Origin of the sequence: Bacillus cereus group sp. MG16, assembly GCF_040459875.1 — a bacterium.
Taxonomy (GTDB): domain Bacteria; phylum Bacillota; class Bacilli; order Bacillales; family Bacillaceae_G; genus Bacillus_A; species Bacillus_A paranthracis.
Map to the genome: position 1 here is coordinate 3,837,581 of NZ_JARVHE010000001.1, position 724,920 is coordinate 4,562,500.

Sequence of the window (724,920 nt, forward strand, 5' to 3'; positions counted from 1 at the left end):
AATACCACTCCTTTAATATTGGTATGGCACCACTTTCAAATGTAGGTTTATCGACACAATCTTTCTGGTCTGAACGGGTTGCTGCTGCCATCTTTAATAATGTTCGTTACACATATAGTTTCAGCGGGTTACGACATTTTAAAGAAAAATATAAACCAACATGGAGCGGTAAATATTTAGCATTTAGAAAGAATCATTCTTTACCAATTACAATGCTCTCTGTAACAAAATTAATAGGAAAAAGAAAAAACAGCTAAATAGTTAGCTGTTTTTTCTTTTTTGAACTTGTACAATAAATTCTTTTTCATATTTCTTTCCATTTATATAGAAATCTCCCCATATTTTATACGTTCCTTCGGCAGGAAATGTAATGCGATATTGTAATTGCTCATCTGTATCAACAGGTATTGCATATAAAAAGTTTTCTCTCGTTTCATCCACGATATAGAGCGCCTCAATTTCTCCTCTCTCTGAATGTAATTTCAATTTCTCACCCTTTTTTGCTTGGAATTGAAATGTTAAAGTCACTGGCTCATTCGGATGCAATGCACCAAATAAAAGAGAAACTTCATATTCCCCTATTTTTTTTGTAAGTACATTATCAATTGGAAATTTTACTTTTTTCTTATTTTTCTCGTCTATTTCTTTCCCAAAATCTTTCTTCGCAAATGAGTTCACAGACTTGTTTTTGTCTTCATATAAAAATATTGTATATCCTTCATCTTTCGCTATTTTGGAAGATACCTTATATGATCCACTCCCTGCAAATGTAGGTTTCATTTGTTGTACATGTTTTAACTTTCCGTCTACAATAACTGCCCGAATTTGATCATTCACACCACGAACTTCGTTATTTTTATTATTTAATAATTGAAACGAAATATCTACTTTCTCATTTCCTTTTCCATTTGACACATCCCATTTCACTTCCTGAACATCACCTACAGTCTCTGTAGTTTCCTGATACTTTTTTATGTAAAATCCACCTACTACAACAAATAGCAAAACAACGAGTCCAATGACAAGATTTTTCAAAACATCACCTACCATTTTTATAGTCTCTGTTCATACAAAACTTCTTACATATATATTCTAGATTATAATTTATGAAATCCTTCTGTTTTACACATATTACAAAGGATAAAAAAGATTTTAATTGAAAGGATTCATAGTGTATAATGCAAATGATATTGATTTCTATCAATACATTATAAGGAGGACTTTTCATGAGTGTACATATTGAAGCAAAACAAGGCGAAATTGCTGAATCTATTCTATTACCTGGTGATCCATTACGTGCAAAATATATTGCTGAAACATTTCTAGAGGACGTTACTTGCTATAATAACGTTCGTGGAATGTTAGGATTCACTGGAACTTATAAAGGAAAACGTGTATCTGTTCAAGGTACAGGTATGGGTGTTCCTTCTATTTCTATTTATGTTAACGAGTTAATCCAAAGCTACGGAGTTAAAAATTTAATTCGTGTTGGAACTTGCGGTGCTATTCAAAAAGACGTAAAAGTACGTGACGTTATTATTGCAATGACAGCTTGTACGGATTCTAATATGAACCGTTTAACATTCCCAGGATTTGATTTTGCACCAGCTGCAAACTTCGACCTTCTAAAGAAAGCTTACGATGCTGGAACTGAAAAAGGCCTACACGTTCGTGTTGGTAACGTTTTAACAGCAGATGTATTTTACCGTGAGAGCATGGACATGGTGAAAAAGCTTGGAGATTACGGTGTACTAGCAGTAGAAATGGAAACAACTGCGCTTTACACATTAGCAGCGAAATACGGTGTAAATGCATTATCTGTATTAACAGTAAGCGATCACATCTTCACTGGTGAAGAAACAACATCTGAAGAGCGTCAAACTACATTTAACGAAATGATTGAAATCGCTTTAGATGCAGCAATTCAACAATAATACATTAAAGAACTCGTCATACGTCTGTCGAGTTCTTTTTATGTGACTTTTTATTAAAAACTACTTTCAGAAGAGACAGCTTTTCTCCTCTACTTTTTTGTACCATTTGTTATAATAAAGAAATCATTTACAGTATTTCTCACAAGAGGTGACGCAGTGAAAAACAGAAGTATCGTCTTTAAACTATTTTTATTAACATCTACATTATTTACAATCATATTCCTCCTTTTTTTCCTAGGACAATCTCTATTTTTAGAGAAATTTTATATTAATAAAAAGATAAAAAACGTTCAAACTTCTTTCGAGAAGTTCGTAGATAATTATGAAAAAAGCGAAAAAGATCCTGAGGAAATTAGAAAACTAAAACAAGAATTTCATGATAAAACAAATGCTGATATGCAATTTTTAAATGCTGAGGGCATTATTAAAAGTGACAGCAATTACTACATTGATGTAATTAATCCTAAAAATAATGAAACATATTTTATTCCACTCAATAATCTTTTAACGCCTGAAGAATATAAGAAATTCGAAAACTTAGGATTGAAAAAGGATGGCATGATAAACGTCGTCGGTTTGTTACGAGGGAGAACAATAACACCACTAGAATTGACAACAAATTATAATAGATGGCAAAACGAACGTGTCACTTCAGATTTTCAATCCATTAATGGCAACTCTTCCAAAAATAGACTTACAAATCGCTCTAAAACTGTAACGCAAATTGAATTTACTGGTATTATCTCTAAATTACAGCTTCCATCAAGAGCCGAGGTTCGTCTTGCAAATGATATTGAAACATTACAAGCCGTACAATATTTTGCAGACATTATTAGAAATGGCACTGCTAACTCGCACCAATTAAACACTTATATAATAGATGGCGGAGAGAATATAAAGAATAGTATCTTTGTAAAACCTATTATGGAAGATGGGAACATTACAGAATACGCTTTTGCGATAGCATCTTTACAGCCTGTTAATGAAGCAATGCTCGTTTTAAAGGATTATTATGTCTATGCCTTAATCATCGTATTTCTCGTCATTATTTTATTATCCTTCTACTACTCAAAAATCATTGTGAAACCATTAATTAAAATGAATCGTGTTACAAAAAAAATGGCCAATTTTGATTTTAGCGAGAAATTACCTGTAACAGCAGATGATGAAATTGGCGGACTTTCCGGTAGTATTAATACGTTATCTGTAAACTTAAAAGACCGAATTGATCGATTAAATGTTGCCAATACAAAATTACAACAAGATATTGAACGTGAACGTCAATTAGAAAAAACGCGGAAAGAATTCATCTCTGGTGTATCACACGAATTAAAAACACCGCTCAGTGTAATTAGAAGTTTTGCAGAAGGAATTAAAGATGGCGTTAGTAAAGATACGACGTATTACACAGATGTTATTTTAGAAGAAACAGAAAACATGAACAGACTTATTGTTGAAATGTTAGAGTTAGCAAAATTAGAATCAGGTACGTACAAACTAGATATGACGACATTCTCAATCGGTGAATTAATTCAACAAGTCTATACAAAATTATTATTTAGCATGGAGGAAAAACATTTACAAGTGAATATAGATGTAGACCCTTCTATATTTGTGAAAGCGAATCGTAGTCGAATTGAACAAGTAGTTGTGAACTTACTTAGCAATGCAATTCGCTATACGCCAGATGGAGAAAACATACAAGTCTCCGTTATAGAAATGGAAGATACAGTAAAAGTTGAAATCGAAAACACAGGAAACCCTATTCCAGAAGAAAGTCTTGAAAAAATTTGGGATCGTTTCTACCGTTTAGATGCATCGCGTAGCCGTCATACTGGTGGTACTGGTCTTGGATTATCTATTGTTAAAAATATTTTAGACCTACACCATGCCGAGTACGGTGTATATAATACGACTAATAGTGTTGTATTCTACTTTAATTTACAAAAAGTAAAAGAAGTCAAATAATTTGTCTTAATTTCACTAGGAGTTCACATGAAATTCACACTCTCCCTTTATAGTAAGAAACAAGTTAATCCTTTCCTTTACACATATAAAAGAGGAGAGTGCGTGAAATGAAACAAGCAGGACAACCTATTCAAAACGAAAAACAATTAGAAACTATCAAAAATATACTTTTACAATCTTCGAAACGTGATGGCTTATTATTCGTATTAGCTGTAAATTCTGGCTTAAAAGTAAGTGAAATCTTACAATTAAAAGTTAGTGATGTAATCGATGAAAATGAAAATGTTCGCCATTCCATTTTATTTTACAATGAAAAAGTAAAGAAACATAAATGGTTCGCTGTAAATGAAGACTTACAGCACGCGATCGAAGACTACATGAAAGAACGTAAAACTTGGAAACGTAATGAACCATTGTTAAAGTCTCAAAAAGGAACAAAATCTATTACGAGACAACATGCGTGGTACATTTTAAACAAAGCTGCAAAAGAAGTTGGATTAGAAGGGATTAGCTCACATACACTTCGAAAAACTTGGGGATATTGCGCATACAAATCAGGTGTTGATATCGCATTTTTACAACACTTCTTTGATCATAGTACTCCATCAAAAACTTTAAAGTATATCGGTATTGCTTAATAACTCTTATACATAAAAAAGGTTACCATTTATAAATGGTAACCTTTTTTATGTTTCACATTCTCTTTTCTTGTCTCTCCTATATTGTAGTGGTACTCTAATAGTAAGGGGGAGAAATTATGAACACTTTAACAATTGAATTACCGAAAGAAACGGCTGAAAAACTTGATTTATTGAAACAAGCTTATGAAAAGAAAACAGGTGCTTCTATTTCTGAGAGTACTCTTGTTCAAACACTTATCTCAAAAGAATTTATCCAAGCGATAACTCCTTTTGATTTACAACAATTCATCACTAGCAAAGAACAGCATTAATTGCTGTTCTTTTTTTATACTTTATCCCGCATTAACGGGCAGTAAGACCCCCACCTCAAAATTCAGCGGAAGTAAAGAAGTTAGATGGAGGTCGGGCTGCCCGTAAAAGCCCGATTGGTGAGGAATGATAATCAGTGGGGGATGAACAAAACCTCCCTGATTAAAGTTTCACTTTATCAGGGATTTGCAGGAAATCTACCTCGAAACAATTCTTTACGCTAGCCAAACTCCTATTAGGGATCTCCCTATCGTTACTATCCCATAAAAAATTTTTTATTTATTTTCAGGAAAACCATTGACAATGATAATGATAACCATTATCATTTATTACGAAGCCAACAATTGATGAATCAACCAAACGCTCAGTAACATTGTTACCCCTCTTTTTCATATAGAAAGGCACTGTACATTCCCCCTGTTTGTACAGTGCCTTTCTTGTTTATTATCACTCAAACAAATTTAATTGCTCAGGCTTTGGCTCACCATATGTAATGTTCATCATTTTCATAAGCTGTTTCGCATTATCAGCTGCATCTCCGCCTGAATTATTGTTAAATAATACGTATATGTCCTTTGTCTTCTTTTTTAATTGTTCTAGTCTTTCTACCCATTCTTCTAATTCTTTATTGTTGTAGCGATATAAGCAACGAACCGCTCTCCAATTTTCCCCTTTATCAAGCCAGCCATGAACATTTCGTCCATGAAAACGTATTAACACCATCTCTGCATTCGTTACTTCTAATACGAGTGGTACTGAACCCATCCCTGCCTGTGGCTCATCACAAATTGTATGAATCCATTTTTCTTGCTCTAGAAACTGTAACGTCTTATCTCTCATTTCTGGATAAAACCATGTTTGATTTCGAAATTCTATTGCACACGGCAAACCTTCCATTTTTTCTTTCGTATATCGAAGAAAATCTACATTTTTCTTTTTACAATCAAACCATGGTGGATATTGAAATAAAATCGTTTTTAATTTACCAGCTTCAATTAAAGGAAGAATAGATTGTTTATATACATCAAACATCTCATCGAACGTAGAAAAAGGAACTTCACCTTTCATATGTCCTGTCATTCCTTGATATGCTTTGACGATAAAAGAAAAATCTTTCGGTGTTTCCATTGCCCATTTTGTATAGTTTCGTGCAGGTTGCATCGCATAAAATGAACTATCCACTTCTACTATAGGGAAATACTCACTATATGTTCGTAATTTATTTCTATTTTCATAGGGGTCTATATATAAAGAATCATGATCTCCCCACCCTGTTACTCCAATGAAAAGCAAATATATTCCTCCCTTTTTAACTTCACCTACTATCCATTCTACTCACTTCCTGAACACTTCGACCAATCAATTTCATTAAGTAGTCCCTTCTTTAAGAGTATCCGTATAAAAATATGATATACTAGATGGAAGAATTTTTAAATTGAGGGGTTATTTATTTATGCTTCCAAAAGATGATATTGTGTCTCATGAAAAACGAATAGAAGAATTAGAAAATAAAGTACGTTTTTATGAAGAACTTGTGAATCAATTACCACATCATTTTACATATAAAAATCCACAGATTGGTTTACAAATAAAGAAAACGAGATCAACTCATTCTATTCAAAACATACAAAAAGAGAATAAAGAGGCTGATTTTCAGCTTACTTGCGATTCATTATTTTTATTTAAACAACTTGAAACATACTTTGTTCATATTTTTGATGCTTTTTCACATCATGTAACCTTTGTTGATAATAAAGGAAATATAACTTTATGTAATCAGGCTGCGGCAGATGATTTTGGTGTAGTACGAAATGATATAATCGGAAAGCCAATTCAACAATTACTAAAATTACCTGAAGAAAAAATTAAAGCTCTTGAAACATTAAGAACAGGCACAGAAATATATAATGAAGAAGTTTTAGACAAAAACTATGGTATTTTAAATAACCGAATTATTCGTGATTATAACGGAGAAATTTTTAGAGTTATTAGTGTCTTTCATTATTTAAACACAGAACGTGATGCAGAAAAATTTTCGTTAGCAGGGCGAATCGCAGCTGGTATTGCACATGAAGTCCGTAATCCTCTTACAACCGTACGAGGTTATTTACAATTTTTACAAGAAACTGTTTCTCCATCTAATAAAGAACTATTTAAAAACTTACTTATTCCTGAATTAGATCGCGCAAATAGTATCATTACAAAATTTTTATCTATTTCAAAAACACGTGAATTTACAAGAGAACCCTTTCCAATTAATACATTTTTACGTGAGTATATTCAACAGTTACTAGCTAGCGAAGTCTTTTTACATAACATTTCAATTGATTATAATTTTTCTACCGAATTAGATGATATTTTAGTTCATATTGATCGTCATGAACTTGTGCAAGTTTTTTTAAACTTATTCCAGAACGCTGTCGATGCTCAAGGGGAAAAAAAACTTTCTATCCAAATTACTAGTTACCGCCTAGATAATTTTGTTCGTATTACTTTCACTGATAATGGGACTGGTATTCCATCAGCGATTCAAGAATATATCTTTGATCCATTCTTCTCAACAAAAGATTCCGGTACAGGACTCGGCTTGGCAGTAACGAAAAAAATTATTCAAAATCATAACGGTACATTAAAAATGACTAGTAATGAAGATGGTACTACTTTTACTATTTCAATTCCAATCTTACCTAAAACAGCCCTTGAAAGATTAAATCAAGACAAATAAAATCCAATCCACGAACTGCATGTCAATTGTTAAATCCCTTAACAATCGACATGCAGTTTTTTATGTTGAACTTTTCTTCTTTACATTATATGAAACCTTCTCTATATCTTACTTATTTGTTTGCCAAGCGGGCCAATTTCTTATTTTTTTAGAAATGGTAGTTTGTCCATCACGGATTTAGTATAAATTTCATTTTAATATATAGTAATGACTATTGATTCTATGAAAGAAAGGAATGAAAAGATGAACAATAAAAATAAAGGAAAAGTATTTTATGGTAATGACTGTTGCGAAGTCAGAGCTTGTAGTCATATTAACATCTCTAAGTCCGAACTTACAGAATTTGTTAGACTTCTTCAAGCTCTTGGCCAAGCTATTCAAGCTGTCTTTCAAAACCCTTCTCAAAATAATATCGATAACTTAATCGCTGCCCTAAATAACTTACAAAAATTTCTCAATTGCTTAGATTTATCTCCAGCACAAAAACAAATTGGAAATTCTATCATTGCTAATCTATTAACTATTTTAAGAACAACACCTTTCTCATGCGGAGCGTTGTACGTTGAACTACAAAGCCTGCTTAATTATTTATTGTATATCGCTAAGTTATTCAAAGTAGATTGTTGTACGACCGACAAACTAGTTAAACTTATATCAGAGATCCAAGCTATCCTAGTTCAATACGGATCAGGTTGTCTTGGAGGCGGAGGCGCCACAGGTGCTACTGGTGCTACCGGCGCTACTGGCGCTACTGGGCCTCAAGGACCGGCGGGTGCTACTGGTGCTACTGGGCCTCAAGGACCAGCGGGGGCTCAAGGTGCTACTGGACCTCAAGGACCTCAAGGCGCTCAAGGACCTCAAGGCGTTCAAGGACCAGCGGGGGCTACAGGCGCTACTGGTGCTCAAGGACCTCAAGGTGTTCAAGGGCCAGCAGGCGCAACAGGCGCTACTGGTGCTCAAGGACCTCAAGGCGTTCAAGGGCCAGCGGGGGCTACTGGTGCTCAAGGTGCTACTGGTGCAACCGGACCAGCGGGTACACCAATTCCTGTAACGATCGCGGCAATCGGAAACTCAAATCCACAAACTATATCACCTGGAACAAACCTTCAATTCAATCAAGTGTTTGAATTAACTAATATCTCTTTCAATGATACTTCAGATACTTTAACGATTTTAGAAACAGGCGTATATGATATTAGTTTCTCAGCGTCTACAACTTTCCCAGGGTCTTCACCATTTGGATTCGGTATTTCATTCAATGGTCAACCACCTACTCGTAATTTCTCAACTAACGTTATCGGTAGTGCTGTTTCTTTCTCTACAATTGTTACTTTACAAGCTGGTACAACGATTGCTATACAGCCTACAGCAAACACTATTTCTATTCCTAACACAGGCGATACAACAGCAACACTATCTGTATTCCGAATTTACTAATTTTCGCTTAAGAAGTATATTTATAATAATATGTATCGTTTAACCGTGCATTAAATCTCTCTTTATATAGAAAGGAGCACTTATTTGGGAGGATAAGTGCTCCTTCTTTACGTTTCTTTACCTCAAATTTACTCTATCTTAATCCTTATTTTGTATGATAAATAGTGAAGTCAAAGATATGAAAGAGGGATGAAAATGAGAGTTATGTCACTAATACGCATTTGGTTTGCACTTATGGTATGCATTATTTTATGTGTAGGATTTTTTTTAACTCTAAAATATTCCACTATATCAAAAGCAGAGAGAAAAACTGCTCCATACAAACTTTTGTATACAAAACAAAGCAACATCCCTTATTCCAATTCCACAAATAATGAAAAAAGGGTTATAAAAGGAATGCTTATTACGAAAGCTTCTAGTTCCGAGGCGTTACTCCAAATTGCTGAAACGATTAAAAATCAGTATACAAATAAAAAAATCGATGAAATTACACTTTCTATCCACAATGAGAATAACGGTAATTACGAAGAAGAATTACCTTATGAACCTATAAGCAAAGGTAGAATAAGTGTCACATACGATTCCGAATCCTATGGCAGTACGAACATTATACTTAACGAATAATAGCTAATAAAGATAGATGAAAATCTCTACCATTTAAAGTTTCATTTTGTTTTTCATACAAAAAAGAGGCGAATTTCGTTATTCGCCTCTTTCTTTTACCAAAATGAAGGAATCCATTCTTTCACTTTATCAAGCCACTCTTGTTGCTCTTGTTTTCGTTGTTGTTCCTCTTCTTTCCTTCTCTTCTCTTCTTCTTTTCTTCGTTTTTCCTCTTCTATTGTAGTCAATTGTTTTTTATAATCAGCCTCAGATATGAGCGATAACTGAAATGCTTTTTGAGCTGGATTTGCGTTCGCTTTTTTCATAATATCCCGGAACATTGTCGTCGTAATTTGACTACCACCCGGAACATAATGATCGCTATCGGTTTTATCATATCCTACCCAAATCGCACCTACTAAATCTGGTGTGTATCCAACAAACCATGAATCCTTTGCACCGGTGCTCGGGCCATTTACAATTTGAGTAGTTCCTGTCTTACCTGCCGTATCAACATTATTAACTTTTGCCTTTTCGCCCGTTCCCTTTTCGACAACACCTTTTAATAAATATGTCATTTTTTGAGAAACTTTCTCACTCGTCACTCGTGTCTCTTTCTTATACCACTTTCCAAGCGTTTCACCTTCAGCATTTTGTATCTCCCTAATTGCATGAGCTTCCACTTGGACTCCGTCATTTGCAAATGTACTGTATGCTTGAGCCATTACAAATGGAGATGTCCCCACATGCATACCGCCTAAAGCAATCGGATACGTACGATCTTCTGGCACTAATGGAATACCAAATCGCTCTAAAGATTTCAATCCTTTATCTAATCCAATTTGTTCTAATAGCCACACAGCTGAAACATTATACGACTTTGCTACGGCTTCATACATTGTCACATCACCGTGAAAAGTATGATCGCTATTTTGTGGTTTATATTCTTTAATGTTAAATGGTTCATCTTTTAATATATCGTATACTTCATATCCTTGTTCTAACGCTGGTACATATACAGCCAAAGGTTTTAACGTTGAGCCCGGTTGTCTTTTTAATTGGGTTGCATGGTTAAACTGTAAAAACTGATACGGCCCTCTGCCTCCAACTAAAGCTGGTATACCACCTGTTTTGGGATTCATAAGAACTACACCCGTTTGCATGAGTTGGTCTGAGCCACTATCTTTGAAATAACTATCATTATTCACAACGTCTTCTACGGCCTGTTGTTTTTTCGGGTCAAGCTCTGTATAAATACGATAACCACCTGCTAAAATTTCATTTTGTGTTAATTCGTACTTGTCCATCGCCTCTCTAACAATATAGTCTACATATTGAGAGTATTTTCCCTTGTATTTATCATCAACGCCACGTTTTAACACAAGTCCACTCTCTTTTTCTTTATTATACTGTTCGTCCGAAATATACCCTTGCTCTTTCATTAAACTTAACACGACATTACGTCTTTCAATTGACTTGTTAAAGTTTTTATAAGGTGAATACGCAGATGGTGCTTTAATCAAGCCCGCAATCGTTGCTGCTTCTGAAATTGTTAAATCTTTTACATCTTTATCAAAATAAGATTTAGCTGCCCTTTTTATACCCCAAGCACCTTCACCAAAATAAATTTGGTTCATATACATTTCAATGATTTCATCTTTCGTATACGTACGCTCTATTTTTTTTGTTAAAAAATATTCCTTAATTTTTCGAGAGTATGTGCGGTCTTGTGTCAGAAATACATTTTTCGCAAGTTGTTGTGTAATTGTACTTCCCCCTGCTACAACTTCTCCTGCTGTAATATTTTTAAAAACTGCACTTATAATTCCACTATAGTAAATCCCGTGATGGTTAAAAAATTCCTTATCTTCTACTGCAACAATGGCCTGAACCATAATATCAGGAATATCTTTCTTTTTTACGCCTTCTGTTTTAGAAGAAGCTAATTTAGTCGCAACTTCATTATTTGCATCATAAATTAAGGTCGGCTGCGGAACAGCTTGCTTTAATTCAGATATGTCTTGAATAGAAATTATTATATTTATAGCAATAAATAGAGTAGCGAGCAAACTTCCTAATACAATTAATGAATTACGAAGCTTCTTCCTCTTGTTGAACCACTCCTGCATTTTTTTCAAGTGAGTGTTCTTCAATTTCATTCGTTCACTTCCTTCGTTTGTTTACACTCTTCTTTTCAAAAGGAAGAATATACCTCCTTTTAAATTTATTATAATAACGTAGTCTTTCCTGTAGTGTAAAGCTTTTCTTTCACATTCATACTTTTTGCAAGAAAAGGACATTCTACAAGTAAGATATTCAATATTGATTATTAATATTATTAATACAACAATAAGAGTTATGTTAAGTTTTTGTAAACTTTTCGATAAAATGTTTTAAAAAACGACAGTTTTTTGTTAGAATTGACTAGCCAATATATTTTACATATATTACTTTTGTGGGGGTAACTAATAATGGTCTTTAAATCAAAAAAAGATAAATTTTCTGAAATGTTAATGAATGTTTCCGAAAATTTAAAAGAAGGCGCGCAGTTTTTCGTGGAGTATAAAATTAAAAATGCTAGCGATTTAAAAGAGTTTTCTATGCGCATGAAAGAGTATGAGTCAAAAGGTGACTCATTTATTCACGAAATCATTATGGAGCTAAACAAAGCGTTTATTACTCCTATTGAACGTGAGGACATCCTACAGCTTGCAATGAGTATGGATGATGTATTAGACGGATTAGATCATAGTGCTGGTCTATTCGAAATGTATTCTATTACAGAAGCTGATGAATACATGATTAAATTCGTAGAAGCAATTAATCAATGTGCGATTGAAATTGCAAACTCTGTTGAATTAATGTCTAACAAAAAATTAGTCGACATTCGTACAAATGCGATTAAGATTAAAGATTATGAATCACAATGTGATGATATTCGCCGTCACGCGATTAAGCACTTATTCTCTCGTGAAAAAGATCCAATTAAGATCATTCAATACAAAGAGATTTACGAAGAGCTTGAAGAAGTAGCGGATAGCTGCCAAAGCGTTGCAAACGTATTAGAAACAATTATTATGAAGAACGCGTAAGGAGTTTGATCATGGATACACTCTTGATACTGACCGTTTTAGTAGTCATTTGCGCTTTAGCTTTTGACTTTATTAATGGATTTCACGATACAGCAAACGCTATTGCAACGGCTGTTTCAACGAAAGCTCTAAAGCCTAGACATGCAATTATTATGGCAGCTATTATGAACTTTTTAGGTGCGATGACATTTACAGGTGTAGCAAAAACGATTACGAAAGATATCGTTGATCCGTTCGCTTTACAAAATGGTTCTCTTGTAATTTTAGCCGCTTTACTTGCGGCAATAGCATGGAATTTGATTACTTGGTACTACGGTATTCCAAGTAGTTCTTCGCATGCAATCATTGGCTCCATCGCAGGTGCAGCTATCGCTGCTGCTGGTTTTAGTTCATTAAACTTTAAAGGATTCATAAAAATTATTGAAGCTTTAATCATTTCACCAATTATCGCATTTGTTATTGGTTATATCGTATACAGTATTTTTAAAGTCGTCTTTAAAAACTTTAATTTAACGAAGACGAACAAAAACTTCCGTATATTCCAGATTTTCACTGCTGCATTACAAGCTTATACACATGGTACGAATGATGCGCAAAAAGCAATGGGAATTATTACAATGGCTCTTATGGCGAATAGTTATCATACTTCTAGCGACATCCCGTTCTGGGTACAATTATCTTGTGCCATTGCAATGGGTCTTGGTACTTCTGTCGGCGGATGGAAAATTATTAAAACTGTCGGTGGACAAATTATGAAAATTCGTCCTGTAAATGGGGTAGCTGCTGATTTATCATCATCTCTTGTTATTTTCGGGGCAACATTCATTCACTTACCAGTTAGTACGACGCACGTTATCTCCTCTTCTATTTTAGGGGTTGGTGCTTCTCATCGTGTAAAAGGTGTAAAATGGGGAACTGCAAAACGCATGTTAATTACTTGGGTTATCACACTTCCTATTTCAGCTTCATTAGCTGCTTTATTTTATTCTTTATTACACTTAATCTTTTAATTAAAAGTCGTCTTCCTTATTTTTCTAGGAAGACGACTTTTTTGTGAACAAAGCTTTTTCTCATGAAAAAGCGTGTATAATAATTGGTGGATAAGTTATATAGAGGAGTTGGCAATTTTGGAATACATCATGTTACTTTTCATCGGGCTAATCGCCGGGACAGTCGGGAGTCTAGTCGGACTTGGCGGCGGAATTATTATTGTTCCGTTATTAATCGGATTACATAGCCTGTCACCACAACTTGCAGTAGGAACTTCAATGGTAACAGTCGTTTTTACGGGACTATCTTCCACCCTTACTTATATGAAGCATAAACGAGTAGATTACAAAAGTGGACTTATTTTATTTATCGGGAGTGGCCCTGGTGGTATCATCGGCTCGTGGGCGAATAAATTTTTAAACCAAGATACATTTTCTTTATATTTTGGGATTTTTCTTATTTTTGTCTCCATTCTTCTTATGTTACGAGACAAATTAAAACCCCTTTCTTTATCAAATATGACTGTAATCAAGCGCTCTTTTACAGATAACGAAGGAAACACTGTACACTATCAATTCCCACCCCTTCTCGCTATCTTTATCGCCTTTATAGTTGGTTTTATATCTGGATTATTTGGAATTGGTGGCGGTGCTTTACTTGTTCCAGCAATGATGCTACTTTTTGCATTCCCAGCACATATTGCTGTAGCAACTTCGATGTTTATCGTATTTCTATCAGCAATTGTAAGTTCTGCAACTCACATCTCCCTTGGAAATGTCAGCTGGATTTACGCATTAATTCTTATTCCTGGTGCATGGATTGGTGGAAAAATCGGGGCATATATTAATACAAAATTAAGCGGTAACGCCGTAATTAATTTATTGCGTATCACATTAATTATTCTTGGGACTAGATTAATCATTACTTCTTTTTTATAACGCGTTCTTTTTAGAATGCGTTTTTTCTTATACACATGAATATAAAAATCCTCCTAAGAGAACAAATAAAATTAGACAAACACATAATAACATGTAATTGGAAATATGTACTTTCTTCACGTTGACCACTCCTATGACTGCGACTGTTATCTTTATGATAGCGAAAAAATAATTCAGTTGCAGTTACAAAGTGCTAACAATGCAAAATCATTTATTACAAATTTTATCCTTATATTTCATTTCTTTGTATATTCTATCGGTTTAATAAAAAAAGATGTCATATTGACATCTTTTTTAATGAAGAAGTGACCATCCCATAAAATCTTCATGTACTTGGCACGCCCTCTTATCGTTTCGATCATATAATTCAGCATAACTATCTGTTTCTTCATCATAAGCCATCGTATAAATAATTTGGCCATCTACTTCAACGGATAACACGACTCCACCTTTCATCTCTTCTACATGAATGATGGCATTCGCTGGAATTCTCATATCCGTCATTTTTATCGCATCTAACAATATACTAAACCCCCTACAGCGTATTCATTGCTAGTACTATTACACACTAAATAGTATACTACTGTAATAGCATATATTTCGTCAATGAAATTGCTGTTGTAAAGTATATTATCTTTATACATATACGCTAAAATAAAAGAAATAGAAATGTTTAAATGGGGGGCTAACATTGATTTTACACAAAGGAGATGTACTATTCCGTCAAGGTGAGGACGGTCCTTTATATTTTATAAAAACAGGTTTATTAAAAGTAGTAAGGTTAGAAGAAAATGGAACACCATTTCTATTCAATATTATCGTTCCAGGAGAAACGATACCTCACCATTCTTTAATTTCACCGAAGGAATATCACGGTACAGCAATCGCTTTAATGAAAACAGAAGTTGAACCTATAATGAGTAATGAATGGTATGATCAACTTCAAGCGGATCCTGCATCATATGCAAATATCGCTATGCAATTACAGTCAAAATTAAGAATGATGCAGCAACGTATCGACCAATTGACGACCGTCTCTCCGAAAGAACGCCTTCATCGCTTACAAGAATGGTTCACACTATATTTAGGTGACATTCCTATATATGAAATATTAACGCAAACTGAAATTGGTCAACTGATCGGTATACGCCGCGAAACAGTAAATCGACTATTACGAGAACAAATAAAAAACGAGGTAAAATAACACCTCGTTTTTTTGCTTCTTAAAGCTCAATTTATTGTAAACTTGCTGCTGGACCGAAAAATTCATAATGAATATGTTCTTGTTTCACACCTAAATCAGTTAGTACAGCATTTATATGTTTCATAAATGGTATTGGACCACAGAAATAAAACTCTGCTTCAGTTGTCGGAATAATAGTTTGTAACCATTCTCTTTCAACAAAACCTTCTTTATCAAAGTTCTTCATTTCTAAATCTTTTTCAGTTGGTGCAGAATAACAAGTATATGCTTTAACTTGTTCATATTCATTATCTACTGCCTCAACGTGTTCTTTCATTGCATGTGTATTACTATTTAGTGCTGCATGAACAAAACATACATTACGTTTTGAATCTTGTTCAATTAACGTATTTAGCATACTCATCATTGGTGTAATACCTACTCCACCACTAATTAGGACAACTGGTAATGTTGAATCCATATTTAATACGAAATCTCCCGCTGGTGCACTTACTGGTAACATATCGCCTTCTTTTACATGATCATGTAAGTAGTTGGATACTTTACCGTCCGCTGTATCTACACCTTTTTCTTTCTTTACACTAATACGATAATATTCTTTTCCAGGAGCATCTGATAAGCTATATTGACGATTATGTGTATATGTTTCACCTTCGATATTGATTTGAACCGTTACATATTGTCCTGGGATGAATGAAGAAACTTTCCCTCCATCTTCAGGTTTCAAATAAAATGACGTAATAACATCGCTTTCCTTCACTTTTTTTACAACTACAAAGTTACGGAAATCTTTCCATCCACCTTCTTTATGTGCCGCTTCTTCATACATCTCTGCTTCAATACTAATGAATGCATCCGCAATGACACCATAAGCTTCTCCCCATGCGTTTAAAACTTCATCAGGTGCACCTGCGACCTCTTTAATTGCGCGTAGTAAACATGTACCTACAATCGGATAATGCTCTGCTTTAATACCTAAACTTCTATGCTTATGACCAATTTGTTTTACAACTGGAATAATAGCTTCTAAATTATCAATGTACGTTGCAGCTGCATAAACAGCATTCGCTAACGCTTGTTGTTGTCTTCCCTTTTTCTGATTTGTATGATTGAAGATATTTAATAACTCCGGGTGTTCCGAAAATAAAATTTCATAAAATCTCGTTGTAATTTCAACGCCTTTTTCCTGTAATAATGGTACTGTTGACTTTACGATTTCAATTGTTTTTTCACTTAACATTGTATCCCACTCCTCTATTTCCTTAACTGTTTTTAGTTTAACTGAATTGTATAATACAGATTGTGATTTTAATCACTATTAACACGGTGTTTTTGTGAAAAATATATGAACAGTGCACTTACAAAAGAAAATAAGCTAACTAGAATGCTAGCTAGCTTATTATTTAGACTGTATCGCTTGTTCAATTACCTTTATATCTTTCCCATCTCCAAATTCTGTATACCCCCAGATGTTCGTTTCACCTCTATATTTATTTACAATAATATCTAAGTCATGGTATACGCGATGTGCATACACTACATACTCAATATTTTGAAGCTCCACACCTTTTTTTACAATTTCATAGCTTCTATTTACATCACGTTTTATTTTTTCATTCTTTATGTCTGTATGTATATTTTTTAACGATGATTCTTGTTGTTGAAACCATTGTTTAAATTGGTTCCAGTCCCCTTCTGTATAATTCTCTGCTTTACCATAATTTAAGAAATTATTATAACTTTCATGTGTCATACGAATAAAATCTAGTACTTTTGTCTCTTCTTGCACATCTTCTATTTCAGCTGTTGTACTTACCCCAGCGGGCTTATTCGCATAATGTAATAATACTTTCATAAGACTATAGCTCGCAATGATCATTACGATAATAATCACGAATACATTTAACAATTTCTTCATATACAGAACTCCTTCTCTACTAAAGTTATTACAATGTATGACTATACTTGTAACATTCTCTCGTAGAAATATAATTCCTGTATAAATTCTCCCTATCATTTCGACAATATTCTTTTATACATTTCTCGTTGGCAAATGTTCTTGTAAAACAATATATCCTTCATAAGCTGCGTAACCGAGTATAGCCATTAATCCGATATAACAAGCAAATACCGTCCATTTCGTTTTCGTATCCACTTTATAATAGTTTTTCTGTTGTCTCTTTTCTGCATCCCATTCCTGTATTTTTCTTTCTGACAATTCAAACGCTGCTCTTATATGAATGGTATGTGTTTCTTTTTCATCTTCATATGGGACTTAATCTAGCGGCTCAAACTTTGGTAACAGATACTCTAATACTTCAATTTTTGAAGCTCTCCTTTTTTTAATTCTTTCCCTCTTTCTTTTTGCCTTAATACATTTATTTCATGTTGCATCATTTATAACATATTTTTTTCTATTGTTAGAAATAATGTTTATATAATCCATTTTTAGCCAAAAATATAAATAAAAGGAGGTGAACACAATTGAATTTACAATCTCTCATAATAGGCGCTCTATCGTTTTTAGCTTCAACTCTTATTTTTTATACCGTTAGTTACGTATTATTATTAGATTTGTTGCCCAATCACGTATTTATTGCCCTTATCATCCTTTCCGCTCTTATGATTTCTTTCCTTATTACACGAAAATCAATGAATGAGCCATCTGCAAAAGCAAAGTAATAGAGAGGGGCGTCCCCTCTCTATTATCATTTCCTAGGAAAGTTCATATAAAATTGACAAATTTTTATTCACCCCAATCCGTAAGGACTAAATAAAGATTCACTTTACCTTTGTAAATTCATTTTTTCACCATACTCTTTAACAATTTGAATAATATTTTGAAAAACACCTATTTTTTCTTGTTTACTATTTAATATTTTTAAATCATAATTTTCATAATATGTTTCTAATGACTTTAATTGTGATTCTGAAGCACCTTGTACCGGAACAGTAGCATGCAATTCATACTGTTTATATCCTTCCTTTACCTTTTCTCCTAAGATTTTTTCACTCTCTTTTGCTCCAATTAATTTTTGAACTTTTTCTGGAAAAATGACCTGCAAATAGTATTTTTGTTCCTTCTCTAACTTGTTATATAGTGATTGTGAAATCGTATACCGTACTGTATAATTCACTTTTTGATCGCCCGCTTTAATATGGAACGCGGTAATCTGCAAATCTTTTTTTGTTACTTCCGTTAAAGGACCTGCCTGTGTTTCATCTTCTTTTTGTTCTGATACATTTGGAAATATAGCTAAAAGCTTTTCTGTATCTTTTTTATTCAGCATATACATAGCTTTCTTATGTTGTACCCATCCTCGTCTGTCTTCTCCTCTTAGCCATGCATAATACATTTCTTTCTTCCCATCTCTACTAATTTGTATTTCATATTCAGGTTCACCAAAGCTACCTGTTATTTCTTGTTTCTCAGCTTTATCTATAATGTCTATTACTATCTTAACTTCTGATTCCTTTAACTTTTTCTCTTTATGTTTTTTTTGTATAACAGTTACCTCTATTGTTTCTTTCACTTCATTCACCGTCTCTTCCACTTTTTTTGTTTCTTTTTTTTGCTCAACTTGACTACAAGATGCTAGTAACATAACAAATAACAGCAATACATATTTCTTTTTCAACTTAATCCTCCTTTTACAATAAGAAACTCTTATAATCTTCATACAAAAAACAAAAACGTGACACACTATAAAATACGCTATACTAAGCATTGAAAGGAGGTCTTTTTCATGTCCATTAATTTTCACGATGCAAATAATAAATACACATACGCACAGCGGAACGCCCATATTTCTTGGAGAGAAATGATAAAAAATATTACAGACATACAAAATAAACGAATAATTGATATCGGCTGTGGTGGCGGGATTTATACGAAAGAACTTGCTCTTATGGGAGCAAAAAGTGTTGTTGGACTTGATTTTTCAAAAGAAATATTACAGGCTGCAAAAGAAAATTGTAGCGGATTTTCAAATATTTCATTCATTCACGGTGATGCACATAGCGTCCCATATCCTAATGATACATTCGACATTGTTATTTCGCGCGCAGTTATTCATCATTTACAAGACGTTCCTACATTTCTACGTGAAACTTCTCGTATATTAAAGAAAAACGGTGTACTTATTGTACAAGACCGAACTATTGAAGATTGTACGATCCCTGGAAGTCCCGAACACATCCGTGGATATTTTTTCTCTATCTTTCCAAAACTCATTGAAATCGAATCAAAAAGACGTCCAAAAACCACCACGATACAGCAAGAATTACAAAAACATTTTCTTCACGTTTTCCCGACTCAAACACAATGGGAGATACGAAAAATACATGGTTCTGTAGAGGCATTATTGCAAGATTTATCACCTCGAACAGGCCGATCCATTCTATATGAACTAACAGATTATGAACTTTCTCAACTTCTACAACAAGTAAAGACCGCCTTACAAAACGTCTCTCCTATTATCGAAAGAGATCGTTGGACTATTTGGAGCGCCATGAAGTTGTAAGGAAGGAAGCCTCACAAAATAATGTGAGGCTTCCTTCTTTCATAATCTAATTTTGCAACACTCTTGATATCCTCCACTTCTGGCCTGTGCACTTCCACACTTCGGACATACTAAATATCTAGACTGATTTGTCAACAAACTACCTTTTTGAAAGAGTAAAACTTCTGCTTGTTTAAACGAACGCGAATAATATAACCACATAAAACCAATTATAGCAATAATGCCAAATAATACTCCCATCGCAAGCATTTCAGTCACCTCTTTTGGTTTGTTCTTTCCAGCAAGTGGATTGTTGTATTATTCTCTCTAAATTCAAACAATCCCTTCTTTACTCCTATAAATATCAACTTTCTCTATAATTTTTACAATTCTCCGCAAATTTTTACTTCTGTTTTACAATTCAATTTACATCAACTATTCATTTCAAAACAAATAACATTTCCGCATATATATATTTTATTATAAAATATATTGACTTTCTAAAAAAAAAATGTAACAATACTGTCAGAATACTTGAATAAAAATTCATTGACGAGAACGAGTACGTTATAGAACTGTTCCCCAGAGAGTTGGCGATTTGCTGAAAGCCAACGTTCAGTGCGTAGCCGAAAATCATCTCCGAGAAGTAGAACTGAATGTTATAGTAAGTTCTTACCGGCTGTCCCCCGTTACAAGGAACACGTATCATGTTGTACGTTGCAAAGCCGTATACATATAGAATTATTTCTACATGTATAAATTAGGGTGGTATCGCGGGTAAATATAACTCGTCCCTTTCTTTAGGGACGAGTTTTTTGTGTTCTTACAAATGAATTTTAAAAAAGGAGGAAAAACAATGAACACTGTATCAAAAAAACATATTTTTTTCACGGGTCTTATGCTATTTTCTTTATTTTTTGGGGCAGGTAATTTAATTTTCCCTCCCATGCTTGGACAAAATGCAGGCGAAAACTTTTGGCCGGCAATGATTGGATTTTTACTAACAGGAGTCGGTTTACCACTACTAACAGTTATCGCAATTTCTTTATCAGGAAATGGTATGCAGCAACTTGCAAGTCATGTTCACCCATTATTCGGAATATTCTTTACGGTAGTTGTATACATCGCCATCGGTCCTTCTATGGGTATTCCACGCGTTGCAAATGTCGCTTATGAAATGGGCGCTAGTTCTTTCTTACCAGAAACGATTCGCTCTAGCACCCTCGTACTTTTTGTATATACAATCATCTTCTTTGCTATCGTATATTGGCTGAGTTTGAATCCATCTAAACTTGTAGATCGTATTGGAAATATATTAACACCTATTTTATTACTCTCTATTTTCTTATTGTTTGTTAAAAGTGTCTTTACACCACTTGGACAATCAGGACCTGCAATGCAAGAGTATCAAACTTCTCCGATTTTCAAAGGCTTTATGGAAGGATACTTAACGATGGATACCATTTCAGCACTTGCATTTGGAATTATCGTTGTAAATACCATTCGCTCTAAAGGTGTAAAGGATCGTAAATCCATTGCCATCGCAACAGCCAAAGCTGGACTTATTGCTGCTACTGGCCTCGTACTTGTATATGGTGCGCTTGGCTGGCTCGGTGCAACTAGCGTCTCGCTCGGATATGCAAAGAATGGTGGACAATTACTTACTGTGATCGTACAACAATTATTCGGTCCATATGGTCTACTTTTATTATCTCTTATCGTTACACTCGCTTGCTTAACAACATGTGTTGGACTTGTATCTGCATGTAGTCAATATTTCTCGACATTATTAACTAAATTTTCATACAAAACGTTCGCAAGTATCATTTGTGTATTGGGATTATTAGTTGCCAACTTAGGTTTAACAAAAATCATTTCCATCTCTGTTCCAATTCTACTTGTTGTATATCCAGTTGCGATTGTACTTGTTCTACTATCGTTACTTCATAAATATTTTGGTGGATATCGCTCTGTTTATGTAGGTGCTTTAATTGGAGCTGCAATTGTAAGCGTATTTGATGGATTAAAACAAGGTGGTATTTCAGTTTCATTTATCACATCATATTTTGAATTTATCCCTTTATATAATGAAGGAATAGGTTGGCTAGTACCTGCATTAGCCGGAGCTCTTATTGGCCTTGCAATCGCTAAGCTAAGTGGCGCGAAAAAAGTTCCCTTACTAACCGAATCTCGTGAAGTAAAAGCATCCTAAAAAACTCCCGAAAGGGAGTTTTTTTACTTTTGATAAGCGCTATGATTAAAACTACTTATTTTATACGCTTTCGTATAATAATCAATATTTGTATCCACTGTTTCTACTTTGACAACATCGTAGCACTCTTCTTGCTTTACTAAAAATAAATAGTACTCTTCTGTCGCCTCAACAATTGCAATTTTATCTGTTTCAACATTATATTCTTCACAAAGCGCTTGTAATGCGTTCACATAATCCCCTAGTTTTTTAGACTTACCCATGCCGAATATAGTTTGAACTAGCATATACATTCTCCCCTTTGTATGTACTGTTAACAACTAAATGATAACGCTTACATTTATTAGCGTCAATAAAAAGATTTTGTACAAACTAATAACCAGTGGGGACCACCCCACTGGTTAAAATTTCACTTTATCATTTCGTCAATTGATGTCGAAACGCATAAATAACCGCCTGTGTCCGGTCACTTACATTTAGCTTATTTAATATATTGCTCACATGTGTCTTTACTGTTTTGAGGGCAATAAACAACTCGTCTGCAATCTCTTGATTACTTTTCCCCTCTGCAATTAATAACAAAATTTCAGACTCTCTTTCTGTTAACTCCTCATGCAAAGGTTGTTCTTTCTTCTGACGCATACGAGACATCATTTTACCAGTAACTTTCGGCTCTAATACCGTTTCTCCATCATAAGTAGCTCGTACAGCGTCTGCTATATCACTCGCTCTTGATGTTTTTAATAAATAACTTGTCGCTCCGGCCTCAATAACAGGATACAATTTCTCATCATCTAAAAAGCTCGTTACAACTACAATTTTTGCTTCTGGCCATTCTTGAATAATAGCACGTGTTGCTTCAACACCATCCATCTCATCCATGACAAGGTCCATCAAAATAATATCCGGCCTTAATTGCAAAGCTAACTCTGAACCTTTTCTTCCATTTTCAGCTTCTCCAACTACTTCAATATCTGGCTGCGTTGATAAATATGCTGATACACCCATTCGAACCATTTCATGATCATCCACTAGTAATACTTTAATCATGATTCTCCCCTCTCTCAATCATAATCGGTACTTTTACTTCTATTTGTGTACCTTTATTTGGAAAACTAAGTACCTTTAATGTCCCACCAATTTCATGAACACGCTCTTGTATTGACCTTAATCCGTAAGAACCAGCCTTATTCACTCCTACTTTAAAACCTACACCATCATCAATAATTTTCAATATTGCATATTGATCAATTTTTCGAAGACGCACTTCCGTTTTCTTTGCCTTCGCATGACGTAAAGTGTTAGATAGCGCCTCTTGTACAATGCGGAATAAGTGATCTTCTACACCTTTTTTTAATTGAATCGGTTCAATTAACCATTCAATTTTCATATGTTGCTTTCTAGATAGTTCTGTTAATAATTCTTCTATACCTTCTGTTAGTTTCTTACCTTCTAACTGTACTGGGCGTAAATGAAGAAGCAATGCTCTCATTTCTGACTGTGCATTTACAACCATATTTTCAACGAGCTGTAACTGCTTTTTCGTCGTTTCTGGAAATTCAGCTACTTGTTCATTAATAGCCGACATCATCATCGACATTGCAAAAAGCTGCTGACTTACAGAATCATGCAGCTCCCTCGCCAATCGATGCCTTTCTTGGGAAATCGCTTCTTGTCTCATCTCTTCATTCCAATGAGCTCGTTCATTCGTTACCTTTTGAAAGAGTCCAGCTTGCTCCTCTAATCGACGAGCCAGACCGATTACTTTTCGTTCCACTTCATGAAATTCATCATCTGCGGTAAACGAAACATCACTCGGAAAATTCCCTCGCTCTACTTCAAATAGAAACGTATTTAATCCTTGTATACGCTGCTCTATATAGTAACCGATTGCATATCCTACAATTCCCCCGATAAGTAAACTTGTAGTCATAATAAACAAGCCAATTGGAACAGAAGCGATGGATTCCTTCCATAATAAATCATATACTTGTTGCTCACTTTTCCATACATATACAATTGTACAAATGAGTGCGATACTAACTGAGGACAACATAGAATAACGAATATACATCCACGAAATATTTTTTTGTTTCTTCATTATACTTTCCTCACTTCCGTATCGCCTACGACAAGCGAAGAAATAATTTTAATACGACGAGGAGCCTCTTTATACTGCTCTGTTCTAAATGTAACATTGCGGTTAAACCCTGTCTCCTCATGACCTGGCAAGAGCACACGTCCGACAATAACAGAATGATTTAAAGACAGTTCAATATCATATGGCACATATAAACGAATATTACCAACGACACCCCGAATAACAATTACCGTTTCTCCTTCTGGAATCATAGCAGTTGTTAAATCTATTTCCACATCACAAGCACCATATTGAACATTAATATCCTCAAGTTCATAAATATGATCCATCATTCGTACATTGCCTACAAACATATTTTTTAAATATGGTTCTGTACGATATATTTGCTTCTCTTCGTCTATAATCCCTTCTTCTTTAATTTCAACCTTCATTGCTTTTTGCTGATGCCCTTGTTGAATCAATTGATAACCAATTAAAGCTAAACAAGCAAATACGACAAGAACAAATGCTGCTGATGAAAATAAGAAGAATAAAAATACGATACCACCGACAAATAAAAATACATTTCCCCGTACATAACGATTCTTTTTACGATAATGCCTTCCAAACATAAGCATAATAAATGCAAAAATGAGACCACCTGGTTCAAAATGTCCAAGTATCATATCAAGAAAAAGACCGAATCCAAATATGATGAGGAGCATCCCCATTAATTGTGTCTTTGAAAAATGTTTCTTCATTTCAGCTCCCCCCTTCTTGTCACATATACATAGAAGAAAAGGCATTGCTTTCCAACACCTTTTCTCCTATCACTATATCATAAGCCTGTTTTATAATATACTACTATTATTTTGTTAACTCTTTCGTTAACGATACATCATTCTTTTCTTTCATTTCACGCTCAAGCTTTGCAATTTTCATATCAAATGTATCACGTTCATGCTCCTCGCTCATACGAGTTTCTAAGTCGCGAATATGATCTTCAATTTCTTCAAAGCGTAAGAATGGATTATTTTCATCCATTTTATGCATCGCAGTATTCATACGACGATTTGCATGTGCCATATTTTCACGTGCCATTAATTCCATACGTTTTGCATGCATTTCTTTTAATTTATTTTTCATTTCAGAAAGACGACGCTCTAGCTCATCAATTTGTTCTACAACACCTGCATACATTTCTTCTAATCGGGTTACTTGCCCTTCATAATAAGCTACTTCTTCTAATGCACGCTCATGTAGTTGTAATTCGCCTGCTTCTTGAGCGATGATCGCTTGCTTAGATCTTTTATTCACGAAATAACGTGCTTGCTCCAGCTCACGAGCAAAGTTAGATTTTAATGTTTTATGACGCTGAATTAACTTCTCAATTTTTGTTATTTCACGCTCACTATCACGTAAATATTGGTTTAACATAGCAATTGGATTTTTTCTTTCTTTCTCATCTAACACATTATGAAAATCTGCTAAAATTGCATCGCGTACACGTCCGAATAAAGATTGTTTCATTATAATCTTCCTCTCTTCTACTTTATAAATTTGATTGATTTTATATTAGTTTTTCATTAACTTGTTCCACTCATCTTCAAAGTTGCTATATGGTTTAGAACTTTCTGGAGCAGAATCAACAACTACATCTTTTTCTTTTTTCCACTCACGGTATCCGTAGTATAAAACTACTAATGCTGCAATACCGATTAATGCTGGGGAATGAGAAAGGGCGATGGACAAGCCGATCAAACCAACAATACCCCAAGCTAACTTTCCAAAAAATGATTGTGCTCGCACAAATGATTTATAGCTCCAGTACACAACTCCTGCTCCGATTGCGAATCCTACAATACCAGCAAGACTACCAAGAGCAATTAAAGCTAAAATACCAGCCGCGATAAACGCTAGAAATTGTTTCATCTTGTGCTTGCCTCCCTTCGATTTGATACTCTTATCTTAACTATTTTTTCTTTTTTCCATAACGAGCTTAAGAACCGTTTTTAACTCAGACTTAAGACCGAGTTGCATTCAGCCTTTTGTAAAAACATACGGTAGCATGGGATCATTTACTCTTTTCCCGCACATAAAAAGCCGTACAGAGAACATTCTCTGTACGGCTTTCGTTACTTTTCATACACTTCATTTTCATTATGCTGTTTTATGATACTCTTTCTTTTCCGCTACTTTAGAAAACCTCGGGAAACCAATTAATATAGAAATGATTCCACATACTCCAACTAAAATTGGATAAAACGCATATGGTAACAGTTCAATTGGAGATAGCGCCGCAAATCCTGCTGCTGTTAACATTTGCGCACCATACGGAATTAACCCTTGCACACAGCACGAGAAAAGATCTAATACACTCGCTGATTTACGAGGATCAATTTCATATTGATCTGCAATGTTTTTCGCAAGCGGACCTGTAAAGATAATAGAAATGGTATTATTCGCTGTACACATATTCGTCATACCTACTAAACCAGCTATACCGAACTCTGCTCCTTTTTTTGAACGAATGTTACGCGTTAAAATATTCATTAAATATTGAATGCCACCATTATATTGAATCAATTCGACCATACCGCCAATTAAAATAGCAAGTAATACTAACTCCATCATACCGCCCATTCCAGTCGTTACACTTTTAAAGAAACTCTCTAACGTATAACTTCCATCTAAAAGACCGATAACCCCAGATAGTACAGTTCCACCAGTTAACACGATAAGTACATTCCAACCAAGTAGCGCTGTAATAAGTACTCCTGCATACGGTAAAATCTTTATCCAGTCAAAGCTATGCGTTTTAATCTGCGTATCACTTCCTAAAGTAATGATTACTAATAGTACAATTGTAATAATAGCTGCTGGTAATACAATTAAAAAGTTCGTTTTAAACTTATCTTTCATTTCTGTTCCTTGTGAACGTACAGCTGCGATTGTTGTATCTGAAATAAATGATAAATTATCACCAAACATCGCTCCGCCAACAACAGTAGCCATCGTAAGTGCAATTGAGATATCAGTTTGCCCACTAATACCTACAGCAATTGGTGCTAATGCAGCAATTGTTCCCATTGAAGTTCCCATCGCTAATGAAATAAATGCTCCTATAACGAAAATGCCAGCTACGATAAATCCTTGTGGTAAAATTGATAACGCTAAGTTAACTGTAGAATCAACGCCACCCATCCCTTTTGCTGTTTCAGAAAATGCTCCTGCCAGTACAAAAATTAGAACCATAATCATAATGTCTGGGTTCCCTGCACCTTTAGCAAATCGTTCCACTTTTACACGAAAACTTTCTTTACGATTCATTGCTAAAGCGACTCCTACAGCAATTGAAATTGCTACAAGTATCGGCAATTTATAGAAATCACCTGTAATAATTCCAGAACCAATAAATAGCGCCAAAAATATCCCAAGTGGTAATAATGCCAAACCATTTCCTCTCGTTTCTTTCAAAGTACCATCTCTCCCTAGTTTCAACCTTTTTCTAATGAATAACAAAAGACCTCTTCCAACGAGAAGAGGTCTTATACATCTATAAGAAACGCTCTTCTCATCTTTCAAGCATATGCTTGCTGGATTTGGCACAGCACTCTGAAATCGAGTCCGCTGCCGAGGCATCGTAGGGCCAGTCCCTCCGCCTCTCTTTATAAGAAGGTTTCATATTTATTTTTTAATAATAATTTCTTCCCTAACTTTACTCGCTTACAAAACAAAAGTCAATTATTTTTTGTATAGATTTTTTTGGTAATTATACAAAAATTTGAATACAATAATCATTTTAACTTTTTGATTTCTTCTTCCAATATTGAAATCCAATAAAATTCATTATTTTTTATTGCAGCTATAATCCACTTTGTAGTGTACCAAGCTAACTCATACTCTTCTTTTGTAACATCGCCACTTTTATAAGCATCCTCTAACTCATCTTCATCCAATACATACATTTTACCATTGGGTAATAATACTACATCTAAATATAAATCATCAAAATACGGTAAACCACGCTCGTCTATTTCATAGTCTTTCGCCACATCGATATAATATTGCACTAATTCTTTTTGATCATCTAACATAGCGGTAATCGCAAAGTTTTTCTCGTCTATGAAATATTGAATCCACGTATACTGATTGCCAGCAATACATAGCTCTTTACCGTCATATTCTTTACAACTAGGTTCTCTCACCTTTTTTATTTCCAGTATTCCTAGCATTCCTTCTTCTATTTGCTTAACCGTATAATCCTTCTCTAGTAGTCGCTTCCACGAAGAACCGTCACCATATTTACGTTTCATTACGTCCGCTCCCCTTCTATATAGAAAAGCTCCCACATATTATGTGAGAGCTTTTTCAAATTATAATTAAGCTGCTTGCTTATTGGAAATTTCCTCTAAATAGGCTTGTCCTTTTTCAGCATCATACTGACCTTCCCACTTAGACATAACTACAGCTGCTAAAGAGTTACCTACAACGTTAACTGCTGTACGAGCCATATCTAAAATACGGTCAATACCGGCGATGAAGGCTAAACCTTCAGCTGGAATACCTACTGTACCAAGTGTCGCTAATAATACAACGAATGATACGCCCGGTACACCCGCAATACCTTTTGATGTAACCATCAATACAAGTAATAATGTAATTTGTTGTGTAATGGATAAATCAATACCGTACATTTGCGCTAAGAAAATAGCTGCAATTGCTTGATATAAAGTTGATCCATCTAAGTTAAAGGAATAACCTGTCGGAATAACGAAAGATGTAATTGCCTTCGGACAACCGAACTTCTCCATTTTCTCCATGATTTTCGGTAAAACTGTTTCTGAACTTGCTGTAGAGTATGCTAAGATCAGTTCGTCTTTTAAAATCTTAAAGAATTGGAAAATGTTAATTCCAAATATTTTCGCTGTAAGTCCTAGTATGACTACAACGAAGAAAATCATCGCACCATATACAACTATGACTAATTTCCCTAATGGAATTAATGAAGATAAACCAAACGTCGAAACTGTTACACCAATTAATGCGAATACACCAAACGGTGCAAATTTCATAACTTGGTTAGTCACGTAAAACATCGCATCTGCTACACCTTGGAAAAATTGAAGAACCGGTCTTCCTCTTTCACCAATCGCCGCAACTCCTAAACCAAATAGTACAGAGAAGAAGATAATCGCAAGCATATCGCCCTCAACCAATGATTTCATAATATTCGTTGGAACGATATTCACAAATGTATCTGCAAACGAATGACTTTGTACTTGAGCTGTTGTTTCTGCATATTTAGAAATATCAGTCTTTGTTAATTGATCCATATTCACGCCTTTTCCTGGTTGGAAAATATTCGCTACCAGTAGACCAACAACAATTGCAATTGTTGTAATAATTTCAAAATAAAGAATTGTTTTCCCACCTAATCGGCCTAGTTTTTTAACATCGCCAACACCAGCAACTCCAACAACAATACTTGCTACAACAATCGGCACAACGATCATTTTAATTAATCGGATAAAAATATCACCAATTGGTTTTAGGTACCCTACAACTGTGCTATCGCCATAAAAAATTGCCCCCACCGCGATACCTAGGGCAAGTCCAATTAAAATTTGCCATGCAAGTCCTATTCTTTTCATATTTGTTGTAACCCCCTCTTCGATGTGTCACTCTACCTCTCATTCTATATCTATAAAACTTGAAATTAAGAGTATTACATATTATTCGACAATTCACTACATTTTGTCCCTGTTAAAAATCATAAATCAAAAAATTAAATCTGACAACAAAATAACTTTTCCTGAACACAAATAATTTTCTTGACAAAAATAAAACCCATGTCAGAAAACCTAACATGAGAACGATTCCTCACTAGTATTTTAGTGGGTTTTCAACTTGATTTTCACTATATAAAATCACGATTGTTTCCCTTTATTTTACAGATAAAATCTAAAATACAGCTTTGTTGCACAAACTAAAAAAATAAAATCACCATTACAAATACTGTTGAAAAATGATAAATTCCGACAAAACTTAGCAACTTTATAAAATTTTCTTTACATTATGGTTACAACGATAGACACTCTTCTTCTTATGATATATAACATTCATAGGGAAAGGAGCCAGACAACCATGAAAAAGAAATTTGTAGCGTTCAGCGTTTTAGCAGCAGGAACGATTTTTGCTTCCCCGTTACTTTCACCCGCATACGCTGAAACGAATCAAGATAAATTATCTAATATTCAATCTGAATTAGAAGGAAAACAAAATGACTTACAAAATAAATCAGCCGAGAAAGAACAAATAGAAAAAGAAATTCAAGAATTACAAAAGAAAATCGACGATTTAACTACTTCTATTAATAAAAACGAAGCTGAATTAAACGATACAAAAAAAGAAATTAGTAAGACACAACAAGTAATTACTGAAAAAAAGAAACATATAGAGCAATTACAAACAAATATAGATACGCGTCAGGAAGTTATTAAGCAACGTTTACAATCTATGCAAGAAAAACCTCGCACAAATATCATTACAGAAGTATTAACAAATTCTGCAAACATTGCTGATCTCGTTGATAATATGTACTCTGTCAGTTTAATTTTAAACAACGATACCGATATTGTGAAAAAACAAACAACTGATCAAAATGCTGTGACGAAGGAAAAAGAGGCTGTCGAGAAAAAAGAGCAACAATTAAAAGCAGCCGAACAGAAATTAGTTCAAAAACAACAAGAGTTGCAAACGAATCAACAACAGCAGCAAACCTTTATTAGCGATTTACATACGAAAGTCGCAAAAGTAGATTCAGAGATTGAAGGATTAGAAGAATCTAAAGGCATTTTAGAAAATCAGCGTCAAGCTGTTCAAAAGGCAATTGAAGAAGAAAAACGTGCAGAAGAAGCTCGTAAAGCTGAAGAGGCACGTAAGGCAGAGGAAGCTCGAAAACAAGCTGCCTCATCTGCCCAATCAGCTCAAGCTGCTCCAGTACCTCACGATACAAACGTCGGTGGATTTATTAAACCAGCAGCTGGATCAAAAACTTCTGGTTTTGGCGTGCGCTCTATAGATAACCATAAAGGAATCGATATCGCTGCTTCAGGAACTGTTCCAATTATTGCCGCTGCAGATGGTGTTGTTATTCGCTCAGAATTATCATCTAGTTACGGAAATGTTGTGTACTTATCTCACCGTATTAACGGAAAAACATACACAACAGTATATGCTCATATGAGTAGTCGTTCTGTATCGAATGGACAAACTGTAAAACAAGGAACTCAACTTGGATTTATGGGGAATACTGGCCAATCATACGGACAACATTTACACTTCGAACTTCATCTTGGAGAATGGAATGTTGGCAAGACAAACGCAGTTGACCCATCTCCTTATATCGGATTATAAAAAAACCTCGGTGCATACCGAGGTTTTTCATTTCCACTTCACACATTATAGGCATTCCACATAGACTACAACTAAATGCCTATATTTTACGGGGTGAATTATATGAATACACAATTACAACAAAAAATAGAAGAAGCTAGAGAAACTTACATTGGCCGGCTATTTACATTTGGTGGCTCAGCATTATTTTTAATCGGATCATTCCTCGCAGTCGTCACAGCCTATAAAGCATATAATCGTTTATTAAATACACCTACAACATAATAAAAAGACGGAGATTTCTCCGTCTTTTTATTATGCAAACATTTTAAATACGCCTATCACATTTAAAAATACAATAATTACAGTTACTGGAATAACATAACGAAGTAAGAAGAACCAAATATTAAATAATGTTTTCCCTTTCGTTTCCGTAACTTCTAATTCTTTCATTAACATTTCCTTACTCATTTTATTTGGTACGAATAACGAAATAGCTAGTACCCCTAACGGCAGTAATACGTTACTTACTGAGAAGTCGACTAAGTCAAAGAATGTTTTCCCAAATATTTTCACATCACTCATAATTCCAAACGATAGAGCTGACGGAATTCCAACTGCAAAAATTAGAATACCAATTAATAATGATGCTGACGGACGCTTCTTCTCATTCCCCTTCGCAACAGATGCTACTACAATTTCAAGCATGGAAATCGCAGATGTTAACGTTGCAAAGAAGAATAGCACTAAAAACATAATGAAGAAAAATTGTCCAAATGGTATTTTCGCAAATACTGCTGGAAGGACGATAAATAGTAACCCTGGTCCTTCAGTCGGCTTAACACCTAGTGCGAAAATCGCCGGGAAAATCGCTAATCCTGCAAGTACTGTAACAAAAACAGTTAAACTTACAATAGATGTTGCTGATTTTGCTAAATGTTCTTCTTTCTTCAAATAGGAACTATACGTGACCATTACCGAGGCCCCAACTGTTAGCGAGAAGAATGATTGTCCCATCGCGTATAAAATCGTATCTGCTGTCAGCTTTGAAAAATCTGGTTTTAAGAAGAACTCTACCCCAGCAAAAGCACCATCCAGTGTTAACGCACGAACAATAATTGCAATAAATAAAATAAATAATAATGGCATCATATACTTACTTGCCTTTTCTATCCCTTTCTCTACACCTTTACTTACGACAAAAATCGTACAAAGCATAAAGATAAATTGTGCTCCGATCGCGCTTACTGGATTTGAAATCGTCTCACCGAATAATTGCCCATAATCAGCCACTCCATTCCAGAAACTTCCTGTCACACTATAGTATAAGTAAAGTAAAATCCATCCACCTACAACACTATAAAAAGATAGTACACTAAAACAAGTAACAACTCCCATGCGACCAATCCAAGGATATAACTTGCTATTTGGCACCAATACTTTATACGCAGTAACTGCCTCTTTTTGTGTACTACGTCCAATAACAAATTCAGCTATAAGAAGCGGCATACCTATAAATAAAGTTAATAGTAAAAATACAAGGAAGAATGCGCCTCCCCCGCCATTACCTGCAACATATGGAAATTTCCATATTGCACCAAGACCTACTGCGGCTCCGGCTGCTGCGAGTACAAAGCCTATTTTCGACGTCCATTGCTGTGTTTCTTTCATCATAATTTCTCCTTTTCTGAATATTTAAACTTTTGTTAATTATACACTTTCATTTCATACTCGCACACCTCCTTTAGAAAATAAAAAAGTCCCCTACACGCAAATATGCATGTAGAGGACGATATATGTAATGTTAATACCGTGGTACCACCTCAATTGGATTGATAAATCCCACTTGTTCAAGTACAGGAAAAACTCCGATACTCTATCCTTTTAACGGCGGAACCCGGGTTGCCTACTACAATGTTCAACATACCTCTCGCAAGCCCATTCTGTATATTTTATCGTACCGGGCTCACACCTTACCCCAGCTCTCTGAACGTATCAAATATACATACTCTTCTTGCTCATCGATTTCATCTATTGAAGTTACTTGTGATTATAAATTATATTCTTATAGTTGTAAAGTACAATTTATTTATTATCCTATATGAACTCTTCTCTCTAATTCTTGTAAAAACAATTCTCTTTTTTGTTCATTTTGAACATATATCGACTTTAATACCTTTTGCAACAATATATTTCTCTGCCTTTTCTCTATTTGTAATTCTTTCACTTTTATTCTAACTTCGTATAAAAAATCAAGATACGATTCATACGTCTCATCATATTTATTTGCGATATCATCACGAATTTTTTTTGCAAGTTTTGGGCTCGCTCCGCCAGTAGAAACAGCCACATTCAGTAATCCACGATGAATCGCTGCCGGAAAATGAACATTACCACTTTCCGGATTCGTAATCACATTTACTAATTGATTCTCTGCGGCATCTTCAGCAATTTTTTCATTTAATACAGCATCACTACTCGCTGCAACAACTAAAAAAGCGTCTTTAATATCACTTTTTTCATACTCCCTTTGATACCAACGAATTTTCTTTTCTTCTACAAGTTTCACTAAATTTGCATCCAATTCAGGACTTACCACAACTATATCTGCACCTTGTTTGAGTAAAGGAATAATTTTAAATCCCGCGACTTTCCCTCCACCAATGACAACAACACGTTTCTTCTCAACTCGCACTGTAAGTGGATACATATTGATCTCCCTTCAATAATTTCTTCGTTTTCTGAATTAACATATACTGAAACGCTTCATTCTTCCCTAAATATGGACTTATTTTTATCTCATCTAGCTCATATTGGCGTACTTCTTTTTCAATATGCTTCATAAGCAAACCTGTAAATAACAAGTAAGGCAGTACAACGATATTCTTTTCTTTTCGTTCTACAACTTCCTTTAACTTCTCCTCAAATTTCGGCTCGGCAGCTGCTAAATAACAAACTTCTACTTTTTTAATTTTCTCTTCCGTTTGAAATAAAGAAGCGATCCAGTTTATATCTTTTAGTACTTCAGGATCACTGCTCCCTCTTGCAACGAGAAGTAACGTCACTTCATTCTTATCTTCCTGTTCAATGCCACTTCCGCTATACACCGATTTAACAAGTGTTTCTGATACACCAAACGGATTACCATAGGTCACTTTAACATTCAAAAATTGATTAGTTAACTTTTCCAATTCAAACGGGATATCTTTTTTCACATGACCTGCCGCTAATAAAAAAACTGGAATAACAATAATCTCTGTAGCACCACGCTTCACACATGTACGGAACCCTTCATCAATAGTTGGACTCGCTAACTCTAAAAAACAAATTTCTTGAATACTTGCCTCTACACGGTTCATACATGACGTAATAAATGCAACCGCTTCTTCTTTCGCTGCTTTCAAGCGACTTCCATGACATATATATAAGATGGCTTTCATTTTATAACACTCCACTTACTTGATACGTACTTTCTGTCTGTTTCTCAAACCAATGGATTTTTTCTCTAAAACGGACGACTTCTCCAATTACAATCATGCTTGGATTTTGAATTTGTTCTTTTTTCGCAACATCTACAATTGTTCCTAACGTCCCAACAACTGTGCGCTGCATAGATGTCGTTCCCCGCTCAATAATAGCAGCAGGCGTACTTTTATCTTTTCCATGCTTTATCAGTTGCTCACATATGTAGGGTAAATTGCTAACCCCCATATATACAGCTAAAGTCTCTACACCTTTCGCTAAATTTTCCCACTTCACTTCCTCTTCAGCATCTTCTTTTCTATGCCCTGTCACAATAGCAAAACTTGCACTTGCATCACGATGTGTCACTGGAATACCAGCATAAGCAGGAACAGCTATTCCAGCTGAAATACCAGGAACAATTTCAAATGGTACACCTTGCTTTGCTAACGCTTCAGCTTCTTCTCCTCCTCTACCAAATACAAATGGATCCCCACCTTTTAGCCTCGTTACAACTTTTCCTTTTTTCGCATATTTGATAAGAAACGTGTTAATTGTCTCTTGCTTCATCGTGTGATAATTTGGTAGTTTTCCGCAATAAATTAAATCCGCTTCGGGCTTTGCATAAGAAAGCAATTCTTTATTCACGAGACGGTCGTATAAAATAACATCTGCTTTCTCAATGCATTTCAATCCTTTTACAGTAATTAAATCTGGATCACCAGGGCCCGCTCCAACGATATATACTTTTCCCATCATCTCTCCTCATTTCTACTATTAAAGTGAAACTTCCATCCTTATATAGGAATGGAAGTTTTCATTTCTTCATATTTCAATGTTCCTTACTCATGAATAACAAAGGCTGCGCTTTTTCGAATCTTCTTTTTTTCAAATAAAGCAATCTCCTTTACTTCTGGTAACGGTAAAAAATGTTTTTCAAGTTCAATCTCCGCCATCTTAAATGCCTGTTCTTCACTTTCAGCAACAACAACAATTGGAACAATGCTATTCACCAATACCGCTTCAAATCGATATAAATCCATACTGCCCCTCCTAAGACGCTATTACTTCTTCTAACACGTTATTTAACACTATTTGTAATGTCTCTACGCCAACACGGCCTACAAAATCATAAAACGTTTCAGCTGGTAATTTATTTTCTTTGAAATAACTTATAAATGATACGAGTACATCAGGTAGATCCTCGCCATCTATTTTTCCTTTTAACTTTTGATTATAAGCACCACCATCTAACAGCGTTCCACCTACATATATTTCAAAGGCTTCAACAATTCCTTTTTCCTTCGTTTTCATTTTTACACCTTGTAATCCAATGTCAGCAATTTGACGTTGACCACATGAATTCGGGCATCCTACCATATGAATACGAATCGGAACATCGAGTGCAATTTGTGTATCTAAGTATTCGGCAATTTTTCGTAATCTTTCTTTCGTTTCTACTAATGCAAGATTGCAATATTCAATACCAGTACAAGAAACCGCGTGACCAATAAACGATTTCGGATTTGCTGATATCGCTTCAAACAACGGCTCATTTAGCAAGCCAGTTACATTTTCTGGCGGAACATTCGGAATAATGAAGTTTTGTGAATTACATGTACGAATTTGTCCATTTCCATATTGTTTAGCAATTCTTGCAATCTCAAACATTTCTTCTGCATGTAGGCGTCCTACCGGCACATTAAAACCTACATATTTTAGTCCATCTTGTTTTTGGTCTTGGACACCATAAAAGTATCCCGCATTCCAGCCTTTAAGAGCACTTTCTCCTTTACTTTGTAATGGTCCTGTATATTCTATTAGTTTCTCTTTAAACTTCTCTGCTCCCCAGTCTGCAACAAGAAATTTCAAACGAGCTAAATGACGTTTTTCACGATATCCAAAATCACGGAATATCGTAGCAATTGCAATCGCTACCGCCTTCACTTCTTCTGGCAAAACGAATACATCTAATTCATCAGCTAAATACGGACGGGCTGATAACCCACCGCCTACTTTTATATGAAAACCAACTTTTTTCTCACCATCTATTTCTTTCGTAGCAGGTGTAAATGCAACACAGTTAATCTCTGCGTTTGCTGCGTTATAAATGTTAGAACTAATAGACATTTTAAATTTACGTGGTAAGTTAGAAAACTCTTCATTATGTTGGAAGTAGTCATATACCTCTTTCACAATATGCGTTGTATCAAATAATTCATTTGCATCAATGCCAGCAAGTGGATTTCCTGTAATATTACGCGTTATATCACCACACGCCCCAGCTGAAGATAACCCAACTCTTGCTAATCTTTTAAAAATATCTGGAATTTGATGAATTTGTAACCAATGAAACTGAATCGCCTGTCTTGTCGTAATATCTATTACGTCACGTCCATAATCCTCAGCGATAGAAGCAAGCACTTCTGCCTGTGCATTCGTAATAATGCCAGAAGGAATATTTACACGCATCATAAAATAACCAGCTTCTTTCGGTCTTTGTAAATACAACCCTGCCCATTTGAATGCGTCCCACTCTTCTTTCGGAATAGATTCGAAGCCATTCTCTGCATAGTAAGGAATGTCATTAAAGATTTCCAATCCATCTTTTTTTAATTTATTTTTCTCAGTTTGATTTAATTTTTCATTGTTAGCCCATACTTTTTCATAACTCATTTTTTATCCCCCTATATAAAACTACGCTCTTGTAAGTACTTCACGATTTGTTCTGCACATTCTTCAATAGAATACTTGTGCGTTTGTACAATTAATTCCGCTTTCTCTGGTTCCTCATATGGTGAATCGATACCTGTAAAGTCTTTAATATCACCTTTTCTTGCTTTTTTATAAAGCCCTTTCGGATCACGTTTCTCACACTCTTCAATTGGACATTTTACAAACACTTCTATAAATTCATCTGCAGCTAATAGATCTCTAACTTGTTTTCGGTCTACTCGAAACGGTGAAATAAACGCTGTAAGAACAACAGTCCCTTGATCTACAAATAACTTCGCCACTTCGCCAATCCGCCTTATATTTTCCATACGATCACTTTCAGAAAAGCCTAAGTCTTTATTTAAACCGTGGCGTATATTATCTCCATCAAGTACATAGTTTCCAATATTCTTTTCAAATAGTTTACGAGCAACCGCGTTCGCTACTGTAGATTTACCCGAAGCTGATAAACCAGTAAACCAAATTACAAAACTATGATGCCCATTCTTCACTCTTCTCTCATCTTTTGAAACAGAAGCTGTATGCCAAGTAATATTCGTATCCATCTCATTCTCTCCCTATTCTGTTACTACTTCTTTTTTCAAACCTTTAATTAGTACCTCTACTACCTCTTTACGACTAAATGTACTTGGCGGAATCTCACCGTTTCTTAATAGTTCTCTTACTTTCGTACCCGATAAAATAACATGATCTTCTTTTCCGTGCGGGCATGTTTTTGTCGAAGCCATCGCTTCACATTTCGTACAGTAAAAACTATGTTCAAAAAATAATGGTGTAATCCCTAACTCTTCCACTGTAAAGTTTGTAAAAATTTCTTGTGCTTCATAAGTTCCGTAATAATCTCCTACCCCAGCATGATCGCGCCCTACGATAAAGTGGGTACATCCAAAATTCTTTCTAACTAATGCATGGAATATTGCTTCCCTCGGTCCTGCGTAACGCATTGCCGCAGGAAATACACTTAAAAAGACACGATCTTTCGGATAATAGTTTTGAAGTAATACTTCATAGCTTTCCATCCTTACATCAGCTGGAATATCATCCGACTTCGTTTCCCCAACGAGCGGATTTAAAAAGAGTCCATCTACAATTTCAAGAGCAGATTTTTGAATATATTCATGAGCACGATGTACCGGATTTCTCGTTTGGAATCCAACTACTGTTTTCCAACCACGTTTTTTAAATTCCTCTCTCGTTTCAATTGGATCTAAATGATAAGAAGGAAACGGATTATTTTCAAAACGTTTCGTCAGAACAATAGCTCCTCCGACGTAAACGTTCGGTCTTTCGTATAATTTTTTCACTCCAGGATGAGCCTCATCCGTCGTTTTATACACTAGTAACGCTTCTTTTTCCTTATCAGGCACAAAAATATCTTCTATTTGAATGACACCATATACATTTCCACCGTTAACAAGTTTTACTTCCTCTCCAACTTTTAGCGTCTCTGCTACTTCTTCTGTTACTGGTAATGTAATTGGTATACTCCAAACGCTCCCATTAGCTAAACGAAGCGTTTCTACAACCGAATCATAATCTTTCTTTCCTAGAAAACCAGTAAGCGGGCTATATCCCCCTGTCGCTAATAGTTCTAAATCACTTAACGCAATGTTATCTAGCCCAATTTCTTTTTCAATTTGTGATACGTCATATGTCTCGTCTACACGGTTTACTAATTCGTTTACTGTACTCATGTTCTATATCCCCTCTTAGTTTTATTTCAAGATTCATCTTATTGATAATGAAGACCACATTCAGTTTTTACTTTCCCTGCCCATCTACCATCTCTTGAATCGCCACCCTCTCCTACAGGTAACGTACACTTCTCACACCCAATACTTGGATATCCAATGTCATGTAATGGGTTATACAGCAAACTATGTTTGTATACATATCGCCATACCTCTTTCCACGTCCAATGAATGAGCGGACAAACTTTAATAGATCGAAAGCGATGATCTTGATTTATAAACTTTGTATGCTTACGGGTTTCTGATTGTTCCCTCCTCAGTCCCGATATCCACGCTTTTTCATTCGCTAATGATTCTTCTAAAGGCAAAATTTTTCTAATCTTACAACAGAGATTGGGGTTTCTTTCCCATAGCTTGTCACCATGTAAGTTGGCTTGTTCATCAAGTGTAAGTTCTGGTTGTTTTTCTATAATATTTAATGACGGAAATCGTTCCCGCACTTTTTGAATTAATTCATACGTTTCTTGAAAATGTACGTTAGTATCTAAAAAAACAACTTTAGCAGATGGATTTACTTGGTTAATAAGATGCAGCAGTACCATCCCTTCCACTCCGAAGCTACATGCGTATACAATTTCACTTTTATATTCTTTATAAGCCCAACTTAATACAGATAACGCGCCTTTCGTTTCATCTTCTTCTGAAAATGAAACATCATTTTCTTCCCACGTTTCATACGTCAACATGTTTTTTCCCCCTGTAAAAGCAAAAAGGCGGTTTTAACCTAATAAAATAGGTTAAAACCGCCTCTAGTTTTTCTAGTCAGCGCTTTTTACTTTAAACGTACTTTTTCACTTTTCTCTAATTGAATGACTTTTCCATCTTGCACAACAATTGTAATTGAACCATATTTCATATCAGCAAGCATCGCTTCAATTTTCTCAGATACTTCCTCAAAATGTTCCCGTACGCTCACGCGAACAGCCCCCCTTTTTATTCATAAAAAAAATCTTTCCCATTTCGAAAAGACTGTTCGGTAATATATTTTACCTTATCTTTCAAAATGGATTCCATTTTGCTGGATTTAGCACCTTGCTTTCTATAAGCAGGTTGCCGAGCTTCGCCGGGCCAGTTCCCTCCGCTTCTCTTGATAAGCTTTGTATTTGTATTTTATCACAATTCTGATTTTTTTCAATCCTAGTTTTCCGATATATTTTAATTATTTTATTTTATAAAAAAGGAATTGCCCATCCGAACAACTCCTTTTTCCTCATTTAAACAAGTTCTTTTATACGTATGCGATCGTTCCCAATAATATTTTCATATGTTTCGCGCTCTACAACAATTTGTGATGTACCACCTTTCGCGAAGACGACAGCTGGTCTACGAATCCGATTATAATTATTCGCCATCGAGTACCCGTATGCCCCTGTACAAGAAATTGCTAGTAAATCCGCAGAAGCAACTTTCGGTAGATTAATATCCCAAATTAACATATCTCCACTCTCACAGCATTTCCCTGCAATCGAAACAACTTCCTCGTTCTCATCATTCCCTCGATTCGCTAACATCGCTTCATAACGAGCGTTATATAAAGCAGGTCTTAAGTTATCAGTCATCCCACCATCCACTGATACATATTTCCGAATACCAGGAATGTCTTTCACAGATCCGACTGTATAAAGTGTCGTTCCGGCATCACCCACAATACTACGGCCTGGTTCAACCCATATTTCTGGCAATGGATAATTACATAACGTAAATTGTTCTCTCACCGCACTTGTTACAGCTCGCACATACGTCTCAAGAGTTAATGGTGTATCGGACTCTGTGTAGCGTATTCCGAATCCTCCCCCTACATTTAGCACTTTTACTACATAGTTTGTTCGCTCTCTCACTGCTTCTAAAAATTGACGAAGAACTTCAATCGCTCGCACAAAGCCAGCCGTTTCAAATATTTGTGATCCGATATGTGAATGAATTCCTAACACGTTATAATTTGATTTTTGTAAAGCAAGCTCAATTGCCTGCATCGCTTGACCATTTGACACGCCAAATCCAAATTTTGAATCATCTTGACCTGTTGTAATATATTCATGTGTGTGCGCCTCTACTCCGGGCGTTACACGAATTAATATGTTCACAAATTTCCCATGTTGCACTGCTAAATCATGCAAAATTTCTAATTCTAAGAAGTTATCTACGACAAAACAACCAATATTCGCCTGAAGAGCCATCACAATTTCTTCATCTGTTTTGTTATTGCCATGAAAATGAATGCGCGATGCAGGAAATCCTGCTTGTAGTGCAGTATATAATTCTCCTCCAGAAACAACATCTAATGACATATTCTCTTCACGAGCTACTCGGCACATCTCCATGCACAAGAACGCCTTGCTTGCATATGCTACTTGATAAGAGAACCCACTTTCTTTAAAAGCACGATGAAACGCGCGGCACTTTCCTCGAATTGACTCTTCATCGTATACATAAAGTGGTGTTCCATATTGTTTTGCTAGCTGCGTCGTGTCGCACCCTCCAATTTCTAAGTGTCCTTGCCCATTGATTCGGCTTGTGCCGTGTAAATACATTTGAATTCCTCCCTTATTTCCTCTAAAACTCATAACCCCAATCTTCTATTCATTGCAGCACGCTTTTAGATAGACAAAAAACGCGCGGAACAATGTTCACACGCGTTTCTTATTAGGAAAAATATATATTGAAAAAATAAACGAGTTGTTATCTCCTCAAAATAAGAAACCGCATCAACATCTCCAAATAGCTCTCCATAAAATAAATCTTATGACAGTACTACATTTATTCAATGCAGTCCCAATATATGAATAAGATGGTTATTCTTATATTTCGGCAATAGTCCCTTTCAACCTATGATCACAGATTCCATTCAATCTCCCATAGCTTACTCTTTCCTATCGCGGCCTCTACCTTTGAGAGTAGATGAGGTAAGTCTATTTAATTTTCAAACATCTAATTGTTGCTATTAACAATACCAAAGGACCATTTTATTTGTCAAACAATTTTTTATATTGCTTTTTGACAGTTTAGTTTCGTATCGTTTGGTAAGCGCTTTACTGAAACCTTTGTCACTTCCCATTCACCTTCTTCGTTATTAAATGTAATCGTTACCTTCTCAAATGGTGGCGCAATTTTCCCTGCAACACGTTCATACTTAGTCACTTCAATACTCGCTTGAAATAAATATGTACCGCTATACACTTTTTTTAAACTAATAATTTTCGGGCATTGATAAGGCTTCAAGCTCCCATATTGTTTTTCGATTGCTTTATTTATTTTCGGAAATAACACAGAATAAAGGGCATCTTCCATAAGAGGTGCATCATACTCTGCTACAGACACACTTGGTGAAGCAAAAAGTATAACACTACTGCATACTATAAAATATAATAATTTTCGCATTATAACCTCCGTATTGTTACACGATTCTTTCCGCGCACGATAATAATCATACATAGAAACTCCATTTTATTGTCTCCTACTGTCCTTTTTCTACTCAATTGTTATAAAAAAGTCCACAACTCTCTTTTATTTTCGTATAATGATACTCATAGTATAATAAACATAATAATAAAGGACTGTTCGTATATATAAAATGAGGCGCTAATCAAATAGGCCCACAAGAACCGTCATGCTTTTTAGGAGAGGAGTATATTATGCTACAACGTCTGTTTCCAAAACTGCGATTCGCACTCGTTGCAGTCGTTTTATTATGGATAAAAACATATATTGTGTACAAGCTAGCGTTTGATATTAAAATTGATAATTTCTTTGAAGAATTTATGCTTTTTATGAATCCACTAGCTGCGTTACTTTTATTTTTCGGTTTTGCATTATTTGCATCTAAACACCGAAATCGCATTATAGTTGGAATTAGTTTTATACTGTCATTCATTTTATTTGGAAATGCAATGTTTTATGGGTTTTATAACGATTTCGTTACGTTCCCAGTATTATTTCAAACAAATAATATGGCTGATTTAGGGACGAGTATAAAAGAACTCTTTACGTATAAAACATTACTGTTATTCGCAGATGCGATCATCTTAATGTTTCTTTCGCGTAAATTCCCATCATTTTGCGACAAAACGCCGCTTTCTCGCTCTGAGAAGAGAACTTTCTTTAGCGGTGTAACAGCTCTATTAGCACTACAAATTGTTGTTTCTGTTATTTATAAACCACAAATGTTCTCACGCTCATTCGATCGTCAAACTGTCGTGAAAAATTTAGGTTTATACACATATCATCTATTTGATATTACACTGCAATCAAAATCTTCAGCTGAACGTGTATTTGCAAGTGGGGACGGGTTCTCTGAAATTAAAAACTATACAGACTCAAAAGATAAGCAAGTTGATAAGAACTTATTTGGATCTGCAAAAGGTAAAAATGTAATTTTGATTTCAATGGAATCTACACAAAGTTTTGTTATTAATAAAAAAATAAATGGAAAAGAAATTACTCCATTTTTAAATGAATTTATTAAAGATAGTTTTTATTTCGATAACTTCTATCATCAAACAGGACAAGGTAAAACTTCTGATGCTGAATTTATCGTTGAAAATTCACTTTATCCGTTAGACCGCGGTTCTGTATTCTTTACTCATGCAACAAATGAATATACAGCTACACCAGAACAATTAAAGAAATACGGATATTCTTCTGCTGTCTTCCATTCAAACGATAAAACGTTTTGGAATCGTGATGTAATGTATCCTGCACTTGGATATGATCGTTACTTTAATTTAAGTGATTACGTAGGCACAGAACAAATGTCTGTCGGTTGGGGGTTAAAAGATAAAGAGTTCTTTGAACAATCTATTCCAAAGTTAAAATCTTTACCACAGCCGTTCTATACAAAATTCATTACTTTAACAAACCATTTTCCATTTCTTCTAAATCCAGAAGATCAATATGTTGATGAGTTTAATTCAGAAAGTGGTGTTGTAAACCGTTACTTCCCAACTGTTCGTTACACGGATGAAGCTCTTAAACAATTTATTAAACAATTAAAAGAAGAAGGACTATATGATAATTCCGTTATTATCATTTATGGAGATCATTACGGTATTTCTGAAAACCATAACGCAGCTATGGCTCAGTTCCTTGGGAAAGACGCTATTACACCATTTGATTCTATGCAATTACAACGCGTCCCTCTCATCATTCATGTACCTGGTCAAGAAGGAAAAGTCATTTCTAAAGTGTCTGGTCAAATTGATATTAAACCAACGCTACTTCATTTACTTGGTATTAAAACAAATAAATCAGTTGAATTTGGAACTGACTTATTTATTAAAGAAGAAGATCCACTTATGGTAATGCGTGATGGTAGCTTCGTTTCGGAAGATTATGTGTATACAAAAAACATGTGCTATAAACGAAACACAGGTGAAGAAGCAGACATCTCATTATGTCAACCGAATATTGAAAAAGCAAAAACAGAATTGAAACTTTCCGACAAACTCATTTATGGAGATTTGTTACGTTTCGATCCTAACAATCGGTATAAAACTGGAACTATGATAACGAACTTTGAATAATACAAGAAGAGGCTGTCCCAAAAAGTGCTTTTTAGCCAAAATCGAATAAAAAGTGAAGGGCAGAAATGTTAATTTTATAACGTTTCTGCCTTTTCAATTTCATGTGATCTTACTTCGAAAGAGACTTATGAGACAGCCCCTTCTTTTTTCACTTATTTTTCAAATCATTCTGATATGAAATCTTTCACAAATTGGGAATTTCTTTCGTGTGAAGAAGAAATTTATGGTATGATAAAATAAGTAAACTTTCATACACTAATTAAGAATTTATTACAGAAAGCAAGGGATCAGATTTTGTATAGAGCAGCTATTCCAAACTTATTTACGCTCGGAAATTTATATAGTGGATTCTTGTCAATCGGCTATGCATCTTTAGGATATTATAAATCAGCTGCTATTTTAGTACTTATCGGGATGATGTTAGATAGTCTTGATGGGCGTGTTGCTCGTTTATTACGTGTTGATTCACAAATGGGAAAAGAGCTTGACTCGCTTGCGGATGTCGTAACATTTGGTGCAGCACCTGCTGTTCTCATGTATTACACATCTTTCTCTAATTATGGAATCATCGGACTATACATAGCGGGGCTATTCCCTCTTTTCGGAGCATATCGTTTAGCACGATTTAATGTAACACCATCTTCTACTTCAATGAAATATTTCACTGGGGTACCGATTACAGCAGCGGGAGGGCTTGTTGCTTTCTTAACATTATTTTCACATACCATTCCAAAAATCGTTCTTATTACAGTATTTGTAACGTTCGCATTTTTAATGGTAAGCCGCATTCGTATCCCAAGTTTAAAGGATGTACCAATTCCACGATATAGCATCATTATTACACTATTTTTAGTGGGAATCATTATTACAATGTACCAAACAGGGTTCGGTAATTTTTCTGTTTTCTTATTCATTGCTATTCCACTATATATTTTGTATATGCTATCTCAATTCCTTAGACAAAGACCATCTAAAAGAGCAAATAAAGACAAATAAAAAAACCTTCCGATTCCGGAAGGTTTTTTTTTATTTTGTAACGAATACTTTTTGATTTATAGGTGTTACAGGTTCTTCACCATTTAATACAGCTAAAATATTTCTTACCGCCGTTTCGGCCATCGCATCACGCGTTTCGAATGTTGCATTTCCTACGTGAGGAGCAAGTACCACATTCTTTAATCCTTTTAGCTCTTCAGTAATTTTCGGCTCAAATTCAAACACGTCAAGCGCTGCCCCTTCAATTTCATTCGTTTTTAATGTATGAGCAAGTGCCGCTTCATGCATAATTGGTCCACGTGAAGCATTTATAATATAAGCTGTTTTCTTCATCATTTTGAACTGTTCTTCATCAATCATATGATGCAATTTCGGATTATACGCACAGTTAATTGTAATAAAGTCTGCTGTTTGTAATAACTCTTCCAATGTTACATATGTTGCTTCCAGTTCACTTTCAGCTTCAGGTTTTCGATTTGGTCCTGTATATAAAACATTCATTCCAAACGCTTTCGCACGCTTTGCAACTGCCTTTCCGATTTCTCCAAGGCCGATAATTCCAATTGTCTTACCATGTACTTCGCGGCCTAAGAAAAATAACGGTGCCCATCCGTTAAATCCAGTTGTACGACATAGCGTATCACCTTCAGGAATTCTACGTGCCGCTGCTAAAAGAAGTGCAAATGTTAGTTCTGCGGTAGCTTCCGTTGATACTTTCGGTGTATTCGTTACCGCAATCCCTTTTTTTTCGGCATATGAGTAATCAATATTATCGTAACCAGCACCGTAGTTTGCAACAATCTTCAAATTAGGTGCCGCATCAATCACTTCTTTTGTCACCTTTGTAGAAAGTAGGCTTAACAATGCATCTTTGTCTTTTACACGCTCTGTTAATTCATCTAAAGAAATTAACTCCTCTTTATCGTACATTTCTACATCATGATCCTTTAATAGTTCTAATCCGATTGCTGGAATTTTCCCTGCTACTAATATTTTTGCCACTACTAACACCTCTTCTATAGAAAATAAGATCTCTCTTATCTTTCATTGTAAGAAATCCACATATAAAAACCAAGGAATTTGATTATAGTTTTGAAAATCGACACTTTTCCACAAAAAAAGAGGAGATGCAAGTCTCCCCCTCTTCTTATGCTTTTTCTTGCGATTGTTTTCCAAGCTTCACATCGATCGTTCCTTCTGCAACTGTATCACTAATTTGTTCCTCAATAACGGATTGAGATGTAGCATTCGTTTCAGAAGTATACGCTTGTTGCTGTGCACCTTGTACATTTTGTTTATTTTGCTGTTTCGACATTTCTTACCCTCCTTTTTATTCTTTCTTATTTTGAACAAAAAGATGGGTTTTCATGAAAAAATCGTGATCATTTTGAAATTGTTACTTCTTCTAGTAATCTCATCGTTCGGACTCGTTTCGTAAATGTAGCTAAGTGAGCAATATCATGATTACGTAACGTCTTTATATTCTCTTCCACATATTTTCCTAAATCATTCGGATAATGAGCATCTGAAGAGAGTGTAATCGGAACTTCGTGTTTAGCTAATACTTGTAAATATAGCGGACTCGGACACATTTCGCGCACAGGATAGCGATAGTACAATCCCGCATTTATTTCCGTTGCTGTATTTGTTTCTACTAATGCACGCGCAATTTTCTTATAATAAGAAAGTTGTTCATTCTCATCTAATCGATAATTAAATACTTTTATGTTGTCAAGATGAGCAATAATATCAAATAACTCAGAACGAACTGCGCACTCAACCGTTTTGAAAAACGTATCATATAAAACATATAAGTCATGTTCCTTAAAATATTCTTTCGTATCTGGATTATCAAATCCCCAGCCATTTAAAAAATGAACAGAACCAATTACATAATCAAAATCTCCTAATGCGAGTAAAGATTGTAATTGTTGTTCACCACCAATAAAATAATCTGCTTCAATTCCAAGTTTAAGCGTAACACCTCTTTTACTCCACCGTTCTTTCGCCTCTTCAATTGCCTTTGTAAAATCATGTAGTGAAGCTACCCTTACTTGGTCTAACCATTCCTTTTGTAAACGTCCAAGCCCCGAATCACTAATATCAACATATGCTTCATAGTATTCTTTCGCTTCATAAAAACGATATAAATGATCGACAATACCAACTTCTTTTATCCCTTTTCGCAAAGCTTCTTCTAAATATAAATCAATCCATTTCATTGTAAATGGCCCTTCATTCACACGTCTTTGCAGGCGTTCTTGTGTTTTCACAAGCCATTCCATAGAATGTTTTTCTTCTTTTAGCGGTTCATAATGTTGTAATGATTCATTTATTTTAGCTAGCCATCCTATTGAATATGGCCCTTCTTCTAAATGAATGTGATAATCCACCTTCATACATATTCCCCCTATAATGTATCTATTTCTCTTCTGTCCCCTACTCTCGAAAGCTTCCCATTTCTTTCTGTCACTTCCTCCATAATATCTTCTAATGATATATTTTTTTCGGCTAATAAAACGAAGCAGTGATACATTACATCAACCATTTCTTTCACTAGCTCTTCGTTATCATTATTTTTGGATGCAATAATTACTTCCGTACATTCCTCACCAATTTTCTTTAAAATTTTATCTTCTCCTTTTGAAAACAAGTAATTTGTATATGATTCAGAAAGTGGATTTCTCTTTCGTTCTTTAATTGTTTCGAATAGTAATGTAAAGGCGTTTTTCATATGTATCCCCCTATATAATTTTGTAATGAAAACATGTTTTTTCTCCCGTATGACATGCAGGTCCTACTTGCTTTACGACAACAACGATTGAATCTTGATCACAATCTAAATAAAGAGATTGCACATGTTGGACATTACCTGATGTTTCTCCTTTATTCCATAACGACCTTCTTGAACGAGAATAAAACCATGTTCTTTTCGTTTCTATTGTTTTTTCATATGCCTCTTCATTCATATAAGCTAGCATTAAAACTTCTTTTGTATCTTCTTCAATTACAACTGCTGGTAATAGTCCTTTTGAAAAGTTAGGTTTCATAGCCGCACCTCAACATTTGCATTTCTTAACTTTCTCTTTACGTCCCCTATTGTCGCCTCACCGTAATGAAAGATTGATGCCGCTAATGCTGCATCAACTGTTGTCTTTTGAAACACTTCTATAATGTGATCAGCATGACCGCATCCACCTGACGCGATGACAGGTACGGAAACACTTTTTGAAATTTCTTCTGTTAAACGAAGGTCATATCCGTTTTTCGTTCCGTCTGCATCCATACTCGTTAATAAAATTTCACCTGCGCCTAGCTCTGTAACACGCTTTGCCCACCTGATTGCATCCATTCCTGTATCAACTCTTCCGCCGTTCACATATACATTCCACTTATCCTCCGCTACTTTTCTAGCATCAATTGCTACAACAATACATTGTGAGCCAAAATGCTCTGCCCCTTCTTCGATTAATTTTGGATTTCGCACTGCTGCTGAGTTAATTGAAACTTTATCTGCTCCAGCTCTTAGTAAATTGTACATATCTTTCACACTTGAAATTCCTCCTCCAACTGTAAGAGGAATAAATACTTTTGAAGCCGTTTTTTCTACAACATCTATAATCGTTTTTCGCCCTTCATGCGTTGCCGTAATATCTAAAAATACTATTTCATCTGCTCCCGCATCATTATATAAAGCTGCTATTTCAACAGGATCCCCGACATCTTGTAGTCCTATAAAATTTACACCCTTTACGACTCGCCCTTCTTTCACATCTAGACATGGAATAACGCGTTTTGCTAACATAACTTTGTTACCTCTAGCACTTCTTCTAAATCAATCGTTTTCTCGTAAAGAGCCTTACCAATTATGACACCGTATATGTTCATATCATTTAACTTTTTCACATCTTGAATAGATGCAATTCCTCCAGAAGCAATAAGTCGAGTAGAAACGCTTTTTTGTAGTAACTCCAATTGTTCTATATTCGGTCCTGCAAGTGTCCCGTCTTTCGAAATGTCTGTAAATACAATCGTTTGAACACCTACATTCTCCATTTGTTTTGCTAAATCAATGTAAGAAATTTCAGACACATCAAGCCAGCCTCTCGTTGCTACGAAACCATTTTTCGCATCAATTCCGACGATGATTTTTTCTTTATATAGAAAAACTGCTTCTTCTAAAAATGGCTTATCATAAAGAGCAGCTGTTCCTAAAATCACTTTATCTACCCCTACTGAAAATAATTTCTCTACGGCTACAAGTGATCGAATTCCTCCGCCAACTTGCACTGGAATACGTACTGCCTTGCAAATTCTTTCAATGACGGACAAGTTTAACGACTCACCAGCAACTGCACCATCTAAATCAACAATGTGCAACCGTTTCGCTCCAAAATTTTCAAATATAATCGCTTGCGCAACCGGATCTTCATTCATTACTGTTTCTTTACTAAATTCTCCTTGATACAGTCTAACGCATCGTCCCTTTTTCAAATCGATAGCTGGGAAGATTTCCATGATTCTACCACTCCTTTAAAATTTTTCAACATTTTCATTCCTATGTCACCACTTTTTTCAGGATGAAATTGTGCGCCATATATATTTCCTTTTGCTACAAAACCAGGTACTTTCACTCCATAATCACTTATTCCATACACAATTTCATTTGGACAATCTGCGTAATAAGAGTGGACATAATATACGAAAGAACCGTCCTCTACTCCATTCCAAAGCGCTATTTCTCCTTCTTTCTTTAACTCATTCCATCCCATATGAGGAATTTTATAAGGAACCTTTAACTTTCGAATAACGCCTGGCAATAAACTTAACCCGTTACAGTCTTGTAGTTCCTCACTTTTTTCAAATAAAAGCTGCATTCCTAGGCAAATACCTAGAAGTGGTTTTCTTGAACGCCCGATTTCTTGTAACACACGCACTAAATCTTTTTCTTCCAATACATCCATCGCTTTTGGAAATGCACCTACTCCTGGTAAAATCACTCCATCACTTCTAAAAATCTCTTCTTTATCACTCGTTACGATATACGCTGCTCCAATATACTTTAATGCTTGTTCTACACTACGAATATTTCCCATTCCATAATCTATAATGGCAATCAATTACAACATCCCTTTCGTTGAATTTACACCAGTAATGTTGGCATTTCTTTCGACTGCTTCTCTAAGCGCTCTACCAAACGCTTTAAATAACGCTTCAATTTTGTGATGTGTATTGCTTCCGTATAAAATACGAGCATGTAATGTAATATTGGCAGCATGAGCAACTGCTCTAAAAAATTCTTCCGTTAGTTCTGTATCAAAATCCCCAAGCTTCGGATTCGTTAATTCTCCTTGAAATACAATATATGAGCGTCCACTTATATCAATTGCAACAAAGCCTAAAGACTCATCCATCGGTACATATGCTGAGCCGTACCTGTTAATCCCCTCTTTACTGTGCAATGCTTCTTTCAAACAATTTCCGAGTACAATCCCAACATCCTCAACTGTATGATGTGCATCAACGAATACATCCCCTTCTGCCTCCACTTGCAAACCGAATCTTCCATGCCTTGCAAATAAAGTTAGCATATGATCAAAAAAACCAACTCCCGTTCGTACAAAAACGTTCTTCCCATCATCAAGCTGTAAACTTAATTTTATTTTTGTCTCTGTCGTCTCACGTATTTGACTAGACTCACGCATTATTCTTCCTCCTCAAATCTTATTTGAATTGCTCTCGCATGCGCATGTAACCCTTCTTTATTGGCAAGCTCTACAATATGATGTTGGACATCTCTTAATGCTTCCTCCGTATAAGACAGAAAGCTTGATTTTTTCACAAAATCATCGACTGATAACGGTGAGAAAAACCTTGCCGTTCCACTTGTCGGTAACACGTGATTCGGTCCTGCTAAATAATCCCCGAGCGGTTCTGGTGCATATGGTCCAAGAAAGATAGATCCTGCATGTTTCACATAAGCTAGAGCATTCATCGGTTCTTTTATATGTAACTCTAAATGTTCCGGGGCAATTTCATTCGATAACTTTAGCGCCTCATCTAAAGAAGGAACGATAAAAATGGCTCCATTTCTCTTTATTGATTCACGTGCAATTTCGCTTCTTGGTAATGTTTCTAACTGCCTTTCTATCTCTTTTTCTACTTCTTTTGCTAAATCTATATTTGTTGTAATACAAATTGCTGTCGCTCTCTCGTCATGTTCTGCTTGTGATAATAAATCAGCAGCAATATATTTTGCATTGCCGGTTTCATCTGCAATAACTACAATTTCTGACGGTCCAGCAATCATATCGATATTTACTATTCCATATACTTCTCGTTTCGCTAAAGCGACGTACAAATTTCCTGGTCCAACTATTTTATCCACTTTCGGAATCGATTCCGTCCCGTATGCTAAAGCAGCAATTGCTTGCGCACCACCTATCGTATAAATTTCATCTACTCCTGCAAGGCTTGCAGCAACTAAAATATGCGGATCAATTCCTCCTTCTCTTGGCGGTGTTACCATTACAAGCTTTTTCACACCAGCGAGTTTTGCTGGCAATACATTCATTAATACTGACGAAGGATACGAAGCAGTTCCGCCTGGCACATATACGCCTACATTCTCTAATGGCCGAATGATTTGTCCTCTAATGATGCCTTTACTCGCGCAATCGAACATCGATTGTCTTTTTTGCTTTTCATGGTACGAAATAATGTTTTTCTTCGCCTCTTGTAACGCTTCTAAAAATGAATTCTCTACAAACATACTCGCTCGTTTTATTTCTTCTTCACTTACACGAAACTCTTTCATCTTTACACCATCAAATTTTTTTGTATAAAAAGATAAGGCATCATCCCTACTCTCCCTTACATTTTGAACGATTTCACTTACACTTCTTTGAACAGTTTCTTCTATTATATTGGCATTTTCTCGTAGTAATTTTATTTTCGATAACGCCTTTTGAAAATCTTCAAAAACGATCTCCATTACAAGTCCCCCTATTTTCCTGACAAAATTTCTTGCTCCATCATATTTATAATACTGAATATTTCGTCTTTTTTAGTTTTTAATGCAGCCTTATTTACAATCATTCGAGCAGATATAGAATACATTTCCTCAAATACAATGAGTCCATTTTCTTGTAATGTTTTTCCTGTTTCAACAATATCAACAATCGCATCTACCAACCCAAGAATAGGAGCGATTTCTACAGAACCTTCTATTTTTATAATTTCTACATCCTCTCCTTTATCATGAAAATAGTTAGAAGTAATATGTGGATATTTCGTCGCAATACGTTTCTTCCGGTAGCTCTTCGGATTATAAGTAGGAATAGAAGCAACACAAAACTTACACACACCTACTCCTAAATCTAACATTTCATAAATATCTTTCTCGTTTTCCATTAAAATATCTTTTCCAACGACCCCGATATCCGCTACTCCATGTTCTACATAAGTAGCAACATCTACTGCTTTCACTAAAATAAATGAGATATCTGTATTTTTACTTTGAAAGACAAGCTTTCGTCCTTTATTTTTAAGCTCTGAACAATCGATTCCAATCTGCTCAAAGAGTGGAATCACATGTTTTTCTAATCTCCCTTTCGTTAACGCAATTTGAATGTTACGCATGAAGTTTCTCCTTCTTTCTGGACTACCCATTTCTCGTTCCATACATATTCCACTAACGATTCGTTCTTTGCCTCAACGACCGTTACTATTTGATTTTTTCTTGCAAATTGAAAGGTGTCATTTAAATTAGAAAATAAAGATATCTCTACTTTTTTCCCGTCCTTTTGAAGTAAATTTCGTAACCGTTCCGCTTCTGCTAATCTATTTAACTCATAATGAATCATAATATCTATTCTCTTTCGTTCATATGGTTCTTGCTGCTCCTGCAGCGCCTTCACAATTTGATTAACTTGCACCGCGAGTCCAACAGCCGGCAACATTTCTCCAAAATTTCCAATTAACTCATCATATCTTCCACCACTAACAATTTCTTCTCCAATTTCATATATATACCCTTTGAAAATAACACCTGTATAATAGTCCAAATGTTGAATCATTCCTAAATCAATTGATATATAAGGTCCATAGCCTAGTTTTTCAATTGCTTCATATATTTCTTTCACTCTTGCAATAGCCATTTTCATTTCATTACTTGAGGCAAGTTTTTCTGCTTCCTCAATTACTTCTAAATTCCCAAATAACCTTGGTAATTTCTCCAGTAACCTTACTGTTTCATCACATCGATCTAATTTCTTTTCTCTAATAAAATTTGATAGAGCGGCATAGTTTTTACTTTCAATATATGTTCTAAGAACTTTCTCTTCTTCCTCATGAATGGAGAGCTTTTTAACAATACATTTATATAACTGCACTTGCCCAATCTCTATTGTAAAAGATTGCACTTTCAACTTTTGAAGTGATTGAATAACACTTATAACACATTCAATTTCAGCTCTTACATTATCAATACCGATAATTTCAATACCACTTTGCACGATCTCATTATATTTTCCAGTAAGGGACTCATTCGCTCGAAATACATTTCCGCTATACGTCACTTTAAGTGGCGCATCACACCTCTGCGCCCCCATCACTCTCGCTAAAGGAATTGTCATATCTGGACGCAATACGATAATCCGTCCCTTTTCATCAAAAAATTTATACATCTTTTCTTCATCTATCGGCCTGCTTTGAAAGGCGAATACATCATAAAATTCAATTGTTGGTGTCCTTATTTCTTCATAACCTCTCTCTAAAAAAGTACGCCTTAATTTTTGCTCCACTTCTTCAATTAATGTACATTCTTCGAATAAATAATCTCTCGTTCCATTTGGGTTTGCCCGTTTCCATTTTGTCATCTAAATTCTCACACCTTTCCCTTTCTAATGTATGCTTATTTCATGCACCTAAACCGAAAATAAAAAGAGCCTTGTAGATAAAATATACCTACAAGGCTCTTTAGTAGCGAGTAGGTACAACGGGAATAACCCTTGCACCTACTCGTTTTCACGCTAGGTTCAAGGGTTTTATGTATGATGATGTAGTTGTGTAAGCATTTTAATAGATTGCATTGTTTTCATAATACTTACTCCCTTTCTCCACTAATTTTTACATAGTATATAACACTTAATTCTGAATGTAAATACATTTTAAATATTCCGTTATCTTTTAATATACAGCTACCCTTCTTTCATACTCTTTTATTTCTTGTTCATATTGCATTGTAATACTAATTTCATCTAAACCATTTAATAATTTCTCTTTCCACATTTTCTCGATTGTAAAATGAAACCTGTGCGTACTTGTTGTAATTACTTCATTCTCTAAATCTACTTCTATTTGTTCTCTTGCATCCGTTTTGGCAAGCTTTTCTCGCATTTCTTTATCCATTACAATTGGTAACATACCATTCTTCATACAATTCATATAAAAAATATCTGCAAACCCTCCCGCGATAATTACGCGGAAACCATAATCAGCAAGTGCCCAAGGTGCGTGTTCTCTTGAAGAACCACATCCAAAATTATCACCTGTAATTAATATACTTGCCCCTTTTCTATCTGGTGCATTAAGTGGGAAATTAGGTTTTTCGTTTCGTTCATTATCATATCGCCACTCATCAAATAAATATTTTCCAAACCCCGTCCTTTCAATTCTCTTTAAATATTGCTTCGGAATAATTTGATCTGTATCAATGTTATCATTCATAAGTACTGCGGCAGTACCTTTATGAATACGAAATGGCTCCATCATAACTCTCCTTTCTAGTATCAACAAAATGACCATATAACGCAGCTGCTGCCGCCATTGCTGGGCTAACTAAATGCGTTCGTGCTCCTTTTCCTTGTCTCCCTTCAAAATTACGATTTGAAGTTGAAGCGCAATGCTCTCCTTCAGGTACTTGATCTGGATTCATTCCAAGACACATGGAACATCCAGGTTCTCTCCATTCAAATCCCGCTTCTTCAAATATGTGATGTAGTCCTTTTTGCATCGCCGCGTCCCTTACTCTTTTCGATCCAGGCACAACGAGTGCTCGCACACCTTCTTTTACCTTTCTCCCTTTCACAACAGCTGCAGCAATTTCTAAATCAGAGAGCCTGGAATTTGTACAAGATCCAATGAAAACATGCTGAACTGGAATATCATACGTACTTTGTCCAGGGCTTAATCCCATATAAGAAAATGCTCTTTCGTCATTTACATCATGTTTTTCTGGCAATTTCTCATCAATACGAACTCCCATACTCGGATTTGTTCCCCACGTAACGTATGGCGCTAAATCTGTAACATCTATCGAAATATGTAAATCATAAATTGCATCTGCATCTGTATAAAGTTCAGACCATTTCTTCTCGAAAGTTTCATAGTCTCTCGGTGCATATTTACGTCCTTTTACATAAGCAACTGTTTTTTCATCTGGCGCGATAATACCTGCTTTTGCTCCTCCTTCAATCGCCATATTACAAAGCGTCATTCTCTCTTCCATCTCCATAGCCTGAATCGTCTCTCCGTAAAATTCCATTACGTATCCAGTTCCAACTGCTACACCGTACTTTGAAAGGAGATGCAAAATAATATCTTTTGCGTAAACACCTTTCTGTAATTTTCCTTTTAGTTCAATTCCCATCGCTTTCGGTTTTCTTTGCCACAGCGTTTGCGTTGCCAATACATGTTCCACTTCACTCGTACCAATACCAAACGCTAGCGCACCAAACGCACCGTGCGTCGCTGTATGACTATCACCACAAACAATTGTTTTTCCTGGCTGCGTGAGCCCAAGTTCTGGTCCGATAACATGAACGATCCCTTGCTCTTCATCTCCGATATCCGCTAACGGCACCTGAAATTGTTTACAATTTTCCCGAAGTGTATCTAGTTGCTGCTTCGCAATGCGATCGGTAATATTCCAAACATCTTTCGTTGGAATATTATGATCCATCGTTGCGAATGTTAAATCTGGTCTGCGTACCGTTCGATTTGTAAGCCGCAAGCCTTCAAAGGCTTGCGGTGACGTTACTTCATGAACAAGGTGCAGATCGATATATAATAAATCTAATCCATTTTCATTTGTCGCAACTACGTGTCTTTCCCAAAGTTTATCTAGCAACCTTTTCCCCATTATCTTCCTCTCCCTACTAGTGCTTGCTCTTCCATTTCTTGCATTACTGCCTTCGTAAATGAAGTTGTCGTTTCAGTCCCCCCGATATCTGCTGTACATTTTCCTAATTTAAGGACTGCTGAAATCGCTTCTTCAATTGCACACCCTTCTCTCGTTAATCCGAACGATTGCCCAAGCATCATGGCAACAGAGCGCATCATCGCAATTGGATTTGCCTTATTTTTTCCGGCAATATCCGGTGCTGATCCGTGAATAGGCTCGTATAGCGAAGGGCCCTTTTCCGCGTGACTTGCTGACGGAAGCATTCCTAATGATCCAGCTAATACGGAAGCTTCGTCACTTAAAATATCCCCAAATAAATTTTCTGTTACAATTACATCAAACCGTCCTGGATTCCGAATTAACTCCATAGCAGCTGCATCTACTAAAATATGTTCAAGTTCAACATCTGAATAACGAAGTGCTACTTCTTCTGTTATAGTTCTCCATAGTTTACTAGATTCTAAAACATTTGCCTTATCAATAGATGTTACTTTCTTCTTTCGCTTACTCGCTAATTGAAAGGCATAAGAAACGATACGTTCAATTTCATGGCGATGATACGTAAGTGTATCTGTTGCTACTTCGTCGGTTCTTTCTTTCGGATAAGAAAAATAAATCCCACCTGTTAATTCACGAACGACAACGAAATCAATTTCATCAGCCTTTTTTAATGGCGATAAATGTGCCGTTGCGCTTTCTACCGTTACAGGGCGAACGTTCGCAAATACACCGAGTCCTTTTCTTAAAGCTAATAATCCTTTCTCTGGTCTTTCTTTCGCACTATCCCACCTTGGTCCACCAACTGCTCCTAGTAAAACCGCATCACTTGCTAAACAAGCGGCAAGTGTTCGTTGTGGTAATGGTTGCCCATTTAAATCGATAGCACTCCCGCCAAAGTACTCATCTTGCAAATGAAAATGATGACCATATAACCTTTCTACCATATGCAATACTTCCTTCGCACTTTCCATAACTTCCGGTCCAACCCCATCACCAGCTAAACAAACGATACGTTTTTCCAATTTCAACACCCCTTTTAACTGAATTTTCAGAACTTTAATTTGATAGGTGAGAATAGCCCCTCTCACCTATCAAACACTTATTTCACAAGCTGGATAAAAGATTTCAATTTCCCCGCTGCGTGGACATATGCTCTTGCCGACGCTTCCAATACGTCTTGTGCAACACCAAAACCTGATACTTGATGTGTTCCTTCTTTTAATTCAACATGAACATGAGCCAGTGCATCTTGACCTTGTGTAATGGATTGTATGCGATAATCCGCCAATTCACATTCTAATCCTAAAATTCTTTGGATTGCATTGTAAATCGCTTCAATACTACCAGAGCCAGTAGCTGCATCTTCGAATACATTTCCTTCCTCATCTTTTAGTACAACTGTCGCGCATTGTGTACTATTTGATACGAAATGTACTTGCAATTGCGTAATGTTATATTGCTGAGCCGCAAATGCTGCTTCACCAAGCATAAGTGCTCGTAAATCTTCCTCAGTAATTTCCTTCTTACGATCAGCTAATTTTTTAAACGCTTCAAACACCGCATCTCGTTCTTCCGTTGTAAATTCATAACCAAGCTCTTTCATTTTTTCTGTAAACGCATGACGTCCAGAATGTTTCCCAAGTACAAATAGGTTTTGAGATTCACCTACTAGCGCTGGTTCAATAATTTCATATGTTGTCACTTCTTTTAATACACCATCTTGATGAATTCCGGATTCATGAGCGAATGCATTCGCTCCAACGATTGCTTTATTTTTCGGTACAACCATACCTGTTAATCTGCTTACTAATGTACTTGTCGCTTTAATTTCTTTTAGCGTCATAGAAGGCTCTGCTTGATAGAAATCTTTTCTAATATGAAGAGCAACTGCGACTTCTTCTAATGCCGCATTCCCTGCTCTTTCACCAATTCCATTAATTGTTCCCTCTACTTGCAATGCTCCCCCTTCAACTGCAGCTAGCGAATTTGCTACAGCCATCCCAAGATCATCGTGACAATGACAAGAGAAAATTGCTTTTTCATATGAAGGAACGGATTCTTGTAAGTACTTAAAAAGAGAATAATATTCTTCTGGATTCGTATATCCAACTGTATCTGGAATATTAATTACATTCGCTCCTGCACGAATCGCAACTTCTACTGCCTCAGCTAAAAAATCTCTTGCTGTTCTTGTCGCATCTTCTGCTGAAAATTGTACTGTCGGAAATAACGACTTCCCAAGTGTAACCGAGCGGTAAATACTATCTAATACATCTTCTTTTGACATACAAAGTTTATATTTCATATGAATATCACTCGTAGCTAAAAATACGTGTAAACGAGGAGATACCGCACCTTTCACAGCTTCATATGCTCTTCGAATATCGCTTTCTTTCGCTCTAGCTAAACTCATAACTGTAGCATTTTGAATTGTATTCGCGATACGTTTTACCGATTGAAAATCCCCTTCGGAAGCTGCTGCAAAGCCAGCTTCCATAACATGAATCCCTAGTCTTTCTAATTGCCTTGCAATTTGCAATTTCTCTTGTTCATTTAAATTCACTCCTGGTGATTGTTCGCCATCACGTAGCGTCGTATCCATGAACAAAATCTGCTTCATATTATTTCATCCCTACCTTTACTCGCGGCTGTACGAAAGGCATCATTTCACGTAATTTACGTCCAACTACTTCGATTTCGTGTTCATTCTCTTTCTCATTTGTCGCATGGAAATTCGGTCTTCCTGCTTTATGCTCTGCAATCCAACCTCTTGCAAATGTACCATCTTGAATTTCTGCTAGCACTGTACCCATCGCTTTCTTCGTATCTTCCGTTACAACGCGTGGCCCTGATACGAAGTCGCCCCACTGCGCTGTATCTGAAACTGAATATCTCATATTCTCAAGTCCACCTTCATACATAAGATCAACAATAAGTTTCAGTTCGTGTAAACATTCAAAATATGCAAGTTCCGGCTGATATCCAGCATCAACTAACGTTTCAAATCCAGCTTTCACCAGCGCAGTTACTCCGCCGCAAAGTACAGCTTGCTCTCCAAATAAATCTGTTTCCGTTTCTTCTTTAAATGTCGTTTCTAATACACCAGCTCTCGTCGCTCCAATTCCATCAGCATAAGAAAGTGCCTTTTCAGTCGCAACTCCTGTTGCATCTTGGTATACTGCAAATAATGCAGGAACAGCTCCGCCTTCAACAAATGTACGGCGTACAAGATGTCCTGGACCTTTTGGCGCTACTAGAAATACATCTACATTCGCTGGTGGTTTCACTTGATCAAAGTGAACATTAAATCCGTGTGCAAAAACGAGAGAATTTCCTGCCTGTAAATTTGGCGCAATTTCCGTTTCATATACTTCTGGTTGCAGTTCATCCGGTAGCAAAATCATTACTACATCAGCCTGCTTTGCTGCTTCTGCTACTGTATATACAGAAAATCCATCTTCTTTCGCTTTATCCCAAGACTTCCCTTTTCTCAGCCCTACTACTACATCAAATCCGTTATCACGTAAATTTTGCGCATGTGCATGACCTTGCGAGCCATATCCAATGATTGCTACTTTCTTTTCCTTTAATACATTTACCGTTACATCTTTCTCATAATAAACTTTAGCCATTTTCATTTCCCCCTATATTTAAATGATTATTGAATTAACATAACTTGCTTATCTTGTTTTTTCATACTACGCGTAAAGGCTGTTACCCCTGTTCTTGCAATTTCTTTCAAACCGTATGGACGAAGTAATTCAATTAACGCTTCTACTTTCTCCTGCGTACCTGTTACCTGTACCACTATGGAATCCTTCCCAACATCTATTACAGCGGCTCGAAACGGTTCAATTAAACTATATAATTCCGCCCTCGCTACTGAAGTTGCTACTTTAATAAGTGCAAGTTCTCTTGCGATCATCGCTTCTTCTGTAATATCTGATACTTTCAAAACATCAATTTGCTTATGGAGTTGTTTAATTAACTGCTCAACTTGCTGTTCATTTTCAACGTGTACAACAATCGTCATACGCGATATGTCCGAAGATTCCGTATGACCTACTGAAATACTTTCAATATTAAAATGTCTTCGTGTCATAACACCTGTAATTCGGTTTAACACACCACTTTGATTTCGAACTGTTGCTGTAACAATTCTCTTCACCTTTTTTCCACTCCCTCCATTTGGTGAACACCTTTCCCTGGCGCAACCATCGGCATTACCTTTTCTGATTGAAGTACACGGCAATCAATTACGACTGGTTCTTGTAATTCAATTGCATGCTGTAATTGTTTCTTTGCAAGAAGTGGATCATCTATGCGAACTCCTTTTATGCCATACGCATTCGCAAGAGCGACGAAATCTGGTTGACACGATAGTAAAGAGTGCGAATATCTTTGGTTATAAAATTCATCTTGCCATTGTCTTACCATCCCTAAAGCTTCATTATTTAAAATAAATACTTTAACAGGTAAAGAGTGTTCTTTTAACACACTTAATTCTTGCAGAGTCATTTGAAATCCAGCGTCACCAACAATTGCAATAACTAGTTCTTCAGGCTTTGCAATTTGTGCACCAATTGCTGCAGGAAATCCGAATCCCATCGTTCCTAATCCTCCTGAAGTTATCCATTTATCAGGATTTTTCAGCGGATAATATTGGGCTGCCCACATTTGATGTTGCCCCACATCTGTTGTTACAATCGCTTCTCCTTTCGTAATTTCATATAGCATATCAATTGCATATTGAGGTTTAATACTTTCAGAATTTCGTTTATAGGAGAATGGATACTTTTCTTTTCTATTCTTTAATAAAGAGATCCACTCATGATGATTTTCTTTCCTTCCTTCTGGTTGAAGTAATACTTGGAGCGCTTGCTTAGCACTTGCAACAATAGGAATTTCAGTCGGCACATTTTTTCCGATTTCTGCTGGATCAATATCAATATGCGCGACAGTCGCCTCCTTAGCAAAATAAGCTAAATTTCCAGTAAGACGATCATCGAATCTCGCACCTATATTAATGAGTAAGTCGCATTCATATAACGCCATATTAGCTGTGTAAGAACCATGCATCCCTCCCATGCCTAGAAAAAGTTCATCATCTGGCGGAAAGCCACCAAGACCAAGTAATGTATGCACAACAGGAATTTCATATTTACGAGCAAAACTTGTTAATTCTTTCGAAGCTTTCGCATGCAATACACCTGCTCCAGCTAAAATTAATGGCTTGTTTGCAACCATAATTGCTTGTAATAATTTGTTTATTTGAAGTAGATTCGGTTCATAATTCGGGTTGTATCCTGGTAAATCCATTTGCGCATCACTACATCGTTCGCCTTGCTCTACTACCATATCTTTCGGAAGGTCAATAACGACTGGCCCTGGTCTTCCTGTTCTCGCAATATGAAATGCTTCTTTAATAATTCGAGGTAAATCTGAAGCCTTTCGCACTTGATAATTATGTTTTGTCACCGGCATCGTAAGCCCCATAATATCGGCTTCTTGGAAAGCATCACTTCCAATTAACGTTGTCGCTACTTGCCCTGTGAATACAACAAGTGGTAACGAATCAATCATCGCATCTGCTAGACCAGTAATCACATTTGTAGCACCCGGTCCACTCGTTGCAATGACAACCCCTGGATTGCCAGTAATTCTGGCATATCCTTCAGCAGCATGAATAGCACCTTGTTCATGCCTCGTTAAAATATGCGGAATTTCACAGTCATAGAGTGCATCATAAAGAGGTAAAACAGCACCACCAGGATAACCAAAAATCACTTCTACTCCTTCCTTTTCTAGCGCTTCTAACAATAGCTGTGCACCAGTTGCCAGTTTCTCTTCCGTTTTTGAAGACATTGTTCTTATAAGCCCCCTTTAAAAAACTTTTATCAATAAAAAAAATCCTACGTCCACACTCCAGCTATGTGCTGAAGGGACGAAAGATTTCGCGGTACCACCCTTCTTTGCAAGAATACTCTTGCCTCAGTGACTCATAAAATGAGTCTAGCTAATAACGGAGCTACCGTCTAAGCCTAGACAAATGCTTCAGCTTAGCACTCAAGGGCGATGTTCGTCGACGTGAACCATCGGTTTCCAGCAACCACCGACTCTCTGTGAGGCTTCACAATCAACTACTCCTCCCTATCAACGCTTTCTTATGTTATAAAAAGTTGTTATCCAACTTTATTTTCTTCATAAATTTTCTCTCCATCTTCTATAACTAACTTTCGGAATTCTTCTAGTAAACGATTCGTATGTGGACCCGTTTGCCCTAAACCAATCGTTCTACCATCTACTGTCGTAACAGCAATTACTTCCGCAGCCGTTCCTGTTAAAAATACTTCATCAGCTACATATACATCATGTCTTGTAAATAACTCTTCTCTAACGTCATATCCAAGTTTTTCACCAATTTCTAAAATAGCGTTTCGTGTAATGCCTTCTAACGCTCCAGCAGAACTTGGTGGTGTAATTAATTTATTTCCTTTTACAATAAATACGTTATCCCCTGAGCCTTCAGCTACGTATCCTTGATCATTTAACATAAGCGCTTCTTGTACTCCAGCCAATTTCGCTTCGATGCGAACTAAAATATTGTTTAAGTAATTTAAAGATTTTACTTGAGGCGACAATACATCTGGACGGTTTCGGCGCGTTGCAACTGTTACAACTGGAATCCCTTTTTCATAATATTCTTGCGGGAATAAAGATAGTTGCTCTGCAATTACTACTACATTCGGTTTTTTACAAGAATCAGGATCTAACCCAAGATTTCCTGCTCCTCTCGATACAACTAGGCGAATGTATCCATTAGATAATTTATTTTGTCGAATCGTCTCAACAACAATATTCGTTACTTCATCTAAAGAATATGGAATTTCTAACATGATGGATTTTGCTGATTCATATAACCGGACAAGATGCTCTCTCAAACGGAAAACATTACCGCTATAGACTCTAATTCCTTCAAATACTCCATCTCCATATAAATAACCATGATCATATACTGATACTTTTGCCTCGTCTTTTGGAACAAATTCTCCATTTAAGAAAATCCATTGCTCGTTCACTGGAAAGCGCCTCCTATGTTCTATGAATTTTTTATTGTTTCCTAGTTTACTCTCCTTTCTAAATAAATCAAGTGAATTTTTAGAAAATTTATAATCTTTATTCGTACGTACATCTTTAATTATATTGATTTAACAACATTGTTAACGTTTACAAAAAGTCAAAAAATTTTTTTCGTCAATTTCCATTAAAAAAATATTTGCTTAAAAGAAGGATTTTCGTCAATTGATACGAATCTATTGTATTCAATAAACGGTCGTCCGTTTTTATAAATTCGGGAATATACAACGACTTTTGCTGAAAAAGGGGGGAAATAGTAAAAATAACGCTGTCTAAAAATAACATTCATATTTTCCATTTCGGAATCATAATCCTATTTTTAAAAAACAATTTGTCAAAATGAAGGAGGAAACCAATATGGCGTGTGTACAAATTAAAGGAACGAGACAAGAGGTAGTAGAAATGCTTCAACTATTTGATCTAATGGATACGAAAGGTTTTTGTAAATTCGATAATTATGTAGAGGTAGAACCAAATAATAAAAAACATAACAATTTTATTGCTTCCATCGACATCCATTCAAATACTTCTTCCGCCCAAGATACTTTAAACGATCAATTCGTAAGCCAAATGCTTACTGGTGTATATAACGACTAAACAAATAAAGTGAAATTTTAATCAGTGGGGGTTTTCTTCATCCCCCACCTAACTTCTTTGCTTTCGCTGCATTTTGAGGTGGGGGTCTTACTGCCCATTAAAGTCGGATAAATGTATCCTACCATCTTTCATAAATATATGCGATGTACTTGAGCATACTAGCAACTAGATGGTAGGAGGTGAGAATTATGGCTAAAATCGGTGTTGAAAACTCGCTAACAGATGTTCAGCAAGCTCTTAAGCAACAAGGACATGAAGTCGTTCCCCTTAACTCCGAACAGGATGCACAAGGATGCGACTGTTGCGTTGTAACTGGGCAAGATTCTAATATGATGGGTATTGCAGATGCATCAATTAAGGGTTCAGTAATTACAGCTCATGGTTTAACAACGGATGAAATTTGTCAACAAGTTGAAAGTCGCACTTAAAAAATGAAAGAGGACCCCTTTTGAAAAGGAGTCCTCTTTTTTATATTCACCTAACGGGAAAGTAACATATACTGGATGAAAGCCCTACCTCTCTCTCATCATTACGGTTCCACTGACCGCTCCTTGATTCACTAGTATACCTATAAAGCCTATAATTATAATTTATAGGGTTTGTTCACAAAAGTTGTTGGTAAAACTACCCGATCTTTCGCAAACTTTTCGTATTATATTTATAAGATTTATTTACTTTACACTAGCTGTAACCGAGACACGAATTAAAATTTTAACATCAATACAACAACTTGTCAACATTTTTCACAAATTTAAAACAGACAATAACGGTTTGTCTGTTTTAGAATGGAGCTTTTTCTTTTATTACATATACAACAAAACCGCTTACTAACATACATAAGCCAACTACTAAGTTTTTGATATTAATCATAAATTCCTCTCCCTTATTCCACACATCATATATATTTACAGTTCAATTATTCCGATCATCCTAAAGCGCACTTTTTCTAATATATCATAATTTCTAAAAAATGCAAGTTCACCTTTAGCGACCATTTACAAATTTATCTACAGTGCTTGGTACGGTATTTAAAGCTTTTTCAATTAAATGTGTACTACTATTGAGATGCAATACTTGCACACCGTTAGAACCAACTACTAAAAAAGCAACTGGGCTAATAGAAACCCCAGCCCCGCTTCCGCCTCCAAATGGATGACTTTGCTTATTTTCTTTATGCTGCCCTTGTCCATTATTATGTTTTTCGGAAATAAATTCACCTTTAAAGTCACTTCCTCCAGCTCCAAAACCAAAGGCCACTTGAGATACTGTTAATACTACATTTCCGTCAGCTGTTGAAACCGGGCTGCCAACAATTGTATTTACATCTACCATCTCTTTTAAATTTGTCATTGCTGTTTTCATTAAATTTTCAATTGGATGTTCCATTATGTATTGCACCCTTTCCTCATTATTCTTTTTTATACTTTCCAAAATAGAGGAAGTCATACTAACTTTTACTATTTCAAAAAAACAATCTCCACTTTTTAAATGGATATGACTCCCTGTACATACTCGAATAAAAAGGAAAAAGAGATACATACTACTATTGAACCTTGTTATGAAAGGAGTCATGACTTTGACTGAGAAATTTGATGAGTACAAAAAAAGAGATAGAATAGATAGTGATTATAGTGACTATAAAGAAGAATATGCAGCTGAGGTTGCACCACAGCGCATTGATTATGATTACGACGAGAAGGATCATAAAGATGATGTAAGATCGTCTGCCGCTGGATCAACTGCTGGCTTTATCGCTCTTGCCTTATCTATCTTATCACTCTTTACCTTCCCAACATTATTTGGTCTTGTTTCTGTATTACTAGGTATTTACGCTTATAATCGCGGAGCTACTGTAACTGGTGGTATCGCTGCGATAGTCGGCGGAATTGCAGCACTCATCGCAATTTTATTCCGAGTAGCGCTTATCGGATTATTGTTCTCCCTTTTTTAAAAAGAAAAAGGTATCTCGCTTATGCGGGATACCTTATCCTGTAAATACATCTTCCGATGGATACTTAATTTTTTGTTTTGCTGGTCGCGCTAAAGAAAAGACAAGTGTTAACGGTCCAATTAATCCGCAAAACATAACAAACATAATCATACATTTTCCAAACGCTGATAACTTTGCAGTAATCCCCATCGTTAATCCTACTGTACCAAATGCTGAAATTGTTTCAAATAGTAACTGAATAAAACTGAAGTTTTCTGTTAGCATTAATACAAATACTGCTGCAAAAATGAGAATTTGACTGGCAACAGCAATCGCTAACGCTCTCGTTACTGTCGACATTTTTATTGTGCGCTGAAATAATACAATTTCCTCTTTCTTTCTAAAAAAAGAAAGGACAGATGTAACTAAAATAACAAACGTTGTTAATTTAATCCCTCCACCTGTTGATACACTTCCTGCACCAATAAACATTAAAACCATGGTAAATAATATAGATGATTCTTCCATCCCCCCGTAGTCAACTGTATTAAATCCAGCAGTACGAGGAGTAATACCTTGGAAAAAAGAAGCCCATAACTTTTCATTTAAAGGTAAATTCCCTAACGTCTTCACATTATTATATTCCAATACAAAAATCACAATCATTGCTATCACATTTAGCGCTACTGTTCCAACAATCATAATTTTGGAATGAAGCGATAATTTTCGAAAACTACGGCTATACCATATATCAATTAATACAGTAAAACCGAGACCACCTATTACGATTAAAGAGCAAATCCCAATATTAATAATCGGATCGCCTACATACCTTGTTAAATTATCCGGCCATAGAGCAAATCCAGCATTATTATAAGATGCGATCACGTGAAAAATACTATAGTATACACCTTTTCCAAAGCCAAACTCTGGAATAAAACGAAATGATAAAAAGATGACTCCAATAAACTCAATACAAATTGAAAATATAAAGACACGTTTTACTAATTTTACGAGACCACCTATATTTGTCTGATTAAACGCCTCTCCAATTAATAAGCGATGACGTAATCCGATTTTTTTACCTAATACCCAAACAATTAAAATGGCAATTGTCATAAGACCTAAACCGCCCGTTTGAATTAAAAACATAATTACAATTTCGCCAAACATCGTAAACGTACTTGCAGTATCTACTACTCCCAACCCCGTTACAGTTGCTGCTGACGTTGCCGTAAAGAAAGCATCTACCCAACTAATATGTACTTTCGTTGCGAATGGTAACTTTAATAACAAACCGCCCACCACAATTAAGCAGAAAAAACCTAATGCTAATATTTGTGGTGGATTTAATCGTATAAAACGATTATACAGCCTTTGTCTTTTTGTTACTTCCATATTCACTAGCTCCCTTTTTCCCCTCATAACTAAAGGCTTATAAAAAACCTTAAATAGCAGGATAAACCTTATATTCTTATAATATAGTTGAGCATAATCCTTTTTTTCATAGTTTTCAACTTTTATTTATACTCGAACTTCACTTCATTTATGAAAAGACTCTTTCTATTATAAGTATCCTTACTCTATAACTCTCACAACAATCATTTTATATGTATCATTGCTTAAATCCTCATACCTTTCACTCTATGTCCACATAGGGGTCACATCTATCTTTTATAGTATATGTATCGGAGCTGTTCCTCCCTAATTTATAAGACATTCCCCATTGTCTTGAACAGCTTTCCATCCCTAATTAAATTGACATAAATTGTCCCCTTCCTTTGGCCATCATTTTCGATGGTCTTATTTTTTGTCTTTCTATCTTCTATTTAAAACTCCCTCTCTCTTTCACTCTATGTTCACATGGGGGTCACATCTATCTTTTATAGTATATGTATCGGAGCTGTTCCTCCCTAATTTATAAGACATTCCCCAGTGTCTTTGAACAGCTTTCCATCCCTAATTAAATTGACATAAATTGTCCCCTTCCTTTGGCCATCATTTTCGATGGTCTTATTTTTTGTCTTTCTATCTTCTATTTAAAACTCCCTCTCTCTTTCACTCTATGTTCACATGGGCGTCACATCCACATTTTATAGTATATGTATCGAAGTTGTTCCTCCCTAATTTATAAGACATTCCCCAGTGTCTTGAACAACTTCCATCCCTAATTAAATTGACATAAATTGTCCCCTTCCCTAGACCATCCTATGTGATGGTCTATTTTGTTTTCTAAATAGTTTATTTAGCTTTTTCTGCTTACTTTAGTAAAAGCAATCTATATTTAAATAGATACTTTTTGTGCGAAATATTCAGAAAATATTGTCAAAATAGGTAGTTTTTCGGTACAATTAATGTAGAAAGTAATTTCACAAAGATAAGGAGGGGGTTTTATTGAAACAAACAAAAGCAATCTTAATTGCATTATTTCTCGGTTTAATTGTCGGACTCACTTTAAATTTAGCTGCACCATCCATTTTTGAACCATTAAATCAATATGTGTTCAATCCACTTGGTCAATTGTTTATTCGCCTCATTAAAATGCTAGTTGTCCCTGTTGTATTCATCTCTATCGTACTTGGAGCTGCTGGTCTTGGGGACCCGAAGCAACTTGGAAGAATTGGTTTAAAATCAATTTCATTTTTTCTTGTAACTACAGCCGTTGCCATCTCTATTGCAGTTACATTTGCACTGATTATACAACCAGGATCTGGTGGTAATTTTAAAACCGAAGGGCTTAAATATGAAGGTGCAAAAACCGAAACATCTTTCGTCGATACATTGCTAAATATCGTACCAGATAATCCAGCAAAAGCGATGGCTGATGGAAACATGTTACAAATTATTGCCTTTGCCGTATTAATTGGACTTGGTATAGCTATTTTAGGAAAACGTGTCCAAGGTATTCATTCATTACTTGAACAGGGCAACGAATTAATGATGTATCTCGTTAATCTCGTTATGAAATTAGCTCCAATCGGAACATTTGGGTTGCTTGCTTCATCCGTCGGTAAAATGGGTCTTGCAGGCGTCGCTGCGATGTTCAAGTATATGATTGTCGTTATGCTAGTACTTATTATTCACGGTGTCTTCGTATATGGTGGCTTATTAAAAGTATTAGCAAAAGAAAGCATTGTCCGTTTCTTTAAACATTTCGGACCAGTAATGGCGATTGGATTTAGTACATCTAGCTCTAATGCATCTCTTCCATTTGCAATGAAAACCGCACAAGAGAAGCTTGGTGTTCCAAAAGCAATCAGCTCTTTTGTACAACCACTAGGTGCAACAATTAATATGGATGGTACTGCCATTATGCAAGGTGTAGCAACTGTATTTATCGCTCAAGTATACGGCGTTGAACTTACTATTTCCCAACTAGCTGTAGTCGTATTAACTGCTGTACTAGCTAGTATCGGCACTGCTGGTGTACCAGGTGTTGGGCTTGTAATGCTGACGATGGTTTTAAATCAAGTAAATCTACCGGTAGAAGGTATTGCCTTAATTATCGGTATTGACCGCATTCTAGATATGTCAAGAACAGCTGTAAATATTTCTGGTGATGCAATTTGCGCAATGATTGTCGCAAAATCAGAAGAAAAATATAATACAGATCAATCTGCCGCATCTTAAATCAAAAAAGGAGTGAAATGATTCACTCCTTTTTTGATTTACTTCCCTTTTTCGAACGATATTCTTTTCCTTTATTATCGTTACCAGTTTCAAATTCTGCACTAAACTCTTGTTGAAATTGCCCTGATTTCGGTGAGCCTTGATTTCCGCTCCCTTTACTACCATTTCGATTTGTCATATTTCTGCCCCCTTCCTTTATTAGTAGTATGTTACATATTTTCTTTTTTATAATCTTTTACATACGAAAAAAGACCTTCCTCATATAAGGAAAGTCTTCTTTTTCTAAGTGTAAGCGTTTTCTTGCTTATAATGACTTAAATAAGTTTTTTAGAAATAGATATCATTATATTCATTTCTTCTTCTGAGAGTGTAGAAAATCTTTCTTGCAAATATTGTTTTTTTGCACCTTCCATTTTTGCAACTAAATCTTTTCCTTGTTCAGTAATCTCCAAATATACAACTCGGCGATCTGACGTAGAACGTGAACGAGTTACAAAACCTTTATTAATTAATTTTTCTGTAACAGCTGTAATATGACTATTCGACACATTTAACTCATTCGCCACACGTGATACCATTTCTTTATTCGTACGATTCAATATTCTAAGGACGATGAACTCATTCCACGGTATGTAACCACCAAATATTTTTCCAATATCATTACGCAACGTGCGGAACATAGCAAAAACATTTGTCGATAGTTCTTCCATTAATTGCTCTCGATTTTGAGACAACTTTGACAGCCCCTTTTATTTCATTTGATTAAATAAAAACCTTATTAATAATTTTACATGAAATCTTACTTTTTGTCACCTTATTTTCCCATAATTCGTAGTTTTTTAATAGATATTTCATGATAAAATGAAGTTAATTTTCCAAAAAAGGAGTTGGGATAGTGGGTGAAGAAGACAAATTTTCGAATTTCAATCTAAAAGATAAAACTTTGATCATTGGTTTTGTTATTCTGTTCCTCATTGTAATTTTCGCATTTATATTTTTTATATATGTAGGAATCTTTCATATTACTGGTGTAGAGTATCGGTCGCGCACTTCCTTACTTCTATTTTTTTTATTAATTACTTTCTTAGACGGTATTATATTTTTCATCTTCGGTTTCTTCAAGGCACTGCTATATCCAATGACACAAAACATGCCAAATTGGCTTTCTATTACTCTTTTCGCAATCATTGAAATTACGCTAGATTGGTTCGTCATTCATACCGCTGACGATTGGATAGAGAGCGTACAACTGTCCAACATAGCTGAATTATGTGTCGTACTATTCTTTTTCCTATTAAGTAAATTATTAAGTGACAAGAAAGAGTAAGAATACAAGCTTTTCTATATAAAAATTGGTACAATGAAAGCAAATCATACTAAAGAGGTGTTACTTATGAACTTACAACAATGGGCTGATAAAGGTATGTCCTTTGATACATATGTAAATGAAATGAAAGTAAATCAATACGAGTTACTTCACATTTACAATAATTTTTTAATTCCAAATGAATTACTTCCTGTATTAGAAGAACGTCAAAATGACGGCTGGCGTGTTATCGTATTAACAGCTGATTGGTGTGGCGATGCTCTTTTATGCGTGCCTGTTATGAAACGAATTTCTGAAGTTGCAAATATTGATATGTCATTATTAATTCGCGATGAAAACTTAGAATTAATGGATCAATATTTAACAAACGGAACAGCACGTGCAATTCCAATCTTTATTTTCATTGATAAAGATGGAAACGAACAAGCCGTTTGGGGACCACGTGCTCCAAAAGTACAAGAGTTAGTAACTTCAATGCGCGCTACATTGCCTGAAAAAGAAGATCCAACATTCGAAGAGAAACAAAAAGAAATGTACGCTAATTTCCGTGCCACATTAGCTGATGACACTTCTCTTTGGGAACATGTAATGGAAAGCATGATGGAAAAAGTAGTAAAATAAAAAAACTGCCGAACTCGGCAGTTTTTTTATTACATAATGAAGAAATAGAATACCGCAGCTAAAATGAAACGGTAGTAAGCAAACGGTGTTAGTTTTACACGAGATAATAATTTTAAGAATGAAACAATTGCAAGCATTGCAACAACGAACGCCGTAATAAATCCTGTTGCAAATAGCGGTATATCAGCCGCACTTAATATATCCCAGCTTTTAATTAAATCTAAGCCACTTGCAGCTACCATCATTGGTACTGCTAAAATGAATGTATATTCAGCTGCCGCTGTATGTGACACGCGAGCTAATAAACCACCACTTATTGTAGAACCAGAACGAGAAAATCCTGGCCAAAGCGCTAAACATTGGAACATTCCAATTGTAAATGCTTGCTTATATGTGATTTCATCTAATGTTCTTGCTGTACTTGGTTTCGAAAACTTCTCAGCAACAATCATTAAAATACCACCGGCTACTAAACTAATGACAACTGGTCCTGGACCAAATAAAACCTTTTTAATTGCACTATGGAATAATACACCTAATATGCCGGCAGGAATCATTCCGATAATAATATGTAATAAATTTAACGATGGTCCATCTGTTACTTTTCCTATACCTACTAAAGACCATAGACGCTTCCAAAATATAACTACAACTGCTAAAATCGATCCCAATTGAATAACAACTTCGAAAACTTTCGCTCTCTCGTCGTCGAATCCAAGTAAATGACCTGTTAAAATCATATGTCCTGTTGATGAAACTGGTAAAAACTCTGTTAAACCTTCAACAGCACCCATGATTATTCCAATTAACCAATCAGCCACGAGTAGTGCCTCCTTAATAACAAATATGTAATTTTTCACACCTTATCATAATACCTTATCCCCTTTTAAAGTGCATCCTTTTTTTATTGATTGTGCATATTGTATGCGCGTATTTCTTTTCTATTTTTTGATTAAATTGTATGATAGTTAGAGTTTGTTTTTTAGCGGAAAGGGGATTTTATGAAAGAAACTAATTCATTATCACAAAAATTAAAACAATTTGTATTACTATTTTTCCCGATTTTCGTTACGCAAATGTCATTATTTGCAATGAGTTTTTTCGATACGACAATGTCAGGACATGCAAGCCCTATTGATTTAGCAGGTGTTGCTATCGGAACAAGTATATGGATTCCAGTTAGTACGGGATTAACAGGAATTTTGATGGCTACGACTCCAATTGTTGCACAACTCGTTGGATCTAAGAAAAAAGAGGATGTTCCTCACGTTGTCATACAGGCAGTATATTTAGCCATTTTCGCTAGCCTCGTTGTTATCCTTATCGGTTTCTTTACTGTTACACCTATTTTAAATGGCATGCGATTAGAAGAACCGGTAGAACGTATTGCAGCACAATTTTTAAGTATTATTGCAATTGGAATTATCCCTTTATTTACTTACACAGTTTTACGCGGATTTATTGATGCATTAGGAAAAACTCGTACAACGATGATCATTACATTACTATCATTACCAATTAATGTAGTATTAAATTATGTATTAATTTTCGGTAACTTCGGTTTTCCAAAACTCGGTGGTGTCGGAGCAGCAATTGCTTCTGCAGCAACCTATTGGTGCATTTTAATTATTACCGTTATGATTATTCGTACGAAAGAGCCTTTTGCATCTTTCCATATTTTTAAACAGTTATATCGCCCTTCTCTTTCTAGTTGGAAAGAGTTCTTAAAACTTGGCGTCCCTATCGGATTTGCTATCTTTTTTGAAACGAGTATTTTCGCTGCAGTAACACTTATGATGAGTAATTTTAGTACGACAACAATCGCAGCTCATCAAGCAGCTATGAACTTCGCTTCCTTGCTGTATATGACTCCTTTAAGTTTAGCAATGGCCATGACCATCTCTGTTGGATTTGAAGTTGGAGCGAAACGATATAATAACGCAAAACAATATGGATTTATCGGGATTGGCTTAGCACTTGCATTCGCCCTATTATATTCCATTCTTCTTTACTTCTTTGATGATGAAATTGCTTCGATTTATACGACAGATATACAAGTTCATCATTTAGCAAAAGAATTCCTTATATTTGCGATTTTATTTCAAATTTCAGATGCAATTGCAACCCCTGTACAAGGGGCACTACGTGGTTATAAAGATGTAAATGTCGCCTTAATTATGACATTAATCGCCTATTGGGTAATTGGTCTCCCTCTCGGTTACATATTAGCAACCTATACTGATTGGGCAGCAAAAGGATATTGGATCGGTCTTATTATCGGTCTAGCATTTGGAGCAACCTTCCTCCTTATCCGTCTCTTTCAAGTTCAGAGAAAATATACAACGCAAAACAGCCGCTCATAATATAGCGGTTGTTTTCTTTATGCATATTTTTTCTTGTAACGTATAACATAATGAAAAAGAAAGGTGGATACATATGGACGAAAAAGAAAAAAAGCAATCATTCGACGAAGAATTCGCCCCTGAAATTTCACCTGGATATCGGCAAGATGTACATAAACAACCTAAATATAAAAACACTTCGTTTTTAATGGGGATTACCATTTTTGCCGCTGTATTGCTTGTGCTTATCATTTTCGTTTATTTTTGATGGAAGGTGATTTATTATATGAAGAAACAAGATTCCAATCGTTCAAAAAGAACTGTAAAAACAGAAAAAGGGTATGCAGGTGATTCTGTTCTTACTCAGAAACAAGTCGAGCAAGGAAATTTATATATTGCTCAAAAAGAACTTGGTCAACAAAATGAAAATCTTTAGAATCCCTCAAAGAACTGGGGGATTTTTTATTCCGCTATTTATGGCACTGATTTATGTTTCACTTTATTGTACGTACTGTTTTTGTTCTAACACCTTTAATGCATGATTAACCTTTACAATTTTCATTTCATAATTCAATTTCATTTCGCTTCTCTTACCATTTTCAGTACCCGCCACGTACGCTACAGTTTGATAGAGAAAACTTCCATCCGTCACTTCACGTATCTCCTCGTTTATAAATTTATACTCTAAATCCTGAAAACGATTTGGATAATAATTTTTCATTAATTGTTCATACCCTCTATTTAAAAATAGTTCTTCACCTTTTCGTTTCACATCTTCTTTATTAGTAAACTCAAAAACTGATAGTTGCTCGGTCACAAAATGTTCTCCTACCTTTTTCATTTCATTATGAGTTAAAGTTTCTATACTTTTGTTCTTTAATTCCTTATTTAATCCGTACTGATCAATTAGTTTATAGCTAGCAAAAACTTCTTCTTTATATGACCAAAACAGTCCAAAAACGATACATAGAGAAATGATTACTATTCTTTTCTTCGTAATTCTCCCGCCCTTCTCCATAATGATAGGTATATTTTAACATATAAAAAGAAAATTCTGATATCATAAAGTAGAATAACTTAAATTAGAAACGAGGAACAAGTATGGACTCTTACAAACAATATATAAAAGAAGCTTTTCCTAATCTTTCTATACACTCATATAAACAAAATGAAGAAGGATGGGATAATGTAGCGGTTATTGTAAATGATGAACTACTGTTTCGTTTCCCGCGAAAACAGGAATATGCAATGCGAATTCCGTTAGAAAAAGAACTGTGCACAATTCTCACTCAATCACTACAAGAAATCGAAGTTCCACAATATCACCTAATTTATAAAAATGAATCTGATGAGGTTCCTCTTTGTAGTTACTATACTCTCATTCATGGTGAACCATTAAAAACAGAACTAGTTGCGAACTTAGATGAAAAAGAACGAAAAATAATTATTACACAATTAGCTACTTTCCTTGCGGCTCTACATAGCATTCCTCTAAAAAGTGTTACAGCGTTAGGGTTCCCTACCGAAAAAACACTTACCTACTGGAAAGAGCTACAAACTAAATTAAATGAGTATGTTACTAACAGTCTAACTTCGTTCCAGAAATCAACCTTAAACCGTTTATTCGAGAATTTTTTTGCCTGTATAGCTACATCGGTATTTCCAAATGCAATCATTCACGCTGACTTTACACATCATCATATTTTATTTGATAAACAAAATAAAACCATTTCAGGGATTATCGATTTTGGTGATGCTCAAATTGGAGATCCTGCCTTTGATTTTGTTGGGCTATATGATGATTTCGGACATGAATTTACTACATCAGTGCATGAACAATATAGTACACTTACTTCACACCATGATCCATTACTCATTCACCGTATCACAAATTTTTATCAATACAGTCCTTTACTACATAATATGATTTATAACTTTGAAACAAAGAATGAACTTGAGTTTTTAGCTGGTATAGAACAACTGAAAGCAATACTACAGGGATGAGATTACATTCTCTCCCTATATTCTCTCTCCTCATATAACATTAACTTTTTATCCATTTCAACAATGACTTTATACAGTTGAAATGCCTGTAAAATTTGCAGTTGAATTCCAAAAGGGGCATTCTGTTCTTTTAACCATTGAAATACTTGCGCTTCATCTTTCATTGATTATTCCTCCCTTTATTAAAATCTGCTACAAATATACGGTACATGATGAAAAGCTTTTCATGTCAATAACAAAAAAGAATGCAACATTGCATCCTTTAATGTACGATATTTTTCTTCTGTTTCGCTTCTTTCTTTACTTCTTCCCCTTGGCATTCACTACGAAATGCACAACTTATACACTCAGAACGAAAATGACGCTCTGTATAATGCTCAGGTTGCTGTAACATTTCTTTCATTCTAGATAAATGAGCCATTCCAGTTATAATATCTTCCTGTTTCGGAGTGTAGTCATACTTAATTCCTTCTATTAAATTAATAACTTCAATTTTCCCTGGAAGAATGCCGAAAGCTTTATAACTGAATACTGTCATTAGCTTTTGACAAAGAGCAAGCATTTCCTCATCCGCATCGACAACATACTTTTTAATTACAAACGACTCAGTACTCCACTCACCAACTTCTAATGTCAATGACATGTGGACACCTAATTCTTCCATATATGTTTGAAATTTTTCATATAAAAATAACGGTGGTGTCTGACTATCATCTCTTTCAACAAACTGTAATAAGTGATCCGTTAGCTTCGCTAACACAATGTAATACTCCATCTTCGAAGCAAACATATTAACCCTTACTTTTTTCCAATACTTTTCTATTAATAGTAAAAGTACAATTTTTGTTTGTTGGCCTGCCGGTAATGTGTAATATTCGTTAATAATTCGATTCACAATCATTTGTGCGATTTGTTGCCATTCAAACGAAGAAGGTTTTCTTCTTTTTATATGACGAAAATAAAATTTATGTGGACAACGCATAAAATCATACAAATGATAATCTGTCATCGTTTTAATTGCGATTTTCTCATGCACTTGCTCTTCATCTCCCTTCTGCCATTAAGAAAGGTGTTTTACAAATTCAGCTCCAAACTGTAAACATTTTTCTACATCTTCATCTTCTGGCGTTAATTCTACTTTTAATCCTTCTAACACAACTTCTGCCCCGCGTTCTTTTAGCTTTTCTATTAAAATGTCAACTGCCACGCCATATTTTGGATAAGCCGAATCACATGATCCGAATACTGCCGCTTTTTTCCCAGTTAAATCAATAGAATCCATTGCTTCATAAAAATCTAAGAAATCATCAGGAAGGTCACCATCTCCCCAAGTATATGCACCTAAAATAATTCCATCATACTGTTCTAATATAGAAGCTTCTGGTGAATCCATAATATCAATCACTTCAATTTCATTTTCAGTTTCACGAATCACGCCGGCAATATGATCAGCCATTTCCTCTGTATTTCCACTCATACTTGCAAAAATCATTACTAACTTACTCAACTGAACCTCTCCCCTTACTTTGTATCTCTTTTTCTGTTTGAATGCTCTTCTTCTCATCTACATATTCAGAACGAATTACATTTCGTTGCCATTCCATATGCTGATCAACTTCTTTATTTTTATCTTTTAATCCCCTCCGTAGAAGGTGAAATTTTTTTCTCATTAACATGTCGCATCCATCCTATTGATAATAATTATCAATTTCAACTATTTTTAGATTAATTGATATTGATTATCACTGTCAACAACTTTTTTTTAAAAATGATTAAAATGTACAAGCTTGTCCGTTAGCTATTCATATACTATAAATGAGCATAGTTCTTTCTCAGCCCTCTCTGACGGAAAGAAATAAAAGCAACTGCGATAAAGCGCAGTTGCCTTTTTTTATCCCACTTTAATGGGCAGTAAAACCCCCACTGATTAAAGTTGCACTTTATACTTTTCTATGATTTCAATAATCTCATTGTTGTTTCTAAAAATAATTCCACTCCATAAATGAGAGCTGATTCATCTACATCAAATTTTGGATGATGATGCGGATAGCAAGTATTTATCTTTTTATTACCAGTCCCTAATTTAATAAAACAACCAGGTGCTTTTCTTAAATATGCCGAAAAATCTTCTCCTCCCATAGAAGGTTCAAGCTTCACAACACGCTCATTTCCAAACAAATGTAGTGCACTTTCTTCTACTACTTTCGTAATATATTCATCATTAATAACCGGATCATATCCATATCGATACGAATATGTATACGACCCTCCATGTGCTTCGGTAATTCCTTTCACGATTTTCTCAATTTTCTCTTCTGCTTCTATCCTTAATGCTTGATTAAATGAACGAACAGTTCCCATTAAAGTTGCTGCACTAGGAATAATATTATCAGCCATTCCCCCATGAAACTGCGTAACCGAAATGACTCTTTGCATAAAAGCACTTGTATTTCTTGATACGATATGTTGTAAATTTGTAATAATCTGTGCACCGATAGCAATAGGATCTATCGTTTCTTCTGGCCTCGCCGCGTGCCCTCCTTTCCCTTGAATTTCAACTGTAAATACGTCTGGTGCAGCCATCATCGGCCCATACGCAATGCCTATCTTCCCGCTCTCAAGTCCTGACATAACATGTAAACCTATTACATAATCAACACCATCCATTACGCCTGCTTCAACCATTTCTTGTCCCCCGCCAGGATACACCTCTTCTGCATGCTGAAAGAATAGACGAATCTCACCTGCAAAATTTCCCTTTATATTTGCTAGCACTTCTGCTGTACCCAACAAAATAGCCGCGTGAGCATCATGCCCACATGCATGCATTACACCTTTATTCACAGACGTATAAGATTTACTTGTCTCCTCTTGAATTGGCAACGCATCTATATCAGCTCGAATCGCAATCACTTTCCCTTGTTCCGTTCCTCTTTTAATTGCTAGTACACTATACTTCGTCGGTCTCGTTACTTCAAAAGAAGAAAATGTGCATAATGTATCATATATAAATTGCGAAGTTTCTTTTTCATGAAACGATAATTCTGGATACTTATGGAAATACCTTCTCCATTTCACGATATTTTCTTCCGAAATTAGATTCTTCCACACTCTATCCATGATAATTTCCTCCTTTTTAAAAGGGCTAGAAATGTAAAAGTTTACTTTGTCTCGAATGACTCATAAGCACAAATACTATATTTTACGTATTCTTCTAGTCCACTTTTATGTATTCACACAATCCACTTCCTATTTACATATCAAATCCATTACAAATTGATGCTGAATGTAATATAATTGCTAAGTTAGGGATTTTCTTTTTTAGTATTTAGTGCTAATATCAGAAAAGAGCCTTTTGACTTATTTTTACCTAAAATGTGGAATTTTGTTTTTTTCACAATAATGTAGGACATGATACCTACAAAGAGCTATTATTTCATTAAGAGAGGGAAAGACATGGAAAGATTAAAAGAGATATGGTCTCGACCACTCACACAATGGGTTGCAAAGACGGTTTATTACCTTGCAATTTTATTTGCATTACTTTGGTTGTATGGATTCCATGATACAAACACAAGTACATTTATTTACAATGAATTCTAGGGTGGGAACGTTATGAAGTTATTAGAACAAATTGAAAAGTGGGCTATTGAAACGCCTGATCAAACTGCTTTTGTTTGGCGAGATGCGAAAATTACGTACAAACAATTAAAGGAAGATTCTGATGCGTTAGCACATTGGATTTCTTCTGAGTATCCAGATGATCGTTCACCAATTATGGTGTATGGCCATATGCAACCTGAAATGATTATTAACTTTTTAGGATGTGTAAAAGCTGGACATGCTTATATTCCTGTAGATTTATCTATCCCAGCTGATCGTGTACAACGTATCGCTGAAAATTCTGGTGCGAAACTACTTTTATCAGGAACTGAAGTAACTGTAACTGATTTACCAGTTCGCATTGTAAGTGAGGACAACTTAAAAGATATTTTCTTTACTCATAAAGGGAAAACTCCAAATCCTGAACATGCGGTAAAAGGTGATGAAAACTTCTACATTATTTACACATCAGGAAGCACAGGTAATCCGAAAGGGGTTCAGATTACTTATAACTGCCTTGTAAGTTTTACAAAATGGGCTGTAGAAGATTTCAACTTACAAACGGGGCAAGTATTCTTAAACCAAGCACCTTTCTCATTTGATTTATCTGTCATGGATATTTACCCATCATTAGTAACAGGTGGTACACTTTGGGCAATTGATAAAGATATGATTGCACGTCCAAAAGACTTGTTTGCTTCTTTAGAGCAATCGGATATACAAGTATGGACTTCCACACCATCTTTCGCAGAGATGTGTTTAATGGAAGCATCTTTCTCTGAGAGTATGCTACCAAACATGAAAACATTCTTATTCTGCGGTGAAGTGTTACCAAATGAAGTAGCTAGAAAATTAATTGAGCGTTTCCCAAAAGCAACAATTATGAATACGTACGGTCCAACTGAAGCTACTGTCGCTGTAACAGGTATTCACGTTACAGAAGAAGTGCTTGATCAATACAAATCACTTCCAGTTGGCTACTGTAAATCAGACTGCCGCCTTCTTATTATGAAAGAAGATGGTACGATTGCGCCTGATGGTGAAAAAGGTGAAATCGTAATTGTTGGTCCAAGCGTAAGCGTTGGATATTTAGGAAGCCCTGAATTAACAGAAAAAGCATTTACTATGATTGACGGTGAGCGCGCCTATAAAACAGGCGATGCTGGCTATGTTGAAAATGGTCTTCTATTCTATAATGGTCGTCTTGATTTCCAAATTAAGCTGCATGGTTATCGAATGGAATTAGAAGAAATTGAGCATCACCTTCGTGCGTGTTCTTACGTAGAAGGAGCAGTTATCGTTCCAATTAAAAAAGGTGAGAAATACGATTATTTATTAGCGGTTGTTGTTCCTGGAGAACATTCATTTGAAAAAGAATTCAAATTAACATCTGCAATCAAAAAAGAACTCAATGAGCGATTACCAAACTACATGATTCCACGTAAATTCATGTATCAATCTTCTATTCCAATGACACCAAATGGAAAGGTAGATCGCAAAAAATTATTGAGTGAGGTTACAGCATGACCGCATATGGATCATTTTATTTTTTCGCTATAGTGGGCATTTTATTAATACCTACTATCATAGCTGGACTAAAAGGTAAAATGTTGCGTAAATATAATGCCGTTTTAACATTAGTCATGCTTGCTATTATCTTCTCAGATAAACCGAAGCAAGCGATTATGTTAGCTGCATTTATTATTTGGCAATATGCCCTTATTAAAGGCTATTTACTTTTAAGAAAACAAAACAATAGTACATTCATGTTTTGTATAGCTGTTATTTTATCGATTTTGCCACTTATTTTGGCAAAAATCGCACCATTTGCACCTGACCTAAAGTTTATTGTATTTTTAGGTATGTCTTATGTAACATTTAGGGCAGTACAAATGGTATTTGAAGTTCGTGATGGTTTAATTAAAGAACTATCCTTCTTTAATTTTTGGGAATTCGTTTTATTCTTCCCAGCAATTTCAACAGGACCTATCGATCGTTACCGTAGATTCCAAAAAGATATTCAAAAGCCACCTAGTGCAGAAGAATATCAAAATTTACTATATACTGGATTAAACCGTATTTTCCAAGGTTTCTTGTATAAATTTATTATCGCTTACTTAATAAAGCAATATTTTATGGATCCGGCATTTGCACAGCAAGATACAATCCTATCCAATATGATTTACATGTATAGCTATAGCTTATATTTATTCTTCGACTTTGCTGGTTATAGCTCATTTGTAATTGGTGTGAGTTATATGATGGGTATTAAAACGCCAGAAAACTTTAATAAACCGTTCATTAGTCGTAACATTAAAGACTTCTGGAACCGCTGGCACATGAGTTTATCATTCTGGTTCCGTGATTTTATTTACATGCGTTTCGTCTTTTTTGCAACGAAGAAAAAGTTAATTAAGAACCGTTACACTATTTCGTATATCGGGGCGTTTTTAAACTTCTTCATTATGGGAATTTGGCATATTACTGGTGAGCATGTGTATCAATACATTATTTATGGTCTTTATCATGCCGCACTGTTTATTTTATTCGATATTTTCGAACGAAAAAACAAGAAGCATAAATTTTGGCCAAACAATAAATTTACACACGTCCTTGCGATTGTAATTACGTTCCACGTTGTATGTTTCGGTTTCCTCATTTTCTCTGGACACCTTAACAGATACTTTTAATGCACCCTTCTTATACCATTAAGAAGTTGCACATATAATATATTTCGGATATAAAGGAGATTTTAAAAATGGCAGAATTCAAAGAGCAAGTATTAGATATTTTAGAAGAAGTATGTGAAAACGATATTGTAAAAGAAAACTTAGATGTTCAATTATTTGAAGAAGGTATTCTTGATTCTTTCGCTGTAGTATCTTTATTAGTTGAATTCCAAGAGCGTTTAGATATTGAAGTTTCTATTTCTGATTTTGATCGTGACGAGTGGGCTACTCCAAACATGGTTATTAAGAAGTTGGAAGAAATCCGATGAACAAAGCAAAATTTGGTCCGATGCTTTTAGCATTGGCCCTTTTTGCTGTATTCCTACTTATTCCGACGCGCTTTCTACTCCCGCTTTTAAGTGACGAAAAAGTAGAACAAGCTGCAACTTCTTTAAAAGAAGAAAAGATTCAAAGTATGATTTTACAGCAAAAGATGTTAGCAGACTCGAAATACCTTCCGATGTATGGTTCATCGGAATTCGCACGTATGGATGCTTACCATCCATCAAATTATTTCAAAGTAAAGCCTGAAGGATTCACACCATTCCTACTTGGACGTGGCGGAACACAAGACCTTGTACATGTATTAAACTTTGCATCTACGATGGATCAATTGAAGGATAAGAAAATGGTATTCGTTCTTTCTCCGCAATGGTTTGTGCCACAAGGTATTGATGAAACACACTTTGCACCTAACTTTTCAAAGCAACAAGGTTACCACTTCATTTTCAACGATGATGTAAAACCTGAAATGAAAAAGCAAATTGCAAAGCGTTTATTGAACTTTGAGATCGTTAAGAAAGAAACTTTATTAAAAATTTCGCTTGAAGGTATCGTTTACGATGATACAAAGCATAAAGTAAAAGCACTTGCTGCTAAACCTTTCGCTTATATTTATCGTAACATTTTAGATCGTAAAGATTTATTTACAGCTATGTTTAATATTAAACCGCATAAAGAAAAACTTGACCCTTCATTAAAACAAATGAGCTGGGAAGAGGCTCGTAAACATGCAGATCAAACAGGTGCAGCAGAATCTGGATCTAACAATTACGGTATTGAAGATGGTTACTTCAACAGCAAAATCAAGAAGAAATTAAAGCAACGTGAAGGCTACTTAAAAAATGATGCTTATGATCAATCGCCAGAATATGAAGATTTACAAATTGCACTTGATTTATTAAAACAATCTGGTGCAAAACCACTCTTCATTTCTGTTCCTGTAAAAGGTCCTTGGTACGATTACGCTGGCTTCCCGAAAGAACGCCGAGAATTGTACTATAAGAAAGTTCATGAGCAAATTGAGAAAGCTGGCTATCCAATTGCTGACTTCTCAAATCATGAGTATGATAAATACTTCTTAAAAGATCACATGCACTTAGGTTGGAAAGGCTGGGTTTATATTGATGAAGCCATCCAACAATTTTATAAAGCAAACTAAAGAAAAGACCGCTTGAATTATTCAAGTGGTCTTTTTCTATATACATTTTGCAATTGTTCAATTACGTTATCTGCTTCTTTCATCACTCTCTCCACTACATGCTGAGCTGATTCTATTCGTGCTAATGATGACGCTTGTCCTGCCCAAAGTGACATATATTCTCCATTATTTTGCTTTGCTGCTTGTTGGCGTATTTTAGAGGTTAATACATTTTGCACCGGATACATCGGAAGGTCTTCTTCTTTCCCTTCATGCTTCTCTATAAATTCATTACGAATACCTCGTGCATATTTCCCGGAAAACGCACGAGTCACAGTTGTACTCGTATCTGTACTACGTAAAACCGCTTTTTTATACACGTCATGCGTAATACTCTCTTCACTCGTTAAAAAGGCTGATCCCATTTGAACAGCTTCTGCTCCCAGTGTAAATGCCGCAACAAGCCCTTGCCCGTTCATTACACCACCAGCTGCAACAATCGGGATATGCGGAACTGCTGCTACTAGCTGCGGAATTAATGCAAATGTACCAATCATAGCGTCCTGTTCTTTCCCGATAAACGTTCCTCTATGCCCTCCTGCTTCGCTACCTTGACCGACAATAATGTCTACTCCTAATTCAGCAAGTACTTTCGCCTCTGCCACATGAGTAGCTGTGCCGATGACTTTTATTCCACTTCTTTTCAAATCATTTATCTCTTCTTTTTCTAACGTTTGAAACGCAAAGCTAACGACTGGTACTTTTTCTTCTACTAACACTTGTAATTGTTCTTTATAACTTTTTGGAAGCTTTACCTGCTCTTCTTCCTCTATACCGAATTCTCTATTCACTCCGCTAAGTAATCCCTTTGCCAAGTTTATCTTCTCTTCTTCTATTTGTATCTCTTTCGTTAATAGTAAATTAACACCGAAAGGCTTATCTGTTCGTTCCCGTATTTTATAAATCGCTTCACGAATTTGTTCTGGGCTCATATAGCCTGCTCCAAGCGTTCCTAATCCTCCGCTATTACTTACAGCAGCAACAAGTTCTGGCGTCGTAATCGCACCCGCCATACCGGCTTGAATGATGGGATACTTAATTTGTAATAAATCTATGACTCGACTTGTAAACATTATTTCCCCTCCTATTCTCTTTATATCTTCTTTATTTGACAAACTTTCCCCTTCTTTTACAAGGATTGAACTTCCTATGAAGCGAATATATTGAAAGGGAAGGAGGCTGAAAAAAATGATATATCCAAATGCGTTACAACAAGGTGATACAGTAATGATTATTGCACCGTCCGGCCCACCAACAATTGAAAATGTATTAAAAGGTGTAAAGGTATTACAAGAAATGGGTTTATCTGTAGTAATCGGGAAGAGCGTTTATGAGAAATATGGATATTTAGCTGGAAGGGATCAAGTCCGGCTTGATGATATACATGAAGCATTTTCAAATCATGAGGTAAAGGCCGTTTTCTGTGCACGAGGTGGTTACGGTAGCGCTCGTCTCCTCCCTCACATTCAATATGAAATCATTCGGCAAAATCCAAAAATCTTTTGGGGATATAGCGATATTACAGCTTTACATACTGCCTTTTCACGTTATGCAAAGCTTATTACTTTTCATGGCCCAATGGTTGAAGAATTAGGGAAAGGTATAGATTCTCTTTCTTTATCTTCTTTCAACCAACTATTTCATCCGTATTCAACCATTTTATCTGCGTCAGAATGTATCGTACCTAGCTCTTCCCGTACAATTACAGGTCAATTAGTTGGAGGGAATTTAGCGGTGTTAACGAGTATCATTGGCTCCTCCTACGAGATAAATACAGCCAATAAACTTTTATTGCTTGAAGACATTGGGGAAGAACCATATCGCATTGACCGTATGTTAAACCAGCTACTTTTATCTGGAAAGTTTCATGAATGTAGTGGCGTTATTTTTACAAGTTGTCATGACTGCACTCCTTCTAAACCATCTCAATCATTGCAAACAATACTATATGAATATTTCACTTCATATGCTATACCTGTCCTATTCGGTTTACCGATTGGACATATAAGCCCAAACATCGGAATCCCTCTTGGAGCTACAGCGACAATAAATACAAATAATAAAACACTCTCTATTTCTTCTGGCATAGCCACTCCGTGTTCAAATTAAAAAGGAAAAGCAATTCAGCTTTTCCTTTTATTTATAATAATTAAAAATTCGTCCAGATGCGATATCTGCAATTTCTTCTGGAATAAATGTTTTACTTATATCAGTACCGACATTTAATACTGCTGTGGCATCTTTCTCAATGCTACTAAATAATTCTTTCCCACGTATCGTAATAAGGGGTGTTCCTTCTGGCAACACATCTTTCACAAATTCCATTTGTGTAAAGAACGGAACGATCCATCTACCCTCTCCTTGGAAATGACGCAAACGAAGTATCCCTTCTGTTGCACCTTCCTCTGCTTCTAATGAGCCAGCAACATAAAACTCAGTAGATAAGAGCAATTCATAAAATTCCTTTTGCTTTTGTTTGTCATCCCCTGCTACAACAAGTACTTCTTCTATTCTCTTTACCGGAATTTGCTCCATACGATGCCACCCCTATTTTTAAAATGATTGTACTTAGATTATACGAAATATTCTTATTTTTTTCTACATAATTCGCAATTATTTTCTTAAAATAATTTCAATACTTCTTTTGTCGTCATAATTGTAGCAAACTCTTCATGTAAATTTACAAGTGTCATATTATGAATATCTTCTGCACTATACTCTTTACCATCTAGACCATTACGGTTAAAAGTAGCCGTCGCATCACTCACTAAATATGTTTTAAATCCTAAATTCCCTGCCATTCGTGTCGTAGTCTCCACACAATGATTTGTCGTTAATCCTACAATCACTACTGCATTACATTTGTTCTCTCTTAATTGCTCTTCTAAATTTGTCCCAATGAATGCGCTATTAACAGATTTTTGAATAACCACTTCACCTGGTAGTGGTTGCAACTCTTCTTTAAAGTTGACTGTTTCCGCTCCCTCATAAAACATCGACTGATCATTTTCTTTATTTACATGTTGAATATGAAAAACTGGTCGTTTCCTTTTTCTCCATTCTGCTAACAAAATTCTCATATTTTCTTCAGCAAAAAGATTATTTCTCTCACCCCAGTATGGTAATTGAAACGCCTTTTGTACATCAATTATAATAAGTGCTATTTGATTATTCATCATTTTCTCCTTCTTTCGGCTGTAATTGAAATAGAAAACCAAGTTGTTGTGACGCAGTAATAAAACAAATATACGCGCAAAGCTCTACAATTTCTTTTTCCGTCCAATATTGTTTCAATATATGAAACATAGTATCATCTATCGCCTTTTTGTCATGAATAAATGTATGCGCAAAAGTAACTGCTACACCAATTTCTTCTACCTTTTGCATATCATCAGGCCTTCCCTTTGCCATACAGTACGGGCATTCATTCCCATACGCTAATGTTCTTCTCACTTGCTCCTTTAACTCTGCTGAAAGAGTTCCTTTATTGTATAATGTATTTTCTAATGTACTCCACGAATGTAATATTTCCGGATTATGACCTAATAACCTTTGAAACTTTGTATCTCCTACATTTGATAATGAAATTCTCTCCATTATTTTACCTCCTATTCCTTTCAGTTTTATTGTAAAATAAATAAAGTTCTCTTTACATTTCATATGAATCTTAATTTATATTTTTCCTTTACAAAAATTATCATTTTACTGGAGGTATATTTACAAATGCAACTAGATCGTGTTGATCGAAAAATTTTAAATGAATTATATAATGATAGTCGCCTTTCCATGCGCGAATTGGCAAAACGAGTAAACTTATCTGCTCCGTCTACTGCAGAACGTGTTCGTAAACTCGAAAGTGAAGGCGTGATTCAAAAGTACACAATCGATATCGATTATAAAAAAGCAGGACTTGTTTTAGATTGTATTTTAGAAATCACTTTAAAAAATGGTGATACAACACGTATGCAACAGTTTATTCAGTCCTATCCATCTGCAAGTTTTTGTTACCGAGTAACAGGGAGTTTATGCTACATTGTAAAAATCTCTGTTCCTTCACTTGTTGAACTTGAAGAATTTATTAATGATGTTTCTTCATACGCGACGACTGTTTCTCATATCGTATTATCAGAAATATCTCTTACTCCTGATATCGAACATATCTTTCCAGAAGATTAATTAATTTTTATTCATAAAATATATAAAAACCCCTTACAATAAGAATAAAAATAATATATTATGTATTAAAATACATAAAGTTCGAGAAAGGGGCTTTACATTGAAAATCTGGTTTTATGAAAAAACGGCGCAATTAGATGACTTGCTTGGCATTTGGGACAATGTTCCGACTATCCCTCGAATTGGTGAAAAAGTTGAGATTTTAAAAACAGTCCGCACTGTTACAGATATTAAATATGTAAAGAACGGCAATAACTTTCGTGTGGAAATTATCACAAAGTAAAAAGTAGCTCACAAGGAGCTACTTTTTACTTATCTATCATGCGCTTTCTTTATAACGATTTTATCGTCTTCTACAGATACTGTTACATAATCATTTTCTTCTAACCCGAGCTTATTTACAGCCTCATCTGGTAGCTCTACAGCCATCAATCTATCTGTTACAATCACTTGACTATACACTTCATTTCCTTCTGCTGCACTCACTACTTTTTCCTCATTTATGAAGCGCACTGGTGGCACACCCACTTCTTTTACTGTACGCCATTGTTTCCAAACGTAAGGAATTAACCAAAGTAATCCAACAACTGTAAGACCGATACCGATCCATACATTACTTTGCGCTTGTAATTCAGGAATTGAAATTGCGCTACTCTCTTCTCCACCGATAAATTGCATACTTGTTGCAATTAAATTATTTAGAGCGTGTACAGCGATATTCGTCCATATATTTTGTGTCTTTATGTATAAAAGACACATCACAACACCAAACATGAACGCACCAATAACATCAAAATGTCCTAAGCCAAAAATAATGGAAGATATAATGACAGCTTTTTTAATCCCCCATTTATAAGTCATTCGCTGTAAAAAGAAGCCTCTAAAAATAACCTCTTCCATAATTGGTGCTAATACACATGCTGAAACGAAAGTAAATATCGTCATATATATGTTACTCGTATTAATAACAGTTCCGTCTTCTAACATAGTAACTAAGAAATTCGGTAACGTATGTGCTAATATGTAAAATTGAATATGAGATATACCGACTGAAAAAATCATTCCCATTATCGTTGCTAATACAATTAATCCCCACGGTAAACGTCCTGGCTTATCAAAAAAACTATTAAATACAACATTATTTTTATTTGTTTTTACGTATAACCAAAATAATGGAAATACAAAAAACACAGTTATTTGTGAAATAACCTCCATCGTATTCTCAGAAACATTTGATAGACCTAATGGGATCATCGTAAGGAACACCCCTATGATCATCCATCCAAAAAAGCTACGTAGCCTTATACGTGAAAATGCATAATGCATATAGAACACCTCCAAAGATAGTAAAAGTAAATGGTCGGATAACTACATTATAATATGAATATAGTTGAAACTCTTCCTATTTTTCTCAATTACTTTCAAACAACATATCTCTTAAAATACTATATTACTGCTCTTCAAGTTGCACTACCTGAGCAAGTTATGTAATAAAAATCCCCGTTTTTACAAGCGGGGATTTCTTTTATTATAATACGTCACGTTTTTGGAATAATGCACTTGATGCTACAAGTAATACAACAAAGTATGCAGCTACAAGTAATAATGAAGTTGTAAACGTAAATTCTGTAAATGTAGGTTCTGCTCCACCACTAATTAATTTATTACTGTCGTAAGCTCTTAAATCCAAATGGAAGAATACTACAAACTTCGCTACACCTTTTGCAAACATCATTAGTGCCATATTAATTGCTCCTTGTAAAAAGAAGAAGAACATCGTGATAATTAATGGTAATACAGATTTTCTAAATACGTTTGCTAAGAAAAATGCAAGCGTCGCAAAGAAGAACGGTGAAAGTACTTGGTATAAAGTAGATTTCATTACAATCCCTACCGTTAATTCTGTTTTGCTACCATCCATTACAATTCCGCCAATAATCATTGCAATTAACGTGCTAGCAAATATGATAAATACTATAGTAAGTAACACTGTAATATATTTAGAGAATAAAACTGTCATTCGTTTTCTTGGACGGATTAATAACTGCTTTATTGTACCTTTTTGAAACTCATCAGTAATCATACGAGAAGCAATTGTAATTCCAAATATCGTTGTAAACAAAGTAATTAAACCAATATCTGAACTTGCAAAATCTAAATAGGATCCTTTAAATTCACTTCCATCTCCCCATTTCAACATCGCTAAAACTCCCAAAATCTCCAATACTGCAATAACACCTATTAAAATATACATTCCTTTTTTCGCATGCAGCTTTAAAAATTCATTTTGAATTAATTTAAACATTACGCTTTCACTCCCCCTGTAATCGCTAAGAACTCATCCTCTAACGTTTTATTTTGAACAGTAACTCCGTATACAAGCACATCGTCATTCACAAGTTTCTTTACAAGTTGCGGAATTTCTTCTTTCGTTACAGATACTAGAATGACATTTCCTTGCGCCTTACCTTGAACGATTTCATTTGCTTTCTGTACTTGATCTACTTCAAACGCTACAACTACTGTCTCATCATGTTTTGCTTGTTCATGTAAGTTGTACTCTTGTACAAACTCACCTTGCTTAATAATAACGACGCGATCACACATGAGTTCAATTTCACTTAATAAGTGACTTGATACGATTACAGCAATATTCTCTTCTTTCGCTAAAAGTTGTAAATAATCACGAATTTGACGAATACCAGCTGGATCTAATCCATTTGTCGGTTCATCTAAAATTAAAATTTTCGGCTGATGAAGTAATGCCTGTGCAATTCCTAAACGCTGTTTCATACCAAGTGAATATGTTTTCACCTTTTTATGAATCGCATGCTCTAATTCAACCAGTTTTACAATTTCAGCAATGCGCTCTTTACTAATTTGTGTAATTGCCATGTTCGCAAAATGCTTTAAGTTTTGCATTCCTGTCATATAATCATATAGTTCAGGATTTTCTACAATTGCTCCAATTTGCTCTAGCGCCTTTTCACGCTCCGTGCGAATACTATGACCACAAATTGTAATATCGCCCTCTGTCATTGAAATAAGACCTGTCATCATACGAATTGTCGTCGTTTTACCACTACCATTCGGTCCAAGGAACCCGTACACTTCCCCTTCACGAACTTCAAATGATAAACCGCGAATAATTTCCGTTCCACCAATCTTTTTTCGAACATTCTCTAACTTTACTACTACGTTTCCCAATGTCGATTCCTCCTTTAAACTTCTAGTTTTTTATCGATTATGCGACCTGTTATATAAACAAGTAAAACAAATATACTGATTGAAAAAGTAATACTATATAAATTCATAAGACTTTCCGGATAGAGTATGAGATTTATATCCACTGATTCATCTATATAAACTGATTTTTTAATAAAAGTAGGTGTAGGCGCAAGTCGGCCCAGCATTTCATATATCAGATTGATTACTTTCGTTACTAGTAAAAATAAGAAGAAAATAATTACATACTCCATTTTTTTCTTTTTCATAGAAAATACTTTCACACCAGCTACTGTAAAAAGTAAAACTAACAATATACTTGATAAATTAAATACATATAACACACTACTAAATAATTGTTTTACTATATCTATCTCAATTGTACTTTCCGTAAATAACATTCCATAGAGTTCTGTACCTTTTATTACTTTCATCGAAATACTATAGACAAATATAGCACCTATTACTTCAAAACACATGAAGCTAATTGCCGCATATGACAATATTGCTAAAACAATTTTTTTACCAGATATCGGTGTTAATCGAAATAATGTACTTTCGGTCATTTTCCCAAACGCAGATATCGCCTGCAGAAATACTAATACTGCAAAAATCATATAAACTAAGAATACTAAAGCAATAATAATCATTTGCCTTACTTCTCCTGATTCTTGTTTAATATAATTCCCCATACTTACAAAAGCGACAGCTACAATAAATATGAATGACAATAACGAAATAAAAATTTGTTTTTTATTCGCATTGTACATATATATTAAACTGGCCTTCATCTACTAAACACCTCCTTAAACAAATCCGTAACAGCTTTTCCTCGCTGGAAGCGTAACTCCTCTACATTTTCATGAAGTACACTTTCACCATCTTTTAAAAAGATTACTTCATCAAAAATATTTTCAACTTCATTTATTAAATGAGTCGAGATTAGGATTGTACAATCTTCTCTATAAAATTGTAGAATAAGTTCCAGTACGTGTTCCCTAGAAATGAGATCAATCCCGCCCAACGGTTCATCTAGTACGTATAACTTCGCTTTCCTCGAAAATGTTAAAATGATTTGTAGCTTTTCAACCATCCCTTTTGATAAAGCTGTAATTTTTTCTTCTAACGGTATTTTAAACTCCTCAACCGTATCTACCGCTTTTTGAATGTCAAAGTCTTTATAAAAATCACGGTAGAAAAATATAGAATCTTTTACTGTCATCCAATCATCAAATACTGGTTTATCAGACATAAAAGAAACAATTTCTTTCGTTTCTAATCCTACCTTTTTACTAGCGATTGTAATACTACCTTCAGAAGGATGCTGCAGACCAGCAATCATTTTCAATAACGTCGTTTTCCCGCTCCCGTTATCTCCAACAAGCCCAACAATTTTTCCCTCGGTAATCTCTATGTTTAATTCACGAATCACTGCTTTTAATCCGTATCTCTTCCATAAGTTTTCTATTTTTAATAGCTCTGTCATTCGCTCTCCTCCCTTTTCTCATGTAATGAAGAACGAAGAATTGTAAGAATTTCTTCTTCTGAAAAACCTAAATTGTCCATTCCATCTATAAAAGAGTGAAGTAATTCTTTCGCCATCTCTTTTCGCAGCTCCATAATTTTCTCCCCTTCATTCGTTACATATCGTCCCATTCCTCTACGCGTTACAACCACTCCATCTCGTTCTAGCTCTTGAAATGTACGCTGAATCGTATTTGGATTTACTTGTAATTCACTCGCTAATTCACGTACAGAAGGAATTTTATCACCAGGCAATAAATGTCCTGTTACGATTTCTTTTTTTATGTATTCCATTACCTGAATGTAAATTGGTGTATTTGGAGAAAACTCTATTTTCATTTCTTCCCTCCTTTTGTATCGGTGTACTAGTTAAATAATACACCGATACAAAAGGATTGTAAATACCCATTTACTTACAAAAAAAATCTATCCGTTAGCTGGATAGAATTTTTCAAACAGAAATCGTTATACGAAAATAATAGTGTTATGTAAACAAAACCATAAAGAAAAGCTGTCTTATCAATGAATACGACAGCTTTTCTTTATGATCATATATTAAAAATTAAACACGAAGTCATCATCAGATAACTTTTCAACGTTCGTTGCTTTTACGTAACCATTTCCTTTTACAGAGAAGAAATCATGGTTTTTCGTATCTGTACGTAAACCATTTAAAACGATTGGGTTAATTTCTTCTTCTTCAAACTTCGGCTCAAGTCCTAAGTTCATAAGTCCTTTATTCGCATTGTAACGAACGAAACGATTTACATCCTCTACAAGACCAATAGAAGTGTAAATTTCTTCTGTGTATGCCATTTCAATTTCATATAGTTCCATTAATAACTCTTGCGTTTCTTTTTGCACTTCTTGTTGATCTTCTGCAGAAAGTTCCGCGAAGATTTGTTGTGCTAAAATACCGACGAATACGCCGTGAATTGACTCATCACGAATTATTAAGTTAATAATCTCACCACTTGCCGTTAGTTTACCTTGACCAGCTAAGTAAAGCGGATAGAAGAATCCACTATAGAATAAGTAACTTTCTAAGAACACACTTGCTACCATTGCCATGTATAACTCTTTTTTCGTCACTTCAGGTTTTAATAAACGACGATAGTAACTCGTAATAATACCAGCCTTTTTCTCAAGTAACGGATGAGTATCTACCCAATCAAAAATCTCATCGATTTCTTCTTCAGTAGCTAATGTTGTAAAGATATGACTGTAACTCTTCGCATGTACTTCTTCCATTGCACCCATGAAAGCTAATACACTTTTCGCTTGTAAATTTTCAAGATGAACAAGTACAAGTGGCATCCCTTCGCCGCCTTGTTTCGTATCTAAAAGTGTTAAACCACCTAATACACGCTTATAAGCAATTTGCTCTTCTTTTGATAATTGCACCCAAGTATTTTTGTCAGAAGACACCGCGATTTCTTCTTCTGTCCAAAACTGAGCGATGTTTTGCTTCCAAAACATTAAACTAAAATCATCTTCTTTTTTGTTCCAGTTTACCGCACGCATTCAATCGCCCCTTCTCTAAATAAACATGAAAAATTCATAACTGAGCATGAGCAGGGTTCAGAAAACCCTGCTCATCATATCTCGCTTTTTATATTAAACAGTACAAGCCACACACTCTTCCACGCTTAATTTACGTGTTCTCGTATAATACAGACTCTTTAAGCCTTTTTTATGTGCATAGATGTAGTAACGTGCTAATTCACGTGTTGAAATATCACTATTAACGTAAAGAATTGTACTAATTCCTTGGTCAATATGTTCTTGAATTTCTGCGATTAAATCAATTAATTTAAACTGATTCATATCGTAAGAAGATTTATAGTACCAGAACGTATCTTTTGATAAATACGGCATTGGATAATATGTTGTCGCATTCGCATACGTTCTTGATTCGATTTGACTTACAATTGGCATTACGCTTGAAGTTGCATTTTGAACGTAACTGATTGATTGTGTCGGAGCGATAGCAAGACGATATGAGTTATATAAACCATTCTTCTGCACTTGCTCTTTTAAACTTGTCCAATCTTCTTTTGTTGGAATATGAATTCCTTCAAATAATTGCTGAACTTTTTCAGTTACTGGGCTGTAATCTGTCGTTTCATACTTTTCAAAGTATGTGCCATTCGCATAATCAGATTTATCGAAGTCTTTAAATGTTTCGCCTTTTTCTTTAGCGATTTCCATACTTTTCTCAATAGAGTAGTAATTTAACATCATAAAGAATGTACGAGCGAACTCTTTCGCTTCTGCACTTTCATAAGCGATTTTATTTTTTGCTAAATATCCGTGTAAGTTCATTGCGCCAAGCCCTACTGAATGAAGCTCATCATTTGCTTTTTTCACAGTTGGTGCATTCGGAATGATTGTCATATCAGAAACAGCTGTTAAAGCTTCCATTCCCGCATGAACTGCTTCACGAATTTCTTTATTTTCCATTACATTTACGATATTTAACGATCCTAAGTTACAGTTAATATCACGACGGATAATATCATCTGTACCGTAATCGTTAATTTCAGAAGTTTCTTGAAGCTGGAAGATTTCTGTCTCGAATGTTCAACCGAGTTCGCTATTCCTCAGTCCGTTGCTCATGCAACTGCTGTATGTCACCATACAGGACAGACTATATCATCACCTACAGCATTACCTGATTAGGTGCTCCGCTTTTCGAACGCCAATCGCTTGCGCTCTACTCCCATAAGGGATAGTCGTTAGGCTTTTACTTATCTTAATCTTTCAGAAAGTCTCTTATTACTTTATGTTGTCCCATAACTCTGCTATACAAAATAATAAGATACATTCTGAACTTTTATATTTTCATTCTAAGATAAGATTTAGCACGGTAGGTTACCTCAAATTTGAGGCTTTCCCCGTTTAACGGAGTTTTCGACTAGCATTTCTACTAGAAGGTGCTACATATTTAACACAAGTTCGACATCTTCACAGTTCCAATATCCTTCAGTGGATGTTGATTATTTGCATTTGATTTAAACATTAAGTACGGATAACCCGACTCAAGCTGAATCATAGCAATTTTAATAAGCATATCACGTGCACTAATATCTAGCGGCTTCTTCTTCACTTTCGGATTGCTCATTAATTCATCGTACATTTCATCGATATCAATGTCATCTAAATGCTTTCCGTATTCTTTATACACCGTATAAGGCGCGAAAACATGGAAAGGTTCGTTTTTCTCAGCAAGCTCAAAGAACTTACTTGGAACGATAATTCCGATTGATAGAGACTGAATACGGCTCTTCTCATCGGCATTTATTTTTTTTGTATCAAGGAATTCAATAATATCCCAATGGAAAATGTTTAAGTATACTGCGCCAGCACCTTTTCGTTGGCCAAGTTGATTCGCATATGAAAACGAATCTTCAAGTAATTTCATAACAGGTACTACACCACTTGCAGCGTTGTCGATACCTTTAATTTGCTCACCACGTGCACGTAGCTTAGATAAGTTTAAAGCTACTCCCCCGCCGATTTTTGATAATTGCATTGCAGTATTAATGTTAAAGCCGATTGAATTTAAGCTATCATCCATCTCTAACAAGAAACAAGACACCATTTCTCCTCTTCTGCTTCTTCCCGCATTTAAAAAGGTTGGTGTCGCCGGTTGGTAGTTTTGTTTGACAATCATGCTTGCGAATTGTTTTGCCTTCGCAACATCACCGCGTCCTAAGTATAATGACACAATTGCTACACGATCTTCATAGCTTTCTAAGTATTGTTTTTGATCATTTGTTTTTAACGCATAATCTTTGTAGAACTTAGATGCTGCCATATAAGATTGGAACTCGAAGTTTTCACCATAAGCGATGTTATATACCTCTTCTACTTCCTCCAAGTTATACTCGTCCAGAACGTTGTAATAGTAATCATGTTCTTTCATATACTCCATTCGCTCTGCCACGCTATTAAAATGAACGGTATTCTCTCTAGCTTCTTCCATAAAGACTTCCAATGCCTCTTTATCTTTATGAAGCTGATAAAAACCGTCCTGCATTTGCGTGATTTCATTATTCAGTTCAATGTGTCGCAATCTCCCGCACCCTTTCCTTAAAATATTCTACATCGTTATTTGTTCCTGATAACTCAAATTTTGATACAATAGGCACTTCATATTTAGCAGAAATTTTGTCAGCACTTGCACCGAACATGTCTCCCCAGTTACGATTGCCGCTTGCAGATACGCCTTTTAATTTTTCATTATTGCGCTCTAAAAATTCTAAAACACGTTCTGGTACATTGCCAAAACCTGTTGTATACGTAATTAAAATAAAGTCTTCATCTATTACTAGATCTTCACCAATTTGAACGGCCGGCATATTTAATTTGTGGATGAAACGCTTCACGTTTCCTGTCATAGAATCATATGCAACTAACATTTCCGACCCTCCCTTTTCAATCTATACTCTCTGTATGTTGTTTCTTGATTTCTCTATATATTGTATTACGTTTTAAAATAAGACACAAGATATATGTATAAATTCTTTCTTTTTTTAACTTTTACTTTTCGACAAGACCGTCGATTTTTTTCAATACAATGACTATGAAACAACATTCTAAAACTCATGTCAATAAAGTGCTTTTCAAAAAAGTTGTCAACGAATTTAACCTTATTTTTAAAAAAGTTAACAATATATTTTGTCATAAAACGGCAAATGCTGGAGGAATATATTTCTCCAGCATCACGCAAAAAAGAACAGACATGAAACGATAATCTGTTCTAAAAAACGATTACATTTATCAACTTTACTTTATTAAATATTATACATATACTTTCGATTCGCGTTACATACTAAAAGATAACTATTATAGAAAAAGATTATTATTATGGAAATTCAACTTATTTATGAAAAGATTATTCAGAGTGCTCAATACGCAAAATATCTTTTACAAATATATGATGTGGATTTTCATCTTTATCAATCATTGTACATACAGGAGCTTCTTCATCAAAGTACACAATCATTCCTTCAACGTACTGACATGTATGTTGAACTTGTACAGTTACTTTAATTTCTACAGCCTCTTCATATGCTCTTTTTATTTTCTGAAGCATTTTTGCCGAACACTTTCGTTTCTCTGGATACATGACCATCCCCATAAATCGATTTCCGGCTCTATCTTTCCACATATAATCCCAATGCGGTAATATGCCTTGTTTAAAATCGCCCATAAGTCTCCTCCCTATATTCTTTTAGTTACGAACGTGGCGTTTCTGAATATGTATAAATGACCTGTCCGCCGCGCTGTGCGTTACCAATGAAATGTTTAAAGTCTTCTCGATTTACTAAAACTTCTCTGAACGTATAAAATACATCTTTTGTAACAACATACTCCTTTATTTCACCATTTTTCAGCTGATCCAAAATTGTATTTGCTAATTCTTTATCCATGTATTTCACCTCTATGCAATATTTTATTTTAACTTATATTCTATAGGTCAACAACTGTAAAATTATCCAGATGCTATACCTTCATTTCATTTTCATTATTTTTCAAAAGATATCTCTTAATTATATGTCCACTAAATATCATATACTAACATAGCTACTTCTCTATATCAAACATTTCGACATTCAATTATGCAAAGTTCCATACCACTATGCTACAATATATAAATAGAACTAGGAGGGATACTATGATTCGGAAAGCAAAAAAGACAGATGCGAAACTGGTAGCACCTTTATTGTATAACGCTCTGCACGAAATTGCTGAAAAAATCACAGGTAGCACAGTTGAGACAGAAGTATTACTAGGACTTGAAACATGGTTCTCAAAAGAGAGAAATCGACTGAGCTATGAAAACTGTTTTGTATATGAGCAAGACGGGGATGCAGTTGGAGTTATTGTCGCTTATCACGGTAGTGAAGCAGCAATGCTTGATGCACCAATTGTACATCACTTAAGAGAATTACATAAAGATGAATCGATTACGTTAGAAAAAGAAGCTGAACTTGATGAATATTACATTGATACTTTATCCGTTTCAAGTGTATATGGCGGAAAAGGAATTGGTTCTAAATTAATTGAAGCTGCTGAAATTTATGCAACTGAAAAGAAGCATGAAAAAATCGCATTACTTGTTAATTTAGAAAACAAACGTGCCTATTCATTATACGAAAAACTAGGTTACAAAAAAGATCAAATCGTTATGCTTGTAGGCGAACCTTATGCGCATCTCGTAAAACCATTGAACATCAAAATTTCTATATCTTAAAAAGAAAGCACACGATTTATATAAATCGTGTGCTTTTATGTTAAATTCGTATTTAATACAGTTCCATTCATCGCCTCATGAAACGTATATGTTGTACATCCCCATGGCTCTCTGTGCAAAATAGGAGAACCAGACCATCCCATCGCTCTCAGTTCGGCACCAATCATTACATTCACATAATTATGACCTACAAGAGCAATACTTCCATGTACGAGAGCGTAACGATGTAATAAGTAAGCCGCTTGTCTCGCCCTCTCTCTTACTTCCTTATAAGACTCAACATCTTTATGGTAACCAAGTATCCATAATGTTCGTCCGATAAACATCCATACGTTAGGTTTACACTTCAACCATTTTGGAGCATAAAAGCTCGTCGGAACTGTAGCTTCTCTAAAGAGAGGATTTTGTATAAACGATAAAGAATCCATTAATTCAGCTGCTGACTGTACAGCACACTTTTGATCACTCGTTACAATCAATTTTGCCGCTTCAACCGCTTCCCTTGTTTCCGTTGGTATAGGTGCTTTTTTTGCTATAGTATGTAAGTCATACCCTTTCATCCATTCACGAAAGGATGTAACCGTCATTGGTTCTATAGTACGATCTAAGCGACCATGACGAATAAAAGAAATCTTCATTCTTTCCACTCTCCATTCATCACTTACGAACTCTATTATGTACTATTTTTACATATCATACCACGCAAAAAAAGAAAGTTATACACCTTTACATATCCCCGCCACTCTCATGTGTGCCCCCAGCATGTATACCATCCATCCCATCAAAATATGTAGTCGTTTCATGATGACGAATCTTTTTTAAATGTGTATAAGAAAATACAAATAAAATTAATGCTATAACACTCCCCATAAATTCAAACATCATTTTGCCGCCTCTAATTTCTCCCACTTTAGTAGGTTATTGTATATTTTTATTATACCCCTATATAAAGATGCGCGCATTTAAACCTTTCTTTTTTTCAAAAAACATGGGATTCTTTCATATTTTCTTACAAAAAGTGAATATTTTTCGAATTTTTACTTTGAAAACATTTACAAAACAGGAAACATAGTTCAAAATAAAGGAAAATAAAAAATCCCAAATTATTCTTTTTTGGAAAAACTGTAACAAGGAGAGTTGCTTATGCAGATCGCAGAAACTGGAGATATCATTGAATTTAAAGGTGGAATGCAAGGCCGTGTTCAAAAAGTAAATCAAAACTCTGTTATTGTGGATATAACAATTATGGAGAATTTTAGAGAACTAGATATGGAACCTCTTACAGTTGTTAGTCATAAAAACTATACTGTCATTAATCAAAATGCATAATATAATAGAAAGAAAGGATCTGTATAACATACAGATCCTTTCTTTCTATTATATATTAACGATTATCAATTGTTTCTGGATATAGATCATGGTTCATCATGCGGTAGTCTGCCATTTGTTCATATTTCGTTCCTGGTCGACCGTAGTTGCAGTAAGGATCAATTGAAATCCCTCCACGTGGTGTGAATTTACCCCATACCTCAATGTAACGTGGATCCATTAATTTAATTAAATCATTCATAATAACGTTCATGCAATCTTCGTGGAAATCACCGTGATTGCGGAAACTAAATAAATATAGCTTTAGAGATTTACTCTCTACCATTCTTTGTTCTGGAATGTAGCTAATATAAATTGTTGCAAAATCCGGTTGGCCTGTTTTTGGACATAAACTTGTAAATTCAGGACAATTGAATTTAACAAAATAATCACGGTTTGGATGATTATTATCAAATACCTCTAAAATTTCTGGACTGTATTCAAATAAATATTTTGTATTTTGATTGCCTAATAATGTTACATCTTTTAAATCTTCATCTAATCTTCCTGCCATTTTAAACATCCCTTCTCATTATACTCCGCGTTTATTTCCCCATACTAACGCATGGAGCTGCGGTAATACTTTTGCATTATTCATTTCTTTACGGTTAACTGCTTTTTCAATCAGCCACTCATATTTATCTAATAACTTTTTAATCAACATCGCATCATCCACAGTTTTTGTATCATCATTCCCTACTTGTAAGAAAAATGGTACATCTGGATAACGTTCGTGCATCTTAACTGCATACTCGAAGTCATAATCGTCAAATACTACTACCTTTAAACTAATATCTTTTCCTGCTAGTTTCTGAATCATAGCATCTAACTTCTGAAAATCAGTTTTCATTGTCGAACTTGGTGGTTTTGGAGAAATCGTTATCTCATCAATTTGAAGTAACCAATCTTGCCATTTACTCCCTTGCGTTTCGATTGCCGTTCGCATTCCATTCTCTTTTAATATAGAAAGAAGAAACTCAATATTTTTCAGCAATGCCGGATTTCCACCTGAAATCGTAACATGAGAAAAATTTTCGCCGCCAACTTCTACAAGCTCATTCCAAACGTCTTCTGCTGTCATCTGTCTAATTTGATCTTTAGCAGATCCGTCCCACGTAAAAGCAGAATCACACCAAGCGCAGCTATAATCACAGCCAGCTGTACGGATAAACATCGTCTTTTGTCCTACAACCATTCCTTCACCTTGAATAGTCGGACCAAATATTTCTAAGACCGGAATTTTACTCATCGAGCATCCACTCCCGTCTTACTTCCGCATAACTAGTTGGCGTCTCAAACAGACGAACAAATTCAACACGAGCTCCTTTATATTCGTTCGCACGATTATCTTTTGTTAACGCTTCTGCCATCTTTTCATAAATCCAAACGACCATATTTTCAGCAGTTGTATTCATCGCTGGTAACGTTTCGTTTAAATAACGATGATCTAAATAAATTTCTATTTCATTCTTCCAAATTTCTTTTATATCTCCAAAGTCAATTGCAAGACCGATTTCATTTACATATCCACTAATCCCAAATACAACTTTATATGTGTGACCATGTAAGTTTTTACATTTCCCTTCATAACAGTGTAAATGGTGTGCTGCATCAAATGTAAATTCCTTGCTGACCATTACTCTTTTATTATGATATTTGAGCTGTTTACGCTGAATATCCTTGTCCATTTTTTGCAAATTTTCTACGATGCGAAATCCAAAGAAATTATCCATTAGTTACTCGCTCCTTCGCGTTCTTGTAGGTACGTATCTAATCCTGCTTTACGAAGTTGACATGCTGGACATTCACCGCAACCATCACCAATGATTCCGTTATAACATGTTAATGTTTTTTCTCGAACAAACTCGAATGCTCCAAGTTCATCTGATAATTTCCATGTTTCCGCTTTATCAATCCACATAAGTGGTGTATGAATCACAAACGGATAATCCATGGATAAATTTAAAGTAACGTTTAACGATTTCACAAACACGTCACGGCAATCTGGATAACCACTAAAATCAGTTTCACATACACCCGTTACAATATGACGTGCTCCAACTTGTTTTGCTAATACAGCAGCAAATGATAAGAATAGTAAATTTCGTCCATCTACAAACGTCGATGGTAATTCCCCTTCTTCATGTGTAATCTCCATATCCGTTCTCGTTAACGCATTTGGAGCAAGTTGATTTAATAGACTCATATCTAGTACTGTATGTTTAATTCCTAGCTCTTTTGCAATTTCCGCTGCACAATCAATTTCTAACTTATGACGTTGATTGTAATTAAACGTTACAGCCTCTACTTCTGCAAACTGCTCCATTGCCCAAAATAAACATGTCGTACTATCTTGTCCTCCACTAAAAACAACAACTGCCTTTTCTTTTTTCATTTCACTCATTCTCCTTCTCTACTACGAATAAGAAGAAAGAACGTTCTTGAACTGTCACAATAAAAAAACAAAACAATACCTAAAGATATTGTTGTTTCCATAGTTTTTTATAGAGGGAGTTCGCGAACCTCTCCCGTGCATTGCACGGAATTCCTTCTTTCATTGACAAAGCTTATTGTAACATATTGTATACTACCAGAAAAAATTTCTGATTTTTCCGCTATTTCTCATTTCATTTCTTTCATTTTATAGTATGATTAATTTACTATAAGAAGAGAGGAGGCATCCCACTGAAATCCTTTATTATTTATCTCTTTCTAAATATATTATTCATCCTTGTTACAATGCTCGTATACCATTTATTTTGGAATCAAAAAGGGAAACGCTCTCCTAAATTAAATTCAGCTATATTTATTGTATTATGCTGCCTCGTTACTATACTATGTATCACTTTCGCAGCAAAAACAAATTATGGATTTCAATTTGATATGCGTCATATCGTATTAGTTGTCGGTACATTAACCGGAGGTCCTATTGCTGGTGGATCAATATTAGTTGTATTAAATATATATCGCTTCTTATTAGGAGGAATAGGTGTTTTCCCATCGCTTATCGGTTCTATCCTTCTATTTATTGTTCTACTATTTACATACAAATTTTTCAATCGAACTTCTAATCGTATAAAAATAATACTCGCTATTATATACAGTCTCACATACGGATTGAGTTGGATACCTTTCTTCCTTTCAAAGGTTACAAATAAGACTGATTATATACCACATATTATTGTGTATGAGTTATGTACGATACTTGGTACGATTCTTATTTTATATTTACTACACATATTACAAACTCAAGTTCGTCTCCAAAACGAACTTATGAATGCTGAAAAATTTCATTTAATTGGCGAAATGGCAGCGTCCATCTCTCATGAGATTCGCAATCCGTTAACTTCAACAAAAGGATTTTTACAACTTTTGCAGTCAGGTACATGCACTGAGCAAGAGCGAAAATTATATATTGACATAGCCATCAACGGAATCGAACAAGCAAATCACGTTCTTACAGATTATTTAACCTTTGCAAAACCAAGTATTGAAAAAGAACAAACATTACAGTTAGAAGAAGAACTACTGCATGCATTATCGTTAATTACACCGCTTGCTAATTTAACAAATGTGCGTACACATTATATAAAGCAAAGTACTTCTTTTTTTATCGCGGGAGAAAAACAAAAACTAAATCAATGTTTGTTAAATATTTTAAAAAACTGCATTGAGGCCATGCCAAAAGGCGGTGATCTTTATTTCACATTAGTTCCTGATCATAAGCATATTCAATTATATATAAAAGATACAGGAGTTGGTATGGATCAAGAACAAGTAAAACGTCTTGGATCCCCTTTCTATTCAACAAAAGAAAAAGGTACTGGTCTTGGAATGATGGTCGTATTCAGTGTTGTGCAAGCTATGAACGGAAAAATTGATATTATAAGTGAAAAAGGTACAGGTACAACTTTCTTATTAACTTTTCCACTCATACAAAAAACGTGATGAAATACTCATCACGTTTTTTCTGTTCCTTCAACTAATTCAGCAAAAGCTTTCACTTTTCCATGTGGTTTTTGATTTTCTTTACGTGCTTTCCAAGCGCGCTCTTCTTCTTTCTTTTTCTTGGACATACTTTTCAACTCCTTCTTTTCTTTCTCTCTGTAGTATTCCAAAATAAGAAGAAAAACTATGCACATATGAAAAAGAAGTGGTCTCCCACTTCTTCCTAATTATCGCTGTAAAATTGCGTGTTTCGCTTCTTTTAACTGCGTAAGATGTCTTTGTTCATGCAAATCAAGAAATTGAACCCACTGATATAAATTCAGATCATTAAAAACAGGATGCTTTAACCCATTTTCAAATAGGTCTTTTTCATCTATAACGCTATGAAGCGCATCTAATAGTTCTTGTCGTGAATGTTCTAGTAATTGGATTCCTTGCTGTTTTTTCATTAGCGTTTCTGTTGGTTTCATTTGCTGAGGAGCTTCTCGTTTATGTGTGCGATCCAGCGTAAGTTGGAGGTCTTTAAATGGAGTCGTGTTTCTTTCATTTTTTTGTAAGGCATATACAAGGGCAGACGTGACAGATTGTTCAACTAAATGCAAGTGATGCAAAATTTGAATAATACTCCATTTATCACGACGTGGCTTTACATTCACTTCTGTATCATTTAACATTTCAATTTCTGACAATAGCGTGCTTCGGGTAGACTGTAATGAGTTCACTAAACTTTCTAAACTCACATCCATATTAGATTGAAGCATACTTCTTTCCCCCCTTTTGTTGGTGAAAAGAGGCGCTCCTTATTAGAAACACCTCTTTAGTATTCTGAATTTTCTTTTATTATCTCATCATTTTCTCATTATGTCGATGTTAAACATGTGAAAAAAAGCGCATGTTTTTTACAATTTTGTGTCGTCAATTGCTTGTAGCCATGCTTCAATTTCTGTAATAACACTTTTCACACAGCCTTCAGTAAATGGTGATGTTAAATTGGCAACTTCTACTAATTCCAAGAATGATTTACTTCCACCTTGTTGGCACAGATTCACATAATCTTCCCACGCCTCTTGTCTATTATCTCTTGCACGTTTCCAAAATTGCAGTGCACAAATTTGTGCTAACGTGTAGTCAATATAGTAGAACGGCGAGCTATAAATATGTCCTTGACGTTGCCAGAATCCACCGCGCTCTAAATAATCATTATCTTCATACTCACGATGCGGTAAATACTTTTTCTCTATATTACGCCATGCTGTCTTACGATCTTCTGGTGATGCTTCAGGATTTTCATATACATAATGTTGATACTCATCAACAGATACACCATACGGTAAAAACAGAAGTGCTGAACTTAAGTGAGAGAAGTAATATTTATCTGCATCTTCTTCAAAGAATAACTTCATCCATGGCCATGTGAAGAATTCCATACTCATAGAGTGAATTTCACACGCTTCATATGTTGGCCAATTATATTCTGGAATTTCAAATTTACGACTTTCGTATACTTGGAAAGCATGGCCTGCTTCATGTGTTAATACGTCAATATCACCAGACGTTCCGTTAAAATTCGAGAAGATAAACGGCGCTTTATAATTCTCAATATATGTACAATATCCACCGCCAGCTTTTCCTTTTTTCGCAACTAAATCTAATAAATCATTATCTAACATGAAATTGAAAAATTCATCTGTTTCAGCCGATAACTCTTTATACATCGTTTTTCCATGATTAACAATCCAATCCGCATCTCCTTTTGGAGTTGGGTTACCTGTAGGAAATTCAAAGTTTTCGTCGTAATATGCTAACTTCTCTACACCGATACGTGCTTGTTGACGTTTTCTCAATTCCGTTGTAACGGGAACGATATAATCTAGCACTTGCTGACGATAATTTGCTACCATTTCCGCATTATAATCTGTACGGTACATTCTTGCATATCCAAGTTCAACAAAGTTTTTGAAACCTAAAGATTTGGCGATTTTCGTTCTCACTTTAACAAGCTCGTCATAAATACGATCTAACTCTTCTTCATTCTCAGCTAAAAATCCGTAATACGCCTCACTTGCTGCTTTACGTTCACTTCTCTCTTTCCCTTGCATAAATGGAATAAGCTGTGATAAAGTTCTTTCTTCTCCTGCAAAATCAATTTTTGCAGATGCTAATAATTGTGTATATTGTGAAGACAATTTATTCTCTAATTGTAAATCCTTCACGACTTCATCAGAATATGTTTTTAAATCACACTCCGCAAGAGCAAATAATTGCTTCCCATAATACGCTTCTAATTCTTCACGGAATGGAGAATGAATTAACGCATTATAATATTTTGTACCATATCCTTGTACAACTGGAGAGAATTCATCAAAGAAATCTTGCTCTTCCTTATAAAAAGCATCTGTTGTATCAACAGAATGACGAATGTAACAAAGATTCCCCATTGTACCAAAATCGTTACGAATTTCGTTAATTGAATGAATGACTTGTTTTTGTTCCTCTACAGTTTTTGCGTTATCAAACCTCTCTAAAGCAGCTGTAAACTTCTCTTTTAATTCTTCAATATTTGGCCTTTTATATTCATAGTCTTTAAATGACATGAACGAGCCTCCTCTCCATTAAATGCATCCTTTACTATAATTCAATACTTACTTCCAAATCTCCTCTTATTCTTCAACAAAATACGGCATATACTGCCATCATTACATGTAAATAAAAAAGCTTTGGATTTCTTTATCCAAAGCTCCTTTGGAACATATTATTACTTTTCATACTTTCCAATCTTTTTTAATAGATCCAGTAATTCTTCCTTTTCCTCTTTCGTTAACATTTCAAAAGACTGATGAATAACTTGCTCATGCCCTGGAAAAATAGAAGAAATAAAGTTCTCTCCAGATTCAGTTAATTGTGCATAAATAACACGTCGGTCATTCGGGCATGGAATTCTCTTTACTAGTCCCTTTTTCTCTAACTTATCTACAACATATGTAATGCTGCCACTAGCTATTAAAATACGCTCACCAATTTGCTGAAGTGGTTGACCGCCTTTATGATATAGCAGTTCTAATACAGCAAACTCAGTTGGATTTAAACCGTTACTTTGTATAGACTTATTTGTCGTATCCATAACAGAACGATGTACACGAGATAATGCAATAAATACTTTTAAAGATTGAGAAATATCTTCTCGTTCATTATTTGATGTCATACAACTTTCAACCCTTCACTTAAATTCTCAATAATAAAAAGAACAAAATAGTACTTCATATAAATTCCGAATGAGTATTCACTCATTCATTATCTCTCCCCAAATATATTATGAATGATTCTTGAATAAAAACATGACAATTTTAACATAGTTTATATATAATGATAATAAAAAAGAAGGAGTACCAAATTTGAAATTCAAATTCCACAGCATAGTTTTATATATATTGCTTGTTATCCTACCAACAACAGGGATTGGTGCTACATTTTATTCATATCATTCGTATAAAATGAAACAAGAAAATAAACAAGTTGCCCATACGGTTCTCTTTTTATATAGAGACTATTTAGATCACCACCTTGGCGAAGCAATTTCTGCCCTAGAAATGCTCGCAAAGGTCGTAGGAACCGAGACTGGAAATATTAATGGGATGAAAGAAATTGTACATGATACAGATGGAAACGATGCACGTTTTTCTGGTCTATATTACGCTACACCAGAAGGTATCATTACAATCGCATCGGAAGGTGACCGACCACCTGTTGATGTCTCAGATCGTAAATATATTCAAAACGCATTACAAACTAAGAAAACAACTGTATCATCCGTCATTACAGATCGTGTTCTTGGCCATCAAGCTATTATGATTGCTTCCCCCATTTTTAATAAACAGAAGGAGCTCTCAGGCTTATTGTTAGCAAGTTTACGCTTTGACTACATTTCATCATCTTTAAATGCCATTAAGCCACAATACCATTTTGAAGTAACTGATAAGTATAATGTAGTTTTTCTAACCGATGATAATAACGAAACAAGTGATGCACATTCTAATATGCTTACTACCCCACTCCAAAGATTAGATTGGAAGGTCTCTGTTTCTCCGTTACCTATTCATCAAAAAACTTTAAACCAGTGGGTTGCCGTAGAATGTATAGCTACTTTATTTTTAATGTCAATTTTATTTTTACTCGCTCAATATATGTTGTTAAAACGACAAACAAAACTAGAAAGACAACAAAATGAACTACAAAAAATTGAATTAGTTGGAACTTTTGCAGCTAGTACCGCCCACGAAATCCGTAATCCACTTACCGGAATTAAAGGGCTCGTCGCTCTATTAAAAGAGAAATATAAAGATGAACAAGATCAGTTCTATTTTTCCATCATCGAACAAGAAATAGAACGAATTAATGAAATTGTAAGTGAATTTCTTATTCTTGGAAAGCCAACTGCAATCATTGAACAAACATATGATGTGAGAACCATTCTAAATGAGGTAGCATTAATTATTCAATCTGAGGCGAATCTACATAATATTGTATTCCATTTACATTTGCCAGACCGTCCTGTTCATATCCGGTGCTCAAAAGACCATATGAAACAAGTGGTTTTAAACATTACAAAAAATGCAATTGAAGCTATGACTTCTGGCGATACACTAACTATTTTCGTAACAAACAATGAAACACACGCACAATTGCAAATTATAGATACTGGAAAAGGGATTCCAAAACATATTCAAAAACACCTCTTTCATCCGTTCTTTACTAATAAAGATACTGGAACAGGTCTTGGACTTGTCATATGTAAACGAATTATAGAGATGTACAACGGGCATATTTTTATTAACAGTATAGAAAACGAAGGAACGACAGTTCATATCGAAATTCCGTTACACATAGTATAATTATCCTTATCCCTAAAGGGTAATTATACTTATTTCATAAAACCAGCCACAAGCATTCGCCAAAAATTACTTGATTTCCCTTCATACCCAATTTGAAAAATAGGTACCTTTATAATTGATAACCATTTTGGTGTTTGTTTTTCTTTATAACACTGGTACTGTAAAATAAGCTTGTCCAATTCTTGACTAACTTGAATCGTCTCCGTACTATTTAACCCACTCGTTAAACCTAATTGAATCATCTCTTCACGTTTCATATGAATATCACGTGAAAGCTTTTCTAATGTGTACTTCCTTTTTACAGTAAACATTCATATCCCCCTTATTATACTTCCATGCTCTCTACTTCACTTCTCCATTGAACTTTTAACTGCTTATCATATTTGAATTTGAAGAATCAGAAAATTTAACATTTTCTCCCTGTAATTTACAAATTTTTACCCTCACTTTGAGAATTATTACAAATTATTCTATCTTTGTAAATACATTCGCAATAATAGACAATTTTTTTATCTCCTTTTTTTACAAACACCAATTAAATAGCGGATTCCCTATTTTCCATATACTTTTCTTCGACATTTTTTGTTTAATTTATATAAAAACGCAAACCATAATGGTGATTGATAATATAGAAAGGAACTATTTATATGCACAAATATACGATTGCATTGCTTATTTTGACTATGTTTTTACCATCCTTCTTGTTTCCTGTTGAGGCCAAGGCCCATACAAATAAAGTAGCTATTGTCATTGATGACTTCGGCAATAATATGAAAGGAACTGATAAAATGTTATCACTTCCTATTCCACTAACTGTTGCTGTTATGCCTTTTCTCCCTTCCACAAAGGAAGATGCGATAGCGGCTCATAAGAAAGGACACGAAGTTATTATACATATGCCAATGGAACCGATTAAAGGTAAAAAAGAATGGCTTGGACCAAAAGCAATTACAACTGATTTAAGCGACGAAGAAATAAATAATCGACTCGAACAAGCGATTCAAGAAGTACCACATGCAATTGGGATGAATAATCATATGGGATCAAAGGTGACTGCAGACGAAAGAATTGTAAGACTTATACTCGCAGCTTGTAAAAAACACGGTTTATTTTATTTAGATAGCAAAACAAATCCTAAGAGTGTCGTCCCAAAAATCGGGAAAGAATTAGGAGTACCAATTATTGAAAATCAATTATTTTTTGATGACGTGTACACAGCGGCACATATTTCAAAACAAGCCCAATTACTCATTAAAAAACTTCAAGAAAAACCGATTATGGTAGCTATCGGACATGTTGGGCCTCCAGGTGAAATTACATCACGTGTTATAGAAACCTCTATTCCTAAAATTCGTGAACATGCAGATTTTATTTTTTTATCCGATTTAGCATTATCTCCGCCTCCTGTTTCAAAATAAGATTCATGACTCAAACTAAAAAAGAGAGCAATCTGCATATAGCAAATTGCTCCCTTTCCTTTTCATCTTAAATATAATCTACATGACTCACCCTGAATCCTTTTTTCTCTATTTTTTCGATTAATTGCTTTAATCTTTTTTCATTTAACTCATCTGTTATATTGACAATAACGCGGCGAATATATTGATCGCCGTTATCTAGCGTAAATAGTCCACCGATATGAAATGCTTTCAACAATGTCCCAAGTTCTTTAATCGTTCCCTTACAATCTTGTGTTGCAATCGTTAATATATAACCACCCGTCCGCATACCAAATGAATCCTCAATAACATCAAATATATTGGAATGAGTTAAGATGCCAACAAATTCATTATAATCATTTAATACAGCTAAAAACGGCAAACGACGAATAACATAAAATGCTCTGAAAAAAGAGTCCTTTTCAAAAATAAATGCAGTGGAATCTTCCAGCATATGTTCCGTACTTAATTCCTCTAATCCACCATTACACTTCTTTTCTAAAAGATCCACTTTATAAATAATCCCCATGAATTTCTTTTCATCTTCTGCTAATACAGGGATTGCTCGAAATCCCGTTTCATTCATAATTTGCAGAGCCTTCTTACCTGAATCGTTCATTTTGCAAAATGTTACTTGCTGTTTTGGCAGAAAATGATATTTAACTCGCAAAATATGTTCCTCCTTACATGTCAACATGTAATCTATATATAATAAGGAGACCTATATTTTATGAGTAAAATTATTTTTAAAACGCTTTCATTTACTTATTGACTTATAACGACATCACAAACATTTCATATAACAGAGCTCTTTGCACCTTTTATCATTAACAATTTTACATGGTAGTTCATTAAATATTCTATACCCTCCAACCATTTTTTCGCGTATTCTGGAGTTCTTCCCCACACAATCATGCCATAATTATGAACGAGAACTACTCCTCCACCTTCAATAAAATTCGGCACATTATTCTCTAATAAATCTGCGAATTTTTTCTCATCTTCTACAATGGGAATTGTCATTTCTGTTATACCTTCTTTTCCAAAAACACGTTCCACGCTACGTTTATCGAATGTTACTTCCCCTTTTTCTCCATACAACTCTGATATTAAATGACTATCTACAGTCTGTACTTGTAAAATACATTCTGCACTACTTTTTTTATAAATATCTGCATGCATAAATGATTCCGCAGCTGGTTTTTCTTCATTTTCAAATACTGGTTCACACATACAGTTTACAACAATAAAATCTTCTTCTGAAAATAACCCTTTATCTCTTCCTTCAACGTTTACTAAAAAAGTTAACGGCTCTTTTGACGTACAAAGTGATAAGCTAATTTTTGTACCATAAAACCAATCACGAAGTGCTAGTTCAGATTTCACATCTTTTAATTCATTCCATTTCTTTAGAAAAAATAACATTTCGTCACCCCCGGCGTAATATTCATATAATGTTCGAATCCTTTCTATGTAAAAGGAGTATTTTTTGATTATTCTAAAAATTTAATTGAATTATCACATGAGAACGCCTTTTTGTCAATATAGTTTCACGTCTCTTCTTTAAAAAGGGCTATTCATATGTCTATACTCCTGTATATTGACTATTTCATTTTATACATAAAAAATACGTTATTCTTTTTCAATCAAAGAATAACGTATTTTCTCATCTTTTATTTCGTCATTGCGTTATATAAGAACTGTGCATATTGTTCACGTGTTACAAAATCATCACCTAAAAAGTTTCCTTTTCCATCACCTTTTGATATGTTATTGTCCGCTAACGCTTTCACATATTCTTCTGCCCAATGACCAGTGGGTACATCATTAAAGTTCACTTTATTATTTTCATCTTCTTTTAGCTGAAATACTTTATATAATACTACAGACATTTCGTATCGAGTTAATACTCCATCTGGACGAAACTCCCCAGTACCATCTCCTTGCATAATTCCAGCTTGCGCAACTGTAGCAATATCTTGCTCAAACATATGTCCCTTCGTATCTGTAAATCTCTCTTTCTGCTCTACTTTATTTTCTAATTTCAAATACCTTTGTACTAAAGACGCAACTTGTCCACGAGTAATACGATCCCCAAATCCAAATTGTCCATTTCCATATCCCTTAAAAATATTTTCTTTCGCTAAATAATGAATTGCTTCCTCTGACCAATGTCCTTTTGGTACATCTTTAAATTCTACTACTCCTACTTTTTCATCTTCTTTAGAATTATTGTCTTCTTTAGAAGTGTTATCTTCTTTACTTTCTACCACATTTTGAATCACAGATCCTGTGAAGAAGATTCCTGTATCCGCAAATGGATCTTTTACACCAAATTCATATACTTTCTCACCCGGTGTACTCCACTTAACTGCATCATTACTATACGTACCACCTTCGCTCTTTAAACGAATTTTTGTAGAGATTTTACCATCTTTCTCGTATATAGGTACTTTTACTTCTTTATTTACTTCTGTTTCCTCTAAAAATACTTTTTGATTTTGAACATTGATATAGGCTGTTTTACTTAGTTCTATAACTGGTCGAACATCACGAATTTCATTTGCAACAAAACTTAAGAATACTAACTTTTTCAAATTGCTAGCTGGTGTTAAGTCTGAAATATAATTCGCTTCTAAATCAAGCTTTTGTAAATTTACTAGACTTGATAATGGAGTAATATCCTTTAACTCATTGTTAGGTAAGTGTAATTGTTTTAACTGTGTCATCTTACTTAGAGGAGTAACATCTTTTATTTCATTTTTCCCGATCCACAATTCTTCTAATTGCTTCATTTGCTCAATACCGGATAAATCTTTTACTTTATTACGTGTTAATACTAAGTCTTTTAAAGGTAATGAATATAACGGTTTAATATCTTCAATTTGATTACCTGCTAAAGTTAAATATGTTACATTTTTCAACGCGCTTAATGGCGCAACATTCGTAATTTTATTATTTGCTAAATTCAAGTAATCTAGTTGTTCCATTTTCGCTAATGCTGTTACATCTTCTATTTGGTTACCTGATAAATATAAACTTTTTACATTTTTCATTTCAATTAATGGTGCAACGTTCGTAATTTTATTATTACTTAAATCAAGAGAATCTAAATTATCCATCTTAACAAGTGGTGTTACATCTGAAAATTCATTACCACGTAAAGCTAAATGTTTCAATTGTTTTAAGCTCGTAAAGAATGATGGATCTTTTATCTTCGCATTCGCAACTGTTAAAGATTTTAAATTTGGCATATATTTTAATGCACTATAATCCAGTATCTCATTCGTATTTAAAAACAAGTCCTTTACTTGTAATAACTCTTCTTTCGTGATTGGTGTATTTAAATCTTTTCTATTAAATACCTTTTTATTAACAAGCTCTCTTAATTTATTATCTGTTATCATATTTTGATTATCAACTGGATGATCCGTCTCCATATTGCCTGAATTAGAGTTATCATCTGGTTTCTCTGTTTCTTTGTCACCTACAGTTGGATCTTTAATTTCAAATTGAACTTGATATTTGTGATCATATCCAATAGCCGGAATAAGTATATGCATTTGCATATTGTGCTTCTTCTCAAACTCGCCAATTTCAAATTGAACTACTTTCGTTCCATTCTTCCTCTTATCTTCTGACAAAACTTTTACATCATGAAATACGCCAGGTTGGTTTTTATCCTCTATTCTAAGGTATTGAAAATAATCGCTATCTTGCATTGTTACAGTTACAATTTTTTTCCCATCCGCAATCGTTACTTTAGGATCTTTTATATATTGAGAAACCATAGATGGCTCGTCTTTTTGATCCTTATATATTTTAATCTCAGTATCGTATGTACGTTCACTAGCTGCCGCTACCGATTGGTTTGCTTCAATTTTTATTGCTGCTAACGCTGGAGTAGAGTATGCAGCAAATGGAATTGCTAATGTTGTCGCTACTACTAGCGCCTTCATATAATTTTTTTTCAAAATAATATCCCCTATCATATATAATCTTTATAATTGATAAACATTATCAATTACTTATAAATAAATAATAATGAATATCATTATCGGTGTCAACGAGAATATTACATTAAATTTATATTTTTAAAGGCAAAAAATATAAAAGCCCTTTATTCAAAGAGCTTTTTTACCTATCGTATGAAGAATTTCATTTTTCTCCTTCTCATTGATGACACCAATTTTTTGCAAAATATTTGCATACAATACAAGTTTATTATATATCCGTTCTGACATACTTCCCCTTCTTTCCTTCGACCAACTTTTTTTGTATTGGTAAATTATATGAAAGAGATGGGAAAATGTGTCCACTTTTTTTGCATAAATACAAATCTTTTATCCCGCTATTTGCAGGCAGTAAAACTCCCACCTCACAATCAGGTGGGAGTTCTACGTATTTAACAAATTGTCCATTGAATATTATGCCTTTTAACTTCCTCTTCAAAACTATAGGGCATTTTCTTATCACAAATTACATGTTGAATGCGCGAAAACGCTGCTATTCGGTAATTTCCTTTTACGCCTACCTTTGTATGATCACATAAAATATATGTTTTCTCTGCTAATTTCATCATCGCTTCTGACAGTTTAGCCTTTTCTAATTCAAAACTAGAAACTCCAAAACCAGGTAATAATCCATCAATCGAAACAAATGCTTTATGAAAATGAAATTGCTGGATAACTTGCTGCGAAATAGATCCTGATACGCGTGAATGTTTTGGAGATACTTTTCCACCAATAAATAAAACTTCACCGTGAAACATCTTTTTATTAATAGAAGAAATTAATTGTGTTGCTACTGGAAATGAACTTGTTACAATCGTTAAATTTTTGCGATGTACAAGATATGGTACCATTTGAAGTGGTGTACTTCCGTCATCAATCGCAATCACATCTCCATCTTCTACAAATGTTGCTGCTTTATACCCAATTCGCTTCTTCTCTTCTATATGTAGCATCTCTCGTTCTAACATTGGTGCCTCTATTCCAGCTCCCGGAAGTTGGACGGCTCCACCATACACTTTCTTCAACTTCTTTTCACGATCCAATTCTTCTAAATAACGACGAATCGTCTCTGTTGATACAGCAAACTCTCTCGCTAATTCTGAAACTTTTACCTTCCCTTTAAACTCTACCTTCTCAAGAATGGTTCGCTTTCTTTCTTCACCTACTACAGACATAACCTCACCCCATTGATTTCTACCTCATACACTGCCTTACTTATACAAAGTTATAACTTTCCTTTTCAACGAAAACTTCCTCGTGAATATGAATACCACGCTTTTTTAGTTCATCAAAAATAATTTGTGGTTTGACAAAAGCTTCCTCGGGTGTCACAACACCAACTTTATTTACATTCCCATTTGCGATTAGCTCTGTAGCAATCCCAAATGGAATACCGACGTTTCTCGTATAAGCTCTTAATTTTTCCCATCCTACAACAGATCCATCAGATAACGGGTGTGTATGATATAATACACGTCTTTGTTTCTCATTATTTTTCATACCTATTACTTCTACATGAAGTGCATAACCGTAAATCTCTGTTTCTTGTCCTTCTTTCGATTGCAATAAATACTTCGCAATACAATCCATTATGCCGATTTCTTTTCCATTTATTTCAACTGGATCATTACGCAATATACCGTAATCATACAATGCACGTACGAGCTGCATATTTTGCTTTGGCCAAGTTCCTCTCGTCTCTATTAGTTTAACGCCTTTATTTTCTAATGCTTTTGCTAACGTAATCGTTTCAGAATGCGGTATGATATACTGCGTTGTCTTACCATAAGGCGCCGGTAATTCAATTTCTCTTGGACGCGCAAACGGAGGCACTTGCTTAAACTCACCATCTTCATACACTGTACGCGATGGCAAATGTGGATCATATTCATATGTCGTTGTTTCTGTAATGGATGCAGAAAAAGCAATGGGACGATACGAACCATGACTTACACGAACTGACTCTACAGTATGTAACTGATTTGCTGCATGCATCGCCATCATTTGCGTTACACCTGGCGTCATACCAAACCCAGGTAAACATGTTTTTCCGTTTTGAACAAATACAGAATGCGAATCATTTTCTTCACCAAATCCATTTAAATTCACACCGTGACAACCTGCTTCTGCAATACATCGAGTAGATAATCCATTTAACTTAATTGTTGTACCATCCATTACAATGTCATAGCCCTTCATTTTTGCAACCGTATCCTCATGATTCGTTACATCTACTTTCACAAAATCAACGCGAGGATCGTTGAGCCATTCTACTACTTTAAGCCCCTCTTCTTCGTTAAAATCTGCTACTGTAATCGTCTCAAAAGATGAAAATTGCACTAAATCTAAAATTGCTTCACGACAAATTTTACCTGCTCCACCTAAGCAAAATACTTTCAACCTATAACAACTCCTTTAGCGATACTATCAACTAAGCGATGAATATCTGCCTCATGTACATCACCGATATTTCCAATGCGGAATGTATCTACTTTTGAAATTTTACCTGGATATATAACAAATCCATCACGCTTTAATTCATTGTATAATTGCTCAAAATCAAACCATTCTTCTGGATAAATGAAAGATGTAATAATAGGCGATTGATATTTTTCATCTACTAGTGGCTTAAATCCGATTTCTCTCATTCGATTCACTAATAGTTTTTGATTGTTATCATATCGATTGTAACGTGCTTTTACTCCGCCCTCTTTTTCTAATTCAAGTAGTGCTTGATAAAAAGCGTGTACAACATGTGTAGGTGATGTAAAACGCCATTTTCCATTTTGATTTTCCATCGTTTCCCATTGATCGTATAAATCTAAAGATAATGAACGTGCCTGCCCTTTACATTTCAACAATTCATCGCGCTTTGCAATAACAAATCCGAACCCTGGAACCCCTTGAATACATTTATTCGCACTACTAATTAGAAAGTCAATTTGCAACTCAGCGATGTCTATTTCAATACCACCAAAACTACTCATTGCATCAACTAGTGTTACTTTTCCGTATTGCTTCCCTAATTTACATACATCTACAATTGGATTGATAATACCTGTTGTTGTTTCACAATGCACAACTGCAATATGTGTAATCTCTTTATCTTGTTGTAATATCTTTTCTACTTCTACAATATTAGTAGGCTCCCACTCTTCTGTTTGACTGACCACCACATCTATATGTAACATCTCTGCCATTTGTACAATTCGCTTACCATACGCACCATTTGTACAAACAAGCAGCTTTCCGTTTTTTGGAATGACAGAACCGATTACTGCTTCAACTGAAAACGTACCGCTTCCTTGCATTAATACTGTTGTATATCTCTCTTCTTCCTTCGTTGCTAACGATACAAGTTTAGCTCTTACCTGTTGCACCATCGTGTTATATTCAACATCCCACGTACACCAATCGTATAGCATAACTTCTTTTACTGTTTTTGTTGTCGTTAATGGTCCTGGCGTTAATAATAAGTAGTGATTTTCAGTCATGATCCTATTCCCCTTTTATGAAATAATAAATTCTTGTTTCTCGATCTGTTCAATTACGTTTTCGAGTCCCTGCATCGTTTCAATTGTAAAATGAGCCCCGTTTTCAACGAAACGCTTTCGAACTACTTCCATTTTTTCACGAAGTTCTACCGGATCCATAGTTTCAGCTGCCCACTCGCTTAAGCCGAGCTCACTACTACCGAGAATTACACCCACAGTCCACATACCAGCATTTCTGCCCTCTTTCATATCTGACACTGTGTCCCCGACTTTTATCATATGATTCATCGGATACACACCAAGTTCCATCGCATTTTTATAACACATCCAAGGGTACGGACGGCCTGCTGAAACATCATCTGGCGTCACAAGAACATCAGGTTTATATCCTTGTATTTCTGCTTCTTTTGCAACGATGTCCATCATTTCTCTCGTATAACCAGTTGTTGAGCCAATTTTAAGGCCTCTTTTACGTAATGAAGCAACCACTTCTTTCACCCCATCAATTGGCGTGGCATAGTGTGGCAAAATAGTAAAGAGTATTTCTTCAAACTCTTCATACATCTCGTGAATGTCTGCTTCTGTTGGTAAATGTCCGAAAATACGCTCCCACTCATTCGCAATACGAGGCATTTCTGTTAGTGCCCTTACATGATCGATCTTTAATAATCCCATCGGTTTACGGGCTTCTTCATCTGTAATTTTAACACCACGTTTACGAAAAATTTTTATGAATACTTCCAGTGGTGCAAAACATCCGTAATCAACTGTCGTACCTGCCCAATCAAAAATAACTGCTTCTATTTTCATTCAATCCATCACCCTTCTCACTTATCTTTTTTGCCATTGTGAAGTTCGGTTACGAAGTGCTTTCGTTCCCCATTCATATACAACTCTCACTACAATATTTGTAACAACAATAAGTACACTCATTGCAGCTGCTGGCGCTACATTTCCTGCATCATCCATATTTACGATTGATACGGCAGCTAGTTTAAAATCAGCTGCGTATAAGAATACAACCGCTGACACAGTTACCATCGAATTGACGAAATAGTACATCACCATTTCTAAAATTGCTGGTAAACACATCGGTACTGTTACTCTAAAGAATGTTTTATAAAACGGAATGCCCATCGACTGCGAAACAAGCTCAAACTCTCGGTCTAATTTCTTTAAAGCAGTCGTTGCGGTAACGAATGTTACCGAATAAAAATGAATGATGTTTACTAGTACTAGCACAGCAATTGTTCCGTATAAAGAATGAAACGGATTCGTTACTGAAAGTCCCAGTATTTGAATCGTTGGTTGACTAAAGAAAAAGACGTATCCCAATCCAAGTACTAAACCTGGGATTGCTAAAGGGACAATCGAGAAAAAGTAGCCTGTTTTTCGGAAAAACTTTAGCTGATCTATTTTCTCAATCGCATATGCGAACATAAATGTTAAAATTGCCCCAATAACTGCTGTAACTGCTGAGACAATCACACTATTTTTAAATGCTTCAAGTCCATCTCCTGTTAAACTCGAAAAATTAAAATGCTCAAATGTAAAACTCATATTATATGGCCATACTTTCACACTTGCAGCAATACCAACCGCCACAAATAAAAGAATAATCATAAATGTAATCACACTACAATATATGAATGAGACTACATCTCTTTTCTTATTAGCCGTTATTCTATATGGCACTGCTTTTGAAGATAAGAAATTTGCCTGCTTTCTTTGCGTAATGCGATCAACTGCAAATGCAAATATAGCTGGAATTAATAAAATCATTCCGACAGTTGCACCCATCGGCATATTTTGTTGTCCAATTACTTGTTTGTATACATCAGTAGCAAGTACATTATATTGCCCACCAACAATTTTTGGTGCGCCAAAATCAGTAAAACTAAGTGTAAACACAACAAACATCGCACTAATTAATCCATACTTTACACTAGGTAAAGTAACAGTGAGAAATTGCTTTGTTTTACTCGCTCCCAACATATTAGAAGCTTCGTATAAACGATAATCAGAACCTTGGAAAGCAATTAATAATATAAGAAATGCTTGCGGAAATGTATACATGACTTCAGCCATTACAATTCCTACTGGTCCATATAAAGGGATTTGTATACCTTCAAATAAACCAAACATCCCTTTCGTTACTAATCCTTGATTACCAAATAAATATGTAAGTGCGATACCATGCATCATCGTTGGTGCGAATAATGGTAACAACGCGACATATTGAAATACACGCTTTCCAAATACATTCGTACGAGCGATCGCATAGGCGTAAGCGAAAGCAAGTGTCACTGCAATAATTGTTGTCGCGCCCGAAATCCATATCGTATTTTGTAATGATTGAACTAATGTTGGGGTTGTGAAATATTTACTGAAATTCGCAACACCAATGAAAGCTCCATCTTTATCATAAAAAGCTTGTGTAAACAATTGTAATAGTGGTAATACAAGCATAATCAAAAAAGCAAGAATCATACCAATAATTAATAGTCTTTGTATCCATTCTTCTTTACCGATACGTCTCTTAATCTTTTTTTTCGTACTTTCTACCTTTAAATTTTCTAACATCTCCATCTATACAACAACCTTCTTTCCATATGACAACATATGATTTTCTGAGAAAGAGATTTGAATCGGCTTTCCTTTCCTAATAGCTGTTTTTTCTACTTCTGATGCCAATATATCTACAACGATTTTCTCATTATATAGATGCGTTTTCTCATCTATAACGCGCACTTCTGTCCGGTATACAGATCCGCGAAACTCCATGCTTTCTACAATTGTTTTCATACCATTATTTTGTACGACTGTTACATGTTCCGGACGAATTGCATGTTCTTCGTTATTTTTCGAAAAGAAATTAATAGAACCAATAAAATCTGCCACAAACGGATTGGCTGGTCTTTGGTAAATCTCCTCTGGTGTGCCAATCTGCATAATTTCCGCATGATTCATTACAACAATTTTATCAGCCATCGTTAATGCCTCTTCTTGATCATGCGTGACCATAATAGTTGTCACTCCTACTTTTTCTTGCAAATCACGCATTTCTCTACGTAACTTTTCACGTACTTTTGCATCTAAAGCAGATAACGGCTCATCGAGTAACAAAATATCCGGAGACAGAGCGAGTGCACGTGCAAGTGCTACTCGCTGCTGTTGTCCACCAGACATTTGAGCAGGATATTTATCTTTTACATTCAGTAAATCAACTAGTTCTAACGCCGATAGCGCCTTCTCTTTTACTTCTGCTTTTCCATACTTTTTTGTCTTTAAGCCGTATTCAATGTTTTCAAGTGCTGTTAAATTCGGAAATAACGCATAGGATTGAAACACCATTCCGAAATTCCTCTTTCCAGGAGGTAATGCTGTAATATCTTTTCCAGTCACAGCTATACTACCTGTTGTCGCCTCTTCTAGACCTGCTAAAATTCGAAGCAATGTTGTTTTCCCACAACCACTTGGGCCTAATAAACATACAAACTCATTTTTTTTCACAGTAAAAGAAATATCTTTTAACGCTGTAAATGCATCAAACTGTTTTTGAATGTGTTGAATTGATAAATATTCGCTCATTTTTTCTCTCTCCCACTCACTTACTTTTTCGGTTCTGCTTTTTGGCCAAACTCTTTTTCCCATTTTTCTAAAATTTTGTCTCGATTTTCTGCTGCCCACTTAAAGTCGTTCTTTTTGTATAACTTTTCCGTCACATCTTTAGGGAATCCGTCTGGAAGTTTATAATCATTTTTAATTGTCGCAAATCCATTTTTCTCGAAGTATAACTTCATTACATCATCAGTAATTGCCCAATCTAAAAATGCTTGCGCTAATTTTTCATTTTTTTCATTATCTTTTTTAATAAGTGCGTTCGCTTCTACTTCCCAACCTAATCCTTCTTTTGGCAATACAACTTCAACTGGTGCACCTTTTTGTTTCTCTTTCAAAGCACTATAAACCATCGATACACCAACTGGATATTCACCCGCACCCGCTAATTTCGCTGGTTTTGAACCTGAATGAGTATAAGTTGCCATATTATCATGAAGTTTCTTCATGTAATCCCAGCCTTTATCTTCACCCATAATTTGTAACCATGCAGAAACTGTTAAAAATCCTGTTCCAGAAGATGCTGGATGTGGCATAACAAGCGTTCCTTTATACTCTGATTTCGTTAAGTCTTCGTATGATTCTGGCATCGGTAAATTTTTCTTCTTTAATTCTTCTTTATTTATAGCAATCCCCGTCATAAATGCAGTATTTCCTACCCATTTTTCTGGTTGTTTATCATCTTTAAATTGCGGTAAAACGCGATCCGCTCCTTTTGGAGAGTATCCTTTTAACATATCTTTTTTATCTAAAGCTAATAGACTTGAAGCTGCAGTTCCCCATACAACATCTGCTTGTGTATTTTTCCCTTCAGCTAGCAATTTTGCTGTAATAACTCCAGTTGAATCACGAACAATATTCAGCTTCACATCTGGATATTTCTTTTTAAAAGAATCAAGATAAATTGGTACAAGTTCTTCTTCAATTGCTGTGTAAACAGTTAATGATCCAGATAATTTATCATCTTTTACTTTTGCCCCAGCACTTTCTTCTTTCTTTGCACCACACCCCATTAATAACGAAAATACCATTCCAGTTGCTACAGCTTTAAAGATTGTTTTTTTCACTGTCTCTCTCTCCTTTTACAAATCTTATGTACAACTCAAATATAAACAACTAGTGTAAAAGCAGTATTAAACCAACATTAATCTTTTGTTTGTTGTTTGTTTTTGTGTAATACGTTGCTACTTCTATGTTTTTTCGCATTTTTCTGCTAATAATGTACACTAAATTTACAAATAATTAAAAAAACCTTTATAATCCCACAAAAAAATGAGGCGTTTGTAAAAAACGCCTCACTTTTGTTTACCTTTTTTTGAATTACGATTTGCATACTTCGCGCTATTTTCTCCTTCATACTCTAATGCAAATTCTGCATCTGGTAAGCTTTCTTTCGGAGTTTTATTATTGTTGATTGCCGCATTTTGTTTCACTTTTCTTTTTACCAATACATTCACCTGCTCTCAAAAATTCACTTTCTACTCTAGTTTGAAGCAAGCTAAAATAATTATTACTGGCAAGTGTTAACAAGTACATAAGAACTGCTAGATGGAAATACTACATATGAAGAAATCATAATAAAAAGGAGCTCTTATTTTGAAGAAGAAAGATAAAATCCAGTCACCCATTTTAGATGAAACGCTCCCGCATCAAATGAATTTCCCATCTTTTAAAGGAACAGGAAAGAAGATGCAACAACCTTTCATAAATCAATATGACGTCGTAATCGGAGACAGTAAATATGATTCCGAGAACAGTCCACTTCACAATTGGAGTGATGATGTAGATCCTGCCATTATGGCTGGAGAAGAATGGATCCATCCTACAAATGATATTGGGTGGATTTCAGAAGAAAATCAAGAGTTACTAAAAAAAGAAGGAGATAATAAGAAGGATACTTTTATGCATCCGCAATTTGGCATTAATGACTAAAAAACCATTCTACCTAACATAGGTAGAATGGTTTCATACTATCCAATAATAATTCTCTCTTTCGGATATTTATAGCGAGGTGGCTGTTCTCTTCCGCCACTAGCTAGTATAAATGTTAAAATACCGACACGCCCGATAAACATAAGTACAATGAGTACAAGTTTACCAACAGTTGTTAAATCTGGCGTAATACCTGTCGATAGTCCTGTCGTCCCGAAAGCAGAACAGACTTCAACAATTAAACTCATAAGCGGTACATTTTCCGTAATAGATAAAATAAATAGTGCTGTGGCACATAATAAAATCCCCATTGTCATAACGACAGATGCTTTCAGCACGTCCTCTTCATGTAGCTGACGTTTGAAGACTCTAACCGTTCTCCCGCCTCTTGCAAAAGTGTATAGTGACAATATACTAACAGCAAATGTTGTTGTACGTATCCCACCCCCAACCGAACTTGGAGATGCTCCTATAAACATTAATATACTCATAAATAAAAGCGTCGGTTGTGACAATTCAAGTATATCCATTGTAGCAAGTCCCCCGCTTCGCGTCGTCACAGATTGGAATAGTGTATAGAAAACTGTTTCATGCCATGACTTTCCTGCTAAAAAATGATTTCGTTCTAGTAAAAAAATCATAATCGTTCCAACGACCACGAGCGCAAAAAATGTTGTTGTCGTCAATTTTGTAAATAGCGAAAAACGAAATAGTTGCTGTCTCCTTTTACTAAGGAATTGTTTCACTTCCATTAATACAGGGAAGCCGATTGCTCCTAAAATAATAAGTAACATATGAATCATTTGAACAATGTAATCTTTTTTATACGGAATTAGCGATTGTCCTGTTAAATCAAATCCGCCGTTCGTAGTTGCACTAACAGCTGCAAAAAAACCGTGAAAATAAGCTTCTTGCCAAGTTGGAAAGTAAAGTAAGAATCTTGTACCTAATAATATTGCTCCAATAAGCTCTATTGAAATAATTACAATTAAAATAGAACGCATCAATTCTACAAGACCTGATAAATTCCCTTGATTATGGTCTGCCATAATGAGTCTTCTTCTCTGCAAACCAATCTTTTTTCCTGTTATAATCCAAACGAATGTACCTAACGCCATAATTCCTAAGCCGCCCAATTGTAAAATAAGGGCTAAAATAATAATTCCTGCCGTAGTAAATGTATCTGAAATCGTAACAACAGACAGTCCCGTAACACTTACCGCACTAACAGATGTAAAGAGGGCATCGATAAATGTCCATTTCACATCAGCCTTTGTAACAAACGGTAAACTAAGTAATATTACCGATACAACTACTGCTAATAAATAAAACAAAACAATGAGTTGTACAGGACGCAATTTTTGTAAAAACTTTTTTATATCTCTCATTCCATCACTTCGCTACCTTTTTTCTATCGATTAAATAAAGAAAAATCTTCACTTTCTTTATTTGTAAATAACTGCTCAAATATTTTAGCAAATACCATTCCATACACAGTTCCATTACCTCCATATGGCAATGCATAAAATAAATTATGTATCTTATTATCTTCTTTTAAAATAGGGAGACCATCATGACTGCCGCCCAATAATACTCCGCCTGTATATCTTTATACTGCGGGAACATCTCTTTTATAATGTTAATAAGGACATCACGCTTATGCAATAATTTCGTATCACCGATTGTTTGAATTTTCATCGCTTCATCCAATCCACCTGCAATAATACGATTTTCATACGTCCTAAAATATAAGTAAGGCCTTGCTGTTTCCCAAATTAATGATTGCTCATGCCAGTCTTCAAATGAATCCACCTTATTTGTCACAACTGCATATGATGTTTCCACTGTTGTATTTTTTTCTTTCTTTCCGAAAAGTGCTTCATAACCCGTCGCCATAATAATATTCTTTGCTACAATTTGATTTCCTGTTTTCGTATAACAAATTAAATCATTTTGACGTTTTTTTATATGTATGGCCTCTGTATGTTCATATATAGTAGCACCCATTTGATTTGCTTTATGCAAAAGGCTATGCGCTAATAAATACGGATTTACCTCAGCATCACCGTGTGTATATAATGCCGCTTGTCTTGTAAAAGGATACCGTTCCTTAATATCAGATGCTGTAAAATACTCAACTGGAAACCCATACTTCTGTAACGTTTTGTATTCCTCTTGTAAAAATGAGACATCTTCACTTTTACTTGCATAATATAAACTGTTTCGCGGAATAAACTGGGGATCGATATCGAGAGTCGGTACAACTTTCTCCATTGTTCGTAACGCTTCGTAACAAAGCTTATATGCTCGCACCCCTTTTTCTTCCCCAAATGTATGGATAAGTGAGGTTAACGATTTATCATGAAGAAATTGTAATAACCCTGTATTAGCAGCTGTGCTGCCACATGAAATCATATTTTTTTCAATAAGTGTAACGCGCATTCCCATTTTCGCTAACGAATACGCTATTTGAGCACCCGCTTCGCCACTTCCAACTACAAGCACATCACATATCATATCATTTTCTAACGATGGATAACAAGGCATAGAAGCTCCTGTATCCCAAAACAACTTACCAATCATAAGCTTCATAATTATACTCCTAAAATATAAATTTCTCCTTTCTATGTTTTGTTATTTTACATAAAAAAATCCAACTAACATATGCTAGTTGGATTTTTTTATTTTTACTTAGAGCGCTCGTCAAGCCAGTCTCCAATCGTCGGATACGTTTGTTTTACCGCTGTTCCACCGTAAACAATCGACATATGTCCCGTTGGTAAACATACATATTGTTTATCTGTGCTAGAAATATGATCTAGCAACGCTTCTACTTGGCACGGTAGGGCGATATGATCACGTTTCCCTGAAATATTTAAGACATTCGCCTTAATATTTGCAAGGTCTACCTTTTGTCCGCGAATAACGAGTTCACCCTTAACCAATTTATTGTTTTGATAAAAATCACGAATCCACTGTCTGTATGATTCACCTGGGAATGGAATACCATCGCCAACCCACTTTTGAACTAACCTCCAGCTTTCAACGAAGCGCTCATTCTCTGAACGATCTACTAAAGCAACATATGGACCAACAAAGTTCGTAATTGGTTTTAACATTTTGTTTCCGAAATCAATCATTTCTGGCGGAATATTTCCAAATGTATCAACCGCTTTATCTAGATTGAAGTATTTCTCATCTAATAAAGGACCATATAATCCTGTTTCAGAGAAATCAAAAGGACTTGTCATAAAGATTAGGTTACGAATTGGCATGTGCGGATGAAGTGCCGCATAAATAGAAGTTAGCGTTCCCCCCATGCAATAACCAAGTAAAGAAATCTCGTCCGATTTTGCAGTTCGCATTACTTTTTTCACTGCTTTTGCAATATAATCAAACACAAAATCATCAAATTTCAAATGACTATCTTCTAAACCAAATGTGCCCCAATCAAGCATATACACATCAAAACCACGGTCCACTAAATATTCCACTAAACTATTTCCAGGAGTTAAATCCATAATATATGGTTTATTAATAAGAGCATATATTAATAGAATTGGAACTCTTTGTGTTTTTTCTTGTTTTGGAATGTAGCGATAAAGCTTCGTCTTATTCTTCGTCCAAATAACCTCTTTCGGCGTTAATCCTACTTGTGGCTCTGGTTCACGTAATAAAATTTCACTCGCCCTTTTCACTCGACGATATGCTTTTCGGTATTCTTCTGGGTATAGCTCTAATTGCTTTTCCCATTCTGTTGCGAATGTAGTCATTTTTCTATCTCCTTTTTGGTCAATTTCCTTCTAAAAAAAGAAGTGCATTCCTGCTATGGATATGCACTTTTTTCTTACTTCATTACATATATAATCCGCCGTTAATGTTTAATTGCTGACCTGTGATATAAGCACCGTCATGGCATAGGTATACTACACCTTTTGCAATTTCATCAGCTTGACCAAAACGTTTTTTCGGGATTTTCGCAACGATTTTTTGGCGTACTTCTTCTGGTACTTCTGCTACCATTTCAGTATCAATAAATCCTGGGCAAATAGCGTTTACAGTTACATTTGTTTTTGCAAGCTCTAATGCTAATGATTTTGTAAATCCTAGCATACCTGCTTTTGCTGCTGAATAGTTTGTTTGTCCAAATCCACCGGCTTGACCAATAATAGAAGAAATGCTAATAATTCTACCTTCTTCTGCTTCCGTTATGTATGGAAGTACCGCGCTTGTCGTATTAAACACACTGCTTAAGTTCACGTCAATTACGCGTTCCCAATCTTCACGATTTAACTTTTTGAATGTACGATCTCTTGTAATACCAGCATTATTAACAAGAATATCAACTTTACCAAAATGATTCACTGCTTCTTCTACAAGTCGGTTTGCGTCTTCTACTTTAGAAACATCTGCTTGAACTGCATAAACGTCATGTCCTTCTTTTCCTAGTTCATTTACTAAGTTTTCAGCTGCTTCTTTACTGCTGTTATAGTTAATAACAACTTTTGCGCCCTCTTGTGCTAACGCTACTGTGATCGCTTTTCCAATCCCTTTTGCCCCACCTGTTACGATTGCTACTTTTCCATTTAATTGAACCATTTCTTTTCCCCCTTAAATGAATTTGTGAACGACTATTATGAATCATTTTGGTACTCATACTATGGAGTCCCTATATAATTATGTTTCGCTGTTTATACATAGAAAAGAGATTCTCCCTTTCTCTTTCATATGTTATAAACAAGCGCTATTATCACTTTTTATTTTCTGGCTTATTCGTAGGTTTTACTTCTTCTTTTACAGGTTCTTGTAGTTTTGCTAGTACTGCATTTTGCTTTTCTAGCAATTCTAAAATTTGATCAACTTTCGTTTCTAATGTGCGAATATCTTGTTTTACTTTCGTAACATCGCGCTTTAATGTAGGAGCTTGTCCTACTGACTCTACCTTATCTTCTAGAAACTCCTCAATGTTATCCACTTTATTTTCTAAGTTAATAACAAGCGTAGCCACTCTAGCGATATCCTCTTTCGTAGGCACATTCACCTGCTCTAAATAATTTTTTGTCGTATCATTTAATGCTTTTTGATAAAACAAATTCAAATCTAGAACGCTGCCCATCCAAGCAGAATATTCTTCTGTTTTAATTGTTTCATTGAGCGCTTTTCCCCAAAATGTTTCGGTTTGTTCATAAGCATTTTTCCATGCTTGTAGTGGATCGAATTTTTGATCAATCACTTTACCTACACTCCCTTTTTTGTTTTTGAAACAATTCAACCTATTCATTATTTTCTAATATTCTGAATAAAACTTCAAGTCTATATTTTATTTTTTTCTATTTTCTAACAAATGTATTGACTTTAAAAACAGATAGGTGTAAATTGCACTTATAAGCAAAAAATTCCATCTAACTGATTCATGAGGTGATGCACAATCATGCTACATAATGAACCAGAACAACGCGAAAGTTTGGAGAACAACCAAGCAAAACAACCAAACTCCATGCCAAAAAACTTCTTAGTTCCCTTCTTACTTCTCTGTCTTAAAGACTGGAGTCTTCATGGTTACAAACTTATTCAAATGCTAATGGATATCGGCTTTTCTTCTGTTGACCAAGGTAATGTGTACAGAACACTACGCAAATTAGAAAAAGAAAACCTTATTTCTTCTACTTGGGATACAAGCGACGGAGGGCCAGCAAAAAGAATTTATTCTTTAACTGAATATGGAGAGCAATATTTAACAACATGTGCGACTTCTTTTGAGCATTATCAAAATATGTTGCGGACGTTTTTCACGTTATACACCAATGCATTCTTTCCATTTTCTACTTCTCCAGAAAAGGATGAAAAAGATTCTTCATCTTCACCTGGTGATACAGCAGAGTAATCTGCGTTCACAATATGTAAAAAAACATTTGGGGGTCAAACAATGGAAACTAAACCATACGAATTAGTCGATGCATTTTGGAGAAACTGGTCTCAATCACTTTCCCTTTTCTCTTCAGCTGGGAAACAATTAGAGCAACTTACTTTAGAAACATTAAAACAACAACAAGATGCTTTGCATAAATTAACATCAGGAGTAGATGAACTAGAAAAAGAACTGCAACAATTTACTACTCAATTCAATAATCAGTATACAGATTACGTGAAGCAATTAACTGGAAACTCCTTAAATGATCAAATTAATGAGTGGCAAGACAAATGGAAAGAGCTTTCTGCTCATATGCAACAGCTAACTGTTTCTCCTACAAAAACATCTTTGTCTATCCTTACTCAAACAAGCGGTCAATTTGAAGAAACAACGAAGCAATTTATTGAACAACAACAATTACAACGTGAAGAGGCTCAAAAACAGTTAGAAGGTTTTTTGGAAGATTTCAAGACAAAACAGTTGGAACTCGCAAAAAAGTTCGAGGAAAACTCAAAAAATCTATTTACTTCCATCAAGTAAGAAAAATGTGGGAGCTAACTGCAGCACAAACAAAACTCTTTCTTCCTCCTACTACATCAAGATGGCTAGCATTTTTCGATATGGAAAAGAAGGAGGACAAAATGAATCCATTTCAAGAAGCACAAACCGTCCCGGAGCTTCGTTATGATGAGATTCAAGTCGGTGATCAAGCATCACTTACAAAAACGATTACGGATGAGGACGTTATCAATTTTGCAAAATTGACTGGAGATGTGAATCCTATTCATATTTTAGATTCTTTTGCAAAAACGACAATGTTTAAAGAACGTATTGCTCATGGTATGCTCGTTTCAAGTTTTATTTCTACCATCCTTGGAACGAAACTCCCGGGTAAAAATACGATTTATTTATCTCAAAACGTTTCATTCCGCGCTCCTGTCAAAATCGGCGATACACTTCGCGTTGTGGCAGAGGTCATCAAAAAACGTGACGATAAAAAAATCATTACGTTGCAAACAAATATATATAATCAATCGGATGATATTGTCGTGGAAGGTACAGCGACAATACTAAAAAAAGAGTAGCAAAAATTGCTACTCTTTTTTCTATCCAATAACTTCTAATCACACCGATTACTTCCGCGTATGAGCACGCCGGTTCCACATAAAATAACGGTACCAGTTCAGATACATACTTAGCTGAACTGGATTACTCATAAGGATGTGTATCATCATGGCAAAAACAAACAAATTACTAGTTCCAGGTGCTGAACAAGCACTTGATCAATTTAAATATGAAATTGCACAAGAATTCGGCGTAAGCTTAGGGTCTAATACTGCATCACGTTCTAACGGATCAGTTGGCGGTGAAGTAACAAAACGTCTTGTTTCTTTAGCTCAACAACAATTACGTGGATAACAATATAACATATGGCTTAGAGGCAGATATTCTCTGCCTCTTTCTATTTTTAACATACATAATGGTGCTTTTTCACATACTAGTAAAAGCAAACTGAAAGGAACGATATGTAACATGAAACGGATTAACATTCACATGAGTCCTCCCCGTGTTCTTACTTTGTCTTTTATTATGTTATCAATTATCGGTACATGCTTATTAAAATTGCCAATTGCTACAACGACGTCTATTTCATGGCTCGATGCTTTATTTACAACCGTTTCTGCTTGTACGGTTACAGGGCTTGGTGTTGTGGACACTGGGAAAGTATTTACCTTATTTGGCCAATGTGTCATTTTAACACTTATACAAGTGGGCGGACTTGGCATTATGAGCTTTGCCGTTTTAATTGCGATTATGCTTGGCAGAAAAATTGGCCTTCAAAACCGAATTTTACTGCAACAAGCATTAAATCAAACGAATATAGGCGGTGTCATTCGTCTTGCCAAAGCATTATTTTTATTCTCTTTTACAGTCGAATGTATCGCTGCTTTCATTCTTTCTTTTGAATGGGTACCGAAATATGGGATTGCTAAAGGGATCTATTATAGCTTTTTTCATTCCATCTCTGCTTTTAACAATGCAGGTTTTTCTGTTTGGAGCGATAATTTAATGTCCCACTCTCATAGCATTCTTGTCAATCTCGTCATTTCCTCCCTCATTATTTTAGGTGGGATTGGTTTTACAGTAATCGTAGATATAAAAAGAAAGAAAAATTTTAAAAACCTTACATTACACTCAAAACTTATGCTCTCTTCTACTCTAATCATCAATATTATTGCGACTGTTTTTATTTTTATATTCGAGTTTCACAATTCTCTTTCTATGAGAGGCTTTACCCCATTTGAAGAAGGCATGGCTGCTTATTTCCAAGCTATTTCAACGCGTACTGCCGGGTTTAATACAGTTGATATTTCCGCATTATCAAAGCCTTCCCTTTTATTAATGATGCTTCTAATGTTTATCGGAGCCGGTAGTGCTTCAACTGGCGGTGGGATTAAATTAACAACCTTTTTAATCATGTTTTTTGGGGTATTTAAATTTTTACAAGAACAAGATGATATTGTCGTGTTTAAAAAGTCCATTAAAGACACTCTCATTGTCAAATCATTAACCATCGCTATTATTTCTATTTCATTTATTTTTTTTGCTATTTTAATTTTAAGTATTACTGAGCGAGTTCCTCTATTGATGAGTGCTTTCGAAGTATTTTCAGCATTTGGGACTGTCGGTCTCAGTATGAATTTCACACCACACTTAACGATGATTGGAAAAGCTATTATTATCTTTATGATGTTTTTTGGGAAGATGGGGCCTTTAACATTAGCTTTTTCATTTGCACGTAAAAAGAACCGGAAAATAAAATATCCGAATGAAGACATTTTAACAGGTTGACAACCGTATAAATTATCCATATAATGAGAGTACAATAGCATATCTCCAAAGGGGAGTAGCGTCCAAGAATATTTCTTGGAAACAAAGTCGTCATTACGTAGAACTTAGTTCTTCCGGCTTTGTTGGCATTTTCATTACATATGTCTAGCAAGACCTTTGCCTATTAACGGCAGAGGTCTTTTTTGCATCCATTTCCAAATTCTTCTAAAGTTAATAGGCAGGAGTATGGGGAAACTAAATAGTGGGGAAATTCTTCACTTATTTAGTACTTATAGAAATGAGAGGAGAATGTACATGGATGTATCATTATTATTGGAGTATGGTTGGGTATTACTCATCCTAATTGCACTAGAGGGGATTTTAGCGGCTGACAACGCTCTTGTTCTTGCAATTATGGTAAAACATTTACCAGAAGAAAAAAGAAAGAAAGCACTATTTTATGGATTAGCAGGGGCATTTGTTTTCCGTTTCGGATCGTTATTTATGATTTCGTTCCTAGTCGACGTATGGCAAGTGCAAGCAATCGGTGCCATTTACCTTATGTTTATCGCTGGTAATCACTTATTTAAAACGTATGTTAAAAAGAATACAGATGAAGAAACAGAAGAAAAAGAAGCAAAGAAAAAACAAGAGAACTTTTGGTGGACTGTATTTAAAGTTGAAGTTGCAGATATCGCCTTCGCAGTTGATTCTATTTTAGCTGCTGTTGCATTAGCAATGACTTTACCAAAAACAGGATTAGGTACAATTGGTAGTCTTGATACTGGACAATTCGTTGTTATCTTTGTAGGTGGACTTATCGGATTAATCATTATGCGATTTGCGGCAACTGCTTTCGTACAAATTTTAAAACGTAAACCAGGACTTGAAACTGCGGCATTCTTAATTGTAGGTTGGGTTGGTGTGAAACTAGCAGTTTATACGTTAGCACACCCTGCATTAAATGTAATTCCGCACTCATTCCCAGAATCTACACCATGGAAGCTTACATTCTGGATTGTATTAGTTGGAATCGCAGCTGGTGGTTGGTTCTTCTCAAAAGAAGTAGAAACAAAAGTAGAAAAGAATTTAGACGAAAAAGCGCTGTAATTACAGTGCTTTTTCTTTTTGCCCTTCCCCCTCTCAATGTCCAGAAAAAGTTCTATTATACTATCTTTTGTAAACGCTTTCTTTATATATGTATGTCCTTTTTGTGAAACATTGCACAAACTTATTGAAACTATAAAAGAATCCATGTACTTTATTCATATAAGGAGTATTTATAGATGATGTACTAAAGGAGCGTATTACTCATGCTAGAACAAGGATTAGATTATGTTGTCAAACTGGCTAAGAGCAAAAAACAAATGTTAGATACAAACCCGATGCAATATTTCATTCGTGCCGCACTTGCGGGTATTTATATCGGTTTTATTATTGTACTATGTTTTAAATTAGGTAACTTTTTTCACATTGCAGATTCACCAGCAACTTATTTAGCTGCTTCTATGTTTTTCGGAATTGCCCTCATACTTATTATATATGGTGGTGCTGAATTGTTTACTGGAAACACAATGTACTTCACTGTAGCAACTTTAAGAAAAGAAACAACAATTGCTGATACACTTCGTAACTGGTTTGCTTGTTATGCAGGCAATTTAGCTGGTGCTTTATTCTTTGCCTTACTATTTTACGCAACTGGCATTTTTGAAGCAATTGATCACGGTCATTTCATGAATAAAGTAGTAGAAGGAAAAATGAATACACCTACAATGCAACTATTCTTTAAAGCAATTTTATGTAACTGGCTTGTATGTCTTGCTTGTTTCTTACCTTCTCAAGTTAAAGGTGATACAGCAAAAATTATGATGATGATGATGCTCGTTTTCACATTCTTCTTATCTGGTTACGAGCATAGCATCGCAAACTTATCACTGTTTGCTTTATCTTTAGTTTCACCGCATCCTGAGACAATTTCTTTTGCAGGTGCTATTCATAACTTAATTCCAGTTACAATCGGTAACATTATTGGTGGGTCTGTATTTGTCGGTATGGTATACCATTACTTAACAAAGAAAGTACCTGACGTGAAACAAGAAGAAACTGAATTAGGAGCAGCTCAACAAGAAGAAATCATTCCGTTGCAAGCGCATATGAAACATTAAAAACTCCAAAGTTTTACTTTGGAGTTTTTAGCTCCCCACATATTTAACAACAAGATTAGGATTAATCTCTCCTTCTTCCTTTCCCTTATTCATTCTCTGTTTCATCTTATGCATACCGATGACATCATTCGTATGAAAGTGTATTTCATTTACATATAAACCCTCTTTACAAAAAGCTTCGACAAAATCTAATCCACTTTTCTCTCCCCATCCCATATTGAAATCAAGGGAAAGAACATTCACCTCATAATCTCGTACCATTTGCAAAGCACATTCTACTGTAGTTGCGAGCACGTAACCGTACGGACAACTTCTTTGATCATCCATATATACATTCATTTTCTATCCCCTCTCTATTTTGCATACGTGACCAACATGTAACATATTGCCCCAAGACTAATAAAAGGACCAAACGGTATTTGAGTCCTCATTTTCATACGTTTTAATACGAGACCAGCTCCAAAGAAACAAAGACTAAAGCAAGATGCTAAAAATAAAACGATAAAAATCCCTTTCAGTCCCACTATAAATCCAAGTAACGAAAGTAATTTTATATCCCCTCCCCCAAGCCCTTCTGGATATATCTTTTGCATGCAGTATAACAAAATGAATATAACGCAACTACCAACTATACTATCTATCCAAGTGACTAACGGTATAAAAGCACATTCTAAAATGAGTAAACAAGCAAACCAAGCTAAAATACGATTTGGAATTAACATATATATGTAATCTGTAACTGAAATAATAAGAAGTAACGAAAAAAGTGATAAAACGATAATAAGCTCTCGTTCCACCCCAATCATATATACAGTAAGAAGACATATCATTCCAGTTACAAGTTCAAATACTACGTACAAAATTGAAATTTTCCTCTTACAATTCGTACAACGCCCTCTTTGCATACAAAAAGAAATGATTGGAATCAATTCTTTTGGCTTTAGCACATACTTACAATAATGACAATATGAACGCGGGGTTATGATAGACTCCCCTAGCGGAACTCTCATCGCAATTACCATAAAAAAAGAACCAAACACCATCCCCGCTAACAATGCATATACATAAGTGAACATCCCTTCCTCTCCTTTCCAGAAGAACATAGCAAAAAAAGGAGAGAACTTCTACTTCATATTATCTCTATTCTATTAAAAAAGCAGGCCATTTTCTGGCCTGCTTTCCCCTATTTTATACGATGAAATATACTGCTTTTAATGGTCCATGTACTCCGACAACAAGATTCATTTCTATATCTGCCGAGTTACTAGGTCCTGTAATAAAGTTAATACAAGATGCCACTGTCTCGCCATTTTCTACACGCTTGTTCATATCCTCAACTGCTTGTGTAATACGAGGTACAAGTGTTTCACGTGGAATAATAGCAAGGTATACAGTCGGTAAAAAGTGTAAAGAACGGCCTTGGCCTTTATGACTTTGTACAACGATCGTACCAGATTCGGCTAAAGTATAATCACTAAATGCAATTCCAATATTCGCTCTTTCCGCGATACGCATATTCTCTTCTTTTTTCTCAGGATCCCATACGTTCACTTCAACATTTTGCTTTGGAAGTTCTTCTTTAAATAAAGAAGTCAATCCATAAGAATCAAAACGTTCATCTGCCGATAACATAATAGGTCCCCCGCCGTTTTCAACGATTACTTTTTGAATATCTTCACGTAAACGATCATTTGTCGTTTCCACAACAGTTGTATGAATGTTTGTACATTGATTTTTAAATACTTCTAACAATTCTTCTTGTGAATAATTTTTTAACGTTTCTTTATTCACATTGTTTTTCCATACTGGACGTTTTACACCATCCGTTTTACGCGCGCGTCCAAGTTCTTTTGCAATATTTTCTAGAAAGGACTCACGGTTTTGAATTAATCCTGTCATTATTTGTCCCCGCCTTTCTTATGATCTTTATACCAATCACGGAATCGTTCTTTACTTGGAGCCGGGAATTCACGAATATCTGTCCAGTTTTTAAGTGGCCCAACACCTTTTGATACACGGTTACCAGATGTAAATGGACTCATTGCTGCTGGCGCCATCTTTGATCCCATTTTATATAAAGCTGCTGAAGATGCACCCATACTAAACATTTTCATTGCTAATTTTTCTGCAAGTGGAGCACGCCCTTCTTGCTCAACGATAACTTGACGATGTTTTAATAATAAATCATGCAATGGAATTTTTACTGGACAAGCTTCTGTACACGCTCCGCATAAACTAGAAGCATAAGGAAGCTCTTTGTAATCATCATATCCACCTAAAAGTGGTGTTAATACCGCCCCAATTGGTCCTGAGTATATAGAACCATATGAATGTCCACCAACATGTCGATATACAGGGCATACGTTCACACAAGCAGCACAACGAATACATTGCAACACTTGACGGAATTCAGATCCGAGAATTTGAGAACGACCATTATCAACCACAACTAAGTGGAATTCTTCTGGGCCATCTACTTCCTCTTCTTGAATTGGTCCCGCTACCGTTACATAACTTGTTAACTTTTGACCTACTGCACTACGACATAGTAAACCAACTAAAACATCTAATTCTTCCATTGTCGGAACCATACGTTCCATACCCATAACCGCAATTTGTGTTTTTGGAATCGACATAACAAGGTCGGCATTACCTTCATTTGTTACTAAACAAAGAGAGCCAGTATTTGCAACAGCGAAGTTACAACCTGTCACACCAATTTCAGCATCCATAAATTTTTCACGAAGTTGTTTACGAACAAACTTTGTCATTTCGTATGGATCATCAGAATTTTCATAGCCAAGCTTTTCTTTAAATACGTCACGAATTTGCGTTCTATTTTTATGAAGAGCAGGCGCAATAATATGTGAAGGTGGATCGTTATCTACTTGCAGAATATACTCTCCTAGATCACTTTCTAACACTTCACAACCGATTTCTTCAAGCGCATGGTTCATACTAATTTCTTCTGTTACCATTGACTTTGATTTTACTACCTTTTTTGCCTGCTTCTTTTTTGCAACGTCTTGAATATACTTTGCTGCTTCCTCTTTCGTTTTCGCAAAGTACACATGTCCGCCTCTTTTGGATACATTTTCACTTAACTGCATTAAGTAATAATCAAGATTTTCTAACGTATGTTGACGAATTTCTTCACCGAGTTCACGCCATTCTTCCCAGTTTCCTAATTCATCTGCTGCTTTTAAACGATTCGTATATAAGCGTGTTTGTGCAGAAGATACTGCTCCGCGCATAAACGAATCTTGAATTCCATCGCCAACGCGATCATTAAATTTTTTCTCACTGATTTTCATAGACATAGCTTATGTTCCCCCTTCATGAGCGACTATTCAGTACCTCAGCAATATGCATTACTTTTATTTCTTTTCCTAAACGCTCAATACGTCCGCCAATGTTTAACAAACACCCACAATCTGCACCGATTAAATAATCAGCGCCTGTTTCCATTGCACTATCTACCTTTTCATCTACCATTTGCTCAGAAATTGGAGTCATCTTCACTGAAAACGTTCCCCCAAACCCACAACAATTTTGCACATTTGGTAACTCTCTCACAGTTAACCCTTTTACATTTGATAATAAAATTCCTGGTGCCTCTGTTACTCCAAGCATACGTGTCATATGACATGATTTATGAATAGTAGCAATCCCTGGTAAACTTGCACCAACATCAGTAACCTTTAAAACGTCTACAATAAATTGTGTAAATTCATATGTTTTATCAGCAACTTTTTGTGCACGTTTAGCCCACTTCGGATCATCTTTAAAAACATGCGGATACTCATGAAACATTGTCGCACAAGAACCAGATGGCGTAACGATATATTCTGCATCTTCAAAAGTTTCAATCATATGTTTCATCGCTTCTTTTGCAGCTTCTACATGGCCGCTATTATAAGCAGGCTGACCGCAACAAACTTGTGCTTCTGGAAATTCAATTTCACACCCTAAACGCTCCAACACCTCAACTGTTGCTTTGCCGACATTTGTTTCAAACATATCGACTAAACAAGTAACAAATAAAGTAACTTTCATAATTATTACTCCCCCTTTTTACAACTCCACCAACAAACATATGGTCATCAGATGACTAAGGAGAGAAGAAATAGGCTCAACCATGGCCTATCCTCTCCCTCTTCTAAAGAAAACGCTTACTTAATCTTACTCTATTTTATCAGAAAATTAGATTTTTAAAAGATTAAATTAAGAATTTATATCGTTGCTACCTGTGACAATATGTTCTACATTTGTTAAATGATCTAGCATTGCTTGCTGCGCTAATTCTACATCTTGCTTTAACACTGCATCATATATAACTTGATGCTCTTCTATAAGTCGTTCTGATGTTGTTTGTTCACCATATAAAATAATGCGTCTTGATTCACCAATCGTTTCAGCAATCATCTCTGAAACATGATTCATGAGTTCAAGCAAAATGTTGTTATGCGAAGACTCTGCAATTCCCATATGGAACTGAAAATCTGCTTTTTCACCAGCTTTTTCATCTCCAACGCTCTTTGCCATTTCATCTAACCAATGCTTCATATTTTGTAAATTATCTTCCGTACGTTTTGCCGCAGCTGCTCGAACTGCCCCCACTTCAAGCACCTTTCGTACTTCTAATAAATTCAAAATATCTTCTTTCTTCATCAATAATCTATTGTTTAATGATTTTGTTAATGAAGAAGAATCGAAGTTCTTCACATATGTACCTTCTCCTTGTTTCATCTCAATTAAGCCCATTGCTCTTAGCGCACTTAGCGCTTCACGAACAGCAGATCTACCAACTTGAAACTGCTCAGCTAATTGATGTACAGGAAGTAGTTTGTCACCAGGTTTTAACGTACCATTTTTAATCATTGTTAAAATAGCTTCAGATACTTCTTCGTAAATCTTTTTCGGTTTAATAGATTTGTACTCCAGTTAAATCACCTCAGTATCTTCCAAACAACAATTGAAACGATTTATAAGAACTTTGCATCATAACTATTTTAGAACGAATTGGTAAGAAGTACAAATGTTTTGTTCATAAAATCGTCAAAATTCCGATATTTATTACATATTAATTTATATCTTACGTATAATTATTGTCTTCCATATAAAGAGCATGCCCTAAAAATTAGAACATGCTCTCCTCATCCTGTACTTTCAATTTAATACTAACCGTCGTACCGTTCCCTTTTTCACTTTCAATTCGCCACTGTCCGTCATGTATATGAACAATTTGTCTTACAATAGCAAGGCCTAAACCTGTTCCACCATGTTGACGACTTCTCGCTTTATCAACTCGGTAAAAACGCTCGCCAAGGTTTTCCAAATGCTCTGTATCAATACCGATCCCCGTATCTTTTATGTTCAATTCACAGTAATCATCTATCTGTCTGAGCGTTACCATAATATCCCCGTTTTGATTTGTATACCGTATCGCATTATCTAACACGTTATGAAGCACTTGTTGCATACGATCCTCATCAATCATTACAATGATTTCTGGATTTAAATTTGTTGAAATACGAATTTTCTTTTCTATAAACTTAATCTCATACGTATCTAACACATCTTCAATTAGTTGTGAAAAAACGATAGGTTGTTTCTTTAAAGGGAAATGTTCCCCTTCTAGTTGTGCTAAATCTAATAAATCATGAACGAGACGCTGCATACGATCTGCTTCTTTATGAATGAGCTGTGTTACTTTTTCCTGCTGCGGTCCCTTCGCTACACCATCTAAAATAGCCTCGCTATACCCTTTTATATAACTAAGCGGTGTTCTTAGTTCATGCGAAACGTTAGCTAAAAACTCCTTACGCTTTACGTCTTCTGTCTCTAAAGAATTTGCCATCTTATTAAATGCTTTTCCTAATCGTCCAATTTCATCTTCAGAAGAAATTGTAATTCGTTCTGAGAAATCTCCCGTAGCCAAATGATTGGCAACTCGTTCCATTTGCGAAAGTGGTTTCGTAATAGCAATAATAATTTTTCTACCAATCCATATTGTCAGTAAAGTTATAGCAAGTGCTAACGGTGCTAAAATAAGACCCATATCATATATTAAGTCTTTTATACTTTTTAAAGGAATATAAGAATATACAATACCAACTAATTTTTTATTTTCTAAAACAGGGATGACAACCCCCATAATATTACGGTCAAAATGTTCCTCGTATCCTATCTTTGTCACAGTTTTTCCATCTAATAATGCTTGCCTGTCCCGTTCACTTATAAGAGAATGATGGTGCACATCAAATGGTAAACATGCACTTAAATCACGTGGGTTCGATACGAAAAGAACGTCTGAACTAGATATTTGATCAAATGCTCTTACTTTCTCTTCAAAAATTGATATTCCTTCGCGCTTATCATATTGCGCAGAAAGACGCTTCCCTTCCATTACTAATGAATCTTTTAAATTATCAACGTATAGCTTTTCATACGAGTATAAAGATACAAAATAAAGAAAGGAAACTGTTACAAATACTGCACATACTACTGTCAGCCAAAGCTTCTGTACCATCGTAAACATACGTTACACCTCAAATTTATAGCCTACACCCCAAACAGTTTGAATGTAGTTTCCACTTTCTCCAAGCTTTAAACGCATCGTTTTCACGTGCGTATCTACGGTTCTTGTACTTCCGGCATAATCATATCCCCATACCTTTTCCAGCAATTGTTCTCGGCTAAATACTTGTCCCGTATGTTGGCAAAGAAAATAGAGTAAATCAAACTCTTTTACTGTAAGAGAAATTGGCTCACCATCCACCTCAATTTTCCTACTTTTTTCATTAATAAGGATCGGCCCAAACTGAAATTCCTCTTGTTGCTCTTGCTTTGTATAACGCCTCAATACAGCTTCCATACGAGCAATTAATTCACCAGGACTAAATGGCTTTACAATATAATCATCTGCTCCCATACGTAAGCCGTTCACCCTATTCCACTCTTCACCTTTTGCTGTTAAAAATATTATTGGTACATCTGACGTTTTTCTAATTTCTTTACAAACTGAAAGTCCATCCATCTCTGGCATCATAATATCTAGTACAACGAAATCATAATGATTTGTCTCTAATTTTTTTAAAGCTTCTTTTCCATTTTCAGCTTCCCCCCACTCGTATCCGAAATTATCTAAGTACATTCCAACAAGTTGCCTCATATCACTTTCATCATCTACAACTAGCACCCTATATTTACTCATTGTCCTTCCCTTCTCTCTCTATGAGTTGAAACGGTCCTTTTCCGACTTTAATTGTTTGTTTTATTTTCAAATTCTTCATATCCATGACGCACACTTCATCACTATCATAGCTTGCTACGTATCCTTCTGCTCCGCTCTTCAAAAATGCAAATGGGTTTGATCCTACTTCTACAGAAGCCACCTCTTTATACGTGCTAACATCAAACTTTCTAAGCGTATTGGAACCGTGACTTAATGCATATACATACTTATTATCCTTCGTAATATTCACAGGCATAAACGGAGCGTGTAAAGAACGTACCATTTCTCCGCTCTGCAAAGAATACACTAATACTTTCTCATTTACCTGATTTCCATCACCATGTCCGCCAATCCATATTTCTTTCCCATCTGGACTAATTGTTGCCCCCGTTGACGCTGGTGGAATCATAAAGGATTGTATTACTTCTTTTTTCTTTGTATCAATTGTCGTTAGCTTCGTATCATAAAAGTTTAATACAGATAACTGGTTATGGTACTCTACCATCGTTATTGGTCCTTTTCCTGTCGAAACATTCCCTGTTTCTTTTCCATTAATCGTAAAGAACCTTATCTTTTGGGCATTTTGATCGGCAGCAAATAATTGCTTTTTATCTTCTGATACGACTACATTTACAATGCCTTTTCCTGTTTTATATTTTTTCACTTGCCTTCCTTCTGCTAGTGAATATACATACATGTACTCTAACTGCTTACCATATACAAGTATGTCCTCACCGTTTGGAAGAATTACAATTCCTGCCATTGGTTCGTTAAGTTCCCATGTCGTAATTAACTTTTTAGTATGTTTATCAATAAAACTAAGGCTACCTTCTTTTATATTCGTTGTTATAATAACGCTTTTATCTTTAGCAATCGGTGTATATGAACTTCCTTGACACCCTACTAATAGAAATAAAAAACAGAGAAGAAAAACATACTTTCTCAAAAGATTCCCTCCATCTTCGGATGATTTCGTTATAATTGTAAAATAACAAATAAATGTGTGGAAAGTGTGAAATTTCCCTTTCTTACTTCATTTACATATATAATGTACAACAAATAGAATTTGAGGTGTGCCAATTATGCTTTTTCCTGATTTAGCGAATAAAATTGTACGAGAAGTACGCAGACTAATTAAAGAAAATATTATTATCATTAATATACACGGCGTTATTATCGCAAGTACAGATATAGAAAGAATCGGCCAATTTCATGAAGGTGCACTCCGCTGCGCAAAACAAAAGAAAACTGTCATTATTACAAAAGAGGATGAACGACGTTTGCAAGGCGTAAAGGCAGGTATGAATCTCCCTTTACTATTCCATGACGAAGTAATTGGTGTCATTGGAATTACAGGCGAACCTGAAAATATTTCACAATACGGAGAAATATTACGTAAAATGACCGAACTACTCATCCATGAAAACTACTTTTTAGAACAACTAGAACTTGAACACCGTTCTTATGAGGCATTTGTCTTTGATTGGCTTCAAAATACAGACTGGTCTCCAAGCTTTCTCGATCGTGCCAAAACACTTGGTATTGATTTATATAAGAAAAAACAACTTATTTTGTTCTCTATCGATCGAAATGACACGATGCTTCAGCGTAAGATTTGGCAACATGTACGCAATCTATTAACAAAGGAGCATTTATTTATTCGCTGGGGAAATGATCGATTCATTTTATTTACAGCCACGAACTCCAAAGAGCAAACATATCAATTTTTAAAACGATTAAAACAAGACTGTGAAACTTTGTTTTCTATTCCTTTATATATCGGGATTGGCCAATCCGTTACGCCAAGCAATATGAACTTATCATACGAACAAGCATTACAAGCTCTTTCCGTATCACTTGAAACGAAAAACATTGTATTTAATGAAGATTTACGTTTAGAAATGTGCTTACAAGATATTTCTGCGGAAACGCGGGAACAGTTTCTAAAGCGCACCATCAAAAACTTACTATCATCGCCTGAACTTATGCACACTTTACGTTTATTTATTGATTATAACCAATCCTATAAACAAACAGCGGAGCAATTACATATACACATTAACACATTGCATTATAGACTTAAAAAAATTGAGGAGTATACAGGACTTGATCCGAAACAATTCAAAGACTTAAATATTTTATATTTCTCGCTCCTCTTATTAGATAATCACACAAAAAAGAATGATAAAATAGATTAATCTTTAGATGATTATACATAGAAAGAATCCCCCGACTTTTTTATCATTATAATGAAAGCACTGTGACAACGTTTTTTATTATGACTAATTACGTTAACAGTTTGAGGGGGATTTCCAATGTTAGAAAAACAAATTATTGATTCATTCGTATCCATTGTTGGCGAAGATAATGTAGATACATCCAATATGGGGCGTTTAACGTATAGTTATGATGCCACTCCAAACTTCCAAGCAATGCCTGATGCAGTCATTGCTCCTCGTAATACAAATGAAGTAGCTGAAGTATTAAAAGTATGTAACACTTACAAAATCCCTGTATATGTTCGTGGGTCTGGAACAAATCTTTGCGCAGGGACATGTCCACTTGAAGGCGGTATCGTCCTTATCTTCCGCCATATGAATAACATTTTAGAAATTGATGAAGAAAATTTAACAATTACTGTACAAGCTGGTGTTATTACGCTTGATATTATTAAAGCAGTAGAAGAAAAAGGTTTATTTTATCCACCAGATCCAAGCTCAATGAAAATTTCTACAATTGGCGGTAACATTAATGAAAACTCGGGTGGATTACGTGGATTAAAATATGGCGTAACACGTGATTATGTGATGGGGCTTGAACTTGTCTTACCAAATGGTGATATGATTCGCACTGGTGGTAAATTAGCAAAAGATGTAGCTGGTTACGATTTAACTCGTTTATTTATCGGTTCTGAAGGAACACTTGGCGTCGTAACAGAAGCAATATTAAAACTTGTTCCTATGCCTGAAACGAAGAAAACGATGCTTGCACTCTATGAAGATATTAATGAAGCTGCACGTGCTGTTTCTTCTATTATTGCAAATAAAATCATTCCAGCGACACTTGAGTTTTTAGACCAGCCGACAATTGAAGTAGTAGAAGAGTTTGCTCAAATCGGTTTACCAACTGACGTAAAAGCAATTTTATTAATTGAACAAGACGGTCCGCCTGAAGTTGTTAATCGAGATATTGAAAAAATGGCTAACGTTTGTCGTTCCATGAATGCAGTTGATGTTCGCGTCGCAAAAGATGAAGCGGAAGCAGATGCGCTTCGGACAGCTCGCCGTAGTGCACTGTCAGCACTGGCAAGATTAAAACCTACTACAATATTAGAAGATGCAACGGTACCACGCTCACAGATTGCTCCGATGGTTGAAGCTATTAATGCCATTGCCAAAAAATATAATATTCCTATTTGTACGTTTGGCCATGCTGGCGATGGCAACCTACACCCAACTTGTATGACAGATGCTCGCAACGAAGAAGAAATGCACCGAGCTGAACAAGCTTTTGCTGAAATATTTGCGAAAGCAATTGAACTTGGTGGCACGATTACTGGTGAACATGGTGTTGGTGCGATGAAGGCTCCGTATTTAGAAATGAAGTTAGGTAAAGAAGGTATTGCTGCTATGCAAGGAATTAAACAAGCCTTCGATCCAAATAACATTATGAATCCAGGAAAGATGTTCGCGAAGGACACTCGCAAAAGAGTGGTGGTTGAGCGATGACAACATTAAATAAAGAAAACATTCAAAAGGAATTTAAAGAACGATTAAGTGAAGATGAACTACTAAACTGTATGCGATGCGGTTTCTGCTTACCAACTTGTCCTACTTACATTCAATCTGGATATAAAGAATCACATTCCCCGCGTGGACGTATCGCATTAATGAAAGCGGTCGTTGACGGCTTAATTGAGCCAGATGAAGATGTTGAAAACACATTAAATGTTTGCCTCGGCTGCCGTGCTTGTGAACCTGTTTGTCCATCTGGTGTGAATTATGGACATTTATTAGAAGAAGCTCGTGATATTATAAATCAAAACAAAAAGTTTTCAATGCCAGTGAGAGCTGTTCGTAAAGTCGTTTTTGAAGGACTTTTCCCGCATCAAAATCGAATGAGAACATTAACAGGATTAATCGGATTTTACCAACGTTCCGGTTTACAAACGCTAACACACAAAACAGGAATTATGAAGTTATTCCCTGAAACACTTGCAACAATGGATCTCATTTTACCAAAAGTCCCAAAAATGAAAGCAATGAAAGATCGCCCTGAATTTTTACCTGCTGAAATTACAAAAAAGAAACAAGTTGCATTCTTCACAGGTTGTTTAATGGATACAATGTTTTTAGAAACAAATAACGCAACGATGAAACTACTTCAGTTAGCTGGTTGTGATATCGTTATTCCAAAAACACAAAGTTGCTGCGGGGCATTACATGGACATGCTGGTGAGAAAAATGGAGCAAAAGAATTAGCAAAACGCAATATAAAAGCATTCGAAGATTTAAACATCGACTATATTATTACGAATGCTGGTGGTTGCGGAGCTTACCTCGTAGACTACGATTACTTGTTAAAAGATGATCCACAGTGGGCTGAACGTGCAAAGCAGTTCGTTTCTAAAATTAAAGATATTACTGCTATTCTAGTAGAACTAGATTTCCATAAACGTAATGACTTACGAGTCACGCCGCAAGTTATTACGTATCAAGACTCTTGTCACTTACGCAATGTTATGCGAACATCTTCAGAACCTCGTATGTTACTAGAAGCAATTCAAGGCGCAACATACCGTGAAATGAAAGATGCAGATCGCTGCTGTGGTTCTGCTGGTATTTATAACATTGTTCATTCAGAACTATCTATGGAATTTCTAGATTACAAAATGGACCGTGTGCATGAAACAGAAGCAGCAACCATTGTTACTGCAAATCCAGGTTGTTTATTACAAATGAAATTAGGCATTGAACGAGAAGGTCTTTCTCATAAAATGAGAGGAATTCACATCGTTGATTTATTATTAGAAGCAATTGAAACCAACTCGTAATAACTCGTAACATACGTAATAATAGGAAAACGGCTATCTCCTTCGTCTATGTAAAGAGATAGCCGCTTTTTTGTCCGCTACAACATTAAAAATATGTTACTTTATTATAAAAAAGAACAACAGAAACATTACAGTTTTGTAAAAATCAATCCAGTATATTCCTCAAAAAAACGCTCAAACCATTGATACAATAGGATTCTTCATTTTCAATATAGGTACATTTATCCAAAAACAGCGTCTTATAACCAAGTATAAAAATGCTGAAAATTCCTTTTATACTCTATGTTTCTCTTATTTTTCCCCTTTTCCCCTCTTAGGATAAATTAGGTAAATTTTAAGTCTATGAATTTTTTTCCATCTTTTTTCTCACAAAATCTATGCTACGATGAATTTGTCAGTCAGACAGGCTGTCAAAAACAAATCGTGTGAAAACAAATTAAAACTTTATATAGGGGGACACACATCATGAAAAAGCGTGTTTTATTATCTGTAGCTGCTGCAACGGCTCTTACTTTAGGAGTATCTTCTCTAGATGCACAAGCTGCAACAGTACAACCATCTAACATAAAGGTTCAAAATATTCAGCATTCAAAAGTGATGATGAAGCAAATGAGCCAACAAGAATTACAAGCATTCTTACAATCTATGGGCGTTGAGTCATTAGCACAATGGCAACAAGGAAACTTCCAACCAAATTGCATTATTCCTGGTCAACAACCTACTGAAAATGTTGTAACTGAGCAACCGACAGCTAAGCCAGAAACTCAAAAGCCTGCTGAGCAAAAACCTGAAGCTCAAAAGCCTGCTGAAAACAATAATACGCAAAAACCGGCTGAACAAAAACCAGCTGAGCAAAAGCCTGCTGAAGAAGCAAAATCTTTAAGCGAGTTCGAACAACGTGTTGTTGAATTAACAAACGCTGAGCGTGCAAAACAAGGTTTACCAGCTTTAAAAATCGACACTGAATTAAGCAAAGTAGCACGCATTAAATCTGAAGATATGCAAAAAAATAACTACTTTGATCATAACAGCCCTACATACGGGTCTCCGTTTGACATGATGAAGAAATTTGGTATTTCTTATACATCTGCAGGTGAAAACATCGCCCAAGGCCAACGTACACCTGAAGAAGTAGTACAAGCTTGGATGAACAGTGCTGGACACCGTGCAAACATCTTAAATAATGGCTTCACTCACATCGGTGTTGGCTATGTAGAAAGCGGCAACTACTGGACACAACAATTTATTACGAAGTAAATAGATAAAAAGAGTCTTCTCATTATGAGAAGACTCTTTTTTACGTTTCATAACTTTCTATTATGTATGAGTATAAAGCATAAAACATAAACAAAATAGAACCACCACTGATTACACTAAGTAACACATAAAATCCCCATTTCAAGTTCAAAAACAATGAAAACAATATACTACATGCCATCACTTGAAAAATCCGTCTACTCACTAAACGGATCTTTTTTAATTTGATTGGGTCTTTTTCCGTACTCTGAACTTTTTTAAACGCCTTACTAAGCATAAAGAGAAACATACTAATCCCTATTGTTAGTCCTGTTTGAAAGGATATCATGCTTCCAAAATTAATAAAGAGAATGAGCATATGGATAAACAACATAAATAAAGTAATCGTCTTTAGAAATCCACTTATAATGACATGCTCGTCTTCATTAAACTTATATATATTATGTGAAATAATATACATCAATCCATGTAAGAAAATAATAAGACAAGGAATAAGTGCTATAACAACTTGTTTACTCATAAACTCGTTTGGCCGACCATTTACATCCCAATGTACCGCCAAATGCTCTGGTAAATATGGATAGAGACATAGAGTAACTAAAAGACAAGCGAAAAGTATTCCTAGTATATATTTATATTTGATCAAGTGATTCTCACCTCTCTTTTCTCTTAACGGCTTCGCTTCTTTTAGAGAAATTCCTGCAAAAATCTACTTTTCTCAAATTTAAACTTACACTTTACGCATTTACTCTTTGAAATTCTTTCATTGTGTCATTTAATTTTGTAGGAAATGGTACATCCACTTCAATCTCTTCTTTCGTAATTGGATGTAAAAAGTTTATCTTCATCGCATGTAACGCTTGCCTAGACATATATTTCGTTCCTCCACCATATAAAACATCCCCAACTAACGGATTACCATTATAGCTCATATGAACACGAATTTGATGGGTTCTACCAGTTTCTAATTGTAACGTTACAAGCGTAACATTTTGTTTTCTAAAATACTTCTCTACTTTATAATATGTAATTGCTTGATCTCCCTTTGGAGAAACACGTCGTCTCGTCGCATGATGGCGATCTCTTCCGATAGCCGCGTCAATCGTTCCTTGCTTCTTTTTCACTTTGCCTTCTACAAGAGCTGCATATGTTCTTTTAATTTTTCGTTCCATTAATAAACGATCCATAATTGCACCAGCAATTCTATGTTTGGCAAACACGACACCACCTGTCGTATCTTTATCTAACCGATGAATATGACGAACCTTCGTCTCTAAACCTTGCATTTGAAAATGAAAGGCAACAAGATTTGCAAGAGTTCCCATCCCACCTTTTTCAGCAGGGTGCGTATCCATCTTCTCAGGCTTATTGACAATGAGTACATGATCGTCTTCATATACTACATGTAATTCACCATATTCAGGCTCTACACCGTATTCTTCCTCCATAAACATATGAACTTGTAACTTTTCGTCTTCTTTTAAAAGCTCATTCCATCTTCTCTGTTCTCCGTTAACAGTAACACCTTTCTCCATACGAAGCTGATGTAACAACTTTTTCGGTATTTCCCATTCTATTTTTAATAGCGACTCAATGCTTATACCATTCCATTTCGCTGGCACAGTAATTTCGCACCATTCGCCCTTCTTCTTCGTTTCCATACTGTATCACCTTATTTCTATTGATTCTCTCATTGTAACGGAAAATACACTTTGATGCACCGTCAAAAATAGAGGACAGTCTTATAATAGACTGCCCTTCACGCTCTACGCCTTCTCATTTCCTGCAACACTTCTTCCGCTTTTTGTTCATACGATAAATCTTTAAAGAAATCCGCCAATCTCTTATAATCGTTATACGTATCTAATAAGTCATCCATCTTTTCTGTTTTCATCACTTGTTGTTTTTGCTTCATTTTTACCGGATAACGATAGCCCGATACTTCTTGTATTTTGTAATACTCATCCTCTACTTGAATGACCTTGACAAGTTCCTCTTCTTCCGCATCCATCGTATACCCATCAAAATCTCTAAGCAATTCATAAATGATATGAGTCCATTCATCTTTTGGATAAAACCCTTTTTCTAACCGATAACCGACAATGCGATACAAATGCCCATCATTTTCTGCAAACTGTACTGTATCATTTAGCTTAAACTTAAAATAACGAAACATTGCCTTCACCTACTTATATGTAATGTTCTTATCACATACTATTTGCAAAATGTAGGTCTTGCTATTCATAAAAAAATACTCATCTTATAGATGAGTATTTTTTATAATGATTTTTCTCTTTTCTTTCGAAATGGTAACCACCAATTCCAGTCTCCAAACAATTTCATTAAACTTGGTACAAGCATAAGACGAATAATTGTTGCATCAAGGAATATTGCTAATGCAACACCAAGCCCCATTTGTCTTACTGGTAAAATATCAGTAAAGGCGAATGCGCCCGTTACAACGATCATAATTAATGCAGCTGATGTAATAATTCTACTTGTTGAAACAAGTCCTTCTAACGTCGCCTGATCGTTATCTCCTGTTTCTTCATATAATTCATGGATACGTGAAATAAGAAAGACTTCATAATCCATGCTAAGCCCAAAGACGAGGCCGAAAATGAAGATTGGTAAAACAAATAGAACTGGACTTGCTTCTAAACCAAAATGACCACCTTCAAATAACCAAACAACAATTCCAATTGTTGCGCTTAAACTAAGTATATTCATAATAATCGCCTTAATTGGAATGAGTATAGATCGAAATGCAAATAATAATATAACAAAAGTCGATCCAAATATAACAGACATACCAATTGCAACTTTATCTTTAATTTCATCTTCTAACTCTTGTTGGAACGTCGTCATTCCCCCTAGATAATATGTAACGTTCGTTTCTTTATAATTTTGTTTAAAATCACGAACCCACTGTTTCCCAATTTCTGTACGTGGTTTTGTATGTAAAAAGACTTCGATTGTTGTCTTATTTCCTTTCGTATACGCTTCAAATACCGGAGCTATTTTAGCAGCTTCTGGCGACTGTAACATCCCAGCAACTTGATCTGATTTCATTCCATTTAAACTGTCGTATAAACTTCTTACTTCATATACTTTCTTATCATCTTTTAACTTTTGAATGACTTCTTCTACCTTTTGTAAACTTTCTTTTTCTCTCATATCTTTTTTCGTCTCTACCACTAACGTAGCATCAGCATGTGTTTTTGCAGTTTTATTAAATGCCTCTTCGTACTTCTCATATGCAATTCTTGTATCACTTTGTTTAGGTAAAGCTTCTACGTCAGGGAACTGTAAATTAGCTGTACGTAATGGTAATAAACAAATCACAATAAATGTTGTAACAACAATAATCATCGCAATTGGGTGTTTCATTACAAATTGTGCAAATGTACGCCACGCCTTTGCCGGCGTATGTGCTACTTGATTCTTTTTTAATATTCGTTTACCAATTAATGATAATAACGCTGGAAGGAGTGTGAGCGAGAATACAATACTCATAATCACAACAATCATTCCACTAATTGAGACAGACTGAATATAATCGATTTTAAAGAAAAACAAACCGGATAGGCCAACGAATACACATAATCCTGAAAATACGATTGCCCGCCCTGCTGTCTGATATGTAATTGCTATTGCTTCTTTTACCGTTCGCTTTGCAACTTCCTCTCGAAAACGATTTACAAATAATAGCGCAAAATCAATAGATAACGCAAGTCCGATCATCGGTGCAACATTTAGCACAAAGATAGATAGTTCCTTATCGCTACCTATAAAATATAATATGCCCATCGTACTAATAACACTAAGTGCCCCATTTACAATTGGTAAAATAGATGCCAAAAGGCTACCGAATGAAAATAGTAATACGAGAAATGCAATTGGTAACCCAATCATCTCTGCCACTTTTAAATCATTTTGCGTTCTTTCATTAATTTCTTTATTAATTTTCGGAAACCCTGTAGGTGTTACTTTTAATGCTGTATTACTTTCCTTTTCAATTTTATCAGCAAATTGTAATGTCTTTTCCATTCGTTCTTTATTTGTTTTCCCGGAAAATAAAATTGTCGCATAGCCGATATCATCTTGTAACATTTCTTTATTTTGCACTGGGTGATGGAAAAATTCATATGTCTCTTTCTCTTGTACATTTTTTACAATTCCCTCTACTTGCTTTTGAAATTCCTCATGTGAAACACCTTTATTTTTTTCAAAAACGAGTAACAGCGTATCTTGAGACCTCTTAAAATCTTTATCTAAAATTTCTTTCGTTTTTTGATAGTCTCCTTCTGTTTGGAAACCGTCACCACCTAATACTCCCGGTAACTTTGGAGCGAAAATACCGAGTGCTATCGCAAGCAATAATAATGCTACAATTACTGTATAACGAAACTGATACAAAAAAGCTCCTAACTTCCCCCACTTATCTACTTTATGTACATTTGTTTTCACACATTTTCACCTACTTTACATCATTCAATTGTTACTTATAATGTATCACATCTTCATACAAACAAAAAACGTCTAGAAAAACTATAATAATAGTTTTTCTAGACGTTTTTCTATCTCTCTTTATTAAGAGCAAACCTCTCAGTAAGTAAACGATGGTAATAAATCGCCATAATTAATAAAATACCACCTACGCAGTAGCCTGCTAAAATATCAGTTGGATAATGTACATTTAAAATGACTCTACTTAATCCAATCGATACGATTACTATTCCCATGAAAAGCGTTATCACATATTTTCCGGTCACACTCTTCAAATTTGCTGCAATGATATAAGCAAGAAACCCGAATGTCATAATAGATAACATCGCATGCCCACTAGGGAAGCTATACCCAAGTGCATCCAACGCTTCGTTTAACGAAGGACGCTCTCTTTTCACAATTTCTTTTATTCCTTTATTCACAAGATGTGTTACTAAAATGCCCATAGGATATACAATCATCGCAGCAAAATAACGTTTTCTCCAAAAAACAAGTAAACTTATAATGAGCGTAGTTACGATTCCAATGGCAGACCCTAATTTTGTATAATGTGAGAAAAATGCAAACGACTCTTCTGTTTGTACTTCTTTTACTAATCCTCGGACATATGTATCCATCACTGTAACGCCACCAGCATGTACTCTCCAAGCAACAATGCCAAATACAGCAAATAATAAACCGATACACATTACCTCATATTGATGCAACTTCTTCTTCAAACGATTTCCTCCTACTATGAAAAAATGCGATTTCTACTTTAGAAACCGCATTTTCTCACTTATTTACCTTTTGTTTTTAACTCTGTCCAGTAACGGTCGTAGTCTTTTAGCTTATCGTCTACATCAACAAGCCATTCTGTACGATCTAATTCTTCTTTCGTTAAGAAGATCATGTGGTTTTCACGATATTCTTTACTATGAAGAGGATGAGCTTTTTCATTTGGATTACTGTATCCAATTGACTCGTAGTTTTTCACACTTACTTTTTCATCTAATAAGTAGTTCATAAACTTCTCTGCAAGCTCTTTGTTTTTCGCACCTTTTGGAATTGCTAACGTATCAGCCCAAATTGTGCCGCCTTCTTTTGGTACAACGTACTCTACATCTTTATTATCTTTTGCGATAAATGCTGCATCCCCAGACCAAACTGTTCCGATCCAAGCATCTTCTGTAATGAATTTTTGTTTAATATTATCTGTATCAAATGCTAATAAGTTTGGAAGTAGCTTCTGTAAATCAGTTGCTGCTGTCTTTAACTGTGCATCGTCTTTCGTGCTGTTTGAGAATCCATGCTTCTTAAGACCCATTCCTAACACTTCACGAGAATCATTTAATAAAGTTACATGCCCTTTATATTTCTCATTCCATAAGTCAGCCCAGCTTGTAGGTGCTTCCTTCACATACTTTTTATTGTATGCAATACCTGTTACGCCCCAAGTATATACTAAAGAATATTTATTCTCTGGATCAAACGCAGGTGTTTTAAAATTAGAAATCATGTTTTCGATATTTGGGATATTCTTTTTATCTAACGGCGCTAATAAATCCATTTTCGCCATCGTTTTAACCATATAATCCGACGGCTGAATTAAATCATACTTCGCGCCACCTGCTTGTAATTTCGCAAACATTTCTTCATTACTTGCATACTTATCATAGTTAATTTTCACGTTATATTTCTTTTCAAAATCTCTTAGCACTTGCTCATCAAAATTGTCAGCCCAGCTATAAATGTTTAACTCTTCTTTTTTTTCACCACAACCAGCAAGTACACCAGCAACAAGGCTAAAGCTAATTGCTGCGCCGGCTAATCTTTTCATTAATTTCATCGGTTTTATTACCTCCTCGTACTTTCTATATCGTTCGTATTATAAAGGAAGGTGTCCTCCAGAGTTTTCTTCACCATCTGCACCTTTGTTACGGAAGATTTCAGATAGAACCATTAATCCTACGATAGCCACAATTAAAATTGTAGAAAGTGCATTAATTTCTGGTGATACTCCGCGCTTAACCATACTGTAAATGTATAATGGCAATGTTGTTGATCCTGGTCCTGATACGAAGAAACTAATTACAAAATCATCAATTGATAATGTGAATGTTAATAATGCAGCCGAAATAACTCCAGGTGCAATCGCTGGGAACGTTACAAAACGAAATGTTTGCCACGGCGTTGCTCCTAAATCATTCGCAGCCTCTTCTAAATCACGTCCCATACCAGAAAGACGTGCTGCTAAAATAACGACAACAAATGAAATGCTAAAAGTAATGTGTGCAATAATAATTGTTGTTTTACCAAGCTCCATACCTAATTGACTAAATAAAATAAGTAAAGATAATCCCATTAAAATATCAGGAATTAAAATTGGTAAATACACAAGACCGTTAATGGCCCCTTCATAACGATATTTATAACGATGTAATGCAATTGCGAAAATCACACCAAGAACAGTCGTTACAATCGTCGTTACGATCGCAATCGTCATACTATTTACAAATGCATCAATAACATCTTGTTTTTGAAATAAATCTGTATACCAATGGAATGTGAACCCTTCCCATTCCGCATTAATGCGAGAATCATTGAAGGAATATACCATTAAAACCATCATTGGAAAATACAAGAACAATAAAATTAACCAAGAATAAGAAACTAAAAACTTCTTCATTTTTGCCTATTCCCCTCCGTTCCCATCATATTTATATACTTTCGTTGCACGATAATATAAGTAAATTAACAGAACAGAGAATAGAACAACAATCATAGATAACGCAGATCCAAACGGCCAATCACGCGCTCCTAAGAATTGATTTTGAATTACGTTTCCGATTAATGCTACTTTCGATCCACCCATAACGTCTGATACAACAAACATTCCGATAGAAGAAACAAACACTAAAATAGAACCGGTAGCAATCCCTGACATCGTCATTGGTACTGTAACATTCCAAAATGCCTTTACTGGTGTTGCCCCTAAATCATAAGCTGCTTCTAGCTTACGCTTATCAAGCTGCTCAATCGCTGCATACACCGGTAAAATCATAAATGGTAATAAAGAATATACCATCCCAAGTATTACAGAAGGTGTATTGTATAGTAAATTTAACGGTTCACTAATAATGCCTAGCTTCAATAACAATGTGTTTACAAGACCTTGTGAACGTAAAATAACAATCCATGCGTATGAACGAACAAGGAAGTTAATCCAAAACGGGATCGTTGCCAATAATAAAAGAATCGAACGATATTTACGATCAACAATTGTAATTGTATACGCAAATGGATAACCAATTAGTAAACATATTACTGTCGTAATAACCGCAATTTTCAATGTTTCCCATAACGTCCCCATATATAATGGGTCAAATACACGTGCTATGTTCTCTAATGTAAATTGCATTTCCACTGTCCCATATGCTCCGCGCTGCATGAAGGCAAATGCCAATACAAACAGAAGGGGAATTAGGAAGAAGATTAACAGCCATGCGACTGTAGGTAGTGCGAGTAATTTCCCTTTTTTCAATTTAAGGTCACCTCGTCCTCTTGCTCCCAGCCTACGTATACATTATCTCCAATGCTCCACTGCGCTGCTTCTTCAGCAGTTTGATATGCCATTAGTAATTCTGATGTTTTCTCATCACGTACATAAAGCTTTTCCATATTTCCAACAAACTCAATGTCTTCAATATGTCCAAGGTGGTATTCTTTTAAAATCTGCTCTTCAACCGAACGCACTTTTACATTTTCAGGGCGAATTGCTACATAGCCTTCCCCGTTTTTCACAATATTATTTTCACCGATAAATGTCGCAACGAACAACGTTTTCGGCTTATTATAAATTTCTTTCGGCGTTCCGATTTGTTCAATATGGCCTTTATTCATAACAACGATACGATCACTCATGCTCATCGCTTCTTCTTGGTCGTGCGTTACGTATATGAACGTAATTCCTAAATTACGTTGTAAGTTTTTCAATTCACGTTGCAAGTCTTTTCTTAACTTAAAGTCTAATGCTCCAAGTGGCTCGTCTAGTAATAATACACGCGGGTTATTTACAATCGCTCTCGCAATTGCTACACGCTGCTGCTGTCCACCAGAAAGCTTTGCAGGTTTACGATTACGGAACTCAAGTAACTGCGTTAAACGCATTGCCTCTTCAGCACGCTCTTTCTGCTCTGCTGCCGGTACTTTCTGCATTTTCATACCGAAACAAATATTTTTCTCCACATTCATATGTGGGAATAGCGCATAATGTTGGAACACTAGGTTCATATGACGCTTATATGGTGGCAAATCGTTAATCTTTTCATCATCTAATAAAAGATTCCCTTTAGTTGGAGTTTCAAACCCTGCGATCATACGAAGTAACGTCGTTTTCCCGCAACCACTCGGTCCTAAAATAGTTAAAAATTCCCCTTCTTTAATATCTAAAGAAAGCGGTGGGATAATCACTTGATTTCCAAAATGTTTTTCTACTGCTTCAACTTTAATAATCTTTTTCATTTTCCCGTCCTATCTACCTCAAATTTAAATTTTTATATTCATGAATAAATATTTATGTTCTATAGACTATTTTTTGTTTCGATCCAAACAAAAATGGTTATTTAGCAAGCGTTCACTTCTATTCTTTATGTAGTATGTTTGATTCATTTTCGCCTGATACATAATGTCGAACAGAAAAACCCCTTCCATTGCGAAGGGGCTTTTATCATACGGCTACGCCTACTGATAAACACCATCATCATTTTAACAACTTTCGTATGAATTTTAAAGCACTTTTTGTAGAAGAGTAGCGAATTTTCATATCGAATGCCGTAGATTGGGCTAAAATGCTTTTATAATGTGAAAAAGTCCGAAAACTTTCTTCCCCATGATAACTCCCTAATCCACTACTTCCGACGCCACCAAAAGGTAAATATGGTGTTGCAAGATGATAGACGACATCATTAATACAGCCTCCGCCATACGAAATATTACTCGTTACTTTCTTTTGTACCTCTTTATCTTCAGAAAATACATATAACGCTAACGGCTTCGGATGTTGCTGGATTATGCCAATTACATCTTCTATATTGTCATACTCTATGATTGGTAAAATCGGACCAAAAATTTCATCTTCCATAACGGAACTTTTCCATGTAACATTAGTTAACACTGTTGGTTCTATATGTAAAGTCTCTTTTTTATAGTTCCCACCAATTACAGTTTTCCCATCTTTCAAAAACGTACATAAACGTTCAAAATGACGCTCACTCACAATTCGTACATAATTATCATTGTGCAGTGGCTCTTTCCCATACTGCTCCGCAATTTCATGTCGCAACGCTTCAATTAACTGTTCTTTCACGGAAGCATGCACATACATATAATCAGGTGCTACACACGTTTGCCCTGCATTTAAAAACTTTCCCCACACAATCCTTCTTGCCGTTACATCTATTTTCGCATCTTTATGTACAATACATGGACTTTTCCCGCCAAGTTCTAACGTAAGCGGCGTCAACTGTTTTGCTGCTGCTTCCATGACAACTTTCCCAACGCCCACACTACCTGTGAAGAAAATATAATCAAATGGTTCCTTCAGCAAAGCTGTACTCTCTTCAACGCCGCCTTCTACTACCGCTACAAGCTCTTCTTGGAATAAATCCTCTAACATCCTTGTAATCACTTTGGAAACGTTTGGCGTTAACTCCGACGGTTTTAAAACGATTGTATTTCCAGCTGCTAGAGCTCCTACAAGCGGTGCAATTGCTAATTGAAACGGATAGTTCCACGGTGCAATAATAAGTGTCACACCGTACGGTTCAGGCACTACTTTCCCCTTTGATCCAAAATGAGTAAGTGCTGTTCGAACACGCTTCGGTTTACTCCACGATGAAATATGCTTCAATTGAAAAGAGATTTCTTTTAATACATATCCCACTTCCGTTGTAAATGACTCATGAACTGACTTATTTAAATCTAATTTTAACGCCTGAAATATTTCTTCCTCAAAACGCTGAATGCCTTCATAAAGCTTCTTCAAATTATTCTTTCTCACTTCTACACTTCTCGTATGGCCATTATAAAAATATTCCTTTTGTTTATTTACAATAGAAGAAACACTCATTCATTCACCTTCTCCCACTATTTTTATCCAATTCTTTCATTATTTATATAGACTTCATATATAATAAATTTCTATTCGTAAAGTTACATTATATATAATTTCTTTTTGTATATAAAATTCATTGCTCACAAAAAAACTACCGAAAGAAAATCTCTCGGTAGTTTTACTGTATTAACGATATAAACGAACAGCACCTGCAGAATTATCATCAGCTTGTCCTACTACTTCAAACTTCAGGCCAAGATTCGGTAAAATACGTCCTGCATCTGGAATCTGTTGATTAATATACGTTTTTGAATCATCAAACTTCGGTACACCCGCTAAGCCATCATACGTAAATGTTCCACGCGTTGGAGATACAACTTTCCAAGCTGGTGTTTTGTCGAATGAGAACGCCGCATCAGCAATTTGGAATCGTGTACTACTCTTAACTGTCGGTTTACCATTTAAAGTTCCTACAATTGCTTCTGGGTGAGAATCAACTACGCCAAGGAAACCGTGTCCTGGATGTACGCCAACCCAGTTATCTGTGTAAGCTGAATCCGCATACCATACAACCATACCAGTGTTAAATACTGGACCGCGTGCAAATTTCAATGCGTTATCTGCACCAGCATAGTTTCTCCACTCTACATAATAGTTATGTTTTTTCTTCTCAGTTCCGTTAGATACAACGAAGCCGTCTAATTTTAATTGTGGTGTCCCTTCTGCATCATCAGAGAATACTACTTTACCATCTACTATTAATGAAGCATTATCAAGCGCAAATCCATTTAATGCTAAACCACCATCAGTAATGTAATCAAATGTTAATTTTACTTTCTTACCTTTGAATTGGCTTAAGTCATATGATTTGTCAATCCATTTTCCATTTGTCGAATCTGCATTTCCACTATTAGCTTTCTCACCAAGTCTTTCAATTAACGTTTGTTTACCATCTTCTGTTACAGCATGTACTTCAAGGAAGTCATACTCTGCTTCAATTTCATATAATGATTTGAAATCAAATTTTGCAGTCGTTGCATTCGTTAAATCGAACAGTGGTGTTTCCATCTTCGTATGAAGATCGTCACCTTTTGTGCTGTAGTAATACTGTTTACCAAATGCTGGGGCAATTGTTTTTACATCTTTATCAGGTAAGTTTACACGAATCATACCTGGACGGTTAGATTTCGTAACACTTTGGTCTAAATATGTTGCTAGACCAATACCTTTATTTAATTTCTCGTAATCTACTTCTACGATATTTGCCCAGTTACCACCGATTGTTTTTTGGAAAAACTCTTTATTTTGCGGTGAGAAACTTGTTGGCGTTGTTCCTGCAATTTTACCAGCCCAGCTACCGCCACTCATAATAGACCAAGATTCAATCGGCTCACCTTGACCGCTATATTGTGTATCATACTCATCTGGAAGACCTAAATCATGACCATATTCATGTGCGAATACACCAACTGCGCCATCTTCTGGCTCAATTGTGTAGTCAAATGCTGCCATCTTTCCTCCCCAATACGGAACTTTCGCTTGTGTGCCTTCGATTGGGAATGGTTTCGGTCCAACAGTCCAGCGATGTGACCAAATTGCATCATCACCTAATTTACCACCGCCTGCTTCTTGTCCAACACCTGCATGAATAATCATTAAGTGATCGATTAAACCGTCGGGTTGATTTTGATTTCCATCGCCATTTACATCGTATTGATCGAATTGGTCGAACTCTGATAAATCAATACCGCTATCTACAGCTGCTTTTAATGCATCTTTTACTAAATCACGTGGTCCTTTTGGTCCTTTATTATCATGACCGCCGCTTGCAGCATCCGCACCGTAATCAGCAGCTTTACCAGGAACTGTTAACCATTTTGTAACTGTTCCGTCTACTGTATAACTACCGCCAGATTGCTCTTCATAATACTGTTTAAATGTTTCAATTTTACTTCCATCATCTAATGTGAATGGCTCATTACCGAATAACATTTTTTCATAATGTTCTTTGTTAAAGTCTTCCGAATACATATAACCAGGTTCTTTATCGATATTGTTATGTTTAAAGTCAGCGTACTCTACGAGTAGAACGAGTACTTTATCTTTACGAACATCACCGTTGTACGCTTTTTGCTTTGCTGGAGATGTTGGTACTTTACCATTTAGACCACCCTTAACTGGCCCTGTCGCTGCAGGTGTTCCTGTCGCAGGTTTATCTAACTTTTCTTTCGTATCTGCTTTTGCATCTTTCACTTTCTTTAAAAAGTCCGATGCTTCTTTCGTAAGTGGGTCCCCATTTGATACTTCTTTCCCAGGATTTTCACCCTTTTTGTTCTCTACGTATTTTTCGACAGCTTTCTTTGTTTCTGTCTCTGAAGCCTTCGAATCAATTACCCCACGTTTTTTTAGCGCATCTGCTAAACGTTCTTCCGGAATTAAATGATCATCAACTGGGCTCGTAGCTGTCTTATTAGCAGGCATTTCAGCATATGCAGATTGAGTACCAGCTCCGAACGAAAGACCTAATACAGCTGTCAAAGCAATTGATGATAAAACTTTGAACGGTTTCTTGTTCATCCCTTATTTCCTCCCCTAATAAATAATATGTATTACAAATTGAATTTTATTAAAAATTCAATATTTTTTCAATATTTAGTCATATTATGTAATGTTTTTAATATATTTGTAAAAATTTCATAGTTAGCATACGAGTATATCACAATTCAACAATGTTTTCTGAAAATATTGAAAATATTTGTCAGAAACTTTATAATCGCCATAGAGGGAATTTAATGGGGATTTTATCTTTGTTTTATCTACAAAATATTTGATAATTCACTACATAAAAATACAAAATCTGATTGTATTATCACGTATTCTGTAGCAGCAGTTATGACCGATAATTAGGGAGGAATTACATTTGTACAAAGATAAGACTGACGCATTGGATCAAGAATGGATTGATTTAATACTTGAAGCTCTAGACGCTGGTATCGCCTTGCAAGATATCGAACATTTTTTCCAACGTATGAAGCCGGCCACTCAGGCTCAATAGGTTTGTTCTTTTTAGCGAAGTTTATGTTATAATAATGACATCATAAGACGACGACATATTGATAGAAAGGTGCGCAAATATGATTGGAGAACGTATAAAACGCCTGCGTTTACAAAAAGGTATTTCATTAACTGAACTTGCCGAAAAAGCTGGCGTTGCTAAATCTTACATTAGTTCTATAGAACGAAATTTACAAAAAAACCCTTCCATTCAGTTTCTTGAAAAAATTGCAGCAGTTCTACAAATTCCAGTTGATACTTTACTTCATGATGAAACAACAAAGGAAAATCACTTAGACTCCGAATGGACACAGCTCGTTAAAGATGCAATGAACTCCGGCGTCTCCAAAGAACAATTTCGTGAATTTCTTGAATTTACAAAATGGAAGCAAGATCAAAAATAATAAATAGAAAGAAGTGCTTACAATCAGCACTTCTTTTTTCTTTATAAAAAAAGCGGGGGATACCCGCTTTTTTATTATTTTTCTTCGCCAGCTTCTTGGTTAGCATTGAATGTCCATTCTAAATTCAATGAATCACCTTGGAAGATATTTTGGTCTTTTCCATCATCTACAAATTCAAATTGTACCCATAAATAATCCTCTGTACCAGCTTCTAATCCACCCTTTTCTCCCCACTCAGGAGCAAAGATGTCTTTAGCTAAAAGATCTGGATCAGTTTTTTGTAAGTCTGCTAAAGTTGTTTCATATACAGGTTCACTTTGTTTATCCCAGTTCCAAAGGAATTTCACTTTAATGTGCTTACCAAAGTCTTCACCAGCATTATCGCCTTTTGCATCTTTCACAGTATACTTTGTCGCTAATTTAACGTCTTTAATTGTTAATGAACCGCTATTCTTTAATAAGAACTCTTTCTTAACAGAATCCCCTGGTTTTAAATCTTTAATATCTACAAGCGTTGTAGGGTCTAATGTAAGATCTAACGTCCCAGCCGCAAATGTATTATTCGATACTTCTTTATCGCTAAAGTATGCGAATGTTCCTCCACCAATTAAAGATAACCCCAATGCTGCTGATGCAACTCCCATACCTAATTTCTTTTTCAGACTCACAATCAATTCCCCCTAGCTGTTTTTTTATATTTTTATTGCTATCTCTTATTTAAAATAAGAGATGTAACTAAAACTATATTAGCATTAGCTAATATTTGTTCTTTTTTAAAAACCTTATGTTCATTATAACGAACAAACCTATATAAATACAACACATATTTATTAATATTTTCAGTTATTTTTATTTCTCAATATTATTCTGAAATTTCTAAAAAATATTGAGAAATAAAAAATGCGAATTAATATTTAAACTAATTATTCTCCTTCACTATCATACTGCCAACTAGTTTTCTCCTATCTTCTAGATTTTTACATGTATCGTTAAAATAAAGAGGATACGCCGAATAGGTGAGTCGCAATGCTCTCTCACCTATTCGGCTGTATAACCGCTATTCACTCTATATGTTGCTGTATTTTACTTGCTATTCTTGTTTCTTACTCTCTTCTTGATTTTTTGCTTCCTCTTGTTTCTTCTTCTCTTCTAGTTTTTTCGTTTCCTCTTGTTTCTTCTCTTCTAGCTTTTTCGCTTCCTCTTGTTTCTTCTCTTCTAGTTTTTTTGCTTCTTCTTGTTTCTTCTCTTCTAGTTTTTTTGCTTCTTCTTGTTTCTTCTCTTTTAGTTCTTTTTGCTTCTCAGCCTCACTCACTTGTTTTGCTGTTTCATCTACTAGTAACTTCTCAAAATCTTGAATTTGTTTATCAATCACTTGTAAATTAACTTCTTTATCAATATACTCACAGTTTTCTTTTATTATATGGAAGCCAGCATTCACATACGAGAATACTTGCTTATTCGATTCAGTTGTATGTCCTTTTAACTCTTCTTGTACTTGATTATAAGGTTCTTCTATTGATTTATATACTTTTTGTAACGATTCTCTCTCAGCAGCTATCTTCTCGCGTCCTTGCTTCCATATAACAAGCGCCTGTTCTATCTCCTGAGTGGATCTAACATTTAATTTTGATTTCATCTCTTTATACTCATGCAAAATAACTTCCTTATGCTGCTTAGCTTGTTCTATTAATTGATCAACTGTTTTTGGAAAAATACTTGCTGTAGAAATAGTAGCCGCTACTTTCGTTTCATGAACGAAAGCTGCTTCTGTATAAGTCATCATTTGAGAGCCTAAATAAAAAGTAATAGAACACAAACATGGCAATATAAGCATCTTTTTGAATTTACGCGGTTGCTTCAGCATTTTAATCTCTCCTATCGAACAACTTGTTCTTTATCAAGAACTATACCTTTATTATAATAAAGTGAATTATAAAATGATATAAGAAATTATCTTTCTTTTTACATTTCCCTTTTAACAGAAAAGGAGACTATCATTTTTGATAGTCTCCTTTTCTGCTTATTTTTTCTCCACTCCATCGCCTTGTTGTGCTTCAAATGTCCATTTTAATTGAAGTTTATCACCTTGGAATTCATTTTGAGGCTCATTTTTATTAATAAAGTGGAATTTCACTTTAAATGAATCATTAGTTCCTGCTTTAATACCTTTCTCAGGCCATAACCAACTTACTAAATCATTTTCTGCAGCAGTCACTTTTTTATCCTTTAAATCTTTCAATGTCGTTCTCTTAATTACTTCATCTTTTTTATCAATATTTTTTAAGAAAACTACTTCAATGTCTTCGCCAAAGTCTTTCTTATTATCCTTCTTCACATCTTCTACATCATACTCTGTAGTTAATAATACTTTTTTAATATCTAATGTACCTTTATTCTCTAATTTAAATTCTTTTTCAATCGTATCACCTGGTTTTAAATTATCCACCTTCACAATTGTTGATGGGTTTAGTGCTAAATCAAGTGTCCCAGATGCAAATGTATTGTTTGACACTTCTTTATCGCTAAAGTACGCAAATGTTCCTCCACCAACTAATGCTGCTCCTAATACTGCTGATGCGATACCCATCCCTAATTTTTTCTTTAAAGTCATGTCCATATCCCCTTGATTTATATATTTGTCAACTTCCTAAACGGAAAGTATAACCAAATGAACTAGACGGATTGTTCTACTTTTTTCTCTTTCTTTTCTCCGTCTATGCTACGAATCGCACTAAAAATAGTAATAGCGGAATATCCTAGCAAAAAGACTCCTGGAATAATAAGAAGTAACGCAGCTCCAGCTTTTGAATTCGCATAATTTAATGCATAGCCTGCATAAGGAACTGTAATATCCGCATATTTTCCAATTACATTCTCCGCAAGTACTGGTTCTAAATCAGCACCGTTGTTGTTATCCCCTTTTGTTTCATACATTACTTTTCCATTTGTATCTTTCACACCGATAATACGGTGAGTGATAATTTTTTCATCTTTCTCTTTAAAAGTAATAACATCACCTTTTTGATATTTAGAGCCATCTTTCGTCGGTTCTATCGCAATGATTGACCCTGTTAAAAATGTTGGTTCCATCGATCCTGATAACACTGATTTAAATTGATATCCCATCACCGTTGGATCCCCACCGCTCGCTTTTGAAGAAATAACTACAAAAGCTAAGCAAATCATTAATGCAAATAAAACAAATGAGATAACGTTGCTAATCACCTTCCAAATTAATTTCATCGTTTCTCTCCCTCTCCGTTGTTTTATATTATTTGAAGTATGCAATATTCACTCTTGTTCTTTAACAAGAACACAAATAAATAATATAACGAACGAAACGGAAATGCAATAAGAAAATTTACAATTATTAGTTATTTACAATATAAAAAAAGGACTGTGACAAATTCTCTTCACAGCCCTTTAAACTAGTAATTTATTTTTCTTCTGCTTTCATTCCTTTTGTATTTCGGCGTAGCACTACAAATAAAATGACTCCAAATAATATGGCAGCACCTATCCCAATGCTTATTATTTTCACGTTTGATTCGTTTACTTCAGGCTCGATCGTATCTTTTTTAGGCATTGCAAAAGTAACATCTTCTTTAGAAAGAACATTAACCGTCGCAATTGTTTGATTATTCTTTGTGATATCAACTGCCCCAACTACCTCACCACGATGAATTCCTTTATGATACAAAGAATCTTTATCTAATGAAGCCGCACGGAAAATCGTCCTCACATTTTTTCCTTCATTTTTCTTAAGCATCACTTCTGCACTTTTTTCAAGCTCGCTATCAATATCTTTATTTAAATACGTTGTCTTTTGATGCCAACTATGTTTATCCAGTACAGTTTGCTTCACAAATTGACCAAAAGAATAGTCCGCCATCTGCTTTAAATCTTCATAAATTTCAGGTCTTTGAGAAGCCATTACTACATTTATAATACGATTTCCATCCTTCTCATTTAATAGAACGAGCGTATTGCGCGCTTCATTTGTAAAACCTGTCTTACCGCCAATACTAAATGGATTTTCAAAATAAGTAGATTTATTAAAAATAGACACCGTCTGCCTAGATGTCGTAACTGTCGTCCTTTTCGTATTCATCGCTTGTAAAATCTCAGGGTACTTTTGCACACCTCTCGTAATCATAGCCATATCATATGGCGTAGTATAATGGTTCGGATCATGCAATCCATTTGGTGTTACAAAATGACTATCGGTAGCCCCTAATTGCTTCGCTCTCTCATTCATCATATTAGCGAAATTCTCAACACTTCCGCCAATACGCTCTGCAATTGCATATGACACATCATTCGCACTTAGCACCATTAAAATCATAAGTGCAGTATTTCTATTAATCGTCTCACCAGGTTGAAACTCAATTTGATAATTACTCTTCTCTTGATCTAATGCTAATTGTGAAAACGTAAATTGATCCTCTGGCTTCGTATGCTCCATAAGTAAAATCGCCGTTAACACTTTCGTCATACTAGCCGGAAACGCACGATGATGTGCGTTTTTATCATACAAAATATCTCCAGTTTTCGCATCAATCGTAGTTGCAAACTGACTAAAAACATTTGGCCCTTCCTTAGGTGGTGGTGCCACTTGTTCTGGATTCACTCCAACATTCGTCTCAGCACGTAACGTCATAGGTGTCAAAAAAAATAAACAAATAACGGTAATAAAAGCCAAAATTTTCTTAAATTTTACCATATGACTCTCCCTTTTCCCTATACTCTCACAGTTTAAAAATTGAATCTACCAATCTATATGTAATTTGTATTAAATTGGAAGAATATTCACTGTTTTTTACTATATCATACTTTTACGATGAATGACATAAATATACAATAAAAAATAAGAAAGAATTATTCTTTCTTATCCTTCTCATCAATCAATGAATCTATTAATTTTTGACTAGCTTCCTCAGGTGTAATCTCATCTGTCATCCCCATAAACGACCAACCTTTAGAATCAACCCACTCAACAAACTCTTGTAAAAACTCATCATGTGTAACATCCACATCAAGAATTGATCCATTAATCGAAATCGTTCTATTTCTAGATACACGCATCTTGAACGTTTTCCTAACCATTATAATAAATTCTCCCTCTACTCTTGAATAATTATAAAATAATCTTGTATCTCTGTTATACATGATTTTAAGTAAATTGTAAAAAGGATATATTGGCCAGTTTGCATATTGAAAATGCGAAGCTCTTATCCTACATACCCCTCGTGCGATATACAAATGGTCATATTATTCAACAATTAGACCATTTAGATGAATAAGAACTCATGGTCTTTTGGAAGATATCATATAAAATAGTATAATTTGAATAAGGGAACTAAGGCAGCTCCATTTAGCTGGATTTTTACATTGTAGACTTAGAGACTGATGCAGAAATTACTATTTGGTTCCTATTTCTATACATAGTATCGCGGGAAAGAAGGTAGTACGGTGAAAACAACAGAAAATTTTACTGACAAGGCCGATATATATGCGAAATATCGCCCTAGTTATCCTAATGAATATATTGATTATTTGCTTTCGGCTAACGAACTAAATGAGAATCATATTATCGCTGATATTGGTTCAGGTACAGGGATATTTAGCCGCCAGCTGCTTGAAAGTGATTTACATGTTATTGGAGTGGAGGCAAATGATGACATGAGAAAAATGGCAGAACAATCGTTAAACCAATATTCTCGTTTTCAATCTATAAAAGCAACTGCTGAAAATACCACTTTAAAAGAAAATAGTGTAGATTTAGTGACTGTTGCCCAAGCATTTCATTGGTTTGATAAAGAGGCTTTCAAAATCGAATGCCAACGAATTTTAAAACAGAAAGCAAATGTTGCACTTGTTTGGAATAGTAGAGATGTAACTAGTCCACTTATTAAAGAGAACGCAGAAATTTGCCAGAAAACCTGTCCAACCTTTAAAGGCTTTAGCGGTGGAATAGATGAAACTCCAGAAATGTTTAACAGCTTTTTTAAAGATGGAAAATACGAGTTTAAAGAATATCAAAATGATTTACTTTTTGATTATGAAGGTTTTTTAGGAAGGAATTTATCAGCGTCCTATGCTCCGAAAGAAAATGACGAAGAGTATAAAAGCTTTGTTCTTCTCCTATCAGAGTTATTCGACAAATACAGTAAGAATGGAAAAATTATTCTCCCAAACTTAACACGAAGTTATTTGGGCAATGTGTAAACGCCGGACATATAATTAACCCTCACCAATCGGGCATGATCATTGAATAAACCTTAGCTTTATTGTTATATGTTGAGTACAATGCAGTACACTATATTGAAAATTAAGCAAGCATACTCCCGGTCTGGAATTAGGACGGGGGTATGCTTGTTTCGTGTGATGAAATTTAATAGCTTTATTATCTTTTTATAAAAAACTCACATTTCATCACACGAAATACACTTGACTTTAGTACAATAAAATGGGATTTATTAGAAAATACCTAAAACCGAGGAGGAACCTCATGGCGCACTGTACGTATTGTAAAACGAAATGGAAAGTAAAAGATGTATGGTCGATACTCGTGACATTTGAAAAAGATTGTCCGTATTGTTTCGGAAGGCAATACCTATCAAAGAGAACAATAAACGCTATGCCAGAACTTATAAGCCTACCTTTACACTTCGTATTTCCTTTTCTTGTTGATTTGAGTGATGAAGGTCCTTTAGATTGGTATCAAAAAAAATAATATAACCGCTCTATTTTAACCCACTTTTCATTACATTCTCTACCTATATATTCCTTAATACACTATTAAATTGACTCCAAATTCTTCCTGTTCAAAAGATTACTATAAAAATATTGCAAAATTTCAGTTAATTACATATAATTGTTTTAACATAATGATTAAAGATGCTGTTACATAAGAATTTTTGAAGATCCCGTAGCTCAGCAGGGAGAGCGCCACCTTGACAGGGTGGAGGTCGTGAGTTCGAACCTCTCCGGGGTCATAAAACCTAATAGTATCACGGCTTGAGAGGATATTCTCAAAAGCTAAAACTGTGGAGGCCTCCATCAGACACCAAAAGTTAACAGAGGACTACTTCTAGTCAGCAAACTAGCTGGCTCAGGGGGAGTCCTCTTTTTGTTTCCATAAAGCTGAGAAAGGACTGAAAAGAAAATGCTACTTAAGTTTGTATAGTAATTAAAATTATAGTTTTTACACTTGTTGAAATCAGTAAGATAGCTCTTAAGACTACTGTTTCTTTAACTCAGATCCCTATCCCCCTCAGATATCCTAATTTAACGATACTCTACTTAATTCTATACAAAAATAAAGCAAGGATTTCTCCCTGCTTCTGTTAGCTTCTTTTATTGAAAAGAATAGCCACCAATATTCTTATCTGCCAGTCTATACAATTTATATCTATTTGGCCCTCTTCTTTTTCCGATTTCTAAATATTACCTCTAACACTACTACTGCGATGGATCCTACAGTTAGTTGTAAACCTGTAAACAAAAGTTTAACATTTAGAGGAATATCAGGTGCACTCCACAGCAACGCTGGAGGAATAAGGATACCAATGATTACAATGATTCTCATTATCTTCCCCATTTTGTTTCTCCTATCATTTCTTTAAGATTTACGTTTCTTTTTTTACAATTCTACTAATTTTTCACGTAGAACCAATTCACTCTCAGTCATATACCCTCTATGCATTTCCTCTACAATTTTATCGTGATTAAAACATAATACTTTTTCATCACCTAGATAGCCAACTGGGTAAGGAACACCCACATAATCAAAATCACGTTTATCTGCTGATACAATCATTCTTCCAATTATCATAATGACAGGTTCTACACCTTCTAGTTTCACTACTGTTCCGATTGGTAAAAGTTTCATTTATTTATTCCCCCTCTTATGTTATACATTATTTTTTTTTAAATTTACTATACATCCGTTCGTACATTTTATTAGTACCAAGTGCACAAGCTCCTAAAATAAGAACACCTATAATAAAGCCAACTTTTTTAGGTAATTCATAAGGAGACGTAATAGCAACTACAAGTAATATAGCAATTGCAACATATGTAATATATTTTCCAGCCTTAAATGGTTGCATATTAATATGCCCCTCTCTTAATCCTCAAATTTAATGGTACCACCTAATCCATAACCATCTCCAACATATAATCCCGTTTCTTTTCCTAATTTAAAGTCATAACCAAGTGTCCCCAAACCCAATTCACCTTTTACGACGACATCTTTATCTCCTATAAGAGGAACAAATTCTGGAATATGAAAGAGTTCCATCTCTACTTCATACTTATTTGTAGTAACTTCTGCTGCATTTTTTAGTGTATATTCGTCCACACCATACGCAAAGTTTCCTTCACCAAACTTTTGAGTAATTTTAATATCCTTCATCTCGAAGCCTGTAGGGGTAAGTATAGGAACTTTTGTGCTATATTCGTTCTCTAAAACTGAACCCTCCATCTTTGTACCAATAATATTCCCTTCAAATAAATCATCTTTAGCAGCATCAAAAGAATAAGGAATATTTACATCTACTTTTCCAGATAAGGCTTTCATTGTAAATTCCCCATTTGTCCCTACACTATTCTTTGCTTCCACCACTGCTCCCTCAAGCGTTCCACCAAATCGGTCTCCTTCTTTGTATTCTGCTTTCCCTTGCAAATACTCCACATCATTTTGAGATTTTGCTTTTGCTAACATATAATCCATTTGGTCTGCTTCGCGGAATTTCTTAGCAGAATGTTTGAGTTCTTCTGAAATTTTATCCAATAGATTATTAACTTCAAAAATCTTTGGTTTAGCTTCATTAAACATTTGATAGAAATTTTGACTTGTTGCACCTGTCCACTGAGACGCTATGTATTCTGTTTGATTATAAAGATCTTTGTGCATATTGTCTAAAGTTTGTCTTATATCTTGTACCAACTTAGCAGACTGCTCCAAACGCTCTGGAGTAATTTTTATTAAATCCATAAGCCTTTCCCCTTTTAAATTTATATATAGAATATTTTACCACAATAGAGTTTTCGCAACTATGAATATTTTATATAATCTTAAAAATCCGAAGTCTTTTTCTCCTCAGGGTTACCCTTATGGCACTTTAAAATTATAACTTATACATTCGTGCTAACTCTGTAATATAACCTACTTTTTTTATCTTTTTAATAATAATTTTTGCCTGTCCAAATGTTCTTTGATTTATTTCTTCTCTTATTTTCTTCAATATTTCTCCCGTTTCATTTGGTCCTCTCACATCTATCACGACAGTCCGGTGTGAACCTTCGGGCAAATGTTTCAATCTATCTTCAAACTGTTTTACTACAATATTTATTAATGAACGTCTACCACTAGATGTCATAACATTGTAGTTTTTAACTTCTATTAAAACAGTAAACATTTTGGTTTTACTTCGCTAAATCTCTGATAAAATTGTTATCTACTCGCTCCATTCCATTGTGTAGCGATATTCTTAATTTGATTGCATAGGTCATTATGTAAATATTCTAAGAAGTGCCTGATGTTACTTACTGTCTTTGCAGTCTGTTCTAACCGTTCAGACGTTACTTTTATCTATACCATTCCTTCTTTACATATTGATTTATATGTTTCTTCATTATAAATATCAAAATAAAAAACCAGCAACTTTAAAATTACTGGTTTATCTCTTATTCATATTCGAAAAAACAATCACAATTGTCCCAAGCACATAATGCCCCGAAACCAGCCACACGCTCCAATCAAAAATCATAATTGACACCCAAATCGATATATTAATAACAGCAAATAATACATATAAAATGAAGTCTCTCTTTTGTAGTGCTTCTCTATTCCTCAAAATATAAATGGCGCCGATTGGTGGAAAGATAAAGCAAAGGAAAAAGACAAACATTTTTCTTAACGACCATGGATATGAAGTTACTGTCTGCATAGGAATCTCCTTTTCACTTTATAATACTTTTAACATTGGCCTCACAATTCTATATTCTTCACCATCAGGCTCCTTTATGATTAAAGGTGAGTGGGGACCTTTTTCTTCTTCTATCATTGTGAATACTTCTGTTTTTTCCTGTACTATGTTGGATTCACTATTTTTAATAGGTTTTTCACTTGTTTCAATTTTCTTTGTTACTTCTCCTAGCCTTTGCCCGACTTCTTCTGCTTTGGCAGGTTCATTCGTAACATAATATTCTTGACCCTCCCATACTAATATAGGTGGCACTTGTTCTCGTTTGTTACATATTATATAAGTAGTACTAGCTACAAGTAGTAGACATGTTAATAAAAAGAAGATAGTTTTTTTATTCATATACTATTCTCCCTATCCATCATTTTATTAAATTATATAATATCCATTATATGTGGTAAATGGATTTAATGGGAATTTTCGGATTTTAAACTATAAAGAAAAACCTTACTCAAGTAAGGTTACATTTTTACATTCTATAGTGACCGATTTATTAAAACGATCATTACGATAATCGCTATAAACATAACAACTAAACAGCCGATCATTTTATAAAAGCCTCTTTTCGTTAACGTCCCACCTTGCACGTCTTTACGAATAAATAAGAATACGGCTAAAAATAATACAAGCCCAATGCCAAAAGCATACATCATTTGCATATATTAATCTTCCTTTCTCTCTTCCATCTTAATATCTTTTTGCCAAAACAACAAATGAGATAAAGACGGTACTCATCGTAAGTGCCATAAGTATATTCAATAGTTCAGTAGCAGATAGTGTAAGTATTTTTAAGTTTAAGCCGAAAGAGAAAAGAAGATAATATGCCGTTAGCGCAAAAAAGCTGAAGAACATTCCTTTATAACGAATAAGTTTCATTCGCTCATCTTTTTCTTTAAATTGTGGGTGTAAATAACTTAAGCAAAAACACATAATCATCATACCAAGTAATGGATAAGTTGCTTCTGGCGGTGCGGAATGCGTCATTATACCTGTTAATATCATAAATCCACTCATGAATAGAAAAATAATTCCCATGATAACGAAGTACTTTTGTGAATAGTTCATCTTTATTCCTCCCCTTCTTTTCCTTCATAAATAAATACATGTTCTATCGTTGTCTGAAATGTTTTCGCGATTTCAAATGCTAACGGAAGTGACGGATCGTATTTTCCCTTTTCAATTGAAATGATGGTTTGTCTGGAAACGCCAAGTTTCTCAGCCAATTTTTCTTGAGATAGTCCAAATTTTTTTCGGTATTCGACCATTTTATTTTCCAAGGAAATTTCTCCCTCCTTCCTTATAACGAGTATATACGTAAAGGAAACTTTACGTCAAGTTTCCTTTACATCCGTTTTGTTTATTTTTCGTTCTATTTATATAGAAGAAACTTTTTAATTTCAGCACGTCTATTTTGAAACAAAATACGGAACACTGTAACTAACAGTTACTATATCTCCTCCTCTCTTTTTTTAAAATTTAATATCTCCATATTTGTTTTATCCTTTTAAAATATTTCATTTATCCCTTTATTCGGCGAAATGTGTTATTGGTTTTACGGTGTTTTTCGTCATATTTATAGAAACTAACTGTTTATAAAGCATTTTTTATGTTTAGCAACTTTTTTTGTAGAAATCCTTCACTTTCCTTTCAATATTTAACACTATCTAAATAAAGTTTACGATAAATTCATAATTTTTTATTTTTTTATACTATATTCCGTTATATTGTTGTATAATATCAATGAAAGCGCTTATTATTTCAATATACATAATTCGAACTCATTTTTATTAAAACATTCTAACTATTATACTTATATTTACATGCAACAATTTTAGTTATTCGTATAGGTATACCAAATATATCCACCCTATTTTTCTGTAAAATTACTTTATAACATGAAAGATTAACTTGGGTGATAAGTTATTGTGAATGTTTTTTTACAAAACAGATAAGTAATAGTGTTTGGTATTATGTAAATTATTGTAATAACATAAGAGTAAAGAAAAACATTTACATTGATTATTGGTTCATCAATTATTGAAAAGAGCAAAATGCACCTTTTTGTATGGAAAAAGGATTATATGCATTGGGAGGTTTAAACAAATGACGAGGAAGAATACAACGACAAACCCTTGGGCCAAGTTCCACGGTCCGAACCTTGGTTATGTTATTGAACAGTATGATCTTTACGTAACTGGAGCAGGTTCTGTTGATCCGGAATTACAAGAGCTTTTTGAAATTTTTGGAGCTCCTTCGTTTCAAGATGATGTCGTAACAGGGGACAACACAGCAACACATTTTTCTCCTCAAAACACAGGGAACATTGAAAAAATTCTTAAAGTCGTTCAGCTTGTTGAACAGATTCGTTCTTTCGGGCATACGTTGGCTCACATCAATCCGATGGAAGATGCTGCAAATGGACAATCTCTTCTTGAGAAAGCAATGAACGAACTGAGTGACGCTGATTTGAAAGCGATTCCAGCAAAAACAGTATGGCAAGATGCACCAGAAGGTATTCACACTGCACTTGATGTAATTCATAGATTAAAAGAAGTGTATACACAAACTTTAGCTTATGAATTTTCTCATATACAAGATAGTGAAGAACGCGCATGGTTGCATCAAATGGTGGAATCAAATTCATTGCGTCAACCACTATCAAATCAAAAACGAACTGCTCTTTTAAAACGTTTAACAGCTGTTGAAGGTTTCGAGCAATTTTTGCATAAAACATTCGTTGGGCAAAAGCGTTTCTCTATCGAGGGCGTTGATATGCTTGTACCCGTTCTAGATGAAATTGTGCTAGAAGGTGCTAAAAACGGCGTAGAAGATGTCATGATTGGTATGGCTCACCGCGGTCGCCTAAGCGTACTTGCACACGTATTAGAAAAACCATATAGTCACATGTTTGCTGAGTTCAAACATGCAAAAATAGAAGGCGCAGTAGCAAACTCTGGTTGGACTGGCGACGTAAAATACCATTTAGGTAGAGAACAAGTCGTTAGTAACGAAGAAGTTAGTACTCGCGTTACATTAGCAAATAACCCAAGTCACCTTGAGTTCGTGAATCCTGTTGTAGAAGGTTTCGCACGTGCGGCTCAAGAAAATCGTAAAAAATCTGGTCTTCCAGAACAAGATACTTCAAAATCATTCGTAATTTTAGTTCACGGTGATGCTGCATTCCCTGGTCAAGGTATTGTATCTGAGACACTCAACTTAAGCAGATTGAATGCATATCAAACAGGCGGAACAATTCATGTTATCGCAAACAATGCAGTCGGTTTTACGACTGATAGCTATGATTCTCGTTCTACGAAATATTCAAGTGACCTTGCAAAAGGTTTCGATATTCCGATTGTTCACGTGAACGCTGATGATCCGGAAGCTTGTCTTGCTGCTGCTAATCTTGCGATTCAATATCGCATGTTGTTCAAAAAAGATTTCTTAATCGATTTAATTGGTTACCGCCGCTACGGTCATAACGAAATGGATGATCCAGCAGTTACACAACCACAAGTGTACAAAAAGATTAAAAATCACCCAACTGTAAGAGCAATTTATGCAGATCAATTACAAGCTGCTGGTGTTCTAAATGCAGATGAAATTGAAACAATTACACAGTTTACGCAAGAGCAATTAAAATCTGACTATGCACAAGTACCGCCAGCTGATACGAGCGATGCAACAATTCACGTTAAAGTGCCAGATGTTGTTGCAAAGGGCATTCAGTCAATTGATACTGGTGTTGAGCTTGATTCACTTCGTGCAATTAATGAAGGTCTGCTATCTTGGCCAGAAGGCTTTAACGTATATCCGAAAGTGAAGAAAATTCTTGAGCGCCGTAAAGACGCTCTTGAAGAGAACGGTAAAATTGAATGGGCACTTGCTGAATCATTAGCATTCGCTTCTATTTTACAAGAAGGTACACCAATTCGTTTAACTGGTCAAGATTCACAGCGTGGTACATTCGCGCATCGTCACATCGTATTACACGATACTGATACAAATGAAACATATTCACCATTACATCGCTTACCAAACATCAACGCTTCATTCTCTGTTCATAACAGTCCGTTATCAGAAGCTGCTGTTGTTGGTTACGAGTATGGTTATAACGTATTCGCTCCAGAAACGCTTGTTATGTGGGAAGCGCAATATGGTGACTTCTCAAATACTGCGCAAGCATTATTTGATCAATATGTTTCAGCTGGAAGAGCAAAATGGGGTCAAAAATCTGGTTTAGTTCTTCTATTACCACACGGTTATGAAGGTCAAGGACCAGAGCACTCTAGTGCACGTCCAGAGCGATTCTTACAGTTAGCTGCTGAGAACAACTGGACAGTTGCAAACTTAACGAGCGCGGCACAATATTTCCATATCCTGCGTCGTCAAGCATCTATCTTAGGAACAGAAGCTGTTCGACCATTAGTATTGATGACGCCGAAAAGTTTATTACGTCACCCACTTACGCTTTCAACTGCTAGTCAGTTAAGCGAAGGACGTTTCCAACCTGCTTTAGAACAAGAAAACCTTGGCATGAAACCAAACAAAGTAAAACGTCTTGTTTTAAGTACAGGTAAAATGGCGATTGACTTAGCAGCAGAAATCGAGTCTGGTAAGCATGAGTACAACTTAGATGAAATTCATATCGTTCGTATTGAACAGTTGTACCCATTCCCTGCTGAGAAAGTTCAATCTATTATTAAACGCTTTAAAAACTTAGAAGAAATTATTTGGGTTCAAGAAGAGCCTCGTAATATGGGCGCATGGCATTACATGGCTCCAATTCTGTTCGAACTAGCTGGAGATAAAGTGAAAACAGGTTATATTGGACGCCCAGATCGCTCTAGCCCATCTGGCGGCGATCCATTCGCTCACAAAGCTGAGCAAGAACTAATTGTTTCACACGCTTTAGATGTGAAGTATAACTTCCGTCAAGATAAACTAGAAATTGAAGTTTTCAGCAACTAAAAAGTAACAATGAAGATTTCTAGCTTGTTCCTTGGGCAGATATTCTGCCTAAGGTCAGGCTAACAAATGGAGATTACCGAAGACAAAAGAAGAAAAAACACACCGTTAGGCAAATAAGGGGAGGACATTTAAAATGATCGAAATTAAAGTACCTGAGCTTGCAGAATCTATTACTGAAGGAACTATCTCACAATGGCTTATCAACGTAGGCGACAAAGTTGAGAAAGGTGGCAGCGTTGTTGAGCTTGAAACTGATAAAGTCAATGTAGAAATCATTGCAGAAGATTCAGGTATTGTATCGAAGTTACTAGGCGAACCTGGGGATACAGTTGAAGTTGGCGCAACTATCGCAATTTTAGACGCAAACGGAGCACCAGTTGCAGTAAGTACACCTGCACCGTTGGCTGAGCAACCAAAACAAGAAACAACTGAAGAACCAAAAGCTGCGGCACCAAGTGCTGAACAAACTGCAACTTTACAAGGTTTACCAAATACAAACCGTCCTATCGCATCACCAGCTGCTAGAAAAATGGCTCGTGAATTAGGAATCGACTTAAACGACGTACGCAGCACGGATCCACTTGGACGTGTGAGACCACACGATGTACAAGCTCATGCTGCAGCACCAAAAGAAGCACCAGCTGCTCCAAAAAGTCCAGCTCCTGCTCCAGTTGCAAAAACTGAATTTGAAAAACCAGTTGAGCGCGTGAAAATGTCCCGCCGCCGTCAAACAATTGCAAAACGTCTTGTAGAAGTTCAACAAACATCTGCAATGTTAACAACATTTAACGAAGTTGATATGACTGCAATCATGGAATTACGTAAAGAGCGTAAAGATGCTTTCGAGAAAAAACATGATGTACGTCTTGGTTTCATGTCATTCTTCACAAAAGCAGTTGTTGCAGCATTAAAACAATTCCCATTATTAAATGCTGAAATTCAAGGCGACGAGCTTATCATTAAAAAATTCTATGATATCGGTATTGCAGTAGCAGCTCCAGATGGATTAGTTGTTCCAGTTGTACGCGATGCGAACCAATTAAACTTCGCTGAAATCGAAAGTGAAATTCGTGAATTAGGTAAAAAAGCACGTGATAACAAACTTTCACTAAAAGAACTACAAGGTGGTACATTTACAATTACAAACGGTGGTGTGTTCGGTTCTCTAATGTCAACACCGATCCTAAACAGCCCACAAGTTGGTATTTTAGGAATGCACAAAATCCAAGTACGTCCAGTTGCAATCGATAACGAACGTATGGAAAACCGCCCAATGATGTACATCGCTTTATCTTACGATCACCGTATTGTTGATGGTAAAGAAGCAGTTAGCTTCCTTGTTGCTGTTAAAGATATGCTTGAAGATCCAAAATCATTATTATTAGAAGGTTGATGGATTCATAATCTATTACAGGCTGTAGAATATATCATTCTACAGCTTTTTTTATTGCATTCATACGGGACAAATTGCATGACATAAGGTAATAATGTATGCCTAAAAAGTAAGGAGGATTAAAATGAGTAACCTTCCAGCACATGCAAAACTAAAAGCAAATAAAGATACTTTCTTCCTCCCCGACTCAAACGGGGGTGTCTATTTTCGAAATAACGCCAGTTCATTTCGTATGGACGGTGACGGAATTTATAACTGGATTGAAAAATTAATGCCAATGTTTAACGGTAATTATTCTTTAGCAGAAATAACGGATGGTCTCCCTCTCCCCTATCAAAATCGTGTATTTGAAATTGGAGAGATTTTATATACAAATGGGTTTGTCCGTGATGTAAGTCAAGATGCACCTCATGAATTAAACAGTGCATTACTTGATAGATATGCTTCGCAAATTGAATTTCTAGAAGCAGATTCTCATTCAGGCGCTTTAAAATTCGAAACGTACCGCAATGCAAATGTACTTATAATCGGCTCTGGAGATATGCTTACTTCCTTAGTTTCTTCTTTATTAGAATCCGGATTACCTACCTTTCATTACCTTGTGACAGATTATGAAGAAACGAATTACGACCGTATTCAAGAGCTAGCAGAACTTGCGCATGAAGTAGATGATGCTGTACTTGTTCAAGAAATAGATACAACAATTGATCGTCCCCTGCATGAAGTGTTCGAGCCTTTCGACTGGATTTTATACGTTTCGCAAAATGGAGATATCGAAGGACTAAGAGCAGCTCACACGATTTGCAAGGAAGTAGGAAAGAACTTCATACCAGCCGTTTGTTTATCAACACTTGGTATAGCTGGTCCTGTCGTAATGGCTAATCGTGAAGAATGCTGGGAATCCGCATGGCATCGGCTACATGAAACAACTTTACAAAATGAACATTCATCAGCTTCATTTTCACCAATTACATCTGCAATGCTAGCAAATATAATCGTTTTTGAATTATTTAAACATGTTGCTGATGATTCACATCGAGAAAAGGATCCACAATTCTTTTTATTAAATTATGAAACACTCGAAGGAGCATGGCATCCTTTTATAAAACACCCTCTCGCCACTGATGAAAGTTTTACAATTGATACGATAGAAAACCTTTCTGAAAAACTTGAGCATCGGTCTAGCCAACATACTTCAACTGAATTATTCCGTTTTTTCGATTCATTAACTTCTAAAGAAGCTGGTATATTCCATGTATGGGATGAACAAGATTTATATCAATTACCGTTATCACAATGCAATATTCAAGTAGCTACACCTCTATCAGATGGCCCAGCTTCTCTCCTTCCTCTTATGACTTGCGCTGGTTTGACTCATAACGAAGCGCGCCGAGAAGCTGGTTTAACAGGAATTGAAACCTATGTAGCAGAAATTATGCACCGCCTTATCCCTGAACATAACGATATCGGTATTGGCGCCGGGGAAACGATGACAGAAGGTGTATACCGGGCGCTACAACAACATTTAAATAATAAATTGTATGAGCGGCAGTCACATATGCTAGAAGAAATTACGACGGTCGACTTAACAGACATTCATGATAAACATTGTAGATTTTATTACGATGCCCTCGCTACCATTCATGAAGCACCTAAAATAGCAGTAAGTGAAGAGATTCTCAGTTTTCCAGTCGTTTGGGTCGGTATAAATGATCGATGGTACGGCGCATCTAATATTAATACAACGTTAGCGTTACGAAGCGCTCTACAACTATCCCTTCTTCATATTCAAAATGAAGAGACTCCATACAGAGCTAATATTTTGCCGGAATCCTCTATTATTTTATATGACACGGATTCTTTTAGGTTAGAAATACAAGCAGAAGAAGAAATTCCAAGTACGCAATCTGTACAGCTTGCCTTGCAACATTTAGAAGAACATCATTTTTATCCATTCGTGTTTGATTTGGCAATTGAATCATTTTTGAAAGAAAACTTAGATGGTGTGTACGGGGTATTAATTGCAAAGGAGGACGGTCTATGACTCAAAATATATTACTTATAGGCGATGGCATTCTTGCAGACTATGTACATGATCAATTATACAAACAATATTCCATCATTCGCCAACATACAATTGCAGACGAACTCCCTGAAAATATCGACCTCGCTCTCGTATTACACGACGGCTCTCCTTCTACGATTCATCATGACGCTGAACTAACTTTCCGGTCAAATCATATTCCGTGGCTACGTGGTTTTACTTCATTTGGTGAAGGTATTATCGGCCCTTATATTCACCCTCCTGCTGCGGGATGTACTCATTGTGCCGATGGACGACGCTTTATCGCTGGATTTGATCAAAAAGAAATGTGGGAGTTACAACGAAAATATGCGGTAAAAGAAGAAAACGTAACGAGGCGTGATGTACGTGCCACCCAAAATGGCATTCTGCAAATGTGCCATCTGATTTGCGCAGAAACAGAGAAAATATTAACTCATAATCATCCTTCTTTAGAAAATGAACTCATTTTACTAAACTTACAAACACTGCAATGTACGCGGCATTCTTTTCTTCCAGATCCGCTCTGCCCTGTATGTAGTAATTTACCTGATGACACAGCAGATGCAGCATTGATTTCATTACAACCGAGCTTAAAAACAAATGATGCAACATATCGCTGTCGTTCCATTCATGAACTAAACACATTTTTAACGAAGGACTATTTAGATTACCGAGTCGGTATGTTGAACGGAAAAATGCAGCATTCTTTATTACCATTTGCTGACATTATTATAAACATGCCATTAATGTTTGGAAATGAAGGGGTTGCAGGCCGAACTCTTTCATTTGCAATAAGTGAAGCAACTGCTATTTTAGAAGGTTTAGAACGTTATTGTGGTATGTCACCTCGAGGGAAAAAGACAAATGTGCATTGTAGTTTTCATGATTTAGAGGATCATGCACTAAATCCCCTTACGCTCGGTGTACATACAAATGAACACTATAATCGTGATGGGTTTCCATTTAAACCGTTTGACCCTGACTATGAACAAAACTGGGTATGGGGATATTCCTTGTCACAAAACCGTCCAATTTTAGTTCCTGAATCAATCGCTTATTATAGTCTCGGTCATCGAGATGCTTACGTATATGAAACATCAAATGGCTGTGCCATTGGTGGTAGTTTAGAAGAAGCAATTTTTCACGGTATTTTAGAAGTTATAGAGCGTGACGCCTTTTTGCTCACTTGGTATGCCGAATTACCTCTTCCCCGCCTTGATCTTAGTTCAGCACATGATACAGAATTACAATTAATGATCCAGCGGCTATACACGATTACCGGTTATGAATTACATGCTTTTAATGCAACGATGGAACACGGTATCCCGAGCTTATGGGTAATTGCGAAAAATACGCGTGAAAATGGAATGAACGTTGTTTGTGCTGGAGGCTCTCATTTGGACCCAATCCGCGCTTTAAAGAGTGCCATTCACGAAATAGCAGGTATGTTACTTATAACAGACGATGAACTCGAACAAAAAAGAGAGCACTACGAAAATTGCTTACAAGACCCTTATCTCGTAAATAAAATGGAAGATCATAGTATGCTGTACGGATTGAAAGAAGCAGAAGAACGTCTTCACTTTCTTTTACGCGGGGATGCCCCGGTGCAAACATTCCAAGAAATGAATGCATTACAATCAGTTGATCTAGATTTAACATCCGATCTTAATCAACTTTTAAACCGCCTGCAGCAATCTGGACTTGAAGTAATCGTTGTCGATCAAACAGTACCTCTTATAGAAAAAAACGGATTACATTGTGTAAAAGTCATTATTCCAGGCATGCTACCGATGACGTTCGGTCACCATCTCACTCGACTTACAGGGCTAGATCGAGTGTATACCGTACCGATGACACTTGGATATACAGACGAACCTTTAACGACTGAACAATTAAATCCACATCCGCACCCGTTTCCATAGTAAAGGAGGGGATTTCATGCAACTAGATACTTTTTTTACATCATCTCCATTTCTCTATCGATGAAATTATGCCAAATCATGAAATAGACTGGGAAGATGCACCGCTTCCTTATAAATTATATCGAAACTTACCTATTATCCCTCTCTCTTTAGAAATACCATTATCTTTACCTAACTCTTCTACTACACCTACTTTGAAAGAGATTGGTCATTATCTTTGGTGTTCATTTGGTTTAACCCAGTTATGTCAGCTAAATAGCGAGAAAATTTTATTTCGAAGATCTATCCCTTCCGGCGGCGCTTTGTATCCAAATGAATTGTATATATATTTAAAAATTGACGATTATCCAGACGGCATTTACCATTACGACGCTGCACATCACCGACTTATTTTACTTCGCGAAGGAAATTTCGATTCTTACCTTACAGAAGCACTCGGCAATCGTTGCAACTTACAATCTTGTTTTGGTGCTGCATTCGTATCCACTATGTTTTGGAAAAACTACTTTAAATACAATAACTTTTCGTATCGGCTTCAAGGGTTAGATAGCGGTGTTCTCATCGGCCAATTACTGGAATGTGCCAAACAATTTGGTTACACAAATGGTGTATATTTTCAGTTTCTAGACCGTGCAATCAATCATTTACTCGGACTGTCAGAAGGAGAAGAAAGCGTGTATGCTGTCGTTCCTTTCAGTACAGAACCACAAACGAATTGGTTTCACATTGATTACCGTGAACATAAAACAATTACTTCTCATGAGCTATTACAACAAATTCCGCCTTTAGCACATGAACATTTCGTTCGCTCAAAGCATGTAAATGAGTATCCGATGATAACAAAAATAAATGAAGCTTCTATGATCGAATCGACAGCACAGTTCCAAACACTAGCTCATGAAGAGCACTATCAACATCATACGCACGCTGTACAACTGCCGAAAGTAGAGCGTTTATCTTATGATTTCTTACAACTTTGCCGAAAACGGTATTCCCCTGATGCTGACTTTATTTTAACAAAATGGGATGCAGCCGAGCTCGCTACTTTACTACAAGAAGCGAGTCTCTCCTTCCCTTATTCCAACGACCTTGATGGTCAGTATGTAAATGAAAAAGCGCGCGTCTCATTATATGGATGTTTCTATAACGTAAAAGATATAGAAAACGGCGCTTACACTTATAACAGTAAAACACATTCCATACAACCACTTCGATATGGAGATCTTCGTTATCCTCTTCAATCTAGTATGACGATGGATAACATAAACCTTTTTCAAGTGCCACTTTGCTTGCATGTAATCGGAGAGAAAGATTATTATACAAATGCATTAGGCTATAGAGGATACCGCATTCACCAAATGGAAGCAGGTATACTCGTTCATAAACTCGTTTTTGCAGCGACCGCGATGGGGATGGGCGGGCATCCTTTACTTAGTTTTGATACAAATTCATGTGATCAGCTATACGGGATAGATGCTGGAAATAAAACGTCACTTATTCAAATTCCTGTTGGGGCCAATCGGGCGCGGAATTGGTTAAAAGGGGATTTGCGTATTTAGAAGCACGCCGGCTATCGGCGTGCTTTTTTACTAGATTAATTTAAAGATACTTTTAATTTGTCTTGCAAATAACCAGTTTTTCGTACCGTAGTTATCATTTAAACTATCTAAATTGATAGTTTGTCCGTTAGCAAACTTTAATTCTAACGTTGTATTTTTGTCATTTGTTTTTAAATTACTATTTGTAATGGCATCATACTTTAATTTTTCAATTTCAACATATTTGTCTTTTTCTTGTCCGATCACGACATGGTCTTGGAAGAAGAAAAATACTTCTACTTTCTTACCGAAACAAAATACATTTTTCGTATAAATTAATGTCGCGTTATCAAGTCCAACGCATACTTCTTTCATCTCTTCAACAACGTGTCCAAAGTCTTCTTCCTGTCTTGCGTTTGATTCAGCAATCCATTCTTCGATTGTTTTCATGTTAATTGCCATACTGTGCCCCCTGGTTCGTTCATTGCTTTGTTAAAAAAATAAATACTATATGACAATATAAGCGATACGTACTATGTTTTCAAGGGTGAACGGTATATTCAAAATAAAGTTAAATTTCAAAGTAATATACAAGTAGAATCCATTTCATTATATTTTAAACGTTTGAACGAGGCATTCTTCCTCATCGATTAACTGTATTTTCTCATCAAATTCGATGTTTAGCTCCTTATATACTTTCTTCCAAAAAGAAACTGCTGGTACATTTTTCACAAGTTCGATAACGAAATATTGCCCTCGTTTCTCTTTTAGTACATTCTCAATAACTTGTTTACCGATTCCTTTTCCCTTGAATTGATTCAATATGAAAATATCATGGATACTAAAGTCATGTTCCTTTTTTAAAAATGGACGTTCCAACAGTAATATAAAACCTACAATATCACTATCACTTTTAATAAAATACGGAGTGATTCCGTCATTTCCCCAAAACATATGTAAATCTTCGTATTCAAAAAATCCATTTGCTCCAATCGTTATATTAGGTGTGAACTTAGAGAGGTCATGCAGATATAGCGCGTACAAATTACGTAATATTTCTTTTTCTGATCCTTGAACTGCTTGAAGTACTACAACCATTTTAAAAATCCCCTTCCCTATATGTAACTATTTCCCAATCCTCTTCATTCGACAAAAATGATGTTTCCCCTTTAACGAAAAAAATAGCACTTAAAAAGTGCTATTCTGCTCTCCTTGCCGCTTGCTGAATTGGATCCCAAACGCTGTTATAGGGTGGTGCGTAACTTAAGTCGACATCTTCTAAATCGTGAATGCTCATTTTATTGAAGAGTGCAATTGCGATTACATCAATCCGTTTATCTACACCTTCTTCTCCAATTACTTGTCCACCTAATAATTGTTTCGTGTCAGAACGGTATAGTAATTTCAAGTAAAGTGGTTTCGCATTTGGATAATAGCCCGCCATATTTGTGGAATCTACTTTGACTGTTTTATACGGGATATGTAATCCTTTTGCTTCCTTTTCATTTAAGCCTGTTCTTGCGAGCGTCAAATTCATAAATTTAATAATGCCTGTACCTAACGTACCTTTAAAGGCTCTTCGTTTATCCAGCATATTTAGTCCAGCAAGTCGCCCTTGTTTATTGGCAGTCGTTCCGAGCGGGATATGATCATGAATTTCCTTTATAACGTGGTAATGTGTTGCGCAATCACCAGCTGCATATACGTCTTGCACATTCGTTTGCATATATGCATTTACCTCGATTGCCCCTTTATGATTTGTACGTATATTCGTTCCTTCAAGAAAATCAGTATTCGGCTTCACTCCGACAGATACTAGAACAAGATCCGCTTTATACGTACCTTTATCCGTTTCAACTGCTTCTACTCGTTCATTCCCTTTAAACGCTTTTACATTTTCATTCGTTAAAATTTCAATATGATGTTTATCTGCTTCTTTATGTATATACTCCGCCATATCCGCATCATAAATCGTACCAATATGATCATTTCGCTCAATCATTCTTACTTTTTTACCAAGTTCAACGAATGTTTCTGCCATCTCAAGCCCAATTGCACCGCCGCCAATAATAGTTACATCTTCAACTTTATTCGTTTCTAGCGTTTTTAATATGCGCTCAGCATCTGGGATTGTTTTTAACAGATGAACGCCTTGTAAATCTCGCCCTTCCCATTCTGGCATAACAGGACGTACTCCGGTCGCAATTAATAAACGGTCATACGAAAATTCAAAGACATCTTTCGTCTTCGTATGCTCTGCGTATACCATTTTCTTTTCAGTATCTACTTTCGTTACTTCATGTCGTACTTTCGCATCAATTCCGTATTTATCACGAAACGTCTTTACATTACGCGCGATTAACTTTTCCGTTGAAGCGATAGCACCACTAATGACATATGGTAACCCACACTGCGCGTACGAATAAATTTCACCTTTTTCTAACGTCACAACATTTGCATTTTCATCGTTTCTAACAATTTGCATCGCTGCACTCATACCAGCTGCATCTCCGCCAATAATGACATAGTTCACTTTACCACTCCTTCTTTTTTACATACTCTTTACGTTTTCCATATTTTATCGAAATAACACCTACTTCTATTGTAAAGAAAGAGAATTTCATCTTCAAATTTAGTGCACAAACCTATGCCTAAATAGGTAACTGTCGTGCCTTCTAAACAACATGTTTAATATGCTATAACAGTTACTATTGAAAGTAGGTGAAATATATGTGCGCCGGCCTTCTCGCCCAGCTCCCAGATGAACCGCAAGAACCAAAAGAACCGAAACCCGCCGTCTCACTTGACCAAGAATTTTCCATTAATGCAACAATATATAGCGCTCGTGCTTGGTTATCTAACGATGATACATTTGCGCAAGATATTTGGAAAGCTACCCAATTCGCTTCAGCATCACATGCTGGCAAGTCCATCTTTCCAGTCGGTTCTGTTAAAATTATAAACTTCTCTGATGATACAATTACTGTTATTGCTTCACCAGAATCAGATCATGCGCTCAAAATAGTCGTACCACCCCATTCCGAGGCAGCCCTAACGTCTGGTCCTTTATCACATATACAAGCTAGTACATCAGGAGGATCCAGTAAAGTCACATTTCTCTTTCACATCTTTTTCTCAAGGGATCCTGGTTCAGATAAATAACGATAAAAAGGTACAGTTACGCACTGTACCTTTTTATCGTGTTTATTCTCTTGATTTAATGCGTTCAACATTATAAGATTCAATATCCGTTAGCTTTCCTGTATAATACTTGTTTTCTCTATACCAAGACTGCTTTGAAAAATATGTCCATGCCTTGCGTATATTTCGTTTCTCTCTATTTTCAATTGTTCTTTCGATAAGTATGTTAAGTCCCCACTCGTTAATTTTCGGATATCACTATCAGGAAAGATGAAGCCATTATATACATACTGAGGTTTTGACAAAATTGAACACCGTCTTCAAAATGAGTGCCACACTTTGTACATACATTCATCCACCTTTTCGTTAGAAGCCAGTGAATCCCTGTGTAAAGGTTTGAATTATCGTGCTAATGTAAGACCACAGTACAATGAATGTTGCAATTCCAATTAAAACATTTGCGATAAGAAGTGTATAAATAAGGTCTAATCCGCCGTTATCTAGCTTTACTATAGCGACAATTATACTAATTGACATATACGTTGTAGCCAGCCCTAATAAGATTGGTAAGAAAAAGATTAATAAAAAGCTAAACAGAAAAGAAAGAACTAATATAGCAATAGCTGGCGTCGCTATCGTTCCCCACACACCGAATACTTCAAGAAATGAAAATGAAGATTTCATCATCTTTCCACTTACAAAAATAATAAATCCGACAAATAAAGTTAAAATTAGTAAAAATAAAAAGACCGTTACAGAGTCCCAAAAGAAATTAGGAGTCGTTATATCTGGTGCAAATGTTCTCGTAACAGCAGCTGCTGTGCTCATCATTCTATAAAAAATACATGCTCCTAAAAAACAAATAAGAACAAGACTTACAATTCCATTTCGTACTTCAATCTTGCCGCTTTTCATAATCGCTGTCGGTGCTTTGAAAGCATGTTTAAAAAACTGAAAATATCCACTCGCAAATCGCTTTGCTTGCTCTACCGTTTCATTTGGTCGAGTTTCCTTTGCTAAAGCTACGCGTTCCTGTTGCCCACCTTCACTCGCTACGGCTTCCTCCGTCAACGAATGTCCACAATTCCCGCAAAACTTTGCCTCTGTTGCATTTTCTGTATGACACGCCAGACATTTCATTCTCGCATTCCCCCCTTAAGCAGATACCATATAGGGTGTTACAAATTCAATATATGACTTTGTACATAAAACATGACTACAAGAAAAAGATTCTGAAATCCTCCTTCCGAAAGAAAATATATGTGCTAGCAATCTTGAAAAAAAATGCTATTATGAAACAGAATAAATAATGTTTCTAACAGATTGGATGACTGGCAATGGAATTGGTAAACTCAATTTTTCAAATACTCCTTACAAGCGTAATCCAATTATTTTCTTTAATTGGCGTTATCATTGTAATTGGATTTCTATTAGGCTATTTAGAATCTCTCACGCGCATGTATTGGTCGAGAGCTTTCGGAAGAAAAGGCTTCCTTTTAACAGCTTGGATCGGTGTTCCGATTCACGAACTTGGACATGCCATTATGTGTGTACTATTTCGTCATAAAATTGTAGCAACGCAGTTTTTCCCAACAGATACAAGTCAGGGCGCTTTAGGCTACGTACAACATCAATACAATCATAAAAGTGTATATCAACGAATTGGAAACTTCTTTATCGGCATCGGGCCTATTATTTCTGGTATTACCGCACTAATCCTTTTAATGCGCTATTTCGTACCAAATTCATATTTTTTATTTCATACAACTCTCGAAAAAACAATCACTTCTACTTCTATTAATGTAGAAATAGTTCAAAACATGCTCTTGTCGACGTTCGTATTATTGAAAAGTTTATTTACAATAAATAATGTATTGAATCCTTCCTTTTGGCTATTTTTATTTATCGCCATTTGTATTTCTGCCCATATCGCTTTAAGCAAACCAGATATTAAAGGATCAATAGACGGTGTTATCGTCATGTTTATCGTGTTATTTTTATTCAACATCATAGCGGGATTGTTTCAGTATGATAGCAACCAACTAATTGGAAAAGTGATGAAGTATAATATGTACCTCATTGCGTTTTCTAGCGTAGCACTATTGTTCTCTTGTATTTCTACACTTGTTAGTTTTGGGTTTTGTAAAATAAGAGGAGGGCGTTCTTTTTGAACGCCCTCTTCTTCTCAATTATTCCTCTTATAATCACAATGCTCAACCGGAACACGAGCATGTCCCTCTTCATCGGTACACCATGACTGTGATTGGAAGGCAAGAAAGATACCAATCCATTTTTCTTCCTTTTCAAAATGAATGAGTATTCCTCCGTCTTGCCATATACCATTATCACCTTTCCATTTCTCTACATTTCCTTGATTCATGTGAATATCATGTATTCCGTTTCCTGGTTCGAAATGAAAGTAAGAATCGGGTGTATTTTCTTCTGGTCCCCATCTTTCACCAAACGCGTAAACAATTGCTTTTTCTTCTATTGCTTGTTTTATATAACGTTCTATTTTTTCATTTAAATCATTATCCACTCCTGCTTTTTCAGCAGGTAAAGGAATCATTTGCTTGGAATCAAATAAATTACCTCTTACGTAGTCTAAAGCTACTTTCGGTTCATTGTTTTTTATTTCTGTAAAACCAAATGGTAATGTTGGTAAAATATGAATCGCTTCTGACCGAATATTTTCACTCGCAAAATATAACACTTCTGACGGATAACTTTGCGACTTTACGTTAATTGCAATGCGATAATCTACTTCTGCTTCACCTTGTAAATGAACTTGATAATGAGGAGTTTTCCCTTTTCCGATTTTAGATTGTATAACTGTACCTTTTAACACGCCGTAGTTTTTTAGGGGCATACATTTCATCTCCTATTCATTTAGTAGAAGCTATTCATGTTTAAAACATTATCCACTCATAACAAAAATCCTCCTATGTCAGGAGGATTTTTAATTTCTCAACATATACCAAACAACAACCTCTACCACTATAAGCAACACCGCACCAAAAATCATTAACGTCGCCTTCTTTAATAGTTCATTTTCACGATACGGAATGTTACATAAATACGCACCTAGTGTAATCCGTGACGGGCAAGCGATCGTCGCTACTGATGATGCGGTGTTTTGCAGTGTTGTGACGTATTGCCACGGGAGTGCTACATTTTGCGCCGTTTGCATTTGTAGTTTTATGAACATCGCATTTGAGCCTGCATTACTACCTGTTAAAAAGCCACCGATACCACCGATAAACGGAGCAACGAAAACGAAAAATGTTCCAAATGTTTCACCAGCCGTTTTTGCAAGTAATGAATGCATGCCAGATGCACCCATTAGTTCTGAAATGGCGATAAACATTGTCGTCGTAATAGCGAACGGAATCCATTGTTTTATCGTTTGTGAGAGTGATTGTTTCATAATATGAGTCGGAATACGGAAGAAAATAATCGTAAATAAGCAAGTCATACCGAGCCAAAATCCTGGTGAATACAGCATTTCTAATTTGTAAGAGAATGATTTTAGATCAAGGACGGCATATGATCTGAATACATCATGCAATGCTGGTACGAGGCGAGAAAGTAAAATACAAACGGTTAAGAATATATAAGGGCTAATAATTTTTATAATAGATACTTCTCTTTCCGTCGCCGCAGCATGTTCTGTCATTAGATTTTGATCACTTTTTCCTTTTAATTTAATGATAAGAAAGCCAAATGTAATGGTAACGATGGAACTTAGTATACCTGCTAGTTCAACACTTACGTACGCGTTAGAAAGATAGATTCCGAGAGAAAATAATAGAAAGAAACCGAATCCTTCCTTCCACTTTTCAATAACCGCCTGCCAGCCGCCAACAACGTGTAAAGAAAGAATGACGAAATAAGCGAACATCGGCATACTTAATAGCGCTGTATTTGTACCGAGTGTTGTAAGCGGCATATTGATAAGTTGCGAACCGATAATCGTACCAGTTGCCATTGCCCCCCATGAACTAGCTAGTAAGCCGATAAACGAGAGCAGTACAGCTTGGAACGGTTTATAACCTAATGAAAGAAAAATAGGCGCTGCAACCATGAAGCCAATTCCGAATCCACTTACCGATTCAATTAGTGGGCAAATACCAAAGCACATAAGAAGCATTTGTAATAAACGATCTTGCGTCACTTCTTCTAAAAAACGCGCTACTTGGTCGATGTACCCCATTTTGTTCATGAGGTGAAATAAAAAAATACCGAAAAATAAAACGTACCCGACAATAAAACAAATTAACCATCCTTTAATCGTTGCGTGCACAGTTTCACTTATCCCTAATTGAAACATTGGCGAGAGTAAAACGATTCCAACAGACACAGCATAAGAAATTAACGAGGACCTTAATGACGTTTGTTTAAATAAAAATAAACAAATGAAAATCATCATAATTGGGATAAGTGCCAACAATATGGCCATGTTATCATCTCTTTTCGTTTAAAATACAATTTTTAACTATTATATAACAGATATGATTTTTTTCAATTGTTTTTGCAACAGATACAAAAAAGGGAACCGAACGGCTCCTTTTTTAATCACTCCCATTTTCTATTATCCTGAAAAACTGTCTGCTGTCCGACCATTTTATCTAACAGAACAAACACAATATAAGCACATATGACTTGCAATACAACATTCCCAAATTTCATGAATTCAAATGAATGGATCCATCGGAATAATTCATTTAACAATACAATCGAAACGATACTAAATAATTCTATACTAATCGAAAATATACATATTTCTAAAATAGATTGCTCTTGAATGCGATTTAAGTTGGAAAAGATGAATACATATCCTAAAAATAGAGCCATCAACTCTATTTTCGTCATGCTAATGAGCCAAGCGTATAGTGGTACAGTTAAGAGAAGATATAGTAGTTTACGTCTTAGCATGCTTTCTCACCCTCTAAATTATATGTATTTTCTGTATATTTTAACATTTATTACGGAAAACAAAAAGAAGAGACTTATGCCTCTTCTTTTTGTTTTGTTGCCTGTATGAATTCACATATTTCTTCTCGTTTTTCATTTTCTAACAGTTCAATAATTTTACTTCCAACGACAACCCCGTCACATATTGTAATCATTTCTTCTACATGTTCCTTCGTTGAAATACCGAACCCTGCCACTACCGGTAAATGCGTATGTGATTTTACTTTTTCTAAGTAACTATGAATCTCCTCTTTAAAATTTTGAAGTACGCCTGTTACGCCCGCTACTGTAACGGCGTAGACGAACCCTTCTGATTCACTCGTAATTTTCTCAATTCGCTCAATTGGGCTTGTAACGGTAACGAGTGGGATTAAAGCGATATTTGCAGTTCGGAGAAGCGGTGCAATAATGTCTTGTTCTTCATACGGTAAATCTGGAACGATAATACCATCCACCCCTGCTTCTATACAATTTTCGATGAATTGTTCTTTTCCGAATGCGAGTACTGGATTTAAATATGTCATAAGTACAAACGGAATTTGTACTTCTTTCCTTGCCTCTACTAATGCTTGAAAAATGCCTTTTACTGTTACACCGCTATCTAGTGCTCGTTTCCCTGCTCTTTGAATCGTTGGGCCATCTGCGACTGGATCTGAAAACGGGATACCAATTTCAACGATGCTTGCTCCTGCTTCATCTAGAAAACGAATTCTTTCTTTTAACTTTTCAAGGCCACCATCTCCGCCCATTACGTACGGAATAAATGCTTTCTTACCATTTTCAAATGCTGCTTTAATTCTTTCTACTCCCATTGTTTACACCTCTTCCATATAACGTTTTATACTCTCTACATCTTTATCACCACGGCCGGATAAACAAATGACAAGTCCTTCGTCTTCCTTCATTTGCGGCGCTAATTTCAATGCGTATGCGACAGCATGCGAGCTTTCTAACGCTGGGATAATCCCTTCTTTTTTCGTTAATAATTGAAACGCTTCTAACGCCTCCTCATCAGTAATGGAATGATAAGAAACGCGGCCAATATCTTTGAGCAAGCTATGTTCTGGCCCAACACCAGGGTAATCGAGTCCCGCCGAAATAGAGTGAGCTTCTTGAATTTGTCCTTCTTCATTTTGCAGAAGATACATCATCGATCCGTGGAGAACGCCAACGCTTCCTTTCGTTAAAGTAGCTGCATGCTGTTCTGTATGAATTCCTTTTCCAGCTGCTTCTACGCCGTAAAGAGCAACTTCTTCATCGTGTACGAACGGATAAAACATTCCCATCGCATTACTACCACCGCCAATACAAGCAACAACTGCTTCTGGTAACTTTCCTTCTAACGCCTCATATTGTTTTTTCGTTTCATTTCCAATTATACTTTGGAAATCACGGACAATTTGCGGGAATGGATGTGGTCCGAGAACAGATCCCATAATGTAGTGCGTATCATGCACGTGTGAAACCCAGTAACGAAGTGCCTCGTTTACCGCATCTTTTAATGTACCGCTACCTGCCGCTACACTTTCTACTTTCGCTCCGAGTAATTCCATTCGGAACACATTTAATTTTTGACGTCTTACATCTTCTTCTCCCATAAAAATGACGCATTCTAATCCGAGTAGAGCACATACAGTAGCTGTTGCAACTCCGTGTTGTCCAGCTCCTGTTTCAGCGACAACTTTTTTCTTGCCCATTCGCACTGCAAGTAGTGCCTGACCGATTGTATTGTTAATTTTATGAGCTCCTGTATGGTTCAAATCTTCACGTTTTAAATAAATCTTTGCACCACCGCAATACTCCGTCATATTCTCAGCGAAATAAAGCGGTGTTTCTCTTCCGACATACGTTTTTAAATAATGATTTAATTCCTTTTGAAATGCTTCATCTTGCATCGCTTCTTTATATGCTTCTTCTAGTTCTAATACAGATTGCATTAACGTTTCTGGAACGTATCGTCCTCCGTATATACCGTAGTGACCTTTTTCATCTGGATATGCGTAGTTCATTTAGAACACTCCTTCGCTTTTATAATAAATTGTTTTATTTTCTCTACATCTTTCTTTCCTTCTGTCTCTACTCCGCTGCTCACATCGACCATATATGGCCGAACAGTTCGAATTGCTTCTTCTATATTAAGAGCATTTAATCCACCAGCTAATATCGTTTTCTCTCGCAACTCTTTTGACATATGTGCGAGTAGTTCCCATGAAAATTTCTTTCCATTTCCTCCGTGAAACCTTTCTTTTGGGCTATCAAACAATATATAATCCGTTTTATATGCTTGAGCATTTTTCATATCAATCTCTGAAGTTACTCCGAGCGCTTTTATAGACGGAATATTCAATCTTCTAATCTGATGATTATCTTCGTCCCCATGTAGTTGCACATGTGTTAACCCGCAATTCTCTGTAATTTTCTGAATCACTTCTACTGATTCATTTACGAAAACACCGATTTTTAACACGTTGGCTGGAAGCTCCATAATAATTTCTTTGGCTTGCTCTGGGGTAATTTTTCGTTTACTTTCTGCAAAAACAAATCCGAGTGCATCTGCTCCGTATTCGCAAGCACGTTTTGCTGTTTCCATATCAGTGATGCCGCAAATTTTCACTTTCATATATTCACCTTACAATCTTCAAAAAAGGTACGAATAGAAGATACTGTCATAAGTGCTTCCCCAACTAATACACCTTTTGCTCCTGCTTTTTTAACACGAATAATATCCTCTTTTGAATGAATCCCGCTTTCGCTAATCCAAAGTAATTTCTCCTCATTCAATCGTTTTCCAAGCTTTTCTGTTTGACTTAAATCGACTTCGAATGTTTTTAAATTACGGTTGTTAATACCGATAACGTGCGGATTTAATTGAATTGCAATTTCTAATTCCTGTTCATCATGAACTTCAACAATCGCTTCTAACCCTTTTTCTAGTACGTAGCTATACAACTCTTTTAATTTCTCTTTCGTTAACGCCGCTACGATTAGTAAAATAATATCTGCACCAGCTTCATACGCTCTATCAATTTGAATCTTATCGATTATGAAATCTTTACATAAAAGCGGAATGCTACTTTCTTCTCTTGCCGTTTGTAAATCATAAAATGATCCTTTAAAAAATTGACCGTCTGTTAAAACAGAAACTGCACCAGCGCCGCATTCTTCATATGTCTTCACTTGTTTTCGTACATCAACATGTAAATTAATATCTCCTTTTGATGGTGATGCTCGCTTTACTTCTGCAATGACAGTAAATTGCTCTAGAGCCTTTACAAGTGAGCGCGTTTTTCTTTTTTCTTTTACTGGTGTATATGTTTCATATAATGCCGCAACTTCCTTTTTCTTTTGGTCTACAATTTTGTCTAAAATCGTCCCCACTTTAGTTCACCCTTTCTAATTTTTCGTTGCTTGCTGCAATTAATAAGTTTAATTTGGCTAATGCTTTTCCAGAGTCAATGCTATGTGCCGCGAGTTTAATTCCTTCTTCAATCGTTTCCGTTTTTCCATTTGCGAAAAGAGCTAGACCTGCATTTAATAAAACTGTATCGCGATAAACACTCTTTTCTCCGCTTAATACTCCGAGTGTAATCTTTGCATTTTCTTTCGAACTTCCGCCTCTAATCTCTTCATTTTTCACTATTGAGAAACCGTATTTCTCGGGTTTAATACTCGTTTCTACTATTTCATTTTCTTTTAAAATGACAACATGATTTTCTCCTTGCAATGATGCTTCATCTAAAAAACCACTTCCGTTTACGACAAGTGCTTGTTTTCTTCCTAGCTTCTGTAGTACTTGCGCAACTGGTAGTAACATATCTCGTTTATAAATGCCGACAAATTGTGTTTCTAAATTCACCGGATTTGTTAAAGGACCAATTAAGTTAAAGATTGTCGGCACGTTTAACTCTTTTCTTATTTTCATAATGCGTCTTAGTGCTGGATGCATCGCTGGTGCAAATAAGAATGCAATGCCCACATGCTCTAATAAATAATCAATTTCGTTTGGCGTACTGCTAATATTTACACCGAGTTCTTCTAATAAATCTGCACTTCCTGTTTTACTAGAAACAGCACGATTACCATGTTTTGCAACCTTTACGCCAGCTCCTGCCAGTACAAATGCTGACGTTGTGCTAATATTAAACGTTTGGGCACCGTCACCACCTGTCCCGCAATTGTCCATCGCGCCTTGTATATGATTCGAAAACGGTAATGCCTTTTCGCGAAGAGCTCGAACGAGACCGTATATTTCTTCTGCCGTTTCACCTTTCGCTTTCAGTAATACTAGGAAAGCTGCAATTTCACTTTCCAATGTGTTTTCATTTAATAAAAGAAGCCCCGCTTTATACATTTCCTCTTCTGTTAAATGTTGTCCCTCCACCAATTTACGAAGATAGTTATTCATACTCTTTCCTCCTCTTTCACTTCGCCTAAAAAGGCACGTATTAACTTTCCGCCTTCTTCTGTCGCGATTGATTCCGGATGAAACTGTAATCCGAAGAGCGGATAATAATTGTGACGAACTGCCATTATTTCTCCATCGTCCATCGCTGTCGCTAATATGTCAAAACACTGTGGCAAGCTCGTTTGTGCTGCAACAAGAGAATGGTAGCGCATCGCTGTTAGCGGCTGCGTCACATATGAAAAGATTGACGTTCCGTTATGTTTCACACGCGATGTTTTTCCGTGTTTAATGCGCTCTGCTCTTACAATCTCTCCTCCAAACGCTGATATAATTGCTTGATGACCAAGGCAAATACCTAATATGGGAACGTTCTTATAAAAATGATGAATCACTTCAATACAAATGCCAGCATCCTCTGGTTTTCCTGGTCCTGGTGAAAGCACAATTCCTTTCGGCTTCATTTCTTCTAATTGTTCTATCGTTATTTGATCATTTCTTACGACAACAATCTCTTCTTCGTATTCGCCTAATAGTTGATACAAGTTATATGTGAATGAATCATAATTATCGATCAGTACAATCATTTCATTACCTCCAAAAGCGCTCTCGCTTTATTTAACGTTTCTTCATATTCAGCAACTGGGTCTGAATCGTAGACGATACCCGCTCCTGCCTGAACGTATGCTTTTTCATCCTTTACAACCATTGTTCGAATGGCGAGCGCCATATCAAGACTCCCTGAAAAACTAACGTATCCAACTGCACCGGCGTACACATTTCTTTTTTCATTCTCTAGCTCATTTATAATTTCCATCGCTCTAATTTTCGGAGCACCTGATACCGTCCCCGCTGGTAAGCAATACGCTAATGCATCAAATCCGCTCATCCGTTTTCGCAATGTTCCGTAAACTTCAGATACAATGTGCATAACATGAGAATATTTTTCTACTTTCATATATTTATCTATCGTAACTGAGCCGATTTCACTCACCCTACCAATATCATTTCGCCCAAGATCTACAAGCATCATATGCTCCGCTCGCTCTTTCTCATTTTCTAACAGTTCTTTTTCAATCTCCGTATCTTCCTCCTTCGTTTTCCCTCTCGGTCTCGTACCGGCAATTGGATTCGTCATCACTTTATCCTCCCTTACCGATAACAAACTTTCTGGCGAAGAACCGAGTACAACATAATCTTGAAAATCGATATAAAACATATATGGTGATGGATTGGCAATTCGAAGTTTTCGATATAACGCGAATGGATCTCCAATACATTCGCTTTGCAAACGCTGAGATAATACAACTTGGAATATGTCCCCGGCCCCGATGTGTTCTTTCGCCGTTTCTACCATCACGCAAAATTCTCTTTCCGTTATAGAAGAAGTGAATGATAATGTTGATCTTATTTCAGCTACTTCCGCCTCTTCTCCCTGTAGCACTTCCTCTTTGTATACTTGCAGCCTTTCGTATACTTCTTCATAATCTGCTGCATCATCTTCCCTGCATACATATACAAACGACAACTTTTGGCGTAAATGATCGTAAACGATAAACTCACGATATAGTAAAAGGTGTACTTCTGGAATATTCAATGGATCATATAAATCTGCTCCAATGTTTTCATATTGCCGAATGACGTCATAGCCAATATATCCAACTGCTCCCCCGCAAAATGGAAATGGACTATCTACTTGAGCTGACGCGATCACTTCTTCTAACACTTGTAGTACGTTACTTTGCAACTTTTCTGACCTGCCGTAAATGGTTCGTTCCACTTCTGTACCAGCACTTTTCACTTCACCATATGGATTACAACCTAAGTAAGAATAGCGCCCTTTATCTTGATGAAGCTGTGAGCTTTCTAATAAAAATTTCTTCTTCCCTTTCATACGTCTATATAAAGAAATTGGCGTAATGCTATCTCCTTCTTCTTCAGTGATTACTAAAAATGTCTTTCTCTCTCTTTTTTGTTTTATAAATTCTTCTTTCGTCATCATGTCCTTCACCTCGCCCTGAAAAATAAAAAAGTCCTCTACATATCGAAAATATGTAGAGGACGATAAATTTACCGTGGTACCACCTCATGTTGGATGCAAAAGCATCCCGCTTTATTCAGGTACAAAATATATACCTTATCCTTGTAACGGCGGAACCCGGGTTGCCTACTGAAAATAATTGTTCAGCATACCTCTCGTAAGCCCATTCTGTATATGGCACCGCACCAGGCTCCCACCTATTCCCGGCTCTCTGTAACGTCTCCAATATACGTACTCTTCTTACTTAAACGATTTCATTTATTTAATTTTTTATACACAAAAAAGGAGTACTCATCCTATAGAAAGGACGGGTACTCCCGTGGTGCCACCTTAATTCGTTACGAACGTAACGCACTTTACCGTATCAAAAACAATACGTGTCTCTTGTATCGATGAGATCATGTCGCCAAAGCCTACTTCTTTCGTTTCGGTTTGGAAGCTCCGAAGCCCATTCCACATCAATTCCATACTGATTCGCACCAACCATCAGCTCTCTGACATGTTCATCATGTGTACTCTTCTTCATCAACGCTTGCATTTTTTTAAGTTGCACTCATTATAGACCTAACTTTTTTCACAAGTCAATACTTTTTAAAAAATTTTATTTTTCTCTCCTTTCAATATTATATTGACAAAACAACCTCTTTTTATGTAAATATAATAAATACTCTATTAAAAATAAGGTTTTTTGTATGAATATTATATACTAAAAAAGTAAAATGACATCAAAAAAACGCTTACATTTCTGAAAATTCGTATTTCTGTATGGATTTTTCAGAATAATCATGATAGATTATAAAGTGAAACTTTAATCAGTGGGGATTTTGTTCATCCCCCACTGATTATTAGTTGAACCAATCGGGCATTTACGGGCAGTTGATCTCCCACCTAACTTCCTTGCCCAGCCGATTTTAAGGTGGGAGTTTTACTGCCCGTTAATGCGGGATAAATATGCATAACGCATCAAAAGACATGACAAAAGGAAGGGGAACTACATGAGTACGCAGATGTTAACTTTAACTTCTATCTCTATTTACATGCTCGGGATGTTAGTGATTGGCTATTTCGCCTATAAGCGAACGTCCAACTTAACAGATTATATGCTTGGCGGGCGTACACTAGGCCCCGCAGTAACAGCATTAAGTGCTGGAGCATCCGATATGAGTGGTTGGCTTTTAATGGGGTTACCCGGTGCAATGTTTAGCGTTGGATTAAGTAGTAGTTGGATTGCGATCGGCCTAACACTAGGCGCATACGCAAACTGGCTATATGTCGCTCCTCGCTTACGTACCTACTCTGAAATTGCAAACAACTCTATTACTATCCCAGAATTTTTGGAACACCGTTTCCACGACAAATCCCATATGCTACGCTTAGTATCTGGACTTGTTATTATGATTTTCTTTACTTTTTATGTAGCTTCAGGACTCGTTTCAGGTGCTGTATTATTTGAAAATTCATTTGGTATGAACTACCATGTTGGATTATTCATTGTAGCTGGCGTTGTTGTTGCTTACACATTATTTGGTGGTTTCTTAGCAGTAAGTTGGACAGACTTCGTGCAAGGAATCATTATGGTAATTGCTCTTATTCTTGTTCCTACTGTTACAATTATGAATGTAAATGGACTTGGTCCAGCATTTAGCACAATTAAATCAATTGATCCAACATTATTAGACATTTTTAAAGGCACTTCTGTATTAGGTATTATTTCATTATTCTCATGGGGCCTTGGTTATGTTGGACAACCACATATTATCGTACGATTTATGGCAATTTCTTCTGTAAAAGAAATTAAAAGTGCAAGACGAATTGGTATGAGCTGGATGATTTTCTCTGTTGTTGGAGCTATGTTTACTGGTCTTATCGGTATTGCATACTACTCAGACAAAGGATTAAAGCTATCCAATCCAGAGACGATTTTCCTTGAACTGGGAAAAATTTTATTCCACCCGCTTATTACTGGATTTTTATTAGCCGCTATTTTAGCAGCAATTATGAGTACAATTTCATCTCAGTTACTCGTTACTTCTAGTGCCATAACTGAAGACTTATATCGTACTTTCTTTAAACGTTCTGCTTCTGATAAAGAGCTTGTATTTGTCGGCCGTATGGCTGTACTTGTTATTGCATTAGTTGGATGTGTATTAGCGTTTAAACAAAATGATACGATTTTAGCTCTTGTTGGATACGCTTGGGCTGGATTTGGCTCTTCATTCGGACCTGCTATTTTATTAAGCTTATACTGGAAACGTATGACGAAGTGGGGCGCACTTGCTGGTATGATTTCTGGTGCCGCTACTGTTATTATATGGACGCAATTCAAATTCTTAAAAGAATTCTTATATGAAATGATTCCTGGTTTCACTATTAGTTTACTAGTAATCGTAATTGTTAGTTTACTAACACAGCCTTCAAAAGAAACTACAGAGCAATTTGAGAATTTCGAAAAACAACATAGTGATAATTTATAAAGGAAAAGCTCTGCTGTTATCGTATCAGCAGAGCTTTCTTTTTTCTCAAAGTTCGACAATCTTCTGCTCGAATTTAACAATTTCTTTATGTTTCATTAAATTAAACGTAACACTACTCCTTTATAGTAGTACTATCAGCACTTATACAGAAAGGGGACTCCAACATGTTAGCAGCTTTCCAGCAACAACAAACACGAAAATTTTCACCTATCACCAATACTTCTGCGTCTTGTTTGAACATACAACCTAATCCACCTAAAATTTCAATCGCTCCTTCTGTTATTTCAGTCATCGGTGTTCATATGGAAAAAAATAAGTTGAAAATAAGAACTGGCCAAAGCACTGAGTTGTCCGCCACTGTTTTGCCAGTACAAGCAACCAATAACGAACTTATTTGGACAAATATGAATGCTGATGTTATCACACTGTATCCAAAAGGTGATACAGTAACGATTACTGGAAAAAGTGCAGGTAGAGCAGTCGTAATTGTTACAACTGCTGAAGGTAAGTTCAGGGACCTATGTATCATTCATGTACAACCTTATATGACAAACCCAAAGTAAAAGAGTGGCTATGAAGCCACTCTTTTACTTTATTTCAATGTGTGGATTTTTACTTGTAACGAGATTGATAAATTGCTCTTTATCTTTAGGAGAAATAATTTCTGTTTGATGTGTATCGTAAAAAATTTCAAGTCGATCAAGTGACAATGCATAGGCTGCTATTGAATTTTTCGTATTTGAAATTTGTTTTATATCTCGTATCAATATGCGCTTTTTCACGAAACCGGATCTAATAGTAATTGTTTCTTCTCCAACAATATATTTTGTTGAAAACCAACTCCACATCAATAAGATAGATAATGGGATTGTGAAAAACAAAAGAAAATATTCCCTTCCTGCAAATATTGGAGCAAAACACGCTCCAATGATAACGAAAAAAATCGGATATAACCAGGCATCTTTTTTTGATAGAAACTCCATTTCCCTCCCCCTTCTACGCCCGTATTTCTATAAAACAAAAAGAGAAGTATCACAACTTCTCTTTTCTCTCTTAACATTATAATTCCTGTGTATAAACAGGCTCGTTTACGACATTTTTTGCTGTTCTTTTTTGTTGCTGCAATAAGAAAACAGATACACCAAACAATACGAGTATGCTACCGATCATTTGCATAGCATTTAATCTTTCCCCAAGTAAGAAGAACGCTAGTATTGATGCTCCAACTGGTTCCCCTAAAATACTCATCGAAATTGTTGTTGCATTTACGTAGTTTAATAGCCAGTTATTAATGACGTGTGACACTGTCGGCACGACCGCAAGTAAAAGAAAAATGGTCCAATCCCACTTTGTATAACCTGTAAAAGGCACTTGCAATACTATATTATAAATCCCCATAAAAATACCGGCGAATGCAAAGACTGTAAAGCTGTAAATCCAGTGTGATACTTTCTTTACTGTCGTTTGGCCGATAAATAAATAACCGACAACTGCTATTACACTTAAAAAGGATAATATATCGCCATAAATTGCTTGTTCACTTAGTCCTAAATCTCCCCAACCAATACACACTACACCTAATATCGCAATTCCCATTGTCGCAATGGCTGAGTATGTTGTTCTTTCTTTAAATAAGAAAAAACCTCCAACTAAAGATACGATTGGTTGAAGCGCTAAAATAATCGTCGAACTCGCAACTGTTGTATGCTTTAAAGATTCAAACCATAAAAGAAAATGAAGTGCTAAAAAGAAACCAGATCCAATTAAAAATCCCCAATCTTTTATTTGAATCTTACTAAACTCTTCCCGTTTTTTCCAAACGATAGGCAGCATAAGAAGTACGATAATCCATAATCGATACATACTTAATATGGAAGATGGTGCCGAGGACATCTTTACAAAAACTGCTGCGAATGAAATGGCTATAATGGAAATAGCTAATGGTAGCGCGATTGACCTTTCTTGTTTCAAATTCCGTCTCCCCTCTCACCTGTCAAAAATCCCACTTCATTATATCCGTTTTCTTCCCTAACTTAAATACTAATTTTTTAGATTCTTCGTACCATTATGGTAAAATAGAAACGAAAGCACCTATTAGTGAATATTTCTTTCTTTTTCACTACAAGCGTCGCTCTTACAATTATTACAGTAAATTTTTATTTAGGGGGATCTACATGAATCAAACAATTGGGAGAATTGAAGAGATTTCATTTTATAGTGCATCACTTCAAGAAGATGTTACACTTCTCGTTTACTTACCGGTAAATTACACACCGCTGCACAAACATACAGTGGTCATTGCACAAGATGGCAGAGATTATTTTCAGCTTGGTAAAGCACACCGTGTAATTGAGCACCTTCGTGAAACTGAAGAAATTGACCGTACAATTATTGTCGGTATTCCATATAAAAATGTACACGATCGTAAAGAAAAATATTTCCCAAACGAAGTAAAAAACGCTGCTTATATTCGTTTCCTTGCTCATGAACTTGCGCCATATATCGATGAAAATTATCCAACGTACCAAATGGGAAAAGGTCGCGTGTTAATTGGTGACTCTCTTGGCGGAACAGTTTCCTTTATGACCGCACTTATGTATCCGCATACATTCGGTAAAGTTGTTATGCAATCACCATTTGTGGATGAAACAGTGATGAATTTAGCGAAAGAATTCAAAAATCCGGAGGCGCTAGAACTTTACCACGTCATTGGAACAGAAGAAACAGCTGTAAAGCGCACGGATGGACAAGTATCTGATTTCGTAGGGCCGAACCGTGAGCTTAATACGCTTCTAATAGATAGAAATTTCATCACGCATTACGAGGAGTTTGAAGGTAATCATACGTGGAAATATTGGCAAACTGATTTACCGAAAGCTTTCTCTCATATGCTATCAATGAAATAATAGAGAGCAGTATTCAGAATAATTTGATATAATAGATTAAGAGAGTTATTTTCTCAAAATCTAACTAGACTTACAAAGGGAGGAATTGGAACATGAAATTAGGCATTGTAATTTTTCCATCTAAAATGATTCAAGATAAAGCGAACGGATTGCGTAAACGTTATGATCCGCACTACGCATTAGTTCCGCCACATATTACATTGAAAACACCCTTTGAGACGCAAGATGAACAATTAGAATCGATTGTAAACGAGTTACATACAATCGCAAGTAAAACGAACCCTTTCACCCTTCATGTTGGAAAAGTTGGTTCATTCGCACCTGTTAATAATGTTATTTATTTTAAAGTAGAAAAAACACCTGAACTTACTTTCTTAAATGAGGAAATGCATAGCGGATTCTTTACACAAGAACGCGAATACGCTTTTGTACCTCATTTAACAATTGGACAAGGCTTATCAGATGCAGAGCATGCTGATGTACTAGGTCGATTACGTATGAAAGATTTCTATTACGAACAACCAATTGACCGCTTCCACCTTCTATATCAATTAGAAAACGGAACATGGACTGTACACGAAACATTCCGCCTTGGAAAGGGGAACAACTAATTTGCATGCACAGATCGTACAAACGGACGAACAACTAAGAGATGCATTCTCTGTACGTAAGCAAGTATTTGTGAAGGAACAGCAAGTTTCTGCCGAAGAAGAGTATGATGAGTTTGAAGAAACTTCCATACACGTTGTTATATATGATAATGATGTTCCCGTTGGTGCTGGGCGTTTTCGCACCATTGATGGAATAGGAAAAATGGAACGCATTTGCGTACTAGCTTCCCATCGAAAAAAAGGCATCGGAAAAATTGTTATGAATGCACTTGAAGCATATGCGAAGGAAAACTCGCTACCAAAATTGAAGCTGCATGCTCAAACACATGCTGAAGATTTCTATAAGAAACTTGGATATGTAACGAATTCTGATGTATTTATGGAAGCAAATATTCCTCACATCGTTATGATAAAAGAATTGTAATTTGAAAACAGGAGGTATCCCCTCCTGTTTTTTACATTGCTATTTTCTTTTTCTTCCGCTAAAGTTAAATGTTGATGCTATAGTTTTGAAGGTGAATATATGACACAAGAAAAATTTTCACAAAAATCATTAACGCACGCTGATATTCCACGTGCAACATATCATATTCCAAAAACATCTACCCATTTAATTATGGAAGAAGATGCAGATGCGGCGTATTTCCGCGCTCTCGAACAGCAAAATGTATTTTTAAATGAAAAACAATTAGAAGCCGTACGAACGACAGAAGGCCCTGTTCTTACACTGGCTGGTGCCGGAAGCGGGAAAACATCTGTTTTAACAACTCGCGTCGGTTATTTAGTAAATGTAAAACAAGTTCATCCGCGAAATATTTTATTACTTACATTTACACAAAAAGCGGCTGAAGAAATCCGAAATCGTGTAGCGAATTTACCGGGTATGAATCATGCTGCAAGTAGCTACGTTGTTGCTGGTACATTCCACTCTGTCTTTTTAAAATTGCTTCGTAGTCAAGGATATAATCAGCAAATTTTAGCAAACGAAAAACATAAACAAATTATGATAAAGAAAATTTTAAAAGAATTGCGTTTAAAAGACGATTATGATGCTGAAACGATGCTCGCGATGATTTCACTTGAGAAAAACAAATTAAATCGTCCGAAAGATGTAAAAGCAAAAACACCCGTTGAACAAGAATTTAAAGAAGTATACGAGCGTTTTGAAGAAGTGAAACAACGATATAATTATATTGATTTCGATGACATCTTATTAGAAACATATTATATGTTAGAAAATAACGCTCCTTTGCTTACCCAATTACAACAACGTTTCCACTATATTGAAGTAGATGAGTTCCAAGATACATCGTATGCTCAATATGAAATTGTAAAATTGTTAGCTTCGCCAAGAAATAATTTATTTATCGCAGGTGATGACGATCAAGCTATATACGGCTGGCGAGGAGCAAGTCACCAAATTATTTTATCTTTTCCAAAAGAATTTGATAACACTACGATTATCGCCCTTAATACGAATTATCGATCCAATCCTTTTATTGTCGGACTTGGAAATGAAGTTATCAAACTAAATCAAGAACGGTTTGATAAAGAGCTATATTCTGTTCGTGAAGAAGGTGTACAACCTTTTTATGCAAGACCGGCTACGACTCTTGATGAAGCAAATCAAATTTTGCAGCTCATTCAAGAAAAAGTAGATAGTGGTGAACGAAATTATAAAGATTTTTGTTTGCTGTATCGCACACATTCTGTAAGCCGTTCGTTACTTGATCAGCTTACCATTCATAAAATCCCGTTTATTAAGCACGGTGCGAGTCAGTCATTTTATGAACATTCTTTAATTAAGCCTGTATTGGATCATTTACGACTAGTAATTGAACCATTTCGATTAGAATCACTTTCAAACATATTACCAACGATGTATATCGGGCGTGATGATTGTATTTCATTTATTGAACGTGAACAATGGAAATATGGTGAAGGCCGTTTCCCTTCTCTTCTTCATTTCTTATTATTAAATCCGAACTTAAAACCTTTTCAAGTGAAAAAGGTAAATGAGCGTATCGATTTTATTAAATTTATAAAAGAATTAGAACCGAAAAAAGCATTAAAAGAAATTATTCATGGTAAAGGAAAGTATTTAGAGTACTTACAAAGTAACGATCGTTCTTCCTTTACGATGCATAAAGATATACAAGAAGAAATGTTAGAAGAATTAATGGAGTCAGCAAATCGTTTCACCGACATTCCAGCTTATTTACAATTTATTGATGAAGCCATTCAAGGGCAAAAAGAAATGGAAGCATTAAAAACAATGCCGCAAAAAGATGCTGTTTCGCTTATGTCTATTCATAACGCAAAAGGCCTTGAATTTCCATGTGTCTTTTTACTCGGAGCGAGCGATGGTATTCTGCCTCATACTTCTTCTTTAAAAGATGCAAACGATCGTGTTACAGAGACTTCTGAAGCTTTAGAAGAAGAACGCCGACTACTTTATGTCGCAATTACACGTGCGAAAGAAGAATTGTACATTTCCTCTCCGCAATTTTTTAGAGGAAAAAAATTAGATATATCTCGCTTTTTGTATACTGTGCGAAAAGATTTACCTGAAAAGACATCCACGAAATAAGGATGTCTTTTTTTTATATTGCATTATGTACATCCCTCCTATATAAATTCCCTGTTTTCATCATGATAATTAACGTAATATCAACCATATCTCATTCATATTGTAATAGTGTATGTCAGAACTCACGAGAAGGAGTGAACATAATGAGCTGCAATTGTAACGAAGACCATCATCATCATCACGATTGTGATTTCAACTGTGTATCAAATGTCGTTCGTTTTATACATGAATTACAAGAATGTGCAACGACAACATGCGGATCTGGTTGCGAGGTTCCATTTTTAGGAGCACATAATAGCGCATCCGTAGCAAATACGCGTCCTTTTATTTTATACACAAAAGCTGGAGCACCTTTTGAAGCATTTGCACCTTCTGCAAGCCTTACTAGCTGCCGCTCTCCAATTTTCCGTGTCGAGAGTATAGATGATGATGATTGTGCTGTATTGCGTGTATTAAGTGTCGTATTAGGTGATACCTCTCCTGTACCACCTACTGACGATCCAATCTGTACATTTTTAGCTGTACCAAATGCAAGATTAATATCGACTAACACTTGTATTACTGTTGATTTAAGTTGCTTCTGCGCTATTCAATGCTTACGTGATGTTACGATTTAAAACTAAATAATGAGTTAAGCATGGATTGGGTGGCAGAATTATCTGCCACCCAATCCATGCTTAAAGAGTATTATTATGTAAATTTCTTAAAATTGGGAACTTGTCTAGAACATAGAACCTGTCCTTTTCATTAACTGAAAGTAGAAACAGATAAAGGAGTGAAAAACATGTTCTCTTCTGATTGCGAATTTACGAAAATTGATTGCGAGGCAAAACCAGCTAGTACACTACCTGCCTTCGGTTTTGCTTTCAACGCGTCTGCACCTCAGTTCGCTTCACTATTTACACCACTACTATTACCTAGCGTAAGCCCCAATCCAAATATTCCTGTTCCTGTAATAAATGATACAGTAAGTGTCGGAGATGGCATTCGAATTCTACGAGCTGGTATTTATCAAATCAGTTATACATTAACAATTAGTCTTGATAACTCACCTGTTGCACCAGAAGCTGGTCGTTTCTTCTTATCATTAGGTACACCAGCTAACATTATTCCTGGATCAGGTACAGCGGTTCGTTCTAACGTTATTGGTACTGGTGAAGTAGACGTATCCAGCGGTGTTATTCTTATTAACTTAAACCCTGGTGACTTAATTCAAATTGTACCAGTCCAGTTAATTGGAACTGTAGACATCCGTGCTGCAGCATTAACAGTTGCACAAATTAGCTAGTAAAAAGCGGTATTTCTAATACAGAAATACCGCTTTTTTATATGTATAATAAAAAACACTCACAGTAACATGAGTGTTTCATTCTTCATAGTGTTTTATTGTGTTCTTTTTTTTTCCACAATTACATCCCTTTTTCTTCACAAATCCTTGTTGCTGTAATTGTTCTTGATATGCCTGTTGTTGTGCTTGGTGTTGTTGCTGCATGTGATACCATTGCTGCAGGTCATATGAATTTTGCCTTGGATTATTGCTCACAGCAAACATCTCCTCTACTGTCAATTCTGTCTATTTACTATATGAACAACTCTTTATTTCCGTTCCCTCATTCTTTTAAACTCCGCTTTTTCTCGTATTATGGAAATATATTATTCTCCCATAAAATATCCTGTAATCGTTTCAATGATTGCTGCTGCTCCTGCAATAGCTAATAATGCAAGTAACGGCTCTGCAACGATCGGAATCCAATTATATAAGACTAATAAAAAAGCACTAACCCATACACCTGTACACCAATAACAGCTTAATAATTCGCCAACCCACTTTCTTAATCCTTTACCTTTTACTTTTGTAAAAGTTGATACACTTCCATCCGGCTCTGTAATCTCTAATTCGTCAATAAACGGTCTTCGCAAAAAAGCTGTAATTTTATCATAAACAATTAAACGGGTGAGCCTAAAAGCAGCTAACGCAAAAATAAAAAATAAAAGCCAACTTGTAAACAGCATAATTTCACCTTCCCTTATCTTCTTTCGCCTATTTAAAAAAAAAGGTCTTGAGATTGTGACCAAATCTCCTCGACTCCAATATCTTATTAATGTAAATACAAACAAGAAGATAAGGAGTGACATTAATGAGTTGTAACGAAAATAAACACCATGGCTCTTCTCATTGTGTAGTTGACGTTGTAAAATTCATCAATGAATTACAAGATTGTTCTACAACAACGTGTGGATCTGGTTGTGAAATTCCATTTTTAGGTGCACACAATACTGCATCAGTAGCAAATACACGTCCTTTTATTTTATACACAAAAGCTGGAGTACCTTTTGAAGCATTTGCACCATCATCAAGCCTTACTAGCTGCCGATCTCCAATTTTCCGTGTGGAAAGCGTAGATGATGATAGCTGTGCTGTGCTACGTGTATTAAGTGTAGTATTAGGTGACGGTACTCCGGTACCACCTACTGACGATCCAATTTGTACGTTTTTAGCTGTACCAAATGCAAGACTAGTATCGACATCTACTTGTATTACTGTTGATTTAAGCTGTTTCTGTGCGATTCAATGCTTACGCGACGTTACTATCTAATAAGTGAAGTAAACTAAAAAACTATTGGGGTGGTAGAAAATTTCTACCACCTTTACATATTTAAAAGCCGGCCATACTAATTGATTGGATATCCTCTATAGATAACTTAATATCTCGCATGCTATTTGGCGGCATAATCGCTACAATTCCATTACGATACGATATGATTGATCCAACATATGAGACTGTAGCTGTTTTTATTCTGCACCTTACTTTCGGAATATAATGAGGGCGATTTAATAAAAAATGAATTTTCTCTTCATTATTCATATCCTTAAATGATTTATTATACGGGACAGTTCTCACTGGCTCATGCTGTTCTTGTACTTGTTCCTCTTCTTCTATTTTTTCTTCTACTTGTTCCTCTTGGTGCTCTTGTTCTTCTTGTTGTTCTATTACCTCTTCCACAGCACTACTTACAACAGTTTCCTTTCTATTCCTTTCCTCTTTTCTATCCTCATTTTCAAAGTTTGTTAAGATAATTCTTTTTATTTTCGGTGCAGCAAGTTCCAAACTTACTTGCGCAATATATAACAACGGTTTTCCAACTGTTGAACTTTTATTTTTATTCTTCACACTCGTCCCTCCCACTTCCATACGTAGCTGAATAAATCGTGTACTATTATACTTATATTCATAACGTGGTAAGAACTTTCGTTAAAAATCGTTCTTTCTAAGAACAAATAAAAAGGACAATCTCAACATGTAGAGATTGTCCTTTAAAATTAATATTATATTTATCCTAAGATATGATACCCTGAATCAACGTGAATGTTTTCTCCTGTTACGCCGCGTGCTAAATCACTGAATAAGAATACTGCTGTATCCCCAACTTCTTCTTGCGTTGTTGTACGACGAAGTGGTGCGCGCTCCTCAATTTCTCTTAAGATTGAGTTAAAGTCGCCTACACCTTTTGCAGATAACGTACGAATTGGACCTGCAGAAATAGCGTTAACGCGAATGCCATGTTGACCTAAATCGTTAGCTAAATATTTCACGCTCGCTTCTAATGAAGCTTTTGCTACACCCATAACGTTATAGTTTTTCACAACGCGCTCGCCGCCAAGATATGTTAACGTTAAAATATTTCCGCCTTCTGTCATTACTTTCTTCGCTTCTCTTGCTACAGCTGTTAAGGAGAATGCACTAATATTTTGTGCAAGTAAAAATCCATCGCGAGAAGTATCTACAAATTCACCTTTTAAGTCGTCACGATTTGCAAAAGCAATACAATGTGCTACACCGTGAATTGTACCAACTTCTTGTTTGATTGTTTCAAAGCAAGCTGTAAGTTCTTCATCATTTGTTACATCACAAGGTAATACAAGTGACTCTTGTCCTTCTAATGTATCCGCTAATTCACGAACGTTTCTCTCTAAACGTTCTCCTGCATATGTGAAGATTAATTTTGCACCTGCATTATGCAAAGAGCGAGCAATTCCCCATGCAATACTTCTTTGGTTCGCAACGCCCATAACAACAAATGTTTTCCCTTGTAATAGTTCCATGATATATCCTCCCAGAAATACTTATACTTGTTATTAGTACCTGATACTATAATTATAGTAACATAAAACCTCTTAAAGGCAAACAAAAAAGTCATTAACTTAAAATTGTTAATGACTTTTTGTTTCTATAAAAAAACGCTCTAATCCTTCTTCCCAAGAAGGCATTTGTAAAAAACCATTTAATCGCAGCATGTTATGTTGGAAAATAGAATATTTTGGTCTCGCTGCCGCCGATCCAAATTCTTCAGTTGAAACCGGTAATACATCCACTTTCATATTTGCATACGAAAATATTTTCTTTGCAAATTCAAACCAAGAACATGATCCTCTATTGGATACGTGATACGTACCGTATAAAGAAGTATGGATGAGCTTATTAATCATTACATTTAAATCCGCCACATACGTAGGAGAACCGATTTGATCCGCTACAACAGATACTTCTTCTCTTTCTTTCCCTAATCGCATCATCGTTTTCACAAAATTATTTCCATACTTACCATACAACCATGATGTACGAACGATAAAGTATTTATTATGTAACTCTTTGACGAACTGCTCTCCCGCATATTTAGAAGCTCCGTATATATTTATCGGCGCCGGATTATGAAATTCATCGTACCCTTCCGGTCTATCACCTTGAAATACATAATCCGTACTAATATAAACTAACTTTGCCTCCACTAATTGTGAGGCAACTGCTACATTTCGAGCCCCTATTGCATTTATTCTATAAGCAAGATCTCGTTCTTTCTCAGCTTGATCAACCTTCGTATACGCTGCACAATGAATAATGATATGTGGCCTTATTTTTTGTACCACTTGCTGCACTTTGGATATATTTGTTATATCTAGTAACTTTTTATCAAATGGATATATGTCATATTCTTCAGGATTTAACTCTTCTTGTAGTTGCTTTCCCAATTGACCATTTGCTCCTGTTATGATAATCCGTTCTCTCATTTATATGCCCCTTACTTTTTTAATGGTTTCCACCATTCCTCATTCTTCTCATACCATTGCACCGTTTCTTGTAACCCTTGCTCAAACGTATACTTCGGTTCCCAATCAAATTCATTCTTCATTTTCTCTGCATCAATCGCATAACGGCGGTCGTGTCCTAAACGATCTGTCACATATTCAATATCCTTTTCCGTTTTTCCTAAGAGAGTAATAATTTGTTCCACAACATCTATATTTGTTTTTTCATTATTTCCACCTATATTATATACTTCTCCTATACGTCCCTTATGCAAAACAACGTCAATCGCACGACAATGATCCGTTACATGTAACCAATCTCTTACATTTAATCCATCGCCATATAACGGTAATTTTTTTCCTTCGAGCGCATTCGTAACCATTAACGGAATTAGTTTTTCAGGATATTGATACGGCCCGTAGTTATTGGAACAACGCGTTACTATAACTGGTAATTGATATGTTTTATAATAAGATAAAGCTATCATATCGGCGCTCGCTTTGCTTGAAGAATATGGACTATTTGGAGCTAACGGGGTTTCCTCGGTAAATCGCCCTGTTTTTCCTAAAGAGCCATACACCTCATCCGTTGATACTTGCACGAGTTTAATATGCGGATATTTTTTTACTAATTCTAATAAGGTGACTGTCCCAATTACATTTGTATCATAAAAAGGAAGCGGATTTTCAATACTACGGTCCACATGTGATTCAGCTGCGAAATTGACAATTACTTGCACATCACGTTCCTTAATAACATGCTCCAGCAGCTCTCCATTTTGAATTTCACCTTTTACAAAATAGTAATTCGGATGATCTTGAATAGACTTTACATTATTTAAGTTTCCACTATATGTTAATGCATCGAAATTAATAATTTTATATGTTTCATAGCTTTGTAACATATAATGCACAAAATTACTTCCAATAAATCCGGCCCCACCTGTTACTAATATATTCATACACAACTCTCCTACTCAAAAACTATCTTCACATTCCTGAAGCGATGGTAATATTCGATCTTTATCAGACAAAATAGGGCTTGTTACCGGCCATGGAATTGCTAATTCTTTATCACTCCAAAGTACCCCTGAATCATGATTAGCACTATAATACTCATCTACTTTATACATAACAATAGTATGCGGGACAAGTGTACAAAAACCATGTGCAAATCCTTTTGGCACTAATAATTGCCGATGATTATCCGCGCTTAAAATATATCCTCTCCATTGTTTAAACGTTGGTGAATCTTTTCGCAAATCAACGATAACGTCATAAATTGCTCCTTGCATAACTTGAATAAGTTTCGTTTGTGCTTTCGGATTTTTTTGAAAGTGTAACCCCCGAATCGTTCCCGCTTCTGTCGAATACGAAACATTATCCTGTACAAATGAATACGTAACTCCTAATGTTTCTAGCACCTTCTTATTATAACTTTCAGTAAAAAAGCCACGCTCATCTCCAAATAACCTCGGTTCTAACAATTTTGCGTCGGTAAAGTTTGTTTCTATAACTTCCATATTCTCACCTATTCTCCGTTAAACTGTTTACCAAAGTTTATATCCCGCGCTAACGTATTCGCCCTTTGAAGAGAAACATGAGTTCCTGCATCAGTCCACCAACCGCTCATTTCATTATAAGTAAGTACTTCACGTTTTAAATACCAATTATTGATATCTGTAATTTCAAGCTCTCCCCTTGCGGAAGGTTTTAATTCTTTTATATAAGAAAAGACTTTCGAATCATACAAATAAATTCCTGTGACTGCATAGGAACTTTTCGGCTCTTTCGGCTTTTCTTCAATTTCAATTATTTTGCCGTTTTGAATATTTGCTACGCCAAATCTCTCCGGATCATCTACAGATTGCAGCAGTACTTTCGCACCTTCTTTTTGATTTGCAAACTCTTCAACATACGGACGAATATCATCCGAAAAAATATTATCACCTAATATAACTACCATGCGATCATTCCCAACGAAATCTTCACAAAGCCCTAATGCTTGCGCAATTCCACCAGCCTTATCTTGCACACGATACGTAAAGGACACGCCAAACTCTTGACCGCTTCCTAAAAAACTAACAACATCTCCCATATGCTCTTTACCTGTAATAATCATAATATCTGTAATCTCGCATTGTTTCAGCTTATATACCGCATGATAAATCATTGGATAACGTCCAACAGGAAGCAAATGTTTATTCGTTACTTTCGTTATTGGGTATAACCTCGATCCAGTACCGCCTGCTAAAATAATCCCTTTCACTCTGCATCTCTCCCTTATGATGGAGATAATATATCTTTATACTGTTCTACAAACACTTTTCGATCTTTCTCATATGTATCCGCATCAAATTCATCTCCGTTATAATGAATACACCATAAATTTGATTGATTTGGGATACCAATTAAATAACCAGCCCTTTGAAACTCTAAAGACTGTGATACATCATAAAAGTGGAACCCTTGAAACAAATCTTCTCGCCACGGAATATCATACTGCGTTGCCATGAATAAGCCATCAATTGCCTGCACCGACATAAAAGATTGGCTTCCATAAAACCCCTGATCTAAATTTAATAGTTGATAATTCCGTCTTCTATACTCAATCACTTTCCCTACTAAATTTTTCCCTTCCCACCATATCCCGTTACTCGGTAAAAATTGGGCTCCAGCTACTCCAATTAAGCCGAGCTTTTCATTATCTTTAAACAGAGAAATAAGTGTATAAAACATCTCTCGATTAATAAGATAAGTGTCCTGATGTATATAAACCTTATACTTCGCGGGATATGAAAGCGCTCGGTTATATGCGCTTGCCATACTTTTCGCATCTCGTATCGGAAAAATTTGCACGACATAATCAGGGGGAACAAAAAGGTTTCTTATTTGTCTCTCGCATTGTTCAAATAGCTCTTCATTATTTACACAAACAACAACTAATATTGTACGATCCTTCATTTTGTAGCCCCTCTATTCGTCTTGATTTACATCTGACATATAGTTCTCCACAAATATCTTTCTATACTTGTCATAGTTGGTCATATTTACATCAATATGATAGTGAATGCACCACGCATCACGCTGTACAGGAACCCCAACTGTATAGCCAGCTTTTCTAAATTCAAATGACTGAGATACATCATAATAGTCAAACCCATCAAACAAGTCTTCTCGCCACGGAATATCGTATTGCGTTGCCATCAATAAACCGTCTATACATTCCACAGGCATAAATGTTTTTGACTCATGGTACGGTTGTTCTTGCGTTGCCATATAAAATAAATCGTTCATATAACCAATTACTTTCCCAACAACTCCCTTGCCTTCATTCCATATCCCGTTTGGAGGAACATACTGGGCTCCAATCATTCCAATCATTCCAAGATGTTCATGTTCGTTAAATAATTGAAGTAATCCGTATAAAAATGCCACATTCATAATGAAAACATCTTGGTGTATATATACTTTATATTTCGCTGGATGCGAAATCGCTTGATTATATCCGCTCGTCATACTTTTCGCATTCCGAATTGGCATAAATTGTACAATATATCCTGGAGGCACTGCCAATCTCAATATATGCCGTACACACTGTGCATACATTTTCCGATCATTTATACACGTAACAAATAATATTGTTTTTTCACCAGCACTCATAACTGTGATTTTTCTGCTTCAATAATATACTGAAATACGACCGTCTCAGCCATGAAGCCACTTCCAAGACGATATTTCTTACAAATTCCATATAACTCCTCAATTAACGGTTCATACACTTTATGATCAATATATACACGATCTACTTTACTAATCGAATATCCTGCTTTTAAAAACATTCGGAGCATTTCATTAAATGTAAAGAAACGAATATGCGTTTTATCTAATAAACCATATTCTGTATACGTCCAATTTCCAGCAAGTAACGGTGCTAATACTGAAATGTGAGCAACGTTTGGTATACTTGCTAAAATCACACCATTTTCTTTTATATATGGCTTTACTTTTTCTATTACAGCCCAAGGATCAAATAAATGCTCTAATACGTCACCAAATATAACGCAATCAAATTGCTCCTCCTCGTACGGCATATCCATTGTTTCTATATCGCCTAAAACGACATGATCTAGTTTTTCTTTTGCTTGTTCTGCCGCCTCTGGGAATGCCTCAATTCCAGATACACGTGTGCCATTTTCTTTTATGGCAGCTCCCAATGCACCACTCGAGCAACCGATATCAAGAACTTCTTTCCATTCCTTTTTTATATGCTTTAATAAATTCGGATTCACTGCATTATAATAATGCCCAGACTTTTCTTCGTATAAAGAATTTTTTGGGGAATTCATTTTACACACTCCTTATGCAAATTGAATTTGAAATATAAATCTCATTTAAAGTCTATAAATGTAACCTGTACTAGTTACATTGCCGATACTTTACTATATAGCCAATCTATTAGAGTTAGAATCGCGATGAGCCATTTCTAAAAAAAGCTGCCTATAACGATTTATATTGTTTATCAAAAACACTCCGAAAATATTTGCGGTTATATTCGATTGCAGCATTATTTGGAACATAAGCAGCCGCTAATTCGTTGTAATAATAAGCTTTGTCTTGATCTCCTAACTTGCTATAACAAATACACATTTGTAAATAGGGAAGCCATGTGTAGCTCGCTGGACTATGAAATGGACTCTCCGTCGCCATTGGTACTTCCGTTGCAAGTTTAAACCAAAATATCGCTTCGTTATATTTTTGTTGTTCCATATATATATATCCTATTCTTGTACAATTCTCCCCTCTAGGAACATCATATCGAAACGACTTCACGCAAGATTCAATTGCCTTTTCCCATGATCCAAGCTTTGCATAGCAATCTCCTAACTTACCACATGCATAAATTTTCTCTTCATACCATCCTTCATCTTGATTAAGAAATGTTTCATATAGCATAACTGCATCATCATATTTTTGGTTATCCATAGATTCATTCGCGTAATAAAATAAATCTCTCGGACTCAATTCTTCTCCTGCAGCTACAGCATTTTGAAAAATTTTCAAATTACGATTTGTTACCTTTTTTTCTTTTTTATGTGTAATAGCAACATTACTACTAAAAGTTTCACCAGAAATAGCTAAATACTCATGAACCTTTCCAAACCATTGAAATTGTTTTTCACGCTTTACAAGTCGATTTCTTTTTGTACAATATAAAGGTTTCCCGCTAGAATCCAATGCAAGATGATACGGCATCGAAACAGCATCAATTTTAGGATCTAATTCTCTTTTTAAAAGTTTCAATGCTTCTTGAGCATCTTCTAATAATACGTCATCTGCATCTAGCCACAATATATACTCTTGCGTTGCTTTTGAAAAAGAAAAATTTCTTGCTGCTGCAAAATCATTAATCCATGGAAAGTCATATATGTTAGAGGTATATTGAGCTACAATTTCTTTCGTTCGATCAATGGAACCTGTATCAACTATAATAATTTCATCAACAATTTTTTCGACTGCATCTAAACATCGACCTATTGTATCTTCCTCATCTCGAACAATCATACATAAACTAATTGTAATTCCTTGCTTGTTCAACATAATCACCCTCTTCCAAATCAATCATATGTTATACATACAATAAACTTTCCACTTTTTTAACTTGCACAAGCAGTTTAAGATTTCTTTTCAATAATTCAAATGTCCGTGTCATTTTCTTTCGGTTTTGCATCTACTATATAATGAACGCTTTATGGAGGTGAATTTATGTCAAATAATAATTATTCAGATGGATTGAATCCCGATGAATCTTTATCAGCTAGTGCATTTGACCCTAATCTTGTAGGACCAACATTACCACCAATACCACCGTTTACCCTTCCGACTGGGCCAACTGGACCGACTGGACCAACTGGGCCGACTGGGCCAACTGTACCAACTGGGCCAACTGGGCCAACTGGGCCAACTGGACCGACTGGGCCGACTGGGCCAACTGGTACAACTGGTACAACTGGTACAACTGGTGCTACTGGACCGACTGGGCCAACTGGTACAACTGGTACGACTGGACCAACTGGGCCAACTGGTACAACTGGTACGACTGGATCAACTGGGCCAACTGGTGACACTGGTGCTACTGGACCGACTGGGCCAACTGGTACAACTGGTGCTACTGGACCGACTGGGGCTACCGGACCGACTGGGCCAACTGGACCGACTGGACCATCAGGGCTAGGACTTCCAGCAGGATTATATGCATTTAACTCCGGTGGGATTTCTTTAGATCTAGGAATTAATGATCCACTACCATTTAATACTGTTGGATCTCAGTTTGGTACAGCAATTTCTCAATTAGATGCTGATACTTTCGTAATTAGTGAAACTGGGTTCTATAAAATTACTGTTATCGCTAATACTGCAACAGTCAGTGCATTAGGAGGTCTTACAATCCAAGTGAATGGAGTACCTGTACCAGGTACTGGATCAAGTTTAATCTCACTTGGAGCACCTATCGTTATTCAAGCAATTACGCAAATTACGACAACTCCATCATTAGTTGAAGTAATTGTTACAGGGCTTGGATTATCATTAGCTCTTGGTACGAGTGCATCCATTATTATTGAAAAAATCGCTTAAATTTTTACTTAGCAGTAAAACTGATATCAGTTTTACTGCTTTTTCATTGGTAAATTCAATCATTAAATCCTTCTTTTCTACATAGTCATAATGTTGTATGACATTCTTCAGGAGGCACTTATATGGAAAATAAATCGGCTGTCCAGCTTTATCTCGAGTTATTAAAGAAAACAATTTTATTTGAAATATGGTTGGAATACGAACCATACTTACCTGCTTCGTTACATATTTCTAAAGAACTATCATATGAACCAGTTACGGTTCCTCTTCCTTTATTTCTTAAGCAGTATATAGAAAATCACAATTTAAAAATCGTTAATCCTAACGTTTCAAACAATGAGCGTCAAGGTGGCAAGGATTGGCCAAGAGCTGCACATAGTATGGTTGGGCGAAAACGTATGAATCAATTACAAGAGGCGATGGAAACTGTAGTCAGGGAAAATATAGAAGGTGATTTTATTGAAACTGGTGTATGGCGCGGAGGATCATGCATTTTTATGAATGGGTTTTTACAAGCAAACAACATTAAGGATCGTACTGTATGGGTTGCCGATTCGTTTGAAGGTCTGCCCGCACCTAACTTAGAACAATATCCGAAAGATTACGGTGATTATTTGCACACATTCGATTACTTACGAGTTTCTTTAGAAACAGTGCAAGAAAACTTTAGAAAATATGATTTATTAAATGATCAGGTGAAATTTTTAAAGGGTTGGTTTAAAGATACATTGCCTTCAGCACCGATAGAAAAAATTGCAATTGCACGCCTTGATGGTGATATGTATGAATCAACGATGGATAGTCTTGTAAATTTATACGATAAAGTTTCAATAGGTGGCTTTATTATTATTGATGATTATGGACTGATAACATGCGCAGAGGCTGTAACAGATTTCAGAAGTGAAAGAAACATAAAAACTCCTATGACTCAAATCGATGATTTCGGTATTTTTTGGAGAAAAGAATAGAATAAAAAAATATTTAGTTGAGGGGTACTATTATACTACTAATTCATGAAAACCAATCTTGTAATGAATAAAAGCAAAGCTCCCCTCAATATAAAGTAGAAATTTCCTACTTTACTATAAGAAAGGTGTGAATTTTTTGAACGAAAATGAGAAAAAAATTACATTAATCCCACCTCCAGAACTTGTTCAATATGTAGGTGGTCATTTTGAAGAAGTTGGAAAAGAGTTTATGCAGTATTTTATTGAAATTGGCAATTTAAAATCAAATGAAACAGTATTAGATGTAGGCTGTGGTATCGGCCGGATGGCGGTTCCATTAATGAACTATTTAAGCGATGATGGTACTTATTATGGATTTGACTTATTTAATAAGGGAATTACATGGTGCAAAAACAACATTTCAACACGACGTAACAATTTCCATTTTGAACATGTCGATATATATAACCAATTCTACAATCCCGATGGAAAAGAAGATGCTTCCCAATACAAGTTTCCATATGAAGATGAATCATTCGATTTTATTTTTTTAACGTCTGTATTTACCCATCTTCTTCCGAAAGAATTAGAACATTACGTACGCGAGATTGCACGAGTTCTGAAAAAAGATGGGAGATGTTTTATTACTTTCTTTTTAATTAATCCTGAATCTTCCTATTACTTAAATGCAGGACTAAGTCCGTTAGGTTTTTACCATCAAATTGACAATTGTTATGTTCTAAATAAAGATATCCCGAATTTCGCAGTTGCCTATCTTGAGGAAGATATTCGTACTCTATTAAATAAATATGGGCTAGAAATGCAGACTCCTCCCCATTATGGTTCATGGTGTGGCAGAACTGAACATACAAGTTATCAAGATATTATTCTTACACAGAAAATTTCTGAAAGGTAGTTGTATATGGAAAACATAAAAAATGTACCTCTCGTTTCCATCCTTATTCCTACCTATAATCGGCCACATTATTTTAAAATTGCTCTAGAAAGTGCATTAGCACAAACGTATTCAAATATTGAAATTATTGTAGGAGACGATAGCACAAATAATGAAACAGAAAAATTAATATACAGAGATTATTTACATAAGCATAAACATATAACGTACATTCGAAACCCCTCTACTTTAGGACAATTTCATAACGCCCTTATGCTTTTAGAACAATCAAATGGAGAGTACATAAATTTCTTAATGGATGATGATATATTTTATAATAGTAAAATTGAAAAAATGATGTTTTATTTCCAAAAAGACTTAGATCGAAATCTCGCACTTATTACATCTTATCGTACTTGGATTAATGACGATGGAGAGATAATTGAACAACACCCCTCCATGAAAAGATTATATGATGAAGATACTCTACTAAATGGGACAGATCTTGGAAACCATATGCTTATACTAGGACAAAATATTATCGGTGAACCTACGACTGTACTCTTTCGAAAACGCCTATTAACAGAACCTTTCGGTACTTTAAATGGGAGAAATTATAATTGTAGTGTTGATATGGCCTCTTGGATCAGTTTACTTTCCAAAGGTGATGCGATCTACATCACGGAACCTTTAAGTTCTTTCCGCCTTCATACTGGACAGCAAGTACATCACAAATACCTTGAAGGCTGCGAAGATTTTTCACATCTCGTTTTACATTCAAAAAAATATGGTTTCCTACAAGAGATTGACTATTACAAAACGAGTCTGTTAAAAGCTTGCGAATGGCATAAAAATGCTACAACATTTTATCAACTATATCCAGAGCTCATTCCAACGACTGATACACATATACGCCTTTCTCATTGTTTGAATATAGTTACAAAAGAACTCCGTGCCATATAGTCCATCACACGGTAGGTACTATTCCTTCCGTGTGATGTATGACTTCCCACAAATAGTGGAATAAATGTATGCATAGTCTGCTTGTATATTATTTTTATCATGACATGATCCGTATACTTACTAGGCGATAGAAAGGAATACACACATTGAAAGATCCAAATTCTCAATATCAAATAGACTACGTATTACTATTCATTTTATTTGCCATTGGGATTGTTAGTTGCTTTGCAATTGCAAGTGCACAAGCCTCTTTACCACCATTTTTGCAAAATGTAAATTTTGTATTAAAACAAATCCAGTGGTACTTCATTGGATTCATAGCCATTGGCATGATTATGATTATTGATTTTGACCGTTATCAAAAAATTGCTTGGTATTTATATAGCTTTGCATTGGTACTACTTATTGGGCTAGAATTTCAAGTACCAGGTGCCATTACAATTAAAGGTGCGACCGCTTGGTACAGGCTCCCAGGCATCGGAAATTTCCAGCCTTCCGAAATTATGAAGTTGTTTTTAATTATCGTCACCGGACGAATTATAGCCAATCACAATGAGAAATATTTTTACCGAACAATACACGACGATTTTCTATTACTCGGAAAAATATGCGCAACAAGTTTGCCGCCACTACTACTTATTGCAAAAGAACCTGATTTAGGAAACACAATGGTAATTTCAGCTATGCTCGCAGCAATGATATTAGTTTCCGGTATACGTTGGCGTTTTATTTTCGGGTTAGTTTCTGGTATCTTTGTAGCTGGCTTTACATTAACGTATATTTTTTTCACTCATACAAAATTCTTTAAAGCACACATTTTACAAGAATATCAACTAAATCGCTTCTACGGCTGGTTAGCGCCATACAAATATGATGCGCAAGGCTATCAATTAAGACAAGCTTTCTTAGCTACTGGATCAGGAGAAATGCAAGGAAAAGGTTGGGAAAATGGACAAGTATACTTTCCAGAACCACATACAGATTTTATTTTCACGAATGTCGCTGAGCAATTCGGATTTTTAGGCGCAAGCGTCATTATTGCGCTTTTTTTCCTACTTATTTTCCGCATGATTCATATCGCTATAGAAAGTAATGACCCTTTCGGCAGTTACATCTGCGCTGGTACAATCGGAATGTTTACTTTTCAAGTATTTCAAAATATCGGGATGACAATCGGATTACTACCTATTACAGGCATTACACTACCCCTTATGAGCTACGGAGGAAGCTCCTTACTCACATACATGATAGCGATTGGATTTGTTTTAAACGTCCGCTCAAGAACGAAAATCTTTATGTTCAACTGAAGCACAAAAACGGTATATTTTTATCTCTATCCTTTTTTAGATATACTAATGAAAAATATGATGGAGGTTTAAATATGAAATATGACATTATAGGGGATATTCATGGATGCTTCCAAGAGTTTCAAGATTTAACGAAAAAACTCGGATATAACTGGAATAGTGACTTGCCGATTCACCCTGATCAACGCAAGCTTGCTTTTGTTGGCGATATCACAGATCGCGGTCCTCATTCATTACGTATGATTGAAATTGTATGGGAACTTGTCATAAATAAAAAAGTAGCGTATTACGCTCCGGGAAATCACTGCAATAAACTATACCGATTTTTCCTTGGACGTAATGTGACAATCGCTCATGGACTCGAAACAACTGTTGCCGAATATGAAGCACTACCTTCTCATCAACAAAACATGATAAAAGAAAAATTCATCACACTTTACGAGCAATCCCCTTTATATCATGTACTCGATGAAAAAAGGTTAATTGTGTGTCACGCCGGCATTCGGCAAGATTACATAGGAAGAAAAGATAAAAAAGTACAAACCTTTGTATTATATGGCGATATTACAGGAGAAAAACATGCTGACGGTTCACCTGTCCGTCGCGACTGGGCGAAGGAGTATAAAGGAACAGCTTGGGTTGTATATGGACATACACCCGTAAAAGAACCTCGCTTTGTAAATCATACAGTCAATATTGACACTGGTGCTGTATTTGGTGGCAAACTAACTGGACTACGTTATCCTGAAATGGAGATTGTTTCCGTTCCTTCCTCCCTGCCTTTTGTCCCTGAGAAATTCCGCCCAATTTCATAACTCATATGTAAGAATTACCGTATCTTTTAGGCGTCTCTCATATAAAGTGAAACTTTAATCAGCCCTCACCAATCCCACTTTAATGGGCAGCCCGTCCATTAAAGTGGGATAAAAATTGGGTAAAGTCATTAAAAAAAGATGCAATAAAGTGCATCTTTTTTTAATGACACGGCATATACTGTCGCAGGAGGTGACAGAATGAAGAAAAAATCTTCTAAACAAAAAAGAAAATGCCCGCCTTTTTATCTGCCCATGTACGGAATTAACAACTGGTGCAGCATTCGAGCTGCAGCTGTAGAAGAACTGGAAGAACAAGAGGCTTCCACAAAAAACAAAGATAGACCAAAATATGTCTCATTACAGAATGCTGTAATGAGCCGCATAATTGATAATAGAAAAGCAAAGATGCAGCAAAAAAATAAACCTCTCTCTACTCATATTGAACAGATTGTGCCTTCTGAGCAAGTAGAGAAGAATACAGAAGAAAACAGCCCTGTAGCAATAAATAAAAAAGCGGAAGCAGAAATTCCAGCTGCTATTATAAATCAAGTAAAAAAAATTAAAGAAGCATTAGTACCGTCAGGTGATATACAAACAGAAAAAACGATTATCATTCAGACCCCTACATCTGAAAATAAAAAAGTAAAAAAAGATGGGCGGTATGCATATGCAGAGGGTCTTCACTCTCATGCAGAGGGTACAGCTTCACATGCAGAAGGACTTCTGACACATGCAAAAGGTTCTTTCTCTCATGCAGAAGGATCAAAAACGAAAGCAACTGGACATAGTTCCCATAGTGAAGGAAGTGAAACGACAGCAGGTGGCTCCTATTCTCATGCGGAAGGTAAACATACAATCGCTTTAGGCGAAGCAGCGCATGCAGAAGGAACCGCGACTATCGCTAACGGATTCTCTTCTCATGCGGAAGGTAATCATACATCAACAGCTCATTTTGCAGGTAGCCATATTATGGGGCGCTTCGGCACAGCAGATGAATCTTATTCTTGGTTTATTGCAAACGGCACAAATGAAACCGATCATAATATCGGTGCAAAGTGGCTTGCTCATAATGGAGAAATGTACATTGAGGGCGCTTCTTACAATGCAAGCGGAACTGATTTTGCGCAAATGTTTGAAACAGTAGACAATACTTTTATTGATGTAGGTTATTTCGTTACATTTAGTAGCGAAGAAAAAATTCGAATCGCTACTTCAAACGATTCATTCATCTTAGGAATATCTAGTGCCACCCCCGCTCTTATAGGAAATAGCGGTGCTTTAAGTTGGCAAAAACGCTATAAAACAGATAGCTTCGGAAAACGTCAATATGTACGTACGGAATCGCAAGACATACAACCTCTTTTAAATACAGAATGGGATCCAGCTTGCAAATATATAGCAAGAAAAGACCGTAACGAGTGGCTTCCTGTCGGATTAATTGGACAAATGTTAGTACGTGATGACGGTACTTGCGAAACGCATGGATATTGTCGTCCAAATAACGATGGCATTGCTACAAAATCTGAAAGTGGCTTTTTCGTTATAAAGCGCACGGGCGACAATCAAATTTTAATATTATTCCGCTAAGAAAAAGGGAACAAAATTCTTCGTTACATAAGAATTTTGTTCCCTTTTTAAGTATGTCTTAATACCGCTTGCATATCGCTTGGAATCGGTGTAGTGAAAGACATTTCTTTCTCTAAAATAGGATGATAAAACGTCAAGGATGTACTGTGAAGCGCTTGTCGTTTCATTTCATCTCTTTTTCCACCATATAAATTATCGCCAAGTAGCGGATGTCCTATGTACGCCATATGCACACGAATTTGATGTGTTCTCCCTGTATCGAGCTCAAGTGATACGTGCGTCTTATGATTGACGCTATCGATCACTCTAAAATGAGTAACGGCTCTTTGCCCCTCCTCACAAACGGTTCGCTCAATAATGCTATCCGATTTTCGTCCAATCGGTGCGTCAATCGTTCCTTCTCTTTCTACCATCTCACCGTGAACAATCGCTTCATACGTTCTTTTCACAGCTTTTTGTTGATGCTGTTTCGATAAAAGATGATGTACGAAACGATTTTTTGCAATAAGCATAAGCCCTGAAGTATCACGATCTAACCTCGTTACGATGTGCACCGTACTTGCAAGATGTCGCTTATCATAATGAGATAAGAGCGCATTCGCAACACTTCCTGCCGGATGTTCTCTAGACGGGATCGTTGACATGTTTGCCTCTTTGTTTATGACAAGAACTGCATCATCTTCATATACGATACATAAAGGAATATCTTCAGCAATCATCCCTTCACTTCTTTCCTCTACTGGAAAAAAGACACGTAATTCTTCACCAGCTTGCAACTGATGACGAACGCTCGCATGTTGACCATTTACTTCTATAGATCCGCCATGAAACTTTATATCCGTTAATGCGGCTTTGGAGATCCCTTTTGTTTTTAAAAATTCTCTAACCAAAGTTCCTTCCTCAGCCGAGTCTATATCCCATTTCAATGTAAATCTGTTCAAATATATAAACCCTTTCTATTTATCTGCAACAAACGAGTCACGAACTCGTTTCCAGAACGGAAATGGACGGAAACGAACGAATCGTACTTTCTCATTTGCCACGCGATACTGAATTGATTTCACATCTTGATGAACCATCGTTAAATGGTCCACCGTAATTTGTAAGTTCATTCCTGCAGTCGGCTTCAGCACGCATGTATGATGTTTCGGCAATACGAGCGGCGAACCTACCGTACGAAACACCCGGTTATTAATAGATGCCATTTCCGCAATTTGAATCGCTTCAATAGAAGGGTGAATAATTGCTCCGCCAAGCGCCTTATTATACGCAGTACTTCCCGAAGGAGTAGAAATACAAAGGCCATCCCCGCGGAACGTTTCAAAGTACTCTCCGCGTATTTCCACTTCTGTTACTAATGTACCTTCTGCACTTTTTACAGTCGCTTCATTCATCGCTAAATACTGCGACTCTTTACTCCCATTCACATAGCGAATAATCACTTCTAAAAGCGGATATTCCACCACTTGGAATGGTGTTTTAGCAATTGCAATTACTAATTTCTCTACTTCTGTCGGTAACCAATCTGCATAGAAACCTAAATGCCCTGTATGTACACCAACAAATGCTGTTTCATCCAATCGATTATAATAACGATGAAACGCATATAAAAGCGTTCCATCTCCCCCAACAGAAATTACAATATCGGGTTCCTTTTCATCCATTATAAATCCAAAATCTAGCAAGTATTCTTTCATCGTGCTTGCCAGTGCATCTGATGATTGATCTCCCTTTGACATAATTGTAAATTTCATCGCCCAACACCCTTTAGTTTATGATTCTGAATCTTTCGTTTCTTGCTTTCTTGAAAAAGCTTTCTGCGCTTCTTGAATTTCAAGACGGATAGAAGACATTTCTTCATCTAATAAAAATGCTGCTTCCGCTGCACGTTGCAAGCGTATTTTAATATCTTCAGGAAAACGTCCACTATATTTATAATTTAAAGAATGCTCAATTGTTGCCCAAAAGTTCATTGCTAGCGTACGTATTTGGATTTCTACCAATACTTTTTGTTCACCTTGAATCGTTTGAACTGGGTAACTAATGACAACGTGATAAGAACGATAACCGCTATCTTTCTTCTGCGTGACGTAATCACGTTCTTCCACGATTTCAAAGTCATTTCGTTTTCGAAGATATTCTACAACAGGCTTAATCTCATCAACAAATTGACACATCATTCGAAGGCCCGCGATATCTTGCATATCTTCTCTTAGCCTGTCTAACGGTACATTTCTCTTCTCCGCTTTATCAATAATACTTGCAACCGACTTTACCCTTCCTGTTACAAACTCAATTGGAGAATGCTCTGTTAACATTGCAAATTGAGTACGCATTCCTTTTAGTTTCACTTTCAGCTCTGCCACCGCTTGGTGGTAAGGTGCTAAAAATTCTTCCCAATTTCGATTCATTTCAACCACCACCAAAATCAATCCATTTGCTTATAGAAATACTTTTTCTACAGCAGTTACTAGTTCTTCTCCGTAATTTGCATTACCTTCAATATTTTCAACTAAATATTCTACTTCTTCTTTCAAACCTTCTAATTCCATTTCAATGTCATTCACGCGAACGAACATAACCACGTCGTTATTCATCGCTTCATGCATTGCTTCCCAGCATGTATGCGGAATGCTTACATAAATGAAAGATGATTCGTTTTCTAAGATATATAAAAATGATAAATTATCTGAGTCTACAAGTACGTGATTACGCGCACTTAACTCCTTTACCTCTATTTCACTATTTTCCGCACAAAAAATAAGAGCATTCTCTCTCTTTTCTACGCTCTTAACTTGGATTTTATTTTGCATGCTCTAACTCCTCCATCTCAACTTCCTGTCTTACTTAACAGTATTATTGTATCATAACATGGACGCAAACAAATAAAACATTGAACCAAATTTGTGAAAAAGCGATAATGTGTAAAGAATTATTTTTCAAAAGGAGCGCGCATACAATGACACAAGAAATTGAAATTGAATTTAAAAATATTGTTACAGAAGAAGAATTCAATACATTATGTAAATCATTCTCTATTGAAGGATTTACGAAACAGGTGAATCACTACTTTGAAACACCTAGCCTCTCATTAAAAGAAGCTGGCTCTGCACTTCGTATTCGTCATAAAGGAGAAACTTATACATTAACATTGAAACAACCTGCAGAAGTCGGCTTGTTGGAAACGCATCAAGTCGTAACAGAAGACGAAGCAAAAATGATGATGGAAACAAACGTAATTGTTTCAGGGGCTGTAATGGATCAACTACGTAAACTACAAATTCCTGTTTCCGCTTTAACTTATATGGGTAGTTTAACAACTGAAAGAGCCGAAACACTATTTGAAGGCGGAACGCTTGTCTTTGATCATAGTTTCTATTACAATCACGATGATTATGAAATTGAATTTGAAGTGCAAGATGAAGAAGCAGGCAAAGCTGCATTTATTCATTTATTAACGCAGCATAACATACCAATCCGTCATACAAATAATAAAGTAAAACGCTTTTTCCTTGCCAAACAAAACAAAGCACGCTAAAGTGAAAATTCCACTAGTGAATACGTTCTACTAGTGGATACATCTCACTTAAAAAAAGAAAAGATTCTTTTACATCTGTAGAATAAGCAAAGAACGTTATGAAGGCTGTTTATTTGCCCTCCCTAACATTCCATTGCTACAATAGATATACATTTCATGGAAAAAGGAGTTTAAAAGGATGAGCAAGCAACCGATGACACCATTTGAAGCAATTGGCGGTGAACAATGCATTGCAATATTAGTAGACACATTTTATTCCTATGTCAGTAAACACCCTGACCTATCTCCCATCTTCCCGGATGATTTAACAGAAACAGCTAGGAAGCAGAAGCAATTTTTAACACAATATTTAGGTGGTCCTAATTTGTATACGGAAGAACATGGTCATCCTATGTTAAGAGCACGCCATCTCCCGTTTGAGATTACTCCAAAACGAGCAGAGGCTTGGCTATCGTGCATGGAGCAAGCAATGGATGACACAGGAGTGCACGGTCATATAAGAGAGTTCGTTTTTGAACGTTTAGCATTAACTGCTCAGCATATGGTTAATACTCCAGACGAAACAGGTGAAATATAATGGATAAACAGGAAGCAAAGCATATCAATATGCCATCTCCTTCCGCATGTGAGCATAAGTCTGTAGAAGCATATTTATTTATTGATCCACTTTGTAAAGATTGCTGGGAAATTGAGCCCTTTATTATTAAACTATGGCTTGAATATGGGAAATACTTCTCTATTCGTCATATCGTAACAGGAAAAGTGGACGGAACGAACGCTTCCTCACACAAATGGAATAAACCTGCTAATATTCGATTTGTGTGGGAAAAGACAACAAGTTTACAAGATTTTTCATGTGATGGAAAGGTACATATGCAAGAAGCATCGTCAACACCATATTTAGTTTCGATGGCAATTAAAGCAGCGGAGTTGCAGGGCCGAAAAGCAGGTTCGAAGTTTTTGCGAAAACTCCAAGAATACATTTTCCTTGAAAATGTATCAAATCCTGACTGCGAATTATTACTTGCATGCGCAAAAGATAGCAATATTGATGTAGAAGAATTTAAAAAAGACCTATATTCCGCTAGCGCAAAAAAGGCTTTCCAATGTGACTTAAAATTCACAAATGAGATGCATATTACAGAAATACCTTCTCTCGTATTCTTTCATGCAAATTCAGATGAAGAAGGTATTAAAATCGCTGGAACGTATTCCTACGACGTCTACGTACAATTATTGAAAGAACTTGTAAAATGTGAAATCGAGCCAGAGCCATTACCACCTTTAGAAGTATTACTGGAAGCGACACAATTTATCTCTTCAAAAGAAGTAGCATTTATATATGACTGCTCGAAGCAAGAAATTGAACGTGAACTAAAAAAATTACAACTGAAACGAAAAGTACAAATGATTGACGTAAAATGTGAGCGTTATTGGAAATGGATAGCAAAAGAAAAAGACCTGGTGTAAACACCAGGTCTTTTTCTTTACGGCTTATAAAAATATTAAAGGGGATGGGAGAAATTTTCACGTTCAAACAAAGGGGTATATGTTTGTATGTGAATTCGTTCACGCTTATTATATTACAAGATTCGACGTCAGATGACAACCCCTTTTGTCGAATTTCACACTTTTGTCACATTCTAAACGTTTTCATTTTTGAATAAGCTATAAAAAAGCTATTTTGGAGGTGTTTTGTATGAAAAAAACGTATATTTTACTTATCATTCTAGCTATCATTGTTTCTTTTTTCTTGTACATCCTCTCCCTACTACAAGCTTTTCCTAAAATGATTGCCTTTCCTCTTTTATTCGGAGTCATTGTCATCGCTCTCTCTTATTTCAACCATAAAAAACGATTTAAAGGGTTTTAATGAACTGTAAAACTGCCTTCTAGTTTAGAAAAAAGAAGACAATTCGATTTATTTTATCGACAAATATCGACAAAATGACACCAAGAAAAAGACGAGGCAAATTCCTCGTCTTTTCTATTACTTCTCTTCAAATAATAATGCTTCTAATTCATTTAATTTCTCTTCAAATACTTGCAATGCTTCTTTTACCGGTTCTGGAGATGCCATATCTACTCCAGCTTTTTTCAGCACTTCAATTGGGTAATCTGAGCTTCCTGCTTTTAAGAACTCATTAATGTAACGTTCTACTGCTGGTTGCCCTTCTTCTAAAATTTGTTTAGATAGAGCCGTTGCTGCACTAAATCCTGTTGCGTATTGGTATACGTAATAGTTGTAGTAGAAGTGCGGAATACGAGACCACTCTAAACCAATTTCTTCATCAATTACTAAAGCATCACCGAAATATTTCTTATTTAAATCATAGTAGATTTCCGTTAGCATGTCTGGTGTTACCGCATGTCCCTCTTGTACTTTCTTATGAATAATATGCTCAAACTCTGCGAACATCGTTTGACGGAATACAGTACCACGGAATCCTTCTAAATAATGATTTAATAAGTATAGACGCTCTTTCTTATCTTCTGTCGTTTTTAATAAATAATCGTTTAGAAGCGCTTCATTACAAGTTGATGCTACTTCCGCAACAAAGATTGAATAATCCCCGTATACGTGCGGCTGCGTTTTTCTTGTGTAGTAACTATGGACAGAATGGCCAAACTCATGAGCAAGTGTAAATAAATTATTTACATTATCATGCCAGTTCATTAAAATATAAGGATTTGTTCCATATGCACCAGATGAATATGCTCCGCTTCGTTTTCCTTTATTCTCATACACATCTACCCAGCGATTTTCATATGCTTCTTTCAAAATATCAACATACTCATCCCCAAGTACATGTAAAGACTTTAATAACATGTCTTGCGCTTCTTCATACTTCACATTCATTTTCACTTCTGGTACAAGTGGTGTATATAAATCATACATATGAAGCTCATCAAGCCCTAGTGCTCGCTTACGAATATCAATGTAACGATGTAGCAAGTGTAAATTGTCATTTACAGATTGAACAAGTTGATCATACACCGCTTCAGGAATATTATTATTACTTAATGCTGCTTGACGTGCAGAGTCATATTTACGAACGCGTGCATTAAAGTTATTACGCTTCACAGCTCCGCTTAACGTACTTGCAAATGTGTTCTTATATTTCCCGTACGTTTCATATACAGCTTTGAATGCATCTTCACGCACACGACGATCATCACTTTCTAAAAACTGAATGTAACGGCCATGTGTAATTTCTACTTCTTCTCCATCCTCACCTTTAATAGATGGGAATTTCAAATCCGCATTATTCAACATACCAAATGTATTACTCGACGCACTCATTACTTCAGATGCTTCTGCTAATAAAGCCTCTTCCGCTTCAGATAATACGTGAGGGCGTTGACGCGTAATTTCTTCTAACGCATGTTCATATACACTTAAGTCTCTATTTTCTTTCAAGAATGTTTGCAATGTATCTTCTGAAATCGATAAAATTTCAGGCACAATATATGCTGTGCTACTAGATACTTGTGAATATAAATTTGTCGCGCGGTCATTTAACGCTTGATACACGGAGTTTGTTGTATCTTGATCGTAACGCATATGTGCATATGTATATAGCTTACCTAATCGCATTGAAATTTCATCTTCATATTGCAATGCTTCAAGTAAATTGTTCGCAGAGTCACCAAGTTTCCCTTTAAATTCAGTTAACTTCGGTAATAGCTCTTTAATAGCTTGGAATTCTTTTTCCCATTCTGCATCTGTTTGGAAAATATCTTCTAATCGCCACGTACTTGATTCTTCAATCTCGTTACGATCTGGTAATGCTTTTGCTGTATTTTGTTCAGACATGCTTTAAGCCCTCCTTTAAATATCTCTACTTACATACAATTCGATTTTTCTTATGTAATTCCTTCACGATCAGTCTTTATTATATCCGCTTTTCCTTCTCTCATGTTGTACTTTGCCTCAAATAAAGATAAGGCATACGCTAAGCAAACTTCATCATATTTCATAACTTCCTCCTCTGTTTTCAACATAACTATCCTCCTTTTTTTTCGGTATTTATACGTCCCTACTTTCTGCAATACACCTACATAGCATAAAAATATCATATATTCAGTAACTGCCACTTTCCATATATGCTGTGAAAAGTACGGGAGCATACGCCTTTTCGTATACTTTTTTATATAACTACACACGTACTCGAGGGAAATACAATCCCCTACCGCAAGCTCACCTATACACTTCATGTATATAACAGCTTGCCATATAAATGGATTTGTTTGAAAAGCAAATGAGGACGGGAGTGGCACACCAATTTCAGAAGGAAAATTTGCTGGGGTACATTTACATTGATATAAGAGGCGTAATAGTGACTTATGATTATAATTCCAAATAGGCAAAGCATTTTTTCGAAAATAGTCCTTTCGCTTCTTCCATTCTCGTTCTAATATCTCCTTTTGAAAAGGAACAGAAGAAAAGAGCATTTCAAAAGTAGTCGTTTCAGGTGGTAAATATATAATATGTGAAAAAGCAACGCTTGTAGAAAATGATGTAATAAACGTGCATTTCATAAATGATTTTTGTTTCGAACAGAAGAAAATAAGAAGTGGCTGAGGATAAGATTGTAAGGAGAAAGCCATAAGTGAGGAGAATTTCATCCAATATGCTGATTGCTTCTTCAATTGATTTCCACCAATAATCCAAATGACCCGTATACCAGCTTTCCAATACGAATAGGTTCGTTTGCAGAGCTGCTCTATAGAAAGATTGGCGCATTGATATTCAATCGCAATTTTTCTCCCTGCTCTCTCTATAAAAATATCCGGTCGTTGCTGAATCTCTGGTAGATAATGCTCTATCTCTACATGAACATTTTGACGTTTGAACCACCGATATAACAATTCTTTACCGTACATATGATATGTAGATTCTGCTTCATAAAAGGCTAAACATGAATCTACTTTCTTATGAGCAAAATGCCACCTTTTTTGTTTTCCTAATCTCATTAGTACTTCCTTCCCGCAAGCTATGCAAAAGAAACTTTCCCTTTTACGCATATGGTGTAAAATCTCTTCATCATGATGATCGAGTAGATGAATTTTTTCTCCGTTTTCTCTTTTTGCGATAAACATCGTAATCACATCCTTTCAGCTCCTTATATTCTACAATTTATTACAAATTCCTTTTAAAAAAGAGATGTCCCAATTTTGGACATCTCTTTTTATAATAAAGGCGATAATAACCGATACGTTGATTCAACAATTCGTCTATGAAGACGCCTTTTATGAAAACGATCGACGTGAATTTCACTGGATTCTTCTAAATCGTCTTTAAAATCTTGAACAAGCTTTCGAATGCTATCTGTATCATATAAAAAGGCATTTACTTCAAAGTTCAAATGAAAACTTCTCATATCCATATTCGCTGTCCCAATTGAAGCTAAATCAGAATCGACAATGACAACTTTACTATGGAGAAAACCTTTTTCGTATTCATATATCTTTACCCCTGCATCTAAAAGCTCTGGGAAGTACGATCTCGATGCGTAAAAGACAGTTCGCTTATCAGGCTTACTCGGCATTAACAACCGAACATCAATACCAGCAAGTGCTGCTACTTTTAATGCGGATAAAATATCATCATCCGGAATGAAATACGGCGTTGCAATCCAAATGGATTTCCGCGCAGAAGCAATCATGGCAAAATATAAATGTTTAATTGTTTCCCATTTATTATCCGGCCCACCTGCAACGAGCTGCACGCCGCCCCAATGCTCCCCCTCAACTGCTTTCGCTTGTAAATATTCAGGGGCCAGCACAGCCTCACCAGTCATATAAAACCAATCTTGAAGGAAAATAAGCTGCAAACTTTGCACAGCTTCCCCACGCAAATATAAATGCGTGTCTCGCCAAAAGCCGAAGTACTTATCCTTTCCTAAATATTCATCACCAATATTTAATCCACCTACAAATCCTTCATTCCCATCAATAATAACGATTTTTCGGTGATTTCGATAATTAATCTTATCGTTTAAAATCGGAAAGCGCACAGGGAAGAACGGAATCATTTCGACACCTGCATCGTTTAATTCTTCAATATACGATTTTGATAATTTAAAACTTCCAACCGCATCATATAAAAAACGAACGACTACGCCTTCTTTTGATTTTTGTATTAAAATATCTTTAATTTCTGTTCCAAGTTTATCATCACGCACAATGTAATATTCCATATGAATGTGATGTTTCGCTCGTTTTAATCCATCTAAAATAGCCTGAAACGTTTCATCTCCATTTGTTAATGTTCTCGTTTCAGTTTGAAATGAAATATTTAAAGCGCCTAAGCGATCCGCTAAACGAAATAACAGCTCTTGATGCTTATGATTGCGCAAAATCCGTTCTTCGTAATCTTCATGCCCCTTATATTGTAAAAACGCTTGTTCATCCAGCAACGCCTTCTTTTGGAACATTCTCTTCCTCCGAAAGTTCTGCCCGAATAATAAATAAGCGAAGAATCCAAATACCGGAAAAATCCCTAACACAATGAGCCATGTAAGTGTTTTTGACGGATGGCGGTTCTCTAAGAAAATAACGCAACCAATTAAAAATGCAGATACCGTAAATAAAATACTAATAATACCTAAAATCGAAACATCTTTTATCCCAATTACATCCGAATAAAACGCTACATCAATAAACATACGTAATGCCACAAATAATGCGAACAATAGTAAAACAAAGAAAATCAACTTTAACGTATTTTTCATCTCTTACCTCCTTACTAAGAAAGCTTTCCTATTCTTCATATAAAAAGCCGATTTCATACTACAGAAATCGGCCTACGTTTTAGCAGGAAAATTATTGCGAATTGTTTCAAGCGCATGCTCTTTCACAATTTGTTTCCCATACTCACTTACACGATGAATTGTTAAAGTTGATTCTTCCCCGTATTCTAAAACAATGCTTAAAATGCGATCAATTTCTTCTTCATCATGTAGCACTTCATCGAATTCCACATATACATAATAGCGGTCCTCAAATGAATACAGCTCATCTTTTATATCTTCAAAGATAAGACGATGACTTAATGAAATGACATCTTCAAAATCATTAAACTTAATTAAAAAGCCAAACGTACCATCTTCGTTAAAGTTTGTACCTGCTTGTTCCTCTACCTCTTCCACTAATTCTTGCTGGAATAATGATTCAATACCTTCATCTAGAGGAATGTCTATAATTTTATCTACACCTATTGGTAGTTCTAGCTTTTGTCCATCCTTTGAAAGTTCTGCTTTCGTTACAAGTACTTCAATCCCTTTATCGACTGCTTGCACTTGAATCCATAACGGCCCATCAATAAAGAAATCGTCATGATCACGAGCTTCGTCCATCATTTCCCAAAAGAGCTCTTCGCTTCTTTCGCGGTCATACCAAATTTCCTCACGATTAAAGCCTCTGTCCTCTATATCAATGTACGTAATAAAAAATTTCATCGTATGATCATTAATTCTTTCAATATCCAAAATACAACTCTCCCTTCCTGCTTAGAATTGTTATGAAGGGATTCCCCACTCATATGACAAATCAATAGATTCTTGTACTCTCATTTTATGATAAGATTCTCCAGAATGGAAATAAAATCGATTTATTTTACAAAAATAGTTATATACCTATCTTCATTCAATGGTATACACAAATATATCATTGTCGCGATGCCTCACTTATAAAAAATTTGGACATACATTTCCATCTTCCCCCGTACACTGTAATAAAGTGAAACTTTTATTAGAGAAGATGCTTTAGTCCTTTTCACCACATACATATAGTTCGCTTATTAAAACATCATAAATGGAGGCAGACGAATGGACTTAGAGTTTTTAACATCTGTACTAATGATTGTCGGTATCGATGTTGTATTAGGTGGTGACAACGCAATTGTCATCGCACTAGCTAGCCGAAATTTACCTGAATCGAAACGAAATAAAGCTATTTTGATCGGTACTCTTTTAGCAATCGTACTAAGAATTATCCTTACTATACTAGCTGTCTATTTGCTCGACATTCCATTTCTGCAGCTTATCGGGGGCATTTTACTTACATTCATTGCAGTAAATTTACTAACTGATAATAGCAACGATCTTTCTTCTATTCAAGGAAAAACAACTTTATTTCAAGCTGTGCGTACAATTGTATTCGCGGACCTTGTTATGGGATTTGACAACGTTATCGCCATTGCAGGGGCAGCTCACGGAAGATTTTTACTCGTAATAATCGGTTTACTCATTTCTATCCCGATTATTATTTGGGGCAGCAAACTCATTTTAATACTTATGGAACGCTTTCCATTCCTCATTTATTGCGGGGCAGCAATTCTCGCTTATACAGCAGGAAAAATGGTCACACATGAAGACAGACTTGCAACCTTTTTTCATAACAACCCAAGTTTCACTGCAGGCATTCCTTACTTATTTATTTTCACCATCTTATGCATCGGCTTTATCGTTCAACGAGTTCGATTACGAAATTTGAAACATTAAAAAAAACCTTCTACTATATAATAGGTAGAAGGTTTTCATATTATTATAATTAATTTACAAGACGCTGTGCTTCACGTAATTGGAACGTTCTTACTGTACGTGGTAAGAAACGGCGGATTTCGTCTTCATTGTAACCTACTTGAAGGCGTTTCTCGTCAATCATAATTGGACGACGTAAAATCCCTGGATAGTCACGAATCATCTTATATAAATCTTGAAGTGGTAAAGACTCTAAGTTTACATTTAATTCTTGGAAAACTTTCGAACGAGTAGAAATAATCTCATCCGTTCCGCTTTCTGTCATACGTAAAATCTCTTTAATTTCCTCAATCGTTAACGGATCTGAGAAAATATTACGTTCTGTATAAGGAATATGATTTTCCTCTAGCCATAATTTCGCCTTTCTACAAGACGTACAGCTTGGAGAACTATATAATGTTACCATACAAAGCTCACTCTCCTTAAAGAGTACAAATTCTGTACTAATTACAGTTTAAATTTCTAAATTCAGCAATTTTTCGCGATACCTTGTCTTAAAACAAAGTGCAAAAATTGCTTTTCATGTAAGCAACAACTTTTAGTAAACAACAATTACTTTTAATAAGTAACTTCTATAATCATTATACAATAGATTTTGCAAGAAATATACAGTAAATTTCCTTCTAATTGAGAAAACTCTTCCGTGTATTCCACTGCTATGTAACATGATCACACTTAAATCAACTGTTCTTTAACAATAACCTTCAATCCTCTTAACACTTGCTTTTCATAGATTTTCCATGTGATATATAGTTATTTTCTCATAATCTTCCCTATGAAAAAGAGAACGTTTTCTTACCTTTTCCTGATAAATCAATTAAGAAATGTAAGACTATCTAAGTGAGAATTTCAAAGAACATTTGTTCTTATCTTAACAAACATTCGCATCCATGTCTATAAGATTTCTAAAATAAACCGAACATTTTTCTGACATTTCTTTCTTTTTTATCTTTTATCTCATACAATAAACATACAGACAGGCAAAGGGGGAATTTGCGAATGATTGCTTTTTTTATTGATTTTGTCACTGTTGCTGCCCTCATCATCGGAATAACAGCATTGATTGGCGTCATTACAAATAGTATTGGTGAAAAACTCTTTGGCGGAAAAGAAAAGATGAAGTTTGTTAATAAAAGTTTAGATGTACAATCCGGCTGGAACAAGGTTGGTGGGAAAGGTATTTATAAGAAACGTACGTATTAAAAAAAGCAGGCAATTACCTGCTTTTTTCTTATTTCTCTACTGACGCCCATTTAAAGCTTAAATCGCCGCCATATTTATGGTTGTACATATTTTTAATGGAATCTCTTTGTAAGTATGCTCTACCACGTTGATATACCGGTACAATCGCAGCGTCATCAAGTAACATTTTCTCTGCTTCTAGTAAGCTTTTCCAACGAGCATTTACATCGCTTCCATCTTTTTTTGCTTTCATGATGATCTCATCATATTTCGGATTAGAATATTTCATTTTATTTTGTGATCCGTCAGTTACAAACATATCAAGATATGTAATTGGATCTGGGAAGTCTGCACTCCATCCAGAGAATGACATGACGAAATCGCCCGCATCTTCTAATTTTAGTTTTTGTGCGAATGGTTGTTGTTTAATTTTTACTGTTAAACCTGGTAAATTCTTTTCTAACTCACCTTTTAAATATTCCCCTGTTTTCTTCGATAATTCAACATCTTCGTTTAATAACTCTAATTCGATTTCATTTTTACCAAGCTCTTTTTTACCAGCTTCCCAATATTTCTTCGCTTCTTTCACGTTTGGTTTTACAATATCTCCATTTACAGCACGGAAGTCCTTTTTATCCGGTCCTTTAATGAAGTTATCAGGAATTAATCCTGTTGCTGGCTTAGAACCGTTATTTAATAATGTATCAACGAACGGTTTACGTTCAAAAGCAAGTGAAATTGCTTTACGAATATTTTTATTTGCTAACGCTGGATCTTTTTGATTTAAACGAAGGAAGAATACAGATGTATCTTCTACTGTTTGGAAATCTGGTTTTCCTTTATATTTATCGATGAACTCCGCTAATAACGTTGCTCGATCGACTGCGTTTGTTTCATATAAATTAATTGGTGTAGACGTATCTTTAACAATATTAAAGTTTACTTCCTCAATCTTCACTTCTTTATTATCCCAATATGACGGGCTCTTTGTCATTTTAAAGCTACGTTCATGTTGCCAATCACTTAATGTAAATGGTCCGTTATAAAGTGTTGTATTCGCTTCCAAACCAAACTTCGTACCTTGCTCTTTCACGAACTTTTCATTCACAGGATAGAAGATTGGATATACCATTAAATCTACAAGGTATGGAATGGAATTGTCTAATTCCACTTCTAATGTATAATCATCAATCGCCTTTACCCCTAATTGGTCCGGACTCATCTCTTTTTTATTAATTTTCTCTGCATTTTTTATATCATACATAATGTACGCTGATTTCGCAGCTGTATCTGGGTTAATCGCTCTTTGCCATGCGTATACGAAATCTTTCGCTGTCACAGGCTCACCATTTGACCATTTTGCGTCTTCACGTAATGTAAATGTATATTTTTTACCATCTTCTGACTTTTTGAATTCCTTCGCTACACCAGGAACTAGCTTATCATCTTTTCCTAAACTGTATAAGCCTTCCATCGTATTAGTCATTACTCTTGAAGAAACTGCATCAGCTGATAACGCTGGATCCATCGTTGGGATTTCTTGCGTTTCAATTAAGTTAATAACTTGCTTCGCACCGCTTTTCCCGCTATCCCCTTTTGCGTTCGCTTGCGGCTCATCTTTTTGGTAGCTACATGCCCCTAACATCATGCTCATTGCTACTGTTGATACTACAAAAACTGGCATCTTTTTTTTCATATTTCCACCCTCCACAAAAATGTTAGCCCTTTCATTTTCAAACAAAAAGAAATATATATATGTTCTAACAATTCATATTATACACACAAATATATTTTTTGTATATTTATATTCCTATTTTATTAAAATTTTCTGTTAAAACTTAATCCTTTGTAAACGTTTCATATTGCTGATTTCCCTTACTGAAGTGTCAGAAATAATTATTTTTATATTTTTCTGAATTATTATATAAAAACAAATTTTATATTTTATAATACTTTACGCATAATTATCCTTCTGTTTTTATCATAAAATAGCTCTCCCTTCATAATAAAGATATGTAGGTTAAAATGAGTGCAAAGGTTAAGAAAGTATGTTACGATACACTTTGCTAAAAACAGATATCGGTAAAGAGGGGACGGACATGACAGCAATTCAGGCAAAAAACAGGCCTACTGAGAAATTAAGTTTATTCTTATTAACATGGCCTATTTTTCTAGAAGTTTTTCTATTTATGTTAATGGGGATCGCTGATACTTTCATGTTAAGTGCATTATCAGACGATGCTGTATCTGGGGTTGGTGCAGCGAATCAATATCTCCATATCGCTATTTTGGTACTAGAAGTCATCGGGAACGGCGCAGCTATCGTCGTATCTCAATACCTCGGTTCCAAACGTTTTATGGAAGCATCTAAAATATCAGCTTTAGCCGTCACATTAAATTTAGTGGTCGGACTCGTTATAAGTGCTGGTTTTCTTTTATTTTCAAAACATATGATGATGGCGATGAACTTACAAGGCGATGTACTTATGTATGCACAGAGCTATTTATCTATCGTCGGAGGAGCTATTTTCCTTCAAGCTATTATTAATTCATTAGCCGCAATTATCCGCGTACATGGCTTCACAAAGCAAGCAATGTTTATTTCACTTGGAATGAATATTATTCATATCGCTGGAAACTACGTACTCATTTTCGGGAAATTTGGTTTCCCAGAACTCGGTGTACAAGGGGCTGCCATTTCTTCTGCTGCCAGCAGGCTAATCGCACTTATCGTTTTCTTCTGGTTACTGTACCGCGTTATGGAGTACCGTGTGAAATTACAATACTACTTCACCTTATCAAAAGAATACATCGGGAAAATTTTAAAGATTGGGATTCCATCTGCATTTGAACAGGTTATGTATCAAGCTTGCCAAATTGTCTTCTTATACTATGCAACATATTTAGGAACGGAATCGTTAGCGGCTAGACAATACGCTACGAACATCTCTATGTTCACTTATTTATTCGCTATTGCAATCGGTATGGGAACTGCAATTATTATCGGACGCCTCGTTGGCGGTGGTGAAAAAGATGAAGCATATGAACGTGTATGGAAAAGTGTAAAGTGGGCGATTGGTGTCACTTTATGTATGGTTGCTCTCGTTATTACATTCCGCACACAATTAATGGGACTATTTACAGATAATCCGCACATTATTGCGTTAGGTGCAAGCGTTCTTTTACTAAGTGTACTACTTGAAACAGGGCGTACGATGAACATCGTCATCATCAATTCACTTCGCGCAGCTGGTGATGCAAAGTACCCAGTTTTAATCGGCGCATTCTCTATGGTGTTAATGAGTTTACCACTCGGTTATTTTTTCGCCTTCCATTTAGATATGGGGCTCGTTGGTATTTGGCTAGCAATTGCTATTGATGAATGGACACGTGCCATTATTATGTTCTTCCGCTGGAAAAGTAGAGCGTGGGAGCGTTATGCGCTTGTTAAACCTCAAGAACAAGAGGAGATTGTTTCTGTTCAGGCACAATAATACTCGTTTAATTAAGGTGTAGTCATTAGTATAGGCAACTTATATCTGCGATTCTTTAAATATATCGACTTACCGAGAAATATTGACAACTCTTTTATATAATAAAAAATCCATTCTTCCGTGATAGAAGAATGGATTTTTTATTATTGATAAATCTCTTTATATTTCTTATACTCCGCTTCAGAACATAATACGAAATGTCCTGGGCGAATTTCACGCATTGTCGGTTCTTCACTACCATAATTGTGCTGAGATGGATCGTATACGATACGTTTACGATTGCGCTCATAATCTGGATCTGGAAGTGGAATTGCTGATAATAGTGATTTTGTATATGGATGAATTGGATTTGCATATAACTCATCACTTGTTGTTAATTCAACGATTTGACCACGATACATTACGCCAATGCGGTCACTAATGTATTTTACCATTGATAAATCATGGGCAATGAATAAGTATGTTAATCCTTTTTCTTTTTGTAACTTTTTCAGTAAGTTTACAACTTGTGCCTGAATTGATACGTCAAGTGCTGAGATTGGCTCATCGGCAATGATAAATTCAGGTTCTACAGCAAGTGCACGAGCGATACCGATACGTTGACGTTGTCCACCTGAGAATTCATGCGGGAAACGGTTTGCGTGCTCTTTATTTAAACCAACTGTGTTTAATAATTCATGCACACGGTCCATACGCTCTTTTTTGTTTTTCGCTAATCCGTGAATATCAATACCTTCTGCAATAATATCCCCTACTGTCATACGCGGGTTTAATGATGCATATGGATCTTGGAAAATCATTTGCATTTTACGGTTGAATTTCTTCAGTTCTGCGCGTGATTTTTTACCATGTACATTTTCACCATCAAACAATACTTCACCAGCAGTTGCATCATATAAACGAATGATCGTTCTTCCAGTTGTTGATTTACCACAACCCGATTCTCCTACAAGACCAAATGTTTCTCCGCGGTAAATATCAAATGAAATATCATTAACCGCTTTGACAACACCACCACTCACGTCGAAGTGCTGCTTTACATTTTTTACTTCAATTAATTTCTCACGTTGTTTAGTCATGTTGTTCACCTGCTTTCATTTGAAGAATACGTTTTTCAACGACTGCCGGCGGTTTTACTTCTGGAGCTTGCTCATGAAGTAACCAAGTTGCCGCATAGTGTGTATCACTTACTTTAAATAAAGGTGGGTCCATTTCAAAATCAATTTTCAGTGCCTGTGGGTTACGTGGTGCAAAAGCATCTCCCTTTGGCGGCTTCAATAAATCTGGAGGCGTTCCAGGGATTGCATATAACTCTTCTTCTGAACCATCTAAACTTGGCATAGATGCGATTAAGCCCCAAGTATATGGATGTTTTGGATTGTAGAAAATTTCATCTACAGTTCCGATTTCAACAACTTTACCAGCGTACATAACTGCTACGCGGTCCGCAACGTTCGCCACTACACCTAAGTCATGCGTAATGAAAATGATTGCTGCTTCTGTTTTTTGTTGAATGTCCTTCATAAGCTCTAAAATTTGCGCCTGAATTGTAACGTCTAGCGCTGTTGTCGGCTCATCGGCAATCAATAATTTTGGGTTACAAGCTAATGCCATCGCAATAACTACACGCTGTCTCATACCACCAGAGAATTGGTGCGGATATTGTTTTAAACGAGCTTCTGGATTTGGAATACCTACAAGGTCGATTAATTCCAACGCAACTTTACGTGCGTCTGCTTTACTCATTCCTTGGTGTTTAATAAGACCTTCCATAATTTGATTTCCAATTGTCATCGTTGGGTTTAATGATGTCATTGGATCTTGGAAAATCATCGCGATATCTTTACCACGTACTTGCTGCATTTCTTTTTCTGTTAATTTCGTTAAGTCACGACCTTCAAATACGATTTCACCATTTTTAATGCGTCCAGGAGGATTCGGAATTAATCCCATTAACGCTTTAGAAGTAACTGATTTCCCAGAACCAGATTCTCCTACAATCGCTAATGTTTCCCCTTTTTTCAAATCAAAAGTAACGCCGCGTACAGCTTGTACTTCACCTGCATGTGTATCAAAGGAGACTTGTAAATCTTTTACCTCTAACAATGTTTTCATCTTTGCCTCTCCCCTCTTTTACTTACGCATTTTTGGATCTAACGCATCGCGTAATCCGTCTGCCATTAAGTTAAACGCTAAAATTAATATACTGATGACAACCGCAGGAATGAACATCATATGCGGATACGTTTGAATTGATTTATAACCGTCATTTACAAGAGAACCAAGTGATGCGAATGGTGGCTGAATACCTAAACCGATGAAGCTTAAGAACGCCTCACCAAACACCGCTGTTGGAATTGTAAACATTGTCATTACGATAATTGGTCCCATTACGTTCGGGATTAAGTGTTTTACAATTAATTGTGTATTTGTTGCACCTAATGTACGAGATGCTAATACGTATTCTTGGTTTTTTAATTTTAAGATTTGTCCACGAACGATACGCGACATCCCTATCCAACCTGTAATTGCCATTGCAAGTGTAATTGACCATATACCAGATCCCATAATGATTACCATTAAAATAACGATGATTAAGTATGGAATACCGTTAATAATCTCCATAATACGTTGCATAATGTTATCTACTCTACCGCCATAGAATGCTGAAATACCTCCATATGCAACCCCAATTACTAAGTCAATTGCTGCTGCTAAAAGAGCGATATATAATGATACGCGTGTACCTTCCCATGTTCTTGTCCATAAATCGCGTCCAAGATCATCTGTACCAAACCAGAAATACTCTTTAATATCACGTTTTTCATATTGGTCAACACCATATTGATCTGTACCGTCAAATGGTAACCAATGAACATTTTCAATAACTGGAATTTTCGGTGGCAATTTTGCACGCCCTAAATCTTGCTCTTTATACGAGTGCTTACTTACCATCGGTCCGAAGATTGCTAGTAAGATAATAAGCGTTAATAAAACTAAACCAAACATTGCTCCTTTATGTTGGAACAAACGTCTTCTTACATCTTGCCAAAACGTTAAGCTTGGACGGGCAATGACTTCATTATCCACATTATTTTGATTAGCTTGTTGAAATAAGTCTGGAGATAATTTTTGTACATCTTTCATCATTTTTTCCCTCCCGCTAAACGAATACGAGGATCAATAATTCCGTATAAAATATCAACAATGAAAATAACTAAGATGAAGATCGCACTATAGAAAATTGTAGTTCCCATAATAACTGTATAGTCATTCACTGTAATAGATTTAACGAACTGTTCCCCTAGTCCTGGTACAGCATAAATTTGCTCAATAACTAATGTACCTGTAATTAACCCTGCAACCATTGGTCCTAAAATTGTTACAACTGGAATTAACGCGTTACGAAGGGCGTGTTTGATAATGATAACGCCTTGGCTAATTCCTTTCGCTTTCGCTGTTAAAATGTAGTCAGCTTGCATAACTTCAATTAACTCTGCACGAGCGAAACGTGCGATTGTTGCGATAACTGCCATCGATAAAGCAATTGTAGGCATTACTGTAAACTCTGGTCCTTTCCAGAATGCTACTGGGAACCATCCAAGTTTTACCCCTACGAAATATTGTAGTAATGCGGCAAATACGAACGATGGTACCGACATCCCGAGTACGGAAATAATTGTTGCTCCATAATCGACCCACGTATTGTTACGAAGTGCCGCAACGATTCCTAAAATTAAACCAATAAATGTTCCTAATATAATCGCTTGTAAACCAAGTTGTGCTGATGGTCCAATGCGATCCACAATCATGTCTGTTACTGGACGGTTATCATATTGGAATGATACCCCTAAATCCCCTTTTGCTAAGTTACCTAAGTAACGTGCGTATTGAACTGGTACTGGATCATTTAAGCCATATTTTTCAAGAATGATTTCTTTTTGTGCCGGTGATAACTTCTCCTGGTTTTTAAGCGGAGAACCCGGAAGTAATTTCATTAAAAAGAAAGTCAGTGTAGTAATTAAAAATAATGTCAAAGCCATGTACACGAAACGTTTTAATACATAACGTCCCATAGTCAAGCACCTCCCCGTTTTTCTCAAAAGCAATAAGATAGTTTTAAATATTCTTACTTTTATTTTTTTAAAATAAGAGTACATGCCCATCATAGGCATATACCCTTATTCATGATGGAAACCATTTTTAGTTTTTGAGTTCAACCCACTTATAGCTAAATTCCCCGCCATATTTATGTTCTAATAGGCCAGTAATAGATTGGCGTTGTAAATATGCTTTTCCAGGTTGATATACTGGAGCAATTGCCGCATCTTCAAGTAGTTGTTTTTCTGCTTGTAATAATGCATCCCAACGAGCTTGTACATCAACTTCTGTTTTTGCTTTTTTAATTAAATCATCATACGCTGGGTTTGCGTAATGTACTTTGTTTTGCGCATTACCTGTCGTATACATTTCAAGGAATGACATTGGATCCATATAATCTGGACTCCATCCCGCATATGACATTGCATAATCTCCACTTGCTTCAAGTTTTAATTTTTGTGCAAATGGTTGCATTTTTGTTGGAACTGTTAAACCTGGTAAGTTCTTTTCAAATTGGCCTTTTAAATACTCTCCGATTTTTTTAGCATCATCAGTATCAAAGTTTAATAGCTCTAACTCTACTTTGTCTACACCAAGTTCTTTTTTACCAGCTTCCCAGTATTTTTGTGCTTCTTTCATATCCTCTTTTATAAGCTTTCCGTTTTCTTCACGGAAGTCTTTTCCATTCGGACCTTTTGCTAAGCCTTTCGGAACAAAACCATATATACCCTCTGAACCATCGTTTAAGATTACTTTTCCGATGTTTTCACGTTCAAAGGACATTGCAATTGCTTTTCGGATATTTTTATTTGCTAAAAATTTATTCTTTTCATTTAAGCGAATAAATTGTGTAGATGGTCTCTTAATCGTTTTAAAGTCAGCATCTGATTTGTATTTATCTACAAACTCTGATGTTAAGACTACACGATCAATTGCTTTCGTTTCATATAAATTTATAGCAGTTGAACGATCCTTAACAATATTGAAGTTTATTTCCTCAAGTTTTACTTCTTTATTTTCCCAATACGTTGGATTCTTCTTAAGCTTGAAACTTTGTTCATGCTTCCATTCATTTAATACGAATGGACCATTATAAAGTGTCGTATTGGATTCTAATCCAAACTTTGCTCCTTGTTCTGTTACAAATTTCTCATTCAAAGGATATAATGTTGGATAGACTGTTAAACTTACAAAATAAGGAACAGGGTTATCTAATTCCACTTCAAGTGTATGATCATCAATTGCCTTTACACCAAGTTCTTCAACTGGTAACTCTTTTTTGTTAACTTTCTCCGCATTTTTAACATCAAATAGTATGTAAGCAAACTTGGCACCCGTGTTTGAATCTACAGCCCTTCGCCAAGAATAAACGAAGTCCTTCGCTGTTACAGGTTCACCATTAGACCATTTCGCATCTTCACGTAACTTAAACACATATTTTTTTCCATCCTCTGATTTCTCATAAGATTTAGCGACACCCGGAACAAGTTTATCATCTTTCCCCAGACGATATAACCCTTCCATTGTGTTATTCATGATGTTAGAAGATGTTGCATCTGTTGATAACGTCGTATCCATAGTTGGGATTTCAGCTGTCTCAGTTAGATTTAACACTTGCTTGTTTGAGGATTTTTCTTTCGCGCCTGCTTTATTATCCTCTTTTTGGTAACTACAAGCTCCTAACATACTGACAGTCAACGTCGATGCAAGTAATAACGGTATCTTTTTCTTCATGTTGTATTGCCTCCCCTAATTGCACTTCCTGTACCCTCACTTGTAAAAAAGTAGAATTGAAAGAATAATCTCCAAGTTTCTACAATTTTCATTATACATATAATATAACAATTGTGAATATAGTTTTTTGTTTTTTTGTTAAAATTTTTAATAAAATGTTTATTTTTTTATTTTTTTGTAAAGGGATACGTTAACATTGCTACCATCATCTTGCAATCAGACCTTTAATTGCGTATAATTTTCAAAAAATTAGTTCTAGTACATATTATAGCTTTTATAGTATAATAATTCTAGTAATATTTTGACGGAGGGGAACATTTTGAATAAAGTTTTTTTTCATACTTGTATACTAATTTTCATAGCGATAATCGCTTCTAGTATTGGTGCATTCCTCGTTTCATCGCATTTTTTGTTGAATTTTGTCAACATCTCTTTTTATATTGCACTATTTTTTATTCTTATAGGCGGTTTTTTATTCATATTTCAAAATGGATTTTTTAACGTAACAATTTACGCATTCCAAAGAGTATTTGGTACGAACAAAAAAATTGACTCTTTAATTGAAGAAGTAGAGGAACCTGTCGATAAGAAAGAACGTATTTATAAAACATATTCATTCAAATGGACGTATCCAATTTGCATTACCGGTATCATTCTTGGATTATTCTCGACCTTCATTAGCTTTACTATTTTGATGTAGTTTGCAAACACTATCCCATATGATATAATAATCAGCAAAACATTTTGTTATAAAACTTTAGTTCTTTCATACTTAAAAGAGCTCAGGTAACAATAAATAAATTTATATGTATGCGATGATAAAGAAGAGTACATATTGAGGCAATTTCAGAGAGCTTGTGGCTGGTGTGAACAAGTAATTGTACAGTATGGAATGGGCTTTTGAGCTCCAAACCGAACCGAAAGTAGTAGGCTTTGGCGTTATATCCAAACGTTATTATGGATTAGAGAGATTTCACAGCAGTGAAATAATTAGGGTGGTACCGCGGTCCATTCGTCCCTATAGTTTTTTGGGATGAATGGGCTTTTTTGTTTGCCTTCTCTTCCCCCATTACGCATTCAAATTTAGGAGGAATTACTTATGTCAGTTATCTTTTCTGGTATTCAGCCAAGTGGAACGATTACACTTGGAAACTATTTAGGAGCTATGAAGCAATTTACAGAGCTTCAAAATGAACACGACTGTTATTTCTGTATTGTAAACCAACATGCGATTACAGTACCTCAAGATCCTGTCGGGCTTCGTAAAAACATCCGCAGTCTTGCTGCACTTTATGTAGCATGCGGTATCGATCCTGAAAAAGCTACGTTATTTGTACAGTCAGAAGTACCGGCACACGCTCAACTAGGATGGATTATGCAATCAGTTGCTTACGTTGGAGAATTAGAGCGTATGACGCAATATAAAGATAAAGCGTCAGGTAGAGATTCAGTACCAGCTGGATTACTAACGTATCCACCATTAATGGCTGCTGATATTTTACTTTACAACACTGAGATCGTGCCTGTTGGTGATGATCAAAAGCAACATATGGAATTAACACGTGACCTAGCAGAGCGTTTCAACAAACGCTTCCGTGAAGTATTCACAATTCCTGAAATCCGCATTCCAAAAGTAGGAGCTCGCGTTATGTCACTAACAGAGCCTACGAAAAAAATGAGTAAATCTGATCCGAATCCAAAATCAATGATCAGCATGCTTGATGAACCAAAAACAATTGAAAAGAAAATTAAAAGTGCTGTAACTGATTCTGAAGGTATCGTGAAATTCGATAAAGAAAACAAACCTGGCATCTCTAACTTATTAACAATCTACTCTTCATTCTCTGGAAAAACAGTTGAAGAAATCGAAGAAATGTACGAAGGAAAAGGATATGGCGACTTCAAAGGCGACCTAGCACAAGTAGTCGTAGAAGCGATTCGCCCAATCCAAGACAAATATAACGAACTAATTAACTCACCAGAACTAGACGAAATTCTAGACAAAGGTGCCGAAAAAGCAAACCGCGTCGCATTCAAACAACTACGCAAAGTAGAAAACGCAATGGGACTAAGCAGAAAACGTAGGTAACATATAAAGCGGAGGCGGCTCGCTTAGAATGTGAGGGGGATGGAGCTCCTGACGTAGAGGCGTTTTTTGCCTCGCAGGAAGGCGCGAAGCCACCGAACATTCTTGCCGCTGGAGCTGGATTTCATATAAAAGCGGAGGCGGCTCGTTCAGCTCTGACTGGCTAAGGTTCTTTCGCATAAAAGGCGCTTTTTGCCTTCTTATGCGGAAGGTTCTTAGACACGAAGAGCTTGCTGCTGAAGATAAGTTACACCAAATTAAAAAAACCGCCGATTGGCGGTTTTTTTAATTTACCTTTTGCTCGTTTTCCATTTCCCATAACTTTTCAAAAAATGGCTGTCCTTTTACGAGACGCTCGCATAATTGTTCGTGCTTCTCAGACCAACCTGTTTTCGCTTCATCGTACAGCTTAGCCCAAATATCTTCAAATTCCATATGTTGAACCATTCCGTATGCTGATGGATCCCACTCTGTGAACCAATAGCGAATTTCTGCTGTGTTTTTCGTTGTATGTAATTGATCTAACGCCATAAATAGTAATTGTTTAAGCTGCCTTTCTTTACGAGTTAAGCCATTCATAATGAAAGGTGATGGTGATAAAATATGATGTTCTTTTTCCATTTCTTCTACTTGGAACTCATACTTTTCTGCTTGTACGTTTTCTACCATCTCATATACCATCTGCTCTTGGCGCGGTATAAGTCTGCTCTTTCGAATTGGCACGTTGTAACCAATTGTATCGATCGCAATAATTCCTTTTCCATCTGTAACTACAAAGCAATACTCTTGCTGCAAACGTTCATGATTTTTACGAATATAAGCCTTATGATGTACGTCTTCCAACATTTTTTGCGGAAGCTCTAACAATTCGTTCTCGATGTAATGATATAATGTGGAATCTACTTTTAATAATGGCACTTGATCTAATAGCTCAATCGTATCATCTTTCCGCCATTCGTAAAAATGACAAACGTTATACCCATTCTCTTCACCTTCAAACCAATTTACCCATACATCATGTAGATATAACATTCACTACCCCTCACTTCACTACTGTTTGTATCCATCATTATGTTCAATTTTTCTTAACTTTATTCCACCTAAGGAAATATATTCTAATTATTATTTTTTCTTCTATTAATACTAAAAAAACAGGAAAGAGAGCTCCTGTTTTTTATATATGAAATGTATTGGCTTTATTTAATATTTCTTTCGCATCTATAGGCAATAAAGAAAGTGTATCTTCTCCTTGCAAAGTTACACAATCTTTGACAATATGAAATCCAAGCGCATAGCCAAGCATCTTCGGATAAGAGTGAAATCCATTTAATAAGATGTCGTGCTCCCTTGTTCCTCGCTTTATACTTATTCTTTCATGTACAACGTTTTTCCAATAATATATAGCCTCTTCTTTTGAAAGATACGTCGTCCATGGTGCATTGTTTTTTTCTGAATATCTTTCCGTTACCGCTTGCTCAGCTAACCCTTCCATAATCATCGTATCAAGTAATGTATATTCCGTTTCTTTCGTCTCAATTTGATGCAACCTGCATATGTGATGATATTCATGCGCCAATAGCACTTTTAATTCTTCCACCGAATTCCGTCCACATACGAATAAGAAAATAACGTGACGCATAGATAATCCAGCCCTGCCGTTATACTCTTCTTGTACAGTTCGATTATAGGAATCTGATAATAGAATAAAGACAGGGACATCTGGACCTTTTAACCAATTTTTCAGTTTCTCATACTCCGCACGTAACTCTTTCCAAACTTCCTTTTTCTCTAACTCTGTAATTTCTCGTTCTCCTCGCATAACAGGGCGATACATACCTTTAGAAATTAAAAAGCGATACAACCTTTCTTTTGGCAGCGGGATATACTTCGTAAACTTCTCACACAGCTTTTCTGGCCGTCCATAATATAGATGTAACCACTCAGCAGTTTCAACAATCCCCATCTTTATCCCTCCTTTTTCTTATGTATATGCAAAAGGAGAAAAAGGCGTAAAAATAAATAAGGAGTTTTTTCGCAATATGTTACGAAAAAACTCCTTATTTCATCTATTATTTATACGCTTTAAATACTAATACTGCGTTATGACCACCGAATCCTAATGAATTACTTAACACCGCGTTTACTTCTTGATGTCTCGCATTATTCGGTACGTAATCTAAGTCACATTCTGGATCTGGTGTCTCATAGTTAATTGTTGGAGGAATTACTCCATCTGTAATTGATTTAATAGAGAAGATTGCTTCAACAGCACCAGCTGCCCCTAATAAGTGACCTGTCATTGATTTCGTTGAGCTGATTGCTACTTTATACGCATGCTCACCGAACGTTTCTTTAATTGCCATCGTTTCATACTTTTCATTCGCATCCGTACTTGTACCATGCGCATTAATGTAATCAATATCTTCTGGCTGTAGACCTGCATCCGCTAAAGCTTGACGCATTGCGCGCACGCCGCCTTCACCGCCAGGAGCTGGCATTGTAATATGGAATGCATCACCAGTTGCACCGTAACCAGCGATTTCCGCATAAATGTGAGCACCACGAGCTAATGCGTGCTCTAATTCTTCAAGAATTAAAATACCTGAACCTTCACCCATTACGAAACCACTACGGTTTTTATCGAATGGGCGGCAAGCTGTTGCTGGATCTTCATTGAATGTTAATGCTTTCGCTGAGCTAAATCCTGCGAATGCCATACTTGTTAACGGCGCCTCTGCTCCACCTGTAATCATTGCATCAGCATCACCACGCTGAATTGCTTTAAACGCATCACCAATTGAGTTTGCACCAGATGCACAAGCCGTTACAGAACAAGTGTTAATTCCTTTTGCTCCTGTTGCGATTGATACTTGGCCTGCTGCCATATCTGGAATCATCATCGGTACGAAGAATGGGCTCACGCGGCGCGGGCCTTTCTCAGTAAAAATCTTAAATTGTTCTTCGTATGTTTCCATACCACCAATACCAGAACCAATCCATACACCAATTCGAGGTCCATTTTCTTCTGTAATCTCAAGCTTTGCATCTGCCACTGCCATTTTCGCTGCTGCTACTGCATATTGTGTAAAGCGATCCATACGACGCGCTTCTTTTTTATCAATATATTTCTCGACTTCAAAATCGTTAATTTCTGCTGCTACTTTTGCTGGAAATAGTTCCGGATCAATTCTTGTAAGTCGTCCGATTCCAGATACACCTTTTTTAATGTTTTCCCACGCTGTTTCAACATCTGTACCGACCGGTGTAACAGCTCCTAGTCCTGTAATTACGACCCTCTTTTTTTCCATACAAAATACACTCCTTTTTTTCTCTCAGTCCTTATTTACCCCAACGAAGAGCGACTGCTCCCCATGTTAATCCGCCGCCAAAACCAACAAGTATAATTAAATCACCATCTTGAATACGTCCGTTTTGCAATTCCTCTACCATTGCAATCGGAATGGAAGAAGCTGATGTATTACCGAACTTCTCAATTGTCATACTCATTTTTTCTTGTGGTAGATTTAATCTCTCTCTTGCAGATTCCATAATACGAATATTCGCTTGATGCGGTACTAAGAAATCCACATCTTCCTTCGTAAGACCAGCTTTATCTAGAACGCGAAGACAAGAATCCCCAAGTTGACGAACAGCAAATTTAAAGACTTCTCTGCCATTCATCATAACATACTCATCTTGATAAAGATGCTTACCGCCACTTCCGTCCACTCCTAATTCGAAAGATAGAACGCCTTTACCTTCTGAAACAGCTCCCATTACGATCGCACCGGCTCCGTCTCCAAATAGTACTGCTGTATTTCGATCGTTCCAATCTACAATTTTAGATAGTTTATCACTACCAACTACTAGTATATTTTTATAAGTTCCCGTTTGAATAAATTGCTGCGCTGTAATCATTCCGTACATAAAACCAGCACACGCTGCACTTAAATCCATTGCAGCTGCATGTTTTGCGCCAATCGCTTCTTGAATAACACAAGCTACTGCTGGAAAAGCACGATCTGGCGTTACTGTTGCTACTAAAATAAGATCGATATCCTCTCCGCTAATCCCTGCATCTTCAAGTGCTTTTTTAGAAGCCTCTACGGCCATATATGAAGTATCTATTGTATCATCGGCAATGCGTCTTTCCGCAATACCTGTTCTCGTACGAATCCATTCATCGGATGTATCCATTACTTTCTCTAAATCGTGATTTGTGACTACTTTTTCCGGCACATATCTTCCGATCCCTAAAATGCCCACGTTCACATCGCAGCCCTCCGTTTTATATCAATTATTATGACTTGGTACTAATTTTAAAACATAAATGTATTTTTGTCTAGAATATATTTCAGCTAAAACATAAAGCTAACGCATTATTCGCCTTATTGTTTATGAAAAGAAACGGAAACATACCTTTACCTGTTCTTTCGAAATATAAAAAAGCTCGAACCGTTTCTACTTACAGTTCAGGCCTCTCTTCCATCTAAATTTTTATTCTTTATCTGCTTTCCTTCTAAACTAGAGGGTTCTCCTCACTACTTTTCCTTTAGCCTCTTCATATATCTGGTTTTCCCCCAGGCGAGAATAAAAAAGGCCCTGACCGCTTCTATCCACGGTTCGGGCCTCTCTTCCATCTAAATTTTTATTCTTTTTATTCTTGATCTGCTTTCCCAAGCTCATATGCTTCGTTCATAACTTTCATCAATAACTCTAATACTGGTTGAGCTTTCTCCATATCAAGCGCAATTCCATTATCATCTAAAATGGCCTTTGCTTCTGGTAAATGCTTCATTGCGATTTGTAAAAATTGCATGCTTTTCTCATTCATATTATGTTCTTCCTCTCCATTAAAACTTTCACATACATAGTGTAACACGCTCGCTATCCTTCGTATAACTCTTTATATTTTTTCATATGTGCCAATTGTTTATTTAAACCGTATTCTAACGGAGTATTTCTTTTTATCGAAATAACCTCTACTGTTCCATCTCTTTCTTCCAGATTCTCTTTTTTCACTTTATCCTCTGCACGTAAAAGGTTCATACCTTTTTTCCATAATGATTTTTTACCACTAAGTAAATTATATATACCGAGATATTCCTCGTTCATGCCATTTTCCCATAAGTATTCACATACATCTTCAACGTACAGTAGATCACTGGCGTTTTCCTCACTCGTATAATGGCACTCTTTCTCACCCAGTTCTGATAAAATGAGCTGATGATACATCATAAAAGATGGTTGCCATGGCCCATATAATGTAGGAACTCGAAATACACTATATTGTACCTCTCCTTTTTTCAATCCTTCTTCCACTTTCGCAAATAGACGTTTATTTTCGGACTCATCTACGTTTCCTACTTCAATAGAAGAAATTAGATTTAACTTCACTTTATGTTCTTCACACAGTCTTATCATTCGCTTTAAATACTGTAATATAACTCTTTCATTTCGAAAGCCACTTTGTTGGTTAGGCTCATACAGACAAAAGTAAACGGCATCAAATTTCTCTTCCTCTACGGATCTCCATCCGTCTTCATCTCTTATCGAATAATACGTAAATAACGCATTTCGCCCAATTAACAATAACTTCTCTTCATTAATTTTTGTCATATTATCGAATTCATCAAAATCAAGACCATATACTTCTACTTCTTCTGCAATCATTTTATTCACAAGGTGATAACCTACAAACGTAAGTGCACCTATAATTAGCACGCGTTCCATACCACCAACCCTTTCTCCTTGAAACAAATAGCTCCTCATTTATGTATATGGGAGCTTCACAATTCTTCTTCATATTTTTTAAAGAAATCAGTCGTTTGCCTAACCATTTTATATTTCACATCTTGCAGATGGAATAAGACAGAAGTATCGCATTGGTTCAATTGCCTCATTTTCTCGTATTTACGTAGCAGCTGTTTTCTTCCTCTTTTTTCTTGTGTTGATACAAAAATTTTAACAGGTACACAAGACGGAAGAAGCGTAAATGATTTCTTATTTATTTTCGCTTCTAATTCTTCTTCTTTAGCATCATACGCTAAACTTAATTCCTTCAAGAGTCTCTTGTAAAAAAATTTATGCTCTTTCTCAAACTCCACATATTCTGGTAAATCTAAACACGGATTTAACATAATGACAGAACGTATACATTCAGGGTATTTGTTCATCATTTCAAGCGCAACAAGTGCCCCCATACCATCTGCCATAATGTGCATTTTTGCATTTAATGTCTCTTTTCTCAGAACAACGTCATATAGGCGTTTTGCTAGACGAACAGATTGATCGTTTCCCCAATGTCTTCCGTATAAATTAGAAGAAAAGACCGTATAGCCTTCCTCAATAAGGCCATGTAAAAAATAAGATCTACCCGCATGCTGTGTCCATAAACTTGTACCATTCTCAATAAAGTAGTTGTAATCACCTAGAAGCATGACAGAAAATCCATTTGGCTTCTCCGGTAAATAAATGACACATGGTTCTTTTTCTAAGTAAAAAAAACGTTCCGTAATACTCATTTTTCCCCCGCCTTATTTTCTAAACGTATAAAAGTACTCTTTTATAATGTATGAACGGAATGCAAATTTGCGTTGAAAAATCTACAAATATTTTTCTATATTCTTTTTTCAATTGTGTTACAATAAGGACAGATTGAACGAATAGAGGTGTAAAATATGCGTTTCATTTGGGCATTAATTTTGTCGTTCTTGCTTGTACATATGATGAGCTACGTAATCGGCTCTATGACTGGCGGTACATACGATTTTAACCAAGCGTCTATTTTCTCAGTTGTTCTTGCAGTATTAGTACTAGCAATTTCAGCTACAATTCCAAACGAGCCAGTAGAACAACACTAAAAAAAGAGTCCGGATTTTATCCGAACTCTTTTTTGTTTTACTTCACATGAACGACTAATTCGTTATTTTCTACATCAACAACTACGTGACTGTTATCAGTAATCGTTCCTGCAATTAATTCTCTCGCTAATTTCGTCTCAACTTGACGCTGTACATATCGTTTTAACGGACGAGCTCCGTACATCGGATCGAAGCCAGCTTCGACAACAAACTCTTTCGCTGCGTCTGTTAATTCTACCGTAATATGACGGTCAGCTAAACGGCCTTGTAATTCTTTTACAATTTTATCAACAATATCTTTAATTTCATTCGTTGTAAGAGGTTTGAATAAAATAATTTCGTCGACACGGTTTAAAAACTCTGGTCGGAAATGACCTCTTAATTGTCCCATGACAAGTTCTCTTGATTCTTCTTTAATGGAGCCATCTTCTCCTAATCCATCTAATAAATGAGCAGATCCAATATTTGAAGTCATAATAATAACCGTGTTTTTAAAGTCTACTGTACGTCCTTGCGAATCTGTAATGCGACCGTCATCTAACATTTGTAATAAAATGTTGAATACTTCTGGATGTGCTTTTTCGATTTCGTCTAATAAAATAACCGAATACGGTTTACGTCTTACCGCTTCTGTTAATTGACCGCCCTCTTCATATCCAACATATCCAGGAGGCGCACCAATTAAGCGTGACACAGCGTGTTTCTCCATATACTCAGACATATCAATACGAATCATTTGTTCTTCACTATCGAATAATGACTGCGCTAACGTTTTTGCAAGTTCTGTTTTACCAACACCAGTAGGTCCTAAGAAAATGAAGGAACCAATCGGACGGTTCGGGTCTTTAATACCTGCGCGTGCACGAAGAACTGCGTCTGATACTAAGCTTACTGCTTCCTCTTGTCCGATGACACGCTCTGATAAAATTTGCTCTAAACGTAGTAATTTCTCGCGTTCACCTTCAACGAGTTTTGCAACAGGAATACCAGTCCAACGTGAAACAATATCAGCAATTTCTTCTTCACTTACTTCCTCACGTAATAAACGATTTTCTTGTTTATTATGCGCGCCCATTTCTTCTGCTTCTTTTAACTCTTTTTCAATTGCAGGAATTTTTCCATGGCGAAGTTCCGCTGCTTTATTTAAATCGTAATTCCCTTCTGCTTCTTCTAATTCACGGCGCAGACGCTCTAAATGTTCACGTAAGTCACGCACTTTGTGAATATCTTCTTTTTCTTTCTCCCATTTCGCTCTCATACCACTTGCAACTTCTTTTAAATCCGATAATTCACGTTGCAACGTTTTTAGACGTTCTTGGCTACCAAAGTCCTTTTCTTTTCCAAGAGCCGCTTCTTCAATTTCCAGCTGCATAATGCGGCGCGTTACTTCATCTAATTCTGTCGGCATAGAATCGATTTCTGTACGAATTGTTGCACAAGCTTCATCGACAAGATCAATTGCTTTATCCGGTAAGAAACGGTCCGAAATATATCGATCTGATAAAACTGATGCTGCTACAATCGCGCGGTCATGAATATTTACACCATGATAAATTTCAAAACGCTCTTTTAAGCCACGTAAAATGGAAATTGTATCTTCAACAGTTGGTTCTTCTGCTAATACTTGTTGGAAACGTCTTTCTAGCGCTGGATCTTTCTCAATATATTTACGATATTCATCTAACGTCGTCGCCCCGATACAATGCAGTTCACCACGCGCAAGCATCGGTTTTAACATATTTCCTGCATCCATTGCGCCTTCTGTTTTACCAGCGCCGACGATTGTGTGAAGTTCATCAATGAATAGTAAAATACGACCTTCACTCTTTTTAATTTCATTTAATACAGCTTGGAGACGCTCTTCAAATTCACCGCGGAATTTCGCTCCAGCTACAAGCGCACTCATATCTAATGCAAAGATTGTTCTATCTTTTAATCCTTCAGGTACATCCTTTTTCACAATACGCTGTGCTAACCCTTCAACAATTGCTGTTTTACCAACACCTGGTTCACCAATTAAAACTGGGTTGTTTTTCGTTTTACGTGAAAGAATGCGGATTACGCGGCGAATTTCACTATCGCGGCCGATAACAGGGTCAATTTTCCCCGCTCTTACTTCTGCCACTAAATCACGACCATATTTTTCTAACGCTTCATAAGTTGCTTCTGGATTTTGACTAGTCACTCTTTGATTCCCCCGAACTGTCATTAAAGACTGTAATAAGTTATCTTTCGTAACATGAAATCTTGTAAATAATTGGCTTATATCGCCTTTTTCTTCAGTAAAAGCAAGTAATACATGTTCAACTGAAATGTAATCATCTTGCAATTTCTCTGCTTCTTTTCCTGCTCTTACAAGCAGTTGTTGCAAAGCACCTGTTATATATAATTTACCTGCTTCTGCACCGCTCCCCGTTACGGAAGGCTTTTTCTTAATTAAATTTTCGGCGCCTTGTTTTAATGCTTCTATATCGACGTTCATTTTTTGAAAAATACGTACTGCTAACCCATCTTGCTCTTCTAATAATGTAAACAAGAGATGAACAGTATCTACTTCTTGATGATGATGAGATACCGCTAAAGATTGAGCACTCATAATCGCCTCTTGTGTTTTTGTTGTCATTTGATTTAAGTCCATCTTTACAGTCCTCCAAATGTTTGACTTTCTTTGACCTTTGATTTGATTATACGCCAACTGACTTTTTTATACAATAATTTTGCTTATGTATTTTCAAACTTATTATTGGAAAAAGAAAAAGGGAAAATTCATTATGCTACTTAAAAAAGCACGGTAAATGAAATTATAATTTATGACGACAAAAAAGCCGCAATAATGATTGCGGCTTCTGTTACGGTTTTCTTTTATACGTCCACTGACGGTTATGATTTGTGTTATCTGGAAACTTTTCACCAGCAGTTAGTTTTACCATTTGCGGATCTTTCACCATACTTCCCGTTTCACCAATTTCTACGTAAATGCCATCATTCGGCGCTTTTTGTCCCGAACGAAACCTACGATTTTGTCCCATTTCCATTCTCCTTCCATGACGTCTTTGCCTCATTAGTATATCCATTTTAAAAGAAAGCTTGTCTGTCATGTTTAGGAAACAAGTACTACATTTCATTCTTGTACATATACATGAATGACACAAGCTTAAAGCAGGGATTTCTTCCCTATTTGTAGAAAAAAAAGAAACCAACCTACTATAGGCCAGTTTCAAAGGAGAGTCAAACATATACGAGAAGATTACATGTTCATTATAAGCCTCATCCTACGAACAATGTAACCCTTTTCACAATTTGTCCATAATGAAAGAAACATTGTTTGAACTTTCTAAAAAGATGTTGACTTTTCTTAATTTCCAGCGAGAAATAGTAGACACCGCAACACTTTGCGACGTAAGATGGATATATAGTGAAGTTTCCATCTTTGGTGGTCTCACCCAGCTTAACCTCTTATTTCTGCATATTAAAACGGAAATACAGATCGAAACAAAAATAAATTATTATAAGAGGTGAAATTATGAACAAACAGCATTTAATCGCACTAGACTTAGACGGCACTTTATTAACAGACAACAAAATAATTTCCACTCGAACGAAACATACAATTGCAAAAGCAAAGGAACAAGGACATATTGTTGTTATCTCAACAGGTCGTCCATTCCGCGCTAGTTATGATTACTATAAAGAACTTGGTTTAAATACACCAATCGTAAACTTTAATGGCGCTTACGTACATCACCCTCTTGATTCAAAGTGGGGTACACATCACTCTCCTCTTGAGCTAGCAACAGCACAAGAAATTGTCCGAGCTTGCTTTGATTTTGGCGTAAAAAATATATACGCTGAAGTAATGGATGATGTGTATGTTCGTGAAATTGATGAAGATAAAAAACATATTTTTGAATTCGGTTCTCCAAACATTTTTACAGGAGACTTATTAAATATTTTAAACGATCATCCAACTTGCTTATTAATTGACGCACATGACGAGCATTCCAGTGCAATTCGTCAACATTTAACTGATATGCACGCTGAGGTAATCGACCATAGAAAATGGGGCGCACCTTGGCCGATTATTGAAATTGTAAAAAGCGGATTAAATAAAGCTGTTGGACTACAAAAAATTTCTAGTCATTACAACATTCCACAAGAGCGAATTATCGCTTTCGGTGATGAAGATAACGACTTTGAAATGATTGAATTTGCTGGTCACGGCATCGCAATGGGAAATGCCATCCCTGAATTAAAATCACTCGCAAACCATACGACGTTAACGAACGAAGAAGATGGTATTGCACTATATTTAGAAGAGGTTCTTGGGTTGTAATCTAAAAATTCCCTGCTTATAGTTTCTCGCCAAACGCTCATACTATCATTAGACGCAAAAGTTAGCGCGTCGATTGTTTTCAGCTAAATAAAGGGGGTTTTTCGAATGGGTAAAAAGAATAAATCAAAACGTTTTATCCAACAAGGAGCCGATGCTGTTATGAAGCATGATGCAAGATTCCCGTATAGAGGTACATTAGCTGAGGCAGAAAAAGTGAGAAGTAACTCTTCTTTTGGAGGGGTCTAAATGGGGAACTTACTATTTCAACAAGCTAGAGATGCTGTTGCAAATGCCGTATCTTGTTCAAGCGGCGCCGAGCAACAAGATCTCGTATATAGAGCAAAAAACGCTTTGCACTCTGCTTACGCAAACTCTTCAACAGCTGAAAAAGTTCAGCTACGTGAAATGCAAGAGCAGTTGCAAAACATTACGAATGCACATTAAAAAAGAGGACCAGCTTTGGTCCTCTTTAATCTTTTCGAAACAATCCGAACACCCCAACTGTTTGCAGTACGTTTGTAAATGCACCTGGGTCCACTTGTTTAATAACCCTCTCCAATTCGTACAGTTCGTAACGGGTAATAACAATCATTAACATTTCCTTATTTTCATTCGTATAAGCACCAGTTGCTGGTATAGTTGTAATCCCCCTCACTAAGCGTGAGTGAATCGCCTTTCGTACATCCGCCCCATTCTTCGTAACGATTAATGCCGTAATTTTCACATGACGCGTATGAATTGCATCGATGATTCGCGTTGACACATACAAAGTCACTAAAGTATATAATGCTTTTTCCCATCCATACACATAGCCGGCAGCGATAATGATCAGTGCATTAAAGAAGAAAAAATACGTACCGACAGGCTTGTCTTTAATCTTTGATAAAATCATGGCGATTATATCTAAACCACCTGTAGAAGCCCCCCACTTCAACGCAATCCCTACCCCGATTGCTGAAATAAGCCCACCAAAAATCGCATTTAATATGATGTCGTTTGAAACTGCTCTAACTGGGATAATTTCTAAAAACATAGTCATAAAGATAACGCAAAGAAAACTAAAGAAAGTAAAGGCCTTTCCAACCTTTTTCCAGGCTAAAATAACGACTGGAATGTTAAACAAGCTAAATAATACCCCGGTTGATATGTGAATAGATAAAAAATCACCTAATATTTGTGATAGCAATTGAGACAATCCAGCAAAGCCACTTGCATACACTTTCGCTGGCGTTAAAAATAAATTCATTCCAATCGCATTTAACAAACCTGCGACGATTACAACGATTAACTTCTTTATAAGTTCGGTATAATTCAACTTCAAATCCATTTCCAATCCACCTTCATTATTCATGAATACACTGCTATACATAGTCTTTACGAAAAAGGAAATGATAAACGTACAACGTTTAGAAATGGAGTTGATACATATGCCACATACGAGTGATAACGACAAAAAAGCACGCGATAATAATGCAAAACGCGCGCAAAAAAATGAGCAAGAACAAAAGAATATAGAGCAAGGTAAGCGTGCCTATTCTAAAAAGACCGATCACCTTTGATTCCATCGTACACCAACAATATTGTTGGTGTACTTTTTTTACAGTTTACAGGAAAAAAACATTAAAAATTCACTTCATGTTCACTTCTATATTCTACAATAGCGATAACATATTCGGATGAGGTGTTAGCATGAGAGTAAAACACATTTTCATTATTACTGCACTACTAAGTATATTAATGCTATCTGCTTGCGGACAAAAAAACGACTCAGATACAGTCGCTACAGCAACAGACTCAACCATTACGAAGAGCGACTTCGAAAAACAGTTGAAAGATCGTTACGGAAAAGACATGCTGTACGAAATGATGGCGCAAGACGTTATCACGAAAAAATATAAAGTATCTGACGATGATGTAGATAAAGAATTACAAAAAGCAAAAAATCAATACGGAGACCAATTTAAAAACGTATTGAAAAACAATGGTTTAAAAGATGAAGCTGATTTCAAAAATCAAATTAAGTTCAAACTTGCTATGAATGAAGCGATTAAGAAAAGTATTACAGAAAAAGACGTGAAAGACCACTATAAACCAGAAATTAAAGCAAGCCATATTTTAGTAAGTGACGAAAATGAAGCGAAAGAAATAAAGAAAAAATTAGATGCTGGTGCTTCATTTGAAGAACTAGCAAAACAAGAATCGCAAGACCTACTATCAAAAGAAAAAGGCGGAGACCTCGGATATTTCAATTCAGGTAGAATGGCACCTGAATTTGAAACTGCTGCCTATAAACTAAAGGTCGGACAAATTAGCAATCCCGTTACATCACCAAACGGTTATCATATTATTAAATTAACTGATAAAAAAGAATTAAAACCCTATGATGAAGTGAAAGACTCTATTCGTAAAAACTTAGAAGAAGAACGTATCTCTGACCCTATATTCGGCAAAAAACTATTGCAAGATGAATTAAAAAAAGCAAATATTAAAATAAACGATAGTGAGTTGAAAGATACGTTTACTCTTGTACATGAGCAAGGGAATTAAAAAAGCACCACCTTATAGGTAAAATATAAGGTGGTGCTTTTTATTTCCTTTATTTCTTAAAGTACGTCCAACCTTCTTCTTGGTAAACCTTTTCTTCTTTCATCAACTTACCAAGTGCACGCTTAAATGCAGCTTTACTCATATTGAAACGTTCTTTAATGTCTTCTGGATAGCTCTTATCCCAAAACGGCATTGCTCCGCCTCGTTCTTCCATATATGCATAAATCACTGCAGCATCATCTTCCATTCCTTCTTCTTTACGAGGAAGAAGGGAGATGTTAATTGTACCGTCATCTTTTACATCAATAATTCGTCCCGTTACACGTTGACCGATGCGAACTTGCTCTTTTCTTTCTGTATGATGTAAAAATGCACGGAAATGCTCATCTGTTAATACGAACGAACCAACTTGAAGTGAACGATACACACGTCCGTTTACGTTTTTATTACGCATAGATGGTGTCGCATCTACAACGATTTCTTGCATATCACTATCTCTTGCTGGAAGAGCAATAAGTCGATCACGATTCGTTAATTTTAACGTACAATATAATTCGTCTCCAACTTCTGGCCATACTGGCATATAAATTGGGAATTCATCAGCTGGAATTAGTATATCTTTTGATACACCAATATCAACAAACACACCTAAACTCGGAATAACTTCTACAACCTTTACCCAGTTCCAATCATACGTTGTAATAATTGGCTCCTTCATTGTTGCTGAAATACGATTTTGGTGATCAAGGTATAAGAATACGTCAATCGTATCGCCTTCTTCAATTTCTCCAGCTACTTCATTTTTATGTAGGAAAATTTCTTCTTCTTCATTCCCAACCATATATCCGATTTCCGTTTCGCGTAAAACAGTTACCTGTTCAATCGATCCTATTTGTAAATACATATTTTTTTAATTCCCTTCTATATATATAAAATGAACTTTTTAACTTTTTATATTTTTATCATTCCAAACAAAAGTTAATTATAACACGATTTTCTCTTTATTTGTCCAACTGCCCAAAATTCACTATAATAAAATGAGGTTACATCATTATAAGTATGAAAACACTTAAGTCTAAGCTCGTTTTCAGCTATACTTTAGTATGTACAGTACATAAAAAGATTAGAAATTTATTTGGAGGTGCTAACTATGGCAAAAGATAGTTCTTTTGACATCGTTTCGAAAGTAGAATTACCTGAAGTAACAAACGCAATTAACACTGCATTAAAAGAAATCCAAAACCGATATGACTTTAAAGGAAGTAAAAGTGATATTAAACTTGAGAAAGAAGTACTTGTTTTAACTTCTGACGATGAGTTCAAATTAGAGCAAGTAAAAGACGTTCTTATTTCTAAACTCGTAAAACGTAACGTTCCAATTAAGAACTTAGATTACGGAAAAGTTGAAGCGGCGGCTGGTAACACTGTTCGCCAACGCGCAACACTTCAACAAGGTATCGATAAAGATAACGCAAAAAAAATTAACAACATCATTAAAGAAATGAAATTAAAAGTAAAAACACAAGTACAAGATGATCAAGTACGTGTTACAGCGAAAAGCCGTGATGACTTACAAGCAGTTATCGCAGCAGTTCGCAGCGCTGACTTACCGATTGACGTACAATTTATTAACTACCGCTAAAAAGAAAAACATCCTCTATGTAGAGGATGTTTTTCTTTTTAGCGTGTAAAAATCTAAGCTTACGGGCAATCGGATAAATTTTATGCATAAATGAAGAAGACCCTTTTAAAAATCGGAACAAAAACCTCCCTCTCCAATCAAATGTAACAAATTATGAGTATATGAATATTTTCCACCCTTTCCTGTAATGTAAAATTAGTAAGGAATTTATTTTATGAAAAATGTTAATTAAAAAGAGTTAGAAGTGGTTATTTGAAGAAATTAATACTATGTTTTTTATTAACTACATTCTGTCTATATATTGCAGGGTGTTCTAATAATATAACTACACCTGGGGATACATCTAAAACTTCAACACCTGCGAATTGTAAATACATCAACAAAGCTTGGTATAAGAAACCTACGAACTGTAATAATCGATGATATAAGTCATAAAAAAGACACCATAAGGTGCTTTTTTTATAGAGAATAATAAGATGTTCATCAGAAATTATGAGTGATTTTTTTATTTTGTTGTTCAAAATATTTTTCTTTAACTATTTTTATCAGATCTTCTTTTTCTGTTAGTTCAAAGATAAATAATGCTTTTTTCATATTATCAGCTACATCTTCTTCATTACATTGTTTCAGCTTTAGCATGTTCCAAGCTTTCCCATAGTATAATTCGCCTAATAAATATAAAGTATTTAGATTAATAGCTAATTTAATACCCATATCATTGTATTTTATTGCCTCTTCATGTTGATTTGCATGACCTAACATTTTCCCTAAATTAAAAATGATTTTTAATTTAACCTCTTTATCTCTAGGGAAATCTAACTTATTAAAATTAGTTAAACATCTTCTTAATATAGTAATACTCTTTTCATATTCTTTATTTGCCCAATGAAATATAGCCATCGACTGCATAATATCTATTTCTCTTTCCGATAAAAAATCACCATTCGTTACAGTTAGTTTTAGTGCATTATTTAAAAGATTTAAAGCAGTTTTTATTGATTTATTCACATAAAATATAGCAATCGCTTCATGCCATATTAGAAATTGTTTATCTTCTTTTAACTGGAAATTATTTTCGGTTTTCTCTTGTTTCACTATTTCATAAAGTTCATTATATTGTTTTTGTTTTGTACAATCTCTCATTACACATTTTACATTTTCTACATATTTTAGTTTTTTGTTTTGAGTTAGTGCGAAAATATGATTTGAATCAATACCAAGTCTTTCAGATAATTGATATAACAATACGCTAGATGGATAAATCATACCTTTTTCTATTTTGCTAATTTGACTTTGCGAACATATTCCATGACACAATTCAGATTGTGATATATTCTTTTTCATTCTAAGTTCTTTAATGGTAATACCCAAATCGTAAAATTCCATTTTTCCTCCTCAAATATAGCCCTCAATGAGTAACAAAATACTTTTCACCCTTTAATGTAATGTAAAATTAGTATATTTTCAATTATTGTTGCTTCTATCGATTTTTTTACTTCTTTGCTCAGTTGCATCTCGAGGTGAGAGTCTTACTTCAAAGAAAAACAGACTAGAGAGAAAGTTTTCTCCTTAGCCTGTCCCACCAAACAAATTTCCCATCGTCACTGTTATCCCCAAAATACAGAATTACGAATACGATAAGAAGACTTAAACATCTCACCCCATCACGCACTTTTAATTGAACACAAAAGAGAATATCCCCTTATTTCCGCCTCTTTTTAACCACAATTAAAAAAGCAATAAACAATACGTTCACACCGACGATTAAAGAAATAAATAGCCAATTCACACCTGTTTCCCCGTTAACTTTATACACATTCGATTCCTCACGCTTTAAAACGAGATAAAATTTTCCGTTTTCTTCTCTTATAATTTCATCTTCTAACAATCCCCTTAGCTCTTGTTTTTCACCAATCGCACTTGCAGGTAAAGCAACTTTTTGTGTTTCTTTCGTATTATTAATCGCTACTACTGTCACTTCATCTTTATACTTTCTCTTTAGTACACTCATTCCATCTTTATCGTATAGAAGCTCAAACGTACCGCGGCGTAAAGATGGCCTCGCTTGTCTAAGCTCACCGAGTTTCGTTATGTGTTGCATAAACTTTTCATCTGATTTGAAGTCCATTAATCGTCTATTATCTGGCGTACCTCCTCCATCCAATGCAATTTCAGTTCCGTAATAAAAATTCGGAATACCTGGTGTTGTTAATAAATATGTAAGAGCTAGTTTCAAACGAGATGGTGGATAATTCATATTCTCTTTTGCAATACGAGCAAATCTTTTTGTATCTTGATTATCTAAAAATGTAGCGGCTGCTCCGTCTTTTTTACTTACATCATATAAAGGTTTCACCGATACGTCCGCTTTGGAAAACGCATCTACTATTTTTTCGTTGTATTCACTATCTTCTTTTGTTATAACTCGAAAATCTTTCTTTATCACTTGCATATCTTTTTGCACATCATCCCAAAAAGCAGGCGACTTTTTTTCACTATGTATTACATAACTTGCATCTAAATCAACTTCTTTGATCCACCATTTCATCGAGTCGATTACTTGTTGTTCGTTTTCTCCAAGCGGAAATTGAAATACAACTTTCATTCCTTTTGCATGAGCTTCTTGCACAAGTTCTTTCACATCATTTTCTGTTCCGAAATGTTCATTTACCTTCTGAAAATTGCGCACGTCTACCCCATCGTATTTTACACTTTCAAAAAGCGGCGAAAGCATAACAGTAGTAAATCCCATTTTTTTTATGTAATCCAGTCTTTTTATAATACCTCTTATATCTCCGCCCTGATATCCTTCTAAATTGCCAACTTCTAACTGTTTGTCATTTTTCGGTTCCCCATTATTAAAACGATCAATCATAATGGAATATATAACTTCGTCTCGCCACTCTCTTTTTTCGTCTGCAAATGTATGTATTGGTACAAACAAAACGACAGCTAAACAAAAACAAATGAATAGTTTCCTAGTATGTATTTTCCCCACACGCATCCCCCATGTATTTTAATTGTAAGAATATTATACCAATTATCCAAACGAATCGCATACTTTGATTTCATTCTTATCAAATTAACACATGTTAGATTTTCTAACATTACATATAAAATTTTCTGAATTTTTAGTTGATTTTTCTTTTTATTTCGAATATGATATGAAACATAACAAATTGATGTTATTTTTTCTAACATTATAGGAGGAGAGAGAATGAATACAGGAGATACAGTTTTTATGTTTGTAGCGACAGTAATGGTCATGTTAATGACACCAGGATTAGCACTTTTTTATGGAGGTATGGTTCGCAGTAAAAACGTACTCAGTACGACAATGCATAGTTATAGCGCAATGGCTATCGTTTCGATTCAATGGATTGTAATTGGTTATTCTTTATCATTCGGACCAGATTGGCACGGACTTATCGGCACATTCGATTGGTTCGGTTTAAACGGAGTTAGCTACGCACCAAATCCAGACTACTCATCTACTATTCCTCACAATTTATTTATGATGTTTCAACTCATGTTTGCTATTCTAACCCCCGCTCTAATTTCAGGAGCATTTGCCGAAAGAATGCGATTTTCAGCTTTCCTTATTTTCATCCTTCTATGGACAACAATCGTTTACAATCCTGTCGCTCATTGGGTATGGGGCGTTGGCGGATGGCTAAGAGAACTTGGCGCATTAGACTTCGCTGGCGGTAATGTCGTTCATATTACATCTGGCGTGGCTGGCCTCGTATTAGCTATTTTCCTTGGAAAACGCAAAAACATAAACGGTTCGTCTCCTCATCATTTACCATTTACAATGTTAGGCGCTGGGCTACTATGGTTCGGCTGGTTCGGTTTTAACGTCGGAAGCGCATTATCTTTAAATGATGTAGCTTTAACTGCATTTATTAATACAAATATAGCTGCCGCTGCCTCCGCATTAACTTGGATGCTTTCAGAGTGGTTCTTCCAATCAAAACCGACCGCGATGGGAGCTGCTTGCGGCGTTGTTTCCGGTCTAGTCGCTATTACACCAGCTTGCGGGTTCGTTACACCTTTCTCAGCTCTTCTTATCGGAGCAATTGGCGGCGTATTATGCTTCGGAGCGGTCTTTTTCTTAAAAACAAAATTCGGATACGACGATACACTCGATGCATTTGGATGTCACGGCATCGGCGGAACTTGGGGCGGCATTGCGACAGGACTATTTGCAACTACCACCGTAAACAGTGATGGCGCTAACGGATTATTTTACGGAAACGCCGCGCTGCTGTTTAAACAACTTATAGCAATCGGCGCAACATATGCGTTCACAATTATAATGACGTACGCGATTATTAAAGCAATTAACTTCTTCCTCCCTGTCCGGGTAGATGAGCACGAGGAACATATGGGACTTGATATTTCAATGCATGGGGAGAAAGCTTATGAGTATACTGAGCGAGTGAACTAAAAAAGAGATGCAATCTATTGATAGTAGATTGCATCTCTTTTTATCATACTGCCGGTATCATACCCCAAGTGGTATTAACATAAATATATCAGCGATTCTTCGGATATATCGACGATTTTTCAAATATATCAGCGATTATTTCAATATATCGACGTTTCGACACAAGATATCGATTTACCAACAAATTCCGACATAACGAAACTGAAGAATACCCGCGTGTAACTTTACATAAACAAAAAAGACGACCGTTTCATAACAGTCGTCTTTTCCGATTTATTTCGGAGCATTCCCTACATATTGCGTAATATCAACATTTAATGATTGCGCTAAACGCATACCGTACTCTTGATCTGCACGGAAGAAGTTACAAACAGCTAGTAATTTCGTGCGTTCATTTACGTCTTTTAAGTCATTTGTTAAGTTTGCAATTAAGTTATCTTGCTCTTCTTTAGAGAATGAACGGTAACGCTCACCTGCTTGTTTGAAGTCATTTGGTTTGTCAATTTTTTCACGAGATACATAACCTTCTACTTTCATAGTTGAATCGCGGTAAGCTGGGTCTTCAACTGGATTTTCAGCATGACGGCTCGGTTCGTAGTTGATTGTAGATGGGTTTTGATTTATTTGCATCGCACCATCACGTTGTTGGTTATGAACAGCTGCATATGGGCAGTTTACAGGAATTTGTAAGTAGTTTGCACCAAGGCGATAACGCTGTGTATCTGGATAAGAGAATAAACGACCTTGTAATAATTTATCTTCAGATGGTTCAATACCATTTACAGTTGCACTTGGAGAGAACGCCACTTGTTCTACTTCCGCAAAGAAGTTTTTCGGGTTACGATTTAACGTCATTGTCCCTACTTCCATTAATGGGAAACGATCTTCTGGCCAAACTTTCGTCGGATCTAACGGATCGAAATCTAAAGAATCCGTTTCTTCTAGTTGCATTACTTGTACGTGTAAATCCCACTTCGGATAATTTCCTTTTTCGATTGCATCGAATAAGTCACGAGTTGCATGGTTGAAGTCTTTTCCTTGTACTTCTTGCACTTCTTTTGCACTTAAGTTACGTACACCTTGCTGTGGTTTCCAGTGATATTTAATGTAGACGATTTTACCTTCTGCATTAATCCATTTGAATGAATGTACACCGAAACCTTCCATTTCACGATAGCTTGCTGGTGTACCGTAATCAGAAAATACCCATGTCATCATATGTGTAGATTCTGGACTTAACGTCATGAAATCCCAGTAACGATCTGGTGTTTGAATATTTGTATCAGGTGCTGGTTTTAAAGAATGCACCATATCAGGGAATTTAATTGCATCACGAATGAAGAAGACCGGTAAATGATTACCTACGATATCATAGTTTCCTTCTTCTGTATAAAATTTAACAGCGAACCCACGTGGATCACGTGCTGTTTCAGGAGAACCTTGACCATGAATAACCGTTGAAAAACGAACAAACACAGGTGTTTCAGTTCCTTCATTTTGTAAAAATGCTGCTTTCGTATATTTCTTCATGCTGTTTTTCGTTACGAATACACCGTGAGCACCTGCACCACGTGCATGCACAACACGCTCTGGAATACGTTCACGATCAAAGTGAGCTAGTTTTTCTACTAAATGATAGTCTTCTAATAATACTGGTCCACGGCGACCAGCTGTACGAGAATTTTGGTTATCTCCGACCGGAGCACCTTGGTTTGTTGTTAAGCGATTATTTGGATTCATCTAGGGGGATCCTCCTCTTTCTTTCATAGTAATTATTATTTATTTAAAATTATTATAAATTAATTATTATTCAAAATTAGTTCTTTGTCAACTATTTCTTTCATTTTTTTGGAAACAATTGTAGCTAAACAATCAATAAATATAGATTGTGCATTCGGCATATTTGGTCTAAAATACGCAGCATTTAATTCATCCGTCACAACTTTACACTCGTAATCGTTGTCATATAAAACTTCTAAATGCTCTGCCACAAAACCGACTGGGCAATATATGAAAGCTTCATATCTATGATCTTCAAATAAATCTCTCGTTAAATCTTGTACATCCGGTCCAATCCATGGATCAGATGTATTTCCGGCACTTTGCCAACCAATTGTATAGTTTTGAATATTTGCAGCTGCTGCGATTAAATCCGCTGTATGCTGCAATTGCTCCACATAAGGATCACCTGCTGCAATAATTTTTTCTGGTAAACTATGCGCTGAAAAAATTACGACCGCTTTCTCTTTATCTTCAATTTTTGTAAATGTTTCTTTTATTTGATCTGCCCAATACGAAATAAACTTCGGTTCATCGTACCATTGGTCAATCGGCTCAATAACAGGACCACCTATTTCCTCCGAGAGACGAATTGCACGCTCGTTATATGCCTTAATGCTAAAGGTAGAATAATGCGGCGCTAATACGATACTAATCGCTTGCTCAATTCCATCGCGCTTCATCTCTTCTACTGCATCTTCTATAAACGGAGCAGTATGTTTTAAGCCTAAGTAACAATTAAATTCATACTCTGTAAACATATTATTCATTGAGTCTGTTAATTTATGCGCTTGCTCTTTCGTAATTTTTGCAAGCGGTGAAATTCCACCAATCGCTTTATAGCGTCCAATTAAATCTTGGAGTGCTTCTTCGGACGGCTTACGCCCATGACGAATATGTGTATAATATGCCTCTACTCCATCTAATGAATCCGGCGTTCCATACGCCATTACGAGTAAACCTATTTTTTTCTTTTTCATCTATATAACACCTCAATTTTATAAAGTGAAACTTTAATCAGTGGGGAGGTTCTTCATCCCCCACTGATTATTAGTTGAACCAATCGGACTTTTATGGGCAGTTGATCCCCCACCTAAATTGTTTTCTTTCGCTGAATTTTGAGGTGGGGGTCTTACTGCCCATTAAAGCGGGATAAATGAGAATCTTTTTCAAGAACATTTGTTTCCAATTATAACAACTAATAATAAGTACGTAAAGATAATTATTCTAAATAAGTATTTTTTCTAATATGATTTTGAATTTTATATGACAATTTATTTAATAAAAAGCGACTTACTTATAAAGTAAGTCGCTTTTCTCCTATTCTTTAATATTTACTCCATATTCTTTAAACCAAACGTGAATTTGTGCTAAATGAGCTAAAAGTTGTGGCCCAGTCATTAATTGACCATACCATGGCGTTTGGAATGCACTGCCGCCTGACTCAATTAATCCACTCAGCTGTTCTTTATCAAATAGCTCGTGTAAAATCGAGCCTTTATCTGTTAATAAATCTTGTATCCATACTGTTACTGCTTTCGTATAGTGCGGATTATGTGTTTTTGGATACGGGCTCTTCTTTCTATATAATATCTCATTTGGAAGTAACCCTTCTAACGCTTTACGCAATAGACCTTTTTCGCGGTTTTTATACATTTTCATTTCCCAAGGAATATTCCACGCATATTCGACAAGACGATGATCTGCAAATGGAACACGTACTTCTAAGCTCGCCCCCATACTCATACGGTCTTTTCTGTCTAATAATGTTGTCATAAACCATACCATATTTAAATAAAATAATTGGCGTCTTTTCGCTTCTAGCGGACTTTCCCCATCTAAAATAGGAACTTCTTGAATCGATTCCTCATAACGCTGTTGCACATATTGTTGTAAATTTAATTTATTTCTCCATTCTTTCTTTAGCAATTGTTCACGCGCTTCTGTAGAACGCATCCACGGAAATGCGCTCGATTGTAAATCATCTTCTCTATAAAACCACGGATAACCACCAAATATTTCATCTGCACATTCCCCAGATAAACCGACGACAAAATCTTGTTTAATTTCGCGGCAAAACCATAATAATGACGAATCGATATCTGCCATACCAGGCAAATCACGAACGAGTACTGCTTCTGTTAAATACCGCGCTAATTGTTCATTTGAAATGACGCAGCGATGATGGATCGTTTGAAACGTCTCCGTCATCAAATGAATAAATGGTGCATCTGAATTTGGCTGAAACGCATTTGCTTTAAAGTATTTGTCATTATCTTCGTAATCAACCGAATATGTGTGTAATTGACCTTTTCCCGATCTTTCGTATTCTTTTGCAGCAATTGCTGTTATAGCGCTTGAATCTACACCGCCTGATAAAAAAGTACATAATGGTACATCAGAAACGAGCTGCCTTGTAATCGCATCTTGTAATAAAAAGCGTGTTTTTTCTACTGTTTCTTCAAAGGAATCTTCATGCTTTTTACTTTCTACATTCCAATATCTCCATATGCATAAACCGTTCTTTGAAAATGTCATCGCATGACCTGGACGTAATTCTTTTATACCAGCATAAATGCCGTGGCCAGGCGTTCTAGATGGTCCAAGGCCAAATATTTCAGATAATCCTTCTAACGTCACTTCCGCCTTCACATCTGGATGCGCCAATATCGCTTTTAACTCTGAGCCAAATAGTAATCGCCCACTGTCATATTTATAAAATAGTGGTTTTACCCCTAATCGATCGCGCGCAATAAACACTTGTTCTTTCTGTTCATCCCATACAGCAAACGCATATATACCGTTTAAATGATCGACACATTCTTCTTTCCATTCGATATAAGAAGCTAACAATACTTCCGTATCAGAGTGACCTTTGAACGTATATCCTCTTCTTAATAGTTCCTTTCGAATGTCTTCCGTGTTATAAAGTTCGCCGTTATAGCAAATTGCATAATTTGCTTCATCTTTTAAACAAGTCATCGGTTGTTTCCCGCCTTCAGGATCAACAACGATTAACCGTTTATGTCCAAATGCAACATTGCCTTTAATCCAAACTTTATTATCATCTGGACCACGCTTCGCTAACGTCTCAGCCATCTTCGTAACGACGTCCCGTTCTCCTTCTAATGAGCGTTTATAATCCACCCATCCTGTAATCCCGCACATATAAATCATCCTTCCATCTTATTTCTTTTCTTGAACGTGCAGTAATCCCCACCTTAAGAGTGCGGATTTAAAAATAAAAAAATTGCCGATAACCTACTACCCACATATGGAATAGCATCTTCACTCAGTAAAACGTGTTTTATTGTATGCCCGCCTATGTCCGGATGTGTCTAGTTATAAAGAATGCACGAACTGTCTATAACAGAGATAACTACTTTTCATAAAGACCTGCGGTAGTATGTCAACTGAAAAACAACAGAATTTTTAGTTATCAAAGTACTATTTATTTAAAAAAGACATCACGAAACTAGACCAGTAATACATGTAATTTACTGGAAATTAATTGAAAGGTAGCGATGACAAGTTTTATGTCACACTTTCACGCACCTTTCTGGCGTAAAGAGTTGGTGACTACGTAGTAGCGCATCCACCAATCGCACAAGTTTTCTTGCGGTTAGAACGAGTGCACGTTTGTGTTGATGTTTTGGTACTTCATTATATTTTTTCACGTAATATTCTTGGTAATCAGATACATGCCTTCTTACAGAGTTGGCGGCTTCAACTAAGTAATACCGCAAGTAATGATTTCCATTACGAGATAATGAAGTGTTTTCTGCGGTGAATCGACCAGACTGGTGCGTACGCCAATATAATCCGGCATATTTTGCTACCTTGGTTTCATCATCAAATCTTTCGATTTGACCAATTTCAGCGAGAATACCGGCGGCGAACACAGGTCCGACTCCAGGAATGGATTCAAGTGTTTGAGGCAATCCAGCCATGATTCGCTTAATGGATTTTTCTAGTTCTTTGATTTGTTGTTGATAGGTACGAATGACCGCAATAGATGTTCCGAGAAGGACATCGATGGAGTCTTCCACAACCTTATCCAAACGATAGGAAGAGCGAACAGCCTTTTGAATGGTTGATGCCACACATTTTGGGTCACCAAATCGGTTTTTTCCTTTCACTTGTAGGAACTCAGCGAGTTCCTCTAAAGGCATGTTGGCTAGCTCTTCTAGACTGAATTTTTCAAGGAACAATTCCATCATGGCGTTGCCAAATATAGAAGAGTCCACCTCTTGTGAGAACGTATTACATTTATAACTTAGGTGTTGTAAAAAATGTTGTTTTTCCTTTGTCAACATTCTAACGAGCTGATAACGAGATCTTGTCAATTGCTGTAGTGCCACATACTGGCTTTCTTTTACGATAGACATTTGATTTCTTCCGAACCGTAAATAGTCAGCGATGACGAAGGCATCAATCTCGTCTGTTTTATCCATGTCAGAATAGCTTTTCTTGAAGTTTGCAATTTGTTTTGGATTCATTAGAAAGACTTTTGCTCCAAAGCTTTGTAAGTCTTCATCATAGTGAAGAAACATAGATGGATGAAAACTATAAACAGATGTGGATTCTAAGCCGATTTTAAAGGTTTCAACCTCTTGAGTGGCTATACGTTGTAATAATCGCTCTTTAAGCGCTGTGGCACCTGGTAAATCATTATTGACTGAAAAGGAGTCTAGCTTTTCTCCTTCACCATTTAGAATACAAGCTTTTATATCAAACGAACTTACATCTAGACCAACAAATAATCTCACGTAAGAGACCTCCTTTCGATTTAGAATCATTTCTTGGACGCCTCGAGATATCTCTAGTGTGTACGCCGACCAACAACCTCGTGTATGAGAGCTTGTCCTGAATCGAAAGCCGCCCTAGAGCTACTAACATCTAGGTTCGAGGGTCAGGCTGCTCAGCCTGCGAGTAGGGAGTCCCGCACGTTCACTGAGAAACACTCTTTTTTATGTGGTATATCCACAGGAGAAATTAGAATTGTCCCAAATGATCCTACAATCATTATCTAGAAATATCTTGAGACATCCAAGTATTAATTTACGGGTCTCTTATTAAGGGAATTTAAAGCTGAAATAACAGCTTAAATATAATATACGAGGAGAAATCGTGTATGATACAACGTAAACATATTTTATATAACCAGCCCCGCGCTCATACAGTCGGTAATGTAGAATATATAAACAATGAATGGATATTCTTTGATGACGAAAATGAGGAAGCATTTTTATTAGAAGAGATTGCCGAAGATGGCTTTGAGATTTTATATAACAACAACTGGCTACCAGCGCGTTTCTATGAACAAGATGTATTACAAATCGCCGACGAACAGCACCACCTGCAAAACGGGGAAATGATACGAATTCGAAAAAAATTACTTCTTAGTTATACGGAATGGCTTGAGGAGTTACCTGACTCTGTCTTTGCCTTATTAACAGAGGCATTGCAATCACTTCATTACTCTTTATATGATTGCATGTATTGTCATAATTATTTATCTTTCTTACCGAAAGAGGAGGCATGCGAAGGAGTAAATATTCTTTTATTTGATAACGAAGAGATGATTTGTGCATTGCAGCACCATTTCGTTCGTCACGCTACGTCAAATAAAAATATGTTTCGTTTTACAAAAGTGAACGGAGAAGAGTTGCATATCGATGCGACATAAAATAAAAAACCACCTTATCTCCCAAGTCTTTGAGATTATAAGGTGGTTTTATTTTCTTTATTAGAATACTTTCCAACCAATCGGTAATTTCAGTCCTAGATAAATTACCGCTACTAGCGCGACAATAAATAAGCCCCAAACCGCCCCTGTTGGTTTGTTTTTGCTCATTTTTACAAGAACCATTTCCATTCCACCGATTACTAATATACCAGCTAACATTTTTAAACCGTACCACATGTGCATGCTACCTGTTGCAGTCTTCATAATACTCATGTACAACATGAAACCTGTCACAATAATGATAATGTACATAAGACGAAGCCCCATATGTACACCTTTCCCTTTTCTTCCTGCTGAATAAAGTGAATACGCAACAAAGAATAAAATTAAACCTAACGCCCATGCTGTAATATGCATATGTACCATCGTATCCCTTACCTCCTCTTTTCACACTTTTTCACACTATATGATAACATGTTCATTTATTTTCAGGAAATGTTTCGCTTTTTTACATTTAAATGATATAATATTTAGAGTATTTACAAACTTCTTGTAATAACAAAAGGGGGAACAATCATGATTCAAACTAAGGATATCATCGAACTTACAGACACATACGGGGCAAATAACTATCACCCACTTCCAATCGTTATTTCTAAAGCAGAAGGCGTTTGGGTAGAAGATCCTGAAGGAAACCGCTATATGGACTTATTAAGTGCATATTCGGCAGTAAACCAAGGTCATCGTCACCCAAAAATTATTAACGCTTTAATTGACCAAGCTAATCGTGTTACGTTAACTTCTCGTGCTTTCCATAGCGATCAATTAGGTCCTTGGTACGAAAAAGTTGCGAAACTAACTAATAAAGAAATGGTACTTCCAATGAATACAGGTGCAGAAGCTGTTGAAACTGCAATTAAAACAGCTCGCCGCTGGGCTTATGATGTGAAGAAAGTAGAAGCAAATCGTGCTGAAATTATCGTTTGTGAAGATAACTTCCACGGGCGTACGATGGGTGCTGTTTCTATGTCTTCAAACGAAGAGTACAAGCGTGGATTCGGTCCAATGCTTCCTGGCATCGTTGTAATTCCTTACGGTGATTTAGAAGCGTTAAAAGCTGCTATTACACCAAACACAGCTGCATTCATTTTAGAGCCAATCCAAGGTGAAGCAGGGATTAACATCCCACCAGCTGGTTTCTTAAAAGAAGCTCTTGAAGTATGTAAAAAAGAAAACGTTTTATTCGTAGCAGATGAAATCCAAACTGGCTTAGGCCGTACTGGTAAAGTATTTGCTTGTGACTGGGACGGTGTAACTCCTGACATGTACATACTTGGTAAAGCACTTGGCGGCGGCGTATTCCCAATCTCTTGCGTTGCAGCAAACCGCGACATTTTAGGGGTATTTGAGCCAGGTTCTCACGGTTCTACATTCGGTGGTAATCCACTTGCATGTGCTGTTTCTATCGCAGCTCTTGAAGTGTTAGAAGAAGAAAAATTAACAGAGCGTTCTCTTCAATTAGGTGGAAAATTAGTTGGACAATTAAAAGAAATCGATAACCCAATGATTACTGAAGTTCGCGGTAAAGGTTTATTTATCGGTATCGAATTAAACGAGCCAGCTCGCCCTTACTGTGAACAACTAAAAGCAGCTGGACTGTTATGTAAAGAAACACACGAAAACGTAATTCGTATCGCACCACCTCTAGTAATCTCTGAAGAAGATTTAGAGTGGGCATTCCAAAAAATTAAAGCTGTATTATCGTAATAATAGAGAGGTTGTCCTACATGTTGGGACAACCTCTTTCATTTTATATTGATTTATACTAAAATAAAATTGTAATTTTCTGTATTTCAAATTCATAAAGGAGGTGCGATATGTTATTAAGATACGGCAAACATATTAACTATTTAGCTACAACTTTTCTTTTAGTTACATTCTTTGGCTTCCTACTTTCCGTAACATCGCTTAGTCACTACTCAACTCCCACTACATTCACACTACTGAAAGCATCATTTTGGACTACTGTTATTCTTACTATCATTGGTTTTGGACGCGAAAAAAGCGCACTTACGGTTATACTATTTGGCATTTGTACACTTGCAGTCATTGGTCTTTACACTTTTTCCGTTATCGATTACCTCTATCACCCAAGACCATAGAAAAGAGCTATCTATTAATAAGATAGCTCTTTTCTTCACTTCACTACATTTCGCAAAGTACCAATTCCTTCTACTGTAATAACTACTTCATCACCGGCATGCAAAAACTTCGGTGGTGTGAAACCTTTTCCAACACCAGCCGGGGTTCCTGTTGCGATAATATCTCCTGGTTCTAATGTCATTCCTTTACTTATCGTTGAAATGATCTCTTCTATTGAAAAAATCATTTTATTTGTATTTGAAGTTTGTCTTACTTCCCCATTTACTACCGTTTCAATGTGTAACGCATTTGGCGCACTAATCATCGATTTATGAATTAAATACGGTCCCATCGGACAAAATGTATCGAAACTTTTTCCAAGGAAAAATTGTTTATGCTTTCTTTGAATGTCGCGAGCAGTTATATCATTTATAATGGTATAACCAAAAATATGCTCAAGTGCTTTTTCTTTTTTTATTTGTTTCCCTCGCTTACCAATGATGATAGCTAGTTCTCCTTCATAGTCTAGTTCATTCGTTGCGTGGGGATGACTATTAATTTTTTCATCCATTCCAATAACTGTCGTTGGTGCTTTCGTAAAGATCATTATATTTTCTAGAATTGACTCTACTCCACCCATTTCTATCGCATGCTCACGATAATTTTTTCCAACGCACAAAATATTCTTCCTTGGCCTTGGAATTGGTGCTAATATTTTCACCTCAGTTAACGGGTAATACACCGTTCCTTCATTTTCCTTCGCCCAATTGACAATTTCACACATTTTTTCAACACATTCGGTTCCTCTTTCAATACACTCTAACATTGTAATAGGGATTGTAACTTTTTCTCCCTTTTGCCTTTGCGCTTCTCTTAAGTGCAATACATTTTCTTCCTCTTCATCCACAATACCTACAAATACCTTTTCATCTTTTTTCGCCGTTACCAAACGCAATATTTCCACTCTCCATCCTAAAACTCATACACTTTAATTGTATTCGCATCCGTAAGAAAAAAACCTTCTCATACACGCTAATTTTTACAATATTCTTCTCATATCCGATTCGTTACTCCTTTATCATTTGGCATAAAATGTAGAAATTTTACTTTTTTTAGCGAATGCATTTCTTTTTTATGTTTTTTTTGTATAATATGTACTACATATATACTAAAAATTTCATTTAGAGATGGAGCCGATTTCAATGTTTGAGCAAGCGATTGAAAAAAAACGTGAAAAAATGATTTATTTTGCTGAACGCTACGGAATGACTTCTCAAAAAACAGTGGATTGTAGCCAAGAACTGGACAGGCTCTTAAATGCAATTTGGCATGTACATACGGATTTTCACCCTAATCAAACACTCGACACACACACACACAATAACGTGTGTGTTTCTTTTATTTCAAAAAAACACACATTTTATTAAAAACGCCCATACAATAGTAGAAAAGAAAATTTTAAAAACGAAAGGTGTTTTGTATGCCAGCTATGGTCGGACATATTCGTATCGTTAATATTGGATCAAGTGGTATTTTTCATATTGGAGATGTATTTGCGATTAGACCTATTAGTTATTCACGCGCTTTCGCGGGGGCCGGCTCTTTTAACGTTGGAGATAACGTTTCTGTCTATAATTATCAAAGCGCAACGACTGTTAATGATTCAGATGTCGTTGATCAAGCGATAATTGGTTCAACTTAAAGGGGGGCGATTGTATTGAATTTTTATGTAAACCAAAGCATCATCATTAACAGTATTAAAATTGATAGCATTACAACCTCTTCTGTATTCCAAATTGGTACTGCCGGAAGTATTAAAGCCCTATCTAAATTCTCAAATACTGGCGGATTTACAGAACCCCTTCGCCCATTACAGGCAAAAGGACAAATTATTTCTATCAAACCATCAACTAGTTCTTCTTAAGACATCCTTGTCATAAATATATAGTAGGAATATATTTACCCTCCCTATTGAAAAGGAGGTTTCACAAATGAATCAAGATATATATACTTACTTACACCAACTTCAACAAGCTCTTCAAGCCCAACAAGCGACCATTCTTAACTTAGAAGATCAAGTTCGTCAATTACAAGAAGAGCTTAATGAATTAAAAAGTCGCCCCTCCTCTTCTATAGGAAAAGTGGAATATAAATTCGATCAATTAAAAGTAGAAAATTTAAATGGCACTTTAAATATTGGATTAAATCCATTTTCAACAAAAGGACAACAAATTGAGGATTTTCAAGTTGACACGGAAACTTTGAAGGTCAATCCTGAAACAGATACAAACCCAGACTTTTACCAAGGTATCCTTCAGGAAATGCATCGTTACTTAGATGAAGAAGCATATAATCGAATTCTCCATTTTGAACAAGAAGAGAGAACGCCGCTCGATGAAATGTATCGACAAATGATGGTTGACGACATAAAGAAACAGATGGAGCATAGACTTCCTTATTATTTATCACAAGCACAATCACATGAAGGGATTTCAACAGATCCAGATTATTTACGAGATATCATTATTCAAGCTATGAAACATGATATCGACAAAGCCTTCCTCTCTTTTATTCAACACATACCGGGCAATTTCCGAAAGGAGTAAGTATGTATGAACCTTAACGTTGTAAACCGCGAGTTCAAAGTCGGACAGATTAAAATGAACGGTGTATCGTCGTCCGCACTCTTTTTAATTGGGGATGCAAATTTCCTCATTCTATCTTCTATTCTTGATACGCCGTTTGAAACCGTTACAGAGGGTCCATTTGTGCCATTAGTAACAGATGTCCCTCCTACTCCAGGTTAAGGAGACTGAGAAATTATGTTACATCACGTGTCTATTGTCCAAAATGTTTCTATTGTTTCGTTAGGGATTGCTGCCGTATTTCAAGTTGGGGATGCAAATCAAATGGAATTAAAAAGTAGAGCTCTTGCCGTTCACCGGGAATTCCCTTGTTATATAAAAGACGAAGGTCGCTTAGATGCATTTGAAATCTTTACAGATGAATACATTACAATCCCGAAACGAACGACAGATGTAAAATTAAACATTATAAATGAGTGTCCTTTTATTGAAGTGAATAACGTTGAATTGCGCACACTTTTAAACTCTGGTGGATTTCAAATTGGAAATGTTGATTATGTTTTTAATAACTCTCGTATTATGCAAATTCGCCAATATATTACAGATGAACCTTCCGCACAATAATTCATATAGTAATTACAAAGTTTAGTAAAGTAGGTGGATGGTATGCCTTCTGTTGTTGGAAATCTCGTCGTGCAAAACAGTAATGGTTCTTTCAATTTAGGGGATTTTTATAACGTTTCTCCGAAAGAAAATACGAAAGCTTATAATGGATCTGGAGCTTCCAATGTTGGATTTGTCGTGAATACGTTTAACGGTGTTAGTGCAACAAATACGTTTGATTCTGATGTGGCGGATCAAGACCAGATTGGAACAGCGTAAAAAAAGTAGGAGAATATCTCCTACTTTTTCTTTTATTTAAATGATAACCCGCTCTCCTCCAAAGCCTTTCTAAGCTTTGGCAAAGATGCTGGTCCCATACCATGTAGTTTTAAAATTTCTTTCTCACTATACTTCGAGAGTTCTTCTACAGTATGAATTCCATGATGTTCTAGTGCCCTTCTGGCTGGTGCTGAAAGAAGAGCGAGAAAACCTTCTTTCGGCGCTCTCTCGTTCTCACAGTTTGGGCAAGTTGGACAATCGCTACTTTTGTAGTATTCATGTCCTTTTTCACACGTTCTTAACGTTTTTTCCGTTGCCATTTTCAAGTTCCTCTATTCTTCGATTTTTACAACATGATTGCCATCAAAGAAGTATAAACATTTCTCTTTCACAGGGTGTTGTAAGCTTTTCTCGAGCGCTTTTGCATATAACGAAAGTTGTACTTTATATCGCTCTTCTAAAATTGGTTTCGCTTGATCAAATCCACCTGGGAATTTTCCTGCAATCGTATCCGTTTTGAAGTCGATTAACGTAATACCGTCTTCCTCTTCGATCATGCAGTCGATAACCCCTTGGACAAGAATGGATTCCCCGCTCTTCCCTTGCCAATCTTGATATGCTTCTTCTGCTGCAAGCATCATCGTAAATGGTACTTCACGCTCAACACTTTTCGCCGCTAATACCCTTTTACCTAGGTCACTATCAAAGAATGAAATTACTTTTTCAATCGCAATTTCTTCCGCCTGCTCGAATGTTAATAATTCTTTATTTACCATTCCAGCAATTTGCTCCCGAATCACTTCTTCTGTAATCGGCTTCTTCAAATCAACATGCTGCATAACGGCATGTACTGCTGTTCCGCGCTCTGCATATGTTAATCCCTTTTTCTCCATAAAACGAGGACGTGTTTGAATTGGTGCACGTAATTTTTTAATAAAGGCATTATCGCTACCTTCTTCAGATTGATAATTTCTCTTTATTTCTGTAACAGATTGCTTCGCACGATGAGATGTCGCTTCCTCATATCCGTACTTCCACATTAATCTATCGTACACCTCTTCTTTCCGTTCACTCTGCAGGGGAACGGCCTTTTTCTCACGAAGTGCTTCTAACAATTCTTGTTTCTCTTCTTGAACCGGTTCTGGCGCGAGTAACGTGTTACCGTCAACAACTTCTACTTTCCAGCTAGTGTCATACCCATAAATTTCATCTGGAACACTTCCTTGTCCTAATTCAAGAAGTATTTCACTATCACGGTGCCTATATAATGAAGGTGCAATCCAGTCTAAGTAGCAAGACGCTCCGGCACGTATATGATCTGGTAATAACCATTCACTATACTCCCTCGCATCAAGCCATTTTTCCATTTCTTTATTTGCATCCTTAACTGTTCCAATTAAAATTAACTTCTCTTTTGCACGTGTTAACGCCACGTATAATACGCGCATTTCTTCCGCAATTAATTCCATTTTCATTTTACGCTTAATCGCAAGTTGCGATAATGTCGTATATTTAATTCGTTTACGTGGATCAATAAATTGTGAACCGAAACCGAAGTCTTTATGCAGTAAGAAACGTTTCATTAAGTCTTGTGTATTAAAGCGGCGACCTAGTCCAGCTACAAATACGACTGGGAACTCAAGTCCTTTACTTTTATGAATTGTCATAATGCGAACGACATCTTCTTGTTCACCTAAAGCTCTCGCCGTACCCATATCATCACCGCGTTCTAAAATACGCTCAATAAAACGCAAGAAGCGGAATAATCCTCTAAACGACGTTGCTTCATATTGTCTTGCGCGGTCATATAGTACACGCAAGTTTGCTTGCCTTTGCTTTCCAGCTGGTAAACCGCCAACGAAATCGTAATAACCTGTCTCACCGTATACTTTCCAAATTAAATCAGAAAGTGACTGTTGGCGTGCAAATTCACGCCATCCTTGCAGTAAGTTATAGAACCACTCTAATTTATCATGTAGTTCTTTTTCTTCTTCAAGCGGTGCCCCTTTTAAGAATGAGCTCATTACTTCATAAAACGATCCTTTCTTCCCATGAGTACGAAGCGTTGCAAGTTCTTCATCATTTAATCCAACGATTGGGGAACGAAGTACTGCTGCAAGCGGAATATCTTGCATCGGATTATCGATAACGCGGAATACGTTCATCATAATATTTACTTCTGTCGCTTCAAAGTAACCAGTCGCAAGATCAGCGTATACTGGAATTCCTTGCAATTTTAACTCTTCCATAATTTGCGGCGCCCACGGCATGGAGCGAAGCAAAATAACGAAGTCGCGGTATTGTACAGGACGCATACTATCCGTTTTACGATCATACACTTCATAACCTGAATCAACCATCGCTTTAATGCGCTGCGCCATAAGGCGAGCTTCAAGCTGTGCCTTTTCTACTTCCGCGCCTTCTTCACCGTCTATTACCTCTTCTTCCGTTTGCTGAATGCATAGTAGTTCAGCCGCTACATCTTCACCTTCTGGATAGGTAGCACCTAGCTTTAATTCAGCGTCAGCATCGTAATCGATTTCCCCAACTTCTTCGCCCATAATTTGTTTGAAGATAAAGTTCGTACCTGCTAACACTTCATGACGACTACGGAAGTTTTTCGCTAGGTCAATCTTCATTCCGCCGCCTAATCCTTCTTGCGTGAAACGTTTATACTTCCCTAAGAATAATCCTGGTTCTGCTAGTCGGAAACGATAAATTGACTGTTTTACGTCACCTACCATAAACAAGTTTCCTTCACTCTCAGAATCTTTCGTTACGAATTTAATAATCGATTCTTGTACGAAGTTCGTATCTTGATATTCATCGACTAATACTTCAGCAAATTTATTGCGATATTGAAGCGCTACTGCTGATGGCTTCATTTCACCATTTTCACTTTGTTCACTTAAAATTTGTAAACAGAAATGCTCTAAATCTGTGAAATCGACCATTCCTTTATCTCGCTTCATCGTTTGGAAACGTTCTGTAAATACTTTTACGAGCTGAACAAGCTTTTCTAATACAGGATGCATATCTTGAAAATCTCGTAAGAAACTTTCAGGCTTACGGCTAAATAGCTCTTCTTGTAATTTTTTCACTTCATCTTTCGCTTTATTACGAAGAGAGTCTACTTGTTTTACAACATCCTCGTTGTAATCACTTTTCTTAATACGCTTTAACGTTTGCCACGATACGTTTTGCATCGCTTCATACACGCTTGTCCACGATTCACGAGCAGCTGATGATAACGTTCCAAGTAAAACTAAATCTGCTTGCAGGGTTTCAACGCGAGGCGCTGGACCGTCAGGAAGCATTGCGAGCTCTGTCGCTTTACGAATATGCTGTTCCGCTGTTTCAAGCTGGAATTTCACATCTTCTAATAAGTAAGAAGCGTACACTAAATCTTCAATTGTCTTTCCTTCGACGTCATATGCTTCTACTAATTTATCGAGCCATTTTTCCGGATTTGGATGCGCTCTTGATTCTGTATGAAGCGCTAAAATCATACGTTGTAAATCATCGTCACTACGGTCACTCGTATAACGATCAACGAGTTCAAAGAATATTGTATTATCTTCTATCCCATACTCTTCTTCTAATATGTCATCTAGCACTTCTTCTTTTAACAATTCATTTTCGGTTTGATTCGCAATGCGGAAACGAGGATCAACATCAAGCATGTAATAATATCCTCTAATAACTTGTAAACAAAATGAATGGATCGTTGAAATGGAAGCTTTATTTAATAAGCTCAGCTGCTTTCGGATGTGCTGAGAGCCAGGCTCATCAATTAATACTTTTTCTAATGCTTCCCCAATTCTGTTTTTCATCTCTTGCGCCGCTGCATTCGTAAATGTTACAACGAGCAGGCGGTCGACATCGACTGGGTTTTCTTCATTAATAATCTTTTTAATAATACGTTCAACTAATACTGCTGTTTTCCCTGATCCTGCTGCTGCCGCGACTAAAATATCACGTCCGTTCACTACAACCGCTTTCCACTGGTCATCTGTCCACTGACTACCTTCTGGTTTTTTAGGCCAATTTTCTATCATTCTCCGCCAACCTCCTCTCTAATTTTCTCCATCGCTTCGCTATCTTTCATATCTTTTAGCGTACGGAATTGGTTATCTTCAAGTGATTCATCGAACTGACAAACCGATTTGAAGTTACAAAACGTACACGCCGCTTTATTTCCTTTTTTGTAAGGGGCAATATCGATCACACCTTCTGTAATGTCTTTTCCGATATTTTCAAACGTATGGTGTACATATTTTTGCAGGACGTTAAACTCTTGTTCACTTGCAATACTTGAACGCGCACTAAAGCTACCGTCTTTTTTCAGACCAGCAGAAATAATATCAGAGCTTCCTGTTGAAAGTTTATTATCCATTAAACGAACAACGTCAGCATCTCCTAATACGAGACCTTTCATTTTGAATTTCTTTAAAATTTCCTTTTCAATTTCTGCTTCAGATGCATCACCTTTCACCTCAACAATTGGGTTATGAATGTGGAAATACAATACACCCGCTGGTGATGCTGTACCGCCTTTTTTCATCCACGTATGTGCATTTGAAGTAACAACATCTAAATACGTTAACATTTGAAGTGCCAATCCGTAATACACTTCCGTTAAGTCTAACGCTTTTGAGCTTGATTTATAGTCAATAATACGTAGGAATGTTCCATTTTCATCTTCTGCCTTATCAACACGGTCAATACGGCCAACTACTTCCATCTTTACACCATTAGGTAACGAGAATTCCATTGGCGGAAGTGATCCTGTACCGCCCATACCAAATGGCACTTCTAAATCCACTGGTACGAAACCGCTAGACTTCGCATGTTCACGAAGAATGATTGACGTACGGAAAATGATTTGTTGTAGTTTTTGTTTTAAATAGAAATGACGGTTTGAACTTAATAAAATTTGTCTTTGTAATAACGGTGCAATCTCTTCTATTACTACAGCAGAAAGATGCTCACACTCTTTTATTGATAAATCCGCCCAAGTACGATTTTCACGTAATAGCCTATCTGCAATTCTCTTCAGCGCTGCATGGAAGAGCTCTCCGATATCTGGCGCATCCAGTTTGAAAATATCACGCTCTCTTAACGATAAACCGTGCTGCGCAAAATGAGCATACGCACAACGGTTAAATAATTCCATACGAGAAACGCTTCCTTTTATTTTATCTCCGTATAAATCTCTACTTACAGCTGTACTTAGCTTTTGCGCACGATTTCGGTAGAATAAGCTTGATAATACGCGGCTACTTTTTTGCTTCCATTCATCTGAAGTAACGTAGAAATTATATACATCCCACCAAAAGTCTAAGTTGCCTTCAAATCCATATCGCTTCCACGTTTGAAGTTGCTGCATAACATATGACAACGTTACTTCTGGTGTTGCTACATATGAAATTTGTTCCGAACGTGATAAATCATTTACGTCGTTCGTAATAAATGTATCTTTCACATCAGGGAACATTCTTTTTATTTTCTTAATAAAGCTAGAAGCAAGTAACGTCTTTCCTTCCTCATCTGCAAGCGGGCATGAAATGTATAATTTCTCAGTTGCTCTCGTTACCATTTGGTACATAACAAACTGTTCTTCTAATAAAGTTTGTCTCGTCGTTGGTGCGAGTTCAATACCTGCAGCGCTAAGAACATCTCTTTCTTCATCAGAAAGCATACCTTCATCCATCGGTGCTGCTGGAATCACACCTTCATTCACTCCAATGACGAATGTTGCTTTCACATTTGATAATCTAGAACGATCAATATTCGCAATTAACACTTGGTCTAATGACGGCGGAATGTTTGCGAATTGAAGCGCCTCAAGACCTGTCGACATAACGTCTGTGAACATAGAAAGTGACATTTTTTCTTCGCCAAGCATCTCAACGAACGTATCAAGAAGACTCATTACTTCTTCCCATACTTGTTCATGATCTGTCGCAAATAAGAAATCTCCGCTCTCTTCTGCACGAATACGTAATGCTTCTAATTTTTTCGGAACGTCAAGCTCTTCTAAAAATAAGTAAACAGCTTCGCACATTTGCATAACCGTTCCCGCACGCTTCAGTCTTTTTTGCATACGAATAACAGGCGTTCTTACAACGTCACGTAATCGATTTATTTTCTCTTCCATTTCACGTTCACTGTCTGTAATCATCCCGTTCGTATCGTCAAGAGAACGATAGCGGCGATACATCCACGGATCTTCAGAAGTCCATCTTTTCCCTTGTACACCGTATGCTAAACAGTAGTTTTCAAACTCATCCATCTCTTCGCGCATCGTTTCTTTTCTTACGTCTAATGGATATAAAAGCTCTGTTTTCACGCAGCGAAATACTGCATCATAACGCCAATTCCCGCTAATAATCTCGAGTGCAGAACGAATGCATTCTACTAACGGATGATGTGACATCGGGCGTTTTTCATCGATAAAGTGCGGGATATTATAATCTGTAAATAGAGTCCGCATTACATCGTAATAACTTTCTCCGTTACGAAGAAGAACTGCAATATCTCGGTAACGATAGTCTTCATCAGCCACAAGTCTACGAATTTCACGAGCAACGCCTTCTACTTCAGCTCGTAAATTCGCGGCTGTATGAATCGTTACACTTGCTTCCCCGTTAAATTTCTCATTCGGACGCGCTTCATAATGAGCTTCTAAATGCGCTAATGCTGGAGAATGAAAACGCGGTTGTTCCATAAGCGGAATCGTTTTTTCAATTTCTATTTTCTCTTCACGCGCTACTTGTTTTATTTTTTCATACGTTAACGTCGTTTCATAAAATAAATCTAGTTCATTTACTGGTTGCGCTAACGTTTTTTCATCTATCGTTAACGTAATTGTCACTCTCGCACCGCAAATCATAAGATGTCTTACAATTTCTAGTTCTTGCGGTGAAAACGAATGGAAGCCATCTATATAAATTTCAGCTCCCTTTACATATTCAGACTGCGGAAGCTTTTCCACTAGCAATTGCAGATAGTCTTCTGAATCTAAGTACTTTCCGATTAAAGCACGTTCAAAATCATCATATAATAGTTGTAAATCATACACTTTATTCGCCAGTAACTTTTGTTCGGCACTGCTACTATGCGCATCTAATTGTTGCCACATTTCATATACGTTTGATGGCGTCACGTTATATCGTTTAAACTCCGCAATCATACTGCCAAGATGTTCAAAGAAACCATTTTGCTCCGCTGCTTTTTGGAATACCGATAATCCATCTTTACGAGACTCTACAATTTTACGAAGTAACATATGTACACCCGCTTCATCAATGTGAAGACGACTCGCTCCGCCAACTTCTTGCAATACTTTCCACGCTAATCGTGAAAAACTAAAAACTTGTGCCCGAATAGAACCTCTAACATCCTCACTACCAATTAACGCCTGCTGCGTTTGGAATGTCATCTGTTCTGGCACAAGATATAATATTGTTTCCCCTCTTGGACGCTGCTTTAACTCTTCTTGCACTTCGTGTAAACAAAGTGTACTTTTTCCACTTCCCGCTCTACCAATCACAAATCGAAGTGACATGTAACCCCACCTTTCACTTACATAACGAACGTTAGTTTGCTACTATAATTGTATTATAGGACACGAAAAAAGACAAACGGAGTAGTTTGTCTTTTTCTATACTTCTACCTATTATATCAACCTTTTGAAAAATTCGTTTGCACCTCTTGAATTGGCCAATATCGTAAATCAACTTTACCGACAACTGTATCAGCTTTTACAAAACCAAAATGTCTACTATCCCAGCTCCCGAGGCGGTTATCACCTACTACAAAAATATATCCAGGTGGCACCGTTTTTTCCTTCGTTAACTCTTCTAGCGTAAAGTCACCTGTTAGTTGTCGTCCATTTATCTCTTTCTTATATTTCTCTAGATAAGGTTCATCCACGAATTGTCCGTTTATATATAGTTTATCATGCTTATATTCAATATGATCCCCAGGTAAACCGATAATTCGTTTTACGTAGTCCTCTTTTTTATTCGCATGAAACACAACAACATCAAACCTATTCAAGTCCCCCACTTGATAACTCACCTTATTTACAACGAGCATATTGCCATCTTGCAATGTCGGCATCATTGACTTCCCCTCTACAACATACGTTGAAAAGAAAAACGTTCGAAAAAATACAGCTAATAATACACCAATTAAAATTGTTCGTATCCACTCTATGCCTTCTTTTTTCAAAGTTTTCTTCATCCGCTTCTCCCCTTATCCTTTAATAATGAAGCTTTCCTTTACAAAGAAGACTATTCTTAATGCAGTTCTAACTTTACTTCAATTTTCTTACCGACATACCATAAAATAAAAATACCAATCGCTACAATGACTGATTTCACCGGATTATGAATAAATGACATTAAATCATGACCGATATACGTTAAAATAAAAATCATCACAAGCTTTCCGAACGCGAGCGCAAGGCCAAACTGTTTTACACTAATGCGTGATAGACCAGCGACAACATTTATAAGCGCAGACGGTGTAAACGGAAAACAAAAGATGACGAAAATCGGCGCGAACCCTTTCCTTTCAATCCATCCCATTGCCTTTCGTACTTTCTCATGCTTATTCACAAAAGAAAAGAAACGACTTCGGCCAAAATGGCGGATTATGAAAAAAACAAGTAAGGCACCCATTACTGATCCAAGCCAAGAATAAAGAAAACCGAGCCAAAATCCAAATGCAACAGCATTCGCCAGTACAAATACGATAAGTGGCAATGCTGGAATTAGCGCCTCTATCATCGGTAACCCAATACCAAGAAGTGGTCCGAACGCTTTATAGCTTTCAACAATATGATCCATATTTTCTGGTGAAAAATACTCTTTGATTGTCTGAAAATCCATTCTACACTTTACCCCTTTACTCTAAGTACTACCTCTACTGTATCATTGCCTATATGAAAGAGGAAATGGTAGATACGACATATGGAGATGTAATTATTAAGTTTCCATATCTTTCATGAGAATTCCTTCATTATTATGCTATGATAATCTATCAATATTCGACAGGACGTGTCGTGAACTTGGTTATTTAGGAAATGGATTTTTTTTGCATTTGCGATTTCTCCAATATATCCACTTACTAAGAAATAAAAAGGATGGGGGTTCCCCATCCTTTCACACCTCTTCTTCTTTCACAAAATACACACTCTCATATGCTGGTTTTAATCTAGATTCTTCATTTTTATCAACCTCTTTAAAACAAGGATTCCCTTGTTTTTTCCTACGATCTTCATACTCCGTTCGCAATTTCGCAGTACGATTTTGTTGATTTTCAAAGCTAGTTTTCGATATCTCTAACTTCACCGCAAAGCCATTTATAAATCGGATAATAAGGTTTCCATCTTTTAATTCTTTATTGCTTTCAATATAAAAATGAGATAACCACGCGCACTCTTTTCTAGAATACGAATAGGTAGGGAAAAAATAAAGTTGATCGGTCGGACTAATCGCAATTGGTGCTTTATGTGTAATGTGAGTTAACTCTTTCGTTCCTTCTTTTCTGCCTAAGAAACTAGAACCATGCTTGCGACAACTTCTTTCTATAATATCTAGAGGTTTTTGAAATACGAAAAAAGAGTCTTGCACTTCAACAACTCGCGTAACAATTTTCTTTTCACTGAGAATTACAGGAAGTAAGGCCATTGTATTTTTATTTACAACATAGTTTTCGACGTAGCGTTCTACTTTACTTTCCATATTCCACTATCTCCTTTTTTCTATTTATATTAGCAGCTGCATGTATAATTTTAGCATCTATGAAAAGGAAATGGCTTACAGATTCCGCTTTTTTACAATACTTTATTATTTGTCAAATACCTTTTAAATTATAAAATAAAAATATATTGTTTTTATAATAATAAACCTATACAAAATCTATTTATACTACCTATAAATATTTACAACTACTTCCTCATTTCGCATCATTAAGACAATTAACTTTGCTATAATTAAAATAAAAATCCAATATATGGAGGTCCACTATGAAAGAAAAAGAAATGCAACCAACGATTCACATGAAAAATAGCAGCATTGTGATCGTGAACAACTCAGCTAGCATTATATTCGCTTTATTTTTCATTCTATTATTTTTTGTAAAGCCTTTTCGTAAATCGAAATGCTCTGAATGTAAGAAACGCGAGAAGAAAAAAGTTGAAAAAGAAGAGTAAAAGGCTTTCTATTTTGGAAAGCCTTTTGCTCTTCTTCCTATTTTCTTCCGGGTATCCTTGTATCCCCTTTTTAATATTACTACATACAAAAAACATGATTAAAAATGATCCACTACGTTAAAAAGTACTTGTACGTGTTACCCATTTTTATTAAGAACTTCACCTTTATACATCACTAGCAACTTTTTAACTCGTTAAATCTGCAATATAAGTTTTGTATATAATTCCACTTCAAAACACAAAATATGTAAGTGATTATTTATGATTACATTCGTTTTTTATCTAATTCCAAAAAGGAGCTGTATAATATGGAGAAAAAAAGTCTATTAAGCCAACAGATTAATAGCGTCCCATCAGATGCTCTGAATACCCCTAGTAAGGAGCAAGAACAAATGTTAGAAACATCATCTCAAGACGAACAAAATTCTAACAACAATGCTAACAAAAAAGATGATATTCAAAGCCTATATGGCGCAGATTTACCCATTTCAGATATAGACAGAACAACAAATAAAGTGAAACTTTAATCAGTGGGGGTTTTGTTCATCCCCACTGATTATCAGCCCTCACCAATCGGACTTTTACGGACAGTTGATCCCCCACCTAACTTCTTTGCTTCCACTGAATTTTGAGGTGGGGGATCTTACTGCCCGTTAAAGCGGGATAAAAAATGAATTGCAAAGAAAAAATTAAGAACAAATAAAGTTTTACTTTCTCGTTTAGAAAGTAAAACTTTATTCAGCCCTCAATAATTGAGCGTTAACAAGCAGTTGGTCTCCCGTCGAATTTTAAGATGGAAAGACTTTCTCCACAACAAAAAAAGGATGGCAGCAGCCATCCTTTTTTCCATAATAAACTATAAAATTATAGTTTGATTACGTTTTTAGCTTGAGGTCCACGGTTGCCATCTTCGATTTCGAAGCTAACTTTTTGACCTTCTTCTAGAGATTTGAAACCGTCAGTTTCGATTGCAGAGAAATGTACGAATACATCGTTTTCGCCTGGAACTTCGATGAAACCGAAGCCTTTTTCGTTGTTAAACCATTTTACTTGTCCTGTTACTGCCATAATTATTTCCTCCTAAGAAAATACATTTTTTTAAATTTTTAGTTTTCCTATCTAAAAAAAGAATCCACACATTATCAAATACGAAACATAAACTAGTTCTCACATACTTTTTCTCGTTCGTTTCCAGCACTTGATAATATATGGATTGCTTAATTTAACTATTCAACTGACATTATCATAGCACATTAAAATAAAATGTACAATCTTTTTTGAAAATAACTGACAAATTAAATCACGTATGCAATTATCAATATCTTATTTGAATAAAAATAAACAAATTTTTCGAATGCCACTATATTCCTTTTTCTAAGTGTTAAAATGTAATCTGACAGCACTTACTGGAGGGGATGAAATGTCAAACTACGCCAACGAAGAAAAACTAACTGGTGGAAACGTATCAAACGTATATCGTTCTAAAAATACTGTTCGGAGAGAATTAAAGCCAGGCAGTTCAAAAATCCATACATTATTACAACACTTAGAAAAGAAAGGGTTTCATCATGCTCCAAAATTTTTAGGTATAGATGAGAAAAATAGAGAGATTTTATCTTTTATTGAAGGAGAAGCCGGAAATTATCCTTTAAAAGAATATATGCGATCTAATGATGCGTTAAAAGAAATAGCAAAGATGCTTCGTCTTTATCATGATGCTGTAAGTGATTTTCCGTTATTAGATGATTGGAAACCGATGGATCATACCCCAAATAACATTGAAGTTTTATGCCATAACGATTTTGCTATATATAACATTATTTTTAATGAAGAGAAACCAGTAGGCATTATTGATTTCGATGTTGCTGCTCCTGGACCAAGAATTTGGGATATAGCTTATACACTGTATACTTGTGTGCCTTTAAGTAGAGTGTATTATACAGAATCAGGCGAAGCAATTCATTATGAATCGGCACAACATGCTGACTCTATAAAAGAAAGAGTGAAATTATTTGTCCAGTCCTACGGTAAAAGTATGGACGAAGATTACTTAGGAATGGTGTTACTACGATTAGAAGCGTTATGTACATATATGAAAAGAAAAGCAAACGAAGGCGACGTAAATTTCAAAAGAATGATTGATGAAGGACATCTGGAGCATTATGAAAAAGATATGAAGTTTATTCGTGATCATGGAGCTGAGTGGATTTGATCATATCGTCGTTTTTTGTCGGTAGGTCGATATCCTTTGTCGAATCGTCGATATATTTTTATTTACTCTCGAATCGTGCGAAAAATAATAAGAGGCACCCTTCAAAAAGGGGCCCCTTCCTTTTATTTCGTAAATTGTGCTTCTTCTGTAGATCCTTTTAATGCTGTCGTTGATGAAGTACCACCTGTAATTACCTGTGCTACTTCATCAAAGTAACCTGTTCCTACTTCTCGTTGATGGCGAGTTGCAGAGTAGCCGTGTTTTTCTGCTGCGAATTCTGCTTGTTGTAGTTCAGAGTATGCTGCCATGCCGCGCTCTTTATAGCCGCGTGCTAATTCGAACATGCCGTAGTTTAATGAGTGGAATCCAGCAAGTGTTACAAACTGGAACTTATAACCGTAAGATGCGATTTCTTTTTGGAAGCTCGCAATTGTTTTCTCATCTAGTTTTTGTTTCCAGTTAAATGAAGGTGAACAATTGTATGCAAGCAATTTCCCTGGATGCTCTTTATGAATTGCGTCCGCAAATCGTTTTGCATCTTCTAAATTTGGTTCAGATGTTTCACACCAAACGAGGTCTGCATAAGGAGCGTATGCTAAACCACGTGCAATCGCTTGATCAAGACCTGCTTTCGTACGGTAAAATCCTTCTGGTGTTCTTTCTCCTGTAATAAACGCTTTATCAACAGGATCGATATCGCTCGTAATTAAATCAGCTGCATCCGCATCTGTTCTTGCAACGATAATTGTCGGCACTCCCATTACGTCTGCAGCAAGGCGTGCCGAAATTAAATTACGTACCGCTGTTTGCGTTGGTAGTAATACTTTTCCGCCCAAATGACCGCATTTTTTCTCTGAAGATAATTGATCTTCAAAGTGTACGCCAGATGCGCCTGCTTCAATCATACCTTTCATCAGCTCAAATACGTTTAATTGTCCGCCAAATCCAGCTTCTGCATCTGCTACAATTGGTACGAAATAATCTGTATCACCGCTTCCTTCCATATGCTGAATTTGATCCGCACGTTGAAGCGTTTGATTAATTCGTTTTACTACAGCAGGTACGCTGTTTGCTGGATATAAACTTTGGTCTGGATACATATGTCCAGAAAGGTTTGCATCTGCTGCTACTTGCCATCCACTTAAATAAATTGCTTTTAACCCAGCTTTTACTTGTTGCATCGCTTGGTTTCCTGTTAATGCACCAAGTGCATTAATGTAATCTTCCGTATGAAGCGACGCCCACAGCTTTTCAGCACCGCGGCGCGCTAACGTATGTTCAATATCAATTGACCCGCGCAGGCGAATTACATCTTCTGCCGAATATGGACGTGTGATCCCTTTCCAGCGCGTATCTAACTCCCAGCTCTCTTGTAATTTCTCGATTCTTTCGTTTTTCATTTGTTCCATCCCCTTTTCACTTTTTATAAAATTTCATAACCCGGTAATGTTAAAAATGGTACGAATTCATCATTCCGAACGAGATTTGTAAATAACGTTGTCGCCTCTTGGAATCTCCCTTTCTTAAAGTCTTCTTTACCAATCTCTTTTTCTATTTTTGCTAACTCTTCTTCTTTTAGCTCTTCCATTAATTCAAGTGTAATATTACGGCCATCATTTAATTTTCCACCTTCATGGCGAATCCATTGCCATACTTGTGCCCTAGAAATTTCCGCTGTTGCTGCATCTTCCATTAAGTTATAAATTGGTGCTGCTCCCCGTCCGCTTAACCAAGATGCGATATATTGAATACCTACGCTAATATTCATACGAAGACCCTCTTCTGTAATCGTTCCCACTGGTACTTCTAATAAATCCTTTTCTGTAACATGTATTTCTTCACGTTTTCTAAAAATTTGATTCGGCGTTTTCATAATGTGATTAAATACTTCCATCGCGACTGGTACAAGTCCCGGGTGGGCAACCCAAGTCCCGTCATGACCGTCTAAAGCTTCGCGCTCCTTATCCGCACGTACTTTTTCAAAAGCTGCTTCATTTGCTTCTGGATTGTTTTTAATTGGAATTTGTGCTGCCATTCCTCCAATAGCTGGTGCATTACGACGATGACACGTTTGAATGACTTTCAAAGAATACGCACGCATAAACGGCGCCATCATCGTGACTTGCGCTCTATCTGGAAGTAAAAATTCATTATGATTACGGAAACCCTTTAGAAAACTAAAAATATAATCCCATCTTCCGCAATTTAATCCAGCAGAATGATCTTTAAGTTCATACAAAATTTCATCCATTTCAAACGAAGCGTGAATCGTTTCCAATAATACTGTTGCTTTAATCGTTCCGTTTGGAATACCGATATATTTTTGAGCAAATACGAAAACATCATTCCATAACCTTGCTTCTAAATGGCTTTCCATTTTCGGTAAGTAAAAGTATGGACCGCTTCCTTTTGCTAAAAGAGCTTTCGCATTATGGAAAAAATAAAGTCCAAAATCTACTAAGCTACCAGACATATTCTTTCCGTCAACTTGCATATGTTTTTCTTCTAAATGCCATCCTCTTGGACGCACAATTAATACTGCTGTTTTACTATTTAAACGATATTCTTTTCCGTTTTCATTTTTATGTGAAATCGTTCCCTTTACTGCATCTCGTAAGTTTATTTGACCTTCAATCGCATTTTCCCAAGTTGGTGAATTCGAATCTTCAAAATCCGCCATAAAAAGATTTGCTCCTGAATTTAAAGCATTAATAACCATCTTTCTATCTACTGGGCCAGTAATCTCTACGCGGCGATCCTCTAAATCTTTTGGCAATTTAGCAATTGTCCAATCAGCTTCACGTATGTGCTTCGTTTCTTCTAAAAACTTCGGAAACTCCCCTGCATCAATTCTCTTTTGTTTCTCCGCACGCTTTTGTAAAAGTTCTATGCGGCGCTCATTGAAATTTCCATGTAGTTCCTTCAAAAAACTAAGCGCCTCAGGTGTCAATATTTCGTTGTACGCTGGCAACATTTCTCCGGGCAATGTAACCCGTGAAGTTTGCGTCGACATATTAGCATCCCCTTTTTAAACTGTTTTATAACAGATTTGATTTTATGTTTTATATTATATAACAAATCTTCAGAAAAGGAAGTTTTTTTTGAAAATTTAATTGTTTTTTTGTAAAACTGTATTCTTCCACCGGTATTACACATAAAAAAGAAGCCGATGTTATACAACACCAGCTTCTTGTTCTATTATTTATTCAAAAATTGTTTTAAATAAGAATTGCGCATATTGTTCACGTGTTACTTTCATGTTTGGAGCAAAGTTACCCTTTCCATCTCCTACCGAAATACCATTTGAACCTACTGCATTAATCGCATTTTCTGCCCAATGTCCTTTTGGTACATCTTTAAATCCTTTTGTTTCTTTTACTTCTAACTCATATGCTACTGTAAGCACTTGTGCCATTTCTGCACGTGTTAATGTATCTTTCGGTCTAAAGTTTCCAGTTCCATCACCATTAAAGATACCTAATTCTGTTAATACTAAAATTTCTTCTAAGAACATTGTTGATCTTTCATTAATATCTTTATATGGATTTTCAAGAATATCGCCTTCCTCGAATACTTCACTGAAATCCATTGTGCGATAAATTAAAGCGGCTACTTGTTCACGTGTTACGTTATGTCCAAAACCGAACACACCATTTCCATAACCAAGCATAATTTCTTGTTCTGCTAAAGTTTGAATTGCTTCATAAGACCAATGTCCTGCTGGTACATCTTTAAAGAATGCCTGACTTGCTTGTTGTGGCTTTGCAGCTAATTCAGCTTTTGCTGTTGTCCCTTCAGCACTAAATGCCACTCCACCCATAATTGTTAAAGCTGTTGCTACTTTTAAAAACTTTTTCTTCAAAGTATTCTCTCCCTAAAAACATATTTTTTTCTAATATAAAGAATTAATGGAAGCGTAACAATATAATTTCCATGTGATTTTTGTCTAATTTATGAACTATATTTCACATACTGTTATTTACACGTTATTAACAATAAAGTTACTAAACCGTATATTTAAACAATAAAAAGTTACTTTATTCAAACTCTTCTTATCCACTAAAATCGAAAAACTAAATTACGAATAGAAAATCGATATAATTACAAATAATTTTAAATAAGAAAAAAGCGTGGAATTCCCGCGCTTTTTTCTTAATATATATTATATTAATATAACTTAAACGTCCTTATACTTTAACTTTCATTCATAATCTTCATCTTTTACTGGAAAATAAAAAACAGCTCTATTTAAAAACGTTGCATATTGCTCACGTGTTACAACTTTATTCGGTTCAAATTTCCCATTTCCTGTTCCTACTATGACATGATTAGACTGTAGTGCACTAATCGCATTTTTTGCCCAATGATTATTTGGTACATCTTTAAATGTATGGTTCTTCTTCACCTCAAATGTAAATGCATTCGTAAGAATTTGTGCCATTTCTGCGCGTGTTACTGGTGCAGTTGGTCTAAAGTTTCCTTTTTCATCACCTTTAAAAATACCATGCTCTGTTAATACTAAAATTTCATCTAAAAACATTGTTGCTCTCTCAGAAATATCTTTGTATGGATTTTTTAAAGGACCTTCCCTTTTCAAATTCAATGTACGATACAGCACTGCTGCTACTTGTTCTCTTGTTACATTATCACCTACACCAAACTTACCATTTCCATACCCTAACATTACTTTATTGTATACTACATCCATTATATCGTCATATGCCCAGTAGTTTACTGGAACATCATCAAACACAATCATTTCTGGATATTCTTCTGCTTTTACGTTGGGAACATTCGTACTTACAAACAAACCACCCATAATAGTTACCGTTGCCATTATACGTAACATGTTCTTCTTCATTGCCCTCTCCCCTTTACCTCCATTTGAAAAAACGGAAAATAATAGACTGAAATCCTTTCCAATATTACATATGTTGCCTTTGCACCATTTATGCAATATATTACATTTAAAAAATCTATTATTGTGAAAATCACTACTAAAGGAGAGCCAATTCGCTCTCAATTTCAATTTTTATACCGAATTGTACGCAAACTAATTTTCTTTCCTGTATTCATGTAAAGGTGTTTCTATAATATAAATATTCTACTTTTTTCAAAAGAAATCCTTCACGTTTTAAGAGTTCATTTTCTAGACAAAAAATGCAATTATATCGACTTAACTACAACATACGACAATAGTAACCTCTCTATTAACAAAAGCTCATAATGAGCGAAAGATACCTCTTCCACAAATTATGAGCTTTCTCTTTATCTATTCCATTTTCCCTGGAGAATTATCAATTGATCGTTGTAAAAACTTTGCAAATTGCCCACGTGTAACGAGCATTTCAGGCTGGAACTTGCCATCTCCTGTTCCTACCGCTACTTTATTAGACTGCAATGCGCTAATCGCATCCCTTGCCCAATGATTTTCTGGTATATCTGTAAATGTATGTGGACTCTTTGTTTTCAACTCATATGCTTTCGTTAAAATTTGTGCTAATTCTGCACGAGTCAATGTATCTTTCGGACGGAAATTCCCATTTTCGTCTCCTTTAAAAATACTAAGCTGTGTTAAGCGTAAAATTTCGTAAGGGAACATGGTTGATTTCGCACTAATATCTCCATATGGATTTCCAATAGTCGCACTTCTTTTTACATGAAGTGCGCGGTACAATACTGCTGCCGCTTGTTCACGTGTTATATTATCTTCCGTCCCAAACTTACCATTTCCATAGCCATACATAATGCGATGATATACTAAATTTGTAATTTCATCATATGCCCAATGATCTGTTGTTACATCATCGAACTTTATCATAATATTAGGACTAGATTTTTGGATAATACCTGTATTTGCAGACACACCATTTGCACCTACAAATATTCCTCCCATTAGTGTTAACGATGTCGCTATCTTTACTAGCTTTTTCATCTCTCTCATCTACCTTTTCCTTTATTTCCCTGCAAATTATATTATACAATAAATCTGAAAATTATAAATTCATTTCAACATAATTATTTACAATTAAGAATAGAATTTTTCTTCTACTACTATTTTTTCATCCTTCGTTTTTCGAAAAGTAAATGCCATTCCTACAAATATAAGAACAATTCCTACTATTTGCATACTAGTCGGTCTAAACCCGGTAAAGACTGTATCTAATAGTATTGCAACCGCTGGATCTAAAAATACTAACACAGAAATCATTCTAGTAGATAAATCTCTTAAACTGTCAAAAAATAAGTAATATACAAATCCAGTATGTATAAGACCTGTCGCTGTAATCATCATCCAGTTCATCTCTGTTAACCCTTGAAACTTGCCAAAGTCTACGAATGGTAGCAATAAAAATATACCTAAAAATGTTTGTAAAAATGTCATCGCATATGCGCTCGTATGTTGAATTCCTTTTCCTAGTAAAGTAGTAAAAGCATAAAATAGTGCCGCAAGGAGTGCCCATACCATACCAGATGACATCAGTTTCTCAAGCGATACATTTCCATCTACACCAGCTACTAGAACTGTACCGATAAAACAAATGGCAATAGACAAAACAGCAAACATTGTAAGCCTCTCTTTAAATACGATACTACCAATCATTAATACGATAATGGGTGCCAGATGGTAAACTGAAATTGCAATTGTAATCGACATAACTTCAAATGCTTTAAATAAAAATACCCAGTTAAAAACGAGAAATACACCGCATGCTAATATTTGCATGACTTCTTTTTTATTCCATTGCTCACTTTTATACTGTCCTGTTACGAGCCAACATAATGCTAAAAATATTGTCGCACAAATGCAACGAACGAATACTAATTCAAAAGACGGTAAACCTGTTTGAACAGAAAAAAATCCAATTGACCCGAAAATAGACATCGAAAGGATCATTTTTATAGCCGGCATTGATTTTTTATTGAACACCCTTTCTCTCCTCCTAAAATCAATCTTTTACAAACGAAAAATCTCCAAAACATTACGTATTATTATATATTACAATCGGAAAATTGTAAAAAATTAGAATATAATAAGTAATAACCGTACAAAATTCCCATAAAAAAATCATCCTTTTTTACATGGGATGATTTTTTTATTTATTGAGAGGAATTTCTCCATATTAAAACTGCAATATACTACTACTTTTGAAGAGTAAATTGAGCAACTATTTGTTTTAATTCTCCTGCTGCGTTATGCACATGTTCAATTGAAATCGAGATCTCTTGAACAGATTTTTCTTGCTGTTGAATAGACTCTTTTACCCTATCAGTTCGGTTAGATGATCTTTGGGAAATTTGAGCCATGTCTTCTGCAGAAGCCGAAATCTCCTCACTACTCGCTGCAATTTCATCTGTAGACATAGATACCGTTTGAATTTGCTCAGATACTTGCTGTACTTTTTCTGTAATTGTTCCAAATACTTTTTCTGTATGCATTACCACTTGTGTGCCTGCTTGTACCTCATTATCTACTTTCCCCATCATATCTACGGTATGGCTCGTTGTTCCCATAACTTGAGTAATAAGCTTCTCAATTTGTTTTGCAGAATTACTAGATTGTTCCGCCAATTTCCGCACTTCATCTGCTACAATTGCAAATCCTCTACCACTCTCCCCAGCACGGGCAGCCTCAATTGCGGCATTTAATGCTAATAAGTTAATCTGAGAGGCAATACCTTGCATAACATCAATGATTTTAACAATTTCTTCTGATTGTTCTTTCATAGTCTCTACTTGTTTAACACCGCTATGTACTGAATTTTGGATTATATTCATCTGTTGGATCATTTGTTTCATTAACTTATTACCACTCTCTGCATCTAATGCTGATTGAGCAGACAATTCATTTACAGATGATGATGTATCCACTATACTCTGCATTCCCTGTGTCAACTCTTCCATCGCACCTGCAGTTTGTTCCATTGCTTGCATTTGGCTCTCTGCACCATTTGCAACTTCTTCAATATCCATCGTTATTTTCTTCGCCGCACTGCTAGATACTTCTGATGCAGATACCACTCCGTCTGCATGTTGGAATAAAAGCTGAATGTTATTATCTACTTCTTTCATATTTGTTCTTAGCCCTGTAATCATTTCATTAAAATCACTTACTAATACACCTAATTCATCTTTAGCATTATACTCACCATGTACAGTTAAATCCCCATTTTTTGCTCTTTCCATCATACGAATAACCGTTTGTAAAGGAGCAACTATAAGCTTGCTAATAATATAACTTACTATACATATAACGATTGTAGTAACTACTACGAGAATGATAAAAGTAATAACTGACCGATCTATCATTTTTTGAGAATCTTTAAATACTTGATCAGCTAAGTTTGAAACATACGATTCTAGATCCACTGCATATCCAGCTAACTCTACTCCCTTCGGTTTTAATTCCTTCTGAAATTCGTTTACCATTTGTGACTCAGTTGTTACCTTCGCCTTTTCAAACAATTTTTTATATGTACCCATATAACTTGGCAAAGATTTCTTCATCTTCTCAAACAGTTCATCCTCTTGCTTACTTAAATTAAAGCCATCATCATATTCTTTTAATAAAGAATCATATTTTTTTAGATCCTTTTCAATATTATCAATTATCTCCGCCTTATTTGTCCCTTCATTTTGTGATGCCGTAATTAATTCTAATAAGTTATATTCTAATGAATTTTGTGTACGAAGCATTCCTTCTAATAAAATTGTAGAATATTGATAGTCATCTACTACAACCTCTGTATTGTGCTTAATCTTATTAATAGAATGAATTGCTACATAGCTCATAATTACCATGCCTAAAACTGCTAATGAAATAAGTGACAATAATTTATATTTCACTTTTAAATTTTGTAAAAAATACATTTTTCCACCTTTATTCCTTTATATATAGATTTTTAGAATTTTATAGCTTATTATTTACAAAATCACAATAAAAAGCAATGATAAATATTCCCAATATCAAACTTATATCTCTATAAAAAAAGAAGTAGCATAATATCTACTTCTTTTTGCTTTGTTTCTCATATTGTTCAAACGTATGAATTCTTTCGAAAATTGGTGGATGTGTGTATAAGAAAAACTTCACTAACGCAGGAGGATTTACTTGGCTTAAACTCGTTTTTGATAAATATTGAAACGTTTTTACACCAGATTTTCCGTCCTTCGTCATATCTAGAGCGTATTGATCTGCCGCTCGTTCTTCTATACGAGAAACATAGTTTGTTGCTGGCTGTGATGCAAAAGAGAGTACAGAAGAAATTAAGAAAAATAACGGTAAAATTGAGAAACATGCTGCTTTTGACATTTGCAGCGTATCCCCCCATTTTCGAATACACATATTTATAATACGACTAATGAGGTACATCCCGATAAACGATAGCAACACATAACTCGCAACGCCCCAATATATATGTTTCATAACATAATGTCCCATTTCATGAGCCATTATAAATAAAATCTCTTTATCTTTTAATTGCTTAAGCGTTGTATCCCACATTACAATACGGGCATTAGGCCCAATTCCTGTTACGTAAGCATTTAACGCATTCGTTTTTTCCGACATATTTACTTCATATACGTGTTTTGCTGGAATATCGGCTTTGTCTGCCATCGCTAAAATTTTCGTTTCTAATTCTTTATTTTTCAGCGTCGAGAAGTCGTTATACAGTGGATCAATCACGACAGGCTGTATGAATGTTAAAAAGATTGTAAACGGAACAGAGAGTGCCCATCCTGCTAACCACCATCTCTTCGGAAATTTACGGATAAGCCATAGAAGAACCGTAACTACAATTAACATAGTCGCATAGCTCTCCCAAAAACCAATAACATGATCTTTTATCCAGCTTTGTGTACTTTGCGTTGAAATACCGTAATCAACGGACACTTTTCGGCTAATCCATTGCATCGGCAAGGCAAGAACTGTTGTGAGTAGTGATAAATAAAAGAAATAAATCGCTACTTGCAGGACACTTATTTTCGTCGTTTCCTTCGACCATTTCTCAAACTTTTTTGAAATACCGAGCACAAGTACAAATAATAAAATAATCCATTCAAGAGGCGTCGCTAAAAAGTATAGTAAATTTTTCACGCGCGAATAATCTTGGCTTAGCGTAAGCTCTCTTGCATTCATAAACGTTTCTGGATCTGCACTCGTTCCTTTATACATGTCAGGAATCAGTTCATGATTCCACCCAAATAAATACCAATATATAAATAACGCAAATCCAACGTACAAAAAAAGTGACCACCCGATAACCTTCCTCACGCTATTCCCTCCTCTATGCTGCCTGTCTATTATTATTGTAAGTTCGTACATGCTAAATTAGAACAAGCTTATTACGCGAATTGCTCGAGAACCCTCTATTTACATAAAAAAACTCTTCTACAAATAGAAGAGTTTTACCTACCTTTAGACGCTTTCTTCGGTTCATACTCTGGGATAAGAAACGTACTTACAACCCAGCATATTAAACCAGCGCCTTTTATATAGCGTATATATTCATAGTCTTGAAAAAATAAAGTCGTTACAATAAGCGTAAAAAATCCAATTAAAACTAGTACATATCCTATTTGCTTCTTAGATAACATAACGTTCCTCCTTAAGGAAGTACATCCACTAACAAACTAAAATCTTGTAAAGAAAAAGAACTATATTTCATAATACCTTGTACAGCTAAAAGTAAAATAAGACCGGTCACACACATATAATTAACGCTTTCTTCACTCTTTTTTTCAGCAACTACACCGCCACTAATACATAAAATCCCTAGCAAATGAAGTGCTAAATACATAAAGAAATAAGCTTCCTCCCAGCGAAGAATAACGTTGACTGTCGTTATTAGCACTATACTAAGCACAATCAAATAAAAAAACTTATTTGATGATATTGTTTCATTCATATAATTTTATACATCCCTTTCAAATTTAGAATGAATGATGTTTCAAAGCTATAAAGTAAATGATTGTTTTCATACTATAAAACAAAAGGAAAGCCACTATTACTTTCTCGAATATTTTATGAATCCACATATACTTCTCTTCATTTTTTCTGAAGATGCGCTTCATCATTTCTTCTACAATTAGACCAAATAGTAGTAAAACTCCTAACACAATGAGAAGAGAAATAATATTTTCTTTTACATGCGTACTAGAAAATAAGTAATACTCTGGAAACACAATCGTATCTACTACAGGTTGCAGTCAATGACAAACGCTTTTATCACACATATCTGTAATAGACGTAGCATCTATAATGTCTTTCAATATTTTTTCAATCATCTTCTTCATCTCATTTACTCCCCACTACGTCTGAAAAGCTTTTTTCCTGCTCTACATATATAGCGGGCATTTCTTTACTCCAATATTTGCGGTTAACAAATAAAAAGATGAGTACTAAGTTTAATCCTGTTATAAAAATAATAAGTCCTGGAAAGAACGTCGTATAATTTGAGAAATCTGCAAAACTCATTACCTCTTCTTTATTTATTAAAAAAGAAGCACCGATTACAAATGCATTGTTTAACATGTGAATAGCGATTGGCATGAGTAAACTATTCGTACGAATATATACGATTGATAGTACAACGCTAAATACAATTGCACCTAGGAAATCAACATGTAACAATGCAAACAATATTGCTACAACAATGATTGCTATACTCGTTCCCCATTTTGCTGCGAAGCGTTGCAGTAAAAATCCGCGAAAAACAAATTCCCCAATAATTGGTGCGATAAATACGACCATAATAACTTGATAAACATATCCTCCAGTGCTATCCATAATCCGTTCGCGTAATGCGTTCATAATAAATGTCGGTGTAATCCATGCAAAGCTATACATGTACAAAATAAGATATCCATAACTAAACACGCATAACATGATCGTAATGTATAAAACTTGCACCAGGTTAAATGTTTCATTTCTATTAATAAATAATGAAAATGCAACACGGTGTTTTTTATACTCAAAATAAATCCACGTAATCGGCAGGATATAGAATATAAGAATATTTATAAAAGTAGAATTTTTCATATGAAATGTATTTTCTATCAATTCATTACTGGCTCTTGCAACTACAGTTAATAGTGCAAATACAATTAAAAAATATCTAGCTCGCATCGTTTGAAACGGATTCACACTCATCTCCTCCCCTATGTTACTTTTATCATATCATTTGATTCTTAATTTTTTGAGAAAGAAAACCTTAAAATTTCCTTAAAAATTCCATAAGTTACCGAAAGATGATATGATATTCGAGGAAATTAGGAGGGATTTTTTATGTATGAAGCAAATATTTTGCTCGTTGATGATGAAACAGCAATTTTACAATTACTAACTACCATTCTTGAAAAAGAAGGTTTTTCTCATATTACAACTGCAACATCCGCTGAAATAGCTTTATCTCTCACTCAGCAAAACGATTACGATTTAATTATTTTAGATGTCATGCTTCCTGGACAATCTGGTTTTGATATTTGTCCAATCATTCGCAAAAAAACAGATTGCCCTATCTTCTTCCTCACAGCTAAAACATCTGATTTAGATAAAATATCTGGATTTTCACACGGTGCAGATGATTATATTACGAAGCCATTTAATCCACTTGAAGTAGTAGCTCGTATGAAAGCACAACTCCGAAGACATATGAAGCAAGTCATGCCACACGAACAAAAAGCACACTCTAGTTCATTTGGCAGATTTGAAATTGATCGATATTCCGCAGAGCTTACAGTAAATGGGCGTGTTGTCGAATGTTCCGCCCAGCTATTTCAGCTATTACTCTTCTTTTGCGAGAATCCGAACTACGTATTTTCAAAAGAAGAAATATACGAGGAAGTTTGGGGAGCACCTGCCTACAATGGCGATGACAATACCGTTATGGTCCACATTCGAAAACTACGTGAAAAAATCGAACAAGACCCAAGTAAACCAGAATATATAAAAACCGTTCGCGGGCTTGGCTATAAGTTCATTACAAAGTAGGGTGACGATATGAACTTTAATAAACGACTTATTATCCAGTTTATCATGCAACACGTATTTGTTTTAGTTACATTACTGATTGCTGTAGTAGCTGCATTCACGTATTTAATTTTTCTTGTTACGAGTACTTCATACGAACCGAACATTCCAGATGCTGAAAATTTTATGATTGCAAGATACATTTCTTCAGAAGATGGCGATATTTCGTTAAAAGCTGAAGTAAAAGACTTAATTAAAGAGAAAAATGATTGGATTCAAGTTGTAGAGGAAAACGGAAAAGTTCTCTATCACTTTAATACACCTAGTGACGTACCGACATCTTATACGAAAACATCTTTATTCTCGTATATACAGAATCACATAGAAAGCCCTTATACATTTACATATTGGGAAATTGAATTGGAAGAAAAAAACGTACTTGTTATTTACGGTGGTATGTTAAAAAGCAATGCATTACTAAAAACAATCCAGAAAACGCACCCTTCTGTATCTACAGATTCGTTCACATTAACAGAAGAAGAAAAACAGTTACTTTCTAAAGAAAAAGCAACACTTCAAATCTTTAATAGCGTTGGCGAAGAAGTATTCTCCTATCCAAACGGAAAGAAAAAAACATTTTCTGTTATACAAGCCGCTCTTAGCGAAAAAGAGCCGTGGAATCATAAGGAAAACACGTCTAGCTTTTATGACACAAATAGCAATCATCTTCTCGTTGTAACTGCCAAAAATGAGTACTACTACCCAGATGATGAAATAGACGATGTATTTGCTAAAAAGTTTCTAATTGGATGCGGATTAATCCTTCTTATCGTATTTGTTTATTTAGTCATTCTTTCTATTTGGTACGGTAATAAATTTGGAAAACCGTTATTACATGCGATGCGCTGGCTTAAAAACATAGCTGGTGGAAAGTACGAAGAGCCTGTTAGTAAAAAAGGAAAACCTGTCAGGTTCAGGAAATCTGGTAAAGAAAAATGGTCATTCCGCTTATTTAGTGATGTTACAAATTCACTAGAGCACCTTTCTATTACACTCAAAAAAAATGATGCGATGAGGCAAGTACTGCAGCAAACACGTGAAGAATGGATTACTGGTCTAACGCACGATTTAAAAACACCACTAAGTTCTATATACGGCTACGCATTATTACTAGAATCAAAACAGTATAACTGGACTGATCGTGACATTCAGCAATTCGGCAGCGTTATGAAAGAGAAATCTCAATATATGACCACACTAATTGATGACTTAAGCTTAACGTATCAATTAAAAAATAATAGTCTTCCTGCACAGCATGTAAATATTGAAATGAATCAATTCGTCCAAAAAGTATTATTACAATTCATTAATAATCCGACACTTCAAAATCAAAATATTGAATTCGTACCAAGCTCAAATAAAATTCAATATTTCATTGAAGAAAAATGGTTCCAACGTATTATCGAAAACTTACTCGTAAACGCGGTAAAACATAATAATGAAACGACTAATGTCATCGTAAAACTTTCGCAAAACGCTACTTCATTCACACTATCTATTTCAGATAATGGAAAAGGAATGGATGATAAAACGAAAGAACTTCTATTTGAGCGATATTACAGAGGAACAAATACGGAAGAAAGCAACATCGGAACGGGACTTGGCCTCGCTATTACAAAGCAGCTCGTTCATGCTCATAACGGAACGATTTCTATCGATAGCGAACTTGGAAAAGGAACGACAATTATACTTGTGTTTCCGTTTCGTTCGTAGAAAAGGCGCTATGTGGCGTCTTTTCTTTTTTCTATTCTGGGAGAGTTCATCGGTATATGAAATTATATCGGCGATTTTGCGAATATATCGGCGCAAATCAAAATATATCAGCGATTTTCTAAATATATCGACTTACCGACAAAAACCGACAACGCTAACCTACTTCCTCTACTATACAAAGTAAAAATAAAACTATTAACAAATACATTTCTAAACTGTTATACTATAAATAGAAGTATAAACTAACTAAGTTTTGCATAAAATGAAGTAGACGAGGTGCTTCCAACACCCCGTCACTGCAACTAATTACCGCAAGGTGGAAGGTTGCAACTAAAGCTTATTTGCGCTTAGAAGACTTCCCACGCTTCGCAGGCAGACGGGTGGTCTTCTTTTTGCGCTTTTTTGTCGTTAATTTCTTAAATCCCATAACTATACCTTCTCTAGCTATAGTTTTTGTGATTTCCAACAAAATTTGCAAAAGAAATTCCATACGATTACACCTCCTTTCTTCACCAAATGAAGAAAGGGCATAACCTTCCACCCGCAATATTTAATTGCTATTTTATTTTACCATTTTCAAATGTATTACATATAAAGCAATACAAATTTAACAATCCACTCATAAAAAATAACCTTTCATAACTCACTATGAAAGGTCACTCCATATTTCAGCTATTTTCCTACCAACACAAACACATTCTCATCAGGTGCTTCCATTACCGCAACGTGTCCTGATTCTGTTGGAAATGGTTCACGAATCCATTTAACATCTTTAGTATCTTTTAAACTTTCATACGTTTGGTGCACATCTTCTACCAATACTTCGACTTCTATAAAATTAATATCCGGATGATTGCTTATTACTAACTCCGAACTTTTCTCATCTGAAAACTTCAATCCGATTAACGTCCAAATAGCCCCTTCTTCTAATTCTCTTTCTATAACCCAGTTTTGCTCCATTCCCATTTCTTTATAAAAAGAAACGGATCTTTCTATATCCTTCGTATGTATAGATACACATTCTAATTTTTTGAACATCTTCCCATTTCCCCCTTTATAAAAAAGCGAACCATTTCTCAATGACTCGCTCTTACTCTATTATTTCTTCTTCACCGGTATCCAAAGCTCTACTTGAGCGAACTCACTTTTATCTTCGTGACAACGCTCATCGTATAATTCAAACTCTGTAACGCCGCAATGTTCGTATCCTGAATGCGGGAACCACTCTGAGAATACTGCATTCCACGTTTGGTGAATAGACGATACCATTTCTTCATGAGGAACTTTCGGCGTTGTAAATACCGCATATGTTGCTGCTGGGAACGTGCGCTTTGCAATTTCATTTGGTACATTTTCAAAGTCTGTAACTTCCATTCCGATAATATAAGTGAAGTCCCCTGTTTCTAAATTAAAATCAGTACATAACCCAAGCTCTACCCATTGGCTCGTATCTTTACGATTAGGAATTGTCGTTCCAAGATCTTTTTGTAAATATTCTTGCCAAAATGCTGGAATGTCTTGATGGTTTTTCCCTTCTTTACTTGTCGTCTTCAGTTCATAACCTGCCACTAAAAATTCTGGTTTATTTACAATACGATATTCCATTTGTATGCCTCCTAAATACGGATTTAATTTTCTTTGCTTTACATTCACGCTGTAATACATCGGTGTTTCTATTTCTTGCTTTCGATATTCACTCGGTGTCATTTGAAATAATTTTTTAAAGGCTCTCGTGAACGTTTCGTGAGATTGAAAGCCATGTTCAAATGCGATATCAATAATTTTTTCATCCGTATGAGAAAGTTGATAAGCTGCCCGGGCTAACCTCCTCTTCCGAACATACTCCATTACCGTATCACCTACTAACGCTTGGAATACACGATGAAAATGCGACTCAGAAAAACCTGCAATGCGAGCTAACTTACGCAGCGTCTGTTTTTCCATTACATCTTCCTCGATATAATCAATGGACCTTTGAATTTGTGTTTCATAGCTTTCCATCTCTGTTCACCCGCCTTATATGTATTATGATAAAAGAGAATCCTATCCAATTCTTGACGTTTTTTACTATAATTCCATAAAAAATTGTAACTTTTTTATATGTTTTTCGTTGTTATGTATGAAGGGAGGGAAATGTAGTGAAACGTAAACAATCATTAGAAGAAATTTACTCAGAACATATGCAAGATTTATTTCGCTATCTTCTCTCCCTAACCGGAGATTCCCATTTTGCTGAAGATCTCATGCAAGAAACCTTTTACCGCATGCTCGTCCATATTGACTATTACAAAGGCGAAGAAATTAGACCGTGGTTATTTACAATTGCCTACAACGCCTTTATCGATTGGTATCGAAAAGAAAAGAAATATAAAACAACTACAGTGGAAGAATTCCATTTACCAAACGTACCAAGTACAGAACATGAATATTTCGTAAAACATGAGATTGCTAGTTGGTTAGAAGGTTTATCTTCTCTTCCGCTTGAAAGACGAAATGTTCTGTTACTACGAGATTACTACGGATTCTCATATAAAGAAATAGCAGAGATGACCGGTCTCTCACTAGCGAAAGTGAAAATTGAATTACACAGGGGACGAAAAGAAACGCAAAGCATAAAGGAGTGATACAGATGGGTTGTACGGCATTTAAAAAACTATGGGAGAGATACGAAAACGGAACGCTCACGCATAATGAACAAGAACTGTTAGAAAATCATATTGAGACATGTGAAGAATGTGAAGCTTACTTAGATCAATTGCTTTCGAAGAGTGAACCAATCAAGAAAAAACTACCACCACAAAAACTGAAAGTCCCATTTTGGAAAATAAAATGGAAACAACGTTGGCAAACCGTTAGTTTTGTCCTTGCCGTTTGTATTGCAATCTATTTTGTTGGTCATTTTTCATCTTCTCTTTACTTCTATAATATGAAAAAGTTAGTCGAAGTAGATGAAATCCCAGCACTCGCACTAGAAGCAACAATTCCAAACAGTCGTTCCACTGGAGGCAGTACAAAGATTAAACCCTTTTTCCGTACAGAAAATGAAATGAATTTAGTTAAAACGGTCGGTAAAAAAGAAATGCCAATTGGTACAGTAACAACGCATAGCTTCTTATCATCTGTAACTGTCAAAAATAAATCATGGGAAAACAAACCCTATTCCAACAAACTTTCCTTTGTTCACCCAAAAATAAAACAAGATAATCATTTGAAAGAAATCTCTAAAAAAGTTTGGAGTACACTCGGAAAGATACATGAGGGCACCGTTGCAGAAGTAGCGATATCTTTTGACAAACCTTACACTTTACAAGAGTTAGAATCCATTCTATATAGCGCATTTGAAGCACAAGAAATGCCGCCAACTCCTATATGGTACGCTTTAGACACAGGGCAAGAAAGAATAGATGAAGAAGATTTCATCCTACATGGCGGAGAGGTTATCGGATTTTCAGAACATATAAACCTCCCTGATAGTGAAGCAAAACGACCGAAGACAAAAGAAGATGAAGTAATCGAAATGATGCGTATTCTTTCTACACATAAAGAAACTGTAAGTAAAACTACTCGGATTTCTGAAAAAGAGCTGAACTTAGATAAACGTTATGAGTATGTAAAAGATAACGGCGTAAAAGTATATGGCATTGTCATTACTGGGCCGTCGAAAGAATTGTTAAAATTACAAAACTCACCTCACGTACGTTATGCGACTCTTGGAGATATTGAGGTTTGGAATTGGTTTGATCAGTGATGTAAAAAAGTAGAGCATCACTCCTAGATGCTCTACTTTTTTATTCCCTCTCCACAAACTTCCAAACTAAAAATACTGCACATAAATAGGAAAGCCCAATAACTAAAAAGCTATAGCTTGCCCCTCTGTACCAATTGGATGATTCATTTAAAATGATTCCCATAATTGCTATACCGACTAATGCACCAATTTGACGATTTACATTTAAAGTTGCTCCAGCCATATTCCCATTCTCACGACCAGCAGATTTCATTACAATTGTAGTCATGGCAGGTACTGCTATACCGATTCCAAGATTAACAACACTATAAATGATTGCAATTCCTATATAACTCACATTATTTACTAAAAGCATTAATAATAAAGAGCCTATACTAGCTATAAATAACGCTATGAATAGTAACGATTTTGAGCTAAACTTACTCACCATTTTTGCAAATAATACATTCCCAATAACAAATACGCTCATCATCGGCAATAGTTGTAATCCTGCTACAAATGGACTTGCTCCATATGCTTTTTGTAAAAAGAGTCCAAACATAAATATGCCGCCAAATAACGCAAAGTTTATTAGAAATCCAACTATATTCGCCGAGATAAATGTCTCGTTTTGGAACAACACTCTTGGTACAACTGAGTTTTTTGATTTTCGTTCTGCATAAACAAAGAGAATAGTAGATAATACCGTCCCCACTACTCCTCCTAAAATTTGAAGCGAGGACCATCCGTAACTTGGTCCTTCAATTAGAGTAAACGCCAACAATGTTATTGCAATTATACCGATTAAATGATTCGCTACATTTATTTTCTCCTTTTTCGGTAAAACGTTTGGAAGAATTACAAAGGCCATTAAAATACCAATCATCCCGATTGGAAGATTTATAATAAAAATGCTTCGCCAACCAAATGTATTTACTAAAAGGCCGCCAATAAAAGGGCCCGTACCAGAAGCAATGGAGACAATTGCGGACCATATCCCAAACATTTTAGCTCTCTTCTTTTCATCCGGAAACGATAATACTAATAAATTAAGTGAACTTGGCATAAATAAAGCCGCTCCAACACCTTGAAGTACTCGGCCGATAATGAGGGTGCTCCCATTTGTGGCAATCGCACATAAAAGAGATGCGAATACAAAAATGTTTAAACCAACCATATACATATTTTTTGCTCCATATTGGTTAGCCAATGCCCCTCCAGCAAGTAATAATGCCGCAAAAGATAAAATATATCCGTCAACAATCCACGCTGAACTATATAATGTCATCCCTAAAGTTTCCTGAATATTCACCACCGCAACATTTACTACTGTCACATCTAACGTAGCCATAATAAAACCCATTGCCAAAGTTATTAAAATGACGATACCTGATTTCTCTTTTGTTTGAACATCTAAATTTCTACTAGCCACCCCACTCACTTGCTAACTCCCCTTTCAAAAATTAGTAATTTACCTATATATTCCTTTAGGACTATAATAAATAAAGTACTTTAATTATAAAAGTACTGATTTTTTATATAGTACCTATACTTTTATATAGTAAGGAGTGTTTATATGGAAAATACAAATGAAGAAACTTTATTAAAATGCCCTATTGAAAAAACAATGTCTGTAATAGGCGGAAAGTGGACCTTCTTAATTTTAAGAGATTTGTTTTATAGTCCTAAACGTTTTGCTGAGCTTGAAAGATGCCTAAACGGTATTAGCCCACGCACCCTATCTCTTCGCTTAAAAGAACTTGAACAAGAAAATATTATAAAGAGAACAATCTACTCGACTATGCCACCTCATGTGGAATATTCACTAACCAAAAAAGGTGAAACACTCCGTCCTATTTTTGACGCGATGAAGGATTGGGGAAATGAGTGGAAAATATTAGATGAATAGAAAGAAGGTATCATCTTATGTGATGATACCTTCTTTCTGTTCATCCGAAATCACTTTCACATACATCCCTCTCACCGCTTTTTCATAAGCGATTTCACTCATCTTCCTTATGTTTTCTGACACAACAGACGAGTGAATAACTTCACCTGCACGAAGTAACGGCGGATCGATAAGGCGGACTTTATTTTTCTGATATAAATCATAGTCGTTTTTATCTTCTTTTACTTTTACATTCGGATGAACTTTGCTTACTAAAGCATGTACTTCCGGATCACTACATTGCTGCAATTTCAAAATAAGCTCATCATCTTCAAGAAGAAAATCATCTGCATAAATAACCTTTTTGTGTAGAGCTAACTTTAGCGTCTTAGCTAACATATCATTTCCATAACTATTCATTGGTTGCATAAAGAAATCGATGACTTCTTTGTAATACGTTTCTGTAAACCACTCTGCCATTTCGATATTTTGAAGGACCATTCTCCCCTCTACTGCGATAATATCCTCTAAAAATCTATGAACCTCTTCTAAAGAAACATATCCGTATGTATACATATCTCGTAACGTATAATCCACTCTGTCTGCGCATAATTCTGGTGCTGACCTTTCAAGTAACGTCCACTTCGAATCATCTAACAAAATATCTTCATAGTTATAACCATACTTTGAAAGAATCGCTGGAATTTCTGAGTTTTTCACGACAGAACTAAATATCTCTTCATGATAACTTTCATTTCTATTATCAAAAACGTAATCAATCACATGAGAAAAAGCAGTATGTGATACGTCATGCAGTAAACCTGCAATTTGTTCTTCTACTGAACCACCGAGTTTCTTCACTAACAACATAACGCCAACTGAATGATCAAAGCGCGTTACATTCCATTTCTCATTTATTAAGTAGCTTGCGCCAGTTTGATGAATACCTTTTAACCTTTGCACAGACTTACTTACAATTAATTCTTCTACTACTGGATCCACTTCAAATTCTCCGTATAGTACATCTGATATGATCACTTATAATCCCCCTTTATCTTATAATCATAACTCTTTTATGAAATCGACACCAACACAAATATTAAATTTAAATATATTGATATTAAATTTTAAATATTGTATATTATACATGTCTGTTATTTGTTTTAATTCATTTATTTTTATTGAGTGCTCCTTATGTGGAGCCTTTTTTTATTTGTAAAAATAGAGAGCCATTAGCTCTCTATTACATACACTTATTCAAAAGTAACCTCCACCTGTACAATCTCCGACCTACTTCCAAGTCTAAGCGGTGGTCCCCAAAATCCGAAACCTGAAGAAACAATTGCGTGGAATGCACCTTTTTGTACGTATCCCCAGTCTAGTTCGTACATTCTTCTCGTTACAATATGGTTTGGTGCCATTTGTCCGCGGTGCGTGTGACCGGATAATAGTAAATCTACGCCAGCATCCGCTGCTTGTTTTAACTCGAATGGTTGATGATCCATTGCGATAACTGGCATCGTTTTATCTACTGTACTCATTAGATTTTCAAAACTTTGGCGATCTCGCTCAGTTTTATCTCTTCTTCCAACGAGATAAAACTGATCTTCAATTGTAATTACTTCATCTAATAAAATGCGAATATCAATCTTATCCATCTCTTGTAAAAATTCTGGAACTGCTCGTCCGTAATATTCGTGATTTCCTAACACACCATATACGCCTAGTGGAGCTGTCATTTGTTTCATAATATGTCCCATATTTTTTTGAATGAACACACCTGGATGATCATCGATAATATCACCTGGCAGTAAAATAATATCAGGCTCCATTTCATTTACATGACGAACAAGCCTTTTCAAATGCGAAACGCCAGATAATTTACCGAAATGCATATCAGAAGCCATCGCAATGCGTAAGCTTTTACGTCCCTCTACTTTTTTCGGAATGTGCACCTCATACTTTCTTACTACCGGGCTATATGCATTAAATACTCCGTACGCAAAGATAAAAATAAATGCAGCTAACACAGCCGCTCCTGTCCAAATAATTGCCGCTTCTTTCTCTACTACAAACTGTAAAAGAAAGACTGTAATATTAGCTAACGGCAATAACATAAGCGCGTATTGTATAACCGCAAACCAAATCGAACCTATCGTTCGTAGAAATGGCAAAAACTTAAACACTTGCACGAGAATGTACGCATAGGAAATGAAGCCAACAACGAAAGCGTAATATCCCCAAGACTCCCAGCCAAATACCGCATGAAGCCAAACCCATCCGTTCCAGCCTATGTAAAGCATAAGTAGTGTGTATATAATTAATATAGTAAATATATTGAGATAACGAAGATTTTTCACAGCGATCCTCCTTCTTGATTTCTTCTATTATATCTTGTTATGCACTTATAGCGTAAATATTAAGCACAATGACCTTCACAATAAAAACCTCTAACTGTTTAGTGTTGTTGCATTTGTTGCGACGCAGGTTGGGGAGTTGATGAGGAGGAATATATAAACAATACAGCGACGATTCTCTTGATAAAAATTCATAAAATTTCATTATACAAAACTCACCTATGCAATTATGCATAATCATGTCTTCCGCTTTATTTTCATGTTACGATATAAACGAAATACGACATATATCGACAAAAATAAAAGGAAGTGATTGTATGAAACGTTCTAAAACATATTTAAAATGTTTAGCATTATCCGCTGTTTTTGCTAGTAGCGCTTTAGTGCTTTCAACACCTGCTGCTTACGCTCAAACGACGTCACAAGTTGTAACAGATATCGGACAAAATGCAAAAACACATACGAGCTATAATACATTTAATAATGATCAAACTGATAATATGACAATGTCTTTAAAGGTAACTTTCATCGATGATCCAAGCGCTGATAAACAGATTGCCGTTATTAATACAACTGGTAGTTTTCTAAAAGCAAATCCTACTATAAGTAGTGCGCCTATTGATAACTACCCAATCCCTGGCGCTAGTGCAACATTACGCTATCCTTCACAATAAGATATTGCCTTTAATCTTCAAGATAACAGCGCTCGTTTCTTTAACGTAGCACCTACAAATGCTGTAGAAGAAACGACTGTAACCTCTAGTGTATCTTATCAACTTGGCGGTTCTGTTAAAGCTTCTGCAACGCCAAATGGACCTAGCGCTGAAGCGGGTGCAACTGGCCAAGTAACTTGGTCTGATTCTGTAAGCTATAAACAAACTAGTTATAAAACAAACTTAATTGACCAAACAAATAAAAACGTAAAATGGAACGTATTCTTTAACGGATATAACAATCAAAACTGGGGTATTTACACACGTGATTCCTACCATTCTTTATATGGAAACCAACTGTTCATGTACTCTCGCACATACTTATATGAATCTGATGCAAAAGGTAATTTAATACCGATGGATCAACTTCCAGCGCTAACAAATAGTGGTTTCTCTCCTGGTATGATCGCTGTTGTTATCTCTGAAAAAAATACAGACCAATCTAACCTACAAGTTGCTTATACAAAACATGCCGACGACTACCAACTTCGTCCAGGCTACACATTCGGAACTGCAAACTGGGTTGGAAACAACGTAAAAGACGTTGATCAAAAAACATTTAATAAATCGTTTACACTAGATTGGAAGAATAAAAAGTTAGTAGAGAAAAAATAAAGAAAACCGAACTGCCATTTAGATGGTGGTTCGGTTTTTTATTGAAATAAAAAACTCCTTTAGTTCTTTCGGCAACATAAACAGACTTTTTTTCACTTTATGGAAAGATTCATGTGCCTTTCTACTTAAAGCTAATATTGGTACTTTATTTCAACTTATCCGCTTTCGCAATAAATTGTGCTGCTTCCGCACGGCTTACCGCTTTATCTGGAACCCAGCCATTATCTGTTCCAATTGAAATCTTTTCTTGGATTAAAATATTGGCATACTTCGCACCCCAATGATTGTTTAAGTCAGCAAATTCTTTCGGTAGTTTTATATTTTCATTTCTTTCTAATTTATATGCATTTACTAACATAGAAGCCATTGATGCACGGTTAATTAACCCGCTCGGATTAAAGTTTCCCTTCTCATCACCTTTTACAATACCTGCTTTTTCAACAGCAGCAATATATGGCGTTGCCCAGTGGTTTTGTGCATCAGGGAATGATGGCTTTGCATCTTTCTTAATTTCTAGCCCTAAAACAGTTGCTACTATTTTTGCAGCGGAACTACGATCAATATTTTCAGCTGGTGCAAATGTACCGTCTGGCTTACCGTGTACTGCTTCTTTATCTACTAAATATTGAACTGATTCTTGTGCCCATGCTGGTACGTCAGAGAATTTAGGCTTCTGTTCAATTGCACTCGCATCGATTTCAAACTGTACTTGATATTTATGATCATATTTAATTGCTGGAATTAATATATGCATTTGCATATTATATTTTTTCGAAAACTCATCAATTTCAAATTGAACAACTTTCGTACCGTTATTTGCTTTATCTTCGGAAATTACTTTTACATCATGGAATGTCCCTAATTTTTTTGGATCTTCTACTCTAAGATACTGGAAATAGCTACTATCTTGAACTGTTAACGTAACGATTTTTTTATCACCTTGAATCGTTACTTTTGCATTTTTTAAATATGTAGAAGCAACTGATGTATCATTCGTTTGATCTTTATAAGTCTTTAAAATAACGTCATACGTACCATCTGCTAATTTGCTAGCTGCTTTCATTTCTACTACCGCTTCTGCTTTCGCAATCGGTGCCATCATACCGCTAAATGGAACTGCTAACGTTGCTGCTATAACGAATGCATTCATATATTTTTTCTTAATCATTATCAATATGACATCTCCCTTTATATAAATATACTTAACACAACTATCATATTGATAATGATTATCAATGTCAAATAAAAATAATACTATTATTTCCTACATAAGTACGCTTTCCGCTCATTTTTAAAAAGTAAATAATGCGCTGTATGAACTTTCCTTTCCAAATAATCGATAGAATACGTGCTCGATGGATCCACTAAATCACCTATCGCTCCTGAAAGGTGATCAATGACTTGCTGCAGTATTTCTAAGTTGTTCTTCTCACTTTCAGCATTCATTTCATCCATAATGTCACAAATAAGATACTGCACTCGCCGTAAACGTAATTCCTTCTGTTCCACTTATATCTCCTCCTTATTAGTCATATTACGGTTTAAATATATGGCACCATAGCTTAACCAATGCTAAAAAATAGAAAGGCAACCATCTTCATAAAGATGGTTGCCCCTATTTTTAAACTTGCATCGCTTTTTCTCTCAAAGCTCTTCTCAGCAACTTACCTGTCGTATTCTTCGGCAATTCTGTTAAAAATTCAATACTCTTTGGTACTTTATATTTTGCTAAATGTAACGTGCAATAATGCATCAGTTCTTCTTCTGTTACGTTCGTTTGTTTCAGAACGACGTAAGCTCGCACTGCTTCTCCTAAGTTTTCATCAGGAACACCAATTACGACAACTTCTGCTACGGATTCGTGTGTGTACAATACTTCCTCTACTTCACGAGGGTATACGTTATAACCCCCAACTAAGACGATATCCTTTTTACGATCAACGATATAGAAATAACCTTCTTCATCCATTTTCGCTAAGTCTCCTGTATACAGCCAGCCGTCCTTTAATGTTGCAGCTGTATCTTCTGGCGCATTATAGTAACCTTTCATAACGTTAGGCCCGCGAACAATTAATTCACCGACTGCACCAACAGGTACTTCTTCCCCAAGTTCATTTACAATTTTATTTTCTACATGCCAAATATTTGTACCGATCGATCCTGGCTTACGCGGACGATCTAGCGGGTTGAAACAAGTAACTGGTGATGCTTCTGATAAACCGTATCCTTCTGAAACGATAACGTCAAAACGTTGTTCAAAGTTTTGCAGAAGAGCAACAGGCATTGAAGCACCACCTGAAATACAAAGACGAAGCGTCTTCACATCTTCTGCGCTTGCTTCTTCGAATAAATATAAATAATTGTACATTGTCGGTACACCAGCAAAAATCGTCGGTTCGTACGTACGACAAATACGGAATACTTCTTTCGGGCTAAATTTCGGTAACATCAAAATCGTTGCTCCGTTCACAATCGGTGCATTGACCGCCACTGTTAAACAGAATACGTGGAACATTGGCAGTGCCGCAACAACGCGATCATCAGCCGTATATTGTAAATACGACGCCACATCGCTCGCATTACTATATAAATTTTTATGCGTTAACATAGCGCCTTTCGGTTTTCCAGTTGTGCCTGAAGTGTATAGAATAACCGCTACATCTTCTTCATCTAGTTCTGGGCCTTCGTAAGTTAAATCTCCAGCCCCTATCATTCTAGTAAACGTTTTCATTTTTTCGGTTTCTGTATGGTTAAAATCTGATGAGGTTTCGCATATGATGATGTTTTCAAGTGAAGGAAGTCTAGTTGTAAGAGATTGTATAACAGGTAGAAGGACGTCGAGTACGATAATTGTTTTTACATCTCCATTTTGTAAAATGTAATGCATTTCGTCTGCTGTATAAATTGGATTAACTGGAATAACAGTTGCTCCCGCTTTCATTGTTCCGTATAAACCGACCAAAAAATGTGGTGAATTTCCAACAACTAATGCAACATTGTCCCCTTTTCCAATGCCCATTTCTGCTAAATTGCTAGAAAACCTTGTGACCATTTTGTTTAATTGGTCATATGAGACCGACTGATCCATAAATATATAAGCCGGTTTATCCCCCTTCTTTTTCGCCGTTTCAGCCAAAGATTGAACGAGATTCACACAAACCCCACCTTTATAAAATTTAGAATATTTAAAAATTCTAAATTAATTATATTAAAAGAAAATTAAAGTGGCAAGTGTTATTCCATTAACTGCATATAAACAGATCACCTCCTCTTCATTTACTTTGGAAGGATAAAGGAATTTTATTTACAAGTAATTTATGAAACTAGACCAAAAATCATTTTAGGATAATATGCACTCATCTTTTCTCTAAGTTTAGTAAGTTCCTCTTTATTTAACGTCGTATGCTCTCCAAACAAGTTAATCGCGTCCGCTCCATCTTCATGAAAATACACGGTAACATATAATGTCGGTAACCCTGCATTGTCTTCATCTATTGAAAAAACGACATCTGGTGTCTTATTAACAGTGCTGAATGTTTCATTTCTTTTCCACTTCTTATTTTGAAACATGTCTTGTATTTCCTGTATCTTTCGTCTGTTATCTGTATGCGTAAAATATATAACATTATCTTTCGCTGGCTTTCCAATCGATAAAAGTATGCGACTTGAGGACGTTTCATCGTTACAAGCTATCATTCCGATGACAAAGCTAAGCAATACTACAACGTACATTACCCTTCTCATTTCGATCCGCCTCCTTTTGAATATATATTCCTTTATGAGGGGCAAATGTCCTGTGATTTTATGGTATATGGAATTATATCGGCGATTTTTCAGATATATCAGCGCAACTTGAAATATATCAGCGATTTTCCAAATATATCGGTCGTAACTCGAAATATATCAGCGATTTTTAAAATATATCGACTTACCGACAAAACGCGACAATCTACGCAAAAAGAAAGAGGCTGCCAGTTACGGTAGCCTCCCTTATTTTTAGAAGAACAAATGTAAGAAATCTTCTGTTGTAATATTACCGAAGTAACGTGCGATATCTACGCCTTCTAAAGCTGCAGTGAATGCATCTTTATCAAATTGTACGCCTGTTAGACGTTCTTCAATATCATGCACATCTAGTGAACCGAAGAAGTCACCGTAAATTTTGCATTCTGTTACTGTTCCTTTTTTCACTTCAAGACGAACGTCAACTTGTCCAACTGGGAAGCGGTGTGAATGTTGTAAGTTGAACTTCGGAGATTTTCCATAGTTCCAATCCCAATTTTGGTAGCGCTCTTCAGAAAGTTTATGGATTTCTTTCCAATCTTCTTCTGTTAATTCATACGTTGGAATTTCTGTTTCTCCTTCAAAAATTGTTTCTAGAAGAAGTTGTCTAAACTCTTCTGTCGTCATTTCTTCGTTTAGGAATTCTGTAATGTTCGCAACGCGGCTACGGATTGATTTAATTCCTTTTGATTGTATCTTATCCATTTTTACTTTCAGTGCTGATACGACGTGATCGATTTCAGAGTCAAATAGTAACGTACCGTGACTGAACATACGACCTTTCGTTGAGAACTGCGCGTTACCTGAAATTTTTCTGCCTTCAGCTAAAATGTCGTTACGACCACTTAGTTCTGCATTTACGCCTAATTTACCAAGCGCTTTCGTTACAGGCTCTGTGAATTTTTTGAAGTTGCTGAAACTGTCTCCATCATCTTTCGTAATAAAACTGAAGTTTAAGTTTCCTAAATCATGATATACTGCGCCTCCGCCTGATAGACGACGAACGACATGAATACCTTTTTCTTTTACGTAATCTGCATTAATTTCTTCTACTGTGTTTTGGTTTTTACCAATGATAATCGAAGGTTCATTAATGTAGAACAGTAAATATGTTTCGTTAATATCTAAATTCTTCACACAATATTCTTCAATCGCTAAGTTTATTCTAGGATCTGTAATCCCTTTATTATCAATAAATAACATCGTATCACCTCATGAGTTCCATACGTAGCCACTATGCGCTAACGTAATATGGCCACTGAAAATTTGTTTTGCTTCTGTTACTAAATCAGCTGGATTGCCTGTATGCGGTAAGTGCGTTAATAAAAGTTCTTTTACATTCGCATCTTTCGCAATACTTGCTACTTCTGTACTATTCATATGCCCTGCTTTTGCAGCCTCTTGATGTGCATACATATTACACTCACAAATGAAAAGATCAGCATCTTTTGTGAATGGAATAAATTCAGGAATATAACTGGAATCTGCGCTATATACTACAGCGTCATTACCTGCTGTAATACGCATCGCAAAGCATGTAACAGGATGAACAGTTTTTAAGAATGAGATCGAGAACGGTCCAATTTGAAGTGTTTCTTCTGGATTGTACGCGATTCCTTTCGTATGCGGTTCATGCGTTAAAGAATGGAATCCACTCTCATCAAACGTATGACCGTATATTGGTAGTTCCGGTAGTTGTCCCTTTGTCGCACTCGTAATTAGTCTCGCATATTGCAATACCCCAATGTCTGCAACATGATCGTGATGATAGTGCGAAAGTACAACTGCATCTATATGAGATGGTGTTATATATTTTTGAAGCTGTGCTAGTACACCACTACCACAGTCTACAAGTAAACGAAAACCATCGTGTTCAAACAAATACCCGGACGTTGCTTCTCCCGCTTCTGGAAAGCCGCCCCAAAAGCCGACAACAGTCATTTTCATATGTATCCATCCTTTCTAAAACCGAGTAGAAATGCATGTTTCACTTACATTCTACATTGTTAACTATAATCCATTTCCTAAACTTTTTCATTAACTTTCAATTTTGTTATAAAACAGTTGTTGACTTTTGTTTTTTGTACTAATACAATGATAGTAAGAAATGGAAATGGAGGGATTGACATGATCGATCAACCAATGGAGTTTTTCAGAAATTTACCGACGAAAACTTGTGCGCACTGCGGGAAAGAAATTGATGAGCAACACGAAGCATACCATAACAAATGTGATGACTGCGTTCACGAAGAATAGTAGTTTGTGAACAGAAAAAAACCTAGCAGACATAGTCTACTAGGCTAATAACATCGTATCCTTCATCGTTGAACCTTTCACCAAGAGCTCCAGTTCAAACTCATACAATTCTTTTTTTCGATAATTTTTTGTATGGATTTTATCCATCATCAGGTCGACAACTTTTCGGGCCATCTCATCGATTGGCTGTTCAATTGTCGTAATACCTGGCTCTGTAATCTGTGATAAAATTTGATTATCAAAACCGATAACAGCGAGATCATCTGGAATGCTCCAGTCATGGCGTTTCGCCTCTGAAATAATTCCAGCTGCTACCTCATCGCCTCCTGCCAAAATCGCGGTAGGATTTTTTTTGTCCTTTAATACTTCATGGAATATTCGTTTTCCATCTTCCCAAGAGAAAGCGTTTTCAAGAAAATCAATCGCTTCTACTTGGCGGCTCTTCTCCGTTATTGCACGTAAAAAGCCCATTTTTCGCTGTTGGCTAACGACTTTGGTTTCGTTACCACGGCAAAAAATAAGATTACGATATCCTTGTTCTAACACATGCTTAGCAGCTATGTATGCTCCTTGCGCATGATCAAACTTCACTGTTGGAATATTTGCTTCCTCAATATATTCATTACATAACACGATTGGACCGTGTTGTAAGTATGGCTCTACATCTTCCCACGGATTTTCTAGTGAACATAGAATAATCCCATCCACTTGTTTCGTAGATAATAATTGTAAGTACTCCATCTCTTTTTCCGGTAAATATCTTGTTTGACAAATAATCAGTTTATATTTATGTTCAGAAGCAGCAATCTCGATCGCTTCAATAAACCTACTGAAGAAAGGATTTGTGATCCTTGGAACTAGCACCGCAATTGTTTCCGTTTTTTGTTTACGAAGCCTTCTCGCCGCAGAATTAGGAACGAAGCCTAAATGCTTCATTGCTAATTGAACCCTTTTTTTCTTCTCATCTGAAACATATGGATGATTATTAATCACCCTAGAAACCGTTGTCCTTGATAACCCCGCTAATTTCGCCACGTCCTCTATAGTCGACACGAAATTCTCCCCCTTTGCATGAAAACGTTTTCTTAAATTGATTATATAGTATATTATTGGAAACTGCAATACGGCTTCTTATGATTTTACTATATTAATATTATACATAGGGAAAAGTATGTTAATGGGAGGGGAATTTATATTACTTTTAGAAGTTTACAGAAGGCATATTTATTAAAGATAAAAGGAGATATTTCATGAATCGGACCAATCGTTTATTAGCTATATTAATTGAATTACAAAGAAGACAAACTGTTACAGCAAAAAGCTTAGCGGAAAAATTTGAGACAAGTATAAGAACGATTTATCGAGATATGGATGCACTTAACGAATCGGGTGTTCCTATTTATTCAATGCCTGGCCAAGGTTATTCATTAATGGATGGTTATTTCTTACCACCGATTCAACTTACGCCTGAAGAGGCTGTTACTCTTTTATTAGGAGGTGATTATATCGAGAAAACTTTCACTTCTTCTTTTTCTGTACATGCACGATCAGCAAAAGAGAAACTTGAAATGGTTCTCCCTGCTGATCAACAAAAGAAAGCCCAGGAATTACGAGAAACTTTTCGTTTCCTTTCTCCTATATTTTCACATCAGCAATCTGAACAAAAAAAACTAGAAAATCAACTTCTTCTATTGCAAGAATCTATTCAAAAAGAACAAGCTATCTCTTTTTCTTATCGGAAACCGAGAGAAACTACAAAAATAAAGCGGACCGTTCATCCTTATGGCTTAGTCAATATTTCAGGAATTTGGTACATCGTTGCCCACTGTTTACTTCGAAAACAAATACGCAATTTCCGCTTAGATCGTATGGAGGATTTACAGCAAGAACAAGAGTTTTTCACAAAACCGAAAGACTTTTCTTTACAAAACTACAAGCCTGAAAGCAATCGCACTGTTACGGTTCATTTACTATTCCCCTCTCATATTGCACATAAGATTATTGAATCCCGCTACTTTTTTATAGATTCATACGAGCATAGAGATAGCAGTTTTCACGTTTTTTTGAAATCAAGAAACATAGACGAAGTATTTCAGTGGGTATTGAGCTGGGGAAGCCAAGTGCAAGTACTTGAGCCAAAAATTCTTTCTGAGAAAATCCATGATGAAGCAAAAAAAATGTTAAAACTTTAATTTCACTACTGACATAATGTTGTCAGTATCCCTCGTTTATAGTAGGTATTAACAAATACATTTTTATAAAAAGGAGTTAACACTATGAAGAAATTTGAGGAATTAGCTACGTATTACATGGAGGAATTAGAAAGGTACTCTATAGAACAATTTAGGATGAAGCCGTCTAGCGAAGAATGGTCTCTTGGTCAAATGTATAATCATTTAATTGCCTCTACATATATGCAGTTAGATGCAATCGCGAAATGTAAAACTGAAACACCATCAGCAACTAACAAAAAAACGGATATGGGTGAAAAAGTCTATAAACTTGGCGCTTTCCCGGATATACAAATCAAAGTACCAAATCATCCTGGATATACACCTGAAAACCCCTCTAATAAAGAAGAAATACAAAAACGTATGCTAGAATTAATTACAGTTATTAAAGACATTGAGCCAACACTTTCTTCTATTCCAAGTGATTGTAAAGTCGAACATCCTGGGCTTGGTTACTTACATGCAGCAGAATGGTTTCAACTTATTTCTATGCATTTTGCTCATCATCTTCGTCAGAAAGAAAGATTGGAGACAAAAGTTTTAGTGTGAAAAATGAAAAAAAGGTGGTTTGGTCTATTTCCAAACCACCTTTTTATTTCTATCTTTACGGCTTTGATATTTCCTGCATAAATCCAGCCATACTCGCTAATAAGCTAGTAAAAACGAAAAGTACAATAATAAGAGGAATAAGTTTATCTTTATTTAAATTCGTAATCGTTTTTAAACCTATACCTAATAAAATGTAATACCATATATTAAATATATCTATTCTTTGAGCGATTGTATGTAAAACCATATTATCCGTTGCTATTGCCCCTAAACTTGTATAAGATATCTCATATCCATTTAGAGACAATGCAATGAATCCATTTAAAATCATCCCTAATCGTAATACAAACGAAGCATAAATAATGATAGGAAAGGTTTCTTTATAGTTAATATCCACCCCGAAAAAAATCATAATATTTTTATAGAATATAGGCGCAAAAAATAAGGCTACGATTCCACTGACTGTAGAAATCCCAAATGTGGTAAAGAAAGTTATGTATTTTGGTACAGTAAATCCCGTTTTATCATGAAACATACTAAGCGCAGGATTATTTAAAGTATTCCAAGACATTAACGCACTTGAAACTATAATGAATACTATTAAAAGAGCGAGTGGTAAAAATATATTTCTTTGATTCTTCATCCTTTTGAATTGCAGTGTTGGTGAAGTAAACATCCCCAAAATTGATGGTTTCCCTGAAATCTCTTTATGTATAAGACTACTAGCTTGCAAGAAAATCCCCCTTCCTCATTACACTCATAGCTCCTCCCACTTCGTCCACACTTCTCTCCCATTTATACGGTACATATTATCCTCTCTGTCCATAAACCCCTGCACAATAAACTCACGCCTAATCGTACAAAAATCATCATGATATTGTTTTATGAATGTATTCATTTCTTTTTCCGTATATTGATTTTCAGCGTTTAATTTGCTAATTAAATGCTCCAACAATACTAGTTTTTTCTTCTTTTGACCTGGAATCGATTTTAAACGGTCCTCTTTATCGAAAAAGTTACGAATGGTCGTATCCCTGAATTTCATTTCACTTTCAGTCATTTTGTTGTCCTCCATCGGTTTTTTCTTTATCATTTTTATTCATTTTTTCACTTAAAAAGTCAATAAAGTAATAACCCCCCCATTAACAGATAGTAGAACTGAATCGGCTACACTAAGTTGGACAGATACTATAAGGGCTAGTAGACTTAACATACTAACCTAAGGGAGCGTGCTACTATGTCACGTCAACGTCGAACTTTTACACCAGAATTTAAACTTCAATTAGTAAAGCTATATGGAAATGGAAAGTCCCGTGCAGATATCTGTCGAGAATATGAAATAACGCCTTCTGCGTTGGATCGCTGGATTAAGAATCATCAAGAAACTGGGACATTTACTGCTAAAGAAAATCGGACAGAAGAAGAAAATGAGTTAATCAGATTACGTAAAGAAAATCAACGTTTAATGATGGAGAATGACATTTTAAAGCAAGCAGCGCTGATCATGGGACGAAAATAGATGTGATCCGAAATAACACTCACAAATATTCAGTATCAGCAATGTGTAACGTCCTTAACATCGCCAAAAGTACCTACTACTATCACGCCAAGCCGCGTGAACAAGACGCACATGAAAAAGAAGACGTTGAGCTTTCCAACGAAATAGAACGACTCTTTAAAGAAAGCCGTAGTAACTATGGTACTCGTAAACTCAAAGTAGAATTAAAGAAACAGAAGATGGTCGTTTCTAGACGTCGAATCGGTCGAATTATGAAACAATTAGGACTTGTATCAAATTATACGGTGTCACAATACAAGCCGTATAAACAAACCTGTAATGAAGCACCAATCAAAAATGAGTTACAACGTCAGTTTAAACAAGAAGAGCAATTAGCTGTAGTTGTCAGTGATTTAACATACGTCCGTGTTGAAAAAAAATGGCACTATGTATGCTTATTTGTGGACCTTTTCAACCGAGAAATTATAGGTTACAGTGCTGGTCCAAATAAGACAGCAGACCTTGTGTATAAAGCATTAGCGAGTATTAAAGGAAATTTACATAACATCAAGATGTTTCATACAGACCGAGGAAAAGAGTTTGATAATAAACTGATTTCAGAGGCTTTAGAAACATTCAGAATTCAACGATCATTAAGTATGAAGGGCTGCCCCTACGATAACGCTGTGGCCGAAGCGATGTTCAAAGTGTTTAAAACAGAATTCGCAAACGGAGCACACTTCGCTTCTCTTGAACAGCTCGCTCTTGAACTTGATGATTATGTTCATTGGTTTAACAACATTCGAATTCACGGAACACTAGGCTATTTAACGCCAGTGGAATATAAGAAACAGACCTTATAAAAATTGTCCAGTCTAGTGTTGACATTCCAAACGTAAGTATTCCAAATGCATCTCTCATACTTGTATATACTTCTTTATCAAACAATATAGGTGAAAGGGCATAAACAAGAAAAATTATTAGCGGATTTATAATTAAATAAGAAATATGTTTTCTTTTCATCATATCCCCCCTCTACTCTATGTTTCTCTGTAAATTGTTGTAATTCCTATCCTTTTATTTAGCCTACACATGAAATATGGTGAAATTAAGAAAAAAAGGGATACAAAACAACCATTACATTATGAAGAAAATATTTTATCCACTTTAAATACAGTTGTACACCTTTCTTACAACTGTATTTCTTTTTCATTTTTACTCCTCTCATCTACACTTCTCTTAATTTATTTATTACTTTTACGTCTGCAACTTTTTATTCAAATTAATAAATTCAATATGGTAAATTATGTTATAATTTAATTATACATACTTTGGAGGGGAAATAGTGAAAAAAGCTATTATCGTATTAAGCATCCTATATCTTATTTTAACCGTACATACAGGAGCTGTTCTTTTAGGAAAAGAGGATTATAAAGGGACTATCAATACATTAAAGAAAACAAAGGAAACCGCTTCCTTCCAATCTGCAAAAGACGGTGTGATTTTATTAAAAGGAACATTAACTACCGCGCAACCTATTACAGAGGAAAAACTTCAAAATAAAGAATTCGCACTCCTTGAAATTAATACATATAAACGACGAAAAGCAAATTGGATAAACATTAATACTGAGCAGCATATTGCAAAGCAACTCTTACTAAACAATGAGACTCTTCCTGCCTTAAAAGAAATCCGTTTCTCAATGGAACCAATTACACTGTCAGGCAAAGATATTTCTGCCGAAGACTATTCACTAAAAAAGAATGATACCCAATTAACAATTAAAGATAAAGGATACCGATACACCGGAATAGAAAACAAATCAGACGTTCTTATTTTTGGCATAAAAAAAGGAGATACACTTGAAGGTTATAGTGGCTCTGAAATTCTAATAGGAAAAACAAAAGAGGACATTGCCAGCAACATGAAACTATATACTTTTGCTGAAAAATATGGTCCATTTGTTTGGATTGTAGCTACAATTATTCTTATAAGTATTGCTATATGCTTCTTCCGTAAAAATAGAAAAACAAATGAAATTTCTCAGCCTATAAAGTGAAACTTTAATCAGTAGGTGTTTTGTTCATCCCTCACTGATTATTAGCCCACACTAATCAGGCGTTTATTGGCAGTCTATCTCCCACCTAACTTCTTTCTCTAGCCAATTTTTGAGGTGGGAGTCTTACTGCCCACAAATAGCGGATAAAAAAAGACCAATAAAAAAGGCACCATTTCGGTACCTTTTTTATGTTCCTTATTTAAGCTTCAACCGATTGATTTTCAGCAATATTTCTAAATTGTCGTTTGTGCATCCACGTTAATGAAGCAATTGTTCCAAGTGATAACACAACGATAAAGATCATGAGCATTCCAATGTTTTGCCACATGAAGTTAAAGTCTCCGCTTGATACGACTGCCTTCAATCCAGATACAGAGTATGTCATCGGTAACCAAGCATTGAATGGTTGTAAAAACTTCGGAATCAATTCTAGTGGGAATGTTCCAGCACTCGTTGTCAGCTGAATAATTAATGTGATGATGGCAATGAAACGTCCTGCATCGCCGAATGCTGTCACTAAACATTGAATTAATGCGATAAACGCTAAGCTTGTAACGATGCTAAAGAGTATGAAATAAGGAATACTTTGTACTTCTACACCTAATCCGAACAGTAATATGATATCAGCTACTACTGCTTGAATAATACCGACTGATAGTAATACGCCGAACTTACTAATAAACCAGCTAAACCCTGATTTTGGAACACCAACTGTGTCACGTAATGGATATACGATAGATAATAGTAATGCCCCAACAAATAAACCGAGTGATAAGAAATACGGTGTAAATCCAGTTCCGTAGTTTGGAACTTCCGCCATTTTCTCCGTCTTCACTTTTACAGGGCTTGCAAACATATCATACGTTTTATCCGTTCCTTTTACTTCACCAGTTTTCTCTGCCCCTTCGCCAAGCTTCTCAGCAAGTTCACCTGAACCATCGTTTACTTTTACGAGACCATCTGTTACTTTTCCTGAGCCGTCTGCTAGTTTATTTACACCATCGATTAGCTGGGTTGAGCCGGTTGATAATGCACCTAAGCCGGTTGTTACTTGACCGGATCCACCTGCTAATTGATTTACTCCACCCGCCATTTGATTTGCTCCTACAGATAATTGGCCTAAACCTCCTGTTACTTGGCTTGAACCATCTGCTAATTTAGATACTCCTGCTGATAACTGGCCTAAACCGCCTGTTACTTGGCTTGAGCCATCTGCTAATTGATTTACTCCACCTGCCATTTGGTTTGCTCCTGCTGATAATTGGCCTAAACCGCCTGTTACTTGACTTGAGCCATCTGCTAATTGATTTACTCCACCTGCCATTTGATTTGCTCCTGCAGATAATGCACCTAAGCCACCTGTTACTTTACCTGAACCATCTGCTAATTGATTTATCGCATCTATTAATTGACCAGACTCGTTTTTAAATTTATTTGCGCCTTCTTTAGCAGTATTTAACTTCGCACCAAACCCTTGGAATTTTTCAACAAATCCTTTTTGTGCACTGGATAATTGCTCAATACCAGCAGTTAAGGATTGTAATTCTGCTGCATTTGGCAATTTGCTTTGTCCATCCCCTGTTTTTTGATTTATTTCGCCTTTTAATTGTTTTACTTCTTCATTTAATTTATTTGTTCCGCCTGCTACTCCGGCAGCTTTTTGCTGAACTGTCGCTGTACTTTTTACCGCATTTATTATGAATGGTTGTAACTGCTCTTGATATTCTTTTGGTAAACTTTCAATTTGCTTTTGTAAATTCGCTACATCTTGCGCTGCATTTTTTGCATCTCCTGCTGTTGATTGTGTAAGTTCATTTAACTGATTTACATTCGCCCCAGCTCCATCTATTTTCTCATTTACTGTATTCAATATAGAAGGAACTTTCGACTGCATTTCCCCTAATCCTGCAGCAGAACTTTTCACTTTACTATTTAAATCTTGCAAACCCTTTTCAATTTTTTGAGAAGCTACCTCTAATTGGCTTTGTCCCCCAACCAGTTGTTCCATACCATTTGATAGATCCGTTGTTCCTGTTTTTAATTCACCGGATTTACTTACTAATTTGTTCAAACCACCGGTCACTTTCTCAGATCCATCACGTAATTCATCAATTCCTTTTTGCATTTCACCCGTTTTGTTATTTAACGTATTTAAACCTTCTGTTACTTTTCCGGACCCATCTACTAATTTTCCAACACCTGTTTGCATCTCACTTGTTTTACTATTTAACGTATTTAAACCGTTCGTTACTTTTCCTGATCCATCTACTAATTTTCCGATACCTGCATTGCTATTTAATACATGTAAACCTTCTGTTACTTTTCCGGAACCATCTACTAATTTTCCGATACCTATTTGCATCTCACCTGTTTTGCTATTTAACGTATTTAAACCATTCGTTACTTTCCCAGATCCATCAAATAGTTTTCCTACTCCATCCTTCATTTCACCAGACTTCCCTTGAAGTGTATGAAGTCCCTCCGTTACTTTACTTGAACCATCATGCAACTCACTTGATCCGTCGTGTAGTTTACTTGCACCTTCCGCCCCATCTGCTAATCCTTTTGAAACGTCTTGAATGGAATCAAACATTTTCTCTGCATATGTTTTCGTTAACGTACTTGCTACTTCACCTTTAATTTTTTCAATGGCTGTTCCGCCAATTTGTGAAGATAAGAAGTTTAAGCTTTCGTTTGGAATATATTCTAAGTTTAATGGTTTCGGTTCATCTTTTAATAATGTTGTAGCGTTACTTGAGAAGTCATCTGGAATGCGTACTAACATGTAATACTTTCTGCCTTCCATTCCTTTTTTCGCTTCTTTTTCACTTACAAACTCCCATTTAAAACTGGTATTATCTTTTAAATTATCAACGAGCCCTTTTCCGACCTCAATTGGTTTTCCGTCAAATACAGCACCTTTATCTAAATTGACTACCGCAACTGGTAAATCATCTAACTGTTTATATGGATCCCAAAAGGCCCATAAAAACATGCCTGCATATAAAATTGGTACGAATAGAACTGCGATAATTGGAATTAATATTTTTTTACTTGTTATAGTTTGTGTGAACTCTTTACGAAGTAACTGATTTCCTTTCATCATTTCTCCCCCTTTTTAAAGTGACCAAATTGTTCAATTGGTCACTTTTACCCAAACAAAAAGGCTATACTGATTCATACATATGCCTTATCCCCGAATTTATACTATGCAACTGTTTCTTAATATGAAGTGAATATTTCTATTATCCCCCCTAAATTAAACGTATGACCATTTTGTTCAATTGGTCACTTTTTATAATAATAAAAGGATTATCTTAGTTTGACAATCCTTTTAATAAATAAAGTTCAAATAATTCTGCAATTTTTTCTTTTTCTAGCGGTTCATGATTTTTTTCCCAATCAAAAATAAGCGATACATATAAGCGAAGCATAATAAATGCTGTAATTTCTGGATCACATTTGCTAATTTCACCTTTATCAATCGCAATCTTTAAATACGATTGAATGACAGAAACGATTTCCACATCTACTTGTTGCATCACTTCTTGTACTTCTTTCGTTCCCATATCGCGCTCTTCTTGAATTAACTTAATCATGAGCTGATGTTCTTTTCTGAATTCTAATATGCTATATAATGCTCTATGTACATTTTCAAAAAATGAAACATCTGAACGAATTGCATTTTCTGCAACTTGCTTCATTTCTGTAATTAAATTAGAAATAATCTCGCCAAATAGCTCTTCTTTATTTTTGAAAAAAGTATAAATCGTCCCTTTTCCTACATTCGCTAACTTCGCTACTTGATCCATCGTTGTTGCTTTATAACCGAATGCTGAAAAAGACTTTGTTGCAGCCTCAATAATAGAACGTTTTCGATCTATCGCCACATCGTCACCTCCAAAAATGACCAATTGGATAATATAGTCAATTAGTACATCTTTGATATTACCACACGCTTACATTGTATACAAGTTCTCTTTTTTATTATTTCCAGTATAAAAAATTCCAGTCAAGTTATATCATACTGTCCATAGTTTATCAGAAGAAAAGAGAAAAGGAAAAGGTGTTCTTAAGATATACATCTCTAGAACACCTTTTTATTATTTCAACATAGAAATCATAATCTTCTCTAACTCTTCCTTATTTACATTTTTATCAAATACTGCTTCTCCTTGACGCTCTAAACTATGATTAATAATAACAACTTGGTATGCACTATTTTTCCCTTTTGCTGGAACAATCATCTTCATACCTTGTAAATTACTATCCGAGTGATCAGTAGCGTAGAATATTTGATTCCTTTCTAATTCATACTGTTCTATATTTTCAGGTACTACAAACTGGTGACTAAATGGATCTTTACTTTCTCCAAATACTTGTGATTGATAAATTGTATAGTTTCCTTTTCCGTTTGTATACTCTAATTCAATAATTAATTCAGGTCTTCTCTTAATAAAATAACCTACATTTTCATCCTTCAGATTGTATCCTTCAATTGTGTACGTTGGCTTCTTAATTTGAAAATCAACATGTTGTTGCGCTTCCTTTACCGTGTAATTTAAAGATTCGTATACTTTGTCATCAAATGGTTTTGCTTGATCATAAAGTGCATATAATTTGTCACGATCTGCTTTTGATAAACGCTCTTCTCTAAAAACTGTTGACTCGTAGTCAGAATCTCTCGGAGCACCTTTTTTCTGTATATTAATAATTTTTTTAGATAATTTTATGTACTGCTGGAATTCATCTTTTGTTAAAGCTTTTTCAGCTAAATATAAGTAATCTGTCTTTTCTTCATACACTCTTGCTGAATAATGATATTCTTTTTTCGCATTTTCTTCTGTACCATACAGCATATCTACAGCATTTTGGAAAGCATCCTTTGACTGCTCTACTTTATCCTCTTGCTTTTCCTTTCCTTCCGTTGTACGTGCATTAAATAAAGAAAGAGATGCTATAGCAACTATGACAATAACTCCGAGTAAAGAAAGACGATACGATTTCTTCTGGAACTTTTTAATCATAACGATTCTCCTTTTTAGTGTTCGTTTATTTCTACTTAAATTTGCTAGGCTTGGTGCTTGATAGGAGTAGTGTTCTAAAAGGGTAATAATTGTATGACCATATGCAATTTGCTCCTCTTTATCTATAAAAGTAAGCGCATATGCATCACAGGCTAATTCTTGATCTTCTCGCATACAAAAATAGGCGTACCAAAGAATCGGATTGAACCAATTTAATAGAATTAAGCTATACATAATCCAATTTACAGCTACATCGTTTCTTTTAATATGAGCTAACTCATGGTAAAAAACATGTTGTAATTGTTGCTCGTTTAATACTTTCATATGTTTTTTTGATAGTAATACTTTTGGGCGAAAGAAACTAAACACAGTTGGACTCGCAATCTTTCCTGCTAAACGTAATGAAACTACCTTCTTCATTTTCATAGACTGCTTACAGCGATTAAACACCGTAACGACCTGTTCATCCGTAATATCCGGTTGTTTCTTTATGCAAGAATATAAACGTCTATTTGTAATAAACGTTATAACTGCTAATAAGATTACTCCAGCTAACCAAACATACATAGCAAGTTTGTATAAAGAAAATGGAGTCTGTTGTCCCAAACTGACTTCTACTTCCGGTTCGCTAGTTTTTGTCACCATTTTAGAATTTAATTCCACTGTACGGTCGCTTTCTATATTCACTATACTCTCCGTAGACGGCATATTTTTAGGAAAAACTTCCGATACGCTAGAACGATAAGAAAGTAATGAATAAATGTTATAAGAACTATCTGGTGACCATGGTAAAAGGAGTCTAATCATTAATACAATCCACAGCATATATTGCCACCGGGGTGCTAATTTATTTCTAAATAGTATTTTTATACATAAAATAAACCCTACTAATATGCTAGCCATAAGTGACGTTTCTATAAGCCAATCAAAAAAATGAGGAAGGTATACATTTATAAGCATGTCTATCATTTTTATCGATCCTTCCTCTTGTTCTCCTCTGTCTTCTCATCTAAAATGCGTTTTAATTCATTAATATCTTCTGAAGATAATTTCTCCTCTTTTAAGAAATTAACAAGTAATGGCTTAAACGCCGCACCGCAAAAACGCTTTAGTAAAGATTTTGTTTCCACTTGCAAATAATTATCTTGTGATACTAACGGATAATAAGCGTACATACGTCCTTTATCTTGATGGTAAGAAACAGCTTCCTTTTGTACTAACCGATTAATTAATGTACGGATTGTTTTCGGTTTCCAGTCCATTGCATCTTCCAGTTCTTCTATAATTTCATTCGCTGTTTGTGGAAATTTCGACCAAAGTACTTTCATAATTTCTAATTCTGCTTCAGATATTTTAGGTAATTGATTTGTCATAATATATTTCACTCCCTTGTATTACATTTGTAATCTATAACTAAGATTACAAATGTAATACTTAATTGTCAACCATATTTTAGAAAAAACTAATTTCAACTAAACCTTACTTCCCAACAACAAATTTCTCTTTTTTCAAATAATCAAATAAAAAAACAAGAAAATCTTTACATTTAATAGTAATATAGAAAATAGACAAGTTTATCCGACTTTAATGGGCAGTAAGACCCCCACCTCAAAATTCAGCGAAAGCAAAGAATTTAGGTGGGGAATCAACTGCCCATAAAAGTCCGATTGGTGAAGACTAATAATCAGTGGGGGATGAAGCCCCCACTGATTAAAGCTTCACTTTATCAAAACAGTGGAGGCTTTTTCAGTCATGATGCGTGCACTTCGTTTAAATATAAAGCAAGCTTTTTGTAATCGTGTTTCTTTAATTATTATGTTTAGTGGATTCGTTCTTATTTGTATTTATCATTATTATTATGTCATTCGTTATTTAGGGGACGCTGCAAGCGGACCTATATCAACAGATATAAAATGGATTGGATTTCGTGATAATGAAATGGATGTTTATTTATTATTAATGCCAGTTATTGCGAGTTTCCCCTTTAGTACAAGTTACAATTCCGATAAGTCAGATGGTTTTAAACCGTTCGTGAGCAAAGGAATTTCTTTATTTCCTTATTCAGTAACGAAATATATCGTTACGTTTTTTTGCGGAGGATTTCTTTATACCTTTCCATTCATCTTATCGTTATTATTTTGCAAATTAACAATTCCAGACGGAACACCTACGATTGGTTCTGGCATCATAAATGAGGATGGAATGTTCGCAAACCTATACTTCGATGCGCCTCTCACTTACATTACGGTATATATTGGAATTAATTTTTTATTTGCAGGTTTAATGGCCCTCTTAGGACTTGCTGCATCTGCATGGTCACAAAAAGACTATATGGCGATTCTATTTCCATTTGCAGTTAACTCCATTCCGTACGTCCTACTAAATACAATATTCCCTACAATAGGTGGGGCACCTATTCATTTATATGACCCAAAGCAACCATTGCAAGGCATGTCACCATATATTTTAATGATGCAATGTGCTTTCTTCTTTTTCGTTAGCTTACTTATGTATATACAAGGAGTAAAACGTGATAGAAAAAAATATAAAAGAAGACTGCAAAAAAGAGATCGATGTAGAAAAGCGTTTCAAGTAATTTCAGACTAAATCATTGAACGAATAAGAGCGTAATTCCCTAATTTAGATTAGAGAATTACGCTCTTATTATCATTTACATGTATCAATCGTATATTTTCACTATTCATATCATCCCCCCCCCCTTTACGGCGTACCAGCCAATCCCCATAAAATAACGACCGCTACAAAATAAATCGCTTTAATACCTACCACTAAACATACTGAAATAATTGCATACTTACTTAATTCCTTTTTAATGCCCAATATAGTACAAATCACCGCTAGACCGAATAACGTATAAACGATGTTTGTGCTTAGTGTGCCTAAATAATACATACCTAGCAATTGCGTAAGACCTGTTACATCAGCTACAAACTTAATGATTATAAAAATGCTAAAAAAAATCGCTAGTTGATTCATTAATTTCCCGTTTAGTTGGGCTACCATACATGTACACCTCCTTTCAAATAATCTGAATTTCCAATTAATTATATATTTTTATAAAAAAAGGAATATATTCTTTGTAATTATATGACGATGCAAAAACAAAAAAGAACGCTTAGTTACCTAAGCGTTCCCCTACTTTAAGATGCCTTCTTCAAATCAATTTGAGCAAGTACTGGGTCGTGATCACTTACACGTCCGTGTTCTTTCATAATGTTTGAGTTTAAGTGTACTGGGTCTACAATTGTGTGTGGTGCGATGTTGTTTGTTACTAAAATATGATCTAGCACTTGTGCATTTCCTTCATGAATATACGTGTAGCGATTTTCTTTCGGCACTGTGTTTAACATATTTTTCAAGATTGTTCCTTCTAGTGCTTTTAGTGGTTTAGCAAACTCAAAATCGTTCATATCCCCTAACACAACAACTGGTGCATTCGTGTTCTTTTTCTGAATTCCTTGTACGAAATGATTTACTTCTTGTGCTAATTGAACTCGTTTTTCTTCACTTTTTAATACGAGCGGCTGTACTTTTCCAAATGGTGTTGCATCTCCTATTTTTGAGTTTAAGTGATTTGCAACAACAACTAAATTTTGTCCTTGGAACGTAAATTCTGCCGCTAACGGTTTACGTGTACTTTCAAACAATGGATTTTCGTCTCCAATGCGAACGACATTTTTATCAAGCAACTTCGGTACTGTCGCTAATTTCACGCGTGATGGGTTATAGAAGAACCCGACGCGAATGTTAGCTCCTGGTGCTCCCCCGTCTAGATTATTATTCGGAGCAATTTCTACATACTCATACTTTGGCCCGCGAATTTCTAGCACTGCATCAATGATACGTTTTGCGCTTAACGAAGCATCTGTTGTACCGTCATTAACCGTTCCGTTATTATCTTGCATTTCCTCTACACCGATAATATCCGGCATTTTTAAATTGTATTTAATAGAATACGCTAACGCTTTTACTTTTTCATCTGTTGTTTCTTTTTTATTCGCCGAGAAGTTTTCAATATTATATGTAGCAACCGTTAATTTATCAAGACGCGGCTGAATATTTGCTCCTATTTGCTTAAATCCGCCGTCTACTACAGATGGTAATTCCGTTATTGGCGCAATGCGGAACGCACCGTAATCATATCCAACTACTCCTGTTATATCTCCAGTGAAAGTATCTCCTACTTTTGCTACATAATCACGAGGTACTTTTACAGAAAGACGCTCTGGGTTTAATTGATTTTCATCTAATACAGGTGTACCATATTTCGTTACGACTTTATTCCCGCCATTTTTCACGGTTACATATAAATTCCCGTTTTTCTGAGGTGCAATAATTTTTGGCGTTGGCATCGTAACGCGCATACCTTCTATACTTTCATAAAAATCGATTGCATCTTCATTTGGATCAAATAAACCAAATGCATCATTATCGATAATTTGATCAGGAATTTTCACACCGTTTTCTCCAAGTACAATCGGTGCTGGTAAATCTTGATTTTTTGCGATTACAGCAACGCGGCTCGCTTTAATTTCAGTCGTCGTTAAGTCTGTGTCAAACCTTTCTGCATATCCAGGCCCAACATATTCTTCTACTACTCCATCAACTTGAATAAGATCTCCTACTGCTACATTCGCATCTTTTTTGTACACATACATACCTTCTGAAGTAGCTGGATCATTATCTGGCTGATTATCTTCTATATAAAAACCATTTTTATCAAGCGCTGTTACAACGCCTTCCACATTGTATACTTTCTTCCCGTTGTAAGGGGAAAGATGTGATTTCCCTTGAATATCATGAATACGAACCGGTTCATTGTTTACGATAACAAATGAAAAAGTTGAAATTGCTGAAGAAGTAAGCCCTTCTTTCTCTGCAATTGCTTTCATTACACTATTTTCATTCACGATAATTTGTCCGTTATAACGAACGCTTTTATTTGTAGGGTTTGAGCCATCTAACGTATAGTAGATTGTTGCTCCTTCTGTATTCGTTGTTAACGTTACTGCTGTTCCTTTCGCAACTTCTCCTCCATTCGGTGAAGCTACTACATCACTAACACGGTTTTGTTCTTCCCCTTGAAACTTATGAGATGTTACTGATTTTAAACCTGGGCTACTAAAATATAATTCAAGAGTCCCTGTTAAACTAACTTTCTTCCCGATATTTTCAGGATGATCTTTTACATTCACTGCCGCTCTCACATCGCCTTTTGGCAACTGAACAGGCATAATTTTGTCTGGATCCGTTTCATTTGGCGAATCCGCAATTGCCACATTTGTATCATCAAACTTAGCCGGATCTTTCGTGTACTTAGAAGGACTTTGCGTATATCCAACGATATATCCTTCCACGATCCCCTTCGTTTTCCCTTGCTGCTTAAAAACTTGAATTGCTTTTTCTACTGACATAGAAGTCGTTTCTTCTGCTTGTACTAAAGTTCCAGTAAATGAAAGCAATAGTATAAATAATAAAAAGACACTTAACAATTTCTTCACAGCCATTTCCCTCTCCCTATTTCATATTTTCTCAGCATTTCTATCATATCAAATGATTCGTTATATAGAATGATATTTCGACAAGTTTTACAAAAAATTTATTTAATTTACAAGCTTTCAAACTATAATACAAAATAATAATTTTACACCTTCTACGAATGCGTTTTATAATATGAAAGAGAAAAAATAGAAATATCGAAATTTAGTTGGCATGTAAAATGGATTCATTTGAATAGGAGTGATTGGATGGAAGTACAGACAGAAACATACCGCGCAGCTATGAATGGAACATTAGAACGTCATTTTTCAGATATGATTGCTGTTATACCGACTAGAATTACAATTGAGCAGTTAAAACAACGGCTAGAAACTATCGCTACTAAAGTTGATGAGTTAAAAATTGTTTATAGTGATGAGACAAGCCTTATTGTTGAGTTACACATCGATGAAAAAGTCATACCGTATGAACTGCATATTGATGAAACGGATGACCCAGAAGAATACAAACTATACAATAGACAAGATTCCACAATCGTAGACCGTACTTTTGAAGATGCGGCTTATGGTACTGAAATTTTCACCCGTACGCTATTTGTAGGCGATGTACTGAACTGCTTTTTCCAGCAGTTACAGTTTTTATGGAACCTTGCGCCAGATTTGTTATTCGTAATTGATTCAAGTGCAGCAATGAAGGTAATATCTAGAAGCTATATTGAATATCACGTTGAAAATGAATTATTACCTGACATTCCTGACTTGTACGTTATTCATTCCGTTTATGAAGACGATAAAGAAGGCGAGCCTACGCAATATTGGTTTCATACACACGGCCTTTTAAGAGCGGGCGTAACAGAAATAGAATTAATTATTCCAAATCGCATTTCTTCCTACTATGGCATTGGTGACCTCTTTCAAACATTTGCGAATAATGCCGTTGAAAATGGACAAGTCCCTATGAATGAGCCTATCGTTATCGCACATAGTCAGCAAGGTTCTATACATACAGTAGCTGTGCCGTGGGAAAAAGGTTTATCTTATATTGGGCATAAAACGAGTATAGATCAATTATCTTCAATTGAGGATGAAGAAGTGAAGCTACAACCAATAGATGCACAAAACACATTCTTAGGCGGGATGGATGACCGAGATGAATACCATCAATCGCCATCTGTTCTCTTGTTCAAATTTGATACTTCAGAAGAATGTATCGAAAGCTTTTTCAAAGAACACGAGGAAGCTACAGGGCTCATGTTCTATAAAACAAATAGTGAAACGGCTCGTATGGCTTACAATGCAAAAAATACTTTCGGGTATTTCAGCAACATTTTTCAAATTGAACAATCAAATGAGGAGTTTCGTTTTCTCGCTAAGTTTGGCGTTTCCTATGAAGAGGGTAAAAGCGAGCATATGTGGTTTGAAATGCAACATATTACCGAAGACTTTATTCAAGGAATACTCATTAATGAACCATATTTTATAGAAGATATGAGTGAAGGAAATAGTTATCATTTAGATTTTGATGACTTAACAGAATGGGTTATTTATGCAGGAGATGCCGTTATAAAGCCAAATAACTTATATATGTTTATTGGTGAATAAGTAACAAAACGCCTTCAATATGATTGAAGGCGTTTCTCTTTATTGTGCGATTAATTCCGTATTCATTACTTTCTCCAAATGAGAGAGTACACGTTTTGCAGCCTTCTCACCTTGATCAATACAGTCCGGCAGACCAGATCCAGCGTAAGAACTACCTGCCAAGTATATACCTGGCAACTCTTTCTCCATAAATGTTGTGAGTTTCTTCATTCGCTCGTTATGGCCTACTGTATATTGGGGCATTGCTTCTTTCCAACGGCTTACGACTGTAAACTCTGGATTCTCTGTAATATCCATCGTCTTTCGTAAGTCTTCTAGTACAAGCTGAACGAGTTCCTCTTCTGTTTGTTCTACAACCGCTTCATCACCAGGTCGTCCAACGTAACATCGAAGAAGCGTTTTTCCTTCTGGCGTTGTATGTGGCCACTTTTTATGCGTCCACGTACATGCTGTAATTGTGTAATCACTATTTCGAGAGACAACAAATCCTGTACCATCAATATCTCGCTGAATGGCTGATTTCGGGAAAGCCATTGCTACATTCGCAACTGATGTGGACGGAATATTGCGGAAGAAACGAAACTGCTTGTACTGTGCAAACATAGATGGCAATACTTTATGTGAACTTGCCACTACGACCGCGTCCGCTTCTATTTCTTTTCCGTTACTAAGAGTAATCGTATAGCCATCACCCTGTTTTGCAACTTTTTCAATGCGAGTTCCCTTTATTATCGTACCTTCATGCATCTTTGCTTCGAGAGATTCTACAATAGATTCTAAACCTGTTTTCACTGTTTGGAAGATTCCTTTTTTCAGTTCAGCTTTCTCTTCTTTCGGAGCGAGCGTACGCATACCGAGTGAAATACTGCGATGTTTCTGCTCAATTTGATACATTTGCGGGAATGTTGACATTAAGCTCATTTCATCAATATCCCCTGCATAAATACCCGATAGTAATGGTTCTATTAAATTTTCAACCACTTCATTTCCGAGGCGATGTCTGAAAAAGTGCCCGAGTGATTGGTCAGATACTGGTTTTGATCTTGGCATTAATAGATCAAAACCAGCTCTTAGTTTACCAATTGGGGAGAACAGCCCGGAGAATAGAAACGGCGTAATTTGCGTTGGAATTCCCATCATTGATCCGCTCGGCATTTTATGTAACCGATTGTTTACGAGGATAAATGATTGACCGGCCTCATTATTTACAAGTTCATCGCCAAGACCTAATTCTTTCGCTAATCTAGCTGCACTTTCTTTTCGTGCTAAGAAAGAATCCGGTCCGCGTTCAATTGTAAATCCATCTTTTCGAACGGTTTGAATTTTTCCGCCAAGTTTACCCGATGCTTCTATCAGTAATGTATCAATCGGCAAGTTTTTTTCATGAATATTTTTTTGTAAGTTATACATTGCTGTTAATCCAGTGATGCCTCCGCCGATGATCACAACTTTTTTCCTCAAGCAGGCTCCCCCTTTCTTCTTACAGTACAGATTCTTTTTTCTTTACTACAACATCTGTTAAGCAGTCAATAAATGCATCCGATGCATTTGGCATTTCTGGACGATAATATTTCGCGCCAATTTCATCTGTTACAACTTTACACTCAAAGTCGTTGTCATATAAAACTTCTAAATGTTCCGCAACAAATCCAACTGGTGCATATACGAATGAAGTATAACCGTGCTTTTCATTTAGTTCTCTCGTTAAATCTTGTACATCTGGACCAATCCAAGGATCTGGTGTGTTTCCTGCACTTTGCCAACCTACTGCATAGTTTGCTACTTCAGCGCCTCTTGCAATATAGTCCGCTGTTTCATTTAATTGATCTGGATATGGATCGCCCATTGCGATAATTTTTTCTGGTAAGCTATGAGCTGATACGATTAATACTGCTTTTTCACGTTCTGCGTCTGACATACCGTTATATATACCTTTCACTGCATCAACCCAGTACTGGATAAATTTCGGTTCTTTATACCAGCTATCGATGCCATGAATTGTTAAGTTTCCAAGTTTCTCAGCTTCTTCTTGTGCTCGTCCAACGTATGATTTTACGCTAAACGTAGAATAGTGCGGCGCAAGAACAAGTGCGATTGCATCTTGTATACCGTCGTTATGCATATCTTTCACCGCATCTTCAATAAACGGTTCAATATGTTTTAAGCCAAGATACATATGGTACTCGACTTCATCTTGTACTTCATTTAAACGCTTCTCTAACTTCTTAGCTTGCTCTAATGTAATAGTAGCTAAAGGAGAAATACCACCAATTGCACGGTAACGCTCTGTTAAATCTTCTAGCATTTCAGGACTTGGCTTTCTTCCTCTGCGAATATGTGTATAGTAACGTTCAATATCTTCTTCTTTATATGGCGTTCCGTATGCCATTACAAGCAAACCAATTTTCTTTTTCATACAGCAATTCTCCTTTACTTCGCTAACTGCCCTTTAGAGTATTCATGAATAAATGTAGTTAAACGTTTTAATGTATCTGGATTTACTTCTGGGAATACACCGTGACCTAAGTTAAAGATATAACCCGGCTGTTTCATCCCTTGATCTAAAATACCTTTTACATGTTCTTCAATAACAGACCATGGTGCAAGTAAGAACGAAGGATCCATATTACCTTGTACCGCCTTGTGAACGCCGCGTGCACGTGCTTCTTCAATTGGTAAACGCCAGTCTAAACCGACTACATCAAGCGGTAAGTCGTGCCATTCATTTACTAAGTGTGCAGCTCCTACGCCGTGCATAATCATCGGTACACCCATCGTGCGAATTTCTGCAAAAATACGCTCCATTGCTGGTTTGATAAATACGCGGTAATCTGCTACGTTTACTGTTCCAACCCAAGAATCGAAAATTTGAACTGCTTTTGCTCCTGCGTTAATTTGCGCTTTTAAATATGTAATAACCATATCTGCTAGTTTATCCATTAATGCGAACCAAGCTTTTGGCTCTGCATACATGAACGCTTTCGTATTATGGTAGTTACGAGATGGACCGCCTTCAATCATATAGCTCGCTAATGTAAATGGAGCTCCTGAAAAACCGATTAACGGTACGTCTAACATTTCTGTCGTTAATAAACGAATTGTATCTAATATGTACGGTACGTCATCTTCTGGATTGATTTCCCCTAGTTTTTCTACGTCTTGTAAAGAACGGATTGGATTATCAATAACTGGGCCAATACCTGATTTAATTTCTACATCCACGCCAATTGCAGGTAGTGGTGACATAATATCTTTATAAAGAATTGCTGCGTCTACGTTATATTGATCAACTGGCAGTTTTGTAACGTAAGCACATAACTCTGGATTATGTGTAATTTCAAATAAAGAATACTTTTCTTTTATCTTTCTATATTCCGGCTGCGAACGACCTGCTTGACGCATATACCACGCTGGTACATAATCAGTACGTTCCCCCCTACATGCTTTTAAAAATGTCTCATTTATAGTTCTTACCAAGACCCTAGCTCCCTTCCTTACCACAATGCTTCGAATACGTTCGATATTTATCTTTTTTTACTATACAGCTTGTAAAAACAAAATGCATAATATTATGTACGTTGTTCATTAAATTGACACAAACATTCTTAAAAACGCTTACTATTTTCACAACATTCTTATTATAACACAGAGAAAAACTATGGTTTAGCTACTTTTGACTTTTCTCCTTCGCGATTCGTTTGTGTGTTATATGGTACAACGTAAAAACTCAGTTTTGAAAAGATGTTAACGAACTTTTCCTCATATTCCCCGGCACCATTTACAGTACCTACATGCGTATGAATTCCATTTTCCACTCTATAAATATGATACATAATTCTTTCATCTGGAAGTGGTGTCCAGCTTAATTTCGCTTTAAATAAACCGAAAGGGCTAAATGCTAATTTCATTTTCACATCTTCAATCTTGCGCAGCCGAATTGGAGCACCGATTGTTTCCACACCTTCTGGTTTCCTAAACTGCTCTTTCTGTTCTACATTTGCTTTCGTTAAAATTTTCTTAAACAATTTTGTTGCTGATGCACTTTCTCCTTGCAACTGATGCTCTTTATCTATGCGGTCATAACCAATCCAAACAGCGCCTACTAAATTTGGCGTATAGCCAACGAACCACATATCCCTCGCCCCATTATCGTCATTTGGTAAGGAAGTTGTACCTGTTTTCCCAGCTAACGCTCCGTTATATACACCGGCTTTCGCTGTCCCTTCCTTTACAACTCCTTCTAACATTTTCGTCATATACCATGCCGTTTGTTTCGAAAAAATTTTCGTTTCTACTTTTGGTGATTCTCCAATGACTGCGCCGTGTCTATTTAACACTTTATCAATAACGTGCGGCTCAATAATATCACCATTTGCTAAAAACGCACGGTACATTTTCACAAGATCAAATGTTGAAACACCATTTTTCAATCCGCCAAGCGCTGTACTTAAGCCAGCATCAGCAATGTGAACATTTCCTTTCTCTAAATATTGCTTTCCTTCTTCTACCCCTAACTCATTTAATAAAGAAACTGCTGGTACATTTGCTGACTCTACAATCGCATCGTACATCGTCATTTCTTTCGAATACTCATGGTTATAATTTCGAGGTTCATACCCTTCAAAAGAATGTCTTTCATTCTTTAATAAAGAATACGGATTATACTTTTTCGTTTCGAGTGCTGGCGCATAAACGATAAGTGGTTTTAGCACAGAACCGGGCTGTCTTTTTGCAAAAACACGATTGAACCCTCTCGGAACGTACTTTCTTCCACCAATCGCCGCTTTAATGCCGCCTGTACGATTATCCATTAATAAAAAAGCACCTTGCGCCCCCTCTTCTTTCCCAGGAAAATTTCTTGCATCTTGAAACTGGTTATACGCTACCTTTTGAATCTTTTCATCCATCGGTACAACAAACGTATACCCTCCGCGAAGTACTTCTTGATGAGACAATCCGTATAAACGTGCTGCTTCATCTATGACCATATCAATATACGGCATATATGCGAGCTCATTCTCATCTAAGTTTTTATAGAGAGCGATTGTCTTTCCTTGATAACGTACGCTTTCTTCGGCAGTCAAATAGCCTTGTTTATGCATAAGTGACAATACGAGATCGCGGCGTTCTTTACTCTTCTCTGGAGAAAAATAAGGTGAATAACCGTTTGGCGATTTCGGAAGACCTGCAAGCATTGCTCCTTCTTCTACTGTTAAATCTTCTACATTTTTATTAAAATACAACTTTGCTGCTGCTTGAATACCGTAAGCTCCATGACCAAAATAAATATGATTCATATACATTTCAAGAATTTGTTGCTTCGTATATTTTTGCTCTAATTGAAGGGAAATTGCGACTTCCTTCAACTTACGCGTAAATGTTTTTTCACGAGTTAAAAAAACGTTTTTAGCAAGTTGCTGCGTAATCGTGCTACCGCCTTCGACCTTCTCTCCAGCTAACGTGTCTTTATAAAGAGCACGAAATATAGACGGGTAATCAATTCCTTGATGCTCATAAAAACGAGAATCTTCCACCGCAACGAACGCCTGCTGCACATATTTCGGAATTTGCTCGATTGGCACCAAGTCTCTATTTTCTACGTATAATTTCGTAATTTCTTTCCCCTTCTGGTCAACGATACGTGATGAAGAGTGGAAAACGAGTTGCTTTTCATCCATCATATAGCCACCAGCTAACACAATTAGTTTATAAAGGACAATCGCTAATAGTAGCGTTGCTACCCCACCTAATAAAGTCCACTTTACTTTCTTCATACATCGGCCTTCTTTCCAAATGATGGTACATTTATTATTTGAAAAAGAGGTATCTTTATGTATATAATCTTCGAAGTTTTTTAAGAGAGTTGATATAATAGAAACAAATAAATAAGGGGGCATTAAAATGAAGGCTATTATTTCATACGAAACACCTCTAGAACAAGCACATTTCACTGCAAAAAATGATGAAAAAAATATGTTTTATAAAGAAAATACAGAAGAATCTGTAGAAGGATCACTTCAGTATGACGTACTAGACGCTGTTGGAGAATTTAAAGGCCAACCTGGCTATATCGTTTGTAACAACATTTCTGTAACAGACGAAGGTCGCCCAGTATTTGAAAACCGTTTTAAAAACCGCGCAGGCCTTATTGAAAACGAACCAGGATTCCAAGCAATCCGCGTTCTACGCCCATTAAGTAACGATACATATGTCATCTTAACGATGTGGGAAACAGAGCAAAACTTTAAAGACTGGACAGAATCACGTTCATTCGAAAATGCTCATAAAAAACGCCCCGCACAAGCAGAAGGACAAGCTCCGGCGCATCCACATGCAGAACAGCAAAAGAGTATTTTCTCTCGTCCGTCTTTCGTGACTACTTTTAATGTGTTAGTTTAGTTTTTTTGTATCGTGGTTTCTCCAAGGATACGGTACATGAAATTATATCGGCGATTTTTCGAATATATCGGCGCAACTCAAATTATATCAGCGATTTTTGAGATATATCGACTTATCGACAAATCACGACACAAAAAGGAAACACCGTTACACACCGGTGTTTCCTTTTTCTTTGTACCAATTATATATACAAAGCGCGTCTTCTTTTTGCATATGTTTCACTTTGTAACGATGCCCCGCTACTGATACGGTAGCTGCACATAGCTCGTCTTTCTTTTGAAAATACGATTGACTGTATCCGACTGCTTGCACATGCCTTCTTCGCATGATTCCTGTATATTTCGCGAGCCCTCGGTATACCATGACTAACTGATTGTCTCGTATCATATAACCACTACTTGTATACCGCGCGTATGCAAGTAACGTAAATATAATACATAGTGGTATGAGAGTAAATAACGTAATATTTTGTTTAAAATATATACTCGCACCTATGATTGGCACAGCGAGTACGGCACTTGCAATCCAACCCATGATGACATAACGACGTAATGCTGCTTTCGGTAAATGAACGATTTCCGCTTCCATTTCATACGGCAACTGTAAATATGCGAGTAACTGCTGCACATCTTTTTTCTTCATAAAAGGATGTAACATCACTTCATTTCCTGCCGCTTCTATACTTTGAATGACTTCTACTTCGACAGAGCAATATCCGAAAGGCTGGCGGAGAATGACTTCTTTCACCGTAATCGCTTGAATACGGTGTAATTTTAAAACAAACTCTTTCTTATCAAATAAACCTTGCACGATGCGAACTTCATTTCCGTTTCGCTCAATTTTAAAGTTCGCATATTTTAATGCATAACCTGCTGTTGAAATGACCCACGACACTGCCATTAAAATCGCCGCCATAACGATTAATTCATATACACCGTTATCCATCACATACGCTTCTACTTTATTGATAAGCCATTCTGGTAGAAATTGATTAAACTCTGTGTAAAGGATGACTAACATAGAAAACACTAATCCGAATCTACCAGATGTAATAGATGCTGCTAAAATCTCTTTCGATGTTAACTGATATACCGTCTTACTTCCTTCTTCCGCAGGCCCTTCTTCACTCACAACACTTCTTTCTTTATGTAATAAAGCAATGAGTTCCTTCGCTTCTGCTTCTCTAATACCCGCCAACATCACTTCTGGCTCAGTACCGCCGCCTGCCACTTCAATATTTAATTTCGTCAGTCCGAGCACTTGATAAATGATGTTAGAAGACGTACTAATATTTTGCACACGTTCTTTATTTAAATAACTTTCTTTCTTAACGAACACACCGTGCTTTATATGTAAAATATTACTTTCGACCCAGTACACTTTGAAATACCATTTTATCGCTGAGAAAATTGCCATAATGAATAATATGGCTAAAAGAACGAGATGAAAGAAATACCAAGGTTTTACTTGACCATCTGATTTAAATAAAACAAGGAAAATAAAAGGCAATAAACCCGCAATTCGAATACCTAATAAAATCGTGATCGGATGTTGCCTCTTATACATCCTCATCACTCACTTTCGCAAGTTCTCCAATTTGTCTTTTCAGCTGCTCTGCTTCTTCTTTCGTTAAACCTGGAATACTATGAGAAGTTGCTGCTGTTGAAATATGTAATTCTGCTAAATTGTACTTTCTCATAATCGGGCCCTGTTCAATCGTTACGTGCTGCACACGAATCATCGGAATAAGCACACGTTTTACAACGAACATTCCCTTTTGAATCTCAATCTCTTCTTCATTTAATCTGTAACTATAATAGCGCTGACGTAAATTTGGAAATACAAAATAATCGAGCGGAATAAATAGAATAGCTCCTGTGACTAACAAGCCAAACAACCAACCCCACCAATTAAAATTGATCATAAAAAAGAAATACGCAATTACGACTGCTAGTATAACTGCCGCCCCAATTAAAGCATGAATTCGCCACACTTTCAGCATATTAGAATGAATCTCCCTTTCTAACGGCTGCATCTCATCACTCCAATTATATGAATTTATTACTTATATATTAGTTGGTATATACATTTTTGTAAAATTATAGTTTTTTACATCGTATCGAGAACTTCTTTAAAATTCCCTTCATTAATGGAATACACTTGAAACTGAATGTAATCTATCTCATTCGTATCTGGCTTAGCAAATGGCAAAATGTTAAATCTAGAAGCCGATCTTCCTAGCATATCTACAATCATAAGAGAAACGTCAATATACTCGAAGTCTACACAGAATATGACTGCTTCTCCCGTACATTCATACTCTTTAATCGCATCATAAGACTTATTAGCACTAATTAACATCACTTTTAATAGTTGGTTCAAATTTTCTGGTTTAAAATTAATCATATACGTGGCTCCTTTTTCAACAAAACACTACAAAAATAGTGTAATCTTATACTTTCATAGCTTCACACATTAATTATATTAAAAATAAAGCTAGTTTTTTATAAATTTTTTGATATAATTACATACGGGAAACGGGAAGAATTTTGTCTTCCCTTGTGTTTTTATTTGCATCTAGTACTTTTGCTAGATGCTTTTTTTTATGCTAAAAAGGTATCCTCAAACACTTTGAGGATACCTTTCCATTAATTTAGTGCACTTCAACAATTGTACCATCTTCAAATACTTTAAATACGCCAGTAAATCCTGATCCAGCTGCGCCTTCTATTTTATATGTCGTACGCACTCTAATTTGATAATATTTCTTTCCATTCTCTACTTGCGTATTTTCTAGCGTATAATCATAGTCTTCTTTATATTCATTTTTAATATATTCTTTGGCTTTCTCAAAAGTAAATGCATCTTGAGTCTTTCCTGTTTCTACCTTTTGGTTCTTCTCTGTCGTTACCTTCTGGTTCTTTTCTGTTTCTACTTTTTGAGGCTTCTCTGCCGTTACCTTTTGGTTCTTTTCTGCTTCTACCTTTTGAGGCTTCTCTGCCGTTACCTTTTGGTTCTTTTCTGCTTCTACCTTTTGAGGCTTCTCTGTCGTTACCTTTTGGTTCTTTTCTGTCTCTACCTTTTGAGGCTTCTCTGTTGTTACCTTTTGATTTGTTGCTACATTAGTTTTTTCTGCCTTCGCTACCGTTGCATTCTTTTCTGCTTCACCAATTTTAGTAATTAATCCTGAAGCCTTTTTATTATATTCTTCAAGATTTTTGTTATCTTTTGTTTCTGAAACTAGCTTATTTAATATATCTTTCGCTTCTGCGTAATTTTTCTTATTTATTAACTCTTCACTTTTCACCAGTTGCTCGCTATACTTCTTTTTTTGTTCGACGATAGCTAATAATGCTGTTCGTTCTTCCTTCGCTTGTTTTACTAACGTACTATTTCCATTCTTCATGTTCTCTACTTTTTCAAATGACTTGATTGATTCTTCTACCTTTGTTTCTTCTTTTAACTTCACAGCTTCAATCATTACTTTCGTTTGTTCTACAAGCACCTTTGCATCTGAATCATCTTTCTTCTCATCTAGCGCTTTTTCAAATGATGATAAGGCATTTTTATACTCTTTATTCGTTAACGCGGTCTTTCCTTCATCCATTGCTTTGTCAAAATTCCCATTGCTACATCCAGCTAACATTAAAAATGTAAGTCCAATTACCATTAATAACTTTTTCATTTTTTCTCCTCCTATATATCCCCTAAAACAATAGCTTTATATGTATAAAAGTCTGTGTAGTAATTAGACTGAGCGTAAATATGTACTTTGTGTGCGGGAAAGGAAGTACATTTCATTTACTATCATTACTTAAAACTCCTAAATAGTTGGTAGTTGGTTTTCTTCTTTTAAAGACAGAAAGGAATTTTAATAATGTGCGCAAAGTTCTCACCAGGCTCTTTACTACACACTCTTATACACACAGAAAAACTTTTTGAACTTTATATATCTTCTGACGATTCGATACATACTCCGATTTGTAACATATCGAAAAACAAAAGAAAACAAACCGCAACATAAGTTACAGTTTGTAACTATTTTGTAACACAAATGTAACACATGATTTTTAAACATACAATAGTTTTTTTACATTATTTTCCCCACCTTCTATATTTTAAAGCGTTAATCCGGTTCTAATCCTTAATGTAATACGTATTTTCATAACAATCGCGCTAAAAAAAGAATTTACATTTTTGATTAAAATTGAAGGATATACCCCCTTAAAAAGAAAAAATACGCTATTCTTTCCTATGAGCCTATAGGAAGAAAGAATAACGTATTTTTCAAAAATGAGTTCTTTTATACAAACGCTTTAGTTCTATATCACAATTAAAAGGGCAATCAACGCTAATATAGCTGGAAGCCCTTGTTTCACAATAATTGATTTATTAGATGTGAAACCACCGAACAGAGCTGCTACTACCACACACATTACAAAGAATAATTGAACCATATAACCAATTGAATTGAAACCAAGTATAAGTCCCCAAATGAGACCAACGGCTAAAAACCCATTATATAAACCTTGGTTTGCAAACATAATGGCTACGTTTCGATCTCCTTCTAAATGCTCCGGTAATTGAAAAGCACGTTTTGCCACTTTTGAATTCATAAAAAACATTTCTAGGATCATGATAAATAAATGTTCTAATGCTACGATCCCGACTAAAATAGCTGCGATGATTTCCACACTATTGTGCCCCCTCTATCTTCGCTTTAATATTATAGCTTATATAAAAATCCGACATCGTCTGAATAACACGTTTTCGAAAATTCCTCCTTCTTACTTATTAAAACATTAATTGATATATCAATATTTGATGCATCAATTAATATACAACTCCTCTTTTAGTTTTGCAAGTTTTTTTGCTCAATTCGTTTTATCCCACTTTAATGGGCAGTAAGACCCCCATCTCAAAATTCAGCTAGAGCAAAGAATTTAGGTGGGGATCAACTGCCCATTAAAGTCCGATTAATTCAACTAATAATCAGTGGGGCTGAAGAAAACCCACACTGATTAAGGTTTCACTTTATTTTGTTCCATCATCTTTAAATCAATTCAAATCCTATGTTAGCTCCCTAGAAACTATACTGTTTTTTAATAACTCCATAAAAGGAATCAGCTATATCGTCAAAATATATTATTCATTATTTTCACATAAAAAACAGCCCGCCTTCCGCAAAAGACGAGCCATTCCATTTAATTTTCACTTATTCTCTTCTTATACCAATCCTGCATTCTCTCCGCATCCTCTACTCTCGTATGCTCTAATTTATAATTCGATGATGCGTTAGAAAACTTATACGTACATAAATCCGCGCGGCGCTGGAAATAGGATTGCGTCTTCTCCATTGATTGGACGTGTCTTCTTCTGACAAGTCCGGTATATTTTCCGACGCTGCGATATACAAGCGTAATTTGCTCTCCATTTACACTGTAACCATTTGTTTTAAATGTTGCGTAACCAAGTATAAAGATGAGGACCGCAAGCGGAATGAGTGCCCACATGATGAAGTGCTTTTCAAAGTATATACTTATTCCAATAAGCGGGATAGCTATCATTGCGAAGAAGATGAAGCTATCAATGAGATAGCGGCGTAATGCTGCTTTTGGTAATGAAATAATATTTGTATGAAGTTCGTATGGTAATTGTAAATGCGCGAGTAACTGTTGTACTCGATCTTTTCGAATGATTGGGTGGAGTGTAACTTTTTCTTTTTCGTCACCCGTTCCCTTACTTTGAATCACTTCTACTTGCACAGCACAATAACCGAATGGCTGACGTAAAATACTTTCTTTTATCGTAATCCCTTGAATACGATGTAATTTTAGGACGAGTTCTTTTTTCTCAAGTAATCCTTGTGAAATGCGTACTTCGTCATTTCTTCGATTTACTGTGAAATCTCCATGTTTTAGCGCATAACCGATTGTAGATATAATCCACGAAAGGACGAGCAAAATAACTACTATGAAAATCCAGCCGTATATATCATATTCCATTACATACGACTTTACGTCATTCTCTATCCATTTCGGAATGTAGTCCTCTACTTGGTGATACACGAAAAAGATTAACCAGAATAATAGCCCAAACTGACCCGATGTAACAGAGGCTAATAAAATTTCTTTCCAAGTCAATTTATATTCTGTCGTTTGTTTTTCTTCTGTAACGATTTCTTTTTCTATTGCATGTTCCGCTTTTTCGTCTAGCGTTCCTTCTGCTTTCACTTCTGGAGTTGGTTCATTTAGCAAAGCAATAAGCTCAGTTGCCTCTTCTACTGTAATACCGGCTAAGCTAACCTCCGCATCATCGCCCCCACCAGCTGTTTCGATTTGGATTTTCTTTAAGCCAAGCATTTGATATAACACGTTAGAACTTGTATTAATCGTTTGAACACGTTCTTTATTTAAGTAGCTCTCCTTCTTCACGAAGAGACCTTGTTTTACATGTAATACGTTATTTTCAATCCAGTATACTTTGTAATACCAGCCTACAATAGCTGAAACAATCGTGATTACCGCAAAACCGATAGGAACTAAATACCAAAATGGGAACTTTCCTTTTAAACTAAAGAGAAAAATAATAAATGGTATAAAGTCTGTTATTTTTAATTCCAGTAACATCGTGATTGGATGCTGCCTCTTATACATCCTCATCACTCACTTTCGCTAATTCTGCGATTTTCGTTTTCAACATTTCCGCTTCATACATCGTTAAGCCTGGGATGCTGTGAGAAGTTGCTGCTGTTGAAATGTGTAATTCTGCTAAACTGTATTTTCTCATAATCGGCCCTTGTTCAATCGTCACGTGCTGTACACGAATCATCGGTACTAATACGCGCTTTACGACGAAAAGACCGTGTTGAATTTCAAGTTCTTCTTCATTTAGTTGGTAGCTGTAATAACGTTGACGTAGTTTGGGGAATACGAAGTACTCCAATGGCGCTAACACAACTGTTAACCCAATTAACACGTACAAAATCCACGTCCACCAATCAAACTTTATCATGAGGAAAAGGTAAGCTAAAATGATAAGAATACCAATCCCTTCTTCTATTACAGCACGAACTTTCCACACCTTGACCATGTCAGGGTTAATTTCATTTTTCAATGGATCCATGTAACCACTCCAAATCTAGTAATCTACTATATGAATAGTCTCAATCTATATTTTACATAACTTTACATAAAATTGAAATTTAATCTTCTTTCTTCTCAGGAATAAAATATCCGAACCAAAGTAGCCAAATGAAACCGATTAACTTCATCCAATTTCCATCCGCTTGAAAAGCCTCTATCATGCCTGGAATTTTATACACCCCAATAAATCCAAGAAAACCGAGCCACCAGTTTTTTTGCATTTTCATCTTTACTCCTCCTTCATGACGTTTTTCACATTTCGAATCCAAATTTCCTTATACTTTAACTGAAATCCCATGAGTATGTAATTGCTCATATTATCAATTACAAGCGCTAGCGTATGAGCGTTTTCTTCCGTTGCATGTTGTGACACAACGCCCAATCTCGCGCCTTTCTTCAATAATTCGTGGAAACCATTTAAAAACTCTTCTTGTATTTCAAATAAGCGTTTCTGATACTTTTCATTTCGCGCCGCTGTTACGATAAATTCATTTATGACGCGCAGTATTCCTTCTTGTCCTTCATACTCAGAGAGCATATGTAAACCATCTGTGATTAACTTTTCTGCAAAATTTTCTTTCGTATATTGCTCTTTATCAAAATAACTCACGAAATGATACCCAGAAAAAATTTCTTCAAATAAAAAGTCCACTAACGCTTCTTTAGAAGAAAAATGATAATAAATAGCCGGTTTTGAAATACCTACCTCTTTCGCAATCATGGAAAGACTCATTTTCTCAATGCCGTGCTCTGCCATAAGTTTAAATGACGCCTCTACAATGTTTTGCGATGTTTGTAAATTCTTTGTCATACTGTACCTCACTTATTTTTACTTACCGGTCGGTAAATGAATTGTAAAATAAAAAATTATCGTTTGCAAGTTTGATTTAAAACTACATATTACTTTCTCCATTTACTTTATGAATCAGAATCATATTCCTCCATAATTACTACAGTAATCTTTCATCCAATTAAACTACAACAAGCACCGTTGTGAGTGCTTGTTGTAATCTAATATTTAGGCCCCATGTAATCATAACTTTGATCTAACGCTTTTAATAAATCAATCGCACCCTTTAACTCTCTTTTATCAGACTCTAATTCTTCCATTCTTCTTTCAATATCTTTTTTGAAAGATTCTAAATCGCTAATGGCTTTTTTCCCTACTCCAAGTTGAGACCAGCTTGATAAGAGTAAATTATGTACATTACTTACAACCCTTTTATTATGGTTTAAGTCTTGAATCATCTGGTCAAATTGTTGTAAAGCTTGGTTCAATGCTTCTTCATTTAAGTAGATTCTCGGCATCCTAATCTTCTCCCTTAATATTGTTGATCCGTCTTCTTATAATCATCGGCTTTCTTCTCAATAAACTCTGAAATTTCCGTCGCTGTTCGTATGTACCAAAAACTTAAATGCTCTACATGTGCGCGTATATTATTTACTTTAGCTTCTACCCGTCTACTTTCAGCCGTTTCTAATAATGTCATCATATTAGAAATTAACCTTGGTACTCTATCTTGAAATTCTTGTGCGTTTCGCTTCATATCTCTTACAGCTTGTTCTAGATTCTCTACAACTACACGAATTTCTCCCCCGCCTAATAACTTACCAGGTGAATCATATACTCTTTCCCCTGTATCTAAATTCAAAAGATAGGAACTCAACAAATTTCCATCTTTACCCATCTTAAAATACTTATTATTTTGATAATGAAATCCAGGTTTATCTTTTACGGAGTCCAAAAAGCGATTAGCTTCAAACAATATTCTTTGTTCCAATGGTAATTTAGAAAGGTCTTCTTTCGTAACAGGTGGTGTAACAGCATAAGTTGAACCTATATGACCATCATATGGACCAAAAGGACCATAACCGATTGAATCTGATCCGTGAACAATCGAAACAATTCTACCTTTAAATTCTCCATTATTAGCTCTTTCTTGTAAATCAGGCGGTAACAAATGTTTTGCACTCGGTGCATTCCATGACATACACCTTACATTGTCATTAGATGCCGCTGCATATTCAGCTAAGGCGCCGCCTAATGAATGCCCCGTCGTATATATCTCCACATCATCCCTGCCCTTATATGTATCCGTTACTTGTTTCATGACCCTTTCAGCTTGTTCAAATTGATTATGTGTTTCCCAGCGCTGATTCTCTTCATTCCAATATTTCTTTGAACCTGCATTCTCAGTTCCTGCTACTGGAGGTGCTGCTGGTTCATGAACACCTTCTCGTAATACAAAATGATTCGTATCCGTTTTTAAATCCTTCATACCTTCCCCTGGCTTCATCGGAATGCCTAAAGAGTTTTTCTCTATAATTTTATCCCCTTCTGTTCCTCGGAAAGCTACCATAACTTGCTTTTTCCCATCCACATCTCGTTCAAAGACTACTGCGTCCATTCCGGTTTGTTTGTCGTGGAATGTTTTTTCTACTGCCCACGATTGGATCTTATTCTTCCCATTATCTCTAATGTAAACATTATCTTTTAAATTTTCATCATCTTGGTATGCATAACGAGCTAATTGATAATACGTAGTGTCTAATACTTTCTCATTTTGTTGCAAGTTCTTCCCCTCCTGTAAATTATGCGATATCCTAATAATAAAAATACCATAATTGGAGGGTATATATGGAAATAAAAAAGAAGATTATTGGTATATTTTTCTTTTTCACTTTAATATTTACTATTTTAGGAGGGTGTAATGTGGAAAATAATAAAGAGGAAGAAATCATTAATACAGCAAAAGAAGAAACTATTAAATACTTCAAGGAGGAGGAAAACGTAGATGTAACTATTACTAAACATAAATTCACTCCAAATGATCTTCAAACAATTTTCATATCCGGTTATGTAACGGATGACAAAAGCAAAGAATTTAGTGTTGCAGTTGAATACGCTAATAACTATCATATCAGTACCATTTCAACCACCAAAAATTTTGAACTAAAACATGATTAGTTAACGATTTTTTGTAATATTTTTTCTTTATGAAAACCCTAAACAAATCCATACCGTCAAAAGCACTCGTAGATTGTATCTATAAGTGCTTTTTTTACATTCCTTAAGTACAATCGAGAAACATACAAGCTATTAAAAACCGTAGGGACATCTATAAACGATATCAATATATATATATTGATATCGTTTATAGATGTCCCTTTTCACGTAAAATATTTTAGCATATGAATTTTTTTCTTAACAAAATGATTTGTATCCGTTTTTAAATCCTTCATACTTTCCCTGGCTTCATCGGAATGCCTAAAGAGTTTTTCTCTATAATTTTATCCCCTTCTGTCCCTCGGAAATCTACCATAACTTGCTTTTCCCTATTTATATCTCGTTCAAAGACCACCGCGTTCATTCCGGTTTGTTTGTCGTGGAATGTTTCTCCTACTTTTCATTTTTGTAAAACTATTTTTTGATCTGTATAATCCTTTATCTCATAATTTTCACCTAAATCATTCCTATATGCTCCCTTTGCCAAATCATAATAAATTCGATCTAAAACTGCACTCTCTTTCATTCTTTTACTCCTATAATAAATAGTTTATTATTAAGAGAGGGTGATTTTTTGAAAAAAAGGGGATTTTTGTTAATAATAATTATATTTTTTATTGGAGGGTTTATGTATGTAAACAAACAAGAGAACAATGAAGAAATAGCATTAAAAGAAAAAGCGACAAAGATCGCAATCCAACATTTTAAAGAGGATAAAAAACTAGATGTTACAGTGACAAAAGTCGAATTCGGCCCTGCAGATTTTGGAGTAATTTTTGTATCGGGTCATGTAACCAATAATCCAAATCGTAAAATAACTGCAGATATAAATTATAGAGATAAATATAAGGTTGAAAGTATTAGTTATGATGACTGAAAATAATATGAAAATACAATATATTTTTGTTGAGCATTCATATTAATTCTAATTATTTCATGTGTATATAAAGGCTAGGATGACTATTCAATCAGCCTGACTTCTAACATTAAAAACTTAAAAACTAATAACCTTTTACTTTAGAGTCCCGTTTCTTTATACCCATCCATACCATATTCATATTCTGTGGATATACAATTTAGTTAAGAGGAATATAACGCAACATTCGTGGAGTGATTGTTCGTGAAAAAATGTGATATAAGATTATTCTTTATTTTTACACTTATCCTTTTAGGAGGATGTACTATAAATCAAAAGAATGAAGAACAAAAAATAGTAGAAAAAGCAAATGAAACAGCCATTAAATATTTTAAGGAAAAAGAAAATCTAGATGTAGTAATTACTGGATATGAATTTGCTCCGAGTGATTTTCAAACTGTTTTTATAAAAGGACATGTTAAAGACGATAAAACTCAAGCATTTACAGTGCATGTCGAATATGGAGATAGTGATTATAGAGTCACTTCTAGAACATATTCTGAAAGTCTAGAATGAAAAAACTAGTCCATAAAAAAGAGCCTCCTTAGAGGCTCTTTTTAGTTACTATCATACAGCAATGTCATTTCATTATTTAACTTCAGTCCATTTAAAATTAAATTCTCCTCCAAAATCATTCGTCACAAGCCCTTTAATAGACGAGCGTTATAAGTATGAGCGTCCCGTTTGATAGAAAGGAGTTACTGCACTATCTTCTAACAAGATTTTTCATCACTAGATAAATCAGTTTTTCCCTTATGAATTAGTTTATCAATTACCTTTGTTTTCAGTGACCTCAATACTGTTTCCTAAATTCTCATCACCACGATAAGCAAACCTTGACAGCTAATAATAACAAGAATCTAAAACTTTATCATTTTCCTTCAAAATATCCCCTCTACCAGATATTTTAATATATTCTAAATATAGAATAACATTAATGGAGGGATTTTGATTGAAAAAAAATGGTATAAGATTATTCATTATCCTTACACTTATACTTTTAGGAGGATGCAGTATGAATAATAAAACAAATGAAGAAAAAGAAATAGTAGCAAAGGCAGAAGAGGTAACCATTAAATATTTTAAAGAAAGAGAGGAGCTAGATGTAGTAATTACAGGACATGAGTTCTCCCCCAATGATTTTCAAACTATATTTATAGATGGACACGTTAAAGGAGATAAAAGCAAAACGTTTGGGGTAGGTGTAGAATATGGGGGTGGAGAGTATAATATAAGTTCTAGATCATACTCTAAAAATCTAAAATTAAAAGAATAATCATTAGACACTCACTAGAGTGTCTTTTTTACGTAAAATATTTTAGCATATGAAATTTTTTCTTAACAAAATGATTGGTATCTGTTTTTAAAACCTTCATACCTTCCCTAGCTTCATCGGAATGCCTAAAGAGTTTTTCTCTATAATTTTATTCCCTTCTGTTCCTCGAAAATCTATCATAACTTGCTTTTCCCCATTCACATCTCGTACAAAGACTACTGCGTCTATCCCAATTTATCGTGGAATGTTCCTACCTTCTTCTTTATTGGTAATAACAACTTCTTCTTCAATATCTTTATCAGATTTATACGTTGTGTCTGCTAATTGATAGAAAGTAGAATCTAAAACTTCATTTTTGTTACTCAAAACATTTTTCTCCTACAACATTTGATATATTCTTATAATTAAGATAACATTTACGGAGGATAAATATGGATATTACTATTAAAAAATTTAGTTTCTGTTTATTATTTATACTTATTTTAAGTACTTTAGTGGGATGTAATATGGATCAAAAAAACAATGAAGAAAAAGTAGTAAAAGAAGCAAAAGTGACAACCATTACATACTTTAAGGAAAAGCAAGATTTGGACGTAGTAATTACTGGGCATGAGTTTGGTCCTAAAGACCTACAATCCATTTATATTTCTGGGCATGTCAAAGATGATAAAGACAAAACATTTAATATAACTATTCAATATAGCGGAGATAAATACACGATAGGTTCAATTTCTAAAAGTAAAAGTTTAAAATTAAAATACTAACTTCCCATAATTTTCATCTAAATCATTCCTATATGCTCCCAAGGATTTTTAAATAGTTTTTATAAACGGACATGTGAAAGATAACAAAAATAAGATTTTTTCTATGGACGAAGAATATGATGGAGGAGCATATCATATAAGCTCTATGTCTCACTCCAAAAATTTAGAGCTTAAAAACTAATAGTCCATGCACTTTAGATTGCCTTTTCTTTATGCTTCACCACACAATGTTCAGTGAATATAAAATTTATTGAAAAGGAATATAACGCACTATTAATGGAGTGATTATTCGTGAAAAAATATAGTATAAGATTATTCATTATTCTTACACTTATCCTTTTAGGTGGATGCAGTATGAATAATAAAACAAATGAAGAAAAAGAAATAGTAACAAAGGCAGAAGAGGTAACGATTAAATATTTTAAAGAAACTGGAATGTCAACACTAGACTGGACAATTTTTATAAGGTCTGTTTCTTATATTCCACTGGCGTTAAATAGCCTAGTGTTCCGTGAATTCGAATGTTGTTAAACCAATGAACATAATCATCAAGTTCAAGAGCGAGCTGTTCAAGAGAAGCGAAGTGTGCTCCGTTTGCGAATTCTGTTTTAAACACTTTGAACATCGCTTCGGCCACAGCGTTATCGTAGGGGCAGCCCTTCATACTTAATGATCGTTGAATTCTGAATGTTTCTAAAGCCTCTGAAATCAGTTTATTATCAAACTCTTTTCCTCGGTCTGTATGAAACATCTTGATGTTATGTAAATTTCCTTTAATACTCGCTAATGCTTTATACACAAGGTCTGCTGTCTTATTTGGACCAGCACTGTAACCTATAATTTCTCGGTTGAAAAGGTCCACAAATAAGCATACATAGTGCCATTTTTTTTCAACACGGACGTATGTTAAATCACTGACAACTACAGCTAATTGCTCTTCTTGTTTAAACTGACGTTGTAACTCATTTTTGATTGGTGCTTCATTACAGGTTTGTTTATACGGCTTGTATTGTGACACCGTATAATTTGATACAAGTCCTAATTGTTTCATAATTCGACCGATTCGACGTCTAGAAACGACCATCTTCTGTTTCTTTAATTCTACTTTGAGTTTACGAGTACCATAGTTACTACGGCTTTCTTTAAAGAGTCGTTCTATTTCGTTGGAAAGCTCAACGTCTTCTTTTTCATGTGCGTCTTGTTCACGCGGCTTGGCGTGATAGTAGTAGGTACTTTTGGCGATGTTAAGGACGTTACACATTGCTGATACTGAATATTTGTGAGTGTTATTTCGGATCACATCTATTTTCGTCCCATGATCAGCGCTGCTTGCTTTAAAATGTCATTCTCCATCATTAAACGTTGATTTTCTTTACGTAATCTGATTAACTCATTTTCTTCTTCTGTCCGATTTTCTTTAGCAGTAAATGTCCCAGTTTCTTGATGATTCTTAATCCAGCGATCCAACGCAGAAGGCGTTATTTCATATTCTCGACAGATATCTGCACGGGACTTTCCATTTCCATATAGCTTTACTAATTGAAGTTTAAATTCTGGTGTAAAAGTTCGACGTTGACGTGACATAGTAGCACGCTCCCTTAGGTTAGTATGTTAAGTCTACTAGCCCTTATAGTATCTGTCCAACTTAGTGTAGCCGATTCAAACAGAGGGCTTAGATGTAACAATCACTGATCATAAATTTGGACAAAAAGATTTTCAAACTATCCTTATCTCAGGTTATGTAACAAATGACAAAAGCAAAAAGTTTACCGCTTCAGTCCAATACGCTAATAATTATCATATTGGTTCTATCTCAGCGTCTAATAATTTTGATTTTAAACACTAAATCTAATAGTTTCACTTCAACATAACTATTTAAGTTTGCTTCTTTCATTCAGGAGTGTCCCTTATAAGAAAGAAAAACTAAAAAACACCCGCTACCAGAAAAAGTGAGTGCTTTTTTCACTAAAAACCTTCCTTCTATCACGATATTTTATATAATCAAGATGTCATTATTGGAGGGTAAATATGAATATTACAATCAAAAAAATTAGTTTTTTTCTATTCTTTATATTTATTTTAAGTATTTTAGGGGGATGTACGATGGATAAAAAGAATGAGGAACAACAAATCGTTAATAAAGCAACAGAAGAAACCATTCAATATTTCAAAAAAACAGAGGGCTTAGATGTAACAATTACTGATCATGAATTTGGATCAAAAGACTTTCAAACTATCTCTATATCAGGCTATGTGACTAATGATAAAATGAAAGAATTTACTGCTTCAGTTGAATACGCTAATAACTATCATATCAGTACCATTTCAACCACGAAAAATTTTGAACTAAAACACGATTAGTTAACGATTCGTTTTATATTATTTCTTTATAAAAAATAATATAAAAAAATTTCAGGAGATACATATGGATAAATCAAAAAAGAAAAGGTTTATAATTTTAATCATTTTAGCAATTATATTTTTAGCCATAGGTTGTACTACATCCTTTATTCACGATAGAAATATAACAAAAGAAAGAGCTGCTAAAGCTGCAATACAACATATAAAAACAAGAGAAAATATAGATGTTATAGTAACTAAAATCGATATAAAACCAGCTTTTCAAGGAGGATTTATTGAAGTTAGAGGATATGCGGAAAATGATAAAAAAAGAAAGTTTTATGTCACAGTAAGTAAAAAACAAAATTACTCTATCATGGGGTGGAATTTAGATGATCCTCAATAAGAAACAAAATATTTTCATATTATTATCCGTAATAATTATGATTTTAATTATAGGTTATGTAGCAAAGTTTATTCATGACCAAAATGCTGCAAAAGAAAAGGCTGCTGAAGTTGCTATACAACACATGAAAAAAAGGGAAAATATAGATTTCGTAGTAACTGAAGTTGAAATTTACCAATTAGAACTCGCAGGTTCTATTAGAGTTAGCGGCTATGATAAAAATAATAAACAAAAGAAACATTACGTTGTAATAAATAAAATCCAAAATTATAAAGTCTCATATTGGGGATAAATTTAATGAGAAAAATAAGCTAATTGTAACTTATAATAAAATCCTAACAATTAAATACATAAAATAACATAACTATAGCAAGGGAATGCTTGTATGCTGATCTGCACTGCATTCCCTTATTCTATGAGGGGAAATATGGATAAATTAAAAAAGAATAACATTATATTTTCAATCATTTTAGCAATTACAGTTTTAGCCATAGGCCTTATTTTATCAATTATTTACAATAAAATATTACAAAAGAAAAAGCTACTACAGCTGCCATAGAACATATTAAGAAAAAAGAAAATATTGATGTTATAGTGACTAAAGTTGATATCAGGCCTGCCGTTAGTGGTGGTATGATTCGAGTTTCTGGTCATGTAAAAGACCAGAAAAACAGAAAATTCTTTGTTTCAATTAGTAAACGGCAAAATTATTCAGTTGTTGGATGGGGATTAGATCATCTAGAGTCATAATTACCTTATTACATGGCAACTACCTCCACCACTAATTTCAGCCTAAAACACTAAAAAGACAATCCGAATTATACCTTCTTCTTTTGAAGCATTAATCATGAAAATAAAAAAGCATCCTAAATCACAATTTAGGATGCTTTCTTGTTAATCCTTATTCAACAATCGCATACGATAACAATTCATCGTTATTTCTCCAAGTCTTTGCAGTAATTGATAGTTTGCATATGCGCCGACCGGGGCACCGATTATTGGTACGAGCTGAAGCATTTTTGCTAAATCGATATAGTCTCGGTACTCTGTTTGGAACTTTTCCCAGTCCATATGATTTTCTTCTTCTGTATCCCACGTTTCGATGGCTTTCCATATTTCTTTTCGGTGTTCGTCACTTGAAAAGGCAAGTTGGAAAACGTGAAGGATAAAAAGGCGCTCTTCTTTATCGCTCGTATCAAATCCGTACAATGTTGCTGCATCGAATAAAAATTTAATTTTAATGCCGAGTAAAAGCGGAAAGTCAGCAAGGCCAAGGAGAATACCGCCTGCTCCCGTCCCTGCTCCTTCTGCCGCTGCTATTTTTTTATACTCATCCATTTTTTTACGTACTTCATCGTCTCGTCTTTGCAATGACCAGTTCGTCTCTTTTAATTTCGGCTTTATAAAGTTTGATCCGGCACTAATTGTTTGTACCATCATCCGAATCGTTTCTGTTAATACTTTTTGCACTTTCGCCGGAATAAGCTGTTGTACTTTCGTCTGCACTTTCTTTGAGAACCGTGTCATCATAGAAGAATCTTTCATAAATGTAGCTTTCCACTGCTCCAGTTCTTTTATAACCTTTTCTTCATATGTAATCATAGGTTCATTCCCTTCAATTTAAACGCTCAATACGTTTTGCCCCGTATTGATAAACGAAACCGATACTAAATACTATGCTTACGACTAATAAAATTCCCGTCATCATGAAATCTTTCGTCGCTAGTAGAAATATGATTGTAAAGATAATACTACCTGTAATAAGGATCGCATTTAGTAAAGTAAGAAAATCTTTCTTCTTCTCTTCTCCCCCGACTGGGTACAAATCCAGCCAAATCTTCATACGGTGATGCTTCCATAAAGTTAATAGCTGATAACCAATTAAATATAGGAAGATAAGACTTACGATAAATCGTCCATATAAAAACGGAATGAAGTAAAGGATAATTCCGCCAAGGGCAAGCAAGCGCACATATAAGCCGAAATAGTTACCAGATCTTAAGAAAGTTCTCGTATATAAGTATAAATATGTACGTTTTTCGCCAACCATCGAAAGAATGACATCAAGCCATTTTCTACGTGCTACTCTTTCTTTTAATGCTGGTACATCAACGAACATGTTCGCGATGCGGTACAGCAGCATCATCTTCTTACCTTCTTCAGAAATTAAATACTCCCAGTTTAACGGCTTTCCCTTCACCATTTGATGCAGAATAGAGAGGTATAACACCATCAGAAGGATGATTCCGGCAATAAACATAACGGAAGTACGTTCTACAAGGAAATAAACAAATAAGCCGTTTAAAATAAATCGAATGAACCAATCGGCTCTTTGTATATTTTGGTCTGTTAAAAATGATTTTTCCCACGCTACGAATAAATTCCACGCTTTTACAATGATAAACGCGATTACAACCCATATGTAAGTCGCTCCTGTTTGCTTCATTTGCTGGAAGTATAACGGGGCAAGCGCTGCTGCTACGATTGCAATTATGTATAACTGAATCATAAACGTAAAAAGAAATGCCTTTGTGAAGTACGGTTTTAACTTTTCTTCCACTGGCAGTAAGTAAACGAGATCCGCTTCTTTTAACAACGTTTGAATGGATCCGGTCGTTAATACGAGTCCAAGCAACACTGCCATAACGAGCGCAGTCGGAAAGGAAGGTGTTAACGTTTGTAACCATTGCTGGTAATAATACGCTCCTGCTCCGATGATGAATACGAAAATAAATTTTAAATGATCATTAAATACGTATTTACTATATGTACGAACTTCTTGTAGAAAGTGACGAAATCGCTCTTTCCATAATGCTGTGCTATTCATAATCTTCTTCCTTCGTTAATGCAATATAAATATCATCTAACGTTGCACCTGGCATATTAAACTGTAATTGCAGTTCAGATAATGTTCCCTTCGCTCTTACTTCGCCTTGATGCAAAATAATGAACGAATCACAATAACGCTCTGCCGTCGCTAAAATATGTGTACTCATTAAAATACCTGCACCACTCTTTTTCATTTGATCCATCATTTGAAGGAGTGATTGGATCGCTAACGGATCTAGCCCAACAAAGGGTTCGTCCACAATGTAAAGAGATGGCTCCACTAAAAACGCACTCATAATCATTACTTTTTGTTTCATCCCTTTTGAGAAATGAGACGGAAACCATTTCAAACGATTTTTCATACGAAATTCTTGTAATAATTGTCCTACACGTTCTTCATATTGTTTTTCATCAACGCCGTACGCCATCGCTGTTAACTTCAAATGTTCTTCTAGCGTCAGCTCATCATATAATACAGGTGTTTCTGGGATGAACGAAAAACTAGAACGGTACGCTGTCATATCATCACGAATTGTTTTCCCATTAATTGTGACAGTTCCTTTTTTCGGTTCCATTAAACCGATAATATGTTTAATCGTCGTACTTTTACCTGCTCCATTTAAACCGATTAAGCCGACAAGTTCACCTTTATTCACAGAGAACGAAACATCTTTTAATACAGGTCGTTTCGTATATCCTCCTGTAACATTTTCTACACGCAATAACTCGCTCATACGACACCACTTTCTTCATTTATATTCGTTCTATATTCATCTTACCAAAAATTACGCTATACTACATAGTATCGATGCGTTCAAAAAAAATTTAAATTTGTTCGCATATATTATTACGAAAGCGGACATCATAATTATTGAAGAAGGAACACATTGAAAAAGCGACCACCTATTGATGAGTACAACAACATAGTGAAGTCATCATGAAATGGGGTGTCCATGTTGGACAAAGGAATTTACACATAACCAGATTATTTGTTTTATTTTCGAAACGGGGTGTCTCCGAAAGAGCATATACTGTTTTAAAAAGTAAACAATTTCATTTAAAAAGATTGCAATTCATTTCACTTGAAAATGGGGTGTCTACGGCAGAAACTTTAGCCGATTTACCGTGCATTTCTTAAAATAAATGAGGTGTCTGCGAAACGTAAATTACGATAATGCTTTTTCAATCCCTCTTCAGAAAACAGGAAGCTGAGTCAGCTTCCTGTTTTTCGTGTTTGTTCTCTTATGTAATTATGGTAAAATACGGCTAAGGATATTTGAAAGGATGAGATCAATGAATCATACAGCGGATAATTGTATTTTTTGCAAAATCATTGACGGGCAAATCCCTTGCTCAAAAGTATACGAAGATGAACATGTGCTTGCATTTTTAGATATTAGTCAAGTAACAAAAGGACATACTCTTGTTATTCCAAAAGTTCACAAACAAGACATTTTTGCGTTAACGCCAGAAATCGCATCACATATTTTTTCTGTCGTTCCAAAAATCGCAAATGCGATTAAAGCAGAGTTTAATCCAGTTGGCTTTAACCTACTTAACAATAACGGTGAAAAAGCTGGACAAACTGTGTTCCACTTCCACCTTCATTTAATTCCACGCTACGGTGAAAACGATGGTTTCGGTGCTGTTTGGAAATCACATCAGAATGAATACACTATGGAAAATTTACAAAACATCGCAAGTACAATTGCAAATAGCGTGAAATAGTGACACTATAATAAGTAGTCATACATAACAAGCCACTTTCCTAAAGTGATTAAATATGGCACGGCTTGTTTCTCCACTTAAGATGCCAGGGACTACACACTTTCCTTTCCCTCTTCTTAAAGATATGCATATTTTTTCACATCATGAATACGAACAAAAAATAAGGAGGTCTCCTTTTATGTCAAAAGCTAAATCCTTTATTACAGGTGTCATTTGCGGCGGAGCAGTTGCTGGACTAGCTGTTCTTTTCTCAACTCCTTCTTCTGGCAAAGACATGCGCGGCAAGTTAAAAGAAAAAGGAAATGATATTAAAAAGACTTTAGCTGATATTACAGCTGATACAAAATTATTAAAACGTCAAATCGTTGAAACTGCTTCAGAAGGTAAAGAAGTGTTCCAAGAATTAAAAGACGACATGCACGATACACTTTCTAACTGGAAGCAAGATATTTCTCAAAACAAACGACATATTGAGCAAGAGATTTTGGACATTCAAAAATCAATTGAGAAACTACAAGAAGCTGTTCCGGAAAAAGCGTAAACAAATTCCTGCTTAGTTTTTTGCATATAACAAATATTTTTTATATAAATTGACCTTAACACGGCATATCACATAGATATGCCGTGTTTTTATGCATTTACAATATATGTTATCACTTAACATGTATGGACAACACATGTATTCATGACTCATAAACCGCTTCCATAGTTATGCATGATTTGTATAGAATGTCATTTTTTTAAAAAATTTTCACAATTCTCACAAAAAGACTTTATTAATTTTTATTTTACTGGCATAATAGATAGTAATGAAAAAGAATGTTAAAGTGGGTGAGTATATGAAAAGTGGAGAAAAAGATTACTCGGTAAAAGAAGCGATGATTTTCAGCCAACGCATTGCTCAATTATCGAAAGCGTTATGGAAATGTGTAGAGAAAGATTGGCAGATGTGGATTAAACCTTATGATTTAAACATTAATGAGCATCATATTTTAACAATCGCTTATCATTTAAAAGGGGCTTCTATTTCTGAGATTGCTAAGTTTGGAGTTATGCACGTATCAACGGCATTTAACTTCTCGAAAAAGTTGGAAGAACGCGGCTATCTTGTATTCTCGAAAAAAGAAGATGATAAACGAAATACGTACATCGAAATTACAGACAAAGGGGAAGAATTACTACTTCGCTTAATGGAGGAGTATGACCCTGAAAATAATTCAGTGTTTAATGGGGCTCTTGCACTTCGTAATTTTTATGGGAAGTTCCCAGAAAATATCGAACTGATTGCTATCTTGCGTAACATTTACGGACAAGACTTCATCGATATTTTTGAGAAATCATTAGAAGATATTGAAGAGAACTTTACAGAATCCGATCAGAAGTTAGTTAAGAAGTAATCTATTTATTTTTTCGCAATCATGCTTAAGAATTCATTCATAAGCGGTTTGAATAAACCTTGTTTTGCTAGCGCTTCCGCAGTTTCGTGTACTTCGAGCTGATGTGGAAGCGCTTTTTCAAATTGATCTAACAGCGCATCGAACAAAAGAAGCCCTTCTGCTTTCTCCACTACATATTGCTCGTTCAGTATTTCACAAAGATTTAGTATACGTTCAATATCTTTTTTACGAGCTTTTTTCTTTATGATCAAAGAATAAAATGGACACTTTTCTTCATCAATCATTTTAAATAGTAGGTCTACGTAGTATTCAGCTTGTTCTAATCTTCTAACAACGTCCATTTTCTCCCTCACTTTCTAACACAAAGTCTTCTATTTCTGAATTTTATAACACGAACAAAATATCGTATGATACAATATATAAAGTATATGTATTTTAGCCAAAAGGAGGTCTCGCCTCATGACACTTATAACAGTTGTTTTTGTCGCATTCGCACTTCTTGTTATATTTTACACGAATTTCATGACACATACACTGTGTGAACGAAAACAAATATCTGCGAGCCGCCAACCCGGTGTCTTTCGGGTTATTAATGTATGTATAACAATTTTATTAATTTCTAGTTATATAGAAATTATATTTCATGGAAAGTGAGGAAGGAAAGCCCCTTCCTCACTTTTTTCCTCTATAAGCAAATTATACCTACTATAACCAATAAAATAAACAGTACAAGTAATAAAATAAGTTGAGAATTCATCCCCATCCCCTCCTCTTTTCTGTATATGCGGCATACGCCCAATATGGAACACCTTCAAAATCTGACACGTACTGGTTAATTTTTCTTTATCAATATGAAAACACGTCGAAATATGATATATTAAATTTTGTACATATTGCTTATACTATGAAATAAATGACACGCATCTTAACTTTATCCTTAAGCCACGGTAAGCCCTGTTAAGCGCGCTTTACCAACATAAAAAGCAAAAGTATCAGTGAGACTTAACCGGGCTCTGATGAACTAAAATTCATTGGTATAGGATAAATTAAAAATACATAATAGTAGGAGTGTTTATCGAATGAAGAAAGCTATGCTTGCCTTAGCCGCAACAAGTGTAATCGCATTATCAGCATGTGGAACATCATCATCAGACAAAATCGTTACATCTAAAGCTGGTGACATTACAAAAGAAGAATTCTACGAGCAAATGAAGACACAAGCTGGTAAACAAGTACTAAATAACATGGTTATGGAAAAAGTACTTATTAAAAACTACAAAGTTGAAGACAAAGAAGTAGACAAAAAGTTCGATGAAATGAAAAAACAATACGGTGATCAATTCGATACACTATTAAAACAACAAGGTATTAAAGAAGAAACGTTAAAAACTGGTGTGCGTGCTCAATTAGCGCAAGAAAAAGCTATCGAGAAAACAATCACTGATAAAGAATTGAAAGATAACTACAAGCCTGAAATTAAAGCCAGCCACATTCTTGTAAAAGATGAAGCAACTGCTAAAAAGGTTAAAGAAGAACTTGGACAAGGTAAATCTTTCGAAGAGTTAGCAAAACAATACTCTGAAGATACTGGTTCAAAAGAAAAAGGTGGCGACTTAGGATTCTTCGGACCTGGCAAAATGGTTAAAGAATTCGAAGAGGCTGCTTATAAACTGAAAAAAGATGAAGTAAGCGAACCTGTGAAATCACAATTCGGTTACCATATCATTAAAGTAACAGACATTAAAGAGCCAGAAAAATCATTCGAACAATCTAAAGCTGACATCAAAAAAGAAATCGTTCAAAAGAAAGCACAAGATGGCGAATTCATGAACGACCTTATGATGAAAGAAATTAAAAAAGCTGACGTAAAAGTTGACGATAAAGATTTAAAAGATCTTTTCAAAGAGCAAAAAGCTGACGCTAAGAAAGACGAAAAGAAATAATGAAATAAAAAGCTCGGGCTTAGGCCCGAGCTTTTTTTATACCCTCTTCTCCCCTTAATTTCTGTCTAGATTCGGTAAATAAAATTATATCAGCGATTTTCGAAATATATCGGCGCAACTCCAATTATATCAGCGATTTTCGAAATATATCGACTTACCGACAAAAACTGACAACGATCGCGATCCCCTCTTTAGAAACAAAAAAACCTTGATCCACACCACACGGAATCAAGGTTTAGCTTATTATCATTGATTAAATGAAAAAACTATGTTAAATTAGTACAGAAACACGTTTTACAAAAAAGAGAATAACGTATTTATCCGTATCTTAATTGTACACCAAAACACATCTTCAGTCAACCTCTATTTTTCACTTTTAAAGGAGTGCTACCGTATGAACAAAAAACTTGATCAAGAGCAAAAACGATTAGATACCGTAATCGAAACGATTACGCAGCAAATTGATAAACTGGAAAACGAAACTGGCAGACGCCGGGCAGAAGTAATCCATATTCGTAAACACTTTTGGGATGATGTGAAAGTGAATACTGATACTTTTGATGATTATCTTGAAACAGTTATCAACTTAAGACAACAAGCTCAGTCACTAGCTGTTACACAAATTACTCATAAGCACACCTTTAATCGACTTGCCGCACTAAAACGCATGCATAAAGCACCTTATTTCGGACGAATTGATTTCAAAGAAGAAGGAGAATCTGCTGCGGAGCAAATTTATATCGGCGTCGCTACACTTACTGATGCAAGCGGAGAAAACTTTCTTATATATGACTGGCGCGCCCCCATTTCGAGTGTCTACTACGATTATCCACCAGGACCGGCTGAATACAGTACACCAGAAGGCGTAATTCACGGTAATGTGGAGAAAAAATTACAATACATTATTCAAAATGGCGAGATTAATTCTATGTTCGATACGAGCCTTACAATCGGAGATGAAATCTTGCAACAAGCGCTCGGAAAAGGTACAAACAAACATATGCAAAGTATCGTCGCTACGATTCAGCGCGAGCAAAATGAAATTATTCGTCACGATGAAGGCCGACTCCTTATCGTGCAAGGAGCTGCTGGTAGTGGTAAAACGTCAGCTGCCCTGCAACGAATCGCCTACTTACTATATAAATATCGCGAATGGCTAAAAGCGGATCAAATTATTCTCTTCTCCCCTAACTCTATGTTCAACAGTTACGTATCTAACGTACTACCTGAACTCGGCGAAGAAAATATGCAGCAAGTTACATTCCAAGAATATTTAAATCATAGACTAAGTAAGTCATTTGATGTGGAAGACCCTTATGAGCAATTAGAATATATGTTAACTGAAACGAATAGCCCTATCTATAAAACGAGAAATGCGAGCATTCGATTTAAAGCATCTACTCAATTTTTCGAGATGATTCGAGCGTACAGACAATCTCTTGAATCTTCAGGCATGCTATTTAGAGGAATGAAATTTAGAGGAAAGCTAATTGTCTCTGCGAAAGAAATTACAGAGCAATTTTACAATACCGACTCCTCCCTCCGCTTCCATAGCCGTATTGAGAAGTTAACGGATTGGCTAAATAAGCAAATAGATGCACTTGAAAAAGCAGAACTGAAAAAGCCTTGGGTAGAAGAAGAAATTGAACTACTTAGTAAAGATGAATATCAAAAGGCTTATAAATACTTGCAGAAAAAAGGTGAGTTTGACGACAACTCCTTTAACGATTTTGAGAAAGAAGCGAAAGTACTTGGACGTATGATTGTCCGTAAAAAATTGAAACCACTTCGCAAAGGTGTTCAAACATTGCGCTTTATCAATTTCACAGGCATATATAAACAGCTATTCACAGATGCATCATGGGTTACGGGAGAAAAACCGAAAAACTGGGATGACATTTGCTCATTAACGGTGAATATGTTAGATGAAGGAAAGCTATATTACGAGGATGCGACTCCATTTTTACTTTTAAAAGAATTAATTGAAGGCTTCCAAACGAATAGATCAATTAAACACGTACTCGTAGACGAAGCGCAAGATTATTCGCCGTTTCAGTTCGAGTTTTTAAAACGTCTCTTCCCTGCTGCAAGAATGACTGTACTCGGAGACTTTAACCAAGCAATATTTGCCCATGCAAGTGAAGCAGTGAATTTCAATACGCTCACTAGCTTATACGGACCAGATGAAACGAACGGTATTAACTTAACTCGTAGCTACCGCTCAACAAAACCAATTATTGAATTTACACGTGCTCTCGTACCGGAAGGCAAGAACATTCACGCCTTTGAACGTGACGGAGAGAAACCTACAGTGACGAAAGTATCGAATGAGAGCGAACTGCACGAACATATTACTGCCAAAGTTGCTGAACTACAAACAGAGCAGCACAATACGATCGCAATTATATGTAAATCTGCAGCTGAAAGTGCCGCTGCTTACGAAGCACTTAATCATATCGAGAATATTAAACTCGTGAAAAGTAACTCAGCCGAGTATGAGCAAGGCATCGTCGTGATCCCTGCTTACTTAGCGAAAGGTATCGAATTTGATGCTGTTATTATTTACAATGCTTCTAAAGATGTATACAGCGATGAGAGCGTTCGTAGATTATTCTACACTGCTTGTACGCGCGCAATGCATGAATTACAACTTTATAGCGTTGGCGAGGTTAGTCCTTTTATTCTTGAGACTGATTCGGAGAGTTTTGAGCTTATTACAACACCTTGATAACAATCAAGGTGTTTTCTTTTTTATGCAGGACTTACACCTTTAAAGTAGAATATATCAGTTTAGAAAAAAGTTAAGGAGCGAAAAGATGAACCACTATTTTATTGCTATTTATGACGGTGAGTTTCCTACCGAAAAATTACATACCATTTTACAATCTAAGCACACTTTTACTGACCTAAACGTCCGCACCATTGCAATCTCCTCACCAAGACCTTTCACATTATTAGTTGGCGAAGAACACGATGCACTTACAACTGGACTTACAGACAAATACCACTTATTAACGAAAGAGTTGCAAACACTCAAGCAGCAAGAAAAGTACTACTATGTATACGATTATAAAATTAGAAAGACCATCGAGAATCCTACCCAAAAATGCTTTCCATTCGCACAAATCAATATAAGTGTTACGAAATTCCATCAGATGATTCAAAAAGTAAAAGACTTAAAACGACCTGTATTTGCAGGTTATAACATCGTCTCTCATGATGCAGACATACTTACGATTGATGTACTTCTTTCTTCACCTTTATTGGATCCTAAACACTTCTGAAAAAAATACGACAGAACATGCTTATTTACAACAATTAACTGAATCAATCTCTCGTTCTGAACTATGTACTTCTATTAAAGCGAGTTCACTTATTACAATATAAAAAGAGGGTTATTTATCATAACCCTCTTCTACTATCTATTTACGTTTTTGAAACAACACAATTAAGACTGGTAATATGGTTAAAGCGCAGAATAAAGAAAGTGTCGTATCAATAACAGTTGTAATACCAAATTCACGTAAGACTGGGAAGTTAACAAAAATTAACGTTGAAAACCCAACAATTACTGTTAATCCTGAAGCGGTAATAGCTTGTCCCACTTTCGAAAGAGAAACACGAATTGCTTCTTTGGGAGACAGTCCCTTCGCCTCTTCTTCACGATATCTTTCCATAATAAGAATCGTAAACTCTGTTCCAATTCCAAGTACAAGGCAGCTAAGTGCTGTTGTTAGTGGATTATATGAAATGTCGAGTAGTTTTAAAGCACCAGGCGAGAAACCTAATACTAAAACAATTGGTATTAACGGATATAATGCATGTTTTACGCGGCGATACACAAGGAATAAGGATAGGAAAATAATGAGCAGCCCCGCCCCAATCATGAGCTCACTATTTGCACCGATGTTATCAATACCATAAAGCATCATAACTTGCGCACCCGCTGGCTTCATTTTCACACCATCGATCGGCTTCATGTCCTTTGATATGTTATGCATCAATTTCAATTGCTCAGCAGAAGAAAGATCTGGATTCACTTGGAATTGAACTGTTGCATATTTTTTATTTTTACTTATAACCGTTTCTTTCAGAGAATTTGGCACGTTTTCAAGTTCATTTGCTACTTGTGCAATAGATTCTGGTAATGCGCTTTTCCCATTGATTTGCAGCATAGCTTTAGGCAGTGATATAACATCACTCACATCTTTATATTCGTTTTCAATCTTTTTACTTTCACTATGCATCCAAGACATCACTTTCGGTTCTGTGACATCCTCTGCCTCTACTAAATACGTAATATATGTTGTAGAGCCCACTATCTTTTGTAATTGTTTCGTATTTTTTAATGTCTCCATATTTTGCGGAATCATTTTTGTTAAGTCTGTTTCAGTCGGTATAGACTTTTCTGTCATAAATCCAAGACCAGATAAAATAACGGAAATGATTAAAATAGGAATTGCGAGTTTCATAGCTAGATTAGCATATTGATTTAAGAAACGTGATAGCATTGTATTTTTATCTGCATCACTTTTTAATGGAGGTGCTGCTTTTTTGCGATCTAATAAGTAGAATGTTGAGAACATCAATAATAGTTCAATAACGTAACAGAATAATACACCAATCGCTAACGTTAATCCAAATTGTTGCATCATCGGCGCTTTCGATACATACATCGTCAGAAAGCTTAAACTCATAATGACAACTGCAATCCCTACGCCAGGTCCAATATGACGAACAGCATGTAATGTTGCAAGTTTCGCATTAAATCCACTAGTTTTAAATTCCTCTTCATATCTATTATGGAATTGAACACCGAAATCAGTGCCAAGGCCAATAATAATCGGTAATGTCGCCATAGTTGCGAGTGTAATTGGGATTCCGGCCCATCCCATGAAACCAAATGTCCATATTAACCCGATTAGCACAAAGGCTAATGAAATAACGCGACGTCTTACAGGGAATACGAAGAATAGCACAACAATCATTAATAGAACCGCTAAACCGAGCATGATTCCTAAAGTTGTTATAACCTCTTCTTGAATATCTCCTAAAATCGCAGGCATTCCAGCTACTTTTACTGTTATCCCTTGACTGAAGTTCGTATTTTTAATAAGTTCGTTTAACTCTTTATTAATACGTACGTAAGTCGTCATCTCTGTATTATTCGATGTGTGAAGCTGAATCACAACGTGTTTTCCATTCTCAGGAATGAGTTGTTTCAATTGGTCTGGTACTTTTCCTTTATTTGAAAAGACGATTTCATGAAGTAAATCATTGTTCATGTGTTGAACATTCGGCAAGGCTTTCATCATATCCCGCTGCATATTATCTTTTTGCTGCTCTGTTAATATGCTTTGCGTATACTTTGCAACTTCATCATTTTGCTTTTCTGTTAAAACAGATGCTGTTATTTTCTCTTGCTCATCAACTGTAGGATTATGAGCGAGCGCAATCAATTGTTTTTGTATTTCTTGCATTTGTTCAGCTGCAAGTTGTTGTTGAATAAATACTCCCATTTTTTCACGTTGCTCATTCGTTAAGCTACTTTTTACACGATTATTAATTTCGTTCCTTTTTTCGCTTGAAATAGATTTTTTCAAAGCTGTTTCTAATTTCTCATCTGTTGCCCCTGTATCAAATGCTGAAAAAGAAGGAGAAGGAGCGGACAACATTTCATTTAATAAACCTACATAATGCGTTGATCCTGTAATATCTTTCATACCTTCTGCTTTTTTAGTGAACTCTACAATTGCTTTATTTGTTTCTTGTGAAATCAACTTATCGCTCTCTCCACTAAGCAATACGTATATACCATCTCCACCAAAATGTTTTTGGTACGTTTCTGTATTTTTATAAACATCAGATGTATTACTTAAAAATACATCATTTCCCATCTTCATCTCAAGTTTCGTTATTCCAAATGCGAAAAATATCGTTAAACATAATATAAGTGCAATATTCATCTTTGCGTACTTGATGATGAAGTGTCCAATCTTATCAAAAATCTTATTCATGTTTTTCTTTCCTCCTTTGCTATGCTCAATAATTTATCATAGGCTTTAGGGGAAAACGATGAATAAAAATGAATATATGTCTCAAAATGAGACACATGACTTATTTTGGTTCATTTATGAGAAAATTATTAACAATATGGATGAGTTCTTCTTTTGAATACGGATATTCATTATTAATCCATTTCTTTATAATCTCAAAAAAACCACTACAGTAAAAATCACATAACACATTTGGATAATCTGAATTTCGAATTTGTCTTGAAAGAGGGTCGTTATATTGCGTTGCATTTTCATGTAAAGCCTCCCCACCAAGTTGAATCAACTTATCATATAATTCACGGCTATTATTTTTACTCGTGACGTTAAAAAACAACGCGCGATTCACATCTATATAATCAATTACTTCTTCAAAAAATGTACGTTCTAAATTCAAACCTTGCTTCGTTTGTTCAAATAGCTCTATGGCGACAACATTTACCGTGGCACTAAAGAGCTCATACTTATCAACGTAATAACGATAAAATGTACTTCTATGTATCATTGCTTTTTCGCAAATATGATTAATTGTAATAGCTGAGAATGGTTTTTCTTTTAATAGTTCCATGAACGTATTCGTTATTAAAATTTGTGTACGTAAACGAGTGGGGTTACTCAATTTATTTGTCCTCCCTGTAACTTTTGTTGTTCTTTTAGTATGCCGTAATTGGTTGTAATAGTGAATTCTTTTTGTATATAACAAAAAACACATTGATAATTATCAATGTGTTTCAGAGTGTTAAAAAATGAATTAGCAGAATCCCTCTATTCATTTCCCAAAGTCTGCGAACGTTTTATAAATAAAGCTACAACGACTGCAAGTAGTGCCAAACCAAAGCCAATTGTAAATGCGTTATGCACGCCTGAAACCATTGCTTCTGTCAATTGAGCTGGGTCAGTCGGATTTGAAGATGCATCCAAATATTTCTTCTGTCCGGAAGTCATAACGCTAATAAAGAACGCAACTCCTACCGCACCCGCTACTTGTGATAGAGTATTCAAAATAGCTGTTCCGTGAGGATAAAATCGCTTCGGAAGTTGGTTCAAACCGTTCGTTTGCGCCGGCATCATAATCATTGAAATGGATACCATCATAGTGACATGTAATAGGATGAAAGTTATTTTAGACGTATCTGCCGTTACTTGTGTAAAGAACCACATCACACTTGCTAATAATATCGTCCCAGGAATAATAAGCGCTCTTGGACCAAATTTATCAAAGAGCTTCCCTGAAACTGGCGAAAGCAGACCATTCAATAGACTACCTGGAAGCATGATAAGACCAGTGGCGTATACAGTTAAGCCTAAAGCACCTTGGAATAGGAATGGTAGTAACGTCATTGTCGAGAACATCGTCATCATCATGATTGTCAATAAAATTGTCGTGAGCGTAAACATCGGATACTTAAATGCACTAAGATCTAGTAATGGCTCTTTCAATTTCAATTGACGCAATACGAAGAATAGAATTGCTACAAGACCAATTAGGATTATGCCATATACTTGGAAACTACCCCAACCTTCACCTGAGCTACTAAATCCATAAACAATTCCGCCAAATCCAATTGTAGATAAAAGAATAGATAATACATCCACCTTGGGTTTAGTAGGCTCTGAGACATTTTTCAAATAAATAAATGCAAAAACAATAGAAAAAATCGCGAATGGAAGAACGAAATAAAATAGCCATCTCCAATTCAATGTTTCCAAAATGAGCCCTGAAAGTGTCGGCCCAATGGCAGGGGCAAACATGATTACAAGGCCAATACTCCCCATTGCCGCTCCTCTCTTTTCAGGAGGATATAGAAGGAGAATCGTATTCATTAATACGGGCATTATTAATCCCGTACCTGCCGCTTGTAACAAGCGACCCATTAATAGTATAGAAAATCCAGGCGCAATCGCACTTACAAGTGTACCGAAAGTAAAGATTACCATAGCACCTATGAATACTTGTCTTGTTGTAAACCATTGTACTAATAAAGCAGAAGCTGGAATTAGTACAGCAACTACAAGCATGTACCCTGTTGAAAGCCATTGAAGAGTTGACGGTGTTACATTCAACTCAATCATCAATTGCGGAAAAGCAACGTTCAATAATGTTTCATTCAAAATGGTAAAAAACGCCCCAATGATCATCGATATTAAAATGGGGAGTCTTTTCACATTGTCAAACTCCTTTGACTGCGAAGAAACAGGTGCTGTTTGAGCATTCATACATAAACCCTCCTTGTATTTTCTTTTATAAGTTTTTACTACCTTTGCTAGTCATATTTAACGTAGAAACGCTCATGCCAAATTGAAAACGATACAGCACAACTACAAATAAGATCCATAATGACATCACGCCGAAGATATTACTATACATATTTGCAGCTTCATTTGCAACAAAAGGATTTAGCTTTAGTGACGTCGATCCCTTATCAAGCAATTTCCCTACTACACTCATAGCCATCGCGCCAGATATGAAATTAATCATCGACAGTAATCCCATTCCCACACCTGTCTCTTCCTTTGACAGTGTTTGTGAAATCGTATTAGACATTGAAATCTGCATAAAGGTCTGTCCTACATTTCCGAAAATTAAAATCAATGCAATGACAAAAGCCGAGACCCCAATGAAAGTAGATAATAATGAGAAAGCAAGGAATATGAATACTGAGGCAATAAAAACGAGTGCAAAATTGCCCCGAGTATCAGCTACCCTTCCTCCCTTTCTTCCCATAATTGCCGAGGCAATTGCAGCTGGAACTAAAACAAAACCAATATTCGAAGGAGTCAATCCATTTACTGCTGATAGAAATTGCGGCGTCATGAATGTCATGCTAAAGCTCATCGCTGTCGTCATAAAAGCAAGGAGTAACCCAATCGAAAAGTTTTTATTTTTAAACAAAGTCGGTTTAATAAAAGGCTCTGTAGCTTTTCTAATCCGCAAAATGAAGAACGCTAACATAACAAATCCACCAAGGAATAACAGCACTTGCATTTGCGTAATAGCAAACAAGAAGAACGCGACCGATACAGCTAATAGACCTCCGCCAAGAATATCAATACGACCCGCCTTCCCTTTTGCATTGTCTAAATACTTTCTAAAGAAAGGTAGCGTTAGAAGCGGTAGTAATGAAAGAACAAACATGAGTCTCCAGCTTCCAAAACTCGTAATTAATCCAGCGGCAACGGGCCCTAAAGCATTCCCAAGCGCTAAACCAACTGCTGAAGTTCCAAGCGCACGTCCCCTTTTCTCTGGCGCAAAGTATCTAACCGGAATAATCATTGCTGTCGCAGGAAGAACAGAAGCTCCCGCTGCCTGAATGACACGGCCCAAAATGATAACCCAATACTCAGTAGCAAGTAGACCAAGCAAGGAACCTAGAGCGAAAATAAGTAGTCCATACGTTAACAAATCCTTTAACCGATATTTATCCGCCAGTTTTCCCATTACGATGGAACCAACAGCATAAACGACCATATAACTCGTCATAATCCAACTAACCTCTGAAGGAACAAGGTTGAATTCTTTACCGATTTCAGGAAGAGCTACATTAAACATCGTACCGTTCATAACCGAAAATATTAGCGTAACTACTAAAACTGCTAGCAATTTATCTGCATTTTGTGATGAATGATCTACCATCTTGTAGACCCCCCCTTTTCTCTTTCCCATAATCTATACAAATTTAAATGAGTATCAACATAATGAATATCCTCACTATTTTATTATAATGAGGATATCATTTTTATCGTACGTGCTCAGTTTCTACCTCTATTCAATCAAATCTACAATTTGCTTTACAGAAGTTCTGTTACTGCTGAAAAATGAACGACCGCAAGAACTAGTGCTAAAATCATAAGCACTGCTGCCGGTATTATTTTTCCAATTGAATCTTTAACACGCATATGTGACAATACAGCTCCTAACATAATACAAGCAATCCATAATGCTGCTAAAACTAATACGATCTCATTCCAGAAACCAAAAATTAGTCCAACCACGCCTGCTAAAGCGATCCAACCTGTCGCAATTCTAAACCATTGAGGTAAACCTAAATGAGCGAAAGCCTCTACTTGCATTTTTGCTCCCGCAATTTTACTCACACTTGAAAAGAAAAATGCAAAAATTAATAAACATTGAAGTACTAATGCTACAATAGTCATGTACAATCCTCCGTTACATATGTTTTTTTAAGGGTATTGCTATTGAATGCTGAAACGATTTGAAATTCCTTCTATACATACACCTCGCTCTATTATCGTTTTCTATAGATCCCCGCATCAGTTATAATAGTAATTATCCCGCTATTACACATTATGAGCATACGATATAATGAGGTCACTCACTAATTGTTTGTAATATAGAGAGGATACTCACTAATAATATACAATATATTTATGAAACGTGCAAAAATGAACTACAAAATAATGAGGAGGTCATCCCATTCATGAAATCAAATAATCCAGCTGCAATAGATATCATTCATATTTTAATGCAATCGTCCAACTATGTTCAAAGAGAATTTCAATCTCAATTGTCAGCCCTTGACACACCTTATCATCTAACAGGGCCAAGGCTACGCGTTCTATCCACCGTTTCTGAAAATGGTCCCATTCGAATGAACGCATTAGCTGCTAAATTAGGCGTCAAAGCACGTACAGTTACCGATTTTGTCGATGCACTCGAACAAGACAAGCTCCTAATTCGTATACCAGATCCAACTGATCGCCGAGCTACATTAATTCAACTTACTGAACGCGCGCACTCCAATATGGAAAAGGCGCTCGCGTTCCAAGACAAGGTCGCAGACGATATTTTACAAAACCTCACATTAGAACAACGCGAACAGTTTTTTGAACTTCTATTACTATTAATAAAAGATAAGCAAATTCCAGATTCATGCGGAGAAGTTGAGAACGGAAAAACTTGTTAAGTGTGTAAATAAAACCACCTACACCCTAAAAAATATAGGGACTAGGTGGTTTGTTTTTTAAGCTGATTTTCTCGCTGGAATGCCTTTACGTCGATATACACTTAGTACGATTCCCATTACAAGCGCATGAAATACAGTTGGTGTTAATCCATAACTAATAAAAGGTAGTGATATAGCAGTAATCGGTAATAAACCTAAAATCATACCGACGTTATAAAGGAATTGTACTACGAAAAGAGTCATGCCTCCAATGAGAAGCAATTTACCATATCGGTCATTTATTGTATAAGATATGAAGATTAACCGTACTACAAAAAGAGAAAGAATTAAGACAAGGACCAGTGCAAGCACATATCCATAATAATAAGTCAAACTTGCAAATACAAAATCAGTATCTGGATTAGGGATGAACTTTACATCTCCGTATGTACCAAACCAACCTGCTGACGACATTACCTCCTTTAAACGTATATACATAAATCCTGCGCCCTGTGCATCACGCTCTGGATTCAAATACCCTAAAAATCTATCCAAATAAACTCCTTTTACTGTATGCCAGGAAAAATAGGCCCCTATAATCAATAAACAGATTGGTACAATTGTAATAATTAATGCCTTTTTCTTCCCTAACTTACTCCACCAAAGCATAACGAATACCATCGTGATATAAATAAAAATCACTGAAAAAGCTGCGCCAATTAAAAATAAATACAAAGAAAATAAATAAAGAGCCACAAGATGCATTACTTTTATCCTACTATTATTGAAAAAAGAAGCCCAAGCTAGAAAAAAGAACGGCACTGCCATTAAACGGTCAATTGCAATAGGACCAACTTTTATTATCGGTTCTCCAAGCATCCCAGCATTCGGAAAGCAGTATAGCATTAACAAGATAAGTACACCAATTGTATAAAACAACCATCCTAATCTCTCTAACTTCCGATAATTAATCAGCATCATCCCTAACGCTGTTGCAATACCAAGAACAACAGATATCACCTTATCCATTAGTAAATCATTCATATATCCAAAAGCTATAACCGGCAAAAACCCTAACCCCATCGCAGCCACTAATAAACCAATTAAAAACCAATCAACCTTTGGCTTATGAAGTTTGTTAAGTTCCTGCCCCAGTTTAATCGGACTCCCCATTTGTTCAACAGCCTTATCTTCAGCAACTTCCTCACTTAACCCTTTATCCATCCACATATTCTTTGCCTGTTTCAAGTGAAAATTCAGTTCAGTTGCTACTAAGTCCTTCGCTTCTTTTGATTTAATATGGTTCGTAACTTCTGTTAAAAAACGCTCCCCTTTTTTGTTCAATTTTTCTCACTCCTGTACTAATCCTTTTAATATAAATCGTGCCTTCGTAGCATTCTTCTCTGCCTTTCGCAGCATCTTGTTTCCTTTATCATTTAATTGATAATATTTCGCTCCTGCATGATCCCAGCTAGATTGGATAAAGCGATTCTGTTCTAGACGATGTAATAACGTGTATAGAGACCCTTCATCCCCTTCGAATTTTTGAATCCCTCTCCCGCGCAGTAACTGCATCAATTCATAACCTGTTTTTTCATTTATAAGAAGTTGCAACACTGCTAAAAGGATGTCTTCTTCTTTTTCGGACGATTGATTGATTTTTTCACGCACCCGCTTCTGGTGCTGATCAGAAAAACTCAAATGTTTAAAAGTTGTGTTCTCCATTGATTTTCGCAAGCCTTTTAATCGATCTTTCATTTGACTATTCCTCCAATCCTTTCTTCAAAAGCTCCTTTGCTTTTTTCAGCCTCGTTTTTATCGTGTTTTCCTTCACATCTATTACAATCGCAATCTCTTTAATTGATAATTCTTCATAATAAAATAGATAAATGAATTCTCGATATTTGATCGGTAAATTCATTACTGCAGAAGCCAGTTCACGATCCTCCGCATTTTGAATGACAGTTTGTTCCACACTTTCTTTTTGACTCTCCATATACGTAAAGTCATCTTCTGTAACAATAACTTTTTTGTTATACCAACTTTTTAAATAATCCTTACAATGATTAATTGCAATTCTCCATAGCCATGTTTTTAAGTTCGAATTCCCTTTATATGTATGAAGAGATTTATAACATTTCACAAATATATCTTGCGTTAAATCCTCCGCAACTTCTTTATTGTTTACATATGAATACACAAGTTGCAGCACTTCTTGCCCATACTTGTTCATAATTTCATCGATAAGGAGTTCCTTATCTTCTATTTCAAACGCTTCTATCGTTAATTCATCCACATCATTTCCTCCTTCCCATATATTAGACGACGCACTGTATGGAAAAGTTTTATAAATTCACAAAAAATACAGAGGGTAATAACGTTTTTTATAAAACACTTCCTCAGCAACTTACATATAATAAACCGAATAGTCGTTACAATACATTCACCTAAAGAGCGCCTCTCTCCCAAGGCGCTTTTTAGGTTTGTAATAAGGGGGGCTTAGTTTTTTGTACTGGACCCAAAAAGTTAGACACATATTTAAGCAACTAATAAGGATTGAACTCTGTATTTTACAGGGGGCAATCCTTTTAATTTTGCTTTAATTCTTTTATGGTTGTAATAATAAATATAATTCTCTAGTTCTTTCCTAAAGTGTTCCATACTTTCAAATTCTTTAAGATAAAGTAATTCAGATTTTAATAAGCCAAAGAAATTTTCAATGACTGCATTATCCAAGCAATTTCCCTTACGGGACATACTTTGAGTTATATTATTTTCTCTTAAAATATATTGGTATCTATCCATTTGATAGTGCCACCCTTGATCTGAATGAAGGATAGGGTTATCCCCTTTATCCAAACGCGTTAAGGCTTTATCTAGCATTCTTTCAACTAAAAGGAATGTAGGACGTTTCTCAATATTATAAGAAATAATTTCACCATTAAACAAGTCTAGAATAGGAGATAAGTAGAGTTTTTCACCAAACAGGTGAACTTCAGTAACGTCTGTAACCCACTTTTCATTAGGCTTAGAGGCCTTGAAATCACGCTTCAAAACATTGGGTGCTACCTTCCCAACTTTTCCACGATATGAGCGGTATTTAGCTATTTTTACCAATGATTTTAGCCCTAATTGATTCATTAAACGAAGGACAGTTTTGTGATTGATAGTATAGCCTCTATTGCGTAGTTCTAGCGTTATGCGTCTGTATCCATATCGCCCTTGATGTTCATCAAAGATTTGTTTGATGTTTTCTTTAATATCTTTATACTTATCTTCACGATTCATTTGTTTCACCCAGTAATAATACGTACTACGGGCAATTCCAGCTATTTTAATTAAATTTATAATTTTATATTCATGCCTTAACTCAAATATTATGTACGCTTTGTCTTTTTCTGTGATGCTTCTTTCTCTTGAATTAAGGCGTGTAACTTTTTTAAATAAGCATTTTCCATGCGTAAGTATTCAATTTCTTTTTGTAAGTCATTCTGAGAATTGCTATTTTGCTTTTTCTTAGGTGCGACAGCTTTTTTCTTCTTCACAGTGGAGTACCCCTTACTTGTCTTACGAAGAGCATCTATCCCCTGTGATTCTAACACCCTTTTCCATTTTCTAACCGTACTAGCTGATGGAATATTGAACATGGCGGCTGCTTGTAGGGGCGAAGCTCCTGTATTGTTCATATAGTTTAATACATCCATTTTAAAACGAACATCGTATCTTGTACATTTAGAATTTAACGATTCTACCCCTTGTTCTCTAGTACGTGCTACCCACTCTTTTAATAGAGAATAACTGATCTTATATTTTCTAGCTGTCACTTTAAAGGAATCATTTGTATTTAAATAATGTTCAACTGCATTTCTTTTTAATTCAAATGTATACTTTTTAGCCATAATAAAACCGCACCTCCAATTTGTTAGTTATATGTCTAACAAATTGGGTGCGGTTCACCACCACAATAGCAAGTTAGGTTACAAAGGCAGAAGTTTCTCAGGCTTCTGTCTTCTTTATTTTATGCAAAATTCATACTATATACTCTACCATCATTGTAACACATTTTATTTATTTTTAGTCAAGATAAAAAAACACCTGAAGAGGTTCTCTTCAGGTGTTTCTCTATTTTACGCTAATGCAGCTGCATGTTCTTGTTGATCTACAGGAATGACAGCGTCTGTTAATGCTTTTTCTAGTTCTGCTGTGTATTTCATTTGCTCTTCTTTGCTCCAGCCTAGTTTTGCAGCCATGTAGTTGATTACTGCTTCTTTCCATTCGTATACCCAGTGGATGTTGAAGAATACAGCGCCTCTGCGACGTACGAAGAAGTCGACTGGTTTTGCTGTCATTTCGTAATCCATTGCGTATACAAGTGGGATTAGAACGTCTAGTGGCATGTTGTATTCTTTCGCTTCGTCTTTATGTTTTTTCGCTAATTCGAACAGTACGTCTACGTTAGAGCCGTAGAATTTCGCGAATTCTTCTGCTTGTGCTGTTGTTAAACCGTATTTCGTACCTTCGCCTGCTTTTTTCGCGATAAATGCTGGTAATCCTTTAGATCCATCTACATGTCCACCAGAGATTGGCATATGTTTCGTTGAGCTCTTCGGATATGCACTATGGCCTTCTTTTTGTAGTAAGTTCGTTACGTAGTCTACTACCATTTCAGCCATTTTGCGGTATCCTGTTAATTTACCACCTGCGATTGTAATTAAACCAGATTCAGAAGTCCAAATTTCGTCTTTACGAGAAATTTCAGATGCACTCTTACCTTCTTCGTAAATTAACGGACGAACACCAGCCCAGCTTGACTCGATGTCTTTTTCTGTAATTTTTACGCTTGGGAACATATAGTTAATCGCATTAATGATGTACGTACGATCTTCTGTTGTCATTTGTGGTACAGCTGCGTCTTTATCATAGAACGTATCTGTTGTACCTACATAAGTTTTCCCGCCGCGCGGAATCGCGAATACCATACGTTTATCTGGTGTATCGAAGTAAATTGCTTGCCCTAATGGGAAACGTTTTTGATCAATTACTAAGTGAACACCTTTTGATAACTGAAGTACTTTTCCTTTTTTCGAGTTATCTTTTTCACGAAGTGTATCTACCCAAGGACCAGCTGCGTTTACAATTTTCTTACCGTAAACTTCGTATACCTCACCATCTAGTAAATCGATTACACGTACACCACATACTTTTCCATCTTTATATAAGAAACTATCTACTTTTGCGTAGTTAACAGCTTTTGCACCGTGCTCAATTGCTTCTTTCATTACTTCAATTGTAAGACGCGCATCATCAGTGCGATATTCTACGTAGTAACCGCCGCCTTTTAATCCTTCTTGTTTTACAAGAGGCTCTTTCTTCAGCGTTTCTTCACGGTTAAACATTTTTCTGCGCTCGCTTCGTTTTACACCTGCTAAGAAGTCGTATACACGAAGACCAATTGATGTACTGAATGATCCGAACGTACCGCCTGTATGGAACGGAAGTAACATCCACTCTGGTGTTGTTACATGGGGACCGTTCTCATATACGATCGCACGCTCTTTCCCCACCTCTGCTACCATTTTCACTTCAAGTTGTTTTAAATAACGTAGACCACCGTGTACAAGCTTCGTTGAACGACTTGATGTACCTGCTGCAAAGTCCTGCATTTCAAACACAATTGTTGATAACCCGCGTGTTGCTCCATCTAATGCAATACCAGAACCAGTAATACCTCCACCAATTACGATCACATCTAATTCTTGTTTATTTACTCCGTTTAATACGTCTTTACGTTGTTTACTTGAAAATTTCATGGTAATTCCTCCCTTTGATAACGAAAAAAGAGACCACAAACTCCGCTATAGATTTCGCCTCTATAGCGTGTTGTGGTCTCTCCAAATCTCCTACCGAATTATTAACTTGTCACCATTATAACACTGTTTATGATTATTTGAAAGCTTTTGTTGCTTCAATTGCCTTTTTCCATCCAGCATATAGCTCTTCGCTTGTTTCCGCTTCCATTGTTGGTTCAAAGCGTTTGTCCATATGCCACTGTTCTTTAATTTCATCTTGGTTTTTCCAATATCCAACCGCAAGACCAGCTAAGTACGCTGCACCTAAAGCTGTTGTTTCATTGATCACCGGACGCTCTACAGGAACATCTAAAATATCACTTTGGAACTTCATTAAGAAGTTATTTTTAACTGCTCCGCCATCAACGCGTAATGTTTTCAGTTCAATACCTGAATCTGCTTCCATTGCGCATAATACGTCTTTCGTTTGGTAAGCTAAAGATTCTAGTGTTGCACGAATGAAATGCTCTTTCGTCGTACCGCGCGTTACACCAAACATAGCGCCGCGTACTTCACTATCCCAGTACGGTGTACCTAATCCTACGAATGCTGGTACAACGTATACACCGTCAGTTGATTCAACGCGATTCGCATACACTTCACTCTCACTTGCATCTTTAAACATGCGCATTCCGTCACGTAACCACTGAATTGCAGAACCTGCTACGAAAATACTTCCTTCTAATGCGTAGTTTACTTTACCATCTATTCCCCATGCAATTGTTGTTAATAGACCGTGCTCAGAAGCTACTGCTTTTTCACCAGTGTTCATTAACATGAAGCAACCAGTTCCGTAAGTATTTTTCGCCATACCTTCACCGAAACAAGCTTGTCCAAATAATGCCGCTTGTTGATCACCAGCTACACCTGCAATCGGTACATTTTGACCGAAGAAGTGATAGTCAATTGTTTCTCCATACACTTCAGATGATGGACGTACTTCTGGAAGCATGCTCTTTGGTACTGTTAACATGTCTAGAAGTTCATCATCCCATTGTAAGTCGTGAATGTTAAACATTAACGTACGTGATGCATTTGAGTAATCCGTTACGTGCGCTTTACCACCAGATAGTTTCCATACAAGCCACGTATCAATTGTTCCGAATAATAAATCGCCGTTTTCCGCTTTCTCTCTTGCACCTTCAACGTTATCTAAAATCCATTTTACTTTCGTACCAGAGAAATATGCGTCAATTAAAAGACCTGTTTTTTCGCGAACCATTTCGCCATAACCTTTTTCTTTTAACTCATCACAAATTTCAGCTGTTTGGCGAGATTGCCATACAATTGCGTTATAAATTGGTTTGCCTGTTGTTTTATCCCATACAACCGCTGTTTCACGTTGGTTCGTAATACCGATACCAGCGATTTGTTCTGGTTTTACATCTGCTTCACTTAAGCAAGTTGCGATAACTGCTAAAATAGATCCCCAAATTTCTTGCGCGTTATGCTCTACCCAGCCTGGCTTTGGAAAATGTTGTGTAAACTCTTTTTGAGCTGAATGAACAATTTCACCTTTTTTATTGAAAAGAATTGCGCGTGAGCTAGTTGTTCCTTGGTCTAATGAAAGAATATATTTTTTCATAATGGTTTCCCCCTTATGCTACTTTTCTACTATTTGTATTGCTTCCACTTTTTTTGCTTGTCATATAAGAGATTGCTAGTACAATCACAGTTGCAATAATCACATAAATAAGTGCTGCATTTTGTTTTCCTTCAAATACAACTTGATGGAATAATCCTGCCAGTGATCCACCTAAAATTGGACCTACTACTGGAATCCATGCATATTTCCAGTTTGAACCGCCTTTTCCTGCAATCGGAAGGAAGAAGTGCGCGATACGCGGACCTAAATCACGTGCTGGGTTGATTGCGTATCCTGTCGTTCCACCTAATGATAAACCAATACTTACAATTAAGAAACCTACGATAAATGGATTTAATCCATCTGCAAATTTATTTGCACCAATTGCTAATATACCAAATACTAAAACGAATGTTCCAATCATTTCACTTAAAAGGTTTGCAAATGTGTTCGGAATTGCTGGACCTGTTGCAAATACACCTAACTTTGTTCCTGGATCTTCTGTTTCTTTCCAGTGTGGTAAGTAATGTAAATATACGATAACTGCCCCAATAATTGCCCCAATCATTTGTGCTGCGATATAACCAGGTACGTCACTCCATGGGAACGCTCCCTTAAATGCTAATCCTATCGTCAAAGCTGGATTCAAATGTGCCCCACTAATTGATCCAACCGCGTACGCTGCAACCGCTACCGCTAAGCCCCAGCCCATTGTAATAACAATCCAACCAGAATCTTTCGCAAACGACTTCTTTAAACTTACACCAGCACAAACGCCGCCACCAAGTACGATTAACAACGCAGTCCCTATTAACTCTCCTAAAAATGCTGACATAGTATCCCTCCACAATCAATTTAAACGCTTTCAAATGTGATAGAGGTAAAATGAATGGCCATTCGTTTTTGTCAAAAGAAAAAGACCCACAGCTTTGCACGCTTCTATATAAATTTATATAGAAACAATGAAATGTGGATCTCTACTTTTCTCCGTCACGTTTATTAACTTGTCTATAATGTTAACCGTTAATGAAAGCGGTGTCAACAGAATTATTTCACATTTTCGTCACTTTTTTTGGTAATGTTTCCATAGTTCGCGTTTTGATGTCGTAATTGCTGTCGCACCAGCATTTAAAGCTCTCTCTACATCATCAACAGTACGAATAAAACCACCCGCTAAAATCGGTACACCAGTACGCTCTTTCACTTCAGCGATCACATCTGTTAACGCTCCTGGGAGCACCTCTATATAATCCGGCTTCGTCTTTTCTAAAAGATTGCAACTCTTCTCCATTGCACTCGAATCGATTAAAAAGATACGCTGAATTGCCACAACACCTTTTTGCTTCGCCTTCATAATCACGCTCGCCTTTGTTGAAAGTAACCCGTACGGCCTAAACTCCTGACATAAATACTCCGTCGCATGCCCATCACTCTGCAAACCATGAATTAAATCCACATGTAAAAACACCTTTTTACAATATTGCTTCGCAAGCGATATAACACTCTTCAATTGACCGACATGAATATCTAAAATAACGATATACTCATACGAACTATGTAATAGCTTTTCCAAATCTTTAATTTGCCTTACTGCCGGCAAAATCTTTTGTTCATGAAATTCCATTCTAAATTTCCCCTTCTTTATGTCATCCTATCCTTTATAGTACACAATTTGAGTGAAAAGAACAGCTGGTGTAGGGGATTTCTTTCATTTTTCTCGTTCTTCTTTTAAACGTTCACTAAAAATCATACTATGTTTCTCACCTATCTACGTCTAGTAAGAGCAAATACATGATGATGAGTAAAGCGAGTTGTCGTTTCGTTGGCTGTGCAACTTGTGCGTTACAGCTTATAATGGTGCTATTTAGTATGTACACTCTATATGCTATGTTCCAATAATAATTTCCCGAACAATAACCGTGCTTCTTAATATTGTCGTTTTGTGTCGGTAAGTCGATATCCTATGTCGAATCGTCGATATATTGAAAAAATCGTTGATATATTTCAAGTTGTGTTCGATATATTTGAAAAATCGTTGATATATTTTAGGAAATAAAACAGTGGATAACAGTACGTTATCCACGCTCCCATAATTATAATAAAACCGAATCCTTATCACTATCCTGATCCCCCTTCTTATCATTCTCCAGAAAGAAAATCATTTTATTCATCTCCCAACTTATACTAGTATTTAGGAAGATAATGAAGAAATACAATTAGAACGAACAAAAAACCCTGTAAAATTTATTACAGGGTTTCTTGCCGATTATTTATTGTTTTGCATACCGAATACGAACGTTATCGTCCATATGATAAATTTGTAATGTGTTTCCATCATATTGACACTCCCACGGCTAAAGCCGCAAGCTGACTAACGTCAGTGGGATTCTTGCTACCAAAGGCGAAGTCTATTTCTAGTATCGCTGACGTGCAAGATTGCGGTGTGCCATCACCACTCCATATCCAGTGCATCTAGCAGATACGGCACTCGTTCTATTACCAAACGAGTCAGATTGTGAGTTCTCAAATGTGTTTTAGCGTCTTGTACTTGACGACTCAATACATTTTACGGAGCAGAAGAATTTGTTACTCCAACCTCATATGTATTCTGTTTTCAGAGAACAAGATTATTTTAGAGACTTTCACTTGTCTGTTATGAAAATTATACCATTTCAAATACTTGATGTACAGAACATACTTTCGGTATTTTATCTATACATCGCATTTGACCTCACTATCATCCCACCCCTAAAGGGGGTACTATCGCACCGTAGTGGGCTTTCCTATTCGGAAAATCTGTAATCAAATCGTCTTAACATATCCTGTTCAATGTTTAATAAATATTGTGCATAATCTTCATCAAAAACGCGAACCTTTTGAACATCTTTACTCTCTTCTTTCGAATTAGTTGATTTTCCCTTCGTTTCAGAGGCCTTAGATTTTACTTGTTTCTTCTGTCTTTTCTTCTTTATTTGCCGAATCTTTTACTGTAACACAACCACTTAATAATAAAGCAACTGGAACTGCAGCAGCTATTAGTTTCTTCACTTTCATACCTCATAACCCTTTAAGCCATTTATTCTTAGTTGGTTTTACTACCGATACTCTTCGCTGCTTCTTCAAACAGTTTTGAACCTTCTTGTGCTTTACTTAATGATTGATGCATTTTACTCTCGTCTTCTTGGTCTAATGCATCAAAGAGAAGTTGGAAACAATCCGCATACAGTTCCATCGATTGCTTTATCTTCGCTTGTTCTCCCTGTAATTCAGGAGGCGCTTGTAAATTCTTCAGTTTCTTCGTTGTTGCCTTCGCTCCACCTAAACTTAGTTGTACTTCACTTTTCTTTTGTTTGTATGATTTTACGTCTGAATTTGCTATTCCTTCAATTAATTTCATTGTATCTTCAATTTGAGTAGCACTGTTTATGATATCTGCCTTGTACCTTTCAACATCCGAACCAGTTACCTTACCAGTTGAAGAATTAGAAGAGGAACTTTGTTGACTACTTGATGAACTACTGTTTGTACCTTCACCTTTCGCTACAGATGAGCTATCCTCTTTCTTGCTATCAGTTGACTTACTCTCTTTTTCAGCAGCCTTACTCTCTTTCTCTACCTTTTGCGTTTCTTCTTTCTTTGGTTCGGCTTTCTTACCATCCGTTTCAATTGTAATACAACCGCTCAATAACATAACTGGTAATGCTAAACTTACTAATTTTTTTGCTTTCATGATTACTAATACCCCTTTATTTGTAAAATGTATTGCAAACAAGTTAATATACTTAACTAATAAATTCCCCCTGAATAATTTATTAGAAGCTAACATCCACAGATTCCCTGTATATTCATAATCTTTCCATATATATCATTTTACAGAGAATTACATATTTGGTCAAAGGGAATTATGTAGTTTTTAAAGAGACATTTCTACACAAAAAAGAAGCTAACAATACATTGTTAACTTCTCAACTGAAAGCAAAATAGTATCTTTCCTTATCTTCTAATATCTAGGTTGTGATTGAATATTTGTAAGATGAATATCATACATATCAATGATTTCAAGAAATCTATCAGCTTCACGAAAAACGTGATCTGCTAATAATGGATGAATGATACTCTTTATTTTACATTGCTCAATTAAATCACGTGCTGTTTTCTTAAAATCCCGAAGAGATGCAACCGACACACGATTTTGATCTAAAAATTGATCTAGAAGAGGGACTGTTTGGGATTGTGGTTTCATTGATTCTAAGTCAATTGCTTGATACATTAATGCATCAAAATCATTGCTAAAATTCCGAGCTGTATCTACAAGCTTTCTTTCCGATGGATCAAGAAGGTGACCAATAAATTTAGCATGGTCTGCCATAATCCTCAAAAAGAAAACATTTTCTTTAATAATAGCATCAGGAAGGGCATCTAATTTCCCTTCATTTAATTCCATTAAACGTTTTCTAAAATAATCAGCTTCCCTACTCGTATGGTCAACTAACAGTGGAAAGTTATTTTGTCCTGGCAATTTACATGTGAGAATCAACCCTAAAATTTTCCGTTTAAACCCCCAAATATTAGTTGCAGCTTGTTGTACTTCTGCATTAAATCTTTTGATTTGCTCAGGATCTGTTTCATTTGTGTAGGAATGCGCTATTTGTTCAATATGTTCAAACAATCGATAAAATTGATTCGCCTCTTCAATTAGTTGCGTATCCTCGCATCTAAACCCTAAGCGAAGAAAAAGAGAATGCTCCTTCATGATTCTAGACCAAAAACGAATTTCATTTAATGAACGCTCAACAAACATTACAGATGTAACACCTGTATCCGGATGTAATGAAGTTTCATCCCTATGCATTGTTAATCCCCCCTAGTAAATACCCCGCTAGTTCCATTCTTATGAAGAAACATATATATAAATGCCCCTCAATAAAAGTTCATAATGAATTTCGTATACATGCTTCCAAAAAAAGAAAAAGGCTACCACCTAGATGTAAACTTCTACTAGATAATAGCCTTTCAACATTTCTATTAAAGCAATACAGAATCTTTATCACTATCCTGATTACGTTTCTCGCGTTCCTCTGCTAAACGCTTCATATACACTTCGCCTTCTTTTTCAATAAACTCATTATCCATCTCTTGCTCTTTTTTTGAAGTATATAAAACCATGTAGCCACTTAATACGATCCCAACGATTACAAGATACACCCACCATGGTAAAGTTTCCACTCTACTTCATTCCTTTCCTTAGACAAGCCTTATTAGTTTCACTGTATGAGGAAAGAAGTAGATTTATGCTTAAAATTTTATCGTTGTGGATTCTTCGCGAAGAACGCTTGTACATATTCCATAAACTCGATTGGTTCCTGACGAAACGGTGCGTGGTATCCTTTTTCAATAATATGGAACGTACTATTCGCAAATAGCCTATGATACAGTTCACCATTTTTCCAAGAAACGCTCTTATCATTTCTACCCCATATAATTAGAGTCGGCACCTTAATTTTATCGGCTTCCATCGCAATACGGCGCTCTCTCATTTTCGTCAGCTGATTATAGTGCTCTTTATCGTCACGACTATTTTTCACTTCATTTTTATTGTAATCCGTAATCTCAGTTACCGTTTGTAAGTCTGTCGATAGTGGCGGCACTTCATAACTTTCTTTTTGCTGGAAAGACTCTATTCCTGTAGAATCCGCCAAAATGAGATGCGTCACTACGTCCGGATATAAATACGCTAAATTGAGGGACATCTCTCCGCCCATTGAATGACCGAGCACCGCAAACTGATCGTATCCGAGCTTTTTCATTAACTTATAATATAAATTCACTTGTGCAGGAAACGAATACTCAAAATCAATTGGCTTAGAAGAACGCCCAAACCCTAAAATATCCACTGCAATAATCGTGTGGTCCCGCGCTAGTTCCGGATAAATATCACTAAACCCATCTGAAGAACCACCAAACCCGTGCAGCATAAGTAAAGGAGGCTTCCCCTCACCAATTTTCTTAAAATAAATCGTCTGCCCGTCAATTTGTGCCATACTCTCTTTCGTATTCAGCTTCATCATAACAGTATCTTTTACTTCTCCAACCTTCGCAATTGGCTTATCAACGAAGTTACATACGATAAGCAAAACGAGCACAATACCGCTAATCATATAAAACTTAAACCGTTTCAACATTCCCGTCTCCTTTCTCTTGTTGCTATTTAAAGTTTTTACATTTTTTGGTTGTTTTATAATTAATTTTAATTGTAACTAACTTAGTTACAATTATACTAAAAAAATATTACTCACTTCTATTAGTGATAGTTATTTTGTAACTATTATAGTTACATATTTAAAGTAAGTCAATTCTTTTTGGTCGTAAAAAGAAAAGGGACCTCGTTGTGAGGTCCCTTCACTTTGTTATTTAATTTAAAAATGGTCAGCGTGTGAGTCTTGCTTGCTAATACCGCCGCCATCACCTCTATTATCTGCTGGTGCTCCTCCTGTGTCACCAATATTAACGTAGTCTGGTCTTGCTGGTGCTCCTCCTGTGTCACCAATATTTACAGCTTGATTTGTAAAAGAACTATTGAACCCAATTGATAATACCCCTACTAATGCAGTCCCAACAATAGCCAAACGAAATTTCTTCATTATTTTAACGCTCCCTTTTCCAATATATTTTTTTGAGCCTTATTATTCATATAAAAATATTTACTTGCCTTAACATGATCATCAAACTCATAAAATTTCAGTGCTAAAATTTCAGTGTATTCTTGAATACAATCCCATAATCTTTCTCTCTCAAAATAAGAAATTCCTTCTAAAATTACATCTTCAATAATTGATACTGAGGATTTTCCATTGAGTTCTTTCAAAATTTTAAACCGATGTTGAAATTCTTTTTCTCCTAAATCAACACAAATATTTAAACCTTTTTCAACAATTGGATTCGCTAAGTTATATTGTCCTAATTTGTAATGTTCACGTGCTTCTACAAACAAGGCTTTAAAGTGTTCTGGGTAATTTTTGGTCACCTCAGATATGTGACGAATCGCTAATTCTGAAAGATTTTGACTAGCATAAAGCCAAGCTAAATTATGCCGAACCATTAGCATATATTTTTTTTGATCTGCTTTTTGCAATACTTCCATAGCAGAATTAAAGTTCTCTTCCGCTAATTCATAGTGATCTATGTCTACACAACATAGTCCAAAAGCATTTTCACATAATCCTACTTTTATTTCATAGCCTGGATATTGCAAAAATGCTGTTTTTGCCCTATTCAAGTAATCTATTGCATGAACTTGGTCATATTTTTGATAATACAAATTCCCCATCCGATAATTAAACTCCGCATGCTCTATCGGATCTGCAATATATTTTAATAACTTCTCAGCTTGCTCATACTGTTCTTTCGCTTCGTTATAATTTGAAATTAATGTACAATGAAACCCTTTAAAGAAGTGATAGTAATAAGCTAGAAAACCTTCTGCCGGGATTTCAAAAGATTCCACTTTATCAAAGCTATCTTCTCTAACCCCAATCCAATCAACTAATGCATCATATCTAAAATTCAATAATGTATGATAAAGTAATACATCTTGATCCACGTCCAAACCACTAATCTTACTTTCAATCTCCTCTTTCATCTCCGTTGCTTTCTCTATATTTTGCTGCAACATTACACGATACCAATCATCTAAAGAATGTTTCATTTGCTCCCTTGTTACTACATCTGCTCCCATACACTCGCATCCCCTTCTCTTCAAACTTACAAAATTAGGATATTTATACAATTATCCAAATTGTATATTATCACCTCTTTTCTATGTATCGAAAATAATTGTCAGAAAATTTATAATTTAAACGAATTATACCAATTTTTTCTATTTATAAAACTTGAGAAATATTTTTCAGAAAATTTCATAGAACAAATAAAGTGAAACTTTAATCAGTGGGGGTTTTATCCGTCCCCCACTGATTATTAGTTGAACCAATCGGGCATTAACGGGCAGCCCGACCCCCACCTAACTTATTTGCTTTCCTTGAATTTTGAGGTGGGGGTCTTACTGCCCATTAAAGCGAGATAAAAATAACCTTAGCTCAGCGAATACCCGAACTAAGGTTACTTGAAGTACAATGCTTCATGATTCTTATTATATCTTGGCTCAAGTTAAACAATAGAGTATATATCCTGAATACTTCCGAATTAGAACCGTAAAAATGAGTTTATAAAATCGTACACTTGATTTTCACATAATGAAAAAAGAGCACTGAACAAATAATCAGCACTCATTATCACTATTTACACACAGTTGTTCCGCTATTTCTTGTACCCGTTCCATCGTTATGCCTTCTCTAAACTCCATTGCTAGAGGATGGTCTGTTGGCTCTAGTTCAATATAAGGACGAATACCATCGGCTCTTGGATGAACCATCGTTTTTAAACTTACTGTTTCCAGCTCATATGGTAAATCTGTAGAAAGCCACCCAAACATTGGCTCTAACAGTTCTTGTTTATCCCAGCATTCATTCACCTTATCAAAATTTGCTTCACTTAATGAAACCCATACACCCCATATGAAATGTTCATCTGTACCAATGATAGGAATTTCAATACTTCCTCGAATGAAAAAATGTTCTCCATCCATTACGCATAAATCATCATTCATTTCAAATCTATCTTCTCGCTCTTCAGGTTCAGCATCATAATAATAAACAGGCGCTGATGATCCATAGCTCGTTGGAATTTCTTCATGATATGTACCGCAGCATCTACAAGTATACCCATTAATTTTCGTCATTCTATTCCTCCATCAGTTTTACATTCATTTTAGCAAAATACTTATAAAGCGAAAACAAAAAAACAAGCAGTTCCAGCAATCCGCTAAAACTACTTGCTCTCCTACTTATTCTCTCTACTGTTACTCTTTAATAAATTCCTTCGTACTTCTCACTGTATCAATTGGACGAACTAATTTTTCGATTTCTTCACGTTTTGGCTCTAGGAATGGAGGTAAAGATAATTTTTCGCCAAGTGTTTCGTATGGCTCATCTCCCATAAATCCTGGGCCGTCTGTTGCAAATTCAAATAAGATTTGTGGTGCAACTCTTGCATATAACGATTCGAAGAAGTGACGATCTACATAACCAGATGAAGGAAGCCCTACGCTACTGATTCTCTCAATCCATTCTTCTAATACAGCGCGATCTTCTACGCGGAATGCAGCATGGTGAACCGTACCAAAACCTTGTCGTGCTTCTGGAAGAACCGTATTATGTTCTACAATAACAGATGCACCGTTTCCGCCTTCGTTCACTTCAAATAAATAGAATTCTCCTTCTTGCGCAACCTCTTTAAATAATAGAACTTTTTCTAACACTTCTTTGAAGAAACTAAAGTTCGCAATACGGATAAATACAGGTCCTAAACCAGTAATTGCATATTCTAATGGAACTGGACCTTTTTGCCATGGTGTACCTGATTCGATACCTTTATCAAGTTCATCTGAGATTAATTGATAATGTTGGTCATCAAAATCAACGAAAGATAGAGTTTTCTTACCAAATTGCTCTTTAATTCCTGTATGTTCCACTTCCAGACGGTCAAAACGTTTCACCCAATATGCTAACGCTGCATCAGTTGGCACGCGGAATGAAGTTTTTGAAATTTCATTTGTACCGTGTACTCCTTTTGGAATACCTGGGAAGTCAAAGAATGTCATATCTGTTCCTGCACTACCTTTATCATCTGCAAAGAATAAATGATACGTTTGAATGTCATCTTGGTTTACTGTTTTTTTAACTAAACGCATTCCTAAAACGTGAGTGAAAAACTCATAGTTTTTTTCTGCACTACTTGTAATTGCTGTAACATGGTGAATTCCTTTTAATTGGTTCATTTTATATTCCTCCGGTGGTTTTAAGTTTTATTTTATATTTTCTCTTCTATTACTTCTCTTCAATAGGTGCTAAATTCGCTTCAATCTCTGCACGCTGATCTTCTAGGAACGGTGGTAAATCAAGTTTTTCTCCTAAATGTTCCACATCTCCATCAACTGTAAATCCTGGTCCATCTGTCGCAATTTCAAATAGGATTCCGTTTGATTCGCGGAAATATAAGCTTTTAAAATAGAAACGGTCGATGATTCCTGAAGACTGGAAGCCTCTTTGTATCACCTGTTCTTCCCAATAAGCAAGCTCTGTATCGTTTTTCACACGAATTGCTAGGTGGTGAATGCTACCGCGGCCCGGTTTTTCAGTAGGACCATCTAAATATTTCACAACGATTTCTCCAAAAGCCTCGCCTTTAATGGATTGAAAAATTGCTTCCTCTTCGCTTCGGCTAACCTCTGTATAACCAAACATCTCTGTAAGTGTACTCGCCATTTTATCAAGTCTACGAACTGTCATTTCTACAGAACCCATTCCTTGAATTTGATGCTCTGCAGGAACTTCTGATTTCTCCCAAGTTTCCCAGTGCTCTACTTTTTCTCCGTTTGAAACGAGTAATACTAAGCGAAGACCTTCAGCATCCTCAAACTGCAAAGCAGGACGATTTGCATATGTTGTTATTTCACTATGTTTCACATCAAATGTCTCAAATCGTTCTTTCCAGTAATGCAAGCTATCCTCTGAAGGAACAAGTAATCCGATTCGAGTAATGGCATTCGTACCGCGGTATGTTTTTCCTACTAAAGGAATTTCAAAAAATGATAATTCTGTACCTGGACTTCCTGTTTTATCTCCATAAAATAAGTGATACATTGATGGATCATCTTGGTTTACTGTCATTTTCACGCGACGTAAACCAAGTACATTTTTATAAAAGTGATTATTTTCATTTGCATTTTTCGTAACCATCGAAATGTGATGATGCCCTTTAATTTCATACATTGTTTATTCCTCCGTTTCGTTTTACTAGTCAAGTGATAACTAAAAAAAATGACATTTTCCACAACTAATATGGTTTTTAACGTTTCAATTTATTCTTAATTATATTTTTGTAAATTCATCTTAGTTTTTACTGCATAAGTTACTTTTTTTGTAAGTCGAAAGCAACTGAGTGTATGTTTTTCATATGACTCAATCGCTTTCGTTACTATCACTTTACACCTCAAGTGACTAAAAAGCAAGAGAAATATCTCAAATTCGAGACATTTTTTTATTGCATAACATTTTGGACTGGAGAATGGTGAATTTCTATATGGGATAGCGTCATAAAAATGTGGATTTACAACGCTAAGTCCATCTGCAACTAATGCAATCCCTTATTTAGAAAAAGCTGTTCTTTTAAGATTAAATAACTAACGTTCTTGGACTAAAAACACGAGCAATTCTCGTTTTCGGGGACTTTCTTTTCTTAACTTGATGGCGATGTGACACTACTCCAATATGCATTTGATAATGGTTTAGTAAATATTAAAAACACTAGTGAAGAAAAGAATAATCCATCTAAATTAAAGCTGCAACGCCATCAACAAAACCAAACATCATCAAATCAGGAGCTTGCTCCCCCTACGAAACACCTAATGGGCAACTTAATGGAATAAAAGAATGCCTTGATCGTAGATATTGGTGATATGAGGTTAAGTAAAATAAGAGCTGTCCTGTTGAGCGGCTTCTTTTATGTTCGTTTCATTATGCTTGATATGCCATGCTATCTGGAAATTCCTCGTTCTTTCTAAGACATCGCGCAATCCTAATACACGCACAATTAAAATAATGTTCTCTCATATTTAATGAATCCACTGGAGCTTGCTCTATGTCATAAAACATTCGTTCCTTTTTATTATAGTGCATCTTACCTATTTTAGTGGGTGATTCAGCAGGATAGTATTGATAAACAACTATCTCTTCATTCTCAAATTCTTTAGTCATTAATAAACATATTGCCATAAATAAGGCCCCCTTTATTTATATTGAATTTCATGTTTGGAGTTGTCCGAGGAAAATGATTTCCTGATTTCTAGTTTGAAATTGTGGAAAATGACTAGCCTTCTTTTACAAATTCAATATTGATTCTATCAACTTCAATTTCAACATACTTGTTAAAGTATTCACTATGTTCCAGGAATATTTCATCTTCGTCTATAATAATAATCCCTGCATCAATAAACCAACGATTTAATATTCCGCTGATACGATACTTGATGGAATTATCCATTTTCTTTAAATTTTTCACTCCATCTATTCCTTCATTTATTTCAATATCATCAAAAACTGTAATGTCGAGAATAACAGGATAACTTTTTCCTTCTTCAATTTTATATGGACAAACAGTGGAGAATCCCGTAAACACTACACCGTTAATATTTATTGTAACTGCCTCTTCGATTAGCTCATCGATTTTTTCTACATATGCCATGTATTTCATATTTTTTCCTCCTATTATTAATCAGCAAGATTTATAGATTAATAATCTACGTTTTAATAATACTCTTCTTGACAGGGTAAAAATGTTACTGTAAATGAAGTCTATTAACCTAGTAACAGTATGAAAAAAACGACTCTTTATTTGAGCCGTTTTTTTTATATCTTTGTTTGTTGTTCTATACTCCATATGTCATTTCGTCCAAAAATTCTCCACCATTTCTCAGGCATATTACTATCCTAGAAATCGCACAATTAAAATAATGCTTTCTTGTTCCGATTGATTCTTCTGGAACAGGTTCTAAATCATAAAACATTTCCTCTTTTTTATGAAAATACATTTTCCCAACTTTTTCTGGTGATTCAGATGGATAATATTGATATACAACTATCTCTTCATCTTCAAATTCTTTATTCATTGTTATATGGATTGCCATAGTGTATCACCTCCATTTTTATTCTGCATCTATATCAGGTATTTTCCAAGGGCGACCGGATCTTAAAGTTGCATCATGTGCTGTTTTATAATCAGTTTTAAAAATCCCTTCAAATCGAGATTCGAATATTTCATGACGAATTAAGTCCATATCTGATTTCAAAAATTCCCCACATACTAAATTCGTAACTTCATCATATGAATGAGCGCATCACCATCGATTAACTCAATGTTTTTGTTCGCGGCATATTGCCGTGTGTTTTTATTAAAATGAATTCAGAAACTTATATTGTGTGGGCTGAAAAAGGAGTTACTTAAATCTTGATGCAGGATAAAGATTTTGCTAGCACTGTAGGTTTAGGTTTAGGATTTACAATTGATGCAAAGGTAAATGTTAATGGAACACCACAATATAAAGTGTATAATAGTAAAGGCGAAACATTCTATATTACTGCAAGTCCGACATATGTAATAATAAAATAAAAACAAGCTCTCAATACTAATCCGTACCCTTTGTAAAGGACATTTTAAAAAAAGTTAGGCGGCATCAAGAAGATGATTTCTGTATTCAACAGGGGTCATCTTCTTTAAATTCCACTGATAGCGGTGTTGATTATAGTATTTCATATAGTCTTTAATTTCTTGTTTTAACTGAGTGAAAGATGTACAAGTTTTTATGTGTGCTTCATCTTTAAAGTGCCCAAAAAAGGATTCTTGAGGGGCATTATCCCAACAGTTTCCTCGTCTTGACATGGATTGTCCTAGCTTTAATTTTTTGACCAACTTTTGATAGGTAGGGCTTGTGTAATGAGCTCCTTGATCTGAATGAATATATGCATCTGGTGTTAATTCCACTTTCTTATTCCTCTTTAGTTTACGAAGAGTTGTCGTTGCGATATCTAGAGTAAGCCGTTCTGAAACATGATAAGCCAAAACTTCATTCGTAGACCCGTCTAGAATGGTAGATAAGTATCCTTTCTGATTTTTGCCATAAAACAGGTATGTGATATCTGTAAGAAGTACCTTTCCAGGTATACCTTGCCTGAATTCTCGTTTTAATTGATTAGGTACTACAAAGTGTTCTTTCGTCGCTTTCAACATTCTTTTATAGGGATTCGCTTTCCGAATGGGACAGACAATTCCATATTTTTTCATGATTCTTCGGATGCGTTTTAAATTGTAAACAACTTGAAATTGACCCGCCAATGTCATTTTAATTTGACGAGCCCCTTTCTTTCGGTTTTTAAATTGAAATGCCTTTACTATGAGCTCTTTCGCCATTTCATCTTGATGCATTCTTTTCTCTCGCTGACTTTGAGCAGTAGCGGAAAAATAATGATAGTATCCAGAGCGCGAAACACCAGCGATCTCACACAAATATCTCACCATATTTTTCAGGTTATACCTTTCAATAATAGTACGAATTAAGATGTATTTCTGACTGGGGTGTAACCTTATTTCTTTCCCATCCTCCCTTCCATAAGCTTGATCTTTTTTAATAATTCATTTTCAGCTTTTAATAAGTTTCGTTCCGCTTCTAAACGTGCATATTTCTCTTCTAATGTAAGTTCTTTCTCTGACTTTCTTCCGGAGTTATCCTTACGTGTATCTCTTAAACCAAATACCCCCCTTTCCTTATAGGAAGTACGCCATCGATTTCCTGATGATACAACACGTTGTAGACCGATGACATCTATATCAAATCCACATTCTTCAAAAATAATACGAGGTGGTTTTCCTTTTTCATTTTCTTCAATAAAAATACGTTTGAATTCATCTGTATAAGTAATCCCTTTCTGACTGACTGATTTTACGTATCGATTCTTTGATAGTGCTTGAACTTCTTTTTCTGTGAACAGTTTTTTCGTCATTTTGATATTTCTCCGATTCTCATTTTTCTCTCATTATACAAGAAAGACCCTATAGAATAGACTTTTTTTTAAGTGTCTATTCTATAGGGTACATTTTAATACTGAGAGCTTGTTTTTATTTTTACGATTGTGAAAATAAGAATTCAGGGAATTCAACTAAATCAGGTGAATTTCTTACATGTTTTTGTATAGCGCCAACTGCCTTAAGAAAATAATAATTTGCACCTTCGCCTTTAGCTGGTTCTAATTCTACAGATTTTTTTTCTAGTTTATTAAATTGAATTTTCCCTGCTTTTTCTTCATCTTCACAAGGAAAAAAACGATAAACGACTTCTTCTTTATTTTCATATTCTTTAAATAAATCTACACAAACTCCCATATTATCAATCTCCTTACTGGTTAAAATTATTAATTAAGGGATACGATACAGATCCTCGTCCGGAGGGTGCCAAGGTCTTCTTTGCATTGTTTTTTTGTGCGCAGTCATAGCATCAGTTTTGAAAATCCCTTCAAATCGAGATTCAAAAATTTCATGGCGTAATAAATCTATATCACTTGGAAGGTGCTTACCTGATTCTAATCGTTTCCACGCTAATGACATTGGGTAATCGGGATCAAAGTAACCTTTACTACCGTCCCTTAGTACATGTTCTTTAAAAAACACATGATCTTTTGCTCTTTGAATACGGTGCTCTTTAAAACCTGTATTCTCTGCTATTGCTCTTACATCAGAAGTATTTTTCTTGATATCTGCATATGTTTCGATAGCCTTTTCTTCTTGTAAATAAAAAAGTTCGTCAGGAGAAATCTTACCATATCTTCCTCCGGATTGAATAGTTACCTCTGATGCAGGTGCTGCATTTTTAGCTGTATTAGCAGCCTCAGCTGCCTTTGCAGTCATTTTAACGCCTTTTCCTACTTTGGCAATCTTTCCAACTGGTGTAAGACCAGCTACCGCCATTCCACCAGCAAAGATTCTATCCCAAGTGGAAAGTTTTTCGCCAGTAGATGGATCGATACCATCCCAAACACGACGAACATCATACTCACCACTTATTTCTCCAGCTATATCCCTGGCTAATTTTCCACCATCAAATCCTTTTTCCTCTGAAGAAGGTTTACCACACATTGCCCCTTCTTCCATTGTAACATCTTGATTATCTGTGTTACGGAATTTTTCAGCAATTCGTTTCAAATCTTCTTCTACTTGTATAATTGAATTGATAGATGTAAAAGCTTTTGGTCTCGCATCATTGAACATTTGAATGAATTGTTGATTAGAGGCACCAATCCATTGGGAACACAAATAATCTATTTCATTACATAAATTATTATGTATAGATTCTAATGCGATTCGGGTATTACTTGCACGATTAGCAACTTCTTCTAGCATTTCAGGTGTCACTTTGATTTGAACCATTTCTTTCCTCCCTTTCCCCAATTAAAATTATGAGATAAAAAGAAAAAAATATAAATACAGAAATTTTAGATTAGTATAATAATGTTTATGTGAAATAAAATCTGCTTAATTGCACTTAGAACCTATGTGCAATTAAGCTAATAAAATAAAAGGGCATTCCCAAACGGAAATGCCCTTTTATTTCAGGTTTAAATTACACCCATGCCTTTTAACATCTCAATTAAACTAGTATAGAAGTATTCACATGCTTCTGTCTCAGAATTAAATGTCTTAAGATTACTCTTTATTCCTTGCTCACTATAATATACTTCCCATACTCCATTCTGTTCATTGAAACAATACGATTCGTTTGGTAATCCACCCTTTAAACTATATAAGTCCTTTGACACCTCTTCTTGTAATAATTTCTGTTCTAACTCATTTTTTTTGCATGTTTAGAACTTACCCTTTTCAATGACTCTTCTTCAATTATTTCCTTTTAACTATTTCATTTTTAATAAAAAAACAGCCCCACTAAGCTACTAACACTTAATGAGGCCACTTTATTCACACTATTAATTATGAAACGTCGGTTTATAGAACGAACGATTTTAATCTAATTCCAGATAATAAACGATAGAAAGATTAAAACGTTTAAACAGCAAGCTTCACGTTTCGTTCGCATTTTTTCTTTATTGATAAAAACCGTTATAAAAAGAAAAATTTGTGGGCGAAATGTGGGCAAAAATAATAAATACAACAAAAGAGCACAGCGTGTATATACAGTGCTACCAACACTCTATATACCGTCCACCTGATTAGGCCAGGTAAACACTTGCTATACTCTCATGACATATTGTACATCATGTAGGGTTTCTTAAGCAACGTTTACCAAATTGGTGACGTTGCTTTTTTTGTTCATCAAAGGAGCCATTACAATGAAAAACCGTATTGATGTTATAGCAAATGAAGAATCCTTCCACAACTTATCATCATTTAAAGAGGTAGAAGAACTAAATAAAACTGTACGTGCATACAGAGACATTATCCGTATATCTATTAAGCGTACTGATGTACAATCTAAACTCATTACATTACTTGAAATTCTAAAACGTCACAGTTGCAAATATGTAGGTGTTAGTTTCCTGTGCAAAAATAGAATAGCTGAAAAAATGGAAGTTTCATATAAAACTGTGCAACGATTAATAATGAAACTTGTGGATCTAGGCATGATTAAGCAAGTAGCAATGAAACGTAAAAAAGATATGCTACAAACTGCTAATGCTATCGTAATTAATCCTATTGTGGAAAAAGTGTCCTACAAGACACCAGATAAAAGTCCTGCAAAGTGTCCTACCATTAAAACAAAACCTGTTTCTTTAAAACAAAAGATTAAAGATATAAACAAACGTAATAGTAATGAGAATAAAACTACACTCGAGGAAAACATTAAAGAAGCTGATTTTGTTGCTCACTGGGTACCAGAACGTTTTATTTCTTTAGTTCGCTCTTTTTACAGTGATTCAAAGACCATTCAAGAGTTTTGGAAGGTTGTAAGGCAGTGTAATAAAATTGTTAACCATACAACAGGAGATAAAGCATTTACTAAAGACCAGGAACTTACTATTGGCTTAAAAGCTATCAAAGAATTTGTTATGAAAATTAAATCCGGAGCAAAAATACAGAAAGGTAAATTCGCTTATTTCAACGGGATTGTAAACAACTTAATGGACAAGTTCTATTTTGACAATGAATTTATGAGCATATAAAAACACCTAGCTAACTTAACTAGGCGTTTCAACTTTTAAAATATCCATGAATTGAATTTTATGTATCTCATCGAACCCAACACTCACTATAATTCTACCTAATTGGGGTTCAAGTTTAAGTATTTTCCCTTGAATAATATCTGGTTCTTTATGTTTTCTATACACAGTAAACACTAATTCTGTATCATCCTGTACTGCCAATTGTATTAATTCAGCAGCTTCTTGTTGCTCGAATTCATCCATGTATGGTCTAGGTTCCTTTTTTGAAGCACTTTTCTTCTTCGGTGGTTTTGGTACTCCGTTTGCCATATGCTAATCACCTCATTAAGTATTTTAGGCGTATTGATAGTAATTTCTTACTTTATCAACTGATAGTATATTAGCTAATTTCAGCATTCTAACTTGTTGTTTTTTCATACAATATACCAATATACGATCTTCATATATCTTTCTAACAATTACAGTTCTTTGAGAAAAATTTCCTGAAATGTTTAAATAAATTAATTCGATTGGTATTTTTTGATTGAACGAACATTTAAGTAAATGATTCATGTGACCCCTCCACAAGAACGTTTGTTTGCATATAAATCATAGAACAACTGTTCTTTTTCGTCAATGAATCTGGATAAGTTCTATTTTGATAGTGAATTTATGTGTAATTAATCACCTAAAAACCCCTTTAGCAGAAAAGTACCCATATGGTACAATCCCCTTGTAAAATACTAGAAAAAGAAGGGATGATATGGTACAAATCAAAGTAACGCCTGAACAACTAGAACAGGTGGCAAAAACTGTGAGGGAATCGCGTAACTACTTAGAACAAATACATAATGACTTATATAATCAAACAGAATACATAGCTTCAATGTGGAGTGGTGCAACGAGTCAAAGGTTTTATCAGATGTTTAATGAAACAAAACCTCAAATGTTTAATGTGTTTCGGGAATTTGATAAGATTGCAGAAGAACTAATGCACGCTGCTGAAAAGTTTCGTAATGCTGATGAACGTTATGATGGTAATTTAGTTGATGGAAATTTATCAGATGAAAAGGTAGAAGAAGGGGCAATGTGCGGCAAACCCTCTGAAAAATCTATGCTTAGAAAAATTTGGGACGGTATATACGTTGGTTCTGGGCAAGTTATTGGGGGGATTGTAGAAGGATTTGATTCACTAGACGATACAGTAACAAAAGAAAATATTAAGTATGCTATAGGTCACCCTATAGAGACAACCTTTACTGCTTGGAATGCTGTTTCGGATTCATTTATGAATGATTTTTGGCATGGTGATGCGGAAAGTCGTACAAAATGGGGAACGAGTGTTTTTATGGGGCTTGGATTGGGATGGCTTGGGGATAAAGGAATAAGTAAAGTTTCAACAGTGGCAAGAGGTGCGAAGTTTGCAAAAGTAACTGAAATTACTGCACCACGTTTACAACCTGCTTTTGCAGGTGGTCTTACTAGTGGGACTATGACTAGTATGTTACCGCCAACAGGAAACTGGGGGAATTATCTAAGTGGTTATCTTATGTTTGCTAGACCATCTTGGAGACAGTCAGAACTTGATGCCTTAAAAGATAACCCCAATTATCGAGAACAAGTTATTTTTAAAGATGGTCTAGAATTAGAGAAAAAAACCAAAGGTTCTTCTATTCCAGATTTGTATTCTGATACAGTTAAAAATGCAATCGAAGTAAAAAATTATGATGTATCTACATCAGCCAAAAGAACTAGATTGGCATATGTTATAGGGAAACAAGTAGAAACAAGATTAAAAAACTTACCTGAAGGAACTACACAGTCAATCATTGTTGATATTAGAGGACAAGAGATTAGTGCTACAGAGATTTTAGAATTGAAGAAAAAAATCCTTGATAAGACAAATGATCAGGTAACAATAGAAATTAAAAAACAGTAATATAAAGAGAGGAGATTAAAAATGACCGTAGGATTTGGAGTAGATTGTATTTTTTATGAAGTTGGTCATCCAGATTTATTACACAGTTTTTTTTCAACGATGTCTTATCATGCAGAACCTGAAGGTTGGGGAACTAAGTATCCATTGTTAATGAAGGATTTGTATTTTGATAAGTTAAGTTGGGGAGATGTGAAAGAAGCACGAGAAAATTTAAAAGAGATTCAAAACATATTACAAAAGAAGAAACCCGATGAAGTAGTTTGGGATATTGAAGATTTAACAAAACGTCCACCTTGGGATAGTCAACCACTTCCACCACAAGTGATAAATTTAGCTACATATTATGCTACACCTAGAGGAGTTACCTACTTTGATTTATTATTTCATGCACTCGATGACGCACAAGAGGTAGAAATAGATGTAGTAATACGAGATAGTATAGCGGATAAAACATCTTAACCTTTATTATTAAATCAATACAAACAAAAAAGAAGAACGTCTTTTAGTGATGGTAAACGTTCTTCTTTTTCTGTAAATTCATTTAAATTTCTTTTGCCACAGTTCCTCCACCGCTCCCATGTGCATTAGATGGTGCTATTGGCGGTCTCCCATGGTCATAAGCGGGTGCACCGCCATGATCCCCATGTGCTTCTAATTTACTTATACTACCAGTATGCCCCTCACTATATGCTAAATCCGGTCTTTGTGGTGCAGGTACATCTCCGTGATTAGCTTGTTGGATAAACGAACTATTCAAACCTACAGAAACTATACCGACTAACGCTAATCCTGTTACAGCAATACCAATCTTTTTAATCATTATTTTAATACCCCTTTCTCAAATGTTTTTTCTTTTGCCTGTAATGCTGTTTGGAAATACTTACTTGCTTTTACATAATTATTTTCACTATTAAACTTAACTGCTAGTTTTTCTGTATATTCTTGAGTGTAATTATATAGTGATTCTTTGTCGAAATAAGTAATTCCTTCAAGAATAATCTTTTCTAATTCTTCTGTTGGGACATTATTATTTATTGCTTTTAAAATAGTAAAGTGATGTATATATTCTTCATTACCCAATTCATTACAAATACTTAACCCCTTTGTAATGAATTCTTTAGCAATATTTATTTCACCTAGTTTGTTATGTTCCCTAGCTTGTAAAAAAATAGCTTTAAAGTGTGTAGGCATTTTTTTGTTACTTCGGATAAATGACGAATTGCTAGTGTAGAAAGATTTTGACTAGCGTATAACCAACCTAAGTTATTACGTACTCTTAAAAGTAATGATTCTTCATTCTTTTTCTGTAAAATATTGATCGCAGAACTCAAGCATTCCTCTGCTTGTTCATATTGCCCTATTTGGATAGCGGTTAATCCTAAAAGATTTTCAGATAAAGCAATATTCATTTGATATCCTATGTGTTTCAAGAAAATTTCTTTAGCTTTGTTTACATATTTTATAGTGTTCATTGGTTGTGTTGTAAAGTAATAAAATGCAGAAATACGATAATAGAATTCAGCACGTTCTAATTCATCAGGTACTTTCTCCAGCAGTTTCTCCGCCTTCTCATAATACTCACTAGCTTCATTATAGTTTGTTGTTAAAGTAGCATGTATTGCTTTAAAAAAATTGTAGTAGTAAGAAAGAAAATCGTCAGAAGGTGTGTTATACGATTCAATCACATCAAAACTATCTTTTGTAACGCTTAGACCATTTGTTAATACCTTATATCTAAAATCTAGTAAGGAGTAATATAGTAATAAATTTTGGTCTTGATATTGTTCGTCTTGTATGTCCTTGATTTTATTAATCATCTCGTCAATTTCTTGTTTCAAGTTAGTTGCTTTTAGAACTTGCTGTTGCAACATCGCTTGATACCAGTCATTAAGTAATTTTGTAGCTTGTTCATTTCCCTTCACTGGAACGTTCATAAAATCCCCTTCCCTTTTTTTCTGAATAGTCTTACATTAAATGATAGCAGAAAAATGTAGAAAAAGAATGAAAAAATCATTTTTCTACACAATTATCAGAATACTCACCGCAAAAAATAACAAAAAAGTCGGTTCCTATCATAAGAACCGACTTCCCTCTTACTTCACATACACATAGGCTTCATTTGCCGTTACATAGTATGTTTTCCCCTTGCTGTTGTGTACTTTATATTGTGACGATCCATTAACAATTACTTTAGCATCAATCGTAAATCCTAAACCTGCATCTACAGTGCCAGCAACATCTTTATCCTGCCAAGATGGAGTATCATAGAATCGTAGATTATTTACTTTAGAAACAACGCGTTTACCTACGATAGAAGAATCTACTGTGCTTTTCTTACTAAACTTCACATAAGATGGATCGTTCTTAATCCATTGTTCATTGCCAAGGTTTAACCAACCATCTTTTTCACCCCATACAATATAAGATTCTGGTTTGTTTAACTGACGAATCTTAGAATAGCTTGTACCAGGTCCTTTACGTAAGTTAACATTGTAACCTTCAATATAAGCAATACCATCTGTTACAGCCGTTGGAACTTCTACTGGTTTAGATGGCTTATCAGGAACGGAAACTTCCACACTAGAGTTATTATATGCGCGTTGTACATCAGCTCGGAATTGAGCTTCTGAAACACCATGAGACTTTAAATAATCAAGTGGATCTTCATGATCTGTACCACCAAGATATTTTGTAACGTCGTAGTGAGTCCATAATCCTTTTTCTACAGATAATCCACGATCACGAAGAATTTTAGCTAATAACTTAACGTATTTATCATAGCTGCGTTTGAATTTCTCATAATCTTTTGTTTCACATAATTCTACGTGCACAAATCGTTTATTTGCTCCTGGCCCTGCACCATAAGCAATGTATTTCGTATCAGCAATTTGGATTGTTTCATTCCAATCAACTGCATAATGTACGAATGCTGAACGCCATGTACGAGACTCATATTTTTGAATATTAATAGCTGGTGCTTCTGGTGTTGCTGTAGAATGTGCTACAACGCCCTCATAAGCACCTACACCATTACGATATGGTTGTTTCGGTAAATCAGGAATAATAAGTGTTCTATCAGCAAAAGCACTTGTTATAATGGATAACGCTAGAATAGCTGCAAAGACTACAGAGAAAATATGTTTTAATGTCTTTTTCATTTTACATCAGCATCCTTTTTCATAATTTTTGTGTGGTCAAACAGTCCACTTGCTGACAGTCCGATGATAATTCCTTCAAATACATTTGTTTTGATGTCTCCGTCCAAAAATAAAACGCCTAGCACAATGCCAAGCGTTAAATTCAATAACGGAACATATTTTGTTTGTAACCCGATTATTTTTACAATTTGCGATAGCCCAACAACAACGCCAATTATTACAGCAATACTAACCATTACATACCACCTCCTTTCAATAGGAAAGTGAGAACGGCTCCAATAATTCCCCCAACAATTAAACGTAAAATCCAAGTTGTATTGGCACTGATTTTATCTAATTGTTTATTGATATTAATAATGTCTTTTTCGTTACCTGTCGTTCGAATTTCTAAGCTTTTCATTTCTAAACGAATGTCCTTGATATCTTGCTTTATTTCTTGAACATCGTTCCTCACATCTTGTAACCCTTCCACTTTGATCACCCCTTTTTAGGCAATAAAAAAAGACCAGCTTATGGCTGCTCTGGTTTCTCATCGATTAATTGTTGTAATAATTCTTCTAATCGGACTATCCGATTTTCTTGATTAGCTACTTGTGATTTTAGATTTGCTATTTCTAACTCTTGTTCCTGTACTGTTGTATCAACTTCCTGTAAAGCTTTGATTGTAAGCGATGAATATGAGTATAAGTGAATTCCTTTCCCACTTTCATCGATAAACGCTTCATCACATTCATCCACAATTGCTCCGTAGTATGTTTTAATATCTTCTGTTGTTAATGGTGGATCATTAGGACTTCTCTCTTCTCTCATTTTGTAAAGCTCATTTACCGCATTCTTATAGTTGAATTGTCTCACTCGTACATTCCTGATTTTTTCAAGAGCGGAAAAAGAAACATCACGAATGTTAGATTTATATTCCCTTAATGAAGGACTCATAAAATTACCTTGAACAGATCCCCAGCCATTCTGAGTAATAGGTGACTTTACTTGTAGGATACCTGTATATCCATCCACACGGCTATTACGTAATGTAATGTTTGGCAATCTTAAATCTGCATCTGAACCGTTATCTTCAAGGACTAACGAAGTTTGATATAACCCCGGTTTTCCTCGTCTAAAATACCAATTCCCATTCCCTGTATAAAACGCTTGGTAATCATTAGCATTTAGAACACTTATTCCGTTCCTTTGCAACTCCCAATACACAGACTTTTGAACTGCGCCATCAACTATACCATCACTAATACCAATGCTCGCATAAGCCCCGGGCCATCCTGCACCTGCTTGAGACATAAATAAAGCGCCTGCTGGAGCGCTAGTTTTTTCATCCGTTCCAAGAATAAATGTTGGTTGTACTGCACCATCTTGTCTACGATAATAACCAAGAAATGCTCTAGCAACTCCGCTTTCATATAGACGTACAAATTGATCATCTAAACTAACATAGTTATTAGTGTTTGATGTTCTAATTTGACAACCGCTCAACAATCCTGCTTTAATCCACTCAGCATTAACTTTACCAACTAAATCTATTCGTGCAGCATTTAACTTAATGTTTTCTTTACTCATGTTAATAGCTGCTATTACATCATTTTCTTTTACAGATATACTAACGCCCTTTTCTGTTAACTGAAGACGGGACTCCATCTCTCTTACATAAGAATCTTTTGCAAATTGTCCATCAGCTTGCGTTTTCGTATATACTTCTGTCTTTTTTGCTGCCGCATTCAGGCCTTCTTCATTGATAATAAAGCGATTATCAATCAGAGTCATTTTCTGATTGAATTGTTCAGTTGCAAGCTTGTTGGCTAATTCATTTAATAAATCTTGTTTATTCTGATTAACCGTTTGCTTCAGCTCTGGAATCTTAAACCCAGCAACATAATCCTCTACTTGTTTAAGCTCAACTTTTGCCCCGATTGCCGTTGCCTGTTGTTCAAGTTTTGTATTTGCTTCAGTAAGTTTCTTGCCTTGATCTGTTACTACATTGTTTAAATCACTTACTGTAGACGATAATCCAGTTGCGGTTTGTTCCACAGTAGACATACGCTTTTCAAATCCAGCTTGATTGTTTTGAACATTTATTACAGTAGTTTTTACACCATCTACACTTTTTTCAATCTCGGTTGTTTTCTTGGTGAATTCTCCATTTGTTATTAAGTCTTCTGGTGCAGGTCTCCACGTATAAACTTTATCACCAACTGTTAGTTGCGGTGTGCTTTGTTGGTACCAACAGTTAGCTGGTGCATTTGCGTCAGGTTCTAGTCTGAAGAAACTATCCGTAGATGCCCCTGAAAGTGCCATCATTGCAGTTGTGACTGTAAACGTAATATTTACCCGTTTCCATTGATTAGTAGCTTTGGGAGCCGTTATTCCTGTAGCACCTGTGGTGAAAAAGAATGTATTTCCAAGTTCCACTCCTGCTGATGCACCTTTAAGACGTGTAAAGATAGAGAAATTAACTTTATCTCCTGCTTTTATAACACCGCGGTCAATTAAATCTTTAAAGTTATATGCCAAAGCATTCCAACTTGATTGAGTTTCAACTACAGCATTTCCCTGATATGTGTCTGTAGAAAGTTTAACTATATTATTATTTTTGAACCACCAACGATCAGTTGCTGAGGGAGCGGTTGTTTTAGCACCTTCAAAAGTACTAGAATCAACAAGTAAATTGGTTACATCATCATTGATGTTGTTTACTTTCGTTTCTACACTTGTTAACTTCTCGCTGATTTTTCCAGCCTTTTCTGTAATTTCAGTTGTTGTTTCCTTAAGCTCACTTGTTGTTTGCTGTACATCGGATATTATCTTCTTCGTACCTTCCACAGTGGATTCAACTGTATTTAATTTATTAGTAATCTCACCATCTTTTTTCGTTAACGACTCAATAGAAGTTTTAAATCCATTAGAATCCTGTTCGAACTGAGTTACTTTCTTATCAATTTCACCCTGTTTATTTTCGATATTAGAAATTGTACGACTGACACCCTGTAAACCTTCCTGTACTTCATTGAATTGTCCTGTAGCTTGATTCTGTGCTTCTTGAACCTTTTGATTTAACTCTGTTTTTGTAGACTCAATCTCTTTATTAACCTGCTCAAGTGTTTCTTGTTTAACCGATTCAACATCGGGTACAACCGATTCCCACGCTGTACCTGTCCATATTTTTAAAATGCCGGGCTTTCCGCTACTAATATCACGCCACAGCGTTTTAAAAGGTTTAAGACCTGTTGTTGGTGGGTTCATTGCTTCAATGATATCTACCGTGTTATTTTTAATGTTTTCTTGCACTTTGTCAGCTAGTGCTTTTGCTGCTTCTGATTCTTTTTTTGCATTACTAGCTGTTTCGTTAGCTTCTTGAACCAATTTATCTAGCTGATCTATCATTTCTTGTTTATTGCCTAATGAACTGAGGATACGGTTATAAATCTTTCTTAATTCTTCATTCGGATCAATAATCTCATGATAATCCCCAAATACATATTTATCTTGCAATGGATTTTTAAACGATTCATCACCAGCAATCGCCCTTGCTTCTAAATAAAGCTTAGGTGTGAATCCAGTGTCCTTTATTCGAATCGTATCGCCCTCGTTAATTAGTTCGTGAGCTAATCCGAACACACGACCAATTGATTGCGCTTCAACTTCATAAGATACAGATGTATTTACACGTTTTGCTAACTCTGTTTTCATAAGTGTCATTAAACGTTTGGCATCCATATCTTCGTTTTCTGTCTCGGGACTATAAAATCCAAATTTATGTTGCCCTTTCTCATTCCACCTTTGAAAAGCATCGTTGTCAACAAGATAAGGGACACCATTATTTATTTCCGTAATGGTAATAAACTCTCCGCCTTCTTTTTTTACGAAACCTAGTAAGGCTGTACAAATGTTTTGGGAGTTTTCAATCCGTTTAATTCCTAGCAAGTCTTTACCGAGGGTTATTTCTTTCCCTGTTTCTTGACCACGCTTTTTTACCATATCTACATAACGTCCAACGATTTGAGAGCCTACAACTTCAGCACGGTACTGTATTTCTAGTTCAAATAATGATGCTATCTTTTTTAGAAAGCTTAATGGATCAATAAATTCATCGATAGTCATAGAACGGAAACTAGCATATTCTAAATTTCCTTTTTTCCACTTCGTACCTGCAAGAGCGATATCAACCATTTCAATTACTGTCTTACCTTCTAATTTTTGTGGAGGGATAATTCCAGCTTTAGCAAGTTGAATCCATTCTCCTGATGCATAAGCAATTACTGATCTATCATCGGAATTCTTTTCAATTTCAGTAATTACATATGGAACAATTCGACCATCGCGCACTTCTTTTAATACTAAGTTTTGCTGCATAAGTGTGGATGAATGCCTTGTATTATCAAATACATGAAACTCTAATGTATCAATGTTATTTTTGATTTCCCAGTGTCTTTTATCATCCCAATAATCTATAGGCTGAATAGATGCTACAATTTGTTCTGTTTTAAAATCAACAACATGCAATTCACCACTTGGCGTTCTCATCTATATCTCTCCCTGTAACTGATTGTAGCTGCAACATCTGGTGGCATAATATCAATACGATTATCTCCACGTATAATCTTAGGAAATTCGCTGAATATGTCTTTAATATTGATAGCATCTTTCCCGTTAATCGTAACAAGACTTCTTTCTGTATCAATTATCACTTTGTCTCCTGCATCGAAAATATAAGGCTTTGTATTAGAAGGAACTTTATTTATTTTCCAAATCTTTAAATCATCTATTTGTATTACATCAACAGGTTGGTTGTTATCCCACTTACATACCGCAATCATAACTTGTGCAATTTTTCGGTTAGTCATCGGATTTCCCGTTTCATCGATCCAACGCTCAACAATTGAAGCATCATCAATTTCTGTCCCATCTCTGAAACGAGCTACATAAACAGTCCACTCTTTACCTCGTCTCGCAATACGTAACCTACCGTAAAATTGATTAAATGTATTAGGGTGCGCTCCACTTGTGTCTACTAGTTTTCGTATACTATTGGGTGTTCCGGCATTTCCAATTCGCATGTAAGCTTTTGTGATTTCAGCATCCCAATATAAATCGCTCATGTTGATTCGTGCGACAATATTACTTGCATCATCCAAAAGCAATACCTCGACACGTCCCATTTCCCCAATACTTTTAGATTTCAAACGCACCCATGCTTCCATTTCGAAATCTTGAATAGGGCCGCCTGGAATGTTTTTCTTAGCTATCGCTCCGTGGAATCCTTTCTCTTGTCCGTAATCTTCACAATATAATGCGTAACCATCCCTTGATTTAAAACTACCTGTACCTTTCATTTCCTCAACTTGTCCCGTAACAGGAGTCCACCCTATAGGTGAAGCCATTTCATCCCATAAAACACGCTCACGCTCTTGTACCGTTGATTCCTCCACAGTTAAAGGATAACCAATACGGAAATAGTTTCGTTCTGAAGGATATTTACCAAACCATACATCTAAAAAAGTGCTTGGTTTTTTTACAGTCATTTCAATTAATGCTGGAGCTTCTATGCTTCCTTTATTCGTGAAATAAGAAGTAATCTCAGTAGACCAACTTTGTGTAAAAGTGTGAGTCTGTACCTTTCCTAACTTATAAGGCATGGGACAAATAAATTTAATTGTACCGATGCCAAGTGTTACAAATTCATCTGGATCAAAACTATCATCTACAACAGCTAAATATGTTCTGTTTGGTTCTACATCGAAAGTAAGCTCTGTTGGTTGATCTGTAATTAACCAATCCGCAATTTCTTCTTTTATGATTTCTAAATCAGATCCATCAGGAACGATAATTCCTACAGGAATAGATAGAACACGCATTTCCGTTTGTGTGTTTAATAGTCTGGCACCTGGATAACCAGGAACACTTAAAAAATTCCTTTTTAACGGCGCCCAAGTTGGTCTTTTCCATCCTTTTGCAATTTGAATAAAGTCTTTTCGTTCGTTATTAAATGTAAAAGAACTCATGTTGACACCTCATTTCTTTATAAAATAAAAGAAACCCAAGCCTAAAAGTCTGAGTTTCTTTTTGTTTCTCTTTCTTGATACTCGGTGGTATATCGATACGTGCCACGTGCCACATCTCGTCCCTCTAAAACAACAGGAACTTCAACAACTAAATCGCCACCAAGCATTGGAAGTACTCCACCGTCAGATGATCCTGAAGAGTAATTAAATACTTGATTTGATACACTGTTTGTCATGGCTTGTCTGCTATTAGACATATTTCCATACACACCACTCATAACAGTTTTCAAGCTTGATAATTGATTCATAGAACTAGCCATTATACGGCTCATATCACCCATTAATTGATTCATGGTTCCAGTGATACCTAGTGATTTTTCTTTTGAAGATAAAGGTGTAACTGTGATTGAATTACCCTTCTTCGTAAATAACTCTGGTCCAGCTTCCCCTGTAATGAATGAACCATCACCTACAGGCTTTCCGCCTTTAGCAAGCATTGGCACATGTGGAATAGTTGGAGCGCTAACACCAGGTATATTATTTAATAATTCTGCTGGTGTATTAAATCCATCTATGAATTTATTAATGATACGAATAATTCCATTGATTGCTGTACGAATGCCGCTTTTAATACCATCCCATACACCTAATACTGCTGATTTCATACCTTCAAACGCTCCACTAACAGCATTTGTTACCCATCTTACAGGCGTCATAATGGCATCTTTTAATCCATTCCATACAGAGGAAGCGGTTGATTTAATACCTTCCCAAATATTTGAAAGCGTAGATTTAATACCATTCCAAATACTACTGCTCGTGCTACTAATCATATTCCATACAGTTGAAATAGCTTCTTTGATGTTATTGAATACCGAGCTTGCTGTGGAAACGATTGAGTTCCATAAACTAGAAAGATAGCTTTTAATTGCATTCCATACCGCACTTGTAGTGGAACTTATTGTGTTCCATGTATTTACGATCCAGTCTTTTATTGAATTAAATATTGGCGTTACAAAGGCAACTAATCCATTCCAACACGATTGTAAGAAGCTCTTAATAGCATTCCATACAGTCATTGTTGCGGAACTGATTGTATCCCACACGGTAATGATCCAAGACTTGATTTGTTCGAAAATCGGCATAACAAACGCTACAAGCCCATTCCAACAAGAAATTAAGAAATTCTTAATCGTTTCCCATACAAAACTTGTAGTAGAACTAATGGTATTCCAGCATTCAGAAATAAAATTCTTTATACCTTCAAATATTGGTGTAGCAAAGTATAAAATAGCCGTCCAAATCGCTTGTAAGTATTGAGTAATGAAATTCCATACAGTTTGAATCACTGTAGAAATACCATTCCAAATCATAGAGAAGAAATCAGCAATCCCTTGTAAAATTGGTGTTAGAAAGGCAACTAATCCGTTCCAGGTCTCTTGAAAGAAGGTTGAGATTGAAGTCCATACCTCGGTGAAGAAGGTTGCTATTCCTTGTAAGACAGAAGTAAGGTATTCCACAATTCCATTCCAAATTTCCATACAGAAATTAAAAATAGAAGTCCAAATGCCAATGTATACTTCTAAAATAGCGGTTCCCCAGGTTACAACAAACTCAACTATTCCATTCCATAAACCTATTAAAAACTCCTTAATCGAGTTCCAAACTTCCGATGTAGATTCACTAATACTATTCCAGGCATCACTTGCCCATTGTACAATCCCGTCCCATATTCCTACTAAGAACTCTCCAATTGCATTCCAAGCATCAATTGTCCATTGCCTTATAGAATCCCAATTTTGATAAATAACCATCCCTAAAGCGACAACAGCCGCTATGATTATTGGAATAAGAGCAATCCATCCCGTCATGGCCAATCCTATACCCTCTATGACGACAACTATTGGTGCTAAGGCCATAAATGCTCCTGCAATTACTCCTATCGCTACCGCAATGGCTGCCAGTGTGGCTGCTAATTTAGGATTATTAGAAATCCAATCAGCAATCTTAGCAACAACATCAGCTATAACACTTAGAACTGGTTTGAGAGCCATTTGTAAATCTTGCATTGCTTTTTGAAACTTAACTGCTGGGTTTGCATCCATTTTCTTAACGGAATCATTTAATTGGTCTTGATTCTTTTTAAAATCAACCGTTTTTTCTTTCGCACCTAATAAAGTATTAATAATGTTTTGCCCTTGATCCTCGTACATCGTACCGAAAAATTTAACACCTAATTCATTACGTTTTGTTTCATCGTCAACCTCTGATAAAGCCTGTGCAATTTCAGTCATAGCTGCGGAACCTTCTTTACCACCGTTAGCTACAGCTTTTCCCCACTTTTCAACTTGTTCTGCTGAAATTTTTGTACCTTCAAGGGATTCTTTCATAGCTTTATCGACACCTTGACCGAATTCAGCTGCTTTGATGCGCCCTTCTTTTAAGCCGTCTAGCAAATTATCAATATTCCAGGTTCCTGTATCAACACCAGCTTCCATAATTGCTTGTACTTCTTCAGCACTATATCCCGCTCTTGTTAACTGCCCACCATATTCAGCGATAATATCTAGTTGTTCTGGTGGGAAACCCATTTTTAGTAATGCATCAGCCATCCCAAGAGCGCCCTCTTGGGAAATCCCTAATTCATTTCCTATTTCATTTGTTTCTTGAATTAATTCAGTGAAATCTATACCTTCATAAGATTGAGCGATAGCGGCTGCACCTTTTACTATTGCTGCATTCGCTTCATCACTAACATCTTTATTTAAAGCCCACTGCCTACGCACGCCTGCAAGAGATTCCTCGGCGTCTAATCCATAAGCGGTAACACCCCTAATAGCTTCCTCAACTGATTTTTTCGACGACTCCGGAACATCAAAAGCAATATCAATCTTTGTTTGCAATTTTGACATATCCATCGCTTTTTCAATTGCGGTTGAAATTCCACCACCTGCTGCTAAACCACCGATAACATTTTCTAGCCCTACTTTTAGACCTTCAAACTTCTTCTCTGTTCTACCAGCCTCTTGTTGTAAATCTCTTAATTCATTTTGCACTTGTCGTATTGAGTTTCCGGCATCCACAGAACGAAGAGCACGTTGTAATTTATCAATATCTGTCCCTGCTCCTAATGCTTCACGACCAATAATTCCAATTGCTTGCTCTAACTGCTTACTTGTAGCCGTTCCATTTCGAATTGCATTCACAAGACGATTTCCTAATGCTCCTGCAAGATCATCAACACTTTTTCCAGTTGCGCTAAACAATGTTTCTAATTGCCTTGTGGAACTCGCTACATTATCTTGTTCAGCCTTCATATTTCCAAGCTTATTTTTCAGACCATTAAGAGACCCTTCTGTAAATTCAATCTCACGCCTAAAAGCACGATATTGTTCTTCAGAAATTTTACCGTTTTGAAATTGAGCTTGAACTTGTTGTTCAGCTGCTTTTAACTTGTCTAGTTTTTGTGTTGTATTTTCAATTTGTTGTGTAAGTAACTGTTGCTTTTGCGCTAATGCTTCCACATTGCCAGGATCAAACTTTAGCAACCGTTCAACATCTTTTAACTCTTTGGTTAAATCATTACTACGTTTATTTACGTCTTTTAAAGCATTTTGAAGACCTGTGGTTTCGCCGCCAATTTCAATCGTAATACCTTTAATTCTTCCTGCCATTTTCTCACCCCTTTCTTAGAATGAATCGAAGTCTTTTTGATTTGCTTTTCTAACTTTTTCTTTGTCTGGATTCTCCATTTCAGCGAATTCAGCAATGTAATCAAAACAATCACCGATTGTCATATCTTCTAAATCCCAACTTGTTAGTTTCGCTTTATAACAAAGAGCAAGGAACGTATCAGTGGTTAATTCCTCATCACTGAACGTCCCTTGCTCTTCATTACTTTTCTTTATTTTTTTTTTGCACCCATCGTACTTTGAATCATGTCCATAATTTCTGGAAGAATCTCAGAGATAGGGAACTCATCAAAACCATCTAACCATGTAATTGGATCAGCAATTTCTGGATTTGCTGTTTTTGCATATAACCAAACTAGATCATAAACAACCTCAAAATCTACTTTACTAAAATCTATATTCGCTAAATCAATAGTAGCTCCAGCTTGAGGATTTGAAGGAGCAATAACTCCTAATTTGAGCATATCTGCAAATAAATCACGTCTAAATTGCGCCTTATATCGTTTAACTGTTGCCGCTGTACTTTTTAATCTGACTTGTTTTCCATCTATTGTAATTGTCTTTTCCATTTACTATTACGCTCCTTTTGGTGCTATTGGTTTTTTAATGTACACTTCTTTGTACCAATTATCATAAATAGCTTGAGTTGTTTTAGATGTTGTTTTCGTTTTAACCATAGGTCTTCCGCCAGGCGCTAAAATCAGTGGGCTAGCAACGAATTTTAATTCATTTGTGTTTGGTTCAGCGGAATTCGTTTTTGATTTAGATGAAATGTTAGGACGACTCGCTGAACAATTATACATAACATGTCGAGTTGCTTTCACATCACCATCAAATTCAAATAATAGTGCGAATGGTTGACCTTTTGCATCAGCTAACTCATTTAATACACCATCCGTTTCATCTAATTGCTCACCCAATGCATCTATAGCAAATTGTTCCGGAATAGTAGCGATATTCAGCGTTCCTTCATAGCCTTGGTTATTATCTGCTGAATAATAAAGCATATCGTCTGCGTAGAATTCAATTAAATCACCGCGTGGTTCATTTGTTAGTTCAACTGCACCAGGCATTGGAATTGGCGTTTTAAATGTAACGACCCCATCAGTTACGTTGTATGGTACATAATGAACATTTTTCAAACCATAAGACACTTTGTTTTCTGGCATTTACATCAACCTCGTTTCGTATATTTTTTGATACATTTTTTCAGATTCAATAAAAGTCCCATACGAGTCATAAGGAATTTCATGATCGTCTAGGAATTTTTCCAATTTGGCTTCTGCAACTAAGTCTTTTTTAGTTGTATAAAGCTCAATGTTTAAATCATTTATCTTGTGGTAGACCTTGTTATCAGCCATTAAATTTGCTGATCCGTCCACAAGAAAACAAATATAAGGTGGCGCTGGGACTGGCTTGGTTGGTGTTGCTGTAAAATGAGAATAAGCCACAGGATAACCTGTAGCTTCAAGGATTTTTGTTAAATCACCTAATGTCATTATTCAAGTGCCCTTTCAATCCGTCTTGGTAATTCATTAATTACATACTCTTCAACTGGACGAATATGCACTTGAGCCGGAACACGTCCACCACCAGCCTTTGCATGACCATTTTCCAAAAGATGCGTTAGTTGTCCTTTTGTATTGTGGACGACAACACTATTACCTTCTTTCTTCTTACGCCACCCTTTACGATAAGCACCTGTTTTTTTAGGACCACTTTGTCTTAATTTGCCTACAGCAACATCAGCAACTTCTTCTTGCGCTGTCAGTAATTCTTCTTCCACAACATTTGCATATCTTTGTAATTCGCTAGCAAGTTCGCTCGCAAAATCGTTCATATTAAACATGCTCCTTTGCGATAATAGTCAATGTTTGATACATTTCATCATCATTCATTGGCGGTTCGATAATATCAAAGATACGGCCTTTCATATTGATTCGCATTAATTCTGTAATACCTGTTGTATAAGGAATTACAAACCGATAAATTCGTGTAGACTGTGAAGCCGAAACTTCAATGTACTCCGAACCTTTTACCGTTTTTATCATTGCCCACGCTTTTTTAACTTCTTGCCAATTACCTGTTTCAACTTCTTGATTCAATTCATCTTTTATTACTTCAGGTTGTTCAATGATAATTCGATTTCTACAATCACCCGTATTCAGTGGTTTCTTGTACTGAAAAGGACGCATATTAATCACCGTCCAATTTAATTTCTTCTAATGCTTTATCAATGCCTAAACTATTAATCTGACTTAAAAAATTCTTGTCAAAATACTCTATTGCATCGTTGTAAACATAACGAGAGCGTTCAAAGACTAATTCTTTGAACTCTTCGTCATTATTTAAATCATAACTCCCGCAAATCCTAAGTAACGCCTTGTTAGACGTAGAAAGGATGCGCTTTAGGTTATCATCTTCATCATCACCTAAGTGCATCCTATCTTTGAATTGCTGTAATATTTCATTTGAAATTACTGTATCCATTCACATCACCCTTGTGTCGGCGGCGTTACTTCTTCAAGTTTCAGTGTATAAACTTGTGAAGTGTACTTATCCTTCGGCTTACCTGTAGCATATTGTTTAGCAATATAAACTGTCGCATCTTCTAAAGCTAGTGTTTCTTCATATTTTTTGATTGGCTCTGTTCCACCCATCGCTGCAACATATTGACCCTTAACAAAGAATAATACTTTTCCTTGAGGTACAAACACCGACTCTGTAAGGATTGGATTAAACGGTAAGCTAGTTACATATACTCCAGCTGCATTTTGAATTGTCGCGTTTGCTTGAATATCAAAAGTATCAAACGGATTAGTTACCATAACTACTTTACCCGCAATATTTTTTGGACGATCTGCATCTGAACCATCAGCATTCAATTTTTTAGCTAGCAATTTAACAACGCCTTTTAATTCGTTGATTGTTTTGCGACCTGGTTCAAATGTTAAAGTACCTACAGGCTTTTTATCTGGATATACTCCATTCACAACACTTCCACTTGGATCTTTTAATAACCCGATAGGTTCATTTTTACCTGTACCAGCTACAAAACCACGCTCTAAACCTACTTTCATTGCTTCTGTAATCATTGTACGAACATAACGCTCTACCCATACAGGTCCAAGTTTCAACATGTCATTTGCTAGCGGGATAAATGCCGTTAATTTAAGTTGTGAAATACTATCTTTACGAAATGTAGCATTTAATTGCCCTTTAATACCATCAAATAATGGTCCCCATACCGCTGCACCTTCTGGATCTCCGTAAATGAATTCTGTTACTGCACCTAAATTCTCTAAACCAATATGTTGTAAGAAAGGATGGTCTTCAACTAAGTCATCAAAAATACGTTCTTGAGTTGTTTTAGGTAAAGTTTCAGAAGACTTAAATCCACCTTCCTCAACAACTGCATTAAAAAACTTCATCTCTTCACTTGTTAATACATTTGCACCGCGAGATTGCATAATTGAACGATCTACCATTGATTCATTTACTTGATTTAAAATATCTGAACGCACATCTGTAGCAAGTGCTTCAATCATAGAATTCAATGCTGCCGATTGTTCTTCTGCTGTACCTTCCTGAGTCGCTTTCGCAAATGCTAGTTTCTTTTCTTCAAAGTTATTAAATTTAATCACCATATTTTATTTTCCTCCTAAAGTTAAAAAGAGCGTACCCAAATTCTGTTTCGGTTTAACAGGAACTTGAATAGGCTCTTTTGGATTTGTATTCATTTGTAAATCATTCAGAATTTCATTTTTTAACCCTGATAAAGCTACGTTTAAATCTTCTTTTGTAATTCCTTGTAATTTATTCTTGCTCAGTGTTCCGTTTCTAAAACCATCGATTACTTTTTGTGGAATCATGGCAGAGTTGGCACTTGAAGCTGTCATTTTAACTGGATTTTCCATAAACATAATTTCATCCACGAAATTATGCTCTAATGCTTGTTGCGGACCCATCCAAGTTTCTTCTGCCATCATATTAAGTAGTTCCTCTTCCGATTTACCACTTTTAATGACATAAGCATTTACAAGTGTACGATCTGTTATTTTTAACATTTCTGCTGCTTTTGTCATATCACGATGGTCTCCACCATTCCACATTGAAGCATTATGAATCATGATTTGTGCTGTAGGTGAAATGCGAACTTTATCGCCAGCCATAGCAATAATAGAAGCTGCACTTGCTGCTAACCCAACAATTTGAACTTCCACATGTCCAGAATAATTTTTTAATGCTGTGTAAATTTCTGAACCCTCATCTACATAGCCACCTGGACTATTAATTGAAACAATTAAATCCTCGCCATTCGCATTATCAAGCTCTTTTGAAATCTTACCAGGACTTGTAGCATCCATTTCAAACCAATCATAAATCCAAACTTCATCATTAGAAATAATTGGGCCTTTCACATCAATTTTCACCGTCATTTTCTTTCTCACCCCCTTCAGATTCATCTAATTTTTTATAGTTTTTTGTAATATGATGGATATTTAAATTCGGATCATCTGAGTAGTCATAACCAACTTCTAATCGAATTTCATTTCCAGTAAATGCGCTTGAAGAAATAAGTTTATCAATGCTGGTCGCAAGATCAAAAATACTCTGATAAGAAACAGCTTTAACTTCAATTTTTTGCCCTTTCAGGTATTCCGTCATTTCGAAGAATTTCACATTTGCTTCATCTGAAATCTTTTTTAAAAGAGGTTTAACTGTGAAAAGCATGTAGTTTTTAGTTTGTTTTTCCACATCAGCCATTTCTCCATATAACAAAGCTGTCGGAATTCCAATAGCCATTGCGACTTGATTTAAAAAACCATTTGTTACTTTATTGATTTCTTCCACACTTTGCCCAGAACTTCCACCACCAGACGACGTCTCACTAAATTTGAAACCTGGTTGTTGAGGTACAATGGCAATGTCTTTTTCTCCAAATGCTTTATACATTTTCTCAACGAACTTTTGCAATTTCCCTCGACCTTCTTCGGACTTTGCCATCTGAGCTTCTATATCTACTACACCACGAATTTGATTTTTACGTTTTTGAGAACTTAATATTCGTCCAAATAAATCACCATAATCAGTGAATAATCCATCAATTAGAGGCGACAACTTATCATTACGATATTTTAAATGAATAACTTCACTTTGTTTAAATGAACGTTTAAACTCATAACCTTTTACTACTACATTTGTAAAGGTATCTTCAAATACAGCAAACTCATTATGTTGAAAATAATCCACAATAAGTAAGTCACTATCATCAGATTGAATTACTAAACACTCATTTTCATAAATTAATTTTCGAATTACCTTTTCCCAGAAAGTGCTTGCTGTCATATTCTTATTCGGTCTAACATTCAAGCGATAATACAGTTCATCTTTTAAAAATTCATCACCATTTTTAACTCTGAACTCTGATTGACTAATCGTCCTACCTAAAAAAGATACACATGTTTCTACAGCCAATCGCTTCATATGAACCCTATTTGAAGTTTCTGAAACTATATCGTCATCGTACATATAATCTAATTCTTTATTCCTATTAAACACATTATCAAGCCACCCAATTGTAATCACCCCCTTAAAAATCAATTTCATCTAGCATAAACTCAACTTCTTCTTCAAGAATATTGTCAGCTTGCCATAAAGCGTGAATAAAAGCTTGAAATCCATCAGTTTTCCGCTTAAATTCATCTTTTTTCAAGTACTCTTTGTTGCCATCTTTTTTAATATGAACGTAAACATTGTTGGTGTACCAACGCATTAATGGATTATCTCCAAAAATAATACGATTGTTTGCAAATAACGTTTCGACCCTTGGCGCTAATAAAGAATGAATAGCTTTTGGATTACGAATGTATAACAATGTAAATCCTTCTGCTTCAAGTGCTGTTTTAACAAGGTCCAAACGAAATGTATCAGCTACTATTGTGTTAAATCCGTATATCTCACGCATTTTTACAAACCAATCAACAATATGTGAAATATTAATAACTGGTTCGTCCACAATTGTTAGTAATCCATTCTCAGCCCACTCATAAATAGGTGCTTTTAATTTCACCTTATCCAAGAATCCTTTTCTTACAAATGAATGACTTTTCCAAATATAATCCTCACCATGTTTAAATAGTAAACCAACCGCCGCGAAGTCTTTGATGCTGGCGAAATCCAGTCCACCCACAGCTACTTTGTGTTTTAAATCTGGAACTTCTCTGAGTGTTTCTCCATCCTCTTCAAAACCAGTACGCATGATTTCTTCCCATGAAGCTACAGACTTTGTTAGGTCTGTTTCGGGATAGTTCATACGTTTTGTTATGAACTCTTCACGGTTTGAAGGGTTATTTTCTAATTGTTTATATTGGGTTAATACCTTTTTAAATAATTGTTTAGCATAAGAACTTCTTGGCTCACTAAACATCGGATTCGCTTTTTCCCACAAATCAGGATTATCAATTTCTTCTGGATTATCAATCTTGCAAATGAAAGGAAACAACGGATCTTCTAAATCTTTTCCCTTTAGAATATTCATCGCTCGCTCTTTCGTCTTGTCCAGAAATCCGTCGCGAACAAATCCATCTGTACCAATAAAAAATTCTCTAGCATTTGGCACTTTTCCAAGTCCACTAGAGAATACATTTACTACATCAAAATTTTCATATCGATGAATTTCATCGTAAATAACACAACCGTCACGAAGTCCATCCTTAGAACCAGCATTAGATGTATGATATTGCATAATACTTTGGGTATCATTACTAAGTATTTCAACCTTAGTGCGATAAAACATATCTTCTAATATTTCTTCCCCTTTAATAGCATCATAGACTTCACGGAAAGAAACTTTTGCTTGTTTCTCATTGTTGGCCACAATCGAAACATTGTATCGATCTATTCCGTGCAATGGACTAATAAAGAAGTGACATAACGATGAAATTAAACCATTTTTACCGCCACCACGAGCCATCATTATTAAGAATTGCTCATAAAAAACAGAATCATCTTCTTTATAAAAAAGAAAAACAAATGCTGTTAGAAATTTTTGAAATGGCTGCAATTCAAAATACCATTTCTCAGTGAATTTTATATAGTCTTCATGCATTTCATTATCAAAATATAAATCATCACGTATGAAGATGTATTTCTCCAGGTACTCAATTAGCATTATGCGCTCTTTATTTAGCTTAATTTTCCCTGTTCGATACATTTCAATATATTCAGTAACATATTGATTTTGAATCATGTCAGATCTTTCGCAGAGCGCTTAGGTTTTAAAGGTGTCTTCTGTTCTTCAGCCGATGCTTCCAAGCCGAGTGCATCTAAAATCTTTATCATTCGATCGTTCGTTTTATGTAAATCATTAATAGAAGGATTGGATTTCGGACCGTGCATGCCAGATACTTTTATTCCTGTTTCTTCAATATCATCAACAAGAATACACTTTAAATCCCACAACGATAAATAGTCTTGAATTAAATCAGTATAATGATTGCCTACAATCTTTTTCTCTTTCAATTGATTTGTTAAATCCTTTTCAATCCTTTTTCTCATTGTTTCACGCTTCACTCTAGCCACAATATCCCTCCCCTCTGATTTACATCGTTTTCCAATTTAATGTAACGCGCGAATTTGCTTATAAATTTGAAAAATCGACCCCCTCCTCCGGTGCCCCTTAGAGCATTTTTTGATGAATTTTTTTTAGGGGGGGACTGTTATTGCCGATTCTTTTTTACCATTTTTCATCGTGTTCCCATTTGTTGATTTTCTTTTCGAATACTCTACCATGTTCTTTATTGTGGCAATTAACACAAACTGTTTCGAGATTATCCATTTCTAATGCAAGTTCTGGATGATGTTCTAGCTCTTTTATATGATGGACAACGAGTTGAATCTTCTTACGCTTTGCGCTCTCACTGTACTCATTGGTGTCTGTTTGAACCCGACCGTTTCGTTTACATTCCTGACATTCATAGTTGTCACGCTTCTTTACTTGCTCACGAATATTCTTCCACTCACCACTGTCGTAGAACTTGCGCTTCTGTTGTTTGGTTTTATATTCATTCATGAAGCTTACCTCTTTGTTTATGAAACAACTTAGCTATATCAAGAGCTAACAGAATAATCCAGAATGGAATTAAAAAGAAGATAACAGCAATCGATATAACTATTGTTGCTATCAACCATACAGCATCATCTATATTCTTTTGTGCAACATCACATATTGATGGATATAACCTGATTGTTGTATAAAGAAGCCCAACAATAAGATAAGCTAATAACCATAGCATTCTATCATTCTCCTTCCTCAATCCTTCCACGGAATTGAATATCAAGACATTTTTCGCAATAGAAACTCCCAAAGATATGGATAGATACTTGTCTGTTATCAGCTTGTATCTGCGTTGTTTTACTATCCATCAATTGATATCTATGTTCACATTCTTTATGTTGATTGATATGTTGTTTGTACTTCTCTAACTTCCACATATCTACAAAAGCACCGTTACATTTCGGACAAACAGTTACTTCTTGGTATTCTTCTTTGGATGAATGATACACTTTGTCTTGATACCCACACACTAAACATACAGCTTTATTAAAGCGTCTTGTTTCTGTACGCACTTCACACATCTATCTCACTCCTTTTAAAAGAATATTCCGATTATATATTTACAAATAAATACAAGTTGCTATAATAAAATTAACATTGCCATCAGGAAAAGTGATTCGCCCCCATGCGAGTTGCTTTTCCTTTTTTTGTGGCTATTGTTTTAAAAATTCATTTATTGTTTTATTGAGCAAACTAACCATTGCTTCTCTTCTTTGCTTTGGTGTTGTGTTATCTTCCATCTCATTAAAGATAGGAAGCACACTTTCTAATTTTTGTTTATCGATACGCTCATTTACAAGATCTGTTCCTAACATCGAAATGAATGTGCTGATTATAACCGCTTGTTCTTGTTTAGTTAGTTCCATTTATTTTCCCTCCGTTTTTTCTTTAACACCAAATAAGACGCCACCAAAATCACGGTAGCGCCTTAAAAAGTTAATGATATTTTAAAGGATTTTTGTCACAATTTGCCGAATACGTCTTATTAAAGAGAAGTAGTAAATAAACTTAATAAAGGTGGTAAAACATGTACAATTGTATGAACCAAGAAACATTAATTACTATCATCCCAACATCTAGACATGGTAAAGCTTATGATATTGCAAAAGTAGAGGCAACTTTTCAATTAAACGAGCCAATCACTGAAACAGATTCACTTTTAGTTCCACCCCAAATGGAACTAATCCCTCAAGATATCTTTGAGATATTAAAATTAAGTCACGTGAACTTAGCACCAATGACTGAAACTTATATTAATGAAGCTCTAAGTGATTTTGCAACTGAATCTTCTGATCCAAATAGAGATCAAGAGACTAAAGAAGATGCTATGTTAGGGCTAGTAAGAAAATACCTTACAAAGGTAGTTCCTGAACAAATCGGTTCAGATTATTTTTACAGAGTTAGCTATGAATATGCAGTGTATCCAAATGAAAATGGTTCGTATTTCTTATATGCTACGGTACCGTTTAAAGGATTTAATATGCCTGCAACTAGCCAAATTCGTTTTATTAGTATTTTACCAACAGGTTCTACTGTTGTTAATACTACAGGAGTGGATATCAATCAACAAAGCCTTCCAGCTGATCAAGACGATGTTGCAAACGGTAAACCAGTGGTGAGTTACTTCTGGCAAAATGATCCTGAGTTTATGGTAGAATACAGATACTAATTAGAATCACTACTACTTCTCTTTGCTAGGATGTTACATCCTAGCTTTTTTAATTATTACTACATAAGTTATTCTTCGCTATTTCTGTTCATTTTCCTCCAAAGATTTCTTCGCCCACAAATATGCTGTTTCAGCATTTGTAATTGCTATGCTTTTCTCTCGATTATTTTGACATACAACACCAATTGTGTATATGAATTTTTCATATACGTCCATTAAAATTTGTTGCTTATTTAGTTTATCCATCTTTTATCCTCCCCAAAACAAAAGCACCCCGTTATGGATGCTTTATCACACATATGTATTTGTTATTCCACTTAAAAACATATACAAAAAAACAAAGAAATTCGCGTTTTACACTTGATGCGCATCGAAATACGTATTATAATGAATATAGAAAGTTGAAAGGAGGTAATAACGATTTCTAGTAGGGAAGTAATTAAGCGGTTAAAAAAAGAAGGATGGTTTATAGTGAACATTGAAGGCAGCCACCATCAGTTCAAACATCCTTCTAGGGTTGGCAAAGTAACCGTGAAACATCCGTGCAAGGATATTCCGAAAGGTACACTTCGCTCAATCTACAAGCAAGCGGGTTGGTTATAAACCGCCCCTTGCTTTCCCTAATTATACAAGAAATCGTTATAAAAACAAATTATGAAAAAAGACTATTATGTTTATCCAGCTATCCTTGAAAAGTCTTCAGATGGTTACGGTATTTACTTTCCAGACCTTCCTGGTTGCGTTTCTCATGCAGATACACAAGAAGATGCTTTAAAGGAAGGTAGAGAAGCATTAGGACTTCATTTATCTGGTATGGAAGAAGATAACGATCCGATTCCTGAGCCTTCTACAATTGAGAGCGTAGAATTAGAACAAGATGAATATGCTTTCTTAATTGATGTCTGGATGCCACCATTAAGGAAACAAGACAAACTTGTTTATAAAAGAAAGAACGTTACTCTTCCTTCTTATTTAGAAGAACACGCAGCAAAACAAAATGTCAATTTCTCTGAAATGCTTGTAGACGCATTAGAACAACATTTAGGATATAAAGAAAAAAAGAATACACCCTAAAGGGCGCCATATGAGCGTCCTCTTTTTTTAATATAAAGCACTCCATAAGGAATGCCTCTTCAATCCTTTGCAAACACTATAGTTTAAAAGGAGCATGTTATGAAATTCTCACAAATACTAATCATTCTCTTTGCTATTATCATCCTTACATGGCTATGGTTTTCTTAATTTAAAAAAAGCAACCATGCACCAGTTTCCATTCCTTCAAATCCTTTTCTCATCTTTAAGCTGACACCATAGATAAAAAACTACAAATATATACAAATCCAAACAAAAAAAGCAGGAATTTAAACTGTAAACTTCGAATGAATTATATAAAAGGATAAGGAGTGATTTAATGCAAAGTATTAGTAGTTTTACAATACGATGTGCAAGCTTTTTGTACGAACACATCATACTTTATTTCATTTTATCAGCCTTAAACATAACATTCAGTGTACTACTTATGGATTTGATTAATTCGATTCCTACTGCAGAAGGAGCTGTTGAATCCTTTAAATTACTAACTGGTTATTTTTTCGGAAATTCTGAAGGATTTTGGAAAACAATTTTGCTCTCTTCCTTAAACGGAGTAATTTGGATTTTATTATCAATTGTTCCTATCATGCTCGCAATAGCTGGAAGTGAAAACTATAGCCAATGGCTTAGAATTCCTTTATTTATTTTCGGCTTTGCCTTTGTCATTACTGGTTTATATTTTATTGGGCATGCTCTTAGCCTATTTGGAACATTACTTATAATAATGGGTATTATATGGTTATTTGTGAGGGTCTTCAGCGAATAAGCTAAGACCTTTTTATACATAATATCCTCTTCTAAAACAAAAAGCCGCGTAACGTTCGGTTACTCAAATTCTCCTTCTACCATAGGTAGATGAGCTTAATTATGCAATTTTCCTTCGTTATTTCTTACGGAACTTTTTGTTCTTCTTTGAACCGACACTATAGGTAGGCACGTATCAGCTCAAAGAAGAGCAAAAGCTCTCCTCGACCGTTTAGACTAATAATCTAGTAATTCTAATTACGTATTAAGAAATCAAGAACATTTTTATTTGCATAAGGTTCGTAACATCTTATACAAACGGAGTTTTCTAATGGTTGCTAATTGAACCGCTGATGTGAAAAACAACGCTCATTCAATCATTTACCATAGAAACTGGTTCCGGCTTTCATATATAGGTGGCATTATGATGACAAAATAAACTGTTTTAAAATAAAAAAGCCTCTTTAATTTACAAAAAAGAGACTTTCACCCACTTGTTGTGCAATTTTTTTATCTGCTCTACGCAAATGTTGCTGAATTGTAGATCTTGTAACACCTCTCATTTCTGCAATTTCCTCTTGTGTAAACATCCCCACTTTATACATTACAAATATTTCCTTTTCTATTTTTGATAAAGTAGACAAAGCATCATCTAACTGTATCTTTTCCCATGTTGTAATTGCATTTTCTTTTTGTTCTTTATCCCATTCATACTCTGTTTCTTTACTTCTTAAATACCTTTGTATTAACAACGGATTTACTTTGACATCTCTCTGATAAGATGCTCTCCGCTCAATCCCTCTTTTAGCTTCTGGCTCTCTTCCGTTCCTCATCCAATTTAGTGAATACTCAATGTCACTAATCATTCTATTAATTATTTTCTCCTCTTGTTTCGTTGCCTTTTCTTTTGCAGTTAATAATTGATTTAATGTTTCTTTATATTGCTTGATTAAGTCTATCATACAGTTTGCCCTCCTTAGAATAAAAAAGGACGCTGATTAGTTGTAAGAAAATATTCTTTCTTACAGTTAATCAACGTCCTCAAATGCGGACTATTTTCTTTTTTGTTTTTATGTCTTATTTCGGTATGTGAAATTATTTATTTTAACCTCCTCTTTTTCATTTGCTTGTGTAAGTTACCTGTAGTAATACTGTATTTCTTTGCAATTTCAACGTATGTAAGTCCTTTATTACTCAGTTTTACTGCATTCTTACATATTCTATTCCATTCTTTAGCTGTTCTTGGTTTCTTCTGTTCAGTCCCTAACCGACCACCTAATAGAACACCTAGTTCATTGATTCGTATTCCTGTTTCACAATTTGTCCAACAATGTGCTACATTCCTACTATATCTATAAGCACACCCTATGCAGTGTTGCTCTTGTAAATCTAAAATTTGAATACGAACTTCTTTCTTACTCATATTACAGACCACTCCAACTTATCTACATAATGCAGGTAATCTACTAACGCTCGATCAGTTGGTCTTACTAAATAAGCTCTATCATCAAATACTGCTCGTGGAATTGACTTTCTCCCACCTAATTTTGCATCATGAATATACTCTTTAATTACTTCAAAGGGAACTAAGAAAACTGAATGTTCTATACTAAATTCAATTAAGAAGAAACAAATTGCCCCTAGCTTTTCAGCCTGCTCTAAATATTCAATTTGATGTGGTGATATATTCTTTAAAGCGAAACTTGTTTTATTAGTCGTTGCTTTTGCTTCAAATGCTAACATTCTACCTTTGTATATACCGTCATAATCAACAGTTGATTTCTTTTCAAAATAACCTTCTTTAATTCTTCCATCTTTAAATAGTTTTGTCACAACTACAGGTGTAGCTCGCTTTGTAATTAATGCAATGTTTTTTCGTTTGTACATTTCGTTTGAAAAATTAATCAAAGTTTCAAACGCAGCTCCATGATCTCCACTATATGCCATCTTTATTAACCTCACTTTCTATTAAAAGAATTATTTGTTTAAATTTTGCTTAATTCTTACCAATAATTATCTAAGAATTTCAAAATCGTTATATAATGAATTTAATTTGAAATTAGGAGTGATTAAAGTTCCAGATACAATACGATTCGTTCTTTTCACCCTTATAGCAACTAGTGCTATTTTCTCTTTAATAAAAGAGTTTAAAAAACCTGAGAAAAAAGCACTTTGGATTTCAATAGAGTTTTTAGTTCTTTTCTGGGCGATATGGATAATAGCAAATATCATAATCTAATTTGTATATTTTAACTCTTTTTGAATACTAATCGTGATTTTGTACCATACTAACCAGAAGCAGTTATCTTAGCAGTGATTTCTGCTCGGAATCTTTTGTCAAAAAGGGAGCGGTTAGCTTTTGCTAACTGCTCTTTTATTTCCTCGCAACGCCTTTTGGACAAGCACGTAAAATGTATGGCAATTCTCCTGTTTTTAATAAACCAAAGTCCCTAATCTGGACACCATTACCACGGTATATTCTTCCCCTTTATAAAGTACTTTGTCACCTTTTAAAATGCCGTTATAACCAACTATCCTGTTGTCCCCATACATTGCTATTGTTTTCATTTGTCTCATGCCACTCTATATCTCTCAATATCCATCCCTCCTTGAATAAATCCCTAAATCTTGTCCATACTATAAATACACTTAAGTACCGAACTTCCTTCTTAACGTTTTTTTTGAAAGCAGTTAGCTTTTGCTAGCTGCTCTTTTAATTGCACATTTTTGTCTTAATGCTCATATATTATTGAGAATAAAAACCATCTCATATTAAAGGAAAAATATTCTTTTCCACTACTCCACTCCCTCTTTAAAGAATACTGTTTGAATAAGGGCTTTAAAGAGGGAATACATTTAAAAATCTTGGTTATACTGTAAACAGGCTCATGAAAAGCCAATTTCCAATTTTACTAAAACCCACTCTATGTCTATTCCCTTGGGCCGAGCAGTTAGCAGAAACTAATTGCTCTTTTTATATTGAGTTAATAATAAAATTTAGGTCTTTTTTTCTTTTTTACATCATATACTTCTAACCTACGTATCCAACTCAAAGTGTTACCTCCTATCTTAAAGAGCACTGATACATGGTGCTCTTTTTGTTTTCCGAATTAATACAAAATAAAGTTTTTATTTAGCTCAGCTTCACTTCTACATAATATTTTTTAATTCTGCTTATAATATAGTTGTAACTTAAAGTTACATATCATTTACTTGTAGGGCCTAATTTTCTTTTGTACAACGAGCAGTTAGTTTTATTAACTAGCTGCTTTGTTGTGCTTAATGAAAAAATTTTTAGCTTTCTTGCATAACATTTTTGCTTCCGCTCATACTATAGTTGTAACCATAAGTTACAAAGTATTGTGGGTATCGTCATTGTTGGACAACAAAGCAGTTAGTTCATTGAGCTAGCTGCTTTATTATTTATTAAGCACAAAATAGCGTTTTGTTTGAATTTAATTCGATGCGTTAAACTCTGCTGCTACACGCTCACACAAATATGATATTTGCAATGGATCAGATACAGTCAAAGCAAGCAATTCTTCATAATCATTGTGATTTTCCATTAACGGAAGCAAACGCTCTCTACACGATGCCAATTGCTCTAAAAGTTCATCCTTTTCTTCTTTTAACTTTTTGACTTTTCTTTTAAATTGCTCGCATTCGTATTGGGAGCACCGTATGACACCTTCCATTTTATTTTTCGTTTTTACCCTCACCTTTTTACTGGTATCATGTAACAAATCCATTGTTTCTTTATGATCTCGTTCGCTTTTCTCTAATACCCTTGCAACCTTATCATGACTTTGTTTCCAATCGTCAATTTCTTCTTCCACTCTTTGCAAAACCGTTAATATATCGACTATATCCGAATCATCCATACGAGTTACCATTTCATTTCTAAGACGATCTTTTAATTCCTCAATTTCCTTCATTCGAATCCTTCCTTTCTCTAAAATAACGATTTTATTTATTTTTCTTCACATTCACAATCATGCAAATCGCCACCACATTCATTACAAACACAATCACAAAACGCTATTTCTTTATCGCACTGATTACAATATTCGATTGATGAGTATGTCATTTTATCCCCTCCATATCCTGCATCACTAAATACAAATATCGAGTTGTACTTTTGATTTACTTAGTGTTATAATGCGAGAGATCAATAGTTACATTCACTGATCAACCTCATGTAATTTTAATAAAAGTTCTCAAGATTCAGCTCCTAGCAGCGCACCGTTAGGGGCTGAACTCTTTCCAAATAAAGATTTTATTTAATTCCCATTCATCTTTTAGATTTCTTTGAATACATTAATATCATAAGAAATTCAATATGGTGCTCTGGTCCAGTTACCTTGAATTTCTTGCAGACCTTGAGAGAAGAATCCGTTTATAGTAAACGGGTTCTTTTATTTTTGGTCATACAATAAGAATTTTGTCTTAATATTTATCTTCTTTCCAGTCCCACCCATCCCATGTAGAGCCAGGAACCTTTCTACCTGTTGCTTGCGCATATGTTTGACGCTCCACCTTCGCAAGAACTACTCTTTCATCACCTTCAAATTCACAATCGTTATCCTGTACATAGCCTTTAACCGATTTAACATATTTTTCATATTCTTTTAGAGCTTCCTCATGATCTTCAGTAATTAAAACGATACCTTCTTCATAATCGTGAATCATCCACATACTTATCTCTCCTCTTCTACCAAATAACTATTTTGCTATACTTCTTGCACTTTAAAATGAAACAAGCATATATTGTAGTATGATGTTTCATCACTCATATGAGCCTCCTTTTTTCCAGAGTACATATTCGATATGTACTCTTTTGGTAATACTATAAAGTAACGCTTTTTAGTCTCCACTCTTAATTCCTTTGTGCAGGCGAAAAGATTCTTGTACAAAATAATGCTTTAGTTATAAATTTTATTAAACCTCTTCCGTGCTTGTTATTTCCACTTCGTTTTTTCATTACTCATCTTCTGTTACCTCATTTTTTAATAAAATTCAAATTGTATGTTAATTACTAGCACAGACTGTTAATATTTATTTTCTTTAAAAGAAAAATAATATATAATAAAAATGCAAATCATCGTTTTGCACACAACTAATTTTTTGTGCGACATACCTTTTATTGATGCTAGGAGAAATCCTAGCGTTTTTTATTTAATATCTCACAGCTAATCGTTTGAAATTCTCTTCGTTCTTTTCCTTATACCTCTGAACTACGTCATCCCATGTAAAACCTGCAAATTCAATAATTTTATAGAACAAATCCATCATCATTATTAAAGGTCTTTTTGCACCAATAGAGTCCTTATATTCGGCTTTTCCAATAAGATGATTTACGTTCTTGTCCATATGGAAGAACGCTTTATTAAATCCGTTAATTTTAGTTTCTGTAATATAAATCGTTCGAAGAAGATTTTTGATTTTAAAGTCCATAGCAACCGACAACCAAAAGTTTAAAATATCAACCATTTCTTCTAAAAATGTATCGTCAGGTTGCTCAAATTTTGTAGACCACATTTTAAAAGAATTTGTTGCATTCCAGGCTTCATTCACTTCATTTTTTAGCGCGTAAACCTTGTTATACAGCATGTCATAGCGAGCATAGTTTTCTTTATGCTTCGCTATGATATCCTTGTCTAAAACCCTTTGCATTTGGAATAGTTCCGTTAAATCAATACATCTATTTTTCATGTAATTTCTCTCCTACTATTGAAACTTATTTATCTGAACGATTTCTTTTGTTAACCTTATCTGCTGACCTAAAAGCAATCATAACCATCAATACACAGAATATTGAAACTACAAATCCCATGATTTAACCAGCCATATCTTCAGCAAAGAATAGAATTTCTAAATTTTCTATTGCAACCTCATATATTTGATGCGAGTTCATGATTTGTACAGTTGCTCTATCGTTTATTACGTGTAAAACACGAGATGCATACACATCATCAGTTACAACATCACCAGAACGATACTCATTTGGCTTACGTCCCTTTTGTGCAAATACACGTCTTACACTTTCTGCGTTGATCTCTTCTACTGTTGCATATCTACATTTATTCGCATGATTGTAGCCCCAATCACCATGTATCACTCCTTCACATCCCCATGTTCCCCATAACTCTACTTTGTTGTTAAGTGTATCTTTAATCACTCTTTTAACTTGTGTAATGACTTTGTTATCCTTCAATTCGCATACAACCCATTGACCAGCAGTCACTTTCTTTTCATCAATTTGTAAATTCATTCCCTATCTCTCCTTAATTAAAGATTTATGAATTCAAACTAATTTGCTATATAAGTTAACTTTCTGCACTTCATTCGTTCTTCTCTCGATGGAATAACTATCTTGGACCAATAAGATCTTTCTTTTCCCTTTCTTCCACGCTCAGATGCTGACAAAATTGGTGTGGAAATTGCCTCTTCTAAATCCCATTTATATCTCTTCACACGATCATATAAAGTTTTATAACTTATTCCATTCTCCTCAGCACGTTTCACCTGTTCTTCAGTAAAAGTAGGTGCCTTTTGAGGATTCTTCTCTTTTGCTCTTGCTATTATTTCATCCTGAGTAAGTGGTGGGATTGTTATAGCATCAACTAACCCCCATCCCCTTTTTCTCCTAGCGGAAAATGTTTGTCTACTGATTCCATTTTTCAAACTAATATTTTTAATTTTCGTCCATTCCGATGGTTCTTTTTGAGTAGGTATTGTGATTGCTTTTTCTTTATCCCAACATCCTCTTCGTATCCTATACTCTAATGATTTTCGTTTTATCCCATTCTTTTCTGCTACTTCGTATTCTTCTGGAGTTATATAATAATCATATGGATTCCACATAAATATCTTCTCCTATTCAATTGTTAGTTAAGTTCTTGAATTTCTTTTAACGATCTATTCGAAACTTCAATACTACGAATCTTAAAACTATAATTCTTACGATATTTTTCACGAATTTTTAATGCCGCTTCTTCTTTCGTTTCAGCTTCACAAAATTCTAATTTGAATCCTGACTCTGTAACAATGTCCACCATGTATGTATCTATTAGTGGCTCATAAATAAAATCATGATCTATTGTGATTTGTTCAGTCATTTAACTCACCTTCTATCGGTGAAAGTGTAATAATCATTTGTTGCTCTAAAACATTTCCAATCACAGCATTCATCCATAGATTAGGATTCATTTTTCTCATTAAAAATTCGATGACTATAATTAACTCTTCGGTAGATAAGGAAACAAATTTGCCTAAAGGTTCTTGATTGAACTTGCCACCACGTTTTTCAATCTTTAGAGCTACTCCGTTGTCAATTACGTATCTTTTTGCAGTTACTAAATCGAATTGACGGACTTTTTCACGACCGAATCCTTTTATTAATTCCTTTAGAACATCATGAATGACACGAAAATCTAACACTTTTACTTTCTGTTCAAGCTGCTCTCTACACTGCTTGCATACATTCCTCTCCAAACCAGAAATATATATTTTACTCATATCAAACTCAGGAAAAGGATTTTCGCATTCGTAACACTCTTCTCCAATTACATCTTCAAATGGGTTTAGCATGTAAATCGCTCCTATGATTTATATTTGTTTAGCACTTCTTGCAATCTCTCACGCTCTTCATCAATAGATTGCGAGTTTTGCTTTTCGATTTCTTTTTTAGTTGGCTCAGTATCTTCCCGTAACCAATCTGGAACAATTTCTTTTCTATTTGAACGACCTGGTCCCGAACCATTCAATCGCTTGTTCTTACTCATTTCAAAGCGTCTATCTAATGCAACAACATCATCTAATGTTTTTACTTTTTGCTTTTCCCAGCTTTTCAAAATGGCCTTAATGTAATTCCATTTTGGCTTATTTTCATCAATAGCTTTGTGAACAGCATGTTTAATTAATTCGCTACCAAACAAATCACAAAACTCTCCTAATTCCATAACGGCAATTTCACTTAACGGAATTCCTTCACTTTTTAAAAAGTTATAACTGACTTTAAATTCTTCATTGACTAATACATGTGATTTCGATTCTTTATTATCATCATGATAATAATTAGTATTTTGTATATTAGTATTTAATTTATTAGTACTTAGTATATTAGTATTTAGTAGTGTCGGATTTTCCACATGTAGGTTTCCCACAAGTGGCTTTTCCACATTTGGGTTTTCCACATGTGGAATTTCCATAAGTGGCTCTTCCTCATGTGGTTTCCCCATATCTGGTGTTTCATAAATTTCAGTTTCCCAATTTGTTATCTTCTTGCTCTTTTCATCACGAACAGGGTAACGCTTTATATATCCTAGCGCTTTTAACTCTTTAAACCCTGAACGTAATGAATCTTCTCCGTCCTTAGCATGTTGAGATAACTCACTTATATGAAAAGTCCAATTATCAGGTAATGTAAGTGCATAAGCTAAAATCCCTTTTGCCTTCCAAGACAACCTTTCATCTTTTAAACCGGTATTATTTATGACAGAATAATTGCTGTCTTTTTTCACTCGGATAATCCCCATAAAAGCCACCTCATAAATTTTCAAAAACTATATTTAATGTTATACTTATCATGTAATATTTTTTCTAATAGGACCCGTTGCAGCGGGTTCTTTTTTATGAATTCCGTCGAATACTATCGACAACTTCTTTTCTTTCTCCCACTTCTTCCAAACGATCTGCTACTTCTAAAACTTGTTTTCTTTCTTTAGAAGAATCATTTTTTATTTTCTTGAAATACATAGCTGATAACTCCTTTGAAATTTCTAAATCTCTACTATTTTGCTTTTGATATAAATCGTGAAGTTCAACATAAGCAATTTTGTCGCCGTTTCTATTGGCTTGCTCCATTTGTTTATATAAAAGTTGTCGGTTTTGTATACATTCCTTACGCTCTTTTTCTAATTTTGATGCCATCATCAAATGTTCTGGAAGCACTCTGTTTTCGGTTCCCATTGTTTAAACGCTCCCTTTCTAAACGATCACTTTCATCAAACTTTCGTTCAATGAAAGTACCGCCTTTATAAACTGCATACGCAAGTACCGCTATCCCAAATCCAAAGATACAGACATTCGTTGTACTTTCTACCGTTATAATGTCCATTAGGCTAAAATAAACACCTTTTTAGATTCCACTTCTTGCGATAATGCGTTATTTAGGTACTCTTTAATGTTATTCATTGCTTCTAATTTCCAAGCCCCACCGTCAGCTTCAAACAAACCACAACGAGCACCTTCACGCATTCTAAACACAAACTTACTTTCTGGTTGTTCTACTTCAACAAACGTTCGATATGGGCTTAATTGCACTGGGTTAGGTACTTTTGCATTCCCTCTACTCGCAACTCCTGTTTTCACTGTTACAGCTTGCGATACACCATCATCTCCAATTTCCTTTACATCATTTTCTACGACAGTACCTACTACCTGTAAAACAATGTCTCGATGATTGTTTTGTACAAAACTCGATTGCAATGCAATATTAAATTCTTCTCTATCATAAAAGCTTCCAAAATTAAAATGTGGAATAGATGCTTGTGCTTGGATATAAGTACTTCTAGCCTTATCCCCATTAACAGCAGTAAAGCAACTCACCGTTGTTGGGTTTACAATATGAATCATTACAGGGGCAGTTGTGTCAAATTCTGATTTCACATAACCTACTAAACCAGATAAACTACGTACAACAATTTCTGCTGGTGTTGGTTCTTGCACAAGATGTAATCGTTGTGTTGAATATGTCTGTTCACCAATTTTGTGTGTTTTAATTGTTCCAATCTCTAATACCTTTTCAATTGCATCTCTTGTCATAGTCATTTTTTATTTCCCCTTTTCTTAATTAGATTTCGCATTCAAATAATCGATTACTACCGTTTGCTTATCAACAGCTTTATTTTGTTCTACCTCTTCCACTTCTTCTACAGGTTGTCCAACATCTGTTTTCACATCACCCTGTAGATCCATATAAAACTGTCCTTGGATTCCAGAAGCTAATTCTTGTCCAACTAAATTTCCGTTTTGGTCCATATCTAATAGAATCTTAGACTCTACCGCTTCTGTTGGTGCTAGTTTCGAAGTGGCTTGAACCTGACAATTCCATACATCACGCTTTTTATCACCAGCAAACGAAAGTGTTAAAACGATCTTTCTTGCTTTTTTCGGATCAGTATTTAAATCCGCCATATTTTCCATTACGCGCTCAAACTCTTGATGAAACCTTTCAGCAAGCGCTCCATCAGCAAATGTATTTAAATCAATCATGACTTCCATTGCTTTTCCCACCTAAACCTTTCTTCTTAAAATTCAACATCCACTTGAATATCGATATTCATAGGGATTTCTTGTGTTACACGAATTGATTTTGGACTTACACCTTTTTGAATCAACTTTTTAACTTCTTCTTTTGCAGCATCTTTTGAGTTAAATTCACTGATACCTGGAAAACCTGCGAAATTACTTGTAATCACTAAAATCTTTTGTTGCATGATTGCTCCTCCTATTGAACTTCCGCCATATTTATTTGTGCATTTGTAGCTGTAATTTCTTCTTCTAAAATGATTGGAAGTGAATATTCTTCATTAATGATTTGAATCGCTCTATCTAAATGATGACGTTTAATAGCTTTATAACTACTAATTCCAAACTCTCTATGTAATTGACTATAAATATCGCTATACACTTTTTTTCTAAGGCTAACATCCCGATAAGCATTAGATTCCTTACCACCTAATAGAAGAACACCTAACTTTCTTACAACCTTTGATACTTCATCACATTCGATAGCATATAAAGGGGCGTTTTCTCGTAAATCCTTCACATCTGATTTAATATCTTGAATTTCTTGTTTTTGACCTTCTAAAACATCAAATGTGAGTTTCAAAATACTCATCGGATCTTTAGGAAGTTGTTGCTGGTTTTGTATGTGTTGTTTCATTCTTTTAAACTCTTCAATAAACTTAATTTTCATTTGAACAGCTTCTTTTGTGTTGTAACTCATCGCAACTAGCGTGAAAGCTTCTTCTGTTAAGTTGTACTTAAGGTATTTTCGTCCACGCTCATTTTCATAATTTGACTCGTGAAAATTTACGAGTGAAAATTCAGGTCCCGCATATTCAATTTGTTTTCTAATATCTTTCAATACATTGTCATGTGTCTTTTCAAACATTTCAGCAATCATTAAACTATCTGTTACTATTTTTCCGTTGTTTTCAAATACTAATGCTTGTTCGTTTGCTGCTGTTAATTGATTCATGTTACTTTCCTCCTCTACAAACTCGGAATAACCTTAATTTTATTCGTATTACGATGTACCAAATGCAATTCATGATTTACTTTTTTAAAAATCAACCAATTATCGGGATTTAGATTGTATAATTTAATATGCATTTTTTCTTTTTTTGTTGGCTTTTTACCATTTTTCATTAATACTAACCTCCTTATAATTCATCAAAATACTTATTAAGAAATTCTTTCATTTCTTTTGCTTTAAATAACCAACGATTATTTTTTTGTTTAGCAAAAATCTGCACTCTAGGATCACAAACGACATATTCCATTAACCAGTCATAACTTCTACTTGTTTCATATTGAAGTCTTTTCATATCCCACCAAGTACCAATTCCCATATCTGCTAAACGTTCATTAACTTGACGAGAAACTTCTTTTTGCAAGTAGTTATCATCGATAATGACTTGCACTGTTGCCGTCATTACTAGATCTCCTCACTTTCCAATATTCGATTTATTTTTTCTTTCACTTTTTTACCTTCTCTTTTACCGTGTAAAATATCAGAGAGATATGGACCAGAAACGTTAAGCATTTTTGCTAATTCTCCTTGCTTCATTCCATTAACAAATAGCCACATTTTCACTTTCTTACCAAACTTTTTATCCATATCCACACCTCCTCCTATACATTTAGCTAATTTTTTAGCTTTCTATTGACTATTTCTATCCAATTAGATAAAATTAAAGCATAGCTAAATAAACCAAATTAAATTACCTTTTAAACGTTGAGGGACGTGCTATATAGGTTTAATTTGTAATGGTTTTGCGGCTAAATAATTAGCTTATGAACATAGTTTAATATCCGAACGGATAAAAGTCAACATTTTTATCTATCCATTCGGATAAAAAATGTTCTTAGCTTTATTAAGGGTGGCTCAAAATGTCTACATTCAACATAATTAAAAGTCTTGCGAATAAGAAAGGAATATCTTTATCTGATTTAGCAAAGCAACTAAACATGGGGGAAAATTCTCTATATAAGTGGAAAACACAAAAACCTGCTATTGATAAACTGCAACTGGTGGCAGATTATTTCGATGTAAGTGTTGATTACCTATTAGGTAGAACTAACAAAGAGTACTGGGAACTTACAGAGAAAGATGAAAAAGATATACAAAAAAAGTTAGAAGAGTTAATAGAAGACATGACTAAAGCCGACGCTCTCGCTTTCTCTAAAGACTCTGAACCAATGTCAGAGGAAACTAAGCAGTTATTAATTGTGTCATTAGAAAACTCTCTTAGATTAGGAAAACAAATGGCAAAAAAGAAATTTACGCCTAAAAAATACAGAAACGAAGATTGATTGGAGTGGATCTAGTTGGTTTCAAAACAGCAAATCAATTTAAAAATAGACGAACTACTTAGACGATATAACACCAGAGATCCATTCCTTATCGCTGAAGCAAAAGGTATAGTCGTTATCACAGAAGCCTTAGGGGATATTTATGGATACTACCACAAAGTATCTCGTATCCCTTTTATACATATTAACGAACGACTTTCATACCAAAATCAAGTTTTTACTTGTTTTCATGAATTGGGTCATGCCTTATTTCATCCAGATGAAAATACACCTAAATTATCCAAGGTGTCTCTTTGTTCTGAAATTCGTATAGAAGCTGAAGCAAACTATTTTGCAACGAGATTTCTTATCGATGGAAGTCATCATGATTACTACATACAAACAAAGCAAGAGTTATTACAGCATTATGGAATACCTAAACAAATGGATAGATTTATTTAGAATCTACTATATATTTTTACGCAAAGACAGAACAAACATTCTTATAAGATATAGAATGGAGTGATTAACGTGGCTAGTTTTAGAAAACGTAATGATAAATGGGAATATCGGATTAGGTATAAAGAAATGGGGAAATACAAAGAAACATCCAAAGGTGGATTTAAAACAAAAAAAGAAGCTCAATTAGCTGCTGCTAAAATAGAAGAAAAATTAGTGAATGGGGGCAATATACAAGACGGTAAAATAACTTTTAATGAATATCTTTACGAATGGTTAAATGTCTTCAAAAAAGGAAATGTAGCTCCAAGAACTTACATGGTCTACGAAAAAAACATTAGACTTCACATCTTACCTGTATTTGGAGAATTAAAGTTAAAAGATTTAACAAGAATTAAATATCAAAAATTTATAAATAACCTATTAGAAAAGTACAGTAAGAAAACGGTAGAAACAATTAATGTCACAATGCACCATGCGTTAGATACAGCTGTTAACGAACTTGGGATTTTAGAAAAAAACCCAACTACAAAAATTAAATTAAGAACAACTCGTGTTTCTTCAAAAAATGATGATATAAAATGCTACGATATAGATGAACTACATCAATTCTTAACTTACATCCTTAATGAGAAAGGAGGCTTTAAATACTATTCTTTATTCATGTTTCTATCTCGCACGGGTCTTCGCATTGGTGAATGTTTAGCCCTTCAATGGGAAGATATTGATTTTGAAGAACAAAAATTATTCATCAACAAAACATTAATTACTACCAAGAGAAATGAAAAAATCTTATTCGGTCCACCTAAAAATAGAAGCAGTAAACGAACTATCTCCTTAGATTCTTCTACCATATCTCATTTAAGAAAAATGAAAATAGAGCAAAATAAAAACACTTTGAAGAACGGTAAATATTATAAAGAGTATAATTTTGTATTTACACATGAAGATAATTCTTGTATGCTACACCCAGCAACCCTAAAATTCTTACAGCAAGCTTGTAAGAAAGGAAATTTAAAATACATTACCTTACACGGATTTAGACATACACATGCCGTTCACTTATTACAAAGTGGGGCAAACCTTAAATATGTTTCAGAACGTTTAGGGCATTCCTCTATAGACATGACTGCAAATGTGTATCTTCACATAACAAAATCTATAGAGGAAACTGCCGTAAACCAATATGACGAATTTTTAAAATCTCGTGGGCAAATTGTGGGCAAGCAACTTTAACAATACGCTAAAGTCACTTGTCACGATAGGTTTCAAACTTAGGTTTATAGAACGAACGATTATCAAGAGCAAAGACACGCTCAGTGTATTCGCCTGGTTTTGTGCGTCCTAATGCACGGTCCATCATGTTCATTTTTGCATCTAAGTTATCGATGTAGTGCAGAATTTCTGCTTCTTTTACTAATGGTGGTTTTGGACTACCCCATTCTGCTTTTCCGTGGTGAGAAAGGACGATGTGTTGAAGAATTAATACTTCTTCTGCATCGATTTGCAGCTCGTCTGCTGCTTTACCAATTTCGTTCACCATAATCGAAATGTGTCCTAATAAATTTCCTTCTAACGTATACGTTGTAGAAATTGGGCCAGATAATTCGATTACTTTACCAAGGTCATGTAAAATAACGCCTGCATATAGTAAGTCTTTATCTAATGATGGATATAGATTTGAGATAGCTTTCGCTAAATCAAGCATCGATACGACGTGATAAGCTAGTCCAGATACGAACTCGTGATGGTTCTTCGTCGCTGCTGGATAGTCTAAAAATTCGTTTTGATGCTTATTTAATAAATGTCTTGTTAGACGCTGGATGTTCGGGTTTCTCATTTCAAATATGTATTGCGTAATTTTCTCAACCATATCTTCTTTTTTCACTGGTGCTTTTTCTACGAAATCTGAGATATCCGTAACTTCATTTTCATTCGCAACACGAATTTGTTTCACACGTAATTGAATACGGCCTTTGTAGTTTAGAATGTCACCAGCTACTTTTACGATTGTTTCCGCTACATATTGTTTCTCAACTTCTGGTGATACGTCCCATAACTTCGCTTCAATATCTCCACTTGGATCTTGTAAGATTACTGTTAAAAATGGCTTTCCATTGCTTGCGATACCTTTTGTCGCTGTTTTAATTAACAAGAAAATATCGACTTGTTCACCAACTTCATACTCTGCAATTTTCTTTTTCATTCGAATTCCTCCACCAAATCAGTTACTTTTAGTATAGCACACTACAACTCATTTTCTTTACGCATATGTGTTAATTTTATAATCTGTTTTTCTGTAAAATACGCGAGTAAATGCGCATGACATGTAAAGAAGATCACTTGCCGATCCTTTGCAATTTCCTTTATAAGTTCAATCGTCCGATTCGTCCTTACCGCATCAAAGTGCACGAAACTGTCATCAATAATAAATGGATAATCATGCTCAAATGTTTTTGCTAACGCAAATCTCAGCGATAAATACAACTGCTCAGCTGTCGCTTGGCTTAGTTCATGACTATAAAAACGCATACCATCGTTACGCTCTACAATAAACGGCTCCGCCTCTGACGGTGAAAAGATTTTACTATATCGTCCGCCTGTTAAGTAGACGAAATACTCTTCTGATTTTTGTAAAATACGAGGAAGATGTACTTCATGATAATATTGCTTCGTTTTCGTTAACACTGTCTTTGCAGCCGCATACGCAGCCCACTTCTTTACTTGTTCACGCACTTGCGCTTTTTTCATTTCCCATTCATGCATTAAATCACCGTACGTACTACCTTCTTCTAAATTCGCAATTTCCATACGATGTTTCGCAATGCGCTCTGTCAATTCTTTCTCTTTCGTAAGGCAGTTTTGCACGACTACAATTTCTTGCTTTAATTTTTCCTCATAACCGTCAGCCTCATAATGTTCAGCTAATGATAAACTCGTTAAACGTTGTTCTAAAAGATCAATTTGCGGCAATAAACGCCCTACTTGCTTCTCTGCATCTTCACGTTTTTCCGCTAGTTTACCTGCCTCTAGAAACATCTCTTCATTTGTAGCTTCTGCGATATGCCATAAACTATCTCGTTCTACTACTAATTGCTTTAATTGTTCTTGCATGAACGCATATTCTTCTTGCCATTCAGCTAGTTTCTCTTTTAGCTGCTTACAAGTTTGGCGTTTTTCTTTCTCATTTTGCATACGACTTTGTGCCTCGTGCAGCTTACTATACTCCGCACTACCGATAACAGTTTCTAGTTTATGTTCAAATTGGGAAATCATTTCATATAATAAAGATTTTCGCGCACCTTGCTTCTCTAATTCACAATATAATTGCTGCATTTTTTCCATACGCTCAAACGCCGGCAATATGTGCGCATACGTATAAAATTCAGGGAACGTATAACGCTTTTTATACACATTGACTTGTTCGCTCGTGCGGAACGTTTCTCTCTCCCATTCCTCATACGATGAAACGACTTTATCATACGCTCGCTCCATTTGCTGCAATTTATATGACTCACGCTCAAATAACTTACGAATCTCTTCGTCTTTTTCTAACTCATAACGAACAGACATCGCTTCTTCACTTTGTCTCCCGCCAGCACTTTGCTGAAGAGTAAGGAGCTCTTCTTGTAACCCACTTGACGGATCTTTATATAAAACAATAGCAAGAACAATCCCTACAAAAACAATGACACTAATAAATAAAAGTGCTCGGTTATCTATAAATAAGCTTGTGAATAAAACGCCTGTGTTAATAAGAAGTAACAGAAGACAAACTCTTTGCCACTGTTTTTTCTTTTGCATCGCTGCTCCTGCTTTTTCCTCATATTTGCGCTTCATTCTCTCAGCGCCCATACCGATAAACGCCGCATCTTGGAACGATTTTTCTTTCTCAACTAACGTATTTCGCTCTTCATCCGCTAACATTTGCTTCTGAATTTGTCTTATATTTTCTTCTTGTTCTTCTAATTGCTCTTGCGCTACTTTAAAACGATCATCAAGCTGTGCTTTTTGCGTTTCTAATTCGCGCGCCTTTTGCACTGCTTGCGTAATTAACTCTTTCGTTGCCAAACTCATATCAAACGAAAGGACTGTTTCTTTTTCAAAAGTAGTGCCGATTTGTTGCTCGAGTTCTGCAAGCTCTTCTTTTATATTCGTAATCGTCCCTGTCACATCACGCATTTCTTGGCGTGCATTTTCGTAAGACATATGCTGCATACGAAGTTCTTCTACATAACTTTCTTTTTGTAAAAATTCTTCATCTATTTGAATCGATTCTATTTCTGACTGCACATTCTCTATTTTTTTATGTAGCGAGTCCACTTGTAATTGAAGCGGCTCCATCTTCGCCTTAATCGCTTCATAGCGCGCCATTCCGTTTACCGGAAATTGTCCGCTCTCGTTCTCTAACACTTTCTCATACGCACGCTTTTCAATAACGAGAGGTTCTAGTGCTGCTAATATTTCATAATCTTGCTTTCGCTTTTCTGCACTCTCTTTTTCTGTACGAACAGACGACAGTTTCTCTTCACTTTCTTTCAACTGTTCGACCTGTTTTTCATACGTGCCAATTTTCCCTTGCCACTCTTTCATCTTCTCTTCAAGTTTCTTCATCTCTTGCAGTGACACATTAATTTCCGGTTTACGCCCGCTCGGCTTAAAGCGCTGATCCATTTCTTTTTCTAGCTTTTTATCTAACTGCAATAGCGCATCGCTTCCGACTGCACTTGCCGAAAATAAATAATTGCCGATATCCGCTTCGCCTAGCTGATGAATGTTTTGAAGACCATGCATATCAAAAGAAAAGACCGATTCAAATAAACTTTCATTCATCCCGGTTAATATATCGTGTAAAATTTCTTCGCCGCCCGTTTTCCCGTCTTCAAAATAAACGGTTACCTCGCCATTGGCTGTCTTTGGTAATCGTTCAATTTTCAAACGGCCGTACTTCTCTGTTTGTACAGTGATCGCACCGCCATACTTGCCGCCTTCTTTCGGCTCATAACGGCGTTGTCCTCTCGTCGGAAAACCGAATAAAATACTTTTCATAAATGAGCGAATTGTCGATTTCCCCGCTTCATTTTCACCGTACAACACCGTCAGCATTGACAGATCCATTTCCACATTTTCTAATTTTCCGTACCCATAAATATGGAGTTTTTCCATTCTCATTTCTTATCCCTCTCTTGCTGGAATAATTGTTCTAAAATAATATTTTCTGCTTCCTTTTGAATCTCTCTCTTCTCTTCCTCTGTAAAAGATTCAATACTATTACGCGCTACAGGAGATGTCCAAATGGTGCGCAATACTCCGTCCATATTTGTGAAAGCTTCTAACTCCTTTAGCACACTACCGACGAAATGATTTTCTTCTTTCAAACGCTCGATTTCTGCAAAAGAAACCGTCTCATTTTTCCACTTCATCGCATACACGAAATCTTTTCGCTCTTCGCCAGCTGCTAAAATATGAAAAATCTCTTCCACACGCTTTTCGTCACGTAAATACGGAGAAAGTGGGCCTTGTCCTGTAAATACGACAGTTAGTAGCGTCCCTTCCTCTTCTCTTCGGCACTCATTCATCGCAGTTGACACACTCGTCATAAGTTCATCAACAGTTTCAAGTCCATCAATATTCACTTCTATCTCATCCCACACAACATCAGCCGTATGGAAAAATGAACATTGCGTTCCTTGTTTCGTAAGTTCAATCAGGTACGCACCCTTCTCGCCTGTTTCCTTACGATGACGACCTTGTATGTTCCCTGGATAAACGATGTATGGCTCTTCTAATAAAATTTCACGTTTATGTATATGGCCAAGAGCCCAATAATCAAACTGCTTTTCTTTCAGCTCACGAATTTGAAACGGTGCATAGCGATTATGCTCTGCATCCCCTTCCACACTTCCGTGAAGCATGCCAATATGAAAAAGCGCATCACTCATTTTCGTATACTGCGCTGTCATATTATCCATTACCGCTTGCTGCAAATAACTAAACCCGTAAATAGAAGCTAACAACTCACCATTTTTATAAAATGATTTCTCTTCTACGTAAGGCTCCGTAAACACGTGAACATTTTCCGGAAACTCAATTGCTGCCCAGCTTCCCCCTAAATGATCGTGGTTACCGTGAATAATAAAAACAGGGATATCGTACTGCGAAAGTCTCTTCATTTGCTCGCGCACAAACACTTGCGCCCTCAAACTTCTTGTCTCCGCATCATACAAATCCCCGGCTAGCAATACGAAATCCACGCGCTCTTGAATCGCTTTATCAACAATACGTTCGAACGATTCAAACGTACTTTGCTTCATTCTCTCCCAAACAGACTGCGGTACATTCATCTCCATCCCTTTAAACGGACTATCTAAATGCAAATCAGCCGCATGTATAAACTTCACTTGTTTCACAAATAACGATCCTTTCTTTTTCCGTACTTTACTACGAATAGTAAATCTAGTGCTCATAAAACTTTCTCTCTATTTTACCACGCAATGTCATATATTTCTTTGCATATTCTAGTGATTTATGCCAAAATAGTTATAAGATTCTGATTTTTATTATTGGAGGGAATTTTCATGGGAGTATACGTTCTAACAGTCTTTGAAAAAGATGGTTCAAAAGCATTAGACGAATCATTCGAGGCGGCAACTGAAAAAGAAGCGAAAGCAAAAGGTGAATCTATTTTACGAGAAAAAGGATTGTATGAAAAAACACATCGCTGCACATCTACTGCAGGTAAGCTCATTTTATTCCAGCGCTAAAAAAAAGAAGCGTCATCCGCTTCTTTTTCACTCTACTATATCTTCGTCACACCACGTAAACACCACATCTAGAATGCGATTACCGATACGTACGCGTTTATTCCATTTTCCTGTTTGGATCTGATGTTGCAATTCCGCTTTCATCTTTTCCGTCCAGTCGTGAATCGTTTCACTACCGTCGTACGGATATACGCTTGGAAACTCTTCCTGCAGTAGATGCAAGCTCTCTGCATCAAAATGAAAATGGAAGAAGTAGTTTGCTGTAAGCGATGGTTCTTGCAATCGTAAAAACTGATCATCAATTTGCTTTCTATTTCGATAGAAAGTAAAGATATTCACTTTACCGCTCGTAATTTGGTCAATTTGAATTTCGTGCTTCTCTATAATCACGTCTTGTCCACCTCGTTGTATACTATCTTTAGTATATATGTCTTTTGCAACAAAGTTAACCATTTTTGCGCGAAATTCATTTCCTTCATTATATTACCTGTACCTCCATATGCAATCAGAACAAATAAAACAAAGTTGAAGGGGAGCGATCACATGTATTTCGGAAGCAAAGGTTGGTATGTAAAAGAACTAAAAAAATTAGGTATCCGTACTTATGAAGGCAAAAAACTAGAATCGTATCGTACGCATGTGTTATCTAGTTTACTTGAGAGAATGAAGAGAGCTTCGGCTTAATAGATGTAGGAAGCAACTACGGTTGCTTCCTTTTTCATGCAAAGACTATAACTTTTGTTTGCAAATTCTTATCTTTTTTCAAAAAGTTTTGTATAAAATCCTGATCTAAAGTTATAAAGTAATCACATTTATTTCTAGCTATCGCTAAATGCATTGCATCGTAGGCCTCTAATTGATAAAGCTTCATATACTGAGCTGCAGCATCTATAGCCTTCTTATCAGAAGAAATATATTCAACCTTAATTTTGAAGTGATTTTCCATACTATACAGAAATTCCTCGAAGATTTGAACAACGTTTGTATAATACGCTGTTAATCCACTTCTTCTTTTAGCATGCCTTTTCCCTACCTTTAGTAATTCTTTAGCATAAACCTCTTTACTTTCATCTTCAGATTCTGCCCTTACTTTAATAATATATTGATAGATTTCATATAAATTACATGCCGCTTCTATAGAAACAATATCTCTTCTATCATCTTCACTCAAACACCCTATTCCTTTAGATTTTATATTTTCCATATTCTCTATATAGATTTTCAATGCTCGCTCAATTTTATTTTTCATAAGAATACCTACTACTTCTGTAAAAGTATGTGAACTAATCCCCATTTCTATTTCTTTCTCCATCCATGCGTTAATTAAATTAGCTACCTTATCAGAACGAGTATCATCTTCATCTAAAAATGCCAAAATAAAACAAGCATCTACATAAATCGATGCTTGTTGGCACCCTCACCTTGAACGAAATTAGTTACCATTTATATTTCTCCCTTATCTTTCTTCTTTATAAATATCTACTAGATTTTTACTACCTGCTGTACGAGTTCCGATCATTTTTCGTAAATCTTGAGCATCTTTTGGGCGACGAGTTACTAATTTCTCTGTTTCTTTTGTTTCTAACGGTTGCATATCAGTCACTACTTGACTCATATCTATTACCCCCAATTCATCTTCTTTTTCATTTAAATTTAAAGACTGCCCTAACTTTCGACATCTGTCCATGCTTTTCCTCCTTGTCCAAATTAAAATTGTTACATACATTTTTGACAGAAAAAAGCTCTACTTAAACATATGATTTTCTAAGTTAAATCATGAATCTGGAACATAAATTTCGCTGTACAAAAAATCTCCTCAAAGTATAGACTTCAAGGAGATTTTTCTTTTAACCACATATATATTAATATCAATTTATTCACCTTCAATAAAATTCTCTCATACCAAAAATGCTATAATAAACCCAATCAAACTAAGGGGGAACATTTATCGTGCACGGAAAACACATTCAATTTCACAAGTTTGGCAACCCAAAAGATGTATTACAAGTTGAATATAAAAATATAGAACCATTAAAAGAAAATGAAGTTCTCGTTCGTATGTTAGTTAGACCAATTAATCCATCTGACTTAATTCCCATTACCGGAGCGTATGCACATAGAATTCCGTTACCTAACATACCTGGTTATGAAGGCGTTGGTATTGTAGAAGATGTGGGAGCTTTTGTTTCAAGAGACCTTATCGGCAAACGGGTTTTACCGTTACGTGGAGAAGGTACTTGGCAAGAGTATGTGAAGACGTCAGCTGACTTTGTAGTCCCTATTCCTTATTCTATTGATGATTTTACAGCGGCACAAATGTATATTAATCCTCTTACGGCGTGGGTCACTTGTACAGAAACGCTAAACTTACAGCGTAATGATGTTTTATTAGTGAATGCTTGCGGATCCGCCATTGGTCATCTTTTTGCGCAGTTATCAAACATTTTAAACTTCCGACTCATTGCCGTGACAAGAAATAATAAGCATACAGAGGAGTTACTACGCCTTGGTGCTGCATATGTAATCGATACTTCCACTACCCCGCTTTATGAAACCGTTATGGAATTAACGAACGGGCTCGGCGCGGATGCTGCAATTGATTCTATCGGGGGATCAGATGGAAATGAATTGGCTTTCTCCTTACGTCCAAACGGGCACTTTTTAACGATCGGTCTTCTATCAGGTGTACAAGTTAACTGGGCAGAGATTGTCACGAAAGCAAAAGTGCACGCGAACATATTTCATTTACGACATTGGAATAAAGAAGTGTCACCATATAAATGGCAAGAGACGTTTCGTCATTTAATTCACTTAGTAGAAAATAAGCAATTACGTTTTATGAAAGTACATTCTACATATGACTTAGCGGATGTGAAAACGGCGGTTGATGTTGTGCAGTCTGCTGAGAAAACGAAAGGGAAAGTCTTTTTGACGAGTTATTAACTACAATTGAAGAAGAGCCTTTTTGATTAGCCTTTTAAATAGGCTAGATAGTATCTTTAGGAACAGCTATTTGTAAGTATCTTGTATAATTATGTTAAAAGGTGAAAGGAGATTCTAACATGTGGTTACTTACAGCAATTGCTCCCGTTTTAATAGTCGGTGGGATCGTATTATATGTGGTTGGAAGGCTTAAACATAAATATAACAACGGCACATTAGGTAAGAAAAAGTCAAAAAACGCTCAAATTTTATTAGATAGCTTCATACCAATGGGAATGCTCGTTGGCTGTATAATCGGTTTAATTTCCGGCATCTTTTTCCCGGATTATTCACTTCTTGCGGTGAGTTTAGGAGCTGGAATCGGCTATTTATTTGGATTTTTTGCTTATGAAATTTATAGCAAGACAGGAAATAATTATTCATAATCCAAAAAAGAAGCGACCTTGGAATAAGTAAGGACAAAAAAATCCCCTCAAAGCATAAGCTTCGAGGGGTGAGCCTGTTTTTTTACTTATATACGTACAGCTGTACCACTTACAGCAACCATTAACATTCCATCACGAACTACTTCGTAATCTACGTCAACGCCAACGATAGCGTTCGCACCTTTTTGTTTTGCAAGTTCTTTCATTTCATCCATTGCGATATCACGAGCTTCTTTTAGCTTGCTTTCATAAGAACCAGCACGACCACCGACAACATCACGAACAGAAGCGAATAAATCGCGGACAATATTTGCACCCATAATAGCTTCACCATTTACAATATCGATATACTCAATAATTTCTTTACCTTGAATTCCAGACGTTGTTGTTACAATCATGACTGACACTCTCCTAATAAGTTGTAGTTTTAATAAGCTTTCTTATGTCTTTATTATGACATGGAACAAGTAACGAATCTATTGAATTACCTTACAGGAATGTGACAGTTTTGTAAGAATACAGCGACTATTTTGTTTAATAAAGCGCTTTAACATTAGGATACATAAACGATTCCCTATTTTCTTTCCAGTCGCGTTCTACTTCTTTAAAAGTTGGTCGTCCTAATTCTTCCTTGTTTTCATGTTTACGAAACCATTTCTTCACATACTGATCTCCATTTTTATTTTGCACTGTACAAAGGAAGCTATTACTACTATCCTTTAATATTTTTACAATCACGACAAGACACCCCTTCTCTCTTAAACTTGATCTTTTACCATAAGCCCTTCCTCTCTTATAGTCATACGACTCCTCGGTCGCGCCAAAGTTGTAAGATCAAAAACGATATTTACTTTGTTTACATTTTATTTAAAGAAATCCGAGTTATAAGCATTATGCTTATCAAATATTTTGTAGATTTCTAACTTATCATCTAATTTTGCATCTACTAAAATTAATATATTCCCATCGTAAATATATTCTTCATACTTTTTAGCATGGTCTTCAGGGATTCCTAAGCCGATAAATGCTCCTATTAAACTTCCAGCTCCTCCGCCAATACCGGCTCCCCCAATAGCTGCTGCGATCGGTCCTGCTGCTACAATTGGGCCCAGTCCAGATACAGCAAGTACACCAAGACCTGTTAATAAACCACCGAGTCCGCCTGCTACTCCTCCTGCTACAAGCCCGGTTGCTGAAAAGATATCTGCTTTATGTGCCGTTTCGCTATTCACTTTTTCACCCGATTTTTCTTCCAGATGTTCAATTTCCTTTTGATCCTTCGCAATAGCTGAAATGTTATCTGCCGGGTATCCTTTTTCCTTTAATTCATTAATAACGAGTGCCGCATCATCAATTGTTGGAAAAACACCTACTATTTTTCTATCTACATTCATAACTATTAACCTCCTAAAAATTTATATAACGTATCTTTATTACTCTTCGTTTTTATATACACTAATTTTTTTATTCACATAACCATTTACGAAAAATGCTAATAATAAAAGGACTACAAGAGAACTACTTAACAAGTAAATGAAATCAAATGTAATATCCGTTATCATTTTATCCATATGTAACAGTCTCCTTTTTATTTAAAGTAAAAGTATATTTTTATAGACTAAAACTTTACAATTCATCTTCGGTCAATCTCTTTATGGTATATGTATACCCTTCTTACCCCTTTCTAAACGTAAAAAACTATAATTATATTTTTTCTTATTTATATGTTTAACTTTTTTTAAAACGGGTACGTTTATATTGTTATGCTTATTATATGGAAAGGAAAATTACGATGAACGCCATTCACTCTACTACTATTCTTTATAATGAAACACCTACAATAACGCAGATTCATCATTTTTATGCTTTAATGACAACATTTCAAACAAATGTATTTATAAGTAAACAAGGAACACTTACTTCTATTAAAAACTTAAGCACATTAGTATCATTGGAATGTCAACACTAGACTGGACAATTTTTATAAGGTCTGTTTCTTATATTCCACTGGCGTTAAATAGCCTAGTGTTCCGTGAATTCGAATGTTGTTAAACCAATGAACATAATCATCAAGTTCAAGAGCGAGCTGTTCAAGAGAAGCGAAGTGTGCTCCGTTTGCGAATTCTGTTTTAAACACTTTGAACATCGCTTCGGCCACAGCGTTATCGTAGGGGCAGCCCTTCATACTTAATGATCGTTGAATTCTGAATGTTTCTAAAGCCTCTGAAATCAGTTTATTATCAAACTCTTTTCCTCGGTCTGTATGAAACATCTTGATGTTATGTAAATTTCCTTTAATACTCGCTAATGCTTTATACACAAGGTCTGCTGTCTTATTTGGACCAGCACTGTAACCTATAATTTCTCGGTTGAAAAGGTCCACAAATAAGCATACATAGTGCCATTTTTTTTCAACACGGACGTATGTTAAATCACTGACAACTACAGCTAATTGCTCTTCTTGTTTAAACTGACGTTGTAACTCATTTTTGATTGGTGCTTCATTACAGGTTTGTTTATACGGCTTGTATTGTGACACCGTATAATTTGATACAAGTCCTAATTGTTTCATAATTCGACCGATTCGACGTCTAGAAACGACCATCTTCTGTTTCTTTAATTCTACTTTGAGTTTACGAGTACCATAGTTACTACGGCTTTCTTTAAAGAGTCGTTCTATTTCGTTGGAAAGCTCAACGTCTTCTTTTTCATGTGCGTCTTGTTCACGCGGCTTGGCGTGATAGTAGTAGGTACTTTTGGCGATGTTAAGGACGTTACACATTGCTGATACTGAATATTTGTGAGTGTTATTTCGGATCACATCTATTTTCGTCCCATGATCAGCGCTGCTTGCTTTAAAATGTCATTCTCCATCATTAAACGTTGATTTTCTTTACGTAATCTGATTAACTCATTTTCTTCTTCTGTCCGATTTTCTTTAGCAGTAAATGTCCCAGTTTCTTGATGATTCTTAATCCAGCGATCCAACGCAGAAGGCGTTATTTCATATTCTCGACAGATATCTGCACGGGACTTTCCATTTCCATATAGCTTTACTAATTGAAGTTTAAATTCTGGTGTAAAAGTTCGACGTTGACGTGACATAGTAGCACGCTCCCTTAGGTTAGTATGTTAAGTCTACTAGCCCTTATAGTATCTGTCCAACTTAGTGTAGCCGATTCACATTTTTCCTTACTGTAAAAAAGAGAGAACTTGTATTATTTATATTTGAAGGAATAGATGCAAAAAGAGCTTTAAGAACACTCTTTCCTTCTTAAAGGTTTTATTATCCCCTATTCCCTCGATTGTTACTTTTCATACATAGTTTTATACTTCAAAATGATTTCCTCTATTCAAAACAAGACCCCCTAATACAATAGGGGGATTTCTAGTTTAGCCCTATGAAAACTGATATAATATATATTACGTTTTTCATTCTTTAAAATAGAAAACTTTTAATAACCTTGAAGGTAGGAATTTTTAATGAAATCGAAAGCAAAATTTAGTATTCGCTACAAAATTATGGCTGGTTATTTAGTTATCATTTTGTTTTTACTTATTTCTTTTATTATGTTAAACAATCAGATTTCCAATTTACAAAAATCTCGTAATTTTATTATTGATCACGATTTTAAAGTTCTCAATTTAACGAACCAAGTGGAAAAAGACTTGCTAACAATAGAAAATAAGGCGAAAGGCTTTATCACTTCTAATAACGCGAACTATTTGCAATCTCTTAACTCTGCCGAAAGAGATTATGAAAAACATTACCATAATCTTTTTTCTTTATTAGAAGATAATCCATCTCAGCAAGAAAAATTAAAAGAGATTAACGGAAACATTACTAATTGGATGAATAAAGAGATTCACCCGTTAATTGCAAATCATAATAGTAATAAAATACAAGAAATCGACACTACCGAAATCCAATCATTACAATCACAACCAACTGACTTCCGTAGCACTGAGGAGCAATTAACGAAAAAAAGAGCTGCACAATTAGATACTAAAAATAATAAATTAGAGCTTTGGTTATACAGTTTATTGTTCTTACTATCTTGTATTTCTATTATCGTTTCACTTTATATTTCCAATTCCATTACAAAAACGATTAAAAATGTAATTCAAGCTATTAAATCCATTTCTTCTAAAGAAAAAATTACGGAAAGAATTCATGTAAATACACATGATGAAATAAAAGATCTTGCTCATACAACGAACCATCTGCTAGACGAAATATCGAAAAGAGAGTGGTTACAAACGGAGATTGCAGAATTAATTTTAATGTATCAAGGTGTATCTTCTATTGAGATGTTAGGTAACAAAATTTTGAGTGGCATTATACAAAAAACGCAAACTTCTTGCGGCGCGTTTTATGTACGTGAAGAAGTTGAAGAAACTGTCTACTTTGTGAAAAAAGCTTCTTTTGCCGATCAAGGTGTTGATATTGGAAAACAATCTATTAAAATGGGTGAAGGCTTCATTGGACAGTCTGCTTTAGAAAAGAAAAGTTTTATTCTTAGGGACATACCTGAAGAGTTTCGTTACGTTACTACTGGATTATTAGAAATACGCCCTAAAAATTTACTAGTCATCCCTGTCTTATTTGAGGATGAAGTGATTGCAGTAATGGAGTTAGTAAGTGTAACTGACATTTCAGATTTACATCAAGATTTAATTCACCAAACTGTTGATAATCTAGGTTTAACAATCCACAGCATTATGGGACGTATGCGAATTCAAACTCTTTTACATGAATCACAAGCAATGACAGAAGAGTTACAAGTTCAATCAGAAGAATTGCAAACGCAAGCGGAAGAACTACAAATGCAAGCCGAGGAATTAAGAACAACGAACGAACAGTTAGAGTCTAGAACGGAAGAGGCCGAGCAAAAGACAGCTGACTTACAAGTGACTAAATTAGAATTAGAAGAAAAAGCAAGCGAGTTGTTACGTAGCTCAAAATACAAATCAGAATTCCTAGCAAATATGTCACATGAATTACGCACACCGTTAAATAGTATTTTACTATTATCTGAAATGTTAAAAGAAAATCATGATAATCATTTATCCGATGATGAAATTGAATTGGCAACCGTCATTCATTCATCAGGGAAGGATTTACTTACTTTAATTAATGACATACTAGATTTATCTAAAGTAGAAGCCGGAAAACTAGATGTCATTTTTGAAGCAACGAACATAAGTGATATGGCAGCAAGTATGCAGCAAAACTTCTTACATATCGCTGCACAAAAAAATGTTGAATTTACTGTTGAAGACAGTGACACGATTCCTGATCTGTTTTATACAGATGCAAAACGGATTGAACAAATTATTAAAAACTTATTATCCAATGCATTTAAATTCACGGAAAAAGGATCTGTTTCTTTACATTTCGATTCGATAGAAACAAGCAATTTAAGTGATGATATGCAGTCTATAAGTAAAGATTGGATTACAATTTCAGTAAAAGATACTGGTATTGGTATCGCTAAAGAACAACATCAACTTATTTTCGAAGCCTTTCAACAGGCAGATGGCGCAACGATTCGGAAGTATGGTGGTACAGGATTAGGATTATCTATTTGTAAAGAGTTTGCTAGATTATTAGGTGGTTGGATTACGTTACAGAGTCACGTAGGAGAAGGCAGTACTTTCACCGTATATATTCCTAACCTTCCAAATGGATTACATGATGTACAGTTGTCCAATTTAGAAGTCGCAGCAACGGTAGATGAAGTTATTCCTGCTGAAGTTGTCGAGGAAACTATCGTGATTCCAGAAACAAATAACGTCTTCCAAGAGAAAACTATTTTAATTGTCGATGATGATCATCGAAATATATTTGCATTACAAAATGCATTAGAAAAACAACATGCCAACATCATTACTGCACAAAACGGCCTAGAGTGTTTAGAAATACTAAAAAACAATACAAATATCGACCTTATTTTAATGGATATTATGATGCCAAATATGGACGGTTATGAAACGATGGAACATATCCGAATGAACTTAGGGTTACATGAAATACCTATTATTGCATTAACTGCTAAAGCAATGCCAAATGATAAGGAAAAATGTTTATCTGCTGGCGCTTCAGATTATATAAGTAAACCATTAAATTTACATCAACTCTATTCGGTAATGAGTGTATGGTTAATAAAATAAGTGAGGTTTCGTTTCAGTGGAAAATAAGTATTATAATTTTGATCCATCAGTCGATATGGATAAGCGTACGAACTTAGAAATTGACTTACTATTAGAAGCGGTATTTAAACTATCAGGATTTGATTTTCGCCAATACGCTCGCACATCTATTTATAGGCGGATTTGTAATCGAATGCAGATTTCTAATATCCCTACCATTTCAAAGTTAATTGAAAAAGTAATTCATGAGGAAGGGGTTTTAGAACAGTTATTAAATGATTTCTCGATCAATGTAACTGAGATGTTCCGTAACCCTATCTTTTTTAAGGCGCTAAGAGAGCATGTTATTCCTGAATTAAGAAAGCATCCTGAAATTAGAATTTGGCACGCTGGATGCGCAACTGGTGAAGAAGTATTATCCATGTCCATCTTACTTCATGAAGAAGGATTAAGTGAAAAAGCTATTATTTACGCAACAGATATGAATACAGATGTGTTAGAAAAAGCAAAACAAGGTATTCTTCCATTAAATAAAATGCAAACTTATACGAAAAATTATTTACAAGCTGGCGGTACACAAGCATTTTCTAACTATTATTCAACGGATAGTCGTTTTGCTTATTTTAATCCTTCACTGTTACAAAACATTATTTTTGCACAACATAATTTAGTAACCGATCAATCTTTTAACGAATTTCATATTATCCTTTGCCGTAACGTTTTAATTTACTTTACAAGTAAACTTCAAAACCAAGTACAGCAACTATTTTATGAAAGTTTAAGTCACAATGGATTCCTATGTTTAGGAAATAAAGAAACTCTTCGTTTCTCGGATATCATGCCGCATTATACGCAATTTAATCCACACGAACAAATCTATCAAAAAATACAATAAAAGCGTATGAAATCCTCTATTTGGATTTCATACGCTTTTTATTTCGCATTCGCTTGTATCATGATAAGACACATATCATCTGATTGTGCTTCCTTCTGTTCTTCCTTGTAAAACCCTTCTATCTCTTCTTCTAACTCTCCCCATTTTCTTTCTGTAAAAGTACGTAATTTCTCTTCAGCCACAAATTCATCATTTGCTATTGCTTCAAGTACACCATCTGTAAACAATACGATTTGAGCATTCTTCTCAAAAGGTATAACTGTCTTTTCAACTTTTATTTCATCAAAAAATCCTACCGCACAACTCCCGCGATTTAGTTCCACTACATTCGTTTCATCAACTAAAACATATCCAGAAGGATGTCCTGCATTTACATATTCAATCGTTCTCTTTTCTGTATCCACTACTAAGTATATCGCTGTAAAATAATATGGAATATTGTCATTCTCATTATGTAAAAGAGTCATATATTTATTTAAGTCTTTCATAACGAGTTCTGGATCGATTAAACATTTAATCGTTTCACGTAATACAGACGAAATGAACATGCAAACTAAGGAAGCGGACACACCATGTCCCATCACATCTAATAATATAATACCGTAGCGGTTTTCATCGATTTTATACCAGTAATACATATCTCCAGCTAGTTTAAATGAAGGTAAGTAACTTGCTTCGATTTTTAGGTGTTCTTCTCTTAATGGACTACTTAATAAGTTTCTTTGTACTTGCGTAGCTAAATCTAGTTCATTCCGAAGATTTTCTTCCTGTTCTTTATGCCAATTTAATTCCGATTTCAAGCGTAATGCTACACGCATACGCGCTAACAATTCAACTTTATTTATTGGTTTTGTAATATAATCCATTGCCCCCATATCAAGAGCTTCAGCTAATTTATTCGCATCTTCTAAAGCTGTTACAAAAATAATAGGAATATCTTTAAACTTCTCCTCTTTTTGTAATCGCCTACAAACTTCAAGTCCATCAATTTCAGGCATCATAATATCTAATAGTATTAAATCTATTTCATTATGCCTGGAAGAATCTTTTCCAAAATGGATGTATTCGAAAAGCTCTTGTGCAGAATTAAGTGATACAAGATCCTGATATCCGGCTTGTTTTAAAATCTTCTTAATTACAAAGATATTCACCGGATTATCATCTACAATTAAAATGGACACAAGTGATTTCCCCTTTTCTTATATAAAATGTAAATCGATTATTATTTTCTATTTTTCTAGTATTACATACTCAGTTATAAAATGAAAATTTCCTACTCAAACATATTTTTTATATAGCAAAAGAACAAACCCCCAGAAATGAGAGTTTGTTCTTTCACTCTATAAGTTTCCACTTTTAATTTAACACCATTGCTTTATCACTTAAAAGACGATCCAATTCTTCCATATGATTTGTTTCATCTGCGATCATATCTTCTAACTTTACAACTAACTCTGTCATATTTAATTTCGCTGCTTGTTCTTTTCTCTTTTCATAACGCTTAATTGTTTCATATTCTGACTTTCTAGCTTCTTCTAACATTTCTCTAACGTCTTCTACTTGTTTCACTCGTAAAGGGATCATAGTAGGTGTACCACCTAACGTCTTAATTTTCTCCGCTAAATATAGGGCATGTCCTTGTTCATCACTAATTTCAGATTCAAAGAAAGGTTTTAACACTTGTCTATATATACCAGAAACTGTTGCTGCATTATGGTTATACATAATAATTGCTGAGTATTCTCCTGCTAAATCTTCATTCAATCCTTCGATTAGTTCTTTCACATCGTGTGACATTTTTATGTCTCCTCCTATACTTAATACGTACCCCTTTTCTCATGTTTTAAACATCATTATTTTAAATTTTTTATGTATCTAAAAATGCGGCTTGCTTCAATTTACTTATCGCTTGTCTTTTAATACGAGAAACGTGCATTTGTGAAATACCTAACCGTTCCCCTGTATCCTTTTGATTTAAATTCTCTTCAAATATATAATGAATAACACTCTTTTCCGTTTCATTTAATACGTTAAAAATATCCTTTAAAACGAGACGCCTTTCTGTCTCTTCATATCCTTGCTCTACTTCACCTACAGATTCAATTCTCGCTACCGAACTTCCATCAGATGCATTTTCAACTACATCATCTAAGGAAGATACTCGATAATTATTTTTCGCATCCATAATTTCTAGTACTTCCTCTTCGGATAGTCCTAAATGATTCGCAATCTCTATAATTTTCGGTGAACGCTGCAAATGATCTGTTAGCTCCTCTATCGCAAGTTTAATTTTTCCGCCTAAATCTTTAATTCGCCTTGGAACGTGAATGCCCCAAGTTTTATCGCGTAAATACTTCTTTATTTCCCCTACTATCGTAGGTATTGCAAAAGGCTCAAAAGCATTCCCTATCGAATAATCATACCTTCTTATTGCGCCTAAGAGCCCTAACATGCCTACTTGTATAATATCTTCATACATCGGCCCGCCTTTTGAATAGCGATATGCAATAGAATAGACAAGATTTTTATAATGATCAACTAACCTGTCCTGTGCTTCATCACATTGGTTTTGTTGAAATTCTGCAATTAGTTTCATAACGTCTTCTTTAGTAAGATTCGTAGGTTGAGATTGGATTTCCATCATTCTCCACCTGCTCTCTTTGTATATATTTTGTCATTAAAACTGTCATGCCCTCATCATGCATGATTTGTATATCATCCATTAACGTATTGATTAAATATAAACCTAAACCATTTTCCGGCAAATGTTCTACTGGTTTACTAATATCATACGGACCAACTTTCCTTTTTAAGTTATTAAAATCAAAGCTAACCCCATTATCCGCAACCATAATTTCTAATCGATCTTCATATAGCCCAAAGACAATTGCAATTTCTCCAACGTCTTCTTTGTATGCATGTTGTACAATATTTGTACATGCTTCACTAATAGCAATTTTCATATCTTCTATATCGTCATAAGCAAAGCCCATTCGATTCGCAACACCAGCCATCGTTAAACGAATAATAGCCACATATTCTGCCTTTGCAGGAATTTTCATTTCTATCTTTTCAAATCTCTCCATCATCCCTAGTCACCTTCTTTCTACTTTTTCAAAATCGGAATTCAAATTTAATATTTCTGTTAACCCTGTAATATCAAATAATCTTTTTAACCTTTTAGATACACCAATAAACTCTAGCTTTCCATCATTTTTCTTAACTGCTTTTAATAGCGCTATAAAAACACCTAAACCTGTACTATCCATATACTCTACCTCAGTAAAATCTACTACCATATGAACCTCTTTTTCGCTTGCAATAGGCATGATCTTATTTTTTAAATCTGATGCCGTATATGCATCAATTTCACCATTAAGTTGTACCGTATAACCTACATCATTTTGCAAAATATTTATTCCCAAATTCATCATTTCCGCCCCCTTATCTCAAACTACTACTATGTTAATTACCCATAAAAATTAGTTTTAAACATATTTTTTTATTTTTATTATAAATAAATTTTCTACACCTTTCTCGGCTTAACACGTAAAAAATACTACCAAATGTTTAAAGTTTATAAATTTGTGTATATATAATCTATAAACATTATTTTTAGGGGGATCTATCTATGGAAGAGCACAACTTTAAAAAAGGAGATTTTGTTCAATTTTCTTATCGACACGATCATGCTACAAAATTAGTTGGTTCCATTATTAATATACTAACGAATACAATTGTAGTTGATATAGGTAATAACGAGGACTTATCTCATATAGAACCAAGGCAGGTCGTAAAAATAAACGCTTGTAAAAAAGTAACGATGGCTTAATACATAAATAGAAAGTGTAATTTCAATGAGCGGGGGCCTTCATCCCCCGCTCATTCCTATGCAGATTACATAAAAAAGCATCCAAATTATTTGAATTGGATGCTTTTTTATGTATATTTATCATTCTATTTACTTTATAACTATATATAATAAACTTAAGATTACTATTCATTATCATACTTACGCTTTCCGTAGCATTCTAGAGAAGAATGTAACGATTAAAATAAAGACAATTGCACCTAATAACGCTGGAAGAATAAAGATGCCTCCCCATTCAGGACCCCAATGACCAAATAACGCACTACCTACCCAAGATCCGATTAATCCGGCAATCACATTACCAACTATACCTAAAGGAAAGTCTTTTCCCGTAATCATTCCAGCTAGCGCACCAATAAGTCCACCTACAATACACGTAATAATAAGTCCCACAATTAACCCTCCTATATTCGTTTTATATTGTATTTATCAAGCTTTGGTATGTAACCAAAGCTTGATAAACATGTATTATTCTTTATTATCCAACCCATCACTTATCTTTTGTTTAACTTTTCCGACTTTTTCTTTTATCGTTCCCTTCGTCTTGTCCCACTTCCCTTCATTTTTCAACTTTCTATCTTCTGTAACTTCACCAATTCCTTCTTTTACTTGTCCCTTTGTCTTTTCCACTTTACCAGTAATTTGTTCTTTTAGTCCGCTCTCACTCATATTTCCCATCTCCTTTTCGTAATAGATTTATAGATTTACAGGATACAAATTTAAATAGAATACATGCATCTTCTTTCTTGTAACCATTCACCGACTCTCTCTAAATCTTTAACGAATAACAAGATTTTCCCTTCATCCAGCTTTTCTTCGTAGAAGTTCGCTTCTTCCTCATTAAGCCCTAACTCCTGCATCTTATTTCTTAACTGATCTCCCGTTTTTTGAAAGACGTTAATAATACTTGTCCCAAGTCCCTCCTCTTGTATACCAATTGTATTCACGTCTGCATTGTCTGCGATTCTATCTGTCCTTTCTTTCTCGTGTGTTAATACGTAAATATCTTTTTGGTCTATCCCTTTCTTCACTAGATCATTCGCCGCATTCATGACCTCTTTCTCCGTAATAAATTCATATACAAAAGGTTTCCTATACTTCGTTTCCATCTTTAACTTCCTCCTTTAAAATGAATTATTTGTTATATTATATGTAGTACACCTATTTTCGAAATGTTAAACATAAAATTTGAAAAAAAAATAAAAAGGAGAGTACATATGCACTTTCGTCTAGAGCTATTTGTTGAAGATTTGCAAAGATCTATTCGTTTTTATGAGGAAATCCTTACCCTTGTATTCTCAAAAAAGAATGCAACTAGTGCAATGATTAAACTAGGGGATTTTTCTTTATTATTAACCCCTGATTATATTCTCAATGAAAATCATTATTTAAAAACAGGTGGACTTAAGCCAAAAGGTAAAGGTGTTGAGGTTATCATAGTTTTTGATAATATTGAACAAATATACCAACATGTATTAGAAAAAAATTATCCAGTGGAATCTAACCTTAAAATGCAATCTTGGGGAATGAAGGATTTTCGTATTGTAGACCCTGATGGTTATTATCTACGGTTAACCTCCTCTTGAACTTTCTCTATCCTAAAACTAGTAAAATAAATCCCTTTACAATAACTACCTAAATTAACAGAAAATTGTTATAATTAAAACAAGGAGGGGATATAATGAAAAAAATCACTTATATATGCGCTCTAACCGCTCTATCTTTCACTTTAATAGGCTGTACAAGCACCTCAGCTACAGATAAAGCTTCACAAGCTAAGCAAGAACATACACAAACTACCTTTCAATTAAAATCCGCAAATATTACAGACATTGAAATACTTAGCACAATAAATAACAACGTTTCAAAATCTCAAACAGACAACGAAGAAATGATACAATCTATCGTTTCCGCAGTTCAAAAAGGCACGCCTAAAACAATCACTTTAGATCAAAAAAAGCGAGAATCGGCACATTCTACTATTACCGTTACATATAAAGATGGCACAAAAGAAGAATTTCTTGTTTGGGTTGATAATAATGAGAAAATTACGATTGCTAAAGATGAGAAGAAGGATAAGGTTGAAGGTGTAACAGTGAATATTAAAGATGTGAAAATGATGAAGGATTTCTTTTAAAATTTTAATATAATTGATGTTAAAAAAGAGTAGGATGTAATCCTACTCTTTTTTAATCTTGTCCAATAAATAAACTTTTATAAAAGCTATTTAAGATCTAATTTTGCTAAATCATGTTGTAAAACATTATTTCCTTCTTGTGGGTTAAATACTATTGCACTAAGACCAAAAACATTCGTAACAACATCTCTATCTTTCGAACGAATGATTCTTACTTCATAAGCAAAAACACCTGAAGGAAGAGCTGCTGAACGAAAAGTAACACGTCGATTAGGTGCCAATGTTTGTGTTGAAGGGTCTACTAATGGTAACAATACCGGAGAACCCGATGACCAATCAAACATTTCAACAGTTACTGTATGAGTATCATCTGGATCAACATTCATAGCTTCCACAGTAAGAAACAACGTAGCGGAATGTCTACGTAATACACCCGTTGACAAAGTTTCATTGTGGTGTTTATGATGTTTTTCAGGAGGATGATCATAGCCATAACTCATACCAATCCCCCCTTTCATTTACAATTAAGGATAAGTATTCCTTACAATATATAATGCTAGTATTATTTTAATGAAAGGTATAAAAGCGGATTTCTATCTGTATTTTTGGATATTTTGTTTTTTATTTATTCCTTCTTAAAGAACAATATAGATTCTCCTATTTTGTCCTTGAACTCCTTCAAAGAATAAATCTATTTTGAAAAGAACCTGCTCCATTCATAAATACATAAAGTAAATGGAATCCGTTAAAACACATAATTGATCCTTTGTTTTCCCCCTCCTATTTAAAGGAGGAACTGTTCTCGGCTTTGGTGATAGTTATGGCTTCGCGGGAGGATTTGCTTTATTAGTTGTATTGTTTATTTTATTAATCATCGTTGGAGCTGCTTGCTTCTACTAAAAAACTATTGGAAAAGACATGCGATATGCAGAGATTCAAGTGTAACTAATACTTTAATGATGTAATATTACATTCGCCCCCAAAATGAACTTCGATGCTATAAAAAAGATAAAGTGTTCATTTATACAACCTTAGCTTGATAGCAATATCATGAGTTCCCATCCCAGACAAACTAGTTAACATCTCAATAATTGCTATTGCAGAAAAGTACAACAAGCTGGACAACATAGATTTCAAACTGTAAGATTAGATGTTGGTGAAATCGGACAGCAAAGTATATATAGAAAATAGGTGCTAATTTTGAAAATCAATAAAAAATTTGAACCGATAATTTTTAATCTCTTTATGATTTTAGGTATATCTAGTATTATCTCTTTCGTCATGGTTTCAATGAACGTTGGGTATACAGCTTTATTTCTCAAATCATGGATAAAAACATGGGCAATTGCTTTCGTGCTTGCATTTTTAGCTTCTAAATTACTACCCTTTGTAGTGAAAAGGATAATGAAAATATTCATATTTGTTGAGAAGGATGCTTAAAACTAAAGTGATGCACTACTTTAGTTTATGTAAATGAAAAGAGACAATCATCACAAAACTTAACCTAGTAAAATGTTTTAACTCGAAGGAAGGCACCTTAAAAGTTGCTTTTCTTTATATGTTAAAAAAGCTCGCCTATTTCCGTAGGCGGGCTTTATCTTTATTACACAATAAGAAAGTATACTCTCTTTTTCTCTAAAATTTCATGTAATTATACATATTCATGAACATACATGTATTGATGAACTTTATCTCTACATACGCATGGCATTAATCCATTGAAAATTTGTCTTCTTTAAAGAAAAACTCTCTTTTAGAAAAAAGAAAAGACACCCTAAGGTGCCTTCCTCCGACTTGAACCATCTTAATTTTAATAATATGTATTGGACTCCCATCCAACTATTATTTTACCATGTTAAGTTGTTTTTGTTTATTGAGAAATACAATAGTTTATTTATGTTGGTCGTCTGTATGAGTTCTTTTTGTAGTCCATGCAGCAATTAATAAGAGAACAATAGCCGTGATAACACCTAAAAGTCCTTTCTTGAGCCACATGGATAATGCGGCATTTGTGCCAATGGCTAGAAACATAAGCATTACTGTGTATTTATGAAATCTCATTATAAGCAAACTCCTAGTGGAACTACACATTGGTAGAAAAAATATATACTTCTCTACCTATCTTAATGTTACTTGATAAGTTCTTATTTTAATCATATATAAAAGGAAATGAAACCGGCTATAACAATCAATGGAAGGATTACTGCAAGTTTATTTTTTAGAGGGACACGTTTGTCTGGCACACCGGGGGGACAACAAATGCAAGTAAAACAATTGCTCCAATAATACCTAAAAGTGTATGAATGACCATCATCCTCCTAAGGAATATTATTATTAATTTTATCACACTCAAATAAAAAAGGATGCAAATAACAATTAACCCTAAATACACCATTATGAATTTCAATTATACAGCTTCGCCAAACATAAAGTGAAACTATAATCAGCGATGAGTGCCCTTCCCCACTGATTATTAATTGACCCTCTCGAGCATTTACGGGCAAATGAGGGATAACAGTAGAAATAATATAATTAAAAGAGGAGTGAAATTTCACTCCTCTTTTTTACTTGTGGATTTTAACACTCATTAGATCGCTACTAGAATTTTGCTTCTCTAAGCTTATCTCTATTTTAAGATTGTTTTTATTTATATCAAAATTACCTGTGCGTGTATTAGAAGCCACTATATTATCAATCTCTGTACTCAAATCTAAGTTTGGATTTATCATATTGATCCATTTTTTCCCTAACTCTACTAACGCCTTCTTACCTTGACCTCTATCAATTACAAAATTAACGGTAAAGTTACTTTCATTATCGCCTTCTACAGTGAAATTCCCATTAAATTCTGGAATCCCTTCTAATACCGGAGAGAATAACACGACCTCTGAACGTGGACCGCCTATCCCTATATATTTTAGCTCCGCATTATATTTTGCGTTAATTTCAGTAATAAGATTTTGTGCTTCCTTAGATATAGATTTTTTTAATACCGAAGAGCTATCCATCCAACCTTCATGATAATAAATGAGCTCGTCTGCTAAATCTTGTGGGATAGCAGTAGGCTTTGACTCATGCTCTTTTTCCGATTTATTAATTGCATTGTATAAGAATAGTGCATACTGCTCACGAGTCACGAGACTTTGTGGTTCAAACTTATTATCACCTGTGCCCGTCGTAATTTTATTTTCTTGTAATGCACTGATAGCATTTGTTGCCCAGTAATTTTTATCTACATCTTTGAAAGTGGTAGTAGATGTTGCTTTAAAGTTAAAAGCCTTTGTTAATACAACAGCTAATTGTTCACGCGTTAAAACGTTATCTGGACCAAATTTCCCATTACCAAATCCGTTCATAATACCCGCTTTATTAAGAGCTAAAATTTCTTTTTTAAACATATGCTCTTCTATATCTGTGAAAGGGTTTTGTGTATTAAGTTCATCTACTGGCTTCAAGTAGGCATATATTAGTCTAGCTACTTGTCCTCGTGTAATATTATCACCAAAACCAAACATTCCGTTTCCATAACCAGCCACAATATTTTTCTCTTTTAAATCCATAATTGCTTGATAAGACCAGTGATTTTCAGGAACATCTTTAAATCCTAGTGTATTTTCTGCTTGCACATTTGTTAGAGGTGTTAGTGTTGTTGATGCAATAACTGCCCCTGCTAAAATTAATTGTTTAAAATTCATAATTGAATCCCCTTATTCTTAAAATAATATATTAAAAAAATACCGTACAAACTCTTTTTAATATTAACATATAAAGATGTTTTTTGTAGGTTAATTATGGAATATTTAAAGAAGGTTATTCCAGCATATAATGTTTATACAACTAAATTAAAATCGTACTAACTTGCTTCCAATACGTACTCATTTCCTTTATCCATTTAAAAAAATACAATTTATAAATGCAAAAAACCCCCTCAAAACATCAACTTTAAGGGGATCCATCCTATCATCTTCTCTCTTCATACAACCGATTTGCTTTATACGAGCAAACCAAATACATAACAATTGCAGCAGGGATAAACAACCATGCAAAGCCTCTCATCAATGCAAGTGGTGTTTCAAACAAGAATGCCCATAGAAAGGATACACCTTGCTTATCCCATAGTCCTGGCGTAAAATATAGTTCTTTCGGATTTACAAGTGCTCCTAAATGAATCGTGTCATTAAACATAAATAGAATTAATATCGGAATAGAGCATATAGCTAATTCTAAAAATGTTTTAGATAGACGTTTATACTTCCCTGCTCGTGACATTTGATCTGAAAAAATGTCATCTTCACTTTCCTCATTTACCTTTTTAAAATAGTGCGTACCTGACCACCAATTACCAGCTATATGCTCCCAACCACTATCTTCAAATAATGTACAGTAATTAATAAAGTCACTTTTTCTACTAAATACTCTATGGTCTATTTTAATTGTTGCATCTTCTGGTTCTGTATATCTAAATGTATAACCAAATGTATCGCTCTCTAGTTGATATCCTTTCCAAGCCATCTCTTCTAACCATTTTTCCTCTTTCTCAAAGTCTAAAAAGAATTTCAATTTCCACATCAGCGTTTCCCCCTAACTATACGTGTAATAAAGTGAAACTTTAATCAGTGGGGGTTTTCTTCATCTCCCACTGATTATCAGCCCTCACCAATCGGACTTTTATGGGCAGTTGATCCCCCACCTCACTTCTTTGCTTTCGCTGAATTTTGAGGTGGGGGTCTTACTGCCCATTAAAGCGGGATAAACTTTTTGTAACCGCAATAATGTGCTGCATTCTCATAAAGTCTAAATGCAATACTTCTTTCCCACGTTCCGTAATGGCATACACTTTTCTTCGTTTATCTTCACTTTTTACCGATTCTATTAACCCTTGTTTTAATAAATTTTCAACCGCCCCATACAATGTACCCGCTGCGATTTTCACTTGATGATTACTCAGTTCCTCTACCTTTTGCATAATTAAATAACCATGTGCTGGCTCTAATAAAGCTAAAAGAACGTAATACGTCGTTTCCGTTAATGGTAAATTTTTATCTCTATTCATAAAGACCTCCAATGTAACGATAAATATATAGCTAAACTATATAGTTCAACTGTATAGTTTGATTTTATACAGTTAGACTGTATATGTCAAATTAAGTTTAAAAAAATAACCTAGATCCCATAGGATCCAGGTTATTTTTTTACATAAATGTAATCGTTACTAAAGAATATCCTTCTTTCGCATTGTACGGCTCCGCTTTATAAGAAACACGGTTTGCCCCTTGCGGATAACCGATTTCTCCAATTGCTTTTTTCACATCTTGCAATGCGCCATCCATTGATTGTTTATAAAGGATTTCGATCTTTGGTGACTTTTCGTTATAACGTTGCTGCATTTTATTTTTTAATTCGTTATAGTTATTTGCGATGTATTCATTTCCTAAATAGTTTAACTTTGTATCTTTTAATATTTGCTGATAGGCAGGGATTTTCGTACCACCTGCAGCAATTTTATTTGTTAATGTACTATAATAATTTGTTGTAGCTTGCGGATATTCCCCTCGGTTCCACTCATGATTTCTTGCGATTTGCTCATCTGATAAGTTGAAATAGGAATATGTTACGCGGCCTTGTTCATCTGGAACCGGATCATCAAATGTTGTATCAAGATGATACCATTTGTTTTCGATTTTCAATAAGTTCCAAGCATGAGGCTGACCGTCTCCAGTTCCTACTACAAAATGATTCTCAATTCCCGCTTCTTTTAATAATTGATAAGTTAATAGTGCGTAACCTTGGCAAACCGCAGAACGATTTACGAGTGCTTCATATGCTGTGTAAGCTTTATAAGACGTATCATAAGAAACATGTTTTACGACATAATCATGAATCGCTTTCACTTTTTCGTGATCATCCATCCCAACTTGTGTAATAGAAGAAACAATTGCCTTCGCTTGCTTCATTACATATTCTGTTTGTTCTTTCGTTTCACGATATGTAATTTTTAGCGTAAACGTATAATTTCCAGGTGATCCAGAAAGTCCATATGAAACATTCGATCTATTATTATTTGTATACTCATTTTTACTTGCCACTTCTTTATAGGCGTTAAAAAGTGTATTCATCACTTCTTTTGTATTACTATTTGTCGTTTTATATGGAAGTATAATATTCGTTTCGTACGCATTAATACGCTTTTGCACTTCATCTTTAAATGCTGCTAATAATGCCGCATCCCCTGTATCTTGCACCGCGACTGCAGGCTTTTTATACTGCAAAGCATTATATAAAAACTGTGCATATTGTTCACGCGTTACCGTTTTAGCAGGTTCAAATTTCCCGTCGCCTGTACCAGATGCAATCCCGTTTGACTGCACCGCACTAATCGCCCCTTCTGCCCAAAAACCATTCGGAACATCATTGAATGTATGCTTTTGCTTAGCCGAAACTTGAAAAGCGTTTTTAATAATTTGCGCCATTTCTGCACGGCTAACAGAATCTTTCGGTCTAAAACCTCCGTTTCCATCCCCGTTAAAAATCCCTAATTTCGTTAACGTTAAAACCTCTTCTGGAAACAATGTGGATCCTGCGCGAATATCTCGATACGGATTGTTTAAAGTAGATCCATCTTGTAATACGTAACGAGCACTGTCATTACTAAACGTACCACCTTGCTTATTCGGTAACAACGCACGATAAATTAAAGCTGCAACTTGCTCCCTCGTCGCAACATCACCGAAACCAAACTTCCCATTTCCATAACCAGAAATAATATTTTTACCCGCTAAATCTTTAATTGCTGGATACGACCAATGCGATGTAGGCACATCGGAAAAAATACCCGCCTCAGCAGCCTTCACATCACTGCCGTTTGTATAAAATAAAGCACCGCCAATAAGCGATAATGATGTAATTGATTTTAATAGTTTTATGTACATAATTCCTTCTCCCAATATCGTTTCTATTTATGTTATTTTTTGTCGAAAAATCTAAAAGAATATGACAAAACATATTATACAATTAAAACTTTTTGAAGGATATACTAAGTTTTGAAATATGCAAAAACTCATATTAGTATATTTTTCCGTATTAATATTATGTTGTTTTACTTGCAAGTATATAAATAAAAACTCTATAGCTAAATTTATACATAGTATCTGGAGCTTTTATTAAAACTAAATGTATTTCTTCCCTTTCAATGATCGATTCTTAAACTGGCTGTTTCTACAATTAAAATTTTAGTTAACCACTTTAAACATTTTTTCTATTTTTAACAATTTTAATATGTAAACAACATTTTAAAAACCCATGGGATGCAGGTTGACGATTAGTATATTCTAAATTTGGAAATATGGTACATACACGCCCTTACAGGTTAATGCAAGGTGACGTTATGTTTAGAAATAAATATAAACTGGCATATTAAGCTATTGTTATTTTTCATATGATCTATCTTATATCCCTTTAAGTATAAGTTTGAATCGGCTACACTAAGTTGGACAGATACTATAAGGGCTAGTAGACTTAACATACTAACCTAAGGGAGCGTGCTACTATGTCACGTCAACGTCGAACTTTTACACCAGAATTTAAACTTCAATTAGTAAAGCTATATGGAAATGGAAAGTCCCGTGCAGATATCTGTCGAGAATATGAAATAACGCCTTCTGCGTTGGATCGCTGGATTAAGAATCATCAAGAAACTGGGACATTTACTGCTAAAGAAAATCGGACAGAAGAAGAAAATGAGTTAATCAGATTACGTAAAGAAAATCAACGTTTAATGATGGAGAATGACATTTTAAAGCAAGCAGCGCTGATCATGGGACGAAAATAGATGTGATCCGAAATAACACTCACAAATATTCAGTATCAGCAATGTGTAACGTCCTTAACATCGCCAAAAGTACCTACTACTATCACGCCAAGCCGCGTGAACAAGACGCACATGAAAAAGAAGACGTTGAGCTTTCCAACGAAATAGAACGACTCTTTAAAGAAAGCCGTAGTAACTATGGTACTCGTAAACTCAAAGTAGAATTAAAGAAACAGAAGATGGTCGTTTCTAGACGTCGAATCGGTCGAATTATGAAACAATTAGGACTTGTATCAAATTATACGGTGTCACAATACAAGCCGTATAAACAAACCTGTAATGAAGCACCAATCAAAAATGAGTTACAACGTCAGTTTAAACAAGAAGAGCAATTAGCTGTAGTTGTCAGTGATTTAACATACGTCCGTGTTGAAAAAAAATGGCACTATGTATGCTTATTTGTGGACCTTTTCAACCGAGAAATTATAGGTTACAGTGCTGGTCCAAATAAGACAGCAGACCTTGTGTATAAAGCATTAGCGAGTATTAAAGGAAATTTACATAACATCAAGATGTTTCATACAGACCGAGGAAAAGAGTTTGATAATAAACTGATTTCAGAGGCTTTAGAAACATTCAGAATTCAACGATCATTAAGTATGAAGGGCTGCCCCTACGATAACGCTGTGGCCGAAGCGATGTTCAAAGTGTTTAAAACAGAATTCGCAAACGGAGCACACTTCGCTTCTCTTGAACAGCTCGCTCTTGAACTTGATGATTATGTTCATTGGTTTAACAACATTCGAATTCACGGAACACTAGGCTATTTAACGCCAGTGGAATATAAGAAACAGACCTTATAAAAATTGTCCAGTCTAGTGTTGACATTCCAGTTTAAATTGTTTTATAGAGGTAATCATTTGCGCAACCCGTTCGAAAATATAAATCTATATTTGTTAGAAACAGACTAATTGATACTAATTAATCTGTTTCTTATTGTTTAAATTTAGCACTAAAAAGAATACATTACAGTATAGCGAAAACACAATTTATAACCAAGTCGATTTACTTCTATATTCATAATAAATTAGCCCTCTATTTTCCCTCAATTAAACCAGCTTGTAATAATTTATCTTTGAACCTATGAAGTGACTCTTTAAGAGTATCAAATGGAGCATCAACTTGTTTCAATAAAATTTGCAACGCCTCATCTTCATTTTTTGTATTGACTAGGACCTGCCAAAATAACCGACCGGTCTCATTAAATGATAAATATTCTCCTGTATTTGTATTTAGTAATATTATATCATCATATAGTGTAGTTACTTTGACTTGCGGGCTTGGATTATACATAATTTTCCTCCTTCAAATTTGTAAGGTTTACCTTATTTAAACTTTGAAGCCAGATTTCTACCATGCAACATGCTATTAAGCTTGTTGCTAACCTGGCGGAAAGTTTTTTATTTCTCATCACTTCTCTTAATTTATCTGGGTGAATAACCCCATATTGTGCTAATAAGGAATTTTCCAATAATAATCTTATTTGACTTGAATTTTGTATAATGTATTGTTCATCCAACGCTCCCATATGATAATTATAATTTTTAGAAATAATTTCTGGTGGTAGCTTTCCGATATTCATTAATCGAAGTATCGGTTTATCAACCCACATTCCGCCAGTTGGAATATTCCTATATGGGTAAGGAATTCTTAGTGCTAGCTCTATTAATTCTCGATTAGCTAAAGGGTATATCATATGAACATTCTGTTCATATAGTTTATTTTGTAAAGAAGATTCAGTTTCATTATTAAGTACCTCAAGAAATGCTTCTTTCATATTCTTAGGGAAACTCAATAGTTCTGATTTTTCTCTTGCTACTTCAATAGCCTCACTTGTTAAAAAATCCTTATAGAGAAACATTTTAGGCGATATTTTTTCCCATTTTTCATCCAATACAAGGGTTGCCCTATTTGTTCCTATACTTTCTCGCCAATAACGTAGTCTTTCAACAATTGATAATGTATTAAATTGTTTTTTCATCGAAATGTCTGGTAGTGGCCCAAATAAATGATCCCCAAAATGACCATTTGCAATAATTTCTATATTATATTCATTAATCTTTTGAGCAGTTAACTCGAATAATTTATAAAAACTATGTCCATAAGGAGTGTGGAACTTCCAATTTGGATTAATATAATTATTTGCTTTTAATACTGTTGAGACTTCTATTTCTGTTAAAGGAACTTTAAGGTAATCTGCAATTAAGCGTGCATCATGAGTTTCATCCCCCGCATTTATACCTCGGAATGACCAATGAAATGCAACAACTGGCACTCCAATCTGTTTCAAACGACAAATAACAGAGGCTGAATCTATGCCTCCACTTAATTGAACTGCGATAGTCTCATTAGAACTAAATCGACTTCTAAATGTTTTGTCTACTAATTCATTTGCTTCCTCTACATAGCCCCAAATATTACGATATTTATTTCCTTTTTTGATTTCTAACTGATCCACTTTTTGAACTTGTATATTCCCCTGAGCGTAAATCAAGCTAGACCCTGGGGGCAGTCGGTATATATCCTTAAAGAAGCTCTGATTATTTGGCGGGTTATTATCAAAGCAAGCTACTACTAGTAAATCTTTTTGAATCTGATCATATATAGAACATTTACTATCCAATAATTCCAAAGGGTTTGTAGACCATCTTAAATTCCCATTATCTATCCTATAATATAAAGACATTTTACATAATAAACTGCGATACAAATAACTGCGCCCTCGCTTTTGATCATGAACGGCCAATAAAAATGATCCATCAATATCACGTAAAGGATGTGGCCCTTTAATAGCAAATAAATTCATAAGCTCTAACGCTGCTTCTCTTTCTTGTTGTTTAAGTAGTGAGTGAAACCATCCATTATTAATGCTAGAATGGTTCGCCCAAAGAAAACCATTCAGCATTAAATTTTTACTTATGACAGAAAAGTTTGGTGTAAACTCTCCTTGCATTTTTGTATCAAATCTCATCTAATCACCCTATCTCCCTAGGAACACGAAGCGTTTCCATACACAATTGTTTGTATGACAATTTATCATTAACTGGTACACCTTCCAATTCAACCCAAGCATGAAATTCAAAATCAAGTACAGACATCATGGTGCTCCGCCTCCCAATTACTACTTGAGTTGGTAAACCGACATACCGTAGTGCTGCACAAATTACAACTGCTCTCTCCAGGCAAAGAGCTTGTTTATGATTAATGTTTATCCATCGCTGTACAAATGAATTTACTTTTCTTGCAAATAGATATTTTTCTTGTTTATTTGAAAAATTATAATTTGTTATCGGTTTAATTTTTTCTAAACACTTTAAAGATTCGTTTCCTCCTGTCTTTTTAAAAATAGACATAAACTTCAAGGTGAAAAATATCAAGCAAACTTTTGTGATTAAATTAACTCGTGGAACTTTATGAAAATAATCATCACCAGTCATTAGAAATTGATAGTATTTCATCGTTTATGTTTCCTTTCTTTGAAGGATTATTGCTCTTAAATAAAAAAATAGATAGACCCAAACTCTATTAGGTCTATCTATTTTTTCTAAAATCCTCTTCCTCCATGGAATCCATCAGGAATTCTACCCGACATACCACCTGTAAGTTCTTCTAGATTGCCTTCTGTAAAAATTTCTGGTTCTTCAAAACTTACTTTCTCGATTGTTTTTTCTTGATTCATCTGTATCACCACCTTAAAAATTTTCGGCACTTCATGGTATATTATAGAAAAATTAGAATTTAAAGTCAATTAATATAATTCCAAATAATTATATTTTTATTGGATTTAATAGCAACTCCTTTAGCAATTAATAATTTCTTAATAATCAATTTTTCAGAATGAATTATTATTTATAAAACACACCAAACTTTAACAGACTCTATTTAAACAGGAAAATCCCTTCGTAAAAAGCAACTCCATTTTGAACATGTTTTAAATACCATGTAATCGTCCCGCCACAAACATTTTCATTAAAACTATTAGCATATACTCCATTTGAGTAATAAAGAGTTCTTTTAAATTTACCATTAGAATACTCATAAGGAATTGAGCATGCTGCTTGCTTTGGAGAACTCACAGCTTTTTGCGTATCAGCTGAAGCCGCTCCAATTCCTCCTGTTAATGCAATACCAGTTGCCAATAGCCCTACTACTAATTTCTTGAACATAATAAATCCCCCTTTAATAGTTTTTATAACTTACAACTTAAATGTATCACTTTTGTAATTTATGTAAATATATTGAATATATAGAAATATTTATTTAATTTTTAGTAATATTAGGATTTTATTTTATCAAATGAAAAATAGAGGGATTTAGAGAAGTATGTAACAATGCATAATAAAGTGAAACTTTAATTAGTGGGGGTTTTCTTCATCCCCCACTGATTATTAGTTGAACCAATCGGACTTTTATGGGCAGTTGATCCCCCACCTAACTTCTTTGCTTTGGCTGCATTTTGAGGTGGGGGTCTTACTGCCCATTAAAGCGGGATAAATCAATCAGATATTATGATATACTCACAAAGAACTGATACAAAATTTCTTTAGATTGGAAAACTAAAGTCTTATCTACCTAAAAGGAAGACGCCTAATGGCGTCTTTTCTTTATTTTCAAAAGGACCTGCTCAATTCATTCTTTAAAACATAAGGTAAAGTGAACCCATTAAAATCCATGGAATGAACCCTAGTTTTACCCTTTTATCTAAAGGAGGCACTATTGTTATGGGATATGGTGGTAGTTGCGGCGAAGGCTGCGGTTTCGCTGGAGGATTTGCTTTATTAGTTGTATTATTTATTCTATTAATCATTATCGGATGTAGTTGTTTCTGCTAAAAAACTATTAGAAAAGGTACCTATATGGGTACCTTTTCTTTATGTGCCTTATTCATGATCTAGTTCCAAACTTTTATCAAAATTGAATTTGGTTTTTTATTTTTCGCATTCATCATACCTCAAATAAGAATCGATTTCAGACATGCGTTTTTAACGAAAAGAATTCGGGACCATTCTTTCCCACAAAGGAAATATCTTTTTGAAAACCTCTACCATGGAAGGATCAAATTGTGTACCAGATCCTTCTATAATACGTCTATAAGCCTCTTCAGGAGATAGAGCCGAACGATATGCTCTTGAAGAAGTCATTGCATCGAATGCATCTGCTATTGCAACAATTCTTGCGCATAATGGTATTTGATTTCCTTTTAGTTTTTGAGGATAGCCCTTTCCATCCCATCTTTCATGATGAGAAAGAATTATATCTTCGCTACCTTTTATTAAAGATATATTTTTAAAAACTTCTAATCCTAATTGTGGGTGTGTCTTAATAAGATTATATTCTTCTTCTGTAAGAGAAGATGCTTTCTTTAAAACCTCATCCGGAATACCTATTTTTCCTATATCATGTAATAAACAAATAAAATGAAATTGTTTTAAAGAATTATCATCATATTCATTTGTTTCTTTAGCAAGAATCGTAGCATAATTGGCTACACGTTCACTATGTCCTTTCGTATATTGATCCTTTAATTCCATTATCCTCATTATCGATAAAGCTGTTTCTTTCATTTGTTTTTCATAGGATGCTTTAATTTTTTGGACTAAAAATTTTAATGAAAGAAATACAAAAAATGACGTAACAAAAATGATTAGAAACAATAATATTAATGATATTGGATAATTAATTTCAAAATAATAAATAGCAATTAAAAATCTACATACCATACAAATAGATACCGTTAGAAGATAATGAATACTTAAAAATAAAGGAGCAGAAATTACTAAGAAGCACTCTAAATAAGGAATATGTAAAGAAGAACCTGGATCACGTATAAACATAAGATCATATGCCAAAAGATAAATAATACTAACACCAAGAAAAATATATTTTGTAAACATTTGTTTATTCATTTTTTGTAAACACTTATTACATAAAAAAAATGAAATGAAAATAAATAAAAATACGAGTTCAAATAAAAGCTTCTCTAGTGTAAAATCCTTTCCAAGAATAAAATGTTGATAAATATTATCAAACAAAAGAGTACTACAGGGAATAAATAGAAACATGTTTATCGGTTCTTTCGTTTCAATATTTTTAATCCCTTTCATCATTTTACACACCGCCAAACTTTTTTAATAAAAACATAAGTTCATATAGATATTATTAATAATATCCAAGAATAGATAATAGTGCAAAAAATACCCTTTCTCATAACCTATAAATGGGGTACCGCCATGATAGGAATATGTAAAGAGATGAATAAGATTATAGAAAAAGAAAAAGGCGAATTCCTTTTGAAATTTGGAATTCGCCTTTTTCTTGCTACCGATAATAAGACATTATATTAACCTCATATGTATAGAATATACAGTAAACTAAAAAGGAAATTTTACATTTTTTATTGTTTCTTATAAGTGAACTATTTGTATTCCTGTCTATATAATTTAAACGAATAAATAGCTCCAATAAAGAATACAAAAGCTTCAAATAATATAAAGATTTGACGGAAATTCTCGATATCTTTACCAACTAAAGAAATAAATATAGCATTCATTAGAATTTGAATAGTAAACATACGAGAAGTAATTTTTAAATAAATAGCATTTGTTCTTTCATCTGCTTTACCAATTTTTTTGTAAATAATAATAAGTGCAATTACTGAACCCAAAAATAGAAGTGCTGTAAGTCCTACAACAATATTGAAATTCCCTGTACTTTCTAACATCCATTTATTTAATAAATCAATCATTATTATCTTCCTTTCCTACATAAGAGAATATTTCTTTCTTCTTTTTCACTATAATAAAAAAAGAAAAAGGAAAACATCGAACTTTCTTACAAACATTCTTGTATTCTTACAATTTTGTCATTTTGCAAATGTATTCATCGCCTTTCCTTTCATTATTTTCTTTGGAAAACATAGTGAATTACGAAATAGAGCACTACATGATCAACTTCCAAGAAGTATTGCACGAAACCTCTTAATTCATGCAATTAGTATGTGGAATACTAATGAGTTATTGATTAAGAAGATAAAGGAATAAGAAATACGATAAAGAATTAGAATAGATAATGTAAAAAATGGAAAGAGGGGAAAAGATGAATCTAAAATTAATAGATGTAACAGAAGAAAATTTCTTTGAAATTATTAATTTAAAATCAGATAAACTTCAAGAAAAACACATTCAAATATATGAAAGATGGGTTGGTTCAAATGCTTTCTTTCTTGCAGCTTGCCAAACGTTTGGGTTTACTCCGAAAGCTATATATGATAATGATGTTTTAATAGGTTTTGCTTCGTATGGGTTTAGAAATGAAACGAAGCAATATGAGTTAATTAGTATGATGCTTGGCCATCAATATCAAGGGATAGGGTATGGAGTTCCTGTTTTAAAAGCAGTAATAGATAGTATGGTTCAGACGTACAAATGCGAAGAAATATTCTTATCGGTTATTCACGATAATGAACGCGCAAAGCGGATTTATGAAAAAGTGGGTTTTAGGCCAACAGGAGAGATTGAAGAAGGACACCATCCAGAATTAGTTTACTGTTTAAAATTAAAAAACTATGTAAATGTATAAAATTATATATACCTCTAGTTCTGTATAAATCTTTTCATTTTCTGGTTTTTGCTCCATATTCTTTAACATATGAAGCAAAAAAATTAATTTTGTGTAGTTTATTTTTGTTAGCATGATAGCGATGTGGTGCTCCCCCTGTTAGTAGTAATTTTAATATCACTATGGAGAAATTACTTTTAGAACTTTACTTCCAAGAATGAATTTTATGTGAACAATTAGTTGAAAATTCCCTTTATTAATTAACTAAGTAATATTTTGAAAGAACATATAGATATAATAGAAAGAATACTCGGTGCATCATCTCAACGCGCTGAATAGGTACATTATTGCATGTTAAAAATTTAACTTAAGGTGGAATTGTATATGACTGAAGATAAAAGACTGAAAAAGCCGGTGGTAAGTTTTATATTACTAACCAACATTATTTTTTGGCCACTTTTTCTGCTTGTAGGAATTACAAAGTTATTACATTTTCCAACTTGGATTTTTGATGTAATGCTCTGCATATCAGCTTGGTCTTCCACTTTTGCTTTTATGTTTCTATTTAAAAGAATTTATCCTGGACAGAGTTTTATTCAATTCGTAAAAGATAGATTTAAAAATAAACTTAACTACTCTATCGTTCTTACTGTCAGTATGATTCAAATAATTATATTTTTGACAATGCTGTTTCTCATTTCGACTAATAGTGAAGCAAACTCTATTTTTAATAGAACTACATGGGGCGTGTTAATTTATTATGTTGTTAAAACTATTGTATCTGGACCACTAGGAGAAGAATTAGGGTGGAGGGGTTTTGCATTAATGGAGCTCCAGAAAAAATACTCGCCATTAAAATCTTCAATCATTATTGGTTTTTGGTGGGGAATGTGGCATCTGCCTATATGGTTTACTACAGGTTTTACAGGCAGTAATTTAATCAAATATATTTTATTTTTTATGATTGCAATTATATCTACTACAATTATCATGACAACATTTTATAATTTAAATCAAAATTTAATTGTTCCAATCATCATCCACTTTTTCTTTAACTTATTTATTGGCATAATAAATGGACAATTAATTGAATTAATCATGTATACTGCAATTTTTTATTCAATCGTTGCGATTTTACTTATAATTATAAATCCCAAAAAAGTATTATATGGGAATAAAATTAAAAAATTTGTTAATAGTGAACATGATTCAATTTAGTAATAGTTTTTACAGCTTTTTTATGTTTGTTCTATACAAAATTAGTAGACATAGCGTCTCATTGCCAATAGTCAACGATGCATAAAACTTTCGTTATAGGGGATTTGTATTTTCTTAGCTTAATGGTGATGTGACGCAACCTCAACTTAGTAAAATATCATTAAAACTATTAATCCAATAGATTCTTGAAAAAAACTAGTTATCTATACACTACTTTTGTTAAATATGGATATTTTTTTAGAGATAAAGTTAATATAGATCAACTAAATAACGCAAAGAAAATGTTTTATTTCATAAAAAAAGGCTCCATTGCTGGAGCGCTCAAAAATAAAATAAGTAAATGAATTAAAACAAATAACAGACAATTTAACTATATAGATTAAATATAAATAAATCTATATATATGTAATATTACATATTAAAACCCGTTTATTGATTCTATAATAGGCTTACTCGATGATTGTTATATTTTTTTATGGTTTTTAAGCAATATGATACCTTCTTAACACCAAGTGTACAAGTAAGAGAAGACATCTTAATTGTTGTCTTCTTTGCTTCCGCTGAATTTTTAGGTGGGGGTCTTACTGCCCGTTAATGCGGGATAAAATATAGTTACAATATATTAGATACAAGAAACGTTCATTTTGATAGGGACAAATTATATGATTAATACATCTATTTGATTGAAGAAATCTCTCAAATAAGCAAAAACATTGAAAGATTTGATATAGGTACAAATGAATCATATATAAACATAAAGCTATTGATTTAATGAATCGTTGGTTTTCCCAAAAAAATGCTCCATTAAAAACTAGGAAATAAAAAAGAACTAATCCCTATAAGGGATTAGTTCAATATCTCAAAAGCTATTATATTACATAGTTTTATGAGCAAACGTTATATAATGTTGTGTGGGATACATAACCTGTCATCCCTTTATAAGTAACTTTTAACCACTGTTTAGAATTACTATAATGCCCTTGAACATACTCACCTGTTACCCATGTGCCAGTAATTTTCTCACCACTATTAAATGTATGTAAGACAGGTGATCCCACAGTGTAACCACTGCGCATCTTTGCACCATATGTACCTACCGTACCTCCCTTGGCACAAGCTGCTACTACTGTTTCATTTTCAGTAGTATTCGTAGCCGCGAAAGCAGAGCCGTTAAATGTAAACAAAGTAAAAATAAAAGCTGTTAATAAAGTACAAATAGATAAGCGACGTAACAAAATCAATTCCCCCTTTTTTATAATATATTTCTTCACAAACGATTATCCTAAATATTCTAATTATTTTCAATATATTAATGTTGAGAAATATTAGTTGTATTTTTGAAATAAGATTTTATCAAAAATATTAACAAACTCATATCTTTACAGAGAGAGCGTCGAAAGTAGTCTTCTATCAACTATATGAAAGTCCCTCCGCCTTAAGGCAAAGGGACTTTCTCATTCCTACTTCAAACTACCCGCAATCTCCGTAAAGATAACCCCAAGCGCATGTGCACCTGCATCTGGATATCCTAAGCTTCTTTCACCAACTGTACCGGCGCGGCCCATGCGAGCTACGATTTCTTTCGTGTACTCTGCTCCTTTGACCGCTGCTTCTGCACCTTTTTCAAAGGCAGTTTTTATGTCTACTTCGTTTGAAGCGCTAGCTAACCAAGAGTCTACACATGGAGCAAGTGCGTCAACAAGTGTTTTATCACCAACTACCGCTCCTCTGCCGAATGATCTTTCACCGATCGATTGTATGCCTTGCAGTGCTGCTTGTAACATTTCAGCAAATTCTTTCACTGTTAACTCATGCTTCTCGCCTGCTGCTTTACTAGCTGCGCGGAATGCACCGCCCCAAATTGGACCAGATGCGCCGCCGCAATGTTCCATAATAATCATCGAACAACCGTCAAGGAATGATCCGATCGTTACATTCTCTTGTTCTACAATAGAGTGCCACTCACGTTTTAATTGCTTAAATCCTTTTGCCACACTCATTCCAAAGTCGCCGTCACCTGCATGCGTGTCTAACTCACAGAATGGTACTTCATTTTTAATAATAATATCGCTCATTTTATCAACGAGATAAATCATGTTGTTTAATGTGATGACATTATCTTTAATCACAGCGTGCTCTTCCGCTGTTTCTAGTTGAAATGAAACTTCCTTCTCTTCTGTCTCTTCAAGTACATTTACATACTCAACACTTTCAACTGGTCCATCGACTTTAAACGCAGGTGTATTACACTCTTTTGATAATAACGTTTTCAGATCGTCATCTAGCTTCATCACTGTTAAAGACATACCTGCCATATCAATACTCGTCATATAGTTACCGACGAATACTCTATTGATTTTAATGTTTCTAGCAGCTAGTTCTCTCGTCACTGCGTTGTTAAATAAGTAAAGTTCTTGCAGTGGTGTTCCGCCAAAACCGTTAACTAGCAGTGCAATTTCCTCGCCATCTTTTACTCCTAAATCTTTTATTAAATCATTTGTCATACGGTTAGCTAATTCATCAGCCGACAGCATTTTTTCACGCTTAATTCCTGGTTCGCCGTGAATACCTACGCCGTATTCCATTTCATCTTCCGCAAGTGTGAAAGTAGGTGATCCGCTCGCTGGAACTGTACAAGATGTTAACGCTAAACCGATTGTACGCACGTTAGCAGCTGCTTTTTCCGCTACTGCTTTCACCGCTCCTAAATCCATACCTGCTTCCGCTGCTGCGCCGGCAATTTTATGAACGAGAATAACGCCCGCAACGCCGCGGCGTCCTACTGTATACAAACTATCTTCTACCGCAATATCATCGTCCACTTTTACGTAATCGACTTCAATTCCATCTTCCGTCGCTAAATGCGCTCCGTTTTTGAAATTCATAATATCGCCGCTATAATTTTTAATAATTAATAACGTACCTTTTTTACTAGCTGTCTCTTTAATTGCTTGATATACCTGAATTTGTGAAGGCGAAGCAAACACATCTCCGCACACTGCCGCATCTAACATTCCTTTTCCGACTAATCCTGCATGTGCCGGCTCATGACCACTACCGCCGCCACTAATTAACGTTACTTTATTTTCATTCATTTCTTTCTTCTTAATGACTTTATATTTTTTCAAAAGCTCAAGCTCTGGATGAGCCATAACCATTCCGTTACACATTTCCATTACTAATGTTTCTGGTTTGTTTATAATCTTTTTCATTGTAGTTCTCCCTCAATTCCTTTAATATATTGTGATATATTTGAAATCTTCTTCTTACTATCCATGTTAAAATGAAAGCGTTTTATAGTAAACGGACAAAATGGACAATCTGTCTAAAGACACCGCTCTCATTTATGGGTAGGATTTTCATATTACTAACATTCTAGGGATGATTGAGATGACCTCTTCTATAATTTCTAAAAAGATAATCGCGAACTCATTGAAGTATTTAATAGAAACAGAGTCGTTTCATAAAATATCAGTGAGCGATATTATGTTACACTGTCAAATGCGTAGGCAAACTTTTTATTATCATTTTAAAGATAAATTTGAACTATTAAGCTGGATTTATAGAGAAGAAACGAAAGAAAACATTATCGATTTTCTCGACTATGAAACATGGGAAAATATTTTCGATTTATTATTTGATTACTTTTATGAAAATCAAAAATTTTACCGAAATGCTTTCAAAGTCATTGAACAAAACTCGTTTAATCACTATTTATTTGAGCATACGAAAAACTTATATATGAAAATTATTGATGAACTATCTGTGAGCTGCGGATTCAGTCTTTCTGATGAGACAAAAAATACGATTGCCTCCTTTTATAGTCACGGCTTCGTTGGAACGATTAAAGATTGGATTGAAAGTAAGTGCGAAGTAGATCCTTCCATTATGTCTTCTCTCATGAAAAATATGATAAACAATCAATTACTACTATTACTGGAGCAATCAGCAAAGTAATTAAAGGGTGGCAAAAGCAATGAAAAAGATTATGAATGATGTACAAAATATCGTTCAAGATATGCTGCATGGCTTTTATTTTGAACATAACGACAAAGTAAATTATGACGAAACAAATAACATCATTTATGTAAAAGATATCGAAAAAATGACGCAAGACGTCGCTATTATAAGCGGCGGTGGTAGTGGACATGAACCTGCTGATATTGGTTATGTAGGAAAAGGAATGCTTACAGCTGCAGTAAACGGCAGCATCTTCACTCCGCCTACAGTAGAACAAATTTTAGCAGCAACTCGCCTTATGCCACAAGATAAAAGCATCTTATTCATCATTAAAAACTTTAAAGATGACGTTGAGAACTTTCTAGCAGCAGAACAAATCGCCAAAGGCGAGGGAAGAAAAATTGACCATATCATCGTAAATGACGACGTTTCAATTGAAGATGATGCTTCTTTTAATAAAAGAAGACGCGGCGTCGCTGGCACTGTTTTCGTTCAAAAAATACTTGGTGCAGCTGCTCTTGAAGGACATTCTTTAGAAGAACTAACAACAATTGGCCGTTCTGTTACAGAAAACTTACACACATTAGGAGTCGCTCTTTCACCTGCAAACGATCCAGTGAAAGGAAAAGCTTCATTCACATTAAACGATGATGAAGTCTTTTACGGCGCCGGCATTCACGGCGAAAAAGGTTACCGTAAAGAAGCACTATCCTCTTCTGAAATATTAGCGATTGAACTGATGAACAAATTAAAAAGCATTTATCGTTGGAGAAAAAGTGACAACTTTGCGATTCTCATTAATGGACTCGGTGCAACGCCATTAATGGAACAATACATTTTCGCAAATGACATTCGTCGTTTATGTGAGTTGGAAGGATTACAGATTACATTCGTAAAAGTTGGTACGCTACTCACTTCTTTAGATATGAAGGGTGTTTCACTTAGTTTGCTTAAGGTAGAGGATTTGGATTGGGTGAAGTGGTTGAAGGCGGATACTCGAGTGGGTAGTTGGTAAGTAAAAATTATGATGATAAAAGCCTTTAACTATAACAAGTTAAAGGCTTTTTGCACATTGAAATATCGCACGAGCGTTCAAAAGAAATTCGTAATCACCTCACTGAAGGATGACAGGTCTTCCAAATAAAGCTGGATAATAAATTAACATCGCACCTACAAATGAACACACTAAACAAAAAATAGCCTCGTATTTTATGACTAGTGAAGAGTTCGTATCAAGCTTTTTTTCCTCTCTTTTACATATCATTTTAAAAGCTTTATATAATAAATACCCAATAATTGCCCCGAGGGTGTTCGTAAATAAATCATCAATATCTGTAATTCTATTATTAAGTAATTGATTTAACTCAATTGCCAGTGAAAAAAAGAATCCTGCAAATACGGTGTTTTTCATTTTTCTAAACTGCGGCCAAATAGTCGGTAATAAAAAACCGAATGGCATAAACAGTACAATGTTCAAAAGATATGTAGTACTACCTGCCGTATCAAATAGAGTCAAGTTGATTTGATTTACACGAATCCACGTTTCATATCTACTTATGTCCCATACAGTCGCAATCTGCGTCACCTTATACACTAGCGAAAGGTAGAATAGAAAAACATATACCCATAAAAAATGCCGAATAGATATATTGTTTTTCGCTTTAAAATAAAATTCAATTTGAAATAAAATACAAAACATAATTGTAAAAAAATAAGTATACAAATAACTCATTAAAACTCCTGTATGCATGTGGAATCCCCTAACTTTACATTTTCATCTATTATTTAGAACATAGTTTAAGAATCGGTACTTTGTTCATATATTTAATCTTCTACTTTGTCTTCGAATATAGGGAATATATGAAAAATAAAAAATCCCCCCTTCTTCATTTTCAGTCTCCTCCTTGATGTAACTTGTTTATAGGATAGGAAAAACTTTTAAAATAAAAAGTGGGGTAAATATAAAATTTTTCTTAAATTTTATGTTGGGTTTTATTATTACTCTCGTTAGGAATCCGCTATTCGTTGTTAGATAGCAACATGCTTACATCTATAAAAACATTGAACTACTGAAAAATTCTGCCCTCAATATGACAGCACATTCACATCAAAAATGTAAATCCTCCTTTTCCTCGTATTTTCCTTTATTCAGTCTTTTTCTTATGAATAATTCTGCAACAATTAAATTGGGTACCCACGCTAACCAAGCAATAATAGCGTAACTAAGTTCAAACCGCTCTATTCCAAATAGAACGATAAACAACGGTAGCCAAATTCTTAATGTAACTGCCGCAAAGGTTAAAGCATAATTTCTAATCATCCAATTCCGATGCTCTTTCATTTTTTTATTCTTAACTCTATGTAACGCTTGATATGCTGAAGTTAGCCAAAATACAGATAACAAACCGAAACCTAGCTTCGCCACCAATCCTCCCGTAGCATAAAAAGATAGGTACAGTCCAGAAACGCCGCCTAATAATATACCAACCAGATAGATTCTCCCAGCTATTCGATGACGGTTGATATTCCTTTCTCTAAATTTAGTAGATAATGTAAACGGACCAATTATTAATGCTACTATACTCGTTGTAATATGTATAAATAGCATCATATACCAGAACTCACTTAATTTAGATCCATACATAAGTTTCGCTTTTACAAGCCCTGTTTGAAATCCATCCATAATAGAATATTGGACAACAATATAACCAGATACTAAAAGAGCAAAACAAGTAAATACATACCAAATTTTCCTGTTCAAATTTCACTGCCTCCCTATTACATTCACGGAATTTAGATTATATATTACTGTTCATTCTCGGGAAAAATAGAAAAGCCTTCTAGCGAAATGAAGTGAACCCCGAAAAAGAAACATTTAATATATTGAGATTTCTAAAAATAATGAATATATATTATATTTTTAGAGGTACTGAAATAGTGGTTTTTCTAATGGATATATTGCAACAAGTAATAGATAAATTTAAGTTGAATGTGTTAGCAGTCGAGAACGTTCCGGAGTCATTTAGTTCGACTGTATAAAAATTTTTTCACATTTCATTATTCAACAATCGGGCACAATTGAGGAAGATACACAAGTATAAGATGAGCAAACTTTTTATATAATAAAAACGCTCCAGTATATCGTTCTATACCGGAGCGTTTACTCATCTATCCCTTCACATCCCTCATACTATAATACCCCAAATTAATAATAACCAAGAAATACCCACCCATAATTCCCGCTGCAAATGTCCACATGTACTCACGATGTTCAATTTCATACATAATAATCGCGCCGAGTATTGCGGCTGCGAACCGGTTCATCATTCCGAGCATCGGTGCCTTTTCTTTTTTTACGATGCTGTCTCCGAACTTTTCAATACGCCTTCCTAAAATCCAGGCGCAGTACATACTCACTAAGAGACCAATGCTTCCCCCTACAAACTGGGCTCGAAAAGGTGTCATCAGCCATCCCAGTAACATCACGCCTAGCAAACAATATATTTGTATGTTAAATGATCTTAAAGCCATACGAATCATTTTCTGCTCCTTACCTTTCTCTTTAATTCCATCTTTCGGACTTCAAGCTTTCAGATATATCTTTTTTAAAATGAGGGAATTTAATTTTGCTTACCATTAAATAAGCGAGTACGCATGTGCCAAATGCCACGGAAACTGGATTATTCAGGAGGCATAAAATAAGAAGACAAATTGCTGCGAATGGAATGGGCATGCCGATAAATGTCGGGAGTTTGCTTTGCTGCGTGTTAAATCTCGCAAGCCGAAGCATTCCGCACACACTATATGCAAGCGCACATATCATCCCGATAGATTGCAAATCTTTTAAAGCGACACTATAGGCAAGAATAGACGGCGCCACACCAAAGGTAACTAAATCCGCAAATGAGTCTAACTCTCCGCCAATTTCCGAAACAGAATCCAGTTTTCGAGCAACCATGCCATCAAACAGATCAAATACCATACCTGTAATAATGAACATAACTGCACCATACATATCGTGAACGAAAACAGCGTGAATAGCGAGAAGTCCACACACAAAGTTTGCTATCGTAATCATATTTGGTATGTAACTCATCACATGCTTCCCCTCCTTTTTACTCATTACAATTAAGATCCTTCTGTTTTTCTTCCAATATCACCTTATTTATTTTCGTTAACGTATCCGTCATTTGTTCTAAAGCACCGATATCGATTTTTGAAAAATACTTCTCAATTAATACATCATCTAACTCAGACAACTGCTCCATATACTTACTACCGTTTGGACCAAGTGTAAGGAAATACTCCCTTTTATTATTGGGATTTACTTGTTTTGAAATCATCTTCTGCTTTTCCAATTTCGATAAAACTTGACTCACAGCGCTTTTCGATATATTAAAAGTAGTCGCGATGTGATTTGCTGTCGTGTTTTCATTTAAATGAATATGAAATAACATACTCTCTTGCTGTCCTGTAAGACCGTACTCATCTTTCAACTCCTGAAATAGTAAAATGTAGAATTCATTATAGGCTCGGTTCATTTCATTAATTATTTCTTTATATGTTCTCGTCATAGTATTCTTCCTCCATGCCTTTATTTCACTTTTAATAGTTAAGTTCACTTAACTTAACTATAGTATACCGTTATGTTTGTGTAAAGGGAAATCAATCTCCATGTTTTATTCTCAACGAAAAAAGAAGACATCCATTAAGATGTCTCCCTTTCAAACTTAAGATTCCAAACTCCCACCATTCGTCGCAATTACTTCTTTATACCAATCGAAGCTTTTCTTCTTCGATCTTTTTAATGAACCTTTTCCTTCATTATCTTTATCAACGTATATATATCCGTAACGTTTTTTCATTTCTCCAGTAGAAGCACTTACAAGATCAATCGGGCCCCAACTTGTGTATCCGATAATATCTACTCCATCTTGTATCGCTTCGGACATTTCGATCATATGCTTCTCTAGGTAATCAATACGATATGCATCGTTCACTGCGTCTGCATCATTTAATTCATCGATTGCACCGAGACCATTTTCAACGACGAATAAAGGTTTTTGGTAACGATCGTAAAGTTGGTTCGCTGTAATACGGAAGCCTTTCGGATCAATCGTCCATCCCCACTCTGATTTTTCAAGATATGGATTTTCAACAGAACCGAATACATTTCCGCTCGTTATGCTTTTTAACACTTCTGGATCGGTACTTGTTGCTCGGCTTGCATAGTAGCTAAAGCCAATATAATCAACCGTATGCTCTTTTAAAATTTCCTCGTCTTCTTTTTCCATTTCAATTGTTACATTGTTATCTTTAAAGAAGCGTTTTGCGTATCCCGGATATGCGCCTCTTGCTTGTACATCTATGAAGAAGAATGATTCACGATCTTGTTCCATTGCACGAAGTACGTCATCTGGATTACATGTGTACGGATACGTCGCACCTGCCGCAAGCATACAACCGATTTTTGCATCTGGAATAATTTCATGACACGCTTTTACAGCTAACGCACTTGCAACAAGTTGGTGATGTGCTGCTTGATACTGAATTTGTTTTTTATTATCACCTTCTTTAAATGCTAGACCTGCTCCCATGAAAGGTAAATGTAAAAGCATATTAATTTCGTTAAACGTCATCCAATATTTCACTTTATCTTTATATCTATTAAAAATCGTTTTTGCATACGTCTCAAAGAAAGTGACAAGCTTTCTACTTCTCCAGCTTCCATACTTTTCTACTAAATGAACAGGCACATCAAAGTGAGCCATCGTAACGACCGGTTCAATGTCATGTTTTAACAGTTCATCAAACAAATCCTCATAAAACTGTAATCCTGCCTCATTTGGTTTTTCATCATCACCATTTGGGAAAATACGCGTCCAAGCAATCGATACACGTAACGCTTTAAATCCCATTTCTGCAAATAAAGCAATATCTTCTTTATAACGATGATAAAAATCAATTGCTTCATGTGATGGATAAAATTCTCCTTCTACTGGTGTAAATGAATGAATATTTCCTTTCATAATATCCCAGCGATTTTCACCAGTTGGTAATAGATCTACCGTCGTTAATCCTTTTCCGTCTTCTACATATGCGCCTTCAACTTGATTGGCTGCAATCGCTCCACCCCATAAAAATCCTTTAGGAAAAATAACTTTAGACATATAGAAAAACTCCTTTATATAAGATTTAACGAGGAAAGGTCTTATGCTTCTCAAAGAATACCTTTCTTCGTGTGAACCAATATGAAATATAACTACTATTTAACTCCTAACTCTAATAAAGAATCTCCTGCTTGAATCTTTTCTACTTCTGTTTTTTTGATGCTATATTTATCATAATTTGTAACAACAACTGGTGTTGTCACAATATAACCCGCCTTTTGAATTTCAGATATATGAAACTCAATAAGTAACTCCCCTTTTTCTACTCTCATTCCTTGTTCAATATGAGAGTAGAAAAATTCGCCATTTAATTTCACAGTATCCATCCCAATATGGATTAAAATTTCAGCACCTGAATCTGCCGTAATTCCTACCGCATGATTTGTCGGGAACAGCGCAGAAATCGTACCTGAAACGGGTGAAAACAACTTTCCTTCTGAAGGCTCAATCGCAACTCCTTCCCCTAACGCACCTGATGCAAATGCAGCATCATCAATATTTTGAAGTGGCATAACGGCGCCATGAAAAGGACTAAGAATTACTTCATCATCGTTTGATGCAGCAATTTTATCAATTGTTTCAGCTGTTTCTGTAGATGTTTTCTTTTTCGTAAAACCAAATAAGTAAGTCAGAATAAAACCGACTAGTAAGGAAACAACCATCGAAACAATTGCGCCCCAAAATCCAGCTGTAATCCCATCTTTCGGACTAATAAATGTCGGAATCGTAAATATGCCAAGCCCGCCTGTCATATAAGCTTGTGTACCAAATACGCCAAGTATTGCACCACCAACTCCCCCAGCAATACAACTCATAATAAACGGCTTTTTAAGAGGAAGTGTAATACCATAAATCGCCGGCTCTGTAACACCGAAAATACCTGAAATAAAAGCTGGAATACTAAGTGTTTTTAATTTCTGATCTTTCGTTTTCACCCAAACGCCAAGTACAGCACCTATTTGGGCAAATGAAGTAGCAAATATAAGTGCTAGTATCGGATCGATGCCGTGTACCGCTAAATTGTTATAGCCAATCGGAACAAAGCCCCAATGAAGACCGAATATAACAAGCACTTGCCAGAAAGCACCAAGTAAAGCACCCGCTACTAACGGGCTTGCATGATAAACCCAAAGCGTCGCCTGTCCTAAAAACTGCCCTGCCCACGTCGCGATTGGCCCAATAACGAGAAATGTAACTGGTACAACGATTAGTAACGTTAGGAATGGTAGTACAAATGTTTTCACAACATCCGGAATGACTTTCTTTAAAGACTGTTCAACTCTCGCTCCAAAATAAGCAGCAAGAATAATTGGAATAACAGATGATGCATAGTTCATTAGAATAACTGGTATTCCTAAAAACGTAATATGAATGGGTGATTCAAACATCGTCCCCGCAAATAGCGTATATAATGGCTCACTTGCTTTTAAACCGGATAAAGCCGGATACACTAACGCTCCCCCAATTGCCATACCGATGAATGGGGATCCTCCGAATTTCTTACTTGCTGTATACCCTAAGAAGATTGGGAAGAAGTAAAATAGCGAATCGCCAACTGCATTTAATATTTGATACGTTCCTGACTCATTACTTAGCCAGCCTAGCGATACAAATAGTGCATTAAATCCTTTAATCATCCCTGTTGCAGCTAACACGCCTAGAATAGGAGTGAAAATGCTAGAAAGAATATCTATAAGACTACTCTTTTTCTTCTCATTCGCGTCTTCTTCCTCAGTCTCTTGAAACCCTCCAACAGCAATAACCGCTTTATACACGTCGGATACATGGTTACCAATTACAACTTGATATTGTCCGCCGCTTTTCATTACAGTCACAATATCTTCCATACCTTTCAGTACTTCCGTATTTGCTTTCCCCTCATCTTTTAACTGGAATCGTAAGCGCGTTATACAATGTACAACGCTATTTATATTTTCTCTCCCGCCAACATGTTTCAGTATGTCTTTTGCTAATTGTTCATACTTCATAGTAACTTTCCCTCCCTACAATCATCCCTTTATTATTTTTATAAAAGAAAAAACCTAAACTAACCATAACGACGTGATACATACGAATCACTCCATTACAAGTCAATTTAGGTTTTGCCTGCCAAACAGTAACAATCCCGTTTATTCAATTACATAATTCATTGCGTTTCGTTACACGATGAATGTGCAACGTTAAATATACTTTTTCATCTTTTGAAAGATGACTATTATGTGCTTTTTGCAAGTATGCTTCAATTTTTTCTGTACAACAATATGCCTCTTCATACTTATTTTTCACTTGCTCGTATAAAAAATCATCATCGGCCGAGTTCAATTCCTTCTGCATTAAACGCTGCGCAAAATATCGTAAATGCGTTACAAACCGACTATAATTAAATGAATTCTCATCTAAGTTCATCTTATAGTGGTACTTTACAACATTTAAAATATCTTGGACGATTTTAGTCATCGCTACCGTTTGTTGCATTGCCGGCTCTCCTTGTTGCGCATTCACGAAATGCAAGGCAATTGACCCTGCCTCATCTTCAGAAAGTCTAAACCCAGTCTCTTCTTCAATGATGTTCAAAGCTTGTAGACCAATTTCAAACTCTTTCTGATAGAACCTCTTAATCTCCCAAAGCAAAGTATTTTTGAGATCCATTCCTTCTGTATGCCGAGTTAAGGCGAAACTTAAGTGATCCGTTAATGTAAGATAAATATAATCACTTAAAGTCCCCGGCAAAACTGTCTTAGCAAACTGAATAATTCTCTCTGTAATCTCTAAATTTTCTACAGGAATTTCAGTTAGTAACCTAGCGAGTTTCTCTGATAATTCTCTTGTTTCTAGCACAAAGGTCTTTTCTATCTTAGATTCATCAATCGCATCGCCGACTTTTTTCTGAAATCCCAAACCTCTGCCCATAAGTACAACTTCTGTCTCATTATCCTTCATCGTACAAACAACATTGTTATTTAAGATTTTATGGATTCTCATATTGTTCCGCCTTCTTCTTCTTAAAGTCACAAAAGGTAATAAAAAAACCTAAACTGATTCCAAAAGCCACACTACACCCGTAGCCTCTAGATCAATTTAGGTTTTGCCTGCCGAACAGTAACAATCCTTTTACTTATTAACTTACCTTCATTATACACAAAAAGTAAGCGGTTGCAATAATAAATTATTGAATATTTTTTTACAAAGCAAACATCATTATATTTTACAATTGCTGCAGGTAGCATTTATCTTTCACTACATCTACCATTCTGAATAAATAAACATAATCATTACAAAAATTCCATATAGACCCATTACTGGTTAAAATGTTATAATGAAATCACCCTACATAGTTACTCATATTTATACTGAGCAACTAGCGTCTTATTAAGCAACGCGCATAACTAAAATAAAAAAGACACTTGAAAGTGTCTTTTTTATTTATTTTCATAGAAATTATCTCTTTTATAAATAACAACAAAGGAGAACTATTAAATGGAGAATATTGTAACGAGAGAACTACGCAACATACGTATATGCCTTATCATCTTGATCATTGTCATTGCATTTTGGGATCGTGAGAAAACTGTGCAAATCACTGACCATGGTGGCGATCCTACTTTAAAGGTCAGCAATATGACCCAAATTAGTGAGAATACCTTTGTCACTAAAGACGAATATGATCAAATTAAAATATTTAAATTTGACCCAAATACAAATCAAATAAAGCTAATAAAAGAGTTCTATGCTAACGAATATGAATTACATACAATAAATAATTCAAATTGATAAAAGGCACTTTAGGTTGTCTTTTCTTTATGAAGTAGGATTATGAAAAGACAGTTTTACAATTCTAAGCGACTCGTTGGTACTACCCCATTGCTATCAAGCTAATATTTTCATATCCCCCTAAATTAAAACTTTCTTTCTCTAAAGATAGTTATTCTGAGAAAACGGGCATTTTTTTCTTAAGTTGATGGACATGTATGGTGACCCCTATTAGACGATAGTAAATTAACAATTTCGGGGTTCAGTTCAACTTTATTCAAAATAAGATTTTTTTGCAGTAAAATCAATGTTGGTGGAACTTTTTTAATCAAAATTTTTTTAAAATTAACATAAATGCTTGCAATATTTAAATTAGTACTATATAGTTCTAGTTATGACAAAGGTAAAATTAATGAATCAAAAACGTGTGATTGAAGTAGCTGCAACTTTATTTTTAGAAAAAGGGTTTGCTTATACAAGTATGGATGAATTAGTACGTGTAAGCAAAGTTTCAAAGTCTAATGTGTATTATCACTTTTCTAATAAGGAACAATTATTAGAAGGGGTCGTTGATTATTGGATTGAAATGTATCAATCTGCAATTGATGACATACTTTCTCAGAACCAATTTTTAGTTGAAGATCGTATCCAACTGTTTTTAAAGCAATTATCACAAGGAGTTCAGTCAAGAGAGTATAAGGGGAGCTGTCCATTTATTACTCTTTATATTCAAAGTCCTACACAGGCCACGCAAATAAAAGAAAAAATAGGTCTTTTTTTTACAGGATTACAAGAGAAAGTTTCTCTATTGCTCAAACAAGGGGTAGAGAATGGAGAATTCAGAAATACGATTCATATTGATGAGGTTGCATCACTTTTTATTACAAATCTTGAAGGAGCGTTATTTATTTCAGAAACATTGAAAGATGCAACTATAATCACGAAAACAGCAGATCATTTTTTTAAATTGCTTCGATAAAAGAAGCTTTTTTTTTACATCAAATTAGTACTAAGTAGTACTACAAGGGGGATTTTATATGAGAACAGTATTTTTAACTGGTGGAACAGGCTTTATTGGAAAGCAATTAGTGAAAGAATTAGCCAAAGAGGATGTTAAAATTCTTCTTTTAGTAAGGTCGAAAAGTAAAGCACTACGCACTTTTCAAGAAAGAGGCAGCTTAAAAAAGGCATTTATGCAATTTATTGAAGGTGATTTGACAAAAATAGATTTAGGTCTAAGTGCTGAAGATACGGAGAGGGTATTGAAAACGGATGTGATTATTCACGCAGGAGGCCCCATGGATATTCAAGCGACAAGTAAAGAGGCAGCTTCCGTATTTTTAAATGGCGCCAAACATATTAGTGAATTAGCTAAAAGTATTCATCAATTGAAGGGCTTGCAACAATTTATTCATGTTGTAGGTTATATGAGTCCCTTTGATGATACAAATAGCAAGATTGCAATTGATGTGTTTCAAGAAGGAAACAATTATTTGAAAATAAAAAATCCATATGAGAGAACAAAATTTTTAGCAGATCTTTATATCCGTCAGCAGGCATCAGCAGTAGGTTATCCGCTTTCTATAATTAATCCGCCAACTGTAGTCGGTAGTAGTAAAACAGGGAGTACAGAGCAGATAGCAGGATTAGGTTTACTTGTGATGAGTATGCGAAGAGGGCTCATGCCAGTGATTCCTGGAGGTAAGGGATATAGGTTACCACTTATTTCAAACGATGAGCTTGCGAAGTTTATTGTGCAGGTTTTCAGATTGGAGCAACCGACTATTCAAACATATACACTTGTTGAAGACAAACAGCACGATCAGAACATTGCTGAATTATTAAGTATTATGTCGGAAAGTATGAATATGAGGGCACCAAAAATCTCTGTTCCAATGCCATTTATGAAAGCAATTATGAATAGTGGAGGAAGTAAAATAACAAAAATTCCTTCTGATGGACTAAATTTTATTACCAAACAAAAATTTTCAAATGTTTCAGCGAAAAAAATTATGGGAGGAGATTGGTTTAAGAAGACGAGTGTAATGAAATTTTTCCCTGCCGTAGTAGCTGATCTGGATTATCGAATGATGTATCAAAATGGCCAGCATAATCATTTATTTAAACGAACATTATGCGATAACACTACCCTTTACCAATTACAAGGAAAGGGTAAACCGTTTATTTTATTACATGGTTTGTTGAGTGATGGAGAGGATTTATTTCCTTTAGCACAAGAGCTTCATGAAGAAACTGGTCAACCTGTATGGATTTTGGATCTTCCAGGTTTGGGACGTTCTCCTTTTAAACGAGAGAAAAATCTTCTAGATATCTATTTGAATGTAGTGAAAAAGTTATTGGAGAAAGCTACTAATGGTGCACATCTAATTGGACATTCATTCGGTGCGTTTATTCTTCTGGAAGCATTGGTACAAGAGTACATAGATAAGAAATATTCAATCACTTTACTTCAGCCACCTGTTGCTAAAAAAAATGCTAAATCGCTAAATGTTCCTCAATTTATGAACAAATGGACATTAAAATTAGCAACTACTAATTTGATAAGGCGTTATTTATTAAGTAATGGTTTGTTTGAAAGTATGGAGAGCATCCCCGAGCATTATATTGAAAAAATAAGTAACAGTTTTACTTCTCCTAGAATTTTAAATACTACGGTTCAGCTTAACAGTTTACTACTGAAAAACGATCAAGGTGATTTCAATGAAGTAACAAAGTATAATCTTCACATTATTTGGGGGGATTATGACAGAGCCTATTCTGCTCCATCGCATCTTGGTAAGGTTGATTTTGTTCCATATGGTCATCATTTTCCTCTTAGCCATCCGAATGAAACGGCAACATTAGTAATAAAAAATAGTAATACTAGCAGATGAGAGTGTTGGATAAATAAAAAGTGTGTAGTAAGATCGTTGTGTCTTTGAAATAAAATCGTACTGTTTTGGGGTCCCACCCTATGCCCATCAACTTCAAGATTTTATAACACCCCAAAACGAAAAAATGAGATTTTTATTACAAGTAAGCACAATTTTTCGTTCTGGGGGTAAAATAATATTCGGATGGGAGTCCAATACATATTATTAAAATTAAGAGGGTTCAAGTCGGAGGAAAGCACCTTAAGGTGTCTTTTCTCTTTAAATTAAAAAGTTTGAGAAATGAAGTCTTTAGTCATAATTACGACTAAAGGCTTTTTTCTATAAAAAAATTAAAACATAGTAAAAACGACATACTTACTTAAATTGTTTTTCGCTTTATAAATTATATCCAAAAAGTTGGATAGCTTCTTTTACTACTCATGTTATTAATGAATAAAGCGATAACTACAATAACAAGGGAACCAACTAAAACCGGCGTTACTAAATAACTCCAACTGTATGCTCCTAAAATAACGACAATTGGATCAGCCCCTGCCGGAGGATGCGTTGTTCTTGTTAGCATCATAATAGCAATCGACATCCCAACTGCTAAAGCAATTGTCCAATATTCATTCCCAAACAAATGATATATTGATAGACCAATGAAAGTTGAAATTAAATGCCCTCCAATAATATTACGCGGCTGTGATAACGGTGCATTCCAAACTCCAAACGCTAATACACAACTCGCCCCAAATGGAGCCATTAACAATTCTGTAGAAGTTATACTCGTTAAATATGTTAAGGTGAGAATTGTTAAAAACCCTCCTAATAGTCCCGTCAAAGAGTCCTTTATGTTCACTTGTAACGGACTTCTTCCTTTCCCTTTCATTTTTGCAAAATATCGTACACTTATTGGCGGAGCCTCTTTCTGCTTAGCTGCTGTTATATTATTCATCATTCTCCTCCTTTATTTACCAACAATTATATTCCAAACGAACTAACTGGTCAATATTAATTTTAGGGGTTAGTTTTAAAATGCATAAAAAAAGATCAACTGCTATAAGTTGATCCCCTAAACTTCTTCACATTTTCGATCCTGGAATTTTGCTACCTTTTTTCGGTTCCCACATATTTTCATAGAACACCATTTTCGTTTCCCACTTTTATCTATAAATAATAAAACACAGTCGGGATTTGAACACCTTTTAAGGAAAATAAGTTTATTTTCTGCTACTAAGGTTAAAGCATCAAATGCAATTATCGATACGAGTACATCCTCAATTTCTCCAACTGGGATAGGTACTAGACTCTGTTCAATGACTTTATATGTAAATGGTGCCTTCTCAATTTGTTTTTCCAAATACGTAATAAAATCATTAGAAATTTCGTGCTGATCAGCAATTGTCTCAAACTGTTTTCTCAGTACTTCTCTTGCCTCTAATATGCTAGATGTAACTTGATTCATTCGTTCTTGAATTCCTATAAGTGTTTTTTCATTCCAAAAAGGCAGATTAACCTTTATTACATGTAGCCATTCTAATACATCTTCATCTGTTATTAATAAATCATAACGTTGTCCACGCCTAACTAGCTCTGTATTCACTAAATCTAATGAGAGATTTCCAGATATAAGCGGGAATTGTTTTGTTTCCTGCATGTACTCATCACCTACTCTTTAAATAATCATATTCCAAATTAATACAGAAGTACAACTTTTTTATAAAATACACAGTATGAAGATCCAAGCCTTTAGCCATAATTACGACTAAAGGCTTTTTTCTATATAACTAAAAAGGAGCTAACTGTATGGAACATAATAAAAATGGAATGCTTGCTTTAATCGTTTTATTTGTAGGACTCGCATTTTTTGTCTTTGGTATGGTTTATCATTTATGGGGCACGGTTTAAAAAATAAATAGTAATTTATTTAAGAAAAAGTACTCATATGAGTACTTTTTCTTAAGATGTTATATAAAAACATTCTAAACCTACTTACATGCATACAATTATCAATGATGGTTATATGATTGATAAGATTATAAATTATCAATCTATTTTTATATGATTTGGAAAGGAGCTAAAGCTAAAAATGTTAGAAATCATTTTTGTTGCTGTATTGCTTGCATCTAGCATCACTCCCATCTTTATCGAACGTGGTTTGACGAAGAAAAATATAGTCATTTTACTAATCAATTATGCATTCTTATTTGCCACCATCATTGTAATTGGCGCAAACTGGCGTATGATCCCCACCTATTTCTTATTGTTCATTTTAACATTACAAGTTTTTTTGAAACCAAAAACTACAGCTGTTTCTAAAAAGTTCGTGATGAAAATTTTAAAAGGGTTAGGAATTATCGTAACTGCTATTGCAATGTTTGCGTTACCCTTACTTTTTCCGATCATAACACTCCCAGAGCCTACTGGAAAATATACAGTAGGAACGAAAGCTTTTCATTTAATTGATACAAATCGAAAAGAAACCATTGTACCCAGTAGTCACGGAAATCGTGAACTAATGATACAAGTGTACTATCCTGCCGAAAAAGGATCCGGGAAACCTTCTGCCTACTTTGAGAACATAGACGCCCTCGCTGAACAATTGGGTGTAACAAAAGGTGCTCCGTATATCGTAACGACACATTTAGGTCTGACAAAAACACATTCTTATCAAGATGCTAAACCACTTCAAATTAAGGAAAAATTCCCCCTTCTTTTATTCGGCCACGGTATGGAATTATACGGACAACAAAATACATTCCAGTTAGAAGAATTAGCTAGTCAAGGTTATGTAGTAATCGCTCTTAATTTCACAGGATACGCAGCAACAACAATTTTCCCTAATGGAAAACGTATAGATTCCGTACCAATTGAATTTACACCTAACGCTTTAAATAACATGGTTCGAAATTGGGAACAGGATACTACTTTTGTTTTAAACGAAGTAATAAAAGGCAATTTTGATAAAAACTTTACAGCCATTGCAAATTTAATTGACGATGACAAAATCGGCATGTTAGGTCACTCTTATGGAGGAGCAACTGCCGCGCAAATGTTAATAAAGGATAATCGTATTCAAGCTGCAATTGATATGGACGGTGGATTATATGGGGATCCAATACCTAAAGACGGCCCTCAAAAACCATTCATGTTGATGAATGCTGAAGCTACCATTCAGTATATGAAAGAAGCGGAGAATCAAAAGACAAGTGGAATCCAAGATGAATTGTTTGAAATATCCTATTTAAGAAATAAAACCATTGAAAAACCTGGCGCATACACAGTTGTAATTCCAAAAACAAATCATAATAGTTTTACAGATTTAGCAGCATTTTCACGTATTATTAATGAACCCGGTGAAGATGTAGCCGCAAATTATACACTCATTAATAAACTAGTAACTAGCTTTTTCGATCAAACTTTAAAAGGGATAAACGAAAATCATTTAGAAGAAATTCAGAAACAATATCCTGAGCTTCATCTCATTAAACACTAATAATCATTTACCTAGTTATGGAACCCCTCTCTTATCCTTGAGGGGTTTCTACTTTAACACAATTATAAAAAAAGGCCCCATCACTGGGGCGCTCAAAAAATAATATAAGTAAATGAATTAAAACAAATAACAGACAACTAAAATATACAAGATTAACATTATATAATCTATATATATGCAATATTACATAAAAATCTTTATTATAACATGCTATACTAAAACAGGAGTCGACAATCGTTATTTTCTTCTTAGTTTTAAAGCAATATGGATATATACCTTCTTATCGCATTTGGATTGTACAAGCAAAAGAAGACATCTTAATTGATGTCTTCTTTTCTTATATTTTTATGAATTCCTTTGAGCAGATGCTCTCCAAGCACGAAAAGATGTTGGGTGTCCAGAATGAGCTCTTTGCTTTGCAGCAGCAACAGCTGGTTTTTCTTCAATAGTCTTTGGTTTTTCTTCCACAATCACTGATTTTTCTTCAAGAGTATTCACAACTGTTTGCATTTTTTCCAGCTGTTCTTTTAAAGCTTGCTGTTCAATCTTTAAATCCGTAAGTAAACGTAAAATCATTTCAGAATTAGCCATAAAGATCCTCCTTCCCCCAATGCACAGAATAAAATACAATATGTCATCAGCTGAATAGCGGTGACAAAAATAAGGTCGTCAACTCTTTTAAAATCTAAGCACCTTTATTTTTCAAAAGGACCTGCTCAAGATTATCCGTAAAAACATAAAGTGAATTAAATCCATTAATTAATGGTCTTTATGGAAGGAGGAGTTAATATGGGCTATGGCGGTAGTTGTGGTGGAGGCTGCGGTTTCGGCGGCGGATTCGCTTTACTTGTTGTACTGTTTATTTTATTAATCATCGTTGGCGCTAGCTGTTGGGGCGGCGGATTCGGCTGCTAAGGAGAGGCACTCTTGAGAGTGTCTTTTTTTGTGTTTTTGGATGTACAGCCCCTATCTTGAGATTGCACATTTTCAAATTGACATAGCATTTCATGCACCTTATACTGTTATTAACAGTATAAATTCTAATTCATTCTAGGAGGTATATCCATGAAACATACAGGAAGACATACAGGCGCATTTCTTTTGTTATTTTTAGCTGAGGGCGATAACTATGGCGGGCAATTACTGCAAAAGTGCGAGGAAGAACTTCCCGTCAATCCAATCGATAGTGCCATTTTATATCGTACGCTAAAAAAATTAGAAAACGAAGGCGCCATTGAATCTTATGTAAGTACAGATCATCAAGACAAACCAAGAAAGATGTACAAAATTACGCCTGCTGGAAAAGAACAACTGGCAGATTTTCAAATGGATATTGAAGAAAAAATGAAGAACTTATCCTTTTTCCTGGGTAAATATAAAGACTTACAGGAATCCGATCATGATTAACGGCGTGATTCTTTACACGTTAGCCATTATTCTTACGGGGATTTCTTTTATGAAGGACCGCAGTAAAACGAAAGATGCTCTAATGAAGTCATGGAAAATGTTTCGCAACCTTCTCCCTGCGATGCTCTCCATCATGCTTTTCGTTGGCTTATCGCTTTCTATATTAACGCCGTCCTTTATTTCTTCTATTATTGGGGAGCAATCAGGGTTTATCGGCATTGTGTATTCAGCAATACTCGGCTCCGTTGCACTTATTCCAAGCTTCGTCGTATTTCCTCTCGGTCATACGTTAGTCCAACACGGTGCAGGCCTACCTCAAGTTGCGGTACTTATGTCTACCCTCATGTCAGTAGGACTTACAACTATGCCGATGGAACAAAAAATATTCGGACGAAGCTTTGCTTACGCACGTAATGCATCTGCTTTGCTCATGTCACTTCTATTCTCCTATATCATTTGGATGGTGATGGTATGAAAGAACTAAAAAGATATCGCTTCTTTTTCGTCTTACTACTCGGGCTCTTCATATTAACGTTTATAAATCAATCTTTAGGATGGAGTGCATTACAACTAACAGGAAATAGCATTTTAGATATGCTGTTTCTCCTCCCCCCTGTCTTACTATTTGTAGGGCTACTTGATCAGTGGGTGAAAAAAGAAACGCTCATGAAATATATGGGCAAAAAATCAGGTATATACGGAATCTTATTTTCTCTATTATTAGGAGGCATTGCAGCTGGTCCTCTCTACGTCGCCTTTCCAATCGCAGCACTACTATTAAAAAAAGGTGCAAGCATTCGGTACATCGTATTTTTCTTAGGCGTTTGGACAACTGCGAAATTGCCAATTCTCGTGTATGAATTCTCTTCATTTGGAGCAACTTTTACACTCATTCATATTGGTTTCGGGCTAGTATTCTTCTATGTAATGGGGATTATTTTTGAGAGGTTTTATGATCAGGGAGAGTTGCTTCGGTATGATGTTATGGAGGAAATGTAATCAAATTGACCATAAAATAGGAATATGATATATTTTCGGTAGAGTACTATATAAGTATGACATCCACTAAAATGGCATATAATAAAAGAAGAGATGCGCTAACATCTCTTCCCTAACTGCTACCGTATAGGGTGGTGGTTATTATACGTTATTATTTTTTGCGAAACCCACCCTTTTGCTTCCTACGGCGCGGAGTGGGTTTTTTGTTGTCCTTATCTAGAAGTTGCTTCCGCAAAAAATACGCTGAAACTTCGCGCATAGTCGCTTTGACAAACTCTTTTACAAGGTCAAACAAAAAGTCCATATTATCACCCCCTTTCCTTCCAAATGGAAAGAAGGGATAACCACCCACCCTCACAATACGCAGTTGACTTTATTTTATCAAATGATTGTAAAGATATTATGTAAACAAATAAAATCTCACAGAAAAAAGTCCTTCTAAACTGGGCCTTTTTTTATACATACCAATACTTCCCCAGTATTCGGAAAAGAAAAATACGTCGATAAATTTACATTTAAAATATTCAGAATTAATATTAAAATAAAAAATGGGGATAGGGGTATGGGATTATAAAATTTATACATAACGAGGGAATAGAAATGAAACTACAATTAAAAGCAGATTTAGGGCTACTACTAGTTACATTCTTTTGGGGTGCATCCATCTTACTTACAAAGGTTGGACTCGAAGGCATAGAAGAATACAATTTAATCGCATTACGATTTCTTATTGCCTTTCTTTTATCAGGTTTAATATTTTACAAACATTTATTCAAAGTCGATTTTAAAACGGTAAAATATGCATTTATACTCGCTTCTGTCTTATTTATCGTTTACATTTTCGCGACTTTCGGCACAAAGTATACGAGTGTTTCTAATGCCGGTTTCTTACTATGTCTCACAGTTATTTTCATTCCGATATTATCAGCCATATTTTTAAAACACATTCCGGAAAAGAAAGTTATAGTAGGAATCATTTTAACGATTATAGGAATCGGCTTATTAACATTAACGAGCGAATTCAAAATCGGTAACGGTGATATATTTTGCATACTGTCAGCCTTATTTTATGCCATTCACGTCATCATTACCGGAAGCGTAACGAAACATGTTAATTCCATTGCACTTGGAGTAGTGCAACTAGGTTTCGTCGGCCTATTTAGTCTTATTTTTTCATTCATGATAGAAACACCAAAACTTCCTAGTACGATCAACTCATGGCTAATCATATTAGCTTTAAGCATATTTTGCACCGCAGTCGCATTCATCGTGCAAGTAATTGCCCAGCAATACACGACGCCTACACATACCGGCCTTATCTTTTCATTAGAACCTGTTTTTTCCGCAGGCTTTGCTTTCGTTTTCACAGGTGAAACACTTACCGGGAAAGGATATTTAGGAGCGACACTTATATTAGTCAGTGTGTTGATTGCTGAGGTGGATTTTAAGAGTTTATTACGGGTTAATTATAAAAAGAATGTAGAATAGATAAACATACCCCGGGAAAATATTCGTTACTATTATTTTCATTCTCTTTTAAATGAGACTTTTTTAGATGCTATCTTCGAATAAGATAGCATCTAAAAAATGTGAAAAGGAATTATTATATTTATGTAGCCTGCATAGTTCACCGTTTCTACATTACTTATTGCACATAGTCATACAAATTTTTTGCTAACAATAAACAAGTTACGGTAATGAAAAGAGCACGAACATACCCGCTTCCTTTTTTTATAGCAAATCTGGATCCGGCAATTCCTCCAGCAATTTGAGCAATTCCCATTATAAAACCATACGCATAGTTTACTTGCCCTACATACATAAACATGAACAATGCACCAACGTTACTTCCTAAATTAAGAAACTTCGCCGTACCTGCTGCTTTTAAAAAATCATACCCAATAAATAAAAGAGAAAACATTAAAAATGAACCTGTACCAGGACCTAGAAATCCATCATAAAAACCAATAGCAAAAATAAAAAAGGTAAAAATAATGACGTGTCGACCAGACAATTTTTTATGAGTGGAAATACTTCCCCAATCCTTCTTGAATATCGTATAAATAGCGACCACACCAAGCATGATCAGCATCAACGGCTTCAGTACTTCTGGGTTCATTAAATGAACGGTCCATGCCCCTATTATGGAACCTATGAAAGTGATTGGAAATAATTTAAACGCCGATTTCAAATCAAGATTACCAGAACGATAAAACACAATATTACTAGTTGCACTTCCCATTGTCGATGCTAGCTTATTTGTGGCTACTGCACTTGCTGGATTCAATCCTGTAAATAATAAAGCTGGTAAGGCAATCAATCCACCACCGCCTACAACTGAATCAATAAATGCAGCCACAAACCCAAAAACAATCAAAATCATTAATACAGATGGGTCTAAATAAAAATCCATACTAATAGCCTCCCCCTTAGTCACTATTGTAATAGTAACTATCAATTTGCTAAATGTAAAGAGTTATTGTAACGTTAAAATATAAAAGCAAACATCGGAGGAAAAAAAGTGGACTACATAGTGCAACAGCTTAAAAAAATTGGTTTTAATGAATATGAAGCTAAATCTTATGTATCTCTTGTGAAACAAGGGCCTGTCACAGCCTATCAAGTAAGTAAGGATTCGGGTGTCCCAAGAGCACGAATTTATGAGATTTTAGGTAACCTTGTAGAAAAAGGAATTGTCATGAAAGAAGAAATAAATGATACCACCCGCTATTCACCTCTACCTGTTGAAATCTTTTTACAGAAGGCTCAATCAGAATGGCAGTCTACTTATGAAGGAATTAGTGATTCATTAAAGAAACTAGAAACTTCCGAAGAAAAAACGGATAATCGAGTCATTACTTTAAAAGACAATCAAACAATCATTAGCTATTGTCAGACATTAATAAAAAAAGCAGAAAAACGTATTGTCATTTCGATGTGGGATGAAATGTATGAAGCGTTAAAAGAGGACCTAGCTGAGGTAGCTGATAAAGTCACAGTACAAGGCATTACCCTGCATGTTGAAAATCCTATTAAAAATCTAGAAGCCCATCGTATAACAACTTATACAGAAACCCTCTCTACAGAGCATTGGTTTATTTTATCAATAGATTCTAAAGAAATGATTTATGGCCCATCACTTGAAGAGCGTAATATTGCTTTTTATACAGATGACCCCGTTCATATATACTTATTAGAGGATTATGTATGGCATGATGTTTTAGTAAATCGCCTTGTCCGACGTAGCCAAGATGACTTGGAGCAATGGATTACTGCGGAGAGACGATCTTTCTTTATGGGGAAATAAGGAACATATTCAAAAAATAAAGCATAAGTGAATACAGTGGAAAACTTATGCTTTATTTTATATGCAAAGTAATACTCAAGTCTTTTCACTATTTCCCCTCCACAAACCGCCCAAACTCTTTCAAAAATCTCAACTTAAAACTCCCCACAGGTCCATTCCGATGCTTCGCCACATGAATCTCCGTCATCTCTTTCTGCTTCGTTTCCTTATCGTAATAATCTTCGCGATACATAAGCATAATGACATCCGCATCTTGCTCAATTTGCCCTGTCTCTCTTAAATCAGATAAAAGAGGACGCTTATCTTGACGCGACTCTACAGAACGAGACAATTGCGACAATGCTACTACACAAACATTTAACTCACGTGCTAATAACTTAAGTTTACGAGAAATCTCACTAATCTCTTGAAAACGATTGCCCTTATGCTTCGGATCGCCCGTAATAAGCTGCAAGTAATCTACAATAATTAAAATCTTTTTATCACCGTGCTTCCTCTTTAACTTACGAGTTTGCATCCAAATATCTTGCACCGTAACCCCTGCATTGTCGTAAATCTCAAGAGGTAACTCACCAATCTCCGCAAACGCCTTACTCACCCTTTCCCAGTCTTCCATCGCAAAACGATGCTTCGGATTTTTCAGCCTACCTCCTGACACTTCACCTACGCAAGAAGCTACCCTTTTCAATAATTGCTTACTACTCATCTCTAACGAAAACAACCCAACCGCCGCGCCAGACTTCGCCGCATGCAGTCCAACATTTAGCGCAAACGCTGTCTTCCCCATCGAAGGACGAGCACCGAGAACGACAAAATCTCCTTCCTGCAATCCGCACGTCATTTTATTTAGCGATGTATAACCCGTCTCAATACCAGTAATCTCTTTCGCATCTTGATGAAGCTCTTCATATAAATCAACTAGCGCATCCTTCAAATCAAACTCACATACACAGTCCTTCTCCTCTAACTCACAAAGTGCCGTAATCGTCTCACCAATAATCCCCTCATTCTTCTCCGCAATAAGACGCTCTCCCATCTTGTGCCCAAGAACACCCGCCTGATACATTTTCCAGGCACCTCGAACAAGCCCCTCATAATAAGAGAAGTTGGCAGTTGTAGGCACACCATCCATTAACCCTATAAAATACTCCATTCCCCCGATCCCCTTCAAAAACTTCGGATCCACTCTAGAAGTGAACGTCACAAGATCAATCGGTTGCCCCTCATCTTCCATCTTTCGCATTAACTGAAATATAGACTTATGCACCGGCATAGAAAAATACTGCTCCGTCAAACGGCACTCCTTAATAAGCTCTCCATCAAGTAGTAGAGAACCTAACACCGTTTTTTCCGCCTCCACATTTTGAATACTCATGGCCGCCACCCGCGTTCCGCTAAAAAGCGCTGCAACTCTTCCTCAGACGGCGTATTCTTCTCCCACTCCTCACACCTCGCCAAAAACTCCTCCGTCTCCCCCGTACTAACAGACGACCCCTTCTTCCGGAAATTCGCAGCATCCGCCTCAACCTCAGACACTTTCGTAAACCCTTTCCCGTACCAACCACGCAAAATCCCCTTCACATAAGCCATCTTCCGATTTTTATTCTCATACGAAATTTGAAGAGCCTTCAGCACCAACTCCTCTGACAAATCATTCATCCATGCATTCAATTCCTCCACCGTAAAAGGAGACAAACTACCAAAATGTTGCTCATAAAACGTGAACACCTTACTTCCCGTCTCTTCCTGAACAACTTCTTCCTCTTCTTCCTCTGCCTCCTCACAAGCCGGCTCTACATCATCCATAGCCAAATCACCAGGCATACCGAAATGCGCTAACAGCATCGGAACATTCATCTCCTCCTCCGCACACTTCTGAAGAAACATATGTACAAACTCCTTATTCTTCACACCCTTAAGCTCACGAAGCACACACTTCTCCACATTCGTATTCGTCACCGGATTATAACGAAGCCAATTCAAAACGAATAACTCCCGCGTATCCGCATCATAAAGAATCTTCCCATAATCAATGAAGCGCTGCACAAGCTTATCAACAGTCTCCCGATTATAACCCGTCTCCATCTCAGCTAACCGCTTCGGAAAAGGAAAAATCCCGCACTGCGTCGTCTTCGAACAAGTTAATAAGTAAACATAAAAATACCGCTCCTCCGGCGTCAAATCCAAAACAAAATCATCCTGCCAAAAATTCACCTGCACAGTACGATACACCGCCATCCTAATTCCTCCCGTCTCCGTTCAAAATAAAAACCTCTTCATAATATATATGGGAGGTTGGCAGGGTTTTTGGCGTGTTATTTCAAATTTTTTTTCGACTCCTACTACGGTGTTTGTTGGTGTTTTTGTTTTGTTATGTTTTTTCTTAGTGATTTATTACTTGGTAGGGGCTTGTAAGGGGCTTAGGAGGGGCTAGTTATCGGTTACTTCGATTAGAAATACTCGATCTGAGAAGCCACCTCGTTCTTCTGCTTTCTTTTTTCGGATGTTGTTGATTTCTTCTAGTGTTGTGCCTTCATGTTCGGCTAGGGCGTTGATTAGTTCTAGGAGGTCGGATAGTTCTTCTAATTTATATACAATACAATACATTATATTTCTTACCCCTTAATAAATTTATTAATTATGTTATAATGCTAATGTAATATTTTATCGAATTAATTAAGAAAGGTGCTTTACATGAATAAATCTACTTCAACTCAACCAAAATATACCACTATCGGTCTGTATCAGTTACTTTTTTGGATTTTAATCTTCCTTTCTAGCATTCTCTTTAAAGATATGAAAAACGAATTAACAATCAATCCAAATGATATACTTCATGAGAATTTTATTACTAACTCAGGAAAATTCCTTTCATTTTTCATTGCTTGGGCTTTTATTTTTATTTACTCTCACTTTTCTTCTCTTCCAATTAATAATATGTACTCTACTTTTTTAAACTTAATAAGTGATAATATAAAAAAATTACTCTCTCCAAAAATAATATTGATTACTATAATTACTCTCTTTATTTTCTGTTTGACATTAAAAAACGAGGATGTAGTTAGCTTAACTATTGCCACTATACTTCTTATTCTTCATATTATTAATACGTTTTTACTTTATTATATATCTAAGGATATCTCCAAAAAATTTTCTACACGAGTTATCTTACTATATATTTTTATATTCTTTATAGCTACGTTTTATGTTTATGGAATGTCAACACTAGACTGGACAATTTTTATAAGGTCTGTTTCTTATATTCCACTGGCGTTAAATAGCCTAGTGTTCCGTGAATTCGAATGTTGTTAAACCAATGAACATAATCATCAAGTTCAAGAGCGAGCTGTTCAAGAGAAGCGAAGTGTGCTCCGTTTGCGAATTCTGTTTTAAACACTTTGAACATCGCTTCGGCCACAGCGTTATCGTAGGGGCAGCCCTTCATACTTAATGATCGTTGAATTCTGAATGTTTCTAAAGCCTCTGAAATCAGTTTATTATCAAACTCTTTTCCTCGGTCTGTATGAAACATCTTGATGTTATGTAAATTTCCTTTAATACTCGCTAATGCTTTATACACAAGGTCTGCTGTCTTATTTGGACCAGCACTGTAACCTATAATTTCTCGGTTGAAAAGGTCCACAAATAAGCATACATAGTGCCATTTTTTTTCAACACGGACGTATGTTAAATCACTGACAACTACAGCTAATTGCTCTTCTTGTTTAAACTGACGTTGTAACTCATTTTTGATTGGTGCTTCATTACAGGTTTGTTTATACGGCTTGTATTGTGACACCGTATAATTTGATACAAGTCCTAATTGTTTCATAATTCGACCGATTCGACGTCTAGAAACGACCATCTTCTGTTTCTTTAATTCTACTTTGAGTTTACGAGTACCATAGTTACTACGGCTTTCTTTAAAGAGTCGTTCTATTTCGTTGGAAAGCTCAACGTCTTCTTTTTCATGTGCGTCTTGTTCACGCGGCTTGGCGTGATAGTAGTAGGTACTTTTGGCGATGTTAAGGACGTTACACATTGCTGATACTGAATATTTGTGAGTGTTATTTCGGATCACATCTATTTTCGTCCCATGATCAGCGCTGCTTGCTTTAAAATGTCATTCTCCATCATTAAACGTTGATTTTCTTTACGTAATCTGATTAACTCATTTTCTTCTTCTGTCCGATTTTCTTTAGCAGTAAATGTCCCAGTTTCTTGATGATTCTTAATCCAGCGATCCAACGCAGAAGGCGTTATTTCATATTCTCGACAGATATCTGCACGGGACTTTCCATTTCCATATAGCTTTACTAATTGAAGTTTAAATTCTGGTGTAAAAGTTCGACGTTGACGTGACATAGTAGCACGCTCCCTTAGGTTAGTATGTTAAGTCTACTAGCCCTTATAGTATCTGTCCAACTTAGTGTAGCCGATTCATTATCTAAATAATTCTCTAGAAATAAATTCCATAGTTTCACTTGTGAATTTTTTCTTTTTATCGTTTTCCTTTGCATTTATATTATTTTTGTATCTATCCCTTCTATTAATGGCACTATACACACTATATTCTATAATGCATGCAGAATATTCTGCCGCAACATTAGGAAAGATAATATTAGAAAATAATTTGAGATTAAGAGAGTTAAAATCTTGCAAAATACCTGATAGTGATGGAAAAACATACACATTCAAAGACTCGTCTGACCTATTTCAAAAAATTGAAAGCGCAAATACTAAAAGTAACTATATGTCTGCTATCACAGACATAGTAAAAAAAACTACTGTTCCTGATACAGTGAAGGATTCCATACTCAATACATTTAATTCTGTTCGAGTTTCGAAAAAAGAGCTTCAGAAGGAAAAAACATCCTATGTACAATTGAGGAATCAAACCAATCTCCTTATTTCTGTATTTACAGCTATAATTACTCTTATAATAGTCATAATTTTTACTTTGATTTCGGTTATAGAGCTTTCCTATATAAAGAATTTATTATTCGTTATATACACTTTTGTTTTTTTAAGACTCCTATCTCGTTGTTTTGAAATTTGTATAGCTTTTTATCAAGATATTATTGCCAAGAAATCCTTGAAAAACACATTACTCACTGGAACAGACCGAATTAGTTTGGCGATAAAGAGTATAATAGAAATAATTTTCACTGTTGCTACTCTTTCAATTATAGAAATTTTATATGGGACTGATTTGCTGAATATCTTAAGAGAACAGTATGATTTTGTACAATTAATAAAGCTAATTATCTTTAGTTTTTCTAACAGTATCGCAACTTCCCTTTTCAACATATCTTTTCCTGGTAGCACTCACAATATAACGCTTTTAACCTTAAGTCATCATTTAATTCATATAATGCAAGTCATTACAAGTTTAACACTTATTACTTTATCTATAGCAAACTACATCAATTTACCTAAATATAGTTTTTATTATGAACTACGTGAAACAAATACAGAATTAATTTTATATAAAGTTTTTTATACCAATAATACTAATTATGAAAAATTAATTCTTTCAGCTCATAGCATAGATTCACTATCTTTCATATTATATTCTTCCTGGCAGAATGGGACATTAACCGATACTGATTATTTAGAGATTGAAGAATTTCTAAATGATCATAAAAATAAATAATATATCTATATAAGCTGTGAATAGTTTTTCACAGCTTATTAAAATTTTCATCATACATATTTTTTCATTTTATTAACTATTTATGGATTGAGAACATATTAGTTTATTGTAGATTGGCATAAAAAAACAGTTTAACTAGGTGTTAAACTGTTGCATTGCTTCTTTTATATAGTTTTCTTCTTCAGTTGTGAAGAGAGCTGGGAATTCGGATAGTGGAAGGTTTGATTTTTGGATTATATCCTCTATATCACTTTGAGGTATATCAAGATAGTTCGTTACCTCTGCTATTACATTGAAAAATCCCTTCAAGGTAACTTGAACATCATGATGACTTGGTTCCTTCTCTTCTTCCTTATAGTTTTTCAACTCCCCTATTACATCCATAAAACGTTGCTCAAATTCTTCTTTTAAATCCTTATTGTTATAAAACGCTCGAACACTATCCTTTGAAAAGTGTTCCTCTAACCATTCCTTATTTTCTTTCTCCCATATGAAGGTTTGCAAAAACGAAGAAAACAAAGCGACATCCACTTGTTCTTCCTTTTGAAATTTCTTCGTCAACTCATCCATATGCGAAAGCACCTTCGCAATTCTTTCTTGCTCCGCCAAAAGCAATTCCCTTTGAAAATGCATTTGTCTTAAAAATTCTTTCGTCTCTACACTACGCTGCAATATAATATTTTGAATCTCCCCAAGCGAAAAACCGAGATGCTTAAACGATTGAATTTGCTGCAGCACATACAAATCATCTTTCGTATATAACCGATGCCCACCCTCAGTATAATCGCTCGGCTTTAATAAATTAATCTTGTCATAATAACGAAGCGTCCGCACCGTAACATCCCCAACACTTGCAAACTCACTAATCATCCACGCCATATCATCACCTACTCCGCTAACTTCTCTTTCACATACTGAAGCATATGAGAAAAACTCACCTCATTCTGCCTACAATATTGAAACAATCCTACAACAAGTAATACAAAAGGAACATTTCCTCTATAACGATTTTCATACTCGCTAATACCATCATAAAAGTACTCATACTTTCTTTTTTGTAAAACGATATAAATCGCAATAAACAACACAGCAATCATAATAAAAATTCGCTTTCCCCTTATCTCCACTTCTTGTTTCATCGCCTATTCTCCTTCCACCGCATACTTATCTTCTTTAAATAACGGTATTCGAATGAAATAGCGACATGGTTCATCGCGTATTACTTTCCACGCAACAATGATCACTTGAACGACCTCAAAAACAAATACGATCCAAAACAAAACATCACTAATACGCGAACTGATATTAAATAGAAGAAAAATTAACAAATGAAAGTTGAACGCCTTTCGGCAATGATATTTGTACACCTCATTTTTACGTGCCAGTGTGATGTACATGAGTAGTGGCGAAAAGATTCCTATTGCGGCCGAGAGTAGTAGCATGATGATGGTGTTTCTTTTTTCTTTTGTGGTGGTTTTCATGAGTGGTTTGGTCCCCCCTTTTTGATTTGTCTTCTTTAGGTTAGGGGGTGACGTTGGGGGAGGTGCAAGGGGAATTGTATAGAAAAAATCCGGTATCACTAATATAGGGGTAAAACAAGACCTTTAACTTGACAGGATGAAGGTCGCTAGTCCGAGGCCATTCGAGGTCATATTTGCTTGCTATTATTGAATTTCTTAGTAATTCTGACAGTAATAAAATATAGTGGTTGCTGGCAGACATTCCATGCACCAAAGAGCCTCTTTCTTCTGCTTTCTTTTTACGGATGGTGTTGATATTTCTTCTAGTGTTGTACCCTACGTGTTCGAATAGGGCGTTTATTGGTTCTAGTAGGTCGGATAGTTCTTCTTGTACTTCTTTGCGTAGTTCTTTTATGTATTCTTTTTCCTTTAGAATTCTTGTTGTGGGTGTTTTTCCATTGGTTTTTATTATTTGTGGGATTTTGTTTCGGATTAGTTTGTTGTAGGGTGGTATGGGGATGCTTTCATTATTTTGATCTTCCATTGATGGTATCACACTCAAATAAAGATATTTTATATATAAATTTATTATCATTAGTTTTAGAAGATTATTCTTAGGTCAAATTTGAATCTATACATTCGTTTTTATTAATATAAATCTCTCTACTAAATGTAATTAAAACTTTTAACTCATTTATTTAACATTGCCTAAATAACCACCCCTCATTCAAAATTCTTTTGAGATCATACTACATCACAAAACTTTTAAATTACACTAGAAATCATTTAAATATACACGTAGTTAATAAAAAAAATACAGTAAAGTAGAGTGACATTACAACCGCCCTACTTTACCTAAAACAATATATATAACTATTAAGAATAGAAACCGATCTTTATAATCTACCTGATGTCAGAAAGAGCCCAAACACATTATCTCTATGATAACGAATACTTTCAATTGCAGGCTTAAAAAAATCCTCTTCAGGAATAAAAATTTGCTTTCCATTGTATTTTTGTAAAAAATCACTTTCAATTGCAGGATGTACTCTTAGCGTATAATCATCATTTAATGTGAAGAATCCCTTATCAAATGCCCAGTGAATATCCCTGCTTAAAGCTAATCCATTATTAGGGAGGTATGATCCAGTATGACTTTTAGGTTTTATATGTGCAGCTTCTAGATTAAGAAAATTATTACACCTAATAACACTTCCAGTTACTGCGCATTTCCCCCTGTATGCCACCATAGTAAAATCTCTAAAACTAGTAGCATTAAATAAATCTTCAATTTTCGTGTCAGAGGTTTCCATTTTTTTAGTAACACTAGTATCTACAACTATTTGTAAGGGTGTTATAGATAATTGATTAATCTTTGCTTCAATCTCATCCAAAATCCCTTCATAAATCGCATGTTTACCACCAATATCACTTTCATCAATAATAGTTTCACACCTTTGATAAAGTGCAGATTCAATGGGTGTTATTCTTTCTAAATAATAAACAGTTTGCCTTGCTTCTTCTATAATTTCATCTTTTTTCATTACAATAATATCTCCTGCTTCAAAAAAATACTGACACATTTCTAAAGCATTATTGGAATAGATTCTATATTCATCTCTAGGTTTTGCAGAGGTACTTCCATTATATTTATCATTATGATAAATATAATTACAATAGATTTTTTCTTTGTGTTCTGTGTATAAAGGTATAATCGGTAATAAAGATGAATCATTTTTCACACTTTTAGACAATGGTGGAAAAAAAGAAAGAACCTTCTCATCTTTAGAAATATATATGTATCTTCCTCTAGATGCCTTATCACCAGGTTTTTTAATACTGCCTAACTCTTGCTGTCCTAATTTTTTCATGTAATATGTCATAGTTTGTACCTCCTGTGTATGTAATTGTTTTCACCCTAAGTATAAGCTCCATCCTTTCATAATCATTTAGCATATTTTAACATAAAAAAAAGAAGCCTGTATAAGCTTCTCTAAAAAACTATTTATAATAGTACTTCTATAGCCTCAGCTAATTTCCCTGAGAATTTGGGCGGAACCGCATTTCCAATCATTTTATAATTATCTCCTGTACTAGATATAAACTCATAGTCATCATCAAAGGTCTGTAATCTAGCAGCTTCACGTACAGTAATTGTACGTGCCTGAGTAGAATCAGGATGAATATGTCTTAAACCATCTTTATAAAGATGAGCTGGAATGGTATTACTAGGCTGATCCCATCGTAATACATGGTACTTATGAACATTTGAATTTTTTCCTGTAATTTGAGTGTAAAGCTGTTTTAACGCTTCACTAGACGTATATTTATATTGACCACTTTCAATATCTTCAGCTAATAGTTTAAAAATTCCAATGTCCCGTTTACTATGAAATCTCGGTAAATGATTTGGAATTTCATAATTTAAAGAATGCGAAAATTTTTTACCATTAACTTTGATTTCTTTATCTAAAGGTAATAATTTAGGTAAATCTTTAATTGTGTCATTCACCGTTTGAGTAGATTCTTTATATTTTGGAAGATGTTCCACATAGAATGATTTTAGAAGTTTTTGCGCATCTGGATACAAGTCCTTTCTTAGACCGATAATGATTACACGTTTTCTTTTCTGCGGGACACCATATTCCGATAAATCTATTTGTGCATAACTTTTCAAGTCATCAACTATTTCATATCCAGATTGTTCAATGGCATTCTGCATAAGCTCTGTAACAGGTGTACCTCCAGGTTTAGCACTTAATATTCCAGGTACATTCTCAAAGACAAATAATTTAGGTTGATACTTCCTTACAATCTCTAAATAACTCTCGAATAAATAATTTCTATAGTCATCTCTCATACCATTTTCATCACGTATTCTACCCGCTACTGAGTATGCTTGACAAGGAGGACCACCAATTATTAAATCTAATGACTTTCCCTGTAGCAATTTATCTAGTCCTTCATGGGTTCCATAATTCGGATCATTGATCCAACCATTAAATAACTCTTCAGTTCGTTGAATATCGAATCTCAGTACTCTTTTGTCAGCATCTTCTATCTTCCATTTTGTTACTAATCTATTTATAAGATTTTGCACTTGAGGCTTTTCCCATTCTACAGCAGCTACCATGTTAAAATTAGCTTTTTTTTCAAATCCTTCAGAAAGTCCTCCACAACCAGCAAAAATATCTATTAAATTATACTGACTCATCGCTATTCTCCATCTATATTCAAATATTTTTTTAGTTGTATGCCTAAGTGATATCCTAATAATGGGGGCACGGCATTACCAACTTGCTTATATTGTTCTGTTTTGTTACCTGAAAATTTAAAGTCATCTGGAAACGATTGTAATCGAGCATTTTCTCTAACTGTCGGTACCCTATTATATTTATAGTGAAAATGATTCCGATGCCCTGTATCAATAGTCTTGGAAGGCTTTTTGCTATGATAACGGGTCCAAGCTTCATTAAACTTTCTACTCTCTCCTACACCAGGTGGTAAATCTTTATGATTTCCTCCTTCTGGAACTTGAGAGATGACATTGATCACTTCAGGTGTATGCTTTGTCCCTACATGGTTATATAAGTTTTTAGCATACTTTCTCATTTTTTTTTGATACACTGTTTTAGGAAGATTTAAATATTCACTAATATCTGTGCCTAAATCCTGTTCGAAATCATGTAAATCACCAATGGCATCTTCACACGTTACATAATTTTCTGGGGTAAGAACCGGTTCTGGAAATTCAAATTCCATACCATTTGACAATCCAACAAAAAATAAACGTTTTCTTATTTGCGGAATTCCATAATCAGGAGCATATAAAACTTTGGAAGTTATTGTATATCCTAATTTTTCAAATTCCTTCATAATAGCTTCCTTCGCTTTCCCTTTATATAAAGTGGCTAAGCCAGGCACATTTTCTAATACAAAAGCTTTAGGCTGAAAAAATGCAACAGCATTTACCATAGCCTCAAACAGCGTATTACGCTCATCATTTTCATTACGTTTTCCAGTCAATGAGAAACCTTGACAAGGAGGACCACCAATTATTAAGTCGATACTTTTATTATCTGTAAGATGCGCCATTTCTAATATAGTAGATCCTTGAAATAGATCTCCATTCATAGCAATAGCCCCATTATGATTTTCCTTAAAACTCTTTAAAGCAGACTCATTATTATCAATGCCTAATAAAACATCATAACCTGCATCCATAAATCCCCTTGATAAACCACCACAACCACAAAACATATCAATAACTGTAGGTTTTTTATTGTTCAATATTCTCAACTCCAAATAACAATCCATTTTACATAAATAATTTATCGATTAACATACTATTTTTTCTTATATTGTTGCTGATTTGCACTACTTTTAATCCCAATTTCTATTTTTTCATTTAGTTCACCATATTTTACTTCATGTAAAAATAAAGAACCTAGCGAGCGTCTATCGCCAATAGCTAAACGATTCCATTCATAACCTTTAAATAAATCCTTAATCAAAAATATCTCACCAGAATTTAAATTTTCAACTTCTTGAATGGCCAACTTCAAACAATCCATTTTGTTCAGTTCCCCTTTGAAATAAATTAACACTCAACATAAACATATACATATGTTTATAATAGAACAAACGTTTATATAAGTAAAGAAAATAGTAACCTTAAAGAGTATTTTAATATTAAAATACTCTTTAAGGTTACATAATTTTAGAAAAGCTTTCTTCCGAAATTAACCATCTAGTAATTTTGGAAGAAAATTTTTCTAATTTTCTAATTTTTTAATTTTAGTCCCTACAATTGGATTTTATTAAGTAAAAAACTTAACTGAAAGAAATGTTCAATAGATTTAGGTAAAATTTAAGATTTAATTATTAATTACAACTACACTAACCATAATTCATATATTATTAGATCCAAAATCTTAACGATTATTTGTTTGATTATTCCCTAAATTAAAACTTTTTATATTGAAATCATTCCGCTAAATCAATTAAAATAAAATTAAATCTTATAAATAAAAGAGGGACTGATATGCTTTTTACCGATAATCTTGAAACAAAAATCTTCACTTCCCACCAGTACTTTACCTGTGATGAACTTATAATTATTTCAGGATATGTTGGACCAAATCCAGTTCAACGCTTGAGAACACTCCCCATAAATTCAACTGTAATTTATGGAATGTTTGGTAGTGAATCAATATCAAACCAGTTACATGATACATTAATCAACATACATAATCCACCGCATATCAATATTCTATATTCAAATATACCTATTCATTCAAAATGCTATATATGGAGAAATAACGGTAATATTGTATATGCTTTAATAGGTTCAGCAAACTTTAGTACAAATGGTTTAAACATTCCATTTAGGGAAAACTTAGCAGAAACCACTATTGATACCTTTTCTGATTTAAATACGTATTTAAATCAGATTCTATCAAATACTGTGGAGTGTACTTCTGCTACATTTATACCTAAGGATCCCATCCCTCATTCTCTCACAGATACTAGAAATATTTGTAGTATGATTTTATATAATCCAGCTACAGGAGAGGTTCCACTCAGTAGTGGATTAAACTGGGGACATAGCCCTAACGGTCACAACAATCCGGGTGACGGGTATATTCCTATCCGTACAAGCCATATTCGAGCGTATCCACGACTATTTCCCCCTAAACAAGCGCACCCTATTAGAAGTTTAGGTCTTGGTAGGTCGAATAGACAAAATGATTCTATCGAATTAATTTGGGATGATGGTGTACTAATGGATGCTGCTCTTGAAGGATCACAGCCCCTTAACGGTAGACAATACCCCAAAAACTTATGCTCTTTTCCAAACAAAAACGTCTTAGGGGTTTATATTAGAAAAAGGTTAGGTCTTCCACCTAATGCTCTAGTTACAAGAAATAATCTCTTACAATATGGTAGAGATGATATTCACCTTTCTCTTCTCCAGGATGGAACATTCTATGCAGATTTTTCCGTTTAATAAAGCACAAAATAAACAAGGAATGCTAGCATTCCTTGTTTTAATTTTCATACTCTAGTATTTAGATAACACTCACCTATAATGCATGGTCAACTTCAATATTTTTCAGTTCAATAAGTATCCGACCTTTAACCATCAAATCCTTAGTTTTTATTCCAAATACTGTTTTCAATACGTTGTAAAATTTAATAATCCTTATCATTCCCCACTAACTCCCCATACTCCTCACTACTCTCCCCACTATCCTTATAATAAGAATTCCAACCCCGCTCCCTCAAAATCCCCTTCCAACTATCACTCTCCACCATCTTCTTAATAACACCATCCCAATAAGCAACCTCTTCCTCCGTCATATCTTTCGGGCCCATAATGCCTTTCCAGTGCTGGAATATGACGTTGATGCCTTGTTCTTTCCATGTTGGGATTTCTGGTAGTCGGTCTAGGCGTTTTGGTGCGGATACGGCTAGTATTTTTATTTTGCCGGCTTTGTATTGTTTTTCGGCTTCGGATAGGGTAATGGTTGCGGCGCCTATTTGTTTGTTCGTTAGGGCGTTTATGATTTTTTCTTTGTTTTCGTAGACGAAAAATTGTAGTTCGGCTGGGTTTATGCCGAAGGCTTTGCTTACTTGTACGAAGGATAGGTGATCGTCGTTTCCTAGGCCTGGGGCAACGCCGATTTTGAAGTTTTTCTTGTCTTGTTTTAGTTGTTCCATTAGTTCGTTTGCGTTTTCTATGTTTGATTCTTTTGAGACGACAACGACCTCCCAATCCGACGCTAATGTTGCGATCGGTGTGAAGTCTTTATATGTTAGTTTACTGTGGCCTAGTAGGTTGTTCGTTATGAGTAAGCTTGAGTTAATCGCCAGTACGTGACCGCCTTTTTGTTTCGTATATTTCCATCCGACGTCACCGCTGCCACCTACTTTGTTTGTGACTGTGATTGGTTTTGTGAAGATTTTTTCTTCTGTTAGCGTTTTTTGCATTGCCCGCGCTGTTAAGTCCCATCCAGCTCCTGGAACATTCGGCGCAACGATTTCTACTTCTTCTATGTTTACTGTATTCGTTTGGGATTTTTCAGAGGAACAACCAGCTATTACTCCTGTCATGATCCATATACATAGTAATAATCGCTTTTTCATAGTCCTCGTCCTATTCGATATTTTCGTTCTGGTCGTCCGATAATGCCGTATGTGTACTCTACTGTGCATTCGTTTGTCGCTACTAAGTATTCTAAATATCTTCTTGCGGTTGTTCTGGAGGCGCCCATTTGTTCTCCCATTTCTTCTATTGTAATGCCCTCTTCGAATCCTTTTATAATACCTTTCACTTTTTGCAGTGTTAACGGATCAACGCCTGTCGGTAAGTTTTTTATGTCTTGTGTTTGCGAAGTCCCGAAGAAGTTATCGATTAGTGCTTGATTTACTTCATTATTACTATGTAATAGTTGCTTCTTTCTTTTATAGTCTTCAATTGTGCGAACAAACTTTTCTAACGTGACCGGTTTTATAAGGTAGTTACTTACGCCATTTCGAATTGCTTTTTCTAGCATATGGTTTTCATTCGCCGCCGTAACCATAATGACGTCAACATTTGGAAAGTCAGCATGAATTTGTGGCAATAAGTCTGTTCCGATTCCATCTGGTAAATAGTTATCTAATAGAAGTAAATCGATTTCTTCCTTTTGTAGTAATTCCATCGTTTCTTTCGCGTTCAATGCTTTTCCGATTACTTTTACGTCCTTTATTTTTGATAAAAACTCTTCCTGAATTTGCGCGACGCGGAAATCATCTTCTGCAATTGCGACCTTCAACATATGCCCATCCCCCTGTTTGTCATGTACTTTCTTTCAATGTTTTCGGAAGGTAAATTGTAAAAATAGTTCCCCCATTTTTCTCGTTTTGAATTTCAATTGTTCCTTCTAGTAGATCTACCATTTCTTTCACGTTTGCTAGTCCGTAACCACGATTATTTCCTTTCGTTGAAAATCCTTTTTGAAAAATGGTCACTATTTTTTCTGCCGGTATCCCTATTCCGCTATCTATCACTTCAAACACAATATCGTGCCCAATATCCGTAACGAAGAAAGAAACATTCTTTTCCTCTCGTTCACTCACCGCATCAAACGCATTATCGATTATGTTTCCAAGGATCGTAATGAGGTGAGACACTTTTATATGGTCTGGTAACGGATGAAGCGCACTATCTCCTTCAATATGAAAATCAATTTTCTTCTCAGACGCTGTTGCGAGCTTTCCTAATAAAATAGCTTGTACTTTCGCATCGTGAATTTGATGGAATAAAATATGGTTTTGGCTTTGATGAATATTAGATTCTTGCTGGATAAATTCAATCGCTTCCTTGTAATGTCCTAACTGAAGTAATCCTGATAAGACGAAAAGTTTATTTGTAAATTCATGTGTTTGAGCACGTAAGTCCTCTGAATACTTTCTTACCTCTGATATTGTGTTCACTAGATTTTGCAGTTCAGTTTTATCTCTAAAACTACATACAACGCCTACCGTACTATTATTTTCAAGTATCGGTACTTTATCTTGAAATGCGATTTCTTGATCATTTTCTAGCACTCTCTCCATATGAAATTCTGGTAAAACTTTTGAAATGTGCTGCTGCATATAATCGCCATTTACATGCAACATTTCTTCTGCCGAAGTGTTCATCATCGTAATAAAACCATTTTGATCAATGGCGATAATTCCTTCTTTTATAGATAATAGTATTGCGCTTCGTTCCCGGTATAGCGCTGCGATTTCATTCGGCTCTAAACCGAGTGTATCTTTCCGAATGCTACGTGCTAAAAGGATGCCACCTACAATGCCTGCTAATAATACAGCTAAGGAAAAGAGTATAATTTCTTTCGTTCTGCTCAATATGTTAGATTCAATGCCTTTTATTAAAAACTCCACTGTCACAACACCTACTACTTGATCATAGTCTCCGTTATGAACAATAATCGGTGCTTTCGCCATTAAAGCCGGACCACTTACACCATTTCCTTCGAGCGTATAATAACCGCCAAAAGTAAGTGCTTCATAGTTATATGGATTGTTATTCTTTGTTCCAATCAACTCAGAATTAGAATGTGAATACATAACCCCAGAGCGATCTTCTACAATGACAGTATCTGCACCAGCTTGCTCACGAACTTGTTCCGCAATGGATTGGATCGTACTTTTATGCTCGTTATTTTGAAAAGCATCTTTTATAGCAGGCATAAAAGAAAGAGATTTAGCCGTTTGCAGTGCTAGTTGCTCCACTTGACGCTTCGTATCAATGGACTGAATGTAAACAAATATTCCTGCTAACAGGAGAACGACAAATAAAATTAACGTAATAATTAAGCTTACTATTTTCGTTTGTAATGACACTTTGCGTGATTTCTTCATACTTCATATCCTTTGATAAAATATTCAAAACTATCAATCTCCTTTTTCTATTATTATGACAAAACGAATAATGAAGCAACTATTAAAACTCTCCATGTACATAAAGTACAAAAAGAATAAAATTGTCATAATACTGAGATTTCATTCTACAAACAGTACAATTCAACTATAATGAACACGCTTTCATAATTATCATTTTATTTATAAGCACGAGGAGGAATTAGTATGGCTCAAGTAAAATCAAACCGAGTCGCCGGCAATATTTTCAAAGGTTCTGTCGGTAATTTAATTGAATGGTACGACTGGTACGTTTACTCTGCTTTCGCTGTTTATTTTTCAGCGGAGTTCTTTCCTAAAGGAGATCCAACGAGTCAGTTACTGAACACAGCGGCTATTTTCGCAGTTGGATTTTTAATGCGCCCTATCGGAAGTTTATTAATGGGACGTTATGCGGATCGGCACGGACGCCGGGCAGCATTAACACTTTCGATTACAGTTATGGCCGGTGGTTCTTTCATTATCGCCTGTACACCTAGTTATGAAAGCATCGGTATTATGGCACCAATTATTTTAGTTCTTGCCCGTTTACTACAAGGATTATCGCTTGGCGGAGAGTATGGAACTTCCGCAACGTATTTATCTGAAATGGCTAGTAGTGGTCGCCGTGGTTTTTATTCAAGCTTCCAATATGTAACGCTCGTTGCTGGACAAATGGTTGCGTTAGGCGTTCAAATTGTTCTTCAGCAATTACTAAGCGAACCAGATATGAAAGCTTGGGGATGGCGTATTCCATTCATTATTGGAGCGATGGGCGCAGTAGCTGTATTATGGCTTCGCCGTACGATGGATGAATCGGAGCAGTTCTCAAACATAAAATCACAAAAACGCGAAAGCGCAGGAACCGTTCGCGCTCTTATGAAACATCCGAAAGCAGTATTAACAGTAGTCGGCCTAACACTCGGAGGCACTGTCGCATTCTATACGTACACAACATATTTACAAAAGTTCATGGTAAACACAGTCGGTCTTCCGAAAGAAGTTGTAAGCTGGATTAACTTTGTCGCACTACTTATTTTCGTCGTACTTCAACCGATTGCAGGTCTACTATCTGATAAAATTGGACGCCGCCCACTATTAATGGTATTCGGTATTCTCGGAACATTACTAACAGCGCCAATCTTCTTCTTTATGGAAAAAACGTCAGAACCAATCGTAGCATTCTTACTCATGATGTTCGGTCTCATTATCGTTACTGGTTACACATCGATTAATGCAATTGTAAAAGCAGAACTCTTCCCAACTGAAATTCGTGCACTAGGCGTAGGTTTACCATATGCACTAACCGTTGCGATATTTGGCGGAACAGCTGAGTTCATCGCATTATGGCTAAAGAGTATCGGAATGGAATCACTATTCTACTTCTACGTAGCCGGATGTATCGCGATCAGCTTTATTACGTATTGGCGTATGGCAGAGTCATCGAAGACTTCGCAGATTGAGGCGGAGCTTGGTGGTAGAGATAAATTAGTTAATAATAAATCTAGTTAAAAAAGGCACCTTAAGGTGCCTTTCTCTCATTTGAATTTACTATTTGAGTAATCTAATCATTTACCTTTGATCCTTAAATCCCCAACCGGAGACTAAATAGTTTTGCGTTTTGTTTATCGTAACGCGGATTACCTTTTTCTTATCATTTTTAGAATAACCTTCTACATCAATAAAACCTTCACGTACTCCATGTAAAGTCTCGACTTTAGTAACTACGAGATCTATATTTTCTTTATCCGTCATGTATTTTATTGCTACTTTTGAAGCTTTATCTTGCGTAATATTTTTGCCGTACATTGTATAAAATATGTAGCCTATTATTAATAATAAAATTGTTAAAATAGCAATATTCATCCTGTTTTTCTTATTCAATATACCCTCTCCTTAAGAAGATTTATAATATAACTATAAATCTTTTTTAAGACGATGGAAATGCTAGTAGTGGTTATGGTGATACTGTACAGCAGTTATAAAATTTAGAAACATGTAGAAATAAATGACGCAGTTCTTCATAACACCTAAAATAACTTTGATGCAACTCTTTACTTTTCTTGGAAAGGACCAAATGTTATTACCCCTCAACCCAAAATTAAAAAGACCACCAAAAGGCAGTCTCCCTCAAAACTCAATCTTATTTCCCACGCCGCACTCCACCGCTCTCTCATACAAATACTTCGCAACAATTATATCCACTACCGCCAAACCAACCGATTTAAAAACAGTAACCTCTTCATCGTTCTCCCTACCTGCTTTTTCCCCGCTTATAATTTGACCAAGTTCAGCGTGGATATCGCTTGCTTTAAATAAACCTTCTTGTATCGGAACTTGAAGGTCCCCTGTTTCTTCTAGTGCTGCTTCTTTTGATTCGACTACTACTTTATTTGCACTCGTGATAGCGTGGGATGGTAGTTCTTGCATACTTGGCCTGAATGAACCGACGGCGTTTACGTGGACGCCTTTTTGTAGTTTTTTTGAGAAGACTGGTGTGGATGCGTTCGTAGTTGTGATGATGATGTCTGCTTCGCTCATTGCTTCATTTGCACTTGTGTAAACGTACGCAGGTTTACCAAATTTCTCTTGTATATATTGCGAGAATGCATACGCTTTTTCTTCTGTTCGATTGTATAAAATGACTTTTTCAATATGTCTAACTGCAAATACAGCTTCGGCCATTCCCTTCGCTTGTTCGCCTGTCCCGATAATACATAACGTTTTTGCGTTATGACGAGCTAAATGTTTTGTCGCTACTCCTGATAAGGCGCCTGTTCGAATCATCGTTAAGTACGAGCCTTCTAAAAGTGCGAGCGGTTCTCCCGTTTGAAAGTCTGATAGCATCACAATCCCGTTTATCGTTTTCTTTCCTATCTTTTTGTTCTCGGGGACTACTGTTACTACTTTTAAACCAAGTGCCTCAAGCCCTTCTGCGACTGAAGGCATAATTAATGCCGTATTTTGCTCGTTCGCAAATGGTAATGAACCGCGAATTGGCGTGATTGTTCTTTCTGCGGAAAACTCTTTTAAGGCAAGCGCCGCATATTCAATGACTTCATTCATATTTACTAAGTTTCGTTGTTCGTTCGCGCTTAGGACTAGCATATCTTTCCACCTCCTTCTTCTATCCTAACAAAAATCCCCGATTCAAATCATCTCTCGGGTCTATAACGAACTGATGAAATCCTGTAATAAATGCATGCCCCGTTACTTTCGGAACGACAGCTTCATATGTATGTACCGCTGTTACCGACAATACTTCCCCTTCGAATTTCCCGTCAGTAATGCATTCGTGGACGAAAATTTCTCCCTTTTGCAGGGCATCTTTTGCAAAAAGAGTTGCGATTCTTGCGGAAGTTCCTGTGCCGCAAGGAGAACGATCTACTTGCCCGTCAGCAAAAATCGTTACATTTCGTAACGTTGCGCCTTCCCCTTTCGGTTCATCTGAGAAAATAACGCCGTATATTCCTTTTAACCCTTCTTCAAGTGGGTGCTTAACTTCCATCTGACTCTCAATGTAGCGCTTAATTTTACCGCCCCACGTTTGAATAGCAGCTAAGTCTTTAAAATCAACTTTCAAACCAAATTCTTTACTCTCCACAACAGCGTAAAAAGCTCCGCCAAATGCGATATCTACTTGAAACTCATAGTTATCTATTTTAATAGGAACGTCTTTTTTGTATACAAATGAAGGAACGTTTTCAAATGATACGGACTCTACTTCACTCCCCCTATATGTTGCGTACGCAATGACTTCCCCAGCAGGGCTATCAATAATGAACTTTTGTTTCTCACCTGTCACTTCAAACATACCTGTCTCAATTCCGACTGTAATAACAGCGATAATGCCGTGTCCACACATCGTACTCCATCCTTCATTGTGCATAAATAACACACCAAAATCAGCGTGAGCACTCGCAGGCGGAGTAATGATACAACCGTACATACCGTGATGTCCTCTCGGTTCATACATAAGAACTTCGCGAAGATGATCCAAATGTTCCATGCAATATGCACGTCTTTCTAGCTGCGTTTCTCCCTTTATTTCTGGCATGCCTCCTGTAATAATTCGAAGTGGTTCCCCAGCTACGTGAGCATCAATTGTCGTATACACTTTACTAACCTTCATTTCCATCTCTCCCCTATATGTTGATACTCTTTTTATTGCAAATATCATGCCAACGCATAGGGTATAAATTTGTATACATTGTTTAAAAAAGCATACACTACTGTCTATTTTTTTATACACGATCCAGAAGCTATTTTATGGAACCACTTGATACAGCCAGGCTTATTATTTTCACTGGAAAGTTACTTCCACCCCCAACATATACTGTTCAAAAGCAAAAAGGAAGTGATCCAATGTACTACGGAACAAAAGGCTGGTACGTAGCTGAACTAAAAAAATTAGGCGTGCGTTATCATGAAGGACGCAAACTAGAAAGTTACCGCGGACACATCTTGCGCAATTTACTACTTGCACAACAAGAGAAATTAAAAGAACAGTAATATTCTAATGTAACGATATCGGCGATTCTTAGAATATATCAGCGATTTTTTAAATTTATCAGCGATTCCACACAATATATCGGCGATTCGACATGAAATATCGACTTACCGACAAATTTCGTCAAACCACTCCTCCATTCCACCAACCAATCACACATCAAACTACAATAAAAAAAGGTCACCCACACGGGTGACCTTCCTTCCTTATTCACAAACAAGAATTTGTCTAGAAAATGATCCTTTTCTTGTAATACAGCGATCTGTAATTTCAAATCCCGCTTCATGTATCATGTCGTCCATCGTTTCCATCGTGACAACGACTACCTTTTTAGCGATGCGGCGTGCGCTTGAAAGAATCGAGAATTGATCTTCTGGTGTTGCGTGAGTGAATAAATCATACGGCATATCGATAATTGCGACGTCGTAGTTCTCAGTAATTTCTTCAATTGGGCCTTTTGTTACTGTTCCTTCAAACCCGAAATGTGCGATGTTTTTTCTCGTTCCAAGAACCACAAGTGGATTAATATCTCTACCAACGATGTTAATCCCCATAGAAAGTGCTTCTACTACTACTGTTCCAATGCCGCAGCATGGGTCAATTGCTCGCACTCCCTCTGGATTTGGTACAGCGATATTTGCAACTGATCGCGCAACACGTGTACTAAGAGATGTCGAATAGCTATGCGGTTTTTTTATGTGATGATACCAAACTGGTTCACTTTCTACATAGTGTCCGAAGTACCAGCGTCCTCCAAGAGGAACAATCCCGAATACACGCTCTGGATTACGAACATCGGCTTCTCCTTCAATATGCATGCCGAGGTCTCTCTCAATAAGACGTCTTTCTCCATATTCAATTTTATTTTCTCCAACCAAGTCATTGATTTTAACGAAGATAACTTTAAACGACGCCCCCGCCAAATCAATTTGTTCCACTTGTTTTAGAATACTTTCTAAGTCGTCTCCTTCATACATAACCTCAACGCGCTCTTTCATAAAAGGACTTCTACTCGGGTCAATTTTGACATCACTTTTCAAAATATTAACGTGGGACTCCATTCCAAAGAACGAGCGCATTTCCAAGTAACATAAAGCACGCTCCTCCTCACGAAATGCATACGTATATATACATGCAGGTGTTTTCCTATGATTATTCAATCTATGATCATCCTCTATATCGTTATAATTACAATACTTTCTTATATAAAATTAAATGATATCACATGCCGGAAATAAAGAGAAACGTTAATAAATAAAAGAGACTGCCTATTGGCAATCTCTTTTAATGTATTAACGGAAAGAAGATACGTTATTACCCTTTGCTTCGTAATAATCTAAAATACCTTGATAAATCGCTTCTGCTGCACTTTGCTTCTGTGCTGGTGTAGCGAGTTTATTTGCATCATCCTTATTATCTACAAATGCTAATTCTGCTAATACAGCTGGCATTGTATTATATTTTACTACGTACCAATTATCCTTTTTCACACCACGATCTTTTGTTCCAAGAGCTGCTACAAGGCGCTTTTGAATTTTTTCTGCTAATAAGCGACTGTCTTCCGTATGTGGATTCGTTGATCTTGTCGGTGCTGCTGCATAATAGAATGTTTCTGTACCGTGTCCATCTTTACCTGTAGAACCGTTACCGTGAATACTTACGAAAATATCACCATTATTTTCATTAGCAAATTCTACTCTTTTTCTTAAAGAATCACTAGAATCTACTCCTGGGCGTGTATCGTTCGTACGTGTTAACTTAACAGTAAATGGTGTCTTTTTCTCAAATAGTTTTTGTAATCGTAAAGATGTATCTAATACGATTTGACTTTCTTTCTCGTAATAACCAACATTACCCGAGTCAATTCCACCGTGACCTGGATCAATAATAATTGCTTTACCTTCTAAGAAGTTCTCTTGTTTTACTGGGTTTAATTGATTTTTATCAACCCATTGGAAACCAGCGCCTACGCGGATACGAATCCAACTTCCACTCTCTTCCATAACCGTTACTGTTTGTGCATTATATGTACCTAGCACTTTAGAACTATGTGAAGCTGTTTCATAAGTAGTAAATCCTTCATTAATCGTTTCTGTTTTTTCTGTTAGAGGTGTCCACTTCTCACCTTTACTTGTTACAATTTTTAACCAGCCGTCTGCTCTTTGTTCTTTCACTACAACCATTTGTGGCTTATGCTGAACATCAGTAATACCAGATGATAATGATGGTTGATGATATGTAATAAAGTTTCTGTTCATATACATTCTTTTTGATGTATCTGTTTTATTTTGATCAGCCACCGCAATAAACTGAGCTGCTTCTGCACGAGTTACAGTTCCTTCAGGCTCCCAGCCATTTCCCGTACCTTTAGAAATCTCTAAAGCTACTAAAATATTAGCTTGTTTCTTGCCCCAATGAGGTTCCAAATCTTTAAACTGTGTTGGAAGTTCTCCAATAATTTTCTTATCTAATGAGTATGCTTGTACTAACATAGATGCCATAGATGCACGGTTAATTTGGCTTGATGGATTAAATTTACCAGTACCATCTCCACTAATTACACCTGCTTTTTCCACTGCAGCAATGTACGGAGCTGCCCAATGGTTTTGTGCATCTTTAAAAGATGGCTTTGCTTTTGGATCAATTGGTAAACCAAGAACGACTGCTAAAATTTTTGCAGCTGATCCTCTATCTACTGCTTCAGATGGAGAAAACGTTCCATCTGGCTTTCCATCAAGCGCCTTTTTTCCTACTAAATAATCAACTGATTCTTGCGCCCATGAAGGAACATCCGAAAACTTCTTCGCTGCTGCGAAACTACTTACTGGAGACGATAATAAACTTGCGGCTAAAATACCTGCCGCGACTGCACGATACTTCATAAAAAATAATACTCCTCTCGACAATCATCTTTTAATAACGCGTAATCTTAATATATAAATTTCGACAAATTCGAACAAAAAAAATTAGTGCGCCTCTATTATTTTATAATACTCGAATTATGTAGTAAACCTACTTTCTTAATATTGTAAAATAAATTACAATTAATTTACTCTTTGTTAAATAAAGTTGATTTCTCTGCAAACAAAAAATAGGCTACTAGAGGTAGCCTATTTCTTTTCTTATTCTGCAATCATCTCTGATAATACATATGCATAAACAAGTGCTTCTGTATGAGCAATCGAACTTTCATGTGTACGCTCAAATGCATGAGAAGAATCAATACCCGCTCCAATTAATGCATGTTTCACATCAAATCCAGCCCGAATCGCAGCTGATGCATCCGATCCATAGTAAGGATAAATGTCTACTTTATATTCAATATTGTTCGTTTTCGCAAGCTCTACTAAATGTTTACGTAGTGCATAATGATACGGACCACTAGAGTCTTTTGCACAAATAGATACTGTATACTCGTCAGATGCTTGTCCATCACCTAGCGCTCCCATATCAACCGCTAAATATTCAACCGTTTCTTCTGGAATGTTAGAGTTACCACCGTATCCAATCTCTTCATTGTTAGAAATTAAGAAATGAGTTGTATATGGTAATGTTACGTTTTCATCTTGTAATCGCTTAATTAATTTTAATAGAATCGCAACACTTACTTTGTCATCTAAATGACGTGATTTTATGTACCCACTCTCTGTAATTTGAACGCGTGGATCAAATGAAACGAAGTCTCCTACTTCAATTCCTAATTCACGTACTTCATCACCTGAAAATACGCGCTCATCAATACGAACCTCAATATTTTTCTCATCGCGTTTCGCTTCACCTGCATCTTTATATACATGTACAGATGTTTGATGCATTAAAATCGTTCCTGTATACGTCTTGCCACTTGATGTTTCAATTTCGCAATATTCCCCTTCTACAGAGTTCCAGCGAAATCCGCCAATCATAGAAAGACTCAGACGACCATCTGGCTTAATTTCTTTTACCATCGCACCTAACGTATCAACATGTGCTGTTAATAAACGGTGCTGTGCATCATTTTTCCCTTTTACCGTTAAAATAAGAGCACCTTTATTGTTACGCTTCGTTTCTACATTCCACTCACTTACATAGTTTTCAATAAAACGAATAATTTTCTCTGTATTTCCAGATGGACTTGGAATAGAGACAAGCTCCTTAATCAATTTCATCGTTTCTTTCGTATGATGTGCCATTGTCATTTCCTCCTCATTTTTCCTATTATTTAGTATACCGAATTTACTATAAATCCTCTACTCATATAGTTTAATTTTCTAAATTATAGTAAAATTCACTTTAGTATATAAAAGGAGTTATACAATATGAATATATCAAAAAAATATGTACACATTGCACTCATTTGGTTTCTAGCATCATTACTTTGTTTACAAGTTTCTTATGCAGTTCATACTACTACTTCTATTATAATCGGCTGGGTATTAACAGCTATCTTCTTCATTATTAGTTTAATTGCAACAAAAAAGCATAGCGTTAATGAGTAACGCTATGCTTTCTCTACAAATCTATTCTTCTGAAACATCCAACAAGTAAATACCTCTTTCAAACCCACCGCGCTCTATCTCTTTCTGCTTACGAAGACGTTCTACATCTTCAATTGTTGCACCTTCTGCACGTGCTAATGATATGATTACTTCCAGTGCATCCGCAAGAGAATCAAGCGCATGTTCACGCTCTTTCATAGAAGCAAATTCACGAATTTCTTCTGTTCCAATTTTCGCTAAAGCTTGTATGTATGCTTGTCCTGTTAATTTTTGTGCTGTATATGTTTTTCCAGACATTAAAATCTTCTCTGGAACACGATCTCTTACTAACTTGTTATATGCTGACATCATTCATCCTCCTATGTTTAATAGCAGCCGAGCTCTGCCTTATAAAATAACCACTCTTTTTTCACACAAGCACTTAACATATCAATTCCTGATCCATGTGCCCTTACTGCCGGAAAGAAATAATGCTCTGGTTCTTCTTTCTTATCGCCATATAAGGTTTGGTACTCATCAGGAATCGCCTCTTTTTTCACATCCCGTTCTTTCTCCACTTCACCTGAGAAAGCAACAATTGGATGCCCTTCAAAGAATAGTGCAGTTCGTACCGCAAGAGATGGTGTACTATGCAAAGCATAATATGTAAGTAAAATAATAACGATAACACCAATAATTTTCTTCATATATTACTCCTAAAAAAAAGTGCTAACACAATTATACTAAAATGTGTTAGCACTTTCTCCCCTTTATCCTAAATTAGCCGGCAGTAAAACTACCACTACACTTTATTCTCCTTTAAATGCTGGCAAACGTTTTTCTAAAAATGCAGCGATGCCCTCTTTATGATCCGCTGTTTGTCTCATCGCATATTGGCCGCGTTTTTCAAGCTGCAGCGTTTGTTCTAAATTGGAGCGATTTACTTCACATAAAATTTGCTTCGTTTGAATCATCGCTTTGATTGGCTTTTGTGACCATTCACTAATTTTTTGCTTCACAGCCGTTTGGAAATCTTCGCCGATTACTTCATCAATTAAACCGATATCAAGCGCTTCGCTCGCCGATAATTTCTTTCCTTCCCAAATAATTTGCTTCGTCATATTTTCACCAACGCGCTTCTGAAGGAAGAAATGGCCGCCACCATCTGGAATTAAAGCGATTCCAATAAAGTTCATCGCAATAATAGATGATATATCTGCCATCACATAATCAGCTGTTAATGCAATACTTAATCCAAGACCAGCAGTTGGTCCATGAATCGCACTAATAACAAGCTTCGGCATCGTATATAAAGTCACAACGACTTCAGAAATAGTATTCATAATACCATCAAACTTACTTTCATCATTACTTGAAAGCATCGATTTAATATCTCCACCCGCAGAAAAACCACGGCCGTTCCCGCATAACACAACAATGTGTGCAGAACTCTCCGCTACTTCTTTCAGCTTTTGTAACAACTCTTTTAACGTTGGCTCATCTAATGCATTTAACACCTCTGGGCGATTGACCATAACCGTTGCAACGTGCCCTTCATATTTCACAATGACAGATTCTGTTTTACTTGTTACTTCCATTATATATACCCCTCTTTTCTACACAAAGATTATACTTATATAATTATAGAAAGGATGTGAAAAACCCTTCTTTTTTCTTAATTTTCTGTCTAATAATCTCGTAATTTGTATATCACCTTGCATAAAACATACAATTTCGTTGAAAAATATAGAAATTAAAGTCGGTTTATCCCGGCTCTTCATCTATTTACCATTACAATGAAATGGTGTATTCTTAAGTCTGATATAAAAATTAAATATAGAAATTCATTCCCCTTCCTATTATATAGAGGGGTGCTGAAATAAAGGAATGAAGAAATGGAGGAACATATGGTTACTAAGTTAAAACAGACGGATAACTACTTCCCGCATTTCCTACTGCTATTCATCGTGTTTCAACCAATTTTAGATTTATTAACGTCTTTTTCAATCTATATATTACACATGAGCGCAACAGTCGGAATCGTAGTCCGTTTCGCCTTTATGCTTCTTGCATTAGGTTATCTACTTCTTCATCATAAACAACAAGGCGCGAAAAAGTACATTCTCTATTTATGTTTACTCGGAATTGCACTGGCAATCGGTCTTGTAAATAATATGATGGTTAAATCTCCAGTTTCATTTGGAGAAGAAGTTAAATTTATTTTAAAGAGCATATATCCAATTGTGCTACTGTTTGGATATATTATCGTCTTTAAAGAGCTAAAAAATAAAGAATATGTGTTTCATAAAATCATTACATATTTCTTATATGCAACTTTAATTTTAAGCATCACAATGATTATCGCAATGCAAACTGGCACTGATTTCCCAAGCTATCCTCACTCAAAAATTGGCTCAAGAGGTTGGTTCTTTGCTGGAAATGATTTAAGTGCTCTCTTCGCGATTATGTTCCCAATCGTTGTCTTATATTCGATTTATAAAACAACTTCTTTCTCGAAAATATATTACTGGATCCCAACAATACTTGCGATGTATGCAAGTATTATGGTCGGAACAAAAGTTGGATATGGTGCAATTGTGCTAACATTAGGCGTAGCACTTTTCTTCTCGTTCATTGAATATATGATAAACCGTAAAAAAGAAAAAAAAGGATTCACATATCTTGTAAACACCATCGTTGCAGCAGTTGTACTAGGAGGTTTAATTGTTCTTACACCGCATACTCCTATCGCAAAAAATATGGGAATCCACATGCAAATATACGAATACAAAAAATCAGTACAAGAAGAACAGGATAAAAAAGAAGGAAAAGTAATTAAAGAAAATCCAGAGGATGCAAAAAAACACGCAAAAGGTGAACTAACAGACTCTGAAGTGAAGAGTTTAATTTATAGTGATCGGGACAAATTCTTAAAAGTATACAAACAATACTATAAAGAAGCACCGCTCTCACAAAAACTTTTTGGAATGGGTTACGCTGGTAACTACACAGTTAAAATTAAATTAATTGAAATGGACTTCCATGACCTATTTTTCGCCTTTGGAATTATCGGTTTCCTTATTTACTTAATACCACTTCTATACTTCGGTATTAAACTATTCATCCGTATGATCACAAACTTTAAGAAAATTATAACTGTAAAATATATGCTATTATCTAGTACACTCATCCTATCACTTGGCATTGGCTTTATGTCTGGTCACGTATTAACAGCGCCATCTGTTAGCATTTTTTTCATCGTTATACTTGCCTACTTAATTGTTGATTTAGAAATAGAATAGAAAGAAGCAGCATCTATTTGGATGCTGCTTCTTTCTACTCCAGTCATAATTGCTTTTTCTCGCTTAATTAAATTTTTTGTGGACTACTAAAAAAAGATCGAATCACATTACGATTCGATCTTTGAAACAAAACTATTTCTTTCTATTGAAGCGATGCATGAATCTGCTCCAGCACCTCATCAATATTATCCTTCGTAATAACAATACCAAAATCTTTCGGCACATTACGATCTTCTTCATTTACAACTTTATGTGCAATTATCTTTCCGACTTCTGGCCTGAAATGATGTCCATCCATATAATTATCTAAGTTCTTTGTTACTGAATTTAAATACATGAAATGATGCACTTCTCCAAATACATCGACAGCATCATGGAGCCACCTTTTATAATCTTCCCAACGCCCTGATTGAATCATCGCACGGAACAATGGCTCTGAAACAGGAGTTGTAAAAATATAAAACTTTGTATTCGGATTATGAGATTTTACAGTTCCTAATATTTCCTTCATATTTTGATACTCATAATTCCCGCCATAAATCTCTCTACTAAATTTATCTACTTGCGCGGCAATTTGTGTGTCACGCTCTTCTTTCGTATACTCACGCATCGATTTTATGTTATCGCGATTATATACATCAATAGTCTTATTGTGATGAATGGAGTTTTGAATTGTATTTCGGGAATATGTAATCCCATCCATACTCACATACGATTTAATTGGATATAGTAAGCTTTGTGCCTCATTAATATATACTTCTGGCTTTTCAAAACCGATTTCTCTATTTTTGTTCGTTCCAAGGAAATCTAAACCAATCACAATAGAAGATAATTCACTACCTTTTCTCTCTTTTGCATATTCAATGTACGCATCGTACTCACGCGGATCTGTACTACTTACCGCATAATTAAATGCGTTTAATCCAGTAAAATCATTTTCATTGATAAACGTTGTTCTACTACTTCCAAGTATAACGCCATCATAAGTAAACGGACGATATGTTATATAATTCGTTTTTTGTTGTCTCTCATTAAACCCAAACTGAACATTATTCCACTTATTTTTATGAGAGAATAACCAAAGTGAATCTGCATAGCCATTAAATATTCCAACACCTGCAAGTGGAACAAAAACACATACAAAAACGAAAATAAGCCACTGTTTGTTTTTCATATTCTCCACCTAGAAATTAAAGTATAAAAACTCACTAATACTCGTTAAATGCAATACACTATACACAAGTAATATTGCAGTAAATAACGCCGTCCATACTGTCGGACGGAATGAGTCTTTTAATTGAATTGAATTTTTTAAGAAGAAACTAATACATAATGCTCCGAAAATATACGCTACTATTTCCGTATTTAATAATGAAACATGGTATGCTTCAGTAAATGAAACACCGTACCCTTTTAAAAATTGTAGCTTCTCAATAACAAATACCGGGAATACGCTATTGGCTAGTTCGAATCCATTAAATCCAAACATTCCTTTTAACACTTTCACCGCATCATGCATCGATGTTGCTCTAAAGAATACCCACGTTATATTAATGAAGAAAAACGTCACGAGCCATCCCGCCCAGGCCGGCATGCACCCTCCTGCTTTGTTCCACAAACGATGAACGACAGAAGCTAATCCGTGCAGAAATCCCCAGAAAATAAATGTCCAACCAGCCCCATGCCAAAGTCCACTTATTAAGAAGACAATCATAATATTGACGTATGTACGCGTAATACCTTTTCGATTTCCTCCAAGAGAAATATACACATATTTCGTTAAAAACTGGCTTAATGTCATATGCCAACGATGCCAAAAGTCTTGTATACTCACCGCTTTATACGGTGAGTTAAAGTTTTGAGGCAATTTAATGTTGAACATTAACGCAATTCCAATTGCCATATCGCTATATCCACTGAAATCAAAGTATAACTGAAATGTAAACGCTAATGATGAAAGCCACGCTTCAACAAAGGTTAGCGACTGCTGTACATCAAACCCTTCCCGTACGACAGGAGATAAAACGTCTGCAATCCCTACTTTCTTGAAAATACCGATGGCAAATACAAAAATACCGAGAACGATATAATTTGATTGCCAACGCTTTTTACTACGATCCGCAAATTGCGGCATAATTTGCGCATGGTGTACAATTGGTCCTGCAATAAGTTGCGGGAAAAATGTTACAAACAGAGCGTAATCAAGAAAATGACATGCCTCCGTTTCCCCGCGATATGTATCTACTAAAAACGCAATCTTTTGGAATGTATAGAAACTAATCGCAAGCGGTAACGTTAATGATAATAATGTAAAATGAGTTCCAAATAACGAATTTACATTTTGCAAAAAGAAATCATAGTACTTGAAATAACTAAGCATTCCGATATTAAATAGTAAGCCTACTGTTAAAAGAAGTTTACTCTTATGCTTCACGAGCCTCATTCCGATAAAGTAGTTCACAATGAGCGATACTAACATAAGCGGCAAATACTTTATGTTCCAATAACTATAGAAAAATAAAGATGCTGCCACAAGCCAAGCTTTCGCTAAAGTAGTTTGTCCAAATTTATTCAATAAAAAATACAAAAGAAATGCTATCGGTAAAAATAAAAAAATAAACTCAAACGAGTTAAATAACACACCATCTCTTCCCTTCTAAACAAATCACACCTTATTCATCTTATCTTATCCAGATAGTGGGTGTCAAAAGGATTCCATACCGCTTTTCTTCTATTATATAGAATAATTATTTTAATCGAATTATTAACATGCTAAAATATTAAAGGCACTATTATAAAAAAGAATATATAATAGATATGTCGTTTTTTTACGAAATGTATTTCGAAAAAGTGAGGAGAGTCCTTTGGTATTTAGTAGTTCGATTTTCTTATTTATCTTTTTACCTCTCGTATTATTTCTCTATTTTATAGTGCGTGCCGAGCTACGTAACTTCGTATTACTTGCATTTAGTTTAATTTTCTATGCATGGGGCGAACCACGTTTCGTTCTTTTAATGCTCTTTTCCATCGTATTAAACTACTGCTTCGGCCTACTCGTGCATCATTATGATAAACGAAAAAATATGAAAGTCACATTTTTAATTATGGCTGTAGTCGGAAATATACTATTACTTTCTTATTTTAAGTATATTTCATTTTTCACAGACATTTTAAACAACGTCTTGCACTTATCTATTCATGTGGAACCTATTCCACTACCAATTGGAATTTCATTTTATACATTCCAAGCGATGTCCTATGTCATCGATATATACCGTAAAGATGGGGATGTTCAAAAAAATCCACTTAACTTAGCGCTATATATCTCTATTTTCCCTCAGCTTATTGCCGGACCAATTGTTCGTTACAATATCGTCGCTGAGCAAATTAAAACGCGCATCCATTCTTTTGAACGATTCACAGAAGGTATTCAAATTTTCGTTCTCGGACTAGCAAAAAAGATATTAATCGCTAACCAAGTTGGATTCGTCGCTGATAAAATCTTTGCCTTACCACCATCTGAAATGAGTGTTGGAACGGCATGGATTGGTATTATCGCCTATACCCTGCAAATTTATTTCGATTTCTCAGGGTACTCTGATATGGCAATCGGACTTGGAAAAATGTTCGGCTTTGATTTCCCGAAAAACTTCAACTATCCGTACATCTCTAAATCTATTTCAGAGTTTTGGAGAAGATGGCATATTACACTCGGCTCTTGGTTCCGCGATTACATATATATCCCGCTCGGTGGAAACCGCGTTTCAAAACTAGCGAATTATCGTAACCTCTTCATCGTATGGGGGTTAACTGGTTTATGGCACGGGGCGAGCTGGACATTTATCGCCTGGGGCTTATATTACGGCTTTATTATTTCAATTGAAAAAGCTGGATTCGAAAAAATATTAAACAAACTATGGAAGCCGCTGCAACATGCATACGTATTACTAATCGTTATGATTGGTTGGGTGTTCTTCCGAGCTGACAATTTCGCTTACTCGTTCCAATATTTAAAAGCGATGTTCGGCATAAGCGGCCAATCTTTCATCGATGACAATACGATGTTATACGTACATGAATACATTATCGTATTTCTCATTGCTTTTATCGCAGCGACACCAATTTTAAAAAGAATGAAAAACATACTAGAACTTGCGCCAAAAACGTATATGTTCACAATGCAATTTGTACGTCCTATACTATTACTAACATTATTTATGATTTCGGTTATGTACTTGATTAACTCAACATATAATCCATTTATTTATTTCAGGTTTTAACTGATGTAGGAAGGAAACGTTATTATGAAAAAATTGGGGAACCTCATCCTGTTTATCGGTTTTCTCACCATTATCTTTTCATTTGGCATATTATCGTTACTCAAAACAGACCGAGACATTTCACCAGTTGAAAATCGGCCGCTCGCTCAAAAACCAGCACTTACGAAAGAAGCTCTCCTAACTGGTAGCTTCTTTAAAGATGTCGAAACATACACAAATGATCAACTAATCGGACGAGATGAGCTTATTAAAAACTATACAATTGCTCAAATTAATATGGGCAAATCTCTCATTAACGACATTATTTTAACTGATGATAAATGGCTCCTGAAAAACCCGGCGTGGACAAAAAAATATAATGAAATTGACCAATCCATGCCTGCTATAAACGATTTGTCGCAGTTTTTAAAAGAACAAAACGTTGAGTTTTACTTTGCTTTACCACCGTCAAAAACGAATGCATTATCATTTAAATTACCTTCTCATATTCACACATATGCAGAGGAAAATTTAAATTACTTTCTAAAGAAGCTTCCAGCAGACGTAAAGCCAATAAAACTGATGGAACACTTTAAACAGAACTATACAAACGAAGAAATACAGGACATGTATTTCAAAACAGATCATCATTGGAATATGGACGGTGCCTTCTTAGGTTACCAATATATAATGAACACAATCGGGCAACAATCTTCTATATATAAAGGAAAAGAAATAAAAAAAGAAGACTACACTCGGACATGTGCGCAAAATAAACATTTAGTTGGAAGTTTTAACAACCAACTATACCAACTCATCGATGCCAATGGTGAAAAATTATGCTACTACACACCGAAAGACGGTTTCAACTTCACAAGCGTAACCACAAAAGATATGCAAGGTACCGTTCACCAAAACTTAGATGAAATATACGGCGTAGAAAAACAAAAAGATACAACATCATACGCAGGTTATTACACAGATGACTATCCAGAAATCGTCATCGAAAATAACAATGCACAAAATGAAGTACGCGCCCTAGTCCTAAAAGACTCATTCGCAAACGCAATCGTGCCACACTTAGCACAAAGTTTCAAACACACATCTATCCTCGACCTGCGTCACTATCACGAAAAAGATGTATATCAATACATTCAAGACAACAACATTAACATGGTATTGTTCGTGTATAGTGATTCGAATTTGAGTGGGGATATGTTTAAATTTAAGAAATAGAAAGAAGGCTCTTGTAAAAATACAAGAGCCTTCTTTCTATTAAAAAATCAGCGGAGATGAATCCCCGCTGATTTTTCACTTTATCTATAATCGACTTATAGATTTGGGTTGTTAAGAACGTTCACGTGTACAGCTTGTGAAGCGATTTCGCTTGTTAGAACATCTTTCTCACCTAATACTTTGAATACTAATGTACCTTTGTCAGTGTACTTAGTAGTTAAAGTATCGTAAAGGTCTGCCTTAAAGTTTGGAAGTGCAGAATCACTTGTTTGAGATACTGTTACATAACCAAGATTTACATCGCCAGCGTTAAATACAGCATCGCCGTTTCTATCTAAGTAAAGTTTACCTTGCTCGTCACCAGATTTTACAACACGTACTTTATGTTGTGTATCTTTCGTTAAGTTAATACCTTTTACGATATCATCAAGGTTACTCTTCTCAAGCTCTAATACAGTACCGATGTTGATTTTCTTCTCAACGAAGTTTTCTGTTTGAACTGGTTTAAAGTTTACAGATTTAATAGCAATTGTCTCTTGAACGATTTCGATAGTTGCTTTACCAGCAGTTGCACCATTTTTCGTTAAGTGGATATCAACTTTACCTGGTTTTAAACCTTTAACAACAACTTTATTTCCATCAATTTTAGCTGTAGCTACTGCTAGATTTTTAGACTCAACTTCATAACCTTCTAAGTTTTCAGGATCAGAGTATACGCGATCTGAAGTGTACTTAGATAATTGATATGCAACTGTGTCAGAAATATTAAGATCAAGTTTTGTATCAGGTGATGCACCGTATTGACCTACTTTAGATACAAGTTCAAAGTTTTTAAATGCAACGTTTCCTTCTGTTACATTCACATATAATGAGCCTAAAGTAGCACCGTTACCGTTTTGGAAGTGAACTGTACCTTCGCCTACTTCGTTACCTGTAACATCAAGTGTTTTCGTACCAATTGAACCAGAGTCAGTCGTTACTACATCTAATCCACCTTCTGCAACTACACCAGTTTTCGGAAGAACTTCTTTAATTGCAGCTGTGTTAGCACCAAATGGATCGCCATATTGGTCAGTTGTTACAAATGTAACAGGTAATTTTTTATTTTGAACAACTTGTAATTTATCTGGGTTAGCTTTTACTGATGCTAATTTACGAGAATCAGTCGTTACTTTAAATTTAACATCTTTCGTTGCGTCACCTACTTTAATAGTAAGTGTTGCCTCACCAGCAGCCTCAGCAGTAATATAGTTATTTACTACAGAAATAATACCGTGGTTTGAAGACTTAATGCTAATTGATCCTGGATCAACTACTTTATCTTCTCCAGCAATTGTAGCAACTAATTTATTAAGAGATGCTTTTTCACCAACAACTAAGTTTTGGCTATTTAAAGCAAAGTCTTTACCAGAAAGTTTGCTACCGTAGTTTACAACACCATCATTATCAGCATCTAATGCAAATACAGCATTTTTGATTGCAGAAGCTGGTGTATCAAGGTTTTTCACTGTAATAATACCAGTGTTAGAAACTGTTAAACCACCGCGTTTTGTAACTTGTACTTCTACTTTGTAGTCAGCTGGTTTAATGCCAACAGCTAGTTTACCTGTAGTAGAAGTAGCTACTCCACCTTCAAAGATGTTTGCTGATGAACCGTCTAAGTTATTTGCTACAAATTTGACGTCATGGTCTGCTAAGTTTAAGTATTCAACATCAGCGTTACCTTTTTCATCGTTTAATTTGAAAGCAACTGCTTGACCAGCACGATCATCATCAAATGTAAGTTTTTCTACTGCTAATTTTTTAACTTCGTATACAAATTTCGTTACGAATGATTGATTTTTAACTTTTACAGTAAGATTTTTATTTGGAGCTACTTTACCACCAAGTGTTACAACTGCAGAATTACCGTCAGCACTTGCTTCAATCGCAACAGCTTTGTCTCCTTCAAGAGTTACATCTTCAGCAGCAAGCTTATCTAAGCCAGTTCCTGTTAATGTTAATTTCGTTGGTTCAGAAACTTTCACATCAGTTACATATGCTTGTGCATTATCTTTTTTACCATATTTTTTATCTGTTAATGCGATAAATTGAGCTGCTTCTGCACGAGATACAGATTTATTCGGCTCCCATTTACCACCAGTACCTACAGAAATTCCAAGGTTAATTAGGATGTTTGCTTTTTCTTCACCCCAATGATCTAATAAATCTTCAAATGTCGTAACTAACTCGCCATTAACTTTATCTTTTAAGTTATAAGCACTTACTAACATAGAAGCAAATGAAGCACGATCAATCTTTCCATCTGGATAGAAGTTTTCTTTTCCATCACCTTTAACGACACCAGCTTTTTCAACTGCTGCAATATATTTTGAAGACCAAAGATTTTTAGCATCTTTGAAAGAAGATTGAGCATTTTCATCAACTGGTAAATTTAAAATTTTAGTGAAGATTACAGCCGCAGAAGCACGATCGATTGATTCGGTTGGACCATATGTACCGTCTGGCTTACCTACAATTGCACCTTTATCTACTAAGTAGTTAATAGATTCTTCTGCCCAATGTCCAGCTGGAACGTCTGGGAATGATTTACCTGCTGCTGCTACTGGAGATACAACACCTGCTACCATTGCTGCTGTCATTGTACCTGCGATTACTTTTTTGTAAGAGTTAGTCTTTGCCATTTTATAAATTTCCTCCTTCAGGAATATGCTACTAGTTTCACATCATATTAAATTTGAAAACTAGCTAGTTAGAAAAGCCATAAAACAATAAAAACATAAACAAAAACACTATAATGAAAAGTAGTTCACATAAAAAATGATACAAACCGTTAGATGTAAATATAAGGTTTAAATACCATTTTCTGAAACAAGTTCATCATACTATACAAAACCATTCGTTATCAAGAACTTTCTCAAAAGAAGATTCGACACATTCTGATAATTCAGTCTTTTAATCGTGCTATTAGGATATTGATAATACTTAAATATAGAAATGAATAAACTGTTTTCCTATAAACCACTCTCAATGCGCTTCGTATATTTTTCATATCGAATACACAATTGGAATTATAGCACATATTTCCACTTCATCACCTAAATATTTTTTACAATAAATACAATTTTCAGACTACATTCGACTGAAACTATTTCATTTCGACATTATTTTCTTCTTTTCGAATGTTTTTTTAACAGAAAAAGGTGTTAATTTACAAAAAATTTACATATTAATGAGGTATTCTTCTGTTTTTGAAAGCGCTTTTGATTTGTTTCTCAATAAGGCTACTCCTTTCAATCTCAAATGTACAGGAAAGAAGAGCAAAATAAAAAGCCTATGATACTCATAGACTTTTGTCTATTTTCTCATAGGCTTATATTAATCATTGATTAAATGATTTTTAATTATTTTGTTGCAGGTTTTGCTTCTTTAATAGAAACTGCAACTTGTACAGCTTTATCAAATTCTACTTTTTGCTCTTTTCCATCTTTTACAACTGTCAGGTTTTTCACATAGATAGATGTTGCACCTTTTGCACCAACTGTACCATTTTCAGCTACAACATTTGTGTCAGCAGAAACAAATTCTACATTAGAAACTGTTGCTTTTGCTGTAGTTGCAGGTACACCATCAACAGATAAGATATTTAAAAGTGCAGCTTTTAAATCAGCTTTTGGAGCTACTTCTTTAAGAGATGTGCTTGTAAATTCTACTGCTAATTCTTTAGCAGTTGGTGCTGTATCAACAACTTTGAATGAATGAGTTGTGATTAATTTGCCATCTAGTACAACTGTTACTTTATAAGTTTCACCAGCTTTTGCACCTTGACCAACAGTAATTACACTGTTATTTTGTACAGTAACTTGTGCATCAGTTGCGTCTACTTCTTTACCTTCTTTGTTTGTTGTTGTTACTTTTAGTTCAGCTGCTTCTGCACCTTTTAATACTAATCCATTTGCATCTACAGGAAGAACTGAAACAGTCATTGCATTCTTTTGGTTTTCCTCAGTAACATATTTATCTAATTCTTTTTCTAAACCACGAACTTCAAATTTAGAGAATGCACCTGGAGCTTTTAATTCTAGAGCTAATGTAGCTTTTGCTTCTTTTTCACCAGATTTTGCAGTTAATACAACTTTATAATTACCAGCTTCTTGACCTGCTGCATTCAGAACTAATTCTTTGTTCACATATTTAGCTTCTAATTTTTGTTCTTTTAATTCTTTACCATCTTTATCAAGTACTTTCACTGTTACAGGAGCTGTAAACTCTTTACCGTATTGATCTAGTACTGGAGCTTTTACTTTTAAATCTGTTACATCTTTTGTAGAAAGCGCTACGTTAGTTTTTTCTAATTTAATTTCTTTCATTGCTTTTTGAGCGAAAGCTTCAATTTCAACTGTTTTTGAAACAAGTTCTTTACCTTTTGAATCTTTTACAGTTACTTTTACTGGTGCTTTTCCTGCAGATAATACAGTTACTTTACCAGTAGCTTTATCTACTACAGCAACTTCTGTGTTTAACGACTCATATTCAACTTTTCCAGTTGTTACTGCGTTAAATTGATCTTTCAATTCTACTTGAACGTAAGCGTTGTCGCCTTCGTAAACTTTATTGTTTTGTTTGAAATCTTTAGAAGTAAAGTCAGCTTTATTTTGTTCTGCAACTGTCCAGTTAGAGATTGAAGCTACTGCAGCACCTTCAGCAGAAACTTTTACTTCTTTACTTTCAGCTACTACTTTACCGTCTTTTTTATAAACAGCTTTTACAGTAGTTGAAGTACCTTTTGCTAAAGTGATTTCACCTTTTGCATTAATTTTTTCTGCAGCTGGAGTTACAAATTCAATACCCTCCGGTGAAACAACTTCAGTACCGTTTTCATCTTTAACTGTGAATTGTAATGCTGTTGGCTCATCAGCTACAACTGTTTGGTCAGCCATTTCGATTGTTTTTGCTTCTAAAGAACCTACAGCTACTTCTGTTTTACCAACTTTGTTTACATCTACAGTGTAAGTTTGTTTAGCTGCTAAGTTACTATATAATTCAACTGTAGCAGATTTTTTATCTTCTGATAAAGTTACCTCTTTAACTAGTACTTTATCGTTGTTAGCTTTGTTAGTTACTTTGATATCTTCTTTAGTTAATTTTTCAACAGCTTTGCTGAATTTAACTTCTACTTTTTGAGTTGTAACAGCTTTTGCAGATTCAACTTTTGCTGCTTCTGTACCGAACTGCTTGTCAGTCATAGCAATAAATTGAGCTGCTTCTGCTTTCGTTACAGATTTATTTGGCTCCCATTTGTCGCCAGTACCTACAGAGATTCCTAATTCAACTAGGATGTTAGCTTTATCTTTACCCCAGCTATCTTTTAAATCATCGAATTTAGTTTCTAGAGGACCGTTTACTTTAGTATCTAATTTGTAAGCTTCTACAAGAAGAGATGCCATAGAAACGCGGTCGATTTTTCCGCTTGGATCGAATTTGCCGTCGCCTTTACCCTTAACAACGCCAGCTTTTTCTACAGCTGCGATGAATGGAGTATACCATTGGCCTTGAGAATCACCGAATGATGGTTTAGCATCTTTATCGAATGGTAAGTTTAAGATTTGAGCCATCATTGTAGCTGCTTCTGCACGAGTGATTTCTTTTCCAGGCTCGAACATTCCTTTGTCGTTACCTGTAACTGCACCTTTTTCTGCTAAGTAGTTAATAGAATCAATTCCCCAGTGATCAGCTGGAACGTCTGGGAATGTTTTTCCTGCTGCTGCTACTGGAGAAACAACACCTGCTACCATTGCTGCTGTCATTGTGCCAGCGATTACTTTTTTGTAAGAGTTAGTCTTTGCCATTTTATATATTTCCTCCTTAGGAATGTAATACTAGTTCCATACTGTTTTAAATAGATATTCTATTTATTTTTGAAACTAGTAGATATAAATGTGGTTAAAGTATTCCTTGTACAGAATAATAGAATATCCCGTATTAAAGAATCATAAAGAAATCATACACTCTTTTCATCTAATTTAAAACCTTAAATTCGACAAAAAAGTGAATTTTCACAATTCGAAACGATCGTTTTTTCGACTTTCATTTTAAAGGATCCAGATCTAAAAATCAGAATATTTCAAATGAATAGAAAAACGCGTCAGAATTACATTTATAACAAACTTCTTATAACCATTTACAACTATAACAGAAAAAGCTTTCCAATTACAACATCTAACTATAGAGATATTGCGACATTAATCGACAACTTATTTTTCTATGATTCGACATTTTTATTACCATCAGATTTTCCAAAATTACCATACCTATTTTTTATCATTTACTAAATAAAACGCTAAATACCAACATTCAATATATATTAATGTTAAGATTTTTAAACATACATCTTATCTCTCAAACTTCTTTTTTTATGAGCATACGTTTACAATCACTTACGTAATTCGACATTTTTCTACAAATTTATTTTTTCTTTCGACATTTTCTTTTTTCAAAAAATAAAAAAGAGGATGTCCTCTTAAATTAAGATCCCATTCCTCTTTTTTTGAACTCTTTTGAATTCAAGTCACTTATGATGTATCGAGACGCTGTTGAAATTTGCTCTCGTAATTCTTCTACTCTTTGTTCCAATGTTTCTTGTACATATTCTTTTTGTTCTAATTGCTTCGTTGCGACATTATACAAAGTTTCAGACGTCCAATCACCATCTACGTTTCCGATAATCGGCTGATTTACTTGTTGTAAAAATGAATCGATCTTTGGATCATATGAAATACCGACCATAGGAATATTAGCAACCGCAGATAGTATGAGCGCATGAAGTCTCATACCGATTAGAAGCGAACATTCCGACAAAATTGAAATTTTCTCATGAATATCGAGCTTATACGGAAGCATATGAGCTTCTTCTCCCATTAAATTAATAATATCGCGTGATGCATTTTGATCAAATGGTCCATGCATTGGTACGAATAAAATATGGTATCCATCACGCTTAAATTTTTTCAGCGTATCTGCTAGCTTCTTCATATAATCTTCTTTCGCGTCCCAATACCTCACACTAACTGCAATTACTTTCCCTTGAATCGCATGTTTTTGCAACCACTCCGACTTCATTCCTTCTGGTTGACATGCCAATACTGGATCTGGAACTAGTTCGATATCCTTCTTAATACCAATTTCTTTTAAATACAAAAATGAATCTTCATCACGAACTGATATATATTCCGCTTTTGATACTTGCCATTTCACTAATAAACGATTTTGTCTTTTCGTAATTGGACCAATTCCTTGCGCATAAATATAATACGGCTTCTTCAAAAAACGAGCAATTCGCATAATACCCGTATAGTACAAAATACTTTTAATACTCGTTTTATCTTGAAGGAGGCTTCCTCCTCCGCTAATTAAGCCATTACTTCTCTTTATTTCCTTATAAATTGCTCTTATGTCCCAGCGATTTACTGCCTCTACACCGTACATTTTTCTTGTATAGTCGGGGTCATTCGAAAGTACAACAAGCTCAAGAGTAGGATCCTCTTCATGTAGCGCTTTAATAATTGATTGCAAAATTGCTTCGTCCCCAACATTATAAAAACCATAATATCCTGATAAAACTAACCGCACTCTTAATCTCCTCCAACATTTCGCAATCAACTTTTTGTCATTCAACAAATCGCTATCAACTCTTTAATAAGAAAAGTTGGATAACTTTAAATTGATTTCTTTCACAAACATACAAATAGCCATACTCATTTATGGACTCATTTACTTACGTAAAAATGGGATTTGCTTTTTGGATATCCAGTTCAACTTTAATGCGCATATGCCATATATGAACAAGGCCACACAAAACGCTAAACCACTATATATTATTGCAATAAGTCTAGAATCTACCACATTTATGAAAGTAGATGTGAAATATAATCCTATACCTACTATACTAGATACCCCAATTACAGCAAAAAATCTCCCCATGTGAATCGAATAAGCCAATTCTTTTCGAATGTATATATAGTTTACGATACAAATCATGATATATATGATAAGTGTACTATAAGCCGCACCAGTTATGCCAAATTGACTTACAAGTACTATATTTAATATGACTTTTACAAAACTCGCTCCAACAACTATCCACGCCGCTTGCTTAGAACGGTTAATTCCTTGCAAAATTCCTATTGATAATACCATAAGTGACGTAAAATACGAACTACCAATTAAAATAGCTAACATTCCGCTCCCTTTCGCATCTGTAAACAATCCAACATTTAACGGGATTGTAAGTGCCATGAGCCAGATTGTTATCGGCGTTGTTAAAACATGAGCAAGCTCATTTGTCCGTTCAATTGTTTGTTTTGCTAACACTCTATCTTTCTTTGTTAATGCAGCAGTTAACAACGGGATTAACGGAAATACCATCGCACTTGCAAACACGACAATTAATTGTGTAAACGCAAATCCACGACTATATATACCAAATTGTTCTTGAATCGTTGTAGTGGATTCATGCAACATATGTGGAATCGTTACAGAATCAACTAAATTTAACACCGGCATCGATAATGCTCCAACTGCAATTGGAATCGAGACCTGAAGTATCTTTTTTGCATTATCTTTAAAATCTTGTAGTGAATATGTATTACTTTTATAACGATATATACTTTTTACATACTTCATTCTCAAATAGATAAGTGACGTAATTACTCCAAGGCAAGAACCAATCATTGCGCCGCCTGTTACAACATCACTCTCTTTATTCCAATATACAAATAAAAATGCAATTGCTAACATAAAGAAAACACGAATGAACTGCTCAATTACTTGTGACACCCCGGTAGGAATCATATCTCCAAAACCTTGGAAATATCCTCGATATACCGCCATATATGGTGCGATTAATAACGCAAACGAAGTTACGATTAATGGAAGTCTTGTATCTTGTCCACCAAGCATATTTGCAAACATACTTGATCCAATCATAATAACTGAAAATCCAAGCACTCCAAATATTACTCCAATAATAGATGCTGAAGTAAATAGTTTGGCAATTCCGTTCTCGTCATTCTTCTCATGAAGTTCAGCGATTAATTTTGATATAGCTAGCGGTACTCCCGCTACTGATAAAGTTAAAGCTATCATATACACAGGAAAAACAAGGCGAAAAATCCCTAGTACTTCATCTCCTGCTATATTTTGTAATGGGATTTGAAAAAAACTTCCCAACACTTTCGATAGAAACGTTGTAATCGTTAAAATCGCAGCGCCTTTCACAAACTTATTATTCATCTTCTAGCTCTTTTCTTTCAATATATAATTTCCATACATATTACAACATAAAACGAGATAGCTATATTCTTCTCTTTTTTGAAAAATTTCACTTTATCTCATTTAGCTATCATACCAAATTTCTTATACATTGAATACTCTCTTTCTTTCTATGTTTTAAATATAGTATGTACAATAACGCCTTATTTATATCCAGTTATTTCTTCAATTTACTACTTCTACTTATTCGGGATAAACATGTGCTATAATGTAGCTATTGTCAGTAAGAGGAGTGTTTACAACATGCTGAATTCGGTAAAAAAGCTGTTAGGAGATTCTCAGAAGAGAAAACTAAAAAAGTATGAACAACTTGTTCAAGAAATTAATAATCTGGAAGAAAAACTATCTGATTTGTCTGATGAAGAATTGCGTCATAAAACGATCACATTTAAAAACATGCTTCGTGACGGAAAAACAGTGGATGATATAAAAGTTGAAGCGTTCGCTGTTGTACGTGAAGCAGCAAAACGTGTACTTGGATTACGTCACTACGATGTGCAGTTAATTGGTGGCCTTGTACTATTAGAAGGTAATATTGCAGAGATGCCAACTGGTGAAGGAAAAACATTAGTTTCTTCTCTTCCAACATACGTACGTGCTCTTGAAGGAAAAGGCGTTCACGTTATTACTGTAAACGACTATTTAGCAAAACGAGATAAAGAATTAATTGGCCAAGTTCATGAATTTCTAGGTTTAAAGGTTGGATTAAATATTCCTCAAATCGATCCTGCCGAAAAGAAACTTGCTTACGAAGCTGATATTACATACGGTATTGGAACAGAATTTGGCTTTGACTATCTACGTGATAATATGGCCTCTTCAAAAAATGAACAGGTACAACGTCCTTATCATTTTGCTATTATCGATGAGATTGATAGCGTTTTAATTGACGAAGCAAAGACACCTCTTATTATCGCTGGTAAGAAATCAAGCAGCTCTGATTTACACTATTTATGTGCAAAAGTTATTAAATCATTCCAGGATACCCTTCATTACACATACGATGCAGAATCGAAATCTGCTAGTTTTACAGAAGACGGTATTACAAAAATAGAAGATTTATTTGATATCGATAACCTATATGATTTAGAACATCAAACTTTATATCATTATATGATTCAAGCATTACGAGCTCATGTCGCTTTCCAATGTGATGTTGACTATATTGTACACGATGAAAAAATTCTACTTGTAGATATTTTCACGGGTCGTGTTATGGATGGTCGCTCTTTAAGTGACGGTTTACACCAAGCTCTTGAAGCAAAAGAAGGCTTAGAAATCACTGAAGAAAATCAAACACAAGCATCCATTACAATTCAAAACTTCTTCCGTATGTATCCAGCACTATCTGGTATGACAGGTACAGCAAAAACGGAAGAAAAAGAATTTAACCGTGTATATAACATGGAAGTTATGCCGATTCCGACAAATCGTCCGATTATTCGTGAAGACAAAAAGGACGTCGTATACGCAACAGCCGATGCTAAATATAAAGCTGTACGTGAAGATGTTCTAAAACACAATAAACAAGGACGCCCGATTTTAATTGGGACAATGTCTATTTTACAATCAGAAACCGTTGCTCGTTACTTAGATGAAGCAAATATTACATATCAATTATTAAATGCAAAAAGCGCAGAACAAGAAGCTGATTTAATCGCAACTGCTGGACAAAAAGGTCAAATTACAATTGCGACGAATATGGCCGGACGAGGTACTGATATTTTACTAGGTGAGGGTGTTCACGAACTTGGTGGATTACATGTAATCGGGACAGAACGCCATGAATCGCGACGCGTTGACAATCAGCTAAAAGGTCGTGCTGGTCGCCAAGGTGACCCAGGTAGCTCTCAATTCTTCCTTTCTTTAGAAGATGAAATGCTAAAACGTTTCGCACAAGAAGAAGTCGAGAAATTAATGAAATCACTGAAAACAGATGAAACAGGACTTATTCTAACTTCTAAAGTCCATGATTTTGTAAACCGTACACAATTAATTTGTGAAGGTAGCCATTTCTCAATGCGTGAGTACAATTTAAAGTTAGACGATGTAATAAATGACCAACGTAACGTTATTTATAAATTACGTAATAACTTATTACAAGAAGATACAAATATGATTGAAATTATTATTCCAATGATTGATCATGCTGTAGAAGCCATTTCTAAGCAATATCTTGTAGAAGGTATGCTTCCAGAAGAATGGGATTTTGCTAGTTTAACAGCAAGTCTAAACGAAATTTTATCAGTAGAAAATATGCCATCATTATCAGCAAATAATGTACATTCACCGGAAGATTTACAATCCGTTTTGAAAGAAACATTATCTCTTTATAAAGAGCGCGTAAATGAGCTAGATAGCCATACTGATTTACAACAGTCGCTACGATATGTTGCCCTTCATTTCCTAGATCAGAACTGGGTCAATCACTTAGATGCAATGACCCACTTAAAAGAAGGCATCGGACTAAGACAATATCAACAAGAAGACCCTACTCGTCTTTATCAAAAAGAAGCTTTAGATATCTTTTTATACACATATGGTAATTTCGAAAAAGAAATGTGCCGCTATGTTGCAAGACATTTAGGTGTTCCTGAAAACGTACAATAACGAGGTGAAAGATTATGTTATCATTCCTAAAAAAAGCTAAGAAAAACGGAAAAGATACGACTGTCTCTAGTAATCAACTATTCGGACAAGAAAGCACAAATACTGAAAATAAAACTGTAAAACCAACGCTTTACTTCCACCCTAGCTGGGGTGCAGTAGGACAAGAACAAAAATACATTTATCAATTTTTACATAAAGAACTACCACGTTTAGAAGAATATCAAATTTCTTTATCTGGAATTGAGATTGAAAAGCGTGATAACGGTTATGACGTAGCTGTATTTATTCGCAGCACTGTTCCGAAACCAATTTCTTTCGAAGAAGTTACATTAATTCTTCTAAATAAAGAGAAAAAATTATGCGCGCGAAAAACATTCAACCTTTCTGCATTAGGAGATATTCCTGCAAATGTAAATATGCCGTTTATCTTTACATTTGAGCAAGAAACAATTACAGATGCTGAATTATCGCAAACGGATTGGGAATTAGCGTTCGAACTTGAAAGTAAGCATGTATTAGATTTAGATCCATCTTGGGAAGCTCAGTTACCTGAAGCAAGCAAAGAAGCTTTACGTAATTTCGTAGACAATTTAACACCTCCAAATGATGGTGAAATTAACTTCCTAGGTCTGCAAGCTGCACGAAAAGAAAACGGCGATTTACATACAACGCTTCTTATTCGTAACGGTTGTAAAGACAACATTCAACTAGAGCAACTTCCTCTTCATATTGAAGATGCCACAGGTGCAGTTGTTGTTAAAGGCGCTTTCACATTACCGAACCTTGAAATTAAAGCGAACACTACAAAACCGTGGTCATTTGTCTTCCCTGCTTCATCTATATTAAAAGAAGATATGGACCTATCTTCTTGGAAGGCACTTGTACCACAAGACTAATCATAGAGAGGCTCGCCTCTCTTACTTTTTTTCATACAAAAAGCCTGCTCAAAAAGATGGTCATCACACCTCTTTGGACAGGCTTTTTCTTTATGTAAAATTTATTTCGTTACGAATAAACGTTCAATATGATATTCAGCTTCTAATTTGCACATTTCATCTGCATGCTTTACTTTATTTCTTTTTAATTGCTCCACTTGTTCTTCGCTCGGTTTTTCATTAATAAGCTCGTTAATTTTTTCATTTACTTTCATTGCTAAAGCTTGATGGAAATCTGGATGTCCTTTCAACTCGTCATCTACTTTATTGATCCAAGTTGATTTTGTGTATAAATACTATTTCCACTGTTCAACAAATTGTTGCATATCAAACTTTTCTTCGTTCCATTCAATTTCTTTCATATACTTCTCAAAAGAAACAACAATTGAGCGTGTAATCCCAATCTTCACTCCGTGTGGTAACTGTTTGTACATCAATTATTCCCTCCAGCTTAAAGCTCTTCCTTCTGACAAAAAAGGAATCTCAAAATTCATATACATTACTATAATATCACATACCTAATCTAGAATGTTACTATACTGCTAAGAGGAATAAACGTCAACAGACGTATAACATCTTGATATACAGATGTTACAAATAACAAAAACACCCTTATATAAGGGTGTTTCTTCATATAGTTTCCGTTTTTACAAATAGTAATTTATCTTTCTGCTCATTACTCGCCATCACTACTAACGTCTTTTTAATATGAGCAGGTACTTGCTCTAGCGTTACACTCAATCCTGACTTATCCGACTGCTCAATGAAATTCAATAACGCCATAGCTCCTGATACATCCATATAGCGTGCATCTTTCATACGTAAAACAACCGGAGATTTTACGTCTTGTAAAGCATAAAAAACACGATCCACTGTTAAAAACGAAAGTGGTCCCTTAATTTTATATGTTGCTTCCTTTTCTTTTACAATAGAAACTTTACGTTCTTTACATTTCACCATGTATATAATGAATGAAAGAATAATACCGAACGCAACCGCGATCATTAAATCAAACTTCACTGTGACAATCATCGTTACGAGCATAACAACGACATCACCTTTTGGCGCTACATGCATTTTCTTCATGCTCTCCCAATCAAACATACCAATACCAGTTAAAATTAAAATACCTGATAATACAGCAAGTGGAATGTATTGTACGACTGATCCAAGTCCCATAATGAAAATAAATAATATAACACTATGCATACTTGCTGAAAGCGCTGTTTTACCGCCACTTCTTATATTAACGATAGATCGTACAGTCGCACCTGCGCCTGCTAATCCGCCAAACAATCCGCTCATCACATTACCGATACCTTGTCCGACCAGTTCTTTATTACTTTTATGACGTGTACCCGTCACATTATCCATTACGACCGATGTTAACAACGAGTCAATCGATCCTAATAAAGCAATACTAAGCGCTGGTAAAACAAGTTCTGCTATACCTGTTCCACTTAAAGATGGAATATGAAGCGTTGGCATCGCTTCTGGAATCGTCCCAATCTTTTCAATTACCTTATTTAATGACAGGTTTCCGATAACCGGTAACTTCACTGTAAGCCCTTCTAGCACAGAAGAAAATAAAGGAAGCATAACTGTCACACCTACTAATGCAACTAAACTAGATGGGATTGCCTTAATCCATTTTCCAGAAACAATCATGACAATAATCGTTAATACGACGAGTAGAAAACTATTTTGCACATGCTTCATTTCACCCAAAATAATAATTAATGCGATTCCGTTCATAAATCCTGATACGACAGGATATGGAATGTACCGCACGTAAGATCCAAGCTTACATACACCGAATAAAATTTGAAACAGCCCCGCCATCATAAATGCTATAAAACTCGCCTCTAACCCGTGGGTCGCAATAACACCTGTTGCAATAACCGTAATCGGTCCAGTTGGTCCCGTAACCTGCCCAGGTGTACCACCAAATAACGCCGCAAATAAACCTGCAAAAATCGCACCATACAATCCAACTAGCGCTCCCTCAGACGTTCCCGTTGCAGCAATACCAAATGCAATGGCAAGTGGCAACGCAACAATCGCAACAGTAAAACCTGCTAAACATTCCTTTGCTATTTTTTGAAACATATAATAACCACCTTCATATAAAGTCCATTTTCCATTGTACACCTAAATAGATACATTCGTTAGTCCACTTTTTACAGTATCGTGACGTAAACGCATTCAATTACAAGTACCTACCGCATCTTTGGAAACGATTATAACTATGTTATAATGAACAAATTAAATCTTTTATTATATATTTGGAGGCACTATGCTAACTTTTGAAGAAAAATTATCGATTATTGAATCTTTCCCTGAATTAGAAAGAAAAAACGTATCATTAAAACGTGTGAACTTTCACTTTGAAGAAAGTCGTTTAGATAAAAAGAACGTTGTTTATCACTTACATCCAAATGGAAACGGATTTGTATATGCAAGTGGTATTAAAGGTTACAAAACAGATGATAAAGGTATGGTTAACATCCGCGAATTTTCAGCAGATGAATTACGCTCAGTAATCGAGCAATCAATTGAATTACTTTCACAAGAAGAAGTAGTAATTCCTGCAGAACCTGCGAAAGAAGAAGAATGGCATAACGAAGACGGTCATATCCTTACTCTTATCTCAGAGGATGATATGTGGAACGTATACGCTGGTGTAAACTTAGACGGTACATTCAACTCTTATCCAGAAGCTGCGGAATATCTTGATGAAGAAGGATTTTCACGTAAATAAAAATAGAAAGTGGGTATTCCAACATGACTATCAAACAATGTTGCGAACCCCATTTCATTCAACGATTTTTATAACAATAAAAACCCTCAAGTATTCATATACTTGAGGGTTTTCAATTGAAAGGTAGAACTTTTGGACTTCCTTACATTAAGAACAAAGTGGAATTATTCCTAAACCAATTAATAGAGCTGCTGCTGCTGCTGGAATTGGTACAGGAATTTGAATACCTTCTACAAATAAGAAGTATTGACCACTTACTATTTTAAAACAAACCAATTGCATGGCTATTCCTCCCTTCTGTTAGATTAATACATTATATTAATTAATCTTATTATTGATATAATTAAATGGTTTGTTTTTACGAAAAAGTTACTATGTTACAATCTCTTCACCTTTCTTTTTGACTATATAAACTCCTTCCTCACACTATCTCTATTAATTTTCATAAAATGATTTAGAGGAGGATTAAAAATGAATACAACTGCTAGATTAGTAAATTGGAAAGAACATGGAGATATGATTATTTTGGAATGTGAATCAAATGGAAAACACTTCGAGATATCAACGTATAAACAAAGAATATATAATTCCCACCTTTTGTCAGGTGACGTGTATGTTCGTTTAGATTCATCTGATAATATAATTGGAATAAATATTTATAAAAAATAAGAAAAGCCCCCTATTTTTAAGCGGGCTTTACCCTTATTACAAAATAACAAAGTATACTCCCTTTTTCTTATGAAGTTTATGTAATTATACATATTCACAAAAAATAAACTAAATGAATATTACATGTAGTAAAATATAACTCGTGGACACGTTCTATAAAGCAGATTCTTTTAAAAGGCGTAACATATCAATCATTTTAGGGGATGTGGCGTTACTCCGATACTCAGTTCAAATCTCTTGTATTTTTTGAACTAACAATTAGTGTATATAGACGATTCTGTTTTATAGTATGTGTTTACACTTATAACAAAGGGGTAATACGGATAGATACGTATGAAATGAAAATGGTTCAAGTCGAAAAGAGGCACCTCAAGGTGTCTTTTTTTGTACGTTGCACCCCTTTAGTTCTTTCATCTTGTTTCATATGCACCAATTACTCTTTATTAAGAAGAACGAAAATGAAGTGAAGACCAATTGATCTTCACTTCATTCCCACTCTCTGCAAAAGAACAAAGATATTAATTCATCTATTTAATCGCTTACAGACAAACAGGCGAAAATCACGTAGGCATGCACTTTCTATTTTTTCGCACCTTTCAGAGACTCTCTAAGCACAAATTTCTGCAACTTCCCACTCGCATTACGAGGCAGTTCATCTACAAATAAATAATGACGCGGACGTTTATAATCTGCTAATTCATCACTTTCTTTACAATACGTTTCTAAATCAGCTTCTGTAATTGTTTCATCTTTCTTCACAACAACTGCCACAACACGTTCTCCCCATAATTCATCCGGCTCACCAAGCACAGCAACATCTAATATACCAGGATGACTATGAAGGAAATCTTCAATTTCACGTGGATAAATATTAACGCCGCCACTAATCACCATATCATCCACGCGATCTGCGACGAATAAATAGCCGTCTTTATCGAAGTAACCTAAATCGCCAGAGTGATACCACCCTTTATACATCGATTTTGCATTTGCCTCTTCTCGGTTATGATAACCAGCCATCATAGTTGGACCGCGCAAAATAATCTCTCCTACTTCATAAGGAGGCAATACATCATTTGGCTCTGCTGGTGCATCTTCATTCGGTTTCACAATTCGAATTTCATGACTAAAGCACGGTGTTCCTGCTGAACCTGCTTTCGTAATTTGATCCTCTTCTACGAGAAATGCCACAACAGGTCCCATTTCTGTCATTCCGTAAATTTGTACAAGATCAATATAAAGACGTTCTTTACATTCCTTCACTAACGCTGGTGCCATCGCTGCTCCGCCGTATATACCAATCTTCATCGAAGTTAAATCGTACTGCGTTAAATCTTTTTGCAACAGCATATTCCACATCGTCGGTGCTGCAAAAAACGTCGTAATCTTCTCTTCTTGAATTGTATGTAATACTGTTTCTGTGTCAAAATGATGTAAAATAACATTCTTTCCACCAACTTGAATACGCGGTATAATTCCAGCATTCAACTCACCGCAATGATATAACGGTGCTACAACAAGCCCAACACTATCTCGATTATATTTTAGGAAATACGTACAAATCATACTATGCTCAGCCATTTCGCGATGACGATGTAATACACCTTTCGGATGACCTGTCGTACCGCTCGTATACAGCATAGAACAATAATCCATTTCACCAATTTCAATATCTACTTTTTCGGAAGATGCTTCATTTACTTTTTCATGGTAGGAGCTAGCATAAGAAGGTGCATCATCTTCTACATACCAAAAAGACGAATTTGGAAAATCTCGTTCAATGATAGCGACAGTTGGCTCAACTGCTTTTTCAAAAACAACTACTTTCGAGGATGCATCCTGGAGAATATAAGATACTTCTTTTGCTTTTAAGCGGAAATTAATTGGGTTAAAGATTGCACCAATTTTCGCACAGGCTAAGTAAACGTTTACAAATTCACGGCAGTTATATAAGTAAACAGATACAGTATCTCCCTTTCTTACCCCTTCTTCTAATAGAGCGTGCGCCGTTTTATTTATTTGCTCATCCCACTGTTTATACGTCCAGCGAATATTTTTTTCTGGCTCCACTAACGCCTCTTTATTCGGATACTTACCAACAGATAAATCGAAAATTCTCCCTATCGTCATGTACATGCCAACAATTTCCCCCTTTTCTCTTTCATAAATCTATCATTTCGTCCATAAGTAGACATTGTCCTTTAATGATTTGACTAATTTTTCTGATTATTATCGACATCGTTTTACAAACGGCGCCGTTTGGCGGTAAGTGAAATTATATCGGCGATTTTCCGGATATATCAGCGCAACTTGAATTATATCGGCGATTTTTCGAATATATCGACTTACCGACAAAAACTGACAATATAAAAAAGAGGTTATTCCGACTCGGAATAACCTCTTTCTTTTTATGCAAATAGCTCTTCTAAAATTTTCAGTTTATCTTCTGTATATTTTACGAAGCCATCATTATATGATTTTGGATCTTTCGGATTCGCAAAGTGCGTAATTGCTCCCGTTTTCGGATGAACAAATTTACTTGATGCACCACAACCAAGTCCGATAATTGATTGTACTTCTTCCATAATGACAATGTTGTAAATACTTTCTTGCGTCGGCATTGCATAACCAACGTTCTCTAAATTACCTAAAATATTCTTTTGACGATATAAGTAATATGGTACGTAATTATGCTTTTGCGTCCACTCTTCTGCTTCGTGCATCATCGCTGTAATTTCTTCGCGACCTGCTACTTTATATTTACGTTTGTTTTGCGTCATTTCAGAAGCACGTTTAAATGATAACGTATGAACTGTTAATGATTCTGGCATTAACTTTTCTGTTTCATCTAACGTGTGCTTGAAGATATCTAACCCTTCACCAGGAAGACCAATAATTAAATCCATATTAATATTATTCATTCCCATTTCACGAGCTAAGTGGTACTTCTCAATTGTTTCTTCTACAGTATGGTGACGCCCAATTGCTTTTAATGTTTCTTGATGGTATGACTGCGGATTAATACTAATACGGTCAATATTCCATTTATTTAACACTTCTAGCTTTGCTGGCGTAATTGTATCTGGGCGACCTGCCTCAACTGTTACTTCACGCACATTTTTCACATCTGGGAACGCTTCATACATTTCTTCATACAGCATATCCATCTCTTCTGCTGTAATACTTGTCGGTGTACCGCCGCCGTAATAAATCGTCGTAACTGTTACACCTTTTTCTTTTAAAAACTTACCAATTTCACGAACTTCATAATGTAAACCACCTAAGAATGAATCAACAGAACCTTGACGTCCGTTAATTGCATACGCTGGGAATGTACAATATGCACATTTTGTTGGGCAGAATGGAATACCGATATAAATACTTACTTCCTCTTTCAAACGATATAAATCCGGAACTACCGCTAATTGGCAGTCAACAATACGCTGAAGAAGTTCAATTTTCTCTTCATGAATTAAATAACTTTCACGAAGTTCTTGGTGCGCCTCTTCTTTTGACATACCATTTTGAAGCATTTTATGAAGAAGTTTTGTCGGACGAACTCCCGTTAAAATACCCCAGCTTTGCTCAATACCAGTTAACTGCTGAAGAACAGAAAGATATACATAAGAAACAACATGCTTCACTTGCTTCATACGCTCTTTTTCATCTGTAAAAGCAGATAAATCTTTTGCGAATGTTTCTTCATACACATTTCCAGTCGCAACATCTGTTAAACGAGCTGATGCTTTCACATTCTCTTCAATGTGTATATCAACGATAAGATTTGCTTCCTCTTGTTCAAATCCAATCGTACTATCTTCAAAAAATAAGCCGCTAATATTTTGCAGCGGACGTAAAAAACGATCATCTTGTAACGTTTTAATTGAAATTAACAACATTATCACCTTTTCATTTGCAAACTCTCTTTAGTTTACTTGAAGGGCGTTTGCAGGTCAATACAGAAGGTTTTACCTTATTTTCATATCCTATTTAAAACAAACTGAATATTGATTTTTCATGAACTTTCCCTAGTTGTATAGACATTAGAATATACTCTTGTTACAATCTAGAACGTATTAATACTTGCTACTAATTTAAATACATATAAAGGAGGACTCTTAACACGACATAAAGACTATCACGTGTTAAAACAACTATGAAAAAAAAGTTTTACAATATTTTAGCACTATCTTTAGCATTACAAACATTTGTAGCACCTATCCATTCATTCGCGGAAAGCATAGAGAAAACTGCGGAATTGTCTACGGATGAGCAAGCTTTAAAAAGCATTGAAGAACATGCAAAACAGCATAGACATGACGAAGAAAACGACCTTGAAACCTCGGGTGAATATCTTCTCCACTTATCAACAAAACTTCCACTATACGATTCAAATGACTTAAAAACGAAAACAAATATTGAAATTACTGCACCAGTAGTAAAGGCAACAAAGAAAAAAAATAATGCCTATTACGTTCAAACTACATCTGGCGCTGGCTGGGTTAATAAGGGAAATAATGGTTTAGAAGTACAAGAGATTCATAAACTCTCGAATCAAAAACTAATTGTAACAGAAGAAGCATCAGTATATTCCTTCCCTTTCCAATCGTTTAAAGAAGAAACGAAATTACAGCCACAAACAGTAACTCCTACTGAACAAGCTGGGAATTGGTTTAACATTCAAATGAACAGAACTGAGAAATGGATTTATGCTCCTTCAGCTGCATTTGAAGGTACGAAAGCATCATTATTTGAAAAAACAGGTTCTATGGAAAAGAGAAGCGCATCTTTCTTCAAAACACCATCTAATTTGCCTACAAATAACGTTTATGGTGTTACATTTAAAGAAATGATTGTTCCAAAAGGAAATGAAAACATTCGTCCTGGCTACGCAATGGAACCGAAATACATTACAATTCATGAAACTGCTAATACAAGTAAAGGTGCGAACGCTTTAAATCATGCGAAGTACTTAGATAATCAAGCTCGCGGAAATACTGATCGTTCAGCATCTTGGCATTTTACAGTAGATGACAAAGAAATTTATCAACATCTTCCACTAAATGAAGTTGGATGGCATGCCGGAAATAAAACTGGAAACTATGAATCTATCGGAATTGAAATTGCTGTGAATAATGATGGAAATTATACGAAAGCGGTAGAAAATGCGCGCAAGTTAGCTGCTTTCTTAATGAATGAATTAAACATATCTCTAGATCACGTTCAAAAGCATCAATTTTGGAGCGGAAAAAACTGCCCTGCATTTATGATTCAGCGCGGACAATGGGATGCTTTTTTAAAGGGCACGAACGCTTACTATAACGAACATCGTAAAGATGTTATGCCGCCAGAAGTCCCTCATGAAAAAGACGACATTACAGGTGGTTGGTATGAGCAAGACATTCGTCAATTAGCTGCTAGAAAAATCATGTTCGGTGACGGCAATGGTTCTTACTGGCCAAACCGCCTGGTAACACGAGCTGAGTTTGCAAATTTAATGTCGAGAGCTTTAAAATTACCTGCTGGAAACGCTAAATTTACAGACTTAAACGAAGCACACCCATCTTTAATAGATGGAATTAACCGCGCCGCTAGCGCAGGTATCATTAATGGTCGTGGGAATAATAAATTTGATCCTAATGCTACAATAACACGTGATGAAGCTGTTATTATGATTGACCGTGCATTAGAATATAACTGGATTTATAGAAAAGAAGTGAAATTACCATTCACTGACCAACACTTAGCATACGATAAAAAAGCATTACAAAATGTTTACGCATACGGAATTGTAAAAGGTAACGAACGAAATGAATTTGTACCAAAAGGCACAGCAACACGCGCTGAAGCAGCCGCATTTTTAAATCGAATGCTTAAAGTTATGGAAGCTTAAACAAAGAAAAACGTAGCCAAAAGCTACGTTTTTCCTTTATCGTTTCGGTGTATTTTTATGATTCTTCAAAAACGGAAGCGGGAATTGCTTGCGGAAATGCTCTTTAATCATATACTCTACGCCGTTCTCACTATTTGAACGTGTAATCCAGTCGGCCGCTTGTTTTACCTCTACAGGCGCGTTCCCCATCGCTACCCCGAGACCCACATTTTCAATAACCTCTAAATCTTCCATGCTATCTCCAATGGCAACCATTTCGTTTAGCGAAATATTTAAATGCTCTCCAAGCAATTGTAATCCACGTAATTTTGATACATTTTGTGGCAAAATTTCTATTCGTTTTGAATCACATTCAATATACTCTATATCTTGAAACGCTTTTCTTAATGTATTCAGTCCTCTTTCTTTTTCACCTTTCGTTTGGAAAAGAACATCAATTTTTGGCGCCGCGACTGGATGATCACGAAGCGCATCACCTAATGAATCTACAAATTGAACTGGATAAAATAACGGATCAGCACTCGATAGCACAGTACGTGCAATTAAGTTTGGTGTATTTCTCTCGCGATTTCCGATTGAAAACCGCTCATGAGAAATGCGGACGTTACAGTCAAAATGCTCCAATACTTGCACAATGTTAAATGTCTTCTCTTCCGATAATCTTCTTTGAACGTACGGCTTATCTAAAGTTGCTGAAACGAAAGCACCACCGTGTGTCACTAATATAGAATCTAATTTTAACACCTTTGCTACTTTATGAGCAGACTGAAAATTACGGCTCGTAAATAATGTAACGTATACGTCTTTTCTTTTTACAAATTCAATTGTTTCTCTTAATCCTTTTGCAATTTTTCCGTTGTTGTATAGTAGTGTCCCATCTATGTTAAGAGCTAGTAAGCGATAAATCATGTCGCACTCCCCCTCTTCGCTGTTGTACTCTATCCATAATTTATGAAATAAATGTAGCAAATAGAACGAGTTAGAATTTCTACTGAAAATTTGGTTTACTATATACATATACACTCAGTAAAGGAGATAGTACAATGCAGGCACCTCCTTCCTTTTATGAAGGCGATACGTTAGAAGTCGCAAAAAAATTACTCGGACAGAAACTTGTTCATATTGTAGATGGAATAAAGCGAAGTGGAATCATTGTTGAAGTAGAAGCATACAAAGGTCCCGATGATAAGGCCGCACATAGTTACGGCGGCAGACGGACGGATCGCACGAAAGTTATGTTTGGCGCACCTGGACATGCTTACGTATATTTAATTTACGGTATGTATCATTGTTTTAACGTCATTACAGCACCAGTTGGTACCCCGCAAGGAGTGCTCATTCGAGCCCTTGAACCGGTAGACGGTATTAAAGAAATAAAACTAGCTCGCTACAACAAAACAGACATTACTAAAGCGCAATATAAAAACTTAACGAACGGACCTGGCAAACTATGCCGTGCACTTGGAATCACTTTAGAAGAACGAGGTGTATCATTACAAAGTGACGCATTGCATATTGAAATCGTCCCAGACGAAGAACACATATCATCACAATACAAAATAACAGCAGGTCCTCGAATTAACATTGACTATGCAGAAGAAGCTGTACATTATCCGTGGCGTTTTTATTATGAGGGGCATCCATTTGTTTCAAAGAAATGAACGATATCAACGATTTTTCGAATATATCTATCGTAACTTACAATATATCAACGATTCGACAAGGAATAACATTACAAATAAAAGAAGACTGTTCCAAAATGGAACAGTCTCTCCCTTTTTACTCTGCACCTTCCGCAGTCGCAATATTATCCTCTAAGTTTTCTCTAGATAATTCAGCCGCCATAAAGTCAGCTGTTTCTGGAAGTGCTAAATGCATATGAGCTTTTTGACAAATTTGGATCGTACAGTTTTCAACAACATAATCGAAAACATGTCCGCCTCCGCTTCTTTCATCATCAATATAATGTAAGTGGAAACCAGCTACACCAATACCTTGTGCATAATCTGGTGTCCAAAATCCAGCAAGCGTACCTTCTGTATTTTTAAAGGAAAAGATTGGTTGTGATTTCGTCACTTCAACGAGCGGTGTATACGGTTTTTCTTGTTTTGGAACAGTTCTCGTTCTTACTTCGCGGAATGTACCATCCATTCGAATACCGTAAAATAAGTTTTTACTCGGCATTAATTCATGTAATAATGCTTCCACTTCTTCACGATTCATCGGACGCTCTATCGTATAACTCATTTCTTTTTCAAAAAACGTTACAGTCGCAAATGGTGTTGTTTCTTCTGGCTCTACTTTTTCTGCTGAACCGTCTGAACGTAAATGATAAAATTCGTTATCAAACGCAATCATTTCACCATCTAATTGATCAAATGTGCCGATACCGAAATCACCATGTTTTTTCAAATCTTCAAAGCTAATCACACCATCATATATACCATCTAATAGCGCAAGCATTGTAGATGTTTGATATACTTCATTACTCGTTTTCGTTTTTTTTGCATCAATATCAATTAATTGCGCAACCGTCATCTCAAATCTGCCTCCATTAGTTTAATTGATTTGGTAATAATTTTTCGCTTAATTTAATGTTGTCACGGTAATCGATTGGAATATCAATAATGACAGGGCCGTCTGCTGCTAGTGCAGATTTTAATACACCTTCTAATTCATCAGGCTTGTTAACGCGAAGACCTGTCGCACCGAAACTTTCTGCATATTTTACAATATCAACATCACCGAACTCTGTAGCTGATGTTCTACCGTATTTCATCATTTGTTGGAACGCAACCATATCATACGTACCGTCTCTCCATACAAGATGTACAATTGGAGAATTTAAACGTACCGCTGTTTCTAATTCCATCGCTGAGAATAAGAAACCACCGTCACCTGATACGGAAACTACTTTCTTACCTGGTTCTACTAAAGTAGCAGCAATTGCCCAAGGAAGTGCAACACCTAACGTTTGCATACCGTTACTAAATAATAATCTACGTGGTTCATAAGAACGGAAACATCTTGCCATCCAAATGTAATGGGAGCCGATGTCACACGTAACAGTTGTATCATCACTAATTAAAGAACGAAGTGTACGAATCACTTGAAGCGGATGTGTAACACCTTCTGAAGCACGATTCGGAACTTCTGCTTGTTCTGATAATTTCGCGCGTAATCGTTCTAACACTGCTTCTGATTTCGTACTTAATACAAGTTTCGGTAATTTCTCCGCGATGCTATTTACAGTTAAAGCGATATCACCAATTAATTCACGCTCTGGTTGGTAATCGTGGTCGATATCTGCTTGATGGTCATCAAGATGAATAATTGTTCTGTCCCCAAGTTTATTCCAGAATTTCGGATCATACTCAATTGGATCATAACCGATAGAAATAACAAGGTCCGCTTCTTCTAGTAAAATATCACCTGGTTGGTTACGGAATAATCCAACGCGGCCGAAGAAATGATCTTCTAATTCACGTGAAATCGCACCAGCTGCTTGATATGTTTCAACGACAGGAAGTTCTGTATCCGCAATTAATTCACGAACAGCTTTCGTCACTTCATTTGTGCTTGCTCTCATACCGAGTAAAATAACTGGTAATTTTGCTGCTTTTATTTTTTCTACTACGTATGTAATATCATGTGTGGGAGCGATTCCAAGTTGTGGCTTAGAAAGCGCACCGATAGACTCTACATTCGTTTCCGCAGTCATAACATCTTGCGGAAGACTTACTAAAGTAGCGCCTGGATTTGTGGAAGTCGCACTTCGAAATGCATTTGATAATGCTTCTGGCACATTATCAGGATGCTCTACTTCTACGCTATATTTTGTGATTGGTTCGAATAGTGCAGCATTATCCATAGATTGGTGCGTACGTTTTAATCGATCTGTACGCGGAACTGCACCAGCTAAAGCAACAACGGGATCACTCTCCGCATTCGCAGTAACAAGACCTGTCGCTAAATTTGATGTCCCTGGTCCTGAAGTTACAAGACATACGCCCGGTTTTCCTGTTAATCTACCAATCGCAGCTGCCATAAATGCTGCATTTTGTTCATGACGACAAACAATTAACTCTGGTCCTCTTTCTTGCAGTACATCAAATACAGAGTCAATCTTCGCTCCTGGAATACCGAAAACATGTGTAACACCTTGTTTAATTAAACAATCAACAACAAGATCTGCTCCTTTTGTTTTTGTCTTCACGTCGTTTGCTTTTACACCTGTACTCAAACTAACCATTCCTTTGTTTCATAATTTGTGTAATAAAGATTTTAAACTTCACCTAGTTAATTAATGTGGTGAAGTAATATTTATCATTATATTACAAATGCATTATTTTTCCAACGATATGAATTTGACAGTTTTATGACGCTCATTAAGGAATGCGCTTACAACCCTTTATTTATCCTAAAATAATATTTTTATATTTTCTCGAAAAAATCTAAAAAACTTCCATCTCATCACAGTATTTTAAAAATAATAGTACCTTGTAAAGAACACTACTAAATGATATATTTGTAAATATTGGAACACCCATTAATTGGAATAACATTCGTAGTTAGTATATCCCCCTCTCAACAAAGAGCGGATTCTCAGCTATAATTCATTATTTTATAAAGGGAAGTAATCGCAATGAACAAAAGTGAGTTTTTAAGCCAACTTAGTTCCTACCTACGGAATATACCTAATTCAGAAAAGGAGGATATTATTTCAGAATATGAAACTCATTTTATTAGTGGTAAACAAGACGGAAAATGTGAAGAAGAAATTGCTAGAAAACTAGGAAACCCTAAAATGATCGCGAAAGAACTTGCTGTTTCCTATGCAATAAGCAATGCTGACAAGAAACGAAGCTTTAAAAATATGATAACCGCACTATTTTCTGTTATGAGCTTAAGTGTTTTAAACTTTGCCTTTATCTTTATCGCCTTTTTCGTACTACTCTTTTTATTACCGATTCTTCTAGCACTGATCGTTGCCACGCCAGTATTAATTATTTCGCCTATTTTATTAATAGGATTAGGATTCTTTAAAGGGTTTCATCAAATTAGTTATTCCGATGTTTATAATGTGTTCATCGCTTTTTGCGTCGGTTTACTCATATCCGTCATATGTTATCAAATGGTCAAACATATATACGCACTTTTAGTAAAGTATTTAAAATGGAATATAGCTATTTTACAAAGACACTAATGAATAAAAAAGGAGATTAAAATGAAGAAATATACTTTATATTCACTCATGCTACTTACAGTTTTATTTCTATCAGCTTGTTCAAACAGTGCGCAACCTAAGGAAGAAAACGATGTACAATCTATTAAAGATGTTACGGTTAAAATTCCGGAAACGATATTCACTTCCTCAAAAAAGAATGAAACGATTAACGAAGATGAAATGAAACGAAGTATAAAAACTTATTTAGATTATAGCGGAGAGTTATACGAAAACATCGTTCCACTTTCGTCAGCCATGTCTGACAAGAATGCAGCGGAATCTGACCGGGAGAAATTAAAACAACTAGTAGATTTAGCACAACAAAACGATGCGAATTTCCTTAATTTTATTAATAACAATACGATCCCTCATGATTATAAACAGCCTTCGAAGGAAATTCATGATTACATTTCAGCGTCTACGGCACTTTCAGTAGAATTAGAGCAAGAACTAGACAAACTCGCTGAAGATGGCAACTTGTTCAAAACCGATTTTTCTTTTACAAAGCGCTTTGAGAAAGTGAATGGAAGAAAGCAAAAAGAGATTGAAAAGTTTTTGAAGGAGAAAAACATTGAAACGAAGTATTTCAAAAAATAATTCAAGTTGTATTAAAACGTAAAAAAAGGACCTTCATAAAGAAGGTCTCTCCAGAATTAACAACAAATAACAAAGGACAATAAAAATCACTATATTGACAAGATATAGGACTTTTATTATTGGAATAACTCATCAATAAAAGTTAATTTTCACTTTTCTAACGATGATTAAAACATAATAAAATGACTATTTTACTCATTGTAACTAAACACAGTTCCAGTTGACTGTCTTTCAAAACATTCTACCTATTAATACTATCTTGATATATCTAAAAATGACTGAACAACTTAATAAAAGGCAATATATTAAGTGATCAGCCCTCGCGAGTTTTGTTTTGCCTTTAATTAAACTATAATACATTATCCATTCTGTTTCACCGAATGATTCCCTCGTATGAACGCAATTTTTCTTTCGGTAATTCAAAAATTTTTTTCTTACAAAGATAAAAGATGTAAAAATGTAGATAAATGCGTAAAAGGCTCCTTACATGTAAGGAGCCTTCCAACAATTAATACTAATGGGGTAAGGGTAAAGCTTCGCGCTATTCAATATTTATAAAATAGGTACACAGAAAAGCGATAACTAAAACTATGTGCTGAAAAATAATAATTGAGAATTAATACATGAAATAGCGTGAAGCAGACTAAATAAATACTTAACTACAAACAAAAGTTAAATTATTTATTTCCCTGTAAGTATAGTATAAATAATAATTTTGCTATTTTCACCGAAAAACCTTATCGTTTAAACGCAAATTTGCTTCGCAAAATGTCTAACAGTACATAAATAAAAAGCACTGTCTTTAAGTAACAGTGCTTTTTATTTATTCTCCAACCTTATTCATCCTCATTCTCTTTTTTCTTTGAACGTCTTCCTAATAAAAACACTAAAACTAGCAATGCAATCAGTAGTAAAGTACCACCAATAATATAGTACAAAGTATAATCCTTTTTCGCTTCTACTGCTGTATCATTTAACTTCTTTGCTTCTTTTCCTTCAATCGTAAACTTTTTCGTCCATTCCCATTTTTGATCACCATCAGTTGCTTTCATTTCGAGGCGATACGTTCCTGGTTCTAAAGCTTTATTATCCCAACTAATTGCATAATCAAAATTAGAATTTGGTGCCATTCTTAAATTTTCTTTTTTCGTTTCATGTAATACATCTTTACCTTTTTCTGTATAAACTTTTGCATCTACACTTAAATTCTTTAACATTGCTGGCTTTATATTTTGCAAATTCGCTGTCACTACGTTACGCGCATTTACTTGTCCTGGTTTTACTTCATTTAATTTCATATCTGGCTTTACTTGGGCGTCCGTTTCCCTTAAGACAACACCAATTGCATATGCATATTTATTTTCAATCTGCACTTCTTTTGCGCTTTTCTTTTCTTTATCATTTTCTTTCTCTTTAAAATAAAGTCCACCTAAAATGACTCCATCAAAACTTTCATTTGGCATTTCAACATTTACATCTAATGTAATTGTACTTTTGGCAGGAATTTTTGTTTCTTTTTGTACTTTAGCAATTTTAGAAAATGGGATTTTAAGAGTAGAGTCAAGTTGGGGATCAATCACGCTATAATCTGTAATTCCATTACTATTTGTAATAGCTGTATTTGCATGTGTTTCTACGACAACCTCTTTATCCGTATCATTCTTCATTTGCACTTGAAGCGTTTGTTTTTGTCCTGGTTCCATCTTTAAATCAAAATATGTTTGGTTTTTATCAACTTGATTCTCTGGAATTACTGCGTTTACAGCAAATTTCATTTCTGCCGCATTCGCTTTAAGATTAAAAACGTTAAAAAGAAAAACAAATACTAATAAACTACTTACTATTTTCTTTATAGATTTCATATTAAATTCCCTTCGCATTCATAATTTTAATAGACAAACGAAAGAGATAAAGATAGTAAATCTACCCTTATCTCTTTCTTAAAATTTTCCATGTAAACCAATATTACATTGGAGCGTCTTTTAATTCCCAAGTTAGAGAAGTTGTGTACTGTGCTTGTTCTTTCTTCGTTTTACCTGGCACGCTTAACTCTACGCTCTTTTTACCTTCTTCTACTGATTTACCGAAAGCATTTGTCCATGTTCCCATACCTTGCTCTTCTTGAGCTGTTAAAACATCTGATGCTTGTCCTGGAACTAATGTAATATCTTGCGCAGCTGCTGGAGCATCGCTACCTGAAGCTGAATTTGGAGTTCCATTTTTCAATGTTAATGTAGCACCTGTTAATTCTTTGCTATCAGCTGTTTTAAACTGATCATTTTGTGTTACTGACAATTTCCATCCTGCATTTGTACCACGGTTATCTGTTACTTGTACAAAATTTGGTACTTCTTTATTTCCATCTTTAGCTTTTACTGTATCTAACTTTGCATAGTAAAGTTCATTGTTACCAGAAGCTTTTTGTGTTTCAAAGTTGAAGTTTGATACATAGTCAATACTTAATGGACCATCTGTACCTTTTTCATGTACATCATCTGGATTTTCTGGATCTACTACTGGTTCTACTACTTCATCTGGATTAATTGGATTCGTTGGATCTACAGTATCTGTGTTCTTTTCAAATTTGATAAATGCTTTTGAATTCAATGTTCCTCCATCTTGCTCAGCCGCTAATGCTGATGTACTTCCTGCTAACGCTGATAAAGTTACTGCTCCTGCTAATGCTAATTTTGTTAGTTTCATATTCTTTCTCCTTTTCAATCTCTATATTTTTAATTTTCTAAACACAAAACTTATTGAGGTGTATCTTCTAAAGTCCAAGTTAATGATGTTTTATATTTTGTATCTTTTACTTTCGCAGTTGTACCTGGTACAGATAAGCTAACGCTCTTTGCTCCTTCAACATTGTCTTTACCGTAAGCAGTCGTCCATGTTCCCATACCGTTACCAGCTTCAGCGATTGTTACTTCTTGCGTAGAACCATCTGGATTTAAAGTTACTTCTTTTGCCGCTGGAGCGAATTTTTTATCTGTTGCAGAATTTACAAACGGATTGCTTAACTTTAATTCCGCACCTGTTAATTCAGTATCTGCCGCTTTAAATTGACCATTTTGCTTTACCGTTAATTTCCACCCTTTGTTTGTACCACGGTTATCTGTTACTTGTACGAAGTTTGGTACTTCTTTATTTCCACTTTTTGCTTTTACTGTATCTAATTTTGCATAGTAAACTTGGTCACTACCAGAAATATTATGTTTACCAAAATGGAAGTTCGATACATAATCGATGCTTAATGGACCTTGTGTTCCATCTTCATGGTTGTTATCTTCTGGATTTTCTGGATCATCCGGGTTTTTTGGATCTTTCGGATCTTTTGGATCATCTGGATTTCCTGTTGTTGTTACTTCTTCTTCTGAATCAATTGGGTTAATTGGCTTCGTAACTTCACTATTCTCTGTGAAAGTCACATCTGTTAAAGAATTCATTTTCCCAGCTTCTTCTGCAAATGTTGGTGCTCCTGCTGCTAATACTGTTGAAAATGATACTGCGCCTGCTAATGCTAATTTTGTTAATTTCATGATTTCCCTCCATTATTGTGAGTTTATTTATTGAATAGAAACATTGTTTCTATTTTCCCTATTATTATTTCTAACTACTAGAAAAACAGCCAAGGCTACTAACATAATTCCTACTCCCACATATTGAACTGGTGAGGATGAATGCCCACCTGTTTTTGGTAGTAACTTTTTATTCATACGGTCATCTGATGTATTATCTACTACTTTAGATCCATCCGGTATAATTGAATCGGTAGTTATATCTGGATTATAACTATTTGAAAAAGTTATTCCCGCTTTCGAATTCATGCTACCTGCTAAAACCGTTTCGCAATATACAAACATTGTTAAACAAGTAAATGTAACATATATCAAAAATAAGCCTCTTCTCATTACATTCTCTCCTTTTTAAGTTTTATACCTAATCTCTCACCTTAGATATAATTTTTTAAATAGGAGCATCTGTTAACGTCCACTGTAACTCACCTTGATATTTAGTATTAATTTTCACATTGGGACCTGGGGCCACTTGCAAACGAATCCCTTGATTTTTATGCCAAGAAACATCATAATCGTTATCGTCTTTTAAAGTTTGTGATAATACTTCCGTATTTTCCATATTTAACGTATGGTTGGTGCCTTTTTTATCTGTATAAATCATCGCACCAATTAACTGATCACCATTATTAGATGTAAGTGGTTTTATTTCCTTTACACCTAAACGCCATTTTTGTTTCTTCGCTCTCCCATCTACTACTGTTACCTTTCCATCAATGAAAGAAGGTGCATACATCGTTGGTTTAGATGGAATAACTAAGTTATTAAAAGAAATTACTTTCGGGACATTTACTAGCTTCAAAGTTCCTTCTACAATTTTTATAGGGACTTTAACTTTTGCCTCTACCCCCTGCTTCGTTTTGATTATCGCTGTAACAGTATAATCACCCGGAGTATTCGTTTTTGGTATATCCTCTAATCGTACTACAGATATCGGTTTATCTATTTTCGCATTCGTATCCACAGATAAATTTGTTACAAATTTTGAAATATCCATTTTGGATATATCAGTACCAACTTTAACAGTTTGAGGAACTGCTTCTCCTGTAGGAATACCTTTATACTTTATTTTTGCGATATCTCGATTACTTGTTTGCCCTTTTTTGTCACCATCTACATAGTTCTTAGCTTCAACTGGAATTTCGAGATATCCATTTTTGTAATACTTCATAAAGTCAGTATTTTCCACCAGTGAACCCGTTACTTTTATTCTGTAAAATTTATCATTGAATTGACTTGTTCTAACTATATTTGTTTTTGCTGTAGCAATAATTTTATTATTTTTTATTGTTACATCAAAAAAGTTACTAACATCATTATGTTCTTCATCTGTTATCTTTACATTATTAAGCTTAAAACTTGCATCTACTTCACTTTCAATAGATAACGATTTTGCATAATAAGATGTCGAGGATTGAGAAGGCACATTTTGATAGATATAATAAGAGAACTCCCGCGAATCATCTTCTGTCGTGTTACCCTCAACATCTGGTGCCGGCATCTCAACTTTAGAAATCGCATCACGCTCATATTTCAACCACCCTGTACTTCTTTCTAAATTTAAGCGAACAGGTAACTCATCAATCTCATCAAATGTAATCGACATATTCGTATTTGATTTTTCTCCACCGCCAGTACCAACAAAGTTATTTGTTCTATTCCCATTATCTTTATACGCAATAGTAGTTGTATTATACGTATATAGATTAGTTAAATAATTTCCATCTGTCCGTAAATCTACCGATTTATAGCCATTTAACCTTTTAAAATTCCACATTGATGATATTGGGGTTGTATGCCCTGTCTTATGATTAATAAATTCATAAGACAGTTGTGCCGCAGAACCTTTAGAACCTTTATAATTCACCCTTAAAAAGTCATCTGCACTCCTTTTACTCGTAGGCTTATATATATCAATATAACCACTACTGATATCTAGAACATTAATACGTAAATCTATCCATGATCCATTATAAAACCCGACATTTTTTATCAATACATAAGACTTTTTGTTAGCATTTCCACTATTGAATCTATAATATGCAGCATAAGTACGATTTTCCCCTGATACTTCGTAACTTACGTCTGGACTCCATCTTAATTGAAATGCATATTTCCCTGGAATGGAAGGACCCGCTCCTGTCCCCTCATTAATTACTTTAACATCGGGGTATTTCAAAATACTTTGATAAGAACCAGCAGCATACTCTGTCAAAGGAATTTCCCTTTCCTCTTTTTTATCTGCCACCACTGGATCCTCTATATTTTTCCGATCTAGTTCTACTTGATGAGCATTTCCATCTTCAGCAGATTGATTTGTTTTTTCATCATAAATCTTTTCATCCATTATGGATGGTGATTTTTTATTTGTATCCTCTTTTGTTTTTAGTTCATTATTGGGAATATCATCAGGTTCATTAAAGCCTTTTTGATTGATTGAAATATCCTCAACAATTGGATTCTCATTAATAGCCTTATTCTGCTCTACTAATGAATTTTCCGCTTGTTCTATATGCTTTTTATCACTAGTTGCTTTAATTTCATCTAAAACACTAAGACTGATTTTATTTCTTTTCACCTCAGTATTTCCATTTTGGCTCTTTACTTCAAACTCAAAATCCCCAGGTTTGGTCATTTTAGCTACTATAAAAACTTTTCCTAAAGCATTGTTTGATTCTTTTTTTTCAATTCGAACCCTTGAATTCTCTACTACACTGATGGTATCAACCATTACATTTCCCGTATTTAATTTCTTTGTAACTTCTTCATTAAAATCAGCACCATCTGGTAATGAAAATTCAATTGTTTCCTCCTCACTATTTAAACTTTCAATAGTAAAGATTGCTTCTTCATTCACCTGTTTTGTACTCTTGTCAATCTCCATTATAAAAGGTGATGTGTTTTTATCTACAATTGCATATGCAGTGCTTGAAAAAACATCAAGATTACTAAATTGAGTAAAAACAAGTCCGGTAACCAAACAAACTTTTCCAATGTTTGTGATCTTAGTTTTCAAATTCCTCCTCCTCTCTTTATTGTGTTAAAGATACCTAAATTCTAGGACTAATTTCCTAATTCAATTATCCATATCATATTCTTATTAAACACTCATTCTTACGAAACATTCATATTATTTAGATATCTCTTTTTAAAGAATCAATATAACTTTTCTAATCTCTATATCACATCGATTCTATACCTAGATTAACCATTATTTCCAAATATCGAAACGAAAAACTAGAGTGTCTTCACGCAAAATGAATTGCGCTAAAACGCAATCTCGATACTTCTCTTTATAAACAAATAGGTTTCTCTTCACTTTCGTGAAGAGAAACCTATTTGTTTATCATTATTACTTTAGTAAATTACAAATCAAGCGACGGAATCAACCACAATTCTTTCGCCTTCTGCACAGCTTCCATTCGAGAAGAAACTTTTAATTTATGGAATATATCCGTTAGCTTATACTCTACAGAACGTTGACTTAAATTTAAAATTTCAGCAAGCTCTTTATTTGTCTTTCCTTTACTCACTTCTATTAAGATTTGTTTTTCATCTTCATTTAATGAAATTTGATTCGTAATTTCTCCATCTTTATTCTTTATATTCGAAATCGCTTCTTTTATTCTTAACTGTCGAATAAGCTGATAAGATAAAACTACCTCTTTTTTCACCGCATGACGAATCGAATTAATTACCTGTTCTTCTGATGAGGTTTTACTTAATACGCCTAAAACACCATTTTCTATAAGTAAATTATAATGAGAAAATATATCAAACCCTGTAAAAATAAGAATCGATGCCTCTGGATGTAACTTTATAATTTTCTTAGATAAATCTAAGCCATTAACATTAGGCATTTGTAAATCAATTAAGTATACATCATACTTTTTATCCTTAAGCAATTGCCCTACTTCTGTACTATCATGTACTACCTCTACGTGCATATCATCATATTTTTCAATTAACGCCTTCGTCCCTAACCCTACTGCGACATGATCATCTACTACAAGTACCGAAATCATATTATCACCCTTTCAATATTATCGTATCATCTGATGATTCATCTAAAATTTAATAATTATTTGTAACCCACGATTAGGTTTTGATTCAACAGTCATTTCTCCATTCAAACTTTGGATTCTAGTAACAATCCCAGACAAGCCTAATGTGTTGTAAGAATAGTTTACTTCATCTAACTCAATCCCAACTCCATTATCTATATAAGTTAAATATAAATGCTCGTCTTTTTCAAATAATCTTACTGTTACGTTTGTTGCTTTTGAATGTTTCATAGCGTTATTTAATAACTCTTGCATAATTCGATAAATTGCTTGTTCATGTTCAACACTTGGTGCAACAATTCGTTCAGGAATATCATAATAAAAGAAAAATGTCGCTTTTAAATTAATTTGTTTAAATAAATTTATTAGTGCTTGTTTTAAACCTAACTCATATAGAAATGGTGGTCTCAAATTATTACATGTTTCCCGAATTGTATAAATATGATCCAATAGTTCATCTTCAATTTCATTCAATATTTTTTTCGTTTCTTCATCTTGAACACGAGCTTTATAACTCTCAAATTTTCGAGACAAACGTATTTGATCTTGTAAAACTCCATCATGTATATCACTTGCAAGATTCGTTCTTTCTTTTTCAGATAGTTTAAACATAAGCCTTGCCAACCACATTGGTGGTTGCTCAAAATCATTTACTTCTTGTAATTGTTTTAATAAATCTTCAATTTGATTAGAGCATTCTAATAGTAAATCTGTATAATTACATAATGTTTCTATCCAAACCATTTCATCTATATTTAAATTTTCTTTTTCACTATGATTACATACTAAAATAATCATTTTTTCTCCTGAAATAGAAAGAACACACCCAAAATGATTATCCAGCTGTATGATGGAACCTACTTGATACGTGTCCAACTGATGATTAAATAATGCTTCTATTGTTCTTCTTGGAATATATTCACTCTCGAGAACATGAATTGAATGTTCTCTCTTATTTATTTCCACACAACACGTTTCTTCAATTTTCAATATATCTGATATTTCTCTTCTTATACTATAAATAAGATTGGGCAATTTATATTCATTTTTCGCTTGGTGTAAGAAACGATGCAAACTAAATTGATAATTTTTTTGATGATGATACAAACTTTTTCTTAGCTTTAAATCTATATAATCTTTAATGTATAAAAAACAAATACAGATTATAATAGAAATTATTCTAAATTTAACCCATTTTAATAAATGGTCATCGCTGTCTTCAAAGATGACCATACCTAATACTGCACAGAACATGTTAACCCTACTGATAAAACTATATAATACGGAAGTCGCTGAATAATAAATTTAAAATTAAACATCTTCCCTGAGATTACTAAATAAAAAATACAAATCGGAATAAATAAGAAAAATATGCCTGTCGTTTCGCTACTTATAAACTCTTCTCCATAAAACAAATTCGGAATTAAATATAAACATATAAATGGAATTGCTGACACTAAAAAACTAATAATAATAATTTTTAAATATTTAAAGTAACTGCTATTTCCACTTTTAAAATAAAATCTTACTAAAAGATACACTGTAAACAAAAATAGTAGCGCACTCAAAGTAATTGTAAATAAATTAGCCCATTCATTATATTTTATGTGTATAAGAATGCTTAATATAACGAGAAATATTGATATGAAATTTAAAATTTTTAACTGTTTTGGTGTTAAAAACTTTATTTGATTATTAGAGAAGTACATTTTCATAAATCTTATAAAGAAAGTAAATACACATACTAGTGAAAGTGACGCCACAATAAAGGATAAAGTATCTTTTCTTTGAGCAGCTATAATACTAATGAAACTAACTCCAAGTGAAATTAAAAAATATAATAAATCATTTGTACTACGATTTATTTCCGGAACAAATATTAATAGGTATAATACCATTAAAAGACATACTATATAAAAACCAATAGGAATAATAAGATGATAGAAAACTTGTTTACTATAAGGCGGGTACTCTATCTCAAACTCTTTTATTTCTCCATTCCTATTTAACGTTATTTTTTTCACCTGTTCAATTGAATGGTACGATGAAACTGTAAAATGTTTAGATGGCGGTTCACCATCAATCTGTTCTATAATGTCTCCAATTTGAAAATCTCGTTTCCCTGCCCAGCTATATTTCGAGAGATCACATATAACATACTGGTCAGAATTATATTTTACCGATATTCCAGTTTCAGGATAATTTTTTATTAAGCTAGCACAGTACCAACTAACTACAATCGATAGTAATAAAATAAAAAACTGAACCTTAAATTTCCACATTTTCTTTATCATTGCATAACTCCTTTTCGAATACACACAATCCCCAAACAAAAATAGTATTTTACACCCTTAACGAAAAATTAAAAATAACCCCACTTCATAAAAGAAGTAGAGCCCTATAAAAATACATATACACTTTCATTAGACAAGGGAAAATTATAACATAAAGTATATAGAATTTGTAAGTTCCTACCACATTCTATATATTATATTAATATAGTATAACTCTAGTATTATCCGCTTGATGCATTAAATAATACTCATTATTTTTCTTATAAATTTCAATACCTTTTGTAAGTATCTTTACATTATTTATAAAAATAGTTGAATCATTCACCCAAACATTTTCAACCAATTGCGATCCTTGATAAAAGAAATCATTTTCTATCATCATATGAAGTACATGCTTCGCTAATATTTCCGTTCTAAAACTATTTAAATCTATAAGGATTCCCATCTACTCTTACCTCTCTTTTTTATTTTTATCCATTTCGTCATTAGTAAATATAGTATATGTAAGACTTACAATTATTTCACCGAAGAACTAATGCGTCCTTACGAAATAGATAAACGATTACTGCAGGATGATCCTAAAATACTTTTACAAACTATGATTTTTTTCAATAAATATTAGGAATACTTCACCGCAATACAAATGCGTTTAAACGAAAATATACGAAAGGTTTGATTATAAATTCTTGTAAGTAACAAAAAAGACGCCCCATACAAGGGGCGTCTTCCACTATTACGCTTGTTGTTGCGCGCTATATAATTCTTCAAGTGGCTTCATGATAATTTTGTTAACATCACCGATTACAACGTTTAGGCGTTGCTCAGTTTCCATTAACTTTGTAATTTTAGCATCTTGTTGAATGCGAACTACAACTTCTTGTGCTTGTTGGTTGTCTTCTTCAGTAATTTCTTGGCCTTGCATCATTTTTTGTTGTAGGCTAAGTTGCATTGTACGGAACTCATCGAATAAGTTCTTTGAAGCTGCATCAGCTTGAACTGCTGCGTAGCTCTCTTTTAAAGTTTTGAAGTCATCGTTTTCAGCGATTGCTTTTTGTAATTCATATGCTACATCATGAATGTTTTTTGTCATTTTATTTTCCTCCTTTAGAAGGCTAGCGCTTATCATACGCACTGCCTTTTACGTGCATTTACATACGCACCTCTTCTTACCATATCAAACTATGCAAGAGATGTGAAGAAATTTCACTTTTATTTGTATGTACGTATTTTATTATTTCAGAAACAACAGTAATAAACCTTGCACAATTCCAATCATACCGCCTAATAAGGCACCTAAATACGTAATCATTTTCAGTTCATTTTTTGTAATGGACAGCACTAAATCTTCTAGTCTCTCCGTTGAAAATGTAGACACTTCTTGTTGGACAATTTCCGCTAAGTGGAGATTATGTAGTATACTTTCTACGTTTTCTGCCCCCCACTCCAAACCTTTCGTTACTACACCTGGGACTATCTTTTCAATAATTGTTTCCCGAACTGGCTCACATACTTGCTGCACAGATTGGTTTAAAAATTTACTCACAGTTTCCTCAACTTTAACTGCTGACAATATAGAGCTTACAATCATTTCTTTTTCTACAAACGTTTCTAATTCTTTTACATCTCTTCCTTTTAACTTCTCCCACTCTTTTTGCAGTACATCCGTTAAAAGCTGCTTTGTGCCATCTTGCCCTAAAAACTTAATGACCTCAGGCTGCACACGATCCACTACACTTACATTCCCTAAAAACATTCCGACTAAGTTAAGTAGCGTTCCCCTAGAAGCAAAGAAATCATCAATCATTTTTGAAAGACGTGCTTTACCTTCTTCACTCTCAAAAAACTGAGTTGCTCGCCCTAAAATAAATGCCGAAACATTTGGAATCGCATTCTCTATTTTCTCATGAACAGAATGAGGTAAAGCTTGTTCCCATGTATATGTATAGTACTCTTCTAAAAATGCCTGAATCTTTTCTGTAATCACCTGTTCGATTTTCTCAGTTGCTTCTTTTTCTACATGCGCTACGTCCCATTTTTCTAACATGTGTCGCAGTGACTGTTCATTCGTAATTACTTTATCCACTTCTACTTGCGCCCAGTGGATTAAACCTTTTTGAAACTCTTCATTTGTTAACTTCTTGCCGATTCCTTCTGGCGTTAACAAATGTTCTACAACCATTCTCCCTAATTGAACAGCAAGCTCATCGCGGCGCTTCGGAATTAATCCTGGTGTAAATGGCACTTGAAACTTCCCAATATACATAGGACGATGAGGACGAAATAACATTTTTATCGCTAAATGATTTGTAAATCCTCCAATAATCGCTCCGAGCCCTGTCGTCGTTAACATACTTAACCATATATTCATTACAATCAACCTTTCGCTTCTCCAAAACTATAGCATATCATCATACGGACAAAAGTATAATAGTATAAAAACGTATTTGCAATATATAGCTTCGCCTATTATGCCAACATTTTGTTAGTAAAGGAGTGATTTCGTTGGTTCTCGGTATTTTAACTTCTCACCCTCATTATGAGCAAACGTATTACACCGAAATCGCTAAACGCGCTCGGCTTTATCATAATGTCGTTGCCCAGTTTACGCCATTTGGTATTGATCCTAAAACAGATCTTGTTTCTGGTCTGATTTATGATACGGATACAGGAAAATGGAAAGAGCAAATATTCCCTATTCCTTCTTATATATATGATCGTTCTTCTTTTAATGAGGAAACGGACTTCGACAAGGCAAAATCAATTATTCGCTCATTACACAATCGTCCTTCCACTACCTTTTTAAATAACACACTCATTGACTTAAGCAAACTACATGATGTATTTCTCACGAATAAAAAATTATCTCCTTATATACCAAAATTTGAAATAGCAACGATACACAACGTTTTCAAACTGTTATTAAAAACAAAAGATATTATTATACGTCCTACTAACGCACATTCCAATGAAAGTTTGTACCGGGTCGTTTATAAAAATAAAACGTTTCATGTTGATACGATAAATGATGCCTACCATACTTCTACTCCAATTAAACGGACAGATGAATTTATATCTTGGTACAAATCTCATATACGATCAGCACGTTACATGACGCATACGATGCTACAACCACCAAATCAATTAACATATCCACTTCATATTCGGACCATTTTGCAAAAAAATAAACAACAAGAGTGGAACGTTATCGGTCAGTTTATACAAAAAAGTTCATTTCCGAATCAACTTTTACTATCGGCAACCGATGATTCCTCGCTGCATGCATTTTCAAAAATTAAATACGTACTATCTAGTACCGGTGTACAATTGTTACAAGACGCTTTACAAGACATTATAAATGAAGTGTTTCAAACGCTAGATGCATCTTATTCTTCATTATTCGAGCTAGAGCTTTCCACTATTATGGATCAAAAAGGGGCAATTTGGCTTATGTATGTCAACACGATTCCCCCTTACGAACATTACATTCGCCATAGTGATTCATTAGCCGAAAAAATATATCACGGACCATTACAATTTAGTCGCTTTACACCATAAAGAAAGGGGGTAAGTCTATTTTGAAAGAGCACATATATACGTTAAATATTTCAGATGAACATCCAAATAGTATTACTTTACCTTATATTTTTTCCATCACACCACCAATTACATCCCTTTCCTTCGGCCTACGCCATGTTGCAAGTGAAGAGGTAAAAATTCATTATTCCTTTACTCGCGAAATCATTATTGGAAAACAAATTGCAGAGAAACTTTTACTGCCTCATTCCACTACTATCCATGCATTCACACAAAACCAAACGATTATTTTCGGACCATTAATCGGGATTTTCACAACTGGTTTTAACGATGACGCTTCTAATCCTTTAGGGAACCGTTCAACTTCTCTTGGCGAGTTACTAACGCCACCATTCACCTTACGACCATTTGTATTCGTTTTTGGTGTGCAACATATAGACTGGGAAGACGAAACAATTGAAGGGTATTTCTTTCAAGAGGAAAAATGGATAAAGAAAAAAGTCCCTTTACCGAATGTCATTTACGATCGATTACCAAATCGGAAAGCCGAAAATTATAAACCGATCGTAAGAGCAAAAAGAAAGTTAGAGCATGACTATGCGATTCCATGGTTTAACCCAGGTTTTTTTAATAAATGGGAAGTGCATCAACTTCTTATGAAAGATGAATCCATTATGCCGTTATTACCCAACACAGAAACATTTCAGCACTTCGAACAAGTGGAACGATTTCTCGGAACGTATAAATCCATTTATATGAAACCGATTCATGGTAGCTTCGGTAGAAACATTCATCAAATATTTTATTCCCAAACAGAGAATTGCTACTACTGTCGTTATCGCGAAAATGAAGAAAATAAACTAAGAAAGTACCAATCATTAGAAACACTTCTGAACCATGTGTTAAAAGGACATGATTTAAAAAAGTTTATCGTACAACAAGGTATCTCCTTGCTACGCTTCGATGGGCAACCTGTTGATTTCCGCATTCATACAAATAAAAATCATTTCGGCCAATGGATGGTCAGTGCAATCGTCGCAAAAATTGCTGGCAAAGGTAGCTTAACAACGCATGTAAATAGCGGTGGCGATACGAAATTGCTGCAAGAACTTTTTCCTGATTCAACGAAACAAATTCAAATTGAAAATAAATTAAAACATACAGCCTTACAAATTAGTTACGCACTCGATGAACAAGTAACCGGGAATATTGGAGAAATCGGTTTTGATATCGGTTTAGACACGCAGGAAAACCCATGGCTCTTTGAAGCAAACTCTAAACCAGGGCGAACTGTGTTCCAAGATGCCAAGTTAAAAGAACAAAGTGAACTAACGCGCCAATTATTTTACGAATATGCCATCTACTTAACTGAACATTCTTTGCGCGATACAAAAGAAAAAATGTCTCAAATAAAATCAGAGACTTCCTCAAACAACGAGCATATTCCGTCTCCTATGATTCACTCACAAATACAAAAACAAAAACTTCCACCTCATTCATAAGGTGGAAGTTTTCTATTTACACAAGTTTTACTACAAACTCTGTTTCCACGTTACATACTCCGCAATAAAAAATATGATTACAATATTCATTTGAATTATTATGTGTCAATCCATCTACTGCACTTAATAATTCTTGGTCCATATACGCACTATAATCGTCTATGTAATCTACAGTCTTCCCATAATCTTGGAGTATACTTTGGCAATTTTGACAAGAATATGTTTGTGATTCTAATGCGTTACAAAGCGGGCAAATTCCCATCACGATTCCTCCATATAATTGTATCTAGCTACGTATAGGAACGGCTTGCCCCGTTCTTACTTACATTCTCCTCAAAATAGCAGGATACAAAAAGAAAAATATATTTCATATCGCTCTTAGTTTTACCTTCTTTCTAAAAAATAAAACGATTACTCTTATTTCATAATTTACGAAATCCCTAAGATTTTTTTACAAAATTTACAAATTATTATTTCGTATATCTTTCTAGGTAACATCCATACTATGAGTACAAACTTAATTACCGATGGATTAGCGCCAAACGGGGCGATAATCTGGTTCAACTCCAGCTAGTCCAACCAAAAAAATTTTTATAACTCTAAGGAGGATATATTCCTATGGCAAACCAAAATTCTTCAAATCAATTAGTAGTACCAGGAGCAACAGCTGCAATCGACCAAATGAAGTACGAAATCGCTCAAGAATTTGGTGTACAATTAGGAGCAGATTCTACAGCTCGTGCTAACGGTTCTGTTGGTGGCGAAATCACAAAACGTCTAGTTGCAATGGCTGAGCAAAGCCTTGGCGGATTCCACAAATAAATATATATGGCAAAAAGGTCTCAAGGCATATGCCTTGAGACCTTCCTTCATTTATTGCAACATTTGTAAAAACTTCTTCGTACGTTCTTCTTTTGGATTTGTAAATACATCTTCTGGTGTACCTTGTTCGACAACGACACCGCCATCCATGAAAATAACGCGGTTTGCAATTTGATGTGCAAAGCGCATTTCGTGCGTTACAATGACCATCGTCATACCTTCTTTAGCAAGTTCTTTCATGACTTTCAGAACTTCTTGAACGAGTTCAGGATCAAGTGCTGACGTCGGTTCATCGAATAGTAACACTTCCGGCTCCATCGCAAGCGCGCGTGCAATTCCAACGCGCTGTTGTTGTCCGCCTGATAATTGGAACGGATATAAGTCTATTTTATCTGCTAGACCCACTTTTTCAAGGAAATAGTTTGCTTTTTTCTTCGCTTCTTCTTTCCCCATCTTTTTCACTGTAACGAGCCCTTCCATTACATTTTGAAGTGCTGTTAAATGCGGGAATAAATTATGGTGCTGGAATACCATACCTGTTTGCGTACGAAGATTGACAATATCTTTCTTCGTTACTTTTTGAGAGAAGTTAAGCTCTTTATTACCGATACGAATATTACCAGCGTTTGGCGTTTCTAATACGTTAAGGCAACGCAGGAATGTCGTTTTACCAGATCCAGACGGCCCGATAATAACAACAACCTCGCCCTTCTCAACTGTTAAATCTATATGCTTTAGTACGGTATTATCTCCGAAACTTTTTTGTAAGTGCTGAATTGAAATCATAAAAACAAAAACTCCTTTTGTAAAAGGATTATTTTAATGTATAGCGTTCTGAACGCTTTTCTAACATCTGTTGTACGATTGATAATAAGAAACAAATAACCCAATAAATAAGACCTGCTTCAAAATAAACAATTAAAAACTCATAGTTCATTGCCGCAATTTCCTGCGCTTTTCGGAACATTTCTGTTACTAAAATTAACGATGCTAATGAAGTATCTTTCACTAAGCTAATAAATGTATTCGAAAGCGGCGGAATTGATACGCGCGTTGCTTGCGGTAAAATAACACGTTTTAACGCTTGCGGATATGTCATCCCAATTGTGTAAGCTGCTTCCCACTGCCCTTTCGGAATGGAAAGGATAGAAGCACGAATAATTTCAGATGCATACGCACCGACATTTAATGAAAATCCAACAACTGCTGCTGTATATGGCTCAACTTCAACATTAAGAGTTGGCAGACCATAGAAAATAATAAATAACTGTACAAGAAGTGGCGTTCCGCGAATGATAGATACATAGATACGAGCAATCCATTGTAAAATACGACTACCTGAAATACGTGCAAGCGCCGTTAACGTCGCAAGTATAAGACCGATAATAAATGTAATAAGCGTTAATGGAATTGTCGTAAAAACAGCTTCCTTCAGCATCGGCATGAAGGAAGACTGCATAATATCTACCCAAGTAGACAATCGATCTGAAACCAATGCACTACTTAGATACATTTTCACCGAACCATTTTTTCGTTATTTTGTCATACGTACCGTCTTTTTTCATATCTTCTAACGCTTTATCTACTTCTTGTACAAGCTTAGTGCTACCTTTACGGAATAAGAATCCACTTTCTGAAGCTTCTTTTTCTGTATCTACAATTTTAATTTTCGCATCTTTTTTCGTTTCTAAATAATTTAACACTGATAATTTATCATTGATTGTGAAATCAACGCGTCCTGAAGCTAATAGTTCTGCTGCTTGGCTAAATCCTTCTACACCAACGATTTCCGCACCATTTTTCTTAGCGATATCCGCATAGTTACTTGTTAAAGATTGTGCTCCTTTTAATCCTTTTACATCAGCAAATGTAGCAGGTTTATCTTTATCTTTTGCGATAACTAATGCCGCTGAAGATGAAACATACGGTTTAGAGAAGTCATATTTCTTTTGACGGTCTTCACGAATACCAACTTCGTTTGCAACCATATCGAAACGTTTTGCATCTAAACCAGCAAGTAAGCTATCCCATTGCGTTTCTTTAAATACAGGTTTTACGCCTAAACGTTTTGCAACTTCTTCTGATAGTTCAACGTCAAATCCAGTTAATTTATTGCTTGAATCGTGGAACGTAAATGGTGGGTATGTACCTTCTGTACCAATTACAAGTTCACCGCTTTGTTTAATCTTTTGTAACGCGTCTTGACTAGCTGTATCTTTTTTCTCTTCTTTACCGCAGCCGGCTACAATCCCGATCGCTAATGTAGTTACTGCAAGCACTGAAAATAATTTCTTCATGATAGTAATCCTCCAAGTATTCTGATAGGAATTTAAAAACTATATTGATTGTATGCAATCTTGAACAATTTTTCAATGAAAATGTTCTTATTTAGTTTATCCTTTTTCTTCATAATCAAACAAAAAGGAAAAATAATGCTACATACAAAAAATAAGTAACATTTTTTAATATAGCATTTATTGTACGAAAGGTAAAATAATACTTCTTATTTAACAGTCCTGATTTACTAAAAAAAGAACTTGTGAAAATCACAAGTTCTCTCCCATACCTATTAAGCACTCTGGTTCCCTTCCATTTGCGTTTTGTACATATCGTAATAACGCCCGCGCTTTTTCATTAGCTCATCATGAGACCCTTTTTCTAAAATGGTTCCTCTATCAAGCACAATAATTTGATCTGCACTTTTAATTGTTGAAAGTCGGTGAGCAATAATAAATGTCGTTCTTCCTTTTTTCACAACTTCTAGCGCTTGTTGAATCATCGCCTCTGTTTCTGTATCGATACTAGATGTCGCTTCATCTAAAATTAAAATGGCTGGGTCAAAAGCGAGCGCCCTAGCAAACGATATAAGCTGACGTTCTCCGGTTGAAAGTGTACTTCCTTTCTCCGTAATTTCTTCATTTATATTGTTCGCAAATCTTTCAGCACCTACATCACGCAATGCTTTTACGATGCGCTCTTTTGAAATGTTTTCATTTTCTAAACTAACATTAGATGCTACTGTTCCGCTAAATAAAAACGGATCTTGCAGTACAATTCCCATATGTTCACGAGTTGCTTGTTTCGGCATCTCTTTTACATCATGACCGTCAATCGTAAGCTTTCCTTTTTCAAACTCGTAAAACTGAAAAAGTACATTCATAATGGAACTTTTTCCTGAGCCAGTATGACCGACAAGTGCGACTGTCTCGCCTTGTTTCGCTTCAAATGAAATATTTTTTAACACTTCATCTTTTCCATTATAAGAAAACGACACATTATCAAACTTCACATTTCCTTGTAAGCGAGGTATACGTTCTTCTTCTACTGCTTCCCCTTTTTCCTCTAATAATTCAAAAACACGTTCTGATGCAACGCGCGATTGTTCTAAGTTAGCAAGCTGATTCACCATATTTGTAATCGGTGAGAACAATCGTGTTAAATAATCAACGAACGCATACAGTATCCCTAAAGAAATGACGCCTGTAGCACTTAATGAAGCACCGCCGAAATACCAAATTACTCCTGTGAAAGCGATATTTCTTAATACGGCTACTAAATTATGAGAAGTAGCTGCATTTAAATTTAAAATTTTATTTTGATACTTAAAATAATCACCATTTAATTCTTCAAATTCTTTTTTCGTTTCACGCTCTTGACGGAACGCTTGAATAATTGGCATCCCTTGAATGGATTCATTCACTGTTCCGTTAATATCAGATAAACGAGAGCGCATTTTATGATTGTATACAGACGCATACTTTCTATAAAGAATTGCCCAAATGATTAAAATCGGGATAATAAGTAAACATAACGTCGCCAATTTTACATCGAGTAAAAATAGCGCGGCAAATATCCCAATAATATAGATGATACTAGAAACGAATGTCGCAAGTACCGTTACGTATAGATCACGAATGGCTTCCGTATCATTCGTTACACGCGACACAATTTTCCCTGCTGGTAAATGATCAAAATAACGAATTGGCAACGTTTGAATATGAGAAAAGACATCTTCCCTCATAATTTGAATAATTTTGTTCGCTGCTTTCTGCAAGAAAAACTGCTTTCCATATGCAAACAATGATACGACTACTAATAAAGCAAAATAGCCTCCACCAAGTAATAATAGTCGGTTTATTTCTGGTTTATAAAACGAAAACACTTCTTCTTTCGTTAATGCTTTCGCTTTATACACTTGCACCGCCTTACCATTTTGAACGGTAATCATATTACCTTTTACAGTACGTGATCCTTCCACATTTACTTTATTCGGTACAAAATAATATTGAAAACCGACTTGCATCACGCGTACTTCTTTTCCTTTTTTCTCACCTTCTTGGAAGCGATCGCTTCGCTTATAAAAGGTGCCATTATACGAAACAGCCTCTTCACTCTTTTCTGTTTCATACCAAGGTTTCTCTATTCCAACGATATGATCATCAATCATCGTTTTCGCGACGAAAGGACCAGCAAGCTCTGCGATGACGAAAATAAATAACATTAGCATCGCTGCAAAAATCGTCCCTTTTACTTTCATTGCGTATTGAAACAATCGTTTTGAAACGCTCATATTTTCACCCCACTATCCGCACTTTCACTTTCTCCCTGTTGTCTTTCAAACTGTTCCGCATACCAGCCTCCCTTTTGGATAAGCTGATCATGCGTACCTTCTTCTATTACTTCTCCTTCATCCATCACGAGAATCCAATCCACATGTTGTACGGCAGATAAACGGTGCGTCGTAATAATCGTCGTCTTTCCGCTTCTCTCTGTTCTTATATTTTCAATGATCGCTGCTTCCGTACGAGCATCAACAGCTGATAAAGAATCATCTAAAATTAATATTTCCGGATTTTGAATAACAGCTCGTGCAATCGAGATCCTTTGTTTTTGCCCTCCTGATAAAGAAACACCTTTCTCTCCGACGAGTGTTTCTAACCCTTCTGGTAAAAACTCTAAATCCTTTTTAAACGCCGCAATTTCAATCGCTTTCTCGAGTTCCTCTTCCGTCGCTTCCCTATTTCCGAATAAAATATTTTCTCTCGCTGTTTTTGAGAATAAAATATGTTCCTGCGGTACATAACCAATCCACCCAAGCACATTTTCATTCGTCATTTGATCTAACGTCACATCAGAGACTGCAATATCTCCATCTCCAAGCGGATATTGGCGAAGAAGCTGACGTACGAGCGTCGTTTTTCCGCTTCCTGTTTTTCCAACAACCCCAAGCGTTTCCCCTTGTTTTAATGTAAACGAAACCTTTTTTAAATTTGTTTCAGTTGATGAAGGATATGAAAAGGTAACATCATCAAACTGAATATAATCCGGCTCTTGTACAAGCTTTGGATGTTTCGGATCCTTTACATCTGGTTCATACGCTAACGTTTCATTTACACGGTCGAGTGACGCATTTCCTCTTTGCATAACATTGATTAATTCACCAATTGCAAACATCGGCCAAATCATCATCCCTAAATACACGTTGAAGGAAACGAGTTCACCAAGTGTCACCTTTGATTGGAATACAAGATATGCGCCATACACTAGACCAATTAAATAACTAAGACCGACAAGCATTTTCACAGTTGGTTGGAATAGTGCATCAATTCTAGCTACTTTCATATTCTTTTCGTAGACGTCATCTCCTAACTGATGAAATCTTTCTTGATCTGCATTTTCTTGTACGTATGCACGAATCACGCGCACACCAGCGATTGACTCAAGTACTTTATCATTCATATCACCGAACGCATCTTGCGCAACTGTAAATCTTTCATGCAATTTCTTTCCATATATATTCATCGCATATGCCATAATTGGAAGTGGTATAAGCGCCGCAAATGTAAGCTCCCAACTAATTGTAAATCCCATCATAAAGACAATCGTAAGCATATATAAACTCGAATCAACGAGCGTTAATATACCGAAACCAGCTGTCATAGCGATTGCTTTTAAATCATTCGTTGCTCTCGCCATTAAATCACCAGTACGATTTTTTTGATAAAACGTCGGCGTCATCTTAAGTAAATGCCCCATAAATTTAGAGCGCATCGTTTTCTCAAGCACGAATGCACCGCCAAACAATTGATGTTGCCATACGAAAGTGAGGCCATATCCAACTATCGTAACCCCAATTAAAATAAGAATAGACTGTATAATAGCTTCGTTCGATAACGTTCCTGTTTTTATATTATCTATCGTAACCCCTAACACTTTCGGGGGGATAACTTCCACTATATTCACAATTAAAAGAGCTCCAATGGCGATACTATATCTCCTCCAATGCTCTTTAAAAAACCACTTTAACTTTAGTAATACTGAAAACAATGTAATCTCTCCCTTCTCGTTCTCATTTACCTCTCATTTCTTTATCCGCTATCCAGACCCATCACATTTACATTTCGTAACCCATACAATCTCATCACATTTTTCCACCTTCCAAAGTTTTATTTAGTAACATGGAAAATAAATAAAAAAAAGCATACCGCCGCTTGACGATATGCACAAAAATGCATAAAAGCGTACGTTACGATATACGCAACGTACGCTTTTTATAAGACAAAGATGCCCTATATATCCGCACGGGTTGCGTAATGATATAAATGTTTTCTGCCATTTAACAGAGCTAAGCCCATTACATTTACGATTACAATCATTACGCACACCCCCTTCATTTATTTTCCATTTATAATCTTATAACTTTATTGAGTATTCTGTCAATTGTTTTTTTACAAATTGAATAAAAATATATAATCATCATTTCGAAATAAGAGAATGTTCTGTAAGAAAGGGCATACAAAATAAAAACGTCATAAGAAATCGTTTTCACAAATATTTCATTTGAAAAATGTTATCAAACCCCATACAATCACCTTATACTCACTCTTACAAGTTGCTATTTTAGGAGGACTAATCATGACAACTAGCAATACGTACAAATTTTATTTAAATGGAGAATGGAGAGAAAGCTCTTCAGGAGAAACAATCGAAATTCCATCTCCATACTTACACGAAGTAATTGGACAAGTACAAGCAATTACTCGCGGAGAAGTAGATGAAGCAATTGCATCTGCAAAGGAAGCTCAAAAATCATGTGCGGAAGCTTCTCTACAAGATCGCGCAAAGTATTTATATAAATGGGCTGATGAGCTCGTAAATATGCAGGATGAAATTGCCGATATCATTATGAAAGAAGTCGGTAAAGGATATAAAGATGCGAAGAAAGAAGTTGTTCGTACAGCTGATTTCATTCGTTATACGATCGAAGAAGCTTTACATATGCACGGAGAAAGCATGATGGGCGATAGCTTCCCGGGCGGTACAAAATCAAAACTTGCGATTATCCAACGCGCACCACTTGGTGTTGTATTAGCAATCGCACCATTTAACTACCCAGTAAACTTATCTGCTGCAAAACTTGCACCAGCATTAATTATGGGTAACGCTGTTATTTTCAAACCAGCAACTCAAGGTGCAATTAGCGGTATTAAAATGGTGGAAGCACTTCATAAAGCTGGCCTTCCAAAAGGTCTTGTAAACGTAGCGACAGGACGTGGTTCTGTAATTGGTGACTACTTAGTAGAACACGAAGGCATCAATATGGTATCGTTCACAGGTGGTACAAACACAGGTAAACATTTAGCGAAAAAAGCTTCCATGATTCCACTTGTATTAGAACTTGGTGGTAAAGACCCTGGTATCGTTCGTGAAGATGCTGACTTACAAGATGCAGCAAACCATATCGTAAGCGGTGCATTCTCTTACTCTGGTCAACGTTGTACAGCTATTAAACGTGTACTTGTACACGAAAACGTAGCAGACAAGCTTGTTGGCTTATTAAAAGCGCAAGTAGCTAAACTATCAGTTGGATCTCCAGAACAAGACAGCACAATCGTTCCATTAATCGACGATAAATCTGCTGACTTCGTTCAAGGTTTAGTTGACGACGCTGTGGAAAAAGGTGCTACGATTGTTATCGGTAACAAACGTGAGCGTAACTTAATTTACCCAACATTAATCGACCACGTAACTGAAGAAATGAAAGTTGCTTGGGAAGAGCCATTTGGCCCAATCCTTCCAATCATCCGTGTTTCTTCAGATGAGCAAGCAATTGAAATTGCTAACAAATCAGAGTTCGGTCTGCAAGCAAGTGTCTTCACTAAAGACATTAACAAAGCATTTGCAATTGCTAACAAAATCGAAACTGGTTCTGTTCAAATTAACGGACGCACAGAGCGCGGTCCTGACCACTTCCCATTCATCGGTGTAAAAGGTTCAGGTATGGGCGCACAAGGTATCCGTAAGAGCCTTGAGTCTATGACACGTGAAAAAGTAACTGTATTAAACTTAGTTTAATCTTATACAAAGAAGCTGATCTAATTTTAGATCAGCTTCTTTTCTATATAGATACTTCCCAAAAACGAAGTATTTCGTTCTACTTCCGATTTGGTTTTCCAAATCGAACTAAAACATGCCATAATAATTTTAATTCCTGAAGCACTTCTTCATAAGTTCCACGATCACTCCAAGATAATGGATTGCGTTTCAAATCCGCTACAGCAGAATCGATTATATTTGCATCGATACAATGATTCCGTGCAATGCGTCTTGCTAAAGATGGCATTTTTGCACCTCTAAAATTCATTGGAACGTCGTCTACCATAAGTACAAAACCTGTGTGCCAATACAAATCAATAGCATACTTCAGGCAAATTTCTTCTAAAGTTCTTCCTACATCCGTACCCTTAATTGAAATGACCTTAATCCTTTCAATTAAAAGTGCATTTTTTCCTTCTTATGCAACTAACCTAATTTATTGAACAAAAAGTACTTTAATACACAGTCTAATTACAGATGCGAGCATTCTTTACGGGTAAATTCACACATTCTACAGAAATGTGATATCCTAGCCAACGCTCAGCAATATGTTCAAATGATAAGGCAGATCCTGTTGTAAAAAATCGATGCTCAGGATTCAGATTGTCAGACAAAATTCCTTTATGCTGTAAAATTGTGCTTAACTCTATCGCTGTTTCTTCTGCAGAACTAATAATCGTTACATCCTCTCCTAGTTCCTTTTTAATATAAGACTCTAAAAGTGGATAATGCGTACACCCCAGAATTAACGTATCTATATCTTCTTCCGTTAATGGCAGTAAAGCTTGTTTCACTTGCTGCGTTACATATGATGTATCTTCTAATTGATTTTCTACAACTGTAGCTAAAGTCGGGCACGCATGACTATGCACTTTCAAATATGTATCAAGCTCATGCAATGCTTTTTCGTACATATTAGATTTTATCGTACCTACAGTTCCAATAACTCCGATTTTCCCTTTCTTCGTCACTTTAATAGCCGCTCTTGCTCCTGGATGTATAACGCCAATAACCGGAATAGAAAGTGCTTCTTGCAGCGCAGTCAATGCAGCAGCTGCAGCAGTATTACATGCTACAACTAGAGCTTTTAACGGAAACTGTTTGAGAAACTCAACCATTTCAAATACGAAAGATTGTACCTCTTCTACACTTCTTGGTCCATACGGACAACGCTCATTATCACCAATATAATAAATGCTCTCTTTAGGCAATTGTCTTATAATTTCGCTCGCAACTGTTAATCCCCCAACTCCCGAATCTAACACACCTATTACTGAATGTTTATGACATACAGACATATACTTCATCCCCTTTTCAATCATCTAGCGCCAACAACATTTATTATATTATGAAAATTCAATATTACATAATAATCCCTCTTGCTTTTAATCACAAACTCTTCTCTATAATCTGATTATTACCATATCCATTGACGTATAAAAATTCATTTGTTACTCTTAAATACGTTAATTTAATATTTAAATCCTCATTCGTATCTCGGTGAGGTAGAGGTTGCAATCATTAAGAGTATCATTTCCGGAGATGTAGTGGCATTGATGAAGGAATGAGAAAGGAATGGTTGCCGAAGTAAGCCCGTGTCCACCATGCACGCTTGCTGGGTCTGCTACTTAATAAGTGCAGAACTGTCACAAACGTTTCGTTTGTGGAGAGCTATCGAGAGGTATGTCGTGGGTTTCTTATAAGATAGAAAGCATGTAGCGGCAAATTACGTGCTTTTTTTGTTTTGTTTGGGACTTCTCTTCCTGACTCAGGAAGACATACATATCTCCTCGCTTGACTTGGTTATACTAACTTTGGAGGTATTTTCTATGCAACAAAAAAAATGGGGCTTTTGGGTACTCACAGCTTTCGTTGTCGGTAACATGGTTGGCGCTGGTATTTTCATGGTGCCAAGTACGTTGGCACAAACAGCAAGCCCTCTCGGTGTCACTTTAGCTTGGTTAACAACAGGGTTTGGTGTTTTAATGCTAGCTCTTGTTTTCGGTAATTTAGCAATTCGTCGTCCTGATTTAACGACAGGACCACAAAGTCATGCATATGCTTTATTCTCAACACCAAAAAAGAAAAAAATGGCTGGTTTCAGTATGGTATGGGGATATTGGGTTGCAAACTGGGCAAGTAACGTTGCCATCATTACATCATTTGCGGGATATTTATCACTCTTCTTCCCAATTATGAAAGATACACGACTACTATTTTCAATCGGTTCTTTTAATGTAGAAGTCGGAAAACTAATTACATTTACGATTTGTTCCATCTTACTTTGGGGAACTCATATTATATTAACAAACGGTGTAAGCGGAGCTGGAAAGTTAAACTTCTTAGCAACAACAACGAAAGTAACTGGATTCCTTTTATTTATCGTCGTTACGTTATTTGCATTCGAAGCTTCTAAGTTTGGACAATGGTACACACCGATGATCGATAAATCAGGTGTATCACACGGCCTTCTTTCACAAGTAAACTTAGCTGCTCTTACGACGCTTTGGGCATTTATCGGAATTGAATCAGCGGTTCTTTTATCAAACCGTGCCGTTTCTCCAAAAACGGTAAAACGCGCAACAGTTGCAGGATTACTTATTACAGTTGCGATTTACTTAGGAATTACAATTTTAACAATGGGTGTACTTCACATTGATAAATTACAAGCTTCTGAACGTCCATTAGCAGATGCACTAAACGCTGCAATGGGTCATGGCGGCGGGAAACTGATGGCATTACTCGCTCTTACTTCCCTATTCGGTTCCATCTTAGGCTGGATTTTATTAAGCTCAGAAGTACCATATCAAGCAGCAAAAGAAGGTTTCTTCCCTTCCTTCTTCACAAAAACAAACAAAAAAGGAAGTCCAATTTATTCATTACGATTAACAAACATTATGTCGCAAGTGTTCTTATTCTCAACATTATCAGGAACAATTGCGGAAGCTTATACATTTGTTATTACTGTATCGACACTGGCCTACCTCATTCCATATCTCGTTTCACCAATCTTCCAGTTAAAACTAGTCGCAACTGGTGAAACGTATAAAAATGAAATGCGGGCGAGAATTACGGATGGTATAGTCGCAGTTATTGCACTTTGCTACGCACTATGGGTTATTAAAACGGGTGCATCCGATATAAAAACGTTTCTTCTCGGAATTGGTTTATTCGTAATCGGCTTTGCTTTCTATCCATTAATGAATCGTGATCAGAAAAAAAATAACGAAAAGAAAGACGGGCAAGTTGCATAACGCAATTTGCTCGTTTTTTCTTTTCTAAAAACATATATAATAGAACAAAGAGGTGAAAAACATGTCAATCGAATCACTATGGAGCAGCCGCTTCCAACAACATATGCAAAATATCATTACATACTTTGCACGTATGATTAACGGTTTACTATATAGCTTTATCTTTATTTCATGCGTTGGCGCATATTATTACGCTCAGTTTCTAAAAGCATCTCCTTCTAAAGGAATATCTTTACTACTCATCACGATTGTACTTACATTCATTATAACGAGATGCCCTATTCGTACATTTATTCAAAAACCTGACGCTGTCTATTTACTAGCACTAGAAGAGAAATTAACTTCTTATTTCAAAAAATCTCTTCTATACAATTACATCATTCAGCTTTTCCCATTGTTATTTACGTTTCTTATTCTCGTTCCGCTTGCACTGCAATCATTACAATTAACGATACCTTTCTTATGTACAATCTTTATCATTTTAATGGTTACGAAAGCTTGGAACATATACATACATTGGATGTGGGGTGATCGTCACGAAAAAAATATATGGCTGATTATTCGTATTGCTTGTAACGCACTCCTTATTTACATGCTGTTTTATGCGGCAAATGTTCTCATATTGGGCGGATTACTTTTACTGCTTGCTTTCCTGCTTCTTTATACGAAAAAACAGCCTACAAAACGAATACCGTGGGATTACATAATCGAGCAAGAAGAAAAAATGAACGTTCGTTTTTATCAATTTGCTAGCATCTTCACTGATGTTCCGCAACTAAATAAGCAAGTAAATAAAAGAAAATGGCTTACAACTTGGATTGAACCTTTATTACATAAAAAACGAGCAACTTTCTTCTATTTACATACACTCGCATTTTTACGCGGGAATGATTATTTCGGTATATATATTCGCTTAGGGTTGATCGGTGCCTTTGCCTTATATTTTATACCAAACATATACGTAAAAGGCGCTATCGCATATATCGTCCTATATATGATTTCTATGCAGCTCCGTTCCCTATGGAAATATTTTTCGGGAAATATTATTGTAGCATTATATCCAATTCATACTGAAAAACGAATGAATCAATTTCTTCACTTAATCTTTATATTGCTAAGCATTCAGCTCATTATATTTTCAATTGTTATACTCATTGCTACAGGTCAATTTTTACATAGCCTTATCATTATGATTGTCGGGTTACTCTGGATCAAATTTATTATTGTACCAAAAACGAAACAACGCGTTTCTTCGTTTTAACGAAAAGAATTATCTTAAATGCCAAGGAGAAAATAAAGTATCTCCTTGGCTTTTTTATTTTCCCTTCTCAAACAAGAATCACTGGTACAACCAACGTTTTATGATTTTTACATACAAAAACGATAATACATGTTTACATCCTAACAAAAAGGGTATCTATTAATTAACAGCGTAAAGGAGGGGCCTATATTGTGAATAAAAAAATGGAGCAATTGGAACACCACGTTACGGATAATCAACGCAAACATGCTTTAACAACAAACCAAGGAGTAAAAATAGCCGAGGATGAATTCTCTTTAAAGATGGGCTTAAGAGGCCCAACCTTAATGGAGGATTTCCACTTTCGAGAGAAAATGACCCACTTTGATCATGAACGAATTCCTGAAAGAATTGTTCATGCGCGCGGAGTTGGAGCACATGGTCATTTTCAGCTTTATGAATCGTTAGAAGCATATACAAAAGCAGATTTTCTTACTAACCCTTCAAAAAAGACACCTGTATTTGTACGGTTCTCGACCGTTCAAGGCTCTAAAGGATCCAATGACACAGTAAGAGATGTGCGCGGATTTGCCACAAAATTTTATACAGATGAAGGTAACTATGATTTAGTAGGTAATAATATGCCAGTATTCTTTATCCAAGATGCTATAAAATTCCCTGATTTTGTCCATGCAGTTAAACCAGAACCACATAATGATATTCCTCAGGGAGCTAGCGCTCATGATACATTTTGGGATTTTGTTGCGCACAATCCCGAGTCTACTCATATGGTTATGTGGCAGATGAGCGACCGGGCTATTCCGCGTAGTTTACGAATGATGGAAGGTTTTGGGGTTCATACATTTCGACTTATTAATAAAGAAGGAAAAGCCCACTTCGTAAAATTTCACTGGAAACCTACCCTCGGAGTTCATTCATTAGTATGGGATGAAGCTCAAAGAATTGCTGGGAAAAACCCTGATTTCCATCGTCAAGATTTATATGAAGCAATTGAAAAAGGGGATTATCCAGAATGGGAGCTTGGATTGCAGCTAATTCCAGAAGAAGATGAGCATGCATTTGATTTTGATATTTTAGATCCAACGAAATTATGGCCAGAAGAAGAAGTTCCTGTAAAACTAGTTGGTAAAATGACATTGAACAAAAATGTTGATAACTTCTTTGCAGAAACGGAACAGGTAGCTTTCCACCCTGGCCATGTCGTACCAGGTATTGATTTTTCAAATGATCCTCTTCTGCAAGGAAGATTGTTCTCCTATACAGATACACAATTATCTCGTTTAGGAGGCCCTAATTTTCACCAAATTCCTATTAACCAGCCCGTATGTCCTTTTCATAATAATCAACGTGATGGCATGCACCAAATGCAAATTCATCGCGGTCAAACAAGCTATCATCCTAATGGCTTAAATAATAATCAACCAGCAACCGTCCAAGCCGAACAGGGCGGATATGAGCATTATCAAGAAAAGGTTGATGGACATAAAATTAGAGGCCGCAGTAAAAGCTTCCTTAACTTTTATTCTCAGGCTAAACTTTTCTACAATAGTATGAACCCTATTGAAAAGCAGCACATAAAAGATGCATTTTGCTTTGAAGTTGGGAAGTGCAAATCAGACATGGTGAAGGCAAATGTAATTGCTCTTTTAAACCACGTCGATCGTCAATTAGCAAAGGAAGTCGCTAACATGATTGGAGCCCCTTTGCCTAAAGAAAATCACGAAATAAATTCGGATGCAAAATCACCTGCACTAAGCATGTCCAACACTATTTTTAAAGCTGATTCCAAAAATGTAGCAATTCTATTGAATGGTGACCCAAGCGTCTCCCTTCTGTCCGAATGGATTCAAGCTTTTGTACAACACCGAATGAACTATAGCATCATAGATAATAAAATTCATCAATTCAATGATTCCATTAAAGTAACGGATACTTATACAACAGCAGACTCTGCACTTTTTGATGCGGTATTAGTGTTTAGTAGCGAATCTGTCATTCACCCCCCTGTTTTAGAATTTGCAGAAACTACTTTTAAACACTTTAAACCGATAGCCTATGTCCTTAGCGATCCTCATGCTTTAGACAATAGTAAAATCAAATTAGATGGAGCAGGAATTTACAACTTAACAAACACTTCAATTGAGTCATTTATAGAAGGCATTGCCCAAGGACGATTCTGGAACCGATAATATAATATAAGGAGCGGATTAGAATGAGTAAAAAAATTGCTATTTTAATAACGGATTATTTCGAGGACACAGAATACACAGAGCCAGCAGAAGCTTTTAAACAAAAGGGATATGAATTAACAACTATTGAAACAGAAAAAGGTAAAACGGTACACGGTAAGCAAGGAAAAAGTGAAGTTGTAATTGATAAAGGTATCGATGATGTTTCTCCAGAAAACTTTGATGCGCTCTTCATACCAGGTGGATTTTCTCCAGATATACTTCGTGCGGATGAGCGTTTCGTTCACTTTAGTAAAGCATTTATGGATGCGGAAAAACCGGTTTTCGCTATTTGTCACGGACCTCAGCTACTCATCACTGCACAAACACTTGAAGGACGTGATGTCACTGGATATAAATCTATTGAAGTCGATTTAAAAAACGCCGGCGGAAACTTTCACAATAAAGAAGTAGTCGTATGCCAAAATCAGCTAGTAACAAGTAGACAACCTGAGGACATCCCGGCGTTTATTGAAGAATCGTTGCGTATATTGGGATAGTTATTAAAGATTAATCAAAGTAGCTATTTAGCTACTTTGATTAATCTTTTTATTTGTATGAAAAACAAAAAAGAACCTTATTTTAATGATCTTTTCATACACCCTCTTTTCTCTCCCCAGAACTTCTAATCACTTTTCATAAGCAGTTCTCATATAGTGAAAATGACTATACGATTCCTATCCATAAGTTAAATAATGATTTTACAAATATATAAATACAAAAGATGGGAGCCTTATTTATGAATAACAATCCACCTTCAACGCCCCCAAATCCAACGGAAACGAATAATAATGAAGTGAGCTTACAAACGTTACGCGTCATCGGACTTATTGTACTGATTAGTGGCTACATATTAGTCACTCTTTCTGAAGTAGGAACGTTAAAAAATCTTTTACTACAACCGAGCACCACTCCAAATTTAGCTGAAGTTGATCCGTTTTAAAAGCCATATGAAAAGCGATTTCTAGCATCGCTTTTCATATCGTTTTATCCAATCTGAGAAACCTCCCCCTCATACTTCTCTCTCCCAATCGCCTTCATAAATAATAAAATACTGCTCATACCAACGATAAAGTACAGAGCACTCATGCCCCAAGATGCGATAAATGAACCTAGCATAACACCCAATGCCCCGTTCATTTTTGCCACTTGAAAGACCATTCCGTTAATCGCCATATATGAACCTCTCGCCTCATTTGGTACCATATCTGCCATAATAGATTGACGCACTGGCACATACATCATCTCGCCTACCGTTTGGAAAAGCCCTGCAATTAATAAAATCCATAAACTATTGCTCGTTCCGAGTATTGTAAATCCAATTGTATAAATGAATAAGCCTACATATAATATTTTCAAATCGTTGAAGCTTTTCAGCATTTTAATAAGGAGTGCTGAACATAATACAACTAAAATTGTATTCTCTGCAGAAATCCAGCTCAGCATGCGAATACCTGTTAAATCAAACGTAACACCATTCCCGAATAAAAAGTGCACCGTTTCAAATTCCTTCTGCAAACGTACTCCTAAATAATTATTAATTTGAAACTCTAACGATAATGTACATATACTTGCTGCACAAAAAATTAAAAATGCTTTATCTTTCATTACGACTTTATAACTATCCGCCATATCTTTTAATACATTTTTCTTCTCTACTATTTTTCTAGCTACATACACCTCTTCCATATATACAGCCATCACATATAAAGTAATAACTGCAATCACTGTTAATCCGATAAACAATTGCAATCTATAGTTCTCAAATAGTAATCCGCCAAATATCGCTCCAATCGCAATGGATAAATTAATTGCCCAGTAGTTAATGCTGTACATCACTTTTCGATTCTCAGGTGTACTCACATCAATTAACATCGCCTCTGTCGCAGGATTCATAAGTCCAGATCCTAAACTATTCACTAGCATAAAGATAAATGTTAGCCACGGTGAATCTACATAATCGGAATTCGCAATCCCCATACAAGCAATGGAAATGACTTGTATACTTTGACCGATAATCATCACCTTTTTACGACCAAGCCGGTCTCCAACATATCCACCGTATAAACCAATTACTAACGAAGCTATAACATTAATAAGTAGTAACGCACCAGCAATCGCACTACCTAACTTTATTGAAAAATAAATCGCCATAAATGGAAAAATCATCGTGGACACAGTACGTGTTAAAAACGAAGTTATAATTCTAATCTTTATATTTCGATGCATACTCCAAAATCCCATTGTTTCCCCCTCCTTATGCTTACTTATTTTACTTTGAAAAAAAGGAAGAAAAAGGTTAGAATATTCTAAAGAGTTTCCCCTTTTATAATAGAAGGAAGTGTATATATGAAAATTATGGACTATTACATTAGACTAAGACTACATGCACAAGATCAACAACATATGCGAAATAGCTTACAAGAATTAGCGGATGTTTTATATTGCAGTACGAAAAACATAAAGATTTTATTAAAGAAAATGAGCGAGGAGCAATTAATTCACTGGACTCCAGGGCGAGGCCGCGGGAATAAAACGGAAATTCTATTTATACATAATTTCGTAGAAGCGATTGAGTCCTATACAGATGAACTGTTAGCGCAAGAAAAATTAAAAGATATCTTTCTTCTTTTAAAAGAACCCCTACCCCTTGCACTTCAAAAAAAGATAGAAAATAAACTACATCATCATTTTGGATACGAACCTTCAAATGATATGTACGACATATTAAAGATTCCTATATCGAGAAAGATATTCCCATTAGATCCGGCTTTTGTGGCTGTAACTACAGAGAGCCATCTTACGAGTCAAATTTTTGACACGTTAGTCGTTTATAACGATGTTACGGGAAAAATGGAACCACACATTGCGCATACGTGGGAATTAAGTGAAGACGGGCTGACGTGGACTTTTTATTTACGAAAGGATGTATATTTTCATAACGAAACAGTTTTAACTTCTAAAGATGTACGATTTTCATTTGAAAGACTAAAAGAAGTTCACTCTCCTTTTGAATGGTTAACAGAAGAAATTGTTCAAATTGAAACGCCATCACCACTGCAAATAAGGTTCCATTTAGCAAAGACCAACCTTTTCTTCTTACACTATGTAAGTTCCATACAACTAGCAATTTTACCGCGTGATGTGAGTATCGAAAATCATCATTATATAGGTACGGGACCTTTCAAACTTGCTCATTACTCTGAAGACAATATCGTACTCGAAGCGTTCACTCATTATTTTAAAGAGCGCGCATTATTAGATCGTATTGAATTTTGGGGTATTCCTGATCATGTACAAATCGATGCTGATTATGAACTACCAAATGAAGAAGAAAATGAAAGGCATGATATACAAATAGAAGAAATAGGTTGTATTTATGCTGGCTTCAACTTTACAAAACCTGGTCCTCATCACGACATTTACTTTCGAAAGGCTTGGAGAGAACTATATGATGTTGAAACGATACTTCGTAGCATAGAGGGTAGACGAACAATTGCTGCATCAAGCTTTTTCCCTGAAAGAAGCCGCCAAGCTCCTAAAAGATCTTACTCTTTAGAAAAAGCGAAAGAGTATTTAAAAAAGAGCACTTATAATGGAGAAACGATACACATTTATTTCTTCGCATTTAAAGATAGTGCAAATGATGCATATTTCCTAAAAGAACGATGTGAAAGTTTAGGTATACAAGTAGAGCTTCACCCATTTCTCGTTTCAGATTATATGAACCGTTCTATCGATCAACATGCCGATATTATTTTCATGGGAGAAGTGTTTGCTGCTGATCATGAACTTGCATTCTTAAATGTATTTAAAAATAAAAGCTGCTTCGTAAACCGGTTCATGGACCCGCACTATGAAAAACAAATTAACTGTTTGTTAGATACATTTTTATTAGAAGAAAATAAAGAGAAACGCTATGAGCTCATGTATGAGATAGAAGAATTTTTACAAGCAGAACACATCATTTTATTTAACTATCACGTTTTAAAAAGAAAGACATATCCTTCTTCTTTAAAAAACGTAACAATTGATTCATTCGGTTGGGCAAATTTTGCGAAGTTATGGATACAGCCATCCATGTCTTAAAATGTGATTCATTATAAAAGGAGAAGGTACTACATCCTTAGTAGTACCTTCTTCACATACAAATATAAACTATTATTTAATTACTTCATCTAAGTGATCTTTCAAGTTCAATAAATATTGCTCAATATCCGGATTCTTCACCACATCATAACAAGCAAAACTCTTTAATGGACTCATCCCAAGAAACTTCTGCACGCGGTGTAAATGACTAAGCGTTGATTCTAGACTTTCCCCTTCAAAGAACTTCGTCTTATCTCCAAATGAATTTTCAGGTGCATTCCAAGTTGTAGAGAACATATACTCTTTCTCTGTTAATAAACCACCTGTTCCGTATTCATCTGCACCTTTAAAGAACAAACCGTATTCATATACTTCATCCATATACGTTTTAAATAATCCTGGAACACTAAACCAATAAATCGGTGTTTGATAAATCACAACATCAGCCCATAAAAATTTATCTTGTTCTTCTTTTATATTGTATCCATCTTGAATCGTTGTTGTTTTCACTTGATGGCTCTCGCTTAATACCGTCACCATATGATCCACTAACGTTTTATTTAATCGTCCTTCCTTTGTACCGTATTTTTCATGTCCATTTATAATAAATATATTTTTCATCGTTTTTCTCTCCCCTACTCTATTCCTCGTTTATTAATCCAAGTTGCTGTTTCAACGTAAGATTATCTTCTAAATGCCAGTCTTCCGTAATCTTTCCGTCTTTCACATGCAAAATATCTATTGCAGAAAAGCTAATATTTTTACCGTTATGCGTTCCTGTAAAAGAAAGACGAGCTGTTACTTTATCACCGACGACTAATAAATCTTCAATCTCGCAATGTATATTAGGAACGACTTTACGAAAATTTTGTGCTGCAAACTTTAACCCTTCAACACCTTGTGGTCGCCCTTTTGGCAACGTATTATCGAAGAAATTTTCAGTAACCGTCTGCGAAAGAAGCTCCTCTTTACCTGTATCCCAAAATGCATAAAAACGCTGCGCTGCATGAACCATTTCGGTCGCTTCCATTTTACTTAGTGAAGGATCGATTGTCATTGTTTTTGCCTTTGGCATTTCTTTTAATAACTGGACTTCAGTTTTTTCCTCCAAGCCACATGCTACAAGCACAATACAAATAACAAACAAACTAAGAAATCCAAACAACTTTTTTACCCACATGAAAATCACCTCCCCCTCATCTAAACCCTTTGTATTTCGTATTGCTATTGTATATGCACTAACTTCCTATATGGAAGTAGTGATATTTTTTTCATATAGTTACCAAAAGTATAGTTTTGTGATACTATAAAGCAAATTCATCAAAAAAATTTTATGGAGGCTAGTTCCATGAACAATATAGATCCAGTTGAATTAACGAAAGGGTTACCTGGCATACCTTGTCCCATCGCTAAAACGCTTGATGTAATTCGTACAAAATGGACGTTTTTAATCATTCGCGACCTTCTTATCGAAGGAACATTACGCTTTAGTGATTTACAAAAATCAATGGACGGGATTAGCCCGAAAACATTATCGCTTCGACTAAAAGAATTAGAGTCTCAAGGCATTATAACGAGAAAAGTATATCCAGAAGTTCCGCCCCGCGTAGAGTACACATTAACGGATAAAGGAAAGCAATTAGAGGGGATATTTATTGAATTAAAACGGTTTGGATTAAGCTTATAAACCAAAAAACCTTACCATCGTTAAACAGGCTATAATTAGAAGTAATTATAGCCTCATTGAAACGTAAGATTAAGAAGTTAGCAGAAGAGAAGAAACAATTACGTGAGCAATTGAAGATCGCTTATGCAGATATATACAAAAAGAATTTAGAATATGAGGGGGAACTTTGTCCACCTTTATTCTGTCACTATGTAGCGTATAAATTTATATTTTATTAGTTTATCTTCACACTATTAAACGTCTCCATATGTGTGCATCAACTTAAAAATTTTATAATGCCCCCACAAGATAAAATCTATATTTTTTCTTGTGAGGGTATACACGCAAAGCAACTAAATCTTTGGCTTGTTATTTACTAGTTCGTTGCACAAACCCTACATTTCTAGCAGGATCTCGTAAAATATTAGAGGATAAAAGAATTGAATTTCTTGAGTAAATAGTTAAGAGTTCTCTATATTTTTAATTATTTCTTTTCCAATCTCTTTTAAAAGACATTTCAATTACATTCTAATATTCTCGACTACTTTTACAATTTTTTAATCTTCTCAAGTTATTTTATCTAAAATATGATTAATGTGCGCCGCTTAACTTAACTAAAATTTTTGCTTGCGCTTTATCATGAATTAACGCTTCAAAACCTTGTTCAGCAATATTATCTATATCAACTTTACTTGTAATAATTGATTGTGCAGGTAATCTTCCATTAGCGAGTAATTGAATGACCTCATTATAAGTTTCATTACTGTATCCCACAGATCCCATTAATTTTACGCCACTAAAGAGTAAGGAAGCAGGAGCATTAAATTGGATATCTTGAGTATGGAAGCTAATAACCATCATTGTGCCACGAACTTTAGTTGATTGAATGGCTTGATTAAATGTTGACTCAACACCTGCAGCTTCAATTGTTACATCTGCTCCATCTGGGAATAATTTACAAATTTCTTCTACAGGGTTTACTTCTTTAGCATTAAAGACATGCGTCGCACCCACTTCGGTTGCTTTGGCAAGCCGACTATCAAATAAATCAACAACAATAATATTAGAAGCACCTGCAGCTTTTGCACCTAAAACAGCAAATAGCCCAATAGGGCCTGCGCCATAAACAACAACAGTATCTCCTTCTCCTACATTTGAATCCTTAATTGATTGGAATGATACAGTTGCTGGTTCTACCATTGCTGCTACTTCTAGTGGTAAAGTATCTGGAATTTTAAAAATTGTTTTTTGTGGAAGTATCACGTATTCAGCAAACCCTCCGTCAATTTGTGCACCTACTGCGTCTAAAGTGATAAAACGTTCAGTTTCAGCATTTGAAGGATCTTTGAGCATCATTGGATAAATACATACTCTGTCACCTTCTTTAAATTTTGTTACATGAGCACCAACCTCTGCAATTTCACCAGAAAATTCATGCCCGATTATCATATTCTTATTCATTGGTACTGAATCCGGATGCAAGTATGCATGTAAATCAGAACCACAAATACCAGCCCATGCCACTTTAACTTTTACATCATTGGGTTGTAACTCTTTTGTTTCTCTTTCCTCGATACGAATATCTTTTTCGCCATACCACACTGCGGCTTTCATAAAAAATCCTCCCTCAAATAATTGGAATATTATATATAATTTTCATTTAATATTAGATCGTAATTCGTTTTTTAAAGCATAACGGTAATTTTATTTTGCTCTTTAACCTTACTCATTCCTCCTTTGCTATGTTCAATAATCTATCATAGGTTTTTGAGGAAGACGATGAGCAAAAAATAATATACGTCTCGAATTGAGACATTTGTTTTAATTTGGTTCATTTATCAATAAGTTCTTAGAAATCTGAATCAACTCTTCTTTTGTATAGGAATATTCATTGCTTAACCATTTTTTTATAATCTCAAAAAAGCCACTACAGTAAAAATCACACAGTACCATTGGATAATCTGAGTTTTGGATTTTTTTCGAAAGCGGATCATTATATTCCATTGAGTTTTCATATAAATTTTCTGCACCAAATCGAATCAATTTTTCGTATAACTCAAGGCTATTATTTTTACTAGTAATATTAAAAAACAATGCACGATTAACATCTATGTATTCAATTATTTCCTCAAACAATGTATGTTCTAAATCCAATCCTTCTTTTGTTTGTTCAAAAAGATTGATTGCGATGGAATTTGATACATCGCTAAATAATTCATATTTATCCTCATAATGACGATAAAATGTGCTTCTATGAATCATTGCTTTTTCACAAATATGATTGATTGTGATGGATGAAAATGTTTTTTCTTTTAATAAATCCATAAACGCATCTTTTATTATGTTTTGTGTGCGTAAACGTGTGAAATTACTCAATTTTAGTATCCTCCTATATTAAATCTAAGTATTGCATGAATTTGTAATTGTTTTCCTAATCCTTATCTCCTTTTAGTATGCCTAAATTAGTGATAATCTGGCATTCCCCCCCGAATATAATCCTTTTATGAAACTGAGATGGATCATATAAATTTGGCTCTGGCGCGAATATACCAGAGCCAAAATGTTTAATTTAGTTCACTTTTTACAGGGAAATAATGTAATCCATATATAGAACTACTATTTGAGATAGGAACAGGAAGATCCTGGTCAATAAATGAAAATGATTTATATCTTTTTATTAATTCCGTTAATACAATTTTCGCTTCTAATCTAGCTAGAGGAGCACCTAAACAAAAATGGATGCCATGTCCAAATGTAAGATGAGGATTACGTCTACGATATATGTTAAAACTATCGGCATCTTTGAATTGATGCGAGTCACGGTTAGCTGATCCAACCCAAGCTGAAATGATTTGGTCTACTTGTAAAGTTTGTCCTTTTAATTGAATCTCTTTTTTTACTCTGCGTACAATTCTTTGAACTGGTGAACGATACCGCAATACTTCTTCAATTGCTTTCGGAACAAGAGATATATCCTGTTGTAATTGATCATAAACATTTGGATGTTCTATGAAGCAATATAAAGCGTTTCCAAGTAAATTGGTTGTTGTTTCATTTCCCGCTACTAAAAGTAGTTTACAAAACGGTACTATTTCTTTTCCTGAAATGTTTTTGTCCGCTTCACTTTGAACTAATAAAGAAATAATGTTATTTGAATCTTTTTTGGATTTCCCTCGATTGGATTGTATGATTTCTTCAAAAAACTCTCCTAATTCATTTTCTGCTTGTAAACGTGTATTAAAAAATCCTTCCAAATAATCCGAATCATCATGACTCGGTGAACTTACGATAATATCAGACCATCTCTTAAACCTTTCCATATCCTTAGCAGAAACACCTAACATTTCAGCAATTACTATAACTGGTAACGGATAAAATAACTCTCTAACAATATCAAAAGTTTCACGATTAGATAATTGATTGAGTATATCGTTTGTAATTTGTTGAATTCTAGGTTCCCATTCCCTTAATGCTTTAGGAGTGAAAGACCGATTTACAATAGACCGAATTTGCGTATGCTTTGGCGGATCCATCCCAAGAATACTTTGTGGAAATGGAGACTTTTTCTTCTCAGGCATAATACTAGAAAAGTACTCTTTATCCTCTAAGACAGTTTTTACATCTTCGTACAAAAAAACATTCCACATGTCTGCCTGATGATTAAAACAAATAGGCTCCTTTTCTCGCATCTCTTTATACCATGCAAATGGTTTATACGGATCTTCTAAAGCCTTTTTTCCCATCAACTTATTTGTAGGAATCATAACAACTGATTGATAAGGTGTTTTCATATATAACAATCTCCTCTCAACAAAAATTTCATTACACCGAATAATATTCACCGAATGTTATTCGGTGTAATGAGGATTATACAACAAGAACCAAAATATTCAAACTACTTTTTCAGTTTTAAAATATCCGTTAATATATAAATAAGGGGGAATAGACATTGCATAAAAAAACTCTGACAAATAGAAAACAACAAGCTCTACTAACACAGAACAATATATTTCATGTGTTTTTAAATTTAATGAGAGAAAAGAAATTTGAAAATATAACAATTGAAGATATTTGTAAAAAAGCAAATGTATCAGTAGGAACTTTTTATCATTATTTCACTTCCAAAGAGGATATTTATAAAAAATTATTTCAACAAATTGAAGAAAACCTACATATTGAATTAGAAAATATCGATCAACATACAACAATGCAAACAACTATCTTAACTTTCTTCCAATGCATAGCTGAATATACAACTAAATTAGAGTTACATATAAATCTTCTTAACGATTTCAACAAAAGGTCATTTATATATGAGCCTTCACTCATTTACGAAGCTCTAAATGGCTTTGTTTACAAAGGACAACTTGAAAAAGAATTAACAAATGATATGAGTGTAGAAGAAATAACAACGTATCTTTTTACAATTGCTAGAGGACTTATATTAGATTGGTGTCTTTTAGATGGAAAATACTCACTAGAAAAGAGAATGAATACTTATATGAATTTAGCATTGAAATCTTTAAAGCCTTAAATTTTAATCAAGCCCTACGCTTTGTTGCTTCATTTTGTACATTTCATTCAGTTTTATTTTTTCTAGGTGTTAAAGCAGCTGGAATAAAAGAAAAAGCATGCCCCTTCTTTATACTGCGAGAAGGGCATGCTTTTTCTTTTTTTACAATACAACTTATAAATCCCACATCAATCCATTTCAAGATAGTTAATTTCCCTTTTCCTATCCCCTCGGAAAAGGAGAATAACAGTCAAAATACATATGAAAAATCAAGAAAATGAATATTTCATACAGGCTAGTTTTAGCACTGTGTATACTTTATATCGTTAAAAATCCATTAAAAAATGAACCACTTTGAGATATATGTCGCATTTTGAAACACATAAACATTTTTGATTATCGTTTTCCTCTAATGCCTATGATAAATTGCTATACATAGCTAGCTTACAATTATATTTCTAAAAATAATATTTCACCTTTCATAAAAAATAAAAAGGAGTTTTTAAAATGAAGAACCGAGTAAACCCAGCATTATTACCAGGCTTAGAAATGTATCCAGATCAAGATTTACGCCCAGAGTGTTTGCCAGTAATGAGAGAAGAAGCATCAAAAGTCTTCCCTCCTACCATTGTTGATGAAACTCTTTCTGTAACAAATGAAGTCATTGAGGGACCTGATGCAAATCCATTACGATTAAAAATTTATCGTCCAAAATCAAATAATGAATCCTTACCTGCTCTGTTGTGGATACATGGTGGCGGGTATATCTTGAGATCTATAAATGATAACAATGATCTTGCTGTAAAAATTGCAAAAGAGGCTAACTGTATGGTCGTTTCTGTAGATTACCGTTTAGCTCCTGAACATCCTTATCCAGCTCCAATTGAAGATTGTTATGCAGCATTAAAATGGATTGCTGATAACGCGGAGACATTGAACATTGATTCGAATCGAATTGGTGTTGCAGGAGTGAGCGCTGGTGGCGGACTAACAGCTGCATTAACATTATTAGCCCGCGATCGCCAATATCCTTCTATTTGTTTCCAAATGCCGCTTTATCCAATGATTGATGATCGTAATAACACACCTTCTGCCAATGAAATTAAAGAAGGATTTGTTTGGAATCAAAAATCAAATGAAGCTGGCTGGAAAATGTATTTAGGAGAATTACATGGAACGGATCATATTCCCGCTTATGCAGCCGCTGCTCGAGCAGAAGATTATCGTAATTTACCACGTACCTACACATGCGTTGGTCAATTGGACCCATTCCGTAGTGAAACATTAACCTATGTAACCAAACTTGCAGAAGCTGGTGTTGATGTCGAGTTCCATTTATATCCTGGGGCTTATCATGGGTTCGAAATGATGCATCCGGATACTGATATATCTATTCACGCTTGGAATGATTATGTGCGAGCAGTTAAAACTGGTTTCGCAAGAAAGTAACTAAGGTAGCGACAAAAAATTTCATAATAAAGGAGAATTTTTAATGAAGAATAGAGTTCATCCAGAATTAAGAGAAATGTTTTCTTTATTATCAGAAGTAGATTAAAGAACCCATCATAAGAAATCTCTCTTTTTCCTCTTTTTATCAGTGTTGACACATAAAAAGAAGCTCAGACACAAAAACAGGCTGTGGAGAAGACTTTCTCCATAGCCTGAAAAAAGTACTGGCAATGCCAGTACTTTTTTATTATTATGCTCGCTGTTCAACATTGACTCTTTTGATAAAGAACGAGATTATTAATCCAACAATTACTACAATGATAGCAAAGATAAAGGTATTTTGAACACCGTTTGTAAAAGCCAGAACTTGGTTTAATGGATTTTCTTTATCAGATACTGTCTGAAGGAAGCTTCTTGAACCTGAGGAAAGAATTGAAATTCCAACAGCTGTTCCAATAGCACCAGCAACTTGTTGTAAGGTGTTCATAATCGCTGTTCCATGCGGGTATAGTTCAGGTGGCAGCTGATTTAATCCGTTTGTTTGAGCTGGCATCATAATCATTGAAATTCCAACCATAAGTGCAATGTGTAGTGCAACAATAAATCCTGTAGATGTTTCCAATGTTAAAGTTGAGAAACCATACAGTGCACATGCTACAATGACAAGTCCAGGAATAACTAGCCATTTAGGGCCAAAACGGTCAAATAATCCCCCCATAACAGGCGAAAGAATTCCGTTAATAATTCCTCCCGGTAGAAGCATAAGACCCGCTGCAAACGTTGATAACGCCAATGAGGTTTGTAAGTATAATGGTAAAATCATCATCGTACAAAGCAGCACCATCATGCATACTAAAATTAAGAGAAGTCCAATAACGAACATTGGATATTTAAAAGCCTTAAGGTCTAACATTGGCTCATCCATCTTCATTTGACGAAGGGAAAATGCAATTAATCCAACGACTCCAATAACAAGAGAAAGAATAACGTGTGAGCTTCCCCAGCCTCCACTTTCTCCAGCGCTACTGAAACCAAATACGATACCGCCAAAACCAATTGTTGAAAGAATGATTGAGAAAATATCGATTCTTGGCTTTGTTAGTTTTGTTACGTTTTGCATGAAGAATGTACCAAATACTAATGCGATAATCAATAATGGGAGTGAAATCCAAAAAATCCAGTGCCACGTTAACGTTTTTAGAATCAACCCTGAGACGGTTGGTCCAACAGCTGGAGCAAACATAATGACAAGCCCGATAATTCCCATAGCTCTTCCACGCTTATGTGGTGGAATAATAACAAGAATGGTGTTAAACATAAGTGGTAAAAGTAAAGCTGTTCCTACTGCTTGTACAATGCGGGCAATCATTAGTACGCTAAATGTTGGTGCAATAGCTCCGATTAATGTTCCGATAATGGAGAATACAAGAGATGCGATAAAAAGCTGTCTTGTTGTAAACCATTGAAGAATTAAACCTGAAATTGGCACAAGAATTCCTAATGTTAATAAGTAGCCGGTTGTCAGCCACTGTGCTGTTGTCTCTAGAATATCAAAACCTGTAATTAAATCTTTTAACGCCATATTTAAGGCTGTTTCACTAAACAAGCCGATAAATCCAGCAATAAGAAATGACGTAATAATCGGCAGAGCTCTGATGTTAGAGTTCTCTGCTGTTGTTTGTTGATTCCCCATATTAAATTGTCTTCCTCTCTCTTACCTAATTCTTTTATTTGAATTTTCGATTTTAATAACCTTTCCTTAACACCTCGTGGCACTCCCAAATCAGCTCTTCTATTCCCGTCTGGCCTTTCAGCCTACGGCGAACGATTTCTGAGGATAGATTCTGGACTTTGAGCGCTCTTGGTGCTCTTCTTTCGAAGTATGCCTGAAAGGCTGCTTCAATGTCATTATTGTTTTTGAGCTCTTCGGCGAGAAAGATTGCATCCTCAATAGCCATGGCTCCTCCTTGCGCAAGAGTCGGAGCTCCGACGTGGGCGGCGTCTCCTCCAATGACGACGCGGCCTTTGTACCATGGCTCTTGCACTGCGACTTGTTCCAATTTGTTAAAAATAACAGGGTAATCTTTTGACATATGCTTTGTAATAAAATCAAGTCCCGGAAAGCCTAAGAGAATCTCTTTGACTCTATTAAACCGGGTATCTTCCTCATCCCAGTAATCGCTGGCGCAAGGCTGGAGCACAAAGACATAGCCGGCGCGTTCGGCTAATGGTACGACGCCGATTTGCGTTTCTCCGCTTATATACATCAATGACGAATCCTCAAATTTGTAATCAGGAAGCTCGAAATAAAATCGCCACGCCCCCATACCGAGATGCTCTTTTTCTATTTCCTTTTGCAGCATCATATTCCTTACAGTTGAATGAATGCCGTCAAAACCTACTAAAATATCAGCCTTTATCTTTCCTCCGTCGTCAAATATGGCAGAGACCGATTCAGCCGTTTCTTCATAAGCAACAACCTTTTTCCCCCACTTGATATCTACACCCGCTGCATCAGCATGCTTGATGAGAATATCACTTAATGTTTTTCGCGGGATATTATTGCGCCCTGGAAGTGTGTCGTCTAAAAAGGATTCACTGACTTGAAACTGCAGATTCCCCTGTGCATCAAATGTTTTAAGCCATTTTGTTTGAAAGCCATGTTCACAACACTCTTCGAATACATCCAATTCTTTCAAGACAGCCAGTGCGTTTTGCGGCATAAGAATCCCCGCACCGGTTTTGCGATTTTCTAAAGCAGCTTCGCACAAGGTAACAGAAAATCCTACTTTACTAAGGGAAATAGACGCTGACAATCCGCCAATTCCCCCACCAGCTATCAAAATATGTTTCATATAAATAACCCCTTTTAGTTCTTTAAAAATAGTTAGGCGCCTAACTACATTACTTTACTACATCCTCAGAAAAATTGTCAATCATCTTTAAGTCAGGTTGTATTATGATATTAACTCCTTTATAATCGTGTCATAACGAACGAACGGGAGCTTATTTTAATGGAATTAAAACATTTACCTAAATATAAATATTTAACAGAACACACCGAGACGTATTCCAATATAGATGCCAGTTCTCTTGAATTGTTTTTATCTCTATTTGATATATCAAAAAAAATGAATCATGTGATGGAGCGTTACTTTGCAGGAAGAGGGCTGTCTGAAGGAAAATTCAAAATCCTGATGCTACTCTTCGACGCAAAAGACCACTCGTTAAGTCCGACAGAACTTGCAAAGCAATCAAACGTTACGAAAGCAACAATTACAGGTTTGCTGGACGGGCTGGTGAGGGACGGTTTTGTCAGCCGCACGCATCAAAATAAGGATAAACGAAAAATCAGTATTGAACTGACAAAAGAGGGAAAAGAACAACTGAAACAATTTCTACCCGGTCATTTTAGTAAAATCTCTGCGGTAATGGAAAACTACAGCGATGAGGAAAAAGAAATGTTTATCAATATCCTGGGAGATCTATTTGAAAAACTGAGCGTGTTTAAAGACTAAAACGCATTTTTTGGGTCCCGCCACATCGTTATTCAGCTAAAATTTTATAGTACCCCCAGAACGAAATTTTGTACTAACTTGTAATAAAATATTCATTTTTTCGTTTTGAGGGTATTTGCATTTCTTAGGTTGATGGCGGTGAGGCTAGTTCCATGAACGATATAAATCCAGTTGAATTAATGAAAGGTTTACCTGGCATACCTTGTGCCCTATCGCTAAAACGATTGATGTAATTCGTACAAAATGGACGTTTTTAATCATCCGTGACCTTCTTATCGAAGGAACATTACACTTTAGTGATTTACAAAATCAATGGACGGCATTAGTCCGAAAACATTATTGCTTCAACTAAAAGAATTAGAAGCTCAAGACATTATAACGAGAAAAGTATATCCAGAAGTTCCGCCTCGTGTAGAGTACACATTAACGGATAAAGGAAAGCAATTAGAGAGGATTTTTATTGAATTAAAACGATTTGGATTAAGTTTATAAAACAAAAACCCCTTACCGTTGTAAGGGGTTTGATTACTTCGCAAAACTTTCAGCTAACTGTTTCTCTCTCCACATAAATGTAATAGCGAGACCAACTATTAAGACAACTCCTGAAAATGCATATGGATAATGAATATTCATATCAAATAATATTCCGCCCATCGCTGGTCCTGCTATATTTCCTAAACTCGTATAAGTCGAGTTCATACCAGCAACGAATCCTTGCTCTTTTCCAGCTGCTTTTGATAAAAACGTCGTTAAAGCTGGACGAAGTAAATCAAATGCAAGGAAAATGAAGCACGTAACGAGAAGTACAATCCAATAATTAAAGACTACAGTTGAAACGAACGCTAATACTGCGCCTACAATTAAACAGATTTGAATTAACACTTTTTCACCGAATATATCAACCAATTTACCAAACATAAATACTTGCACAACTACCCCAAAGATTGAACTAATTGTAATAATTGCCGCGATATCTTTCGGTGTGAATCCAAACTTATGATCAGAAAACAGACTGAACACCGTTTCATACGCCGATAAACCGAACGCAAGTACAAATACGATGATAAATGCAATTGCATACATTGGATGTAATGATTTCTTTAAATCACCAATAAAGCTTGATTCTTTCGTATTAGAAGAAATCTCTGCAAGCTCTTCTTTCGTTAACGGTTCTTTCAAAATAAAGATCGAAATGACACATGCTATAAAAGCAATTGCAGCTGCAACAAAAAACGGTACACGTATACCGTATTCTGCAATAAATCCGCCAATTCCAGGTCCTATAATAAAGCCGGTACTAATAGCAGCAGATAAATAGCCCATCGCCTTTGGACGTTCCTGTATAGATGTAATATCCGCAACATATGCCGTAACACCAGGCATGATAAAAGCAGCACTAATTCCGCCTAACACCCTCGCTGCATATAGCATCCATACATCAGTTCCTAATCCGAAAAGAAGCTCTGAAACACCAAAAATAAATAATCCAATGATTATCATTTTCTTCCTACCATAAAGGTCGACCCACCGGCCTGTAATAGGTGAAGCAATAAGCTGAGCCATTGCAAACACTGCAACGAGATATCCCATCGTCTTACCTGTTAAACCCATATCATTCATAAAGGACGGCATAACCGGAATGATTAATCCAATCCCTAAAAAAGCGATAAATATATTACTCAAAAGAATGACCAGTACCATCTTTTGTTCTTTTATCGGTTTCTTCACTTTCAACACCTCTTCCCGTAAGCTCCCCTCAAAAAAATAATGCCCAAGAAGCTTTTTCTTTATCCTGCTATTTGTGGGCTAATCATGAGTAGAGATGCCCCTACTCGTTAGAATTTCACTGTATCCTTCCACACATACATACGCATTAGGTGAATGACTATCATTCAGTTTTCCTCAAAAATGAACCTACCTTCTCAGACAGGTTCATCTCACTATTTCTTTATATGTAATGCATGTGTTAAAAAATCTAGTACTTCTGCCTTTTGTAACTCGACTTGCTCATCATCTTTATGATCATATAAATACACTTGTTCCGCTGCTGATTCAACTAGAGCGATAAATAACTTCGCTGTTCGCTCTGCGTGAACCGAATCACGAATTTCACCAGCTTCTTTCGCCCCACTTAAAAATTCACTTAGCCACATATAAAGAGGCTCATACACAGCTTCCCATTCTTTTATATGTTCTGTAGATGCAAGACCTGCATACATTAAAGCTTGTATTTCACGATATTCCTCTATGAAGTGAAACACCGCATCTATTACTTGCGTTACTTTACTTGAGAAAGGCGCATCATTTTGCACTTTCTCTTTCACTGCAAGGATCATCTTCTCAACCATCACTTCTGCTATTGCAGGCATAACAGATAACTTAGAAGGAAAATATAAATAGAAAGTTCCTTGTGCAATGCCAGCTAATTTCACGATATCAGAAATCTTCGTTTTTTCAACGCCCTTTTCCTGAAATACTTCAATCGCTGCATAGACAATTTTCTCTTTTTTATTCATCATCTAAACCCTTTCACACGCGTATTGAATGACTGTCACTCATTTTATAAGATAATCGATTGTACTGTCAATGATAGTGAACTTTGCGAGGAAATCATTTTTTTCATAATAAAATCTCCTAACAAAAAATTAGGAGATAAAAATGCCAAATACCTTTAAGAAAGAGCCTTTAACCCTGTCACGCCGCATACAATAAGAGCTACACTAATGATACGTGCTTTACTTTTCGACTCACCAAACAGGAACATGTTTAATAAAACGGCACCTGCTGTTCCAATACCAATCCAAACCGCATACGCGACACTTACTTGTAAAAATAAGAAAGATGTATACAAGAATGCAAAGGATGTAGCAAACCCGCCTATATAAAGTGCTCCATTCGCTAACGTTTTATCTTTACTATACATTTTAAGACCGATCACACCGACTATTTCACTAATTGCAGCACAAAATACGAAAAACCAACCCATCTTTAAGCAGCTCCTTCCATAGTATCTTCTTTATTATCAGCTAGCTTTAAACCGATAACGCCAGCTACAACCATCACGATAAAGAATAATTTTCCTACACTGAAACTCCCGCCGAAAAGGAATACATCCATTAAGAAAGTACCTACCGTACCAGCTCCGGCGAAAACAGCATATACAGTCCCTGTTGCAAGATGTTCACACGCTTTAGAAAGGAAGTGAAAATCAACAGCGATAACTCCTAAAATAATAATCCAATGCCACCAAGTATTGGCCGTATTAAAACCAAACACCCAAAAAATTTCAAAGATACATGTTAATATGACATATAACCAAGCTTTATTTTTCATACCTCTCACCTCTCATGACTGACTATCAGTCATTTTTGTTTTAAAAAAATATGCTCTTTCATCACTACTATATATAAACAACTATCATCCTCATTTACCTTTTGTATTTGTTCCGTTTTCAAACTAACTACATCCTGACACAGGAAATGACTGAATGTCATTCATATGTATTGTACATGAATATTTTAAAAACTGTCAATGCCGAAAGTTTATTTAAAATTTCTTTCATCTGATTTGTATATTTCCTAATAATCTGTCAATACTGCTAGTAACATAATATTTTCTCCACTCCCCCTTGGAGAGATCCCTTAAATAGAGCAGTTAGCTTTTGCTAGCTGCTCTTATTTCTTTTGCTTCATCCAACGTACCGAATCATCGCTACTTCATCACAATAATCTACCTTTGGACAATGTCTACAATCAATCCATACCTTCTCTGGTAACGCCTCTCTATTCACAAAATCAAACCCGCACTTTTGAAAAAATTCCGTTTCATATGTTAAAGAAATAACTCTGCTCACTTTTATTTTCGCTGCCTCATTTATTACATGGTTTACTAACATACGTCCGATACCTTTCCCTGCATATGTATGCGAAACGACTAACGATCGTACTTCTGCAAGGTCCTCCCCTAATACATGTAAACCAGCAACTCCAACGATTTTCCCCTCTTCTTTCATAACATATAAACATTGTAAATATTGATAGAGAGACAAAAGAGAACGCGGTAAAACTACCCCCTCTTTTGCATAAACTTCAATGAGACTATAAATTTCTTTCACATCACTCGTAACCGCATTACAGATTTTCATATGCTATCCCCTTGCCCCCGATATTAATATTTATAACTAAAAATGAATTTTAATACATAATTTTATATAATAATACATCTCTCTTTTCTTCTCGTCAATCACTTTATACAAACAAAAAACCAAGCAATCTAATCGATGCTCGGTTCCTCATTTCGTATCGGTAATACCGTCGAATATTTAATTTCACGAAGTGCTAAACTCGTCTGTATCCTTGTAATACCAAGCTTATTTAGCTTTCTAATAAACTGCTCTAGTTCTTTACGATCACGATTTGCAACCTTTAATAAATAATCATACTCCCCTGTTAAACAGTGACATTCTAACACTTCCGGCATCGCTTCTAATTCTTTTTCCAACACTTCAAGTTTATCCGATTGATGAATATTCGTACTCATAAAAATGAAGCATAACAAATCAAAACCAAGCTTTTCTTGGTTTAAAATGGCTACTTGCTTATCAATGAATCCTTCTCCATCTAATCTTTTTATTCTCGCATGCATCGCAGCTGGTGATAAATTAACACGTCGCGCAAGCTCTGCATTACTTACTTGTGACTCCTTCTGTAATATATCTAAAATTTGTACATCTAAATCATCCAACACTTTAATAACAGACGACTCCATTATAATTCCCCCTTATTTCTTACCGATGATTATTCGAAAAAACACCTTATAACTTATATAAAATTGAATATCTTTCTTTAAATATCTTCTAAAACAAAATATTTTATCGACTTTTATCCATTATACAAAAGAATATATTACACAATAAAGAAAAATGTTAAAATTATTTACAATTCACATTGATTACAACAAAGGGGATTTTAATATGCCTTATTTTTATGTCTTTTTACTATTACTAACGAGCTTATTATGGGGAGGAAACTTTGTCGTTGGAAAATCACTTGTTGATCACGCATCTCCAATGACACTTACAAGTTTAAGATGGATGATTGCGATTGTTTGTTTATTACCAATGGTATGGTTTAAAGAAAAAAAAATCATTCCACCACGCGCGGCAATACTTCCGTTAATATTGATGGGAATTTCAGGGGTTGCTCTTTTTAACATCTTTCAATTTTTAGCATTAGAAAAAACATCCGCAACAAACGTAGGGCTTATTTCTACATTAAATGCAATTTCAATCGCATTATTTTCTGTCTTATTTCTAAAAGAAAAAGTAAATACACTTCAAATTTTATCTATGATTCTTTCATTCTTCGGGGTTATCCTCGTCCTATTAAAAGGTAACTTTGCACTTTTATTTTCACTACATTTTAATAGCGGCGATTTATGGATGATTGCGGCAGTTTGTATTTGGGGAATCTATTCTGTTTGTAGTAAATGGGCAACAAAAACAACGACACCGCTCATGGCGACGCTTTACTCTGGTATTTTCGGCGTTATTTTATTACTGCCATTTAACATTGGAAGCTTCACTGTTACAAATATCAACACTTCTTTTATAACATCACTTTTATATACAGGACTCATTTCCACAGTTCTTTGTATGGTATTTTGGAATGTTGGCGTACAAAAATTAGGAGCAACTACATCCGGCATTTTTCTAAACTTCAATCCCATTTTCACAGCTATTTTAGCATTCCTTTTCCTCGGAGAAGAATTAACGTGGATTCAAATTTTAGGGACAATGATCGTTGTGACAGGATGTTATTTATTTTCTCATTTCAAAACAGTTGCCGTTCAGCCTGTTAGACCTTTAATGCGAAAACATTCTTAATGAAAAAACATCGTCATCTGGGTTGGCGATGTTTTTATTTTCTCTTCATTTCTTTTATATACTGCTTTTCCTCTTCTGGCGATAAACGTTCCGTCGCCTTGCCAGTATCTCCACCTTGAAGGCTCCATAAAAAGTTATGCTCCTCAACAGTTTGAGAAAAATCTCCTTTTTCCCATCTATTTATAATAGAAAATAACTTCATTTTATATTGAAAACCTGTGCTATTTTCAATACCTCTTTTCACATTAGAAATTTCCTTGTTTGTCATTTCTACAAATCCCCATTTTTCAGAGGATTTTACCTTTTGGTGTACCATTTTGTGCATAGTAGAAATAATTTCACCTTCACTAACTTGCGGAGATTCTTCTGCAACTTTCTTCTCTTTTTCGTTTGCCACTTGCTGGGTTTGAATATTTTTATTTTCTTTTTCCACATATGCAAGCAATTTCTTTCCGCCAACTATAGACGAGAAAATTATTATAATTGTAATGCATATACCTACGCCCCATTTAAAAAGCATTAACTCTTCATCGCTTCTCTAACAAGATGACTATCTACATATTGCTTAAACTTCACAATTTTTCCGTTCTCAAGTTGCCATACATGAACAAATTCTGCTTCAAATGATTTTCCCGTTTCTTTATAAACTCCTGAATACATACCTTCAGCAATAATTACATCTTTTCCGCTTACTTCATGATATGTATTTACACTTGCTTTATAATCATCCCATTCTGATCCTAATCGGCTAAATACATTTTCCATTATTGCTTCTACACCGATATAAGTTCCCCCGTACGGGAACCCTTCTGCCTCTGTCCATTCTGCTTTTTCAGAGAGAGCTTCTACTAAATGTTTCGCATTCGAAGAAGCTGATCCTTCATATGTACTTCGAATTATTTCTAAATTTGATTTAGACATGTTACTTCCTCCCGTTTTATTTTTTGTACAAGTTGTAACCAACTGTGTTACAACTTGTACAAAAAAATATTTAAATTATTTTATTCTTAATCTATACGTTGTAATTATTATAGTTACAATAATGATTCAAGTCAACAATTTATAAATAAAATCTACTTCGTTTTCATTACTTTCTCTTTTAAGAAACGATCTACATATCCTTCTGCTTTTACAACGAATAAATACGCACCCATTGATAATAATGCAAGGTCTAATTCATATCCTGGATTCTTTCCATCTCCTAATAAACCTGCTGCTCCATTTACCTTTACGATAGCTCCAGCTAAAATTAGTGCAAATAACAATCCTACATATCGTACGCCTAAACCGATAATTAATAATATACCACCAACTAATTCAACTGTTGCTACGCCATACGCTAGACCACCCGGTAAGCCAATGCTTGTAAACCAGCCTGCTACGTTATCGATACCTGATTGAAACTTCGCTAAACCATGTGCAAAGAACGTTACTCCTAACACGATACGAATAATTAAATTCCCAATATATTGATTCATTTTTTTCTCTCCTTTTTGTTTTGTTATGGTGAACTTTTATTTACAAGTCAAAACAATACGGTATTTCATTTCATTCGTCAAATACTTTTTTAAAGAAAACAAAAAACATTATCCCTTTTACGGATAATGTTTTCCTACAAAGTAGCGTTAATTCAAGCTTTTACTCTATCGCACAAAAAAGTTGAAACATTTTTCCAGTGCCAACATACGGCAATAAAGAAATATCCTCTTCTACAACCATGCCAACAACGTTCACTTTCTCATCTACAGGCAAATCATGTATAGCAACTTGCATCTCTCCTGCATATCTACCGTACAATTCATTATCAATTGTAATGCTGCCTTTCTTTCTTAAAATTGCATTCATTGGCTGTAAAATCACTTTATTTTCTTCTCGTGATTCTACAGACCGAATGACATCACGGGCTGGATCCAGCCTATTTGTATGCACTCGTTCCACTATTTTTAATACTTCTTTATCAGTTATAAACGCTTTGTACCGCAGCGGAATAACCCCTCTACTCGCACTCGCTATCTCTTGTACACTTTCTACACTTCCGCTTATATCCCCGATTAACACCTTATCGACACCACAATGTTGTACAAGTTCTAAATACGCTTCAAGCGGGCGCATATTGCGGTGCTTTTCTAACGTTGGTAATCCTTCATATAACGGGCCCCGTTTCTCCCCATCCCCTGGAATAAATGCCATCGTTTTTATTCCGCACGCATGTAAATATTCGTTTTGTTTTTGTAAAAAGGACTTTGCTAGTCCTGTTTCTGGGCGCGGGTAAAAATTATGCCACGCTTCTACATTCTCGACCCGTATCTTTTCAGTAATTAACTCTTTCCAAAATGAATCTGTAATCGTACTCGCATTTAAAGCTACTTTCATCTTGTGAGATACGCGTGCGATTTCTTTTGGCGTGATGCCATAGTCCATTCGTAAACCAGTAATTCCCCACTCTACTAACTCTTCCACATTTTCGTACGTCATTCCTAAATGGTGTAGCGATTTTTGGGAAACATCAACCATTAATTCCATTTCATTTTCAAGAGCCTGTTTCCCAAGTATTTGAATTAACTCTTTATACGTATTTGGATCATCTTCTGGTATATGAAGTGATGTAAAAATAGATAAAAATCCGTTTTTCTTCGCTACTTTTAGCCATTCTTCTTGTTTCTTTACTCGCTCTTTTGAAAGATAAATTGATACTCCTAGCATATGAATCTCCCTTTCTATGAATAAAAAAAGAGAAAGGAATCCCTTTCTCTATATGTTTTCTGCCATTTCTTCTTTAAATCCGAAGAAGTACGTAAAGATGAATCCGAACGTATATGCCACTACTAATCCAAGGAAATATAATAAATATTTATTATCAGCAATTAACGGAATTAATGATAATCCAGATACACCGATTCCGAGTGCAGCTGTTTTCATAACTGCTTGGAATGCACCGCCAACTGCTGCTCCTAAACAAGCTGTAAGAAACGGTTTTCCAAGTGGTAATGTAACCCCATATAATAACGGTTCGCCAATTCCTAAAAATCCAACTGGTAATGCCCCTTTAATTACGTTACGAAGTCGTTTATTTTTTGTTTTTACAAAAATCGCAATCGCTGCACCTACTTGACCAGCGCCAGCCATTGCAAGTACCGGTAATAAAGGTGTTACGTGCGTTTGATTAATAAACTCCATATGAATCGGTGTTAAACCGTGATGTAATCCGACCATAACGAGCGGTAAAAATGTTCCTGCAAGTACTGCTCCCGCAAACGCGCCACCAATACTTAAAATACCATTAATTCCGCTCGTAATTCCTTCAGATAAGAAACCTGCTACCGGCTGAATTGCTAACATCGTTACGATACTTACGACTAACACAGTAATAAGTGGCGTTATGATAATATCAACTGCATTTGGTACAGCTTTTCGAACTTGTCTTTCCACTACAACCATAAGCCACGCTGCAAAAATAACTGCAAACAATCCGCCCCGTCCGGGTACGAGCGCTTCACCAAATAACTTTACGTTCGCCATCGCTGGATTGAAAATTAAAATACCAGCAATTGCCCCAAGAACTGGAGTCCCGCCAAACTCTTTCGCTGTATTCCAACCGACTAAAATGCCTAAGAATGTAAAGATACCGCCGCCAATAAGTAGTAACATTTGTAGCCATGTTGCATTCGGATCAGCACCTGCGTTTTTCGCAAAGTTAGCAACCCCATTTATAATACCTGACGCAACAAGACCCGGAATTAACGGAATGAAAATACTTCCTATTTTTCTTAAAAAGTTTTTCACCGGTGTATTATTTTTCTTCTTAATCTCTGACTTCATCTCTTGCCCAAGATCTTCAAGGTGATGATCTGCCACCTCACCAATTCGCAGTCCCGTTAAACCTTCCATCTCTGCTGCTACTTTATTTACCGTTCCCGGACCAACGACAACTTGAAGCGTCTCATCTTCAATAACGCCCATAACCCCTTCAACCTTTTTTAAAAGGTCCATGTTTACTTTACTTTCATCATGAAACGTTAATCGTAGTCTCGTCATACAATGAGCAATGCCACGAATATTTTTTACTCCCCCAAGTTGCTCTGAAATTTCTCTGGCCATTCTCTCTTCTTTCTTCATAATAGAATCCCCCTCCCTATTATTTTATAGTGCCTTCTTCACAAACCCTTTCGCTTCTTTTAGTTTCTCCAGTGCTTCCCCATACTCACACTGCAATAACACCATAACAATCGCAGCTTTCACGTTACGTTCTGCTTTTTCATAATGCTCTGCCGCTACTTCATAACTAACACCTGTTGCTTCCACAATAATTCGTTTTGATCGTTCTATTAACTTTTCATTCGTAGATTGCACATCTACCATTAAATTTTTATATACTTTTCCAACACCAATCATAGAAGCTGTTGAAATCATATTCAGTACTAATTTTTGCGCTGTACCAGCCTTCAACCGCGTTGAACCTGTTAAAATTTCTGCGCCTGTTTCTACTTCCACATTTAGTTTTGCATATTTACTTATTTCAGCATTTTTATTACAGGAGATACTAGCTGTACTCGCTCCTACGCTATTCGCGTACTTCAAGCCGCCAATTACGTAAGGAGTTCTGCCACTTGCAGCAATTCCAATTACAGTATCTTTTTCGTTTAATCCAATACTTTTTAAATCTTCTTCTGCTAACTCTTCGCGGTCTTCGGCACCTTCCACCGCTTTGGTAAACGCTTTCAATCCACCTGCTATAAATCCTTGCACCATTTTATCATCTGTACCAAATGTCGGCGGGCATTCCACTGCGTCTAAAATACCTAAACGGCCACTCGTGCCAGCCCCAATGTAAATTAATCGGCCTTCTTCTTCAAAAGATTGAATAACAGTCTGTACAACCTTTTCAATTTGTTCTATCTCTTTTTCAACTGCTAATGCAACAGTTCGATCTTCTTCATTCATACTTTGCAGAACTTCTTTTATGCTCATCTCATCTAAATTCATCGTCTTCTCATTACGATGTTCTGTCGATAAATTTTCTAACATATTCCCACCTACTTTGAAATTTAATTTCATACTTTCATTATAACTTTAAGAAATTTAAAATCAATATTACTTTATTATTTTATGAAATTTAATTTCTTTTCATGACGAATTTATGTCCGTCCGTATGCAAAAAAGATGGGTTTCCCCATCTTCTCATTTCAGCTTCCGTAATCGCAAAGCTTCTTCTCTTGTTTCCATAAATTGATCTAGCACTTTATTACCAATGCGATTAAAGGTAATCACATATAGAGCATCTATCATGTTCAATTGCGTCATTCTTGAAGCAATACTTGCAATACGATGATCTTGTTCTACATCTGGCATACAAAGACGAATATCCGCCTCTTTATATAACGGTGATGATTGATCAAGCTTCGTAATCGCAATAACTGTTGCACCCTGTCTCTTCGCATATTGCGCCATTTCAAGTACATCTTTCGTACGACCAGATGTTGAAATCGCCACAAATATATCGCCTTCTTTTAAATTCGTCACAAGCGGCAACATCATATGAAAATCAGATAGCATCATCGCTGTAAATCCGAGCCTTGTAAATTTATAAGCTCCGTCCATCGCCGGAGTAGCTGACCCGCCTACTCCGTAAAAGATAATTTTATCGGCATTTACAATATGATCTGCAGCTTTTTCAAGTTCTTTTTTATCTATCGCCGTCACGCTCGCCTCAATTGCAGCTTTATTCACATATGTAACTTTATTAAACAAGTCATACGGTCCATCTTCCGTATTCATCACTGAAAAATCGTTAATATTATAATCAGCAATCGTTAATTCACGAACGAGCGCGATTTTAAATGCTTTAAAGCTCCCAATCCCAATCGATTTACAAAAGCGAACGACACTCGCCTCACTTGCGCCTGCATTCGTTGACACTTCTTTCGTCGTTAAGTTCGGAACAATCTCTGCATTCTCCGTTATGTACATGGCAACCTTCTTTTCAGCTGGTGAAAATTGATCCATATTACTTTCAATTTTAAATAGTAATGTTGAAGCTTTCACTATTTAACCTCCACTTCTTACGGTTGCGTATATTCTCTACTATCATTTACACCATATAGATAAAAACCATCATTACCAGGTGGATGGTGAACAATTACAGTTCCATCCCTTTTTTATATAACGTTATTTCACCTTCAAATCGGTATTTTCCCCATCCATGTATCCAAACTGCACAGTCAGATACAAAAGCATTCTACTTATAGTCTTTCGGGTTTTCATCTTCTACATAGGAAGAAAAAATAGAAACCGGAAAATCTTTCGCTTTTGATTCTTTCCATGCAGTAAACGGTGTACATACTGCAATAAGTATGATTATACCGATAACCTTCCCTCTCCTCGTCATATTACATACATAGATTTTACCATAATTACAACCTATTCAAGCTAATGACTATTGCTTTTTACTATAAAAAAAGAGCTTACCCACATCAGATAAGCCCTTCCTCTCTATACAAAATACTTCTTCAAAAGCGGCGGCGTAATAATCGTCGTCAATATAACAACAATAACAATCGCTGTGAAATTTTCTTTCGCTAGTAAATTCGCCGCCAGTCCATTTGCAGCAATAATAAGTGCTACTTCACCACGCGATACCATTCCCGCACCAATACTAATAGAAGATTGAAGGTTGAATCCTGTTAGTCTTGCTCCTAAACCTGATCCAATTAACTTTGTGAAAATCGCAATAAGCGTCATGATGATAATGAACCAAAGCTGGCTTCCGATACCTTGAAATGTAATTTCCATTCCGATACTTACGAAGAACACCGGTACAAATATTGCATAAGCAATCGGTTCAATTTTATGTTCTACTTCGTGCTTATACTCTGTTTGAGAAATGGCAATTCCGGCTGCAAATGCTCCAATAATGCCTGCAATTCCCATCATTTCACTGTAATAAGAAAAAGAGAAGCAAATAATAAGAGCCGCGCTAATTAACGCTTCTGTTACACGAAGCGGCACGAGCATTTTCATAATCCAAGGAACAACTTTCCATGCAATAAAAACAATGCTAACAAAGAAGATAATTTTCTTTACGATAACAAGTGTTATATTCACATCTTGCGTTCCTAAAAAGCTCATAACAAACGCTAATAAAATAACGACGATGACGTCATCAAATACGGCAGCACCTAAAATCGTTGTACTTTCTCTCGTATTCATTTTTCCTAAATCTCTTAGCGTTTGCACTGTAATACTAACTGACGTTGCGCAAAGTAATAACCCTAAAAAAATTGCATGAGATTGTATTAGTCCAAACAGCAATCCTGTTACATAACCACCTATGAAAGGAAAAATAATTCCACCAGCTGCTACTGCAAATGATGATTTCAAATTCCGATTTAGTTCTTCTAAATCTGTTTCAAGTCCAGCCATAAACATAAGGAGTAAAACACCAATCTCACTCAGCTCATCAATCAGTTCAGAACTATTTATAATACCAAGTACAGCTGGACCGATAATAATACCGATAATTAATTTACCAAGTACAGAAGGCTGGCCAAGCCTCACGCTAATATCACCAGCTAATTTCGTACAAAGTAAAATGACGACAAGTTCAAAATAAAATAACATAACATCTTCTCCTACTTTAACTTTAATCAGTGGGTCGTTAACCCTCGTCCATTCCTGCAAGTAGTTTCTCCTATTCATCCGCATTTTATTTGTCATATTTTTATTTGACAAAATATTCTGAATTATATTAAGATTAATCCAGCAATTTTAAAAAACTACGCACCATAACTGTACCTCCATTTCCTTACATACTCTTTTCTAGTGGGCTCATACTACATTCGCAGTTATGGAAATGAAAAACGGGGGGAGAGTCCAAAGTGAAATCATTATTACGAAAAAAGGCGATTACTACTGAATCACCACGACAACTACAAAGAACATTAACCGCACTTGATTTAACGTTTTTAGGAATTGGCGCCGTAATTGGGACAGGGATATTTGTATTAACAGGTATTGTTGCAGCGAAACATTCTGGTCCTGGTATTATGCTATCATTTCTTATTGCTGCATTTACTTGTGCTTGTGTAGCCTTTTGTTATGCCGAATTTGCTTCTTCTATTCCTGTCTCAGGAAGTGTGTATACTTACGCATACATGACAGTCGGAGAAGTCGTCGCCTTCATCGTCGGATGGTGTTTAATGCTCGAATATTTACTTGCCGTTGCAGCAGTAGCTGTCGGTTGGTCTGGTTATTTACAATCTTTACTACAAGGATTTAACGTTCATCTGCCCGCCATAATCGCCTCGGCCCCTGGCGTAGGAAAAGGTGGTCTCATCGATTTACCAGCTGTTTGTATTTTACTACTCATTACAGGTCTTTTAAGTTTTGGTATACGTGAAAGCGCACGCATTAATAATATTATGGTTCTTATTAAATTGGCTGTTATTATCGCCTTTATCGTAGCAGGCGCAAAATATGTAAAGCCTGAAAATTGGACGCCGTTCATTCCATTCGGGTACGACGGTATTATTACTGGAGCTGCTACTGTATTCTTCGCCTTCTTAGGCTTTGATGCAATCGCAACCGCTGCGGAAGAAACGAAAAAACCACAGCGCGATTTACCAATCGGCATTATCGGTTCCCTTCTTATTTGCACTGTTTTATATATGATCGTATCTTTCGTTTTAACAGGTATGGTTCCTTATACACAATTAGATGTTTCTGATCCAGTTGCTTTTGCCTTACATTTCGTTGGCGAAGATACAATTGCAGGACTACTCGCTGTTGGAGCGATGACTGGAATGACAACCGTTCTCTTAGTCGTTATGTATGGACAAGTTCGCGTTTCGTATGCGATGAGCCGTGACGGTTTACTTCCAAAAGCGTTAGCACGTGTAAATAAAAGAGTGAAAATCCCTTTATTAAATACGTGGATTACTGGTGTTGTTGCCGCTTTATTAGCAGGACTTTTAGATCTGCACGTATTAGCGAATTTAGTAAACATCGGTACATTAACAGCCTTTACATTCGTTTGCTGTGCAGTACTTATTTTACGAAAAACACACCCTAACTTAAAACGCGGATTCCGCACACCTTTCGTACCTGTACTACCAGTTGTCGCGATTCTTTGCTGCTTATATTTAATGATCAATTTGTCTAAAACAACATGGATTAGCTTTGCCGTTTGGCTTATAGTCGGCTTATGCTTCTATTTCTTCTACTCTAGAAAGCATAGTCACTTAGCTACCGAAAAAACGAATGATGAAAAGAAAAAAGCATAACAAAATAGCTCGCCGTTTTAGCGGCGAGCTATTTTTCTGTACTATTATATTTTTTCGTTAACGATTGTAAAATGAAAAATATGCCGATGCAAGCTGTAAACGATGCCCAATTTCCTATTGGCGTTGCGTATTTCACAATTCCAATACCTACAAGTAATAGGAAAATAATCACCTGATATATGAGCTTCCACTTTTGCATATATTCCCTCCTTTACTTCGTTCCCTTCTTTTTCTTCTTCCATGCATTTAAACTATCAAAAAAGAAGTTAATAAATAACGTGCCTAAACCTGCTAATAAAAACGTCATTAAAAATAGAACCCATATACTTTTTTCTTTTAAGAAATAATATCCTACAAGGAGCACAACCGCGATCCATACATATTCAAGAATTCTTTTTAGCTTTTTCTCTTCCAAATTATTCGCTCCTTTTTTCTATGCTATTTTTAGTATAACAAAAAAGAAGCCTATCATGATAAGCTTCTTTTCTTCTCTCTTATTTGTTTATGCTTTTTTCAACAAGTGAAATCGTATACTCTAATGTACGATTCATCGTTTCTACCTGTGCATCTTTTACTTTTACATCTTTCACTACAGCTTCGGCCACTGTAATTTTTTGACTCAGTGCTTTCACTGAACCGTCCGTTACATTTACATCTTGCGCTTTTTTCACTACTGCTTTTGCAGATTCAATATTGATTTGTAATTTTTCTTTCGGTGTTTTCGGTTGTTCTACTACTTTAGATTGTACAAATGTTACATTAGCTGTTTTTAATTCGTTATACGTTTGAACGATTTGCTCTCCCGTACTCCCTACATTTTCAAATGCTTGCTTTGCATTATTATAGCTTTTCTCTAATTCTTGAAATGCTTCCTTTAAATATTGACCTGGCTTATCACCAAACTCATACGTACCAGCTAGCACTTCTTTTACTTTTCCAAGCTCTTCAAATAACGCATTTACTTGCTCTAATTTCGTACGGTTAGAAAACTCATTGTACGCCGCTAATACTTCTGAAGAACTTAACGCTTTACTATATAATCTTGCAAGCGCGATTTGTCCATTTAACGGAATACCGCCATTTCCATTGCTATCAGGATCCGCTCCAAGTGCAAATGGTACATTTGGATGATACACTTTTCCTGTAGCCGGTTGGCTATTTACTTTTTTACCATCTACATAAATAGCTACTTCACTTCCGTTATACGTTCCTGTTAAGTGATATGTTTTGTTTGCTTCTAATTGAACGCCAACGCGTTTATAACTGCCGCCAATGTGAGCCCATAATTCAACATATCCACTTCCTGTAGATTCAAAACCAATTCCGCCACTCTCTGTATTTTGCAAAATACCTTGTCCGCGAATTTCATTCATTGAAAATACAGTTTCTAGCGTGAACGTATTTGCTACTTTCTCTTTTTGTGCTGCTGAAAATGGAAGGTATCCAAATGTGTTTGCTTTTCCGTTTAATTTCATAACATTCTTTTTCAATGCTTTATCATATTCAATAGTCACATTGCCCTTCACATCACCTTTTGTAGCAAATGGTGAATTGTCTTTAAATGTACCATCTGCAAAGTTCACATCGAAAACATCAGCCTTTGGTACTTTCACATTCGGGTCAATATTATCTTTTTTCGTAGTAATTTCCGCCGTTAATGGTTGTACACTTTCATTGCCAAATGAATCAATCGCAACTACTTCAAATGTATATGTTTTCCCACCATCTAACCCTGCCAGTGTAAATGTGAGCTCTTTCGGCACTGGATCACGATAAAACTCTGAGAATGCCAACAATTTGTTCTTTATTTCGCCCGTTTGCTTATCTCTAGCTTGTACACGATAAGAGTGAACAAGAAGGTTATCCAGCGCTTGTGGGAATGTTACTGTTGCTGCATTTTCTGTTACATTTGATACTGATAACTTCGCATCTGTCGAAAAAGATGGTTTTTCTTTATCACGATCTTCTACATGTGTAAAAGTTTCTTTCTTTGCTGGTAATTTAATTTTCCAAGGCTCACCTGTCCAAGAATTTGTATGGAAATCACGACGGTTAATCGTTACTTCTTCATCATCTACTTCTACTAATAAACCTTGGCTTAATGTACTAGCTCCTGGCGGGATATTCCCCTGTACTTTACCACCTTCAACTTCCATGTAACTTATAGAAGATGTACCAACGGATGTAAAGTCTTTTTGATGAATCGATCTTGGATCATCTAGCGGATAATGTGAATGACCTGAAAACGTAATAGCCTGCGGATATTCTTTTAATACCGCATTAATTTTTGCACTATCTTGCGTCCCCCATTCATGACTACCGTATACTGTCTCTTTAATGTGTTGATGTAAAAATACGAAAATCGGTTTTTCTGGGTCATCTTTTTGTGCTTTCGCCATCTCTTCTTTTAACCAATTAATTTGCTTGTCTGAATAATATCCGTGTGTTGTCCCATTTTCTGGCGACATAACAAGGAAGTGATACCCTTTCACCACTTTATGATAATAAATCGATTCCATTCCTGTTTTTTCTAAGAAACGCTTCTGTGCGCCCTCTACAGATAAACCGTTCCAATAATCATGGTTACCAAGAGAATTCATTCGTACGGCATCTTTATTTGCATTTTCATTATACACTTGCATGAAACGATCATATTGCTGCAGTGACCCTGTATCTGTGAAATCACCTACGATAACAAATGCATCTTGCTTTGGTGCAAGCGTATTGAGCTGTTCAATCGCTCGTTTCCAGCGAAACGTATCATCCGTTCCACTATTTTTAATATGTACATCACTTACAACTGGAAAAACGATCTTCTTTTCACTAGGTACCTTTTCTTGCTTCTTCTCTTCCGCTTTAACTGATGTACTCCACGGAAATGATACAAATGCTAATACAAAAACCATTAATAATCCAATAAGACCTTTTACTTTTCGTAAAGCAGTTCTGTCCACGTGTATCCTCCTCATAATAATCGATTCATTACAAGGGCTATTTTATCTAAAGCATATTAATGTCGTTTAAATAATAAATGAATTTTATTAGATTCTTGTAAATATACAGTTAATTAAAGGTTAAGTCCAACATTCTTCTTACTATTGTGTATACAACCACTTTTTGTCTAAAAGAGTCTGAGCATTCTTTTCCCATGTTTATTCACATATAATCTTTTCTATAACATGAATAATAATTTAAGTTTTAAGCCTGTTAGACAATCTTAATTTTTAACATTTCCTTCTTTTTTTAACACATCGGCCATGCTTCTACATTTAATAGTAGTAAAAGACTACTTAAAAAGGAGGGGGTTGTATTGAAGAATAAAAAAAACATTGGCTGTTTTGCTCCTTTGTCTATCATTTGCCCAGATCCTTGTCCACCTCCCCCTCCTCCAGATCCAGATTGCGAGCGAGTAACAAATGAATTTGCAGGAAATTTCCTTATAACGAATAACAACATTCCCTCCGCCAAAGATGAATCGCAATCGATGATACTGTGGCAAAGTGATGGAATGCTGCCTATATCAGGCACTGTCTCGGTTTACAATAGTACTAGCAGCACAGAAGCAATTACCATTGAAATCGTTGGAGCAGTAACCAATATTTTCACTGTGTTTCCTGGTAATACAATATCGTACACAGGAAAAGACTTACAGTCAGTTAATATTGCTAATATCCAACATAATCCTTCACTATATTTAGAAGGCAAGTACTGTTGCCAATTTACATGTTGTTTATAAAATACCAATCTTATTACTTCCTCAATTAAAAAAGCATACCATTTGCGGTATGCTTTTTTATGAAATCGGATAACGTACTGTAATACAAAACTCACCTTGATTAACAGTTGTTCCTGTTGTAGTAATTCGAACAGTCGTAAAATATCGTACAGTGAAAGTACCACTACTTTGTGGTTGTACGGTAATTGTATCAATTACTGTAGCACCTACTAAAAAATCAACTGTAATTGGAGCCGCACCTACATCATATTTCACGTAACCTGAACCATATACTTCTTGCGTGATATTATTTGTATATACAATTTGAGTACCAGCACCTGTAATAGACCAGTCTGTACATACTTGATCTTGTACAAGCGTTTTATTAGAACAACAAGACAAACTGGAACTTCTCATTCCCATTTTGATCCTCTCCTATTCTGCTATGAAAGTGGATAACGTGTTGTAATACAAAATTCTCCCTGATACGTTCCAGCAGGTGTTGCAGGTAACACAACTTGTATAATGTCAAAACGCCGATACGTAAACCCGATACTCGTTCCTGGGTTTAATGTTTGTGTATCTATTACAGTACCAGCAGAATCAAGCGCCTCTACAGTAATTGGTCCTGGTCCAACATCATATTTAACAAAACCAGTCCCCACTACGTTTTGGTTAATATTATTTGTATAGAGAACATTATCAATTGCTGTTGCAACTACAGTAGCAGACCACGGACTACACACTTTATCTTGTACATAATTTTTATCTGGACAACAAGTTAATGCTGCCCCTGAGCACTCACAAGACATAGTTGTTTCCCCTCTCTCTTTTATATTCCCTATATGTGTATGTCCCTCAGAGTCTTTTGCCTGTACTATTCATCTATTTTCAAAAAATATACAAATATCAATGACTAGATAGATTCCGTGCTGTTCCTTTTTTTCATAAATTTATAGGTTAATATACCACCGACAACGATAACGACGACTAGTAATATCGGTAGCATATATTGCCCCACAACATCCGCCGCTTTTTCCCAATGCGGACCTAATTTCATTCCAAAATAGACATATAAAGTTGTTAACGGGAACATTGCTACAAATGTATATATACTAAATTTCCATATGTTCATTTTCGCCATACCACATGGAACAGAAATAAGCGTTCGAACGCCAGGTACAAAGCGTCCAACAAATGCTACAACTGGTCCATATTTCTCAAAGAAATCATCTGCTTTTTGAATTTGTTCTTCTTTAATAAAGAAGTATTTCCCGTACTTTATTAATAGAGGACGACCACCGTAATAACCGAGTGCATATAACGTTAACGGTCCTGTCGTTCCGCCAAGTGTTCCAGCTAATACAGCTAGCCAAAAATTCATATCCCCCTCGTACACCCAATATCCAACCATAGGCAAAACGACTTCTGCTGGAATAAATTCAAACGTTAAAGCCAATACAACTCCAAAATAAGAAAACTGCTTTAAAAACTCAATTATATCTAAAATAATTTGCTCCATATTTTAACTCCTATCCTACGTTTACGTTATGCTTTTCTTGTAATTGAACTGGCGCCATTTTTACAATTCGGTTCAAAATAAATAACACAATCCCAATATCATCTAAAATACCGATGAACGGTAAGAAGTCTGGAATTAAATCGAGCGGCATCGCTACATAACCAACTAAAAAAGCAATGGATAAGATTTTCTTCTTTATTGAAACCTCTTTTGAAGTAAAAAAGTCAAATAGGAATGGAACAAATCGGCGAACATGAAATACAACTCTTAATCTACTAATAAGTTTTTTCATTTTTATATCTCCTCTCCTTGTATACAAAAAGGCCCCTACCAAATATGGTAAGGGTCCTAAAAAAGACAATAAGGGGCCTTTACCATTGCTGGTAAAGGTCTCACTAACAACGAAACGTTGCCAATAAAGCCGAGGGTTTCTCCCTGTAATGACGACTTTACTGTAATAAGTTACTCCCCTTTATATACACAATTTTATACAATCACATTAAAATATTTTGGAGGGCTTGTCAATATATTTTATATTCCAATCCCTTCTGCTTACCCTTCCATAAAAAACAAAAAACGTATAGGAAATTTCTTACTATCTCATAATATACATAATCATTTTTGAATGAAAGGAGAGGCTTCATTTGCATACAGTATGGAAAGGTGCACTTTCACTTGGACTATTAAATATAGGAATTAAACTATATAGCGCCGTAGAAGAAAACGATATCAAATTTTTAAGTCTCCATAAAGAATGCTTAACACCTATTAAATATAAAAAATTCGCTCCCGATTGTACAGATGAAGAAGTCGATGATAAAGATATTGTAAAAGCCTATGAATACGCACCTCATAAGTACATTATTATGGATGAAAAAGAATTATCTGCGTTGCAAAAAGCTCACGAACCACGATCTATTCGTATTATATCTTTTATCCAAAATAACGAAATTGATTCTGTTCTCTATGATCGTTCTTATTTTATAGGTCCTACTCCAGGACACGAAAAATCGTATTTATTATTAAAAGAAGCACTTGAACGTACGAATAAACTTGGTCTTATCCATATTTCCATTAGAAAAAAACAACATTTAGCTATTATCCGTAACTTTGAAGATGGGCTTATGTTGCAAACTATTCACTATCCTAATGAAATTCGCGATATAACAAATATACCTAACTTACCAAGTAACGAAAATTATCCGATTCAAAAACAAGAACTCACCGCAGCAATCAACTTAATTCACCATCTTACAAACCCTTTCGAACAAGAGTTATATACAGATGAATATAAAGAAGCCCTTACCGAATTAATAGAAAATAAAATTGAAGAACAGGAAAAAACGGAAACCATCTCTCCTGCTCCAAACATCATCAATATTATGGAGACATTACAGGCAAGTATTGAACAAGCAAAAATAAAAAGAGACAATAAAACAGAAAAAGAGGCCAAATAAAATTGACCTCTTTTTCTTTAAAGTGGATTACATTTCGGCATTTCGAGTCCAGATGATTGGGCTAATTTTAATAAATAATAACATTCTTCTCTTGCCATATGATCTGCCATTCTCGCTGATAATGCACTTAATATTTCATTTGATAACTCCAATTCTTCCACTTCATGTAAAAAATGCGAAAATAATTTTAGTTCAAGTGAAACATCTTTTGTAAACTTCTTTAATGCAGGAAAATGATGAAGCTCTGTTCTTAAATACCCCGTCATTTCAACTGCCTTCAAATAAAACTGTTCAAAGTGCTTCTCGAATTCTTCACTTTTCTCTTTTAATCTTTTTTCAACAAGATCTAACCCACCAGAAATAGAGCCTGCATGACCAGCTGCATCTGTTAACCAAACGAGATGATAATGAAGTTCATGAAAAACAGGTGGAATTTCCCCCTTCTTCAAAAACTCTAAAACCGTTATATACTCTTCCACTTCGTTTACCATATGATTAATAAAAGTCGGCGTAAAATGAATGGTAATTTTTCCTTCCAACTGTTTCTGTATAATATTTAATTTAAACGTCCGAATCTCCTTAGCAGCTTGTTCTGCCTCTTTTGAAAATGCAATGAGATTAACAGTATGAATTTTTTTTAGAAAGTCCGTAAACGTCTCAACAAAATAAGTAGCTTTTTTTATATCTTCTTTTTCCTTTGGAGCTAACGCATCAAGTAAAAATTGCGCATGATCACTCAGCACTTTTAGCCAAAATTGATGCTCAAACAACGCACTTTCTTCATAATTTCTCTCCACTAAATCCCCTCCGTTTATTCACCCTTCTCTACTACTTGAAGTTTATATCCATCTGGGTCTTGTACTACAATACTCCTCGCACATTCATTTTCTGTATATAAAATTTCATAAAACGCTAGCTTCTTTTTCAATTTCTCTATGTTAGAAATCGTAAATGTTAACGCCTCACATGAATCTGTAACAGCTTTTTCCCGCCCACCTAACATGCGATTCATGACAAAACTAATTCTCTTTGAATCAGAATCATACCAAACCCCCGTTACATCTAATTGCGGTCTTTCTAAACTAGGTTTAATTCCTAAAATCCCTTCGTAAAAATACAACGTTTCCTTTAAGTTTTTCACTTCCAATACAATGAATTGTTTTACAGTCTCCACATTCATTCCCCCCGTACCTATTACTTTTTTATATGTGTCATAAATGCTCATTATGTCTGAATACAATACGTAGTAATGAACATGTAAGGAGGTTTATTCGTGAATAAATATATGAGATCATTTGTGCCCTATCATAGTCCTCTCGATCCTTGTCCTCCTATCGGAAAAAAATATTATTCTACTCCTCCTAATTTATTTTTAGGCTTTCAACCGCCAAACTTACCGCAATTCACGCCAAAAGAAGCACTACAAAAAGGGACTTTATGGCCTGTTTTTTATGACTATTATGAAAATCCTTATAAAAAAGGGCGGTGACTACTGACGTGACTCAATCGCTACCAGAAGAATATTATCAGCTGTTACTAGAGCTTCAAGAACTAGACTTTGTACTAGTCGAACTCACTCTTTATTTAGATACACATCCCGACGACACTGCTGCTATTAATCAATTTAATGACTTTTCCTATAAACGAAGAGTATTAAAACAAAAGATGGAAGAAAAATACGGGCCACTCCAACAGTTTGGAAACAGCTATTCGAATGCCCCTTGGGAATGGAGCAAAGGTCCTTGGCCATGGCAAATATAAAGGAGAGAAACTATGTGGATTTATGAAAAAAAATTACAATACCCTGTTAAAGTAGGAACTTGCAATCCAGCACTTGCAAAATTATTAATTGAGCAATATGGCGGTGCAGATGGAGAATTAGCTGCTGCACTCCGTTACTTAAATCAACGTTATACAATTCCTGATAAAGTCATTGGCTTACTTACTGATATTGGTACAGAAGAATTTGCTCACCTTGAAATGATCGCTACGATGGTTTATAAGCTGACGAAAGATGCGACTCCTGAACAAATGAAAGCTGCTGGCCTTGACCCTCATTACGCTGATCATGATAGTGCACTCCACTACCATAACGCTGCTGGTGTTCCATTTACTGCAACCTATATACAGGCTAAAGGTGATCCAATTGCCGATCTATACGAAGATATTGCGGCTGAAGAAAAAGCACGCGCAACATATCAATGGCTCATTAACTTATCAGACGACCCAGATATAAATGACAGCCTACGCTTCTTACGTGAACGAGAAATCGTTCATTCACAACGTTTCCGAGAAGCGGTAGAAATTCTAAAAGAAGAACGTGATAAAAAAATATTTTTTTAAAACACGTATCCTAGCGGTATGTGTTTTTTTACGTTTAAAGTTAAATCCTTCCTATTAAATATACAAATAGTATATTTATTCGATTTAATGCATTATTTTTTAATTTTTTCAAAATTCCCTATTGCTTTCTAGTCATCAGACCTTTAAAATAATAACAGTTACTCGACAAATTGTTTGAATTTTCGACAAAAACACTCATTAGGAGGATTTTCTTTATATGCGTACAACTTTAAAACCAGCGCAAATACTTTCGATTAGTTTATTACTATTCGCAGTTTTCTTCGGTGCTGGTAATATGATTTTCCCGCCCCTTCTCGGCCTTTCTTCCGGAGAAAATATGTGGATTTCCATTACAGGATTTATTATTACAGACGTCGGTTTATCTTTACTAGCTATCGTCGCTGTTGCCCTTGCCGGTGGTAGTTTTAACACTTTAGCAAGCCGTGTTCACCCAAAATTCGCAGCAATATTCGCTATCATTATTTATCTTTCAATCGGCCCACTATTTGTTATTCCACGAACTGGATCTGTATCTTACGAAATTGGGATTGCACCACTTTTCCCGGACCAATGGTACTCTATGTTAGTTTTTAGTGCGATTTTCTTTACAGTCGTCTACTTCTTATCATTAAATCCATCAAAATTAGTAGATCATATCGGAAAAATATTAACGCCAATTTTACTTGGAATTATTGCAATTATGGCAACAAAAGCAATTCTTTCACCAGGAACGTTTGCAGAACCTGTTGGTGACTATAAAGAAATTCCATTTTTCAAAGGATTTCTTGAAGGGTTTTTAACGTTAGATGCAATCGGTGCTCTCGTATTATCAACGATCGTTGTAAATGCAATTCGCCAAAACGGTATACAAGAGAAGAAATCAATTGCGAAATATACAATTATTTGCGGAAGCATTGCCGCTCTATTTTTAACAATTGTGTACTTCTTACTCGGTTATATCGGTGCTTCAAACGGCAACTTAGGACAATTCGAGAACGGTGGTCAACTATTAGCGACTGTTATGTATCACTTCTTTGGGACAAGCGGTAATGTTTTATTAAGTATCGCCATTATCTTCGCTTGTTTAACGACAGCAATTGGTGTTGTAAGTGCATTTGCAAACTATTTCGCAACAGTACTAACAAATGTTTCTTACAAAAAACTCGTACTATACGTTTGTATTTTCAGCTTCGTGATTTCAAACTTAGGTTTAAGTTTATTAATCAAAATTACATTACCTGTATTAATTATTTTATATCCAATTACGATTATTTTAATTTTCGTATCATTTATAGATAAATATACGAAACGTAAACCTTCTGTCTACATCGGAGCAATGATCGCAGCATTCATTATTAGCTGTATTCATGCACTTGATAATGTGGGAATGATACCAAGTTTTATCGCTAATATCTTACACACGATTCCTTTTTATAACTTAGGAATCGGTTGGATCGTTCCAGCAATAATTGGTGGTATAATCGGATACTTTATTCCGCAAACAGAAGCTGAAGGCGAAGTTTCTACAAAATAAAGAAAAGAAGCAAGCATGAAATACATGCTTGCTTCTGTTTATTTTCTATCGCTACATACTGTATTTGTGTATGAACGGACCGTTAACGTATAGTAACCAAAGTAAATGATGATATACACCCCTATACTACCTAATAAAGGAATGCTATATTCAAACATACCTGTAAATCCCATCAAGCTTAAAAATGCAAAGAATGTATGACAAATCGCAAGAAGTAATGGTACTAAAAATATTGCACCTACTTGCTTTCTTACAGACTCTCTTGTTTCCTTTTTCGTTAGTCCAATTTTCTTTAACATCCCATACGCTGGTCGCTCTGCCATCGCTTCTGTTATTTGTTTAAAGTATAAAATACAACCTGTTGCAAGAATAAAGACAATCCCTAAAAATACACTAGCAAACAATAATACTGCCCCATCTTGCAATTCAGATTGGCTCGCCTCTTCAAAGGATTGGAATTTCGCTTCTTTGGAAAGGATATTCGCTAGATTTTTCGTTACCTCTGCATTACCATTTCCTTCAACGATAAATCCGCTAACTGTAGAAACAGCATGTCCCTGCTGCAACTTATTAAATAGCGAATCTTGAACAACAAGTCCAATTGGTGCAAGTTTCGCACTCACAACCGTTTCCTCTCGATGATCAACGATTGTAATATCACCCTTCATCCCTTCAAAGTAGACATGATTTCCTTCAAGTGAATTCTTTTCGATGTTATACGACTTATACGGATCTAATAAAATAACTTCCTTTTCAGAACCGAGAATAACTTGTTTCTTACCTAACATAGAAGCTACTTTATTATAATCTGTCACTTTTATCATTTGCACATTGCCATTACCTATTAAGTACCCAGTTAGTATTTGTTCTCCATTTATCTTCCCTCGCATCGAGAACATAGCTACAGACGTTTCATTTTTAATTGCTAATTCATGTTTTTGAATTTCTTCTCTAACCTTCTTATCTAATTCTTGCCCAGTTGTTACATACTCATAACTAACTGGATTCATTAATGTCGCTGTCTTCTGTGCTCCATAATACATACTAGAACTAATTCCAATGGTACATAATGTTACCGCACTTAATAAAGATAATAACGCCAGCATCTTTACGTTTCCTTTTATTCTAAAGAACAATGAAGAAATCGATAAAATGTTCGTTCCATTCCAATATTTCGTTTTATCTCCCTTTATTTTATGGAGTGATTTCACTGTATATTGCTCAAATAGTAAAAACGTACCTTTTACAATACAGCCAAAAATAAGTAGACCTGTAATAAAAATCGCTCCAAATCCAAAAACTTGTGTAAGTAGCGCAATGATATAACCTGTAATTAATAAAACAATTGCTCGTTTTGCCTTCTTACTTGAATACGTAGGTGCCTCTTCTTTTTGATTTTCGCCATATAGTAATTCAACTAAACGATGCTCATAAATTAACTTTTTACTTTTCCATGATGCAATAAAGAAAATTGCACCTATCGTTATAAGAACTTCTACTATAGATAAAAATGAAATCGTAAATGTAAAAGTAAATGCACTTCCCATTAACTTTACGAGAAACCCTGCGCACATATTCGCTATAAATAAACCAGCAAGAATACCTAACACACTTGCCGCAGCACCAACTAATAATGTTTCATAAAAGAGTAACTTCGCAATCTCCTCTTTACGGATACCTAGTAAACTGTATAGTGCAATTTCTTTTTTCTTCTTTCGTAAAAAGAAGCTATTACAATAAAAAATAAATATCGTTAAAAAGATAATCAACAATATTTGTGCAAACGTAAATGTCGTTTCCACCTTATCCGATTCTTTTAAAAGAGCTACTACACTTTCATTTCGTTTAATCGATACGAATGTAAAATAAATAATAATGCTGCCTACTAATGAAATAAAGTATAGAAAATAATCTTTCATATTTCGTTTTATACTACGTTTTGATACTTCTAAAAAATCCATCGTATACCTTCACCCGCTCTCGTATTTCTCTATACATGAAGTGTATACGAAATTGTATTTCTCCCCTATCGATTTTCATTACATCTCTCTTACGATATTGTAATATAACAAAATAAAAAAAACCTAGTCTCCTAGGTTCTTTACATCGTATGCTTAAAAGTAAATAACTCTTCTTTCGACTGCACAACAGATTGTTCCTCTTCTACAACATCCTTCTTTATCTCTCCTCCCAACCTTACTTTCATCATCGCCTCTTCGATACTTTTTACAATCATATTTCCTGAAAAAATAGTAAGTCCAAAAAATGTAATCGGAACGAGAGGGATCCACGGATTCACTGTTAATGATCTAAAATAGACTCCAATTAACCCTGACCATTCATGTGTGTAAGATTCTATTTCTTCTATCGGTCCTAAAAACTTAACCGTTCCGCCAAAGAATATTTCTAGTAACCCTAAGTGCAGTAAAATAGTAAGAGTCTGCGTAAACTGCTGAAAAAATACAAGTATAAACGTCATATAAAGATGCGGGAAAAGATGCTTTATAACAATATGTCTTCTCGATCCACCTAATATGCGCGCGGCATCAACAAATTCCTCCGTTCGCAATTTACGAACTTCCTTCGCAACATACAGTGCAATAACTGGCATTACAAGCATTACAAGTAAGACAACTTGAAACGAAGCCCTTTCAAAAAAGGTTGTTGTTTCCTCCCCACTTCCAAATGTACTTGCAAATTGAAGAAAAAAATACGCAATCATAACTGTCGGAATAACTGTAAAACTATCAAAGAAAGCCTCAATTTTTGAAAATCCTCTTTTTATGTACGTTCCGAGCACGACACCGAAAAATACACCTATTACCATTCTAAGTGCCGCAATTAAAATAGATATACCAACCGTCCATTTCGCGCCCTCAATGACTAAATGTAACAGGTCATACCCTTTCCGATCTGTCCCGAGTAAAAATTGTAATGAAGGTGGAAACGGTGGCACTTGTGGATTTTCATCCGCATCATATTGCAATGTAACTTGTCTAATATGTCCATCATTCCATAACGTATTTCCGATGCTCAAAAGAACTAATAGAAGAAGAAACCCAATACTTATCCAAAATCTTTTATCACGTTTTATATACGTCCACATATTATAATCTCTCCTTCATCGCAGCCGGAATGAGATAATGAAACAATTTAAATAAAATAAAAATCGGAATATAAATAAGCAGTACACTCACGATAAAAACTTCAACTCTAATACCCTCATACGATTTCAAAAACATAAAAATACCACCCGTATTAAAAATCCATTCTATAATATATAAATTAGATAACATAAAAAAGATATTCGTTTTCGCAAAGAATAATGTACTAAGCAACACATTTCGTAAAATATGACGATTTAAAATATGAAAGCGCCCCAGCCCTTTCGCCTTAGCAAATAGTACATAATCTTTTTCTAGTTCATTTTCAAAACGAAGCACGACCATTTTTACAAACATAATCGTAGTTGGGATGCTCAAACATAATATTGGCAACCCCCTAATCGACTCGCCTCCAATTGAAGCAATTTGAAAAGGTAAAAAACCTGTTTGTTTAAAAAACCATACAACTAAAATTTGTGATACTAAAATAAGAAGGATATCTGGAATGGATTCTAGGAAGATAAGAAATGATTTAATTCGATGTTGTATACGCGGTGAACTACTCATAATTACATAAACAATACAAAATGCTACAAATAATGAAATGAAAAAAGCAGCTAACAATATAATAATTGTTTCTTTATAATGGACAAACAACTGTGGAAATAAAAATTTATCTCCCGCATATTGCAAATTGGAAATATCCATTAAGTTCACAAACACCTCTTTTAAACTCTGTATGTACTTTGATACATCCAGCTTAAATCCATAAAACAATTTCGGCAGAGCCCCTAACATAATAATCCCCAAAATTGAAATAAGAAATTGAATCGTCACTTCCATTCCATTCAAAAATACTTTTTTGATCATTTTCGCCCTTCTCTCTCTATAATTTACCCCTTAATTTTATTCTTAATTTTCTGAATTGTAAATATTTAATATATAAAAAATCGCTAGGTTATGACCCTAACGATTCTTTGTGTAACTGTTTTTCTCTTTTCGCAAATGGCATATACAAAATAAAACATCCAATAAGCGCTGCGAGTTCTAATGAAATAATATAGTAAGGATGCGGCCCTAACATATCGAGTAATGAAGCAGTTTCTGGCTTATGAGCTAGAAACATATAATTACCACCTGTTTTGTAATTTACAAACGAAACAATCGGAATCAATATGTTTAAAAATATCATTGTGCGTTTAATAGATTGTACTGTCGGACGATATCCTTCCACCCAAGTCATAAAGAGCGGTGCCCAAATGAGCAATATATGCGCGATAAAATATTCAATGAACCGAAAATGCGGAAAAGCATACTGCAAGTTTGGCGTTAAAATGGCTTGTGATGCACCAATAATTCCTGTAAAAAATACAATCTCATATATGCGGTAACTTTTCGTTATGATCATAACTGACGCTAACAACAAACTAATCGTACATAACTCAAACGGTAATGAAGTAGCTAGCTCAAAAATCCCTGCTTTCCACTCCCACATATGCAGTCCAATTTCACTCCCTATAAATAAAAATGCAATCGCATATCGAACCGTTATATTCCACTCATTTTGACGTAATACATCTTGGTATTGATATAAAAAAACGATTCCCACCAACATAATAAATAATATAATGGCATGTTGCCTTGAGTAGGGAATAAACGGTTTTAATGGATGCGCACTAAAATAAGCTTCCATCTTCCTTCCTCCTCTCCTTCATACAATATTATTGTAAGAAAGAAACAACGAGTCAATTCATTTGCTTACACTGGGACAAGCTCTACCTTACATTTACATATTCATACCTTACAAAACTGTAAGGTTATTGTAAGCTAAAACGATTTGTCAGATTCTTCACCTCTTCTATACTTAATGTAGATACTAAAACGAACGAAAAGGTGATAAATAGATGAAGAAGAAAAATAAAGTGTTAATTACTAGTGTAGTAGCAATCGGAATTGCAGCTGGATCATATTTTGCATTTGCTGGCGGTAGCTCAGATGTTGCAATGGCATATAGCGGATATAAAGTAACAGAAAAACAAATTGAAAACGCGCAAAAATTTGGCGGTGAAGTTATTCCAAACGGCATCGAAACAATTTCATTTGATCCAACAAAAGGAACGTATGAATTAGCTGTAAAAAAAGGCGATGAAGTAAAAAAAGGTCAACTCCTTTTTAAATACAATGACCCTGCTGCTAAACAAGGTGTAACAGAAGCAGAAATGCAAAAGAAAATCGCACAAAAAGAAGTAACATTGTTCCAAAAACAAATTGATGCAGCGAAACAAAAATTACAAAAAGATAAAAATGCAGGTCTTCCTGCTGAAGCATTAAAAGCATCAGAAGTCGAAGTTGGACAATTAGAATCACAACTTGAAATGAAAAAGTTTGAAATAGAAAAAGCTGATGAAATGATTAAAACGGCAAAAGAGAGAGTAAGCAATCTTTCTGTAACAAGTCCTGCTGATGGCGTAATTGATGATATCGTAAAAACTACTGATGAAAAAACAGGTATGAGCGGTATTACACTTCGTCACGCTGGCCCATTTAAAGTAAAAGGTCAACTTTCTGAATATGAACTTGCTAGTATGAAAGTTGGGCAAGAAGTAACTGTTTCTTCAAAAACGGTCGCTGGTAAGACTTGGACAGGAAAAGTAACAGAAATCGGTTCTACACCATTAAAGAGTATGGACGAAAACAAAACAGTTTCTAACTATCAATTCACTGTCACATTAGATAATAGTGAAGAATTACAAAACGGCTTCCACGTTTACGTAACGAGTAAATCTGGCGAAGCAACTGGCACAATTGTTCCGAAAAGCAGCATCGTGAAAAAAGGTGACAAAAATGTTGTCTTCGTCATAAAGGACGGTAAAGCGAAAGAACAAGCAATTACTGTTGAATTCGAGACTGATAGCGAAGCAAAAGTTTCTGGAGTGAAAAAAGGAGAACAAATTATCTCTAAACCTGAAAAAGACTTAAAAGATGGTATGGAGGTTGTCGTTGAATGATTAACTTAAAAGGCATCACGAAATCCTTCCAAAATGGTGCAGAATCCGTTCAAATATTACACGGAATTGACGTAACACTGAACCAAGGAGAATTCACTTCTATTATGGGACCATCTGGTTCTGGTAAATCAACATTAATGAACATTATCGGTTGTTTAGATAAACCAACGACAGGTACGTACGAACTTGCTGGACAAAACATTTCAAACATGTCTGAAACAGAACTTGCACGCGTTCGTAATAAGGAGATCGGATTCGTATTCCAAAACTTCATGTTATTACCGAGACTTACAGCACTTCAAAATGTAGAGCTACCTCTTATTTACGCTGGAGTTGATAAAAAAGAAAGACGTGAGCGCTCATTAGCTGCTTTAACAAAAGTAGGTTTAGCTGATCGTGCCACTCACTTACCGAACGAATTATCAGGTGGACAAAAGCAGCGTGTCGCTGTTGCACGCGCAATCGTAAATAACCCGAAATTTATCTTAGCCGATGAACCAACGGGGGCACTTGATACGAAAACAAGTACACAAATTATGGACCTCTTTTACGAATTAAATAAACAAGGCTCAACAATCATTATGATTACCCATGATCGTGAAATTGGAGAAGCAGCAGCACGCCAAATTGTAATTCGTGACGGAAATATCGTCCAAGATTGGAGAGGTTAATTTTGAACACGAGTGAAAATATACGCATGGCCCTTTCCTCTATCTTTGCTCATAAAATGCGTTCTATTTTAACGATGTTAGGTATTATTATCGGTATTAGTGCCATTATTACTATCATTTCAATGGGTGATGGTACAAACGCAAAGTTTAAAAAAGAGTTAGGCCAAGGAAAAGATAACGAAGTAACGATTTACTACAACAATCCTGACTATGGAACAGATAATGCCAAAATTACAGCTGATATGCTAAACCGACTGCAAACTGTACCAGGCGTCAAAGATGTGTATCCAGATGTAAGTATGAAAGTAAAAGCATCTGCTGGTTCAAAAGATGTAAATCTTGATTTAAAAGGTGGAACAGGCGCTTTTATGACAGATTCGAAAATAAAATTAGTTCACGGTCGTGAATTAAACGACAGTGAGCTAAACCAAGCAATCCCTGCTGTTATATTAAATGAAGAAGCTTTCAATAAATTGTTTAATGGTTGGGAACCAAATTTATACACAGATATAAAAGGAAAGCCATATAAAGTAGTCGGTGTGTACGAAACAAAAAATGAATTTGGAATGGCTATGTCAGAAGGTTATACATCACTTGAAAACGCCCCTGTCATTTCAGGAGTAACTGAGTATGACTCTGTAAGATTAACAATGACCTCTCCGGCCGAACGTAAAAATGTAGAAAAACAAGCTGTTTCTGTTTTAAACGAAATGAAAGCTCCTAAATTTGAGCACAAATTCGAAGCACAGGATTTAGGTGAATTTACGAAGCAATTAGATGAATCAATCGGTATGATGAAAATGGTATTCGGTGGTATTGCCGCTATCTCCTTACTTGTTGGTGGTATCGGTGTAATGAACATTATGCTTGTATCTGTAACAGAGCGTACACGTGAGATTGGTATTCGTAAAGCTCTTGGTGCAACGCGTGGTAAAGTATTAACACAATTCTTAATTGAATCTTGTATTTTAACAGGACTAGGTGGTTTTATCGGATTCATGCTCGGTATCTTCTTCGCTTGGATCGTCTCCATCTTTGCTGGATGGCCACTCGTTGTCTCAAAAGAACTTGGACTTCTTGCAGTAGGTATCTCCATGTTAATCGGTATTATATTCGGTCTACTACCAGCTAACAAAGCTGCAAAACTGGATCCAATTGAATGTTTACGATATGAATAAACAAAAACGTAGGAGTTTACACTCCTACGTTTTTTATTTATCCCGCTTTAATGGGCAGTAAGACCCCCACCTCAAAATTCAGTGAAAGCAAAGAAGTTAGGTGGGGATCAACTGCCCATAAAAGTCCGATTGGTTCAACTAATAATCAGTGGAGGATGAAGAAAACCCCCACTGATTAAAGTTTCACTTTATCTATTAAATCGTGTTTCTTCTATTATATATGTTTCACGTTATAAACATCTTTCATTATTTTAATCTACTAAATCTATTATAGAATCCTATTATTGCAAAAATACTATGTGAAAGTCGAAAATCAAGGCGTAATTTTTTCCATACCTCGACTTATTTTGTAACAATTATAGCGATATTTTATTAAATTTCACCTCATTTTTATTTCTCCACAATTAAAATAGTTATTTTTACATAACTACTTTTCTGTTCCGACAGCAAAATACGCCATTTTTGTAATGATTACGAAATAATTACGTAATACTATAGAAATACTATTAACCTATCAGAAATTGAAATACTACCTTTTTTATGCATCATATGCTCTAACCCCCCCTAAAAACTATAAGAAATCGCTTTTAGGATATTACTGGAATTATTACAGAATATTAATGACCCGTTACGAAAGCTTTGTAATTTTATGTTTTTCGCAAATAAGAAAATAATGGTTGCTATAATGAGGTCAACGAAAACAAATGCAATGGAGGCTATTATGAAAAAATTTATGGGTATAGCAACAGCAGCGGTTTTTGGTCTTGGGATTTTCACAACATCTGCTAAAGCAGAAACAATCGTAACGACTGATGTACTAAATGTACGAGAAAACCCAACTACTGAATCAAAAGTTGTAGGAAAATTATTAGATGGATATAAAGTTAACGTTTTACATACAGAAAACGGATGGTCAAAAGTGAAATTGAATAGCGGTAAGGAGGCTTTCATTAGCGCTGACTACACAAAAGACACTTACTACGTAACAGCTAACGTATTAAACGTACGTGCTGGTGCAAACACAGACTCAGAGATTCTTGGGAAATTGAAACAAGATGACGTAATCGAAACAACACACCAAGTTGAAAATGGTTGGATCCAATTTGAATATAACGGAAAAACAGCTTACGTTCACGTTCCTTACTTAACAGGTAAAGCTCCAGTTAAAGTTCAACCAGTAGTTAAAGCTGAAAAAACAACTACAGTTCAAGATACAGCTAAAGCCGTGGCAACAACTAAAGCTCGTGAAGTAGCTGAAACGCAAGCAAAAGCTAAAGCGGAGGAAGCAACTAAAGCTCGCGAAGCAGCTGAAGCTCAAGCAGCGGCTAAAGCTCGTGAAGCAGCTAAGGCTCAAGAGGCAGCTAAAGCTCAGGCAGAAGCTAAAGCTCAAGAAGCAGCTGAAGCTCAAGCAGAAGCTAAGGCTCAAGAAGCAGCTAAAGCTCGTGAAGCAGCTAAAGCTCAAAAAGCAGCTGAAGCTCAAGCAGCGGCTAAAGCTCAAGAGGCAGCTAAAGCTCGTGAAGCAGCTAAAGCTCAAGAAGCAGCTGAAGCTCGTGAAGCAGCTAAAGCTCAAGAAGCAGCTAAAGCTCGTGAAGCGGCTAAAGCTCAAAAACCAGCTACACAACAACCTGTTGCAAAAGAAACTGAAACAAGTGCACCATCATCTTCTCGTGAGTTACGCGTTGTAGCAACAGCTTACACAGCAGATCCACTTGAAAATGGTTATAAAGCAGGCGACCAAGTAAAATCAGCTTTAGGTCACAACTTAACAGCTAATCCAAACATGAAACTAATCGCAGTTGATCCAAGTGTCATTCCATTAGGTTCAAAAGTATGGGTTGAAGGTTACGGAGTAGCAATCGCTGGTGATACTGGTGGAGCTATTAAAGGAAACAAAATCGATGTTTTAATGCCAGACAAAGGTACATCAAGTAACTGGGGACGTAAAACAGTTACAGTTAAAGTATTAAACTAGTTCGTATAAAAAGAGTCGGTCTCAATGAGGCTGACTCTTTTTTATGATTCTTACATTCTTTCTCCTTCACTTCCGTCCGATTCTGTATACGATAGACTACCATTTCAACAGAAAAAAGAGGATGCCACAGCATCCTCTTTTTTCACTCCCCTATTCCACACAAGTAAACTGCGTCCAAGCTCCTACATAATCTAGTAAGAATAACTCTTCTTCTGCAATTGTACCGACAATATTTTTCCGCTCATCTATCGGCATTTCTTTTAGAATGATTTGTAGTTCACCTTTATACTTACCAAATGAATTGTTTCCAATTACAACTTGCCCTCTTTCCTGTCGTACACTTTCGCGCACCGGGAAGTCATAGTCTTTGTATTTCTTACGTACTTCTGTAGAGCGCACCATATATTCTGTTATATCGCCGCGTCTTACATGTAATTCTTGTAGCGTGGCTCTCTTCTCTACTTCAGTCGCCTCGTCTACAAAGTGTACCTTTAACTGTAACATGTAACGATTTAAGTTTCCTAGTTTCTCTAACTCTTCTTCACTCGCATAAGCATTTCCGATAATAACGTCATCAATAAGCCCTGTCGCCCATAAATGTTTCGCTTGTACTTCAATCGGTAAGTTACGATGCTCTTCTAATGTACATAATCCGTCGTTAATATCCCATGGGCCGATGTTAGCTGCATGTGACGTAATAAACGCTGCCGTGCGAATACCATGTTTTTTAAAGCGTTCACTACAGCGAATGAAATATTCGTATGGAAGTCCAGTAAATTTTTGCGGATAGAAGTTATGACAACCGATTAAAGCTGACTTATTCGCTTGATGCGAAAGAATATTTTCTAAGTATGCAATATCGTTACTTACGTTTAGCTCAATTTTTAAGCCGTACGGGTTATTTGTCATTTTCGCTTCAGTTAATCCGTCAAACCCTAAATCTAATCGAATACCGTCTGCACCTAACTCTGCGAAAAATGATAGATCACTATAACTAATACCGAGCTGAACAAAGACAGCTGGAGCTACATCTAAAATAACTTCCATATTGTTATCTTTCGCATGATGAATAATTTCTTTAAATTCAGCTACAATTTCTTCTTTCGGACGATTCACAGACAATAGGCATGTGAATATTCTTGAAAAACCGTGGCGTGCCGCTGCCGAAATGTATGCCATATCTTTTTCTTTCGTTGAATGCTCTGGATAAAGTGAAATTCCTAATTTACGCTCCATGCTTTTGCATCTCCTTCACACGTTGTATTAATGCCATGCTCGTAAATCTATATTTTGCAGATAAACATGTTGCACATAAAATCGTTGGTACAATGATAACGTACGGTGATTGTAAGCTTAGCATTACATAAGCACCCATTGAACAACCGATAAATACAATTGATACTAGTAGTAAAACTAATAAAGATTTACTTTGTACCCATTTTGAATAATGTGCAATACACTGCCCCGCTACAAATGTAATTAAGATGATAATTGCTCCGAGCATTTTTCTTTCTCCTCTCCTGCTAATTGTTGTTTCTCATACATTTTGAAGAACGGATAGTAAATAACGAATGAGATAACAAAGTTAACAAGTACAAGTACACCAGCCATAATTGTCCAGTCCGTACTAATAACCGCTGCAATTGGCGCTAACATCGTAAATGGCAATTTCGCCATCATCATCGGAATCATACCTGAAACAACTGCGAAATATGATACTGTCGTTGTAACTAACGGTGTAATTACGAACGGAATAATTAAGATTGGGTTCATTACAATTGGTGCCCCGAAAATAATTGGTTCATTAATATTGAATAAGCCTGGCACGAATGATAATCTACCTAACTCTTTTAAGAACTTAGATTTAGAGAACATAAACATAATTACTAAAGCTAACGTTGAGCCTGATCCACCAATCCATACGAACCATTGAATAAATTGCTCTGTAAATAAGTTTGGTAATTGATGTGCATTTCCTGTAGCTGTGAATACTTCCATATTTTCAAGAATTGCAGAATCCCACATTGGACGAATGATCGGTCCTAAAATCGCAGGGCCATGTATACCGAATGACCAGAAGAATACGATTAAGAATACTGTTAATAAACCGCCGAATAAATTATTTCCTACTAATACTGATTTTAGTGGTGCGATTAAATATGTGATTGTTGTATTTACATCAAATTTCAAGCCGTAGCGAATGCCCCAGAATAAAAGAATAACTGCTAACGTTGGAATTAATGCTGCAAACGAATTTGAAACTGCTGGTGGTACACTATCTGGTAATTTAATTGAGATATTATGCTTAATCATAAAGTGATAAATTTCTACTGCAATTAAAGCTGTAACAATTGCGCCGAATAAAGATGTTGCACTTAATGTTCCTACTGAAATGTATCTACCTGCATCAATAACACCTGGTACGGCTTTCGTAATTTGAATGGGTTCAACTGATGCTAGTAAAAAGGCGAGTACAGATAATAACCCTGCACTTAACTGATTGAGCTGATAAAAGTTCGCGAGCGAAGCCCCTACCCCAAATGCTGCATATAATGCCATTAGTCCTACTGTAAATCGGAATGGAATATCTAAAATATGGCGAAACGGTGCAATCCACTCCATATATGCATCAATTGGTAAGTTTAAAAAGATAACGAAAAATGATCCGACAATCGTTAACGGTAATGTAGAAATAACCCCGTTTCGAATTGCTAATAAATGTCGCTGTCCGGCAATCTTTTGTGTTGTTGGCATAATCTTTTGTTCCATAAAACTCATAAAACCATTCATCAAAACCCCTCCTCTTCCTCTTTTCTATGAAAGAATGAAATAAAGTTATAACATTATAATGTTTATATTTAAAAAAATATAATTATGCTAAAACTAATTGTTCTGCTTGTTTCAATACTTTCAAACCATCACACATGCCATAATCTCGTTGGTCTATAATCGCAACTGGTATATTGTATGAATTTGCAAGAAACTGTACGGCTGGAAATAAATATTTCACTTGCGGACCAATTAAAACAACATCAGCATTTTTTATTTCCAGTTTCACAAGTTCTGAATCAACTGCTTTAATTTTATAATCCTTCCCTTGTTTCATTGCCTCTTCTTGCATTTTTCTTACAACCATACTCGTTGACATGCCTGCTGCACAACATAATAAAATGTACATCTTATACTGTCACTTTCTCTTCTATCCGTTTATGAAGAGTGATAAATTCTTCCGCAAGTTCTTTCACTGTAATTGCATTCATTAAATGATCTTGTGCATGCACTAACAGTAAACTGATTTCTGCATGATTTCCTCTTGCTTCTTCTTGAATTAAGTCTGTTTGAATACGATGAGCTGCTGAAATTTCTTCCCTAGCAAGTTTCATCTTTTCACTCGCATTCTCAAAATCTCCTTGTCTTGCAAAAGCAATTGCTTCAAGTGACGCGCTTCTCGCGTTGCCACCATGTAAAATTAACGCAAATGGAGTTTGCATATCAGTCATTTCAAATTCCCCCAAGCCATCTTTTTTCTATATTGTTATCTTATTATGAAAACGCATACAATTAAACATAAAAAACTTCCGTTGTGTAACGGAAGTTTTTATATACTTCTCTTATAACGATAATAATATCTCTTGAAAATCTTCAACCACTTCAGCCTGAGCTAATTTCTCTATCGTATTTTGATTAGACATAATATCATATAAAAAATCATAAAGCTTTTGTAAATCTTCATTATTATTGCGCTTTACACTAAATAAAATAATAACTTGTACTTTCTTATCTCCCCAGTCAACCGCTTTATCAAGTGTACAAAACATCAAAAATGTTTTCTCACTTAATAACTGCATCGGATGTGGAATCGCAACTAAATTCCCAACCGCTGTAGGGGATGTATTCTCTCTTTCCATAACAGAGTCATAAAAGTTTTCTGGTACATAATTTTTTTCAGCAGCTTTCTCACATAAAAATTGGATAACCTCTTCCTTCGTAGAAGCACTGTAATTTAAAAAGATTAAATCTTCCTTCATATATTGCTGCACACTAGTATTCACATGCGTAAATAACTGCTGACCAATTGACTTAATCTCTTTATCATCAAATATTGAGTTTACTTTTATAACAGGCACAGGTAAACCACTTGGTATATGAATCGTACTAATAATACAATCTATCTTTTCTTTGTAGAGATCTTCTACTTTCAATTGATAATAACCTGTAATCCCTACAATCTCTAATTTATCTCGGAACTGTGATAGAATTTTATATTTCAATAGTTGAGCACTTCCTTGACCAGTCGCACAAACTAATAAACATCTTTTCTTTTGATTCTGTTCCTGTAAACGGCTCATCGCTCCGCCGAAGTGAATCGCAATATAACCAATTTCACTTTCCGGAATCGATTCTCCCGTGTATTCACCAATTATATCTCCAACGAGAACCGCAATTTCAAAAGCATACGGATAATTCTTTTTCACTTCTGCCAAAAGAGGATTTCTCGTATTTAACTTATACTTCAAACGATTTAATAACGTTTTTAAATGAACACCAAACCCGAATAATAATTCTTCATCATAATAAAAAATAAGATTCCGTTCTTCCGCTACTTTAAAAAGAATATGTTGCATGAATGCATATAGATCTTTTCCTAATAGTTCTTCCACATTTTCATAACGATCTTTCGTTGTAACAGCAGTGCTTAATAAATGCATCGTCACATATAAAACTTCTTCTTCTGGGAATGAAAAATGCAACTCTTTCTCTAAATCCTCTAAAATCTCTTTCGCAATTGTATATTCTTTCTTTATTATAAGTTCAGCTTGCTCTACATGTAGTCCTTTCATATAATGTTGATCTTCACAACGCTTTAATGCAATTGCAATATGAATGACTAAATTATCTATTTCTATATCTGATAAATATATCGTTCCTCCTTCGATATACTTTAATATAACCGAACGGATACGCGGTATATGAGGTAACGATAAGTATGTATCACTCTGCTCAAATTGCTCATGAAACGGAGTATGGTCATAACGCGGTAAACCATATTGTGATAAACAAGAACGAATATGAAACTCCTCTCCGACAATACGTATACCATAATACGGTCTCTTTTCAATTTGTAATTGATAGCGACCACATATATCTGTAACATCTTTCATAATTAAATTTACTGTCGATTTACTTACATAAATCTCCTCTGCTAACTGTGAAAGCTTCACATATCCCTCAGTCGTTAAAATGCGTTGCAGAATGTAAGCTACCCTTTCTTCATAAGAAGTTGGGATTTTTTCTGTCTGTTTTTGAAATAGACTCACGCAAAACTCTTCAAACTTCTTCGCTTGTATAATTTCTAGTTCGTATCCAGTCCCTCTTTGCGATTCAATTTTTGCTCCATTTTCTTCCAATATATCATTTAATAATTTTATATCTTTTTGAATCGTCTTCGTTGATACATGTAAACGGCTCGCTAAAAAAGCTCGATTTAACATCGATTTCTCCTCTAAAAACTCCTCTAAAATAGAAACTAATCGCTGATGCACCTTTGTCATAGCTCTTCCTCTCGCAATTTATATATAAAAAGGAAAAAGCTGCTGAGATCAGTAGTTTTTTCCTTTTTTAATTTATCTATTTCTTTAATGTAAATCCGAATTTATCCCATGCTTGCAAATAATCTAATAAGAAAATCTCTTCTTCTACAATTCGACCAACTACATTTGTTTTTCCTGTATTCACCATATCTTTTAATGCAATTTGCAATTCACCTTTATATTGGCCATATTGCTCATTATCAATTAGAAGATCGCCGCGCTTAATTTCACGTGTATGATGAGGTTTAAACTCTTCTTTTTTATATTTCACACGGCTTTGTGTAGAGCGAATCATATATTCAGATACATCCCCGCGATAAAAATGAGGTTCGTCTAATACGATAATTTTTTCTAGTTCTGTCGTTGTATCATATAACTTTATATCAAATGTTTGTTTCTCTTTATTTAATGCACCTAGTGCTTGTAATTCTACTTCTGATGCATAAGCATTCGCAATAATAACATCATCAATTAATTCTGTTGCAAATAAATGCTTCGCTTGTGTTGTCATTGGTAATTCACGATGCTGCTCTAACGTACATAATCCTTCTGTTACTGGCCAAGGTCCATATGTTGCATCAAATGATGAAATAAAAGCAGCCGTTCTCATACCGTAATCTTTAAATTGTTTCGAGCATTTCATAAAATGATCATATGATAATCCAGAATAACGATGCGGATAAAAATTATGGCAACCAATTAAATTTTCACGATTTGGTCTATGACTCATAATATTATCTACATACTTCGTACCGTTACTCATATTAATTTCAATTTTTAAGCCATACGGATTGTACGTCATAATTGATTCTTCTAATCCTGAGAAACCAACATCTAAACGAATACCGTACGCACCTAGTTCATGGAAGAACGATAAATCATTATACGAAATACCTAGTTGTTCAAAAACAGCTGGACTAATATCAACTAACACTTGGAACCCTAATGCATTTGCATGAGAGATCGTTTCTTTAAACTCTTCTATAATTTTCTCTTTTTCTCCATCTACAGACAATAAGCATGTGAATACACGTGTAAATCCGTATTTACTTGCTAATGTTAAATATTCCTTATCTTTCTCTACTGTTGAATGTTCTGGATAAATAGAAATACCTAATCGTCTCATATGTACACGCCTCTTTCTTCATTGTTTTGTAAACCTTTTCAAATATATGTAGTGAAAAAGTATATATCCCCTTCTCATTCACTACTTTTTGAATCCGCTTTCTTTAAAGAAAAAATAATTTCTATCATTCATAACAACTACAAGTCTATACATCTATACTTTACAACTTTTTTTCATAGTTGTGTAGCTTTTACACGAATTTGTCAGTTTTTCACCTCGAAAATTGTTGTACGTTTTCAAGGCACCTTCCTTGACTGTTACATTGGCCAATACATATACTCGAAAGAAAAGAGAAATTTTTTATATAGGGGATGAATACATGGGAGAAGCAATACTCGTAAAACGAGAACCGTTATGGACAAAAGAATTTGTCGCGCTAATTCTAGCAAACTTATGTATGTTTTTAGGGTTTCAAATGTTAATTCCTACTTTACCTGTTTATGTGAAAGAAATAGGAGGTACAAGTTCCAATATCGGATTTGTTGTCGGCATGTTTACTGTTGCGGCACTTTTTGTTAGACCGCTAACTGGAAATGCCTTGCAAAAATTCAGCAAAAAAATCATTTTAATGATCGGTACTGCTATTTGTTTACTCGCTATGGGTAGTTATCTTTTCGCTTCAACTGTTTTCCTATTGCTTGCCGTTCGAATTTTACACGGAGCTGGTTTTGGTATTACAACGACTACATATGGAACTGTCGTTTCAGATTTAATTCCGCAAGCTCGCCGCGGTGAAGGCATGGGATATTTCGGTCTTTCTGGAACGATTGCAATGGCGCTCGGTCCACTTATCGGACTTTGGCTTATGCAAACATATAACTTCACGATTCTTTTTTTATGTGCACTTTCCTGTACAATTGTTTCATTAATATTAACGAAACTACTTCAAATCAAAAAATCGCCGCAATCACCACAGCAAACATCTGGTACCTTCCTTGATGGATTTATTGAACGTAAAGCTTTACTTCCTTCATTATTAATATTATGTATTACATTAATGTACGGGGGAATCGGAAGCTTTATTACGTTATTTGCTACGGAAGTCGGCATTGCTGATATAAGCCTCTTCTTCTTATTTAATGCACTTGCAATCGCTGTTACTCGTCCATTTTCCGGAAAGTTATATGATGCGAAAGGTCATTCCTTCGTAATTATTCCAGGAGTTATTATTACGTTTACAGGGATTATTTTATTGTCGTATACAACTACCATTCCAAGCTTAATTATTGCAGCAGCATGCTACGGAAGTGGTTTCGGAGCGATTCAACCTGCACTACAAGCGTGGATGATTGACCGAGTAGCACCGCACCGACGAGGAGTCGCAACAGCTACATTCTTCTCAGCATTTGACCTTGGAATTGGTGCTGGCGCGATTATTTTTGGATTCATTGCACATTTTACAAACTACGCAACTGTATATCGTTATTCCTCTCTATTACTTATTGCTTTCCTATTCATTTACATTACAAGTGTAAGAAGACAAAAGCATGGAAATAAAAACACAGAAAAAGCTGCTGGATAATTCCAGTGGCTTTTTTATCTTATTTTTGATGTTATAAAACTACATGCATTTTCCTACATATTTTTTAAATTTTCATCAAAAAATATACGATGAACTCGCAGACGCTTTCCTTGATATTCAACCGAACAATACTATTCTAAAAAGTGTGATTTCTTTACAAAATTAAGATTTATATAAGATGAAAACCAATAAAATACAGCTGTTTCTTTAAGTAATTGTAAACTTTTCTTCTCTTTGTAAATTTAGTGTAAATTTTACTAGCAAACCGTTTACACTGCCTCACGGTTCAGTTAATAATTACATCGTACATGAAATTTAAGGAGTGGAATGCGTGGAATATAATGTTCAAGATATGATCTTCCAGTTCATTGGTGGATTAGGTATTTTCTTATTCGGGATTAAATACATGGGCGATGGACTGCAACAAGCAGCTGGAGATCGTCTTCGCGATATTCTAGATCGTTTTACAACAAACCCACTGATGGGTGTACTAGCAGGTATGTTAGTTACTGTATTAATCCAATCAAGTTCAGGAACAACCGCTTTAACAGTCGGTCTTGTAAGTGCCGGATTTATGACATTAAGACAAGCAATTGGTGTTATTATGGGTGCGAACATCGGTACGACAGTTACTGCATTTATTATCGGAATTAAAATCGGAGAATACGCACTTCCAGTTATGGCAGTTGGAGCAATCTTACTATTCTTCTTTAAAAATAAAAAAGTACATTCTATAGGTCAAGTTGTATTCGGTTTTGGTATGTTATTCTTCGGCTTAGAATTAATGAGCGCAGGTATGAAGCCTCTTCGTTCTTTAGAGTCATTCCAAGAATTAACGGTTAGCATGAGTGACAATCCAATTTTAGGTATTGTTGTTGGTACAGTCTTCACTTTAATTGTACAAAGTTCAAGTGCAACAATCGGTATATTACAAGAACTATTCGGTCAAGGTGCAATCGATTTACAAGCTGCCCTTCCTGTATTATTCGGTGATAACATCGGTACAACAATTACAGCAGTATTAGCAGCAATCGGTACTTCAATTGCCGCAAGACGTGCAGCATTAGTTCACGTTATCTTTAATATTATCGGTACAATCATCTTTACAATTTTATTAGTACCATTTACAAGCTTAATCCAATATTTCCAAACGTCATTAAACTTAAATCCAGAAATGACAATTGCATTCGCACACGGGACATTTAACGTAACGAATACAATTATTCAGTTCCCATTCATCGCTGTATTAGCATGGATTGTAACAAAAATTATTCGTGGTGAAGATGCTGCTATTGATTTCAAACCGCAACATTTAAATCCAATCTTTATTGAACAATCTCCAGCTATCGCTTTAACAGAAGCTCAAAAAGAGATTATTCGTATGGCTGATTTTTCATTACATGGATTAAAAGAAGCAAATCAATTTTTAAATACACAAGACAAAAAACACGCGAACATGGCTACTCAATTAGAAGGAGCTATTAACAATTTAGATAAAAAAATTACCGAGTATTTAGTTTTACTATCAGAAAAACCACTTTCACCGACAGACTCTGAGAAGCATTCAGTCCTAGCAGGTGTTGTTGGAGATATTGAACGTGTCGGTGATCATGTAGAAAACCTTGTAGAGCTTGTAGATTTCCAAATTTCAAATCGTGTTTCTTTATCAAGCGAAGCATTAGCTGAATTAAATGAAATGCTTGAGTTAACAATTTCAACATTACAAGACGCAGTTGAAGCTTTAACAAACTTCGATACTGAACTAGCTCAAACAGTTATTGCAAAAGAACGCAAAATCGATCAAATGGAACGTGTTCTTCGTAAACGTCACGTATTACGTCTGAATGAACGTAGCTGTTCAGGTGATGCAAGTATCATCTTCGTTGATATGGTAAGTAACTTAGAGCGCATTGGCGATCACGCTGTAAATATCGCTGATGGTGTTTTAGGTGAACAAGGTAAAGTCAATTTAAAACAATCATTATAATAAGAAAGAGACGCTTACGTTAGCGTCTCTTTTTTCATTTCATATTTACAACCGTTCTTCCTTTTAACTTTCCTTGCAATATAAGTGTAAACTTCTCATCTAATTCTTCTAATGTACATTCTTCTGTATAAGATAGTAAATCTTTGTTTTCCCATTCATTTGCTAGGAGCGTCCATACATCTCTTCTCACATCTACTGGGCACTGTACAGAATCTACTCCTAACAGGCTTATGCCTCGTAAAATAAACGGATATACCGTTGTTTGTAATTCATGGCCTGCCACATTACCGCATGTCGTTATGCACCCGCCATACTTTACCGTTTTTAAAACTGTTTCTAACATATGCCCACCTACAGTATCGATAACTCCGGCGTATATTCCTTTAAGCATTGGTCTTCCTGATTCATCATTCAATTCTGCGCGATGAATCACCTTTTTCGCTCCTAGACGTAGTAGCATCTGTTCCTCTTCCATTTTTCCTGTCGCTCCTACTACGCTAAACCCTAACTTACTTAAAATACTAACAGCTACACTTCCTACGCCGCCTGTAGCACCCGTTACTAAAACATCGCCCATACTAGACGTTACCCCTGCTCTAATAAGCTTATATACTGATAAAGCGGCTGTAAAACCTGCCGTCCCGTACATCATACTTTCCTTTAATGACATTCCCTCTGGTAAAGGGACAATCCAAGATGCCGGCACGCGAATATATTCTCCGAAACCACCAGAAGTATTCATCCCTAAATCATATCCCGTTACAATGACTTGATCTCCCGCCTTAATGGTAGCATCTTTACTACTCACAACCACTCCTGCTGCATCAATTCCTGGCGTATGAGGATATGTTCTCGTAACACCTTTATTACCAGTGGCTGAAAGAGCGTCTTTATAATTTAGTGAAGAATAATGAACCTGTATGAATACGTCCCCTTCAGGTAAACTACTTACTTCTCTCGCTACAACGTTTCTTACAAACTGCTTACTTTCTGTTTCGTTCACAACAATTGCTCGGAATGATGTATGATTCATTATGCTCTCTCCTTTATCCCTAAATTTCTTCTTTATTATATAGAAGAAATAAGTAAACCTACTCGTTTCTTCTTGGCTATATTTCAACAAATCTTACTTCTCTATCACTTTCTCACAATACATATTTTCATTTCTACTAAAACAACTTATACTTATTCTACATCTAAAAAATATAATATAGAATATCTGACTTTTTATAAATATATTGAATTTTTACGAAATGTAAATGTTTTGTAATGTTTTTTTTCGTCAAATTTCATTATAATAAGTGGATATGAGTGTCGTATTTCAATCCAAATGAAGGAGTACAGGAAATGGAGCAAAACCCATCTTTGCAAGAAAATACACGCAGTAAACCGAAAAAAAGTAAGAAAAAAATAAAAATTATTATAAGCGTTATTCTATTCTTTTTAATAGTAGGTGGCGGTTATACTTGGTTTTTAGTAAATAAAGCATCTTCTGCTGTTCGAAATGCCGCACACGATTTAGCACGCGGTGATAAATCTGATTTACGTGATAAAGTTGTAAAACCTATTACAAACAATGTCTCTGTCTTAGTAATGGGTGTCGATGAAAGCGATGTCCGAGGAAAAGAATATGGTGAAGCTATAAGAACGGATGCACTATTACTTGCAACGTTTAATAAAGATAGCAAAACTGTAAAACTATTAAGTATCCCACGTGACACATATACTTATATTCCAATAGAAAAGAAAAAAGATAAAATTACACACGCTCATGCATTCGGTTCTGCTAAAAATGGAAAAAATGGTGGACCACAAGCAAGCATTGATGCAGTTGAAAAATTAATGAATGTTCCTGTCGATTATTTTGTGAAATTTAACTTTAAATCATTTATAAAAATCGTCGATGACTTGGGCGGTATTGAAGTTGATGTACCAGTTGAATTTACTGAGCAAGATAGCAATGATAATGCAGAGGCAATTCACCTAGAAAAAGGTGTTCAAAAGTTAAATGGCGAAGAAGCTCTTGCTCTTGCTAGGACAAGACACATCGATAGTGATGCAATGCGTGGACAACGTCAACAACTCGTTATCGAGGCTATTTTAAAGAAACTAACAAGTGTTGGTTCTGTAACAAAAGTTGGCAACATCATTGATGATATTAACGGACAATTCGTTACAAACTTAACATTTGATGATATGCTTTCATTCTATAAGTACGGATCGGATTCAGAAATCGAGAAATTACAAATTCAAGGTGACGACTGCTATATGGAAAAAGGTGACGATACATGTAGCAAATCCGCTGGTGGCGGCCGAACGTATTACTACAATCCAGATAAAAAAGAATTAGCAAAAGTTACAAACGATCTTCGTGCTCATCTCGGATTACCTGCATATACAAAAACAGACTCTGATTCGAAGAAAACAAATACAGAGAAAACAAAAGAATCTAAATCTGAAAATTCAAGTGAACGCGAATCAAGTAACAATGAAATGAAAAATAAAAATAGCAATGAAGATACAGAAACATCGTCTAACGACAATGAATAATAAAGAAGCAGTTCTCTATGGAGGTAGAGTACTGCTTCTTTTTATTCCGTCACAATCAAAAATCAGAACTTTCTAACTATCTTTTTTAATATTTTTAAATTATAATAAATAGTAGCAATCTATTCCAATTATCAGGGGGCTCATACATATGAAAGCTGCAGTAAAACATAACATCTCAGATTTTAAAGACTACTTAAAGTCAAACGATATATACATGGAAGAAAATATAGATGAAAATGATGGTTCTGTTCATTTTTCAGTAGGATTAGAGACAGAAGCTGGCGCAAAAATTCAACTTATCGCTGCTTTCCAAAACGAACATCCTACTGTAGATATATACTGCTTCAATGTTGCTCACGTACCTAATGAAGCAGCAACAAATGATGTTTTACATACCATTAATGAATTAAATACATCTTATCGATTTGCAAAATTCACATTAAACAAGCAAAATGCAATTGATATTTCAACATCTCTTGCATTCTCAGAGCCAAACTTTAATCCAGCACTTGTCTTTGAACATACGAGAATGCTATATAAATTAGCAAATGACGAATATAAAAACTTAATGAAAGTGATTTGGGCATAAATAAAAGGATGGGCTGCAAGCAGCGCCATCCTTTTATTTCAATATCATATCAATCCACATCTTAATAGCTGTACCTACAATCAAAATCGATAACATATATTGCAGTGCTTTTTGATTGATCTTTTTCCCTACTCGCGCTCCAAGCGGCGCTGCAAAGATACTTGCAATCGCAATAATAAGAGCTGGAATTACAACTACTTGTCCAGTTATTACTTTTCCAGTTGTAATCCCTACTGAAGAAATAAACGTAATAGCGATAGATGTTGCTATCGTTGTACGTATCGGCAATTTTAAAATAACTAGCATAATCGGAACTAAAAGGAACGAACCTCCAGCACCTATAATGCCTGATGCTCCGCCTACAATAAATGCTAACAAACTTGCTATCCATTTATTATATTTCAATTCATCACCATTATTTCGTTTCGGTACGAACATCATAATAGCAGCAATTGTTGCTAACGCTGCATAAACAACATTGACCGTATGTTCCTCTAATGCATTAGCACCAAAACTACCTATGAAACTTCCTATTAATATACTAGCTCCCATATACACAACGAGCGTTTTATCCATATCATTACTTTTCCGATAAGCCCATGCCCCTGCGAAAGTTGCAAAGAATACTTGCACCGCTGTAATACCACTCACTTCATGTGCAGTATAACCAGTAAACCCTAGCAATACCGGAATGTATAAAATCATCGGATAATTAATAATTGCACCGCCAATTCCAACCATTCCTGATATAAACGATCCTATAAATCCAATTATAAAAAGTAATACGACTAAACTCATCTTATATCCCCCGCCTTCTAAAAAGAAGGTCATTTAAATGAATAAGTTTACATTCCCATCCGAAGCATCAGCTAAATAAGCTCCTACTCCTGCAAACTCTACCCCTTCCATAATCTCTTCCTCTTTTAACCCTAATAAATCTACTGTCATTTGACAAGCGACAAGTTTAATCCCCTGTTCTTTCGCCAAATCTATTAAATCTGGTAAAGGCATCGCATTATGTTTTTTCATAATACCTTTAATCATCTTTGGTCCCATACCTGCAAAATTCATTTTCGATAATCCCATCTTATCAGCACCGCGTGGCATCATTTTTCCAAATACTTTTTCGATGAAAGTTTTCTTTACCTTCACATGTTCATCTTTCCTTAAAGCATTTAATCCCCAGAAAGTATGAAAAATAGTTACCTCTTGATCATACGCCGCTGCACCATTTGCAATAATATAAGCAGCCATCGCTTTATCATAATCTCCGCTAAATAAAACGATTGTTGTTTTCTTCTGTTGTTCCATGTTGTTTTTCCTCCAATTACCTATAGGGGTATTTTTATTTTTATAAAAAATTGTTTCGCCCTATTCTACTTTACCTTCCCACGCTAACATACCACCTACCATATTGATCACTTGAAAACCGTAGCTCTCTAAAAATTGAACAGCTCGTGCACTTCTTCCGCCAGAACGACAAACGATAATATACTCTTTCTTTTTATCCAACTCATGCATACGAAACTCCAATAGTCCTAGTGGAATATTACACGCTTCTGGAATTTTCCCTTCAGCTACTTCTTCTACTTCACGTACGTCTACGATATTTACTGCTTCTTTACGTAACAATTTTTCTTCTAATTCTTTTGCTGTCATTTCTTTCATTTTACATTTCCTCCTCACAAACCATTCATACCGCCTGAAACATTGATAACGTGCTGAAATCCTAATTTTTTTAATACCTTTGCTGCTTGTTTACTTCTCATTCCACTCTGACAAATAACGATTACTTCCCTATTCTTATCTAATTGATTTGTCTTACTAGCCAAGTCATTTAGCGGGATATTTTGAAATCCTTTCATATGATTTCCTCTATATTCACCTACTGTACGAACATCGATAAATTGTTTATTCTTTTGCCCCATCATACGTTTTAATTCTTTCCCTGAAATATTTCTTACTCCTCTAACTGGTAAGAAGCGAGAAATAATAAACCACGATACAAGTACAATTAAGACTACATTCAAGATTGTCTTTACATCCATAAAGCTATTTAAACTCCTTCTGTGCTTTTTTCCCATCCAAATATATACTATAACTTTGAATATGGAACCCTTTCTTTCTTAACAAACGAACACTTAAATTCCGATCCACTTTATTATGAACAATAAGATGCAAAGGCTTATTTGGTATTTCATGATAATACCGTTTTAAATACGCATACGGTATACACATAATTCTAGACGTGTTATCACTATGACTCTTTGTATAATTGCGTACATCTACAACAACACTTTCCATTTCCCTTACTTGTTCTAACGAAATATATGCAACGTTTAAAACCGGAATGTAACGTTTTACTAAAACTCCTAGCATTAATACTATTAGGGATATAACTATATAAGACATATATGATTATCCTCTTTACTTTCAATAATACGCAGGGGATGTAATCTTCCACTTATTATTAAAATGCTATGCTTTCTTGATCCAGAACTTTAATTCACCAGCTTCTTCCGTGTGTTTTAACACTTCATGACCGCCTTTTTGTGACCATGCTGGAATATCTTTAATCGCACCTTTATCTGTTACGTGTACTTCTAATACTTCCCCCGATTGTAATGCTTCCATTGCCTTCTTTGTTTTTACAATTGGCATTGGACATGCTAATCCTTTTACATTTAATACTTCTTTCACTTCCATCTTGTATACCTCCTGTTTTTATAATTAAGCTTTCTTAATCCAGAACTTTAATTCGCCATCTTCTTCTGTATGCTTTAACACTTCATGACCACCTTTTTGTGACCATGCTGGAATATCTTTAATTGCACCTTTATCTGTTACGTGTACTTCTAATACTTCCCCCGATTGTAATGCTTCCATTGCCTTCTTCGTTCTTACAATCGGCATTGGACATGCTAATCCTTTCGCATCTAATACTTCTTTCACTTTCATCTTATATACCTCCTGTTTTTATTTCATTTGAAGCCAAATTAATTATGAACTGCACAACGATTGGGACCAATCTCCATTTCACGCTCTTCATCCACACTCGGGTGAATTTTACCCATATTCGTTTGACGGATTTCTTCATATGCATTTGGCTGAGGTGGTAAGTTTTCTGTTACAACTTTACGGAACTCTCCCTCATCCTCAATATTTAATCCTTCATTATGCTCAAATAAATCTTTTAATTTTGCACTAACAATACCACTTTCGTCCATTTCACTTATTTTTGAATAATGAGCCGGTAACACAATTAAACTTTGAGATAGTTCTTTATATCGGCTATACAAAGTATTACTTAAATCACTTACCCAATCTTCAGCCTTCCCAGCAAGATCTGGACGCCCGATTGAATCTACAAATAAAATATCGCCTGATAATAAATAGGAATTATCTACAATAAATGATGTACTTCCAATCGTATGCCCTGGTGAGTATAATGCGTCAATTTCAATTTTAGTACCCCCAACCGTAATAACAGATCCTTCAACAAGCGGTTCGTATGAGAAAACAACTTCCTCCGTATCTTTTGGCGGTAACCAATACGTACCACCTACTTTTTCCGCTAACTTACGTCCTCCAGAAATATGGTCTGCATGTAAATGTGTATCCATTACATTCGTAATCGTAACGCCATGCTCTTTCGCAAATTCTTCATACGCTTCAACTGTTCTTACTGCATCAATAACTGCTGCTTCACCGTTTGAAACGACCATATAAGATAAACAGCCTTTTCCAAGACGGTTAAACTGATACATACTTCCGCCATTTTTTAAATCTCCAACTTTTACAGGCTTTACATATTCACTCCATGCCTTCATACCACCAGCTAAATAATAAATATTTTCTAATCCAGCCTCTGTTAACTGCTCTGCCACAAATATAGAAGACCCTTCTTTTGCACATACTACTAAAACATCTTTATCCTTAGGTAATTCACTTACAATATGATCTACACCATCTAACAAATCAAAATAAGGTTTATTAATAGAAGAAACTTGTTTTCCTTCAATTTTCCAATCTTCATAATCCTTCTCATTACGAACATCTAAAATAAACAACTCTCCGAATAAAACTTTCTCTGCAACATCTTTTGCTTGTAATGATTTAACTTCCATCTTCTTACCCCCTGAGGTATATTTTTATTTAAAAAAATTTAATTCTCTATATTCCCTTGCCACTCTATCATACCGGGAATAACATTTTTCACATTTGCATAACCTTTCTCTTTCAACATGTGGCAAGCTACATCACTACGGTTACCAGTTCGGCAAACAACATAAATTTGTTTCGTCTGATCTAACGCTGCACTGTCTAACTCTCCTAACGGCATCGAAATGGCCGATGGAATATGACCAAAAGCGAATTCCGCTGCTTCTCGAACATCTAATACAATACACTCTTCATCACTTAATAATATCTCTTCCAACTCTACATTCGTAATTGTATGAGGATACTTTGCTACTTCATTCACTTCATGCTCATGCGCTTTCCTAATGTAGTGCATCAAAACATCGCCCTCTTGTTTCGTCCCGATATATTGATGCCCTACTTTATTTGCCCAGCTTTGTATATCTACTGTAGATCCTTTATCTGTTGCCTTAATTTCAATCACTTGTCCTGATGTCAACCCTTCTATCGCCTTCTTCGTTTTCACAATCGGCATCGGACAAGCTAACCCTTTACAATCTAAACTCATATCCACTTTTATACTCATAGTCGATTCCTCCATAATTTATACACATATACCTGTAGGGGTATATTAAAATGTTTTTGAAAATCTGTCAACACTTACGTTTGACAGATTATCGGCTTTTTACAAGTAATTGAACAGCTTCTTTAATTAACTCTTCATTTGAACCATTACCACTTTCAAACTGTTCACGCAAACATTGCTCTAAATTCGTTCCAACAACAAGTCCAATTGTACGATCAAGTGCAGAACGAGATGCCGTTAACTGTGTAATAACCTCTCGGCAATCTTTTCCTTCTTCCATCATACGAAGCACACCACGAACTTGCCCTTCAATACGCTTTAATCTATTTTTCATGTCTTGATTATATTCCATTGTATAATCACCTCATTACCATTATGTCACTATTTATAACCTATGACAATATATTATACCCTACAGGGTATTTTGTAAACCCCTATTTTTAATTTTTACCTTATACATTCACAAAATACAAAGCGAAACCTTAATCTATAGGCTTTCATCTTCCACCAAATTTTGAAGTGGAAGATGAAAAAATATCAATATACAACACGTTCTGGTACTACCGTTCCATACAATTTAAAACCACCATCTACATTCTTTACCTTATACCCTTTTTCCATTAACATGCGTGCTGCTACATACCCTCTCATACCAAGTTGACAAGTAATATATATTTCTTTATCTACCGGCACCTCATCTAAACGATCACGTAATTCATCTAACGGAATATTAATAGAACCTTTAATCATTCCTTGTTTTAGTTCATTAGGCTCTCGAACATCAATAAGATATCCACCATTTTCAACAATACGATCTATTTCATGCCATTGTACTGTGTCCACAAAACCATCTACTATATTACTTGCTGCATACCCTACCATGTTTACAGGGTCTTTTGCAGAAGAATAGGGCGGGGCATATGATAATTCTAAATCTGGCAAATCAAGTACAGTTAAATTTGCTTTTATTGCCGTTGCGATAACATCCATACGCTTATCTACACCGTCACGTCCTAGAGCCTGTGCTCCGTAAATTTTCCCACTATCTTTATTAAAAATTAATTTTATTAGCACTGGCGTAGCATTCGGGTAGTATCCCGCATGCGAATTTGCCTGTACATGCACTACCTCATAGGGTATATTTAATCGTTTTAATATTTTCTCATTTACTCCCGTCGAAGCAACCGTTAAATCAAAAACTTTAGCTACAGAAGTTCCGAGCGTACTTTTATATAAAGAATCCGTATGACCATGAATAATATCTGCTAACATGCGACCTTGACGATTAGCTGGCCACGCTAAAGGAATCATCGTTTCTGTTTCTGTGACAAAATCTTTCACTTCAATCGCATCACCAATTGCATATACATGTGGATCCGATGTTTGAAATTTCTCATTTACTTTTATCGTCCCTCTAACTCCTAATGCTAATCCTGCATCCTTCGCTAAACTACTCTCTGGTTGTACACCAATTGCTAAAATAATCATATCTGTCTCTATAATTGAGCCACTTTTTAAACGTACAACATTCCCGCTCTCTTCTAATGCATCTACACCATCTTCAAAAACAAGCTCAACATCGTGTTTTTTCATATGCTCATGCACATATACTGCCATTTCATAATCGATTGGTGGCATCACTTGATTTGCCATCTCTACAAGAGTAACATCAATTCCACGTTCTCTTAAATTTTCAACCATCTCCACACCAATAAACCCGCCACCAATAACCGTCGCATGACGTGGTTTCTGCTCATCAACGTATGCTTTAATACGATCTGTATCAGGTACATTTCGTAACGTAAATAACGCCTTCGCTTCTTCAATTCCCGGAATAGGTGGAACAATTGGCTTTGCTCCTGGTGACAGAATTAACACATCATATTCCTCGTTATATGTTTCATTTGTCGTTACATTCTTTATAGTAATTGTTTTCTCTTCTTTATTAATCTTTACCACTTCACTCAATACACGTATATCTAAATTAAAACGCTTAGACATCTTTTCAACAGTTTGTACTAATAACTTTTGTCTTTCTGTAATAACATCGCCAATATAGTATGGTAATCCACAATTTGCAAATGAAATGTATTCACCGCGTTCAACCATAATAATTTCATCTTCTTCACTTAAACGACGAAGCCTTGCAGCCACTGATGCCCCGCCCGCAACTCCGCCTACTACTATAATTTTTCTAGACATATTTCAAACCTCCATATTGTTTATTTTCTCAATGTATCAAAAATAAAACTAATACCCGTATGGGTATATGATAAAATATACAAAAAGCATTTTCAATATATATGTCTTTCTTTCACAAATTCGAAACAAATAAAAAAGAACTTATTCATCTCCAAGTTCTTTACAAATGAAGCAACCCATCGTTCCATTGCCATACTTCCTATAATCTCTTTGTAAAACTATAATCCATGTTCCCGCCTAGCGCTGCCGCTGTATCACCAGTTTCTCTAAAATCATGTGTATATATTTTTTCAAATGAACCGAAATCTACTTGCTTATAAAATTCAAAACAAGGGAATCCATCATGCTCTCCTTGAATATCAATACTACCATCCTGTTTCACACATACATTTAATACATAATCCACAGGAGGTGCATATACATTTAATGGATTACTTGCACTCGCACTCATTTTGAATTGCACACCTTCAGAATTCCATGTGATATTAGTACACACAATATTTTCTGTACTTGCTTTCCCTGTTCTTTTACTCACAGAACCATCTGGACTTGTAACCTTCTCTGTCGTAATACCCGTGTTCGCATATGAAAACACTTCTTCTTTATAAAAATCAACTACTACCTCTTGCTCTACTCTAGAGCGCATCGTATTTACCGCATGTGGTGTAAATTCACGTGAATCACCTTCAAATTGGATTACTTGCCCTGTTTCCATATCCTTTTTAGCTTCAGTCCAAGACATTGGAATAAATACACTGGCTCTAATTTTTACGATATTAGTCATCAGAAACACCTCTATAATTTTATTTTAAATACTGAATACTATTGAGTAAAATAGACCATAATTTCAATCCTAAAACCAATAGATTTCTCTTTTACTTTTCTACTTCCTTCTAAAAAATAGTGCTATATTTATGTTTAGACTGTCGTTTTAAAGCTGTATTCCATCTCTCCAGCTAGTGCTGCTGGAGTGTCATTTGTTTCTCTAAAATCATGTGTATATATTAATTCAAACGAACCAAAATCTACTTGTTTATAAAATTCATAGCAAGGGAAACCATCATGTACACCTTCAACATGCACAGTACCACTTTTATTAACTCGTATAGCCAACAAATAATCAGCTGCAGGTGCTGCCGCATTTAACGGATTACTGGCACTTGCTCTCATTTCAAATGAAACTTCATCCTCGCCCCATACGATATTAGTACATACAATGTTTTCTGTACTTGTTTCTCCTTTTTGATACTCGGTTGAGCCATCTGGATTTGTAATCTTCACTGTGACGATACAAGCATCTGCATATGTGAAAATTTCTCTTTTATAAAAATCAATATTCACTTCTTGTTCTAATCTTGAACGCTTTGCGTTCACCGCGTATGGTGTAAACTCACGTGCATCTCCAGCATATTCAAACGATCTTCCTGTTGCAGGATCCTTAATAGGTTCCAGCAATGCATATGGTGCAAATACACTCCCTCTAATTTTCACAATATTAACCATGTGAAACCTCCATTGATTCTATATTATATAAATCATTATTTGTTCTACCAATACAATATAGTCAATTTGATTGACTATATTGTGTATAGTACAATAAGTATTACATATAGTCAATTTAATTGACTACAAGTGCGGAGGTTATATATATGGATCAAACATTTAACGAGTTAGATCTTACATCGCTTTTATCATTATCATTTAGCACATTAATTACTGAGCTACATGACAAATTAAGTGAATTAGGATTTGAAGATATTAGGCCAGCACATGGTTTTATGTTCAAACGCATCCTTCCTAATGGGGCAACTGGTATAGAGCTAGCTGAGTATTTAGGGATTTCCAAACAAGCTATAAGTAAAATGGTGGATTCTCTTGAGAGTAATGGCTACGTTACACGTAAAACACATCCTACTGATAAAAGGGGTAAAATCATTGTTTTAACCGAACGTGGTTTAGCAGTAATGAAAGCTAAAGAAGAAATAGTAGCTGAAATAGAGCAGCGATGGATTGAAAACATAGGTACAGAACGAATGCAAATGCTAAAAGAAGATTTAACAACATTCGTTACTAAAGAAAATACAGAGAAATTATCATCAAATATACGACCTGTCTGGTAAACAAAAACTCCATATAAAAACGAATCCATTTTGATTATTTTTTTTTCAAAATGGATTCGTTTTCTACAATAATATATTTATTACTCTCGTTTCATCTCTATCATTAACCCTAACTATTTGCGTCTCACTATTTGGTAAAAATATGATATAATTTCCCTTCCTCACATTCTTCCAAATAACTTTCCCTTCTTCATCCGTTTTCCCTATTGAAATCCCAATTTCTTTACTCGGCTCAGGTGATTCGTCTTTCATAAGTATAATTTCAAAACCTTTTATTGGCTGTTTTTCTTTATTTTTCACGTGAAAAGTTACATAATTAACAACCTTACTAAACTTCTTTTCATTATTTGCTATAGAACTAGACATTATGATAATGACCAATATACAACATAAAATCCATATAAGGTTATTATATTTATTCAGACCATTTTTTAAGATTATTAAAAACATCGTCTGTCACCCGGTTTCCAGAATTCAAAGAACTACTTCCTACTGTATCGGTAGCTATTATTGTTACACCCGTACGAGAATATTCATGATATACAGGTGCTCCACTTTGACATCCATAAGTGTCCATCCTATATGTTAACATTCTAGGACTAGTGCCTTCAATTGGTCCATAATCTGTCCACATAGTATATTTTTCATTTCCTACTTTATCACACGGATACCCTGGAACTACTGCGAGTAACCCCTTTGGAGACTCTACGTTAGTAGTTCTATATCCTAACCAACCTGTATAATCTCCAGGAGATCCATTTAATTTAATGGCTCCATAATCAAATTCCGAATCTCTATCATCAGTCCATCCATTTACTGAATAAAGCTTTGTCAAACTATAAGGCAAATACGGTGCTTGGTTTCCATTTCTACCAGGAGTCACAATAACATTTTTTGCCCATCCACCAAGCTTTTTATTATAAACACAGTGCCCAACTGTAAATACTGTATCTTTACTAATTAGCGCTCCTGTACATCCATAAACTTCTTGTCCATTAAATTGAATTACTAAGTGTACTATAGCCCTATAAGGATACAAAGTTGTATCAGTAACTCTAATTCGATCATCTCTTCCTATTATAGAATGTGTAAGAATATTAGATGGATAATTAAAATTACTGTCTCTTAATAAGTATCCCCAATCTTCCCCACCATGTTTACGCCCTTCAAATGAAGGTGAAACAAGATCTTCTCCCCTTCGATTAATACTATACAAAGATTATTCTTGAAAAAGTACACGTTCTCCCTCATTTGAAACTGATGTCCACGGTACATCTTCTGCATACACCTTCTGATTCACCAAAAATACTGTACAAAAAAAGATACAAAGAACACCAAAACTATAAAGAGCCAACCTACATCTTATAGAAATAAAGCTATCCAACATAACTTACCTCCTATACAAATGATAGCGAACAATTGAAGATCCCTTTATAAATTCTAGGTTTTCTTTTTTTAGAAGTCAATGTAATTAATAATGATAATCATTATTAATTACATTGACTTAACAAAATCACACAATTATTATATTCTTTACTCTGCGTTCAAAAATCTGTCTCATTAAAGGTTCACTTTATTATATAAACCCGTAACCTTCTCCACAACCAACTCCGCAGTATTCTCCTCCGGTGGCATCAATAAATTCGTAACCGGTCCATACACAACAGGACTTAATTCCACTTCATAACCACCATATGAAATTTCTTCCTTTGTCGGCAAGTAACCAATATATCCGTTCATATATCCACCAAAGAAAGCCAATTCATTTTGAAGATTCTCTTTCACTTCTAATGCCGTTTCCGAAAAAGGTTCCATCGGTATACCTGAGAACATACCATCATTCACTTGAAACAGTTGCACTTCTAAATTGATACTTAACTGCCGAATACCTTGCTTGTATTTCTCTAAAACGATAGTAAGCCATTCATCCGTATTCACACCCCACTGCTCTTCAGCTAACTGGGCCATGCTTCGTATCTCATCAATTTCAGGAATATCCTTCAACTTCATTTGCATCGTACTCGAAACTGTTCTTATATTTACAATCGGGCTATAAATAACTGTTGGAAGCATCGTTAATATATGTCCACTAAGTGTGTAAGCCATTTTCTTTAATGCTTCCCTTGAACCGCGATATTTCGCATTTACATTACCAGCAGCTCCTTGCACAATCATAACAGGACAGTTTACGATCCTCTCAAGAACCTCCCTCGTCATTCCAGGATAATCCGCTGATAATACATCGCTATCACCTTTTAAAACATTCGGATGCGCAGTACAAAATACTACAATACCAGATAGCTCCTTCGTTTCAGCATTTCTTATTGCTAACATGCCAATTCGTTTATCTACAACACCATCTATATTTGTGCCCATCTTTGCTCTTCCATCAGATGTTCGCTCTCTTCGGTTGACCCCAATATTACCTGTCGTAACACCCCAGCCTACTTCGCATCGCTTCAAGTTTTTATTCGCAGTAACAGCACCGTGTACTACATTATTTACTAAAATCGTTTTATACGACTGTACGAGCGGATTATCACCGACCGTTTCTGGACCAGAGTGGGTATGTGTATAAACAACTGTTATTTGCTCAAATGGAACATGAAGCCTACTTGCTACTCGCTCACGAATCATATTCGTATCTTCTACTAACATTCCAATATTATCAATACTTATAAACACAGTTTTCATTTCATCTTTTTCAAATACAAAAACCGTCCCATAAATACGTTCTTCAATATTCTTTATTCCTGTCTCTCTATGATATCCGACAAAATCAATACCTATAGGCGGCGTAATATCAACCTTACATATCCCTACTTTGCTCATTTGAATCGCTCCATTTCTCTATGTAACTCCCTTTTTTCAAGAATAGCATATTTGACTTTGTTCCAAATAAAAAAAGAACGAACATAGCATCCTATGTCCGTTCTTCCCCTCACACATACTTCCGATGCACCATCTTCCCATCATAAGAAAACACAACACCCTTACTCTCCACAATCGACTCCATATGCACCGTTCTTCCCCACAGCTGATGAAGATATGGTAATACCTTTTCTAAGTATTTTAAATCGAGCTCGATTCCTTCGTAACTATGTTTAATATACAATTCTCCGTTCTTTAAGTAGTCTCCGTCTTCTACTACTAAGTACGGGAAGCCGCCATTTGTTCGCATATTTACGAGTTGATCCCGTACATGTTCCCACTCTTTATCTATTACTTTATATTCTTTTCCTTGGCGCTGGAATAAGTACATATCTTCTCGCATAACAAGATCTTTATTTAAATAGTTTCTTAGGAACGATACGTCCCATTCGATTTCGCGTACTTCAAAGATTTTGTCTCGACCAGATCCTGGTTTTACGCCGCGTCGTTTCATTTCTTCAGTAGGGTTATTGTAGCGCTCCTCTATATCTTCAAACATTTTAATACCTAGGTAGTATGGGTTAATACTCGTTTTTGATGGCTGAACGACGCCCGCATTTAATTTTGCAAATTCGATTGCTTCATCAGATGTTAAGTCCATTTCGCGAAGTATGCGTTGATGCCAGTATGATGCCCAGCCTTCGTTCATAATTTTCGTTTCAAGCTGCGGCCAGAAATATAGCATTTCTTCGCGCATCATCGTTAATATGTCCCGCTGCCAATCTTCTAGCTCACGGCTATATTCTTCAATAAAGAGGAGTAAGTCTTTCTCTGGTTGTGGTGGGATTTTCTTCTTTTTACGAACATTGGAGCGTTCCCTCTTTTTATTGCGATCATCTAAATTCCATAAATCATCGTATTGCGATACCTTTTTCTTTTCTACTTCTTCCTCTTCTAAATCATCAATACTCCATGCAAGTTTTGGACGCATGAGCGACGGATCAATATGCTCTTGAATGGCAAGTACGGCATCTAAAAATGTTTCTACCTCTTCTTTTCCGTACTTATGCTCATATGCTTTCACCCGTTCAGCTGTCGCTGACATACTTTCTACCATATCTCGCTTCGTATTTGAAAAACGAATATTATTTTTAAAGAAATCACAGTGCGCTAACACGTGCGCTACGATTAATTTATTTTGAATTAACGAGTTCGTATCTAATAAAAAGGCATAACATGGATCAGAGTTAATAACGAGTTCGTATATTTTACTAAGACCTAAATCATATTGTAATTTCATTCTGAAAAACTGTTTCCCAAAACTCCAATGTGAAAACCGCGTCGGCATCCCATATGCACCAAATGTATAAATAATTTCCGCTGGACATATTTCATAACGCATCGGATAAAAATCAAGCCCAAATCCAGTCGCAATTTCCGTAATTTCCGCAATCGCATATTGCAGTGCTTTATCGTCACTTGCTCTCATTATTTTCCCTCCTTACACTTTCCCTTAAAAAAGTGTATGATTGAGAACAAGCTTTCATGAGGATTGATTGCATAATAAAAAGACATCCTCATAAAAAACGAGAATGTCTCATCTATTAACCTTCAATAATCTCCATCTTCTCCGTAATCGGTGTACGAGCTTTTCCTTCTGGTGCTTTATCGAAATAGCCAAGGTGAAGAATTCCAACGATGCGTTGACCTCTAGTTAAACCGAGTCCTTCTATAAATAATGGATTGTAGTTTAATCCGCCTGATTTCCAAACACAACCTAATCCACGTTCCCAAGCAAGAAGTTGGAAGTTTTGCATAAATGCACATGTTGCAGCGTAATCTTCGTCACGTTGAATCTGACGAGGATCTTCATTTATATACACAACGATTTGTGCAGGTGTGCTTAAGAAACGATCTGATAAAATTTTACCTCGTTTCGCTCTTTCTTCTTCTGTGAAAGAGTTTAATACTGCGTCCACTAATTTCTGACGACCTTCTCCAATGTATAATTTACAATTCCATGGTTCACGATGTTTATGATTCGGTGCCCACGTTGCGTCGTTTAATAGTTCAATTAACAACTCTTTGTCTACTGCTTTATCTGTAAATGTACGAACAGAACGTCTTTCTTTAATCACATTTGCGATGGAAGTATATGTAGTCATATTTTTCTCTCCCTTATTTTTATCTATATGTATACGTTTATTATTGATATTGATTTTCAATTTCGATTATACCTTAATTTTTTACTATTAATCAATGTTTTATGTTGGAAAACTCCCAAAAACTTCATTTCATACTGTGAATAAAAAAACTTGATTTGTTCACAAGTATTTCACATTTTATGGAAATGATATGTGTACAGTTTTCCACATTATCTATCTAGGAGGAGTTTATATGTACAAAAAAATCGCAGTAAGTATGACTATGGCAGCATTATTATTCGGTGCAACCGTCTTCCCCACTTTCGCTGCTACGCCAAAAGAAGTAACATTGCATCATCATAAACCAATTTCAGAAGAAGAAATGCAATCGCTCGAAAAACTCGGCTATAACAAACATGAAATTTGGAAAGCTGCCCACATTGCAAGAATGAGTAAAAAAGAAATTAAGGACGTTTTAGCTTACTATAAGCAAAATAAATCTTGGGAGAAAACAGCTGAGCATTTCGGGGTAGATCCAAGTAAGTTGAAAAAGCATCATATGAATAAAGAAACGAAAAAGGCGCTACTGCAAGAATTAGCAAATATGCAAAAATCTACACCAGACGGGCTAAAACAAAAAATGAAAGAATATAATATCGGATTACGTCAGCTCACGGTATTAACAATCATCTCTCAAAAAAGTAATACTCCCCTTGATGATGTGCTAAAAATGAAAAAAGACGGAATGGATATGAAACAAATTGCCGAAAAATTAAATGTAAAAAAAGAAGATATACGAGCTGAAATGATTAAATTAGTAAAGTCGATTAAAGAAAAGAAAACAAATTAATACAACAAAAGGAAGAGTTTTTTTATACTCTTCCTTTTGTTTATGAACTTTCAATTTTTAAGTATAAATTCCCGTCTTTCCCAAAAACTAACACAAGTAAATGATATATGTTAGGGGTGAGAAAATGTTTCGTTTATCATCTAAAAAATCTAAAAAGACTACTACAAAAACAAGTTGTTCTATTCCAGAATTTATATACACTATGAAAGAATCTACCGACTTTGTTTCTTATAACGTACTTGAAGATGAAACGTTATGCTTATTTTATTATAAGTCTGTCGTGGAAGCACTTATCATTAAACAATTTATTTTAACTCCTATAAAAAAGAAGGCAGAACACATTCAAAATATCTCTGATTTATATAATATTGTCTCTATTGAAGATATTATTGCTTCTCCTTCTATCGATGATATTCGCGAAAAATTATTAGGTGGATATATATTAATACGTTTAAAAAGCAATTCGAATTCCGATCAATATGCTTTAATTCGTGCAGAGAGTACCGTTTTAGGAAAACGGTTATATAATGACACAGAAAATGAGTATAGTGTAATTGGTCCTAAAGTTGGTTTCGTTGAAAACCTTGATACAAATATACACTTATTACGCCGAAATATCGTAACAGAGCAACTCATTTTTAAAGAAGTTACCGTCGGATCTATGTCAAAAACGAAAGTAGCAGTTGCTTATATAGAAGGAGTTACAAATGAACAATTTATCAACACCGCCATACAACGGCTAGAAGACATTGACTTTGATGTCCCGTTTGATGCGACTATGATTGAGCAATTTATTAGTGATAATAGCAATTCACCTTTTCCTGTTCTACTACCTACAGAACGATTAGATCGAGCAATATTTGCATTAATTAGCGGGGAAGTTTTAATTTTAACAGATGGCTCTCCCTATGCTTTATCAGGCCCAACAACGTTACTAGATTTTTTCATTTCGCCAGAGGACTATTATTTACCGTGGATGATTGGTTCATTCTTTCGTATCATTCGTTTTTTCGGGGCTATATTTTCTCTTTTTTCCTCTGCCATTTATACAGCAGCTTTAACATATCATTATCAAATGATTCCTGCCGACTTACTAGGCCCTATTATTTTCTCGAGAGCTAACGTACCTTTCCCGCCTATTCTAGAAGCACTTTTTTTAGAAATTACAATCGAATTGCTGCGTGAAGCGGGAGCACGTTTACCGACAAAAGTCGGACAAACGATTGGGATTGTTGGTGGAATTGTAATTGGGCAAGCATCTGTTGAAGCTGCTTTAACGAGTACGATCTTATTAATTGCAGTTGCTTTATCTGCCCTTGCATCTTTCACAACACCGACTGTAAAAATGTCTTCTACTATCCGTTTGTTACGATTTCCACTTATTCTTTTAGCCGGTGCATTCGGAGGATTAGGTCTTATTGTCGGATTTGTATTTATTTTAGCTCATTTAATTAAATTAAAGTCACTTGGATCACCTTATTTATTACCTTTATATCCATTTCGTGGTTTAGGTGCAGCAGAAAGTTTTCTCCGCTTACCATTTAGTCAAACGGCGCAAAGGCCTTCTTTTCTTAGACCAAAATCTAAATGGCGCTATAATCCAAACAAAGCGAAGCAAAAACGTGATGGTGATGGTGAATGAAAAAATTCTTATTGCACCTTATCATTATCTTCTTTTTTCTACAAACCGGCTGTACACAAACGTATATAGTGGATGCGCAGCGTATTATTCATGTCGCTGGATTTGACATCACAAAAAACAAAAGATTCCAAGGAACTATCTTATTTCCAGAGTATACACATGGTGTAAAGTCTAAACCAGAAACCCAATCAACATCAGCCCGTTCACTGGAAACTATTGCTTCACGATTAAATGCGAAATCTCCTCACAATGTTGTTGTAGGTCAAATGCGTGTCGTCTTATTTGGAAAGGCTCTAGGAGAACGAGGAATGGGAGAAATTATTACCAACTTACAACGTGACCCAAATATCGGGCGTGATGTACAACTAGCCATTGTAGATGGATCAGCCGAAGATCTTTTAAATCATGGAAAACAGAATGGTTCATTATCCATTGTTGATTTACTCGAGCAAAATATACGAAATGAGAACATTCCACAAACTTCATTGAACGTTTTTTTATATAATTACTATTCTTCTGTATGTGATGCCTATGTCCCATATATTAAAACAGACGCTAAACATTCTGTCGTTGTTAAAGGACTTGCTTTTTTAAAAGACGATAAAGTAGTCATGTATACAGATAAAAGACACTCTGTTTTAACAAAATTACTTATTAATCCTACGAAAAATGGACGTTACGAAGCAGCGATAAAAAAGAATAAACATAAAGGTATGGTTGTCATACAAGATTTAGCTGGGAAAAGTAAATATGATATAGATCAAACTGGAGACATACCAAAAGTAAAAATTAATTTGAAATTAGATGGATTAATTAAAAACTCTCCTAATTGGATTGATTTAAGAAAAAAAACAAATATCAATTATATAAAAAAACAAATTGAGCAAAATGTTGAAAAAGACTGTGAAGGGTTAATCAAGCAATTTCAAGAAAAGGAAATTGACCCTTTAGGAATACGCGATGAAATTAGAAGCCATACGAGAAAATGGAATATAAAACAAATTCGAAATATGTATCAAAATATAGCTGTAGATGTAAATTTAGATATTAATATTGTTCAATCCGGAATCGGGGAATAGTGAGGTGAAATAAGCAATGAATACAATGAATAAAACAAAAACAGTCTCTCCATATTTTGCATTTATTTTACTGCATTCTCTTCAAATCGGAATAGGAATTCTCGGATATCAACGTGTAATTTTAAAAAATGCAGGTTATGATGCTTGGATCTCTCTTATTATTGCCGGGATTGCAACTCATATTGTACTGTTTTGTATGTTAAAAATGCTTGAAAAAGACGGAGATTTAATTAGCATTCATACAACAAGCTTTGGAAAGTGGTTTGGATCCATATTTTCTGTAATTTTTACTCTTTATTGCTTATTATTTTGCCTTACTGTTCTTCGTACATATATGGAAGTAATACAAGTTTGGATTTTCCCTACCATTAAATTATGGAAACTTACCCTTATGTTTTTATTAGTGACTTGCTACATTATAAAAGGTGGATTTCGCTCAGTGACAGGAATATGCTTTTGGGGAGTCATTCTCCCTCTTTTCGTTATATTCTTTTTAATTTATCCAATGAAATATGCACATTTCCGTAATATTTTACCCGTCTTTACACATTCACCTTTTGACATACTTATATCGGCAAAACAATCCGCATTAGAATTTCTCGGTTTTGAAACAATCCTTATCTTCTATCCATTTATTGAAAAAGGAAAATCTTTAAAAAGATGGGCACATGCAGGAATTGTTTTTAGTACCTTAATTTATGTAGTTTTAGCCATCGTGTCCTTTATGTATTATAGCGAGGGACAACTAAATCGTACTATATGGCCTACTTTAACGATGCTAAAAATAATTAAAGTCCCTTTCATTCAACGCTTTGAATACATTATTATTTTCGTTTGGTTTTTAATTATTTTGCCAAACCTTTGTTTAACCATTTGGTCATCATGCCAAACGATGAAGCGTTCCTTTCATATTTCATTTAAATTTACATTACCATTTTTTATTTCCATCGTCTTTATAGCTTCATTATTTTTCACAAACCGCGAAAGTATCAATACATTAAATACAGTGCTTTCTCAAGCTGGCTTATATATTGTATACGCTTATATCCCGATTTTATTTCTATTCCATTCACTACGATGGCATTTCAAAAATCGGTCAAAAAAATCTTCACCCGACACACCGTAATCTCTGATACAATTTGATTAATACATTTGTAAAGGGGACAAGCGTATGAAGAAATATGTATTTTCTTTACTTGCAGTACTGAGTTTAATTCTTGCTGGATGCGGAGCTACTAGTACAAATGAAAAAAAATCATCTGAATCAAAAGAAGAGCACGACCATGCATCGCACACTCAGCAAGCTGACATTCAAGAGAAAACAAAAGGAGTCGACACACTTCCTACCTTCCTAGACAAGCTTGATCCACAAATGAAAGATATCTACACTGTCGCTGGGCAAAATGCAGAGCTATTAGATTGGATTCCATGTTACTGCGGTTGTGGTGAAAGTGTAGGACATAAAAATAATAAAAATTGCTTTATTCGTGAAATTAAAAAAAATGGTGAAGTTGTTTGGGATTCCCATGCAACGACTTGCGTCAATTGCCTAGAAATTGCAGTTGAATCTGCTTCGATGAAACAAAAAGGAAAATCAACGCTTGAAATTCGTCACTATATCGACAATAAATACAAAGAAGGCTATGGAAAACCAACACCTACGCCAATGCCAAAAGCTTAAAAAACGAGGAAACACCTCGTTTTTTTTCATTCACTTTTTTTCTTAACAAATTCTTTCAAGTGTATTTCTCCTTACTTATCACACACTATATATAACTCTCGGTAAGGAGGGTACACAGTGCACACATATAACGACTATGATAAAGCTCTCTATTACACGTATTGCTGTAATTGGGATAAATTACTCGTTCTCATGGTTCAAACGAACGATCAATTATTTTCTAAGCGTATTGAGCATTTTTTACACGCTTATCAATACAGTAAAGAACTGCCAGAAGTTGATAAACAATTGCAGCTCCTATTTCAATATATTGACCACGCATCCCAAAAGTCACATATAGAAGAAGTAGAGCAAATTCAAATGTAAACTATAGCGCTATTCTCTTCTGGAGAATAGCGCTTTTTTAAAATGTTCATATCAATAAAAGTTTCCCCTTATAAAACTTTTATTGATAAACATATTTTTTCTTTCTTTTCTGTACCACTTCATACTATAATTTAGTATGTAACTATTATAAGAGAGGTATAAAATATGGGACGAGAAAAAAAGCAAGAATATGCTTTATTTACCGCGTGGGGAGCTTCTTTTATTGCTACACTAGGAAGTCTATACTTTTCCGAAATCATGAAATTTGAGCCTTGTGTCCTTTGTTGGTATCAACGTATTTTTATGTATCCATTCGTTTTATGGCTCGGTATCGCTGTAGTAAAAAAAGACTATCGCATCGCAAATTATTCTTTACCAATCGCAAGTATTGGTGCTTGTATTTCTTTATATCACTATGCAATTCAAAAGATCGCAGCATTTTCAGCTGCTGGGGCAGCTTGCGGCCGTGTACCATGTACGGGAGAATACATAAACTGGTTCGGCTTTGTGACAATCCCGTTTTTAGCACTTATCGGCTTTATTACAATCGCTGTTTGTAGCTTTATTGTCATTAAAAACAAATAAGGAGATGAAAGAATGAAAAAAATACTTATATTTGGCGGTATTATTATCGTTTTATTTGCGGCAATGTTTGCTGTAGCACAAATGGAAAAGAAAAACGCATCGACAAATGAAAAAGATTACTACTCAAATAAAATTTCTCTTGAGGATCTAAATAAAAATATAGAAGATAAAAAAGAACAAACGATTTACTTTTATCAAACCTCTTGTGTTCATTGTCAAAAGGTCTCTCCTACTGTTGTACCTTTAGCAAAAGATTTAAATGTTGATATGAAAGTAATTGATATTGAAAATTTAAACGAGCCTTGGGATAAATACAATATCCAAGGAACACCAACAATTATTCATTTTAAAGATGGTAAAGAAGTAAGCCGTATTAGCGGCGAACAATCAAAAGAAAAGTTCAAAGAATGGTTTGAACAAACGAAAAAATAACGAGAAAAGGAAACTCCTTCTACACATGAAATGGACGTAAAATTCCAAACTAATGTATAAGGAGGGGGTTTTATGCCAGAAGTAAGGTGCTCTGTTTCCAATTGTTCATTTTGGGGACAAGGTAACTTTTGTCAAGCAAGTGCGATTATCGTTCAGCCAGATGCGGATGAAACTGGTCAAACTGAAAATGAATCGTATACAAGTGCAGTTTTAACGAACGAGACGCTAGAAAGTTCTGTAGCAACAAGTGTAGAGACTTGTTGCCATACATTTAAGCCAAAATATTAAACATAAAAAGCATACGACTAATCGTATGCTTTTTTACATCCCCCTCCAAAAATCATGCATAATAAAAAAGTATAAAATAACGAGAACGGCCGTCCCGCATAACGTAATGCGCCGATATATACTCTTCTCCCCTTCTCTCGCCTTAACAAACGCCCAAATAAATCCGAAGAACAATATTAAATCAACATATGGAACATAAAACGAAAAGACGAGAAAAGCATACAAATACACGATAAATAAACAGGTCGTTACTAAGAAAACTTTAAACGCAAATTCACTTTTCATAATGTAACCGCCCCCTATCTGTACTGTATTATATTCAGCAAAGTACAATAGTTGCAGTTAAACTGGAAGTAGAAATAAGCTACCGTCTATAATACGGTAGCTATTATGGAACATTATATTTCCGTTTATATATATTACTTAAATTCGAAATAGGAATCTGTTCATAACGAACTTTTCCTCCCATTTCATCGACGATATACAAATTGTTTCCTATATAATATATTCCATCTTTTCGTTTTGAGTACACTGCATATCTTTCATTTGGCAGTACCGTCTTCACTTTCGTTAACTGCCCATTTGGTTCTTGCCAATATATATCGGCGCGATCTACTAACGTAAGCATACCAATTTGCTCTTCTTCTACTTTACGACCATTCCAGCTCACAACACGATAACCAAGTTTATTCGCTTCATATTCCGGGCTCGTATGAAACCGAGAAATGATTACTTTCGTCTGTAATTGAACTCGGTCATATAACCACTGTATATCCCTGTCATGCATGCGAATACAGCCATTTGATTCTCTACTTCCAATCGTCCATTCCCGATTTGTCCCATGAATCGCATATTCATTTTTATCTAGTCCAAGCCATCTCGTACCAAGAGGATTATTCGGTGCACCACCAGCTATTTTTTTTCGATGATATTCTTTATTTTTAAATTTAGTTATAATACAAAAATTACCTTCAGGCGTAGGTGTACGATCTCTTCCAGTTGTTACGGGGAATGTTTTTGTATAATTTTCATTTTCAAAAAAAGATAATTGGTTTGTCGTAAGGTTCACTAATATTAGATGATCTGTATTAGCAAAGGCACTAACCGGTAGGATGAAAAATAATAGTATGACAAAACATAATTTTTTCATCTATATCCCTCCCCTAGCGCCACTATAATAAGTGGAATTAACTTTACTTTGCTCTTATAAATGAAAACTATCCATTTACAATAACGCCCCCATTTACCTGTATCATTTGCCCGGTAACATAGGATGAATCATCAGACGCTAAATATACGTATGCTGGTGCTAATTCATATGGTTGGCCCGGTCTTTGCATCGGAACATTGCTTCCAAACTGTGATACTTTTTTCTCATCAAAGCTCGATGGAATAAGTGGTGTCCAAATCGGTCCTGGCGCAACACCATTTACACGAATCCCTTTTTGCACTAATGACTGAGAAAGTGATCTTGTGAAAGCAACGATTGCCCCTTTCGTTGCGGAATAATCAATTAACGTTTCATTTCCTTCGTATGCAACGATAGACGCTGTATTTATAATGACATCCCCTTGCTTTAAATGAGAAAGTGCGGCTTTCGCAACGTGAAAATAAGAAAAAATATTAATACGAAAAGTCTTTTCTAGCTGTTCTGCTGTAATATACTCTAGTCCTTGCTGCGGATATTGCTGCGCAACATTATTTACTAAAACCTGTAAACTTCCTAGCTGCTGAACGGTCTCTTGAACAACATCTTTACAATGCTGTTCATCACTTAAATCACCCGGCAACAATATACACTTTACACCCTCTTTCTCGACATATCGCTTCGTCTCATTAGCATCTTCTTCCTCATCTAAATACGCAATCGCAATATTTGCTCCCTCTTTCGCAAAAGCGATAGAAACAGCTCGTCCAATCCCACTATCTCCCCCTGTAATTAATACATTCTTTCCTTTTAACTTTTCGCTACCTTTATAATTTGGATCTTCAAACTGCGGAAGTGGATTCATTAATGATTCAATACCAGGCTGTTTATTTTGATGTTGCGCTGGCATTGTTACAAAGTTTTTCTGCTGTGGCATAGCTTCTTTCAACTCCTTTTCCTTATAATGTGCATAATAAAAACTGAAATTCGCACATCATATTACGATTAATATTCGAATTTAAGACACAAAATATGAATTGTTGTAAACTTTTTATGCAAAACTATTGCAAAATAGATAAAAAACGAATATTATATATAACTGTTGTGAAAATTATTCGTAAACAGAAAGGATGTTTATATGTTTAACCTTTCAAAACATAAAACTTCTATTAAAACTGAAATTATGGCAGGTATTATTACCTTCTTAACAATGGCATATATCATTGTCGTAAACCCAGTTATCCTTGGGGATGCAGGTGTTCCATTTGAACAAGCATTTACAGCAACAATTATCGCTGCTGTTGTCGGAACATTATTTATGGCGATCTTTACAAACTTACCAATCGCAATTGCACCAGGTATGGGATTAAATGCTTACTTCTCTTACTCTGTTGTAAAAGCTCATGAAGGCATGACTTTCGCAATTGCATTCTCTGCTGTATTCGTAGCAGGTATGATTTTAATTTTGTTATCATTCACATCTTTCCGTACAAAATTAATGGAAGCAATTCCTAAAAACTTAAAACATGCAATTACTGCTGGTATCGGTCTTTTCATCGCCTTTATCGGTTTACGTTTAACAGGTATCGTTACAAAAAATGAAGCAAACTTAGTTGGACTTGGTGATCTTCACTCTGCTCCAGTGCTACTCGCATTAGCTGGACTTGGAATTACGATTGTTCTTATGTCTTTAAATGTAAATGGCGCACTATTTATCGGTATGTTATTAACTGGTATTATCGCTTTCTTCACAGGACAATTAACATTCTCAAACGGCGTTACATCAATGCCTGGATTACCAGAAGGAATTATCGTTTCCAATCCAATTACTGCTGTATCTGACGTAATTAACTACGGATTATACGGCGTTGTATTCTCATTTTTCCTTGTTACACTATTCGATACAACAGGTACATTACTTGGCGTTGCTCAACAAGGTGGATTTATGAAAGACGGAAAGCTTCCAAAAGCTGGACGAGCTCTTCTATCTGACTCATTCTCAGCAACAATCGGTTCTATGTTCGGAACAACACCATCAACAGCTTACATTGAATCTTCTGCTGGTGTTGCAGCTGGTGGTCGTACTGGTTTAACAACTGTTACAGTAGCTGTTCTATTCGCTCTAGCAGCATTCTTCGGACCATTAGTAAGTGCCGTTTCTGGTGTATCAGCTATTACTGCACCATCACTAATTATCGTTGGTAGTCTTATGATGGGTTCAGTTCGCCATATCGATTGGGACGCATTTGATGAAGCATTCCCAGCATTCTTAGTAATCTTAAGCATGCCACTTACATCAAGTATCGCAACAGGTATTGCACTTGGATTTATTTCATATCCACTTATGAAAGTGGCAAAAGGTAAATTCCGTGCTGTTCACCCACTTGTATATGTATTTGGAATTTTGTTTGCTTATCAATTGATATTCTTACCACATTAAAAAAGTAGAGCATCGGATTTCGATGCTCTACTTTTCTTTTATAACAATCATTCAAACTATAACGGTCCATCCAAAATATGAAGGAGCTTATAATCTTTTAATATTTCTCTTCTACCTGTAATTCTTTACTATACTTTTGAATGAAAACTGACGAAACAACCATTACCATTCCTACACTAAATCCAATAAGCTGATCCAGTAGCATTTCATCATGAATGAACCAGCGCAGTAAAAATACCCCACCAAAAATAAGCATCATAATAAATCCAGTATGTCTAAGCCCTTTATATACATTTTCCATATGTATCACCTCTCCACACACTTTTATCCATATTATACCATAATCTGAAAACGTGTATAACTAACATTCAGCATTGAAACCAATAATAAAAAGGCTGCAGAGAATTTCTTCTCCACAGCCTAATACTTATTTTTGCAAGAACGCTTTTAAATCTGCAAACTGTCTCTTGGCATCTTCATAGCCTTGCTCATATAGATTTTGTAGTTTTGCTGTATCTTTTTCCATACGATCTACTTGAAGCGGTACTTCTGGACGAATAACAAATAAATTACCCGCTTGTTCTTCTTTTTCAATATAGTGAAGTGTTTCATTATACACTTCATAGCGATTTAGCATCGTGTTAACAAGATTCGGATATTTTTTATAAGCTTTCGCAGCAATCCATCCAAATCTTGATTTTTTCTTTGCGTAACCGTGATTTCTTGTTAAAATTACGACTGATTTTTTAAATCCATCTTCCTGTGCTTTACGAACTGGAATTGGATCTGAAATCCCGCCATCTAATAATTGCTTACCACGATAATTTACTACTGGTGCAATGAAAGGTAATGAACTAGAAGCTTGTAATAAATTTAATGCATCGTCATTCGTTCCCTCTTTTTCAAAATAAACAGACTGTCCTGTTTCACAATCCGTCGTTCCTACAAGGAAACGCTCTGGGCTATTAAAGTATGTTTCAAAATCAAACGGCACATGCTTTTCTGGGATTTCATGAAAAATAAAATCCATATCAAATAGCTGACGTTTTCTCCATAAGTTTTTATACGATAAATATTTCGGATGTGATGCATAATCAATATTTACTGTTTTATTTCTATTTCTTTGTCTGGAAAGATACGACGCTGCATGACAAGCACCAGCTGATACACCGATTACATATGGAAAATATAAATCTTGTTCCATAAAGTATTCTAATATCCCGCCCGTATATACACCACGCATACCGCCGCCTTCTAATACTAACCCTGTATTTTCAAGCATGTTACTCTCTCCTCTATATATATTGACTCTTTAATTATTCACCATGTTAAGTATCTTTTTCTATTATATATGAGTTCTTTCAGAAATTATATTTAAAAGACTTGAGAAAACGGAATTTTTTCTTCCAATTATATTTCCAAATGATCGGAGACATCCTTTATAAACCTTTGAATAAAATCTTGTTCTTCTTTCGTATATCTATCTAAGAGTAACAGCCACTTTTCTTCAGCTTGTTTATGCAATTTATCATGAGCTTTATATATTTCATTTCCGCTTTCCGTTAAGCGAAAGAAAATTTCTTTTTGATTGTCTAACATTTGCATCTTCTCAACGAATTTCTTTTGGAACAACTTTGTACAAACTTTAGAGATTGCACCCTTCGTCATTCCCATTTCTATCGTAATTGCCGTTACATTCATCAGACCATTTTTCCCGATACACTCGATTACATGTAACTCAGATAAAGACATACCACTTACACCTGTCTCACGAAGAAACTTCTCATTTTGTCCTTTCAAATGTTCTTCTCTTTTATGCAAAAGTGTACGAATGTCCGAAAGTATTTCCATTTGTTTCGTTGCATAATCCAATCTGTTTACCCCCTAAGTTTCCAAAGAAACAATTTAACTATATACCATTTTAAAATCATTTTTTCATATTTACAAGTGAGAAAATCATGTTAAAATAAATTTAGTTTCCAAGGAAACAAAAAGTACAAGGAGGTTAACAAGATGAAAAAATCTAAACTAACTTTCATTTTATATGTTGTCTGTATGAGTGCCCTACTCGGTTCCTTCGCTCAAAATATTTACACACCTATCTTGCCCATGATTCAAGGTTCTTTTCATACTTCTCTTTATCTTGTAAATGTAACAGTTTCACTTTTCACATTCATTCTTGCAATTATGCAGCTCGTATATGGGCCTTTAATTGACACAAAAGGGAGAAAATCTGTCCTTATCCCTAGTTTAATCATCAGTACAATTGGTTCAATTGGATGTGCTTTTTCGGGGAACATTTATTTATTTCTCTTTTTTAGGGCTGTTCAAGCTATAGGAATAGCAGCTATCCCTGTAGTTGCAGCAACAATTATTGGCGATTTATTTAAAGGAAAAGACCGAGGAGAAGCAATGAGCCTGTATCAAATGTTACTTGCTCTCGCACCTGCGATTGGTCCTCTCATTGGTGGTTATCTCGGCAGTATAAATGGCCACTTATCCGTATTTCTATTTTTATTTATACTTGGCATTCTCTTATTAATGATAAACATTTCACTACTTCCAGAAACAAAACCTACTGTAATGAAACAACCGCAAGCAAAAAAGAATTACTGGTTTATCTTAAAAAATAAAACTGGATTTTCTATTACTCTTATTGGCTTCATTCAATTTTGTATTTACTTTTGCTTTCTCGTTTTTTTACCGAGTATTTTAACAAATTCATTTCATTTAACTGTAAATGAAATTGGTCTTATGTTTGTACCAATGTCTCTTTCTATCATGCTAGGAAGTTTTTGCTACAAGTTTTTGCAAAAATGCCTCACAACAAAGCAAACTTTATTTATTACGAGTTTCTTCAATATTATATGTGTCGTTTCATTCTCTTTCACATATAGCATTAATATCCCATTCATCATTATCGTTACATCTTTGTACGGTTTTAGTATGGGACTTTCTATGCCAACTCACACTACTTTGTTAACGGAAGAATTCGTACAAGAACGCGCAACTGCTATCGGTATGTACAACTTCATCCGCTATCTCGGTATGGGCACAGGGCCACTTATAGGTGGATTTCTTTTATTTAATCAAAATTACTTTTGGATTTTCTTCATAGGTGCAATTATGTTTTTACTTGTAATCTTATATGCAATGAAAATGCTACGCTTCCCTGCCACACAAAAAGCAAAATAGAGCCCCCGAAAGGTCGGCTCTATTTTAAACTCGTTGATCCGCAACAATATGAATATCAATATGCTTCGTCTGTCTCATAATTTCATTCACAATCGAACCTTTTCGAATTTCTTCCCATCGCGTTCTCGCTGATTGCCCAAGTAAAATTTGCGTTACTTGTAATCTTTTTGCAACTTCAATAATAACATCCGCAGGCTTTCTCCCTTTTGCTTCTTCTAATACAAAACTTGCATCAAATTGATTCGTGAGCGCCTTCCACTCTTCAATTGTTTGTTTTTTACTAGCTGAAAGAGAGTCTATATTTTCTCTTTCAACATTGAATACATACAATTCAGCGTTTAAGCGATCAGCCATGCGCCAGCCCCGTCTTATTAATTTCTCTGCCGTTGAACTGTACTGTACACAAACGAGAATTTTTTCTTTCACTCCGATTGGTTCTATCACTGTTTGACTAATCTTTTCGTCCATATCGTCAGCGACTTCCCGAAGTGATAATTCTCTTAGTGCTCCTAAATTATTAAGCGTAAAGAAATTTTGTAAGCTTTGCTGTATTTTTTCTTCCTTATATATCTTTCCATCTATTAGTCTTTTCCTTAACACTTCCGGCGTTGCATCAACAAGCTGAATTTCATTTGCTTTTTGTAAAATAAAATCTGGAATGCGTTCTCTTACTTTTACATTCGTAATTTGAGCTACAATATCATGAACGCTTTCTAAATGTTGAATATTAAACGCTGATAATACGGATATACCAGCCTCTAGTAATTCTTGTACATCCATATAACGCTTCTTATTTTTAGAGCTGGGAATATTACTATGCGCAAGTTCATCCACAACAACGACTTGCGGTGCACGTTTTATAATTCCTTCCACGTCGAGTTCATAAAACACTTTCCCTTTATAATCTATTTCTTTTAAAGGAACTTTTTCTAAATCAGCAATTGCGTCTTCCGTCTCTTTTCTCCCGTGCGTTTCAATTAAACCAATTACAATATCCGTACCGTCCTTTTTCATCTCTCTTGCATCAAGTAGCATTTTATAACTTTTTCCTACACCTGGAGCTGCTCCTACATATAGCTTTAACTTTCCGCGATTTTGCTGACGAATATATTCTAAATATTCCTCTGGCGTCCGCCTTTGAAACTTCGGTTCATAATCATCTGCATACAAAATAAACACTACCTTTCATTCGAAACAACGCTACCTCAATCCGTTAGATTGAGGTAGCACTGTTTCTGTTTCATTAATTTCTGTAATGCTACATTTAGCTTTAAGACGTTCACTCGATCTTCTCCAAATAAACCAAGTGCAGCACCTTCTGTTTGATCTTTAATCAATTGATTAAGTTTATCTTTCGGAATATTCGTTAATTTCGAGATACGATCCACCTGCACCGAAGCTGCTTGCGGACTAATATCCGGATCTAGCCCTGAACCTGAATTTGTCACTAAATCTATCGGTACCTCTGTAACTGGAACAGTTGGATTTTGTTTCTTCCACTCTTCAATACTTTTCTCCACTCGTTTCTCTAAATCTGGATTAGATGGTGCATAGTTATTTGAACCAGATGCTTCGGCCTTATATTCAATACTAGAAACACGCCCTTGAAAATAACGTGGATCCGTGAAATTTTGCCCGATTAATTTAGAACCAATCACTTCATTTTTATCATTATATATTAGACTTCCATCCGCATTATCCTTCATTACTGCTTGCGCAATACCTGTAACAATAAGTGGATATACAAGGCCGCACAATACTAAAAATGTAAAAGTAATACGGATGATTGGTGATAGTATACTTTGTTTCTTCTCCATCTTTTTCCCCTCTTCCTTATATAAACAAGCCGACAATCATATCAATTACTTTAATTCCAATGAACGGTACAATCACTCCGCCAAGCCCATAAATAAGTAGGTTTCGGCCAAGTAGTGCATTCGAACTCATCGGTTTATATGCGATACCTTTCATCGCCAATGGAATGAGTAATGGAATAATAACTGCATTAAATATTAATGCTGATAAAATCGCTGACAGTGGTGATGTTAATTTCATAATGTTCAATGCTTCCATTTGCGGAATCGCAAGTGTAAACATCGCTGGAATGATTGCAAAATATTTCGCTATATCATTTGCAATACTAAACGTCGTTAACGCACCGCGTGTCATTAACAATTGCTTACCGATTCCTACTACTTCAATAATCTTCGTTGGATTCGAATCTAAATCAATCATATTCGCTGCTTCTTTCGCAGCTGTTGTACCACTATTCATCGCTAATCCAACGTCAGCCTGCGCTAATGCCGGCGCATCATTTGTACCATCACCTGTCATCGCTACGAGTTTTCCTTTGTCTTGCTCTGCTTTAATAACTGCAATTTTATCTTCTGGTTTACACTCGGCAACGAATTCATCTACTCCTGCTTCTTTTGCAATGGTTGCTGCTGTTAATGGGTTATCCCCTGTACACATAACCGTTTTAATCCCCATTTGACGCAACTGTTCAAAACGTTCACGCATACCAGGTTTTACTGTATCTTTTAAATAGATTAAACCGTAAATACGATTATTCACTGCAACTACAAGTGGTGTTCCGCCCTCTTTTGAAATGAAATCCGCTTTTTGATTTACATCTTTCGGAATTGTTCCACCTTGTGACTGAACCCATTCAATCACGCTACCGACAGCACCTTTTCTCACTTTCGTTCCGTCCTGTAAATCAACACCACTCATTCTCGTTTCTGCTTTAAATGGAACAAACTCACCTTGTTCTGCAAGTTCTCTATTATATGATATAGATTTCGCTTGCACATACTCGATAACAGATCGACCTTCTGGTGTTTCATCTAAAACTGAGCTAATCGCAGCCCACTTTCCAACTTGCTCAATCGTTTCATTTCCTACAGGTAATAATGTATGAGCCATTCTGTTCCCGAAAGTAATCGTACCCGTTTTATCTAAAATAATTGTATTAATATCGCCAGCAGCTTCTACTGCTTTACCCGACATTGCTAACACATTAAACTTTGTCACACGGTCCATCCCGGCAATACCAATCGCTGATAATAATCCCCCAATTGTCGTTGGAATTAAACAAACTAACAATGCTACAAGTACAGCTGTATCAATTTGAAACCCTAAATAATTTGTGAAAATCGGCAGCGTCACAACAACGATTAAGAAAATAAGCGTTAAACTCGTTAATACTGTATTTAAAGCAATTTCATTCGGTGTTTTTTGACGAGCAGCTCCTTCTACTAACGAAATCATTTTATCAATAAATGATTCACCAGGATTACTCGTAATGACAATCGTAATCTCATCACTTACGACCATCGTACCGCCTGTTACGGAACAAAAATCACCGCCAGCTTCTTTTATTACAGGAGCTGATTCCCCTGTAATCGCAGATTCATCAACAGACGCTAATCCTTTAATAACTTCACCATCACTTGGAATCATCTCTCCTTGTTTTATAATAACAACGTCACCTTTTCTCAGATCTGTTGCCGAAACTTGAACAATGTCTCCATTTTCTTTTACAACATTTGCAAACACATCTTTCTTCGACTGTTTTAAAGAATCAGCTTGCGCTTTCCCACGACCTTCCGCTAATGCTTCTGCAAAGTTAGCAAATAAAACTGTAAATAATAGAATGAGAGAAACTGTTATATTGAACCATCCTGGTATACTACTAGAACGACTTGGAAGGAACGATAAAATGAATGTAATGATAAATCCAATCTCCACAACGAACATAATCGGATTCTTTATCATTACTTTTGGATTCAATTTCGCAAAGGACTGTTTCATCGCATGTGTCACGATATCACGATCCATCGTTTTCGCTTGTCTAACCTCATCTTCTACAACATGTATTTGTGACTCATTTACTCTTTTTTCTTTTACTACTACCGGTCTCATCATTTACCCTCCATTACTTCAATGTAAGAAATTCTGCAATTGGACCGAGTACTAACATCGGGAAGAATGTTAATGCACCGACAATTACAATTGTTCCGATGAAAATGCCGCCAAATAAACTATTATCCGTACGGAACGTTCCGACTGTTTCTGGTACAACCGTCTTTTCTTTCAAAGAAGCTGCCACAGCTAGCATCGTAATTAAACTGAAATAGCGTCCTAAAAACATAACTAAACCAGTTGTAATATTCCAAAACGGTGTATTATCCGCTAACCCTTCAAATCCAGATCCGTTATTCGCAGCTGACGATGTATATTCATATACCACTTGCGTTAAACCGTGAAAACCGGAATGAGAAATAGCATCCGTTCCTAAACTTGTGGAAAGAGCTAATGCTGAAAATCCTAAAATAAGCAGTGGATGAAATAGTATCGTTACCGCAATTAATTTCATTTCCTTACCTTCAATTTTCTTACCTAAAAACTCCGGTGTCCGTCCAACCATCAATCCAGATATAAAGACTGCGATAATCGCATACATAATAATGTTCACAAAGCCTGCTCCAACGCCGCCGTATACTGTATTTAACATCATATTTACGAGTGGAACTAACCCGCCAATTGGTGTTAACGTATCATGCATCGTATTCACCGCTCCGGTTTCAGCAGCTGTCGTTACTGTTGCGTATAGTGAAGAAAATACTGTTCCGAACCTTACTTCTTTTCCTTCTGTACTTCCTTGTACATGTTCAATACCCATTCCATTTAATGCCGGATTCCCGTTTAGTTCAGATGTCGTAATCGTTATAAACCCTAGTAAAAACACCATGAATAGTGAAACGAAAAGGATGCGACCTTGTTTTTTATTTCCTACCATTCTTCCGTACGTAAATGGAAGTGCTGTTGGCAATAACATCATAAGCATCATTTGCAAAATATTACTCATTTGCCCTGGATTTTCAAAAGGATGTGTAGAGTTTGCTCCGAAAAATCCACCGCCGTTATTTCCAAGTTCTTTAATTGAAACGAATGATGCAACTGGCCCGCGTAAAATACTTTGCTTCGCGCCATCAATCGTTTGTGCTGTAACTGCACCGTCTAACGTTTGTGGTACGCCAAATGCAACAAAGAGTAACGCCGTAATAAAAGCGATAGGAAGAAATACTCTCGTTAAAGCTCTCGTAAAATCAACGAAAAAGTTACCGAGTTCTTTTCCAGCAAGCCCTCTTATAAATGCCATAACGAGTGCTAAAGTCGTTGCCGGTGCTGCAAACATTAAAAATGTAATTCCGATTAATTGTGATAAATAAGACAAACCATTTTCACCGCTATAATGCTGTAAGTTCGTATCAGCCATAAAACTAATTGCTGTATTAAAAGCGAGCGTAGGCTCCATTCCTTCAATATGTGCTGGGTTTAATGGCAATACTCCTTGTAGTCTAAAAATGAAATATACGACAACAATCATAAATCCATTTAATAAAATTAATGATAGTGCGTACTGTTTCCACGTTTGATTGTATTCTTTTACACCTGTAATTTTAAAAATAAGTTTTTCAAAAGGCCTGAATACTTTATCTAGCTTTTTACTACCTTGAAAGGCTTTCTCTAAATAAATTCCCGTTGGCTTTGCCACAAGAATAAACAATAGCATTGTAATAACGACTGCAACCCAGATCATAATGAATGACTCCCCCTAATTAAAACTTTTCCGGATTTAATAATGCATAGACTAAGTACACCGTAATTGCTGCAACAATAACTGATAAAACAATCATCATGATTGCTTCCCTTCTTTCACAACTTTATCTGACCAACTTGCAAGACTTATCATCGATGCAACTAACACAACAAAAATCCCGATCATTACAACATCTAACATGGCTATTCCTCATTTCTAATTGTTAAAATTTACCATTAAAATATTAAAAAAGAACACTGAGCTCTACTCAGTGTTCAAAAAATGAACAACAAAAAGTAAACCTCCTCTCTAAACGCTTACGAGGTTAGCTGTCGGATTCGGGCCTAAAGAGTAGCCCTACTTTCAAAACTGAAAGATTCACCCCAAGTGACGATGCACAAAATTGGTTCCCCCGCTCCATTTCTGGAACTCAGCGATTTTAGGTTTTTTTGGAAATTTTATGAATGATTTATGAGAGTAAATATACTCCTCTATATTTCACTTGTAAAGAGCTAAATTACTGAAAATAAGAAAATATCTATCTATTTAAACGCTTACATTAAGCATTATTAATATTATTCCATCTATTTTCTCGTCTTTTCTTACTTTTTCATAGAAATGATCTTTTAAATACGAAATAAAAAGAGCGAATGACATGAAGTGCATCGCTTATTGCACTTAGCATTCGCTCTTTTTTATTCACTATTTATTCCCCTCGTAAAAAAGCACGTAAATTTCTCCCACGAATATAAACTTGTGACAATTCTGCATGTAGTTGCTCATATTCGATCACATCTGTTTTTAAATATAAAGCGTCTTTCGATGGCAATATGATATAAGGCCTTGGAAAAATGGGATCGAGCACCACCAATTCTTGAACTCGCTCTACCGATACCGCCCAACGATTCGCTATATCTCCTAGTAACAACACTTTCATCTTCTTCTCCCCCGCCCTATTCAAAAAATAAAAAAGTAATATTATCACAATTCGTAAACACGACAAATGTAGCTCCAATTGTTTCATAGAGCCTCGCTGGATATCGTTTATTCCTTGTAACAACAGTAATAGGTGCCTGAAAAGAAAAGCGAATGTGTTCTGTGAAAAAACTAACGATTGGAAGCTCATCCCCTAGTAAAATTACCTTCTTAATACACTCACAAATACTAGTAAAATCCTGCTCCTTACTACAACTATACGTCCAATCAAATCCACAATCCCTAACTTCAGCTGCTATCTCTTCATTTGCTGTAAAAATAATTAACTCATGTTGAAATGCTACTAAATTTCTTAAACTATTTACCTTGCTTTCTTCTCCAACACAAATAAGTGTTAGTTCCATGTACCTCATCCTCCTTAGCATAAAAGAACTCAAACATAGATTGATATTCCCCTATACTAATCAGATCGATGAAGTGATGTATCCATCATGGCACCGTCCTCTCTCAAGACGCTTACGAAGTTAGCTGTCGGATTCGGACTTTGAGAGTAGCCCTACTTTCAAAATTGAAAGATTCACCCCTAGTGACACTGCACAAATTGGTTCCTCCGCTCCATATAATTGGACTCAGCGTATTACAAAAAATATATTCTGGCTGATATATTACTCTTGTATCTAGAAAAAGTAAACAGAAAAAAAGCCAGTTATACAACTGACTTTTGTCTACTTATACATGTGCTTTATTCAATTTATATGCAAAATGATTCGTCGGTCCATGACCACTTCCAATATGTAGCGGCTCTTCAATTGCTATACTAATAAATTGTTTTGCTTCTTGAACTGCCTCTTCAATTGAGTATCCTTTCGCAAGTCCAGCTGTAACCGCTGAAGCAAATGTACACCCGCTTCCATGCGTTTGCTTTGAAGGAATTCGTTCACTTCTAAATTCAATAAACTTTTCTCCATCAAAAAGTAAATCAATTACTTCATTACCTTGATATTCTGCATGTCCGCCCTTCATAAGTACATATTTCGCCCCTAATTCATGCAATACTTTTGCAGCTTCTTTACTATCTTCAATGTTATGAATTTCTAGCCCCGTTAACACTTCTGCCTCAGGAACATTCGGCGTTACAACTGTTGCTACTGGCAATAAATATTCTTTTAACGCTTGTACTGCTTCTTGTTGTAATAATGATGCACCGCCCTTAGCAATCATAACAGGATCTAGTACAATATTATTCCAGCCAAATTTATTAATATGTTCTGCTACAATTTGAATAATTTCGTTGCTAAATAACATTCCTAATTTCACAGCATCTGGTGTTAAATCCGTACCAATTGAATTCAACTGTTCCGTAATACCTTCTAATGGAACTGGATATACCCCTTGAACGCCAAGCGTATTTTGAGCAGTAATTGCCGTAATTGCCGTCATTCCGTACACACCAAGCTCTTGGAATGTTTTTAAATCTGCTTGGATTCCAGCACCGCCTCCGCTATCAGAACCTGCAATTGTTAAAGCTTTATTTACTTTCATCCCACTCATCCTTTTCTATCCAAAATAGCGATGATAAATTGTTTTTGCTTCGCTTATATCTTTCGTTCCATGTACAAGTACACGACCATCTTTAAAAGCAACTAATCTCTTTTCTTCCACAGAAAATGATAATAAATATGGATTTACGTTTAAATCATTCACACGATCATTCAGCAGCCCTTTGTATCGTTCAAAATCCATTTCCTCTTTATGAGGTGGTCTAATTTGAACTGTATTTCTCCCGCATAAAACTGCTGTTTTCGATGTGTTTTCTTTATTTAAATAAGGATATAATGCCTTCTCTCCGCACGAAGGACAATTGTGTTTACGAAGCTTTTGCACATTCATACATGAATATTCATTTTTCCATACATCAAACGACACAAGTCCCTCTCGAAGTGATTCGTAATCTTCCACTAATAGTTTAAGAGCTTCCGTTACTTGATGAGAAACGACGAGAGATACAGCGGGCGATATAATGCCAGCTGTATCACATGTCGCACCGCCAAGCGGAATCGATTGTAATAAACATGATAAACATGGCGTTTTACTAGGAAGAATTGTGTAAGAAAGACCGTAACTCCCTACACATGCTCCGTAAATCCATGGAATAGCATATTTTTGTGCTATATCATTCACAATAAAACGCGTTTCGAAATTATCAGTTGCATCAATCATTACATCAACATCTGTAACAAGCTCTTCTAATTCCTCAGCTGTCACATCTTGAACGAGCGCTTCTACTCTTACTTCACTATTAATCTCTTCTAGACGCTTCTTCGCTGCTACAGCTTTCGGAAGATTATTTTCCACATCACTCTCTGCATACAATTGCTGCCTTTGTAAATTACTCCAATCGACATAATCCCGGTCAACAATCGTTACTGTGCCAACACCTGCTCTTACAAACATTTCTGCATTTGCACTACCTAGTGCGCCTGCGCCGATAATGAGCACATGCTTTTCTCTTATCTTTTGCTGGCCTTCTTCCCCAATCGGAGAAAATAATTCTTGGCGAGAATATCGATTATTCAACTACGCTCATTCCTTCTAAAGGACTACTCGCTGTTGCACAACGTTTACGTGCAATACGACCTGCTTCAAAGCCTAAACGGCCTGCCTCAATACTTAATTTCATTGCTTGTGCCATTTTAATAGGATCTTTTGCTCCTGATACAGCTGTATTTAATAACACACCATCTGCTCCTAATTCCATCGCAAATGCCGCATCAGCCGGGCTACCGATACCAGCATCAACGATAACTGGTACTGTCGCTTGTTCAATAATGAAGCTCAAATTCAATGGATTTACAATACCAAGTCCTGATCCAATTGGAGATGCTCCTGGCATAATCGCATGCACGCCAAGTTCTTGTAATTTACGTGCTAATACAACATCATCAGATGTGTACGGAAGTACGATAAATCCTTCTTCTAGTAACATTTCAGATGCCTTTAACGTCTCTACCGGATCAGGTAATAACGTTCTATCATCACCAATAACTTCTACCTTTATCATGTCGCAAAGCCCTGAAGCTTTTGCTAATTTTGCAATACGAACAGCTTCTTCAGCATTTTTTGCTCCGGCTGTATTCGGTAATAACGTATATTTTTTCACATCAAGTTTCTCTAATAAATTAGGCTGCTTTGCATCAAATATATCCATACGACGTACTGCGAACGTTAAAATTTCTGCCTCAGATACATCAATTGCCTTTTGCTGCACATCAAAATCAGGGAATTTGCCTGTTCCTAATAAAAGTCTAGAATGAAATGAAAATGGTCCAATGTTTAACATAATCAACCGCCTCCTACGAAAGTTACAATCTCAATTTGGTCTCCATCAAAAACAGATGTATCTGTATGATCATCTTTTTGTAAAATATCTTTATTACGCTCTACTACAACAATTCTGTTATCTAACTCTAAATGTGTAAGTAGCTCAGCTACTGTTTTCACACTCTCTGGCACTTCAATTTGATTACCATTAATTTTTAAATTCAAACTTCCATCCCCTTTCTAAACTGTTTTAGAAAGCAATAAATCTAGCAAGTGATTCTCCTGCTTTCCTTCTATTAAATCAGCCATATATTGACCAGAAACAGGACTTAATAAAATGCCGTTTCGATAATGGCCTGTGCAAGCATATAAACCTTTTATTTCTTCATGCTCTCCCATATAAGGAGCTTCATGATTCGACTGTGGTCTTAATCCTGCCCACGTACTTTCCCATTCCGCTTCTTTTAATGCTGGCAATATTGTATACGCGCGCTCTAATATAGAAGTAATACTCTCTGGTTGCACAGTTTTATTGAATGTACGGGGCTTCATCGTTGCTCCAATTACGTAACGTCCGCCGCGCTTTGGTGCAATGTAAAATCTTTCTTGGAAAATAGGCGCCTTTAAAAGTGGTTTTCTACTTCTTACCGCTACTACTTCTCCTTTAACTGGATATGTACCCCATTCGCGGTGAAAATAACCTAGTAACTTCGTGCTCCATGAGCCACCCGCAATAACAACTTTCTCGCAAGTGATCATGCCTTCACTCGTCACAATTCCAGTCACTTTATTATTTTCAATACGGATATCAAACACTTCTGTCTGTTCATATATATCAGCGCCCGAAAATGATGCGGAATGTGCGAATGCTTTCGTAAGCTCTGGTGCAATAACATGACCATCTTTCGGATAATATACAGCCCCTATAATTGACTCAGATAAATACGGCTCTTTCTCTCGCAAACGATCTCCCGCTAGAAAGTAAGAATCTTCACCGGTTTTCTGCTGCCAATCCATAATGTGAAGAATTCTTTCCTTCTCATCTTCATTTTGAGCAATGCGATAAATGCCTTTCTCTTCATACCCAATATCGATGCCTGTTTTTTCGCGTAAAACTTCTGCAAGTTGTGGAAATATAGCACGGCTTTCTCTAGCAAGTTCAAATAGCGGGTCATATTCATCCCATTCTGCCTGCACCCCAAGTAAACCAGCGGCTGCTTTCGAGGCTTCAGATGCAATCTGTTGCTTCTCTACAATCGCTACTTTATGGCCTCTTTCTGCTAGAAAATGTGCAACTGAACTACCAATTACACCACCGCCAATTATCGCTACATCATACTTCTTACACATGTTTTTCCGCCCACTTTCTTATTGATTCCTTATAAGATTTCGCTTTGCTATACGGATTACTACTACTTATAATCCCAGACATAACAGCAATACCACTGACGCCGTTAGTAAGAACATCTCCAGTGTTTTCCGGAGTGATTCCTCCAATTGCTGTAATCGGTATGGATAAACACTTTGCAATGTCTGAAATTTCTTCAAGCCCTCTCGCTGGCACACCTTTTTTACTATCTGTCGGAAATACATGACCATAGACGAGTGAATCCGCGCCATTCTTAAATGCATCAATCGCCTCTTCTAAAGAATGCACAGAATAACCGACATGCAAATAAGAAAACTTTTCTTTCACTGACCTTACATCTGCGCTTCGATATCCTAGCTGCACTCGCGGAATATTTAATAAAATAGCAATATCAATTCGATCATTTATCACTATTTTCGATGCTGGAAAGCCCTTCTTCAAAAGACTTTCCACACCTTCATACAATTCCTTCGTACTTTTCTCACGCTCACGAATATGCAAATAATCAATTTCACTTTCAATTTGCATCGCTACATTCACTAACTCTTCGAATGACATGTGACCATTTGAGATTACATGAAGCTCATTTTTCATATTCATTCGCCTACTTTAAAATGTTTTCGAATAACTCATCGGCCGGAACGATTTCTTTCGTCATTCCTTTATCTTTCAACCATTTATTTTGTTTCTCCCATGACTCTTTTGAATCTGATAAAAATGGCTCATCTTTCGTTTCCATCTTCTCTAATAAAATTTTCATACTTTCCTTTTCAACTTCTGGCACAAGTGGGAAGTTTTCTTTTTCTTGATGATTTAATAAAATATTCAATGCTTCATCTGGGTTTTTCTTCATGAAATCATAGCCTTTTTTCGTACCACGCAAGAAAGCTTGCAAAGCTTCTTTATCTTTTTTCAATGTCTTATCACCTGTTACAAATACGAGCTCATGATAATTCGGTACACCATAATCTGCTGGATTAAAGTATGCTGGTTCATGACCTTCATGACGCATAACAGGTACTTCGTGGTTAATATATGCTCCTGTTACCGCATCCACTTTTTTCGTAATTAATGCTGGTACTAAATCAAAACCAACATCGACTACTTTCACTGTATCTGGACTACCACCAGCTTCTTTTACCATCGTTTTTAAATACATCTCACTTAAAGGTGTTCCAGAATATCCAACTGTTTTACCCTCTAAATCTTTTGGCGATTGAATGCCTGCAGACTTCAGCGATACAACATGATTTAATGGTGAACGTACGACGGCTCCAATTGATTTCACTGGAATTTGTTCATTTGCTTTTGCCATGACAACATCTGGCTGATAATATAAGCCAACTGTTACTTTTCCTGCAGCTGCTAACGTTAATGGGTCAGTCGGATTAGAAGGGAATTTAATATTTACCTTTACTCCTTCTTCTTTAAAGTAACTTTTTTCAATTGCCGCATAAATAAAGCTATGTACCGCATTTGGGTACCAATCAAGCATGACCGTTATTTCTTTCTCATTTTTATTCTTATCTGATGCTGAATTACTCGAACATCCAGCAATCATTGCAACTAATAATGTAAGCACAAAGATGCGTTTTAAAAATTTCATGAATGCTTCCTCCAACTAATGAATTTCTTTTCTAATACCGAAATAAGTACGACGAAGAAAATAGCTAATAATGATAACAATACAATGGGTGCAAATACACCTGCCCCGTCTAATTGCGTCATCATTCTCTTACTGAAATATCCTAGCCCCGCTTGTGCACCGAGCCATTCACCAATTGCCGCCCCAATTACACTAAGCGGTACTGCAATTTTTAAAGCTGAGAAAAAATAAGGAAGAGCAGACGGCAATTTTAATTTAAGAAAAACATCTTTTTTCGTTGCCCCGTACGTAACTAAAAGCTCTTCCCATTCTTTTTTCGTACTGCGTAGCCCGTCATACGTATTGACCGCAATTGGGAAAAACGTAATTAAAACTGTAACAACAACCTTACTCCAGATCGTATATCCAAACCATAAAACGAAAAGCGGAGCAAGCGCTGTAATAGGAATCGTTTGTGAGGCAACTAATAATGGATAAAATGCTCTCTCCATCCAATTACTCGCATTCATTAACATCGCTAGCCCTACCCCAAGTACGATAGAAATAGCCACCCCTATTAAAACGACATATAATGTTGCTGGCAAATGAACCGTAAATAATATGTCTTTTAGTTTCCATATCTTCATTACAATTGCAGACGGTGACGGTAAAATGTACATTTCATCTACAATTCTTGCGCCTACTTCCCAAAGAGCAAGTAAAATACTAGAAAGTGTAAGAGCAGGTAATAGCTCCTTCAACCGGTTCATCATACGAGTACCTGCCTTTGCAACATACTAAGAAGCTCATCTTTCAGCGCTAATACTTCCGGTTTATATAAATCTTTTCTTGTCCGATTATGATCAAGCGGTACAATCCTCTCGGTTAAAGTAGTTATCGGTTGCTGCTCTACCACTAAAATTCGATTAGAAAGAAACAATGCTTCTTCCACATCATGAGTGATAAATAAAATTGTTTTTTCCCACTCTTTCCATTGTTCAAACAACCATTCCTGTAAAGATGCCTTCGTTAAAGCATCCAACGCGCTAAACGGTTCATCTAACAGCAATATCTCCCCGCCTGTTAATAAAGTTCGAATGAAAGATACGCGTTGCCTCATACCACCAGATAAATCTTTCGGATATTTTGTCTCATACCCTTGTAAGCCAAATTTGTGTAACAGTTCCTTTGCCTTTATTTGTGCTTCTTTCTTCTGTACACCTTGGCACTCTAGCGGCAGGGCCGCATTCTCAATAATCGTTCTCCATGGCAGGAGCATATCTTTTTGGGGCATATACCCTACAGGATGGCTCTTTGTTTCTGTTAGTTCTATCTGTCCCGTACTCGCTTCTTCTAAACCTGTAATAAGGCGAAATAAAGTACTTTTCCCGCATCCACTCGGTCCGATAATGCTTACAAACTCTTTATCTTGTATAGAAGCATTTAATTCATTAATGATTGGCTTCTCATCATAATGAAAAGAAACATTATGAAACTGTAGTATGTTCTTGCTCCTCAAATCCCCACATCTCCTTACGGTAGGACATATCCCAGAATAAATATTCAAATCGACTGGAATATAGGAAAATCTCCTCTAATCGATCTAGCTCTTTTTCAGACTTTCCAACTGCCATTTCATTTAATAAATCGATTAACCAAACACAAAGGTTGCCATATTCTTCAGAGCTATAGCCTTGAATCCACTCACCAAAGAACTCATGATCTCTTGCTCCAGGAATATCATTTAAACGCTTTCCAATCTCCCAGTAGCTCCACATACATGGAAGAAGTGCTGCTATTAATTCCGCAAGTGTGCCATTTTGAGATACAGACATCATGTAATTTGTATAAGCTAAATTTTTAGCAGATGGCTTTGCAGACTCTATCTCCTCTATAGAAATTCCAAGTCTTTTTGCATACTGTTTATGAATTGTCATTTCTCCATTTAATATCCCATCAATTTGTTCAGCAAATTTCCCCATAACTTGTGGATTTGTTGCCTTTACAACACCGATCGCATATAACTTTGCATAATCTAACAAGTATAAATAATCTTGAATAATATAATACTGAAACTTATCCTTTTCTAACGTACCATCCCCCATACCTACAACAAATGGATGATTATGACTCATCTCCCAAACTGGTTGTACAGTTTCTAATAATCTATCGCAAAATTTCATTTCTCTATCCCCTTTCAATTTATATATCTAAATAAAAAACCACTTCTAAATAAGAAGTGGTTACAGCAAATAAAATTATAATTTATTCGTTGCTCCACTTCCCTTCGCTAGTATTATCTAGATCAGGTCTGTAAGGGTTAAGGATTATTCCTCTCTCAGCACAACAAGCACCCCTAGTGGTTTCAATATGAAATTTTCAAATAAAAAAGCCCCGTTTCTATACGCAAAGAAACGGGGACTCATTATTAGTGTCCGAATTGCTTCCCTACGCTAGCATAATCTAGATCAGGTAATAAAAAGGATCAAAGACTTAAGGTCTTACTCTCAGCTGGCAACACCAGCTCTCCTAGCAAACTATAAAATTATCACTGTCAGTATAACACCGTAATAAGACATCATCAACTGTTTTAATTTTCTCAATTGTCAACAAAATAACAAAACCATATAATACTTATATTCTATCTTAGAAATTATTATCCTAATGAATTGGATAAAAAGGAATCATTATCCTCAAAAAATTTATTTTTATATTGATTTCATATTACATTTATGTGAATACACCCACTATATTATATCTTTATACTATAATAAAATTACAACTATACAACTAGAGGAGGTCTCTATTATATGAATATGAAAGCTACTGCTTTAACAGCAACTACTGTCGCAATTGCTTCTTTACTTCCTTCTATGGGAGAAACAAATGTACAAACAGCCAACGCTGAACAATTATCTAATGTGAAAACTGGATATGTCAAAGTCGATCAAGTAGCCTTACATACAAAAGATAACGCAAATAGCTCATCAATTGATACAATTCGCTTTAATACGAAAGTGAATATACTTGAAACAACTAATGGCTGGTATAAAGTATCTGTTAATAATAAAGTAGGTTACGTACAAAAAGATTCTATTCTACTAAAAAACAAACTTCAATCTAATAATCAATATATCGTCAATGCCAATGCATTAAACGTTCGTTCTGAACCTAATTTAGAATCTTCAATTTTAGATGTATTACCAAATGGGAAATTCGTTACTATTCAAGAAGAACAAGGTGAATGGTATAAAATTTTACATAATGGCAAAACAGGTTACGTACAAAAGGCATTCGTATCTAATGGTTCACAGCCTTTAGTAAAAGGCATCACAGTTCAAAATAATACGAAATACACAGTTGCAACACCTAAACTTAATGTGCGTAGCAATGCTAGTACAAGTAGCGCACTACTTGGTTCATTACAAAATGGTACACAATTACAAGTAGTGGAAACTGTAGGAACTTGGTATAAAATTCGTTTTGGCACAGGCTACGGATATGTGGCAAAGCATTATGTAGTGCAAAATCAAACGCAATCACAAGCTCAAACGGCTCAACCTACTTCCATTCCAGCCGTTTTCAAATTCCCTACTCAAGGAAAAATTAGCTCAACATTTGATATGCGCTGGGAACAAATGCATTATGGTATAGATATCGCAGCTCAGGGTAATGTCTCTATCCAGGCTGCGGCGGCAGGTAAAGTCGTGAAATCATATTATTCAGCTAGCTATGGCAATGTTGTGTTCATCGCCCATCAAATAAACGGGAAATTATATACAACAGTCTATGCTCACATGAAAGATCGTACTGTACAAGCTGGTGATCAAGTACAAGCTGGACAATTAGTAGGTCATATGGGAAACACAGGTCATTCATACGGGCAACATCTTCATTTTGAATTACACAATGGAGAATGGAATTTTGAAAAAACAAATGCAGTAAACCCACTGCCATATTTAGTTAGGTAAATTGTATGCCACGCAATATCAATATACCTCTCTTAATTGAATACTTAGCCTTTTTAGGCTTAATCTGTTGCTTAGTAATTTATAATACAAATACTGTATTTTTATCTATTATCATTGCTTTTGTTGCTTTAGAAATTATGATGGAAGCTTTTCAAGTTCAACTAAAACAAAAAATTGCCCATATTTATAATGCCATCTTTCTATTAAGTGCTTTAATAACAAATATTATTAGTAATGGTTTTTATTTATCTACCGTATTTCCCGTATTTTTTATGGCTGTTTTATTATTCATAGCTAGATACATTCATGTCCCTAATAACAAAAAACACGAACAAGAAGCTTAGAAAGAGGAGACACTGTGTACCAATCTTTCAAAGATAATCCGATAAAATATATATTGAATTTATACAAAAAAACAAATACTTTTTTTGGTATACAAGGAAGCTATACGGCACAATTTCTCCTTTATGGAATGTTATTTCTCGTCTTAATTATATTCTCCTTGCTTTACTAATAAAAAAAGGATCTCACAATTGAGATCCTTTTTAATTTATATAGAAAGTGCTCTTTATCCACAAGCATATTTTTCATAAATAAAGCTAAGATTATATTTTTTCTCTAAGCTCATTCTTTGTTCATCATCACACCAATAGAACAGAATATCATGAATCGTTGCATAACGCTTATTTTTAAGAAACAGTTTAAAGAAAGATGGTAAACAGTCATGTAATTGTATAAATATATAATTGCGTAATATTTCTTCTTTATATTTAATGCCCTTACAAATATACAATAATTCTTCACAATAATATGCATGTTGTGGAACTTGGATCATTTCAAAAAATGGCACATATGATAATAACTTTCCAATAAAATGATCATATCGATCCATTATCCCTATCGTCATATGCTCCATCATATCTTTCATTACATATAAATAATCATCTACATGAGTAGTCTTGAGTGGGTCTAATCGATCTGAAATTTGAGAAAGTACAGCCCTTTGGCAAGCTAACACCGCTTGACTAGGCCCATAATATGATAGAAAGTCTGTACACTTACGATACTTTCGTAATAAATCATATGTATATAAGTCATAAACAAAAGTATTACAATACATCGCTAAACTCATCATATCACTATTTAATTGCTCTTTTGATAGTGACTTAGCTCTCTTACACATATAAAAAAATGTAAATTCTAATACTTCTTTATGGGATAATAAATGTTTACAGTCTGTTATACATTTCTCATTAAATTTAACTCTATCCCAAATTTCTACATCTCCATCAGTTAATTCACCAATACGATATTTAATTATTAAATAGTTTAAAGCAACCGCCTGCGTCAAAAGATCCCACGTTTCATATTCCAATGAAGTATGAACAAACTCAGCTAGCCCTTGAGTTACCATAAAAGTATTCGCTTCTTCATACCAACCAATTTCTTGGCATAAGCGAAGAATACGTACTAAAGTTGGAATTTCGTCTTTATGAAATTGCGGTAAATTCTTTGCTTTATTCATTCCATATACGATAAATGCCGCTAAATTTTCTTCTTTATAAAATTCTTTTTCTTTCCACACTAATATAGTTCGTTCTTTCCCTTCACCTTTTGGATGACAAGGTACAAGCAAAGAAAATAATTCAGCGAAATTATTTGGTTCTATATATGTATCTGTAACCAAATTCCAATTTGGATCGCGCTGTACAGCCTTCATATAATTCCCCTTCCCTTTTATCTACATAGGAAATATTAATCCATTATCACATCATTAACAATAAATATTGTTATATTCGAAATCAATCATAATACTTATATCTATCAGTATATCATTTTTTCTCTTATTTATAATTAGGAATGACAAATTTAAATAAACTGTCGAAATTACTAACTGTATACTTATTATATAATGGCTCAGATACATCATGCTAACATATTAGCTTAACCCTATATACTAGAATAATGTATCTGATTTTTATACGTAACGTATTACACTAATTAAAGTCTCACTTCATTCCGTATGCTCTGATATTTCACTTAAAGCAAATCCCGCTTGATCATCTGCCGATTCTTTTATAGCTAAATCTCCTAGTGCTAACATCCCAACGAGTTGACCACTCTCAACTACTGGCAATCGTCTAATTTGATACTGTGCCATTAACTCTGTAGCCTTTTCAATAGGATCATCTGGAGAAACTGAGACAATGTTTTTTGTCATTACATTTGTAATTTTATTAGATCCAGGATGTTTTTCAGCAATCCCTCGAACAACTAAATCTCGGTCCGTAACAAGACCAACAACTTGTTCATTTTCAACAACCGGGATCAATCCAATCGATTCTTCTTTCATCTTTACAGCAGCTTCATATACATTGTCTAACGGTGTACACTGTACAATATGAGTGCTCATCAAGTCTCTCACTCGTGTCATTTGTATCTCCTCCTTTTTATACATACCATAGCTTTTCCTAAATCCCTTTATTTATTTCAGGAAAATCAGTTGATAAAGGAGAATGAACGCACAATAAAAAAGAGTCAGCAATATGCTGACTCTTTTTTTATGACCCGTACGGGATTCGAACCCGTGTTACCGCCGTGAAAGGGCGGTGTCTTAACCACTTGACCAACGGGCCATGGCTCCGCAGGTAGGACTCGAACCTACGACCGATCGGTTAACAGCCGATAGCTCTACCACTGAGCTACTGCGGAATAATATATGGTGGGCCTAAATGGACTCGAACCATCGACCTCACGCTTATCAGGCGTGCGCTCTAACCAGCTGAGCTATAGGCCCATATACTTTACAGGGGCAGTAGGAATCGAACCCACACTGGAGGTTTTGGAGACCTCAGTTCTACCTTTAAACTATGCCCCTAAAGGATGCCGACTAGAGGACTTGAACCCCCAACCTACTGATTACAAGTCAGTTGCTCTACCAATTGAGCTAAGTCGGCATAAAAAAATGGTGGCTCGGGACGGAATCGAACCGCCGACACGAGGATTTTCAGTCCTCTGCTCTACCGACTGAGCTACCGAGCCAAACATAAATGGCGGTCCCGACCGGGGTCGAACCGGCGATCTCCTGCGTGACAGGCAGGCATGTTAACCACTACACCACGGGACCATTTGGTTGCGGGGACAGGATTTGAACCTGCGACCTTCGGGTTATGAGCCCGACGAGCTACCGTGCTGCTCCACCCCGCGATGATAAAATATTTACTTTATAAAAAATGGAGGAGGTAGAGGGATTCGAACCCCCGCGCGACTCTCGCCGCCTGTCGGTTTTCAAGACCGATCCCTTCAGCCGAACTTGGGTATACCTCCATGAAGGAAAAAATATTTTATTATTTATGTCTAAACCATTTTAAAAGAAAATGGAGGAGGTAGAGGGATTCGAACCCCCGCGCGATTCTCACCGCCTGTCGGTTTTCAAGACCGATCCCTTCAGCCGAACTTGGGTATACCTCCGAGACATATAATAAATAAAGTGGAGCCTAGCGGGATCGAACCGCTGACCTCCTGCGTGCAAGGCAGGCGCTCTCCCAGCTGAGCTAAGGCCCCATGTTTTTGGGAATATCGGGAAGACAGGATTTGAACCTGCGACCCCCTGGTCCCAAACCAGGTGCTCTACCAAGCTGAGCCACTTCCCGTTATTAAAAGCGCGCCCGAGAGGAGTCGAACCCCTAACCTCTTGATCCGTAGTCAAACGCTCTATCCAATTGAGCTACGGGCGCATATGGTGCCGAGGGCGGGGGTCGAACCCGCACGGTGGTCACCCACCGCAGGATTTTAAGTCCTGTGCGTCTGCCTGTTCCGCCACCCCGGCATGTCATATTGAAAATTGGAGCGGAAGACGGGATTCGAACCCGCGACCCCAACCTTGGCAAGGTTGTATTCTACCACTGAACTACTTCCGCAAGACATGTATGAGTTATTTTATTAAAAGTGCGGGTGAAGGGAGTCGAACCCCCACGCCAAAGGCGCTAGATCCTAAGTCTAGTGCGTCTGCCAATTCCGCCACACCCGCATATTTTGTTAAAATGGTGAGCCATGAAGGACTCGAACCTTCGACCCTCTGATTAAAAGTCAGATGCTCTACCAACTGAGCTAATGGCTCTTAATGGCTGGGCTAGCTGGATTCGAACCAGCGCATGACGGAGTCAAAGTCCGTTGCCTTACCGCTTGGCTATAGCCCATTAATTAAGAATGGTGGAGGGGGGCAGATTCGAACTGCCGAACCCGAAGGAGCGGATTTACAGTCCGCCGCGTTTAGCCACTTCGCTACCCCTCCGACATATATGGTGGAGGATGACGGGATCGAACCGCCGACCCCCTGCTTGTAAGGCAGGTGCTCTCCCAGCTGAGCTAATCCTCCGTTTTGCCTGGCAACGTCCTACTCTCACAGGGACAAGGTCCCAACTACCATCGGCGCTAGAGAGCTTAACTTCCGTGTTCGGTATGGGAACGGGTGTGACCTCTCTGCCATCATTACCAGACTGTATTCATTTAAGACAAGAATCATTATAACTCATTTAACCTCAAAAGTCAACAAGTTTTTTATATTCTTTCAAAACTAGATAACATTGCTTCATATTATATGGTTAAGTCCTCGATCTATTAGTATTCGTCAGCTCCACATGTCACCATGCTTCCACCTCGAACCTATCAACCTGATCATCTTTCAGGGATCTTACTAGCTTACGCTATGGGAAATCTCATCTTGAGGGGGGCTTCATGCTTAGATGCTTTCAGCACTTATCCCTTCCGCACATAGCTACCCAGCTATGCCCTTGGCAGAACAACTGGTACACCAGCGGTGCGTCCATCCCGGTCCTCTCGTACTAAGGACAGCTCCTCTCAAATTTCCTACGCCCACGACGGATAGGGACCGAACTGTCTCACGACGTTCTGAACCCAGCTCGCGTACCGCTTTAATGGGCGAACAGCCCAACCCTTGGGACCGACTACAGCCCCAGGATGCGATGAGCCGACATCGAGGTGCCAAACCTCCCCGTCGATGTGGACTCTTGGGGGAGATAAGCCTGTTATCCCCGGGGTAGCTTTTATCCGTTGAGCGATGGCCCTTCCATGCGGAACCACCGGATCACTAAGCCCGACTTTCGTCCCTGCTCGACTTGTAGGTCTCGCAGTCAAGCTCCCTTATGCCTTTGCACTCTACGAATGATTTCCAACCATTCTGAGGGAACCTTTGGGCGCCTCCGTTACACTTTAGGAGGCGACCGCCCCAGTCAAACTGCCCACCTGACACTGTCTCCCGGGTCGATAAGACCCGTAGGTTAGAATTTCAATACAGTCAGGGCGGTATCCCACCAGCGCCTCCACCGAAGCTAGCGCTCCGGTTTCAAAGGCTCCCACCTATCCTGTACAAACTGTACCAAAATTCAATATCAGGCTACAGTAAAGCTCCACGGGGTCTTTCCGTCCTGTCGCGGGTAACCTGCATCTTCACAGGTACTATAATTTCACCGAGTCTCTGGTTGAGACAGTGCCCAAATCGTTACACCTTTCGTGCGGGTCGGAACTTACCCGACAAGGAATTTCGCTACCTTAGGACCGTTATAGTTACGGCCGCCGTTTACTGGGGCTTCAGTTCAGAGCTTCGCTTACGCTAACCCCTCTCCTTAACCTTCCAGCACCGGGCAGGTGTCACCCCCTATACTTCGCCTTACGGCTTCGCAGAGAGCTGTGTTTTTGCTAAACAGTCGCTTGGGCCTATTCACTGCGGCTTTCCGTTAAGAAAGCACCCCTTCTCCCGAAGTTACGGGGTCATTTTGCCGAGTTCCTTAACCAGAGTTCTCTCGCACACCTTAGGATTCTCTCCTCGCCTACCTGTGTCGGTTTGCGGTACAGG

At 35.5% G+C, this 724,920-nt stretch carries 754 protein-coding genes, 21 tRNA genes, 2 rRNA genes, 29 pseudogenes, 10 riboswitches and 6 other annotated features (2 of these 822 only partly in view); of the genes and pseudogenes, 246 read left to right on the top strand and 560 right to left on the bottom strand.

From position 1 onward, the window contains the following. Positions 1–257, top strand: partial view of a bifunctional lysylphosphatidylglycerol flippase/synthetase MprF gene (gene mprF, locus QCI73_RS19860; protein WP_353823600.1) — the 3' portion only. Its footprint begins 2,329 nt before the window's first position; 257 of the gene's 2,586 nt are visible here — the last part of the coding sequence; the start codon falls outside the window, past its left edge; its stop codon occupies positions 255–257. A gap of 4 nt (positions 258–261) precedes the next feature. Here the strand turns inward: mprF and QCI73_RS19865 are convergent, their stop codons facing one another. After that, the gene (locus QCI73_RS19865; RefSeq protein WP_353823601.1) at positions 262–1,050 is read right to left on the bottom strand and encodes a hypothetical protein; all 789 of its coding nucleotides are present in this window, start codon (positions 1,048–1,050) and stop codon (positions 262–264) included. Between the two features lie 176 nt (positions 1,051–1,226). Here QCI73_RS19865 and deoD point away from each other — a divergent pair, with 176 nt between their 5' ends. From deoD to QCI73_RS19885, 4 genes are all read left to right on the top strand, one after another. Next, entirely contained in the window at positions 1,227–1,934 is a 708-nt protein-coding gene (gene deoD / locus QCI73_RS19870) for a purine-nucleoside phosphorylase (RefSeq protein ID WP_000110707.1), read from the top strand. 156 nt (positions 1,935–2,090) lie between these two features. Beyond that, on the top strand, positions 2,091–3,902 hold the full coding sequence (locus QCI73_RS19875) for a sensor histidine kinase (protein ID WP_262725975.1): 1,812 nt from the start codon (positions 2,091–2,093) through the stop codon (positions 3,900–3,902). A 107-nt stretch (positions 3,903–4,009) separates the two neighbouring features. Further along, positions 4,010–4,540, top strand: coding sequence for a tyrosine-type recombinase/integrase (locus tag QCI73_RS19880; RefSeq protein ID WP_000806236.1), 531 nt, complete (start codon positions 4,010–4,012; stop codon positions 4,538–4,540). A gap of 119 nt (positions 4,541–4,659) precedes the next feature. After that, on the top strand, positions 4,660–4,854 hold the full coding sequence (locus tag QCI73_RS19885; protein WP_001094859.1) for a DUF3924 family protein: 195 nt from the start codon (positions 4,660–4,662) through the stop codon (positions 4,852–4,854). Positions 4,855–5,299: 445 nt separating this feature from the next. On the opposite strand, the gene QCI73_RS19890 is transcribed toward QCI73_RS19885, so the two are convergent. Next, complete coding sequence (locus QCI73_RS19890) at positions 5,300–6,145, bottom strand: DUF72 domain-containing protein (RefSeq protein WP_000897342.1); 846 nt, start codon at positions 6,143–6,145, stop codon at positions 5,300–5,302. Positions 6,146–6,305: 160 nt separating this feature from the next. Between QCI73_RS19890 and QCI73_RS19895 the strand changes: the two genes are divergently transcribed. The 3 genes from QCI73_RS19895 to QCI73_RS19905 all read left to right on the top strand — a co-directional run bounded on the left by QCI73_RS19895 (position 6,306) and on the right by QCI73_RS19905 (position 9,638). Further along, positions 6,306–7,577, top strand: a complete 1,272-nt coding sequence (locus tag QCI73_RS19895) for a PAS domain-containing sensor histidine kinase (RefSeq protein WP_071742724.1) — start codon at positions 6,306–6,308, stop codon at positions 7,575–7,577. Between the two features lie 243 nt (positions 7,578–7,820). Continuing rightward, complete coding sequence (locus QCI73_RS19900; RefSeq protein WP_353823602.1) at positions 7,821–9,014, top strand: Gly-Xaa-Xaa repeat protein; 1,194 nt, start codon at positions 7,821–7,823, stop codon at positions 9,012–9,014. Positions 9,015–9,209: 195 nt separating this feature from the next. Then, the gene (locus QCI73_RS19905; protein ID WP_001265566.1) at positions 9,210–9,638 is read left to right on the top strand and encodes a hypothetical protein; all 429 of its coding nucleotides are present in this window, start codon (positions 9,210–9,212) and stop codon (positions 9,636–9,638) included. Positions 9,639–9,733: 95 nt separating this feature from the next. On the opposite strand, the gene QCI73_RS19910 is transcribed toward QCI73_RS19905, so the two are convergent. Beyond that, on the bottom strand, positions 9,734–11,776 hold the full coding sequence (locus tag QCI73_RS19910) for a transglycosylase domain-containing protein (RefSeq protein ID WP_000769281.1): 2,043 nt from the start codon (positions 11,774–11,776) through the stop codon (positions 9,734–9,736). A gap of 312 nt (positions 11,777–12,088) precedes the next feature. Between QCI73_RS19910 and QCI73_RS19915 the strand changes: the two genes are divergently transcribed. From QCI73_RS19915 to QCI73_RS19925, 3 genes are all read left to right on the top strand, one after another. Next, positions 12,089–12,709, top strand: a complete 621-nt coding sequence (locus tag QCI73_RS19915; protein WP_000231448.1) for a DUF47 domain-containing protein — start codon at positions 12,089–12,091, stop codon at positions 12,707–12,709. Between the two features lie 11 nt (positions 12,710–12,720). Beyond that, positions 12,721–13,719 carry an inorganic phosphate transporter gene (locus tag QCI73_RS19920; RefSeq protein WP_000380271.1) on the top strand — a complete coding sequence of 333 codons (999 nt, stop codon included), beginning with the start codon at positions 12,721–12,723 and terminating at the stop codon, positions 13,717–13,719. A gap of 117 nt (positions 13,720–13,836) precedes the next feature. Further along, positions 13,837–14,637 carry a sulfite exporter TauE/SafE family protein gene (locus QCI73_RS19925; RefSeq protein ID WP_000455758.1) on the top strand — a complete coding sequence of 267 codons (801 nt, stop codon included), beginning with the start codon at positions 13,837–13,839 and terminating at the stop codon, positions 14,635–14,637. Positions 14,638–14,931: 294 nt separating this feature from the next. Here the strand turns inward: QCI73_RS19925 and QCI73_RS19930 are convergent, their stop codons facing one another. Next, positions 14,932–15,159, bottom strand: a complete 228-nt coding sequence (locus tag QCI73_RS19930; RefSeq protein ID WP_000882907.1) for a hypothetical protein — start codon at positions 15,157–15,159, stop codon at positions 14,932–14,934. 169 nt (positions 15,160–15,328) lie between these two features. On the opposite strand from QCI73_RS19930, the gene QCI73_RS19935 reads away from it, so the two are divergent. Continuing rightward, positions 15,329–15,841 carry a Crp/Fnr family transcriptional regulator gene (locus tag QCI73_RS19935; protein WP_000600590.1) on the top strand — a complete coding sequence of 171 codons (513 nt, stop codon included), beginning with the start codon at positions 15,329–15,331 and terminating at the stop codon, positions 15,839–15,841. A gap of 31 nt (positions 15,842–15,872) precedes the next feature. Here the strand turns inward: QCI73_RS19935 and hmpA are convergent, their stop codons facing one another. The 3 genes and pseudogenes from hmpA to QCI73_RS19950 form a co-directional block, all read right to left on the bottom strand. Then, entirely contained in the window at positions 15,873–17,081 is a 1,209-nt protein-coding gene (gene hmpA, locus QCI73_RS19940; RefSeq protein WP_262726160.1) for an NO-inducible flavohemoprotein, read from the bottom strand. Positions 17,082–17,240: 159 nt separating this feature from the next. Next, positions 17,241–17,759 carry a hypothetical protein gene (locus QCI73_RS19945; protein ID WP_262726161.1) on the bottom strand — a complete coding sequence of 173 codons (519 nt, stop codon included), beginning with the start codon at positions 17,757–17,759 and terminating at the stop codon, positions 17,241–17,243. Between the two features lie 114 nt (positions 17,760–17,873). Further along, a pseudogene (locus tag QCI73_RS19950) lies at positions 17,874–18,238 on the bottom strand (site-2 protease family protein); the annotation flags it as partial. Between the two features lie 87 nt (positions 18,239–18,325). Between QCI73_RS19950 and QCI73_RS19955 the strand changes: the two are divergent. Beyond that, complete coding sequence (locus QCI73_RS19955) at positions 18,326–18,523, top strand: hypothetical protein (protein ID WP_001053353.1); 198 nt, start codon at positions 18,326–18,328, stop codon at positions 18,521–18,523. A gap of 104 nt (positions 18,524–18,627) precedes the next feature. Here the strand turns inward: QCI73_RS19955 and QCI73_RS19960 are convergent, their stop codons facing one another. After that, on the bottom strand, positions 18,628–19,479 hold the full coding sequence (locus QCI73_RS19960) for a YhfM domain-containing protein (protein WP_262726162.1): 852 nt from the start codon (positions 19,477–19,479) through the stop codon (positions 18,628–18,630). Positions 19,480–19,587: 108 nt separating this feature from the next. On the opposite strand from QCI73_RS19960, the gene QCI73_RS19965 reads away from it, so the two are divergent. Beyond that, positions 19,588–20,364 carry a class I SAM-dependent methyltransferase gene (locus tag QCI73_RS19965; RefSeq protein ID WP_353823604.1) on the top strand — a complete coding sequence of 259 codons (777 nt, stop codon included), beginning with the start codon at positions 19,588–19,590 and terminating at the stop codon, positions 20,362–20,364. Between the two features lie 39 nt (positions 20,365–20,403). On the opposite strand, the gene QCI73_RS19970 is transcribed toward QCI73_RS19965, so the two are convergent. Then, complete coding sequence (locus QCI73_RS19970) at positions 20,404–20,613, bottom strand: hypothetical protein (protein WP_000880630.1); 210 nt, start codon at positions 20,611–20,613, stop codon at positions 20,404–20,406. A gap of 270 nt (positions 20,614–20,883) precedes the next feature. Then, positions 20,884–21,142: a binding site (T-box leader), on the top strand. 57 nt (positions 21,143–21,199) lie between these two features. On the opposite strand from QCI73_RS19970, the gene brnQ3 reads away from it, so the two are divergent. Then, positions 21,200–22,555, top strand: a complete 1,356-nt coding sequence (gene brnQ3 / locus QCI73_RS19975) for a branched-chain amino acid transport system II carrier protein BrnQ3 (protein ID WP_412676135.1) — start codon at positions 21,200–21,202, stop codon at positions 22,553–22,555. Between the two features lie 23 nt (positions 22,556–22,578). Here brnQ3 and QCI73_RS19980 read toward each other — a convergent pair whose 3' ends face one another. The 9 genes from QCI73_RS19980 to gltP all read right to left on the bottom strand — a co-directional run bounded on the left by QCI73_RS19980 (position 22,579) and on the right by gltP (position 30,289). After that, positions 22,579–22,848, bottom strand: coding sequence for a DUF3992 domain-containing protein (locus QCI73_RS19980; RefSeq protein ID WP_308667987.1), 270 nt, complete (start codon positions 22,846–22,848; stop codon positions 22,579–22,581). 124 nt (positions 22,849–22,972) lie between these two features. Further along, a complete protein-coding gene (locus tag QCI73_RS19985; protein ID WP_000598709.1) occupies positions 22,973–23,605 on the bottom strand; it encodes a response regulator in 633 nt (210 codons plus the stop codon). Beyond that, positions 23,598–24,656, bottom strand: coding sequence for a sensor histidine kinase (locus QCI73_RS19990; protein WP_270707096.1), 1,059 nt, complete (start codon positions 24,654–24,656; stop codon positions 23,598–23,600). Before QCI73_RS19990 ends, QCI73_RS19985 begins: the two co-directional genes overlap by 8 nt. Beyond that, positions 24,656–25,396: a cell wall-active antibiotics response protein LiaF gene (gene liaF, locus QCI73_RS19995; protein WP_000716091.1), complete on the bottom strand. Its 741-nt coding sequence runs from the start codon at positions 25,394–25,396 to the stop codon at positions 24,656–24,658. The genes QCI73_RS19990 and liaF overlap by 1 nt, the downstream gene beginning before the upstream one ends. A 106-nt stretch (positions 25,397–25,502) precedes the next feature. Beyond that, entirely contained in the window at positions 25,503–26,165 is a 663-nt protein-coding gene (locus QCI73_RS20000; RefSeq protein ID WP_353823605.1) for a PspA/IM30 family protein, read from the bottom strand. Between the two features lie 45 nt (positions 26,166–26,210). Then, entirely contained in the window at positions 26,211–26,567 is a 357-nt protein-coding gene (locus tag QCI73_RS20005; RefSeq protein WP_000808648.1) for a lmo0954 family membrane protein, read from the bottom strand. Positions 26,568–26,795: 228 nt separating this feature from the next. Beyond that, positions 26,796–28,112, bottom strand: a complete 1,317-nt coding sequence (locus QCI73_RS20010) for a Na+/H+ antiporter NhaC family protein (RefSeq protein WP_353823606.1) — start codon at positions 28,110–28,112, stop codon at positions 26,796–26,798. A gap of 94 nt (positions 28,113–28,206) precedes the next feature. After that, positions 28,207–28,312: riboswitch (SAM riboswitch) on the bottom strand. A 120-nt stretch (positions 28,313–28,432) separates the two neighbouring features. After that, positions 28,433–28,951, bottom strand: a complete 519-nt coding sequence (locus tag QCI73_RS20015; RefSeq protein ID WP_327924652.1) for a ribonuclease FAU-1 family protein — start codon at positions 28,949–28,951, stop codon at positions 28,433–28,435. A 66-nt stretch (positions 28,952–29,017) separates the two neighbouring features. Further along, positions 29,018–30,289, bottom strand: a complete 1,272-nt coding sequence (gene gltP / locus QCI73_RS20020) for a glutamate/aspartate:proton symporter GltP (RefSeq protein ID WP_353823607.1) — start codon at positions 30,287–30,289, stop codon at positions 29,018–29,020. Between the two features lie 493 nt (positions 30,290–30,782). Between gltP and QCI73_RS20025 the strand changes: the two genes are divergently transcribed. Continuing rightward, on the top strand, positions 30,783–32,054 hold the full coding sequence (locus tag QCI73_RS20025; RefSeq protein ID WP_353823608.1) for a murein hydrolase activator EnvC family protein: 1,272 nt from the start codon (positions 30,783–30,785) through the stop codon (positions 32,052–32,054). A gap of 102 nt (positions 32,055–32,156) precedes the next feature. Continuing rightward, on the top strand, positions 32,157–32,318 hold the full coding sequence (locus tag QCI73_RS20030) for a hypothetical protein (protein WP_001096005.1): 162 nt from the start codon (positions 32,157–32,159) through the stop codon (positions 32,316–32,318). A gap of 30 nt (positions 32,319–32,348) precedes the next feature. Here the strand turns inward: QCI73_RS20030 and QCI73_RS20035 are convergent, their stop codons facing one another. The 12 genes from QCI73_RS20035 to QCI73_RS20090 form a co-directional block, all read right to left on the bottom strand. Continuing rightward, positions 32,349–33,704, bottom strand: a complete 1,356-nt coding sequence (locus tag QCI73_RS20035) for a sodium-dependent transporter (protein WP_139304176.1) — start codon at positions 33,702–33,704, stop codon at positions 32,349–32,351. 111 nt (positions 33,705–33,815) lie between these two features. Next, positions 33,816–34,064, bottom strand: a binding site (T-box leader). A gap of 61 nt (positions 34,065–34,125) precedes the next feature. Then, positions 34,126–34,743: an NAD(P)-binding protein gene (locus QCI73_RS20040; RefSeq protein ID WP_353823609.1), complete on the bottom strand. Its 618-nt coding sequence runs from the start codon at positions 34,741–34,743 to the stop codon at positions 34,126–34,128. After that, positions 34,718–35,473: a sirohydrochlorin chelatase gene (locus QCI73_RS20045; RefSeq protein WP_000644366.1), complete on the bottom strand. Its 756-nt coding sequence runs from the start codon at positions 35,471–35,473 to the stop codon at positions 34,718–34,720. The genes QCI73_RS20040 and QCI73_RS20045 overlap by 26 nt, the downstream gene beginning before the upstream one ends. Before the next feature lies 1 nt (position 35,474). Then, positions 35,475–36,251: a uroporphyrinogen-III C-methyltransferase gene (gene cobA, locus QCI73_RS20050; protein WP_353823610.1), complete on the bottom strand. Its 777-nt coding sequence runs from the start codon at positions 36,249–36,251 to the stop codon at positions 35,475–35,477. Between the two features lie 86 nt (positions 36,252–36,337). Then, positions 36,338–36,538 carry a DUF3906 family protein gene (locus QCI73_RS20055; RefSeq protein ID WP_000366912.1) on the bottom strand — a complete coding sequence of 67 codons (201 nt, stop codon included), beginning with the start codon at positions 36,536–36,538 and terminating at the stop codon, positions 36,338–36,340. A 10-nt stretch (positions 36,539–36,548) separates the two neighbouring features. Continuing rightward, positions 36,549–38,171 (bottom strand): nitrite/sulfite reductase, encoded by a 1,623-nt coding sequence (locus tag QCI73_RS20060; RefSeq protein ID WP_353823611.1) that lies wholly within the window; start codon positions 38,169–38,171, stop codon positions 36,549–36,551. Between the two features lie 11 nt (positions 38,172–38,182). Further along, on the bottom strand, positions 38,183–38,776 hold the full coding sequence (gene cysC, locus QCI73_RS20065) for an adenylyl-sulfate kinase (protein ID WP_000380508.1): 594 nt from the start codon (positions 38,774–38,776) through the stop codon (positions 38,183–38,185). A 12-nt stretch (positions 38,777–38,788) separates the two neighbouring features. Further along, positions 38,789–39,925, bottom strand: coding sequence for a sulfate adenylyltransferase (sat, locus tag QCI73_RS20070; protein WP_327924647.1), 1,137 nt, complete (start codon positions 39,923–39,925; stop codon positions 38,789–38,791). 38 nt (positions 39,926–39,963) lie between these two features. After that, positions 39,964–40,668, bottom strand: coding sequence for a phosphoadenylyl-sulfate reductase (locus tag QCI73_RS20075; protein WP_353823612.1), 705 nt, complete (start codon positions 40,666–40,668; stop codon positions 39,964–39,966). A gap of 86 nt (positions 40,669–40,754) precedes the next feature. After that, positions 40,755–40,898: a YezD family protein gene (locus QCI73_RS20080; RefSeq protein ID WP_000116161.1), complete on the bottom strand. Its 144-nt coding sequence runs from the start codon at positions 40,896–40,898 to the stop codon at positions 40,755–40,757. A gap of 72 nt (positions 40,899–40,970) precedes the next feature. Continuing rightward, positions 40,971–41,079: riboswitch (SAM riboswitch) on the bottom strand. Positions 41,080–41,196: 117 nt separating this feature from the next. Then, positions 41,197–42,513 carry a diaminopimelate decarboxylase gene (gene lysA / locus QCI73_RS20085; protein ID WP_000280638.1) on the bottom strand — a complete coding sequence of 439 codons (1,317 nt, stop codon included), beginning with the start codon at positions 42,511–42,513 and terminating at the stop codon, positions 41,197–41,199. A 180-nt stretch (positions 42,514–42,693) separates the two neighbouring features. Beyond that, positions 42,694–42,875, bottom strand: a riboswitch (Lysine riboswitch). An 89-nt stretch (positions 42,876–42,964) separates the two neighbouring features. Then, positions 42,965–43,414, bottom strand: coding sequence for a DUF3888 domain-containing protein (locus tag QCI73_RS20090; protein WP_002091837.1), 450 nt, complete (start codon positions 43,412–43,414; stop codon positions 42,965–42,967). 200 nt (positions 43,415–43,614) lie between these two features. Here QCI73_RS20090 and QCI73_RS20095 point away from each other — a divergent pair, with 200 nt between their 5' ends. Further along, positions 43,615–45,501: an LTA synthase family protein gene (locus QCI73_RS20095; RefSeq protein WP_353823613.1), complete on the top strand. Its 1,887-nt coding sequence runs from the start codon at positions 43,615–43,617 to the stop codon at positions 45,499–45,501. A gap of 294 nt (positions 45,502–45,795) precedes the next feature. Further along, positions 45,796–46,497 (top strand): CDP-diacylglycerol--serine O-phosphatidyltransferase, encoded by a 702-nt coding sequence (gene pssA, locus QCI73_RS20100; protein ID WP_000285421.1) that lies wholly within the window; start codon positions 45,796–45,798, stop codon positions 46,495–46,497. A gap of 30 nt (positions 46,498–46,527) precedes the next feature. On the opposite strand, the gene QCI73_RS20105 is transcribed toward pssA (QCI73_RS20100), so the two are convergent. From QCI73_RS20105 to ilvE, 20 genes are all read right to left on the bottom strand, one after another. Further along, a complete protein-coding gene (locus QCI73_RS20105) occupies positions 46,528–47,499 on the bottom strand; it encodes an NAD(P)-dependent oxidoreductase (RefSeq protein WP_353823614.1) in 972 nt (323 codons plus the stop codon). A 145-nt stretch (positions 47,500–47,644) separates the two neighbouring features. Further along, entirely contained in the window at positions 47,645–47,812 is a 168-nt protein-coding gene (locus QCI73_RS20110; RefSeq protein ID WP_000043572.1) for a YozQ family protein, read from the bottom strand. Between the two features lie 67 nt (positions 47,813–47,879). After that, positions 47,880–48,896, bottom strand: a complete 1,017-nt coding sequence (locus QCI73_RS20115; RefSeq protein ID WP_262725959.1) for a histidinol phosphate phosphatase domain-containing protein — start codon at positions 48,894–48,896, stop codon at positions 47,880–47,882. An 11-nt stretch (positions 48,897–48,907) separates the two neighbouring features. Then, entirely contained in the window at positions 48,908–49,231 is a 324-nt protein-coding gene (gene hisE / locus QCI73_RS20120) for a phosphoribosyl-ATP diphosphatase (protein ID WP_000786132.1), read from the bottom strand. A gap of 10 nt (positions 49,232–49,241) precedes the next feature. Beyond that, positions 49,242–49,547 carry a phosphoribosyl-AMP cyclohydrolase gene (gene hisI / locus QCI73_RS20125; protein WP_000803969.1) on the bottom strand — a complete coding sequence of 102 codons (306 nt, stop codon included), beginning with the start codon at positions 49,545–49,547 and terminating at the stop codon, positions 49,242–49,244. Further along, positions 49,544–50,302 carry an imidazoleglycerol phosphate synthase cyclase subunit gene (gene hisF, locus QCI73_RS20130; protein WP_262725960.1) on the bottom strand — a complete coding sequence of 253 codons (759 nt, stop codon included), beginning with the start codon at positions 50,300–50,302 and terminating at the stop codon, positions 49,544–49,546. The genes hisI and hisF overlap by 4 nt, the downstream gene beginning before the upstream one ends. Further along, positions 50,296–51,015: a 1-(5-phosphoribosyl)-5-[(5-phosphoribosylamino)methylideneamino]imidazole-4-carboxamide isomerase gene (gene hisA / locus QCI73_RS20135; protein WP_262725961.1), complete on the bottom strand. Its 720-nt coding sequence runs from the start codon at positions 51,013–51,015 to the stop codon at positions 50,296–50,298. Before hisA ends, hisF begins: the two co-directional genes overlap by 7 nt. Then, positions 50,988–51,617 carry an imidazole glycerol phosphate synthase subunit HisH gene (hisH, locus tag QCI73_RS20140; protein WP_262725962.1) on the bottom strand — a complete coding sequence of 210 codons (630 nt, stop codon included), beginning with the start codon at positions 51,615–51,617 and terminating at the stop codon, positions 50,988–50,990. Before hisH ends, hisA begins: the two co-directional genes overlap by 28 nt. After that, complete coding sequence (gene hisB / locus QCI73_RS20145) at positions 51,618–52,202, bottom strand: imidazoleglycerol-phosphate dehydratase HisB (protein ID WP_353823615.1); 585 nt, start codon at positions 52,200–52,202, stop codon at positions 51,618–51,620. Further along, the gene (hisD, locus tag QCI73_RS20150; protein WP_262725963.1) at positions 52,202–53,491 is read right to left on the bottom strand and encodes a histidinol dehydrogenase; all 1,290 of its coding nucleotides are present in this window, start codon (positions 53,489–53,491) and stop codon (positions 52,202–52,204) included. Before hisD ends, hisB begins: the two co-directional genes overlap by 1 nt. Positions 53,492–53,502: 11 nt before the next feature. Further along, positions 53,503–54,138 carry an ATP phosphoribosyltransferase gene (gene hisG, locus QCI73_RS20155; protein WP_001244478.1) on the bottom strand — a complete coding sequence of 212 codons (636 nt, stop codon included), beginning with the start codon at positions 54,136–54,138 and terminating at the stop codon, positions 53,503–53,505. Next, positions 54,114–55,376: an ATP phosphoribosyltransferase regulatory subunit gene (gene hisZ / locus QCI73_RS20160; RefSeq protein ID WP_353823616.1), complete on the bottom strand. Its 1,263-nt coding sequence runs from the start codon at positions 55,374–55,376 to the stop codon at positions 54,114–54,116. Before hisZ ends, hisG begins: the two co-directional genes overlap by 25 nt. 310 nt (positions 55,377–55,686) lie before the next feature. Continuing rightward, positions 55,687–56,268, bottom strand: a complete 582-nt coding sequence (gene leuD / locus QCI73_RS20165) for a 3-isopropylmalate dehydratase small subunit (protein WP_353823617.1) — start codon at positions 56,266–56,268, stop codon at positions 55,687–55,689. After that, positions 56,246–57,640: a 3-isopropylmalate dehydratase large subunit gene (gene leuC, locus QCI73_RS20170; RefSeq protein ID WP_242260672.1), complete on the bottom strand. Its 1,395-nt coding sequence runs from the start codon at positions 57,638–57,640 to the stop codon at positions 56,246–56,248. Before leuC ends, leuD begins: the two co-directional genes overlap by 23 nt. Then, positions 57,640–58,704: a 3-isopropylmalate dehydrogenase gene (gene leuB, locus QCI73_RS20175; RefSeq protein ID WP_353823618.1), complete on the bottom strand. Its 1,065-nt coding sequence runs from the start codon at positions 58,702–58,704 to the stop codon at positions 57,640–57,642. Before leuB ends, leuC begins: the two co-directional genes overlap by 1 nt. A gap of 77 nt (positions 58,705–58,781) precedes the next feature. Further along, a complete protein-coding gene (gene leuA, locus QCI73_RS20180) occupies positions 58,782–60,302 on the bottom strand; it encodes a 2-isopropylmalate synthase (RefSeq protein ID WP_353823619.1) in 1,521 nt (506 codons plus the stop codon). Position 60,303: 1 nt separating this feature from the next. After that, positions 60,304–61,314: a ketol-acid reductoisomerase gene (gene ilvC, locus QCI73_RS20185; RefSeq protein WP_327924636.1), complete on the bottom strand. Its 1,011-nt coding sequence runs from the start codon at positions 61,312–61,314 to the stop codon at positions 60,304–60,306. Between the two features lie 26 nt (positions 61,315–61,340). After that, positions 61,341–61,850, bottom strand: coding sequence for an acetolactate synthase small subunit (ilvN, locus tag QCI73_RS20190; RefSeq protein WP_000822948.1), 510 nt, complete (start codon positions 61,848–61,850; stop codon positions 61,341–61,343). After that, a complete protein-coding gene (gene ilvB / locus QCI73_RS20195; protein ID WP_353823620.1) occupies positions 61,847–63,547 on the bottom strand; it encodes an acetolactate synthase large subunit in 1,701 nt (566 codons plus the stop codon). Before ilvB ends, ilvN begins: the two co-directional genes overlap by 4 nt. A 72-nt stretch (positions 63,548–63,619) precedes the next feature. Then, positions 63,620–63,848 (bottom strand) — a binding site (T-box leader). A gap of 16 nt (positions 63,849–63,864) precedes the next feature. Beyond that, a complete protein-coding gene (gene ilvE, locus QCI73_RS20200) occupies positions 63,865–64,761 on the bottom strand; it encodes a branched-chain-amino-acid transaminase (RefSeq protein ID WP_001005497.1) in 897 nt (298 codons plus the stop codon). Between the two features lie 415 nt (positions 64,762–65,176). Between ilvE and QCI73_RS20205 the strand changes: the two genes are divergently transcribed. Beyond that, positions 65,177–65,416 carry a DUF3911 family protein gene (locus QCI73_RS20205; RefSeq protein ID WP_000752509.1) on the top strand — a complete coding sequence of 80 codons (240 nt, stop codon included), beginning with the start codon at positions 65,177–65,179 and terminating at the stop codon, positions 65,414–65,416. A gap of 188 nt (positions 65,417–65,604) precedes the next feature. After that, the gene (locus QCI73_RS20210; protein WP_327924665.1) at positions 65,605–65,844 is read left to right on the top strand and encodes a YkuS family protein; all 240 of its coding nucleotides are present in this window, start codon (positions 65,605–65,607) and stop codon (positions 65,842–65,844) included. A 352-nt stretch (positions 65,845–66,196) separates the two neighbouring features. Here QCI73_RS20210 and QCI73_RS20215 read toward each other — a convergent pair whose 3' ends face one another. Both QCI73_RS20215 and ytfJ read right to left on the bottom strand, forming a co-directional pair. Then, a complete protein-coding gene (locus tag QCI73_RS20215) occupies positions 66,197–66,286 on the bottom strand; it encodes a hypothetical protein (protein ID WP_000608225.1) in 90 nt (29 codons plus the stop codon). A 114-nt stretch (positions 66,287–66,400) separates the two neighbouring features. Then, complete coding sequence (gene ytfJ / locus QCI73_RS20220) at positions 66,401–66,862, bottom strand: GerW family sporulation protein (RefSeq protein ID WP_001997038.1); 462 nt, start codon at positions 66,860–66,862, stop codon at positions 66,401–66,403. 112 nt (positions 66,863–66,974) lie between these two features. Here ytfJ and QCI73_RS20225 point away from each other — a divergent pair, with 112 nt between their 5' ends. Further along, on the top strand, positions 66,975–67,367 hold the full coding sequence (locus QCI73_RS20225; protein WP_002020776.1) for an imidazole glycerol phosphate synthase: 393 nt from the start codon (positions 66,975–66,977) through the stop codon (positions 67,365–67,367). A 33-nt stretch (positions 67,368–67,400) separates the two neighbouring features. Here the strand turns inward: QCI73_RS20225 and QCI73_RS20230 are convergent, their stop codons facing one another. Beyond that, complete coding sequence (locus tag QCI73_RS20230) at positions 67,401–68,744, bottom strand: TrkH family potassium uptake protein (protein WP_353823621.1); 1,344 nt, start codon at positions 68,742–68,744, stop codon at positions 67,401–67,403. Positions 68,745–69,740: 996 nt separating this feature from the next. Between QCI73_RS20230 and QCI73_RS20235 the strand changes: the two genes are divergently transcribed. Continuing rightward, positions 69,741–70,976 carry a dicarboxylate/amino acid:cation symporter gene (locus QCI73_RS20235; RefSeq protein WP_000814795.1) on the top strand — a complete coding sequence of 412 codons (1,236 nt, stop codon included), beginning with the start codon at positions 69,741–69,743 and terminating at the stop codon, positions 70,974–70,976. A gap of 22 nt (positions 70,977–70,998) precedes the next feature. Here QCI73_RS20235 and QCI73_RS20240 read toward each other — a convergent pair whose 3' ends face one another. Then, positions 70,999–71,154 (bottom strand): hypothetical protein, encoded by a 156-nt coding sequence (locus tag QCI73_RS20240; RefSeq protein ID WP_000184931.1) that lies wholly within the window; start codon positions 71,152–71,154, stop codon positions 70,999–71,001. Between the two features lie 136 nt (positions 71,155–71,290). Further along, positions 71,291–71,710 (bottom strand): MarR family winged helix-turn-helix transcriptional regulator, encoded by a 420-nt coding sequence (locus tag QCI73_RS20245; protein WP_000081439.1) that lies wholly within the window; start codon positions 71,708–71,710, stop codon positions 71,291–71,293. 161 nt (positions 71,711–71,871) lie between these two features. Between QCI73_RS20245 and QCI73_RS20250 the strand changes: the two genes are divergently transcribed. Next, a complete protein-coding gene (locus tag QCI73_RS20250; protein WP_327923577.1) occupies positions 71,872–72,303 on the top strand; it encodes a YrvL family regulatory protein in 432 nt (143 codons plus the stop codon). Positions 72,304–72,336: 33 nt separating this feature from the next. Further along, positions 72,337–72,924: a thioredoxin family protein gene (locus tag QCI73_RS20255; RefSeq protein ID WP_003266558.1), complete on the top strand. Its 588-nt coding sequence runs from the start codon at positions 72,337–72,339 to the stop codon at positions 72,922–72,924. 29 nt (positions 72,925–72,953) lie between these two features. Here QCI73_RS20255 and uppP read toward each other — a convergent pair whose 3' ends face one another. Further along, positions 72,954–73,745 carry a bacitracin resistance undecaprenyl-diphosphatase gene (gene uppP / locus QCI73_RS20260; RefSeq protein WP_000796243.1) on the bottom strand — a complete coding sequence of 264 codons (792 nt, stop codon included), beginning with the start codon at positions 73,743–73,745 and terminating at the stop codon, positions 72,954–72,956. A gap of 180 nt (positions 73,746–73,925) precedes the next feature. Between uppP and QCI73_RS20265 the strand changes: the two genes are divergently transcribed. The 3 genes from QCI73_RS20265 (at position 73,926) to QCI73_RS20275 (ending at position 75,702) form a co-directional block, all read left to right on the top strand. After that, positions 73,926–75,287 carry an MATE family efflux transporter gene (locus tag QCI73_RS20265; protein WP_353823622.1) on the top strand — a complete coding sequence of 454 codons (1,362 nt, stop codon included), beginning with the start codon at positions 73,926–73,928 and terminating at the stop codon, positions 75,285–75,287. 73 nt (positions 75,288–75,360) lie between these two features. Beyond that, the gene (locus QCI73_RS20270; RefSeq protein ID WP_000343560.1) at positions 75,361–75,534 is read left to right on the top strand and encodes a hypothetical protein; all 174 of its coding nucleotides are present in this window, start codon (positions 75,361–75,363) and stop codon (positions 75,532–75,534) included. An 18-nt stretch (positions 75,535–75,552) separates the two neighbouring features. Beyond that, entirely contained in the window at positions 75,553–75,702 is a 150-nt protein-coding gene (locus QCI73_RS20275; RefSeq protein WP_000743739.1) for a hypothetical protein, read from the top strand. A 63-nt stretch (positions 75,703–75,765) separates the two neighbouring features. Here QCI73_RS20275 and QCI73_RS20280 read toward each other — a convergent pair whose 3' ends face one another. Next, the gene (locus QCI73_RS20280) at positions 75,766–76,284 is read right to left on the bottom strand and encodes a biotin transporter BioY (protein WP_353823623.1); all 519 of its coding nucleotides are present in this window, start codon (positions 76,282–76,284) and stop codon (positions 75,766–75,768) included. Between the two features lie 83 nt (positions 76,285–76,367). Here QCI73_RS20280 and QCI73_RS20285 point away from each other — a divergent pair, with 83 nt between their 5' ends. Further along, a complete protein-coding gene (locus tag QCI73_RS20285) occupies positions 76,368–77,270 on the top strand; it encodes an aminoglycoside phosphotransferase family protein (protein ID WP_353823624.1) in 903 nt (300 codons plus the stop codon). A 2-nt stretch (positions 77,271–77,272) separates the two neighbouring features. On the opposite strand, the gene QCI73_RS20290 is transcribed toward QCI73_RS20285, so the two are convergent. The 5 genes from QCI73_RS20290 to amaA form a co-directional block, all read right to left on the bottom strand. Beyond that, a complete protein-coding gene (locus QCI73_RS20290) occupies positions 77,273–77,434 on the bottom strand; it encodes a hypothetical protein (protein ID WP_074610771.1) in 162 nt (53 codons plus the stop codon). Between the two features lie 98 nt (positions 77,435–77,532). After that, positions 77,533–78,306: a hypothetical protein gene (locus QCI73_RS20295; RefSeq protein ID WP_353823625.1), complete on the bottom strand. Its 774-nt coding sequence runs from the start codon at positions 78,304–78,306 to the stop codon at positions 77,533–77,535. 24 nt (positions 78,307–78,330) lie between these two features. Beyond that, the gene (locus tag QCI73_RS20300) at positions 78,331–78,777 is read right to left on the bottom strand and encodes a flavodoxin (RefSeq protein WP_262726205.1); all 447 of its coding nucleotides are present in this window, start codon (positions 78,775–78,777) and stop codon (positions 78,331–78,333) included. After that, positions 78,770–78,946 carry a hypothetical protein gene (locus tag QCI73_RS20305; RefSeq protein WP_000929012.1) on the bottom strand — a complete coding sequence of 59 codons (177 nt, stop codon included), beginning with the start codon at positions 78,944–78,946 and terminating at the stop codon, positions 78,770–78,772. Before QCI73_RS20305 ends, QCI73_RS20300 begins: the two co-directional genes overlap by 8 nt. Positions 78,947–79,220: 274 nt before the next feature. Continuing rightward, the gene (amaA, locus tag QCI73_RS20310) at positions 79,221–80,390 is read right to left on the bottom strand and encodes an N-acyl-aliphatic-L-amino acid amidohydrolase (protein WP_353823626.1); all 1,170 of its coding nucleotides are present in this window, start codon (positions 80,388–80,390) and stop codon (positions 79,221–79,223) included. A gap of 336 nt (positions 80,391–80,726) precedes the next feature. On the opposite strand from amaA, the gene QCI73_RS20315 reads away from it, so the two are divergent. The 5 genes from QCI73_RS20315 (at position 80,727) to dltD (ending at position 85,043) form a co-directional block, all read left to right on the top strand. Further along, on the top strand, positions 80,727–80,873 hold the full coding sequence (locus QCI73_RS20315) for a teichoic acid D-Ala incorporation-associated protein DltX (protein WP_000440293.1): 147 nt from the start codon (positions 80,727–80,729) through the stop codon (positions 80,871–80,873). Between the two features lie 12 nt (positions 80,874–80,885). After that, complete coding sequence (gene dltA, locus QCI73_RS20320) at positions 80,886–82,400, top strand: D-alanine--poly(phosphoribitol) ligase subunit DltA (RefSeq protein WP_000770523.1); 1,515 nt, start codon at positions 80,886–80,888, stop codon at positions 82,398–82,400. Further along, positions 82,397–83,563, top strand: a complete 1,167-nt coding sequence (dltB, locus tag QCI73_RS20325) for a D-alanyl-lipoteichoic acid biosynthesis protein DltB (protein WP_327923570.1) — start codon at positions 82,397–82,399, stop codon at positions 83,561–83,563. The genes dltA and dltB overlap by 4 nt, the downstream gene beginning before the upstream one ends. Before the next feature lie 68 nt (positions 83,564–83,631). Next, positions 83,632–83,871, top strand: a complete 240-nt coding sequence (dltC, locus tag QCI73_RS20330; RefSeq protein WP_000807310.1) for a D-alanine--poly(phosphoribitol) ligase subunit DltC — start codon at positions 83,632–83,634, stop codon at positions 83,869–83,871. Next, the gene (dltD, locus tag QCI73_RS20335) at positions 83,868–85,043 is read left to right on the top strand and encodes a D-alanyl-lipoteichoic acid biosynthesis protein DltD (RefSeq protein ID WP_001030285.1); all 1,176 of its coding nucleotides are present in this window, start codon (positions 83,868–83,870) and stop codon (positions 85,041–85,043) included. The genes dltC and dltD overlap by 4 nt, the downstream gene beginning before the upstream one ends. A gap of 17 nt (positions 85,044–85,060) precedes the next feature. On the opposite strand, the gene QCI73_RS20340 is transcribed toward dltD, so the two are convergent. Continuing rightward, positions 85,061–86,155, bottom strand: a complete 1,095-nt coding sequence (locus QCI73_RS20340; protein ID WP_353823627.1) for an NAD(P)H-dependent flavin oxidoreductase — start codon at positions 86,153–86,155, stop codon at positions 85,061–85,063. Positions 86,156–86,270: 115 nt separating this feature from the next. Here QCI73_RS20340 and QCI73_RS20345 point away from each other — a divergent pair, with 115 nt between their 5' ends. After that, on the top strand, positions 86,271–87,191 hold the full coding sequence (locus QCI73_RS20345) for a S66 peptidase family protein (protein WP_353823628.1): 921 nt from the start codon (positions 86,271–86,273) through the stop codon (positions 87,189–87,191). 27 nt (positions 87,192–87,218) lie between these two features. Here QCI73_RS20345 and QCI73_RS20350 read toward each other — a convergent pair whose 3' ends face one another. From QCI73_RS20350 to QCI73_RS20360, 3 genes are all read right to left on the bottom strand, one after another. Continuing rightward, complete coding sequence (locus QCI73_RS20350; protein ID WP_000435209.1) at positions 87,219–87,617, bottom strand: SseB family protein; 399 nt, start codon at positions 87,615–87,617, stop codon at positions 87,219–87,221. An 86-nt stretch (positions 87,618–87,703) separates the two neighbouring features. Next, positions 87,704–88,258, bottom strand: a complete 555-nt coding sequence (locus QCI73_RS20355; protein ID WP_001064616.1) for a cysteine hydrolase family protein — start codon at positions 88,256–88,258, stop codon at positions 87,704–87,706. After that, the gene (locus tag QCI73_RS20360) at positions 88,251–88,742 is read right to left on the bottom strand and encodes a carboxymuconolactone decarboxylase family protein (RefSeq protein WP_262726199.1); all 492 of its coding nucleotides are present in this window, start codon (positions 88,740–88,742) and stop codon (positions 88,251–88,253) included. Before QCI73_RS20360 ends, QCI73_RS20355 begins: the two co-directional genes overlap by 8 nt. A gap of 63 nt (positions 88,743–88,805) precedes the next feature. Here QCI73_RS20360 and QCI73_RS20365 point away from each other — a divergent pair, with 63 nt between their 5' ends. Both QCI73_RS20365 and QCI73_RS20370 read left to right on the top strand, forming a co-directional pair. Then, complete coding sequence (locus QCI73_RS20365; RefSeq protein WP_001175495.1) at positions 88,806–89,258, top strand: Lrp/AsnC family transcriptional regulator; 453 nt, start codon at positions 88,806–88,808, stop codon at positions 89,256–89,258. A gap of 100 nt (positions 89,259–89,358) precedes the next feature. After that, positions 89,359–89,541: a DUF3913 family protein gene (locus QCI73_RS20370; protein ID WP_087965279.1), complete on the top strand. Its 183-nt coding sequence runs from the start codon at positions 89,359–89,361 to the stop codon at positions 89,539–89,541. 29 nt (positions 89,542–89,570) lie between these two features. Here the strand turns inward: QCI73_RS20370 and QCI73_RS20375 are convergent, their stop codons facing one another. The 12 genes and pseudogenes from QCI73_RS20375 to QCI73_RS20430 all read right to left on the bottom strand — a co-directional run bounded on the left by QCI73_RS20375 (position 89,571) and on the right by QCI73_RS20430 (position 99,445). Further along, complete coding sequence (locus QCI73_RS20375; RefSeq protein WP_353823629.1) at positions 89,571–90,584, bottom strand: CPBP family intramembrane glutamic endopeptidase; 1,014 nt, start codon at positions 90,582–90,584, stop codon at positions 89,571–89,573. Between the two features lie 202 nt (positions 90,585–90,786). Beyond that, complete coding sequence (locus tag QCI73_RS20380) at positions 90,787–91,563, bottom strand: ABC transporter permease (RefSeq protein WP_353823630.1); 777 nt, start codon at positions 91,561–91,563, stop codon at positions 90,787–90,789. After that, positions 91,563–92,465, bottom strand: a complete 903-nt coding sequence (locus QCI73_RS20385) for an ABC transporter ATP-binding protein (protein WP_353823631.1) — start codon at positions 92,463–92,465, stop codon at positions 91,563–91,565. Before QCI73_RS20385 ends, QCI73_RS20380 begins: the two co-directional genes overlap by 1 nt. A gap of 14 nt (positions 92,466–92,479) precedes the next feature. Further along, positions 92,480–93,274, bottom strand: a complete 795-nt coding sequence (locus tag QCI73_RS20390) for an ABC transporter permease (RefSeq protein ID WP_353823632.1) — start codon at positions 93,272–93,274, stop codon at positions 92,480–92,482. After that, complete coding sequence (locus QCI73_RS20395; protein WP_353823633.1) at positions 93,271–93,969, bottom strand: ABC transporter ATP-binding protein; 699 nt, start codon at positions 93,967–93,969, stop codon at positions 93,271–93,273. The genes QCI73_RS20390 and QCI73_RS20395 overlap by 4 nt, the downstream gene beginning before the upstream one ends. Further along, positions 93,966–94,346: a GntR family transcriptional regulator gene (locus QCI73_RS20400; protein ID WP_000687513.1), complete on the bottom strand. Its 381-nt coding sequence runs from the start codon at positions 94,344–94,346 to the stop codon at positions 93,966–93,968. The genes QCI73_RS20395 and QCI73_RS20400 overlap by 4 nt, the downstream gene beginning before the upstream one ends. A 216-nt stretch (positions 94,347–94,562) precedes the next feature. Then, positions 94,563–95,531 carry a class 1b ribonucleoside-diphosphate reductase subunit beta gene (nrdF, locus tag QCI73_RS20405; RefSeq protein ID WP_001203038.1) on the bottom strand — a complete coding sequence of 323 codons (969 nt, stop codon included), beginning with the start codon at positions 95,529–95,531 and terminating at the stop codon, positions 94,563–94,565. Positions 95,532–95,624: 93 nt separating this feature from the next. Beyond that, entirely contained in the window at positions 95,625–96,575 is a 951-nt protein-coding gene (locus tag QCI73_RS20410; protein ID WP_074543497.1) for a ribonucleotide reductase large subunit, read from the bottom strand. 382 nt (positions 96,576–96,957) lie between these two features. After that, positions 96,958–98,085 (bottom strand): annotated as a pseudogene (locus tag QCI73_RS20415) (ribonucleotide reductase N-terminal alpha domain-containing protein); the annotation flags it as partial. Further along, positions 98,072–98,431 carry a class Ib ribonucleoside-diphosphate reductase assembly flavoprotein NrdI gene (nrdI, locus tag QCI73_RS20420; protein ID WP_000959450.1) on the bottom strand — a complete coding sequence of 120 codons (360 nt, stop codon included), beginning with the start codon at positions 98,429–98,431 and terminating at the stop codon, positions 98,072–98,074. The gene nrdI and the pseudogene QCI73_RS20415, both read right to left, overlap by 14 nt. A gap of 476 nt (positions 98,432–98,907) precedes the next feature. Then, on the bottom strand, positions 98,908–99,225 hold the full coding sequence (locus QCI73_RS20425; protein ID WP_353823634.1) for a hypothetical protein: 318 nt from the start codon (positions 99,223–99,225) through the stop codon (positions 98,908–98,910). A 25-nt stretch (positions 99,226–99,250) separates the two neighbouring features. After that, positions 99,251–99,445, bottom strand: coding sequence for a hypothetical protein (locus tag QCI73_RS20430; protein ID WP_000356683.1), 195 nt, complete (start codon positions 99,443–99,445; stop codon positions 99,251–99,253). A gap of 245 nt (positions 99,446–99,690) precedes the next feature. Here QCI73_RS20430 and QCI73_RS20435 point away from each other — a divergent pair, with 245 nt between their 5' ends. Then, on the top strand, positions 99,691–100,269 hold the full coding sequence (locus QCI73_RS20435) for a GNAT family N-acetyltransferase (protein ID WP_262725388.1): 579 nt from the start codon (positions 99,691–99,693) through the stop codon (positions 100,267–100,269). A gap of 35 nt (positions 100,270–100,304) precedes the next feature. Here QCI73_RS20435 and QCI73_RS20440 read toward each other — a convergent pair whose 3' ends face one another. Next, positions 100,305–100,907 (bottom strand): histidine phosphatase family protein, encoded by a 603-nt coding sequence (locus QCI73_RS20440; RefSeq protein ID WP_014893193.1) that lies wholly within the window; start codon positions 100,905–100,907, stop codon positions 100,305–100,307. 88 nt (positions 100,908–100,995) lie between these two features. Continuing rightward, a complete protein-coding gene (locus QCI73_RS20445) occupies positions 100,996–101,178 on the bottom strand; it encodes a hypothetical protein (protein ID WP_124878252.1) in 183 nt (60 codons plus the stop codon). Positions 101,179–101,412: 234 nt separating this feature from the next. Between QCI73_RS20445 and QCI73_RS20450 the strand changes: the two genes are divergently transcribed. Beyond that, on the top strand, positions 101,413–101,598 hold the full coding sequence (locus tag QCI73_RS20450; protein ID WP_001165081.1) for a YkvS family protein: 186 nt from the start codon (positions 101,413–101,415) through the stop codon (positions 101,596–101,598). Positions 101,599–101,653: 55 nt separating this feature from the next. Here QCI73_RS20450 and queF read toward each other — a convergent pair whose 3' ends face one another. Genes queF through queC form a run of 4 tightly spaced genes read right to left on the bottom strand, consistent with a single transcriptional unit; the run spans position 101,654 to position 104,032 of the window. Further along, entirely contained in the window at positions 101,654–102,151 is a 498-nt protein-coding gene (gene queF / locus QCI73_RS20455) for a preQ(1) synthase (RefSeq protein ID WP_000918895.1), read from the bottom strand. An 18-nt stretch (positions 102,152–102,169) separates the two neighbouring features. Then, positions 102,170–102,886 (bottom strand): 7-carboxy-7-deazaguanine synthase QueE, encoded by a 717-nt coding sequence (gene queE / locus QCI73_RS20460; RefSeq protein WP_353823635.1) that lies wholly within the window; start codon positions 102,884–102,886, stop codon positions 102,170–102,172. Beyond that, positions 102,879–103,370 (bottom strand): 6-carboxytetrahydropterin synthase QueD, encoded by a 492-nt coding sequence (gene queD, locus QCI73_RS20465; RefSeq protein WP_000368412.1) that lies wholly within the window; start codon positions 103,368–103,370, stop codon positions 102,879–102,881. Before queD ends, queE begins: the two co-directional genes overlap by 8 nt. Next, a complete protein-coding gene (queC, locus tag QCI73_RS20470) occupies positions 103,370–104,032 on the bottom strand; it encodes a 7-cyano-7-deazaguanine synthase QueC (protein ID WP_000711607.1) in 663 nt (220 codons plus the stop codon). Before queC ends, queD begins: the two co-directional genes overlap by 1 nt. Positions 104,033–104,125: 93 nt before the next feature. Next, positions 104,126–104,169, bottom strand: a riboswitch (PreQ1 riboswitch). A gap of 207 nt (positions 104,170–104,376) precedes the next feature. Between queC and kinB the strand changes: the two genes are divergently transcribed. Next, positions 104,377–105,585, top strand: a complete 1,209-nt coding sequence (gene kinB / locus QCI73_RS20475; protein ID WP_001993722.1) for a sporulation sensor histidine kinase KinB — start codon at positions 104,377–104,379, stop codon at positions 105,583–105,585. Between the two features lie 11 nt (positions 105,586–105,596). Here the strand turns inward: kinB and QCI73_RS20480 are convergent, their stop codons facing one another. From QCI73_RS20480 to QCI73_RS20495, 4 genes are all read right to left on the bottom strand, one after another. Beyond that, positions 105,597–105,713, bottom strand: coding sequence for a DUF6254 family protein (locus QCI73_RS20480; protein ID WP_000038254.1), 117 nt, complete (start codon positions 105,711–105,713; stop codon positions 105,597–105,599). 99 nt (positions 105,714–105,812) lie between these two features. After that, a complete protein-coding gene (locus QCI73_RS20485) occupies positions 105,813–106,346 on the bottom strand; it encodes a DinB family protein (RefSeq protein WP_353823636.1) in 534 nt (177 codons plus the stop codon). Positions 106,347–106,484: 138 nt separating this feature from the next. Continuing rightward, the gene (locus QCI73_RS20490) at positions 106,485–108,179 is read right to left on the bottom strand and encodes a M3 family oligoendopeptidase (protein ID WP_353823637.1); all 1,695 of its coding nucleotides are present in this window, start codon (positions 108,177–108,179) and stop codon (positions 106,485–106,487) included. Positions 108,180–108,340: 161 nt separating this feature from the next. After that, positions 108,341–108,787, bottom strand: a complete 447-nt coding sequence (locus QCI73_RS20495) for a MarR family winged helix-turn-helix transcriptional regulator (protein ID WP_000203342.1) — start codon at positions 108,785–108,787, stop codon at positions 108,341–108,343. A 190-nt stretch (positions 108,788–108,977) separates the two neighbouring features. Between QCI73_RS20495 and QCI73_RS20500 the strand changes: the two genes are divergently transcribed. Next, the gene (locus QCI73_RS20500) at positions 108,978–110,474 is read left to right on the top strand and encodes a DUF3149 domain-containing protein (protein ID WP_070805561.1); all 1,497 of its coding nucleotides are present in this window, start codon (positions 108,978–108,980) and stop codon (positions 110,472–110,474) included. A gap of 29 nt (positions 110,475–110,503) precedes the next feature. Here the strand turns inward: QCI73_RS20500 and QCI73_RS20505 are convergent, their stop codons facing one another. Next, a complete protein-coding gene (locus QCI73_RS20505) occupies positions 110,504–110,785 on the bottom strand; it encodes an aspartyl-phosphate phosphatase Spo0E family protein (protein ID WP_000495540.1) in 282 nt (93 codons plus the stop codon). A 336-nt stretch (positions 110,786–111,121) separates the two neighbouring features. On the opposite strand from QCI73_RS20505, the gene QCI73_RS20510 reads away from it, so the two are divergent. Next, positions 111,122–111,892 carry a divergent polysaccharide deacetylase family protein gene (locus QCI73_RS20510; RefSeq protein ID WP_000549803.1) on the top strand — a complete coding sequence of 257 codons (771 nt, stop codon included), beginning with the start codon at positions 111,122–111,124 and terminating at the stop codon, positions 111,890–111,892. Between the two features lie 67 nt (positions 111,893–111,959). On the opposite strand, the gene cbpA is transcribed toward QCI73_RS20510, so the two are convergent. The 11 genes from cbpA to QCI73_RS20565 form a co-directional block, all read right to left on the bottom strand. After that, on the bottom strand, positions 111,960–112,583 hold the full coding sequence (cbpA, locus tag QCI73_RS20515) for a cyclic di-AMP binding protein CbpA (RefSeq protein ID WP_001264219.1): 624 nt from the start codon (positions 112,581–112,583) through the stop codon (positions 111,960–111,962). A gap of 125 nt (positions 112,584–112,708) precedes the next feature. Next, positions 112,709–113,338, bottom strand: a complete 630-nt coding sequence (locus tag QCI73_RS20520; protein WP_000895996.1) for a class II aldolase/adducin family protein — start codon at positions 113,336–113,338, stop codon at positions 112,709–112,711. 248 nt (positions 113,339–113,586) lie between these two features. Continuing rightward, positions 113,587–115,905 carry an NEAT domain-containing leucine-rich repeat protein gene (locus tag QCI73_RS20525; RefSeq protein WP_353823638.1) on the bottom strand — a complete coding sequence of 773 codons (2,319 nt, stop codon included), beginning with the start codon at positions 115,903–115,905 and terminating at the stop codon, positions 113,587–113,589. A 413-nt stretch (positions 115,906–116,318) separates the two neighbouring features. Next, on the bottom strand, positions 116,319–117,101 hold the full coding sequence (locus QCI73_RS20530) for a DeoR/GlpR family DNA-binding transcription regulator (protein WP_000117662.1): 783 nt from the start codon (positions 117,099–117,101) through the stop codon (positions 116,319–116,321). Between the two features lie 40 nt (positions 117,102–117,141). After that, positions 117,142–118,326 carry a saccharopine dehydrogenase family protein gene (locus QCI73_RS20535; RefSeq protein ID WP_262725383.1) on the bottom strand — a complete coding sequence of 395 codons (1,185 nt, stop codon included), beginning with the start codon at positions 118,324–118,326 and terminating at the stop codon, positions 117,142–117,144. Then, positions 118,323–119,420 (bottom strand): 2-aminoethylphosphonate--pyruvate transaminase, encoded by a 1,098-nt coding sequence (gene phnW, locus QCI73_RS20540; RefSeq protein WP_074607947.1) that lies wholly within the window; start codon positions 119,418–119,420, stop codon positions 118,323–118,325. Before phnW ends, QCI73_RS20535 begins: the two co-directional genes overlap by 4 nt. A 15-nt stretch (positions 119,421–119,435) precedes the next feature. Beyond that, on the bottom strand, positions 119,436–120,230 hold the full coding sequence (phnX, locus tag QCI73_RS20545) for a phosphonoacetaldehyde hydrolase (RefSeq protein ID WP_070805557.1): 795 nt from the start codon (positions 120,228–120,230) through the stop codon (positions 119,436–119,438). A 21-nt stretch (positions 120,231–120,251) separates the two neighbouring features. Continuing rightward, positions 120,252–122,009: a putative 2-aminoethylphosphonate ABC transporter permease subunit gene (locus QCI73_RS20550; RefSeq protein WP_000425510.1), complete on the bottom strand. Its 1,758-nt coding sequence runs from the start codon at positions 122,007–122,009 to the stop codon at positions 120,252–120,254. Beyond that, positions 122,010–123,011: a putative 2-aminoethylphosphonate ABC transporter ATP-binding protein gene (locus QCI73_RS20555; RefSeq protein ID WP_353823639.1), complete on the bottom strand. Its 1,002-nt coding sequence runs from the start codon at positions 123,009–123,011 to the stop codon at positions 122,010–122,012. A gap of 20 nt (positions 123,012–123,031) precedes the next feature. Beyond that, positions 123,032–124,108, bottom strand: a complete 1,077-nt coding sequence (locus tag QCI73_RS20560; protein WP_353823640.1) for a putative 2-aminoethylphosphonate ABC transporter substrate-binding protein — start codon at positions 124,106–124,108, stop codon at positions 123,032–123,034. A 228-nt stretch (positions 124,109–124,336) separates the two neighbouring features. After that, positions 124,337–124,489, bottom strand: a complete 153-nt coding sequence (locus QCI73_RS20565; RefSeq protein ID WP_000240799.1) for a hypothetical protein — start codon at positions 124,487–124,489, stop codon at positions 124,337–124,339. Positions 124,490–124,637: 148 nt separating this feature from the next. Between QCI73_RS20565 and QCI73_RS20570 the strand changes: the two genes are divergently transcribed. Further along, the gene (locus tag QCI73_RS20570; RefSeq protein WP_000725962.1) at positions 124,638–124,973 is read left to right on the top strand and encodes a DUF3905 domain-containing protein; all 336 of its coding nucleotides are present in this window, start codon (positions 124,638–124,640) and stop codon (positions 124,971–124,973) included. Between the two features lie 38 nt (positions 124,974–125,011). On the opposite strand, the gene QCI73_RS20575 is transcribed toward QCI73_RS20570, so the two are convergent. From QCI73_RS20575 to phaR, 5 genes and pseudogenes are all read right to left on the bottom strand, one after another. Beyond that, complete coding sequence (locus QCI73_RS20575; RefSeq protein ID WP_001204696.1) at positions 125,012–126,361, bottom strand: TrkH family potassium uptake protein; 1,350 nt, start codon at positions 126,359–126,361, stop codon at positions 125,012–125,014. Positions 126,362–126,384: 23 nt separating this feature from the next. Continuing rightward, positions 126,385–127,565: pseudogene (locus QCI73_RS20580) on the bottom strand (NAD(P)/FAD-dependent oxidoreductase). Between the two features lie 95 nt (positions 127,566–127,660). Beyond that, positions 127,661–128,746 (bottom strand): class III poly(R)-hydroxyalkanoic acid synthase subunit PhaC, encoded by a 1,086-nt coding sequence (gene phaC / locus QCI73_RS20585; RefSeq protein WP_000206335.1) that lies wholly within the window; start codon positions 128,744–128,746, stop codon positions 127,661–127,663. Positions 128,747–128,828: 82 nt separating this feature from the next. Further along, positions 128,829–129,572: an acetoacetyl-CoA reductase gene (locus QCI73_RS20590; RefSeq protein WP_353823641.1), complete on the bottom strand. Its 744-nt coding sequence runs from the start codon at positions 129,570–129,572 to the stop codon at positions 128,829–128,831. A 151-nt stretch (positions 129,573–129,723) separates the two neighbouring features. After that, positions 129,724–130,206, bottom strand: a complete 483-nt coding sequence (gene phaR / locus QCI73_RS20595) for a polyhydroxyalkanoic acid synthase subunit PhaR (protein WP_000566940.1) — start codon at positions 130,204–130,206, stop codon at positions 129,724–129,726. Positions 130,207–130,404: 198 nt separating this feature from the next. Here phaR and phaQ point away from each other — a divergent pair, with 198 nt between their 5' ends. The 7 genes from phaQ to QCI73_RS20630 all read left to right on the top strand — a co-directional run bounded on the left by phaQ (position 130,405) and on the right by QCI73_RS20630 (position 135,881). Continuing rightward, positions 130,405–130,857 carry a poly-beta-hydroxybutyrate-responsive repressor gene (gene phaQ / locus QCI73_RS20600; RefSeq protein ID WP_000903020.1) on the top strand — a complete coding sequence of 151 codons (453 nt, stop codon included), beginning with the start codon at positions 130,405–130,407 and terminating at the stop codon, positions 130,855–130,857. A 42-nt stretch (positions 130,858–130,899) separates the two neighbouring features. Beyond that, positions 130,900–131,424, top strand: a complete 525-nt coding sequence (phaP, locus tag QCI73_RS20605) for a polyhydroxyalkanoic acid inclusion protein PhaP (RefSeq protein WP_353823642.1) — start codon at positions 130,900–130,902, stop codon at positions 131,422–131,424. 101 nt (positions 131,425–131,525) lie between these two features. Next, entirely contained in the window at positions 131,526–131,969 is a 444-nt protein-coding gene (locus QCI73_RS20610) for a MaoC family dehydratase (protein WP_001067916.1), read from the top strand. Between the two features lie 148 nt (positions 131,970–132,117). Then, entirely contained in the window at positions 132,118–132,303 is a 186-nt protein-coding gene (locus QCI73_RS20615; RefSeq protein WP_001140707.1) for an alpha/beta-type small acid-soluble spore protein, read from the top strand. 114 nt (positions 132,304–132,417) lie between these two features. Then, positions 132,418–133,737: a TrkH family potassium uptake protein gene (locus tag QCI73_RS20620; RefSeq protein WP_000822320.1), complete on the top strand. Its 1,320-nt coding sequence runs from the start codon at positions 132,418–132,420 to the stop codon at positions 133,735–133,737. Positions 133,738–133,775: 38 nt separating this feature from the next. Further along, positions 133,776–133,941, top strand: a riboswitch (yybP-ykoY riboswitch). Between the two features lie 90 nt (positions 133,942–134,031). Further along, positions 134,032–134,826 carry a TerC family protein gene (locus QCI73_RS20625; protein ID WP_000383322.1) on the top strand — a complete coding sequence of 265 codons (795 nt, stop codon included), beginning with the start codon at positions 134,032–134,034 and terminating at the stop codon, positions 134,824–134,826. A 203-nt stretch (positions 134,827–135,029) separates the two neighbouring features. Then, positions 135,030–135,881, top strand: coding sequence for a formate/nitrite transporter family protein (locus tag QCI73_RS20630; RefSeq protein WP_070805553.1), 852 nt, complete (start codon positions 135,030–135,032; stop codon positions 135,879–135,881). A gap of 27 nt (positions 135,882–135,908) precedes the next feature. On the opposite strand, the gene QCI73_RS20635 is transcribed toward QCI73_RS20630, so the two are convergent. The 9 genes from QCI73_RS20635 to QCI73_RS20675 form a co-directional block, all read right to left on the bottom strand. Further along, positions 135,909–136,220: a cyclic-phosphate processing receiver domain-containing protein gene (locus QCI73_RS20635; protein WP_001103780.1), complete on the bottom strand. Its 312-nt coding sequence runs from the start codon at positions 136,218–136,220 to the stop codon at positions 135,909–135,911. Positions 136,221–136,234: 14 nt separating this feature from the next. Continuing rightward, positions 136,235–136,957, bottom strand: a complete 723-nt coding sequence (locus QCI73_RS20640) for a prepilin peptidase (RefSeq protein ID WP_000495748.1) — start codon at positions 136,955–136,957, stop codon at positions 136,235–136,237. A gap of 112 nt (positions 136,958–137,069) precedes the next feature. Continuing rightward, on the bottom strand, positions 137,070–137,780 hold the full coding sequence (locus QCI73_RS20645) for a LutC/YkgG family protein (RefSeq protein ID WP_000147208.1): 711 nt from the start codon (positions 137,778–137,780) through the stop codon (positions 137,070–137,072). Continuing rightward, positions 137,780–139,201: a LutB/LldF family L-lactate oxidation iron-sulfur protein gene (locus QCI73_RS20650; RefSeq protein WP_000061914.1), complete on the bottom strand. Its 1,422-nt coding sequence runs from the start codon at positions 139,199–139,201 to the stop codon at positions 137,780–137,782. The genes QCI73_RS20645 and QCI73_RS20650 overlap by 1 nt, the downstream gene beginning before the upstream one ends. 16 nt (positions 139,202–139,217) lie before the next feature. Then, entirely contained in the window at positions 139,218–139,937 is a 720-nt protein-coding gene (locus tag QCI73_RS20655; protein ID WP_000869149.1) for a (Fe-S)-binding protein, read from the bottom strand. A gap of 168 nt (positions 139,938–140,105) precedes the next feature. Next, complete coding sequence (locus QCI73_RS20660; protein WP_255254326.1) at positions 140,106–140,795, bottom strand: FadR/GntR family transcriptional regulator; 690 nt, start codon at positions 140,793–140,795, stop codon at positions 140,106–140,108. Positions 140,796–141,021: 226 nt separating this feature from the next. Beyond that, complete coding sequence (locus QCI73_RS20665; RefSeq protein ID WP_353823643.1) at positions 141,022–142,422, bottom strand: sensor histidine kinase; 1,401 nt, start codon at positions 142,420–142,422, stop codon at positions 141,022–141,024. A gap of 3 nt (positions 142,423–142,425) precedes the next feature. Beyond that, the gene (locus QCI73_RS20670) at positions 142,426–143,097 is read right to left on the bottom strand and encodes a response regulator transcription factor (RefSeq protein WP_000049881.1); all 672 of its coding nucleotides are present in this window, start codon (positions 143,095–143,097) and stop codon (positions 142,426–142,428) included. Further along, positions 143,090–144,064, bottom strand: coding sequence for a YncE family protein (locus QCI73_RS20675; protein WP_353823644.1), 975 nt, complete (start codon positions 144,062–144,064; stop codon positions 143,090–143,092). Before QCI73_RS20675 ends, QCI73_RS20670 begins: the two co-directional genes overlap by 8 nt. Positions 144,065–144,200: 136 nt before the next feature. Here QCI73_RS20675 and QCI73_RS20680 point away from each other — a divergent pair, with 136 nt between their 5' ends. The 4 genes from QCI73_RS20680 (at position 144,201) to QCI73_RS20695 (ending at position 149,428) form a co-directional block, all read left to right on the top strand. Beyond that, positions 144,201–145,316 carry a CdaR family transcriptional regulator gene (locus QCI73_RS20680; RefSeq protein ID WP_327923553.1) on the top strand — a complete coding sequence of 372 codons (1,116 nt, stop codon included), beginning with the start codon at positions 144,201–144,203 and terminating at the stop codon, positions 145,314–145,316. 117 nt (positions 145,317–145,433) lie between these two features. Beyond that, a complete protein-coding gene (gene glcD, locus QCI73_RS20685; protein WP_353823645.1) occupies positions 145,434–146,846 on the top strand; it encodes a glycolate oxidase subunit GlcD in 1,413 nt (470 codons plus the stop codon). After that, positions 146,843–148,171: a (Fe-S)-binding protein gene (locus QCI73_RS20690; RefSeq protein WP_353823646.1), complete on the top strand. Its 1,329-nt coding sequence runs from the start codon at positions 146,843–146,845 to the stop codon at positions 148,169–148,171. Before glcD ends, QCI73_RS20690 begins: the two co-directional genes overlap by 4 nt. 465 nt (positions 148,172–148,636) lie before the next feature. Next, positions 148,637–149,428, top strand: coding sequence for a CAP domain-containing protein (locus tag QCI73_RS20695; protein ID WP_353823647.1), 792 nt, complete (start codon positions 148,637–148,639; stop codon positions 149,426–149,428). 40 nt (positions 149,429–149,468) lie between these two features. Here QCI73_RS20695 and QCI73_RS20700 read toward each other — a convergent pair whose 3' ends face one another. The 11 genes from QCI73_RS20700 to inhA1 form a co-directional block, all read right to left on the bottom strand. After that, positions 149,469–150,074, bottom strand: a complete 606-nt coding sequence (locus QCI73_RS20700; protein ID WP_262725371.1) for a DUF1648 domain-containing protein — start codon at positions 150,072–150,074, stop codon at positions 149,469–149,471. Between the two features lie 91 nt (positions 150,075–150,165). Next, the gene (locus QCI73_RS20705) at positions 150,166–151,089 is read right to left on the bottom strand and encodes an RluA family pseudouridine synthase (protein ID WP_353823648.1); all 924 of its coding nucleotides are present in this window, start codon (positions 151,087–151,089) and stop codon (positions 150,166–150,168) included. Positions 151,090–151,187: 98 nt separating this feature from the next. Beyond that, on the bottom strand, positions 151,188–151,604 hold the full coding sequence (locus QCI73_RS20710; RefSeq protein WP_000490288.1) for a hypothetical protein: 417 nt from the start codon (positions 151,602–151,604) through the stop codon (positions 151,188–151,190). A gap of 101 nt (positions 151,605–151,705) precedes the next feature. Further along, on the bottom strand, positions 151,706–153,898 hold the full coding sequence (locus QCI73_RS20715) for an MMPL family transporter (RefSeq protein WP_353823649.1): 2,193 nt from the start codon (positions 153,896–153,898) through the stop codon (positions 151,706–151,708). A gap of 110 nt (positions 153,899–154,008) precedes the next feature. Continuing rightward, entirely contained in the window at positions 154,009–154,656 is a 648-nt protein-coding gene (locus QCI73_RS20720) for a phosphatase PAP2 family protein (RefSeq protein ID WP_353823650.1), read from the bottom strand. 59 nt (positions 154,657–154,715) lie between these two features. Beyond that, on the bottom strand, positions 154,716–155,765 hold the full coding sequence (gene potD, locus QCI73_RS20725; RefSeq protein ID WP_262725368.1) for a spermidine/putrescine ABC transporter substrate-binding protein PotD: 1,050 nt from the start codon (positions 155,763–155,765) through the stop codon (positions 154,716–154,718). A gap of 39 nt (positions 155,766–155,804) precedes the next feature. Next, complete coding sequence (gene potC, locus QCI73_RS20730) at positions 155,805–156,605, bottom strand: spermidine/putrescine ABC transporter permease PotC (RefSeq protein WP_000714198.1); 801 nt, start codon at positions 156,603–156,605, stop codon at positions 155,805–155,807. A 6-nt stretch (positions 156,606–156,611) separates the two neighbouring features. After that, positions 156,612–157,460 carry a spermidine/putrescine ABC transporter permease PotB gene (potB, locus tag QCI73_RS20735; protein WP_262725367.1) on the bottom strand — a complete coding sequence of 283 codons (849 nt, stop codon included), beginning with the start codon at positions 157,458–157,460 and terminating at the stop codon, positions 156,612–156,614. Beyond that, positions 157,457–158,440 (bottom strand): spermidine/putrescine ABC transporter ATP-binding protein PotA, encoded by a 984-nt coding sequence (gene potA, locus QCI73_RS20740; RefSeq protein ID WP_000720320.1) that lies wholly within the window; start codon positions 158,438–158,440, stop codon positions 157,457–157,459. Before potA ends, potB begins: the two co-directional genes overlap by 4 nt. Positions 158,441–158,678: 238 nt before the next feature. Then, the gene (locus tag QCI73_RS20745) at positions 158,679–160,046 is read right to left on the bottom strand and encodes an aldehyde dehydrogenase (protein ID WP_353823651.1); all 1,368 of its coding nucleotides are present in this window, start codon (positions 160,044–160,046) and stop codon (positions 158,679–158,681) included. A 171-nt stretch (positions 160,047–160,217) separates the two neighbouring features. Further along, positions 160,218–162,608, bottom strand: coding sequence for a M6 family metalloprotease immune inhibitor InhA1 (gene inhA1 / locus QCI73_RS20750; RefSeq protein WP_353823652.1), 2,391 nt, complete (start codon positions 162,606–162,608; stop codon positions 160,218–160,220). Positions 162,609–162,951: 343 nt separating this feature from the next. On the opposite strand from inhA1, the gene QCI73_RS20755 reads away from it, so the two are divergent. Beyond that, positions 162,952–163,086 (top strand): anti-repressor SinI family protein, encoded by a 135-nt coding sequence (locus QCI73_RS20755; protein WP_000276215.1) that lies wholly within the window; start codon positions 162,952–162,954, stop codon positions 163,084–163,086. Positions 163,087–163,165: 79 nt separating this feature from the next. Beyond that, complete coding sequence (locus QCI73_RS20760; protein ID WP_000578880.1) at positions 163,166–163,489, top strand: helix-turn-helix domain-containing protein; 324 nt, start codon at positions 163,166–163,168, stop codon at positions 163,487–163,489. Positions 163,490–163,563: 74 nt separating this feature from the next. Here the strand turns inward: QCI73_RS20760 and calY are convergent, their stop codons facing one another. The 6 genes from calY to QCI73_RS20790 form a co-directional block, all read right to left on the bottom strand. After that, positions 163,564–164,157, bottom strand: coding sequence for a biofilm matrix protein CalY (gene calY / locus QCI73_RS20765; protein ID WP_061185640.1), 594 nt, complete (start codon positions 164,155–164,157; stop codon positions 163,564–163,566). A 422-nt stretch (positions 164,158–164,579) separates the two neighbouring features. After that, positions 164,580–165,353: a DUF4047 domain-containing protein gene (locus QCI73_RS20770; RefSeq protein WP_353823653.1), complete on the bottom strand. Its 774-nt coding sequence runs from the start codon at positions 165,351–165,353 to the stop codon at positions 164,580–164,582. A 156-nt stretch (positions 165,354–165,509) separates the two neighbouring features. Next, positions 165,510–166,100 (bottom strand): TasA family protein, encoded by a 591-nt coding sequence (locus QCI73_RS20775; RefSeq protein WP_327923546.1) that lies wholly within the window; start codon positions 166,098–166,100, stop codon positions 165,510–165,512. Positions 166,101–166,162: 62 nt separating this feature from the next. Beyond that, a complete protein-coding gene (gene sipW / locus QCI73_RS20780; RefSeq protein WP_166704896.1) occupies positions 166,163–166,732 on the bottom strand; it encodes a signal peptidase I SipW in 570 nt (189 codons plus the stop codon). Positions 166,733–166,925: 193 nt separating this feature from the next. Then, entirely contained in the window at positions 166,926–168,212 is a 1,287-nt protein-coding gene (locus QCI73_RS20785) for a D-alanyl-D-alanine carboxypeptidase family protein (RefSeq protein ID WP_353823654.1), read from the bottom strand. Between the two features lie 155 nt (positions 168,213–168,367). After that, a complete protein-coding gene (locus QCI73_RS20790; RefSeq protein WP_000251864.1) occupies positions 168,368–168,595 on the bottom strand; it encodes a hypothetical protein in 228 nt (75 codons plus the stop codon). A gap of 366 nt (positions 168,596–168,961) precedes the next feature. On the opposite strand from QCI73_RS20790, the gene QCI73_RS20795 reads away from it, so the two are divergent. From QCI73_RS20795 to QCI73_RS20805, 3 genes are all read left to right on the top strand, one after another. Beyond that, entirely contained in the window at positions 168,962–169,717 is a 756-nt protein-coding gene (locus QCI73_RS20795; protein WP_353823655.1) for a class I SAM-dependent methyltransferase, read from the top strand. A gap of 283 nt (positions 169,718–170,000) precedes the next feature. Next, on the top strand, positions 170,001–170,225 hold the full coding sequence (locus tag QCI73_RS20800) for a hypothetical protein (RefSeq protein ID WP_262725358.1): 225 nt from the start codon (positions 170,001–170,003) through the stop codon (positions 170,223–170,225). Between the two features lie 189 nt (positions 170,226–170,414). After that, positions 170,415–170,487, top strand: a tRNA-Val gene (locus QCI73_RS20805). Between the two features lie 416 nt (positions 170,488–170,903). Here the strand turns inward: QCI73_RS20805 and QCI73_RS20810 are convergent. From QCI73_RS20810 to QCI73_RS20860, 11 genes are all read right to left on the bottom strand, one after another. Beyond that, positions 170,904–171,092 (bottom strand): hypothetical protein, encoded by a 189-nt coding sequence (locus QCI73_RS20810; protein ID WP_353823656.1) that lies wholly within the window; start codon positions 171,090–171,092, stop codon positions 170,904–170,906. 42 nt (positions 171,093–171,134) lie between these two features. Beyond that, positions 171,135–171,383 carry a DUF4176 domain-containing protein gene (locus QCI73_RS20815; protein ID WP_000771628.1) on the bottom strand — a complete coding sequence of 83 codons (249 nt, stop codon included), beginning with the start codon at positions 171,381–171,383 and terminating at the stop codon, positions 171,135–171,137. A 28-nt stretch (positions 171,384–171,411) separates the two neighbouring features. Then, on the bottom strand, positions 171,412–171,603 hold the full coding sequence (locus QCI73_RS20820) for a hypothetical protein (RefSeq protein WP_001182254.1): 192 nt from the start codon (positions 171,601–171,603) through the stop codon (positions 171,412–171,414). 17 nt (positions 171,604–171,620) lie between these two features. Then, positions 171,621–172,490: a WXG100 family type VII secretion target gene (locus QCI73_RS20825; RefSeq protein WP_000364219.1), complete on the bottom strand. Its 870-nt coding sequence runs from the start codon at positions 172,488–172,490 to the stop codon at positions 171,621–171,623. A 133-nt stretch (positions 172,491–172,623) separates the two neighbouring features. After that, positions 172,624–172,914, bottom strand: coding sequence for a hypothetical protein (locus tag QCI73_RS20830; protein ID WP_353823657.1), 291 nt, complete (start codon positions 172,912–172,914; stop codon positions 172,624–172,626). 35 nt (positions 172,915–172,949) lie between these two features. Continuing rightward, positions 172,950–173,087 (bottom strand): WXG100 family type VII secretion target, encoded by a 138-nt coding sequence (locus QCI73_RS20835; RefSeq protein ID WP_306475116.1) that lies wholly within the window; start codon positions 173,085–173,087, stop codon positions 172,950–172,952. Between the two features lie 88 nt (positions 173,088–173,175). Further along, a complete protein-coding gene (locus QCI73_RS20840) occupies positions 173,176–173,445 on the bottom strand; it encodes a hypothetical protein (RefSeq protein WP_353823658.1) in 270 nt (89 codons plus the stop codon). A gap of 18 nt (positions 173,446–173,463) precedes the next feature. Then, a complete protein-coding gene (locus tag QCI73_RS20845) occupies positions 173,464–173,823 on the bottom strand; it encodes a hypothetical protein (RefSeq protein WP_353823659.1) in 360 nt (119 codons plus the stop codon). A gap of 134 nt (positions 173,824–173,957) precedes the next feature. Next, a complete protein-coding gene (locus tag QCI73_RS20850; protein ID WP_001178301.1) occupies positions 173,958–174,140 on the bottom strand; it encodes a DUF3976 domain-containing protein in 183 nt (60 codons plus the stop codon). Positions 174,141–174,168: 28 nt separating this feature from the next. Next, a complete protein-coding gene (locus tag QCI73_RS20855) occupies positions 174,169–174,546 on the bottom strand; it encodes a hypothetical protein (RefSeq protein WP_048553869.1) in 378 nt (125 codons plus the stop codon). A gap of 2 nt (positions 174,547–174,548) precedes the next feature. Continuing rightward, positions 174,549–174,758: a helix-turn-helix transcriptional regulator gene (locus QCI73_RS20860; RefSeq protein WP_000428510.1), complete on the bottom strand. Its 210-nt coding sequence runs from the start codon at positions 174,756–174,758 to the stop codon at positions 174,549–174,551. 826 nt (positions 174,759–175,584) lie between these two features. Between QCI73_RS20860 and odhA the strand changes: the two genes are divergently transcribed. The 5 genes and pseudogenes from odhA (at position 175,585) to QCI73_RS20885 (ending at position 185,394) form a co-directional block, all read left to right on the top strand. After that, a complete protein-coding gene (gene odhA / locus QCI73_RS20865; RefSeq protein ID WP_000197153.1) occupies positions 175,585–178,452 on the top strand; it encodes a 2-oxoglutarate dehydrogenase E1 component in 2,868 nt (955 codons plus the stop codon). A 133-nt stretch (positions 178,453–178,585) separates the two neighbouring features. Beyond that, positions 178,586–179,845 (top strand): 2-oxoglutarate dehydrogenase complex dihydrolipoyllysine-residue succinyltransferase, encoded by a 1,260-nt coding sequence (gene odhB / locus QCI73_RS20870; protein WP_262725151.1) that lies wholly within the window; start codon positions 178,586–178,588, stop codon positions 179,843–179,845. A gap of 124 nt (positions 179,846–179,969) precedes the next feature. Beyond that, positions 179,970–181,889: a putative thiazole-containing bacteriocin maturation protein gene (locus QCI73_RS20875; protein WP_353823660.1), complete on the top strand. Its 1,920-nt coding sequence runs from the start codon at positions 179,970–179,972 to the stop codon at positions 181,887–181,889. Next, positions 181,886–183,835 carry a TOMM precursor leader peptide-binding protein gene (locus QCI73_RS20880; RefSeq protein WP_353823661.1) on the top strand — a complete coding sequence of 650 codons (1,950 nt, stop codon included), beginning with the start codon at positions 181,886–181,888 and terminating at the stop codon, positions 183,833–183,835. The genes QCI73_RS20875 and QCI73_RS20880 overlap by 4 nt, the downstream gene beginning before the upstream one ends. Before the next feature lie 16 nt (positions 183,836–183,851). Further along, positions 183,852–185,394 (top strand): annotated as a pseudogene (locus tag QCI73_RS20885) (SagB family peptide dehydrogenase). A gap of 30 nt (positions 185,395–185,424) precedes the next feature. Here the strand turns inward: QCI73_RS20885 and QCI73_RS20890 are convergent. The 3 genes from QCI73_RS20890 to QCI73_RS20900 all read right to left on the bottom strand — a co-directional run bounded on the left by QCI73_RS20890 (position 185,425) and on the right by QCI73_RS20900 (position 187,906). Next, positions 185,425–185,835 carry a DUF3908 family protein gene (locus QCI73_RS20890; RefSeq protein ID WP_353823662.1) on the bottom strand — a complete coding sequence of 137 codons (411 nt, stop codon included), beginning with the start codon at positions 185,833–185,835 and terminating at the stop codon, positions 185,425–185,427. Positions 185,836–185,982: 147 nt separating this feature from the next. Continuing rightward, positions 185,983–186,471 carry a GNAT family N-acetyltransferase gene (locus QCI73_RS20895; protein WP_353823663.1) on the bottom strand — a complete coding sequence of 163 codons (489 nt, stop codon included), beginning with the start codon at positions 186,469–186,471 and terminating at the stop codon, positions 185,983–185,985. A 100-nt stretch (positions 186,472–186,571) separates the two neighbouring features. Next, positions 186,572–187,906: a CoA-disulfide reductase gene (locus QCI73_RS20900; RefSeq protein ID WP_353823664.1), complete on the bottom strand. Its 1,335-nt coding sequence runs from the start codon at positions 187,904–187,906 to the stop codon at positions 186,572–186,574. 197 nt (positions 187,907–188,103) lie between these two features. Here QCI73_RS20900 and QCI73_RS20905 point away from each other — a divergent pair, with 197 nt between their 5' ends. Continuing rightward, the gene (locus QCI73_RS20905; protein ID WP_000332405.1) at positions 188,104–188,535 is read left to right on the top strand and encodes a hypothetical protein; all 432 of its coding nucleotides are present in this window, start codon (positions 188,104–188,106) and stop codon (positions 188,533–188,535) included. Between the two features lie 42 nt (positions 188,536–188,577). Here the strand turns inward: QCI73_RS20905 and QCI73_RS20910 are convergent. Then, positions 188,578–188,804, bottom strand: a pseudogene (locus QCI73_RS20910) (YARHG domain-containing protein); the annotation flags it as partial. A gap of 76 nt (positions 188,805–188,880) precedes the next feature. After that, positions 188,881–189,654, bottom strand: a complete 774-nt coding sequence (locus QCI73_RS20915) for a zinc ribbon domain-containing protein (RefSeq protein WP_353823665.1) — start codon at positions 189,652–189,654, stop codon at positions 188,881–188,883. A gap of 197 nt (positions 189,655–189,851) precedes the next feature. Here QCI73_RS20915 and QCI73_RS20920 point away from each other — a divergent pair, with 197 nt between their 5' ends. Beyond that, entirely contained in the window at positions 189,852–190,685 is an 834-nt protein-coding gene (locus QCI73_RS20920) for a hypothetical protein (RefSeq protein WP_327923531.1), read from the top strand. Positions 190,686–190,699: 14 nt separating this feature from the next. On the opposite strand, the gene QCI73_RS20925 is transcribed toward QCI73_RS20920, so the two are convergent. The 10 genes from QCI73_RS20925 to trpE all read right to left on the bottom strand — a co-directional run bounded on the left by QCI73_RS20925 (position 190,700) and on the right by trpE (position 199,892). Beyond that, positions 190,700–191,383, bottom strand: coding sequence for a DUF2278 family protein (locus QCI73_RS20925; RefSeq protein ID WP_353823666.1), 684 nt, complete (start codon positions 191,381–191,383; stop codon positions 190,700–190,702). 90 nt (positions 191,384–191,473) lie between these two features. Next, positions 191,474–192,973 carry an L-lactate permease gene (locus QCI73_RS20930; RefSeq protein WP_353823667.1) on the bottom strand — a complete coding sequence of 500 codons (1,500 nt, stop codon included), beginning with the start codon at positions 192,971–192,973 and terminating at the stop codon, positions 191,474–191,476. 116 nt (positions 192,974–193,089) lie between these two features. Then, positions 193,090–193,449, bottom strand: coding sequence for a DUF4029 domain-containing protein (locus QCI73_RS20935; protein ID WP_262725141.1), 360 nt, complete (start codon positions 193,447–193,449; stop codon positions 193,090–193,092). Between the two features lie 74 nt (positions 193,450–193,523). Then, on the bottom strand, positions 193,524–194,300 hold the full coding sequence (trpA, locus tag QCI73_RS20940) for a tryptophan synthase subunit alpha (protein ID WP_353823668.1): 777 nt from the start codon (positions 194,298–194,300) through the stop codon (positions 193,524–193,526). Between the two features lie 3 nt (positions 194,301–194,303). After that, positions 194,304–195,497, bottom strand: coding sequence for a tryptophan synthase subunit beta (trpB, locus tag QCI73_RS20945; RefSeq protein WP_353823669.1), 1,194 nt, complete (start codon positions 195,495–195,497; stop codon positions 194,304–194,306). Further along, positions 195,494–196,108: a phosphoribosylanthranilate isomerase gene (locus QCI73_RS20950; RefSeq protein ID WP_262725138.1), complete on the bottom strand. Its 615-nt coding sequence runs from the start codon at positions 196,106–196,108 to the stop codon at positions 195,494–195,496. Before QCI73_RS20950 ends, trpB begins: the two co-directional genes overlap by 4 nt. Continuing rightward, positions 196,105–196,866, bottom strand: coding sequence for an indole-3-glycerol phosphate synthase TrpC (gene trpC / locus QCI73_RS20955; protein ID WP_353823670.1), 762 nt, complete (start codon positions 196,864–196,866; stop codon positions 196,105–196,107). Before trpC ends, QCI73_RS20950 begins: the two co-directional genes overlap by 4 nt. A gap of 1 nt (position 196,867) precedes the next feature. Then, positions 196,868–197,893 carry an anthranilate phosphoribosyltransferase gene (trpD, locus tag QCI73_RS20960; RefSeq protein ID WP_327923525.1) on the bottom strand — a complete coding sequence of 342 codons (1,026 nt, stop codon included), beginning with the start codon at positions 197,891–197,893 and terminating at the stop codon, positions 196,868–196,870. Continuing rightward, positions 197,890–198,477, bottom strand: coding sequence for an aminodeoxychorismate/anthranilate synthase component II (locus tag QCI73_RS20965; RefSeq protein WP_000636343.1), 588 nt, complete (start codon positions 198,475–198,477; stop codon positions 197,890–197,892). The genes trpD and QCI73_RS20965 overlap by 4 nt, the downstream gene beginning before the upstream one ends. Continuing rightward, complete coding sequence (gene trpE, locus QCI73_RS20970; protein WP_353823671.1) at positions 198,474–199,892, bottom strand: anthranilate synthase component I; 1,419 nt, start codon at positions 199,890–199,892, stop codon at positions 198,474–198,476. Before trpE ends, QCI73_RS20965 begins: the two co-directional genes overlap by 4 nt. A 52-nt stretch (positions 199,893–199,944) precedes the next feature. Next, positions 199,945–200,189: a binding site (T-box leader), on the bottom strand. A 42-nt stretch (positions 200,190–200,231) separates the two neighbouring features. After that, positions 200,232–200,469, bottom strand: a binding site (T-box leader). A gap of 457 nt (positions 200,470–200,926) precedes the next feature. Here trpE and putP point away from each other — a divergent pair. Together putP and QCI73_RS20980 are read left to right on the top strand one after the other, a co-directional pair. Beyond that, entirely contained in the window at positions 200,927–202,405 is a 1,479-nt protein-coding gene (putP, locus tag QCI73_RS20975; protein ID WP_353823672.1) for a sodium/proline symporter PutP, read from the top strand. Between the two features lie 164 nt (positions 202,406–202,569). Next, positions 202,570–202,968, top strand: coding sequence for an Ig-like domain-containing protein (locus tag QCI73_RS20980; RefSeq protein WP_000878719.1), 399 nt, complete (start codon positions 202,570–202,572; stop codon positions 202,966–202,968). Positions 202,969–202,992: 24 nt separating this feature from the next. On the opposite strand, the gene QCI73_RS20985 is transcribed toward QCI73_RS20980, so the two are convergent. Both QCI73_RS20985 and QCI73_RS20990 read right to left on the bottom strand, forming a co-directional pair. Continuing rightward, the gene (locus QCI73_RS20985) at positions 202,993–203,388 is read right to left on the bottom strand and encodes a PH domain-containing protein (RefSeq protein WP_353823673.1); all 396 of its coding nucleotides are present in this window, start codon (positions 203,386–203,388) and stop codon (positions 202,993–202,995) included. A gap of 76 nt (positions 203,389–203,464) precedes the next feature. Further along, complete coding sequence (locus QCI73_RS20990) at positions 203,465–204,376, bottom strand: DMT family transporter (protein WP_044792734.1); 912 nt, start codon at positions 204,374–204,376, stop codon at positions 203,465–203,467. 203 nt (positions 204,377–204,579) lie between these two features. Between QCI73_RS20990 and QCI73_RS20995 the strand changes: the two genes are divergently transcribed. The 6 genes from QCI73_RS20995 (at position 204,580) to exsF (ending at position 209,800) form a co-directional block, all read left to right on the top strand. Continuing rightward, positions 204,580–205,311 carry an alpha/beta hydrolase gene (locus tag QCI73_RS20995; RefSeq protein ID WP_353823674.1) on the top strand — a complete coding sequence of 244 codons (732 nt, stop codon included), beginning with the start codon at positions 204,580–204,582 and terminating at the stop codon, positions 205,309–205,311. A gap of 92 nt (positions 205,312–205,403) precedes the next feature. Then, positions 205,404–205,922 (top strand): YjcG family protein, encoded by a 519-nt coding sequence (locus QCI73_RS21000; RefSeq protein ID WP_000765876.1) that lies wholly within the window; start codon positions 205,404–205,406, stop codon positions 205,920–205,922. A 1-nt stretch (position 205,923) separates the two neighbouring features. Then, entirely contained in the window at positions 205,924–206,346 is a 423-nt protein-coding gene (locus tag QCI73_RS21005) for a GNAT family N-acetyltransferase (RefSeq protein ID WP_000543279.1), read from the top strand. Between the two features lie 99 nt (positions 206,347–206,445). After that, positions 206,446–208,512 (top strand): ATP-dependent helicase, encoded by a 2,067-nt coding sequence (locus tag QCI73_RS21010; RefSeq protein WP_000191172.1) that lies wholly within the window; start codon positions 206,446–206,448, stop codon positions 208,510–208,512. Between the two features lie 143 nt (positions 208,513–208,655). Further along, entirely contained in the window at positions 208,656–209,129 is a 474-nt protein-coding gene (gene cotY / locus QCI73_RS21015) for a spore coat protein CotY (RefSeq protein ID WP_262725130.1), read from the top strand. 167 nt (positions 209,130–209,296) lie between these two features. Further along, positions 209,297–209,800, top strand: a complete 504-nt coding sequence (gene exsF / locus QCI73_RS21020; RefSeq protein WP_000492930.1) for an exosporium protein ExsF — start codon at positions 209,297–209,299, stop codon at positions 209,798–209,800. 78 nt (positions 209,801–209,878) lie between these two features. Here exsF and QCI73_RS21025 read toward each other — a convergent pair whose 3' ends face one another. Continuing rightward, positions 209,879–210,064, bottom strand: a complete 186-nt coding sequence (locus tag QCI73_RS21025) for a hypothetical protein (RefSeq protein ID WP_011181560.1) — start codon at positions 210,062–210,064, stop codon at positions 209,879–209,881. Positions 210,065–210,165: 101 nt separating this feature from the next. Beyond that, positions 210,166–210,525, bottom strand: a complete 360-nt coding sequence (locus QCI73_RS21030) for a DUF1360 domain-containing protein (RefSeq protein ID WP_000899663.1) — start codon at positions 210,523–210,525, stop codon at positions 210,166–210,168. Between the two features lie 125 nt (positions 210,526–210,650). On the opposite strand from QCI73_RS21030, the gene exsY reads away from it, so the two are divergent. Next, positions 210,651–211,109: an exosporium assembly protein ExsY gene (gene exsY, locus QCI73_RS21035; protein ID WP_001277736.1), complete on the top strand. Its 459-nt coding sequence runs from the start codon at positions 210,651–210,653 to the stop codon at positions 211,107–211,109. 60 nt (positions 211,110–211,169) lie between these two features. Here exsY and QCI73_RS21040 read toward each other — a convergent pair whose 3' ends face one another. From QCI73_RS21040 to QCI73_RS21085, 10 genes are all read right to left on the bottom strand, one after another. After that, entirely contained in the window at positions 211,170–211,706 is a 537-nt protein-coding gene (locus QCI73_RS21040) for a spore coat CotO family protein (protein WP_262725129.1), read from the bottom strand. Positions 211,707–211,846: 140 nt separating this feature from the next. Further along, positions 211,847–212,617 (bottom strand): enoyl-ACP reductase FabI, encoded by a 771-nt coding sequence (fabI, locus tag QCI73_RS21045; protein ID WP_000421886.1) that lies wholly within the window; start codon positions 212,615–212,617, stop codon positions 211,847–211,849. A gap of 108 nt (positions 212,618–212,725) precedes the next feature. Further along, positions 212,726–213,580, bottom strand: a complete 855-nt coding sequence (gene rfbD, locus QCI73_RS21050) for a dTDP-4-dehydrorhamnose reductase (protein ID WP_001209175.1) — start codon at positions 213,578–213,580, stop codon at positions 212,726–212,728. 11 nt (positions 213,581–213,591) lie between these two features. Further along, a complete protein-coding gene (rfbB, locus tag QCI73_RS21055) occupies positions 213,592–214,560 on the bottom strand; it encodes a dTDP-glucose 4,6-dehydratase (protein ID WP_001024147.1) in 969 nt (322 codons plus the stop codon). A gap of 15 nt (positions 214,561–214,575) precedes the next feature. Then, complete coding sequence (gene rfbC, locus QCI73_RS21060) at positions 214,576–215,121, bottom strand: dTDP-4-dehydrorhamnose 3,5-epimerase (protein WP_262725128.1); 546 nt, start codon at positions 215,119–215,121, stop codon at positions 214,576–214,578. Between the two features lie 8 nt (positions 215,122–215,129). After that, positions 215,130–215,867 (bottom strand): sugar phosphate nucleotidyltransferase, encoded by a 738-nt coding sequence (locus tag QCI73_RS21065; protein WP_353823676.1) that lies wholly within the window; start codon positions 215,865–215,867, stop codon positions 215,130–215,132. A gap of 14 nt (positions 215,868–215,881) precedes the next feature. Then, on the bottom strand, positions 215,882–216,562 hold the full coding sequence (locus tag QCI73_RS21070; protein ID WP_000654997.1) for a glycosyltransferase family protein: 681 nt from the start codon (positions 216,560–216,562) through the stop codon (positions 215,882–215,884). Between the two features lie 12 nt (positions 216,563–216,574). Further along, a complete protein-coding gene (locus tag QCI73_RS21075; RefSeq protein WP_001272381.1) occupies positions 216,575–217,261 on the bottom strand; it encodes a glycosyltransferase family protein in 687 nt (228 codons plus the stop codon). Then, a complete protein-coding gene (locus QCI73_RS21080; RefSeq protein WP_001087862.1) occupies positions 217,258–217,947 on the bottom strand; it encodes a class I SAM-dependent methyltransferase in 690 nt (229 codons plus the stop codon). Before QCI73_RS21080 ends, QCI73_RS21075 begins: the two co-directional genes overlap by 4 nt. Before the next feature lie 151 nt (positions 217,948–218,098). Continuing rightward, complete coding sequence (locus tag QCI73_RS21085) at positions 218,099–219,199, bottom strand: glycosyltransferase (RefSeq protein WP_000932900.1); 1,101 nt, start codon at positions 219,197–219,199, stop codon at positions 218,099–218,101. A 165-nt stretch (positions 219,200–219,364) separates the two neighbouring features. Between QCI73_RS21085 and QCI73_RS21090 the strand changes: the two genes are divergently transcribed. The 7 genes from QCI73_RS21090 (at position 219,365) to QCI73_RS21120 (ending at position 226,748) form a co-directional block, all read left to right on the top strand. Further along, positions 219,365–220,234, top strand: coding sequence for a BclA C-terminal domain-containing protein (locus tag QCI73_RS21090; protein ID WP_353823677.1), 870 nt, complete (start codon positions 219,365–219,367; stop codon positions 220,232–220,234). A gap of 122 nt (positions 220,235–220,356) precedes the next feature. Then, complete coding sequence (locus tag QCI73_RS21095; protein WP_000428847.1) at positions 220,357–221,202, top strand: TylF/MycF family methyltransferase; 846 nt, start codon at positions 220,357–220,359, stop codon at positions 221,200–221,202. Between the two features lie 136 nt (positions 221,203–221,338). Continuing rightward, positions 221,339–222,097, top strand: a complete 759-nt coding sequence (locus tag QCI73_RS21100; protein ID WP_353823678.1) for a class I SAM-dependent methyltransferase — start codon at positions 221,339–221,341, stop codon at positions 222,095–222,097. A gap of 6 nt (positions 222,098–222,103) precedes the next feature. After that, positions 222,104–223,039, top strand: coding sequence for a glycosyltransferase family 2 protein (locus QCI73_RS21105; RefSeq protein WP_353823679.1), 936 nt, complete (start codon positions 222,104–222,106; stop codon positions 223,037–223,039). Between the two features lie 146 nt (positions 223,040–223,185). Further along, positions 223,186–224,346 (top strand): FtsW/RodA/SpoVE family cell cycle protein, encoded by a 1,161-nt coding sequence (locus QCI73_RS21110; protein WP_327923515.1) that lies wholly within the window; start codon positions 223,186–223,188, stop codon positions 224,344–224,346. Between the two features lie 74 nt (positions 224,347–224,420). Further along, positions 224,421–225,161: a bis(5'-nucleosyl)-tetraphosphatase PrpE gene (prpE, locus tag QCI73_RS21115; RefSeq protein ID WP_046198592.1), complete on the top strand. Its 741-nt coding sequence runs from the start codon at positions 224,421–224,423 to the stop codon at positions 225,159–225,161. A gap of 198 nt (positions 225,162–225,359) precedes the next feature. Further along, positions 225,360–226,748, top strand: coding sequence for a peptidase G2 autoproteolytic cleavage domain-containing protein (locus QCI73_RS21120; protein WP_000730497.1), 1,389 nt, complete (start codon positions 225,360–225,362; stop codon positions 226,746–226,748). A gap of 47 nt (positions 226,749–226,795) precedes the next feature. Here QCI73_RS21120 and QCI73_RS21125 read toward each other — a convergent pair whose 3' ends face one another. The 4 genes from QCI73_RS21125 to QCI73_RS21140 are packed head-to-tail and all read right to left on the bottom strand — an operon-like array spanning position 226,796 to position 229,561. Further along, a complete protein-coding gene (locus QCI73_RS21125; RefSeq protein ID WP_074609845.1) occupies positions 226,796–227,689 on the bottom strand; it encodes an RluA family pseudouridine synthase in 894 nt (297 codons plus the stop codon). 15 nt (positions 227,690–227,704) lie between these two features. Next, positions 227,705–228,502, bottom strand: a complete 798-nt coding sequence (locus QCI73_RS21130; RefSeq protein ID WP_000673184.1) for an NAD kinase — start codon at positions 228,500–228,502, stop codon at positions 227,705–227,707. 18 nt (positions 228,503–228,520) lie between these two features. After that, positions 228,521–229,159, bottom strand: coding sequence for a GTP diphosphokinase (yjbM, locus tag QCI73_RS21135; protein ID WP_001081482.1), 639 nt, complete (start codon positions 229,157–229,159; stop codon positions 228,521–228,523). 30 nt (positions 229,160–229,189) lie between these two features. Then, a complete protein-coding gene (locus tag QCI73_RS21140) occupies positions 229,190–229,561 on the bottom strand; it encodes a UPF0738 family protein (protein WP_001180003.1) in 372 nt (123 codons plus the stop codon). A gap of 146 nt (positions 229,562–229,707) precedes the next feature. Here QCI73_RS21140 and QCI73_RS21145 point away from each other — a divergent pair, with 146 nt between their 5' ends. The 4 genes from QCI73_RS21145 to QCI73_RS21160 all read left to right on the top strand — a co-directional run bounded on the left by QCI73_RS21145 (position 229,708) and on the right by QCI73_RS21160 (position 232,159). After that, positions 229,708–230,286 (top strand): CYTH domain-containing protein, encoded by a 579-nt coding sequence (locus QCI73_RS21145; RefSeq protein WP_327923514.1) that lies wholly within the window; start codon positions 229,708–229,710, stop codon positions 230,284–230,286. A 178-nt stretch (positions 230,287–230,464) separates the two neighbouring features. Further along, a complete protein-coding gene (locus QCI73_RS21150) occupies positions 230,465–230,863 on the top strand; it encodes a globin domain-containing protein (protein ID WP_000043380.1) in 399 nt (132 codons plus the stop codon). Next, entirely contained in the window at positions 230,863–231,756 is an 894-nt protein-coding gene (locus QCI73_RS21155; protein ID WP_353823680.1) for a ClpXP adapter SpxH family protein, read from the top strand. Before QCI73_RS21150 ends, QCI73_RS21155 begins: the two co-directional genes overlap by 1 nt. A gap of 229 nt (positions 231,757–231,985) precedes the next feature. After that, entirely contained in the window at positions 231,986–232,159 is a 174-nt protein-coding gene (locus QCI73_RS21160; RefSeq protein ID WP_000754592.1) for a hypothetical protein, read from the top strand. A 117-nt stretch (positions 232,160–232,276) separates the two neighbouring features. Here the strand turns inward: QCI73_RS21160 and pepF are convergent, their stop codons facing one another. The 4 genes from pepF to mecA all read right to left on the bottom strand — a co-directional run bounded on the left by pepF (position 232,277) and on the right by mecA (position 237,779). Then, entirely contained in the window at positions 232,277–234,103 is a 1,827-nt protein-coding gene (gene pepF, locus QCI73_RS21165) for an oligoendopeptidase F (protein ID WP_327923513.1), read from the bottom strand. 50 nt (positions 234,104–234,153) lie between these two features. After that, the gene (locus tag QCI73_RS21170) at positions 234,154–235,398 is read right to left on the bottom strand and encodes a competence protein CoiA (RefSeq protein WP_353823681.1); all 1,245 of its coding nucleotides are present in this window, start codon (positions 235,396–235,398) and stop codon (positions 234,154–234,156) included. Between the two features lie 80 nt (positions 235,399–235,478). Further along, the gene (locus QCI73_RS21175) at positions 235,479–237,023 is read right to left on the bottom strand and encodes a cardiolipin synthase (protein ID WP_353823682.1); all 1,545 of its coding nucleotides are present in this window, start codon (positions 237,021–237,023) and stop codon (positions 235,479–235,481) included. A 72-nt stretch (positions 237,024–237,095) separates the two neighbouring features. Continuing rightward, positions 237,096–237,779 carry an adaptor protein MecA gene (gene mecA / locus QCI73_RS21180; protein ID WP_000350710.1) on the bottom strand — a complete coding sequence of 228 codons (684 nt, stop codon included), beginning with the start codon at positions 237,777–237,779 and terminating at the stop codon, positions 237,096–237,098. A 339-nt stretch (positions 237,780–238,118) separates the two neighbouring features. Here mecA and QCI73_RS21185 point away from each other — a divergent pair, with 339 nt between their 5' ends. Beyond that, on the top strand, positions 238,119–238,793 hold the full coding sequence (locus QCI73_RS21185; protein WP_000362601.1) for a TerC family protein: 675 nt from the start codon (positions 238,119–238,121) through the stop codon (positions 238,791–238,793). A 49-nt stretch (positions 238,794–238,842) separates the two neighbouring features. Here QCI73_RS21185 and spx read toward each other — a convergent pair whose 3' ends face one another. Continuing rightward, complete coding sequence (gene spx, locus QCI73_RS21190) at positions 238,843–239,238, bottom strand: transcriptional regulator Spx (protein WP_000258267.1); 396 nt, start codon at positions 239,236–239,238, stop codon at positions 238,843–238,845. 593 nt (positions 239,239–239,831) lie between these two features. Between spx and QCI73_RS21195 the strand changes: the two genes are divergently transcribed. Further along, positions 239,832–240,035: a hypothetical protein gene (locus tag QCI73_RS21195; RefSeq protein WP_000559977.1), complete on the top strand. Its 204-nt coding sequence runs from the start codon at positions 239,832–239,834 to the stop codon at positions 240,033–240,035. Positions 240,036–240,063: 28 nt separating this feature from the next. Here QCI73_RS21195 and QCI73_RS21200 read toward each other — a convergent pair whose 3' ends face one another. Then, entirely contained in the window at positions 240,064–241,710 is a 1,647-nt protein-coding gene (locus QCI73_RS21200) for a peptide ABC transporter substrate-binding protein (protein WP_044792722.1), read from the bottom strand. Between the two features lie 352 nt (positions 241,711–242,062). Here QCI73_RS21200 and QCI73_RS21205 point away from each other — a divergent pair, with 352 nt between their 5' ends. After that, positions 242,063–243,508, top strand: a complete 1,446-nt coding sequence (locus QCI73_RS21205) for an MATE family efflux transporter (protein ID WP_327923511.1) — start codon at positions 242,063–242,065, stop codon at positions 243,506–243,508. Between the two features lie 143 nt (positions 243,509–243,651). Here the strand turns inward: QCI73_RS21205 and QCI73_RS21210 are convergent, their stop codons facing one another. The 5 genes from QCI73_RS21210 to QCI73_RS21230 form a co-directional block, all read right to left on the bottom strand. Continuing rightward, positions 243,652–244,587, bottom strand: coding sequence for an ABC transporter ATP-binding protein (locus QCI73_RS21210; protein WP_000166346.1), 936 nt, complete (start codon positions 244,585–244,587; stop codon positions 243,652–243,654). Continuing rightward, positions 244,580–245,623 (bottom strand): ABC transporter ATP-binding protein, encoded by a 1,044-nt coding sequence (locus QCI73_RS21215; protein ID WP_000854346.1) that lies wholly within the window; start codon positions 245,621–245,623, stop codon positions 244,580–244,582. Before QCI73_RS21215 ends, QCI73_RS21210 begins: the two co-directional genes overlap by 8 nt. A gap of 18 nt (positions 245,624–245,641) precedes the next feature. Continuing rightward, entirely contained in the window at positions 245,642–246,658 is a 1,017-nt protein-coding gene (gene opp3C / locus QCI73_RS21220; protein ID WP_000974101.1) for an oligopeptide ABC transporter permease, read from the bottom strand. After that, entirely contained in the window at positions 246,655–247,584 is a 930-nt protein-coding gene (opp3b, locus tag QCI73_RS21225) for an oligopeptide ABC transporter permease (RefSeq protein ID WP_000534165.1), read from the bottom strand. Before opp3b ends, opp3C begins: the two co-directional genes overlap by 4 nt. Before the next feature lie 127 nt (positions 247,585–247,711). After that, on the bottom strand, positions 247,712–249,343 hold the full coding sequence (locus QCI73_RS21230; protein ID WP_000727229.1) for a peptide ABC transporter substrate-binding protein: 1,632 nt from the start codon (positions 249,341–249,343) through the stop codon (positions 247,712–247,714). Positions 249,344–249,662: 319 nt separating this feature from the next. Here QCI73_RS21230 and QCI73_RS21235 point away from each other — a divergent pair, with 319 nt between their 5' ends. After that, a complete protein-coding gene (locus tag QCI73_RS21235; RefSeq protein ID WP_001044987.1) occupies positions 249,663–250,043 on the top strand; it encodes a DUF3899 domain-containing protein in 381 nt (126 codons plus the stop codon). 106 nt (positions 250,044–250,149) lie between these two features. Further along, positions 250,150–250,366 (top strand) — a binding site (T-box leader). 76 nt (positions 250,367–250,442) lie between these two features. After that, the gene (gene trpS / locus QCI73_RS21240; RefSeq protein WP_000110986.1) at positions 250,443–251,432 is read left to right on the top strand and encodes a tryptophan--tRNA ligase; all 990 of its coding nucleotides are present in this window, start codon (positions 250,443–250,445) and stop codon (positions 251,430–251,432) included. A gap of 282 nt (positions 251,433–251,714) precedes the next feature. On the opposite strand, the gene QCI73_RS21245 is transcribed toward trpS, so the two are convergent. The 7 genes from QCI73_RS21245 to QCI73_RS21275 all read right to left on the bottom strand — a co-directional run bounded on the left by QCI73_RS21245 (position 251,715) and on the right by QCI73_RS21275 (position 257,953). Further along, complete coding sequence (locus QCI73_RS21245; protein ID WP_000966137.1) at positions 251,715–252,461, bottom strand: YjbA family protein; 747 nt, start codon at positions 252,459–252,461, stop codon at positions 251,715–251,717. Positions 252,462–252,603: 142 nt separating this feature from the next. Continuing rightward, entirely contained in the window at positions 252,604–253,392 is a 789-nt protein-coding gene (locus QCI73_RS21250) for a DUF2268 domain-containing putative Zn-dependent protease (protein ID WP_277616383.1), read from the bottom strand. A gap of 106 nt (positions 253,393–253,498) precedes the next feature. Further along, complete coding sequence (gene fabF, locus QCI73_RS21255; RefSeq protein ID WP_000412651.1) at positions 253,499–254,737, bottom strand: beta-ketoacyl-ACP synthase II; 1,239 nt, start codon at positions 254,735–254,737, stop codon at positions 253,499–253,501. A gap of 31 nt (positions 254,738–254,768) precedes the next feature. Next, the gene (fabH, locus tag QCI73_RS21260) at positions 254,769–255,701 is read right to left on the bottom strand and encodes a beta-ketoacyl-ACP synthase III (RefSeq protein WP_353823683.1); all 933 of its coding nucleotides are present in this window, start codon (positions 255,699–255,701) and stop codon (positions 254,769–254,771) included. Positions 255,702–256,086: 385 nt separating this feature from the next. After that, positions 256,087–256,263, bottom strand: a complete 177-nt coding sequence (locus tag QCI73_RS21265; RefSeq protein ID WP_009879752.1) for a ComZ family protein — start codon at positions 256,261–256,263, stop codon at positions 256,087–256,089. Between the two features lie 53 nt (positions 256,264–256,316). Beyond that, positions 256,317–257,189 (bottom strand): NAD-dependent epimerase/dehydratase family protein, encoded by an 873-nt coding sequence (locus tag QCI73_RS21270; protein WP_000486161.1) that lies wholly within the window; start codon positions 257,187–257,189, stop codon positions 256,317–256,319. A gap of 29 nt (positions 257,190–257,218) precedes the next feature. Then, a complete protein-coding gene (locus tag QCI73_RS21275; RefSeq protein ID WP_000028698.1) occupies positions 257,219–257,953 on the bottom strand; it encodes a lipase family protein in 735 nt (244 codons plus the stop codon). 156 nt (positions 257,954–258,109) lie between these two features. Between QCI73_RS21275 and QCI73_RS21280 the strand changes: the two genes are divergently transcribed. Continuing rightward, entirely contained in the window at positions 258,110–258,292 is a 183-nt protein-coding gene (locus tag QCI73_RS21280) for a YjzD family protein (protein ID WP_353823684.1), read from the top strand. A gap of 37 nt (positions 258,293–258,329) precedes the next feature. Here QCI73_RS21280 and clpB read toward each other — a convergent pair whose 3' ends face one another. Together clpB and QCI73_RS21290 are read right to left on the bottom strand one after the other, a co-directional pair. Next, entirely contained in the window at positions 258,330–260,930 is a 2,601-nt protein-coding gene (clpB, locus tag QCI73_RS21285; protein WP_353823685.1) for an ATP-dependent chaperone ClpB, read from the bottom strand. A 211-nt stretch (positions 260,931–261,141) separates the two neighbouring features. Beyond that, positions 261,142–261,321: a YjzC family protein gene (locus QCI73_RS21290; protein ID WP_000531421.1), complete on the bottom strand. Its 180-nt coding sequence runs from the start codon at positions 261,319–261,321 to the stop codon at positions 261,142–261,144. 494 nt (positions 261,322–261,815) lie between these two features. Here QCI73_RS21290 and QCI73_RS21295 point away from each other — a divergent pair, with 494 nt between their 5' ends. The 3 genes from QCI73_RS21295 (at position 261,816) to QCI73_RS21305 (ending at position 263,069) form a co-directional block, all read left to right on the top strand. Next, positions 261,816–262,625, top strand: a complete 810-nt coding sequence (locus QCI73_RS21295) for a Cof-type HAD-IIB family hydrolase (protein ID WP_001041235.1) — start codon at positions 261,816–261,818, stop codon at positions 262,623–262,625. Positions 262,626–262,730: 105 nt separating this feature from the next. Next, positions 262,731–262,871: a competence protein gene (locus QCI73_RS21300; RefSeq protein ID WP_070805481.1), complete on the top strand. Its 141-nt coding sequence runs from the start codon at positions 262,731–262,733 to the stop codon at positions 262,869–262,871. Beyond that, positions 262,872–263,069: a DUF3813 domain-containing protein gene (locus QCI73_RS21305; protein WP_000527392.1), complete on the top strand. Its 198-nt coding sequence runs from the start codon at positions 262,872–262,874 to the stop codon at positions 263,067–263,069. Positions 263,070–263,094: 25 nt separating this feature from the next. Here QCI73_RS21305 and QCI73_RS21310 read toward each other — a convergent pair whose 3' ends face one another. Next, entirely contained in the window at positions 263,095–263,952 is an 858-nt protein-coding gene (locus QCI73_RS21310) for a YitT family protein (protein ID WP_000364453.1), read from the bottom strand. A gap of 100 nt (positions 263,953–264,052) precedes the next feature. On the opposite strand from QCI73_RS21310, the gene QCI73_RS21315 reads away from it, so the two are divergent. After that, entirely contained in the window at positions 264,053–264,184 is a 132-nt protein-coding gene (locus QCI73_RS21315; protein WP_001120845.1) for a DUF3941 domain-containing protein, read from the top strand. Positions 264,185–264,314: 130 nt separating this feature from the next. Next, entirely contained in the window at positions 264,315–265,172 is an 858-nt protein-coding gene (prsA, locus tag QCI73_RS21320; protein WP_070805480.1) for a peptidylprolyl isomerase PrsA, read from the top strand. A 49-nt stretch (positions 265,173–265,221) separates the two neighbouring features. On the opposite strand, the gene QCI73_RS21325 is transcribed toward prsA (QCI73_RS21320), so the two are convergent. Then, positions 265,222–266,076, bottom strand: coding sequence for a CvfB family protein (locus QCI73_RS21325; RefSeq protein WP_000281266.1), 855 nt, complete (start codon positions 266,074–266,076; stop codon positions 265,222–265,224). A 246-nt stretch (positions 266,077–266,322) separates the two neighbouring features. On the opposite strand from QCI73_RS21325, the gene QCI73_RS21330 reads away from it, so the two are divergent. Beyond that, entirely contained in the window at positions 266,323–266,814 is a 492-nt protein-coding gene (locus tag QCI73_RS21330) for a YajQ family cyclic di-GMP-binding protein (protein WP_001040153.1), read from the top strand. Between the two features lie 483 nt (positions 266,815–267,297). Here QCI73_RS21330 and QCI73_RS21335 read toward each other — a convergent pair whose 3' ends face one another. Beyond that, entirely contained in the window at positions 267,298–268,200 is a 903-nt protein-coding gene (locus tag QCI73_RS21335; RefSeq protein ID WP_262725109.1) for a helix-turn-helix domain-containing protein, read from the bottom strand. 316 nt (positions 268,201–268,516) lie between these two features. Continuing rightward, positions 268,517–269,818 carry an alpha-amylase family glycosyl hydrolase gene (locus QCI73_RS21340; protein WP_262725108.1) on the bottom strand — a complete coding sequence of 434 codons (1,302 nt, stop codon included), beginning with the start codon at positions 269,816–269,818 and terminating at the stop codon, positions 268,517–268,519. A 213-nt stretch (positions 269,819–270,031) separates the two neighbouring features. On the opposite strand from QCI73_RS21340, the gene QCI73_RS21345 reads away from it, so the two are divergent. Beyond that, positions 270,032–271,264 (top strand): ammonium transporter, encoded by a 1,233-nt coding sequence (locus QCI73_RS21345; protein WP_139896073.1) that lies wholly within the window; start codon positions 270,032–270,034, stop codon positions 271,262–271,264. A 273-nt stretch (positions 271,265–271,537) separates the two neighbouring features. Here the strand turns inward: QCI73_RS21345 and katB are convergent, their stop codons facing one another. From katB to QCI73_RS21365, 4 genes are all read right to left on the bottom strand, one after another. Beyond that, complete coding sequence (gene katB / locus QCI73_RS21350; protein WP_071723888.1) at positions 271,538–273,004, bottom strand: catalase KatB; 1,467 nt, start codon at positions 273,002–273,004, stop codon at positions 271,538–271,540. Positions 273,005–273,063: 59 nt separating this feature from the next. After that, entirely contained in the window at positions 273,064–274,023 is a 960-nt protein-coding gene (hemH, locus tag QCI73_RS21355; RefSeq protein WP_353823686.1) for a ferrochelatase, read from the bottom strand. A 340-nt stretch (positions 274,024–274,363) separates the two neighbouring features. Further along, positions 274,364–276,211, bottom strand: coding sequence for an asparagine synthase (glutamine-hydrolyzing) (gene asnB, locus QCI73_RS21360; protein ID WP_353823687.1), 1,848 nt, complete (start codon positions 276,209–276,211; stop codon positions 274,364–274,366). Between the two features lie 371 nt (positions 276,212–276,582). Further along, positions 276,583–277,812, bottom strand: a complete 1,230-nt coding sequence (locus QCI73_RS21365; RefSeq protein ID WP_127063753.1) for an IS110 family RNA-guided transposase — start codon at positions 277,810–277,812, stop codon at positions 276,583–276,585. Positions 277,813–278,177: 365 nt separating this feature from the next. Here QCI73_RS21365 and QCI73_RS21370 point away from each other — a divergent pair, with 365 nt between their 5' ends. Next, the gene (locus tag QCI73_RS21370; RefSeq protein WP_327923505.1) at positions 278,178–278,732 is read left to right on the top strand and encodes a DUF2777 domain-containing protein; all 555 of its coding nucleotides are present in this window, start codon (positions 278,178–278,180) and stop codon (positions 278,730–278,732) included. 60 nt (positions 278,733–278,792) lie between these two features. On the opposite strand, the gene QCI73_RS21375 is transcribed toward QCI73_RS21370, so the two are convergent. Next, positions 278,793–279,158: a YisL family protein gene (locus tag QCI73_RS21375; protein WP_098923561.1), complete on the bottom strand. Its 366-nt coding sequence runs from the start codon at positions 279,156–279,158 to the stop codon at positions 278,793–278,795. Positions 279,159–279,308: 150 nt separating this feature from the next. Here QCI73_RS21375 and rocD point away from each other — a divergent pair, with 150 nt between their 5' ends. Together rocD and QCI73_RS21385 are read left to right on the top strand one after the other, a co-directional pair. Next, complete coding sequence (rocD, locus tag QCI73_RS21380) at positions 279,309–280,499, top strand: ornithine aminotransferase (RefSeq protein WP_353823688.1); 1,191 nt, start codon at positions 279,309–279,311, stop codon at positions 280,497–280,499. A 110-nt stretch (positions 280,500–280,609) separates the two neighbouring features. Then, positions 280,610–280,894 (top strand): hypothetical protein, encoded by a 285-nt coding sequence (locus QCI73_RS21385; RefSeq protein ID WP_000926868.1) that lies wholly within the window; start codon positions 280,610–280,612, stop codon positions 280,892–280,894. A gap of 35 nt (positions 280,895–280,929) precedes the next feature. Here QCI73_RS21385 and QCI73_RS21390 read toward each other — a convergent pair whose 3' ends face one another. Then, positions 280,930–281,829, bottom strand: a complete 900-nt coding sequence (locus tag QCI73_RS21390) for a fumarylacetoacetate hydrolase family protein (RefSeq protein ID WP_353823689.1) — start codon at positions 281,827–281,829, stop codon at positions 280,930–280,932. Positions 281,830–282,076: 247 nt separating this feature from the next. Between QCI73_RS21390 and QCI73_RS21395 the strand changes: the two are divergent. The 7 genes and pseudogenes from QCI73_RS21395 to gerPF all read left to right on the top strand — a co-directional run. Further along, positions 282,077–282,250: pseudogene (locus tag QCI73_RS21395) on the top strand (aspartyl-phosphate phosphatase Spo0E family protein); the annotation flags it as partial. Between the two features lie 104 nt (positions 282,251–282,354). Then, positions 282,355–282,576: a spore germination protein GerPA gene (gene gerPA, locus QCI73_RS21400; RefSeq protein ID WP_001111188.1), complete on the top strand. Its 222-nt coding sequence runs from the start codon at positions 282,355–282,357 to the stop codon at positions 282,574–282,576. 15 nt (positions 282,577–282,591) lie between these two features. Next, a complete protein-coding gene (gerPB, locus tag QCI73_RS21405) occupies positions 282,592–282,798 on the top strand; it encodes a spore germination protein GerPB (protein ID WP_001012508.1) in 207 nt (68 codons plus the stop codon). A 67-nt stretch (positions 282,799–282,865) separates the two neighbouring features. Continuing rightward, positions 282,866–283,480, top strand: a complete 615-nt coding sequence (gerPC, locus tag QCI73_RS21410) for a spore germination protein GerPC (protein WP_001070747.1) — start codon at positions 282,866–282,868, stop codon at positions 283,478–283,480. Positions 283,481–283,486: 6 nt separating this feature from the next. Further along, positions 283,487–283,681, top strand: a complete 195-nt coding sequence (gene gerPD / locus QCI73_RS21415) for a spore germination protein GerPD (RefSeq protein ID WP_001052802.1) — start codon at positions 283,487–283,489, stop codon at positions 283,679–283,681. 15 nt (positions 283,682–283,696) lie between these two features. Continuing rightward, positions 283,697–284,083: a spore germination protein GerPE gene (locus QCI73_RS21420; RefSeq protein WP_000902334.1), complete on the top strand. Its 387-nt coding sequence runs from the start codon at positions 283,697–283,699 to the stop codon at positions 284,081–284,083. Positions 284,084–284,125: 42 nt separating this feature from the next. Beyond that, complete coding sequence (gene gerPF / locus QCI73_RS21425) at positions 284,126–284,341, top strand: spore germination protein GerPF (RefSeq protein ID WP_001141566.1); 216 nt, start codon at positions 284,126–284,128, stop codon at positions 284,339–284,341. A gap of 32 nt (positions 284,342–284,373) precedes the next feature. Here gerPF and QCI73_RS21430 read toward each other — a convergent pair whose 3' ends face one another. The 6 genes from QCI73_RS21430 to QCI73_RS21455 form a co-directional block, all read right to left on the bottom strand. Then, complete coding sequence (locus tag QCI73_RS21430; RefSeq protein ID WP_327923503.1) at positions 284,374–284,661, bottom strand: RNA polymerase alpha subunit C-terminal domain-containing protein; 288 nt, start codon at positions 284,659–284,661, stop codon at positions 284,374–284,376. 12 nt (positions 284,662–284,673) lie between these two features. Next, positions 284,674–288,399 (bottom strand): helicase-exonuclease AddAB subunit AddA, encoded by a 3,726-nt coding sequence (gene addA / locus QCI73_RS21435; protein ID WP_353823690.1) that lies wholly within the window; start codon positions 288,397–288,399, stop codon positions 284,674–284,676. Then, positions 288,396–291,911: a helicase-exonuclease AddAB subunit AddB gene (gene addB / locus QCI73_RS21440; protein WP_353823691.1), complete on the bottom strand. Its 3,516-nt coding sequence runs from the start codon at positions 291,909–291,911 to the stop codon at positions 288,396–288,398. Before addB ends, addA begins: the two co-directional genes overlap by 4 nt. A 116-nt stretch (positions 291,912–292,027) precedes the next feature. After that, the gene (gene lepB, locus QCI73_RS21445) at positions 292,028–292,591 is read right to left on the bottom strand and encodes a signal peptidase I (RefSeq protein WP_000751900.1); all 564 of its coding nucleotides are present in this window, start codon (positions 292,589–292,591) and stop codon (positions 292,028–292,030) included. A 56-nt stretch (positions 292,592–292,647) separates the two neighbouring features. Further along, positions 292,648–293,241 (bottom strand): TVP38/TMEM64 family protein, encoded by a 594-nt coding sequence (locus QCI73_RS21450; RefSeq protein ID WP_000347516.1) that lies wholly within the window; start codon positions 293,239–293,241, stop codon positions 292,648–292,650. A gap of 273 nt (positions 293,242–293,514) precedes the next feature. Next, the gene (locus QCI73_RS21455) at positions 293,515–294,096 is read right to left on the bottom strand and encodes a competence protein ComK (protein WP_070805468.1); all 582 of its coding nucleotides are present in this window, start codon (positions 294,094–294,096) and stop codon (positions 293,515–293,517) included. Positions 294,097–294,380: 284 nt separating this feature from the next. Here QCI73_RS21455 and QCI73_RS21460 point away from each other — a divergent pair, with 284 nt between their 5' ends. Together QCI73_RS21460 and QCI73_RS21465 are read left to right on the top strand one after the other, a co-directional pair. Further along, positions 294,381–294,566 (top strand): hypothetical protein, encoded by a 186-nt coding sequence (locus tag QCI73_RS21460; protein ID WP_262726312.1) that lies wholly within the window; start codon positions 294,381–294,383, stop codon positions 294,564–294,566. A gap of 308 nt (positions 294,567–294,874) precedes the next feature. Beyond that, positions 294,875–295,093, top strand: a complete 219-nt coding sequence (locus QCI73_RS21465; RefSeq protein WP_353823692.1) for a hypothetical protein — start codon at positions 294,875–294,877, stop codon at positions 295,091–295,093. Between the two features lie 337 nt (positions 295,094–295,430). Here the strand turns inward: QCI73_RS21465 and cspA are convergent, their stop codons facing one another. Then, the gene (cspA, locus tag QCI73_RS21470) at positions 295,431–295,634 is read right to left on the bottom strand and encodes an RNA chaperone/antiterminator CspA (protein WP_000301518.1); all 204 of its coding nucleotides are present in this window, start codon (positions 295,632–295,634) and stop codon (positions 295,431–295,433) included. 352 nt (positions 295,635–295,986) lie between these two features. On the opposite strand from cspA, the gene QCI73_RS21475 reads away from it, so the two are divergent. Next, positions 295,987–296,778, top strand: a complete 792-nt coding sequence (locus QCI73_RS21475; RefSeq protein WP_242262748.1) for a phosphotransferase — start codon at positions 295,987–295,989, stop codon at positions 296,776–296,778. A 122-nt stretch (positions 296,779–296,900) separates the two neighbouring features. Here the strand turns inward: QCI73_RS21475 and aceA are convergent, their stop codons facing one another. The 12 genes and pseudogenes from aceA to QCI73_RS21535 form a co-directional block, all read right to left on the bottom strand. After that, positions 296,901–298,178, bottom strand: coding sequence for an isocitrate lyase (gene aceA / locus QCI73_RS21480; RefSeq protein ID WP_000787354.1), 1,278 nt, complete (start codon positions 298,176–298,178; stop codon positions 296,901–296,903). 23 nt (positions 298,179–298,201) lie between these two features. Continuing rightward, positions 298,202–299,791: a malate synthase A gene (aceB, locus tag QCI73_RS21485; RefSeq protein WP_353823693.1), complete on the bottom strand. Its 1,590-nt coding sequence runs from the start codon at positions 299,789–299,791 to the stop codon at positions 298,202–298,204. A 189-nt stretch (positions 299,792–299,980) separates the two neighbouring features. Continuing rightward, complete coding sequence (locus QCI73_RS21490) at positions 299,981–300,640, bottom strand: S-layer homology domain-containing protein (protein WP_000726288.1); 660 nt, start codon at positions 300,638–300,640, stop codon at positions 299,981–299,983. A gap of 339 nt (positions 300,641–300,979) precedes the next feature. Beyond that, complete coding sequence (locus QCI73_RS21495; protein ID WP_000739939.1) at positions 300,980–301,639, bottom strand: S-layer homology domain-containing protein; 660 nt, start codon at positions 301,637–301,639, stop codon at positions 300,980–300,982. 411 nt (positions 301,640–302,050) lie between these two features. Then, positions 302,051–302,722, bottom strand: a complete 672-nt coding sequence (locus QCI73_RS21500) for an S-layer homology domain-containing protein (RefSeq protein ID WP_046941220.1) — start codon at positions 302,720–302,722, stop codon at positions 302,051–302,053. An 84-nt stretch (positions 302,723–302,806) separates the two neighbouring features. Beyond that, the gene (locus tag QCI73_RS21505; RefSeq protein WP_097852194.1) at positions 302,807–303,709 is read right to left on the bottom strand and encodes a DMT family transporter; all 903 of its coding nucleotides are present in this window, start codon (positions 303,707–303,709) and stop codon (positions 302,807–302,809) included. 212 nt (positions 303,710–303,921) lie between these two features. Further along, a complete protein-coding gene (locus QCI73_RS21510; protein WP_353823694.1) occupies positions 303,922–305,649 on the bottom strand; it encodes a methyl-accepting chemotaxis protein in 1,728 nt (575 codons plus the stop codon). 136 nt (positions 305,650–305,785) lie between these two features. Continuing rightward, a complete protein-coding gene (locus QCI73_RS21515) occupies positions 305,786–307,054 on the bottom strand; it encodes a M48 family metallopeptidase (RefSeq protein WP_144660115.1) in 1,269 nt (422 codons plus the stop codon). Positions 307,055–307,188: 134 nt separating this feature from the next. Next, the gene (locus QCI73_RS21520; RefSeq protein ID WP_000949420.1) at positions 307,189–307,377 is read right to left on the bottom strand and encodes a hypothetical protein; all 189 of its coding nucleotides are present in this window, start codon (positions 307,375–307,377) and stop codon (positions 307,189–307,191) included. An 11-nt stretch (positions 307,378–307,388) separates the two neighbouring features. After that, a complete protein-coding gene (locus QCI73_RS21525; protein WP_048554019.1) occupies positions 307,389–307,688 on the bottom strand; it encodes a hypothetical protein in 300 nt (99 codons plus the stop codon). A 25-nt stretch (positions 307,689–307,713) separates the two neighbouring features. Further along, a pseudogene (locus QCI73_RS21530) lies at positions 307,714–308,076 on the bottom strand (hypothetical protein). Between the two features lies 1 nt (position 308,077). Next, positions 308,078–308,926, bottom strand: a complete 849-nt coding sequence (locus tag QCI73_RS21535) for a CPBP family intramembrane glutamic endopeptidase (protein ID WP_353823695.1) — start codon at positions 308,924–308,926, stop codon at positions 308,078–308,080. Between the two features lie 141 nt (positions 308,927–309,067). On the opposite strand from QCI73_RS21535, the gene QCI73_RS21540 reads away from it, so the two are divergent. Together QCI73_RS21540 and QCI73_RS21545 are read left to right on the top strand one after the other, a co-directional pair. Further along, on the top strand, positions 309,068–309,772 hold the full coding sequence (locus tag QCI73_RS21540; RefSeq protein ID WP_353823696.1) for a response regulator transcription factor: 705 nt from the start codon (positions 309,068–309,070) through the stop codon (positions 309,770–309,772). A gap of 9 nt (positions 309,773–309,781) precedes the next feature. Next, the gene (locus QCI73_RS21545; protein WP_353823697.1) at positions 309,782–311,524 is read left to right on the top strand and encodes a sensor histidine kinase; all 1,743 of its coding nucleotides are present in this window, start codon (positions 309,782–309,784) and stop codon (positions 311,522–311,524) included. A gap of 337 nt (positions 311,525–311,861) precedes the next feature. Here QCI73_RS21545 and QCI73_RS21550 read toward each other — a convergent pair whose 3' ends face one another. The 3 genes from QCI73_RS21550 to QCI73_RS21560 all read right to left on the bottom strand — a co-directional run bounded on the left by QCI73_RS21550 (position 311,862) and on the right by QCI73_RS21560 (position 313,525). Next, positions 311,862–312,014 carry a hypothetical protein gene (locus QCI73_RS21550; RefSeq protein WP_000394952.1) on the bottom strand — a complete coding sequence of 51 codons (153 nt, stop codon included), beginning with the start codon at positions 312,012–312,014 and terminating at the stop codon, positions 311,862–311,864. A 182-nt stretch (positions 312,015–312,196) separates the two neighbouring features. After that, on the bottom strand, positions 312,197–312,562 hold the full coding sequence (locus QCI73_RS21555) for a VOC family protein (RefSeq protein WP_353823698.1): 366 nt from the start codon (positions 312,560–312,562) through the stop codon (positions 312,197–312,199). 60 nt (positions 312,563–312,622) lie between these two features. After that, positions 312,623–313,525, bottom strand: coding sequence for an AraC family transcriptional regulator (locus QCI73_RS21560; protein WP_000446822.1), 903 nt, complete (start codon positions 313,523–313,525; stop codon positions 312,623–312,625). Between the two features lie 137 nt (positions 313,526–313,662). Between QCI73_RS21560 and QCI73_RS21565 the strand changes: the two genes are divergently transcribed. Together QCI73_RS21565 and QCI73_RS21570 are read left to right on the top strand one after the other, a co-directional pair. Then, positions 313,663–314,148: an RNA polymerase sigma factor gene (locus QCI73_RS21565; protein WP_000823995.1), complete on the top strand. Its 486-nt coding sequence runs from the start codon at positions 313,663–313,665 to the stop codon at positions 314,146–314,148. Positions 314,149–314,153: 5 nt separating this feature from the next. Beyond that, positions 314,154–315,272 (top strand): anti-sigma factor, encoded by a 1,119-nt coding sequence (locus QCI73_RS21570; protein ID WP_353823699.1) that lies wholly within the window; start codon positions 314,154–314,156, stop codon positions 315,270–315,272. 40 nt (positions 315,273–315,312) lie between these two features. On the opposite strand, the gene QCI73_RS21575 is transcribed toward QCI73_RS21570, so the two are convergent. Further along, positions 315,313–316,692 carry an MFS transporter gene (locus QCI73_RS21575; protein WP_353823700.1) on the bottom strand — a complete coding sequence of 460 codons (1,380 nt, stop codon included), beginning with the start codon at positions 316,690–316,692 and terminating at the stop codon, positions 315,313–315,315. Positions 316,693–316,827: 135 nt separating this feature from the next. On the opposite strand from QCI73_RS21575, the gene QCI73_RS21580 reads away from it, so the two are divergent. Beyond that, positions 316,828–317,160 carry a winged helix-turn-helix transcriptional regulator gene (locus tag QCI73_RS21580; protein ID WP_060629890.1) on the top strand — a complete coding sequence of 111 codons (333 nt, stop codon included), beginning with the start codon at positions 316,828–316,830 and terminating at the stop codon, positions 317,158–317,160. A 15-nt stretch (positions 317,161–317,175) separates the two neighbouring features. Here the strand turns inward: QCI73_RS21580 and QCI73_RS21585 are convergent, their stop codons facing one another. Both QCI73_RS21585 and QCI73_RS21590 read right to left on the bottom strand, forming a co-directional pair. Further along, positions 317,176–318,177, bottom strand: coding sequence for an HD domain-containing protein (locus tag QCI73_RS21585; RefSeq protein ID WP_353823701.1), 1,002 nt, complete (start codon positions 318,175–318,177; stop codon positions 317,176–317,178). A gap of 215 nt (positions 318,178–318,392) precedes the next feature. After that, on the bottom strand, positions 318,393–319,499 hold the full coding sequence (locus QCI73_RS21590) for a metallophosphoesterase (protein ID WP_076869199.1): 1,107 nt from the start codon (positions 319,497–319,499) through the stop codon (positions 318,393–318,395). A 314-nt stretch (positions 319,500–319,813) separates the two neighbouring features. On the opposite strand from QCI73_RS21590, the pseudogene cytK2 reads away from it, so the two are divergent. Then, a pseudogene (gene cytK2, locus QCI73_RS21595) lies at positions 319,814–320,824 on the top strand (beta-channel forming cytolysin CytK2). 145 nt (positions 320,825–320,969) lie between these two features. Here the strand turns inward: cytK2 and QCI73_RS21600 are convergent. The 6 genes from QCI73_RS21600 to QCI73_RS21625 all read right to left on the bottom strand — a co-directional run bounded on the left by QCI73_RS21600 (position 320,970) and on the right by QCI73_RS21625 (position 326,554). Then, a complete protein-coding gene (locus tag QCI73_RS21600; RefSeq protein ID WP_353823702.1) occupies positions 320,970–321,992 on the bottom strand; it encodes an S-layer homology domain-containing protein in 1,023 nt (340 codons plus the stop codon). Positions 321,993–322,081: 89 nt separating this feature from the next. After that, positions 322,082–322,333: a hypothetical protein gene (locus tag QCI73_RS21605; protein WP_000435475.1), complete on the bottom strand. Its 252-nt coding sequence runs from the start codon at positions 322,331–322,333 to the stop codon at positions 322,082–322,084. A gap of 112 nt (positions 322,334–322,445) precedes the next feature. Next, the gene (locus QCI73_RS21610) at positions 322,446–323,978 is read right to left on the bottom strand and encodes a fatty acid--CoA ligase family protein (protein ID WP_001055167.1); all 1,533 of its coding nucleotides are present in this window, start codon (positions 323,976–323,978) and stop codon (positions 322,446–322,448) included. A gap of 161 nt (positions 323,979–324,139) precedes the next feature. Continuing rightward, the gene (locus QCI73_RS21615) at positions 324,140–324,568 is read right to left on the bottom strand and encodes a hypothetical protein (protein WP_327923485.1); all 429 of its coding nucleotides are present in this window, start codon (positions 324,566–324,568) and stop codon (positions 324,140–324,142) included. Between the two features lie 252 nt (positions 324,569–324,820). Further along, entirely contained in the window at positions 324,821–325,810 is a 990-nt protein-coding gene (lplA, locus tag QCI73_RS21620) for a lipoate--protein ligase (RefSeq protein ID WP_000897255.1), read from the bottom strand. Between the two features lie 9 nt (positions 325,811–325,819). Next, on the bottom strand, positions 325,820–326,554 hold the full coding sequence (locus QCI73_RS21625) for an MBL fold metallo-hydrolase (protein ID WP_242785477.1): 735 nt from the start codon (positions 326,552–326,554) through the stop codon (positions 325,820–325,822). Positions 326,555–326,734: 180 nt separating this feature from the next. Between QCI73_RS21625 and yhfH the strand changes: the two genes are divergently transcribed. Continuing rightward, complete coding sequence (yhfH, locus tag QCI73_RS21630) at positions 326,735–326,863, top strand: protein YhfH (RefSeq protein WP_000567010.1); 129 nt, start codon at positions 326,735–326,737, stop codon at positions 326,861–326,863. A 39-nt stretch (positions 326,864–326,902) separates the two neighbouring features. Here yhfH and QCI73_RS21635 read toward each other — a convergent pair whose 3' ends face one another. Beyond that, positions 326,903–327,916 carry a LacI family DNA-binding transcriptional regulator gene (locus QCI73_RS21635; protein WP_000103718.1) on the bottom strand — a complete coding sequence of 338 codons (1,014 nt, stop codon included), beginning with the start codon at positions 327,914–327,916 and terminating at the stop codon, positions 326,903–326,905. Between the two features lie 197 nt (positions 327,917–328,113). On the opposite strand from QCI73_RS21635, the gene QCI73_RS21640 reads away from it, so the two are divergent. Together QCI73_RS21640 and QCI73_RS21645 are read left to right on the top strand one after the other, a co-directional pair. Then, positions 328,114–329,055 (top strand): helix-turn-helix transcriptional regulator, encoded by a 942-nt coding sequence (locus tag QCI73_RS21640; protein ID WP_353823703.1) that lies wholly within the window; start codon positions 328,114–328,116, stop codon positions 329,053–329,055. A gap of 84 nt (positions 329,056–329,139) precedes the next feature. Further along, positions 329,140–329,643 (top strand): DinB family protein, encoded by a 504-nt coding sequence (locus QCI73_RS21645; protein WP_353823704.1) that lies wholly within the window; start codon positions 329,140–329,142, stop codon positions 329,641–329,643. A gap of 55 nt (positions 329,644–329,698) precedes the next feature. On the opposite strand, the gene yknW is transcribed toward QCI73_RS21645, so the two are convergent. Together yknW and QCI73_RS21655 are read right to left on the bottom strand one after the other, a co-directional pair. Further along, complete coding sequence (yknW, locus tag QCI73_RS21650) at positions 329,699–330,376, bottom strand: YknW family membrane protein (RefSeq protein WP_262725699.1); 678 nt, start codon at positions 330,374–330,376, stop codon at positions 329,699–329,701. Between the two features lie 24 nt (positions 330,377–330,400). Beyond that, the gene (locus QCI73_RS21655; protein WP_327923482.1) at positions 330,401–330,703 is read right to left on the bottom strand and encodes a DUF2087 domain-containing protein; all 303 of its coding nucleotides are present in this window, start codon (positions 330,701–330,703) and stop codon (positions 330,401–330,403) included. A 177-nt stretch (positions 330,704–330,880) separates the two neighbouring features. Here QCI73_RS21655 and QCI73_RS21660 point away from each other — a divergent pair. Continuing rightward, positions 330,881–332,004 (top strand): IS3 family transposase gene (locus QCI73_RS21660; RefSeq protein ID WP_085964333.1). Its coding sequence is split into 2 segments (ribosomal slippage): positions 330,881–331,127 and positions 331,127–332,004, totalling 1,125 coding nucleotides; the frame shifts between segments, so codons are not numbered across the junction. Positions 332,005–332,486: 482 nt separating this feature from the next. After that, on the top strand, positions 332,487–333,200 hold the full coding sequence (locus tag QCI73_RS21665) for a hypothetical protein (RefSeq protein ID WP_353823705.1): 714 nt from the start codon (positions 332,487–332,489) through the stop codon (positions 333,198–333,200). Between the two features lie 199 nt (positions 333,201–333,399). Here QCI73_RS21665 and QCI73_RS21670 read toward each other — a convergent pair whose 3' ends face one another. The 4 genes from QCI73_RS21670 to QCI73_RS21685 all read right to left on the bottom strand — a co-directional run bounded on the left by QCI73_RS21670 (position 333,400) and on the right by QCI73_RS21685 (position 339,600). Continuing rightward, positions 333,400–336,303 carry a YhgE/Pip domain-containing protein gene (locus QCI73_RS21670; protein WP_353823706.1) on the bottom strand — a complete coding sequence of 968 codons (2,904 nt, stop codon included), beginning with the start codon at positions 336,301–336,303 and terminating at the stop codon, positions 333,400–333,402. A gap of 214 nt (positions 336,304–336,517) precedes the next feature. Continuing rightward, on the bottom strand, positions 336,518–337,090 hold the full coding sequence (locus tag QCI73_RS21675) for a TetR/AcrR family transcriptional regulator (protein WP_000963375.1): 573 nt from the start codon (positions 337,088–337,090) through the stop codon (positions 336,518–336,520). 213 nt (positions 337,091–337,303) lie between these two features. Beyond that, positions 337,304–339,196 carry a M56 family metallopeptidase gene (locus QCI73_RS21680; protein ID WP_353823707.1) on the bottom strand — a complete coding sequence of 631 codons (1,893 nt, stop codon included), beginning with the start codon at positions 339,194–339,196 and terminating at the stop codon, positions 337,304–337,306. A gap of 2 nt (positions 339,197–339,198) precedes the next feature. Next, positions 339,199–339,600, bottom strand: coding sequence for a BlaI/MecI/CopY family transcriptional regulator (locus QCI73_RS21685; protein ID WP_071729470.1), 402 nt, complete (start codon positions 339,598–339,600; stop codon positions 339,199–339,201). Between the two features lie 379 nt (positions 339,601–339,979). On the opposite strand from QCI73_RS21685, the gene QCI73_RS21690 reads away from it, so the two are divergent. Continuing rightward, complete coding sequence (locus tag QCI73_RS21690; protein ID WP_048554072.1) at positions 339,980–340,834, top strand: hypothetical protein; 855 nt, start codon at positions 339,980–339,982, stop codon at positions 340,832–340,834. 114 nt (positions 340,835–340,948) lie between these two features. Here the strand turns inward: QCI73_RS21690 and QCI73_RS21695 are convergent, their stop codons facing one another. Further along, positions 340,949–341,251 carry a hypothetical protein gene (locus QCI73_RS21695; RefSeq protein ID WP_327923478.1) on the bottom strand — a complete coding sequence of 101 codons (303 nt, stop codon included), beginning with the start codon at positions 341,249–341,251 and terminating at the stop codon, positions 340,949–340,951. 137 nt (positions 341,252–341,388) lie between these two features. Then, positions 341,389–343,755 (bottom strand): DUF6359 domain-containing protein, encoded by a 2,367-nt coding sequence (locus QCI73_RS21700; protein WP_262725694.1) that lies wholly within the window; start codon positions 343,753–343,755, stop codon positions 341,389–341,391. A gap of 240 nt (positions 343,756–343,995) precedes the next feature. On the opposite strand from QCI73_RS21700, the gene QCI73_RS21705 reads away from it, so the two are divergent. Next, complete coding sequence (locus tag QCI73_RS21705) at positions 343,996–345,348, top strand: DUF4026 domain-containing protein (RefSeq protein ID WP_353823708.1); 1,353 nt, start codon at positions 343,996–343,998, stop codon at positions 345,346–345,348. Positions 345,349–345,387: 39 nt separating this feature from the next. Here the strand turns inward: QCI73_RS21705 and hemY are convergent, their stop codons facing one another. The 4 genes from hemY to QCI73_RS21725 all read right to left on the bottom strand — a co-directional run bounded on the left by hemY (position 345,388) and on the right by QCI73_RS21725 (position 351,122). Beyond that, positions 345,388–346,809, bottom strand: a complete 1,422-nt coding sequence (gene hemY, locus QCI73_RS21710) for a protoporphyrinogen oxidase (RefSeq protein WP_262725692.1) — start codon at positions 346,807–346,809, stop codon at positions 345,388–345,390. A gap of 19 nt (positions 346,810–346,828) precedes the next feature. Further along, complete coding sequence (hemH, locus tag QCI73_RS21715; protein ID WP_000726777.1) at positions 346,829–347,764, bottom strand: ferrochelatase; 936 nt, start codon at positions 347,762–347,764, stop codon at positions 346,829–346,831. A gap of 14 nt (positions 347,765–347,778) precedes the next feature. Then, positions 347,779–348,825 carry a uroporphyrinogen decarboxylase gene (gene hemE, locus QCI73_RS21720; RefSeq protein ID WP_353823709.1) on the bottom strand — a complete coding sequence of 349 codons (1,047 nt, stop codon included), beginning with the start codon at positions 348,823–348,825 and terminating at the stop codon, positions 347,779–347,781. Between the two features lie 179 nt (positions 348,826–349,004). Next, the gene (locus QCI73_RS21725; protein WP_353823710.1) at positions 349,005–351,122 is read right to left on the bottom strand and encodes a transglycosylase domain-containing protein; all 2,118 of its coding nucleotides are present in this window, start codon (positions 351,120–351,122) and stop codon (positions 349,005–349,007) included. Positions 351,123–351,249: 127 nt separating this feature from the next. On the opposite strand from QCI73_RS21725, the gene hmoB reads away from it, so the two are divergent. Continuing rightward, positions 351,250–351,747 (top strand): heme-degrading monooxygenase HmoB, encoded by a 498-nt coding sequence (gene hmoB, locus QCI73_RS21730; protein WP_262725689.1) that lies wholly within the window; start codon positions 351,250–351,252, stop codon positions 351,745–351,747. A 147-nt stretch (positions 351,748–351,894) separates the two neighbouring features. Here the strand turns inward: hmoB and QCI73_RS21735 are convergent, their stop codons facing one another. From QCI73_RS21735 to QCI73_RS21785, 11 genes are all read right to left on the bottom strand, one after another. Further along, positions 351,895–353,313 (bottom strand): PH domain-containing protein, encoded by a 1,419-nt coding sequence (locus QCI73_RS21735; RefSeq protein ID WP_353823711.1) that lies wholly within the window; start codon positions 353,311–353,313, stop codon positions 351,895–351,897. After that, positions 353,306–353,782, bottom strand: a complete 477-nt coding sequence (locus QCI73_RS21740) for a PH domain-containing protein (protein ID WP_001182705.1) — start codon at positions 353,780–353,782, stop codon at positions 353,306–353,308. The genes QCI73_RS21735 and QCI73_RS21740 overlap by 8 nt, the downstream gene beginning before the upstream one ends. A gap of 74 nt (positions 353,783–353,856) precedes the next feature. Further along, entirely contained in the window at positions 353,857–354,153 is a 297-nt protein-coding gene (locus QCI73_RS21745; RefSeq protein ID WP_049111520.1) for a hypothetical protein, read from the bottom strand. Between the two features lie 247 nt (positions 354,154–354,400). Further along, positions 354,401–355,432, bottom strand: coding sequence for a hypothetical protein (locus tag QCI73_RS21750; RefSeq protein WP_353823712.1), 1,032 nt, complete (start codon positions 355,430–355,432; stop codon positions 354,401–354,403). Between the two features lie 637 nt (positions 355,433–356,069). Next, the gene (locus QCI73_RS21755) at positions 356,070–356,441 is read right to left on the bottom strand and encodes a DUF1304 domain-containing protein (protein WP_071729451.1); all 372 of its coding nucleotides are present in this window, start codon (positions 356,439–356,441) and stop codon (positions 356,070–356,072) included. Positions 356,442–356,951: 510 nt separating this feature from the next. Further along, on the bottom strand, positions 356,952–358,403 hold the full coding sequence (locus QCI73_RS21760) for a PH domain-containing protein (protein WP_353823713.1): 1,452 nt from the start codon (positions 358,401–358,403) through the stop codon (positions 356,952–356,954). After that, entirely contained in the window at positions 358,396–358,872 is a 477-nt protein-coding gene (locus QCI73_RS21765; protein ID WP_353823714.1) for a PH domain-containing protein, read from the bottom strand. The genes QCI73_RS21760 and QCI73_RS21765 overlap by 8 nt, the downstream gene beginning before the upstream one ends. 79 nt (positions 358,873–358,951) lie before the next feature. Beyond that, positions 358,952–359,119, bottom strand: coding sequence for a hypothetical protein (locus QCI73_RS21770; RefSeq protein WP_000783813.1), 168 nt, complete (start codon positions 359,117–359,119; stop codon positions 358,952–358,954). Positions 359,120–359,121: 2 nt separating this feature from the next. Next, positions 359,122–359,703: a TetR/AcrR family transcriptional regulator gene (locus tag QCI73_RS21775; protein ID WP_353823715.1), complete on the bottom strand. Its 582-nt coding sequence runs from the start codon at positions 359,701–359,703 to the stop codon at positions 359,122–359,124. A 200-nt stretch (positions 359,704–359,903) separates the two neighbouring features. Further along, entirely contained in the window at positions 359,904–360,200 is a 297-nt protein-coding gene (locus QCI73_RS21780) for a hypothetical protein (protein ID WP_001137436.1), read from the bottom strand. Between the two features lie 14 nt (positions 360,201–360,214). Further along, entirely contained in the window at positions 360,215–361,465 is a 1,251-nt protein-coding gene (locus QCI73_RS21785; protein ID WP_353823716.1) for a lipase family protein, read from the bottom strand. 65 nt (positions 361,466–361,530) lie between these two features. On the opposite strand from QCI73_RS21785, the gene QCI73_RS21790 reads away from it, so the two are divergent. Continuing rightward, positions 361,531–361,860: a hypothetical protein gene (locus tag QCI73_RS21790; protein WP_000403420.1), complete on the top strand. Its 330-nt coding sequence runs from the start codon at positions 361,531–361,533 to the stop codon at positions 361,858–361,860. Between the two features lie 230 nt (positions 361,861–362,090). Here QCI73_RS21790 and QCI73_RS21795 read toward each other — a convergent pair. Next, positions 362,091–362,425 (bottom strand): annotated as a pseudogene (locus QCI73_RS21795) (lipase family protein); the annotation flags it as partial. 48 nt (positions 362,426–362,473) lie between these two features. On the opposite strand from QCI73_RS21795, the gene QCI73_RS21800 reads away from it, so the two are divergent. Both QCI73_RS21800 and QCI73_RS21805 read left to right on the top strand, forming a co-directional pair. Then, on the top strand, positions 362,474–362,776 hold the full coding sequence (locus tag QCI73_RS21800) for a hypothetical protein (protein ID WP_088119402.1): 303 nt from the start codon (positions 362,474–362,476) through the stop codon (positions 362,774–362,776). Between the two features lie 243 nt (positions 362,777–363,019). Then, a complete protein-coding gene (locus tag QCI73_RS21805; RefSeq protein ID WP_197243348.1) occupies positions 363,020–363,331 on the top strand; it encodes a hypothetical protein in 312 nt (103 codons plus the stop codon). A 72-nt stretch (positions 363,332–363,403) separates the two neighbouring features. On the opposite strand, the pseudogene QCI73_RS21810 reads toward QCI73_RS21805, so the two are convergent. Further along, a pseudogene (locus QCI73_RS21810) lies at positions 363,404–363,594 on the bottom strand (peptide ABC transporter substrate-binding protein); the annotation flags it as partial. 236 nt (positions 363,595–363,830) lie between these two features. Between QCI73_RS21810 and QCI73_RS21815 the strand changes: the two are divergent. After that, positions 363,831–364,091, top strand: coding sequence for a hypothetical protein (locus tag QCI73_RS21815; RefSeq protein ID WP_483299565.1), 261 nt, complete (start codon positions 363,831–363,833; stop codon positions 364,089–364,091). Positions 364,092–364,146: 55 nt separating this feature from the next. Here QCI73_RS21815 and QCI73_RS30870 read toward each other — a convergent pair. Beyond that, positions 364,147–364,322 (bottom strand): annotated as a pseudogene (locus QCI73_RS30870) (lipase family protein); the annotation flags it as partial. A gap of 3 nt (positions 364,323–364,325) precedes the next feature. After that, a complete protein-coding gene (locus QCI73_RS30875; RefSeq protein WP_375867079.1) occupies positions 364,326–364,457 on the bottom strand; it encodes a hypothetical protein in 132 nt (43 codons plus the stop codon). A gap of 140 nt (positions 364,458–364,597) precedes the next feature. Between QCI73_RS30875 and QCI73_RS21825 the strand changes: the two genes are divergently transcribed. Next, on the top strand, positions 364,598–364,855 hold the full coding sequence (locus QCI73_RS21825; protein ID WP_375867091.1) for a hypothetical protein: 258 nt from the start codon (positions 364,598–364,600) through the stop codon (positions 364,853–364,855). Between the two features lie 291 nt (positions 364,856–365,146). Then, a pseudogene (locus QCI73_RS21830) lies at positions 365,147–365,284 on the top strand (DUF1433 domain-containing protein); the annotation flags it as partial. A 31-nt stretch (positions 365,285–365,315) separates the two neighbouring features. Here QCI73_RS21830 and QCI73_RS21835 read toward each other — a convergent pair. After that, a protein-coding gene (locus QCI73_RS21835; RefSeq protein WP_085964333.1) for an IS3 family transposase occupies positions 365,316–366,439 on the bottom strand; the annotation gives its coding sequence in 2 pieces (ribosomal slippage) (positions 365,316–366,193 and positions 366,193–366,439; 1,125 coding nt in all). A gap of 76 nt (positions 366,440–366,515) precedes the next feature. Between QCI73_RS21835 and QCI73_RS21840 the strand changes: the two are divergent. From QCI73_RS21840 to QCI73_RS21855, 4 genes and pseudogenes are all read left to right on the top strand, one after another. Beyond that, a pseudogene (locus QCI73_RS21840) lies at positions 366,516–366,701 on the top strand (DUF1433 domain-containing protein); the annotation flags it as partial. A gap of 182 nt (positions 366,702–366,883) precedes the next feature. After that, positions 366,884–367,216: a DUF1433 domain-containing protein gene (locus QCI73_RS21845; RefSeq protein WP_353823718.1), complete on the top strand. Its 333-nt coding sequence runs from the start codon at positions 366,884–366,886 to the stop codon at positions 367,214–367,216. 64 nt (positions 367,217–367,280) lie between these two features. Next, positions 367,281–367,601 carry a hypothetical protein gene (locus QCI73_RS21850; protein ID WP_353823719.1) on the top strand — a complete coding sequence of 107 codons (321 nt, stop codon included), beginning with the start codon at positions 367,281–367,283 and terminating at the stop codon, positions 367,599–367,601. After that, a complete protein-coding gene (locus QCI73_RS21855) occupies positions 367,588–367,893 on the top strand; it encodes a hypothetical protein (RefSeq protein WP_353823720.1) in 306 nt (101 codons plus the stop codon). Before QCI73_RS21850 ends, QCI73_RS21855 begins: the two co-directional genes overlap by 14 nt. A gap of 602 nt (positions 367,894–368,495) precedes the next feature. Here QCI73_RS21855 and ecsC read toward each other — a convergent pair. The 3 genes from ecsC to ecsA are packed head-to-tail and all read right to left on the bottom strand — an operon-like array spanning position 368,496 to position 371,164. Further along, positions 368,496–369,203 carry an ecs operon protein EcsC gene (gene ecsC, locus QCI73_RS21860; protein WP_353823721.1) on the bottom strand — a complete coding sequence of 236 codons (708 nt, stop codon included), beginning with the start codon at positions 369,201–369,203 and terminating at the stop codon, positions 368,496–368,498. Between the two features lie 13 nt (positions 369,204–369,216). Continuing rightward, positions 369,217–370,428, bottom strand: coding sequence for an ABC transporter permease EcsB (gene ecsB, locus QCI73_RS21865; protein WP_047956385.1), 1,212 nt, complete (start codon positions 370,426–370,428; stop codon positions 369,217–369,219). Further along, positions 370,421–371,164 carry an ABC transporter ATP-binding protein EcsA gene (gene ecsA / locus QCI73_RS21870; protein WP_001292599.1) on the bottom strand — a complete coding sequence of 248 codons (744 nt, stop codon included), beginning with the start codon at positions 371,162–371,164 and terminating at the stop codon, positions 370,421–370,423. Before ecsA ends, ecsB begins: the two co-directional genes overlap by 8 nt. 559 nt (positions 371,165–371,723) lie before the next feature. Between ecsA and QCI73_RS21875 the strand changes: the two genes are divergently transcribed. From QCI73_RS21875 to QCI73_RS21885, 3 genes are all read left to right on the top strand, one after another. Further along, entirely contained in the window at positions 371,724–372,158 is a 435-nt protein-coding gene (locus QCI73_RS21875) for an HIT family protein (RefSeq protein ID WP_001016840.1), read from the top strand. A gap of 178 nt (positions 372,159–372,336) precedes the next feature. Then, on the top strand, positions 372,337–372,699 hold the full coding sequence (locus QCI73_RS21880; protein ID WP_000030301.1) for a YtxH domain-containing protein: 363 nt from the start codon (positions 372,337–372,339) through the stop codon (positions 372,697–372,699). A 298-nt stretch (positions 372,700–372,997) separates the two neighbouring features. Beyond that, positions 372,998–373,555: an HTH-type transcriptional regulator Hpr gene (locus QCI73_RS21885; protein ID WP_000834918.1), complete on the top strand. Its 558-nt coding sequence runs from the start codon at positions 372,998–373,000 to the stop codon at positions 373,553–373,555. Between the two features lie 5 nt (positions 373,556–373,560). On the opposite strand, the gene QCI73_RS21890 is transcribed toward QCI73_RS21885, so the two are convergent. Further along, a complete protein-coding gene (locus QCI73_RS21890) occupies positions 373,561–373,896 on the bottom strand; it encodes a DUF1878 family protein (RefSeq protein WP_000383651.1) in 336 nt (111 codons plus the stop codon). Between the two features lie 118 nt (positions 373,897–374,014). Here QCI73_RS21890 and QCI73_RS21895 point away from each other — a divergent pair, with 118 nt between their 5' ends. The 4 genes and pseudogenes from QCI73_RS21895 to QCI73_RS21915 all read left to right on the top strand — a co-directional run bounded on the left by QCI73_RS21895 (position 374,015) and on the right by QCI73_RS21915 (position 378,885). After that, entirely contained in the window at positions 374,015–374,209 is a 195-nt protein-coding gene (locus QCI73_RS21895; RefSeq protein WP_000172692.1) for a hypothetical protein, read from the top strand. A gap of 425 nt (positions 374,210–374,634) precedes the next feature. Further along, positions 374,635–375,498, top strand: coding sequence for a peptidylprolyl isomerase PrsA (gene prsA / locus QCI73_RS21905; RefSeq protein WP_000710071.1), 864 nt, complete (start codon positions 374,635–374,637; stop codon positions 375,496–375,498). Between the two features lie 394 nt (positions 375,499–375,892). Beyond that, positions 375,893–378,226, top strand: a complete 2,334-nt coding sequence (helD, locus tag QCI73_RS21910; RefSeq protein ID WP_353823722.1) for an RNA polymerase recycling motor HelD — start codon at positions 375,893–375,895, stop codon at positions 378,224–378,226. 88 nt (positions 378,227–378,314) lie between these two features. Then, positions 378,315–378,885 (top strand): annotated as a pseudogene (locus QCI73_RS21915) (hypothetical protein). Between the two features lie 35 nt (positions 378,886–378,920). On the opposite strand, the gene QCI73_RS21920 reads toward QCI73_RS21915, so the two are convergent. The 5 genes from QCI73_RS21920 to QCI73_RS21940 all read right to left on the bottom strand — a co-directional run bounded on the left by QCI73_RS21920 (position 378,921) and on the right by QCI73_RS21940 (position 385,706). Continuing rightward, positions 378,921–381,515, bottom strand: coding sequence for an efflux RND transporter permease subunit (locus QCI73_RS21920; protein WP_353823723.1), 2,595 nt, complete (start codon positions 381,513–381,515; stop codon positions 378,921–378,923). A 100-nt stretch (positions 381,516–381,615) separates the two neighbouring features. Further along, a complete protein-coding gene (locus QCI73_RS21925) occupies positions 381,616–382,170 on the bottom strand; it encodes a TetR/AcrR family transcriptional regulator C-terminal domain-containing protein (protein ID WP_101168291.1) in 555 nt (184 codons plus the stop codon). Between the two features lie 146 nt (positions 382,171–382,316). Beyond that, the gene (locus QCI73_RS21930; protein ID WP_353823724.1) at positions 382,317–383,768 is read right to left on the bottom strand and encodes an MDR family MFS transporter; all 1,452 of its coding nucleotides are present in this window, start codon (positions 383,766–383,768) and stop codon (positions 382,317–382,319) included. Between the two features lie 25 nt (positions 383,769–383,793). Beyond that, positions 383,794–385,185 (bottom strand): MFS transporter, encoded by a 1,392-nt coding sequence (locus QCI73_RS21935; RefSeq protein ID WP_353823725.1) that lies wholly within the window; start codon positions 385,183–385,185, stop codon positions 383,794–383,796. Positions 385,186–385,340: 155 nt separating this feature from the next. Beyond that, entirely contained in the window at positions 385,341–385,706 is a 366-nt protein-coding gene (locus QCI73_RS21940) for a DoxX family protein (RefSeq protein WP_353823726.1), read from the bottom strand. Between the two features lie 284 nt (positions 385,707–385,990). Here QCI73_RS21940 and QCI73_RS21945 point away from each other — a divergent pair, with 284 nt between their 5' ends. Continuing rightward, positions 385,991–386,476, top strand: a complete 486-nt coding sequence (locus QCI73_RS21945; protein WP_000841455.1) for a MarR family winged helix-turn-helix transcriptional regulator — start codon at positions 385,991–385,993, stop codon at positions 386,474–386,476. 57 nt (positions 386,477–386,533) lie between these two features. Here the strand turns inward: QCI73_RS21945 and QCI73_RS21950 are convergent, their stop codons facing one another. The 18 genes and pseudogenes from QCI73_RS21950 to QCI73_RS22035 form a co-directional block, all read right to left on the bottom strand. Further along, positions 386,534–387,799: an FtsW/RodA/SpoVE family cell cycle protein gene (locus QCI73_RS21950; RefSeq protein ID WP_353823727.1), complete on the bottom strand. Its 1,266-nt coding sequence runs from the start codon at positions 387,797–387,799 to the stop codon at positions 386,534–386,536. A gap of 6 nt (positions 387,800–387,805) precedes the next feature. Then, positions 387,806–388,213 carry a PadR family transcriptional regulator gene (locus QCI73_RS21955; protein ID WP_353823728.1) on the bottom strand — a complete coding sequence of 136 codons (408 nt, stop codon included), beginning with the start codon at positions 388,211–388,213 and terminating at the stop codon, positions 387,806–387,808. Between the two features lie 4 nt (positions 388,214–388,217). Then, complete coding sequence (locus QCI73_RS21960) at positions 388,218–388,751, bottom strand: sigma-70 family RNA polymerase sigma factor (RefSeq protein WP_353823729.1); 534 nt, start codon at positions 388,749–388,751, stop codon at positions 388,218–388,220. A 242-nt stretch (positions 388,752–388,993) separates the two neighbouring features. After that, positions 388,994–390,354, bottom strand: a protein-coding gene (locus QCI73_RS21965) for an IS3 family transposase (RefSeq protein ID WP_139339184.1) whose coding sequence is annotated in 2 segments (ribosomal slippage) — positions 388,994–389,898 and positions 389,898–390,354 — 1,362 coding nt in all. Because the reading frame shifts where the segments join, the coding sequence is not laid out codon by codon here. 228 nt (positions 390,355–390,582) lie between these two features. After that, complete coding sequence (gene glpD / locus QCI73_RS21970) at positions 390,583–392,265, bottom strand: aerobic glycerol-3-phosphate dehydrogenase (protein ID WP_044792646.1); 1,683 nt, start codon at positions 392,263–392,265, stop codon at positions 390,583–390,585. A gap of 133 nt (positions 392,266–392,398) precedes the next feature. Then, positions 392,399–393,889 carry a glycerol kinase GlpK gene (gene glpK / locus QCI73_RS21975; protein WP_113712156.1) on the bottom strand — a complete coding sequence of 497 codons (1,491 nt, stop codon included), beginning with the start codon at positions 393,887–393,889 and terminating at the stop codon, positions 392,399–392,401. Between the two features lie 13 nt (positions 393,890–393,902). Next, positions 393,903–394,724 carry a glycerol uptake facilitator protein GlpF gene (gene glpF / locus QCI73_RS21980; protein ID WP_001272193.1) on the bottom strand — a complete coding sequence of 274 codons (822 nt, stop codon included), beginning with the start codon at positions 394,722–394,724 and terminating at the stop codon, positions 393,903–393,905. A gap of 228 nt (positions 394,725–394,952) precedes the next feature. Continuing rightward, complete coding sequence (glpP, locus tag QCI73_RS21985; protein WP_000394287.1) at positions 394,953–395,513, bottom strand: glycerol uptake operon antiterminator GlpP; 561 nt, start codon at positions 395,511–395,513, stop codon at positions 394,953–394,955. 1,174 nt (positions 395,514–396,687) lie between these two features. Continuing rightward, a pseudogene (locus QCI73_RS21990) lies at positions 396,688–396,943 on the bottom strand (DUF3994 domain-containing protein); the annotation flags it as partial. A 28-nt stretch (positions 396,944–396,971) separates the two neighbouring features. After that, positions 396,972–397,619, bottom strand: coding sequence for a DUF7018 domain-containing (lipo)protein (locus tag QCI73_RS21995; RefSeq protein ID WP_353823730.1), 648 nt, complete (start codon positions 397,617–397,619; stop codon positions 396,972–396,974). A 270-nt stretch (positions 397,620–397,889) separates the two neighbouring features. Then, positions 397,890–398,741 carry a DUF2935 domain-containing protein gene (locus QCI73_RS22000; protein WP_327923452.1) on the bottom strand — a complete coding sequence of 284 codons (852 nt, stop codon included), beginning with the start codon at positions 398,739–398,741 and terminating at the stop codon, positions 397,890–397,892. Between the two features lie 173 nt (positions 398,742–398,914). Further along, positions 398,915–399,115 (bottom strand): sporulation YhaL family protein, encoded by a 201-nt coding sequence (locus QCI73_RS22005; protein WP_000449227.1) that lies wholly within the window; start codon positions 399,113–399,115, stop codon positions 398,915–398,917. A gap of 77 nt (positions 399,116–399,192) precedes the next feature. Beyond that, complete coding sequence (locus tag QCI73_RS22010; protein WP_353824125.1) at positions 399,193–400,068, bottom strand: alpha/beta fold hydrolase; 876 nt, start codon at positions 400,066–400,068, stop codon at positions 399,193–399,195. 237 nt (positions 400,069–400,305) lie between these two features. Next, entirely contained in the window at positions 400,306–400,530 is a 225-nt protein-coding gene (locus QCI73_RS22015; protein ID WP_353823731.1) for a Phr family secreted Rap phosphatase inhibitor, read from the bottom strand. Next, positions 400,530–401,624 (bottom strand): response regulator aspartate phosphatase, encoded by a 1,095-nt coding sequence (locus QCI73_RS22020; RefSeq protein WP_327923449.1) that lies wholly within the window; start codon positions 401,622–401,624, stop codon positions 400,530–400,532. Before QCI73_RS22020 ends, QCI73_RS22015 begins: the two co-directional genes overlap by 1 nt. A 540-nt stretch (positions 401,625–402,164) precedes the next feature. Next, positions 402,165–402,683 (bottom strand): DUF2199 domain-containing protein, encoded by a 519-nt coding sequence (locus QCI73_RS22025; protein WP_327923448.1) that lies wholly within the window; start codon positions 402,681–402,683, stop codon positions 402,165–402,167. Positions 402,684–402,803: 120 nt separating this feature from the next. Next, positions 402,804–403,781: a ring-cleaving dioxygenase gene (locus QCI73_RS22030; protein ID WP_098593723.1), complete on the bottom strand. Its 978-nt coding sequence runs from the start codon at positions 403,779–403,781 to the stop codon at positions 402,804–402,806. 49 nt (positions 403,782–403,830) lie between these two features. Next, positions 403,831–404,775, bottom strand: a complete 945-nt coding sequence (locus tag QCI73_RS22035; protein ID WP_000272963.1) for a ring-cleaving dioxygenase — start codon at positions 404,773–404,775, stop codon at positions 403,831–403,833. Between the two features lie 482 nt (positions 404,776–405,257). On the opposite strand from QCI73_RS22035, the gene QCI73_RS22040 reads away from it, so the two are divergent. Next, a complete protein-coding gene (locus QCI73_RS22040) occupies positions 405,258–405,431 on the top strand; it encodes a hypothetical protein (protein ID WP_001994609.1) in 174 nt (57 codons plus the stop codon). A gap of 88 nt (positions 405,432–405,519) precedes the next feature. On the opposite strand, the gene QCI73_RS22045 is transcribed toward QCI73_RS22040, so the two are convergent. The 5 genes and pseudogenes from QCI73_RS22045 to QCI73_RS22065 all read right to left on the bottom strand — a co-directional run. After that, entirely contained in the window at positions 405,520–405,777 is a 258-nt protein-coding gene (locus QCI73_RS22045; RefSeq protein WP_000952062.1) for a hypothetical protein, read from the bottom strand. Positions 405,778–405,871: 94 nt separating this feature from the next. Then, positions 405,872–406,255: a hypothetical protein gene (locus tag QCI73_RS22050; RefSeq protein WP_327923445.1), complete on the bottom strand. Its 384-nt coding sequence runs from the start codon at positions 406,253–406,255 to the stop codon at positions 405,872–405,874. Positions 406,256–406,430: 175 nt separating this feature from the next. Continuing rightward, entirely contained in the window at positions 406,431–406,688 is a 258-nt protein-coding gene (locus QCI73_RS22055) for a hypothetical protein (protein WP_071737263.1), read from the bottom strand. A gap of 18 nt (positions 406,689–406,706) precedes the next feature. After that, positions 406,707–406,850: a hypothetical protein gene (locus tag QCI73_RS22060; protein WP_236805537.1), complete on the bottom strand. Its 144-nt coding sequence runs from the start codon at positions 406,848–406,850 to the stop codon at positions 406,707–406,709. A gap of 14 nt (positions 406,851–406,864) precedes the next feature. Further along, a pseudogene (locus tag QCI73_RS22065) lies at positions 406,865–406,960 on the bottom strand (restriction endonuclease); the annotation flags it as partial. 54 nt (positions 406,961–407,014) lie between these two features. Here QCI73_RS22065 and QCI73_RS22070 point away from each other — a divergent pair. Further along, a pseudogene (locus tag QCI73_RS22070) lies at positions 407,015–407,170 on the top strand (N-acetylmuramoyl-L-alanine amidase); the annotation flags it as partial. A 54-nt stretch (positions 407,171–407,224) separates the two neighbouring features. On the opposite strand, the gene QCI73_RS22075 reads toward QCI73_RS22070, so the two are convergent. From QCI73_RS22075 to QCI73_RS22085, 3 genes are all read right to left on the bottom strand, one after another. Then, positions 407,225–408,558, bottom strand: a protein-coding gene (locus tag QCI73_RS22075) for an IS3 family transposase (protein ID WP_416274065.1) whose coding sequence is annotated in 2 segments (ribosomal slippage) — positions 407,225–408,174 and positions 408,174–408,558 — 1,335 coding nt in all. Because the reading frame shifts where the segments join, the coding sequence is not laid out codon by codon here. A 121-nt stretch (positions 408,559–408,679) separates the two neighbouring features. Further along, entirely contained in the window at positions 408,680–408,937 is a 258-nt protein-coding gene (locus tag QCI73_RS22080) for a hypothetical protein (protein WP_078417632.1), read from the bottom strand. A 33-nt stretch (positions 408,938–408,970) separates the two neighbouring features. Then, positions 408,971–409,978 carry a WXG100 family type VII secretion target gene (locus tag QCI73_RS22085; RefSeq protein ID WP_353823732.1) on the bottom strand — a complete coding sequence of 336 codons (1,008 nt, stop codon included), beginning with the start codon at positions 409,976–409,978 and terminating at the stop codon, positions 408,971–408,973. A gap of 917 nt (positions 409,979–410,895) precedes the next feature. Between QCI73_RS22085 and QCI73_RS22090 the strand changes: the two genes are divergently transcribed. Then, positions 410,896–411,726 (top strand): helix-turn-helix domain-containing protein, encoded by an 831-nt coding sequence (locus QCI73_RS22090; RefSeq protein WP_353823733.1) that lies wholly within the window; start codon positions 410,896–410,898, stop codon positions 411,724–411,726. A 15-nt stretch (positions 411,727–411,741) separates the two neighbouring features. Here QCI73_RS22090 and QCI73_RS22095 read toward each other — a convergent pair whose 3' ends face one another. Both QCI73_RS22095 and QCI73_RS22100 read right to left on the bottom strand, forming a co-directional pair. Next, a complete protein-coding gene (locus QCI73_RS22095) occupies positions 411,742–412,035 on the bottom strand; it encodes a YolD-like family protein (protein ID WP_353823734.1) in 294 nt (97 codons plus the stop codon). A gap of 24 nt (positions 412,036–412,059) precedes the next feature. Further along, on the bottom strand, positions 412,060–412,278 hold the full coding sequence (locus tag QCI73_RS22100; RefSeq protein ID WP_353823735.1) for a hypothetical protein: 219 nt from the start codon (positions 412,276–412,278) through the stop codon (positions 412,060–412,062). A gap of 190 nt (positions 412,279–412,468) precedes the next feature. Here QCI73_RS22100 and QCI73_RS22105 point away from each other — a divergent pair, with 190 nt between their 5' ends. After that, the gene (locus tag QCI73_RS22105) at positions 412,469–413,644 is read left to right on the top strand and encodes a WXG100 family type VII secretion target (RefSeq protein ID WP_353823736.1); all 1,176 of its coding nucleotides are present in this window, start codon (positions 412,469–412,471) and stop codon (positions 413,642–413,644) included. Between the two features lie 21 nt (positions 413,645–413,665). Next, entirely contained in the window at positions 413,666–414,103 is a 438-nt protein-coding gene (locus QCI73_RS22110) for an Imm70 family immunity protein (RefSeq protein WP_353823737.1), read from the top strand. Between the two features lie 82 nt (positions 414,104–414,185). On the opposite strand, the gene QCI73_RS22115 is transcribed toward QCI73_RS22110, so the two are convergent. From QCI73_RS22115 to QCI73_RS22225, 23 genes and pseudogenes are all read right to left on the bottom strand, one after another. Next, entirely contained in the window at positions 414,186–414,464 is a 279-nt protein-coding gene (locus tag QCI73_RS22115) for a Phr family secreted Rap phosphatase inhibitor (protein WP_353823738.1), read from the bottom strand. After that, positions 414,464–415,578, bottom strand: a pseudogene (locus QCI73_RS22120) (response regulator aspartate phosphatase). Before QCI73_RS22120 ends, QCI73_RS22115 begins: the two are co-directional and overlap by 1 nt. A gap of 159 nt (positions 415,579–415,737) precedes the next feature. Beyond that, complete coding sequence (locus tag QCI73_RS22125; protein WP_353823739.1) at positions 415,738–416,802, bottom strand: N-acetylmuramoyl-L-alanine amidase; 1,065 nt, start codon at positions 416,800–416,802, stop codon at positions 415,738–415,740. Next, positions 416,799–417,038 carry a holin gene (locus QCI73_RS22130; protein ID WP_353823740.1) on the bottom strand — a complete coding sequence of 80 codons (240 nt, stop codon included), beginning with the start codon at positions 417,036–417,038 and terminating at the stop codon, positions 416,799–416,801. Before QCI73_RS22130 ends, QCI73_RS22125 begins: the two co-directional genes overlap by 4 nt. Continuing rightward, on the bottom strand, positions 417,038–417,274 hold the full coding sequence (locus QCI73_RS22135) for a hemolysin XhlA family protein (protein WP_044798117.1): 237 nt from the start codon (positions 417,272–417,274) through the stop codon (positions 417,038–417,040). The genes QCI73_RS22130 and QCI73_RS22135 overlap by 1 nt, the downstream gene beginning before the upstream one ends. 38 nt (positions 417,275–417,312) lie before the next feature. Beyond that, on the bottom strand, positions 417,313–421,332 hold the full coding sequence (locus tag QCI73_RS22140) for a phage tail spike protein (RefSeq protein ID WP_353823741.1): 4,020 nt from the start codon (positions 421,330–421,332) through the stop codon (positions 417,313–417,315). Then, the gene (locus QCI73_RS22145) at positions 421,329–422,810 is read right to left on the bottom strand and encodes a distal tail protein Dit (protein WP_353823742.1); all 1,482 of its coding nucleotides are present in this window, start codon (positions 422,808–422,810) and stop codon (positions 421,329–421,331) included. The genes QCI73_RS22140 and QCI73_RS22145 overlap by 4 nt, the downstream gene beginning before the upstream one ends. 41 nt (positions 422,811–422,851) lie before the next feature. Further along, positions 422,852–426,484 carry a phage tail protein gene (locus tag QCI73_RS22150; RefSeq protein WP_353823743.1) on the bottom strand — a complete coding sequence of 1,211 codons (3,633 nt, stop codon included), beginning with the start codon at positions 426,482–426,484 and terminating at the stop codon, positions 422,852–422,854. A gap of 230 nt (positions 426,485–426,714) precedes the next feature. After that, entirely contained in the window at positions 426,715–427,071 is a 357-nt protein-coding gene (locus QCI73_RS22155) for a hypothetical protein (RefSeq protein WP_016716822.1), read from the bottom strand. Positions 427,072–427,077: 6 nt separating this feature from the next. Next, entirely contained in the window at positions 427,078–427,671 is a 594-nt protein-coding gene (locus tag QCI73_RS22160) for a major tail protein (RefSeq protein WP_353823744.1), read from the bottom strand. Continuing rightward, the gene (locus QCI73_RS22165) at positions 427,672–428,001 is read right to left on the bottom strand and encodes a hypothetical protein (RefSeq protein ID WP_353823745.1); all 330 of its coding nucleotides are present in this window, start codon (positions 427,999–428,001) and stop codon (positions 427,672–427,674) included. Next, positions 428,001–428,342 (bottom strand): HK97 gp10 family phage protein, encoded by a 342-nt coding sequence (locus tag QCI73_RS22170; RefSeq protein WP_353823746.1) that lies wholly within the window; start codon positions 428,340–428,342, stop codon positions 428,001–428,003. The genes QCI73_RS22165 and QCI73_RS22170 overlap by 1 nt, the downstream gene beginning before the upstream one ends. Before the next feature lies 1 nt (position 428,343). Further along, positions 428,344–428,697 (bottom strand): phage head closure protein, encoded by a 354-nt coding sequence (locus QCI73_RS22175; protein ID WP_353823747.1) that lies wholly within the window; start codon positions 428,695–428,697, stop codon positions 428,344–428,346. Between the two features lies 1 nt (position 428,698). Further along, on the bottom strand, positions 428,699–428,992 hold the full coding sequence (locus tag QCI73_RS22180; protein WP_353823748.1) for a hypothetical protein: 294 nt from the start codon (positions 428,990–428,992) through the stop codon (positions 428,699–428,701). 5 nt (positions 428,993–428,997) lie between these two features. Further along, positions 428,998–430,149 carry a phage major capsid protein gene (locus QCI73_RS22185; RefSeq protein WP_353823749.1) on the bottom strand — a complete coding sequence of 384 codons (1,152 nt, stop codon included), beginning with the start codon at positions 430,147–430,149 and terminating at the stop codon, positions 428,998–429,000. Between the two features lie 3 nt (positions 430,150–430,152). Beyond that, the gene (locus QCI73_RS22190; protein WP_353823750.1) at positions 430,153–430,941 is read right to left on the bottom strand and encodes a head maturation protease, ClpP-related; all 789 of its coding nucleotides are present in this window, start codon (positions 430,939–430,941) and stop codon (positions 430,153–430,155) included. Continuing rightward, positions 430,925–432,091, bottom strand: coding sequence for a phage portal protein (locus QCI73_RS22195; protein WP_483299577.1), 1,167 nt, complete (start codon positions 432,089–432,091; stop codon positions 430,925–430,927). The genes QCI73_RS22190 and QCI73_RS22195 overlap by 17 nt, the downstream gene beginning before the upstream one ends. Positions 432,092–432,095: 4 nt before the next feature. Next, positions 432,096–433,754 carry a terminase TerL endonuclease subunit gene (locus QCI73_RS22200; protein ID WP_353823752.1) on the bottom strand — a complete coding sequence of 553 codons (1,659 nt, stop codon included), beginning with the start codon at positions 433,752–433,754 and terminating at the stop codon, positions 432,096–432,098. Next, entirely contained in the window at positions 433,751–434,086 is a 336-nt protein-coding gene (locus QCI73_RS22205) for a P27 family phage terminase small subunit (RefSeq protein WP_033693383.1), read from the bottom strand. Before QCI73_RS22205 ends, QCI73_RS22200 begins: the two co-directional genes overlap by 4 nt. Positions 434,087–434,240: 154 nt before the next feature. Continuing rightward, positions 434,241–434,576, bottom strand: coding sequence for an HNH endonuclease (locus tag QCI73_RS22210; protein ID WP_353823753.1), 336 nt, complete (start codon positions 434,574–434,576; stop codon positions 434,241–434,243). Continuing rightward, complete coding sequence (locus QCI73_RS22215; protein WP_353823754.1) at positions 434,569–434,799, bottom strand: hypothetical protein; 231 nt, start codon at positions 434,797–434,799, stop codon at positions 434,569–434,571. Before QCI73_RS22215 ends, QCI73_RS22210 begins: the two co-directional genes overlap by 8 nt. Before the next feature lie 4 nt (positions 434,800–434,803). Beyond that, positions 434,804–435,142 carry a hypothetical protein gene (locus QCI73_RS22220; protein ID WP_353823755.1) on the bottom strand — a complete coding sequence of 113 codons (339 nt, stop codon included), beginning with the start codon at positions 435,140–435,142 and terminating at the stop codon, positions 434,804–434,806. A gap of 132 nt (positions 435,143–435,274) precedes the next feature. Further along, positions 435,275–435,487, bottom strand: a complete 213-nt coding sequence (locus tag QCI73_RS22225; protein WP_353823757.1) for a hypothetical protein — start codon at positions 435,485–435,487, stop codon at positions 435,275–435,277. A gap of 161 nt (positions 435,488–435,648) precedes the next feature. On the opposite strand from QCI73_RS22225, the gene QCI73_RS22230 reads away from it, so the two are divergent. After that, a complete protein-coding gene (locus tag QCI73_RS22230; protein WP_016718572.1) occupies positions 435,649–436,290 on the top strand; it encodes a hypothetical protein in 642 nt (213 codons plus the stop codon). Between the two features lie 78 nt (positions 436,291–436,368). Here QCI73_RS22230 and QCI73_RS22235 read toward each other — a convergent pair whose 3' ends face one another. After that, positions 436,369–436,536, bottom strand: coding sequence for an Acb2/Tad1 domain-containing protein (locus tag QCI73_RS22235; protein WP_270757076.1), 168 nt, complete (start codon positions 436,534–436,536; stop codon positions 436,369–436,371). Between the two features lie 192 nt (positions 436,537–436,728). Here QCI73_RS22235 and QCI73_RS22240 point away from each other — a divergent pair, with 192 nt between their 5' ends. From QCI73_RS22240 to QCI73_RS22250, 3 genes are all read left to right on the top strand, one after another. Beyond that, entirely contained in the window at positions 436,729–436,893 is a 165-nt protein-coding gene (locus tag QCI73_RS22240; protein ID WP_333563399.1) for a type II toxin-antitoxin system HicA family toxin, read from the top strand. A gap of 51 nt (positions 436,894–436,944) precedes the next feature. Continuing rightward, on the top strand, positions 436,945–437,364 hold the full coding sequence (locus QCI73_RS22245; protein WP_353823758.1) for a type II toxin-antitoxin system HicB family antitoxin: 420 nt from the start codon (positions 436,945–436,947) through the stop codon (positions 437,362–437,364). 337 nt (positions 437,365–437,701) lie between these two features. Further along, complete coding sequence (locus QCI73_RS22250; RefSeq protein WP_353823759.1) at positions 437,702–438,148, top strand: hypothetical protein; 447 nt, start codon at positions 437,702–437,704, stop codon at positions 438,146–438,148. Between the two features lie 442 nt (positions 438,149–438,590). Here the strand turns inward: QCI73_RS22250 and QCI73_RS22255 are convergent, their stop codons facing one another. The 20 genes from QCI73_RS22255 to QCI73_RS22350 form a co-directional block, all read right to left on the bottom strand. Next, positions 438,591–439,088 (bottom strand): sigma-70 family RNA polymerase sigma factor, encoded by a 498-nt coding sequence (locus tag QCI73_RS22255; protein WP_353823760.1) that lies wholly within the window; start codon positions 439,086–439,088, stop codon positions 438,591–438,593. A 137-nt stretch (positions 439,089–439,225) separates the two neighbouring features. Beyond that, positions 439,226–439,549: a hypothetical protein gene (locus tag QCI73_RS22260; RefSeq protein ID WP_353823761.1), complete on the bottom strand. Its 324-nt coding sequence runs from the start codon at positions 439,547–439,549 to the stop codon at positions 439,226–439,228. After that, a complete protein-coding gene (locus tag QCI73_RS22265) occupies positions 439,546–440,073 on the bottom strand; it encodes a Holliday junction resolvase RecU (protein WP_353823762.1) in 528 nt (175 codons plus the stop codon). Before QCI73_RS22265 ends, QCI73_RS22260 begins: the two co-directional genes overlap by 4 nt. Before the next feature lie 1,508 nt (positions 440,074–441,581). Further along, complete coding sequence (locus QCI73_RS22270) at positions 441,582–442,061, bottom strand: hypothetical protein (protein ID WP_353823763.1); 480 nt, start codon at positions 442,059–442,061, stop codon at positions 441,582–441,584. Between the two features lie 511 nt (positions 442,062–442,572). Continuing rightward, positions 442,573–442,821 (bottom strand): hypothetical protein, encoded by a 249-nt coding sequence (locus QCI73_RS22275; protein WP_353823764.1) that lies wholly within the window; start codon positions 442,819–442,821, stop codon positions 442,573–442,575. Positions 442,822–443,301: 480 nt separating this feature from the next. Next, complete coding sequence (locus tag QCI73_RS22280) at positions 443,302–443,838, bottom strand: dUTP diphosphatase (protein ID WP_353823765.1); 537 nt, start codon at positions 443,836–443,838, stop codon at positions 443,302–443,304. A 124-nt stretch (positions 443,839–443,962) separates the two neighbouring features. Further along, positions 443,963–444,397 carry a hypothetical protein gene (locus QCI73_RS22285; RefSeq protein ID WP_353823766.1) on the bottom strand — a complete coding sequence of 145 codons (435 nt, stop codon included), beginning with the start codon at positions 444,395–444,397 and terminating at the stop codon, positions 443,963–443,965. Positions 444,398–444,435: 38 nt separating this feature from the next. Then, a complete protein-coding gene (locus tag QCI73_RS22290) occupies positions 444,436–444,990 on the bottom strand; it encodes a hypothetical protein (protein ID WP_016718586.1) in 555 nt (184 codons plus the stop codon). A gap of 23 nt (positions 444,991–445,013) precedes the next feature. After that, positions 445,014–445,244, bottom strand: coding sequence for a hypothetical protein (locus QCI73_RS22295; protein WP_000139235.1), 231 nt, complete (start codon positions 445,242–445,244; stop codon positions 445,014–445,016). Further along, on the bottom strand, positions 445,237–445,716 hold the full coding sequence (locus QCI73_RS22300; RefSeq protein ID WP_353823767.1) for a hypothetical protein: 480 nt from the start codon (positions 445,714–445,716) through the stop codon (positions 445,237–445,239). The genes QCI73_RS22295 and QCI73_RS22300 overlap by 8 nt, the downstream gene beginning before the upstream one ends. Before the next feature lie 11 nt (positions 445,717–445,727). Continuing rightward, entirely contained in the window at positions 445,728–446,663 is a 936-nt protein-coding gene (locus tag QCI73_RS22305) for a DnaD domain protein (RefSeq protein ID WP_353823768.1), read from the bottom strand. A 94-nt stretch (positions 446,664–446,757) separates the two neighbouring features. Continuing rightward, entirely contained in the window at positions 446,758–447,057 is a 300-nt protein-coding gene (locus tag QCI73_RS22310) for a hypothetical protein (RefSeq protein WP_353823769.1), read from the bottom strand. Then, complete coding sequence (locus QCI73_RS22315; protein WP_353823770.1) at positions 447,029–447,244, bottom strand: hypothetical protein; 216 nt, start codon at positions 447,242–447,244, stop codon at positions 447,029–447,031. The genes QCI73_RS22310 and QCI73_RS22315 overlap by 29 nt, the downstream gene beginning before the upstream one ends. Continuing rightward, positions 447,244–447,957, bottom strand: a complete 714-nt coding sequence (locus QCI73_RS22320; RefSeq protein WP_353823771.1) for a hypothetical protein — start codon at positions 447,955–447,957, stop codon at positions 447,244–447,246. The genes QCI73_RS22315 and QCI73_RS22320 overlap by 1 nt, the downstream gene beginning before the upstream one ends. A gap of 18 nt (positions 447,958–447,975) precedes the next feature. Then, positions 447,976–448,410 carry a replication terminator protein gene (locus tag QCI73_RS22325; RefSeq protein WP_353823772.1) on the bottom strand — a complete coding sequence of 145 codons (435 nt, stop codon included), beginning with the start codon at positions 448,408–448,410 and terminating at the stop codon, positions 447,976–447,978. Positions 448,411–448,436: 26 nt separating this feature from the next. Next, the gene (locus QCI73_RS22330) at positions 448,437–448,625 is read right to left on the bottom strand and encodes a hypothetical protein (RefSeq protein ID WP_270756377.1); all 189 of its coding nucleotides are present in this window, start codon (positions 448,623–448,625) and stop codon (positions 448,437–448,439) included. An 11-nt stretch (positions 448,626–448,636) separates the two neighbouring features. Beyond that, entirely contained in the window at positions 448,637–449,392 is a 756-nt protein-coding gene (locus QCI73_RS22335; protein WP_353823773.1) for a Rha family transcriptional regulator, read from the bottom strand. Between the two features lie 14 nt (positions 449,393–449,406). Then, positions 449,407–449,562, bottom strand: a complete 156-nt coding sequence (locus QCI73_RS22340) for a DUF6906 family protein (RefSeq protein ID WP_170959390.1) — start codon at positions 449,560–449,562, stop codon at positions 449,407–449,409. Between the two features lie 14 nt (positions 449,563–449,576). Continuing rightward, positions 449,577–449,849, bottom strand: coding sequence for a DUF771 domain-containing protein (locus tag QCI73_RS22345; RefSeq protein WP_000127561.1), 273 nt, complete (start codon positions 449,847–449,849; stop codon positions 449,577–449,579). A gap of 2 nt (positions 449,850–449,851) precedes the next feature. Beyond that, a complete protein-coding gene (locus tag QCI73_RS22350) occupies positions 449,852–450,034 on the bottom strand; it encodes a helix-turn-helix domain-containing protein (RefSeq protein ID WP_270756382.1) in 183 nt (60 codons plus the stop codon). A 272-nt stretch (positions 450,035–450,306) separates the two neighbouring features. Between QCI73_RS22350 and QCI73_RS22355 the strand changes: the two genes are divergently transcribed. The 3 genes from QCI73_RS22355 (at position 450,307) to QCI73_RS22365 (ending at position 452,403) form a co-directional block, all read left to right on the top strand. Further along, positions 450,307–450,729 (top strand): helix-turn-helix domain-containing protein, encoded by a 423-nt coding sequence (locus QCI73_RS22355; RefSeq protein ID WP_353823774.1) that lies wholly within the window; start codon positions 450,307–450,309, stop codon positions 450,727–450,729. Between the two features lie 15 nt (positions 450,730–450,744). Continuing rightward, a complete protein-coding gene (locus QCI73_RS22360; protein ID WP_061663642.1) occupies positions 450,745–451,170 on the top strand; it encodes an ImmA/IrrE family metallo-endopeptidase in 426 nt (141 codons plus the stop codon). 69 nt (positions 451,171–451,239) lie between these two features. Continuing rightward, positions 451,240–452,403, top strand: a complete 1,164-nt coding sequence (locus QCI73_RS22365; RefSeq protein WP_353823775.1) for a site-specific integrase — start codon at positions 451,240–451,242, stop codon at positions 452,401–452,403. A gap of 13 nt (positions 452,404–452,416) precedes the next feature. Here QCI73_RS22365 and yhaM read toward each other — a convergent pair whose 3' ends face one another. Genes yhaM through QCI73_RS22380 form a run of 3 tightly spaced genes read right to left on the bottom strand, consistent with a single transcriptional unit; the run spans position 452,417 to position 457,577 of the window. After that, the gene (yhaM, locus tag QCI73_RS22370; RefSeq protein ID WP_000726636.1) at positions 452,417–453,373 is read right to left on the bottom strand and encodes a 3'-5' exoribonuclease YhaM; all 957 of its coding nucleotides are present in this window, start codon (positions 453,371–453,373) and stop codon (positions 452,417–452,419) included. 41 nt (positions 453,374–453,414) lie between these two features. Beyond that, positions 453,415–456,339, bottom strand: coding sequence for an ATP-binding protein (locus QCI73_RS22375; protein WP_353823776.1), 2,925 nt, complete (start codon positions 456,337–456,339; stop codon positions 453,415–453,417). Further along, positions 456,336–457,577 carry a metallophosphoesterase family protein gene (locus QCI73_RS22380; RefSeq protein WP_353824126.1) on the bottom strand — a complete coding sequence of 414 codons (1,242 nt, stop codon included), beginning with the start codon at positions 457,575–457,577 and terminating at the stop codon, positions 456,336–456,338. The genes QCI73_RS22375 and QCI73_RS22380 overlap by 4 nt, the downstream gene beginning before the upstream one ends. A 168-nt stretch (positions 457,578–457,745) precedes the next feature. Here QCI73_RS22380 and QCI73_RS22385 point away from each other — a divergent pair, with 168 nt between their 5' ends. Further along, positions 457,746–457,931 carry a YhzD family protein gene (locus QCI73_RS22385; protein ID WP_353823777.1) on the top strand — a complete coding sequence of 62 codons (186 nt, stop codon included), beginning with the start codon at positions 457,746–457,748 and terminating at the stop codon, positions 457,929–457,931. A 27-nt stretch (positions 457,932–457,958) separates the two neighbouring features. Here the strand turns inward: QCI73_RS22385 and QCI73_RS22390 are convergent, their stop codons facing one another. Then, the gene (locus QCI73_RS22390) at positions 457,959–458,321 is read right to left on the bottom strand and encodes a hypothetical protein (protein ID WP_000582789.1); all 363 of its coding nucleotides are present in this window, start codon (positions 458,319–458,321) and stop codon (positions 457,959–457,961) included. A gap of 153 nt (positions 458,322–458,474) precedes the next feature. Here QCI73_RS22390 and QCI73_RS22395 point away from each other — a divergent pair, with 153 nt between their 5' ends. Next, positions 458,475–458,615, top strand: coding sequence for a YflJ family protein (locus QCI73_RS22395; RefSeq protein WP_000273537.1), 141 nt, complete (start codon positions 458,475–458,477; stop codon positions 458,613–458,615). Between the two features lie 34 nt (positions 458,616–458,649). Here QCI73_RS22395 and QCI73_RS22400 read toward each other — a convergent pair whose 3' ends face one another. Together QCI73_RS22400 and QCI73_RS22405 are read right to left on the bottom strand one after the other, a co-directional pair. After that, entirely contained in the window at positions 458,650–459,306 is a 657-nt protein-coding gene (locus tag QCI73_RS22400; RefSeq protein ID WP_353823778.1) for a type II toxin-antitoxin system VapC family toxin, read from the bottom strand. Between the two features lie 81 nt (positions 459,307–459,387). Beyond that, positions 459,388–459,618 carry a hypothetical protein gene (locus QCI73_RS22405; protein WP_000373322.1) on the bottom strand — a complete coding sequence of 77 codons (231 nt, stop codon included), beginning with the start codon at positions 459,616–459,618 and terminating at the stop codon, positions 459,388–459,390. A 260-nt stretch (positions 459,619–459,878) separates the two neighbouring features. Here QCI73_RS22405 and QCI73_RS22410 point away from each other — a divergent pair, with 260 nt between their 5' ends. Together QCI73_RS22410 and QCI73_RS22415 are read left to right on the top strand one after the other, a co-directional pair. After that, positions 459,879–460,874 carry a zinc-dependent alcohol dehydrogenase family protein gene (locus QCI73_RS22410; RefSeq protein ID WP_353824127.1) on the top strand — a complete coding sequence of 332 codons (996 nt, stop codon included), beginning with the start codon at positions 459,879–459,881 and terminating at the stop codon, positions 460,872–460,874. A 119-nt stretch (positions 460,875–460,993) separates the two neighbouring features. Beyond that, entirely contained in the window at positions 460,994–461,299 is a 306-nt protein-coding gene (locus tag QCI73_RS22415) for a hypothetical protein (RefSeq protein ID WP_327923440.1), read from the top strand. 86 nt (positions 461,300–461,385) lie between these two features. Here QCI73_RS22415 and QCI73_RS22420 read toward each other — a convergent pair whose 3' ends face one another. The 5 genes from QCI73_RS22420 to QCI73_RS22440 all read right to left on the bottom strand — a co-directional run bounded on the left by QCI73_RS22420 (position 461,386) and on the right by QCI73_RS22440 (position 464,404). Next, complete coding sequence (locus tag QCI73_RS22420; protein ID WP_000637511.1) at positions 461,386–461,697, bottom strand: YbjQ family protein; 312 nt, start codon at positions 461,695–461,697, stop codon at positions 461,386–461,388. A gap of 136 nt (positions 461,698–461,833) precedes the next feature. Further along, positions 461,834–462,037: a DUF4028 family protein gene (locus QCI73_RS22425; protein ID WP_002193859.1), complete on the bottom strand. Its 204-nt coding sequence runs from the start codon at positions 462,035–462,037 to the stop codon at positions 461,834–461,836. A 125-nt stretch (positions 462,038–462,162) separates the two neighbouring features. Then, complete coding sequence (locus tag QCI73_RS22430; protein ID WP_327923439.1) at positions 462,163–462,693, bottom strand: general stress protein; 531 nt, start codon at positions 462,691–462,693, stop codon at positions 462,163–462,165. Between the two features lie 39 nt (positions 462,694–462,732). Then, positions 462,733–462,870, bottom strand: a complete 138-nt coding sequence (locus tag QCI73_RS22435) for a hypothetical protein (protein WP_000359816.1) — start codon at positions 462,868–462,870, stop codon at positions 462,733–462,735. Positions 462,871–463,280: 410 nt separating this feature from the next. After that, positions 463,281–464,404, bottom strand: a protein-coding gene (locus QCI73_RS22440; RefSeq protein ID WP_085964333.1) for an IS3 family transposase whose coding sequence is annotated in 2 segments (ribosomal slippage) — positions 463,281–464,158 and positions 464,158–464,404 — 1,125 coding nt in all. Because the reading frame shifts where the segments join, the coding sequence is not laid out codon by codon here. Between the two features lie 378 nt (positions 464,405–464,782). Between QCI73_RS22440 and QCI73_RS22445 the strand changes: the two genes are divergently transcribed. Beyond that, entirely contained in the window at positions 464,783–467,473 is a 2,691-nt protein-coding gene (locus QCI73_RS22445; protein WP_353823779.1) for a response regulator, read from the top strand. Between the two features lie 16 nt (positions 467,474–467,489). After that, the gene (locus tag QCI73_RS22450; protein WP_000429026.1) at positions 467,490–468,347 is read left to right on the top strand and encodes a CheR family methyltransferase; all 858 of its coding nucleotides are present in this window, start codon (positions 467,490–467,492) and stop codon (positions 468,345–468,347) included. A 38-nt stretch (positions 468,348–468,385) separates the two neighbouring features. Here QCI73_RS22450 and QCI73_RS22455 read toward each other — a convergent pair whose 3' ends face one another. From QCI73_RS22455 to rsbV, 5 genes are all read right to left on the bottom strand, one after another. Beyond that, complete coding sequence (locus QCI73_RS22455) at positions 468,386–469,528, bottom strand: fused response regulator/phosphatase (RefSeq protein WP_353823780.1); 1,143 nt, start codon at positions 469,526–469,528, stop codon at positions 468,386–468,388. Between the two features lie 175 nt (positions 469,529–469,703). After that, on the bottom strand, positions 469,704–470,144 hold the full coding sequence (locus tag QCI73_RS22460; protein WP_327923436.1) for a ferritin-like domain-containing protein: 441 nt from the start codon (positions 470,142–470,144) through the stop codon (positions 469,704–469,706). 70 nt (positions 470,145–470,214) lie between these two features. Continuing rightward, positions 470,215–470,991 (bottom strand): RNA polymerase sigma factor SigB, encoded by a 777-nt coding sequence (gene sigB, locus QCI73_RS22465; RefSeq protein ID WP_353823781.1) that lies wholly within the window; start codon positions 470,989–470,991, stop codon positions 470,215–470,217. Further along, entirely contained in the window at positions 470,954–471,436 is a 483-nt protein-coding gene (gene rsbW / locus QCI73_RS22470; protein ID WP_000970573.1) for an anti-sigma B factor RsbW, read from the bottom strand. The genes sigB and rsbW overlap by 38 nt, the downstream gene beginning before the upstream one ends. Before the next feature lie 6 nt (positions 471,437–471,442). Beyond that, entirely contained in the window at positions 471,443–471,781 is a 339-nt protein-coding gene (gene rsbV, locus QCI73_RS22475) for an anti sigma b factor antagonist RsbV (RefSeq protein ID WP_003266470.1), read from the bottom strand. Positions 471,782–471,978: 197 nt separating this feature from the next. Between rsbV and QCI73_RS22480 the strand changes: the two genes are divergently transcribed. After that, on the top strand, positions 471,979–472,179 hold the full coding sequence (locus QCI73_RS22480; RefSeq protein WP_061403267.1) for a hypothetical protein: 201 nt from the start codon (positions 471,979–471,981) through the stop codon (positions 472,177–472,179). 180 nt (positions 472,180–472,359) lie between these two features. Here the strand turns inward: QCI73_RS22480 and QCI73_RS22485 are convergent, their stop codons facing one another. The 3 genes from QCI73_RS22485 to QCI73_RS22495 all read right to left on the bottom strand — a co-directional run bounded on the left by QCI73_RS22485 (position 472,360) and on the right by QCI73_RS22495 (position 473,327). Further along, positions 472,360–472,611 (bottom strand): GlsB/YeaQ/YmgE family stress response membrane protein, encoded by a 252-nt coding sequence (locus tag QCI73_RS22485; RefSeq protein ID WP_000522902.1) that lies wholly within the window; start codon positions 472,609–472,611, stop codon positions 472,360–472,362. A 75-nt stretch (positions 472,612–472,686) separates the two neighbouring features. Beyond that, positions 472,687–472,887: a CsbD family protein gene (locus tag QCI73_RS22490; protein ID WP_000004269.1), complete on the bottom strand. Its 201-nt coding sequence runs from the start codon at positions 472,885–472,887 to the stop codon at positions 472,687–472,689. A gap of 50 nt (positions 472,888–472,937) precedes the next feature. Continuing rightward, complete coding sequence (locus QCI73_RS22495) at positions 472,938–473,327, bottom strand: YflT domain-containing protein (RefSeq protein WP_000448798.1); 390 nt, start codon at positions 473,325–473,327, stop codon at positions 472,938–472,940. Between the two features lie 108 nt (positions 473,328–473,435). Between QCI73_RS22495 and QCI73_RS22500 the strand changes: the two genes are divergently transcribed. After that, positions 473,436–473,804 carry a VOC family protein gene (locus QCI73_RS22500; protein ID WP_000545704.1) on the top strand — a complete coding sequence of 123 codons (369 nt, stop codon included), beginning with the start codon at positions 473,436–473,438 and terminating at the stop codon, positions 473,802–473,804. Between the two features lie 95 nt (positions 473,805–473,899). Beyond that, positions 473,900–474,355, top strand: coding sequence for a hypothetical protein (locus QCI73_RS22505; RefSeq protein ID WP_353823783.1), 456 nt, complete (start codon positions 473,900–473,902; stop codon positions 474,353–474,355). Between the two features lie 86 nt (positions 474,356–474,441). Here QCI73_RS22505 and QCI73_RS22510 read toward each other — a convergent pair whose 3' ends face one another. Continuing rightward, the gene (locus QCI73_RS22510; protein ID WP_000120198.1) at positions 474,442–474,855 is read right to left on the bottom strand and encodes a hypothetical protein; all 414 of its coding nucleotides are present in this window, start codon (positions 474,853–474,855) and stop codon (positions 474,442–474,444) included. A gap of 325 nt (positions 474,856–475,180) precedes the next feature. On the opposite strand from QCI73_RS22510, the pseudogene QCI73_RS22515 reads away from it, so the two are divergent. Then, positions 475,181–475,255: pseudogene (locus QCI73_RS22515) on the top strand (YjcZ family sporulation protein); the annotation flags it as partial. 300 nt (positions 475,256–475,555) lie between these two features. Next, the gene (locus QCI73_RS22520) at positions 475,556–475,795 is read left to right on the top strand and encodes a DUF2798 domain-containing protein (RefSeq protein WP_000700215.1); all 240 of its coding nucleotides are present in this window, start codon (positions 475,556–475,558) and stop codon (positions 475,793–475,795) included. Positions 475,796–476,245: 450 nt separating this feature from the next. On the opposite strand, the gene QCI73_RS22525 is transcribed toward QCI73_RS22520, so the two are convergent. From QCI73_RS22525 to QCI73_RS22545, 5 genes are all read right to left on the bottom strand, one after another. Then, positions 476,246–476,416 (bottom strand): hypothetical protein, encoded by a 171-nt coding sequence (locus QCI73_RS22525; protein ID WP_242303967.1) that lies wholly within the window; start codon positions 476,414–476,416, stop codon positions 476,246–476,248. Positions 476,417–476,919: 503 nt separating this feature from the next. Further along, positions 476,920–478,050: an S-layer homology domain-containing protein gene (locus QCI73_RS22530; RefSeq protein WP_048551426.1), complete on the bottom strand. Its 1,131-nt coding sequence runs from the start codon at positions 478,048–478,050 to the stop codon at positions 476,920–476,922. Between the two features lie 265 nt (positions 478,051–478,315). After that, positions 478,316–478,927, bottom strand: coding sequence for a DUF2812 domain-containing protein (locus QCI73_RS22535; protein WP_353824128.1), 612 nt, complete (start codon positions 478,925–478,927; stop codon positions 478,316–478,318). 157 nt (positions 478,928–479,084) lie between these two features. Beyond that, on the bottom strand, positions 479,085–479,408 hold the full coding sequence (locus QCI73_RS22540; RefSeq protein ID WP_353823784.1) for a PadR family transcriptional regulator: 324 nt from the start codon (positions 479,406–479,408) through the stop codon (positions 479,085–479,087). A gap of 139 nt (positions 479,409–479,547) precedes the next feature. Next, positions 479,548–481,284, bottom strand: a complete 1,737-nt coding sequence (locus tag QCI73_RS22545) for an S-layer homology domain-containing protein (RefSeq protein WP_353823785.1) — start codon at positions 481,282–481,284, stop codon at positions 479,548–479,550. Between the two features lie 617 nt (positions 481,285–481,901). Between QCI73_RS22545 and QCI73_RS22550 the strand changes: the two genes are divergently transcribed. After that, positions 481,902–483,025, top strand: a protein-coding gene (locus QCI73_RS22550) for an IS3 family transposase (protein WP_085964333.1) whose coding sequence is annotated in 2 segments (ribosomal slippage) — positions 481,902–482,148 and positions 482,148–483,025 — 1,125 coding nt in all. Because the reading frame shifts where the segments join, the coding sequence is not laid out codon by codon here. 232 nt (positions 483,026–483,257) lie between these two features. Here QCI73_RS22550 and QCI73_RS22555 read toward each other — a convergent pair. The 5 genes from QCI73_RS22555 to QCI73_RS22575 form a co-directional block, all read right to left on the bottom strand. Then, positions 483,258–483,515: a PqqD family protein gene (locus QCI73_RS22555; protein WP_074615750.1), complete on the bottom strand. Its 258-nt coding sequence runs from the start codon at positions 483,513–483,515 to the stop codon at positions 483,258–483,260. Then, positions 483,508–485,193, bottom strand: coding sequence for an asparagine synthase-related protein (locus QCI73_RS22560; protein ID WP_353823786.1), 1,686 nt, complete (start codon positions 485,191–485,193; stop codon positions 483,508–483,510). Before QCI73_RS22560 ends, QCI73_RS22555 begins: the two co-directional genes overlap by 8 nt. Positions 485,194–485,197: 4 nt before the next feature. Beyond that, positions 485,198–485,680: a lasso peptide biosynthesis B2 protein gene (locus QCI73_RS22565; protein ID WP_097852720.1), complete on the bottom strand. Its 483-nt coding sequence runs from the start codon at positions 485,678–485,680 to the stop codon at positions 485,198–485,200. Positions 485,681–485,766: 86 nt separating this feature from the next. After that, positions 485,767–485,901 carry a hypothetical protein gene (locus QCI73_RS22570; RefSeq protein WP_262726039.1) on the bottom strand — a complete coding sequence of 45 codons (135 nt, stop codon included), beginning with the start codon at positions 485,899–485,901 and terminating at the stop codon, positions 485,767–485,769. A 199-nt stretch (positions 485,902–486,100) separates the two neighbouring features. Continuing rightward, positions 486,101–486,388 carry an LCI fold-containing protein gene (locus QCI73_RS22575; protein ID WP_327923432.1) on the bottom strand — a complete coding sequence of 96 codons (288 nt, stop codon included), beginning with the start codon at positions 486,386–486,388 and terminating at the stop codon, positions 486,101–486,103. Positions 486,389–486,943: 555 nt separating this feature from the next. On the opposite strand from QCI73_RS22575, the gene QCI73_RS22580 reads away from it, so the two are divergent. Next, entirely contained in the window at positions 486,944–487,054 is a 111-nt protein-coding gene (locus QCI73_RS22580; RefSeq protein WP_000540371.1) for a YjcZ family sporulation protein, read from the top strand. A gap of 150 nt (positions 487,055–487,204) precedes the next feature. On the opposite strand, the gene QCI73_RS22585 is transcribed toward QCI73_RS22580, so the two are convergent. Further along, positions 487,205–488,329 carry an HD-GYP domain-containing protein gene (locus QCI73_RS22585; RefSeq protein ID WP_353823787.1) on the bottom strand — a complete coding sequence of 375 codons (1,125 nt, stop codon included), beginning with the start codon at positions 488,327–488,329 and terminating at the stop codon, positions 487,205–487,207. Between the two features lie 308 nt (positions 488,330–488,637). After that, positions 488,638–488,967, bottom strand: a complete 330-nt coding sequence (locus tag QCI73_RS22590; RefSeq protein WP_327923431.1) for a 6-aminohexanoate hydrolase — start codon at positions 488,965–488,967, stop codon at positions 488,638–488,640. 350 nt (positions 488,968–489,317) lie between these two features. Between QCI73_RS22590 and QCI73_RS22595 the strand changes: the two genes are divergently transcribed. Further along, complete coding sequence (locus tag QCI73_RS22595; RefSeq protein WP_001049722.1) at positions 489,318–489,800, top strand: GNAT family N-acetyltransferase; 483 nt, start codon at positions 489,318–489,320, stop codon at positions 489,798–489,800. A 363-nt stretch (positions 489,801–490,163) separates the two neighbouring features. Continuing rightward, positions 490,164–490,997 carry a CPBP family intramembrane glutamic endopeptidase gene (locus QCI73_RS22600; RefSeq protein WP_353823788.1) on the top strand — a complete coding sequence of 278 codons (834 nt, stop codon included), beginning with the start codon at positions 490,164–490,166 and terminating at the stop codon, positions 490,995–490,997. An 884-nt stretch (positions 490,998–491,881) separates the two neighbouring features. On the opposite strand, the gene QCI73_RS22605 is transcribed toward QCI73_RS22600, so the two are convergent. Both QCI73_RS22605 and dhaK read right to left on the bottom strand, forming a co-directional pair. Continuing rightward, a complete protein-coding gene (locus QCI73_RS22605; RefSeq protein ID WP_071720769.1) occupies positions 491,882–492,232 on the bottom strand; it encodes an SH3 domain-containing protein in 351 nt (116 codons plus the stop codon). A gap of 225 nt (positions 492,233–492,457) precedes the next feature. Then, positions 492,458–494,209 carry a dihydroxyacetone kinase subunit DhaK gene (gene dhaK / locus QCI73_RS22610; protein ID WP_353823789.1) on the bottom strand — a complete coding sequence of 584 codons (1,752 nt, stop codon included), beginning with the start codon at positions 494,207–494,209 and terminating at the stop codon, positions 492,458–492,460. 178 nt (positions 494,210–494,387) lie between these two features. Here dhaK and dhaS point away from each other — a divergent pair, with 178 nt between their 5' ends. Then, complete coding sequence (dhaS, locus tag QCI73_RS22615) at positions 494,388–494,954, top strand: dihydroxyacetone kinase transcriptional activator DhaS (RefSeq protein WP_353823790.1); 567 nt, start codon at positions 494,388–494,390, stop codon at positions 494,952–494,954. A 19-nt stretch (positions 494,955–494,973) separates the two neighbouring features. Beyond that, entirely contained in the window at positions 494,974–495,972 is a 999-nt protein-coding gene (gene dhaQ, locus QCI73_RS22620; RefSeq protein ID WP_262725212.1) for a DhaKLM operon coactivator DhaQ, read from the top strand. Positions 495,973–496,071: 99 nt separating this feature from the next. Here the strand turns inward: dhaQ and QCI73_RS22625 are convergent, their stop codons facing one another. Further along, positions 496,072–496,707, bottom strand: a complete 636-nt coding sequence (locus tag QCI73_RS22625; RefSeq protein ID WP_353823791.1) for a VanZ family protein — start codon at positions 496,705–496,707, stop codon at positions 496,072–496,074. A 357-nt stretch (positions 496,708–497,064) separates the two neighbouring features. Further along, positions 497,065–497,718 (bottom strand): DUF2306 domain-containing protein, encoded by a 654-nt coding sequence (locus QCI73_RS22630; protein WP_353823792.1) that lies wholly within the window; start codon positions 497,716–497,718, stop codon positions 497,065–497,067. Between the two features lie 188 nt (positions 497,719–497,906). On the opposite strand from QCI73_RS22630, the pseudogene QCI73_RS22635 reads away from it, so the two are divergent. Next, positions 497,907–497,993 (top strand): annotated as a pseudogene (locus QCI73_RS22635) (aminoglycoside phosphotransferase family protein); the annotation flags it as partial. Positions 497,994–498,125: 132 nt separating this feature from the next. Here the strand turns inward: QCI73_RS22635 and QCI73_RS22640 are convergent. The 6 genes from QCI73_RS22640 to licT form a co-directional block, all read right to left on the bottom strand. Then, positions 498,126–498,497 carry an ATP synthase subunit I gene (locus QCI73_RS22640; RefSeq protein WP_353823793.1) on the bottom strand — a complete coding sequence of 124 codons (372 nt, stop codon included), beginning with the start codon at positions 498,495–498,497 and terminating at the stop codon, positions 498,126–498,128. A gap of 22 nt (positions 498,498–498,519) precedes the next feature. Beyond that, entirely contained in the window at positions 498,520–499,053 is a 534-nt protein-coding gene (gene pssA, locus QCI73_RS22645) for a CDP-diacylglycerol--serine O-phosphatidyltransferase (protein ID WP_353824129.1), read from the bottom strand. A gap of 19 nt (positions 499,054–499,072) precedes the next feature. Further along, positions 499,073–499,531, bottom strand: coding sequence for a MarR family winged helix-turn-helix transcriptional regulator (locus QCI73_RS22650; protein WP_000198931.1), 459 nt, complete (start codon positions 499,529–499,531; stop codon positions 499,073–499,075). Between the two features lie 156 nt (positions 499,532–499,687). Continuing rightward, positions 499,688–501,127, bottom strand: a complete 1,440-nt coding sequence (locus tag QCI73_RS22655) for a 6-phospho-beta-glucosidase (protein ID WP_353823794.1) — start codon at positions 501,125–501,127, stop codon at positions 499,688–499,690. Positions 501,128–501,222: 95 nt separating this feature from the next. Then, positions 501,223–503,115 carry a beta-glucoside-specific PTS transporter subunit IIABC gene (locus QCI73_RS22660; RefSeq protein ID WP_353823795.1) on the bottom strand — a complete coding sequence of 631 codons (1,893 nt, stop codon included), beginning with the start codon at positions 503,113–503,115 and terminating at the stop codon, positions 501,223–501,225. Positions 503,116–503,260: 145 nt separating this feature from the next. Beyond that, positions 503,261–504,109, bottom strand: coding sequence for a BglG family transcription antiterminator LicT (gene licT / locus QCI73_RS22665; RefSeq protein WP_353823796.1), 849 nt, complete (start codon positions 504,107–504,109; stop codon positions 503,261–503,263). A 495-nt stretch (positions 504,110–504,604) separates the two neighbouring features. Here licT and QCI73_RS22670 point away from each other — a divergent pair, with 495 nt between their 5' ends. From QCI73_RS22670 to QCI73_RS22680, 3 genes are all read left to right on the top strand, one after another. Continuing rightward, positions 504,605–504,898 carry a YmzC family protein gene (locus QCI73_RS22670; protein WP_353823797.1) on the top strand — a complete coding sequence of 98 codons (294 nt, stop codon included), beginning with the start codon at positions 504,605–504,607 and terminating at the stop codon, positions 504,896–504,898. Between the two features lie 391 nt (positions 504,899–505,289). Further along, positions 505,290–505,856 (top strand): TetR/AcrR family transcriptional regulator, encoded by a 567-nt coding sequence (locus QCI73_RS22675; protein WP_353823798.1) that lies wholly within the window; start codon positions 505,290–505,292, stop codon positions 505,854–505,856. A 58-nt stretch (positions 505,857–505,914) separates the two neighbouring features. Further along, positions 505,915–507,771, top strand: a complete 1,857-nt coding sequence (locus tag QCI73_RS22680; protein WP_353823799.1) for an alpha/beta fold hydrolase — start codon at positions 505,915–505,917, stop codon at positions 507,769–507,771. Positions 507,772–508,153: 382 nt separating this feature from the next. Here QCI73_RS22680 and QCI73_RS22685 read toward each other — a convergent pair whose 3' ends face one another. Both QCI73_RS22685 and QCI73_RS22690 read right to left on the bottom strand, forming a co-directional pair. Next, positions 508,154–508,708 (bottom strand): HPP family protein, encoded by a 555-nt coding sequence (locus tag QCI73_RS22685; RefSeq protein WP_001059992.1) that lies wholly within the window; start codon positions 508,706–508,708, stop codon positions 508,154–508,156. Between the two features lie 117 nt (positions 508,709–508,825). Further along, complete coding sequence (locus QCI73_RS22690) at positions 508,826–509,410, bottom strand: CGNR zinc finger domain-containing protein (protein ID WP_078985645.1); 585 nt, start codon at positions 509,408–509,410, stop codon at positions 508,826–508,828. Positions 509,411–509,842: 432 nt separating this feature from the next. Between QCI73_RS22690 and QCI73_RS22695 the strand changes: the two genes are divergently transcribed. After that, a complete protein-coding gene (locus QCI73_RS22695; RefSeq protein ID WP_353823800.1) occupies positions 509,843–511,249 on the top strand; it encodes an alpha/beta hydrolase family protein in 1,407 nt (468 codons plus the stop codon). Positions 511,250–511,594: 345 nt separating this feature from the next. Here the strand turns inward: QCI73_RS22695 and QCI73_RS22700 are convergent, their stop codons facing one another. Continuing rightward, positions 511,595–511,840, bottom strand: a complete 246-nt coding sequence (locus QCI73_RS22700) for a hypothetical protein (protein ID WP_353823801.1) — start codon at positions 511,838–511,840, stop codon at positions 511,595–511,597. A gap of 198 nt (positions 511,841–512,038) precedes the next feature. On the opposite strand from QCI73_RS22700, the gene QCI73_RS22705 reads away from it, so the two are divergent. The 4 genes from QCI73_RS22705 to QCI73_RS22720 all read left to right on the top strand — a co-directional run bounded on the left by QCI73_RS22705 (position 512,039) and on the right by QCI73_RS22720 (position 513,655). Continuing rightward, on the top strand, positions 512,039–512,164 hold the full coding sequence (locus QCI73_RS22705) for a YjcZ family sporulation protein (RefSeq protein ID WP_000540377.1): 126 nt from the start codon (positions 512,039–512,041) through the stop codon (positions 512,162–512,164). A 150-nt stretch (positions 512,165–512,314) separates the two neighbouring features. Then, positions 512,315–512,656 carry a PadR family transcriptional regulator gene (locus QCI73_RS22710; protein ID WP_000683189.1) on the top strand — a complete coding sequence of 114 codons (342 nt, stop codon included), beginning with the start codon at positions 512,315–512,317 and terminating at the stop codon, positions 512,654–512,656. Further along, on the top strand, positions 512,649–513,131 hold the full coding sequence (locus QCI73_RS22715; protein WP_353823802.1) for a hypothetical protein: 483 nt from the start codon (positions 512,649–512,651) through the stop codon (positions 513,129–513,131). The genes QCI73_RS22710 and QCI73_RS22715 overlap by 8 nt, the downstream gene beginning before the upstream one ends. Beyond that, positions 513,128–513,655 carry a permease gene (locus QCI73_RS22720; protein ID WP_353823803.1) on the top strand — a complete coding sequence of 176 codons (528 nt, stop codon included), beginning with the start codon at positions 513,128–513,130 and terminating at the stop codon, positions 513,653–513,655. The genes QCI73_RS22715 and QCI73_RS22720 overlap by 4 nt, the downstream gene beginning before the upstream one ends. A 151-nt stretch (positions 513,656–513,806) precedes the next feature. Here QCI73_RS22720 and QCI73_RS22725 read toward each other — a convergent pair whose 3' ends face one another. Beyond that, on the bottom strand, positions 513,807–513,959 hold the full coding sequence (locus tag QCI73_RS22725; protein WP_000346671.1) for a hypothetical protein: 153 nt from the start codon (positions 513,957–513,959) through the stop codon (positions 513,807–513,809). Between the two features lie 296 nt (positions 513,960–514,255). Here QCI73_RS22725 and QCI73_RS22730 point away from each other — a divergent pair, with 296 nt between their 5' ends. Next, entirely contained in the window at positions 514,256–515,143 is an 888-nt protein-coding gene (locus tag QCI73_RS22730; protein WP_353823804.1) for a DMT family transporter, read from the top strand. Positions 515,144–515,300: 157 nt separating this feature from the next. On the opposite strand, the gene QCI73_RS22735 is transcribed toward QCI73_RS22730, so the two are convergent. Further along, positions 515,301–516,068, bottom strand: coding sequence for a TSUP family transporter (locus QCI73_RS22735; protein ID WP_000348434.1), 768 nt, complete (start codon positions 516,066–516,068; stop codon positions 515,301–515,303). Positions 516,069–516,176: 108 nt separating this feature from the next. On the opposite strand from QCI73_RS22735, the gene QCI73_RS22740 reads away from it, so the two are divergent. Continuing rightward, complete coding sequence (locus tag QCI73_RS22740) at positions 516,177–516,962, top strand: TrmB family transcriptional regulator (protein ID WP_262725230.1); 786 nt, start codon at positions 516,177–516,179, stop codon at positions 516,960–516,962. Between the two features lie 88 nt (positions 516,963–517,050). Here QCI73_RS22740 and dnaB read toward each other — a convergent pair whose 3' ends face one another. The 4 genes and pseudogenes from dnaB to QCI73_RS22760 form a co-directional block, all read right to left on the bottom strand. Then, positions 517,051–518,337, bottom strand: coding sequence for a replicative DNA helicase (gene dnaB / locus QCI73_RS22745; protein ID WP_353823805.1), 1,287 nt, complete (start codon positions 518,335–518,337; stop codon positions 517,051–517,053). Further along, a complete protein-coding gene (locus QCI73_RS22750) occupies positions 518,334–519,200 on the bottom strand; it encodes a DnaD domain-containing protein (RefSeq protein WP_353823806.1) in 867 nt (288 codons plus the stop codon). The genes dnaB and QCI73_RS22750 overlap by 4 nt, the downstream gene beginning before the upstream one ends. A 192-nt stretch (positions 519,201–519,392) precedes the next feature. Beyond that, positions 519,393–519,554, bottom strand: a pseudogene (locus tag QCI73_RS22755) (nucleoside triphosphate pyrophosphohydrolase); the annotation flags it as partial. 649 nt (positions 519,555–520,203) lie between these two features. Continuing rightward, a protein-coding gene (locus QCI73_RS22760; protein WP_085964333.1) for an IS3 family transposase occupies positions 520,204–521,327 on the bottom strand; the annotation gives its coding sequence in 2 pieces (ribosomal slippage) (positions 520,204–521,081 and positions 521,081–521,327; 1,125 coding nt in all). A 214-nt stretch (positions 521,328–521,541) separates the two neighbouring features. Here QCI73_RS22760 and QCI73_RS22765 point away from each other — a divergent pair. Continuing rightward, positions 521,542–522,618, top strand: a complete 1,077-nt coding sequence (locus QCI73_RS22765; RefSeq protein ID WP_353823807.1) for a hypothetical protein — start codon at positions 521,542–521,544, stop codon at positions 522,616–522,618. A gap of 135 nt (positions 522,619–522,753) precedes the next feature. Here the strand turns inward: QCI73_RS22765 and QCI73_RS22770 are convergent, their stop codons facing one another. From QCI73_RS22770 to QCI73_RS22805, 8 genes and pseudogenes are all read right to left on the bottom strand, one after another. Further along, complete coding sequence (locus QCI73_RS22770) at positions 522,754–523,497, bottom strand: MerR family transcriptional regulator (protein ID WP_318160833.1); 744 nt, start codon at positions 523,495–523,497, stop codon at positions 522,754–522,756. Positions 523,498–523,505: 8 nt separating this feature from the next. Then, the gene (locus QCI73_RS22775) at positions 523,506–523,757 is read right to left on the bottom strand and encodes a hypothetical protein (protein WP_353823808.1); all 252 of its coding nucleotides are present in this window, start codon (positions 523,755–523,757) and stop codon (positions 523,506–523,508) included. Positions 523,758–523,760: 3 nt separating this feature from the next. Then, complete coding sequence (locus QCI73_RS22780; RefSeq protein ID WP_353823809.1) at positions 523,761–524,099, bottom strand: magnetosome magnetite crystal formation protein family; 339 nt, start codon at positions 524,097–524,099, stop codon at positions 523,761–523,763. Between the two features lie 256 nt (positions 524,100–524,355). Beyond that, a pseudogene (locus QCI73_RS22785) lies at positions 524,356–524,592 on the bottom strand (nucleoside triphosphate pyrophosphohydrolase); the annotation flags it as partial. Between the two features lie 382 nt (positions 524,593–524,974). Further along, complete coding sequence (locus QCI73_RS22790) at positions 524,975–525,961, bottom strand: HNH endonuclease (RefSeq protein ID WP_242296152.1); 987 nt, start codon at positions 525,959–525,961, stop codon at positions 524,975–524,977. A gap of 122 nt (positions 525,962–526,083) precedes the next feature. Next, positions 526,084–527,292, bottom strand: coding sequence for a DNA cytosine methyltransferase (locus tag QCI73_RS22795; RefSeq protein WP_353823810.1), 1,209 nt, complete (start codon positions 527,290–527,292; stop codon positions 526,084–526,086). 2 nt (positions 527,293–527,294) lie between these two features. After that, positions 527,295–528,368 carry a DNA cytosine methyltransferase gene (locus QCI73_RS22800; protein ID WP_242296150.1) on the bottom strand — a complete coding sequence of 358 codons (1,074 nt, stop codon included), beginning with the start codon at positions 528,366–528,368 and terminating at the stop codon, positions 527,295–527,297. Positions 528,369–528,424: 56 nt separating this feature from the next. After that, a complete protein-coding gene (locus tag QCI73_RS22805) occupies positions 528,425–528,652 on the bottom strand; it encodes a single-stranded DNA-binding protein (protein ID WP_002125643.1) in 228 nt (75 codons plus the stop codon). 470 nt (positions 528,653–529,122) lie between these two features. On the opposite strand from QCI73_RS22805, the gene QCI73_RS22810 reads away from it, so the two are divergent. Continuing rightward, entirely contained in the window at positions 529,123–530,088 is a 966-nt protein-coding gene (locus tag QCI73_RS22810) for a restriction endonuclease PLD domain-containing protein (RefSeq protein ID WP_353823811.1), read from the top strand. A gap of 185 nt (positions 530,089–530,273) precedes the next feature. Here the strand turns inward: QCI73_RS22810 and QCI73_RS22815 are convergent, their stop codons facing one another. Genes QCI73_RS22815 through QCI73_RS22825 form a run of 3 tightly spaced genes read right to left on the bottom strand, consistent with a single transcriptional unit; the run spans position 530,274 to position 533,492 of the window. Then, a complete protein-coding gene (locus tag QCI73_RS22815) occupies positions 530,274–531,227 on the bottom strand; it encodes a tripartite tricarboxylate transporter substrate binding protein (protein ID WP_353823812.1) in 954 nt (317 codons plus the stop codon). Then, entirely contained in the window at positions 531,224–531,901 is a 678-nt protein-coding gene (locus QCI73_RS22820) for a response regulator (protein ID WP_242296147.1), read from the bottom strand. Before QCI73_RS22820 ends, QCI73_RS22815 begins: the two co-directional genes overlap by 4 nt. 19 nt (positions 531,902–531,920) lie before the next feature. After that, the gene (locus QCI73_RS22825) at positions 531,921–533,492 is read right to left on the bottom strand and encodes an ATP-binding protein (RefSeq protein WP_353823813.1); all 1,572 of its coding nucleotides are present in this window, start codon (positions 533,490–533,492) and stop codon (positions 531,921–531,923) included. 225 nt (positions 533,493–533,717) lie between these two features. On the opposite strand from QCI73_RS22825, the gene QCI73_RS22830 reads away from it, so the two are divergent. After that, positions 533,718–535,040, top strand: coding sequence for an MFS transporter (locus QCI73_RS22830; protein WP_353823814.1), 1,323 nt, complete (start codon positions 533,718–533,720; stop codon positions 535,038–535,040). Between the two features lie 60 nt (positions 535,041–535,100). Here QCI73_RS22830 and QCI73_RS22835 read toward each other — a convergent pair whose 3' ends face one another. The 3 genes from QCI73_RS22835 to QCI73_RS22845 form a co-directional block, all read right to left on the bottom strand. Then, positions 535,101–535,394, bottom strand: a complete 294-nt coding sequence (locus QCI73_RS22835; protein WP_372465756.1) for a hypothetical protein — start codon at positions 535,392–535,394, stop codon at positions 535,101–535,103. Positions 535,395–535,658: 264 nt separating this feature from the next. Beyond that, positions 535,659–536,636, bottom strand: a complete 978-nt coding sequence (locus QCI73_RS22840) for an ornithine cyclodeaminase family protein (RefSeq protein WP_353823815.1) — start codon at positions 536,634–536,636, stop codon at positions 535,659–535,661. Between the two features lie 19 nt (positions 536,637–536,655). Continuing rightward, positions 536,656–537,660 (bottom strand): proline racemase family protein, encoded by a 1,005-nt coding sequence (locus tag QCI73_RS22845; RefSeq protein ID WP_353823816.1) that lies wholly within the window; start codon positions 537,658–537,660, stop codon positions 536,656–536,658. 137 nt (positions 537,661–537,797) lie between these two features. On the opposite strand from QCI73_RS22845, the gene QCI73_RS22850 reads away from it, so the two are divergent. Next, a complete protein-coding gene (locus QCI73_RS22850; protein ID WP_000433496.1) occupies positions 537,798–538,040 on the top strand; it encodes a YflJ family protein in 243 nt (80 codons plus the stop codon). A 204-nt stretch (positions 538,041–538,244) separates the two neighbouring features. On the opposite strand, the gene QCI73_RS22855 is transcribed toward QCI73_RS22850, so the two are convergent. The 3 genes from QCI73_RS22855 to QCI73_RS22865 all read right to left on the bottom strand — a co-directional run bounded on the left by QCI73_RS22855 (position 538,245) and on the right by QCI73_RS22865 (position 542,210). Beyond that, positions 538,245–539,198 carry a TRM11 family SAM-dependent methyltransferase gene (locus QCI73_RS22855; RefSeq protein WP_262725243.1) on the bottom strand — a complete coding sequence of 318 codons (954 nt, stop codon included), beginning with the start codon at positions 539,196–539,198 and terminating at the stop codon, positions 538,245–538,247. Positions 539,199–539,330: 132 nt separating this feature from the next. Next, positions 539,331–540,920 carry an N-acetylmuramoyl-L-alanine amidase gene (locus QCI73_RS22860; protein WP_353823817.1) on the bottom strand — a complete coding sequence of 530 codons (1,590 nt, stop codon included), beginning with the start codon at positions 540,918–540,920 and terminating at the stop codon, positions 539,331–539,333. 240 nt (positions 540,921–541,160) lie between these two features. After that, positions 541,161–542,210, bottom strand: coding sequence for a M42 family metallopeptidase (locus QCI73_RS22865; protein WP_353823818.1), 1,050 nt, complete (start codon positions 542,208–542,210; stop codon positions 541,161–541,163). 126 nt (positions 542,211–542,336) lie between these two features. Here QCI73_RS22865 and QCI73_RS22870 point away from each other — a divergent pair, with 126 nt between their 5' ends. Then, positions 542,337–542,516 carry a hypothetical protein gene (locus tag QCI73_RS22870; RefSeq protein WP_353823819.1) on the top strand — a complete coding sequence of 60 codons (180 nt, stop codon included), beginning with the start codon at positions 542,337–542,339 and terminating at the stop codon, positions 542,514–542,516. Between the two features lie 21 nt (positions 542,517–542,537). Here QCI73_RS22870 and QCI73_RS22875 read toward each other — a convergent pair whose 3' ends face one another. The 3 genes from QCI73_RS22875 to QCI73_RS22885 all read right to left on the bottom strand — a co-directional run bounded on the left by QCI73_RS22875 (position 542,538) and on the right by QCI73_RS22885 (position 544,093). After that, on the bottom strand, positions 542,538–542,864 hold the full coding sequence (locus tag QCI73_RS22875; protein ID WP_001277353.1) for a nucleoside triphosphate pyrophosphohydrolase: 327 nt from the start codon (positions 542,862–542,864) through the stop codon (positions 542,538–542,540). Positions 542,865–542,881: 17 nt separating this feature from the next. Then, positions 542,882–543,202, bottom strand: coding sequence for a hypothetical protein (locus QCI73_RS22880; RefSeq protein ID WP_000720155.1), 321 nt, complete (start codon positions 543,200–543,202; stop codon positions 542,882–542,884). 102 nt (positions 543,203–543,304) lie between these two features. Further along, on the bottom strand, positions 543,305–544,093 hold the full coding sequence (locus QCI73_RS22885; protein ID WP_000454170.1) for an enoyl-CoA hydratase: 789 nt from the start codon (positions 544,091–544,093) through the stop codon (positions 543,305–543,307). Positions 544,094–544,402: 309 nt separating this feature from the next. Here QCI73_RS22885 and QCI73_RS22890 point away from each other — a divergent pair, with 309 nt between their 5' ends. Further along, entirely contained in the window at positions 544,403–545,797 is a 1,395-nt protein-coding gene (locus QCI73_RS22890; protein WP_000256702.1) for an O-antigen ligase family protein, read from the top strand. Between the two features lie 142 nt (positions 545,798–545,939). Here the strand turns inward: QCI73_RS22890 and QCI73_RS22895 are convergent, their stop codons facing one another. Both QCI73_RS22895 and QCI73_RS22900 read right to left on the bottom strand, forming a co-directional pair. Then, positions 545,940–546,971, bottom strand: a complete 1,032-nt coding sequence (locus QCI73_RS22895; protein WP_327924283.1) for a hypothetical protein — start codon at positions 546,969–546,971, stop codon at positions 545,940–545,942. A 9-nt stretch (positions 546,972–546,980) separates the two neighbouring features. Then, positions 546,981–548,438, bottom strand: a complete 1,458-nt coding sequence (locus QCI73_RS22900) for an MBOAT family O-acyltransferase (RefSeq protein WP_000898519.1) — start codon at positions 548,436–548,438, stop codon at positions 546,981–546,983. 223 nt (positions 548,439–548,661) lie between these two features. Here QCI73_RS22900 and QCI73_RS22905 point away from each other — a divergent pair, with 223 nt between their 5' ends. Beyond that, complete coding sequence (locus tag QCI73_RS22905) at positions 548,662–550,077, top strand: MBOAT family O-acyltransferase (protein WP_000232141.1); 1,416 nt, start codon at positions 548,662–548,664, stop codon at positions 550,075–550,077. A 24-nt stretch (positions 550,078–550,101) separates the two neighbouring features. Next, positions 550,102–551,292 carry a secondary cell wall polysaccharide O-acetyltransferase PatB1 gene (patB1, locus tag QCI73_RS22910; protein WP_262725249.1) on the top strand — a complete coding sequence of 397 codons (1,191 nt, stop codon included), beginning with the start codon at positions 550,102–550,104 and terminating at the stop codon, positions 551,290–551,292. A 95-nt stretch (positions 551,293–551,387) separates the two neighbouring features. Here patB1 and ea1 read toward each other — a convergent pair whose 3' ends face one another. The 4 genes from ea1 to QCI73_RS22930 all read right to left on the bottom strand — a co-directional run bounded on the left by ea1 (position 551,388) and on the right by QCI73_RS22930 (position 560,583). Further along, positions 551,388–553,976: an S-layer protein EA1 gene (ea1, locus tag QCI73_RS22915; protein WP_353823820.1), complete on the bottom strand. Its 2,589-nt coding sequence runs from the start codon at positions 553,974–553,976 to the stop codon at positions 551,388–551,390. A gap of 720 nt (positions 553,977–554,696) precedes the next feature. Beyond that, positions 554,697–557,141, bottom strand: coding sequence for an S-layer protein Sap (gene sap, locus QCI73_RS22920; protein ID WP_353823821.1), 2,445 nt, complete (start codon positions 557,139–557,141; stop codon positions 554,697–554,699). Positions 557,142–557,817: 676 nt separating this feature from the next. After that, entirely contained in the window at positions 557,818–558,921 is a 1,104-nt protein-coding gene (gene csaB, locus QCI73_RS22925; RefSeq protein WP_001241608.1) for a polysaccharide pyruvyl transferase CsaB, read from the bottom strand. A 141-nt stretch (positions 558,922–559,062) separates the two neighbouring features. Continuing rightward, positions 559,063–560,583: a putative polysaccharide biosynthesis protein gene (locus tag QCI73_RS22930; RefSeq protein ID WP_327924290.1), complete on the bottom strand. Its 1,521-nt coding sequence runs from the start codon at positions 560,581–560,583 to the stop codon at positions 559,063–559,065. A gap of 282 nt (positions 560,584–560,865) precedes the next feature. On the opposite strand from QCI73_RS22930, the gene secA2 reads away from it, so the two are divergent. Next, complete coding sequence (gene secA2 / locus QCI73_RS22935; protein WP_113741918.1) at positions 560,866–563,232, top strand: accessory Sec system translocase SecA2; 2,367 nt, start codon at positions 560,866–560,868, stop codon at positions 563,230–563,232. A gap of 14 nt (positions 563,233–563,246) precedes the next feature. Next, complete coding sequence (locus QCI73_RS22940; protein ID WP_000948199.1) at positions 563,247–564,128, top strand: accessory Sec system S-layer assembly protein; 882 nt, start codon at positions 563,247–563,249, stop codon at positions 564,126–564,128. Positions 564,129–564,229: 101 nt separating this feature from the next. On the opposite strand, the pseudogene QCI73_RS22945 reads toward QCI73_RS22940, so the two are convergent. After that, positions 564,230–564,601: pseudogene (locus QCI73_RS22945) on the bottom strand (hypothetical protein). A 196-nt stretch (positions 564,602–564,797) separates the two neighbouring features. Then, positions 564,798–566,276, bottom strand: coding sequence for a SulP family inorganic anion transporter (locus QCI73_RS22950; RefSeq protein ID WP_242296128.1), 1,479 nt, complete (start codon positions 566,274–566,276; stop codon positions 564,798–564,800). A gap of 187 nt (positions 566,277–566,463) precedes the next feature. On the opposite strand from QCI73_RS22950, the gene QCI73_RS22955 reads away from it, so the two are divergent. Then, positions 566,464–566,928 carry a hypothetical protein gene (locus QCI73_RS22955; protein WP_000955014.1) on the top strand — a complete coding sequence of 155 codons (465 nt, stop codon included), beginning with the start codon at positions 566,464–566,466 and terminating at the stop codon, positions 566,926–566,928. Between the two features lie 147 nt (positions 566,929–567,075). Here the strand turns inward: QCI73_RS22955 and QCI73_RS22960 are convergent, their stop codons facing one another. After that, complete coding sequence (locus tag QCI73_RS22960; RefSeq protein ID WP_001177692.1) at positions 567,076–567,210, bottom strand: hypothetical protein; 135 nt, start codon at positions 567,208–567,210, stop codon at positions 567,076–567,078. Between the two features lie 189 nt (positions 567,211–567,399). Between QCI73_RS22960 and QCI73_RS22965 the strand changes: the two genes are divergently transcribed. Continuing rightward, the gene (locus QCI73_RS22965) at positions 567,400–567,597 is read left to right on the top strand and encodes a hypothetical protein (protein ID WP_149884894.1); all 198 of its coding nucleotides are present in this window, start codon (positions 567,400–567,402) and stop codon (positions 567,595–567,597) included. Between the two features lie 579 nt (positions 567,598–568,176). Here the strand turns inward: QCI73_RS22965 and QCI73_RS22970 are convergent. Together QCI73_RS22970 and QCI73_RS22975 are read right to left on the bottom strand one after the other, a co-directional pair. Next, on the bottom strand, positions 568,177–569,733 hold the full coding sequence (locus QCI73_RS22970; RefSeq protein WP_327924294.1) for a fatty acid--CoA ligase: 1,557 nt from the start codon (positions 569,731–569,733) through the stop codon (positions 568,177–568,179). A 272-nt stretch (positions 569,734–570,005) separates the two neighbouring features. Continuing rightward, complete coding sequence (locus tag QCI73_RS22975; protein ID WP_000924633.1) at positions 570,006–571,496, bottom strand: coproporphyrinogen III oxidase; 1,491 nt, start codon at positions 571,494–571,496, stop codon at positions 570,006–570,008. Positions 571,497–571,753: 257 nt separating this feature from the next. Here QCI73_RS22975 and QCI73_RS22980 point away from each other — a divergent pair, with 257 nt between their 5' ends. Beyond that, positions 571,754–573,490 carry an S-layer homology domain-containing protein gene (locus tag QCI73_RS22980; protein ID WP_353823822.1) on the top strand — a complete coding sequence of 579 codons (1,737 nt, stop codon included), beginning with the start codon at positions 571,754–571,756 and terminating at the stop codon, positions 573,488–573,490. Positions 573,491–573,526: 36 nt separating this feature from the next. On the opposite strand, the gene QCI73_RS22985 is transcribed toward QCI73_RS22980, so the two are convergent. Next, positions 573,527–574,399, bottom strand: a complete 873-nt coding sequence (locus tag QCI73_RS22985; RefSeq protein WP_353823823.1) for a Cof-type HAD-IIB family hydrolase — start codon at positions 574,397–574,399, stop codon at positions 573,527–573,529. Between the two features lie 134 nt (positions 574,400–574,533). On the opposite strand from QCI73_RS22985, the gene QCI73_RS22990 reads away from it, so the two are divergent. Then, positions 574,534–575,151, top strand: a complete 618-nt coding sequence (locus QCI73_RS22990) for a DNA-3-methyladenine glycosylase (RefSeq protein WP_353823824.1) — start codon at positions 574,534–574,536, stop codon at positions 575,149–575,151. Positions 575,152–575,269: 118 nt separating this feature from the next. Here the strand turns inward: QCI73_RS22990 and alsD are convergent, their stop codons facing one another. Together alsD and alsS are read right to left on the bottom strand one after the other, a co-directional pair. Then, positions 575,270–576,028, bottom strand: a complete 759-nt coding sequence (gene alsD / locus QCI73_RS22995; RefSeq protein WP_353823825.1) for an alpha-acetolactate decarboxylase — start codon at positions 576,026–576,028, stop codon at positions 575,270–575,272. 16 nt (positions 576,029–576,044) lie between these two features. Continuing rightward, positions 576,045–577,733, bottom strand: a complete 1,689-nt coding sequence (gene alsS / locus QCI73_RS23000; RefSeq protein ID WP_353823826.1) for an acetolactate synthase AlsS — start codon at positions 577,731–577,733, stop codon at positions 576,045–576,047. A 402-nt stretch (positions 577,734–578,135) separates the two neighbouring features. Between alsS and QCI73_RS23005 the strand changes: the two genes are divergently transcribed. Both QCI73_RS23005 and QCI73_RS23010 read left to right on the top strand, forming a co-directional pair. Then, complete coding sequence (locus QCI73_RS23005) at positions 578,136–578,696, top strand: DUF1700 domain-containing protein (protein WP_327924300.1); 561 nt, start codon at positions 578,136–578,138, stop codon at positions 578,694–578,696. A gap of 21 nt (positions 578,697–578,717) precedes the next feature. Next, complete coding sequence (locus QCI73_RS23010) at positions 578,718–579,314, top strand: NDxxF motif lipoprotein (protein ID WP_353823827.1); 597 nt, start codon at positions 578,718–578,720, stop codon at positions 579,312–579,314. Between the two features lie 836 nt (positions 579,315–580,150). Here the strand turns inward: QCI73_RS23010 and QCI73_RS23015 are convergent. The 10 genes and pseudogenes from QCI73_RS23015 to QCI73_RS23060 form a co-directional block, all read right to left on the bottom strand. After that, positions 580,151–581,176: a WxLIP family cell surface protein gene (locus QCI73_RS23015; RefSeq protein ID WP_353823828.1), complete on the bottom strand. Its 1,026-nt coding sequence runs from the start codon at positions 581,174–581,176 to the stop codon at positions 580,151–580,153. A gap of 103 nt (positions 581,177–581,279) precedes the next feature. Then, the gene (locus QCI73_RS23020) at positions 581,280–582,017 is read right to left on the bottom strand and encodes a WxL domain-containing protein (RefSeq protein ID WP_000778946.1); all 738 of its coding nucleotides are present in this window, start codon (positions 582,015–582,017) and stop codon (positions 581,280–581,282) included. 50 nt (positions 582,018–582,067) lie between these two features. After that, entirely contained in the window at positions 582,068–582,853 is a 786-nt protein-coding gene (locus QCI73_RS23025) for a WxL domain-containing protein (RefSeq protein WP_000778938.1), read from the bottom strand. 27 nt (positions 582,854–582,880) lie between these two features. Next, the gene (locus tag QCI73_RS23030) at positions 582,881–583,207 is read right to left on the bottom strand and encodes an LPXTG cell wall anchor domain-containing protein (RefSeq protein WP_256733048.1); all 327 of its coding nucleotides are present in this window, start codon (positions 583,205–583,207) and stop codon (positions 582,881–582,883) included. Positions 583,208–583,280: 73 nt separating this feature from the next. Continuing rightward, positions 583,281–585,905 carry an adhesive domain-containing protein gene (locus tag QCI73_RS23035; protein ID WP_000850372.1) on the bottom strand — a complete coding sequence of 875 codons (2,625 nt, stop codon included), beginning with the start codon at positions 585,903–585,905 and terminating at the stop codon, positions 583,281–583,283. Between the two features lie 349 nt (positions 585,906–586,254). Further along, complete coding sequence (locus QCI73_RS23040; RefSeq protein WP_353823829.1) at positions 586,255–586,914, bottom strand: response regulator transcription factor; 660 nt, start codon at positions 586,912–586,914, stop codon at positions 586,255–586,257. Positions 586,915–586,956: 42 nt separating this feature from the next. Further along, positions 586,957–589,247: pseudogene (locus QCI73_RS23045) on the bottom strand (sensor histidine kinase). Positions 589,248–589,446: 199 nt separating this feature from the next. Next, on the bottom strand, positions 589,447–589,692 hold the full coding sequence (locus QCI73_RS23050) for a hypothetical protein (RefSeq protein ID WP_353823830.1): 246 nt from the start codon (positions 589,690–589,692) through the stop codon (positions 589,447–589,449). Positions 589,693–589,980: 288 nt separating this feature from the next. Beyond that, positions 589,981–590,337, bottom strand: coding sequence for a YlbF/YmcA family competence regulator (locus QCI73_RS23055; protein WP_000164606.1), 357 nt, complete (start codon positions 590,335–590,337; stop codon positions 589,981–589,983). A 141-nt stretch (positions 590,338–590,478) separates the two neighbouring features. After that, positions 590,479–591,615: a DUF445 domain-containing protein gene (locus tag QCI73_RS23060; RefSeq protein WP_353823831.1), complete on the bottom strand. Its 1,137-nt coding sequence runs from the start codon at positions 591,613–591,615 to the stop codon at positions 590,479–590,481. Positions 591,616–591,749: 134 nt separating this feature from the next. Between QCI73_RS23060 and QCI73_RS23065 the strand changes: the two genes are divergently transcribed. Together QCI73_RS23065 and QCI73_RS23070 are read left to right on the top strand one after the other, a co-directional pair. Further along, complete coding sequence (locus tag QCI73_RS23065; protein ID WP_353823832.1) at positions 591,750–592,802, top strand: YheC/YheD family protein; 1,053 nt, start codon at positions 591,750–591,752, stop codon at positions 592,800–592,802. 20 nt (positions 592,803–592,822) lie between these two features. Then, positions 592,823–594,283 (top strand): YheC/YheD family endospore coat-associated protein, encoded by a 1,461-nt coding sequence (locus QCI73_RS23070; RefSeq protein ID WP_071741508.1) that lies wholly within the window; start codon positions 592,823–592,825, stop codon positions 594,281–594,283. Between the two features lie 16 nt (positions 594,284–594,299). Here QCI73_RS23070 and QCI73_RS23075 read toward each other — a convergent pair whose 3' ends face one another. After that, complete coding sequence (locus QCI73_RS23075; RefSeq protein ID WP_353823833.1) at positions 594,300–594,545, bottom strand: hypothetical protein; 246 nt, start codon at positions 594,543–594,545, stop codon at positions 594,300–594,302. A 356-nt stretch (positions 594,546–594,901) separates the two neighbouring features. On the opposite strand from QCI73_RS23075, the gene sasP reads away from it, so the two are divergent. Next, positions 594,902–595,105, top strand: a complete 204-nt coding sequence (gene sasP, locus QCI73_RS23080; protein ID WP_000013338.1) for a small acid-soluble spore protein, SasP family — start codon at positions 594,902–594,904, stop codon at positions 595,103–595,105. Between the two features lie 51 nt (positions 595,106–595,156). On the opposite strand, the gene QCI73_RS23085 is transcribed toward sasP, so the two are convergent. From QCI73_RS23085 to QCI73_RS23105, 5 genes are all read right to left on the bottom strand, one after another. Next, the gene (locus QCI73_RS23085) at positions 595,157–595,891 is read right to left on the bottom strand and encodes an amino acid ABC transporter ATP-binding protein (protein ID WP_353823834.1); all 735 of its coding nucleotides are present in this window, start codon (positions 595,889–595,891) and stop codon (positions 595,157–595,159) included. A 28-nt stretch (positions 595,892–595,919) separates the two neighbouring features. Further along, entirely contained in the window at positions 595,920–596,618 is a 699-nt protein-coding gene (locus QCI73_RS23090) for an amino acid ABC transporter permease (protein ID WP_262724774.1), read from the bottom strand. Then, positions 596,605–597,402 carry an amino acid ABC transporter substrate-binding protein gene (locus QCI73_RS23095; protein ID WP_000732860.1) on the bottom strand — a complete coding sequence of 266 codons (798 nt, stop codon included), beginning with the start codon at positions 597,400–597,402 and terminating at the stop codon, positions 596,605–596,607. Before QCI73_RS23095 ends, QCI73_RS23090 begins: the two co-directional genes overlap by 14 nt. 272 nt (positions 597,403–597,674) lie before the next feature. Next, positions 597,675–599,675, bottom strand: a complete 2,001-nt coding sequence (locus QCI73_RS23100) for an ABC transporter ATP-binding protein (RefSeq protein ID WP_353823835.1) — start codon at positions 599,673–599,675, stop codon at positions 597,675–597,677. After that, positions 599,672–601,432, bottom strand: coding sequence for an ABC transporter ATP-binding protein (locus QCI73_RS23105; RefSeq protein WP_353823836.1), 1,761 nt, complete (start codon positions 601,430–601,432; stop codon positions 599,672–599,674). Before QCI73_RS23105 ends, QCI73_RS23100 begins: the two co-directional genes overlap by 4 nt. Positions 601,433–602,020: 588 nt before the next feature. Here QCI73_RS23105 and gapN point away from each other — a divergent pair. Continuing rightward, positions 602,021–603,460 (top strand): NADP-dependent glyceraldehyde-3-phosphate dehydrogenase, encoded by a 1,440-nt coding sequence (gapN, locus tag QCI73_RS23110; RefSeq protein ID WP_353823837.1) that lies wholly within the window; start codon positions 602,021–602,023, stop codon positions 603,458–603,460. 79 nt (positions 603,461–603,539) lie between these two features. Here the strand turns inward: gapN and QCI73_RS23115 are convergent. Both QCI73_RS23115 and racE read right to left on the bottom strand, forming a co-directional pair. Continuing rightward, positions 603,540–603,857, bottom strand: a pseudogene (locus QCI73_RS23115) (DUF3626 domain-containing protein); the annotation flags it as partial. A gap of 91 nt (positions 603,858–603,948) precedes the next feature. Continuing rightward, on the bottom strand, positions 603,949–604,779 hold the full coding sequence (gene racE / locus QCI73_RS23120; RefSeq protein ID WP_353823838.1) for a glutamate racemase: 831 nt from the start codon (positions 604,777–604,779) through the stop codon (positions 603,949–603,951). A 200-nt stretch (positions 604,780–604,979) separates the two neighbouring features. After that, positions 604,980–605,163: riboswitch (Lysine riboswitch) on the top strand. Positions 605,164–605,310: 147 nt separating this feature from the next. Here racE and QCI73_RS23125 point away from each other — a divergent pair. The 5 genes from QCI73_RS23125 (at position 605,311) to QCI73_RS23145 (ending at position 611,167) form a co-directional block, all read left to right on the top strand. After that, a complete protein-coding gene (locus tag QCI73_RS23125) occupies positions 605,311–606,735 on the top strand; it encodes an amino acid permease (RefSeq protein ID WP_353823839.1) in 1,425 nt (474 codons plus the stop codon). A gap of 61 nt (positions 606,736–606,796) precedes the next feature. Beyond that, entirely contained in the window at positions 606,797–607,996 is a 1,200-nt protein-coding gene (locus QCI73_RS23130; protein ID WP_353823840.1) for an ABC transporter permease, read from the top strand. Between the two features lie 191 nt (positions 607,997–608,187). After that, positions 608,188–610,185 (top strand): catalase, encoded by a 1,998-nt coding sequence (locus QCI73_RS23135; RefSeq protein WP_353823841.1) that lies wholly within the window; start codon positions 608,188–608,190, stop codon positions 610,183–610,185. A 23-nt stretch (positions 610,186–610,208) separates the two neighbouring features. Then, complete coding sequence (locus QCI73_RS23140; protein WP_257808655.1) at positions 610,209–610,724, top strand: type 1 glutamine amidotransferase domain-containing protein; 516 nt, start codon at positions 610,209–610,211, stop codon at positions 610,722–610,724. Positions 610,725–610,963: 239 nt separating this feature from the next. Continuing rightward, complete coding sequence (locus QCI73_RS23145; RefSeq protein ID WP_001063866.1) at positions 610,964–611,167, top strand: hypothetical protein; 204 nt, start codon at positions 610,964–610,966, stop codon at positions 611,165–611,167. Between the two features lie 44 nt (positions 611,168–611,211). Here the strand turns inward: QCI73_RS23145 and QCI73_RS23150 are convergent, their stop codons facing one another. Then, positions 611,212–612,468, bottom strand: a complete 1,257-nt coding sequence (locus QCI73_RS23150; RefSeq protein WP_000508186.1) for an MDR family MFS transporter — start codon at positions 612,466–612,468, stop codon at positions 611,212–611,214. An 84-nt stretch (positions 612,469–612,552) separates the two neighbouring features. On the opposite strand from QCI73_RS23150, the gene QCI73_RS23155 reads away from it, so the two are divergent. Next, positions 612,553–614,313 (top strand): SgrR family transcriptional regulator, encoded by a 1,761-nt coding sequence (locus tag QCI73_RS23155; protein ID WP_353824130.1) that lies wholly within the window; start codon positions 612,553–612,555, stop codon positions 614,311–614,313. Between the two features lie 72 nt (positions 614,314–614,385). Here QCI73_RS23155 and QCI73_RS23160 read toward each other — a convergent pair whose 3' ends face one another. Both QCI73_RS23160 and QCI73_RS23165 read right to left on the bottom strand, forming a co-directional pair. Continuing rightward, positions 614,386–614,934, bottom strand: a complete 549-nt coding sequence (locus QCI73_RS23160; RefSeq protein WP_046198837.1) for an NAD(P)H-dependent oxidoreductase — start codon at positions 614,932–614,934, stop codon at positions 614,386–614,388. Positions 614,935–614,953: 19 nt separating this feature from the next. After that, positions 614,954–615,493: an ester cyclase gene (locus QCI73_RS23165; RefSeq protein ID WP_257808652.1), complete on the bottom strand. Its 540-nt coding sequence runs from the start codon at positions 615,491–615,493 to the stop codon at positions 614,954–614,956. Positions 615,494–615,661: 168 nt separating this feature from the next. Here QCI73_RS23165 and QCI73_RS23170 point away from each other — a divergent pair, with 168 nt between their 5' ends. Further along, entirely contained in the window at positions 615,662–616,000 is a 339-nt protein-coding gene (locus QCI73_RS23170) for a winged helix-turn-helix transcriptional regulator (protein ID WP_001059468.1), read from the top strand. 38 nt (positions 616,001–616,038) lie between these two features. After that, a pseudogene (locus QCI73_RS23175) lies at positions 616,039–616,143 on the top strand (DUF6262 family protein); the annotation flags it as partial. Positions 616,144–616,570: 427 nt separating this feature from the next. On the opposite strand, the gene QCI73_RS23180 reads toward QCI73_RS23175, so the two are convergent. The 3 genes from QCI73_RS23180 to QCI73_RS23190 all read right to left on the bottom strand — a co-directional run bounded on the left by QCI73_RS23180 (position 616,571) and on the right by QCI73_RS23190 (position 619,770). Then, positions 616,571–617,593, bottom strand: a complete 1,023-nt coding sequence (locus QCI73_RS23180; RefSeq protein WP_353823842.1) for a 2,3-butanediol dehydrogenase — start codon at positions 617,591–617,593, stop codon at positions 616,571–616,573. Positions 617,594–617,800: 207 nt separating this feature from the next. Further along, on the bottom strand, positions 617,801–618,355 hold the full coding sequence (locus QCI73_RS23185; protein ID WP_000064552.1) for a TetR/AcrR family transcriptional regulator: 555 nt from the start codon (positions 618,353–618,355) through the stop codon (positions 617,801–617,803). 188 nt (positions 618,356–618,543) lie between these two features. Continuing rightward, a complete protein-coding gene (locus QCI73_RS23190) occupies positions 618,544–619,770 on the bottom strand; it encodes a cytochrome P450 (RefSeq protein WP_327924332.1) in 1,227 nt (408 codons plus the stop codon). Positions 619,771–619,928: 158 nt separating this feature from the next. Between QCI73_RS23190 and QCI73_RS23195 the strand changes: the two genes are divergently transcribed. Next, positions 619,929–620,513, top strand: a complete 585-nt coding sequence (locus QCI73_RS23195; RefSeq protein WP_353823843.1) for a TetR/AcrR family transcriptional regulator — start codon at positions 619,929–619,931, stop codon at positions 620,511–620,513. A gap of 43 nt (positions 620,514–620,556) precedes the next feature. Here QCI73_RS23195 and QCI73_RS23200 read toward each other — a convergent pair whose 3' ends face one another. After that, positions 620,557–620,694, bottom strand: a complete 138-nt coding sequence (locus QCI73_RS23200; RefSeq protein ID WP_000871115.1) for a hypothetical protein — start codon at positions 620,692–620,694, stop codon at positions 620,557–620,559. Positions 620,695–620,999: 305 nt separating this feature from the next. Here QCI73_RS23200 and QCI73_RS23205 point away from each other — a divergent pair, with 305 nt between their 5' ends. Next, on the top strand, positions 621,000–621,941 hold the full coding sequence (locus tag QCI73_RS23205) for an alpha/beta hydrolase (protein WP_353823844.1): 942 nt from the start codon (positions 621,000–621,002) through the stop codon (positions 621,939–621,941). Between the two features lie 250 nt (positions 621,942–622,191). Here QCI73_RS23205 and QCI73_RS23210 read toward each other — a convergent pair whose 3' ends face one another. Both QCI73_RS23210 and QCI73_RS23215 read right to left on the bottom strand, forming a co-directional pair. Next, positions 622,192–623,634, bottom strand: coding sequence for a DHA2 family efflux MFS transporter permease subunit (locus QCI73_RS23210; protein ID WP_000528112.1), 1,443 nt, complete (start codon positions 623,632–623,634; stop codon positions 622,192–622,194). Positions 623,635–623,686: 52 nt separating this feature from the next. Beyond that, positions 623,687–624,796 carry an FAD-dependent oxidoreductase gene (locus tag QCI73_RS23215; RefSeq protein WP_353823845.1) on the bottom strand — a complete coding sequence of 370 codons (1,110 nt, stop codon included), beginning with the start codon at positions 624,794–624,796 and terminating at the stop codon, positions 623,687–623,689. A 159-nt stretch (positions 624,797–624,955) separates the two neighbouring features. On the opposite strand from QCI73_RS23215, the gene yetL reads away from it, so the two are divergent. Both yetL and QCI73_RS23225 read left to right on the top strand, forming a co-directional pair. Next, on the top strand, positions 624,956–625,459 hold the full coding sequence (gene yetL / locus QCI73_RS23220; RefSeq protein WP_000420689.1) for a transcriptional regulator YetL: 504 nt from the start codon (positions 624,956–624,958) through the stop codon (positions 625,457–625,459). A gap of 152 nt (positions 625,460–625,611) precedes the next feature. Then, positions 625,612–625,951, top strand: a pseudogene (locus tag QCI73_RS23225) (winged helix-turn-helix transcriptional regulator). 33 nt (positions 625,952–625,984) lie between these two features. On the opposite strand, the gene QCI73_RS23230 reads toward QCI73_RS23225, so the two are convergent. The 6 genes from QCI73_RS23230 to QCI73_RS23255 form a co-directional block, all read right to left on the bottom strand. Further along, positions 625,985–627,187 (bottom strand): MFS transporter, encoded by a 1,203-nt coding sequence (locus QCI73_RS23230; protein ID WP_000742937.1) that lies wholly within the window; start codon positions 627,185–627,187, stop codon positions 625,985–625,987. Between the two features lie 212 nt (positions 627,188–627,399). Further along, on the bottom strand, positions 627,400–627,978 hold the full coding sequence (locus QCI73_RS23235) for a TetR/AcrR family transcriptional regulator (protein WP_041184075.1): 579 nt from the start codon (positions 627,976–627,978) through the stop codon (positions 627,400–627,402). Positions 627,979–628,130: 152 nt separating this feature from the next. Further along, positions 628,131–628,445, bottom strand: coding sequence for a DMT family transporter (locus QCI73_RS23240; protein WP_000539674.1), 315 nt, complete (start codon positions 628,443–628,445; stop codon positions 628,131–628,133). 2 nt (positions 628,446–628,447) lie between these two features. Then, on the bottom strand, positions 628,448–628,792 hold the full coding sequence (locus QCI73_RS23245; RefSeq protein ID WP_000790625.1) for a DMT family transporter: 345 nt from the start codon (positions 628,790–628,792) through the stop codon (positions 628,448–628,450). A gap of 355 nt (positions 628,793–629,147) precedes the next feature. Next, positions 629,148–629,603, bottom strand: coding sequence for an N-acetyltransferase (locus tag QCI73_RS23250; protein WP_000686674.1), 456 nt, complete (start codon positions 629,601–629,603; stop codon positions 629,148–629,150). Positions 629,604–629,731: 128 nt separating this feature from the next. Next, positions 629,732–630,226 carry an Lrp/AsnC family transcriptional regulator gene (locus tag QCI73_RS23255; protein WP_000446106.1) on the bottom strand — a complete coding sequence of 165 codons (495 nt, stop codon included), beginning with the start codon at positions 630,224–630,226 and terminating at the stop codon, positions 629,732–629,734. Between the two features lie 205 nt (positions 630,227–630,431). On the opposite strand from QCI73_RS23255, the gene QCI73_RS23260 reads away from it, so the two are divergent. Beyond that, positions 630,432–631,343 carry a DMT family transporter gene (locus QCI73_RS23260; RefSeq protein ID WP_001146277.1) on the top strand — a complete coding sequence of 304 codons (912 nt, stop codon included), beginning with the start codon at positions 630,432–630,434 and terminating at the stop codon, positions 631,341–631,343. Positions 631,344–631,377: 34 nt separating this feature from the next. Here the strand turns inward: QCI73_RS23260 and QCI73_RS23265 are convergent, their stop codons facing one another. The 9 genes and pseudogenes from QCI73_RS23265 to QCI73_RS23305 form a co-directional block, all read right to left on the bottom strand. Then, on the bottom strand, positions 631,378–631,863 hold the full coding sequence (locus QCI73_RS23265) for a PRK06770 family protein (RefSeq protein WP_353823846.1): 486 nt from the start codon (positions 631,861–631,863) through the stop codon (positions 631,378–631,380). Continuing rightward, a complete protein-coding gene (locus QCI73_RS23270; protein ID WP_353823847.1) occupies positions 631,863–632,264 on the bottom strand; it encodes a nuclear transport factor 2 family protein in 402 nt (133 codons plus the stop codon). The genes QCI73_RS23265 and QCI73_RS23270 overlap by 1 nt, the downstream gene beginning before the upstream one ends. 152 nt (positions 632,265–632,416) lie before the next feature. Continuing rightward, on the bottom strand, positions 632,417–632,821 hold the full coding sequence (locus tag QCI73_RS23275; protein WP_001077751.1) for a DoxX family protein: 405 nt from the start codon (positions 632,819–632,821) through the stop codon (positions 632,417–632,419). Between the two features lie 160 nt (positions 632,822–632,981). Next, a complete protein-coding gene (locus tag QCI73_RS23280) occupies positions 632,982–634,046 on the bottom strand; it encodes a DUF871 domain-containing protein (protein ID WP_353823848.1) in 1,065 nt (354 codons plus the stop codon). A gap of 48 nt (positions 634,047–634,094) precedes the next feature. Next, positions 634,095–635,459: a PTS transporter subunit EIIC gene (locus QCI73_RS23285; protein ID WP_353823849.1), complete on the bottom strand. Its 1,365-nt coding sequence runs from the start codon at positions 635,457–635,459 to the stop codon at positions 634,095–634,097. 24 nt (positions 635,460–635,483) lie between these two features. Next, positions 635,484–636,368 (bottom strand): N-acetylmuramic acid 6-phosphate etherase, encoded by an 885-nt coding sequence (gene murQ / locus QCI73_RS23290; protein WP_353823850.1) that lies wholly within the window; start codon positions 636,366–636,368, stop codon positions 635,484–635,486. Positions 636,369–636,521: 153 nt separating this feature from the next. Beyond that, positions 636,522–637,385, bottom strand: a complete 864-nt coding sequence (locus QCI73_RS23295) for a MurR/RpiR family transcriptional regulator (protein WP_000648179.1) — start codon at positions 637,383–637,385, stop codon at positions 636,522–636,524. 17 nt (positions 637,386–637,402) lie between these two features. Further along, positions 637,403–637,728 (bottom strand): annotated as a pseudogene (locus QCI73_RS23300) (outer surface protein). Between the two features lie 104 nt (positions 637,729–637,832). After that, positions 637,833–639,056: a cation:proton antiporter gene (locus QCI73_RS23305; protein ID WP_390892143.1), complete on the bottom strand. Its 1,224-nt coding sequence runs from the start codon at positions 639,054–639,056 to the stop codon at positions 637,833–637,835. Between the two features lie 161 nt (positions 639,057–639,217). On the opposite strand from QCI73_RS23305, the gene bcaP reads away from it, so the two are divergent. Further along, on the top strand, positions 639,218–640,621 hold the full coding sequence (gene bcaP / locus QCI73_RS23310; protein ID WP_353823851.1) for a branched-chain amino acid transporter BcaP: 1,404 nt from the start codon (positions 639,218–639,220) through the stop codon (positions 640,619–640,621). Between the two features lie 28 nt (positions 640,622–640,649). Here bcaP and QCI73_RS23315 read toward each other — a convergent pair whose 3' ends face one another. From QCI73_RS23315 to QCI73_RS23325, 3 genes are all read right to left on the bottom strand, one after another. Next, on the bottom strand, positions 640,650–640,820 hold the full coding sequence (locus QCI73_RS23315; protein WP_001174836.1) for a hypothetical protein: 171 nt from the start codon (positions 640,818–640,820) through the stop codon (positions 640,650–640,652). A gap of 12 nt (positions 640,821–640,832) precedes the next feature. After that, the gene (locus QCI73_RS23320) at positions 640,833–641,036 is read right to left on the bottom strand and encodes a hypothetical protein (RefSeq protein WP_000391504.1); all 204 of its coding nucleotides are present in this window, start codon (positions 641,034–641,036) and stop codon (positions 640,833–640,835) included. 79 nt (positions 641,037–641,115) lie between these two features. Next, positions 641,116–643,575 carry a LamG-like jellyroll fold domain-containing protein gene (locus tag QCI73_RS23325; protein WP_353823852.1) on the bottom strand — a complete coding sequence of 820 codons (2,460 nt, stop codon included), beginning with the start codon at positions 643,573–643,575 and terminating at the stop codon, positions 641,116–641,118. A 356-nt stretch (positions 643,576–643,931) separates the two neighbouring features. On the opposite strand from QCI73_RS23325, the gene QCI73_RS23330 reads away from it, so the two are divergent. After that, a complete protein-coding gene (locus QCI73_RS23330) occupies positions 643,932–644,357 on the top strand; it encodes an S-Ena type endospore appendage (protein ID WP_000791313.1) in 426 nt (141 codons plus the stop codon). A gap of 57 nt (positions 644,358–644,414) precedes the next feature. Here QCI73_RS23330 and QCI73_RS23335 read toward each other — a convergent pair whose 3' ends face one another. The 4 genes from QCI73_RS23335 to QCI73_RS23350 all read right to left on the bottom strand — a co-directional run bounded on the left by QCI73_RS23335 (position 644,415) and on the right by QCI73_RS23350 (position 646,150). Then, positions 644,415–644,759: a DUF3992 domain-containing protein gene (locus QCI73_RS23335; protein ID WP_000525809.1), complete on the bottom strand. Its 345-nt coding sequence runs from the start codon at positions 644,757–644,759 to the stop codon at positions 644,415–644,417. Between the two features lie 20 nt (positions 644,760–644,779). Next, positions 644,780–645,148, bottom strand: a complete 369-nt coding sequence (locus tag QCI73_RS23340) for a DUF3992 domain-containing protein (RefSeq protein WP_001277529.1) — start codon at positions 645,146–645,148, stop codon at positions 644,780–644,782. A 104-nt stretch (positions 645,149–645,252) separates the two neighbouring features. After that, positions 645,253–645,858, bottom strand: coding sequence for a DedA family protein (locus QCI73_RS23345; protein ID WP_000435022.1), 606 nt, complete (start codon positions 645,856–645,858; stop codon positions 645,253–645,255). A 10-nt stretch (positions 645,859–645,868) separates the two neighbouring features. Next, a complete protein-coding gene (locus QCI73_RS23350; protein WP_000733844.1) occupies positions 645,869–646,150 on the bottom strand; it encodes a YkvA family protein in 282 nt (93 codons plus the stop codon). 352 nt (positions 646,151–646,502) lie between these two features. On the opposite strand from QCI73_RS23350, the gene ku reads away from it, so the two are divergent. Then, positions 646,503–647,315: a non-homologous end joining protein Ku gene (gene ku / locus QCI73_RS23355; protein WP_000557757.1), complete on the top strand. Its 813-nt coding sequence runs from the start codon at positions 646,503–646,505 to the stop codon at positions 647,313–647,315. A 17-nt stretch (positions 647,316–647,332) separates the two neighbouring features. Here the strand turns inward: ku and QCI73_RS23360 are convergent, their stop codons facing one another. Both QCI73_RS23360 and QCI73_RS23365 read right to left on the bottom strand, forming a co-directional pair. After that, positions 647,333–648,112: a DUF2935 domain-containing protein gene (locus QCI73_RS23360; protein ID WP_000440967.1), complete on the bottom strand. Its 780-nt coding sequence runs from the start codon at positions 648,110–648,112 to the stop codon at positions 647,333–647,335. A 14-nt stretch (positions 648,113–648,126) separates the two neighbouring features. Further along, positions 648,127–648,555, bottom strand: coding sequence for a VOC family protein (locus QCI73_RS23365; protein WP_118991701.1), 429 nt, complete (start codon positions 648,553–648,555; stop codon positions 648,127–648,129). 33 nt (positions 648,556–648,588) lie between these two features. On the opposite strand from QCI73_RS23365, the gene QCI73_RS23370 reads away from it, so the two are divergent. The 4 genes from QCI73_RS23370 to brnQ2 all read left to right on the top strand — a co-directional run bounded on the left by QCI73_RS23370 (position 648,589) and on the right by brnQ2 (position 651,192). Beyond that, positions 648,589–648,804: a spore coat associated protein CotJA gene (locus QCI73_RS23370; RefSeq protein WP_001046257.1), complete on the top strand. Its 216-nt coding sequence runs from the start codon at positions 648,589–648,591 to the stop codon at positions 648,802–648,804. 8 nt (positions 648,805–648,812) lie between these two features. Further along, a complete protein-coding gene (locus tag QCI73_RS23375; RefSeq protein WP_000194492.1) occupies positions 648,813–649,076 on the top strand; it encodes a spore coat protein CotJB in 264 nt (87 codons plus the stop codon). Between the two features lie 12 nt (positions 649,077–649,088). After that, the gene (gene cotJC / locus QCI73_RS23380) at positions 649,089–649,658 is read left to right on the top strand and encodes a spore coat protein CotJC (protein ID WP_000265273.1); all 570 of its coding nucleotides are present in this window, start codon (positions 649,089–649,091) and stop codon (positions 649,656–649,658) included. A gap of 217 nt (positions 649,659–649,875) precedes the next feature. Then, entirely contained in the window at positions 649,876–651,192 is a 1,317-nt protein-coding gene (gene brnQ2 / locus QCI73_RS23385) for a branched-chain amino acid transport system II carrier protein BrnQ2 (protein ID WP_353823855.1), read from the top strand. A gap of 38 nt (positions 651,193–651,230) precedes the next feature. Here brnQ2 and QCI73_RS23390 read toward each other — a convergent pair whose 3' ends face one another. From QCI73_RS23390 to QCI73_RS23405, 4 genes are all read right to left on the bottom strand, one after another. Then, positions 651,231–653,153 (bottom strand): FtsX-like permease family protein, encoded by a 1,923-nt coding sequence (locus QCI73_RS23390; protein WP_353823856.1) that lies wholly within the window; start codon positions 653,151–653,153, stop codon positions 651,231–651,233. 140 nt (positions 653,154–653,293) lie between these two features. Continuing rightward, a complete protein-coding gene (locus QCI73_RS23395) occupies positions 653,294–654,298 on the bottom strand; it encodes an ABC transporter permease (protein ID WP_353823857.1) in 1,005 nt (334 codons plus the stop codon). Between the two features lies 1 nt (position 654,299). Beyond that, a complete protein-coding gene (locus QCI73_RS23400) occupies positions 654,300–655,166 on the bottom strand; it encodes an ABC transporter permease subunit (RefSeq protein ID WP_353823858.1) in 867 nt (288 codons plus the stop codon). An 88-nt stretch (positions 655,167–655,254) separates the two neighbouring features. Beyond that, positions 655,255–655,989 carry a YwaF family protein gene (locus tag QCI73_RS23405; protein WP_353823860.1) on the bottom strand — a complete coding sequence of 245 codons (735 nt, stop codon included), beginning with the start codon at positions 655,987–655,989 and terminating at the stop codon, positions 655,255–655,257. 211 nt (positions 655,990–656,200) lie between these two features. Here QCI73_RS23405 and QCI73_RS23410 point away from each other — a divergent pair, with 211 nt between their 5' ends. From QCI73_RS23410 to entC, 4 genes are all read left to right on the top strand, one after another. Continuing rightward, the gene (locus QCI73_RS23410) at positions 656,201–657,304 is read left to right on the top strand and encodes an efflux RND transporter periplasmic adaptor subunit (RefSeq protein WP_262724745.1); all 1,104 of its coding nucleotides are present in this window, start codon (positions 656,201–656,203) and stop codon (positions 657,302–657,304) included. Then, a complete protein-coding gene (locus QCI73_RS23415; RefSeq protein ID WP_000609103.1) occupies positions 657,301–657,975 on the top strand; it encodes an ABC transporter ATP-binding protein in 675 nt (224 codons plus the stop codon). Before QCI73_RS23410 ends, QCI73_RS23415 begins: the two co-directional genes overlap by 4 nt. 26 nt (positions 657,976–658,001) lie before the next feature. Next, a complete protein-coding gene (locus tag QCI73_RS23420) occupies positions 658,002–659,153 on the top strand; it encodes an ABC transporter permease (RefSeq protein WP_412676133.1) in 1,152 nt (383 codons plus the stop codon). 598 nt (positions 659,154–659,751) lie between these two features. Next, positions 659,752–661,125 carry a cell wall-binding protein EntC gene (entC, locus tag QCI73_RS23425; RefSeq protein WP_353824131.1) on the top strand — a complete coding sequence of 458 codons (1,374 nt, stop codon included), beginning with the start codon at positions 659,752–659,754 and terminating at the stop codon, positions 661,123–661,125. 150 nt (positions 661,126–661,275) lie between these two features. Here the strand turns inward: entC and QCI73_RS23430 are convergent, their stop codons facing one another. The 7 genes from QCI73_RS23430 to QCI73_RS23460 all read right to left on the bottom strand — a co-directional run bounded on the left by QCI73_RS23430 (position 661,276) and on the right by QCI73_RS23460 (position 667,842). Beyond that, a complete protein-coding gene (locus QCI73_RS23430) occupies positions 661,276–662,361 on the bottom strand; it encodes a DUF871 domain-containing protein (RefSeq protein WP_353823861.1) in 1,086 nt (361 codons plus the stop codon). Beyond that, positions 662,351–662,629: a hypothetical protein gene (locus QCI73_RS23435; RefSeq protein WP_000900035.1), complete on the bottom strand. Its 279-nt coding sequence runs from the start codon at positions 662,627–662,629 to the stop codon at positions 662,351–662,353. The genes QCI73_RS23430 and QCI73_RS23435 overlap by 11 nt, the downstream gene beginning before the upstream one ends. Beyond that, complete coding sequence (locus QCI73_RS23440; RefSeq protein ID WP_001013055.1) at positions 662,605–663,915, bottom strand: PTS sugar transporter subunit IIC; 1,311 nt, start codon at positions 663,913–663,915, stop codon at positions 662,605–662,607. The genes QCI73_RS23435 and QCI73_RS23440 overlap by 25 nt, the downstream gene beginning before the upstream one ends. Positions 663,916–663,997: 82 nt before the next feature. Next, the gene (locus QCI73_RS23445; RefSeq protein WP_098925280.1) at positions 663,998–664,303 is read right to left on the bottom strand and encodes a PTS sugar transporter subunit IIB; all 306 of its coding nucleotides are present in this window, start codon (positions 664,301–664,303) and stop codon (positions 663,998–664,000) included. 1 nt (position 664,304) lies between these two features. Next, the gene (locus tag QCI73_RS23450; RefSeq protein WP_000131335.1) at positions 664,305–664,625 is read right to left on the bottom strand and encodes a PTS lactose/cellobiose transporter subunit IIA; all 321 of its coding nucleotides are present in this window, start codon (positions 664,623–664,625) and stop codon (positions 664,305–664,307) included. A gap of 111 nt (positions 664,626–664,736) precedes the next feature. Beyond that, on the bottom strand, positions 664,737–666,677 hold the full coding sequence (locus QCI73_RS23455; protein ID WP_353823862.1) for a BglG family transcription antiterminator: 1,941 nt from the start codon (positions 666,675–666,677) through the stop codon (positions 664,737–664,739). Between the two features lie 76 nt (positions 666,678–666,753). Beyond that, entirely contained in the window at positions 666,754–667,842 is a 1,089-nt protein-coding gene (locus QCI73_RS23460; RefSeq protein ID WP_353823863.1) for a DUF871 domain-containing protein, read from the bottom strand. 319 nt (positions 667,843–668,161) lie between these two features. On the opposite strand from QCI73_RS23460, the gene QCI73_RS23465 reads away from it, so the two are divergent. Continuing rightward, complete coding sequence (locus tag QCI73_RS23465; RefSeq protein ID WP_000503266.1) at positions 668,162–669,364, top strand: MFS transporter; 1,203 nt, start codon at positions 668,162–668,164, stop codon at positions 669,362–669,364. Positions 669,365–669,695: 331 nt separating this feature from the next. Beyond that, positions 669,696–671,351 (top strand): Na/Pi cotransporter family protein, encoded by a 1,656-nt coding sequence (locus QCI73_RS23470; protein WP_000456273.1) that lies wholly within the window; start codon positions 669,696–669,698, stop codon positions 671,349–671,351. A 34-nt stretch (positions 671,352–671,385) separates the two neighbouring features. Here QCI73_RS23470 and QCI73_RS23475 read toward each other — a convergent pair whose 3' ends face one another. Further along, positions 671,386–672,384, bottom strand: coding sequence for a YhdH/YhfP family quinone oxidoreductase (locus QCI73_RS23475; protein WP_353823864.1), 999 nt, complete (start codon positions 672,382–672,384; stop codon positions 671,386–671,388). A gap of 314 nt (positions 672,385–672,698) precedes the next feature. On the opposite strand from QCI73_RS23475, the gene QCI73_RS23480 reads away from it, so the two are divergent. Next, positions 672,699–673,901, top strand: a complete 1,203-nt coding sequence (locus tag QCI73_RS23480) for an LCP family protein (RefSeq protein ID WP_074602658.1) — start codon at positions 672,699–672,701, stop codon at positions 673,899–673,901. A 148-nt stretch (positions 673,902–674,049) separates the two neighbouring features. Further along, the gene (locus tag QCI73_RS23485; RefSeq protein WP_000642365.1) at positions 674,050–674,490 is read left to right on the top strand and encodes a YbjN domain-containing protein; all 441 of its coding nucleotides are present in this window, start codon (positions 674,050–674,052) and stop codon (positions 674,488–674,490) included. A gap of 33 nt (positions 674,491–674,523) precedes the next feature. Here the strand turns inward: QCI73_RS23485 and QCI73_RS23490 are convergent, their stop codons facing one another. The 13 genes from QCI73_RS23490 to QCI73_RS23550 form a co-directional block, all read right to left on the bottom strand. Further along, complete coding sequence (locus QCI73_RS23490; protein ID WP_000060723.1) at positions 674,524–675,288, bottom strand: sulfite exporter TauE/SafE family protein; 765 nt, start codon at positions 675,286–675,288, stop codon at positions 674,524–674,526. A 33-nt stretch (positions 675,289–675,321) separates the two neighbouring features. Beyond that, entirely contained in the window at positions 675,322–675,801 is a 480-nt protein-coding gene (locus tag QCI73_RS23495) for a DsrE/DsrF/DrsH-like family protein (protein ID WP_000437728.1), read from the bottom strand. Positions 675,802–675,861: 60 nt separating this feature from the next. After that, positions 675,862–676,158 (bottom strand): rhodanese-like domain-containing protein, encoded by a 297-nt coding sequence (locus QCI73_RS23500; protein ID WP_000661797.1) that lies wholly within the window; start codon positions 676,156–676,158, stop codon positions 675,862–675,864. 14 nt (positions 676,159–676,172) lie between these two features. After that, on the bottom strand, positions 676,173–676,538 hold the full coding sequence (locus QCI73_RS23505; RefSeq protein WP_048554273.1) for a rhodanese-like domain-containing protein: 366 nt from the start codon (positions 676,536–676,538) through the stop codon (positions 676,173–676,175). A gap of 4 nt (positions 676,539–676,542) precedes the next feature. Next, a complete protein-coding gene (locus QCI73_RS23510; protein WP_048554275.1) occupies positions 676,543–676,902 on the bottom strand; it encodes a hypothetical protein in 360 nt (119 codons plus the stop codon). Between the two features lie 66 nt (positions 676,903–676,968). Continuing rightward, positions 676,969–677,196 carry a sulfurtransferase TusA family protein gene (locus QCI73_RS23515; protein WP_074602656.1) on the bottom strand — a complete coding sequence of 76 codons (228 nt, stop codon included), beginning with the start codon at positions 677,194–677,196 and terminating at the stop codon, positions 676,969–676,971. A gap of 24 nt (positions 677,197–677,220) precedes the next feature. Continuing rightward, the gene (locus tag QCI73_RS23520; RefSeq protein WP_074602655.1) at positions 677,221–677,448 is read right to left on the bottom strand and encodes a sulfurtransferase TusA family protein; all 228 of its coding nucleotides are present in this window, start codon (positions 677,446–677,448) and stop codon (positions 677,221–677,223) included. 38 nt (positions 677,449–677,486) lie between these two features. Beyond that, complete coding sequence (locus QCI73_RS23525) at positions 677,487–678,617, bottom strand: MBL fold metallo-hydrolase (RefSeq protein ID WP_353823865.1); 1,131 nt, start codon at positions 678,615–678,617, stop codon at positions 677,487–677,489. Between the two features lie 38 nt (positions 678,618–678,655). Beyond that, on the bottom strand, positions 678,656–679,216 hold the full coding sequence (locus QCI73_RS23530; protein WP_353823866.1) for a sulfurtransferase TusA family protein: 561 nt from the start codon (positions 679,214–679,216) through the stop codon (positions 678,656–678,658). An 88-nt stretch (positions 679,217–679,304) separates the two neighbouring features. Next, complete coding sequence (locus tag QCI73_RS23535) at positions 679,305–679,568, bottom strand: metal-sensitive transcriptional regulator (protein ID WP_000456206.1); 264 nt, start codon at positions 679,566–679,568, stop codon at positions 679,305–679,307. 185 nt (positions 679,569–679,753) lie between these two features. Further along, positions 679,754–681,418, bottom strand: coding sequence for a CoA-disulfide reductase (gene cdr / locus QCI73_RS23540; protein WP_353823867.1), 1,665 nt, complete (start codon positions 681,416–681,418; stop codon positions 679,754–679,756). A gap of 199 nt (positions 681,419–681,617) precedes the next feature. Then, positions 681,618–682,202, bottom strand: a complete 585-nt coding sequence (locus QCI73_RS23545; protein ID WP_098229268.1) for a DUF3238 domain-containing protein — start codon at positions 682,200–682,202, stop codon at positions 681,618–681,620. A 134-nt stretch (positions 682,203–682,336) separates the two neighbouring features. After that, on the bottom strand, positions 682,337–682,921 hold the full coding sequence (locus tag QCI73_RS23550) for a DUF3238 domain-containing protein (RefSeq protein WP_098229269.1): 585 nt from the start codon (positions 682,919–682,921) through the stop codon (positions 682,337–682,339). 146 nt (positions 682,922–683,067) lie between these two features. On the opposite strand from QCI73_RS23550, the gene QCI73_RS23555 reads away from it, so the two are divergent. Beyond that, on the top strand, positions 683,068–683,538 hold the full coding sequence (locus tag QCI73_RS23555) for a MarR family winged helix-turn-helix transcriptional regulator (protein ID WP_098229270.1): 471 nt from the start codon (positions 683,068–683,070) through the stop codon (positions 683,536–683,538). 63 nt (positions 683,539–683,601) lie between these two features. Here QCI73_RS23555 and QCI73_RS23560 read toward each other — a convergent pair whose 3' ends face one another. From QCI73_RS23560 to QCI73_RS23580, 5 genes and pseudogenes are all read right to left on the bottom strand, one after another. After that, positions 683,602–683,988: a DUF2606 family protein gene (locus tag QCI73_RS23560; RefSeq protein ID WP_000478589.1), complete on the bottom strand. Its 387-nt coding sequence runs from the start codon at positions 683,986–683,988 to the stop codon at positions 683,602–683,604. Further along, positions 683,954–684,925 (bottom strand): annotated as a pseudogene (locus QCI73_RS23565) (trypsin-like serine peptidase). The gene QCI73_RS23560 and the pseudogene QCI73_RS23565 overlap by 35 nt, the downstream one beginning before the upstream one ends. 173 nt (positions 684,926–685,098) lie before the next feature. Continuing rightward, the gene (locus tag QCI73_RS23570) at positions 685,099–686,370 is read right to left on the bottom strand and encodes a neutral/alkaline non-lysosomal ceramidase N-terminal domain-containing protein (protein WP_353823868.1); all 1,272 of its coding nucleotides are present in this window, start codon (positions 686,368–686,370) and stop codon (positions 685,099–685,101) included. A gap of 109 nt (positions 686,371–686,479) precedes the next feature. Beyond that, positions 686,480–687,898: a stage V sporulation protein SpoVR gene (spoVR, locus tag QCI73_RS23575; RefSeq protein ID WP_139868998.1), complete on the bottom strand. Its 1,419-nt coding sequence runs from the start codon at positions 687,896–687,898 to the stop codon at positions 686,480–686,482. A 115-nt stretch (positions 687,899–688,013) separates the two neighbouring features. Continuing rightward, complete coding sequence (locus QCI73_RS23580) at positions 688,014–688,574, bottom strand: nitroreductase family protein (RefSeq protein WP_000214810.1); 561 nt, start codon at positions 688,572–688,574, stop codon at positions 688,014–688,016. A 232-nt stretch (positions 688,575–688,806) separates the two neighbouring features. On the opposite strand from QCI73_RS23580, the gene QCI73_RS23585 reads away from it, so the two are divergent. From QCI73_RS23585 to QCI73_RS23625, 9 genes are all read left to right on the top strand, one after another. Beyond that, positions 688,807–689,403 carry a hypothetical protein gene (locus tag QCI73_RS23585; protein WP_353823869.1) on the top strand — a complete coding sequence of 199 codons (597 nt, stop codon included), beginning with the start codon at positions 688,807–688,809 and terminating at the stop codon, positions 689,401–689,403. Positions 689,404–689,527: 124 nt separating this feature from the next. After that, positions 689,528–691,045: a spore germination protein gene (locus QCI73_RS23590; protein WP_353823870.1), complete on the top strand. Its 1,518-nt coding sequence runs from the start codon at positions 689,528–689,530 to the stop codon at positions 691,043–691,045. Next, complete coding sequence (locus QCI73_RS23595) at positions 691,042–692,124, top strand: Ger(x)C family spore germination protein (protein WP_353823871.1); 1,083 nt, start codon at positions 691,042–691,044, stop codon at positions 692,122–692,124. The genes QCI73_RS23590 and QCI73_RS23595 overlap by 4 nt, the downstream gene beginning before the upstream one ends. Before the next feature lie 16 nt (positions 692,125–692,140). Beyond that, positions 692,141–693,250 carry a GerAB/ArcD/ProY family transporter gene (locus tag QCI73_RS23600; RefSeq protein WP_140968546.1) on the top strand — a complete coding sequence of 370 codons (1,110 nt, stop codon included), beginning with the start codon at positions 692,141–692,143 and terminating at the stop codon, positions 693,248–693,250. Between the two features lie 45 nt (positions 693,251–693,295). Then, the gene (locus tag QCI73_RS23605; RefSeq protein ID WP_353823872.1) at positions 693,296–693,805 is read left to right on the top strand and encodes a PCYCGC domain-containing protein; all 510 of its coding nucleotides are present in this window, start codon (positions 693,296–693,298) and stop codon (positions 693,803–693,805) included. Positions 693,806–693,922: 117 nt separating this feature from the next. Next, positions 693,923–694,171, top strand: coding sequence for a YhdB family protein (locus QCI73_RS23610; protein WP_327924365.1), 249 nt, complete (start codon positions 693,923–693,925; stop codon positions 694,169–694,171). 165 nt (positions 694,172–694,336) lie between these two features. Beyond that, positions 694,337–694,756: a disulfide formation protein C gene (locus QCI73_RS23615; RefSeq protein WP_000532254.1), complete on the top strand. Its 420-nt coding sequence runs from the start codon at positions 694,337–694,339 to the stop codon at positions 694,754–694,756. A gap of 12 nt (positions 694,757–694,768) precedes the next feature. Further along, positions 694,769–695,188: a thioredoxin family protein gene (locus tag QCI73_RS23620; RefSeq protein ID WP_327924367.1), complete on the top strand. Its 420-nt coding sequence runs from the start codon at positions 694,769–694,771 to the stop codon at positions 695,186–695,188. A gap of 72 nt (positions 695,189–695,260) precedes the next feature. Then, complete coding sequence (locus QCI73_RS23625; RefSeq protein ID WP_001115486.1) at positions 695,261–695,476, top strand: DUF1540 domain-containing protein; 216 nt, start codon at positions 695,261–695,263, stop codon at positions 695,474–695,476. Positions 695,477–695,509: 33 nt separating this feature from the next. On the opposite strand, the gene QCI73_RS23630 is transcribed toward QCI73_RS23625, so the two are convergent. From QCI73_RS23630 to QCI73_RS23640, 3 genes are all read right to left on the bottom strand, one after another. Continuing rightward, positions 695,510–695,761 (bottom strand): hypothetical protein, encoded by a 252-nt coding sequence (locus QCI73_RS23630; RefSeq protein ID WP_000834195.1) that lies wholly within the window; start codon positions 695,759–695,761, stop codon positions 695,510–695,512. A 103-nt stretch (positions 695,762–695,864) separates the two neighbouring features. Continuing rightward, positions 695,865–696,626, bottom strand: coding sequence for a L,D-transpeptidase (locus QCI73_RS23635; protein WP_353823873.1), 762 nt, complete (start codon positions 696,624–696,626; stop codon positions 695,865–695,867). A gap of 67 nt (positions 696,627–696,693) precedes the next feature. Continuing rightward, the gene (locus tag QCI73_RS23640) at positions 696,694–697,560 is read right to left on the bottom strand and encodes an SDR family oxidoreductase (RefSeq protein WP_353823874.1); all 867 of its coding nucleotides are present in this window, start codon (positions 697,558–697,560) and stop codon (positions 696,694–696,696) included. A 201-nt stretch (positions 697,561–697,761) separates the two neighbouring features. Between QCI73_RS23640 and QCI73_RS23645 the strand changes: the two genes are divergently transcribed. Beyond that, complete coding sequence (locus QCI73_RS23645) at positions 697,762–699,063, top strand: NCS2 family permease (RefSeq protein WP_353823875.1); 1,302 nt, start codon at positions 697,762–697,764, stop codon at positions 699,061–699,063. A 97-nt stretch (positions 699,064–699,160) separates the two neighbouring features. Here the strand turns inward: QCI73_RS23645 and QCI73_RS23650 are convergent, their stop codons facing one another. The 3 genes from QCI73_RS23650 to QCI73_RS23660 all read right to left on the bottom strand — a co-directional run bounded on the left by QCI73_RS23650 (position 699,161) and on the right by QCI73_RS23660 (position 700,935). Further along, positions 699,161–699,364, bottom strand: coding sequence for a hypothetical protein (locus tag QCI73_RS23650; RefSeq protein WP_000432811.1), 204 nt, complete (start codon positions 699,362–699,364; stop codon positions 699,161–699,163). Between the two features lie 126 nt (positions 699,365–699,490). Then, entirely contained in the window at positions 699,491–700,345 is an 855-nt protein-coding gene (locus QCI73_RS23655; protein ID WP_000892678.1) for a patatin-like phospholipase family protein, read from the bottom strand. Positions 700,346–700,473: 128 nt separating this feature from the next. Next, positions 700,474–700,935 carry a MarR family transcriptional regulator gene (locus tag QCI73_RS23660; RefSeq protein ID WP_000384218.1) on the bottom strand — a complete coding sequence of 154 codons (462 nt, stop codon included), beginning with the start codon at positions 700,933–700,935 and terminating at the stop codon, positions 700,474–700,476. 141 nt (positions 700,936–701,076) lie between these two features. Between QCI73_RS23660 and QCI73_RS23665 the strand changes: the two genes are divergently transcribed. Next, positions 701,077–702,258, top strand: a complete 1,182-nt coding sequence (locus tag QCI73_RS23665; protein WP_353823876.1) for an MFS transporter — start codon at positions 701,077–701,079, stop codon at positions 702,256–702,258. A 24-nt stretch (positions 702,259–702,282) separates the two neighbouring features. Here the strand turns inward: QCI73_RS23665 and kdpDN are convergent, their stop codons facing one another. The 18 genes from kdpDN to tenA form a co-directional block, all read right to left on the bottom strand. Then, positions 702,283–703,437: a KdpD-like non-kinase potassium sensor gene (kdpDN, locus tag QCI73_RS23670; protein ID WP_353823877.1), complete on the bottom strand. Its 1,155-nt coding sequence runs from the start codon at positions 703,435–703,437 to the stop codon at positions 702,283–702,285. A 26-nt stretch (positions 703,438–703,463) separates the two neighbouring features. Then, a complete protein-coding gene (gene kdpC / locus QCI73_RS23675) occupies positions 703,464–704,075 on the bottom strand; it encodes a K(+)-transporting ATPase subunit C (RefSeq protein ID WP_353823878.1) in 612 nt (203 codons plus the stop codon). A gap of 16 nt (positions 704,076–704,091) precedes the next feature. Then, positions 704,092–706,182 carry a potassium-transporting ATPase subunit KdpB gene (gene kdpB / locus QCI73_RS23680; RefSeq protein WP_353823879.1) on the bottom strand — a complete coding sequence of 697 codons (2,091 nt, stop codon included), beginning with the start codon at positions 706,180–706,182 and terminating at the stop codon, positions 704,092–704,094. Positions 706,183–706,195: 13 nt separating this feature from the next. Then, entirely contained in the window at positions 706,196–707,863 is a 1,668-nt protein-coding gene (gene kdpA, locus QCI73_RS23685; RefSeq protein WP_353823880.1) for a potassium-transporting ATPase subunit KdpA, read from the bottom strand. A gap of 19 nt (positions 707,864–707,882) precedes the next feature. Continuing rightward, the gene (kdpF, locus tag QCI73_RS23690; RefSeq protein ID WP_000973728.1) at positions 707,883–707,963 is read right to left on the bottom strand and encodes a K(+)-transporting ATPase subunit F; all 81 of its coding nucleotides are present in this window, start codon (positions 707,961–707,963) and stop codon (positions 707,883–707,885) included. Then, positions 707,960–708,064 carry a hypothetical protein gene (locus QCI73_RS23695; RefSeq protein ID WP_000887891.1) on the bottom strand — a complete coding sequence of 35 codons (105 nt, stop codon included), beginning with the start codon at positions 708,062–708,064 and terminating at the stop codon, positions 707,960–707,962. The genes kdpF and QCI73_RS23695 overlap by 4 nt, the downstream gene beginning before the upstream one ends. A gap of 99 nt (positions 708,065–708,163) precedes the next feature. Beyond that, a riboswitch (cyclic di-AMP (ydaO/yuaA leader) is annotated at positions 708,164–708,309 on the bottom strand. A gap of 260 nt (positions 708,310–708,569) precedes the next feature. Continuing rightward, positions 708,570–708,800: a hypothetical protein gene (locus tag QCI73_RS23700; RefSeq protein ID WP_000866315.1), complete on the bottom strand. Its 231-nt coding sequence runs from the start codon at positions 708,798–708,800 to the stop codon at positions 708,570–708,572. Positions 708,801–708,816: 16 nt separating this feature from the next. Continuing rightward, entirely contained in the window at positions 708,817–709,203 is a 387-nt protein-coding gene (locus QCI73_RS23705) for a hypothetical protein (RefSeq protein WP_046198886.1), read from the bottom strand. A 93-nt stretch (positions 709,204–709,296) separates the two neighbouring features. Then, positions 709,297–709,444: riboswitch (cyclic di-AMP (ydaO/yuaA leader) on the bottom strand. Positions 709,445–709,528: 84 nt separating this feature from the next. Next, positions 709,529–710,350 (bottom strand): bifunctional hydroxymethylpyrimidine kinase/phosphomethylpyrimidine kinase, encoded by an 822-nt coding sequence (gene thiD, locus QCI73_RS23710; RefSeq protein WP_353823881.1) that lies wholly within the window; start codon positions 710,348–710,350, stop codon positions 709,529–709,531. Positions 710,351–710,356: 6 nt separating this feature from the next. Next, positions 710,357–711,376 carry a thiazole biosynthesis adenylyltransferase ThiF gene (gene thiF / locus QCI73_RS23715; RefSeq protein WP_327924385.1) on the bottom strand — a complete coding sequence of 340 codons (1,020 nt, stop codon included), beginning with the start codon at positions 711,374–711,376 and terminating at the stop codon, positions 710,357–710,359. Continuing rightward, on the bottom strand, positions 711,369–712,139 hold the full coding sequence (gene thiG / locus QCI73_RS23720) for a thiazole synthase (RefSeq protein WP_000931981.1): 771 nt from the start codon (positions 712,137–712,139) through the stop codon (positions 711,369–711,371). The genes thiF and thiG overlap by 8 nt, the downstream gene beginning before the upstream one ends. Positions 712,140–712,141: 2 nt before the next feature. After that, complete coding sequence (thiS, locus tag QCI73_RS23725; RefSeq protein ID WP_001049505.1) at positions 712,142–712,345, bottom strand: sulfur carrier protein ThiS; 204 nt, start codon at positions 712,343–712,345, stop codon at positions 712,142–712,144. A gap of 15 nt (positions 712,346–712,360) precedes the next feature. Next, the gene (gene thiO / locus QCI73_RS23730) at positions 712,361–713,470 is read right to left on the bottom strand and encodes a glycine oxidase ThiO (RefSeq protein WP_327924386.1); all 1,110 of its coding nucleotides are present in this window, start codon (positions 713,468–713,470) and stop codon (positions 712,361–712,363) included. Beyond that, entirely contained in the window at positions 713,463–714,083 is a 621-nt protein-coding gene (tenI, locus tag QCI73_RS23735; RefSeq protein ID WP_353823882.1) for a thiazole tautomerase TenI, read from the bottom strand. Before tenI ends, thiO begins: the two co-directional genes overlap by 8 nt. A gap of 10 nt (positions 714,084–714,093) precedes the next feature. Next, positions 714,094–715,095 (bottom strand): ABC transporter substrate-binding protein, encoded by a 1,002-nt coding sequence (locus QCI73_RS23740; RefSeq protein ID WP_353823883.1) that lies wholly within the window; start codon positions 715,093–715,095, stop codon positions 714,094–714,096. Further along, positions 715,092–715,844: an ABC transporter permease gene (locus QCI73_RS23745; protein WP_044790963.1), complete on the bottom strand. Its 753-nt coding sequence runs from the start codon at positions 715,842–715,844 to the stop codon at positions 715,092–715,094. Before QCI73_RS23745 ends, QCI73_RS23740 begins: the two co-directional genes overlap by 4 nt. After that, positions 715,844–716,593, bottom strand: a complete 750-nt coding sequence (locus tag QCI73_RS23750) for an ABC transporter ATP-binding protein (protein ID WP_001256806.1) — start codon at positions 716,591–716,593, stop codon at positions 715,844–715,846. Before QCI73_RS23750 ends, QCI73_RS23745 begins: the two co-directional genes overlap by 1 nt. Further along, the gene (gene tenA / locus QCI73_RS23755) at positions 716,562–717,257 is read right to left on the bottom strand and encodes a thiaminase II (RefSeq protein WP_000666831.1); all 696 of its coding nucleotides are present in this window, start codon (positions 717,255–717,257) and stop codon (positions 716,562–716,564) included. The genes QCI73_RS23750 and tenA overlap by 32 nt, the downstream gene beginning before the upstream one ends. Positions 717,258–717,339: 82 nt before the next feature. Beyond that, positions 717,340–717,442: riboswitch (TPP riboswitch) on the bottom strand. A gap of 60 nt (positions 717,443–717,502) precedes the next feature. Continuing rightward, a riboswitch (TPP riboswitch) is annotated at positions 717,503–717,615 on the bottom strand. A 269-nt stretch (positions 717,616–717,884) separates the two neighbouring features. Between tenA and QCI73_RS23760 the strand changes: the two genes are divergently transcribed. After that, positions 717,885–719,045 (top strand): SH3 domain-containing protein, encoded by a 1,161-nt coding sequence (locus QCI73_RS23760; RefSeq protein ID WP_044790929.1) that lies wholly within the window; start codon positions 717,885–717,887, stop codon positions 719,043–719,045. Positions 719,046–719,050: 5 nt separating this feature from the next. Continuing rightward, positions 719,051–719,389: a hypothetical protein gene (locus QCI73_RS23765; RefSeq protein ID WP_001137811.1), complete on the top strand. Its 339-nt coding sequence runs from the start codon at positions 719,051–719,053 to the stop codon at positions 719,387–719,389. Positions 719,390–719,613: 224 nt separating this feature from the next. Here the strand turns inward: QCI73_RS23765 and QCI73_RS23770 are convergent, their stop codons facing one another. The 24 genes from QCI73_RS23770 to QCI73_RS23885 form a co-directional block, all read right to left on the bottom strand. Beyond that, positions 719,614–720,765, bottom strand: a complete 1,152-nt coding sequence (locus tag QCI73_RS23770) for a DUF3965 domain-containing protein (RefSeq protein ID WP_000648924.1) — start codon at positions 720,763–720,765, stop codon at positions 719,614–719,616. Between the two features lie 294 nt (positions 720,766–721,059). Beyond that, positions 721,060–721,479, bottom strand: coding sequence for a CBS domain-containing protein (locus tag QCI73_RS23775; RefSeq protein ID WP_000199015.1), 420 nt, complete (start codon positions 721,477–721,479; stop codon positions 721,060–721,062). A 130-nt stretch (positions 721,480–721,609) separates the two neighbouring features. Further along, positions 721,610–721,681: transfer RNA gene (locus QCI73_RS23780), tRNA-Glu, on the bottom strand. A 1-nt stretch (position 721,682) separates the two neighbouring features. Further along, a tRNA-Asn gene (locus QCI73_RS23785) sits at positions 721,683–721,757 on the bottom strand. 8 nt (positions 721,758–721,765) lie between these two features. Then, positions 721,766–721,842: transfer RNA gene (locus QCI73_RS23790), tRNA-Ile, on the bottom strand. Between the two features lie 10 nt (positions 721,843–721,852). Next, positions 721,853–721,923 (bottom strand) — tRNA-Trp (locus QCI73_RS23795). Between the two features lie 6 nt (positions 721,924–721,929). Next, positions 721,930–722,002, bottom strand: a tRNA-Thr gene (locus QCI73_RS23800). A 9-nt stretch (positions 722,003–722,011) separates the two neighbouring features. Continuing rightward, a tRNA-Phe gene (locus QCI73_RS23805) sits at positions 722,012–722,087 on the bottom strand. 9 nt (positions 722,088–722,096) lie between these two features. Next, positions 722,097–722,172: transfer RNA gene (locus tag QCI73_RS23810), tRNA-Asp, on the bottom strand. A 3-nt stretch (positions 722,173–722,175) separates the two neighbouring features. After that, a tRNA-Met gene (locus QCI73_RS23815) sits at positions 722,176–722,252 on the bottom strand. A gap of 27 nt (positions 722,253–722,279) precedes the next feature. After that, positions 722,280–722,372, bottom strand: a tRNA-Ser gene (locus QCI73_RS23820). 51 nt (positions 722,373–722,423) lie between these two features. After that, positions 722,424–722,516, bottom strand: a tRNA-Ser gene (locus tag QCI73_RS23825). 20 nt (positions 722,517–722,536) lie between these two features. Next, positions 722,537–722,609: transfer RNA gene (locus QCI73_RS23830), tRNA-Ala, on the bottom strand. A 15-nt stretch (positions 722,610–722,624) separates the two neighbouring features. Next, positions 722,625–722,698 (bottom strand) — tRNA-Pro (locus tag QCI73_RS23835). Positions 722,699–722,708: 10 nt separating this feature from the next. Beyond that, positions 722,709–722,782, bottom strand: a tRNA-Arg gene (locus QCI73_RS23840). A gap of 3 nt (positions 722,783–722,785) precedes the next feature. Continuing rightward, positions 722,786–722,874, bottom strand: a tRNA-Leu gene (locus QCI73_RS23845). A gap of 16 nt (positions 722,875–722,890) precedes the next feature. Beyond that, positions 722,891–722,965, bottom strand: a tRNA-Gly gene (locus QCI73_RS23850). Between the two features lie 29 nt (positions 722,966–722,994). Next, a tRNA-Leu gene (locus QCI73_RS23855) sits at positions 722,995–723,075 on the bottom strand. A 14-nt stretch (positions 723,076–723,089) separates the two neighbouring features. Beyond that, positions 723,090–723,165: transfer RNA gene (locus QCI73_RS23860), tRNA-Lys, on the bottom strand. Between the two features lie 4 nt (positions 723,166–723,169). Next, positions 723,170–723,244, bottom strand: a tRNA-Gln gene (locus QCI73_RS23865). Positions 723,245–723,255: 11 nt separating this feature from the next. After that, positions 723,256–723,339: transfer RNA gene (locus tag QCI73_RS23870), tRNA-Tyr, on the bottom strand. Between the two features lie 8 nt (positions 723,340–723,347). Further along, positions 723,348–723,423, bottom strand: a tRNA-Val gene (locus QCI73_RS23875). A gap of 5 nt (positions 723,424–723,428) precedes the next feature. Continuing rightward, a 5S ribosomal RNA gene (rrf, locus tag QCI73_RS23880) occupies positions 723,429–723,544 on the bottom strand. A gap of 101 nt (positions 723,545–723,645) precedes the next feature. Further along, positions 723,646–724,920: ribosomal RNA gene (locus QCI73_RS23885) — 23S ribosomal RNA — on the bottom strand (it continues 1,648 nt past the right edge of the window).

Bases quoted from the DNA above. Each gene is read 5' to 3' on its own strand.
- QCI73_RS19865 (WP_353823601.1), bottom strand. From the start codon at position 1,050: ATGGTAGGTGATGTTTTGAAAAATCTTGTCATTGGACTCGTTGTTTTG.
- deoD (WP_000110707.1), top strand. From the start codon at position 1,227: ATGAGTGTACATATTGAAGCAAAACAAGGCGAAATTGCTGAATCTATT.
- QCI73_RS19880 (WP_000806236.1), top strand. From the start codon at position 4,010: ATGAAACAAGCAGGACAACCTATTCAAAACGAAAAACAATTAGAAACT.
- QCI73_RS19885 (WP_001094859.1), top strand. From the start codon at position 4,660: ATGAACACTTTAACAATTGAATTACCGAAAGAAACGGCTGAAAAACTT.
- QCI73_RS19895 (WP_071742724.1), top strand. From the start codon at position 6,306: ATGCTTCCAAAAGATGATATTGTGTCTCATGAAAAACGAATAGAAGAA.
- QCI73_RS19900 (WP_353823602.1), top strand. From the start codon at position 7,821: ATGAACAATAAAAATAAAGGAAAAGTATTTTATGGTAATGACTGTTGC.
- QCI73_RS19905 (WP_001265566.1), top strand. From the start codon at position 9,210: ATGAGAGTTATGTCACTAATACGCATTTGGTTTGCACTTATGGTATGC.
- QCI73_RS19910 (WP_000769281.1), bottom strand. From the start codon at position 11,776: ATGAAATTGAAGAACACTCACTTGAAAAAAATGCAGGAGTGGTTCAAC.
- QCI73_RS19915 (WP_000231448.1), top strand. From the start codon at position 12,089: ATGGTCTTTAAATCAAAAAAAGATAAATTTTCTGAAATGTTAATGAAT.
- QCI73_RS19920 (WP_000380271.1), top strand. From the start codon at position 12,721: ATGGATACACTCTTGATACTGACCGTTTTAGTAGTCATTTGCGCTTTA.
- hmpA (WP_262726160.1), bottom strand. From the start codon at position 17,081: ATGTTAAGTGAAAAAACAATTGAAATCGTAAAGTCAACAGTACCATTA.
- QCI73_RS19945 (WP_262726161.1), bottom strand. From the start codon at position 17,759: ATGAAGAAATTGTTAAATGTATTCGTGATTATTATCGTAATGATCATT.
- QCI73_RS19965 (WP_353823604.1), top strand. From the start codon at position 19,588: ATGTCCATTAATTTTCACGATGCAAATAATAAATACACATACGCACAG.
- QCI73_RS19970 (WP_000880630.1), bottom strand. From the start codon at position 20,613: ATGCTTGCGATGGGAGTATTATTTGGCATTATTGCTATAATTGGTTTT.
- brnQ3 (WP_412676135.1), top strand. From the start codon at position 21,200: ATGAACACTGTATCAAAAAAACATATTTTTTTCACGGGTCTTATGCTA.
- QCI73_RS19980 (WP_308667987.1), bottom strand. From the start codon at position 22,848: ATGTATATGCTAGTTCAAACTATATTCGGCATGGGTAAGTCTAAAAAA.
- QCI73_RS19985 (WP_000598709.1), bottom strand. From the start codon at position 23,605: ATGATTAAAGTATTACTAGTGGATGATCATGAAATGGTTCGAATGGGT.
- QCI73_RS19990 (WP_270707096.1), bottom strand. From the start codon at position 24,656: ATGAAGAAACAAAAAAATATTTCGTGGATGTATATTCGTTATTCTATG.
- liaF (WP_000716091.1), bottom strand. From the start codon at position 25,396: ATGAAGAAACATTTTTCAAAGACACAATTAATGGGGATGCTCCTCATC.
- QCI73_RS20000 (WP_353823605.1), bottom strand. From the start codon at position 26,165: ATGAAACAATCTTTATTCGGACGTGTACGCGATGCAATTTTAGCAGAT.
- QCI73_RS20005 (WP_000808648.1), bottom strand. From the start codon at position 26,567: ATGAAACAATTTCTAGCGTTTATCGCGGCTGGTATTTTAGCTTTAATT.
- QCI73_RS20015 (WP_327924652.1), bottom strand. From the start codon at position 28,951: ATGAAACGTAAATATGGTGACGGTTCTTCGTGGAAGCGACTACTAGAG.
- gltP (WP_353823607.1), bottom strand. From the start codon at position 30,289: ATGAAAAGAATAGGACTTGCATGGCAAATTTTAATTGGACTTGCCCTA.
- QCI73_RS20025 (WP_353823608.1), top strand. From the start codon at position 30,783: ATGAAAAAGAAATTTGTAGCGTTCAGCGTTTTAGCAGCAGGAACGATT.
- QCI73_RS20030 (WP_001096005.1), top strand. From the start codon at position 32,157: ATGAATACACAATTACAACAAAAAATAGAAGAAGCTAGAGAAACTTAC.
- QCI73_RS20035 (WP_139304176.1), bottom strand. From the start codon at position 33,704: ATGAAAGAAACACAGCAATGGACGTCGAAAATAGGCTTTGTACTCGCA.
- QCI73_RS20040 (WP_353823609.1), bottom strand. From the start codon at position 34,743: ATGTATCCACTTACAGTGCGAGTTGAGAAGAAACGTGTTGTTGTCATT.
- QCI73_RS20045 (WP_000644366.1), bottom strand. From the start codon at position 35,473: ATGAAAGCCATCTTATATATATGTCATGGAAGTCGCTTGAAAGCAGCG.
- cobA (WP_353823610.1), bottom strand. From the start codon at position 36,251: ATGGGAAAAGTATATATCGTTGGAGCGGGCCCTGGTGATCCAGATTTA.
- QCI73_RS20055 (WP_000366912.1), bottom strand. From the start codon at position 36,538: ATGGATTTATATCGATTTGAAGCGGTATTGGTGAATAGCATTGTTCCA.
- QCI73_RS20060 (WP_353823611.1), bottom strand. From the start codon at position 38,171: ATGAGTTATGAAAAAGTATGGGCTAACAATGAAAAATTAAATCAAACT.
- cysC (WP_000380508.1), bottom strand. From the start codon at position 38,776: ATGGATACGAATATTACTTGGCATACAGCTTCTGTTTCAAAAGATGAG.
- sat (WP_327924647.1), bottom strand. From the start codon at position 39,925: ATGAGTACAGTAAACGAATTAGTAAACCGTGTAGACGAGACATATGAC.
- QCI73_RS20075 (WP_353823612.1), bottom strand. From the start codon at position 40,668: ATGTTGACGTATGAAACGTGGGAAGAAAATGATGTTTCATTTTCAGAA.
- lysA (WP_000280638.1), bottom strand. From the start codon at position 42,513: ATGTATTTACACGGCACAAGCCGAATCAATGGGCAAGGACACTTAGAA.
- QCI73_RS20090 (WP_002091837.1), bottom strand. From the start codon at position 43,414: ATGTATGATTATTATCGTGCGCGGAAAGAATCGTGTAACAATACGGAG.
- QCI73_RS20095 (WP_353823613.1), top strand. From the start codon at position 43,615: ATGCTACAACGTCTGTTTCCAAAACTGCGATTCGCACTCGTTGCAGTC.
- QCI73_RS20110 (WP_000043572.1), bottom strand. From the start codon at position 47,812: ATGTCGAAACAGCAAAATAAACAAAATGTACAAGGTGCACAGCAACAA.
- QCI73_RS20115 (WP_262725959.1), bottom strand. From the start codon at position 48,896: ATGAAGGTGGATTATCACATTCATTTAGAAGAAGGGCCATATTCAATA.
- hisE (WP_000786132.1), bottom strand. From the start codon at position 49,231: ATGAAAAACGCCTTTACATTACTATTCGAAACAATTAAAGAACGAAAG.
- hisI (WP_000803969.1), bottom strand. From the start codon at position 49,547: ATGAAACCTAACTTTTCAAAAGGACTATTACCAGCAGTTGTAATTGAA.
- hisF (WP_262725960.1), bottom strand. From the start codon at position 50,302: ATGTTAGCAAAACGCGTTATTCCATGTCTAGATGTGAAAGAAGGGCGA.
- hisA (WP_262725961.1), bottom strand. From the start codon at position 51,015: ATGGAAATCTTCCCAGCTATCGATTTGAAAAAGGGACGATGCGTTAGA.
- hisB (WP_353823615.1), bottom strand. From the start codon at position 52,202: ATGCGTGAGTCTAGTCAAATACGTGAGACGACAGAGACAAAAATAAAA.
- hisD (WP_262725963.1), bottom strand. From the start codon at position 53,491: ATGGAGATCGTTTTTGAAGATTTTCAAAAGGCGTTATCGAAAATAAAA.
- hisG (WP_001244478.1), bottom strand. From the start codon at position 54,138: ATGCGTAACATTCAAATTGCGTTAACGAAAGGGAGATTAGAAAAACAT.
- hisZ (WP_353823616.1), bottom strand. From the start codon at position 55,376: ATGACAAAATGGAAACGGGCAAACCCAAATGGAACGAGAGATTATTTA.
- leuD (WP_353823617.1), bottom strand. From the start codon at position 56,268: ATGGAGCCATTTCGTATTCATAAAGGTACTGCCGCAGTACTTATGAAT.
- leuC (WP_242260672.1), bottom strand. From the start codon at position 57,640: ATGGGGAAAAGGTTGCTAGATAAACTTTGGGAAAGACACGTAGTTGCG.
- leuA (WP_353823619.1), bottom strand. From the start codon at position 60,302: ATGAAGCAGATTTTGTTCATGGATACGACGCTACGTGATGGCGAACAA.
- ilvC (WP_327924636.1), bottom strand. From the start codon at position 61,314: ATGGCTAAAGTTTATTATGAGAAAGATGTAACGGTAAATGTATTAAAG.
- ilvB (WP_353823620.1), bottom strand. From the start codon at position 63,547: ATGTCTTCAAAAACGGAAGAGAAACTGGCAACTGGTGCACAGCTATTG.
- QCI73_RS20205 (WP_000752509.1), top strand. From the start codon at position 65,177: ATGGCGTGTGTACAAATTAAAGGAACGAGACAAGAGGTAGTAGAAATG.
- QCI73_RS20210 (WP_327924665.1), top strand. From the start codon at position 65,605: ATGGCTAAAATCGGTGTTGAAAACTCGCTAACAGATGTTCAGCAAGCT.
- QCI73_RS20215 (WP_000608225.1), bottom strand. From the start codon at position 66,286: ATGATTAATATCAAAAACTTAGTAGTTGGCTTATGTATGTTAGTAAGC.
- ytfJ (WP_001997038.1), bottom strand. From the start codon at position 66,862: ATGACTTCCTCTATTTTGGAAAGTATAAAAAAGAATAATGAGGAAAGG.
- QCI73_RS20225 (WP_002020776.1), top strand. From the start codon at position 66,975: ATGAAAGGAGTCATGACTTTGACTGAGAAATTTGATGAGTACAAAAAA.
- QCI73_RS20230 (WP_353823621.1), bottom strand. From the start codon at position 68,744: ATGGAAGTAACAAAAAGACAAAGGCTGTATAATCGTTTTATACGATTA.
- QCI73_RS20240 (WP_000184931.1), bottom strand. From the start codon at position 71,154: ATGACAAATCGAAATGGTAGTAAAGGGAGCGGAAATCAAGGCTCACCG.
- QCI73_RS20255 (WP_003266558.1), top strand. From the start codon at position 72,337: ATGAAAGCAAATCATACTAAAGAGGTGTTACTTATGAACTTACAACAA.
- QCI73_RS20265 (WP_353823622.1), top strand. From the start codon at position 73,926: ATGAAAGAAACTAATTCATTATCACAAAAATTAAAACAATTTGTATTA.
- QCI73_RS20270 (WP_000343560.1), top strand. From the start codon at position 75,361: ATGGACGAAAAAGAAAAAAAGCAATCATTCGACGAAGAATTCGCCCCT.
- QCI73_RS20275 (WP_000743739.1), top strand. From the start codon at position 75,553: ATGAAGAAACAAGATTCCAATCGTTCAAAAAGAACTGTAAAAACAGAA.
- QCI73_RS20280 (WP_353823623.1), bottom strand. From the start codon at position 76,284: ATGGAGAAGGGCGGGAGAATTACGAAGAAAAGAATAGTAATCATTTCT.
- QCI73_RS20285 (WP_353823624.1), top strand. From the start codon at position 76,368: ATGGACTCTTACAAACAATATATAAAAGAAGCTTTTCCTAATCTTTCT.
- QCI73_RS20290 (WP_074610771.1), bottom strand. From the start codon at position 77,434: ATGAAAGATGAAGCGCAAGTATTTCAATGGTTAAAAGAACAGAATGCC.
- QCI73_RS20305 (WP_000929012.1), bottom strand. From the start codon at position 78,946: ATGTTAATGAGAAAAAAATTTCACCTTCTACGGAGGGGATTAAAAGAT.
- amaA (WP_353823626.1), bottom strand. From the start codon at position 80,390: ATGGATAGAGTGTGGAAGAATCTAATTTCGGAAGAAAATATCGTGAAA.
- QCI73_RS20315 (WP_000440293.1), top strand. From the start codon at position 80,727: ATGGAAAGATTAAAAGAGATATGGTCTCGACCACTCACACAATGGGTT.
- dltA (WP_000770523.1), top strand. From the start codon at position 80,886: ATGAAGTTATTAGAACAAATTGAAAAGTGGGCTATTGAAACGCCTGAT.
- dltB (WP_327923570.1), top strand. From the start codon at position 82,397: ATGACCGCATATGGATCATTTTATTTTTTCGCTATAGTGGGCATTTTA.
- dltC (WP_000807310.1), top strand. From the start codon at position 83,632: ATGGCAGAATTCAAAGAGCAAGTATTAGATATTTTAGAAGAAGTATGT.
- dltD (WP_001030285.1), top strand. From the start codon at position 83,868: ATGAACAAAGCAAAATTTGGTCCGATGCTTTTAGCATTGGCCCTTTTT.
- QCI73_RS20340 (WP_353823627.1), bottom strand. From the start codon at position 86,155: ATGTTTACAAGTCGAGTCATAGATTTATTACAAATTAAGTATCCCATC.
- QCI73_RS20345 (WP_353823628.1), top strand. From the start codon at position 86,271: ATGATATATCCAAATGCGTTACAACAAGGTGATACAGTAATGATTATT.
- QCI73_RS20350 (WP_000435209.1), bottom strand. From the start codon at position 87,617: ATGGAGCAAATTCCGGTAAAGAGAATAGAAGAAGTACTTGTTGTAGCA.
- QCI73_RS20355 (WP_001064616.1), bottom strand. From the start codon at position 88,258: ATGAATAATCAAATAGCACTTATTATAATTGATGTACAAAAGGCGTTT.
- QCI73_RS20360 (WP_262726199.1), bottom strand. From the start codon at position 88,742: ATGAAATGTAAAGAGAACTTTATTTATTTTACAATAAAACTGAAAGGA.
- QCI73_RS20365 (WP_001175495.1), top strand. From the start codon at position 88,806: ATGCAACTAGATCGTGTTGATCGAAAAATTTTAAATGAATTATATAAT.
- QCI73_RS20375 (WP_353823629.1), bottom strand. From the start codon at position 90,584: ATGCATTATGCATTTTCACGTATAAGGCTACGTAGCTTTTTTGGATGG.
- QCI73_RS20380 (WP_353823630.1), bottom strand. From the start codon at position 91,563: ATGTTTAAATTAATTCAAAATGAATTTTTAAAGCTGCATGCGAAAAAA.
- QCI73_RS20390 (WP_353823632.1), bottom strand. From the start codon at position 93,274: ATGAAGGCCAGTTTAATATATATGTACAATGCGAATAAAAAACAAATT.
- QCI73_RS20395 (WP_353823633.1), bottom strand. From the start codon at position 93,969: ATGACAGAGCTATTAAAAATAGAAAACTTATGGAAGAGATACGGATTA.
- QCI73_RS20400 (WP_000687513.1), bottom strand. From the start codon at position 94,346: ATGAAAATAGAGTTTTCTCCAAATACACCAATTTACATTCAGGTAATG.
- nrdF (WP_001203038.1), bottom strand. From the start codon at position 95,531: ATGCGTGCGGTAAACTGGAACAAAAAAGAAGATGATTTTAGTTTAATG.
- nrdI (WP_000959450.1), bottom strand. From the start codon at position 98,431: ATGTTAGTTGCATATGATTCTATGACAGGAAACGTGAAGCGTTTCATC.
- QCI73_RS20425 (WP_353823634.1), bottom strand. From the start codon at position 99,225: ATGGGCGATTTTAAACAAGGCATATTACCGCATTGGGATTATATGTGG.
- QCI73_RS20430 (WP_000356683.1), bottom strand. From the start codon at position 99,445: ATGGATAAAGAATTAGCAAATACAATTTTGGATCAGCTGAAAAATGGT.
- QCI73_RS20435 (WP_262725388.1), top strand. From the start codon at position 99,691: ATGATTCGGAAAGCAAAAAAGACAGATGCGAAACTGGTAGCACCTTTA.
- QCI73_RS20440 (WP_014893193.1), bottom strand. From the start codon at position 100,907: ATGAAGATTTCTTTTATTCGTCATGGTCGCTTAGATCGTACTATAGAA.
- QCI73_RS20450 (WP_001165081.1), top strand. From the start codon at position 101,413: ATGCAGATCGCAGAAACTGGAGATATCATTGAATTTAAAGGTGGAATG.
- queF (WP_000918895.1), bottom strand. From the start codon at position 102,151: ATGGCAGGAAGATTAGATGAAGATTTAAAAGATGTAACATTATTAGGC.
- queE (WP_353823635.1), bottom strand. From the start codon at position 102,886: ATGAGTAAAATTCCGGTCTTAGAAATATTTGGTCCGACTATTCAAGGT.
- queD (WP_000368412.1), bottom strand. From the start codon at position 103,370: ATGGATAATTTCTTTGGATTTCGCATCGTAGAAAATTTGCAAAAAATG.
- queC (WP_000711607.1), bottom strand. From the start codon at position 104,032: ATGAAAAAAGAAAAGGCAGTTGTTGTTTTTAGTGGAGGACAAGATAGT.
- kinB (WP_001993722.1), top strand. From the start codon at position 104,377: ATGCTCGTATACCATTTATTTTGGAATCAAAAAGGGAAACGCTCTCCT.
- QCI73_RS20480 (WP_000038254.1), bottom strand. From the start codon at position 105,713: ATGTCCAAGAAAAAGAAAGAAGAAGAGCGCGCTTGGAAAGCACGTAAA.
- QCI73_RS20485 (WP_353823636.1), bottom strand. From the start codon at position 106,346: ATGCTTCAATCTAATATGGATGTGAGTTTAGAAAGTTTAGTGAACTCA.
- QCI73_RS20490 (WP_353823637.1), bottom strand. From the start codon at position 108,179: ATGTCATTTAAAGACTATGAATATAAAAGGCCAAATATTGAAGAATTA.
- QCI73_RS20495 (WP_000203342.1), bottom strand. From the start codon at position 108,787: ATGACATCAAATAATGAACGAGAAGATATTTCTCAATCTTTAAAAGTA.
- QCI73_RS20505 (WP_000495540.1), bottom strand. From the start codon at position 110,785: ATGTTTACTGTAAAAAGGAAGTACACATTAGAAAAGCTTTCACGTGAT.
- QCI73_RS20510 (WP_000549803.1), top strand. From the start codon at position 111,122: ATGCACAAATATACGATTGCATTGCTTATTTTGACTATGTTTTTACCA.
- QCI73_RS20520 (WP_000895996.1), bottom strand. From the start codon at position 113,338: ATGTTATTTTTTCTAAAGAAATGGAATGAATTAAAAGATGTGAAATCT.
- QCI73_RS20525 (WP_353823638.1), bottom strand. From the start codon at position 115,905: ATGATAGGGGATATTATTTTGAAAAAAAATTATATGAAGGCGCTAGTA.
- QCI73_RS20530 (WP_000117662.1), bottom strand. From the start codon at position 117,101: ATGTCTGTAGTAGGTGAAGAAAGAAAGCGAACCATTCTTGAGAAGGTA.
- phnW (WP_074607947.1), bottom strand. From the start codon at position 119,420: ATGACTGAAAATCACTACTTATTATTAACGCCAGGACCATTAACGACA.
- phnX (WP_070805557.1), bottom strand. From the start codon at position 120,230: ATGAAAATAGAAGCAGTTATTTTTGATTGGGCAGGTACGACAGTTGAT.
- QCI73_RS20550 (WP_000425510.1), bottom strand. From the start codon at position 122,009: ATGGAGATGTTAGAAAATTTAAAGGTAGAAAGTACGAAAAAAAAGATT.
- QCI73_RS20555 (WP_353823639.1), bottom strand. From the start codon at position 123,011: ATGAGCGAATATTTATCAATTCAACACATTCAAAAACAGTTTGATGCA.
- QCI73_RS20575 (WP_001204696.1), bottom strand. From the start codon at position 126,361: ATGAGAGATATAAAAAAGTTTTTACAAAAATTGCGTCCTGTACAACTC.
- phaC (WP_000206335.1), bottom strand. From the start codon at position 128,746: ATGACTACATTCGCAACAGAATGGGAAAAGCAATTAGAGCTATACCCA.
- QCI73_RS20590 (WP_353823641.1), bottom strand. From the start codon at position 129,572: ATGGTTCAATTAAATGGAAAAGTAGCAATCGTAACAGGTGGGGCAAAA.
- phaQ (WP_000903020.1), top strand. From the start codon at position 130,405: ATGCTACATAATGAACCAGAACAACGCGAAAGTTTGGAGAACAACCAA.
- phaP (WP_353823642.1), top strand. From the start codon at position 130,900: ATGGAAACTAAACCATACGAATTAGTCGATGCATTTTGGAGAAACTGG.
- QCI73_RS20610 (WP_001067916.1), top strand. From the start codon at position 131,526: ATGAATCCATTTCAAGAAGCACAAACCGTCCCGGAGCTTCGTTATGAT.
- QCI73_RS20615 (WP_001140707.1), top strand. From the start codon at position 132,118: ATGGCAAAAACAAACAAATTACTAGTTCCAGGTGCTGAACAAGCACTT.
- QCI73_RS20620 (WP_000822320.1), top strand. From the start codon at position 132,418: ATGAAACGGATTAACATTCACATGAGTCCTCCCCGTGTTCTTACTTTG.
- QCI73_RS20625 (WP_000383322.1), top strand. From the start codon at position 134,032: ATGGATGTATCATTATTATTGGAGTATGGTTGGGTATTACTCATCCTA.
- QCI73_RS20630 (WP_070805553.1), top strand. From the start codon at position 135,030: ATGCTAGAACAAGGATTAGATTATGTTGTCAAACTGGCTAAGAGCAAA.
- QCI73_RS20635 (WP_001103780.1), bottom strand. From the start codon at position 136,220: ATGAATGTATATATGGATGATCAAAGAAGTTGTCCGTACGGTTACGTG.
- QCI73_RS20640 (WP_000495748.1), bottom strand. From the start codon at position 136,957: ATGTTCACTTATGTATATGCATTGTTAGCGGGGATGGTGTTTGGTTCT.
- QCI73_RS20645 (WP_000147208.1), bottom strand. From the start codon at position 137,780: ATGACAGGATTAATTCAAAACCGTGAGTCCTTTCTAGAAAATATTGCA.
- QCI73_RS20650 (WP_000061914.1), bottom strand. From the start codon at position 139,201: ATGTCTATGAAAATCAGTGAGAAAAAATTTAATGATCGCGTTGGCGAT.
- QCI73_RS20655 (WP_000869149.1), bottom strand. From the start codon at position 139,937: ATGAAAGTTACTTTATTTGTTACTTGTTTAGTCGATATGTTTGAAACA.
- QCI73_RS20665 (WP_353823643.1), bottom strand. From the start codon at position 142,422: ATGTTTACGATGGTACAGAAGCTTTGGCTGACAGTAGTATGTGCAGTA.
- QCI73_RS20670 (WP_000049881.1), bottom strand. From the start codon at position 143,097: ATGAGTAAATATAGGGTGCTAGTTGTAGATGATGAAAGTGATATGAGG.
- QCI73_RS20680 (WP_327923553.1), top strand. From the start codon at position 144,201: ATGCTTTTTCCTGATTTAGCGAATAAAATTGTACGAGAAGTACGCAGA.
- glcD (WP_353823645.1), top strand. From the start codon at position 145,434: ATGTTAGAAAAACAAATTATTGATTCATTCGTATCCATTGTTGGCGAA.
- QCI73_RS20690 (WP_353823646.1), top strand. From the start codon at position 146,843: ATGACAACATTAAATAAAGAAAACATTCAAAAGGAATTTAAAGAACGA.
- QCI73_RS20695 (WP_353823647.1), top strand. From the start codon at position 148,637: ATGAAAAAGCGTGTTTTATTATCTGTAGCTGCTGCAACGGCTCTTACT.
- QCI73_RS20705 (WP_353823648.1), bottom strand. From the start codon at position 151,089: ATGGAAACGAAGAAGAAGGGCGAATGGTGCGAAATTACTGTGCCAGCG.
- QCI73_RS20710 (WP_000490288.1), bottom strand. From the start codon at position 151,604: ATGTTTCGTTATTTTAAGTTTAAGCTAAATGATACAGTACAGTTTGCA.
- potD (WP_262725368.1), bottom strand. From the start codon at position 155,765: ATGAAATTAATGAAAAGATTAGCCGGCGCAGCAATTAGCTTTAGCCTT.
- potC (WP_000714198.1), bottom strand. From the start codon at position 156,605: ATGAAGAAGTTTTTAGTTTCTTATTCTTGGTTAATTTTATTGTTCTTG.
- potA (WP_000720320.1), bottom strand. From the start codon at position 158,440: ATGAAAAAGATTATTAAAGTTGAAGCAGTAGAAAAACATTTTGGAAAT.
- QCI73_RS20745 (WP_353823651.1), bottom strand. From the start codon at position 160,046: ATGAGTGTTTCTTCTATTGTAAATAAACAAAAGGAATATTTTTATAAT.
- inhA1 (WP_353823652.1), bottom strand. From the start codon at position 162,608: ATGAACAAGAAACCGTTCAAAGTTTTATCATCAATTGCTTTGACAGCT.
- QCI73_RS20760 (WP_000578880.1), top strand. From the start codon at position 163,166: ATGATTGGAGAACGTATAAAACGCCTGCGTTTACAAAAAGGTATTTCA.
- QCI73_RS20770 (WP_353823653.1), bottom strand. From the start codon at position 165,353: ATGCTGAAGCAACCGCGTAAATTCAAAAAGATGCTTATATTGCCATGT.
- QCI73_RS20775 (WP_327923546.1), bottom strand. From the start codon at position 166,100: ATGACTTTAAAGAAAAAATTAGGGATGGGTATCGCATCAGCAGTATTA.
- sipW (WP_166704896.1), bottom strand. From the start codon at position 166,732: ATGAAATTAATTTGGAAGGTGATTAGCAACGTTATCTCATTTGTTTTA.
- QCI73_RS20785 (WP_353823654.1), bottom strand. From the start codon at position 168,212: ATGGTAAAATTTAAGAAAATTTTGGCTTTTATTACCGTTATTTGTTTA.
- QCI73_RS20790 (WP_000251864.1), bottom strand. From the start codon at position 168,595: ATGGTTAGGAAAACGTTCAAGATGCGTGTATCTAGAAATAGAACGATT.
- QCI73_RS20800 (WP_262725358.1), top strand. From the start codon at position 170,001: ATGGCGCACTGTACGTATTGTAAAACGAAATGGAAAGTAAAAGATGTA.
- QCI73_RS20810 (WP_353823656.1), bottom strand. From the start codon at position 171,092: ATGGGGAAGATAATGAGAATCATTGTAATCATTGGTATCCTTATTCCT.
- QCI73_RS20815 (WP_000771628.1), bottom strand. From the start codon at position 171,383: ATGAAACTTTTACCAATCGGAACAGTAGTGAAACTAGAAGGTGTAGAA.
- QCI73_RS20820 (WP_001182254.1), bottom strand. From the start codon at position 171,603: ATGCAACCATTTAAGGCTGGAAAATATATTACATATGTTGCAATTGCT.
- QCI73_RS20825 (WP_000364219.1), bottom strand. From the start codon at position 172,490: ATGGATTTAATAAAAATTACTCCAGAGCGTTTGGAGCAGTCTGCTAAG.
- QCI73_RS20830 (WP_353823657.1), bottom strand. From the start codon at position 172,914: ATGTTTACTGTTTTAATAGAAGTTAAAAACTACAATGTTATGACATCT.
- QCI73_RS20840 (WP_353823658.1), bottom strand. From the start codon at position 173,445: ATGCAGACAGTAACTTCATATCCATGGTCGTTAAGAAAAATGTTTGTC.
- QCI73_RS20845 (WP_353823659.1), bottom strand. From the start codon at position 173,823: ATGAATAAAAAAACTATCTTCTTTTTATTAACATGTCTACTACTTGTA.
- QCI73_RS20850 (WP_001178301.1), bottom strand. From the start codon at position 174,140: ATGCAAATGATGTATGCTTTTGGCATTGGGCTTGTATTATTTTTAGCC.
- QCI73_RS20855 (WP_048553869.1), bottom strand. From the start codon at position 174,546: ATGAACTATTCACAAAAGTACTTCGTTATCATGGGAATTATTTTTCTA.
- odhA (WP_000197153.1), top strand. From the start codon at position 175,585: ATGACGAGGAAGAATACAACGACAAACCCTTGGGCCAAGTTCCACGGT.
- odhB (WP_262725151.1), top strand. From the start codon at position 178,586: ATGATCGAAATTAAAGTACCTGAGCTTGCAGAATCTATTACTGAAGGA.
- QCI73_RS20875 (WP_353823660.1), top strand. From the start codon at position 179,970: ATGAGTAACCTTCCAGCACATGCAAAACTAAAAGCAAATAAAGATACT.
- QCI73_RS20880 (WP_353823661.1), top strand. From the start codon at position 181,886: ATGACTCAAAATATATTACTTATAGGCGATGGCATTCTTGCAGACTAT.
- QCI73_RS20890 (WP_353823662.1), bottom strand. From the start codon at position 185,835: ATGGCAATTAACATGAAAACAATCGAAGAATGGATTGCTGAATCAAAC.
- QCI73_RS20895 (WP_353823663.1), bottom strand. From the start codon at position 186,471: ATGGTTGTAGTACTTCAAGCAGTTCAAGGATCAGAAAAAGAAATATTA.
- QCI73_RS20905 (WP_000332405.1), top strand. From the start codon at position 188,104: ATGTGCGCCGGCCTTCTCGCCCAGCTCCCAGATGAACCGCAAGAACCA.
- QCI73_RS20915 (WP_353823665.1), bottom strand. From the start codon at position 189,654: ATGAAATGTCTGGCGTGTCATACAGAAAATGCAACAGAGGCAAAGTTT.
- QCI73_RS20920 (WP_327923531.1), top strand. From the start codon at position 189,852: ATGGAATTGGTAAACTCAATTTTTCAAATACTCCTTACAAGCGTAATC.
- QCI73_RS20925 (WP_353823666.1), bottom strand. From the start codon at position 191,383: ATGCCCCTAAAAAACTACGGCGTGTTAAAAGGTACAGTTATACAATCT.
- QCI73_RS20930 (WP_353823667.1), bottom strand. From the start codon at position 192,973: ATGGCCATATTGTTGGCACTTATCCCAATTATGATGATTTTCATTTGT.
- QCI73_RS20935 (WP_262725141.1), bottom strand. From the start codon at position 193,449: ATGCTAAGACGTAAACTACTATATCTTCTCTTAACTGTACCACTATAC.
- trpA (WP_353823668.1), bottom strand. From the start codon at position 194,300: ATGGGAGTAGAAAGAATTAAAGCAGCATTTGAAAATGGTAAGAAAGCA.
- trpB (WP_353823669.1), bottom strand. From the start codon at position 195,497: ATGAACTACGCATATCCAGATGAAAAAGGTCACTACGGTATATACGGA.
- QCI73_RS20950 (WP_262725138.1), bottom strand. From the start codon at position 196,108: ATGAAAGTGAAAATTTGCGGCATCACTGATATGGAAACAGCAAAACGT.
- trpD (WP_327923525.1), bottom strand. From the start codon at position 197,893: ATGAATAACTATCTTCGTAAATTGGTGGAGGGACAACATTTAACAGAA.
- QCI73_RS20965 (WP_000636343.1), bottom strand. From the start codon at position 198,477: ATGATTGTACTGATCGATAATTATGATTCATTCACATATAACTTGTAT.
- trpE (WP_353823671.1), bottom strand. From the start codon at position 199,892: ATGATGACGAAAGAAGAATTTATAAAACAAAAAAGAGAGAGAAAGACA.
- putP (WP_353823672.1), top strand. From the start codon at position 200,927: ATGAGTACGCAGATGTTAACTTTAACTTCTATCTCTATTTACATGCTC.
- QCI73_RS20980 (WP_000878719.1), top strand. From the start codon at position 202,570: ATGTTAGCAGCTTTCCAGCAACAACAAACACGAAAATTTTCACCTATC.
- QCI73_RS20985 (WP_353823673.1), bottom strand. From the start codon at position 203,388: ATGGAGTTTCTATCAAAAAAAGATGCCTGGTTATATCCGATTTTTTTC.
- QCI73_RS20995 (WP_353823674.1), top strand. From the start codon at position 204,580: ATGAATCAAACAATTGGGAGAATTGAAGAGATTTCATTTTATAGTGCA.
- QCI73_RS21000 (WP_000765876.1), top strand. From the start codon at position 205,404: ATGAAATTAGGCATTGTAATTTTTCCATCTAAAATGATTCAAGATAAA.
- QCI73_RS21010 (WP_000191172.1), top strand. From the start codon at position 206,446: ATGACACAAGAAAAATTTTCACAAAAATCATTAACGCACGCTGATATT.
- cotY (WP_262725130.1), top strand. From the start codon at position 208,656: ATGAGCTGCAATTGTAACGAAGACCATCATCATCATCACGATTGTGAT.
- exsF (WP_000492930.1), top strand. From the start codon at position 209,297: ATGTTCTCTTCTGATTGCGAATTTACGAAAATTGATTGCGAGGCAAAA.
- QCI73_RS21025 (WP_011181560.1), bottom strand. From the start codon at position 210,064: ATGTTTGCTGTGAGCAATAATCCAAGGCAAAATTCATATGACCTGCAG.
- QCI73_RS21030 (WP_000899663.1), bottom strand. From the start codon at position 210,525: ATGCTGTTTACAAGTTGGCTTTTATTTTTTATTTTTGCGTTAGCTGCT.
- exsY (WP_001277736.1), top strand. From the start codon at position 210,651: ATGAGTTGTAACGAAAATAAACACCATGGCTCTTCTCATTGTGTAGTT.
- QCI73_RS21040 (WP_262725129.1), bottom strand. From the start codon at position 211,706: ATGGAAGTGGGAGGGACGAGTGTGAAGAATAAAAATAAAAGTTCAACA.
- fabI (WP_000421886.1), bottom strand. From the start codon at position 212,617: ATGGAACTATTACAAGGGAAAACATTTGTTGTTATGGGCGTTGCGAAC.
- rfbD (WP_001209175.1), bottom strand. From the start codon at position 213,580: ATGAGAGAACGGATTATCATAACAGGAGCAAATGGTCAATTGGGAAAG.
- rfbB (WP_001024147.1), bottom strand. From the start codon at position 214,560: ATGAATATATTAGTAACAGGTGGGGCCGGATTTATTGGAAGTAATTTT.
- rfbC (WP_262725128.1), bottom strand. From the start codon at position 215,121: ATGGAAGTTATAGAAACAAACTTTACCGACGCAAAATTGTTAGAACCG.
- QCI73_RS21070 (WP_000654997.1), bottom strand. From the start codon at position 216,562: ATGAAGGATCGTACAATATTAGTTGTTGTTTGTGTAAATAATGAAGAG.
- QCI73_RS21075 (WP_001272381.1), bottom strand. From the start codon at position 217,261: ATGAGTGCTGGTGAAAAAACAATATTATTTGTTACGTGTATAAATGAT.
- QCI73_RS21080 (WP_001087862.1), bottom strand. From the start codon at position 217,947: ATGAATTCCCCAAAAAATTCTTTATACGAAGAAAAGTCTGGGCATTAT.
- QCI73_RS21085 (WP_000932900.1), bottom strand. From the start codon at position 219,199: ATGTTGAACAAGCAAGGAATTACAATTAGTTTATGTATGATTGTTCGA.
- QCI73_RS21090 (WP_353823677.1), top strand. From the start codon at position 219,365: ATGTCAAATAATAATTATTCAGATGGATTGAATCCCGATGAATCTTTA.
- QCI73_RS21095 (WP_000428847.1), top strand. From the start codon at position 220,357: ATGGAAAATAAATCGGCTGTCCAGCTTTATCTCGAGTTATTAAAGAAA.
- QCI73_RS21105 (WP_353823679.1), top strand. From the start codon at position 222,104: ATGGAAAACATAAAAAATGTACCTCTCGTTTCCATCCTTATTCCTACC.
- prpE (WP_046198592.1), top strand. From the start codon at position 224,421: ATGAAATATGACATTATAGGGGATATTCATGGATGCTTCCAAGAGTTT.
- QCI73_RS21120 (WP_000730497.1), top strand. From the start codon at position 225,360: ATGAAGAAAAAATCTTCTAAACAAAAAAGAAAATGCCCGCCTTTTTAT.
- QCI73_RS21130 (WP_000673184.1), bottom strand. From the start codon at position 228,502: ATGAAATTTACAATTATGTCAAAGGGAGATCAATCATCAGATGCACTG.
- yjbM (WP_001081482.1), bottom strand. From the start codon at position 229,159: ATGAATCGAAATTGGGAAGAATTTTTAGCACCTTACCACCAAGCGGTG.
- QCI73_RS21140 (WP_001180003.1), bottom strand. From the start codon at position 229,561: ATGCAAAATAAAATCCAAGTTAAGAGCGTAGAAAAGAGAGAGAATGCT.
- QCI73_RS21145 (WP_327923514.1), top strand. From the start codon at position 229,708: ATGACACAAGAAATTGAAATTGAATTTAAAAATATTGTTACAGAAGAA.
- QCI73_RS21150 (WP_000043380.1), top strand. From the start codon at position 230,465: ATGAGCAAGCAACCGATGACACCATTTGAAGCAATTGGCGGTGAACAA.
- QCI73_RS21155 (WP_353823680.1), top strand. From the start codon at position 230,863: ATGGATAAACAGGAAGCAAAGCATATCAATATGCCATCTCCTTCCGCA.
- QCI73_RS21160 (WP_000754592.1), top strand. From the start codon at position 231,986: ATGAAAAAAACGTATATTTTACTTATCATTCTAGCTATCATTGTTTCT.
- pepF (WP_327923513.1), bottom strand. From the start codon at position 234,103: ATGTCTGAACAAAATACAGCAAAAGCATTACCAGATCGTAACGAGATT.
- QCI73_RS21175 (WP_353823682.1), bottom strand. From the start codon at position 237,023: ATGAAAAATACGTTAAAGTTGATTTTCTTTGTTTTACTATTGTTCGCA.
- QCI73_RS21185 (WP_000362601.1), top strand. From the start codon at position 238,119: ATGGACTTAGAGTTTTTAACATCTGTACTAATGATTGTCGGTATCGAT.
- spx (WP_000258267.1), bottom strand. From the start codon at position 239,238: ATGGTAACATTATATAGTTCTCCAAGCTGTACGTCTTGTAGAAAGGCG.
- QCI73_RS21195 (WP_000559977.1), top strand. From the start codon at position 239,832: ATGATTGCTTTTTTTATTGATTTTGTCACTGTTGCTGCCCTCATCATC.
- QCI73_RS21200 (WP_044792722.1), bottom strand. From the start codon at position 241,710: ATGAAAAAAAAGATGCCAGTTTTTGTAGTATCAACAGTAGCAATGAGC.
- QCI73_RS21205 (WP_327923511.1), top strand. From the start codon at position 242,063: ATGTTACGATACACTTTGCTAAAAACAGATATCGGTAAAGAGGGGACG.
- QCI73_RS21210 (WP_000166346.1), bottom strand. From the start codon at position 244,587: ATGACTAAACAACGTGAGAAATTAATTGAAGTAAAAAATGTAAAGCAG.
- QCI73_RS21215 (WP_000854346.1), bottom strand. From the start codon at position 245,623: ATGAAAACATTGTTAGAGGTAAAAGATTTACAAGTCTCCTTTGATACA.
- opp3C (WP_000974101.1), bottom strand. From the start codon at position 246,658: ATGATGAAAGATGTACAAAAATTATCTCCAGACTTATTTCAACAAGCT.
- opp3b (WP_000534165.1), bottom strand. From the start codon at position 247,584: ATGGGACGTTATGTATTAAAACGTTTCGTGTACATGGCTTTGACATTA.
- QCI73_RS21230 (WP_000727229.1), bottom strand. From the start codon at position 249,343: ATGAAGAAAAAGATACCGTTATTACTTGCATCGACGTTGACTGTCAGT.
- trpS (WP_000110986.1), top strand. From the start codon at position 250,443: ATGTCAGTTATCTTTTCTGGTATTCAGCCAAGTGGAACGATTACACTT.
- QCI73_RS21245 (WP_000966137.1), bottom strand. From the start codon at position 252,461: ATGTTATATCTACATGATGTATGGGTAAATTGGTTTGAAGGTGAAGAG.
- QCI73_RS21250 (WP_277616383.1), bottom strand. From the start codon at position 253,392: ATGGGGATTGTTGAAACTGCTGAGTGGTTACATCTATATTATGGACGG.
- fabF (WP_000412651.1), bottom strand. From the start codon at position 254,737: ATGGAAAAAAAGAGGGTCGTAATTACAGGACTAGGAGCTGTTACACCG.
- QCI73_RS21265 (WP_009879752.1), bottom strand. From the start codon at position 256,263: ATGAATGAGAAAAGCATGCAATTTTTACAAATCGCAATGAAGCATTTA.
- QCI73_RS21275 (WP_000028698.1), bottom strand. From the start codon at position 257,953: ATGAGTATTACGGAACGTTTTTTTTACTTAGAAAAAGAACCATGTGTC.
- QCI73_RS21280 (WP_353823684.1), top strand. From the start codon at position 258,110: ATGCGTTTCATTTGGGCATTAATTTTGTCGTTCTTGCTTGTACATATG.
- clpB (WP_353823685.1), bottom strand. From the start codon at position 260,930: ATGGACTTAAATCAAATGACAACAAAAACACAAGAGGCGATTATGAGT.
- QCI73_RS21290 (WP_000531421.1), bottom strand. From the start codon at position 261,321: ATGGGACAAAATCGTAGGTTTCGTTCGGGACAAAAAGCGCCGAATGAT.
- QCI73_RS21295 (WP_001041235.1), top strand. From the start codon at position 261,816: ATGAACAAACAGCATTTAATCGCACTAGACTTAGACGGCACTTTATTA.
- QCI73_RS21300 (WP_070805481.1), top strand. From the start codon at position 262,731: ATGGGTAAAAAGAATAAATCAAAACGTTTTATCCAACAAGGAGCCGAT.
- QCI73_RS21305 (WP_000527392.1), top strand. From the start codon at position 262,872: ATGGGGAACTTACTATTTCAACAAGCTAGAGATGCTGTTGCAAATGCC.
- QCI73_RS21310 (WP_000364453.1), bottom strand. From the start codon at position 263,952: ATGGATTTGAAGTTGAATTATACCGAACTTATAAAGAAGTTAATCGTT.
- QCI73_RS21315 (WP_001120845.1), top strand. From the start codon at position 264,053: ATGCCACATACGAGTGATAACGACAAAAAAGCACGCGATAATAATGCA.
- prsA (WP_070805480.1), top strand. From the start codon at position 264,315: ATGAGAGTAAAACACATTTTCATTATTACTGCACTACTAAGTATATTA.
- QCI73_RS21325 (WP_000281266.1), bottom strand. From the start codon at position 266,076: ATGTATTTACAAATAGGATCGATTGAACAGGTAACTGTTTTACGCGAA.
- QCI73_RS21330 (WP_001040153.1), top strand. From the start codon at position 266,323: ATGGCAAAAGATAGTTCTTTTGACATCGTTTCGAAAGTAGAATTACCT.
- QCI73_RS21335 (WP_262725109.1), bottom strand. From the start codon at position 268,200: ATGGAATTTTACGATTTGGGTATTACCATTAAAGAACTTAGAATGAAA.
- QCI73_RS21340 (WP_262725108.1), bottom strand. From the start codon at position 269,818: ATGCGTGTGGGGAAAATACATACTAGGAAACTATTCATTTGTTTTTGT.
- QCI73_RS21345 (WP_139896073.1), top strand. From the start codon at position 270,032: ATGAATACAGGAGATACAGTTTTTATGTTTGTAGCGACAGTAATGGTC.
- katB (WP_071723888.1), bottom strand. From the start codon at position 273,004: ATGAATCCAAATAATCGCTTAACAACAAACCAAGGTGCTCCGGTCGGA.
- hemH (WP_353823686.1), bottom strand. From the start codon at position 274,023: ATGAAAAAGAAAAAAATAGGTTTACTCGTAATGGCGTATGGAACGCCG.
- asnB (WP_353823687.1), bottom strand. From the start codon at position 276,211: ATGTGCGGGATTACAGGATGGGTGGATTATAAACGCTCATTAGAAGGA.
- QCI73_RS21370 (WP_327923505.1), top strand. From the start codon at position 278,178: ATGATACAACGTAAACATATTTTATATAACCAGCCCCGCGCTCATACA.
- QCI73_RS21375 (WP_098923561.1), bottom strand. From the start codon at position 279,158: ATGGTACATATGCATATTACAGCATGGGCGTTAGGTTTAATTTTATTC.
- rocD (WP_353823688.1), top strand. From the start codon at position 279,309: ATGATTCAAACTAAGGATATCATCGAACTTACAGACACATACGGGGCA.
- QCI73_RS21385 (WP_000926868.1), top strand. From the start codon at position 280,610: ATGTTATTAAGATACGGCAAACATATTAACTATTTAGCTACAACTTTT.
- gerPA (WP_001111188.1), top strand. From the start codon at position 282,355: ATGCCAGCTATGGTCGGACATATTCGTATCGTTAATATTGGATCAAGT.
- gerPC (WP_001070747.1), top strand. From the start codon at position 282,866: ATGAATCAAGATATATATACTTACTTACACCAACTTCAACAAGCTCTT.
- gerPD (WP_001052802.1), top strand. From the start codon at position 283,487: ATGAACCTTAACGTTGTAAACCGCGAGTTCAAAGTCGGACAGATTAAA.
- QCI73_RS21420 (WP_000902334.1), top strand. From the start codon at position 283,697: ATGTTACATCACGTGTCTATTGTCCAAAATGTTTCTATTGTTTCGTTA.
- gerPF (WP_001141566.1), top strand. From the start codon at position 284,126: ATGCCTTCTGTTGTTGGAAATCTCGTCGTGCAAAACAGTAATGGTTCT.
- QCI73_RS21430 (WP_327923503.1), bottom strand. From the start codon at position 284,661: ATGGCAACGGAAAAAACGTTAAGAACGTGTGAAAAAGGACATGAATAC.
- addA (WP_353823690.1), bottom strand. From the start codon at position 288,399: ATGATAGAAAATTGGCCTAAAAAACCAGAAGGTAGTCAGTGGACAGAT.
- addB (WP_353823691.1), bottom strand. From the start codon at position 291,911: ATGTCACTTCGATTTGTGATTGGTAGAGCGGGAAGTGGAAAAAGTACA.
- lepB (WP_000751900.1), bottom strand. From the start codon at position 292,591: ATGAAGAAAACTTTGAAAAAAGAAGGCATAGAGTGGATACGAACAATT.
- QCI73_RS21450 (WP_000347516.1), bottom strand. From the start codon at position 293,241: ATGGATTTTCAGACAATCAAAGAGTATTTTTCACCAGAAAATATGGAT.
- QCI73_RS21455 (WP_070805468.1), bottom strand. From the start codon at position 294,096: ATGGAAAGTAAAGTAGAACGCTACGTCGAAAACTATGTTGTAAATAAA.
- QCI73_RS21460 (WP_262726312.1), top strand. From the start codon at position 294,381: ATGAAAGAAAAAGAAATGCAACCAACGATTCACATGAAAAATAGCAGC.
- QCI73_RS21465 (WP_353823692.1), top strand. From the start codon at position 294,875: ATGGAGAAAAAAAGTCTATTAAGCCAACAGATTAATAGCGTCCCATCA.
- cspA (WP_000301518.1), bottom strand. From the start codon at position 295,634: ATGGCAGTAACAGGACAAGTAAAATGGTTTAACAACGAAAAAGGCTTC.
- QCI73_RS21475 (WP_242262748.1), top strand. From the start codon at position 295,987: ATGTCAAACTACGCCAACGAAGAAAAACTAACTGGTGGAAACGTATCA.
- aceA (WP_000787354.1), bottom strand. From the start codon at position 298,178: ATGAAAAACGAAAGAATCGAGAAATTACAAGAGAGCTGGGAGTTAGAT.
- aceB (WP_353823693.1), bottom strand. From the start codon at position 299,791: ATGTCGACGCAAACTTCACGGGTTACATTGCCCGGAGAAATGTTGCCA.
- QCI73_RS21495 (WP_000739939.1), bottom strand. From the start codon at position 301,639: ATGAAGAAGAACATGTTACGTATAATGGCAACGGTAACTATTATGGGT.
- QCI73_RS21500 (WP_046941220.1), bottom strand. From the start codon at position 302,722: ATGAGAGAGATGAAAAAGCTAGTAAAGATAGCGACATCGTTAACACTA.
- QCI73_RS21510 (WP_353823694.1), bottom strand. From the start codon at position 305,649: ATGTATTTTTTACAAAATTTAAAAGTGAAATATAAATTATTGTCACTT.
- QCI73_RS21520 (WP_000949420.1), bottom strand. From the start codon at position 307,377: ATGTTATCTAAGAAGCAAATAGGATATGTACTAGTTTTAATTGGATTT.
- QCI73_RS21525 (WP_048554019.1), bottom strand. From the start codon at position 307,688: ATGAATGAAACAATATCATCAAATAAGTTTTTTTATTTGATTGTGCTT.
- QCI73_RS21540 (WP_353823696.1), top strand. From the start codon at position 309,068: ATGTATGAAGCAAATATTTTGCTCGTTGATGATGAAACAGCAATTTTA.
- QCI73_RS21545 (WP_353823697.1), top strand. From the start codon at position 309,782: ATGAACTTTAATAAACGACTTATTATCCAGTTTATCATGCAACACGTA.
- QCI73_RS21550 (WP_000394952.1), bottom strand. From the start codon at position 312,014: ATGGAATTTCTTTTGCAAATTTTGTTGGAAATCACAAAAACTATAGCT.
- QCI73_RS21555 (WP_353823698.1), bottom strand. From the start codon at position 312,562: ATGTTCAAAAAATTAGAATGTGTATCTATACATACGAAGGATATAGAA.
- QCI73_RS21560 (WP_000446822.1), bottom strand. From the start codon at position 313,525: ATGGAAAGCTATGAAACACAAATTCAAAGGTCCATTGATTATATCGAG.
- QCI73_RS21570 (WP_353823699.1), top strand. From the start codon at position 314,154: ATGGGTTGTACGGCATTTAAAAAACTATGGGAGAGATACGAAAACGGA.
- QCI73_RS21580 (WP_060629890.1), top strand. From the start codon at position 316,828: ATGGAAAATACAAATGAAGAAACTTTATTAAAATGCCCTATTGAAAAA.
- QCI73_RS21600 (WP_353823702.1), bottom strand. From the start codon at position 321,992: ATGATTAAGAAAAAATATATGAATGCATTCGTTATAGCAGCAACGTTA.
- QCI73_RS21615 (WP_327923485.1), bottom strand. From the start codon at position 324,568: ATGAGAAGGGTAATGTACGTTGTAGTATTGCTTAGCTTTGTCATCGGA.
- lplA (WP_000897255.1), bottom strand. From the start codon at position 325,810: ATGTTATTTATTGATAATAAAGGGATTACAGATCCTAGAATAAACTTA.
- QCI73_RS21625 (WP_242785477.1), bottom strand. From the start codon at position 326,554: ATGAAAATGACTGTTGTCGGCTTTTGGGGCGGCTTTCCAGAAGCGGGA.
- yhfH (WP_000567010.1), top strand. From the start codon at position 326,735: ATGATCGATCAACCAATGGAGTTTTTCAGAAATTTACCGACGAAAACT.
- QCI73_RS21640 (WP_353823703.1), top strand. From the start codon at position 328,114: ATGAATCGGACCAATCGTTTATTAGCTATATTAATTGAATTACAAAGA.
- QCI73_RS21645 (WP_353823704.1), top strand. From the start codon at position 329,140: ATGAAGAAATTTGAGGAATTAGCTACGTATTACATGGAGGAATTAGAA.
- QCI73_RS21655 (WP_327923482.1), bottom strand. From the start codon at position 330,703: ATGACTGAAAGTGAAATGAAATTCAGGGATACGACCATTCGTAACTTT.
- QCI73_RS21670 (WP_353823706.1), bottom strand. From the start codon at position 336,303: ATGAAAGGAAATCAGTTACTTCGTAAAGAGTTCACACAAACTATAACA.
- QCI73_RS21680 (WP_353823707.1), bottom strand. From the start codon at position 339,196: ATGATAGACATGCTTATAAATGTATACCTTCCTCATTTTTTTGATTGG.
- QCI73_RS21685 (WP_071729470.1), bottom strand. From the start codon at position 339,600: ATGACAAATCAATTACCTAAAATATCTGAAGCAGAATTAGAAATTATG.
- QCI73_RS21690 (WP_048554072.1), top strand. From the start codon at position 339,980: ATGATGCGTGCACTTCGTTTAAATATAAAGCAAGCTTTTTGTAATCGT.
- QCI73_RS21695 (WP_327923478.1), bottom strand. From the start codon at position 341,251: ATGGTAGCCCAACTAAACGGGAAATTAATGAATCAACTAGCGATTTTT.
- QCI73_RS21700 (WP_262725694.1), bottom strand. From the start codon at position 343,755: ATGGCTGTGAAGAAATTGTTAAGTGTCTTTTTATTATTTATACTATTG.
- QCI73_RS21705 (WP_353823708.1), top strand. From the start codon at position 343,996: ATGGAAGTACAGACAGAAACATACCGCGCAGCTATGAATGGAACATTA.
- hemH (WP_000726777.1), bottom strand. From the start codon at position 347,764: ATGAAAAAGAAAATTGGTTTGCTTGTAATGGCATACGGAACGCCATAT.
- QCI73_RS21725 (WP_353823710.1), bottom strand. From the start codon at position 351,122: ATGAAGAAAGTAAAGTGGACTTTATTAGGTGGGGTAGCAACGCTACTA.
- hmoB (WP_262725689.1), top strand. From the start codon at position 351,250: ATGAAGGCTATTATTTCATACGAAACACCTCTAGAACAAGCACATTTC.
- QCI73_RS21735 (WP_353823711.1), bottom strand. From the start codon at position 353,313: ATGTATAAGAGGCAACATCCGATCACGATTTTATTAGGTATTCGAATT.
- QCI73_RS21740 (WP_001182705.1), bottom strand. From the start codon at position 353,782: ATGCAGCCGTTAGAAAGGGAGATTCATTCTAATATGCTGAAAGTGTGG.
- QCI73_RS21745 (WP_049111520.1), bottom strand. From the start codon at position 354,153: ATGATTAATTTTAAACCAGAAAATTTGAACCAACTATTAAAAGTGATG.
- QCI73_RS21750 (WP_353823712.1), bottom strand. From the start codon at position 355,432: ATGAAAAAGTTATTAATGGTAATTGGACTTACATTTTTAATGTTAGCT.
- QCI73_RS21760 (WP_353823713.1), bottom strand. From the start codon at position 358,403: ATGTATAAGAGGCAGCATCCAATCACGATGTTACTGGAATTAAAAATA.
- QCI73_RS21765 (WP_353823714.1), bottom strand. From the start codon at position 358,872: ATGGATCCATTGAAAAATGAAATTAACCCTGACATGGTCAAGGTGTGG.
- QCI73_RS21770 (WP_000783813.1), bottom strand. From the start codon at position 359,119: ATGAAAATGCAAAAAAACTGGTGGCTCGGTTTTCTTGGATTTATTGGG.
- QCI73_RS21775 (WP_353823715.1), bottom strand. From the start codon at position 359,703: ATGACAAAGAATTTACAAACATCGCAAAACATTGTAGAGGCGTCATTT.
- QCI73_RS21780 (WP_001137436.1), bottom strand. From the start codon at position 360,200: ATGCCGAGAATCTACTTAAATGAAGAAGCATTGAACCAAGCTTTACAA.
- QCI73_RS21790 (WP_000403420.1), top strand. From the start codon at position 361,531: ATGGAAATAAAAAAGAAGATTATTGGTATATTTTTCTTTTTCACTTTA.
- QCI73_RS21815 (WP_483299565.1), top strand. From the start codon at position 363,831: ATGAATAATAAAACAAATGAAGAAAAAGAAATAGTAGCAAAGGCAGAA.
- QCI73_RS21825 (WP_375867091.1), top strand. From the start codon at position 364,598: ATGGATCAAAAAAACAATGAAGAAAAAGTAGTAAAAGAAGCAAAAGTG.
- QCI73_RS21845 (WP_353823718.1), top strand. From the start codon at position 366,884: ATGAATATTACAATCAAAAAAATTAGTTTTTTTCTATTCTTTATATTT.
- QCI73_RS21850 (WP_353823719.1), top strand. From the start codon at position 367,281: ATGGATAAATCAAAAAAGAAAAGGTTTATAATTTTAATCATTTTAGCA.
- QCI73_RS21855 (WP_353823720.1), top strand. From the start codon at position 367,588: ATGATCCTCAATAAGAAACAAAATATTTTCATATTATTATCCGTAATA.
- ecsC (WP_353823721.1), bottom strand. From the start codon at position 369,203: ATGATTACATATGAAGAAAAGGTTATAAAAGAACTGGAGCAGTGGAAA.
- ecsB (WP_047956385.1), bottom strand. From the start codon at position 370,428: ATGAATAGCACAGCATTATGGAAAGAGCGATTTCGTCACTTTCTACAA.
- ecsA (WP_001292599.1), bottom strand. From the start codon at position 371,164: ATGAGCGAGTTATTGCGTGTAGAAAATGTTACAGGAGGATATACGAAA.
- QCI73_RS21875 (WP_001016840.1), top strand. From the start codon at position 371,724: ATGAATCATACAGCGGATAATTGTATTTTTTGCAAAATCATTGACGGG.
- QCI73_RS21880 (WP_000030301.1), top strand. From the start codon at position 372,337: ATGTCAAAAGCTAAATCCTTTATTACAGGTGTCATTTGCGGCGGAGCA.
- QCI73_RS21885 (WP_000834918.1), top strand. From the start codon at position 372,998: ATGAAAAGTGGAGAAAAAGATTACTCGGTAAAAGAAGCGATGATTTTC.
- QCI73_RS21890 (WP_000383651.1), bottom strand. From the start codon at position 373,896: ATGGACGTTGTTAGAAGATTAGAACAAGCTGAATACTACGTAGACCTA.
- QCI73_RS21895 (WP_000172692.1), top strand. From the start codon at position 374,015: ATGACACTTATAACAGTTGTTTTTGTCGCATTCGCACTTCTTGTTATA.
- prsA (WP_000710071.1), top strand. From the start codon at position 374,635: ATGAAGAAAGCTATGCTTGCCTTAGCCGCAACAAGTGTAATCGCATTA.
- helD (WP_353823722.1), top strand. From the start codon at position 375,893: ATGAACAAAAAACTTGATCAAGAGCAAAAACGATTAGATACCGTAATC.
- QCI73_RS21920 (WP_353823723.1), bottom strand. From the start codon at position 381,515: ATGAATAAGATTTTTGATAAGATTGGACACTTCATCATCAAGTACGCA.
- QCI73_RS21930 (WP_353823724.1), bottom strand. From the start codon at position 383,768: ATGAATGCTCAAACAGCACCTGTTTCTTCGCAGTCAAAGGAGTTTGAC.
- QCI73_RS21935 (WP_353823725.1), bottom strand. From the start codon at position 385,185: ATGGTAGATCATTCATCACAAAATGCAGATAAATTGCTAGCAGTTTTA.
- QCI73_RS21940 (WP_353823726.1), bottom strand. From the start codon at position 385,706: ATGACTATTGTAGCATTAGTACTTCAATGTTTATTAATTTTTGCATTT.
- QCI73_RS21945 (WP_000841455.1), top strand. From the start codon at position 385,991: ATGAAATCAAATAATCCAGCTGCAATAGATATCATTCATATTTTAATG.
- QCI73_RS21955 (WP_353823728.1), bottom strand. From the start codon at position 388,213: ATGAAAGATCGATTAAAAGGCTTGCGAAAATCAATGGAGAACACAACT.
- glpD (WP_044792646.1), bottom strand. From the start codon at position 392,265: ATGAAATTTTCAAGTAAACAACGTAAAGACGTATTAAACGGAGTAAAT.
- glpK (WP_113712156.1), bottom strand. From the start codon at position 393,889: ATGAAAAAATATATTCTTTCATTAGACCAAGGAACAACTAGCTCACGC.
- glpF (WP_001272193.1), bottom strand. From the start codon at position 394,724: ATGTCAGCATTTTTAGGAGAGTTAATAGGGACTGCGTTGTTAATCGTA.
- glpP (WP_000394287.1), bottom strand. From the start codon at position 395,513: ATGGAATTTCATGAACAAAAGATTTTGCCGGCAGTAAGGCAAATTAAA.
- QCI73_RS21995 (WP_353823730.1), bottom strand. From the start codon at position 397,619: ATGAAAGCAAAAAAATTAGTAAGTTTAGCATTACCAGTTATGTTATTG.
- QCI73_RS22000 (WP_327923452.1), bottom strand. From the start codon at position 398,741: ATGCATAGGGATGAAACTTCATTACATCCGGATACAGGTGTTACATCT.
- QCI73_RS22015 (WP_353823731.1), bottom strand. From the start codon at position 400,530: ATGAAGAAATTTCGTTTGGCTATTGTTGGGACTGCATTAGTAGGGGTA.
- QCI73_RS22020 (WP_327923449.1), bottom strand. From the start codon at position 401,624: ATGGGAGCAGATGTAGTAACAAGGGAGCAAATGAAACATTCTTTAGAT.
- QCI73_RS22025 (WP_327923448.1), bottom strand. From the start codon at position 402,683: ATGACGAAAATTAATGGGTATACTTGTAGATGCTGCGGTACATATCAT.
- QCI73_RS22030 (WP_098593723.1), bottom strand. From the start codon at position 403,781: ATGAACCAATTAAAAGGAATTCACCATGTTACAGCAATTACAAGTAGT.
- QCI73_RS22035 (WP_000272963.1), bottom strand. From the start codon at position 404,775: ATGTATGAAATTAAAGGGCATCATCACATTTCGATGGTTACGAAAAAT.
- QCI73_RS22045 (WP_000952062.1), bottom strand. From the start codon at position 405,777: ATGGCAATATGTTTATTAATGACTAAAGAATTTGAGAATGAAGAGATA.
- QCI73_RS22050 (WP_327923445.1), bottom strand. From the start codon at position 406,255: ATGAAATACATGGCATATGTAGAAAAAATCGATGAGCTAATCGAAGAG.
- QCI73_RS22055 (WP_071737263.1), bottom strand. From the start codon at position 406,688: ATGGCAATCCATATAACAATGAATAAAGAATTTGAAGATGAAGAGATA.
- QCI73_RS22080 (WP_078417632.1), bottom strand. From the start codon at position 408,937: ATGGGAGTTTGTGTAGATTTATTTAAAGAATATGAAAATAAAGAAGAA.
- QCI73_RS22085 (WP_353823732.1), bottom strand. From the start codon at position 409,978: ATGGTTCAAATCAAAGTGACACCTGAAATGCTAGAAGAAGTTGCTAAT.
- QCI73_RS22090 (WP_353823733.1), top strand. From the start codon at position 410,896: ATGAAAAACCGTATTGATGTTATAGCAAATGAAGAATCCTTCCACAAC.
- QCI73_RS22095 (WP_353823734.1), bottom strand. From the start codon at position 412,035: ATGGCAAACGGAGTACCAAAACCACCGAAGAAGAAAAGTGCTTCAAAA.
- QCI73_RS22100 (WP_353823735.1), bottom strand. From the start codon at position 412,278: ATGAATCATTTACTTAAATGTTCGTTCAATCAAAAAATACCAATCGAA.
- QCI73_RS22105 (WP_353823736.1), top strand. From the start codon at position 412,469: ATGGTACAAATCAAAGTAACGCCTGAACAACTAGAACAGGTGGCAAAA.
- QCI73_RS22110 (WP_353823737.1), top strand. From the start codon at position 413,666: ATGACCGTAGGATTTGGAGTAGATTGTATTTTTTATGAAGTTGGTCAT.
- QCI73_RS22115 (WP_353823738.1), bottom strand. From the start codon at position 414,464: ATGATTAAAAAGATTGGTATTGCTGTAACAGGATTAGCGTTAGTCGGT.
- QCI73_RS22125 (WP_353823739.1), bottom strand. From the start codon at position 416,802: ATGAAAAAGACATTAAAACATATTTTCTCTGTAGTCTTTGCAGCTATT.
- QCI73_RS22130 (WP_353823740.1), bottom strand. From the start codon at position 417,038: ATGGTTAGTATTGCTGTAATAATTGGCGTTGTTGTTGGGCTATCGCAA.
- QCI73_RS22140 (WP_353823741.1), bottom strand. From the start codon at position 421,332: ATGAGAACGCCAAGTGGTGAATTGCATGTTGTTGATTTTAAAACAGAA.
- QCI73_RS22145 (WP_353823742.1), bottom strand. From the start codon at position 422,810: ATGAGTTCTTTTACATTTAATAACGAACGAAAAGACTTTATTCAAATT.
- QCI73_RS22150 (WP_353823743.1), bottom strand. From the start codon at position 426,484: ATGGCAGGAAGAATTAAAGGTATTACGATTGAAATTGGCGGCGAAACC.
- QCI73_RS22155 (WP_016716822.1), bottom strand. From the start codon at position 427,071: ATGGAAAAGACAATTACAATAGATGGAAAACAAGTCAGATTAAAAAGT.
- QCI73_RS22160 (WP_353823744.1), bottom strand. From the start codon at position 427,671: ATGCCAGAAAACAAAGTGTCTTATGGTTTGAAAAATGTTCATTATGTA.
- QCI73_RS22165 (WP_353823745.1), bottom strand. From the start codon at position 428,001: ATGACATTAGGTGATTTAACAAAAATCCTTGAAGCTACAGGTTATCCT.
- QCI73_RS22170 (WP_353823746.1), bottom strand. From the start codon at position 428,342: ATGAACGATTTTGCGAGCGAACTTGCTAGCGAATTACAAAGATATGCA.
- QCI73_RS22175 (WP_353823747.1), bottom strand. From the start codon at position 428,697: ATGCGTCCTTTTCAGTACAAGAAACCACTGAATACGGGTGATTGTAGA.
- QCI73_RS22180 (WP_353823748.1), bottom strand. From the start codon at position 428,992: ATGGATACAGTAATTTCAAATGAAATATTACAGCAATTCAAAGATAGG.
- QCI73_RS22185 (WP_353823749.1), bottom strand. From the start codon at position 430,149: ATGGTGATTAAATTTAATAACTTTGAAGAAAAGAAACTAGCATTTGCG.
- QCI73_RS22190 (WP_353823750.1), bottom strand. From the start codon at position 430,941: ATGACGGTGAAAATTGATGTGAAAGGCCCAATTATTTCTAATGATGAA.
- QCI73_RS22200 (WP_353823752.1), bottom strand. From the start codon at position 433,754: ATGATTCAAAATCAATATGTTACTGAATATATTGAAATGTATCGAACA.
- QCI73_RS22210 (WP_353823753.1), bottom strand. From the start codon at position 434,576: ATGAATGAATATAAAACCAAACAACAGAAGCGCAAGTTCTACGACAGT.
- QCI73_RS22215 (WP_353823754.1), bottom strand. From the start codon at position 434,799: ATGCTATGGTTATTAGCTTATCTTATTGTTGGGCTTCTTTATACAACA.
- QCI73_RS22220 (WP_353823755.1), bottom strand. From the start codon at position 435,142: ATGTGTGAAGTGCGTACAGAAACAAGACGCTTTAATAAAGCTGTATGT.
- QCI73_RS22225 (WP_353823757.1), bottom strand. From the start codon at position 435,487: ATGGAACTAACTAAACAAGAACAAGCGGTTATAATCAGCACATTCATT.
- QCI73_RS22230 (WP_016718572.1), top strand. From the start codon at position 435,649: ATGTACAATTGTATGAACCAAGAAACATTAATTACTATCATCCCAACA.
- QCI73_RS22235 (WP_270757076.1), bottom strand. From the start codon at position 436,536: ATGGATAAACTAAATAAGCAACAAATTTTAATGGACGTATATGAAAAA.
- QCI73_RS22245 (WP_353823758.1), top strand. From the start codon at position 436,945: ATGAAAAAAGACTATTATGTTTATCCAGCTATCCTTGAAAAGTCTTCA.
- QCI73_RS22250 (WP_353823759.1), top strand. From the start codon at position 437,702: ATGCAAAGTATTAGTAGTTTTACAATACGATGTGCAAGCTTTTTGTAC.
- QCI73_RS22255 (WP_353823760.1), bottom strand. From the start codon at position 439,088: ATGATAGACTTAATCAAGCAATATAAAGAAACATTAAATCAATTATTA.
- QCI73_RS22260 (WP_353823761.1), bottom strand. From the start codon at position 439,549: ATGAGTAAGAAAGAAGTTCGTATTCAAATTTTAGATTTACAAGAGCAA.
- QCI73_RS22265 (WP_353823762.1), bottom strand. From the start codon at position 440,073: ATGGCATATAGTGGAGATCATGGAGCTGCGTTTGAAACTTTGATTAAT.
- QCI73_RS22270 (WP_353823763.1), bottom strand. From the start codon at position 442,061: ATGAAGGAAATTGAGGAATTAAAAGATCGTCTTAGAAATGAAATGGTA.
- QCI73_RS22275 (WP_353823764.1), bottom strand. From the start codon at position 442,821: ATGTGGATGATTCACGATTATGAAGAAGGTATCGTTTTAATTACTGAA.
- QCI73_RS22280 (WP_353823765.1), bottom strand. From the start codon at position 443,838: ATGAAAAATAGATGTATTGATTTAACGGAACTATTCCAAATGCAAAGG.
- QCI73_RS22285 (WP_353823766.1), bottom strand. From the start codon at position 444,397: ATGAATTTACAAATTGATGAAAAGAAAGTGACTGCTGGTCAATGGGTT.
- QCI73_RS22290 (WP_016718586.1), bottom strand. From the start codon at position 444,990: ATGTGGAATCCATATGATTATTATATAACTCCAGAAGAATACGAAGTA.
- QCI73_RS22295 (WP_000139235.1), bottom strand. From the start codon at position 445,244: ATGACTGAACAAATCACAATAGATCATGATTTTATTTATGAGCCACTA.
- QCI73_RS22300 (WP_353823767.1), bottom strand. From the start codon at position 445,716: ATGCTAAACCCATTTGAAGATGTAATTGGAGAAGAGTGTTACGAATGC.
- QCI73_RS22305 (WP_353823768.1), bottom strand. From the start codon at position 446,663: ATGGGGATTATCCGAGTGAAAAAAGACAGCAATTATTCTGTCATAAAT.
- QCI73_RS22310 (WP_353823769.1), bottom strand. From the start codon at position 447,057: ATGGCATCAAAATTAGAAAAAGAGCGTAAGGAATGTATACAAAACCGA.
- QCI73_RS22315 (WP_353823770.1), bottom strand. From the start codon at position 447,244: ATGGACATTATAACGGTAGAAAGTACAACGAATGTCTGTATCTTTGGA.
- QCI73_RS22320 (WP_353823771.1), bottom strand. From the start codon at position 447,957: ATGACTATGACAAGAGATGCAATTGAAAAGGTATTAGAGATTGGAACA.
- QCI73_RS22325 (WP_353823772.1), bottom strand. From the start codon at position 448,410: ATGGAAGTCATGATTGATTTAAATACATTTGCTGATGGAGCGCTTGCT.
- QCI73_RS22330 (WP_270756377.1), bottom strand. From the start codon at position 448,625: ATGCAACAAAAGATTTTAGTGATTACAAGTAATTTCGCAGGTTTTCCA.
- QCI73_RS22335 (WP_353823773.1), bottom strand. From the start codon at position 449,392: ATGAATCAATTAACAGCAGCAAACGAACAAGCATTAGTATTTGAAAAC.
- QCI73_RS22340 (WP_170959390.1), bottom strand. From the start codon at position 449,562: ATGAAAAATGGTAAAAAGCCAACAAAAAAAGAAAAAATGCATATTAAA.
- QCI73_RS22345 (WP_000127561.1), bottom strand. From the start codon at position 449,849: ATGACGGCAACAGTGCAAGTCATTATCGATGATAACTACTTGCAAAAA.
- QCI73_RS22350 (WP_270756382.1), bottom strand. From the start codon at position 450,034: ATGGATAAAAAGTTTGGTAAGAAAGTGAAAATGTGGCTATTTGTTAAT.
- QCI73_RS22355 (WP_353823774.1), top strand. From the start codon at position 450,307: ATGTCTACATTCAACATAATTAAAAGTCTTGCGAATAAGAAAGGAATA.
- yhaM (WP_000726636.1), bottom strand. From the start codon at position 453,373: ATGAAAAAGAAAATTGCAGAGTATGAAGTTGGTGAACAAGTCGATATT.
- QCI73_RS22375 (WP_353823776.1), bottom strand. From the start codon at position 456,339: ATGAGAATGGAAAAACTCCATATTTATGGGTACGGAAAATTAGAAAAT.
- QCI73_RS22385 (WP_353823777.1), top strand. From the start codon at position 457,746: ATGGGAGTATACGTTCTAACAGTCTTTGAAAAAGATGGTTCAAAAGCA.
- QCI73_RS22395 (WP_000273537.1), top strand. From the start codon at position 458,475: ATGTATTTCGGAAGCAAAGGTTGGTATGTAAAAGAACTAAAAAAATTA.
- QCI73_RS22405 (WP_000373322.1), bottom strand. From the start codon at position 459,618: ATGGACAGATGTCGAAAGTTAGGGCAGTCTTTAAATTTAAATGAAAAA.
- QCI73_RS22415 (WP_327923440.1), top strand. From the start codon at position 460,994: ATGTGGTTACTTACAGCAATTGCTCCCGTTTTAATAGTCGGTGGGATC.
- QCI73_RS22420 (WP_000637511.1), bottom strand. From the start codon at position 461,697: ATGATTGTAACAACAACGTCTGGAATTCAAGGTAAAGAAATTATTGAG.
- QCI73_RS22430 (WP_327923439.1), bottom strand. From the start codon at position 462,693: ATGAATGTAGATAGAAAAATAGTAGGTGTTTTTCCAACAATTGATGAT.
- QCI73_RS22435 (WP_000359816.1), bottom strand. From the start codon at position 462,870: ATGGATAAAATGATAACGGATATTACATTTGATTTCATTTACTTGTTA.
- QCI73_RS22445 (WP_353823779.1), top strand. From the start codon at position 464,783: ATGAAATCGAAAGCAAAATTTAGTATTCGCTACAAAATTATGGCTGGT.
- QCI73_RS22460 (WP_327923436.1), bottom strand. From the start codon at position 470,144: ATGTCACACGATGTGAAAGAACTAATCGAAGGATTGAATGAAGATTTA.
- sigB (WP_353823781.1), bottom strand. From the start codon at position 470,991: ATGATGGAAATCCAATCTCAACCTACGAATCTTACTAAAGAAGACGTT.
- rsbW (WP_000970573.1), bottom strand. From the start codon at position 471,436: ATGATGGAGAGATTTGAAAAGATAGAAATGAAAATTCCTGCAAAGGCA.
- rsbV (WP_003266470.1), bottom strand. From the start codon at position 471,781: ATGATGAATTTGGGAATAAATATTTTGCAAAATGATGTAGGTTATACG.
- QCI73_RS22480 (WP_061403267.1), top strand. From the start codon at position 471,979: ATGGAAGAGCACAACTTTAAAAAAGGAGATTTTGTTCAATTTTCTTAT.
- QCI73_RS22490 (WP_000004269.1), bottom strand. From the start codon at position 472,887: ATGAGTGAGAGCGGACTAAAAGAACAAATTACTGGTAAAGTGGAAAAG.
- QCI73_RS22495 (WP_000448798.1), bottom strand. From the start codon at position 473,327: ATGGAAACGAAGTATAGGAAACCTTTTGTATATGAATTTATTACGGAG.
- QCI73_RS22500 (WP_000545704.1), top strand. From the start codon at position 473,436: ATGCACTTTCGTCTAGAGCTATTTGTTGAAGATTTGCAAAGATCTATT.
- QCI73_RS22505 (WP_353823783.1), top strand. From the start codon at position 473,900: ATGAAAAAAATCACTTATATATGCGCTCTAACCGCTCTATCTTTCACT.
- QCI73_RS22510 (WP_000120198.1), bottom strand. From the start codon at position 474,855: ATGAGTTATGGCTATGATCATCCTCCTGAAAAACATCATAAACACCAC.
- QCI73_RS22525 (WP_242303967.1), bottom strand. From the start codon at position 476,416: ATGAGATTTCATAAATACACAGTAATGCTTATGTTTCTAGCCATTGGC.
- QCI73_RS22530 (WP_048551426.1), bottom strand. From the start codon at position 478,050: ATGAATTTTAAACAATTAATTTTAGCAGGGGCAGTTATTGCATCAACA.
- QCI73_RS22540 (WP_353823784.1), bottom strand. From the start codon at position 479,408: ATGAATAGAGATAAAAATTTACCATTAACGGAAACGACGTATTACGTT.
- QCI73_RS22545 (WP_353823785.1), bottom strand. From the start codon at position 481,284: ATGTACATAAAACTATTAAAATCAATTACATCATTATCGCTTATTGGC.
- QCI73_RS22555 (WP_074615750.1), bottom strand. From the start codon at position 483,515: ATGTATAATCCAAGCCCGCAAGTCAAAGTAACTACACTATATGATGAT.
- QCI73_RS22560 (WP_353823786.1), bottom strand. From the start codon at position 485,193: ATGAGATTTGATACAAAAATGCAAGGAGAGTTTACACCAAACTTTTCT.
- QCI73_RS22565 (WP_097852720.1), bottom strand. From the start codon at position 485,680: ATGAAATACTATCAATTTCTAATGACTGGTGATGATTATTTTCATAAA.
- QCI73_RS22570 (WP_262726039.1), bottom strand. From the start codon at position 485,901: ATGAATCAAGAAAAAACAATCGAGAAAGTAAGTTTTGAAGAACCAGAA.
- QCI73_RS22575 (WP_327923432.1), bottom strand. From the start codon at position 486,388: ATGTTCAAGAAATTAGTAGTAGGGCTATTGGCAACTGGTATTGCATTA.
- QCI73_RS22580 (WP_000540371.1), top strand. From the start codon at position 486,944: ATGGGATATGGTGGTAGTTGCGGCGAAGGCTGCGGTTTCGCTGGAGGA.
- QCI73_RS22585 (WP_353823787.1), bottom strand. From the start codon at position 488,329: ATGATGAAAGGGATTAAAAATATTGAAACGAAAGAACCGATAAACATG.
- QCI73_RS22590 (WP_327923431.1), bottom strand. From the start codon at position 488,967: ATGATTGATTTATTAAATAAATGGATGTTAGAAAGTACAGGGAATTTC.
- QCI73_RS22595 (WP_001049722.1), top strand. From the start codon at position 489,318: ATGAATCTAAAATTAATAGATGTAACAGAAGAAAATTTCTTTGAAATT.
- QCI73_RS22600 (WP_353823788.1), top strand. From the start codon at position 490,164: ATGACTGAAGATAAAAGACTGAAAAAGCCGGTGGTAAGTTTTATATTA.
- dhaK (WP_353823789.1), bottom strand. From the start codon at position 494,209: ATGAAAAAGATTATAAACAAACCAGAAACATTAGTAATGGAAATGTGT.
- dhaS (WP_353823790.1), top strand. From the start codon at position 494,388: ATGACCTCTTCTATAATTTCTAAAAAGATAATCGCGAACTCATTGAAG.
- dhaQ (WP_262725212.1), top strand. From the start codon at position 494,974: ATGAAAAAGATTATGAATGATGTACAAAATATCGTTCAAGATATGCTG.
- QCI73_RS22625 (WP_353823791.1), bottom strand. From the start codon at position 496,707: ATGCATACAGGAGTTTTAATGAGTTATTTGTATACTTATTTTTTTACA.
- QCI73_RS22640 (WP_353823793.1), bottom strand. From the start codon at position 498,497: ATGATTCGTATGGCTTTAAGATCATTTAACATACAAATATATTGTTTG.
- pssA (WP_353824129.1), bottom strand. From the start codon at position 499,053: ATGAGTTACATACCAAATATGATTACGATAGCAAACTTTGTGTGTGGA.
- QCI73_RS22650 (WP_000198931.1), bottom strand. From the start codon at position 499,531: ATGACGAGAACATATAAAGAAATAATTAATGAAATGAACCGAGCCTAT.
- QCI73_RS22655 (WP_353823794.1), bottom strand. From the start codon at position 501,127: ATGTCTAAAGTTATTTTTCCTAAAGGATTTTTATGGGGTGGAGCGATT.
- QCI73_RS22660 (WP_353823795.1), bottom strand. From the start codon at position 503,115: ATGAAGTATGAACAATTAGCAAAAGACATACTGAAACATGTTGGCGGG.
- licT (WP_353823796.1), bottom strand. From the start codon at position 504,109: ATGAGAATCCATAAAATCTTAAATAACAATGTTGTTTGTACGATGAAG.
- QCI73_RS22670 (WP_353823797.1), top strand. From the start codon at position 504,605: ATGGAGAATATTGTAACGAGAGAACTACGCAACATACGTATATGCCTT.
- QCI73_RS22675 (WP_353823798.1), top strand. From the start codon at position 505,290: ATGAATCAAAAACGTGTGATTGAAGTAGCTGCAACTTTATTTTTAGAA.
- QCI73_RS22680 (WP_353823799.1), top strand. From the start codon at position 505,915: ATGAGAACAGTATTTTTAACTGGTGGAACAGGCTTTATTGGAAAGCAA.
- QCI73_RS22685 (WP_001059992.1), bottom strand. From the start codon at position 508,708: ATGAATAATATAACAGCAGCTAAGCAGAAAGAGGCTCCGCCAATAAGT.
- QCI73_RS22690 (WP_078985645.1), bottom strand. From the start codon at position 509,410: ATGCAGGAAACAAAACAATTCCCGCTTATATCTGGAAATCTCTCATTA.
- QCI73_RS22695 (WP_353823800.1), top strand. From the start codon at position 509,843: ATGTTAGAAATCATTTTTGTTGCTGTATTGCTTGCATCTAGCATCACT.
- QCI73_RS22700 (WP_353823801.1), bottom strand. From the start codon at position 511,840: ATGGCTAATTCTGAAATGATTTTACGTTTACTTACGGATTTAAAGATT.
- QCI73_RS22705 (WP_000540377.1), top strand. From the start codon at position 512,039: ATGGGCTATGGCGGTAGTTGTGGTGGAGGCTGCGGTTTCGGCGGCGGA.
- QCI73_RS22710 (WP_000683189.1), top strand. From the start codon at position 512,315: ATGAAACATACAGGAAGACATACAGGCGCATTTCTTTTGTTATTTTTA.
- QCI73_RS22715 (WP_353823802.1), top strand. From the start codon at position 512,649: ATGATTAACGGCGTGATTCTTTACACGTTAGCCATTATTCTTACGGGG.
- QCI73_RS22720 (WP_353823803.1), top strand. From the start codon at position 513,128: ATGAAAGAACTAAAAAGATATCGCTTCTTTTTCGTCTTACTACTCGGG.
- QCI73_RS22725 (WP_000346671.1), bottom strand. From the start codon at position 513,959: ATGGACTTTTTGTTTGACCTTGTAAAAGAGTTTGTCAAAGCGACTATG.
- QCI73_RS22730 (WP_353823804.1), top strand. From the start codon at position 514,256: ATGAAACTACAATTAAAAGCAGATTTAGGGCTACTACTAGTTACATTC.
- QCI73_RS22735 (WP_000348434.1), bottom strand. From the start codon at position 516,068: ATGGATTTTTATTTAGACCCATCTGTATTAATGATTTTGATTGTTTTT.
- dnaB (WP_353823805.1), bottom strand. From the start codon at position 518,337: ATGAGTATTCAAAATGTGGAGGCGGAAAAAACGGTGTTAGGTTCTCTA.
- QCI73_RS22750 (WP_353823806.1), bottom strand. From the start codon at position 519,200: ATGGCGGTGTATCGTACTGTGCAGGTGAATTTTTGGCAGGATGATTTT.
- QCI73_RS22765 (WP_353823807.1), top strand. From the start codon at position 521,542: ATGCATGCAGAATATTCTGCCGCAACATTAGGAAAGATAATATTAGAA.
- QCI73_RS22770 (WP_318160833.1), bottom strand. From the start codon at position 523,497: ATGGCGTGGATGATTAGTGAGTTTGCAAGTGTTGGGGATGTTACGGTG.
- QCI73_RS22775 (WP_353823808.1), bottom strand. From the start codon at position 523,757: ATGAAACAAGAAGTGGAGATAAGGGGAAAGCGAATTTTTATTATGATT.
- QCI73_RS22780 (WP_353823809.1), bottom strand. From the start codon at position 524,099: ATGAAAACCACCACAAAAGAAAAAAGAAACACCATCATCATGCTACTA.
- QCI73_RS22790 (WP_242296152.1), bottom strand. From the start codon at position 525,961: ATGACATATTACATGAAAAAATTAGGACAGCAAGAGTTAGGCAGTATT.
- QCI73_RS22795 (WP_353823810.1), bottom strand. From the start codon at position 527,292: ATGAGTCAGTATAATTTAATAGATATTTTTGCTGGTTGTGGAGGACTT.
- QCI73_RS22805 (WP_002125643.1), bottom strand. From the start codon at position 528,652: ATGGATTGTTTGAAGTTGGCCATTCAAGAAGTTGAAAATTTAAATTCT.
- QCI73_RS22810 (WP_353823811.1), top strand. From the start codon at position 529,123: ATGCTTTTTACCGATAATCTTGAAACAAAAATCTTCACTTCCCACCAG.
- QCI73_RS22815 (WP_353823812.1), bottom strand. From the start codon at position 531,227: ATGAAAAAGCGATTATTACTATGTATATGGATCATGACAGGAGTAATA.
- QCI73_RS22820 (WP_242296147.1), bottom strand. From the start codon at position 531,901: ATGTTGAAGGTCGCAATTGCAGAAGATGATTTCCGCGTCGCGCAAATT.
- QCI73_RS22825 (WP_353823813.1), bottom strand. From the start codon at position 533,492: ATGAAGAAATCACGCAAAGTGTCATTACAAACGAAAATAGTAAGCTTA.
- QCI73_RS22830 (WP_353823814.1), top strand. From the start codon at position 533,718: ATGGCTCAAGTAAAATCAAACCGAGTCGCCGGCAATATTTTCAAAGGT.
- QCI73_RS22835 (WP_372465756.1), bottom strand. From the start codon at position 535,394: ATGAATATTGCTATTTTAACAATTTTATTATTAATAATAGGCTACATA.
- QCI73_RS22840 (WP_353823815.1), bottom strand. From the start codon at position 536,636: ATGCTAGTCCTAAGCGCGAACGAACAACGAAACTTAGTAAATATGAAT.
- QCI73_RS22845 (WP_353823816.1), bottom strand. From the start codon at position 537,660: ATGAAGGTTAGTAAAGTGTATACGACAATTGATGCTCACGTAGCTGGG.
- QCI73_RS22850 (WP_000433496.1), top strand. From the start codon at position 537,798: ATGGAACCACTTGATACAGCCAGGCTTATTATTTTCACTGGAAAGTTA.
- QCI73_RS22860 (WP_353823817.1), bottom strand. From the start codon at position 540,920: ATGAAGTATCGTGCAGTCGCGGCAGGTATTTTAGCCGCAAGTTTATTA.
- QCI73_RS22865 (WP_353823818.1), bottom strand. From the start codon at position 542,210: ATGGCACATCATACGAAAGAAACGATGAAATTGATTAAGGAGCTTGTC.
- QCI73_RS22870 (WP_353823819.1), top strand. From the start codon at position 542,337: ATGAATATATCAAAAAAATATGTACACATTGCACTCATTTGGTTTCTA.
- QCI73_RS22875 (WP_001277353.1), bottom strand. From the start codon at position 542,864: ATGTCAGCATATAACAAGTTAGTAAGAGATCGTGTTCCAGAGAAGATT.
- QCI73_RS22880 (WP_000720155.1), bottom strand. From the start codon at position 543,202: ATGAAGAAAATTATTGGTGTTATCGTTATTATTTTACTTACATATTAT.
- QCI73_RS22885 (WP_000454170.1), bottom strand. From the start codon at position 544,093: ATGGAAGTAACAAGTAAAACAGAATCTGTCATTGTGAAATATGAAGGG.
- QCI73_RS22890 (WP_000256702.1), top strand. From the start codon at position 544,403: ATGGTTACTAAGTTAAAACAGACGGATAACTACTTCCCGCATTTCCTA.
- QCI73_RS22895 (WP_327924283.1), bottom strand. From the start codon at position 546,971: ATGAAAAACAAACAGTGGCTTATTTTCGTTTTTGTATGTGTTTTTGTT.
- patB1 (WP_262725249.1), top strand. From the start codon at position 550,102: ATGAAAAAATTGGGGAACCTCATCCTGTTTATCGGTTTTCTCACCATT.
- ea1 (WP_353823820.1), bottom strand. From the start codon at position 553,976: ATGGCAAAGACTAACTCTTACAAAAAAGTAATCGCAGGTACAATGACA.
- sap (WP_353823821.1), bottom strand. From the start codon at position 557,141: ATGGCAAAGACTAACTCTTACAAAAAAGTAATCGCTGGCACAATGACA.
- QCI73_RS22930 (WP_327924290.1), bottom strand. From the start codon at position 560,583: ATGAATAATAAGTTTGTGAAAGGCGCTGCGATTTTAACGATTACAACG.
- secA2 (WP_113741918.1), top strand. From the start codon at position 560,866: ATGCTGAATTCGGTAAAAAAGCTGTTAGGAGATTCTCAGAAGAGAAAA.
- QCI73_RS22940 (WP_000948199.1), top strand. From the start codon at position 563,247: ATGTTATCATTCCTAAAAAAAGCTAAGAAAAACGGAAAAGATACGACT.
- QCI73_RS22950 (WP_242296128.1), bottom strand. From the start codon at position 566,276: ATGTTTCAAAAAATAGCAAAGGAATGTTTAGCAGGTTTTACTGTTGCG.
- QCI73_RS22955 (WP_000955014.1), top strand. From the start codon at position 566,464: ATGCTAACTTTTGAAGAAAAATTATCGATTATTGAATCTTTCCCTGAA.
- QCI73_RS22960 (WP_001177692.1), bottom strand. From the start codon at position 567,210: ATGCAATTGGTTTGTTTTAAAATAGTAAGTGGTCAATACTTCTTATTT.
- QCI73_RS22965 (WP_149884894.1), top strand. From the start codon at position 567,400: ATGAATACAACTGCTAGATTAGTAAATTGGAAAGAACATGGAGATATG.
- QCI73_RS22970 (WP_327924294.1), bottom strand. From the start codon at position 569,733: ATGTACATGACGATAGGGAGAATTTTCGATTTATCTGTTGGTAAGTAT.
- QCI73_RS22975 (WP_000924633.1), bottom strand. From the start codon at position 571,496: ATGTTGTTAATTTCAATTAAAACGTTACAAGATGATCGTTTTTTACGT.
- QCI73_RS22980 (WP_353823822.1), top strand. From the start codon at position 571,754: ATGAAAAAAAAGTTTTACAATATTTTAGCACTATCTTTAGCATTACAA.
- QCI73_RS22985 (WP_353823823.1), bottom strand. From the start codon at position 574,399: ATGATTTATCGCTTACTAGCTCTTAACATAGATGGGACACTACTATAC.
- QCI73_RS22990 (WP_353823824.1), top strand. From the start codon at position 574,534: ATGCAGGCACCTCCTTCCTTTTATGAAGGCGATACGTTAGAAGTCGCA.
- alsD (WP_353823825.1), bottom strand. From the start codon at position 576,028: ATGACGGTTGCGCAATTAATTGATATTGATGCAAAAAAAACGAAAACG.
- QCI73_RS23005 (WP_327924300.1), top strand. From the start codon at position 578,136: ATGAACAAAAGTGAGTTTTTAAGCCAACTTAGTTCCTACCTACGGAAT.
- QCI73_RS23010 (WP_353823827.1), top strand. From the start codon at position 578,718: ATGAAGAAATATACTTTATATTCACTCATGCTACTTACAGTTTTATTT.
- QCI73_RS23015 (WP_353823828.1), bottom strand. From the start codon at position 581,176: ATGAAATCTATAAAGAAAATAGTAAGTAGTTTATTAGTATTTGTTTTT.
- QCI73_RS23020 (WP_000778946.1), bottom strand. From the start codon at position 582,017: ATGAAACTAACAAAATTAGCATTAGCAGGAGCAGTAACTTTATCAGCG.
- QCI73_RS23025 (WP_000778938.1), bottom strand. From the start codon at position 582,853: ATGAAATTAACAAAATTAGCATTAGCAGGCGCAGTATCATTTTCAACA.
- QCI73_RS23040 (WP_353823829.1), bottom strand. From the start codon at position 586,914: ATGATTTCGGTACTTGTAGTAGATGATCATGTCGCAGTAGGGTTAGGG.
- QCI73_RS23050 (WP_353823830.1), bottom strand. From the start codon at position 589,692: ATGGGAATCCTTATAGATTTAAATAGTTTTAGAACGGAAATATTAGCG.
- QCI73_RS23055 (WP_000164606.1), bottom strand. From the start codon at position 590,337: ATGACAAAAAACATTCATGATGTAGCATATGAATTACAAAAAGCAATC.
- QCI73_RS23060 (WP_353823831.1), bottom strand. From the start codon at position 591,615: ATGAATATATGGTTAAGTATGTTAACGACGACAGGGCTCGGAGCGATT.
- QCI73_RS23075 (WP_353823833.1), bottom strand. From the start codon at position 594,545: ATGGGAATTTGCCCGCTTTGTAACGCATTAGAATCACAAACATATTCT.
- sasP (WP_000013338.1), top strand. From the start codon at position 594,902: ATGGCAAACCAAAATTCTTCAAATCAATTAGTAGTACCAGGAGCAACA.
- QCI73_RS23085 (WP_353823834.1), bottom strand. From the start codon at position 595,891: ATGATTTCAATTCAGCACTTACAAAAAAGTTTCGGAGATAATACCGTA.
- QCI73_RS23090 (WP_262724774.1), bottom strand. From the start codon at position 596,618: ATGTATCTAAGTAGTGCATTGGTTTCAGATCGATTGTCTACTTGGGTA.
- QCI73_RS23095 (WP_000732860.1), bottom strand. From the start codon at position 597,402: ATGAAGAAATTATTTTCAGTGCTTGCAGTAACTACATTAGCGATCGGG.
- QCI73_RS23100 (WP_353823835.1), bottom strand. From the start codon at position 599,675: ATGAGCGTTTCAAAACGATTGTTTCAATACGCAATGAAAGTAAAAGGG.
- gapN (WP_353823837.1), top strand. From the start codon at position 602,021: ATGACAACTAGCAATACGTACAAATTTTATTTAAATGGAGAATGGAGA.
- racE (WP_353823838.1), bottom strand. From the start codon at position 604,779: ATGTCTGTATGTCATAAACATTCAGTAATAGGTGTGTTAGATTCGGGA.
- QCI73_RS23125 (WP_353823839.1), top strand. From the start codon at position 605,311: ATGCAACAAAAAAAATGGGGCTTTTGGGTACTCACAGCTTTCGTTGTC.
- QCI73_RS23130 (WP_353823840.1), top strand. From the start codon at position 606,797: ATGTCAATCGAATCACTATGGAGCAGCCGCTTCCAACAACATATGCAA.
- QCI73_RS23140 (WP_257808655.1), top strand. From the start codon at position 610,209: ATGAGTAAAAAAATTGCTATTTTAATAACGGATTATTTCGAGGACACA.
- QCI73_RS23145 (WP_001063866.1), top strand. From the start codon at position 610,964: ATGAATAACAATCCACCTTCAACGCCCCCAAATCCAACGGAAACGAAT.
- QCI73_RS23150 (WP_000508186.1), bottom strand. From the start codon at position 612,468: ATGGGATTTTGGAGTATGCATCGAAATATAAAGATTAGAATTATAACT.
- QCI73_RS23160 (WP_046198837.1), bottom strand. From the start codon at position 614,934: ATGAAAAATATATTTATTATAAATGGACATGAAAAATACGGTACAAAG.
- QCI73_RS23165 (WP_257808652.1), bottom strand. From the start codon at position 615,493: ATGTGGGTAAAAAAGTTGTTTGGATTTCTTAGTTTGTTTGTTATTTGT.
- QCI73_RS23170 (WP_001059468.1), top strand. From the start codon at position 615,662: ATGAACAATATAGATCCAGTTGAATTAACGAAAGGGTTACCTGGCATA.
- QCI73_RS23180 (WP_353823842.1), bottom strand. From the start codon at position 617,593: ATGAAAGCCGCAGTGTGGTATGGCGAAAAAGATATTCGTATCGAGGAA.
- QCI73_RS23190 (WP_327924332.1), bottom strand. From the start codon at position 619,770: ATGAAAACACCTTATCAATCAGTTGTTATGATTCCTACAAATAAGTTG.
- QCI73_RS23205 (WP_353823844.1), top strand. From the start codon at position 621,000: ATGAAGAACCGAGTAAACCCAGCATTATTACCAGGCTTAGAAATGTAT.
- QCI73_RS23210 (WP_000528112.1), bottom strand. From the start codon at position 623,634: ATGGGGAATCAACAAACAACAGCAGAGAACTCTAACATCAGAGCTCTG.
- QCI73_RS23215 (WP_353823845.1), bottom strand. From the start codon at position 624,796: ATGAAACATATTTTGATAGCTGGTGGGGGAATTGGCGGATTGTCAGCG.
- yetL (WP_000420689.1), top strand. From the start codon at position 624,956: ATGGAATTAAAACATTTACCTAAATATAAATATTTAACAGAACACACC.
- QCI73_RS23235 (WP_041184075.1), bottom strand. From the start codon at position 627,978: ATGATGAATAAAAAAGAGAAAATTGTCTATGCAGCGATTGAAGTATTT.
- QCI73_RS23240 (WP_000539674.1), bottom strand. From the start codon at position 628,445: ATGGGTTGGTTTTTCGTATTTTGTGCTGCAATTAGTGAAATAGTCGGT.
- QCI73_RS23245 (WP_000790625.1), bottom strand. From the start codon at position 628,792: ATGAAAAATAAAGCTTGGTTATATGTCATATTAACATGTATCTTTGAA.
- QCI73_RS23250 (WP_000686674.1), bottom strand. From the start codon at position 629,603: ATGAAAATCTGTAATGCGGTTACGAGTGATGTGAAAGAAATTTATAGT.
- QCI73_RS23255 (WP_000446106.1), bottom strand. From the start codon at position 630,226: ATGGAGTCGTCTGTTATTAAAGTGTTGGATGATTTAGATGTACAAATT.
- QCI73_RS23260 (WP_001146277.1), top strand. From the start codon at position 630,432: ATGCCTTATTTTTATGTCTTTTTACTATTACTAACGAGCTTATTATGG.
- QCI73_RS23265 (WP_353823846.1), bottom strand. From the start codon at position 631,863: ATGCTTTTTAAATGGGGCGTAGGTATATGCATTACAATTATAATAATT.
- QCI73_RS23270 (WP_353823847.1), bottom strand. From the start codon at position 632,264: ATGTCTAAATCAAATTTAGAAATAATTCGAAGTACATATGAAGGATCA.
- QCI73_RS23275 (WP_001077751.1), bottom strand. From the start codon at position 632,821: ATGAATCAATATATTGGGAATTTAATTATTCGTATCGTGTTAGGAGTA.
- QCI73_RS23280 (WP_353823848.1), bottom strand. From the start codon at position 634,046: ATGCTAGGAGTATCAATTTATCTTTCAAAAGAGCGAGTAAAGAAACAA.
- QCI73_RS23285 (WP_353823849.1), bottom strand. From the start codon at position 635,459: ATGAAGAAAGAAGAGAGAATGGCCAGAGAAATTTCAGAGCAACTTGGG.
- murQ (WP_353823850.1), bottom strand. From the start codon at position 636,368: ATGTTAGAAAATTTATCGACAGAACATCGTAATGAGAAGACGATGAAT.
- QCI73_RS23305 (WP_390892143.1), bottom strand. From the start codon at position 639,056: ATGACAAATAAAATGCGGATGAATAGGAGAAACTACTTGCAGGAATGG.
- QCI73_RS23315 (WP_001174836.1), bottom strand. From the start codon at position 640,820: ATGCAAAAGTGGAAGCTCATATATCAGGTGATTATTTTCCTATTACTT.
- QCI73_RS23335 (WP_000525809.1), bottom strand. From the start codon at position 644,759: ATGGGAATGAGAAGTTCCAGTTTGTCTTGTTGTTCTAATAAAACGCTT.
- QCI73_RS23340 (WP_001277529.1), bottom strand. From the start codon at position 645,148: ATGTCTTGTGAGTGCTCAGGGGCAGCATTAACTTGTTGTCCAGATAAA.
- QCI73_RS23345 (WP_000435022.1), bottom strand. From the start codon at position 645,858: ATGGAGCAAATTATTTTAGATATAATTGAGTTTTTAAAGCAGTTTTCT.
- QCI73_RS23350 (WP_000733844.1), bottom strand. From the start codon at position 646,150: ATGAAAAAACTTATTAGTAGATTAAGAGTTGTATTTCATGTTCGCCGA.
- cotJC (WP_000265273.1), top strand. From the start codon at position 649,089: ATGTGGATTTATGAAAAAAAATTACAATACCCTGTTAAAGTAGGAACT.
- brnQ2 (WP_353823855.1), top strand. From the start codon at position 649,876: ATGCGTACAACTTTAAAACCAGCGCAAATACTTTCGATTAGTTTATTA.
- QCI73_RS23390 (WP_353823856.1), bottom strand. From the start codon at position 653,153: ATGGATTTTTTAGAAGTATCAAAACGTAGTATAAAACGAAATATGAAA.
- QCI73_RS23395 (WP_353823857.1), bottom strand. From the start codon at position 654,298: ATGTGGACGTATATAAAACGTGATAAAAGATTTTGGATAAGTATTGGG.
- QCI73_RS23400 (WP_353823858.1), bottom strand. From the start codon at position 655,166: ATGATCAAAAAAGTATTTTTGAATGGAATGGAAGTGACGATTCAATTT.
- QCI73_RS23405 (WP_353823860.1), bottom strand. From the start codon at position 655,989: ATGGAAGCTTATTTTAGTGCGCATCCATTAAAACCGTTTATTCCCTAC.
- QCI73_RS23410 (WP_262724745.1), top strand. From the start codon at position 656,201: ATGAAGAAGAAAAATAAAGTGTTAATTACTAGTGTAGTAGCAATCGGA.
- QCI73_RS23415 (WP_000609103.1), top strand. From the start codon at position 657,301: ATGATTAACTTAAAAGGCATCACGAAATCCTTCCAAAATGGTGCAGAA.
- QCI73_RS23420 (WP_412676133.1), top strand. From the start codon at position 658,002: ATGGCCCTTTCCTCTATCTTTGCTCATAAAATGCGTTCTATTTTAACG.
- QCI73_RS23430 (WP_353823861.1), bottom strand. From the start codon at position 662,361: ATGGAGCGTAAATTAGGAATTTCACTTTATCCAGAGCATTCAACGAAA.
- QCI73_RS23435 (WP_000900035.1), bottom strand. From the start codon at position 662,629: ATGCTCGGAGCAATTATCATCTTAATTACATTTGTAGCGGGGCAGTGT.
- QCI73_RS23440 (WP_001013055.1), bottom strand. From the start codon at position 663,915: ATGAATGGTTTTATGAGTTTTATGGAACAAAAGATTATGCCAACAACA.
- QCI73_RS23445 (WP_098925280.1), bottom strand. From the start codon at position 664,303: ATGTACATTTTATTATGTTGTGCAGCAGGCATGTCAACGAGTATGGTT.
- QCI73_RS23450 (WP_000131335.1), bottom strand. From the start codon at position 664,625: ATGACTGATATGCAAACTCCATTTGCGTTAATTTTACATGGTGGCAAC.
- QCI73_RS23455 (WP_353823862.1), bottom strand. From the start codon at position 666,677: ATGACAAAGGTGCATCAGCGATTAGTTTCTATTTTAGAGGAGTTTTTA.
- QCI73_RS23460 (WP_353823863.1), bottom strand. From the start codon at position 667,842: ATGAGACGATTAGGTATTTCTATTTATCCAGAACATTCAACAGTAGAG.
- QCI73_RS23465 (WP_000503266.1), top strand. From the start codon at position 668,162: ATGGGAGAAGCAATACTCGTAAAACGAGAACCGTTATGGACAAAAGAA.
- QCI73_RS23475 (WP_353823864.1), bottom strand. From the start codon at position 672,384: ATGAATCATACATCATTCCGAGCAATTGTTGTGAACGAAACAGAAAGT.
- QCI73_RS23480 (WP_074602658.1), top strand. From the start codon at position 672,699: ATGGAGCAAAACCCATCTTTGCAAGAAAATACACGCAGTAAACCGAAA.
- QCI73_RS23485 (WP_000642365.1), top strand. From the start codon at position 674,050: ATGAAAGCTGCAGTAAAACATAACATCTCAGATTTTAAAGACTACTTA.
- QCI73_RS23490 (WP_000060723.1), bottom strand. From the start codon at position 675,288: ATGAGTTTAGTCGTATTACTTTTTATAATTGGATTTATAGGATCGTTT.
- QCI73_RS23495 (WP_000437728.1), bottom strand. From the start codon at position 675,801: ATGGAACAACAGAAGAAAACAACAATCGTTTTATTTAGCGGAGATTAT.
- QCI73_RS23500 (WP_000661797.1), bottom strand. From the start codon at position 676,158: ATGAAAGAAATGACAGCAAAAGAATTAGAAGAAAAATTGTTACGTAAA.
- QCI73_RS23505 (WP_048554273.1), bottom strand. From the start codon at position 676,538: ATGGATGTAAAGACAATCTTGAATGTAGTCTTAATTGTACTTGTATCG.
- QCI73_RS23510 (WP_048554275.1), bottom strand. From the start codon at position 676,902: ATGTCTTATATAGTTATATCCCTAATAGTATTAATGCTAGGAGTTTTA.
- QCI73_RS23515 (WP_074602656.1), bottom strand. From the start codon at position 677,196: ATGGAAGTGAAAGAAGTATTAAATGTAAAAGGATTAGCATGTCCAATG.
- QCI73_RS23520 (WP_074602655.1), bottom strand. From the start codon at position 677,448: ATGAAAGTGAAAGAAGTATTAGATGCGAAAGGATTAGCATGTCCAATG.
- QCI73_RS23525 (WP_353823865.1), bottom strand. From the start codon at position 678,617: ATGGAAGTTAAATCATTACAAGCAAAAGATGTTGCAGAGAAAGTTTTA.
- QCI73_RS23530 (WP_353823866.1), bottom strand. From the start codon at position 679,216: ATGAGTATAAAAGTGGATATGAGTTTAGATTGTAAAGGGTTAGCTTGT.
- QCI73_RS23535 (WP_000456206.1), bottom strand. From the start codon at position 679,568: ATGGAATATAATCAAGACATGAAAAATAGATTAAAGCGTATTGAAGGG.
- cdr (WP_353823867.1), bottom strand. From the start codon at position 681,418: ATGTCTAGAAAAATTATAGTAGTAGGCGGAGTTGCGGGCGGGGCATCA.
- QCI73_RS23545 (WP_098229268.1), bottom strand. From the start codon at position 682,202: ATGACTAATATCGTAAAAATTAGAGCCAGTGTATTTATTCCAATGTCT.
- QCI73_RS23550 (WP_098229269.1), bottom strand. From the start codon at position 682,921: ATGGTTAATATTGTGAAAATTAGAGGGAGTGTATTTGCACCATATGCA.
- QCI73_RS23555 (WP_098229270.1), top strand. From the start codon at position 683,068: ATGGATCAAACATTTAACGAGTTAGATCTTACATCGCTTTTATCATTA.
- QCI73_RS23560 (WP_000478589.1), bottom strand. From the start codon at position 683,988: ATGTTTTTAATAATCTTAAAAAATGGTCTGAATAAATATAATAACCTT.
- QCI73_RS23570 (WP_353823868.1), bottom strand. From the start codon at position 686,370: ATGAGCAAAGTAGGGATATGTAAGGTTGATATTACGCCGCCTATAGGT.
- spoVR (WP_139868998.1), bottom strand. From the start codon at position 687,898: ATGAGAGCAAGTGACGATAAAGCACTGCAATATGCGATTGCGGAAATT.
- QCI73_RS23580 (WP_000214810.1), bottom strand. From the start codon at position 688,574: ATGACTACATATACTTCCATCGCAAATGTGATTAAAGAAAGACGTTCT.
- QCI73_RS23585 (WP_353823869.1), top strand. From the start codon at position 688,807: ATGTACAAAAAAATCGCAGTAAGTATGACTATGGCAGCATTATTATTC.
- QCI73_RS23590 (WP_353823870.1), top strand. From the start codon at position 689,528: ATGTTTCGTTTATCATCTAAAAAATCTAAAAAGACTACTACAAAAACA.
- QCI73_RS23595 (WP_353823871.1), top strand. From the start codon at position 691,042: ATGAAAAAATTCTTATTGCACCTTATCATTATCTTCTTTTTTCTACAA.
- QCI73_RS23600 (WP_140968546.1), top strand. From the start codon at position 692,141: ATGAATACAATGAATAAAACAAAAACAGTCTCTCCATATTTTGCATTT.
- QCI73_RS23605 (WP_353823872.1), top strand. From the start codon at position 693,296: ATGAAGAAATATGTATTTTCTTTACTTGCAGTACTGAGTTTAATTCTT.
- QCI73_RS23615 (WP_000532254.1), top strand. From the start codon at position 694,337: ATGGGACGAGAAAAAAAGCAAGAATATGCTTTATTTACCGCGTGGGGA.
- QCI73_RS23620 (WP_327924367.1), top strand. From the start codon at position 694,769: ATGAAAAAAATACTTATATTTGGCGGTATTATTATCGTTTTATTTGCG.
- QCI73_RS23625 (WP_001115486.1), top strand. From the start codon at position 695,261: ATGCCAGAAGTAAGGTGCTCTGTTTCCAATTGTTCATTTTGGGGACAA.
- QCI73_RS23630 (WP_000834195.1), bottom strand. From the start codon at position 695,761: ATGAAAAGTGAATTTGCGTTTAAAGTTTTCTTAGTAACGACCTGTTTA.
- QCI73_RS23635 (WP_353823873.1), bottom strand. From the start codon at position 696,626: ATGAAAAAATTATGTTTTGTCATACTATTATTTTTCATCCTACCGGTT.
- QCI73_RS23640 (WP_353823874.1), bottom strand. From the start codon at position 697,560: ATGCCACAGCAGAAAAACTTTGTAACAATGCCAGCGCAACATCAAAAT.
- QCI73_RS23645 (WP_353823875.1), top strand. From the start codon at position 697,762: ATGTTTAACCTTTCAAAACATAAAACTTCTATTAAAACTGAAATTATG.
- QCI73_RS23650 (WP_000432811.1), bottom strand. From the start codon at position 699,364: ATGGAAAATGTATATAAAGGGCTTAGACATACTGGATTTATTATGATG.
- QCI73_RS23655 (WP_000892678.1), bottom strand. From the start codon at position 700,345: ATGCTTGAAAATACAGGGTTAGTATTAGAAGGCGGCGGTATGCGTGGT.
- QCI73_RS23665 (WP_353823876.1), top strand. From the start codon at position 701,077: ATGAAAAAATCTAAACTAACTTTCATTTTATATGTTGTCTGTATGAGT.
- kdpC (WP_353823878.1), bottom strand. From the start codon at position 704,075: ATGGAGAAGAAACAAAGTATACTATCACCAATCATCCGTATTACTTTT.
- kdpB (WP_353823879.1), bottom strand. From the start codon at position 706,182: ATGAGACCGGTAGTAGTAAAAGAAAAAAGAGTAAATGAGTCACAAATA.
- kdpA (WP_353823880.1), bottom strand. From the start codon at position 707,863: ATGATCTGGGTTGCAGTCGTTATTACAATGCTATTGTTTATTCTTGTG.
- kdpF (WP_000973728.1), bottom strand. From the start codon at position 707,963: ATGATGATTGTTTTATCAGTTATTGTTGCAGCAATTACGGTGTACTTA.
- QCI73_RS23695 (WP_000887891.1), bottom strand. From the start codon at position 708,064: ATGTTAGATGTTGTAATGATCGGGATTTTTGTTGTGTTAGTTGCATCG.
- QCI73_RS23700 (WP_000866315.1), bottom strand. From the start codon at position 708,800: ATGAAAGTGTTGTTACTAGGAGATATAGCGAATCGTTGGGCGGTATCG.
- QCI73_RS23705 (WP_046198886.1), bottom strand. From the start codon at position 709,203: ATGGAACTAACACTTATTTGTGTTGGAGAAGAAAGCAAGGTAAATAGT.
- thiD (WP_353823881.1), bottom strand. From the start codon at position 710,350: ATGAGTGGGATGAAAGTAAATAAAGCTTTAACAATTGCAGGTTCTGAT.
- thiG (WP_000931981.1), bottom strand. From the start codon at position 712,139: ATGTTAAACATTGGACCATTTTCATTTCATTCTAGACTTTTATTAGGA.
- thiO (WP_327924386.1), bottom strand. From the start codon at position 713,470: ATGTGTAAGAAGTATGATGTAGCGATAATTGGCGGTGGTGTAATTGGT.
- tenI (WP_353823882.1), bottom strand. From the start codon at position 714,083: ATGAAAAATGAGCTTCATGTAATCTCAAATGGTCACATGTCATTCGAA.
- QCI73_RS23740 (WP_353823883.1), bottom strand. From the start codon at position 715,095: ATGAAATTTTTAAAACGCATCTTTGTGCTTACATTATTAGTTGCAATG.
- QCI73_RS23745 (WP_044790963.1), bottom strand. From the start codon at position 715,844: ATGAACCGGTTGAAGGAGCTATTACCTGCTCTTACACTTTCTAGTATT.
- tenA (WP_000666831.1), bottom strand. From the start codon at position 717,257: ATGAAATTTTGCGATAGATTATTAGAAACTGTACAACCAGTTTGGGAG.
- QCI73_RS23760 (WP_044790929.1), top strand. From the start codon at position 717,885: ATGAATATGAAAGCTACTGCTTTAACAGCAACTACTGTCGCAATTGCT.
- QCI73_RS23765 (WP_001137811.1), top strand. From the start codon at position 719,051: ATGCCACGCAATATCAATATACCTCTCTTAATTGAATACTTAGCCTTT.
- QCI73_RS23770 (WP_000648924.1), bottom strand. From the start codon at position 720,765: ATGAAGGCTGTACAGCGCGATCCAAATTGGAATTTGGTTACAGATACA.
- QCI73_RS23775 (WP_000199015.1), bottom strand. From the start codon at position 721,479: ATGACACGAGTGAGAGACTTGATGAGCACTCATATTGTACAGTGTACA.